The organism is Pseudomonas sp. NFX183, from assembly GCF_047943075.1.
Taxonomy (GTDB): domain Bacteria; phylum Pseudomonadota; class Gammaproteobacteria; order Pseudomonadales; family Pseudomonadaceae; genus Aquipseudomonas.
Genome location: NZ_CP181333.1, coordinates 2812501 through 3731314, shown reverse-complemented (window position 1 = coordinate 3731314; position 918814 = coordinate 2812501). Strand labels below are relative to the sequence as shown.

Below are 918814 nucleotides of genomic sequence, written 5' to 3'. Positions count from 1 at the left end.
GCCCTTAATGCGGAAGATGCTCCGCAGCCACCCAAGGTGCTCACCACGCCTCTGGAAATCGCCAGCACATTACGGATGCTGCAAGAAAGCCATGATCCACTGATCATCACTTTCCATGAACGCAGCCAGCGCTTTCAAAGCTACCTGGTGGACGTTGACCGGGACAGCAAGACGCTGATCCTGGACGAAATGATTCCGCGTGACGGTGAACGCTACCTCGAGAATGGCGAACCCTTTCGTATCGAAGGTTTCCACGATGGCGTACGCGTCGCCTGGGAAAGCAACGGCACACTGACCATCAGTGAAAAAGACGGCCACCGCATCTACACCGGCAGCATGCCCGACGAGGTGGTTTACCACCAACGCCGCAATGCCTTTCGCGCGGCGTTGAAGCTGGCGCAACTGGTCAGCATCGAACTGGGCGGCGAGAAGCTCAAGGCGCCGATCAGCGGCAAGCTTCTGGACATCTCCGCCACCGGCTGCAAATTGCGCTTTGAAGGCGACATTTCCGAGCGCCTGCAGCTGGGCCAGGTCTATGACCGCTTTATTGCCGCCCTGCCCTTTGGCAGCATGACCACCTCTGTCGAGCTGCGTTACCTGCACTTCGAAGACAAGATCAACACCACCTTCGCCGGCGTGCGCTTTCACAACATGAGCGGGCTGGTGCAGCGCCAGGTTGAGCGGTTTGTGTATCAGTTGCAGCGCGAGGCGCGACGCTTTGACAAAGACGATGATTTTTAAGCGTTAAGCATTGCGGCAAAAAAAACGGGCGGATCCTGATGGGATCTGCCCGTTTTTGCATTCAGGGGCGCGCCCTGCTCAAGTCGTGAGGATGCTCCTCCGGCCCCAGAGGTTCCGGCGGCCCTTCGAAAGCTGGCTCGTCTACTGGTGGCTGTGGATCAGTTTCGGGCTCAGGATCCGGCACGGTAGTCTGCATCTGCTCCTGCACCACCGCCTCGTCCACCCGAGGGTCCAGGCATGCCACCAGCGGCGAGCTGGACATGCTGTCAGGCATTGCCACGTGGTGCAGCGGCGCATCGTCCACTTGGTGCAGGTTGGTCACCGCCTTCGGCCGGATACGCCACACCAGAATCAACGCACACAGGCTGAAAAACGCATACAGCATATGGCTGCCGAACAGCTTCATGACCACGCCCGCCAGGAGCGGCCCGACACTGGCGCCGATGCCGTAGGTGACCAGCAACATCGCGGTCAGCGACACCCGCCGATCACCCTCGACGTGGTCATTGGAAAACGCCACCGCCAACGGATACAGGCAGAACTGCACCAGGGAACACAAGAACCCGGCCACGAACAGCACTTCCAGAGGCACCTTGGTGAGCAGCGCCAACGGCAACGCTGCCACCGCCAGGCATAAGGCAAAACACCGAATCAGCAGGGCGCGGTCATAGCGGTCTGAGAGCCAGCCCAAAGGCCACTGCACCACCAGCCCGGCGAAAATGCAGCTACCCATGAACAGACCCACTTGCTCGGTGGTCAGGCCTTGCTGCGAAGCATAGAGCGGTGCCAGACCATAGAACGAACCTACGATCAGCCCTGCGCCCAGCACAGTACTAAGCGACTGAGGCACGCGCTTTATAAAGAAGCGCGGCTCCATCGGCGCAGGATGCAAAGGCGCCGGGTGAATGCGCCGGGTCATGGCGACCGGCACCAGGCACAGGGCGAAGCACAGCGCGACCAACATCAGCAGCTCGAGGCCGAGCTCCGGATGCATCACCAGGATCAGTTGACCCAGCACCAGCCCGAGGTAGGAGGCAATCATATAACCGCTGAATACCACGCCACGCTGCTTGGCGTCCGCCTGCTCATTGAGCCAGCTCTCGATGACCATGTACTGGCACATCATCCCCAGGCCCACGATCATCCGCAGTACGATCCAGGCGGGCAGCCAGTTGATCAGGCCATGGCCCAAAACGGCAGCCCCGACAATCCCGGCACACGTGGCATAGGCACGAATATGCCCGACACGGGCGATCAGGCGGTGCCCGATCTTGCCGCCCAACACCAGGCCAAAGTAGTTAGCCGCCATCAGCGCACCCACCCACAGACTGTCGACGTGGTCGGCTGCCAAGCGTAAGGCAAGGTAGGTGCTGAGCAGGCCGGACCCGATCAACATCATCAAGGAGGCGAAATAAAGGGCTCGAAAAGATTTCCAGATCTGGCGCATCGGCGTTCCGAGCGGCTCCTTGCAGTGAGAGTCAGGGCTATCGGCATGATAGTCCGGGGTTGCCGGGTCCGGACAGGCGATATCGGCTGTATCCGGGGAATATTTTGCATATGGCTCAGACGCTGCCTGGCCATATGCAAGGTACACAGTTTGCGATAAATACACCGCGCACCTGCTGTGAACCCTCAACGGCTGCAAGGTTCGACCGGTGTTCACCAAGCGCGCACAAAAAAGCCCCGCCAGAGCGCTCTGGACGGGGCTTTTTCACAGGTGCTGAATCTGGTGTCCCAGGGCCGGTTCGAACGGCCAACCTTCCCCTTAGGAGGGTCATATCAAGCACAGCCACCATTGAGGTAGCCCAGCATTTATTGGCCTTAGCGTCCGGTTGTGTCCGTAAAAACGACCCCGTATAGTTCTTTTTGCACCCACCATGCACCCATGGGAACAAATTGAAAGAGAAGCTAACAGCCAAACTGCTGGGATCACTGCAGGTCACTGGCAACGAATACGAAGTTCACGATACCACCGTCGGCGGTCTATTCGTGCGTGTTACTGCCGCAGGTGCAAAGTCTTACGTCGTCTCTTGGGCCCGTGGCCGGAAGAAGACTTTAGGCCGTGTCGGCATTCTCACGCTTGATCAAGCGCGCACTGAGGCCACTCAGTACCTCGCAGAAGCCCGAGCACATGGAGAGCCTCTGGCGGTCACTCAAGGCCGAAGGGGCGCCACCCTACCCTCCTTGCGCGACTTCATTGATGACACCTATATGCCGTGGTTCAAGGCTCATCACAAAGGCCACGAGAAGACGCAGCACACCCTCAGTAATAACTTCGACCCAATCATGTCCCAGCGTCTCGACGCGATCACCGGCCGCGATCTGGAGCTGATCCGCACCGCCTGGATGCAGGACGGCAACAAGGCCTCGACGGTGAATCGAAAAATGGGCTCGATCAGCGGTGTTTTCAGTCGTGCCGTTGAGTGGGAGTACATCGATACACACCCGCTGACCAAGCTGAAACAGCTCAAAGTCGATTCAAAGGGGGTGATTCGCTACCTGGCTGCTGACGAGACCAAGCGTCTACGCGACGCCCTGGACGCTCGACAAGATGAAATGAGGGCCGAGCGTGAGAGTGCAAACACGTGGCGGACGGACCGCCACAGAGAGCCGATGCCAAGCCTTCTGCAACTGCCCTTCACCGATCACCTGAAGCCAATGGTATTGGTATCGTTGAATACCGGCATGAGGCGCGGAGAGCTGTTCGACCTGAAATGGTCAGCGGTGAACTTCGACACGAAGACAATCACAGTCGCCGGGGCCACCACCAAGACAAGCGATACGCGCCACATCCCCATGAACAAGGAGACTATTGGTGTGCTGGAAGCCTGGAAGAAGCAGGTGAGCAAGTCGCCGTATGTCTTCCCAGGTCAGGGTGGCGGTCGCTTTGAGGACGTCAAAAGCGCCTGGCTCAAGTTGCTTGAGCGGGCGCAGATCGACGGATTCCGCTGGCACGATATGCGTCACGACTTTGCGTCACGCCTGGTAATGGCCGGCGTACCGCTCAACACGGTGCGGGATCTGCTGGGGCACGCCGATATCAAGATGACTTTGCGCTACGCACATCTGGCGCCCGGAACAAAGGCCGCTGCTGTGGAGCTGATTTAGAACGGCGGCTCAAAGGGGACAATGGTCCGGCTTTCTTTATTTTCCTCTACGTGCTCAAGAAGGTAATTCCATAAATTCCGAATATTTCCGCGATCAAGATAGCCCACACCTTCGATCTGCCAGTGAGTGCCAATCTTTGCGGCCCCCTTATCAAGGAAGACCGGAGACGCCTTGATCGTCTCCCAAATGCGCTGCTCCTCAAATGTGAGGAGATTAGGCAAGTGATAGCAGAGATTGATAAAGCGCTCGCTTTCGTCAGTTGACCACACCTCACTTACGGCACTGGCTACCGACCAATGCTCCGTATTTCCTCCATCATGGAATGGCACGTCAAGATCAAAAACCAATGCTTCAACTGCAGCCTCTACGACCCCAGTAATTGACTGCCGCTTTACCCGAGAAATGACATCGATCGTGAATTTGACCTTTGGGTCTAACCGGAGGGTCAGTGTTTCTGTCTTCCGCGATCCTTGGTTAGGTCTGTTCTTGGCCATCTCAAAATCTCCGAGCCATAAATCGAGCGACAATCCTAATCCGTACGTCCGAGCGAGTCCATACGTTCATACAAATCATATAGCATCAGTTGACGTACAGTATTCTCTAGGAATAGGATTGCTCCACGGCCACTTAATTCTAATGGCCGATGGAGAACCAAAATGCTTGCAGCAGAACAACCAGCAGCCTTGTCCGTCAGCGTCGAAGACGCAGCTCGGATCGTCGGATACTCGCGATCGGGTGTGTATGAGTTGATAGCAAAGGGAGAGATCAAAACCTTCAAGCTTGGTAGGCGTCGTTTGATTCTGATGACTGAACTTAAAGTCTGGATCGAACGAGCAGCGAAGGAAGGTGCCCGGTGATTAGCGCGATGCCCCTGGAAAGAGGACCGGAAGGGATTGAATCAAGAGAACTGAGTGATGAGAGAGAGCGTTAAGGCGGTGTTCGAGCACCGCCCTAACGAAAACACACTGGATAGCACCAACGTGAAGGCCAAACTATGACACGTCATTCTTCAACAGAGCAAGACAGCAAGATGATGGAGGCCCTGCGAAACGGGCCGGTATCGACCATCGAAGCCGCAAAAGAATTGGATATTGTCCAGCCGCCAAACACCATTCGTCGACTTAGGAAAAAAGGTCAAGAAATCCGCACCTACTGGACGCATCAGTCCACTGAGCCAGGACGACCGCCACACCGCGTGGCCAAGTACATCCTGATGCGCGAAGCGTCGTAATCCGGAGACTGCAAGGGACGCCGCGAAATTGCGGCGTCCCTTGCGCCTGCCTGCGAGCTGCTGGCGGGCTTCAGCCCGTTGTTTATCCAGCCGAGTTACGCTGAGGTCGATTCAGTGGAATGCCTAGCCACAAAACTACTTAGCCGTGGAGACACGGTGAGCATTGAGCGTGGGCAGCTCGTCATTCAACCGGCGAGCGGCAAGCCCGTGCCGCCTGAGTGGATCAACACCAACCGGGCCAGGCTTTGCCGTGAAGCGCTTATTTCGTTAGGCCTGGATGCTTTCGAGTACACGGATTATTCAACTGGCCACTATGGCAAAACCCGGAGCGCCGGTATCACGTTGCGGTTCGTCTCGCTAGTAAATGGGGAGTCTGTATACGCCGTTTTCAATGCAGACCTGACCCGTCAGCGGAACACAGCCGCAGCTAAGGCTGGCACGCTGCTGCCCAGGGGACAATTCCGTATAGGTAAGCGCAGCCACTTCTACAAATTCTGGATGGGCACGGGCTTGCCATTCCCTCGGCGCCTTTCAGCTATGCACGATTACATGGGGAAACTGCGTGGCGTCATGCTGACCGGATTGCTGACTGACGACCGTATTAACGCCGGCAGTTTGGCGCCTATCAGCCTGACTGCCGAGCAATTCAGAAAGGCAATTTTGCCGGACAAATTCCGGACAATATCCGGACAACTGCCGGACAACTTCCGGACAAGAGCCCCGGACAAGGAAAACGCTCCAGCCCATGCAGTGCGCGGGTTACAGCCGATTTCAACTACGTGCGTTTCAAACCACGAAAACAAGTTAATAAGAAAGGACGAATACAAGACAGCTTCCATAACTGATTTACCTATTCCTAAGCCTCCTCAGGATCAGAGTGTTGACGAGTGGTTGGAGGCATACAGTTCGACCTGATCTGCTTTGCCGAGAAGGCACCAACGGCCAGCAAATGAAAAAAGGGCACCACCCTGTTTCGGGGTAGTGCCCTTGATGCTGCGAAGGTTTGGTAGTTTGCCAGCCCTACTCCAGCACCACCGCGCGGTATTGCTGATCGCCGCCCAGGTTATCCGAGCCGAAAATGGCCCGATTGACAGCTCTCCGGCTCTCCAGCATCAGGTCGTGTTCATCATGCGTGCCGATGCCCGCACCCACCCACTCTGGCACCTCCTTGCGGCGTCGCATCTCGTTCAAGTGCGTCCACCACCGGGTAGCGTGTGCACGCTCGGCAGAAATCGCCACGGCCGCCTCTTGGTTCGCATCATCCAACTCGTTTTCCATGCACTCGCACCACTGATAAATTTTCGTGGACCAGTCATTCGACTCGAGGGTGCCGAGTTGCGCGAAAGCGTTGCCGGTACTGTCTTCGGGGAAGTGCTGGAGCATCAGCGTGAAGATCGCATGCATGTTGTCGAGCGCTGCCTGCGCTTCGTACAGGTCACTAATGGCGGTCTCGGCGATTGTCTTGTAGGAGCGGCTCATTGATCACCCCCGGCGCCCAGTGCAGCACACCCGACCAGCGCGGCGGCGATTTGCTCGCGGTTGCAGTCGGCGGTGTTGGCTCCGTCAGCGGCTAGGTTCCACGCAACGTCTACCAGATTGCGGACGTGCTGACTGGTTCCCTTATCTGCTAGAGCGGCATAGAGAACCGCCTCAACCTTGCGCAGGGCGATCTGGGCGCTTTCGAGATCCTCAAGCGCATCATGGGCGACTTCTTGGATGGTGCGGGCCTGGGCGCTCATACGGCACCCCCTACGCATACACCGCGGAATGGGGCGGAGCCTGGAAGAACCTTGAAACTGATGTCGCCCAGGATCTTCAACGGGGCCAGCTCGGTGAGCTTGATATTGGCCGGAAGCGCCATGGTGGCGATGATCTGGCCGCGCGCATCCAGAATTTGGATGGTATTCTGTTTAAATTGCATGACGTAAACCTTCAAGTGGCGTCGTGTGATAGCCAGGCCGCTGTTAGCGCAGCGGCTTGGCACCTCTTCAAGATCGGCGAAATCCTTTGCCAATCGACCGGCGAATATTCCGCTGGTTACTACTTTCCCTTCTCACTGATCCAGCCCGCCGCCCAGCTCAATGGGTCTCTTGACGCCATCGGCTTAAGTGGCTTGCCATCCCGCGCTGCCTGCTTGCCTTCCTCCTCTGTTTCTTCGTGAACCCATACTGTTGTGCGCTTGAAGCCTGCCGCTTTCTGGCGCTCTGCAAACTCTCTCTGCCTGTCCGCGCCTGTTCGCTTCGCTTTGTCCTGCTCAATCACGTCTAAAGCCTCTGTTAGTGCTGACAATTTGATACTGTCATCTTGTTAGTGCTGACGCAATAGAGGCATGCAAAATAATTGCAGATAGCTAATGCAAAGCACGCTGCTGCCGAGACAAGGAGGTATCTAAAACGAGGTTTTCAAATGATTTTGTTGATTAATATGGTTGCTAAGAAAATTCTGGCTGCTGTGATCGCCCTAGCATCGCTTATCTCGGGGACTTGCTGGATGGCTTCGGCAAGTGCTCAAGTGGACTCTATTGGCGCCAGCGCTAAGGCAGCAGAGATGCTAATCAAGTATTCAGCTTTACTAAATCAGTCGGCTGCCGTTGCAGCTATGGTTGCTGGCGTTTGCATCGCGTTAGCGCTCTGTTTAGCTGACTAACCCTTACAGAAGCTGGCCGGCCGGGCGATCGCTGCTTAAGACCGCACCCTTCGAGACTTGAGATACGGGAGTTACAGCCACATCTGCCTGATCACCTGGCGCGGATCGGCGCCAGCGGATATTGCTGAGATAGCGTCCTTGGTCAACTGGTCCAGAGCCTGCTGTTCGAACGCCTCGGCCATGGATGCAGCCTTGCGCACGATCAGCAGCGCCAGTTCGGGCGGGAACGTGGTCTTGGATGGGTCGGGCAGATAATCGCAATCGATGACTGACATACGGGCTCCGGAGATGCTCTGACTTCTCAGGGTATCTCGACGCCGTGGCAGGTGAAAACCCTGCATACACGCGAAAAGGCAGTGAATTATCTCACTGTGTGACGATTTGGTCTCACCGAGACGGTTTGGTCTCACTGAGAACGTCGAAAATTTCGCGAATAGCCTTGAAAGCATTTTGCCATCCCCATACCGTGGCTCAAGTCAGGGATACCCTGTCAAAAATTTATGAGACAGACCAAACGGTTTGATTCAGATGATGAGGTCTGTCTCATATCATGCTAAGCAGCGAACCAGTGTCGGTTTGGGCTTCAACGATAACGTCTGGAGGGCACATGAAGGGACTCTTTCCACAATATAACGATGTCAGCACGGTAGACTATGACGACGTTTGGAAAAACGCGCTGTTTGTATTCGACACAAACGTACTTTTAAATTTATACAGGTATCAGACGAATACCCGTGAAGAGTTAATCACTGTATTGGGCGAACTATCAGATAGAATCTGGATACCGCACCATGTAGCACTAGAGTTCCAAAGAAATCGACTCCATGTTGTAGCGGATCAAAGCAGGCGCTTCTTTGAAATACAGGACGTTATAGAAAAAGCAAAATCAAGCCTCTCGAACGACATCGACAAACTTCAACTACACAAACGTCACGCACTGATAAACCCTGACTCTTTGATATCAGGATTTAAAGAATTAGCAGACAAATTCCTGAAAGAACTAAAAACACTACAAGAGTCGCAACAACAACTAACCGCAACCGATCCTTTAAAACAACAAATCGAAGATTTATTCGACGGAAAAGTTGGTCCATCTTTTCCAACTCAAAAAGACATAGATGATCTATTCAAAATTGCAGACATCAGATACAAATGCAAAATACCACCTGGTTATGAGGACTCCAAAAAGGACAAACACAGCATCGACGAGTTCGCCCACCGAGGAATAATTTACAAGCGCAAATACGGTGACTACCTCGTATGGCGTCAAATTCTTAACCACATCAAAAATGCAAAAATAGAAAAAATTATTTTTGTAACAGATGATGGAAAGGAAGATTGGTGGAGAAAAATCGATTTACAAGGTTCCAAAACAATCGGACCCCGTCCCGAGTTGACAGAGGAGGCTTCTGAGGCTGGTGCGGAAACTTTCCTAATGTACAAGCCAGAAGGCTTCCTCAAATTCTCACAAACTTTCCTCAAAGCCAAGATATCCGAACAAACATTAAATGAAGTAAGAGACATTTCGTCCGCCAACAAAAATAAATTTAGCACACTCAACCCAGCGCATCCGTACTCCGCTCTGTACACCGCAATAGCGAACTGGATACTTAATATTTATCCAATACTGGAAGAATCATCCGAAGGTTATATTGACTTCATAGCCCAAAACGGCAATGAACACCATGCTTACGATGTTAGACACATAGACACTTTGGACGTTGATGTAATATCAAGGGTTATCCGACAAGGGATAAAAATTAGCCACATCTCAAAATTTACCACAATAACAATTTTCCTTGTTTTGAGTAACAATATCGACACCGTTGAAGCAATTAAGTCGCTGCAGAACATTGAAATATCCAAGGCACCTGAGAATGTTCACGTGGCCATTGCACACTTTGATGAAAGCGGCTTCCCAAAATTAAAAGTTTCTCACATATCTCAATTAAAAGAGCTTTGTAACTTTTACTTTGTTGAGTAAGACGGTTAAGCCTGACAGCAGGCTGGAGCAGGTGTTGCCGCGACAGCAACACCCTCACTCAAATGTGATCCTTGCTCACCTTCAAACCATCCTGACCCGAGTGGGATTCCCTCACTCTGCCTGGGCGGCGAACTGCCGAGGATTTCTCTGTGGTTCGTAAATCCCACCGATCAGGGTATTCCACCAGTGGTGGATCATACTTCCGCGCCACGTTTTCAAATCCCGCAAAACGTGGCGCGGAAACCCGACATACCGAAACGGTAGGTCAGCCCTCCCCGCTCCATCCTCAATCTGAGATCGGACTGAGCCGGAAACCCGGCTGCGTATCACTTTGCCTACCCCAGACTTACTGCAACAGAAATTCCCTCCTCAATCCGCTGCAAACCAACTATTTCAGTCCCGTTTAATCCGGTTATGTGTATCACCTAGAGTGCACCTAAAAAGCACTGGATAAATGATCAGATCATGCCTAATGTGAGTTTTTGAGCCACTCAAAACCCATTCGAGGCAGCACCTATGAACACAGCTAAGCCAGCCCGAGGACGCCAGCACAAACCAACTCGATCCGAAGTTGCCGCCGCCTGGGGCCGCCTTCGCGAAGCCGCAGCAGACGGAAGCGTTCAAGCATCCGCCCTGCTGATAGCGCTCGCCGAAAACAAACCGGTCATCGCTATGGAATCGCCCGCCGCATGACTGATCGCGATAAAGCCGGCAAATGGAAGCCCGGACAGTCGGGTAATCCTGGCGGTCGATCCGGCCAGACGCAGGAGCTGCGCGCCCGACTCGCGGAAGGTGCAGACGCCGTGACAAAGAAGGTTCTGACAGCGGCCAAGAAGGGCGATATGCAGGCTTGCCGCCTGATCCTTGAACGCCTGGTACCGCCAATCAAGCCAACTGCCGAGACAGTGTGCTTCGACCTTGACGATACCGACCTACCCAGCGCAGCCAAATCAATCCTTCGCGCAGTTGCCGCCGGCGAGCTACCGCCAGATCAGGGCAAAGCATTGATTGAAGGGCTAGGCGCTGTTGCCCGTGTAATCGAAGTTGCCGAGCTACAGAAGGCCGTCGAAGAACTCCGCGAACAGATGGAGGGAATGCGGCAATGAGCATTAAGTGGATGCGGGCCGAGCTCAAGCGAATTGCAGAAAAGATCGGCGCAGACGACGAAGAGACAGTTCTCGTTATGTTGACGGTGGTGGACTGCAGGGTTGACGCGGTTGAGGACGAGATGGACTACCCGAAGACCGTGGGCCATTCGTTCAACTATCCCGTCCTGGGCGTACAGACGGTGATGCACTTCCCACTCTGCACCATGAACAGCTATGACGCGGCCAATCTAGCAGAGGCGTTCATTCTCCACGTCCGCGCAATTGAAAGCCTCCGCCGTCCCGCTCCAGTAGGTGTGATGGATATGCGGCCATTCCCAAGCGCTAACGCTTGGATCTTCCCGCCATTGGCTGATGGGCAACACATCAAAAATCACGTCGCAGAACAATACCGACTGATCATCGAGGCCCGCCATGAACATCCGTAGCCAGGTGGCCAAGTTGCGCCAGCAATCCGGTCTCACCCAGTTCAATCGCGACGTGCGAGAGATCAGCGCCCTTATGGACGAGTTGCACGCCGCAGCAACCGGCGGCGGCCCCCAAGAGAGCGTGTCCCTATTCGAGATCCTGAGCGAAGCCTCAGACCAACAAACGGCCGAACCACGGCCAGACAATCAAAAGGTAACCCAATGAAAATCGGCAAACGATCCGTTCTCAAAGTTGGCTTGGCCAATCTCCACTACTCCGAATACGAGCACTCCCAGGTAGAGGCCAGAACCTTCAATATTCAGCGCCCCGATGGCACCAAAGGAACCTGGCAGGCCGGTGGCTTGCTGAAGTCCGTTCGCCATTTGCAGGGATTGTCGCTGGAGGCGTTCAAGGACCTCGGTGAAGAAATTCTCTCAATTCGCGAGAACAAGGACCTCAACGCCGCTGCCATTGAGCGCAAGGGCAAAGAGCAGATTGATGGAATCATCCCCGCTCTGATGCCGGCGATGGAGAAGGCGGCAAAAGATATGCTCACACTGGCCCAAACAGTGGCCAGCGGGTTTGCAGCGGTCACGCCTCGCGCTAGCTCGGACGTTGTTGGTTTCCTGGCTGATCAGGAGCTTCGAGCCATCGTGCGAGGCCTCAAGCCGGAGGAGCGTCAGCGGCTAGTGGCTGAAGCGCGCGCTGGTAGTCACCCCGACGTTGTAAAGGCCGTGCTCAGAGCCAACCCAATGCTCTCCGGGCTATCGCCAGAGGCGGCTGACAGCCTTTCGCGCGCAGGTATTGCCGCGTCCCGCGCCGAAGACATTGAAGGGCTCAAGCAGATGCTAGCGATCTACGATGACGTGCTGGCCACCGCCTCCAATGCCGGTGTCGCACTGAGCGGCATGGTTGCCAATTCGAATGGGTACACCGGCCGGTTTGAGAAGTGGCGATCGGGCTGTGAGGGCTCCGAAGCACTTCGCGAATGGCTGGCGAAAATGCCCACTCGCACCTCTGCAAAAGCGACCCCTGATCAATCCGAAGCGGCCTAACTGACCATCCGTGCGCTACGCAAGTATTGGTAGCGCCGATCAGCCGGCTGATTCTTTGAGTAAAAAGACATGACGTTTCAAGAGCGCTTTACCGAGGCGTGCAAAACGCAGAAATTCAAACCCTACGAACTGATCCAGGGGCCGGACGCCGGCTACACGGTGTGGGAGGTCCAGCACGTCAGTGGTGGCCAACAGGTGACAGTCGACGGCCCCTTCTTCACCGAGGAAGAGGCCAGGGTTTCGGCCGATCTGCTGAGAGGGACATTCCGCGGCGCCCGGGCCAGCGATTCGATCTACAACCGGGTGTGGAACTACGACCCGCGCCAGGAGCAATTGACCATCGATCAGGCGCGTATGTCGCGCGCTGTGCTCGCCATTCGCCTTGGGCTTCCAGCCCCTTCCACCAATCCATAGGAGGCCATATGGCCGCTACAGCAATTGAATATGCCCCACTCACCACCATCAAGCTGTGCGGGCAGCTACGGCAATTCGGTAAGTCCTATCAATTCTCCGTCCGCACGCCGGCCGAGGCCATCAAAGCACTGTCAGTGCAGATCCCAGGGTTTGAACGGTTTCTGTCGAATGCGAAGTCTCGCGGCCTCGTGTTCGCGGTATTTCGAGGCAAGAAAAATATCGGTGAGGGTGAGCTTGGGTTTCAAGGCAAGGGCGACATCATCATCGCCCCCGTGATAGTGGGCAGCAAACGCTCTGGAGTTCTTCAAACCGTAATCGGCGCCGTGCTGATCGCAGCGTCATTCTTCACGTTCTGGGCGCCTCCCGTATCGGCCGGTCTATTTGCATCTGGCGTGGGTATGGTCGCCGGCGGCGTGATCCAGATGCTCAGTCCCCAAGCCGGTGGTCTCAAGACCAGCGCAGCGCCGGAGAACACGCCATCGTATGCATTTGGCGCAGCCCGAAACACCACTGCTTCGGGCAACCCAGTACCGCTTTGCTGCGGTAACCGGCGCTGGGGTGGAGCGATCATCAGTGCTGCGATTTACGCCGAAGATCAAGTTTAAAAAAACCAAGAAAATAAACTAGATCCTAAACAGGTTCATTCATCACGAGACTTGGAAAAACCAAAAATCTTCTCTTGCTGATTTACAAAGTAATCATGAGTAAATGAGATAATATCTACATAATCCTCATAAATTATATGCAGTTGATTGCTGTAGTGCTCCGAGCGTGGAAAAACTCGCCAATGGACTGGCTCCCCCGGAAAAACTTCAATCTCACCGTCGCTACGCAAAACTATTATACGGTCGTCCATTTCCAAGACAGTCCCAAATGGTGCAGTTCCCGTTGAAACGACATCACCATCAAATGGGAGGCTCTGCCCGCCTAAATATTCAAACTTAGAATTAGATTTTTTTTCTGCTTTATAGGAGGAGTTGTAATTGCTGACAGATATCGCTCCGCCAGATATTTTATACATCTTCTCTCTGCTGCCCCATACGAAATCAGGCTCAGCAACACCGCTCAATCCGAAGATTTCTCGCTGATCAATAATTCGATCAAACACACGAATTTTCTTCTTAGTTCCCGGGTCTTTCTCCTCTCTAAAGCTGGCCATAAACGCGTCTTCAGAGGTCCACCCCATTACGCTTTGAAATGCCCAGTCGCAAGCACTACAGGCTTGGGTGGCGAGCTGTCTAGCATTTCCAAGCGAATCAAAACTGCTTCGTGGAACGCTGAAATCAAATAGCCCGTCCGTGCCTGCAGCCGTGGCCAGCGCGCTAAACCGCTCGGATGCTTTAACCTGAAATATACTTGCGTCATGATGTTTATTTAACCGGCTCTCTCTTGAACGAGTAGAGGCAGTTCGTGGAAATGAATAGAGACCTTCATTGCCACCTGCAAAAAATTGGTTATAGTAAACTTCTGTATCTGTAGGGAGAAAGTTAAACGGGCTAGTCTGTGTCGACCAATACTCGCGAGACCGCATGTTTTCCGCATGCAAATTAGCCTCAGAAAGTCTTGAAAGCTGCAACTTTATAGGATGTTCAACATGGGGGTCGCGCAAAATTCTACGAACCTTAGTGTTATAGAACAAATCACTATCCGAAAAGGCCACTCTAATCGCAGTCTGAATTTCTAGATGTTGATCTGCTATATCATCTATAAATGCCTCCCAGGCAACCTTATGGAGCTCTCCCCCATCACCCAAAAGGATAAGTTCACCAGAGTAGATTTGAGAATCCCAGTAACTTCCGGGTATGCTAAGTTTCACAGAGCGCATTTTTTGCCCCTATGTATCTTGGCCATCTGCGCTTTCGAGATAAACCCGAACCCCTTCCAGCTAGTCAAAATTACTTCCGTAGGCCTATCCCATGGAGCTATCCAGTGCGCGACTGGGTAGCCATGCCAATTTTGATGAGAATCACCCACAAATTTTGCAACATGGAGAGGGCAACCAATGGGCGGTGGAGCTATTCCAATAGGCTGCACAGAGCCACCACCAACATTTAGACCCCAATAGCAGTCATTTCCGAACCAGTCTGCTGAAGCGGCAAGCTCAAAACATACTTGCTCCTCAGGAAGTGAGATCGTCCATTGGGACTTAATTCCTGCAAAAGCTCTGCTTCGATGCTGCGGATTTGGCGTGTAGATCAAAGGCCCTCTCCCTGAGCGCGTACCTAGTTCCTAATAGTATCGAAGACTCCTATGCGCCTTTCTCGATGTCAAGCTCTCTAGGGTATGCCTATCCAGATACAGGCTTATTTTACCTTTTCCGTGCTTTTCGCTTGATAAGTAACACCCATAGTGCAACAGTATTAGTAGAACGCCCTAACTGATACAGGCACCCATCATGTTCATCCGCGCATACCTCCGAGCCTCCACCGAAGAACAAGACGCCGGCCGTGCCCGGGCGTCGCTCGAGCAGTTCGCCAGCGACCATAACAAGGTCATTGCAAGCGTGTACCTGGAGAACGCCAGCGGCGCCACAGCCGACCGGCCTGAGCTGCTGCGCCTGCTCAAGGATGCCCGCAAGGGTGACGTATTGCTGGTGGAGTCGATAGACCGCCTCTCCCGCTTGCCGGTGGAGGATTGGCAAAAGCTGAAGGCTGCGATCGACTCCAAGGGGCTGCGCATCGTCGCGCTCGACCTACCGACCAGCCACCAGGGAATGCAGGACACCAAGGGCGACGAGTTCACCGGGAGAATGCTGGGGGCGATCAACTCTATGCTTGTGGAGATGATGGCCGCGATCGCGCGCAAGGATTACGAACAGCGCCGCGAGCGTCAGGCGCAGGGTATCGAGAAAGCGAAAGCCGCTGGCAAGTATCAAGGTCGCCCAGTCGATGAAGAACTGCACAAGCGGGTAAAGGAGCTGCTCGGCGCAGGCCTTGGCATACGAGCCACAGCGAGGCACGCGAACTGCTCAACCACAACGGTCCTGCGAATTAGAGGATAGCCACTCATTGCAGTCGATGCTCCGATTCAGCCAAGAAGACTAGGCACGCTCCCGTCATATGGAGCATATATGCCACCAGATGATCCGGGACCGTAGTAGCTTCAGCGCCCTGCCCGTGACCAGCTAAATTATTCCTTCCCGTCGGAACTGCTGACTCAAGAAGGCTTTTTAGCGAGGTAAACTGGGTTTGCCAGAAAGCAGGAATAAGATTCTTCTCGAGGCACACCTTGATTAGACCGCTCGCAGTCTCTTTACCAGTTAGGGGCCAGCCTCTTTTCGAGCAAATCGCCTTCATCATGCTCTCAAAAGACTTGAGACATTCATTCAAAGATTCTTTTGAATTCCCGTGACGGTAATGCTCATGTGCTCTCAAGAATTCGTCTTGCGGACCGGCAAAGCCCGGAGAATTGAGCAGCTGCAGAGCGGGCTTAACGACCTCAGCGTGAAGGTACTGTGAATCTACGCGGATAATTTCTCCGGCCTCGAACTGATAGCCAACGGAGTGTTCACGGAAACGCCCATTTAGCTCGTCAATAGCAGCCGTGACACTTGCATGTGCATCTTGACGATATCTGAATGTAAATTCACGACCGACCCTATGGAGAATTTGAAACCCCATCTCCACCACATCGAGCGCTCTATCGACGTCTCTCACCTCTAAGAAGAAGTCTACAAGCTCCTCGTGGTAATTGCGGCCGCGTGTAGATCGGGAATCGCACAATCTGAAAAGACCATACTCCCGCGATAATGTCTCGCAGATGAAGCGCCATGGTTCACCTTCAGTGCGCTCTCCACTTCTGCCCAGACTGTCTAGCATGATATGCACGATTTGAACACGGAGCGGTTCAGGGATGGCGTCATACGAATAAACGTCGGAGAACTCGCCTCGCAAACGTTTCTGACGCTTTGAGAAAATATCGACCAACGCCATCAGTTGACTCCCTTCAAGGCTGATGCTGTCCGGGGGCGAATTCAGCCCCCAAATGCACCCGCAGTGCACCCACGGAAAAAAACACACATATTGGAAAATGCTGAAACCGCTGAATATATTGGTGTCCCAGGGCCGGTTCGAACGGCCAACCTTCCCCTTAGGAGGGGGATGCTCTATCCAATTGAGCTACTGGGACAAAATGACAGCCACCGGACAAGAGGCGCGGCGACGGACGGCGTGCATGTTAACGGCCGAGGTAGGTTTTGTCATGTCGTCCGTTGGCTTTTTGAGCGTAGGCCTGTCCTTGTTCTGCAGGGCGCGGTTTGAACCCGTAAAACCGGGGGATCCATCACCGTCGTGCAAAATGCACTCCCCCAAAATGCCAGCATTGCAAATTGCAACCTTACGGGCCGTTAAAGTAGACTTAAACCACTGATTTTATTGAAATAATAGTTTGGCACGAGACCTGCAATACTTCTCCTACAAAACCTAACCGGCCACGGCGTTAAGCGGAGAACATGACCATGAACAGTGCCCTTCTGTTAGCCCTCAACACCGTAGCCCTTGCTGCACTGGTGACCTTCCATTTTCAATCGACTGGCAGCAATGATCCCGCACAGATCAGCCAGGCGGTGCCGCACCATTTGCAACAACGCCCGCAATTGGCGGTGATGACGCCCAACGCACAATCGCCGGTACGCCTGACCCAGGGCAGTCAGGCCGCGCCAGCATCTGAACACTGGGTTTTCTGAGGGATCGCGAATGACTAAATCTGCCTGGCTGTTTTTGTGCCTGACCGTTGCAACCGGCATCGCAGGCCTTGGCGCCGATGCCCAAGATGCGCAAACCACCGCTTTTGTTGCTGCCGGTGTATGTGCAAGCCTTCTGCTGCTGACGCTCATCGTGGGCCGCAGAATTAAATTCGACCCCGTCTTACGCTGATTCCTCCCTCCTGCTTGCCCCCCTACCTTATGTCGCCTCGTGCTAGTAAATCGGCAAATTGCCACTAGTCTTAAACACGAGGGCAAAAGGCCATATTGCTATAGGATGTGCGGCCTCAAACCCTGCCGTGGCCTGGACTTGCGAGAAGTTCCTTTGCGGAATCACTCGTTGAAAAGTTTTCAAACCAGTCCGCAAAAATGCAAATGAGTGCTGGCATAAAGCCTTTAGGCAGTTCAATATTTGTCACAGAATTGACGCCAAGGAACTGTCAAATCTGAGGCATGATGCGGCCTCTTTGTAATTCGGGTTGAACTTTGGTCGTGAGCCTTGTCTTAACACTCATCTTGCGGCCAATTCCAAAAACCGCTCCCCTGAACTAACCGGTTAAATATATGCGCCCATTGAAACAGGCAATTTATTCCAGCCGTACGGCTGACAAGTTCGTCGTACGTCTGCCAGACGGAATGCGGGAACGCATTGCCGAGGTGGCTCGCAATCATCACCGCAGCATGAACTCCGAAATCATCGCGCGCCTGGAACAGAGCCTTATTCAGGAAGGTGCGCTGGGCGAAGAGTTGAGCATGCGCCTGGACAGCCCTGAGCTGTCACTGCACGAACGCGAACTGCTGCAGCGTTTTCGTCAGCTCTCCCACCGCCAGCAAAATGCTCTCGTCTCGCTTATTGCGCACGACGTTGAGGCGGCCGCAGAAGCCAATTGATCTGCAGTTGAAAGCCGAAGCCAGCCATGTGCTGGCTTTTTTTTGCCTGCGATTTGATAAATGAGTGCCGGGAATAGACGGCAAAGCGGGAGCAGATGTGCTCCCGCTGAGGGGGATCAGAGCAGAAAGATCGTCGCCAGACCCAGGAAGATGAAGAAGCCGCCGCTGTCGGTCATGGCAGTGATCATCACACTGGCACCCATCGCCGGATCACGCCCAAGGCGCGCCAGGGTCATGGGGATCAACACCCCCATCAACGCCGCCAGTAGCAGGTTGAGGGTCATGGCGGCGGTCATCACGACGCCAAGCGACCAACTGCCATACAGCAAGTAAGCCACCACGCCGATCACGCCACCCCACACCAGGCCATTGATCAGGCCCACGGCCAGCTCTTTGCGCAGCAGGCGTGAGGAATTGGCCGTACTCACCTGATCCAGCGCCATCGCACGCACGATCATGGTGATCGTCTGGTTACCGGAGTTGCCGCCGATACCCGCCACAATCGGCATCAGCGCCGCCAAGGCCACCAGCTTCTCGATCGAACCTTCAAACAGCCCGATCACGCGCGAGGCGATAAAGGCTGTGATCAGGTTGATCGCCAGCCAGGCCCAACGGTTATGCAGAGAGCGCCAGACCGACGCAAAAATGTCTTCCTCTTCACGCAAACCGGCCATGTTGAGGACTTCGGTTTCACTCTCTTCACGAATCAGGTCGACCATTTCGTCGATGGTCAAACGGCCAATCAGCTTGCCGTTCTTGTCGACCACCGGCGCCGAGATCAAGTCGTAACGCTCAAACGCCTGCGCCGCCTCGTAGGCGTCCTCATCCGGGTGAAAGCTCACGGTGTCGCTGGCCATCAAATCCGCAACTTTCTTGTCCGGATCATTCACCAGCAGACGCTTGATTGGCAGCACGCCCTTGAGAATGCCTTCGTAGTCGACCACAAACAATTTGTCGGTGTGACCGGGCAACTCTTTCAGGCGACGCAGATAACGCAGTACCACTTCCAGGCTGACGTCTTCGCGGATGGTGACCATCTCGAAGTCCATCAATGCGCCGACCTGATCCTCGTCGTAGGACAGCGCGGAGCGCACTCGCTCACGCTGCTGGCTGTCGAGCGCTTCCATCAGCTCATGGACAACATCACGGGGCAGCTCGGGGGCCAGGTCGGCCAGTTCGTCGGCGTCCATCTCCCTGGCTGCTGCCAGGAGCTCATGATCGTCCATGTCGGCGATCAGGGTTTCACGGACCGAGTCGGATACCTCGAGGAGAATATCGCCGTCGCGGTCGGCCTTCACCAACTGCCACAGGGTCAGTCGATCATCCAGCGGCAAGGCTTCGAGGATATAGGCAACGTCGGCGGAGTGCAGGTCATCGAGCTTGCGTTGCAGCTCGACGAGGTTCTGCCGGTGCACCAGGTTTTCGACGCGGTCGTGATGCGGACCTTCCTGGCGGTGCGTGAGGTCTTCGACCACGCGCTGGCGCTGCAGCAGCTCGATGACTTGAGCCAGGCGATCCTGCAGGCTGTCTTGCGTTTTCTTTACTTCTACTTCGGTCATAGGCGAACTCCACTCCCAGCAGCGGGGCACGCCGGAAGGATCAATCAGTCAATTCATGATTGGTAAAACGGGGTACTAAGTAACTACTGGGTAAGTCCATGGAGGTATTCCACAAGCCCCGGCGGGGCTGACGGGCGCAATGATACACCTTGCGTCGGTTTTAAACGTTAAAAAACTGGAAAGAACAAGCGCTTGCGAGCCAAAGCTGAGCTTTGGCTGTATCTATGAACTGCGACGACGCAGCGGATAAGGAAAACACATGGCGCGGGAGAAAAAGATAAAATCCCACACAAACCCCAGACGGCAAAAAGCCCGCACTAGGCGGGCTTTTTGTTTGTATGGTGCACTCGACAGGATTCGAACCTGTGACCGCTCGGTTCGTAGCCGAGTACTCTATCCAGCTGAGCTACGAGTGCAGATTGTGTTTTTAGACCAGATCACAACTGGTTGAAGCCGAGTCACCTGCATTGCTGCAACTGACTCTTAAATGGTGCACTCGACAGGATTCGAACCTGTGACCGCTCGGTTCGTAGCCGAGTACTCTATCCAGCTGAGCTACGAGTGCATTTGTTGCCGCGCATTATAGGCCGTTCAATCTCTATGTAAAGCTATTTTTTCGAGTAATTTCAACAACTTACCGAAAAAACCAGATTGCAACGTACTAAGCAAATAATGGCGGAGAACGGGGGATTCGAACCCCCGACACCCTTTTGAGGTGTACTCCCTTAGCAGGGGAGCGCCTTCGGCCACTCGGCCAGCTCTCCGCAACACGGGGCGTATATTAACCACGTTCATCCCCGTTTGCAAACATAAAAAACGATAAAAATTAAAGGCTTGGTTCTTCGTCCTTCTCTTTCTTGATCCGCAGGTAAATTTCCTCGCGGTGGACCGCTACCTCTTTCGGAGCGTTAACCCCGATACGTACTTGATTGCCTTTGACGCCGAGCACGGTCACGGTGATTTCGCCATCACCGATAATCAGGCTTTCTGCGCACCGACGAGTCAGAATCAGCATACCTTTCTCCTCACGCATTTCAGTTCAGGAACAACAGTCTGCAAAAAAAAGGCGTTCGACCTACGACATGAAAGCCGTAGCCCTAACGGCCTAAGTATTGTCGAGCACACGCAAAAGACCATGCGCCCCACAAAAAAATGAAAGGCGCGGTAAACCGCGCCTTCCTGGCATCGCATCACTCGCCCTGTCGGGCCGGAGCGTCCAGCTCAAAAGCGGTATGCAGCGCGCGTACAGCCAGTTCCAGGTACTTCTCTTCGATCACCACCGAGACTTTGATTTCCGAGGTGGAGATCATCTGGATGTTGATGCTTTCCTTGGCCAGCGCCTCAAACATGCGGCTGGCAACGCCGGCATGGGAACGCATGCCCACGCCCACGATCGAAACCTTGGCAATCTTGGTATCGCCGACCACTTCACGGGCGCCAATCTCGCTCGCGGTGTTCTGCAGGATTCGCTCCGCCGCATCGTACTCGTTACGGTGCACAGTGAAGGTGAAATCGGTGGTGTTATCGTGCGAAACGTTCTGCACGATCATGTCGACTTCAATGTTCGCGCCACTGATAGGACCGAGGATCTTGAAGGCCACGCCCGGAGTATCCGGCACGCCACGGATCGTCAGCTTGGCTTCATCGCGGTTGAAAGCGATGCCGGAAATGATCGGCTGTTCCATGGATTCCTCTTCATCAATAGTAATGAGGGTGCCCGGACCCTCTTTGAAGCTGTGCAATACGCGCAGCGGAACGTTGTACTTGCCGGCGAACTCCACCGCGCGGATCTGCAGCACCTTGGAACCGAGACTGGCCATTTCCAGCATCTCTTCAAAGGTGATCTTGTCCAGGCGCTGGGCCACGGACACCACACGCGGATCGGTGGTGTAGACGCCGTCCACATCGGTATAGATCTGGCACTCGTCAGCCTTAAGGGCCGCTGCCAGCGCTACGCCGGTGGTGTCTGAACCGCCACGCCCCAGGGTTGTAATGTTGCCCTGCTCGTCCACACCCTGGAAACCGGCTACAACTACCACGCGCCCGGCTTTGAGATCTGTGCGGATTTTCTGATCATCAATCTGCAGGATGCGCGCCTTGGTATGTGCGCTGTCGGTCAGGATGCGCACCTGGCTGCCAGTGTAGGACACCGCCGGCACACCACGCTTGTTCAGCGCCATGGCCAACAGGGCAATAGTGACCTGTTCACCGGTGGACACGATCACATCCAGCTCACGCGGCAGCGGCTGTTGATCACCGCTGATCGCCTTGGCCAGATCGATCAGGCGATTGGTCTCGCCGCTCATGGCCGACAGCACCACTACCAGGTCGTCGCCGGCGTCGCGGAATTTCTTAACCTTGTCGGCGACCTGCTCGATTCTTTCGACAGAACCGACCGAGGTGCCTCCGAATTTCTGTACGATCAAAGCCATTTCTAAGCCGCCTCAGCCCGTAAAGGGGCGCCCAATAAACAAATTTTCCAGCAGCTGAGCAAGCCCATGACTAGACCATGGGCTCATTAACAGTGCCTTAAATACCGGCCTCGACAAACGGCACGGTCAGGGCCAGGGCCGCGTCCAGGGCACCGGCGTCTACACCACCGCCTTGCGCCATGTCCGGACGACCACCGCCCTTCCCGCCCACTGCCGCGGCGGCTTGCTTCATCAAATCACCAGCCTTGAGTTGGCCAGTCAGGTCTTTGGTTACACCGGCAACCAGAACAACCTTATCCTCATGGACACTGCCGAGCAGGATCACTGCGCGGCCGAGCTTGTTCTTCAACTGATCGACCAAGGCCAACAGCGCCTTGCCGTCCTGACCATCCAGGCGCACGGACAGGACCTTCACGCCCTTGACGTCCAGGGCAGAGGCCGACAGATCGTCGCCCGCTGCGCTGGCCGCCTTGGCCTGCAACTGCTCCAGCTGTTTTTCCAGCTGGCGGTTGCGCTCCAGTACACCAGAGAGCTTGTCGATCAGGTTGTCGCGGCTGCCCTTGACCAGGCTGGCCGCCTCCTTGAGTTGTTCTTCGGCTGCATTGAGGTAGGCCAGGGCCGCAGCACCGGTGACCGCTTCAATACGGCGTACACCCGAAGCCACACCGCCCTCGCTGATGATTTTCAGCAGACCGATGTCGCCGGTACGGTTGGCGTGGATACCGCCACACAGCTCCACCGAGAAGCTGCCGCCCATGCTCAGTACGCGTACTTCGTCGCCATACTTCTCGCCAAACAGCGCCATGGCGCCTTTGTTCCTGGCGGTTTCGATGTCGGTTTCTTCGGTTTCCACCGGGGTATTCTTGCGAATTTCGGCGTTGACGATGTCTTCCAGCGCCTTGATCTGCTCAGGCTTGATCGCTTCAAAGTGACTGAAGTCGAAACGCAGGCGCTGGCTATCAACCAACGAACCCTTCTGCTGCACATGCTCACCCAGCACCTGGCGCAAGGCGGCGTGCAGCAAGTGAGTGGCGGAGTGGTTCAAAGCAGTTGCATGCCGCACGTCGGCATCCACTTGAGTGTCTACCGGCGCGCCGACGGTCAAGTTGCCCAACACCAACACACCGTGGTGCAGGAATGCGCCGCCGGTCTTGGTGGTATCGCGCACCTCAAAACGACCGGACGTCGAGCTCAGGTAGCCGCAATCGCCCACCTGGCCACCGGACTCGGCGTAGAACGGCGTCTGGTCCAGGACCACAACAGCCTCTTCGCCTTCATTGAGCACGTCGACCGATTTGCCGTCTTTATAAATGGCAACGATCTTCGCCGCGCCAACGGTCGCCTTGTAGCCGATGAACTCGGTAGGCACGTCAACCTTGACCAGCGTGTTGTAGTCCAGACCAAAGGAGCTGGCAGAGCGAGCGCGCACGCGCTGGGCTTCCATCTCACGCTCAAAACCCGCTTCATCGACGGTCAGCTCGCGCTCGCGGGCGATGTCGGCAGTCAGGTCCATAGGGAAACCGTAGGTGTCGTACAGCTTGAACACCACGTCGCCCGGCACCACGGTGCCTTTGAGCTCGGCCAGGTCCTGCTCCAGAATCTTCAAGCCGTGTTCCAGGGTCTTGGAGAACTGCTCTTCTTCAGCCTTGAGCACGCGCTCGATGTTGGCCTGTTGCTGCTTGAGTTCCGGGAAGGCATCGCCCATCTCGGCCACCAGCGCAGCAACGATTTTGTAGAAGAAACTGCCGCTGGCGCCCAGCTTGTTACCGTGACGGCAGGCGCGACGGATGATCCGGCGCAGCACATAGCCGCGGCCTTCGTTCGATGGCAATACGCCGTCGGCGATCAGGAAGCTGCAGGAACGGATGTGGTCAGACACCACCTTGAGCGACGACTGGCCTTCGTTGGCGCAGCCAATGGCGGCGGCCGAAGCGCTCAGCAGGTTGGTGAACAGGTCGATCTCGTAGTTGGAGTGAACGTGCTGCATCACCGCACTGATCCGCTCCAGGCCCATGCCGGTGTCGACCGACGGGGCTGGCAGCGGATGCAACACGCCATCGGCGGTGCGGTTGAACTGCATGAACACGTTGTTCCAGATCTCGATGTAACGGTCGCCATCTTCTTCCGGCGAGCCCGGTGGGCCGCCCCAGATGTCGGCGCCGTGATCGTAGAAAATCTCGGTGCACGGGCCGCATGGGCCGGTATCGCCCATGGTCCAGAAGTTATCGGAGGCGTAAGGCGCGCCCTTGTTGTCGCCGATGCGAATCATGCGCTCGACCGGCACGCCGACTTCTTTGGTCCAGATGTCATACGCTTCGTCGTCCGTGGCGTAGACGGTGACCCAGAGTTTTTCCTTGGGCAGCTTCAACACGCCGGTCAGGAAGGTCCAGGCGAAGGTAATCGCATCTTTCTTGAAATAGTCGCCGAAGCTGAAGTTACCCAGCATCTCGAAAAAAGTGTGGTGACGAGCGGTGTAACCGACGTTTTCCAGGTCGCTGTTCTTGCCGCCGGCGCGCACGCACTTCTGGCTGCTGGTCGCGCGGGTATAGGCGCGCTTTTCCTGGCCCAGGAAGCAGTCCTTGAACTGGTTCATCCCCGCGTTAGTGAACAGCAGGGTGGGGTCATTGCCTGGGATCAAGGAGCTGGAGGCTACACGGGTGTGGCCTTGCTCTTCGAAGAAGCGAAGGAAGGCTTCACGGATTTCTGCGCTTTTCATTAGGTTCTTCCACGGAGTCTGCGGCCAAAGGCCAGTGCGCAACATCATCAGACGGAGCGACGGCAAAGGGCCGCATTATATCGGCCCTTTGCCGGTGGTACAGCGTGTTTATGTGATAGAAACAGTCAATTAGACGGTCTGCACCGTCATTTGCGTGAAAACTCGGCAAATGTCTGCACGACTTGCTCGATCTGTGCCCGGCTGACATCCAGGTGAGTGACCATACGCAGACGCGGCGCGGCGCTCAACTTGATGCCGCGCTCGGCAGCAAAGGCTTTCAACGCGTCGGCGCGGTCACCGATCTGCACGTAGACCATGTTGGTCTGCACCGGCTCCACCGCATAACCGGCCTTGCGCAGTTCATCGCCCAGCCACTGGGCATTGGCGTGGTCATCGGCCAGGCGCTGTACCTGGTGATCCAGGGCATACAGCCCGGCCGCCGCCAGAGAGCCGGCCTGGCGCATACCGCCGCCGACCATTTTGCGCAGACGACGCGCCTTGGCGATCAACGCGTGCGAGCCGCACAACACCGAGCCAATCGGTGCCCCCAGGCCCTTGGACAGGCACACCGACACCGAATCGAAGTGCTGAGCAATTTCCCGCGCGTCTACCCCAAGCTTGACCGCGGCGTTGTAGATCCGCGCGCCATCCAGGTGCAGCGACAGCCCATGTTCACGGGTAAACGCCCGCGCTTTCGCCAGGTAGTCCAGCGTCAGTACCTTGCCTTGCATGGTGTTTTCCAGCGCCAGCAGGCGGGTGCGGGCAAAGTGGAAGTCATCCGGTTTGATCGCCGCCAGCACGTGGTCCAGGTCCAGTGAGCCGTCCGCCTGCACCTCCAGCGGCTGCGGCTGGATCGAACCGAGTACCGCCGCGCCACCGCCTTCGTATTTGTAGGTGTGGGCCTGCTGGCCGACGATGTATTCCTCGCCACGCTCACAGTGAGCCATCAACGCCAGCAGGTTGCTCATGGTGCCGGTGGGCACGAACAGCGCCGCTTCGAACCCCAGACGCTTGGCCAGCTCGGCCTCCAGCAGATTGACGCTGGGGTCTTCGCCGTAGACGTCATCACCGCTGACGGCGCTGGCCATCGCGTCGAGCATGCCGGGGCTGGGTTGGGTCACGGTGTCGCTACGCAGGTCGATCACAGACATGAAGCAGGCCTCTAACGGGGTGATGTGATGTGCTCTTGTGGGTGATTACTGCGGGCAAAGCCACGGAATATCAAGCCCCAATTGGCTTCAATCGAATACCAACCAAACAAACCGATATAGGTTATCGATACAGCGCTCGTGCAGTTTTTGAAAAACCATGTTAAAAACTCTCCGCCGCCAGGGTTCTGGCGGCAACGTTCTCAGGGCGGGGTGTAATTCCCCACCGGCGGTAATTGCACGCAATGTGCATAGCCCGCGAGCGCTTGGCGTCTCGAACTGCTCACGCAGGACGGCGACAAGGTCAGCAGACCCGGTGTGATCCCGGGGCCGACGGTCATAGTCCGGATGAAGAGAGAACGGGATTGGCACCTAAGGGCCGCGCGCTGGGTTCATGCTTGCATGAGGCAGTGGTTCGTACCCTTAAATCCCATTCGATTCATAACGCCCTGTTTTTTTCTTAAACAGGAGTCAGAACATGCAACCCACCGCAATCGACAGCAAAATCAAGAACCATCACGGCGAGCGCGTCGCGTTTATCCAGGCCTGCTGGCACAAGGATATTGTCGACCAATCGCGTAAAGGCTTCCTCGCCGAAATGATCGCCCAGGGCTACCAGGAATCGGACATCGATTTCTTCGAAGTCGGCGGCGCCTTTGAACTGCCCCTGCACGCCAAGCTGCTGGCCAAGACCGGCCGCTACGCCGGCATCGTCGCGGCCGCACTGGTGGTGGACGGCGGCATCTACCGTCACGAATTCGTCGCCCAGTCGGTAGTCAGTGGCCTGATGCAAGTGCAGCTGGAAACCGAAGTGCCGGTGTTCTCGGTGTCCCTGACTCCGCACCACTTCCACGCGGGCAGCGAACACCACACCTTCTTCTACGAGCACTTCGTCCACAAGGGCCAGGAAGCCGCGCGCACCTGCGCCGACACCTTGCACAAAGTGCGTGCCATCCGTCGCAGCGAGCAGAAACTGGCGGTATAAGTCGCCCCTGAAAACGCCCCGCCCACCCTCGTGAGCGGGGCGTTTTTCGTTCAAGCATCTACCACCGCGCCATGACGTATCTGCGGTCTAGTGAGCCACACGCCGGGCCACCGCCGGCCTTCTCACTTGACCCGGAGCCATCACGCCATGCACCGTCCTCTGTTTGTACCCGACACCCCCAGCGCCATTCACACCGTGCACGGGGGAAGCCTTTCGCCCACCGACGCAGAAAAAACCGCCAACCTGGGCGGTGCCCCGTCGCGCGCGGAGGTCTATCGGGACACGGCCGTTCGGGTCGAACGATTCAGGCTGCAGGCCCGCCAGGATAAGGCGCCGCGCAGGGATACCCTGAGGTTTGCATTCACCGCCGATCAAAGCGAACTCTGGCTCGGCGCAGCGGGCGATCACCTGCACCTGTACGTAGGCACGGTGCTCTATCAGATAACGCCGTCTTCGCCGAGGCAAATCATCGAGCTGGTCACCGGCCATGGCGCCGACTGCATCCATGTCGATGACAGCCTCCAGAACCCCGTCAGCATTGACGCAGGCGCTGGCGACGACTACCTGCGCGTCGGCGGCCGTCACTCAACAATCCTGTCCGGCGAGGGCGATGACACGCTACGGATCAGCGCCGAGGACTGCACCGTCGACAGCGGCCCCGGCAACGACAGCACGCAGGTCATCGGCGCCGGCACCGCGCGTATCTATGCGGGTGACGGCGCCGACAGCATTCACGGCGGCGCCGGGCTCAACTTTATCGATGGCGGGCCGGGCGACGACGTGATTGTTGGAGGCCGCGGCCATCACCTGCTCAGCGGCGGCGACGGCAATGACACGATCAAGGCTGGCAGCGGCACTAACGTCATCTATCCGGGTAAAGGCCATGACCATGTCAGCAAGCTCAAGGCGACAGACCGGGTATACAGCCTGCCCGGCGACACCCTGGTCACCATGACCAACGACGAACGCTACGCGTGGTTGCTTGAAAAACTCGCCAGCCTGCCAACCGCGTCGCTCGAACAGGTCATGGCGGTGCTGTTCCCCACCGACCTCGACACGGTCCACCAGACGCCCGTGGCGTCCGGCGAGGTCGGTAAAACGGGTTTGTCGATTGGGGGAAACAGGCAGTTTGCTGCGCGCGTCGAATCCGATCTCAGCGTGCTGCGCGTTTCGCCCAACGGGCAAAAACTGCTCCACGCACTGGATATTGCGGCGCAACACAGTGGGCAACCCGTCAGCATTGAACCGGGTGATGAAAACAACGCCAGGTTCACGCCCTCCACCGACAGCGACACGCTGATGATCCGCGACGGCCAGCCCGGCACGCCGGCCTACGGCGGGCGGATCGAGTACAACCCCTTTTTCAGCCCACCGGGCTCGCTGCCGATCATCGGGCTCTATCACGAGCTGTGTCACGCCTATAACGCCGTCACCGGTACCGTGGCGCCCGGCACCACCGATGAAACTGACGGAGGCAAAACCGTTGCGATCAAAAACGTGGAGCGACAAGCCGTGGGCCTGCCCATCGATCTGGCGCCTTTTGACTTCGATCTGAACCCCGACACCCCGCCCACGCGGACCAACCCCGAGGCTTTTACGGAAAATGCACTGCGCAAGGAGTTCGGATTGCCGACACGCGATGCGTACCTAGCGAAGCCTCAAGGGGGCTAAACCAGCGCTGCGTCCGTGGTGGGCACAATCAGAATCCCGGCGCGCAAACCATTCTTCACTTTCGGGTTCGGGAAGATGATGCGTGCGCCCTCCTCCTCGATCACCCAGCGGGTCTTGGCCACGTCTTCGGCCAGCAGATAGCCCTTGGCCAACGGCGAGAAGTTTTCCACGTCCGCCGGCAAATGCAGCAGGAAGGCATCACTGTGCTTGATCACTTCACGCGATACCGCAAACAGTTGCAGGCCGTCCAGGCTGTCGGTGGCCGGCTCGCTGCCTTCGATGATCTGCGTCAGGCGCCTCTCCAGGCGGGAAACATCCACGCCCTGGTTCTGGCCGAACGGCCGCGCCTTGCCCAACTCCAGAGTAAACGCCTCGGCGTTCAGTTGCTCATAGGTGAACGCGGTGAAGGTGATCGACGTCTTGTTCTGCAGCAGCACCGCTTGCATGCCGGCCGCACACAGGCGCGCCAGCTCGTGACGTGAATGCTGGCGATCTTCCTTCCACGGGTACAGCGCGAACTGCTCGATCTTCGAACCGCGAATGGCCGTGTGCAGGTCGTAATGCAGGCGCGAGCGCTCAGGCAGGCTGAAGAACGTGCGGGCCAGCTGCTCAAGCTCAGCGGCGCGCATGGCCTCAGGGCCAATGTTTTGTTCGTGACGGCCATTGAACAGCCGGTTGACGTCCAGCTCGAGGTAACGCTCGCCGCGGCGCATGGCCTCGGGGTTACCGAACAGGAACAGAATACGGGTGCGGGGTTTGATTTCCCCACGGGCAATGCCATGCAACAGGCGGTCGAGCAGTTCGATCGGCGCGGTTTCGTTGCCATGGATGCCAGACGACAGCAGCAGGTCGCTGCCGTTGTCCAGCGCTTGCGGCGGGCGCACTTCGAGCGCGCCCTCGCTGACCCAGCGCATCTGCACGCCGTCGACAGTCAGTTGAATTTTTTGCGCCGGTTCGCGACCGGCGAGGGTCAGTTCAAGCAATTTGCCGAGGGCGAGCATAAGCAGCTTCCTTAGTGGTTGCAGCCAGGGCCGTGAACGTGATCGTCGTCATCACCCTCAACGTCGGCCGGTTCCATTTCCAGTTGCAGGCTCATCAGGTTGGTGGCCAATGGGCGCATCAGCAGGTTGGCGTACTCAGCGTCGCCTTCTTCCACGTCCACACCAATCAGCAGTTGGCCACGGCCGTCGTGCTGGATCCAGATTTCCTTGCCCTGCCAGACCACGGCGACGCGGGTGCAGGAGGTTTCCAGCTGGGTGCCGTCGGTGTCTTCAAGAATCAGTTTCAGGGTGTCGGTGGTCATAAAGAGTTCTCAGCCATAGGGTGTAAAAAAAGTGGCGCTAGTTGATCTGGAAAGGATAAACCGAGCCCAGTTTAAGGATTTGCGTCAGTTCATCCAGTGCCGTCCGGCACTCAAGCAGCAATTGCGGATCAGCCAGGTCGGTTTCACGCAGGCTGTCGCGGTAGTGCTTGTCGACCCACTGGGTCAGGGTGTCGTACAACGGCGCCGTCATGATAACCCCTGGGTTCACCGCCGCCAGCTCAGTTTCATTCAACGCCACACGCAAGCGCAGGCACGCCGGGCCACCGCCGTTCTGCATGCTTTGCTTGAGATCAAACACCTTCACTTCACGGATCAGCCCGCCGGAGGCCGTCAGGCCTTGCAGGTATTGCCAGACGCGTTCGTTGGCGCGGCATTCTTCCGGCACGATCAGCAGCATCGAACCGTCGGCGCGGGTCAGCAACTGGCTGTTAAACAAGTAGGACCGTACGGCGTCCTCGACGCTGACCAGGGCGCGCGGCACGCACACTGACTGGAAGTTGCCGCCCAGTTTGCCCAACTTGCCTTGCAGCTCGGCGAGCATCTGCTCGGTATTGAGGAACGCGTCCTCGTGATAGAACAGCACCTCGCCGTTGCCCACCGCGATCACGTCGTTGTGGAACACGCCGGCATCGATCACAGACGGGTTCTGCTGAGCGTAGACCACGCCGTCATCCTTCAGGCCGTGCAGGCGCGCGACGGCCTGGGAGGCTTCGAGGGTCTGGCGCGCCGGGTATTTCTGCGGCGCGGGGTAACGGGTGTCGAACGCGCTGCGGCCAAACACGAAGAACTCGACGCCGGCCTCGCCATAGTCACGGCAGAAACGCGTGTGGTTGGCCGCGCCTTCGTCGCCGAACTGCGCCACCGCCGGCAACGCGGCGTGATGGGCAAAGTGTTTTTGGTCAGCGAACATCGCGCCCAGCACGCGGCTGGTGGTCGGGTGTTCGATGCTGCGATGGTATTTGCAGTTGAGGTTGGCGGCCGTGAAATGCACGCGGCCGTCCGCCGTGTCGGCGCTCGGGCTGACAGTGGCGGCGTTGGCCACCCACATGCTGGAGGCCGAACAACTGGCAACCAGCAGCGGCATGGCGTGCTTGGCCGCCTGCTGAATCACCTGAGCGTCGGTGCCGCTGAAACCAAGGTTGCGCAACGCGGCCACGTCAGGACGTTCCTGCGGCGCCAGCACGCCTTGCACAAAGCCCATGTCCATCAGGGCTTTCATTTTCTGCAGCCCCTGCAACGCCGCTTCCTTCGGGTTCGAAGACTGCTGGCTGTTGCTCTGGGACGCGACGTTGCCGTAGGACAAACCGCCGTAGTTATGGGTCGGCCCCACGAGACCGTCAAAATTGACTTCACAGGATTTCATCGGCGAGGCTCCACGAACATCTGTTTTTATAGGCATCAATAGCAGTCTTCACACCACCGCTACTCTCTATCTGTAAACCCGATCAACTGTGGGAGCTGGCTTGCCTGCGATGGCAGCGGCGCGGTTTGACTAAAGGACCGAGTTGCCCGCATCGCAGGCAAACCAGCTCCCCCACAAGCCCGCTCCCACCTTTAGATCAGCGTTATACCTGGCGTCAGCGTGGCTGGAACCGTCAGGCTCGGCGTTTCCAGCGACGCCACCGGGTACGCGCAATAATCCGCCGCGTAATAGGCGCTGGCGCGATGGTTGCCCGACGCCCCTACCCCACCGAACGGCGCGGTGCTGGCAGCGCCGGTCAACTGCTTGTTCCAGTTGACGATGCCGGCGCGGCTTTCCAGCCAGAACTGTTGGTAGCGTGACTCGGAGTCCGACAACAAGCCCGCGGCCAAACCGTACTGGGTGTTGTTGGCCTCAGTGATCGCCGCGGCAAAATCAGCGTAGCGGATCACCTGCAGCAGCGGGCCGAACAGCTCTTCATCGTCGCGCTCGTTCACGCCGGTCACGTCGATAATGCCAGGCGTCAGCAACGCGGCCTGGTCCTGCGGCTGAGTCATTTCCAACAGCGCCACGGCGCCATTGGCCAGCATCAACGCCTGGGCGTCCATCAAGGCTTTGGCCGCGCCGAGGGAAATCACCGAGCCCATGAACGGCGCTGGCTGCTGATCAAACGCACCCACTTCAATCGTCGCGCTGACCGCCACCAGGCGCGCCAGCAACGCATCGCCCCAGGCGCCTTCGGGCACCAGCAAGCGACGCGCACAGGTGCAACGCTGACCGGCCGAGATAAACGCCGACTGGATAATGGTGTACACCGCCGCATCCACGTCGGCCACTTCGTCGACCACCAGCGGGTTGTTGCCGCCCATTTCCAGCGCGAGGATCTTGTCCGGGCGCCCGGAAAACTGCTCGTGCAGGTGATTGCCGGTGCGGCTGGAACCGGTGAAGAACAACCCGTCGATACCGGGGTTGGCCGCCAACGCGATACCGGTTTCCCGCGCGCCTTGCAGCAGGTTCAACACGCCCGCCGGCAAGCCGGCGTCGATCCAGCATTGCACGGTCAGCTCGGCGACTTTCGGGGTCAGCTCGCTCGGCTTGAACAGCACGGTATTGCCCGCCAGCAACGCCGGGACGATGTGCCCGTTCGGCAAGTGGCCAGGGAAGTTGTAAGGGCCGAACACCGCCACCACGCCGTGCGGCTTGTGGCGCAACACGGCCGTGGCGTCGCCCAATGGGCCGCTCTTCTCGCCGGTACGTTCACGGTAACTTTGCACCGAGATGGCAATCTTGTTGGCCATGCTGGTGACTTCGGTGGCCGATTCCCACAGCGGTTTGCCGGTTTCTTCGCCGATGCAACGGGCGATTTCGTCGGCGCGGCTTTTCAGCGTGGCGGCAAAGGTTTCCAGCACGCTGATGCGTTCTTCCAGCGGGCGCCGGGCCCAGCCTGGAAACGCCTGGCGCGCGGCCTGCACGGCGGATTCAACCTGTTCGACGCTGGCGCCATTGCCGGCCCACAGCACCTGCTGCGTCACCGGGTTGCGCGACTCGAACAGTTCACCCTGGCCCGCCAACCAGCTACCTGCGATATACAGCGAATTCATTATTTCGACTCCCGAGCAGCAGACAACGCAACAGCGCGCACTTGATCACCCACCACCAGCTGCAGGCGTTTGGCGGTCTGTGGATCGACCACCAGCGTGCCTGCCGCCAGACGGGCCGGAGCGGCCGTGATGCGGCACTCCTCGCGCTTGCGGTTATGAATCAGGAACGGCGTGGCGTCGTCCCCTGGGGTGCCGATGGCCAACACCAGTGACTGGCTGTCGCGCACCGCACGGATTTTGCTGGTTTCACACTCCACCGCCGGGCCGGCGTCGAAGATATCGACATAGCCCTGGTAGCTGAAGCCTTCGCTCTTGAGCATGCTCAGCGCCGGTTCGGTGTCCGGGTGAACCTTGCCGATGACATTGCGCGCGTCTTCGGAGAGGAAGCAGCTGTACAGCGGAAACTTGGGCATCAGCTCGGCGATAAACGCCTTGTTGCCCACGCCGGTCAGGTAATCGGCCTGGCTGAATTCCATCTTGAAAAAGTGCCGGCCCAGGCTTTCCCAGAACGGCGAGCGCCCAGCGTCGTTGGACACGCCGCGCATCTCGGCAATGATCTTGTTGCCAAACAGCTGCGGGAATTCAGCGATAAACAGCATGCGCGCCTTGGCCAGCATGCGGCCGTTGAGGCCGTTGCGGTAATCAGCGTGCAGGAACAACGAGCACAATTCGGAATTGCCGGTGAGGTCGTTGGCCAAAAACAGCGTCGGAATCTCACGGTAGATGTTCAGCTCCTGGGAGGCGCTGACGGTCAGGCCGACCCGGAAGTTGTACCACGGCTCACGCAGGCCGACGGCGCCGGCAATGGCGGAAATACCCACCACGCGGCCTTCGTCGTTTTCCAGCACAAACAGGTAGTCGGCATCACCACGCCCGGCTTCACCGCGAAAGGTTTTTTCCGCCCAGCCAACCCGATGGGTCAGGCGCTCTTCGTTGGCCGGCAAGGTGGTAAGGCCGGTGCCGGTGCTGCGCGCCAGATCAATCAGGGCCGGTAAATCGCTGCTGCGTACGGGACGAACGATCATGCTATCTCCTCAGACGGGCCGCCTGCTCCAGGCCACCCGCAAAACTCTGCTTTAAACAGCGACCAGGCGCACGCTGGCACCTTCGCCGACACCCAGGGCTTCGGCCGCGGCCAGGTCCAGGGTCACCGGTTTGCCGGGCGCGTAGTCCAGCTCCAGCATCACCGCGCGGTAATCCTGCAACTGCGCGTTGCTCACCAGGTACTGGCGGCCGGCCCCCTTGACCATTTCGCCGATCTTCACCGGCACCACGCGGCTCTGGGCAATCGAGCGAATGCCCGAGACCCGTGCGTGCAACGTCGGGCCGCCGTCGAAGATGTCGATGTAATGATCGGTCTCGAAGCCTTCCCGCATCAGGATGTCGAAGGTGATCTGCGCACGCGGGTGCACCTGACCCATGGCTTCCTGAGCTTCGTCGGGCAGCAGCGGCACGTAGATCGGGTAATGCGGCATCAGCTCGGCGAGGAAGGTGCGGCTTTTGAGCCCGCACAGGCGCTCGGCGGCGGCGTAGTTGAGGTCGAAGAAGTTGCGGCCAATGGCGTCCCAGAACGGCGAATCGCCGTTCTCGTCGCTGTAGCCGACAATCTCGGTCACCACCGAGTCGGCAAAGCGCTCGGGATGGCTGGCGACGAACAACAGGCGGCCACGGGAATTGAGTTCCGACCACGGCGAACCGACCAACGCAGGCTTCACGTAGAAACTGGTGAGCAGGCTGTTGCCGGTCAGGTCGTGGCACTGGGAAAGCACGTGGATCTTGTTGTGGATCTTCAGCTCGCGGGACGCGTGCACGAAGGTTTCGTTACGGAAGCTGTAGAACGGCTCCGAGTAACCGGCCGACGCGACGATGGCCGAACAGCCGGCCAGCTCGCCGGTCTCGGTGTCTTCAAGCACGAAAAAATAGCTTTCTTCGCCATTGAAACTGACCTCGGCCGCGAAGGACGCTTCGCTGGCGGCGATCTTGTCGCTCAGGCGTTCCACATCATCCGGCAAGGAGGTGACACCAATCGGGCTGTCCGCAGCCAGACGCTGTACCTCGCCCAGATCAGCCATTTGCGCGGGGCGCATCACCAGCATGGTGTCACTCCTTAACTCGAAAAACTCATAGAGGAAAAAATGCCGGACACGGGATCTGAGTTCACCCAGATCCAATGTGGGAGGGGGCTTGCCCCCGATAGCAGTCTGTCAGTTGATAAATCCAGTGACTGATCCACCGCTATCGGGGGCAAGCCCCCTCCCACATTTTTGAACCAGTCCAGCCAGCAAAATGTGTCGCTATCAGGCTTGCGTCAGCGTCTTCACGGCGCGTTCAAAACGGTCCAGACCTTCCTGGATGTCCGCATCTTCCACCACCAGGCTCGGGGCAAAACGCACCACGTCGGGGCCGGCTTGCAGGATCATCAGGTTTTCTTTTTCGGCCGCGTTGAACACGTCCTTGGCCTTGCCCTTGAACGCGTCGCTGAGCACGCAACCAATCAGCAGGCCCATGCCGCGCACTTCGGTGAAGATGCCGTATTTCTCGCCGATCTGTTGCAGGCGCGCCTTGAACAGCTCGTGTTTGGCATTCACGCCAGCCAGCACTTGCGGGGTGTTGATCACGTCGATGACCGCTTCCGCCACCGCGCACGCCAGCGGGTTGCCGCCGTACGTGGTGCCGTGGGTGCCGACCACCAGGTGCTTGGCCAGGTCTTCACGGGTGAGCATGGCTGCAATCGGGAAACCGCCGCCCAGGCTCTTGGCGCTGGTGAGGATGTCCGGCGTCACGCCGTAATGCTGGTAGGCGAACAGGTGGCCGCTGCGGCCCATGCCGGTTTGCACTTCGTCGAACACCAGCAGCGCGTTGTTCGCATCGCACAGCTCGCGGGCGCCTTGCAGGTACGCCAGCTCAGCCGGCAATACGCCGCCTTCGCCCTGGACCGGTTCGAGCACCACGGCGCAGGTCTTGTCCGACACGGCGGCTTTCAGCGCTTCCAGGTCGTTGTAAGGCACGTGGGTGATGCCGGTGATTTTAGGCCCGAAGCCGTCGGAGTACTTCGACTGGCCACCGACGTTGACGGTGAACAGGGTACGGCCGTGGAAGCTGTTCAGCGCGGCGATGATCTCGTACTTCTCGGTACCGAAACGGTCGAACGCCACACGGCGGGCCAGCTTGAACGCGGCCTCGTTGGCTTCGGCGCCGGAGTTGCAGAAGAACACGCGCTCGGCAAAGGTGGCGTCGATCAGCTTATGCGCCAGGCGCAGGGCCGGCTCATTGGTGAAGACGTTGGAAACGTGCCACAGCTTGTTGGCTTGTTCGGTCAGTGCACCGACCAGTGCCGGGTGGGCGTGGCCCAATACGTTAACCGCGATGCCGCCGGCAAAGTCGATCAGCTCGCGACCGGCCTGGTCCCAGACGCGCGAACCCGCGCCACGCACAGGGATAAATGCGGCAGGTGCGTAGTTGGGAACCATGACCTGGTCGAAATCGGCACGTTGCACCGGGGCTTGCTCAACGGACATCGGAGTCTCCTGAAGAGGAACGCCTGCCTGGAACTGGCGGGCGATGCAGGGATTGTAAGGACAGTTTTCAGTGCGGCCTTGCCGCCAAGCGACAACTTCTTATAGCGCCAACCCGCGTTTTCAGCGGGTTTACGCCAATGCGACAAATAGCATCGCAATGGCGCAGTTTAAACCGTGGGCTCGCCCAACGGCACCGATTTACGGCTCGCGCTTAATTATCTAACACGGATCGGCGACGGCGAACTGTTCTGCTGAGGGCATCATTTTATCCTCAGGAAGCTTTGCAATGAGCCAGCAACCCAGCGTGCCCGCCTTCGACCGGCTGATTCCGGCGCGCGACGTTCATCATGAAACGCTCAAAAACGCGATCCCCGACTGGCTGGGCAACGCGTCGGCCGCGCGTCGCAACGCCCTTAAAACCAGCGCCCCGGCGTGGTACGCCCAGCCCTCAGCCGAGCAGGACGCGGTGCTCAAAGGCCTGATCCGTGAGGCCTGGATCAGCCAGAACCGGCTCGACAAGGCCATGGACGCACTCAAGTCACCCGCCGACTTCGCCGCGCCCGTGCTGCAACAGGCGCTCAAGCAGCGTTTCGGTGTGGAGTGCGATGTGCGCAGCACCTACCTGCGCCTATCTGTACCGGCGACCATCCCCTGGTTCCCGGTGCGCTCCGGCGCAGCGCGGATCAGGACCGTGTCGCTGCTGGACGCCGCCCTGCATAACTTTGAAGCTGGCGAAACCACTGTCGACGCCTACGAGCCACCGTCCGGTTTTATCACCCGACCCACCGCCACCGGGCATTTCGAAACCCTGCCCGACATAGACACCCGTATCAGCGTGCCGGCCTTTACACGCCTGTGTCGCGAACTGGACCTTGGCGGCCAATACAGCGCCTACTTCGAGCACTTCCTGGACCTCAACAACCCCGTCGCCGCTGCCTACCTGCAACACCGCTTCGACGCCAGCCAGATTGCCAACCTGAGACTCGCCCTGCACGTGGCGCGCCTGCAGGGCGACCTGTCGCAAGCCAGCTCGCAGCGCCTGCAACAATTGTTGAGCAACCCGGCGGACTGCAACGCACTGCGCTGTCACGCCCTGAGCATCCTGTCCAGCCCGCTGACAGGCATTGTGCTGTTTACCTCCGCGAACCTTGAGCGGGCCAATCACGTGGTGCCCGTCATTGCCTATATTCCGCACGACCCGCAACACCCGCTCAAGGAGTACCCCTCCAGCGTGCAGTTCATGCAGGCCCTGACCGCCGACCTGCGCCAGCCTGCGTACCAGCAATTCTTCAGCCGTTTCGTGAACCACGACGAGCGCGGGCATTTTTTCGCCGACCTCGGCCAGCGCCTGTCACGCGTCACCTGGCATGCGCACACCCGCGGCGACCCGCGCCCTGCCTGGCGGGAAACGCCGATGGACAAGCCTGAGCTGCAGTTTGCCGTCACACCGATCAGCGGCTCGGTGCTCGAACACCTTTACCAGACCACAGTGAGCAAGCTGTTCAATGACGCACGCGCTCAAGCCGTGTCCACCGCCAGCGCCGACCAGAAAACCCGCTGGGAGCGCTGGAGCCTGTTCGAAAAAATCGGCTCGGCCCTGCTGCAGATTGCCGCGCTGGTCGCCGCGCCGTTTGTACCGCCGGTGGGTTTACTGATGCTGGGTTACACCGCGTATCAGCTGCTGGATGACACGTTCGAGGGCATCGTCGACTGGGCCGAAGGCCTCAAGACCCAGGCGTTCGGGCACCTGATGTCTGTGCTGGAGCAGATGGTCCAACTGGGCATGTTCGCCCTCGGCCCGCCGCTTGCCGAAGGGTTGTTGCGCCAGCACTTGCCCGCGGAACTCTGGCAGTTTTTCGACCGCCTCAAACCCGTCACCTTGCCCGATGGCCAGCACCGGCTATGGCAACCGGACCTTGCGCCTTACGCCCATGCGGTGACGCTGCCCGAAGGCTCGCGCGCCAACCCGCTCGGCCTGCACGCGCATGGCGAGCAAGACATCCTGCCCCTGTCCGGCGCGCATTACGCGCTGGGGCTCGACCCCAGCACCCAGACGCATTACTTCAAGCATCCCACCCGCACCAATGCCTACCGCCCAACGGCATACAGCAATGGCCAAGGCGCCTGGGTGAGTGAGCTGGACCGGCCGCTGAGTTGGGACAGCGCCCAGTTGATGCGCCGTCTGGGCCATCAGGCGCAAAGCTTCAGCGACCTGCAACTGGCACAGATTCGCCACGTCAGCGGTGTCGAAGACGCGGCGCTGCGCAAACTCTACATGACCCGCGAACCCCTGCCACCGCTGCTGGCCGACACCTTTGAGCGCTTCAAAATCGACCAGGACCTGCAAACCTTCATCGACCAAATGAACAGTGATGACCCCCGTGTCCAGGCGTTGGCCGATGCCCAGACCCAACTGCTGCTCTTGACCAACTACGGGCTGTGGCCCACCACCAGAACCCTGCGCCTGATCGACAGCCGGGGACGCACGCACTGGGAAATCCCGGGCGCGCCAGACGCCAGCGTCACCCAGATTCATGAGCACCAACTGAACAATGGCGACCTGCTCCAGACCCTTATCGAAGCGCTGGACGAACCGCAGAGAAGGACGTTGCTTGGGGAAGCGTTCGGCGATCCCACAATCTCGCTACAAGCACGTACGCGTGTTCTCAGGAAAAAACTTGCCCACCTGGCACGGGAAAAACGCTGGGCGCTGTTCGAGTCGGCGTATCGCGCCCTGCAGCGTACCGACGATGCGCAGCTGAGCGCGCTTGTCGACGCGTCGCCGGGCTTGCCGGTGAGCGCCGCTGAAGCCCTGCGCGCCATCGCCCGCCCTGAGGAGCTGCGCGCCCTCGATCAAGGCCGGGTACCACGGCGCCTGATCGAGTTGGCGCACGAGGCCCAGCGAGAAATACGCGCCTGCCGTGCCTACGAAGGGCTGTCCCTGGACAGCATCGACAACCAGGACACTGACCGCCTGGCCCTGCACTCCCTGCCCGATGTGCCGAACTGGCCGGCGGGGCTGCGCATTAGCGTCAGAAACGACACCGCTGATGGCCCGTTGCGCGATGTGATCGGTGATGAACGCGCCAGCGTTCAGCGCACGCTGGTTTACACCGCCAACGGCGACTATGTGCCCACCGACAGCAGCGGCCCGCTGTTTGGCGAAACCGACTTCTACACCGCCCTGCTCCAGGCGCTGCCCGACCAGGCGCGCGCCGCGCTGGGCATTCATATCGGCCAGGGCCCGGCCCTGCGCCAGGCGCTTGCTCGTCATGCCCTGCACCACTGGCACCTGCGCGAGTTGCTCGCGGACGCCCCCGTCGGCAAACCCGCCTACGACCCAAACACCATGCGCCTGCGCGGTGGTATGCCGGGCTATCGGCCGACGACCATGCCCGGCGCGCAGCACGCGCTGACCGCGCATGAACACGCCCGACAACTGTTCCCGGCGTTGCCACGCACACATATCGACAACATTGTGCGCAGCCTGGAACAAGCGCCCGGCGGGGTCACGACGGCGCTGAGCACGCTGCGCAACGAATACCAGCAACTTGAGCGCGACTTGCAGGCCTGGATCACTGCCACGCCGCGCCTGAGCGCTGACGCCGAGGTGCGCATCAGTCGTCAGGAACTCGCCTATGCCAGGCGCAACCGCACGGCCTGGGCCGATGAACTGCGCCGGGCCTGGCGCCTGGAAACCCCGCTCGATGCGTACTACGAGCCGCCCGCCCCCAATGGCTATCAACTGCACTTGAACTGGCCGATTGCCGGCAATCCTCCCGTGCTGCCCGGGCGTTTCGGTCATATCTCCAGCCTGTCGCTGGAGGGCGAGCAAGGGCCACTGGAGATCGACACGTTCCTGTCGATGTTTCCGTTCCTGCGCCGCCTGACCGTGCGCAACTTCAACCTCGACAGACTGCCCGATGGCGTCCCCGCGATACCCAGCCTCAATGAACTGGTCCTCAGCGATTGCAACATCACCTTGACTGCCCAGACCCGCACCGCGCTTGAAAACATGACCCGGCTCAAAACCCTCGACCTCTTCAACAACCCGCTGGGGCTCATACCCAGTGTCGAGAACATGCCTGGCCTGCACTTTCTCGATCTGAGCAACACAGGTATCACGCAATTGCCTGCCGGGATTTTGCAGCGCCCCCAGCTGGAGACCGCGCTGTTTCGGGACAACCGCATTGCTGAATTGCCCGACGCACTTTTCGAGCTTCCCGTGACAACCAGTCATTCGTTCGACTTTTCCGGCAACCCGCTGTCTGGCCAGACCCTTGAGCAGGTCAAAACCTACTTCCAGCGCACCGGCAGTTATTGGGAGGCCAATGCGGCCCCGGTGGACATTGCCAGCGCGAAGATGCTTTACCCAACCTTGAGCAGTGACGAAATCAACCGCCTGATTTTCGGCCTGCCGGGCAACCTGGAAATGGGCAAGATCGAACTGGCGCGGCGGGACCTTGACTACAAGCAGCTGAACCACGAGCTGGACGCCTGGGTGAACAGCCCCGGTCTCGGCGAAACCGCCCCCTACCAGCGCGAGGCGTTCAAACAGGCGCTGCTCGCCGGATGGCGTCGGCAACTGAAGCAGGACGACCACAGCAACGACATTTATCCCACCTACGCGCTGGACATCTCTGCCCCCATAAGCGGCAAATTGCCGACACTCAGCAGCCGGTTCACCCACGTGTCGACCCTCAGGCTCCGTGGCGATGCTCAGCCGTTGGACGTGGGAAACTGGCTGGCGAGTTTTTCGGACGTGCAGCACCTGATCATTGAAGACTATGCGCTGGAGGATATTCCCGAGCCGGTTTTCCAACTGCCACAGCTCACGACCCTCAGCCTCGAACGCTGCAACCTGCGACTGTCAGCGAAAACCGTCCAGGCCCTGGAGGCAAAGAGCAACCTGGAACGGCTGAACCTGAGCGATAACCCTCTGGGGCAACTCCCGGACTTTACTTCGATGACCTCACTGGACAGCCTGGGACTGCGCAACACCGGCCTCACAGAGATTCCGCCGAGCCTGCTCACGCCCCGCGAACGCAACCTCGTAGACCTGAGCCACAACCTGATCACGCAGATCCCCGAACCGCTGCTGCAAAGGCCGGCCCCAGTTACCAGCGCGTTTGATTTATCTGCCAACCCGCTGTCACGAGCGACCCTGGAACGGCTCAAGCGCTATTGCCAAACCCGCGGCGAGCACCTCCAGGTCGATGCGCCCGGCGCCTATAAAGCGCGCATCGCAGCCTTGTATCCGACGTTCACCACTGCGGAGGTGAATGTGTTTATCTTCAGCCTGCCCGGCGACCTGGATGCGATTGACGGCGCCATCCGTCGTCTGGAAAGCGAATACGAGCGCCTCAGTGCAGACCTCAACCTCTGGGCACTGACCGTACCCGAACGGCATCCCATCCTTGATGTGGCACTGGACGAACAGACAGCAGCCGAGGAGCAAATCCAGCGCCTTGCCATCAAGACAACGCTGGAGGAAGGCTGGCGCCGCGAGAGCGAAATCGACGATTTCAATGGCGGGTATGGCGTGACCCATAAGCTGACGTGCCATACGTCGATCTTTGGCGAGCTGCCCACCTTGAGCGCACGGTTCGAACATGTTTCGCATCTGGAGCTCATCGGCGAAGGCACCACCACCAACGTTGAAGGCCTGGTGCGTGCATTCCCTAACCTGAGCACGCTGGCGCTGGATCAATACGCCCTGAGCGATATCCCCGACCTGATCTTCAACCTGCCAAGGCTGACCAGCCTGACATTGACGCAAAGTCGCCTTCGCCTCAGCCCGCGGGCCCGCGCCAAGTTGCGCGACTTGCGTAACCTCGAGTACCTGGACTTGAGTGACAACCCGCTGGGCGGGGCGCCTGAGCTGGACAATATGCCCAGGCTGGAATGCCTCTACCTGCAAAACTGCGGGCTCAGCGAGGTACCGTTCGGGCTGTTTGACCGCCCTTATTTGCGCACCGTGGACCTGAGCGACAACCTGATCACCCAGGTCCCGGACGACATTCTAAGCATGCGCCAGCCGTGGGATGACGAGTCCGACCTCAGCGGCAACCCGCTGTCGGAGGGCAGCCTGGACCACCTTCGGCAGTATTTTCGCCAGACGGGCAATGATCTGCAGGTGGATGCAGCCGGCCTGAACGCCCAGGGCGCGCCCCTGACGCCACCGTCTACACCCGAACCGATGGAGGAATAACAGCGGTCAGCCGCGCTCGGACGGCACCGACGACAACTCGAACGGGCTGCTGCTGCGGCGTTGGTTGCGGTCTTCACGCGGGGTAGCGCCGAAGAAGTTGCGGTAGGCGCTGGAGAAGTGCGGGCCCGAGGAGAAGCCGCACGACAGGCCGATCTGGATGATCGACTTGCTGGTTTGCATGAGCATCTGGCGCGCCTTGTTCAGGCGCAATTCCAGGTAGTACTGGCTGGGAACGCGATTAAGGTATTGCTTGAAGATGCGTTCAAGCTGTCGTCGCGACACGCATACGTGCTGGGCGATTTCGTCGGTGGTCAGCGGCTCTTCGATGTTGGCTTCCATCAGCAACACGGCCTGGGTCAACTTCGGATGGCTGGAGCCCAGGCGGTTCTGCAAAGGAATGCGCTGGCGCTCGCCGCCTTCGCGAATGCGTTCGACCACCAGTTCTTCGGAGACGGCGCCGGCCAGTTCGGCGCCATGGTCACGGGCCAGCACGGCCAGCAACAGGTCGAGTACCGACATGCCGCCGCAGGCGGTCAGGCGATCACGGTCCCAATCGAACAGATGGCTGGTGGCGATGACCTTGGGGAAGCGCTCGGCAAAATCGTCCTGCCAGCGCCAGTGCACGGCGGCGCGGTAGCCGTCGAGCAGCCCCAGTTGCGCCAGCGGATACACACCCGCCGACAAACCACCGATCACGCAACCCGCCCGCACAAGCTGCTTGAGCGCAGCGCTCAGTTGCGAGGCGATGACGGTCGGCGGCTCGTCCGCCAGCAGGAACAGTTTCTGGAAACCCTCGAGCTTGCCGGCCCACGGCTCGCCCGGCAATTGCCAGGCGCCTTCGGTGGCAGGCTCGGCGAGCAGGAACGACAACTCGTAGACCACGTCCGGATGCACCCGCTGAGCAACGCGCAAGGCCTCCTCAGCCAGCGCAAGCGTCAGGGCTTTTGTGCTGGGCCAAATCAGGAAACCAATTTTGTGGGCGGTCATGGAGTGCTATCCGAAACGAAGAACGGTAATGAAGACAAGGGCCAATGCTAGCCCGGAAACCAACACAAATCTCAAAACATGTGGAGATCTAATGTGGGAGCGGGCTTGCCTGCGATGGCGGCGTGTCTGTGCCAGAGAGGCAAACTGACCCACCGCCATCGCAGGCAAGCCAGCTCCCACAGGGGATCGAGGCCAGCCTTAAAGCTGTGAAGCATGCACTAACTCGGTGCACAAAGCAGTCTTGATTATTTCAGGCTGCCGGACAGGAACTGCTGCAACCGCTCAGACTGTGGGTTCACCAGCACTTCACGCGGGTTGCCACGCTCTTCAACGATGCCTTTGTGCAAGAACACCAGCTGGTTCGACACTTCACGGGCAAAGCCCATTTCGTGGGTCACTACCACCATGGTGCGGCCTTCCTGGGCCAGGTCCTGCATCACCTTGAGTACTTCGCCGACCAGTTCCGGGTCGAGGGCCGAGGTCGGTTCGTCGAACAGCATCACCTCAGGCTCCATCGCCAGGGCGCGGGCAATTGCCACACGCTGCTGTTCGCCGCCGGACATGTGGCCTGGGAACGCATCCTTACGATGGCCCACACCGACTTTGGCCAGGTAATACTCGGCTTTTTCACGCGCGTCTTTTTTCGACATGCCCAGCACGTGCACCGGGGCTTCCATCACGTTTTCAAGCGCGGTCATGTGCGACCACAGGTTGAAATGCTGAAACACCATCGACAGGCGCGAACGCATGCGCTGCAGTTGTTTCGGGTCGGCAGCCTTCATGGCGCCGTCTTTGTTGGCCACCAGTTTCAGCTCTTCGTTGTTGAGCAGAATCTTGCCGGCGTGAGGTTGCTCGAGCAGGTTGATGCAGCGCAAAAAGGTACTTTTGCCTGAACCACTGGAACCGATGATGCTGATCACATCACCGGCCGCGGCGGCCAGGGACACACCTTTGAGCACTTCATGACTGCCATAGCGTTTATGCAGGTCTTGGACTTCAAGTTTGTACATGCGGTCGGTTCTCACAAAAACAGGTGGTCAGTCGTTGAGCAAGCGCCCGTGACGCAGCGCTTCGCGCCCCGCCACCTTGGCCAGCCAGAAACCCGCTTGGGCATAACGCAGCCGTTCAACGGCAAACAACACCCCGGACGTGCCCGCACACACAATGCTGACGCGGTCGGTCAAGGGATCAATCACTTCAAAAATCGGCTCGCCGGTCTCCACCCAGTCACCGGCTTGACGCAGGTAACTGATTACGCCGGCATGGGGCGCGAACAACAGCTCGGTCCCCTCGAATGGCAGGCCTTCGCACGGCTCATGCTGCGGCGCGGGCCATTCGCCCTTGATCAGGCCTTGTTCGGCCAGGAACGCGAGGATGCCTTCAGCGTGGAAGATCGCCTCGTCGCGGCCGGTGTCGGCCTGGCCGCCCAGCTCCAGGGTCGTCGCCAGGCACGCCAGCGGAATCTGCGCCTCGGGGAACGCCCGGGACAGGCGCAACCACGGCAGCGAACAGGCTTCATCGAACGAGCTGCCGCCGGAGTCTTCCGCCAGCAGGCCGACTTTCACATTCAAGTGCGCCGACAGCGAACGCCATTGCGGCCAGTGTTGCGGCAGCGCGTACATATGCAGCGCGGCTTCGGCATCGCAATGCAGGTCGAGGACGATATCGGCGGTGCAGGCGTGGCTGAGCAAAACGCGCTGCATGCCTTGCAACTGGCTGCTCGGCTCGGGCAACGCGGTGAGCGCATCGCTCATCGCCTGGCGGATCATGCGCACATTGGCGTGCGGGTCATCGCCCAGCTTGCCCTGGAGCAACGCGGCGACCGGCTCGCTCAACTCGACGAAATCACGGTTGAAGTTCTTGCCGCTGCCGACTTCGAAACGCCCCTGGTGGCTGCCTTGCAACAGCTGGCCCAGGCCCATCGGGTTGGCCACGGGCACCAGCTCGATCACGCCATTGAGCGCACCTTGCTGTTCCAGTTCGGTGAGGCGTTTTTTCAGTTCCCAGGCGGCGCGCATGCCGGGCAATTCGTCGGCGTGCAGGCTGGCCTGGAGGTAGGCCTTGCGCTCGCCGCTGCCGAAACGAAACACGCTCAGCTGGCGCTCGCAGCCCAGGTGGCCCCAGGGCAACAGGTGATCGATACGTTCCATATCAGTGCTTCCGTGGCGCCAGGTAGCTGAGCCAGCGGCGCTCGGCCAGCTTGAACAGGCGTACCAGGATAAAGGTCAGGCACAGGTAGAACACGCCGGCCGTGATATAGGCTTCGAACGGCAAGTAGAACTGGGCGTTCACTGTGCGCGCGGCGCCGGTGATGTCGATCAGGGTGACGATGGACGCCAGGCTCGTGGTCTGCAGCATCATGATCACTTCGTTGCTGTACTGCGGCAGCGCACGGCGCAGGGCCGATGGCAGCAGGATGCGGCGGTACAGCTTGTAACGCGACATGCCCATGGCCTTGGCCGCTTCGATCTCACCGTTCGGCGTGGCCTTGAGGCTACCGGCGATGATCTCGGCGGTGTAGGCGCTGGTGTTGATCGCAAAGGCCAGGCACGCGCAGAACGTGGCGCTGGACAGCAGCGGCCACAGGAAGCTTTCGCGCACGGCTTCAAATTGGGCCAGACCGTAGTAGATCAAAAACAGCTGCACCAGCATCGGCGTGCCGCGAATCACGTAGGTGTAGAGCCAGGCCGCACCATTGACGATCGGCTGCTTGGACACGCGCATCAAGCCCAGGGGCAAGGCGACGAGCAAGCCGAAGAACAGCGAGATGGCGAGCAATTTCAGGGTGGTCACCAAGCCGCCGAGGTACAGCGGCATGGCGTCCCAGATGACGTTGTAGTCGAAGATCATAGATCAGCCGCCCTTACGCCTACCGAGTAGCGCTTCTCAAGATAGCGCAGGGCCAGCAACGACACGCTGGTGATCACCAGGTACATCGCCGCCACTGCGAGGAAGAAGGTAAAAGGCTCGCGGGTGGCGTCTGCCGCCTGCTTGGCCTTGAACATCATGTCTTGCAGGCCCACCACCGAAATCAGCGCGGTGGCCTTGGTCAGTACCAGCCAGTTGTTGGTGAAACCAGGGATCGCCAGCCGAATCATCTGCGGCACCATCACCCGGAAAAACACCTGGAAAGAGCTCATGCCATACGCAAGGCCGGCCTCGGCCTGGCCCTTGGGAATGGCCATGAAGGCGCCACGGAAGGTTTCCGACAGGTAGGCGCCAAAGATGAAACCCAGGGTGCCGATACCGGCGGCCAAGGGGTTCAAGTCGATATAGTCGTCATAGCCGAGCATCGGCGCGACGCGGTTCAGCAAGACCTGACCGCCGTAGAAAATCAGCAGGATCAGCACCAGGTCGGGGATCCCGCGGATCACCGTGGAGTACAAGTCACCCAGCCAGGCCAACCAGCGCACCGGCGACAGGCGTAACGCGACCCCGATCAGACCCAGAACAATGGCCAAGGCCATGGACGACAAGGCGAGCTGAAGCGTCAACCATGCGCCATCGAGGATGACGGCCCCGTAGCCTTTCAACATGATTCAGGTCCTCGAAAAGGGGGATGAAAAAATGGCGCAAACCGCAGGAATTCTGTTGCTTGCGCCATTCTGGACAGACAGCTAGGACGAGTTACTTAGGGTCAGCGCCGTAAATATCGAAGTCGAAATATTTGTCCTGGATTTTCTTGTATTCGCCGTTGGCACGGATCGCTGCGATGGCCGCGTTGATCTTGTCCAGCTCGGCCTTGTCGCCTTTACGTACAGCGATGCCGATGCCGTCGCCGAAGTACTTGGCGTCGGTGAACTGTGGGCCCACGAACGCGTAGCCTTTACCGGCCGGGGTTTTCAGGAAGCCGTCTTGCAGCAGGGTGGCGTCAGCCACGGTGCCGTCGAGGCGACCGGCTTCCACGTCCAGGTAGATTTCGTTCTGCGAGCTGTAAGGCACAACCGTGGCGCCTTTAGGGGCCAGGACTTCCTTGGCGAAACGATCGTGGATCGAACCGCGTTGCACGCCGATTTTCTTGCCTTTCAATTCATCCAGGCTGTCGCTGACCGTGGTGCCTTCCTTCATCACCAGCTGCGCTGGGCTCAGGTAGTAACGGTTGGTGAAGTCCACGGACTTTTTGCGGTCTTCGGTGATGGACATGGACGACAGGATCGCGTCGATCTTGCGCACTTTGAGCGCAGGGATCAGGCCGTCGAATTCTTGCTCGACCCAGACGCACTTGACCTTCATCTCGGCGCACAGGGCATTGCCGATGTCGTAGTCGAAACCGACGATGCTGCCATCCGGCGCCTTCGAGGCAAACGGAGGGTAAGCCGCTTCGATACCAATCTTCAGGGGCTTTTCATCAGCGAAGGCCTGCATCGACAGCACGGACAGCGCCAGGGCGCCCAACAGCACAAGTTTCTTCATCTTGGGACTCCATCGGTAGGGCAAAAAGCAGAATGAGCCGTGGCCCACGATGCGACTTAAGTGAAACCGAATAGCGGTGCTGCGTCCTACCCCGGTTCAGCATGGGAGACGACGAGCGAGTGATCGGCATTCTAACGACAGGCCGGAAGCCGATATTTCCTCAATGCGACAACAATTTACAGAAGCACTGAGAAAGCGGTTCCAGCACATTGACAGCCTCTGAATTTTATGCAGAGACAAAAGATATTAAACCTGTTGATGCTGCAAATTGCGGGCCTATTATTCGCAAACCCTTCTAGCACGGCAAGTCTGGCGTTTAATCTTATTTCAGAGGGTGTCTAAAACGGGGCTTTTCGGGGCACAGGCGTAGCACTTTGCCTCAGGTTTGGGCGTGGGGTTACACATTTGCAGGCTTCGGTAACATTCAGAAACGTCCTACGGGGTAAGTCGATATTTATTGGCTTGGTGGTTATGTCGGTCTGTCAGACCTACACCGCCTTGTCCATGAAATACATTCCAAATGTGGGAGCTGGCTTGCTCGCGAATGCGGTGGGTTAGCTGCACATCTGCTAACTGGTCCATCGCATTCGCGAGCAAGCCCGCTCCCACAGGGGATTTGCATTGGCTTCGATATCCTGCAAAAAAGCCCCACCCAGCTCACGCCGAATGGGGCTTCGTCCCACCAACCCGCCTTACGCGACGTTCATGGTCTTGTGCGTTTCAATCAAATGCGCCACCACACCCGGATCAGCCAAGGTCGAGATATCCCCCAACCCGTCATATTCAGCCGTGGCAATCTTGCGCAGAATCCGCCGCATGATTTTCCCCGAGCGCGTCTTCGGCAAGCCCGGTGCCCACTGGATCACATCCGGCGACGCAATCGGCCCGATCTCTTTGCGCACCCAGTTTTTCAGTTCCAGGCGCAGCGCTTCGTTCGGCTCTTCACCATTTTTGAGCGTGACATACACATAGATGCCCTGCCCCTTGATGTCATGCGGCACGCCCACCACCGCCGCTTCGGCGACTTTCGGGTGTGCAACCATCGCGCTTTCGATCTCGGCCGTGCCCATGCGGTGGCCGGACACGTTCAACACGTCATCCACACGGCCGGTGATCCACCAGTAGCCATCCTCATCGCGACGCGCGCCGTCGCCGGTGAAGTACATGCCACGGAAGGTCTTGAAGTAGGTGTCGACGAAGCGGTCATGGTCGCCGTACAGCGTACGCGCCTGGCCTGGCCACGAATCGAGGATCACCAGGTTGCCTTCGGCAGCGCCCTCGATGATGTTGCCCAGGTTGTCCACCAACGCCGGCACCACACCAAAGAATGGCCGCGCGGCCGAACCCGGCTTGAGGGCATGGGCACCCGGCAGCGGGCTCATCAGGGTGGCGCCGGTTTCGGTCTGCCACCAGGTGTCGACGATCGGGCAACGGGATTGGCCGACGTTCTTGTAGTACCAATCCCACGCTTCCGGGTTAATCGGCTCACCGACTGAACCGAGCAGACGCAAGCTGCTGCCGTCCACACCTTCGCAGGCGGCGGTGCCGGAAGCCATCATCGCGCGGATCGCAGTAGGCGCGGTGTAGAGGATATTGACCTTGTGCTTGTCGACGATCTTGCCGACACGGGTGATGTCCGGGTAGTTCGGCACGCCTTCGAACAGCAATGTGGTCGCGCCATTGGCCAACGGGCCGTACACGATATAAGTGTGGCCGGTGACCCAGCCGACGTCGGCGGTGCACCAGTAGATTTCGCCCGGGCGGTAGTCAAACACGCGCTCGTGGGTCAGGGCCGCATACAGCAGGTAGCCGCCGGTGGTGTGCTGCACGCCTTTGGGTTTGCCGGTGGAGCCGGAGGTGTAGAGGATGAACAGCGCTTCTTCGGCGCCCATCTCTTTGGGCGCACACACAGTGCCCGCCACTTTCATCAGGTCTTCGTACCAGATGTCGCGATGCTGGTTCCACTTGATGTTGCCATTGGTGCGCTTGCACACGATGACTTTCTGGATGCTGCTGGTTTCCGGGTTGGTCAGTGCGTCGTCGACGTTGGCCTTCAGCGGAATTTTCTTACCGGCGCGGATGCCTTCGTCGGCGGTGATCACCACCTTCGACTTGCAGTCGATGATGCGACCGGCCAGGGCTTCCGGCGAAAAGCCGCCAAACACCACGGAGTGAATCGCACCGATGCGGGTACAGGCCAACATGGCGACCACGGCTTCGGGGATCATCGGCATATAGATAGTCACCACGTCGCCGCGGTGCACATCCTGGCCGCGCAGGGCGTTGGCAAACTTGCAGACTTCTTCATGCAGCTCGCGGTAGGTGATGGTGCGGCTTTCGGAAGGGTCATCGCCTTCCCAGATGATCGCCGCTTGGTCGCCACGCTCGGCGAGGTGACGGTCCAGGCAGTTGTAGGAAACGTTCAGGGTGCCATCGGCGAACCATTTGATGTCGACATGGTGGTCGTCGAAAGAGGTCTGCTTGACCGCGGTGAAAGGCTTGACCCAGTCAAGGCGCTTGGCTTGCTCGCGCCAGAAGCCATCGGGGTTGACCACCGACTGCTGGTACATGGCCTTGTAGGTCGCCTCGTCGGTCAGCGTGTTGGCTGCTACTTCGGGGCGAACGGGGTACAGGGAAGCCGCACTCATCTTTCTTACCTCGGTGACAATAGTTGTTTTTGTATGCCCTGTTGTAGCCGGGGCGCCCCCATAGAACCATTCGACGATGGTAGTAACAAGCCCCTACAAATTGCCCCGCCATGCCCGTTTACGTCTCTGGCCCGCGCCCTGCGTGGCTTTCCGGCTGGATGAAAAAACCTTTATCAGGGGATTGTTACAAAAACCGCCAATAGTGTTTATCAAAAGCACGGGTATATGAATATAACTCGCGGGCCTAAAATCAACTCCGCCAACAAGGCAACGTGATTAACAACGTAACAGCCCCCACGAAGGCAACGTTAATCCGAACTTCCCAACTCTTAAGTTACACACGCGGCCTCATAAGGGCCCCGTGCCCCCTTTCGCCCTGAAGAAGGTAAGTAAAGAAATGAAAGCTCTCGTAGTTATGGCCCTCAGCAGCTTGTGCGCCAACGCCGCCCTGGCCGATGAGGCCCCGACCGAGCTGGCCGGCCAGAACGCCCCGATCGTTGAGGATTACACCTACAGCACTCACCTGGATGTTGCCAAAGTATTGTCCATGAGCACTGTTCCGGAAGTATGCCAAGTGGTACCGGTACAAATGGAATATGAAGACTCACACGGTCAACGTCATATTCTTAATTACCAAGTTATGGGCAACGGTTGCTCTAACGGGTAACAGGTTATTGAGTCAGGTTTAAACCGGATCTTGGTCGCCGCAAGTAATCGTTCTTGCGGCCAAGAACCTATTTCGAACCCACTATGAAACAAATGTGGGAACTGGCTTGCCTGCGATGGCAATTTCAGCCTTACCCACCTCCCAAAGCCCGCCACCTACCCGCCTCTGCTGCCCCCACAAAACCTATCCCACCGCCCGTCAAAAAATTCCTGTCCCGGCAAAGCCTTGCAAACACGCGCCTTGGCCGAAAACCAAGCTATTTTGGCGCTCAATCGTGACCATCCGCCGCAACACAAAGCCGAATTTTTCCCTATAATGCGCGGGTAAATCGGGCCTGCAATATCCCTTTACACTGGGATGAAGAGCCAGACCTTGAGCCTGCGCTGGAGCATGCACCTGTCGCTCCGCCCCTCAAGCCTCACGCAGAACACCCGTTACCCAATTCCGTTTAATGCCTGCGCGAGCTGTTGCAACAAACGATTCCTTAAGATCCACCGCGGCCTCTGGGCCGTGTGAACACCCAACCATCCGGTTTCACACGGGCACCTTTGAGCCCTCACGCAGGAGACGACACGTCATGCTGAGCTGGGACGAATTCGACAAAGAAGAAGAAGGCGAAGTAGCCGCTAAAGGCGCCAACGCCGGCCACGCCACCGAAGCCAACATGGACCGCCTCGACGGTGCCGGCGCTGCCGCCGCCATCGAAGCCCGCGCCGTCACCGCCAGTGACTCCGCCGCCATCGTGCGCGCCAAGGCTGCCCTGGACAAACTCGACGTCGCCGAAGGCCTCGCTGAGCTTGAAGGCTCCGCCGCCCGCGTCGCCGTTGACGAAAAACGCATGATCAACTGCCGCGCCGACCTCAACCAACTCGTGCCCTTCAAGTACGACTGGGCCTGGCAAAAGTACCTCGACGGCTGCGCCAACCACTGGATGCCGCAAGAGGTCAACATGACCGCCGACATCGCCCTGTGGAAAAACCCCGAAGGCCTGACCGACGACGAACGCCGCATCGTCATGCGCAACCTCGGTTTCTTCTCCACCGCCGACTCCCTGGTTGCCAACAACCTGGTCCTGGCCGTGTACCGCCTGATCACCAACCCGGAGTGCCGCCAGTACATCCTGCGCCAGGCCTTCGAAGAAGCGATCCACACCCACGCGTATCAGTACTGCATCGAATCGCTGGCCATGGATGAAGGCGAGATCTTCAACATGTACCACGAGATTCCATCGGTCGCTAAAAAGGCAGCCTGGGGCCTGAAATACACCCGTTCGATCTCCGATCCGAAGTTCGAAACCGGCACCGTCGAGACCGACAAAGAACTGCTGCGCAACCTCGTCGCTTACTACTGCGTGCTGGAAGGCATCTTCTTCTACTGCGGCTTCACCCAGATTCTGTCGATGGGCCGTCGCAATAAAATGACCGGCGTGGCCGAGCAGTTCCAGTACATCCTGCGCGATGAGTCGATGCACCTGAACTTCGGTATCGATGTGATCAACCAGATCAAAATCGAAAACCCACACTTGTGGGATGCCGAGATGAAGGAAGAGGCGACCCAGATGATTTTGCAGGGGACGCAGCTGGAGATTGAATATGCGCGCGATACCATGCCGCGTGGGGTTTTGGGCATGAATGCGGCGATGATGGAGGATTATCTGAAGTTCATCGCTAACCGTCGTTTGTCGCAGATTGGGTTGAAGGAAGAGTATCCAGGGACGACTAACCCGTTCCCGTGGATGAGCGAGATTATGGACTTGAAGAAAGAGAAGAATTTCTTTGAGACTCGGGTTATTGAGTATCAGACGGGTGGGGCGTTGAGCTGGGATTAAGTTTGAGAGCTAAATACCCGCTGAGTTAAAAACAAGAAAGCCCTGAACGTGTTCAGGGCTTTTTATTATATTTAGAAGAAAGTGGCCTCACCCCTAAGTGTGTGCAACATCTCACGTATGAAATGCCGCTCCTAACACAATCCACATATCTTCCTATTAGGCGCCAATGCTTCTTGCAGTAGGTAGTGTAAGCGCAAACTGTAAACAATTAAACGCAGAGGAGCTATTGACCACTTCCAGCATAGAAAATAACAGACTAATAAACCTGCTTCAACTCTTTTTTTTCCAAAGCATTCAACAAATCAATTTCCTTCCAATTCACAAACCAGAATTCATTTGACTTTTTATTTGAAAAATACTCATCAGCCTTAGCATTTGTCAGCATCCCCCCTCCGGTAGCTTTGTAAAAATCTCTCAGCCACTTCTTCCTTATATTGATATCAATATAAGGGCAGGTTATAGAATCTAAAAACAGCGAAGCTTTCTCAGCCACTACCTGTAGATCTGACAAATCTATAAGCCTACTGCTAATTTCCTTAACTACACTTTGCCGCACCGAGTCATACAACTCATATGACTTAATATAAAACAAACACGCCACCAAATAGAAATAGGAGCGATCCCGGCCAAATATCTGATCAACTAAAGTAGCAGGAAGCAAATACTCCTCTCCCAAGTCACTTATAGCCAAAATCACATTTAACTCTTCAAGTAGTATGAAATTCTGAACCTCTGAACCTACCCCACCTATCTCACTAGAAAGCAACTCAAGAGCCAGCTCAAAGGTCCTTTGCTTCACTGTATGCTCGTAAGGGCCGAGCATGCTTTCAGAAAATCTCGACATCAATATAGTAGAAGCACATATCTTATAGGAGGAACTTACTGATGGAGAAACAGAGTAGAAAAAATACATAACCTCCAGAAAAACAAGGAGTACATCACGATACTGATTTTGTGATTCAGAATCTCGCATCGGTAATTTAACATTTATAAGCCGCTTAACCCTCTCAAAAAAAGCAGAAATCAGATATGACGAGACCTCATCATAATCCACAGAATTAGAGGAGCATGTAGACTTTATTGCATCAATAAAACTTCTAACTAAGTTATCTCGCCTATATATTTCTTTAGGGCGAAGTACAGCATCAGCTTCTTCCGAGATCAAAAACTTCTCACAAAACTCATTAACCTTAACATTAACATCCCTTATAACCCTTGACTTTGCCGTAAAAAACGGCCGTGAGAAAGACACAGATTTGGAACTATTAACATGCAAATTATAGGAGGCAAGACAATCCGCATAAACCTTATAAACCCTCTTTGCAGTGTCATCATTCGGAGAAAAAATAAATACATCATCAACATAACGTTTTATAGAATAATCAACACCATAAATCAGAGGCTTAGAAGCATCAGCCAGACGTTCCTGGGCGCTACAGTCAATATCCTGGAAAATTATCTCTGCAAAAATCCTACTAATTTCAGGTCCAATTAAAATACCATTAGTTTCATTATAGTTTGCCGCTTGCATAAGGGAATCGAAAGACTGACCAAAAGTTGATGAAACGCCAAGCTTTGACTTAACATACTGCTTTTCCTTAACAGCCCAACTTATCGAATGAGTATAAATACTGTCAAAACACTTGGATACATCCATAGTCAAGAGAAATGCAAATCTCTTCTCAAGGTTCAAAAAAAATCTAGAATTAAAAAATTTATATAATCTGTCGAAACCAGCATAGGAGTAAAACGATGAGCTATGCTTGATAGCCTCCTCTGAGACAACTTGACTAACGCCACCTCTTTTATATTTGCTAACATTCTCCCATGAGTTTTTATAATAAAAAACACCTGCAACTTTTTTTGGACAGCGAATAGAAAACGCACTTGAAGAGCAGTAATGAATAATTAACTTCTCATTACGCTCATAGAATTTCATCATCTGCAACTGCGATATTGGGTGCACCACAGACAAGCGGCGAAAGTCAATAGAATTCTTCCTTATTTTATAGTGATAAGGAATAGTAAAATACTTTTTCCTACCCTGCCCCTCAACTAACTTTTCATATAGATACTTAGAAACGTCTGTATCACCACCTTTTGAAGCGCAGCGAAAATACAGACCATCATTCGCAAAAATTAACGGAGTTTCAAAAGGAATGGTTTCCGTAACCAACACTCTATAATAATCACTCTTTTTGACCTTTTGCGTTTTCTTATTAAGCATAAGCCCAACACCTTTGTATTAGCTTAAGATTCTCTCGGGAAAAATGCATGAAAGTTTTATCTTCAAAACCACGTACAAAGCTGAATTTAAGCAAACTTCGACGCTGCGCAACGCTGGTATTGCAAAAAAAACCTTCAAAAACCTTACCCTTACTCGAAAGTATCGCCTTCCTTACATAAGCATCCAACTCTACTAAAGACTTCGAAACAGAGCTATCGACCCTATGGTAATTATAAAATATACCCGCCAACCGTTTTCTATCACGATCAACATCAAGAACGCTAAAATTAGACGTTAGGAACCTTAACCTTAAAACAAGAAGAGAGAAATCCTTCGTCCTCACATAATCTAGCAACGCCTTAGACATTCGCGTTTTTATTTTTTTAACCTTAGAATCAGCTATGTCTAAGTAAACATCTCTAAAATGCTGACCTCTCTTTAGTTCGGAGTTGCTCGAAGGCTCAAAAACCGAAAACTTATATCCTAAATATTCAAACTCAAGCAGACACATAGCAGCGCCAGCTTTATATGGAGACACGTCAGAACTAACGGCTTTAACAAACTGTTTTCTATGATTTAAAACCAAACCTTTGGGAAGATGTTCACTGACAGACCTTAAAAACTCTTGCTCAGACTCAATACCACTTGTAATTAAAATTATATCATCCACATATCTAGAATAAAAAAACACCTCACTTTCAATCTCTATCCACTTATCAAAGTCCCTCATCAGAACCTCGGTAATTGTGGCGCTTAACGCAAGCCCTCTCGGAACACCAGTCCCTCCAGTCATTGCATGACCACTAACCAGCCCTCCAATGATTTTCTTTGTTGCAGGACTTACATCGTTTCTGAGAACCACCTTATTTAAGATATCATCTTCTGAAAAAGACTCATAAAAACTTTTTACATCTAGTCGATAAACTCGATACGAGACACCCTCCGACAATAGATTTTTAACATTAGCAACTATTGAATCTCTAACATTATTCTTAAGCCCAGAGACAACTCGAACATTTCTATTCACCTTTCTTAAAATCAACTCATCATGAAACCTTGCAACGCGATATACCTTTTTCCCTCTAATAACTGTATAGGCGAGAGGAGAACATTTTGAAAAACCTCCGGCCACACTCACTACCGAGTTCAAAAGTAGTCCATTTTTGTATATTGGATCTCGGAGTCTTTTATGTTTATTGAAGTCACTTTTCCTTAACTCTTTACTAAAAGTCACATAGTTAAAAGAGTGGTCGTACATTTCTCCTCCTTGAGCGTTAGCCCGGAATCGCAGCGCAGTAGCCTAATGCCTTCATCAATTACTAATGTAACTGAGTTAAATAAGCAAGCTTGACCTTCATTGTGATCCTACTTACTCTACTGTTGAGCCTAAGAAACTCGACAACCAGAGCGGTCCTCCGCACCCGACAGCCATGCGGCTTTTTTTCGCCAGCGGTTTCTCTACGTCTGTGAAAAAATCCCCGTTATGTCGGGAGTGGGCGAATACAAGACCCGAAAGGGGAATATGTCCGGCCCGTCTCTGGTGGGTTTCTTAGCTCCCGACACCCATAACGCCTGCCCTAAGAAAGCAACCAGAGGTAACGGAAATGCCTGGATACTTTGCATCCCCTGCGAAGGTCATTCGCAGCACCCGCACCATTTCTCAAACACGCTTCGCCTCGGAGGTGTGTCATGCATGAACCTACCGTCTTTACCCGCCAAAACCTGCAACTGCATGCCCTGCTGCTGGAGAACCAGCCATGGTTCTGCGCTCGCGACCTTGGTCGCCTGATGGGGCTTTATCTGGCTGAGCGAATGGTGAGCAAGCTCGATGAGGATCAGCGGCAAACCCTGGAAATCTGCTATCACGGTCAGCCTGAAAACACGCTGATGATCAGTGAGTCCGGTGTGTATGCATTGCTGGTGTACCACTACTCACCAGGACATCGCTTGCTGCGTGAATGGTTGACCCATCAAGTCGTGCCAACCTTACGTGACAAGCATCAACCACGATCTTCAGACCGCCCGATGCTGAGCTTGCTGGATTGGCCGGAGATGTCGTTGAGCCTTCTGCATTGGCAGGACGAAGGGTGGATTCGGTTACGTGATATGCCATACCTGTTGCTCAACAGGACTCGCCGACGGGTGCCGCCGAGCAAGACATGGTTTCAAAAGTTGGCAGAGTTATTTCAGCCATCAAGCCATTCGACACGCTGAAACCTCAACGCTAGCCCGTCCGGGCTGATACTCGGACGGGCTACCAACACACATTTCCCAATCCAAGCTGTGACAATACCGGATGCCTTCCGGCGTTCATTCCTATGCCCGACCGGGTAAACTCCCTTGATCATTGCCAGCAAAAGCACAACATCATTACCTCTGGCTGATCTGAATTGCATAACCGTTATCAGCCTGAACCCATGCAGTGGGCGCCAGTCACACAGTTATGAGAACCCGCTCCAAACGATCAAGGACCACCCGTGAACCCAGACATGCTCGAAGCCGGCCCTGCAGACGCCAAAGTACTCTCCGTCTTTGACTTCGACGGCACCCTGACCCATCACGACAGTTTCGTGCCCTTCCTCAAGTTTGCCTTTGGCACCGGTGAGTTCTACGGCCGGATGGTCAAGCTGGCGGTGCCGGGGCTGCGCTTTTTGCTGCGGCAGATCAGTCGGGATGAGTTGAAGGCGCAGTTGATTCGCACCTTTATGACTGGGGTTGAGAAGGCGTGGGTTCAGCAGCAGGCTGAGGCGTATTGCCAGCGTACGTGGAGCAAGCTGATGCGCCCGACTGGGTTGCAGTCGGTGGCGGATGAGGTGAAGTCCGGGGCGGAGGTGACGTTGTGTTCGGCGTCGCCGGCATTGGTGCTGCAGCCGTTTGCGAATCGGCTAGGGATCAAGTTGATTGGCACTGAGCTTGAGGTGGTCGACGGGGTGTTGACGGGCAAGCTCACGGGGAATAATTGCCGCTGTGAGAATAAGGTGCTGCGGCTTGAGGCGGTGTATGGGGATTTGGGCGATTATCGGCTCAGGGCCTGGGGCGATACCCGCGGGGATCGGGAGTTGTTGGCGGCGGCGCAGGATGCGCATTTTCGGCATTTTCATTCGAAGAAGAAGCCGGGCAAGTTGCAGCGGTGATGCGGGTGGATGGGGTCGGCGGGTGGACCGAGGTGATCCCATCGCTGCCTCGCTGGGGCTCGAGAGCTCCCACATTTTGATCGGTGCAGGCCAGACAACGCACTAGCATGGGGTGCTGGGGGTCGATACAAATAGCGGGTTCGGCAGCCGACCGAGTCGATCCCATCGCTGCCTCGCTGGGGCTCGAGAGCTCCCACATTTGGGCTTTGTTGGCCTGTTGATCGGTGCTCGGCAAGGGTTATGTTGCGGCTTTGAGGTCTACGTCCAGGGCTGTGGCGAAGGCTTTTACCATTGGGCTGCGCGGGGCGTTGTGGCGCAGGATCAGGTTGAAGGCGGTGCTCAGGTGGACGTGCTCCGGGCACAGTGCGCGCAGGCGCCCTTCCCTGACCAGTGGCGCGGCGTAGTGTTCGGGCAGGAAGCCTAGGAAGCGGCCGGTGAGAATCAGGATGGCGACGGCTTCAACCTGTGAGGCCGAGGCGGACTGGCTGTCGTAGGTGACGAAGTTGGCTTTGTCGCGATGGATTGCATACCGGTGGTTGACCACTTCGTATTGGCGCAGCACTTCTGGCGTGATGTCGCTCGCGTTGAACAGTGGGTGTCCTACGGCGCAGTAGGCGTGGGCTTTTTCTTCGTACAACGGGAAGTAGTCGAATTCTTCGCGGCGTTGGTAAACCGGCACGATGCCGACGATCAGCCGCCCTTCCACCACGCCGCGCTCAACTTCGTCGAGTTGCGAGGCATGTAGGCGCAATCTAATTTTTGGCGATTCGCTGTGTAATTTCCCTAACGCGGTAATGAGCGGCGAATTAACGTCGGAGACGGTGTTATCAATAACGCCCACACTTAGGTCGCCGATCAGTTCATTTTGCGCCGAACTAAGCTTGTCTCTGAAACTGTCCACCGAGGTAAATAACTCGATGGAAGCCTGATACACCAACTTGCCTTCTTCGGTCAGGCCAAAGCCTTCCCGGCCCCTTGTACACAGGCGCATGCCGATGCGAATTTCAAGGTCGGAGATCTGCTTGCTGATGGCCGCCAGGCCCACGTTCAGCTCGTTTTGCGCGGCGCTGAAGCCGCCGGCTTCGACCACGGCCATGAACACGCGCAGTAATTTGAAGTCCAGCCCGCTCAGTTGCAGGGGCGGTCGTGTGCCGGGTTTTGGCGGCATGTTTCCAGAAGTGGAAAGTGGGGTTTCCATAATACGCGTTGACCTCAAGTGCCATATTCAACAGGCTTCAACCCAATCCTTGAACATAGCCAGGCGGCGATAATGGCCGTAAACATCTGCCCTTGGCAACCTTGAATATAGCGGGTTGAACAGCACACAGAGGCTGATTTAATACCCGTAAAAACCTGACACTACGATCAGGTCTTTTTAGTTTTTTACTGCCTCCGACTCTTCTAAAAACAAGCGTGAGGAATACCGATGTCCCAGCCCACCGACCGCCTTTGGGGTGCTCGTTTCAAGACCGGCCCGTCTGCTGCATTGGCCGCGTTGTCGCGTTGCCCTGAGCGCTATTTTCGCCTGACGCCCTACGACCTGGCCGGCTCCCGTGCCCATGCCCGGGAGTTGCAACGCGCCGGTTTGCTGGATGACTCCGAGACCCTGCGCACCCTTGAAGCCCTGGACCGCATTGGTGAGGACTTCGCCGCCGGGCGCCTGCATACAACCCTGGATGACGAGGACGTGCACACCTTCATCGAACGCGTATTGACCGAGCGCCTGGGCGCCTTGGGCGGCAAGTTGCGCGCCGGGCGTTCGCGTAACGATCAGACCGCCAATGATCTGCGCCTTTTCCTACGCGACCATGCGCGCACCATCACCACCGAGGTGTTGGGTTTGCAGCAGGCGTTGGTGGAGCAGGCTGAGCAGCATGTCGAAAGCATCTGCCCGGGCTTCACGCACTTGCAGCAGGCGCAACCGATTGTGTTTGCCCATCACTTGTTGGCGCACGCGCAGTCGATGTTGCGCGATGTGCAGCGCCTGGTGGATTGGGATGCGCGCACCGCGTTGTCACCGTTGGGTGCTGCGGCCATGGCAGGCTCGGCGATTGCGCGCCAGCCAGAGCATTCGGCCAAGGAAATGGGCTACACCGGGCCGTGCGAAAACTCTATCGACGCTGTCGCCAGCCGCGACCACGTGGCGGAGTTCCTGTTTGTGGCGGGCATGCTCGGGGTGAATATTTCGCGGCTGTCGGAGGAGTTTTGCCTGTGGTCGTCGCGCCAGTTTCGCTGGGTGGTGCTGGACGATGCCTACGCCACCGGCAGCTCGATCATGCCGCAGAAAAAGAACCCGGACATTGCCGAGCTGGCGCGGGGCAAGGCTGGGCGCTTGATTGGCAACCTGACCGGGCTGATGTCGACGCTCAAGTCGTTGCCGCTGTCGTACAACCGCGACTTGAGTGAAGACAAGCACAGCGTGTTGGACAGTGTGGACACCTTGCTGTTGGTGTTGCCAGCGATGGCCGGGATGGTTGCGACCATGAAGGTGCAAGTGGAAGAGCTGCGCCGGCAAGCGCCGATGGGCTTCACCTTGGCGACTGAGGTGGCGGATTGGTTGGCCACGCGCGGCGTGCCGTTCAAGGAGGCGCATGAGATTACCGGCGCCTTGGTGCAAGCCTGTGAGAAACACGAGATTGAGTTGTGGGAAGCCTCACCGGCGATGTTGGCAGAGGTGGATGCCCGGCTGCTGCCGGAGGTGCGGGACTGCTTGACCCTGGAAGCGGCGATTGCGGCGCGCAGTGGTTGGGGTGGGACGGCGCCGGAGCGGGTTCGGGAACAGATTGGGCGGTTGAAGACTGCCTTGGCTGAGCAGCAGAGATGGGCTGAGAGTTATCAGGGGTTTCGGATTTAAACCTGGTCCTTTGTGGTGAATTTGCTGGCGCTATCGCAGGCAAGCCAGCTCCCACATTTGGACTGTGTTTTAACAGTTGGATCGAGTACAGCAGTGGAGTAACACCATGAACCAAACCCCGGCGGAGCGCTTGGAAGCTGAGCGCAAGTTGTCCGAGAACCAGTTCGATATCACGCAGTACGAGCATGTGCCGCGTCGTTATTACGGGCGGATGTTTTTTGCCACGTTGATCGTGATCGCCCTGGCCGCGTTGTTGCGCGCCTTTGCCAATGGCCAGATCGAATGGTCCTACATCGGGCAGTTCCTGACGTCTGAGGCCATTCTGTGGGGCCTGGTCAACACCATCGTCATGTCGATTCTGGCAATGGCGCTGGGCGTGGTCATCGGCGTGATCACGGCGATCATGCGCATGTCGGCCAACCCGATCCTGCGCTACGTGGCCATCACTTACACCTGGCTGTTCCGCGGTACGCCGCTGATTCTGCAGCTGTTGCTGTGGTTCAACCTGGCGCTGATTTTCCCGGTGATCGCCATACCCGGCCTGTTCAGCATCGACACCGTCGACCTGATGACGCCATTCGTGGCCGCGCTGCTCGGCCTCAGCATCAACCAGGGCGCCTACACCGCCGAAGTGGTGCGCGCCGGCTTGCTGTCGGTCGACACTGGCCAGTACGAAGCCGCCAAGTCCATCGGCATGCCAAGCCTTCAGGCGCTGCGTAGGGTGATTCTGCCGCAGGCGATGCGAGTGATCATTCCGCCGGTAGGCAACGAGTTCATCAGCATGGTGAAAATGACCAGCCTGGCCAGCGTGATCCAGTATTCGGAGCTGCTGCACAACGCGCAAAACATCTACTACGCCAACGCCCGCGTCATGGAGCTGCTGATTGTGGCCGGCATCTGGTACCTGGCGGTGGTGACTGTTCTTTCATTTGGTCAAAGCCGCCTCGAGCGTCGTTTTGCCCGCGGCGCCGGCAAGCGTTCGTAAGTCTGGGTTGAGGAGATTTGCCCCATGAGAAGCATCGTCAAGGCCGTCAACCTGAACAAGTATTACGACGAGTATCACGCGCTGCGCGACATCAATATCGAGGTCGAGCAAGGCGAAGTCATGTGCATCATCGGCCCGTCCGGCTCGGGTAAAAGCACGTTGCTGCGCTGCGTCAACCAGCTGGAAAAGATCGACAAGGGCGGCCTGTGGGTCGACGGCGAACTGGTCGGTTACCGCGTCGTCGGCAACAAGCTGCACGAGATGAATGAATCGCAGATTGCCCGCCAGCGCCTGGCGACCGGCATGGTGTTTCAGCGCTTCAATTTGTTCCCGCACATGACCGTGTTGCAAAACATCATCGAAGGCCCGGTGCAGGTGCTCAAGCGCTCGCCCAAGGAAGCCATCGAAGACGCGCTGGAGTTGCTGGCCCGCGTCGGCCTGGCGGACAAGCGCAATGCCTACCCGGTGGAATTGTCCGGCGGCCAGCAACAGCGTGTGGCCATTGCCCGCGCGCTGGCGATGCGCCCCAAGTTGATGTTGTTTGACGAACCCACGTCAGCCCTCGACCCGGAGCTGGTAGGCGAAGTGCTATCGGTGATGCGCGATTTGGCTACCACCGGCATGACCATGATCGTGGTCACCCATGAATTGGGCTTCGCCCGCGAAGTGTCCAACCGCATGGTGTTTATGGATGCCGGCCAGATTGTGGAAGCCGGCAGCCCGGAAGAAATTCTAATAAGCCCACAAAACCCGCGTACCCAAAGCTTTATTTCTGCCGTTCGCACTTAATTAAAAAACTAACGAGAACGCCCCCATGAAAAAATTGTTTATCCCAACGTTGCTCGCAGGCCTGATGGCCTCCTCGTGTGTATTCGCGGCATTGCCGGCGGCAATCAAGGACAAGGGTGAGATCAGCGCGGCCATCGTGCCGAACTACCCGCCGATGGATTTCAAGGACACCGCCACCAATAAACTCACCGGCCTGGATTTCGACCTCGGCAATGCCCTGGCCGAGCGCCTGGGCGTGAAGATCAAGTGGCAGGAAACCGGCTTCGAGCAGATGCTCAGTGGCCTGACCACCAAGCGCGTCGACATCGTGTTGTCGGGCATGTCCGACACCGCCGAGCGCCAGAAGGCCGTGACCTTCATCGACTACTTCACCAGCGGCCCGCAGTTTTACACCCTGGCCAAGCGTGAAGACCTCAAGGAATTGACTGACCTGTGCGGTAAAAAAGTCGGCACCAGCCGCCGGACTACCTGGCCGTCGGAAATTGCCGCGTGGAGCAAGGAAAACTGCGAAGCGGCGGGTAAGCCGGCGATCGTGGTGATCGGCACCGAAGGCTCGGCGGATGCGCGCGCGCAGTTGCAGCAGAACCGTTTGGATGCGGCGATGCAGGGCAGCGAGACGATTCCTTATTTGATGTCGTTGGACAAGGGCAAGTACAAGCCAGTGGGCCTGGCGATTTCCAAGCAGTTCACGGGGCTGGGGATTGAGAAAAGCAACACCGAATTGGTCACGGCGATCAGTGAGGCGTTGCAGGGCATGATTGATGATGGCACGTACGGCAAGATCCTGAAGAAGTGGGATCTGGAACAGGGTGCGGTGGAGAAAATCAGCATCAATGCCGGGCAGTAAACACTGCAAAAACCTGTGGGAGCGGGCTTGCCTGCGATAGCGGTGGGTCAGCTTGCATCTGCATGCCTGACTCACCGCCATCGCGGGCAAGCCCGCTCCCACATTTGAATTGTGTTGTATTGGAAAATTAATAAGGACATCCGCCCCACCGTGGCCACCTACTCCCTGGTAATCCGCCGCCTGATGATCTGCTCGGTGACCATCGTCGTCAGCCGCGCCATGACCAGTCCGCTGCTGGCCCTTTGGCTGAGCACGCGCCTGGGCCTCAACCAGCAGGACATCGGCTTGCTGATGGGCATCGCCGTGTTCATCGCCACGTTGCTCGGCCTCTATGGCGGCTACGTCATTGACCGCCTGGAAAAGCGCAAGCTGCTGATCCTGGCCATGCTTTCCAGCGCCATCGGATTTTTGTTGCTGACCTTTGCCAGCAACCTCTACCTCACCACCCTGACCCTGGTGATTACTGAAGCCGCGTCGGCACTGTTCCTGATCGGCTCCAAGGCCATCATCAGCGAAAATCTGCCGGTGGGCGACCGCGCCAAAGTGTTTTCCCTGCGCTACACCCTGACCAATGTCGGCTATGCCACCGGTCCGATGGTGGGTGTGGTGATCGCCGGGCAGATCCCCTGGGCGCCGTTCCTGATCGCCAGCGCCATCGCCCTGGGCAGTGTGTTCCTGATGATCGGCATTGCGCCGACCCAACGCGACAACAGCAACAAACCCCTGAGTTTTCTCACGACCCTGCGCACGCTACGCAGCGACCGCACGCTGATCCTGTTCACCAGCGGCAGCCTGTTGAGCACCATTGTCCACGGGCGCTATACGCTTTATCTGTCACAGTTTCTGCTGGTGGCCTACAAGCCCGCCGAGGCGCTGAAGATTCTGTCGGCGGTGCTGGCCTGCAACGCCATCACCGTGATTTTGATGCAGTACCAGATCGGCCGCTTTCTCAAACGTGAACAGCTGCGCTACTGGATCGTGCTGGGAACGTTGTTGTTCATTGTCGGGCTGATCGGTTTCAGTCTGGCGGACAGCCTGGTGACCTGGTGCCTGGCGATGTTCGTGTTCACCTTGGGCGAGATGATCATTTACCCCTCGGAATTTCTGTTCATCGACACCATCGCCCCGGATGCGCTGCGCGGCAGTTATTACGGTGCGCAAAACCTGGCGGCATTTGGCGGGGCGATGAGCCCGGTCATTTGCGGTTACCTGCTGATCAATGCGGCGCCGGTCAGCATGTTCTATGCCCTCGGCGCATTGACCGCGGTAGGCGGCACCTTGTGTTTCCTGAGTGGGCGGCGTGTAGCCGGTACACCGCCTATCTAATGTAGGAGCTGGCTTGCCTGCGATAACGGTGGGACAGCTTGCCTATCCGTAACCTGACACACCGCTTTCGCAGGCAAGCCAGCTCGCACATTTTTTGATCTGCGTAGCGGCTTCTATTTGCGTAATATCCAGCCACTCATCTCACGGACCCGAGCCCCATGAAATTCGACACGGCCTACAGCCTGAGTCTCGATGACAAACTGTCGATCTACGACGTACGAGACCTGAATTTCGACGAAACCAGCCCTTTCGACTCCGACAAGGACAGCTTCCTGTGCCCCAACGATGAATGCCGCGCGGCGTTCGATGCGGGCAATGCGCTCAGCACCTTCAACGCAAAAAACGTTAACTATCAGCGCACGCCGCACTTCAAGAACAAGGCCAGTACCCAGCACATCGACGGCTGCCGCTACGCCAGCACGCACAAGACTGCGACCGGCGAAACCGATGACGAGCGCGAGGATAATTTCCCATCGGAATGGGTCCTGACACGGCGCCAGTACGAGCGCAAGCCGGCCGTGACGGGCACCGAAGCCGGCATCCCACACGACCCCACGAAGGTTGCGTCGACTCGTAGCGGTTCGTCCCACAGCGCCAGCGACTCTACCCCGGACAAAACCAGCGTGTTCGCCCACCCGGTGGAATGCTATGTGTCGAATATCGACGACAAAGACAAGCTCAAGAGCATGCCGCTGAAGATCGGCGATCACACGGCAACCTACTGGACGTTTTTCAAGAAGATCGAGTACCTGCAAGACAACAACGGCCTGATCTACTGGGGCAAAATCAAGCAGATCAAGGACTACACCGCCAGCTTTCGCATCGATTTCGAAAAGAAGGTGTGGCTCGACAAGAAGCCCTACTCGGTCAACGTCTACCTGAGCAAAAAACTCATCGAAAACTACCGCAAGCGCACGGCGTTCCTGGAACAGATCAAGGCGGCGGCAGACAGTAAAAAGGCGCTGTATTGCTTCTTTTATGGGGTCACGCCGCAATTGAAACAGGTGCCGAGCAAGAAGAACCCCGAGCAGACATTCGGGGTTTTCAGCGCGAATATCGAGAACCTGGATCACTTGATCATTCGAGAAGCGCCGGGCGTGGAATAAAGCGCGGCTGAAACGCCATTAAAAAAATCCAGTTGATGAGCGGTCAAAATAACTGTACAAAAACACAGTATAGTTTGCCTTCCCCCGTCGAACCTGGAGAAACCCCATGTCCTCTCTGGCAATGAGCTCTTTCGTAGAACAGCAGATCGTCCTGCACCAATTCACCGCCAAGCACAGTGTGCAGGCCCGCGCGATGCTTGGTTGGAGCCGAGAAGAACTGGCCCGACAAACCGGGCTGGCGGTCGAAACGGTGCAACGCTTTGAAAGCCAGGGCGATGTAGATGATGAAACCCGCCTGGTATTGGCCTTTCGGCTGGAGGCTGAGGGGCTGGTGTTTTTCCCGGGATTTGCGCCGGGTTGGGGCATGAGTGCGCGCAAGTTCGACAAGGCCCCGGCCGAGCCCGCGGCAAAAGGCATCATTTCGCGCTTGATGGGCTCAACAGCGGCATCAATTGATTCACCAGCGCCTCAACCGAATGGTGCGTAGCGTCCAGCCGGATCACCGGGCAGGTCAGTGGCTTCAGCCAGCTTTCATGCCGACGCAGGCTTCGTAGGCTGTGGTTACCATCATCGTAACGAGCAGCCCAGGCGAGAAACGCGACGCTGTTTTCATGGCGGCTGCCGCCCTCCAGAATCCGGTCACCATAGCGCTGCTCTTCGCGCAGCCGCAGGCGGTGCAGGCGAACCTGCGGGTCTACACGCAGGAACACCACATGGGTGAACTGCGGGATCATGGCATCGCCCCATCCGCACACTGAGCCGGACAGCACCCAGCCTTCGAGGCCGGCACTTTGTTCCTGTAACAGACGCGTGCGTTCATCCCGTAACCGAGCGACGGTGAACGGTTCCGGAGTTTGCTGCCAGAAGAAGTCGTCGGAGTCGAAATAAACCACATTCAAGCGTTCGGCCAAGGCTTTGCCCAAGGTCGTAGTGCCTGCGCCTGCAGCGCCGAGGATGTGAATTTTATAGCGCATGACTTGCCCCCTTAACTTGAGTGTAAGCCGTTGGGGCATCAGGCCTGCAATTGCAGCGCGCGGCGCATCATTTGTGGCGGCTGGCCGAAGGCACGCAGGAAGGCGCGACGCATGCGCTCCGGGTCACCGAAACCGGTGTCGCGGGCAATGATGTCGATGGGGTGGTCGCCGGATTCAAGCATCAGGCGCGCCGCTTCAATGCGCAGGCGTTCGATCGCCTTGGCCGGGGTGTGGCCGGTTTCGCTGCGAAACAGACGGCTGAACTGGCGCGGACTTAGGTGCGCGACGTCGGCCAGCCGTTCAACAGAAAGCTCTTCCTGCAAATGCTGGCGGGCGTAGACCAGGGCGGTTTGCACGCGGTCGGACTTGGGGTCGATGTCCAGCAGCGCGGAAAATTGCGACTGGCCACCCGCACGGCGATGGTAGATCACCAACTTGCGCGCAACCTCACGGGCCACCTCTACACCCAGGTCGTTTTCGACAAGGGCCAGGGCCAGGTCGAGGCAGGCGGTCATGCCGGCAGAAGTCCAGAGTGGGCCGTCTACAGTGAAGATGCGGTCTTCTTCAAGCCTCACATTGGGATACGCCTGACGAAAGGCACGGGCGTGGTACCAGTGAGTGGTTGCCTTGCGGCCTTCCAGCAGCCCGGCCGCCGCCAGGTGGAAAGAGCCGGTGCAGGCAGAGGTCACACGACGCGACGTCACCACTGCGTGCTGCAAGTAGCTGAGCAGGCCAGGCGTGGCGTCGAGCACTTCGTTATCGCCCACTACCAACACCGTGTCGTACGGACCAAAGGGCACCGTATCAATGGCAAAACCCATGGAGCTTTTGACCGGCCCGCCCTCCTCGGATACCAGGTCTACCCGATAGAACGGCTGTTCCACTTCCAGATTGGCGAATTCAAACACCGTACTGGTGCTCAGGCTGAGCATCTGAAAACCCGGAAACAGCAAAATACCGACAGACACCATGGCCAAACCTCATGTCTCTAAAGGAGGGATATACGACATTGCAGCCACGACATTACACCCATAATCTTGGTTGCAACAAGGCCCCCTTTCCTCGGCCCTCCTGGAGTAACTGCAATGACTCAATCCAGAGGTTATGCGCTGATCACCGGCGCTTCTTCGGGCATTGGCGCCACCTACGCCGATCGCCTGGCTCGCCAGGGTTACGATCTGATCTTGGTGGCGCGTAACCAGCACCGACTGGAGCGGCTGGCGACTCAGCTCAACGCCGATACCCAACGGGATATCCAAGTGGTGGTGGCCGACCTGAACCTGCCGGCCGATCTGGCCCGTATCGAACAGATCCTGCACGACGACAGCCGCATCAGCCTGTTGGTGAACAACGCCGGCATCGGTGCCACCGCGCCCTTGCTCGACAGCGATGCGGACAAGATGGAGGCAATGATCCTGCTCAATGTGCTGGCCCTGACTCGCCTGGCCAAAGCCGCAGCAACCAACTTTGTCGCCCAGGGTCGCGGCACCCTGATCAACATCGGCTCGATCGTGGCGGTCGCACCCAAGTTGCTGAATGGTGTTTACGGGGGCACCAAAGCGTTTGTGCAAGCGTTTTCCGAATCACTCGAGCATGAGCTGAGCGACAAGGGTGTACGGGTTCAAGTGGTGCTGCCCGGTGCCACCGCCACCGAGTTTTGGGACGTTGCCGGCCTGCCGGTGAGCAACCTGCCCGAGACAATGGTCATGACCACGCAAAACCTGGTGGACGCCGCATTGGCAGGGCTCGCACAAGGTGAGAAGGTCACCATCCCGTCACTGCCTGACAGCCTGGATTGGGACGCTTACGAAACCGCGCGCCTGGCCTTGGGGCCAAACCTGTCACACCGCAGTCCGGCCCCACGTTACGGCGTGTAATCAGCGAATAGACTGAAGCCCAGGTCCGTGGCCGCCTGGGCCGCCGGCGCTGATCTGTCGATAGGCACGCAGCAACGCGTGCAAAGCATCGCGAGACCCTCGAGCGCCATAAAACCAAAGCTTCGTGCCCTCTGCCAACGGCTCGCAAACGGCGGGATACCCGCTTAAGCACGCACTATGAAACGCCGCACATTGATCGTCAGACACCAAGGCATCAAGACGATGCCTGGTCACCAGATCGTCGATTTCACGCGTTTGCAAAGAGAATTGAAGGCTGTGGTCTGCACGTCGTGCATCTACCGGTACCAATTGCGCACCGGCCTGTTGCAGGATATCGAACGCTCGGCGCAAGGCTGCGCTGTGTTCAATGGCTTCGTAATGGGCCCCGTGCACATACCGGTCAGCGAACCCGATGCGCCACCCTGCGAGCACCTTGGCAGCGGTAAAGATGCTGTTATTGCGTACCAGAGGCACTTCAACCATCACAGGCCCTGTGGGCTCGATACCACTCAAGGCGACGAGTAACAGCGCAGGGTCTCGCTCGGGTTTTAGCAGCGGGGCCACGGCGTTGTAACCGGGAATGAGTGCGAAGCGCTTTGGAGGGTCAGCGCCGAAGACTATACCGCCCAGGCTGGCTTTATCGGTGTGGGCCTGGGCCGGCGCAGCGTTCGCGCCGCCCGCTTCACCCGCTTCCGGCAAGGAGGGCCCAAGCCGACAAGGCAGGCCCAACCGCCAATGCTCCCTACAGTTTTTTTCCATCAGAACCTGCACCCCGACAATGACCGTGCGGGATCATCGCACTCTCATCGAAGGGTTGTCGCAGGGCTGAAATACCCTGAAAACTCATTTTCCCACGGCCCCAAACTTCAGCCCGTAGCGTGCTCTTTCGCACCTTGCGTTTCCACGTCCAACCACCACGCATGCCCACGCTCAGGCTGGTTCAGATTGAACGCTTGCCCCATCGCCGGCGTGGTAATCGAAACGTTGCGCTCCCAGGCCAGGGCCATGATGCGGTCGAACGGCTCGTGCCAGGCATGGAACGCCAGGTCGAACGTGCCGTTGTGAATCGGCAGCAACCAACGGCCTTTAAGGTCGATATGCGCCTGCAAGGTTTGCTCCGGCTGCATGTGCACATGGGGCCAGTCGACGTTGTAAGCACCTGTTTCCATCAGCGTGAGATCAAACGGGCCGTATTGTTCGCCGATGCGTTTGAAACCGTCGAAATAACCGGTGTCGCCACTGAAAAACACCCGCCGCGCACCGTCGATCATCACCCAGGAACACCACAGGGTCTGGTTGCCGTCAAACAGACCACGCCCGGAAAAGTGCTGGGCCGGCGTGGCGATAAAGCGAATGCCATCGACCTCGGTGCCTTGCCACCAATCCAGTTGCCTGACTTTGCTGGCGTCCACACCCCATTTCACCAGGGTGTCGCCCACACCCAGCGGGGCGAGAAAGTAGCGGGTTTTGTCGGCCAGCTGGACCACGGCCTTATGGTCCAGGTGGTCATAGTGATTGTGCGAAAGAATCACCGCTTCCAGCGGCGGCAAGTCTTCAAGGCTAATGGGCGGCTGATGGAAGCGCTTGGGCCCAGCCCAACTGAACGGTGAGGCACGCTCGGCAAACACCGGGTCGGTGAGCCAGAACTTACCGCGCATTTTCAGCAACACGGTGGAATGCCCCAAACGGAACACGCTGTGATCGGGAGCGGCCAACAGCTGCTCGCGTGTCAGCGGTTGCACCGGAATCTTGCCCACGGGGCGCGTGCTGCGCGGCTTGTTGAAAAGCATGTTCCAGAAAATCCGCAACGTCTTGCCAAAGCCGCCGTGCTGCACTGGGGCATCGTTGGTGAAATGCCCTTGCTCCTGCTCGGCAGGCTTGAGTGCTTCAGGCGAAGGGTCGAGACGGCTTGAAATCGTGGCCATTACAGAGTGACTCCTGGGGTCCGCTCATAAATTACACTGCACAGTGTAGTTTCTAGATTGCAACAAAACCCGGAGCAAGTAAACTACCAAGTGTAATTTCATCCAAGAGCCGAACGCATTCCATGACTGCTCCCCAACGCCTCACCGACCGCAAGCGCGAAGCCATCGTGGCAGCGGCCATCACCGAGTTTCGGGCTAACGGGTTCGAGGTCACCAGCATGGACAAAATCGCCGCCACCGCCGGTGTCTCCAAGCGCACGGTGTACAACCACTTTCCCAGCAAGGAAGAATTGTTTGCAGAAATCCTGCACCAGTTGTGGGCCAGCAGCGTCGCCCAGCTGGACGCCAGCTACGCCAGTGACCGCCCCCTGCGCGAGCAATTGCGCGGTTTGCTGCAGGCGAAGATGCAGATGATGTCGGACGCCAACTTCCTCGACCTGGCCCGCGTCGCGATCGCTGCCACCATTCATTCGCCCGAACGCGCGCAAGATATGGTCAACCGCTTGAGCAAGCGCGAGGAAGGCTTCACCCAGTGGGTACGCGCGGCCCAGGAAGATGGCCGCCTGGCCTGCACCGACCCGGCCTTTGCGGCCCATCAGATCCAGAGCCTGCTCAAGGCGTTCGCCTTCTGGCCGCAAATTACCCTGGGCCAACCTACTCTGGACGCCGCCAGCCAGGCCAGCGTTATCGAATCGGCCATCGACCTGTTCCTGGCCGGCTACGAAGTCAGCCCTGCCCGTTCGCAATAAAGCCTGTTGCATGAGCGACATTCCAAGTCGTTTTTAGCGCATTCACCCGGTGTGCTACGCAAATGGCTTGGAAGGACACTGATTATTCCCACGCGAATAACTGACAATATTCACACCTATTATCCGATCAACGGTTCCCGCCGCTGACGCACGCTGTCGCATCTGCAAAAAAGAGCTGACCCGGAACACTATGGAAAACAGACGAGGCAAAGGGCTGTCATTTGCCAGGCGTATCTACAAGCCAAGGATCATCGGCCTGGGTATCGGCTGTATCAGCGTCATCGGCGCCCTTTACCCGTTGGCGATGCCGGGCTGGGTATGGGCCTTGCTGATATTCAACGGTTATGCCTGGGCCCATGTGGCGTACCAGCTCTCCACGCGCTCGCAATTTCCCTACCAGGCCGAACAACGCAACTTGCTCTATGACTCGCTGCTTGGCGGTTTCTGGGCGGCGGCCACGCAATTCACACCGCTGACGACCGTGACCATCCTGTCGATGATGACCATGAACAACGTCGCGGCCGGGGGCAAGCGCCTGTTTCTGCGCGGGCTGGTGGCACAGGCGGGCGGTATCGGCGTGGCGTGGGCGCTGTTGGGGATCAAGTTCAATCCCAACGTCAGCCTTGCCCAGGTGTATACCTGCCTGCCGATGCTGACGCTTTATCCGATGGCGATCGGCATGGTCTGCTATCAGTTGGCAATCAAACTCTCGGAACACAAACGCGCCCTCAGCGCCCTCAGCCGTGTCGACAGCCTCACCGGCCTGCTCAATCATGGCTCATGGAAAGACCTGCTCAATCTCAAGTTCCACAAATGCCAGCAGCAACAGAGCCACGCCACCATCGCCTTGATCGATATCGACCATTTCAAACAGATCAACGACACCTACGGCCATATCGTCGGTGATCAGGTGTTGCGCCAGTTGAGTCAGGAGTTGCGTCAACACCTGAGGGAAAATGACTTGGCCGGCCGTTACGGCGGCGATGAGTTCTGTGTGATTCTTCCGCAAATACCACTGGAAGAAGCTGCGCTGGTCATGGAACACATGCGAGAAACTTTTAGTAACTATCGCAATTCGCAGATCCCGGAGTTGCGCGTGAGCCTGAGCATTGGTCTGGCAGACTTCCAACCCGTCTTCAGCGATGCGGCAATGTGGCTCAACGCCGCGGATCGCGCGCTCTATGTCGCCAAGGACTCCGGTCGCAACCGGGTGAATGTCAGCCACTACGTCGTCGCCCACTCCGCTTAAGTCGTCCTACGACACCTCGTCTGAATTCTCTTCAGACACACTGCCGCAGAAGCATAATGCCACTATTGGTCGCCTACTCAATGACGTTCCCGCCCTGAAGGCGAACTTCTTGGCCGGCCGATCACTCTGAACCCGTTGTTCAACCCCCCTCTGTCGGCACAAGGAAGCTGACAATGAGCAAGTCAACCGTAAGGCCTGGTGCCCTACGGGGGCAGGCGCAAATTCATGGATACCTCTGACGCGTGCTTCCCCGAGCTCTCGAACATGCTATTCAACGCCCACAAAAAAACCATCAACACCCTGCAACACACCAACGCCCAACAAGCCAGCTTGCTGGGTGCCATCGAGCGCTCCATGGCGGTGATCGAATTCGATCTGCAAGGCACCGTCCTGCGGGCCAATGAGAATTTCCTCAAGACCATGAGCTACCGCGCCGAACAGATCGCGGGCCAGCCCCACCGGATGTTCTGCACCCCCGCGTTCACGCGCAGTGCCGAGTACAACCAGTTGTGGACGCAACTGCGTAATGGCCAATTTCAGTCGGGCACCTTTGAGCGCGTCGGCGGCGACGGCCAATCGGTATGGCTGGAAGCCAGCTACAACCCGGTGCGCGATCACACGGGCCAGGTCATCAAAGTGGTGAAATACGCCATGGACGTCACCCCGCGCCTGCAGGCCGAAAGCGAAGCCAACGCCAAGTTGGGTGCCATCGACCGGGCCATGGCGGTGATCGAATTCAACCTCGACGGCACCATCATTACCGCCAATGCAAATTTCCTGCAGCGCATGGGCTACAGCCTGGCGCAGATCCAGGGCAAGCATCACCGCCTGTTCTGCAAGCCGGACCTGGCCAACAGCTCGACGTACAGTGAGTTCTGGAAGCGCTTGAACCAGGGCGAACTGTTCAACGGCCAGTTTGAACGCATCGACAAAAACGGCCAGACGGTGTGGCTGGAGGCCAACTACAACCCGGTGTACGACGCCAGCGGGCGCCTGTGCAAAGTGGTGAAATTCGCCTCCGACATCACCGCCAGAGTGCAACAGCATGCCGCCGACGCTGCCAGCGCTGCCCAGGCTTATCACATCTCGCTGAGCACTCGGGATATCGCCGAAAAGGGCGCTGATGTGATCCAGCAAACCGCCAGCGGCATGCGCGAAATTGCTGCCGACATCGATGGCTCCTCGCAACTGATCGCCAAGCTGGGCGAGCGTTCGCAGCAGATCACGGCCATCGTCAACACCATCCGCGGCATCGCCGACCAGACCAACCTGCTGGCCCTCAACGCCGCCATCGAAGCGGCGCGCGCTGGCGAACAAGGCCGTGGTTTTGCCGTGGTGGCCGATGAAGTGCGGCAACTGGCGGCACGCACCAGCGGCTCGACGGCGGAAATTTCCAGCATGATCGCGATGATCCAGGAGGAAACCCGCCAAGCCATCGACAGCATGGAAGGGACACGCGACCGCGCCGCTCAAGGTGTGGAGTTGGCCAACCAGGCCGGCACGGTGATCCTGCAGATTCGCGAAGGCACGGGCGAGGCCGTGCAGGCGGTGAGTGCGTTTGCCAATGAGCGGGGCAACAACTGACCTGATCTTCATGTGTCTGGCCGGGGGCTGGGTCTATAGTGCTGACTAGTCTTTACGCCAAGGATTCGAGCCCGCCATGACCCCAGACAAGCCAGAAGCTGCCCCCGTCGATCACCTGCGCTTCCACCGAGGCCACGCCCACCTGGCGCCGACCTTCGGCAACGACACCTTTGCGCTCAAGGCCGAAGCGTTCGCGCGCTTCTTTGGTACGCCCACCTTTCTCGGCGCGCAAACCGCGATCGTGATCTTGTGGGTGGTGCTGAACATGACCGGCATCACCCACTTTGACGTGTACCCGTTCATCCTGCTCAACCTGGCCTTCAGCCTGCAATCGGCCTATGCCGCGCCGCTGATCCTGCTGGCCCAGACACGCCAGGCTGCCCGCGACAAAGCCCAGTCCGACGCCGATGCCCAGCACCGCGAAGCGCTGGCCATTGCCAACACCGAGCGCCAGGCCCAAGCCGAACAAACCACCAAGCAGTTGCTGGAACTGCTGGAGCAGAACACCCGCCTGACGGAAATGACCAAGCAACTGACCGAGCGTATCGAGACCCTGACCTGCGAGATGCATGAGCAGTTCATGCGCAAACCCTGAGGGCGAAGCCGTTGCCTTAGTTATGGCGAGCGCACTTGTTATGGCGAGCGCGGCTTGTTGTGGCGAGCGGGCTTGCCCCGCGTTGGGCTGCGCAGCAGCCCCAAAACCTGACACTGCGGTTTACCTGAAGAATCGCGTTGGCCTATCTGGGGCCGCTTCGCAGCCCAACGCGGGGCAAGCCCGCTCGCCACAGAAGCCCGCTTACCACAACAAGCCCCACTTGCCACAACAAGCCCGCCAGTCACAAAAGGCGCCGTTCATGGCAACCGCACATGCCGCCCCAGCTCATCAAACAACGTGACCACCGAACGCAACGCCCGGCAATCCGGACGTGTCAGCAGCCACAATGCGGTGTTCCGCCCGGCCAACGCCGGCCCCAGTGGTTGCAAACCATCGCCCAAGAGAAAATCCGGCAGCGCCGCCACGCCCAGGCCCGCGCGTACCAACTCGGTGACCGACAACATGCCGTTGCAGCGATAGCTGGGACGCACGCCCGGCAAATGCTCGCGGCGCCAGGCGACGGTGGGGTGATCAGGCAAGAAGTCGTCCGGGGCGATCCACGGCAGCTCAGCCAACTCGCGGCCTGCGTGCTGGCGCGCAAAATCGGCACTGGCACACACTTGATAGGCGACCGTGCCCAGGCATCGACCGACAAGGTGCTCCGGCGGCGTCTTGGTCAGGCGCAGGGCAATGTCCGCATCGCGGCGGCTGAGGTTGGCGAAATCATTCGATGTGCTCAACTCCAGGGTCAACGCCGGGTATTCGGGCATGAACCGCGCCAGCGCCGGCAGCAGCAAACCTTGCAGCACTGAGTCGGTGCAGGTCAGGCGCACGGTGCCGCTGATCACTTCGCCGCCCTGCTCCACGCCAATGCGCGCCGCCTCCAACGCTTGTTCTGCGTGCTCGGCCTGCTGCGCCAGGTTGCTGGCCAGGCTGGTGGGCAGGTAACCGGCGCGGCTTTTTTCAAACAGGGTCTGGCCCAAGGCGGCCTCCAGCCGACGCACCGCACGGAACACCGTGGACACATCCACCCGTAACAGCGCCGCCGCCCGCGCCAGGGTGCCGCCGCGTACCAGGGCGAGGATCAGCGAGAGGTCGGGATAGTCGATTTGATAGTGCGTGGCTGCATTGAGCATGTGGGCGAACGCCAATTTTGATTGCGTGAGCGCCAATCTATAGTGGGCACCAGGACACAACAAGCCATGGGACGTACACGATGAAAGCCAGCACCTTGCACCTTGCCCTGATCGGCGACTACAACCCCGACGTCACCGCGCACCAGGCCATCCCCGTGGCGCTGCAACAGGCGGCCGACGCCTTGAACCTGAACGTTCACGTGCAATGGCTCGACACGGACTCGATCACGCCCACCACTCAATTGCATATGTTCGACGGCTTCTGGTGTGTGCCCGCCAGCCCCTACCGCGACACCGACGGCGCACTGCGGGCGATCCGGTTTGCCCGCGAACACAAGCGCCCTTTCCTCGGCACCTGCGGCGGTTTTCAACATGCGGTGCTCGAATATGCCCGCAACGTGCTGGGTTGGGCGGATGCCGAACATGGCGAGCTGGCCCCGCACGCCAAGCGTGCGGTGATCACACCGCTCAGTTGCGCGCTGGTAGAAGCCACGGACACCGTGCGCCTGGCGCCCTACACCCGCATCGCCGAGGCCTACGGCACGCTGGATATCCACGAGGGTTATCGCTGTCGCTACGGCATCAACCCCGAGTTCGCCAACGCACTCTTGGAAAGCGACCTGATTCCCAGCGGCCACGACTCGGCCGGCGATCTGCGCGCCATCGAATTGCTCGACCATCCGTTTTTTGTCGCCACGCTGTTCCAACCGGAACGTGCCGCGCTCAAGGACGTCACGCCACCCTTGGCGATCGCTCTGCTCAAGGCCTGCCTGGAGTGGTCACGATGATCGCCAACACACCCGCCACGCCCTACTACGCAGTGATTTTCAGCTCATTGCGCACCGAGGGCGATCAAGGCTACGGCCAGGCCGCCGCCCGCATGCTGGAACTGGCGCGTGAACAACCGGGGTTTCTGGGGGTGGAGTCGGCGCGCGAGGACGGCTTGGGGATCACCGTGTCCTACTGGGAAAGCGAGGCGGCGATCCTGGCCTGGAAGCAGCAGGCCGAGCATCGTGAAGTGCGCGAGCAGGGGCGCGCCACTTGGTACTCGGCGTTTCAAACACGCGTGTGCAAGGTGGAGCGGGCCTACACCTTCCAGAAGTGAAATGCGTTCCCCCGTGAGAGCGGGCTTGCCTGCGATGGCACCCGCTCGGTTTTACTCAGAGACCGCGTCGTCTGCATCGCAGGCAAGCCAGCTCCCACCTCTGATCTTCATTGCCGGCAAAACAACAGGTGCTTAGCTCACCAAACTGCGCAACGCACTGATCTGCGGGATTTCTACCCGGCGCATGTACACGCGCAACGGCTCGGTGATGTTGATACGGTCGTCGATGTTCTGGTCCAGCAGCAACTGCAGGCGTTCGCGCGACAGGGTCATGGCGTGGTCGGCGGCCGGCAGCCAGACAAATTCAGCAGTGGGAATGATGCCGTCATCGGCCACGTCCATGCCGAAGGAATCTTCGCTGAAACGCACGATGTACTGGCCGGTTTTGCGGTTCAGGCCGACAAAACCGTGGAGTTGGTCGGCGGCCTGGCAGATGAGTTCTGAAGTGATGCGCATGGTAAACCTCACTGAAAAGTCCCACTGGGACTGGAAAGATGGTTTACACGCGTGGCAGAAATTACCGCCCTCTGACGGGGCAGCTGCGGCCAAGAATACTGCAATACAGCACAAAAAAACCCAGAAAAATGGCGCCTGAGCACCTTAATGTCGGTTTGGTGATAGCGCCTTTCGCAATCAATTGTTAAAAAGGACGCCTTCTCAAAGTTACCTCCACGAAAGGACTTCGCATATGCCTGTCACGTTTACCAAGAGCGCCTTGCTGCTCGCTCTGATGCTCGGCCTTGGCCAGGCACAGGCTGCCGACCCGATCAGCCCGGCTGAATTGGCAACAAACGTAGGCATTCCGTACCCGGCCGTCATTGCGCACCGTGGCGCTTCCTACGACGCTCCCGAATCCACCGCGGCGTCCTACAAGCTCGCGCGCGACCTGGGCGCCGACTACCTGGAAATGGACCTGCAGCGCAGTAAAGATGGCGTGCTGTTCGCCCTGCACGACAACAACCTGCAGCGCACCACCGACGTGGCCACCAAGTTCCCCGAGCGCAAAGACGCCCCGGCCAACGAGTTCACCTGGGCCGAGCTGCGCACCCTGGACGCTGGCAGCTGGTTCAACGCCGCCTACCCGGATCGCGCGCGCCCTGCGTTCGTCGGCCTGAAAATCCAGAGCCTGGACGAAATCATCAAGATCGCCGAAGGCAACCCGCAGCACAAACCCGGCCTGTACATCGAAACCAAAGAGCCCAAGCAATTTCCGGGCATCGAAGCCGACCTGAAAAACAAGCTGCTGGACAAGGGCTGGTTGAGCTCCGCCGGCTCCAAGCTGGGCAAGAGCAACACGGGCGTCGGCCAGGGCAAGGGCCGCGTCGTGCTGCAAACGTTTGAAAAAGACAGCTTGAAAGAGCTGCAGAAAGAAATGCCCAACACCCCGAAAATCCTGCTGTTGTGGGTCGGCCCTGGCAGCATCGAGCCAAAATCCGCGCAAACATTTGCCGAATCCGGCGAGACCACCAAAGCGGCCTACTACGCCAAGCAAGAGCCCAAAGACGCTGCCGAATTTGAAAAATGGGTCGACGAAGCCAAAAGCCTCGGCGCCATCGGCACCGGCCCATCGGCCGAGCTGACCAACCATGGCGACCAGAGCTACACCGACCTGGTGAAGCCGCAAATGAACAAGCTGACCCACGACAAAGGCTTGCTGGTGCACGTCTATACCGTCGATGAGCCCGTGGACTTCGAGAAAGTGATGGCCGCTGGCGTCGATGGCATCTTCACCAACCGCGCCGCCGAACTGCTGAAGTTCTACAAGCGCTGGCCGTCGTCGAGTGTGCAGGACCTGCTCAAGGACAACGGGTACTAAGCGTCAGGCCGCAATAGGTGTCGGTTGGCCATTAAGGATGAATTAAGTTGCGCTGGTTAATCTGGCGCCACTTAAACAGCTCACCCAGAAGGACACACCATGAAAACCCTGACCGCCCTGTTTGCCGCTACTGCCCTGACCCTGACTGCCGGCCTGGCCCAGGCGGATGTTCGCCCGGATCACATTGAAGGCCTGCTCAAATCCGGCGCAGTCATGCCGTTCGAGAAACTCAACGCCGCCGCCGTGGCCATTCACCCCGGCGCCAGCATCACCGACACCGAGCTGGACCACAAAAACGGTGTGCTGGTGTACGAAGTTGACGTGACCGACACCGCCGGCAAGCGCTTTGAAGTCAAGCTCGACGCCAAGACCGGCGCGGTGCTGGAAAACAAGCAAGACACTTGAGTCAACCGCCAAAAAAACCGCGCCACTTTTTAAGTGGCGCGGTTTTTTTATGCGCGCTGAAAAGCCAGAGGCAGGAAAAGTACCCGCCTGCTTAATGAAATTACACCTACAGCGCGCAAGGTCGCTAGAATCCCACTCATTAAGCTGGGCACAACGCCCACCCTCCTCCATATCGAGACCGCTGCATGGGGCAGAAAGCCGCCGACATCGCCACTATTGGCCGTATCAGTGCCGTACCTGCGATGCTCAAAGTCATCAGCGACATGACCGGCCTGCGTTTTGCCGCCGTGGCGCGCGTGACCGAGGACACCTGGACCGCCTGCGCTGTACTCGATCAATTGGAGTTCGGCCTCGGTGTGGGTGGCGAGCTGGACCTGTCCACGACGATCTGTCACGAAATCCGGGGTTCCCACGCCTCCGTGGTGATCGACAAGGCCAGCGAAGACCCGCGCTACCACGACCACCACACCCCGCGCATGTACCAGTTTGAAAGCTACATCTCGGTGCCGGTGTTCCGCACTGACGGGCGCTTTTTCGGCACTATTTGCGCGTTGGACCCCAACCCGGCGCAGCTGCGCAGCAGCACGATCCAATCGACCATGGAGTCGTTCGCCCGGGTGCTGTCCTTGCAGATCGAAGCCGAGGAGGCCTTGCAGAATACCCAGGCGCAATTGCAGGAAGAACGCGGCACCGCCGAGCTGCGCGAGCAATTCATCGCCGTGCTCGGCCATGACCTGCGCAACCCGCTGTTCGCCATCAACTTCGGTGCCGAGCGGCTGCTGCGCAAACACCCCAACGCGGCGACCGACCCGCTCGTACGGCACATCCTCGCCAGCGGCCGGCGCGCCTCGCAACTGGTCGAAGATGTACTGGATTTCGCTCGCGGGCGCATGGGCAGCGGCATACCGCTGCACCTCAATGATTGCCTGGATCTGCAGGACGCTTTTCGCCATGTGGTCTTCGAAGTGCAAAGCGTAAACCCGCAACGCTTGATCAAGGCCGATATCGGCGACCTGCGTGGCGTCTACGGCGACCGCGATCGGCTGGCGCAATTGCTCTCCAACCTGGTGGCCAACGCCATCCATCATGGTAGCCACGACGGCCCGGTGGAGGTCACGGCGCGGGTTGAACAGGGCCACTTCACGCTGACCGTGAAAAACCCCGGCCAGATCGACGAACTGGCTTTGCCTCGGCTCTTCCAGCCCTACTCGCGGCCGGTCAAGGACACCCCGCAAGCCGGCCTGGGCCTGGGTTTGTATATCGTCAAGCAGATTGCCGATGCCCACGGCGGGCAGCTTGAGGTGTCGTCCTGCGCAGAAAATGGCACGCGTTTCACCTTCACACTGAAAACCCGCTGAACTGGTTTTCAAACCGTCACAAAATCGTCATCCAGCCTTGCAATGATTCGCCCACGCGAACCTGTGAAACGTCCTACAGGCGCTTTCTCTGCGAGCCTCCATGAACCACAGCATCGACCACGGCCATCAGGATCCCGATCTGTTTGGCCTGCTTTACGGGTTTCGTTTTCGACCCGGCGAAAAGGGCGAGCAGATTGACTCGGCCACGGCGCTCGCAGCCTTGCAGGCGCCGCACAACCCGGAAGAATTTCTCTGGCTGCACCTGAACCTGGCGCACGCCGCGTGCGAGCGCTGGATGCAGACGCATCTGGCGCTGCCGGAAGAGTTTTTCGAAGCCTTGCACGAAGGTTCGCGCTCTACGCGCATCGAACACGTTGACTCGGCCTTGCTGGCGGTGGTCAACGACGTGGTGTTCAACTTCAGCAGCATGGTCTCCTCGGATATTTCCACGCTGTGGGTGTGCGCCCGCAGCCACTTGCTGGTGAGTGCGCGCCTGCAACCGTTGCACTCGGTGGATAAATTGCGCTCGTCGGTCAAAGCCGGTGAACGCTTTCGCTCGCCGCTGGAGTTGCTGGTGCATTTGTTGCGCGACCAGGGCGAGGTGCTGACCCAGATCGTGCGCAAGACCAGCCTCAGCGTCGACCAGATCGAAGACCAGTTGCTGTCCTCACGCCTGTCTACCAACCGCGCCGAACTGGGTGCTGCGCGCCGGGTGCTGGTGCGCCTGCAACGCCTGCTGGCGCTGGAGCCGGGCTCGTTGCTGCGCCTGCTCAATCGCCCGCCGCAGTGGCTGCAAAAGGAGGACGTGAAGGAATTGCGCAAATCCACCGAGGAGTTTGCGCTGATCATCAACGACCTGATGGCCCTGGGCGAGCGGATCAAATTGTTGCAGGAAGAGATCGCCGCCAACCTCAATGAACAAAGTAACCGCACGCTGTTCACCCTTACGGTGGTGACCGTGCTGGCGTTGCCGATCAACATCATTGCAGGCTTTTTCGGCATGAACGTGGGGGGCGTGCCGCTTTCTACCGACCCGGAAGGCTTCTGGATTCTGGTGGCGTTGGTGGCCACGTTCACCTTGATTGCCGGCCGCTGGGCATTCCGCAAACGCAAAGATTACTGACCTGCAATACAGTCAAAATGTGGGAGCTGGCTTGCCTGCGATAGCATCACCCGGGTGTCTCTGAAGGACCGAGGTGCCTGCATCGCCGGCAAGCCAGCTCCCACATTGATTGCACTCTGACATTACTTTTGTGGCGGTTTGTAGACCAGTGGCACGCCCAATTCCCTAAACACTGACTTACCGCAGCATCTCTGTAACATTCTGCAATGATCATCAACGCCATCCTCCCCACACTGGATGCTCCGGCATGGCCACCCCTTCCCTGACTGCCTCCACCACTGCCTCACACGCAGACCCCAAACCCCGGCTGGACAAGAAACCCGGCCTGGTGACGGTGATCATCTTCTTCGCCGTGCTCGCCATGGGTCTGCTGTTTACCGCCTACAGCCTGATGCACGACATGCACGAACTGGGCACGGTGGTGACCACCTGGACGCCGTTCCTGCTGCTCGGCGTGGCGCTGTTGATCGCCCTGGGCTTCGAGTTCGTCAACGGTTTCCACGACACCGCCAACGCGGTGGCGACGGTGATCTACACCAACTCGCTGCCGCCGCACTTTGCGGTGGTGTGGTCGGGCTTTTTCAACTTCCTCGGCGTGCTGCTGTCCAGCGGCGCCGTGGCGTTCGGCATCATTGCCCTGCTGCCGGTCGAGCTGATTTTGCAGGTGGGCTCCTCGGCCGGTTTCGCGATGATCTTCGCCTTGCTGATCGCCGCGATCCTGTGGAACCTCGGCACCTGGTGGCTGGGCCTGCCGGCGTCGTCTTCGCACACCCTGATTGGCTCGATCATCGGCGTCGGCGTGGCGAACGCCTTGATGCACGGGCGTGACGGCACCAGCGGCGTCGATTGGAGCCAGGCGATCAAGATTGGTTATGCGCTGCTGCTGTCACCGCTGATCGGCTTCGCGTTTGCCGCCTTGCTGTTGCTGGCCCTGCGCGCCTTTGTGAAAAACCGCTCGTTGTACAAGGCGCCCAAGGGCGACACCCCGCCGCCGTGGTGGATTCGCGGCATGCTGATCGCCACCTGCACCGGCGTGTCCTTCGCCCACGGTTCAAATGACGGCCAGAAAGGCATGGGCCTGATCATGCTGATCCTGGTCGGCACCCTGCCAATGGCCTACGCGCTGAACCGCACCATGCCGGCCGAGCAGTCGTTGCAGTTTGCGGCAGTGGCCGAGGTGACCCAGGTCGCCTTGATGAAAAGCGCACCGCAAGCACTGCCGGGCGACCCACGGCCGATCCTGTCGACCTACGTGCGCACCAAGGAAGCCACCGCGGAACTGATACCCGCCCTCGCCGCCCTGGCAGGCCAGATTGGTGACGAAGTCAAAGGCTACGGCTCTCTGGCCAAAGTCCCCGCCGAAGCGGTAGGCAACGTGCGTAACGACATGTACTTGACCAGCGAAACCATTCGCCTGATGGACAAGGACAAGGTCGGCAGCTTCGACGCCGACACCCAAGGCAAATTGAAGCTGTTCAAGGAACAGGTCGACAGTTCCACGCGCTTTATTCCGCTGTGGGTGAAGATCGCCGTGGCCATCGCGCTCGGCCTGGGCACCATGGTTGGCTGGAAGCGCATCGTGGTGACGGTGGGCGAGAAGATCGGCAAAACCCACCTGACCTATGCCCAAGGCGCCTCGGCCGAGACCGTGGCGATGCTGACGATTGGCGCAGCGGATATGTTCGGGTTACCGGTATCGACCACCCATGTGCTGTCGTCCGGTGTGGCCGGGACCATGGTGGCCAACGGCGGAGGGTTGCAGATGAAGACCATCCGCAATTTGCTGATGGCCTGGGTGCTGACCTTGCCGGCAGCGATTCTGTTGTCGGGCAGTTTGTACTGGCTGTTCACCAAACTGTTCTGACACAACGCAATTGGAAAGGTGGGAGCTGGCTTGCCTGCTCCCACAGGGGTTTTAGGGTGTGTCAGGAAGTAAAGAGGCCAGCCATGGCCTTCAACCGCTTCTTGTACACCCGCCGCGCCTCCAACGCCTCCTCCAGCGTCACCGCCACAAACCCCGCCCGCTGGTTCGGCTGCATCTGCCCGATCAAATCCAGATCCGCACTGATCACCGTGCCAATCATCGCGTAGCCACCGCCCGACACCGCATCCCTGTGCAGCACAATCGGCTCCAAGCCGGCTGGCACCTGGATCGAGCCAATGGGGTAGCAACTGTCGACGATATTCGACGGATCAGAGCCCGCGCCAAATGGCTGCTCACGCGGCTGAAAACTCAGCGCGCTGCCGCCCTTGAAGCGATAGCCGATGCGATCCGCCTCGGAGCCCACCGTCCACGGCTCGGCAAAAAAGCTGCTCTTCGCGCCGTCAGTCAGCCGGTCGTAATACAGCCCCGGCACCACACGCAAGGTCACATCGCCGCCGACTGAGCGACGCAGTGCCATCGGCAAACTGTTGCCCGCACGCCCCTGCCCACTGGCATCGCCGATCGGCAGTTCATCGCCCGCCTGCAAGCGCCGTCCCTGAAACCCACCGAGCGCGCCGAGGGTGTATGTCGAGCGACTGCCGAGCACCAATGGCACATCAATGCCGCCCGCCACCGCCAGGTAGGTGCGCGCGCCCGCCTTGGGAAATTCAAAGCGCAACACTTGCCCGGCGCGCACCTGGAACGCGGTGTCCTGGTGCACCACGTCACCGTCCAGGCGCGGCGCCATCAGCGCACCGCTGAGCGCCACCAATGCGTCCTGTTGGAACTGCAACTCCGGGCCAATCAACGTGCATTCCAGGCCCGCCGCACCCACCGGGTTGCCCACCAGGTGGTTGGCCGCGCTCAAGGCGTATTGGTCCAGTGCACCCGAGGGCGGAATGCCCAAGTGGTAATAGCCTTCACGACCAAGGTCCTGCACAGAGGTGGCGAGGCCGGGTTTGATGACTTTGATCATTCCAGCGCCTCCTGCAGGGTTTTCGGATAGCCAACGGGGTCGGCAAGAAAGGCGTCGAGGGAAAATTCCACCGGGCGGATGCGCAGGTCGAAACGCCCCGCGTCCACCTCGGCGACCGCCAGGTCGTAGGCGTCGCGGTCCAGCGGTTTGAACTGCACGATGTCACCGGGGCGGAAGAACACCATGTGTTCCTTGAGGTACGCCAACTGCTGCGCCGGGTCGTAGATCGGCGCCGGGGTCACGCCAAACATCTGGTAACCACCGGCGCCGCGTACCGAGTAGATACAGCCAAAGCAGCCGCCATGCCCGAGGGTCAATTTGGGCGTGTCGGTGCGCGGGCGCAGGTACTTGGGCACCTGCAATTGCCGTTCGCGCTCAACCATCTGGAACATGAACGGCAGGCCTGCGACAAAGCCCACCATCGACACAAACCACGGCGCGCCGCTGTGGGCGGCGATAAACGCGTCCACGTCGGCCAGGCCGTTGATGCGCGCGGCGTATTCCAGGTCCGTGCCCGTGGGGTCTTGGTGACGGTCGCGAAAACGCATCAGCGTTTCGTGGGTCCACGGGTCGTTGTAGAGCACCGGGATTTCAATGATGCGCGTGTGCAACGTGCGCTCGGCCACGGCCTGGGCTTCGGCGCTTTGCACGGCGTCGAGCAGCACGTGTGGCGCGATGCGGTCGGGGTCGAAGCGAATCTGAAATGACGCGTTGGCCAGGCACACATCCAGCACGCCTTCCAGCGCCAGACGCTCCACGGCGCGGGTCACGGCCATGCCTTTGAAAAAGGCCTGCAGGGACATGCTGTCGCTGACCTCGGCAAACAGGTGTTCATCACCGCCGAAGCTGTAGCGGATGGGGGACGTTTCAGCCATGTCTGTTCCTCTTGGAATCATTGTAGAAAGGCAGGCAAAAAATAATGTGGGGGGCGCACGCTTTTTGTTGTGGTGAGCGCATGTCGTTGTGGCAAGTGGTCTTACTGTGGTCAGTGGGCTTACTGTTGCCAGTGGGCCTACTCTGTTCAGTGGGCCTACTGTTGCCAGCGGGCTTACTGTGGCGAGCGGGCTTGCCCCGCGTTGGGCGGCGAAGCCGCCCCAATAAACGCCGCGTAGTATCAGGTAGCACACGGTCGCCTGATTTAAGGGCTGCTGCGCAGCCCAACGCGGGGCAAGCCCGCTCGCCACAGGCCACAGCAAGCCCGGTTGTCTCAGCAAGCCCGCTCGCCCTCAGAGAGTCCTCTCACCCCAACACGTCCATTCGCCGCAGTGACTACGATGCCCGCCCGGTCCAACGCTTCGCGAGTGGCCTCGACCAATTCCAGCGCGCCGGGCGTGTCGCTGTGCAGGCAGATGGAATCGAATTCGATAGGCAGGTCTTCGCCCTCTACCGTTCGCACCAACCCCGTCTGACAAGCACGCAAGACCCGCGCCGCGACCGTTGCAGGGTCAAGCGCGCGCACATTGCGGGTAAACACGATGGAGCCGCTCAGGTCGTATTCACGGTCGGCATAAAACTCGCGCACCACAGGCTGCCCGAGTTCCTTGGCAACGCGCCAGATCACCGAGTTGGGCATGCAGTACAGCAACAGTGTCGGCTCAATGAGTTGCAGGTTTTGCACCAGCAAGCGCGCGGCCTCTTCGTCGCGGGCCAGGTGCATGTAGAGCGCGCCGTGGGGCTTGATGTGTTGCAGGGGCACGCCTTGGGCGCGGGCGATTTCGCGCAGGGCGCCGAGCTGGTAGAGCATGTCGTCCACCAGTTCCTGCGCCGGTGCGTTGATGTGCCGACGGCCGAAACCCACCAGGTCGCGAAAGCCTGGATGCGCGCCGATGGCCACGCCCAGTTGCTTGGCGCGCGCGACGGTGCGGCGCATGGTACCGGGGTCGCCGGCGTGGAAGCCGGTGGCGATGTTGGCTGAGCTGATGTAAGCCATCAGTTCAGCATCCACGCCATCGCCGATGGTCCAGGGGCCGAAGCCTTCGCCCATGTCTGAATTGAAATCCACTGCCTGCATCGGTGTCGCTCCGCCAAAGGTGATGCCAGGAAAGTAGGCTGGCGCTTGACCCCTTGGGAAGATCTATTATCAGATGGCCCATCTTCTGAAAATCAGATAAAGCCATGTCCCTGACTTTGCGCCAAGTTCGCTACTTCGTCGCCACTGCCGAGATCGGCCAGATTTCCCAGGCGGCCATCCACTTGAACATCTCCCAGTCGGCGGTGACCACGGCGATCAAGGAACTGGAAGCCATGCTCGGCGTGCAGCTGTTTGTGCGTTCGGCCCAAGGCATGAACCTGACCGATGCCGGGCGGCACTTTCTCAACCGAGCCTACGTGATTGTGCGCAGCGTGGACGACGCGCTGAACAGCCCGCTGCCGGATTACCGCGCCAGCGGCGTGCTGCGCGTGGCGGCCAGTTACACGGTGCTCGGCTACTTCCTGCCGCATCACTTGCAGCGCATGGAACACTGGCACCCGGACGTGACCATCGAGGTGTTCGAGCAGGAGCGCCAGGCCATCGAACACGGCCTGCTCGACGGTCAATTCGACATGGCCGTGGTGCTCACCGCCAACCTCACTCACCCGGATATCGTCTCGGAGATCCTGTTCAATTCCGAACGCCGCCTGTGGCTGCCCAGCCACCACCCGTTGTGCGAACGCGGCGCCGTGAGCCTGGCCGATGTGGCGCAGCAACCCTACATCCTGCTCACCGTCGACGAGGCCGAACACAGCGCCATGCGCTACTGGGAACAGGCCGGGCAAACGCCCAAGGTGCGGCTGCGCACCAGTTCAGTGGAAGCGGTGCGCAGCATGGTTGCCAATGGCAGCGGCGTGGCGATTCTGTCGGACCTGGTGCACCGGCCCTGGTCCCTGGAAGGCAAGCGCATCGAAACGCTGACCGTGACCGACCCGGTGACGCCCATGAGCGTCGGCCTGGCCTGGCACCGCGAGCGCGCGTTCACGCCGGCGATGCAGGCGTTTCGGGATTACTTCCACGACGCCTTCCTGGCGCCACAGCAGTTGTCGGCGCGGCGTTAAATCCGGGCTTGCAACGTGGCAGCCAGCCAATCCATGAACACCCGCACGCGCTGTGGCAAATGCCGTTGCCCGGCATAGAGCAGCGACACGTCCAACGCCGGTGCGGGGTAGTCAGGCAACACGGCCACCAGTTCACCGCGCTCGAGTAAATCGCGAATCCCCAGGACCGGCACCTGAGTGATGCCAAAACCGCCCAGGCACGCCGACTTGTACGCATCGGTGCTGTTGACCGTGACACGCCCGGCCATCGGCACGCGGTGCACTTTGTTGCCCTGCTGGTATTCGAACCCCGGCGAACGCGAACCCAATGGCCGCACGTAATGCACCAATTGGTGATGCGCCAGGTCGGCCAGGGTCTCGGGCTTGCCATGGCGCTGAACATACTCGGCGCTGACGCAGTTGATCATCGGCATGCTGTACAGCAGGCGCGCGACCACCGACTGATCGGGCTGCGCGCCAACGCGCAACACGCAGTCGAAACCTTCGGCGAGCAGGTCTACCTGGCGGTCGGTGGTGCTGATTTCCAGCTCAATCAACGGGTGGGCGTGCATGAATTCGGGCAGGCGCGGCAGGATCAGGTCCCGCGCCATGACGTTGGGCATGTCCACGCGGATGCGCCCGCTCAGTTGCGCTTCATCCTGACGAAACAGGCCTTCAAGTTCTTCCATGTGCGACAGCAAATCCTTGCTGCGCTCATACAGCACGCGCCCGTCCTGAGTGGCCTGGACCTTGCGCGTGGTGCGCTGCAACAGGCGCGCACCGAGCAATTCTTCGAGTGCCTGCACGTGCTCGGACACCGTGGAGCGCGGCAGGCCCAGGCTCTCGCCGGCCTGGGTGAAACTCGACAGTTCGGTGACCCGCACGAAGGTGCGCAACAGCTCAAGCTTGTTCATGGGATTGTTCGCCTTATCCGGCCAGTGATTCCGATAACGCCCTGTTTATCACGTTACGAGCGGACAAATACACTCAGTCCCACTGATCACACAAGAGGACTGCACCATGACCCGTAAAATCGCACTCATCACTGGCGCCAGCCGCGGCCTGGGCAAAAGCGCAGCGCTGCACCTGGCGGCACAGGGCGTCGACATCATCGGCACCTACCACAGCGCCGCAGCCGACGCCCAAGCGGTGGTGGAACAGATTCAGGCGCTGGGTGGCCGTGCGGCCATGTTGCAACTGGATGTCAGCCAAAGCGGCACTTTCAATGACTTCGTCGGCGAGATCAGCACAGTACTCAAGGATGTTTTCGCACAGGATCACTTCAATTTTCTGATCAACAACGCCGGCATCGGCGCTCACGCCAGCTTCGCCGAAACCACCGAAGAACAGTTTGACCGCCTGGTGGCGATCCACCTCAAGGCGCCATTTTTCCTCACGCAAAAATTGCTCCCGCTGATCAGCGATGGCGGGCGCATCATCAATATCTCCAGCGGCCTGGCGCGGTTCAGCCTGCCAGGGTATTCGGCGTATGCCTCGATGAAGGGCGCGGTTGAAGTGCTGTCGCGCTACCAGGCCAAAGAGTTGGGCCCGCGCGGCATTACCGTCAACACCCTGGCACCGGGCGCCATCGCCACCGACTTCGGCGGCGGCGCGGTGCGCGACAACAAGGACCTCAACGCAATGGTCGCCAACAACACCGCGCTGGGCCGTGCCGGTTTGCCAGACGACATCGGCGGCGCGATCTCGACCTTGCTGGCCGATGGCAACCACTGGATCACCGGGCAACGCATCGAAGCTTCGGGCGGCATGTTTCTGTAGGCATTGTGCGCTAGCATCAATGCCTTCAAGTCACAGACAGGCAATCACCGATGAGTTTCGATCCAGGTTTGGCCGGCGGCATGGGCGTATTGGCAGCCGTGGTCGACAGCGGCAGTTTTGCCCGCGCCGCCGACAGCCTGGACATGACGCCTTCGGGGGTCAGCCGGGCAATTTCGCGGCTGGAAAAGCGCCTGGGGATTCGCCTGTTCGACCGCACCACGCGCTCGGTGCAACTGACCGACGAAGGCCGACGTTTTTATCAGCAAATCGCGCCGTTGCTGGCCGGTCTCGAAGAGGCCGCCAGCTCCGCCGCCGACAGTGCATTGACCGTACGCGGGCGCTTGCGGGTGAATATCGACCCGTACTTTTCGCGCCTGGTATTGGGCCCGGTGCTGGGCGACTTCATGCGCCGCTACCCGCAATTGCAGTTGGACTTGCACACCCGCGACCAACTCGGCGATCTGGTCGCCGACGGTTTTGACGTGGCGATTCGCTTCGGCATCCCGCAATCCTCCTCGCTGATCGCGCGCAAATTGATGCAAGTGCGCGTGCTCACCGTGGCCTCCCCCGCTTACCTTGAGCAATACGGCCGACCGGCCACGCCACAAGACTTGGAAACCGGGCATATGTGCCTGGACTTTCGCGACTCGCAGACCGGCCGCCCGTTTGCCTGGGAGTTCCACCGCAAGGGCGAGCAGGTGATCGTGCGCACCGACGGGCGCTTGGTGGTCAACGACGCCAGCACCTTGTACAGCGTGTGTGAACACGGGCACGCGGTGGCGCAAATGCTCGACCTGGGCCTGACGCCGGCGCTCAATGCCGGCAGCCTGGTGGAGTTGTTTCCCGACTGGCCGGACGAGCGTTTTCCGTTGTACGCCTACTACCCGTCGCGGCATTTGCCCGCCGCCAAGGTGCGGGCGTTTCTGGAGTTTGTCGCCTCGCTCAAGCTTGGCTGACCAGCCGGCGCTGTACGAACCTTTCCCGCAGCACGTCATAGCCCCAGTGATACACATAGGTGTACGGCAGGAAGAACAGCAGCACGCCGATGTCGAGAATAAACGCCTGCATCAGGCTGATGTTCAGCCACGCTGCGATCAACGGCACACACATCAGAATCAGGCCGCCCTCGAACATCAACGCGTGCAGCACACGCGTCCAGCCATTGTTGGCGAGTTTCCAGCGTGCCTTCAGGCGGTCGAACAGGCCGTTGAAGATCACGTTCCAGGTCAGCGCCATCAGGCTGATCGCCAGGGTGACCATGCCCATCTCCAGGGCGGGCTTGTCCATGATCCACGCCAGCAACGGGGTGCAGATCAACAACGCCAAACCTTCAAAACCAATGGCTTGGCAAACACGTTCAGTAATCGACTTGGTAGGGTTCATGGCCCGGCTCCGTGAGTGAGGACGGTTGCCATGATTACCCTTTGAATCGATACTTCATAACTAATAACCATCGATCAAGGCGATAGTCATGGCCTCTCATGAAGTGCTGCAGGCGTTTGTCCAAGCGGCCACCCAAGGCTCTTTTTCTGCCGCGGCGCGCAAGTTGGGCAAGAGCCAGTCCACGGTCAGCGCGGCGGTCGCGAGTCTGGAGATTGACCTGGATGTGACGCTGTTTGATCGCAGCAGCCGCAAGCCAACGCTCACCCCGGCCGGCCACGTATTGTTGCAACGCGCCGAGCAGGTGCTGGAGGCCAGCAGCCGCCTGGCGCTGGCGGCGAGCCAGTTGTCACAGGGCCTGGAGCCTAAGTTGACCATCGCCATGTCCGATACTTACCAGTCCGACCGCTTTGAAATCGCCCTCAAAGCGTTTGAACAGCGCTACCCGGACCTTGAGCTGGAATGCCTGATCGCCGAGTGCGAAGATTTGGTCGCTCTGGTGCAGAGCGGCCGAGCGCAGATTGCGTTTATCGAGCAACAGGACACCTACCCGCCCGACCTGACGGGCGCTCCCGTGGAAGAGCGCACCGAAATTGCGCTGTTCGTCGCGCCTTCACACCCGTTGGCCCACTTGAAAAACATCTGCGTGAACACCTTGCAGCAGCATCGCGAGCTGCGCCTGGCCAGCATCATCAACCCGAATGAAATCCGTGCCACTGGGCGCGTGTGGTCGGCACCCAGTTACCTGATGTTGATGGAAATGGCGCAGCTGGGGTTCGGCTGGGCGCCGATACCGCGCTGGCTGGTGGAGCGTTTTGGCGGCGACCACCTGGTGGAGCTCAAGGCCCGTGGTTGGCCACGCTCGGTAGCGGTGGATGCGCTGTGGTCAAGGCACCACCCGCCGGGGCCGGCGGGAAGCTGGTTGCTCGGCAAGATGTTGGAGTGATTGCCCCCAGACAACGCGTTTGCATGTGGGAGCTGGCTTGCCAGCTCCCACAGGGTTGATCCTTATTGTCTGGGGGATTTGAGTTCAGCCAGGCGCCGCTCTAAAAAGCGCTTTTCTGGGGTTTGCTGAGTCAGTGACAGGGCTTTTTCGTACGAAGCACGGGCTTCTTCACTACGCCCCAACTGCCGACAAAACTCCCCACGCGCCGAATGTGCCCAGTGGTAATCCAGCAACTCGCTTCGCGCAAAAATTGCCTCCACTGCCTGCAGGCCCTCCAACGGCCCATCGCGCATGGCCAGCGCCACCGCGCGGTTCAACTCGATCACCGGCGACGGCACCGCCCTGAGCAACACGTCGTAGAGCCCGACAATCTGCGGCCAGTCCGTCTCCCCCGCGCTCGACGCTTCGGCGTGCACCGCCGCAATGGCGGCTTGCAGGCAATACGGGCCAAAACGCCGTGTGCTCAACGCCTGCTCCACCAGCGCGCAGCCTTCAGCAATCAAGGACGCGTCCCACAACCCACGGTCCTGTTCATCCAGCAACACCAACTCGCCGTCGGCCGAGGTGCGCGCCGCTCGGCGTGATTCGTGCAACAGCATCAGCGCCAGCAGGCCGATGACTTCCGGCTCTGGCAGCAGTTCCACCAGCAGGCGCCCCAGCCGAATGGCTTCGCGGGTCAGGTCCTCCCGAGTAAGGTTCGCGCCCATCGACGCCGAATAGCCCTCGTTGAACACCAAGTAAACCACGCGTAACACGCTGTCCAGGCGCTCGGGCAATTCGTCGCGGGACGGCACCTGATAGGGAATCCTTGCTTCGCGAATCTTGGCCTTGGCGCGCACGATGCGCTGGGCAATGGTGGTGGGCGTGGAGAGAAAGGCGCGGGCGATTTCTTCGGTGGTGAGGGCGCAGATCTCACGCAAGGTCAGCGCCGCCTGGGCGTCAGGCGCCAGCGCCGGGTGGCAGCAGGTGAACATCAGGCGCAGGCGGTCGTCTTCCACGTCGTCCTCACTCCACGCGGCCGCTTCCAGCGCGTCGGCCTGCTCCTGCAACAAGGGGGTAAAACGGGCCTGGCGGCGCAGGCGGTCGATGGCTTTGAAACGGCCGGTCGAGACCAGCCAGGCGCGTGGATTGCTCGGCACACCGTCGTGCTGCCAGCGCTCGACCGCGACGAAGAACGCCTCGTGCAGGGCTTCTTCGGCGAGGTCGAAATCACCGAGCAAACGGATCAGCGTGGCGAGCACGCGGCGTGACTCGCTGCGGTAGATCGCCTCCAGTTCAGGCGTCAATCGGGCATGCCCTGGGTCACCAGCGTCACCAGGCGGTCCAGGCTCTGGCCCCAGCCGTCATGAAACCCCATGGCTTCGTGCGCCTGTTTATCGGCTTCGCTCCAGTGCATGGCGCGAGCGGTGTAGAGGGTTTTGCCGTCGACCTCTTCGAAGGTCACTTCGGCGGTCATGAACGGCTTGCCCGACGGCACCCAGCCTGGCGAGTAAGCGTCGGTAAACACCAGCCGGCTCGGCGCCTGGATCTCCAGGAACACACCCTGGGTCGGGTACTCGGCGCCATCCGGCGCACGCATCAGGGTACGAAACAGGCCACCGACCCACAGGTTCATTTCGCACTCGGGCGTGGTCATGCCGTGGGGTCCCCACCATTGTTGCAACAAGGCAGGTTCGGTCCAGGCGCGAAACACACGGTTGCGCGGGGCGTCGATCAAGCGGCTGATGGACAGTTCAAATTCGGCAATTGGCGTTGTCATGGGATAAACCTCTTGTGGTTGTTGTTTTCAGAGATTCAATTCACGCACGGGGCGTACTTCCACACTGCCGACCCTGGCCGCCGGTATGCCACCGGCCACCTGGATCGCTTCGTTCAAGTCCTTGGCCTCGATCAGGTAAAACCCGGCGAGCTGCTCCTTGGTCTCGGCGAACGGCCCGTCGGTGATCGACAACTTGCCATTGCGCATGCGCACGGTGGTGGCGGTGCTCACCGACTCCAGTGGCTCGGCGGCGAGCATGCGCCCGCTGGCCTGGATGGCCTCGGCATAGGCAAAACACTCGGGGTCCGCAGGACTGTCCGGCGAGGTGTGCAACGCCTGCTCGTCGCTGTAGATCAGGCAGAGGTATTTCATGGGCGTCTCCGTTTTCGGACTACTGACTATAGTTCGTGGCGGTCAGGGTTTCAGGTCGAACAATGCGCTGCCGCTGTTCATGTCGAAGGGCGCTGACCAATGCTCATGCACCACGCGCCATTGACCCTCGATGCGCTGGTAACCGGCGGTCACCCGCATCCAGCAGGCCTTCACCACGCCATCCGGCCCGGCACCGCCGCAATGGGCCAGCCAATGGGCAAACGCACTCTCGGGTGCCTCGACGATATGCAGCTCATGGAACTCAAAAATACCGGGACCGGAGCAGTGTTTCATGCAGTCCTCCCAATGCGTGCGGTAGGCCGCCTTGCCCTTGAATTGCAACGCGGTGACGGCGTCGAACGAGACGATATCGTCGGCGTAAAAGCTGACAATTTTTTCGATATCACGGGCCAGCACAGCCTGCTGCCATTCATCGATCAGACGGGTGATTGCAGTGCTCATGGCGATACTCCTGAGGGTGGAAAATCACGTGGGACACCCTTAGTCGAACGCGCTGTGGGTAAATCGACAGCGCGCTGAAAAATAATTTCGCCACGCGCAAACCCGCTAGAATCCACGCCTCTTTGTAGGATTTGGGATGCGCCCTGGATGGAAACCCGCCTCGTGCCCTATGAGACGCTGAGCCTTGTGCAAAAACAGCAACTCGACACCCTGCAAGTGCATCCCGAGCAACTGGCGTATTCAGGCGATATCTACTGCGCGCTGAACAGCCTGCTGGTCAATCCCAGTCCCAACGCCATCAAGGGCTTCGCCCTGCTTGCCGATGACGTGCCCGTCGCGTTCCTGCTGCTTAAACGCCCGCCCTGCCTGCCTCATTGGGCCGATGAACACAGCGCCACGCTGCATGCGTTGCAGGTTGATCGGCATCAGCAGGGCCGTGGGTTTGGCAAAGCCTGTTTGCAGGCGCTGCCGGCGGCGGCCCTGCGCGCGTGGCCGCAGATCAAAGCGTTGGAGTTGTCGGTGGACGCGCAGAATGTGGCGGCAATGAGCCTGTATCTGGCGGCGGGTTGGGTCGACAGCGGCGAGGCGTATAAGGGCCGGATTGGCCATGAGCGCCGGCTGGCGTTAGTGTTTTGAAACGATAAGGAGGTGGTGAACATGCTGACAACCCTGGAACAACTCGAAACCCTCTACGGCCTCCCCCACGAGCGGGCGGTGCGCAAGGAGATCCCGTTTCTCAACGAGGATTACCAGGCCATGGTGCGGGCGTCGCCACTGGTGGTGGTCAGTTCATCCGGGCCGGAAGGCATCGATGGCTCGCCGCGCGGCGATGTGCCGGGGTTTGTGCGGATTGTGGATGAGCGCACCCTGGCGATCCCGGATCGGCCGGGCAATAACCGCCTCGATACCCTGCGCAACCTGGTGCAGGACCCACGCATCGCATTACTGTTCATCATCCCCGGAATTGGCGAGACCTTACGCGTGAATGGCCTGGCGCAGATTTGCATCGAGCCCGAGCTGCTGGAGAGTTTTGCGGTGAACGGCAAGCCTGCGCGCTCGGTGATTCTGGTGCAGGTGCAAGCCGCGTATTTCCATTGCTCGAAAGCGTTTGTGCGCTCGGACTGCTGGAACCCCGAGAAGCACCTGGACCGTTCGGAATTGCCGTCGGCCGGGGCGTTTCACAAGCGGCTCAATGACGGGCAGTTTGACGCCGAGGCGTATGACCGGGAAATGCCGGAGCGGGTCAAGGCCACGCTGTATTGAAGGACCTGTGGGGCCGGAGCGCCGGCCCCTGTGAGTCATCAGGCTTTCTTTTCGATCGGCATCCAGATCTCAACGGAACCGGTGCCTTTGCGTGCATCAAAATCCGCGCTGTAGCGCTCGAAATCCGCCCCGGCCACCTTGTAGCCCGAGTGTGGCAACCACTCGAACATGATGCGCTCGTAGGTTTGCTCAAGCGCTTGCACCGGGCCGTGGTGCGCAAATACCGCGTAATGGCGAGCAGGCAATTCAACTGACTGGAAATTGCTGGGCACATCGCTTTTGGCCGGCACTTCAACGCCGGCCAGATAGTCGAACTCGCCTTGCTTGGCGTTGTAGCACACGCCATACATCTGGCGGTCAACGCGCTTGCTGATGTCTTTGATGTTGCCGTCGAGCACTTCCCACAACTTGGGAATATCCCCCACGGTGGCTTTGTCGTAATGGCCCTTGAGCCCGGCAATCACCAGGGCTTTGCCCTCTTCCAGGCGTGGCTGCAAGGGTAGTTTTGTCTGCTGATCCATCTGAACAGTCTCCTTCTTGTGAGGGCACAAACCCGCATCGAGTATAGGGGCATATTGACGCCTCACCCCAATCAGAAATTTTTCCTGCGCCATCTGGACAACTGGCCATCATCGACCGTATTGTCTGCCCCGCAGGCCACCGCCACCGCAGTGGCCGACGTCGCTCGGACGGTTCCGGGCGCTTACGTACTCTTGAGGCAACAATGGCAGACCAAGGTTCGCCGCGCCGCTTTGCGCGCATAGATCGACTCCCCCCTTACGTTTTCAATATCACGGCCGAGCTGAAGATGGCTGCGCGTCGGCGCGGCGAAGACATCATCGACTTGAGCATGGGTAACCCTGACGGCGCCACGCCTCCACACATTGTGGAAAAAATGGTCACCGTCGCCCAGCGTGAAGACACCCACGGCTACTCCACCTCCAAAGGCATTCCGCGTCTGCGCCGGGCGATCTCGCGCTGGTACAAGGACCGCTATGAAGTGGACATCAACCCGGAAACGGAAGCCATCGTCACCATCGGCTCCAAAGAAGGCCTGGCGCACTTGATGCTCGCCACCCTCGACCAGGGCGACACCGTGCTGGTGCCCAACCCCAGCTACCCGATTCACATCTACGGTGCCGTGATTGCCGGCGCCCAGGTGCGCTCGGTGCCGCTGATTCCGGGGGTGGATTTTTTCGCTGAACTGGAACGCGCCATTCGTGGTTCGATTCCCAAGCCGAAGATGATGATCCTCGGCTTCCCGTCCAACCCCACCGCGCAGTGCGTGGAGCTGGACTTCTTCGAACGGGTGATCGCCCTGGCCAAGCAGTACGACGTACTGGTGGTGCACGACCTGGCCTACGCCGACATCGTCTACGACGGTTGGAAAGCCCCGTCGATCATGCAGGTGCCGGGCGCCAAGGACATTGCGGTGGAGTTTTTCACCCTGTCCAAGAGCTACAACATGGCCGGCTGGCGCATTGGTTTCATGGTCGGCAACCCGGAACTGGTCAACGCGCTCGCGCGCATCAAGAGCTACCACGACTACGGCACCTTCACCCCGCTGCAGGTGGCGGCGATTGCGGCGCTCGAAGGCGATCAGCAGTGCGTCAAAGACATCGCCGAGCAGTACCGCCAGCGCCGTAATGTGCTGGTCAAGGGCTTGCATGAACTGGGCTGGATGGTGGAGAACCCGAAGGCGTCGATGTACGTCTGGGCCAAGATTCCCGACGCGTATGCCGCCATGGGCTCGCTGGAATTTGCCAAGAAATTGCTGCTGGAAGCCAAGGTGTGTGTGTCGCCGGGCATCGGCTTTGGTGAGTATGGAGACGATCATGTGCGCTTTGCGCTGATCGAAAACCAGGACCGCATTCGCCAGGCAGTGCGCGGGATTCGCGGGATGTTCCGCGCGGATGGGTTGGTACCCAAAACCGGGGCATAACTCGGTCAACAATGTGGGAGGGGGCTTGCCCCCGATAGCAGAGTGTCAGTCACTGCATCGGGTGACTGGTCCACTGCCATCGGGGGCAAGCCCCCTCCCACATTTGTTTTGTGGTGAACCTGTTACACCACCATCGACAGCAACATGATAAAGATCAGCGCCACCACCGACAGGATGGTCTCCATCGCTGTCCAGGTCTTGAACGTCTCGACCACGGTCATGTTGAAGTACTGCTTCACCAGCCAGAAACCCGCATCGTTGACGTGAGACAACACCAGTGAGCCTGCGCCCGTCGCCAACACCAGCAACTCACGGTTCACGCCTGGGATCATGCCCACCACCGGCACCACAATGCCTGCGCCGGTAATGGTTGCCACGGTCGCGGAACCAGTCGCCACGCGAATCACTGCCGCCACCAGCCACGCCAGCAAAATCGGGTTGATCTGCGCGTTCACCGCCATGTGGCCGATCACGTCACCCACGCCGCTGGTCACCAGCATCTGCTTGAAACCGCCGCCGGCGCCGATGATCAAAATGATCGCCGCGGTCGGCGCCAGGCTGGCGTCGAGCAGCTTGAGGATTTGCTTGGAATGAATGCCCTGGCGATGGCCAAAGGTGTACAGCGACAGCAGCAACGCCAGCAGCAACGCGGTGATCGGGTGACCGATCATGTCCATCCAGTTACGAATGGCGTGGCCGTCCGGCAGCGCGACGTCAGCGAAGGTTTTGAGCAGCATCAGGAACACCGGCAGCAGCACGGTGATCAGGGTGATGCTGAAGCTCGGCAGGTCTTTGGACTCCGGCTCGCGGGCCAGTTGATCGACCAGTTCCTGGGACGGGTTGCCCGGAATGTACTTGGCGATAAACGTACCGAAAATCGGCCCGGCAATAATGGCGGTCGGCAGTGCGACGATCAGGCCGTACAGGATGGTCTTGCCGATGTCGGCGCCAAACACGCCGATGGCCAGCAGCGGGCCCGGGTGCGGTGGCACCAGGCCGTGCACCGCCGAAAGGCCGGCGAGCAGCGGGATGCCGATTTTGATCAGCGACACGCCGGTGCGGCGCGCAACGATAAACACCAGCGGGATCAGCAGTACAAAACCGATCTCGAAGAACAGCGGGATGCCCACCAGAAACGCGGCGAACATCATCGCCCACTGGACTTTTTCTTTGCCGAAGGCGCGGATCAAGGTCTGTGCGATCTGATCGGCGCCGCCGGATTCGGCCATCATTTTGCCAAGCATCGTGCCCAGCGCGAGGATGATGCCGACAAAGCCGAGCACGCCGCCAAAGCCGTCCTGGAATGCCTTGATGATCTTGTCCACGGGCATGCCCGAGGTCAGGCCGAGGAAGCCGGCCGCGATGATCAGTGCAATGAACGGGTGCACCTTGAACTTGGTGATCAAAAAGATCAGCCCGATGATAGTGACCACTGCATCTAGCAGCAGGTAAGACTCGTGGGACATGCCAAACATGGGGGGTCTCTCCTGTTTGTTGTTGTTATTAAAGCGGGTGTTGAATTTCCTGCCGGGGATAGCGCTATCTTTTCCGGCAAAAAATTAATGGGTTGGTTCAAAGCCGTGTTGCAGCCACCAGGCATTGGTTTGCTCGGCCAGGTCCTCGACGCTGTCTTCGCTGGCGTTGAGCGCCAGGGTCAGCGGCTCGCCCACGGGCGATTCAAGGGTGGCGAACTGGCTGTCGATCAGGCTGGCCGGCATGAAATGGCCGGGGCGATGGGACACGCGGTCGGCGGCCACGGCACGGGTCAGCTCCAGGAACACAAAGCCCAGGCCCGGCGCGGCTTCGCGCAGGTGGTCGCGGTATTTTTTCTTCAGCGCCGAACAGGTCAGCACCGGATGCTCGCCGGCTTTAAGCGAGCGGCGCAGTTCATCGCACAGGATGTCGAGCCAGCCGGCGCGGTCGTCGTCGTTGAGGGGATGGCCGGCGCTCATCTTTTCGATGTTCGCGGCGGGGTGAAAGCTGTCGCCTTCGATGGCGGTGGCGCCGTTCAGGCGACACAGGGCTTCGCTGACGCTGGACTTGCCACAGCCAGAAACACCCATGATGACCAGGGCGGTAACAGGTTGACTCATGAAACACCTCAGGACGCAGATAGCGCTACCTTCGCACGCTGTAAGGCTAGTGCAAAAACAGGCTTTTCCCGCGCCGACTTGTCATTTTTATGGAGTGACGCGTGCATCCTCTCCGAAACCGTTGAACCGGATCAGGCAACCCTGAGTTCAAGCATTTGCAGCCTTTTGGAGACAGCGCTACCTTAGTGCCTCGATTTTTGTTTGGCAACCGCCTGATGACCTCCAAGAACGATAAAAATACCCGCACCACCGGTCGCCCGACCCTCAATGAAGTAGCCCGCCTGGCCGGCGTCAGCCCGATCACCGCCTCGCGCGCCCTGCGTGGCATCAGCACCGTAGCCACCGAGCTGGTGGAAAAAGTGCAATGGGCCGCCGCCGAACTCAACTACGTGGTCAACCCCGCCGCCCGCGCCCTGGCCTCGGCGCAAAGCCACTCGGTGGTGGTCATCGTGCCGTCGCTGTCCAACCTGCTGTTTATCGAAACCCTGGAAGCCATCCACCAAGTGCTGCGGCCCAAGGGCTTTGAAGTGCTGATCGGCAACTCCCACTATTCACGCGACGAAGAAGAAAACCTGTTGCGCAACTACATGGCCTACCAGCCACGCGGGTTGCTGCTGACCGGCTTTGACCGCACCGAAAGCGCGCGCCGGATGGTCGAGGCCAGCAATGTGCCGTGTGTGTACATGATGGACCTGGACCCGAATGCCGGCGTGAACTGTGTGGGGTTTTCGCAACTGAGTGCGGGTGAAACGGCGGCGGCGCACTTGATCTCGCGTGGGCGCAAGCGCCTGGCGTACATCGGCGCGCAGTTGGACCAGCGTACGTTGCTGCGCGGTGAAGGTTTCCGCCGCGCGCTGCAACACGCCGGTATGTATGACCCGGCGCTGGAATTGCTGACGCCGCGCCCCTCCTCCGTGGGTTTGGGTGGCGAGCTGTTTCTGCAGTTGCTGGCGGCGCATCCGGACGTGGATGCGATTTTCTTCGGCAACGACGACCTGGCCCAGGGCGCACTGCTCGAAGCCCTGCGCCACGGCATCAACGTGCCGGAGCGCGTGGCCGTGTTGGGTTTCAACGACTTGCCCGCCTCTTCTTTTATGGTGCCGCGCTTGAGCAGCATCAGCACACCGCGTGAAGCGATTGGCCGGCGCTCGGCGGAGCACCTGTTGACGATCATGGCAGGCAACAAGATCGCCAAGCCGGTGGTGGACATGGGCTTTGAGTTGCAAGTGCGCGAGAGCACCTGATTTTTGAAGGCCAAACACAACCACAGTGTGGGAGCTGGCTTGCCCGCGATAGCGGAGTGTCAGGCAATGATGTGTTGACTGACTCACCGCCATCGCAGGCAAGCCAGCTCCCACCTTTTTTACCGTGCCCGCTTGAGATGTAAGACGCCTGTAGGACGCGGCTGACATTGCGGTCAGCGCCTTGCCCGGCTGCCTACGCTTACGTCAGAATCCGCCGGCTTGTGCGCTTGGGTGGTGGTCTTTAGGGTTTGACGGTCGCTGAATTTCTCGGTGACCGGGTTTAGTAGCCCGAACCTCCCAACACAATATGCACAAGCCCATTATGGCGGCTGTGCGTAGGGCGCCTTCGGGCGCGCCGGGTTTGTGTGGGATTACCGGTCTACTAACCTGCGTACAGTTGCCACCCAACTTGTTTAGTAGCGATGCGGGTGTTGGCACAAACCAGGTACTTCAACCATGCAAAGCGTCAATCCCCCGAATACGCTCTTCACCATCATCCCCGATACCCCAATCGAATCCTTGCTGATCAACAGCTACGAAACCGTGTGTTCCGTCAGCGCCTTGTTGCTCGACCTCTCCGATGACCTCACCGGCAAGCACCGCGACGTAGCCCTCGCCATTCATCAATTGAGCGAGCTATCAGTGCTCATGGTAGGCAAAGCCATGGACCAGCAAACACCGCGCACCTGACGCCCTGCTCGGTTAAACATGTGGGAGCTGGCTTGCCTGCGATGGCGGCGGGTCAGCTACACATGGGCTGACTGACCCAGCGCCTTCGCGGGCAAGCCCGCTCCCACCTTTACCGTGCCCACTTGAGGGCGGGTTAGTCTGTTTGAGCCAGCATTTTTACCAATGCCGACGCTCCTCTGTGCAACGGCTGATTTTTCAACCACACCGCATTCACCACCATCGCCAGCCCGTTCTCGATGTTCTTGAAGTTCAAGCGCCGCAAGCGCCCCGCCGCCAGCAACGGCGCCACCACCGACTGCGGGAAGTTGCCCCAGCCCAGCCCGGCTTCCACCATCTCCAGCGCCATGCCCAGGGTGTCGGTCCGCCAATAGGATTGCCCCACCAGTGGCCGACGATCGCCGAGAGGCAAGTCCCGACCGGCCACCAGAATCTGTCGCACCCGCACCAAATCTTCCAAAAATGGTTCGCCGCCCGCCTGGGGGTGTCGCGGGCTGATACAGGCCATCAGTTGCTCGCTGCCGACAAACTGAAACCGCTCCAGCACATTCACGCTCAACCCCGCATAGGCCAGGCACAGCTGCACCCGGCCGCTGTGCAGCAGCTGCAAAACGTCATCTTGCGGGGCGGTCAGCACTTCGATGTCGAGCAACGGAAATTGCTCACTGAGTTCGCCAATGGCGGCCAGCAGGCGCCGCGTATTGATGTCGGCGCCCACGCCAATCGACAGCTTGCTCTCCAGCCCCTGGGACAGCTGCAACGCATGCACCTGCAACTGTTTGAGTTGCTCGGCCATCAGCCGTGCATGGGGAATCAACGCCAGCGCCAAGTCGGTGGGCACCGGCTCGCGGTGGCTGCGATCGAACAACGGGTAACCCAGCTCGGCTTCAAGGTTGGCAATGCCCATGCTCACCGCTGAAGGCACCTTGCCCAACGCCCGCGCTGCCGCCGAAAACGAGCCGCGCTCCACCACCGCCAAGAACAACTGGACACTGTCGCTGGTAAAACTCATCGCGCCACCTATCAATAAAACTGAAATTTTCTGACTTTTAGTATCAGCCAAGCTGACGCTATGGTCTGCGCCCTCTGAGGTTCCTGTCACGTAGAAAAGAGGAAGTGGTATGCAAGGCGTGAAACGCAAACTGGTGTATGTGTCGCTCTACGAGCTGATCGGCATGACCTTCTCGGCGCTCGGGCTGGCGCTGCTGTCGGGCACTCACCCCTCCAGCACAGGGCCGTTGGCGGTCGTCATCACGACCATCGCGGTCACCTGGAACTTCATTTACACCTCAGTGTTCGAGCGCTGGGAAAGCCGCCAGGCCGACCGCACGCGCACCGTCAAACGCCGCATTGCCCACGCGGTCGGATTTCAACTGACGCTGATCGTCTTCCTGATTCCGCTGATCGCCTGGTGGATGAAGGTCAGCCTGGTGCAGGCGTTTATGCTGGACCTGGCGTTGATCCTGTTCATTCCCTGCTACACGTTTGCCTTCAACTGGCTGTTCGACCGCACCTTCGGTTTGCCCGCGTCGGCGCTGCCGGCCACAACCGCGTAGCGTCGAAGGTTTCCCCCTGATAGATTCCCATGGGTCATCTCCATCGTCAGGGAAGTACCATGGGACACTCACTGAAAATCCTGGGCCGCACGTCCTCCATCAACGTGCGCAAAGTGCTCTGGACCTGCCAGGAACTGGGCATCGACTACGTGCGTGAAGACTGGGGCATCGGTTTCAAACCCACCCAGTCGGCCGAGTTCCTCGCCCTGAACCCCAACGCCCAAGTGCCGGTGCTGATCGACGACCACGGCGTGCTGTGGGAATCCAACACCATCTGCCGCTACCTGATAGGCCTTTACCAACGCCACGACCTGTTGCCCGCCGAGCCGGCGCCACGCGCTCGGGTCGAGCAGTGGATGGACTGGCAAGCCACCGAACTCAACCGCGCCTGGGGCAATGCGTTCACCGCTCTGGTGCGCAACAACCCGGACGGTCTCGACCCGGCGCAGATTGCCGCCGCCGTGCAGGTGTGGAATGACAAAATGGGCCTGCTGGAGCAACAGCTGGCCAAGACCGGCGCCTACGTGGCTGGCGACGAATTCACCCTCGCCGACATCCTCATCGGCCTCTCGGTGCATCGCTGGCAGAACGCCCCGATGGAGCGCCCGCCCTACCCCGCAGTGGCCGCCTACTACCAGCGCCTCAGCCAACGCCCGGGCTTTCAGACCTTCGCCCTCGCCGGTCATAACTGAAACAAGGACACCCCCGTGAAAGGACTCAACGTATTGCTCACCGGCGCCTGCGGCAGAATCGGCAAGGTATTTTTCGAAGCCTCGAAAGACCGCTACCGCTTCACCCTTACTGACCGCGCCGCCCCGGACTTCGACCTGGGCGAGCACCGTTACATCAACGCCGACCTCAGCGACAAAGCCAGCCTGGCCGGCCTGCTCAATGGCATCGACGTGATCGTGCACCTGTCCGGCATCCCCGACGCCAGCGCCGCGTTCGAGGAGCTGCTGCCCAACAACATCCTCGCCACCACCTACCTGTTCGAAGCCGCCGTGGCCGCGGGCGTAACACGCCTGGTGTACGCCAGCAGCGCGCAAGCCATCGAGGGCTACCCGGTTGACCGGCAGATCACGCCCGGCATGCAGGTCATGCCCGCCAACCTCTACGGCGTGAGCAAATGCTACGGCGAGGCGCTGTGCAGCTACTACGCGGCAAAAACCGCGCTGTCGACCATTGCCCTGCGCATCGGCGCCTTCGAATCGCGCCAAACCCCCGACCTGAACAACGCCCGCGACCTCAGCGCCTGGCTCAGCCCGCGTGACGCCGTGCAATTGCTGCAACGCTCGGTTGAAGTCCAAGGGGTCAAACACCTGATCGCCCACGGCATTTCCAATAACCGCTTCAAGCGCCTGGACCTGAGCGAAACCACACGGGTGCTGGGCTATCAGCCGGTGGACGATGCATTCCAGACCTTCGAGATGCCCATCACCTACTGACCCCCTGCGCCATAAAACCTTCAAACCTGAAGGCTTGGCGCAATAAATCGGCAATTGCGTGCCGTGGCGCACGCAATTTCACAAGCACCGGTTTACGTTAGCCCGCTAAGATTCCAGGTCACTGCCCCTGGAATCCGCCCATGTCGACACTCACCGCCTCAGCCACGGACGGCATTGACCCGATCCGTGCCGCCCACATCAGCGCGCGCATTGACCGCTTGCCCGCCGTCGCCACGCTCTGGCGCCTGGTGGCGTTGCTGTCGATCGGCGGTTTTTTCGAGCTGTATGACTTGTTCCAGACCGCCTATATCAGCCCCGGCCTGATCAGCGACGGGATTTTCCACACGGGCAGCGAGGGCGTATTCGGGTTCTCCGACCAGGCCGCTTTCGCCTCGGCAACCTTCCTCGGCCTGTTCCTCGGCGCCAGCCTGCTCAGTCCCATTGCCGACCGCTTCGGGCGTCGGGCGATCTTCACCTTCGCGTTGATCTGGTACACCGTCGCCACGGTGTTGATGGGCATCCAGACCTCCGCCCTGGGCATTATCTGCATGCGCTTTCTGGTGGGCATTGGCCTGGGCATCGAACTGGTGACCATCGACGCCTACCTTTCGGAACTGGTGCCCAAGCGCATGCGCAGCTCGGCCTTTGCCTTTGCGTTTTTCATCCAGTTTTTGTCAGTGCCGGCGGTGGCGTTGATGTCATGGTGGCTGGTGCCCCAGGCGCCGTTCGGGGTGTCCGGCTGGCGCTGGGTGGTGCTCAGCAGTGCAGTGTTTGCGCTGTTTATCTGGCAACTGCGCAAGCGTCTGCCGGAGTCACCGCGCTGGCTGGCGCAGAAAGGCCGCTTTGACCAAGCCGGGCAGATCATGGACAGCCTGGAAGCACGCTGCCAGAAAGACCACGGCAAAGCGCTGGATGAACCCGAACCCGAAGCCGTCAGCGTGCAGGGCAACGGCCGCTTTGCCGATATCTGGCAACCGCCTTACCGCCGCCGCGCGTTGATGCTGATTGTGTTTCACGTGTTCCAGGCCATCGGCTTTTTCGGCTTCGGCAATTGGTTGCCGGCGTTGCTCTCGGGCCAGGGCGTGAGCGTGACCCACAGCTTGCTGTACGCCTTTATCATCACCCTCGCCTACCCGCTGGGCCCGTTGCTGTTTGTGAAGGTGGCCAACCGCTTCGAAAACAAATGGCAGATCGTCGGCTCGGCCATGGGCGCGATGATCTTCGGCAGCCTGTTCGCCCTGCAAACCACGGCGGTGGGGCTGGTGATCTGCGGGGTGATGATCACCTTTTGCAACGCCTGGCTGAGCTTCAGTTATCACTCGTACCAAAGCGAACTGTTCCCCACCAATATCCGCGCGCGGGCGGTGGGCTTCTGCTATTCGTTCAGCCGTTTGTCCACGGTGTTCAGCAGCCTGCTGATCGGTTTTATCCTCGAACACCTGGGCACGCCGGGCGTGCTGGCGTTTATCGCCAGCAGCATGTTGATCGTGATGATCACCATCAGCTGGTTCGGGCCGCGCACGCGTAACCTGGCGCTGGAAAATATTGCGCACTGACGGCAAGCCTTGGCCGCCGACGGGACAAAGATTGCCGCGGCGGCCGTGTCATCCCCAGTAAAACTGGGCACATCGCCCTCGGCATGCTATTTGCTCCACCTGAAACACCGAACACATCCTCAGGTGACCGATCATGCTGGTTAACAACAACGCCCAAGCGGTGTCTACCGTCCAACAGCTCAAGCGACCCGACATGGACCCCGCCAATGCCGCCGCCAGCACGCTGTACAGCGGCGCCCTGCAAGCGGCGCAGCAAAGCGTGACCGTACCGGCCGCGCAGAAGGACCTGGACAAGGCCAACGACCGTATCGACGAAGCCTTTGCCAAGACCCGTGTGCAGTTGCAAGCCACCACGGCGGCAACGACCGCCACGACGGCATCCACCACGACGGCAACAAGCACCGATGTGCCTGCCGCCGGCTCGACCACCAGCAGCGCGCGCGCCGACTTCACCGACTACATGAACAAATCCCCGGCCGAACGCATTCGCGAACAGCTGCTCAAGGAGCAGGGTTTAACCGAAGAGCAGGTGCAAGCCATGCCGCAGGAAAAACAGGACGCGATTGCCAAGCAAGTGGCTGATCGTGTGAAGCAGCAGCAAGAACAGCAAGTAGCGGCGAAAGCCACGGACCCGGCGCAGTCGGTGAAAGAAACCCTGGCTGCGATTTAACCGACACGGCCAATCAAACTGTGGGAGCTGGCTTGCCTGCGATAGCCTCACCTGGGTGTACTTGATACACCGGGGTGTCTGCATCGCAGGCAAGCCAGCGCCCACAGGGATCGTGCTTACTGCAGTTGCAGGGTCGAGTTGAACTGACTGATCGCATCCACCACATGCCGTGACCCTTCCTGAATTTCCAGGATCACCTGCCCCGCTTCATTCGCCAGCTCCACCCCAAGCCCGGTGCGGCTCAGGCTCGACTGCATGCTCGAAACCGCGCTCAGCGACAGGTCGTGGTTCTTGCGCACCACCTCCACAATCTCCACCGTCGCCTGGCTGGTACGCGCCGCAAGGCTGCGCACTTCATCAGCCACCACCGCAAACCCGCGCCCATGCTCGCCGGCCCGCGCAGCTTCAATGGCCGCGTTGAGCGCGAGCATATTGGTCTGCTCGGCGATGCTGCGAATGGTCTGCACGATGGAGCCGATGATGTCCGACTGCTTGCTCACCGCATCGATGCTCTGGGCCGCCTGGTTCAGGTCGTGGGAAATCTCTTCGATGATCTGCACGGTTTGCTGCACCACCTCCGAGCCCTTGCGTGCGCAGGCATCGTTTTGTACTGAGGTGGCATGGGCCGAGTCGGCGGCGGTACGCAGGGTGGTGACCTGATCGGTGATGTCACTGGCGAACTTCACCACTTTGTACAGGCGCCCATTGGTATCGAAGATCGGGTTGTAGGAGGCCTCCAGAAACAGAGTTTTGCCGTACTTGTTTTTGCGTTCAAAGCGGTGGGAATGGTATTCGCCGCGGTTGAGCGAGGCCCAAAAGGCCTTGTACGCCGGGGCTTCCACTTCGCCGCGATGGCAAAACATGCTGTGGTGCTGGCCAATGATTTCTTCGCGGGAATACTGCACGGTGCGCAAAAAGTTGTCGTTGGCGTTGATGATCTGGCCTTGTGGGGTGAACTCGATCACGGCCATGGACCGGCTGATCGCGTCGATCAGGCTCTGGTTCTCGTGTTCATGGTGAACCCGCGCAGAAATGTCCGACGCCACTTTGATCACGCTCAGCACCTGATTGCTGCTGTCCAGCACCGGCATGTAGCTGGCCTCGAGCCACACTTGCTCACCGCGCTTGTTCAAGCGCATGAACGTGCCGCTGAGCGCTTCACCCCGCGCCAGGTCGCGCCACAACTTGGCGTAGGTCTCGGTGTGGGTGTACGCCTCTTCGCAAAAGATGCGGTGATGTTTGCCGCGAACCTCCTCCACGCTGTAGCCCATGGTTTTGCAGAAGTTGAGATTGGCGTCGAGGATCACGCCGTTGCGGTCGAACTCGATCATCGCCATGGAGCGGCTGATGGCAGCCAGCTTGGCGTTGGCTTCGGTGAGGGCACAGGAAAAACGTTCGATTTCTTGCAGGTCGGATTTGTGATGGCGGTTGAACATGGTCAGATCACCCTAGATTCCCGGCGCCTGAGACGGCGCATTCCATTCTTCAGTTGGCTATCGCTGGCACACCGTCATGGGGAAAAAACCATCCGAATCGCTTTACATGCCAAGCGTCATCAACGGTTGTGGGTGAGCATAGACAGGGCATGGCGCTATGCAAGGCCACTAGTCAGCCAGCATTTTTAACAATGCACCGACCGCCGCCGAGGGTGGAAGGGTCGGTGAACCGACCAAGGCAAACTCACGGTACAACGGCACCGTCAGCGGCATCACGCGCAGGCCATTGTGCTGCGCCGGCAAGGCCATTTCCGGCACCAGCGTGACACCGACGCCCTCGCGCACCAGGCTGTAGGCGCTGCTCCATTCACGTACTTCCACGCGGATATCGCGCAGGCGCAAACAGGCGTCGGCCGCCAGGCTGCGGGCATTCGCGGTACAGCCGCCGGTGGCCAGTACGAAGGGTTGTTCGAGCAAGGCTTCGAGCGCCACGCTGGCATCCTCCGCGCGCTGCGCCAGTGCATGATGGGATGGCAGCACTGCCATCCACAGGTCGCGACCCAATACCGTGGCGTTGCGCTCGGGCTTGGGGTTGAGCACCACGCCCAAATCGATCAGGCCCGCGTCGAGCAAGGTGTGCACTTCGCTGTCGGTCACTTCCAGGGTGGTGACCTCGATACCCGGGTTCAACTGGCGGAAACGCTGCAGCAACGGCGTCAGAAAAGTCGCCAGCACCTTCGGAAAACTGGCGATGCGAATGTTCCCCCGCAGCAGCGGGCGCGCTTCATCCACCGTGGTGCGAATGGCCTGCAGCGCGCCCATCATCACCCGCGCCTGCGCGATCACATTGAGCCCAAGCGCTGTGGGCAACGTCTTGCGCGGTTCACGGGTAAACAGTTGCGCGCCCAGCGTCGCCTCCATGGACGCCATGGCCTGGCTGGCGGCGGACTGCGTCATGCCCACCTGTTCGGCAGCCGCCGTGATGCTGCCGTGGTCGGCGACGGCCACCAGCAGGCGCCAGTGCATCAGGTTCATCATGGCAGTAGCTGTCCTTATGGATGGGGTCTGCAGGTTTAATTTTACGCACGGTGCCACGCCCGCGAGACTGGCGCAAACCCAATGGAGTCGCCTTTGATGAAACTGTATTTTTCCCCCAACGCCTGTTCGCTCGCCCCGCATATCGTGCTGCGCGAATTGGCGCTGCCGTTCGAGCTGGTGCAGGTGAACAACCAGGCTAAAACCTTCGGCGACGGCGAAGATTTCCTGCAGATCAACCCCAAGGGCTACGTGGCGGCGCTGCAACTGGACAACGGCGATGTGCTGACCGAAGCCAGTGCCATCCTGCAATACCTGGCCGACCTCAAACCCGCCGCCCTGCTCGCCCCGGCCAATGGCAGTTGGCAACGCGTACGGTTGCAGGAATGGCTGAACTTTATCGCCAGCGAGATTCATGGCGGGTTGGCGATTTTCTTCAACCCGGCCATTCAAGGCGAAGTGCGGGCGATGTTTGTGGCCACGCTGTTCAAGCGCTTTGCGATTCTGGTGCAGACACTGGAGCGTCAGGATTACCTGCTGGGCGAGCAGTATTCGGTGGCGGATGCGTATTTGTTTGTGGTGCTGCGTTGGGCGGGTGTCCACGCTATTGATTTGCAACAGTGGCCGGCGTTGGCGGCGTTTCAACACAGAGTGGGTGAGCGCCAGGCTGTGATCGAGGCCTTGGCTGCCGAAAATCCATGACCTGAAATGCAATCAACCCTGTGGGAGCGGGCTTGCTCGCGAATGCGGTGGGTCAGTCAGCACATGCATCAGCTGATACACCGCCTTCGCGAGCAAGCCCGCTCCCACAGTTGATCTGCTTCGTTTCAAAGAAAGGGTTTCAAGCTGCCATTGGTGATGAACACACTCAACGCCAGCACATCCACCGAGCCCGACCGGTCCTGATGCAGATGCGCCACTTGGCTTCGCACTGCGTCATGGACCCGCCGCGTGCCCTGCCCCAATCGCGATACACCACGCAGGTCTACCGGCGGGTCTTGTCGACCACCGCCAGCGCCTGCCCGGCGTAGTCTTCCACCCGATCGGCCACCGGCGTGTCCACCGCGGCACCGAGCCCGGTGAAGTGGCCGTTGATGCCGCCGCCAGAAATCAGGTGAGTGCGCGGCTCGATCACCGCCTCGCCACGACCCTGAATCGCCAGGCTGGCCTGGATGGCGGTGAGGATTTCCTCGTTGGACAGGTTGAGCGCGTCGATGTCCAGGCCGTTGAGAAAGTCGATGTAGATCGGTTGCATGGTCTGCTCACTGATGGGAGGTTTTAGAGCTTGTTGTGCCGAGCGGGCTTCCTGTGGCGAGCGGGCTTGCCCCGCGTTGGGCTGCGAAGCGGCCCCATTCCAGACCTGCGCGCGTCCCCTGATACACCGCGGTGAATGGTTTTGGGGCTGCTGCGCAGCCCAACGCGGGGCAAGCCCGCTCGCCACGACAAGCCCGCTCGCCACAACAAGCCCGCTCGCCACGGGAAGCCCGGTCGCTCTGGCCGCAGGATTCAGGGGCCCTTGAACACGATCTGCTGCACATCGACCTTCTTCGGGATCAGGCCGTTGGCAAAAAACAGGTCGGCAGTGCGTTGCTGGTTGGCGATGTCGACGGCTTCCAGCGGACGAATCGGCGCGGGTGAGCGGTGTTCGAAGTAGCTTTTAACCACCGCCGGTGGCAGGCCCAGGGTCTTGGCCATCAGCGCGATGCTTTGCTCGGGTTGGTCCAGGGACAGGCGCTGGGCCTTGGCCAGGGTGTTGATAATCGTGCCGACCGCTTGCGGGTGCTGCTTGGCAAACGGGCTGCTGACCACAAAGAAACTGCCCGCCGGGTTGAGGCCTTGGCCATCGCCCAGCACGCGGGCGGAACCGTCGACCACGGCCGCGGAGTAGTACGGGTCCCACACTACCCAGGCGTCGACCTTGCCTTGTTCAAACGCGGCACGGCCATCGGACGGCGACAGGTACACCACGTCGACATCCTTCCACTGCAAACCGGCGCGCAGCAGGCTCTTGAGGAACAGGTTGTGTGCGCTGGAACCCTTGAGCAGCGCCACGCGCTTGCCCTTGAGTTCGGCCACGCTCTGAATTGTGCTGGCTTTGGGCACCAACACCGCTTCGGTCTTGCCCTCGTTCGGCTCGACCGCGAAGTACTGCAAATCAATGCCGGCGGCCTGGGCGAAGATCGGCGGGATGTCGCCGATGTTGCCGATGTCCAGGCTGCCGCCGTTCAGTGCTTCGATCAGCGGCGGGCCGCCAAGGAATTCGATCCATTGCACCTGGGTGCCGGGCAGCGCGTCTTCAAACAACTTGTGCTCGCGGGCCAGCACCATGCTCACCGAGCTTTTCTGGTAGCCGATGCGCAACGTGGAAGGTTCGGCGGCGAGCACATGGCTGGCCACCAGCGAAAGAACCACAACAGCGAGGGCTTTGAGCATCAGAGGGCTCCCTTGACCTTGGCCGCGACATCCGCCGGCACCCATTGCTGCCAGACGTTCGGCTGCTCTTTGAGGAACGCCAGAGCGACCTGGCGTGGCTGTTCACGTTTCTCGCTCATCTGCGCAAGGATGCCGTTGAGCAGGTCGATCGGCAGGTCGACTTTTTCAAAGAACGTGACCAGTTGCGGGTACTGCGCCTTGAACGGCGCCGACACGCCAATCGCCAGGTGCGCCGGCATGGAACGGGTGCCGATGGGGTGCGGGTTGTTGGCGTCGGCCAGGGTTTTCCAGGCCTCGGCGTTGAACGGCGGCTCTTCCAATTTGATCAGCTTGAAGCGGCCGAGCAGCGGGGTGGGCGACCAGTAGTAGAACAGCACCGGTTTGCCGCGGCGGATCGACGACGCCACTTCGGCATCCAGCGCCGCGCCGGAGCCGGTGCGGAAGTTGACGAAGGTGTCGGTCAGGCCATACGCCTTGAGCTTCTGGCTATTGACGATTTCCGAGGTCCAGCCGGTGGGGCTGTTGAGAAAGCGGCCTTTGCTTGGGTCTTCGGGGTCGCGGAACACGTTCTTGTAACGCGACAGGTCGGCCACCGACTTGAGGTCCGGCGCCAGCGGTTTGATGCCGCGCTCGGCGTCGCCCTTGATCACGTATTCCGGCACCCACCAGCCTTCGGTGGCGCCTTTGACCGTGTCGCCAAGGCCGAACACTTTGCCTTCGCCTTCGGCCTTGACCCACGCCGGACTGCGCCCGGCCCACTCTTCGCCGATCACTTGAATGTCGTCCTTGGCCAGCGCGGCCTCCAGGCTCACGGTGCTGCCGGGCAAGGTGTCGGTGGGCAGGCCGTAGCCTTTCTCGACGATCAGGCGCAGCACTTCGGTGATCAGGCTGCCGCTTTCCCAGGTGATGTCGCCGAAGTGGATCGGTTTGACAGCGTCGGCGGCGTGGGCCGGCTGGGCCAGGACGGTCAGTGCCAGCAGCGAACCACCGAGCAGGTTTTTTAGTGTTTTCATGAGTAGCCTCTTGGAGATTCGATTCACAACACATTCAAAGTGGGCAGGGTCACTGAGTGAAGCCTTCAGGCCGCATTGACGGTTACCCACAACCCGGTGCGGCGGGTGATGTGGATCGGCAAGGTGCGCGCCAGGGTGTCGAGGATTTGCTGCGGATTGTCCAGCCGATAAAGGCCGCTGACGCGCAAGCCGGCGACTGACGGGTCCAGGCGCAACACGCCACGGTGATAGGGCCGCAACGCGTCGATGACTTCCGCCAACGGGCGGTCGCGCACTTGCAGCAAGCCGTCGATCCACGCCGTGGCGCCGGCCGAACTGACCCGCACCGGGCCGAAGCCGGCGCGGCCGAAATGCACTTCATGGCCGGCGGCGAGTAGCAGGCAACGGTTGAGCGCGCGGGCCATGTAGTCGCTGACCGAGCGTTGGGAAATCCCCAGTTCGGCGGCAATCTCGGGATACGTCAGGCCATTGAGCTGCGACAGCAGGAAGGTCGCCTTGACCTTGGCCGGCAAGCCGTCGAGCAACTGGTCGATGGCCTGCAAGGCTTCGAGCATGTGCGCCAGGTCTTCGGGAGACGGTGCGGTGCAGGCTTCGTCGTTGTCCAGGGCATCGAGATACGCGCGCTCCAGATCGCGCCGGCGCCACAGCTGGTACATCAGGCGCTGGGCGATGGTGGTGAGCAAGGCGCGGGGCTGGCGTATCGGCACCACGCCTGGCGAACTCAGCAGTTGGACGAAGGTGTCGGCGGCGATGTCTTCGGCGTGAGCACGCGAATCGAGATGGCGGTGCAAACGGCTGCACAGCCAGTCGTAATGACTGCGGAACAATCCGCCCACGTAATCGCTGTGAGAAGTGTCGGCGCCGGACATAGTGGCTCCATCTGAGTAGGTTGCGCGTTATGTCCGGTGTTCCGGTGGAGCGATCCTAGCAAGGCTGCTTATTCTTTAATAATATTTAAAAGGTATTTTTATATAACCTTATTGAAGCTTCGAATAACCCGCGTTGACCGCCTGTTGCTGGTAATCCAACAGCACGCGGTAGTCGTCTTCGCGGGCGGGCAGCACTTGCTGGATACCCAGCGTGTCGACCACCTGCGGTAAGTCCTGCAACGCCAGGTTCATCGCCTCGCGGATCTGCGCCACGTGTTCATCGCTCAGCTTGAGCGGCCCGATGTAAGGCAAGGTCGGGCTCGGCGCGCTGCGGGTGACGATGCGCAGCCCCGCCACTTCCTGCGGGGCGAAACGCGCCAGGTAGTCGTAGGTGACGCTGTCGATGGCGGCGAGGTCAGCAAGGTTTTCGCGCAGCCAGCGCAGACTTTCACGGTGGGCGCCGCTGATGCCGACGCAGGCAAAGAAACGGCCGCCGCGCTGCAACGGCGCGAGACGTTCGCGCAGCAGGTTCATGCCGCTGTTGGAGTCATGGCCGTTGATCACGCCACGGCTGTGGTAGAAGTCCGCCAGCGCGGTGCGCGGGTTGTCGTCGCGGGTCAGCAGCAGGCTGCAGTGTTCGCCCTGGCTGCTGTGAGCCAACTCGTAGCGTGGGCGACCGATCACGCGCACCTGGCCGCGCAGTTGGGTCATCAGCGGATAGCCGCAGGTTTGCGTGACGAGCAGTTCGGGCGCCAGCCACAGGCCGTGCAGGTCGAGGTGGTCGGCGTTGCGGCGGCTCAGGTTCAGACGCTCGACTATCCGCGCCAGCCACTGCTGGTTGGCGCGCTGCACCGCTTCGGGGGCGACGTACATCAGCAATTCGGCGTAGTGATCACTCATGGGCGTCTCTCAGGCAAAAGGGTGCCGGGGGCTGTCGATGGCCTTGAGGCCGTGGCGGCTGATCAACTGGCCATAGCCCTGCACCACAAACCCGCCGCTGCGCGCCACCCATTGTTCGCGGCGGGCGCGATAGACGGTGGGCAACAAGTACCAGGGCAGTTTCGGCAAGTCATGGTGCACCAGGTGCAGGTTGTTGTTGAGGAACAGCCAGGTCCAGGGCCAGGCCGCTTCGTTGAGGACGGTGCGCTGTTCCGGCTGCCGGTGTGGACGGTGCTCATAGTAGGAACGGATCGACGCCACGGACAAGGCCGGCACGCTGACCAGCAGCAGGTAATGCCACACCGGCAGTGCGCTGCAGTGGGCGATGAAGCTCAGCATCAATAAAGTCACCACGCCGTGGGCCAGCCACATCGGCCACACGTGGGGCAAGCGTTGAAGCTCATGACGCGCCAGTCGGCCAATCGCCAACGGCGCCGCGAGCAGGAACCGGCCGAGCACGGTTTTGGTCAGCCAATGCACGCGGCGTTTGAGCAACGAGCTGTTGTCCCATTGCAATTGGTTGAGGTAGCGGCTTTCCGGGTCGATGCCCGGCAGCGTCAGGTCTTCATCGTTGTGGTGCAACAAATGGCTTTCGCGGTACAGCGTGTAGGGATACCACACGGCAAATGGCGCATAGCCGAGCAGTTTGTTTACAAGAAGCGAGCGGGTGGGATGGCCGTGGAGCAATTCGTGTTGCACCGACAGCCACAGCGTCACCAACGGGATCAGCAGCAGGGTGCTCAGCCACAGGCCCAGCCATTGACTGGCGAGCATCACGGCGAACCAGCCTGTGTACACGCCGATCAGCAACAGCCAGGTCGGCCATTCGGTTCGGGCGGTAAAACGGTGCACCAGGGCTTCGATTTCCCGGCGCTGGGTCAGATCAAGGTAGTTGGCCATCGGCAGCTCAGAGCAGGTGTTTCCTGCTCTGTGCATTGAGGCTCGAAAATCTTGCAGACCGTTTGGTTCTAAGCTTGTAACTCAGTGACCGAACAGGCCTGTGTCGGACTTCTTGGCTTTTTTGTCGGCGCGTTTTTCATCGGCGGTTTTTGCCGGTTTCTTCTTCGCGGCTTTCTTTGAATCCATACCTTTGGCCATGATGCATGCTCAACTGAAGGGGATGTAACAGTGGGTATACCACCTATTGCCGGGCAGAAGGCGCTTATAATCCCCGGCCCTTGATAATGCTCGCTTGAAGACCATGCCCGAACTGCACCTCGAACCGCTGGCAGCGCCGCTATGGCCGCTGCTCAACAAGTTTTACCGTAGCCATGATTCGTCGATGAAGGCCATCAAAGGTGGGCGTTTATGGGTGGCGCGTGACGGCGAAATCGTGGCCGGGTTGTGCCTGAGCCCGGTGGTGGGTGGGCAGTGGCTGACCGGGGTGTTTGTGGACCCCGCGTATCGCGGCAACGGGTTGGCGGCGCGGCTGATTCTGCAGGCTGTGGCCGAGGTGGAAGGCACAGTCTGGCTGCTGTGCCATCCGGATCTGGAAGGTGTGTACCAGCGCATGGGCTTCACTCAGGACACGGTGCTGCCACAATCGCTCAGCGAGCGGCTGGTGCGCTACAAACGCAATAAACCCATGATCGCCATGGGGCTTATAACCAAGGGTGAGGTGCACCTCGGATAATGTGTGATCGCCCGGTAGAGGGCCCATGCTAGCCTCGACGGCACAGTGGCCCCTTACAGGATGATCATGAAAACGACGCTTGCAGCTTTGTCCCTCACCGCCCTCCTCGCCCCAATGTTCAGCCAGGCAGCCGACGCACCGATTACCGCCAGGCAGTACGCCAGCGTGCTTGCCGGCAGCTGGCGCGACCCGGCCAACAGCGCGCGCGATGTTTACCGTCATCCGCAGCAAACGTTGGAATTCTTCGGCCTGGGCGCCAAGCAGACGGTGATCGAAATCACCCCGGGCGGCGGCTGGTACAGCGAGGTGCTTGCGCCGTTGCTCAAGGACCATGGGCATTACGTAGCCGCCGTGCAGGCTGCGAGCAGCAGTGCTTACGCCGCGACGTCCGAACAGAACCTGAAAAACAAATTCGCCGCCGACCCTGCGCGTTATGCCAAGGCCGAGGTTGTCGAGTTCGATCCCAAGGCGCCGGTGTTCGGCAAGCCTGCGTCGGCCGATGCCGTACTGACCTTTCGCAATGTGCATAACTGGGTTGACGCGGGCACCGCGCCGGCCACCTTCAGCGCGTTCTACACGGTGCTCAAGCCCGGTGGGGTGCTGGGCGTGGAAGATCATCGGGCCAAGGACGGGGCGGATCTGGAAGCGATCAAGGACAGTGGTTACCTGACCACCGCGCAGGTGGTGAAGCTGGCAACGGACGCCGGGTTCAAGCTGGCGGGGCAAAGCGAGGTGAATGCCAACCCGAAGGACACCAAGGATTACGCCGGTGGGGTATGGACCTTGCCACCGGCATTGAAGTTGGGTGAGCAGGACAAGGCCAAATATGTGGCGATTGGCGAGTCGGATCGGATGACGTTGCGGTTTGTGAAACCGGCGAAATAACCAGCTCCCACAGTTTTATCTCAGTGCCTGAGTACTACTCGTCAGCCTTCGGATCCATGTCCGGAAACATCACTTCGATAAACCCGAACTTGCTGAAGTCGGTAATCCGCGAGGGATACAGCCGGCCGATCAGGTGATCGCATTCATGCTGCACCACGCGCGCGTGGAAACCCTCGGCGATGCGTGTGATCGGCTCGCCCTTAGGGTCGAAACCCTCGTAGCGAATCTGCTGATAACGGTCTACCGCGCCACGCAGGCCGGGCACGGACAAGCAACCTTCATAGCCCTCTTCCACCACCGGGCTGAGCGGTGTGATCAACGGGTTGATCAGGATGGTCTGCGGCACCGGTGGCGCATCCGGGTAACGCTCGCTGGCCTCGAAACCAAAGATCACCAGTTGCAGATCGACGCCGATCTGCGGTGCGGCCAGGCCAACGCCGCCGACGTGTTCCATGGTCTGGAACATGTCGTCAATCAACTGCCAAAGCTCGGGGCTGTCGAACATTTCCGGCGGAACCGGCGGTGCAATACGCAGCAGGCGCTCATCGCCCATTTTCAGGATTTCACGGATCATCGATCAGGCTCAATGGGTGTGGGCTTGGAGTGGTCCCGGCCTAGGCCAGAGACGTGCTGTTTTTCATCCGTGTCAGAAACGTGTTCAGCGGGTTCATCGAACTCTTTTTCTCCCGGGTCCTTGCCTTCAGCCGACATGTGTTCGATCACGGCATTCATCTCCGCGCCCAGCAGCAGCACCGCGGCGGAAATATAGAAGTACAGGAGCAGGACGATGATCGCACCGATACTGCCATACATGGCGTTGTAGTCGGCGAAGGTTTTAACGTAGTAGCCAAAGCCCAGGGAAGCAACGATCCACACCACCACGGCGAGCACCGAGCCTGGCGTGATGAAGCGGAATTTCTGCTCCACATCGGGCATCACGTAATACATGAGGGCCACGGCGAACATCAGCAAAATCACGATCAGCGGCCAGCGCAGGATGGTCCACAAGGTCACCACGAATTCCTGCATGCCGATCTGCCCGGCGAGCCATTCCATCACCTGCGGGCCAAGCACCATCAACGCGGCGGCGGCGAGCAGCATGCCGGCGATGCCGACGGTGTAGAACACCGAGAGCGGGAAGCGCTTCCAGATCGGACGGCCTTCGACCACATCGTAGGCGGCGTTCATCGCGCTCATCATCAGCCGTACACCGGCGGAGGCAGTCCACAGGGCGATCACGATACCCACGGAGAGCAAGCCACCCTTGGACTGCTGCAACTGGTCGATCACCGGGTTGACCTGCTCCAGCGCCTGGGGCGGCAGCACCAGTTCCGATTGCATGCGCAGCCAGGTGAAGAAGTCCGGCAGGTGCAGGAAACCGATCAGGGCGATAAGGAACAGCAGGAAGGGAAACAACGAGAACAGCATCTGGTAGGCCAGTGCCGAGGCATAGGTGGGCATTTCGTCATCGACGAATTCCTTGACGGTGCGCACCAGCACCTTATGCAGGGGTAAACCTTGTAATACCGGAAAAATCATAGCGTCTCCTTTCGCCGCAAAAGGGTGAGGTCGTGGGCGACTCAGGGGCCGTTTTCTACATCAAAAGTAGCCTACTTGGCGACTTTGAAACAATTACCAGATTTTAGTTGCAGCATCTGACATAAAAACGGCCATCCGTGGATGGCCGTCGGGCTGCACGCATACAGCCAGCGATTCAGACTTACTTGGTGGCTTTTTTTACCGCATCTTTGGTGTCGCCCACCGCTTTCTGCACTTCGCCTTTCTTTTCTTGAACCACGCCTTCGGCGCGCAGCTTGTCGTTGCCAGTCACTTTGCCAACACCTTGCTTGACGTTGCCGACGGCTTCGTTAGCCAAACCTTTTGCCTTATCCGATGTGCTGCTCATGGTATTTCTCCTGGAACAATCGAGGTTTTTGGTCATTACGTAGAGATTGACCCGAGGCTGTTCTGCAGAGTTTCAATTATTTTTCGACCGGCATTTCATCGCCGCCTGCAGGTTTGGCTTTATGTTTTGCAGCCAACCCACGAGAATGCCCCGCACATTCAGGCTATAACGCTGAATAACAGATCCCGTAGGAAGGTTATGAAACTCAATAAAGCACAGGCTATCGCCCGCAGAAACCAGGAACTGGGCGGTGCCGTACTCGGCCTCAACAACTGCCACTTCACCGACCTGGACCGCAAACGCAACATCTGGTGGTTCGACCTGCCGGTGGGCCGTATTGCCGTGGGCCAGTACGAGTGGATTCACCTGTTGATGCACAACGCCGAGTCCGACCAGTTGCTGCACCTGAAGGTGCCGACAGCATTTTTGCGTGAAAAACTTGAAGGCCTGGTGGTGCGCAATGCAGGCAAGCGCAGCCCGGAGATCACTCTGGAGCTGAGCGCGGACAAGGACTCGTTCCTCACCGATGTGCGCCCGGCGGGTGCGGGTGTGAGCTTCGCGCAGTTTGCGGTGTAAGCACTCGGTGAAACAGTGTGGGAGCTGGCTTGCCTGCGATAGCGGTAGGTCAGTCACATTACATTGACAGTTACGCCGCTATCGCAGGCAAGCCAGCTCCCACAGGGATAGTGTTTCGCCAGCAACAGGCCATAAAAAAACCCCGCAATTGCGGGGTTTTTATTGGGTTACTTTTTCAGGCCGAGCTTCTTCAGCTCTTCATCACGCAACTCACGTCGCAGGATCTTGCCCACGTTGGTGGTCGGCAACGCATCACGGAACTCAACGGCCTTGGGCACCTTGTAGCCGGTGACATTGGCGCGCATGTGCTCCATCACCTGGTCTTTGGTCAGGGTGGCGCCGGGCTTGACCACGATGAAGATCTTGATGTGCTCACCGGATTTTTCATCCGGCACGCCGATGGCCGCGCACTGCAGCACGCCCGGCAAGGTTGCCAGCACGTCTTCCAGCTCGTTGGGATAGACGTTGAAGCCAGAGACCAGAATCATGTCTTTCTTGCGGTCGACGATGCGCATGTAGCCGTCAGGCTGGATGATCGCGATGTCACCGGTCTTCAACCAGCCTTCGCTGTCGAGAATTTCGGCGGTGGCGTCTTCGCGCTGCCAGTAGCCCTTCATCACTTGCGGGCCTTTGACGCACAGTTCGCCGATTTCACCGAGGGCCAGCTCGACGCCGTCATCGGTGATAACTTTGCACACGGTCGATGGCACCGGAATGCCGATGGTGCCGATCTGGATGTTCTGGATCGGATTGACCGTGGCCACCGGGCTGGTTTCGGTCATGCCGTAGCCTTCGCAAATGTTGCAACCGGTCACGTCTTTCCAACGCTCGGCCGCAGCCAGTTGCAGGGCCATGCCGCCGGACAGGGTGACTTTCAGCGCAGAGAAGTCCAGCTTTCGAAAGCCTTCGTTGTTGCACAGCGCCACGAACAACGTGTTGAGGCCGACAAAGCCGCTGAACTTCCACTTCGACAGTTCCTTGACCATCGCCGGCAAGTCGCGCGGGTTGCTGATCAGGATGTTGTGGTTGCCGATCAGCATCATCGCCATGCAATGAAAGGTGAAGGCATAGATGTGGTACAGCGGCAGCGGCGTGATCAGGATTTCGCAACCTTCGTTGAGGTTGGAGCCCATCAGCGCCTTGCACTGCAGCATGTTGGCGACCAGGTTGCGGTGGGTGAGCATCGCGCCCTTGGCCACGCCGGTGGTGCCGCCGGTGTATTGCAGCACGGCAACATCGCTGCTGGCCGGGCTGGCATCATTGACCGCCTGGCCGTGCCCCTTGGCCAGCACGTCGTTGAACTTGATCGCCTTGGGCAAGTGATAGGCCGGGACCATTTTCTTCACGTACTTGATGACGCTGTTGATCAGCAGGCGCTTGAACGGCGACAACAGGTCGGCGACTTCGGTGACAATCACGTGTTTGACGGCGGTCTTGGGCACGACTTTTTCAGCCAGGTGCGCCATGTTCGCCAGGCAGACCAGGGCCTTGGCCCCGGAATCATTGAATTGGTGTTCCATTTCCCGCGCGGTATACAGCGGGTTGGTGTTGACCACGATCAGGCCGGCACGGATGGCGCCGAACACCGCAACCGGGTATTGCAGGACATTGGGCAGTTGCACGGCGATGCGATCGCCAGGCTTCAAGTCGGTATGTTGTTGCAGGTAAGCGGCGAAAGCACCGGACAATTCGTACAGTTCACCGTAGGTGATTGTTTTGCCCAGGTTGCTGAAAGCCGGCTTGTCGGCGAAGCGCTGGCAGGACTGTTTCAGTACCGCCTGAATATTTGGATACTCGTCTGGATTGATGTCTGCAGCAATCCCGGCGGGGTACTTATCCTTCCAAAAGTCTTCGTTCATGGAAGCCCACTCCTCAGCGACGCGAATTCATCATCGCATTTGATGCGATTATTATTGGTGTGTGTTTTTTTAAAGGTGAGTCTGGCGCTTTCAAGCAGGCCGAGAAGTCACAAAGCGCGCCGAGAGTAGCAGCTTTGCCAAGGGCCGCCTAGAGCCAAAAGGGGCCCCTACGGTCATAAACATGACTGTCCTACAATATTTGGTCACACTTTAAGCAGCGATAAAATATCCCAGCAAAAGGCTCTGGAATAGGGTTTTCAGGGCAATAAAAAACAATATGGGAGGGGGCTTGCCGCCGATGGCGGTGTTTCAGCCAACACATCTGCTGACTGATACACCGCCATCGAGGGCAAGCCCCCTCCCACATTTTGAGTGGATTTCAATCAGGGTCAGGCGATGTCGCGAAGCTCCCTGCGCAAAATCTTGCCCACCGGCGTCATCGGCAGCGAGTCGCGCAACACAATATGCTTGGGCACTTTGTACCCGGTGAAATTGGTCTTGCAGTACGCCTTCAGCTCTTCAAGGCTCACGCCTTGGGTACGCGCCACGACAAACAGCTTCACCGCCTCCCCGGTGCGGTCATCCGGCACGCCGATGACCGCGCAGTTGGCCACCGCCGGGTGGGCCATCACTACGTCTTCGATCTCGTTGGGATAAACGTTGAAGCCCGAAACGATGATCAGGTCTTTCTTGCGATCAACGATGCTGACGAAGCCATCGTTGTCGATCACCGCAATGTCACCCGTCTTGAACCAACCGTCGGCGTCCAGCGCCTCGGCGGTAGCGGCCGGCTGCTGCCAGTATCCCTTCATCACCTGCGGGCCCTTGATGCACAGCTCGCCGCGCTCACCCAATGGCAGCTCGTGCCCGTCATCGTCGATCACCTTCATCGCTGTACCCGGCACTGGAATCCCCACCGTGCCCAGGCGCGATTGGCTGCCGTACGGGTTGGTGCTGGCCACGGGTGAGGTTTCTGTCAGGCCGTAGCCTTCGCCGATGGAACACCCGGTCACCGCCTTCCAGCGCTCGGCCGTGGCCTTGATCAGGGCGGTGCCGCCGGAGTTGGTGATCTTGAGGTGGGAGAAATCCAGGGTCTTGAAGTCGGGGTGGTCCAGCAGTGCCACAAACAGGGTGTTGAGCCCCAGCAGGCAGGAGAACCGCCACTTTTTCAGCTCTTTGATGAACCCGCCGATGTCGCGCGGGTTGGTGATCAGCACGTTGTGGTTGCCGGTCACCATCATGCACATGCAGTTCGCCGTGAAGGCATAGATGTGGTACAGCGGCAGCGGCGCGATCATCACCTCCTGCCCTTCCTTTACCAGCGGCTGGCCATCGTCGGTGACCTGGCACATGCACGCCCGGACCTGCTGCATATTCGCCACCAGGTTGCCGTGAGTGAGCATCGCGCCCTTGGCCAGGCCAGTGGTGCCGCCGGTGTATTGCAGCACGGCGATGTGATCCAGCGTGACCGGATGCCGGATCAACCCCTGCCCCGCGCCCATGCGCAACGCGCGTTTGAACGACACCGCCCGTGGCAGGTGGTAGGCCGGGACCATTTTCTTGACTTTGTCGACCACGGTGTTGATCAACCAGCCCTTGGCGGCCGGCATGAAGTCGCCCATTTTGGCTTCGATCAGGTAGTCGATCTCGGTGTCGGCGCACACCTCCTGCACCCTCGCACCGAACAGGTTGAGGTACACCAGCGCACGCACGCCGGCATCCTTGAACTGGTGACGCATCTCGCGCGGGGTGTACAACGGGTTGGTGTTGACCACGATCAGCCCGGCGCGCAGTGCGCCGAACACGGCAATCGGGTAATGCAGCACGTTGGGCAGCTGCACCGCGATACGCTCGCCCGGCTTGAGGTCGGTGTGTTGCTGCAGGTAACCGGCGAACGCAGCACTCTGGCGCTCAAGCTCGGCGTAGGTCAGGGTGATGCCCATGTTGCTGAACGCCGGACGGTCGGCAAAGGCCTTGCAGGAACGTTCGAAGACTTCGATCACCGACTTGTACGTGGTGAGGTCGATGTCGTTGGGAACGCCCGCGGCGCGTTTGTCATTCCAGAAATCAGGTTGCATTATTCTTGTCCTCTTACCTGAGTGTGTCCGACCGCTGCAGCGATAAAAAACGTGCTGCTATAAAAAGCGGGGCTTTGGGGACGTTAGCAGCTATGGCCAAACAGGCAAATACAGGAAAGAGCGTCATTAATTGCGTGAATCTTCCTACAAGGGCCTGCACTGATCAGACGCAAGCCCGAGGATGAGCTATACACTGCAACGACCCTGAGCAAAGGAAGCGCCATGAACCACAGCACCTTCTGGCTGACCGCGAATGACCGCAGCCGCCTGTACGTCAATCAATGGCTGCCGGAAGGCGAAACCCGGGCAATCATCATGCTGTCCCACGGCATGGCCGAACACAGTGGTCGATATTCACGCCTGGCCCAAGCCCTGTGCGGTGCCGGTTTCGGCCTGTATGCGCTGGACCAGCGCGGTCATGGCCGCACCGCCGATGAAGGCACGCTGGGGCTGTACGCCGAAAAGGACGGCTGGAACAAAGTGGTGGGCGACCTGGCCAGCCTCAACCAGCACATCGGCCAGCAGCAACCGGGGCTGCCCATTATTCTGCTGGGCCACAGCATGGGCAGCTACATCGCCCAGGCCTACCTGCTGCACCACAGCGCCAGCCTGAATGGCGCGATTCTCAGCGGTTCGAATTTCCAGCCGATTGCGCTGTACCGCGCGGCGGCGGTGATTGCTCGTATCGAACGGGCACGCCAGGGTTTGCGCGGGCGCAGTGCGCTGATCGAGTTCCTGTCGTTCGGCTCGTTCAATAAAGCCTTCAAGCCCAACCGAACGGCGTTTGATTGGCTCAGTCGCGACCCGGTCGAGGTCGACCGGTACATCACCGACCCGCTTTGCGGCTTTCGTTGCACCAACCAGTTGTGGATCGACCTGCTGGGCGGCTTGCAGCAAATCAGCAAAGCGTCCAATCTCGCGCAGATCGATCCGGGCCTGCCGATCCTGGTGATGGGCGGCGAATGTGATCCGGTGAGTGAAGGCAAGCGTCTCAAAAGCCTGGCCCATGCGTTGCGTGAGGCCGGCTGTCAGCACCTGCAATTGAATATCTACCCGCAGGCGCGTCATGAAGTGTTCAACGAAACCAACCGTGATGAAGTCACAGCGGATGTACTGGCGTGGTTGCAACAGGCTCTGACCTTGCGCAGGCCGACCCGCTGCGAATAATTTTTCGTTTAAAATCAAACGCTTAAAATCATACTGTTTAATTACCGATTAGCCACAGGATGCACCCCGAGATGACTCAGGTTACCAACACCCCGTACGAAGCCCTCGAAGTCGGTCAGACCGCCAGCTACAGCAAGACCGTCGAAGAGCGTGATATCCAGTTGTTTGCCGCGATGTCCGGCGACCACAACCCGGTGCACCTGGATGCCGAGTACGCCAAGGCGACCATGTTCAAGGAGCGTATCGCCCACGGCATGTTCAGCGGCGCCCTGATCAGCGCGGCCGTTGCCTGCGAGCTGCCTGGGCCGGGCACTATCTATATCGGCCAGCAGATGAGCTTCCAGAAGCCGGTGAAAATCGGCGACACCTTGACCGTGCGTCTGGAAATCCTCGAGAAGCTGCCCAAGTTTCGAGTGCGCATCGCCACTCGCGTGTTCAACCAGCGTGATGAGCTGGTAGTGGACGGTGAGGCGGAAATCCTCGCACCCCGCAAGCAGCAGGTGGTGACATTGACCGAACTGCCGCCGATCAGCATCGGCTGATGCCTGGGTATAAAAATCGCCCATAAAAAAGCCCCGCATCAGCGGGGCTTTTTCTAATCAGGCGCGACTCAAGACTGAGCGCGAGCCTGGTTACGCAGGGCTTTCACCTGGTCGTGGTTACGTTGGGCGCCGTGGAACTGACGCTCAACCAGGTCACGAATACCCAGCAGGTTGTGCTTGTTGATCTTCTCGATCGCTTCTTTGTAAGCCTTCAGTGCGTGGTCTTCACCGCGCTCGGCTTCATTCAGCACGGCTTCTTCATCTTTGCCGGTGACCATCGACTTCACGTCGACCCAACCACGGTGCAGTGCGCCGGCAACCGAACCGGAATTTTCCGGATCGCCACCCAGGGCTTTCACAGCGGTTTGCAGCTCAGCGGCAGCGCTGGCGCAATCGGCGGCACGTTTCTGGAAGAGCGCTTTGAGCTCTGGGTGCTTGATGTCTTCAGCACAAGTTGCGAAGCCTTTCTGGCCGTCTTTGCTGGTCTCGATCAGGTCGTTAAGTACAGAGATCGATTCTTTGTTGATATCAGTCATTTTTCAATTCCTTGTGCGGGTTAAGAAACGTGTATTAATGATTGCAGCGCCCGTGCCAAGTTTTAAAAAACAACTTTTTCCTTATTTTTCAACAAGATAAAAATTATTGAACCATCTGTATGCGAGTTATTTGCATGATCTGTCATTTGGCCTTCATGCAGAATGCCTGTATTTTCCAAGGTCTCGACTTGAACGCTTGAAGCCCATGAACCCCGAAAAACTTGAATTGCTGATCACCCGCGAAATGCCCTTCGGCAAATACAAGGGACGGATCATCGCCGACTTGCCCGGCCCCTACCTGAACTGGTTTGCCCGTGAGGGTTTCCCTCACGGCGAGCTGGGCGGCTTGCTGGCGTTGATGCAGGAAATCGACCACAACGGCCTGTCCGAACTATTGGAACCGCTGCGCGTAAAGCACGGCAAACCTGCCCCCCGCCACTGAGAGCCTCGCCATGCCAAGGAATGCAGATAACGAACGTCACTGGCAGGCCATTGCCCAGCGCTATGAGCTGGAACCTGGCCCGATCAATCTGGAAAACGGCTACTTCGGGCGTATGAGCCACGCGGTACGGGCGCAGTACCTGGAGCACGTCGCGTTTATCAACCGCAGCAACTCACTGTATGTGCGCCAGCGCTTTGAGCAGGGTGAAAACGACGAGGTGCGCCGTCAACTGGCCGGACTGATCGACGCCGACCCGGAGTCGATTGCGTTCACCCGCAATGCCACAGAAGCTTTGCAGTCACTGATCCGCAACTACAACAACCTGCAACCGGGCGACCAAGTGCTGATCAGCGACCTGGAGTACGACACGGTCAAAGGCGCGATGTGCTGGCTGGCGGGCTATCGCGGTGTGGAGGTGATCGAGTTATCCCACGCTCACCCGGCCAGTTTCGACAGCTTGGTGCAGACTTATCGCACTGCGTTTGTGCAGTACCCGCGCCTCAAGTTGATGGCCCTGACCCACGTGACCCACCGCACCGGCCTGGTAATGCCCGTCGAGGCGATTGCCAAAGCCGCACGTGAGCACGGCGTGGATGTGATCCTCGATGGCGCCCACGCCCTGGGCCAGATCGAATTCAACCTCGCCCAACTGGGCATCCAGTTCGCTGGCTTCAATTTGCACAAATGGATCGGCGCGCCGCTGACCCTGGGCTTTCTGTACATCGCCCCGGAGCGCCTGGCCGATATCGACCCGGACATGGGCGAGTGTCATTACCCGGCCACCGATGTTCGCGCGCGTACGCCCTACAGCACACCGAATTTCCCGGCGCTGATGACCTTGCCGCTGGTGCTGCAAGAGCACCGTGCACTGGGTGGCTCGGCGGCCAAGGGCGCACGGGTCAATTACCTGCGGGATCTGTGGGTGAACCAGGTGCGTCAGTTGCCGGGCATCGATGTACTGACGCCGGATGACCCACGGCTGTATTGCGGGATCACGGGGTTCAAGTTCACCGGACGTGATCAGCAGGTGATGGCGGATCGGTTGCTCAAGGACTACGACCTGTTTACCACCACCCGTGTCGGCGCGGCCTTTGGCAGCTGCATTCGGGTGACGCCGGGGTTGGTGACTTCGGCGGCGGACATCGATGCCTTGGTCAAAGCAATAACCGAGCTAAGCGCGGACTGAAATGTGGGAGCGGGCTTGCTCGCGAATAGGCTGGGTCAGTCGACGAATAGGCCAACTGAACCAGCGCATTCGCGAGCAAGCCCGCTCCCACATTGCTCAGCGTTAGTTTTGAGGTTTTCTACAGGCAAAAAAAAGCGGCACACCGACCAAGTGCGCCGCAAAAATGCCGTTAAGCACAGCAACAACGATTCGGTAAATCAGCTCAATCCAGCAGTGCCAGCGCCTGTGCGGTGACTTCCTGGATGCGGGCCCAGTCGCCGTTCTTGATCCACTCCGGATCAAGCATCCAGCTACCGCCCACGCACATCACGTTTTTCAACGCCATGTAGTTTTTGATATTGGCCGGGCCAACGCCGCCGGTTGGGCAGAATTTCACTTCGCCGAACGGACCACCCAGCGCCTTGATCGCAGCAACGCCGCCGCTCACTTCTGCCGGGAACAGCTTGAAGCGGCGATAACCCAGGCCATAGCCTTCCATGATGCCGGAGGCATTGCTGATGCCTGGCAGCAACGGGATCGGGCTGTGCACCGAGGCTTCCAGCAGGTCACGGGTAATGCCTGGCGTGACGATAAACTGCGAGCCGGCCACTTCGGCGGCTTCGAGCATGTGACGGTCGAGCACGGTGCCGGCACCGGTGCACAATTCAGGGCGTTGCTCGCGCAGCACTTGAATCGCCTTGAGGCCGAACTCGGAACGCAAGGTCACTTCCAATGCGGTCAAACCGCCCGCTGCCAGGGCATCGGCCAGCGGCAGAATGTCCTGTTCGCGGGCGATGGTGATCACCGGCAGGATCCGCGCCTTGGCGCAGAGGCTGTCGATCAAGGCAACTTTATCCGCCATGGACACGGTCGGTTGAGGGCTTTTCATAGCGGCTGATCCTTGGCTCATGGGCACCAGTAAATCTCTAAAGTAGGTTGCAAAAACGCGCGTATCGGCATGGCAGCAACGTCATCACTGGCCAGCGCGGCGCTCAAGGTGGTCAATTTTGCGCTGCCGGAAATCGACAGCACGGTGTAGTGGGCCGTGGCCAGCAACGCGCGACTCATGGTCAGGCGCTGGTGCGGCACGGTCGGCGCAAGCATCGGCCAGCAACGGCGGGTACCGTCGGCCTTGAGTGCTTCAGCCAGGTTCGGGCTGTTGGGAAACAGCGACGCGGTGTGGCCGTCATCGCCCATGCCGAGTACCAGCACGTCGATGGCGGGCAACTCTGCCAACTGGCGATCGGCCAGTTCGGCGGCATCTTCAAGCGTGGCCGCAACGTGATACAGGCTGAGGAACTTGGCCTTGGCCGCTGGACCTTGCAGCAAGTATTTCTTCAGCAGGCCGGCATTGCTGTCGGCGTGCTCCACCGGCACCCAACGTTCGTCGGCCAGCGTGATGGTGACCTTGGACCAGTCCAGCCCCTGTTTGGCCAGGTTCTGGAAAAACGCCACAGGGCTGCGGCCGCCGGACACCACCAGGGTCGCCTCGCCACGGGCACTGATGGCCGCGCGCAGTTGCTCGGCCACGTCATTGGCCAAGCCATCGGCCAGCAAAACGGGCGTACGGTACTCATGAGCAGTTACGCCCTGAGGCAGTTTCAATTCAGATATCGCCATACCATGACCTCCCATCCCGCGTGATCAGTGCAATTGAGCTCATCGGCCCCCAGGAACCCGCCGCGTACGGCTTGGGCGCATCACCGGATTTTTTCCACCCGGCGATCAACTGGTCACACCACTTCCACGCGGCTTCGATTTCATCTTTGCGAACAAACAGGTTTTGATTGCCGCGCATTACTTCCAGCAACAACCGCTCGTAGGCATCCGGAATACGGGTGCTGCGATAGGTGTCGGAAAAATTCAGTTGCAGCGGGCCACTGCGCAGCTGCATGCCCTTGTCCAGGCCCTGCTCCTTGGTCATCACACGCAAGGAAATACCTTCGTCCGGCTGCAGGCGGATGATCAGTTTGTTGCTGATCTGCAGGCGCTGCTCGGGGGCGAAGATGTAGTGGGACGGTTCCTTGAAGTGGATGACGATCTGCGACAGCTTTTGCGGCATGCGCTTGCCGGTACGCAGGTAGAACGGCACCCCGGCCCAACGCCAGTTACGGATATCGGCACGCAGGGCGACAAACGTTTCGGTGTCGCTCTGGGTGTTGGAATTCTCTTCTTCCAGGTAACCCGGCACCGGCTTGCCGGCACTGTAGCCGGCGATGTACTGGCCGCGCACCACTTGGGTGGTCAGGCCTTCCGGGCTGATCGGCGCCAGCGCCTTGAGCACCTTGACCTTCTCGTCACGGATGCTGTCGGCGGACAGGTCGGCCGGCGGGTCCATGGCGATCAGGCAAAGCAGTTGCAGCAGGTGGTTCTGGATCATGTCGCGCAGCTGGCCGGCCTTGTCGAAGTAACCCCAGCGGCCTTCGATACCGACCTGCTCGGCCACGGTGATTTCCACGTGGGAAATGTAGTGCTGGTTCCACTGGGTTTCGAACAGGCTGTTGGCAAAACGCAACGCGATCAGGTTCTGGACCGTCTCTTTGCCCAGGTAGTGGTCGATACGGTAGGTGCGGTTTTCCGGGAAAAACTGCGCCACGGCGTCGTTGACCTTGCGCGAGGACTCCAGGTCCGAACCGATGGGTTTTTCCAGCACGACGCGGGTGTTTTCCGCCAGGCCGACTTTGGCCAGGTTTTCGCAGATCGCCCCGTAAACAGCCGCCGGGGTGGCGAAATAGGCGATCAGGCGTTGGTCGCTACCGACCTTCTCGGCCAGGCCGACGTAATCGTCGGCTTTCATGAAATCGACATGCACATAGGCCAGGCGCGCGAGGAAGCGTGTCGCCACGGCTTCATCAAGTTCCTTGCCGACGTACTTACGCAGTTCTTTCTCGATGTGGGCCATGTGTTGCTGTTCGGAGCCGGCCTCACGGGCCAGGGCCAGGATGCGCGTGTCGTCGTGCAGGAGGCCCGCGCCATCGAGTTGATAGAGAGCAGGAAATAACTTGCGCAGCGCCAGATCACCCAACGCGCCAAACAGGGCAAAGGTGCAGGGTTCTACGGTTATCGAAGGCATGATGTTTGTTCTTTTATCAAGTTAAGCTACAAATACCTTTTTTCAAGGCATCACTCAAGGAAAAATGTAGTAATAACCACAACATTTTCCCGAAATACGCATTCCGAGTGGTGGTGTTCAGCTACCCTCAGTAGGATAGGCCACCGCAAATAACCACTCGTCGATTGGTTACCGCCCTTAATTTGCATCGTCGCCCGAAGGAAAGACTGAATGGACCGCGTGCGAAATCTTCTGGAACAGATCCGGAACCGCCTCGAAGAATTGAACAAGGCCGAGAAAAAAGTCGCCGAGGTTATCCTGCTCAACCCGCAGCAGGCGACCCGCTTCTCTATCGCCGCCCTCGCCCAAGCCGCCTCGGTCAGTGAACCGACGGTCAACCGTTTCTGCCGTTCGTTCGGCGTCAGCGGTTACCCTGAACTTAAATTGCAGCTGGCGCAAAGTTTGGCCAGTGGCGCAGCGTATGTCAGCCGCGCCGTCGAAGCCGATGATAACCCTGAGGCCTACACGCAGAAGATCTTTGGCAGCGCCATCGCATCTCTGGACAGCGCCTGCCAGGCCCTGGACCCTGCCCTGATCAGCAAGGCCGTGGACCTGTTGATCCAGGCGCGGCAGATCCACTTCTTCGGCCTTGGCGCTTCAGCCCCGGTGGCCATGGATGCGCTGCACAAGTTTTTCCGCTTCAACCTGGCCGTGACTGCCCATGCCGACGTGCTGATGCAGCGCATGATCGCGTCTGTGGCGCATACGGGCGAGCTGTTCGTGATTATTTCCTACACCGGGCGTACCCGTGAGTTGGTGGAAGTGGCGCGCATCGCCCGGGAAAACGGTGCATCAGTGCTGGGCGTGACCGCCGAGAACTCGCCACTGGCCAAGGCCAGTACGGTAAGCCTGAACATTCCGCTGCCCGAAGACACGGACATCTACATGCCGATGACCTCGCGGATCATCCAGCTCACCGTGCTGGATGTGCTGGCGACCGGCATGACCTTGCGCCGTGGGGTGGATTTCCAGCCGCATTTGCGCAAGATCAAAGAGAGCCTGAATGACAGCCGGTATCCGGTGGGGGATGAGTTCAACTAAGCCAGCCTGTGTGCTGGCTTCACTGGCCTCATCGGGGGCAAGCCCCCTCCCACAGTTTGATTTGTGAATACCTTCAAATGTGGGAGGGGGCTTGCCCCCGATGAGGCCATCAGCCGCACCACTAAGCCCCTGCTCTGGCCTGCAAACTCAAATGCGCCCTCTCCCCCGGCGCCAAGCTCGCCCCGGCCATCGCCGACTCCACGCACACAAACCCTGACGCCTCGTTAAAGCTCACGCCCAACAACGGCCGGCTGCCCGGGTGCCACACCACGGTGTCGGCGCTGTCGCCGGTGTCGATGCACAATTCGCGTTGCCAGGCGTGGTCCTTGAGGTGCAATTCGCCCTCGTGCTGGAACACCCGTTGGCACCCGCCATCCACGCGCAGCTCGCCTTCCTGCTGGCAAGCCTGGCGATTGAGCTGGTCGTAACCTTGCGCGCCATCAAGCCCAGACAGCGCTATCTCATCCACGTGACCAATACGCCAATAGGCGTGCAAAGCATGGCTCAATTGGCACGGCAACTCGTCCTGATGCTCGGTGCACAGGCGCAGCTCCAGGGTTTCACCCAGGTGTGCGTGCAGGTCGACCTGCCAGTCGCACAGCTGCAATTGCCAGTGCAGGCGCACACCGTCGTCGTCGGTGCTGCTGTCGAGCAGCTTCCAGTCGATCAGCCGCGCCCACCCATGGGAAGGCCACGCGTTTTCGCTCGGATGACGCCCATACCACGGCCAGCACACCGGCACGCCGCCTCGGATGGCGCCGACTTGCGGCCACTTGGCCGCGCACCACAGCCAGGGTTTCTGGCCACGCGGTTGAAAGTGCAGCAATTGCGCGCCCTGACGGCTGAACACTGCCTGGCACAACGGATGGTCGATGACCAACACGTCGCGCATCTGAAAGCGTTCCCAGGCGAACACCGGACGCTCGCGCAGGGATTTGAAAAAGCGTTGCAGCGGATGCTCATGCATGTGCCACGGTCCTGAAGTTCTTCACAGTGCAATCCAAAAAAAAGCGGATAGCCATGGCTATCCGCAAAATGCGCACAGAGAGAAGGAGCTTATCGCAACAGCGTTAGAACGTAGACTGAATTTTCAGGCCCGCTACTACCGCGTTGTCGACTTGTTTCACACCACCTGGGTTGGCGATGTATTGCAGGTTAGGACGCACGGTCAGCCAGTTGGTGACGTGGATGCCGTAGTTGAGTTCGACGTTGTACTCGGTGTTACGCAGCGGTGCGTAACCGGACTGGTCGTAGTCGGTGAAGCCACCGGCCGCGTTGAGCAGCTCAGCGTTTTTCTTCACGTCACTGTTGGCATGGATGCGGGAAACACCGATACCGACGTCATCTTTGGTACGTGCGTCGAATGGCCCTTTATACACAAGCATCAGCGACTGGTAGTTGTCGACCAGGTTGGTGTCTTTGTCGTGGAAGGTCACGTTGGCCGCAATGTTCAGGCCGCGCGAAGCATCGCCATTGTGCGTGGTGAGTTGCTGTTGCAGAACGCCCCAGTAGCCGCTTTTGCTGCTGCGCACGCGGAAGGCCGCACCGGTGGTGCCCGCATCGTTACCGTTGACGTCTTCACGTACGTCGGTAGCGTCAGCGGTGCTCTTGTAGTAACCCACACGGTATTCGCCCGGCAGGCCATTGACCTTCGGCGACCAGACCAATTCCACCGGCAATACGGTGCCCTTGGTGCCGCTGCCGCTGAGTTTGAAGCCGTTGCCGTGCTCCAGCTGCGATGGGTTCTGGTTGTACGCACCGATTTGCGCATACAGCTCAGGCGTGATGTTGTACTTCACGCGGATCGCTGCCTGGCTGACTGGCCAGTTGTACCAGGTGTTGACGTAGTTACCCACTTGCGAGCCGCAGAACGACAGGTTCTGGAAGTCGCACGGGAAGGTGTTGAAGTCTTCGCCTTCACCGAAGTAACCGAGCTTCACGTCCAACTTGTTGTCGAACATCTGGTGCTGAATCCAGAACTGGGTCAGACGCACCATGTGGCCTCGGCCATCAACTTCTTGAGACGAACTCAAGGTGCCGGCACGCGGGTCACCAATGCGGTCATTGGAGATGTTTGCGCCGTTCCGGTTGGTCAGTTGGATCTTGGCCTGGGTGTTATCCCAGCCCCACAGCTTTTGCAGATCCAGTGCTACGCCCAGACCGAACTGGTCAGCGTAACGGGCAGTTTTGTCGTTGTTGTAGCCACCGCTCAGGTTGCCACCGACTTCCCCAACGTAATCAGCCTTGATATCGATACCTTGCTCGATCAGCTTGGTACGCTCGCCGCCCCAATCGCCGGTCATCCACTTGGAATCGGCACTGAAAGCATCGTCCGCCATCGCATTGGCGGACAATACCAGGGCTGCTGCCGCTGACAGTTGGCAGATCAGCCGGGTGTTGTTGTGTTGCTTTTTCATCCCTACATCCTCGTCTTTATTGTTATTAAACTGTTTTTATCTAACGCGGGTTACTTTTTTTAACCAAAACAACAAGTTATCCATTCAGGCGCAACACTCAGCGTCCCTTGAATTGGGCCACATTATCCGCACGGTCCTGTGCTGGCAATGAAGCGGCAGTGCCCAGGCGCTCGCCGGTGTTGGCGTCAAACAGCAGCACCTTGGCTGGATCGAATTGCAGGGTCAGGGTCTCGCCCACCTGTGGCGCCACGTCGGGCGCCAGGCGGCAGCAGACCTTGGTGTCGTTCAGTTGCACGAACACCAGGGTGTCCGGACCAGTCGGCTCGGTGACCTGAACTTCGGCACGAATGCTCGATGCGCTGTCGCCCTCGCCTGCCGCCAGCATGATCTGCTCCGGGCGCAGGCCCAGGATCACGTCGCGGTCTTCGAGGCCGGCGTCCGACACGTTAAGCGCCAGCTCGCAGCGCGCCTGGCCGCTGTCGAGCAGCGCCACCAGACGTCCGTCCTTGCGTTGCAGGCGCAGCGGCACGAAGTTCATCGGCGGCGAACCAATGAAGCTCGCCACAAATTGGTTGGCCGGGTTGTTGTAGATCTCTTTTGGCGTGCCGAACTGCTGGATGATGCCGTCCTTCATCACCGCCACTTTGTCGCCCAGGGTCATCGCTTCGATCTGATCGTGGGTGACGTAGACGGTGGTGGTTTTCAGACGCTGGTGCATCAGCTTCATTTCGGTGCGCATCTCGACGCGCAGCTTGGCATCGAGGTTGGACAGCGGTTCGTCGAACAGATAGATCTTTGGCCGACGTGCCAGGGCACGGCCCATGGCCACACGCTGTTGCTGGCCACCGGACAGTTGTCCCGGTTTACGGTTGAGCAAGTGTTCGATCTGCAGCAGCTTGGCCACGCGCGCCACTTCGGTGTCGATATCGGCCTGGCTCATTTTGCGAATCTTCAGGCCGAACTCGATGTTCTCGCGCACGCTCATGGTCGGGTACAGCGCGTAGGACTGGAACACCATGGCGATGTCGCGATCCTTGGGGCTCATGCCGCTGACGTCTTTATCACCGATCATGATCGCGCCGCCGGTGATGGTTTCAAGCCCGGCGATGCAGTTCATCAGCGTTGATTTGCCGCAACCCGAAGGGCCGACCAGGATCAGGAACTCGCCTTCCTTGATCGACAGTTCGATGTTCTTCAAGGTGTCGGGCAGGCCGGCGCCATAGGTCTTGTTTACATTGCGAAGTTCAAGCGTAGCCATGATTACCCCTTGACCGCGCCGGCCGTGAGGCCGCGCACGAAATACTTGCCTGCGATCACATAGACCAGCAGGGTCGGCAGCCCGGCGATCATCGCCGCCGCCATATCCACGTTATATTCCTTGGCCCCGGTGCTGGTGTTGACCAGGTTGTTCAGCGCCACCGTGATGGGCTGCGAGTCGCCGCTGGAGAACACCACACCGAACAGGAAGTCGTTCCAGATCTGGGTGAACTGCCAGATCAGGCAGACCATGATGATCGGCGTCGACATCGGCAGAATGATCTGACGGAAGATGGTGAAAAAACCCGCACCGTCCAGTCGTGCCGCCTTGATCAGCGCATCCGGAATGCTCACGTAGTAGTTACGAAAGAACAGTGTAGTAAACGCCAACCCGTAGACCACGTGCACAAACACCAAGCCCGTGGTGGTACTGGCCAGGCCCATCTTGCCGAGGGTGAATGAGGCTGGCAGCAGCACGGTCTGGAACGGCAGGAAGCAGCCGAACAACAGCAGGCCGAAGAACAACTGCGAGCCTTTGAAGCGCCAGAACGACAGCACATAGCCGTTCAGCGCGCCGATGGCGGTGGAGATCAATACGGCCGGAACGGTGATCTTGATCGAGTTCCAGAAGTAGCCATCTACAGTGGCCCAGGCCTTGACCCAGCCGATGCCGGTGACCACGGTCGGCCAGCTCAGCAGGTTGCCGGTGCTGATGTCTTCCGGGGTTTTGAAGCTGGTCAGCAGCATCACCACCAGCGGCACCAGGTACAGCAGCACCGCGAGGATCAGCACCGCGTAGATCGCGACGCGACTCAGGCTGATGGTCGGTTTGGAAGCGAGACTAGTCATTACGCTTGGTCCTCAGCTCGGAGTACAGGTAAGGCACGATGATCGCGAGGATCGCACCGAGCATCAGGATTGCACTGGCCGAGCCCATGCCCATCTGGCCACGACTGAAGGTGAACGAGTACATGAACATCGCAGGCAGGTCGGAGGAGTAGCCCGGGCCGCCGGCGGTCATTGCCGCCACCAGGTCGAAGCTCTTGATGGCGATGTGCGCCAGGATCATTACCGCACTGAAGAACACCGGACGCAGGCTGGGCAGCACCACGCTCCAGTAGATGCGCGGCAGGCTCGCACCGTCGATCTGCGCGGCACGGATGATCGACTGATCAACGCCACGCAGGCCGGCGAGGAACATCGCCATGATGAAGCCCGAGGCTTGCCACACGGCGGCAATCACCAGGCAGTACACGACGCGGTCGGGGTCGATCAGCCAGTCGAGACGGAAGCCTTCCCAGCCCCAGTCACGCAGAAGTTTGTCCAGGCCCATGCCCGGGTTGAGCAGCCATTTCCAGGCGGTACCGGTGACGATCATCGAGAGCGCCATCGGGTACAGGTAAATGGTGCGGATAAAACCTTCGCGGCGGATTTTCTGGTCGAGGAAAATCGCCAGGGTCACGCCAATCACCAGGGTGATACCGATAAACATCCCGCCAAAAACAGCCAGGTTCTTGCTCGCTACCCACCAGCGGTCGTTGTCGAACAACCGCGCGTATTGCGCAAGGCCGGCCCATTTGTAACTTGGCAGGAAGGTGGATGTGGTGAACGACAGCACGAACGTCCACAGGATGTAGCCATAAAAGCCCACCAGCACGATGAACATGCTGGGCGCCAGCACCAGTTTAGGGAGCCAGCGCTGCAGTGCATCGAACGGCGAGGCCTTGCTGAACACAGCAACAGAACTCATGGGAAAATCCAGTACAGGGAAAAAGGACTACAGGAACAAACCTTGTGAGGGGTCAGGGGGTTTCCCCTCACAAGGATCAGCCGTGCTAACCGTTACTTCGCAGACTTGATCGCAGCGCCGAGTTTCTTGGCGGTGTCGGCCGGGTCGGCTTTCGGGTCGTTGATGTAGTTGGTCACGACATCAAAGAACGCACCTTGCACGGCCAGGGTGGTGGCCATGTTGTGCGCCATGCTTGGCTGCAGGCCGCCCGTCTTGGCGTCAGCCAGGAAGTCTTTGGCAGCGGTCTGGGCGCAGGAGTCGAAACCGAGCTTGTCCATTTCGTTGAGCATGTCGGTGCGCACAGGGATCGAGCCCTTGTTGATGCTGAAGACTTTCTGGAAGTTTTCACCCAGCACGACTTTGGCGATGTCCTGCTGACCGGCAGCAGTGCCTTTGTCTTTCTGCTTGAACACCGCCAGGGAGTCGATGTTGTAGGTGAAGGCTTTGTCGGTGCCCGGGAAGGCTACGCACTCGTAATCCTTACCGGCGACTTTCTTGGCGGCGGTCCACTCGGACTTGGCCCAGTCACCCATGATCTGCATGCCGGCCTTGCCGTTGATGACTTTGCCTGCTTCCAGGTTCCAGTCCTGGCCTTTGCCGTCGACGTCCATGTAGGTCGCGACTTTCTTCAGCTCAGTCAGAGCCTTGACCATTTCAGGACCGGTCAGCGCGCCGTTGTCCAGGTCAACCAGGGCTTTCTTGTAGCCGTCGGCACCCATCACCGACAGTACGACCGCTTCGAATACGGTGCTGTCCTGCCAAGGCTGGCCACCGTGGGCGAGCGGAATGAAGCCCGCGGCTTTGAGCTTGTCGCCGGCTGCGTAGAATTCTTCGAGGGTGGTCGGGTTCTTGGTGATACCGGCTTTCTTGAAGACTTCCGGGTTGATCCACAGCCAGTTGACGCGGTGGATGTTGACCGGTACGGCAACGTAGTTACCTTCGTACTTCACGGTATCGGAGACTTTCTTGTCGAGCAGGGAGTCCCACTTTTCTTCTTTGGCGACGTCTTTGAGCACGTCGGTGTCGAGCAAGCCAGTGGACGCCCATTCCTGGATGTCGGGGCCTTTGATCTGGGCAACGCCAGGCGGGTTGCCGGCAACTGCGCGGCTTTTCAGCACGGTCATGGCCGTGGCACCACCGCCGCCTGCGACAGCACCGTCTTTCCAGGTGAAGCCGTCTTTCTCAACTTGGGCCTTCAGGACATCTACAGCCGCTTTTTCACCGCCCGAGGTCCACCAATGCACAACTTCAACCGTCCCTTTCGAGTCGGCGGCAAATGCACTGAGGGGAAACAACGAGGCAATGGAAATAGCTACGGCGAGGCGATTAATCGCGTTCATCTGAGTACCTTTTCTTGTTGTTATGCATGCAAGTCTAGAGCTTGCGCTGCACGGAGTTTAAACAGGGATTTTCAAGGCGCAGGTAACAAAGGGACGTACAAATGTCACCATTTGGTGACATAACAACCCTGTGCCAAAGCGCTGGTCATGCTGGGTGACAAGGGTAGCGCAGGCAGCACCACCGCTTGCCAGGCGTGATAAAGGTCTGGCTTGCCGCCCCAGATCTTGCTGCTGGGCTGGTTGTGCGGGCTCAGCTCGTGGTGCCAGCTGCCATGGACACGGTCGATAAAGTGGTTTTCGCAAAACTCCCAAAACCGCCGATACCAGGTTTCGTAATGCAGCTCTGCGGTGCGTTTGAGCAACGCTTGGGCAGCGGCGCTGGCTTCGGCATGGGTCCAGTGCAGGCGCTCGCGCACCACCGGGCGGTGGTTCCAATCGAGCGTGTAGACAATGCCCGGCGCACCGTCCACGGCCCAGGCGTATTCGCAGGCACTGGCGAACAAGCCCTTGGCATCGGTGACCAGCCAGTCCGGGGTCGTCAGCCCGGCTTGCAGGCGGGCGGCCTCCAGGTGCAGCAGCAGCCGTGCCCACTCAAAACCGTGGCCGGGGGTGATGCCATAAGGGCGAAAGCCGTCGGCGGGATTGTCTTCGTTGTAGCCCAGCAGCGGTTGCCACTGGGCGTCGAAATGCTCGATGACCATGAACTGGTTGCCGGCGGCGCTGGTGTGAATAACGCGCTCGACAATGCGCAGTGCGCGGTCCAGCCAGCGCGTGTCTGCGGTGACATCGGCCAGCGCCAGAAACGCTTCGGTAGCGTGCATGTTGCTGTTGGCGCCGCGGTAAGCCTCCACACCGGTCCAGTCCTGGGCAAAGGACTCGAGCATGGCGCCCTCCTCCTCGCTCCAGAAAAACTGGTCGATGATGTGCACGGCGTCGTTCAACAGATTCTGAGCACCGGGCGCGCCCACTGCCACCGCCGAACTCGCGGCAAGGGCAACGAAAGCATGCAGGTAAGCGGCCTTGCCACGGTTGCCATCGACGGCGTGGGCCGCGGCGAACCAACCGCCGTGCTCGCTATCACGCAATGGGCCACTCAGGGCCGCGACGCCGTGCGCCACCAGGTCGGCATAACCGGGCAGGCCCATGGCGTGGGCCATGGCGAAGCTGTGGGTCATGCGGGCGGTGTTCATGGTTTCGGCGTGGGCATCGGCCGGCAATTGGCCTTGATCATCGAGGTTGCCAAAACCGTCAGGCAGGCGCGAGGCCTTGGCGAATGCCAGCAGGCGCTGGCCTTCGGTGGCGAGCCAGCTGTGATGGGCAGGTGCGTTCAGCCAACTACTGGCAGGCAGTGGTTGCATGGTCATGGGTAGCCCTTATTATTTTTTATGGGATGACCGGAGTCTAAACAAGGGTGCGATGAGGGCAAGTAACGAAGGGGACTGGAAATGTCACCAGCCGGTGACAATTCAGACGCGAGCCCTGCGCCCAACTCTGGCCCCCATCTGATTGTGGGAGCTGGTTTGCCTGCGACAGCGGTGGGTCAGTTACAAAGCATGAGCTGGCAGACCGCTATCGCAGGCAAGCCAGCTCCCACAGTTTGAAACCGGCTCACACCGACTATCACTGCCCCCCTAGAGGCCTGACTTTCGCCGGCTCGTTGAGCTGTTGCTGCAGGTTCTGCACCTGGCTCTGCAACGTAGTGATGTTGCGCGTGGTCTGGATACGGAACACGTCGAACTCTTTATTGGTCGGCGCATCGCTGTTGGCGGGCTGGTTGTCCTGGGCGCTTTTGAGTACCACCAGGTCCTGCTCCAGGCGCGCAATCGCCGCGCTCGGGTTGCCCTGTTTTTTCAGGGCGGCCACGTCGGCAGACAGGTCTTTGATTTCGCTTTGCGCCGCCTTGAGCGTTGCCACCGCGTCGGTCAACGCCTGCACCTGGCCCTGTAACTTGGCATTCGCATTGGCCAGGTCGGTCGTGCTGGCGGTCATCTGTGCCAGGCGCTGGTCCAGCTCGCTCGCCTGGCCGGCGACGCCGACCTGCTGCTTGCCTTGCTCCTGCAACTGCGCTTCCAGCTGCTTGATTTGCAACTTGAGCGCTTCGCTGCCGTTGTTCACGTTGGCTTCGCTGGCGACCACCTTGCCGGAAATGTCCTGCAAACGCCCCGCCGCTTCTTCGCTGATGCGCGCAAAGCTTTCTTGCGTGGCAACCAATTGCTGGCCCATCAGGGAGATCTGCTGAAAGCTCCACCAGGCAAGGCCCGCAAAGGCGATCAGCAGCGCGCCCACCAGTGCCCACAACGGGCCGGTCGTGGCGCTCTTGACCTTGACCACCGGCGTATTGCGCGAGCGCACGGAGGTAGCAGGTGTCGGCTCGAAATCATCATCATCCCCGATGTCTGCCCGCAGGCTGGGAACGTTGTCGAAATCGTCTTTAGCATCGTTACGCATGAATCAACCCTGAATCGGTGAGATGGCTACCTGAAAAGCCGAGCGACGGCAGTATAAACCGCGTTCGCGCCGCACTGATCGACCCGGAACCGCACATTCGGTTCCCGATGTATTGCCGCTTGTGAACTTACTTGAGCCCCGGATCCTGAGCTTTCCACCAACTGCAGAATTCGTCGAGGGCGGTCCACAGGCTGACCTTGGGCTCGTAGTCGAGATAATGCCTCGCGCGGCTGATGTCGAGGGTGAAATCTTTGTTCATCACCTGCATGCCCAGGCGCGACAACGCTGGCTCCGGACGCCCCGGCCACATCGCGCAGAATGCCTCGTTCAACGCCGCCACGCTGTAGGACAAGCCGTAAGACCGATAACGCGTGACCTGGGGCATGTCCATCTGGCGCATCACGTAGTTGACCACGTCCCACACCGGCACAGGCGCGCCGTTGCTGATGTTGTAAGCCTTGCCCAGCGCCGAGCCGGTCGCCAGCAAACTGCTGAGCAACGCTTCGTTGAGGTTGTGCACGCTGGTGAAATCGACCTTGTTCAGGCCATCGCCGACGATGGCCAGGCGGTTCTTGCGCTGCATTTTCAACAGGCGCGGAAAAATGCTCATGTCACCGGCGCCCGTGACAAAGCGCGGGCGCAAGGCCAGCACTTCCAGGCCGAATTCCTGGGCACCGAACACCTTCTGCTCCGCCAGGTACTTGGTAGCGGCATACGGGTGCTTGAAGCGCTTTGGCACTTGCTCTTCGGTCAGCCCCAGGTGATCACGCCCGTCAAAGTAGATCGACGGCGACGACAGGTGCACCAGCCGGCCGACGCGCTGCTTGAGACAGGCTTCGACGACGTTTTCAGTGACCAGCACATTGCCTTGATGGAAGTCCTGATACTTGCCCCACAGCCCGACGGCGCCGGCGCAATGCACCACGGCTTCGACGTCTCGGCACAGATCGCGCACAAGGTCGGCATCATTCAAATCACCCTGGATAAACTCGGCACCGCGCCGTACCAGGTGTTCCACACCTTCGGCGCGCCGCCCGTTGACCCGTACGTCCAGGCCTTGCTCCAGAGCGAACCGCGCGAAGCGCCCGCCGATGAAGCCGCTTGCGCCGGTGACCAGAATCTTCATGTAGCCTCCTACGGATGCAGCTGCCAGCGTCAAGCTTCAAGCCACAAGTTAAAAACGATCCGCAAGCTTTTCTCTTGCAGCTTGCAGCTTGACGCTTGTTACTGCTGATAGGGCACCAACCATTGGCCACATGCCTGGGCCAAATGGTCGGTCAACAAGCCCAACAGTTGCCCGCCACTGCGCCAATGATGCCAGTACAACGGCACGTCGATGGGCTTATCTGGCAACAACTCGACCAATACGCCGGTTTGCAGTTGGTCGCGCACCTGTAATTCGGGCACCAGCCCCCAGCCCAGGCCGGCTTCGGTCAAACGGATAAAGCCTTCGGACGACGGGCATAAATGGTGCTCGAAACCGCCATCTACTCCCAGGGACGCCAGGTAACGGTGTTGCAGGAAATCATCCGGGCCGAACACCAGCGCCGGTGTTCGTGCCAGTTGATCGGCACGCACACCGTCAGGGAAATGCCGGGCAATAAACGCAGGGCTGGCCAACGCGCGATAGCGCATGGCGCCGAGCAACAGGCTGCGCGCCCCAGCCACGGGGCGCTCGCTGGCGCAAATACAGGCCGCCACCTCACCGGCGCGCATACGCTTGAGACCAACGGTCTGGTCTTCCACCACCAGGTCCAGCAGCAAATGCTGCTCGGCGCAAAAGTCGCTGACGGCCTCAGCCCACCAGGTGGCAAGGCTGTCGGCATTCAGCGCGATGCGCAAACGCTCGGGCATGCCCTCCTCGTCCAGCGCCGGCACCTGGCTTTGCAGGTCGCGCTCCAGCAAGCGCACTTGTTGCACGTGGTTGAGCAGGCGCCGGCCTATGTCGGTGGGCGTCGGCGGCGAGGCCCGCACCAACACCGGCTGACCGATGCGCGCCTCAAGCAACTTGATGCGTTGAGAAATCGCCGACTGCGAAAGCCCCAGCACCTGGGCGCCGCGTTCAAAGCCGGCCTGTTCCACCACCGCGGCCAATGCGGACAGCAATTTATAGTCGAACATCAGTTTCTCTAATGAGCGATCAGCAATATTGGTTTTTCTTATACAGCGTAGCCCGTGAGAATGACCAGCATTGCTTCTCTCTCTATCAAGGAATTCTCACATGGCCGGTGAAACCGCCCTGGCAACGTTGCTGCGCAGCATGAGCCCGCACCTCAATGACGGCGATTATGTGTTCTGCACCCTGCCCGATCAGCGCGTGCCGCAGGGGTGCGACGTGATCGGCAGCTTTCGCGAACAGGAAGGGCTGACGCTGATTCTAGAGCGCCAACAGGCAGAGCACGCCGGGCTGGCGTTTGACTATGTCGCTGCGTGGATCACCTTGAACGTGCACTCCGCCCTGGAAGCCGTGGGTTTAACCGCGGCCTTTGCCAGCGCGCTGGGCCAAGCCGGCATCAGCTGCAACGTGATCGCCGGTTACTACCACGACCACCTGTTTGTCGGCCGCAGCGATGCTGAGCGGGCCATGGATGTATTGCGCCAATTGGCAGCAAACGCGGAGTAACCCTTATGTGGCAAAGCTATGTGAACGGGCTGCTGGTGGCCCTCGGCCTGATCATGGCGATCGGCACCCAGAATGCGTTTGTGCTGGCGCAAAGCCTGCGCCGTGAACACCACCTGCCGGTGGCCGCGCTGTGCATCGTGTGCGATGCAATACTTGTAGCTGCCGGGGTATTCGGCCTGGCCACGGTGCTGGCGCAGAACCCGCTGCTGCTGGCAATCGCCCGCTGGGGTGGCGCGGCATTCCTGCTGTGGTACGGCACCCTGGCGCTGCGCCGCGCGTGTTCCAGGCAAAGTCTGGAACAGGGCGAAAACCTCAAGGTGCGCTCGCTGCGCGCGGTGTTGCTCAGTGCCCTGGCGGTGACCCTGCTCAACCCGCATGTGTACCTGGACACCGTGCTGTTGATTGGCTCATTGGGCGCTCAACAAACTGAACCCGGCGCCTACGTAGCCGGTGCCGCCAGCGCGTCATTCCTGTGGTTTGCCACACTGGCATTGGGCGCTGCGTGGCTGGCACCCTGGCTCGCGCGCCCCGCTACGTGGCGGCTGTTGGACTTTCTGGTGGCGGCGATGATGTTCAGCGTGGCGTATCAATTGATCAGTGCTTGATGAATATTCCAAAACGCTCTGGAACCTCTATCCCACACAGTTGTTGCGTGGTTTTGCCGCACCCCCGGTGCTATGATCCGGACCCTGCGCCGCAAAGAGTACAAACTCCCCGGCGCTTGTTTGGCCGCCCGTGATCGGCCTTGCGCTCACCGCAACTGACCTGATTAGGAGAATCATCATGGCTTTCGAATTGCCGCCGCTGCCCTACGCACACGATGCCCTGCAGCCGCACATTTCCAAGGAAACCTTGGAATACCACCACGACAAGCACCACAACACCTATGTCGTGAACCTGAACAACCTGGTGCCAGGCACCGAGTTCGAAGGCAAGACCCTGGAAGAAATCGTCAAGTCTTCTTCGGGCGGCATCTTCAACAACGCCGCTCAGGTCTGGAACCACACTTTCTACTGGAACTGCCTGGCGCCAAACGCCGGCGGCCAACCTACCGGCGCACTGGCTGAGGCTATCAACGCCGCTTTCGGTTCGTTCGACAAGTTCAAAGAAGAGTTCACCAAGACGTCCGTCGGCACCTTCGGTTCCGGTTGGGGCTGGCTGGTGAAAAAGGCTGACGGTTCCCTGGCCCTGGCCAGCACCATCGGCGCCGGCAACCCGCTGACCAGCGGCGACACCCCGCTGCTGACCTGCGACGTCTGGGAACACGCTTACTACATCGACTACCGCAACGTGCGTCCAAAGTATGTGGAAGCGTTCTGGAACCTGGTCAACTGGAAGTTCGTGGCTGAGCAGTTCGAAGGCAAGACCTTCACTGCCTAAGCAACGCTTGCGGTAAAGAGAGCCCGGCCATCGTGCCGGGCTTTTTTATGGGCAGTGAATTGTGCTCTGGTGGCTGGAACTCGGTGCGCGGATCTTGCCACGTAGACAGTGTGAGGAATTCGCCTCTCGTACCTGTCGGAGAAATTACTATGACCATCGGCGCAATAACATCCATGCTCCCTATGGTTGCCGGTTTGGCCCAAGAGGGCCTCAAAGCTGTGACCGAGCTCGCCAAAGCGGCCGGTCAAATGGCTCAGTCGCAATCTGGCAACAAGCAAGGTGAAGGTGATCAAAACAAGATTGCGCATGAAGACATGCACAACAAGGAACGTGTGAATTTTTCGAACAACGAATCCACCAACAGCACCGTCAACATCAACGTCGCGTAAAAAAGCGTCAGTTCCCAGCGCATCCACTGCGCCCACGGGAATTGCTCAAGGCAGGCGGATCCATGTCCGCCTCGCCCCGGCGCCCCTCTCAAGTTCCTCGTCAAACCTGCCGATGCCCTAATGTTCCTTTGACTGCCATCACGAGATTGCCAATACTCATGGCATATTGAGGCCACCCGCATGGAACAAGGAATGCCCCTTTGAAGCTGGAACTCAAAAACAGCTTGTCGGTGAAGTTGCTACGGGTGGTGCTGCTGTCGGCATTGATCGTGGGCGTGGCGCTGAGCGTGGCGCAGATCGTTTTCGATGCCTACAAGACGCGCCAGGCCGTGGCCGGCGATGCCCAGCGCATCCTCGACATGTTTCGCGACCCCTCGACACAGGCCGTCTACAGCCTGGACCGCGAGATGGGTATGCAGGTAATCGAAGGCCTGTTTCAGGACGATGCCGTGCGCATGGCCTCCATCGGCCATCCCAACGAAACCATGCTCGCGGAGAAAAGCCGCGCATTACAGCAATCGCCCACCCGCTGGCTGACCGACCTGATTCTTGGCCAGGAGCGCACCTTCACCACCTCATTGGTCGGCAAAGGCCCCTACAGCGAGTATTACGGTGACCTGAGCATCACCCTGGACACGGCCACCTATGGCAAAGGTTTTCTGGTCAGCTCGGTGATCATCTTTATTTCCGGCGTACTGCGCGCGCTGGCCATGGGGCTGGTGTTATACCTGGTTTATCACTGGCTGCTGACCAAGCCGTTATCACGGATTATCGAGCACCTGACGTCGATCAACCCGGACCGGCCCAGCGAACACAAGATCCCCCAAATCAAGGGCCACGAACGCAACGAGCTGGGCCTGTGGATCAACACCGCCAACGAGTTGCTCGAATCCATCGAACGCAATACTCACCTGCGGCACGAGGCAGAATCGAGCCTGCTGCGCATGGCCCAGTACGACTTCCTCACCGGCCTGCCCAATCGCCAGAAACTGCAGGAGCAACTGGACAAGATCCTGATCGACGCCGGCCGCCGACAGCGCCGCGTTGCGGTGTTGTGCGTAGGCCTGGATGACTTCAAAAGCGTCAACGAACAGTTCACTTATCAGGCCGGTGACAAACTGCTGCTGGCCCTGGCCGATCGCTTGCGCGCCCACAGTGGCCGCCTCGGCGCCCTGGCCCGGCTGGGCGGCGATCAGTTCGCGCTGGTCCAGGCGGATATCGACCAACCTTACGAAGCCGCCGAACTGGCACAAAGCATCCTGGATGACCTGGAAGCCGAATTTGCCCTCGAGCATGAGCAGATTCGCCTGCGCGCGACCATCGGTATCACGTTGTTCCCGGAAGACGGCGACAGCACCGAGAAGCTGCTGCAAAAAGCCGAACAGACCATGACCCTGGCCAAGAGCCGCTCGCGCAACCGCTACCAGTTCTATATCGCCAGCGTCGACAGTGAAATGCGCCGGCGCCGCGAGCTGGAAAAAGACCTGCGCGACGCCCTCAGCCGCGACCAGTTTCACCTGGTCTACCAACCGCAGATCAGCTACCGCGACCACCGCGTGGTGGGCGTGGAAGCCTTGATCCGCTGGCAGCATCCGGAACACGGCCTGGTGCCGCCCGATTTGTTCATCCCGTTGGCCGAACAGAACGGCACCATTATTCCGATTGGCGAATGGGTACTCGACCAGGCCTGCCGGCAATTGCGCGAATGGCATGACCTGGGCTTCACCACCCTGCGCATGGCGGTCAACCTGTCCACCGTGCAGTTGCACCACACCGAGCTGCCGCGGGTGGTCAACAACCTCATGCAGATTTACCGCCTGCCGCCACGCAGCCTTGAACTGGAAGTGACCGAGACCGGCCTGATGGAAGACATCAGCACCGCCGCCCAGCACTTGCTGAGCCTGCGCCGTTCCGGGGCGCTGATTGCAATTGATGACTTCGGCACCGGCTATTCGTCCCTCAGCTACCTGAAAAGCCTGCCGCTGGACAAGATCAAGATCGACAAGAGCTTCGTCCAGGACCTGCTCGATGACGACGACGACGCAACCATCGTGCGCGCCATTATCCAACTGGGCAAAAGCCTGGGCATGCAGGTGATCGCCGAAGGCGTGGAAACCGCCGAGCAGGAGGCCTACATCATTTCCGAGGGCTGCCACGAGGGCCAGGGCTACCACTACAGCAAACCGCTGCCGGCCCGGGAGTTGGCGGCGTATCTGAAACAGTCCGAGCGCGACAACGCGGCGATTCTCTGAACGCTGAAAACAATACTAAATATTTCCCTCGTATAAACCTTTACACAAAATGCAAATCTTTCGCATTATGTCGCAGTTTTTGCGCTCCCCGCGCGCCCCATCAACAACCGAAGCAGGATGTTCGCCATGATTCGTATGCCCCTGGCCACCGCCAGTCTGCTGGCCATTGCCATTTCTCTCGCCGGTTGCGGCGAAGGTAAAGACAAGGCCGCCGCGCCCCAAGCGCCGACCCCGGCTGCCAGCACCACCGCTCCAGCGGCTGCCACCCCGGCAGGCCAGGTCGACGAAGCGGCCGCCAAGGCCGTGGTCGCGCACTACGCTGACATGGTGTTCGCGGTGTACAGCGATGCCGAATCCACCGCAAAAACCCTGCAAACCGCAATCGACACCTTCCTCGCCAACCCGAACGACGACACCCTCAAAGCGGCCCGTACCGCCTGGATCGCCGCGCGCGTACCGTACCTGCAGAGTGAAGTGTTCCGCTTCGGCAACACCATCATCGACGACTGGGAAGGCCAAGTTAACGCCTGGCCGCTGGACGAAGGCCTGATCGATTACGTCGACAAATCCTACGAGCACGCCCTGGGTAACCCAGGCGCCAACGCCAACATCATCGCCAACACCGAGATCCAGGTGGGCGAAGACAAGGTCGACGTGAAAGAAATCACCCCGGAAAAACTCGCCAGCCTCAATGAGCTGGGCGGTTCCGAGGCCAACGTCGCCACCGGCTACCACGCCATCGAATTCCTGCTGTGGGGCCAGGACCTCAACGGCACCGGCCCAGGCGCGGGCAACCGCCCTGCGTCGGATTACATGACCGGTGACGGTGCCACCGGCGGCAACAACGAGCGTCGTCGCACCTACCTGCGCGCGGTGACTCAGCTGCTGGTCAGCGACCTGGAAGAAATGGTCGGCAACTGGAAACCCAACGTCGAAGACAACTACCGCGCCACCCTGGAGGCCGAACCGGCCACCGACGGCCTGCGCAAAATGTTGTTCGGCATGGGCAGCCTGTCCCTCGGCGAGCTGGCCGGTGAGCGCATGAAGGTGTCCCTGGAAGCCAACTCGCCGGAAGACGAGCAAGACTGCTTCAGCGACAACACCCACAACTCGCATTTCTACGACGCCAAGGGCATTCGTAACGTTTACCTGGGCGAGTACACCCGCACTGACGGCACCAAGATGACGGGGCCGAGCTTGTCGTCCCTGGTGGCCAAAGCTGATCCGGCCGCCGACACCGCGCTCAAGGCTGACCTGGCGTCGACCGAAGCGAAGATCCAGGTCATGGTTGACCACGCCAACAAGGGCGAGCACTACGACCAACTGATCGCCGCGGGTAACGACGCGGGCAACCAGATCGTGCGTGACGCCATCGCCGCGCTGGTCAAGCAGACCGGTTCGATCGAGGCCGCGGCGGGCAAGCTGGGTATCAGCGACTTGAACCCGGATAACGCTGATCACGAGTTCTGATCCGCGCCGCGTTGAATGAGGCGACCTTCGGGTCGCCTTTTTTATGTCCGTCTAATGGAGCCCGATGACCACCACAAACCCCACATTTGATCGACGTCGCTCCCAAGCCCCGGTTTACAAGCCCTGCACCGCGGGTAGAATGGCGCCACTCTCCCAACACCCGAGCTTTCTTCATGGCGTTGCCGACCTTACGCATCATCGGTTTCATCATCGGCATCTTCCTGATCACCCTCGCGATCGCCATGGTCATCCCGATGGCCACCCTGGTGATTTTCGAACGCACCAGCGACCTGCCCTCGTTCCTGTGGGCCAGCCTGATCACCTTTCTCGCTGGCCTGGCGCTGGTCATTCCTGGCCGCCCCGAACACGTACACCTGCGCCCCCGAGACATGTACCTGCTGACCGTCAGCAGTTGGCTGGTGGTCTGCGTGTTCGCCGCGCTGCCGTTTTTACTGACCCAGCACATCAGCTACACCGACTCCTTCTTCGAAAGCATGTCGGGCATTACCGCCACCGGCTCCACCGTCTTGAGCGGGCTGGACAGCATGTCACCGGGCATCCTGATGTGGCGCTCGCTGCTGCACTGGCTCGGCGGCATCGGCTTTATCGGCATGGCGGTGGCGATCCTGCCACTGCTGCGCATTGGTGGCATGCGCCTGTTCCAGACCGAGTCCTCGGATCGCTCTGAAAAAGTCATGCCTCGCTCGCACATGGTGGCGCGCCTGATTGTGGCCGCGTACGTGGGCATCACCATCCTCGGCAGCCTGGCGTTCTGGTGGGCCGGGATGGGGCTGTTTGATGCGATCAACCACGCGATGTCGGCGATTTCCACCGGCGGGTTTTCCACCTCTGATGAATCCCTGGCCCACTGGAAACAACCGGCGGTGCACTGGGTCGCCGTGGTGGTGATGATCCTCGGCAGCTTGCCGTTCACCCTGTATGTCGCCACCTTGCGCGGCAACCGTCGGGCGCTGATCAAGGATCAACAGGTGCAAGGCTTGCTCGGGCTGCTGCTGGTGACCTGGCTGGTACTGGGCACCTGGTACTGGTGGACCACCGACCTGCCGTGGTTCGATGCGCTGCGTCATGTGGCGGTGAACGTCACGTCGGTGGTGACGACGACCGGTTTTGCACTCGGGGACTACAGCATCTGGGGCAACTTCTCACTGATGCTGTTCTTCTACCTGGGCTTTGTTGGCGGCTGCTCGGGCTCCACGGCGGGCGGGATCAAGATCTTCCGTTTCCAGGTCGCCTATATCCTGCTCAAGGCCAACCTGAACCAGCTGATTCACCCGCGCGCGGTGATCAAGCAGAAGTACAACGGCCACCGCCTCGACGAAGAGATCGTGCGTTCGATTCTGACCTTTTCGTTCTTCTTCGCCATCACCATCTGCGCCATTGCCCTGGCATTGTCGCTGCTGGGGCTGGACTGGATGACCGCATTGACCGGCGCGGCCAGCACCGTTTCCGGCGTGGGCCCGGGCCTGGGCGAAACCATCGGCCCGGCCGGTAACTTCGCCAGCCTGCCGGATGCGGCCAAGTGGATCCTGTCGTTCGGCATGCTGCTGGGCCGACTGGAGATCATTACAGTCTTTGTTCTGTGCATTCCGGCGTTTTGGCGGCACTGACCGTCGACGCTTCGAGCAACCGCGCCCGGTATTCGCCGGGCGTGGCATCGAACCAACGGCGGAACGCGCGGAAAAAATTGCTCGGGTCGGCAAACCCCAACAGGTAGGCAATCTCCAGCAGGGTCATGCTGGGCTGCGCCAGGTACTGCTCGGCGAGTTCGCGGCGGGTGTCGTCGAGCAATGTCTGGAAACTGGTGCCCTCCTCCTGCAAGCGCCGCTGCAAGGTGCGCTGGGACAGGTGCAAGGTCTGGGCGACCACTTCGCGTTTGGGTTCGCCCTGGGGCAGCAGACGGCACAGCACTTGCCGCGCCTTGTGGGTCACGCGGCTCTCGGAAAAGCGCGCGAGGTATTCACCGGCAAACCGATCATGCAGCAACGCCATGGCTTCGTTCGCCGTGGGCAACGGCGCGTCCATGTCGGCTTGCTCAAAAATCAGCGCGTCATAAGGTGCATTGAATTCCAGGGGCGCATGGAAGGCTTGTTTGTAAGGCGTCAGGTCCGCCGGTTGATCGCCTTGCAGCACCACTTTGCGCGGTTGCAAAGTGCGGCCGGTCAGCCAGCCGCACAATGCCAACGCACTGGCCAGCGAGGCTTCGGCGCTCTGGCGGGTCGGTGGCAAGTGGTCGCCGTGCACTGTCAGAATCAGCGCGTAGCCTTCAGGTAAGAGTCGGAAGCTCAAGTCGGCGCTTTCGGCGATGATGCGCTGATAACGCACCAGGCGCATAAAGCCCTCGGCCAACGTGTTGCTGGACATCAGCGCATAACCGGCCACATGAAACGACGCCGGGCGAACAACCTTGCCCATGTTCAGGCCGATCGCCGGGTTGCCCGACAGCTCAACTGCCCGTTGCCAAAGCCGCGTCATCGAGTCCTGAGGAAAACGCGCGTCAGGGTCACTGAGGGCGGCGTAGTCCAGGCCCAATTGCTTGAACAGCACACGGCAGTCCAGGCCGTCCATTTCCAACGCCTTGACTATTCCCATCGCCCAGCTTGCAGAAGTTGTTCGTTCGCTCATGGCGTCTTCTTAAAAAAGCAGGCTTAACGGCAGCCAGGAAGCCAAGGATACTAAAGTGGCATCTATTGTCACTGGCTGTTACCACTGATCACTCTAGACTCAAATAAGCTCCCCGCCGAACATCTGTTAGGCGGTACAACCACCCAAGGGCCGGCCAACGTGGAAAACGTCAAACAATTCAATAGCTTCGCCGAGTTCTATCCTTACTACCTGAGTGAACACGGCAATAGCACATGCCGGCGTTTGCACTTCATCGGCACCACGTTGGTGATTGGCATCCTGGCGTACGCCATCGGCAAAGGTTCGGTGGGGCTGCTGCTGGCTTTGCCCATCGCCGGTTACAGCTTCGCCTGGATCGGCCACTTCTTCTTCGAAAAGAACCGCCCGGCGACGTTTCAACATCCGCTCTACAGCCTCTTGGGCGACTTTGTGATGTACCGCGACATGATCTTGGGCAAGGTCCCTTTTTAAACAGGACGCTTTTTTGAACAGGGCGCCTTTTAAGGGGGCGTCCTTGAAGGTGTGACCTCTTGTCACTTGCCTAAACAATGAAAATTCGTACATAGGTCGACATAAAATTCTTTTTGTCATTTTCAGTGCTGTATCCTGCCAAGGCTTTTTGAGAGCGCGCAATCACACTGCGATTGATTAAACAGACCTTGCGAGGAGCGACGACGATGCACGAGATACCTAATCTCCCCTTCCCAAGCCTGCACCCAACAGAGCAGCCAACACCGCAGCAGGCCAGCGACAACCGGCCTGAGACCAAAGAAGCACAACCAGTCGACAGCAAAAGCCAGGACTGACGCCGTACCAGACCGTGTGGAAAGCGCACCTTTGAGCGCTTTCCACACTGCCTGAATCACCCCGAGATGCCCGCCATGACTGATACCCTCCCCGACACCCCCGACGCCGCTGTACTCGACGCAGCCCTGCAAATGATCGACGTGTGGAACCGCCTCAGCCCTGAAAAACAGGCGCTCCTGCTCAAGCGCTTCGGCACCCAGGAAAACGCCCTGGCCGCCCTGGTGACCACGCAAATGCTGACGCCAGCCAAACCCTGATCTGTCGGTAATCTGAAGTTTTTACGTTTTGCCGCCCCGCGAGGCGTAAGCGCCGGTATCATTAGCAGCCTATCTTTACCTGCTGCGACAGTGGACCTCTCCCATGCCAGATACCCAGCGCCCCATGGCGGTCACGCTGCAAGTCGTTTCCATCGTGCTGTTCACCTTTATCGGTTACCTCAATATCGGCATTCCCCTGGCCGTGTTGCCGGGCTATGTCCACAGTGAACTGGGCTACGGCGCGGTGATTGCCGGCCTGGTGATCAGCGTGCAGTACCTGGCCACGCTGCTGAGCCGCCCGTATGCCGGCAAAATCATCGACAACCTGGGCAGCAAGCGCGCGGTGTTGATCGGCCTGGCGGGCTGCGGCCTGAGTGGCGTGTTCATGTTGCTGGCCGCGTGGTTTTCCAGCCTGCCGGCCGTCAGCCTGATCAGCCTGCTCATCGGCCGACTGGTGCTCGGCAGCGCCGAAAGCCTGGTGGGTTCGGGCGCCATCGGCTGGGGCATTGGCCGGGTCGGCGCGGCCAACACCGCCAAGGTCATTTCATGGAACGGCATCGCCAGTTACGGCGCACTGGCCATCGGCGCACCACTTGGGGTGGTGCTGGTCAGCCATTTCGGATTGTGGAGCATGGGCGTCAGCATCATTCTGCTGGCGGTGCTCGGCGTGTTTCTGGCCTGGAACAAAGTCGCGGCGCCGATTGTGGCCGGTGTGCGCCTACCGTTCATGAATGTGCTGGGCCGCGTGCTGCCCCATGGCTGCGCGTTGGCCCTGGGCTCGATCGGCTTTGGCACCATCGCCACCTTTATTACCCTGTATTACACCACCCAGCACTGGGACAACGCCGTGTGGGCATTGAGCCTGTTCGGCGCCAGCTTCATCGGCGCGCGCCTGCTGTTCGGCAATTTGATCAACCGCATCGGCGGCTTTCGCGTGGCGATTGCCTGCCTGTCCGTGGAAATCCTCGGGTTGCTGTTGCTGTGGCTGGCGCCTGACGCCCACCTCGCCCTGGCCGGTGCGGCGTTGAGCGGGTTCGGCTTTTCCCTGGTGTTTCCGGCGCTGGGGGTGGAGGCGGTCAACCTGGTGCCGGCCTCCAGCCGGGGCTCGGCGGTGGGGGCTTATTCGCTGTTTATCGACTTGTCGTTGGGCATCACCGGCCCGCTGGCAGGTGCGGTGGCGGCGGGGTTCGGCTTTGCCTCAATCTTCCTGTTCGCTGCGCTCGCCGCCGCCGGTGGCTTGCTACTGAGCCTGTACCTGTACCGGCAAGCGCCCAAGGCCCGCGAGGCGCGCGACGCTTAAAAGTCGACCTTACCGCGCCCGGCCTTGATGCTGCCGCGCTTGGTCTTGGATTCCAGGCGGCGCTTTTTCGAGCCCAGGGTGGGCTTGGTCGGGCGGCGCTTCTTCTCGACCTTGGTGGCGCTGAGGATCAACTCCACCAGGCGTTCCAGCGCATCCGCGCGATTCTGTTCCTGGGTCCGGTATTGCTGGGCCTTGAGCACCAGCACGCCTTCACTGGTGATACGGCTGTCGCGCAGCGCCAGCAGCCGTTCCTTGTAAAAGTCCGGCAACGACGACGCCCGAATATCAAACCGCAGGTGCACCGCGCTCGATACCTTGTTGACGTTCTGCCCACCGGCGCCCTGGGCGCGAATGGCGGTCAGCTCGATCTCGGCATCGGGCAGGTGCACGTTGTTGGAAATTACCAGCATCACTCAAGAACCTTAGGCAACGGACAAGCCCAACTCGGATAACAACATCGACGCCTGGGCTTTGGAAATCACGGCGCCTTTGAACAGTTTGGCATCATTGAGGCGAAAGCCGCTCAAATCCGCGCCCCGCAAGTCAGCGCCAGCAAAATTGGCACCGTTGATGCGGGCGTGGGCGAGGCTGCAGTCGATCAGTTCGGCCTTGCGAAAGTCTGCATCCGACAAGTCGCTGTCGGAAAAATCCAGATTATTGAGCACGGTTCGGGCAAACGACAGGCCGGACAAGAACGCACTGTTGAGCAAGGTCTCGCTGAAGCTCAGCCCCAGGGACGCGCAATGGGTGAAGTTGGCGCCCGTCAGTTTGCACTGTGTGAAATGGGCTTGGGACAACTTGCTGCGCTGCCAACGGGTGTTGTTCAGGTCGCAGCTGATGAATTGCGCCTCGAGCAGGTTGGCCGCCTCGAATACGGCGTGCCCGGCCCGGCAACTTTTCCATTGCGTGCCTTCCAGGCGCGCACCGAGAAAGGAGGTTTGCGCCAGTGTGCAGCGCTCGAACACCCAATGCTCCAGCACCCTCCGCGACAGGTCTGCCCCGCTCAAATCGACGCCGATCAAGCGCAACGGCCCGCGGTGCTGGTCGATCAGGTCTTGCACCTCATCGCGCTGCAAGCTGCCGCCGTCGATATCGATGTGCTGCATGAAGCCTCCGGGCAAGAGTCGATGAAAAAGAAGGCGCGAGTCTACCCTGTCGGCGCCGACAAAAAACCCGGCAAGGCGCCGGGTTTTCTGTTGAGGCAAGACGGCTTACTTCAACGCCGCACTCGCCGTGGTCAACGCCGCTTCAGCGCTGCGCTTGTTCTTGATCCAGTAGCACAGCCCCATGAACGCCACCCATACCGGAATCGCGTACACCGAGACCTGAATGCCCGGAATCATCAGCATGATCACCAGGATAAACGCCACGAACGCCAGGCAAATGTAGTTGCCGTACGGGTACCACAGCGCTTTGAACAGCGGCACCTGGCCGGTGCGGTCCATGTGCTGGCGGAATTTCACGTGCGAGAAGCTGATCATCGCCCAGTTGATCACCAGCGTGGCCACGACCAGCGACATCAGCAGCTCCAGCGCGTGTTGCGGGATCAGGTAATTCATCAGCACCGCCACCAGGGTGACCGCCGCCGACGCGAGGATCGAACGCACCGGTACGCCACGCTTGTCGATCTTCGCCAGGGCTTTGGGCGCATCGCCCTGCTCAGCCATGCCCAGCAGCATGCGGCTGTTGCAGTAGGTGCCGCTGTTGTACACCGACAGCGCTGCGGTCAGCACCACGAAGTTGAGGATGTGCGCGGCAGTGTTGCTGCCCAGCATCGAAAACACCTGCACGAACGGGCTGCCGCTGTAGGCATCGCCGGACGCGTTGAGGGTTGCCAGCAAGCTGTCCCACGGCGTCAGCGACAACAGCACCACCAGCGCGCCGATGTAGAAAATCAGAATGCGGTAGATCACCTGATTGATCGCTTTGGGGATCACGGTGCGCGGCTGGTCGGCTTCAGCCGCGGTAAAACCGAGCATTTCCAGGCCGCCGAACGAGAACATGATGATCGCCATGGCCATCACCAAACCGCTGACGCCATGCGGGAAGAAACCGCCGTGGTCCCACAGGTTGCTCACCGAGGCTTGCGGCCCGCCACTGCCGCTGACCAGCAGGTAGCTGCCCAGGGCGATCATGCCGACGATGGCCACCACTTTGATGATGGCAAACCAGAACTCGGCCTCACCAAAGACTTTGACGTTGGCCAGGTTGATCATATTGATCAGCACGAAGAACGCTGCCGCCGAGACCCAGGTCGGGATCTCCGGCCACCAGTAGTGCACGTATTTGCCGACCGCCGTCAGCTCCGACATGCCCACCAGAATGTACAGAATCCAGCAGTTCCAGCCCGACAGGAAGCCGGCAAAACCGCCCCAGTATTTATGGGCAAAGTGGCTGAAGGAACCGGCGACCGGCTCTTCGACGATCATTTCGCCGAGCTGGCGCATGATCATGAAGGCGATGAAGCCGCAGATGGCATAGCCCAGGATCATCGACGGCCCGGCTGATTTAAGCACCCCGGCCGAGCCCAGGAACAGGCCGGTGCCGATGGCGCCACCGAGGGCGATCAACTGGATATGCCGATTTTTCAGGCCGCGTTTCAGCTCGCCTGAAGAGGAATGGGGTCCACTCATGAAAAGGGTCTCACGCAAGGTTTGATGATGTTGAATGCACGTTGCTGCCTTGAATCTCGACTCAAGCAGCGCCGCTCAAACCCCAGCGCAGGCACCAGGAGTACAGCGTCTTTCTAACGGTCATGCGTCACCTGTTTGTTTTTATCTGTGACGAAATCGAACCCGTCCGGCTCGTGGCCAGGCGGAGTGATCAGGGTGGATAAACCCTGAGGTCTTGGCCTTTTGCGTAGGTACGCAAGGGAGTCACAGTAAAACGCGGCGCATTGTACACCGCTCGACAGCTTCGGGCCGCCACTGGGGAGCGCCTGTGACAATCTGTCAGGCATTCCTTACAGCGCCGGGTCGCTCAATGACGGCGCGCCTTTAGCGTAAATTAATCGTTACAGCCCGGAAAATAAGCGTTACAGGCGCGCTTGATCCGTCAGAAAACGGAAAAATGTCAGTATGAAAAATCCTACAAATTAGCTTCGCCAGTCCGTTGTTTTTGCTAAATAAAAAACCACCGCGAAAAAACAGAAGAAAAAATCCAAATGAGACCGTGTCAATAAATATTTTGCATTCTGAAACACACTCTCCTAGGTTCTTTCACTTGCCAGCGAAGCCCGTTGGCAAGCCGTTCTCAAACAACGTCCTCTAGGAGATACACCATGCAAGCACTGGAAAAAGACCTGGAAACCGAACTGCAACTCGACGATTGGTTTGAAGCGCCGACCCATGAGGCCGCCGTTGAAATGATGCAAGCTGATGCCGTTGTGCCTTTTGGCACCGCGATGTGGCCTTTCTAACACCCGGCAGGCAACCGGCAGGTGTTGTGCACGGCACCTGCCCCCTTACCCCAGGCACAGAAGGACATACGTCATGGACAAGGCCCGCGCCGTCGAACATTTTCTCTACTACCTTGCGCATCACCCGGCCCTCAACGGCTTGAGCCGCCCAACCGTGCTGCTGGGCCACACCGAGCGCTATGACGCCATTGCCCAGGCGATCACCCACGGCAGCGCCGCCCGCTTCAATTTCCAGTTGCAGCGCCTGGACCTGGCCGCCAGCGACACCCTGGCCCAGGCCATCGAAACCTCTGACCTGTACCTGTTTCTCTACGATTCCTCGACCCTGCCCAACCCACGCGCCGAAGGCCCGGACTTTATCCGCGCCCTGCAGGGGGTGATGGCCGAGCACTGGAAGAAATCCCTGCTGTTCAAGGATTACGGCGACTATTTCTACGACACCTTCAGCGTCGAGCCGCAACGCATCGCCGACCTCAATGCCACGCTGATCCGGCGCATGTCCCAGGCCAACGTGCTGAGCTTTACCGACAAACACGGCTCGCGCCTGGAAGCGCCGATGAGCAGCATCAAGAAGTGGACCAATATCAATGGCGTCGGCAACCATGACCTGGCGCCGGGCGAGATCGCCACGCACAGCGAAGCCATCAACGGCCAGGTGCGGTTTGTCGGCACCTTCCTAAGCACCATCCCGTTTGCGCGCAAATACGGCGTACTGCAATCACCGCTGGAGCTGTGGATCGAGAACTCGACAATTTGCAGCGTGGCCAGTGATGTGCCGGGCCTGGCGGACGATTTCAACAAGTACTTGAATGCCAACCCGTCCAACCGTCGCGTGGAAGAGCTGGGGATTGGCACCAATGAAGGGGTCAAGGATTTGTACGCGCGCAATGCCGGGTTCGAGGAGCGCCATTGCGGCTTGCACCTGGGCTTGGGCGGTGGGCAGAAAGGCAGTCATCACCTGGATTTGATCTTTGCCAGCGGCGTGTTGGCGCTGGATGACAAGCCGGTGTTTGATGGAAGGTTTGCGTTCTGAGCACAAAATTCAGAAACACTGGAGATCCAAATGTGGGAGCGGGCTTGCTCGCGAATGCGCAGTGTCAGTCACCAGATGTACTAACTGATCCACCGCTTTCGCGAGCAAGCCCGCTCCCACATTTTTGACCGTATTTCATGTCCCAAAAAAAACGCCAACCCGAGGGTTGGCGTTTTTTTGTGCAGCACTTACATCACTGCGGCTTCTTGCGACCAAAACCAGGACGCTGGCCGGAACCGGCCGGGGCGCCACGGCGCTTGCCCGACGGCTCGTCCGCGACCAGTTTCGGCCCAGGACGCTTGTTCGCTGCCGGCTTGGCTGGACGCTTGGTGCTGGCGCTGTCGGCTGGGCGGTCGGCTGCCGGAGCACCACGGCCTTCACCACGATTGCCGCGGCCGCCGCTTGGTGCTTCGCCGCCACGCGCAGGACGCGGGGTGCGAGGGGCACGCTCGCCTTCCTGGCGGGACGGAGCGGTTGGGCGACGCTCGCCTTCGATGTGCGGCTCACGCGAGATGCGACCGCCGGTGGCCGGTGCATTCAGCGCCGGGCGCAGGGTGCGGGCAACACGTTCGGTACGGGCCACAGGACGCGACGATTTACGCTGCATACGCTCAAGCTTGTCTTTGCTCTTGGCGTTCATCTGCGGCATGGCAACCGGCGTCAGGCCGACCTCAGCACTGAGGATATCGACTTCGTACTGGCTCATTTCGCGCCAGCGGCCCATCGGCAGGTCGGAGTTCAAGAACACCGGGCCGAAACGCACGCGTTTCAGGCGGCTGACCACCAGGCCCTGGGATTCCCACAGGCGACGCACTTCACGGTTACGGCCTTCCATCACCACGCAGTGGTACCAATGGTTAAAACCTTCGCCGCCTGGCGCCTGCTTGATGTCGGTGAACTTGGCCGGGCCGTCCTCAAGGACGACACCCGCTTTCAAGCGCTCGATCATCTCGTCATCGACTTCACCGCGTACACGCACGGCGTATTCACGGTCCATCTCGTAGGACGGGTGCATCAGGCGGTTGGCCAGCTCGCCGTCGGTGGTGAACATCAGCAAACCGGTGGTGTTGATGTCCAGACGGCCGATGTTGATCCAGCGGCCTTCTTTCGGCTTGGGCATCTTGTCGAACACGGTCGGACGGCCTTCCGGGTCGTCACGGGTGCAGATCTCGCCGTCGGGCTTGTTGTACATGATGACGCGGCGCACCGATTCGGCGGCCTCTTCACGCTTGATGACCTTGCCATCAATGGTGATCGCATCGTGCAGGTCGACGCGCTGGCCAAGGGTGGCTTCAACGCCGTTGACCTTGATGCGCTTCTGGGTGATCCAGGCTTCGACGTCGCGGCGCGAGCCCACGCCGATACGCGCCAGCACCTTTTGCAGTTTTTCGCCTGCTGGGCCGATTTCCTGGCTGTCGTTCTGGTCTTGGTCGTTCATCTTAAGCACCTCCCGGTGGGTCGATTCAGGCGTGGCCTGAAGAGTGTTGAAAGCGGGGCTTTGGGCGAATACGTCGCCAAAGGGTCGCGAATCATACGCGCATGGCGCGCATTGCGCATCACAGACTAGTCGATTAAGCCGCAGTCATTTGCTTTTCCGCCGACCGGTGGCGCCCAGGGCCAACAGGCGCAGCTCGGCTTCGGCCAGCACTGTGCGTTTGTCGACCTTGTCGAGTTTCTTCCAGGCGCGGATTTCGCGCTTGCTGCGGCCACAGCCGACGCAGATATCGTCGCTGAATTTGCAGATGCTGATGCACGGGTCTTTGCTGGAGCTCATGTTTTCTCCCAGGCAACCCAGACAATGCAGATCCAATGTGGGGAGGGAGCTTGCCCCCGATGCAGTGTGTCAGCCTACATTTTTGTCACTGGGGCGTTGCTATCGGGGGCAAGCCCCCTCCCACATCGAATTGCGTCAGTCTTCGAGTTGGCGGCGTTCGTTTTCGATGGCTTCGGCCAGGGCCCGGGCTTCGTCTTCCTCGTCGCTCAACGGCGGTTGTTCGAGGGCAGCGACGGCAGCCAGGAGTTTCTCGCGGGCTTCAGCCACGCCAAGGATGTCTTCCTCGGGCTCCGGTTCTGGCTCGGCTTCCGGTTCCGGTTCCGGCTCAACTTCTTCGACCTCGGGCACGGTTTCACCGTTCACCTGGGTTTGCGGTTCACTCGCACCGTCACGCAGCAAGTCGTCGAAGTCGGTCTTGATTCCCTGCTCCATGTCGTCCAATTCGAGCAACAAGGTATGGAAACTGGTCTCGTCCTTCGGCTCCTCCGGCTCGGCCGTGGCGTCGGCGAGTTCCTGCAGGCTGGCGGGAACCGGTGCGTCGTCGAAATCCAATACCGGCTCGGCCTCCATCTCGCGCAATTCGGCGAGCGGCGGCAGGTCATCCAGGTTTTTCAGGTTGAAATGGTCGAGGAACACCTTGGTGGTGGCAAACATCGCCGGTTTGCCGGGCACGTCGCGGTAGCCGACGATGCGGATCCACTCGCGCTCCAGCAGCGTCTTGACGATGTGGCTGTTGACCGCCACACCGCGCACGTCCTCGATTTCGCCCCGGGTGATCGGCTGGCGATAGGCGATCAGCGCCATGGTCTCAAGCATCGCCCGCGAATAACGCTGCGGGCGCTCTTCCCACAGACGGCCGACCCACGGGGAAAACTTCTCACGGATCTGCAGGCGATAACCCGACGCCACTTCGCGCAGCTCAAAGGCGCGGCCATCGCAGGACTTGCGCAGGATCTCCAATGCCTTCTTGAACACCGGTGGCTCAGGGCGCTCGGCCTCTTCAAAGAGTTCGAACAGGCGCTCAAGGGATTGCGGTTTACCCGAGGCCAGGAGAAAGGCTTCCAGCAGTGGCGCCAGTTCGCGGGGTTCAGTCAAATTCATCGATTCAGCTCGTTATTCGGCTCGCGCCCGCACGTGGATAGCCGCAAAAGGCTCATTCTGGACCAGCTCGACCAAGGACTCCTTGACCAGCTCAAGGATTGCCATAAAGGTCACCACCACCCCCAGGCGCCCTTCTTCTTTGGTGAACAACTCGACAAAGGGTACAAACCCGCCGCCCTTGAGGCGTTCGAGCACATCGCTCATGCGCTCGCGGGTCGACAGTGCCTCGCGACTGACCTGGTGGCTTTCAAACATGTCGCCCCGGCGCAGCACTTCGGCCATGGACATCAGCAATTCTTCCAGGCTCACATCCGGCAACAGCTTGCGCGCCCGGGCTTCCGGGGCGTCGAGCTTGGGCACCACCACATCGCGGCCCACACGGCTCAGGTTGTCGATGCCTTCGGCGGCGGCCTTGAAACGTTCGTACTCTTGCAGGCGGCGGATCAGCTCGGCGCGCGGGTCATCCTCTTCGGCTTCGATGGTCTCCGAGCGCGGCAACAGCATGCGCGATTTGATCTCGGCGAGCATCGCGGCCATCACCAGGTACTCGGCGGCCAGCTCCAGGCGCACGGTCTGCATCAGCTCGACATACCCCATGTACTGGCGGGTGATTTCCGCCACCGGGATGTCGAGGATATTGATGTTCTGCTTGCGGATCAGGTACAGCAGCAAGTCCAGCGGGCCTTCGAAGGCTTCAAGGAACACTTCCAGGGCGTCCGGCGGGATGTACAGGTCCAGCGGCATTTCCAGGACCGCCTGGCCATAGACCATGGCAAAGGGCAGTTCCTGCTGGGCGCCGGCCTGGCTATCGACGGTTTCGACGACCGACATTCAGGCCTCGACCATGAACGGCGTCGGATCGCCGCAACCCACACGCACCACTTCCGGCTCGCCGTCGGCCAGGTTGATCACGGTGGAGGCCTTGTTGCCGCCGTAGCCGCCGTCGATGATCAAGTCGACGTGTTTTTCCAGCAGGCGGCGCATTTCGTAAGGGTCGTACAGCGGCTCTTCTTCACCGGGCAGGATCAACGACACGCTCATCAGCGGCTCGCCCAGCTCAGCCAGCAACGCCAGGGCAATCGGGTGCTCCGGCACACGCAGGCCAATGGTGCGCTTTTTCGGGTGCAGCAACAGGCGCGGCACTTCGCGGGTGGCGTTGAGGATAAAGGTGTAGGGCCCAGGCGTATGGGCCTTAAGAAGGCGGAAGGTGCCCGTGTCGACCTTCGCAAACAGCCCAAGCTGGGACAGGTCGCTGCAAATCAGTGCGAAGTTGTGGTTCTTGTCCAGGTCACGCAGGCGTCTGACCCGTTCAACCGCGTTCTTGTCGCCGATCTGGCAACCAATGGCGTAGGACGAGTCGGTTGGGTAGATCACCACGCCGCCGGCGCGGATGATCTCCACGGCCTGTTTAATCAGGCGCGCTTGAGGGTTTTCCGGATGAATCTGGAAGAATTGACTCACGTGTTCTACCTGTTCAGACGGTGGCAATAATGGGGTCATGCTTGAATCGCCCCCACAACAGCGGCAGATCTTCCGGTACTTGGCGATACTCGCCAATCTCGGACCAGCCGCCTGGGCCATGAAAGTCACTGCCGGCGCTGACCAGCAGACCAAATTCGCGAGCAAGTATCGCCAGGCTGCCCACCTGATCGGCGGGTTGGTGCCCGTTAACCACTTCGATAGCGTGGCCGCCCGCTCCAATATAGTCGGCAATCAGCTTGCGGCGCTTGCTGCGGGTGAAATCGTAATGCCACGGATGCGCCAGGCTGACCCAAGCCCCAGCGGCCCGCAGCGTGCCGACGGTGTCTTCCAGGGTCGGCCAGTGTTGTTTGACGTCACCCAACTTGCCGGCGCCCAGCCATTTGCGAAACGCCTCGGCGCGATCCTTTACAAAACCTTCACGCACCATCCAGTCGGCAAAGTGCGGACGGGCCGGTGCGTTGCCGCTGTCGCCCAGCTCCTGCTGGATGGCGCGGGCGCCTTCCAGAGCATTGGGCATGCCTTTAAGGCTGAGCTTGCGGCTTATTTCTTCGGACCGCAGCCAGCGGCCATCGTGCAATTGGGCAATGGCCTCGACCAACGGCGCGGCGTTCTGATCAAAACCGTAACCGAGCACATGAATGGTGGCGCCGCCCCAGGTGCAGGACAATTCCACGCCATTGACCAGCTGCATGCCCAGCGCATGCGCGGTCGTACGGGCTTCGTCGAGGCCTTCGAGGGTGTCGTGGTCGGTCAAAGACAGGACTCGCACGCCTTTTTCAAACGCACGCGCAACCAGTACCGCGGGCGCCAGGGCGCCGTCGGAGGCCGTGCTGTGGCAGTGCAAATCAACATTCACGGGGGTGTGTAACCTCAAGTCAGCTGGCGCTATCGCAACCAAGGATGTTTGTTATTATGCCGCCACATCCAGCTTCTGGCTCTTACTGTGAAACAATTCATCGACTTCATCCCGCTGTTGCTGTTTTTCATCGTTACCAAACTCGACCCCAGGGTCATTGATATCGCCGGTCACGAGCTGACATTCGGGGGCATCTACAGCGCCACCGCCGTGCTGATCATCAGCTCGATCGTGGTCTACGGCGCCATCTTCATTTCCCAGCGCAAGCTGGAAAAAAGCCAATGGCTGACCCTCATCGCCTGCCTGGTATTCGGTGGCCTGACCCTGGCCTTTCACAGCGAAACCTTCCTTAAATGGAAAGCCCCCGTGGTGAACTGGCTGTTCGCCCTGGTCTTTATCGGCAGCCACTTCATCGGTGATCGCCTGCTGATCAAGCGCATCATGGGCCATGCACTGACCCTGCCGGACCCGGTGTGGACACGCTTGAACGTGGCCTGGATCGTGTTTTTCCTGTTCTGCGGCGCCGCCAACCTGTTCGTGGCATTTACCTTCCAGGCCTACTGGGTCGACTTCAAGGTCTTCGGCAGCCTGGGCATGACCGTATTGTTCCTGATCGGCCAGGGTATCTACCTGTCGCGCCACCTGCATGACACCGCCCCTACCACGCCGAAAACCGAGGACTGACATGCTCTACGCCATCATTGCTACCGACGTTGCCAACTCGCTGGAAAAACGCCTGTCCGTGCGCCCGGCCCACGTCGAACGCCTGAAAAAGCTGCAAGCCGAAGGCCGCATCGTGCTGGCCGGCCCACACCCGGCAGTGGACAGCAACGACCCGGGCGACGCCGGTTTCACCGGCAGCCTGATCGTCGCCGAGTTCGCCTCGTTGGCCGACGCCCAAGCCTGGGCCAAGGCCGACCCGTATGTAGCAGCAGGCGTCTACGCCGATGTGGTGATCAAGCCGTTCAAGCAAGTCCTGCCTTGAACCCGCTTTGTTTAATAAAGCCGGGCCGAACCTAATCGGTTCGGCGCGCTCCTAATGGCTCATTATTCTCGGTAACCTGCCGACAACGTTCTGAATATTCGTGTGGAATCAGGAGTTCCGATGCGCTTACCTCAGTTGTGTCTGTTGGCAGTGTTAACGATCGGGGCTACGGCCCACGCTGAAGAAACCTCGAGCACCGGCAGTTCCACGCCCCTGTCCGTGAGTGCCGCCAGCCAGATCACCGAGTTGCAGCAACGTTTGAAAGAAAGCGAACGGCTGCGTGAAGAACTGAGCAAGCAACTGCAAAGCGCAGACACTGCCCGCGAAAGTGCCCAACTGAATCGCTTGCGCCAAGAGAACCAACGCCTGGCCCAGCAACTCAAAGAATCACAAGGCGGCGCCTTGACCCGCTGGCTGACCGAGCAACAACAGTGGTTTGTCACCGGTGGGGCCGTCGCACTGATCGCCCTGCTGTGCGGGATTTTCGCCAGCGGTGGGCACCGTCGCCGTCGACAATGGCTAAATTGAGTGAGTCATGAGCGAGCTGTTACTGATAGATGATGACCAGGAGCTCTGTGAGCTGCTGACCAGTTGGCTGAGCCAGGAAGGTTTCCAGGTGCGTGCCTGCCACGACGGCTTGAGCGCGCGTAAAGCCTTGGCCGACAGCGCCCCTGCGGCGGTGGTGCTCGATGTGATGCTGCCCGACGGCAGCGGCCTGGAGCTGCTCAAGCAATTGCGCAACGACCATCCGGAATTGCCGGTGCTGATGCTTTCGGCACGGGGCGAGCCGCTGGATCGCATCCTCGGCCTGGAGCTGGGCGCCGACGATTACCTGGCCAAGCCCTGCGACCCGCGCGAACTGACTGCCCGCTTGCGCGCCGTATTGCGCCGTAGTCATCCGGCGGCGGTATCTACTCAGCTGGAACTGGGCGACCTGTGCTTCAGCCCGGTGCGTGGGGTGGTGACCATCGATGAGCAGGAGTTTGCTCTCACCGTGTCTGAGAGTCGCCTGCTTGAAGCCTTGCTGCGCCAGCCGGGTGAGCCGCTGGATAAACAGGAACTGGCGCAGATCGCGCTGGGGCGTAAGTTGACCCTCTACGATCGCAGCCTGGATATGCACGTGAGCAACTTGCGTAAAAAGATCGGCCCACACCCGGATGGCCGACCGCGGATCATGGCGTTGCGTAGTCGCGGGTATTATTACAGCCTTTGAGTGGTATGGGGGTTGGGCTTTTGGGGTGGGTGTATATCCGTTATTTGGGTGATGGCCGCTTTGGGTTCCGCCCTTACGGCGGGTCACTTTTGAAAAGAGCCCAAAAGTAACCAAAAGGCTCTTGCCCCACCACTCGGCACCTCGCTCACGCTTCGATGTACCCTCACGCAGGCTTTGGAGCGTGGGCCGCCGCGATGGGCCATCCATGGCCCAACACGGCTAAACCGGCGTCCTGCCGGTTTACCCACGCTCCAAAACCTGCGTGAGGCCAGCGTGGTTTAACGGGGCGCCTAAGATCAAAATCAAAAGCAGATCAAGATCAAAAGCAAAGCACGGCGGCCTAGTAGCCGACCTGAGTGGTTAGATCAAAAGCAGAAGCCGAGGCGGCCTGACAGCCGACCTGATCCTTGAAGCTGAACTCAATCAAATGTGGGAGCGGGCTTGCTCGCGAAGGCGGTGTGCCAGTGACACATGAGCTAACTGACACACCGCATTCGCGGGCAAGCCCGCTCCCACATTTGGATATCTGTGCATCAGACAGATGTGGTGTTGCTGTGCTTTTGATCCGCTTTTGCTTCTACCACTCAGGTCGGCTTTCAGGCCGCCGTGCTCTTGATCTTGCTTTTGATCTGACAGGCCCCGTCAACCACGCTGGCCGAACGCAGGCTTGAATCCGTGGGTAACCCGGCAGGACGCCGGGTTAGCCGCGTTGGGCCATGGATGGCCCGTCGCGGCGGCCCACGGATTCAAGCCGGAGTGAGGGAATGCCGAGCCCAGGCGAGGCACCGAGTGGTGGGGCAAAGACCTTTTGGTTACTTTTGGGGCGTTTGCCAAAAGTGACCCGCTGTAAGAGCGGAACCGCCAGCCGCCGTTACCGCAGCAACGGATATGTACCCAACCCCCACCCCACCCCAACCCCGCCCCAAGTTTTGTCAGCCCCCACCAAACCCCTCTTTACCCAAGCTTTACCCACACCTGACCGCCGCTGACCTTGATCTGAGTAACCTACTCACATCCGGACTCACCGGAATAGAGACAGGAGAATCACCATGCGCAAGACCCTTATCGCTTTGATGTTCGCCGCTGCCCTGCCAACCGTTGCCATGGCCGCCGCGCCAGAAGGCCCAGGCCCGATGGGCGGCCCTGAAGGCCACATGATGGGTGGCCCGGGCCCCGGTGGTGAACACGGTCCGCGTGGCAAAGGCGGCCCGTTCAGCCAACTCGACCTGAGCCGCGAACAGCGCGAGCAAATCGGCAAGCTGATGGGCGAACAATGGCACGGCCGCAAAGAGATCGTGCGCAAGTACCTGGACAAACTGCCAGCCGCTGACCAGCAAGCCATGAAAAACGAAATGGCGGCCGCCAAGCAGAAAACCCAGGCCGACATCCGCGCCGTGCTCAAGCCCGATCAACAGAAGAAATTCGACGAGATCGTCAAGAAACAAGCCGAGCGCCGCGCCGAGTGGAAGGAATTCCAGGCCTGGAAAGCCCAGCAGCCGAAAAAAGCGCAATAATGCTCTAGCTTTACCACCCCAGCCCAGTGGCTCGCGCCGCTGGGCTTTTCCTGCTTGAGGGTTTCCTGTGCGTTCATTGTTCTGGCGCATCCTGGCCAGTTTCTGGCTGGCCATCGCCTTGGTTGCCGGGCTGTCGATCCTGCTTGGGCACATGCTCAACCAGGACGCCTGGATTCTCAGCCGCCACCCCGGCCTCAACAACCTGCCGCAGGAGTGGACGCAACTCTACGAAGCCCAGGGCGAGGACGCCGCTCAGGATTTGCTGCAACAACGCAAACGCCAGTACCACATCGACGTGCAAGTGCTCAATGAGAGCGGCGAGCCGGTGGTGCGCGGTACGTTCCCCCGGCGCGCCGCCGCCTTCGAGGCCCGGCAAAATGACAACCAGGACGGCCACCTGCCGTGGCGCCGCCTGACCGCCGAGTACACCAGTGAAAAAACCGGCGACACCTACCTGCTGATCTACCGCATTCCGCACCCGGAACTGGACGAATGGCACCGAAACAGCCTGACGTGGCCGTTGAGCGCGCTGGCGATTGCGCTGGTGGTGCTGACCCTGTTCAGCCTGCTGGTGACGCTGTCCATCACCCGCCCGCTCAGCCGCCTGCGCGGCGCGGTGCATGACCTCGGCCAGGCCACCTATCAGCAAAACAGCCTGGCGAAATTGGCCAACCGCCGCGATGAGTTCGGCGTGCTGGCCACTGATTTCAACCGCATGGGCGCGCGTTTACAAAGCTTGATCGGCAGCCAGCGCCAGTTACTGCGCGACGTGTCCCACGAGTTGCGCTCGCCGCTCGCCCGGCTGCGCATTGCCTTGGCCTTGGCCGAACGCGCCAGCCCCGAAGAACGCGAACGACTCTGGCCACGCCTGACCCGCGAGTGTGATCGTCTGGAAGCCCTGATCAGCGAAATCCTGGTCTTGGCCCGCGTCGATGCCGACAACGCGAGCGCCGAAGAAGTCGACCTCAACCCGCTGCTCAAGAGCCTGCAAAAGGACGCCCAGCTCGGCGCGCCCGACCAGGTGGTGCAACTGAACGCCGAGCCCGATCTGACGCTCAAGGGCTGGCCGACCATGATCGAGCGCGCCGTGGATAACCTGCTGCGCAACGCCCAGCGCTTCAACCCACAGGGACAACCGATCGAGTTGCACGCCCGGCGCCACGGCGAGCGCATTCTGATCAGCGTGCGTGACCACGGCCCCGGCGTCGAAGCCGAACACCTCAGCCAATTGGGCGAACCGTTTTACCGCGCGCCCGGCCAGGCTGCCCAAGGCCACGGCCTGGGTCTGGCGATTGCCCGGCGCGCGGCGGAACGCCATGGCGGCAGCCTGATCCTGGCCAATCACCCCGACGGAGGTTTCATCGCCAGCATCGACCTGCCGCTGGAACCGGGAGTTGTCACACCGGTGTGAGGATCTTCTATAGTGGCCCTTCTCTAATGGAGGGCCTTTGATGACTGACCTGCTGACTCCCATCCAAGCCGCACTCGATCTGCCGCAAACCCCGCTGACCTTCACGGAGGCTGGCGCCCTGCCCTCGACCTTCGCCGTCACCGAACTGGCCAGCGCCAGCCTTGGCGCAGCCGGTCAGGCCGTGGCTCACCTTATCCACCAACAGACCGGGCGTTTGCCCAGTGTCAGTGTGGACCGTCGCCTCGCCTCCTTCTGGTTTTCGTCCTCGATTCGCCCCGTGGGCTGGGAAACGCCGCCGCTGTGGGACCCGGTCGCCGGCGACTATGCCTGCGCCGATGGCTGGATTCGCCTGCACACCAACGCCCCGCATCATCGCACCGCCGCCGAGCAGGTCTTGGGCAAGGTCAATGACCGCGCCGAAATGGCCGCAAAAGTTGCGACGTGGAACGCTGCCGAGCTGGAACAGGCGATCGTCGATGTCGGCGGCTGTGCAGCGCAGATGCGTACGTGGCAGGCCTGGCAAACCCATCCTCAAGGGTTGGCGGTGAATGCCGAGAAGTTGGTGCAGCGCCAGACCTTCGACACCCCCACCGACAAACCCTGGCTCGGCTCGGTGGCGCGCCCACTGACGGGCATCAAGGTACTGGACCTGACACGTGTATTGGCCGGCCCCGTGGCCAGTCGCTTCTTCGCCGGGCTCGGCGCCGACGTGCTGCGCATCGACTCGCCGAGCTGGAACGAACCCGGCGTGGTGCCGGAAATGACCCTGGGTAAACGCTGCGCACGCCTCGACTTGAAGAGCCCCGAAGGCCGACAGGTGTTTGAAGACCTGCTCAAGGACGCCGACATTCTGTTTCACGGTTACCGCGCCGATGCCCTTGAACAACTGGGTTACACCGCCGCAGAACTGCAGACCCTCGCCCCCGGCCTGATCGACGTAAGCCTCAATGCCTACGGCTGGAGCGGCCCGTGGCGCAATCGCCGCGGCTTCGACAGCCTGGTGCAGATGAGCAGCGGGATTGCCGACGCGGGCATGGCCTGGAAGCAGTCGGATAAGCCGGTGCCACTGCCATTGCAGGCGCTGGATCATGCCACCGGGTATTTGATGGCAGCCAGCGCGATCCAGGCGCTAAGCGAACGCTTGAAATCCGGGCGTGGCGGCTCGGCGCGGTTGTCATTGGCGCGCACCGCGAAGTTGCTGGTGGAAGCCGGACAGGTGCCGGAGCAGCCGGCGTTACGGGCTGAAGAGCCGAGTGACCAGGGGTTGGTGGTGGAACAGACGGCATGGGGTCAGGCCCATCGGTTGCTGGCACCGGTCACCCTCAGCGGCACGCCGTTGCAGTGGGATTTGCCGGCGGGGGAATTGGGCTCGCATCGGGCTCAGTGGTGACCTGAAGACCGCCTTCGCGGGCAAGCCCGCTCCCACACTTTACCGAGTACATCCTTTGGAATGCGGTCAAAATGTGGGAGCGGGCTTGCCCGCGAAGGGGCCCTAATAGACGCCATCAATCCGCCCGTTGCAGCGACGCCCACAAATGCTGCGCCGCATACGCCCTCCACGGCCGCCACGCCTCAGCCCGCACCCATAACTGGCGCGCCGAAACCGGCCCGCCTTCCAATGCCGCCAACGCGTTGATCAACCCAATATCCCCCGACGCAAACGCATCCGGCTCACGCAACTGACGCATGGCGATGTACTGCGCGGTCCAGTCACCAATCCCCGACAAGGCCACCAGCCGGGCCACGCCGTCGTTGAGACTGGCTTTGGGCTCAAACAACTGCGGGTCATCCAGCAACGCCTGAGCCACACCGGACAACGTGCGGCCCCGCGCCTTGGGCATGCCCAACGTCGCCAGATCCGCCTGCGCCAACACCTCCGGCGTCGGGAACAGGTGGGTGATACCCGCGTGTGGGGTTGCCAGTGGCTGGCCATACTGCGCCACCAGTTTGCCCGCCAGGCGAATGGCTGCCACCACCGTGATCTGCTGGCCCAATACCGCGCGAATCGCCAGTTCCAGACCGTCCCACGCGCCCGGCACGCGAAGGCCCGGACGCGCCGCCACCAGCTGCGCCATCAACGGGTCGGCGGCCAATTGCGCATTGATCAACCCGGGCTGGGCGTCCAGGTCGAACATGGCTCTCAAGCGCCGCGCAATCTCAGCAAGCGCCGCCGCGTCAGAAACCTCCACGCCGACTTCCAACCAATCGCCCGCGCCCGGCGCAACGCTGATCCAGCCGTGGCACCCGTCAACACTGATGCTGCGCCGATACACACCCGCCTCGACACTTTCCAGCCCAGTGATCGCACGCAGGGACAAAAAGCCCAGCATCGCCGCCCAGTCATAGGGCGGCTGATACGCCAGTCTCACAACGACAATACCCCGCCATACAAGCCATACGCCGCCAACCCTGCGCCGGCGACAACGCAGCTGAAAATGCCTTTTTCCACAGAGGTGAACAACCGCTGGCCCTGCTCGCGCTTGGCCAGGGCGAACAGAATCACACCGGGCGCATACAGCAGCGCCGACAACAGCAGGTATTTCAAGCCGCCGGCATAAAGCAGCCACACGGCATACGCCAGGGCAATCAGGCCCACCAGCAAATCTTTCATGCGCTGGCGGCGGGCGCCTTCGTAGGTTTCGCCACGTGCACTCAACAGCACCGCATAGGCCGCCGACCACAGGTACGGCACCAGAATCATCGACGAGGCCAGGTAGATCAGTGTGGTGTAGGTGCTGTGGGAAAACAGCGTGATCACCAGAAAGATCTGGATCATCACATTGGTCAGCCACAGTGCGTTAACCGGCACCTGGTTGGCGTTTTCCTTTTTCAGGAAGGCCGGCATGGTCTTGTCATGGGCAGTGGCATAAAGAATTTCCGCGCACAGCAACGCCCAGGACAGCAAGGCGCCAAGCAAGGACACGGCCAGGCCAATGCTGATCGCCATCGCGCCCCAAGGGCCGACGATATGTTCCAGCACGCCCGCCAGGGACGGGTTTTGCAACTGCGCCAATTCCGGCTGGCTCATGATTCCCAAGGACAACACATTCACCAGCACCAGCAGTGCCAAGACCCCAAGAAAGCCGATCACCGTGGCCCGGCCGACGTCCGAGCGTTTCTCGGCCCGCGCCGAATACACGCTGGCGCCTTCGATGCCGATGAACACAAACACGGTGACCAGCATCATGTTGCGCACTTGATCAACTACGCTGCCGACTTGCGGGTTGCCCAGGCCCCAGATGTCACGGGTGAAGATATCCGCCTTGAACGCCACACCGGCGATCACGATAAACATCAGCAGCGGCACGATCTTCGCCACGGTGGTGATCTGGTTGATGAAGGCCGCCTCCTTAATCCCGCGCATCACCAGAACATGCACGGCCCACAACAACAGCGAGGCGCAGGCGATGGCGACCGGCGTATTGCCCTGGCCGAACACCGGGAAAAAGTAGCCGAGGGTGCTGAACAGCAACACGAAGTAACCGACATTGCCCATCCACGCGCTGATCCAGTAACCCCAGGCCGACGAGAACCCCATGTAGTCGCCAAAACCGGCCTTGGCGTAGGCATACACCCCGGAATCCAGTTCGGGCTTGCGGTTGGCCAGGGTCTGGAACACGAAGGCCAACGTCAGCATGCCCACGGCGGTGATCGCCCAGCCAATCAATATGGCGCCCACTTCAGCGCGCGCCGCCATGTTCTGCGGCAAGGAGAAAATCCCCCCGCCAATCATTGAGCCCACCACCAGCGCGATCAGCGCACTGAGTTTGAGTTTTTGGGCCGGTTGCGACATGAACACTCCTGAATAACTAACAATTGAGCTGACGACCGTGCACTCAACTAATTAATTCAGCGAGTGTAGCGTTTATTAAAGACAGCGATAAAACCGTCAAGCTCATAACGTAATGGCATGACAGTTTATATAGTTTAGGTTTATTTAGAATTTAAATAGGCAGGCACTTTGCCAGCCCTCGGTTATTTGGCAGCCCGTCCCGAAAAAGTTTGCACATTCAGCAAAAGGGGCTAGCTTCAAAAGTCCGCCTGAACGCACTAAATAATTAACCACAACGCAGAGCCGCTCTGGGACGCGACTTTGCGAGGAACACTATCGCCCGGGAATCTTAACCCTAAGTCATTAATTCACAATGGAATGTGCCAATGAAGTGATCTGAGTCAGCTGTTTGATTAGCGCACGGAATTATTCTGTGGTCTCTCTTCTCCTGCATTGGAGTCATGCAATGTCTGAATCTCCCGGAAAACTTCGACTAGGCGCGCTGGTTGCGCTGGTCGTGGGCTCAATGATTGGCGGCGGGATCTTCTCACTGCCGCAAAACATGGCCGCCAGCGCCGATGTAGGTGCGGTGTTGATCGGTTGGGTAATTACCGCCATCGGCATGCTGACCCTCGCCTTCGTGTTCCAGACCCTGGCCAACCGCAAGCCCGACCTCGACGGCGGCGTGTACGCCTACGCCAAGGCCGGTTTCGGCGATTACATGGGTTTCTCGTCGGCCTGGGGTTACTGGATCAGCGCGTGGCTGGGCAACGTCGGTTACTTCGTGTTGCTGTTCAGCACCCTCGGGTACTTCTTTCCGATCTTTGGCGAAGGCAACACCCCGGCCGCGGTGATTGGCGCGTCGGTGTTGCTGTGGGCCGTGCACTTTCTGGTGCTGCGCGGGATCAAGGAAGCGGCGTTTATCAACCTGGTGACCACCGTCGCCAAGGTCGTGCCGCTGGTGCTGTTTGTGCTGATCGCGCTGTTCGCGTTCAAGCTGGACATCTTCACCGCTGACATCTGGGGCGTGAAAAACCCGGACCTGGGCAGTGTGATGAACCAGGTGCGCAACATGATGCTGGTCACCGTGTGGGTGTTCATCGGCATCGAAGGCGCGAGCATCTTCTCGTCGCGGGCGGAAAAACGCTCCGACGTCGGCAAGGCCACGGTGATCGGTTTTATCACCGTGCTGCTGTTCCTGATGCTGGTGAACGTGCTGTCTTTGGGGATCATGACCCAGCCGGAGCTGGCCAAGCTGCAGAACCCGTCGATGGCCGCCGTGCTTGAGCATGTGGTCGGCCACTGGGGCGCGGTGCTGATCAGCGTCGGCTTGATCATTTCGCTGCTAGGCGCCCTGCTGTCGTGGGTGCTGCTGTGTGCGGAGATCATGTTCGCCGCCGCCAAAGACCACACCATGCCGGCGTTTCTGCGCCGCGAGAACGCCAACCATGTGCCGGCCAATGCCCTGTGGCTGACCAACGCGATGGTGCAGATTTTCCTGGTGATCACGCTGTTCTCGGCCAGCACTTACCTCTCGCTGATCTACCTCGCCACCTCGATGATCCTGGTGCCTTACCTGTGGTCAGCGGCCTACGCGCTGCTGCTGGCGGTGCGCGGCGAGACCTACGAAAACGCCCTGCGCGAACGCAAGAAAGACCTGTTCATCGGTGCCATCGCGCTGATCTACGCGGTCTGGCTGCTCTACGCCGGCGGCGTCAAATACCTGCTGCTTTCCGCCCTGCTCTATGCCCCTGGCGTGATCCTGTTCGCCAAGGCCAAGCATGAACTGGGCAAACCGATTTTCACCAACGTCGAGAAGCTGATTTTCGCCGCAGTCGTCGTGGGCGCCCTGGTGGCTGCCTACGGCCTCTACGACGGCTTCCTGACTCTGTAAGTGTTTTCTACTGGAGGATCTGTAATGACCACGGAAAAAGTGAAGTACGGCGTACATTCCGAAGCCGGCAAACTGCGTAAAGTCATGGTGTGCTCCCCAGGTTTGGCCCACCAGCGGCTGACCCCCAACAACTGCGATGAACTGCTGTTCGATGACGTGCTGTGGGTGGCCCAGGCCAAGCGCGACCACTTCGACTTCGTCACCAAGATGCGCGAGCGGGATATCGATGTGCTGGAAATGCACAACCTGCTGACCGACATCGTTGCCATCCCCGAAGCGCTGGACTGGATTCTGGAACGCAAGATCACCCCAAACACAGTGGGCCTTGGCCTGGTCGATGAAGTCAGTTCCTGGCTGCGCAGCCTTGAGCCGCGCAAAATCAGCGAGTACCTGATCGGTGGCGTGTCGGCCGATGACCTGCCGAGCAGCTTCGGTGGCAAGACCATCGAGATGTTCCGCGATTTCCTTGGCCACGCAAGCTTCATTCTGCCGCCGCTGCCCAACACCCAGTTCACCCGCGACACCACCTGCTGGATCTACGGCGGCGTGACGCTGAACCCGATGTACTGGCCAGCGCGACGCCAGGAAACCCTGCTGACCTCGGCCATCTACAAATTCCATCCCGAGTTCACCAACGCCGACTTTCAGATCTGGTACGGCGACCCCGACCAGGAGCATGGAGCCGCCACGCTGGAAGGTGGCGACGTCATGCCGATTGGCAATGGCGTGGTGTTGATCGGCATGGGTGAACGCTCGTCCCACCAGGCCATCGGCCAACTGGCGCGCAACCTGTTCAAAAACAAAGCCGTGGAACGCGTGATCGTTGCCGGCCTGCCCAAATCCCGAGCGGCGATGCACCTGGACACGGTGTTCAGCTTCTGCGACCGCGACCTGGTCACCGTCTTCCCGGAAGTGGTCAACCAGATCATCCCTTTCACCCTGCGCCCGGATGAAAGCAAGCCACACGGCATCGATATCCAGCGGGAGAAAACCAACTTCCTCGAAACCGTCGCCGCAGCCCTCAACCTCAAGGCGCTGCGTGTGGTCGAGACCGGCGGCAACAGCTTCGCCGCCGAGCGCGAGCAGTGGGACGACGGCAACAACGTGGTGGCCGTGGAGCCCGGCGTGGTGATCGGCTACGACCGCAACACCTACACCAACACCCTGCTGCGCAAGGCCGGTGTTGAGGTCATCACCATCAGCGCCGGTGAACTCGGTCGCGGCCGTGGCGGCGGCCACTGCATGACCTGCCCGATCATCCGCGACCCAATCGACTACTAACTTTCAAACCTTGGCCGCCGCTCATGAGGCGCCGGCCAAGGGGATAACCTAAACAGAAGGAGATCCACCATGGCTTTTAATATGCGCAATCGCAGCCTGCTCTCGCTGATGCACCACACCACCCGCGAGCTGCACTACCTGCTGGACCTGTCCCGCGACCTCAAGCGCGCCAAATACACCGGCACCGAGCGCCCACACCTGCAGGGCAAAAATATCGCGCTGATCTTCGAAAAAACCTCGACCCGCACCCGTTGCGCGTTCGAAGTGGCGGCTCACGACCAAGGCGCCCACGTCACCTACATCGACCCGGTGTCGTCGCAGATCGGCCACAAAGAAAGCATGAAAGACACCGCCCGCGTCCTGGGCCGCATGTTCGACGCCATCGAGTACCGTGGCTTTGAACAGGAAATCGTCGAAGAGCTGGCCAAGTTCGCCGGTGTGCCGGTGTTCAACGGCCTGACCGCCGAATTCCACCCGACCCAAATGATCGCCGACACCCTGACCATGCGCGAACACAGCGACAAGCCGCTGCATGACATCAGCTACGCCTACCTCGGGGATGCGCGTTACAACATGGGCAATTCGTTGCTGATGATCGGCGCCAAGCTGGGCATGGACGTGCGCATCGGCGCGCCGAAAGCCCTGTGGCCACACGAGGATTTCATCAAGCAGTGCCAGGCGTTTGCCGAAGAAAGCGGCGCGCGTATCACCATCACTGAGGACCCGAAAGAGGCGGTCAAAGGCGTGGACTTCATCCACACCGATATCTGGGTGTCGATGGGCGAGCCGGTGGAAGCGTGGGACGAGCGTATCGAGCAACTGCTGCCGTACCAGGTCAACGCCAAAATGATGAAGGCCTCGGGCAACCCGCGCGTGAAGTTCATGCATTGCCTGCCGGCGTTCCATAACAGCGAAACCAAGGTGGGCAAGGACATCGCCGCGCGCTACCCGAACCTGGCCAATGGCGTGGAAGTGACCGAAGAGGTGTTCGAGTCGCCGGCCAACATCGCCTTTGAGCAAGCGGAAAACCGCATGCACACCATTAAGGCGATTCTGGTGTCGGCGCTGGCGGATATCTAAATCTTGAGTGGGGACTCGATCAATGTGGGAGCTGGCTTGCCTGCGATGCGGACACCTCGGTTTCTCAGGAACATCAGGGTGATGCCATCGCGGGCAAGCCCGGCTCCCACATGAATTGCGCTTCGCTCAAAGACCCTGCTGAATTCTAGAAGGATTGCATTATGCGCATCGTCGTAGCCCTGGGCGGCAACGCCCTGCTCCGCCGTGGTGAACCCATGACCGCGGACAACCAACGCGCCAACATCCGAATCGCCACCGAACAGATCGCCAAGATCCACCCCGGCAACGAATTGGTGATCGCCCACGGCAATGGCCCGCAAGTCGGCCTGCTGTCGTTGCAGGCGGCGGCCTACACCAGCGTGTCGCCCTACCCACTGGACGTGCTGGGCGCCGAAACAGAAGGCATGATCGGCTACATCATCGAACAGGAATTGGGCAACCTGCTGGACTTCGAAGTGCCGTTCGCCACCTTGCTGACCCAGGTGGAAGTGGACGCCAACGACCCGGCTTTCCAGAACCCGACCAAACCCATCGGCCCGGTGTACGCCAAAGCCGAAGCCGAGAAACTCGCCGCCGAAAAAGGCTGGGCCATCGCCCCGGACGGCGATAAATACCGCCGCGTGGTCGCCAGCCCGCGCCCCAAACGCATCTTTGAAATCCGCCCGATCAAGTGGCTGCTGGAAAAAAGCGCCATCGTGATCTGCGCCGGTGGCGGCGGCATCCCGACGATGTACGGCGAGGACGGCAAGCTGCGCGGCATTGAGGCGGTGATCGACAAAGACCTGTGTTCATCCCTGCTGGCCGCGCAACTGGACGCCGATTTGCTGGTGATCGCCACCGACGTCAACGCCGCCTTTATCGACTTCGGCAAGCCGACCCAGAAAGCCATTGGCCAGGCTCACCCCGACGACATGGAAAAACTCGGTTTCGCCGCCGGCTCCATGGGCCCCAAGGTACAAGCCGCCTGCGAGTTCGCCCGCCAGACTGGAAAAACCGCCGTCATCGGTTCACTCTCGGACATCGAAGCCATCGTCCAGGGCAGTGCCGGTACGCGCATCAGCACGGCAAAACCTGGCATCACCTATCTGTGAAGTAAAGGAGATACGCCTATGGCCACCTTTGAACCCGGTCACTTGCACGTCGAACGTCACGCGCTCAACAAGGATGACTACAGCTACAACCTGTGCATCGACTACGAGGTCAGCCAGGACCCAAAGGAAGGCAAGGGAATGCTCTTCAAGCTGCACGGTTCGGTGCAGGGCAAGGACCTCAAGGAGGAATTCTTTTTGCCCAAGGACCAGGCCTTTGATTTCGCCCGGCATGCGATGAACATCGCGCAGAAATATGGCATGCCGAAGATTGCGACGCTTAACGGCCAAATGCACAAGCAGTACGACTTGATGTTTGAGGATGTGCGGCATCAGTTGGATGTGAAGGCGGGCGATCCGATCAAGCCCGAGCACCTGGAATAACCCCGCTCCCACAGCCAAAACAGATCAAGTGTGGGAGCTGGCTTGCCTGCGATAGCGGTGGATCAGTCGCTGCACGTATCGACTGACAGGTCGCCATCGCAGGCAAGCCAGCTCCCACATTTTGATCTGCATCCGCTCCAAGGCATACTTGCCGCCTCACGCTCCCCAGAATCGTTAACCGCCCCATGCGTATCCACGTCAGCTTCATCGACCGCGTCGGCATTACCCAGGAAGTCCTGGCCCTGCTCGGTGGGCGCAATCTCAACCTGGATGCGGTGGAGATGGTGCCGCCCAACGTCTACATCGACGCGCCGACGCTGAGCGCCGAGGTGCTCGAAGAACTGCGCGACGCGCTGTTCAGCGTGCACGGCGTACAGGCGGTCACGGTGGTGGACATCCTCCCCGGCCAACGCCGCCACCTGCAACTCGACGCCCTGCTGGCCGCCATGACCGACCCGGTGCTGGCGCTGGACAGTGCCGGCAAGATCCTGCTGGCCAACCCGGCGCTGATCGCCCTGTACGGCCGCGAGCCGGCGGGGGAAAGCATCAGCGAGCTGTTCAACGATGCGGCGCTGCTGGAGACCTTGCTGGAACACGGCTTTCGCCTGCCGCTGCGCGAAATCAGCGTCAACGGCCAGACCTTTTTGCTGGACGCCACGCCGATCACCGACGCCGGCGCCCTGCTGACGCTGTACCAGCCCAACCGCATCGGCGAACAACTGTCGGCGCTGCACCATGACCATGCCGAAGGTTTTGATGCGTTGTTGGGCGAATCACCGGTGATCCGCACCCTCAAGGCGCGTGCGCAGCGCGTCGCCGCACTCGATGCGCCGCTGTTGATCCAAGGCGAAACCGGCACCGGCAAAGAGCTGGTCGCGCGGGCCTGCCACGCCATCAGCGCGCGTCACAGTGCGCCGTTTTTGGCCTTGAACTGCGCGGCGCTGCCGGAAAACCTCGCCGAGAGTGAACTGTTCGGCTACGCCCCCGGCGCCTTTACCGGCGCGCAGCGCGGCGGTAAGCCGGGGCTGATGGAACTGGCCAACCAAGGCACGGTTTTTCTGGATGAAATCGGCGAGATGTCACCGTATTTGCAGGCCAAGCTGCTGCGTTTTCTCAACGACGGCAGCTTCCGGCGCGTTGGCGGCGACCGCGAAGTAAAGGTCAATGTGCGCATCCTCAGCGCCACCCACCGCGACCTGGAAAAGATGGTCAGCGAAGGCACCTTTCGTGAAGACCTGTTCTACCGCCTCAATGTGCTCAACGTCGAAGTGCCGCCGTTGCGCGAGCGCGGTCAGGACATCTTGCTGCTCGCCCGCTACTTCATGCAGCAGGCCTGCGCGCAGATCCAGCGCCCGGTGTGCCGCCTGGCGCCTGGCACCTATCCGGCGCTGTTGGGCAACCGCTGGCCGGGCAACGTGCGGCAGCTGCAAAACGTGATCTTCCGCGCTGCCGCGATTTGCGAGAGCAGTTTGGTGGACATCGGCGACCTGGACATCGCCGGCACTTCGGTAGCGCGCCAGAGCGACGGTGAAGTCGACAGCCTGGAACAGGCAGTGGAAGACTTCGAGCGCAGCCTGCTGGAAAAGCTCTACGCCAGTTACCCCTCGACCCGCCAACTGGCCAGCCGCCTGCAGACTTCGCACACCGCGATTGCCCATCGCCTGCGCAAGTACGGCATCCCAAACAAACCCTGACTGAATAAACGCGGTTCAAATGTGGGAGCTGGCTTGCCTGCGATAGCATCGCCTCGGTTCAACTGACAGACCGAGTTGCCTGCATCGCAGGCAAGCCAGCTCCCACAGGGATTGCACTCCAAATCTGGTCTGGATGCGACACTCGCTGTACTGAAAGCGCTACAGCGTAACGATATCGCTACAACCCTGTTTTTTGCGCGCCATGCAAGGCTTTGATCCACATAGGCTTTTTTTCAACGGTCCAGCTGTAGCGAAATCGCTACAGGCAAATCTTTCCACTTCCTCGCTGATTTTATTAACCCGTTGATTTATAACAAATTAATAACATTGGCCGCGATATTGCTAAGTAACTCCTCATTATTCCAATCCCGTCCACCAGACGAATCTGGCCCTGAGGAGTTTCCATGAGCGAGTTGCGTTTCACTGAAGATCACGAATGGCTGCGCGCCGAAGCCGATGGCAGCGTCACCGTGGGCATCACCGCTTTCGCGCAAAACGCGCTGGGTGATGTGGTTTTCGTGCAACTGCCGGAGTTGCAGGCCTACGCCAAGGGCGCAGAAGCCTCCACCGTTGAGTCGGTCAAGGCAGCGAGCGGCGTGTACATGCCGCTGGACGGCGAAGTCCTCGACGTAAACGACAAACTCAGCGACAGCCCGGAACTGGTCAACGAAGACCCGATGGGCGAAGGCTGGTTCTTCCGCTTCAAACCCGCCGATGCCGATGCAGTGGCTAAGCTGTTGGATCAGGATGCGTACGACCGCCTGATCAAAGCCAACGCCCAAGCCTGAGGAGCGCGCCATGACGATCAATCTCAGCACCGCCAACGAATTCATCGCCCGTCATATCGGCCCACGCCAGGAAGACGAGCAGCAAATGCTCGCGAAGCTGGGCTTTGACTCGCTCGAAGCCCTGAGCGCCAGCGTGATCCCGGAAAGCATCAAGGGCACCAGCGTGCTCGGCCTGGAAGACGGCCTGAGCGAAGCCCAGGCCCTGGCCAAGATCAAGGCCATCGCCAGCCAGAACCAACTGTTCAAGACCTACATCGGCCAGGGCTACTACAACTGCCACACGCCGTCACCGATTCTGCGCAACCTGCTGGAAAACCCGGCCTGGTACACCGCCTACACGCCGTATCAGCCCGAGATTTCCCAAGGCCGTCTCGAAGCGCTGCTGAACTTCCAGACCCTGATCAGCGACCTCACCGGCCTGCCGATCGCCAACGCGTCGTTGCTCGACGAAGCCACCGCCGCCGCCGAAGCCATGACCTTCTGCAAGCGCCTGAGCAAGAACAAAAGCAGCCACGCCTTCTTCGCCTCGATCCACAGCCACCCGCAAACCCTCGACGTGCTGCGCACCCGTGCCGAGCCGCTGGGTATCGACGTGGTGGTGGGCGACGAGCGTGAACTGACCGACGTCAGCGCATTCTTCGGCGCCCTGCTGCAATACCCGGCCAGCAATGGTGACGTGTTTGATTACCGCGAACTGACCGAGCGTTTCCACGCCGCCAATGCCTTGGTCGCGGTCGCCGCCGACCTGCTGGCCCTGACCTTGCTGACCCCGCCGGGCGAGTTCGGCGCCGACGTGGCCATCGGCAGTGCACAACGCTTCGGCGTGCCGCTGGGCTTTGGTGGCCCGCACGCGGCGTATTTCTCCACCAAGGACGCGTTCAAGCGCGACATGCCGGGCCGTCTGGTCGGTGTGTCCGTCGACCGTTTCGGCAAGCCGGCCCTGCGCCTGGCCATGCAGACCCGCGAGCAACACATCCGCCGCGAGAAGGCCACCAGCAACATCTGCACCGCCCAAGTGCTGCTGGCCAACATCGCCAGCATGTACGCCGTGTACCACGGCCCCAAAGGCCTGACCCAGATCGCCAACCGCATTCATCACCTGACCGCGATTCTCGCCAAAGGCCTGAGCGCGCTGGGCCTGAAGGTTGAGCAAACACACTTCTTCGACACCCTGACCCTGAACACCGGCGCCAACACCGCGGCCCTGCACGACAAGGCGCGCGCCCAGCGCATCAACCTGCGTGTGGTGGATGCTGAGCGTCTGGGCCTGTCGGTCGACGAAACCACCACCCAGGCGGATATCGAAGCCTTGTGGTCGATTTTCGCGGACGGCAAAGCCCTGCCGGAATTCGACGCCAACGTCCAAGGCACCCTGCCGGCCGCCCTGCTGCGCCAATCGCCGATCCTCAGCCACCCGGTGTTCAACCGCTACCACTCCGAAACCGAGCTGATGCGCTACCTGCGCAAGCTGGCCGACAAGGACCTGGCGCTGGACCGCACCATGATCCCGCTGGGCTCGTGCACCATGAAGCTCAACGCCGCCAGCGAAATGATCCCGGTGACTTGGGCCGAGTTCGGTGCCCTGCATCCATTCGCTCCGGCCGAGCAAAGCGCTGGCTACCTGCAACTGACGTCCGAGCTGGAAGCCATGCTCTGCGCGGCCACCGGTTACGATGCCATCTCGCTGCAGCCGAACGCCGGTTCCCAAGGTGAATACGCTGGCCTCTTGGCCATTCGTGCCTATCACCAGAGCCGTGGCGAAGAGCGCCGCGACATCTGCCTGATCCCGTCGTCGGCCCACGGTACCAACCCCGCGACCGCCAACATGGCCGGTATGCGCGTGGTCGTGACCGCCTGCGATGCACGCGGCAACGTCGACATTGAAGACCTGCGCGCCAAGGCCATCGAGCACCGCGAGCACCTCGCGGCGCTGATGATCACCTACCCGTCCACCCACGGCGTGTTCGAAGAAGGCATCCGCGAAATCTGCGGCATCATTCACGACAACGGCGGCCAGGTGTACATCGACGGCGCCAACATGAACGCTATGGTGGGCCTGTGCGCACCGGGCAAGTTCGGCGGCGACGTGTCCCACCTGAACCTGCACAAAACCTTCTGCATCCCGCACGGCGGTGGCGGCCCGGGCGTTGGCCCGATTGGCGTCAAATCGCACCTGACCCCGTTCCTGCCTGGCCACGCGGCCATGGAACGCAAGGAAGGCGCGGTGTGCGCGGCGCCGTTCGGCAGCGCGAGCATCCTGCCGATCACCTGGATGTACATCAGCATGATGGGCGGCGCGGGCCTCAAGCGTGCTTCGCAGCTGGCGATCCTGAATGCCAACTACATTTCCCGTCGTCTCGAAGAGCACTACCCGGTGCTCTACACCGGCAGCAATGGCCTGGTGGCGCACGAGTGCATCCTGGACCTGCGCCCATTGAAAGACAGCAGCGGCATCAGCGTGGACGACGTGGCCAAGCGCCTGATCGATTTTGGTTTCCATGCGCCGACCATGTCGTTCCCGGTGGCCGGCACCTTGATGATCGAGCCGACCGAAAGTGAATCCAAGGAAGAACTGGACCGCTTCTGTGACGCGATGATTGCCATCCGCGAAGAAATCCGCGCGGTGGAAAACGGCACGCTGGACAAGGACGACAACCCGCTGAAAAACGCGCCGCACACGGCCGCTGAAATCGTCGGCGAATGGACCCACCCGTACAGCCGTGAACAAGCGGTGTACCCGGTTGCGTCGTTGATCGAAGGCAAGTACTGGCCGCCGGTTGGCCGGGTCGACAACGTGTTTGGCGACCGCAACCTGGTGTGTGCGTGCCCGTCGATTGAGAGCTACGCGTAACCCTGACTAACGGAACGGGGTCAAGTGTGGGAGCTGGCTTGCCTGCGATGGCATCACCTGGGTCTACCTGATAGACCCAGGTGTCTGCATCGCAGGCAAGCCAGCTCCCACATGGATCTCTTCCACAGTCAGGCCGAGTACATCCAGAAAATAATAAGAAACCGGAGAACAACCATGTCCCTTAGCGTGTTCGACCTGTTCAAGATTGGCATCGGCCCCTCCAGTTCCCACACCGTTGGCCCGATGCGCGCCGCCGCCCGCTTTGTCGAAGGCCTCAAGCGCGACAACCTGTTGAGCGCCACCACCGGCATCAAGGTGGAACTCTATGGCTCCCTCGGCGCCACCGGCAAAGGCCATGGCAGCGACAAGGCCGTGTTGCTGGGCCTGGAAGGCGAACACCCGGACACCGTGAACACTGAAACCGTGGCTGCACGCTTGGCGCAAATGCGCAGCGACGGCCGCTTGAACCTGCTCGGCGAACACAGCATTGCGTTCAACGAGAAAGAACACCTGGCGATGATTCGCAAACCGCTGGCCTACCATCCCAACGGCATGATTTTCCGTGCCTTCGACGCCGCCGGCATCCAGATCCGCAGCCGCGAGTACTACTCGGTCGGTGGCGGGTTTGTGGTGGACGAAGACGCGGCCGGCGCCGACCGGATTGTCGAAGACACCACGCCGCTGACCTTCCCTTTCAAGCACGCCAAGGACTTGCTTGGGCATTGCGCCACCTATGGGCTGTCGATCAGCCAGGTGATGCTGACCAATGAAAGTGCCTGGCGCCCTGAAGCGGAAACCCGCGCTGGCTTGCTGAACATCTGGCAGGTCATGCAGGACTGCGTGGATGCGGGTTGTCGCAATGAAGGCATCTTGCCCGGCGGCTTGAAGGTCAAGCGCCGCGCGGCCGCGTTGCATCGCCAGCTGTGCAAGAACCCCGAGTCGGCGCTGCGCGACCCGTTGTCGGTGCTCGACTGGGTCAACCTGTACGCGCTGGCGGTCAACGAAGAAAACGCCAACGGCGGCCGCGTGGTCACGGCGCCCACCAACGGCGCGGCCGGGATTGTGCCGGCGGTTTTGCATTACTACATGCGCTTTATCCCCGGCGCCAATGAAGACGGCGTGGTGCGCTTTTTGCTCACCGCCGCCGCCATCGGGATTTTGTACAAGGAAAACGCCTCGATCTCGGGCGCCGAAGTCGGCTGCCAGGGCGAGGTCGGCGTGGCCTGTTCGATGGCAGCCGGCGCACTGTGTGAAGTGCTGGGCGGCAGCGTGTCCCAAGTGGAGAACGCCGCCGAGATCGGCATGGAACACAACCTCGGCCTGACTTGCGACCCGATTGGCGGGTTGGTGCAGGTGCCGTGCATCGAGCGCAATGCGATGGGCTCGGTCAAGGCGATCAATGCGGTGCGCATGGCCTTGCGCGGTGACGGGCAGCATTTCGTCTCGCTGGATAAAGTCATCCGCACCATGCGCCAGACCGGCGCCGACATGAAAAGCAAATACAAGGAAACCGCCCGTGGCGGTTTGGCGGTCAACATTATCGAGTGCTGACGCCTAACGGCGCGTCCGCACGTTTTTCAGGAGCTGAATATGCCCACCCAAACCCTGTTGAAAACCCCACTGCATGCGCTGCACCTTGAGCTGGGCGCGCGCATGGTGCCCTTCGCCGGCTACGACATGCCGGTGCAATACCCATTGGGCGTGATGAAGGAACACCTGCACACCCGTGAACAGGCCGGGTTGTTTGACGTGTCGCACATGGGCCAGATCCGCCTGACCGGCGCGAACGCTGCCAAGGCCCTGGAAACCCTGGTACCGGTCGACATCATCGACCTGCCGGTGGGCATGCAGCGCTACGCGATGTTCACCAACGATCAAGGCGGCATTCTCGACGACCTGATGGTGGCCAACCTGGGTAACGACGAACTGTTCCTGGTGGTCAACGCCGCCTGCAAGGAACAGGACCTGGCGCACCTGCGCACACACATTGGCGAGCAGTGCACGATCGAGCCGCTGTTTGAAGAACGCGCCCTGCTGGCCCTGCAAGGCCCGGCGGCGGTGAAGGTGCTGGCGCGCCTGGCGCCGGAAGTGACCAAGATGACGTTCATGCAGTTCGCCACCCTGCGCCTGCTGGGTGTGGACTGCTATGTCAGCCGCTCCGGCTACACCGGCGAAGACGGGTTTGAAATCTCCGTGCCCGCCGCCAACGCCGAGAGCCTGGCGCGCAGCCTGCTGGCCGAGGCCGAAGTGCAGGCCATCGGCCTGGGCGCCCGTGACTCGCTGCGCCTGGAAGCCGGCCTGTGCCTCTACGGCCACGACATGAACACCGACACCACGCCGATTGAGGCCAGCCTGTTGTGGGCTATCTCCAAGGCTCGCCGTGCCGATGGCGCGCGTGCCGGTGGCTTCCCCGGCGCCGAACGGATTTTCACCCAGCAACAAGCCGGTGTGAGCCGCAAGCGTGTCGGCCTGCTGCCACAGGAACGTACCCCGGTGCGTGAAGGTGCAGAGATCGTCGATGCGCAGGGCACCGTGATCGGCAGCGTGTGCAGCGGCGGCTTTGGCCCGACGTTGGGCGGCCCGCTTGCCATGGGTTACCTGGACAGCGCATTCATCGCTCTGGACACCGAAGTGTCTGCGTTGGTACGTGGGAAAAAGGTGCCATTACGTGTAAGTAAAATGCCATTTGTGCCACAACGTTACTTCCGTGGCTGATTGACTGTTCCTATAAGTAACGCGGTTGCGTTAACGTGCACTAAACTGTAACGCAACCGCCATAAAACAGTGCACTGACGATAGTCAATGTAATAGCCAACAACCTATAACAAGTGATCAACTCTATCGAATAAGTGGGATCCACATTAATCATCAAACAGTCATGAAGCCGAGCAAACGCTGGGCTTTTGGCGGGGCTTGTTTTTTCTCTATTAGTTGGCGTAGAGTCTGCCCACTGTGTTTGCATGGGTCGCTTTGAACCTGGACCTGGGCAGTAGCCAAAGTTTGCTACAACCCGTTCGACGTCTCTTACTTTCCTGCAACTCAGCCCAGTACTCTTTCATGTGAAAGGGGCTGTCATTAATTTTTTGCGTCAAGGAAATAAGAAAATGGCTGATCGTCAGAGCGGTACCGTCAAGTGGTTTAACGACGAGAAAGGGTTTGGTTTTATCACTCCAGAAAGCGGTCCGGATCTGTTCGTGCACTTCCGCGCTATTCAGGGCAACGGCTTCAAGAGCCTCAAAGAAGGCCAGAAAGTGACGTTCATCGCCGTGCAAGGCCAGAAAGGCATGCAGGCTGACGAAGTACAAGCAGAAGGCTGATCCTTGCTGCGACAAAAAGCCCCTGATGGTGACATCAGGGGCTTTTTTATATGCGTTTGCTCGTAAAATGGCTTTTTTCTCTAGAGAGACTGCCATGTCCAAACCCCTGCTGAGCCCCCAAGGCGAGTTTCCCGCCGTTGGCCTGGGCCGTCGCCTGGCAGCGATGTTTTATGACTTTCTCCTGTGCACTGCCTTGCTGATCGTCACAGCGTTCATCTACAAGCTGGTGTGGATGGCCTTTATCGGCGAGGCGAAGATGCGCGCGCTCACCGAGTCTGGCGCACTGGACGGTGACCCGTTGCTGTCGACGATTCTGTTCTTTGTGTTATTTGGTTTTTTCGCCAAGTTCTGGACCTATTCCGGCCAGACCCTGGGCATGCAGGTGTGGGGCGTGCGCGTGCAGAACGCCGACGGCTCGCGGATCAGCCTATGGCAGGCGCTGTTGCGGTTTGTGGTGTCGATTGCGTCGTGGTTGTGCGTAGGGCTGGGGTTTATCTGGTCGCTGTTTGATAAGCAAAAACGCAGCTGGCATGACATCTATTCGGATACGCAGCTGGTGCGTGTCCCGAAGCAGAAGAAGTAATTCCAAACGACACAAAACAACTGTGGGAGCTGGCTTGCCTGCGATGCAGGCACCTCGTTCTATCAGGTAGACCAGGGTGATGCTATCGCAGGCAAGCCAGCTCCCACATTTTTAACCGTGTTTACAATTAAATTAAGCGTTGCCGGCAAGCTTGAGGCGCGCCGCCTGGGTGAAGTCGAGCATGCGCTTGAGCGGCCGCACCGCCTGCGGAATCACCGACGGCTCGACGAAGATCTCGTTGCTGCCCTCACGCAGGCACTGCAGCGTGCGCTCCAGTGTATTCATCGCCATCCACGGGCAATGCGCGCAACTGCGGCAGGCCGCGCCGTTGCCGGCAGTCGGTGCCTCGATGAAGACCTTGTCCGGGCACAGCTGCTGCATCTTGTAGAAAATGCCGCGGTCGGTGGCGACGATAAACGTCTTGTTCGGCAGGCGCTGGGCCGCTGCGATCAATTGGCTGGTGGAACCCACGGCGTCCGCCAGTTCGATCACCGACGTCGGCGACTCCGGATGCACCAGAATCGCAGCATCCGGGTACAACGCCTTCATGTCCTCGAGCTGCTTGGACTTGAACTCCTCATGGACGATGCACGCGCCATCCCACAGCAACATGTCTGCGCCGGTCTGGCGCTGAATGTAGGTGCCCAGGTGCTTGTCCGGCCCCCAGATAATCGTCTCGCCGTTGTCCATCAGGCTTTCGACGATTTCCAGTGCGCAGCTTGAGGTAACGACCCAATCGGCCCGCGCCTTGACCGCCGCCGACGTGTTGGCATACACCACCACCGTGCGCTCGGGATGCTGATCGCAGAACGCCGAAAATTCCTCCACCGGGCAGCCAAGGTCCAGGGAGCAGGTGGCTTCCAGGGTGGGCATGAGGATGCGTTTTTCGGGTGTAAGGATTTTGGCGGTCTCGCCCATGAAACGCACACCGGCGACCAGTACGGTCTTGGCCGGGTGGGCAGCGCCGAAGCGCGCCATTTCCAGGGAGTCGGAGACACAGCCGCCGGTTTCTTCGGCCAGGGCCTGAATCACCGGGTCGCAATAGAAGTGGGCGACCAGCACCGCGTCCTGAGCCTTGAGCTCGGCGGCGATGGCGGCACGCAGGCTCGCCTCTTCTTCGGCGCTCAGCGCCTTGGGCTGCTTGGCGTCGAGGTGGGCTTGGACCAGTAGGCGTTCGGAAATTTGCGTCATGTTCGCAAGACCTGCAGGCGCAGTAAGCGCGAAAGTCGAGTGTACCACCGGCTCTGGAGCCCTTCGGGCGCCGCCGGACGAAGTGATTGTGTTCATCAAGCACGGGTGAAGCTGCGCAAGGCTACAGAATATCGAATGGATTCAAAAGCCTAATCTGGCCTGCACAGGCACGCTCATCGGGCAAAAAAACGGGAAGGCGCATCACTGGGCCTTCCCGCTTTGATCACGCCGAACGTCAGCGCATCAGTACATCCGGATCGTTCTGCAACAGGATCGAGTCATGCATGTTGGCCAAGGCATCCTTCAAGGTTGACTGCTCCAGGGCATCCTTGGACTTTTTGCTCTGCTGGGCGGCGTGCTCAAGCAGCGCCAGGTAGTCGCGCCTGGTTGAGGCTTCCTTCGGCACCACGCTGTCTTGCACCCGGTTGCCCATCACGTACTTCTGCGTGTGGGTGTTCTGGGAAGCCGATTGGGTAACGGACGCATTTGTCAGTCGGCCATCTTTATAGGCGAAGTTTGCGGTGCTGCTGGCCTTGTCCTGCACTTGCACATACAGGTAATTCTGCGATTCGCGAGAGCCGTCAAAAACCGGCGGTTTGCCACCGTCGAGGCCTTTATGGAAGCTGGCCGACAGCAGCGATTGCTGGTTCTGGGTGACGCTGCGGTCGCCCGCGCTGCGGCCATTGACCTGGGTCTTCTGCGACACGCTGTAGGAAAAGCCCCCAACTTCCGACCGACGCATCGAATTGGGCGCGCCCGCCGCCTGCTTGATCGAGGCCTTGAAGTCAGCCAGGCCCGTCAGCAAGCCTTTGTCGGTCGGGTTATTCGTCAGCGGGTTTGCAGTGCCAGCCCCGGGCGGATAGTTGCTGTTCATGGCGCTGAACGCGTCCTTGAACATGGCCATCAGGTCCACGTTGGCACTGCCGCGCCGCTCGACGCGGTCGAACTGCGCTAGGTAGGTTTGCAGCGCCTTGGCCTGCTGCTTGGCATTGCCGAGGATCGCCGCGTTTCTCAGGTCCACCGTGAGGTCAATCTGACCCGCCGGGCCACTCATGCGCGTGGTACGACTCTCGCTGTCGGCATGAAAGGCCAGGGTAATGTCCTCACCGTTCGAGTCCTTCACTTTGGCATTGAGGTCCACCGACGACAGCAGCTTGGCGTCGAACTGAGTCAGCCTGCTCAAGTCGAGTTTCGGCGGCACGGCGGTCAGCCCGTCGACCGAGGCCTGGAATGCGCTGCCCAACTGGCCGACGGCCTTGAGTTCATCGGCGGTCAACTCCCCGCCTTCTACGGTGGCCTGCACGCCCAGACCATCTTTCTGGTTGGACAGGCTGAACGTGACGGTCTTGGCGCTGGCAGTCTTGATGCTGAGGCTGACCTGGTTGTCGGCCTTGCTGTGCAGCAGCGTCTGGTCCGCCTTGATTGCATCGGTGTCGCCTGCGCGGTCAGCGGTGGTGTTGAGCAGCGACTGGGAAATAGCGGCACCGCCACCTTTGGTGAATTGGTCCACTAACGCAGCGCCCAGGCCACTGTAGCGGCTGGCCGTAGTGACCGAGTGGAAGTTGGCGTTGATGACCCAGGTGATCGAATCATCGCTGTTGTTTTCCCAGGTCCGCACGCTTTCCTGGCCGGGCAACAAACCGTTTCGAGAGTAAGTATCGACGACATCGGCTGCCGGATTGCCAAGGCTGACCACTGAAGAAGGCCGCGTTGGTGAGACATCGAGGGTGTTCGCCGAGGTGGCCGGCGGCGTGCTGGTCGCAGCCCGAACAATGAGGGGATTGGTCGCTATAACAGGCGTTAGCGTGGTCATGACAGTCCGTGTCTTAAAAGCTGAGTAGCGTTCAATCTAACCAAGACGCGCCGGGATTAATAGCACTGAGACCTAAATGGAAGGCAAAGAGCCATGCCAAAAAACTGGCTCTTTGCGGTATGGCGCACGTCAGAAGCGGTAAGTCACCGAACCCCCGAAACCATTGGCGCTGTTTTCATATTTGGCGTCGTAGGTCAGCGCCAACTGAGGGTTGTTGTCGCGAATCTTGATCGGCTCTTCCTTCAGGTAGGAATAGGCCACGTCAAAGGTCAGGTTATCCACCGGCGTCCAGCCGGCACCCAGGCTGAACACGGTACGGTCGCCCGTAGGAATCCGTACGGAACGGTCGGTGTTGTTGGTCGGCGTCTGGTCCACCGAGAAGCCGGTGCGCAGCACCAGTTGTTTGTTGAGCTGATACGACAGGCCGATCGCATGGGACCACGTGTCGTGCCAGTGCTCCTGCTCGGTGATGGAACCCAGGCCTGCCAGCTCAGCCGTCAGTTCGGACACGCCGGAATTGTTCACCGTGATCTTCTTCAGCTGGCTCCAGCGGGTGTAGGTGCTGCCCACGTAAAGGGTCAAGGCATCGGTCAGCTGGTGAGTAACGGAAAGGTCCACGGAAGACGGCGTGGTGACATTCAGCTTGGCGTCGTACTTCTGTGCCCCGCCGTCCAACAGGTCGGAGAGCACGCCCGAGGCGTCGGTATGACCACTCAAGTGATACACCACTTGCGAATGGTAGGTGAGGCCGACGCGGGTACTGTCCAGCGCCTGCACCAGGATACCGGCGTTAAAGCCCATCGCGGTGTCGTCGCCCTTGATCTTGGCCGTTTCCGTACCCAGCCCGAACGCCGGTACCTTGGAGTCAAGCTCGCCGCTGATTTTGTTGAAGGTCGGGCCGAAACCTACCGACACCTTGTCGTTGAACGCGTAGCTGACGGTCGGCTGCACGGTGAGGACTTCAATCTTGCTCTTATTCCCAAAACCATTGCCCTGGAAGCTGTGCTCATAGTCGGTCACCAGGCCAAACGGTGCGTAGATGCCCAGGCCAAACGCCCAGTGTTCATCGATCGGCGTAACCAGGTAACCCATCGGCACGGCAATGCCGGGGACCATGTCGCCCTTGTTGGTGCCAGGGTTATCGACGCCGCCCTGGCTGGAGCTGGCGTCCTTGATATTGGTTTTGGCATCCAGGTAGGTCGCCCCGATGCTGACTTCATTGTGCTTGAGGCGCGACATGCCGGCCGGGTTGCCGAACACCGTGCTGGCGTCGTCGGCCGAGGAAGAACGCCCGGCGTAGCCTGTGCCCATTGAACTGATGCTTTGTTCATTGAGGGCGAAGCCACCGGCGAGCAGCTGTGTAGAGGCAAGCGAAACGCAAAGCGCCAAAGCGCTTTTAAGAGTTTTGTTATTCATTATTAGGACTCGAATTATTGGTCAGCGCCGGGAAAACTACCAACGTTCGAGCCGAGCGTTTATGAAGAGTTTTTCATGCACACGATTGTCGGACATTTCTAGAGTTTTCAAAGACTTTGCCCGTTTTTCGGCGTCTTTTTATGACCTTTTAACCTGATCGTGACCGCCTGGTTTTACCTGCCCGTAATGTCAGGGCAGCCCGCCCTTGTAAGCTCAACCCAATCCAACGTGGGCGCTGGTTGCCTGCGATTGCATCGACCGTGTCTGGCCAACGTGTCGCGAGTATCCACCGCCTAAACGTCAACACCAATGCTTTGCCAGCGCAAAGTCAGCACCGTACGGGAGGAAGTCGCTGGTGAGATAGGTATCGTAATGACATGATACGGCCCATTTACTCCCACTCGGCCAAACTCAAATGAATACCACTGTCGGGATCGGCTCAGAGCCAAGCGAGCTGGCCGCCACCGGCTTGGGCAGAAGCGAAGCGTTCACCGAGCGCGTTCTGGCCAGCATCAACGATTGCATCAAGGTTCTGGACCTCGACGCCCGCCTCACCTTCATGAGCGAAGGCGGCATGAAAATCATGGAAGTCAGTGACTTCAACGCGATTCGCGGCTGCCCCTGGCCCGACTTCTGGCAGGACAAGGGAAACGCGGATGCCAAGGCTGCCGTACAGGCCGCCAAAAACGGTGAAAGCGCAAGTTTCATCGGCCCCGCCGAGACGCTGGCCGGCAACCTGAAATGGTGGCATGTGCAGGTCAGCCCGATCCTCGACCGTGACGGCCGGCCGGAACAAATCCTCTGTGTCTCGCGTGATATCACTGCCCTGCGTGAAGCCGAAGAGTCCCTGCGCACACTCAACGAATCCCTTGAGCAAAGGGTGATGGAGCGCACCCGCGATCGCGATCGCATCTGGCGCCTGTCGCCGGACCTGATGCTGGTCGCCCAGCTCGACGGCGTTATCTCCGCGGTGAACCCGGCCTGGACACGCATGCTCGGCCACACCGAACACGACTTGGTGGGCAGTCAGCTGCTGGACTTGGTGCACCCGGAAGACCTCGCGGTCTCCTCCTCGGCGGTCAGCCGCCTGGGGGACGGCAAGAATTTTCCGAATTTCAAGAACCGCTACCGCCACCAGGACGGCAGCTACCGCATGATCGCCTGGACCGCCGTACCCGACAGCGACTACATCCACGCGGTGGGCCGGGATATCCAGGCCGAAGAAGAAGCCAAGGAAGCCCTGCGTCTGTCGGAAGACGCCCTGCGTCAGTCGCAGAAGCTTGAAGCAATCGGCCAACTCACCGGTGGCGTCGCACACGATTTCAATAACCTGCTGACGGTGATCAAGTCTTGCGCTGACTTGCTCAAGACGCCTTCTTTGAGCGAAGTGCGGCGCATCAAGTACGTGGAAGCCATCGCCAGCACCGTGGACCGCGCCGCGCGCCTGACCGCCCAACTGCTGACCTTCGCGCGCCGCCAGGCGCTGCGTCCGGAGGTTTTCAACGTCGGCGACAGCGTATTGCGCGTGGGCGAAATGATGGACAGCCTGACCGGCTCACGCGTCAAGGTCACCATCGAGGTGCCGCAGGAACCCTGCTTTATCAACGCCGATGAAAGCCAATTCGACACTGCCCTGGTGAATATGGTGGTCAATGCCCGGGATGCCATGGCCGGCAACGGCCAATTGGCGATCAGGGTGGCAACCGCTACGTGGCTGCCTTCAGTGCGTGCCCACCCGGTGCGAGTCGCCGAGTACGTGACGATTGAGTTGAGCGACACCGGATCGGGCATTGCTCCGGAGAAGCTCGACGCGATCTTCGAACCCTTCTACACCACCAAGGCCATTGGCCAGGGCACCGGGCTGGGCTTGTCGCAGGTGTATGGCTTTGCCAAGCAGTCGGGCGGTGAAATCCTGGTGCGAAGCGAGTGCGGCAAAGGCAGCCAGTTTATGTTGTACCTGCCCAAGGTCGAAGCCGGTTTGATGCCCGTCATCCAGGACAGTCACGACGTACCCATCGCCTCTGACCTGTGCGTGCTGATGGTTGAGGACAATCCCGACGTCGGCCTCTACACCTCGCAGACCCTGGAACAGATGGGTTTCAAAGTGCTTTGGGTCGCGGACGCCAACAGCGCGCTCGAGGCCCTTGCGCCGAACCCGGAAAGCTTCCAGGTGGTGTTCTCCGACATTTCCATGCCGGGCATGAGCGGACTGGAATTGCTCGATGCGCTCGAAGCCCTCTACCCGTGGCTGCCGGTGGTGCTCACCACGGGTTACAACGACGAATTCGCACGTATCGCCAAGGAAGAGGCCCAGCGCTTTGTGCTGTTGCAAAAGCCCTACTCCACCGAAGCATTGGCCGTGCTCTTGCAAAAAGTCGTCAAGAGTCGCCTGAACCTCACCGCACAAAGCTAAGCCTGAGACGGGGCCGCACCGGCCCCGTCTCTAAACACTTCGATTAAGCAGTTCCTCTGCAACAATCAAAAACCATCCCGCACCCCGGCACTGCAACCAAAACCCGCAAAACCAACCCTTAACCCGTGCCCACACCCCGACATTGAAGCTGGACGAGGGCAAGTCCGCGTTCACCGACGCAAACATTTCTAAATGTTTCTTCATAAAGCCAAACCGTCATTAAACAGACATATCTCAGGAATTAAATCGTCACGTCTTAGACAGGTGGACCTATCCCACTTAACCCTTCCCTTGAGGTGTTGTCGTGATGTTGCCGACTAAAAAAAGTCTGTCTGTTCTGTTCGCCGCCCTGTGCCTGAGCGGCGTGGCCCACGCCACTGACGTTACCGGTGCCGGTTCCAGCTTCGTCTACCCGGTGCTGTCGAAGTGGTCGCAGGACTACAGCAAGAACTCCAACAACCGCATCAACTACCAGTCGATCGGCTCCGGCGGCGGTATTGCCCAAATCAAGGCCGCCACCGTGGACTTCGGCGCCTCCGACGCCCCGCTGTCCGCCGACGAGCTCAAGGCCGGCGGCCTGGGCCAGTTTCCCAGCGTGATCGGCGGCATCGTGCCGGTGATGAACGTGGAAGGTATTGCGCCGGGCCAGTTGAAGCTCGACGGCGACGTACTGGCGAAGATCTTCCTTGGTGACATCAAGGCCTGGAACGACCCGGCCATCGCCGCGCTCAACCCGGGCTTGAACCTGCCGGTGGCAAACATCACCGTGGTGCACCGCTCCGACGGCTCGGGCACCTCGTACAACTTCACCAACTACCTGGCCAAAGTCAGTGACAGCTGGAAAACCAAGATCGGTTTCGGCACCACTGTGCCGTGGCCGGTCGGTGTGGGCGGCAAAGGCAACGAAGGCGTTTCGGCCTACGTGAAGCAGATCAAGAACTCTATTGGCTTTGTGGAATACGCCTACGCCCTGCAGAACAAGATGACCTACACCCAGTTGAAGAATGCGTCGGGCAAATTCGTCAAACCTGACGCCAAAGCGTTCCAGGCAGCCGCGGACACCGCCGACTGGGCCAACGCCAAGGACTTCAACCTGATCATGACCAACGCCCCAGGCGAAGGCGCGTGGCCGATCACGGCGACCACCTGGATCATCATGTACAAGCAGCCCAAGAATGCCGAGCAAAGCCAGGCGGCGTTCAGCTTCTTCAAATGGTCGCTGGAAAAAGGCCAGCAACAGGCAGCAGCGCTGGACTATGTAGCCCTGCCCGACTCCCTGGTGTCGCGCATCGAAGGTTACTGGAAGTCTGACTTCGCCAACTGATTCGCCCTACAACCGCCTTGCTCATTGATTGAGGAAGGCGGTGAGCACATCTGATATGAACGACACCGTCCACCCGCTGGTTATGAGTACTCACGCAGGCGACACCGCGGGCGACCGTCGTGCCACCCGCGATCAACGCCACGATTTGTGGTTCAAACGCTCGATGTTCGGCGCCGCCATGCTGGTGTTGGTGCTGCTGGGTGCCATTGCCGCCTCGACCCTGTGGGGCGGCGGCCTGGCGTTCAAGACCTTTGGTTGGAGCTTTATCACCAGCACCGAATGGGATGCGGTGAACAACCACTTTGGTGCCGTGGTGCCGATTTACGGCACCTTGGTCACCTCGTTTCTGGCCTTGCTGATTGCGGTGCCGGTGAGCTTTGGCATTGCGATTTTTCTTACCGAAGTCGCACCGCCGTGGCTGAAGATGCCGGTCGCGTCGGCGATTGAACTGCTCGCCGGTATCCCCTCGATCATCTACGGCATGTGGGGCCTGTTCGTGTTCGGGCCGTTCATGGCCGAACACCTCTCGCCCTTGATCAATGACTACCTGGGCGCCCTGCCCTTTGTTGGCTCGCTGTTCCAGGGCCCGCCGTTGGGAATTGGCATGCTCACTGCCGGCATCGTGCTGGCGGTGATGATCATGCCGTTTATCACCTCGGTGATGCATGAGGTGTTTCGCAGTGTGCCCACGCCGTTGAAAGAATCGGCCTACGCGCTTGGCAGCACTACCTGGGAGGTGGTGTGGGACATCGTCTTGCCCTACACCCGCTCGGCCGTCGTAGGCGGGATCTTTCTCGGCTTGGGCCGCGCCCTTGGCGAGACCATGGCCGTGACCTTTGTATTGGGTAACGCGCAACAGTTTTCCGCGTCCCTGCTGATGCCCAGCAGCTCGATCGCTTCCGTCATCGCCAACGAATTCAGCGAGGCCTACACCGACCTGCATCGCTCCGCGCTGATCGCCTTGGGCTTCTTGCTGTTTATCGTGACATTCGTGGTGCTGGCACTGGCACGCCTGATGCTGATGCGCTTGTCGCGTAAGGAAGGGTTATGAACACTCACGAACGCCTGTACCGCCAGCGCGCGCTTAAAAACGCTGTGGCCATGTTCTTCAGTTGCGGCGCCACCGCCTTTGGCTTGCTGTGGCTGGCGTGGATTCTGCTGACCACCCTGATCAATGGGTTCCAGGCTCTGAACCTGCGCCTGTTTACCCAAATGACCCCGCCACCCGGCACCGAAGGCGGGCTGGCCAATGCGTTTTACGGCAGCGCGCTGATGTCCGGCATCGCGCTGTTGATCGGCACGCCCATCGGGCTGATGGCGGGAACCTGGCTGGCGGAGTTCGCCCGCCACTCGCGCCTGGGCACCACGGTGCGGTTTATCAACGACATCCTGCTGTCGGCGCCATCGATTGTGCTGGGCCTGTTTATCTACACCGGCGTCATCCTGCCGCTGAACCTGCTGACTAACCATCAGGTCGGGTTTTCCGCCATCGCCGGTGCCCTGGCCCTGGCTCTGCTGGTGATCCCGGTAGTGGTGCGCACCACCGATGAAATGCTCCAGCTGCAACCTTCGACCATGCGCGAGGCAGCCTTGGCATTGGGTGTACCGCAATGGAAGTTGACGCTGCAGATTGTGTTGAGAGCGGCCAAGGCCGGCGTCGTCACCGGCATCCTGCTCGCTCTGGCACGGATCACTGGGGAAACCGCGCCTTTGCTGTTCACCGCCTTCGGCAATCAGTTCTGGAGCAGCAACCTGCTCAAGCCGATTGCCAGCGTACCCGTGGTTATTTTCCAGTACGCCATGAGCCCGTTCGATGACTGGCACGCGCTCGCCTGGGCGGGCGCACTGGTGCTGACGCTGTTCGTGCTGGTGCTGAGCCTGACATCCCGCCTGATTCTTTTACGCAATAGGTCTCACTGATGGACGCTACCGGCATTACTCACGAAAAAACCAAAATCCAGGTGCGCGGGTTGGAGTTTTTCTACAACAACCAGCGCTCGCTGAACGCCATCGACATTGATATCCCGGAAAAACGCATCACCGCCATCATCGGCCCCTCGGGCTGTGGCAAATCCACCTTGCTGCGCGTGTTCAACCGCATCTACTCGATGTACCCCAAGCAGGAAGCCCGTGGCGAAGTGCTGCTCAATGGCGAGAACATCCTCGCTCCCGGCTACTCGATGAACCGCCTGCGCAGCCACGTGGGGATGGTGTTCCAAAAGCCGGTGCCGTTTCCGATGTCGATCTACGACAACATCGCCTATGCCGTGCGCCACCACGAAAAACTTTCCCGCCGCGAAATGAACGATCGCGTCGAACAAGCCCTGCGCGGCGGCGCCCTATGGGATGAGGTCAAAGACAAACTCAACCAGAGCGCACAGAGCCTCTCCGGTGGTCAGCAACAGCGACTGTGCATCGCTCGCACCATCGCGCTGCGCCCGCAAGTGTTGCTGCTGGACGAGCCGACCTCAGCGCTCGACCCCATTTCCACCGGGCGCATCGAGCAATTGATTACGGAGTTGAAGACGCAGTACACGGTGATCATCGTGACCCACAACATGCAGCAGGCCGCACGGGTGTCGGACAACACCGCGTTCATGTTCATGGGGGAATTGATTGAGTACGGCAAGACCGACCAGATCTTTACCACGCCGAAGATGAAGCAGACTGAGGACTACATTACCGGGCGGTTTGGGTAACCGCTCGGCGTGGCAAAGCATTGGGGCTTGGTGGCGGGCTCAGTCCGAGCGGGCTGAGTTTACGTATTGTTCGATGCACAGGTCGCGATAAGTCTGTACGCCAAGGACGCGCAGGAGCCTGGCGTCGCAAGGCCCAAATCACAGGCAAAAAAAAACCCGGAAATCCTCACTTGCGTGGGCCTTCCGGATTTTCTAAACCGCCAAAAATGGTGGGTCGTGTGGGATTCGAACCTACGACCAATTGGTTAAAAGCCAACTGCTCTACCAACTGAGCTAACGACCCGCTGTGTGGTGGCGCGTATAATACTGATTTCTAAGGATTATTCAACACCTTATTTTAAATAAATCAGAAATAACGCGTGGGGTCAGTAATTCCGGCCGCTTGGAAGCCTTCTGCGCGCAGTCGGCAGGCGTCGCATTTCCCACATGCACGGCCGTCATCGTCTGCCTGATAGCAGGAAACAGTCAGCGTGTAATCGACGCCAAGTCCTACACCAGTCTTCACAATGTCCGCCTTGGTCATGTTCTGCAGCGGCGCCTGAATACGGAAGCCCTGCCCTTCTACGCCGGCCTTGGTGGCCAGGTTGGCCATGCGCTCGAACGACTCGACGTACGCTGGCCGGCAGTCCGGATAGCCGTTGTAGTCCAGCGCGTTGACGCCGATGAAGATGTCGCGAGCATTCAATACTTCAGCCCACCCAAGGGCCAGGGACAGAAATACGGTGTTGCGCGCTGGCACGTAGGTCAGCGGAATGCCTTCACTGGGCGCCTCGGGCACGTCAATGCTGCTGTCGGTGAGCGCGGACCCGCCGATGCCATTGAGGTTGAGGCCGATCACCTTGTGCTCAACCACGCCCATGTCACGGGCCACGCGCGCGGCGGCGTTCAGCTCGGCGCGGTGGCGCTGGCCGTAGTCGAAGCTCAGGGTGTAGCAGCTGAAGCCTTGGGCGCGAACCATGGCCACCAGGGTGGCGGAGTCCAGACCGCCGGAAAGCAGGATAACTGCACGCTTGTGATCAGCCATATCAGCGCCCCGGCTCGTCATTCCACAGGTATTTGTGCAGCTGCAACTGCAGGCGCACCGGCAGGTTGTCCGCCACCACCCAGTCAGCCAGGTCGCGAGCGTTCAGGTCGTGATGGCTGGGAGAGAACAGCACCTCGCCTGCACGACGGTCCAGCCCGTACTGGATCAGCTTGGAAGCCGCCCAGTCATAATCGTCGCGGGAACAGATCACGAACTTGACCTGATCGTTGGCGGTCAGCAGGTCCATGTTGGCGTACAGGTTGCGGTGCGCTTCTTTGGAGCCAGGGGTCTTGAGGTCGACCACACGGCTGACGCGCGGATCCACGGCCGAGATGTCCAGGGCGCCGCTGGTTTCGAGTGAAACCTCGTAACCGGCGTCACACAGCCGCTTGAGCAGTGGGATGGCATTGGGCTGGGCCAGGGGTTCGCCGCCCGTCACACAGACGTAGCGCGGCTTGAAGCCGGCAACCTGCTCGAGGATGTCGTCCAGGGTGCGCACGGTGCCGCCGCTGAAGGCGTAGGCGCTGTCACAATATTGGCAACGCAAGGGGCAGCCGGTCAGCCGTACAAATACAGTAGGCAGGCCAGCAGTGCGCGTTTCACCCTGTAACGAGTAAAAAACTTCGGTAATACGTAATGTGTCTTGCATAGTCGCCACGGGCGTAACAGCTAAACAGGCTGTCCGCCTCCGTCAGGCACTTCAAGGAATTGCGCAAACGCGTAAACCCCAGGAAGCGTGTTTCATAAAAGGGCGTGGATTCTAACGAAAAAACCCGCGCCAGGCGCGGGTTTCTTCTAAACGGGAAGCATCGCTTACAAACGCTGCAGGTCCCGCTGGGCCAACTGGGCAGCGGAGGTACCCGGATACTGGGCAACCACCTGCTGCAGAATGCCTTTGACCTTGTCGGTGTGACCCAGGCGGCGTTCTACGTCAGCGAGTTTGTACAGCGAATCAGGCACCTTGGCGTGCTTTGGGTAAAGCTGGCTGACCTTGGCAAAAGCCTGGCCTGCACCTTGCAAATCACCCTTGGCCAAGTTGACCTCGCCCAACCAGTACTGGGCATTGCCCGCGTATTGGCTGTTCGGGTATTTGCGCAGGAATGCGGTAAAGGCCTGGCTGGCCTTATCGAAATCCTTGGCTTTGATCAGGTCGAAGGCTGCATCGTAATACAGCTTTTCCTTCGCCGGATCACCCGGTTCACTGCTGGCAGCAGGGGCTTGGCTTGCCGCCGCGGCCCCTGCTGCTGCACCACCGGCGGCGCTTGGTGCGCCACCGGCAGAAGAATTATCAGGAGTGGCGGCAGGTGTAACGCCGGCTCCAATGCGTCGGTCAAGATCCTGGTAACGCTCCAGGCCTTCTTGCTTGAGCTGGTTCACTTGATTCTGCAGAACTTCAATCGTGCCTTGTTGCTGCGACAATTGATCCTGCATGCGTTGCAGCTGGTTGAACAGTTCGCCCTGTGCCGAGGGAGCGGACGTAGCCGCTCCCCCAGCATAGGCGCCGTTCGTGCCATAACCCGCTGGCGGATAACTGCTCCCGCTATTGTTATAGCCAGAGTTGCTATCTTCCACAGGAACCGCAGCCCACACCGCAAGCGGTGCGAGGCTGAGAGCCAATACAGTTAGAGCACGACGGCACGTTCGCATGACGAATTACTTACGCAGTTCGACGCGACGGTTTTGAGCCCAGGACTGCTCGTCGTGGCCAGTAGCAACTGGACGCTCTTTACCGTAGGAAACCAGTTCCAGTTGGCCTGGAGCAACACCTTGCAGTACCAGGTAGCGCTGAACGGCTTTCGCACGACGCTCGCCCAGTGCCATGTTGTACTCACGAGTACCACGTTCGTCAGTGTTACCTTCCAGAACAACGCGAGCGCCGTTAGCTTTCAGGTCCTTCGCGTGAACGTCCAGAGCGCGCATGGCTTCTGGCTTCAGGTCCGAACTGTCGTATTCGAAGTAGAAAGTGGTGATAGCGCGCAGAGCAGCTTCTTCGCTCAGGGAGCCGTCAACTGCACCAGTGTTAGCGCCGTAACCAGCGTTTGGATCAACAGCTGCGCCTTCACCGGCATTGTCGCCGCCTTTAGACGAGCAACCAACGGCTACGGACAGAGCCAGAGCCAGAGCAGCAAACTTACCAAACTTCAGCATTTCCATCGTGAAACTCCTAATGAACCCCAGTGTGTTAAGTACTTCTTTTTGTAGCGCCGCGTCAGTTCAGGTAAGGGGACCAGGACGGTTCTCTGACTTCGCCTTGAGCGGTAGGAAGCGGGAGCCTTACGCGTCCATTAATGGACACGAGCATCAAGACTCCCCGGCCCTGCTGGCGGGTGGCGTAGATTACCATGGTGCCGTTGGGCGCAACAGTAGCTGACTCATCAAGGTTGGTATCTGTGAGGATTTTTACGGTTCCGCGCTGCAAATCCTGGGCCGCAACCCGGAAATTAGTGAAACCATCCTGACGGTGAATCATCACCAACGTCTTTTCATCAGCCGAAAGCTTAGGGTTGGCATTGTAGTTACCAATAAAGGTCACGCGTTCTGCGCCACCGCCACCTACGCTTGTTTTGTAGATTTGAGGCTTGCCGCCACGGTCGGAGGTGAAGTAGATGGTCGAACCATCCTTACCCCAGAACGGTTCGGTGTTGATGCCCGGGCCGCTGGTAACACGGCTGATCTGGCGCGAAGCCATGTTCATCACGTAGATATCAGGGTTGCCGTCTTTGGACAGTACGAACGCCAGGCGCGAACCATCCGGCGACCAGGCTGGCGCACCGTTGAGGCCTTCGAAGTTGGTGATCTGCTCGCGACGACCGGTATCGATGTGCTGAACGAAGATGCGTGGACGACGCTGCTCGAACGATACGTAGGCAATACGCTTGCCGTCCGGCGCAAAGCGCGGCGACAGGATTGGCTCACGCGATTGCAGCAAGGTCACAGCGCGTGCACCGTCGTAGTCCGAACGCTGCAACGTGTAACGAGTGTTGTCTACAGAGAAACGCTCAGCCGTTACATACAGCAGACGCGTCGAGAAAGCACCTTTGATACCGGTGAGCTTTTCAAACGACTGGTCGGAGATGTAGTGCGCCATGTCCCGCAGTTGTTCGGCGGTGCCCGAAACGCTGCCGGTCAAGACCTGCTGCTCGGTGGCCACGTTGAACAACGTGTACTGGATCTGCAGGCGACCGCCGGCCGGCGTGATGTTGCCGACCATCAGGTACTGGGCGCCCACTGCCTTCCAGTCACGGAACACAACTTCGCTGGCCTGGTTAGGCTGGCTGATCATGTTGCCTTTCGGAATCGGCGCGTAGTAACCGGAGTTGCGCAGGTCGTCACTGACGATCTGGGCCATGTCGTCCGGCAGCACGCTGCCGCCCTGCCAGCCGAACGGTACTACGGCAATCGGGGTGGCCCGATCGCTACCGCTGGTAACCAGAATGTTCTTTTCATCCGCCGCCGCTATCCCTGCCATACAGCAAATAACGACAAGCATTCCTCGAAGAAGGTTTCTCACAAGGCTAGATCCTCAGGTGTGAATGTCATCTTGAATGAACGATAGGGAGCGAAGTCGCTTGGTTTCATTCCCTGCATCTCGGTCAACCGGCCAATGTTCTTGACCGCGGCAACCGCCGAACTGTCGAACGAACCGTCACCACTGGACTTGGCCACGCTGACCGAAGTCACCGTACCGTCCGGCAACATGCCGATCTGCAGCACTACTGTCATGCCTTTGCGTGCTGAAGGTGGACGTGTCCAGCCTTCCGCTGCTCGTGCCCGAATCAGGTCGTCGAAACTGCCCGCGACTTCATCACCACGTTCATCGGCCAAGGCTTGCTGACGCTGCGGCGTGTCGGAAAGCAAATCTGCCAAGGCCTGGGCCTTTTTCTCTTCGGCGGATTTACGTGCTGCTTCCTGGGCCTTTTTCTTGCTGGCGTCGGCGGCAGCTTTCTTCTTCGCGTCGTCGGCGACTTTCTTCTTCGCCTCGTCTGCTTCAGCTTTTTTCTTGGCGTCTTCGGCGGCTTTCTTCTTCGCGTCTTCGACTATCTTTTTCTTGGCTTCTTCAGCGGCCTTTTTCTTGGCCTCTTCTTCAGCAGCTTTTTTGGCTTCTTCTTCAGACTTCTTCTTAGCTATATCAGCCAATTGTTTCTCTTCGGCTTTTTTAGCTTCGGCAGCTTTGTCGGCTTTCTTGGCTTCATCAGCCTTTTTCGCCTCGTCAGCTTTCTTGGCTTCGTCAGCCTTTTTCGATTCCTCGGCCTTTTGAGCCGCCTCTTCTTTCTTTTGTTCCGCAGCAGCCTTCACCGCTTCCTGCTCGACCTTCTTCTGTTCCATCTGTTCGACTTCAGTCTGGCGCGCAGCCGACTTCTGGGCCTCACCCGCAATCTTCTGATTGGTCTGGGTGGTGGCCTGACTTTTCGATTTCAGCTGATACAGGGTCGCCTGCACGATCGGCTTGGCTGGCGGCAGGTCAGGGGTCATGGCAAAGCTGACGAACAGCATGCCAAACACCAGGACGTGCAGGGCAATTGCCCAGACGCTAGGCCAGAAGTAGCTTTCCGAGGCGGACGGCTCTCGCTGTTGCTGCATCAGGGCGCCTCGGTAATCAAGCCAACGTTACCCACGCCGGCCTTCTGCAGCCCACCCATGGCGCCCATGACGGAACCATAGTCGACCACTTTATCGCCGCGAATGAACACCTGGGTGTGCTTGCCGCCTTCGTTGCCGGCCCGGATGATCTTGGTCACGGCATCGGTCATCTGCGGCAAGGTCATGGCCTTGTCCTGCTGTTTCTGGGTATCGACTTCGCTGCCAAGGTTCCAGTAATAGGTCTTGTCAGCCTTGATCGAAATGGTCAGGACCTGAGTGTTGTTGTCTTGCGGCAAGGCTTCGCTGGAAACCTTGGGCAGATCAACCTTCACGCCCTGATTGAGCATCGGCGCGGTCACCATGAAGATGACCAGCAGCACCAACATCACGTCGATGTAAGGCACTACGTTCATCTCGGCGACCGGCTTGCGCTTTTTGCGAGCTCGAGCGATTAAAGCCATTGGGAATTACCTGCTTATTCTTCGCTGGTGTGCACTTTACGGTGCAGGATCGCCTGGAATTCATCGGCGAAGGTGTAGTAACGGCTGATCAAGGTCTCGCCGCGCGCGGCAAAACGGTTGTAGGCAATTACTGCGGGGATAGCAGCGAACAAGCCAATCGCGGTGGCGATCAGGGCTTCGGCGATACCCGGGGCCACGGTGGCCAGGGTCGCTTGCTGGGCCTGAGCCAGGCCACGGAAGGAGTTCATGATGCCCCACACTGTACCGAACAGGCCGATGTACGGGCTCACGGAACCGACGGTGGCGAGAAACGGCAGGCTCTGCTCCAGCTTCTCTTCTTCACGGGAAATCGCGACGCGCATGGCACGGGCCACGCCTTCCATGACCGCTTCCGGGTCAACGCCCGGTTGCTGGCGCAGGCGAGAGAATTCCTTGAAGCCGGCGCGGAAGATCTGCTCGACGCCCGAATCCGGGTCCGGATTGCTGCCGGCCTGACGGTACAGCTTGGACAGGTCGATACCCGACCAGAAGCGCTCTTCGAAGCTCTCCAGGGCACGTCGACCGGCACGCAGCAAATTGCTGCGCTGAAAAATCATGACCCAAGAGGTAACCGATGCGGCTACCAGGACCAGCATCACCAGTTGAACCACGACACTGGCATTGCTGACCAGGCTCCACATGGAGGAATGGTCGACGACGGTAGGTTCCACGCTAAATCTCCTGCTTTGATTGTTTACCCGCGCCGCTTACGCCGGCAAAGGCCGCACGTAGAGCTTCGGGAATGGCCCGGGGTTTCAAACTATTGGTGCGCACACAGGCCACCAGGAACTGCCCCTCACAGAGCAGCGTTGCATCCGTTGCCCGCCTGACCTGCTGTTTAAAGCGCAGGCTGACACGGTTCAATTCGATTACTTCAGCGCTGACCAGTAACTCGTCGTCCAATCGCGCCGGTGCGTGGTAACGCGCCTCGCTGGAATGCACGACAAATAACAGGTCCTCCCCTGCCAGCTGGGATTGGGCAAAGCCCAGCTCCCGTAGCCGCTCGGTTCGAGCCCGCTCCATGAACTTGAGGTAGTTGACGTAATAAACGATGCCGCCGGCATCGGTGTCCTCGTAATAAACGCGACAGCGATGTGCGAACGACTGATCCCCGTTTTGCGCGCGCATACTCTAGTGCTTACTCCTCAGGTTGCCAATCCGGCTGGGCAACTGTTTTTTCATTCTCTGAAACATTTGCAGCAACTGAATGACGCTACCAGCCACTAGGACAGCACAAACCTCAGATAAATCGACTGACGTGAGCTTTTTAATCGTCCACTGCATCCAGGAATTCGTCTACTACAGGCATCTCGCCCAATCGTGACGGAATGTTTAACCCGAAGTGCAGATAAGCATGACGCGTCACCACCCGCCCCCTTGGCGTGCGCATGATGTAACCCTGCTGGATCAGGTACGGTTCCAGCACATCCTCAATGGTATGACGCTCCTCGCTGATCGCCGCCGCCAGGCTGTCCACACCCACCGGGCCGCCGTCGAACTTCTCGATCATGGTCAAGAGTAGACGTCGATCCTGGTGATCGAAGCCATGTTCGTCCACATCCAGCAGGTTCAACGCCAAATCGGCCACGGCCTTGGTGATATGCCCCTTGGCGCGCACTTCAGCAAAATCGCGCACACGTCGCAGCAAACGGTTGGCGATCCGCGGCGTGCCTCGCGCTCGACGGGCGATTTCAAACGCGCCTTCCGGGTCGAGCGGCAAGCCCAGGATGCTCGCCGAACGGCTGACAATCGTCGCCAGGTCTGCGGTGCTATAGAACTCTAGACGTTGAACAATCCCGAAACGGTCTCGCAGCGGGTTGGTCAGCATGCCCGCGCGGGTGGTCGCGCCCACCAGGGTGAACGGCGGCAGGTCGAGTTTGATCGAGCGGGCCGCCGGGCCCTCGCCGATCATGATGTCGAGCTGAAAATCTTCCATGGCCGGGTACAGCACTTCTTCGACGATGGGCGACAACCGGTGAATCTCGTCGATAAACAGCACATCGTGCGGCTCAAGGTTGGTCAGCAAGGCCGCCAGATCACCCGGACGCTCCAGCACCGGGCCGGAGGTGGACTTGATCGACACGCCCATTTCCTGGGCGATGATGTTCGCCAGCGTGGTTTTACCCAGCCCCGGCGGGCCGAAGATCAAGGTGTGGTCCAGGGACTCGCTGCGCCCGCGCGCGGCCTGGATAAACAACTCCATTTGCTCGCGTACGGTGGGTTGGCCGATGTATTCAGCCAGGCTCAGCGGGCGGATGGCCCGGTCCTGGACTTCTTCACGGTCGCGCGGGCCAGTGGCCGCGATCAGACGATCAGCTTCAATCACTTAAATCATTCCCTTCAGGGCTCGGCGGATCATGTCTTCGCTGCTCAGGTTCTTGTCCTTGATGGCCGATACGGCTTTGCTCGCTTCCTGCGGCTTGTAGCCCAGGGAGATCAACGCACTGACCGCATCGCTCTCGGCGCTGGCGACCTGGCTTGCCGGCATGTCCGGCTGGTTCGGCACCAGGGCAAACATGCTCGGTACCACTTCCCAGGCCTTGAAGCGGTCCTTGAGTTCCACCAGCAGACGCTCAGCGGTTTTCTTGCCGACACCCGGCACTTTGGTCAACGCCGAAGTGTCCTGGGCCGAGACCGCGCGCACCAGCTCATCGACTTCCAGGCTCGACATCAACGCCAGCGCGAGCTTTGGCCCCACGCCATTCAAGCGGATCAGCTCGCGGAAAAAGTCGCGGTCGCGCTTGCCAATGAAACCGTAGAGCAGTTGCGCGTCTTCCCGTACCACCAGATGAGTGTGCAGGGTCAGCGGCTCGCCGACCGACGGTAGGCGATACAGGGTGGTCATGGGCACTTCCAGCTCATACCCCAACCCATTGACATCCAGAATCAGGTGCGGCGGCTGTTTCTCAGCCAGGGTGCCGCGCAAGCGTCCAATCACGGTTCAGATCCTTAAAGCTTGGGGTCAGATTGAGGCCTGACCGGAAATAACGATTGCGCTGATGCTATCAGAGACGCAGCCGGCCGCCACGACTGCGTGCCGTGCCCAGGCCGTGCGGCAGCAAGCTTGAGCGCGTGTGCGCATGGCAAATGGCAATGGCCAGGGCGTCGGAGGCGTCGATTTGTGGTTTTGAAGTGAGCTTGAGCATGTGCATGACCATCATCTGCACCTGCTCCTTATTGGCCGCACCGGTGCCGACCACGGCCTGTTTGACCTGGGTGGCGGTGTACTCGGCGATTTCCATGCCCTCCTCCGCACCGGCAACAATCGCGGCGCCACGGGCCTGGCCAAGCTTGAGCGCGGAGTCGGCATTTTTGGCCATGAAGACTTTTTCGATGCCCATGGTCACCGGCCCGTAGGTCTGGATCACTTCACGCACGCCGCGGTAGACAATCTGCAGGCGCTCGGCCAACTCGCCCGCACCGGTGCGAATGCAGCCCGAGGCGACGTAGACGCAGCCGCGCGGGGTCTGTTGCACCACGCCAAAACCGGTGATGCGCGAACCGGGATCGATACCTAGGATTAAAGTCATAACGCCTGCAGTTTTGTGGATACAGATAGACCCAATGTGGGAGCGGGCTTGCTCGCGAAAGCGGCCATTCAGTTAATGCATCAAGTGACTGACACACCGCATTCGCGAGCAAGCCCGCTCCCACAGGGGATCCTCATTGTTCTCAGGTGAGCTGCTCGGCTACAGATTCCGGGATGTCGGCGTTCGAGTACACGTTCTGCACGTCATCCAGGTCTTCCAGCATATCCAGCATCTTCAGCACTTTCTGCGCGCCGTCCAGGTCCAGTTCGGCGCTGGTGGTCGGCAGCATCACGATTTCCGCGTCGGTGCCTTTGAAACCTGCCGCTTCCAGGGCGTTGCGCACCGCATAGAAGCCGGCGAAGGAAGTGAACACATCGATGGAGCCGTCTTCGTTGGTCACCACGTCGTCGGCGTCAGCCTCCATCGCAGCTTCCATCAGCGCGTCTTCATCCGTACCCGGCGCAAAGGTGATCTGCCCTTTGCGCTCGAACAGGTAGGCCACCGAACCGTCGGTGCCCAGGTTGCCGCCGCATTTGCTGAACGCATGGCGCACGGCTGCCGCAGTACGGTTGCGGTTGTCGGTCATGCACTCGACCATCACCGCCACGCCGCCCGGGCCGTAGCCTTCGTAGCTCAGCTCGACCATGTCGTCGGTGTCGGCGGCGCCGGCACCACGGGCCACGGCGCGATCGATGATGTCGCGGCTCATGTTCGCGCCCAAAGCCTTGTCCAGCGCCAGGCGCAGACGCGGGTTGGAGCCCGGGTCACCACCGCCTTGGCGGGCAGCAACGGTCAGCTCGCGAATCCACTTGGTGAAAATCTTGCCTTTCTTGGCATCCTGACGCTCTTTGCGGTGCTTGATGTTCGCCCACTTGGAATGGCCAGCCATAACACAACTCCGAAATTCTCTAGAAACCTTATCAATCCCGCCCCAGGCAGGATTTTCCTCTTAAAAGCACAACCCTTGTAACGCAAAGGCGCATCCGAAGATGCGCCTTTTTAGACTGCGTAAACCTCAGTGCGCTTTCACGCAGCAGCCTTACTCAGCCTTTGGCGTCTCGCGCAGACGGATGTGCAACTCGCGCAGCGCCTTGGCATCCACCACGCCCGGAGCCTGGGTCATTACGTCCGCAGCACTCTGGGTTTTCGGGAAGGCGATCACTTCACGGATCGACTGGGCGCCGGTCATCAGCATTACCAGACGGTCCAGACCGAATGCCAGGCCGCCGTGCGGCGGAGCGCCGTACTTCAGGGCATCGAGCAGGAAGCCGAATTTCTCTTCCTGTTCCGCTTCGTTGATGCCCAACAGGCGGAACACCGCTTGCTGCATCTCTTTGCGGTGGATACGGATCGAACCGCCACCCAGTTCGGTGCCGTTCAAGACCATGTCGTAGGCACGCGACAGCGCGCCTGCCGGGTTGGCTTCCAACTCTTCAGGCGAGCACTTCGGTGCAGTGAACGGGTGGTGCAAGGCGCTGAAGCTGCCGTCGTCGTTCTCTTCGAACATCGGGAAGTCGACGACCCACATCGGTGCCCACTTGCAGGTCAGCAGGTCCAGGTCGTGGCCCAGCTTGATCCGCAGCGCGCCCAGGGCTTCGCTGACGATCTTGGCTTTGTCGGCGCCGAAGAACACGATGTCGCCGTCAACCGCACCGACGCGATCGAGGATCGCGTTCAGGTTGTCCAGCGGAATGTTCTTCACGATCGGCGATTGCAGGCCGTCAACGCCATTGGCGCGCTCATTGACCTTGATGTACGCCAGGCCCTTGGCACCGTAGATGCCGACGAACTTGGTGTAGTCGTCGATCTGCTTGCGCGGCATGCTCGCGCCGCCAGGCACGCGCAGGGCGGCGATGCGGCATTTAGGGTCGTTGGCCGGGCCGCTGAACACCTTGAAGTCGACTTCCTTGAGCTGGTCGGCCACGTCCACCAGTTCCAGCGGGATACGCAGGTCTGGCTTGTCGGAACCGTAGCGGCGCATGGCTTCTTCGAAGGTCATATGCGGGAACTCGCCGAATTCCAGGTCCAGCACTTCCTTGAACAGGTTGCGGATCATTTGTTCGGTCAGGCCCATGATCTCTTTTTCATCGAGGAAGCTGGTCTCGATGTCGATCTGGGTGAATTCCGGCTGGCGGTCGGCGCGCAGGTCTTCGTCGCGGAAGCACTTGGCGATCTGGTAGTAACGGTCGAAGCCGGCCACCATCAGCAGCTGCTTGAACAGTTGCGGCGATTGCGGCAAGGCGAAGAAGGAACCGGCGTGGGTACGGCTCGGCACCAGGTAGTCACGCGCGCCTTCCGGGGTGGCCCGGGTGAGGATCGGCGTTTCGACGTCGAGAAAGCCGTTTTCGTCGAGGAAGCGGCGGATGCTGGTGGTCATGCGCGAACGCAGGCGCAGCTTCTCGGCCATTTCCGGACGACGCAGGTCCAGGAAGCGGTAGCGCAGGCGAGTTTCTTCGCCGACGTCGGAGTATTCGTTGAGCGGGAACGGCGGGGTTTCCGACTCGTTCAGCACTTCCAGCTCGTAACCCAGCACTTCAATCGCGCCGGACGCCATGTTCGCGTTCACGGCACCGGCCGGACGCAGGCGAACCTTGCCGGTAATTTTCACAACGTATTCGCTGCGCACGCGGTCGGCGGCGGCGAAGCTTTCAGCGCGGTCCGGATCGAACACCACCTGGGCCAGACCATCACGATCACGGATATCGAGGAAGATCACCCCGCCGTGGTCACGGCGACGGTGAACCCATCCGCACAGGGTGATTTCCTGACCATCCAGGGTCTCGTTCAGTTGGCCGCAATAGTGGCTGCGCATCATGATAGTGGTTTCACTTCTCGTAATTCGAATTTCGGTGGAGGCTCGCCTCGTCACCGTACAGTTAAGCAGGGGACGGATAATGCAGGAGCCTGCGCGTAGAGTTCAACTCAGTCTGCTTTGTCGCCGCCCGCCAGATTCTTCTTGGCGCCGGTCTTGAAGTCGGTCTCGTACCAGCCACCGCCGCTCAGGCGAAAGCCCGGCATGGACAACATCTTCTTCAGCTCAGGTGCCTGGCAGGCAGGGCAATCGACCAGCGGCGCTGCGCTGATTTTCTGAATGGCTTCCAACTGATGACCACAGGAAGCACATTGATAATCGTACATGGGCATGGAGATGTCTCGGCGATCAGATCATTACTGCGCTGCACCCGCCCTGTGGGTAAAGACCCGGCACGCGCAGCAAAGCGCGGGATTATATCTGGTAAATCGAAGCAGCGCAGCCGGCTTTCTGCCCCAGGCCTTGCCCGCCCGGGCAGCGGGCCGGCCCGGTGCCACCTGACTAGTCAGGGTGGTGCGACGCCGTACTGCCTTTTAATACGTGAACCACGCACACCACCCTGACCAAGCCACTGAAGTTCTTCACTCCTCCGTAACGCAAATGCACTTCCCGATCGACATAAGACAGCAATGCGCTGACTGAGCAGGCATTGAGCCTGGCTATCTCCGTGAGGATATTCCAATAGATCTGCTCGAGCCGCAGGCACGTGGAAAACCCGTTGAGTCTGACCGACCGGGACAATGGCTTGGCCAGTCCCATATCGAACCCTTTAGCAAAAGGATCGACTTTTATCTTATGAAAACCACAGGTTTCCATCACTCCACTACCCACTCCGCGTGACATACACCTGACACTCCATTGCCAAACAGCAGCCCATGGGTTTCTCCCATCGGACAGTGGCCCTATAAAACAGCAGGACGTGCGGGGCAGCCAGAAGACGCGGAGTCGATAGTCGTAGGACAACGCCAGGAAGCGCAGAGAAACAAGCGAGCGGCGCCAGGACGGCACCACTCGGTTTGCTTTTGGGGCTGGAGCGTTACTGGTTTTCGAGCAGGGAACGCAGCATCCACGCCGTTTTTTCGTGAACCTGCATACGCTGGGTCAGCAGATCGGCGGTCGGCTCATCGCTGACCTTATCGAGCAACGGGAAGATACCGCGCGCGGTGCGGGTCACAGCTTCCTGGCCCGCCACCAATTGCTTGATCATCTCTTCTGCGCTGGGCACACCCTCTTCTTCCTTGATCGAAGACAGACGGGCGTAGATCGAATAGGCACCCGGCGCCGGAAAGCCCAGGGCACGGATACGCTCGGCAATGGAGTCCACCGCCAGCGCGAGTTCGTTGTACTGCTCTTCAAACATCAAGTGCAGCGTACGAAACATGGGGCCGGTGACGTTCCAATGGAAGTTGTGGGTCTTCAAATACAGTACATAGGTATCGGACAGCAGCCGTGAAAGCCCATCGACGATGGATTTACGATCTTCTTCACTGATACCAATATCGATTGCCATGTTTTTCCCCTTCAATTGACGAGCATTCATTGATCAGGTGCAGGACCACTCTAGCAAGAGTGCAGGCCGTGTGCAGCCCGACACACGCAACTGGCGTGCGGCAAATCGCCCCTCTGCATGACAGGCTTGCTCACCCAGCAGTCCTGGTTCAATCGGCGGCGCGCAGGCCTCAGCCTCAAGTAGGAAAACGCCCAAAATGCCGCCGAAAAAGTCCGCACCTGTCTAGGACAAGTGTTTGAAGCAGAAATGCCATCGCGCCTGCAACACCCCGAAATGCTTGATTTGAGTAGGCACAGCCTTTGCTGTTAAATAGACGGCGTGTGGTTGCCGTTAATTTGCGCGGCACACCACATAGGCTGATACCCGTGCACGTGCCCAACGCCTCCCATTGTTCAGAAGCGAACCGTGCCCGTCAGCTCTTCCTTGTGATCCTTCTTAACGTGAGTTAATCAAAATGTTGAAAATCGTCCACCTGCTAACGGGCGTTGCAGCGTTGCTGCTGTCCTTTATACCGAGCTTGCAACAGGGAAGCCCTCCCTACCTGGAACAACACGACGCTCTGTACCTGGCCTTGTTCGGCCTTCTTAACCTGACGCTGGCACCGGTGATCCCGTACTGGAACAAAGGCACACGTCATCAACTGCAAAACCTGGTCAGCGCGCTGCTGGTACTGACCGTTGTCGTTCAAACCCTCACCCTCCTGGCACCTATGCCTGAAGTCGGCGGCCACCCGGCTATCCTGCTCAGCCTGGTGATTGCTGTGGTCGCTATCGTTCTTCACCTGGCCATCAGCTTCTACCGTTCGTCCCCAGCGGCCGCGACGCAAAACTACGACATGACCAACCGGGATACCGGTACCGTGAAGTGGTTCAACACCTCCAAAGGCTTCGGCTTTATTTCCCGCGATTCGGGCGACGATATCTTCGTCCACTTCCGGGCCATCCGTGGCGAAGGCCACCGCGTTCTGGTCGAAGGCCAGCGCGTGGAGTTCTCCGTCATGAACCGTGACAAAGGCCTGCAAGCCGAAGACGTGATCGCGGCATTGCCGCGTCGCTGATACTTTTCTCGGCGTAAAAAAACCGCGATCCAGCCCTGCTGGATCGCGGTTTTTTTATGGCGCGCATTAATAATGTGGCGGCGGCGCTTCTTCTTCGGATGACTCGAACTGGCCACCCATTTCTTCCTGACGCTTGAGCAGCGCCGTCATCTGCAGCTGCAGGCGCTCTACCGCCCGCTGCTGGGTGACCAGAATGTCATTGAGGGTCTCGATGGTGTCGTCCTGAAAGGCCAGGCGGCTTTCCAGGTCGGTGACGCGTTCTTGCAGATCCATAATTCAGTCCTGGCTAAAGATGAAGCCGGCAGGCAATAAAGCGCGCAGGCGGGCGCGTATCGCCGTTACTTGCTCTTCGGTGTACGGCCGGGCCGGATGCTTGCCCCAGACCGGTGCAGGCCAGGCGACATCATCACGCTTGCGCACGATCACGTGCACGTGCAACTGGCTGACCACGTTACCCAGCGCACCAATGTTCATCTTGTCGGCTGCCCACCCTTCGTTCAACAACGCCGCCAGGGCGGTTGTTTCCTGCCACAAGGTTTGCTGATCGGCGACATCCAGCTGAAACACTTCACTGATACCGTCAATGCGCGGCACCAGGATGAACCACGGGTAATTCGAGTCATTGGACAGCAGCAGGCGGCAGAGCGGGAAGTCCCCAATAGCCAGTGTGTCTTGTTGCAGGCGTTGGTCTAAGGCGAACACGCGGGCACTCCGTTTGGCAGGTCAATTTCAGGTGCCCAGCATACCTTTGAATGCGCAACGCTTCACGGCGAATGCGCAAAGCCTCGATGCATGCGGATAAAAAACGTGCCCCCTTTAGAGGCAAGCGAATATTTGAGCTACGCTGAATCGGGCCTCGACGGAATGCACCAAAATGACCCACCCGTGCCTCAAAGGGATCCGCCGATTACCCACTCATGAGGGTCAACCGGTAACGTTTTTACCTGGTACAGGATTTATGCAGCCCTTCAGAGGTGTAACGCCTGGGCGTCAAGCCCAAACCAAACGGCGTAAAAAGCCCGTGCTTATGCGGTTTTTACACTCCCGTAACGTTTTTCACGAAAAAATGACATTTGGTTACCGCTTTGTGCACGCTTGTTGCATTCACCCCACTATCGTCGGCAACAGCACCCGTTTGGAAGCAGGTGTTTCGCGATAAAAACACAAGCGATTGAGTGCGTATCACGGAAGATTTCAAACTTCGAAAGCGGTCTGAAAACAGCACTTAAGTTGTCAGCCTGGTTACAGTCGGGCTGTGAATTTGCGACATGGAAATAGCAATTTACGACAGCCTCGTAAAGAAGCTGAAAGGATAGATGGGTAAGTATCGTCAATAGGGTCCGCGTGATATAACTTTGCGCCGACACAAAAAAGAAAGAGCCGCCCAGATAAAAATACAGGTGGGACGGCAGTACTCTTCCTAAAACCAAAGGAGCAAATCACGATGCGCGTGATGAAGTGGAGCATGATCGCCCTGGCTGTTTCAGCAGGCACCTCGCAGTTCGCAATGGCGTCCGCCCAGGACGATTCCAAGGGCTTTGTTGAAGACAGTACTTTCAGCATCAACACTCGTTTGCTGAACTTCAGCCGCGACTTCCGTAACAACGACACCGGCAAAAGCCGTGTAGACGAAACTGGCCTGGGCTTCAACGGCCTGTTCCAGTCGGGCTACACCCAAGGCACCATCGGCGTCGGTGTTGATGTGATCGGCCTGCTGGGCGTGAAACTCGACAGCGGCAAGGGTCGTTCGGGCACTGGCCTGTTCCCTACCGGTGCAGACGGCCGCTCGCAAGACGACTACTCCAAAGGCGGCGGCGCTGTTAAGTTCCGCATCTCCGACACCGTGCTCAAAGTCGGCGACCAGTACACCACCGCGCCAGTCTTCGCCTCCGATGACAGCCGCTTGCTGCCAGAGCTGCCGCAAGGTATCTCGATCACCAGCAACGAGATCAAGGGCCTGAAACTCGAAGGTGGTCACTTCACCTCCAGCGTGGCACAAGCACAGACTTACCGTGACAGCCTGGGCCTGACCAAAACCGACTTCATCGGTGGTGTCTACGCCCTGACTCCAGAAGTCAGCGCCAGCCTTTACTACGCGAAGACTGAAGACTACTGGAAGAAAACCTACGCCAACCTGAACTGGACTCACGCGCTGAGCAACGAACAGTCCCTGGCCGTTGACTTCAACATCTACAGCACCAAGAGCGACGGCGCCGGCCTGCAACGCGCAGAAAAAGACGGCACCACCAAACTGGACAACCGTGCCTACAGCTTGCAAGGCGCGTACACCATCCAGGCTCACACGTTCACCCTGGCCTACCAAAAAGTCAGCGGTGACGGTGACTACGGCTACGGCGTAGACGGCGGCGGCACGATTTTCCTGGCCAACTCCATCGCCCGTTCCGACTTCAACGCTGAAGACGAGAAATCGTTCCAGGCTCGTTATGACCTGAACATGGCCACCTTCGGCGTGCCAGGCCTGAGCTTCATGACTCGCTACGTTAAAGGTACCGGCGCTAACACCGCAGAGACCTCCAACGGCAAAGAGTGGGAACGTGACATCGAAGCCAAGTACGTGATTCAGAGCGGTCCAGCAAAAGACCTGAGCCTGCGCGTGCGTCAAGCGACCTATCGTTCGTCTGATGGCGTGTACTACGGTTCGGCGTCTATCGACGAACTGCGTCTGATCGCGCAATACCCGCTGAACATCTTGTAATTGCCAGTTTGATTACAACGATGGCTTAAGGCCTCGGCCTTAAATAAAAAGCCGCTCCCCTGTTTGCAAGGGAGCGGCTTTTTTATTGCAGTTTTATTTCTCTGAAAAATAACTAGCAAGCTAACTAACGAGATTAACTGCGCGCATCGAACCTGACCATTCGGCCAAGTTCGATACGTTGCGCTTAGTTATTTCGCAGCCGATTCCTGCATCACGCGAATAACGCGCTGTGGAAACGGAATATCAATGCCCGCGCCTTTCAAGCGATCACGCGCCAGTTCATTAAGCATGAACACCACGTCCCAGTAATCGGACGTCTTGGTCCAGCAACGCAAAGACACGGTGATCGAACTGTCGCCCAACGTCGACACTACCGCCACCGCTGCAGGGTCTGTCAGCACGCGCGGGTCTTTCGCCAATTCCAGCAGCACTTCACGGGCTTTCTGCAAGTCGGCTTCATAGTCGACACCCACGTCAAACACTACCTTGCGGGTCGGCTGACGGTTGGTGTTGGTGATGATGCCGTTGGACAGGATGCCGTTAGGCACAATCACGGTTTTGTTGTCGCCGGTACGCAGTACGGTGTGGAAGATCTGAATACTGTCGACGGTCCCGGATGTGCCCTGAGCCTCGATCCAGTCACCGATGCGGAATGGGCGAAACAGCAGAATCAGCACGCCGCCGGCGAAGTTGGCCAGGCTGCCTTGCAACGCCAGGCCGATGGCCAGGGTAGCCGCACCGATGGCGGCGACGAACGAGGTGGTTGCCACGCCGATCATCGAGGCCACGCTGACAATCAGCATGACTTTTAATGCGATGTTGGCAAGGCTGGTGATGAAGTGCTGCAGCGCCAGGTCCGCATTGCGGATGGCCAGCAAGCGCCCCACGCGGTGGGTAAATACGTTAATCAGCCACCAGCCGATGGCCAGGGTTATCACTGCCAGCAACACCCGGCTGCCGTATTCCATAATCATCGGGATCCAGGACTGCGAGGTCTTGATCAGGTGATCCACTTCAGCGTTCAAATCCATCTATCTTCTCCTGTTGCGCGGATGTGCGGCTTGATTGACTGCCATAAAACGCAAATGAGCCCCGTGGGGCTCAAGTGTAGGCACAGACTCTGGGGCGTGGGACGTCAAAAACACCCACAGGTTCCGCGAAGTGCCATCAGTCGCGGAAGTTATTGAACTGCAGCGGCATGTCGAAGGTCTTGGCGCGCAGAGCAGCGATTGCCTCTTGCAGATCGTCACGCTTCTTGCCGGTCACGCGAACCTGTTCACCCTGGATGGCGGCCTGGACTTTCAGCTTGGCATCCTTGATGTGCGCGACGATCTTCTTCGCCAGCTCTTTGTCGATGCCTTCCTTGAGTACGGCTTCCTGCTTCATCAGCTTGCCGGAGGCGTAGGCGTCCTTGACTTCAAGGCACTGCACGTCGATCTTGCGCTTGACCAGGGCCAGCTTGAGAATCTCGATCATCGCTTCCAGCTGGAAATCGGCTTCAGCGGTCAGGTTGACGGTCAGTTCCTTTTCCTTGAACTCGAAGCTGCCCTTGCCTTTCAAGTCATAGCGACGGTCCAGTTCCTTGACGGCGTTCTCGACGGCGTTGGTGACTTCGTGTTTGTCCAGTTCGGATACCACGTCGAACGAAGGCATGTCATTTCTCCAATATAAGGGGCGGGCTCAGTAGAGATGGAGCGCGCCCAAGCTAAAATGCCGAGGCATTATAGCGGTTCTTTCGCCCTGTTCACTGTGAGCGACCCTACGGAGCACAAACTCATGTCGACTACCTTGCACATTCTCGGCGCCGGCAGCCTGGGCACACTGTGGGCCACACGCCTGTCGCGCGCGGGCGTGCCCGTGCGGCTGATCCTGCGGGATGAGGCGCGCCTTTCCAGCTACCGGCAGGCAAGAGGCCTGACGCTGGTAGAGCATGGCGTAGCACACACCTACCCAGTGATCGGCGAAACGCCCCACAGCCAAGAACCCATTCATCGTCTGCTGGTGGCGTGCAAAGCCTACGACGCCGAAACCGCCATCGCACAGCTGCAACACCGGCTGGTACCGGACGCCGAACTGATCCTGTTGCAAAACGGCCTGGGCAGCCAGGACGCCGTGGCCGCGCAGCTGCCGCAAGCCCGTTGCATCTTTGCCTCCAGCACTGAAGGCGCGTTCCGCGACGGCGATTGGCGCGTGGTCTTTGCCGGCCATGGCTACACCTGGCTGGGGGACGCGGGCCACCCGACGCCACCGCTGTGGCTGGACGACCTGCACGCCGCCGGCATTCCCCACGAATGGAGCACCGATATTCTCACCCGCCTGTGGCGCAAGCTGGCGCTCAATTGCGCGATCAACCCGTTGACCGTGCTCTACCAGTGCCGCAATGGCGGCCTGCAAGACCACCAATGCGAAGTGGCGACCTTGTGCGCCGAATTGACCGAGTTGCTCGAGTGCTGCGGTCAACCGGCCGCCGCCGAGGCGTTGCACAGCGAAGTAGAACGCGTCGTCCACGCGACGGCGGCCAACTACTCCTCCATGTATCAGGACGTGGCAAACGCCCGGCGCACCGAAATCAGCTACCTGCTGGGCTACGCTTGCCAGGCGGCGGCCCGCCATCAGTTGGTGCTGCCGCATCTGCAACAGCTGCAAGCGCGGCTGATCGACCACTTACGCGCACGCGGATTGGCCACCGACTGAGGCACGCGCTACCCTGCCTACCTGTCTATCACCTGGGAAAACCCTGATGCCACTGCGCCAGCGTCTTGAAAATCTACCGGTAGGGCAGAAACTGCTGGCCGCCCTGCTGGTGTTGTTGACCACCGTGTTGTTGGTGGCCAACCTGACGTTTATCAGCGCCGCCTACTGGATCTCCCAGGAAAGCATGGCCCCGCAGGCGTTGCAGGCCATCGGTCGCCTGGTGTCCAACCCCGCCCTCGCCGCCGAAGCCCTCGAATCCCCGGCCAAGGCCGACGCCCTGCTCAGCGAGTTGACCAGTTACTCGCCATTACGCGCCGCCGCGTTATATGACGGCGAAGGCACCCGCCTGGCCCAAATGCAACATGGCAACCGCCTGCACCTGCCGGACAACTACCGGCATATCGAGGCCTGGCGCGTCACCGAATTTCGCAGCAACCAGGTCATCACCCTGCCCCGCGCCGGCCAGCCTCCGGGACATTTACTGTTGGTCGCCAGCAGCGAGCTACCCGTGGCGTTCTATACCGGCACGCTGACAGCCAGCCTGGGCATCCTGATTTTCAGTGTGCTGCTCTGGCTGGTCATCGCCCGGCAGATCAAACGCTTGATCACCCGCCCGATTCACGAACTCGAAGAGCTCTCGCGGCAGGTGACCCGCGAAGAAAACTACGCCCTGCGTGCCGGGCGCGGCAACCATGATGAAATCGGCAGCCTGGCCGAAGCGTTCAACACCATGCTGTCGCGCATCGAAGCCCGCGAGCATCAGCTCAAGCGAGCGCGGGACGACTCCCAGGCCGCCTACGCCCAAGCCCAGGGCCTGGCCGAAGAGACGCGCCACACCAACCGCAAGCTGGAACTCGAAGTGCAGGTTCGCAGCAAGATCGAGAAAAAACTCACGGGTTTCCAGAATTACCTGAACAGCATTATCGACTCGATGCCTTCTGCGCTGATCGCCCTGGACGAACAACTTTACGTCACCCAGTGGAATCAGGAAGCCACTGCGCTTTCCGGCACGCGCCTGGACGAAGCGCTGAACCAGCCGATCTTCCTCGCGTTCCAGCCGCTCAAGCCCTACCTGCCGCAAATCAAGGCCACGGTTGAGCAACACACGGTTGAACGCATTGAGCGCGTCACCTGGATAAAGGATGACGAGGCCAAGCATTACGCCCTGACCTTTTACCCCTTGATGGGCGGCGCCGGGCGCGGCGTGGTGATCCGTATCGACGACATCACCCAGCGCTTGTCCCTGGAAGAAATGATGGTGCAGTCGGAGAAAATGCTCTCCGTCGGCGGCCTGGCCGCGGGCATGGCCCACGAAATCAACAACCCGCTCGGGGCGATCCTGCACAACGTGCAGAACATCCGCCGCCGCCTGTCCCCCGACCTGCCGAAAAACCTGGAACACGCGGAACAGGCGGGCATCGAACTGGAGGTGGTCAACCGCTACCTGCAGGGCCGCGAAGTCCCGCAATTGCTCGATGGCATCCAGCAAGCCGGCGCACGCGCGGCGAAGATCGTCACGCATATGCTCAGTTTCAGCCGCCGCAGCAATCGGCAAATGGCGCCTTGCGATTTGCCAGCACTGATCGACCAGGCGGTGGAAATTGCCGGCAATGACTTCGACCTGACGATCGGCTTCGACTTCAAGGGCCAGGCAATTATCCGCCAATTCGACCCGCAGCTCGGCCCGGTGCCCGGCACCGCCAACGAACTGGAACAGGTACTGCTCAACCTGTTGAAAAACGCCGCCCAGGCCATTCACCTGCGTGAAGACGACCGCGAGCCCGGGCGCATTATTTTACGTACCCGCCTCAACCCGCCCTGGGCGGAGATCCAAGTGGAAGACAATGGCATCGGCATGAGCGAAAACGTGCGCAAACGCACGTTCGAGCCGTTCTTCACCACCAAGGAAATCGGCCAAGGCACCGGGCTGGGGCTGTCGGTGTCGTATTTCATCGTCACCAATAACCACAAAGGCCAGATGGAAGTGCACTCCACCCTCGGCCAAGGCACCTGCTTCACCCTGCGCCTGCCGCTGGCCGGCAGCCAAATGCCACCCTTTGACCTGACTCAACTGGAGCAATAACCATGGGCTTTCGCCTGTCGAAGATCTACACCCGTACCGGCGACACAGGCGAGACTGGCCTGGGCGACGGCCGTCGCGTGCCCAAGGACCACCCGCGCGTGGAAGCCATCGGCGAGGTGGACACGCTCAACAGCCAGTTGGGTTTACTGCTGGCCAGCCTTGAAGAGCAGAGCGGCAAGCATCCGCAACTGAACGACGTGATTGAGGTGCTTACCCCTTGCCAGCATCGGTTGTTCGACTTGGGCGGTGAGCTGGCGATGCCGGTGTACAAGGCATTGAATGCGGCCGAAGTTGATCGGCTGGAAGCGGCGATTGATCGCTGGAACGAGGAAGTCGGGCCGCTGGAGAACTTCATCTTGCCCGGTGGTTCCGCGCTGATCGCCCAAGCCCACGTGTGCCGCAGCCTGGCGCGCAGTGCGGAGCGGCGGTGTCAGCAGTTGAATGCGATTGAACCGTTGGAAGGCGTGGGGTTGGCGTACATCAATCGGTTGTCGGACTTGTTGTTTGTGGCGGCACGGGTGATTGCCAAGCGCCAGGGTGTGGCTGAGGTATTGTGGCAGGCGGCGGCTAAGCCACACTGAGGTTTTGGGGTGACTGATCTGGCCCTTCGCGAGCAAGCCCGCTCCCACAGTTGACTGCATTCCAACGTTGGAACCCGGTCGACTGTGGGAGCGGGCTTGCTCGCGAAGAGGCCCGTCAGAACAACATCAAACCTGCGGCCAAAACGCCCGAATCCCGGCAACACCCTGAGCCCCAGCGGCCCACGCCTGCTCCCGCTCTGCCGGCCCTACGCCGCCGAGCAAAAACACGGGTTTGCTGAACCCACGGATCAACTCGGCCGCCTGCTCCCACCCCAATGGCTGAGCATCCGGGTGCGTCTGGGTCGGCTGCACTGGTGACAGCGTGACAAAATCCACGTCCATCATTTCCGCCAGCGCCAGTTCTTCAGCGTTGTGGCAGGAGGCCGCCAACCAGCGATCCTTCGGCAGTGGGCGTCCCTTGCTCGCGTATTTACGCAACTGCGCCGACGTCATGTGCCAGCCGGCCGCCGGGAAATCCCCCAGCCACTCAAACGGGCCCTTGAGCATCAATTGCGCCTTGCCGGCACACAGGCCAACGGCGTCCACTGCCAGGTCACGGTATTTAGGGTCGTAACCATTGGGCGCACGCAGCTGAACCAGCTTGATGCCCCCGGCAATCGCCTTCTGAATACCACGCAGCAAGGTCGGGGTTTCCAGCTCGCCCGGGGTAATCAGGTACTCAGCCGGCAGCCGCGCCGCCGCCACGATCGGCGCATTCGCCGCCGGGAACGCATAGTTGATCAAGTCTCGCGGAGCCACCCATTCCAACGGCTGCCCTTCGGCACCGTGAGGCTCGCCGGTAAAGGCCGAGACTTCCCAAACATCCAGCAACACCTGCTTGTCCGGGTAGTCATGCTGCACCTTGATCAGCGGGCGTGCCGTGGTGACCTGGATGCCCAGTTCTTCCTGCAATTCGCGGGACAAGGCGGCAGCAACCGATTCATCGGCCTCCACCTTGCCACCGGGAAATTCCCAGAGGCCGCCTTGATGCTGGGTATCGGCGCGGCGCGCCAGCAGGATCCTGCCATCGACACCGCGGATCACCGCTGCTGCTACATGCACTCGTTTCACCGCGCTTATCCTCTTGGCTGTCAGGTGCGGTATTCCGCATTGATCTTCACGTACTCGTGGGACAGGTCAGTGGTCCAGATCGTTTCGCTGCACTCACCGCGACCCAGTTCGATGCGGATGGTGATTTCTTCCTGCTGCATCACTGCCGAGCCCTGGGCTTCGGTATAGGTTTCGGCGCGGGCGCCACGGCTGGCAATGCACACCTCGCCAAGGAACACGTCGATCTTGCTCACGTCCAGGTCAGGCACGCCGGCACGGCCAACGGCGGCGAGGATGCGGCCCCAGTTCGGGTCAGAGGCAAACAAGGCAGTCTTGATCAGCGGCGAGTGGGCCACGGTGTAGCCAACGTCCAGGCATTCCTGGTGGTTGGCGCCGCCGTTGACTTCCACGGTCACAAACTTGGTCGCGCCTTCGCCGTCACGCACGATGGCCTGGGCCACGTCCATGCACACCTCGAACACCGCCTGCTTCAACGCGGCGAACAGCGGGCCTTCGGTAGAGGTGATTTCCGGCAGGTTGGCCTGGCCGGTCGCAATCAACATGCAGCAGTCGTTGGTCGAGGTATCGCCATCGATGGTGATGCGGTTGAACGATTTGTTGGCGCCGTCCAGCATCAAGCGTTGCAGCACGTCGCGGGAGACTTTGGCGTCGGTGGCGATGTAGCCGAGCATGGTGGCCATGTTCGGGCGGATCATGCCCGCGCCTTTGCTGATGCCGGTCACGGTGATGGTCACGCCGTCGTGCACGAACTGACGGCTCGCGCCTTTTGGCAGTGTGTCGGTGGTCATGATGCCCGTGGCAGCGGCAGCCCAGTTATCCACAGACAAGTCATCCAGCGCGGCTTGCAGGGCGCCTTCGATTTTTTCCACCGGCAGTGGCTCACCGATTACACCGGTGGAGTAAGGCAGCACTTGGCTGGCGTCCACGCCAGTCAACTGGGCCAGCTTTGCGCAAGTGCGGGCAGCGGCCACCAGGCCAGGCTCGCCGGTGCCGGCGTTGGCGTTACCGGTGTTGGTCAGCAGGTAGCGAATCGAACCGGCCACGCGTTGTTTGGCCAGGATTACCGGCGCGGCGCAGAACGCATTGAGGGTGAATACACCGGCGACAGTCGAACCTTCGGCACAGCGCATCACCACCACATCCTTGCGCCCGGGGCGCTTGATGCCGGCCGAAGCGATACCGAGTTCAAAACCGGCAACCGGGTGCAATGTGGGCAAAGGACCAAGACCAACAGCCATGAATGCGCTCCTTAAAAATAGGTGATGTCTGTGCCGTCGCTATCGACGGTGGGAATTAATGGCAAAACGCCGCGACGGCTGATGCCGGTCGCGGCGCGGGGTGTTGCAGCGTCAGGCAAAAATCTTAGTTGATTTCGCCGTGGCAGTGTTTGAACTTCTTGCCCGAACCACACCAGCACAGTTCGTTGCGGCCCAGCTTCTGATCATTGCGAACCGGAGTTTGCGCCAAGGCCACATCGACCTCTTCGCCCAACACCTCAGGCGCTTCCAGGCCCGGTGCTTCGTCGTGCTGGAACTGCATGCGCGCAGCCAATGCTTCGGCTTCCTGGCGCAGGCGAGCTTCTTCCTCGATCGGGTCTTCGCGACGCACCTGAACGTGGGACAGCACGCGAATCGAATCGCGCTTGATCGAATCCAGCAGCTCGGAGAACAGCGTGAACGACTCGCGCTTGTACTCTTGCTTCGGGTTCTTCTGGGCGTAACCACGCAAGTGGATACCGTGACGCAAGTGGTCCATGGTCGACAGGTGGTCTTTCCACAGGTCGTCCAGCACACGCAGTACGATTTGTTTCTCGAAGGTGCGCAGCGCTTCGGCACTCGCCTGCTCTTCTTTCTCGTTGTACGCGGCCAGCAGCTCGGTCATCAGCTTCTCGCGCAGGGTTTCTTCGTACAGGTGATCGTCTTCGTCCAGCCACTGCTGAACCGGCAAGTCGACACCGAAATCGCTCTTCAACGCCGCTTCCAGACCAGCAACATCCCACTGCTCAGGCAGCGACTGTGGCGGGATATGCGCGCTGACGGTGGCGTTGAGCACGTCCTGACGGAAATCGGCAATGGTCTCGCCAATGTTGTCGGCGGCCAGCAACGTGTTACGCATGTGATAAATCACTTTACGCTGTTCGTTGTTGACGTCATCGAACTCGAGCAGTTGCTTACGAATGTCGAAGTTACGGCCTTCTACCTTGCGCTGAGCCTTCTCGATGGCGTTGGTCACCATGCGGTGCTCGATCGCTTCACCGGACTGCATGCCCAGGGCCTTCATGAAGTTCTTCACCCGATCGGAGGCGAAGATGCGCATCAGGCTGTCTTCCAGCGACAGGTAGAAACGGCTGGAACCGGCGTCACCCTGACGACCGGCACGACCACGCAGCTGGTTGTCGATACGGCGCGATTCGTGACGCTCGGAGGCGATCACCTGCAGGCCGCCGGATTCCAGCACGGCCTGGTGGCGTTTCTGCCAGTCAGCCTTGATCTGAGCGATCTGCTCAGGGCTCGGGTTTTCGAGCGCCGCGACTTCCACTTCCCAGTTACCGCCCAACAGGATGTCGGTACCACGACCGGCCATGTTGGTGGCAATGGTCAGTGCGCCTGGGCGACCGGCCTGGGCGATGATCTCGGCTTCTTTTTCGTGGAACTTGGCGTTGAGGACTTTGTGCTCGATGCCTTCCTTGTTGAGCAGGTTGGACACGTGCTCGGAAGTTTCGATGGTGGCAGTACCCACCAGGATCGGACGACCCTGGGCCATGCCGTCCTTGATGTCGTTGATGATTGCCGCGTATTTCTCTTCGGCCGTCAGGAACACCAGGTCGTTGTAGTCTTTACGCGCCAGCGGCTTGTTCGGTGGAATCACCATCACGGCCAGGTTGTAGATCTGGTGGAACTCGAACGCTTCGGTGTCGGCCGTACCGGTCATGCCGGACAGTTTGTTGTACAGACGGAAGTAGTTCTGGAAGGTCGTGGAGGCCAACGTCTGGCTTTCAGCCTGGATGTTGAGCCCTTCCTTGGCTTCGATGGCCTGGTGCAGGCCTTCGGACAGACGACGACCCGGCATGGTACGACCGGTGTGTTCGTCAACCAGTACGACCTGGCCGTCCTGGACGATGTATTCGACGTTGCGATGGAACAGCTTGTGGGCGCGCAGGCCGGCATACACGTGGGTCAACAGGCCCAGGTTGTGGGCCGAGTACAGGCTTTCGCCTTCGGCCAGCTCGCCGATCTGGGTCAGCATCTCTTCGACGAACTGGTGACCGGCTTCGTTGAGTTCGACCTGACGGGTCTTCTCGTCGATGGAGAAGTGACCTTCTTTGGTCACCACGCCTTCCACTTCCTCGATGTGCTGCTCCAGACGCGGGATCAACTTGTTGATCTCGGTGTACAGGCGCGAGCTGTCTTCGGCCTGGCCGGAGATGATCAGCGGGGTACGGGCTTCGTCGATGAGGATGGAGTCGACTTCGTCGATCACGGCAAAATTGAGTTCGCGCTGGAATTTTTCTTCCATGCTGAACGCCATGTTGTCGCGCAGGTAGTCGAAACCGAATTCGTTGTTGGTGCCGTAGGTGATGTCGGCCGCGTACGCGGCGCGCTTCTCTTCCGGCGGCTGGAACGGCGTTACCACGCCAACGGTCAGGCCGAGGAATTCATACAGCGGGCGCATCCAGTTGGCGTCCCGGCGAGCCAGGTAGTCGTTCACCGTCACAACGTGCACGCCCTTGCCGGACAGTGCGTTGAGGTAAACACCCAGGGTTGCCACCAGGGTCTTGCCTTCACCGGTGCGCATTTCGGCAATCATGCCTTCATGCAAGGTCATGCCGCCGATCAACTGCACGTCGAAGTGGCGCATGCCCATGACACGCTTACCGGCTTCACGGGCGACCGCAAAGGCTTCGGGAAGCAGCTTGTCGAGGGTTTCACCTTTGGCTATGCGGGCCTTGAACTCTTGGGTCTTGGCGCGCAATTGCTCGTCCGAAAGGGCAACCATCTGCTCTTCGAAGGCATTGACCAGCTGCACCGTCTTGAGCATGCGTTTAACTTCGCGCTCATTCTTGCTTCCAAAAAGTTTCTTTAACAAAGGCGCAAACATATCGGCAGGTTCTTCCACACATAGGGATGGAGGGCGCACCGTGAGTGGCCCGAGCAGCCCTCACGGCCGCATGCGAACGCGCATTCTACCCGGAATCGTGGGTGAGGAAAGTGGCGTTATTCCCCGATGCTGGCATGGCGCTGTGAGAGGGCCTGTTTAAAATAAGGGCTTTTGCTGGAACTTCAACCCATCAGGCGCAGAAGTTACCTATTGATTTTACGAGCAAAGCGCTGCGTGACGCATTGGCTGGGGGGCACACAGGCGCTTTCTGCTAAGATGGCGGCTCTGTTACTTAAGGTGTCTAAACATGGCATTTCGCCCTCTTACAGCCCGCGCGCCCAGCGTGTTGCTCCGCGAAGCCAAGCCGTTGAAAGCCATCTTCGGCCATGCGCAACGCTTGGGCCATTTGCAACGCCTGGTCGAAAGCCAGCTACAACCTGCCGCACGTGAACATTGCCATGTGGCGTCCTGGCGCGAAGGAAATTTGCTGTTAATTGTCACCGACGGTCATTGGGCGACCCGTTTGCGCTATCAGCAAAAACGCCTGCAGCGACAATTGATGGCCTTTGATGAATTTGCCAGTTTGACCCGTATCCAGTTCAAGGTGCAGCCGCCGACCGTGCAGCAAGGCGCGGTGGGGCACACCATCAACCTGTCGGTGAATGCGGCCGAAACCATTCAGGCAACGGCCGACGGGATCAGCGATCCGGGCTTGCGCGCGGCACTGGAACGATTGGCCGCGCACGCCAAGCCCAAATCTGAATAGCTACTTACGCTTGCTGCCGCCCAGCAACGAGCCCAACAAACCCCGCACCAACTGCCGACCCATCTGATTGGCGGCCTGTTGCATGGCTGATTTGAGTGCCTTGCCGGCCGTAGTGCCCAGAAATGCCCCGGCCTTGTCGGTAAAGCTCGGTTCTTCGGCAGCAGGCGTGGCTGCCTCAGTCGGCCCGAGCTCCTTGCGCGCCATCAACACTTCATAGGCCGACTCTCGATCAATCGGCTTGTCATAGCGACCCAGCAACGGCGAGCTGGCAATCAGCGCGGCGCGTTCGGCTTCGCTGAGCGGCCCGATACGCGATTGCGGCGGCGCTACCAGCACGCGTTGGACTACTTCCGGCGTGCCCTTTTCCTGCAAGGTGCCCACCAGTGCCTCACCAGTGCCCAGCTCTGTGAGCACCGACAAGGTGTCGAATGCAGGGTTGGCCCGAAAGCCATCCGCTACCGCGCGCAGGGATTTCTGCTCTTTCGTGGTGAACGCCCGCAAGCCGTGCTGAATACGCAGACCAAGTTGCGCCAGGACCGTGTCAGGCAAATCAGCGGGGGATTGCGTGACAAAGTACACGCCGACACCCTTGGAGCGGATCAGGCGCACCACTTGCTCCAGTCGGTCCTGCAGAGCCTTGGGCGTGTCGGCAAACAACAAGTGCGCCTCATCGAAAAACAGCGCGAGCAACGGTTTGTCGGCATCCCCGCGCTCCGGCAACTGCTCGAACAGTTCGGCCAGCAGCCACAGCAGAAAAGTCGCGTACACCTTGGGCGCTTCGTGCACCAGCCGGCTGGCGTCGAGCAGATGGATTCGCCCGCGGCCGTCGCTGGCCGGCTGCAAAATATCTTCAAGCTGCAGGGCCGGCTCACCAAACAAGGCTTCTGCGCCCTGTTGTTCAAGCACCGCCAAGCGCCGCAACAGCGCCTGGCTGGAGCCGGTGGTCATCAGCGCGGCATCGTCACCCAGCAGCTGCGGGTGATAGCGCAGATGGTTGAGCAATGCCTTGAGGTCTTTGAGGTCGAGCAGCAGCAAGCCTTCGCGGTCCGCCACTTTGAAGGTGGCATAGAGTGCCGACTGCTGGCTGTCGGTGAGTTCCAACAGGCTGCCGAGCAGTAGAGGTCCCATTTCGCTGATGGTCGTGCGAAGCGGATGACCCGACTGCCCGTGGATATCCCACAGCGTTACCGGATAAGCCTTCGCCGTGTAGTTAAGGAAGGGCATGCCCGCGATGCGCTCAGCCACTTTACCTTGAGGGTTCGCGGCAGCCCCCAGACCACACAGATCGCCTTTGATATCAGCGGCGAACACGGCCACACCCGCATCACTGAACGCTTCCGCCAGGCGCTGCAAGGTGACGGTCTTGCCGGTGCCCGTGGCGCCGGCAATCAAGCCGTGACGGTTGGCCAGGCGCATGGCCTGGGCGATGGGCTGGCCGTCCGGGCCGGCGCCAATAAGGAGTTGCGAGGAGTCAGGCATTTCGTCACCTTTGGTTAATCTTTAGTGCCGCCAGGTCGATACAGATAATTGTAAGACCCACAAAGTCTAAAAACAGGTCGGATGGCTCCTACAGGGACTCACAGAGCTATCACCAGAAGTACCACACCTTTTTTGACGCTGCCATTTTGCGCATCCCATGAGGACGCGCTTCGGATACCAAGACCTTAGCGGACCCTTCAAGCCATGAATAAAAACCTGCGCTTCAGCCACAAAATCCTGCTTGCAGCCGCCCTTATCGTCATCGCCGCCTTCGCATTGTTTACCCTCTACAACGACTACCTGCAACGCAACGCGATTCGCGACGACCTCAATAATTACCTGCATGAAATGGGCGACGTCACCGCCAGCAATATTCAAACCTGGCTCACCGGGCGCATAGCGCTGGTGGAAAACGCAGCACAGAACATTGCCATCAACCCTGAACCCGCCGTCGTCGCCGGCCTGCTGGAACAGAAAGCCCTGACGTCCTCGTTCATGGCCACCTACGTGGGCGACAGCAAAGGCGCCTTCACCATCCGCCCCGACACCAAGATGCCCGATGGCTTCGACCCAAGGGTACGCCCCTGGTACAAGGGCGCCCAGTCCAGCAATGGTTCAACCCTGACTGAACCCTATATTGATGCCGCCACCGGTAAACTGATCATTTCGGTCGCCACCCCCAGCACCACCACAACGGGTCAGAGCATCGGCGTGGTAGGCGGCGACCTGAGCCTGCAAACGCTGGTGGATAACATTGGCGCGCTGAACTTCGGCGGCATGGGTTATGCGTTCCTGGTCAGTGCCGATGGCAAAGTGCTCGTGCACCCGGACAAAAACCTGGTGATGAAGACCCTGGCCGACGTGTACCCCAATCACACGCCGAAGATCAGTGCTGACTTCAGTGAAGTTCAAGCCAACGGTAAAGACAACATCGTGACCTTTACACCGATCAAGGGCCTGCCCTCGGTGAACTGGTACCTGGGCATTTCGGTGGATAAAGACAAGTCGTTCGCCATGCTCAGCGAGTTCCGCAATTCGGCGATCATCGCCACGATCATCGCGGTGGTGATCATCATTGCGCTGCTGGGCATGCTCATCCGCGTGCTGTTGCAACCCCTGCACGTAATGACCCGCGCGATGCAGGACATCGCCGATGGCGAGGGCGACTTGACCCGCCGCCTGACCATCCAGAACAACGATGAGTTCGGCACGCTGGGCATTGCCTTCAACCGCTTCGTGGAGCGGATTCATACCTCGATCCGCGAAGTGTCCTCAGCCACCGAACAGGTCAACGAAGTGGCTTTGCGCGTGGTCAGTGCCTCCAATTCCTCGATGGTCAACTCCGACGAGCAGGCCAACCGCACCAACAGCGTCGCCGCCGCCATCAACGAACTGGGCGCCGCCGCCCAGGAAATCGCGCGCAACGCCGCACAAGCCTCCAGCCAGGCCAGCGATGCGCGGCACTTGGCCGAAGACGGCCAACAGGTGGTGGATCGCAATATCAAGGCAATGACCCAACTGTCAGCGATGATCAGTGCTTCGAGCAGCAATATAGAAGCGCTGAACAGCAAGACTGTGAACATCGGGCAAATTCTGGAGGTGATCACCAGCATCTCCCAGCAAACCAACCTGCTGGCACTGAACGCCGCCATCGAAGCGGCGCGTGCCGGGGAAGCCGGGCGCGGGTTTGCGGTCGTGGCCGATGAGGTGCGCAACCTGGCCCATCGCACTCAGGAGTCGGCGCAGCAAGTGCAGAAGATGATTGAGGAACTGCAAGTCGGCGCGCGCGACTCGGTCAGCACCATGAGTGAAAGCCAGCGCCACAGCCAGGACAGCGTGGAAATCGCCAACCTGGCCGGCGAGCGCTTGAACAGCGTGACCCAGCGCATTGGCGAGATCGACGGCATGAACCAGTCAGTGGCCACCGCCACCGAGGAGCAAACCTCGGTGGTGGAGTCGATCAACATGGACATTACCGAGATCAATACCCTCAACCAGGAAGGCGTGGAAAACCTGCAATCCACCCTGCGCGCCTGCACCGACCTGGAACAACAGGCCGCTCGCTTGAAACAGTTGGTGGGCAGTTTCCGAATCTGAGCCCAGTGCCCGCCGTTTTTTTAGAGCGGCGGGCCGTTATTTTCCTGAGGCTCGGATTTGGCCTGTTCGCGCTCCCACAACTCAGCGGCACCCGGAAACTCGGTGCCGTCCTCAGCATCCAGGTCATCCGGGTCATATCGACTTAAACACCCCTCCCCCAGCGTCGCCGGGGCTTGGGAGGTGGCTTTGTCGAGTGGATCGCTCATTGATCAATCCCCAATAGCAGCAAAAAAAAAGGCCTGGGACGATTTAACGCCCAGGCCTGTGCTTCTTCAAGACCTGTATCAGAACACTACGGTCTTGTTGCCGTGCACGAGCACGCGATCTTCCAAGTGATAACGCAGGCCACGGGCCAGCACCATCTTCTCGACGTCACGGCCGAAACGCACCATGTCTTCAATGCTGTCGCTGTGGCTGACGCGCACCACGTCCTGCTCGATGATCGGGCCGGCGTCCAGTTCTTCGGTGACGTAATGGCACGTTGCGCCAATCAGCTTCACGCCACGCAGGGAGGCTTGGTGGTACGGCTTGGCACCCACAAACGACGGCAGGAAGCTGTGGTGAATGTTGATCACCTTGCCGGCGTATTCACGGCACAGTTCCGGCGGCAGAATCTGCATGTAGCGCGCCAACACCACCACATCCGCTTCGTGCTGCTTAACCAGGCGGGAGACTTCGGCAAAGGCCGGCTCCTTGTCCTGCGGGTTGACCGGCACGTGGTAGTACGGGATGCCATGCCATTCGACCATGCTGCGCAGGTCGTCATGGTTGGAGATTACGCAAGCGATCTCGCAGTCCAGCTCATCACTGTGCCAGCGGTGCAGCAGGTCGGCCAGGCAATGGGACTCGCGGCTGGCCATCAGCACGACACGTTTTTTCTGTTCGGTGTCAGTGATGTGCCAGGTCATCGAAAACTCTTCGGCGATCGGCGCAAACGCCTCACGAAAAGCTTCAAGACCAAAGGGCAGCGTGTCGGCACGAATTTCGTGACGCATGAAAAACCAACCGCTGAGATCGTCCGAGTGATGGCTCGCCTCGGTGATCCAGCCGTTGTGGGAGGCCAGAAAGTTACTGACTTTGGCAACGATGCCAACCCGGTCCGGGCAAGCAATCACCAGCCGAAAAGTGCGCATTAGGGGGAAACTCCAGAACTTCGCAAAGGCGGCCATTCTAGCGATTGCGCAGAAAAACTGCAGTATTCCTTACGGCTTATTCTGCCCCCACCCTCAGGCTACAGCCCTTAATAGCGTAAGGTTTTACCAACGCTATATGCGTGTACAACGTGATGCACGGGCAATTGTCGGAAAATAAACGAGATTATCTTTACGTCTACCACCTACTAATTAACTCGATTGCGTAGCAGCGCTACAAACATTCAAAGTAATTCACATAAATGCATCCTTAAATGTTTACTTGGGGTTAGTGCCTGACTATTATTAGGCCACTCTCCTGCCAATCCGCGCTCTACATAAGGTAGTCCACATGTCTCTGATCAACGAATACCGTGCCACCGAAGAAGCTATCAAAGAGCTGCAAGCCCGTTTGAAGAACCTGTCCCAAGACGACAAGCTGCAAACCGAGCTGGAATTCGAAGGCAAACTGCGCACCCTGATGGGTGAATACTCCAAATCCCTGCGTGACATCATCGCGCTGCTGGATCCAGAGTCGAAAGTTAAAGCACCCCGCGGCGCTGTGAAAACTACCGGCACCAAGCGCGCTCGCAAGGTCAAGCAGTACAAGAACCCACACAACGGTGAAGTGATTGAAACCAAAGGTGGCAACCACAAGACGCTGAAAGAGTGGAAAGCCAAGTGGGGCGGCGACGTGGTTGAAGGCTGGGCTACCCTGCTGGGCTAAGCCTGGTCGGGCTCTCGCCTGATAAGCGACACAATAAAAAACGCCAGCTTGCTGGCGTTTTTTATTGTCCGAATATTCTCCAATGCCTGACTACAGGTTCAGCCGGGCGGCTAAAGAGTCGGCATACTCCTGCCATTGATCCAGCACCTGACACTGAAACGATGTAGCACTAACAGCCAACTCCTCGCGCGCCTGTTTAAATGCCAACAGGGTAGTCGGCGCGCCCCACTCCGAACTCGACAACCGTTGCTGACAGAAAAGTTTCCAGCGCTGTTGCTCCTCGTTGTTCAAGGTGTCAGGAAAGTTACGCGCGCGGTAGCGGAATAATAATTCCGGCAAACGATGATCATCAAATGGCCACTGCTGATGGGCCAGATGTAAAGGCTCGGCTGCCCGGACTTGTTCGCATAAACGACGATCGCGATCACCAATAAAACCGTCATAGAGCTGCTGCTCGGGATCCGCACTCGGCGCAAAATCTTCCTCGGCATAAATAGCCGCCAACTTATCGCGCCAAACTTCGTGTGCGTCAGTTAGTCGCAGTGCACGTGCCTGGTACGTGTCCATATCCAATTGAAGTCGCTCGCGGTCCTGCGCCCGCAGCACGTTCAATGGGGCAACGACCGGGCAGCGGTTGATATGCACTAACTTGAGCGGCACTGGCAGTTCGCCTTCCGCCAGGTCGCCACGGCGCGTGTAGAGACGCTGGCGCAAGGTATCGGCGTCCAGATCCAGCAACCCCTGCGGGTCCAGCCCAAGGTCACAGACGATCAATGCATTGCGATTGCGCGGGTGCCAGGCCAGCGGCAGCACCACGCCCAAGTAGTGACGCTCGGCGGAAAAGCGCCCGGATATATGGACCATCGGTTGCAGCAGGCGTACCTGATCCATCACCCGCTGCTTGCTGCGCAGTTGAAACAGCCACTCATACAACTTGGGCTGTTTCTCGCGGACCAGACGCGCCAGGGCGATCGTGGCTCGCACGTCCGACAAGGCGTCGTGGGCCTGGCCATGATCGATTCCGTTGGCGGCGGTCAAACGCTCAAGCTTGAGGGTGACGCGCCCATCCTGCTCTGGCCAGACGATCCCTTCCGGGCGAAGTGCGTAGGCCGTGCGCACCACATCGATCAAATCCCAGCGACTGTTGCCGCCCTGCCATTCACGGGCGTAAGGGTCGAAAAAATTGCGATACAAACTGTAGCGCGTCATTTCATCGTCAAAACGCAACGTGTTGTAACCGGCACCGCAAGTGCCCGGTGCGGCAAGTTCGGCATGCACTCGGGTCATGAAGTCGGCTTCGGCCAGGCCTTTGTCCGCCAGAATGTCAGGGGTGATGCCGGTGATCGCGCAGGCGGCCGGATGAGGCAGGATATCGTCGCTGAGCTGGCAATAAAGGTTGACCGGCGGGCCGATCTCGTTGAGTTCGAGGTCGGTACGAATACCGGCAACCTGAAGCGGGCGATCGCTGCGCGGATTGATGCCGGTGGTTTCATAGTCGTACCAGAAAATGGAGGTCACGGGTTATTCCTGTGCTGAAGACCGGCAAAGTCTAGGCGCTGTTGGCCGTCCGGGGCCAGTGATACCTTAGCTGTACAAATATCCAGCAAAACCTTGAATGGTTGCTTCCACCGGCGACACTGCTAGCATCCGTGTCTCTTAGCCGCTTCGCACTGCCAGGGATCGCAATGCCGAAAAACCCTTTGGATACCCGCTACCAGATCGAGACCCCTGAAGGCATAGATCTGCCCTTGCGCCCGGCAGGCCTGCCGCCACGGGTACTGGCCTTTGCTTTCGACCTGGGCTTGCGTGGCTTGGTCATGGGCATCCTGCTCGTGCCACTGGCCCTGTTGGGCAATATTGGTATTGGCCTGGGTTCATTGCTGCTGTTTCTGGTCAGCTGGTGGTACATGGTCTTGTTCGAAGTGCTCAATCAAGGCTGCTCTCCAGGCAAGCAGGTCATGGGCCTGCGGGTCGTACAGGACGATGGCACGCCTGTCGGCTGGTCCGCCTCGCTGATCCGCAACCTGCTGCGCTTTGTCGACATGCTGCCCTTCGGCTACTTCCTCGGCGCCATCAGTTGCCTGCAACACCCTCATTTCAAACGGCTCGGCGACCTCGCCGCCGGCACCCTGGTGATCTACCGCGAACAATCACTGGCCCGCCCCCGGATACCCCAAGCGGCTGCGTTGCGCCTGCCCTTCGCCCTTGACCTGAGCGAGCAGCGCGCCATTCTCGGCTTCGCCGAACGCCAGGGCGAACTCTCTACCGAACGGGTGCATGAACTGGCGTCCATCCTCGCGGCCCCTCTGCAAGTGTCCCCTGCACGCGCCGTAGAGCAACTCAATGGTGTGGCCCGTGGCTTGCTGGGGCCGACATGAAGCAGAGCCTGTTCGAAAGCCGTCACCAGCCCCAGTGGCAAGCCTTTGCGGCGCAACTGACACAGTTGGAGCAAGGCAAGGCCAAGGCCAGCGACGTGGCGGACTTCCCCCATCACTATCGACGCCTGTGCCAGCACCTCGCGCTGGCACAGGAGCGTGGCTACAGCAGTTATCTGGTAGATCCGCTGCAGCAATTGGCCCTGCGCGGCCACCAGCAGCTCTATCGCCATCGCAGTCAATTGAGAGCAAAGGTTCTGAGCTTCGTCCTGGCCGACTTCCCGCGCCTGGTACGAGAGCAATGGCGCTTCGTGTTAATCGCCAGCCTGTTGTTTTTCGGCAGCCTGCTGGGAATAGCCCTGCTGGTTTACCTGTTTCCCGACCTGATCTACAGCATCGTCAGCGCCCAGCAGGTCGCCGAGATGCAAAGCATGTACGACCCCGCTGCCAGCCGCCTTGGGCGCGCCGCCGAGCGAGCCTCCAGCGAAAACTGGATGATGTTCGGCTACTACGTGATGCACAACATCGGCATCGCCTTCCAGACCTTTGCAGCCGGGTTACTGTTTGGCCTGGGCAGCGTGTTTTTTCTGATTTTCAACGGCTTGATCATCGGCGCAATCTGCGGCCATCTCACCGAAATTGGCTATGGCCAGACCTTCTGGTCGTTTGTCATCGGCCACGGTGCATTCGAGCTGACCGCCATCGCCTTGGCCGGCGCTGCGGGTTTGCAACTGGGGTGGTCGCTGATCGCTCCGGGACCGCTCGCTCGCAGCGAATCCCTGCGGTTGGCGGCGCGCAAAAGCGTGCAGATGCTCTGCGGTGTGATGGTGTTCCTGCTGATCGCTGCGTTGATAGAGGCGTATTGGTCTTCCACCACCGCTATCACACCTTGGATCAAATACCTGGTGGGCGCCGCGCTTTGGCTGCTGGTGGCCGCTTACCTGATTCTTGCAGGGCGGGTTCACCATGCGCCTGAGTGACGCCAGCGTGGTAATTCGCCCCCGCACTGCCTGGGAGGCCATGGACCTTGGCGTGTTGATGGCCAGGGAGCATCGCTGGCTGTTGATGAGCAGTTGGGCGCTGGTGAGCTTGCCGGTATTTGCGTTGCTCACCGTGGTGTTATGGGAGTCTCCCTTTGCCGCTGTTTTTCTGTTCTGGTGGCTCAAGCCGGCGTTCGATCGGCTGCCGTTGTACATCCTGTCCAAGGCACTGTTTGGTGAAACACCCAGCGCCAAACAAGCCGTGCGTCATTGGCCGCGACTGCTGAAAAGCCAGCTGCTGGTCAGCCTGACCTGGCGGCGTCTGAGCCTGAGCCGCAGTTTCGTGCTGCCAGTGAGCCAACTCGAAGGCCTGGGTGGCCAGGCGCGTCAACACCGCCTTGGCGTGCTGTTACAACGCAACGCAGGGGCCGCGCGCTGGCTGACAATCATTGGCATGCACCTGGAAATCGGCCTGTGGTTTGGCTGCATGGCGCTGTTCTACCTCTTCATTCCTGAACAACTTGAACGGGATTGGGACTGGCAACGGCTAGCGCTCGCCACCAGTTCGCAAGGGCTGTGGCTGGAGCATCTGGGCAACGCGTTCTATGCGCTGATATTGGTGTTCTGGGAGCCTATCTACGTCGCCTGCGGTTTCAGCCTGTACCTCAACCGCCGTACCGTACTGGAGGCCTGGGACCTGGAACTGGTATTCCGGCGTTTACGCCAGCGCCTGGGCAGCGTGGCGACGCTACTGCTGTTGGCGGTCGGACTGATGCTGCAGGCCAGCCCACAGGTCATGGCGGATGAGTCCAGTAGCCCAAAGCAACTGAGCACCCCGGCCGCGAGTCAATCCATCAAGACTCTGCTGGCCCTCCCCCCGTTCAAAAACCCGGAAACCGTCACCCGCTATCGCTTCGGCGAAGACCAGCCTGCGGCCAAAGGCACCGCGCACGGTGATGGCAAATTACCCGGATGGTTACAGGCACTGCTCGATCATCTCAACAGCAACACCTTCAAACACCTAGGCCAAGGATTGGAAATACTCCTGTGGAGCCTGTTGATTGGAGGCCTCGCGTTGCTCGGTTGGCACTACCGCGACGGGTTGCAGGCTTTTGTCAGTCGGCGCGCAATCAGTCAACCCAGGGTTACCAAGCCCGTTCCAACGCAGTTATTCGGCCTGGAACTGGGCATAGACACTTTGCCCGACGACATCGCCAGCACTGCCGAACACTTATGGCCCACACAACCACGGCAAGCCCTCAGCCTTCTGTACCGAGGCCTGCTCAGCCACCTGTTGCATGACTACAACATGCCACTGAAAACCGCCGACACCGAAGGCCAGGTCCTGGAGCGTGTTCACCAATTACAACAACCACAGCTGCTGGTGTTCAGTGATGAGCTGACACGCCACTGGCAGAAATTGGCCTACGGCCACCGGCTGCCCCCGCTCGCCGCCCAGCAAAAGCTCTGCAGCGACTGGCGCGCGTTATTCAAGTCGGACGCCGCGCAATGAACCGCCTGTTACTGTGGGCAGGTGTACTGCTGGCGTGCCTGCTGGGGGCCGGTGCATTTTATGCCTGGCACAAAGCGATCCCTTATGACGAAGTGGTTGATCGCGGCCCATCGCCCCAAGCGCGGGAGAATCCCTATTTGGCGGCAGAGTACTTTCTGCGCCAGCAAGGCCTGAGCGTCGAGCATGCCAATAGCCTTGAACGCCTCGCTCACCTCCCGCCAAAAGGCCACAGCCTTCTGCTGTTGGGTGATCGCGCCAACATGACCCCACGCCAGGTGGATCAACTGCTGGAGTGGGCGAAGTCCGGTGGCCATTTGCTGGTGGTCGCCGAAGCGCTGTGGGATGAAGAGACAGGTAAAAGCGGCGACCTGCTGCTTGATCGGTTGAACATCCACCAGACATTGAGCGAAACCTTCGATGAACCAGCCTCGGCGCGCAAAAAGAAAACGCCGGGCCTGACCAAACTCTACGTCGACAATGAAACCGCCCCGGCATACTTCAGTTTCGATACCGACTTCAACCTCACCGATCCCAAACACTTGGCACAGTTTTCGGCCAACAGCGCCAAATCCAGCCATCTCATGCAACGCAATCTCGGGCATGGCACCGTAACCGTGATAACCGACAGCGAGCTGTGGAAAACCCCGGGCATCAGCCAACACGATAACGCCTGGCTGTTGTGGTACCTCAACCAAGGTACTGACGTGACCTTGTTGTTCAACAGCGACGTAGACAGCCTGTTGACCCTGTTGATGCGCTATTTCCCCCAAGCCTTGGTGGCACTTCTGGCGCTGATTGCCCTGGCACTCTGGCAGACCGGCATGCGCCAGGGCCCGATCCAGGCGCCTGCGCCCAGGGCACGTCGGCAATTGCAGGAGCATTTGAAGGCCAGCGCCGATTTCCTGCTGCGTCGCACCGGCCAGAGCACGCTCTTGCACGCCCTGCAGCGCGACATTCAGCGCGCTGCCCGCCGACGTCACCCTGGCTTTGAACACCTCGACACCGCTCAACAGTGGCAGGTACTCGAACGCCTGACGCGCCAACCCTCCCACATCATCAGCCAGGCCCTAGGCCCACTCCCGGCAAAACGGCTCACCAGCGCCGATTTCAGCCGTCAGGTGGCATGCCTGCAAACCCTCAGGAATGCCCTATGAGCGAACTCCCTGCAGCCACTGCCCCTACCGCCGAAAGCCTTCAACACGCCAGCCAGCAGGCACAGGCCCTGCGCGTTGAACTGCGCAAGGCGGTGATTGGCCAGGATCAGGTGATCGACGACGTACTGACCGCGCTGATCGCTGGCGGTCATGTCCTGCTCGAAGGCGTACCCGGCCTGGGCAAAACGTTGCTGGTGCGCGCCCTGGCACGTTGCTTTGGTGGTGATTTCGCGCGTATCCAGTTCACACCGGACCTGATGCCCAGCGATGTCACCGGCCACGCCGTGTATGACCTGCACACCGAGCAGTTCAAGCTGCGCAAGGGGCCGCTGTTCACTCACTTGCTGCTGGCCGATGAAATCAACCGCGCTCCGGCCAAGACTCAAGCCGCCTTGCTTGAAGCCATGCAGGAGCGCCAAGTCACTCTCGAAGGCGAGGCGCTGCCTATCGGTCAGCCCTTCATGGTGCTGGCGACCCAGAACCCTATCGAACAGGAAGGTACTTACCCCCTGCCCGAAGCCGAACTCGACCGTTTCATGCTCAAGGTGCGCATGGACTACCCCGATGCTCGGCAAGAACTGGAGATGGTGCGCGAAGTGACTCGCTCGTCCCGGGCAGACATGCTCGATGTGCACCCGCTACGTACAGTGCTGCAGGCCCAGGACGTGTTGCACCTGCAGCAGGTTGCGAGCGAACTGGCGCTGGATGAGCAAGTCCTCGACTACGCCGTGCGCCTGGCGCGAGCCACCCGCACGTGGCCTGGGCTGGCCATCGGCGCCGGCCCTCGGGCCTCCATCGCCCTGGTTCGCGGGGCCCGGGCACGCGCTTTGTTGCGTGGCGGTGAATTCGTCACCCCTGACGATATCAAGGGGTGCGCGCTGGCTGTACTGCGTCACCGGGTGCGCATTGCGCCGGAACTGGACATCGACGGGCTCGAGGTAGACCAAGTGCTCCAGCAACTGCTGGACCAGATCGCGGCGCCCCGGCAGTGACTCGTCCATGAAGCCGACCCGCCTGTTGCTGAGCTGGCTGAGCGTGTTGCTGGGTCTGAACATCCTGCTCGGCGCCGCAACGGCGCTGCAGCTTAACGTGCCCGACACGCTGCACTCGATAGCCTGGGGCTTGTTACTGGCGCTGTTGCTGCTGGCGCTGCTGGATGCCTTGCGCCTGCGGCGTCGCCCCGGTGTGCAAGTACAACGGCAAATGCCGGGCAGCCTGGCACTCGGACGCTGGGGGGAAGTGCGCCTGACCCTGACGCACGATCACTCGCAACCAATCACAGTGAAGGTGTTCGATCATGTTCCTGACGGCTTGAGCATGGAAAACCTGCCCCAAAGCATTGAACTGCGCCCCGGTGAACACAGCGAACTGGGCTACCGCCTGCGGCCTTTGCGCCGTGGACACTTCAGTTTCAGCCGCTGTGAAATTCATCTGCCCAGCCCCATTGGGCTATGGTCGGCACGGCAATTTGTCGAGGTCAGCGATACGACTCGCGTCTACCCGGATTTCGCCCACTTATACGGCGCACAGTTGCTCGGTGTGGATAACTGGCTCAGCCAACTCGGCGTGCGCCAACGCCAGCGAAGGGGCCTGGGGCTGGAGTTTCACCAACTGCGCGAATTTCGCGAGGGCGACAGCCTGCGCCAGATCGATTGGAAGGCCACCGCACGACAACGCACACCCATCGCCCGTGAATACCAGGATGAGCGCGACCAGCAGATTCTGTTCATGCTCGATTGCGGTCGACGCATGCGCAGTCAGGACGGCGATTTGTCACATTTCGACCATGCACTCAACGCCTGCCTGTTGCTCAGTTATGTCGCGCTGCGTCAGGGCGATGCCGTGGGGCTGAGCACCTTTGCCAGTGACACGCCGCGTTACCTGGCGCCGGTCAAGGGCAGCGGCCAGCTGAACCTGCTGCTCAATGCGGTGTACGACCTGGATACCACCCGCCGCACGGCCGACTATCAAGCTGCGGCCAGCCAACTGCTGGCCCGGCAAAAACGCCGGGCGCTGGTAATCGTGGTCACCAATCTGCGCGATGAGGACGATGAAGCACTGCTGACAGCGGTCAAGCGCATCAGCCGACAGCATCGGGTACTGGTGGCGAGCCTTCGGGAGGAAGTACTCGATGATTTGCGCCAAGCCCCCGTGCAAACCCTGCCCGAAGCATTGGCTTATTGCGGGACGGTCGACTACCTCAATGCACGCAACGAACTCCACGACCGGTTGAGCGCCCATGGGTTATCCGTACTGGACACGCCGCCATCAGCGTTGGGGGCCGCGCTCGTCACGCGTTATCTGGGTTGGAAAAAAGCCGGAGTGTTCTAAACGCATGCTGACACAAACACCTTGCCAAGGCCGGGCTAACGATCCCAACCCGGGCCAACACGTTCAATGCCTAAGCGGATGCCTGTAACGGATCGAAGCTGAAGTAATTCAACAAGGCGCTGATCAGCTGGCTGTACTCTTCGCCCGCCTCAATCACGCTGAACCCCGAGTCGTAATGCTGCGGGTTGATGTCTTCATGGCTCCACAAACAGGTCGCGGTCAGGTCAATCGCCTGGCACTCGCCGGTGGGGCCAGGAATTTTCAGGCGCAACTCGAAATCCACGTCGACCATCATGGGCAACTGGCTGATCAACATCAGCCCACTTTCGGACACGTTGCCCAGAAAACCGATAGGTTTATCGGTAACACGGTTGAATACCTGCAGGAAGCAAGGTAGCTGGTGCCGCTCGATCCGTCGGTGGGTAAACATGTGAGATCGCCATCCAATGGCCATGCCCTGGCCGGTCCAGTGATTCGGAACGAGCCAATGGCTCGCTCTCCCTGGATCTCGGTGTGCCAACAGACGTCGCTATGGTCACTAAACAACTGCCGAATCCGGGCCTCGCATTCGTTCGAATGAAAACTTGTACAAACGAACACCCAAAGGATAGCTCAAGACTGGCGACGGGCCAGCTATGGCATGACAAATATCATTACAACGACGCCGGCCGTGTCTGTGCCGCACTGGCGCCGGGGTAATGCCCCAACTGCTGCAGGGTGTCGAGCCGGGCTCGCGCACGGTAGGCGTACTCACTTGTCGGGTACTGGCTGATGATGAATTGATAGGTTTGGACAGCATCCACGAACAATTTCTGCCGCTCCAGGCATTGGCCGCGCAACATCGAGACCTCCGGTTGCACATAGCGACGGGTGCGGCTCTCGCGGTCCACCTGGGACAATTCCAGCGTGACGCGCTCGCAATCACCCACCCCATAGGCACGGTAAGCGTTGTTCAAATGGTGGTCCATCGACCAGCGGGTACAGCCGACAACACTGACGGCCAGGGCAGCAACGAGCAAAATTCGCATGGGGGTTCTCCTGTCTTGAGCAGTGTATCGACCCCTCGTCGAAAATCTTAAAGGATGTTCGTCTATTCAACCGCTGCAAAAACAAGCCAATCGTCGATAAGTAGTGCAAACGAACAATGACTACAACGAAAGAGCATAGTAGCCTTCTCCAGCGCTTGAACTCAGGAGTCTGTGCATGTCCGTCCGTCGTACCAAAATCGTCGCCACCCTTGGCCCGGCCAGTAACTCGCCGGAAGTCCTCGAACAGCTGATTCTGGCTGGTTTGGACGTTGCCCGTCTGAACTTCTCCCACGGCACCCCGGACGAGCACAAGGCTCGCGCCAAGCTGGTGCGTGACCTGGCCGCCAAGCACGGCCGCTTCGTGGCGCTGCTGGGTGACCTGCAAGGCCCGAAAATCCGTATCGCCAAATTCGCCAACAAGCGTATCGAGCTGAAGATCGGTGACAAGTTCACCTTCTCCACAAGCCATCCGCTGACCGAAGGCAACCAGCAAGTCGTGGGTATCGACTACCCGGATCTGGTCAAGGACTGCGGCGTCGGCGACGAGCTGCTGCTGGACGATGGCCGCGTGGTCATGCGCGTCGACACCGCCACCCCGACCGAACTGCACTGCACCGTGATCATCGGTGGCCCGCTGTCCGACCACAAAGGCATCAACCGTCGCGGCGGTGGCCTGACGGCGCCGGCGTTGACTGAAAAAGACAAGGCCGACATCAAGCTCGCCGCCGAAATGGAAGTGGACTACCTCGCCGTGTCCTTCCCGCGCGACGCGGCCGACATGGAATACGCCCGTAAACTGCGCGACGAAGCCGGCGGTACTGCCTGGCTGGTAGCGAAGATCGAACGCGCCGAAGCCGTTGCCGATGACGAAACCCTCGACGGCCTGATCAAGGCTTCCGACGCTGTAATGGTTGCGCGTGGCGACCTGGGCGTGGAAATCGGTGACGCCGAGCTGATCGGCATCCAGAAAAAGATCATCCTGCACGCCCGCCGCCACAACAAAGCGGTGATCGTGGCGACCCAGATGATGGAGTCGATGATCCAGAACCCGATGCCAACCCGCGCCGAAGTGTCCGACGTAGCCAACGCCGTGCTCGACTACACCGACGCCGTGATGCTCTCGGCTGAAAGTGCTGCCGGCCCGTACCCGTTGGAAGCCGTACAGGCCATGGCGCGGATCTGCGTCGGTGCCGAAAAGCACCCGACCAGCAAGACCTCCAGCCACCGCATCGGCAAAGTGTTCGAAAGCTGCGACCAGAGCATCGCCCTGGCAGCCATGTACACTGCCAACCACTTCCCGGGCGTTAAAGCGATCATCGCCTTGACCGAAAGTGGCTACACGCCGTTGATCATGTCGCGCATCCGTTCCTCGGTGCCGATCTACGCGTTCTCCCCGCACCGCGAAACCCAGGCCCGTGCGGCCATGTTCCGTGGCGTGTACACCGTACCGTTCGACCCGGCCTCGTTGCCGCCGCATGAAGTCAGCCAGGCTGCCATCGACGAGCTGATCAAGCGCGGCGTTGTGGAGAAAGGCGACTGGGTCATCCTGACCAAGGGCGACAGCTACCACACCATCGGTGGCACCAACGGCATGAAGATCCTGCACGTTGGCGACCCAATGGTCTGAGTGACAGGCTGAAAAACAAAAGCCCCGCCATGAGAATGGCGGGGCTTTTTGCATGTCAGGCTGGCGGTTGTGTTGGCGTCACTGGCCTCTTCGCGAGCAAGCCCGCTCCCACATTTGACCGCGTACACGCTGAAGAAACACGCTCGAATGTGGGAGCGAGCTTGCTCGCGAAGACGTCAGAACAATCGACAAAAATCTAGCGCCTGGTGACAAAAGCCGACAACGCCGCAATCGCCTCCGGCGATTTCAACCGCTGCGTAAACAACGCCCCCTCCTCTTCAATCACTTGGCGCAACTGCTCGCGATCCACACTTTTCATCAAGTGTTTGCTGACTTGCACCGCACCCGGCGCCAGCGTCTCAAAACGTTCAGCCACTTCCCGCGCCTTGGCCAGCGCCGCTTCACCGCTGCTCAACGCCTGCGTGGCAATGCCCCACGCGGCCGCCTGCTCACCAGTGAATCCCTCGCCCAGCAGCAACAGCTCAGCCGCCTTGGCATGCCCGAGCAATCGCGGCAGGATCAGGCTTGAGCCAAACTCCGGACACAGCCCAAGGTTGACGAATGGCATGCGCAAGCGCGCATCGCGGCTGATATAGACCAGGTCGCAATGCAGCAGCAGGGTAGTGCCGATGCCCATCGCCGCGCCGGCCACAGCGGCGATCACTGGCTTGCGGCAATTGAGCAGGCTTTTCATAAAGTGAAACGGCGGGCTGTCGAGGTCGCTGGGCGGCTGTTCGAGGAAATCGCCGATGTCATTACCGGCGGTAAAACACTCACGGCTGCCCTGAATCAGCACGGCACGGATGTCTGGGTCCGCATCGGCCTGCTCCAACGCGTGGGCCAATTGCGTGTACATGGCGCGGGTCAGGGCGTTTTTCTTGTCCGGGCGGTTGAGCCGCAAGGTCAGCAGCCCGCGTTCGCGTTGCAGCAGGATGGCGTCGGTCATGGTGGATCTCGCGGCTGTAGAAATCAGCGCTCAACCACGGGGCACAAACACATCGGCCAGCAGTTGATTGCGCGGCAGACCGGCCAGGAACAAGCGCTTGGAAAACGCCTCGACGCTGACAGGGTGCCCGCAGAGTAAGGCCAGAGTTTGCCGCGAAACAAGCCGCAGTTGCGCCAATGCCTGGGTCAACTCAGCCGCAGTCCACAGCTCCACGGTGACGTTTGGATGCTGCAAAGCCAACTGCGCCAGGGGCTCGGCCAGGTAATGCGCGTCGGCATCATGAGCCAGGTGAATCACACGGATAGCGCCCTGATGATCCTGGCGCAACGCCTCGCGCAGCACGCCCCATAACGGCCCAAGCCCGGTGCCGGCGGCCAACAGCCATAGCGGCCGCGAATGCCAGTCGGGATCGTATTGCAGCGCCCCGCCCCTCAACTCGCCCAGGCGCAGGTCGTCTCCCACTTGCAACTGGCGGGCAATATTTATGAATTCACCGGGCTGACGGCAATCGAGGTGAAACTCCAGGAACGGATCTTCCTGGGGCAAGCTCGCCAGGGAATAGGGCCGCGCCACCTGTCCCGCCCACACCACCAGATGCTGCCCGGCGCGATAACGCAGGCCACGTTCCGGTTGCAAGCGCAGGCGCAGCACACTCGCATTCAACCAGTCGACGCCCACCACCTTGGCGGGCAAACCGTCACGCAGCGGGTCGAACGTTTCGACTTGCACGTCCCCGACAACCTGGCATTGGCACGCCAAGCGCCACCCCTGCTGACGTTGCGCCGGGCTCAAGGCGTCGGGTTGTTTGTCCTCGACCGCACCCTGGCAGCGCACCAGGCACGCATGGCAACTGCCCGCCCGGCAACTGTAAGGCACGGCCACACCCGCCAGATTCAGGGCATCCAGCAAGTTGCTGCCGGTGGCTACCGACCAGTGGCGTTCGCCGACGTGCAGTTCAGGCATATAAGGTCTCAATCAGAAGAGGCGCGCACAGGGAATCATGCCTGCGACAGTTTGACCATAGTCGGGTGTATCGGCCACCGCGCCGGGTTATACTGCCGCGCCTTTTTAGCGTCGCGCCTGCACCTACGGCGTGCCTTGGAAAGGTGGACTCAGCCGACCGATGTACCCCACTGAGCCACCTTTATTGAATGTTCCCTTATAGAGGAGCGCGACTCATGACCGTGATCAAGCAAGACGACCTGATTCAGAGCGTTGCCGACGCCCTGCAATTCATTTCCTACTACCACCCCGTTGACTTCATCCAGGCGATGCACGAAGCCTACCTGCGCGAAGAATCGCCGGCAGCCCGTGACTCCATTGCGCAGATCCTGATCAACTCGCGCATGTGCGCCACCGGCCATCGCCCGATCTGCCAGGACACCGGTATCGTCACCGTGTTCGTGCGCGTGGGCATGGACGTACGTTGGGATGGCGCCACCATGGGCCTGGACGACATGATCAACGAGGGCGTGCGTCGCGCCTACAACCTGCCGGAAAACGTCCTGCGTGCATCGATCCTCGCCGACCCGGCAGGTGCGCGTAAAAACACCAAGGACAACACCCCGGCCGTGATCCACTACTCCATCGTCCCGGGTAACACCGTGGAAGTGGACGTGGCAGCCAAGGGCGGCGGTTCCGAGAACAAGTCGAAAATGGCCATGCTCAACCCGTCCGACTCGATCGTCGACTGGGTGCTCAAGACCGTTCCGACCATGGGCGCCGGCTGGTGCCCACCGGGCATGTTGGGCATCGGCATCGGCGGCACCGCCGAGAAAGCCGCAGTGATGGCCAAGGAAGTGTTGATGGAATCCATCGACATCCACGAGCTGAAAAAGCGCGGCCCGCAGAACCGTATCGAAGAGATGCGTCTGGAGCTGTTCGAGAAGGTCAACCAACTGGGCATCGGCGCCCAGGGCCTGGGTGGCCTGACCACCGTGCTCGACGTGAAAATCATGGACTACCCGACCCACGCCGCCTCGCTGCCGGTGTGCATGATCCCCAACTGCGCCGCTACCCGTCACGCACACTTCGTGCTCGACGGTTCGGGCCCGGCGTCGCTGGAAGCGCCATCGCTGGACGCCTACCCGGAAATCGTCTGGGAAGCCGGCCCATCGGCCCGCCGCGTCAACCTCGACACGCTGACCCCGGAAGAAGTGCAAAGCTGGAAGCCGGGCGAAACCGTATTGCTCAACGGCAAGATGCTCACCGGTCGCGACGCGGCGCACAAGCGCATGGTCGAGATGCTGAACAAGGGCGAAACCCTGCCGGTAGACCTCAAGGGTCGCTTCATCTACTACGTCGGCCCGGTTGATCCGGTGCGCGAAGAAGTGGTTGGCCCGGCTGGCCCGACCACCGCCACGCGGATGGACAAGTTCACCCGTCAGATCCTCGAGCAGACCGGCCTGCTGGGCATGATCGGCAAATCCGAGCGCGGCCCGACCGCCATCGAAGCGATCAAGGACCACAAAGCCGTGTACCTCATGGCTGTCGGCGGTGCGGCGTACCTAGTGGCGCAAGCCATCAAGAAGTCGCGCGTAGTCGCGTTCGCCGAACTGGGCATGGAAGCGATCTACGAGTTCGACGTCAAGGACATGCCGGTCACCGTTGCGGTGGACAGCAAGGGCGAATCCGTACACATCACAGGTCCTGCCATCTGGCAGAAAAAGATCAGTGAAAGCCTGGCGATAGAAGTGCAGTAAGCACTCCCCGCAAGGACAAAGGCGACTGCGGCCCATGGCCCAGTCGCCTTTTTTATGGCCTGCTCATTCCTTCGGGCCTGTGGAGTCTGGTGCGGCTGGAGGGCATGTTGTGGCTAGAGGGATTGGTTGTGGCGAGCGGGCTTGCCCCGCGTTGGGTGGCGAAGCCGCCCCAATAAGGCCACCGCAGTGTGCCAGGCATATCGCGGGGGCAGTTTTTAGGGCGGCTTCGCCCCCCCTACGCGGGGCAAGCCCGCTCGCCACAACAAGCCCGCTCGCCACAAACTGAACGGCGTGCATGCTATGGTGCTCACCCCTTACCGTGCCTGTTCATCACCGTATGATCGCAATCCCACGCCCCCTGCGCCTGACCTTCTATTCCCTGTTGATCATCGCCGGAGCGGTGCTGGCCGCTGCCTTGGCCACTCGCCATGCCGAACGCCAAGCCTTGGTGGATGACGCCGCCCGCGCCAATCAACAGCTCACGCTCTATGGCAATTCCCTGCACACCCTGATCGAACGCTACCGCGCCCTGCCCGCCGTACTGGCGCTGGATTCGGAAATGATCAGCGCCTTGAAAGGCCCGCTCGACGCCACCACCCAAGACCTGCTCAACCGCAAACTGGAGCGCATCAACGGCGCAGCACAGTCCTCAACCCTGGAACTGATGGACCGCAACGGCCTGGCCGTGGCCGCCAGTAACTGGAACTTGCCGAGCAGTTATGTCGGCCACAACTACGCGTTTCGCCCCTATTTCAGCCAGACCTTGAGCCAAGGCACCGGGCGTTTTTATGCGGTTGGGGTAACCACCGGCATTCCGGGTTACTTCCTCTCCAGCGCGGTGGTCGATGAACACGAGCAGTTTCTCGGCGCCATGGTCGTGAAGCTCGAATTCCCCGAACTTGAACGTGAGTGGGCCCAGGGCAATGACCTGCTGCTGGTCAGCGACGCGCGCGGCATCGTGTTTATCGCCAACCAGCCGGGCTGGCGTTATCGCAACCTGCGGCCTCTGTCGGCCAGTGACCTTGCCGAACTCAAGGCCACGCGCCAATACGATAAAAAGCAATTACAGCCGCTGCAAACCCAGACGCTGCAGCGCTTCGACGAAAACAGCCACCTGATGCGCGTCAATGGCCCTGACGGCAATGCCAATTACATCTGGGAATCCCTGCCACTGAAGGCCGAAGGCTGGACCCTGCACCTGCTGCGCAAACCGCAGTTCGCCTTTGAGGATCAGCGCAACGCCGGCCTGGCCGCTGCAGGCTCGTGGCTGGCGCTGGTGTTTCTGGTGCTGTTCCTGACCCAGCGCTGGCGCCTGGCCCGCCTGCGCCAGCGCAGCCGCGAAGAGTTGGAACAGCTTGTGGAGGAGCGCACCCAGGCGCTGCGCACGGCCCAGGATGGCTTGGTGCAATCGGCCAAACTGGCGGCACTGGGCCAGATGTCCGCCGCACTCGCCCATGAAATCAACCAGCCGCTGACCGCCCAACGCATGCAGTTGGCGACCCTGCGTCTGCTGCTGGACCACGGCCGCGTGGACGATGCCTACCAAGCGCTCACACCGCTGGACGACATGCTCACGCGCATGGCCGCACTCACCGGCCACCTCAAGACCTTCGCGCGCAAAAGCCCCAGCGGCTTGCGCGAAAAGCTCGACCTGGCCACCGTCGTCGACCAATCCCTGCACTTGCTCGACGCGCGCCTGCGCGAGGAAGCCATCGGCGTGGTGCTGGACCTGGCCCGCCCCGCCTGGGTCCGCGGTGATGCCATCCGCCTGGAACAGGTGTTGATCAACCTGCTGCGCAACGCCTTGGATGCGATGGCCGACAAGCCACGCAAACGCCTGGAGATCCGCCTGCACGCCGACCAGCAGTTGTGGCGACTGACCGTCAGCGACAGCGGCGGCGGCATTGCAGAAGAACACTTGAGCAGCGTGTTCGACCCGTTCTTTACCACCAAACCCGTCGGAGACGGCCTCGGCCTCGGGCTGGCGGTGTCCTACGCTATCGTGCATGAACTGGGCGGGCGCCTGCTCGCCGGCAACCGTGGCGACGGCGCAATATTCACCTTGACCTTACCGATTGCGCTGGAGACGCCCGACCTATGTTGAACGCCGTGATTGTGGTCGATGACGAAGCCAGCATTCGCACGGCCGTCGAACAATGGTTGAGCCTGTCAGGGTTTGACGTGCAGTTGTTCAGCCGCGCCGAGGAATGCCTGGCGCACCTGCCCAGGGACTTTGCCGGGGTGATCTTGAGCGATGTGCGCATGCCCGGGCTCAGCGGCCTGGAACTGCTGGCCGAAGTGCAACGCCGGGATGCCGACTTGCCGGTGATCCTGCTCACCGGCCACGGCGATGTGCCGATGGCGGTGGAAGCGATGCGCGATGGGGCCTATGACTTTCTGGAAAAGCCCTTCAGCCCCGACGCCTTGCTCAACAGCCTGCGCCGCGCCCTGGACAAACGCGGGCTGATCCTGGAAAACCGTCGTCTGCATCAACAGGCCGACCATCGCGCGCAGCTCGAATCGAGCCTGCTGGGCGTGTCCCGAGGCTTGCAGAACCTGCGACGTCAGGTGCTCGACCTGGCGAACCTGCCGGTCAATGTGTTGATCCGTGGCGAGACTGGCAGCGGTAAAGAGCTGGTCGCGCGCTGCCTGCACGATTTTGGCCCGCGCGCAAAAAAGCCGTTTGTAGCGCTCAACTGCGCCGCCATCCCCGAGCAGCTGTTTGAGGCCGAATTGTTCGGCCACGAAAGTGGCGCGTTCACCGGAGCCCAAGGCAAGCGTATCGGCAAGCTGGAATATGCCCATGGCGGCACGCTGTTCCTGGATGAAATCGAAAGCATGCCGCTGGCCCAGCAGGTGAAATTGCTGCGCGTATTGCAGGAACAAAAGCTTGAGCGACTGGGCTCCAACCAAAGCATTCACGTGGACTTGCGCATCATTGCCGCCACCAAGCCGGACCTGCTGGAAGAGGCGCGCGCCGGGCGCTTTCGCGAAGATTTGGCCTACCGACTGAACGTCGCACAGCTGCGCCTGCCACCTCTGCGCGAGCGCCGCGAAGACATTCCGCTACTGTTCGACCACTTTGCCCACAGCGCCGCCGAGCGCCTGGGCCGCAGCGCCGAGCCCTTGAGCGGCGCGCAACTGGGGCGCCTGCTCAGCCATGATTGGCCGGGTAATGTGCGTGAACTGGCCAACGTCGCCGAGCGCCAAGTGCTGGGCCTGGGTGAACCGGAGCCGGAAGGTATCGAGGCCGGGCAATCCCTGGCGGCGCAGCAGGAAGCCTTCGAAGCGCATTGCCTGAAAGCGGCGCTGGTGCGCCACAAGGGTGATATCAAGGCGGTGTTGGCGGAGCTGCAGCTGCCCCGTCGCACCTTCAATGAAAAGATGCAGCGGCATGGGTTGGTGCGGGAGATGTTTCTCTAGGCCAATCGTTGTGTTGACTGGCAGGCCGCTATCGGGGGCAAGCCCCCTCCCACACTTGAGCGTGTTCACAAATCAAAATGTGGGAGGGGGCTTGTCCCCGATAAGGACAGCAGCCATAAGCGGATTTCCGCTCATCACCTGAAAATCATCAGCAAATTTCCGCTCAATAAAATCTTGTAACCCTTCTATTCCGGGCCTTCACCCACCTGGCACAGCTCCTGCTATAGCCCCAGCCAGGCAGTGCTCAAGCACGCTCCATAAAAACAACTAGATGAAGGATCCTTCAATGGATAACTCCAACTCCCTGCCTCTGGGGTCGGCGGCTGCGCCGGCAAAAGAACGCAGTACTTCCAGCCGGATCAAATCGATTTTCAGCGGTTCGGTCGGCAACATGGTCGAGTGGTACGACTGGTACGTCTACGCCGCCTTCTCGCTGTACTTCGCCAAGGCCTTCTTTCCGAAAGGCGACACTACCGCCCAACTGCTGAACACCGCCGCGATCTTCGCCGTGGGCTTCCTGATGCGCCCGATCGGTGGCTGGCTGATGGGGCTGTACGCCGACCGTGCCGGTCGCAAAGCGGCCTTGATGGCTTCGGTGCTGTTGATGTGCTTCGGCTCACTGATCATCGCCCTGAGCCCGGGTTATGAAACCATCGGCGTCGGCGCACCGATCCTGCTGGTGTTCGCACGCCTGCTGCAAGGTCTGTCGGTGGGTGGCGAGTACGGTACCTCGGCCACTTACTTGAGTGAAATGGCGACCAAGGAACGTCGCGGCTTCTTCTCCAGCTTCCAATACGTGACGCTGATCTCCGGCCAACTCATCGCGCTGGCAGTACTGATCGTGCTGCAACAGGTGCTCACCACCGAACAACTGTACGACTGGGGCTGGCGCATCCCGTTCGCCATCGGCGCCCTGTGCGCAGTGGTCGCGCTGTACCTGCGTCGTGGCATGGAAGAAACCGAGTCGTTTACCAAAAAGGAAAAGGCCAAGGAAAGCGCCATGCGCACCTTGATGCGCCACCCCAAGGAACTGATGACCGTGGTCGGCCTGACCATGGGCGGCACCCTGGCGTTCTACACCTACACCACCTACATGCAGAAATACCTGGTGAACACGGTGGGCATGAGCATTTCCGACTCCACCACCATTTCGGCGGCCACGCTGTTTCTGTTCATGTGCCTGCAACCTATTGTCGGCGGGCTGTCGGACAAGGTTGGCCGCCGGCCGATCCTGATCGCCTTCGGTATCCTCGGCACCTTGTTTACCGTGCCGATCCTCACCACCCTGCACACCATCCAGACCTGGTGGGGCGCGTTTTTCCTGATCATGGCGGCACTGATCATCGTCAGCGGCTACACCTCGATCAACGCGGTGGTGAAGGCCGAGCTGTTCCCTACGGAAATCCGTGCCTTGGGCGTGGGCCTGCCATATGCGCTGACCGTGTCGATCTTCGGCGGTACCGCTGAATACATCGCGCTGTGGTTCAAGAGCATTGGCATGGAAACCGGCTACTACTGGTATGTGACGGCCTGTATTGCGGTGTCGCTGGTGGTCTACGTGACCATGAAAGACACCCGCAAGCATTCACGGATTACCACGGACTAAACAGTGTGAGAGCGGGCTTGCTCGCGAAAGCGCAGTGTCAGTCGATGTTGCTCTGACTGATCCACCGCATTCGCGGGCAAGCCCGCTCCCACATTTTGGTCTTCAGCGTTTCATAAAACAGCGTCAGGTCAGCTCTACAGGCTGCCGACGCCCATACCGGCGCTGCGCAAACGACGCCCCGGCAATCATCACCACCAACACGCCCGCCAGCACCGCCGATGAACCGATGGTGCCGAAATCCAGCCCGCCCTTTTCATGGGGCTTGGTGAGGAAATCGCCCAGGGTCGCACCGAACGGCCGAGTCAGCACAAACGCCACCCAGAACAACAGCACCGAAGAAATCTGGGTGAAATATTTAAGTGCTACCACCACCGCAATGGCCGAGCCGATCAGCAAGGCGCCACCGGCAAAACCCAACCCGGAGTCGTCCGCCAGGAAGTCACCCAACGCAGTGCCCAAGGTGTTGGAGAACAGAATCGCCATCCAGTAAAACAGTTCGCCTCGAAAGGTCTGGACCTTGTTCACGTTCAGCGAATCACCGCTGAGGTGCCACAACGCGAAGATGATCATCAGGATCACGATCAGGATCATCGAGCCGGTGGCGTACCCGAAGCCCAAGGTGCGGTCCATGAAATCCGACATCGTGGTGCCGGCGGTACTCGTGGACAAAATCACGATCCAGTACAGCACCGGGTTGTAGGTTTTCGACCAGAGCTGCGTCATCAGGGTGACGAGAAACACGCTGATCAAGATCATCGAACTGATGGCGTAGCCGACGTTCAGGGTCATCGACAACAAATCCCCGGCGGTTTCGCCCAGGGTGGTTGCGCAGATTTTCATGACCCAGAACGCCAGGGTGATCTGAGGAAGTTTGTTCATTGTGCGCAAGGCTCCGAAGCTCAGTCGTGCATTGGGCCGACGTATAGGGGGTGTCGACCTGGCGCGCAGACTGAACGGGACGCTGTGAAAAATAGGTGGGCAATCAATGAAAATTCCATCCGGCCAATGGAAATTCACCGTCATGGATTGCACTATGGCTACCTCACAGCCCCCCCGCAGCAGGAACCCCGGCCCATGTCTGACGATATCCATTTCTACGAACCCGCCAATGGCCACGGCCTGCCCCATGACCCGTTCAATGCCATCGTCGGGCCACGGCCGATTGGCTGGATTTCTTCCCACGACCGCGAAGGCCGCCTGAACCTGGCGCCCTACAGCTTTTTCAATGCGTTCAATTACATTCCCCCAATCATTGGGTTTTCCAGCGTCGGGCGCAAAGACAGCCTGAACAACATCGAACAGACCGGCGAGTTTGTGTGGAACCTGGCCACTCGCCCGTTGGCCGAACAGATGAACCAGAGTTGCGCGGCGGTATCGCCAGAGGTCAACGAGTTCGAGCTGTCCGGCCTGACGCCGGTCGCCTCGAAAATCGTCGGCGTGCCGCGCGTGGGCGAAAGCCCGGTGTCGTTCGAATGCAAGGTGACGCAGATTATTCAGCTGCAGCGCGCCGACAAAGAGTTGGTGCCGAGCTGGCTGGTGCTTGGCGAGGTGGTCGCGGTGCACATTGCCAAGTGGCTGCTCAAGGATGGGATCTATGACACGGCCGCCGCGGAGCCGATCTTGCGCGGCGGTGGCCCGGCGGATTACTTCCAGCTGGGGCCGCAGGCACTGTTCAAGATGTATCGCCCAGGCGCCACTCAGCGCTGAGTGAAAGGCAAAAAAATGTGGGAGCGGGCTTGCTCGCGAAGGCGGTGAATCAGTCGATATTTTCGGTGACTGACACTGCGCCTTCGCGAGCAAACCCGCTCCCACATTTGGATCGGTGGTGTTGATTAGTCAGCGGCAGGTGACCAGGTCAATTGCCCTTCTTCGTCCACGTCGACCAACCGCTGCAATTGCGCGGCAGCCGCATCGTCGGCGTCGTCAGCGGTCTTGAACGTGTGGCCTTCAAGGATCTTGTGAAACCTGGGGGCGCCCATGCCATCCAGTGCCTTGACGGCGATGGCGGCGCTGTAGCCACCCTCTTCTTCACGCACCAAGGCGGAAACGGCTTCGTGGTGGGCAAACTCTTTACGTGCCATGTTGCAGGTCCTGGCCAATGGGAAAGTCGGCCATTCTAACCTTCTCAACCGGCCAGTTGCAGGTACTCGCCGTAGGCATGCGCCGCGGATGCATCAGTAAAGGTCTGGAAGTCCATGCTGCGCACCACCATGTCGTTCAACAGCTCGGTGAAGACCATCAAGGCGGGTGAGTTGAAGTAGGCGCTCATCGCCTGCTCGCTACTCCAGAAGCCGCAGATCAGCCACACATCGGGATCCACTTGGGAATGCTGCAACGAGAATTGCAGGCAACCCTGAGCCTGACGGCCCGGTTCGATCAAACTGCTCAAGCGTGCACCGAGTTCGGTGCTGCACCCGGTACGGGCACGGATAAAGGCCATATGGCTCGCGGGAATGGGGGTGGACATGTTCGACTCTCCCGTTGAGAAGTGATGCTCGGCAAGCACTGTGAGGGCGTGCTGCCACAGGATCAAAGATAACGGCGCGGGTGCAGGCGCGGTTAGTCAATTCCTGCCGGCTTATTGCACAATCCTGCCAGAGGCGTAGATAAGACGTTTGGCCCCGGGGGTTTATTCCATGGCCATGTTCAGTGTTTCAGGCAGATGACAGGCACTGCACTTGCCTGATTCGCGACTTATCGCAGGATCAGGCAAGGATTGTGCAGGATCGACGTAACACTTTCTCAAAAGCCGCCGCTAAGCTGATCCCATCAAAAAGCTTGTAGAGGACACGTCATGTCGTCGTCGGAACATAAGTCCACTCCCCTCGATGCCGAGACGGAAAAACAGCGCGCCGAACTCGCCAGCATCGTGCACCGGCATACCTGGGAAGATGGCTCCTACGGCACGGCGATCACCTCGTTGTTCCTCAACCGCCACAACACGCCGCGCGACTTCATGCCGGTGCTGGTGGAACCTGCGCTGTGCATCCTCGCCAGCGGCAGCAAGGAAGTACGCCTGGCTGACGAAATCTTCGCCTACGACCCGCTCAACTATCTAGTGTTCTCCGTGGCGATGCCGGTGGCCGGGCGGATCATCGATGCCACGCCCGAAGATCCCAACCTGTCGGTGCGCATCAATATCGACCCGGCGCAACTGACGGCGCTGATCGCCGAGGCCGGCCCGATGGGCGTGCCCTCGCGCCCGACCTCACGCGGCATGTACGTCGACCGCATCGACACTCAATTGCTTGACGCCGTGCTGCGCCTGGCGCGCCTGCTGGATACGCCCAAAGACATCGCGATGCTGGCGCCGTTGATCAACCGCGAGATTCTTTACCGCTTGCTGCGTGGGCCGCAGGGTTACCGGCTGTATGAAATCGCCGTGGCCAACAGTCAGAGCCATCGTGTGAGCCAGGCCATCAAGTGGCTGAACGGCAACTATGAACAGCCGCTGCGTATTGACGACCTGGCCCGCGAAGTAAACCTCAGCGTCTCGACGTTGCACCACCGCTTCAAGGCGATTACCGCGATGAGCCCGCTGCAATACCAGAAGCAGTTGCGCCTGCAGGAAGCGCGGCGTTTGATGATTGCCGAAGGGCTGGAAGCCTCGGCGGCGGGGTATCGGGTGGGGTATGAAAGCCCGTCGCAGTTCAGCCGCGAGTACAGCCGGCTGTTTGGGGCGCCACCGCTGCGGGACCTGGCGAGAATGCGCCAAAGTATCTGACCCACCACAAGTATCATTGTGGGAGCTGGCTTGCCTGCGATGGCGGTGGGTCAGGCAGCGAATGTTCGACTGATGCACCGCCATCGCAGGCAAGCCAGCTCCCACATTTGAACCTTGGTGTTCTTTAGTCCAAGGTCCGGGGCAACTGCAAAGTGACGCGCAAACCACCCTCGCGCAAATTCTGCAAACTCACCTCACCGCCATGGCTGTGGGCGATGTTGCGCGCAATACCCAACCCCAAACCATAACCCTGCTGCTGCCCGGCCAACCGAAAGTGCGGTTCAAACACTTGCTCCAGCCGCTGCTCCGGCACGCCAGGGCCTTCGTCGTCGACGTGCAGGATAAATTCCGCGCCATCGTCTTCGATGTGCAAATGCGCGTTCTGCCCGTACTTCAACGCGTTGTCAATCAGGTTACCGATGCAGCGCTTGAGCGCCAGCGGCTTGCCTGCATACGGCGCCAGGGCGCGGCCATCCTGGGTGATGCGGCCATTGCCGTTAGGCGCCAGGTACGGCTCCACCAGGCAATCAAGGACGTGATTGAGGTCGACCGGCTCGATGTTTTCGTGGATGTCAGTGTCTTTCACGCATTGCAGCGCGCCCTTCACCAGCAACTCCAATTCATCCAGGTCGCGACCGAACTTGGCTTGCAGGTTCTCGTCTTCGAGCAGCTCCACGCGCAGGCGCAAGCGGGTGATCGGCGTGCGCAAATCGTGGGAAATCGCGCTGAACAATTGGCTGCGCTCGGTCAGGTACCGGCTGATGCGTTCGCGCATGGCGTTGAACGCACGGCCCACTTCCACCACTTCGCTGCCGCCGCCTTCGGCCACCGGCTCGACATCCGCGCCCAGGGACATATCACGCGCCGCCCGCGCCAGACGCTTGAGCGGTCGGCTTTGCCAGTGCACCAGCAGGCCGATAAACAACAATAGAAAACCGCTGGTCAGCACGATAAACCACACCTGCTGCGACGGCAGGCCCTGTTCTTCAAGGCTGGTGTAGGGCTCGGGCAACAACGAGGCGATGTACAGCCATTCGCCCGGCGCCAGCTGGATCTGCGTGACCAGCACCGGCGGATTCACCGGCTCCAGGGTCAACGCGTAATGCGCCCAGGACCGCGGCAGTTCATCGAGCTTCAGGCCAGCGTTGAAAATGCGCAGGTCTTCGGCACTGACGAACTCCACCGAGATATGCACGTCGCCGCCCAGGGTCTGGCGCAAGACTTCGTCTACCGCTTGCAGAACCGCCTGTTTGCGCGGGGTCTGCGGCAATATCTGCATATCCAGAGGTCGGTCGTTGAGGGTCACCACAAAACGTGTGCCGCCCATGCTGCGCAACTGGTCCAGCACCAGCGGGCGGTAGGCCACCGGCAACGAGCGGAAATAACTCACGCTGGCCGTCATCGAATGCGCCAGGCTGCGGGCGCTCGTGACCAGGCCTTCGAGCTGGGTGGCGCGCAATTGCGAGACCCAGATCACGCTGGACAGCGCCTGGGCGAACAGCACCGCGAGCAAGGTCAGCAGCAACATCCGCCCCAGCAGCGAGCGCGGCACCGGGAAACGGCGGCGGCGTTCGCTTAAATGCTCAGTGGGCATTGCCGGCAACCACGCTGGCTGCCAGTTGATAACCACTGCCGCGCACGGTGCGGATCAGCCGTGGGGGTTTTTCGGTATCGCGCAGGCGTTGGCGCAAGCGGCTCACGGCCATGTCGACGATACGGTCCAGCGGCATCAGGTCGCGGCCACGGGTGGCGTTGCCGATGGTGTCGCGGTCGAGAATTTGTTGCGGGTGATCGAGAAACAGTTTGAGCAGAGCAAAGTCGGCGCCGGAAAGAATCACCTCTTCGCCGTCCACGTGAAACAGGCGATGGCTGATCATGTCCAATCGCCATTCACCAAACACCCACACATCGCCGCCGCTGCTGCGTTCCTGGCCGAACTGGGCGCGGCGCAGCAAGGCCTTGATTCGCGCTTGCAGCTCGCGCGGGCTGAACGGCTTGCCGATGTAGTCGTCGGCGCCCAGCTCCAGACCGATCACGCGGTCGGTTTCATCGGAACTGGCAGTGAGCATGATGATCGGCACCTGCGCCTGGCGCGGGTGCTGGCGAATCCAGCGACAAAGGCTGAAACCGTCTTCGTCGGGCAGCATCACATCGAGGATGACCAGATCGCACGGCGCCTCATTCATCGCCTGGCGAAACCCTGCACCATCCGGCACGCCACGCACCTGGAAGCCGGCGCGACTGAGGTAGGTTTGCAGCAATTCGCGGATTTCCTGGTCGTCGTCGACGAGGAGAATCGATTTACTGATTGCGCTCACGGGGTCCTCCTTGTTGTTATGGCCAAGCTTGAGTCATCTGTTGCCCTTGAGGCCCTATCGCGGGCAAGCCCGCTCCCACATTTAAACTCATTCCAACTGGATGAATGCGGTTGAATGTGAGAGCGAGCTTGCTCGCGAAGAGGCCATCACTGCCTACGCAAAAGCCTGCTCAAGTGCCACACCCGCCCCGGTCAACCCGGAATACGGCGCGGTCACCAACCACACCGGAATGCCTTTGAAATAATCGCTCATGCAGCCTTTGTCGCTGAAGCTCTTGGCAAAGCCGCTGTTGATAAAGAAGTCGGCAAAGCGTGGGATGACCCCGCCCACGATATACACGCCAGCGCGTCCACCGGTGGTCAGCACGTTGTTGCCGGCCACGCGGCCCAGCCAGATGCTGAACTGGTTCAACACTTCGATCGCCACCGGGTCCCCGGCCAGGCCGGCTGCCGTAATGGCTTCGGGCGTGTCCAGCACTGGCGTGTGCCCGTCGACCGCGCAAATCGCGCGGTACACCCGTGGCAGGCCGCCGCCGCTCAAGGCGGTTTCGGCACTGACGTGCCCGATTTCGGTGTAGATGTGCTGCCACAGCTGGGTTTCACGCGGGCTGCTCAGCGGCAGGTCGACGTGGCCGCCCTCCCCCGGCAGCGCCGCATATCGGCCTTCGCCCAGGTCCAGCAAGGTGCCGACGCCAAGGCCGGTGCCCGGCCCGATCACCACCGCCGGGCGCAGCGGTTCCGGCGTGCCTTCGCAGACCACGCGAAATTCGTCGGGCTTGAGGCGAGTCATGCCCAGGGCCATGGCCGTGAAATCATTGACCAACAGCAACTCATCCACCTGCAAGGTTTTACAGAATGCAGTTTTGCTCAGGCGCCAGTGATTGTTGGTGAATTTAAATTCATCGCCACTTACTGGCCCGGCGACCGACAGGCATACCGCGCCGATGTCCCCGATTTCCAGGCCTTCTTCCTTGAGGTAGACCTTGATGGCCTCCTCAGGGCTGTGGTGATCCGCGGTGGCATGCACGCGGATCGAGTGCAGTTCCTGATCCCGCCACAACGCAAAACGGGCGTTGGTACCACCGATGTCACCGACCAGCGCAAGCTTCACTTAAGCGTCTCCAAGGCAGAGGTAAAGGCGCTGGCGCCCTGCTCTGCGGAGCTTGCGGCCAAGCGCATAAATGCAAACAGCTCACGCCCCGCCCCCACGTTGTTGCCCAACAGGCCCGTGGCAGGCGTGCGCGCTGCGAACTCTTCGGCGTCCACCTTAAGCTCCAAGGTGCCATTCACGCCATCCACGCGAATGATATCGCCATCTTTGACCCGCGCCAGCGGCCCGCCGCTTTGAGCTTCGGGGTTGACGTGAATCGCGGCAGGGATCTTACCCGACGCGCCGGACATACGCCCGTCTGTCACCAATGCCACTTTGAAGCCACGGTCCTGCAACACACCCAGGAACGGCGTCATCTTGTGCAATTCCGGCATGCCGTTGGAGCGCGGGCCCTGGAAACGCATCACCGCGACAAAGTCTTTTTCCAACTCACCGGCCTTGAAGGCGTCGGCCAGATCCTGTTGATCCTGGAACACCACGGCCGGTGCTTCGACGATCTGGTGCTCCGGGGCAACGGCGGAGACTTTCATCACACCACGGCCGAGGTTGCCTTCCATCACGCGCAAGCCGCCTTCGGGCGAGAACGCACGGGCCACGGGGCGCAGGATGGTTTCGTCGAGGCTCTCGATCGGGCCATCGCGCCAGATCAACTCGCCGTCGACCAGGAAGGGCTCCTGGGTGTAACGGCTCAGGCCCTTGCCGGCCACGGTATTGACGTCTTCGTGGAGCAAACCGGCTTCGAGCAGTTCGCGGATCAGGAACGACATGCCGCCCGCCGCCTGGAAGTGGTTGATGTCGGCCTTGCCGTTTGGATACACGTGGGACAGGGTCGGCACCACCTCGGAAAGGTCGGCCATGTCCTGCCAGGTGAGGATGATCCCCGCCGACATGGCGATGGCCGGCATGTGCAGGGTGTGGTTGGTGGAACCGCCGGTGGCGTTGAGCGCGACGATGGAGTTGACGATGGATTTTTCGTCGACGATCTCGCCGATTGGCGTGAAGTTGCCATTGGCTTTGGTCAGGCGCGTGACCTGGTGCGCGGCTTCGCGGGTCAGCGCGTCACGCAGCGGCGTGTACGGGTTGACGAAAGAGGCGCCCGGCAAGTGCAGGCCCATCACTTCCATCAGCAGCTGGTTGGTGTTGGCGGTGCCGTAGAAGGTGCAGGTGCCGGGGCTGTGGTAGGACTTCATCTCCGATTCCAGCAGCTCTTCGCGGGTGGCCTTGCCTTCGGCGTAGCGCTGGCGCACGTCGGCCTTCTGCTTGTTGGAGATGCCCGAGGGCATCGGGCCGCCCGGCACAAAGATCATCGGCAGGTGGCCGTAGCGCAGCGCGCCCATCATCAGGCCGGGGACGATCTTGTCGCAGATGCCCAGCATCAGCGCGGCGTCGAACATGTTGTGGGACAGCGCTACCGCCGTCGACATGGCAATGACTTCACGGCTGAGCAGGCTCAGCTCCATGCCGGGTTCGCCCTGGGTTACGCCATCGCACATGGCAGGCGTGCCGCCGGCGAACTGGCCGACCGAGCCGACTTCGCGCAGGGCCTTTTTGATCTGTTCAGGGAAATGTTCGTACGGCTGGTGCGCCGAGAGCATGTCGTTATATGAGGAAACAATTGCCACGTTGGCGGCGTTCATCATGCGCAGACTATTTTTATCTTCAGTGCCGCAGCCCGCCACGCCGTGGGCGAAGTTGGCGCATTGCAGCTTACCGCGCATCGGGCCGTCGCTGGCGGCGCCGCGAATGAGCGCAAGGTAAGCCTCGCGGGTTGCACGACTGCGGGCGATAAGCCGTTCGGTGACCTCAATTACACGGGGATGCATGTGTAGAACTCCAGGCTAACGGATGTGGCGACCCTCGTTCCTATGCTGATCAAACGCCCGCAGCTCATGGGATGGCAGGGTGTCGCTTGTATCATCGGACCAGTTGATTCAGGTCACTCGTTGTAGATTGAACAAAATATTGCCACTAAAAAGGCTTGTTTTCTATTTTTATGCGAATAATCTTGTAATTCTTACAACAAATCGACGACAGGCACTTTCCAATGACTCTTCGTATCGCAATCAATGGTTTTGGCCGTATCGGCCGTAATGTCCTGCGCGCACTGTATACCCAAGGCTACCGCCAGGATTTGCAGATCGTCGCCATCAATGATTTGGGCGACAGTTCGATCAATGCCCACCTGCTCAAATACGACACCGTACACGGTACTTTCGAAGCAGAGGTTGCCCACGATCAGGAAAGCCTGACCGTCAATGGTGACCGGATTGCCGTCAGTGCCATTCGCAACCCCGCTGACCTGCCATGGGCGGCGCACAAGATCGACGTGGTGTTCGAATGCACCGGTCTGTTCACCGACCGTGACAAGGCGGCCGCTCATATTACCGCCGGCGCGCGCAAGGTAATCATCTCGGCCCCGGCCAAAGGCGCAGACGCCACGGTGGTGTACGGGGTGAACCATGACATCTTGCGCCAATCGCACCAGATCATTTCCAACGCTTCCTGCACCACCAACTGCCTGGCGCCTGTGGCTCAGGTGCTGCACCGCGAGCTGGGCATTGAAAACGGTTTGATGACCACCATTCACGCCTACACCAACGACCAGAACCTGACCGACGTCTACCACACCGACCCGTACCGCGCGCGTTCGGCCACCCAGAACATGATCCCAAGCAAGACCGGCGCCGCTGAAGCGGTAGGCCTGGTGCTGCCGGAACTGGCGGGCAAGCTGACCGGCATGGCGGTGCGGGTACCGGTGATCAACGTGTCGCTGGTCGACCTCACCGTGGAGCTGAAGAAAGAAGCCACCGCCGAGCAAGTCAACGCGCTGCTCAAAGAAGCCAGCCAGCACTCGAAAATCCTCGGCTACAACACCCTGCCGCTGGTTTCCAGTGACTTCAACCATAACCCGCTGTCGTCGATTTTCGATGCCAATCACACCAAGGTCAGCGGCAAATTGCTCAAAGTGCTGGCCTGGTACGACAACGAGTGGGGCTTCTCCAACCGGATGCTGGATAACTGCCTGGCGCTTTGCAACGCGGAGTAAGCAGGCAACGAAGCGCTCTGTGGGAGCGGGCTTGTGTGGGAGCGGGCTTGCTCGCGAAGGCGATGGTTCAGTAGGCATCTTCGTTGACTGACACCCCGTATTCGCGAGCAAGCCCGCTCCCACATGAGTTTTGCGCGCTACCCAGCCCCTTGTAGGCTCACAGCAATAGCCACTTGCCATTTCCGTTGATGATAAGCATTATCATTAACTGCAAATCGATCTGGTAGCACTGTGAGCCAATCTCGCTTCAACCAAGTCTTTATCACCCAACGGGTGATTCTGCTTCGCACCTTGCAGCGGATGGTGAATAACCACAGCACCGCCGAGGACCTGCTGCAGGAAACCTACCTGCGCGTCACCCGGGCCCTCAGTGAGCGGCCGATCGACCACCTCGAACCCTTCGTCTACCAGACTGCCCGCAACCTGGCGCTGGACCACCTGCGTTCGCGGCGCATTCAAGCCCGCACGCTGCAGGAAGATGTCCCGCTGGACGTGCTGCAAAGTGTCGCCGCGCCCATCAGCACGCCCGAAGACGCCACCCAGGCCGAGCAATTGCTCGAACACCTGAGCATCAGCCTCGGCCAGCTGAGCGCACGCCAACAGCAGATATTCATCCTCAGCCGCCTGCATGGTTGCAGCTACCAAGAGATTGCCGACCAGTTGCAAGTGTCCTTGAGCACCGTGCAAAAGGAACTGAAATTGATCATGGCCATCTGTGTAGGAGTGGCTGAACGGCTGGATCAGCCTTAAGCTTCAGCCGACAGATATGGCGATCCAGTCTGTAGGAAAGATGAATAGAACGTGGCGAAGACCCGAGGAACACCGTGACAGACCCGAATAAACTGCGCCCCCATGAGCTGGCTCATGAGGTGTTGCAAGACACTGCCATGGACCAGGCCCTCGACTGGCTGATCGTCTTGCAGTGCCCGCAACCCGGGCAGCAAGCGCAGTTCGATGCCTGGCTGGCCAGTGACCCGGCACACGTACACGCATTCAACAAAGCCCAAACCGCCTGGGGCGGAGCGCCAGTGCACAGCGCCGCCGTGGCCCTGGCAGCGCCGCGCAAACCGAGCGTCTGGCGCCGGATAAAACCGCATTGGAAACCCTTGGCCACCGCCGCCGTGCTGTTGATCGGCCTGTTCAGCTTCAGCAACCTGCCCGTGCGCCTGCAAGCCGACCACCTCACCGTCGTCGGTGAACGCCAGCGCGTGCAATTGGACGACGGCTCCAAAGTACTGCTGAACACCAACTCGGCGTTTTCCAGCAGCATCAAAGACCACCAGCGCATCGCGCGCTTGTACCAAGGCGAGGCGTTTTTTGAAGTTGCGCCCAACCGCGGCCTGCCCCTGGAGATTGACGCCGGGCCAGTACGCGCCAGCGTAAGCGACACCGACTTCGCCGTGCGCTACCTCAACGGCGAGGCCCAAGTGCAGGTGCAGCGCGGTGACGTCGACCTGAGCAATACCTTCGACGATGCCCGCGTGCGCCTGCGCGCCGGTGAGAGCATCCGCATCGGCCCCAAAGGCTTTGGCCAACCCGCCAAGCTGGATGTGAGCAAGGACCTGGCCTGGGTTCAAGGTCGGCTGGTGTTCGAAAACTGCCCGATGAGCGACGTGCTGGCCGAGCTGCGCCGCTATTACCCGGGCTGGATCATCAACACCAACGACAAGCTCGCCAGCACAGCCGTCACCGGCAACTACCGCCTCGACCAGCCTTTGGACGTGGTGCGCTCGCTGGCGCACATCACCTCGGCCACGCTCTCGGAATACCCGGCGCTGGTCATTCTGAACTAAATGAGAATTATTTTTACTCGATGTTAACCGGCGGTACGTCTCGTTATAGCCAATGCAACTGATTCCTATTTGATTCGGTTCGCAACTATAAGATTCGTACTCCGGAGCGCTCTCGATGTCCTCTCGTTTCAACCGCCGGTCTTCTTCGCCCGTCCTGTCATTGCTGACCGCTGCCATGCTGCTGGCCAGCGCGCCAGTCATGGCCGCCACTGCCGCCGAGCCGGTTGCCCGCAGCCACGGCAACTACAATTTCAGCATCGAGCAGCAGCCGTTGGTCTCGGCGCTGAACGCGTTTACCGCCGTGACCGGCTGGCAAGTCGGCCTGCCAGCAGAGCTGGGCCAAGGTGTCTCGTCCCCTGGCGCACGCGGCCCGCTGTCACCCGAAAAAGCCCTGGACCGGTTGTTGGTGGGGACCAACCTGAGCTATCGCAAACTGGGCACTAACAATATCGTGCTGGAAAAACGCGCAGCCGGCAGCGTGCTCAACCTGCAACAGGTGACCATCAGCGCCACGCGTAACGAACAGGACGTCAACAGCGTGCCCAGCACGGTCACTGTGCATGATCGCCAGGAACTGGACCGCCAGAACGTCAACACCATCCGTGAACTGGTGCGCTACGAGCCCAACGTGTCAGTCGGCGGCGCAGGCACCCGCGCCAGCAACGCGGGCTACAACATTCGCGGCATCGACGGCGACCGCATCCTCACCCAAGTCGACGGCGTCGAAGTGCCGGACAACTTCTTCAACGGCCCCTACGCCAAGACGCGCCGCAACTACGTCGACCCGGAAATCGTCAAGCGCGTGGAAATCCTGCGTGGCCCGGCCTCGGCCTTGTACGGCAGCAGCGCCATCGGCGGCGCGGTGAGCTACTTCACCCTCGACCCGGACGACATCATCAAGCCCGGCCAGGACGTCGGCGCCCGCCTGAAAACCGGCTACAGCTCCGCCGACAACAGCTGGCTGACCTCCGGCACCGTTGCCGGCCGCGTGCAGGACTTCGACGGTTTGCTGCACTTGAGCCAGCGCAATGGCCATGAAATGGAATCCTACGACGGCAACAACGCCACCGGCCTGGCCCGCACCGGTGCCAACCCGGAAGACGCGCGCACCACCAATATCCTGGCCAAATTGGGCTGGAATTATGGCGATGACAACCGACTGGGCCTGACCTACGAGAAGTTCAAGGATGACCGCGACGTTAACCTGAAAAACGCCGTGGGCGGCCCGTTCATCGGCGGTCGCGGGATGAATTTGTACCGCGCCCGCTCGGGCAACGACACCATCACTCGCGAGCGCTTCGGCCTGGAAAACACCTTTGCCATCGAGTCGCCGATTGCCGATCGCATCAAGACCAGCCTGAACTACCAGATTGCCAAGACCGACCAGACCACCGCCGAAATCTACCAGGCGGGCCGTCGCGTATTACGCACCCGTGACACGCTTTACGAAGAAAAACAGTGGGTCTTCGACGCCCAACTGGACAAGGCTTTCAACCTCGGTGAAACCGATCACCAAGTGACCTATGGCACCACACTCAAACAGCAGAAGGTCACCGGCTCGCGCGAAGGCTCGGCCTCCTGCCTCGCCGTCGGCTCGGGTTGCACAGCCATCGGCGCACCCAGCCCACAAGCCAGCGACAGCGTGAAAAAATCCAGCGACTTCCCGGACCCGACCATCAACACCTACTCGCTGTTCGCCCAGGACCAGATCACCTGGAACAAATGGACCTTCCTGCCGGCAGTGCGCTATGACTACACCCAGCTCAAACCCAAGCTGACCCAGGAATTCCTCAACACCGTAAACCCGACCGGCGCCTACCCGGTCAGCGACAAAGAAAAAACCTGGCACCGTGTAACGCCCAAATTCGGCCTGACCTATGCGCTGACCGAGCAATACACCTGGTTCGGTCAATACGCCGAGGGTTTCCGCACGCCATCGGCCAAGGCGCTCTATGGTCGCTTTGAAAACCTTAACCTGGGCTATACCGTCGAGCCGAACCCGAACCTCAAGCCGGAAACCAGCAAGGGCATCGAAACCGGGATTCGCGGCAATTTCGACGAGGGCTCTTTCGACATCGCGGTGTTCTACAACAAGTACCGCAACTTTATCGACGAAGACGCCTCGGTCGCCGGCGGTGACGTACAAACCTTCGAAGCCAACAACATCAAGCACGCCACCATCAAAGGGGTTGAAGCCAAGGGCCGCCTGAACCTCGACGCGTTCGGCGCACCGCAAGGCCTCTACACCCAAGGCTCGGTCGGTTACACCTACGGCCGCAACGACGACAACAGCGAGCCGCTCAACAGTGTCAACCCGCTTAAAGGCGTGTTCGGCCTGGGCTACGAGCAAGAACAATATGGCGCGCTGGTCAGCTGGACGCTGGTCAAAAAACAGAACCGCGTCGACAGCACCACCTTCCACGCACCGGATGGCAGCACCAGTGCGCCGTTCAAAACGCCAGGCTTCGGCATCGTCGACCTGACCGGTTACTACAAAGTCACCGACGATGTGACCATCAACGGCGGCCTCTACAACCTCACCGACAAAAAGTACTGGAACTGGGATGACGTGCGCAGCTACGACGGCGTCGGCGAAGCCGGCGTGACAGCGCCCGCCAACCTCGACCGCCTGACCCAGCCCGGCCGCAACTTCGCGATCAACCTGATCTGGGACATCTGATAGCCCTTCACCCCAAATGCCGCCTCCTCACCTCGCCGGAATTTCACCGGCGAGGTGAGGATTTTTTACTGTGCCGCGTCTTCTTGTTCGTCTAGTTGATAACAGCTCTCTTTAGGGCACCCAGGCGCTACTCTTCTCAAGGACTTTTTCGATGACCGCTTCCCCTACCGCAGAACGCCCAAGCCTGCGCTCCCAGCGCCTGAACCAGATCACCAACGCGCCCCACACCAAGCTCGATGCGCTGGTCAAAGCCCACGCCCCGTTCGAAACCCAAGCCAACTTCGCCCGCTTCGTGGTCGCGCAGTACCTGTTCCAATCGGAACTGGTGGCGCTGTACAACGACCCTGAGCTGATCAAGATAGTCCCCGACCTGGCTGAACGCTGCCGCGCCGAAGCCGCCAAGCTGGACCTCGGCGACCTGGACACTGAAGTGCCTGCACCGGTCGCCGGCGCTGTCAAGAACCCGAGCAAGGCCGAAGCCCTGGGCTGGCTGTTCGTCTCCGAAGGCTCCAAGCTGGGCGCCGCGTTCCTGATCAAACGCGCCGTGGGCCTGGGCCTGAGCGAAACCTTCGGCGCCCGTCACCTCGGCGAGCCGGCCGGTGGCCGTGCTGAAGGCTGGAAAAGCTTTACGCGTACCCTCGACGGCCTTGAGTTCAGCGCCGAAGAAGAAGCCGCAGTAGAAAAAGGTGCAATCGACGCGTTTGTGCGCTTCACCGTGCTGCTGGAACAGGCGTACGCTAGCGCCCCTGAATTGGCGTAAATGTTCCGATAAACACTGGCTCAATGTGGGAGCTGGCTTGCCTGCGATGGCGGACTGCCTGTCTACACATCGGTGCCTGGCCCACCGCTATCGCAGGCAAGCCAGCTCCCACATTTGAGCGCATTCCAATTCAAATAATTTGTAACCTCCTCAGCAGATAAGCTTCAGCATGACCGGCAAAACCCAATCCACCTCAAAAATCGCGCAGATCCTCTTCGGCCTGCTGGCCTACGTCAGCCTGGGCATTGGGTTGGTGGCGATTGTCATACCGGGTTTGCCCACCACTGAATTCATCCTGCTTGCCGCCTGGGCCGCGACCAAAAGTTCGCCGCGCCTGAGTGCCTGGCTGGAAAACCACCGGCTGTTCGGGCCGATCCTGTTCAATTGGCGCAACGGCAAGATCATCGCGCGCCGTGCCAAGGTCAGCGCCACCGTCAGCATGCTGCTGTGCGCCGGTTTGATGCTGGTGATGCTCGATCACGGCTGGCCGATCTACCTGGCAATCGCCGGCATGAGCCTGGGCAACCTGTGGATATGGTCACGCCCGGAACGGCTTGCAGCCCCCGTATAGCGCGGCGTGTAGTCTTTTTCCTACCGCTCATCGCCTTTCCCTCATGAAACATCTCGTTACGCCGATGTTCCGGACATAGCGCCGAATGGACTTGGCTCGCCCTGCTTGCAGGTCAATAAGTCCAATCGCGAGTGAACCTATGTTCGACACCCTCTCTATCCGCTTGAAAATCGTGCTGCTGTCCGGCCTCTGCCTGTTGGGGGTGATTGCACTGGTCGTCGGCATCAACCTCTACGAAGCCGATCAGAACAACCGGCTGGTCAGCGATTCAAGCTCGCGAATGCTCACCAACAGTGTGCAGAACCTGTTGAAAGCCAAGGCCGGTGAACAGGCGGTACAGCTGCAGAAGACCTTTGGCGAAAGCCTGGTGGTGGTCACCGCACTGGCCGACCAGATCAAGGGCCTGCGCACCACCGCCGCCAAGCGCGGGCTGGAAGCGGGTGCCCTGCGTGAAGAGCTCAACCAGAGCCTCAAGACCGCCTTTGAGCGCAACACCAAGGTGCTGGGAATCTGGCTGTCGTTCGAACCCAATGGCCTGGATGGCAAGGACAGCGAGTTTGTCAACGACAAGGCCCGCGTCTCGAATGAAAAAGGCCGCTTTTCGAGCTACTGGAGCCGCGCCGCCGGTGAAGGCCTGAACACGGTGATGGTCGAGGAAGACCTGACCAAAACCACCCTCAATCTCAGCGGTACGCCCTACAACATTTGGTACACCTGCCCACGGGACACGCGCACTGTTTGCCTGCTTGACCCGTACTCCGACGACGTGGCCGGCAAGCAGGTGCTGATGACCACCCTCTCGCTGCCGTTGGTCGTCGACGGCAAGGTCATCGGCGTGGTCGGCGTGGACCTGGCCCTCAACACCCTGCAGGCGGTGACCGACGCAGCACAAAAAGAACTCTTCGACGGCGCCGCGCACCTGGAGATTCTCTCCAGCACCGGCTTGATCGCGGCCTACAGCGGCGAGCCGGCGCGGGTCGGCAAAAACCTGATCGACACCCTGGGCGCCGAGGGCAAAGAGATTGTGCAATTGCTGGCCAACGACACGCGCACGATCCGCGAGCAAGACGACACGATCCGCGCCGTGTACCCGGTCAAGCCGATTGCCGAAGCCAAGTCCTGGGGCATCGTGATCAAACTGCCCAAGAACGTGATGCTGGCTGACACCTTGAAACTGCAAGGCGTCCTCGACAACGCCCAGGAAGCCGGCACGCTCAAGGCCTTGCTGGTCGGCGCCGCCGCCGCATTGCTGGGCCTGGTGCTGATCTGGCTGACCGCCACCGGCGTGACCCGCCCGATCAACACCGTGGCCGCAATGCTCAAGAACATCGCCAGCGGCGAAGGCGATCTTACCCAGCGCCTGACTTACGCCAAAAAAGACGAACTGGGCGAACTGGCAAACTGGTTCAACCGCTTTCTCGACAAGCTGCAACCGACCATCGCGCAGATCAAACAAAGCATCACCGAAGCACGCGGCACGGCTGATCAGTCATCAGCCATCGCGCGCCAGACCAGCGAAGGCATGCAGGTGCAGTTCCGCGAAATCGACCAGGTTGCCACGGCGTCCAATGAAATGAGCGCCACCGCCCACGACGTGGCCAACAGCGCGTCCAACGCAGCCAGCGCGGCACGCGGCGCGGACCAGTCAGCACGCGAGGGCATGTCGATCATTGAGCAGAGCACCCGCGACATCACCACCCTCGCCGAAGAAGTCAGCAAGGCAGTGAGCGAGGTTGAGGCCTTGGCGGTGAACAGCGAGCAGATCGGTTCGGTGCTGGAAGTGATCCGCAGCATTGCCGAGCAGACCAACCTGCTGGCCCTCAACGCCGCCATCGAAGCGGCGCGCGCCGGGGAAAGCGGGCGTGGGTTTGCGGTGGTGGCCGACGAAGTGCGCAACCTGGCCAAACGCACACAGGATTCGGTGGAAGAAATTCGCCTGGTGATCGAGCGCATCCAAAGCGGCACCCGTGGCGTGGTGGCAACCATGCATTCCAGTCAGCACCAGGCCCAGAGCAATGCCGGGCAGATCCATCAGGCCGTGCAGGCGTTAGGCAAGATCAGCGACGCGGTCACAGTTATCAGCGACATGAACCTGCAAATCGCCAGCGCCGCCGAGCAGCAGAGCGCCGTGGCCGAAGAGGTCAATCGCAATGTCTCGGCAATTCGCACCGTGACCGAAACCCTGACTGGCCAGGCCACCGAGTCGGCGGCCATCAGCAGTCAACTGAATGCCTTGGCCAGCCAGCAGATGAAGTTGATGGATCAGTTCAAGGTGTAACACCACTGCTGAAACCGATAGAGGTCTCTGTGGGAGCCGGGCTTGCCCGCGATGGCGGTGGGTCAGTCCATACCTTTATGGCTGACACACCGCTATCGCAGGCAAGCCAGCTCCCACAAAGAGCAGAACTGCAGAGGTTTAAAGGCCAGTCCAGGCCTGAACAAACGCCGCCACATCTTCCTTCGGCGCAACACGCGGCGGGTTCTGCGGCGTGCCCAGATAAAGGAAGCCAATCACCTCCTCATCCGCCGTCAGCCCCAGGCCTTTGGCGACGTGAGCCGAGTAAGACAATTCCCCGGTGCGCCACACGGCACCAATGCCCTGTGCATAAGCCGCCAGCAGAATACCGTGGGCCGCACACGCAGCCGCCAGCAGTTGCTCGGATTTTGGCACCTTGAAGTGTTCTTGCAGGCGGGCAATCACCACCACCACCAACGGCGCGCGCAGTGGGCCGTTCTGGGCTTTGTCGATGGCGGCTTGCGGCGCGTCGGCGTCTTGCAGGCGCGCCGCTTCGGCCAGCAGCGTGCCCATCTGCTCGCGGGCCGCGCCTTCGACGGTGAGAAAACGCCATGGGCGCAACTGGCCGTGGTCCGGCGCACGCATGGCGGCGGCGAACAGCACATCGCGCTGCTCCTGGGTCGGTGCCGGTTCCAGCAAACGCGGCACGGAAACACGGTTGAGCAAAGCGTCGAGAGCCTGCATTGGCCACCTCCAGAGAAAAATGTGCGGCCATTCTAGCGGGAATGAATCGGATTCGACCAAACGATAATTGCTCTTATTCATTGAGCCCCGCCCTGTTAGACTTTGCGGCCTAATTTTGGCCATTGCTTCAGGAAACTTGATGTTCGGTTCGCTTTTTCGCCTGTCCGCAGCGTTGATGGCCTTGAGCCTGACCGCCTGCGATGACCCCCCACGTTTCACCAAGGCCGAACCTGGTGAAGCGCGAGCCGGCGGCGCGACGACGGTGAACAAGCGCGACCAGAACGCCTTTTCCCTGCCCTCGGCCAACCTGGCGCCGACCCGTCGCCTGGACTTCAGCGTCGGCAACAGCTTCTTTCGCAGCCCGTGGGTGATCGCGCCGTCCACCACCACCGCGCGCGACGGCCTGGGCCCGCTGTTCAATACCAACGCCTGCCAGAACTGCCACATCAAGGACGGCCGGGGTCACCCACCGTTGCCCGACGCGCCCAATGCGGTGTCGATGCTGGTGCGCCTGTCGATTCCCGTGCCTATGACAGAGCCGGCGCCCTACGCCAAAATCATCGAGCAGCTCGGCGTAGTGCCCGAGCCGGTCTACGGCGGGCAATTGCAGGACATGGCCGTGCCGGGCGTGGCGCCGGAAGGCAAGGTGCGCGTGGATTACACAGCGGTCAACGTAACGTTCAAGGACGGTACCGTGGTCGAGCTGCGCAAGCCCGACCTGCACATCACCCAGCTCGGCTACGGCCCGATGCGTCCGGATACACTTTTCTCGGCGCGCGTCGCCCCGCCCATGATCGGCCTGGGCTTGCTCGAAGCCATCAGCGACGCCGATGTGCTGCGCAACACCGACCCGAAAACGGCCGACAAAGAAGCCCTCGTCGGCCGCGCCAATTGGGTCTGGGATGACGCCCAGCAGAAAACCGTGCTCGGGCGCTTTGGCTGGAAAGCCGGGCAGCCCAACCTCAATCAACAAAATGTTCACGCGTTTTCTGGTGATATGGGCCTCACCACGTCCCTGAGACCCTTTGATGACTGCACCGACGCCCAGGTCGCCTGCAAACAGGCCCCCAACGGCAATGGCCCCGATGGCGAGCCGGAAGTCAGCGATAACATCCTGCGCCTGGTGCTGTTCTACACCCGCAACCTCGCCGTGCCGGTGCGCCGTGGCGTCAACACGCCGCAGGTACTGGCCGGCAAAAACCTGTTCTACCAAGCCGGTTGCCAGGGCTGCCACAAACCCACGTTCACCACGGCCGCAGCCGCCGCCGAACCCGAACTGGCCAACCAAGTGATTCGCCCTTACAGCGACCTGCTGTTGCACGACATGGGCGCAGGCCTGGCCGACAACCGCAGCGAATTCAAGGCCGGTGGCCGCGACTGGCGCACGCCGCCGTTGTGGGGCATTGGCCTGACACAGACCGTCAGTGGCCACACCCAGTTTTTACATGATGGCCGCGCCCGCAATCTGCTCGAAGCCGTGCTGTGGCATGGCGGTGAAGCACACGCGGCGCAGCAGCATGTGCTGTCCTTTAATGCCGAGCAGCGTGCCGCGTTGCTGGCGTTCCTGAATTCTTTATAAGCTTTGCCGCACTTACAGAAGGGAGCTCGACATGTTTCGTCCCAAGTTGTTGTTCACCAGCCTGGCCGCCCTCGCCCTCGGCGCCTGCTCGCCGCAGGACCCGCAAGCGGTGACCTCGGCGGCCATCGCCAAGCAAGTGATCCTGCCGACCTACAGTCGTTGGGTTGAAGCCGACCGCCAACTGGCCGTCAGCGCCCTCGCCTACTGCCAGGGCAAAGAAAGCCTGGAGACCGCCCGCGCCGACTTCCTCCACGCGCAAAAAGCCTGGGCCGAGCTGCAACCGCTGCTGATCGGCCCGCTGGCCGAGGGCAACCGTTCGTGGCAAGTGCAGTTCTGGCCGGACAAGAAAAACCTGGTCGGCCGCCAAGTCGAACAACTGGTCACCGCCCAGCCGCAGATCGACGGCGCGGCCCTGGCCAAGTCCAGCGTGGTGGTACAAGGCCTGTCGGCCTACGAATACATCCTCTACGACGCCAAGACCGACGTCGCCGACGAAGCCCAGAAAGCCCGTTACTGCCCACTGCTGGTCGCCATCGGCGAGCGCCAGAAAGCCTTGGCTGAAGAGATCCTGGCGAGCTGGAACAGCACCGACGGCATGCTCGCGCAGATGACCAAGTTCCCCAACCAGCGCTACGCCGATTCCCACGAAGCCATCGCTGACCTGCTGCGCGTGCAAGTCACTGCGCTGGACACGCTGAAGAAAAAACTCGGCACGCCGATGGGTCGCCAGACCAAGGGCATCCCGCAACCGTTCCAGGCCGATGCGTGGCGCAGCCAGTCGTCCCTGCAAAGCCTGGAAGCCAGCCTGGCTGCGGCCCAGACCGTATGGGCCGGCGTCGACAACAAAGGCCTGCGTGGCTTGTTGCCGTCGGAGCAGAAGCCGTTGGCCGACAAGATCGACGCCGCCTACGCCGCGTCTTTGAAGCTGTTCGCCAGCAATCAGCGCACGCTCAATGAAATGTTGGCCGACGACGCCGGCCGCCAGCAGCTCAACGACATTTACGACAGCCTCAACGTGGTCCACCGCCTGCACGAAGGTGAGCTGGCCAAAGCGCTGGGCATCCAACTGGGCTTTAACGCCAACGACGGTGACTGATGATGCTCAGGCGACAGGCTTTGGCGGTGGGCAGCCTGCTGCTCAGCGCGCTCACGTTGGGCGGTTGGACGCTGTTCAAGCAGAAGGGCTCGAACAGCCCGCTGCTGCTGTCCGCACGGGATGATGCGGACGGCAAGCACTACGCCGTGGGTTATCACCTGGACGGCAAGCAGGTGTTTGCCACCCAGGTTGGCCAGCGTTGCCACGACATCATCAACCACCCGACGCTGCCAATTGCACTGTTTGTGGCCCGTCGCCCGGGCACTGAGAGTTACTTGATCAACCTGCGTGATGGCGCGTTGCTGCAGACCATCACGTCGAATGCCAATCGCCATTTCTATGGGCATGCGGTGATCCACAAGAGCGGCGACTGGTTGTATGCCACCGAGAACGACACGTCCGACCCGGGCCGTGGGTTGCTGGGTGTGTATAAGTTCGAAGGCGAACGGCTGGTGCACAGCGGCGAGATGTCCACCCACGGTATCGGGCCGCACCAGGTCTCGTGGATGCCCGACGGAGAAACCCTGGTGGTGGCCAACGGCGGGATTCGCACCGAGGCTGAAAGCCGGGTTGAGATGAACCTCAATGCAATGGAGCCAAGCCTGGTATTGATGCATCGCGATGGCCGGTTGATCAGCAAGGAAACCCTGGCCCAGCAGATGAACAGCGTGCGTCATATGGGGATTGCCGGCGACGGCACAATTCTCACGGGGCAGCAGTTCATGGGGCCGTCTCAGGAACGGTCCGAGTTGCTGGCGATCAAGCGACCGGGGCAGCCGTTTGTGGCGTTCCCGGTGGCGGATGAGCAACTGCAGGCGATGGGGCATTACACCGCCAGCGTCGCAGTGCACAGTGAGTTACGCCTGGTCGCGCTGACGGCGCCACGGGGCAATCGCTTTTTTATCTGGGACATGGACAGCGGCGAACTGCGCCTGGATGGGCCTTTGCCCGACTGCGCCGGCGTGGGTGCGGTAGCGGACGGGTTTGTGGTGACTTCAGGCCAGGGACGCTGCCGTTTCTACGACTGCCGCCAAAAGCAGTTGGTGGCTAAGCCGTTGGAGCTGCCGTCCGGGTTTTGGGATAACCATCTGCACGTGATTTGAAATCGGCACCCGTCCGTGACTGCGGCCACGGACAGATGCTGGGCCCCAAATCAACAGGCAAAAAAAGGACCTCGCATCGCAAGGCCCTTTCTCGGGGGTTTGAATCTGTTCAACGCTTTATTCAGCTCTGCGGCCTCATGCCCTGAGACATCCCGAACATGAACAACAACAACTCATGATCAGGCTTGACCGCCACATTCGCCTTGGCGATGCGCGGTAACGGACATTGCCCGCCCCCTTGCACCGCACTGAGCACTTGTGTCCGAGGCAGCTCCCAGGCAGCCAGTGCCAGGGCTGAAATGCCCAACGCGCCGACCAGGAACAAACCTCGTGCTATTTCTAGCTTCATCTGGTTAAACCCTTGATAGCGCTGCCAAACGCCGTCTCGTAAAAGTAGCTGAGTTTTTTCCAGTCGGTATCGTTCCACGACGAATGGCGCCGCAGTTGCAGCATGTCATGGGACGCCGCCCGATAAGCGGTCAAACGCTGCCGGCATTTTTCAAAATCCAGCAACGCCACTTCTACTTTGGCCGAGTCGCCTTCGCCGGTTACGCGTACGAACACGTGCTTGATGTACAGGCAGCCATGCTGCCAGCGGCCTTTGTGCATACGTGCCAGGGTGCCCGCCAATTCCTTGAGCAAGCGCTCATGCACCGCCTCACCGTATTGCTCACGACCACCGGCGGCGTACCAGTTTTCGATTTCGTCGAAACCGTCGAGCGACGCAGTCACCAACAACGCTTTCCATTGATGTTCAGGGTCGCGACGTGCCTCGCAGAACACCAGCTCCGGCACGCGTACATTCAATGAACGCAAACCCCTGAGGGCATCACGCTCACGCAGTACGGTCGGGTGCCCGAACGGGTGAAGCCAGCTGCGATAGATGTGACCGGTCTGGCGTTTGCTGTAAAGCAAGCGGCCGTTGGGGCTCATCACGCGTTGCACACCACTTTCACCGCCACGTCGGCGATTGGGTTCTTCAACCCACTCGCCCTGCAGGCGCCAGAAAAAATCGAATCGTTCTTCGGGAGCTACATGACTGCCTACTACGCACTCAACTGCCATCCTGTTACCTCTTACGCAATACATATACTCGCCACATGGCGTAGAGCGGTATGAAGTCCAGGGATTCCTGAACACGGAAACCGGCCTGCTCAAACTCTGCCTCGACAGTAGCAGCCGGTAACACAAACCGGTTTTGGTAACCTTCTTGCTCACCTTTGTTGCGACGTTTCACTTCGGCGCGTTTGCGTTTCCAGGCCTTGAAATTGCCATCCACCCACAACGAAACAATCACGCTGTCACGGGTAACCCGCTGAAATTCTCGCAGTATTGTCATCCTGTGCGCCGGATCACCAATGTGGTGCAGCAAGCGCATGCAGAAAATACTGTCGACCGAGTTATCCGGTAAATCGATATCAAAGGCAGACGTCTGCAAGGGTCGTACCCGTTTCACCACGTCCGCTGGCTGAGCAACGGTCGCGACCTTGAGCATCGACGCTGAATTATCGGCCCCGATAATCACACGGTTGGGTTTCTCAGCCAACAGCGGCCAGAAGCGCCCGGCGCCGCACGGCAGGTCCAGCACCAGGCCAGGTTCGCCGGCCATGGCCAGCGCACCCCGCGCCAATTGCTCGTCGCGCTTGTGGGACAACCGGCGAGCCAGATTGTCCTGATGCTTGAGCAAATAATTTTGCGCGTGCTGATCGTCGTACTTTTCAGAAAAATCGAGCTTGATCGGGGTAGACATCAACGGATCTCCAGTAGCTGATGCCTACAACCTTATGCAGCGAACTGTGATCAACAGGTCAACCCGTTGTGAAAAACTTGTCCTGTCCAATCTCATACATTTCAAGACTTTACAGACACAAGCAATAGCATGGGGCCATCTTCGCCGATTTACGGGGATGTCTGGCAGGATAACGGCAGGGGCAAGTGTCAGGGCTTGACCTGACTCAACTGCACGTGAAAACGACAGCCGTTGGGTTCCATCGTGCTGAGGCTGACCGTCCAACCCTGGTTCTCACAGATACGCTGCACCAGCGACAAACCCAGGCCAAGCCCTTCGCCGCGCTTTTCGCTGCCGCGCACGAACGGCTCGAACATCGCCTCACGCTTGTCTTCGGGAATCCCTACACCGGTGTCCTCCACCACAAAACCGCTGGGTTCGAGGGTCAGGCGGATGAAGCCCTGTTCGGTGTAATGCAGGGCATTGCGCAGCAGGTTGCCCATAACGGCGTGGAGAAAAGTGGTGTTGTAGCGCGCGTCCGAAGGGTTGCCTGGCTGGTAGATCAACGCCAGGCCTTTGCGCTCGATCGGCTCGCGCCAGATGCCGAGCAAATCGTCCGCCACCTGCGGCAGCGTGACCTGCGGCGACATGGCCGCTTCATCGTGTTCGGCACGCGCCAGCATCAGGAAGGTCTGCACCAGCTCGCGCATTTCTTCGCAGGCGCGCGCGATGCGCTCAACCTGATTGCGGCCGCGCTGATCGATCGCCGGGTTTTCCAGCAACAGTTCGCAGGAGCTGGCCAGCACCATCAAAGGCGTGCGCAATTCATGGCTGACGTCACTGGTGAACAATTGCTCGCGTGATAACGCCTGACGCAGACGCCCCAGCGTGGCATCGAAGGCCACGGCCAGTTCGCCGACTTCATCCGCCGCATAATCGGGTGCCAGCGGTGGCGCCAGGCCCAGCAACTGGTCGCGATGACGCACCTGACGAGCGAGCCGCACCACCGGCGCCATCACTTTGCGCGCCAACACCCAACCAAGGAACACCGCCAGCGCCAGGCTGAGCACGAAGCCCACCAGCACCACGGCAAATAAAACCCGCTCGCGCTCCTCGAAGTCGCTCTGGTCCTGCAGCAGGACATACCGACGGCCATCCACCACTTCGACCATGGCGTGGTACGACAGCGCCTCGCGGAACACCTCATGAAAGCCGGGTTCCAGGTGCCGCAAATCCTTGGGCAGCTCGAAATCCCCGCGCCCACCACTGAAATAGAACAGCTGATCGGGCTCCGGCCGGTGGCTCCAGTCCTCGACGCTGTCCATCAACAACAGCCGTTGCAGGTCGCCGCCCAAGCCCGCCGAAATCAGTTTTTCTTCTACCAGGTGCACGGTCGCAACAATGCCCATGGCGAACGCCCCTGCCACCAACGCACTCATCAAGGCAAAGGCGATGATGATCCGCTGGGCAAGGCTTTGCTTAAACTCCATCACGACCCTCGGCCAGGCGATAACCCACACCGTGCACGGTTTGCAGCAGCGGCTTGGCGAAGGGTTTATCGATCACTTGGCGCAATTGGTGGACGTGGCTGCGCAGGCTGTCGCTGTCCGGGCAGTCATCGCCCCACAAGGCTTCCTCGAGAATTTCGCGACGCAGCACATGCGGGCTTTTTTGCATCAACACCGCGAGCAACTTCAGGCCCACGGGGTTGAGTTTGAGCAGGCGCCCCTCGCGGGTGACTTCCAGGGTATCGAGGTCGTAGTTCAAGTCGCCGACTTGCAGGGCGCGGCGGCCGCCACCCTGGGCACGGCGCAGCACGGCTTCAATGCGGGCGGCCAACTCCGACAGGGCGAACGGCTTGAGCAAGTAATCATCGGCGCCGGACTTGAAGCCCTGCAGCCGGTCATCCAACTGGTCGCGGGCGGTGAGCATGATCACCGGCGTGTCGCGGCGCGCGTCTTCACGCAGGCGTTTACACAAGGTATAGCCATCGATGCCAGGCAGCATGATGTCGAGCACGATCAAGTCGTAATGCTCGGTAGCGGCCAGGTGCAGGCCCGACAAACCGTCCTGCGCACAGTCCACGGTGTAGCCCTTTAGCCCCAGGTAATCGGCCAGGTTGGCCAGAATATCGCGGTTGTCTTCAACCAATAAAATTCGCATGGGCAGTGTCTCCGTACGCGGTAACGGCCGTGTTGGCTCGCGCAGCTTAAGGCCAAGTGTGGCTCAGGGATAGACCTCAGAGCCGTGTCGATAAAGGTTTTCAACCAATAAGATAAACCAACAAGTTTTTCACTATAGCTTCACAAACTGACTACAGTGTCAGGCCGAAGATCACCGCCCATCGATATAAGGAACATAGACATGGGGTTTCTCAAAACAGCGCCTATGCGCTTTCTGCTGCTCGTCACCGGCACCTGGCTGGTTATTTTCCTGATCACCCGCGGTGTGCTGCTCGTCACGCACCTGGACGAAGTCGGTGGCAACCTGCTGCCGGTGTTTGGCGTCGGCTTGCTCTACGACCTGGGCTTTCTCACCTACGCCGCCCTGCCGCTGGGCCTGTACTTGCTGCTGTGCCCGCCCGCGCTGTGGCATCGCCGCGGCCATCGCTGGTTCCTGCAGGCCGTGCTGACAGTCAGCCTGTTCGCGATGCTGTTCACCTCGGTTGCGGAGTGGCTGTTCTGGGATGAGTTTGGCGTGCGTTTCAACTTTATCGCCGTCGATTACCTGGTGTACTCCAATGAGGTATTGAACAACCTGTTGGAGTCCTACCCGATCGGCAAGCTGCTCAGTTTGCTGGCGATGTTGGCGATTGTGTTGAGCCTGGCCCTGCGCAAACCCTTCAACGCGGCGATGCGCGCGCCTCTGCCGCCCATGCGTGGGCGGCTGCTGAATGCCTTGGGCTTATTGATCGCCGCCGGGCTCAGCCTGCAATTGATCAGCCAGGACAGCCCACGCGCCCAGGGCGGTAACGCTTACAACAATGAATTGGCCAGCAATGGCCCGTATCAGTTTTTCGCCGCATTCCGAAACAACGAGCTCGATTACACACAGTTCTACAAAAGCCTGCCTGACGACGTCGTCGCCAGGCAATTGCGCGCCGAACTCAGTGAGCCCAATGCGCGCTTCGTCGGCACTGACCCGCTGGACATACGCAGGGCAATCACCAACCCCGGCACATTGCGCAAACCCAACATCGTGCTGGTGACCATCGAAAGCTTCAGCGCCAAGTACATGGGCAGCAACGGCGATGGGCGCAACCTCACGCCCAATCTGGACGCCTTGCGCAAACAAAGCCTGTACTTCAGTAACTTTTATGCCACCGGCACCCGTACAGACCGTGGCCTGGAGGCGATCACGCTGGCGATTCCCCCTACGCCAGGCCGCTCGATTGTCAAACGTATCGGGCGTGAAAGCGGTTTCGCCAGCCTCGGCCAACACCTCAGTGCCATCGGCTACGACAGCGTATTTGTCTACGGCGGGCGTGGTTACTTCGACAACATGAACGCGTTTTTCAGTGGCAACGGTTACCGGGTAGTGGACCAGAGCAGCGTGGCCGAATCAGAAATCTCGTTCAAAAACGCGTGGGGCATGGCCGACGAAGACCTCTACCGGCAAACCCTGAAGCTGGCCGACGCCGATTACGCCAAACAGCAACCCTTCTTGCTGCAACTGATGACCACCTCCAATCATCGCCCCTACACCTATCCGGAAGGGCGCATTGATATCAAGTCCGGCAATGGCCGTGACGGCGCGGTGAAATACACCGACCACGCCATCGGCGAGTTCCTCAATGCGGCACGCCAGAAACCCTGGTTCGATAACACGATCTTCGTGTTTGTCGCCGACCACACCGCCGGCAGCGCAGGCAAAGAGGACCTGCCTGTCGCCAACTACCAGATCCCGCTGTTCATCTATGCACCCAAGCTGATTGAAGCGCGTGAAACCGCACAACTGGCCAGCCAGATCGACCTGGCGCCCACCTTGCTGGGCCTGATCAACCTGAGCTACGAGTCAACCTTCTTCGGCCGCAACCTGTTGCAGGACAATCCGCTGCCGCCGCGCGTCGTCATCGGCAACTACCAACACCTTGGGCTGTTTGACGGCAATGACCTGGCGATCCTCAGCCCGCGTCAGGGCCTGCGTCGCCATGACCAGGCGCTGGGTGAGAGCCAGGAGTTGCGTGTGGGCAGTGACGACCCGTTGATCCAGCGCGCAATCACCTACTACCAAGGCGCGAGCTACGGCTTCAAGCAACAATTGCTGAGCTGGAAGGCACCCAAGGAAGTCATCCCGCAGGTGAGCACGCGCTGACCGGCGTGCCGGCGGCAAATACCGCGCATAAAAAAACCCCGCCTGCATCACTGCAGGCGGGGTTTTTCAGGTGCCGGGTAAGGCTGGCTTACATCATGCCGCCCATGCCACCCATGCCGCCCATGTCTGGCATACCGCCGCCAGCCGAGCCTTCTTTCTTCGGTGCATCAGCGATCGCAGCTTCGGTGGTCAGGATCAGACCGCCGATGGAGGCCGCTGCCTGCAATGCCGAACGGGTCACCTTGGTAGGGTCCAGGATGCCCATTTCGATCATGTCGCCGTAGACGCCAGTGGCAGCGTTGTAACCGTAGTTACCTTTGCCGTTCTTGACTTCGTTGACCACAACGCTCGGCTCGTCGCCGGAGTTGGCAGCGATCTGACGCAGTGGCGCTTCAACGGCGCGACGCAGTACAGCGATGCCCACGTTCTGGTCAGCGTTGTCGCCTTTAAGGTCAACCAAAGCTTCCAGAGCACGGATCAGCGCAACGCCACCGCCAGGTACCACGCCTTCTTCAACGGCTGCACGGGTTGCGTGCAGGGCGTCTTCAACCCGGGCTTTCTTCTCTTTCATTTCAACTTCGGAACCAGCGCCAACCTTGATCACTGCAACGCCGCCGGACAGCTTGGCCAGACGCTCTTGCAGTTTTTCACGGTCGTAGTCCGAGGAAGTTTCGGCAACCTGGGCACGGATCTGAGTGATGCGAGCCTGGATGTCCTGGTCTACGCCAGCACCGTCAACGATGATGGTGTTTTCCTTGGAGATGGTCACGCGCTTGGCGCTACCCAGGTTTTCCAGAGTGGCGCTTTCCAGGCTCAGGCCGATCTCTTCGGAGATAACGGTACCGCCAGTCAGAACAGCGATGTCCTGCAGCATGGCCTTGCGACGGTCGCCGAAGCCTGGAGCCTTGACGGCTGCGACTTTAACGATGCCACGCATGTTGTTCACGACCAGCGTCGCCAAGGCTTCGCCTTCAACGTCTTCGGAAACGATCAGCAGTGGGCGGCCGGCTTTGGCAACGGCTTCCAGCACTGGCAGCATTTCGCGGATGTTGGAGATCTTTTTGTCGACCAGCAGGATCAGCGGGCTGTCCAGCTCGGCAACCATGGTTTCTGGCTTGTTGACGAAGTACGGGGACAGGTAGCCACGGTCGAACTGCATGCCTTCTACAACCGACAGTTCGTTTTCCAGGCCAGTGCCTTCTTCAACGGTGATCACGCCTTCTTTACCGACTTTTTCCATGGCTTCGGCAATGATGTCGCCGATGGAGCTGTCGGAGTTGGCGGAGATGGTGCCGACCTGAGCGATAGCCTTGGTGTCAGCGCATGGCTTGGACAGGTTTTTCAGCTCAGCAACAACAGCGATGGTCGCCTTGTCGATGCCGCGCTTGAGGTCCATCGGGTTCATGCCGGCAGCGACGGCTTTGTAGCCTTCGTTGACGATAGCTTGAGCCAGAACGGTAGCGGTGGTGGTGCCGTCGCCTGCGTCATCGTTGGCACGAGAGGCAACGTCTTTGACCAGCTGCGCGCCCATGTTCTCGAAACGGTCTTCCAGTTCGATTTCTTTTGCTACCGAAACGCCGTCCTTGGTGATGGTCGGAGCGCCGAAGCTCTTCTCGATGATCACGTTACGGCCTTTAGGGCCCAGGGTCGCTTTTACTGCGTCAGCCAGGACGTTGACACCGGTGAGCATTTTTTTGCGGGCGGAATCGCCGAATTTAACTTCTTTAGCAGCCATGATCGATATTCCTTAAATTCTTTGGAGTAACGGAAAAATGAGCGGGAAAATCAGCCTTCCAGTACAGCGAGAATTTCGTTCTCAGCCATTACCAGCAGGTCTTCGCCGTCAACTTTCACAGTGTTGCTGCCGGAGTAAGGGCCGAAAACAACCTTGTCACCGACTTTAACGGCCAGCGCACGCACTTCACCGTTTTCCAGAGTCTTGCCTGGGCCTGCAGCGACGATCACACCGTGGTTGGCCTTTTCAGCAGCCGAACCTGGCAGAACGATACCGCCAGCGGTTTTCTTTTCTTCTTCGCTGCGACGGATAACGACGCGGTCGTGCAGAGGACGAAGCTTGCTCATTGTCGATCTCTCCTAATTGTGTTTTTCATCGGCCGGTATCGGTACCGGCGGGTTGTATTCCGGCTGTGCCGGTCACGCCTCGCCAAGCAAGACGCGGAAGTCTGTCTGGTGTCGCCACCAGAAACCTTGCGGTGACCGTTACATAAGGGCGCATAAGCTTATTACAAGGGGCCGCGGCGGAAATTTTTTATGTTTGCCGAAGCATAAAAGCAACACGGCACCCGAAGGTGCCGTGCCAATAAAGCGGTTATTTGCTGTCGCGGTGTTCGAATTCGCCTTCGATCACATCGCCCTCGCGTCCCAACGGCGGGCGCGGAGCCGGGCCACCACGGGGTTGCAGGTCATCGGCGAACGCACGCTGGCGAATCGCCGCTTCTTCGGCGCGCTGGCGCATCTTGCGAGCCAGCAGCTTGCGAGTGACCGGCAGCAACATCACCAGGCCGACCACGTCGCTGATGAAACCCGGCAGGATCAACAGGCCACCGGCCAGGGCCATCATCAGGCCTTCCAGCATCGTTTGAGCGGGCAGTTCGCCGCGGTTCAGGCTTTCACGCGCACGCAACGCTGTGGCCAAGCCGGCGACGCGCAGCACCAGAACGCCGAGCATCGAGCCGAGAATGATCAATAACAGTGCCGGGAAAAACCCGATTGCACTGCTGACTTGAACGAATACGAACAGCTCCAGCACCGGGAACAGCAGAAAGAGCAATAAAAAAGGGCGCATCAAATGGTTCCTCAACGCAAGAATGCCTTGCCAGTCCACCTTAGATGACGTCGCCATTTCGTGAATTCAAGCGTTGGCAGGCTCTTTTTTCGGCCAGACCTCAGCGTGAGCCAATGAAACCAGGGCTTCGCGTACTTGTGTCGGAGTGTTGCAAGGCGTCGCGAACGGCAACCAATGCAGCGACTGGCCAATGCGCAGGTGCATGCCTTCGCTGTCGATGCCGGCCAGTTGCGCGGGTTCAAAGGTCGGCAAGCCGGTCAGCGCGACGTAATGGGCAATGGCCTTGGTGTGGTCGGCGTTCATGTGCTCGACCATGCTGCGCTCAGCCTTGCCTGCAAACGGGTTGGCCAGTGTCAGGTGGTCAACCCAGTGGATCGCACCAAACCCGCCTATATAGCGGTGACGCACCGGCTTAAGTACCCAGAAGTCGAAATCGTGAGCCTGGTGGTAGTTGGCCGAATCGGGGAAGTAACGGTAATAACGCTCGGCAGCCGCTTCAATGGCAGCAGCGTCTTCCAGTTTCTCGGCTTCAGCCAGGTAGGTCAGGCGCCCCACTGCCTGCACGTCATCGGCCTCGCGCTCACCCACCAGCAGCGAGCACTTGGGGTCTTTCTGCAGGTTATGGGTGTGCTGGGCGATACGGCTGATCAGGATCAGCGGGCGGCCCTGCTCGTCGAGGCAATACGGCACGACCGAGCCGAAGGGAAACCCGGGCATGGCTTTGGACAATGTGGAGAGAGCCCCACGGTATTCCTTGAGCAACAGCTCTCGGGCGTTCTTGGCAACGTGCGCGCTCAACGTATGACTCCTCGGGTTTTCCGCCGCCCACAGCATATGGGAATGGATCTCAACACAAGGTAATCAATATCCGCGCAGGTTGCCAGAGTGCACTTACCAGGCCACACCGAACCCTGCGGTGTACCGGGTCTTGCTCAGGCTGCTTTGCGATTCGCCACTGATGATGTCGCGTTCAGCCTTGAGGTTGAGGGACGCCCATTCGGTGACCTTGTAACGCAGGCCCATTTGCGCATCGAGGGAGTAATCGGACGGCCCGGCGAGCGGCTTGCCCACCTCGCCGTTGGTGAAGAACTCCACGGTCTTGCCCACCAGGTAGCGGTTGTAGTTCCACTTCATGGCCAGCGAGTAGAAATTGGATTTGCCGCCGTCGGCATATTCGTAATCGGTGCGGTTAACCAGCGAACCGAGGGAGAACGCGCCCAGTTCATCGTCCCAGAACTGGTAGCCAGGGCCGGTACCGACCGTACGCTGGCGGGACAAGTCTTCAACCTTGTCGCGCTTGTAGGTCAGGCGGCCTTGCCAGAACCAATGCTCGGTGATGAAACGGTCCAGGTCATATTCCAGCGCCCAGTTGTCGGTGGTGGTGACGTCGTCCTGGAACTCGCGGTTGTATTCGCCCTGCGCGGTATGGCGCCACTGGCCGTGACGGGCCGTGGTCTTGAAGTCCACGTCGTAGTCGTTGGTGTCTTTGTCGGCACGCTTGTAGTCCAGCGCCAGGTCGACGTTGCCCTTCCACACCAGGTCTTCGATGACCGGCTTGGGCTTGAGGATTTGCTGGATGCTGGCCAGTTCCACGGTTTTGGGCGCCTCGCCATTGGCCAGCACCACCTTGCCGTCATCCGCAGCTCTCAGGGATTTGGCCTTCTCACCGCTGTACGCGTCCTGCTTGACCAGTAGCTCCTGGTCACTTTCCAGGGTTTTCACCTGCTTCCAATCCACCGGGATGGCCCCTGCGTAACTGGTCTGAATCAGCAACTTGCCACCGTCGAAGACTTTGATCTTGCCGGTCAGGCGGTCACCGTTCTTTAACCACACGGTATCAGCGAGCAGGGGCGTGGAGGCGCTGAAAACAGCGAGGCACAGCAGGGTTCTGGACAACATAAGCGTATTCGGGGCTCAGGGTTGGCGAAAAGGGGGCGCTATCGTGTTAGATAGCTACGACTGACTCAAGTATTTATATTGAGTTCAATTCTCAACAGCATGATTACAGACGCTTCTTACAAAGACCCTGACGATGCCCACAGTGAATCAACCCGCCGATATTGCGCAAAGCCCGGCAGAAATGCGCCGTACGGCGTTGTACCTGACCTTGGCGCAAGTGCCCAAAGGCTGCGTGGTGAGTTACGGCGAACTGGCGCACCTGGCCGGGCTGGGCCGGGCGGCCCGCTGGGTCGGGCGCACGCTGAGCCAGTTGCCCGAGGACACCCGGTTGCCCTGGCACCGGGTGCTGGGTGCCGGTGGTCGGATAAGTCTGCCAGTGGGCAGTGCCTCAGGTGACGAACAACGTGCGCGTTTACGCAGCGAAGGTGTCAGTATCCTGAACAATCGCGTTGATATTCAGCGTCATGGCTGGCGCCCGGTAGAGCACAGCGGTTAGAGTGCGCGCTTTGTTTCCGCAAATCTGAGGCAGACTCCAGCCCATGCCCCGTAAAACCTGGCGCGCCGCGCTCGCCGCCTATGCCAGCCCCTCGACGTTAGTGCTGTTGTTGCTCGGTTTCGCCGCCGGCTTGCCTTACATGTTGGTGTTTTCGACGCTTTCAGTGTGGTTGCGCGAGGCCGGTGTGGCCCGCGAGACCATCGGTTATGCGAGCCTGATCGGCTTGGCCTATGCCTTCAAATGGGTCTGGTCACCGCTGCTCGACCAATGGCGTTTGCCGCTGCTCGGCAAACTCGGACGACGTCGCTCCTGGCTGGTGCTGGCCCAGACGCTGGTGATCCTCGGGTTGATCGGCATGGGCTTTTGCGACCCGCAAAAGCACTTGTCGTGGCTGATTGCGATTGCTGTGATCGTCGCCTTCGCCTCGGCCACTCAAGACATCGCGGTAGACGCCTATCGCCTGGAAATCGCCGACGACAGCCGCCAGGCTGCCCTCGCCGCCAGTTATATGTCCGGTTATCGCATCGCCGCCCTGCTGGCCACCGCCGGTGCACTGTTCTTTGCCGAAGGCTTCGGCTCGACCGGTTTCAACTATAAGCACTCGGCGTGGACCGGCACCTACGTGCTGTTCGGCCTGCTGATGATTCCGGCGCTGCTGACCACTCTGTTCATGCGCGAACCCAATGTGCCACTGCGCACGCAGTTGCAGGCCGGCCGCTACAGCTTCGTGCATCAGCTGGTCTCGGTGTTTGTACTGATCGTGTTGCTGGTGTCCGTCCCGGCGATGTTCACCCAGCTCTACAACACCGATTTTGCCAGCGTCCTGTTCCACGGCGTCAGCCTGTGGGAGCTGTTGATGGAAGACCGCGCCTTCCTGCGCGCCATCCTCTATATCATCCTGACCACGCTGTGCCTGTCGACCATGGGCCGACGCGGCCTGGCGCCGGTGCTGACGCCGGTCAACGACTTTATCCTGCGCTACCGCTGGCAAGCCTTGCTGCTGCTGGGGCTGATCGCCACCTATCGCATGTCGGACACGGTGATGGGTGTGATGGCCAACGTGTTCTACATCGACCAGGGCTTCACCAAGGACCAGATTGCCGGAGTGAGCAAGATTTTCGGCCTGATCATGACCCTGCTCGGCGCCGGCATGGGCGGCTTGCTGATCGTACGCTTCGGGATCCTGCCGATCCTGTTTATCGGCGGCGTGGCCTCGGCCGGCACCAACCTGTTGTTCGTGATGCTTGCAGACATGGGCCCCGACCTGCAGATGCTGATCTTCACCATCTCGCTGGACAACTTCAGTTCCGGCCTTGCCACGTCGGCGTTTGTCGCCTACCTGTCGAGCCTGACCAACCTCAAGTTCTCCGCCACCCAATATGCGCTGCTCAGCTCGATCATGCTGTTGCTGCCGCGCCTGATTGGCGGTTATTCAGGGGTGATGGTGGAGAAGTTCGGCTACCACAACTTCTTCCTGATCACCTGCCTGCTGGGTGTACCGACGCTGTTCCTGATTGCCCTGCACTGGTTTCAGGAAAATCGACGGATTCGGTTGAGCCCGCCCACCGAAGAATGACTCACCTCGGTCAATGTGGGAGCTGGCTTGCCTGCGATAGCATCAGCGCGACGTAACTGATACACCGCATCGCAGGCAAGCCAGCTCGCACACAAGCCCGCTCGCCACAGAAACACCCCGCGACCTCATGCCTGTACTCCGGCAGCAACCGCCCGTACAATCCCAAGTCATTTCAAGTCCAAGCAACCGACAACGGCCTACCATGCGTACCAGTCAATATTTGCTCGCCACACAGAAAGAAACGCCTTCCGACGCGGTTGTGATCAGCCATCAGCTGATGCTGCGCGCCGGCATGATCCGCAAACTGGCCTCCGGCCTGTACACCTGGCTGCCCATGGGCTTGAAGGTGATGCGCAAGGTCGAAGCCATCGTTCGCGAAGAAATGAACGCCGCCGGCTCTCTGGAAGTGTTGATGCCGAGCACGCAACCGGCTGAGTTGTGGCAGGAATCCGGGCGCTGGGAAGAGTACGGCCCTGAGTTGCTGCGCTTCAAGGACCGTCATGGCCGCGATTTCTGCGCCGGCCCGACCCATGAAGAAGTGATCACCGACCTGATGCGCAACGAGCTGAGCAGCTACAAGCAGCTGCCGCTGAACCTGTATCAGATCCAGACCAAATTCCGTGATGAAATCCGCCCACGCTTCGGTTTGATGCGCGGCCGTGAATTCATCATGAAGGACGCTTACTCCTTCCACGCCGACCAGGCCTCCTTGCAGGTCACCTACGACCGCATGCACCAGGCCTACTGCAACGTGTTCACGCGCCTGGGCCTGAAATTCCGCCCGGTTGAAGCGGACAACGGCTCCATCGGCGGCGCCGGCTCCCACGAGTTCCACGTACTGGCCGAGTCCGGCGAAGACGATATCGTCTTCAGCAACGGTTCCGACTACGCGGCGAACATCGAGAAAGCCGAAGCCGTGCCACGGGAAACGTCCCGCCCGGCGCCAAGCGAAGAGTTGCGCCTGGTGGACACCCCAGAGACCAAGACCATCGCGGCGCTGGTGGAAAAATTCAATCTGCCGATTGAAAAGACCATCAAGACCCTGATCGTGCGCGCCGAAGAAGAAGGCAAGCTGATCGCCCTGGTCATCCGTGGCGACCACGAGCTCAACGAAATCAAGGCTGCCCAGCAACCTGGCGTGGCCAGCCCGCTGGTCATGGCCACCGATGCCGAACTGCGCGACGCGATTGGCGCCGGTGCCGGTTCGCTCGGCCCGCTGAACCTGCCGCTGCCGATCATCATCGACCGTTCGGTCGAACTGATGAGCGACTTCGGCATTGGCGCCAACATCGACGACAAGCACTACTTCGGCGTGAACTGGGAGCGTGACCTGCCAGTTCCAACCGTGGCCGACCTGCGTAACGTAGTCGCCGGCGACCCAAGCCCGGATGGCAAGGGCACCCTGGAAATCAAACGCGGCATCGAAGTCGGGCACATCTTCCAGCTGGGCAACAAGTACAGCAAGGCGATGAAGTGCGAAGTGCTGGGCGAGAACGGCAAGCCGATCACCCTCGACATGGGCTGCTACGGCATTGGCGTTTCCCGCGTGGTGGCAGCTGCCATCGAACAGAACAACGACGAGAAAGGCATCATCTGGAGTGACGCCCTGGCCCCATTCCAGGTGGCCCTGGTACCGCTGCGCTACGAAACCGAGCAAGTACGCGAAGCCACCGACAAACTGTATGCCGAACTGACGGCCGCCGGTTTTGAAGTGCTGCTCGATGACCGCGACAAGAAAACCAGCCCGGGCATCAAGTTTGCTGACATGGAACTGATTGGCATCCCGCACCGGATCGTGGTCAGTGACCGCGGCCTGGCCGATGGCAATCTGGAATACAAGAGCCGGACCGAAGCCGAAGCCCAACCGTTGCCGGTGGCTGACGTGCTGTCTTTCCTTCAGGCGCGTATTCGTCGCTGAAAACCAGATCAAGAGAAGTCATGTTCAAGCGAAACACCAGAGCCCTGGGGGGCGCCGCCTTGTGCGGCGCCCTGCTGGTCAGCGGCTGCGCCAACCAGATGTCGCAACGCAGTGAGCACGAGGAACGGGTCGAGCGCAAATTGCTCGACCACAGCCTGCAGATCGATGTAGGTGAACCCAAAGTGCTGGAACTGCCGCAACGCCGGGTTCGCATTCACGAGCAGAAGACCTTTGAGGTCACCGAATTCGAAGTCACCCGCCGTTACGATCGCTACACCCCCTACCAACCCTGGCGCAAACTCTACGAGATGCCCTTGGGCGCGGTCGCCCTGGTGGCCGGCGCGGGGGCCAACGTGGCGAACATCTTCGCCCTCGGCAACCTGCCGACCAGCATGACGCGTGACTGGCTGAGCTACGGCGTGGACGGCATCAACCCGTTCATGAACGTGCAATCCCACGGCCGTGCGCAACAGAACCTGGCAGGGATCGATGAAGTCCAGCGTGACAAGCGCACGGAGTATTCGAGCCTGCCCTGGAGCGAGCGCCCGGTACAGGTCACCGCCGGCAAGCAGACCCATGAGCTGACCACCGACCGCGATGGCGTGCTGCGCCTGAACCTGTTGGACAGCCCGTTTGCCGAGCAGGACCTGAACCGCGTCACAACCTTGAAGATCAGCGTGGAAGATGGCCAGGACGACGTGCACTCGGACTCCTCCCTGGCGATCAGCAACACCCTGCGCGGCAAGTTGCTGGAAGCCCATGGCCTGATCTACGACGACCTGGAAGACGATGAAGTCAACCAGTGGGTGCACCGGGTCAAGCGCCTGTCGGAGTTGGGCCTTGAGGAAGAAGCCAGTGAGCTGGAACAGAGCCTGATCGAACTGACCCGCAATGATCCCGAGTTGCAGCAGGAGTTTGTGCAGGCACTGACCAAGGATGCGGGGCGGTTGGTGGCGGACCCTGGGGCACGCTAGGACCTCAGGGCAGGTAAAGATCTAAATGTGAGAGCGGGCTTGCTCGCGAAAGCGGTGTATCAGTGATGAATGTATCGACTGACACGGCGCCTTCGCGAGCAAGCCCGCTCCCACATTTGGCTCCCGGTTTTTACCAGGGAAACTGCAGCTGTTCGTTACCGCTGCTCAGATCCAGCAACCGCACCCCAATCCCCAATAACCGCACCGGTTTGCCGCCGCGATTGAACGCCTGGGTCAACAGCTGTTGATAACTCTCCAGATCCCGCCCTGCCCCAGCTTGCTCCAGGGTGGTTTGGGTGAAGTCATGAAACTTCACTTTGACGAACGGCTTGCCCGCGCGATAGCTGCTGTCGATGCGCGCCATGCGTCCGGCCAGGGTTTCCATCAGCTCGGGCAGTTTCTCCAGGCAACTTGAGAGATCCGGCAAGTCCACGTCGTAGGTATTTTCCACACTGATGGATTGCCGACGGCTGTCGTTCTGCACCACGCGGTCATCAATCCCACGAGCCAGGCTCCAGAGCCGCTCGCCGAAACTGCCAAATTCACGCACCAGCGCCAACTTGTTCCACTCACGCAATTGCAGGCAGTCTGCAATCCCCAGGCGCGCCAGCTTATCGGCGGTCACCTTGCCAACGCCGTGCAACTTGTTCACCGGCAACTGGGAGACGAAGTCTTCAACCTGATCCGGGGTGATCACAAACAGGCCGTTGGGTTTTTTCCAGTCGCTGGCGATCTTGGCCAGAAACTTGTTCGGCGCAACGCCGGCGGACACTGTGATGTGCAGTTGGTTGGAGACCCGGCGACGAATGTCTTGAGCGATGCGCGTGGCACTGCCGCCAAAGTGCGGGCTGTCAGAGACGTCCAGGTAGGCTTCGTCCAGCGACAGTGGCTCGATCAGGTCGGTGTAATCGCGAAAGATCGTCTGGATTTCTTTCGACGCTTCCTTATAGGCGTCCATGCGCGGCTTGACGATGGTCAGGTTCGGGCACAGCTTCAAGGCGTGGCGCGATGACATGGCCGAACGCACCCCGTAAGCCCGCGCCTCATAGTTACAGGTGGCGATCACCCCCCTTCTGTCCGCCGAGCCGCCGACCGCGAGGGGCTTTTGTGCCAGGCTCGGATCGTCGCGCATCTCGATGGCGGCGTAGAAGCAATCACAGTCGACGTGGATGATTTTGCGCTGCGTCATATAAACAGAGGGTGTAATCCAACGGGCGGCCAGTATCGCATTCACCCCTGTATATAGCACCAGTAGTTTGAATCTTCCGCTTGAGCGGTAGGAAATTTCACTGATGAATTTATTTTCTCAATCGAAATTCTCCTCCCAATAGAGCTGAAACCCTCAGCCACACTGGCCTCGCGCCCTTCCAAGGCTTGCCTTGGAGAGCTAACCGATTGAACCACAAGCGCTTTTCTTCGATTCACAGGTTGACACACTCGCGTTCCTCTGTAGAATGCCGACACACAGACGCGGGATGGAGCAGTCTGGTAGCTCGTCGGGCTCATAACCCGAAGGTCGTCGGTTCAAATCCGGCTCCCGCAACCAAACATCAAAAAAGGCTACTCGAAAGAGTGGCCTTTTTTGTGCGTGCTTGTTTTGCATGTGTACGCAAATTGTAAGAGAGAAAAATCTTTGTCCGTCGCGCACTTACCGCACGTGGTCGGGGTGAAAGACGCTAATTCACACTAATTTGACCCATCGACCCATTAACGGTTGACACCTCGGCGTTGGGCTGTAGAATGCCGCCCACAGACGCGGGATGGAGCAGTCTGGTAGCTCGTCGGGCTCATAACCCGAAGGTCGTCGGTTCAAATCCGGCTCCCGCAACCAAACATCAAAAAAGGCTACTCGAAAGAGTGGCCTTTTTTGTATCTGACGAAAAAGTTCTTCTGAAACAATGGCATGGCATCTTTCATGAAACCGTACACGGTTTGTAGAGTCCATCTCATTGCAAGCTATGCTGAATGCTCAAGCATTACCCTCTACGACCAATGGCCGCAGTCGCCGCACCCGGCGATACGCGTTAATATTTGTAATTATTTTGTCCATAGGGATTGGTAACTTGGCTGGATACCTCCATCCTGTCGCGCACAATCCACGAGGTGATTGATGCGCGCCAACTCGTCTGAACCACAAGACACCGTCACAGCGACACAACCGATCACACCCACCCGCTTGCGTTGGCTGGATCTGTTGAGCAAATACCGTCAGCCGATCGGGCTGGCCGTTACCCTGTTGCTGTTCGCAATCGCCCTGATCGCCTGCCGACACTTACTGCTGGAACTGGACCTGTATGCGCTCCACGACTCGATCCTGGAAGTACCCAGACCCGCCCTGCTGGGTGCGTTCGCGGCGGCCATCGCCGGTTTCATCATTCTGCTGGGTTATGAATTCTCCGGCGCACGCTATGCCGGGGTAAAACTGCCGGCCAAGACCCTGGCGCTGGGTGGCTTCACCGCCTTTGCCATCGGCAACGCCATTGGCTTGTCGATGCTCTCCGGCGGGTCTGTGCGCTACCGTTTATATGCACGCCACGGTATCGGGGCTTCGGAAGTGGCGCACATGACCGTGTTCGCCAGCCTGGCCCTTGGTACGGCGCTGCCGCCGCTGGCAGCACTGGCCACACTGAGTAACCTGCCGGCGGCATCGACCTACCTGCACCTGTCGCAAGGCGTGCTCGGTGGTATTGCCGGTGCAGTGCTGCTGCTGTCCGCCGCGCTGTGCATCGGCATTTATCGCCGTCGCCTGCCAGAGCAACCTTATCCAGACAACCTGCTGGTCAAGGCGGGGCGTCGTACCCTGCGCCTGCCGGGCCGGCGCCTGACGTTCCTGCAACTGATCATCACCGCGCTGGACGTAGCCGCTGCCGCCACCGTCCTTTATATGCTGCTGCCGGAAGCGCCGCCGTTCGGCCCCTTCCTGCTGGTGTACCTGCTGGCCCTGGCCGCCGGTGTACTCAGCCATGTGCCAGGCGGTGTTGGCGTGTTCGAAGCGATTCTGCTCGCGGCATTTGCCGACAAGCTTGGCGCCGCGCCATTGGCTGCCGCCCTGCTGCTATACCGCATGATTTATGTGGTGCTGCCGCTGCTGATCGCCTGCGTGTTCCTGCTGGTCAACGAGGCCCAGCGCCTGTTCCAGACGCAGCAAAGCCTGCGGGTTGCCTCTGGCCTGGCCGCGCCGGTGTTGGCCGTACTGGTTTTTTTGTCCGGCGTGGTCCTGCTGTTTTCCGGCGCAACGCCGGAAATCGACTCACGCCTGGAAAACATCGGCTTCCTGATTCCCCACCGCCTGATTGACGCCTCGCACTTCGGTGCCAGCTTGATCGGCGTGCTGTGCCTGTTGCTCGCCCAGGGCTTGCGTCGGCGTTTGTCGGCCGCCTGGATGTTGACCATGGTGTTGCTGCTCACCGGCGCCCTGCTCTCACTGCTTAAAGGCTTCGATTGGGAAGAAGCCAGCCTGATGATCATGACCGCCGTGCTGCTGGCGATCTTCCGGCGCTCGTTCTACCGCGCCAGCCGCCTGACCGAGCTGCCGTTCTCGCCGCTGTACCTGGTGGCCAGCGTCTGTGTGTTGGGCGCTTCGATCTGGCTGCTGCTGTTTGCCTATCAAGACGTGCCGTACAGCCACCAGCTGTGGTGGCAGTTCACCCTGGACGCCAACGCCCCACGCGGCCTGCGCTCGCTGCTGGGTGCAGCGGTGCTGTTGGTGATCGTCTCGCTGACCTGGCTGCTGCGCACCGCACGCCCGGTGATTCATCTGCCAACCCCGGACGAACTGGAACGCGCCACCAAGATCCTGATGGCCTCCTCACAGCCCGACGGAGGCCTGGCGCTGACCGGCGACAAGGCGCTGCTGTTCCACCCCAACGATGAAGCCTTCCTGATGTACGCCCGCCGCGGGCGCAGCCTGGTGGCCTTGTATGACCCGATCGGCCCGACCCAGCCGCGCGCCGAGATGATCTGGCAGTTCCGTGACCTGTGCGACATCCATCACGCGCGCCCGGTGTTTTATCAGGTACGCGCCGAGAACCTGCCCTACTACATGGACATCGGCCTGACCGCGATCAAGCTGGGCGAAGAAGCCCGCGTCGACCTGAAACGCTTTGACTTGGAAGCCAAGGGCAAAGAGATGAAGGACCTGCGCTACACCTGGAACCGTGGCACCCGGGACGGCCTGTCCCTGGAGATCTTCGAACCGGGCCAGGCGCCGATGGAAGAACTCAAAGTCATCTCCGATGCCTGGCTGACCGGCAAGAACGTGCGGGAAAAGGGCTTTTCCCTGGGCCGTTTCAGCGACGACTACCTCAAGCACTTTCGTATTGCGATTATTCGCTTCGAAGGGCGCCCGGTGGCCTTCGCCAACCTGCTCGAGACTTACAACCATGACCTGGCCAGTCTCGACCTGATGCGTGCGCACCCGGACGCGCCGAAGCTGACCATGGAATTCATGATGGTTGGCCTGATTCAACATTATAAGAACCACGACTACGCCCGCTTCAGCCTGGGCATGGTGCCGTTGTCGGGCCTGCAACCACGCCGTGGCGCACCGCTGACCCAACGCCTGGGCTCGATGGTGTTCCGACGTGGCGAGCAACTGTATAACTTCCAAGGTTTGCGCCGCTTTAAAGACAAGTTCCAGCCTGACTGGGAACCCCGTTATATGGCCGTGCCCGCAGGACTTGATCCGCTGGTGGCACTGGCCGATACCGCCGCCCTGATTGCGGGCGGCTTGACTGGATTGGTGAAACGCTGATGATTCGACGCTCCTGGCGGTATGTATTGGCCTTTGTAGTGCTGCTCGCGCTGGTCGCGGCGGGTGGCTTCTGGTACTGGAACCGCCCTGCCCCGCAACCGACCCTGGAACAACTGCCCCAGGCCGACGGTTCGGTGATGACCCGCGTGACGCCTAACGGCTCGGCAAAAGCCCGTGTGGCCGTGGCCGTGATGGCCGATGAAACCCTGACCGATAGCCAACTGATTGCCCTGAGCCAGGGCGGCTCCGCGCAAATCGTTCAAGTGATCCTGCCAAAGGATGACTGCAAGCTGCAGGAACAAGCGCTGCAAAGCGCCCTGGCCCAGCTCAAAGGCCCGGCGACGCTGGTCAGCGGCATCGGCCCTGGCGCAGCACTCGCCTGGCGCTGGCTGGCCACACAGAACGACGACAAGGCCAATGCCATCTCCGTCGGCTTTGCCCTGGTGCAGGAAGGCTGTAAGGACCCGCTGCCCAAGACCTCTGCCCATGGCAATTGGCTGGTGGCGTGGAACGACAACCCTGACGATGAAAGTGCCAGTTTCGTACGCGACACCCCGCGCGCGACGACCAGCATCAGCGACTACGACATCCACTACCCGCAAGTGCTGAACAACGAACTGCGCAAGCAACTGGTGGGTTCGGACAACGGCGGCCTGGCGATTCCCGTGGTGGAAGTACCGGCCGGCCAAGCCAAGGACACCGTTACCCTGTTCCTCTCCGGTGATGGCGGCTGGCGTGACCTGGACCGTGACGTCGCCGGTGAAATGGCCAAGATCGGTTACCCGGTTGTGGGCATAGACACCCTGCGCTACTACTGGCAGCACAAAACGCCCGAGCAAAGCGCCAAGGACCTCACCGAATTGATGCAGCACTACCGGCAGAAATGGGGCACCAAGCGCTTCGTGCTGACCGGTTATTCATTCGGCGCCGATGTACTCCCGGCGATCTACAACCGCATGCCGGAAAACGAACAGCAACGCGTCGACGCAATCATCCTGCTGGCGTTCGCACGTACCGGCAGCTTTGAGATCGAAGTGGAAGGTTGGTTGGGCAACGCCGGCAAAGAAGCCGCGACCGGCCCGGAAATGGCCAAGCTGCCGGCTGACAAAGTGGTGTGCATCTACGGCGCCGAAGAAGTCGACGAGAGTGGCTGCACCGACAAGACCGCTGTTGGCGAAGCCGTGAAGCTGCCAGGCGGGCATCACTTTGACGAGAACTACCCAGCGCTGGCACAGCGCCTGGTGGATATCATCGTGAAGCATCAGGCCAAAGACAAAGCCGAGTAACTCCAGGTATTACATGGCTTAAAATGTGGGAGGGGGCTTGCCCCCTCCCACATTTTTTTTTGCAGTGTTGTTTAGATTCAGCGCGGTTCGATATGCGCAATCATCAACTGCACGGTTTCATTCCCACGAAACTCGTTCACATCCAGCTTGTAGGCCAACTCGACCCAACGCACTGTCGGATTAGGCCAGACCTCACGGTCCACACCAAACGCAATGCCATCGAGCTTCACCGACCCGCATTCGCTCTTGAGCACCACTTTGAGGTGCCGCTCACCGACCACGCGCTGCTCGACCAACTGAAACACACCGTGAAACAACGGCTCGGGAAAGTGCTGCCCCCACGGCCCGGCATGCCGCAATGCGCGCGCCAGTTCCAGGTGAAACTCTTCCACCGCCAGGGTGCCGTCCGACAGCAGCCGGCCCGTCAGGTCTTCTTCCCGCAGTTGCCGACGGACTTCAGCGTCAAAGGCTTCGGCAAACAGTGGGAAATTCGCCTCGGGCAAGGTCAGACCGGCCGCCATCGCGTGGCCGCCGTATTTAGTGATCAGGTTGGGATGCTGGCTGGCGACGACCGCCAGCGCATCACGGATGTGAAAACCCTGCACAGAGCGCCCTGAGCCCTTGAGCAGGCCGTCACCGGCATCGGCGAAGGCGATGGTCGGGCGGAAATACCGCTCCTTCATTCGCGACGCCAGAATACCGATCACGCCTTGGTGCCATTCCGGGTCGAACAGGCACAAACCGTAAGGCATCGATTCCACGGGCAAGTCCTTGAGCTGGGCGAGCGCTTCGCGCTGCATGCCCTGTTCGATGGATTTGCGGTCCTGGTTCATACCGTCCAGCTGCGCCGCCATTTCCCGCGCGGCGGCGAAGTCGGTGGTGAGCAGGCATTCGATGCCCAGGCTCATATCGTCCAGGCGCCCGGCGGCGTTCAAGCGCGGCCCGAGGATAAAACCAAGGTCGGTGGAGGTGATGCGCGCGTGGTCGCGCTTGGCGACTTCAAGAATCGCCTTGATGCCCGGCCGCGCACGACCGGCGCGAATACGCTCCAGGCCCTGATGCACCAGGATGCGGTTGTTGGCGTCCAGCGGCACCACGTCGGCGACACTGCCCAGGGCCACCAGGTCGAGCAACTCGCCGATGTTCGGCTGAGGCGTGTTGGCGTACCAACCCAGGCTGCGCAGTCGCGCGCGCAGGGCCATCAGCACATAAAAGATCACGCCTACGCCGGCCAGCGCCTTGCTGGGAAATTCACAACCGGGCTGGTTCGGATTGACGATGGCATCTGCCGCCGGCAGCTCATCACCCGGCAAGTGGTGGTCGGTGACCAACACCTTCAACCCCGCCGCCTTGGCCGCCGCGACGCCTTCGACGCTGGAAATGCCGTTGTCCACGGTGATCAGCAACTGCGGCTCGCGCTGCAGCGCCACCGCAACGATTTCCGGAGTCAGGCCATAGCCGTACTCGAAGCGGTTGGGCACCAGGTAGTCGACATGGGCCGCACCGAGCAAACGCAGGCCCAGGGTGCCCACCGTGCTGGCAGTGGCACCATCGGCGTCGAAGTCACCGACGATGAGGATGCGCTGGCGCTGCTCCAAGGCCGTCACCAGCAGGTCCACCGCCGCGTCGATGCCCTTGAGCTGCTGGTAGGGAATCAACCGCGCCAGGCTCTTGTCCAGCTCAGCTTCGGACTGCACCCCGCGTGCGGCGTAAAGACGGGTCAACAGCGGTGGCAATTCACCGAGAAACGGCAGGACAGCGGGCAACGGGCGAGGATCGATACGCATGGGGCGACGGAAGCTTCTCTTCTAGTACAACGGTTAAACAACAATGCTGAAAGCAACATGGATCAACTGTAGGAACCGGCTTCTGTGGGAGCGGGCTTGCTCGCGAATGCATCACCTCGGTATAGCTGAAAGACCGAGGTGTCTGCATCGCAGGCAAGCCAGCTCCCACAATTTCAACCGCGCTCGCCAACCAGCCATTGCAGTTGCACTTCGTGCTGGCCGCGATCGTCGGTCACAAAAATCGTGCCTTCACTGATCATCACGTCCCACTTGATCACGCGCGGCATGTCCTTGGCCAAGGTCTCGAGGACTTCCTGCGGCACGGCAGCGATGTGCACGTTCTTCAGGTTGTTGGCCACCGGCACCACTTTGCCTTCCCACACGCGCAAGCTGCCATAGGCCAGCAAACTGGTGCGCTCGGTACGGCGTGAACACCAGGTCAGGCGGTCGGCGTCAGGCTGGCCGACTTCGATCCAGTGCAGAACCCGATCATCCAGGCTTTTTCCCCACAGGGCTGGTTCGTCTACATCTGACAGGCCACGACCGAACGCCAGTTGCTCGTTGTACCAGAGGGCGTAGGCCAGCAGGCGCACGGTCATGCGCTCTTCGGTTTCCGATGGATGGCGGGCGATGGTCTGTTTGACGCTCTCATACACCGAGCGATCAAGGTCGGTGAGGTTGAGTTCGAATTTGTAGGTCGTGGACGGCTGGGCCATGAACGGGCTTCTAGAGACAGGGAAAGGCGGCCAGTCTAACCGATGGCGAGGTCAATCAACGAATACGGCGTTGCATCATCCTTATCCCTGGGCCGCTCGCCTATGTTAAAAGGCATCACACCACCGCCCCACGCTTGCTAAGGATCCTCATGTCGTTTAATGCCAAACCGCTTGCCGGCCTGAAAGTCATCGAACTGGGCACTCTGATCGCCGGACCCTTTGCGTCACGTATCTGTGCCGAATTCGGGGCCGAGGTGATCAAGGTCGAGTCCCCTGATGGCGGCGACCCACTGCGTAAATGGCGCAAGCTGTATGAGGGCACGTCGCTGTGGTGGTTTGTGCAGGCGCGTAACAAGAAGTCGCTGACGCTGAACCTCAAGCACCCGGATGGCCTGGCGATTCTCAAACAGTTGCTGGCAGACGCCGACATCCTGATCGAAAACTTTCGCCCCGGGGTACTGGAAAAACTCGGTTTGAGCTGGGAAACCCTGCATGCCCTGAACCCGAAGCTGGTGATGGTACGGCTTTCAGGTTTTGGCCAGACCGGGCCAATGAAGGACCAGCCAGGGTTCGGCGCGGTGGGCGAATCCATGGGCGGTTTGCGCTATATCACCGGTTTCGAAGATCGCCCGCCGGTACGCACCGGGATTTCCATCGGCGATTCGATAGCCGCCTTGTGGGCGGTGATTGGTGCGCTGATGGCGCTGCGTCATCGCGAAGTCAACGGCGGGCTTGGCCAAGTGGTGGACGTGGCGCTGTATGAAGCTATCTTCGCGATGATGGAGAGCATGATCCCGGAGTTTGATGTGTTCGGGTTTATCCGCGAACGCACCGGCAACATCATGCCCGGCATCACGCCGTCTTCGATCCATACCAGCGCCGATGGCAAGCATGTGCAGATTGGGGCCAATGGCGATGCGATCTTCAAGCGCTTCATGTCGGCGATTGGGCGTGAGGACCTGGCCAACGATCCGACCCTGGCGAGCAATGATGGACGCGACAGCCGCCGTGACGAGCTGTATGGCGTGATCGACCGCTGGGTCAATTCGCTGCCCCTGGACCAAGTGGTCGAGCAACTCAACCAGGCCGAGGTGCCCGCCAGCCGCATCTACAGCGCCGAAGACATGCTTGGCGACCCGCAGTTTCTGGCGCGGGAAATGTTCCTCAAGGCGCAGTTGCCGGGCGGCAAGGACTTCAAAATGCCGGGGATCGTGCCCAAACTGTCGGACACGCCCGGCAGTTGTGAATGGGTCGGGCCGCAGTTGGGCGAGCACAACAGCGAGGTGCTTAACCAATTGGGCTACGACACGGCGGCCATCACCCGCTTGCGCGAGGGCGGCGCGATCTGATGGCTGGCCCGTGTAGACGCTGGTCCATTCCCCTGTGCTTTGTCGGCGCGATGTTCGGCGTATGGCCGCTCGCCGCGCGCGCCGAGGACACGATAATCTGGTTGCTGCGCGACCTGCCGCCGCTGATCATCTTCGAGGGCCCACAGAAAGGCCAAGGGGCATTGGATCAATTGCTGCCAGTGCTCAGCGAGCGCCTGCCGCAATACCGGCACACCGTGATGCACGTCAATCGCGCCCGCGGCATCCAGATGCTGCGCGCTGACTCCCTGACCTGCGATCCGTTACTGCTGTGGACGCCGGAACGCGCGAAGTACATTGTGTTTTCCGCCCAGGCGTTTGCGGTGGCGAGCAACGGCGTAGCCATTCGACGAAGCCAGCAGGCGGCAATGGCGCCCTTTATCGTCAATGAACAATTTGACCTGCAAGCCTTCCTCGACGCCCACAAAGCACGCATCGGCGCCACGGCCGAACGCAGTTACGGCCCCGTCATCGATGAACAGCTAAAAGGCGCCGATCCGCACATTCTGGCCCTGCATTACGGCAATGACGCCCTTGGCAGCCTGCTGCAAATGCAACGTCTTGGGCGGCTGGAGGCGGTGCTGGGCTACTGGCCGGAAATCCGCTATCACGCCACGCAACAGGGCATCGCCGCACGAGACCTGGTGTTTTATCCCATCAAGGGCTCAGCGCCTTATCAGCGTACGCATATCGGTTGCTCGGACACGCCTCAAGGCCGCCAGGCCATGGCACGTATCGACCAGGTATTACGCGACATCCCACAGGCGCAGCTACAGCAGTCCTACACGTCGTGGTTGGACCCGCTCACGCGTGAACAGTACTTGCGTGACAACCCTGATTTTTTCCAGGACTCACCGACCCCCTGAGGCATCACAGGGCAAATCGCAGGCAAAAAGAAACCCCGAAGAGTGGGGAGACACTTCGGGGTTAAACGTGGCCTACAAAGACCAGTACAACAAGCCACAAACACCGGAGCACAATGTTTGCTCTTGCTGTTACAAAATCTGACCGGCCATGCTGTAGGAAGTTTCCCTAGTTAAACAATTCTTCATGCAAGGGCGCCATTGCGAGTCTGGGCAGCGCTGCGCAAGGCCGCGATGACGGACGGCTCCAGACGCCCTTCGGCGATTTTCAGGTCGCGCAGCAGGCAATCCACCACATCCACCAGAACGCGTTTATCGGTCAATTGCGCGCGGTCGACTTCACGCTCCACAACGATGGCGCCGGCCGGGTTCTTCACGGTCACCAGGCACTCGTCTTGCACACCAGCGGTGGTCAATGTCACCTGATAAGGGCTCAGTGCTTCTTCGAGCAATAGGCTGATACTTTCCATCTCGATCACCACTCAATAGTTCGGGAACAATCGTTTCAACGGGAGCTGCATCTATCCTAAGTGACTGGTTATGACGTAGGAAAGTTCGCTTTATCGTCTTTATGGGGCCGTCAGGGAGTGACGTGAACCAGCATGCGCTTGCAACATGACAGGCAAAAAACGGCCGCAAATAACTGCTTACGCAATGGTTGACCGTTTTGAGGTTCCCGAAACAAAAAACGCCGCTGCCCCAACGAAGGGAAAGCGGCGTTCGTGTCTACGCGGCTCGCCTTACAACGGCTTGCCACGGTTCCCGTGCTGGCTGACAAACGCCTGCACCGTCTTCAAGTCATTGGCCAGCACCGTGCAACGCTCTTCGCGTTCGAACAGGTCAGCCAAGTGCTCCGGCAATTCCAGCGCCTTGCCTACGCCCGCCTTCTCCACCGCTTCCGGGAACTTGACCGGGTGAGCCGTACCCAGAATGACCATCGGAATATCCAGACTGCGACGGCATTCGCGCGCAGCCTTCACACCGATAGCGGTGTGCGGGTCCAGCAGCTCGCCGGTCTGGGCGTAGACCTCAGCGATGGTTTCGCAGGTCTGTGCATCGTCCACCGCCAGGGAGTCGAACAGCTTGCGCGTTTCGGTCCAGCGCTCTTGGTCAACGCTGAAACCGCCACCGCTCTTGAAGCTGCTCATCAGCTCGGCCAGGGCGGCGCCATTGCGACCGTGCATGTCGAAGAGCAGGCGTTCGAAGTTCGACGACACCATGATGTCCATCGACGGCGACAGCGTGGCGTGCAGGGTTTCCTTGACGTACTGGTTGCCGCTCATGAAGCGGTGCAGGATGTCGTTGCGGTTGGTGGCGACGATCAGTTGGTTGATCGGCAGGCCCATGTTGCGCGCCAGGTAACCGGCGAAAATGTCGCCGAAGTTGCCGGTCGGCACCGAGAACGACACCGAACGCGCCGGGCCGCCCAACTGCAGGGCTGCGTGGAAGTAGTAGACGATCTGGGCCATGATCCGCGCCCAGTTGATCGAGTTCACGGCGACCAGGCGCGTGCCCTTGAGGAAGCTCTGGTCGGCGAAGCTGTTCTTGACCATTTCCTGGCAGTCATCGAAGTTGCCTTCGATGGCGATGTTGTGGATGTTCTCACCAAAAATGGTGGTCATCTGGCGACGCTGCACTTCCGACACGCGCTTGTGCGGGTGCAGGATGAAGATGTCGACGTTTTCACAGTGCTTGCAACCTTCAATGGCCGCCGAACCGGTATCACCGGAGGTCGCGCCAATGATCACCACGCGCTCGCCGCGTTTTTCCAACACGTAATCGAGCAGGCGACCGAGCAGCTGCAGGGCGAAGTCCTTGAACGCCAGGGTCGGGCCGTGGAACAGCTCAAGTACCCATTCGTTGCCATTGAGCTGACGCAATGGCGCGATGGCGCTGTGGGAAAACACGCCGTAGGTTTCTTCGAGGATCTTCTTGAAGTCCGCATCCGGAATGCTGCCGGTGACAAACGGGCGCATTACACGGAAGGCCAGCTCGTGGTACGGCAGGCCGGCCCACGAAGCGATTTCTTCCTGGGTGAAGCGTGGCAGGTTTTCCGGCACATACAGGCCGCCGTCCGTGGCAAGGCCTGCCAGCAAAACGTCTTCGAAATTCAGGGCCGGTGCCTGGCCGCGGGTGCTGATGTAACGCATAGGGGCAAACCTTCGGTTTGGGCTTCAAGCTTCAAGTGACAAGCTGCAAGTAACAGCGGATCTGCTTTTACTTGCAGCGTGCAGCTTGGCGCTTGCAGCTGAATTAATTTAGATGTTCGACGCGAATACGAACGACCGGCCCAACCACGCCTTGAAGAGCTTCGAGCGCCCGGATGGCATCGTTCATGTGCTGCTCGAGCACGCGGTGGGTCAGCAGGATCATCGGCACCTGGCCGTTTTGTTCCTCGACTTCCTTCTGCATGATCGACTCGATGTTGATGCCGCGCTCCGACAGGATGCTCGCCACCTGGGCCAACACGCCCGGATGATCCTGGGCCTGGATACGCAGGTAGTAGGCGCTTTCGCAGGCTTCGATCGGCAGGATCGGGTGAGCCGACAGCGAATCCGGCTGGAACGCCAGGTGCGGCACGCGGTTCTCCGGGTCGCTGGTCATGGCGCGAACCACGTCAACCAGGTCGGCGATCACCGACGAAGCGGTCGGCTCCATGCCTGCGCCGGCGCCGTAGAACAGGGTCGAACCTGCCGCGTCACCGTTAACCATCACCGCGTTCATCACGCCGTTGACGTTGGCGATCAGGCGATCGGCCGGGATCAGGGTCGGGTGTACACGCAGCTCGATACCGGCCGGGGTGCTGCGCGCTACGCCCAAGTGCTTGATGCGGTAGCCCAAGGCTTCGGCGTAATTCACGTCGGCGGTGGTCAGCTTGGTGATGCCTTCGGTGTAGGCCTTGTCGAACTGCAGCGGGACGCCAAACGCGATGGACGCCAGGATGGTCAGTTTGTGCGCGGCGTCGATGCCTTCAACGTCGAAAGTCGGGTCGGCTTCGGCGTAACCCAGGGCTTGGGCTTCGGCCAGCACGTCTTCGAAGGTACGGCCCTTCTCGCGCATTTCGGTGAGGATGAAGTTACCGGTGCCGTTGATGATCCCGGCCACCCAATTGATGCGGTTGGCGGACAGGCCTTCACGGATCGCCTTGATCACCGGGATGCCACCGGCCACGGCGGCTTCGAACGCCACGATCACGCCCTTTTCGCGCGCCTTGGCGAAGATCTCGTTGCCATGCACGGCAATCAGCGCCTTGTTGGCGGTGACCACGTGTTTACCGTTCTCAATGGCCAGCAGCACCAGATCACGGGCTACGGTGTAGCCGCCAACCAGCTCGATGACGATATCGATTTCAGGGTTGGTCGCCACGGCGAAGACATCGTTGGTAATCGCAATACCGGTCGTTTGGAACTGAGGCTTTGGCGTACGCGTGGCAATTTGTGCCACTTCAATCCCACGCCCTGCACGGCGGGAAATTTCTTCAGCATTACGCTGAAGTACGTTGAAGGTGCCGCCACCGACGGTCCCTAACCCACAGATGCCTACTTTGACCGGTTTCACTGAAGAACTCCCCATGAAACGGCCGACTCAAGGTCGGCCGTGAAAAACAGCCGCACAACTGCGGCTCTCAATTAATGCCCCGCCGACTGTTCGGCGGAGCATGATCGCCAAAGGCTCGACGATTACTGCTTACTCGCACCCAGTGCCAGTTTGGCAACTTGTGGCGCCGGCTGGTAGCCCGGAATGACTTGGCCGTCAGCCAAAACGATGGCCGGTGTACCGTTCACGCCAATCGACTGCCCCAAGGCAAACTGCTTGGAAACCGGGTTGGCGCATTTGGCCGCCTTGATTTCCTTGCCATCGACCATTTTGTCCATCGCGGCTTTCTTGTCGGCCGAGCACCATACCGCCTGCAACTGCTCGTCACCCGGCGAGCCCAGGCCCTGGCGCGGGAACGCTACGTAGCGCACTTCCACACCGAGCTTGTTCAGCGCAGGCACTTCGGCGTGCAGCTTGTGGCAGTACGGGCAGGTGGTGTCGGTGAACACGGTGATGTGGGTCTTGGTCTCGCCGATGGCCGGGTACACCACGGTTTCAGCCACTGGAATGCCGTTGATCAGCTTGGACACGCCCAGGCGCTCGGCTTTCTCGGTCAGGTTGACCGGCTTGCCATCTTTCAACTGGAACAGGTAGCCCTGAACGATGTACTGGCCATCGGCACTGGCGTACAGCACGCGGCTGCCCTTGAGCTTGACTTCATACAGGCCGGCCATCGGGCTGGCGCTGATGCTTTCGATCGGCGTGTCGAGCTGCAGGTTGGCCAGGCTCTTGCGAATCGTTTGCTCGGCGGCGTCGTCGGCGACAACAAAAGTGGAAACCAACGCAATCGCTGCGGCGGCAATAATCTGGGTCAAGCGCATGGGAACTCCTGAAGGCAGATGCAGGGACGGGTGTGGAACACCGATCTGAAAATACGGGGTCATACACACAAGGCAAACAAAAGTCTGACCGTCCCCTTTGCTAACCGGCAAAGCCTACCACAGTTGGGCCGGAGGGCAGACTGCGGCGGGTAAATTGGGCCGTTTCGGATGCAATTTCATCCGCGCGGGTGGTGCTTGGCGTGCATATCCTGCAAGCGTGCCCGCGCAACATGCGTGTAGATCTGGGTTGTGGATAAGTCACTGTGCCCCAGCAGCATTTGCACCACACGCAGGTCCGCACCGTGGTTGAGCAAGTGGGTGGCGAACGCATGGCGCAACGTGTGCGGCGAAAGCGCCTTGCCGATCCCGGCCACCCTGGCCTGGTGCTTGATACGGTGCCAGAAGGTCTGGCGGGTCATCTGCTCGCCGCGCAGGCTGGGAAACAGCACATCGCTGGGCCGCCCACCGAGCAACTCGATGCGGGCATCACGCATGTAGCGCTCGACCCACACGATTGCTTCCTCGCCCATCGGCACAAGGCGTTCCTTGCTGCCCTTGCCCATCACCCGCAGCACGCCCTGGCGCAAGTTGACTTGCTCAAGGGTCAGGCTGATCAGCTCGGTCACGCGCAGGCCGCAGGCGTAGAGCACTTCGAGCATGGCGCGGTCGCGCTGGCCGATGGCTTCGCTGAGGTCGGGCGCGGCGAGCAAGGCATCCACGTCGGCTTCCGACAGGGATTTGGGCAATGGCCGGCCCAGTTGCGGCATGTCGATTTGCAGCGTCGGGTCGGCGGCGATGAGCTTTTCCCGCAGCAGGTAGCGATAAAAGCCACGTACGCCGGAGAGAAAACGCGCGGTGGAACGCGGCTTGTAGTTCTGCTCCAGGCGCCAGGCCAGGTGATCGAGGATCAGCTCGCGACCGGCATTGATCAGTTCGAGGTTTTTTTCCTGCAGCCAGCCATTGAACAGGGCGAGGTCACTGCGATAGGCCTGGCGGGTGTTGTCCGACAGGCCTTTTTCCAGCCACAAGGCGTCGAGAAAGCGGTCGATCAGAGGATGGTCAATGGCGGGCATAGGGGCTCAGGCTGATTACTGGAGTGTCTGGTAGATCCTATCGCAGGCAAGCCAGCTCCCACATGGGTTTTGTGTTTTTCCTGATAGCATCATCAACATCGATCGAATGTGGGAGCTGGCTTGCCTGCGATGGCCGCGACTCGGTTCAGGATCAGTCAACAAACCCTGGCAGCACCGGCACCGGGCGCTTGTCGGCATCGATTGCGACAAAACTGAACACGCCTTGGATCGCCTTTTCGCGACCGTCGGCACTCATGCTCTCGACGAACACTTCGACTTCGACCTTGAGGCTGGTGTTGCCCACCTTGATGACGCGGCCGATCAGCTCGACGATAGAACCGGCCGGAATCGCGTGATTGAAATCAATGCGGTCGGTGGAGACCGTCACCAGCGGCAAGCGGCAAAAACGCGTGGCGGTAATGAACGACACTTCGTCCATCCAGGCCAAGGCAGTGCCGCCGAACAGGGTGTTGTGGTGGTTGGTAGTCGGCGGAAATACGGCCTTGGTCACGTGGGTCACGGACAGGTCGGTGCGACGCTGGATTTCTTCGAGGCGGGTGGTCATGGGCAAGTACCGGCAAGGGACAAATTTCAGGCACAAAAAAGCAGCCCGTAGGCTGCTTTTTTCTGCATCGGGAAGCTGGACTTAAGCCAGTTTTTCCTTGATGCGAGCTGCTTTACCGGACAGGTCACGCAGGTAGTACAGCTTGGCTTTACGTACGTCACCGCGACGCTTAACGGCCATGCTGTCGATTTGCGGGCTGTAGGTCTGGAAAGTACGCTCTACGCCAACACCGTTGGAGATTTTACGAACAGTGAAAGCACTGTTCACACCACGATTACGCTTGGCGATTACCACGCCTTCGAACGCTTGCAGACGCGAACGGTCGCCTTCCTTCACTTTCACCTGAACGACAATAGTGTCGCCTGGGGCAAAGGTAGGGATCTCTTTGGTCATCTGCTCTGCTTCGAGTGCAAGGATGATTTTGTTAGTCATGCTGTGCTCCTAAGGTAAGTCAATGGACCTACCATCGATACGTTGTTAACTATCGTCCCGCGCGAGGATGTATTCCTCGAGCAGCTTCTTCTCTTCTCCAGAAAGCGAGCGGCTTTCCAGAAGATCGGCGCGTCGTTCATAGGTCCGACCAAGGGACTGCTGTAAACGCCAACGCCGGATGTGTGCGTGATTGCCACTTAGCAATACGTCGGGAACACGCTGATCCGCATACACCTCCGGTCGGGTGTAGTGCGGGCAATCCAGCAAACCATCCGTGAAGGAATCTTCCTCCGCGGAGTCCGCATGCCCTAAAGCTCCAGGCAGCAGTCGTGTAACCGCATCTATCAGGACCATCGCCGGCAGCTCGCCGCCAGACAGAACATAGTCCCCAATCGACCACTCTTCATCGACATGAGCTTCAATAAACCGCTCGTCAATGCCTTCATAGCGACCGGCAATCAGGATCAGTGCTTCCTCATTCGCCAGTTCGCGTACCGCAGCCTGTTTCAGCTGACGGCCTTGAGGGGACAGGTAAATTACCTTCGCCTTCTCCCCGGCGGCGGCCTTGGCCTCAACCAACGCGTCTTCCAGGGGCTTGATCTTCATCACCATGCCCGGACCACCGCCAAATGGGCGATCATCCACAGTGTGATGTCGATCTGTCGTGTAGTCTCGCGGGTTCCAACAGGTGAGCTGCAACAGCCCCTGTTTCACCGCCCGACTGGTGATGCCGTACTCGCTGATGGCGGAGAACATCTCGGGAAACAAACTGATCACTTCAATGCGCAAATTAGCCACGCTTAGAAGTCCGCGTCCCATTCCACCTTCATCTCGCCCGCTGCCAGGTCGACGGCCAACACGCATTGCTCGGTATACGGCAACAGGCGTTCGCGATCATCCAGGCTGCCAGCGCAAGGCTTGACCACCATTACATCATTGGCGCCGGTTTCCAGAAGATGATCGATTTTCCCGAGCAATTGCCCGAGTTGATCAATAACCTTCAGACCTTCCAGCTGGTACCAGTAGTACTCGCCGTCGGTCAATTCAGGGAACAGGTTGCGCGGCACGCAGATCTCATAACCGGCCAGAAGACGCGCTTCTTCACGATCATCAAGACCCTTGAGCTTTGCGACCAGGAACTTATCGCTCCCGCGTCCACTGACCAGCTCGACCTGTTTCACACTACCTTCGCGCTTGAGCGTCCAGGTTTTGTACTGCAACAGGTTTTCAGTCGGATCAGTAAAGGAATACACCTTCACTTCGCCGCGAACGCCATGAACAGAGTAAATCTTGCCGATAACGATCAAATCATCAGCAACAGCTGGCGTCGCGTTCATATTGCTCAGGCTGCGGCCTTAGCCGAGTCCTTCAACAGTTTTGCAACGCGCTCGGATGGCTGTGCACCCACGCTCAGCCAGTAGGCTACGCGCTCTTGGTTCACGGACAGACGAACTTCTTGACCACGAGCAACAGGGTTGAAGAAACCAACCTGTTCCTTGTGCGAACCGTCGCGCGGGTTGCGGCTGTCGGTTACGGTCAAGTGGTAAAACGGGCGCTTTTTGGAGCCGCCAAGGGCAAGACGGATTGTTAGCATGTGAACATCGTTCCTGTAGTCGGTGCTGCAAATCTAAATGCACAGCGGGCATAGGTGCCCGAAAGGCCGCATATTCTAAGGAATATCCGGACTTTTGCAAATGTCTTTTTCTGGCGCCTAGTCAGCGTGCCACTCAGATCTGCTATAGAGCCGTCGGTTAAAACGGCGAGTCAGCTCCCGCTAACCGCGGGTTTGCTGGAGATCCCACATCCTTGTGGGTCGGAGCAGAAGTGAACTTCCACTCGAATTCTTTACATTTTTGGCATGCCGCCGCCGGGCAACATACCGCCCATGCCGCGCATCATCTTGGCCATTCCGCCTTTTGCGGAGAACTTCTTCATCATCTTCTGCATCTGCTTGTGCTGCTTGATCAAGCGACCGATGTCCTGCACCTGGGTGCCGGAGCCCATGGCGATCCGACGCTTGCGCGAACCGCTGATCAGCTCAGGGTCGCGGCGCTCGGCCGGGGTCATGGAGTTGATGATGGCTTCCATCTGCTTGAACTGCTTCTCTGCCGCGCCCTGGGCATTGCCCATTTGCGCCAGGTTCACACCGCCGATGTTCGGCAGTTTGTCCATCAGGCCGCCGAGGCCGCCCATGTTCTTCATCTGTTGCAGCTGGTCACGGAAGTCTTCGAGGTCGAAGCCCTTGCCCTTCTTCAGCTTCTTGGCCAGCTTATCGGCCTTGTCCTTGTCGAGCGTGGCTTCGGCCTGCTCGATCAGGCTGAGCACGTCGCCCATGCCGAGAATACGCGAGGCGATACGCTCAGGGTGGAACGGCTCGAGCGCGTCGCTCTTCTCGCCCATACCGATGAACTTGATCGGCTTGCCGGTGATTGCACGTACCGACAGCGCAGCACCGCCACGGGCATCACCGTCGACCTTGGTCAGGATCACGCCGGTCAACGGCAGCGCATCACCAAAGGCCTTGGCGGTGTTGGCCGCATCCTGGCCGGTCATGGCGTCGACCACGAACAGCGTCTCGACCGGATTGATCGCGGCATGCAGCGCCTTGATCTCGCCCATCATCTCTTCATCGATGTGCAGGCGACCGGCGGTATCAACGATGACCACGTCGATGAATTTGAGCTTGGCTTCTTTAATAGCCGCGTTGGCAATGTCGACCGGCTTCTGGCTCAGGTCGGACGGGAAGAAGGTCACGCCCACTTCGCCCGCGAGCATTTCCAGCTGCTTGATGGCCGCCGGACGGTACACGTCGGCCGACACCACCATCACCGACTTCTTCTTGCGCTCTTTAAGAAAGCGCGCCAGCTTGCCGGCAGTGGTGGTCTTACCCGCACCTTGCAGACCGGCCATCAGCACGACGGCCGGTGGCACGGCGCTGAGGTTCAAGTCTTCGTTGGCCGCGCCCATCAGGCTTTCGAGTTCGGCCTGCACGATCTTCACAAAGGCCTGGCCTGGGGTCAGGCTGCGGGACACTTCGGTGCCGACCGCGCGCTCTTTGACCGAGTTGACGAAGTCCTTCACCACCGGCAAGGCCACGTCGGCTTCCAGCAACGCCATGCGTACTTCACGCAGGGTGTCTTTAATATTGTCCTCGGTCAGCTTGGCCTTGCCGGTTACGTGGCGCAGCGTCTGCGAGAGACGGTCAGTCAAGTTTTCAAACATGCGCGATCCTTTCAGGCCCTATTCATCGAAATGCTTTGTAGACCGAGGTAATGGCGGCCCAGGCTGTGGTAAATCGCTGTTAAAAACAGCGCTCGGCGAGCCTGCGGCGTGGGCAGGTCGCGGATTATAGCGAAGACTGCGCCTGTGCACACCCGCTGTCTGGCCCGTGAGTCTTTCGTGCGGCGTTGGTGTGTGCCAAACTCAGCGCCTTTCGGGCTTGTCTATCAGGATTTATGGTCCCCTTGTCACCCAGTTTGCTACCCAGCCTCGCCGCCGCCATTTTGTACGCCGCTGCGACTCTCTATCAGGGCACTCGTCTGGCCCAAGGCACAAAAGCGGATAAACGTCTGCTGGTAGGCTTGGGCGTCGTCGCCCTGCTCGCCCACGCCGCGAGCCTGTTCACTCACTTGATGACGCCGGTCGGCCTGGGCCTGGACTTTTTCAGTGCCGCCAGTCTGATCGCTGCTGCCGTCATCGCCCTGACGCTGCTGGCCTGTTACCGCATTCCCGTGGAAAACCTGCTGGTGCTGCTATTCCCGTTGGGAATGCTGACGGTGCTGCTGGCGCAATTCACCCCCACCGGCACCGTGCAAGTGATCGACGAGGAGCCGGGCATTCTCGCCCACATCCTGCTGTCGATCCTGGCTTACGGCATGTTCACGATTGCGGTGTTCCAGGCGTTGCTCCTGCTGCTGCAGGACCACCAGCTTAAAAACAAGCACCCGTCCGGGCTGATCAAGAACTTCCCGCCGCTGCAGACCATGGAAAGCCTGCTGTTCGGCTTCCTGTGGGCCGGCTGGACGCTGTTGTCGCTGTCGCTGATTTCCGGCTGGCTGTTCGTCGAAAACCTGTTCGCCCAACACCTGGTGCACAAAACCCTGCTGGCGTGCCTGGCCTGGGTGGTGTTCAGCGTGCTGCTGTGGGGGCGTAACCGCCTCGGCTGGCGTGGGCACAAGGCGATCCGCTGGACCCTGGCCGGTTTCTGCCTGCTGATGCTGGCCTATTTCGGCAGCAAGCTGGTTCGCGAATACATCCTGCATATCTGACGGGCAGCGATCATGGACAACTTGCCCCTTGGGCCGATGCTCGCGGTAATCGCCTTGCTGGTGTTATGGGCGGCGCTGTTTACCGCCATCGAAGCCGCACAACAGCACTTGCTGGCCCTGCGCCCCGGTACACGCCAGGGTGACAAGGCCGCCGCCCGCCTGAACTTCCCGCGTAACAGCCTGATTCTGTGCAACAGCCTGTGTCGTGCGGCCGTGGTGATTCTCTGCACGTTGCTGGCAATCTATGCCTGGGCGCAGAACGGCCCGTGGCTCGGCTGGCTGATCTCCTGCGCGATCCTGCTGGTGCTCGCCGACTACCTGCCGCGTGCCCTGGCGGTTCGCCACCCGCAAGCCGTACTGGGCTTTGGCAATACGCTGCTGGGTGTGCCGCTGAAAATCCTCTACCCCCTGGCCTGGCTGCTCAATGGCATCAGCCTGTTATTGCTGCGCCCGTTCGCACGCAAATCCGGCGTGGTGAAAAAGAGCGACGAGCCACTGCCCGATCACGACGATGAACCCGAGCCCGAGACCGATGAAAATCGTACGCCCGGCATGCCCGGCATTCACGCGCTGGACAACATCACGGTCAACGACATCCTGGTGCCGCGCAGCGAAGTGGACGGTATCAACCTGGATGACTCGGTCGAGGATATCATTGAGCAGCTGCGCACCTCGCAACGCACGCGCCTGCCGGTGTTCCACAGTGACATCAACCAGGTCGAAGCCGTGCTCAATACCCGGCAGATCCAACACCTGCTGCCCGACGCCAGCCTGACCAAAGAAGCCTTGCTCGCTGCCTGCCACGAGCCCTATTTCGTCCCCGAAAGCACGCCCCTGCAACTGCAACTGCTGAATTTCCACAAGCAGCAGCGGCGCCTGGGCATGGTGGTGGACGAATACGGCGAAGTGCTGGGCATCGTCACTCTGGAAGATATCCTCGAAGAAATCGTCGGCGAATTCGAAAGTGATCAGGCAGCGGACAACCCGCATATCGAAGCGCAGCCCGATGGCCGCTACATCATCGACGGCGCGGCTTCGATCCGCGAGCTGAACAAGAGCCTGGGCTGGCACCTGCCCAGTGACGGCCCCAAGACCTTGAACGGCCTGGTGACCGAAGCGCTGGAGACCATTCCGGATTGCGCGGTGTGCCTGAAGATCGGCCGCTATCGCCTGGAAATCCTCGAGACCGAGGACAACCGCGTCAGCAAGGTGCTGATCTGGCACACCAGCCGCGTGCCCGTCGCCGCCTAGCTTTTCGGCACTGCGCATTCCAATGTGGGAGCGGGCTTGCTCGCGAAAGCGGTGGATCAGTCAGCCCATCTTTAACTGACCCACCGCTTTCGCGAGCAAGCCCGCTCCCACAGTTGATTTGCAGCGTTTGATAGATCGTGACTGAGCCTCTTGTTGGATCCGCAAACCCCTTCCTATAATCGGGACGGCTTACCAGAGCCCCGCCCGACCGCGTGCTACCCGCACTCAGCGCGTCCAGGCACTGCGTTACCGTGTCTGACCGGTGTTTGCTCCCATCCCGAGCCGCCCCGCTTACACCCCTGATCCATGGGTGTTTGACCAATAATAATCCGCGTCCAAACGCGCAATGACCGTCAGGGATACCTCAATGAGCACCACCTATACCGAGGCTGCAACCGCCGCCCCGCTCAACTCGACCGCACGGGTCGCCACCGCGAGCATCGTCGGCACCGCCATCGAGTTCTACGATTTCTACATCTACGCCACGGCCGCTGCGCTGGTGATCGGCCCGGTGTTCTTCCCGCAGACCTCCGGCACCGCGCAGATGCTGGCGTCGTTCCTGACCTTTGGCATCGCCTTTATCGCCCGCCCGCTGGGTTCGGCGCTGTTCGGCCACTTCGGTGACCGTATCGGGCGCAAATCAACCCTGGTGGCGTCGTTGCTGCTGATGGGCGTGTGCACCACGTTGATCGGTTTGCTGCCCGGCTATGACAGCATCGGCGCCTGGGCACCGATCCTCTTGTGTGTGCTGCGCTTCGGCCAGGGCCTGGGGCTTGGCGGCGAATGGGGCGGCGCAGCCTTGCTGGCCACCGAGAACGCCCCCAAGGGCAAGCGCGCCTGGTTTGGCATGTTCCCGCAACTGGGCCCGTCGATTGGCTTTCTGGCGGCCAACGGCCTGTTCCTGATCCTGGCCATGAGCCTGAACGACGAACAGTTCCGCAGTTGGGGCTGGCGCATCCCGTTCATTCTCAGCGCGGCGCTGGTGATGGTTGGCCTGTATGCACGCCTCAAACTGCATGAAACCCCGGTATTCGCCAACGCCGTCGCCAAGCAAGCGCCGGTGAAAGTGCCGCTGGTGGAGCTGTTCAGCCAGCATTGGCTGCCGGTCCTGCTGGGCGCGGCGTCGATGGTGGTGTGCTATGCGCTGTTCTACATCACCACCGCGTTCTCGCTGAGTTACGGCGTTGCAACGCTGGGCTACAGCCGCGAGACGTTCCTGGGCCTGCTGTGCTTTGCGGTGTTGTTCATGGGCCTGGCGACGCCGCTGGCGGCGTTGGCCAGCGACCGTTACGGGCGCAAGCCGGTACTGATCGTCGGCGCCATTCTTGCGATTCTGTCGGGCTTCACCATGGAGCCGCTGCTCACCCACGGCTCGACCTGGGCCGTCGCACTGTTCCTGGCACTGGAATTGTTTCTGATGGGCGTGACCTTCGCCCCAATGGGCGCGATGCTGCCGGAACTGTTCCCCACGCGCGTGCGTTATACCGGCGCTTCGGCGGCGTATAACCTGGGCGGGATTGTCGGGGCATCGGCCGCACCATTTTTCGCGACCAAGCTGGTGGCGATGGGCGGGCTGAGTTATGTCGGCGGGTATGTGTCGGCGGCAGCGTTGCTCAGCTTGATTGCTGTGCTGTGCCTGAAAGAGACGCGCAATAACGACTTGAACAAGGTCGCCTGATAGACCGCTATCGCAGGCAAGCCCGCTCCCACATGTTGAATTGTGAATGCCTTCAAATGTGGGAGCTGGCTTGCCTGCGATGGGCGCGACGCGGTTTTACAGCTCTACAACAACTGCCTTCGAAGCCCGAGTCGCCTTCGCCCGCGCCGCCTCGATCGACTCATCCCGCGCCAACGCCACACCCATCCGGCGCTGACCATTGACTTCCGGTTTACCAAACAGACGCAACGCCGTGTCCGGCTCGCTCAAGGCCGCGCCAAGGTTGGCGAACGCGGTCTGGGTCGACTGCCCCTCCACCAGAATCACCGCCGAGGCCGAAGGCCCGAACTGGCGGATCAACGGAATCGGCAGGCCCAGGATCGCGCGCGCGTGCAGCGCGAACTGCGACAGGTCCTGAGAAATCAAGGTCACCAAGCCGGTGTCATGCGGGCGCGGCGACACTTCGCTGAACCACACTTGATCGCCCTTGATGAACAATTCCACGCCAAACAGGCCACGGCCACCCAGCGCCTCGGTCACGGCTTTGGCAACCCGCTCGGATTCCGCCAGGGCAATCGGGCTCATGGCTTGCGGCTGCCAGGATTCCTGGTAGTCGCCCTTCTCCTGACGGTGGCCGACCGGCGCGCAAAAGGTGGTGCCGCCGATGTGGCGCACAGTCAGCAGGGTGATTTCGTAATCGAAGTCGATAAAGCCCTCGATGATCACTCGGCCTTTACCGGCACGCCCGCCCTCTTGAGCGTAATCCCAGGCTTTCTGCACGTCATCGGCGCTGCGCAGCAGGCTCTGGCCCTTGCCCGAAGAGCTCATCACCGGCTTGACCACACACGGGAAGCCCAGGTCCTGGACGGCCTTGCTGTAGTCCTCGAACGTGTCGGCAAAGTGGTACGGCGACGTCGGCAGGTCCAGCTCTTCGGCGGCCAGGCGACGGATGCCTTCGCGGTTCATGGTCAGCGAGGTGGCACGCGCGGTCGGAATCACGGTGAAGCCTTCGGCTTCAAGCTCTACCAGCGTGGCGGTGGCGATGGCTTCGATTTCCGGCACGATGAAGTGCGGTTTTTCCGCCTCGATCACCGCACGCAGGGCGGCGCCGTCGAGCATGTTGATCACGTGGCTACGGTGCGCAACCTGCATGGCAGGCGCGTTGGCGTAACGATCCACGGCAATCACTTCAACGCCCAGGCGTTGCAGTTCGATTACCACTTCCTTGCCCAGCTCACCGCAGCCACACAGCAAAACGCGGGTCGCGGTTGGCGACAATGGAGTTCCGATTCGGGTCATCTCAGGTCCTCAGGGGAGCGGATCATGGGGAGAAAGGCCGGCATTTTACATGAACTGCAAGAATTGGCCTCAGTTGGCGACGGCGCGTTTGCGCAGGCGCCAGGCCATGATCAGCCACACCACCGTGACCCCGGCGAATTTCGACACCAACGCCGTACCCGCCACCGCCGGCGTCAGCGCGCCGATCAGGCCGAAGAAGATAAAGGTATCGAGGGGAATACTCAGCGCCGAACTTATCCACAGGCGATCGTGCAGTGGGCGCTTGGTGATGCTGAACACCAGCCAGTCAATGCATTCGGACACCGCAAATGCCGTGGCGCTGGCCAGGGCGATGGACGGGTCGGAGGTGATATACGACAGCACCAACGCCGCCAGCATGGCGAGTATCGCGCCATGGCCGAAGCGGGTCTGCACCATGTCGCGCAGGATAAACACCAGGCCACCCCAGGCGGACCAGATGACGTCCAGGTGCGGAGCGGTGGAGAAGGCGAAGTTGATCAGCACGACGCTGCTGATGTAGGCGATCAGGAAGAGCATGGGGAAGGACCTGTGGGTAATGCCGCACAGGGTAATGCACAGCAATCATTGTGGCGAGCGGGCTTGCCCCGCGTTGGGCTGCGCAGCGGCCCCACTAAGAACGCCGCGTCTTGTCAGGCAAACCGCGGCGCCAGTTTCAGGGCTGCTTCGCAGCCCAACGCGGGGCAAGCCCGCTCGCCACCCAAAGCCCGCTTGCCACAACAAGCCCGCTCGCCACAACAAGGCAGCTCCCACATTTTTGAATGTATTCACATATCCACTGTGGGAGCTGGCTTGCCTGCGATAGCGGTGGTTCAGGCGCCGGATTTCCCCGGAATCATCCACACCAACCCACTCGCCTTCGCCCGCTCATGGCACAACCCCAATACCACCCGGCGTTCGGCATTGTCCATGCGGCTCCAGCGCGTAATCTCATCCACGTTGCGCTGGCAACCTGTGCAAATATCATCGTCATCCAGCGCGCAAATACTCACGCAGGGCGAGGCAACAGGGCGTTCAGTCGGGTTCATTCTTCTTGCTCAACCAAGTCCCGCGCATAGCGCTGCGCGTTATGCACATAGTGCGCGGCGCTGGCTTCGAGCATGCGCTTTTGCGCCTCGGTCAACTCGCGCACCACTTTGCCCGGCGAGCCCATTACCAGCGAGCCATCGGGAATTTCCTTGCCTTCACCGATCAACGAATTGGCGCCGATGATGCAATGCTTGCCGATTTTGGCGCCGTTGAGGATCACCGCGTTGATGCCAATCAGGCTGTAATCGCCGACGGTGCAGCCGTGCAGCATGGCGTTATGGCCGATGGTCACGCCGGTGCCCAGGGTCAGCGGGTAGCCCATGTCGGTGTGCATCACGCTGCCGTCCTGCACGTTGCTGTTCTTGCCGATCAGGATCAGTTCGTTGTCGCCACGCAACACCGCGTTGAACCACACATTGGCGCCCTCCTCCAGCTTGACCTTGCCGACCAGCGTGGCATTGGGCGCCACCCAGCTTTGCGGATGAGTCTCGACGCGGGCGTCGCCCAGGCGGTATTTCATGGTGTGTCCTCACGGCGGTGCCATTCAAGCGATGGCTCAGGTATTGATGAAACTCTTGGGTGGCTGGTGCAGGCTGATCTGCGCGTCGTCATAGAGCAGGTTGATCAGCTCGACAATCATGATTGCCGTCAGCCCCCAGATTTTGTATTCGCCAAACCGATAGCTGGGCACATACCAACTGCGGCCCTGGTAATCGATACGGTGGGTATGTTCGCGTGGGTCCTGGCGGAAGAACTCCAGAGGCACGCTGAACACGGCGGCGATCTCGGCATCATTGGCCAGGTATTCGACGTAATCGGGGATAACCCCGACATAAGGCGTTACGCGGATACCGTGCAGGGAAATCAGCGGGCTCAACGGGCCGATGACTTCCACCAGGCCGGGCGGCAGGCCGATTTCTTCTTCGGCTTCGCGCAGCGCGGTAAAAATCAGGTCCGGGTCTTCGGGGTCACGCCGCCCGCCCGGAAACGCCACTTCGCCGCCGTGGGTCGACAGGCCACTGGCGCGCAGGGTCAGGATCAGCTCAGGTTCGTCACTGCGGGTAATCGGCACCAACACGGCGGCCTCGGGGAAACGCCCGTCAGTTTCCAGTGTGTGAGGGGTGTGATTGCTTACCCGGCGAAGTAGCTCGTCCAGCATGAGTCATCTCGGTCTGTTGGCTACCTTGCATCATGCACCAAAGCGGGCGGGTGCCCAACCCCAAAACCCGGCACATGTCGCGAAACGACAACTTGCAGGGCCCTGCCCGCCAAGCCAAGATAGGCCCACTCTTCAGGAACCCCAGCATGAACTTCTGCAGCCAGTGCGGTAAACCGGTTACCCAGCGCATTCCCGAAGGCGACACACGCCTGCGCTATGTGTGTGATCACTGCTCGACCATTCACTACCAGAACCCCAATATCGTCGCCGGCACCGTGCCAGTGTGGGGCGATCAAGTGCTGCTGTGCCGCCGCGCCATCGAGCCGCGCCTGGGTTACTGGACCTTGCCCGCAGGCTTTATGGAAAACGCCGAGACCGTAGAGCAGGCCGCCATGCGCGAAACCCTGGAAGAAGCCTGCGCCCGCGTGCGCAACCTGAGCATCTACACCCTGATCGACGTGCCGCACATCAGCCAGGTGCATATCTTCTACCGCGCCGAACTGGTCGACCTGGACTTTGCCGCAGGCCCCGAAAGCCTTGAGGTGAAGCTGTTCGATGAAGCCGATATCCCTTGGTCAGAGCTGGCTTTCCGCACGGTCGGGCGTACCTTAGAATGCTTCTTCGCTGACCGCCGGCAACAACAGTTCCCGGTACGCAGCGAGTCGGTGCCGCCGATGACGCGGCCGGCCAAATAACACCTTCAGGCAGCACCGTCTAACAAGGGAAACCGTTTCAATGCGTTGGTTGCTCGCTTTCATCTGCCTGTCGTTCGCTACCCTGTCCTCGGCCTCCACGGTGGAAATCCTCGGCGGCAAACCTGTCGAGAAAATCCTGGTGCTCAAGTCCGCGCATCAGTTGCAACTGATCAACGACGGCAAACCGCTCAAGACCTACCGCATCTCGCTGGGCAAAAACCCCAAGGGCACCAAGCAGTTCGAGGGCGACCGCCGCACGCCGGAAGGTTTTTACTGGATCGACTGGCGCAAGACCAGCGACCGCTACAACCTGGCCATGCACATTTCCTACCCCAATATCAGCGACTCTGCCCGCGCGCGCCGCGAAGGCGTGAGACCGGGCAGCATGATCATGATCCACGGCACGCCCGACACCGAGGAATACCCGGAGCAATGGTTCCACACCCTCGACTGGACCGATGGCTGTATCGGCATGCGCAACGTCGACATGCGCGAAGTCTGGAACCTGGTCAAAGACGGCACCATGATCGAGATTCGGCCGTAATTTCGTACCGTTCGTAAAATAATCTGAAAATAATTCCTGCCCCTGGCAGCGCCTGCCGGTGAATACCAGTTCACCGCGCCGGGCTGCACAGTTCTGCGCGCGATAAAGACCTCTCTAATACCACTTGATACCACGCACCCTTAAAGCGCCCTGAAACCGGGTCCTGCACCGTTTTGGCTGCATTGACATGGTATTTAAGTGGTATTAATTTCCGGCCACTACCGGGCGACAACACTCTAATAACCGCATCGGAAACTTCACAGATGAATCCCATCCAGACGCTGCGCCCCGACGAAAAACAATCCACGCCGCTGTACCTGCAACTGGCCCGTAACCTTGAAGCGGCGATCCATGCCGGCCAGTGGAAATCCGAGCAGGCCTTGCCGTCGGAACGCGCCCTCAGCGAGCAACTGAGCATTTCGCGGGTGACCGCACGTAAAGCGCTGGAAGTGTTGTTCGCCCAAGGCCTGATTCGCCGCAGCCAAGGCTCAGGCACCTTTATCACGCCGCGCCTGGAACAACCGCTGTCACGCCTGTCGGGCTTCAGCGAAATGCTGCGGCTCAAAGGTTTTGTACCGACTTCGCAGTGGCTGGAACGCGACATCACCCCGCCCACCCACGAAGAGCTGATCCGCCTGGGCCTGTCGCCTACCGACAAAGTGGCGCGCCTCAAACGCCTGCGTAAAGCCGACGACACGGTGATGGCAATTGAAATGACCGCCATGCCCGCCTCGGTGCTGCCGCATCCGCAGGCCATCGGCAATTCGCTGTACGAGTACCTGGAAAGCATCGGCAAGCCCGTTGTGCGCGCCTTGCAGCATATCCAGGCGATCAACGCCTCGGATGAGTTCGCCAAGCTGGTGGGCATCGCCCCCGGCACCGCCATGCTGCTGATGACGCGGGTCGGTTACACCGCTGACAACACGCCGATTGAAATCACCGACACCTACTGCCGCAACGACTACTACGACTTCGTCGCAGAGCTGCGCCGCCATGACTACTCCGCTGAACTGCGCATTTAGAGAACTGCCCATGTCCGAAGACAACATCCTCACGCCCAGCGGCTGGATTCGCGGCCGCCTGGTGCACGAACACGGCAAAGTGGTCGCCGTCCAAGGCACGCCCTGCGACCCGGCTGACAACGACCTGCCCTACCTGCTGCCGGGTTTCATCGACCTGCATGTGCATGGCGGTGGCGGCAAAGACATCATGGAAGGCGTCGACGCCTTCGAGACCATCACCCGCACCCACGTGCGTTTTGGCACGACGTCGCTGCTGGCCACCACCATGACGGCGCCGGTGAACGAGATCTCCCGTGTGCTCGGCGAGCTCGGCACCTTTTGCGAGCAGCGCCCGAGCGGCAGCGCCCGCGTACTCGGTGTGCACCTGGAAGGCCCCTACATCAATCCGGGCAAACTCGGCGCCCAACCCAACTTCGCCCACACCGCGCTGATGGCCGAAGTGGAAGCCTACCTGCGCCTGGCGCCGATCCGGGTGATCACCATCGCCCCGGAAATTGCCGGGCATGACGGCCTGATCCGCGCCCTCAGCCAACGCGGCGTGCGCATGCAGATCGGCCACACATTGGGCAGTTATGAAGAAGGCGTCGCCGCCCTCGCCGCCGGCGCCACCAGCTTCACGCATTTGTACAACGCCATGAGCCCGCTGCATCACCGCGAGCCGGGCATCGTCGGCGCCGCTCTGGCCCACGCCCAATACGCGGAACTGATCCCCGACCTGCTGCACGTGCATCCCGGCGCCATACGCGTGGCCCTGCGTTCGATCCCGTGCCTGTACTGCGTCACCGATTCCACCGCCGCCGCTGGCATGCCCGACGGCGAATACAAGCTGGGCAGCCACACCGTGACCAAATGCCTGGGCGGCGTGCGCCTGGCGGATGGAACGCTGGCCGGCAGCACGCTGACCATGGACCAGGCGCTGCGCAACCTGGTGAAAATCGGCCTGCCGATCAGCGAAGCCTCACAACGCCTGTCGCAATTTCCTGCGGATTACCTGGGCCTGGAAGAACGCGGCCGCCTGCAACTCGGCAGCTTCGCCGACTGCGTGCGCCTGGACCGTTCCCTGCACCTCACCGACGTAATGGTCGAAGGAGAAACCATTGACTTCAAAAATGCTTGAAGAGGCCCTGGCCTCCTGTGACGCCGTGGCCGCGCAACTGCAACGCCTGGACCCGCTGCTGGAAGAAGTCGCCGGTCGCCTGCGCCGCCAGCCGCCGCAAGTGGCGATGACCATTGCCCGTGGCAGTTCGGACCACGCCGCCAGCTACTTTGCCTACCTGGCCATGCAGCACGTGGGCATTCCGGTGGCGTCGTTGCCGATGTCAGTGGTGACCCTGTTGCAGGCGCCATTGAAAGTCAGCGGTCAGGTGGCATTCGGTTTCTCGCAGTCGGGGCAAAGCCCGGACCTGGTCAACAGCCTGCGCCTGCTGCGCAAACGCGGTGCGTTGAGTATTTCGCTGGTCAACGCCGAAGACTCACCACTGGAAGCCGCCTGCGAATTCCACCTGCCGCTGTGCGCCGGGCCGGAACTCAGCGTGGCCGCGACCAAAAGCTTCATCGCCACCCTCAGCGCCAGCGCGCAGTTGATTGGCCACTGGAGCCAGGAAGACGACTTGCTGCAGGCCTGCCGCACGCTGCCCGATGAACTGCGTGCAGCGGCCAAACAGGATTGGAGCGCCGCTATCGAGGCCCTGCGTGGCTGCCAGCAATTGATGGTGATCGGCCGTGGCGCCGGTTTTGCCATCGCCCAGGAAGCCGCGCTCAAGCTCAAGGAAACCTCGGCGATCCAGGCCGAAGCCTTCAGCAGCGCCGAAGTCCGCCACGGACCGATGGCCTTGATCGACGAAAACTACCCGCTGCTGATATTCGCCCCACGTGGCGCCGAACAGGCCGGGCTGCTGAGCCTGGCCGCCGACATGCGCCAGCGCGGCGCGCGCGTGCTGCTGGCCGCGCCAGACGATATCGCCGAGCGCGACCTGACCCTGAGCCGCGCCGAACACCCAAGCCTGGACCCGATCCTGGCGATTCAAAGCTTCTACGTAATGGCCGCCGGCCTGGCGCAAGCCCGGGGCATGGACCCCGACCAGCCGCGTCACCTGAGCAAAGTTACCCGCACTCACTGAGTCGATTGTCGTGTTTTCCTGATGAGTACCGTGCCCATGTCCAACAACAATAATGAATTGACCCTCAGCGCCCCACTCAGTGGCCCGGTGCTCGCCCTGGGCGAGGTGCCCGACGAAGTGTTCGCCAGCGGTGCCATGGGTGACGGTATCGCCATCGACCCGCTGAACGATTGCCTGCATGCACCCTGTGACGGGGTGATCATCCATGTCGCGCGCACCGGGCATGCCCTGACGATTCGTGCCGAGAACGGCGCCGAGGTGCTGATGCATGTGGGCATCGACACCGTGGAACTCAATGGCGAAGGGTTTGCGCTGCTGGTCAAGGAAGGCGCACGGGTGAGCAAGGGCCAGGCGCTGGTGCAGTTTGATCTGGACCGCATTGCGCGCCAGTGCAAAAGCCTGGTCAGTCTGATTATTCTGACCAATGGCGAGCGTTTTGAGCTGCGGCCGGTAGCAGGAAAAATCACCAAGGTCGGTGAGCCGTTGCTGCACATCGTCACGCGCTCAGCGACCACCCAGCCGGCGGTTGTGGATAACTCGGTCACCGAAGTCCGCGCCTGCGTGCGCATCACACACCGTGGCGGTTTGCATGCTCGCCCCGCCGCATTGATCCGCAAAACCGCCCAGGGTTTCAGCAGCCAGGCGCAGTTGCACTTCGCGGGCAAATCCGCGCCGTGCGACAGCCTGATTGGCTTGATGGGGCTGGGAATTGGTGAAGGCGACGAAGTGCGCGTCACTTGCCGCGGCAAGGATTGCGAGGCGGCGTTGCAGGCGTTGGTGGCGGCGCTGTCCGCGGCGGTCAGCGAAGAACATCACGCGCCCGTGGCGGTCGCCCCACGCAAGGCGAACACCGAAGCCGGTGTGTTGCAAGGCGTGTGCGCGGCACCCGGCCTGGTCTGCGGGCCGCTGTTCCGTCTCAGCGCTATCGAACTGCCGGCCGACACCGGCAATCACTCGGCCGATGAACAACTGCAGCGTTTGGACACGGCCCTTGAGCAAGTGCGCGGCGAGATCCGCACAACCCTGGACCATGCCCGCCAACGCAAAAACGTCGAAGAAGAAGAGATCTTCGCCGCCCACCTCGCCCTGCTGGAAGACCCGGCCCTGTTGGACGCGGCCACCGCTGCCATCGAACACGGCAGCGCCGCCACCCACGCCTGGCGCGATGCAATCCAGGCGCAATGCGCGGTGTTGCTGGCGTTGGGCAAACCGCTGTTCGCCGAGCGCTCCAACGATCTGCGCGACCTGCAGCAACGCGTGCTGCGCGCACTGCTGGGCGAAACCTGGCATTTCGAATTGCCTGCCGGGGCGATTGTCAGCGCCCATGAGCTGACGCCCTCCGACCTGCTGCAACTGAGCGCGCAACAGGCCGCCGGCATCTGCATGGCCGAAGGCGGCGCCACGTCCCACGTGGCCATTTTGGCTCGCGGCAAAGGCCTGCCCTGCGTGGTGGCGCTGGGCGCAGAAGTGCTTGATGTGCCCCAAGGCCAACGCGTGGTGCTCGACGCGGTCAACGGGCGCCTGGAACTTGCGCCCAGCGAAGCGCGTCACGCCGAAGTGCACCAGATTCGCGACGCGCAAAAACTGCGCCGTGCGCAACAACAGGCCCAAGCGCAGCAACCGGCGCACACCCGCGACGGCATCAGCATTGAAGTGGCCGCCAACGTCGCCTCCAGCGCCGAGGCCCACGTGGCGTTTGAAAACGGCGCCGATGGCGTCGGCCTGCTGCGCACCGAATTCCTCTTCGTCGATCGGCGCACCGCGCCGGATGAACAAGAGCAGCGCCAGGCCTACCAGGCCGTGCTGGATGCCATGGGCGACAAGTCGGTGATCATTCGCACCATCGACGTGGGCGGCGACAAGCAGCTCGACTACCTGCCGCTGCCCGTGGAGGCCAACCCGGTGTTGGGCCTGCGCGGTATCCGCATGGCCCAGGTGCGGCCCGAACTGCTCGACCAGCAACTGCGCGCGCTGCTGCAAGTCAGCCCCCTGGCACGGTGCCGCATTCTGCTGCCGATGGTCAGCGAAGTGGATGAACTGCTGCAGATCCGCCAGCGCCTGGATGAGTTATGTGCCGAGCTGGGGCTGACGCAGCGCCCGGAGCTGGGCGTGATGATCGAAGTGCCCGCCGCCGCGCTGATGGCCGAACAGCTGGCCAAACATGCCGACTTCCTCTCCATCGGCACCAATGACCTGTCCCAATACACCCTGGCCATGGACCGCGACCACGCCGGCCTCGCCGCGCGGGTCGATGCCTTGCACCCGGCGCTGCTACGGCTGATCGCGCAAACCTGCGCGGGCGCGGCCAAGCATGGGCGTTGGGTCGGCGTTTGCGGCGCCCTCGCGTCCGATCCGTTGGCCACGCCAGTACTGGTCGGCCTGGGCGTCAGCGAGCTGTCGGTGAGCCCGCCACAGATCGGAGAAATCAAGGACCGCGTCCGTCACCTGGACGCGGCTCAATGCCGGCAACTGAGCCTTGGCCTGCTCGACCTGAGCAGCGCCAAAGCGGTTCGCCAAGCCTGCCAACACCACTGGCCGCTGAGCTGACAACAACAAGAACAAGGAGACACGCCATGTACCAACATTTTATCGAAGGCTTACAACGCCTGGGCCGCGCGCTGATGCTGCCGATCGCGATCCTGCCGATCGCCGGCCTCTTGCTGCGCCTGGGCGACACCGACCTGCTCAACATCGCCGTGATGCACGACGCCGGGCAGGCGATCTTCGCCAACCTTGCGCTGATCTTCGCCATCGGTATTGCCGTGGGGTTTGCCCGCGACAATAACGGCACGGCGGGCCTGGCCGGGGCGATTGGTTATCTGGTAATGGTCTCCACGCTCAAGGTGATGGACACCACCATCAACATGGGCATGCTCGCCGGTATCGCCAGCGGCTTGATGGCGGGCGGGTTGTATAACCGCTTCAAGGACATCAAGTTGCCGGAGTACCTGGCGTTCTTTGGCGGGCGACGCTTTGTACCGATTGTCACCGGGTTTTCGGCGGTGGCCCTGGGCGTGATCTTTGGTTTGATCTGGCCGCCGATCCAGCACGGTATCAACAGCTTCGGTGTGCTGCTGATGGAAAGCGGCAGCTTTGGCGCCTTCGTGTTCGGCGTGTTCAACCGCCTGCTGATCGTCACCGGCCTGCACCATATCCTCAACAACATGGCGTGGTTCGTGTTCGGCACCTTCACCGACCCGACCACCGGCGCCGTCGTCACCGGCGACCTGACCCGCTACTTCGCCGGCGACCCCAAAGGTGGCCAGTTCATGACCGGCATGTTCCCGGTGATGCTGTTCGGCCTGCCCGCCGCCTGCCTGGCGATGTACCGCAACGCCCTGCCGGAACGCCGCAAGGTGATGGGCGGGATCTTCCTGTCGATGGCGCTGACCTCGTTTTTGACCGGCGTGACGGAGCCGATTGAGTTCGCGTTCATGTTCCTTGCGCCGTTCCTGTACTTGATCCACGCCGTGCTGACCGGCCTGTCGATGGCTGTCACTGACCTGTTGAATATCCACCTCGGTTTTACCTTCTCCGGTGGCTTTATCGACATGGTGCTGGGCTGGGGCAAGTCCACCAACGGCTGGCGAGTGATCCCGGTGGGGTTGGCGTACGCGGTGATCTACTACAGCGTGTTCAACTACTGCATCCGCCGCTTCAACCTGAAAACGCCTGGGCGTGAAGACATCCAGGTGGTGCAGGCCGAGGCGATGAGTGATAACCAACGGGCCGGCGCCTACATCCGTGCGCTGGGCGGTGCGGCCAATTTGCTGAGTGTCGGCGCGTGCACTACTCGCCTGCGTCTGGACATGGTGGATCGCAACAAAGCAGTGGACGCGGACTTGAAAGCACTCGGCGCCATGGCCGTGGTTCGCCCAGGCAATGGCGGGAGCTTGCAGGTGGTGGTCGGGCCCATGGCCGACAGCATTGCTGACGAGATTCGCTTGGCCATGCCGTCGTTTGTTGCCAGTGCGCCGGTGGCGGCTGCACCTGTGGATAAGCCGGTTGCGGTGAATGTGCAGGAGGCCGAGAAATGGCTGAAGGCCTTGGGTGGCCGTGAAAATGTACGCCAGCTCGACGCTGTGGCGATGACCCGGTTGCGGGTGGAGCTGGGGGATGATTCGGTGTTGTCCGAGGCTGATCTGACTGCGCTCGGTTGCCAGGGCGTGAGCCAGCTGGACAGCGGTGTTTGGCACTTGTTGATTGGTGACAAGGCCTCGGGGTTGAGTGAGGCGCTGGAGCGGTTGGTCAGTGGCCGTGAGGTCGGCGCCAGGGTCTAGCGCTGTAGCGGCTGTTCTGGCCTCATCGCGGGCAAGCCCGGCTCCCACATTTGACTGTATTCACAGCTCAAAAATGTGGGAGCGGGCTTGCCCGCGATTGGGCCCGACAGGCGTCCGATTACTTCGGTTCAGGCACCTCAGCTAAATCCAACACCCGATCCACCATCAACTGGATACCCTCCAGCATCCGATGAATTCCCAGCACCGCATCACGCTGCGGGCCGTCGATGTCAAACGCCAGATTGCCCGCCAACGCCTGCACGGATGCCAGGTCTTGGGAGGCATTGGCGAGGAGGGTTTCGCTGTTCAGGTTGGGGAGTATGGTGAAGATTTGGTCGGTGGGCTGAGAATCAGATGGAGGATTTGGACTGTCTTTGATCATGGTGTATTTCCTAGTGAGAGTTTAGGAACTACCAACATCACTTGCAGTTGATGGGTGGCAGCTGTGCGCGGGCCTGCAAGACCGAGTCCCACCAGCACCTCGGTAGACCCGAAGGTCTCCCGCACACAGCCGCCATAAATGACGACCATGAAAAAACGCCGCAATTATAAAGGCGCTTAGGAGTAACTGGTGAGGTTTCGGCGGGCTTGCAGTCCCGGTCGCCACATTGGCAGCGACCCGAGAAGATTAGTGAGGCCAGTTCCGAGGGACAACCTGAAAGGCATGTGGGAAAGGTCTGAGGTGCCTGTCCCGACGCCTTCGCGAGCAAGCCCGCTCCCACAGTTTGATCGGTGCCCGACGTGGCAATGCGGTCAAATGTGGGAGCGGGCTTGCTCGCGAAGAGGCCATCACAGCCAACAAAAAACCCGCTGACCAAACTGGCCCAGCGGGTTTCTTGTTTCTGCCATCTGCGAATCAAAAATCCGCCAACTGCCACACCTCATACGCCGGTGTCTCATACGGATGGCTCAGCTTGAGCGCGGCCACAACGGCCACGATCAACGCATCCGCCACCACCAGCTCAACCTTCCATTCTTCGACCACTTCAACCTGGCCCACCTGCCCAATAAACGGCTGGCTGCCGTCCAATGCGCGGAATTGGCCCTGGCCCAGCACTTGCCAGGCGCAGCTGTCGTAGTCGCCGATGCGCCCGCCGCCGGCTGCGAAGACGGCGGTTTTTACCGTCTCCACGTGGCTTGCGGGCACAAAGAAGCTGAGCTTGTACACCGCCTTAGTTCACCCACACGCGGGCGTTGCGGAACATGCGCATCCAGGCGCCGTCTTCGTTCCACTCTTCCGGGCGCCACGAGTTCTGCACGGCGCGGAACACACGCTCCGGGTGCGGCATCATGATGGTCACGCGGCCGTCGCGGCTGGTAAGGCCGGTGATCCCGCGCGGCGAGCCGTTCGGGTTGGCCGGGTAGCTTTCGGTGACCTTGCCGTGGTTGTCGACAAAACGCATCGCCACGCAACCGGACAGGTCGGCTTCGAGCAGGGCTTCTTCGCTTTCGAACTCGGCATGGCCTTCACCGTGGGCGATGGCGATTGGCATGCGCGAACCGGCCATGCCTTGCAGGAAGATCGAGTTGGATTCCTGCACCTGCACCATGGCGACACGGGCTTCGAACTGCTCGGAACGGTTACGCACAAAGTGCGGCCAGAACTCGCTGCCCGGGATCAGTTCGCTGAGGTTGGACATCATCTGGCAACCGTTGCACACACCCAGGGTGAAACTGTCGTTGCGCTCGAAGAAGCCCTGGAACGCATCACGCGCACGGCTGTTGAACAGCGCCGACTTGGCCCAGCCTTCACCGGCACCCAGCACGTCACCGTAGGAGAAACCGCCGCAGGCGACGAGGCCTTTGAACGCGTTGAGGTCAACGCGACCGGCGAGGATGTCGCTCATGTGCACGTCGATCGCATTAAAGCCGGCGCGGTCGAACGCGGCCGCCATTTCCACCTGGCCGTTGACGCCCTGCTCACGCAGTACCGCAACTTGTGGGCGGATGCCTTTTTTGATGTAAGGCGCGGCGATGTCCTGGTTGACGTCGAAGCTGAGCTTGGTGCTCAGGCCCGGGTTTTCTTCTTCCAGGATCACGTCGAATTCCTGCTCGGCGCAGTCGGCGTTATCACGCAGGCGTTGGATCTGGTAGCTGGTCTCGGCCCACTGGCGTTGCAGCAGACGACGCTGGCCGGCAAACACGGTGTCGCCATTGAAGGAGATATTGACTTCACCGTTGTTGATCGGCTGACCGATCACTGCCACGCAGTCGTCCAGGCCGGCGGCGCTGAATTGTGCGAGCACGTCCGGGGTGGCGTCCTGGCGAACCTGGATCACGGCGCCCAACTCTTCGTTGAACAGGATGCCGTTGATTTCGCAGGCGGCCTCGGCAACGCTGTCGAGCACGATGTTCAGGCCGCAGTGACCGGCGAAGGCCATTTCTACAACGCTGGTCAGCAAGCCGCCGTCGGAACGGTCGTGGTAAGCCAGCAGGTGGCCGTCGGCGTTCAGGCCCTGGATCACGGCGAAGAAGGCTTTCAGGTCTTCGGCGTCATCCACGTCCGGCGCGTGCTTGCCGAGCTTGCCGTGGGTTTGCGCGAGGATCGAGGCGCCCATGCGGTTCTGGCCACGGCCCAGGTCGATCAGGATCAGATCGGTGGTGCCCTTGTCCATGCGCAGTTGCGGGGTCAGGGTCTGACGGATGTCGGTGACCGGTGCAAAACCGGTAACGATCAGCGACAGCGGCGAAGTGACGCTCTTGTCGGTGCCGTCTTCGTTCCAACGGGTGGCCATGGACATCGAGTCCTTGCCCACCGGAATGGTGATGCCCAGCTCCGGGCACAGCTCCATGCCGACAGCCTTGACGGTGTCGTACAGGCGCGCGTCTTCACCGGGGTGACCGGCAGCGGACATCCAGTTGGCCGACAGTTTGATGTCGGACAGCTTGCCGATGCGGGAGGCGGCGATGTTGGTGAGGGTTTCACCAATGGCCATGCGGCCCGACGCCGGGGCGTCCAGCAGGGCCAGCGGCGTACGCTCGCCCATGGCCATGGCTTCACCAGTGTACACGTCGAAGCTGGTGGCGGTGACGGCAACGTCGGCCACCGGCACTTGCCATGGGCCGACCATTTGGTCACGGGCCACAAGACCGGTGATGGTGCGGTCGCCGATGGTGATCAGGAAGCTTTTGCTCGCCACGGCCGGGTGGTGCAGCACGCGTTCGATGCTGTCGGTCAGGTCGAGACTGCTTGGGTCGAAGTCATCGCCCAACTCGGTTTCACGCACGGCCGAACGGTGCATGCGCGGGGCTTTGCCCAGCAGCACTTCGAGTGGCATGTCGACCGGGCTGTTGCCGAAATGGCTGTCGGTGACCGTCAGTTGCGGCTCGGCAGTGGCTTCGCCAACCACGGCAAACGGGCAACGCTCGCGTTCGCAGATGGCCTGGAAGCGCGCGAAGTCTTCAGGGCCGACGGCCAATACGTAGCGTTCCTGGGATTCGTTACTCCAGATTTCGTGCGGGGCCATGCCCGGCTCGTCGTTTGGAATGTTGCGCAGTTCGAAACGACCGCCGCGCTCACCATCGTTGACCAGTTCCGGGAAGGCGTTGGACAAACCGCCGGCGCCGACGTCGTGGATGAAGCTGATCGGGTTCTTGTCACCCAACTGCCAGCAACGGTCGATGACTTCCTGGCAGCGGCGTTCCATCTCTGGGTTTTCGCGCTGTACGGAAGCAAAATCCAGGTCTGCCGAGCTGGTGCCGGTGGCCATGGAGGAAGCAGCGCCGCCGCCCAGGCCGATCAACATGGCCGGGCCGCCGAGGACGATCAGCTTGGAGCCGACCAGAATCTCGCCTTTCTTGACGTGTTCTTCACGGATGTTGCCCATGCCGCCAGCCAACATGATTGGCTTGTGGTAGCCGCGCACTTCATCGCCACGCGGGGTGGTGATGGACTGCTCGAACGTACGGAAGTAACCGGTCAGCGCCGGACGCCCGAATTCGTTGTTGAACGCGGCGCCGCCCAGTGGGCCTTCGATCATGATGTCCAGCGCGGTCACGATGCGCTCAGGCTTGCCGTACGGCACTTCCCACGGCTGTTCGAAGCCTGGGATCTGCAGGTTGGACACGGTGAAACCGGTCAGGCCCGCCTTTGGCTTGGCGCCACGGCCGGTGGCGCCTTCGTCACGGATCTCACCGCCGGAACCGGTGGCTGCGCCCGGGAACGGGGCAATTGCGGTCGGGTGGTTGTGGGTCTCAACCTTCATCAGGATGTGCACCGGCTCCTGCACCGCGCCGTACTGACGGGTTTCAGGGTCCGGGAAGAAACGACCGGCAACCGAGCCGACGATCACCGAGGCGTTGTCCTTATAAGCCGACAGAACGCCTTCGCTGTGCATCACGTAGGTGTTCTTGATCATGCCGAACAGGCTTTTTTCCTGGCTTTCGCCGTCGATGTCCCAACTGGCGTTGAAGATCTTGTGACGGCAATGCTCGGAGTTGGCCTGCGCAAACATCATCAGCTCGATGTCGTGCGGGTTGCGCTTCAAGCCGTTGAAGGCATTGACCAGGTAGTCGATCTCGTCTTCGGCCAGGGCCAGGCCCAATTCGATGTTGGCCTTCTCGAGGGCGGCGCGGCCACCGCCAAGCACGTCAATCGCAGTCAGCGGCTTGGGTTCGGCGTGGCTGAACAGGCCGCCAGCGTGTTCCAGCTGGCTGACGATGATCTGGGTCATGCGGTCGTGCAGGCTGCTGGCGATCAGCTCGGCTTCGGCGTCGCTGAACTGGCCGGCAACATAGAAAGCGATACCGCGCTCCAGGCGCTGGATTTTTTCCAGGCCACAGTTGCGGGCGATATCACTGGCCTTGCTCGACCAGGGCGAGATGGTGCCGAACCGCGGCAGAACCAGGAACAAGCGGCCGTCAGGCTCTTGAACGGGAACGCTTGGGCCGTACTTCAGAAGGCGCGCCAGCACTTGCTGTTCGTCGGCGGTCAACACGCCGGTAACGTCGGCGAAGTGAGCAAATTCAGCATACAAGCCTGTAACCGCTGGAACCTTCTGGCTCAGTTGCTCAAGGAGTTTGCTGTGGCGAAAGGCAGAAAGGGCAGGAGCGCCGCGCAGGATCAACATCTTCGGGACAGCCTCGGGAAGGGGGTGTGCTTTGAGGCCGTGCATTCTAGCGTAAACCATCGCCAACGGCACCCGAAACGGCACGGCTGGCCGCTGCCGAACGTCAGTTGGCACGGTTTGCACAGTATCGGGGCATTTTCCGGGGCTGGGCGCGCAGTTATTTTAACCGTCACAAACCCTCGCCAACCCGCGTTTCTGCGGGCTGCAGCCCGGTTCTGCGGGCGCTAGCAGACAAGTGCGCTGCTGTCGAGATATGGCGCTGAGGGTCGTTTGCGTATACTGCGCAGATGTTCTTCCCTACTGCTTTGCGCCCGCGATGCGCCAAATGGCTGATCGCAACCGGACTCTTCCTGATGCTCAGCGCCTGTGTTGATAAACCCAGCACGCTCGAGCGAATCAAGGAGGATGGCGTATTGCGGGTGATCACCCGAAACAGCCCGGCCACTTATTTCCAGGACCGCAACGGTGAAACCGGTTTCGAATACGAACTGGTCAAGCGGTTTGCCGACGACCTGGGCGTGAAGCTGGAAATCGAGACCGCCGACAACCTTGATGACCTGTTCGGCCAGTTGGGCAAACCCAACGGCCCGGTTCTGGCCGCCGCCGGTCTGGTCAGCAGCGAACAGCGCGAGCAGCAGGTGCGCTTCTCGCACCCTTACCTGGAAGTGACGCCGCAGATCATCTACCGCAACGGCCAGTCGCGCCCCACCACCGCAGCCGACCTGGTGGGCAAGAAGATCATGGTGCTCAAGGGCAGCACCCACGCCGAGCAATTGGCCGAGCTGAAAAAGCAGAACCCTGCGATTGAATATGAAGAATCCGACGCCGTTGAGGTGGTCGACCTGCTGCGCATGGTGGACGAGGGGCAAATCGACCTGACCCTGGTGGACTCCAACGAAGTCGCGATGAACCAGGTGTACTTCCCCAACGTGCGCGTGGCCTTCGACCTCGGCAATGCCAGCCACCAAAGCTGGGCCGTGGCGGCAGGCGATGACAACAGTCTGCTCAACGAGATCAACAGCTACCTGGACAAGGTGGAAAAGAACGGCACCCTGCAGCGTCTTAAAGACCGCTATTACGGGCACGTCGATGTGCTCGGTTACGTCGGCGCCTACACCTTTGCCCAGCACTTGCAGCAACGCCTGCCCAAATACGAGAAGCATTTTCGGACTTACGCCAAGGAAGAAAAAGTCGACTGGCGCCTACTGGCGGCCATCGGCTATCAGGAATCACTGTGGCAACCGGCCGTCACCTCCAAGACCGGCGTGCGTGGCCTGATGATGCTGACCCAGAACACCGCCCAGGCGATGGGCGTGTCCAACCGCCTGGACGCCAAGCAAAGCATCATGGGCGGCGCCAAATACCTGGCCAAGATCAAGGATGAGCTGGACGACAGCATCGCCGAGCCGGATCGCACCTGGTTCGCCCTCGCCGCCTACAACGTCGGCACCGGCCATCTGGAAGACGCGCGTACGCTGGCGAAGAAGGACGGCCTGAACCCCAACAAGTGGCTGGACGTGAAGAAGATGCTGCCGCGCCTGGCGCAGAAGCAGTGGTACAGCAAAACCCGCTATGGCTATGCGCGCGGCGGTGAGCCGGTGCATTTTGTGGCGAACATCCGGCGTTACTACGACATCCTCACCTGGGTGACCCAGCCGCAGCTGGAAGGCAACCAGGTGGTCGACGGCAACTTGCACGTGCCGGGCGTGGACAAGACCAAGCCGCCCGAAGATAACCCGCAGCTGTAAGCCACTTTCCCAAACACCACAAAACCCTGTGGGAGCCGGGCTTGCCCGCGATGGCGGCCGGCCAGTCAACCTATTCGTTACCTGACACACCGCGATCGCGGGCAAGCCCGCTTCCACATTAGAGAGTGGTCGCCTTAAAGACCGGTGAGCAAATGCACGACGCCGCCGCCCAACACCATCACCCCCGGCACACCCGCCGCCCTTAACGCCGGCTCATCCAACCGCGCCGCATCCTGCAGTTGCACACGCACCCGCGTCAGCGCCACGCGTTGCTGCGACTTGAGGTTATCCGCGCCACCCAATGCACTCAGCACGCTGGCCGACAACAGACCCGGCGTCGGCGCCGCGACCGTCTCGGCAATCAAATCCGGGGTCAGGGCTTTCCAGAACGCCCGCTGCAATTTCTCGAACATGCTCAGTGCTCCACGACAGGTGAGGTTTCAACGGTAGCCGCGTGGTACTGGCGCAGGGCCTCGCGCACATGCGCGGCTTCTTCCAGGCCCAGCACCTGGCGGGCAATGATCTGGCAATCGGCCAGGTCCAGCTCGCGCACGGTGGCCTTGATGGTTGGGATCAGCGGCACGCTGACCGACAACTCATCCACGCCAAGCCCGATCAACATGGGTACAGCCAACGCTTCGGAGGCCAATGCGCCACACACGCCCACCCACTTGCCATGGGCATGCGCGGCCTTGACGGTGGTGGCGATCAGGCGCAACACCGCGGGGTGAAAGCTGTCAGCCTGGCTGGCCAGCCGTGGGTGATCACGGTCCATGGCCAAGGTGTATTGAGTGAGGTCATTGGTGCCGATGGAGAAAAAGTCCACATGCGGGGCAAAGACATCGGCCATCAGCGCCGCAGACGGCACCTCGATCATGATGCCCAGCTTCGGCAACGCTTCAAGCCCCAGCGCCAGCGCTTCCTCTTCAAGAATCTTGCGCGCCAGGTGCAGCTCCGACAGCAGGCTGACCATCGGCAACATGATGTGCAGCCGCGTCAACCCGGCGCTGGCAAGGATCGCGCGAAACTGTTCGCGCAGGAGCTCCGGGCGCTCCAGGCACAGGCGGATACCGCGCAAGCCCAAAAACGGGTTGGTCTCGCTTTCCATCGGCACATAGGCCAACGGCTTGTCGCCGCCCACGTCCAGAGTGCGCACCACCAAATTGCGCTCAGTGCCCAAGGCGCGGGCGATGGCGCTGTAGGTGCCCGCTTGCTCCTCGGGGCTGGGTGCGCGGTTGCGGTCCAGGTAGAGGAATTCCGAACGCAGCAGGCCGACGCCTTCACCGCCCAGGGCCAGGGATTGCTCCACTTCCTGCAATGAAGCGACGTTGGCCGTGACCTCAACGTGATGGCCGTCGCGGGTCGTGGCCGGCAAGGCCGCCTGCGCCACCTCACGCTGACGGCGTTGCACTTGCTGATCACGGGCCGCCTGCAGTTTTTCGATTTCAGCCAGGTCTGGCTCCAGGTGCAGCTCGCCTTTGTCGGCGTCGAGCAGGACTTGTTTGCCATTGGCCAGTGCCAACACGTGCCCCGGCACACCGCAAATCGCCGGCAGGCCGAGCGCACGGGCGAGGATCGCCACATGACTGGTCGCGCCGCCGCCGACAGTGACAAACCCCAGCACCTTGCGGGTATCCAGGCTGGCGGTTTGCGACGGCGTCAGTTGCTCGGCAATCAGGATGGCCTGCTCGGGCAAGTCCCATGCGCGGTCCTGAATACCGAGAATCAGCTTCAGCACGCGCTGGCCGACATCGGCCAAATCCGCCGCGCGCTCGGCGAGCAGCGCATTGCCCAAGCCCTGGAACAGCTTGGCGGTGGCAACGGTGGCGCTGTTCCAGGCAAAGGCGGCGCTTTTGCCTTCGGCCAGCAGGCCGTGGGCTTGCTCCAGCAAGGTCGGGTCTTCGAGCAACTCCTGATGGGCCCTGAAAATCTCGGCCTGGGCGCTGCCGGCCGCCTTGGTTTGCAGGGTTTGCAACGCCTCGGTTGCCGCCAGCAGGCCACGCGTCAACGCGTCGCGCTCGGCGGTTTCGCCGATGCCATTTTCAGTGATGTTCAGCTCCGGTTCGGCCACCTGCACAACTTGGCCAAACGCCGAACCCGGTGACGCACACACGCCGCGCAGCAACGCGGCCGACGACACGGGCGCGACCGCCTCAACCACCTGCGTCGGTGCCGCGACCGTTTCGCCACAGCCCTCGGCCAACAGCGCGACCAATGCCTTGATCGCCGCGTCGGCATCGTTACCCGCCGCACTGACCTGCAAGGTGTCGCCCTGCGCGGTTTGCAGCGCCATGATCGCCACCAGGGATTTTGCGTTGGCGCTTTGGGTTTGCTTGTGTAAGTAAATGCTCGCGTCAAAACCCTTGGCCGCCTGGGCAAACACCGCCGCAGGTCGGGCGTGCAGGCCATTGGCGTTGGGCAAGCTCAGCGGCTTGGAGAACAGCGCATCACCCTCCTCCTCCACGACGGCTGCAGTGGCCTCGCCGGGTGATACTCGCAGCAGCGGCTGGCCCACATCCACCCAATTGCCGTCCGGCGCCAACAGCGTGAACGGCTCGCCGCTGACCACCAGCATCAAGGTCAACAAACTGCGCGCAGTGAGCGCCACGTAATCGGCATCGAATTCAATCAGCGGTTGCCCAGCTTCCACTCGCTGGCCTTCCTGCACCAGCCGCGTGAAACCCTGGCCTGCCAGGTTCACCGTGTCCAGCCCGATATGCATCAGCACCTGAACGCCGTTGTCGTCGGTAACGCTGACCGCATGGCCACTGTCCTGGAGACTGCTGATCACCCCGGCCAGCGGTGCGCAAAGGGTCTGCGAGGTGGGATCGATGCACAGGCCGTCGCCGATCATGCGACTGGCGAACACCGGGTCGGGCACCTGATCCAGCGCCAGCAGCACACCCGACAGCGGCGCCAGCAGTTCCAGGGGTTGAGTTGTGGTCATGACTTCACCTGCTGTTTTGTTCTGTAAAAATCCGTGTGGGAGCGGGCTTGCTCGCGAATGCGGTGGTTCATTCAATAGATGTGTTGCCTGATATACCGCTTTCGCGGGCAAGCCCGCTCCCACATTTGGTCCGCGTTATTTCCACCAGTATTCGACCTGCACACCCACATTCGAGCCATGCCGCGCTGTGCCGTAGGCGCCGGTGTCGGACAACGCCGAGCCCGCCGCCAATTCATTCGCCGCGCGCTTGGCCGCTTCGTTCCAGGTTGCATAGGTGTAGTACAAACGCACTTCCGGCCGCGCCCAGAAATCCGGGCCGTTGGGCGACCAGGTCGGGGCGAAGGTGAATTTGCTCAGCTTGCGCGTGCCACCGGTGGCGTCGACCTGATCATGCCCAAGTTCGGTGACCAGTTTGAACTGCTCGCTGATGGCATACGCCGGGCGCACGCCGATGGACATCCAGGTTTGGTCCTGGCTGCCAGGGCGAATATCTTTTTGATACACCGCCTCGACCTGCCCGCCAAAACGCGGGGTCACCTGCCAGTCGAAAAACTCCACGGCGCGGTAGCTTTTACTGCTGTTATCCAAAGCCGTGTTGCCGGTGTAGCCCAGGCCCGTGCCGGGGCCTTCGCCGTACTGCAAGGCAAACTTGTTTTTGCCGCCCAGGAAAGGTTTTTGCACGTGCTGCGCCGTGATCGCCCAACCGCTGTTGGCGTCACGACCACCGGCTTTTTCGATGTAGCTCAAGCCGAACTCCAGTTCACCGCCGGGGTTGGTCTTGAACCCCGCCACGTTGAAGTCGTGACGGGTGGCGTATTCCTTCTGGTACAGGTTGTCCTTGCGGGAAATGGCGTAGCTGTATTTGAGGTCGCCGATCAGCACGTCCTCGACGCCGCCGCCGGTGGCGCTCTGGTTCCAGTAGTAGAAGTCGGAGATATGGATGTCGTTACGTTTGTAGTAACGCCGGCCCGCCCACACCGAGCCGCCATTGAGGCTGGGCAAATTGGACCACTGCGCATACATCTGCGGCATGCGCGCCGAGCCGTTGTCTTCGCCCTGGAACTTCAGGGCACGGTCGTATTTGTTGTACAGCGACGCCATGGCATCGACGCTGAGCACCGAGCCGTCGTCGAGGGTTAGCAGGTCCTGGCGCAATTCCAGTTCGGCGTATTGCTCGCATTCGTTACCCAAACGGTACTTCGTTTGCGCCCCCGGCAACTGGAAGCACTGCTGCTTGCCACTGCCCGTTGAAGTGCCCGCGCCGCTGCGCAAGTAACCGGCAAATTCCAGGGCCTGCGCGGCAAAAGGTGCGGTAAGGCATGACGCAATGAGGCCCAGCTTTATTGTTGTTTTCATGAAGCACTCCTTTATTTTTATTTTTTTCTTACTTTTTGTCTTACGCGCGGCGTGCAGAGGCCGGCTCGCTGGCAATGGCGCGCTCAGGGCACTATCGCCGGCAAGTGGGCTCCTACGGGTGGCTCGCGGTGTTTCAGTCGGTCAGGTGCAGCACGAATGATTCATAGGGGCGCAACACCACCGTGGCCGTACGCAACGGGCAATCGGGGTAGTTGCTGATCAGCAGGCGTTGCTCGCTTGAGGCGTTAATCACGCCTTGCGGCAGCTGGATTTCGCAGGGTTTGCCATAGAAGTTGTTCACCACCAGCAAGCGCTCGCCATGGCCTTCGCGCAGGTAGGCCCAGACCTGGAGGTGGTCTTGCAGCAGTTGGCGATAAACCCCCGCCTGAATCAGCGGCTCATGCCGACGCAACGCAATCAGCGCACGGTAGTGATGCAGCACCGAATCCGGGTCATCCCGTTGGCTTTCGACGTTGATCTGCGCCGCGTTGGCTGGAATACCGATCCAGGGTTCACCGCTGCTGAAACCGGCGTTGGCTTGAGTGCTCCACTGCATCGGCGTGCGGCCGTTGTCGCGCGACTTCTGCATGATCGCCGCCATGCTTGCGCCCTCGGACTCACCGGCATCGCGCTTGAGCCGGAAGATGTTCAGGGTCTCGACATCGCGGTACTGCTCGATCTTGTTGAAGCCAGGATTGGTCATGCCCAACTCTTCGCCCTGGTACACATACGGCGTGCCCTGAAGGAAGTGCAGCGCCGTGGCGAGCATCTTGGCCGAGACCACGCGGTGCTCGCCGTCGTCACCAAAACGCGAGACCACCCGCGGCTGGTCGTGGTTACACCAGAACAGCGCATTCCAGCCACCACCGGCCTGCATGCCCAGTTGCCAGTCAGAGAAAATCTGCTTGAGCTGCAGGAAATCGAAGTCGGCCTTCACCCACTTTTGCAGGTTCGGGTAATCGACCTTCAAGTGATGAAAGTTGAAGGTCATCGACAGCTCTTTCGACTCAGGATTGGAGTAGCGAATGCAGTGTTCCAGGCTGGTGGATGACATCTCGCCGACGTTGATCAGGTCATGCCCTTCGAAGACTTCGCGGTGCATTTCCTGCAGGTAGTGGTGCACATTCGGGCCGTCGGTGTAGAAGCGCCGGCCATCAGTGTTGTCTTCTGGGAAATCGGCGGGCTTGGAGATCAGGTTGATCACGTCCAGGCGGAAACCGCCCACGCCTTTGTCGCGCCAGAAGCGCATCAACTTGAACACTTCGGCGCGCACCTTGGGGTTGTCCCAATTCAGGTCGGCCTGGGTGTGATCGAACAGGTGCAGGAAGTACTGGCCGGTTTGCGCTTCGTATTCCCAGGCGGAGCCGCCGAACTTGGATTCCCAGTTGTTTGGCTGGTCGCGCCAGATATAGAAGTCGCGGTACGGGTTGTCGAGGCTGCTGCGCGCCTGCTGGAACCACTCGTGTTCGATGGAGGTGTGGTTGACCACAATGTCGAGCATCAGCGTGATGCCGCGCTTGGCCGCTTCGCTGATCAGCAGGTCGCAATCGGCCATGGTCCCGTAGCTTGGGTCGATGGCGTAGTAGTCGCTGATGTCATAGCCGTTGTCGCGCTGCGGCGAGCGCAGGAATGGGGTGATCCACAGGCAATCCACGCCCAGCCATTGCAGGTAATCGAGCTTGTCCACGATGCCCAGCAGGTCACCGGTGGCGTTACCCGCGTGGCTGTGGAAGCTTTTTGGGTAGATCTGGTAGATCACCGAGTGCTGCCAGTTTTGCATGGTGGATTCCTTCAATAGAGTTGTGTGCTGGCCTTGCCGGCCTCATCGCGGGCAAGCCCGGCTCCCACACTTGAATGTGTTCACCCACCAATGTGGGAATTGGCTTGTCGAACCGTCGATCAGGCGACCCGGTAGCCAGGCCGCACGATCTTCATGCTCAACGCACAGGTCAGTACAAATGGCACGACAATCGCGATGACCATCCCGATGACAAAAACCGGGATGTACTGCGGCAGGATTGAGATAAACGCCGGCAAACCACCGACACCAATGGCCGAGGCCTGCACCTTGTTCAGCGACAGGAAAATGCTGCCCAGTGCCGAGCCGAGCAAGGCGGCGTAGAACGGAAACTTGAAGCGCAGGTTCACGCCAAACATCGCCGGCTCAGTGATACCGAAGTAAGCGGAAATCGCCGAGGTCGAGGCCATGCTCTTGTCCCGCGCATTGCGTGTCGTATAGAACACGGCGAGCGCGGCGCTGCCCTGGGCCAGGTTGGACATGACGATCATCGGCCAGATAAAAGTGCCGCCCTGGGTGGAGATCAGTTGCAGGTCCACGGCGAGGAACATGTGGTGCATGCCGGTGATCACCAGCGGCGCGTACAGCAGGCCGAAAATCGCCCCGCCGACCATCGGCGCCAGGTCAAACAGGGTGACCACGCCTTCGGTGATCAGGATGCCGAGGTGACGGGTCACCGGGCCGATGATCGCCAGGGCCAGTACGCCGGTGACGACAATCGTGGTGATCGGCACCACCAGCAACTGGATGGCATTGGGCACTCGCGCACGCAGCCATTTCTCGATGACGCTCATCACATAGGCGGCCATGAGGATCGGCAGGATCTGCCCCTGATAACCGACTTTTTCGATCTTGAACCAACCGAAAATATCGAAGTACGGCAGGCTCTGGCCGTCGAGGCCGGCGACTGCCTTGCCGTAGTTCCAGGCATTGAGCAGGTCCGGGTGCACCAGCATCAGGCCGAGCACGATGCCGAGGATTTCACTGCCGCCAAACCGCTTGGCCGCCGACCAGCCCACCAGCGCCGGCAGGAACACGAACGAGGTGTTGGCCATCAGGTTGATCAGGCTCCACAGGCCATCCAGGTTCGGATACGCCGCAAGCAGCGTCTTGCCCTCGATGAACATGCCTTTGGCGCCCATCAGGTTGTTAACGCCCATCAGCAGGCCGGCGATGATCAACGCGGGCAGGATCGGCATGAACACATCAGAAAATACGCGCACCAGGCGCTGCATGGCGTTGGTCTTGTCGGCACCCTTCTTCTTCACGTCGGCAATGGTGGCGGCGGCAAGGCCGGTCTGCTCGCGCAGCGCGGCGTAGACCTTTTCCACTTCGCCGGGGCCGATCACCACCTGGAACAGGCCGCCAGTGAAGAACGACCCCTTGACCAGATCGACCTGGTTCAACGCGCCGCTGTTGACCAGACTCGGGTCCTTGAGCGCCAGGCGCAGGCGGGTCACGCAGTGGGCAGCCTGCTCAAGGTTGTCGCTGCCCCCGAGGTGCTCGAGAATCTCGCGGGCAATAGTCGAATAGTCGTGGCTCATGCTTGGTTTCCACTTTGATTTTTTTATTTGGGGGCAGTCATTGGCAGCACGCCGAGGGCAAAAGTACTCGTACAGACGAGTTAAAGCAACAACTCGTCTGTACGAGTTACAAATAGTTTAATTTTCTGAACGTGGAGTCAGACTTTTCCTCTATTCCACAGGTGGCCAATGGACAAAGCCCACCTCTGCCACTAAGGTTCCTGCCTTGAACGCGCAGTTCACCCTCATCAAGTCGGGCATAGAGCCATCCCCATGAGCAAATACAACCAGATCTATACGGATCTGCTTGCCAACATCACCACCGAACGCCTGCAACGCGGCACGCGCCTTCCCTCCGAAACCGAACTGATGGACGCCTACCAGGCCAGCCGTGGCACCGTGCGTCGCGCAATCGAGCAGCTGCAGGAGCGCGGTTTCGCGCAAAAAATTCACGGCAAGGGCACGTTCGTGCTGTCGCCCAACCCGATCGAGTTTCAACTGGGCGGCATCGTCAGCTTCCACGAAACCCACGCTGACCTGGGCGATGACGTACGCACCGAAGTCGTCGAGTTCAGCCAGATCCCGTTGGAAGGTTCACTGCTGCAACACATCGAAGCCGAACCCGGCACCCTGATCACGCGCATCAAACGGGTACGGCGCATCGGCGGCAAACGGGTGATCCTCGACATCAACCACTTCGTCGCCGAACTGATCCCCGGCCTGGACCGCGACATCGCCGAACAGTCGATCTACGCGTTTATCGAGCAGACGCTGCAGCTGCAGATCAGCTACGCGCAACGCACCATCGAAGCCCTGCCGCGCAGCAAGGACGATCAGACCCATCTGGACCTCGAAGGTCAGAGCCATGTGATCGTGGTGAGCAACCAGACGTTTTTGCAGGATGGCCGCCAGTTCGAGTACACCGAGTCGCGGCATACGCTGGATAAGTTTTACTTTTCTGACATTGCGCGGCGCTGAGGCCTCACGCAAAAGCGGTGTGGGAGCGCGGTGGCCCGCGATGGCAGGGCATCTGCCGCGCAGGTTCGGTCTGACACGCCTTCATGGCGGGCCATCCGGTTCAGCAGGTGCCGGGGTTGTGGATGAGTTCGTGTGGACGTCGACGCCGAGCACACCTCCCTGACCCGTGTGGCTCAACATCCGCAGGCCATGTGGAAGGCGTCACATTTCCTGATCTTTGTATCAAACCGCTTACCCACCATGAAACTTATGGCGCATGCCACTATCTGAGCTATCCAAAGCCACCTGGGAAATTTCTTTTTCTAAGTGTGGAAACGTCGACCTTATTTTATTTCGATTCAGTGCCACCGCCGTTCCAGGCTGTGCACTTATTGCGCCTCTGATTCTGATCACAAGGATGTGAAATGCCCGCGGACTCACGCTGCCCACTGCACAAGCCAGCCCCCTCCCGATATGTCATGAGGCTGGCGCGCTTGTCGTCGATGAATGCAAGACACCTCGCGCTGACGGCGCTGGCAGTGTGGACACTCTTTACGACCGCCACCGCTCAGGCTGCCGGGCCTGAAGAGGAATTACTGCGTCAGCAGGAGCGTGAACGCGCGCTGCGTGATCAATTGGAATCGCGGCCCGATGTACGTCTCCAGGCACCGACGCTCGACGAAGGCGGCTCTCGTCTTCCGGCGAAAGAAGCGCCCTGCTTCGCCATTAAAGACATTCGCCTGATTGGCGACGCATCCGAGAAGTTTCAATGGGCGCTGAAGGCCGCCAACCCCGAGGACGACCCCGCCGTGGGGCGCTGTCTGGGTGGCGCGGGTATCAACATGACGATGAAGCGCATGCAGAATGCGATCATCCAGGCGGGCTTTGTCACCACCCGCGTGCTTGCCGAAGCTCAGGACCTCAACAGCGGGATTCTGGTGCTGACAATCGTGCCGGGGCGCATCCGCGAAATCCGTTTTGCCGAAGGCACCAGCCGTCGCGCCACCCTGTGGAATGCGATGCCTGCCAACCCCGGCGACCTGCTTAACCTGCGCGATATCGAACAGGCGCTGGAAAACTTCAAGCGCGTGCCCACTGCCGACGCCGACATTCAAATCACCCCCACCCTGGCGGCTGATGCCAAGCCCGGCGAAAGCGATGTGGTGATCAAATGGAGACAGCAGTTTCCGGCCCGCGTGAGCCTTTCCTTCGACAACTCGGGCAGCAAATCCACAGGCAAGTATCAGGGCAATGTGTCGCTGTCGCTGGACAACCTGCTGTCGCTCAACGACTTGTTCTACGCCAGCTTCAACCACGACCTGGGCGGCGGCGAGTCCGGTCGACACGGCTCCAAAGGCAATACGCTCCACTACTCGCTGCCGATGGGTTACTGGCAACTGGCGTTCACCACCAGCGAGTACAACTACGAGCAGTCGGTCGCCGGCGCCACCCAGACGTACCAGTATCGAGGCGAAAGCCGTACCAACGATCTGCGCCTGTCTCGGCTGCTTTACCGCGATGCCGTGCGCAAAACCACGGCGTGGGGTGGCCTGTGGACACGATCTTCTGAAAACTTCATCGACGACACCGAGATCGGCAACCAGGATCGGCGCATGGCGGGCTGGCAGCTCGGCCTGGATCACCGGGAATTTATCGGCACCTCTATTCTGGACCTCGGCGTCGCCTACCGTCGCGGCACCGGCGCACATGACTCGCTGCGGGCCCCCGAAGAAGCCTCTGGTGCCGGCACATCACGCTCGCAGATCATCACCGCCGACGCCCAACTGCAAGTGCCATTCGCCATAAGCGACCAGCGCCTGCGCTATATCGGCAGTTGGCGGTCGCAATGGAACAGGACACCGTTGGTGCCGCAGGACCGCTTCTCGATTGGCGGACGTTACAGCGTGCGCGGGTTTGACGGAGAAAACATTCTGTCTGCTGATCGCGGTTGGACACTGCGCAACGAAGTCGGCCTGGCGCTGGGGCAAACCGGCCAGGAGCTTTACACCGGTGTCGACTACGGCGAAGTCAGCGGCCAGGCCAGTAAGTACCTGATTGGTAAACGACTGGCGGGGGCTGTAGTGGGTGTGCGTGGTGGTTACAAAGGCCTGTCTTATGACTGGTCGGTAGGCACGCCGCTCAAGAAGCCAGATGGCTTCAAGACCGCCAACGTGACCAGCGACTTTACCGTCATCTGGTCGTTCTGAGGGGTAATGCCATGCGTTTTGAAACCCTGGACATCACGGCACCCGGCCTGATCGACGAGCCTTGGAACGAGGCGGCGGTGCTGGGCTCGGTCACTTGGTTGTGGATGCATTCCAGCGCTCACCGGGATGCGCCACTGCACAGCTTACCGACACTTCTGCTGCCGGCGCTCAAGCATCGCCAATTCGTGCTGGGCAGCGAGCACGGCAAGCCGGTGTGCTACCTCTCCTGGCTTAACGTCGATGAGGCAGCGGAACAGCGCTATTTGCAGCAATCACCGCTGACATTGAGCGACGCGGACTGGAATTGCGGCGAGCGCCTCTGGCTCAACGACTGGGTCGCGCCGTTTGGCCATACGGCCACCTTCACCCGAATCCTCCAGCGCCATCTGTTCGCCAACCGATGTGGTCGCGCGCTGTATCACCGGGGCGACGAGCGGGGCCTGCAAATCAAGACATTCCAGGGCATCGGTGTGATCCCTGAGCAGGCCAGGGCCTGGTTTGCCGCTCATCCGGTCGCCACGGCACCGTAACTTCAACTTTTGTATCGCGGGCCGGCTCCGCAAATGGAATTGCTATGAACAAGCACCTGTACCGAATTGTTTTCAACAAGGCACGCGGGCTGTTGATGGTGGTGGCGGAGAACGTCACCAGCCAGGTCAAGGCGCCGGGCACTCGCGTCAGCCTCACCACCGCCGACGCGGGCTGCACGGCAACGCTCGGGCCGATGCGTTTTGCATTGATGATCGCGCTCGGGCTGGTGTCCTGGAGCGCTGTACCGGCGTGGGCGGCGGGCACGATTGTGGCCGATCCGGCTGCCGCAGCCGGCCAGCGTCCGACGGTGATTCAAAGCGCCAACGGCACGCCGCAGGTGAATATTCAGGCGCCCAGCGCGGCCGGGGTTTCGCGTAACACCTACAATCAGTTCGATGTCGACCCGCGCGGCGTCATCCTCAACAACAGCGGCGCCAACACCCAAACGCAACTGGGTGGCTGGATAGAAGGCAACGCAGCGATGGCCAAAGGCAGCGCGCGGGTCATCCTCAATGAGGTCAACGCCAGCAACCCCAGCCAGTTACGCGGCTATGTCGAAGTCGCCGGGCAACGCGCCCAGGTGGTCATCGCCAACCCGGCCGGCATTACCTGCGACGGTTGCGGCTTCATCAACGCCAACCGTGCGACCCTGAGCACCGGCCAGGTGCAGCTGGAGAACGGCAGCATCAGCGGCTACACCGTGAACGGCGGCACCCTGAACATTCAGGGCAAGGGTCTTGATAGCCGCGACGCCGATTACACCGACCTGATTGCCCGTACCGTGCAGGTCAATGCGGGTATCTGGGCCAATGACCTTAAGGTCACTGCCGGACGCAATCAGGTCAACGCCGACAACACCCAGGCCACGCCTCAGGCCGGCGCCGACGGCGACAAGCCAGCCGTCGCCATCGACGTGGCGCAACTGGGCGGAATGTACGCCGGGAAGATCGTGCTGGTGGGGACCGAATCGGGTGTCGGCATGCGCAATGCCGGGCAAATTGGCGCCATGGCGGGTGAAGTGGTCGTCAGCGCAGACGGCAAACTGCACAACATGGGCACAATCAGCGGCACCACGGCCACCCGTATCACGGCCACAAGCGTTGACAATAGCGGCTCGCTTTACGCCAAGGGCGATTTGAACCTCACCAGCTCCGGAGATATCGACAACAGCGGCACCATTGCCAGCCAGAATCAAACAACCCTCAGCGCCAAGTCGATTCGTAGCACCCAGGGCTCAAGCCTGGCGGCGGGCGCGGGCGTGGACGGCAAACTGGGCAGCAGCGGCAACCTTGCGGTGCGCGCCACCCACGTAAAGGCGCAGGGTCAAAACCTGGCGGCAGGCGATGTCAGCATCCAGGCCGATGATCTGGACCTCAGCGGCAGCCAGACTCAAGGCCGCAATGTCACCCTGACCGCCAACGACGGCGATAGCAATCTCAGTGGCAGCCGCGTGGATGCCAGCCAGACCCTCGCGGCCAGCGCGACGAAGACCCTGCGCACAGACAGCGCCAGCGTCAACGCCGACAACCTGCAACTGAACGCCAGTGATCTGTCCAACGTCGGCGGCGAGCTGGTGCAGACCGGCGTCGCCGACACCTCGATAAACGCCACCGCGAGCCTCGACAACCGTAGCGGACGAATTGCCTCAAACGCGACCAATACCCGGATCAGCGCCGCTCGCATCGACAACGGCAGCGGCAGCATCGAACACGCAGGCAAGGGTTCGCTGGGCATTCAGGCCAACCAACTCGCCAGTACCAAAGGCAGCATTGCCAGCAATGGCAGCGTGTCGATCAAGGCTGACGACGTGGTGCTGGATGAAGGTCTGGCCCAGGGCCAACAGCTCACGCTCCAGGCCCGCACCCTGTCCAATCACTACGGGCGCATTCTGCAAACGGGGCTGGAGCCTTTACAGATCAATGTCAGCGAGCAATTCAACAATCAGAACGGCCAGGTCAGCAGCCCAGGCGCTGTGGCGATCACCGTTGGCACGCTGAATAATCAGAACGGCAAAGTGGTTGCAACCGACGGCGGCCTGCTGACGGTGACCGCCAGTGATTTGATCGACAACAGCGGCGGAACGCTGGCTGCCAGCGGCGGCGCTGAACTGAGCGGGGCGCGCCTGGAAAATGCTCAGGGCACCCTCAGCGCCGGCAGCACGCTGCAAGCCCGCTTCGGTCAACTGAACAATATCGGCGGCACGCTCGCCTCGACCCAGCGCATGGCGATCATCGCCGGACAATTCAACAACACCCATGGCGTGCTGGGTTCGGTACAGTCCGGGCTGTCGGTGAACGTGACCGATGGCGCACTGAACAACGACGCAGGGCGTCTCGAAGCCCAGGGCGACATCGCCGTGGCGGCGCAAGGTGTGAACAACCACAGCGGTGTGATCAGTGGCCTGGCACTGGACCTCAACAGCAACGGCAATCTGTTTGACAACAGCGATGGCACGCTCGACGCACGCGCCACGCTCGACTTGCGCAGCGGCGAATTGCGTAACGCGGCGGGCTTGATTCAGTCTGCAGGCAAACTGTTTATCGACACCGGAAATCAGGCCCTCAATAACCTCGACTCCGGCACCACCAAAGGCATCAGCGGTCAGGATGCCGTGGAAATCCGCAGCGCCAGCGTCAATAACAGCACTGGCTTTTTGAGTACCAAGGGCAATCTGTTGCTCACCGCCAGCGACGTGGTCAACACCAACGGCGGCCAAATCATTGGCGAGAAAACCGTACACGTCGACGGCGCACGCCTGGATAACCGTGGCGGCCAGTTGCAAAGCCTCAGCGACGTCGAGCTGGCACTGGGTCAGGCCCTCATCAATCAGGGTGGGCTGGTCCGCAGTGCAGGCGCGTTGAACCTGAGCACCGATGTGCTCGACAACAGCGCCACCCAGGGCACCAACCTAGGCCTTGAAGGCCGCAGCATGAACCTGGCGGTCAACACCTTCAACAACCAGACCGGTGCCGTGCGCACTGATGAAGGCCTGCTGCTGGGCGTGAGCCAGACGCTAAATAACCAGAGCGGGCTGATCTCTTCGACCGGTGACCTGACCATCCGCGACCGCGATACCGCGCAGCGTCGCCAATCGGTGAATAACCTCGACGGCACGCTGATTGCGGGCAAGCTGCTGTCGCTCAACGCCGCGTATTACAGCGGCACGGGCCGGGCGCTGAGCCTGGGTGACATCAACTTCAGGTTGCAGAGCGGCCTTGATTTGAGCGGGCAGATTCAGGCCAACAACAACGTTGATCTGAGCACCGCCGGGGCGCTCAACAACACCGGGCGTTTGCTGGCGGGCAAGTCCCTGCTAGTCAGCGCGCAGACGCTCGACAACAGCGCCAACGCCGAAATCAGCGCGGGCGAGGTTCGTCTGAACGTCGCTGACACCCTGACCAACCGCGGGCTGATCGACGGCCAGCAAGTCCGCGTGCAGGCAGCGACGCTGAATAACCTCGGCACCGCGCGCCTGTATGGCGACCAACTGGCGATAGCCACCTCGACGTTGAACAACCTCGATGAAAATGGCACCGCAGCAACGATAGCAGCCCGTGAATCACTGAATATCGGCACCGCAACCCTGAATAACCGCGAGCAATCGCTGGTCTTCAGTGCTGGCGACCTCGCCATTGGCGGGACCTTGAGCGCGCTCGATACCGCTGAGGGTCGCGCTCAATTACTGACCAATGCCAGCGCGACCCTCGAAGCGCTTGGCGATCTGTCTTTGAACGTACAAAGCGTGCGCAACACCAACGAACATTTCAGCACGCGCGATGTTGAGGTCAGTCGAACACCCGAGCAGGAGTTTCAACTCACCGGCTCGACCAACCGCTACCAAGCCAACGAGATCTCCCTGCGTCACGATGAGGTGAATTACCTGGTCACCCCCGAGGGCCAGCGCGACAACTGGAACCGCTACGACTACACCCGCGTCGTCAACGAAACCCAGATCGCCACCTCGGCACCGGCGCAGATCCTGTCTGGCGGGACAATGCAGATCAGCGCCGGCGACGTGCTCAACGACAAGAGCCGCATCATCGCCGGCGGACTATTGCAGGCAGACGTCACCAGCCTGACCAACACCGAAGTGTCGGGCCAGCGCACCACCGTCGACAGCGGCAGCGTCACCAACTTCTACCGCATCCAACGCAAGGGCCGCGACCGGCAAGGCGCGAATACCGCAGCCTATACCCCTGCCCCGCTGATTCAGGATATCTCCCTGCAACCTACCGTCTTCGCGCAGAACACAGCGGTCAGCGGCACGGGCACCCAGATCAGCGCACGCGGTACTCAGGCCGTCGGCCAGCAGATCGCTTCCACCGGTACGGTCAGCGCTCCGGCCGCCCGTACCTTTCAAGTAGCTCCGATCGTTCAGGTCGCAGCGCAGACCACCCAGAACGCACAAGGCGTGGCCGAGCAGATTCGCACCGGCGGTCCGTCCCTTGAATTGCCGAACAACAGCCTGTTCACCACCAACCCGCAGACCACCAGCAATTACTTGATCGAAACCGACCCGCGTTTCGCCAGTTATCGCACTTGGCTGTCTTCGGATTACATGCTGGAGCGCCTGCAAGTCGACCCTGCGCTCACCCAGCAGCGTCTCGGCGATGGCTTCTATGAGCAAAAACTGATTCGCGAACAGGTTGCACAACTCACCGGTCGGCGCTTCCTCGATGGCTATGCCAATGACGAAGCGCAGTACCGGGCGCTGATCGACAATGCCGTCACCCTTGCCAATCAATGGCAACTGGTGCCAGGCATCGAGCTGTCCCCTGAGCAGATGGCGCAACTGACCAGCGATATCGTCTGGCTGGTACAGAAAAAAGTCACCCTCGCCAGCGGCGAAACCCGCAACGTGCTGGTGCCGCAGGTCTATGTGCGCGTGCAGGAAAGCGACCTTAACGGCTCTGGCTCGCTGATTGCCGGGCAACGCCTGAACCTGAACATTGCCGGTGATCTGGTCAACAGCGGCAGCCTGGCCGGGCGCAGCGTGATGGCGATTACCGCGCAGAACATCGAAAACCTCGGCGGCCGCATCCAGGCTGACAAGGTCTCGCTGACGGCACGGGAAAACCTCGACAACCTCGGCGGCCTGATCGGCGCGACAGACAGCCTCGCCATCAACGCCGGGCAAAACGTCAACGTCGTGTCCAGCAGTCGCGACAGCAGCAGTGCCCAAGGCACCCGCACCAACCTGTCACGGGTGGCCGGGCTGTTCGTCAGCGGCGCTGGCGGCACCCTGGACGTCAACGCGGGTAAAGACCTCAACCTGACCGGCGCTCAGGTGGTCAACGCAGGTACCGGCGGCAGTACCTCGCTGCAAGCAGGCAACAACATCAACCTGACCACCGTTGGCGAAGCCCATCAGCAATCGGTTAACTGGAACGGCAGCAACTGGCGCAAAGACGCCAGCCAGACCGAAGTCGGCTCAACCATCCAAGGCCAAGGCGATGTGCGCCTCAGCGCCGGGCAGGACCTCAATGCCCGAGGCGCGAGCGTCACCAGTCAGCAAGGTGCAATCATCGCCGACGCCGGGCGCGACGTGAACCTGACCGCTGCGCAAAACACCCAGTTCGCCGATGAAGCGCACAAATTCAAAGGCAGCAACGGCCTGTTCTCCAGCAAGACCACTACCACACGCGACACCGTCAACCAGACCCAGGCGCAGGGCTCGACGCTGAGTGCCGAGAAAACCTATGTGCAGGCCGGTCGCGACATAAACGTCAGCGGCAGCAACGTGGTGTCCACCAACCAGACCGTGCTGGCGGCTGACAACAACATCAATATCGAAGCCACGACGGAAAGCAGCAGCGAACGTCACGACAAGTCAGTCAAGAAAAGCGGCCTGTTCAGCGGCGGCGGTATCGCGGTCACCCTCGGCACCCAGCAGCAAACGGTCAAGGACCTCACCACTAGCCAGACCGCAGCGGCGAGTACCGTGGGGTCAACCAAGGGCGATGTGCTGATGGAAGCGGGCAAAGGCTACCGCCAGGTGGGCAGCCAGGTGAGCGCGCCCGAAGGCAGCGTCGATATCACCGGGCAAACCATCGATGTCGTTGAAGCCCGCAACACCAGCAAGCGCGAACGTGAAACCCTGTTCAAACAGACCGGGTTCACTCTGACGGTGACTAACCCTGTCATCAGTGCAATCCAGACCACCCAGCAGATGAAACAGGCATCGGAGAAAACCGATGACGGGCGCATGAAGGCGCTGGCAGCGGCCACGGTCCTGCTGGGCGGTAACAACGCCGCCACGGCGGTGGCAATGGACCCTGGCGCGGCAGGCGGTATCAACATCAGCCTGTCGCTGGGCACCAAGAAGAACGAAAGCAAAACCACCCAGACAAGCGACAGCGCCGCCGGTTCGACCATCACCGCAGGTCAAGATGTGCGCCTGCGCGCGACCGGCGCAGGTGCAGACAGCAACATCACGGTCCAAGGCAGCCAGATCAAGGCCGGGCGTGACGCCAGCCTGATGGCCGACGGCGACATCAACCTGCTCGCCGCCAACAACACCAGCCAGCAAAACACCGACAGCAAAGGCAGCAGCGCCAGCATCGGTATCGGCCTCTCGCTGGGCGGTAGCAGAAACGGCTTTACCCTGGACCTGGGTGCCACCGGAAACCGGGGCCAGGCCGACGGCGACGAGCTGACCTATACCAATACCAAAGTGGAGGCTGGCAACCAGTTGCTGCTGTCATCCGGCGGCGACACGCAGCTTAAGGGGGCGGTGGCCAGTGGCAAAAAAGTCATCGCCGACGTCGGCGGCGATCTTAATATCGAAAGCCTGCAAGACACCAACACGTATAAAGTCGATGAAAAGAGCCTGGGCATCGGCATCAGTCTTTGTATTCCACCGTTCTGCTACGGCATGAGCTCGATAAGCGGTGCCAGCGCAAACTTTGGCGCAACCAACATCGACTCCAACTATGCCAGCGTCACCGAGCAGTCAGGCATCAAGGCCGGTGATGACGGTTTCGACATCAACGTGCGGGGCAACACCGATTTGGTCGGCGGCGTGATCGCCAGCAGTGACAAGGCCGTGCAGGACGGCAAAAACAGCCTGGTCACATCCAGCCTCACCAGCCGCGACATCAAGAACAAGGCGGATTACGACGCCAATACCGTGAGCCTGGGCGGCGGCTACAACGAAGTCGGCAAGGACCAGAAGGGCAACGCGCAGACTGGCGGCAAGGTTAACCCGGGCACCGACCTAGCCAAAAACGAGAACAACATCGGCGCCAATATGCCGATCGCCATCAGCGCCAGCGACAAGGCAAGCAGCGTGACACGCAGCGGCATCAGTGGCGGTGCCGTCGTCATCACCAACGACGCCGAACAACAGAAGCGCACCGGGCAGAGCGCCGAGCAAACCGTCGCCAGTCTCAACCGTGATGTGTCCAGTGATCGCGATGGCAGCAACTCGCTCAAACCGATCTTCGACGAAGATGAAATCCGCGCCGGTTTTGAGATCGTCAGCGCGTTCTCCAACGAAGCCAGTACCTTCCTTGCGAACAAAGCCAGGGAAGCGGACCTCAAACGCCAACAGGCAAAAGAGCTGCAGTCAAAAGCAGACAATCGTGACACGCCAATGAGTGACGCTGCGCGCCTGCAACTGCAGCTCCAGGCGCGGGAGTACTCGGCGCAGGCCAACGCGATCTCCGAAAACTGGGGCGCAGGCGGTACCTATCGCCAGATCACTACCGCCCTGATCGGTGCTGCAGGAGGCAATATCAGCGCGGGCAACGCTGCCTTTGTGCAAGGCCTGGTGGTCAATTATGTGCAGCAACGGGGTGCCGGCTACATCGGCGACCTGGTAGCCAAAGGCGAGCTCACCGAAGGCTCGCCACTGCACGCGGCCCTGCACGGCATCGTCGCTTGCGCCGGTGCCGCCGCCAGCAGCCAAAGTTGCGGCAGCGGCGCGGCAGGCGCGGCGGCATCAAGCCTGCTCACCGGCCTGTTCTCACAAAGCAGCCCCGACGAAAGCGAAGAACAACGCGAAGCCAAGCGCAACCTGATCGTCAGCCTGGTGACCGGCCTGGCAGCGACCAGCGCCTCCATCGACCCGACCACCGCCAATACCGCGGCGGGTGCGGCGGTGGATAACAACTGGCTGGCGACACAGCAGATCGTGCAGTTCAAGAAGGAATACGACGAAGCAAAAGGCCTGATTGCCGCTGGCAAAGTCGTTGCCAAATGGTCGTACATCAGCGGCAGGCAGGATGTTCTGACCCAGTTCGGCATCGGCAAGGGGTTGGCCCAGTCAGGCTGGAATGACGTCACGGGCCTCGCCGAATTTGTTGCGCACCCCATCGAAGGGCTTACCGGACTTGGCCAACTGATTAATAACCCGGAGGCCAGAAAGCAGTTTGGCGACAGCGTCGTCAACGAACTCAACGTTAAGATAGAAACGATCAAGACCGCACTGGAAGTCGGCGGTGACGAAAACGCCGAAGCATTGGGCAAGGCCATCGGCGAAATCGCCTGGCAGGTCGGCAGCATTGCAACGGGGGTGGGCGGGGCTGCGAAAGGTGGCGTGGCGCTGGCCAAGGCAGGGATCAAGGTTGGAGCGCAGCAGCTTGAAAAGATGGCTGAGGTGGCGAGCCTCGCCAAATTCGACAAGCTTGTAGCACGCGGCGGGCAGTTCAACCCTAACGGCACCCCGCTGATGGACTTTCGCGCCATGACCAACGCGCAGAAGAGCATCGTCGGGGACATCATGGGTGGAGAGCAAATCAAGACGTTGGTGCCCGGTGCTGAAAAAATTGGCCGGGCTCCCGATATTGGCCAGACAGGCATTGACGATTTGTACAAGGTAGATAAGCCTGGTGTCGACTACCTGATTGTTGAGTACAAATTTGGCTCGTCCAAGCTGAAGCCCACCCGAGATGGGCTGCAGATGAGTGATGATTGGTTACAAGGTAGCTCTACTAACTACAATCGGATTCTGGAGTCTGTCAACGGTAATGAAAAAGCTGCTGATAGCATCAACAAAGCACTACAGGCAGGCCGTGTCGAAAAATGGCTAGTCCATACAGACCCGTTTGGAAATGTCACTGTCGGCGTCCTGGAAAAAAATGGAAAATTTGTAGCTGATCCAGTTGCCACATCAAAACTATTAGGAAGGGCCGCTAAATGATTCGCGCACCATTAGGGGAAATAAGCTACTGGTCTGAGTGGATTGAGTACAACGACGATTACATAAAAAAAGAATCTGTAGCCGCTGATGACAACTCAGGTGATCAGAATTACGCGCCCCAATTCCAATTTACACTTGCTCAGAAACACTGGCACCAAATTCTGCGCAAATACTCAGCCGGATGCCCAATTACTAACTTGGCGTATTACTTCCCCGGTCTGTTAGATGCTTGGGAAGAAGCTGAGCGGCTCGGAGCAGCAGTGTGGACTGCAGAGCAGCAATTCACCCGGCACCACTGGCGCGTCAACTACGACCACTACATCATTTGCTTCTGGCTGGTCGGCTTGGCACTCGCACTCGACATTCCAGACGAGCAATGGCATCGCTTGCTGGCCTTGATCGGCAATGATGGCGAAGACGTACTTCTTGATCGGATCATTGCCAGCCGCAGCCCAGACCGCAAGATAGGAGCTGTGCTTCTCTACCCCAAACCCTATGGTCGTTTGTTGAAGGCAGTGGATGCGCCTTCAGATTCTCAGGCACCGTTGCTCAAAGCCTTTGTCGAGCACTGGTACCAGGAAGTGCGTACCGGCGCCAAATCCGGATCAGGCCCGCAAGCGGTCAGCTATCGGCATCCTTATTGGTATACCTATGGCGACCAGAACTTTGAAGGCGGGGCATATTTTGGTCGTTGGTGTGTAGAAGCGGTGGCTGCCGTGAAGGCGTTTGGAATGGATGACTCGCCATGTCTAGGTCAAGAGCATTATCCGGGAGACCTTTTGAGACCTGATGGCCCTAGCACTCACCCGGCAAGAGAGACAACAGAACCACATCCACCGTTGGCTTCAGAAAAGAAAGCCGGCTTTTGGGCCCGAATTTTCACCCGATCCAGTGATAGATAAGCGCCAGTGTGATCAAGCAAGACACGGCTATCGCAAGGCAAGCACCCGCCGAGAAGTGCCAACGCCGATGCCGGCGATGGGAGGAATAAGATGCTTTGCACATGGTTTGATTCACCGACAGCTGAATGCCTTCAAAGCTTTCAGGTGCGTTTTCAATAGCGGACACCCTGGCGCGTGACAGGTCCAGGCAGCTTTCCATCTTCTTTGACACTTGCTGGGTGGTGCCGCCGAGGGCGCTGAGCAACTGATCGACCTCCTCAGTGGGGTGCTGCCATCCATGGACTGGTTGACAGCTTCGGGCCGGGTGTTGAGCACAGAGATCACGCCCACCAAGCTCACGGGAATGGCCGCGACGAGCACAAAAGCCAGGACCACCCACATAATGCGACTCTTTAATGAGCAAGAATAAGCCCTTATCGCGGGCATGAAAAAACCGGCAAAAGCCGGTTTTTTTCATGCCTCGCTATGGGCTCATTCCCACTCTATTATAATCGATGCAAGAAAACTCATTAAAAACATGATCTTAAAAACTAAAGTAGCGCTCAGTACCACGACCAATACCATACCCAACCGAGGGCGAGCTACGATATACTGCAGCGATCTGTGAGCACCATTTCGATTCACTCAAATCGCTGCTCCCAACGATTATGCTCCTCAGACTCGCGCGCTCTGTTGTGCCGAATTGATTGGTCCATTAGAGCGAGCTTGGCTTTCGCGCAGTCTCGGACCTCCAAAGCGGAATGGTGCAGCAACTCAGAAAAGGCGTGCGCCCTGACCTCAAGAATATCAGCCAAGGAACCCGACCACCCGGATGGCCTAGCTCGGGCGTAAATGATATCTACAATTTGAGTCTTATCCTCTGCGGCATCCAATATCGTTTTGATGTGAGAACTCAACTCAACACGACGAGGGTTCTCAATCAAGCCATCCTCCGGCTCTACTGCTAAATAAATACTAACCACACTACCTAGCTGTTTTAATTTATTTTGATCTGCGTTACACCAATCAATCAATTTTCCTATCGGAACCTTATTAAGCGAGGAAGTTTTCACACCGTAACCTCGGTCGCGAAAGATCATGTAGGCTAATACATCGTCACCTTCATCACCTCTAAAGACGCCAGAAAGAAAAAGCTCAGGAAAATTCTTGATTAGTACTGATGTAATATCAGTAATCTCAAAGCTGTATAGTCGATAGTTAGTAACACCATCACAAATGAGCGATACCATTTTAGAGATTTCGGCCAATGGCGCCGAGATAGAGAGACAATACTTAGCAATTCGCTTTAGACCATGAGATGAAATTTGACCGATTTCGTCTCTGTGCATAGCGAGGATTCTTAGAAAGACCTGCCGACCGAAAGCAAGCAAACTATCTGAAGGTGTATAGCTACTGTCGTGATCTATAAAAAAACGCATCTCAAGTATCTGAACTACTGATATGAGGCCGCCATCCAACTCAATTAAAATACTTAAAAGCTCAACCAACATTTCATCTGATATTTTCTCGTGCATTCTCCCCAGACTAATATGCGTAAACCGCCAAGAGTCTACTATTCCAGACTTCGCTAGCTCTACCAACTTAATCACACCCCACGCTTCAAGAGGCGATGCACATAAAAGGTATACGGCGTGAGGAGCCAACTTACGCTCATGTAAAATCACCTCAATCATAGCACGAAACATACTTACATTTTGCTCGTGTATTTCATGGAGGAAGCCTACAAGGAGTATCGGCTGAACTTCCTCAAGCTCCGATTCTTCGACCTGCCTGATAAGTTTTTCGAACATTGCGTTTTTATCAACACTACCCCTCGCCAGTCCTTTTCCAAAGTGCCATAACGAATCAATATGGGTCCTCCACAATCTATCGCCCAGACGATCTATATAGCTTTGCTCCGCACTAGCGATCTCGCCAAGCATCATTAACTTTTCATGCATTGCTGCCGAAGCCGTTGAAAAATTTTGCGCATCAACTATCACATGAGTCCATGTATTAGTTAGGGCATAGGCTTCAATTTCAGAAAAAGGGTCTGCTGGAGCAGAAATTTTTTCTAGCGTACGCAACCTCTCAAGTAATTCTGAGTTGTGTCTGTCGCTGTCAAAATGAATTACATTTTTTATAGCAACCCACATTTCCGGCCACGCTCCAGCCCTAGCATAGGTATTGACTATACGCTCCAATAGCTCAAAACAGCCAGCGGAGGTCCATAGTCCGCGAAAATTTGAAGATAGTAATATCTTGACGTAATCATTTAATGAAGCGTGTTCCAAAACTAGATAACGCTCGAGCAACTGAATAATTTGCTCGTACCAATCCGTTTGTTCAGCGTGATTTCCAGGAACCCAACCAGGCCCCCGTTTTCTTGCACCGAAATCGAAAGTACCCCATGAACTCCAATGCCCGGTTTCTAAAGCTGAGTCTAGTAACCTGAAGGCAATTTGATGGAACCTGTGTTCTGATGACTGCAATAAACCTTCTATAACGGATCTACGCCTACTAGGTGATGCTTGAGTGCCAGATAAATACAGAGAAAACAACTGTTTAATCTGTGCAACTATACTATTATTGTTTTCTCTTTCACTCTCATCTTCGGCAAACTTTAAGAGCACGGCAACAGCTCTATCGAAGTACTCATCCTCATAAGCCAAATGGCAAAGCAATCGAACAAATACTATAAAATTTGGATTTGACCTGGTTGCAAAGCCCGGTTGCATAGACGCACTTTCAAGACACGACAGCACGGTAGCGGGAAACACAGGAGCTATATAATTCAAGCAGTCAATCAGGTCTGAATTGCATATAGATATATCCCCAAGTGGCGCGCCAGGGACAATCCAGCTCTCAGCAAGATCTTGCGCAGACTTACAATCATGTAAATAACCAATACGATGTGCGCAGGACTTTAAAAGGCGTATATTTGCAGACTTGAATAATTCAGAGTTCACTTCCGAGATTGCTATATTTTCAAGCGCACTTTTGGCCAATCGATTAGCTAGCGCGTGAGGCAATATAGCACGCCAATCACCCCTCTTCTGAGCAAGTTGTCGACGCAGAAGCTCTGCTGCGTGGCGATAAAGTGTGCGGCGCTCAATGCCGGATATCGAACTAATAACGCTAAGTTCATCATTGAGACCTCCATGTGAAATATCAAACGAATAAAATAAAGACAGCGCTTCTGCGCTTTCGAATAGAATCTCGCTTTTCCCTTTTCGCTGACTAAACAGCCTTTGAAAAAGCTCTTCGTCCGAAAAGTTAGTTAGCGTTTCATCGAATTTTACCCTACTAGCAAGTGCAATGGCCACTCGAGCATTGCCACCCGAGAACTCAGCTATTTTATCAGCGTTCCCGCGTTCCAAATCAGGAAAGCGCAGCTGTATTACTTTCGAAACCGTAGACTCGCTCGAAGGTTCTATCTTTACAACCTCTGTTTCTTCTGGCTTGTCGTCAGAGATATCGTACTCAATAGTAAGTATTCGAAGCTTTGTTCCACTCGAGGAAACTGCCTTTTGAAGTTGTCTGTGAACATCAGCAGGACAGTTATCGAGGACAATATAAGATGCAATGTCATTTGCAATGAAATACCCAACAAGTTCTAGAGCAGAGGGCAGCAAGTCATCACCGAGGTCAGCATAAATCGCACTAGATTTAGGTAAAGGTTCACCGCCAAGATTTTCCTCGAATAATGCCTGCGCGAAGCGCGTCTTGCCCACACCCGACAAGCCAATAATACGGACGGCGCTTCCCGGGGTGCGTAGCTTTTCCCGCGTACGAAGTAAACCGCTGAGTAGAGGCTGAGGCTCATCCGCAGCGGTATCAGCCAAAAACACACACGGATGCTCATCCGTCAAAAATTCATCGGCTATATCAACGGGCGTAGCTGCCCATCGGCCGAATGGGCGCCATCCCGAAAGAGGTTTACCCAGTTTATATCTTACCCAAAGCGCGACTCCCGGGTACTGGCGCAGCCAAGTTGCTATCCGATCACGCCCATAGAAGTCCAGCATTAGCTGATCTTTAGATGGTAAGGACGCTACTGCCTCTACCATTCCACTTAAACGTTCTGACAACATTTTATCAGAGCAATTATCTTTACCGCTTACGATGATATAAGCCCCTCTCTGGTGGGCAATAGCAGCAATAACGGGCTTTAATGAACCTTTATCAAGCATTTCCTTAGTGCAAGAAGCCTTACCCATAGCATGTTTTTTAACTTGAAATCCAGTAACGCTACGAGGTACAAAATTTGGATACTTTAATGGCCTAGTTTCGTTAACACTAACATCTAGTCCACCATCAGCGGCTTCCTGAGCACCGCCCCAAGTGACACACGAAGTTGCAAGACCAGCTTGTACCAGCTCGGCCTCGCATAGACGTCCGACAAGCTCTCGGAGGTCATCATCACCAAGTTCTGATATATCTTTGGCTTCAATTTCGAAAAATCTCATGTATTCCACTTCCTAAATATCACACAGCATCTGTGCGAACGCAGAGTCAAAATAATTAGCAAGCCAGGAAGTGATGAGTTCCGATAATTTGAAAACCATCCGGGCGTAGCTAAAGCGCCACAACGACCACGACCACAACGACCACAACGACCACAAGCATAGTGGCCTTTCGGCTTGGCCGGGAGAAATTGAGCGCGACGATTGACGAAAAACTAGAGTGCTATCGACTATGCATTGGGACCGAATGCCGACAGCCCACCCTGTCATGCCGTTTAGAGATGGGCGCACGCTAAGCAGAGCGCGGTCCGAACATAGGACTAGGACGTAGTCGACCACTCGTTTGCGTCAGCTCCTGAGCGACCTTCGGCCCCAGCACAGCAGGCAGCATCCGCAAAGTATTTTCAAATGTGTAGAAACACTATAAAAGGTACCTTAAGTTTCACGTTCCTAGGGCAACCGAGGTCATTATACCCATGTTGATAACTACAGATGAAATAACTAAATTTAGCCTAGAAGCCGACACATACATCCTTAGCAATGACCACAGAAAACTAGAAGAACTTGTCACAAAAATCACAGAACAAGAATATGAGTTTGAGCACCAATATCATGAAGCACAGTACATATACACGGCAGCAAACTGTTATTCAGTACTTTACGGTGCCAGAACAGTCACTTGGCATTCTGATGATCTGATGAAGGCTGTAATACTTTATAGGAGAGCTCTACACTGCCTTCCAAAAACAAACTGGATGGACAAGCCTGACATTATTCAATCGAGCAACCAACTGAGATCGATGATACTTACGAATCTGGCTAACAGCCTTTCATCACAAGGAAGGGCTTTTTGCTGTTTACCATTTTATGATGAAGCCATTGCTTTAAATCAAAAGCCTGAAGCAATTATTTCTAAAGCACGAAATCAGTTATTTCTCGGAGAATCACTGTTCGACAACGGCCATAGAGAATACCATTACTTCGTAGCAAACAACCTCATCAAGACCGCACAAAAGAATATTAATGCGTTATACCCCGAGCACAAAACAGATATTGAGAAAGGCGGGGATTTATATGAGTTCAGCCAGTGGTTCGAGCAAAATTTTGATCAATCCAGCTTTGATTATTTTTCTGTAAAAAACAGCACATTTAAAAACAGAAAAGAAAATCAGTACTTACAATGGTGCGCACAGCACAAGCTATTTATAAACGACCTTAACGATGTTTGCGACTTCGAAATATGTTATCAAGACGTCATCTCTTTACCTTCTATTAGCAGAACTATAAATACAACCCTGGCACTGCATGAAGAGTTAGCATATCATGGAAACTTCGATGAAATAAAAAACGATTACTGCTATGCGCGGTATATTTACTTTTCCGCAACAAACATTCCTGCTGACACACCACACATGTTCAACTCCACTTATCATCAAGTGGATGACATGTCTCACTCTATCAGCAACCTAAAGACCAGTCATTACAAATCTTCATTTAGAACGCTATACTCTTTATTCGACAAAATAGCGTACATAGCCAGTCGCTTTTTTGACTTAAACGATATAAAAGATGATAGATCAATAAGCATCGACAATTTATTTAGAGACATCAAATCAAAAAACCGAAGAACAAAATGGGAACCCAACGAAAAATTAAAAAATAGTGACAACCATTTTATCCATGCACTTTTTTACATACTCAAAGATATTCGAGACGTAACAGGTACTTCCTCTGTATCTAAATGGATCGATCCAGATGCTAGCGCTTTTTCAGAAATCAGGAACGCCATGGAGCATCGGTCTCTGAAGATAGTTGATGACTTTGGATACGAGTTAACTTACTCATACTCCAGCTATCACGATGATGAACTAGAAAAAGTAAAAAGTCAGGTTTCCGAAATAAATAAGAAAATCGAGTCAGTTTCGGATCCTGCTGAAGCTCTCGCTTTAGAAGACAGGTTGACTAAATTGAAAAACACTATCTATGAAAAGGAAAAATTATCTACTCACTCATTGCTGATACCTATTACCCAATTTGAATCTCGACTTATGACCCTGATCAAACTAGCTAGGAACTCAATCATGTATCTATCTCTTGCCATTCACTTCGAAGAGAGAAAACGTCCAAACGACCAAATTTGTATTCCGATGGAATTACCTTTAAAAGATTAACCTCCACAATTTATCTTTGCCGCAACGAGAGTAGCTTTAGCAACATAATCAAAGCACCTTAATCTAAACCATGCCCAATAGAACTAGCAAAAGTTAACAGCCATAGCATTAAATATTCTTTCATAGTACAGGCTAAGCATCTTCAATATTATCATGCATGCCAAACGCATTAACGAGCTGCTGCAATAAAATAATTAGCTCTTCTGGATTGCCGTCAACCAATACTTCGCGCAGTAATTCTTCCGCATATCTGGGGTCTGCCCGAAACTGCTCTGACATAGCGTCGCTGTGTGCTCGATCTCTCATTCAATCCCGACCTTGCTTACGAAAGAAAATTGATGCGGACCATTTCGTAGATAAACAAACTAAGCCCCATTAAGACACGACAACACTTGCGACGGGGCCATATGCATTTGACAATCCATCTAGAATCTACCTATGCACCTTAACAATTAATCCCATTTTTTCTGCTACGGCTCTTTGCAATTTGCGAAACTCTACCATCGTACTCTCGACGTTGGCGGCATTTACCCCTTCTACATGCTTCTCTGCAAGCCAGAGTTTCAATAGGCCGGCAACCCGCCCAAGGTCGCCATTTACCTTGGCCAAATCGGCTACTGCCTTAAGGTCAACGACAGATCGGATGGGCGTGTTCAAACCAAGGGCGCGAAGATAGCCCGACCGAGACATTCCAGCTTATTTCGCCTTCTCGCTTATCACCGTCTTTTCCTCCTCAGTAACCCAAACCTCAATGGGCTTGCCGCGTCGGCGAGCCGTTGTTTTTTCTTTGGTGCCGCCTGTCATGGGCGCTCCTGTTGCTGCTGTGTTTTTGCTCTTAGACGCGGTAGCGGCTGTGCGCCTCGCAGAGCAAGATACGTTGAGCCGAAGGCGAATAAGTGGCAAGTGGTGGATGGGGACGGGCTTGCCCGTACCCGTACAACACACATCTTGCCGTCTGATCTTCTGCAATTCTAGGCAACTTGCCCGCCTTAGGTTCGCCTTGCTGCCATTTCCGGCTATTTCTGACCTATAATTGCTCTGAATTTCTCTGAGTTGCGTTAAATTTCGCTATGAAGATAAAAAATTTCCTTTAATTTTCTAAAATTTCCTTTAGTTGCCTATATCAGGGGCCGAGCAGTAGTTCGATCACATAATCAGGAGACGCCAAATGACAGACGGGCCGAAAAAGGTGTATCGCGGCGCAGGTCGAGTTGCCTTTCTGGCCAGGCTTGATGACTTTCGTAAGCTGATAGACGCAGGGCATCCGCTACGTGCGATCTATGACGATTACGCCGAACAGCTTGGCATTGGCTACCCGCAATTCACCAAATACGTCGGCAGGTATGTAAGAAAGGAAAAAGACGATGGGCACCAAAGGAAAGGCTCTGGGCAATTCACATCGCAAAGCCTCTCACCAGCCCCGACAGGAGTCGTAAGAGGACAGCCGGAGCACAGCGCCGCACTGCCTTCCAAACCTGGCTCAAAACGTGCGGGATTCGACCACAACCCAAATAGTGGAAACACTCGGGACGACCTGATCTGACGCTCCACGAAACAGCGAGGCCGTGTAGCCCCTTTAATCTGGGAGCGAAAATGAGGTAGAACTTTTCAGTCTGTATAAATTTACCTCATTGAAAACGGTGAACCCATGGCTCGAAAAACTCTCGCAGAACGCCGTTCTGACGCCCTTTCAGAGCTGGAAACAGCTAAAGCAAGATTGGCGAAATTGGATAATGAGGCGGCCGAAAGAATTGGGAGAATTGCAATCAAATCAGGATTGGTTAATCTTGAGATTACAGACGATCAGATTCGGGAAGAATTCGACAATATTGTAGAAAGGATCAGAAAGGGGGATTGATCATGAAAACCGCTCACCGCATCAGCGCATTGGCCAACCAACTCAACGAACTGCAAGCCTACCTCGGTCAAGCCAGCGGGCGACCTGGTAAAGCCGTTAGAGAAGCCCAACGCATTGCGGCAGAGTTGGCAGCCTCGCTCGAAAACTGGCACCTAGAAACACTACACATCCCTGAAACGGAGCGTGGTCACTATCGGACCCAGAACCCCTATTACTCAGCCCACTAATGCGCTATGCCATTTCATCAAAAGCCCACTTCGGTGGGCTTTTTTTTGGCCGTAAAAACACATCCCGCTGGAAAGACAGACAGGTCCATGCCTAAAGAAAATGTCAGCAAAATCAGGTTGCTACGTGTCAATCTCACCCAGCCAGCGCCTGCAAGTCATTGATTTCTATGCGGATAGATACTTATCCGCATGTTCCAAACCACACCATATCAGCCAATAATCATACCTCGAACCATGACAAAACGAGGTGTTCGGCATGAATACGGAATTGCTGAAATCGCCGATTTTATCGGCTCGAAAATCGAGAATACGTACTGCCCTTGTTTTAGCTATGAAAAGCACAAGCCTTAGTGTGGGTCTCTACCTGGCACCACCCCCCGCATATGCCATCTACTGCTCAAACTGCTCGACGTTCTATCAACAGATGTTTGAGTACGCCGAGGCAGTCAACACGGCGCTGAACACTGCAGAGCAGCTTCAGACGCAGATTCAGCAGTATCAGAATATGGTCACCCAAGGCACGGGCTTGCCAAGCACCATGTTTGGCAGCATCGCGGCCGATCTTAAAAACGTGGCCAACCTTTACACCCGTTCGCAGTCCCTAGGCCGCCAGATCCAGAATATGGACTCTCAGTTCAACACCGCTTTCCCCGGCTTTCAGTCCTACCTAAATCAAGCCGCGAACTCAGCAGAAGTACCAGCTCATGAGCGCTATCAGAAGTGGTCGGAACAAGGCAGCAACAACGTAAAGACGGCACTCGAGGCGGCAAACCTCAATACCAGCACGTTCGAGTCTGAAGACATCCAGCTTGATCGCATGGTGGCCCGTTCGCAGTCAGCCGTAGGTCGCATGCAAGCTATACAGGCGGGCAACGAAATCGCCTCCCAGAACGTGCAGCAACTGCAAAAACTGCGCGATCTGATGGCCACCCAAATCAACATGCAGGGCAACTACATGGCCCAGCAAGGCGACCGGAAGGCCGCTAGCGAAGCGGCTGAACAGCAGTTCGAAGCGCGGAAAAACACACGCGGCGGCGTGAAGGAGTACTGAGAATGACTATTTCGAAATGGCTCACCGCGTTGATGTGCGCCGGGTCTGCACTAGCTGGTTCCATGGTCACCGTGGTGGTTCAAAGCAACAGCGAATGTACTGCCGAGGCTGAGCAACAACGTCAACAGCGTGGCGCTGATGCTTCATTTGAGGCGCGCCCGAACACTCGCGGCGGCGTGAAGGGGTACTAGCTATGGATCGTCGTCTATTGTTGTTCCTCGCCTTGGCTGGTGCGTTCGTGGGCGGAGATGCTGTGGCCGCGACCGACCTTTCCCATGCCGATACATCAATTCAGGGCCTACTCGACCTCGTTTTGCAACAGTCGCACCAGTGGTCAGGGAAGCTGTATGACTATGCCATCAGACTGTTCTGGCTGCTGGCCTCGATCCAGTTCATCTGGACGTTCATGCCTCTGGTCATGAAACAAGCCGATTTCGGCGAAATTGTCGGCGAGCTGCTGCGCTTCGTGCTGGTGATCGGTTTCTTCCTTGCAGTCATGAAGTACTCGGTGGAATGGTCGACGGCCATTGTCGATAGCTTCCGTGATGCGGCGGCATCGGCGAGCGGCCTCGGGCGCGCGTTAGAACCCGGCGATATGCTGGCAGTTGCGCTGGATTTTGGCCGCACCATGGTGGAAGGCATTTCAGTGTTTTCTCCAGCCAAGGGACTTCTGATCGCTGTGTGCGCAATCCTTGTGTTGGCATGTTTCGCCTTCATCGCTGCATTCATGTTTGTCACGCTGGTAGAGTCTTACGTCATCATCAATGCTTCCGTGTTGTTCTTCGGCTTTGGCGGTTCGCAATGGACGCGGGATTTTGCAATTGCGCCGATGCGCTTCACCGTTGCGATTGGCGCCAAGCTATTTGTACTGACCCTGATTGTCAGCCTGATCGTCCAGTCGGCAAAGCAGTGGTTGGCCGCCTACACCAATGACGAAGCGTCATTGATGACGATGGTCGGTTTGGCCTTAGTGTGCTGTTACCTCACGAAGACAATTCCTGACCTGATCGGTGGCATGATTAGCGGGACGTCAATGGGCGGTGGCTCGGCCATTGGTGGGATGGCTGTGGCCGGTGCTGCCGGGGCGGCGGCTGCAGCGGCCACCATCGCCACAGCCGGGGCGGCGGCGCCTGCTGCTGCCCTCGGTGCTGCCGGTACTGGTAGCGCAGCCGGGGCTGGGGCGGCGGGTGTCGGTGGACTCGGCGGCAGCGGTCTGGCGGGGGCGATTAACTCCAGCTTTGCCGGTGCCAGCTCCGCAGGTGGTGCCGCGTCGTCTATGGGTGCAGCGGCGTCCTCCGGCGTGGGTGCTAGCACCGGCGGCGCAGCAGCCAAGAGTGCCAGTTCCGCAGGCGCGAAGGTCGGCGGCAGCTCTGCCAATCCTCCCGGGCAGGCGTCGGCCCCGCCGTCCTCTCCAAGCAGCGGCGTACAGCAGGTCGCCAAGCAGGCCGGAAAGGCCGCACAGGGGAACGACGACAAAGACCAGCAGAGGACACCAGAAGGGGGAGTTGTAATCTCCGGCAGCGCGCTTTCCCAAGTGGCCGACGGTGGCGCAAAGATGCTCGGCGTGATGGCCTCGATGGCAGTGCCAGGTATGGAGAATGCGCACGCCTTGTCTCTTGGTGCAGGATCTCCGCCACCAGTTTCCGACTATACCAACTCGACCACTCCAGCCAATGGAGCAGAATCGGCCACGGAAGCTTCACAAGCTGGGCCTAACGTCATCCGTCCGGCCTCGGACACTAACTCTGCTACCGGCCGCCTCGCCTCGCTCAAGGTGCCGGGAATGACCTCGAACGATCAACCGGAGAAATAACCATGATGGGCTTTTTGATGTTCGCTGGATTCGTAGTATTCGCCTTTACGTTCGCCATCGGCATGTGGGCACTCGGCCGGTGGCTACGAAGCAAAGGTTACGGGCCGCAGCTAGATAAGCTGGATCGGCAGTACACGGCGTTGCAGCTTCGAGTAAGCCCGCTGGCCTTGTCGGCTTCCTATCGCATGTTTGCCGGGGCGCATACCCTGAATCGTTTACCTCTGCTGGGTAGCAAGAGTGGCGCCTATCTGAACCAGCAGGTATTGGCGGCCATTCAAGCTGCGAAAGAAGCGGCGAAGCATGAGAAACTGTGACCGATAGCCAGTCCCACGCAACCCCGCCTTAGCGCGGGGCTGGCTTGCCAGACAGCAAGCCTCCTATCGTATACCCAGCTTGGGGCCCAAACACCCCTCCGCCCTGTACCGGGGCTGCCCGAGCCGCGGACAACGCTCAGCGTTGACACACCGTCCTTGCGGCTACTCGTGATATTTCATCACGGGGGCTACTCCCGGTTACGCCGGTCAAAAGCACCGGGGCTTCGCCATTAGTAATACGCACGGACTTGTCTCAGCCCATCGATCTCCGGCAAGTCGCCCCAACGATGCCCTTCGTGGAGAGCGGCAATCGGCCAGACGCGGACTAACTGAACACCTAACTAAATTCAACCAAAAGCGCGATCCAGGGCTGCTGACTCGATGGAAGGTGGAAAGCGTCAGCCACTGATGGTTCTGTCACTATTGATAGGTGTTGCGCAGAATACAAAATAGTTTACGAAAGGCGGGATTTTATGATTTTATGGAGGAAGGCGTAAGTAGCCTCCCTGCTGCGATGGGAAATACGAAAAATCTAAGTGAACTTACCCACTTATTTAGCCACTGCAAGCAGCATGCTAATCGAGGCACGTCTCCGATTTGGCTAAAGGAGTGAGCAATGTTTCATCAACGCGCAGCGCAATGTATCGATGACCTTAAGGGGCTTGCCCGGATATCCGTCATTGGAGAATACAGTTATTGCCAACGGCTGACCCATCTCAGCAAAGAGTTTGGCTTCAACAACTTCCATCACTTCCGCAAGGTCGTTGAGCATCTATCTGAAGACTTGATTGGCAATATATCTACGACGCTAATGCGCCGATATTGTGAGGTTGCTCAACCAAAGCCAGGCATTGCCTATTTCGAATTCCTATCCGTAAACAACGACACTCGCTTAAGGTTTTATAGTCAATGGGCTGGATGGGACGAATTCGGACAAGAGGTCAGAGTTCCTAGATCATTGAATGGTGAATCGGCCCCGCGCCTTCGCAAATCGCTAAATAAAACAGTGTATATAGTTGAAAATTATCGTCAGCTTATTGCATGGCGTCATCGCTGGCATGGACTGTGTTATATATCCGAAGAGCTCTGCAAAAACCATATGAAGGAAGCATTCGAGAGGAATAAGGCCATTGTAGAAGGTAAGCGCAACGAGGAATTCCCCTTGCTAGATGATTTCAGCGATAACTATGCAACTTGGTATCCCGTTATAGAGTAACTTCAGTTTGGAAAGGGCTCTCAGGAGCTCTTTCCATTCAATTGCCCCATTTTTCGTAGTCGTATTCGACTCGTTGGTTTTTGGCCGAATTCTGCCGGTGACCGGGCACCCAGTGCGCTGGTCAAACTTGATACAAACAACTGGTTAAGTCGGATGCAAATGACTGGTCAGTGGCAATGCGAAGGCGTGGTCAACTTGAGTGTTATTTCCCGGCATCGGCACCCACTGGCCATCACGTAAGCTTCTGAGCGCTTCTGCGGGCACGCTCGACGGACAATCGCTCTTCCTTTTGGTGCCAAACGGCCGTAGGCCGACTGGCAAGGCCTGACCGCGCCTAGGCGCGGGCTGCGCCGCGCAGGACTGAATATCCTGAAGATCCTGCTAACCCCGGGCGGGTGTGGCACGTTTCGGGCGGGTGTGACGCGCTACCGGGCGGGTGTGACACGCCATCGGGCGGGTATGGCACGCTTCAGCTGCTGCAAGCACTGCTTTTCTTGATGCGATCACCATCAAGTACAAGCCCAATTCCCCTTAGATCTTCAGCTTCCTCCTTGAGCCTTCGCCGCGCATTGCGCATGTCCTGACTTGAGGCTTGTCCGGCTACCGCCACGATAACGGTGTCTAGATACCAACCGCCTGTAGGCACTACTTTGTGGCTCAAAACGTGCCGAGCTACCGCTTGGCTTATGCCGTGCTGGAGGCGCGCAATGGGAGCTGGGTCGTAGTAGAGACTCAGATCATGCTCAAGGAGCATTACAAGCGCAATTCCGAGCCGCACCCGCCATAGGTTCCGGGCTCCTCCTGTCAGAGGATCGGGACGTGTCATGGGTGAAGGGATGACGTGGTCAATCAATCCGCCGATGATTGGAAAATCAAATTGCGGCGTTTCAATTATGATCGTTGCGGCTCGCAGTTCGGCGAGCAGCTTTTCGATCTGTGTGAAGCTGTAGCGGCTATCGGAAAGTGTCTTTCTCACACGCGCGGGATCTACCAGAAGTTCTACGCCACCATCTGAGACAGACCGTCGACGTTCTGCGCAGTACAGAACAGCTTCCAGTATGTCCGCGTGCCTCTGCCCTAGTCTGCCTGTCACGCGGCAGCGCCCAAATGATGTTTCTGCCCAATTACCCTCCCGCAGTCGCGGGCGCTGGCTAGGCTGATAAAGCATCACTCTGGCCTGTGCGATAGAACTGGTGGGGACCACGGCGTTACCACCGCTCATCGTCACTTCCGTTTACGACTTGCAGCGGGCTACCTTTCTTCACTTCCGCCAACTCAACCGGCACAAGAACGCCGCCTTCCTGGCGCTGGTACCATTGGTCGAGCGGGGTGGCGTCGTAGTTCTGCTTGCTAACACCGAAACGAACAAAAAACTTGCGCCTATCGTTGCCAATGGCCTGTCGCTCATAGGTGCGATCACTCAGTCGCTTTGCCTCGTCCTCTGTCATCTTGGCCACGAAGCCGCACCAACGGGCGTTATCGATTAGAGCTGATGCGCCCCGCGCTGCCTGCTGCTGATCGACTTGACCCTCGCGAGCGCTGCCTTTACTGACATGATGAAGGTAAAGCACCGATGCTCCGGTGCTGGCCGCAACGTGCTCAAGCGTGGCGACAAGCCGAGACATGTCGCCGTTGCTGTTCTCGTCACGATCGTGAATCCGGCTAAGTGTATCCAGTACGATCAACCGGGCACCGATGCAAAACTCGGTGATACGGGCAAGATGCCGATCATCCATAACGTTTAGTCGTTTGCCCATGATCGACTCAAGGACGAGGTTCTTCGCTATGGCCTCGCGTGCCTGCTGATTTAAGTGCTGGCCTATGGCATGAATGCGGCGCACCAACGCGACTTCGGGATCTTCTCCGGCGAAATAGACCACTCGACCAGCGCATGAGGGGGCAAGCCCTACAAGATCACCGCCGGCAACGCTGCATGCGATAGCCATCGCCGCTTCCAACGCCCAGAAGCTCTTCCCTGTAGCTCCGGGAGCTACCAATGCTCCCACTGTGCCAGCGAGGAAGCCAGGCCATATGAAGTCCAGTGTGGGCGGTTCGTTCTCGAATGCTGCCCGTAAGTCAATCGCCACAACTCAAGCTCCCATTCCGGGACGCGTGGCCGGGCCGGATTGCCTGCACGTATCAATCCATGTCTCGACCTCTTCCAAATCCCAGACGACCTTCCGGCTGCTAACGGCAATGCGACGAGGGAATTTCCCCTGCTTTTCGAAGTTATAAATCGTCCGCTCACACAAGGGAATCATTGCCAGCAATTGCTTTTTGCTGATGAGCACTTTGCTCGACTTCCTCGATTCTTTTTCCACACCGAACTCCTCGTTTTGTCGCATTTGAGGTTCGATTATTGCCCCATATTTCCAGAGCATTCCACAGATATTTATGGATTTATTCCCTTTAAAATCAGAAACTTACTGTCCTACAAACGTATAGTTTCGGGACAGAAAAACAACACGATGTCGTTGTTCTTTCAGGATTTTTTTTCGTCAAAGACGTCAGGAAAAATGTGTCCCACAAACGGGTAGTTTCCGGACAGAAAAAAAACCACGAATGTGGTTTTTTGATAGAGAAAACTAGATCAGCTCCCGATTACCCCATCACGCAAAACGCAATCAACTCTCTGAACGTGTTCTCTTACGCGTCCATTCGTCAATCATATCCGCCCAATCTTGCAACATCGCCCGACGCTGATCACGGTATTCAGCCTTGTTGTAAACGGCCCGTACGCCCTTCTGCTCGTGCGCAAGGCACTTCTCAATCCAGTCTGAGTTGTAACCCGCCTCATGCAGCAGCGTGCTTGCTGTGCGCCTCAAATCATGCGGGCCGAACTTGCTCAGCGGCTGCCCTTCTTTCTGCGCGAGCCGATAAGTCAGCGTCAGCACCTGATTGATCGTCGCGGTGCTCATTGGCAAGTCAGAATCGTACCGAGAGGGAAAGACGTAATCTGAACCACCAGCAAACGTCTTCAACGCAATGAAGAAATCCAAAGCCTGCTGAGATAAGAACACCAAATGGGGGTTGCGGCGCTTCATCCGCTCTTTCGGAATGGTCCATAGGGCTTCGCTGAAATTGATTTCGTTCCAGGTAGCGTTGGTCAATTCACTTTTACGAACCATGGTCAGCAACAACAGCTTAGCGGCGACTCTCACGGATGAGGCGGTGCCGATGCGGTCCAGGTATTGATACATCAACGCGATTTCGTCAGGTCCTAAAGCGCGGTCACGTGGCTCGAATTTAGCGATGCTTGCAGGACGTACCAGATCCGCCGGGTTCTCGACCTTCTGGCCACGCTCTATCGCCCATCGGAACACCTGCATCACAATCTCGCGGGAGTGCACAGCCGTGGCTGGAGCTCCACGCTCCACAATTGCATCAGTTAGCGTTCGCAGATCCTCATGATTGATTTCCACCAGTTTCTGATTACCGAAGTGCGGCTTTAGCTCGCGCTCGTAAACCGACCGGCGCATGTCACGCGTCGAGTCAGCCATCTGATACCCACGCAGCCATTTCTCAGCCCACGCATCAAATGTCTCTGCCCCTTTGGTGCGTGCCTTGGCACGGGCTTTCTCTTTGGCAGGTGACTTACCCGCCGAAACCATCTTTTTAGCCTCGCCCAGGCGCTCTCTGGCTTCCGCAAGTGTGATGCCACCCACGCCATAACGACCGAACGTGATGGTCTCCTGACGGCCATTGATTGAGTAGTTGTAACGAAATGAGATGGAACCGGCAGCAGTGACGGCCACGTACAGCCCGTCGCGGTCGTTCACCTTGTAGAGTTTTTCTTGCGGTTTGAGGTTACGCAGCTTGGTATCGGTCAGCATGGCGGTTACGGATCCCATGGAAAAAATACCATGCTCAGAAAAGCACTCATGCACCAGTATAAAACCCAATGAAACCGGGCTGATGATGAGATTTGATACCATGCCCTTCCCTACTAGGGCGACATGGTATCGAGCACCGAACATGGCATTTGGCTCAGTCAATGCCCTGTACCATGCCATACAAACACGGTGCTTGGCGATGCACAAAGCTGCCAGAATTTGCCAGACCCAAAAAGCTAAAAGCCCGAAATTACGCGGGCTCCAGGGCATTTCTTGCTAGTTGGTGCCGGACAATGCCGGACGTCCAATCATTCCCACTCAATCGTCGCCGGCGGCTTGCTCGACACGTCATACGTCACGCGCGAAATACCTTCGATCTCATTGATGATACGACCGCTGACAGTCTCCAGCAGCTCGTAAGGCAGGTGCGCCCAACGGGCGGTCATGAAGTCGATGGTTTCCACCGCACGCAGGGCAACAACCCATGCGTAACGACGGCCATCGCCTACCACGCCTACCGACTTAACTGGCTGGAACACCACGAACGCCTGGCTGACCTTGTGGTACCAGTCGGCCTTGCGCAGTTCTTCGATGAAGATGTGGTCGGCGCGACGCAGCAGGTCGGCGTATTCCTTCTTCACTTCACCAAGAATCCGCACGCCCAGGCCCGGGCCTGGGAATGGGTGGCGGTAGACCATGTCGTACGGCAGGCCGAGTTCCAGGCCCAGACGGCGGACTTCGTCTTTGAACAGCTCGCGCAGCGGTTCTACCAGCTTGAGGTTCATTTCCTCAGGCAGGCCACCCACGTTGTGGTGGGACTTGATCACGTGGGCCTTGCCGCTCTTGGCGCCGGCCGACTCGATCACGTCCGGGTAGATGGTGCCCTGGGCGAGGTACTTGATGTTGTCCAGTTTGTTGGACTGGGCATCGAATACGTCGATGAAGGTGCGGCCGATGATCTTGCGCTTCTTCTCTGGATCGGACTCGCCGGCCAGGTTGTTCAGGAACTGGTCTTCCGCGTTGGCGCGGATCACCTTGACGCCCATGTTCTCGGCGAACATGGCCATCACTTGCTCGCCTTCGTGCAGCCGCAGCAGGCCGTTGTCGACGAACACGCAGGTCAACTGGTCGCCGATGGCTTTGTGCAACAGGGCAGCAACTACCGAGGAGTCAACGCCGCCGGACAGGCCGAGCAGCACGTTGTCGGTGCCGACCTGGGCGCGCACCTGGGCGATGGCGTCTTCAGCGATCTTCGACGGGGTCCAAAGGGCTTCACACTCGCAGATGTCGAGGATGAAGCGCGACAGGATGCGACCGCCTTGCTTGGTGTGGGTCACTTCCGGGTGGAACTGCACGCCGTAGTAGCCGCGCTCGTCGTTGAACATGCCGGCGATCGGGCAGCTCGGGGTGCTGGCCAGGATGTGGAAGTCTTCCGGCATCTTGGTGACCTTGTCACCATGGCTCATCCACACGTCGAGGCCGAACAGGCCGTCGGCGTCGATGTGGTCTTCGATGCCGTCCAGCAGGCGGCTCTTGCCGACCACATCAACACGGGCGTAACCGAATTCACGCAGCTCGGAACCTTCAACCTTGCCGCCCAGTTGCTCGGCCATGGTCTGCATGCCGTAGCAGATACCGAAGACGGGCACGCCCAGGTCGAATACGGCTTGCGGGCAGCGCGGGCTGTTGGCTTCGTGCACGGACTCGGGGCCACCGGCGAGGATGACGCCTTTAGGGGCGAATTCGCGAATCGCTTCGTCATCCATGTCGAACGGGTGCAGTTCGCAGTACACGCCGATTTCGCGCACGCGGCGGGCGATCAGCTGGGTGTACTGGGAACCGAAGTCGAGGATCAGAATGCGGTGGGCGTGAATGTCGAGGGCCATGAGGATCAGTCTCGTCTATGTAATTCAGAAACAACTCGGGGCTGAATAAAACAGCCCCGGTTACTTAACATTTTGCTGGAAGCCTCAACCTACGCGGTAGTTTGGCGCTTCCTTGGTGATCTGCACGTCGTGGACATGGGATTCAGCCATGCCGGCGCCGGTGATCCGTACAAATTCAGGCTTGGTGCGCATTTCTTCGATGTCGGCGCTGCCGGTGTAGCCCATCGAGGAACGCAGGCCGCCCATCAGTTGATGGATGATCGCGCTCAGGGTGCCTTTGTACGGCACACGGCCTTCGATGCCTTCCGGTACGAGCTTCTCGGCGCCTGCCGAGGAGTCCTGGAAGTAACGATCAGAAGAGCCTTGCGCCTGGGACATGGCGCCCAGCGAACCCATGCCGCGGTAAGCCTTGTACGAACGACCCTGGAACAGTTCGATCTCGCCCGGCGCTTCTTCAGTACCGGCAAACATCGAGCCCATCATCACGCAGGAAGCACCGGCGACGATGGCCTTGGACAGGTCACCGGAGAAACGGATGCCGCCGTCGGCGATCAACGGCACGCCGGTGCCTTCAAGGGCAGCGGCGACGTTGGCGATGGCGCTGATTTGTGGCACGCCCACACCGGCGACGATACGCGTGGTGCAGATCGAGCCCGGGCCGATACCGACCTTGACGGCGTCGGCGCCCGCTTCGGCTAGGGCCTTGGCGGCAGCGCCGGTGGCAATGTTGCCGCCGATGACTTGCACGTCAGGGAAATTCTGTTTGACCCAGCGCACGCGGTCGATCACGCCTTTGGAGTGACCGTGGGCGGTGTCGACCACCACCACGTCAACGCCGGCAGCGACCAGGGCCGAAACGCGATCACCGGTGTCTTTACCGGTGCCGACCGCAGCGCCAACGCGCAGACGACCTTGGTCATCCTTGCTGGCCAGCGGGTAAGCCTTGGCTTTTTCGATGTCGTTGACGGTCATCATGCCTTTGAGGGCGAATTTGTCGTCGACGATCAGCACGCGCTCGATGCGGTGCTTGTGCAGCAGCTCGCGCACATCGTTCTTGTCGGCGCCTTCCTTGACAGTGACGAGGCGCTCTTTAGGCGTCATCACTTCGCGGACGGTGACTTCAAGACGGTTCTCGAAACGCACGTCGCGGGAAGTGACGATGCCGACCAGGTCGCCATCGTGCAGCACCGGGACGCCGGAGATGTTGTGCAGGCGGGTCAGGTCGAACAGGTCACGCACGGTGGCGTCGGCTTCGATGGTGATTGGATCTTTCACCACACCGGCTTCGTAACGCTTGACCTTGCGCACTTCGGCAGCTTGCTGCTCGATGGTCATGTTCTTGTGGATGATGCCGATGCCGCCTTCCTGAGCCATGGCGATTGCCAAACGGGCTTCGGTGACGGTGTCCATGGCAGCAGAAACCAGGGGAATATTCAGCTCGATGCCACGGGTTAGGCGGGTCTTGAGACTGACTTCGTTAGGAAGTACCTCGGAATAACCGGGCACTAGGAGAATGTCGTCGAATGTCAGAGCTTCTTGGCTGATACGCAGCATCGCGGGGGCTCCCGAGCGGGAAAATGGAAGCGCGCCATTATATACATGCACCCTGTCAGGCTCAATGTAAAACTCTGACAAACTTGGTAATACTGATAGAAGGGTTAAAGCTCGACTTTGACCCAACTCATCTTCTGGTCCAACCAATCGGCAAATTCGTCGATAAAGCTCTGCTTGAAACCCGCCTCTGCCCAATTGTTGAAAATGAACCCCAGGTTGGAAAACCCGCATTCCTGCAGGAACAGAAACCCGTTGATGTCATCTTCATGCCCACACAGCGGGCAAGTGAAGTTGTCGGTGTGGCCGGGCATCCAGTCTTCCAGGCTTTCGAAGAGAGCCTCGCCGACTTCCTTGAGGCATTCAGGGCAGCCGGCTTCTTCGAGAAAGCCCTTGGCCGGCGTGTAGATGCAGCGTTTGTAGATAATCTCGAGGCCATTGATCGGCTCGTTGAACGGCAGCGCCTCCGGGTGCAGCACCACGGCACGGGCGCCGTCGGCCAGGGCGTAGCCCATGCGATTGCCGGTGCGCCCGCAGGTGGTCAGCTCTTCCTTGATGATGTTCTTGCGCACCAGCCAGCGCACGATTGCCCGCGCGCGGGGCTCGTGGACGGGCAAGGTGGAAATTTTCGGGACAAGGATGCTTTGGGAGTTCATGAGAGTCCTGCGGTGTGGCTTCTGGCCCCATCGCGGGCAAGCCCGCGATTAAGACCCCAGAGCCCGGCAGCTTAATCCCTGATACCCACAGGTCAAGTACTCAAGTAACGGGCAATCAACGCAAGGCCGCTCGCCAGCACCAGCCACGTCACCAACCGCACAAAGGCTTCACGCGACATACGCATTGTCAGCCTGCGCCCCACCCACAGCCCCAAGGCCATCGCCGGCAACAGGCACAGCGCCAACAGCAACAGCGGCCAGTCCGCGTACACCCCGGCAATCAGGAACAGGCTCAGGCGCACCACGGTGCTGCAACTGATTAACGCACTTTGCGTGGCCCGCGCCGCGTCCTTGGGCAAACGACTGTTCAGGTAGATCGCATATAAAAAGCCGCCACTGCCAAACAACGCACCAAACAACCCGCCGACCGTGCCCATGGGAATCGACCAGCCCGCCGCCAGCTGCGTCGGCCGCGCCTTTACCGACAGGCTGTAAATCGCATAGGCGCTGATAAACAGCCCCATCAACAGCAGCAACAGGTCCGAGTGCAGATTGAGCAAAAACACCACCCCAAGCGTGCAACCAATGGCCATGCACGGCAGCAATCGCAACAGCTCCGGCTTGTTCACCTCCCGCCGCGATTGCAGCAGGTTGCCAAAGGCCGCGACAAAATCCAGCAACACCAGCAGCGGGATAAGTTTCGACAACGGCATAAACACGATCAGGATCGGCCCCGCGACCAGCGCCGTACCAAAGCCTGCGATACCAAACGCGACGTAGGCCACGACAATGCCGAGGCCGATCACCAGCCAATCAACGCCGCTGAATGACCACTGACTCATCAGCTCAACCGGGCTCATGGGCACTTCCTTGAAAGAGATGACGGTCACTTTAGCCATCGTCGAATGTTGCGACTAATATCTTCAAAGCCCTCCACTTATCTCGAAAAGGCATGACGCGTGATTTCCACTCGCCAACTGCGCTACTTCGTCGAAATCGCCGACAGCGGCAGCTTCAGCGCCGCCGCCGAACGCCTGTTTGTGGCGCAGTCGGCCTTGAGCCGACAAATCAAGGAGCTGGAAACCCAGCTGCAAACGCCACTGTTCGAACGCACCGCGCGCCAACCTCGGCTGACGGCGGCCGGCGAAGCCTTTTACCCACGGGCGCGCAACCTGCTGAGCGAGTTGCTCAAGGCCGGCGAAATGGCCACGCAGGTGGGCAATGGCCAGTTGGGCACGTTGCGCCTGAGCCACTCGAGCACCGTGCCGATGAGCGGGCACTTGTTGAAAGCCATCAGCACCTGGCTGGAGCGCTGCCCTGGTGTGTCGATGGACATCGTCAAACTGTCCTCGGAAGCGCAACTTGAGGAAATCGCCGAGGGTCGACTTGAAGTCGGGCTGTTGCGCTTGCCGGTGTTGCGCCAACGCGAAGGTGTCCGGGTGATGCCCTTGTACAGCGAACAGCTGGTGCTGGCTGTGCCGCCTGACCACGCGCTGGCCCGCAGCAATGCACCTGTCGAACTGGAACAGCTCAAGGACGAAGTGTTTATCTCGATCCCCCATCCTCAGCGCGGCGGCCTGAGTTATCTGTCAGCCGAACTCTGCATGCGCGCCGGATTTTTCCCCAAGGCTGCACGGGTGATGTCACGCAAAACCACGCAGCTGCAACTGATCCAGGCCGGCTTCGGAATTGCCTTGTTACCAAAATCCATGCAGGACATCGCACCCGCCAACCTGCACTTTTTGCCCCTGGCTGATCCGGACTGCCTCAGCACCGTGGCCCTGGCCTGCGCGCAGACGCCGAGCGCGCTGGTCGAGCAATTCTGCCAAACCTTGCGCGAATGCCTATAAACTGCCGCCCATGATTAAAGATCCTTTTGCCCGTCTGGGCCTGGACCGCGAAGTCCTGACTGTCAGCCAGCTCAACGGCCGCGCGCGGGTGTTGCTGGAAGACGTGTTCACCAATATCTGGGTCGAAGGCGAGATCTCCAACCTCGCCCGCCCGGCGTCCGGCCATGTGTATTTCACCCTCAAGGACAGCGGCGCCCAAGTGCGTTGCGCGTTGTTTCGCAACAACGCCGCACGGGTGCGCCAGGCCTTGAAGGATGGCTTGGCGGTCAAAGTGCGCGGCAAGGTCTCGCTGTTCGAGGGCCGTGGCGACTATCAATTGATCCTCGACACGGTAGAGCCCGCCGGTGATGGCGCGCTGCGCCTGGCCTTTGATGCGTTGAAGGAAAAGCTCAGCGCCGAAGGCCTGTTCAGTGCCGAACGCAAGGTGCCGCTGCCGGCGCACCCTCGGCGCATTGGCATCATCAGTTCGCCCACAGGCGCGGTGATCCGCGACATCATCAGCGTGTTCGGCCGCCGCGCGCCAAACGTTGAATTGACGCTGATCCCCACGGCCGTGCAAGGTCGCGAGGCCGTGTCGCAGATTGTGCGCGCCCTCAAGCTGGCCGACGCGCGCGGCTTTGACGCGTTGATCCTCGCTCGCGGCGGCGGCTCTCTGGAAGATCTGTGGTGCTTCAACGAGGAAGCCGTGGCCCGCGCGGTGGACGCGTGTGTGACGCCGATTGTCAGCGCCGTCGGCCATGAAACCGATGTGTCGATCTGCGACTTCGTGGCCGACGTGCGCGCGCCCACGCCCTCCGCCGCCGCCGAATTGCTCGCCCCCGATGCCAGCCATTTGGTGCGCCAGGTCGAAAACCTGCACCGCCGCCTGGTGATGCTGATGCGCAATCGCCTGAGTCACGAGCGCCTGCGCCTGGAAGGCATGGCCCGTCGCCTGCGTCACCCCGGCGAACGTCTGCGCCAACAGGCCCAGCGCCTGGATGACCTGGACATGCGCATGCGCCGCGCCTTCGAACGCAGCCTCAATACCCGCCGCGAACGCCTGATCCGCCTGGAAACCCGCCTCGCCGGTCAGCACCCCGGCCGTCAGCTGGCCCTGCTGCGCCAGCGCCTGGACAGCCTCGCCGAACGCCTGCCGCGCGCCATGCGCGAAGGCCTCAAGGCGCGTCGCTTGCAACTGCAAAGCCAGGTGCAGACGCTGCAAGTGGTCAGCCCACTGGCGACCCTGGGCCGTGGCTACAGCATTTTGCTGGACGAGCGTGGCCAGGCGATCCGCAACGCCGCGCAAACCCACACCGGCCAACGCCTGACCGCGCGCCTCGGTGAAGGCCAATTGCAGGTGCGGGTGGAAGATAACCACCTGACGCCCGTCACCCTTTCGTTATTGGATTGATTGATGCCCCGTCTATTTAGCCTGCTGATGCTGTTGTGCCTCACCTTCAATGCCCACGCCGACAGCTACATCACTCGGCTGCTGAACAAGCCGGTGCCAGGTGGCGTCGCAGTGGTCGATCTGGGTACGTCGGCAACCGCGCCGAAAGCCACCTACCAGAACAGGCCGGTGTTGGTGGTCAAGGAACAGAACACCTGGCTGGCGATTGTCGGGATTCCTCTGACGGTTAAACCTGGCACCCAACGCCTCACCAGCGGTGGGCAAACCCTACCGTTCGTGGTGGGCTTCAAGAAATACCCCGAGCAGCACATCACCCTGAAAAACAAAAGCCAGGTCAATCCGGACCCGGCACAGCTCAAGCGCATCGAGGGCGAACTGGCGGTCCAGCTCAAGGCTTACCGCAGTTTCAGTCCGAACACGCCCAGCAACCTGCTACTGGATAAACCCGTGAACGGGCCGCTGTCGAGCAAGTTTGGCGTACGCCGGTTCTTTAACGGCGAGGAGCGCAACCCGCATTCGGGCCTCGACTTCGCCGTCGGTGCCGGCACGCCGATCAAGACCCCGGCGGCCGGTAAAGTCATCCTCACCGGCAACTACTTCTTCAACGGCAACACCGTCTTTGTCGACCATGGCCAGGGCTTTATCAGCATGTTCTGCCATATGTCGAAGATTGATGTGAAGGTGGGCGACCAACTGGCGCGCGGTGCGGTGGTGGGCAAGGTCGGCTCGACGGGCCGCGCGACCGGGCCGCACATGCATTGGAACATCAGCCTCAACGATGCACGGGTCGACCCGGCGATCTTCATCGGCGCGTTCCAGCCCTGAATGAAGCGATTGCGCGCCCGATCAAGGGCGCGCAATTAAAACGAGCCTGCAGCTAATTCCAAACCATAAGATCTCGTTTCCCACGCCAATAGCAGAACTTATCTCAATTTTTCTCGACTGCTTGCCATCTTTCACCCCGGCGGTTAGGGTTGAGCTTATGAAAACCTCTCACACCCTCATTCAGCTCCGCCAGCACCGCAGCCTGTGCCTCGTCAGCGCACGACTGCCAGGCTGAATCGATCTGCCTCGTCTTCTTGCTTTATCCCTAAAAACAGTTCTACGGCAGGCCGCCTTTTCTCGGCCCCTACAACAAAGGATTTCCCGATGAGCATGCTCAAAGACCCGTCTTCGAAGTACCGTGCGTTCCCGACCATCGATATCCCGGACCGCACCTGGCCGTCGAAAACCATCACCGAAGCGCCGATCTGGTGCAGTTCCGACTTGCGTGATGGCAACCAGTCGCTGATCGAACCGATGGACGCCGCGAAAAAACTGCGTTTCTGGAAGACCCTGGTTGCGGTGGGCGTGAAGGAAATCGAAGCCTCGTTCCCGGCTGCCTCGCAAACCGACTTTGACTTCGTGCGCACCCTGATCGAAGACAACCATATCCCCGAGGACACCACCATCCAGGTGCTGACCCAGGGCCGTGAAGACTTGATCGCACGCACCTTCGAATCCCTGCGCGGCGCCAAAAAGGCCATCGTGCACTTGTACAACGCCACTTCGCCGTCCTTCCGCCGCATCGTGTTCAACCAGGACAAGGACGGCATCAAGGCCATCGCGGTCAACGCCGCCAAGCTGTTCGTCAAATACGCCGCCCAGCAGCCGGAAACCCAGTGGACCTTCGAATACTCCCCGGAAACCTTCAGCGCCACTGAACTGGAGTTCGCCAAGGAAGTGTGTGACGCGGTGATCGAGGTGTGGAACCCGACGCCCGAGCACAAGATGATCCTCAACCTGCCCGCCACCGTTGAGTGCGCAACGCCGAACATCTATGCCGACCAGATCGAGTGGTTCGGTCGTCATATCAACCGCCGCGACAGCGTGATCATCAGCCTGCACACCCACAACGACCGTGGCACCGGCGTAGCCGCCACCGAGCTGGGCCTGATGGCCGGCGCCGACCGTGTCGAAGGCTGCCTGTTCGGCAACGGCGAGCGCACCGGTAACGTCGACCTCGTCACCGTGGCCCTGAACATGTACACCCAGGGTCTCGACCCACAACTGGACTTCTCCGACATCGACGGCGTGCGCAAAGTGGTCGAGGAATGCAACCAGATCCAGGTGCACCCACGCCACCCGTACGTCGGCGACCTGGTGCACACCGCGTTCTCCGGCTCCCACCAGGACGCGATCCGCAAGGGCTTCACCCAGCAGAAAGCCGACGCGCTGTGGGAAGTGCCGTACTTGCCGATCGACCCGGCCGACATTGGCCGCAGCTACGAAGCGGTGATTCGTGTGAACAGCCAGTCGGGCAAAGGCGGCATCGCCTACCTGCTGGAGCAGGAATACGACATCAGCTTGCCGCGCCGCATGCAGATCGAATTCAGCCAGGTGGTCCAGGCTGAAACCGACCGCGTGGGTCTTGAGATGACCGCGCCACAGATCTACGCCTTGCTGCAGCGTGAATACCTGCAAGCCAACACGCCGTACGCGCTGGTCAGCCATCGTCTGCAGGAAGAAAACGGCAACAGCTTTGTCGAAGTGGAAGTCTCGGGCAAAGGCCAGGGCGAAACCAACCTGCACTGGAAAGGCAAAGGCAACGGCGCCCTGGAAGCGCTGGTGGCTGGCTTGCCGATTGGTGTGGAGATCATGGACTACAACGAACATGCCATCGGTGCAGGCACCAACGCCAAGGCAGCGGCCTACATTGAGCTGCGTGTGAATGGCGAGCGTCCGGTGCATGGCGTGGGCATTGATGAAAACATCACCACAGCCAGCTTCAAGGCGCTGTTCAGTGCGCTGAACCGCTCGTTGAGCCAGCAGGAAGCGAAAGCGGCGTAAGCCGCGTCGTAGGAATGCAAAAGGCCCCTGGGTGAGCACTCAGGGGCCTTTTTACTTTAGATCTGTGGTGATGCTGATGACCTCTTCGCGGGCAAGCCCGCTCCTACAGGGGGAATGCACTCTAAATGTGGGAGCGGGCTTGCTCGCGAAAGCGGTCTTTCAGACAAACTCAAACCTATCTGCGTCAAGGTTCGCCGGAAATTTTTCGCGATACGCCGCCAGCTCCGCCGCCTCCAGGCACACCTGAAACACGCCATCCGCCTCCCCTGCACTCAGCAAGGTCTCGCCCTGAAAATCCAGCACCTGACTGTCTCCGGTGTAGGCAAAGCCCTTCCCATCCGTGCCCACCCGATTCACCGCCGCCACGTAGCACAGGTTTTCGATCGCGCGCGCTGGCAGCAAACGGTTCCAGTGCAGGCGCCGTGCACCCGGCCAATTGGCGGTGTACAGCAGCAAGTCTGTGTCCTGAGCATCACGGCTCCACACCGGGAAGCGCAAGTCATAGCAAATCAACGGCCGAATACGCCAACCCTTCAATTCGAACTGCACCTGGCGCTCGCCTGGCGTGTAGTGGTCGTGCTCGCCCGCCATCCGGAACAAGTGGCGCTTGTCGTAGTGCAACACCTCGCCGTCCGGCCGCGCCCACAGCAGGCGGTTGCGATGGCTGCCATCGGCGGCCTGGATAATCACACTGCCAGTGATCACGGCGCTGTACTTCGCCGCCTGGGCCTGGAGCCAATGATGGGTCGGGCCGTTTTCCCGTTCAGCCAGGGTTTCCGACTCCATTGAAAACCCGGTGGTAAACATCTCCGGCAGCACAATCAGATCGGCCCCTTTGGCCTGCTCCAGCAACAGCTCGAAATGTTCCAGGTTGGCCTGACGGTCATGCCACACCAGGCTGGTCTGCACCAGGGCGATGTTCAGGTTGGGTAATGCACTCAGATCACGCATAGTTTTTCGGCTGCTTGTTGCAGCGTCTCCTCGCGTTTGGCAAAGCACAGGCGCACCAGGCGCTGGCCTTGGGGTGGGTTCTGATAGAACACCGAGACCGGGATTGTGGCCACGCCGTGCTCGCGGGTCATCCATAGCGACATGGCGACGTCATCCAGGTCCGGGCGAATCTGTGAGTAATCCACCAATTGGAAGTAAGTACCGGCCACCCGGGAGAAGCTGAAGCGCGATGGCGCCAGCAAGTCGCAGAACAGGTCGCGCTTGGCCTGGTAGAAAGCTGGCAACTCTTCGACATGTTCCGGGTGTTCGGCCATGAAGTCCGCCAAAGCGTACTGCAAAGGGGTCACGCCGCAGAAGTTGACATATTGATGCACCTTGCGCAGTTCAGCGGTCAGCGCCGGTGGCGCGACCACGTAGCCGGTTTTCCAGCCGGTGACGTGGTAAGTCTTGCCGAAGGAGCTGACCACGAACGCACGCTGATACAGTTCTTCATGGGCCAACACGCTGACATGGGGCACGCCGTCGAACACCAAGTGTTCGTAGACTTCATCGCTGACCAGATAGATATCGCGGTCGCGGACCAATTCGGCCAACTGGTCGAGTTCGGCGCGGCTGATCAGTGCGCCGGTCGGGTTGTGCGGGGTGTTGAGGATGATCATGCGTGTGCGCGGCGACAGCGCGGCCTTGATCTTTTCAAAGTCCAGGGAGAAGCCCTGCAGGCTCAGCTGTACATGCACGCAGCGACCGCCGGCCAGCTCGACCGAGGGCTCGTAGCTGTCGTAGCAGGGGTCGAACACGATGACTTCATCGCCGTTGCGGATCACCGCCTGAATCGCACAGAAAATCGCGGCAGTGGCGCCGGGAGTAATGGTCACTTCACTGTCGGGGTTAACCGTAGCGCCATAACTGCGGGCGATCTTGGCCGCCACTTGCTGGCGCAGGGCCGGCAGGCCGGTCATAGGTGAATACTGGTTATGCCCGCTGGCAACGTGCTGGCCCACCGCATCGAGCAACGCCTTGGGGCCATTGAAATCGGGAAAGCCCTGGGACAGGTTGAGCGCGCCGGTCTCGGCAGCGAGTTGCGACATGGTGGTGAAAATGGTCGTACCGACATTCGGCAGCTTGCTGGTGATCATGGGAGCCCCCTTCGGGTGAGCTGCAAGTTTTAAGCTGCAAGCTGCAAGCAGGTCAAGCCAGCAATCCACCAGGCACAAAAAAGGGCTCAAAAAGAGCCCTCTTGCAGCGTGTAGCGGACAACGTGAGGCGGCGCTTATTTCTTGTCGCGGCGCTTCTTGTCGGCCTTCTTGTGGTGAGTCATCAAACGACGCTTCTTGTTCACCTGACGGTCAGTCAGTGTGTTCTTGTTGCCTTCGTATGGGTTCTCGCCACCTTTGAACTCGATACGGATCGGCGTACCGACCAGTTTCAAGACACGGCGGTAGGTGTTTTCCAGGTAACGCACATAGGACTTAGGGACCTTCTCGATCTGGTTACCGTGGATCACGATAATCGGCGGGTTGGCACCACCCAAGTGGGCGTAACGCAGTTTGATCCGGCGGTTGTTGACCATCGGCGGCGCGTGCTCGCCAACCGCGTCTTCCAGGATCTGGGTCAGGCGGTTGGTCGGCCAGCGGGTGACCGCGGACTTGAACGAGTTCTGTACGGACGCGTAGAGGTTACCCACGCCAGTGCCGTGCAGTGCCGAGATGAAGTGGATATCGGCGAACTCAACAAAGAACAGGCGACGCTGCAGCTCGATCTTGACGAAATCGCGCTCGCTCGGCGTCATGCCGTCCCACTTGTTGATCGCGATCACCAGGGCGCGACCGGCTTCCAGGGCAAAGCCCAGCAAGTTGAGGTCGTGGTCCACCACGCCTTCGCGGGCGTCCATCACGAAGATCACCACGTTGGCGTCTTTGATCGCCTGCAGGGTCTTGACCACCGAGAACTTTTCAACTTCCTCGTGGATCTTGCCGCGCTTGCGCACACCGGCGGTGTCGATCAGCGTGTACTTCTCGTCGTTACGCTCGAACGGGATGTAGATACTGTCGCGGGTGGTGCCGGGCTGGTCATAAACGATTACCCGGTCTTCACCGAGCATGCGGTTAACCAGGGTCGACTTGCCAACGTTCGGGCGGCCGATGATGGCGATCTTGATACCGTCTTTTTCGCTCGGGCCAGGAATGCGCTTGGCTTCCTCACCTTCGGCGACGATCTCTTCCTCGCCCTCTTCTTCCTCGGCGTCATCCTTAGGGAAGTCGCGCAGGGCGATTTCCAGCATTTGGGTGATACCGCGACCGTGAGCGCCGGCGACCGGGATCGCGTCGCCCAGGCCCATCGGGCTGAACTCGGCGCGGGCCGCCTCAGGATCGATGTTATCGATCTTGTTGGCGATCAAATAGGAACGCTTGTTGCGCTTGCGCAGGTGCTCGCCAATCATCTGGTCGGCAGCGGTGTAGCCCGCGCGGGCGTCCACCAGGAACAACACGACATCGGCTTCTTCGATAGCGAGCAGCGACTGCTCGGCCATCTTTTCGTCCATGCCATGCTCGTCACCGGAGATACCACCGGTGTCGACAATAATGTAGGAGCGCCCTTGCCACTTTGCCTCACCGTATTGGCGATCACGGGTCAGACCGGACAAGTCGCCGACGATGGCGTCGCGAGTCCTGGTCAGGCGGTTGAACAAGGTGGACTTGCCGACGTTAGGTCGGCCCACCAGGGCGATTACGGGAACCATGCGGCTCTCCACTTCGTTATTTCAGAAAATACAAAAGCCGCTGCAAGGCAGCGGCTGGTGCTCGGGGCAGCATATTCAAATGCCGCATGCCCCGCCGAAGCGGGGCCGCCTGGGTTTTACCCCAAGCATAGTTCTTACTTGATGGTCAGGGCTTCCAGCTTGCCGCTGTTGCCATACACGTAAAGCATGTTACCCACGACCAGCGGACGGGCACGCAGGCCGTCGCTGTCGATACGCTCGCGGCCGACAAAACGACCGTCCACCTGGCTCAGCAGATGCAGGTAACCTTCGAAGTCACCTACCGCTACGTAGCTGGAGAATACTTCCGGGGCCGACAGTTGACGGCGGGCCAGAGAGTCGTTGCTCCACAGTGCAGTGGTGGAGCGCTCGTCGACACTTTCAACGGTGCCGGACGCCAGGCTTACGTAGACGCTGCCAAACCCTTGGGCGACACCGGCATAGCTGGAGGCATCACGCTGCCAGTTGATGCGGCCACTTTGCAGGTCCAGCGCAGCGACACGGCCCTGGTAGGTGGCCACATAGATGGTTTCACCCGACAGCAGCAAGCCGCCGTCGATGTCCACCACGCGATCCAGTTCGGAACGACCTTGAGGGATTGCCACGCGGGTTTCCCAGGCCGGCACGCCGTTCTGGGTATCCAGGGCGACCACTTTACCGGTCGACAGGCCTGCAACGGCCAGGTTGTTGGTCACAATCGGACCACTGGTACCGCGCAGGGTCAACACCGCAGGGGTGCTGTCGTACAGCCAACGCTGGTTGCCGGTGGCGGCGTCCAGGCCGATCACACGGTCATCCTGGGTCTGCACCACCACGACATCGCCGTTGGTAGCAGGCGCTGCGAGCACTTCACTGGTCACGCGAGCGCGCCATTTCTCTTCGCCCGTCGCCGAGTCCAGAGCAACCACGTCGCCTTTGAGCGTACCGACCAGCACCATGCCGTAGCCGACACCCACGCCACCGGAAACCGGCAGCTCGAGGTCTTTCTTCCACTTCACGTCGCCATTCATGCGATCCATGGCCATGATCACGCCAGTGGAGTCAGTGGCCACAATGTTTTCGCCGTCGATTGCCGGCTGCAGCAGGTTGTACAGGTCGCCCTGGCCATCACCGACGGAGCGGCTCCACTGCTTTTGCAGGACCACTTCTTCCTTGAAGCTGGTCAGCTCGGCCGGAGGCAGTTCTTTTTTACTGTTGCTGCTGCAACCCGCGGCCAGAACGGCCAGAGCCAGCAATGCTGCATGTTTCCAACGGATCACGTCACGCATCCCCTTTGGCCAAGTCGTCCAGCTTGATTTGTAAGCCACCGACTGCCGCTTCATCAGACAGCGCCGCCTTGGCTTTTTGGTACGCAGCATGGGCTTCGTCGGTACGACCCAATTGGACCAACAGGTCGCCCTTGAGCTCTTCACGAGTGGCCACAAATGCTTTGTCAGCATCGCCGTCGAGCAGTTTGAGTGCTTCGTCAGCCTTGTTCTGTGCCGCCAATACCTGTGCCAGGCGCTGACGTGCGATTTCACCCAGGGTCGGGTTGGTCGGCTTGTCGGCGATGGCCTTCAGCTCGGTTGCGGCGTCATCCAGCTTGCCGGTGTCGACCGCGACTTTCGCGACGAACAGGCTGCCGTATTGGGCGTAGGTGCTACCGCCGAATTCGCTTTTGAGCTTGCCGGCCAGGTCTGCTACCTGGGCAGGATCAGGCTTGCCGTCCGGCGTGAGCGTGGTTTCCAGCAATTGCTGATAGAGGACCGAGGCGCCTTGGGACTGGTTGGCCTGATACTTGTGCCAGGCTTGCCAGCCGAACACCACCACTAAAGCCAGCAGACCGCCGGTAACCAGGGGCTTGCCGTTACGCTGCCACCAGTCCTTGAACTCGGCCATCTGCTCATCATCAGTACTCGACACCCCAATACTCCTTAATCGCTAAATTCGGCTGTTCGACAGCTTCAACCCTGCACGACGCAGGTGGCCAAGTGCGCGGCAAGCGCATCAAAGGCAATGTTCTGTTGCTCGCCCTGGCCACGCAGGGGTTTGAAACCTATCACTTGCTGGGCCAGTTCGTCATCGCCGAGGATCAGTGCATACAGCGCACCGCTCTTGTCGGCCTTCTTGAACTGGCTCTTGAAGCTGCCGGCGCCGGCATTGACCTGCAGGCGCAGGTTCGGCAGTTGGTCGCGTACTTTCTCGCTCAGGGCCAGGGCTGCCAGTTCGGCGGCCTCGCCAAAGGCGCACAGGTACACGTCCACCTGACGGGAAATTTCTTCCGGAACCTGCTCCAGGGTTTCGAGCAGCAGGATCAGCCGCTCGATGCCCATGGCAAAGCCCACGCCCGTGGTCGGCTTGCCGCCCATTTGCTCAACCAAGCCGTCGTAGCGACCACCGGCACACACGGTGCCCTGGGCGCCGAGTTTGTCGGTGACCCACTCGAAGACGGTCTTGCTGTAGTAATCGAGGCCGCGCACCAGTTTCGGGTTGATCACGTAGGGAATACCGGCCGCATCCAGACGAGCCTTGAGGCCCTCGAAATGCGTGCGCGATTCGTCGTCCAGATAGTCGGCCATTTTCGGCGCATCGACCAGTACGGCCTGGGTGTCGGCGTTCTTGGTATCCAGTACACGCAACGGGTTGGTTTTCAGACGGCGCTGGCTGTCTTCATCCAACTTGTCCAGGTGAGCGGATAGGTACTCGACCAGGGCTTCGCGATAGCGGCCCCGGGATTCGCTGGTGCCCAGGCTGTTGAGTTCAAGTTTGACCGCGTCGCGGATACCCAGTTGGCCCCACAGGCGCCAGGTCAACACGATCAGCTCGGCGTCGATGTCCGGGCCATCCAGGTTGAAGACTTCGCAGCCGATCTGGTGGAACTGGCGGTAACGACCTTTCTGCGGGCGCTCGTGGCGGAACATCGGGCCGATGTACCACAGCTTCTGGGTCTGGCCGCCACCCGTGATGCCATGCTCGAGCACGGCGCGCACGCACGCAGCGGTGCCTTCCGGACGCAGGGTCAAGGAGTCGCCGTTGCGGTCTTCAAAGGTGTACATCTCTTTTTCGACGATGTCGGTCACTTCACCGATGGAGCGCTTGAACAGCTCGGTGAATTCGACGATCGGCATGCGGATCTGCTTGTAACCGTAGTTATCCAGCAGGCGCGCGACCGTGCTCTCGAAGTAGCGCCACAACGGCGTCTGCTCCGGCAGGATGTCGTTCATGCCACGAATGGCTTGCAGAGACTTGCTCACATCTAATCCTTAAATTCGTTCTTAGCCGCGCGCGATCAGCGCTGCGTCAGCCGCGACCTTCTCGGCCGCTTTCTCGCGGATCAGTCTTTCGAGCTCATCCACCAGATTGTCATTCGTCAACTTCTGCGACGGCTTGCCGTCGATGTAAATCAGGTTCGGTGTACCGCCAGTCAGGCCGATGTGCGCCTCTTTGGCTTCACCCGGGCCGTTAACCACACAGCCAATCACCGCAACATCCAGCGGCACCAGCAAGTCTTCGAGGCGCCCTTCCAGTTCGTTCATGGTTTTCACCACGTCGAAGTTCTGCCGCGAGCAGCTCGGGCAGGCAATGAAGTTGATGCCACGGGAACGCAAATGCAGGGATTTGAGAATGTCGTAACCGACCTTCACTTCCTCTACCGGGTCCGCCGCCAGGGAGATGCGGATAGTATCGCCAATCCCTTCGGCGAGCAGCATACCGAGACCCACCGCAGATTTCACTGTGCCTGAGCGCAAACCGCCCGCTTCAGTGATACCCAGGTGCAGCGGCTGCACGATTTCCTTGGCCAGCAGGCGGTAAGCTTCTACCGCCATGAACACGTCGGAAGCCTTTACGCTGACCTTGAAGTCCTGGAAATTCAGGCGTTCAAGGTGTTCAACGTGGCGCAGCGCCGATTCAACCAGCGCGGCCGGGGTCGGTTCGCCGTATTTCTTTTGCAGGTCTTTTTCCAGGGAGCCGGCGTTGACGCCGATGCGGATCGGAATCCCGCGATCACGGGCAGCATCCACCACTGCGCGCACACGGTCTTCGCGACCAATGTTGCCTGGGTTGATGCGCAGGCAATCGACGCCCAACTCGGCAACACGCAAGGCGATTTTGTAATCGAAGTGAATGTCGGCAACCAGCGGCACCTTGACCAGCTGCTTGATGCGGCCGAAGGCTTCGGCAGCATCCATGTCCGGCACGGAAACCCGCACGATGTCCACGCCGGCCGCTTCCAGACGGTTGATCTGGGCGACGGTGGCGGCGACATCATTGGTGTCGCTGTTGGTCATGCTCTGTACCGCGATGGGGGCGTCGCCACCCACCGGCACTGAGCCGACCCAGATCTTGCGCGATACGCGACGTTTGATTGGAGATTCGCCGTGCATGACTATTGTCCCAACTTGAGGCGAGCGGTCTCGCCACTGGTGAACGGCGCTACGTCCACAGGCTGGCCGTTATAGGCCACTTGCGCGCCACGGGCAAAGCCCAGACGCAGCGTCAAAGGAGGCTTGCCGCCTTGGTCAAGCGTATCTCCCTTACGCTTCAAACCGCTGAACAGCACTTTGCCGTTGCCATCGGTGACTTGCGTCCAGCAGTCAGCGACGAAGGTAATCTGGATATGCCCGTCGCCAGCGACCAACGCAGGCGCGGCAGGCGGCGCAACGGTCGGCGCGGCCGGCGCAGTTGCCGCGGCGGTCGCTGGAGCCTGTGCGGCAGCGGCTGGGGTATGGGCCTGGGCAGTTGGCGCGGCCGGGGCCGCCGGTACGGCTGGAGTCGGCACGGCAGCAGTCGCCGCTGCAGTACCCGCTTCCGGCGCGGGCTGCTCGGCGGTGGCCGGTGCTTCTGGCGCGGCTTGCCCTTCGGCAACGGCCTGGTCTTCCGGCTCGTCCAGCGGGTGAATCTGGGTGGTGCCGTCGGCGCTTTCGACTTCGACGTGCTCCATGGCGTTGCTGGTCAGGTCCTTGCTGCGCTGGGAGGTCTGGTCTTGCCACCAGACGAAACCGCCGCCGATCACGGCAATCAGCAGCAACAGGCTGACAATTCGCAAAATCGTGTGGGAAACCCGCACCGGCTCTTCGATGCGACCCAGGCCATGCACATTGCTGCCCTGAGAGTCGGTGCCGGTAAATTGGTCGAATTCCTGGACCAGCACGGTCTGGTCAATGCCCAGCAACTTGGCATAAGCGCGGATATAGCCGCGGGCGAAGGTATGCCCAGGCAGCTTGTCGAACGCGCCGGCTTCCAGGTTGCCCAGGGAAGTCGTGGTCAAATTGAGCTTGAGGGCCACTTCTGCCAGCGACCAACCATTGCTTTCGCGGGCCTGACGCAAGGTCTCGCCTGGGTTTACGCGATTAGCTGCTACAACTTCCGGGTGCGCCGCTTTCATCATTGCTCCGACAGGTATTGCTGATATTCCGGCGTACCGGGATAGAGTCGTTCGAGTTGCTGGCCAAAACGTGCGGCGGTGTCGCGTTCATCATGAACCGTCGCCAGCCGCAAACCGAGCAATAGACTACGTGCATTTTGCCCGCTGAGCAGGCTAAAACGCTCGTAATAGTCACGTGCCGGCACATAATGCCTGTCTTCGTAAGACAACTCAGCCATTTCGAGCAACGCGCGTGGCTGACGACTGTTCAAATGCAGGGCTTTTTCCAGCTGCTGGCGCGCGCTGTCGCGCTGGCCGAGGCGCATCGAGGTGACCCCAAGGTTCTCGAACACCCGCGACCGCTCCGGGTAGAGGGCGTCAGCAGCGGCTTGTTGGAAATAACGGGAAGCCTGGTCATAACGTTTCTGCTCGAACAGGAAGCTGCCGTAATTGTTCAGCAGCCGAGGGTCGGCAGGACGCGAGGCCAAGGCCTTGTGGAAATATTGATCGGCCAACTCAGGCTCGGCCTGGGCCTGGAACACCAAAGCCAGCGCGGCATTCGCGTCGGCATCGTCGCTGTCCAGCTCGAGGGCCTTTTTCAACGGCACCTTGGCCTGCTCGCTCATGCCTTGTCGCAAATAACCCAAACCCAGTTGCACATAGGCAACTCGCGCCTCGTCACGGCCTTTACCCGTCTGCAACGGGCTGTCATGGCCCGATGAAACACAACCGGCCGCGAGGCCGGTAACTAGCAAAAGCAGCGCAAGGCGCAAGGGCATAGAGATCCTCTCTCAGATTCGATTCACAGCAATTTGCGGCAAATCTTCGGCGGCGTTAAGTTCGCGCACGGCGATATAACGTTCGCTACGGCGGGTGCGGTCCATCACCTGCCCTACCAATTGGCCACAGGCGGCGTCGATGTCTTCACCACGAGTGGTGCGTACGGTGACGTTGTAGCCGGCCTGGTGCAGTTGATCCTGGAAACGGCGGATAGCATTGTTGCTCGGCCGCTCGTAGCCAGAATGTGGAAACGGGTTAAACGGAATCAGGTTGATCTTGCACGGGGTGTTCTTGAGCAACTCGATCATCTCGACGGCGTGCTCAACCTTGTCGTTGATGTCCTTGAGCATGGTGTACTCAATGGTCAGCACACGCTTCTCGCCCAAGGTTGCCATGTAACGTTGGCAAGATTCGAGCAGCATCTTAAGCGGATACTTCTTGTTGATCGGCACCAATTGGTTACGCAATGCGTCATTGGGTGCGTGCAGCGACAACGCCAGAGAGACGTCGATGTGCTTGGCCAGCTCATCGATCATCGGCACCACGCCCGAGGTCGACAGGGTCACACGGCGCTTGGAAATGCCGTAGCCCAAGTCGTCCATCATCAAATGCATGGCCGCAATAACGTTGTCGAAGTTCAGCAGCGGCTCACCCATGCCCATCATCACCACGTTGGTGATGGCACGGTCGACGGTTGCCGGGACGCTGCCAAAGGATTTGTTGGCAATCCACACCTGGCCGATGACTTCGGCGGCGGTGAGGTTGCTATTGAAGCCTTGCTTGCCGGTGGAGCAGAAACTGCAGTCCAGGGCACAGCCTGCCTGGGACGAAACGCACAACGTGCCGCGCTTGCCCTGGGGAATGTAGACGGTCTCGACGCAGCTGCCGGACGCCACGCGCACCACCCACTTACGGGTGCCGTCGCTGGAGATGTCCTCGCTGACCACTTCGGGACCACGGACCTCAGCAATGGCCTTGAGCTTGTCGCGCAGGGCCTTGCTGACGTTCGTCATGGCGTCGAAATCGTCGACGCCAAAGTGGTGAATCCACTTCATTACCTGACCGGCACGGAAACGCTTCTCCCCGATTGAGTCGAAGAATTTCTCCATTTCCGGCTGAGTCAGACCCAGCAGGTTGGTTTTAACAGTCGATGTAGTCATGGATTCACCCTCACTCTTTAAGCCGATGCTTAGCGAGCGGTTACTTCAGTAGCAGCGAAAAAGTACGAGATTTCGCGAGCAGCAGCGGCTTCGGAGTCCGAACCGTGAACAGCGTTGGCGTCGATGGACTCAGCGAAGTCAGCACGGATGGTGCCGGCAGCAGCTTCTTTAGGGTTGGTAGCGCCCATCAGCTCACGGTTCAGAGCGATAGCGTTTTCGCCTTCCAGAACCTGAACAACAACAGGACCGGAGATCATGAAGGCAACCAGGTCGCCGAAGAAACCACGAGCGCTGTGCTCAGCGTAGAAGCCTTCAGCTTCAGCTTTGGACAGTTGCTTGAGTTTCGAAGCTACAACCTTCAGGCCGGCTTTTTCGAAACGAGTGGTGATCTCGCCGATGACGTTTTTTGCAACAGCGTCAGGCTTGATGATGGAGAAAGTACGTTGAACAGCCATGGTGTAACTCCAGAAACGGTAATTTACGAAAAATTAAACCCGCGAATTATACGCGGGTTATTGGGTATTGCCTAACTGCGTAATAAGGCGGCTCAGTCTGCTTCTTCGATCCACAGGCCTTGAATCGCCTCCAGAACCTTTTCGCCACCCCGGTCGGGGATGTCGTCAAAGTCCGGCAGCTCCATCACCAGATTGCGCAGCTTGACGAAGTTGACCGTCAGAGGATTGACCTCAGGGTGGGCTTCAGCAAGTTGTATAGCGATTTCTTGTACATCAACCCATTTCAGGCTCATGACATTTCCTTGAATCAATGCGGTGCTTCGGCCGCATGGTTGAGGGAATATTTCGGAATTTCGACGGTGATGTCTTCAGTCCCAACCTTTGCCTGACAGCTTAGGCGAGAAGTCGCTTCAAGGCCCCACGCGCGGTCCAGAAAGTCTTCTTCCAGCTCATCCGCTTCTTCAAGCGAGTTGAAACCCTCGCGAATCACGCAGTGGCAGGTGGTGCAGGCGCAAACACCGCCGCAGGCACTCTCGATCTCGATGTGGTTGTCATGGGCAACTTCGAGGATGGACTTGCCGGTCTCAGCCTCCACGACCATACCGTCCGGGCAATGCTCGGCGTGTGGCAGAAAAATGACCTGCGGCATTAATTATTCCTCGATTTCATTCAGGTTGCGCCCGGCCAGTGCGGCTTTCACCGTCTGATCCATGCGGCGGGCGGCAAAGGCATCAGTCACCTGCGACAGGCGCTTGGTCTGCTGCTCGATGGCGTAACCATCGTTGCCTTTCATCAGTTCGGCCAGCTCCTGCATCTGCAGGTCGATGACCATGCGCTCTTCGGCGTCCAACAGGCGCTCGCCATCGGCATCGAGAGCGCCTTGCACGGCCTCAAGCAGGCGTTGCGCATCGACTTGCTGCTCACGCAGTACACGGGCGACTTTGTCGTCACCGGCGTACTGGAACGAGTCCTTGAGCATTTTGGCGATTTCGCCGTCGGTCAGGCCGTAGGACGGCTTGACCTGGATGCTGGCTTCTACGCCTGAGCCCAGCTCACGCGCAGCCACGCTGAGCAGACCATCGGCGTCAACCTGGAAGGTCACGCGGATTTTCGCTGCACCGGCCACCATCGCCGGAATGCCGCGCAATTCAAAGCGCGCCAGGGAACGGCAGTCGCTGATCAGCTCGCGCTCACCTTGCAGCACATGAATCATCATGGCCGTCTGGCCATCTTTATAGGTGGTGAAGTCTTGGGCGCGGGCAACGGGGATGGTGGTGTTGCGTGGAATCACCTTCTCCATCAGGCCGCCCATGGTTTCCAGCCCCAGGGACAACGGGATCACGTCGAGCAGCAGCAATTCGCCACCGTCGCGCTTGTTGCCGGCCAGGGTATCGGCCTGGATTGCAGCACCGATGGCGACGACTTGATCCGGATCGATTTCAGTCAGCGGCTGGCGACCAAATGCTTCAGCAACGGCTTCGCGCACACGCGGCACACGGGTCGAACCGCCGACCATGACCACGGCAGCCACGTCTTCCAGTTCAACGCCGGAATCCCGCACAGCACGGCGACAGGCTTTAAGGCTGCGAGCGACCATTGGCTCGATCAGCGCGTCGAAGGCTTCGCGCGTCAACTGAGCCGACCAGGAACCGTAGGAAACATCGACAGAACTGGCGTCAGTCAGCGCTTCTTTGGCCGCACAGGCGGTTTGCAGCAAATGCCGCTGCTCGCCCGGGTCCAGGTCGGCGGACAAACCGGCGCTGGTGATGATCCAGCCGGCAATGGCGTGATCGAAGTCATCGCCGCCCAGGGCGGTATCGCCACCAGTGGCCAGCACTTCGAACACACCGCCGGTCAGGCGCAGGATCGAAATATCAAAGGTGCCGCCGCCCAGGTCGTAAATCGCAACCAGGCCTTCGGCGTGCTGATCCAGGCCATAGGCCACAGCGGCCGCCGTCGGCTCATTGAGCAGGCGAAGCACGTTCAGACCGGCGAGCTTCGCCGCGTCCTTGGTGGCTTGGCGCTGAGCATCGTCAAAATACGCAGGCACGGTAATCACCGCGCCGACCAGTTCGCCGCCCAAGGTGGTTTCCGCGCGCTGGCGCAGCACCTTGAGGATATCGGCCGACACTTCCACCGGGCTTTTGGGGCCCTGGACGGTGTCGATGAATGGCATATGCGATTCGCCGCCGACAAAGCGATACGGCAGCTGGTCACCCAATTGCTTGACGTCGGACAGACCACGACCCATCAAGCGCTTCACCGACAGCACAGTGTTCAAAGGATCGGAGGACGCCGCCAGCTTGGCCGACTCACCAACTTCAATATGGTCAGCGTGATAGCGCACGGCCGACGGCAGGATAACCTGGCCATCGGCGTCGGGCAGCGGCTCGGACAGGCCGCTGCGCAAGGCGGCGACCAGGGAATTGGTGGTGCCCAGGTCAATCCCGACCGCCAGGCGACGCTGGTGCGGTTGAGGGCTTTGGCCGGGTTCGGCGATCTGCAGTAGGGCCATGGTAATCAGGTCTTATCTGTCTATCAGGCGTGCACGGGCAGCACTGGGTTAATCGTCGAGGCGCTCTTCTAGCTGGCGCACTTCGTAGGTGAGCTTGTCGAGGAACTGCATGCGCCGCATCAGGCGTTCGGCCTGTTCACGTTGCGCTGCATCATCCCAACAGGCTGCGAAGCTTTCGTTGAGCTCATCCTGGGCCATTTTCAGACGGCGCTTGAAGACTGCGACACCGGCCACATCGGCTTCGTCCTGCAAATCTTCGAGTTCTTCGCGCCACTGCATCTGCTGCATCAGGAAGTCCGGGTCGTGCACCGTGACTTCAATCGGCAACTCGCCACCGTTCATCGCGAGCAGGTAACGCGCGCGTTTCGGGGGGCTTTTAAGCGTCTGATAGGCTTCATTGAGGCTGGCCGACTTCTCCAGCGCCAGGCGTTGCTCACGCTCGGAAGCGTCAGCGAAGCGGTCCGGATGCACGCCACGCGCCAGTTCTCGGTAGCGCGTGGCAAGCTGCTCGAGGTCCAGCCGAAAGCTCGGCTGCAGCTCGAATAAAGCGAAATGACAAGGAGTACCCACAGATAGCCTCAGATGTTGAAGCTTTCGCCGCAGCCACATTCACCGCGTACGTTTGGGTTGTTGAACTTGAAGCCTTCGTTCAACCCTTCCTTGACGAAATCGAGCTCGGTGCCGTCCAGGTAGGTAAGGCTTTTAGGGTCGATGATCACTTTCTCGCCGTGACTTTCGAACACCTGATCCTCTTCGACCACCTCGTCGACAAACTCCAGCACGTAGGCAAGGCCGGAACAGCCCGTGGTGCGAACACCCAGACGAATCCCCTCACCTTTACCGCGCCCATTCAGGGAGCGGCGAATGTGCTGCGCAGCCGCTTCTGTCATGCTGATAGCCATCGTTGACTCCTTACTCGTCGCCAAATGCTTAGATCAAGCCTTTCTTCTGCTTGTAGTCGCGAACGGCCGCCTTGATGGCGTCTTCTGCGAGTACGGAGCAGTGAATTTTCACTGGCGGCAGGGCCAGTTCTTCGGCCAGCTGGGTGTTGCTGATGGTGACAGCCTCATCCAGGGTCTTGCCTTTCATCCACTCGGTGGCGAGGGAGCTTGAGGCAATGGCGGAACCGCAGCCGTAGGTCTTGAACTTGGCGTCTTCGATAACGCCAGCGTCGTTGACCTTGATCTGCAGGCGCATAACGTCGCCGCACGCCGGAGCGCCGACCATGCCAGTGCCGACATCAGGGTCTTCCGCGTTCATCTTGCCGACGTTGCGCGGGTTTTCGTAGTGGTCGATGACCTTTTCGCTGTAAGCCATGGTACTGAATCCTCACTCATCAGGGCCGCTCTGGAACCCTGTAAAAACGCCTGCGTTTTCCGCCACGTTCCTACAGAGCTTGGGTGGCGGCTTCTATATTTAGTGTGCCGCCCACTCGATCTTGGAAATGTCGACACCGTCTTTGTACATGTCCCACAGCGGCGACAGAACGCGCAGCTTGTTGACGGCTTCGCAGACTTTCTGCGCGGCGTAGTCGACTTGCTCTTCGGTGGTGAAACGGCCGAACGTAAAGCGGATCGAGCTGTGTGCCAGTTCGTCGTTGCGGCCCAGGGCGCGCAGCACGTACGAAGGCTCAAGCGAGGCCGAGGTGCAGGCCGAACCGGACGAAACCGCCAGGTCCTTGAGCGCCATGATCAGCGACTCGCCTTCGACGTAGTTGAAGCTCAAATTCAGGTTGTGCGGTACACGGGCGGTCATGCTGCCGTTGATGTACAGCTCTTCAAGGTTCTCGACCTGCTTGTAGAAGCGATCACTGAGCGCCTTGATGCGCACGTTTTCGGCAGCCATGTCTTCTTTGGCTACACGAAAGGCTTCACCCATGCCGACGATCTGATGGGTCGCCAGGGTGCCGGAACGCATGCCGCGCTCGTGACCGCCGCCGTGCATGGTGGCTTCGATACGCACGCGAGGCTTGCGGCTCACGTACAGCGCGCCGATACCTTTAGGACCGTAAGTCTTGTGGGCGGAGAACGACATCAGGTCGACTTTCAGTTTCGACAGGTCGATGTCGACCTTGCCGGTGGACTGAGCCGCGTCGACATGCAGCAGGATGCCCTTGGAACGGGTCAGCTCGCCGATGGCCGCGATGTCGTTGATGGTGCCGATTTCGTTGTTCACGTGGATCACGGAAACCAGGATGGTGTCTTCACGCAGCGCGGCTTCGATCATGGCCGGGGTGACGATGCCGTCGGTGGTTGGCTCGAGGTAGGTGACCTCAAAACCTTCACGCTCCAGTTGGCGCATGGTGTCGAGGACAGCCTTGTGCTCAATCTTGGTGGTGATCAGGTGTTTGCCTTTGGTCGCGTAGAAATGCGCCGCGCCCTTGATTGCCAGGTTGTCGGACTCGGTAGCACCAGAGGTCCAGACAATTTCGCGTGGGTCGGCGCCCACCAGGTCAGCCACCTGGCGACGAGCGTTCTCGACCGCTTCCTCGGCTTTCCAGCCGAACACGTGGGAACGGGAGGCCGGGTTGCCGAAGTTTCCGTCAACCAGCAGGCATTCGCTCATCTTTTGCGCGACCCGCGGATCAACCGGGGTGGTCGCTGAGTAATCAAGGTAAATCGGCAATTTCATGGACTTTCTCCTAAATCAGGCTGGCTGGCGTGCCGTTAGCTCTGCGGCTGTCACTCGACGGCGGACGCTTCGATCTTGTCCAGACGCGGCGCCTTGGTGTTACAACGGCGCTGGTCCTGACGCTGGGCTACTTCTTGCACCTCACGGCGAGTCACAAGATCAGCCAAGCTGATACCACTCAAAAACTCATGGATCTGCAGGCTCAAGTCACACCACAAGTGGTGCGTCAGGCAGGTGTCGCCGGCGTGGCAATCACCCAAACCCTGGCATTTGGTGGCATCGACGGATTCGTTGACCGCGTCGATCACCTGGGCTACCTGAATGCCCTGCATGTCGCGGGACAGTTGGTAGCCGCCACCCGGCCCACGTACGCTGGAAACCAAGTTGCTACGGCGCAATTTGGCAAACAGCTGTTCGAGGTAGGACAGGGAAATGCCTTGGCGCTCGGAGATATCGGCCAGGGACACCGGCCCAGTTTGCGCGTGCAAGGCCAGGTCAAGCATGGCGGTTACCGCGTATCGGCCTTTTGTAGTCAGTCTCATGGACAAGTACCAAGGTGTTTCAGAATGGGAGCAAGTATGCGATTCCCGAGTATTTAAGTCAACTATAAGACCTAGTACTTTAGTCAGGATTACCCGTAAAAAGGGCGCGCGAATCATAGCAGGATGGGGCGGGATCGAACAGCGGGAACGGGGCCAAAGCCTCACGCCAAGACCAATGGAGATCAGATGTGGGAGCTGGCTTGCCTGCGAAAGCGGTGGATCAGTACGAAAGGGTGGCTGGCAGACCGCTATCGCAGGCAAGCCAGCTCCCACAGGAGATTTTTACCGACCTTAAGACTCAGCCAGCCTTGGTGGCGGCCTCGCTCTTGATCTCGGCAAAGTCTTCTTCGCGCAGCTCAGGCAGATCTTTCGCACAATAGTTGCTGCCCAACTCCTTCAACGCGCCGCACATGCCGTCCAGCTTGCCGTCGACTGCCTGCAAGTGGTCTAGCAATTGCCCGATAGCACGCGCCACGGGGTCAGGCATGTCTTCGCTGACGCCGTAGGCATCAAAGCCGATTTTCTCAGCCATGGCCTTGCGCTTGGCTTCCTGCTCATCGCCGACTTCCGGTTTGACGATGATCCGCCCCGGAATGCCCACGACGGTGGCGCCAGGCGGTACGGCCTTGGTCACCACGGCGTTGGAGCCTACTTTGGCACCGGCACCCACCGTAAAGGGGCCGAGCACCTTGGCGCCCGCCCCTACCACCACGCCATCACCCAGAGTCGGGTGGCGCTTGCCTTTATTCCAGGTGGTACCGCCCAGGGTCACGCCTTGATACAAGGTCACGTCATCACCGATTTCGGCGGTCTCGCCAATCACAATGCCCATGCCATGGTCGATAAAGAAGCGACGCCCCACCTTGGCGCCCGGGTGAATCTCGATCCCGGTCAACCAGCGGCCGAAGTTCGACACCACGCGCGCCAGCCATTTCCAGCCCATGCCCCACAACGCGCCGGACAGGCGGTGAATCCAGATCGCGTGCATGCCCGGGTAGCAGGTCAGCACTTCAAAGGCGTTGCGCGCCGCCGGGTCACGGTGGAAAACACTCTGGATATCTTCTCGCAAACGCTCGAACATTTTTAATCCTTCCGCTTAAGCAGCTCGCCACGGGCCGCTTTCTGGGTTTCCGTGAGGATGCCACGCAATATATTCATCTCTGCTCGGCTGACCGAGCTGCGTCCGTACAAGCGACGCAGGCGTGCCATCAAGTGCCGTGGTTTTTCCGGATCGAGAAATTCGATGGCCACCAGGGTTTGCTCCAGGTGCTCATAGAATCGCTCCAGCTCGTCCATCGTGGCCAGTTCGCCACTCTTGGTCGATGCAACTTCATCCTTTTCTATCTTGCTCGGCTGACCTTCAGCAGCCAGCCAGGCCATGCGCACTTCATAACTCAATACCTGCACCGCCGCCCCGAGGTTCAGCGAACTGAATTCAGGGTCTGATGGAATGTGCACGTGGTAATGACATCGCTGCAGCTCGTCATTGGTGAGGCCGGAGTCTTCACGGCCGAATACCAAAGCGATTTCTGCGCCGCCGGCAGCTTCCTCCACTACCTTGGTGCCGCACTCGCGCGGATCCAGCAGTGGCCAGGGGATGCGACGGTCGCGGGCGCTGGTGCCGAGCACCAGGTTGCAGCCGACCAAAGCGTCTTCCAAGGTAGCGACAACCTGGGCTTTTTCCAGGATGTCGTTGGCGCCGGATGCACGGGCATCGGCCTCGTGGTGCGGGAACACGCGCGGCTCGACCAGCACCAGGCGCGTCAGCCCCATGTTTTTCATGGCTCGCGCCACCCCGCCGATGTTGCCGGGATGACTGGTATTGACCAAAACGACACGAATGTTTTGCAGCAAGGGAGGCGCTCTCGGACACGGGAAAGGGGAGCAAATCTTACAGAACAGCCTAAGGTTATGCCATGAAAGCTAACGTCGTCCTTCACCTGAAGAAAGTTTCTGCTAGAATGCCCGGCTTTCTTTAACAACCTTAGGTGACACATCCATGCAGCCCATGCTGAATATCGCGCTGCGCGCCGCCCGCAGCGCCAGTGAATTGATCTTCCGCTCCATCGAGCGCCTGGATACCATCAAGGTCGACGAAAAAGACGCCAAGGATTATGTGTCCGAGGTGGATCGCGCCGCCGAACAGAAAATCATCGACGCGCTGCGCAAGGCCTACCCTACCCACGGCATCCTCGGCGAAGAAACCGGTTTGCACAAAGGCAGCGGCGAAGGCGAAGACTACCTGTGGATCATCGACCCACTGGATGGCACCACCAACTTCCTGCGCGGCATTCCTCACTTTGCGGTGAGCATTGCCTGCAAATACCGCGGCCGCCTGGAACACGCAGTGGTTCTGGACCCGGTTCGCCAGGAAGAATTCACCGCCAGCCGTGGCCGTGGCGCCCAGTTGAATGGTCGTCGCCTGCGTGTCAGCGGTCGCACCAGCCTGGACGGCGCCCTGCTGGGCACGGGCTTCCCGTTCCGTGACGACCAGATGGACAACCTGGAAAACTACCTGGGCATGTTCCGCGCCCTGGTTGGCCAGACCGCCGGTATCCGTCGCGCTGGCGCAGCCAGCCTGGACCTGGCTTATGTGGCTGCCGGCCGTTTTGACGCGTTCTGGGAGTCGGGCCTGTCCGAGTGGGACATGGCCGCAGGCGCCCTGCTGATTCAAGAGGCTGGCGGTTTGGTGAGCGACTTCACCGGCGGTCACGACTTCCTTGAGAAAGGCCACGTTGTTGCTGGCAACACCAAATGCTTCAAGGCAGTACTGACGGCGATCCAGCCGCACCTGCCGGCTTCGCTGAAGCGCTAAGCGAGCGAGCACAAAAAAGCACCCCGAGGGGTGCTTTTTTTATGCCTGGCATTTGGGTGATACGGCAATTCCAGCGTCAACCCATACCCAATGTGGGAGCGGGCTTGCTCGCGAAAGCGGTAGCCAGTCAATAAATCTGTTGATTGACACTCCGCGTTCGCGAGCAAGCCCGCTCCCACATTTTGACCCGCGCCCGGCCTGGAATTACTGCTGGTTTTGACCCAAGACCAAACGACCTTCTTTATCCACTGGAATCTGACCACCCGGATCACGGTCCATCCGCACCGAACCTTCCTTGCCATCCAGGGTGTACCGCACGTCATAGCCGACAACCTTGTCGCTGATGTCGTTGACGGTGTTACACCGGGTTTGCGTGGTGGTGTAGGTATCGCGGTTCTGCATGCCTTCCTGAACCTTGTTACCGGCGTAACCACCACCCACCGCACCGGCTACAGTCGCCAGCTTCTTGCCATTACCGCCACCGACCTGGTTGCCCAACAGGCCACCGGCCAGCGCACCCACCACAGTGCCGACGATTTGATGCTGATCCTGCACCGGCTTCTGCCGGGTTACGGCGACGTCCTTGCAGACCTCGCGCGGGGTTTTAATCTGGGTTTTCACCGGCTGCACCGCCAGCACTTGCGCATACTCAGGGCCGCTTTTTACCAGGCTGTAGGTGGCAACAGCACCCCCGGCAGTCACACCGACAGCACCCAATACCGCACCAACCAGCAACGACTTGTTCACGTGAACCTCCTGACCATCACAAGCGGACCGAAACGTCCGCGCTATACCCAGCCTTGGAGCAAAAAAAAAGGCGCGAGTTCAATACTCGCGCCTTCTTTGTAACAGCGTGTCAACAAGCGCCCATCAAGGGCGGTCGTCGACCTCCTTGCCGGTAGCGGCAGGAGGGATCAAGTCTTCGCTGTTGAGGTTCAGCCAGATCAGCACCACGTTGGCGATGTAGATCGACGAGTAGGTGCCCGCCAGAACGCCGATGAACAGCGCCAGGGAGAAGCCCCACAGGTTGTCGCCACCGAAGATCATCAGCGCAGCAATCGCCAGCAACGTGGAGATCGATGTCGCCATGGTCCGCAGCAGGGTCTGGGTGGTCGAGACGTTGATGTTCTCGATCAGCGACGCCTTGCGCAGTACACGGAAGTTTTCACGCACCCGGTCGAATACCACGATGGTGTCGTTGAGCGAGTAACCAATGATCGCCAGCACCGCCGCCAACACTGTCAGGTCGAAAGTGATCTGGAAGTACGCGAGGATGCCCACGGTCACAATCACGTCGTGGATCAGCGACACAATCGCGCCGACGCCGAACTTCCACTGAAAGCGGAACGCCAGGTAGATCATGATGCCGACCAGCGCCATCAGCATGCCGAGGCCGCCCTGGTCGCGCAGCTCTTCACCCACCTGCGGGCCTACGAACTCAACGCGCTTGACCGACGCCGGGTTGTCGCCGCCGACCTTCTGCAAGGCTTCGGCTACCTGGTGACCCAGTTGCGGGTCTTCACCTGGCATACGCACCAGCAGATCGGTAGTTGCACCAAAGCTCTGCACGATGGCTTCGTGATAGCCGGCCTTGACCAGCTCGTTGCGCACCAGGGTAACGTCGGCCGGCTTCTCGTAGGTCAGCTCGATGAGCGTACCGCCGGTGAAGTCCAGACCGTAGTTCAGGCCCTTATGGAACCAGCTGAACAGCGCCAGAACGGTAAGGAGCACAGTGACGCCGAACGCAATGTTGCGAACGCCCATGAAGTTGATTGTACGTAACATGGCAGCCCCTTAAATCCACAACTTCTTGAAGTCACGCCCGCCAAAGATCAGGTTGACCATTGCGCGGGTCACCATGATGGCCGTGAACATCGAGGTAAAGATACCGAGGGACATGGTGACCGCAAAACCTTTGACCGGGCCGGTGCCCATGGCAAAGAGAATCCCGCCGACCAGCAAAGTGGTCAAGTTGGAGTCAAGAATCGCGGTAAATGCCCGGCCGAAGCCTTCGTTGATTGCACGCTGTACGGTCATGCCCGCCGCGATCTCTTCACGAATCCGCGAGAAGATCAGTACGTTGGCATCTACCGCCATACCCATGGTGAGCACGATACCGGCGATACCTGGCAGGGTCAGTGTAGCGCCCAGCAGCGACATCAGCGCCAGCAGCATGACCATGTTGCCCGCAAGGGCCACGGTGGCAATGATGCCGAAGAAGCGGTAGATGGCAATGATGAACAGCGACACGAACAGCATGCCCCACAAGGCCGCGTCGATACCCTTGGTGATGTTATCGGCACCCAGGCTCGGGCCAATGGTGCGCTCTTCAGCGAAGTACATCGGCGCCGCCAGGCCACCGGCACGCAGCAGCAGTGCCAGCTCGGACGATTCGCCCTGGCCGTTCAGGCCTGTGATGCGGAATTGAGCACCCAGTGGCGACTGGATGGTCGCCAGGCTGATGATCTTCTTCTCTTCCTTGAAGGTCTGCACCGGCACGTCTTTCTCGACGCCGTTGACCACTTGCTTGGTGTAGGTGGTGATCGGGCGCTGCTCGATGAAGATCACCGCCATGCTGCGACCAACGTTGCTGCGCGTGGCGCGGCTCATCAGTTCGCCGCCGTGACCATCCAGACGAATGTTCACTTCAGGCGTACCGTGCTCGCCAAAACCAGCCTTGGCATCGGTGACCTGGTCGCCAGTGATGATCAAGCCACGCTCGATCAACGCTGGAGGACGATTACCTTCACGGAACTCGAATTCTTCGGCAGTCGCGCGAGAAGCACCCGGCTCAGCAGCCAGACGGAACTCCAGGTTGGCGGTCTTACCCAGGATACGCTTGGCTTCAGCAGTGTCCTGCACGCCCGGCAACTCGACCACGATGCGGTTGGCGCCTTGACGCTGAACAATCGGCTCAGCCACACCCAGCTCGTTGACGCGGTTACGTACCGTGGTCAAGTTCTGCTTGATGGAGTATTCGCGGATTTCCGCCAGCTTGGCTGGGGTCATCGCCAGACGCAGTACAGGTTGACCATTGAGGTCGGCCGGCACGATGTCGAAATCGTTGAAGTTCTTGCGGATCAGCGCACGGGCCTGTTCGCGGGACGCTTCGTCAGAGAAGCCCAGCTGGATGGCACCGTTGAGCTGCGGCAGGCTGCGATAACGCAACTTCTCTTTGCGCAGCAGGCTCTTCACATCGCCTTCGTAGACTTTCAGGCGTGCGTCGAGGGCTTTGTCCATGTCGACTTCCAACAGGAAGTGCACACCACCGGACAAGTCCAGACCCAGCTTCATCGGGTGCGCGCCAATGCTGCGCAGCCATTTTGGCGTGGTCTGTGCCAGGTTCAGCGCGACAACGTAGTCGTCACCCATGACCTTGCGCACAACGTCTTTGGCCGGTAATTGGTCTTCTGCCTTGGTCAGGCGCAACAAGCCGCCCTTCGCATCAGCCGCCAATGTTGCCGCTTTAACCTGAATGCCCGCATCGGTGAGCGCTTTGCTCGCGCGTTCCAGGTCAGCCTGATTGACTTGCAGCGAAGTGCTGGCGCCCGTGATCTGGATCGCAGGGTCATCAGGATAAAGATTGGGAGCGGAATAAATAAAACCGATCGCCAGCACCGCCAGGATCAGTACGTATTTCCACAGAGGGTATTTGTTCAGCATCACGCCGCCCGCTTATAACGCGGGGCGCCTTGCGCGCCCCGTCGATTGGTAAAGGTTGTTACTCAGATCGCTTTGAGCGTGCCTTTTGGCAACGTGGCGGCGATGGCGCCCTTCTGGAACTTCATTTCTACGGTGTCGGAGACTTCCAGAACCACGAAAGCATCGGAAACCTTGGTGATCTTGCCGGCGATGCCGCCAGTGGTCACAACTTCGTCACCTTTTTGCAGGCTGCCCAGCAGGTTTTTCTGCTCTTTGGCGCGCTTGGCCTGTGGACGCCAGATCATCAGGTAGAAGATGACCAGGAAGCCGACCAGGAAAATCCACTCAAAACCACCGCCCATAGGGCCGGCAGCGGCAGGCGCAGCGGCGTCAGCCATGGCATTAGAGATAAAAAAGCTCATTTAGCACTCCAGTTGCAAATAGTGAATCTTAGGGTCGGAAAACTCAGTCCAAGGGCGGCACAGGGAGCCCGCGCTTGGCATAGAAGGCATCGACGAAGGCGGCCAATGTACCCTGTTGAATAGCCTCGCGCAAACCAGCCATCAGGACTTGGTAGTGACGCAAATTGTGGATGGTATTCAACATGCTACCCAGCATTTCCCCGCACTTGTCCAGATGGTGCAGATAAGCGCGCGAGAAGTTCTGGCAGGTGTAGCAGTCACAGGTGGGATCCAGCGGCGAATCATCATGGCGATGGAACGCGTTACGGATCTTCAGCACGCCTGTATCGATGAACAGATGCCCATTGCGGGCATTACGGGTTGGCATCACGCAATCGAACATGTCCACACCGCGGCGCACACCCTCTACGAGATCCTCCGGTTTGCCAACGCCCATAAGGTAACGAGGTTTGTCAGCCGGCATCAGGCCCGGCAGGTAATCCAGCACCTTGATCATCTCGTGCTTGGGCTCGCCCACCGACAAACCGCCGATGGCCAGGCCGTCAAAGCCGATCTTGTCCAGGCCTTCCAGCGAACGCTTGCGCAGGCTTTCGTGCATGCCGCCCTGAACGATACCGAACAGCGCCGCGGTGTTGTCGCCATGGGCATTCTTCGAACGCTGAGCCCAACGCAACGACAGCTCCATAGAGATACGCGCCACGTCTTCGTCCGCCGGGTACGGCGTGCACTCGTCAAAGATCATCACGATGTCGGAGCCCAGGTCGCGTTGCACCTGCATCGACTCCTCCGGGCCCATGAACACCTTGGACCCGTCGACCGGCGAGGCGAAGGTCACGCCCTCCTCCTTGATCTTGCGCATGGCGCCCAGGCTGAACACCTGGAAACCACCGGAATCGGTGAGGATCGGGCCCTGCCACTTCATGAAGTCATGCAGGTCGCCATGCTTCTTGATCACTTCCGTGCCCGGGCGCAGCCACAGGTGGAAGGTGTTGCCGAGGATGATCTCGGCGCCGGTGGCGACGATGTCACGCGGCAGCATGCCTTTTACGGTGCCGTAGGTGCCCACGGGCATGAAGGCCGGGGTTTCGACGGTGCCGCGCGGAAACGTGAGGCGACCACGACGAGCCTTGCCATCCGTGGCCAACAATTCAAACGACATACGACTCATAGTTGTTCCTCAGGGCCCGCTTCTTTAGGAGCAGTCGGCGCAGGGTTTCGGGTGATAAACATCGCATCACCGTAGCTGAAAAAACGGTACTCGTTGGCGATGGCCGCTTGATAAGCGGCCATGGTTTCCGGGTAACCGGCAAATGCCGACACCAGCATCAACAGCGTGGATTCCGGCAAATGGAAGTTGGTGACCAGGCAATCGACCACATGAAACGGCCGGCCCGGGAAAATAAAGATATCGGTGTCGCCGCTGAACGGCTTGAGCACGCCATCACGCGCCGCACTCTCCAGCGACCGCACGCTGGTGGTGCCCACCGCCACAACACGACCGCCGCGCGCCTTGCACGCCGCCACCGCATCCACCACTTCCTGGCTGACTTCGAGCCATTCGCTGTGCATATGGTGGTCTTCGATGTTATCCACACGCACCGGCTGAAACGTGCCGGCCCCCACGTGCAGGGTCACATAGGCACTTTCGACGCCCTTGGCAGCAATCGCATCCAGCAGCGGCTGGTCGAAATGCAGCCCAGCCGTCGGCGCGGCAACCGCACCCAAGCGCCGCGAGTACACCGTCTGATAGCGCTCGCGGTCCGCATCTTCATCGGGGCGGTCTATATAAGGAGGCAACGGCATATGGCCGACGCGTTCCAGCAGCGGCAACACCTCTTCGGCAAACTTGAGCTCAAACAGCGCGTCATGGCGCGCGACCATTTCGGCCTCGCCACCGCCATCGATGAGGATGCTCGAACCCGGTTTCGGCGACTTGCTGGAGCGCACATGGGCCAGCACACGATGGCTGTCCAGCACCCGTTCGACCAGAATTTCCAGCTTGCCGCCGGACGCTTTCTGGCCAAACAGCCGTGCCGGAATCACCCGGGTATTGTTGAACACCATCAGATCGCCTGGGCGCAAATGCTCAAGCAAATCAGTGAATTGACGGTGTGCGAGGGCACCGCTCACCCCGTCCAGGGTCAGCAGTCGACTGGCGCGACGCTCGGCCAAAGGGTGGCGAGCGATCAGCGAATCAGGGAGCTCAAAAGTAAAGTCAGCAACGCGCATGATGGGGTTCGTCTAGCAGGGCCGGGAAGTCTAGCGGAAATAGTGAAAATAGACCATGAAACGTGATTGACCAACGGTAATCTCATCTCTATACTTCGCCGCCATTGAGCCCTGATGGCGGAATTGGTAGACGCGGCGGATTCAAAATCCGTTTTCGAAAGGAGTGGGAGTTCGAGTCTCCCTCGGGGCACCACATAGCAGTATCTGAGAGTCTCTACCAGCCTCTCAGACCCAGATAAACCGGCCACTTGGCCGGTTTTTTTGTGCCTGTCTGTCTACCCCTGTCTCCCCTTATCCGTTGTATCCCTGTATCCCTGCTTGTATCCTGAGAAAAATACCGAACTTTGGGATACAAGGATGAAGCGCGCAGATATCAAGCGCCGCCCTCTTGCAGACACGACGCTTGCAGGGCTGGAGCCGGAGTCAAAGGAATACCGGGAGCTAGACGGAAACGGCCTTTACTTCAGGGTCAAACCTGATGGTGGTAAATCCTGGCAGCTACGCTACAAACGTCCAGCAGGCAATTGGGCTTGGATGGGGCTCGGGGGTTACCCAGAGGTCAGTGGTGCGCTGGCAAGAGACAAAGCTGCCGATCTACGCAAGGTAGTAAGCAGCGGCGCCGATCCCCTTGAGCAGAAACGATCCGCTAAAGCTGCGATCGATGCGGCCAAGGCCCGAACGTTTCGAGCTGCTGCTGAAGCTTGGCTAAAGGCCAAAGAAGAAAAAGGCCTCGCCCCATCTACCCTTCATAAAATCCGCACCTACCTGGATAAGGACATACTCCCCGCATTGGGAGATAAGCCCCTCGACGAAATCACTCGTACGGACTGTGCAGATCTCCAGGCATCCCTCGAAGCTAGAGACGCTCACAACGTGGCAGAAAAGTGCCGCACCTGGATCAACCAAATCTTCGGCCGAGCGATTGGTTTAGGACTCACCGAAAACGATCCGGGCAGCCGCCTTCGCGACATTGCCGCCCAGGCGCCCAAGACTCAGCAGCATCCACACTTGCTGGAGCCTGAACTCGCTGAGTTCCTCCAAGCACTCAAAAACACTCCGAGCAGACTGACGGCACGTACCGCCGCATGGCTTTGTATCTGGACGGCATCCCGCCCAGGCATGGTCCGCTTGGCTGAATGGAAAGAGTTCGACCTTGAGAAGGCCATTTGGACGACGCCTGCTGCCAAGATGAAGATGCGCCGGGATTTTGTATGCCCCCTTCCCCACCAAGCCGTTACAGCACTGAGGGAACTGCACTGTTTAACGGGACGGAGTCGCTGGCTTTTCCCCGGCGTCGGAGCAAAGAACCCAACCATCAGCGAAAACACAATCAACAAAGTCTTCGCTACCATCGGCTACAAAGGGCGTCTAGTAGGACACGGTACTCGACACACCGCGAGCACGTTACTTCGAGAACATGGCTGGCCGAAGGAACATGTTGAAGCGCAATTGGCTCACAAAGAGGAAGGCATCTCGGGGGTATACAACAAGGCCCAATACTTTGAGCAACGCGTAAAAATGATGCAATGGTACGCCGATCACCTTGATTCCCTAGAGGCCGGAAATGTAGTGCAAGGTCAATTTGGGAAGGCCGTGTGAAGCAGTTAACCCTATACCCCCTAACAAATGGTGTTACGGGTGTTACCCGTGTTACGCAAACATATAAACCATTGTTTTTATTGAACATATTTAGCGTTACACGCAATGCGCAATCTCTGAACACCACGTGTTACACCGAGCAGTCGTGTTACAGAAAGGCCACACCCGCAATCCTGCTGGCATCCGCGCTTCCCTTCGAAAACCGCTGCGTTAGCCCACTGGCCTCGGGGCGTCGGGGAGAACTCAATGGACATTGAGTACAGCATAGAACTAGAAATCGCCGGCGTGGATGTCGGCTGCCTACTTTGGGATCTCGACGATGTTGAAATCGCTGTTCGCACGTTGTCGTTGTATCACCAATTCTCCGAACGCTTTAGCGATGCGTTTCACTGCATCGACAACGCGATGTCCTACTGGCTAGAGGACGGCCGCTACGCTGACTGTGCAGAATCAACTACAACGAAGATGTTTCATCTTCGAAGCGTGATTGATCAGCACGTTTGTTTTTCCGAAGCGACCTCACTACCTAGAGTCATTCGAGGCGTCTTAGGGGTCAATCACCCAGCCAGCGACACCCAGCTTGTAGCAACCTATGCGCTCATTCAGGCAGTCGAGGCAGTAACGGCACTTGGCAACTGGCTTTTCAACCTAGAGCTGCGTCTCTATGACCTTGACTATGATCTGGTTGAGCAGATCAGGCTAACTGACGCCACCCAGTATGCTTCTCTCCTCAAAAGGGAAAGGGAGCGTAGCAGCGAACTTGAAATAGAGGCCCGGGAGGAGTTCGCCATTCGGTATGGCGAGACCTCAAAAGCCTTGATGTTAGCTTCGCTGTACCAAGAAGCTGACCACATGGACAACCTCAGAAACGACTTGATCGCATCTCGGTTTCTTCGAACTGCACTCGATCAGGCATTTGCAGCTAAAGCGTCGGAAAGAGCCAAAGCAGCCGGGAAAGCCAACGGCAAGCCGGGGACAGTGAAGCAAGAGAGAACCAAAAAGCTTTTTGAAGAGATAAGCAAATCGGCAATAAAGCAAATCGCTATTGACCCCAAAATATCAGCGGCCGACCTCGTCAAAATGCTCGTTAAACAGGGCAAGGGCTCTATACCAACCGTAAGGAAATACCTAAAGAAAGGCGGTTTTCTACCCACATAATTTTTATGCAGTGGGAGAAAAGCAAACCGTGTTTGCTTTTTTTTTGCCTCTTAGTCTGTGCCTGTCTTTCACTTTACAGGCACGACTATGAATCGCCCCGGGTTTTCTAGACACTCTCAAGGCTCGCTGCGTAACGCTTTTCAAACTCTACCGGTGACAGCTGATTGTTGAAACTGTGGCGTCGTTTTGGGTTGTAAAACATCTCGATGTAATCGAACACATCATCTCGAGCATCCTGGCGTGTAGTGTAGATTTTACGCTTGATCCGTTCCCGCTTCAGCAACTGGAAAAAGCTCTCCGCCACAGCGTTGTCGTGGCAATTACCTCGACGACTCATGCTGGCTACCAGGTTGTTAGCTTTCAAGAAGCTTCGCCAGTCTGAGCTGCTGTACTGACTGCCTTGATCCGAGTGGATCATCACCTCTTGCTTCGGCTTACGTCTCCAAACCGCCATCAGCAGTGCATCAATGGCTACGTCGCTGGTCATCTGCGACTTCATTGACCAACCAATGATCTGGCGTGAAAACAGATCGAGCACCACGGCCAAATACAGCCAGCCTTCATATGTTCGGATGTAGGTAATGTCTGTGACCCAAACTTTGTTGGGTTCTCTGACATCGAATTGGCGCTTCAGTAAGTTCGGTGAGGCAACGGCTGGCTTACCGCCGTATTTTCCAGGCCTCCGTCGATACCCAGTCTGAGAACGTAAACCTTCAAGGCGCATCAACCTAGCCACCCGGTGACGGCCACAGCTCTCACCAACCTCTCGCAGGTCATCATGGATCTTTCGATAGCCATAAACGCCACCGCTTTCCAGCCAGGAGTGTTTGATCAATCCAAGCAGTCGCTGATCGTCCTTGGCTCGCGCAGATTTTGGTTCTGATAGCCACGCGTAGTAGCCGCTGGGATGAACCTTGAGCGTCAGGCAAAGCCGTCGAATCGCGTAATGACCCGCTTGCTGCTTAATAAAGGCGTACTTCAGCCGCACTCCTTGGCAAAGTACGCGGCGGCCTTTTTTAAGATGTCTCGCTCCTCCGTCACCCGTTTCAGCTCGGCACGTAGACGACGAACCTCAGCGCTCTGATCATCCTCCTCAACGCGCTGTTCCTGAGGCTTGGTGTAGCGCTTAACCCAGGCATAGAGGCTGTGCACAGACACACCCAATCGTGCAGCCACCTCCGAGACAGGAAGCTGCTTTTCGGTCACTTGCTTGACCGCCTGGATTTTGAATTCTTCGGGATAACGCTGGTTGCTCATGGCACCTCCTAATGGGCCTCATTTTAAGGCTTGGAGGTGTCTACGAAACTAGGGGCGATTCAAGGCGTACCTAGGAGATACGCTCCAAGGCGCAGTACTTACAGAACCGAAGGCGATGCAGCGCTTAGCCATCAAAGATAAAGAGTTATCCGCTGAGAAGGTCCCTTTGAGCACTATATTGGCAAACCCTGAGGTGGTAAGTGACAGGATCCGCAGCTACCTCAAGGGACTGCTTTATCACAACCTCCCAAAAATCGAGGCTATTTTTAAGATCGCCCTAGAGGTAGATATCTTTCCAGACGAAGAGCTCAAGATCAGACTTCTTGAATTAGTACAGATCAGGCACGACGTTGTTCATAGGAACGGAAAGGACAAGAATGGGGCGGAGCACTCATTTCCAGCAGAATGGGTTACGCAGGCAATGGAGGACGTCAGAAAATTTGTCGAAACCGTTGAAGCATCTGTCGTACGTGCTCGCCTTGCATTACTCTTCCCGCCCAAGGATAAGACGCAGCCGGACTAAATGTGTATCCCGGCTTGTATCCCTAATCTTACAATCACCCTGCAAGGCTTGATTTATATGGAATGCACGAGTCTCCCTCGGGCACCATCTTAAAGAAAGACCTTGAAATTCAAGGTCTTTTTTTTCGCCTGTGAAAAAGTGAGCAGGCACAGGCGAACGCAGACGTTAAGGAGCCGGGACCATGGAATTGACGCTGGAAGCTGTTGCCCTTTTTGCTCTCAAGTTGGTGCATGAGACCGAAGGTGCGAGCCCGATTCTGCGCGATGACCTGGTCATGGATGGGTATGAGCGCGAGGTGTTCGGGTTGTTGGTGCGTCAGGGGGATTTGGCCGCGATTCAGCTCAAGCTTGATGAATGCCTGACATTAGCACTCGACTCCCTGGGCGGGCCAAACACGGTGATGGGGCGTGAGCTGCAACGGCTTGCGGTGGACGTGCGCCAAGCGCCGACACTCGAAGCACTCGACGCCCCGCTCAACGCACTCAAGGACTACCTGAAAGCCATCCTGTGACGCGACTTACCGCCGCCCTTCAACCGCCATTCGCACCGCCAACCCCATCAACACCGAGCCCATCACCCAGCGCTGCGCCACCTGCCAACCCGGGCGGGTGACGAAGAACACCGCGATGGAGCCCGCCATAACGGCAATCACCGAGTTGACGCTCACGCTGATGGCAATCTGCGTAAAGCCCAAAATCAGCGATTGCGTCAGCACACTGCCATGCCCGTTCGGGTCGATAAACTGCGGCAGCAACGACAAGTACATGACTGCCACTTTGGGGTTCAGCAGGTTGGTCACAAAGCCCATCATGAACAGTTTGCGCGGGCTGTCCTGGGGCAAATCCCGAACCTGAAACGGCGAACGACCACCCGGCTTGACCGCCTGCCAGGCCAGGTACACCAGGTACAACGCCCCGCCGAGCCGCAGCGCGTCGTAGGCAAACGGCACCGCCATCACCAGCGCGGTAATCCCCAATGCCGCGCACAACATGTAAACCACAAACCCCAGCGCAACACCGCCCAGCGAAATCAACCCGGCCGTACGGCCTTGGCAAATCGAGCGGGAAATGAGGTAAATCATGTTCGGCCCGGGCGTGAGTACCATGCCGAGTGAGATCAGGCCGTAGGCTAGCCAGCTGGACAGTTCGGGCATGGTGTCGCTCCTTAAGAGTTGTGCTGGGCACCATGGTAGGGCGATGAAAAGCAGGCCGTTAGATACAGATCCGCGAGCAAAACGTCATACACATAAACAAAAAAAGAGACCTTGGCGTCCCAAGGTCTCTTTACTGCCAACACTGATTCAACGGATGTACACCCTCCACTGTGGGAGCTGGCTTGCCTGCGAAGACGCCAGCCGCCACACCCTCAACTCACCCGCCTACACACCAACAGCGTCGCCCTCTTCCATCACCCCATTCGGCAACATCCCATTAGCCAAATCATCCACCACCGCCTTCGCCATCCCCCCCAAATAATGCGCCGCCCAGGCGTAGCGATCCGCGCTGTTGTCCATGGCGGCATCCAACGCGAGCATTTTGGAACAGTGCAGCAGCGCGGAGGCATGCTCCAGGTCAACGCGGATGAGTACGCCGGAGTTGACGCGAAATAGGCGGTGGAGGTCGGGCTGTTGGCCCCCTTTTTAATTATCGTCGCTAACAGAATGACTTTTCCCACGCACACCATCGAACAACACCGACATCAACCTCTGATCCCCCCTCGTACGCTCACTCCCTCGCACAAGGAAGTGAGCCCGTCATGTCAGAACGCGCGTACCCCATCACCGAAGAAGAACAACTCAAACGGCGCATCCTGATTCCGCAGCCGAAACGGGAGCCCTATTCGCCGCCGATAGACTTATTCAACTCGGCACCTGCCCCGGCGGCTACGCCCGTAAAGCTTCCGGGCTGCGTGTTCACCAAACCCTGCCAACTGCCCGACGGCATCATTCGCTACAACGACCCCACCGGTTACGTACCGCTGGAGCTGATCAAGGATTACGGCCACTTCAGCCTGTTGGGTGGGCGCGAGGTGGACAGCCGAGGCGCGGTTGCTTTGCGCAAGATCAGCGGCAGCGCCCTGCCCGTTGGTTTAGGGCAGTTGGCGTTGCGTTCGGCGGTGGTGGAATCCGCAGCCACCGCAGCTGGCACTGTCGCCGGTGGATTATTGGCCGGTTTGGTGGCGCTGGCTTGGCCGTCGGAGCTGGGTGATAGCGCGCTCTACAGCGAGGAGCAATTGCGTTCGCTGCCACAGGCGCGGTCGCAGATGCGTTTGCATGTGGAGCAGCGTGAGGACGGCACGCTCAAGGGGTATGGGTTTTACACGGGCAACCATGCCGATTGGCAGATGATTGATGTGGTGCAATTCCAAAGCCGTGGCGACCAATTTGTAGCGGATTTGGGTGAGGGCGTGGAGCTGATCTGGACGCCTGCGGTTGATCCGGGCGACACGCTGGGTATTCCGGCCTTGGAGGCAGCGCCGCAAGCGCCGGTGATTTGGATTTACCCACCGACCGAGAAGGCCGCGCAGATTCTGGTGAACCCGATTTATCCGCCGCAGTATCGGGATTTTATTCTGGGGTTCCCGGTGGAGTCGGGGGTTCGGCCGCTGTATGTGGTGGTTAGCGTTCGGGCTGGGGATCACTCCTACCACACCAAGCCTAAACTCTTGGCTGCGTTTCCAAAAGCAAAATGGGCACGCTCTAAAACGCCCATGAAAGGAGGAGGTAAACGTCCTAGATGGAAAGATCCGGACGGGACAATCTATGAGTGGGACTTTCAACATGGCGCTGTCGAAAAGTACACCAAACATGGAGTTCATCTCGGCGAGTTCGACCATATAACCGGAAAACAACGAAAGCCAGCCGATCCTAGTAGGAGGGTAGAGCCATGAACCACGTAATTATGGGCGTTTTGCCTAACGAGGATTTTGCATCCTTTGAGAAAGAGCTATCTCTATCCACTCAAGAGCTAATGGAGATTATGGGATGGAGCCAGCCTGAGGATTGCGTATTTGATTACCCATTGACGGAAGAACAAACACTCAAAATCGAAAAAGCGTGTGCCTTAAAACTGCCCAACCACCTTGACCTGTTCCTTTCCTCACACGAGTAACCAACCTAAGAGAATTTAGCCTTATGCGCAGACTTTCACTAACAAACAAAAAACTCCGCAACATCCCCAGGCGCCTCAAAGCCCTGAGCCGCTGGGCCGACAGCTTCGAAGGCTGTTTCTACGAAGAATTACCGCCTCAACCTGACTACGTAACCGAAAGAATCCCCGTCATCGAAAATCTTGTTGAGGGCAAACAAACCACACCGGAAATTCAGGCGCACTGTGCTCAACAGTTGATCAATGTCTCAGGCCATCTGCTTAAAGCGCGACCAGACGACGCCCCTGAATGCTGGGTTGTCGCCTGCGTCATGCTTCCGGACATGTTCTCAAGCCGAGTCTGTGTCTACACCGATAAAGCTCGCTACTTGGGCCACACTCAACCTTTCGACTATGAGTACTTTCGCCAAGCTCGAATCACTGGCCGAAGCCTGGCCAAAGAATGGAGCCTGACCATCCCACCGGGGCTTCACGAAGTCGGCTTTCACTTCATTCACGAGAATGAAGACGGAGATATCTTCGAGTCAGAGCACTGGTACTTCGGCGAGGTCAGCACGACAGACGAAGACCCAGGTGGTGAGCGCTGGAAGTACCAGACCTTCAGGTCCTTCCAGGCGCAGCACCCGCATTTGTTCGGCCCGACCTCTTAGCTCGACTTGGCCCTGGTCCCTGCCCCTCAACACAATATCCCAGTGTTTTCATGCGCTGTTCCGCGTCGCCTTCGCGGCGTACCAAACGGATTTTTTTGCTGCTAGAGGCGCACAGGACGTGGGAGCGCAGCGATGCAAGTGCTTCGGTCGGTCAGGCGTACCGAGGCGATCCCTTCGTAGCCTCGCTGGGGCTCGACAACTCCCACATTTGAGCCGGGCTGCTTCAGGTTTCCTTGAATACCAGCCGCGCGCGCAGGCCGCCCTGCTCCAGATTGAGCAGCGTAAGCCTGCATCCGATCTTCCCGACAATCATCTCCACAATCGCCAACCCCAGCCCAGCGCCATTGGCGTTATGCCGACTGTAAAACCGCTCAAACAAGCGCTCCATTTCCGCTTCATCAATCCCCGGACCTTGGTCTTCCACGCTCAAGCAGTCAGCGCCGATCACCACTTTCACTTCGCTGCCCGCGGGGGAAAAGTTAAGCGCGTTAGTCACCAGGTTTTGCAGAGCAATCGCCAACGCCACCGGCTCGGTTTGTACCCAACATTGCTCCTCCCCTTCCAGCACCAGCTCCACACCCTTTTCCATCGCCAGCGGCGTCAGCTCAGCCAGTTCTTCGCGCACCAGTTCCGTCAGTTGCACAGGCTTGCACACGGGGTTGTTCAGTTGCGGCTCGATGCGCGCCATGGTCAGCAACTGGCTCCCAATCCGCGTGGCGCGGTCCACGCCATTCACCAGAAAATCCAATGCTTCGCGCCGCTGTTCTTCGGTCGCAGCGCTTTGAGCGTTCTGCGCGTGGATGCGCAAAATCGCCAGCGGCGTGCGCAGTTCATGCGCTGCATCCGCGATAAACCGTCGTTCGCGCTCGAGCAGGTCATCCATCTGCACCAACAACCGATTAAGCGCCGTTTGCATCGGTTCCAGATCAGTCGGCAGCGGCTTGAGGTGCAGCGGCTGCAAGGTGTCGGTACTGCGCCCGCGAATTGACATCACCATGGCGCGCAACGGTTTCAGGCCCCAGCCGATGGTCAGCCAGATCAACACGGTCAGTAGCGGCACGCCGATCAGGGTGGGCCAGAGGGTGTGGCGCACGATGCGTTCGATCAGGTCCTGGCGAATGTCGTCGCGCTCGCCCACCCAGATCAGCAAGCCCTGCTGCGGGTCGGCGAGGAGGAAGGCGCACCAGTCGTTGCCGTTATCCATGATGTCGTGGGCGCCGAGGGTAGTCGGCGGCGCAGCCAGCACGGGCGCCTCGGCGGAGCGCACGAGGAGTTGACCGTCGGTGCGCCATACCTGGAAGGTCAGGCGGGTTTCATACGGGTGGGCGACGCCGTCCTCGCCGACGCGGCTCATGGCCTGGTCGAACGCCTGATACAACCTGTCCCAATCCGCTTCGCCGGGGTCGCGTTGGCGCAGTACGCCTTGCAGCAGGCGTGCGCTTTGGGCGAGTTGAGCGTCATAGACTTCTTCGATTTCATGGTGGCTGTCGCGCAGCACCAGCCAGCTGATCAGCGCGTCGCCGAGCAAAATAAACACCAGCACCGGAATAAGAATGCGCGCGCGAACGGAGGTCATGGCTTGAGCGCTAGTACATAGCCGACGCCGCGCACGGTGCGGATCAGCTCGGTGGATAACTTTTTGCGCAGGTTATGGATCAGCACTTCCAGGGTGTTGCTCTCCACCCGGTCTTGCCAACCGTACAGCGCCCGGGACAGGCGCTCGCGGGTCACGACTTTGCCGGGGCGCACCATCAGTTGGTGCAGCAGCTGGTATTCCATTGGGGTGACGATGATGTCTTGATCCTGATAGCGCACTTGCTGGGTAGCCGGGTCGAGGCTGACGCCAGCGTGCTCCAACATCGGCTGCGCGCGGCCCTGGCTGCGGCGCAACAGGGCGCGCACGCGGGCTTTGAGTTCTTCGACGTCGAAGGGCTTGATCAGGTAGTCGTCGGCGCCAGCGTCCAGGCCGGCGATACGTTCAGCGGTGCCGTCGCGGGCGGTGAGGATCAGCACCGGCAGGTCGTATTGCCCGGCACGCAGTTGCTGCAACAGGTCGAGGCCATCGAGGCGCGGCAGGCCGAGGTCGAGCAGGAGCAAATCGAAGCTTTCGGTGCGCAGTGCGTGCAAGGCGCTGAGGCCATCCTGCAGCCAATCCAGGGTGTAGCCTTCTGCGCCCAATGCCACGCGAATGCCCTGGCCGAGGGCACGATCATCTTCGACTAGGAGTAGGCGCATTGCGGAATCTCTGTAGGAAACGGCGGAATGATGCCGGTTCTGCAGCGGCCCCTTCGGGGAAAGATGTTACGGCGCGTTGCCAACTAAGGTTGCGCTAAGGTTGGTTTTGCACTGTGAAATCTCCCACATCTGCTGAGAGCTTTTCCATGCGCATAATTCTCCTGCTGTCCCTGATTATCGCCAGCCCCATGGCCCTCGCCGGCCCGCAGTGCACCACCGCCGAACGCTCGCAGTGGCAAGACGAAAAAGCCTTCCAGGACACGCTCAAGGCGCAAGGGTACGAGATCAGCAAGTTCAAGGTCACCGACGGTAACTGCTACGAGATCTACGGCTTCGACAAAGACAAACGCAAGGTCGAGATCTACCACGACCCGGTCACCGGCAAAGCCGTGAAGACTGAGATCAAGGGCTGATGCCAAGCGAATCCCTGCGCCTGTGGGACCCTCTGGTAAGGCTGTTTCATCTGTCTATCGCCGGGGTCTTCGTCGCCAACTACTTCTTTAACGAAGCGGGCGACGACTGGCATGTGTGGCTGGGCTACTACGCCATGGCCTGGTTGCTGGTGCGACTGGTGTGGGGGTTCGTAGGACCGCGCAGTGCACGTTGGTCAGATTTCTGGCCATCGCCTGCGCGACTCAGTGCCCATGTGCGTCGGGTGTTGGACGGGCGAGGGCTGCACCGCCTCGGTCATTCGCCCATCGGCGCGCTGGTGATGCTGTTGATGTTGTCGGCGCTGCTGACCCTCGGTATCAGCGGTTTCCTGATGCAGGAAGTCGACGCGTTATGGGGCGCCGACTGGCCGCTGCAAGTCCACGAAACCGCCGCCAATGTGCTGCTGGGTCTGGTCTGCGTGCATGTGCTGGCCGCCGTGTATGAAAGTCTCCAGGTGAAGGACAACCTGCCGTTATCCATGCTCACCGGTCGCAGGAAGCGCCTGCCGGATGAGCGTGCGCAGTAATCCTTTTCCCCAACAGGTTCTCTATGCGCTCCGCCTTACTGATCTGCAGCCTGCTCGCGGTGTTTTTCGCCGCCTGGCAAAGCCATCCGCCGCACGTGCTGGCGCCGTTTGCCCAGGCGAGCCCGAATACCTCCAAGGTCGCGACGGCGCCGCAATACACCAGCCGCTTTGTGTCCTCGCAACTCACCGACTTTGTGCACGCCTCCTCCGTCACCGCCCTGCCCGGCGGCGACTTGATGGCCGTGTGGTTTGCCGGCAGCCGCGAAGGCGCCGCCGATGTGCAGGTGCGCACCGCAAAGTTTGATGCGCGCAGCGGCGAATGGGGCGCCGAGCAGGTGCTGGCCACGCGCGAAAGTACCCGCGACGGCACGCAGCGCTACATTCGCAAACTGGGCAATCCGGTGATTGCGCTGGGGCCGGATAAACGCCTGTGGATGTTTTATGTGTCGGTGTCGGTCGGCGGCTGGGCCACCAGCGCGATCAACGTGATGGTCTCCACTGACCTCGGCGCAAACTGGTCGGCGCCGCGGCAATTGGTGACCTCACCGTTCTTTAATATCAGCACGCTGGTGCGCGCCGCGCCGGTGTTTCACGCCGACGGTTCGATTGGCTTGCCGGTGTATCACGAGTTCATGGGCAAGTTTGCCGAGTACCTGTACTTGAGCCCCGACGGCGCGGTGATCGACAAATTCCGCATCAGCCGTGGCAAGCACTCCCTGCAGCCGACCATCGTGGCGCAGGACGGCCAGCGCGCCGTGGCGATGTTGCGCTACGCCGGCGAAACCCATCACCGCGTGCTCGCCAGCCGCACCATTGATGCCGGGCAAACCTGGAGTGAGCCGTACCCGCTGGAGCCGGCCAACCCCAATTCATCCCTGGCGGCAGTGGCTACTGAGGATGACGGTTTGCTGGTGGCCCTCAACGACCTGCAAGACGGTCGCTTCAAGCTCAGCCTCTACTGGACCAACGCCCAGTTCAGCCAATGGCGTACGGTGGTGGAACTGGACCAGTCGCCCGACCCGCTCGGCCAGCCGTTCTCCCACGAGGCCTATAAAGAAATCATCGGCGAGGGCTTTCGCGCCTCCAGCGGCGCCAAGCGTCTGCCACTGGAACAACGCTTTCTGAGCAACCTGGATTACCGCGTGTGCAAACCGCGCGGCTGCGATTTCGAGTACGAGTACCCGTATTTCAGCCGCAGCCCGGACGGCATGTACCACGTGGTGTACTCGTGGAATAACACCTTTATCAAACATGTCAGCTTCAACGAAGCCTGGCTGGCGGAGCATTTGTGATGGTTTCTGTGTGGCAGGCCCATTTGAGTTTTGTGCTGCTGGGGTTTGTGCTCTTAAGCCTGTTTCGCTTTACCGCGCCGTGGCGGCCGTGGTTGCTGCCGATGCTGGTGGCGCTGAGTTTTATCCCGGTGAATGAACTGCCGTTGGCGGCGTACGTGCGCAGCTTTACCGATGACCTGGCGATCAGCACCTTGGTGTTGCTGGCGTGGGTGACGCTGTGCCGATTGGGCGTGGTGCAGCCGGTTAATCGCCCACATCAAGTGCAACTGCTGGTGCTGTTTGGCACGCTGAGCCTGCTGCTGTATCCGGCCACGATGGGCCTGACGTATTACGACCCTTACCGCTGGGGCTTCAACCCGCGGCCGATGATTGTGCTGGTGGGCGCGGCGGCCTTACTGCTGCTCTGGCTGCGCAACACGTTGACGGTGTGGATGCTGGCAGTGGGCACCCTGGCCTTCGCGCTGCGGCTCAAGGCGTCGGAGAACTATTGGGATTACCTGATCGATCCGCTCCTGGCGGGCTACTGCGTAGTCGCCGGGTTAATGCAACTCAACCTGTGGGAGCGGACTTGCTCACGAATGCGGCGTGTCAGGTAACAACGCTGGCACTGATAAACCGCCTTCGCGGGCAAGCCCGCTCCCACATTGGATCAGCGTCGTTTTGGAGGTTGGAAAGGGACACTGATGGCGATCCGCTCCCGTCGGGCCACTGCGTAGTCACTGGTTAACGCGATCCAAACTGTGGGAGCTGGCTTGCCTGCGAAAGCGGCGTGTCAGGCAACACCGCTGGCACTGAACCACCGCTTTCGCGGGCAAGCCCGCTCCCACATTGGAGTGGCATCGTTTGGGAAATTGGGAAGGGTCACTGATGGCGATCCGCTCCCGGCGGGCTACTGCATAGTCACTGGTTAGCGCAATCCAAACTGTGGGAGCTGGCTTGCCTGCGAAAGCGGCGTGTCAGGTAACAACGCTGGCACTGATAAACCGCTTTCGCGGGCAAGCCCGCTCCCACATTGGATCAGCGTCGTTTTGGAGGTTGGGAAGGGTCAGTGATGGCGATCCGCTCCCGACGGGCTACTGCGTAGTCACGGGTTAACGCGATCCAAACTGTGGGAGCTGGCTTGCCTGCGAAGGCGGCTTATCAGGCGACAACGCTGGCACTGATAGACCGCTTTCGCGAGCAAGCCCGCTCCCACATTGGATTGGCGTCGTTTTGGAGGTTGGGCAGGAGGATCAAATGGGGTCGATCGGCTCCCGACGGGCTACTGCGTAGTCACTGGTTAACGCAATCCAAACTGTGGGAGCTGGCTTGCCTGCGAAGGCGGCGTGTCAGGTAACAACGCTGGCACTGATAAACCGCCTTCGCGGGCAAGCCCGCTCCCACATTGGAGTGGCGTCGTTTTGGAGATTGGGAGGGGTCACCGATGGCGATCCGCTCCCGGGGCTACTGCGTAGTCGCCGGGTTAATGCAACTCAAACTGTGGGAGCGGGCTTGCCCGCGAAGGCGGCGTGTCAGGCGACAACGCTGGTAATGAACCACCGCTTTCGCGGGCAAGCCTGCTCCCTCATTTGCTGTGTGGTGTTTGTGAGATTGAGTAGAGGTCAATAATGGGTGTGTTGCAATCACGCCGCCTGCGCTACGGCGTGGGCGCGATCGGGTTGGTGTTTGCGTTGCTGGCGGCTTTGCGGCTGGTGTTTTTGATCAGCTTTTCCGGTCTGGATTTAAACACCCCGGGGCTGGCAGAAACCCTGGGCATCGGCCTGCGTTTCGACCTGCGCCTGGCCGTGTTGATCATGTTGCCACTGGCCGTGCTGGCCTGGCTCCCACGCTGGAACCTCACCACCCTGCCCGCCCTACGCTGGCTGGCGCGCGGCTATCTGGTCGTGGCCCTGGCCGTGGTCGGCCTGGTGTACATCATCGACTTTGGCCACTACGCCTACCTCGGCGTGCGCATCAACGCGACCGTGTTGCGCTACCTGCAAGACGCACAGATTTCGCAACAGATGGTGTGGGAAACCTACCCGGTGCTGTGGATAACCACCTGCTGGCTGGCCGCCGTGGCGCTGTGGGTATGGGCGTTGGTGTGCCTGGAGCGATTGACCCTGGATCGCGAACCCACAGTCATCGGCAAATGGGCCGTAGCTTCTATGGCTTTCGTCGGGGTTGTCGCCGTGCTGCTGGCGCTGCTCGGCCGCGTGGCCAACCTCAACCTGGAAAACCCGGTGCCGCTGCGCTGGAGCGATGCGTTTTTTTCCGGCAACAGCCAGGTTGCCGCTGTGGGCCTGAACCCGGTGCTGTTTTTATACGACACGCTCAAGGTCGGCCAAGCGCAATTCGATGAAGCCACAGTGCGCAAGCATTACCCGCAAATAGCCGAGTATCTGGGCATTGACCAGCCCGATCCCCAACAACTGAATTTCACCCGCGAACAAGGCGTGCAACCTTATCGCCTGCAAGGCGAGCGCCCGCCCAATGTGATTTTCGTGATGCTTGAATCCCTCGGCACCAGCGCCGTCGGTGCCTACGGCAACCCGCTGAACCCCACGCCGAACCTGGACAAGTTGGCTACGCAAAGCTGGTTCTTCAAACATTTCTACGTGCCCGTCACCGGCACCGCCAAAACCGTGTGGGCGAGCATCACTGGCGTGCCCGATGTGACGCGCCAGGAGACCGCCACGCGCAACCCGCTGATCACGCGGCAGCACACGCTGATCAACGCGTTCGAGAGCTACCAGAAGTTCTACATGATCAACGGCAACGCTGGCTGGGCGAATATCAATGCGTTGATCCGCCAGAGCATCGACGGCGTGCAGCTGTTTGATGAAAGCTATTGGCGCTCACCGCGGGTGGACGTGTGGGGCATCTCTGACCTGGACCTGTTCAAGGAGGGCGACCAACTGCTGCGCGCCGTGCCCAAGGAGAGGCCGTTCTTCGCTTACGTGCAAACCTCCGGCAACCATCGCCCGTTCACCATTCCCAAGCAGAACGACGGCTTCCAGGTCCGTGACGTGACCCTGGAGCAGGCCCAGGCCGCTGGCTCGCGCAGCGTCGAGCAGTACAACGCAGTGCGTTTGCTGGACTTCAACATCGGCCGCCTGATGGACATCGCCAAGGCCGGCGGCTGGTACGACAACAGCATTTTTGTGTTCTTCGGCGACCACAACACCCGCATCAGCCAGATCCCGCACATGCCGCCGGCCTTCGAGCAACTGGGTCTGGAAAGCAACAACGTGCCGTTGCTGATCCACGCGCCGGGCCTGCAACCGCGGGTGATTGAAGAGGCGGTGGGCCTTGCGGATTTGTTGCCTACAGTGGCCGGCATGGCAGGCGTCCCCTTTCGCACTGGCGCGATGGGCCGCGACATCCAGCAGCCGGCACCGGAAGGCGAACGTGTGGTGCCACTGGTGTTGCACGAGGGCACGTTCCCGATTATCGGCGGCGTGACCCAGGACTTTCTGTTGCAGATGCAACACGACGGCAGTTCACCAACCCTGCATGACCTGGCGTCGCCAACACCTCGCGAAGACGTGGCCGAGCAGCACCCTGAAGAGTTTCAGCGCCTGCAGGGCCTGACGCGCGGGCTGCATGAAAGTGCGCGGTTGATGCTGTTCAGGAACGTGCGCGAGTGATCATTTGGGCTGGAAGGTTTCGAGGTAGGCCAGGATGTTTTCAATCTTTTCCGGGTCGCTGATGCCCCAGAAAATCATGCGCGTGCCGCTGACGACTTTTTTTGGCGCCTCGATATAGGCGGCGAGTTTGTCGCGGGTCCAGACCACGCCGGAGTTTTTCATCGCGTCGGAGTACTGGTAGTCCGTGGTGGTGCCGGCAGGGCGGCCGATGATGCCGTTAAGCTGCGGGCCGAAGCCGCCGCGCGCGCCTTCGCCGATGCTGTGGCAGCCGCCGCAGGTCTTGCTGAAAAGCTTGCCGCCCGCCTCGGCATCGCCTGCCGCTAAAGCCGGGGTGGTGGTGAGAATCAGGGCGAGGGTCAATAAAGCGTGCTTCATGAAGGCTCCACATCAGGAAACGGTGAGGCGATTATGCCTGCAAGCGCACTGTGCCGCTGCGGGCAACGCCCTGCTACCCGCTCTAAACCGACCATCCATCGCCCGGAATATATCCAATCGAACCTATTCACGCCCGCCCCACTCCACCTTACTGAACCCTGATGGTGGAGTAAGGATCATGGCTCAGCCATCGATTTTAGTGCTGGAAGACGACGAGATCATTCGCTCGTTAATGGTGGATGTACTGGAGGATTTCGGGGCGCACGTCACGTCATTTCCTTCGGCGGATGAAGGGATGATTTACCTGGAGCGCGGCGACGACCCCGTGGATCTGATTGTCAGTGATATCCAGATGCCCGGTTTGCTCAATGGTTATGACTTGAGCAAGGTGGTAGCGCATCGCTGGCCGTCTGTGCCCGTGGTGCTGACCTCCGGCAATATCAAGCTGGCGGCGCAGTTGGGCGGTTCCGTGCGTTTTTTACCCAAGCCGTGGAGCGCCGAACACCTGGTTGAGTGCGTACAAACGGCGCTGAGCCAACAGGGTATGTCCCTGCACTGATATCGTCGCGATATCACAAAAGCGAACTTGAGGTGCTTTTCCGTGGTCATTAATCACGCAAGGAGTGACTTTTCTGATCCGCCGGTCAGCCTTTTCGCCTAGTGCGCACAGGTGATGGCAATGAGTTGTGTAGAATCGTCGCCCATTTACAGCGTCATTCATGGCCGGAAGGCCCACAGTTCGAGCTCATTGAATGCATTCACAGGCCCCTGACGTCAGTGCGCCCTCATTGCTGGAAGCGTTACGTTCAGGCACCGCCCTGCTGCATGTAGCGCTGGAAAAACGCCTGCCGTTTTTCTCCGAGCGTCTGGATGCCGAGTGGTACCAGCGCTTGCTTCAGGCGTACTACGGTTTTTATGAGCCAATGGAATCGGCGCTGTATGACTGTGGCTTGATCCCCGATGGATTCGATACGTCATTGCGTGTGAAAACGCCCACACTCCTGCACGATCTTTACGCCCTTGGCCTGACTGACGACGCCATCAGTGCCCTGCCGCGTTGCACCAGCCTGCCACTGTTCGATACCGCCGCCGCCTGCCTCGGTGCCCTCTATGTACTGGAAGGCGCGACCCTGGGTGGCCAATTGCTGCGCCGGGAAATGGCCCAGCGCCTGGGCATCGATGCCGAACACGGCGGCGCGTTTCTCAATGTGTACGGCGCCGAGACCGGTCGACGCTGGAAAGACTTTCTCGATTACCTGAGCCGCCAACCCCTCGATGCGCACGCCAAACAGCGCGCAGTGCAGGCAGCTTGTTCGACATTCAGCGGCTTCGAGCATTGGCTCGTCAGCCAGGAGGTACTGCTATGAAACCTGAAGATTTTGAAGAGCTGCTTGCCAACTGTGCCGACGAACCCATCCGCACCCCCGGCGCGATACAGCCCCATGGTGTGATGCTGACGTTGTCGGAGCCGGACCTGCACATCATTCAGGTCAGCGCCAACGTCGGCAGCCTGTTCGGTCACACGCCCGAGTCGCTGCTGGGTCAGCCGCTGCACAGGTTGATCGGCGCCGAACATGCTCAAGCCGTGCAGGTCATGGCTGAACACAACACGTTTTTCGACGCGCCAGCGCTGCATGTCACCTTCAATGGCGCGCAATTCGAAGGCCTGCTGCACCGCCATCAAGCGGTGCTGGTGCTGGAATTCGAACCACGCCTGGAAGATTTCAAACCGCGAGCCCTCAATGGTCGCACCAGCGATCTGGGCAAGATGCTGCAACGCCTGCAGGCAGCGAAAACCCTGCAAGCGCTGTACGAAATCAGCGTGAATGAAATCCAGGCCATGACCGGCTACGACCGAGTGCTGATCTACCGCTTCGAAGAGGAAGGCCATGGCCAGGTGATCGCCGAAGCCTCGGCGCCGTCCATGGAGCTGTTCAACGGGCTGTTCTTTCCGGCGTCCGACATCCCCGAGCAAGCCCGCGAGCTGTACCGCACCAACTGGCTGCGCATCATCCCGAATGCCGCTTATGAACCCGTGCCGTTGCTGCCCAAGCTGCGCCCGGACACCGGCCAACCGCTGGACCTGAGCTTTGCGACCCTGCGCAGCGTGTCGCCGATTCACTGCCAGTACATGCAGAACATGGGCGTGCTGTCGTCCATGAGCATCTCCTTGATGGCAGGCGACAAGCTCTGGGGCCTGATCAGTTGCGGTAACCGCGAGCCACTGCTGGTGCCCAATGACCTGCGCCTGGCCTGCCAAACCATCGGCCAGGTGCTGTCGTTGCAGATCAGCGCCATGGAAGCCCTGGACCTGAGCCGCCAACGCGACGAAAAGGTCGAGGCCCTGGCCCTGCTTGATCGCGCGATGAAAGCATCCGAACAAAACGTGTTCGACGGCCTGGCCCAGCAGCCGCAAGTCCTGATGGACCTGACGCTGTCGGGCGGCGTGGCAATCATCGAGGACAAACAGTTGCACCGTTACGGCAACTGCCCGCAGCCCGAGCAGATTCGCGCGCTGCACGCATGGCTGCAAGCCAGCGGCGAACCGGTGTTTTCCAGCCACAACCTGACCTCGGTGTATCCGCCGGCCGCCGAGTTCCAGCACGTGGCCAGTGGCGTGTTGGCCATGAGCCTGCCAAAGCCTGTGGATAACGGCGTGCTGTGGTTTCGCCCGGAAGTGAAAGAGAACATCAACTGGAGCGGCAACCCGGACAAGCCGTTGAATCTGGAAGAGTCAGACGCCGGCTTGCGCCTTCGCCCACGGACCTCGTTTGAAATCTGGAAAGTGGAAATGGCCGGCATCTCCACCAAATGGAGCCATGGCGACCGTTTTGCTGCCAACGACCTGCGCCGTTCAGCCCTGGAAAATGACCTTGCCCGCCAAGTGTTGCGCGAACAGCAAGCCGTACGCGCGCGTGATGACCTGGTGGCGGTGGTGTCCCACGACCTGCGTAACCCGATGACCGTTATCTCGATGCTCTGCGGCATGATGCAAAAGGCGTTCAGTTCCGAAGGCCCGCACACCTCGCGACGTATTTCTTCGGCGATCGACACCATGCAACAGGCCGCAGGGCGCATGAACGTGCTGCTGGAAGACTTGCTCGACACCTCGAAAATCGAGGCGGGCCGTTATGTGGTCAAGCCGGTGGTGCTGGACGTCAGCCAGATGTTTGAAGAAGCCTATGCCCTGCTCGCGCCGCTGGCGATGGAGAAAGGCATTGAACTGTCGTTCAACGCAGAACCGGGGTTGCAGATCAACGGGGACCCTGAGCGTCTGTTCCAGGTGTTGTCGAACCTCATCGGCAACGCCATCAAGTTTACCCCGCGCCAGGGGAACATCGGCGTGAGCGCCATGAGCAATGACGAAGAGATCGTATTTTCGGTGCGCGATTCCGGTGAAGGCATTGCGCCTGAACAGTTACCGCATGTGTTTGATCGCTACTGGACCCAGACCGAAAACAACCCGACCGGCAGCGGGTTGGGGCTGTACATCACTCAGGGCATCGTCCAGGCCCATGGCGGGCAAATCGACGCGCACAGCGAGGTTGGCCGGGGCAGCGAATTTCGTTTTACGGTACCCAAGGGAGTCGAGGGGTCACACCCCTGACAGCGGAAAGTGGACTTGATGTGGCGAGCGGGCTTGCTCTCCACATCAGGCCGGCTGGTTAAACCCGCAACATACCACCCTGGCCGCGACGAGTTGGTGGCCGGTAGCCTTGTCATGTTTTGACTCAACGCGTGTATAGCCGCGCCAGCCAAGGCTTTGTAAGTTCTGTGCGCGTTCACAACGCGACAACACTTCCCTGGCCTTACCGAGCACACCCAATGGATTTTTTTCTCAGCGCTAACTTGAACTACATCAACACCATCCAGATGATCAACGCCGCGCCTGCGCCACAACCGCCGAAGCCAAGCCTCGATCAGGCGTCGGCCATAGGCCTGAGCGGCGCAAATACCCCAGACAAGAACAACCGCTCCGGCAACCTGGAAAGCCTGGGCAAGGGCAATCTGCTCTAGCCTGTGAAAGGCGGGGCAAGCCATCCCGCCCCGCCATCCCTTAACAAAACACTGACATCCGCTGGGTTAACCTGCCGGCCTTTCCTGCACAGAGTCCTCATTCCTATGCTTGAAGCAGGCACACTGCCCGCCGTTCTTGCCGGGCCGCTGTTACGGCGGCTGGAGCCTCGCCGCCTGGTGTTGTGGCTGGTGGCAAGCCGTGAACTGTCGCCGACCTTGAGGCTGCACGTTGCCGAACACAGCCGCGATATCCGCCTGGATCAGGGCCAGTGCCAAGTCGTGCCGGTGGGGCGCCACGCCTTCATCCACCTGATCGACGTGGCGCTGGACGACGCCCTGCCGTTGGACGTGGTCATCGGCTATGACCTGCTGATCGACAACCTGGGCATCGCCGAATGGGCGCCGCACCTGCTGTATGCCGACGCCCGGCAGCCGAACTTCGTGCTGCATAGCCGTATCCACCAGTTGGTGCACGGCTCCTGCCGCAAACCGCACCACCGAGCCGACGACGGCTTGCTGTGCGTCGACCGCCTGCTGGCCGACGCACACACGCCGACCGAGCGCCCGGCCTTGCTGATGATGAGCGGTGACCAGATCTACGCCGACGATGTCGCCGGCCCGATGCTGCGCGCGATTCACGCGCTGATCGCGCGACTGGGCCTGTTTGACGAATACTTGGAAGGTGCGGTGGTGACTGACAGCGCCAGCCTCTACGGGCATCGCGCCAGCTATTACCATCGCGCCGAACTGCTCCCGGCGCTGGACAGCAACGAGACCCTGCGCGAGCGGTTTTTTGGTGGCGTAAAGAAGCCGATTTTCACCAGCAGCACGGCCGACAATCACCTGGTGAGCTTTGCCGAGGTGATCGCGATGTACCTGCTGTCCTGGTCGCCCACGCCCTGGCAGTTGATCACACCACACCCCCCGCAACTGAGCGTCGAGGAACACCAGCGTTATGTCCGCGAGCAGGTGCCTATTGATCAGTTCCGACAAGGGTTGCCGGGCGCCGCACGGGTCTTGGCTCATCTGTCGACGCTGATGATCTTCGACGATCACGACATCACCGACGACTGGAACCTCAGTGCCCAATGGGAAGAAACCGCCTACGGCCACCCGTTCTCCAGGCGCATTATCGGCAATGCCCTGCTCGCCTACTTGCTGTGCCAGGGTTGGGGCAACCAGCCGGATGTGTTCGCTGAGCTGCTGAGCCAAACCCAGGCACTGGCCACCCAGGTTAAAGGCAACCACTTGGACGCCGGCCTGCAAGATGACCTGCTGGCGGCGCTGCTGAAATTCCAGCACTGGCATTACGTACTGCCCACTACACCGGCCCTGGTGGTGCTCGACACCCGTACCCGCCGCTGGCGCAGCGAGTTCACCCTCAAGCAGCCCTCTGGCCTGCTGGACTGGGAAGCCTTGAGTGAGCTGCAACAGGAACTGCTGGACCACCCCTGCGCCATCATCGTCTCGCCCGCGCCCGTCTTTGGCGTCAAGCTGATCGAAACCGTGCAGAAGGTGTTCAGTTGGTGTGGCTACCCGCTGCTGGTAGACGCCGAAAACTGGATGGCCCATCGCGGCGCCGCCCAGGTAATCCTCAACATCTTCCGCCACTCGCGCACGCCGGGTAACTACGTGATCCTCTCGGGCGACGTGCATTACTCGTTCGTCTACCAAGTGATGATCCGCTACCGCAACGGCGGGCCGAGCATCTGGCAAATCACCAGCAGCGGCATCAAGAACGAGTTCCCCCCACGCCTGCTGGAATGGTTCGACCGCCTGAACCGCTGGCTCTATTCACCGCGCTCACCGCTCAACTGGTTCACGCGCCGCCGTACCATGCAGGTGGTACCCCATATTCCGGAACATGCCGAAGCGGGCGAACGGCTGTGGAATTCGGCAGGCATCGGCCAGGTGTTTTTCAACGACCACGGCCAACCGGAGGCGATTTACCAGCACAACGCCGATGGAAAGCCTCGGACGAGGATGCTGGCGCCGGAGTAAGTTTTCTTACACATGCAAAACCACGCTCGCACTCACTCTGCGGAAAATTCATAACTACCTGTTTTTGCTGTAATTTTCTGCAAAGCTTCGACATCCATCGCTCACAAAAAAAGTGCCAGGCTCTGACCGTTCTTCGCGAAAAGCTTCATCAATCGCCGATTGCCGTATGAACCTATTTTGGTGCACTCTTGTGAACGACTTACCTCTCATGTTGAGCGTCGCGTTTTTCCGAACGCAGGCTGGCAACGAGCCCGTGCGTGAATGGCTGCTGGAACTGCCAAGGGAGTCACGCAGACTCATAGGCATTGACATCAAAGCAGTCCAGATAGGATGGCCGCTGGGAATGCCGCTGGTTCGAAAGCTGGAGCACAGCCTTTGGGAAATACGAAGTGACCTCAATGAGAACATTGCACGGGTCATTTTTACGTTAGTTAACCGCGAAATTGTGTTGCTGCACGGCTTTATCAAAAAGAGCCAGAAAACGACGTCAGTGGACCTGAACACCGCGAGGCGTCGTAAAAGCAAGCTTTGAGGGACCACCATGAATAAACATATCGGCTCCAACTTCGATGATTTTCTAAGTGACGATGGGCTCATAGAAGAAGTGTCCGCTGCCGCATTGAAGCGTGTTATCGCCTGGCAGTTGGCGCAAGCAATGAAGGCGCAGAAAGTCAGCAAGAAAGCGCTGGCAGAACGTATGCACACCAGCCGCACTGCTGTGGATCGGGCGCTGGATCAAAACGATGCAGGCATGACTCTGGCAACCCTGGCAAGTGCCGCAAGAGCGTTGGGCCAGCGGGTAGAAGTGCGGCTTTTACCGAACGCCAATACATGACCGGTGATGACGTGAAAACCGGTCCACGTAAATCCAGCATAGGTGGCTCATAGCCATACATCTAAAGCAGCACACCCGCCCTATTCAAACCGCGCAAGTCCCGATGTACAGTAGCGCCAGCCACGGAGTATCGGCGTCAACGAAGACTGGCCTTACAAACCAGCACACGCAGGGAAGCGCAAAGATGGGCGATAACTCCGGCAATAAACCGCTGCGCAATGACTTTTCCGAACTCAACGCCGACATGTTGCACGCCGTCATGGAACTGGTCAGCGACGGCATCTGGGACTGGAACGCCAATACCGGCTTCGTCTACCGCAACCCCGGTTGGTACGAGATGCTGGGTTACCCCCGCCACTCCCTGGAAAACACTGTGTTCACCTGGGAGAACGTGATCCACGCCGAGGATTACCCGCGCGTGATGGCCGTGTTTGATGACTACATCAACCAGCGCGCCCCCCATTACCAGGCCGAGTACCGCTGCCGAAAAGAAGACGGCAGCTACCTGTGGATCGAAGACCGGGGCTACGTCATTGCACGTAACCCTGACGGCTCGGTAGCCCGCATGGTCGGCGCACACCGCGATATTCACACCCGCAAGAACTCCATCGAACAGCTGCAAAAGCGTAACCAATCGCTGGAGGCTCTGGTGGCCGAACGCACCCGTGAATTGTCTCGGGTCAATCAGCAACTGCAATTGCAGCTCGATGAGAACCGCTCCCTGGCCGAACAGGACGCCCTGACGCGTATCGCCAACCGTTATCGCCTGGAAAAAGTGCTGCTGGAGGAGTGCGAGCGTGCCGAGCGCTTCCGCGTGCCACTGGCATTAGTGGCCATGGATATCGATGACTTCAAGCCGATCAATGACCAACACGGCCACGGCGTCGGCGATAGGACCCTGATTCGGGTAGTGGAAAACCTGGAAGCCTGTGTGCGCCCCGGTGATTTGCTGGCGCGCTGGGGCGGTGACGAGTTTATGGTGGTGCTGCCCAAAAGCACCCTCGATTCGGCCAAGCAACTGGCCGAAAGCGTGCGGCAGAAAATCACCGAAATCCCCCCCGTGGGTGATTTCAAAGTGACCCTGAGCCTGGGTGTGGTCGAACGTCGTATGGGCGAGGCCCCCGCCGCCTTGATGGCACGCGCCGATCAGGCGCTGTATCGGTCCAAGGGGGCTGGAAAGGACGTGGTGTCAGAATAAATACGGCGCCCCCACTGGCTTGGCGTGATCAGCGCACCGGCGGCGCGTACTGGATGCCGCCGTTGCTCCACAAGGCATTGAGCCCACGCTTGATCTTCAACACGCTGCCCTGGCCGATATTGCGCTCGAACACTTCGTCATAGTTGCCCACTTGCTTGACGATCTGCACCTCCCAGTCCTTGCGCAGTTTCAAGTCTTTGCCGTAATCGCCGTCGGCACCCAGCAGCCGCGCAACGTCGGGGTTCTTGCTGGATTTGGCCTGAGCTTCGACGTTCTGCGAGGTGATGCCCATTTCCTCGGCATTGAGCATGGCGAACAGCGTCCATTTGACGATGCTGAACCACTCGTCATCACCCTTGCGCACCAGCGGCCCCAGTGGCTCCTTGGAGATCACTTCCGGCAGCACCACAAACTCATCCGGGTGAGCCATCTTGATGCGCTGCGCATACAGGCCCGACTGGTCGGTGGTCAGCACATCGCAGCGCCCGGCTTCGAGGCCCTTGGCGCTTTCGTCGGCGGTATCGAAGGTGATTGGCGTGTACTTCATGCCGTTGGTGCGAAAGTAATCCGAGACATTGAGCTCGGTGGTGGTACCGGCCTGGATGCAGATAGTCGCGCCGTCGAGTTGCTTGGCGCCGGTCACCCCCAGCTTGTTGTTGACCAGAAAACCGATGCCGTCGTAATAGGTGACGCCGGTGAACACCAGGCCCATGCCCGAGTCACGCGAACTGGTCCAGGTGGTGTTGCGCGAGATCAAGTCGATTTCGCCGGACTGCAGCGCGGTAAAACGCTCTTTGGCCGTCAACTGGCTGAACTTCACTTTTGAGGCGTCGCCGAACACCGCCGCGGCGACGGCGTGACACACGTCTACATCGATGCCGGTCATTTTGCCGGTGGCGTCCGGCAAGCCGAAGCCCGGCAAACCGTCACTGACGCCGCACTGGATAAAGCCTTTTTTCTGGATTGCGTCGAGGGTCACGCCGGCGTTGGCACTGCCCGCCAGGCCCACGACCGCAGCAGCGGTGAGGGCGGCCAAGGTGGTCTTGAGGTTGTTCATGCGAGGCACTCCCTGTCGATCTTTATTATTCGGCGCCGCACAGCCCGCGCCGGTTTATAGTGTGGCCGCGCAGTATCGACGGCTTTACGCCCCTGTCACAAACGACCTTTAGGCAAAGGCTCCTTCCGATTTGGAATGAACTGCATGATCTCTAAACGCTTGACCCCTTCGATGACCGCCCTGCAGTGCTTCGAAGCCGCCGCCCGCCACCTGAGTTTCACCCGCGCCGCCCAAGAGCTGCACCTGACCCAAAGTGCCGTGAGCAAGCAGGTCGCGCAGCTCGAAGAGATGCTCTGCCACAACCTGTTCGAGCGCGTGCGCCAGCGTCTGTACCTGTCGCCAGCCGGCTCGCTGTACCTCGCCGAGGTCCACAAGATTTTGACTCAGGTGGACATTTCCAGCCGGTACATCCTCACCTACGGCGGCGAGACCGAAGTGCTGCGCATCGCCACCCAGCCGACCTTCGGCGACCGCTGGCTGGTGCCCAAGCTCAAGGATTTTGCGGCCAGACATCCGCACATCCACCTGGATGTGCGCAACGAGCTGGAGCCCTTCGATGTGTTGCAGGCCAAGGCCGATATTGCGTTTTTCTTCGGCCAGGGCTCCTGGCCGGGGGCGACGTGCATCGAGCTGTTTCGCGAGGCCGTGGTGCCGGTCTGTGCGCCGGGGTTTGTCGCCGAGGGCAGCGATGCCTCCTCGCGCCACACCTTGCTGCAATGCACGTCACGCCCGCAAGCCTGGCATGAGTGGTTTCTGGAACAGGGCCTGCATTCGCAGAACAGCTACCACGGGCCGCGTTTCGACACGTTCTACATGTGCATTCGCGCGGCGCAGTCGGGCTACGGTGTGGCGTTGGTGCCGCAGTACCTGGTGGCCGAGGAGTTGGCCAATGGCAGCCTGATGATGCCTTGGGATTACACGATGCCCAGCGCCGGCGCGCACTTTATCGCGCACGCCGAACACGCCGGCGAGATCCCTAAAGTAAAAGCATTCTTGAACTGGATGGTCGACTACTTAAAAGCACATCCCGACTTTTAATAATGACCCGGCGACTTTATTTCGTTTGCGGCAAGGCCGGGCGCGCGGCTTAGATAAAAAGACGCCCGCCATTGCCGAGTCCGAGATTCATGAGCCGCGAAACCATCAGCCAGTCGATTTCCATCGTTCACCCCATCAGCCTCAGCCACGGCAAAAACGCCGAGGTCTGGGACACCACGGGCAAGCGCTACATCGATTTTGTCGGCGGCATCGGCGTGCTCAACCTCGGGCATTGCCACCCCGGCGTGGTCGAGGCGATTCGGGAGCAGGCCACCAAACTGACCCACTACGCGTTCAACGCCGCACCTCACGCGCCCTACATCGAACTGATGGACCGTCTTACCGCGTTTATCCCGGTGGATTACCCGGTAAGCGGCATGCTCACCAACAGCGGTGCGGAAGCGGCGGAAAACGCGTTGAAGATTGTGCGCGGCGCCACCGGCCGCACGGCGGTGATCGCGTTTGACGGTGCCTTTCACGGCCGCACCCTGGCCACGCTCAACCTCAATGGCAAGGTGGCGCCCTACAAGCAAAAGGTCGGTGTATTGCCTGGGCCTGTGTACCACCTGCCCTACCCCAGCGTTGATAACGGCGTGAGTTGTGCCGAAGCACTCAGGGCCATGGACCGCCTGTTCAGCGTGGAAATCGACGTTGAGGACGTGGCCTGTTTCATCATCGAGCCGGTACAGGGCGAAGGCGGTTTCCTGGCCCTGGACGTCGAATTCGCCCAGGCCTTGCGACGTTTCTGTGATGAGAAAAACATCCTGCTGATCGCCGACGAAATCCAGTCCGGCTTCGGCCGCACCGGCCAGCGCTTCGCCTTCTCGCGTCTGGGCATCGAACCGGACTTGATCCTGCTCGGCAAAAGCATCGCCGGCGGCGTGCCATTGGGCGCAGTGGTCGGGCGCAAAGCCTTGCTCGACACCTTGCCCAAAGGCGGCCTGGGCGGCACCTACTCCGGCAACCCGATTGCGTGCGCGGCCGCATTGGCCACGTTGGACGCGATGACGGATGAACACCTGAAAACCTGGGGTTCACACCACGCCGAAGCCATCGTCAGCCGTTATGAACAATGGCGTGCGCAAGGTGTGCCCTATCTGGGCCGCCTGACCGGCGTCGGTGCCATGCGCGGCATCGAGCTGGCCAATGCCGACGGCACGCCCGCGTCCAGGCAACTGACCCAACTGCTGAGCCTGGCGCGGGACGCGGGGCTGCTGCTGATGCCCAGCGGCAAGTCGCGACACATCATCCGCCTGCTGGCACCGCTGACCACCGAGCCCTCGGTGCTGGAGGAAGGCCTGGATATTCTCGAGGCCTGTCTCAAGCAGCTGACTTAGTAGCGCGCGTCGGCGGGCTTGCCGCCGTTGGGCCAGTCTTTGACCTTGTCCGGGAAATCCGGGCGCGGTTGGCCGGAGAAATACGCCGCGACGTTGTTCTTCGCGGTGAAGTACTACTTCGGCTATCAGCAGGCGGCGCATCCGCTGTTTTTGAACACGCCAGCGATGCCGGTGGCGGTGGGCGGTGTGTCGGGATTTACCGTTGGTCTGTTCTGTGGACGCGCCCTGCGGCTGCAGCGGGCGCTGACGGTGTTGAGCCGCGACAAGGGCATTGTGCTGCCTTGACCTGATCACCCTCCCCGCTGAAAATGCGCGACGCTTTTTTGTCCCGTTTACTGAAGTAGTGAAATTTCAATGTCCGATTCTTACACCGAACACTCCACCGAAGAATCCGTAACAGCCCTGCAGTCCAAAGCTGAATACGAAAACGCCATCAATCTTTCACAGCATGTGCCTGCGGCCAAGATCATCAGCGAGATGGTGCTGGACGCATTCCACACTTCCAAGGAAAGCGACCAGATCCGTGAATTGCGCGTGGCCATCCGCCAGGCCCACGACGCCTTCGACGACGACAAGGCCTACGACCTGATGGGCCAGCTCAAGCAACTCAAGGACGCCGAGGCCGCCGACAACATCGCCCTGGAAGACCTCAGCAGCAAGTTCTCGATCAGCCGCATTCTGTCCAGCTTCAAGGACGATCCCGAGTTCCAGGAACTGGTCTATGGCCTGGCCCTGAAGGTGCTGAACCAGTCTCACCAGGCCATCAGCAACCCCAGCGCCGGCAAGAGCAAGGCAGCACGCGCGAAGAAGGAAGCCGAAGTGTTTGTGATCAGCAAGGATGGCATCAGCGTCACCCTGCCACTGCGTACACCTCGCTCCAAGTTGAACGTTGACCGTGAGGCGCTGGAGTTCCTGGGCTTTACGTTCGTGGGTGAAGGCAACGAGGCGGAACTGGAAACTGAAACCTTTGTGGACAACAGCGGCGTAGAGCAGCCGGTCACGCGCAAAAGCATCGTGACCGCGCTGCAACAACAAAGCGCCTTTGACGGTTACGCCATCACTGCGCAATAAGTGCGCGCAAGGTCACCAGGGCCTGCTCAACCTGGGCCTGGGTGACATGCCGGCCCACCGAGGCGCGCACAAAATGCGTCGCGCCGAGGTCCTTCAACAGCAGCGGTGTATGAGCGGCAGTGCCCGCCCACAGGTTGAGCCCCAGCTCGCGGGCCTGGCTGACGAACGCCTTGGCCGACAGGTTGTGCGGCACGAACGAGACAATCCCGGTCTGCTGGAACTGATCACACAGCAGCGTCAACTGCGGCAGGCGCCGGAGCTCCTGTGCCAGCAGCGCGTAGGGCTCGGTGCTCACCTTTGCTGCGACCTGCGTGTATTCACTCAACGCGGTGTGCAACCCCACCAACGCTGAAAAGCTCTTTTCTGCAATTTCCAGCACCCGAGCCCCGGACACCTCGATCCGATTAACCTGCCCATCCGTGCTGGCCGCGTGCAAGTCAGCGAAATTCAACGACAACTGGCTGAGCAGGCGTGGCGACACGTAGGCGATCCCACTGCCACGTGGCCCACAGAGAAACTTGCGGCCCGCGCCGGTGAGCAAATCACAATGGATATCCCGCACGTCCAGCGGCAATTGCCCCAGCGACTGGCACGCATCCACCACATACAGCGTGTTCGTCTCTTTAAGCAGCGCGCCCAGGGCTTCCACCGGGTTGATCACGCCGCAGCACGACGGCAAGTGCGACACGCTGACCAGGAACACATCGTCGTCCAGATGACGTCGCACCCATTCCAGGTCCAGCGGGCTGGTGGCGGTGGTTGGGATCACTTCAACGCGAATATCGCGCGACAGCTTGAGGTAGTTGAAAAAGATCAGGTTCGCGGCGTACTCCGAGGTCGACACCCACACGCGCTTGCCACGGGGAAATTTCAGTTTGCCGAGGATGCTGGTCCAGGCTTCGGTGGCACTGCTGAAAAAACCGATGTCCGCAGGCTGTGCATTCAAGAGCCCGGCTGCCGCCCGATACAGGTCGACGTTGAGCAACTCGTCGTAGGCCAGTTCGGTCTCATAACTGCCCATCTGGGCTTCGATGGCCGTGAAGCGCTGGATCGCGTTCAGGGTGGCCGATGACATCAGGCCGGCACCGGCAGTGTTCAAATGCACGATATTCATTTCACGCTTCCTTGTTCCACAAAAGTGTCGAGCTTTTCATCACGCCCACCGCCACCGCGAACAGCAGCAATACGGTGCCGGCCAGCAGCCACGGCGAAGGCAAGGACGGCTGGGACACCAACATGAACGCCAGCGACGGGGTGATCATGACCCCGATATTGACGCCCGCCGAGTAGTAACCGAGGTTGCGGTCCACGGTATGGCGACTGGAAATACTGCTGACGTAGTGGGTGATGCCGGGAAACACGATCATTTCGCCCAGGCTCCAGAGCACAGTGGCCACCAGCAGCAACGCGCCGATGTGACTGAACCCCATCAGGAAAAACCCCACGCCGGCCACCAGGAAACCGGCCACCAACGAGCGGCTGCTCGACAGGTGCGACATGCGTTGGTTGATCGGCACCTCGAACAGAATCACCAACAATGCATTGATAAAGAAAATGATGCCGACGTAGTAAGCCGGCAACTCGGTGTAATTGATGATGTAGGCCGACAGGAACGTCGGCGGCAACGCGTAGGCGATGTGCACCGGCAATGCCGCCAACAGGATCACCAGCAGTCGCGACCGCTCATGCGGCGCGCTCTCCGGCAACCCATTGCCCTTGCCGGCGAGCGTGGTCACCGGCGCCACCGGAACCGCGCGTCCAAACCGCAGGCAAGCGACGAACGAGACCAACGACAACGCAGCGTTGAGGTAGAACACCGCGTCGGCGTTGCTGAGGAAAATCAGACTGCCCAACAGTGGCCCGATGGCCATGCCGATGTTGATGGCCAGTCGGTTGCAGGAGAACGCCACTTTGCGCGTCTCACTGCTGCTGTGGGTGACGGTTTCGGAGAACGTCGCCGGCGTGAACGCCTCATAACAGGCGCCCCACAGAAACGACAACACAAACAGCGCGGCCGTGTTGTCCACTGAAGGAATGATCAGCAACAGCACGGCATTGAGCAGCAACGAACCGAGGATCACCCGGTTGGCGGAAAACCGCTTGATCACCGCGCCGATGATCAAGTCCACAAACAGCGCACCCGCGCCGTACACCCCGACCAGCAAGCCAGCCGTGCCCGCCGACACGGCGTGCTGATGAATCAGGTACGCCGCATAGAAAGGGAACGCCATGGTGCCCATGCGGAACACCAGGGTAATCAGGAACAGCGACTGCAACCGACCGTTGAGCCCGCGTAACGCGCGATAGGTGCCCATCATCAGCGGATCACGTAAACGTTGTCTTTGTACTGGCGGATCTGCTCATAGTCCTTGTCGATATCGCGCTGGTTTTCCGATACCAGGAACACGCGCAGCGGGCTGCTGAGCAGGTCCACGGTCTTTTTCATCAACTTGCCGGCCTTGTATTTGACACTCAGTTTATGCACCGAGGGCAATGCCTCGATCAGGTGGATGGCGGCGTCATTGAAGCCGGTGACCTCACCTTGCAAGGTGGTATCGGTATTGATCACACAGGCTTCCTTGAGCTTGTGGTAGCGCTTGCCGGCATAACCGGCTTTGAACGCCTCACCGTCGCAGTACGCCAGGTAGGTGAGCTGCGCCTGGTTGCCGCCCAGGCTGATGTCATGGAACCTGGGTTCCATGTTGCCATTCAAGCGTGCGCCTACTTCCACCAGCGCAGGGCCGGCCTCGGTGAGGATCACTTCCGAATGGGCCGGGCCGTTGTTGATTCCCAGCGCCTTGAGCACTTGCACGATGTAGTCCACCAGCACGTTGGCCTCGGCGCTGTCCGGAGCAATCAGCACGTCGCGGTCGTAGATGTTCTTGCCACCGCTGATCTCGCGTTTCACATAGCGCCAGATACCGCAGACATAGGTCTGCCCGTCACGGCTGACCGTGTCGACGATGTACTCCGGGCCCTTGAGGTAGGACTGACAAAGAATTTCGGTATTGGCCAGGCCGAAGATATCCAGGTTGGACACCACTTCCTCGCAGGCGCGTTTCACGTCGTCGACGGTGTGGCAGATCGACACGCCGTCGGTTGAAGCCGAGCTCAGCGGTTTGATCACGCAAGGGAACACTTGGCCGTCCTGCACCCAGGCCAGCAGCTCGGCAGGGTCGGCGGACTTGATTTGCCGCGCGGTCAGCAGGCCGGCGGCGGCCACTTTGTTGATCATCTCGAACTTGTCGCGACGTGCCCGGGAACCGGCACTGCCGTTGGAGGACGGCAGTTGCAGCTGTTCGCTCAAGTAGTCTGCGAACGGTACGCCGGGTTCCTGGCCGGCGATCACGGCAATCACGTTGAACTCACGCAGGCGACGCACAACGTCTTCGGGGTTGCCGTTGAAAATCAGGTTGTGCTCGAACTCCGAAAGGTTCGGCCCCAGCATGCTCGGCATCAGTTCCGGCGTGCTCTGCACATGGATCAGGCCGATGCCCGCCTCATGGAAGAACTGCGGCAGGAAGTTACCGCTCGAATAGACATCGACCAACGCGACGTACTGCTTCATGAGAATGTCCTTTTCAGTAGTGATTGGCGGTTTCGGAAGGCCGTGGCGAAGCCACGTCATCCAGCGCCAGAAAAATATTCTGTGGGAACTCGGCCACGCGGTGCAGCAGGTGCAGGTACCAGTTGGTGCCGTAGACCGCTGAAACACGCGTCTTGACCTGACCTTGGTCCTTGACCGCCTTGATCAGCTCGGGGCGCACGCCGTGCAGCATCTCCAGCTCGCCTCGGCTGGCAATCCCACTGGCGAGAATCTCCTTCACCAGCAACGGGTCTTGGGTGGCGAACGCGTAGTTCGTGCTGGCGCCGTTGATGCGGTCCAACAGCCCCAGGTAACGCTCGTTCAGTTGCGCACCGCGCGGCAAGGCAATAGCAGCAGGCTCAGCATAGACGCCCTTGACCAGGCGCACTTTGCAGCCCGTTGCGAGGACTTCCCCCAGGTCATCGGGCGTACGGTTCAACTGCGCCTGCAGGGTGATACCCAAGTTGGGAAAACGCGCACTCAGGTGCATGAAGATATCCAGGATCGAGTCGGTCCACTGGGACCGCTCCATGCTGAGGATCACACCGACCTCCTTGTCGGCTGCATGGGCAAGGATCTTCGAGCAGTTCTCGATCGCCAGTTCACGGGAAATGATCGTGCCGACGTTGGACAGGTCAAAACCCAGCTGTGGTGGCTCGGCCAGCGTGGGGTGCAGCGCCATCAGGTCGATCAGCTTCAGGTATTCGTCGGTGGCCGTGGTCACCTCGGCCAGGGTGGTGGCCTCTTCACCAACGTATTCGACGCCGGTGCGATAGCCTTTGCCTTGCAGGGCGGCGAGCTTGTCGAGCATCTCCAGGCGGTCTTCGGAAATGATGTAACGCAGGGCGGCCGGGCGCAGGAAGTCGCGCAGCGTGTCACTGGCCAGGAACAGGTCGCGGTACGTCTTGTTCGCCGCCAGTTTCTTCAGGGCCAGGGTCGCCAGCAGGCTGTTGTCGATGTCATTCATGGCGTTAAACCCCGTAGGCCTGGTTCAGCATCCGACGTGCGAAGCTCGAATCGTCGGTGTGGTTGGCAATCTTGTGAGCACGAAACTTGGCCGCGTAACTGAGCATGGTTTCCTTGTGGCGGCCATGGCGGTCACGGGTAAAGATCCCCGCCCACAGGTTGTCCCAACGCGCGTATTCCGGGTGCGACATCAGCAGCTCATGAGCCTTGCGCATGTTCCAGTGAGGAATGGCCGGGTGCAGGTGGTGCACGAGGTGGTAGTTGTCGTCATGGCGGCCGAAGAAGAAGTTCTCCAGGGCGTTACCCTTGCGATTGCGGGTGAGCAGCAGCTTCTCGGTCTCAGCAGCCGGCAATGGGTAATGCTCGGCCAACTCGATGATCCAGCCCACGGCCACGGCGGTGGTGAACAGCGGCACCAGCCAGAACAGCAACAGTTGCGCGACAACACCGAACCAGGCGGCGACGGCGAAGATCACCGCCCAGTAAGCCCACAGCATGATGCGTTCGTTGCGGATGGTTTTATCCGCACCCTGAGCTTTGACGCGGTCTTTGATGATGTACCGGATGTACTGCACGGTCCGGTAGCCGGACAGCGCCAGCAAAACGTTCTTGAGGAAGAACTCACGTTCACTTTGCTTGACGTCGTACAGGCCGCACTGCAGGTGGAAGGCGTAGTCAGGGTCTTTTTCCGGATCGCCCAGGTGCACGTGGTGATTCTTGATGTGCGACGTGCTGTAGGACTGATGCAGGTGGAAGATCAGGTAGCCGGAGAGAAACGTGCCGGAGATCCAATTGATCACGCGGTTCTTGGCCAGCATCTTGTGCGCTGACTCGTGCAGCACATTCGCCAGGGCGCGTTGCGTGGTGCCGATCAGAAACAGCGAAACCGGGTAGAACCAGTAGCTGATGCCCAAGGACAGGTAAATGGCAAAGGCAATGATTGCGTAATCCTTACCCAACGCGATGGCCCAGTGATAGTTATCTTTTTTGCACAGGTGCTTGAGCATTCCGAAGGTTTCACGGGAAATGCCCGCGGCGTATTCGCCAGCAGGTTCTTTGTTTTTATCGACCAGCATAATCACTCCATAATTAAGCGGCACGCTGCAACACCCGTCTCATTGCTGGGCAAGGGAATTTTTTCAGGTGGTGCGGCTATTGTTTTTTTTGCCTGAGCTAGACTCATCGGCTGCAAAAAAAACTAAAGCACCGCTCGATGGCGAACAAGCTGCCCTTTTAGACAGGTAGGCTGCGACGAGGCGCACGCGTAGACTCGCCGCTGAAAAATCACCGGCGAGCGTAGCGTTTATGAGGAGGGAAGCCTGTAGATCAGGCCTTCTCGCGGATGTACCCCAGGTTCAGGGCCTTGCGAATCGCCGACTTGCCGTTGGTGACGTCCAGCTTGCTGAAGATATTCTTCATATGAAACTTGACGGTACGCGGGCTCATTGAGGTCAGGACGGCTATTTCGTTGTAGGTCTTGCCCAGGCTGGTCCAGGACAACACTTCGGTTTCTCGTGGGGTCAGTACCGTTTCCTGTATCGGCGCAGGTGTGACCGTGGCGCAGCTTTCGAGGGCCTCGTCGTAGACCGAGACCAGCAGCATCTGCAGCTCACTTTTGTTGGCCAACACCGTGTCGCGAAACTGTTGGTCTTCACCGAAGCTGCACAGGTTGAGGATCGAGTAAAAACCGCGGTTGCCATGCACGATAAAGCTCGCGCCCTCGCCCACCGGTGCACAGGGCCCAGGCACCGGCACCGCTTCTGCGGCAGGCGCGAGGATGTTTTCATCGCTCCAGAAAAAAGGTTTGACCCGCTCCTTGGACAAGGACAGCAGTTGGCCACGCTGGTAAAAATCGTCCGCCGAGTCGGAGCGGTCCAGCGCGTCGGGGTAATTGGTGATGATCTCTGCTTCATCCAGTGTCGGCCCACACTGATACACCTCGAAGTGCCCCAGGCCGCGCCGGGTCAGTTCGGCATCGAGCAATTGGCGCACATCGGCGGGCTGTATGGACATGGTGTTGCTGGATTGGCCATCGCTTCGCATGAATATCGTCCCTGATGAGTGACAACGTATGAGGCTAATGCTCTGACGGGAACGCTTCAATCCCGAAGCCTCTGGTCAGAGTCGACCCATACTGTAGGAAATATCTCTACACAAAGACAAGAATGAAACATGCCGTACAGGCCTTGTCCAGTGCTTCCTGGGCCGAGCCGACCATCAGCACGCAATGGCCATTTGCGCTGCCGGGCGCCCAGGCTCAGGCCACCTGCGCGGCAAATACTTCGCGAAACCGCTGCATCTCCTGCTGACTGCCCACCGTCACCCGTACCCATTGCGGCCAGTCTTTCCAGACCCGCCCGATCAACACATTGTGTGCTGCGAGCTTTTCGATGACCTGCTGGGCCGGTTGCTTCACGTCGATCATGAAGCAGTTGCTGTGCGACGCGGTGCAGGCAAACCCCCGCCCCTTCAGCCACGCCACAGTCTCATCCCGCAACTGCGCGTTGAGCGCCTTGCGGTGGGGCAGCAGCTTGACGTCTTCCAGGCTCGCCCGGGCGCCGAGCAAGGTGGAGGCGGCTGGCACGTTGTCGCCGCCAAACACCGCCAGCCGTGCCAGCAGCGCGGGGTGGCCAATCGCCAAGCCCAGGCGCGCGCCGGCCATGCCGTAGATTTTCGAGAAGGTGCGCAGCACCAGCAAATCGTCGTGGTCCTTGACCCAGCTCACGCAGCTCGGGGCATCAGAGAAGTCGATGTACGCCTCGTCCACCACCAGCACGCTGCCTTTGGGCTTGTTCGCCAGCGCCTGGCGGATCGCCTCGGTTGGCGTCAGGGTGCCGGTAGGGTTGTTGGGATTGCACAGGTACAGCATGCCCGCCTGCGGATCGGCAGCAAGCATGGCCGGCACGTCGTGCGCATGCTCGGCATTGAGGCTCACTTCGCGCACCGGCGCCTTCCACGACTCGGCGGCCTGGCGCGGTACTTCGTAGGACGGTGTGGCCATCACCAGCCCGCGTGTTTGGCTGGTAAACGCCAGCACGGCATAGCGCAACGCTGCCATAGAGCCGGCAAACACGGCGACCTGTTCTTCGGCGATGCCCTGCTGCTGGGCAAACAGCCCAGCCAAGGCGTACATGTGGCCATAGGGATACCGCCCGGAGATGGCCACCCCACGCTGCATCGCCTCACGGGCAGCGCCTGAGGGGCCGTAGGGGCTTTCGTTGTAATTGAGCCGCACCTTGTCAGCGGGTGCCGACGGCGGGCTGGCCAGCGCCCAATCCAGGCGCCCCAGCACCGGCAAGGCCGCGCCAAAGGCGAGAAGTGACCGACGACTTACGCTGACCATGGAACTACTCCTTGTAGTCGTGTGTTGGATTCGCACAGCACGTACAGAGGAGTATGACGAGGCAGGTGTGGGCTGATTTAGTTCAGCTGCAACTTCTGCTTGAGGCTTTGCATCACATCGGCCTTGTTCTGCAGGTAGTCATTCAGGCCGCGAGCCCGCAAGTTGCACGCATCACAGTTACCGCAACCGCTGCCGAGGATGCCGTTGTAGCAAGTCAGGGTCTGGTGCTGAACCAGGTCCAACTGATTATGGTAATCCGCCAGGGCCCAGGTTTCGGCCTTGTTCAGCCACATCAGCGGGGTGTCCAGGCGCAGCGTGTACTCCATGCCCAGTTCAAGCGCCTTGTTCAGCGCTTTGACGAACTCATCGCGGCAATCGGGATAGCCTGAGAAATCGGTTTCGCACACCCCGGTAATGACGGTCTGCGCCTTTACCTGATAGGCGTAGATCGACGCCAGGGTCAGAAACAGAATATTGCGACCCGGCACAAAGGTGCTGGGCAGGCTGTCGCCTGAACTGTTCACGGTCGGCACCGGGATGTTGTCGCGGGTCAGGCTGCTGATGGCCAACTCGTTGAGCAGGGACACGTCCATGACTTTATGAACGGTAGCGCCCAACTGCTTGGCGAGCTTCTGGGCGACCTCGATTTCTACCACATGGCGCTGGCCATAGTCGAAGGTAATGCAGTGAACTTCGTCATACAGCGGCAGTGCCTGGATCAGACAGGTCGTCGAGTCCTGCCCACCACTGAATACGATAACGGCTTTTTTACTCATCGGTTTGCTTCCTGCATTTGTAGAATTCGGGAATAGTTTAAAGGCCACTCCATAAAAAACCCCGCGCTTCTTGCGAAGGCGGGGTTTTTTACTGCTCGATGACTCAGTGTGCGTAGGTCAGCAACAGCTCTTTCGGTACCTGGAAATCCAGGGACATCATCACGCTGAGCGCGGTGATGGTGAAGATCGAGAATACGAACAGCTTGCGCGCCCAGACGGTATCATCCACCGCCTTGTAGCCGGTCCAGGCCATGTACAACCAGTACATGCCCATGGCGGCAGCGACGGCGAGGTAGCTCATGCCGGCATAGCCACTGAAGGTCAACATCAAGGTCGCCACGAGGAAGGCCAGGATGTAGAGCAGGATGTGTTTCTTGGCCACCTGGATGCCACGCTTGACCGGCAGAACCGGAATCGACGCAGCCAGGTAGTCATTGAAGCGGAAAATCGCGATGGCATAAGAGTGCGGCATCTGCCACAGGCTGAACATCACCAGCAGCACCAGCGCGGCCATGTCGAAGCTATTGGTCACAGCCACATAACCAATCACCGGCGGCATCGCCCCCGACAGACTGCCCACCAGCGTGCCGTGAACCGACTTGCGCTTGAGGTACAGGCTGTAAAGGCCGACGTAGATGACAAAGCCGATCACGGCAAACAGCGCCGCCAACGGGTTGGCCACCTTGTACAACAACACGACGCCGGCAACACCCAGAACGGTCGCGAACAGCAGTGCCAGTTTCAGGGAGATAAGGCCCTGGACCAGCACGCGGTTCTTGGTGCGTTCCATCTTGATATCGATGTCGCGGTCAATGCAGTTGTTGAATACACAACCGGAAGCTACCACCAGGGAGGTGCCGATCATTGCAGCCAGGAAGATGGCCAGATCGACATGTCCCTTGGAGGCCAGGAAGAAACCGCCTGCCACAGAAAGCACGTTACCGAAAATGATCCCCGGTTTGGTGATTTGGATAAAGTGCTTAAGCGACATCGGGTCTTACCTCACTTCGCCATCATGAACGTGTGGATGCTGAACATGATCCATATCGACAGACCAACCAGCAGCAGGATCACAAGGCCTGCGAACACAAACGCAATCACGTTATCGCGCTGCTCTTTGGAACGATCCAGGTGCAGGAAGTACACCAGGTGAACCAGAACCTGAATCACCGCGAAGGCCAGAACGATCATCAACGTGATGGACTTCGGCAGGGTCGGGTACATCACCAGACCAAACGGGATGAGCGTCAGGATTACCGACAGGATGAAGCCGATGGCGTACGACTTAACGCTGCCGTGGCTCGCATCATGGCTGTCATGGTCATGGGAGTGTGCATTAGCCATTACAGGGTCCCCATCAGGTAAACAACGGTGAAGACGCAGATCCAGACCACGTCCAGGAAGTGCCAGAACAGGCTCAGGCAGCTCAGGCGAGTCTTGTTGGTGTTGGTCAGGCCGTGTTTATTGACCTGATACATCATCACCGCCATCCACAGCAGGCCGGCAGATACGTGCAGACCGTGGGTGCCTACCAGCGTGAAGAACGCGGACAGGAAGCCGGAACGGTGCGGGCCGTAGCCTTCGGAGATCAGCAGGTGGAACTCGTTGATCTCCATGCCGATGAAGCCCAGGCCGAACAGGAAGGTCAGTGCCAACCAGCTCAGTACGCCCTTCTTGCTGCCCTTGTAGAAGGCCAGCATGGCGAAGCCGTAGGTGATCGAACTGAACAACAGCAAGGCGGTTTCGCCGAGCACGTAAGGCAATTCGAAGATGTCGTGGCCCGATGGGCCACCCGCTACGTTGTTTACCAGTACCGCGTACACCGCGAAGATCGACGCAAACAAGATGCAGTCGGTCATCAGGTAGAGCCAGAAACCGAATACGGTCATTGGCCCCGAGTCGTGGTGATGGTCATCGTGCCCATGGTCATCGACATGGGCGTGTCCAGCATTGGTCACTAAGTTCGACATGGTTTAAGCCTGTTCCAACGAGGTTTCTACACGGTTGGCCGGGATTTTCTTCTCGGCTACCAGGCGAGCGTGTTGCTCGGCTTCGATGCGCTCGATCGTTTCGACCGGCACCATGTAGCCTTGATCATCACGGGCAGCGTGAATGATGAAGTAGCCGATGGTGCCTACCAGGCCCACGATTGCCAGCCACCAGATGTGCCAGATCATCGCGAAACCGAACACGGTCAACAGCGCGCCCATCACCACGCCAGTGGCGGTGTTGTTCGGCATGTGGATCGGCTCGTAATGCTTGGGTTGCTGGTACGCAGTACCGTCTTCCTTCGCTTCGGTGAACGCATCGATCGTGTTCGCAGTAGGAATCACAGCGAAGTTGTAGAACGGCGGTGGCGACGAGGTCGACCATTCCAGGGTGTGGCCATTCCATGGGTCGCCGGATTCGCAAGCGTTCTGCTTACGGTCACGGATACTCACGTACAGCTGGATCAGCTGGCAGGCGATACCGGCAGCGATCATCAACGCACCGAACATGGCGACGTACAGGTACGGCACCCACTCAGGGTTGGTGGTGGCGTTCAGACGACGGGTCATGCCCATGAAGCCCAGTGCATAGAGCGGCATGAACGCGACGAAGAAGCCCGAGATCCAGAACCAGAATGCAGCCTTGCCCCAGCCTTCGTGCAGCTTGAAGCCGAACGCTTTCGGGAAGTAGAAGCTGAAACCAGCGATGTAACCGAATACAGCACCACCGATGATCACGTTGTGGAAGTGAGCGATCACGAACAGGCTGTTGTGCAGTACGAAGTCAGCACCCGGGATGGCCAGCAGTACGCCGGTCATACCGCCGATGGCGAAGGTCACCATGAAGCCCAGGGTCCACAGAACCTGGCTGGTGATACGCAGACGGCCGTGGTAGATGGTGAATAGCCAGTTGAATAGCTTCACCCCCGTCGGGATGGAAATCAGCATCGTCGCCAGGCCGAAGAAGGCGTTGACGCTGGCCCCCGAGCCCATGGTGAAGAAGTGGTGCAGCCACACCATGAAGCCCAGTACAGAGATCGCGCCCGATGCGTAAACCATCGAGTGGTGACCGAACAGGCGCTTGCCGGTAAAGGTCGAGATCACTTCAGAGAAGATACCGAACGCTGGCAGGATCAGGATGTACACCTCAGGGTGACCCCATGCCCAGAACAGGTTCACGTACATCATCGGATTGCCACCAAGTTCATTGGTGAAAATGTGGAAATCCAGGTAACGGTCAAGCGACAGCAGCGCCATGGTAGCGGCCAGGATCGGGAACGAAGCCACGATCAGGACGTTGGCCCAGGTGCAGGTCCAGGTGAAGATCGGCATGTCCATCAGTTTCATGCCAGGGGCGCGCATTTTCAGGACGGTGGCCAGGAAGTTGACCCCCGTCAGTGTCGTCCCGAGTCCTGATAACTGTAGCGCCCAGATGTAGTAGTCCACACCCACGCCCGGACTGTACTGAATGCCCGACAGCGGCGGATACGCAACCCAACCGGTCTTGGCGAATTCGCCGACGCCCAGGGACAGGTTGATCAGTACCACGCCGGAAACCAGCAGCCAGAAGCTCAAGGAGTTCAGGAACGGATAGGCAACGTCACGCGCACCGATCTGCAGCGGCAAGGCAAGGTTCATCAAGCCGGTGAAGAATGGCATCGCCATGAAGATGATCATGATCACACCGTGAGCGGTGAAGATCTGGTCATAGTGTTCAGGCGGCAGGTAGCCAGGCGAACCCTCGGTGGCCATGGCCAACTGGGTACGCATCATGATGGCGTCGGCAAAACCACGCAGCAGCATGACCATGGCAACGATGACGTACATGACACCGATTTTTTTGTGGTCGACAGAGGTCAACCACTCGGTCCACAGGTAGGTCCACTTCTTGAAATACGTGATTGCAGCAAACAGTGCCAGACCACCCAGCGCGATCATGGCGATGGTCACCATCACGATCGGCTCGTGGAACGGGACCGCATCCCAACTTAATTTACCAAACATCGTTTACTCCTCTGCCCCAGCAGTTGAATGCGAGCCCGTGTCAGAACCTTCAACCGCGGCCACTTCTTTCTTCTCGTGCTTGACCGGCTTGCCTGGTTTCATACCTTCGTACTTGTCGACGATTTTCTGAAACAGGTCCGGCGTGTACGCGGAGTACAGAGTGGCTGGGTTGTTCTGGCTTGGTTTGGCAAGAGCATCGTATTCAGCTTGATCAAGCTGTTTAGGTGCGGCCTTGACTTTGGCTACCCAGGCGTCGAAATCTTCCTGGCTCGTCGAGATCGCTTTGAATTTCATGCCGGTGAAGCCAGCGCCGCTATAGTTGGCGGAGATGCCTTCCATTTCAGCTTTCTGGTTGGCGATCAGGTGCAGCTTGGTCTGCATGCCTGCCATCGCGTAGATCTGGCCGCCCAGAGCAGGGATGAAGAACGAGTTCATCACAGCGTCGGAGGTGATCTTGAAGTTCAGCGGAGTGTGCTCCGGGAACTGGATTTCGTTAACAGTGGCGATACCCAGGTCCGGGTAGATGAACAGCCACTTCCAGTCCAGCGCGACAACTTCGATGTTGATCGGCTTGACGTCGGATTCCAGCGGACGGTACGGGTCCAGTGCGTGGGTGGACTTGTAGGTCACATAACCCAGGGCAATGATGATGAGGATCGGCACCAGCCACACTGCGATTTCGATCTTGGTGGAGTGCGACCACTTAGGCGCGTAGGTAGCGCTGGTGTTCGACGCGCGGTATTTCCAGGCGAAGGCGAAGGTCATGATGATCACGGGGACCACGACCAGCAGCATCAGCAGGGTGGCGGTGATGATCAGGTTTCGTTCATCCAGACCGACCTGTCCTTTTGGGTCGAGCAAGGTCCACTTGCAGCCTCCCAGCATTAACAACATGCCAAGCAGCGGCAAAAAGCCTAGTAATCGGGGGTACCTGTTTTTACTCATCTCACGACCTCTAAAGCAGCTTGCGCAATGCAGTTGGGTTTTGATCGCCAACACTTCACCCTGCCAAGGGTTGGCATTTCTCTTCGATTGAATAAGAGCCTGCCCGGCGCGCCATACATGGACGTTTCACGGACCTGCGGTGAGTTCTTATTCGATTTCGTGGCTAAAGGCCTTGTTACAGACCAATTCCATTTGGTGCGGATAGTTGAAAGGCTGCCGGAACCTGGGGTCGCACAGAGCCATCCATCTGCCCCTCGACCGCTCCAATGCTCAAATATTGAACAGCACCGGACATTCAGTGCGGGCGATTGTAGTTAGCTAGCGATGTATAAACCATGTCTTATAAAGAAATAATTTTTATCGATTCCAGCAACAATCCTTCACCAATCTTGCAAAAGTTCGGGATCTTATCGTGTTCGATTCTCAACAAAAACCACAAAAATTGCCGTGTTATTGCGTGAGGGCGCCCTTCCCTTACACCTTGTAAGGGCATGCAAAACGTATCCAAGTCCCCATAAAACAAGGCATTCGGACATCACCGAATGATGCGAACGGTGCGACGTTCGCGGCACCGCTCAATCGACGAACTGACAGCACATCTTGGCCGTTTTATGCAAATTTATGGGCCGGTGCGGCGCGTCAGAAACCTCCTGCGACAGCGTCCGTGTGACAACATGTCGCACGCTGTGCGCACCTCAAGTTGCCCTTCGTCACGTCCCTTTCACAAAACCCTACATACAAAAACGCCCCGTCCTTCGATTAAGCAAGAACAGGGCGTTTCAGTGGGCCGGGTCAGGCCGTGCGTTGGCGATTGCGATAGATGCCCAGCGGAACCAGGATCACCGTCAGCACAAACGCTACCAGCGCCCACTGTGCCAAGGACAGGCCAAGGATCGGCGGGTATGGCGTGCTGCAAAAGCCATCAACCTGGAAGCCCAGGGGAAAGACTTTGGCCAGCGGCAAGTCATCGACAATCGGCTGCAGGACATCGATGCCACAGCTGACCGCAGGGAAAAACTGCGTGTACACATGATGGCCGGCCGCAGCCACGCCGCCCAAGGCGCTGAGTACCACCAGCCCTTCAAAGAAAGTGACCGCGCCTTTGCGGCGCATGGCGGCACCGAGGAACGCGAACACCGCGATCAACAGCAAGGCGTAGCGCTGCAGGATGCACAGCGGGCATGGCGCCTCGCCCAGTACCACCTGCATGTACAACGCACCGCCAATCAGCGCCAGGCAGATGATGCCCAGCAACACCAGAAAGCGCCGCTCCCTGCCTAAACGCAATTCGTCACTCATCCCCGTTTCCCTTTGCCTGATTATGGTTGTGCCTGATGGCCGCAAGTTTACACACAGGGGATGGTTAAAACAGAGAGGGGTTAACGGCGGATTAATCGGGAGGAATGCAAAACCAATTGTGGGAGCGGGCTTGCTCGCGAAGGCGGTGGATCAGCCACTTTATAAGTCGACTGACACTGCGCCTTCGCGAGCAAGCCCGCTCCCACAGGTTGAACAGTGCTGTGCCTGGAAACCTTATTCCAGGGCCGCTGCCGGGCCGAAGAATTCGTAGCGTGCCTGTTTGTCCGGCACACCGAGGGCTTTGAGGTGGCGCTTGATCGCTGCCATGAAGCCTTTAGGGCCGAGGAAGTAGGCGTCGAGGTCACGCTGCTCGGGCAACCACGCCGCCAGTTGCGCCTGGCTCAGCATCCCGACTTTGTCGGCCGCCGGGCTCACGCCATCGTCTTCTGCGTAGCAATAGAAGCGCTTGAGTTGCGGGTGCCTGGCCGCCAGGGCGTCGACCCAGTCACGGAATGCATGCACGCCGCCGTTACGCGCGCAGTGGATAAAGTGCACCGGGCGCTCGGTGGCCAGGGCTGCCTCAAGCATCGGCAGCGTCGGTGTGATGCCCACCCCGCCGCTGATCAGCACCAGTGGTTTGTCGCTGGCGACCAGGGTGAACTCGCCCGATGGCGGGAACAGGTCGAGCGTCGCGCCGACATGCATCTGGTCATGCAGGTAGTTGGAGACCCGCCCACCGGCCTCGCGCTTGACGCTGATGCGGTACAGCCCCGCGTCGCTCAGGGCCGACAAGGAATAATTGCGGCGCACTTCTTCGCCATCGATCATCAGCTTCATGCCGATGTACTGGCCCGGCGCGGCCGCCAGGATCGGGCCGTTATCCACCGGTGCAAAATAGAACGAAATGATCTCGTTGCTCTCCTCCACGCGCTTGACCAACTGGAACGGCCGCGCACCGCGCCAGCCGCCCGGGGCCTGGGCCTTTTCGTCGTAGATGGCGGCTTCGGCGCCAATCAGGATATCGGCCAGTTGGCCATAGGCGGCGCCCCAGGCGCTCAGCACCTCGGGCGTGGCAATCTCGCTGCCCAGCACCTCGGAAATGGCCCGCAGCAGGCACGTCCCCACAATCGGGTAGTGCTCCGGCAGGATCTGCAGGGCCACGTGCTTGTTGATGATCTTCGCGACCAGATCGCCCAACTGGTCCAACTGGTCGATATGCCGCGCATACATCAGCACGCCATTGGCCAAGGCGCGGGGCTGGTCGCCGTTGGCCTGATTGGCCTGGTTGAACAGCGGACGGACGTCCGGGTACTCGCTGAGCATCATGCGGTAGAAGTGCGTGATCAGCGCTTCGCCGCCGCTTTCCAGCAGGGGCACAGTGGATTTGACGACGGCACGGTCTTGGGCACTTAGCATGGCAGACTCCTGGGTCTTTTTACTGATTACCCTTAGGTACTCAGTATTCGTGCCAACTTATAAACCGTTATTTTTCAATGAGTTAAATATAGTGTAGTCAATATGACTTCCTACGCTTTATAGTCATAAGGACTACAAGGAGTCATTATGACTGCACAATCGCTGCTCACTACCCTGCTGCCTCTGGTTGCCGACTTGTCGCGCGACCTGCCCGAAGGCGAGCGCTACCGACGCCTGTTGCAGGCCATGCGCGCGCTGCTGCCGTGCGATGCCGCCGCGCTGTTGCGCCTGGACGGTGAATGGCTGGTGCCGTTGGCGGTGGACGGTTTGAGCGCCGACACCCTCGGCCGACGCTTCAAGGTCAGCGAGCACCCACGCTTTGCGGTGCTGCTGAGCAGCCCCGGCCCTACCCGCTTTGACGCCGACAGCGAACTGCCAGACCCCTACGATGGTTTGGTCGATGGCCTGCACGGCCACCTGCAAGTGCACGACTGCATGGGCTGCCCACTGTTTATCGACGACAAACCCTGGGGCCTGCTGACCCTTGATGCGCTGGATACCGAGCGCTTCGAACGTGTCGAACTCGACGCTCTGCAAGCCTTCGCCAGCCTGGCAGCGGCCACCGTCAACGTCGCCGAACGCATCGAGCGCTTGGCCTTGCGCGCCGACGATGAGCACCAGCGCGCCGAGATCTACCGCCAGGCCAGCGGCCAGCAGCACAAGGAAATGATTGGCCAGAGCAAGGCCCACAAGCACCTGGTCGAGGAAATCAAGCTGGTGGGCGGCAGCGACCTGACCGTGTTGATTACCGGCGAAACCGGCGTCGGCAAGGAACTGGTCGCCCAGGCTCTCCACGCCGCGTCGCCGCGTGCAGACAAACCCCTGATCAGCCTCAACTGCGCCGCACTCCCGGAAACCCTGGTGGAAAGCGAGCTGTTCGGCCATGTGCGCGGCGCCTTTACGGGTGCGCTGAACGAGCGCCGCGGCAAATTCGAATTGGCCAATGGCGGCACGCTGTTTCTGGATGAAGTGGGCGAGTTGTCGCTGACCGTGCAGGCCAAGCTGTTGCGCGTGCTGCAAAGCGGCCAACTGCAGCGCCTGGGCTCGGACAAGGAGCATCAAGTGGACGTGCGCCTGATCGCCGCCACCAACCGCGACCTGGCCGAAGAGGTGCGCAACGGCCGCTACCGTGCCGACTTTTATCACCGCCTGAGCGTGTACCCGCTGCAAGTACCGGCGCTGCGTGAACGCGGCCGTGACGTGTTATTGCTGGCGGGCTTTTTCCTTGAGCAGAACCGTTCACGCATGGGCCTGGGCAGCCTGCGCCTGACCAGCGACGCGCAGGCGGCGCTGCTGGCGTACAACTGGCCGGGCAATGTGCGGGAGCTGGAACATTTGATCGGACGCAGCGCGCTAAAAGCCCTGGGAAACTGTCGCGAACGTCCGAAGATCCTGAGCCTGAGTGCCCAAGACCTGGACCTGCCCGACGTCGGCGCGCCGCCGGCAATCGAAGCACCGGCCGATGTGGCCCCGGTTGTCACCGGCGACCTGCGCCAGGCCACCGAGCACTACCAGCGCCAAGTCATCAGCGCCTGCCTGGAGCGCCACCAGCACAACTGGGCCAGTACCGCCCGCGAACTGGGCCTCGACCGCGCCAACCTCGGCCGCATGGCCAAACGTCTGGGTCTGAAATAGAACGATCACCCCAGCCCGAACGCAGGAACAACTCGCTCCAAGGTGGGAGCTGGCTTGCCTGCGATAGCGGTGTACCTGCCGGCTCATCCACTTACCGCCATCGCCGGCAAGCCAGCGCCCACATCAGATTTGCTTTGCCTTGAGCATCGGGTTCACAGGCTGGCTCGGTTTAACCTTACGAAACACCAACACATTCCCCAGCATCACCAGCACCAGCCCCATCAACGCCGGCGCCGTCCACTGATACCCCTCGGCAAACGCCGACACATTCAGCGCCACCACCGGAAACAGCACTGTGCAATACGCCGCGCGCTCCGGGCCCATTCGGCCCACCAACGTGAGGTAGGCGGTAAAACCAATCACCGACCCCGGAATCACCAGGTACCACAGCGCCCCGACATAACGCGCACTCCAATCCATGTCGAACGGTATCCCGCGCACCGCGCAATAGGTCGCCAGCATCACCGAACCGTAGGCCATGCCCCAGGCATTGGTGGTCAACGGCTTGAGCCCGGCCTTCTGCTGCAGGCTCGACAGCAGGTTGCCGGCCGAAAAACACATCGTCCCCAACAGCGCCAAGCCCAAGCCCAACAACGTCTGCGGGCTGGCGGTGTGCCCGACCAGCTCCGGCCAGAACAGGAAACCCAGGCCGATCAATCCAAGCGCGCCGCCCATCAACACGTTGCGCGCCACTCGCTGACCGAAAAACACCCGCGCATTGAGGGCATTCCACAGCGTGGCCGTGGAAAACACCACCGCCACCAAGCCGCTGGGAATCCATTGGCTGGCCGTCAGAAAGCACATGAAGTTGACGCAAAACAGGCACACGCCCTGAGCGAGGCAAATCAAGTGCCCGCGCCGGTTCATCACCTGCAACTTGCGGCTGAGCAGCAACAGCGCAAACAGCACCAGCGCGGCCAGGCCAAAGCGATAGACGATCGACACGGGAATCGCCACGACGCCCAATTGCCACTTGAGGGCGATCCAGGTAGTGCCCCAGATCAGCACGGTAAGTAAATACAGGAAAAGGTTCATAGCGGGCTCCGTCGATTGAGCCACAGTGTTGCCCGCAGACCGACTCGCGCTCTTGCACATTCTTGCGCTTTTGTCGGGCGGCAGGATCACAGCGCCCGCGCTGCGGAGTAGGATGCAAGGCGTCGGAGAGAACAACCATGCCAGAGCTGGAATCCCTGCAAGTCTTTCAAGCCCTTAACCGCTCGCCCAACGCACGCCTCGAAGCCTGCGCCGAGCTCGGTGACGGCTTGTCTGCGGCGTTGTGGAGCAACCATCACGACGCTCAGGACTACCAGGCGCCCACCCACCACACCTTGTCCTGCTACATCGGCGGCGGCACCGGCACCTTTCGCCGTGATCAGCCCGGCACCAAAGGTGGCCCCGACAAACTCTGTATCCTGCCGGCCGAGCATCAGTCAGCCTGGGTGATCAATGGTGAAATTCGCCTGGCCCATGTGTACTTCAGCCCGGAGCAATTTGCCCTCGGCTGCGTCACCCTGCTGGACCGCGAACCGCGCGAATTGCAATTGCGCGAAAGCACCTTTCTGGAAGACGCCAGCCAGGCCCGGCGCTTTCACCAGTTGATCGCCCTCAACTGGCACGAGCCCGCCGAGCGTCTGCTGACCAGCAGCCTGGCCCATGAAATGCTCAGCCACACCTTGCTCAGCCAGGTTGGCGCGCGCGACGGTCTGCGTTTGAAAGGCGGATTGGCCGCGCATCAGCGCCGGCTGTTGGTGGATTACATCGATCATCACCTCGAAGACCCGATCAGCCTGGGGCAATTGGCCGGGATGTGCGCGCTGTCCGAATACCATTTCGCGCGGATGTTCCGCCAAAGCTTCGGCCTGCCGCCCCATCAATACCTGCTGGCGCGACGCTTGGCCCGCGCGCAAAGCCTGCTGCGCGCCGGAACACTGCCTTTGGGCGACATCGCCTGGATGTGCGGCTTCTCCAGCGCCAGCCACTTCACCCATCGCTTTCGCCAAGCCATGGACGCCACACCCAGCGAATACCGCCAAGCCTTCCACGCCTAAACACAACCCCACCAGCCGCCCCCCGTGGCGAGCGGGCTTGCCCCGCGTTGGGCTGCGCAGCAGCCCTAAAAACAACCGCCACGCTCCACCAGGAAAATCTCAATATCCTTACAGCGCCGCTGCGCAGCCCAACGCGGGACAAGCCCGCTCGCCACAAAAACATGAGACGCCACACCCAGCGAATACCGCCAAGCCCTCCACGCCTAAACACAAACCCACCAGCCGCCCTGCCCCCGTGGCGAGCGGGCTTGCCCCGCGTTGGGCTGCGCAGCAGCCCTAAAAACAGCCGCCGCGTTCTACCAGGAAAATCACAATGTTCTTACAGGGCTGCTGCGCAGCCCTAAAACAGCCACCGCCCTCCACCAGGAAAATCTCAATGCCTTTACAGGGCCGCTGCGCAGCCCAACGCGGGGCAAGCCCGCTCGCCACGAAAGCGTGAGACGTCATTCCAACGCTATGTAGACCCCGCTGCCTACGCCATCAACCCCAATGTCTTGGCTTTCGCCACCGCCTGGGTGCGCCGCTCCACGCCGAGCTTGCTGTGGATGCGCCGCGCGTGGGTCTTGACGGTGTGCAACGAGATAAACAGCCGGTCGGCGATTTCCAGGTTGGAGTTGCCCAGGGCGATCAACTCCAGCACTTGCAGCTCGCGCTGGCTCAGGGGGTTTTCCGCCACGCCGCTGGGCGCCGCCTGCGCCTCCAGGCCCAGTTCACTCAATAGCCCTGGCGAGCGCAACCGCAGCTCGCGAATCGCCTGCTGCACCTGGCAACGCCCGGCCAGCGCCAGCCCTGCCTCCAGGGCCCGACGAGCCAACAGCGGATCACCGAGCTGCCAGGCCACCTCGCCCAGCACCAGTTGCAACTCGGTTTCCAGGCACAGCATGCCGCGCTGCCGAGTGGTGTCGAGCAAATCATTGAGCCGTGCAATCGGCTGCTCGGCACAGCCCAGCTTCACTTCGGCCAGCACCAGCAAATACTCCAGGCGCGGGATCAGTTCCAGCGTGGCCGGCGGCGCCTGTTTGGCACCGGGCCCGCGAAAGTGGCGCAGCACCCGGCGCACCGCTTCCAGCGTCAATTCGGCGCGGCCCTGCTGCAACCAGAAATGCCCGCTGACCAACAGCAGCACCGCGCGATACACCGTGTCCGGTACCTGGCGTTGCTGCATCAAGCGCTCGGCCTCACGCAGCTGGATGAACGCCTGGGCGTAATCGCCTCGGTTCGCTGCCAGCAGCGCCAGGCCGAGAAATCCGTACAGCACGCGCTTGTCCTGGCTGTGCAGGCACATTTCCAACCCGGCCTCAAAGCACTCGGAGGCCAGCGCATCCTGCCCTTGACGCAACGCAAGATGCCCGCGCCGCAAGGCAATCCGCCCCACCAGCGGGCCGGCCTTGAGCCGCTGCCCCATCAGCATCGCCTGCACCTGCTCCAACAGGCTTTGTGCCCGATAGGGCGCGCCGCGTTGTTCCAGCAGTTGCGCGTGATCCAGCTCCAGCAACGCCTCCAGCACCAACGAACCCTGTGCACGCGCCAGGCACAGGGCTTCGCGGTTCAAGGCCTGGCCCACGTCCAGTTCACCGCGCAGCAGGGCTTGCTGGGTCAGGCCCGAAAGGCACATCAGGCGCGAGGTCCAGGCGCTGTCGGGCAAGGCTTGCAGCGCTTCGAGAAAATGCTCGCGGGAGCGCTGGGCATCGCCGCTCAAGTGCAACAGCCAGCCCCATTGCGCCTGCCAGCGGGCCAACAGATAACGCTGTTGCGCCGCCGTCGGTTGCGGGGCGAACCGCGCCAATTGATCGATACACAAGGCTGCCTGGTCGAAGCGTCCGGCAAACAGCAACGCCGCCGTGACCAGCCCCACCAGTTGCGCCGAGCCGAGCATCAATTCATCGCCATGCTGCTCATGCAGACGCAACAGCAGCACGGCGTTGTGCTGACGGAACAAGTCTTCAAAACTGAAGTGCTGCAACAGGCTTACCGCCACCTCGTAGGCTTCGGCCAGCAGCGCCTGTTCAAAGGCGGCCTGCCAGTCCTGCTGCGCGGTGAACCATTGGCAGGCGCGACGGTGCCAGGAGCGCTTGGCCGGCCAGGGCTCATCGCGGATCAGTTGCGCCAGTGGCGCAAAAATTTGCAGCCAATCGGTGGTGTCCTCCCACGGCTGGATAAATGCGCCCAGCGCTTGCAGGTCGCGCAGGTAGTGATCGCCGTCACCAAAGCCGAACAAGTGCTCACACAGGCCCGGGTTGAAGCGCGGCATATGCGCCAACACGCGCCAGGCCTCCGCCAGCTCGGCGGGCAAGGTGCCGAAGAGTTCGTGTTGCAGGTAGTCGAGCAAGGTTTTGTCCGGGTGCCCGTCACCGAGCAAGGCGATGCGCACGCCGGCGCACCAGCCGCCGCTGAACTGCATCACGCTGTCGACGGTGTGCGTGGGCCCGAGCAGTTGCTGGATTTCCGCCGGGTTGAACATCAACTCACTGCATTCCAGCAACTCATCGTCGAGCAGCAGACGCGGCCAGTTGCACAGCGGGCGCCGCCGGGCGCCCAGCCACCAGGTCAGCGCCGGGCTGGCGGCGCTCAGCAAACGGTCGAGCAAGGCGTCCAGTTCGGGGGCCGGCAGGCGGCAGAAATCGTCGAGAAATATCCACGCCGGGCTGTGCCAGCGGCTGAGGTCGAGCAACAAGGTGGCTTCGTCGACAAACGACAAACCGAGGTGTAGCGCCAACCGCGCGCAAAAATCATCGGGGCTGAGCACGGCGCCATTGAGCGCCAGCCAATACACCTGACACTCCGCCGGCGCCTGCAACGCACACTCGGCGAGCAACGCGCTCTTGCCACTGCCACCGGGCGCGCAGAGCAGCTTCACCCTGACCTGCGCCGCCAGCAAAGGCCCGGCCAGGCGCGGGCGCAACAGATGATGAGCGGACAGCCGTGGCATGAATCCAGGACGGTCCAGGCAGCGTGTCAGGGCGGTCATTGCTGCATCCTGCTTTTTATTGTTATGCAACCTGGCGCCTACCCTAGTCCTGTGGTCGGCGGTTGTTGAAGAAGTATTCAGCGGGGTGATTGGTAGCCATGCACAAAACCCGGGATTCCACCCCACCATAAAGTGGAACCCAGTCAATGTGGGAGCTGGCTTGCCGGCTCCCACAGGGTGATCGCATTGCAATTGAAGATCAGCGCACGCCCTCAGACCTCAACGCTGCCGGGGTGTAATCCGCCGCCTTGGCCGCAAAGCCGAACACGAAGCTGCTCTTCTCCTCGTTTTTCATCCCCAGCGCGATGTAGCGCCCGGCGATGATGTCGTACAGCGTTTCCACGGTGTAGGCCGGCACCTGATGGTCGTAGTAGAACTGCGCGTGGCCCTCGGCTACCCGCCACAGTTGGCCACGGCCGTCGTAGTGATCAACCAGCGCGACCTGCCAGCTGTCTTCGTCGATGTACATGTGGCGTTTGGCGTAGATGTGCCGCTCGCTCGGCTTGACGGTGCCGATCACTTCCCACACGCGGTGCAGCTCATAACGGGTCAGGTCCTGGTTGATGTGCCCCGCCTTGATGATGTCGTCGTACTTGAGGGTCGGCGAATCGAGCTTGTAGCTGTTGTAGGGGATGTAGACCTCTTTTTTGCCGACCAGCTTCCAGTCGTAGCGATCCGGCGCGCCGGAGAACATGTCGAAGTTATCGGTGGTGCGCAGGCCGTCGGAGGCGGTGCCCGGGCCGTCATAGGAGACTTGCGGCGCGCGGCGAACCCGGCGCTGGCCGGCGTTGTAGATCCAGGCCAGGCGCGGCTCTTTCACCTGATCAAGCGTCTCGTGCACCAGCAACACGTTGCCCGCCAGACGTGCCGGGGCGGTGACCGATTGCTTGAAGAAGCTCAGCACGTTGGCCGCCTTGGCCTGATCGATGTCCGGGATGGCTTGCGGCACCGCCACTTCTTCCTCGAAACGGATCGGCGTGTAGCTGCCGTTCGTTTGCGGGGTGGCCTGGGTGATGATGCGCTTGAGGTTGCCGCCGTGGTAACGGGTGATGTGGTTCCACAACACTTCCACGCCATTCTTCGGAATCGGGAAAGCGTAGTAGCGGTTGCCGGTGAAATTCTCCAGGCCATTGCCGTCGTTGATCGCGTGCACGTTCAATGCGCTGCGCTTGATCGACTCGTAGATCTCCGGTGGCAGGTTGACCGTGCGGTGGGTCGGGTACACCGGGATCTTGTAGGTTTCGGGGTAGCGCTTGAACATCGCCACCTGGCCGTCGGAGAGCTTGTCTTTGTACTTGTCGACCGTGGCGGCGGTGATCACGAACAGCGGTTTTTCATTGGCAAACGGGTCGGCCAGAAAACCCTTGCTGTCCACCGCGCCGGCATTTTTGGGGATGCCGCCGGTCCAGGCCGGAATCGAGCCGTCGGCGTTGCCGGCTTTTTCCGCGCCGACCGGCGTCAGGGTGGTGCCAAGCTTGGCGGCTTCTTCGGGCGACACCGCCGCCATGACGTGGGCGGCCAGCACACTCAGGGCCATCACTGCAAATATCTTACGCATAGGTTCTTGTCCTTCCTTAAACCAGATCAGAAGTTCACGCCGAAGCTGAGGGCGATAAAGTCGCGGTCGGTGAGGGTGTTGTAGTCGCCGCCGAAAAAGTCGGTGTAGCTCAGGCTCGCGGTGTAGGTGTTGCGGTAATCCGCGTCCACACCGACGCTGATCGCTTTGGCGCCTTCGTTGAATATCCCGTTCGGCCCATAGCCGCTGACGTCATGGGACCAGGACAGGTTGGGCTTGAGGTTCACCCCGGCAAACACGTTGTTGTAATCCAGGATTGCGCGGGCGCGATAACCCCAGGAATTGGCGGTGACGAAGCCGTCGGTATCGCCGCCGAAACCATAGGCGCCATACACCGAGTCGCGGCCGTAGCGCAGTTTGGTTTTGGCCTCCAGACCGCCGACGTGCACATAGGCCGCCTCGCCCACCAACGTCAGTCGTTCGGCGCCCAGCACCTGATCGAAGAACTGAGTCATGGTGCTTTGGATCTGGGTGATTTCCTTGCGGCGGTAGCCTGAGTTATCCGAGCCGAACGAGCTGCGGATGGGCGAGGCGGTCTGGCCGGCAATCGGGTTGACCAGCGCCAGCGTCAGGTCGGTGGTGTTGAGCTGCACCGGCGCATTCGGGCGGTAGCTGATCTCGCCGGTCCACGCCGTGCCGGTGGGCAAGGTGGTGGAGAAACTGGCGCCGTACAGGCGAATGTCTTCCGGGTAGTCGAGGTAGTACTGACCACGACCGAGCATGGTGCTCTGGGCCAGGCCCGAGCCGCTGCCGGGCGCAATGGCGTTGGCGGTGGCCGCGATACGCCCGATGGTGGCCAGGTTGGTGTTGGCGGTAATGGTGCCAACGGTGGGCGTGCGGCTGTGGTAATTCATGAAGTACAGGCCGTACTCGGTGTCATCGCCGAGCCAGCGCAAGGCCGCACCGAACTGCCCGCCATCACGGGCTTCGCGGTCTTTGGCACGCTGCACCACCACGCCTTCGCGGGTGACTTGAAAGCCCTGGCCGAACGCGGCGGCCACCGGCTGCAGCGGCGCAATCGCCGGGCTGCCGACGGTGTAGTTGTTGTTGCAGCCGTGAGCGACCACGTCGTTGCCGAAGAAGGTGCCGCAGTTGTCCACCACGGTGTTTTCCCAGTTCAACTGGTAGAAACCTTCCACCGACAGCTGATTGGTGAGGCTCTGGGACGCGAACAGCATGTTCACCGGGATCAGGCCTTCCTTGATTTCGGCACCGGGGCGACGAAAGGCTGACACGTCGATCGGGTTGATGCTGTTGATCGAGTTACCGATGAACGTACTTTCGCCCCAGCTGACGACTTGCTTGCCGACGCGCACGTTGCCGGGCAGGTCGCCAATCGAATAGTTGTGATAGACGAAGGCATCCAGCAGCTCATAGCCGGACGACCGCGCGCCTTCGTCGCGATGGTTATTGCTGATCTGCTTGAACTCGCGGTCTTCGTCCTGCAGTTCGAAGTCGTACCAGTACTTGCCGCGCACAAACACGCCGCTGTCGCCGTACTTGAGCTCCAGGTCGTGAATGCCTTTGAAGATCTTGGAGAAGGTTTCACCCTTCTTGAAGTTGAGCCGCCCGTCATCACCGGTGGAGGCCTGCCCCGTGCCGCCATTGGGAATGCCCACCAGCTTTTTGTCGGCATCGCGCATGCCCCAACTGGCGCCGACCGACAGCGAAGAATCGAATTGCCCTTCGATCTCGCCAATGTTGAACGAAACAGCCTGTGCCTGGGCGCAGCAGCCCAGCGCAACCGCCGCGGCGAGCGCCTGTGGCATGAAGATGGCGCGCATTGTTGTTTTTGTCATGCGTCTTCCCCGGTGAGTGACAGAAGGCCCCACCCTACTGCCGCCCGCGAGGAGCGATAAGCGCACCAAAGGGGTATTCGCAGTGTCGCTCGAAAGGATTAGCAGCCGCTCTGGCCGGGGTTTTGACCGGGCCATGACTGGGGTAGATAGCGCGCTATCAGGGGAATGGATGGCATGCGCTGCGACTGTTGCCAATTTGGTAACAGTCCTTGTCTCGAACCGCTATTACTCAATTTGTTACAACCGACTATTCTGACCTCGCTCTCAGGGCAAACGGCCCGCTCCCAACCTGGGGAGAACAGCTGAATTTCGACGGATTGGCTAATTTATTCAATCTGTTATCCGTGTTCACTGACGTTGATTTGTCGCTCCTTGATCCAACGTCTTACTTCGGCCGCTGCCTTTGCAGCGGCCTTTTTTATGCCTGAATGAAAACGGGGCGCCATCAGCGCCCCGCAGTATTGGATAGTGTTCCGGCAACGATCAGAGGCTGAACTTCTGCAAGTTGGCCATCATCTCCTTCAATGCCTCGATGTTGTCCTTGGGGTGCGCGGCGCCTTCGAAGTCGCAGATCTGCGCCCAATGCGCGGCCACATCATCGGGTGAGAACCCGGCTTCGGGGTCAAACCCCACACCCAGGCTGCGCTCCCAGCGGGTCTTGCCGATCCAGCCGCCGCCCACTTCAAACAGGCCCGAGGTTTCCTGGCACGCCTCGCTGCCCAGGTACACCACCAACGGGCTGACCAGCTCCGGCTTGAGGCGGTCGAACACTTGCGGCGGGATCAGGCCTTCGGTCATGCGCGTGCCGCCGGTGGGGGCGATGGCGTTGACCAGGATATTGTTCTTGCGCCCTTCCAGCGCCAGGGTGCGGGTCAAACCGTACAAGCCCAGCTTGGCCATGCCGTAGTTGGATTGGCCGAAGTTGCCATAGATGCCCGAAGTGGACGCGGTGAAGATCACCCGACCATAGCCTTGCTCACGCAAGTGCGGCCAGGCGGCGCGGGTCACTTTGTAGGCACCCTCGACATGCACCCGATACACCAGGTCCCAGTCGCCGTCGTCCATTTTGTGGAACGTCTTGTCGCGCAGGATGCCGGCGTTGTTCACCACCACATCGATGCGGCCGAATGCATCGAGCGCGTGCTGCACGATTTTGTCACCGTCGGTGACGGAATCATGGTTGGCTTCGGCAATGCCGCCTGCTTCGCGGATCTCGGCGACCACACGATCGGCCGCCGAGGCGTTGGCGCCCTCGCCTTGAGTGGAACCGCCGAGGTCGTTGACCAGCACCTTGGCCCCGTGTCGGGCGAACAGCAGCGCATGCGCCCGGCCCAACCCGCCGCCGGCACCGGTGACGATCACGACCTTATCCTGGAACTGCACTGACTCACTCATACCGAACTCCGCTGGCGACAATGGGAATGAAGTGAGTGTCAGGCACGCAGCCTCTGGTCACAATAAAGTCGGCCGAGGCTGAATGGTGTTCGATAAGGCAGCGGGATGATTGTGCGGCCCAGGCTTTCGCAGGGCATCGCCTTCTCAGTGGCGAGCGGACCTGTTGTGGTAAGCAGGCTTTCTATGGCGAGCGAGATTCCTGTGGCGAGCGGGCTTGCCCCGCGTTGGGTGGCGAAGCCGCCCCGATAAGGTTACTGCAGAGTGTCTGGCGTATCGCGGTGGCAGGTTTTAGGGCCGCTTCGCGCCCCAACGCGGGGCAAGCCCGCTCGCCACAACAGCCCGCTCGCCACGACAAGCTCACTGGCCACAACAGGTGGCTCAGGAATAGGCCACTCGTGGCGCGGGCTGGCCGAGGCGCTCGCGAAACGCCAGGTAATGCTTGAGCACCAGCACCGGCGCTTCTATCTGCGGGTAGTGGCCGATATTGGCCAGCAACACCGTGTCGGCGTGCGGCACCAACTGGTGATAACGCTCCACCATATGCACACCGGAGATCGGGTCGACTTCGCCGTCGATGACGCGCAACGGCACCTCGCCGCGCTGCAACGCGTCCACCCAGCGCTCCCGCAAGCGGCGGCGCTGGGGAATGTAGGCAATCAGTTTGTGCAGGATGCGCGTGCCGTCATTGCACTTGATCAGGCTCCAGAAATCATCCAGCGCGCTTTCACTGGGCCGCGTATTCGGGCCGAAAATCTGGCTGAAGCTGTTCGACAAGGCATTGCGCCCGAAGGCTCGGCCGATCATCCAGCCAAGCGGGCTGAGCAGCAGTTTTTGCACCAGCGCCGGGCGATGGGTTTCCGGGAACAGCCCGCCGTTGAGGAATACGCAACTGGCCATCTGAAAACGGCCTTCGTAATGACGGGCGAGTAATTCCTGGGCGACGCTGTCGCCGTAGTCATGGGCCAACACATGCACCGGTTGCTCTACGCGCAGGTGGTCGAGCAGCGCCTGCTGCAGGTCGGCCTGTTCCAACAGGCAATAGTCGTGATCCACCGGCTTGTCCGAATCGCCGAACCCCAGCATGTCGCAGGCAATCACCAGGTTGCGCTGGGCCAGTGGCTGCCACAGGTAGTGCCAGTCCCAACTGGCCGTGGGGAAGCCGTGAATCAACAGCAGGGGTTCGCCCTGCCCGGCCACCCAGTAACGGATCGTGCGACCACGGAAGACGAATTCCTGGGCGCGTTTGCGCCAGGCTCTGAGCGGGATTTCGGCGAGTGGCATCAGCTTTTATACCCGGGATCTTGCAGGTCCAATTTACGCAGCAGCGCCGGCCAGGCCAGCGCGCCGCCCATGCCCTGGGCGCTCTTGGTGACCGCTGCCACCATGGCCTTGGCCCCGGCAAGAATCTGCGGTTCGATGGCAATCAACTCAGCCGCGCCGTTTTGCGCCAGCACTTGGATATCGCAGGCGCGCTGGAAGGTAAACATCATCAGGAACGTGTCGGCGATGGTACCGCCGCAGGTCAGCAAGCCGTGGTTGTGCAGCATCAGGAAATTGCTTTGGCCCAGGTCCGCCTGCAAGCGCGCCTTTTCCTCATGGTTCAGCGCCACGCCTTCGTAGGCGTGATAGGCCAGGCTTGAGAGCACGAACAACGATTGCTGGCTGATCGGCAACACGCCCTGCTTCTGCGCCGACACAGCAACACCGGCGGGCGTGTGGGTGTGTATCACGCATGCCACGTCGTGGCGCACTTCATGGATGGCGCTGTGGATGGTATAGCCCGCGGGGTTGATCTCGTAGGGGCTGTCCATCAGCTTGTTGCCGGCCTGGTCGACCTTGACCAGGCTCGACGCCGTGATCTCGTGAAACATCAGCCCGTAAGGGTTGATCAGGAAATCATCGGTGCCCGGCACCTTGGCCGAAATATGCGTGAAGATCAGGTCATCCCAGCCATGCAGCGCGACCAGGCGATAACAGGCGGCCAGGTCGATACGGGCTTGCCATTCGGCAGCGCTGACCTGGTCTTTGACATTCTGTGGCGATAGAACGGGGGCTAGGCTCACGGCAACGACCTCCTTGGCGCATTTTCTTATTGTTTTTTTGGGTGGAGGGCCAGTCTAGTCAGACGCCATCGCGCAAGTAGTCGCCTTCGCAGCCAGCTTGATGACCGAACGAGTCAGTAACAAGAATAGTTGAAGTCAGTGGGCGCCGCGTCAGAGAAGCGCCGCCAATAAAGGCACGGCGAACAGGTTGAGCAAGCCCGTCAACACCATCACCAGGCCCGCGACCGAGCCTTCTTCACCGCCCACTTCCCGCGCCCGGCTGACGCCCGCGCCATGGGCGCCCACACCAAACAACGCGCCACGCGCCAGGGGTGTGCGCAACGGTAACCACTTGAGCAGCACGCCGCCGAGCATGGCGCCGAACACGCCGGTGAACATCACAAACACAGCGGTGAGTTCCGGTACACCGCCCAGGTCAGAGGAAACCGGCATGGCAAACGGCGTGGTGATCGAGCGCGGCAACAGCGACATCGTCACCGAGCTGTTCAATGCCAGCGCCTTGGCCAGCCCGAACGAGGTGCCGATGGAGGCCGCGCTGCCGGCGACCATGCCCAGCAGCAACGCCGACCAATGACGCGCCAGCAAGCGGCGTTGTTGCCAGATCGGCACCGCAAACGCCACGGTGACCGGGCCCAGCACCAGCATCAGCCAATGGGTGTCGGCGGCATATTCGGCGTAGGCAGTGTGCATCGGCGCGGCCACCGCCAGCAGCAGCGCCGGCACGAGAATCAAGGGCGACAGCACGTAGCGCCCGGTGCGGCGATAGATCCAGCGGCTGAAAATATAGGCGCCCAGGGTCAGGGCGAGCCAGAACACCGGCATCAGCTCAAGCTTCACGGCGCATGCTCCAGCGGCAGACCATCTCTACGGTAAACGCCGTCACCAGCATCACCGACAGCGTGCTGAAACCGATCACCAGCAGGATGCGCCAGCCGTCGTTGCGCACCAGGCCGCCGTAATCAAGCAGGCTCATCAGCGCGGGGATAAAAAACAGCAGCATCTCTGCCATCAACACCCCGGCGCCCAGTTGCAGGGCGGCCGGCTTGACCAGACCGGTGGCAAATGTCGCCAGCAACAGGCCCAAGCCCACCACGCCACCCGGAATCGGCCACGCCAACCACACGGCAAGCTGGGTGCCCAGAAAATAGATAGCCAGCAGCACCACCAGCTCAATCAGCAGGCGGGCGATATGTTTGAAGCTGAAACGGTTCATAAGCGTTGATCCTCGCAGGCGCTCAGTTTAAAGACGCCCCTCCCATCCCCACAGCGAATTGTTAGACTGCCAACTATTCCAAACTGGAATCAGGCCCATGGAATTCAAACAGCTGCGCAGTTTTGTCGAAGTGATCCACCGGGGCGGCTTTACCCAGGCCGGTAAAACCTTGCACATCAGCCAATCGGCCGTCAGCAAGCAGGTGGCCCAGTTGGAGCAGAGCCTCGGTACGCCGCTGCTGGAACGCACGGGCTCGCACATTCGCCTGACGGCCGCCGGCGAGGTAGTGTTGCAGCGCGCCGAGGCCATGTTGCGCCTGCAAACAGAGCTGCTCAGCGAGCTGGATGACATGCAGCAACTGGCCCGTGGCGAGCTGCGCCTGGGCTTGCCGTTGTTGGCGGGCGACACTCTGTTTGCCGGGCTGTTTGCCGAGTACCGCAGGCGTTACCCCAAGGTCACCATCCAATTGCTCGAAGGCGGCAGCCGCACGATCGAGCAGGCGATTCTCAGTGGTGAGCTGGACGTGGGTGGCACGCTGATGCCCAGTGATCCGGCCTTTGCCTGGCAACCCTTTTGCGACGAGCCGCTGGATGCCTTGCTGCCGATGGATCATCCATTGGCTGACAACGCCCAAGTGCGCCTGGAGGAACTGGCGGACACGCCCTTCCTGATGTACCAACGCAGTTTTGTGCTCAATGACCGACTGATGCAGGCCTGTCAGCAATTGGGCTTTACGCCGAAGGAGATCGGCCGCAGCGGCCAGGCGGATTTTCTCGTCGCTCTGGTCGCGGCCGGCCAAGGTGTGGTGCTGTTGCCCAGCGTGGTCGCCCGTGGGTTGGTGCGACCGGGCGTGGTGCGCCTGACACTCAAGGCGCCCGACTTTTTACGCTGGGACATTGCCTTTATCTGGCGTGAGGGCGCTTATTTGTCCAAAGCCGCCCAGGCCTGGCTGGCGCTGCTGCGCGAATTCCCGGTCAACCGCGCAGTGCAGTGACCAGCTCGGCCAGCCACGGTTCGGCATCGGCTTCCGGAGTGACGCTTTCGCTGGCGTCCAGGCGCAGCATCGGCAGCACTTCACGCACGCCCAACTCGCTGAACAGCTCGCGCATTTGCTCACCGCCGCCGCAGAAGGTGTCGCCGTAGCTGGCGTCGCCCAACCCGATGACGGCACCGGGCAGCCCGCGCCAGGCGGCGGGGAGTTGGTCACGAATGCTCGAATACAGGGGTTGCAGGTTGTCAGGCAACTCGCCCATGCCGGTGGTGGACGTCACCGCCAGAAAGGCTTCGGGAGCAAAGGCCTGCACATCGGCCAAGGTGGCGCGCGGGTTGTGCCAGGCTTCAAAGCCGGCCGCGTTGAGGATGCCGGCGGCGTGGCGGGCGACTTCTTCAGCGGTGCCGTAGACCGAGCCGGAAAGGATGGCGACTTTCATCAATCTGATCCTGTAGTTGAGCCAAAGCGTGGGATGTTAGCAGCTGGCGCAAATATTTCGGCGCATGCCGCGCAACATTCAGGGCATGCCATACACTGCAATCTCTAAAAACAAGCCATGGACCGCTCTATGATTAACGCCAAACTGATGCAACTGGTCATCAACGCCTCCAACGACGGCATCGTCGTCGCCGAACGCGAAGGCAAAGACAAGCCGCTGATCTACGTTAACCCGGCCTTCGAGCGCATGACCGGCTATGCACTGGACGACATCCTGTATCAGGATTGCCGCTTCCTGCAGGCGGGCGACCGCGACCAGCCCGCCTTGATGGCGATTCGTGAAGCCCTCGACAACGGCGGTTCGTGCCGGGAGATCCTGCGCAATTACCGCAAGGACGGCACTGCGTTCTGGAACGAACTATCGCTGTCGACGGTTTACAACGAAGCCGACAAGCAGACCTATTTTGTGGGCGTGCAAAAAGACGTCAGCGCGCAGGTCAAAGCACAACTACGCGCGGCCCAGCTGGAAGCACAGGTGGCCGAGCTCAAAGGCGAGTTGGCGGCGCTCAAAGCGACGAGCGGAATTAACAAAGTGTAAAAAATACGGTCTTTAGAGCGATAATGGCTTTTTAATGTCTCATCGTTGAGCTACATCAATGCACCGCGACGCGCTACTGACGCAGGACGAACTGGATTTTATCCAGGACATGCAACACAACCCGCAGCTCAACCTGCGGGATGCGTGGTCGAGCCTGACGGTCAACGGCGGTGCACAGATTCGGGATTTGCTCACGCGCTTGGCCGCTCACGACCATGTCACTATCCAGGCGCAGTTCGATAACCAGCAACTCACGTTCCCGCTGCACTTGGTCGAAGACGAGTTTCACGCAGTGCATCTGCGCCTGGGTGTGCCGAGCATTTTTGAAGACGGCCCGATGATCCGGCCGTGGCGCCTGGCCCTCGAAACCCCGGTGGCACTGGAAAACGTCAAGGGCAACCCTGCCGCGTTATGGGTTCACGAGGTGTCATTCAAAGGCGTGCTGGTTGAGATTCGTGGCCGGGTCAAACCGCCGAAAACCTTTTCCCTGTGGTTCAGCCCTTCCGGCTACGAACGCATTGCCTTGCGCGGCACGCTGGAGCGGGAAACGGCACGCGGCTTATTCGCCTACCGCTTGAGCCAAAGTGATGCCGATGAGATCGAGCGGCTGCGCCAGTTCATCCTGCACCAGCACCGCCTGGTTCATCCGCACGTACACGCCTGAGCTCAGGTATCCAGCTGCCCACTCAGAAACTGCTGCAAGCGGCGCTGCATCACCAGCCCATCGCTGCCCAGGCAACCGACCGAGGAACCTGCCAGGTCTTTTTCGGCGAAGTCAGATGCGGCGCCCGCCAGAAACAGTGGGCAATCGAGCGTCATCGCCAAGCGACTCAGGCGCTCGGCCAGCTCATGGTTGTGTGAATGGTTAGAGAAGATGACGAGCGCCTGGGGCCGGATTTTTTCACAGACCAATGTCAGTTCGTCCAGGGGCTGGCCCACTTCCAGCACCTTCATGGGCAGATCCTGCCGACCGACCAATAGCGCCGCCACCAGCAATTCCAACTTACGGCATTCGCCGGGCAACGCCGCCAGCAAGACCCGGGACCCGGGCGAGCCGCTGCCCAGTTGCAAGCGCAGCCAGGCTTGCTCACGCAGGAAAGCATCAAAAAATAACCACTCGCTGGCTTGGCCGAAACGGCCTTGATGCCGCAGCAAGTCGTACCAAAGGGGCATGAGGATGTCTTGAAACGCCACACTCAGCGCACAGGTCGCTGACAACTGACCGTACACGTGTTCAAGGGCGCGATCATCGAAGGCACTGATGGCCTGTCTCAACCGCGCTTGCCATTGCGTGTCCTCGACCGAGTCTCGCTCGGCGCGAACCACATCGGCTTGCTGATCATCGCGTGCGAGGATTTTGCCGACCTTGCTTACCGCAACACCGCGCTCAATCCAATCGAGGATCCTGTTGACGGTCTCAATATCGGTCCTGGAGTAGAGGCGATGCCCACTTTCGGTGCGCGCGGGCTGAATCAGACCATACCGTCGCTCCCAGGCTCGCAAGGTGACCGGATTGACACCTGTCAATCTCGAGACTTCACGAATCGGAAAAAGCTCGCTGGAATCGGCAAGGCTGCCATGGGCGATTTCGTGAACAGGAGCAGTAATTTCAGGCATCGGGGATCAAAAACATCCGTGTAGATTTGGATCCCATTTAACGCCTTTCTACTTGTCCTTTTCAAGGCCCGCCCCCTTCTGACCAATGTCACTGGCGTAATTTTGCAAAACAGGAATAATCCTTGCCTGTTTTTCAGGTGATGGCCTACCCGGCCGCCACCTTCGTGCGCCGCCTACCCGGCTCAGCGCACCTGATTATTTGGAGATACACGATGTCTACCTCCCCTGTCACCCTGATGGTTGCGCGCCGCGTGGCCAAAGGGCGCTATGAAGAGTTGATGGCCTGGCTGCGCGAAGGCGAGCAATTGGCCACTGACTTCCCCGGTTACCTGGGATCCGGTGTACTGGCACCGCCGCCCAATGACGACGAATTTCAAATCATCTTCCGCTTTGCCGACGAAAAAACCCTGCATGCCTGGGAGTTTTCCGCCTCGCGCAGTGCCTGGTTGAGCCGTGGCAGCGAGCTGTTCGCCGACCCGTCCGAGCATCGCGTCAGTGGCATCGATGGCTGGTTCGGCGCCGTGGGCGCACGGCCGCCGCGCTGGAAACAGGCTGTGGCGATCTGGCTGGCGTTTTTCCCGGTGTCGCTGCTGTTCAACTTCGTCCTTGGGCCGCTGCTCAACGAATTGGACCTGGCCCCACGCATACTGGTCAGCACCCTGGCCCTCACGCCCTTGATGGTTTTCTGGTTCATTCCGCTGTCGACGCACCTGCTGGCGAACTGGCTGCACCCCACACCGCCGCCGCGCAAGGTCGCCGAAGCTGCCGCTTGAGTACAGGGGCGGCCGGTCGCTGGTATAGTTTCAACCTGCCAGCGACTTGAGCCTCCCATGACTGCAACGAACGCCCCGATCCTGATCACCGGTGCCGGCCAGCGTGTCGGCCTGCATTGCGCCGAGCGCCTGCTGGACGAGGGCCAGCCGGTTATTTTCAGCTACCGCAGCGAGCGTCCAGGCGTGGAGGCCTTGCGCGAGCGTGGCGCGGTCGGCGTGTTTGCCGACTTCTCCAGTGAAGCCGGGATTCTGGCCTTCATCGCCCAACTGCAAACCCACACCAACAGCCTGCGCGCGATCATCCATAACGCTTCGGCGTGGGTCGCGGAAACGCCCGGCGATGAAAGCCGCGCATTTACCGACATGTTCAGTGTGCACATGCTTGCGCCGTACCTGATCAACCTGCATTGTTCACCCTTGCTGCAACGCTCTTCACCTGCCGACATTGTGCATATCAGCGACGACGTGGTGCGCAAAGGCAGCCGCCAGCATATTGCCTATTGCGCCACCAAGGCCGGGCTCGACAGCCTCACCTTGTCGTTTGCTGCGCAGTTCGCGCCGTTGATCAAGGTCAATGGCATTGCGCCGGCGATGGTGATGTTCAACGAGGGCGACGACGCGGCCTACCGCGCCAAGGTCCTGGCCAAATCGGCACTGGGCATCGAGCCCGGGCCCGAGGTGATCTACCAGAGCGTGCGTTACCTGCTGGACAACCCTTATGTCACCGGTACCACCCTGACCGTCAACGGCGGGCGGCATATCAAGTAAGCCGTTTGTGAGGATGTTGTATGACCTTGTCCCTGCCCCAACACTACCGCGAAATTCTCAAAGGCCTGGGCGAAGACCCGCAACGCGAAGGCTTGCTCGACACCCCCAAGCGCGCTGCCAAGGCCATGCAGTACTTGTGTCACGGCTACGAGCAGAACCTGGACGAAATCGTCAACGGTGCGCTGTTCGCGTCCGACAATGACGAGATGGTGATCCTTAAGGACATCGAGCTGTATTCGCTGTGCGAGCACCATTTGCTGCCCTTTATCGGCAAGGCCCATGTGGCCTATATTCCGACCGGCAAGGTGCTCGGGCTGTCGAAGCTGGCGCGCATTGTCGACATGTACGCCCGACGCCTGCAGATCCAGGAAAACCTCACGCGGCAAATCGCCGACGCGATTCAGCAGGTCACCCAAGCCGCCGGCGTGGCGGTGGTGATCGAAGCCAAGCACATGTGCATGATGATGCGCGGCGTGGAAAAACAGAATTCAACCATGAACACCTCGGTGATGCTCGGCGCGTTCCGCGAGTCGAACACCACGCGCATGGAGTTCCTGCAACTGATTGGACGGAGCAAGTAGCAATGCCACAACTTCAACCAGGCATGGCGCGCATCCGGGTCAAGGACCTGTGCCTGCGCACCTTTATCGGCATCAACGAGGACGAAATCCTCAACAAGCAGGACGTGCTGATCAACCTGACCATCCTGTATGCCGCCCAGGAAGCCGTGCGCGACAACGACATCGACCACGCGCTGAACTACCGCACCATCACCAAGGCCATCATCGCCCACGTCGAAGGCAACCGCTTCGCCCTGCTCGAGCGCCTGACCCAGGAGCTGCTGGACCTGGTGATGAGCAACGAGTCGGTGCTGTACGCCGAAGTCGAAGTGGACAAGCCTCACGCGCTGCGCTTTGCCGAGTCGGTGTCGATAACGCTGGCTGCAAGCCGTTAGCGGCAAGCGATAAGCTAAAGGCCGACCACACTCCAACTTGCAGCTTGAAGCTTGCCCGCTTGAAGCTGTCTCAAAGAGACCACCATGAACGATCAACAACGCCTCGAACTCGAAGCCGCCGCCTTCCGCCGGCTGGTGGCACACCTGGACAGCCGCAAGGATGTACAGAACATCGACCTGATGAACCTCTCGGGCTTCTGCCGTAACTGCTTGTCCAAGTGGTACAAGGCCGAGGCCGACGAGCGCCACATCGAGCTGAGCCTCGATGACGCCCGTGAAGTGGTGTACGGCATGCCGTACGCCGAGTGGAAAGCCCAATACCAGAAAGAAGCCAATGCCGAGCAACAGGCGGCATTTGCCCAAGGAAAACCCCATGACTGATTTGAACACCCTGCGCGCCAGCCTCAACAGCGGAGAACACGTTTTTGCCGACACCTTGGCTTTTGTCGCTGCCGGTTACGACTACCAGCCGCAAGCCTTCACCAATGGCAACGTGGAAAACGCTGCCGGGCAGAACGAAGGGTCTTGCAAGACGCTGGGTTTGGCGCTGTTGGAAGGCTTGAGCGATCAGGAAGCGCTGCTGGCGTTTGGTGAGCATTACCGTTCGGTGGTGGCTACGCCGGAAGGCAGTGACCACGGCAATATTCGCGCGTTGATTGCACACGGTTTGGCCGGTGTGACATTTGCCGCGCAGCCACTGAGCCGTAAATCCTGAGTCGAACATAGATCAAAAATGTGGGAGCGGGCTTGCTCGCGAAGACGGTAGATCAGTCAATACATTTACGGCCTGACACACCGCTTTCGCGAGCAAGCCCGCTCCCACATTTGAACGGCGGTGATCATCAAATCCCGCGCATAAAAAAACCGGCCTCGCAGCCGGTTTTTTCATTTCAACGGGTTTAGAACGAAGCGTCCTTCAAACCGTCGAGGTAACGCTCGGCGTCCAGGGCCGCCATGCAGCCGGCGCCAGCCGAGGTGATGGCCTGGCGATAGACGTGGTCAGCCACGTCACCGGCAGCAAAAATGCCTTCGATGTTGGTCGCGGTGGCATTGCCTTCACGGCCGCCTTGCACCACCAAGTAACCGTCTTTGGCCTCGAGCACGCCTTCGAACAGCGAGGTGTTCGGGGTGTGGCCGATCGCGATGAACACGCCGTCGACTTTCAGCTCGTCGAAGCTGCCATCGTTGTTTTTCAGGCGAGCGCCGGTCACGCCCATGTTGTCGCCCAAGACTTCGTCCAGGGTGGCGTTGAGCTTGAGGATGATCTTGCCTTCAGCGACACGGGCGTGCAGCTTGTCGATCAGGATCTTCTCGGCGCGGAAGGTCTCGCGGCGGTGAACCAGGGTCACGGTGCTGGCGATGTTGGCCAGGTACAGCGCCTCTTCGACGGCGGTGTTGCCACCACCGACCACGGCAACAGGCTTGTTGCGGTAGAAGAAACCGTCGCAGGTCGCGCAGGCGGATACGCCTTTGCCCATGAACGCTTCTTCCGACGGCAGGCCCAGGTAACGGGCGCTGGCGCCAGTGGCGATGATCAGCGCGTCACAGGTGTACACGCCGCTGTCGCCGGTCAGGCTGTAAGGCTTTTTCGAGAAGTCGACCTGGTTGATGTGGTCGAAAACGATCTCGGTTTCAAAGCGCTCGGCGTGTTCTTTCATCCGCTCCATCAGCACCGGGCCGGTCAGGCCATGGACGTCGCCTGGCCAGTTGTCGACTTCAGTGGTGGTGGTCAACTGACCGCCCGCCTGCATGCCGGTGATCAGCAGCGGCTTGAGGTTGGCCCGGGCAGCGTAAACGGCAGCGCTGTAACCGGCAGGGCCGGAACCGAGAATAATCACTCGCGAATGACGGGTATCAGACATGACTCACTCCTATCGACCGTCCGGACTACAGAACGGCTGGAATAAAAAAGGACCGCGAAGCACTTGGGGAAGGCTTGAACTCGCCGGTCCTGAAAAATAATGGGTGCAGCGTATCGAGGGGGGCAAGATTAAGGAAATACGGAATAACAATCCAGCTCATAGGTGGTCTCTATCCCTGCCACCCGATTAATCGACGCCATTGTGCTTAGATGTTACCGCTGATGTCGCTGCTTTCGCCCAGGATGCAAAGGCGGTAAGGTCGGCGCGTTCGTCATCCTGCTCGGAGTTCTCCATGCCCGCCCCTGCTCTTTCCGGCCCGCAATACCTGCGCGAAGGCCTCAAACTGGTATTGAGCCCAGGCCTGCGCCTGTTTGTAGTGCTGCCGCTGGCGATCAACCTGGTGCTGTTCGTCGGTTTGATCTACTTCGCCGGCCATCAGTTCAGCCTGTGGGTCGACACCTTGATGCCGACGCTGCCGGGCTGGTTGAGTTTCCTCAGTTACATCCTGTGGCCGCTGTTTGTGGTGCTGGTGGTGCTGATGGTGTTTTTCACCTTCACCATGCTGGCGAATATCATCGCGGCGCCCTTCAACGGCTTTCTCGCAGAGAAAGTTGAAGTGGTGGTGCGCGGCACCGACGACTTCCCGCCGTTCAGCTGGGGCGAACTGGTGGCGATGGTGCCCCGCACGCTGGCGCGGGAAATGCGCAAGCTGGGCTACTTCCTGCCACGCGCCATCGGCCTGTTTATCCTGTCGTTCATTCCGGTGGTCAACCTGATCGCCGCGCCGTTGTGGCTGCTGTTCGGCGTGTGGATGATGGCGATCCAGTACATCGACTACCCGGCAGACAACCACAAGCTGGGCTGGAACGAGATGCTCGCCTGGCTGCGCAAGAAGCGCTGGCAGAGCATGAGCTTCGGCGGCATTGTCTACCTGGTGCTGCTGGTGCCTGTGGTCAACCTGCTGATGATGCCAGCGGCGGTGGCCGGGGCCACGCTGTTCTGGGTGCGCGAGCAAGGCGCCGAGGCGATGGCAATGCAGAAAGTGACCCGGTCATAAATCCATCATGCCAATGACACAATGACGACATGGCCCACGGTGACACTGTGGGTCATGACGACAGCTTCGCTTCACATCACCCTGATCACCGAAACCTTCCCGCCAGAGATCAACGGGGTGGCCAATACCCTTGGCCGCCTGTGTGAAGGTTTGCGCGCGCGCGGCCATCAGGTGGAGTTGGTGCGCCCACGCCAGGGCAGCGATCAAAGCCGCCCCAGCGATGACGCGCTGCTGCTGTGCCGCGGCTGGCCGCTGCCGGGCTACCCCGGCCTGCAATGGGGCCAGTCGTCGATGCATAAGTTGCTGCGCCGCTGGACCCGTCAGCGCCCCGACGTGCTCTACATCGCCACCGAAGGCCCATTGGGCTTGTCGGCGTTGCGCGCAGCACGGCGCCTGGGCATCAGCGTGGTCAGTGGCTTTCACACCAACTTCCAGCAGTACTCGAACCAATACGGTTTGAGCCTGCTCAGCCGCATGGTCACGCACTATTTGCGCTGGTTCCATAACCGCTCGACGCTGACGCTGGTCCCCAGCACCAGTCAGCGCCTGGAGCTGGAGCGGCGGAATTTCGAGCGTCTGGGAATGTTGGCGCGCGGGGTCGACAGCCAGTTGTTCCACCCGGCGAAACGCGACCACGCGTTGCGGGAAAGTTGGGCATTGAACGCTGAACAGATCGCCGTGCTGCACGTAGGTCGACTGGCGCAGGAGAAAAACCTGGGGCTGCTCAAGCGCTGCTTTGAAACCTTGCAAGACACGTATCCGTTGCGCCAGATGAAACTGATCATCGTCGGCGATGGCCCACAACGCACGATGCTGGAAAAGGAACTGCCGGAGGCGATTTTCTGCGGCACCCTGCGCGGTGAAGAACTGGCCCGGCATTACGCTTCCGGCGATGTGTTCCTGTTCCCCAGCCTGACTGAAACCTTCGGCAACGTGGTGCTGGAGGCGATGGCCTCGGGATTGGGGGTGGTGGCCTACGACCAGGCGGCCGCAACCCAGCATATTCGCCATGGCTACAACGGCGTGCTGGCGATGCCCGGGGATGAGGCTGCGTTTTGCGATGCCGCCAATTGGTTGCTGGAAGATGCAGAGAGCCTGCGCCGCATGCGCCTGAATGCTCGCCAACATGCGAGCCGCCAGGGCTGGCCGGCGATTATCGAACAGTTCGAACGCCAGTTACGCGGAGTGTGCAAGGACGGACACCCGGTGCCCGCCCTTTCGCCTCTTACACCAGGGTCGTCAACGCCTCACGACTGAACGGCAGGATGTCGCCCTCGCGCCCCTCGCGCACCTTCACCGCCCAATCCGGGTCCACCAGCAAGGCACGGCCCACAGCGACCAGGTCGAACTCATCGTTGTTGAGGCGCTCCAGCAGCTTTTCCAGGCTGGCCGGCTGCGCGACCTTGTCGGTGTTGACCATAAACTGCAGGAACTCGCCGTCCAGGCCGACGCTGCCGACGGTGATGGTCGGCTTGCCGGTGAGCTGGCGGGTCCAGCCGGCCAGGTTGAGGTCGGAGCCTTCGAATTCCGGCTCCCAGAAACGACGGGTTGAGCAGTGGAAAATATCCACACCCGCGTCGGACAACGGCTTGAGGAACTCACCCAGCGCCTCGGGTGTTTGCACCAGGCGCGCAGTGTAGTCCTGCTGCTTCCACTGCGAGAAACGCAGGATGATCGGGAAGTCCGGGCCTACGGCGGCGCGGGTGGCCTGGATCAATTCGATGGCAAACCGCGAACGGTTGGCCAGACTGCCACCGTATTCGTCGGTGCGCTGGTTGGTGCCTTCCCAGAAGAACTGATCAACCAGGTAACCGTGGGCGCCGTGGATCTCTACGCCGTCCATGCCGATGCGCTGGGCATCCTTGGCAGCTTGGGCGAAGGCATTGATCACGTCCTGGATGTCCTGGGTGGTCATGCCGTGGACGACCACATTGCCGTCCTTGAGTTTTTCCATCGGGCCGTAGGCCGGTACGCTGGCGTCAGGCTCGGTGCCGATACGGCGCACGCTGCCCACGTGCCACAGTTGCGGCACGATCTTGCCGCCTTCGGCGTGTACGGCGTCGACCACTTCTTTCCAGCCGGCCAGCGCGGCCTCACCGTAAAAATGCGGAACGTTCGGGTAACCGTTGGAGGCCTGATGACCGACCACGGTGCCTTCGGTGATGATCAGGCCCACGCCGGCAGCAGCGCGGCGGCGGTAGTATTCGATGACCTTGGCATTGGGCACGCCACCCGGCGAAAACGAACGGGTCATGGGCGCCATGACCACGCGGGTCGACAGTTGCAGTGCACCGAGCTGGAAAGGTTTGAACAAGGCTTGAACAGGCATGGGAGCACTCCGCGGAAGAGGTATTTATGATGCGGATAATATGGGCAGTGCGCAGCGCGTGAAAGCACTATTGATTTGGGTGATTAAGGGGTAAAAGTCAGGAAGTGAAGCACCACGAACCTGTGGCGAGCGGGCTTGACTCGGGTTGGGCGGCGCAGTGGCCCTGTTTGAAGCCAGCGCGGTTATCGGCTTAATGCGGTGTGGGTTTTGGGGCTGCTTCGCAGCCCAACGCGGGGCAAGCCCGCTCGCCACGACAAGCCGGCTCGTCATTACAAGAGCGCTCGCTACAAGGAGCGCGCTTGCCGATAAAGCCTCTGGCAGCGTTCAGCTCAGGGCTTTTTCGATGGCCTGCACGATCGTCGGATCATCTGGCGCGGTACGCGGCGAGAATCGAGCCAGCACTCGGCCGTCCTTGCCGAGCAGGAATTTCTCGAAGTTCCAGGTGATATCCCCAGGAAACTCGGCGCCCTCGCCCGCCAGTAAGCGGTACAACTGGTGGCGATCGTGGCCATTGACGTCGAGCTTGCTGCCCAATGGGAAGGTCACGCCGTAGTTCACGTTGCAGAACGCCTGGATTTCTTCCTCGGTGCCCGGTTCCTGGCCTGCAAACTGGTTGCACGGCAGGCCCAATACGGTAAATCCCTGGCCCTTGTACTGCTGATAGAGGTTTTCCAACGCCGCGTATTGCGGGGTCAAGCCACATTTGGAGGCCACATTCACCACCAGCACAACTTGCCCCTTGAAGGGCGCCAGCGGTAGCTCTTGACCGTCCAAAGCTTTGAGTTTCAGGTCGTGGAAAGCACTCATGACGAACTCCAGATATCCCATGTTCTTCGCGTTGCGGCCGTTCGAGATTACAGACTGCAAGCCTGCAATCATAGACGCCGATTACAAAACTCGCCCGCCGGTTACTGAGCGGTCGGCCACGGCAAAATCGGAATCGCCGTGACTGCGTTTTGCGGGCTGCCTTCGATCAAACGGTCGCTGTAGACCAGGTAAACCAGGGTATTGCGCTTCTTGTCGAGGAAGCGCACCACCTGCATGGTCTTGAACACCAGCGAGGTGCGTTCCTTGAACACTTCGTCGCCATCCTTGAGCTCACCGTTGAAATGAATCGGGCCAACCTGGCGGCAGGCTATCGAGGCTTCGGCGCGGTCCTCGGCCAGGCCCAGGCCGCCTTTGACGCCGCCCGTCTTGGCGCGCGACAGGTAGCAGGTCACGCCATCAACCTTGGGATCATCAAACGCCTCGACCACGATCCGGTCGTTAGGCCCGACAAACTTGAACACCGTCGACACCTGGCCAATTTCTTCAGCCGAGGCCAGCAGCGGCAGAGCCAGCAACAGGCCGAGTACTCCGTTCATGACGCGCATCGTGTATTCCCTTTATTTAGACCAGGATCAGGTTATCGCGGTGAACCAGTTCGGGTTCGGCCATGTAACCTAATAGTCCGACAATCGCGTCAGACGATTGTCCAATGATTTTCTGTGCTTCAAGGGCGCTGTAGTTGGCCAGGCCACGGGCGATCTCACGACCGTCGGGCGCAACGCACACCACCATCTCGCCACGGCGGAAGCTGCCCTGCACCAATTTGACGCCCACTGGCAGCAGGCTCTTGTTGCCTTGGGACAGCGCCGACACGGCACCATCGTCCAGCACCAGCGTGCCACGGGTTTGCAGGTGCCCGGCCAGCCACTGCTTGCGCGCCGCCAGCATGCCGCGTTCCGGCGACAGCAACGTGCCAATGCGCTCACCGGCCTTGAGACGGTCCAGCACACGCTCCAGGCGCCCGCCGACGATGATGGTATGCGCACCGGAACGCGCGGCCAGGCGTGCAGCACGCAGCTTGGTCTGCATGCCGCCACGGCCCAGGGCGCCGCCGACACTGCCGGCCACGGCATCCAGCGCCGGGTCATCGGCGCGGGCTTCGTAGATCAGTTGGGCATCGGGGTTGTTGCGCGGGTCGGCGTCGAACATGCCGTCGCGGTCGGTGAGGATCACCAGCAGGTCGGCCTCCACCAGGTTGGCCACCAGCGCGGCCAAGGTGTCGTTGTCGCCGAAGCGAATTTCGTCGGTGACCACCGTGTCATTCTCGTTGATCACCGGGATCACTTTGAGCTCGACCAGCGCGCGCAGGGTGCTGCGGGCGTTGAGGTAGCGCTTGCGGTCGGACAGGTCGTCGTGGGTCAGCAGGATCTGCGCCGTGTGGCGGCCATGCTCGGCAAAGCTGGACTCCCAGGCTTGCACCAGGCCCATCTGGCCAATGGCAGCGGCGGCTTGCAGCTCGTGCATCGCGCTGGGTCGCGCGGTCCAGCCGAGGCGGCTCATGCCGGCGGCCACAGCCCCGGACGACACCAGCACCAACTCGACACCGGCCTCATGCAAGGCCACCATCTGCTCGACCCAGACGCTCATGGCTGCGCGATCCAGACCTTTGCCATCCGCCGTCAGCAGCGCACTTCCGATCTTTACGACCCAGCGCTGCGCACCTGTCACTTTGCTCCGCATCATCTTCAACCTTAGATTGAGGGCTGCGCGACCCAGCGCGGCCCATAACGTTATTCGTGACTACTTTAGTGACTGCTCGTATACCCAGATACCAAAACGCCGCTCGAGTGAGCGGCGCTTAAGTTTACTGCAACGAATCAGTCGCGCACGTAAATGATTTCCGGACCGTCTTCATCATCTACGTCTTCTTCGTCCCAATCATCGTCGCCGATGTCATGGACCGACTTCACGCCGCTGCGACGCAGGGCACGCTGGTCATCCAAAGCCTGCAGCTGGGCACGGGCTTCGTCTTCGATCTGTTGATCGAGCTCAGCGAGTTCGGCCTTGAATACCGGGTCGGCCGCCAGGCGGTCGGCGCGGTCTTCCAGGTAGCGCATGATGTCGCGGGTCAGGCGTTCGGTGCCTTCTTTGGCGATGGCCGAGATCACGTAAACCGGACCTTCCCACTCCAGGCGATCGACGATTTCCTTGACGCGCTCTTCGTGCTCTTCTTCCAGGATCTGGTCGCACTTGTTGAGTACCAACCAACGATCGCGCTCGGCCAGGGCCGGGCTGAACTTGGTCAGTTCGCTGACGATCACTTCGGCGGCGTCCGGTGCGCTGGTGTCATCCAGCGGCGCCATGTCGACGAGGTGCAGCAGCAAACGGGTACGCGACAAGTGCTTGAGGAAGCGAATCCCCAGGCCGGCGCCATCGGAAGCACCTTCGATCAAGCCTGGAATGTCGGCGATCACGAAGCTTTTCCAGCGGTCCACGCTGACCACGCCCAGGTTTGGAACCAGAGTGGTGAACGGGTAGTCGGCGACTTTCGGCTTGGCGGCCGAGACCGAGCGGATGAAGGTACTTTTGCCGGCATTCGGCAGGCCCAACAGGCCGACGTCTGCCAGTACTTTCATTTCCAGCTTGAGGTCACGCTGCTCGCCCGGCTTGCCCGGCGTGGTCTGGCGTGGTGCACGGTTGGTACTGGACTTGAATCGGGTGTTACCCAGACCGTGCCAGCCGCCCTGCACAACCATCAGTTTCTGGCCGGCCTTGGTCAGGTCGCCAATCACTTCCTGGGTGGCCGAGTCAATGATCGTGGTGCCGACCGGTACGCGCAGTACCAGATCTTCGCCTTTTTTACCGGTGCAGTCGGTGCTGCCGCCGTTGGAGCCACGCTCGGCATCGAAGTGCCGGGTGTAACGGTAGTCGACCAGGGTGTTGAGGTTTTCGTCGGCCATCATGTAGATAGAACCGCCGTCACCGCCGTCACCACCGTTGGGGCCACCGTTTTCGATGAATTTTTCGCGACGGAAACTCATGCAACCGTTACCGCCGTCGCCTGCTTTTACTCGGATGGAAACTTCATCAACGAACTTCATAACAAAACGCCTCTCGTCGCATGGACGAGCTTAAGAAACCAAGACATAAGACTCTTGCAAAAATGAGCGCAGCGACCTCAAACAATGACCGCGTATCCAGCGCCTGAGCTCATTACAAACAGCTTTGCAAGAGACTCACTCCACAAACGAAAAAGCCCCGTCGCGAGACAGGGCTTTTCCAGCGATCGCGCAATTAAGCGGCGACAACGCTCACGTAACGGCGGTTGAAAGCGCCTTTTACTTCAAACTTGATCACGCCTTCGATTTTAGCGAAGAGGGTGTGATCTTTACCCATGCCAACACCGTAACCGGCGTGGAATTGGGTGCCGCGCTGACGCACGATGATGTTGCCCGGAATGATTTTCTGGCCGCCATACATCTTCACGCCAAGGCGTTTGGCTTCTGAGTCGCGACCGTTACGGGTACTACCACCAGCTTTTTTGTGTGCCATGAGTCAATTCTCCTAGTGAGGAATTAGGCTGAAATTAAGCCTGAATACCGGTGATTTTGATCTCGGTGTACCACTGGCGGTGGCCCATACGCTTCATGTGGTGCTTACGACGACGGAACTTGATGATGCGGACTTTATCGTGACGACCTTGGGAGATCACTTCAGCCACAACGGTAGCGCCAGCAACAACTGGAGCGCCGATGTTCACGTCATCGCCATTGGCGACCAACAGAACGCGATCAAAGGTAACGGATTCGCCAGTGGCGACTTCCAGTTTTTCGATCTTCAGGTATTCACCTGGGGCGACCTTGTATTGCTTGCCACCAGTAACAATTACTGCGTACGACATGGTATTTCTCCGATAATCCTGCTCACCCAGCGCTTTATAAGAAGAGGTATTGGCTGGCATGGCTGCATGGGATGGACGTCCCGAATGCAATTGCGTAAGGCAGGTGCTGCCCAGGAAGTTCAGGGTGCGCGATTGTACGCAAGGCAACGGAGCGTTGCAAGAGGCCGTCTATCGCGCCTTGACACCCGGGGGTGAGGGTCCTAGCATGCCGCGCAACCCTTCTGGAGCGACTGTCGCTGATGCAACCCCAAGCTTTCTACCGCGCGGTCGCGGACGATTTTAGCGCCGTCGACGGCATCATCAAGCAGCAGCTGACTTCTAAAGTGCCGCTGGTCTCCAAAATTGGCGACTATATTACGTCGGCGGGCGGCAAACGCCTGCGTCCTTTATTAGTGTTGCTGTGTGGCAAGGCCCTGGGCCGCGAAGGCGATGACCTGCGCCTGCTGGCCGCCACCATCGAATTCCTGCACACCGCCACCCTGCTGCATGACGACGTGGTCGACATGTCCGGCATGCGCCGTGGCCGTGAGACCGCCAATGCCATGTGGGGCAACGCCCCCAGTGTGTTGGTCGGCGATTTTCTGTACTCGCGCTCGTTCGAAATGATGGTCGAACTGGGCTCGATGCCGGTGATGAAGATTCTTTCACAAGCCACGCGCATCATCGCCGAAGGCGAAGTGTTGCAGCTGTCGAAGATCCGCGACGCCAGCACCACCGAAGAAACCTACATGGAAGTGATCCGCGGCAAAACCGCGATGCTCTTCGAAGCCTCTACTCACAGTGCTGCCGCCTTGTGCGGCGCCACTGCCGAACAGGCCGAAGCCCTGCGCACCTTTGGTGATCACCTGGGCGTGGCGTTCCAGTTGGTGGACGACCTGCTCGACTACAAGGGCGACGCCGAAACCCTAGGCAAGAACGTCGGTGACGACCTGGCCGAGGGCAAGCCGACCTTGCCGCTGATCTACACCATGCGCGAAGGCACGCCGGAACAGGCTGCCCTGGTGCGCAAGGCGATCCAGAAAGGTGGGATCGAAGACCTGGAGGCCATCCGCGCAGCCGTGGAAGCCTCGGGCTCTCTGGAGTACACCGCGCAACTGGCGCGTGACTACGTCGCCCGCGCCATCAAGTGCCTTGAAGCCCTGCCTGCCAGCGAATACCGGGACGCCCTGGTCGAGCTAAGTGAGTTCGCGGTCGCCCGTACGCACTGAAGACGATTGATGCAGTGGGCTTGTGTGGGAGCGGGCTTGCTCGCGAATGCGGTGGATCTGTGAGAAATATCCAGCTGATCCGCCGCCTTCGCGAGCAAGCCCGCTCCCACATCTAGATCCCATTGCCAACCCACTATCCCGCTCGCGCTTCAAATCCCTATATAATGTGCGACTTTAGCCATTCCTGACTTTCAAGGAGCTTTAGTGAGCACGTTGCCACCCTGCCCAAAATGCAATTCTGAATACACCTACGAAGATGGCGCCCAGCTGATCTGCCCGGAATGCGCCCATGAGTGGTCCGCCAATGGCGAGGCCGAAGCAGCCGGTGATGAAACCGTGAAGAAAGACTCTGTAGGCAACGTCCTGCAAGACGGCGACACCATTACCGTGATCAAAGACCTCAAGGTCAAGGGCACTTCCCTGGTGGTCAAGGTGGGCACCAAGGTCAAGAACATCCGCCTGTGCGACGGTGATCACGATATCGATTGCAAGATCGACGGCATCGGCCCGATGAAACTCAAGTCCGAGTTTGTGCGCAAAGTCTGAATCTGCTGCCTCCATCCCGCGCCCGCCGCGGGATGGCGTTTCGCCCTCTGCGTTGATCACGCGCAATATCCACACAGAAAAACCAGGAAACCGCCAATAGGCACTTGCTATTCTACGAATAAGAATTATTCTCATTGAAACCCATCAAGGAGAACGACTCATGACTTATTTGATAGATGCCTGGCTGGACCGCCCACACCCATACCTGCGAATCCTGCATCGGGAAACCGGTGAAGTCTGTGCAGTGCTGGAAGAAGAAGCGCTGAATGAGCTGCAGGACCAGGGCGATCTGGACGTGAATGGCCTGAGTTCCAGTGAACCTGGGGTGCTGAAGGAAGTGGTGCGTAATCTGTTTCTGTTCTGCTATGCCCGAGCGTTGCGCCCGACGACTGAGGTCAATGGCAAGTTCCATCCATGAGCGAGCCAACACACAGGCCCTATGTGGGAGCTGGCTTGCCTGCGATAGCCTCAACTCGGTAAGGCGTCAGACCGAGTCGTCTGCATCGCGGGCAAGCCTGGCTCCCACATAAAGCCGATGCCAGTGCTATCAGGTCTTACAGAACGTCGAGCAGCTCGACGTCGAACACCAGAACGCTGTGCGGCGGGATGCTGCCAACGCCTTGAGCGCCGTAAGCCAGTTCGCTCGGCACGTACAGACGCCATTTGCTGCCGGCATTCATCAGTTGCAGGGCTTCGGTCCAGCCGGCGATCACGCCGCCAACCGGGAATTCTGCAGGCTGGCCGCGCTCGTAGGAGCTGTCGAACACAGTGCCGTCGATCAGGGTGCCGTGGTAGTGAGTACGCACTTGGTCTTCACGGGTCGGCTTGGCGCCTGTACCGGCAGTCAGTACTTCAAACTGCAGGCCGGAAGCCAGAGTAGTGATGCCATCACGCTTGGCGTTTTCAGCCAGGAACGCCAGGCCAGCGCCAGCCGCGGCTTCAGCCTTGGCAGCCGCTTCGGCTTGCATGATTTCACGGATAACTTTGAAGCTGGCCGCCATTTGCTCTTGGTCAACGCGGCTTGGCTTGCCAGCGAACGCGTCGGTCAGGCCAGCCAGGATGGCGTCGATGCTCACGCCCGGTGGCGGGTTGTCGCGCAGTTGGTCGCCCAACTGACGGCCGATACCGTAGCTGACGCGGGTTTCGTCGGTGGACAGATTAACTTCGGACATGAAGAGGCTCCGCTGTAGGGCCATTACGAAAAACGCTGTTTTGCGTGGCGGCCCTGAACTAAAAGGGCCAGCAGACTAGCACACAAGACCCGCCGATGATGAGCCCCCCGTCCCCGGCCTCTGAGGGCCGGCAGGGAATCGATTGCTCTACGGCGATGGCGACCCTTTGTCGCACCCGGATTAAAAACATTTCAGAATCCCCCGCCTGCGCCGATACAGCCCTACACACTTTGGCTGGCTCAAACAACAACACCGTCCAGCAGACATACATCATTCTTGCGGAGCATTCGATGAATAGCTGGTTCGGCAACATCAGCGTCAACCTCAAACTCGGCCTGGGCTTCGGCCTGGTGCTGGTCCTCACGTCGATCCTGGCACTGACCGGCTGGACCAGCCTGGGCGGCCTGATCGACCGCAGCAACTGGATGAGCGACATCACCCAGCTCAATGCCTCGCTGACCAAGCTGCGCATCGTGCGCCTGCAATACATGCTGGCCAACGGCGACGAAGCCGTGGCACAGAACGTACAGACCAGTCTCGACGCCTTCGCCGCCCAGCAACAGAAACTGCTGGACAGCTTCAAGAGCCCGGAAAACCTCAAGCTGCTCAACGAGCAGAAAGCCGTCATCACCGCGTACCAGCAGTCCCTGAACAAAATGCGCGAGGCCTACCGTAACGGTAACGCCGCACGCCAGGTCATGGGCGACAAGGCCGACATCGCCAACACCCAGATTGACGCGCTGGAAACCAGTGTGCAGCAGATGCCCGACAGTCCGGAGCGCTTCACCCAGTACCAGGCCGTCACGCGCGCCAAGGAAGAGTTCCAGTTGAGCCGCTATGAAGTGCGCGGCTACACCTACAATCCCAGCGCAGAGACCGAAGCCCGCGCCGCCGCACAGATTGAAAAAGCCATCAGTGGTTTGAAAAATCTCAGCGCCGCACTCGGCGCCAGCCAACAAAGCGCGTTGACCTCGCTGGAAACCGCGCTCGGCGCCTATCGCAGCGCCGTGCAAAGTTACAAGGCGGCCAACGCCAACATCGTCAGTGCCCGTGCGGAAATGACCACCCAAGGCGCCGATATCGTCACCATCAGCGACAAGCTGTACGACATTCAACTGAATCGCCGTGACGCCGAAAGTACCCAGGCCCGCAGCCTGCAACTGATCAGCACCTTGCTGGCCCTGCTGGTCGGCATCATTGCGGCACTGGTGATTACCCGTCAGATCACTCGCCCGATCCAGGACACCCTGGCCGTGGTGGAGCGCATCGCTTCCGGCGACCTGAGCCACAACATCCAGGTGACCCGTCGTGACGAGTTGGGCGTATTGCAACAAGGCATCCAGCGCATGGGCACCACCCTGCGTGAATTGATCAGCGGTATTCGCGATGGCGTAACCCAGATCGCCAGCGCCGCCGAAGAACTGTCGGCCGTAACCGAGCAGACCAGTGCCGGCGTCAACAGCCAGAAGATCGAGACCGATCAAGTCGCCACGGCGATGCACGAAATGACGGCCACCGTGCAGGAAGTCGCACGCAACGCCGAGCAAGCCTCGCTGGCCGCTGCCGACGCCGACGGCCAAGCCCGCGCGGGCGACAAAGTGGTGGCCGAGGCCATCGCCCAGATCGAACGCCTCGCTGCTGAAGTGGCGCGCTCCACCGACGCCATGACGCACCTGCAGCAAGAGAGCAACAAGATCGGCAGCGTAATGGACGTGATCAAGGCCGTGGCCGAGCAAACCAACCTGCTGGCACTCAACGCCGCGATTGAAGCAGCGCGTGCCGGTGAAGCCGGTCGCGGCTTTGCCGTGGTCGCCGACGAAGTGCGTGGCCTGGCCCAGCGCACACAAAAATCCACCGAAGAAATCGAAGGCCTGGTCGCCGGCCTGCAGAACGGCACTCAGCAAGTGGCCACCGTGATGAACAACAGCCGCAGCCTCACCGACAGCAGCGTTGAGCTGACGCGCAAGGCGGGTGTGTCGCTGGAAAATATCACCCGTACGGTGTCGAACATCCAGTCGATGAACCAGCAGATTGCAGCCGCGGCCGAGCAGCAAAGTGCCGTGGCCGAAGAGATCAGCCGCAGCATTGTGAACGTGCGTGATGTATCCGAGCAGACCGCAACGGCGAGCGACGAGACGGCCAAGTCGAGCGTAGAACTGGCGCGTCTGGGCAGCCAATTGCAGCAGATGGTCAGCCACTTCCGGGTTTAAAAAACCAAAAAACCGCCTCGGCCGAAACCGAGGCGGCTCCACTTCTCAGACCTTACAGGTCATCGAAGCTGTCCCGCAGGAATGTCCACACGTGATAAACACGCAGGGCACTCACTACGAGGTTCCACGTACGTCGTGCAAACTTAGACATACTCGGCCCTCCAAGCGTTGGGCCTTACCTCCAGCGCACTTACCGGAACACGTGAGCCTTGGGATGCACATCACTGCTTCCTTTGAGGCGGCCGGGCTTTGGTTCCTCCCGCATCAATCCGGCACGGATTACTAGCCCGTGGCGTTCGGTCCATTATTCCGCGCGCATACCCAACCACCTACAAAACGACGTACTTGGAACGGCGCTGATACTAACCAACCTCCCGGTAAAAGGTGTGACGGGCATCGATAAAACCTATAGAAAGGTCCGCGAATTCATTGCCAAACTTTACCGCGCATTTTGGGTGAAAAATGAAAAGTCCCGATCGTCGCCAAGTCTTGCCTGGCGTAATAACCAGCAGTAGTATCCGCGTTGCACATCACTGCTTCCAATGAGACAGCAACCCCAGCCACTCACTGGGTTTGCAATAAAAAACCGCCCTACTAAGGCGGTTTTTTATTGCCTGCGATTGCCCTGTCAGCCCTCGCCTTCCTCGACAAACACCAGCCGATTACCAAACGGATCGCCGATGCTCATCTCCCGCGAGCCCCACGGCGTTTCTTCAACGCCAGGCTTGGCATACCGATAATCCTTGGCCAGCAATTGCTGCTGATACGCGTCCACGCCTTGCGCCTGAATCCGCACCGCTGACCCCGGCGACGCATCGCCATGATGCTCGGACAAATGCAGCACGCACTCACCCAACGACACCTGCAGATACAACGGGAAATTCGCTTCGAAGCGATGCTGCCAGTCGACCTTGAACCCGAGGAAGTCGACGTAGAATTCCAACGCTTTGGCTTCGTCGAATATTCGCAGAATGGGGGTGACTTTTCCTAAGTGCATGACGACAGCTCCGTGTATGAAAGCGCCCACTATAGAGTCGAAAACCCACCACGCAAATCCCCATTGCGCGCCAAAAACCGCCCTGGCCGCTGACCATTGGCCTGCCCATCGCTGTAGCTCAACACGCCGTTGATCCACACGCCATCAATGCCTTCAGCCGCGCGTTGTGGCGCCTTGAAGTCCGCCACGTCACGCACCCGCAATGGGTCGAACAACACCAGGTCAGCCCAATACCCTTGACGAATTTCCCCACGCTCGGCCAAACCAAAGCGCGCCGCCGACAGCCCGGTCATCTTGTGCACCGCCGTGTGCAGCGGGAACAACCCCACATCGCGGCTGAAATGCCCCAACACCCGTGGAAACGCGCCCCACAAGCGTGGATGCGGGAACGGGTCTTCCGGCAAGCCATCAGAGCCCACCATCGACAGCGGATGCGCGAGGATGCGTCGTACATCCTCCTCATCCATTCCGTAGTACACCGCCCCCGCCGGTTGCAGGCGACGTGCTGCGTCCAGCAGCGAAACGTCCCACTCGCAGGCAATATCCTGCAAGTCGCGCCCGCCGACTTCCGGGTGCGGCGTCGACCAGGTGATGGTGATGCGAAACGCATCGGTGACCTGCTTGAGGTCCAGGGTCGAAGAGCTGGCCGCATAGGGATAACAATCACAGCCCACCGGGTGGGTTTTTGCAGCCAGTTCCAGCGACGCCAACAGCTGCGGACTGCGCCCCCAGTTGCCCGCACCGGCGCACTTGAGGTGGGAAATAATCACTGGTGCCTTGGCGTGTCGGCCGATCAAAAACGCTTCGTCCATCGCTTCCAGCACGGGCTCGAATTCGCTGCGCAAATGCGTGGTGTACACCGCACCAAACGCCGTCAGTTCTTCACTGAGTTGCAGCACTTCATCGGTCTGGGCATTAAACGCGCTGGCGTAGGCCAGGCCTGTGGATAAACCCAGCGCGCCAGCCTCAAGACTTGCTCGCAACTGCACACGCATGGCACCGATTTCATCCGGCGTGGCGGTACGGTGCAGGTCATCCATATGGTTGCTGCGCAGCGCCGTATGGCCGATCAACGCCGCGACATTGACCGTCGGATGAGCGCTTTCCACAGCAGCGCGGTAATCGGCAAACCGCGGGTAAGCGAACGCCTCACGCATGCCCAGCAGGTTCATCGGGTCCGGCGGATCACTACGTAAACTCACCGGCGAGGCGCTGATGCCGCAGTTGCCGACAATCACCGTGGTCACGCCCTGGCTGAGTTTGGGCAGCATCTGCGGATGGCGGATCACCACCGTGTCGTCGTGGGTGTGCACGTCAATAAACCCCGGCGCCAGAACACGCCCCTGCGCCTCGATCTCATGCTCGGCCTGCGCAGTCGCCAGGTCGCCGATTGTCTCGATACGCCCGTCACGCAGCCCTACATCGGCGACATAACCTGGTGTGTTGCTGCCATCAATGATCAGCGCCTGGCGAATCAGCGTGTCGTACTTCATATCAATCTCCAAGCGGCAGGCTATCGGGGCCGCCGCGATAATCGTCCAGGGCCAGCTTGATCCGGCGCAGGCGTTCCTGGTTCTCGTCCGGCATGACCAGCGCCAGCTCGGTGGCGAGCAGGTCGATGGCCAACAGCATTCCGTAGCGCGCCGCGGTGGGCTTGTAGATAAAACTGGTTTCGGCCGGCTGCAGCGGCAACAAGACGTCCGCCAGCTGCGCCAGCGGTGAATCGGCCAAGGTGATGGCGACGATGGGCGCATCGTAATTGCGCGCCAGCCCCACCACGTCCAACAACTCGGGCGTGAGGCCGGAGAGCGAGCACACGATCAGCGCCTGCTCAGGGCCCAAGGTCGCGGCGGTGACGCGCATCATCACCGGGTCGTGGCAAGCGGCAATCGGGTAACCCAGGCGCACCAGTCGCACTTGCAACTCTTCACTGCACAGGCTCGACGGGCCGCCCATGCCGAATGCGTGAATCATCCGCGCCTTGCCCAACAGGCTGACGGCATCGACAAAACTCGCCTGGTTGAACCCCGACAGATGCTGACGCAAGGTCAATTCGATATCGCCGAGAATCTGCCGATGAAACGCCGACTGCTCCGGCAACCCCGCCGGGTCCAGGAAGCGACTGCCCACCCCGCTGGCCTGGGCCAGTTGCAAGCGTAAATCGCGCAAGTCGCGGCAGCCGACGCTGCGGGCAAACCGCGACAAGGTCGCTGTGCTGACTTCGGCGCGTTGGGACAACTCCTCCAGGCTGGCCGACGCGGCGAAGCCCACGTCATCGAGCATCAGCTTGGCGATACGTCCTTCGCCGGCGCTGAAAGAGTCCTGGCGGGCGCGGATCTGGTAGAGGATGTCCATCGGGGCTCCGGATTACAAATGAGGCTCATAAAACAAGCGACAGACCGTAAGTCAGACCGAACGCGACCACCGAGATCAACGTCTCCAGCACGGTCCAGGTCTTGAAGGTCTGGATCACCGTCATATTGAAGTATTCCTTGATCAGCCAGAAGCCGCCGTCGTTGACGTGGGAAAAGATCACCGAACCCGCGCCAGTCGCCAGCACCAGCAACTCAGGGTGTGGATAACCCAGGCCCATGGCGACGGGCGCGACCACACCGGAGGCCGTGGTCATGGCCACGGTGGCTGAGCCGGTGGCGATGCGCATCAGCGCAGCAAACAACCAGCCCATCACCAGCGGCGACAGATGGAAGGCGTGGGCCAGGCCGAGAATTTCATTGGTGACGCCCGCGTCCACCAAAATGCGATTCAAGCCACCACCGGCGCCCACCAGCAAGGTGATGCTGGCGGTCGGTGCCAGGCATTCATTGGTGAACTTGAGGATCGCCTCGCGGTTGAAACCCTGGGCCAGGCCCAAGGTCCAGAAGCTCACTAACGTCGCGACCAACAGCGCGATCACCGAGTTGCCGATAAACAGCAGGAACTGGTTAAAGCCAGTACCGGGTGTAGAAATCACATTGGCCCAGCCGCCGATCATCATCAGCACCACCGGCAACAGGATGGTGCCCATGGTCAACGTAAAGCTCGGCAGACGGGTGCGCGGCTCGCGCTCGATAAACTGGCGTTCCAGCGGGTTCTGCGCCGGCAGGTGAATACGCGGCACGATGAACTTGGCGTACAACGGGCCAGCAATAATTGCCGTGGGGATACCGATCAGAATCGCATACAGCACGGTCTGCCCAACCGAGGCGTTATACGCCAGCACCGCCATCATCGCCGCCGGGTGCGGCGGCACCAGCGCATGCACCACCGACAAACCGGCGACCATCGGCAAGCCGACCATCAGAATCGACACGCCCACACGTCGCGCCACGGTAAAGGCAATCGGCACCAGCAACACAAAACCGACCTCGAAAAACAGCGGCAGCCCTACCAGGAAGGCAATACACACCATCGCCCAGTGCGCATTGCGCTCGCCGAAGCGGTTGATCAGCGTGCGCGCCACCTGCTCGGCGCCGCCGGACTCGGCCATCATCTTGCCGAGCATGGTGCCCAGCGCCACCACCAGGGCAATGTGCCCCAGGGTTTTACCCACGCCCGCCTCGTACGAGCCCATGATGGTGTCCGCCGGCATGCCGGCCATCAGCGCCAGGCCAATGGACACCAAGGTGATGACGATAAACGGGTTGAGTCGGTAACGTGCGATCAGCACGATCAATGCAATGATGGCGATGGCAGCGTATGCCAACAGCCCCAAGCCCAGTGGTGCGGCCATGCGGTACTCCTTGGAAAGGGTCACGTCGAATTGGTTGTGAAACTCATAAATCATTCCTCGATTAAATTTTCAATTTCTATGAAAGTAATTTTCGCCCACGGATAAGTGCTGTCGCTTGGGGACATGCCCAGCGCCAGCCAATGAAAATCCGAGGGGTGTTCTTACATGAAGTTTTTGCCGCGCCGAAACTCAACCGTAAGGGCCGAGTCTGAGAGGGCAGTCCTACCGTCGTTCAGGAATCCCGACAATGAATCGCAAGACTCTGCTTGTTCCTTTCGCCGCCAGCGCGCTGTTGCTGGCGTTCTGCAGCAGCGCCTCGGCCGCCGAGAATGCGGCGCTGAAAAAATGCATGGACAGCGCCAACACCACCGTCTACATGGTCAATTGCAACGTCAAGGAAACCAAGGTTCAGGACGATCGCCTGAACAAAGCCTATAAAACCGCCCTGGCCGCCCAGGAAGGCGACCGCAAGCAGAAGCTGCAGGACGTGCAGCGCCTGTGGCTCAAATACCGTGACGCCAATTGCGACTTCGCAGGCAGTGCCACGGGCGGCACCATCGACCAGGTCAACGGCTCCGGCTGCGTGCTGGACATGACCCAGACCCGCGCACAGGAACTCGAAGACCTGGTCGGGCCGTGATCAGTTACTCATGATGAACGCGCGCACGCTTTAACAGCTTCTTGCAGCGCTCGGACAAATGCAGCACCCGCAGATGTTTGCCGGCCTTGCTGTAGCGCTCTCGCAAGGTCATCAGCGCGGCAATCGCCGAGTAGTCAACAAAGCTCAGGTGACGGCAATCCAGCGTTACCTGAGCCGGGTCGTTGGCCGGGTCGAACTGGTTCAGAAACGGCGTGGTCGAGGCAAAGAACAACGTGCCATGCAGCCGGTACAGCTTGCTGCCGTCGGCTTCAAGGTGTTCATCGGCATACAGCTCGCGCGCCTGTTGCCAGGCGAAGTTCAGCGCCGCAATCACAATGCCGCACAGCACGGCCGTGGCCAGGTCGGTAAACACGGTAATCACCGTCACCGCCAGAATCACCAGCACATCATTGACCGGCACTTTGTTGATCACCCGCAACGACGCCCAGGCGAAGGTCTGCTGCGACACCACAAACATCACGCCCACCAGCGCCGCCAGCGGAATCCGCTCGATCGGCGGCGACAGAAACAAAATGAACAACAGGATCATCACCCCGGCAAACACCCCGGAGAAACGCCCGCGCCCGCCAGAGCTCAAGTTGATCACGGTTTGCCCGATCATCGCGCAACCGCCCATGCCGCCGAACAGGCCCGAGACCATATTCGCCGCGCCCAGGGCCACGCTTTCGCGGTCAGGGTAGCCCCGGGTTTCGGTGATTTCGTCGGTGAGGTTCAAGGTCAGCAGGGTTTCCAGCAAGCCGACCATCGCCATCAGGAACGCATAGGGCGCGATGATGCCGAGGGTTTCCAGGGTCCAGGGAATTTGCGGCAGCGCGAAGGTCGGCAGGCCACCAGCGATGTGCGCCATGTCGCCCAGTGTGCGGGTTGGCAGGCCAAGCAGGTACACCGCCAAACCGACGCCGAGGATCGCCACCAACGCGGGCGGCACGGCGCGCGTCAGGCGCGGCAGCAAATAGACAATCGCCATGGTCACCGCCACCAGGCCGATCATTACGTATAACGGCGTGCCGCTGAGCCAGCTTTCGCCGCTTTTGAAATGTTCCAGTTGCGCCAAGGCGATGATGATCGCCAGGCCGTTGACGAAACCGAGCATCACCGGGTGCGGCACCATGCGCACCAGCTTGCCCAGGCGCAACACGCCGAACGCGACCATGATCAGCCCGCCCAGCAACACCGTGGCCAACAAGTACTCCACGCCGTGTTGCACCACCAGCGCGACGATCACCACCGCCATCGAACCGGCGGCCCCCGAGACCATGCCGGGCCGGCCACCGAATAACGCGGTGAGGGTGCAAATGATAAAGGCGCCGTAGAGCCCCATCAGCGGGTTGAGGTGGGCGACCAAGGCAAAGGCGATGCATTCGGGCAGCAGCGCAAAGGACGTGGTGAGGCCGGCCAGGGCATCGGCGCGCAGACGAGTGAGGTTCATGAGGTACCAGGGCGTTGCGGGGAATAAGGCGGGGAATGGTACGGAATTGAGCGAGGTGGGGCCAGCACTGGGTAAACCAGATAAACCGAGTCGCCCCTTTCGCGAGCAAGCCCGCTCCCACACTTGACCGCGTTCCAACAGTGGAATGCAGTCAAATGTGGGAGCGGGCTTGCTCGCGAAGGCAGCACCGCGGTGCTAAGCGAACATCACACCATTTCGTTGCGAATCCACTCCACCACCGACGTACGCTTCGGCGCCCAGCCCAGCAGTTCACGGGCATGCTTGCCCCGCACGCGGCTGTTGGAGCCCAGGCCATAGTTGGCCATTTCATAGCCCCACTCGGCTTCAGCATCCGCCAACGGCCAATCCTGCGGCTTGCCCAGCTTCAACGCTTCGGCAATAGCAGTGGTCATGTCGACAAACGCCGCTTCACCGCTTTCCACAAAGTAGAAGGTGCCCGGCACATTCTTCTCAAGCGCCAGCAGGTACAGCGCTACCACGTCTTCGATGTGCACGTTGGACCAGATGTTCTGCCCAGTGCCCACATGGCGCACCATGCCACTTTTGCGCGCCTGCTTGAGCAGCCGCGGCAATTGCACGCTGTCACGCTTCACGCCCAGGCTGTGACCATAAATCAGGGTGTTGCAGATCACCGCCGAATTCACGCCGTCTTTGGCCGCCGCCAGAATCAGGTTATCGATGGCCACGCGCGCAGCCTTGTCGACGGTCGGCTCCGGCAGCGTGTCCTCAAAGTAGATGACATCGCTGGCCTTACCGCCCGACGCATCGCCAACGATGCTCGAACCGCTGGTGTGCAGGAAGGGCTTGTTCGAGCCCTTCAAGGCGGCCAGCAAGGTTTCGACGGCAGCGCGATGGTCGCTGCTGGCGGCGTTGATAACTGCATCGGCCTTCGAAGCCTGCTCGGTCAACACGGCCGAGTCATCCAGGGTGCCGATCACGGGCGTGATGCCCAGGGCGGTCATTTCAGCGGCTTGCTCGGCGCTGCGCACCAGGCCGGTAACGGTGTGGCCAGCCTTGACCAGACCGGTGGCGATGGAGCCGCCGATAAAACCCGCTGCGCCGGTAACGAATACATTCATGGAGTGTGCTCCTGACTGGGTAAGTGATGGGTCCAGTATCGAGGACTCATCCCTGTCGAATAAGACTGTATTGCCCAATTCAATCTTGCGCACAGGTCACGAATCAGCAGGCATACCGCGCCAGCTTGGTCTGAATGAAGTCCAGGAAGCACTGGATGCGCAACGCCAATTGCGAGTTGCGATAGAACACTGCGTGGATCGGCTGACGATAACCACTGTTAAACGCCTCCAGCACCGGCACCAGCCGCCCGGCATTGATGTCTTCGACCGTCATGAAGTTCGACAGGCAGCAAATGCCCTGCCCTTCCAGCGCCAACTGGCGCAGGGTTTCGCCACTGGAGGCAGCGATGCTCGGCTGGATCAGCCAACGGTCACCTTCCACATGGCGCAACGGCCAATGGTTGAGGGTTTCGGTCTGGGTGAAGCCCAGCAACGTATGGTCCGCCAACTCGGCCACCGTGGTCGGCGTGCCGTGTTGCTTGAGGTAGTCGGGGCTGGCGAGGATATGCAGCGGCGTGCAGCCAAGGGAACGGGCATGCAACGTGGAGTCGGCCAGGGCGCCGATACGGATGGCAATGTCGGTGCTCTGTTCCAGCAGGTCGATGATCAAGTCATCGCTGTTCAGCTCCAGCTGGATGTCCGGGTAGAGGCTGCGAAACTCGGCGATGTACGGCACGATCCCGTGCAGCATGAAGGGCACGGCGGCGTTGATGCGCAGCCGCCCGGCCGGGTTTTTCTGGCGCGACGACAGGCGCTCTTCCAGATCATCCATCTGCGCCAGAATCACCTTGGCCTGCTCGAAGAAGTACTTGCCCTCTTCGGTCAGGTCCATGCGCCGCGTGGTGCGGTTGATCAGCGTGGTGTCGAGCTTGGCTTCCAGGCGCGACAAGGTGCGGCTGACCGCCGACGGCGTCTGCCCGACCTGCTCCGCCGCGGCGGAAATCGAACCGCACTCAATCACGCTGACGAAGATCTGTAACTCATCGGATCGGGCTTTCACAGGCTGTCCTTCTTGATCGGTGGGTAGCAGCTTACACCGACAGGTTAAACACCTGCGCCAGATGCTGCTCATAGCGCGCCACGTCAGCCTCGATGGCCGGGCGTTTCATCACGTCCACGCACAGGAAGGTCGGCAGGCCGGTCATGCCGAGGAACTCGTTGGCCTTGTGGAACGGGAAGTACACCGCGTCCACGCCCTTGGCCTCGAAGAAGTCCGTCGGATCGTCGAAGGCTTGCTGCGGCGCGTTCCAGGTCAGCGACAACATGTACTGCTTGCCCTGGATCAAGCCGCCGCTGCCGTACTTTTGCGACGCGTCGGAACGGGTCCGACCATCGCTGGCATACAGGCTGCCGTGGCCTTCGGTGAAGACTTCATCGATGTACTTTTTGACGATCCATGGCGCGCCCATCCACCAGCCGGGCATCTGGTAGATGATCACGTCGGCCCAGAGAAATTTGGCGACCTCTTCGGCCACGTCGTAGCCTTCGTCGATGTGGGTGACTTTGACGTCGATACCGCCGCGGTCCAGCACCGCCACGGCGGCTTCATGCAGGGTGGCGTTATAGCGGCCGTCGGAATGGGCGAATTTCTTGCCGCCGTTGAGCAGGAGTACTTTTTTCATGGGAAGGAATCCAAAGGGCTAAAAATATCTGCCGGCAGGCTATCGACATTCAACCGTTGGAATAAGCAGCAGTGCGGCAAAATACATTTGACCCAAACGCACGAATAACGCCGCACTCTTGATTTAACCACTGATCAGCAAATGACCGCCCAACAGCGCCATGCCGATAAAAAATACCCGTTTGAACAGCACCGCACTGATGCGCTGACGCAGTGCCTGGCCCAGCCACATGCCCAACAACGCAGGCACCAGGGCCAGTAGGGAGGCATTGATTTCGCCGCCGCCGAGGGTGCCACGCCACGCCAGACCGGCCGCCAGCGCCAAGGTGGAAACGGTGAACGACAGCCCCAGCGCCTGCACCAACTGATCACGGTTCAAGCCCAAGGCTTGCAGATACGGCACGGCGGGAATCACGAACACGCCGGTGGCCGAGGTGATGATGCCGGTGACCAGCCCGCACACCGGCCCCAGCCAGCGCTCGGTGTGAGGCTGCACCGTGAACGTGGGCAGAAACAACCCACTCAACGCATACACCAGCAGCGCGCCGCCCAACGCGCGAACGACCCAATGGCCGCCGTCCATGCCCAGCCATAGCGTGCCGAGCCCGGTGCCGAGGAAAACCAGCACCAGCATCGGCCACAGGCGTTTGAGCAACGCGCTCAAGTGGCCGCCGAATGCCAGTTGCCAGAGGTTGGTCACCGTTGAGGGAATGATCAGCAATGCCGCAGCCTGCGCCGGCAGCATAGCCAGGCCGAGCATACCCATGGCCACGGTGGGCAGGCCCAGGCCAATCACGCCTTTGACGGTGCCGGCCAGCAGGAAGGTGCCGACAACCAATAGGGTCAGGGCCGCGCCGAGGTTTTGGTAGTACGCCAGGAAGGTAGTCATGAGGAGATTGTGCGACGTTAAGGCGGTTATGAAAATTCGCCATATACTGAGGCAGCCTCTTGTTTTTCGTGAGGCTCAGATCGCTATCGCAGGCAAGCCAGCTCCCACATTTGAACTGTGTTCACAAATCTAAATGTGGGAGCTGGCTTGCCTGCGATGAGGCCCGTCCAGTCACCCGAGAACCCCGGCCATGCACTTTGACCTGATCGACCTGCGCCTCTACCTGCACATCCTCGACACCGGCAACATCACCGCCGGCGCGGCGCGCAGCCATTTATCCCTGGCCGCCGCCAGTGCGCGCATCCGTGCGATGGAAGCGTCATTGGGCATCGAATTTCTTGAGCGCGGCCGCCGGGGCGTCACACCCACACCCGCGGGCAAAGCCCTGGCCCGCCACGCGCGCTTGCTGCTGCAACAAGCCGAACACCTGCAACAAGACCTCGCCGAATACGCCAACGGCGTCAAAGGCCAGGTGCGCCTGCTGTGCAACACCACCGCCCTGAGTGAATACCTGCCGGAATTGCTTGCCGATTTTCTGCGCGAACACCCCAACCTCGATATCGACCTGCAAGAACTACCGAGCCTGCGCATCACCCAGGCCTTGCGTCAGGGCACCGCGGACCTGGGCATTATTTCCGACGCAGTGGACACCCACGGCTTGCAAACCCTGCCCTTTCGCGACGACCCGCTCGTACTGATCATGCCCCTCGACCATCCGCTGACGACCGCGAGTTTCATCGACAGCCTGCAATACGACTACGTCGGCCTGGCCGCCAACAGCGCATTGGCGGTGTATTTGGAGGAACAGGCGCTGCACGCGGGCTTTCGCCTGCAAACCCGCATCCGCGCCGATGGTTTTGATGGGTTGATTCGCATGGTCGCGGGCGGCGCCGGTCTGGGCATCGTGCCCCAAGCGGCACTGGAGCGCTGGCCGCTGCAACGCCGCCTCAAAGCCCAACCGCTGCAAGAAGAGTGGGCCCGCCGCACGCTGCTGTTATGCGCGCGCTCCTTCGAACAATTGCCCGGTTACGCCAAGGCTTTGTTCGACGCCCTCACCCTGCCCTTGCGGAAAAACCCGTAATACACCGCCGACAGAATCATCAGGAACGGCACGCCAAACACCAGCGTCATCTTGAACGCCTCGGTGAAGTACGTGGTGATCATCACCGCGCCCATCAACACCAGGCCCAGCAGCGTGCTGTAGGGGAACAGGCGCAGTTGGAACGACAGCTTCGCCCCGCCATGGCGCTTGCGATAGCGGCGGAAAAACAGGTGCGTGAGGAAGATCATGAACCAGGTGAAGATCGCACCGAACATTGAGATCGCCATCATCAGCGTAAACGAGCTTTCCGGGTACACCACGTTCAGCAAGGTCGCCAAGGCGATGCCCGAGCTGGACAGCAGCAACGCATTCAGCGGAATCCCGCTCTTGCTCAACGCGCCCATCGACTTGGGCGCAAAGCCTGCGCGCGAGAGGCTGAACATCATGCGCGTGGTGATGTAGAGCTGGCTGTTCATCGCCGACAGCGCGGCGATCAGAATCACAAAATTCATCACCCCGGTGGCGCCGGGAATACCGATGGTCTGCATCACCGTGACGAACGGGCTCTGGGTCTGACCGGCCTGGTTCCACGGCACGATGGCCAGCATCAGCGCCAGGGTCAGCAGGTAAAACACCACCAGCCGCACGATGGTCGCGCGAAAGGCTTTCTTCACTGCCTGTTCCGGGTCGGCGGCTTCACCGGCGGCCACCGCGATCATCTCCACGCTCAAGTAACTGAAGATCGACACGATCACCGCGATCCACATGCCGCTCAAGCCATGCGGGAAAAAGCCCTCGTGGGCGGTATAGTTCTGCACGCCGTACGCCGGGTTGCCGGAGCCGAACACCACGTACACCGCAAGGATGATGAAGCCGAAGATGGCGCTGATCTTGATCGTCGAAAACCAGTATTCGAAATTGCCGAAGGTCTTCACGCTGATCGCATTGAGCAGGATCAGCACGCTGGAAAACGACACGATCCACACCCATTCCGGCACGTTGGCAAACCAGTACTTCATGTACATCGCCACCGCCGTGACCTCGGCGCCCACCGCCAGCACAATCGCGGCCCAGTAGGCGTAACGCACCAGAAACCCGGCCAGCGGGCTGATGTAGAACTCGGCGTACGCGCCGAATGAGCCCGAGGTGGAATGCGCCACCGTCATCTCCGCCAGGCAGCCCATCAACAGCAAGGTGATCAGCGCGCCGATGGCGTAGCTCACCAGCACGCTGGGCCCGGCATAGCCGATGGCATAGGCGCTGCCCATGAACAGCCCGGTGCCGATGGCGCCACCGATGGCGATCATGCTCATCTGGCCGCAAGTGAGCTGGCGCCGCAGGCCCAGTTCGCGGTGGGTGATCTCTGCAAAACCGTTGTCGGGTGTGGTCACGTGGTGTGCCCCTTTATTATTGTGATTTGTTACTGCCGGTGCCGAACCCTGTGGGAGCTGGCTTGCCTGCGATAGCGGTGGTGAATTCACTGACGCTATCGCAGGCAAGCCAGCTCCCACATTAGTGTTGTGGTGCTCTTATGTGACGCTGTTGCGCACTTTGAATTGCGCCTGGTCCCAAGTGGCGTTATCGAGAATTTCGCCAAGGATCTCTACCGCGTCAAACACCTCGGTAAAGCTTGTGTACAACGGCGTAAAACCAAACCGCATGATGCGCGGCTCGCGGTAATCACCAATCACGCCCCGAGCGATCAGCGCCTGGATCACCGCGTAACCTTCGGGGTGCTCGAAGCTCACATGGCTGCCGCGCCTGGCGTGCTCGCGCGGGGTAATCAGCACCAGGCCGTGGGCGGCGCAGCGGGCTTCGACCAGCGCGATAAACAGGTCAGTCAACGCCAGGGATTTGGTCCGCAGGCTGGCCATGTCGGTCTGGGCAAAAATCTCCAGGCCGCATTCGACCATGGCCAGCGAGGTGATCGGCTGTGTGCCGCACAGGTAGCGCGCAATGCCCGCGCTCGGCGCGTATTGAGCTTCCATCGCAAACTGCCGGGTATGCCCGAACCAACCCGACAGGGGCTGGCGCACCACGTCCACCAGCAGCGGATTGACCCACACAAACGCCTGGGAACCCGGGCCGCCATTGAGGTATTTGTAAGTACAGCCAATTGCATAATCGGCCCGCGCCGTGTGCAGGTCGATGGGCACCGCGCCCGCCGAATGCGCCAGGTCCCAGATGCTCAGTGCGCCACATTCGTGGCTTAAGGCGGTGAGCGCCTGCATGTCGTACATGTAGCCGGTTTTGTAGTTGACGTGGGTGAGCATCACCACCGCCACGTCCTGGTCGATAGCCTGCGGCAGTTCATCGGGGCTGTTCACCAGTCGCAATGAATAACCCTGCTGCAGCAACTCGGCCAGGCCTTCGGCGATGTACAGGTCGGTGGGGAAGTTGCTCGCCTCGCTGACGATCACCTTACGGCCCGGCTGGCGTTGGCGCTGCACGCTCAACGCGGCGCTGAGTACCTTGAACAGGTTGATGGAGGTGGTATCGGTGATCACCACTTCGCCGTCGCGCGCGCCGATCAAGGGCGCCAGGCGATTGCCCAGGCGCTGGGACAGATCTGCCCAGCCGGCGCTGTTCCAGCTGCGAATCAAGCCATTGCCCCACTCTTGGTCGATCACCTGCTGCGCCCGCGCCAACGCCGCCACCGGGCGCGCACCGAGGGAGTTGCCGTCGAGGTAGATCACGCCCTCAGGCAAGGCGAACTGACGACGCAGTGGCGCCAGCGGGTCCTGAGCGTCGAGGGCTTGGCAGTGGCTTCGGGTGGTCATGGGCTGTCCTGATTTTTATAAGTGAAGATGGAGCAAATAATGAACGAAGCTTTAGAGAATTTTCGTGCAAAGTGGTGGGTAACAGGCTAATTAAGCTGTAGGAAATTCGAATTTAACCCCAAAACACGCGGATTTATTCTAAGCATGATTCTCGACGCCACCGACCTGCGCCTCCTGCATTTTCTGCAACAGGATGGCCGCATCAGCAACCAGGAACTGGCCGAAAAAGTCGCCCTGTCGCCCTCCGCCTGCCTGCGCCGTTTGCGCCTGCTCGAGAGCGAGGGAATCATCAGCGGCTACCGCGCGGTGCTGAATGCCGAGCAGCTGGGAATCGAGCTGGAAGCCATCGTGCACCTGTCCTTGCGCCAGGACGTGGAGGATTGGCACGAGACGTTTATCAAAAAGGTGCAAGGCTGGCCGGAAGTGGCCAGCGCGTACGTGATTACCGGCGCGAGCAACTATGTGTTGCGGGTGCAGGCGCGGAATTTGAAGCACTTTTCGGACTTTATCGTGAACCACCTGAACCGCACGGCGGGGGTGATGGATATTCGCTCGGAGATTGTGTTGCAGAAGATCAAGGATCGGGATGAGGTGTTGGACTTAGTCCTGCGCAAATAGCAACAACACCTCAATTCAAATGTGGGAGCTGGCTTGCCTGCGATGCAGACACCTCGGTGCATCAGATACACCGAGTTGATGCCATCGCAGGCAAGCCAGCTCCCACATTTTTGTCCGTATTTAGTCTTCTAGGGCGCGCACGCGTTGCATGCGTTTCTGCTCTACCGGCGCATCAGCCCGTTGCAGCTCAAAGTCAAAATCAATCTGCGCAAAGCGCCCTTCCACGCCAAACTCCCGCGCGAGTTGCTGATCGTCACTGAAGCGAATCTCCGCAATCAACTCATCCCGTGTCGCATAGGCAAAGTCATCGTGCAGGTACGGGTCGTCCGACAGGTTGATCTGGGTGGTCAAATGCCGATGCCCCGGCGCCGAGATAAAGAAGTGAATATGCGCCGGCCGTTGCCCATGGCGACCCAGTTGGTCGAGCAGCTGTTGAGTCGGCCCGGTCGGCGGGCAGCCGTAGCCGGATGGCACGATGCTGCGAAAGCGGTAGTTGCCCTGAGCATCGGTCTCGATGCGCCGGCGCAGGTTGAACTCCGACTGCGTCGGGTCAAACCACGAATAGGTGCCACCGGTATTGGCCTGCCACACATCCACAATTGCACCCGCCAATGGCTTGCCATCGGTGTCGCGCACTTGCCCGCGCATAAACAGCGGCACCGCGTCGTCCTTGCCATCGTCCAGCCGCGCTTCGTATTGGCTCAGCGGCGCCCCGGCCACATACAGCGGGCCTTCGATGGTGCGCGGCGTGCCGCCGGATTTGCCGGCTTCTTCGTCGGCGGCGTCCATCAGCAGATCCAGGTAATGCTCCAGGCCCAAGCCGGCAGCGAGTAAGCCGGCCTCCTGATGTTTACCCAGCTCGTTGAGGTAATTGACCGCCTTCCAGAATTCTTGCGGGGTCACTTCCAGGTCTTCGATGATGTTCACCGTGTCGCGCAGGATCCGGTAGATCAGCGCTTTGGCGCGCGGGTTGCCAGCGTCATTGTGATTGCCGCTGGCTTCTTCGAGAAACGCTTGGGCGTGGGCAGTCTGGGAAAGTCGGATGGACATGGTGCAATCCTCATCTTGTCATTATTGGGTGCAAAACAGGCTCAGCGGTCGTCCTCATGGATCGACGAAGGGTGGCGGCACAAGGCATTCACTTCGATGGCCATGTAAGGGAAAAGCGGCAGCTGCATCAGCAGGTCGTGCAGGTCTTGCACGCTGTCCACGTCGAACACGCTGTAGTTGGCGTAATGCCCGGCGATGCGCCACAGATGGCGCCATTTGCCCTCCTGCTGCAGGCGCTGTGCCAGGGCTTTTTCTTCGGCTTTCAGGCCAGCCGCGCGCTCAGGGTTCATGTTCAGGGGCAGGTTCACGGTCATTTTTACGTGGAACAACATGGCAGGCGCCTCTTAGTGGTTGTCACGGCGGAAGAACGCCAGACGCTCTTCATCGATAGCCAGGCCAAGGCCCGGTGCAGTGGAAACATGCAGCGCAAAATCGCGGTACACCGGCGGCTCGGTGAGGATGTCTTCGGTGAGCAGCAACGGGCCGAACAGTTCGGTGTCCCACGCCAGCTTGCTCAAGGTCAGGAAGGCATGCGCCGAGGCCAGGGTGCCGATGCCGCCTTCGAGCATGGTGCCGCCGTACAGGCCGATACCGGCCGCTTCGGCGATGGCGGCGGTGCGCAACACGGCGCGCGGGCCGCCGTTCTTGGCGATCTTCAGCGCGAACACCGAGGCTGCGCCTTCGCGGGCCAGGTTGAAGGCATCCTCCACGCACTCGATGGACTCGTCGGCCATGATCGGCGCCGGGCTCGATAGATTCAGCCGAGCCATGCCGCTGCGGTTGTTGCGCGAAATCGGTTGTTCGATCAGGTCGATGCCGTTGTCGCCGAGCACCTTGCACGCACGCAGGGCCACGGCTTCGTCCCACGCCTGGTTAACGTCAACGCGCACACTGGCGCGCTCGCCCAGGGCTTTTTTGATCGCGATCACGTGGGCCAGGTCGCGGCCAACCTCACCGGCGCCGATCTTCAATTTGAAGATGCGGTGACGGCGCAGGTCGAGCATCTTTTCCGCTTCGGCAATGTCCTGCGCAGTGTTGCCGCTGGCCAGGGTCCAGGCCACCGGCAAGGCATCCCGCACCCGCCCACCGAGCAGTTCGCTGACGGGCAAGTCAAGCCGTTTGCCCAGCGCATCGAGCAACGCGCTTTCGATGCCGGACTTGGCAAAGGTGTTGCCACGAATGCTGCGCTCCAGGCGCAACATGGCCGCGTTGATATTGCTCGCGTCCTGGCCAATCAACAGCGGCGCGAAGTGGCGGTCGATGTTGACCTTGATGCTGTCAGGGCTTTCGTTGCCGTAGCTCAGACCGCCGATGGTGGTGGCCTCACCGATGCCCTCGATGCCGTCGGCGCAGCGCAGGCGGATGATCACCAACGTCTGGTTTTGCATCGTGTGCATTGCCAGCTTGTGCGGGCGGATGGTGGGGAGGTCGACGATGACCGTTTCAATCGACTCGATGGCGCAAATCGGCATGGCTATACCCGTGGGGTTCTTTATAGGTTTGAGCCGATTCTGTGCCGTATTTTTTGTGGCTTCCAATATAGAATGGGTCTCGCACAATACCCTCAAGGTATGAAAGGAGCCGCCATGGAACTGCGTCATCTGCGCTATTTCCAGGTGCTGGGTGAAACGCTGAACTTCACCCGCGCCGCCGAACGCCTGCACATCGCCCAGCCGCCGTTGAGTCGGCAGATCCAGCAATTGGAAGACGAACTGGGGGTGATTCTGCTTGAACGTGGCCGACCGCTGCGGCTGACCGCAGCCGGGCGGTTTTTCTATGAACACGCCAATGTGCTGCTCGAGCAACTGGGCAAGGTCTGCGACACCACGCGCCGCATTGGCCAAGGCGAAAAGACCTGGCTGGGCATCGGCTTTGCGCCGTCGACCTTGTACGGCGTGCTGCCGGAGTTGATTCGACGGCTGCGCAACGATGCGGTGCTGGAGCTGGAATTGGGCTTGTCGGAGATGACCACTTTGCAGCAGGTCGAAGCGCTGAAAGCCGGCCGCATTGACGTGGGCTTCGGGCGCATTCGCATCGACGACCCGGCCATCGTCCAGCGTGTGCTGGTGGAGGATCGACTGGTCGCCGTACTGCCCGCCGGCCACCCGCTGCTGGGTGCGCCCGCGACCCTCGCCCAATTGGCCGCCGAACCGTTTGTGCTCTACCCCGGCAACCCGCGCCCCAGCTATGCCGACCATGTGATCGCACTGTTCGACGCCCACGGCCTGAGCCTCAAGGTGGCGCAGTGGACCAACGAATTGCAAACCGCCATCGGCCTGGTCGGCGCCGGCATGGGCGTGACGCTGGTGCCGGCGTCGGTGCAAGTGCTGCACCGCGCGGATATCGGCTACACGCCGATTGTGGAAAGCACCGCGACCTCGCCGATCATTCTCAGCCAACGGGTGAATGATCAGTCGCCGGGGCTCAGTCATTGTTTGCAGTTGGTGGAAGAGTTGATCTGAGATCTCCCGCACACCACAAATCCCCTGTGGGAGCGGGCTTGCCTGCGATGGCGGTGGAACATTCACCACCGCTATCGCAGGCAAGCCCGCTCCCACAGTTTGATCTTCATCAGGTTTAGAGACTGCGCAGGCGCTTGCGCTGCAAGGTCTGGCTGGGAGATTCATCAAACAGCTTGCGGTACTCCGCCGAAAACCGCCCCAAGTGAGTAAAGCCCCAACCCAGGGCCATTTCGGAAATGGTCCGAGTAGACCCCTGCTCAAGGATTTCCTGACGCACCGCGCCCAACCGGTACTTCTTCAGGTACGCCATGGGCGACAGCGCAAAGTACTTGCGAAACGCATCGAACAGCTTGAACCGCGAGACGCCCGCAGCCGCTTCCAGGTCTTCCAGATGCACCGCCTCGCGGGCGTTGTCGTGGATGTACTGCCGCGCACGAATCAGGTAGTGCGGCAGCTTCACGCCCAGCACGTCGCGCAGCTCTTCTGAATAGTTATTCGGCTGGGCAAGGATCAAGCCTTTGATCAACGAGCTTTCCAAGTCACGCGTAAACGCCGCCTGCTCATACAACTCGCTGCTGCGCTCAAGCTCGGCAATGAAATACCGCGCCATGCGCCACCACGACGCGGAAGCCCCCTCCACCGCGTCCATCACCGACTCAAAGCGCAGCGGTGCCTCAATCGGCCGTTGCAGCAAGCCTTCCAGGGATTCACTCATCGCCGCGCGGGTGATCACCACCTGCAATTTGCGGCAATCACCGGAGATCGCCAGCACCTGATGCTCGTTGGGCGACAGGATCACGCCCTGGTCGCGATTGGAACTCAGCCGCTCGCCGTTCTTGCTCAATTCCTGCTCGCCCACCAACGGCAGGCTCAGGCTGTAGCTGCTGAAGTGCTCGGCGTCTTCGATGCCGATGGTCACGTCCGTGCCGTACTCGATCACGCCCAAGGTGGTAGCGCGGGACTTGAACACATTGGCGCTGTGGTGAAAGCGCAGGCGCTCCGGCGTCGACGTCGCCAGGCGGTGCGGCCCACAAATGCCGGACATCCAGCTGCGGGCGCCTTCCAGGTCGAAGCGTTGAATATGGATTTCGCGTGTATGGCTACTCATCAGGGTGCACCCACGGCGGTTAGGCGGTTGCGCGCTCTGGCGGCGCGTCGTTGACAATCGACAGCAAGTTCTACGCCACGCGCCCCGTAATGCAACGGGGTGGATAGCAACGGTCGACTATGTGGATAAACCGCAGGTTTTTGCGACGTTCCCTTGGTATGACAGTAGCGCATCGCGTCACCTCGCTGCACCGAACTGGGTATTTGCTGCCCAACGATGCGCGCCCAACTATGCGGCCCATCTCTGCCCATTAAGCGGATAGCCCGCACCCTGCCGCGCTGCCTCTAATGAACCACCGATTAGCCCCTATCAAAAAAGGTGCCTCCCATGAGTGGTGCAAGAAGCGTCGAGCAGTGGAAAACGTTTATCGAAAGCTGCCTGGATTTTCGCCCGGCGGACGCCGTGTTCCGCATCGCCCGGGACATGTTCACCGAGCCGCAACTGTTCGACCTGGAGATGGAACTGATCTTCGAAAAAAACTGGATCTACGCCTGCCACGAAAGCGAACTGGCCAATAACCACGACTTCGTGACGATGCGCGCCGGGCGCCAGCCGATGATCATCACCCGCGATGGCGAAGGCCAACTGAATGCGCTGATCAACGCCTGCCAGCACCGCGGCACCACGCTGACGCGCGTCGGCAAAGGCAACCAATCCACCTTTACTTGCCCGTTCCACGCCTGGTGCTACAAGAGCGATGGCCGGCTGGTGAAGGTCAAGGCGCCGGGGGAATACCCGGAAGGCTTCGACAAGGCCACGCGTGGCCTGAAGAAAGCCCGCATCGAAAGCTACAAGGGCTTTGTGTTTATCAGCCTGGACGTGAATGGCCGCGACAGCCTGGAGGACTTTCTCGGCGACGCCAAAGTGTTCTTCGACATGATGGTCGCGCAGTCTGCCACCGGTGAGCTGGAAGTGCTGCCGGGCAAATCCGCCTACACCTACGACGGCAACTGGAAACTGCAGAACGAAAACGGCCTGGACGGTTATCACGTCAGCACCGTGCACTACAACTACGTGGCCACGGTGCAGCATCGCCAGCAGGTGAACACCGAAAACGGCAGCGGCTCCGCCAGCACGCTGGACTACAGCAAACTCGGCGCGGGCGATGCCAACACCGACGACGGTTGGTTCGCCTTCAACAATGGCCACAGCCTGTTGTTCAGCGACATGCCCAACCCAAGTGTGCGTTCCGGCTACGCCACCATCATGCCGCGCCTGGTGCAAGAGCACGGCCAGCAGAAGGCCGAGTGGATGATGCACCGCCTGCGCAACCTGAACATCTACCCGAGCCTGTTCTTCCTCGACCAGATCAGCTCGCAGCTGCGCATCATCCGCCCGGTGGCGTGGAACAAGACCGAAATCATCAGCCAGTGCCTGGGCGTGAAGAACGAGTCGGATGCCGACCGCGAAAACCGGATCCGCCAGTTCGAGGATTTCTTCAACGTGTCCGGCATGGGCACACCCGATGACCTGGTGGAATTTCGCGAAGCCCAGCGTGGTTTCCAGGGCCGCCTGGAACGCTGGAGTGATATCTCGCGCGGCAGTCACCGCTGGGAAACCGGGCCCACGCCGAACAGCGAAGCCATCGGCATCCAACCGGCGATGACCGGCACCGAGTTCACCCACGAAGGCCTGTACGTCAACCAGCACCGCAACTGGCAGCACTTGCTGCTTAACGGCCTGGACCAACACGCGCTGAAGCTGCGGGAGGTGAAGTGATGAATGCGCAATTGCAGTATCAGATCGAGCAGTTTTTCTACCGTAAATCCGAGCTGTGCGACGCCCAGGACTGGGACGCCTATGTGCAGCTGTTCGACCCGCAGAGTGAGTTCCACCTGCCGCAATGGGACTCGGAACACGTCTACACCCGCGACCCCAAGCGCGAGATGTCGTTGATCTATTACGCCACCCGTTCGGGCCTGGAAGACCGCGTGTTCCGTCTGCGCACCGGCAAGGCGGCGTCGGCCACGCCAATGCCGCGCACCTTGCACCTGATCAATAACGTGCGGATCGCCGAGCAACCCGGCGGGCTGCTGGAAGTGAAGTTGAACTGGCACACGCTGTTCTATCGGCTGGCCATGTCGGAGCAGTTCTATGGCAGCGCCACCTACAGCCTCAAAGCCCATGGCGACAGCTGGCTGATCACCCGCAAGCACGCCCTGCTGCTCAACGACACCATCAATTCGGTGCTGGATTTTTATCACCTTTGACCATGCCTGGTGTGGCGAGCGGGCCCATTGTGCCCAGCGGACTTGTTGTGGCGAGCGGGCTTGCCCCGCGTTGGGCTGCGAAGCGGCCCCCATTAAAGTCACCGCATTTCTTCAGTCAAACCGCAGTGGCTGGACCAGGGGCCGCTTCGCGCCCCAACGCGGGGCAAGCCCGCTCGCCACAGCAGGCCTGCTCGCCACAAAAGCTCACTCGTCAGCCATCAAATCAGATACGCGGAGTTATGCGGATGAATCACAAAGTAGCCTTCAGCTTTGCCGACGGCAAAACCCTGTTTTTCCCGGTGGGCGCCAACGAAATCCTGTTGGACGCGGCCCTGCGCAACGGCATCAAGATCCCGCTGGACTGCCGCGAAGGCGTGTGCGGCACCTGCCAGGGCCGTTGCGAGTCGGGCGACTACAGCCAGGATTATGTCGACGAGGAAGCGCTCTCCAGCCTCGACCTGCAGCAACGTAAAATGCTCAGCTGCCAGACGCGGGTCAAATCCGATGCAACGTTTTACTTCGATTTCGATTCGAGCCTGTGCAATGCGCCGGGGCCGGTGCAGGTGCGCGGCACGGTGAGCGCGGTGCAGCTGGTCTCGGCCAGCACGGCCATTTTGCACGTGCAGGTGGAGGCGCCACTGGACTTCCTGCCGGGCCAATACGCCCGCCTGTCGGTGCCCGGCACCGACAGCTGGCGCTCTTACTCCTTCGCCAACCGGCCGGGCAATCAGTTGCAGTTTCTGGTGCGCCTGCTGCCCGATGGCGTCATGAGCAACTACCTGCGCGAGCGCTGCCAGGTCGGTGATGAAGTGCTGATGGAAGCACCGTTGGGCGCGTTTTACCAGCGGCATGTCACCCAGCCGCTGGTGCTGGTGGCCGGCGGCACCGGGTTGTCGGCGTTGCTGGGCATGCTCGATGAACTGGCGGCCAACGGCTGCGAGCAGCCCGTGCACCTGTACTACGGCGTACGTGGCGCCGAGGATTTGTGCGAAGCAACACGCATTGAAGCCTACGCGTCGAAAATCCCGGGGTTTCGCTACACCCAAGTGCTGAGTGACCCGTCGCCCGAATGGCCCGGCAAGCGTGGTTACCTCACCGAGCATTTCGACCTGGCCGAATTGCGGGACCAATCGGCGGATATGTACGTGTGCGGCCCCCCTCCGATGGTCGAATCCATCCAACAATGGCTGCTGGATCAGGCACTTGTTGGCGTTCAGCTGTATTACGAAAAGTTTACGCAGAGTAATATCTGACCCCTCAGTACTTTGAGGGGCGGGTGCGGCGTGCAATCAACCCTGAGAAAAACAAGTAGAAGGGAATGTTAATGGCGGATGACATGGTTAACCCGGTAGGCCTCAAGCGTGGCCTGAAGAACCGGCATATTCAGCTGATTGCCTTGGGAGGGGCGATTGGCACGGGGTTGTTCCTCGGCTCGGCCGGGGTGCTCAAGTCGGCGGGCCCGTCGATGATCCTGGGGTACGCGATCGCCGGCTTCATCGCCTTCCTGATCATGCGCCAGCTCGGCGAGATGATCGTCGAAGAACCGGTGGCCGGCTCCTTCAGCCACTTCGCACACAAATACTGGGGCGGCTACGCAGGCTTCCTGGCCGGCTGGAACTACTGGGTGCTCTACGTGCTGGTGGGCATGGCCGAACTGACCGCCGTGGGCAAGTACATCCAGTTCTGGTGGCCGGAGATTCCGACCTGGGTCAGCGCGCTGGTGTTCTTCGTCGCGGTCAACCTGATCAACACACTGAACGTGAAGTTCTTCGGTGAAGCCGAGTTCTGGTTCGCGATCATCAAGGTGGTGGCAATTGTCGGCATGATCGTGCTCGGCTGCTACCTGCTGTTCAGCGGCACCGGCGGCCCGCAAGCCGCGGTGAGCAACCTGTGGAGTCACGGCGGGTTCTTCCCCAATGGCGGCATGGGGCTGTTGATGTCGATGGCCTTTATCATGTTCTCGTTTGGTGGCCTGGAGCTGGTGGGCATTACCGCCGCCGAGGCCAGCGAGCCGCGCAAAGTGATCCCCAAAGCCATCAACCAAGTGGTTTACCGGATCCTGATTTTCTACGTCGGCGCCCTGACCGTCTTGCTGTCGCTGTACCCGTGGGACCAACTGCTGCAAACCCTCGGCGCGTCGGGCGATGCCTACAGCGGCAGCCCGTTTGTGCAGATCTTCTCGCTGATTGGTAACGACACCGCCGCGCACATCCTCAACTTCGTGGTGCTGACCGCGGCGCTGTCGGTGTACAACAGCGGCGTGTACTGCAACAGCCGCATGCTGTTCGGCCTGGCCGAGCAAGGCGACGCGCCCAAAGCGCTGATGAAGCTCAACAAACAAGGCGTGCCGCTGCGCGCCCTGGCGATTTCGGCACTGGTGACGATGCTGTGCGTGGTGGTCAACTACGTCGCGCCCAAGAGCGCCCTGGAGTTGCTGTTTGCGCTGGTGGTTGCCTCGCTGATGATCAACTGGGCGCTGATCAGCATCACTCACATCAAGTTCCGCAAGGCCATGGGCGAGCAAGGCGTGACGCCGTCGTTCAAGACCTTCTGGTTCCCGTTCAGCAACTACCTGTGCCTGGCGTTCATGGTGATGATTGTCAGCGTGATGCTGGCGATCGATGGCATTCGTGAGTCGGTGTATGCGATGCCGGTTTGGGTGGGGATTATCTACATTGCCTACCGGATGCGGATCAAAAAAGGTAGCGCCTTAGCGAATGCACAGTGATCCCTGTGGAAGCCGGGCTTGCCCGCGACGGCGGTGGGTCAGACACCGGATGCAGTGCCTGACCCACTGCCATCGGGGGCAAGCCCCCTCCCACATTCGCTTGCATTGGTCATGAAAAAGCCCCGGGATTCCGGGGCTTTTTTTATAGCGTGGAACGCACTCGCCACAACTCGGGGAACAGCACCGTGTCGAGCATCTTGCGCAAATACCCCACGCCCTCGGTGCCGCCCGTACCAGGTTGAAAGCCGATGATCCGCTCCACCGTGGTCACATGCCTGAAGCGCCACTGGCGGAACGAATCCTCCAGGTCGATAAATTTTTCGGCCAACTGATACAAATCCCAATACCGGCTCGGGTCGCGATACACCTCACGCCAGGCCGCTTCCACCGACTCATCGTGAACCGTGGCCGCCGTCGGGTCGCGCTCGGCGCGTTTGGGGTCAATCGCCAAACCGGCTTTCGCCATCAGGTTGACCGCCTCGTCATACAGCGACGGCGTGGCAATCGCCACTTTCAACTCGTTCAACAACTGCGGCCGGTGCGCGTGAGGCCGCAACAGCGCCGCGCTTTTATTGCCGAGGATAAATTCGATCTCGCGGTACTGGAACGACTGGAACCCCGACGACTGCCCCAGGAACGGGCGAATCGCCTTGTATTCCGACGGCGTCATGGTCGCCAACACCGCCCAGGCGTGCACCAGTTGATCGAAGATCCGCGACACCCGCGCCAGCATCTTGAACGCCGGCGGCAACTCGCCCAGGCGCACGTGTTCGCGGGCAGCCTTGAGTTCGTGAAGCATCAGTTTCATCCACAGCTCGGACGTCTGGTGCTGGATGATAAAGAGCATTTCGTTGTGGTCGGGCGACAGCGGGTGCTGGGCGCTGAGGACCTTGCCCAGGTCCAGGTAGTCGCCGTAGCTCATCGACTCGGAAAAATTCAGCTCGGCGTTGTGCCATTCTTCCGGGGGCTGGTAATCAGGTGAAAAGGGGCATTGGCTCATCGCGTGGGCTCCTTGAGCGGGCGGAGGATGGCGCGCACCGGGCTCGCGTCCAGGTTGGCAAAGCGCAGCGGCAGCGCGATCAATTCATAGTCGCCCTCCGGCACGTCATCGAGCACGATGCCTTCGAGAATCGCCATGCCATGGCGGGCCACGGCGTTGTGCGAATCCATGGTCTTGGACTGTTGCGGGTCCAGGGACGGCGTATCGATACCGATCAGGCGCACGCCCAGGCTGGCGAGCAGCTCGATGGTTTGCGGCGCGATGGCGGTGAAGTTCGAATCCCATTCGGTCAGCGGCGCTTGTGGATAAGTACGCAGCAGCACGCGCTCGGGCAAGTTATCCACACGGCCTTCCAACTGATGCGGCTGCACCAGCGCGCCGCTGCCCAGGCAATGCAACACCCGGCACGGGCCCATGTACACGTCCAGCGACACGTCGCCGATCGGCGCGCCGCCAGCGCTGTAATGCAGCGGCGCATCCACATGCGCGCCGGTGTGCGGCGAAAAGGTCACGCGGCCCACATTCACCGGGCACTCGGGGCCGAACTGCCACACGCGCTCTTCCTGAAACGGCGTATCGCCCGGCCAGGTCGGGGTCGCCGTGCTCAAGGGCGGGCTGATATCCCACCACGTTTTTATTGGGTTCATTTGAAGGCTCTCACTCGTTCTGGGGTGAATGATACGAGGGCCAGCCGTGCATTTTCTTGCTAATTCCAGCGCCAGGCGGGAATTCTTTCGCAGTTACTGCGAGGAAATGCCGGATTGGCGCCCGAATATTTTGTCTGACCAAAGTAGCTCAAACACTGGAGATCCAATGTGGGAGCGGGCTTGCTCGCGAAGGCGGTGTGCCAGTCAATACAGGTGCGGGCTGACCCACCGCTTTCGCGAGCAAGCCCGCTCCCACAGGGACTGCATGAGTCAGAGCAATCGCATTCGCCTGCGCTTCTGGGCATCCCGATGTCGAGTTCAGACCACTGGCACAACGCCCGAGGCCTTAGGGTGCATCTTTCCCTTCCCTGCCTCGGAGCCATCATGTCCAAGCCCATCACCGTACTGCGCGACACCCACCCACTGCCGGTCCTGGATGCCTGCAAATGGGAAAAACTCGAAGGCGACCCGCACACCGTCAACCTCAACGCCTACACCAGCGAAGACGGCAGCAAAATCATGGGCACCTGGATCTGCACACCGGGCAAGTGGTACGTGGAATACGTGAAGTGGGAATACTGCCATTTCCAGGAAGGCTACTGCGTGATCACCCCAGAAGGCCTGGAGCCGATTCACTTGCGGGCTGGGGATATCTTTGTGGTGGAGCCGGGGATGAAGGGCACGTGGGAAGTGGTTGAGACGGTGCGTAAGTATTTTGTGTTTGCCTGAGCGATCTAACCCGGACTACTTCTTCCTTGTGGCGAGCGGGCTTGCCCCGCGTTGGGCTGCGTAGCGGCCCCTGGTCCACGCACTGCGGTTTGACTGGGAAAATGCGTTGACTTTATTGGGGCTGCTGCGCAGCACAACGCGGGGCAAGCCCGCTCGCCACAACAAACCCGCCAGCCACAACTAGCCCGTTGGCCATAACAAGCCCGCCAGCCACAACAAGCCCGTTGGCCATAAAAAGCCCGCTTGCTAAGGCAAGCGGGCTTGGCATTCTACTGGGGCTTGCGATAGCTGTTGATGATCGCCGAGAAGTCCTTGCCGCCTTCCCCGCGCTGGCTCATCGATTGATACAACTGCTGGGCCACGGCGCCCAGAATCACCGGTTGTTTGGCTTGGCGCGCAGCTTCGGTGGCCAGGCCCAGGTCCTTGAGCATCAGGTCGGCACCAAAGCCGCCGGTGTAACCCCGCGACGACGGCGCGGTTTCAATCACGCCCGGCCAGGGGTTGTAGGTGTCGGAACTCCAGCAGCGCCCGGTGGAGCTGTTGATAATCCCGGCCAGCACTTGGGTGTCGATGCCCAGCGCGTCGCCCAGGGCCATGGCTTCGCTGACGCCGACCATGCTGATCCCGAGCAACAGGTTGTTGCAGATCTTGGCGATCTGGCCGGTGCCCACATCGCCGCAATGCACGATGTTGCGGCCCATCTGCGCCAGCACCGGTTGCAGGGTGGCGAACAGCTCCGGGGTGGCGCCGACCATGAAGGTCAGCGTGCCCGCGCTGGCGCCGCCGGTGCCGCCGGAGACAGGCGCGTCGGCCATCACCACGCCTTGCTTGGCCGCCGCTGCAGCGACATCGCGCGCAGTTTGCGGGTCGATGGTGCTGCAATCCACCGCCGGTACGCCTTTGCCGATGCCGGCCAAAACCCCGTCTTCATTCAGCCACACGCTGCGCACATGGGCCGCCGCCGGCAGCATGGTAATCACCAGCTCAGCGCCTTGGGCTGCGTCACGCGGCGAGTCGCTGATGCTGCCGCCCAGCTCGGCGAGTTCCTTGAGCACGGTCTGGTTCAGGTCGAACAGGTTCAGCGCGTGGCCGGCCTTGATCAGGTTGCGGGCCATGGGCGCGCCCATGTTGCCCAAGCCGATAAATGCAATCTTCATGGTCGTCTCCCGAATCAGCGCAGGTTGATGGTGGTGTTGACGCCATCATTGACCGTGTCGTCGTCGAACCAGCGGCTCGTGACGGTTTTGGTCTGGGTGTAAAACTGCACCACTTGCTTGCCGTACGGGCCGAGGTCGCCGAGCTTGGAGCCACGCGAACCGGTGAAGCTGAAGAACGGCACTGGCACCGGAATCGGAATGTTGATGCCGACCTGGCCTACATCGATTTCGCTCTGGAACTTACGCGCCGCCGCCCCACTTTGGGTGAACAGGCCGGTGCCGTTACCGAACGGGTTGGCGTTGACCAGCGCGATGGCTTCATCCAGCGTGGCAACTTCGAGCACCACCAGCACCGGGCCGAAAATTTCCTGGGTGTAGATCTGCATGTCCGTGGTCACGCCCGAGAACAGGGTCGGGCCCACAAAGTTGCCGTGCTCGAAGCCCGGCACCTTGATGTCGCGACCGTCCAGCTCAAGCTTGGCGCCTTCTTTCACGCCGCTTTCGATCAGTTCCAGGATGCGCGCCTTGGCGCGCTTGGAAATCACCGGGCCAACATCCGTACCGGCTTCGCTGCCGGCATTAACCTTGAGCTTTTGCGCCAGCGCTTTAAGGTCCGGCAGCCATTGCTTGGCCGCGCCCACCAGCACCACCACCGAGGTGGCCATGCAACGCTGGCCCGCTGCGCCAAAACCGGCACCGACCAAGGCATTCAGGGTGTGTTCGCGGTTGGCGTCCGGCAGCACCACGGCGTGGTTCTTGGCGCCCATCATCGACTGCACGCGCTTGCCGTGTTTACCGGCCAGGTCGTACACATGAGTGCCGACGGCGGTCGAGCCGACAAAGGACACGGCCTTGATGTCTTTATGGGTGCACAGCGCATCCACCACATCCTTGCCGCCGTGTACCACGTTGAGCACGCCAGCGGGCACACCGGCTTCCAGCGCCAGCTCCACCAGCAACATGGTCGACAGCGGGTCTTGCTCGGACGGCTTGAGTACAAAGGTGTTACCGCAGGCAATCGCCATCGGGAACATCCACAGCGGAATCATCGCCGGGAAGTTGAACGGGGTAATACCGGCGCACACACCGATAGGTTGGCGCAGGGTGTAGGTGTCAACGCCACCGGCGACGTTTTCGGCGAATTCGCCCATCTGCAACGTGCCGATGGAGCACGCGTGCTCGACCACTTCCAGGCCGCGGAAAATATCGCCTTCGGCATCGGCAATGGTCTTACCTTGCTCGGCACTGAGGACTACAGCGATGCGCTTGGAATGTTCACGGATCAAGGCCTGCAGCTTGAGCATGATGCGCATGCGCGCGCCGATCGGCGTCAGCTTCCAGGTCTGGAAGGCTTGATGGGCAGCGTCGATGGCCGCGTTGACTTCATCGGCGGTGGCGAAAGGGACTTTGGCCAGCACTTGCTGGGTGGCCGGGTTAACGATGTCTTGCCAATGGGTGGTCTTGGACTCGACCCATTCACCGTTGATCAGCAACTTGACCTGTTGCACGGAAATGTCGGCAGAAGCGTTCATGTGGTCTCCAATCTTGTAGTTATGCAGAGACAAGGCGCGTGAATCGCCTTGGGAATGAGGCGTTCGGACTGTTTTTGGAGTATAGATGTGCAAATCTCTAATAAGAACGCACATAAAAGCCGGTCCAATATGCAAAAAAACATCACGTCCTTGGGCTCCCTGAACTGGGATGACCTGAAGTTTTTCCTCGAAGTGGCCCGCACCCGCAAGGCCAGCGTCGCCGCCAAACGCCTGGCGGTGGACTACACCACTGTGTCGCGGCGCATCAGCTCGTTGGAAGTGTCGCTCGGCACGCTGCTGTTCGAAAAATCCCGGACCAACGGCTTCGTGCTCACCGCCGAAGGCCAGCGTTTGCTGGGTTACGCGGAGTCCATCGAAAGCACGCTGCACATGGCTTGCGAGCAGGTGTCCGGCTCCGGCGTGGCGCTGTCCGGCCACGTGCGCATGGGCTGCACCGAGGGTTTCGGCAGTTTTTTCGTTACGCCGCAGCTCAGCCATTTTGTCGACACCTACCCCGCCATCTCGGTCGACATCCTGCCCCTGCCCCACTTCATCAGCCTGTCCAAGCGCGAAGCCGACATCGTCATCGCCCTGGAACGCCCGGAGCACGGGCCGTATGTGTGCTGCAAGCTGTGCGACTACAAACTGCAGCTGTACGCGACCCAGGATTACCTCGACCAACACCCGCCCATCCAGCGGCCGGCGGATTTGGCTGAGCACCCGTTTATCAGTTATGTGGATGACTTGGCGTTCAGCTCGGAGCTGCTGTACCTGGCGAATGTGGTGCCGGGCGCCAGCGCGAGTTTGCGCAGCACCAGCGTGATCGCGCAGTACGTGGCCGCGCAGCAGGGGCGGTCGATGGCGATATTGCCGTGCTTTCTGGCCGCGCAGGACCCGCGGCTGTTGCCGGTGTTGGGGGAGCAGATTTCGATCACGCGGCAGTTCTGGATGTATTGCCGGGAGGATTTGCGCAAGTTGAAGCGGATTACGTTGTTGTGGGATTACATCCGAGAGGTGACGGAGCAGAACACCGGGTTGTTGATGGGGGAAACGCGGGAGATAAGGTTCGCGGATTAAAGGGCCATCAATGACGATTCGCTTTAATTTGCAGGACGTTTCCTAGAGACTCTCTAGCCCATTGCGCCTTACCGTTTGGGTCACTAGCCTCCCTGGGTCGCTGCACATCAGCGATCGGGTTTAGCGATCCGGGTTTCAGGCGTGACATTGCCCCGATAGCATTAGCTGGCGCTCGCCAGCTTTTAGCGTTTTATGGCGGCTGTGTGCGGGAGACTTCCGAGTCTACCCGGGATGCGCTCTGGCCCGGATCGCTAACCTGCACACAGCTGCCACCCTATTCATGTTAGCGATGTGATGTGGCGGCTCTACTTCAGCAGAGAGCAATCGTCATGAGCAAAATCGTCCCCGACCCACCGCTTTCCTCCATCACCACCCTCGGCGTCGTCACCTTCGGCGATTACGGCGAAAACCAAAAACCCCTGTTCCGCGTCAACGCCGGCATGCCGATTGAGCAAGCCCTGGAACACGCATCCACCTTGCTTTTTTACTCCAAGAAACTCGCGATGGAAGCCGCCATGGACGTGCGCGGCGAGCAATACGCATGGGCCGCGCATTACCTGTGTGAGATGGGCAAGGCCGTGGTGGATGACCTGACGCAGGCGATGACGCCGGGCAGTTAAGCGAACACTGTGGCATAAAGGTGGAGCGGGCTTGCTCGCGAATGCGGTGGGCCAGCCAACACATCATTGCCTGAACGACCGCCATCGCGGGCAAGCCCACTCCCACATTTTGGACTGTGGCGGATGGGAAATTTTGAGTCAGGCACAAGTCAGTGTGGGAGCTGGCTTGCCTGCGATGGCGGTGGGTCAGCCAGATTATCTGCGGCTGATACACCGCATTCGCGGGCAAGCCCGCTCCCACAGTTGGGACTGTGGCGGGTGGAAGTTTTTGTGTCAGGTACAAATCAGTGTGGGAGCTGGCTTGCCTGCGATAGCGGTGGGTCAGTCAGATTATTTGCTGCTGATACACCGCATTCGCGGGCAAGCCCACTCCCACATTTTTGAAATGTGGCGGGTGGGAAATTTTGCGTCAGGCACAAATCAGTGTGGGAGCTGGCTTGCCTGCGATGGCGGTGGGTCAGCCAGATTATCTGCGGCTGATACACCGGCATCGCGGGCAAGCCCGCTCCCACAGTTGGGACTGTGGCGAGTGGGAAATTTTGCGTCAGGCACAAATCAGTGTGGGAGCTGGCTTGCCTGCGATGGCGGTGGGTCAGTCAGCTTAATTGCTGCTGATACACCGCATTCGCTAGCAAGCCCGCTCCCACAGTTTGATGGCATTTCAGATTAAGAGGGGTGAACCCACTCAGTCCGCGATCACCACAATCGACACGCGCCGGTTTTCGGTGCGCCCCGCTACCGTGGTGTTCGGCGCCACCGGCTCGCTGCTGCCCAAACCGCGCAGCTGGATGTTTTCTTCCTTCATGCCCACACCGGTCAGCACGTTGCCCACGCTTTTGGCGCGGCGCAGGGACAGTTGCTGGTTGTAGGTTTCTTTGCCAGAGGCGTCGGTGTGGCCGTCGACCCGTACGCGGTCGATGCCGGCGCCGACCAGGGCTTTGCCGATGCGTTCGACGATGTCGGTGCTGGCTTTGTTGAGGCTTTCAATGTCGCTGCCAAACAGCACTTTGCCCGAGAGGCCAAACGCCCATCCTTCGTCAGTCAGTTCAAAACCCTGCTGTTTGAGGACTGCGATTTGCGCCGGTGTCAGGCCTTTGGGTGGGGCCGTCTGGCAGCCGCCAAGGGCAAGGAATGCCACCAGTAACGTGATAAACATGAAACGCGCGGTCGAGAACAAGGGATCAACTCCTGTCGGTAACGTTTGCGGCGGTGGGCTCCGAATCCGCCGTTTGCTGGCCGCCCTGGGACAAGCGTTTGGCCTGGTACATCGCCGCATCGGCGGCATTGAGCAAGGTGCCGGGAGTGGCGCCATGATCGGGGTAGATGGCAATGCCGATACTGAGGGAGGTCAACACCTCGGTGTTGCCGGGCACCGGGATCGGCGTGTCCATGCTGGCAATGATCTTGTCGGCGATACGCTGAGCATCCTCCGCTTTATGCAATGGCGCCAGCAGCACCGCGAACTCATCACCGCCCAGGCGCGCCACCAGGTCATCTTCACGCAACTGCGCGCGCACCCGCTCGGCGACGGCCACCAGCACCGCATCGCCGGCGGCGTGGCCGAAGTTGTCATTGATGTCTTTGAAACGGTCGCTGTCGAGAAACAACACGGCGACCCGTTCATTGACCTTGGCGGCGCTGCGCAGCGCGCGGATCAGCCGGCCTTCGAAATACGCGCGGTTGGGCAAGCCGGTCAGGCTGTCGTGGCTGGCCTGGTGAGCGAGGGTTTCGTTTTCACTTTGCAGGTGGCTTTGCCAGGCTTCCATCTCGCCGAGCAGGGCGTTGAAGTCGCTGCCCAGGCTGTCGAGTTCGGCGATCTGCGCCGGTGGCACGCGTCGGTCAAAGTCTCGCTCGCTGCGGGCGGCGTGGGCCACCGCGGCCAGGCTTTGCAACGGTTTGGTGATGCCTTGCAGCAGGCGCCGCGCCAAGTACAACGCCACCCAGGCGCTGAGGGCGGTGCAAATCACGATGCCGGCCAGGCCGCTGAGCAGAAAGCGCAGCAGGCTACCGCCGTGACCGACCACGTGAATGCTGCCCACGGTTTGCCCCTGGTGCAGGATCGGCTGGCTGATGGGCTGTTCGAGCAAGGCATGCGCCAGCGCCAGTTCGACCTCGGACAGCATGCCGGTTTCCGGCCGCTCCCATTGCGCCAGCAGCTTGCCGCTGGCATCGAAGACTTCGGCCTGGGCCACTTCTTCGGTGGAGGCAATCAGGCTGAGTGCTTCAGTGGCGGCGGCGCTGTCGTTGAACACCACCGCCGCTTCCACGGTGTAATTGATCGAGCGCGCGATCAGGTGCAGGTTGTGCTCGGCATACACGCGCAGCGCCAGCACGCCGAGCAGGGTCAAGGACACACTGGCCAGGGTCACCGCCACCAACGCCAGGATCAAATGCCCACGGCCGATGACGGAACGCAAGGTCGGCCGCGCTTTCGGGGTTCTCATGACGCAGGCGCTCGACGGCGGGACAACTGCAACACGCTGGGGTGAATGCGCACGCCGCTGCGGGCGACGGAGTCCAGGTTGACCTCAAATGACACTTGCTCATCGCCCACGCGCAGGCAGAACAGGCTGCCCACGGTGCATTGGTCGCCGCCTTCGCTGATGCTCAGCACCGGGTGGCCGATCAGTGAGGTAAACAACCGCGAGCGTTCATCGGCGCTGAGTTTGCCGATGTACACGGCGTCGCAGGCACTGACGATATCAGGATGATCGGCGAGCAAACGCTGCACCACCACCGGACGGCCGGTCGCCTGGGTGGTGCCTTTGACCAGATCGTCGGTGTATTGGGTGGGGCCGACGATGCACAAGCGCAGTTGCGCAGGCTCCACCGGCCAGCGTGCATAGCTGAGGATGCCGAGCACCACTTGCGTCACCGCCTGGGCGCGCTGGTCTGCCGGGCCGGGGGCCTGGGCAAATGCTCGCGGGGCGAGCACGCACAGAAGTGCCACCAGTAACATGCGTCTCCAGCTCAAACTGCGTTCTGTGGGCGAGACAGCCACGTTCATGCAGCGATTCTCTTCAGTTTTTCAGGGTGATGCCGCAACGATAGCACAGCGGCGGAAGGCCCCGCGAAGCCGGGCCTTCGCGAAGTCCGCTATTTTTTCAGAAAATTCAGACGACTGAATCAGAAATATTTCATGACCAATCAGTCATTTTCCAGCCGGTACGTCCAATTCCAACATCAACCCACTCAAGCGCTTGACCTTACGCCGCACGGCTTCTTCAAACACGCCGCCACGCGGTTCGATCAGGCTGAACCAGCGCTTGGCGCGGGTGATACCGGTGTAGATCAGTTCTTTGGTCAGCACCGGGTTCAGCGCATCCGGCAGGATCAGCGCGGTGTGGGTAAATTCCGAGCCCTGGGACTTGTGCACGGTCATGGCGTACACAGTTTCCACATCGTTCAGACGGCTGGGCAGTACAAAACGCACACCGCCTTGGCCATCGTTACGTGGGAAAGCCACGCGCAGCACGTGGGGGCCGCCATCGCTTTCGGGCAGTTTGAGCGCGATGCCGATGTCGCCGTTCATCAGGCCCAGGCCGTAATCGTTTCGGGTCATCAGCACCGGGCGGCCTTCGTACCATTGCTCGTCCCCCTCGATCAGCCGCACTTTGCGCAAGGCCGCGGTGATGCGCAGGTTCAGCCCTTCTACGCCCCACGGGCCTTTGCGCACAGCGCAGAGCAACTGGAAGGCGTCGAAGGCTTGCAACAGTTGCTGCGCCCAGTGCGTCCAGGCGAGGTCTTCGCGCGGGGTGTCGAGGGCCGGGCGCGCGCTTTGCAGCAAGTTGAGGTAATAACGATAGCCCTGGGCGTCGCCGCCCTGCCCGTCCAATATCAGCCGCTCGAGGGCGTGGTCATGCTCGCCCTTGAGGCTGAGGCAGAACAGGTCATCGTGGCTGCGCGCGGCGAGCAGTTGGCGCGCCTCTTCGGCGTTTTGCTGGTTGACCCAACGCGCCAATTGGCCGATGCCGCTGCCTTCACCAAAACGTCGCGAATAGCGCAGCATCACCACTTGTTGAGCCAGCGGATGGCTGCCGTCGAGGTCTTCGTGAAGACCGCTGGCGCTGAGGTCTTCGCCACTGACCGCCTGCAGCCATTGGCGCGTGTCGGGGCTGTACCAGCCGGCTTCAGCGTCGCGGCATAAATCGCCCAGTACGGCGCCGGCCTCGACCGAGGCAAGTTGGTCCTTGTCGCCCAGCAATACCAAGCGCGCGTGGGGCGGCAAGGCGTCCAGCAAGTTGGCCATCATTTCCAGGTCGATCATTGAGGCTTCGTCCACCACCAGCACGTCCAGCGGCAATGGGTTGCCCAGGTGATGGCGGAAGTGCCGCGTGCCCGGGCGACTGCCCAGCAAACGGTGAACGGTGGTGACCTCTGTCGGAATTTTTTCCCGCACGCTGTCGGGCACGGTCAACGACTGCACTTGCTGGCTGATGGATTCGGTGAGGCGTGCGGCAGCTTTGCCGGTGGGCGCAGCCAGGCGGATGCGCAACGGGCTGCCGGCTTCCACGGCCGGCGCCTGCAACAGCGCGAGCAGGCGCACCACGGTGGTGGTCTTGCCGGTGCCGGGGCCGCCGGTGACGATACTGAAGGCACCGCGCGTGGCCAAGGCGCAGGCGAGCTTTTGCCAGTCGATCACGCCGTCGGGCGGCGGTTGGTTGAAGAGGCTGTTGAGGCGTTGCGGCAAATCGGCGGCGACGCTTTCCTGGGTGGCCAGGCGCAGGCGCAAGGCTGTGTCGATGCGCCTTTCGTAGGTCCAGTAGCGGCGCAGGTAAAGGCGTTTGCCGGACAAGACCAACGGGCGGCTCTGCGCGGCTTCGCTGCCATCAACTGCCAGGGCGACCAATTGGCTGGCCGCCAGCGCGTGGCACCATTGGGCACCGTCGAGGCCGTCGAGCAACTGCGACGGCAGCAGCATTGCGCCGGTTTGCAGGTCGCCTTCGGGCGGCAGCGACAGGGCGAAATCCGGCGCCTTGAGGGTTTCGAACAGGTCGAGGCACACATGACCATGGCCCAACTGGTGGCTGGTTAACGCCGCGGCCAGCAACACCAGAGGGTCGGCCTGCGGATCAAGTTCGTGCAGGAAGCCGACAAACGCCTTGTCCAACGCGCGCAGCCAGCCCCGGTCAACCCAGCGTTCGAGCAGTTGCAGCAGGTCGGCGGCGCGGTTGAGCGGCATCAGCGCCTCAAGCGGTAACGGCGACAGGCTCATAGCAGCACTCCTTGTTCCCAGGCGGGCTCAACCTTGGGCGGTATGGGTTTGCCCTGGAACAACGCGTCCAAGCCTTCGATCAGTTCACGGGGCGGCCGGGTGAAATACGCGCCTTTGCTCACCGACTCAGTGCCGCGCAGGAACACGTACAGCGCACCGCCGACGTGGCGGTCGTAGTCATACTCGGGCAGGCGCGCTTTCAGCTGGCGGTGCAGGGCCAGCAGGTAAAGCACGTATTGCAGGTCGTACCGATGCTCGAGGATGGACTGTTCCATGGCCTCTAAGGTGTAGGCCGAATCGTCAGGGCCGAGCCAATTGGATTTGTAGTCGGCCACGTAGTAGCGGCCGTCGTGTTCGAAGGTCAGGTCGATAAAGCCTTTGAACATGCCGTTGAGCAGCACCGGTTCGGCGGCGACGCGGGACACGCCGTTGTGGGTGTACTGGCACACCAGTTTGTCGAGGGCCAGCACGTCGACTTTGTGGCTGGCGAACCAGAATTCCATTTCGATCTGGTACTGCTGCAGGCTGCTCAGGGTGACCTGATCGTTATCCACTGGCAGCGGCGTTTGCAGCAGGTGGCCGAGCCAAGCGCTGAGGGTGACGATCCAGCCTTCCCAATTGCGCCGGTTACAGCGCGCGCCCACAGCTTTTTCGATGGCCTCGGGGGTGACGTTGAAACCCTCCTCGCCCGCCCATTCCAACAAGCCATGAAGGAAGGTGCCAGGGTTTGGTCCGCGTGGGAAACGGTGTATGTCGCCACCAGACGCCGCCACTTCACGCGGTGCGTCGGGGTTGAGACGCTCGTCGTCAAACAGCTTCTGGGCTTGTGGGCTTTCCGGAGCTTCGAGGGGCGCGGCGCTCATGCTGTCGCCGATGCGCAATGCGCTGTAAGAGGCGATCCACCAGTTTTCGGCGGCCTTGCGCTTGGGCAGCAACGGCGCGAGCAACGTGGCTGCGTTGCGCGGCGGGTGGAACAGCGTGTCTTGCGCGTCCGGGACATGGGCGTAGTGGATCGCGGCGCAGCCTTGCTGCAAATCCAGCAGCCAGCGCGCCAGGCCGCCGGACTCGCCCAGCGACGCACCGGCGCCGAGCAGATAGCCCAGCGCTGACAGGTGCAGGACCGAGCTGCTGTTATTGCCGCGCTTGAGGTCGGCAATGCCCAGCCAGCACGCATGTTTGGCCCGTGTGAGCGCAACGTAGAACAAACGCAGGTCTTCGGCGAGGCGCTCATCATCGGCCTGAGCAATCAACTCGGCGGTGGGCCGCAGGCTGACGTGCGATTTGCCCTGTTCGTCGTGGTAATGCAGCGGCAGGCGGCTGCCATCCACGGGCTTGGCCGAGCAGATGAACGGCAGGAAGACCAGGTCGTATTCCAGGCCTTTGGATTTATGGATGGTCACTACCTTGACCAATTGCTCATCACTTTCCAGGCGCAGAATCTGCTCTTCACCGGCCTGCCCCGACAGCGCGAGATGTTCAGCCAGATGACGAATCAGCGCTTGCTCGCCGTCCAGCTCCGACGCGGCCTGTTGCAACAATTCGCTGAGGTGCAGCAGGTTGGTCAGCACACGTTCGCCGTCGCTGCGCGCGATGAGGGTTTGCGGCAGTTTGAAGTCATGCAGCAGGCGCCGCAGCATCGGCAGCACGCCTTGGGTGCGCCAGATCGCGCGGTAGCCACGGAACTGCATCACGCGGGTTTCCCACGCCAGTTCGTCCTGATTCAGACGCTCCAGTTCCGCCAATGACAGGTTCAAGGTGACGCAGGCCAGCGCGGCACGCAGCGGGCGCTCGACGTCGGGCTCTGCGCAGGCCTTGAGCCAGGCGAGCAGGTCGTGGGCTTCCTGGGCGGCGAAGACCGAGTCTTTGTCAGACAGGTACACGCTGCGCACGCCCCGAGCGGCCAATTCGGCGCGCACGGCTTGGGCCTCCTTGCCGTCACGTACCAGGATGGCGATGTCTGACGGAAGTACGCCGTTGAAGCTGGAGTCCGCCTGTAGGAAACCGGCGGTACCTTGCTGCCCGCCATTGAGCAACGCGACGATTTGCGTGGCGCAGGCAGCCGCCAGTTGCTGGCGATACACCGCGTTGGAAATCGGCTGATCGGTGGGCAGGTGCCAAAGGTTCATTGCCGGCAACGTGTGGCCATCGACTTGCAGTTGCTCCTTGCGGCCCTGGGACAGCACCGAGTGGAACGGCACCGGGTTGTCGCCGTTCGGCTCGCGGAACAGGAAAGCCCCCCGGCCGCTTTCGGCGCGCTGGAACACGTGGTTCACCGCCTCGACCATTGCGTGGCTGGAGCGGAAGTTGGTGCCCAAGGTGTGGTGGCGGCCGGTGGTGGACTGACGGGCGCGCAGGTAGGTGTAGATGTCGGCGCCACGAAAGGCATAGATCGCCTGCTTGGGGTCGCCGATCAGGAACAGGCCGCTGTCGAGGTGGTTTTCTTCGATGCGGTAGATGCTGTCGAAGATGCTGTATTGCACCGGGTCGGTGTCCTGGAATTCGTCGATCAACGCCACCGGGAATTGCTCGCGGATCACACTGGCAAGACGCTCGCCCCCGTCGGCCTGCAGGGCGGCGTTGAGGCGGATCAGCATGTCGTCGAAGCCCATTTCGGCGCGACGGCGTTTTTCTTCTTCGAAGCGTTTACCCACCCAGCCGGCGGCGTGTTGCAACACGGCGGCGTCGGGAGTGGGCAAGGCGTCGAGGCTGGCTTTGAGGCTGGCCATGGCGTCGATGCCAGGGTGGCTCGGCGGCTCGCCCTTCCAGGCTTCGGCCATACCGTCGGGCGTCAGGCGCGTGAAGCCGGTGCCGATGTCCAGTTGTTCGAGGGTTTCGTCAGCCGCCCAGGCACTGATTTTTTCAAACCAGGGCTCGAAGTAACGCGCCTGCATCTTGCGGCCGTCGACGGCTTTCGCGGCCACGGCTTGCAGGCAGATATCACGCAGTTCGGCCGCCCATTGCTGCCACGGCGCCTTGAGGCTTACCAAGGCTTCGCGGCGCTCTTGCAGGCAAGCGTTGATCAGCTCGGCGGGCTCACGGCTTTCGCCAGTGGGCCGTTCGCTGCCGAACAGCGCACGCACGCGGGGCATCAGGGCGGCGGGGCCGCTCCAGTTTTTGCGTACCCAGTTAAGTGCGTCGTCGTGCATCGGGTAGCAAAACAGCCGCCAGTAGTCACGCAGCACTTCGCCGAGCAGGTCGCTGTGGTCGGTTTCCAGGGTTTGGGTGAACAGGCTGCCGCTGTCGAACGCGTGCTCGCGCAGCATGCGCTGGCACCAACTGTGGATGGTCGAGACGGCGGCCTCATCCATCCATTGCGCGGCGATGTCCAGGCGATTGGCGCAGGCGGGCCATTGTTCGGGAAGGTATTGGTCGCGCAGGTCGGCGATCAATGCATCCGGCTGCTCGATTTCGGCGCGGAAGAACCGTGCGGCTTCAGCCAGGCGAATGCGGATGCGTTCGCGCAGCTCTTTGGTGGCGGCATCGGTGAAGGTCACCACCAGAATTTGCGGCGGCAGTAACTCGCGGCCAAAGCCGGCTTCGTCACCGCCGTGGCCAAGCACCAGGCGCAGGTACAGCGCGGAAATGGTGAAGGTCTTGCCGGTGCCGGCACTGGCTTCGATCAGCTGGCTGCCTTTTAGCGGGAAGGCCAGGGCTAAAGGTTGACCCATCATGCGCTGGCCTCCTCACTGCTGAGTGATCGCCAGGGTGCGTTGAGCAATGGGCGATACAGGGTTTCGGCCCAGCCTTCGAACGCTTCGCTGGCGATGAGCGTGGCGAAGTCGGGGAATTGGCGGGTGAGTGCAGGGGTTTCGCGGCGCTCACCGTCGGTGGTCAGGCCGTCGCCTTCATAGGCTTTGCTCGCGGCGGCCAGGGCTTTGGCGGGATCGGTTTGGCCGAGCCAGGCGAAGGCGGTTTTGACGGCTACCGGGAGCGGTTTGCGCATGCCGGTGTGCCAGGCCAGCAGCAGGTTGCCAAGGATTTCCCGGGCATTGGATTGATCCAGCGGGGCGAGTAACAAGGTGTCATCACTTGCCACCAAACCGGTGCTGAGTGGCAGGCCGCAGGCGCACGCCACCACGTGATTGACCCATGGGCGAATCAGACGATGCCATTTACGCGTTTTGATCGAACCGATGCTGTTGGGGATGGTGGTCACGCTGAGCAAGCCGCCATCACTGCGTCGGTGCAGGCCGCTGATCCAGCCTTCCAACTGGATGCCTTGATGCTCAAAACTGATCGGCTCGGCGGTGATTTGTGGTGTGGGCCACAGTGCCAATAAGTGTTGGTAGCGTTGCAGCAAATCGGGCAACGGCTCGATCAGTTCGTTACGCAGGCACTCGCCGAAACCCACCATGGGCAGCAGGCCGCTGCCTTGTAGGCGCAGGGCCTGGGCGTTGAGTGCTTGATCCACGTGATCGGGCTGGGTCAGTGCGGCGTTCAGCAGGCTGTCGCTGAGGCTGTAGCGTTGCAGCGCGTCGAGCACGAAGGGTTCTTCATCGGCGAGCGGTACTTCGGCGGCCTCGAAGAACACTTTCAGACGTTGGCTGAAGAAATGTTTGACCGGGTTGCGCAGGAAATCCTGCAACTGGCCGAGGCTCAGGGGTTCTTCTTGTTGGTGCTCTGCCAGTTCGTGTTCTTTAACTGGAACGTCGGCGGCCTCGTGAAGCAACTGCCACTCGCGGGCGTAGCTGAAGAGCGCGTCGCCTTCATGGAAATAGCGCGCACTGAAGGGTTGGAGCGGGTGCTCCTGGGTCATTGCTTCCAGCAGTTCTTGCTGGTGTGCGTTATGCCAGCCGCTGGCGATATGGTCACGCAGTTGGCCGATCAGTACCGAGGCTGGCCGGTCGCTGTTGTCGCGGATGCTGCGGCCGACCCAACTGATGTAGAGCTGGTCGCGGGCGGACAGCAGGGCTTCGAGCAGCAGGTAGCGATCGTCCTCGCGGCGTGAACGGTCGCCGGGGCGGTAGTCGCTGCCCATCAGGTCGAAGTCCAACGGCGGTTGCGCGCGCGGGTAGTCGCCGTCGTTCATGCCGAGCAGGCAGACGAGTTTGAACGGGATGGCGCGCATGGGCATCAGGGTGCAAAAATTGACAGCTCCGGCAAGAAAGCGCTGGGACAGGCGGCCCTGGTCCAGGCCGGCCAACCAGGCCTCGCGGACTACGGTGAGGGGTAACTCGTCCTCCAGGCCGACGGACTCACAGGTTTCCAGCCAGTCTTCTCTCAGTTGTTCGAGTTGGCCTAAGAGGTAGTCGTCGTGTTCGCTGCTGGGCAGGAAGAAGAGCTGCATCAGGCGTTGCAGGCGTTCACCCCACTCGCGGGGCGCTGCCGGCTGGGACAAAGCCTGATGGGCGTCGTTTAGCGCATCGAGCAAGGAGACCAACGGGCCGATCAGGGCCGCATCGAGGCCGCCGATTTCATCGTAAGGTTCGATGCCGTCGCAGGCGACACCGGTGCCGACGGCGTAACCCAACAGCATGCGGCGCAGGCCGAATCGCCAGCTGTTTTGTTCCAGCTCATGCGGCAGGCCGAGCCCGGCGCGTTGCTCGGCGTTAAGGCCCCAACGGATGCCGGCCCCTTCGATCCAGCGGTGCAGCGTCGGCAGGTCGCGCTCCTTGATGGCAAAACGTTCACGCAAGGCAGGAACGTCGAGCAGGTCGAGGATTTCGCTGACGGGGAAGCGGCTGTCCGGGAGTTTGAGCAAGTGTTCGACGGCGATCAGCAGAGGGTCGCGGCCACGTTGGCCTTGGTCGGTAAGAGTGAACGGAATGAAGCGTGGGTCGCTTCGCTCAAGTTGGCCAAACACGGCGCGAATGTGCGGCGCGTAGCTGTCAACGTCAGGGACCATGACGATAATGTCGCGCGGGCGCAGCGTCGGGTCGGCACTGAAACGTTGGAGCAATTGATCGTGGAGAATTTCCACTTCGCGTTGAGCGCTGTGGGCGATGTGGAAGCGGATGGAGCTGTCGTTATCTAGATCGACGGCCGGCCATCGCTCGCGCGTTTCGTTGAGTGGGCGCAGTTCAAGGATGTCGTCCTGCAGTTGGTTGAGCAGCGTGGTGGGTTCGCTGTCGCTGAACAGGTCGATGCGACCATCACGGAAGGCGGCGCGGTAGCTGTTGGGGTCGTCGTAACTGTCCAGCAGGCTGATGTAGTCACGGCCCTGTTTGCCCCAAGCGGCCAGCAGCGGGTGGGCGTGCTGGTGCAGGGTTTGTGGATCGATGGTGACCGGCATGCCGGCTTTGCGCGCTTGGCGTTTGTATTCATTACGCAGCAGGTCCTTGTCGGCAACGATGTCGGACCAGTGATGACGGCAAGGGTTGTGCACGCAGAGCAGGACTTGGCTGAACCTCGCTAAGCCGGCGAGCGCCTCAAGGGCTTGCGCAGGCAGTGAGGAAATGCCGAAAACGATCACTCGGGATGGTAAGCCTGCGGGCGCCTGTTCAAGGGTATTGATGCGTTCAATAAAGCGCTGGTGCACACCGGCGCGGCTTTCGGCCATGCCTTCTTCACCGACATCGACCAGCAATGCACGCCACAATTCGGCCTGCCAGCAGTTTGCGGGATTAAGGGGCTTGGATTCGCCTCGCCCGTTGCGCAATTGGTGGCGGCCAGCAGCCCAGTCTTCCAGCCAGTCGGCACGGTAGACCTGGTATTGGTCGAACAGGTCGGCCAGGCGTTCGGCCAGTTGATAGCGTTTGCGCAGGTCGGTGTCGTGGGTAAGGAAGCGCTGCAGCGGCTCGAAGTGCGGTTGATCGATGAGTTCAGGGAGCAGGCGCATCAGGCGCCACGTCAGAGGCGCTTTATCGAGCAGGGACTTGGGCGGGATTTCGTCACGGCCCAGGACCATGCGATAGAGCTGCCACATGAAGCTGCCGGGCAGTTGCACGTCGATTGCCGCAGCGATGCCGCAGCCACCCATGTCGTCGTCTTCCGGGTCTTCGGCCAGGGCTAACTTGAGCCATTGGGCGATGCCGTTGCTTTGTACCAGGGCGATTTCGTTTTCCAAGGGCGCGAGCGGATAGCGGCGCATCCAGCTGACTACCAGGCTGCGCAACTCATCCAGGCGGTTGCCGTGAACCACCATGAATCCAGCGCTGAGGGACGTCGCATCCGGCATAACGGCTTCCTTGGGAAAAGCAAAATCGAGGCAGCGACTTTAGCATTGAAGGCGGCCGCAGGCTGCAAGTGAGGCAGGCCGACTGAACGGGGGTGGCTGGAATGTTTTCGACCGCCCAAAACAAAGCCCCTGTTTGCGTTAGCAAACAGGGGCTTTGGAATTTAATCTTGACGATGACCTACTCTCACATGGGGAAACCCCACACTACCATCGGCGATGCATCGTTTCACTACTGAGTTCGGGATGGGATCAGGTGGTTCCAATGCTCTATGGTCGTCAAGAAATTCGGGTACTGAGTCGTGACCATGTGGCCTCGCTTCAGCAAATTGGGTATGTGACAGCTTTCGGTGTTTTGTGAGGTTCGAACTTTCGGTTCATTTCGTCTTCACACACCGCAATCTGGTGCTCTTTCGCTTTTCAGCTCGAAGCAAGCAAATTGCTTGGGTGTTATATGGTCAAGCCTCACGGGCAATTAGTATTGGTTAGCTCAACGCCTCACAGCGCTTACACACCCAACCTATCAACGTCGTAGTCTTCGACGGCCCTTCAGGGAACTCAAGGTTCCAGTGAGATCTCATCTTGAGGCTAGTTTCCCGCTTAGATGCTTTCAGCGGTTATCTATTCCGAACATAGCTACCCGGCAATGCCACTGGCGTGACAACCGGAACACCAGAGGTTCGTCCACTCCGGTCCTCTCGTACTAGGAGCAGCCCCTCTCAAATCTCAAACGTCCACGGCAGATAGGGACCGAACTGTCTCACGACGTTCTAAACCCAGCTCGCGTACCACTTTAAATGGCGAACAGCCATACCCTTGGGACCGGCTTCAGCCCCAGGATGTGATGAGCCGACATCGAGGTGCCAAACACCGCCGTCGATATGAACTCTTGGGCGGTATCAGCCTGTTATCCCCGGAGTACCTTTTATCCGTTGAGCGATGGCCCTTCCATACAGAACCACCGGATCACTAAGACCTACTTTCGTACCTGCTCGACGTGTCTGTCTCGCAGTCAAGCGCGCTTTTGCCTTTATACTCTACGACCGATTTCCGACCGGTCTGAGCGCACCTTCGTACTCCTCCGTTACTCTTTAGGAGGAGACCGCCCCAGTCAAACTACCCACCATACACTGTCCTCGATCCGGATAACGGACCTGAGTTAGAACCTCAAAGTTGCCAGGGTGGTATTTCAAGGTTGGCTCCACGCAGACTGGCGTCCACGCTTCAAAGCCTCCCACCTATCCTACACAAGCAAATTCAAAGTCCAGTGCAAAGCTATAGTAAAGGTTCACGGGGTCTTTCCGTCTAGCCGCGGATACACTGCATCTTCACAGCGATTTCAATTTCACTGAGTCTCGGGTGGAGACAGCGCCGCCATCGTTACGCCATTCGTGCAGGTCGGAACTTACCCGACAAGGAATTTCGCTACCTTAGGACCGTTATAGTTACGGCCGCCGTTTACCGGGGCTTCGATCAAGAGCTTCGCGTTAGCTAACCCCATCAATTAACCTTCCGGCACCGGGCAGGCGTCACACCCTATACGTCCACTTTCGTGTTTGCAGAGTGCTGTGTTTTTAATAAACAGTCGCAGCGGCCTGGTATCTTCGACCGGCATGAGCTTACGGAGCAAGTCCTTCACCCTCACCGGCGCACCTTCTCCCGAAGTTACGGTGCCATTTTGCCTAGTTCCTTCACCCGAGTTCTCTCAAGCGCCTTGGTATTCTCTACCCAACCACCTGTGTCGGTTTGGGGTACGGTTCCTGGTTACCTGAAGCTTAGAAGCTTTTCTTGGAAGCATGGCATCAACCACTTCGTTAACTAAAAGTTAACTCGTCATCAGCTCTCGGCCTTAAGATCCCGGATTTACCTAAGATCTCAGCCTACCACCTTAAACTTGGACAACCAACGCCAAGCTGGCCTAGCCTTCTCCGTCCCTCCATCGCAATAACCAGAAGTACAGGAATATTAACCTGTTTTCCATCGACTACGCTTTTCAGCCTCGCCTTAGGGACCGACTAACCCTGCGTCGATTAACGTTGCGCAGGAAACCTTGGTCTTTCGGCGTGGGTGTTTTTCACACCCATTGTCGTTACTCATGTCAGCATTCGCACTTCTGATACCTCCAGCAAGCTTCTCAACTCACCTTCACAGGCTTACAGAACGCTCCTCTACCGCATCACTTACGTGATACCCGTAGCTTCGGTGTATGGTTTGAGCCCCGTTACATCTTCCGCGCAGGCCGACTCGACTAGTGAGCTATTACGCTTTCTTTAAAGGGTGGCTGCTTCTAAGCCAACCTCCTAGCTGTCTAAGCCTTCCCACATCGTTTCCCACTTAACCATAACTTTGGGACCTTAGCTGACGGTCTGGGTTGTTTCCCTTTTCACGACGGACGTTAGCACCCGCCGTGTGTCTCCCATGCTCGGCACTTGTAGGTATTCGGAGTTTGCATCGGTTTGGTAAGTCGGGATGACCCCCTAGCCGAAACAGTGCTCTACCCCCTACAGTGATACATGAGGCGCTACCTAAATAGCTTTCGAGGAGAACCAGCTATCTCCGAGCTTGATTAGCCTTTCACTCCGATCCACAGGTCATCCGCTAACTTTTCAACGGTAGTCGGTTCGGTCCTCCAGTTAGTGTTACCCAACCTTCAACCTGCCCATGGATAGATCGCCCGGTTTCGGGTCTATTCCCAGCGACTAGACGCCCTATTAAGACTCGCTTTCGCTACGCCTCCCCTATTCGGTTAAGCTCGCCACTGAAAATAAGTCGCTGACCCATTATACAAAAGGTACGCAGTCACAGAACAAAGTCTGCTCCCACTGCTTGTACGCATACGGTTTCAGGATCTATTTCACTCCCCTCTCCGGGGTTCTTTTCGCCTTTCCCTCACGGTACTAGTTCACTATCGGTCAGTCAGTAGTATTTAGCCTTGGAGGATGGTCCCCCCATATTCAGACAAAGTTTCTCGTGCTCCGTCCTACTCGATTTCATGACTAAGAGATTTTCGCGTACAGGGCTATCACCCACTATGGCCGCACTTTCCAGAGCGTTCCGCTAATCTCAAAGCCACTTAAGGGCTAGTCCCCGTTCGCTCGCCACTACTAAGGGAATCTCGGTTGATTTCTTTTCCTCAGGGTACTTAGATGTTTCAGTTCCCCTGGTTCGCCCCTTACACCTATGTATTCAGTGTAAGGTAACCATCTTATGATGGCTGGGTTCCCCCATTCAGACATCTCCGGATCAAAGTCTGTTTGCCGACTCCCCGAAGCTTTTCGCAGGCTACCACGTCTTTCATCGCCTCTGACTGCCAAGGCATCCACCGTATGCGCTTCTTCACTTGACCATATAACCCCAAGCAATCTGGTTATACTGTGAAGACAACATTCGCCGAAAATTCGATAATACTCAATTACGAGTAACTCACAAATTTTACCTTAGCCTGATCCGTTACCAGTGAAAGTAACGTTCAGTCTATCTTTCTATCACATACCCAAATTTTTAAAGAACGATCTAATCAAAGACTAGAAATCAACATTCACCATCACTTGGATGGAATGCTCATTTCTAAGCTTTCAAAACTTTCAGAAGCAGTAGTGGTGGAGCCAAACGGGATCGAACCGTTGACCTCCTGCGTGCAAGGCAGGCGCTCTCCCAGCTGAGCTATGGCCCCGTATTTCTACAGGCGTTTCCCACACAAAATTGGTGGGTCTGGGCAGATTCGAACTGCCGACCTCACCCTTATCAGGGGTGCGCTCTAACCAACTGAGCTACAGACCCAATTTCGGGCTGCTTCTTTATCGTCTTCTTCAATGAATCAAGCAATTCGTGTGGGAACTTATGGAGCAGCTGATGTCGTCGATTAAGGAGGTGATCCAGCCGCAGGTTCCCCTACGGCTACCTTGTTACGACTTCACCCCAGTCATGAATCACACCGTGGTAACCGTCCTCCCGAAGGTTAGACTAGCTACTTCTGGTGCAACCCACTCCCATGGTGTGACGGGCGGTGTGTACAAGGCCCGGGAACGTATTCACCGCGACATTCTGATTCGCGATTACTAGCGATTCCGACTTCACGCAGTCGAGTTGCAGACTGCGATCCGGACTACGATCGGTTTTATGGGATTAGCTCCACCTCGCGGCTTGGCAACCCTCTGTACCGACCATTGTAGCACGTGTGTAGCCCAGGCCGTAAGGGCCATGATGACTTGACGTCATCCCCACCTTCCTCCGGTTTGTCACCGGCAGTCTCCTTAGAGTGCCCACCATTACGTGCTGGTAACTAAGGACAAGGGTTGCGCTCGTTACGGGACTTAACCCAACATCTCACGACACGAGCTGACGACAGCCATGCAGCACCTGTCTCAATGTTCCCGAAGGCACCAATCTATCTCTAGAAAGTTCATTGGATGTCAAGGCCTGGTAAGGTTCTTCGCGTTGCTTCGAATTAAACCACATGCTCCACCGCTTGTGCGGGCCCCCGTCAATTCATTTGAGTTTTAACCTTGCGGCCGTACTCCCCAGGCGGTCAACTTAATGCGTTAGCTGCGCCACTAAAAGCTCAAGGCTTCCAACGGCTAGTTGACATCGTTTACGGCGTGGACTACCAGGGTATCTAATCCTGTTTGCTCCCCACGCTTTCGCACCTCAGTGTCAGTATTAGTCCAGGTGGTCGCCTTCGCCACTGGTGTTCCTTCCTATATCTACGCATTTCACCGCTACACAGGAAATTCCACCACCCTCTACCATACTCTAGTCAGTCAGTTTTGAATGCAGTTCCCAGGTTGAGCCCGGGGATTTCACATCCAACTTAACAAACCACCTACGCGCGCTTTACGCCCAGTAATTCCGATTAACGCTTGCACCCTCTGTATTACCGCGGCTGCTGGCACAGAGTTAGCCGGTGCTTATTCTGTCGGTAACGTCAAAACACTAACGTATTAGGTTAATGCCCTTCCTCCCAACTTAAAGTGCTTTACAATCCGAAGACCTTCTTCACACACGCGGCATGGCTGGATCAGGCTTTCGCCCATTGTCCAATATTCCCCACTGCTGCCTCCCGTAGGAGTCTGGACCGTGTCTCAGTTCCAGTGTGACTGATCATCCTCTCAGACCAGTTACGGATCGTCGCCTTGGTGAGCCATTACCTCACCAACTAGCTAATCCGACCTAGGCTCATCTGATAGCGCAAGGCCCGAAGGTCCCCTGCTTTCTCCCGTAGGATGTATGCGGTATTAGCGTCCGTTTCCGAACGTTATCCCCCACTACCAGGCAGATTCCTAGGCATTACTCACCCGTCCGCCGCTCTCAAGAGAAGCAAGCTTCTCTCTACCGCTCGACTTGCATGTGTTAGGCCTGCCGCCAGCGTTCAATCTGAGCCATGATCAAACTCTTCAGTTCAAACATCTTTGGGTTTTTAAGAAACCCTAAACTTGGCTCAGCAATCGTTGGTTACATCTTTGATTTCTCGCGGAGTAACTTGTGATGCTGATAATCTTGTTGACTATCAGTCTGACTCCACAAGCACCCACACGAATTGCTTGATTCAGTTGTTAAAGAGCGGTTGGTTAAGATCTTTCGTCTCAACCGAGGCGCGCATTCTACAGTAGCCTCATTTGCTGTCAAGTGATTATTTTCAGAAGTTTTCGAAGATTTCTTCAACAACTTCAACCACTTGCGCTTCCGATCTCTCGTTAGCGGGAGGCGAATTCTACAGCGTTACACGCTGCTGTCAACACCTCTTTTTCTCCGCTTTCGACCGAGAAGATCGAAACGTTAATAGAGCCAAACAACACTGCCCTACCAACTCCTTCTGGGCTTCGATGAACTGAAGCAACTCGCTGTCGAATCTCGCTTAACTCTTTGTTTACCAAGGAGTTTTTCGTTTCGACTGCGCCGGAAGTGGGGCGAATTATAGACTTCCAGAATCTGCCGTCAAGCACTAATTACGCTTTTGGTGCAGAAACTGGTTTTTTCGCGATAAGGCGGGGAATCCGACGCATGATAGGCGGAATACGCAGGGCCAAAAGCAGCGCACCTATAGATGCATATACTGCCCACTCCTTCAGATCGGCCCGCACAATCCACAACATATGCAGCAAACCAAGCCCAAGGATCACATACACCAAGCGATGCAGCTTCTTCCAACGACTGCCAAGTCGACGCTGGCTATAGCGATTGGAGGTCACTGCCAACACCAATAAGCAGAGGAAGCCCAGCGCGCCCACAATAATGTAGGGCCGCTTACGCAGCTCCACCCCGAATTGCGACCAATCAAGCCCCAGGATAAAGACGCAGTAAGCCGCCAGGTGCAAAACCACATACGCAAAACACCAGAGACCCAGCTGCCGGCGGACAGCAATCCACCCCGCCCACCCGCTGAGCTTCTGCAATGGCGTCATGCCCAGCGTGATCAGCAACAGAATCAAGGTCCCAAGCCCCAACCGATCCATCAGCACTTTGCCTGGATCAGGCCCGAGCACAGAACTCCATGCCTCGTACAACCAGAAAAATGGCCATATCGCCGCGGCTATAAAGACGCCTATGCGCCAGATCGGATAACGCATCAGTAATTCTTCCGCAGATCGAGGTCCGTATAAAGAGAAGCGACCTCATCCGAGTAGCCATTGAACATCTGCGTCTCGCGCACGTTCGGGCTGAACAAGCCGCTGGGCAGGCGACGTTCTCGCGCCTGAGTCCAACGAGGATGGTCGACCGTAGGATTCACGTTCGCGTAGAACCCATACTCATCGGCCGCGATGCTCTGCCAGGTCGTCTTGGGTTGTTCGCTTACAAGACTGATCCGCACAATCGACTTCACACTCTTGAAGCCATACTTCCACGGCACCACCAGACGCAGTGGCGCGCCGTTCTGGTTAGGCAGTTCACGCCCGTACATGCCAACGGCAAGGATGGCCAATGGGTTCATGGCCTCGTCCAGGCGCAACCCTTCTACATATGGCCAGTCGATCAAGCCGAAGCTTGAGCGCTGCCCCGGCATGCTTTTGGGGTCCTGGAGCGTTTCAAAACGGATGTACTTGGCTTTGGAGGTCGGCTCCACCTGCTTGAGCAAGGCGAAAAGGGGGAAACCCATCCACGGAATCACCATCGACCACGCCTCGACGCAGCGCAAACGGTAGATGCGCTCTTCCAACTGATAAGGCTTCATAAAGTCTTCCAAGGCATAACGCCCCGGCTTGCCGACCTCTCCATCAATCACCAGACTCCAGGGCTCGGTCTTGAGTGAACCCGCGTTCTTCGCCGGGTCCCCCTTGTCAGTACCGAGTTCATAGAAGTTGTTGTAGTGGGTTGCGTCCTTGAACGGCGTGATGGCTTCGTCCTTTACCGTAACAGCCTGCCACTGGGTGCCTGGCAGCTTCTGGGCAAACCAACTCGGGGCATTGCCCGGCTCGACGTCGGCATAACGCGCTGCATCGTCAGCACTGGCCCAGCGCGGCAAAGTACTGGCAGCGACGCCAGCAAGCGCACCACCGAGCAAGCTGCGGCGAGATAAATAGTAGGATTCAGGCGTGACATCCGATTCGTGACAATCGGACGCTTTGGGGATCTTGATTAACATGGCAACTCCGCAGCATTGGAGGACTGATGCACCAATAGACTGCGGAGTATGGCGGACATTACATTAAGACAATGTTTTGTCGCGGCGCAGATGCAGCAAGTACTGAATCGGCCCCGAAGCGGCGTAGACCAGGAACGCCAGCAGCAGGATACGCGGCGGGTCGCTGAACACTACAGCGAACACCAGCACCACCACCAGGATCGCCACGAAAGGCACGCGCCCCTTGAGGTCGAACTCCTTGAAACTGTTGTACTTGATGTTGCTGACCATCAGCATGCCAGCCGCAGCCACCATCAAGGCCACCAGGAACGACATTTTCGAGCCCTGGATTCCATAGTCACTGAATGCCCAGACAATACCCGCCACCACGCCCGCCGCCGCCGGGCTGGCAAGGCCGATGAAGTAACGCTTGTCAGCGGTACCCACCTGGGTATTGAAGCGCGCCAGACGCAAAGCGGCGCCGGCGACATAGATGAAGGCGACCATCCAGCCGACCTTGCCCATATCCCCCAGCGCCCAGGCAAACGCCAGCAGCGCCGGTGCGACCCCGAAAGCGACCATGTCCGACAGCGAGTCGTACTCGGCGCCAAAGGCACTTTGCGTGTTGGTCATGCGCGCCACACGGCCATCAAGGCCATCAAGCACCATGGCCACGAAGATTGCGATGGCGGCAAAACCGAAATACTTGCTGGCACTCACCGCATCACCCGCCGCCAGCGCACTTTGGGCGCTCATGGAGTTGATGATGGAATAGAAGCCGGCAAACAGGTTCGCGGTGGTGAACAGGTTAGGCAGAAGATAGATGCCACGATGCCGGACCTTGCGACCTTCCGCGTCATGCCCTTCTTCGACATGCTCATCGATCGGCAGCAGGCTTTCGGCGTCAGAGGCCTGGTGTGGCTCTTCGGGACGTTCGCTCATGGATTTTACCTTGCAACGGTGTGAAAAAATTCGACAGAAACTTGCGGCGAGTGTTCGCCCGCAAACGATGCAGCTTTATACCAGAACCAGCCCCTCAAACGAAAAAACGCGGCCTAAGCCGCGTTTTCTGTTGATGCGTACGACTTAGTTTTTGGCTTTGTCGACGATCTTGTTGGCACCGATCCACGGCATCATGGAGCGCAGTTGCTCGCCGATGACTTCGATACCGTGAGCGGCATTGTTACGACGCTTGGCGGTCATCGAAGGGTAGCCGGTTGCGCCTTCGCTGATGAACATTTTGGCGTATTCGCCGTCCTGAATACGTTTCAGAGCGTTGCGCATGGCCTGACGGGACTCGGCGTTGATCACTTCCGGGCCAGTCACGTACTCGCCGTATTCGGCGTTGTTGGAGATCGAGTAGTTCATGTTGGCGATACCGCCTTCGTACATGAGGTCAACGATCAGCTTCAGTTCGTGCAGGCATTCGAAGTAGGCCATCTCTGGCGCGTAGCCAGCTTCAACCAATGTTTCGAAACCAGCTTTGACCAGCTCAACGGTACCGCCGCACAGAACGGCTTGCTCGCCGAACAGGTCGGTTTCAGTCTCGTCCTTGAAGGTGGTTTCGATGATGCCGGTACGACCGCCACCCACGCCAGCTGCGTAGGACAGTGCAACGTTTTTGGCGTTGCCCGAGGCGTCCTGGTAGATCGCGATCAGGTCAGGGATACCGCCGCCTTTGACGAACTCGGAACGCACGGTGTGGCCCGGGGCTTTCGGCGCGATCATGATCACGTCAAGGTCAGCACGTGGAACAACCTGGTTGTAGTGAATCGCGAAACCGTGGGAGAAGGCCAGGGTGGCGCCCTTCTTGATGTTCGGCTCGATTTCATTCTTGTACAGCGAGGACTGGAACTCGTCCGGGGTCAGAATCATGACCAGGTCAGCAGCAGCAACGGCGGAAGCAACGTCGGTCACTTTCAGGCCATGGGCTTCAGCCTTGGCAACAGTGGCCGAACCTTTGCGCAGGCCGACAGTGACGTCAACGCCGGAATCTTTCAGGTTGCACGCTTGGGCGTGGCCCTGGGAACCGTAGCCGATGATGGCGACTTTCTTGCCCTGGATGATCGACAGGTCACAATCTTTATCGTAATAAACTTTCATGAGGTTCCTCTATATATCCAGGCCGTAAGGCCATTCGCTAATTTGGGTTAGATGCTGAGTACTTTGTCGCCACGGGCAATCCCGGTGACACCACTGCGTACGGTTTCCAGAATCGAGGCCGTCCCGATCGACTGGATGAAACTGTCCAGCTTGTCGCTTGTACCGGTCAGTTGAACGGTATAAACGCTGGCGCTCACATCGACGATCTGCCCGCGATAAATGTCAGTAGTCCGTTTAATCTCGGCACGCTGGGCACCCGTAGCCTTGACCTTAACCAACATCAGCTCACGCTCAATGTGGGCACTTTCCGAAAGATCGACCAGCTTGACCACTTCGATCAACTTGTTGAGGTTCTTGGTGATCTGTTCGATCACCTCATCGTGGCCCACGGTGGTCAACGTCAGACGCGACAGGGTCGGGTCTTCGGTCGGCGCCACGGTCAGGCTTTCGATGTTGTAGTTGCGTTGCGAAAACAGGCCGACAACACGAGACAGAGCGCCGGGTTCGTTCTCCAGAAGCAGGGAGATAATGTGCCGCATGATTAAGTACGCTCCGTCTTGTTCAGCCACATGTCGCGCATAGAGCCGTCTTTGATCTGCATCGGGTAGACGTGCTCGCTGGTATCCACTTGAATATCGAGGAACACCAGGCGGTCCTTCATGGCGAACGCCTCTTCCATCTTCGGCTTCAGATCTTTCAAATCGGTGATGCGAATGCCGACGTGGCCGTAGGCTTCAACCAATTTTACGAAATCTGGCAGCGATTCCATGTAGGAATGGGAGTGACGGCTGCCGTAGCTCATGTCCTGCCACTGACGAACCATGCCCAGTACGCCGTTGTTCAGGCAGACGATCTTCACCGGAAGGCCGTACTGCAAGCACGTCGACAACTCCTGAATGTTCATCTGGATGCTGCCCTCACCGGTGACGCACGCGACGTCGGTGTCGGGGAAGCTCAGCTTCACACCCATGGCCGCAGGGAAACCAAAGCCCATCGTGCCCAGGCCACCGGAGTTGATCCAGCGGTTAGGCTTGTCGAACTTGTAGTACTGCGCGGCGAACATTTGGTGCTGGCCCACATCGGAAGTTACAAAGGCATCGCCCTTGGTCACTTCGCACAGGGTTTCGATCACGGTTTGTGGCTTGATAACGCTGCCGTCGCCTTTGTCGTAAGGGAACAGGCCGCGGTCACCGCGCCATTCGTCGATCTGCTTCCACCAGCTGGCAACGGATTCCTTGTTCGGCGTTTCGCCGATGTCCTTGAGCGCGGCAACCATCTCGGTCAACACACTTTCTACCGGACCCACGATCGGCACATCGGCCTTGATGGTCTTGGAGATGGACGCCGGGTCGATGTCGATATGGATGATCTTGGCATTCGGGCAGAACTTGCTCGCGCCGTTGATCACACGGTCATCAAAACGCGCGCCCACTGCCAGGATCACGTCGGCGTGGTGCATGGCCAGGTTGGCGGTGTAGCTGCCGTGCATGCCGAGCATGCCGACGAACTGACGGTCCGTGCCCGGGAATGCGCCGAGGCCCATCAACGTGTTGGTAACTGGCAAATTGAGCAGTTTGGCCAGCTCGGTCAGCGGCGCAGAACCGCCGCCCAGGATCACGCCACCGCCCGAGTACAGCACCGGGCGCTTGGCCGCCAGAAGCATTTCTGCCGCCTTGCGGATTTGCCCCGAGTGCCCACGAACAGCCGGGCTGTAGGAACGCAGCTTGGCTTTCTTCGGGAAGATGTATTCGAACTTTTCAGCCGGGTTGGTCATGTCTTTCGGGATATCGACCACAACAGGGCCCGGGCGACCGGACTGTGCGAGGTAGAACGCCTTTTTCATGACTTCCGGGATTTCCGAGGCATGCTTGATCATGAAGCTGTGTTTCACGATCGGCCGGGAGATACCGATCATGTCGGTTTCCTGGAATGCATCGGTACCCACCATGGTGCTTGCGACCTGGCCGGAAATGATCACCATCGGAATAGAGTCCATATACGCAGTCGCGATGCCGGTAATGGCATTCGTTGCGCCTGGGCCGGACGTCACCAGTACCACACCGGCTTTACCGGTGGCACGGGCGTAACCGTCAGCCATATGGGTCGCGGCCTGTTCGTGGCGAACCAGGATGTGGGTAACAGCCGGTTCCTTGAACAGTGCGTCGTAAACATGCAGCAGAGCACCACCCGGGTACCCGTAGATATAGTCGACGCCTTCGTCACGCAAAAAGCGGACGAGCATCTCACCGCCAGATAAAAGCTCCACGTTGTTCACCTCTAAAACGCCAGAATACCGTCCGTTAAAAACCGACGGGTCTTAATAGGTTTACTTCTCAACAGAGCATGAGCGACGGTGGTCGCCGACTACGTCAGCACTGACTGAGCAAGTATTGGGATCGTCCCAAGTGTTGCGGGCTTTTCCCACCCAGCGCGAGGTAACGCGTTGCGGGTGTTACAGGTCGGCGCGGATATGCGCCTCATGATCTGCTGAGCGGGTCTGCTTCTGGCAGTCCCGATACAGCGGACTTTGGATTCTTCTGTTTCAGCCCCTTCAAGTCAAGCAATAATTGCGCTTTTTTCCAACTAAGCGCATGAGAACGTAGATTAAAGGGGTTTGAGGAGGGATAAAACTCGCCTGAATGTCGTCAAGCGGTAGAAATGTGCGCAAGACTGCCGGAAAACCCGGCAGTCAGGCAATTAACGAGCGTCGACGATCAATTGGTCGAACTTTTTCAGCGCGTTACGCAAACCGAGGCTCTCAAGCGGGCGATCGGCGTAAACCATCTCCGCCATCTCCAGAATCCCCGACGCATTAGGCAACGGCAGATCCTGCTCGAGGATCTGCTTCATTCGCACCAGGAAGACCCATTGCAGCCACTGGTGAAAATCCAGGGTATCAACCGAAAAAGGCTCGACACTGCTGAGCGCCTCTGCGCTGGGGGACACCGCGTCCCACCAGCCCTGCACGCGCAATTCGCGCTCGATCAGCAATAACTGTTCGGCAATCGCAGGAAAACGTGCATCCATCAGAGGCTGACCTTGGCTTTCTGGCGAGCCTGCGCAGCTCCGGCGGCATCGCCTTGGGCAGCACGCGCGTCACCAATCAGGGCCCACAGGTTGGCTTGCAGATCGGGACGACCATTGGCCAGGCTCAGGCCGCGACGGGCGAACTGTTCGGCTTGCGGCGCATCACCTTGAGCCATACGCACCTGGGCCAGGCGATACAACACTTGCGGCTCGCGAGGTGCCACGCGCTGGGCACGCTCAAGGCTGGACGAAGCGCCGTTCAAATCACCACCGGCCTGCTGTTGCTGGGCGGTGGTCAACAGCGACAGCACTGGTCCGTCCAGTTGCTCATCAGCCGACAGGCCGCCAGCGTTCGACGACGACGGGATACCGCTCGGCGTCGACGGCATGTTGTAGGTGCCCTGGTTAACCGGCGCCGTCTGGATCGGCGTGGAATCAACCGGCCCCGACGTGCTTGGGCCTGGGGTCCACGGCTCGGCGCTGATCGGCGCCGACGTTGCAGCACCACCGCCCGGCACCATCACTACCACACCCGAATCCTGCGGCATGGCCTGCGGTGCGGCTTGGGCAGGACGCTTGACCACGGTCTGACGGAAGCCGCCGTTGGCCGAAATGCGATCGTTATTGGAAACGGTGGTACTCGAATCCACCACGGGAATCGAACCGCGCTGCACGCTGGAGCAACCGCTGAGCACTGCCAGAGCTGTAATAGCTGGAATCAACCACTTGTTCACGTGAAACCCTCTTTGCTTAGTTCATCCAGCCCTTGACCCAATCCATCACCGATTCCGCGTCAGCAGGGGCACTGCCACCGCATGCGGCGCCGGGTGGTGGCTCGCTGCCGCGAATATACGGCATCTGCACCGCGCCCGGACAGTTGGCATCGGAGCCCTGCCCCGTGTGCGGATCAATCCAGGCCTGCACGATGTTGTCCGGTTGCGGCATGTTCAGCGGCAGCGGGTCGGCCTTGCGCATGAAGCTGGTCCAGACCTGCAGCGCACCGGTGGCACCGGTGAACGGCGTCTTGCCATTGTCGTCACGTCCCAGCCAAACCACGGCCAGCACGTCCTGGCCGAAGCCTGCGAACCAGCTGTCACGCGAATCGTTACTGGTACCGGTCTTGCCCGCCAGCGTCAGGTTCGACGGCAGCACGCTGTAAACCGAGCGCCCGGTGCCTTCGCGCATTACGCGCTGCATGGCGTTCTGGATCAGGTAAATGGAGCCTGCATCAAAGCGCTGCTGAATCTGGAAAGGATAGCGCTTGAGCGGTTCGCCCTCGGCAGTCAGCACGCTGCGGATACCGCGCATCGGGGTATTGAAGCCGCCGTTGGCGAGGGTCTGGTACATCGTGGCCACTTCCATCGGGGTCATGGCGCCAGCGCCCAACAGCATCGATGGGAACGACGGAAATTCACGATTGATGCCCAGGCGACCCAGGGTTTTCAACACATTCGGCACCCCGACTTCCAGCCCGAGGCGTGAGGTGGAGATGTTGTAGGAATGCGCCAGGCCCTGATACAGGAACACCGTGCCGTGAGAGCGGCGATCGAAGTTCTGCGGCGTCCACACTTGGCCATCGGCACCTTTGACCGACAACGGGTCATCTGAGAGCCAACTGGTCAGGGTGTATTTGCTCGGTTTTTCCAGGGCCGTCAGGTAGACCGCAGGCTTGACCAGCGAGCCGATCGGCCGCACGGCATCCAGCGCGCGGTTGAAACCGGCAAAGCTGGCCTGGCGACTGCCGATCATCGCCTGGACTTCACCGGTTTCCGGGTTGGTCACCACCATGGCCGCCTCGACTTCATCGGAGCCCTTGCGGCCGGTCAAGCGTTTGAAGGTGTCGTTGACCGACGCTTCGGCTTTCATCTGCAAAATCGGGTCGAAGCTCGTGAAGATCCGCAAGCCTTCTTCAGTCAAGTCTTCGTCGCGGTAATCTTCGCGCAACTGACGTTTGACCAGGTCGATAAAGCCTGGGAAGGAGCTGTCGGCCAGCTTGCCGCGAGTGGTTACACCCAGTGGCATTTTCTTTGCGGCCGCGACTTGTTCAGCGGTAGCCACGCCCTGCTGCTCGAGTACGTCCAGCACCAGGTTACGACGTTCAAGCGCACGCTCCGGGTTGCGACGCGGGTTGTAATAGGACGGTCCCTTGACCATGCCCACCAGCAACGCGACCTGATGCAGCTTCAACTCGGACAACGGCTGACCGAAGAAGAACTGGCTGGCCAAGCCAAAGCCGTGAACGGCGCGCTGGCCATCCTGGCCGACGAATACTTCGTTGAGGTAAGCCTCGAGGATTTCCTGCTTGCTGTAATGCAGCTCCAGCAGCATCGCCATCATGGCTTCGGTGAGCTTGCGGGTCAGGCTGCGCTCGTTGGTCAGGTAGAAGTTCTTGACCAATTGTTGCGTCAGCGTACTGCCACCCTGCGTCATCTTGCCGCCAGAGGTGTTGACCCAGATGGCGCGGGCAATCGACTTGGGCGAGACGCCCCAGTGGCTGTAGAAGTCGCGGTCTTCGACGGCAACCAGTGTTTCAAGCAGATACGGCGGCACCTGATCGAGCTTGATCAGGATGCGATCTTCCAGGTTCTTGGGGTAAATGCCGCCGATCAGCAGCGGCTCCAGGCGCACCACAGGCAACTTCGAACCATTGAGCGACGACAGCTCGGCGACGTAATCGCCAGAGAAGCGCACGCGCACCGGTTGGGCTTTTTCCAGGCCTTCATAGAACTGGAAGCCGCGGGTATTCAAGTCGACGGTATTGCCGCTGACGGCCGCGGCGCCAGGGCCATTGCTCACGGCTTCGCGGCGGTAACCCAAGGCGTCGAGCTCGGTGAGAAAGTCATCCTTGCTCAGCTTCTGGCCGGTGAACAGTTCCAGCGGGCGTGCGTACACCTTGGCCGGAATGGTCCAGCGCTTGCCGGAGAACTTCTCCTGGACCACAGCATCGAGGTACACCGCGAAGCCGGCGAGCACCACAAGGCCTACCAGGCTGAGCTTGAGCGCCCAGCCCAGCCACGGACGCAGGCCGCGGGAAGGAGGTTTTTTACGGGAACGGGGAGATCGGGTTCGAGTCATGGCGGCGGATTATACGCACTTTATTGATGATCAACATGAGCCGGACAGCGGTTTGCACGACCGGCTGTAACAGCCATAATGCCCGCCATGATTTCCCCCAGACTTTGAAGGATCGCCCGTGAGCCAGTCCCTGATCGCTGCCCTGCAAAACCCGGCTTTGTATCCCCATCCGGTTGAAGCGTTTCAAGTTATCGAGACCCATATTTCCTGGGTCATTCTGACTGGCCCCTTCGCTTATAAACTGAAGAAGCCGATGAACTTCGGCTTTCTGGATTTCACCCAACTGGACGACCGGGGGCACTTCTGCAACGAAGAACTACGCCTCAACCAGCGCCTGACCGAAGATTTGTATCTTGAAGTGTTGCCGATTACCGGCACCGCCGAGGCTCCGCAACTGGGCGGCGATGGCCCGGTAATCGAGTACGCGCTGAAAATGCGCCAGTTCCCGCAAAGCCAACTGCTGAGCACCTTGCAAGCCAACGGCGAACTGACCAGCGCGCACATCGATGAAATGGCCAAGCAGATTGCGCATTTCCACCTCACCGCTCCAAAGGTTCCACAGGCGCACCCGGCCGGCACCCCGGACGAGGTGATGGCGCCGGTGCGCCAGAACTTCGATCAGATTCGCCCTTTCCTCAGCGACAAGGCCGACCTGGCCCAGCTGGAAGCGCTGCAGGCTTGGGCCGAAAGCAGCTTCGAGCGCCTCAAGCCTTTGCTGGCTCAGCGCAAGCTCGAGGGCTTCACGCGTGAATGTCACGGCGATATCCACTTGGGCAATGCGACGATGATCGACGGCCAAGTCGTCATCTTCGACTGCATCGAGTTCAACGAGCCGTTCCGCTTCACCGATGTGTACGCCGACACCGGCTTTCTGGCGATGGACCTGGAAGACCGTGGCCTCAAATCCCTGGCACGTCGCTTTATCAGCCAATACCTGGAACTGACCGGCGATTACCAAGGCCTGGAAGTGCTGAACTTCTATAAAGCTTACCGGGCGCTGGTACGCGCCAAGGTTGCACTGTTCAGCATGCCGAGCGAGGCAAGCCCGGTGCAGCGCGCCACTACCCTGCGCCAGTACCGCAACTACGCCAACCTGGCCGAAAGCTACAGCACTATTCCTTCGCGCTTCCTGGCAATTACCCACGGCGTATCGGCAGTCGGCAAGAGCCACGTTGCCATGCGCCTGGTGGAAGCCTTGGGCGCCGTGCGCCTGCGCTCGGATGTGGAACGCAAACGCCTGTTTGGCGAACAGCACGTGGAAAACACACCACAGGCCGGCATCTATGCCGCCGACGCCAGCGCAGCAACCTATGCTCGCCTGAATGAAATCGCCGATATCGTCTTGCGCGCCGGCTACCCGGTCGTACTGGATGCCACCTTCCTCAAACGTGAACAGCGCGACGCCGCCGCGAAGATTGCCGAGGCCACCGGCGCGCCATTCCTGATCCTGGATTGCAACGCACCGCAAGCCGTTATCGCCAGCTGGTTGGCACAACGTCAGGCGGATAAGAACGACCCTTCCGACGCGACGCTGACCATCATTGAAGAGCAGCAGGCCAACCGAGACCCGCTGACGGCTGAAGAATTGCTGCTCAGCAAGCGTGTAGAGACCAATGAAAGCGGAACTCTGGATGCTCTGGTGGCGCATATTCGCCAGCGTCTGCCAGGCCTGTAAGAAATATTTCTTGGTCGTGTCACCGATCTACGGTGCACGACCGAGCAATAGTGGCACTATAATGGCGTCATAATTCCAACAGGAGTCGCCGTCATGAGTCAGCCCAAGCTTCTTGATACTCCGCTCTACGCGCTCCTGCACAAGGACGACATTCGAGGCTTCAACCAGGAACGGCCTAAAGACGGCAGCATCGACATGCGTGGCGGTGACTTTCGTGGGCTGGACTTGCGCGACCTGAACGCCACAGGTGTAGATTTCACCGATGCGTATTTCCGTTCTGCCGATCTGCGTGGCCTGGATCTACGCGACTGCTCATTGGAAGGCGCCAGCCTGGCGCATGCACAAATTTCCGGCACCTACTTTCCACCTGAACTGACCGCCGACGAAATCCTCATGTCGGTTAATTTCGGTACTCGCCTGCGCTATCGCACCAAGTGACGCCATATGCCCGCCCCCGGCTACGCATCAAGTGTGCCGGGTGGTTCGCCGTGCCTCTGCTTAAAACCTCCTGAGCATTCTTATAAGCGTTTCAGCCGTTCCTGACCAAAGAACTACGCTTTTCCTACTGAGCGCTACACTCCTTTTCAGGCTTGCCTGGTCACGATACCCACCGAACCATTCGGCCGTCGCAAGGAGGCTTGATGAACGATGAGCTGCAACACCTGAAAAACCTTGGCAAGACGTCGGCGCAGTGGCTGCATGCGGTGGGCATCCACAGCGCGTCTGACTTGCGCCGCCTGGGAGCGGTCGATGCCTACCGTGCAGTGCGAACTCGCGGTTTCCGGGCGTCGAAGGTATTGCTGTACGCCATTGAAGGCGCATTGATGGATGTGCACTGGAACGACATTCCCGCGGAGCGAAAGGAAGCGCTGAACCGCCAGCTGGATGCGATTTCGGCACGTCAGAAGAATTAGCTCAGCGATAAAACTCAACGTTTACAGGCATTACGAACGCCTGTTTGAGAAAATCCGCAGGTCGAGCAAAAACAAATGTTGACTCTCAAATGAGAATCGTTATGATTATCACAACTGGTCGCGAGATCAGCCGATGACTGAAAGACCATTGGTTCGGACTCTCAGATTATCTCCTCATCAGGCTAATCACGGTTATTTGACCCGGCTCTTGCCGGGTCTTTTTTTGCCTGTAAAACGCCTATAAAACCGTGAGGCTCAGCGCGCGATAATCAACGGATGCCCACGCTCCGGGTGCGGCTGCACCAACACATCCAGCCCAAACACAGCCTTGAGCGGCTCAGGTCGCAAGACGTGTGCGGGCGTATCCAACGCATGCGGACGCCCGCCTTCCAGCAGCAGAATGCGATCACAGTAACGCGCAGCCAGATTCAGGTCATGGAGGATCACCAGTACGGCCGCGCCTCGATCGGCAAAACTGCGAATAGCCTGCAAGGTCGTGTGCTGATGCAAAGGGTCAAGCATCGACGTCGGCTCATCCAGCAGCAACGTCTGCCCCGCCTCGCCCGGCCATAGTTGCGCCAATACCCGCGCCAGGTGCACACGTTGGCGCTCCCCGCCAGACAACGCCAAGTAGCTACGGCCGCTCAAATGGCTGATGTCCGCCGCCTGCAACGCCGCACGGATGATCTCGTCGTCACGCACGCGCCCGGTCTGATGCGGCAAACGCCCCATGCCGACAACTTCTTCAACGCGAAACGCAAAATCCAGGGTCGAGGTTTGCGGCAACACCGCCAAGCGCTGGGCGCGCTGCGGGCCGGTCCAGCTTTTGAGCGCCTGCTCATCCAGCCACACCGCGCCCTGATCAGGGTGCAGCTCACCGCACAGCGCGCTGAGCAAGGTGCTTTTGCCAGCACCATTGGGGCCCAGCACGCCAAGTACCTGGCCCGGTAACAGGTCCAGGCTGACATCGGCCAACACAGTCTTGCGACCACGCCGGATCTGCAGCGCTTCCACTCGCAGCATCAGGCGCGTCCTCGCAACAACAGAAAAAGAAAAAACGGCGCACCGATAAACGCCGTAACAATGCCGATCGGCAACTCCGCGGGCGCCAAGGCCAGGCGCGCCACCAAATCTGCAAACAGCAACAAACTCGCGCCGGCCAGCACCGAGGCTGGCAACAGCACACGATGGTCGGGCCCGGCCAGCAACCGCACCAAGTGCGGGACCACCAGCCCGACAAACCCGATCATCCCCGCCGCCGCTACTGCCGCCCCCACGCCCAAAGCGGTGCAGAACACCAGCTCACGCTTGAGCCCTTCCACATCAATCCCTAGGTGGCTGGCCTCGGACTCACCCAGCAACAAGGCATTCAGCGCCTTGGCGCGGCGCGGCAACCAAAGCGCGACACCCGCGCTCACCAGCAGCAACGGCCACAACCGCGAGTAGCTCGCGCCATTGAGGCTGCCCAGGTTCCAGAACGTCAGGGTGCGCAGAGTGGCGTCGTCAGCCAAATAGGTAAACAGCCCGACCGCCGAGCTGGCGAGAGCCGTGAGCGCGATGCCGGCAAGCAGCATCGTCGCAACATTGGTCTGGCCGTTACGGCGCCCCAGGCGATAGACCAGCGCAGTCACTCCCAAACCACCGAGAAACGCACACAGCGACAGCAAGTAAGGCCCGAACGCATCCGGCAGCCCGCCAAAAAACGAACCCCCGACAATCGCAATCGCCGCCCCCAGCGCCGCGCCACTCGACACCCCGACCAGCCCGGGATCCGCCAGCGGATTACGGAACAACCCCTGCATCGCCACGCCCGACAACGCCAGCACGCCGCCGACCGCCAGGCCAAGCAATGTGCGCGGCAGGCGAATCTGCCCCAGGATCAATTCGGCCTGCTCCAGGCCATCGGTTGCAATCGGCACGCCCATCAAGCGCAACGCGGCCCTGAGTGTGTCCAGCAACGGCAGGCTGACCGGCCCCAAGGCTAATGAGAGCCAGGTCGCCAATACACACAACAGCGCCAGCCCGACAAACAGTGTTTTCGGCTTAACCAGAGGGGTCATGGAGCAGGTTTAGCCTGGGACGGATAGAACCCGGCAGACAGTTGCACCAGGCTTTGCGGCACACGCGGGCCCAGGCCGCCCACCAGCAGGGTGGGGTCCAGCTCAAACACCCGGCCATTTTTGGCCGCCGGCGTTGAGGCCAAAATCGGGTTTTCCTTGAACAGCGCCGCGCGCGCTGCATCGCCGGTCAAGGCACGGTCAGCAAATACCAGCACATCAGGGCTCAGTCCCGCTAACGACTCCACCGAAAAAGGTTTGTAACCGGTATGGGTGGCCAAGTTGCGCCCGCCCGCCTGCTGCAACAGCCAATCGGCGGCGGTGTCTTTACCTGCGATCAGCGGCTTGCCGCCCGCATGACCGAGCACCAACAGCACACCCGGGGCTTTTTGCGTGGCCTGGGCCTGAGTGACCCAGCGCTTCTGCTGCTCGAGTGCTTGTTCATATCCGGTAAATAATTCGTTGGCTTTAGCCTCACTGCCCAGCAACTTGCCAAGGTGCTGCAAGTTGCCTTTCAGGGTTGGCAGGTCCGGCTCGGCCGAAAACATTTCCACCTGCACGCCGGCGCCGCGAATTTGCGCAAGTACCGGCGGCGGCCCCATTTCCTCGGTGCCGACCAGTACTTGCGGGCGAAGGCTGAGAATGCCTTCCGCTGACAACTGGCGCTGGTAACCTATGCTCGGCAAGGCCTTCAGCGATTCCGGGTGCTGGCTGGTAGTATCCACGCCCACCAGTTTCGATTCGCCGCCCAAGGCCGCCACCCATTCCGACAGCGCTCCACCGGCACTCACCCAGCGTTGCGGCAGTTCAGAGGCTTGCGCCCCGTGGTGGACCAGCAGTGAGGCAACAAACGCAATAGCGCTGGTACTCAGACGCATAACAGGGTTTCCTTCCAGGGGCGGGGCGAAGCCGGCATTTGATAATTGTTTGCATTTGAACGTCAAGGCACTTAAGGATTGAAATGAAGTTTCTCTGCACCTCCGACACCCTTGCAGCCAACAGCAGCCTCGGCTTCGAGATCGACGGTTGCAAACTGTTGGCCGTGCGCCGGGACGGCGTTGCCTACTTCTATATCAACCGTTGCCCCCATCGCGGCATCGCGCTGGAATGGCAACCCGATCAGTTCCTCGACACCAGCGCCAGCCTGATCCAGTGCGCCACTCACGGCGCGCTGTTCCTGATCGAAAGCGGCGAATGCATCGCCGGCCCCTGCGCGGGCCAGAGCCTCACCGCCCTGCCCGGCCGCGAAGACGCGCAGGGCCTGTGGGTGCAACTCTAGTCGCTGATCAGTACATCCAAGCAACGTTCCACAACAATTTCCTCAGGCGTGACTCGCACACCGTAGGCCAATACCTCCACACCGGCGGCCCTGGCCTCACGCAATGCCGCAGCGTAACCAGCGTCGATTTCAACCGCTGGGCGCACCGCCTCGATTCCCGACAGATTGACGCAATACAACTGCACCGCCCGCACCCTGTCACGCGCCAAGTGCGCCAACTCGCGCAGGTGCTTGGCGCCGCGCTGTGTTACCGCATCGGGGAAGGCTGCCACCGCCGTGCCATCAAAGCCCAGGGTGACGCTTTTGACTTCGACAAACGCCGCGCCCTGCGGGTAATCGAGGCGAAAATCGATGCGACTTTTTTCCTGGCCATAAGGCACTTCGCGCTTCAAGGCGGTAAACCCATTGAGCTCAGTGATCACCCCCGCGCGCAGCGCCTCCTCGACCAGTTGGTTGGCGCGCGCCGTGTTGACGCACGCCAGCCGCCCCTGCGGCGTTTCGGCAATTTCCCAGGTGCCGGGCAACTTGCGCTTGGGGTCCGTGGAGCGACTGAACCAGACCTGGCCGCCCTCCACCATGCAATTGAGCATCGAGCCGGTGTTCGGGCAGTGAATCGTCAGCAACTCGCCGGTAACGGTTTCGATATCGGTGAGAAAACGCTTGTAGCGGCGGATCAGCCGCGCTTCTTCGAGAGGAGGATGAAAACGCATCAGCCTTGCCAGCTCCGCAAACCACGGGCGATACGCTCTACCGCCTGTTGTAGCCGATCGATATTTTGCGTGTAGGCAAAACGCACATGGTGGCCGGCTTGATAGCGGCCAAAATCCAGCCCGGGCGTAAACGCCACGTGTTCGGTTTCGAGGAAATGCCGACAGAACGCGAAGGCATCACCGCCGAACGCGCTGATATCGGCATACAAATAGAACGCTCCTTCCGGCTCTACGGCGATCCCGAATCCAAGTTCGCGCAAGGCGGGCAGCAGGAAGTCCCGACGGCGACCGAATTCGGCGCGGCGCTGCTCCAGAATGCTCAACGTTTGCGGGGTAAAACACGCCAGTGCCGCGTACTGGGCCATGCTCGGCGCGCTGATGTAGAGGTTTTGCGCGAGCTTTTCCAATTCACCCACCGCCGCGGGCGGCGCCACCAGCCAACCCAGGCGCCAGCCGGTCATGCCGAAATACTTCGAAAAACTATTCAGGACGAACGCGTCGTCGTCCACTTCCAGCACGCTGGCGGCATCGGTGCCGTATGTGAGGCCGTGATAGATCTCGTCCACCACCAAGTGGCCGTCGCGCGCCTTGATTGCGCTGGACAACCCTGCCAACTCGTCCCGTGTAAGGATCGTGCCGGTGGGGTTGGCCGGGGAAGCGACCAACGCGCCCACGCTGTCCTGGTCCCAATGTTTGGCCACCAACTCGGCGGTCAATTGGTAGCGCACGTCCGGGCCAACCGGCACCAGCTGCGCCGCGCCTTCCACCAAGCGCAGAAAATGTCGATTGCACGGATAGCCCGGGTCGGCGAGCAACCAATGTTTGCCCGGATCGACCAGCAGGCTGCTCGCCAGCAGCAACGCACCGGAACCACCGGGAGTGATCAGAATGCGCTCAGGATCGATGTTCAGCCCGTAGCGCTGCTGGTAGAAACCGCTGATGGCCTCGCGCAACTCCGGCAACCCGCGCGCTGCCGTGTAGCGGGTCTTGCCGTTGGCCAGCGCCGCCTGGCCGGCCTGGATGATGGGCTCGGCCGTGGTGAAATCCGGCTCGCCGATTTCCAGGTGGATCACATCATGGCCGGCTGCCTGCAGCTCATTGGCTCGCGCCAGCAGCGCCATGACATGAAAAGGTTCGATGGCGCGACTGCGCGCACTGTAGGGCTGAGCCATTAGCCTTCCTTAACGGTGAGGACAAAATCAGGATTCTACCGAACCCTCGCGGTAAAACATGCTCTATTGCCTGCTCGGCCGTCCATGACGAACCGAGCAAGCGCTTGCAAAACGACTAAAATCAACATTCGAGACACGCTATACCCAGCCATGGCGGGCTGTTGCAGTTTGCACCCCCGCCAAGTTGGGCCTCGACAACCGGGAGTGGCGCACCCCGAATCTATCTGGTAAGTTCGCCCGCTTGCAGCCGCAGGGCCGGCAGGTGTCGGTGACGTTGCAATCCTGCGCAATGGATTAGAAGAGTGAGAGGCGGTCTATTCATGTCCACCCAAGCAAAGCAACAGCAGCAGAGCCTCAGTGGCTTCACACCTTACGTCGAAACGAAAGGTGAGGAGTACATGGGCAAGCCCATGCGCCAGCACTTCACCAAGATCCTGCAAAAGTGGAAGCAGGACTTGATGCAAGAGGTCGACCGCACCGTTGACCACATGAAGGACGAAGCCGCCAACTTCCCGGACCCGGCAGACCGTGCCAGCCAGGAAGAGGAATTCGCCCTCGAACTGCGCGCCCGTGATCGTGAACGCAAGCTGATCAAGAAAATCGACAAAACGCTGCAACTGATCGAAGACGAGGAATATGGCTGGTGCGAATCCTGCGGCGTCGAGATTGGTATTCGCCGCCTGGAAGCCCGCCCAACCGCGGACCTGTGCGTAGACTGCAAAACCTTGGCTGAAATCAAGGAAAAACAGGTCGGCAAGTAATCCTGCCGGGCTGAACGAATGGGGCGTGCAAACGCCCCATTTTTGTTTCTGGCGTTTACCGATTTTCCAGTAGTATCCGGCCCATGACAGCCTCTACCTATATCGGGCGTTTCGCCCCCACGCCCAGCGGCCATTTGCATTTCGGCTCGCTGGTTGCCGCCCTCGCCTCCTACCTCGATGCCCGCGCCAATCACGGCCGCTGGCTGATGCGCATGGAAGACCTCGACCCACCGCGTGAAGAACCCGGCGCCCAGACGGCGATCCTGCACGCCTTGGAAAGCTACGGCTTCGAGTGGGATGGCGAACTGGTCCGACAAAGCGAGCGGCATGATGCCTACGCCAAAGTCCTCGACGGCCTGTTCAACCACGGCCTGGCCTACGCCTGCACATGCTCGCGCAAACAGCTGGAGCCCTACCACGGGATTTACCCGGGTTTATGCCGCAATGCCGGGCACGATCAGCACGACGCGGCCATTCGCCTGCGCGTACCCGAGCTGGAATACCACTTTACCGACCGCGTACAGGGTGAATTCCGACAGCACCTGGGCCGCGACGCAGGCGATTTCGTCATCCGTCGCCGCGACGGCTTGTATGCCTATCAATTGGCCGTCGTGCTCGACGACGCTTGGCAAGGTGTAACCGACATCGTGCGCGGCGCCGACCTGCTCGATTCCACGCCACGCCAGCTCTACCTGCAAGAACTGCTGGGCCTGCGCCAGCCGCGCTACCTGCACGTGCCGCTGATCGTGCAGCCGGACGGTAACAAGTTGGGCAAAACCTACCGTTCTCCGCCGTTGACACCGGACCAGGCCACGCCTTTGCTGTTAAGGGCATTGCGCGCCCTCGGCCAGCCCGCCGGCGCTGAACTGCTGCACGCCAGCCCACGGGAACTGCTCGATTGGGGCATTGGGCACTGGGATGCAACACTGATCCCGCGCACACTCACGCTGGCCGAAGCGCAATTGCGCTGAAGGCGCTTGCAGCTTGCCAGCCATCCGTTACCATCGCCGCAGTTTTTTAATCAGAGGCCAACATGTATATCTATCGATTGGTCCTGCTGCTGGTCGTCGGGATCTACCTGTTTTCCCCCGCCATCATGGATTGGTGGATCGACGCCACGGGCGCCTGGTATCGCCCTTATCTGCTGTGGCTGATCCTGATCGTCGTGACCTTCATCCTGCAGAGCCAAAAAGATGCCGATGAGCTTTAGCCTCACCCAGATGCTGCTGATCAGCGCCGCCTACCTGGCCGCGCTGTTCGCCGTGGCCTGGATCAGTGAGCGCGGAATGATTCCGCGGGCGATCATTCGCCATCCGTTGACCTACACCTTGTCCCTGGGCGTTTACGCCAGCGCCTGGGCGTTTTATGGCACCGTGGGCCTGGCCTATCAGTACGGCTACGGCTTTCTGTCCAGTTACCTTGGGGTGTCCGGCGCGTTCCTGCTGGCGCCAGTGTTGCTGTACCCGATCCTGAAAATCACCCGTACCTACCAGCTGTCATCCCTGGCGGACCTGTTTGCCTTCCGCTTTCGCAGCACCTGGGCCGGCGCGCTGACCACGATTTTCATGCTGCTCGGCGTGTTGCCATTGCTGGCCCTGCAGATCCAGGCCGTGGCAGATTCCATCAGCATCCTGACCCGTGAGCCCGTGCAACATCGCGTCGCGCTGGCTTTTTGCGCGCTGATCACCCTGTTCACGATTTTCTTCGGTTCGCGCCATATCGCCACCCGTGAAAAACACGAGGGCCTGGTGTTTGCGATTGCCTTTGAGTCGGTGATCAAGCTGATCGCCATCGGCGGCGTCGGCCTGTATGCGCTGTATGGCGTGTTCGACGGCCCGCAACAGCTGGAACTGTGGCTGCTGCAAAACCAGACCGCCCTCGCCGCCCTGCACACGCCGTTGCAGGAAGGCCCATGGCGCACGCTGTTGCTGGTGTTCTTCGCTTCGGCGATTGTGATGCCGCACATGTACCACATGACCTTCACCGAGAACCTCAATCCGCGCTCATTAGTGAGTGCAAGCTGGGGCTTGCCGCTGTTCCTGCTGCTGATGAGCCTGGCGGTGCCGCTGATCCTGTGGGCCGGCCTCAAGCTGGGCGCAACCACCAACCCGGAATACTTCACCCTCGGCGTCGGTATTGCCGCCAACAGCAAATCCCTGGCGTTGCTGGCGTACGTCGGCGGTTTGTCGGCGGCCAGTGGCTTGATCATTGTCACCACGCTGGCGCTGTCGGGCATGGCGCTCAACCACTTGGTGTTGCCGCTGTATCAGCCGCCGGCCGAAGGCAACATCTATCGCTGGCTGAAGTGGACGCGCCGCGCGCTGATCGTCGCGATCATCATGGCCGGTTATGGCTTCTACCTGTTGCTGGGCGCCGGGCAAGACCTTGCCAACCTCGGCATTGTCGCGTTCGTTGCCACCTTGCAGTTCCTGCCGGGCGTGTTGTCGGTGCTGTACTGGCCGACCGCTAATCGCCGCGGGTTTATCGCCGGCCTGCTGGCGGGGATTCTGGTGTGGATCGTTACCATGCTGCTGCCGCTGGTCGGCAACCTGCAGGGTTTCTACATTCCGTTACTGAACATGATTTACGTGCTGGACGACACCAGTTGGCACATGGCCGCCATCGCTTCACTGGCTGCCAACGTGTTGATGTTCACCTTGATCTCACTGTTCACCAACGCCAGCCCCGAAGAAACCAGCGCCGCCGAAGCCTGCGCGGTGGACAACGTGCGCCGCCCGCAACGCCGCGAGCTGCATGCCGCCTCACCCCAGGAGTTCGCCACGCAACTGGCCAAGCCGCTGGGTGCGAAAGCCGCGCAAAAGGAAGTCGAACAGGCACTGCGCGACCTCTACCTGCCGTTCGACGAGCGCCGCCCGTATGCGCTGCGACGCTTGCGTGACCGTATCGAGGCCAACTTGTCCGGGCTGATGGGGCCAAGCGTGTCCCAGGACATGGTCGAAACGTTCTTGCCCTACAAGGCTGGCGGCGAAAACTACGTCACCGAAGACATCCATTTCATCGAGAGCCGGCTGGAGGATTACCACTCGCGCCTCACCGGCCTTGCCGCCGAACTCGATGCGCTGCGCCGCTACCACCGCCAGACCCTGCAGGAACTGCCGATGGGCGTGTGCTCCCTGGCCAAGGATCAAGAGATCCTGATGTGGAACAAGGCCATGGAAGAATTGACCGGCATCGCCGCCCAGCGGGTAGTGGGTTCGCGCCTGAACACCCTGGGCGATCCGTGGAAAGAACTGCTGCAAGGCTTTATCAACCTGCCCGACGAGCATTTGCACAAGCAGCACTTGGCACTCGACGGCCAGACGCGGTGGCTCAACCTGCACAAAGCGGCGATCGACGAACCGCTGGCACCCGGCAACAGCGGCCTGGTGCTGCTGGTGGAAGACTTGACCGACACGCAAATGCTCGAAGACAAGCTGGTGCACTCCGAGCGCCTGGCCAGCATTGGTCGTTTGGCGGCAGGCGTGGCCCACGAGATTGGCAACCCGATTACCGGTATCGCCTGCCTGGCGCAGAACCTGCGGGAAGAGCGCGAAGAGGACGGCGAAATCACCGAAATCAGCGGGCAAATCCTTGAGCAGACCAAGCGCGTTTCCCGCATCGTGCAGTCGTTGATGAGCTTCGCCCATGCCGGCGCTCATCAGAATCAGGACGAGGCCGTGTGCCTGGCCGAAGTCGCGCAGGATGCCATTGGGCTGCTGGCCTTGAACCGGCGCAATTTCGAAGTACAGTTCTTCAATCTGTGCGACCCGGACCACTGGGTCGACGGCGATTCCCAACGCTTGGCGCAGGTGTTGATCAACTTGCTGTCCAACGCCCGTGACGCGTCCCCGCCGCACAGCGCGGTACGCGTCAAGAGCGAGGCTTTCGAGCACACGGTCGATCTGATCGTGGAGGATGAAGGCAGCGGTATTCCACAGAACATCATGGACCGATTGTTCGAACCTTTCTTCACCACCAAGGACCCGGGTGAAGGTACCGGTCTGGGCCTTGCACTGGTCTATTCCATCGTTGAAGAGCATTATGGACAAATCACCATCGACAGCCCGGCTGACACCGAAAGCCAACGCGGCACCCGTATTCGGGTGACCTTGCCGCGTCATGTCGAAGCGACGTCCGCTGTGAACTGAGACCGTCGAGAGAATTGAATCAATGCCGCACATTTTGATCGTCGAAGACGAAACAATTATCCGCTCTGCCTTGCGTCGCCTGCTTGAACGTAATCAGTATCAGGTCAGCGAAGCCGGCTCGGTGCAGGAAGCCCAAGAGCGATTCAGCATTCCCACGTTCGACCTGATTGTCAGCGACCTGCGTTTGCCGGGCGCGCCAGGCACCGAGCTGATCAAGCTTGGCCAGGGCACGCCGGTGCTGATCATGACCAGTTACGCCAGCCTGCGTTCGGCGGTGGACTCGATGAAGATGGGCGCGGTGGATTACATCGCCAAGCCTTTCGACCACGACGAAATGCTGCAGGCCGTGGCCCGCATTCTGCGCGACCGTCAGTCGGCCAGCAGCGCGCCCGCCGAACAGCGCCCCGCCGGCAAGACCGCGAGCGGTGCGGACAAGCCGGGCGTCAATAACAGTAATGGCGAAATCGGCATTATCGGCTCCTGCCCACCGATGCAGGACCTGTACAGCAAGATTCGCAAAGTCGCGCCCACCGACTCCAATGTATTGATTCAGGGCGAGTCGGGCACCGGTAAAGAACTGGTCGCACGCGCGCTGCACAACCTGTCCAAGCGCGCCAAGGCGCCGATGATTTCGGTGAACTGTGCGGCGATCCCTGAATCGCTGATTGAGTCCGAACTGTTCGGCCACGAAAAAGGCGCGTTTACCGGCGCCAGCGCCGGGCGTGCGGGCCTGGTCGAAGCGGCGGACGGCGGCACCTTGTTCCTCGACGAAATCGGCGAACTGCCGCTGGAAGCCCAGGCGCGCTTGCTGCGCGTGTTGCAGGAAGGCGAAATTCGCCGCGTAGGTTCGGTGCAATCGCAAAAGGTCGATGTTCGCCTGATCGCAGCGACCCACCGCGACCTCAAGAGCCTGGCCAAGATCGGCCAGTTCCGTGAAGACTTGTATTACCGCCTGCACGTGATCGCCCTCAAGCTGCCGGCCCTGCGTGAGCGTGGCGCCGACGTCAACGAAATCGCCAGCGCCTTCCTGCTGCGCCAGAGCGCGCGGATCAACCGTACCGACCTCAAGTTTGCCCCGGACGCCGAGCAGGCGATTCGTCACTATTCGTGGCCGGGTAACGTGCGAGAGCTGGAGAACGCGGTCGAGCGCGCGGTGATTCTGTCGGAGAGCCCGGAGATTTCTGCCGAGCTGCTGGGCATCGACATCGAGTTGAGTGACCTGGAAGACGACGACTTCATCGGCCTGGCCCCACAACAGGGCGGCGGTAGCAATACCAGCCACGAGCCGACGGAAGATTTGTCACTGGAAGATTACTTCCAGCATTTCGTTCTTGAGCACCAGGACCACATGACCGAGACCGAGCTGGCGCGCAAGCTGGGCGTGAGCCGCAAGTGCCTGTGGGAACGGCGCCAGCGCCTGGGCATTCCGCGACGCAAGACCGGCGTGGCCAGCGAGAGTTGAGGGCGCGCCCCCACAGGTAACACCCTCAGATGTGAAAAAACTGTTACCGCTGAATTTTCACGTAACAAAAGCCGGGGCTTACGGTAACGAAGCCCCGGCTTTTTTTCGCCCCCGAAAACGCTGAAAGCGCCTCAACCCCCCGGTTTTGCTGGGCGGCACAAAAGTTGGCACGCACCCTGCTATATGCTTAGTACAAAAACAATAACAAGCTCAGTACCGACAATAAAAATAAGACGTATCGACTCACGCACAATAAAAACAACACGGCGGAGGCGCAGCTAACTGATTCTTTTGGAGAGGCGTTGCATTTGGGGCTTGCCCCGCAACCAGGCCGAGAACAACAAAAACTGCCCTAAGGCAGAGCCTGAACTGGTTGGATCGTAGATCAGCAACACAGCGACCAAAGCAATCCGTTTGCTCTTGACTCCGGATTGGGAGCGTCATGAAGGTGAAGCTTCATGGCGAGGGCGATCAACAAAAACAAGAAGCCCGAAATCAATAATAAAAATAGAGCACGCAACTACTTCTGGGGGAGCTTCGGCTCCCCTTGTAGTTTCCGGCATTTGACCGGTTCCCCTGTCTTTTAAGCTTATGGCGCAAGGCCTGCAGCTTGTTCCTACACCATCCCTCGACTAAATGCTAGAATCCCCGCCCATCATGCGGTCATTCTTCGTTATGGCCGAACATTCCTTCAAACAGTGCATCCCATGCTGAAGAAGTTGTTCCAGTCATTCCGTTCTCCCTTGCGTCGTACGCAACACATTCGCAGCACGCCTGAAGTGCTTAACAGCAATCAGCATTCATTGCAGCGTGCTCAATTCAGCCGCTATGCGGTGAACATCGTCGAACGTTTGCAGAACGCCGGCTACCAGGCTTATCTGGTGGGCGGCTGTGTACGTGACATGATGCTCAATATCACGCCCAAGGATTTCGACGTCGCCACCAGCGCCACGCCCGAGCAAGTGCGTGCCGAATTTCGCAACGCGCGAATCATCGGTCGCCGGTTCAAGTTGGTGCATATCCACTTCGGCCGCGAAATCATCGAGGTCGCCACGTTCCGCGCCGGCCATCCGCAAAACGATGAAGAGGAAGACACCAACCAGTCTTCCCGCAACGAGAGCGGCCGCATCCTGCGCGACAACGTCTATGGCACCCTGGAAGAAGACGCGCAACGCCGCGACTTCACCATCAACGCTTTGTATTACGACCCGGTCAGCGAGCGCATCCTCGATTACGCCAATGGCGTACACGACATTCGCAACAATCTGATCCGTTTGATCGGCGACCCGACGCAGCGCTACCAGGAAGACCCTGTGCGCATGCTGCGAGCCGTGCGTTTTGCCGCCAAGCTGAATTTCGGTATCGAGAAACACACGGCCGCGCCGATTCGCGACCTGGCGCCCATGCTGCGGGAAATTCCTTCGGCACGCCTGTTCGAAGAAGTGCTCAAGCTGTTCCTCTCGGGGTACGCCGCCGACACGTTCGAAATGCTCGTCGACCTGCAGTTGTTCGACCCACTGTTCCCGGCCAGCGCCGAGGCTCTGGAATACAACCCGACGTACACCCACACGCTGATCAGCGAAGCCTTGATCAATACCGACCTGCGAATCAAACAGAACAAACCGGTGACCCCGGCGTTCCTGTTTGCCGCCCTGTTGTGGCCGGCCCTGCCCAAACGCGTACTGCGCCTGCAGGACCGTGGCATGCCGCCGATTCCTGCCATGCAGGAAGCGGCGCACGAGCTGATCGCCGAGCAATGCCAACGCATCGCCATTCCGAAACGTTTCACCCTGCCGATCCGCGAGATCTGGGACATGCAGGAGCGCCTGCCACGGCGCAGCGGCAAACGCGCCGACCTGCTGCTGGACAACCCGCGCTTCCGCGCTGGCTACGACTTCCTGTTGCTGCGCGAAAGCGCCGGCGAGCAAACCGACGGCCTGGGCGAATGGTGGACCGACTACCAGGACGCCAACGACAGCCAGCGCCGCGACATGATTCGTGACCTTGGCAGCAAAGGCGATGGCGCCAGCGATGGGCCGAAGAAGCGTCGTCGCAGCTCCAGCAAGCGCAAACGCACGTCTGCCGATGCCTCGGGCGCTGCAGGCGAATAAACGTGGAACGTATCTACATCGGTATGGGCAGCAACCTCGCTGCCCCGGACCAGCAATTGCGCAGCGCCATTGCGGCGTTGGCGTTATTGCCAGGCACCGCCCTCGTCGGTGTGTCCGACTTCTATCAGAGTGACTCCCTGCTCCCCGGTCAGCCGCGCTATACCAATGCGGTCGCGGCCTTGGACAGCAGCCTTGCGCCACTAGCGCTGCTCGATGCACTGCAAGCCATCGAAAACGGCCAGGGCCGCGAACGTCTCGAGCGTTGGGGCCCGCGTACGCTGGATCTGGATATCCTGCTGTTTGGCGATCGCCTGATCGACGAGCCGCGCCTCAAAGTGCCTCACTACCAGCTGCACCTGCGCGCGTTCGTGCTGTACCCGCTGGCCGAACTGGCTCCCGCCGAGCTGCAACTGCCCGACGGCCGAACGCTCGCAGAGCTGTTGAAGGCCTGCCCGTTTGTCGGCCTGGAACGCCTCTCTACCGTCTGATGCAGCCCCTGTGGGAGCGAGCTTGCTCGCGAATGCGGTGAACCAGTACCCACCGCATTCGCGAGCAAGCCCGCTCCCACATTGATCTCGCAGGCCATCAAAAGCGGTCTTCTACGTGCTGAATCGCGTCAGTAACAGCGGTAACACCGCCATCGTAACAATGCGGTAACACATCCAATTGACTTCCCGAGTCCTCATCACGACTATAGGCGTCCCGCTGCCGCCAACACGGCGCTGAAGGGCGCAATCCAGGCCTTATAAGCACTGCTCTCAAGACAGTGCGCCTGTATAAACGAAGACTCACGCGCGTTACTCGCTGTTTCCAAGCGCCTGAACGAGGACCCTTTTCATGCCAGACATTACCCTGACCACCTTGCAGAGCCTCAAGCTCAAAGGTGAAAAAATCACCATGCTGACGTGCTACGACGCCACCTTCGCCCACGCCAGTTGCCAGGCCGGTGTTGAAGTGCTGTTGATAGGCGACTCGCTGGGCATGGTTCTTCAAGGGAATGACAGCACCCTGCCCGTCACCACCGATGAACTCGCCTACCACACCGCCAGCGTCAAGCGCGGTAACGATGGCGCTTTCATCATCGCCGACCTGCCGTTCATGGGCTACGCCACGCTGGAACAGACCTTTCAGAACGCCGGCAAACTGATGCAGGCCGGCGCGCACATGATCAAGGTCGAAGGCGCCGTATGGCTGGCCGAGTCGATCCGCCTGCTGGCCGAGCGCGGTGTGCCGGTGTGCGTGCACATGGGCCTGACGCCACAGTCAGTGAACATCCTCGGCGGTTACAAGGTACAAGGCCGCAATGAAGCCCAGGCGCGTCAGATGCGCGCGGATGCCATCGCCCTGGAACAAGCCGGTGCCGCGATGATCCTGCTCGAATGCGTGCCGAGCGAATTGGCGGCAGAGATCACCCAGGCAGTCAAAGTGCCGGTAATCGGCATCGGCGCGGGCTCTGCCACAGACGGCCAGGTTCTGGTCTTGCATGACATGCTCGGCCTGTCGCTGACCGGGCGGGCACCCAAGTTCGTGAAAAACTTCATGGCAGGTAAAGACAGCATCCAGGCCGCGTTGAGCGCTTACGTCGACGAAGTCAAAGCCGTTACTTTCCCAGGCGCCGAACACGGATTCTCTGCATGAACACCGTTAAAACCGTACGAGAACTGCGCGCTGCAGTCGCCCACGCGCGCAGCGCCGGCAAGCGCATTGGCTTTGTGCCCACCATGGGCAACCTGCACAGCGGCCACGCCACCCTCGTGACCAAGGCCGCCCAGCAATCGGATTTCGTGGTGGCGAGTATCTTCGTCAACCCGTTGCAGTTCGGTGCCGGCGAAGACCTGGACAAATACCCGCGCACCCTGGCTGCCGATCAGGAAAAACTGCTGCAAGCCGGTTGCAACCTGCTGTTCGCGCCCACCGTCGAAGAAATGTACCCCGGCGGCATGACCGGCCAGACCCGCGTCAGCGTCCCGCAACTGTCCGAAGGCCTCTGCGGCGCCAGCCGCCCCGGGCACTTCGAAGGTGTCGCGACGGTGGTCAGCAAGCTGTTCAACATGGTCCAGCCGGATATGGCCGTGTTTGGCCAGAAGGACTATCAGCAACTGGCAGTGATTCGCGCCATGGTGCATGACCTGAACATGCCCATCCAGATCATCGGCGAGCCCACCGTGCGTGCCGCTGACGGTCTCGCGCTGTCCTCGCGCAACGGCTACCTCAGCGAAGAGCAACGCGCCATCGCGCCGGTGCTGTACCGCAGCCTCAGCCAGATTGCCGCCGCCATCAAAGGCGGCGACCACGATTTCGCCAAGCTGCGTGCCGAGCAGATCCAGCAGATCGAAGCGGCCGGATTGCGCATGGATTACCTGGAAGTGCGCCAAGGTGTGCACCTGCGTCCCGCCACGCCAGAGGATCGCGATGTAGTGATCCTGGTGGCCGCGTACTTGGGCGCCACACGCCTGATCGACAACCTGCACCTGACCCTGGCCTGACCCCGCTTTTTCTCCCTCAAAAAAGCGCGCTTGTTGCCCTCCCCGCTGTGCCGGTATAAAAAAGTACCGGCTACAGCGCAGACAAAGCCAAGACATATCGACACGCTAGGTTTAATGTAAACGCCCTGTGCCATTGTTGGCGCTGACCGGAACCCAACGCCTGATGAAAGACTGGACGTTCCGGATTTAGAAGTGTCCTAAAGGCAAGTCCCCGTAATAAAAAGGAAACCCGCAGCGATGGCGTATTACCGCACTCCTCATGACGTTACCGCTCTGCCCGCTTGGCAAGCGCTCGATAAACATCGCCAAGCCATGCAGGATTTCAGCATGCGCGACGCATTCAATGCCGATCCCCAGCGCTTTTCCCAATTCACCTTGAGCAGCTGCGGGCTTTTCCTCGATTACTCGAAAAACCTCATCACTGCCCAAACGCGCGCCTTGCTTGTCGACCTGGCCAATGAAGTCGGCCTTAAAGACGCGATCAACGCGCTCTACGCTGGCGAGCCGGTCAACTCCTCCGAAGGCCGTCCGGCCCTGCACACCGCACTGCGTCGCCCGGTTGGCGACAAGTTGTCGGTCAACGGCGTGAACATCATGCCGGACGTGCACAAGGTGCTGAACCAGATCACCGACCTGGTCGGCCGCATCCATGATGGCCTGTGGCGCGGTTACACCGAGAAGCCGATCACCGACGTGGTGAACATCGGCATCGGCGGCTCGTTCCTGGGCCCGGAGCTGGTCTCCGAAGCGCTGTTGTCCTACGCCCACAAAGGTGTGCGCTGCCACTACCTGGCGAACATTGACGGCAGCGAGTTCCACGAGCTGACCCAGAAGCTGCGCGCCGAGACCACGCTGTTTATCGTCTCGTCAAAATCCTTCAACACCCTGGAAACCCTGAAAAACGCCCAGGCCGCCCGCGCCTGGTACCTGGCCCAGGGTGGCTCGGAAGCCGAGCTGTATCGCCACTTCATCGCCGTCTCAAGCAACAACGCCGCGGCCGTGGCCTTCGGTATCCGCGAAGAAAACATCTTCCCGATGTGGGACTGGGTGGGCGGGCGTTACTCGCTGTGGTCGGCCATCGGCTTGCCGATTGCCCTGGCGATCGGCATGTCCAACTTCAAGGAACTGCTGTCCGGTGCCTACACCATGGACCAGCATTTCCAGAACGCCCCATTCGAAGCCAACATGCCCGTGCTGCTGGGTCTGCTGGGCGTGTGGTACGGCAATTTCTGGGGTGCGCAGAGCCACGCGATCCTGCCGTACGACCACTACCTGCGCAACATCACCAAACACTTGCAACAGTTGGACATGGAATCCAACGGCAAGAGTGTGCGCCAGGACGGTACGCCAGTGTCCACCGATACCGGCCCGGTCATCTGGGGCGGCGTAGGGTGCAACGGCCAGCACGCCTACCACCAGTTGCTGCACCAGGGGACCCAATTGATTCCGGCCGACTTCATTGTGCCGATTGTCAGCTTCAACCCGGTGTCCGACCACCATCAGTGGCTGTACGCCAACTGCCTGTCGCAAAGCCAGGCACTGATGCTCGGCAAGACCCGCAGCGAAGCCGAAGCCGAGTTGCGTGAGAAAGGCGTTGCCGAAGCCGAAGTGCAGAAGCTGGCCCCGCACAAGGTGATCCCGGGCAACCGTCCGAGCAACACCATTGTGGTTGAACGCATCAGCCCGCGCCGCCTGGGCGCACTGGTGGCTATGTATGAACACAAAGTGTTTGTACAAAGCGTGGTCTGGGGTATCAACGCCTTCGACCAATGGGGCGTGGAGTTGGGCAAAGAGCTGGGCAAAGGCGTGTATAACCGTCTGACCGGCGCCGAAGAAACCTCGGCCGAGGATGCTTCGACCCAAGGCCTGATCAACTACTTCCGCGGTCGTCACCGCGGCTGAAGCCGGTAAACCAAGGCCAACGTCCGTTTGGACGTTGGCCTTGAACCCTCCCTCCACTGCGTGCATCTTTATGACTTGTCGCCAAAACAAGAATAAGGACCGCTCATGTTCGATATCAGCACATTCCCCAACGCCGATGCCGTCCGCCAGGCCGCGCAGCTCAGTCAAGCCGACTACCAGCGCCTCTATCGCCAATCCATCGAGCAACCCGACACTTTTTGGGCAGAACAGGCCAACAGCTTTCTCGACTGGATCAAACCCTGGCACACCGTCCAGCATTCAGACATTCACACCGGCGCCGCCCAATGGTTTGCCGGCGGCCAACTGAACGTCAGCTACAACTGCATCGACCGTCACTTGGCGCAACGCGCCGACCAGCCTGCCTTCATCTGGGAAGGCGATGATCCGACACGGTCTGCAAAAATCACCTACCGCCAGCTCCATCAAAACGTCAGCCGCCTGGCCAATGTGTTGAAAAGCCGTGGCGTGAAAAAAGGCGACCGCGTGTGCATCTACATGCCGATGATCCCGGAAGCCGCTTACGCAATGCTGGCCTGCACACGCATTGGCGCGGTGCACTCGGTGGTTTTTGGCGGGTTCTCACCGGACGCCCTGCGTGACCGTATTCTCGACGCCGACTGCCGCACCGTGATCACCGCCGATGAAGGCGTGCGCGGCGGTAAACCGGTGGCGCTGAAAAAGAACGTCGACAAGGCCCTGGCCAGCTGCCCGAACGTCAGCACAGTGCTGGTGGTGGAGCGTACCGGCGCTGACCTTGCCTGGCACGAAGGCCGCGACCTCAAGTACCAGCAAGCGCTGGATGCCGCCAGCGACGACTGCCCGCCCGAGCCCATGGACGCCGAAGACCCGCTGTTCATCCTCTACACCTCCGGCAGCACCGGCAAACCCAAAGGCGTGCTGCACACAACCGGCGGCTACCTGCTGCAAGCGGCGATGACCTTCAAGTACGTGCTCGACTACCGCGACGGCGAAGTGTTCTGGTGCACCGCCGACGTGGGTTGGGTGACCGGCCACAGCTACATCGTGTACGGCCCGCTGGCCAATGGCGCCACTTCGCTGATGTTCGAAGGCGTGCCGAGCTACCCGGACAGCTCGCGCTTCTGGCAAGTGATCGACAAACATCAGGTGAACATCTTCTACACCGCGCCCACCGCCCTGCGCGCCCTGATGCGTGAGGGTCATGGGCCACTGGAGAATACCTCCCGCGCCAGCCTGCGCCTGCTGGGCAGTGTCGGCGAACCGATCAACCCCGAAGCCTGGGACTGGTACTTCAACGCCGTCGGTGAACAACGCTGCCCGATTGTCGATACGTGGTGGCAGACCGAAACCGGCGGCATCATGCTCAGCCCCCTGGTCAGCGCCCAGCGGATCAAACCCGGCTGCGCAACCCAGCCGATGTTTGGCGTGCAGCCGGTGCTGTTGGATGAGCAAGGCAAGCCAATCAAAGGCGCCGGCAGTGGCGTGCTGGCGATCAAGGCCAGTTGGCCTGGGCAGATTCGCAGCGTCTACGGCGACCCGCAGCGCATGATCGACACCTATTTCAAACCCTACCCTGGCTACTACTTCACGGGCGACGGCGCACGCCGCGATGAAGACGGCGACTACTGGATCACCGGGCGCATCGACGATGTGATCAACGTGTCCGGCCACCGCATCGGCACTGCCGAGGTGGAAAGCGCGCTGGTGCTGCATGACCAAGTGGCCGAAGCCGCCGTGGTGGGCTATCCCCACGACGTCAAAGGCCAGGGAATTTATGCCTTTGTCACGCCCATGAATGGCGTTGAACCCAGCGATGCGTTGAAGAAAAACCTGCTTGAGCTGGTCAGCAAGGAAATCGGCAGCTTTGCCAAGCCGGAACTGATCCAATGGGCGCCGGCCTTGCCGAAAACCCGCTCCGGCAAGATCATGCGGCGGATTCTGCGCAAAATCGCCTGCAACGAACTGGACAGCCTGGGTGACACCTCGACCCTGGCCGACCCCAGCGTTGTGGATGGCCTGATCGACAAACGCCTGAACCGCTAGGAACCCTCGAGTCGCCATGGAATTTATCCGCAGCCGTATTGAAACCCAGCTGATGAGCCTCACCGGCCTGTCGCTGGGCCAGCTGGACCTGGAAAACCCCAAGGGCGATCCAGGCCTGTTCGGGCCGGACTCGATCAGTTGGCAAGTCCATGGCGATTTCAGCAGCATGTTGATTGGTGGCATCAGCGCCTTGATGCTGCAAGCCTTGCACCCGTTGGCCCTCGCGGGTGTGTGGGACCACTCGAATTTTCGCCAGGACATGCTCGGGCGTTTGCGGCGCACCTCGCAGTTCATTTCCGGAACCACGTTCGGCTCGCGCAAAGACGCCGAATGGCTGATCGAAAAAGTGCGCACCATTCACCTGCAAGTGACGGGGCACGCCCCGGACGGGCGACCTTACGCGGCCAGCGATCCGGCGTTGCTGACGTGGGTGCATGTGGCGGAGGTCAGCAACTTCCTCGCGGCCCACCTGCGTTACTGCAACCCGCGCCTTTCGGGTCGGGATCAGGACCGCTACTACAGTGAAATTGCGTTGGTGGCCGAACGCTTGGGCGCGCGGCATGTTCCGCGTTCACGGCAGGAAATTTCGGATTACCTGGCGCGCATTCGTCCGCAACTGCTGTGCGACGAGCGCAGCCGCGAAGTATTGCGTCTGCTGCTCAATGCACCGTCACCCAGCACGCTGGCCAAACCTTTTGGTGCGCTGATGATGCAGGCCGGGATCGACTTGCTGCCCGACTGGGCGAGCAGCCTGCTCGAGCAACACCAAAGCCCGCTGCAACGGCAAATGATCCGCGCCGGGGTCAAGCGCAGTGCGCCGTTGCTGCGCTGGGCGATGCGCAATGGCTCGGTGCAGCGTGCCCATCGGCGGATGGGGTTGATGTAGGCCGGCGCCTATAGCTGTTAAACTCCGCGCCCCATTTACAGCAAGGCGCGCTCCATGACTCCCTTGAATCAGGCGCTGCGCGCCGCCCTCGATTACCGCCAAGACCTGATCCACGAGTTGCATGCCCAAGGCACTGACTGCTACCGCTTGTTTCATGGCAGCCAGGAAGGCGCCGGCGGCCTGACTATCGACCGTTACGGCCCACAGTTGCTGGTGCAGAGTTTCCACCAATCCCTGGAAACAGCCGACCTTTTGGAACTGCACCAGCTGATCAACCAGTTCATGGGCCTGGAATTGCTGCTGGTCTACAACGACCGCTCCCGTGGCAACTCGCGGGTCGACCGTGAAGACACGGTGTACCGCGCCGAGCCCGCCGCGCTGGTAGACCTGGTGGGCCACGAATGGGGCCTCAATTATCGTGTGCGTGGGCGCCATGCCGGGCAAGACCCGCTGCTGTTCCTGGACCTGCGCAACACCCGCGGCTGGGTCAAGGCGCACAGCGCCGGCAAGAGCGTGCTCAACCTGTTCGCCTACACCTGCGGCGTCGGCCTGAGCGCGGCGGCCGGTGGCGCGCGTGAGGTGTGCAACCTGGACTTCGCCGAGGGCAACCTGGCGGTCGGTCGCGAAAACGGCCTGCTCAACCCACAATTGCCAACCATGCAATTCGTGCAGTCCGACTACTTCCCGGCGATTCGCCAACTGGCGGGCTTGCCGATCACTCAACGTCGCGGGCAGAAACTGCCGAGCTATCCACGCTTGGAGCAGCGCCAATATGACCTGGTATTGCTCGACCCACCGGCATGGGCCAAGAGCGCCTTTGGCACCGTTGACCTGTTGCGTGACTACCAAAGCCTGCTCAAGCCTGCGCTGCTCGCGACGGCCGACAATGGCGTGCTGATCTGCTGCAACAATTTGGCGAAAGTCAGCATGGATGACTGGCGCGAACAGGTGCTGCGTTGCGCTGAGAAAGCCGGTCGCCCGGTACGCGACTGGCAAATCATGACACCGGGTGCCGACTTCCCTTCCCAGGACCAGCAGCCACCGTTGAAAACCCTCATCCTGCAGTTGTAGTACTTTTCCCAAGCGGCCCGGTGCTTCGGAACCGAAATCCCGTGCCATACTCCAAGGCACTCCTGTTCGACATAGATGGCGTCACTCATGCCCAAAGGATTGATCCGCGCCGCTGGCGCCTTGTTGACCGCCCTGGCTCTGTACAGCTTGCTGGGTTTTCTGATTTTGCCGGGCATTGCCCTTCGTATTGCCAATCAACAGCTGGCCCATTACGCCACGGTGCCGGCACGCATCGAGCGTATCGAACTCAATCCGTTCAGCCTGGAAGTGACAGCCTGGGGCTTGAAAATCGGCGAACCGGGCAAAGAGCAAGTGGGTTTCGAGCGTCTCTACGCCAACCTGCAGATCGACAGCCTCTGGACTCGCGCCCTGCACCTGGCCGATGTGCAACTCGACCAACCCAAGACCGAGCTGCTGTTCGACAAATCCGGCCAACTGAACCTGGCGCAGTTGTTCAAGCTGCCGCCGAGCGAGCCGACCCCGGCCGATCCCGACGCCAAGCCATTCCCGCTGCGCATCGACAGCATCAAGCTGGCGGGCGGCTATGTGCATTTTCGAGACCTGCGTCCCAGCGAACCGATCGAATTTCTCTACGACAAACTCGACTTTGAACTCAAAAACCTCAGCACCTTGCCGGAAGACAACGCCGACATGACGCTGGTGGCCGCCGGCCCTGAGGGTGGGCAAATCGACTGGAAAGGCAATTTCAGCCTGGTGCCGATCACCTCCAAGGGCACGCTGAAAGTCACCGACGGCAAGATGAAGGCCTGGTGGCCGTATGTTCGTGATGCCGTGCCGCTCGTGCTGGAAGACGGTGTGCTGAATTTCAGCACCGACTACACATTCAGCCTGGCCAAAGAAACCGAACTGAACCTGACCAACACCGCCGCCAGCATTGCGCCGTTTGCTATCAAGGCGCCCGATGGCCGCCCATTGGTGCGCCTGGAACGCTTGGACGTCAGTGACACCACGGTGGACCTGGCCAAGCAGCACGTGGTGGTCGGCAAGATTCGCAGCAACAAGCTGGAAACCTGGGCCGCCCGCGAAGCCGATGGGCAACTGGATTGGCAAAAACTGTTCGCCAGCCAACCGAGCAAGCCGGCCAAGGCGCCCGAGCCCGCCAATGCGCCGGCAACGGCCGACTCGCCAAAGGCTGAACCGGCCGCGCCTGGCAAGCCCTGGCAAGTAATGCTCAAGGATGTGCAGCTGCGTAACTATCAGGTGCACCTGGCCGACCGTCAGGCCAAACCTGCGGTAGCGCTGGAACTGGGCCCCTTGAACGTCGATGTGCAGAACTTCGACAGCCTCAACCAAAGCCCGTTTACCTTTAAGGTCGACTCCGGCCTGGGTAAACAAGGCAAGATCCAGGCAACCGGCGAGGTCAATCTCAACCCGGTCAGCGCCAAACTCAAAGTGAATACCCAGGACATCGACCTGCGGGTTGCTCAGTCCTATATCAGCCCGTTCATTCGGCTGGAACTGCGCAGCGGCATGTTGGGCAGCAACCTGGATGTGAACCTCAAGAGCACCGAGCCTTTGGCGCTTCAGGTCACCGGCCGCGCTCAGGTCGACCAATTGCACACCCTGGACACGCTCAAGACCCGCGACTTCCTCAAATGGCAGCGCCTGGTGCTCGAAGGTGTCAATTATCAACACGGCGACAGCCTGTCGATCGACAAGGTCAACCTGCTGCAACCGTACGCGCGCTTCATGATCAATGATGACCGCACCACCAACATCGATGACCTGTTGATCCCGCAGCCGGCCGACAGTGGCGCCAAATCGGCAGCCAAGCCGGCAGCCAGCAAAGACAAGCCGCTGGGCATCCATATAGGGCAGATCGCGATCAATGACGGCTCGGCCAACTTTGCCGACTTCAGCCTTACGCCCAACTTTGCCACGGCCATTCAACAGCTCAACGGGCAGATCGGCACCATTGACAGCCGCCAAGCCAAACCGGCCAGCGTCGACATCAAGGGCAAGGTGGATCGCTATGCGCCAGTGACCATCAAAGGCAGCGTGAACCCGTTTGATCCGATGGCGGCGCTGGATATCGCCACCAGCTTCAAACGCGTCGAGTTGACCACGTTGACGCCGTATTCCGGCAAGTTCGCCGGTTTCCGCATCCGCAAGGGCCGGCTCAACCTGGACCTGCATTATGTGATCACCAAAGGCCAGTTGAAGGCTGAAAACAAGGTGGTGGTTGAGCAACTGCAACTGGGTGAGAAAGTCGACAGCGCCGACGCCGTGGATTTGCCGATTCGCCTGGCCATCGCCCTGCTCAAGGACTCCGACGGCAAGATCTCCATCGAACTGCCGGTTACCGGCGACCTGAACAACCCGCAATTCAGCGTGATGCCGATTGTCTGGCAAACCCTGCGTAACCTGGTGGTGCGCGCGGCGACGGCGCCGTTCAAGTTCATCGGTGGGCTGGTCACGGGTGGCGGCTCGGAAGACTTGGGCAATGTGTCGTTCGCCCCAGGCTCCAGCGAATTGAACAAAGACGCTCAAGGCGCGCTGAATACCCTGGCCAAAGCACTCAAAGAGCGCCCTACCCTGCGCCTTGAAATCGAAGGCACGGCGGCTGCCAGCAGTGACGGTCCCTTGCTCGCTGCCGAGCGACTGGAACGTGAATATCAATACAACTACTACAAGATACTGCAGCGCCGTGGCGATAAGGTTCCGGCCCAGGCTTCGCTGCTGGTCGTCCCCGAGAAGGAAAAAGCGCCGTTGCTGGAAGGCATCTACCGCACCCGTCTGAAACAACAACCGCCGGCCGAGTGGAAAGACCTGAGCAGCGATGAACGCACCGCGAAGCTGCGTGACGGGCTGATCAAGTTCTGGGGCGCCAGTGATGTACTGCTGCGTCAACTGGGGCAAGACCGAGCCAGTGCCATCAAGGATTACCTGGTGGACAAGGGCCAACTGGAAGATGACCGGGTGTACTTCATCGATGCCAACCTGGGGCAGGCGGAGAAGGATGGCCGGGTGGTAACCCCAATGCATCTGGATGCTGAGTAACACCTGAGACACCCATCCAAATGTGGGAGCTGGCTTGCCGGCGATGCAGACACCTCGGTCATTCAGTTGAATCGAAGTGATGCTATCGCAGGCAAGCCAGCTCCCACATTTGTTTGTGCTCGGCCTGGGGTTTTGTTTGCGCCCAGAATAGAACAGGCCCCGACACAAGTGCCGGGGCCTGTAATGACCACATCCGTGTGGTCGGTCGCATGAACTCCAGAGGTGCCTTGGGTGGATATCTAACTCACCCTAAGCCGCCGCTATTCAGTTCAGACGAACAGTTAAGCGTTACTCTGCTTTCAGGCCATCGGCCGATACAGCTTTAACGCCTTTGATTTTCTTGGCGATATTCACCGCGGTGGTTTTCTGTGCTTCAGTCACAGCGACCGAAGAGGACAGAGAAACTACGCCTTTGTTGGTTTCGACTTTGATGTCGGTGCCAGGAATGCCTTTCTCGGTTACCAGGTCAGCTTTCACTTTGGTGGTGATCCAGGTATCGGAAGTGGCGCCCTTGGCGTCAGCTGCTGCGCCTTTGGTTTTGTCGACGTTGTCGGCTTTAGTTGCGCCGCCTGCCAGCAGGCCGTCAGCAGAAACAGCGGTCACACCTTTGATGCGCTTGGTGATTGCTACTGCAGTGGCTTTCTGCGAATCAGAGATCGCTACGGTCGACGACAGGGAAACCACACCTTTGTTGGTTTCAACCTTGATGTCCGAACCAGGAATGCCTTTCTCGGTCAGCAGGTCAGCTTTGACTTTGGTGGTGATCCAAGTATCCGAAGTGGATTCTTTGGCTTTGGTCACTTCGCCAGCAGCCATGGTCATTGGAGCTTGGGAAGTCTGAGCAAAGGCCACGTTAGCACCCATGGCCAGGGTCAGAGCGGTAGCAGTAGCGAGAGCGAACTTCTTCATACGAGTAACTCCTGTTTTATTGAAAGTCTGCAGTGGGTAAACCTTGATGCTGCAGCGTTACCAGGATTATTGCAGGCAGTGTGCCAAGTTAGATTTTCGAATTAAATCCTTATAAAACAATAACTTATAAAAATGACCAATTTTCGGAATCGTGCAACTTGCATGAAGAAGGCCGTCCTTGCATGCAAGTTGCGGCTTTTGGGATTTACTAAGCTTCTGATTTATCGGCATTTTCCTAAGCGCATAAAAAAAGGACTCCGAAGAGTCCTTTTTTTCAGCGTGAGGCCGGGGTAATTAAACGCCCGAAGCCTTGGCTGCTGCTACGTCCTTGATGGACAGCTTGATACGGCCGCGGTTGTCCACGTCCAATACCAGCACTTCCACTTCCTGACCTTCTTTCAGAATGTCGGTCACTTTCTCAACACGAGCGTCGCTCAGCATGGAGATGTGCACCAGACCGTCTTTGCCCGGCAGGATGTTGACGAATGCGCCGAAGTCGACGATGCGCTCAACTTTACCGACGTAGATCTTGCCGATCTCGGCTTCTGCGGTGATACCCAGAACGCGCTGACGTGCAGCTTCTGCAGCTTCTTTGGTTTCGCCGAAGATCTTGATCGAGCCGTCGTCTTCGATGTCGATCGAAGCCTTGGTCTCTTCACAGATCGCACGAATGGTCGCGCCGCCTTTACCGATAACATCACGGATTTTGTCGGTGTCGATTTTCATCGCGATCATGGTCGGAGCATTTTCCGACAGCTCGGTACGCGACTGACCAATGATCTGGTTCATCTGGCCGAGGATGTTCAGGCGCGCTTCCAGGGCTTGGCCCAGAGCGATCTCCATGATCTCTTCGGTGATGCCCTTGATCTTGATGTCCATCTGCAGCGCGGTAACACCTTTAGCGGTACCGGCTACTTTGAAGTCCATGTCGCCCAAGTGGTCTTCATCGCCCAGGATGTCGGTCAGGATGGCGAACTTCTCGCCTTCTTTAACCAGGCCCATGGCGATACCGGCAACCGGTGCCTTCATCGGCACACCAGCGTCCATCAGCGCCAGGGAAGCACCGCAGACCGAAGCCATGGAGCTGGAACCGTTGGACTCGGTGATTTCCGACACAACACGGATGGTGTACGGGAACACGTCGGCGGCAGGCAGCATGGCTGCAATCGAACGACGGGCCAGACGGCCGTGACCGATTTCGCGACGACCAGCGCCACCCATGCGACCACACTCACCTACCGAGAACGGAGGGAAGTTGTAGTGCAGCATGAACGGGTCTTTTTTCTCGCCTTCCAGGGTGTCCAGCAGCTGTGCGTCACGGGCAGTACCCAGTGTTGCAACAACCAGAGCCTGGGTTTCACCACGGGTGAACAGAGCCGAACCGTGAGTCTTCGGCAGAACGCCGACTTCGATGTTCAGCGGACGTACGGTGCGCGTGTCGCGACCATCGATACGTGGCTTGCCGTTAACGATGTTTTCGCGAACGGTGCGGTATTCGATTTCACCGAAGGCAGCTTTGACGTCGCTGGAAGAAGGCTGGCCTTCTTCGCCGGACAGCTTGGCCACAACCTGCTCCTTCAGCTCGCCCAGACGAGCGTAGCGGTCGGCTTTGACGGTGATGGTGTAGGCGTCGGAGATGGCAGCGCCGAACTCGGAGCGGATCGCACCCAGCAGCTCAGTCGCTTCAGCCTGTGGAGCCCAGGTCCAAGTCGGCTTGGCAGCTTCGGCAGCCAGTTCTTTAACAGCGTTGATCACAACCTGGAACTCGTCGTGAGCAAACAGTACCGCGCCCAGCATCTGGTCTTCGGTCAGCTCTTTGGCTTCCGATTCAACCATCAATACGGCTTCCGACGTACCGGCAACGACCATGTCCAGGCTCGACGCTTTCTGTTGTTCGTAAGTCGGGTTCAGCAGGTAGCCGGTGCTTTCGTGGAAAGCAACGCGAGCTGCGCCGATCGGGCCATCGAAAGGAATACCGGAGATGGCCAGGGCAGCCGAAGTACCGATCATCGCAGCGATGTCCGGATCGGTCTTCTTGCTGGTGGAAACGACGGTGCAGACAACCTGCACTTCGTTCATGAAGCCTTCTGGGAACAGCGGACGGATCGGACGGTCGATCAGTCGGGAAGTCAGGGTTTCTTTTTCGGAAGGACGGCCTTCGCGCTTGAAGAAACCGCCAGGGATCTTACCGGCAGCGTAAGTCTTTTCCTGGTAGTGAACGGAAAGAGGGAAGAAGCCTTTGCTTGGGTCAGCGGTCTTGGCGCCAACAACGGTCACCAATACGGTGACGTCGTCGTCAACGGTGACCAGCACTGCGCCGGAGGCTTGACGGGCGATACGGCCTGTCTCGAGGGTAACGGTCGACTGACCGAACTGGAATTTTTTGATAACCGGGTTCACGGTGTCCTACCTTCTTTGTGGCTCTTGGGGAACTTGTCTTCTTGCGAAATTCTTGGGCAATGCCGGGAATCGGCCCGACGCTCGTCCAGGGTAAAACGTGTATCCAGATAAAACTTGAGGCTGGGAGCCTGCCATGGGCCAGCGGGAATCCCACTGACACACGGCAGACAACCAACCTCTAGCGCAATCGCTGATTAGCGACGCAGACCCAGGCGACCGATCAGAGCCTGATAACGACCCAGATCCTTGCCTTTCAGGTAGTCCAGCAGCTTACGGCGCTGGTTTACCATGCGGATCAGACCACGACGGGAGTGGTGATCTTTACCGTTGGCCTTGAAGTGACCTTGCAGCTTGTTGATGTTGTGGGTCAGCAGTGCAACTTGCACTTCTGGCGAACCAGTGTCACCAACAGCTTGCTGATAGTCAGCTACGATTTGTGCTTTTTCTTGAACGTCGAGAGCCATGAGGCAATCCTTTTTCAGGAAACCACCCAAAGGGTGATCTCAACAGGCCAGGGACAAATCCCTGTATCTAAAAATGAGTGTTGACCGTGCCTGTTAACAGCCACACTCGTTCGGTCATTCTGACCGAATCAGTCGACGCGGCGCGATGCGCCCGTCTTCGCTCACTTCACCGATACCGATGAAGCGACCGTTATGATCCTGTACCCGCACCATACCGAACTTCGGAGCGTCCGGGGCACGTACCGGCTGGCCGTTGAGCCAGTAGAACGCGCTGTGCTCCGAGAAGTGCAGCAATGGCCAATCCAGCAAACCGCTGTCCGATGGCATCAGGAAGCGATCAACTGCTTCATTGCCGCCTTCGGCGTGTACTGCTTCCAACTCTTCCAGCGTGACCGTCTGGGCCAGGCTGAAAGGACCGGCCTGGGTGCGTCGCAGTTCTGCAACGTACGCGCCGCAACCGAGCTTTTCACCAATATCTTCCACCAGGGTACGGATATAGGTGCCTTTGCTGCAGTCCACGGCCAAGCGGGCAGTGTCGCCTTCATGGGCGAGCAATTCCAAGCGCGCAATAGTAACAGAACGCGGTTCGCGCTCCACTACTTCGCCCGCACGTGCCAGCTTGTACAGAGGCTGGCCATCACGCTTGAGGGCCGAGTACATCGGCGGTATCTGACTGATTTGCCCACGAAAACCGGGTAAAGCAGCTTCAATATCAGCACGACCAACGGTCACGTCGCGAACCTGCAGAACATCACCTTCGGCATCGGCCGTGGTGGTGGTCTTGCCCAGTTGCATCAGGGTTTCGTAACCCTTGTCGGAATCGAGCAGGTATTGCGAGAACTTGGTCGCCTCACCAAAGCACAACGGCAGCACGCCGGTGGCCAGGGGGTCGAGACTGCCGGTATGCCCGGCCTTCTCGGCATTGAGCAGCCAGCGAACCTTCTGCAAGGCAGCATTGGAGGTAAAGCCAATGGGCTTGTCGAGCAGAATAATGCCGCTGACGTTGCGACGGATACGTTTGACCTGAGCCACCGCTTACTCCTTGGCGTCTTCAGGTGTGGACGGGTGCTGGCTGTCTTCAGCCACGGCGCGCTCGATCAGCGCCGACAGGTGCGCACCACGCACGACGCTTTCGTCGTAGTGGAAGTGCAACTGAGGCACGCTGCGCAGCTTCATTTCGCGGGCCAACTGCATGCGCAGGAAACCTGCAGCCGAGTTGAGCACCTTGATGCTTTGCGCGATTTCTTCGCTGCTGTCCTGGCCCATCACAGTGATGAAGATCTTCGCGTGACCTACGTCGCGGCTCACTTCAACGGCGGTGATGGTGACCAGGCCAACGCGTGGGTCTTTGACTTCGCGACGGATCAGTTGGGCCAGCTCGCGCTGCATCTGATCGCCGATACGCTGGGTACGGCTGTATTCTTTTGCCATGTCTTGTTACCTGTTACTGCCACACGGTGAAACCCGTGGGGTCTGAAAGCGGCAAACGCCCGGCCTGACAAAAGCCAGACCGGGCGTTGCGTTTAGAGTCCGTACGCTGCGCGGGGCATGTGCATGCCCACGCGTCGCGTGGCTCCGGAAGTGCGCGAGTTAGAGGCTGCGAGCAACCTGAACCTTCTCGTAGACTTCGATCTTGTCGCCAGCTTTGACGTCGTTGTAGCTCTTGACGCCGATACCGCATTCCATGCCGGCACGCACTTCGGAAGCGTCATCCTTGAAGCGGCGCAGGGATTCCAGCTCGCCTTCGAAGATAACGATGTCTTCACGCAGTACACGGATTGGACGGTTACGGTGCACAACACCTTCGATAACCATGCAACCGGCGATCGCGCCGAATTTCGGCGAGCGGAACACGTCACGCACCTCGGCAACACCCAGGATATTCTCCCGAACGTCGCTGCCAAGCATACCGGTAAGGGCTTTCTTGACGTCTTCGATGATGTCGTAGATGACGTTGTAGTAACGCATGTCCAGGCCTTCCTGCTCGACGATCTTGCGAGCGCCAGCATCGGCACGCACGTTGAAGCCGAACAGTACAGCGTTGGAAGCCAGTGCCAGGTTGGCGTCGGACTCGGTGATACCACCGACACCGCCACCGACAACGCGCACTTGCACTTCGTCGTTACCCAAGCCGTTCAAGGCGCCGTTCAACGCTTCGAGGGAACCACGGACGTCAGATTTGAGGACGATGTTAAGCGTCTTCTTCTCTGCCTGGCCCATGTTTTCGAAGATGTTTTCCAGCTTGCCAGCGTGAGCACGGGCCAGTTTGACTTCGCGGAACTTGCCTTGACGGAACAGAGCCACTTCACGGGCTTTCTTCTCGTCGGCTACTACGCTCATCTCGTCGCCAGCGTCCGGGGTACCGTCCAGGCCGAGAATCTCGACAGGGATGGAAGGACCGGCTTCCTTGATTGGCTTGCCGTTCTCGTCGAGCATGGCACGTACACGGCCGTAGTTCGAACCAACCAGTACCATGTCGCCTTGGCGCAGCGTACCGTCTTGAACCAGAACGGTTGCAACCGGGCCACGACCTTTGTCGAGACGCGATTCAACCACAACACCGCGACCCGGAGCCGATGGCGTTGCTTTCAGTTCGAGTACTTCAGCTTGCAGCAAGACCGCTTCGAGCAGTTCGTCTACACCGGTACCGACTTTTGCCGAGACCGAAACGAACGGCGTATCACCGCCCCACTCTTCAGACGTCACGCCGTGAACCGACAGTTCGCTACGGATGCGATCGAGATCGGCGCCCGGCTTGTCGATTTTGTTCACGGCAACAACCAATGGAACACCAGCGGCCTTGGCGTGCTGGACAGCTTCAATGGTCTGCGGCATCACGCCGTCGTCCGCTGCAACCACCAGAATCACGATGTCAGTCGCCTTGGCACCACGGGCACGCATTGCGGTAAACGCGGCGTGACCAGGGGTGTCGAGGAAAGTGACCATGCCGCGTTCGGTTTCAACGTGGTATGCACCGATGTGCTGGGTGATACCGCCGGCTTCGCCGGCAGCTACCTTGGCACGACGGATGTAGTCGAGCAGCGAGGTCTTACCGTGGTCAACGTGGCCCATTACGGTCACAACTGGCGCACGGGAGAACGACTCACCTTCAAACTTCAGGGACTCGGCCAGGGAATCTTCCAGGGCGGTGTCACTGACCAGGGTCACTTTGTGGCCCAGCTCTTCAGCAACCAGTTGGGCAGTTTCCTGGTCCAGTACCTGGTTGATGGTCGCTGGAGTACCCAGTTTGAACATGAACTTGATGATTTCAGCAGCCTTGACCGACATCTGATTGGCGAGGTCGCCAACTGTGATGGTCTCGCCGATCTGCACATCACGCACGACAGGGCCGGTTGGGCTCTGGAAACCGTGGGCGTTGCGCTTTTTCAGCTTGGCCTTGCCGCGACCACCACGACGGAAGCCATCGCTTTCTTCGTCGGTAGTACGTGGGGCAACGCGTGGAGCAGGCGCTTTCTCTTTGACCGAGGCACGATGTGGGGCGTTTTTACGCTCGCCATCGCCACCACCACCGCGACGATTGTTATCGTCGGCACGTGGTTTGTCCGGACGACGAGGCTCGTCGCGCTTGCGAGCGTCTGCTGCAGGAGCAGGTGCAGCGGCAACCGGCGCAGCCTCACGCACAGCTTCAACAGGCGCTGCAGGAGCGGCGACCGCGTCAGTACCAGCAGGTTGCGCAGCAGCAGGCTGGCGGCGCGCTTCTTCTTCGGCGCGACGCTTGGCTTCTTCTTCAGCCTTCTGACGAGCAGCATTTTCTACTGCGCGACGTTCATCCAGTTCGCGTTTGCGCTCGGCTTCGATTTCTTCCGGGCTGCGCTGTACGAAGACTTTCTTCTTGCGTACTTCAACGCTGATGCTCTTGCTACCAGCAACACGCAGGGTGCTGGTGGTTTTGCGCTGCAATGTAATCTTGCGCGGTTCTTCCACTTTCGCCTTGTGGCTGCTCTTCAAGTGAGTCAGCAAAGACTGCTTCTCACTGTCGCTCACACCTTCATCGGCGGCGGTGTGCGGCAGACCTGCCTCACGCATCTGCTGCAACAGGCGCTCTACCGGTGTTTTGACCTCATCGGCCAGTTGTTTCACCGTGACTTGCGTCATGCACTTCTCTCCTCAGGCCGCGCCTAGTTACTCGAACCAATGGGCTCGGGCGGCCATGATCAACTTGCCGGCACGATCATCGTCAATGCCGTCGATGTCGAGCAGATCGTCAATAGACTGCTCGGCCAGGTCTTCGCGGGTAATTACGCCGCGCACCGCCAGTTCCATCGCCAAATCCTTGTCCATACCCTCAAGCGAGAGCAGGTCTTCGGCCGGATGGGCGTCTGCCAGCTTTTCCTCAGTAGCGATGGCTTTAGTCAACAAACGATCCTTGGCCCGAGCGCGAAGCTCGTTGACGGTGTCTTCGTCAAAGCCGTCGATGTTGAGCATTTCTTCCAACGGTACGTAGGCAATCTCTTCCAGGCTGGTGAAGCCTTCATCTACCAGCACCTGCGCCAGGTCTTCGTCGACTTCCAGCTCGTCGATGAAGTTGCGCAGGATGTCACCGGTTTCAGCTTGCTGCTTAGCCTGGATGTCCGATTCGGTCATCACGTTCAGGGTCCAGCCGGTCAGTTGGCTGGCCAGACGCACGTTCTGACCACCACGACCAATGGCCTGAGCCAGATTATCTGCGCCAACGGCGATGTCCATTGCATGGGCATCTTCGTCAACGATAATTGCCGCCACTTCAGCCGGCGACATGGCGTTAATTACGAACTGCGCCGGGTTATCGTCCCACAGCACGATGTCCACACGCTCGCCGCCCAACTCGCCCGACACTGCCTGGACGCGCGAACCGCGCATACCAATGCAAGCGCCCTGCGGGTCGATGCGTTTGTCCTTGGAACGGACCGCGATCTTGGCGCGCGAACCCGGGTCGCGGGACGCAGCCATGACTTCGATCAGGCCTTCGGCAATTTCCGGCACTTCGATACGGAACAGCTCGATCAGCATTTCCGGCGCGGTACGCGACAGGATCAACTGAGGGCCGCGGTTCTCGGTGCGGATTTCCTTGAGCAGCGCACGCAGACGCACGCCGACACGGAAGGTTTCGCGAGAGATGATGTCTTCGCGGGCCAGCAACGCTTCAGCGTTGTTGCCCAGGTCAACGATCACGTTGTCACGGGTAACTTTTTTCACGGTACCGGAGATGATTTCACCCAGGCGCTCGCGATAAGCATCAACGACTTGAGCGCGCTCAGCTTCGCGAACCTTCTGCACGATGACCTGCTTGGCGGTCTGTGCAGCAATACGGCCGAATTCGATCGACTCGATTTTTTCTTCGACGACATCACCGACCTTGGCGCCAGGGTGCGTTTCGGCAACCTTGCTTGGCCAGGTTTCGATGGCCGGATCATCAAGATCGGCTTCTTCGACGACCGTCCAGCGACGGAAAGTCTCATAGGCACCGGTGTGGCGGTTGATTTCCACACGCAGATCAACTTCGTCTTCAAAACGCTTTTTGGTAGCAGTGGCCAGGGCCAGCTCCAGCGCTTCAAAAATCACGTTTGCCGGTACGCCCTTTTCATTGGATACCGACTCAACAACCAGCAGTACTTCTTTGCTCATCGTACGCCTCGCCTTTCGCAAGCCATTGGATCCGCGGGATCCGCGTCTCAGTCAAAACTGGGAATAATGTTGGCCTTGTCGATCATATCGATCGGCAACAGGAATTCATGGTCTTCTACCTGCACCACGACATCCTGTTCTTCTACACCGCGCAGAAGGCCCTGAAAGTTGCGTCGCCCTTCAAAGGGAGAGCGCAGCTTGATCTTCACTTGTTCACCGGCAAATTTTGCAAACTGATCAATAGTGAACAGTGGGCGTTCCATGCCTGGCGAGGAAACTTCGAGGGTGTATTCAACGGAAATCGGATCTTCAACATCCAGGACACCGCTGATCTGACGGCTGACAATGGCACAATCGTCCACCAGCACGCCGCCCTCTTTATCGATATAAACGCGCAACATTGAGTGGCGACCTTGAGCCGAAAACTCAATACCCCAGCATTCATAGCCTAGGGCCACGACCACCGGGGCCAACAAGGCCTGCAACTCTTCTAGCTTGCTCGACACCTGAACCCCCTCGTGCATGTATGTGCATGCTGTGCAAAATAAAAAAATGGGCGAAACGCCCATCCTTGAAACGCCGTCGAACAGCGGCGTTGAAAGTGTCCAGCTAACAAAAAGCCCCTTAAAAGGGGCTCCGCTAAAACTGGTTGCGGGGGCCGGATTTGAACCGACGACCTTCGGGTTATGAGCCCGACGAGCTACCAGACTGCTCCACCCCGCGACAAAGCTGGGGCGGAAGTATACGACCGATCCCTTACAGGGTCAATGTAACCTTCCACCTACAAGAAAGCCCGCAACAGCGGGCTCTCCTGATAATTGGTACCGAGAAGGGGACTCGAACCCCTACACCCTATGGGCACAACCACCTCAAGGTTGCGTGTCTACCAATTCCACCACCTCGGCAATACAGCGTTTACAACCCTTCTTACTTCTGCTCTTGAGCTGGAGGTACGTCAGTCGCTGGAGTAGCCGACTTTTGCTCTTGAAGCACCGGGACATCATCAGAAGCCGGTTTTGCTTTTGGTACTTCCAACACTGCTGGGTTTGGGAGACCTACTTGAGTCAGCACATGAGCTTTCTCTTTAGCAAAGTAACCTAACCCCAAGCTGGTTATGAAGAAACCGGCGGCAAGTATAGCAGTAAACTTACTAAGAAAGGTAGAGGAACCTTGGCTTCCGAACACAGTATTTGAAGCACCTGCACCGAAAGACGCACCAGCATCCGCACCTTTACCCTGTTGCAACAAAACCAGGGCAACTACGCCCAGGGCTGCCAACAGATGAAAAACGACTACGACTGTTTCCAGCATTTTTTCAGTTTCCCGCGGCGCGACAGATCGCACCGAACTCATCTGCATTCAGGGAAGCTCCACCAATGAGCCCCCCATCGATATCCGGCATGCCGAACAGTTCGACCGCATTGGCCGCCTTCACGCTGCCGCCGTATAGAAGCCGCACACCTTGCGCGACTTCAGAATTCTCTGCCGCCAACTGAGCGCGGATGGCTGCGTGCACATCCTGCGCCTGTTGCGGCGTAGCAGTCAGTCCGGTGCCAATGGCCCAGACCGGCTCGTAAGCAATGACTGCCTTTGCAAATGCACCAACACCCAGCTCCTCGATGATGCTGCCCAGCTGACGCGAGACAACTTCAAGAGTCTTGCCCGATTCACGTTGCTCCAGAGTCTCCCCTATGCACAACACTGGAATCAAGCCACAAGCCTGTGCCGCTGCGAACTTGCGGTTGAGTGTCCCATCACGCTCGCCCATCATCTGACGGCGCTCGGAGTGCCCGACAAGCACATAGGAACAACCCGCATCTACCAGCTGACTCGGCGAAATCTCGCCGGTCAACGCACCTTGCATGGGCTCCACCGCAGAATTCTGCGCGCCGACCTGAATCGACTTACCCTTCAAGCCATCAACAACCTGGTTGATATGCAAGCAAGGCGGGAAAACCGCAACATCAACACCGCTAGGCAAGGCCAAGTGACGAAGGCCATTGATCAGCTCAGCGACACTGGCGCGGGTACCGTGCATCTTCCAGTTACCAGCTACCATAGTGCGACGCATGCTGTACCTCGTCGGTCAAAGTGGGCGCAGATGTTACCCAACCACATCATCACTGGCAAGCCGAATTCAGGCGCAAATTTCAGTTACCAGTTTTGCCAGGTCTTCGGCATGGCCGCGAACCTGTGTTTCGTCTTCGCCTTCGACCATGACGCGCACCAGAGGCTCTGTGCCGGACTTGCGCAACAGCACCCGTCCACGCCCCGCCATTGCCAGGGTTACGCGCTCGCACGCGTCTTTGACAGCAGGGTGCTCGATCGGGTTTTCGCCACCGGCAAAACGCACATTGAGCAGAACTTGCGGGCACTTACGCAGCGCCTGTCGCGCCTGAGCCAAGCTCTCTTCACGGCGACGCAACGACAACAACACTTGCAGAGCAGCAATAATGGCATCGCCCGTGGTGGTGTGCTGGAAGCAGACAACATGCCCGGAGTTTTCACCCCCCACCTGCCAGTTACGCTCCAGCAGCTCGGCGATCACATACCGGTCACCGACGTTGGCGCGTACAAACGGAATACCCAGTTCCGCCAGAGCGAGCTCAAGCCCAAGATTGCTCATCAATGTGCCGACGACACCACCTTGCAGCTTGTTACGCTCATGCAGGTCGCGAGCAATGATAAACAGCAGGTCATCGCCATCAACCACGGTACCGGTGTGATCCACCATCAACACACGGTCGCCATCGCCATCAAAGGCGATGCCCAGGTCGGCATGCTCAGCCAGAACGGCCGCCTGCAACTGCCCCATGTGGGTGGAACCGCAATTTTCATTGATGTTCAAGCCGTTCGGTTGCGCCGAAAGCACCGTCACGTCCGCACCCAGCTCTTTGAATACACTCGGAGCCACCTTATAGGTCGCACCATGGGCGCAGTCGACAACGATCTTCAGCCCGGCAAAATTGGTACTGCTCGGAACGCTGCTTTTGCAAAATTCGATATAACGGCCTGATGCGTCGTTGATACGCGACACCTTGCCCAGCTTGCTGGACTCAACCACCGTCATCTGTGCATCCAGCAGCTCTTCAATCATCAACTCGATCTCGTCCGGCAACTTGGTGCCCTGGCCCGAGAAGAACTTGATGCCGTTGTCATCGTGGGGATTGTGCGACGCACTGATCACGATACCGGCTTCAGCGTGAAAGGTACGCGTCAGGTAAGCGATCGCAGGCGTCGGCATTGGCCCCAACAGCATCACATCAGCACCGGCGGCGGACAAACCTGCCTCCAGCGCCGATTCGAACATATAACCCGAAATACGGGTGTCCTTGCCCACCAGAATGCGGCAAGCGCCCATGCTGCGGAACGCCATGCCTGCCGCCCAGCCCAGCTTGAGCATGAAATCAGGAGTAATCGGGAATTCGCCGACCCGACCGCGAATACCGTCGGTGCCAAAATATTTTTTAGTCATAAGTGCTCCGTCATTCTTATTCGGCTGATTCTACAGCGGCAATCATACGCACCACATCGACTGTCTCGGCGACATCATGCACGCGCAAAATTCGCGCACCTTTGGTCATGGCAAGCGCAGCAAGCGCCAGTCCGCCGTACAGCCGCTCGCCCACCGGGCGATTCAAGGCCAGCCCTATCATGCTCTTGCGCGAAACACCGACCAACAAGGGCCGACCAAGGGCATGCAGGGCTTCCATATGCTTAAAGAGACTCAAATTGTGCTGGAGTGTCTTGGCAAACCCAAAACCGGGATCAAGGATGATCTTTTCGGCAGCGATTCCCGCTGTGGCGCACTGAGCGATTCGTTCGGCGAGAAACCCACTCACCTCACCTACCAGGTCGTCGTAGTGCGGGCTGTCTTGCATGTTGCCGGGCTCTCCCAGCATATGCATCAGGCACACCGGCAGGCCGGTTGCCGCCGCTGCATCCAGGGCACCGTCTCGCTGCAGGGAGCGCACATCGTTGATCAGGCCCGCACCCAGGCGCGCCGTTTCACGCATTACCGCCGGCGTAGATGTATCAACCGAGATGATCACATCAAGCTCGCGGGCGATACGCTCAACTATCGGCGCGACGCGCTCCAGCTCCTCCAGGGGAGAAACAACACGTGCTCCCGGACGAGTCGATTCGCCACCAACATCAATCAACGTTGCCCCCGCCAGCACCATAGCCTCGGCGTGACGCAACGCGGCGTCCTGCTGACTGAAACGGCCGCCGTCGGAAAAGGAATCAGGGGTTACATTAAGAATGCCCATGACGTGTGTATGGGCCAAATCAAGAACCCGGTTACCGCAAGGCAACCGGGTGGAGGACGACGCAGGAGTCATTTCAAACCTTAGTGGTCAGCCGCAGGGCCACCGATCGGGGTTTCAGGGCGTTCGTTCTGAACCACTGGCGGGGTGCCAGAGGTGCCTGAACCGCCTTCCCAGTCGCGAGGCTCACGAGGCGTACGACCGGCCATGATGTCGTCGATCTGGTCGGCATCAATGGTCTCGTACTTCATCAGCGCATCAGCCATGGCATCCAGCTTGTCGCGGTTGTCAGTCAGGATCTGCTTGGCAGTGCCGTAGCACTGGTCAATGATGCTGCGCACCTCGGAGTCGATCAGCTTGGCCGTCTCACCGGAGAAGCTGGCGCTTTGACCGCCGCCGCCACGCCCCAGGAACACTTCGCCATCTTCCTCGGCATACATCAATGGACCGAGTTTTTCCGACAAGCCCCACTTGGTCACCATGTTTCGTGCAATCTGGCTGGCACGCATGATGTCGTTGGAGGCACCGGTGGTCACACCGTCAAAGCCCAAGGTCATTTCTTCAGCAATTCGGCCACCGTAAAGCGAGCAGATCTGGCTGATCAGCGCTCGCTTGGAAAGGCTGTAACGATCCTCTTCCGGCAGGAACATAGTGACACCCAGCGCGCGACCACGAGGGATGATCGATACTTTATAGACCGGGTCATGCTCAGGCACAACACGACCCACAATGGCGTGACCGGCTTCGTGATAAGCGGTGTTCTGCTTCTCTTTTTCGGACATGACCATGGATTTGCGCTCGGCGCCCATCATGATCTTGTCTTTTGCCAGCTCGAACTCTTTCATTTCAACGATGCGTTTACCGGTACGGGCCGCGAACAACGAAGCCTCGTTCACCAGGTTGGCAAGGTCTGCACCCGAGAAACCTGGCGTACCACGAGCAATCACGGCAGGCGCCACATCGTCGCCCATCGGTACTTTGCGCATGTGCACTTTCAGAATCTGTTCGCGACCGCGGATATCCGGCAAGCCAACCACGACCTGACGGTCAAAACGACCTGGACGCAGCAGCGCAGGGTCCAATACGTCAGGACGGTTAGTTGCAGCAATGACGATGATGCCGTCATTCATTTCGAAGCCGTCCATCTCCACCAGCAACTGGTTGAGGGTCTGCTCACGCTCATCGTGACCGCCACCCATGCCAGCACCACGATGGCGACCAACAGCGTCGATTTCATCGATGAAGATGATGCACGGTGCGTGCTTCTTGGCCTGTTCGAACATATCGCGAACACGGCTGGCACCCACACCAACAAACATTTCGACGAAGTCAGAACCGGAAATGGTGAAGAACGGCACTTTGGCTTCGCCGGCAATCGCCTTGGCCAGCAAGGTTTTACCGGTACCCGGAGGACCAACCATCAGTACGCCGCGCGGAATACGGCCGCCCAGGCGTTGGAACTTGCCCGGATCGCGCAGAAACTCGACCAGCTCACCGACCTCTTCCTTGGCTTCGTCGCAACCTGCAACGTCAGCCAGGGTGGTCTTGACCTGATCCTCGGAGAGCAGGCGCGCCTTGCTCTTGCCGAAGCTCATCGGCCCGCCCTTGCCTCCCGCACCGCCTTGCATCTGGCGCATGAAGAACATGAACACGGCGATAATCACCAGGATCGGGAAGCTGGCGACCAGGAGTTGAGTCCAGATGCTCTGCTGCTCAGGCTGCTTGCCTTCAACGACTACGTGGTTATCCACCAGATCGCCGATCAGACCGTTGTCCTGGATAGCCGGACGAATGGTCTTGAAGCTGTCGCCATCGTTGCGTTTGCCGGTGATCACGTAGCCATCAACCGCTACGCGCTCGACCTTGCCATCCTTAACTTGCTGGATGAAGTCGGAATAGTTGAGGGTCTGCGGCTCGTTAGGGCTGGAGAAGTTGTTCATCACCGTCACCAGGACTGCCGCGATGATCAACCACAGGATCAGATTCTTTGCCATATCGTTCAATTAACTACCCTCTGAAGCAAGCTCCGCTACTGGCGCGCGCTTCGCATGATATTCACCGGCCTAACTTACTACATTACCTACAACTCTGGCAGGCGCCGTCTGTAACCCTTTGTGAAACTTTGACTACATAATATTCGTAAAGCTTCGTGACGAAAGCGATATAAAAAAACCTATCGCCTTCCTCGAATTCCTTAAAAACGCTCTTCACTCGCCGCACCTTCAACACCGCGGAAGCCGCGGCACAGCAGGTATTGCTCCCGAGACCTGTCCCGAGAAGAGTCTGGCTTGCGCGTTTGCACCTTGTCGAACAACTTGCGGATGTTCTTGTGGTACTCGTCAAAACCTTCGCCCTGGAAGACTTTCACCAGAAAATCACCACCCGGACGCAACACCCGACCCGCCAAATCCAGCGCCAGTTCACACAGGAACATTGCGCGCGGCATATCGACGGCCGGTAATCCACTCATATTGGGGGCCATGTCGGAAATCACAAGGTCTACCTGCGAATTTCCCACTGCCTCGAGGATCTCTGCGAGCACGGCGTCCTGGGTGAAGTCACCGTGAACAAAGGTCACATCCGGGATGCTGTCCATTTCCAGGATGTCGGAAGCGATCAAGCGGCCCTGCCCACCAATCAGACGACTGGTCACTTGGGACCAGCCACCAGGGGCCGCGCCAAGATCAATAACGCTCATGCCGGGGCGAATCAATTTGTCCTTGTCCTGGATCTCAAGGAGCTTGTAGCTGGCCCGCGAACGGTACCCGTCCTTTTGCGCCTTTTTGACGTAAGGATCGTTGAAATGCTCTTGCAGCCACTTAAGGCTAGTTTTGGAACGGGCCACGGGCCACCTCGAAAAATAAAACGGGTCGTGATTAACTGGGCGGTCCCGGACTCGCTCGGGTAAACTGGCCGCCGCTTTTTACAAGATCAGACGCAGGGGTCAGATTATGCCGCTCACTCAAGAGCAGAAGAAACAGTACAAATCCATTGGCCACCATCTGAAACCAGTTCTGATTGTGGCAGACAACGGTTTGACTGAAGGTGTGTTAGCCGAACTTGAACGCGCATTGGGCGATCACGAACTGATCAAGATCAAGGTCAACATCCTTGACCGCGAAGCGCGTTTGGCCGCCGTTGCAGAACTGTGCAAGGTCGGCAAAGCGGATCTGGTTCAGGTCATCGGCAAGATGGCGCTGCTGTATCGCAAGAACTTCAGCGTCAACAAGCAACTGTCGAACGTACACCGCTTCAAGTAACAAAAGGGTCACGGGCGTGCTTCGCGCGCCCCGCCACTCCATCCTGGCGCCGGTTGTAAAACCAGCACCAAGCCGGAGAACCCTAACACAAGATAGCTGAATAGCTGCCAGCGCAACGCTTCCGGCAGCCACGTATGCACCACGCAAAACATTGCGCATGCGTACAGCGCCATCAACAGCAGTTGGCCGCGAATATCCCGCCACAAACTCCCCAAGCCCTCGGCCTTGATCAGCACCAGCACCTGGAGCGTCACGCACGCCGCCGCGAAACCTACCAGCAGCGCGCTGAGCAATCCGTCGATTTCATCGATCAGCAACGGCGCCAGGCCAATCAGGCCCAGCGTCGGCAATAAACCAATGTGTAACAACCACACGCCGCCCACCCAAAGCATCTGGGCAAGCTGCCAAAGCATGGCGCCCGCACGAAGCGGGCGCCGTCTTTCAGATGTGACGAACTTCAACAATCTCGTACTCGATCACGCCACCGGGCGTTTTCACCGCCACCACATCACCCTCTTCCTTGGCAATCAAGGCGCGAGCAAGAGGCGAACCAACCGAGATCTTGCCGAGTTTGAAGTCAGCTTCGTCCTCGCCGACGATGTGGTAAACAACGCGCTCATCCGTCTCGACGTTGGCGATTTCCACGGTGGTACCGAAAATCACTTTGCCGGTATGCGGGATGGTCGTGACGTCGATGATCACCGCGTTCTGCATACGGCCTTCAATGTCACGGATCCGCGCTTCGACCATACCTTGCTGCTCGCGAGCAGCATGGTATTCAGCGTTTTCCTTCAAGTCACCCAGCTCGCGGGCCGTACCGATGTCCTGGCTCAGCTTCGGACGGACGACCTTGGTCAGATGGGCGTGTTCCTCTTCCAGGGCCTTGGCGCCCTGGACGGTCATTGGGTATTTGGTCATGCCTTCAATCCTGCGTGTAGATCCTGCAAGCGACGCACGGTCTTTTCCGGACCGAACTTGAGCGCTTCGCAGATGGCTTCGCCAGCAGCAATGGTAGTGGTGCAGTAGATCTTGTGCTGCAAGGCATTACGACGAATGGAGTAGGAGTCCGCGATCGACTGGCGACCTTCAGTGGTGTTGATGATCAGAGTGACTTCGTCATTCTTGATCATGTCGACCACGTGCGGACGGCCTTCCGTCACCTTGTTCACGCGACGCACTTTCAGGCCGGCAGCTTCGATCAGCTTGGCGGTCCCGGCGGTGGCCACGACTTCAAAGCCCAAGTTGATCAGATCACGGGCCACGCCTGCAACCAGCGGCTTGTCATCATCACGCACACTGATGAACGCGGTACCGCCGGTCGGCAGCACTTCGCTTGCACCCATCTGGGCTTTGGCGAACGCTTCACCGAAGGTGTCGCCCACGCCCATCACCTCACCGGTGGACTTCATCTCTGGGCCCAGGATCGGGTCCACACCAGGGAATTTGGCGAAGGGGAACACCGCCTCTTTCACGCTGTAGAAGTTAGGAATGATTTCCTTGGTGAAGCCGATTTCCTTCAAGGTCTTACCGGCCATCACACGGGCAGCAATCATCGCCAGAGAAACGCCGATGCACTTGGAAACAAATGGCACGGTACGCGACGCACGCGGGTTGACTTCGATGACGTAGATGTCTTCGCCTTGCAGCGCCAACTGAACGTTCATCAGGCCGACAACGCCCAGCTCCAGGGCCATTTTCTTGACCTGCTCGCGCATCTCGTCCTGGATGTGCGCCGGCAGCGAGTATGGCGGCAGCGAGCATGCGGAGTCACCGGAGTGAACGCCCGCCTGCTCGATGTGCTGCATGATCGCGCCGATCACTACGTCGGTGCCGTCGCAGACAGCATCCACATCCATCTCGATGGCGCAGTTGAGGAAGTGGTCCAGCAGCACCGGGCTGTCGTTGGACACTTTCACCGCATCACGCAGGTAACGCTTGAGTTCTTCTTCTTCGTAGACGATTTCCATCGCACGGCCGCCCAACACGTAGGACGGACGCACCACCAGCGGGTAACCGATCTTGCTGGCTGCGCGGATGGCTTCGTCTTCGCTGCGCACGGTGGCGTTAGGCGGCTGACGCAGACTCAAGCGCTCAACCATCTGCTGGAAGCGCTCACGGTCTTCGGCACGGTCGATGGCGTCAGGGCTGGTGCCGATAATAGGCACGCCGGCTGCTTCCAGGGCGCGAGCCAGTTTCAGCGGAGTTTGGCCACCGTACTGGACGATCACGCCTTTTGGCTTCTCGACGCGGCAGATTTCCAGCACGTCTTCCAGGGTGACCGGCTCGAAGTACAGACGGTCGGAAGTGTCGTAGTCAGTGGAAACGGTTTCCGGGTTGCAGTTGACCATGATGGTCTCGTACCCGTCTTCGCGCAGGGCGAGAGCGGCGTGTACGCAGCAGTAGTCGAACTCGATGCCCTGGCCGATACGGTTTGGACCGCCGCCCAGGATAATGATCTTGTCGCGGCCCGACGGTGCGGCTTCGCACTCCTCCTCATAGGTGGAGTACAGGTACGCAGTGTCGGTGGCGAACTCGGCCGCGCAGGTGTCAACGCGCTTGTAGACCGGGAAGATATCCAACTTGTGGCGATGCGTGCGCAGGTTCTTCTCGGTCACACCCAGCAGCTTGGCCAGACGCTGGTCGGAGAAACCTTTGCGCTTGAGGCGGAACATCAGGTCGCGGTCGATGGAGGACAGACCAAGGGTCTTGACCTTCTCTTCTTCCTTGATCAGATCTTCGATCTGCACCAGGAACCACGGGTCGATCATGTTCATGCCGAAGATTTGTTCGACAGTCATGCCAGCGCGGAAAGCATCGGCCACGTACCAGATACGCTCGGCGCCCGGCACGGTCAGCTCGCGCTTGAGCACGCTCATGCTTTCCGGGTTGCTCAGGTCGAGCTTCTCGTCCAGACCGCAAACACCCACTTCCAGGCCACGCAGGGCTTTCTGCAGGGACTCCTGGAAAGTCCGGCCGATGGCCATGACTTCACCGACGGATTTCATCTGGGTGGTCAGGCGAGCGTCAGCCTTGGCGAACTTCTCGAAGGCAAAACGTGGCAGCTTGGTCACGACGTAGTCGATGGACGGCTCGAAGGATGCCGGCGTAGCGCCGCCAGTGATTTCGTTTTGCAACTCGTCCAGGGTGTAACCGATCGCCAGCTTGGCAGCGATACGCGCAATCGGGAAGCCGGTGGCTTTCGATGCCAGCGCCGAAGAACGCGATACACGCGGGTTCATCTCGATCACGACCATGCGGCCGGTGTCCGGGCAGATACCGAACTGAACGTTGGAACCGCCGGTTTCAACGCCGATCTCACGCAGTACCGCCAACGAGGCGTTACGCATGATCTGGTATTCCTTGTCCGTCAGGGTCTGTGCCGGAGCAACGGTGATCGAGTCACCGGTGTGCACGCCCATTGGGTCGAAGTTTTCGATCGAGCAGACGATGATGCAGTTGTCCTTTTTGTCGCGGACAACCTCCATCTCGTACTCTTTCCAGCCGATCAGGGATTCATCGATCAGCAGTTCCTTGGTCGGCGACAGGTCCAGACCACGGGCGCAGATTTCTTCGAACTCTTCACGGTTGTAGGCGATACCGCCACCGGTGCCACCCATGGTGAAGGACGGACGGATGATGCACGGGAAGCCCAGCTTCTCGAGGACCGCATTGGCCTCTTCCATGCTATGGGCGATACCGGAACGCGGGCAATCAAGGCCGATGGACTTCATGGCCTTGTCGAAACGCGAGCGGTCTTCAGCCTTGTCGATGGTGTCGGCGTTGGCGCCGATCATCTCTACGCCGAATTTTTCCAGGACGCCTTCGCGCTCCAGGTCCAGGGCGCAGTTCAGTGCGGTCTGGCCGCCCATGGTTGGCAGCAGCGCGTCCGGACGCTCTTTCTCGATGATCTTGGCAACGGTCTGCCACTTGATCGGCTCGATGTAGGTGGCGTCGGCCATGTCCGGGTCGGTCATGATGGTGGCCGGGTTCGAGTTCACCAGGATGACGCGGTAACCCTCTTCGCGCAGGGCTTTACAGGCCTGGGCGCCGGAGTAGTCGAATTCGCAGGCCTGGCCGATCACGATCGGGCCAGCGCCGAGAATCAGGATGCTTTTTATGTCTGTACGTTTTGGCATGGGTTTGTCACTCAAATCCGCAGGTCAGTCGGCAAGCCGTCTTGAACACTCTTTGAAGAGCCTGCGGGGGCCACCGACATTCGGGGCCGCCCGCAGGCCGCTCAGTCAGCGTCGCTTGGCCATCTCATTGATGAAACGGTCGAACAGCGGCGCTACGTCGTTCGGGCCCGGGCTGGCTTCAGGGTGGCCCTGGAAGCTGAACGCGCTCTTGTCGGTGCGCTCGATGCCTTGCAGGGAACCGTCGAACAGCGACTTGTGAATAGCGCGAACGTTAGCCGGCAAAGTCGCTTCATCCACCGCAAAACCATGGTTCTGGCTGGTGATCATCACGACGCCAGTGTCCAGGTCTTGCACAGGGTGGTTGGCGCCGTGGTGGCCGTGACCCATTTTCAGGGTCTTGGCGCCGGAGGCCAGGGCCAGCAGCTGGTGACCGAGGCAGATACCGAATACCGGAATCTCGGTTTCCAGCACTTCCTTGATCGCCTTGATGGCGTAATCGCAAGGCTCGGGGTCACCCGGGCCGTTGGACAGGAACACACCGTCCGGCTGCAGGGCCAGCACGTCGCTGGCCGGGGTTTGCGCCGGCACCACGGTCACGCGGCAACCGCGCTCAACCAGCATGCGCAGGATGTTGTACTTAATCCCGTAGTCGTAGGCGACCACGTGGTATTGCAGGTCGGCAGCGGCGATGGTCTCGTGGCTGTCGGTCTTCAAGTCCCAGACAGTGGAGCGCCACTCGTACTGCTCTTTGGTGCTGACAACTTTCGCCAGGTCCATGCCTTTCAGGCCAGGGAAGCCTTGCGCTGCGGCAATCGCCGCTTCTTCGGAAATATTGTCACCCGCCATGATGCAGCCGTTCTGCGAGCCTTTTTCACGCAGGATGCGTGTCAGGCGGCGCGTGTCGATACCGGCGATTGCCACAACATTGTTGGCTTTCAGGTAATCGGACAGCGACATCGTGTTACGCCAGTTGCTCGCAACCAGCGGCAGGTCACGAATGACCAGACCAGCCGACCAGACACGATCAGACTCGACGTCTTCCGGTGTAGTACCGGTGTTGCCGATGTGCGGATAGGTCAGGGTAACGATCTGTTGGGCGTAGGAAGGATCGGTAAGGATTTCCTGATAGCCGGTCATGGCAGTGTTAAACACTACCTCTCCAACGGTTTGACCGTCGGCTCCAATGGCTTCGCCGCGAAAAATGCTGCCATCAGCAAGGGCGAGTATGGCTGGCTTAGTCAAGAAGACCTCCCGTAAATAAAGCCTGAAAGGGCGATCGCAGGTTGTAAAAAAGCGGAGTGACGTATGGACACGTCACCCCGCTTCTTCACTGAATTATTCTGCGCGCTTTTAGTGGACACACTAAAGCTGTAGCTTACAGAAAAAGGCTTTTTTGGTCCACCGCTAATGAGCCTTAAAGGCAGGGGAATGCGACAGGAAGTCGCCTAGCGGGTAAAAACGGGGCCTCAGGATAATCCTGAGGCCCCGTTTTAGCTACTGATTAGTGCAGATCCAGCACATCACGCATGTCGTACAGCCCCGCTTCACGACCTTCCAACCAGAGGGCGGCACGTACCGCACCCTTGGCGAATGTCATGCGGCTTGAGGCTTTGTGCGTGATCTCCAGGCGCTCGCCTTCGGAGGCGAACAGCACGGTGTGATCACCCACCACATCGCCACCGCGCACAGTGGCAAAACCGATGGTGTCACGCGCACGCGCCCCGGTATGGCCTTCACGGCCATACACCGCGACTTTCGACAGATCACGCCCCAGCGCATCGGCGATGGCTTCGCCCATGCGCAATGCGGTACCCGACGGCGCGTCGATCTTGTGGCGATGATGGGTTTCGATGATCTCGATATCCGCCTCATCACCCAGCACGCGAGCGGCCAGGTCCAGCAACTTGAGCGACAGGTTCACGCCCACACTGAAATTGGCAGCGAAGACGATTGGAATATCCTTGCCCGCCTCCACCAGCAACTGCTTCTGCTCAGCACTCAAGCCCGTAGTACCGATCACCATGGCTTTGCCCGCCTTGCGGCAGAACGCCAGGTTTTTCAGCATCACCTCCGGCAGGGTGAAATCGATCAGCACGTCGAACTCGTCAGCCACCTGCTCCAGGTTGCCAGACAACGAAACGCCGATGCGCCCCAGCGAGGCCAGCTCACCTGCATCCGCACCGATCAACGTGCTGCCCGGGCGAACAATCGCCGCCGTCAGCCCCGAGGCCGGCGAACGCTGCTGCACCGCTTCGACCAGCGTCTTGCCCATGCGCCCGGCAGCGCCCATTACGGCTATACGTCGCATACTCACTTCCTTACAGGTCGCCGAAGAAGCGCTTCACGCCATCGAAAAAGCCGGTGGTTTTCGGCGAATGGGAGTCATCACCTTCCAACGAACTGCGGAACTCTTCCAGCAGTTCGCGCTGACGACGCCCGAGGTTGACCGGTGTTTCCACCGCCACGCGACACATCAGGTCGCCAGCACCGCCACCGCGTACCGGCGCAACGCCTTTGCCACGAATACGGAACTGTTTGCCGGTCTGCGTACCTTCAGGAATCTTGAGTTTGACCCGACCGTCCAGCGTCGGAATCTCCAACTCGCCACCCAGGGCCGCATCGACAAAGCTGATCGGCACTTCACAGAACAGGTGTTTGCCATCGCGCTGGAAGATCGAGTGCTCGCGCACATTGATCACCACATACAGGTCGCCCGTAGGCCCACCTTGAGTCCCCGCCTCACCTTCGCCCGACAGACGAATGCGATCACCGGTATCGACACCCGCCGGCACCTTCACCGAGAGGGTCTTGTACTCTTCTACGCGGCCTTCGCCGTGGCAGGAGTCGCACGGATCAGAAATGATCTTGCCCTGACCATGGCAACGCGGGCAGGTCTGCTGCACCGAGAAGAAGCCCTGCTGCATACGCACCTGGCCAATACCGCCGCAGGTTGGGCACGTGATCGGCGAGGAGCCTTTCTTGGCGCCCGAGCCATCGCACGGTTTGCAATTGACCAGCGTCGGCACACGGATATTGACGCTGGTGCCGCGCACGGCTTCTTCCAGGTTCAGCTCCAGGGTGTAGCGCAAATCGCTGCCACGCTGAGCGCCGCCACGCTGGCCGCCTCGACCACCGCCGAAGAAGTCGCTGAATACGTCGCCGAAAATATCGGAGAAATTCTGACCACCAAAGCCAGCACCGCCGCCGCCCATGCTTGGGTCAACACCCGCATGACCATACTGGTCGTAGGCCGCACGCTTGTTGGGATCAGACAGGCACTCGTAGGCCTCATTGGCCTCTTTGAACAGTTCTTCGGATTCTTTGCTATCCGGATTACGGTCCGGGTGGTGCTTCATCGCCAGGCGACGGTATGCCTTTTTCAGGTCCGCCTCGCTGGAGCCACGCTCCACACCCAACACTTCGTAATAGTCACGCTTTGCCATAAGTCTTTGCACTCTTAAGGACGTTCGGCCAGACCCTCCTGAGCCTTGCCAAACTCGTTGAGCCCCAATACAGGCCCGGACCCAACTCACGTCAATTCAACGATCCTGGTCATAACTGCTTTTAGCCAGGGAGCCGGCCAAAAACGCGGTGACTGTCGCCAGGAAGCAGGAGCATTCCCAGTCACACCGCCAACATCCGAACCTTGTCGCATGTTGTAAAAATTCGCATACCCCAGACACGCCAACGCGGGAGCAAGCTCCCGCGCGGCGACATCCTACCAGTCACCGCTTGATAGCGGTCAACCGGGCGACCAACTTACTTCTGGTCTTTAACTTCTTCGAACTCGGCATCGACAACATCGTCGTGCTTGGCTTCAGGCTCTGCGTGCTGCGCAGCGCCTTCTGCCGGCTGGCCTTGTTCGGCGTACATTTTCTGAGCAACCGGTGCGGAAACTTTCGACAGCTCCTCAACCTTGGCTTCGATGGCAGCCTTGTCGTCGCCTTTGATGGCGGCTTCCAGGGCAACCACAGCTGCTTCGATTGCGGTTTTCTCTTCAGCAGTCACTTTGTCGCCTGCTTCGGAGATCATTTTGCGCGTCGAGTGAACCAGGGCATCGCCTTGGTTACGGGCGCCGGCCAGCTCAGCAAACTTGGCATCTGCATCAGCGTTGGCTTCAGCATCACGAATCATCTGTTGAATCTCTTCATCAGACAGACCGGAGTTGGCCTTGATGGTGATCTTCTGCTCTTTGCCTGTGGCCTTGTCTTTAGCGCCTACGTGCAGAATGCCGTTGGCGTCGATGTCGAAGGTCACTTCAATTTGCGGCACGCCACGTGGTGCTGGTGGAATCTCAGCCAGGTCGAACTTGCCCAGAGACTTGTTCTGCGCCGCTTGCTTACGCTCACCTTGCAGCACGTGAATGGTCACAGCGCCCTGGTTGTCGTCGGCAGTCGAGAACACTTGCGATTTCTTGGTAGGAATCGTGGTGTTTTTCTCGATCAGCGCGGTCATCACGCCGCCCATGGTTTCGATACCCAGAGTCAGCGGGCTGACGTCCAGCAGCAGCACGTCTTTCACGTCACCGGCCAGTACCGCACCTTGGATAGCAGCACCCATGGCAACGGCTTCGTCCGGGTTCACGTCCTTACGGGCTTCTTTGCCGAAGAACTCGGTGACCAGCTTCTGAACCAGTGGCATACGGGTCTGACCGCCAACCAGGATCACGTCGTTGATCGAGCCAACGTCGATACCGGAGTCTTTCAGCGCGATGCGGCAAGGCTCGATGGTGCGTTGAACCAGGTCTTCAACCAGTGCTTCCAGCTTGGAACGCGAGATCTTCACGTTCAAGTGCTTAGGACCGGTGGCGTCTGCAGTGATGTACGGCAGGTTCACGTCGGTCGACTGAGCGGAAGACAGCTCGATCTTGGCTTTCTCAGCGGCTTCTTTCAGGCGCTGCATGGCCAGCGGGTCACCCTTGAGGTTCATGCCGCTTTCTTTCTTGAATTCGTCAACGAGGTAGTCGATCAGACGAATGTCAAAGTCTTCGCCGCCCAGGAAGGTGTCGCCGTTGGTGGCCAACACTTCAAACTGGTGCTCGCCGTCAACTTCAGCGATCTCGATCACGGAGACGTCGAAAGTACCGCCACCCAGGTCGTAAACGATCACAGTGTGGTCGCCCTTGGCCTTGTCCATACCGTAAGCCAGAGCCGCTGCGGTAGGTTCGTTGATGATACGTTTTACGTCCAGGCCCGCGATGCGGCCGGCGTCTTTGGTCGCCTGGCGCTGGCTGTCGTTGAAGTAGGCCGGAACGGTGATCACCGCTTCAGTCACTGCTTCACCGAGGTAGTCTTCGGCGGTCTTCTTCATCTTTTTCAAGATTTCAGCCGAGATTTGCGGCGGCGACATTTTCTGGCCGTTTACTTCAACCCAGGCGTCACCGTTGTCAGCCTTGGCGATTTTGTAAGGGACCATCTTGATGTCTTTCTGTACGACTTCTTCGTCGAACTTACGACCGATCAGACGCTTCACCGCGTACAGGGTGTTGTGCGGGTTGGTCACAGCCTGACGCTTGGCCGACTGACCTACGAGGATTTCACCGTCGTTTGCGTATGCAATGATCGACGGCGTGGTACGCGCGCCTTCGGCGTTTTCGATAACTTTAGCAACGCCGTTTTCCAGCACGGAGACGCAGGAGTTGGTAGTCCCCAGGTCGATACCGATAATTTTGCCCATGATTTACTCTCCCGAAACTTTAATTTGGTTGCCGCAGCAGTGGTGGCTAACTGCGGTAGCACTTAAACGCTTGACTTATAGATGGGGCCGTTACGACTGATTTCAAGCCTGCTCATCAATAGAAGGTGCAACAGGTGCAGGAGCCTTGCTCACCACAACCATCGCCGGGCGCAACAAGCGACCGTTAAGCTGATAACCCTTCTGGAACACTTTCAATACGCTGTTGGGCTCCAGGTCATGGCTTTCCTGCATGGCCATGGCTTGGTGATGCTCCGCATTGAACGGCTCGCCGCCTTGCGGATCGATAGCTTCCAGCTGATAACGCTTGAGGGTGTCCTGGAACATTTTCAGCGTCAGCTCAATCCCTTCGCGCATCGGGCGGATGTTTTCATCGTCCGGGTTGGACAGCTCAAGGCCACGCTCCAGGCTATCGATAATCGGCAGCAGGTCATTGGCGAATTTTTCCAACGCGAATTTGTGAGCCTTCTCGACATCCTGCTCGGCACGGCGGCGGACGTTCTGCAGATCGGCGGCAACACGCAAAGACTGATCCTGCGCAGCAGCCAATTGCTCTTCGAGCACTTGCACACGAGTCGCCAGCTCATCACCGGCAGCCGAATTGGCGTCTGGAGTTTGCGTATCCTGCGTCTGTTCGTCAGCCATAGATTTCTCCTTTCAAAATCATGCGCGAACTCAACTCGCGCTTCTGTTCCGGTATATGGGGCCACAATTTCCAGGTTCAAGAGCGCAGGCGTTACCAAAAGTCTTTCGCCTGCTCTGCATCAATTCCTGCGCACTCATTCCTCATTGAGCTAAGAAACTCCTGCAATCAAGCAAATCGAGCTAAGCATCAGGATTGTCAGCCTCAAACAAAACACTGTATAAATAACCAGACCTAACGCCTCGGAGCGGCCGCTATGCTCGTGCACCTGTCTGTACATAACTACGCCATCGTTGAACATCTGGACCTCGAACTGGATCGCGGGATGAGCGTAATCACAGGCGAAACCGGTGCCGGCAAGTCGATCATGCTCGACGCCCTGGGCCTGACGCTTGGCGACCGTGCCGACAGCGGCGTGGTGCGACCCGGTGCGGACAAGGCCGATATCCTGGCGACCTTCGACCTGGCAGACATTCCAGAAGCCGAAACCTGGCTGGCCGAGCGCGATCTTAATAATGAAGGCCCGTGCATCCTGCGCCGGGTCATCACCGCGGAAGGCCGCTCGCGCGGCTACATCAATGGCACGCCCTGCCCTCTTGGCGACTTGAAAGCCCTGGGCGAGCTGCTGATCGATATCCACAGCCAGCACGAACACCAATCCCTGCTGAAAACCGATACCCATCGCCGCCTGCTCGATGAATATGCCGGCGCCACCGACCTGGCCCGGCAGGTACAACTTGCCGCCCAGCGCTGGCGTCAGACTCGTCAGGAGCTGGAGCGTCTTTCCAACTCCGGCGACGAGCAGCGCGCTCGCCATCAGCTGCTTAGCTATCAGCTTGAAGAGCTCGAAAGCCTGGGCCTCGGCGAAACCGAGCTGGAGCAACTTGAGCAGGAGCACAAGAACCTCACCAATGCCGAAACCCTGCTGGGTATCTGTCGCCAAGTGGTGGAGCAGTGCAGCGAAAGTGATTCGGGCAATGTCCTGAACGCATTGACCGCCAGCCTCAATCGACTGTCCAGCGTGAACAACGCGTCCGGCTCGCTGAGTGAAGCCACAACACTGTTGACCAGCGCACAGATCCAGGTCGAAGAGGCCGTGGGCGAACTGAATCGCTTCCTTGATCACTTCGACGCGGACCCAGCGCGCCTGCAGGAAATCGAAGAACGTCTGGACACTATTTACACCCTGGCCCGCAAACATCGAATTCAGCCAACCGAAGTAGCGACGATGCAGCAGAAGTTGCTGGATGAAATCGAAACCTTGAACGCGAATGACGAATCCATTGAGCGCCTCGGTGACGAGCTCGCCTCCTTTGCTCGCCACTACCAGGAGAAAGCTCGCGAATTAAGCGAGCTGCGCCAGCAGGCGGCCACAGGCCTGGCCGCAGCGGTAGAGCAGGAAATTCAGCGCCTCGGCATGCCGGGCGGGCGCTTCACCATCGAACTGCATGCCAACACCAGCAATGAGCTGCAACCCCACGGCCTGGAACAGGTGGAGCTGCTGGTGAGCGCCAACCCCGGTCAGCCGCTCAAGGCGTTGGCGAAAGTGGCGTCTGGCGGCGAGCTGTCGCGAATCAGCCTGGCGATCCAGGTCATTACCGCGCAAACCTCACGGGTACCCACGTTGGTATTCGATGAAGTAGACGTGGGTATCGGCGGGCCGACTGCGGAAATTGTTGGCCAATTGCTGCGCCGCCTGGGCGAACGTGGGCAGGTCTTGACCGTGACCCACTTGCCGCAAGTGGCCGCTCAAGGGCATCAGCACCTGTTTGTACATAAAGTACGCGGCAGCGATGCAACCCACACGGCCGTCTCCAAACTGAACAAGTCGGAACGCGTGGAAGAAGTGGCGCGGATGCTGGGCGGGATCGACCTGACCAAAGAGTCTTTGGCCCACGCGAAGAAAATGGTCGTGGCAGCCAAGGCCTAAAACCCGGTTATTTCTTCTATTTAGAAAGCACGAAGGCGACCCTAGGGTCGCCTTCAATCGTTTTGCAGAGCAAATCTGCGTCGATTTTTACTTTTTCTTACGGATGTACAGCACCAGATTATGGTCCACCAAATCGAAACCATGCTCTTCGGCGATAGCCTTCTGGAGCTTCTCGATTTCCGGACTGGTGAACTCGATAACCTCGTTGGTATCCAGGTCAACCATGTGGTCGTGATGACCACCGTCAGCCAATTCGAACACCGCATGACCGCCGTCGAAATTATGACGAACCACCAGCCCTGCGGCTTCAAACTGGGTCAGCACACGGTAAACCGTGGCCAGGCCAACGTCCTCGTTAGACTCCATCAGCGCCTTGTAAACATCCTCGGCACTCATGTGGCGCTGCTCAGCAGAATCGAGCATTTGTAGAATCTTGACTCGTGGCAGAGTCACTTTAAGACCGGCTTTGCGTAGTTCGCTATTTTCAACCATGGTTAGCTTTCTCGCGGATGCTGCTTCGCAGCTTCTCTTAATACGGGTATGATCGGCGTTTACGTTGTCCCAGCCAAGATAGTGGAAGTCGCCCACCGATGCAAAACACCAAGCTCTTGCTAACCAGTTTCACCCTTGTGGGACTGCTCGCACTCGCCGGTTGTTCATTCCCCGGGGTTTACAAAATCGACATCCAGCAGGGCAATGTCGTCACGCAGGACATGATAGACCAGTTACGCCCGGGAATGACCCGACGGCAAGTACGGTTTATTATGGGCAACCCCCTGCTGACCGACACTTTTCATGCCGATCGCTGGGATTATCTCTACAGCATCCAGCCTGGTGGCGGTGAACGCCAGCAGGAACGCGTCAGTGTCATCTTCAATGGCAATGACCAGCTTGTCAGCCTGTCCGGTGACTTCATGCCTGGCGTAAGCCGTGATGAAGCCTTGCTGGGCAAGGACAACGGCACCAATGTGACTGCGCCCGCGCAGGAAGCAGAGAAGCCGAAGTCTGAAGTGCCGGCCAAGCCAGGCTCCTTGCTGGATCAGATCCAGAAGGACGTGGACGGCGTGCAAACCGTTCCAGTCCCGACGCCTCAGCCTCTGGACACCAGCCCGCAGTAAGTTTGCGGCGCTCGATAAAAAGCCCGGCATGCCGGGCTTTTTGTTGCCTGCCTTTTGGCAGGCTTATGAGTTGTTCTGCCTGGCAATCGCCGCCTTGGCTGCGCGCAGCCTGCGTACTTCCTTGGGGTCTGCCAGCAAGGGCCGGTAAATCTCGATACGGTCACCCGGCTGCACAGCGCGCATATCCGCATCCGTAACTACCTTGCCGAATATGCCCAAAGGGCAATCAGCCAATGCCACTGTTGGAAAGTGCACTGCGATACCCGACGCCAGCACCGCAGCCCTCAGGCTTGTGCCCGCCGGCACAGTGACCGCCAACAAGACCTGACGGTCTTCGGCGGCATACACCACCTCAATCTCAACCATGCAGTTGCTTGGCCCGCTGGCAGAACGCGTCCACCAGCGTATTGGCCGCCTGGTTGAACAAAGGCCCCAACGTTGCCCGCACAATCGGCCCCGCATAATCAAAGGACAGGTCCAGGCTGATCTTGCAGGCCTTGTCAGTCAGCGCCTTGAACACCCATACCCCATGAAGCTGGGTGAACGGTCCCTCTTGCAAATTCATTTCGATGGATTGCCCAGGGACCAACACATTGCGCGTGACAAAATGCTGGCTAAGGCCGCCCTTCGCCACACCGACACTGGCAACCATGTGCTCATCACTGCTCTCCAGCACCTCGGCGGTGTTGCACCATGGCAGGAATTCCGGGTAACGCGCCACGTCGTTGACCAGGTCATAGAGCGCCTGCGCCGGATAAGGCAATAAAGCCGAACGTTGAATATGCGTCGTCATGTGAGCGTTACTTCCACTGCTGAGGCAAACATCGCGAAAGAACAGCCCAATCCGCGAGAGAAAAAAACCAAAGAACTGCCGGTATTGTCCGGGATTCGTCCAACACGCTCAAGCACGCAGGTTGACCGTAGCCGACACACTCGCAACTCCCTATAATGCCGCCCCTATGGCTAAACAAAAGAAACACCCCACAGGGACCATCGCGCAAAATAAAAAGGCGCGACACGATTACTTCATCGAACATCGGTTCGAGGCTGGTCTGGTCCTGGCCGGCTGGGAAGTAAAAAGTCTGCGCGCCAGCAAGCTGCAACTGGTCGACAGCTACGTATTGCTCAAGGATGGCGAGGCATGGCTGCTCGGCAGTCATATCACCCCGCTGACCACCGCGAGCACCCACGTGATTGCTGACCCGGTGCGCACGCGCAAGCTGTTGCTCAATGCCCGCGAACTCGAAAAGCTCGCCGCCGCTGTACAGCAGAAGGGCTATGCCTGCATCTGCCTGTCGTGGTACTGGAGCAAGCATCTGGTCAAGTGCGAGATCGCATTGGGCAAGGGTAAAAAGGAATACGACAAGCGCGATACCGAGCGCGAGCGTGATTCCAATCGTGAGCTGCATCGCGCCGTACGTAACAAGGGTAAGGAAGAATAATCCTTGTGACGATGTAGCCCTGGGTGACTCACCCGGGCTACAGACCTTTACGTCGCTCCGCCCGCGCCACGCGCTGGACCTCCTGACGCACCTCCTCCAACACCTCCTGCACATACAGCAGATGGCGTGTTGAAACTTCACGCGCCTGTTCGGCCCGTCCCTCGATAATCGCCAGGTACAAATCCCGGTGCTGACTGATCAGCATGTCGCGGGTTTCCGTACGCTGCTGGTACATGCCACCGATGTTGGTCACCACGTTGCGCTTGAGCAGATCAAACAAGCCGCGGATGGTGTGCAGCAACACCGCATTATGGCTGGCCTCGGCGATAGCCAAGTGAAACCTCGCATCCGCCGCGCCCTCCTCCACCCGACTCACTTCATCAACGCGCGTGTAGCAGTCCTGTAATGCCTCAAACGCTGCAGTCAGCCGCTCACGATCGACCTCGGTGGCGCGCTGTGCGGCGTAATAAGCACACGATGCTTCAAGCGTCTGGCGAAACTCGAGCAAATCCCGCTGGGCCTCGGGGTTATTTTCCAGCAGGTGCAGCAGCGGGTCGCTGAACGTCGACCCCAGGGAATCCGCCACATAGTTGCCGCCACCCTGGCGGCTGACCAGCAACCCCTTGGCCGCCAGCTTCTGGATCGCCTCGCGCAACGATGGGCGCGACACGCCAAATTGCTCAGCCAACGCGCGCTCGGCCGGCAAGCGCTCGCCCGACTTCAACGTGCCCTCGAGGATCATGCCCTCAAGCTGCTCGACGATATCGTCAGACAAACGGCGCTGACGCACCTGATCAAACCCCATAACTCACTCTCCACAATCCCGACCACTCGCCGGGCCCTCTATTCTGGCCTATCGCCGCGCTTGCGGCACCTATCAGAACGCCCTCGATTTACCCGAGCAGAACCTCTGCGCCGCCCAGCTACGACCAAAGTTTCGCGAGCGGCAAATTGACACACCCCATCCCAGGCTTTTACTCTAGCCAACAGCAACTGTAAATTGGTATTACCAATTACCCACGCTAACCTAACAACAACAATCAGGGGCCACCCCATATGCAAACCTGGCAACAGCTCTACAGCCCGCTCGGCAGCCTCGGCCTGTCCGCATTGGCCGCCGTCATTCCAATCGTATTTTTCTTCCTCGCCCTGGCCGTGTTTCGCCTCAAAGGCCACGTCGCCGGGAGCATCACCTTGGGGCTGTCGGTCCTGGTGGCTATCTTTGCCTTCCAGATGCCCGTGGACATGGCACTGGCCGCCGCTGGTTATGGCTTTGCCTACGGCCTGTGGCCTATCGCGTGGATCATCGTCGCAGCCGTGTTCCTCTACAAACTGACGGTCAAGAGCGGCCAGTTCGAGATCATCCGCAGCTCAGTGCTGTCGATTACCGACGACCAGCGCCTGCAAGTGCTGCTGATCGGCTTTTGCTTCGGCGCCTTTCTCGAAGGCGCGGCCGGTTTCGGCGCACCAGTGGCGATCACCGCCGCACTGCTGGTCGGCCTGGGCTTCAACCCGCTGTACGCCGCCGGCCTGTGCCTGATCGCTAACACGGCGCCGGTGGCCTTCGGCGCGCTAGGTATTCCGATCATCGTCGCAGGCCAGGTCACCGGTATTGACGCATTCAAGATCGGCGCCATGACCGGCCGCCAACTGCCCCTGCTGTCGCTGTTCGTGCCGTTCTGGCTGGTGTTCATGATGGACGGCCTGCGTGGCGTTCGTGAAACCTGGCCGGCCGCCTTGGTCGCAGGCCTGAGCTTTGCCGTCACCCAATATTTCACTTCCAACTTCATCGGCCCGGAGCTGCCGGACATCACTTCCGCGCTGGCCGCCCTGATAGCCCTGACCTTGTTCCTGAAAGTCTGGCAGCCCACGCGCACTGCGGGCGCGCAGATTGCCGGCGCGACGTCCAGCGCCGCAGTTACCGCCAGTGCCGGCGGCTTCGGCCAACCACGCCAAACGGTCGCTTCGCCCTACAGCCTGGGGCAGATTTTCAAAGCCTGGTCGCCGTTCCTGATCCTGACCATCCTGGTCACCCTTTGGACCCTCAAACCTTTCAAGGCAATGTTCGCGGCGGGCGGTTCGATGTACAGCTGGGTCTTCAACTTCGCGATCCCGCACCTGGACCAGTTGGTGATCAAGGCCGCCCCGATCGTCACCACCCCAACGGCGATTCCAGCCGTGTTCAAACTGGACCCCATTTCAGCCACCGGCACGGCGATTTTCTTCTCCGCACTCGTGTCGATGCTGGTGCTCAAGATCAACGTAAAAACTGGTCTTACCACTTTAAAAGAGACCTTCTATGAGCTGCGCTGGCCGATCCTCTCGATTGGCATGGTGCTGGCGTTTGCCTTCGTTACCAACTACTCCGGCATGTCCTCGACCATGGCACTGGTGCTGGCCGGAACCGGTGCCGCATTCCCGTTTTTCTCGCCGTTCCTTGGCTGGCTGGGCGTTTTTCTGACAGGTTCTGACACATCGTCCAATGCCCTGTTCAGCTCGCTGCAAGCCACCACTGCTCACCAGATCGGCGTCAACGACGTGCTATTGGTTGCCGCCAATACCAGCGGCGGCGTGACCGGCAAGATGATCTCGCCGCAGTCGATCGCCGTCGCCTGCGCCGCCACCGGCCTGGTGGGCAAGGAATCCGATCTGTTCCGCTTTACCCTCAAGCACAGCCTGTTTTTTGCCACCATCGTCGGGCTGATCACGCTGGCGCAGGCCTATTGGTTCACCGGTATGCTGGTGCACTGAAACCTGCACGTAATAGGGTAAGAATCGACGCCGGACACGCATGCCGGCGTCAGCTATTTCTGGAGGACCGATGAGCCTGCCTGCTGCTTTTCTGAGCGACGCCGCACAACTGATCCCGAAAGATCGTCGCTTCGACGATCCACTTTCCACCCTGGCCTTCGGCACCGACGCCAGCTTTTACCGACTAATCCCACAGCTGGTGATTCGCGTGGAGTCGGAAGACGAAGTAGTTGCACTGCTGCAATTGGCTCAGCGTGATCGCGTACCCGTCACCTTCCGCGCGGCGGGCACCAGCTTGTCAGGGCAAGCCATCAGCGACTCGGTGCTGATCGTGCTGGGTGACAATTGGAACGGTCGCGAGATTCGTGGGCAAGGCACACAGATCCGCCTGCAACCCGGCGTGATTGGCGCGCAGGCCAATGCGTGGCTTGCGCCGTTCGGACGCAAGATTGGTCCGGACCCCGCGTCGATCAATGCCTGCAAAATTGGCGGCATCGTCGCCAACAATGCCAGCGGCATGTGCTGCGGTACCGCGCAGAACACCTATTACACCCTGGCTGGCATCCGGCTGGTACTGGCCGACGGCAGCCGCCTGGATACCGAAGATGCGGCGAGCGTCGCGGCTTTTCGCAACCAACATGGCGCGCTGCTGGAACGCCTGGCGACGATGGGACGTGAGACGCGGGCAAACGCTGAATTGGCGGCAAAAATCCGCCACAAATACCGTCTGAAAAATACCACCGGCCTGTCACTCAATGCCTTGGTGGATTTCGACGAGCCACTGGATATCCTCAGCCACTTGCTGGTGGGTTCCGAAGGCACCCTGGGTTTTATCAGCGCGGTGACTTACGACACGGTGATCGATCACCCGCACAAAGCTTCGGCGCTGATCGTGTTCCCGGATGTCGAAGCCTGCTGCAACGCGGTGACGGTGCTGAAAACCCAGCCGGTCTCGGCCGTCGAGTTGCTGGACCGGCGCAGCATGCGTTCGGTACAGGACAAACCGGGCATGCCCGCTTTCGTACAGCAGTTATCGGAAAACGCCTGCGCGCTGCTGATCGAATCCCGCGCCGCGTCGCCGTCGTTGCTGCACGAGCAGCTGTCGCTGATCATGGCGTCCCTGGCACCTTTCCCTGTGGAAAAACAGGTCGACTTCACCGAGGACCCAGTCGAAAACGCACGGCTGTGGGCCATCCGCAAAGACACCTTCCCCGCCGTGGGTGCTGTACGTAAAACCGGCACCACCGTAATCATCGAAGACGTGACCTTCCCGGTCGAGCAACTGGCCATCGGCGTGAATCGCTTGATCGAGTTGTTCGACAAACATCGCTACGACGAAGCCATCCTTTTCGGACATGCCCTGGAAGGTAATCTGCACTTTGTGTTCACCCAAGGCTTCAACAGCACCGAAGAAATCGCACGCTATCAAGCGTTCATGGACGACGTCGCGCAACTGGTGGCAGTGGAGTTTGGTGGCTCGCTGAAAGCCGAACATGGCACTGGCCGTAATATGGCGCCGTTCGTTGAACTGGAATGGGGCAGCGATGCGTATCAGTTGATGTGGCAGCTCAAACGCCTGCTCGACCCCAATGGCATTCTCAACCCCGACGTGGTGCTCAGCGAAGACCCGCACATTCACCTTAAACACCTCAAGCCATTGCCTGCGGCCGACGAGATTGTGGATAAGTGCATCGAGTGCGGATTCTGCGAGCCGGTATGCCCCTCGAAAGGCCTGACCTTGAGCCCGCGCCAGCGCATTGTGATCTGGCGCGATATCCAGGCGAAGAAACGCGCGGGTGCAGACACCACCGAGTTGGAAGCGGCTTACCACTACCAAGGCATCGACACCTGCGCCGCCACCGGGTTATGCGCTCAACGCTGCCCTGTAGGCATCAATACCGGCGACCTGGTGAAAAAGCTGCGCGCCCGTGACGCTGACAGTCAGAAAACCGCCGAATGGCTTGCCAGCCATTTCGCCACGGCACTGCAAGGTGCGCGCTTTACCCTGCATGTCGCCAACGGCGCGCGCATGCTCTTGGGCGCGCCTCGCCTGGCCAAACTGTCCGCCACGGTGACCAAGCTGTCCAAGGGGCAAATCCCGCAGTGGAGCAGCGCCATGCCTCAGCCGGAAAAAGCCATTCGCTTCAGCCCGGCCGTGACGGATGAGCGACCGCGCGTGGTCTACCTGGCAGCCTGCGTCTCACGCGCCATGGGCCCGGCGGCGGGTGATAAAGAGCAGATGTCGCTGTACGAAAAGACCCGAGGGCTGCTTGAAAAAGCCGGTTACCAGGTAGTCTTTCCCGACAATCAGGACAGCCTGTGCTGTGGCCAGCCGTTCGCCTCCAAAGGTTATGCTGAACAAGCCGAGCACAAACGCCAGGAGCTGATCGGCGCCCTGCTCCACGCCAGCCGCGGCGGCCTCGACCCGATCTATTGCGACACCAGCCCCTGCACCCTGCGCCTGGTACAAGACCTGGGCGAAACACGCCTGGACCTCTACGACCCGGTGCGTTTTATCCGCACCCACCTGATGGACCGTCTCGACTTCACGCCGCAGGAGGCGCCCATCGCCGTGCACGTCACCTGCAGCACTCAGCACCTGGGCGAGAGCCAGGCGTTGATTGATCTTGCGCGACGCTGCTCAAAAAACGTGGTGATCCCGGAAGGCATCCATTGCTGCGGTTTCGCCGGCGACAAAGGCTTTACCACGCCCGAGCTCAACGCCCACTCACTGCGATCGCTCAAGGACGCCGTGCAACATTGCAGCGAAGGCATTTCCACCAGCCGCACCTGCGAGATCGGCCTGAGCCAGCATGGAGGCATTGATTATCACGGGTTGGTGTACCTGGTGGACCGGGTAACGCAAGCTCGAGCGCATTAAATGGCCACTAAACCGAACGCCTGTGCGTCTGCGTAGTCATTTGAATAGGCCTCGGCGTACGAGGCTTAACAGTGATGTCGCTGGCCGCCTCTGAACGCCAGCAGCGTCGAGCCCTTTTTCGCAAGGAGATTCCCTATGAAGCGTTCCGCTCTTGCTGGCTTGTTCATTACCGCTGCGATGATGGCCTCCCCTGTTTTTGCTGCCGGTGAGCCTGATCTGTGCAAAATCAATCTGGACAAAATCAATAACGGCCAAGCCCTGCTCGCAACCGATACCAGTGGCAAAAAAGGCGAAATCGATACCGCTGTCTCCCAAGCCAAAGCCGCGCACGCGGCCGGTGATGACAAGAAGTGCATCGAGATCACCTCCAAAGCCCTGCAAGACCTGCAGAACAGCGACAAAGGTGGCAATCAGTAACCACGCCAGCCGCAGAGGTCAACCTTCGGGTTGGCCTTCTGTGACGGTTTGGCGTACACTGCACAGGCTTGTCACTCACTATGAAACAACGAGTTACAAGCACGGGGCCGTTTAGGATTCGACGCCGGTCGCGAAACTTTAGGTGCATGCCGAGTTGGTAACAGAACTCGTAAATCCACTGTTGCAACTTCTTATAGTTGCCAATGACGAAAACTACGGCCAGGAATTCGCTATCGCTGCGTAAGCAGCCTTAGACCTGAGCTTCTGGTACCTTCGGGTCCAGCAATCACCAGGGGATGTCTGTAAACCCAAAGTGATTGTCATATAGAACAGAATCGCCGTGCAGTACGTTGTGGACGAAGCGGCTAAAACTTACACAACTCGCCCAAAGCACCCTGCCCTTCGGGTCGCTGAGGGTTAACTTAATAGATACGGCTACGCATGTAGTACCGACAGCGGAGTACTGGCGGACGGGGGTTCAAATCCCCCCGGCTCCACCAAATAAGCTATATAAATCAGGCACTTAGCGTTTATCGCGAGTGCCTTTTTTGTGCCTGAATGGGTGGTTTTGGCTCGGTTATGCCAGCTTAATGACAGCGTCACGTGAAGCGACTGGGGCAAAATATGAGTTCGGAGATTGACCGGGTAAAGGATCGCGCTAGAAGCCGGGCCTTGGTGGATGAGCTCTACCAAGACGCAAGCCGTGTATACGTCGTGCATTACTCATGCGAATCATTTTATGAAGGATCCACCGGCGCTTCGAAACGAGTGACGTCCATCGCCGTGAGAAACCTAAAGTCTGCACAGACAAAATCTTGGTCGCTTCATAAATCAGCGGAGCTGAAGGGTTCACTTGCGACGATGTCGGATGAGCTGGATAGCCATGAAAAATCAATGCTTGATGGCTATTTTACTTTTCTAGAGCAGCATAGAGACTGCCGGTTCATTCACTGGAATATGCGAGATGAGCATTTTGGCTTTTTCGCCCTTGAACATCGACACCGCGTCATGGGCGGGCAGCCTTTTGAGCTTCAGGATGACAAAAAAGTAGATCTGGCTAGGGTACTAGTTAGCCTCTATGGCAAGTCCTATGCTCCACACGAGGACAGCAAGGGCCGCAGAGGCCGAATAATGAGCCTGACAGAGCTGAACAATGTATCGGACGTCGACGCGCTGACAGGCGAACAGGAAGCTGACGCATTCGTCAGCGGTGATTATCTTAAGATGCACAGATCAACGCTCAGAAAGCTGGACATGTTTGCAAATTTCTTCGAGCGTACACATGAAAAACGCCTTAAAACAAATGCTACATGGGCAGACAAATTTGGTGTCCGTCCGATTGCAATGCTGGAAATCGTAAAAGGCCACCCGCTATTTTCCGCGTTTACCGTCATTGCAATCGCGTTGGGGGCAGTCGCGAAATACACTGAATTTTTCAAACAATTCCTAAACGTTGGTTCTTGAATGCCTGGCGCTGCTAATGCAGCAGTATGGGCTGAGGAGTGGCTAAAGCCACGGTTTACGTGGGCTGCAGCCGCTCACCGTCTAAAACTTCACCTTCAATTATCGCCATTTAAACCTAATGGATGCGAGGTAGGTCGAGGTAGTTTTAGACGATTGAATGGAGGCAAAATTTAGCCGCCAGCGGGCACTGGCGGCTCCCCAATCCCTGGCTCGTCCACATTGTCATCAGGCGGTAAGTTAGCTTCAGCCTGCACTGGCTGCTTCCACCACTTGGGTACGACCGCCACTGGTTCTTTCGTTACATTGCTGATGATCCGTACAGCATCGTAGGAACGAATCCCGTCAACGTGCTCGCTCAAGCTCGCCGCTGTAGTAGCCCACATAGGGTCAAGCACAAAATCAATTCCGTTCGTCCTGGCAAGCTTGGCGGCAGGAACAAAATCGGAGTCTCCAGCTACCAATACGATCACGTCAGCAAGCTTGTTCAACGCCAGCGTGGTTATGTCCATTCCAAGTTTGATGTCCACTGCCTTCTGGTCAATTGCATAGTGGAAGTCGTCATTCGTCAGGTCCGTCCACTCCTTTTCACCAGACAGCAAATCATCCAGAGAGTGGTCGGTTAGGCGCCACCGCCCGCTTTTGGAAAGCTCCCCAAGCCTAAGAGCCGTTTTCCTGCTCCTCTTGAGAAGGTCATGAAGCTCGCCGCGAACCTTGTATGGCGGGTGCTCCTTGAAATTCTTGTGACCGGGAGTTTTATGTCCTTCCGGTATAACCGGTAGGCGCACTTGTTTATCATTCGGCGGGCAATCGTAGTAATAAACGCGGTACAGCTCACGCTTGAGGGTTTTCTTCTCCTCAATGTGAGACTTCACCAGAATGTGCACAATCGTGCTTAGATGTTCTGCAGTAAGCACAAAGTCGGGCCTGAAGTACCTTCGAACGAAAAATCGGATGCGCTCAAAGAAAAAACCACCATCGACCAGCACTGCAGTTCGCTTCATTGCTATTCCTTTAGGCAAAAAAAAGCCCAGGACCGCTGGGCAGGTTCTAAAGATTACCTGCGCGCTGTACTGAGCTGTTGAGCCAAAGATAGCCACAGTTGACATTCATGTCAACTATTGTGTCAGCTTGAATGTCATTGCGCTGCCTCGGCCTGCGCTCGTTGGCTTGCCTGCTAGAGCCGGGGTCAACGCAAGAGATGTAAGGCTACCAGTTCATGACCGCCAGTTCGCCAGTCACCGCGGCCGAGGCCTTCCTTGGATTTGCAGTGCTGTAACGAATGTCCATCGTCTTCATGCGAAACCCCTCAAACACCCGCCGGATATCGGCATGATCGTTGATGCTTACCATCACCTTGCCCTGGCAGACGCGCATGAATTCAGCCATTCGCTCGTACTGGTCAAAGCCGAAGTCGGCGCCGTAGCCTTCGGTTTTCCAGTACGGAGGGTCCATATAGTGGAAGGTGTGGGGTCGATCGTACTTTTCAGCGCACTTCAACCACGGCAGGTTCTCCACGTAGGTTCCCGATAGTCGCTGCCAGGCCAGTGATAGGTTTTCCTCAATCCGCAGAAGGTTGATGGCCCGGCCGGTTGTCGCGGTTCCGAATGTCTGTCCCGTGGCCTTTGCACCGAACGCGTGGTGTTGGAGGTAGAAGAACCTGGCCGCTTTCTGGATATCCGTCAGCGTCTCGGCCGCTGTCATCTTTTGCCACTCGAAGATCTGCCGGGAGCTGAGTGCCCACTTGAACTGACGAACGAATTCCTCAAGGTGGTGCTGGACTACCCGGTACAAGTTAACCAGGTCGCCGTTGAGATCATTCAAAACCTCGACTTTTGCGGGCTGCTCTCGCTTGAAGTACAGCGCAGCGCCGCCGGCAAACACTTCGACGTAGCACTCGTGGTCTGGGAACAGCGCCAGCAGGCGTTTCGAAAGGCGGCGCTTGCCGCCCATCCATGGAATGATTGGGTTTGTCATTTGCAATCCTTTGCAATGGGTTTGGTGGTGGTAGTGCTTATTTGCAGCTGACCGTCCATAGCTGATCAAGCCGCGTTGTATAACTCTGGCTCATCATCTCACGGCGCATTCCCCAGTCAGGGTTCGTTGGCACACTGGCCGCGCGCAACGTTCCCCTTCCCCACCGTTCATTTATCTGATCCAACATCACTCTAGTGGCGTCGGCAGCCGCAGCCGATCGATTCTGACGAAAAAAAATCGGCCATGGCCTCAATGAAGATGACGTGCTTGAAATCGTCGTATGGTAGCTAATCATTCAACCGGGAAATCACATCATTCAACTCAACCGACAACACGTGCAGATCCTGACTAGCAGTCTGGGTGCGCTGGACGTTGTCCTGGTTGGTGGTGGCAATGGCTGTGATTTCCGTCAGGTTGCGGGAGATGTCTTCAGCCACTGACGTCTGCTCTTCAGCAGCCGTAGCAATCTGGCGGTTCATGTCGCGAATGGCTTCCACGGCACTGGTAATCCGTTCCAGCGAGGAACCTGCCAGTGAAACCTGATCGACGCTTTCCTGACTGCGTGCCTGTCCGCTTTCAATCGCCTGGGCAGCATCGACCGCGCCGGTTTGCACAGAGCTGATTATCTGGTTTATTTCCGCCGTCGAGGCCGCCGTGCGCTGGGCCAGCGTGCGCACTTCATCGGCTACGACCGCAAAACCGCGCCCGGCATCGCCGGCACGGGCCGCTTCGATGGCGGCGTTCAGCGCCAGCAGGTTGGTCTGCTCAGCGATGCCGCGAATCACTTCCAGCACCTTGCCAATCCGACCACTGTCGGTTTCCAAGCGGCGAATGACATTGGCGGTATTGCTGATCTCCGTGCGCACCTGGGTGATCGCGGCAATGGTCGCGCCCATGACTTTGCTGCCCTCTTGCGAACTGCGGTCCGCTTCGTCAGCGGCCTGTGCAGCCTGAGCCGCATGACGGGCGACTTCCTGGGCAGTGGCGGACATTTCAGTCATCGCCGTCGCCACCTGATCGGTGCGCTCGAACTGCTCATGAGTCCCCTGGGCCATCAGCGCGGCAATGGCTTTCAGCTCGCTGCCGGCGCTGTCCAGGTCGGTGGTGCTGCGCTTGAGGCGGGAGAAAGTGTCGGCGAGGAAATCCCGCAGTGTGTTGGCGGCAACAGCCAGACGCCCCAGCTCATCCTGACGGGTGATGCTGACGCGGTCGCTGAACTTGCCCTGACTCAATTGTGCGACGTATTCGATCAGCATGCGGATCGGGCCGACGATGTTGCGGTTGACTATCCACAGGGTGAGTACGCCGACTAGCAACGCCGAGGCGAGCATGACCAGCGTGCCGACCAGGATGGTCCGGTCGGCGATACTGCTGAGGATTTTCGACTGTTCGTCACTCTGCTTGCGCAGGCCGGCCACCAAGCCGGTCATCTGCTCGCTGGCGGCACGGTCAACGCCTTTTACGGCCATGTCACCGGCGACCGGGTCTCCGCCTGAGGCGATGTAAGCATCACGGCCTTTGCGATAAGCCAAACCCAGCGTGCGGTGCTCGGTGCGGAGCGCGTCGACTCGCGTCTTGGTCTCGGGGCTCAGACCGTCCATTGAACTTAGGCTGCCGAGAGTGTCCTGCACCTGACGTTCCTGATCTTCGAACTGCGCCCAGAATTTGTCGCGATCGGCTGGCTGCTTGCCGCGCAACAGCACGTTCTTCCACTCCTGCACCTGAACCTTGAATTGCAGGTTAGCCTGATTGACCAGTTGCGAGGCGTGCAGCGGTCCTTCAAGCAGACCGCGATAGGCGTGTACATTGCTGGACAGGAACTGGAAACACGCTAGGGCAATCAGCACGACCAGCACGAGGCTGCCGCTGAGCAGCGCGAGAATCTGCAATCTCAGGGATTTGGACATACTAGGATCTCAAAAGGAAGGACAAACTGCTCCGAGGATCACCCGGAGTTATGTGCGGCTTGCCACATCCCTGTGCCATCGTATCGGAGCGGGCCGAAACGAGGAGCTACCTATTCTGATTCGGCATTCGTCAGTAATTCTGAAGGGCGGCATAATTCTTCTGACAGGTGGTTGAGGATAAATAAGAAAATGTTCAAAAAGCCTGAGGGCGCTAGCGGTCAATTTCTCTGTGGGGGATTTCGACAGACGGAGAGTGCCTATGCGCGGAAGGATTTCCCAATACAGCGGCATTCACGACTTCGTCGCAGCGCTGAGCATGCCCAATGCCTTGGCGAACTCCGTCGGTGAATTGCCGCTCGAGCGCTACAACATCGCCCCGACAACCCAAGTCGCCCTGCTCCACCTGCAGGGTGATCTGCTGCACGCGGACATGGTGCGCTGGGGATGGCGGCCACACTGGGCCAAGGACCGCGCCGCGCCTATCAATGCCCGCGTCGAGAAGGTGGCCCACGGTCCGTTCTTCCGCGCAATCTGGCCGCACCGGGCAATCACGCCCATCGATAACTGGTTTGAGTGGGTGGACGAAGGCGGGACGAAGAAGCAGCCCTACCTGATACGCCGGCGGGATGGCGCGCCCGTGCTGTGTGCAGCCATTGGCCAACTGCCCGACAGTGACGAAGGCCCGGGCGAGCATGATGGCTTCGTGATCATCACAGCCGACAGCGCCGGCGGCATGGTGGACATACACGATCGGCGCCCCGTAGTGCTGACGCCCGACCTGGCCCGCGAATGGCTAGATCCGAACACGCCCAAGGAGCGCGCCGAGGAGATGGTGCTACACCAGGGCGAGCCGGCCGAGATATTCGAATGGTTCAGAGTTGATAAAGGCGTAGGCAATGTAAGAAATAAAGGCAGTTCACTGATCACCCCCATTTAACCTATCTGTTCAATATAAACGGGCTCGAAATAGATCAAATCATCTCTTTTCACTACTGCAATAAATTTCTTTTCGAGAAACTTACTTTGTCGACCTAGCCACCTGCAAATTTCAGCTCGCTCTTCGTTAACTAGTAGCTTCTTGCCAAAATACTTATCGGATAGCATGTCTTGGACCATTCCAGCCGCGAGATCTGCCAAGCTCAAAAGATCAGTAAAATGACTACCATCTTTAAATGTTTTAGCAAATCCTAAGAGCGGGTAATCCTTATCGGTAAACTCTCTCAAAAAGCTATATAGGTGACGCTGAGTATCGCCAAAGTTGGCTGCGCGCCCCTCCTCATTTATTTGGTCAGTGTCACTCTGCCACAAAACCTTTTGATCGCTGGTAGTTGTTAAATCCAGAAGCAGGACGAGTATTCCAAAAATCCGATACATTCTTTCGAGCTTAAATTCGTGCCATTTACCTGCACCTATTTGATCACTTAGCTGCTGAAGGTTTTCCTTGGCTGGCTTCTTATCGGGACCGAACATGCTGACTATGGACTTCTCGATACATACCGTCAGAATCATGCCATGGATGCATCCATCAGCGACTTCCAAGTATTCTTTTAATGATCTCTTGGTGGGCCCGTGCCCAAGGCTTTTATAAGATATCTCTTTCGAGCCGAGCTTATACCTTTCCCTCAACTCGGCCATATGATGCTGGAAAACTCCGATTTTATCGGCTGACACAATCAAAAAGGAATATGTATTGAAGCTCGCCCCACTATGATCCCCGCCATAGTCCGAGAACACGAAAACAGAATTGTCTTCTTCAAAATTCGGCAAAGTACTCATTGACTCAAACACAGTTGCCAGCTGCTTAAGATATGTCGCCCAATCATCTCGCTTTTTACTAAGCTTAAAAGGCCCCGTCTTGAATGGATCAGCGGTGTATTCCTTTCTATGGTGGCCCATATCAAACAGCTCTCATGACTTAGAGGTCCGCTAACTTATATCACAATTTATGGCGGTCTCACCTGGTGGGCTTTCCATGTTCTCCAAGTCTCGCTCAGCCGCTTCTTTCTGCAATTGCGCCTGGTGTTGAATCTGGCGCCAGCGCGAGATCTGACGGTCGACAGCCTGGTCGTAGTCCAAGGCTGACATTTTATGTTGCGGGAAGTCCTGCACGGCATCCCAAGCGGCCTGATCGAGGCGAAGCACGTCGCGGTGCATGGTGTAGCGAAGCTGGTCGTGCAGAATGGACTGAATTAACCCTGGGTACACATCAGGTGCAGTATCCGCCGGCAGGCCGATCAGCTTCATTGAGGCGTCGAATGCTGCCGCCTTTGCAGTGAGCGGTGTCTGGACGTCTTGAAGCGTTCGGCAATTTTGGACCGACTGATCCACCATGGCGCGCAGCGATATGCAGTCGATCTGAGCGCCCTTGAGTCGCTCACTATTGTCACTCAGCAGCTTGGTCAGGGTCTCGTAGACGTGTACCACTGCCTTGCTGGGGGATTTCGCCTTAGTGGACCCACACGCTGGGCACGCGCCGCCCTGTCGCTGGCCGGCAGGGCCGAACCACCCGCAATTGCATGAGCAAAGCGCCTCGCCATTCAACGGCAGCGGATTCAGTGCGAGGATCGGCTCTCGCTCCCCGGGTTTCAAACGGTCCGGATCGGTGAAAAGTGACGAGTCTGGAGATTGTCCAGGCATCTGGGGTACCTATTGGGTGGGGCCTCACGGCCGGATTAAGTGGGGTGTGCGGCCTCTATAAAAGCAGGCCGCTTCAATCAACTGGCGAGCTGTTCCCGTTCCTGGGTCAGCTTGGCCAACTCCTGCTGTTTGCGCTCTGCACTCATTCCGCCGAGGCGCACCGCTGCCATTTTGGCATTGATGGACTTCACGGTTGGCTTCGAAGTCGCGGCTGCAAGCGGCTTTTCGGTGTCGCCAGCCTTGAGCCAAGCCTTGAACTCCGGCATTTTCATCTCGGTGACGTCGCCCACGCTCCAGTCCTTGTCGAAGTTTGCCTTGTAGGCTTTGATGGCCGCCGCCTGGCTGGTGTAGCCCAGCATGACCTTGTGCTCATCAAATTTACCTGAGCCCTGGTCTTTCTGGTCTACGACGTACACGCGCTGGCTGAAAGGCTCAGGACCGACGTACACGTCGACCTGGTCGCCATCAGCACCGGTGGTGCGCTTGATGTAGCCGTAATGGTCGGACATGGGATGCGACCACTCCTTGCCGTTCGCATCGACGCCTTTTCGCTCAGAACCGCGTGGGTTCTCGATGGCGATGTTCAGCCCCTGCAGCCTGATATGCCCCTTGCGATAGTTGCCCGCTTCCTTCTGGGCAGCACTCGGTTCAGGCAGATCGTTATCCGGAGAGGTAGCGGCACTTCGGGCAGCGAGGTCCAGCGCCTGGGCAGGGGGCAAGGCGGCTTGATCGTCACCAGCCTCCGGCAGAACGTCACCGGGCTTGGCGCCATCCTTGTCGCCATATTGTTCCGCCTGGTCCTCGTGCAGCTTTTCAGCGTACGCATTAGCGCTCTCGGGATTCTTGAACATACCGAGGTGCTTGCCGGTGCGCTGATAAGTCTGGATCGCCTCGTCGTCCGACATGATCCTGCCGTCATCGCTGACTGTGGGAATGAGCACTTCCTTGCCATCGATGCCGATCGACATTGATCGAACGGTACTGATCGAGCCGTCAGCATTCCTGACCGTGGGCCTGGCGTTCAGATCGATGTTTCCGGGAGCGAGCAGACCTTGCTGCTTTGATCGACCCGACTCTGCTGGTTCGGGGATGCCGTTTTCCAGACTCTGCTGGTTCTTGGACGATATTTCCGTCGACTCCGAGGATGGGATCTGAGCCTGATCCGGCACTTTGGGCAAATTTGGCTGACCTGCAGTAGCCGGAGGCCGGTCGACGGGTGCTGTAGCCTCAGAATTATCGTCATCCCCTCCACCAGCTTGCATCGCCTGGAGGTAAGGTGAAAAGCGTACGGCCAGAGCCTGTGCAGCAGCAGAAGAGGCGCCAGTGCTTGGATTTTCCGCAAGCCGAATCAAGGCATTCCGAACAGGCGCGCTCTCGTACAGACGTGCGAAACCACCGATCGCGCCGGCAATGGGTATTGCCTTCAGCCCGGCCGCAGTTGCGGCAGCGAAACCGCCGATACTGTAGTTTTGCTGCCCAGTGTTTGTCATCACGCCTGCCTGTCCTGCGCGCCGTGTCGAATCCAAAACCCGGCGCAACCCTTCAAGCTGTTGGCGATCAGCATCTCTAAAGAAAATATTAGCCTGGGCCGGCATCTTGTTCATGTTGTTGATAAAACGATCCGGAGATAGACCATCGGCGCCATGTGAATCTCTGAGAAGCTTTTGAATGATCGTCGCACGCGCAGCCTGCCTGCCTTCAGTATCGAGGCTCTGGAATAGGTTTCGCACCTCACTTGGCTTCCGACTGAAAAGCAAGCTCTCGGCCAGCTCAGGCGTGACATCTCCACGATCAAGCACTGACTTCATGCGTGACTTGCTTACTTTTCCGGCCTCTTCGCCGTAGATAGCATTCGCCTGACGAAGCTTGAGAACGTCTTGAACTGGCAGGTTCGCCTGCGCAACATCGCTCATGTCGTCATAAAGCGCCGACTGAAGGCGGGTAAGTAGTGCTTTCGCCCGAGTAGGCAACTGGCTCCTCGCGGCACCATCGAAAGACTTAACGATGTCTCGCAACGCTGTGCGGTTCTCCCGGAGTGAGGAGTAGGTTTGCGGCGCCGCGTTGAGCGTCTGCATGAACTGCTGGATTTCGTTCGCCGCCTCCGGGCTTCCTACAATTCCCGGCCGGTTTAGCTCGGCAAGAGCGTCATCCGCGGCTTGGGTCGTTCTGGCATATGGCACAACTCCTACCTGATCCAGCTGGGCCTCGTACTTGCCAATCCTGTTACCAGCAGCTTGACGCCGGCGGCCCACCCTTGCCTGAAGGCTTTCCATAATCTGATCAGCCTGGGGCGGCGGGTACTGATTATTGAGATCCTCAACCGCGGCTATCCGTGCTTCTCGCTGCGCTTGCCGCGCACCAGCCGTACCAGCGAACGGAATTCGCTCACCGGCTACCTGCGCGCTGCGTGACATGAACGTTTCAGGCGGAAATACATCAGAAGTCATCAATGGGATGTTGGTTTGCTCGGCTGCTCGAACAAGTTGAGCGTTTTCGCCCTGGGCAGGATTTCGCATTGCCCTGACTGCACGCCTACCAGCGTCCACAACACCGCCCGCGGCACTCGCTACAAACGGGGTTGCCGCGCCGAGCGCGCCAGCAATAGCAATATCGCCGCCGTCAAAATTACCGCCGGCATTTTCTTGCAGGCCCTCAAGCCCCGCCTGTGTAGCAGCGGAGCCCGCACCTAAAACCAATGCCTGACGACCCATGCCACCACCGGCCATTGCAGCCCCCCGCCCTGCTGGCGTGAATGCTGCACCAATACCTACAGCCTGCGCCACGTCGAGGCCAGTCAAGCCTGGCTTGTTAATCACTGCCTGTACACCGGTCTTGTTGTTTGCAGCGATCAGGTTGCCTTTCTCGTCTTGAGAAATTCCGATATAGGGGGAACTGGACCGCAACATTTTGGCAATTTCGCCAGTATCAGTGGTAGTCGGCAGCGCCGCGAACAACGCAGCTTGCTGGCCAGCCGGGATATCAAGACCTTTGAAAAGCCCAGAATTTTGCAATTCTGGAAGCTCTTTAGTTGCGCGGGTTTGCCGATCCTCACCTGTGAACAAATTCTTCACCGACTGGAAAAAACCGCCTTCTTGAGGGGCTTCTTTTTCCGCGATCGGCGCAGATTCCCATGCGGATCTGGCAGGGCGGTTTTCTGGTTTTGCAACAGCGGCCGCTTCATGGAGCGGAGCATCTTCCCAAGCGGCCATTATGGTTTCACCCTTTGTTTTCCATTCGGATCGATGAACACCGTGCCGGACGGCAGGCGATTGTAATCATCGTCGTTTGCGATACGAGGCGACGCAGGCTGTTCTTGCCGAGGCGCAGCTTGAGCTTTTGGCATTTGCAAACCGCGCTGTTGGTCCACCTGCGGAATGACCGTGCCAATGTCCAAAGGCTCCGCACGGGCGTTATGCCGGCGCTGCTGGATCATGTTGGTTTTCAGATCCATTGCCTTTTCGTTCAGGGCACGGATTTCAGTCAGGCGTTGCTGCACGAGCGCGGGGTCGTTGATGTTGGTGATGAGCTCATTCCAGGCTCTCTGGGCGTCACCGTCCGTCTGCACGCCAGCGTTGAGCCGCAAACTGGCATTGCGCAGCTGCTCAAGCGTGGAGTTCAACGAACCGTAGTTCCGCGACTCCTCAGTGCTCATGCCCATAGCATTTCGCGCGGATGCGAGCGTGTTGCTGACCGGCCCGAGCTTGAGCTTCCCAGAAGATATCTGTTCGCCAACCTTCGAAAGCTGATCGTTCATGGTTGACGCAGCGGCGATGGCTTCCAGATCCTTGTCCTCGGCTTTTTGAACCGGGGCAGCAAGGGGCTTGCTCATCTGATCCTTCGGAGCCAATCCCATCTGCTGGCCATAGCGCAGCGCGGCCTGCCTGTTTTCAGGGGTATTGAATACGCCACTCAGGAGCTTGTAGCCGGACACACGGTCAACCAATTTCTCGATGGGAACCTCGAGCACTTCGTCGTCGGCATCATTTGTAGTACCGCGATTCTTCGTCATCGGGGCGGTGTATTTCTTCCCATCATCACCGGTGACTTCCAGCTCGAACACCACTGTGCCCTCGGTCTGACCGGGCATTACCTGAACAATGCGCTTTTTGCCGCCGCCGCCCTTCTGGATATCGGGACCAAACACCCGGTTCACAGCATCCAAGGCTTCCGGGGCGTTAGAGTTGAGTTCTCCGGTGAATACTTTGCCGGCGGTGGCCACGTCGCCCTGCATAGCGGGAGAGAGGACGTGGCGGGGGTCCATCCATGGGTTGCGCTTGAAGACTTCGAGGTCGGTGTCATCCAGGTCACCGCCGGCGGCGATTTTGGCATAAGCCGATTTCGCTGTGAGCGCATCCTGCTGTTGCATCTCCGCCTTGTCCTGCCGACCGATCTGGCGTGTCAGTTGCTGTTGCTGAAGGTCGAGGCGCTGATCCTCGCGCTGCATCCTCGCCGCCGCCTGCCGTTGACCAGCCACCTGAAGGCCGTAGGTTGCCTGGAACTGGCGGTCCTGGCGCGCAGCGTTATCGGCATCGCGCTGGTGGAGGTACTGACGCTGGGCCTGGGTGTCAGTGTAGTTTCGCTGATCAGTTTCCCGTCGATATGCCAAATCGTCTTTGCGCAGGCCCATTTCCTGTTGCTGGATCTCGCGGCCATATTGGCGATCCTCTGCCTGTTGGGCGAGTTGAGCCTGCTGGAGTGCTCGCTGGTCCTTCTGCGCGAGGAGATTGCTTACCAGGCCAAAGCCCTGAGTGAAGCCATCCATTCCGCCACGGGTGTCTAATCCGCCTGCCATTTGTTGTCTCCCGACAATAAGAAACAGCTCGACCTAATGTCTGCCGTTGCTAATTTGCTTTGTGTTAAGTTTTTTATGTAGTCCAGTTATTAATTTTGACTAGCTTGAAGCAAGCGCTTTACCAGCCCAGGCGAATACCCCACTTTCCTTTCTTAACGCCCTCTTCCATAAATGGGAAAATCGAGTGCTGATCAAAAAATTGACTGTATTTAGTGGGTCCAAGTTCGTCTACAAGCGCTTCCATTGCTTTGTTGTATTCCCGCGCCCGCCGCTCACACTCTTTAGAGGCCAAATGAAAGTTATAAATGTAACTCCCCAAGAACCAAAGAATTACCAATCCGGTGAATAACTCGACGTACATAGCAGGCTTCCTTCACGAACAGAGAGCGATCACATCGCGACTGTTTAACTATACCCGTCACATAAAAGACCCTGCAATGAAGCCAATCCCCGCGCCAATGGCCGTACCAACTGGTCCAAAGGCTGAGCCGGCCATAGCGCCGGTGGTGGCCATGCCCACCTGACTCGATTGGGTGTTGGCCTTGTTCTGCTGGTTCATCTGGTCTTCAGCCAGTTTCGCCTGTTGCTGCTGCTGGGATAGCTGGGAGAGGCCTTGCATGGCCTCCCCCTGCATTTCCTGTTTCAATCCGATCAATCCATAACCCATGATTTAACTCCCCGGTTTCAGTCCACTGAGGCCCATCCCGCCGGCCATGATTTGCTCTTGCAGGTCACGCGCCGAAACACGTGCGTTGTTGCTCGCGTCGACCGTTGCTGAAGCTCGACCCAGCTGCATTTTCCTGTCCTGGGCTGCCTGCTGGGCAGGCGTCAGCATCAACCCCATGCCCTGCTGCTGCATCTGCAGGCCCTGGGTCGCGCTGTCGAAGGTTTTGTTGACTGACTCCGAGGCGGTCGCGGCTTGCTCGCCGGCGAAAGAGTCGCTGGTGGCGATGTTGGCCAGCTTGTCGACGTAGGGTTGAAAGCGAGCCTTCCAGTCATCCCATTGGGAACGGCTCAACTGCCCAAGCACCGTGGAGGCACCTTGTTTTCCGGCGAACGCGGCGCTCGGATCTACGTAGTAGGGCATTTTTATTCACCTCCGAAGTTTGCTTTGTACTTAAACCCCTGCAGGCTGTCCGTGGACATCCCGTAGCCGCTGTTGAAGCTAGATAGGCCAGAGTTCGTGTCACCTGCCGAGGCCGCAGCCGCTTTCTTCGCCTCGGCCATGTTGTTGAGCCCGTAGGCGGCTCCGCCGGCCACCGCGCCCATGGCCGCGCCAGCGAGTTGCAGGTTCGCCGATTTACGGTTGAAGCTGGTGAACGCGGCAGCTTGAGCATCTTGAGCTGCCTGGTTAGCTACGGTGTTGAGACCCGCCTGGGCCTGAGACGATTGCCCCTGACCGATGGCCGCTACGCTGCTGAGCCCGGCTATTTTCTGACCCTTCTGCTCAAACTGTGCACGAGCCATTGTGTCGCCGCCGGCGGCCCCGACACTGGCGGCCAAGTCTCCCTGGGCACCGATGGAGCGGCCACTGTTTGGGTTCAGACCGTACTGCTGAGCCATGCCCTGGTCGACCTGCTTCAGGCCCGACGCCAGTGCTTGTTGCGTCCCCGCGTTCGCCTTGCCGCGGACGTAGGCCATGCTGCCGGCCGAATCCATGTCATCCACGCGTTTCATGTACGCGTTTTCGACGGGCGCCAGCCGCTCCTGGGCGTAGTTCCACTTCTCCGCCGCCACCTGGGCAGCGAACTTCTGCTCGGGCGTTTCCTGGATTGAGTTGTCTGCCTTCTTTCCGCCGCCGCTCATCGTGCAACTCCTTTGATCAGTTCCTGGTTGTAGGCAGAAAAGGTCTCGTCATGGAAAAATCGACGAATGCCGGCGGAGACCTCTGCCATCCAGGCACTCCCGCCGATGAGGTACGCGCACTGCACCACCAGACCGGTGAGCTGGTCGCGCAGGACAAAGGCCAAGCTGCGGCCGTGATGGTCGCCGTCTCGCTCCAGGGTGACGCTATCGCGCCAGTCTTGGAGAGCGCCGGCCATGAGCGGACGCACGAAGTGCTCGAAGTGCCGATAGAACGGGTTGATGGGTAATTCGATCAGCGCCAACCAGAAAGCCTGGTAAACGTCGTTGGTGGTGAGCGGCTTATCACCGTCCACGATGTCATCCAAGGTCTGCGAAATAGCGAAAAGCGTCTCGCAGAACGCGATTGCATCGGAATTACCCTGGAGCACCCTGGCAAGCATTTGCTCTTGTGTTTCACTCATTGATAAGCCCTCACGCGAAAATTCGTGTCAGGTCTACCTGACGAAGTTTGATCGTTGCGTCCTGCCCGGTACCGCTCTTGCAGATGATGGACAGCCGGACCTTTAAGCTGGTGGGCACCTCGGCCAGGGTCAGTGTCTGCGTGACGAGGGTCCCGGCGATGGTCCCAATCGGCATTGCGTTGACGAGTTCCTGGTTCTGCCCGATCTGGGCAATGGTGGTGCCGCTCGCACTCACCGCGACGATTTGCAGGGCGACCTGCAGCACGCTGGTATTCACACTGATGAACTCCCAGCCGGCCACAGCGCGCAGTCGCTGCCCTACCGCAACCCTCGATACGTCCACCGACTGTTCAAAAGTCAGTGTCGGCGTGGTGCCGCTGGGCATCCCGGTGATACGCATAACCTGCTTGAACCCAATATCTGCCGCCTCTTTCGAAGCCGCCACGGCCAGGCCGTTGAGATCCGAGCCCAGCAGGGTGCATGACGAAGCCAGCTGGCCGGTAGCGTTGCTGCCATCCCCCAGCAGCCCGTTCGTGCCGGTAAGAAGCGAATTCGGGATCAGGCTTCCGCCGGGCACCAGCGCTGCGTCGAACGCAACATTCGCTGTAGGGAGGATTGCGGGAAAGGTAAAGAGCCGTTTCAGCACCTCGGCGACCTTGCGACCGATGATGCGCGCGCCGGCGGGCGTTGGGTGGAGACCGTCACCAGTCAGGCCGCCCAGGGGCCAGAAATTCGAACCGGATGCCGGGTCGACCATCTCGTCCCAAGGATTCACCACCAGGACGCCCAAGCTTGGAGCGACGTTCAGATACCAGTTATGGATAGCGAAGTGGTTCGCGGTCTGCTGCGCCGGCAAACCCACGTTCGCACCGATGATCGGAGTCTCTGCGACGGCAATGACAACCTTGCCCCGCTTGATCAGGGCGGCGTACATATACTCAACGTTCCGGATTGTCTGCTCCAGGGACATTCCTTTGATGCGGTCATTGCCCGTGCCGAAATGCACCATCACGTCGAACGATGCGCTGTTGGCCAAGACGTCAGCCTCGAGTCGGGCGAGCATCTGGGAGGTGGTGTTGCCGTCGATGCCTTTGTTCAGGTTGAGGGGGAAGGCCGCTAGGCCGCCGGATTCCGACACTGCCCAGTCAGAAAACCCGACGTTGCCCTTTGTGCATTGGAAAACACGACTGTCCCCCAGCACCAGCACGTCGGTGAGCAGGGGCTTATAGATCTTGGACAACGCCTTTTGCACAGCACCATCAGCCAGCACACCCTGCTGGGCCGTCGCCGCCTGGATATCGCCCGGGGTGACGGTGAGCTTTCCGTTTTCATCCGGGGTGACGTCATTGAGTCGCTTCACCGTTCCGGCCCCGCCGCCGCCAGTGCCCGCAATAACTGCAAGCTTGGCCGGGCACGCGGACATGGTGACAGTGCCGTACCGGTCGGTGAGTGGATACTTTCCGTCTTTGTTCGGCCCGCCGGTAGCAGTCCCGGAAGCCCAGTCGGCGAACTCGGCCAGGCTGACCTGCCTGTCCTTCAGGAACTCCTCTACTTTCTCAAGGAGATCGCGCACATTTTGGGCGGTGGCAAAGCGAAGCAATACGTAGGGTGCGCCATTTATCGCCGCCACCGGGGCCGCATCGAGCGTCAGCCGGGTGTCGGTCTCCACCGTAACCAGCTCAAAGCATTGACCGCTTGGAACCACCAGCACGTCGCCCCTGGCCGCGTTCGACAGCCAGGCGGTGCCCGCGCCGGTTGCAATTACAGCGCCCGAGGCGATGCTGACCGTGCCAGCGCGGTAGATATGAGTCGTAGCCATGATTTTTCCTGAAGAATTTACGCGGGGCCGGGGCCGGTGGGTAGAACGACACCTTCAGCCACTGGCTTGCGGGTTTCGATGAACAGAAATGGCATGTGAATCAGCGTGCCAGACCGGCCTGTGAGGATGATTCGCTGAACGGCCTCCCCTATCAGGCCTGGAATAATCATCCTGCTGCCGGCCACCTCGCCGTTGTACCGCATGAAATAGCCAGTCCCGATGGAACTGATCAGCATCCATTCATTGCGAGCCCCGAACGTATCCGAGCCGTTCCAAGCCTCGAGGTATTGGTCGCTGAGCACCTGGTCGCGGTGACTGTAGTTCCAGACGCCATTGGATCGCTTGTAGCTGACGGCATTGTTTCCGGAGTCGAACACCACCGTCGACGACCCGGGCGCCCACACACGCACGCCGTGGGTTTCGCCGCTGATATACCCGCCGGAGAACACCACCAGGAACTCGCACATATAAGCCCGCAGGAGCGGATAAAGCTGCGCGGTGTTCTGGGGGTTGCCTGGGAGGTTCGTGATGGTGAACACCACCACCATTCCGGTCCATGCGCCTGGCGCACCTTTGGCGGCAACGTAGCCGATGACGGTGTTCACCTGAGAGGCGACGTTGCGAGGCCTGGCGAACACCAGCGGCGGCGTCGGGCTGGTTGATACACCGTAGAACGTGTATTCCAGGAAGATCGCCACCGGCGGAATGCCGTCTCTGTCCTTGTAAAGGCGGATATCGGTCCAGCCGGCGTTATCGACGTGCCCTGCGCTCTCACCGACCGCGATGAATATCGGATTGTTCTCGTCGACGGCGAGGTTACCCCAGTCGTTTTTGATCCTGAATCCGATGCTCATGAAGAAATCCCAAGGATCAGAAAACAGGAAACGGGCGCTGGGGACCAGGTCAGCGTATTGCCGTCCGCACTGATCACCACAAGGGGCACAGGGGAGAACCCCACGTTTTCCGCAGGCATCAGGCTGATGTCCAGTTTGAAGCCTGCATACTGGGTCAGGTCTAGGCTGCCACCGGCATTACTCTGGGTTCGGATCGATTCCATTTTTCGAATCGTTCGAACCGTGCTATCGAACGTGACCTGCTGATTCGCATCACGGCAGCGAATGATCGACGTCATACCATCATCTCCCCGATTTCAATACGCAGGCCGCCGGCGGCGTCGTACCAGTGTTGATACTGGTCCGTCATGACCATGCGCGTCCCGCCCACGAGGCCATTCATGAAAATCCCGGCCTGCGGGTCGATTACAAACCTTGGCAGCCCGCCGGCACCTATTTGCGAGCTGACCAACTGCCCGTACACCTGGCCGAACCCGATTGTGATGTTCGCGACGTCGATGGCCTCGGCGCGCAGTTGGCCGCCGATGGTTGTGATTGGCGTAAACCCATCATTGGCCGTCAGTTTTCCGATACTTATTGGCCCAATCTGCGCCTGCTGGATGGATGCATCTCTGACCAGCAGAGTGTTGATATAGACCCGTTCGCCATCGACAGTGAAAGGGTTCACATAATTAGGGCCTTGCACACCAGGTGTGGCGATCCAGAAGCGGTTGGCCAAGATAGAGAAGTCAGCCACTGCGCCATTGTTGTAAGCACCAAACCCGCTGATAAGCCCATTCACATCGAGCCGCAACGTGTACTGAGCCGACAACCCCTCGAGCGCCGAGGAATGAGTGCTGAGAGTCTGCTCAATGGCTGCTGACTGGTCATTCAAGTTGCTTTGCAGAGTCGTGATTGCGCGGGTAGTCGCTTCAAATTCGGTGACGATGGCTTGCTGATCGCTCACGTATATCGCGTCGGTGTTATCCATCCGCGCGACCAGACTCATCATGTTGCGAACCTGGGTTTCCAAAGCACTTGCAAAGGTCTCGCTGTAACCGGTCAGCACCGCCTCAGCGGTCTCAAGGCGCGACGACATGCCGTTCAGTGCCTGGGTGGCGGCATCCTGCAAAGTAATACGCGCCGATCGCTCGCCGACGATATCGGCCTGGGCCTTACCGACGCTGACCTGCATCAGGTCGATTTGATGGGCGATTGCCTGCTGATCGGAGGTAATGACTTCCTGCAGCTGCGTGATAGCCGCCTTCACGTCTTCGCCGGTCTGCACCCGAATATCAGTGATTTGCCGGCGGATCTGGACGTTGTCGTCATCGCGCAGGAATCGCTCAGCGGACGTCAGAAGCCTCGCCGACTGCGCGGCCGCATCCAGCATTGCTATCGTCTGATTCAGCCCTTCCAGGTCGATGGCTTTCGCCAGCGCTTTTGCAAGCTCGCTCTGACTGGTCTGGCTGGTGATCAGCTTGAGCAGATAGTCGATATCGAGTTGCGCCTCGATGGCGGTGCCGGCCGGGCTGTTGGGCGGCCCCTCAATGCCCGAGGTGGAAACCCAGGTGATCCAGTAGAAATACACTTTCCCTTTCTTGGGGTCGTTGGGGTCAACTGCATCGCCTCGAATTGGGTCGCTGTACATCATGCCCGTGGCGCGACTGATCTGCGTCGCCTGACCGAAGTTATCGGTTTCACTGCGGTAAATGTTGGTCAGCGAGTGGTTTCGATAGAGCTTGTAGGGGTTATCCCAGGTCAAGGTGTTCATGCCGAACACGCCAGCACCCTGGAACCCCACAGGGGCAGGCGGTATTGCCCGGTCTGGCACGCCAGGGCTTGGAACCAATCCGCCGTTACCACCTGGCTTCCAGCCTGGCCGGAGCGTGAACGCACCGCTTTCCAGCAAATCCCGGTAGGTCAGCTTCTTGTCGAGGCCATTCCCGCGATTCCCCTCGCCCGTCTCAATGATCTCAGTCAGAGCACTGAAAAACGGGCGCAACTCCGCCGAAACCTTGCTGCTGGGTGCAGGAAGGCTTGAGCGTTTTGTCGTCATTAGGTCAACTCAGAGGGTGTGTTCGCAATTTGGATAGAGAAAACTTCGGTCGAGCCGGACGCTTCCACCTGCCATTCGCGCGCATCCGCGAAACCCGGCGGCAGCCTGAACATCTGGTTACTGCCAATTTCGGCGTCGAGCGCAGTGGTGCCATCGGCGATCACGCGGAACCGGACCGGAAACGCCGCCGCCACCACCTTTCCGCAGCTGAAATTGGCTGAGCCTGGTGGAAACTCGAATACCTTCGAGCGCCATCGGTAGGTCATCGGCGGCCCGCCTCGCCACTTGGCAATCGTGTTGCCCTGGATCAGATACAGCGTGGAGGCCGCAATGTCGTAGTAGGAGTTGGCCGCCTGGGCGTCAATGAACTCGATCCCCTCGCCTGGGGCCAGTGCAAAGCACCCGCCGTCGTAAAACGCGAGATACCGACCTTCGTATCGACACGCATGAATCGATGCAGGATTCAGCGCTTGCCACTGCTCCGGCGTCAGCACCCCGTCGGTGATCAGTTGAGGCTCACCGCCAGACACCGCCACCAGCCCCTCGGTCGACGCATAGACGACGTACTCGCCCATATCGACCACCGACCCCCTGGACACGCACAGACGGTCTGCATCCGGGTCAGCAGCGCTCATCGCCGCAGGCGTTGTGCCGGTGACCAGTCGCGGACGTCCGGTGGTGGCAACCACCAGCCCGGCAGTGGTGACGCCAATCCCGACTATTTTGTCAGGAAAGGAAATTTGGTAATCAACCGGCCAGGCGTGCGGGTGATACGGCTCGCAAAAGCACAGCGTGTTGTCGAAGAACCCGGCAAATATGCCGTTTGGCATCTCGACCAGGCCGACCATCGCCGGATCTGGCATATCCCAGGTGAGCGACGGGCAGGCAATACCCAGCTCATCGCTATTCACGTCGTCCACCCAACTGCCTTGGGCCACAGGGAAGTCAGCCAAATACAGGAATTCACCGCCACTTTCCGACCGGTAGAGCCGTTTGGTGACGATGTTGTACGGCCCGTTGGGCGACGGCGGCAGTTGAACGTTGACTTTCCCAGGCAACTGGTCGCCCGCGCCGTCCCAGCGGTTGATGATGTTCGACGCAGGGCTAGGCGGCCCTTCTTCGCCATAGGCTGAGACATAGGTCACCACATACGTCGCGCCCACGGTGGTGGTGGGCGGTGCTTCACCGCCGGCTGGCTCTGTCACCAATGGCGCGCTGACCGGAGCAGGGATGCCCAGCCGATAAAACCCGGATGGGTATGGCCCAGCACCCTGAGTGGCGACACCGATGGGGGCCATCTTGGGAAACGAGTCGCCGGTCCAGTACACCCGCGACCAAGCATCCTTCGCGAGCGGGCTTTTTGCTGCATTGACCTGCTGGCCATCGCCCCAGGCAAACCAGAACCCGGCGCCGTCGTTACCGAATGGGTACCGGTAGATGGATGACGGATTGATCACGCCGCCAATCCCAAGCACGGGCAGCGGCGCATTTTCAGCCCGCAGCGACCCCTTGCGCAGATTGACGTTGCGGGCCGCCTGGGCGTTGGTCGGCTGCAAAAGACGCGGGGTCAGCGCTGGCAACTCGCCCTTGAAAGACGTGATCGCAATCGATGTCATGGAAACCTCGGTGTATTCATCCTTATGCTGCCGGACTGGTGGCCGGCGAGCGCCTCAGATCGGGCATTCGTGCAGAGGGCATAGAACGCTGCCTGATCCATCAGGGCGCGCTGCATATCGGACCAGGGTTTCTCGGGCATCTTGCGCAGCCAGTACTGGGCGCCGAGCATCAACGCCTCGCAGTAACGGTCCAGCAGCCAGTCCGGGGGCACCGCCAAAGTGGAGCCAAACGTGGGCCGCACGACCACATCAGCGGTCAGCCCCGAAGGGTCACCGGTGACAATGACCGTGTCCGGCGAAGGCTGGAACACCTGGCAATAGGCAGGCCGGCCATCCTGATACAGCGCCTGGATGCGGATAGGCTCCAGGCCAGGCCCGGCGGTGATTTGCTGCTCACCATCGGACAGCTGGATTCTGACTTTCCAAGCCGGCACCTCTGTGCACAGCTCGCGCAGCGCCCAGGCCACACCGTCACGGATAGAGGCGATTACCACCCCCGGCACGTTTGGCAGGATCTGGTCGACCAGCTGGCTCACGTTCATTGCTGCGGTACCTGTTGCTGGGATGTGGCGGCGACTGGCAGAGGGCCAAGCATGCGATCCGTCTGCACCTTCATGCCCAGGGCAGCCTGGAACATCTGGAAGTGCATCGTTGCGCGGTTGAGGTTGGCCGCGTGTTCGGCGTCTTTCGCGTAGGCCCTGGAGAGGATGTAATCCACCAGCACCGGCGCAAACGAGTCATCCAGGCGGATCTTTTCAGCGGCGGCGTCGGTGGCCATCGCCTGGGCGTGCGGGTCTGGCACCGACGAGTAGATGATCTCCAGCTTGCTGGTGGCCATCGCCGGCGGGTAGACATAAAACTGGCGCGGCGCAGCCTCGTCGAAGATGTACTGCTCGATCTCCTCGACCTGCTGCTCGGCGTGCCACCGGCGCCTGGTTGAGTCGATAGCGCCTCGGGTCGTGAGAATCACACTCAGCCCACCGCCCGCGGGGGTAATGTTGCGCACCACCTCCAGCAGGCGCAGGCCGCCCTCGGGGATGGATTGCCTGGTGCCCGGGGCGCAAGTAATTTCGGCCGTGACAGAACTGGCATTGGGCTTGATGTTGCAAATTGCCGCATACCCTTCGTTCAGCCAATCCAGCAGCTCGGTGTTAGCCCACCGCGTGCCGTTGGATGTGACTTCCTGCAGGATCTTTTTGGCGCGGGTCAGGATGTTGCCTACAGTCGTCACGGCCACGGTTTACACCTCTTGCATGTAGGAAAGTTTCGCCAGCTCGGTAGTCCATACGAACTCGCAGCCGGTCCTGGTGTTGCGCAGCAGACGATTGCCGGTGACCGGCACCGAACGCTCCTCCTCGTCGACGTCGTCGAGATCGGGCGCTTGGGCCTCGGCCAATGCGGAGGCTGTTGGCGGTTCGCCTGCTACCAACTTCATGTTGATGCCTGGGATGGTGGCATCGCGCACCAGCGCCTCGGGCAGATACACCTGGCCGTCCTCGCCGTTCACGGCGAAAGGCCCAATGTGGCGCCCAGGGCCAGGGTCGGCAGCGACCTGCACAGTTTCAACAGCAGCACTGTGGGAAGCGGAGTCACCGCCGGCGGGTTGGTCGCCATCCGTCGCTTGATCGGCACCATCACCCAATGCAGGGTGTGCAGCGGCGCCAGTACCGGCGTCAGGATCGCCGGTAGTCTTTGGATCAGCGAGGCCGGCAGTGCCGGCATTGCCTGGCACCAGATCGGGGTTCGGCGCGTTTTCGTCGTCGGCTTCGTCAGCCAGGGCCTTCTCGAGCCCTGCGAGCAATTCGGAGCGTAGTGTGTCTTCGCTCTTGCGCTGGTCTGCCTTCAAGCCCAGATCTTTCAGCATTTCGAGCAAACCGTCTTTGTCGGCTGTTTTTGCCTTTTCAATCAATTCGCGAATCATGGTTTTCTCCGAGAAAAGCAAAAAGCGGCCAGGAGGCCGCTTATGGTGTGGAGATGAGGGTGATCAGCGGCTGCAGTACAGGTTGCCGATCGCTTTCGGGTCGATGACGCCGGAACCGAACACGTTCAAACCACGAACGAGTTTGCCGAAGTCGTTCGGGTTCGGCAGGGTTTCCATCTTGGTCATCTGGCTGGCAAAGGTGAGGCCTTTCTTGTGACCGAACATCACGTTACTGGCCCTCTTGGTGGCTGCGACGTCATCCACTGCGGTGGTGTTGTTGCTGATGTACACAGTGAACCGGTCGAGCATGCCGACCTTGCCGTTGCGGAAAACCGAAGTGGCATCGCCCATGATGCTGGCGTCACGCAAGTCAGACTTTTTCAGCATGCCGTTCATCCAGGCCGGCAGAACCACCCAGCGACCTTGCTCGGGAACGTTCTGTTCGTCGAGGACGGTCCCGCAGTCCACCAACACATCCAGGATGTTGTCCTTGGTGATCTGCACAGGCGCGCCAGCTTTGCCCAGGTTGATGCCGCCAGACTTGGCGCCGGCATTGTCGCCGCGGTTGGCCGCATCGGCGTCAGCGTAGTGACGGTTGAGCAGCTGAGTGTCGATAGCGACCTTCATCTGCTCACCGCCGTCGGTGCTGAACTCGTCCATGAGTTTGATATCGGCCTGGTAAGCATCGACGTCGTTCACCTCGAACGCGAAGTACTTGCCCTGGTCAATCTGCAGCGTGACTTTGTCGCTGACCGGCTTTTCGTAGACCACGCCGCCGCCGATTTTGTAGTCCTTAATGACGATCGATGGCACGGTGCGGATGTTGATGGTGTCGCCCTGGTTCTTGATTTCGCCTTCGTAGTCGGTGTTGGCGATTTCACCGAAAACAGTTGCGGCGTACAGCTTCTGCACCAGCTTGCCCGACCAGAGCGCCGGGATGAAACCCGATGCGCTGGTGGAGCTGTAGTCTGGATGCCCTGCGGCGCGTACTGGACCTGCCATGGTGTAGCTCCTATTTCCTGACGCCTCGCGGCGTTACAGAGCGCGTGCTATCGCGAAATGCGACCGTTTGCTACCGCGTCTGAGATGTCCTGTTCAATCGCAGTCGCCTCGGCTTTCGTGTACCGCTTGCCCAGCGCCACATCCTTGTAGAACTCGTTGATTTCAGCATTGCTCCACCACTTACCCTCCGCCGGCGGCGTAGGATCGGTGCGAGTGGAGCGTGGCTGAACGTTTTCCGGTGGGATGGTGCGATCTGGGCTCGGTGATGCCGGTGCGGGCTGCGCGTCTTTGAAGGCCTGGAACAGCGCAGCGGCGCGGTATGCGTCGTTGGCAGTCTGGGCCTCGATCAAAAGCTGCTGCCGCTCTTTGCCGGTGAACGTGTCCATGTGGCTGAGCCATTCATGGAACGCGGGCAATCCGTTGATCTCAACTGCGTCAGGAACGCGCTGAATCAGTTGCCGGAAGAACTCTTCCTGCGCTTGCTCGGCTTTTTCCTGTTCACTTTTCTGGGTTTTATGCTTCAGCCCCTCGAGTTCGGTTTTGATCGATTCCAGTTCCGCGGGATTGGCGCCAGAAGCCTGGCCACCAGCCACTCGCTGGATAAGTGCTATGAGGTCCGGCCCGTAGCTCTCAATTTCCTCGGGGGTCAGATCCGACACTGCGCGTTGCACCGCATTGCCTGCGGGCTGCTGCGCTTTCGCCAGTTCTGCGGTCAGTCGGGACACTTCCTGTTGCAACGCGGGTACTTCAGCGTTGTATTTCCCTTGCATGACCTTGAAGCGTTGCTCCCAGTAATCAGCACCGTCGTTCCGGGCGGCGGGTGCCGGGTCCGTTTTGGCGGGTGCTTGTTGGTCTGAGATCACCGGCGCATTTGGATCTGCTGCCGGAGCCGCATCTGGTGCGGGGTTCTCGGCAGGCTTATTCAGCGCTTCCTGAATAGCCGTTGCTTCATCGATTTGCGCCTGTACGTTGCGGGGTAGCGTGCTCATTGATCGTGTTCTCCTTGGGTAGAGCCGGCAGGTCCGGGCTTCTGGGTGTGCTACTGGTTCCGGGCATTTGGCCAAATGACCGGAGAGTGGCCACAAAAAAGCCGCCTCAAGTTGGGCGGCTTTTTTTGTAGCTACTGGATAGGCCGCGAGGTGCTTGCCTGGATTCGCTCAAGCATCTCGCGGGATTCTTCAAACGACTTGATCAGCTCCCTGGCCAGGCTCGCCCTGCCCTGGGCCCTGAATAAAGCCTCCAGGTTGTTCACCCCCTCCAGGCTCTGCTGCGCCTCCGTCAAATGGCTGTTCAGCATCTCCTTGAGGTGCTTCCAGTCCGGGCTGTTGGTCAGGTTGACCAGGGCTTGCCATTGGTGGTTGCTGGGTTTCATTGGCTCCGCCACCTGCATGTTGAAGTTGGGCAACCACGGCACCGTTGCTCATGCCGAGGCGCTGGGCCTCAGCACGGGTTTTCTCGGCTTTCGCGGTCAGTTCAGCCGTTTGGGCAGCGGTTTTCTCTGTTTCCGCTTCGACCTGCTGTCCCATCGCGGCGGCTTGCTGTTGCTGCTGCTGGGCCTGCTGGGCCTGCTGTTGCTCCTCCCGGGTCTTCATCTCAGCTTTCGTCGGGATCAGGCCTGGCATATCCAGGCTTTCAGCAACCTTGCGTAAGATCGCTGCCCTGCCTTCAAGGCCAAGGATCTGCATGTCGGTCGGGTTGTTGGTGAAACTCAGGAACTGAGTGCGAGCGTTCAGCGTCTGCTCACGCTGGAGCATCGCGTTAGCGCCGCGGGCCACGACTTTGCAGTCGCCCTTGATGGCGTTGTCATCGGAATAGCGCATGTTGAACAACCAGAGCGCCTCAATGACACGACGCACCACCCCACGGTCGATGTGACGGATCGCGTCCTTGATCCCCTTGTTGGCCGACTCCATCAGCATCGACAGGCCGCTGGCCGTGTTGCCTGCGCCACCGACCTTTTCGGCACCGTAGATGTATCGCGGGATATTCGTCGCGTCGTCCGCGCGCTTCTCCCAAGAGTCATAGACCGCCTGAAGCTCACCAGCCATGCTGACGGGCTGGTAAAAGCGAATTACAGGTGAGGTCGCGCCTCCCTGTAGCCCTGGTGTCTGGCCGCTTTTCACCCGCCAGCGCTTCAGCGGATACATCTCGTTGGGGTTCTCACCTGGCTGCAAGCGGTCTTCATCAACTTCCACCTGCGGGCCACTGGCAAACGCCATGTTATTGGCCTGCGCGCGGGCTGTTGAGCCGCAGAAGTCTTGCACGTCACTCATCAACTCAGGAATTGACATACCCCAGAACGAGCCGGGCACGATCTGGAACGACGCTTTGTGATATGGCCGGCCGCCCAAAGGGTTGCGGTTGAACACGCAGCGAATGACGTGATTGCCGATCAGGATCGCGTCAACCTGGTACTCATCAAGCACGTCCGGCACCTGGGATGGATCAATGCCCCATTGCAGTAGCATCAGGCCCTGGGCGCCGCCCCAATAGTGCAGCCCCTCGATGGTTTCCCCGTTATTGATCATCCAGTCGCCGGCCTTGTCCTCAAGCCGCGCGCGCTGCGAATCAGTTGCGAGCCACTCACGCAGGCCGCCTTGGCCATGCTCGGCAAGCACGGCGCGAACCGCGTTGTCGCTATAGCCGGGAACACCGGTGAGCGCGTTGAGACGTGACCGTGTATAGCGTTCGCGCTCAATGATGAATGCACCGTCATCGGTGTTCGTCGAATCTGGCGACGGATAGATGTCGAAGGGCGAAACCCGGTGAAACAGGGGTTGAATCTCCTCCGTTTCGATCATCTGCCAGTTTTGGCCCCAGGCAATCTGCGGCACACGTTGAAGCAATGGCCCTTTTACAAATGCCGCCGGGTAGATGGTGAAGTCGTCGATGAACTCCTCGAGCGCGGTTTCCCAGCCGCCCTCGGCCAACTGGTCGGCGATAAGCGTTTCATGCGCCTCGCTCGCCTCCTTGGCCTTCTCCTGGATGAGCTCACGCAGCTTCGCTTCCAGCTCGGCTGGGTCAGGCATCATCTGTGGCGCATCTTGCCCCTGCTCCCCCTGCTGGGCCTGCTGGGCCTGCATCATCTGCTGGGCGAGCTTCTGCTGAAATGCAGCAAGAAACTCGGGCGGGATATCCGCCACCGGCGTTGGATCTAGTCCCCATGGGTGACCGTTGACCGGAATCAGAATGTCACGAATCCAGGAAGCGCCCGCGCGGCACTTGGTGGTGGTCAGCTTGGGATAAATCTCGCTGCCACCAGCTTCCCGGATCGCTTGGAGTTTCGCCTCCTCATGCTTTCCTTTCTGGCGCCGCGCGCAGTCCAGCAGCCGATCATCGATTTCACGCTTGGCGTTTTTGGCAGACTCGAAGCACCGCCGGATGTGCGCCGCCAAAGACGACTGCACCTGTAGAGCGCGCCGGCTTTGCAGCGCCTGCTCCTCAGCGGCGACGTCATCAGCATGCAGGTCTGCGGCGCTCCTGAATTGCAGCAAACCTAATTCAGCCATGGATCATTGCCTCATGAACGTTGTTGATTTCAGCCTGACGGCCAGAGCGGCGCAGTTTCGCGCCGTGCTCCAGTTTCCGCAGGTTCGCCAGCAGATCCTGCATGTAGTTCACGGGGTCGGCCGCAAACTCGGCCAACTTGACGTTGAGTGTCACGCCCAGGTCGTGAGCCATCTCGAACTGCACCCGAACTGCAGGGTGCGCGCCATCTGGCTCCTTGATCTCTACCGCATCGACTTGGACCAAGCCAATGTCTCGACGTAGCTGAAAGCTCTGGACGGTGAGCGGGGCAACCAGGCGGGCTATGACGTCGGCGACCTGCTTCCATTCAATAAACATAGTGGTCATGTGTGCGCGCTCCAGTTGCGTCGGGCTCGATCCGTGTTTGATGTTGTTGGCGCTGCGGGGATTGCCCCTGCCGTTGCCTCGAAGACTCCGCAGCGTGCCAGGGTTTCAAATGCCTTGGCCCCGTGGCTCGCCCAGTCGTGACGTGGCTGATCCTTGTACACGCCCAACCTCAGATCCCACTCTTTCCGGTAGTTGTCGATGCAGTCGATCAGCCTCGACACGCCTGCGGTCCTTGGCTTGCCTGTATCGGCATCGCCAGTCGACGCGCGGGTGTCTTGCTCGTCCTCGGCGAACCAGCACAGCGGCAGGAAGTTACGCACCGCCTGCACACCCTCGCTATTTCGGGAGACGCGCGGGACGATCTGAAACGTGATCCCGTATTGCTTTGCCACGTCGATACGGGACTTCCCTGTACCGATCTCGCGCACAACGATGTCGTGCGGGGCGTAGTGGGCACCGTAGGAATAACCCAGCTTTTTGAGCAGATCGCCGTAGTACTCCATGCCCTCACCGGAATGCTCGATGTAATCGATGATGTGCACCTGGCGGCCCACCACCTGGAACAGCACGATGGACATAGCGTCCCCCATGCCCAAGTCCCAGGCAGTGAAAACCGGCAACGTAGGGTTTCGGGTCACCGCCTTGGTGATCCGGCCCTGTTGCCGCAGGAATCGCATCTGCGTGAGGTAGTAAGCACCCTTGATGCCTTGGTCGAAAGCTTCGTCAGGCGTGGCTGGGTATTCGCGCTTCATGTCGTCGTGGAGCGCTTCGGCCTTTTTGGCGTACCAGGCTTGCTGGGCGCGGTCGAGGCGGATTCCGTGTTTGGCTGCCAGCTCGGCGAAGTACTCCTGCAACCACTGCGGCACCACCACCTGGTCGAATGCCTCCAGGCGATACGTGGGGTCTTTGAACCAGGGGAAGAAGTGGAACTGCCAATCCATCACCGTCGGCGTGCGGCCGGCGTCTTTAATGGCCCTGGCCAACTCGCAATAGGTGAAGAAGTAGCCTTCACGACCCTCGGCGGTGCTTTCAATGGTGACCCGATTGCCTAGGCCCACGGCCTCAAACGCACCGGTGACGATTTCCTGGGCCTTGTCCGGGCTCAGCTTGCAGATCTTGCCGAACTCCGACACATGCAGGCGCTGGAGCGTGCCACCCCGGAACGAGGTCGACACCTGAATGCTGGAGCCGTTGTCGAAGATGTAACCTTGGTCCTTGTCACTGCGCGGTACCGGCAGGCGCATTCCGATCAGCTTGAAAATTGCAGACCACGCCGGGTCGCCTGACAGCTTTTCGTAGGCAAACCTGATTTTGTTACGGTAGATCTCTTTCGCGTCCGGCAACGTGTGGCAGATGCAGCCGGCACTGTAGTTCCTGATGAACAGGCAATCGTCGAGCGCGTCGATCATCTCGAAGGTGGTAAAGCCCAACTGCCGGGCCTTGAGGATGATGTCGCGGTTATGCTCGTCGAGGAATCGCTCGCGCTGCTGCTGATTCGGCTTGAAGCGCCGAACCTTGCCGTTTTTGTCCTTGATTTTGTACAGGGCGTTGAGCCTGTACCACTTGTTGCCCAGGGCTTTCAGCAGAAGGGCTTTGCCTTTCAGCTGCTTGGCGAGGTGCAGCCCAATGAGCTCATCGCCCTCGCGCACCAGGCGCTGACGGTCCGTTTCATTCGCCATCACCAGCAGCCTCAGCCAGCAGATCCTCGAGGGATTTGCCTGTGCTTTCCCGTTCTTTGTCGGTGTCCAGGCCGTGGGCCTGGCGTTCGAGCTTGATCAGCCGCTCCAAGGATTGCGTGGCATGGCCGATGCTCTTGCCGACGTAGTCCAGCGGGATATCGATCTCGACGGGCTCACCCTTCTGGGTCATGACAGTGATCTTGCCGGCGGCGACCTGCTCATGAATGCGCTCGACATACTGCTGAGTGATGTCGCGGGTTCTGGCAATCACCACCTGGTGGCCGCGTACCAGTTGGGCACCGGCCTCGGCGGCCTGCTCGACAATCTCGGCGTCGTTGGTTGCCTCTGCGACAGCAGCAGCGGCGGCGCGCCCGGTCTTCTCCCTGACGCGCTGACGGATCATCTCGGACAGGTCTTTCTGCCACTCGTGCTTATCAGCACGGTTCCGGATCGAGCTCTCCGACACATTGTGCCGACGCCCCAATTCTCGGTTGGTAAAGCAACCCGTCCGGTAATCCCTTTCGACGGCTGCCCAATCACATTTAGCAGCCATGGGAGCGCTTCCTTTGCGTGTGGTTCAGGTTATTGCGTGTGCGATTTAGGCTCAGTCCAGGGTTCGGTGACGAATGAAACAAACACTCGAAACACCGCTACCTCAGCGCCACCGGCATCGAGAATGGAGAGACCTTGGGGTGTAGTAACGTGGCTCGCGCCAACCACAGCAACCGAGTTGCCGGCTCCGTCGTTCACCAGGTAGCGTTTGCTTTTACCCTCAGCCAGCGCAAGCCACAGCTTTTGGGCGGCATGGGCAATGGCGCCAGTGTTGCTGCTCATTGATCTTTTCCTTTTAGGCAGATGTTGGTGATGTAGTCCTGGGCAGCGCGCAGCGCTATCAGTCCTTCGTCACCGTCGTTGGCGATGGCGACAATTCTTTCTCCAGCCGCTGGGTCAAGTTCGGCTCGCGCTTTTTCATGACCCAGGCCGGAGGTGGCGGTGGTGGCTCCCACTGCGGGACACGTGGCTTCGACTGACAACCGGCGAGCGCCAGTACCAACAGCAGTGCGAAGACGCTGATTATCGGCTTGGGCATTCTCCAACTCCTTTGTGTGGTCGGTGTCGATCTGGGCCAGCAGTCGCTGAGTATTCCGGCGAGAGTCGGCCGCTTTGTTCAGGATCGTGACCAGGGATTTGGCGGTGGCCAAGTCCTCAGACTGAGACTGGATGCGCTGATAGCCGCCGTAGATGATGATCAGGCAGCCGATCAGGGCTGCGATCAGATAGCGGATCATGACAACGCTCGGCGGAGACCTTCCGCTAACACAGCTTCTGGATAGGCGAATCCTGCGCATTCATGGGCAATAATGCTGGACACCATGACACTCAGCGTTGCCGGTTTCCGGACGTCGATCACGTCAGTAGCATTCACGCCCAACCGGCGGGCCACGGCCGCAATGTAGGCCTCGGTGTTGTTCTCATTGCCTGGAGCCCACCTGGTGATGGTTTCGCGCACGGTGTCGATGCCTGGGCCGCCCACGCCGGGCATACCGTCCTTGCCGCGATAGTTGATCAGCAGCTTGCCCAGGGCGCGGATGCCGTTCTCTGGGGTGTCAAAGCGTGCAAACCGTGGGGATGGCACGCCGACTTCCAGACCAAGCTGCCCTTGCCAGGCATTGCGCGGGTTGTAGTCGATGTTGCCGGGGTTGTTGTTGCGCACGCCGCGAGGCGTAGTGATCGTGGTCATGGGATAGCCCTCGGCTCCACTGGAGCAATGGTGACGGTGCGGACCATGCCGCCCGTGTAGATGTCCCGCTTCATCGCGGCACGCACCGCCTCCTCCGCGCTTGCCCCCATATCCATCGCAGCCAAGGCGTATGGCGCGCCGCTGCCCATGGCGTCCGGGTTCGCTGAATCAAGATCCTGTTTCCATATTCCGGTCGTGTCGTCGTGACCGATCATCAACAGCTTGCCGCCGTCGACGACATAGCCTGAACACTCGACCGGCACCTTCGAGGGAGTGCCGAAGTAGGCGGCGATCAACGCCTTCTCGTCACATACGGCGCCTGCCAGGAAGAAGCTGACACCATCCACAACCAGGCACTTCGGTGCGTTGTCGGAGACGATGCGATCGTTACGGACCTGGCGGCCGTCATAGGCGATTACGCCGTCTTTGTAGGCAATGGTCGTCATAGTCAGTAACGCTCCGGGGTTGTAATGCTGGCTCGGTGCCGGTATTCATGAGGATCATTCAAAGCAAGGAGCACGCAGCGTGTCGAAATACAGAATCGAAGAATCGCGCCCCGACTGGTACAAGGGCTTAGGACCTCTCTACCAAATCCACGATGAAACCGGCCCCATTCGTCATCTACGGTGGGATTACGAGCCCACCGCTATAGCGGTTCTCGATGACTTGGAAAATGGTCGTGCGCTGTTGGCGGACATCAACTACAAGCTGAATGGCGCATCGCACAAGAGCGAGGCTCCTGCTCACTTTGCCGAGAACGAAGATGTCATCTACTTCTTCGAGGAAGACAAACTTCCAACGTCGGACAGAGGCCTCACCACTACAGAAGAAAAGCGTGCGGCTCTCTTGAAGAACGGTTATTCGGAGATCGTCATCCACTGGGAATCAGTACCGCCATTTGAATAAATATCCGCGCCACGATTTGGCGCATACGAAAACGTGGCGCGGATTTCAGCTCGACTGCCTGATCTTGCTGACGATGGATTGGGCAGACTCCCGCACCTCTGTCTCGCGACCGTCAAAGGTGCGGACAATTGCGTGGATGCCCCGGTATTGCGAGCTGGTTGAGGTCTCTTGCACATGAGCGATGGCGCCGGGGGCAAAGTAGTGGCTGTACCCGTTGTGGTCAGTCAGCTCGATCATGGTCGCTCCTCAGTCTGTGCCCGCGTCAGCGCCTCACCGGCCTTGTCGGCTGCTTTGCTGGCCGTGTCAGCTGCCTGAACGGCGGTGTGGGATGCCTCTTGCACCTTCACTGCTGCGTCCTGGGTCTTCTCTGCCAGGTTGGTCAGCCGCAGATCACGCTTGCCCAGGGCTGCGTCGTAGGCGGCGCGTACCTCGGTGAGTTGCTTGGTGTGTTCGGCAGTGGTTGACCACACGCCGGCTTGCCAGCCCAGGGTCGCGCCTCCGGCTACCAGCACGAGGGCAATCAGCCAACCTTCAACCCGACGCCACCAGTGACGGGCGATGAACTCCATTGCGCATCTGTCCATTAGTTGTCGTCTCCCAGCTTCGTGCGCAGGCGGTGGATCTCTTCGCTCTGCAGCGTGACGCGCTCGGTAAGTTGGCCGACTTGGCTGGTGAGCGCCTCGATTTTGCCTTCCATGCGCCCTACTGCTGCGGCGAGCTCGTTGCGCTCTTTCGCGAACTGGTCGGCTCTGGCCTCGGCGGCATTGGCCCGGGCGCGCTCAGTGTCGAGCAGCTCATTCAGCCGGCGCACGGTGCCGATATCGGCGTTATCCATTGCCCGGTCGGTCGCGTCTTTGGAGAGGAACTTCCTCAGCCAGAGCAAGCCACCAAGCACTACGGTGCCCGTACCACTCAGCCACGCGAGCGTCCCTGGGCCGAGGTCGTTTGGGTCCATCCGTCTCTCCAAATAAAAACACAACATAAGTGCTGCACTACAACAAAAGTGTTGTAGAATGAACTCACCCCAACAACGAGGCGAGGTGATGAAGTTCAGCGAGTTCAGACGATGGTTGAAGGCCCAAGGGGTGACCTTCGAAGCTGGCAAGGGAAGCCACTTCAAAGTAACCGCCCCAAACGGCAACAGGACCACCTTCGCGGATCACGGAAGCAAGGAAATGCCCGAACCGACCCGCAAGGCGATCATTAAACAACTGGGGCTCTGATGAGCCCCTTCACCACATCTGCACGCTGAGCGATCACCTCCAAAGGAGTGACCATGTACAACTACGCAATCCGCTTTGAGCAGGACGACAGCGCTCCCGGCCTGGCCGTGTTCTGCCGTGACCTGCCAGAGCTGAACAGCTACGGCGACGACAAAGAACACGCGATCCGTGAAGCGCAGGACGCGATTGAGAGTGCGCTATCCATCTACGTCGACGAGCGCCGAGCGATTCCAGCGGCATCAGCACCCCAGGCGGGCGAACACGTCATCCACCTACCAGCGGTGACCGTGGCAAAGATCGCCCTGTGGAACTCGATGATGGATCGGGATATGCGCAAGGCCGACTTATGCCGGTTGCTGGGCGTTCACCAGGCCCAGGGGGATCGCCTGGTCGACTTCCTGCACACATCGAAGATGGAACAGGTGGAAAACGCCCTGGCCGCGCTCGGTAAACGCCTGTCGGTGTCTGTCGAGGCAGCCTGAATAGGTGCCAGGGCGAACCCTGGCGGTTTGTGCTTGTGTGTCGTCATCTCGACGATACGGCACGTCGCTGCAACGCCTCACGGCGTGGCGGTGCAATCACCCCTGTTCGGGATTCAGTGGCTGAGCAACTGCCGCCGCGGTGGTGACGGTCACTGAGCCTTGGTACATCGTTTTCAGTTCTGCGACGTAAACTGGCTGTTTGGGCGCCTGCTGAACCATCTGTTCAGCACGGGCGTTCGCCTCATCCTCGGTTGCGAACTGCGTCTGCAGCGGCGAGTTGGGGAAAGGCTGAGGGATCACTACAAAAGGCATGGGCTCACCTATCTGGTTAGCGGTCGGCAATCATCCGGCCATTGATGTGGCATGTATCAGCGTGCAGCACGAATGGCGGCTCAGCGGCCATCACGATCATGACGTGGCCGCCGGCGCGGATCTCTACTCGATCAGCGGACACCACCAGCGTGCTGGCTGACGGGCTTGCGGCCGTGCGCTCTGCCATCTCAGCAGCCGTCTCTGGCCTTTTGTAGGTCAGCCTGGTGCGAATGTCGGTGCAATCGAGGTCGTAAGACTCGTCCGTGGTCGAGAATTCCGCACCGTCGCGGTACTCGGCGGGAATAGCCATAACCTGGTCACCAATGAACCGGTAACGCTCGATCGCATTGGTTGGCAGTTCGCTCTCGGCCCAGTCCCCCACTTCCACTGTGATCAGGCGCGGGACGTTCAACTGGCCCGTGCCTACCGAATTCAGCTCCATGGCGCCGGTCGCCTCATCCAGCCGCAGGCCAGACAGGCCCGGCACATAGTCATGGCTCTGCATTGCGGATCTCCAGGTCGTAATAGGCGCGGGCAACCGGACGCGATCCATGCTGCTGATCCGGCCTTTGCTCATCCTTGAGCATTCACCCACATAAAACTCTTTGATTGGCGGAAGGCGGAGGAGTCGAACCCCTACCGTTTCCAGCAGCACCGGGTTCAAACCGGTTTGCCTACCACTTGGCGCCGCCTTCCAGAAACGCGAAACCCCGCACGATGGCGGGGCTCTTGAATGGGTGCAGGTGGCTGGTGCAACTCTCCAGCTCTGGTGGGGCAGATCGCCGGGTCACGTACCCTGCCCTCTCATCGCGTAGCCGCCCATTGTCCGCACGGGATTAGACGACGCCTCTACCGACTTAGCCCAGCTGCCTGGGCGATAACCTGCATAAACAATCGGGCATCAGCTGCGCAATATGCGCAATTCCAATCCCCTGCAAACTACACACAACCCGCGCAGCGTCTGCTTTTGCGCAAACTGCGCAGGTGCGCACCAACTGCGCAAAGCTGCGCACCCTGGCTCAATGTGGGTTGATACAGATGGCGACCCTGTCAGATCACTGTCGTGGCGCTTCCCTCCAGTCCCCACGCTGACTGTTTCCCCTGCGCCGTCACTGCTGCCGGCCGGGCTTTGCTCATCTGCATCGGTCATTCAACTGGTTCGGCACGTCTGCCTATCTGCGCCAAGCTTGGAGGAATCGAACCCCGGCATCGGTCAGCTGCGAACTTAAAGCCCCTTGGCCAAGTGTGTGTGCGCCTTCCGCTGTACAGCCCTTCCACGCAGGCCAATTGAATGACCGATGAAGACTCCGCATATGCGGTCACTGTTTCAGTTACTGCGCAGCCGCGAATGCCGTGATGAATGTTTGGAGCGGATACAGGGAATCGAACCCTGATCGAAAGCTTGGAAGGCTGTCTAGCGACCTGCGCTACCCGCAAATGCGTGTCTTCCCACGCTGCCCGCCAATACCACCCTGCATCAACTGGAGGTCATAGGTGCATTGGCTGCCGGTGTTCATTCGTAACGCGTGACTTCCGGCCATACCGCGTCCAGGCCCTGCCCGAAGGCCCACCCTGGCTGTGGCTCTCGCAACAAAATCGCAAAAAAAAGGCCTGCCGAAGGCAAGCCCAATTGAATCTGGCATATCTATTTCATCAACTGCTCAATCAGATCATGACCTGCCCAGGTCAGTTGCACTGTCGTCGGGTCGATATCCGTGGCTGCTTTCTTGCTCAGGTAGCCAGCCTCAACCAAGAGACCCAAGTGGTAAATCATCTCGGCGGTCCATACCCCATGGCGGCCTGGCAGCGCTCCCCGAAGGTGCGCGAGATCCATGCCTTCCGTATCAGCGTTCTCTTGAACAACCTGAAGCATTCTTAGGGCCAACTCTTTGTCGCGTTTCATGCGGGAAGCTCCAGTGATTGTCGAATCACTGCTATACCGCAGTCTCGCTGGGTAAACAACGAGCACAAAAAAACCCGGCTCAATGGCCGGGTTTTCTGTTCGGGGTGCCTACCTATGCACGCACCGAACCGCAGGTTACGAATCTAAACGGTCACTCGGTCACTGTCAAGCTGCGCTTTGCAACAGCAGGCCATTCTCCTCCAGCAATGACTCGACGACGATGTGCGCTGCGTTCACCTGATCATCAAGCCAGCGCATGGTCGTGGCCCTCCATCGACGTAGCGTACGATCTGGAGTTCCATCCGCGTCCCAAGTGTGGATCTCGTAGAAGTTGGCCGGCAGCCCCCGGCGGCGCTCCGGCACCATCCAGGCCATAACGCACTTGGTCTTGAACAGGTGGTGCGCCGGGCTTACCACTCGGGGGATCAGGTAGCGGGCGGCCTCCTGGACCTCCCCTTCGTTCACCGAGTACTTGCCGGCCAGCGCGTGCCACTGTGCGTCTGCCAAGGTGCGCTTGAGCATTGCCCGTGTCATCGCATCCTGGGTGGTGCGCTCCTCCGGCGATAACCCGTCATCAATCCGACTGGTCAGCAGCTCATCATCGGCGGAGGCCTTGAATCGGTTCTGCCATGCCGGCTTGGAAGTGCCGTCGTGGATCTCGATCGACATCACTCGGCTGATGCAGTGTCCTGCGTCCTTGTAAATGCTCATGCTGCCCTCCGAATGCGGCGAGGTGGTGGGTTGTCATCCAGGCCGAGCAGGTTGCGCAACAGCGCGTCGGCGGTCTTGCTCTTGGCGTTACCCTCGGCTACCCAGCGTTTGCAGTAGTCTCCGAACTCGATGTTGACCCTGGTGGCATGCCAGCTGGCGACCATATCCAGAAGGCAGGCCAATGCCGCAGCACCGCCAACCTTCTCCTGGGCAAGGCCTTCCCCGGCAATCTTCAAGAACTTGCGCTCATGATCCAGCAGACTTTTGCGCGGCAATGCCGCCGTTACGTTACTCATTTGCGGCACTCCCGAGGCTTTTATAAACCTCCATAATCACAATTTGCTGATGCGGGGCGCAGGCCTCGCAAGCCGTGGGCTGTAGCTGAATTCGCGGAAATTGGAATCTAACGCCTGTCTGCTCGGCATTAGCGCTTCCTGCGATGCGGTCTAACACTACGGTGGCGATCATCATTTCTTCCTCCCCCTGTACTGCTCAGAGAAGGGGCGATTGATCTCCACCTCTTCCTGGGTGGGCTCACGGCCCGCAAAGTCGACGAACCGGGCGAATCTGCCCTGCTGTTGAACTACGCATGAACCAACGGGCGCGTGCCTGCACTTGGGCATGATCAGTTCGGTCGCGCCGTTCTGGCCCTGCTCCTCGTCCATATCGCGGTGAACCAGGATGATGCAGTGGGCGTCAGCCTCGATCTGTCCGGAGTCGCGCAGATCGGAGGCGATCGGCTTCTTGCCAGGTCGTTTTGTTGAGTCGCGGTTAAGTTGGGCCAGCAGAATCACCGGCACGTCCAACTCCTTGGCGATGTTCACAATGCCGGTCGATATCTTTCCGAGTTCGGACGTGCGGTTGAACGCCTTGCCGTCGGAGCCAATCAGGCCGATGTAATCGATGACCACCACGTCGAGGCCGTGCTTTCGCTGAATCTGTCGGCAGATGCTGCGGATGCGCGCCACGGTGAGCCCAGACTTATCACTGACATACAGCGGCTTGCCGTTGATCTTGTTGACGGCTGAGGTCAGGCGCGGCCAGTCGTCGTCCTCAAGCTTCCCACTGTCCAGTACCCGCAGGTCGACGGCACCCAATGACGCCAAGGCCCTGTTTGCCAGTTCTTCCTCGGGCATTTCAAGCGAGAACACCATGCCGACGCCAAGCCCCCCACATGCGATGTGCTGGGCAATTTGCAAACCGAGCGTGGTTTTACCGCTGCCCGGCAGGCCGGCGACGATGGTTACCGTCTTCTTGCGCAGGCCTCGGATCATCTCGTCCAGCTTTGTAAGTCCGGTGGACAGCCCAGTCGCAAGGTTTCCGTTGTATTTCGAGTCAATGATGTCGATATTTCTGGTTACCACTTCATCCATGCGCTTGTAATCGGGCTCGCCGGTGTCGAGGTCGCGCAGGTCGGCCATGGCTTGCTGGGCGCTGGCGATGATTTCAGCCACCGGCCTGTTCTCGTTGGCCGAATCACGCACCGCGTCGGCAGCTTCGACCAAGCGCCGAAGCACTGCCCTCTCTGACACCGTTCGTGCGTATGCCTTCCAGTTGGCGGTGCTGGGCGTGTTCCTCGCAAGCTCGCCAGCGTAGGCAATGGTGGTTCCGCCACTCGGAAGGACAGGCTTGAAGTCGTGAAGCGTGACGGGATCAACGGGTGCCCCGGTCGCGTGTAGGTCCAGCATGACCTGGAACAGCGCAGCGTTCTCCGGATCGTGGAAGTCGGCGGTGGTAACACTGGCGGTGATCGAGTCAAACAATTCACCATCCAACATCAGCGCGCCGAGCAGCGCGTGCTCAGCCTCATCACTATAAAGTTCGCGGTATTCGTTCATGCGCGCCCCCGTGCCGAGGCCCAGGTGAAGCCGGCTAGCAACGCGCCGTTCTCCCGTAGGCGGTCCAGCGCTCGGGCGCCGATGTACTGCTCAAGGCTCGGCGTGGCTTTCCCCTCGACGTCCTGCTTCGATGTGGCCGGCAGGTTGGAAATTAGTACCGAAGGCCGGACCAGTTGATAGCGCCGATCGATTACCTCATGCAGGACCGCCAACTCGTACGCGGTGCCCGCCTGGGCGCCGACCTCATCAAGCACCAGCAGGTCAAAACTCGCCAGTTCATCGATGACATCGCCTTCGCTGTAACCCGAATCGCGAGACATCGAGCGCTTGAACACCCGAATAATCTCGGCAGCGGTGGTAATCACTGCGATCGCATTCAAGCCGATGACCTGGCGCACGATGCTGCAAGCCAAGTGGGTCTTGCCGGTACCGACATTCCCGGTCAGCAGCAGGTTGCGGCCGGCCTGGTAGTGCTGGCCGAAGTCGTTAGCGTATCCCTGGCACTTTTCGAGCGCTTCGGACATGGCCGGGGTAGTGGCGCGATAGGTGGCGAAAGTGCAGTCGGCAAACCGTGGCGTGATGCCAGAGCCAACCAGCGCGCCGTTGAGTCGTTCGGCGGCAGCGTGAGCCAAGGCCTGGGTATGCTCGATACTGCCCACCGCTGCCACGCGCAGTCCGTGGAACTGGCATTGCTTGCATGGACGGGCGAGCATCGATCCGTCGAACTGCTCAATCTCGGAGCGATCAACCGCACCGTGGACCGGGCACTCGCCGGCGAAGGTGCGTTGCTCAGGCTGGCGGCGGAAATTAGAACGCTGGGCCATTATCGCCTCCTTGGTACATATCGGCGGTGTGCTGGGGCAAGTTGTTGAATGCCGACGGTTTACCGTTCTTGGCGCCAGCACCAGGCAGCACCGATTCTGGGTAGATATCCGACCAGCTGCTGGTGGTGGACTTATCCAGCACCGCGTCGGGTTCTGGGTGGTTGGCCAGCTTCTTGGCGATCAGCTCGCAGGCTCGCAGGGTCAGTGGTGCGCGCTTGGCCTTCCGCATTTCACAGAAGTCAGCCCATGCTTGATCGGATGCATTGGCAGGCTTGGCAGTCATGGGATCGAACTTCTGAGCCTTGGCCTTACCACCCTTCTCTTGCGCCTTAGCGCCTGCTTTTTGGTTAAGGATGGTTAATGGGTGGTTAATGGGTGGATTGGGTGCACCCGGTGCACCCCGTTCTGTCGTGGCGTGCACCCCGCTCTGTTCTGGCGTGCACCCCGTTGCGTCGTCAGGTGCACCCCGTTCAGAGCGGGGTGCATCCTGTGCACCCCGTGAAAGGTCGATGTCGTAGCAGACCGGAACGCGATCACGCTGCGTGATATAGGCAGCGGCGACTGCCTGATTTCCACGCTTAATCAGCCCAATCGACTCCAGTTCACGCAGTCGATATTGGACGGTGCGCGGCGCCAGGCCAGTATCAAGCGCGAGGCTCGAAACGGCAGGAAATGCAGCACGGCCGGACTGGTCGGCATAGTTGGCCAGGCACAGGAGCACATGCCGCGTATGCGAATCGGTGACGACCTGCTGCGTCAGCGCCCAGGACATGGCTTGAACGCTCATATATCCAGCTCCCGCGTTATCCGGGAAATGAACGCGTCATAGCTCTCGGTCATGACGACTCCGCGATCTTCAAGGGCGCCACGGGAAGCCTTCGCCATGGGGTAGACCTCCCATCTGTCGCGCTCAGGCAGGTGGCGGCAGTTGGAATAGTTTGGCCAGGGACCAGCGACCACTTCGGCCGTGGCGCTGACATGCAGGGTGGTGCCGCTGGTGAGAATGCTCATATACGGCGCTCCCGGACCAACTGGAGAACTTCCTCGGTGGTGAAGCCAGCCAAGAACAGCACAGCCACAATTGAACGAAATCTTCTTTCCTCGGATCTGGTCATTGCAGCGTCTCCCCAGGCTTGCGGCATATCGCGGCGCCCATGGCTTCCACCGAGCCGCCAGACAGGCGCAATACCAGCAGGCGCAGGGCGGTGGTGGAGTCAATGGAGAACGTGCGAGCCTCGTCGAGCGCCAGGCCAGTCGGAGAATGCTCATTGAGCAGGCGCCGAGCGCGGTCGCTGTAATTGAACGCCGCGCAAGCCAGCTGCTGATCAGTCAGGCCGTCGAACGCTTCGTCATGCAGGCACTCGGCCGGGTACACAACGACGGGTATTTTGTTTTCGGGACGCGGTTCTCCCCCCAGCAGATGGCGAGTCATTGCCTCATAGTGGTCTTTGGCAACTTGATCTGCATCGTGCCCCGTCCTCCGCCGGAACAGCACCTTCAAGGCATAGAACGCGCGAATCAGATCAATGTGCGTGTCATCCTCCTTTTCGATGGAGTATTCAGGCTCGTCGATCACCTCAAGCGCGTCCTTGACCACTTCAAAGCACTTGAGCAACAGCGCGGCGTCGTTGTTTTTTTCAAAGAGCGCCTCATCAATATGCTCCATGGGCAACTGAGCCGGAAAATCGATAACGTTGGTCATTGGGCACGCTCCAGACGCTCAACCAAGTTGCGCAACTTGCGCTTGAGTCGTGTAGTGAGGGCGCGCTGATCAAACCAGCGGCCGTACGCCCCCTGGGTAAACTCCACCACCCCGCGATAAGCCGGGTCTTCGAAGTCGAAGCGGGTGCGTTCGCCGTTGCCTGGGCGACCGTGGGCGCGGAAATAGGTCGCATACATCGAACTCAGCTCGCGCTTGAGTGAGTTGCGCAGGATCTCGGCTTGCTGGAAGTCAATGGCCGCCTCGGCGATCAGAGTCATGAGTTGTTCGTGGGTAGGTTTCTTGTTCATGCTTGTTCTCCGTCGGCGCCAAACAGGTCAGCCAGGTCAATTTGGTAAACCTCCATCCAGGCACCGGCGGGCCAGCAGCGAACGAAGCCATAAGTGGGGTGGAATACTTTGGGGGCGGTGATGCCGCGCTCCTTACACCAGCGGCGCAGAGGCACGTAACCGGAAACGCCGAACTTGCGGCCGACAGCCTTCTCTACGGCTAGAATCGCCGCCTGCCGAGTGCCAACCCCAAGGTCATCCTTGAGCTTCTGCACTTGCCTGACGGCAGCCGAGGCGGTAGCCATTGCCGTTGCCTCGCGGCGCGAACCGATCTCGGCCTTGGTTTCGATGGCCTTGTCGCGCTCCTCGATCGCCAACTGCTCGGAGCGTTTCGATGCCAGCAGGTGTTCCAGGGCGCTGATGTAGTCGCCGGGCAAGGCGGGCACTATTGGCTGCTGATCAAGGCGGTTGAGCTTGGCGGTGACCCGACGGCGAACAGCCTTCGACTCGCGCATCAGTACCCACATGCACTGGTCGCGGGTCATGCGAAGCTCTACAGACTCCGTTTTGTTCAAATTTTGAACTACGAAAGTTTCGTAGTGATCGCCGGCGAGTTCGTCCCGGCAGCGTGCGGTGAAGTCGTTGCGGCGAACATCTCCCTCGCCAAATTCAGTACGGGCTTCGTTGACCAGGTCGAGTAGCTCGATGCTGGTCATGGTGACGGCATCGCCGCCTTGGAATTTGGCGATGGTCATTCATCACCCCCACTTTCCCGCGCCACGTTCTCGGATTGCGCGTTTTGTGGCGCGGATTCGCCAAGCTCCTTGAATTGGTCGATAGCGCTATAAACTCCGCAAAAACCGGTGTCGTTGAAGTACTTCGCCACCTCAAACAAGACGCCAATTCCTTTTCCGCCGTCGTGCAGGTGGTCTAGGTGGATAGCCTTGATCAATGCGTGCTGCCATTCGAGCACATCTTTGGCCGCGCACAGCTGGAACTCGGCCTCTTGAGCCGCCTGTTGCATGGTTGGTATTTGCTCGTTCATTTGGCCGCTCCCTGGTGGGGGAGGTTCTGCAGCTTGTATGCAGCCGCAGCGCCGGCTTCGGCCATAGACATCGAAAGCAGCGCAAGCGAGTTGATGAGCCAGCCAGCACTCATTGCGACTTCTTCGCTCAATTCGTTGCGGTTCGCTGCGTTCGCGATGAGTTCGCCGATAGCCGCAACACCGTGCAGCGTGCTGATCTGGAAGTTGTCGTTGGCGTTTTCCACGGCTTGAAGCCGCTCAACCTGATCAGGCGTGAGTTTCGCGCCCCTTGCTGAGCAAGCTGGAAACTCGCGCTCAACGTCGACCAATAACTGATTCCACATTGGAGGCTTCATTGGCCACCCCCTGAACTCTCAATTTCCGAGGGGAGACCGCGCTGAACAGACCATAGGAGTGCGCTGACGCTATCGGCCACAAATTTCAAAGTGGCCATACCGTCGCAATAAACCATCTCGCCATAGTTCAGGCTCTCGTGCATGTGCTGGCAGATCTGGCCGAGGCCAGAAGCGAGGGTGCGCGCATGCTGAATTGCGTCACGGGAGCAGATACCGGGAACGACTTGGAGCATGTACTCCCCCTTGTTATCAATAGGGGTTTCGCAAAAACCGACTTCAGTTGTCAGGGTCTCTTGCGCAGTTTGTTGGGCAGTGCTATTTTTCGGGTGCATGAACTCGTCCTCCAACAGACGAAGAAGTACTGAAACGCTTGTCCAACCAAGCGCTGGTAAAGAAGCCCGCCTCCAACAGCGGGCTTTTTTGTGCGTGTCTTTCAGGTCCAACCCATCGTTACACGACACAAAAATATGCGACCCCCTCCCCTGAGAGGTTCGCTGCCTACCCTGGTCGGGCGGCGGGAATAGATGCCTGGGCGCGCATATCGCGTCCTCCTAAAGTGGAACTCATATCTAAGTAGTGCTGGGCGACTGCCCCGCAACAGATAAGTGATTCATTGGAAATATGAAATCTGCCCAATACGCCATTTACTTTGGCGTATATGGCGCCCGCGCATGCGCGGAAGTGGAGTTTTCGCATGCGAAAACCTGCCATCTTCGGAAACGACTCCGAAGGGAGGTCGGAGGGAGCAGCCGTCACTGAACAACACCAGGCTGGGTACTGGATGAATTCACAGCAGCGATAGCAGTCTGCCCAACAGCACTGACTTGACCCACAATGTCTTCAAGGTCGAGGCGAGCCTTTTCCCGGCTCCCACCGGATGGGAACCCTTTGAACTCCAGGGCAGAAAAAACACCTGGAGCGCGCTCAGAAACCAAAATTAAACGACCGGACTTGAGAGCCTTGCTGATCGTGGTCTGACTGGAACCTAGGATTCTTGCTGCTTCGTCCTGACCGCGATCAGACACAAAGTCACTGAGGAGGAGGGGCGTCATGGGCTCACCTGAAATTGGCACATGCCGAGAAAGATAACCTGCGGTGTTTTTATTGTAAACACCGCAGGTTTTTTGTTTTTCAACACCGAAGGTTATAGGCTTGCGGGATGAAGAAAAGACTGCTCACAGACACCGAACTCGCGGAGTGCAACGCACTCAAGCGGATCTATAACGCGAAGAAAAAAGAGCTTGGCCTGAGCCAGGAGAAGGTCGCAGAGGCGTTTGGCATGTCCCAAACGGCGATCAGCATGTACTTAAATGGCTTGAACGCCTTGAATGTAATGAGCGCTGCCCGCTTCTCCAGCCTGCTGAAAGAGCCGGTTTCTTCTTTCAGCCCGAGAATCGCCGGCACCATTGAGCGTTTGGCGAAAATCAACGTAACGACCGATGCAACGCCGGAGAATACTGAAGAGGGAGTATCACTAAGCCCTATCAAGGTTTGGGACGATGCCACCCCTCTCAGTGACGATGAGGTTTACGTCCCATTTCTCAGGGAGGTCGAGCTTGACGCCGGGTCTGGTCGATACTCCATTGAGGATAATGACTCCTCACTTCTGAGATTCGCCAAACGTGATTTGCGAAATAACAACGTGCAGTTTTCCAACGCACGCTGTGTAACTGTGCGCGGAAACAGCATGTTTCCGGTGCTTCGCGACGGAGCAACAGTCGGTGTTAACACAGGCAAAACATCCCTCGGAGACGTGGTCGATGGCGATCTTTACGCAATTAACCACAACGGGCAGCTGCGCGTGAAGCAGCTCTACAGGCTACCCACCGGCTTGCGATTCCGCAGTTTCAACCGCGACGAGTATCCCGACGAGGACTACACCTATCAGGACATTCAGGACCAGCAAATATCGCTCATAGGACACGTATTCTGGTGGGGTATGTTCGCCAGGTAGCTGTCTTCGCAAAAACCCAAGCCGCCCTGAGCGGCTTTTTTTTCGCCCAAAAAAACACCGCAGGTGCGTGCGAAGAGCAACACCGCAAGAATAAATAAAACCGCTGGTGTTGACACAAAATAAAACCGCAAGTAATGTTAATCCCATCGAGACCCCGTATGGAGCAACCATCATGATCACCATCACCGCCGGCAAATGGGAAGGAACACTGGGCCAAGGCCTTGCCCCCCGAGAGCTGGAAGCCACTCTCTACGCGGCAGCAGACTTGACCGCTAAAGAGATCGCACGGCTGATGGGCATCACTCCAGGGACCGTCTCAAAGCGTTTGGACGACGCGAAGTTCAAGCTGGGTGTGCGCAGCATTCGTGGACTAGTGATGGAGGCCTACCGGCTTGGCCTGATTCGATCCTGCCCTCCAGACCCGAAACAGACTGGCTCTGAACACGAAGGCGTCTTCCTGGCCTGATTGCTCGCCTCGTCAGGCGGAAAAAACAAACAGCAGTTTTGCGAAAGCCAAAAGCGCGGCCGGGATTCGCTCGGCCGAAGGAAAGTGAAATGGAAACCTACGAAGAGAGCTGGCCGACCGTCGTCACCTGCGCAGAGGCCCTGGCAGAAATGAAAAAGCACGGATCAAGCGTCGATGAGTTCGACGAAGACCTCGGTGTTCACGAGCAATACAAGTCGGCAGATGTCCTCGCCTGGCTCGGCTACTAACCCCCTCCACCATCATCAAAATCAACAGCAGGAGTTGGACATGGACCGTAAGGAATTCAACCTCTGGAGGCTGCTCCGGATCGTAATTAACTGCTCAATCGTGGCGGTTGTTGCCAGTGCCGTGCTGACGGAGACCGCTCCCGACATAGTCAGCCCTTCATGCGGCGAGAATGCGATGTTTGCGTTTTTGCTTATCGCTCTCTCGGCAGGCATGTACGGCATTTTCGCCATGCTTGGCCTTGCGGATAAGCATGACGGCGGAAAACCGGCGGGCGCGTTCGAAGCTGCGACTGAATCGCTACACATCGACCAACGCGTAAAGATGGCAGCGAATGCGCGACGCTACGAGTTCTTGCGAGACGTCGCATTCAATCTGACGCTGCCGATCAAGGTTCGTGACTTCTACGGCAATCTGCTTGTTAAGGACGACCTGGACAGCGAGCTTGACCGAGTCATGAGAGCGCTCGCCGTCGGCGCGGATGTGCCGCAATGAAGCGCCGCCAGATCTCCCCGGCCGCCCTGCCCGCTATCGGCCAACCGTTCGCCGGCGGCTTCTACGCTGGCCGCATCTTTTTCGACGGCGCTGAATTCGCGCTGATTGATGCCGGGCGCGAATTTGAGACAACCGCACAATGGTGGGACCAGGAAGGGCCTAAGCCACGAATCCGTGGTACCCAAAGCCGGTACGACGGCATGGCCAACACAAAGGCCATGGCCGAGGAAGGTAGCGCAATTGCCCGAAAGGTGCTGGGCTTGAACGTGCGCGGCTCTTGGGGCTGGCATATTCCATCCATCGAAGAGCTGAACCTGCTCCGATCGAACCTGCTCCAGCTCGAAGACTGGGGCCGTCAGAGTGGTTTCGGTAACGACGAGAATGCGCCCAACGCATTCGCGTGTACCCATACCTACTGGTCCAGTACTCAGAAGGAAGGATCGGCCACGGCTTGGTGCATGCACATGCTCCCGTGGAGTTATCCCGACAGCAACTGGGTTAGCCAGTGCAAGGGGATTCGGCCTGTAAAGGTGCTGCAGATCAAGGCTGATGCATTTGTGCACCACCCGGCGAGTGATGCGCGGACCATCGAGAAGATCGCCGCCCAGGTCGACCTGCAAGGCTTGACCGCCAGCCCTGCGGTGGCCGAGGTGCTGGGCCAGTTCATCAACGAGGACACCGGCCGCTTCTATGGGCGAACCGATGACCTGCTCGCCCAGCTGGCAGTGATCGCCAGGGAGTCTCGCCCATGAAAACCATCATCACCATGATCCTGATGCTGGTCGTTGGCCAGGCGTCGGCCGGCGAGCAAATCATCAGTGTGCAGCACGACTCTACCCGGGCCGTTACGTACTTCATCACGGCCCAGGGCGGAATCAGCTGCCTGCCGGATAGCCAACTTCGCACCCGCGCCAGCACCACCCCATCAAGTGAAGCGGGCCGGGCCTCTCAGGCCAGTTCAACGGCTGAAAAAGAGCAATTGGGCACCACCCCGCTCCCGCAGAAAAAGGGGTTCCAATTATGAGTCGCCGCAACGGGCCGGTGGGCCAGCGCCTGATCGAGCTGTTCAATGCCCTGCAGCGCCGGGAAACCACGTTCGGCCAGATCTACGCAATGTCGGCATCGTGCGGTATCGACGCGCGCCGGGTGCTGGCTGACCACTTTCAGCGAGGTTGGGGCAGTGAGTAAGAATAACGACGCGACACCACCCACGAGCGGCGAAGACTTGTCGCGACACGAAGATCGGTGAAGTCATGCGCTATGTGACCGTCAGGAAATTTGCCAGCGAGTCTGGCTACACAGAGGACGCGATCCGCTCAAAGATCCGTGACGGGATCTGGCGGCTCGGAGAGATATGGATCAAGGCGCCGGATGGCCGGACGCTACTCGATGTAGAGGGATATGAATCATGGGTAGAGGCGGGAGGGGAGTTCGGGCAGTCTCCGATTCGAGTATCGAAATCACGTTCATGTATCGGGGCGTCAGGTGCCGCGAGCGGATCACGCTCAAGCCCACCGCCACTAACCTGAAGAAGGCCGAGCAGCACAAAGCGGCGATCGAGCATGCGATATCGATCGGCACATTCGATTACTCGGTAACGTTTCCGGGATCCGCCCGCGCCGCAAAGTTTGCGCCCGAGGCTTCACGCGAAACCATGAACGGTTTTTTGACCAGGTGGCTCGAAGCAAAGAAAAAGCACCTGGCCAGCAGCACCTACGATGGATACCGCAAGCTGGTTACCCTGCGCCTAATCCCGGCCCTAGGCGATACGATGCTGGTCGACCTAAAGCGGAAGGCGGTGCGCGACTGGCTGGACACCTTGGAGGTGAGTAACAAGACGCTCAGCAATGTTCAGAGCTGCCTTCGCTCCGCGCTGAACGATGCAGCCGAGGAGGAGTTGATCGAATTGAACCCGCTGGCTGGCTGGACCTACTCGCGCAAGGCCGCGCCGCCGAAAGAGGATGATGTCGATCCATTCAGCCCAGAGGAGCAGCAGGCAGTGCTGGGCGCCCTCACCGGTCAGGCACGCAACATGATGCAGTTCGCATTGTGGACAGGTCTGCGCACCAGCGAACTGGTAGCGCTGGACTGGGGCGATATCGATTGGCTGCGCGATGAGGTCATGGTGAGCCGAGCGATGACCCAGGCAAGCAAGGGGAGGGCGGAAACCACGAAGACAGCTGCAGGGCGCCGAAGTGTGAAGTTGCTCCGGCCCGCACTGGATGCATTGAAAGCGCAGAAGGCACACACCTTCCTGGCTGGTGCTGAAGTCTTCCAAAACCCCCGCACGTTTGAGCGCTGGGCCGGCGATGGGCCGATCCGGAAAACCATGTGGGTTCCAGCAATGAAGAAGGCTGGTGTCCGGTACCGCCGGCCGTACCAGACCAGGCACACTTACGCATCAATGATGCTATCCGCCGGCGAGCATCCGATGTGGGTGGCGAAGCAAATGGGGCATTCCGATTGGACTATGATCGCAAGAGTGTACGGACGATGGATGCCTTCGGCCGACTCAAGCGCGGGAACACGCGCGGAATCCCTATGGGTACTCACTGATATGGACCAAAGTCCTGATTCTCGAAAAGCGTCTATAAAGTGAGGTTGAGTTTCGCGGCCTTCAACTCGAGAGCGCGATTGATTTTTTGGAATAGTTTGAAAAAACCTTCACTTGAATCGTAGGTACGATCGTCATCATAAAGCTCTAAGATGTATTTCATAAAAGTTTTTTTAGAGCTATCTCTAATTTTGAACTCCACCAAGCCTCCATCTGAATCAACGATGGGGGCGCCACCTTCAAACCAAGCTGGTTCATGCTCAAACGCACCAATAATCCACTCAGGCGGAAAGAGCCCCTCGATTGGGTGGCCTCCCGAGATCAATACATAGTCAACATTGGAATTAAACTTATATTCCTTATTTGCGCAGTAATGTCCCATTTCCCTTACGGCATCCACGCCCGCTTTGTCGCCATCAAAAAGCGAGACGATACAAACCTCTTTAGCCAACAATCCAAAATTTGACTTCAGGAAGCCTTTCAAATCAGAGACACCTGTAAAGTCTTTAATTAGCAAATTAGTGCGCGACAGGTATGGATACTCCTCTTGCATTTCAGGCTGCATAGCTCTCCACACGTGGTCAATATAGCCCCGATCAGTCTCGCCCTCGACGAACAAATTGTATTTGGAAAGTGCAAAGTAATCTGCAAACTTCACCCCTAAAGATTTTCTAATCGATTCAGTAGCATCCCTATGCGAAGCATACTGAATTATCGAAGTGGTTTTATTAGCTTGCGATCTTCGAACGCCCTGAACCAATTTAATATTGGTCGGGACAAAATTTATAGCATGCGTAGTTTTAATTAGAGTGGATATCTCGCCAAGGTCATCCAAGATTCTTGATGCTCTTTCCGCAAGGCGCGGATGCATGTACGTTTCGGGCTCTTCAATTAGCCATACAACATTTACGTCTCTTTGTTGCTGAGTAATCCATTTGAATGAGGATAGTAAAACAGCAGCCTGAACGCCCATTCCTTTAGAATAGATAGAGCTGCTCTCCGGGTCTTTTACGGCCAAGTCAAAACCGGTAATGAGATCAGTTATAGCACCATTAGGTATCTTGAACGCTACTTGAATCTGACCAAGCCCATTATCCTTAAGTACTGTATTCATGCTTGTCGCGATCTCCGCGACGCTTAACTGTATCTCTGGTATATGACGCCTAAGGGCCGTAGCGACTTCCATTCTGATAAATGGAGAAACAAACTCATTGTATAGTTCATCAATAGATTTCTTAGAAGGGATATAATAACACTTGAAAGAGTCTAAAACTGCTTGAATGAATGCTTTCTGAGCCATTGAGCATTGAGGAGATTTGCCCGCAGGCCGTTTTAGCCCTGGGTAAACTTGGTAAACTGGATTATTCCCATTGAAATAGACATTAATGGAAAATTCCTCGCTAGGGTCAAAATGACCTAGCAGAACTCGCAACTTGTCCAGTTTTTCAAAAATATCTTTATCCTTCCCAGAAGAGTCTCCTCTAAAATGACAAGTCAAACTTGTCTTTACAGATTTATCGCCGGAAGAAAAATCGGTTGAATGTTCATACTTATGCAAGTTTTCATAGCCAGTGAAAAACATATAGAGCGCCATTAACGCATTTGTCTTTCCCGCGTTATTTGGACCTACCAGGGTGAGCCCACCTGTAAGGTTCAAGGTCTGCTCGCCTCTTATAGTACGAAAATTTTTAACCTTTAGACTTAGGATTTTCACTCGACTTCCCTGCCAGATTATTAATTCTATCAATAGTGGCATAAGGCAACCGTCTAGTGGAAGCGGTCGAGGGGAAGTCGAGCAATGCGATTGATCTCCTACGTCGCATTGGGAATGACAGCAAAACGACAGCCTTGGCGCTGAAAGCCCCGTAATGCGGGGGCTGGATGCGGGTTCAAATCCCCCCGGCTCCACCACTTCATCATCTAAAGACGTCTACGGACGTCTTTTTTTGTGCCTGAAATCCAGGAAATACGGGGGTTCAAGGCTGCTGGAGGCTTTCCAGTTTTTTTGAGTTCCAGGCGGTTTGGTATTCCCAATGGTATTCCCGGCTACCTAGGGCTAATCCTGGGAATACCAAAAGGTGTCATGGAGTACTTCTCATGTGCGCTCAAACCACCCGCCTCTCCGACCGCTAGCTCAAGGCGGTCAAACCGAAAGACAAGGATTACGTCCTCAGGGATGGGCGACGGGCTCCAACTGCGAGTCAGGGTCAATCGCTCGATGCAGTGGAATTTCAACTACCGGCATCCCGTCACCAAGAATCGAATCAACATGGCATTCGGCGCTTATCCCGAGGTTTCTCTTGCGCTAGCCAGGAGGAAAACCGTTGAGGCCAGACAGTTGCTTGCACAGGGCATCGACCCAAAAGCTCAGCGCAATGAGCTGCAGGAAGCCAAACGAGCGGAAACGGAACACACCTTCGAGAACGTGGCCACTGCCTGGTTCGAGCTGAAGAAGGATTCCGTCACGCCAGCGTATGCCGAAGATATTTGGCGCTCCCTCAAACTGCATATTTTTCCAAGCATGAAATCGACCCCGTTATCGGAAGTGAACGCCCCGATGGTCATCAAGCTGCTTCGTCCGATTGAAGCTAAAAGCAGCCTCGAGACGGTTAAGCGAGTGAGCCAGCGCCTTAACGAGATCATGACCTACGGGGTTAACTCCGGAATGATCTTTGCCAACCCCCTCAGCGGCATTCGAGCGGTGTTCAAGAAACCCAAGAAAGAGAATATGGCCGCCTTACCACCTGACGAGCTTCCGGAGCTCATGATGGAAATCGCGAACGCCAGCATCAAGCGGACGACCCGCTGCCTGATCGAATGGCAACTTCATACCATGACACGCCCTGCCGAGGCGGCCACCACTCGATGGGCAGACATCGACTTCGACAAACGCATCTGGACCATCCCTGCGGAGCGAATGAAGAAGCGTCGACCACACACAATCCCGCTGACCGAACATACACTCTCGTTATTAGAGACGCGTAAGCACCATAGCGGCCACAGGGAATATGTGTTCCCGTCAGATAGAAACCCGCGCACCCACACAAATAGCCAAACAGCCAACATGGCGTTGAAACGAATGGGTTTTCAGGACCGCTTGGTCAGCCATGGAATGCGCTCCATGGCCAGCACAATCCTGAACGAACATGGATGGGATCTGGAGCTGATCGAAGTCGCGCTAGCGCATGTCGATAAAGACGAAGTTCGAAGCGCCTACAACCGGGCGGATTAGATCGAACGCCGGCGTCCGATGATGGCATGGTGGAGTGAACATATACAGAAGGCGGTCATTGGCAGCCTGTCGGCATCTGCCATCAATCAAACCAGGGGGCGCAATGTCGCCCCGATACGCTGAGGGATCATTGGATGACGATAGAGTTGGCGACTGTCGCCAAACCCTCGGCTTGCCTGCGCTCCGCATTCCCGCTTGCAGGAGCTCACTGGCGGCATGACGACCGCCGCTCCAATTCACGTCTCGAATACTAAAGCGCTTCCGATCCTTGACCAGCAGTCACGCAGCGGCCCGTCCGCCGTCTCCATGACCTGGCATACCGGTACATGTTCAGTCAGGCACCGGATCTAGGTGAGATAGTAGCCGACTAAAGCGGAGGTCCATTGGATATGATCGACCTCCACGACCCTGCTCTCTTCCACCACCGCAAGGACGCTCGCGACGCGCAGCAGGCTATCGGCGGCCATTGATCAGCTGGGCAGAGCTCGAGGTATGGACTGCACCTGACTGACGGACAGTCATTCTCCTGCCACCACATAAACATCGCACGCGACTAAGCATCTGGCGGCACTGGCCTAGCACTCATCTTGGCATGTAGGAGGGTATCCCCTTTGTAACCAGCTTCTATCTGTCGACGAGTACCAGTTTCCTTCTCTCGATTGGAACCGATAAAACGATGCTGGTGCGAGTTTCGCCATAGTTATTAATCTTCGCGATAACGCTCTCAATGTCCGCCATTGACTTGGCATAGATTCTAATAAGGTAAGAGTCATTACCCGTAACGTGTAGGCATTCAACGACCTCTGGGATGTCGTTGAGCGTCGCGATCAACTTGGATTTTGATGGTTTGAAGGTCGTCATGCCGACAACAGCCGATATGCCAAACCCAAGCTTTGCGGGATCAACCTGAGCACAATAGCCAGATATGACTCCCCCATCCTCAAGCTTTCGCAGACGGTCAGTTGTAGCAGGGATGGAAAGGCCCGCGTGCTTTGACAATTCGGTAATGGAAATGCGCCCCGAATCTTGCACCACGCTCAAGATCTTGATGTCTATACGATCCATGAAGGTTTTCCTTGAAAAAAGGTGAAAATTTTAATGAAACTCATACATTTTCCATTAAAAAATAATGCATCAAAAAAGTAGCAAGTGCTAGCCTATTTTCAGCCCATAAAAACTCTGCAAAAAAAAAAAAAAAAAAAAAAACGAAACTGCTTCACTTTTTAAACGCTGCCCAACTAAAGCTTTTCTCAAAGAGTGGGTAATCGTATGCGAGACGAACAGATAAAGTCAGAAAAAAAAACCGACTTCTATTTCCGGAGTTACCTAAAAGCACAAACGCTGGGGTTCCTTGACTTTAAGATTGATCAGGTCTTGATGTATTTACTGGGCGTCACGGTATTTTCACTGGGTGCAAAGTTTTTTATCGTCAGCCAGCTCGGCACCGATCCACTGGATGTTCTTATAATCTCAATCGATAAGCAGCTCGGACTCGGGATGGGAGTATGTTCAGGAATAGTATCCTTACTCTTTTTGACGTGGTGGACGCTTTGGAACAAAAAGCTCCCACCAATCAGTCCATTTATTACAACTACCCTGACAGGATTATTAATTGACCTGTGGACATTCCTTGGAATGGGAGACTACCTGACGGCTCGACTGAATGGCTATGCAATGTTGGCGATTGGCTTGATCTTGTGCGCCTATTCTTCTGCATTGATCATCATGAGTGGAATCGGAATCAGGATCATGGACCTGGTAGTTCTGACTATGGTTTCAAAGTGGTCCTGGTCATTTACCAAAGCCAAAATGATTATTGAGATCGGTATCTTTTCGATCGGCTGGCTGTTGGGTGGCCCATTCGGAGTAGGAACGATCGCATTTCTACTGGTTATTGGTCCTCTTATCCAGCCGTTCATGAACATGAACGCCAAACGGCTTTCACTTAAGAACTATGGCTTAGCCAATACGTCTGCTGCTTATTAATGATCATTAGGGCGCGCAGCTATTAGCTGCGAAATCGTTCGCCCCGAGTATTTAGCCCGTGATGTGCATAATGTAACTTCGTGATGAGGAGTGAAACATGGAAAGTACTAATGGAAAAAACTGGATGCTGGAAAGTACCCCGGCCATGTTGGAAGAATTGCTCCCAAATGGGGCCGTGAAATGCCATTTATCACCCAGAAACTGTGTCATACAGGAAGGGAAGTTGGGGTTTTGCAAGGTCCGTGGAAACAGAGGTGGGCGGCTAGTCACTCTGAACTATGGGAAAGGCGTCCATAGCACCGAAGAAACTATAGAAACTGAAGCCGTTTTCCACTTCGCGCCAGGGGAGCGAATTCTATCTCTGGGCAATATTGGTTGCATGCTGAATTGTGGGTACTGCCACAACTGGAAAACCTCACAAGCGAAATACGTGACCGACAAGGATGTGTACTACTACACACCCGAACAAGTCGTGGAAACTGCTTTGAAACACGGCATCCGTGTTATTTCTTGGACTTATAACGATCCTGTCGTCTGGCATGAGTTCATACTGGACACTGCAAAGCTTGCAAAAGAAGCGGGGTTGATAAATTTATACAAGTCAGCTTTTTTTATCAGCGAGGAAGCCATTGATGAACTTCTGCCGGTCATCGACATATTTTCAATTTCACTAAAGTCTATCTCTCCCGAATACTATCGAAAAGTAACTACAGGGTGGGTAGAACCGGTACTGGCCGGAATCAAAAAAGTCTACGATGCGGGTAAATATGTGGAGGTGAGCACCTTGATGGTGACCGATATCAGTGACGATGAGGATACGGCACGAAAAATCAGCCAGTGGGTGCTGGATGAGCTGGGGCCGGAGGTGCCGTTGCACTTTGTCAGGTTTCATCCGGACTACAAAATGAGCAATAGCATCAGAACCCCCATAGACCGACTCCTTAAGGCACGGGACGTTGCTCGTGGCATGGGGGTTGAACACGTTTATCTTGGGAACGTCAATGATGTCGATGGCACGGATACCCGCTGCAATCAATGCAACGCTCTACTTGTTACTCGCTACGGCTTGAATGCCGAAATCATTGGATTGGACAGCAAAGGCTGCTGTACTCAGTGCGGGAAGGACGCGCATTTCAAGCTTTTGGGTACTAGTGCACACAACCGTACTGTTGAATTGCGCGAGCAAGCATTGACTGCTTACGAGAAAAGAAAATTCGAATGGCATGGTGATATTGTTTCTCTGCACGCACAAGTGCTAAATACCGAAAATTTCGAGCAGACGGTTTATTTGCGACGCAATTATCTCGCTGGGCGAGATAGCGAGTGGAAAGCGCTGACACTGCGTCCACACGAAAGTTATCGGTTCATTATCGCAAAGGCTAGGATTGATGAGACAGGTCCGGAGGTATGGCTTCCTGAAGGGGTTAACTCAAACCTGCACGAAGTCTTTGACCGGGCCCACTTTCCCACTGAATCAATTGAGGAGATTGGAATTTCCCAAAATGACATAACTCCGACTATCGGTTATTTGGGCAAGCAGAATATGTACGAGCAAGTTATCAAGCTGGTAAGCAAATCATGAATATTTCTACTGAAATGCTACATATCAGAGTCGACGATCGAGAAGCTCATCCTTCGGTAACGCCGATCTATCAATGCAGCGCTTTCAGTGCTGACTCGGCGTTCTTCTATTCCAGGAAGTCCAATCCCAACGTCACTGAGTTGGAGCAGGTGGTTGCGGCGCTAGAGAACAGTGAGTATGCACTAGCGTACGCCACAGGAATGACTGCTATTTATATGGTGCTCGAACTACTCAAGCCGGGTGGGTCGCTGGTCATAAACAAATATATCTACGGATGCTCGTATAAGTTATTTCAGAGATACGCCAAACGTATCGGTGCACAACTGACCATTTTGGACCTGACTACTGAAGATGGGTTGAAGAAGCTGCCCCCGGCAGTGGATATGGTCATCTTCGAAACACCGACCAACCCCTTTCTTAAAGACATCGACATCCATGATGTCAGCGAAGCCGTAAAGAAGATAAATCCGCAAGCGTTGGTGGTAGTTGATAACACCTGGGCAACCCCGCTGTTTCAAAAGCCGTTAATGCTTGGCGCTGACATTTCATTGTACAGTGCTACAAAGTACTTCTCTGGTCATAGTGACGTCATGGGCGGCCTGGTACTTGTCAATGATCATGAGCTTTACAATCGACTGCTTGAGGGTCGTTTCTATTCAGGCTCGATACTGACACCTCATAGCGCATGGTTACTTCGCAGAAGTATGCAGACATTTAGCTTGCGCATGGAAAAGCATAGTTCGACGACCGCCGTCATGCTGAGCTATTTACAATCGCTTCCATTTATTGAACACGTTTACTTTCCAAATATCGATGGCAAACAACTGGTCGGTTATGGCGGCATCGTATTTGTCGATATTCGATCTGATCTGGTTGACCATTACAAAGTGTTTACCAGCGCGCTGAAATGGTTTGGCACGGGAACGGGAATGGCGTGTGTCACCTCTATGGTGGCCCAACCGTTTAGTGGAAGTCATGCCTCTATGTCTGACCAGGAAAAGGCTGAGATGGGAATCGGTAAGGGCCTGGTTCGATTGTGCTTTGGGCTGGAGGACCTTGAGGACCTTAAAGAGGATTTACTTCAAGCATTTCAAACAATGGAAAGCAGGGTCGGCATTGAAAGCGTGCTTGATCCGGCGTAAGTGATATCAATCACTCGCGGCGGGCCTTCATTGGCTCGCCGCTTTTTTATGGGAAACGATCATGTCCATCGCGCTCGAACGCTCCGCCTTCGATGACCCCGTTCTGAATGTCATCAATCTTCTGAACTCTCTCTCCAGTGCGCATCCAGATGCTATTTCCCTGGCGTCTGGTCGACCGGATGATGAGCTATGCGATCCTGCTCTTATCTATAAGGGGTTGGCCAGTTACGCGCGGTATGTAACCCAGGCAGAGCAGTCGCTCTCGATACGACTTTGCCAGTACGGAAAAACCAGTGGAATTATCAATGAAATACTGGCTGAGCATATGCGTGTCGATGAGGAAATAGTCGTCTCCAACGTTGAAAATATTGTGGTTTGTATGGGCTTTCAGGAAGCAGCGACATTGGCTTTGTTATCAATTTTTGATGACGGTGGCGTACTGCTGGTGCCTGACCCCGTTTTTTCAGGGATAACGGGTATTGCGAAGCTTTTGAGAGTAAAGACTGTACCTGTTCCGATTGCGGATTTTCTGGATTCTCACGCCTTGTCCGATGCCGTGAATGTCATTGAGTCTTCCGGAGAGAAGGTCAAGGCGTTATATGCTATTTCAGATTTCAGTAACCCAACGGCGGACAGCCTCTCGTTTGAAGGGAGAAAGGCTCTGGTCGCGCTGGCAAGAGCAAAGGACTTCTTGATCTTAGAGGACAACGCTTACCGATACTTTCGGTACGAGGGGGCTCGGATACCCTTGATGAAATCGATTGATAGCAGTCGAGTCGTCCTGATGGGGTCCTTTGCGAAATCAATCTTCCCGGGCTTGCGTATGGGGTACCTGATGGGGCCGGAGGACGTTGAGGTAACCGCCCTAAGCACTAAAATATGCAAAGCCAAAAGCGTGATAACGGTCAATACTTCAGCGCTGTGCCAAGCCGTTGTCGGTGGGCTCCTGATAGAAAACGATTATTCTTTGAAGGCCTTAAATGAGCCAAAGACAATGTCCTATTTGAAAAAAAGAAACTGGATGATCAAGTGTCTTGAGGAGCACTTCCCGCTGAATGCCAACGGCCAGCGGGCCATCATCTGGAATGACCCCGAGGGCGGCTTTTTCATCAATGTACAGTTGCCGATAAGGTTTGGTTATTCTGAGATGCAGGAGTGCGCGACTCAATTCAAGGTTATTGTTTTTCCCACCTCTTTTTTCTCATTGGTGGGGACGGGCATTAATCAGGTCCGATTATCTTTTAGCAGTGCAACCGTATCAGACATCTATCTCGCGATAGGACGTTTGAAAGCCTATATAGAGTTAAAAATGCAGCCCCTAGCTCTTTAATAGAGGCCGCTGCACGCTCCATGTGGTCCTTATGTAGCAGCGGCAAGCATGACGCCGGTGACCACTTGATACGCACCAAGGACGGTGATGGTCGATCCGGAAAAGTAGTTGATCAATTTGAGTTTTGACTTGGATATTCTGGTTTTGAATGCGGACGAAAAACCGCTTAATCCAAGCCACCAAACCGCGGAACCTAGAAATATACCGGTCACCATTGGCCACACTGAATGCTGGCCTTGGTCGCCGACCATGCCATCGCTCATTGACGCGAATATGGCTATGAACGACAAGATGGTCATCGGGTTCGATAAGGTCAAAAGCAATGTTGTCGAATAGGCTTTCATCATGCCGGCCCGTTCGCCCGACAAGGCGGTTGCAGGCTCCTTTGACTTTATCGTCTGGTAGCCGATGTACGCCAGAAAAAGCCCGCCGAAAATGCACAGCCAGGGTTTGAACATAATCAGTGTTGTGATAATCGCGGTGATCCCTAACGCGCCTATAAAGCCATACATTGCGTCGGCGGTTGCTGCCCCTAACCCTGTTGCAAAACCTGACCTCCAGCCTCGCATAAGGCTCCGCTGTATACATAAAAGGCCTATTGGCCCGACTGGGGCTGCTATGCACAGTCCAATAATCATCGATTTCAAAAAGATCAACATAAATCCCCCTCCGTAATTGAGTTTATAGATTAGATGCTGAACTCGCACAAATGAATTAAATATTCAACTATTTTTGACTAGTTGATGTATATTTTTAAGGCATAAATAAAAAACAACCTTATTTATTAAGGAAAACAAAAAATCCTTCACGTAGCGAAATCATTCACTCATCGGGTCAATTGACGCCCCTCTGCTTCAGCAATAGACCTGCTGAACTCCACTCAACGAGAGCGTCAAAAAAGAAGTTCCGAGTCGATCCGTCTATTCTTGGAGCGCCCCCAGCAGAATGAACACTGCTTGATCTCACCCCTTCTTTGTGGCGAGAATTTTCGCCTAGTGAAGCATCCAATTTTAGTAAACCACCATACCTACAGCTCAACGGCATTTACGCCGAAGGCGAATCAGTGCTGCGGTTAACTCGTAGTAGTAAAGGGTCGCTGGTGCTGAGCAACGCAGATTGCTCAAAAAACCATCTCACGTGCTTTTCCCTCCAGGACCAGGGGGTCTCACAACTCCAGCGTTCACGAATCGCCTCGTGCATCCTTTCTGCTTGCCTGATGTGCCGCTGGCGCGTTGCGTAAGCACCTTTGAGCACCGGACTCAGAAACAACGCTATGTCGAACTCGGCCGTCATTTCCAGCCTCCGATGTAGGCACTCACCACATCGATGCGGTTGTGTCCCAACTCGTGGCTGATCTGCTTACGGGCTTGCTGATCGAGTGCTCGATCCTCTTGATGAACACGACCACCATCAACGAGTGCAGGAAAGCCGACTAGTTGCTCATAGCGCTCACAGGCATAAGCCGCCCGCAGTTCATGAAAACCTTTCAATCCATGCTCATGCAGGATGTCCCGTGCCGGTCGCACAACTGCCTGCATAAAGTCTTTGGCGCTTCCGTCGGGCGCCAACAAATTCCGACTGCCATTGTGTGAGGTCGCGCTGGCCCAATCGAGGGCATCGCGAACTTGATCAGTTATCAGCCCAGCGCTTTGCTCGGACTCGGGATTTTGACGTACTGATCGCCAATAGCCAGACCGCCAACATGGCGTTGAAACGCGTGGGTTTTCAGGACCGCTTGGTCAGCCACGGCATGCGCTCCATGGCCAGCACCATCCTGAACGAGCATGGGTAGGATCCGGAACTGATCGAGGTCGCGCTGGCACATGTCGATAAAGACGAGGTTCGAAGCGCCAACTGGCGTATTTAACCTCCGAGAATTTCATTTGGATCATATAAAGGCTCGTGTAGGGGAGCGGGAGCGGGAGCGGCTGTTAGCCTCATGAAACTTTTTTCATATCCCTCTAGAAAATACCTCGCCGCTCTACCAACGCTTTTCTGGCTATTTTTTCTTTTAGCTTTTTTTCATCTCGAAAAAACAGAAGCTTAAGAAAATATCGGCGCTCAAAATTAGACCTTCATCCAACAATATTTGATAGCTCCCTATCATTTTTTCGATGCCATTTATTCCAAAAAGGACTTTTGTCGAGAAAACGAGGGCATGCTTTATTGCTGACAGATGTAACAAGTTGTTTCAGCTTTTGCCGTTTTTCGGTACCGACAAGGGGGGCTTTCTGTCGGCGAACAGGTGAGTTCCGTTCGTTGCGACGCAGTGGGTTAAGCCTGGGACATTGATGATTTTGCTTGTGCCTGTTTGGCGCAATGCAAATAAGGGATTTGTAATTATCGAGGCTTGAACCCATGAATCATGTGATCAACTCCATACTGGAAAATGCATCAACTCGCCCGTCAATCGGCCATACCAACCCCGCGTTACTGTATGACGTTTTATGGCGAGCATTGGAGCACGCACTCAAGGCAAACACGGATGATGCTTCGCAAACCCCGCACACTCGCGCCTGCCTGAGGATCTACGCCGAAATCGATACGCTGTCGTGTCTGGACAAGGCAGCTTGCTCAACCTGTGGCCTAGCCTCAAGGCAGAGGTCTACCGCAAGGAAAAGAACCTGAGAATCTATCGGTTGTTTCTTATCTACGCCAAGAGCAATCCCGAGTTCATCCAGTCTTCATCGCTGAATGATTTCTACAGCGGGTTCCTCGCGGCCGTGAGTACCGATGCAGGTCTGGTCGATCCCATCAGCGCCCGCCATTTCACCTGGTGATCAGCCCCAATACCCAGGGCAACCTGGGTATTGGCAGGCGCTACCCTCCAAGAGGATCAACTGTATGGCATTTACTACCCTGATACTCGATGCCCCCGGCCCACCGTTACTGTTTGAGGAAGTTGATCGCTTTCTTGAGCTGGGTCTGGCCGTCACCCTCAACCTGCACTATTTCGCGGACAAAGAGCGCATCCGGCAGCACTACACCACGCGCATTCAGTATGCCGAGATCAACTGCCACGACGAGCCGGCCTTTATTGCCGCCGTGAGTCGGGCCGGGGGTTACAGCGTGTTCAAGACGCGCTTGAACATCCCCCTGGGCGCCAGCCTGATCCGCGCCGCCAGCTCGCCCGCGTTGGCCACGCCACTGCGCGCTATTGCCCAGGCCGGCACCGGGGTTAATCATATTGATCGGCTTGAGTGCGAGCAGCGCAGCGTGGCGATACTCAACACGCCAGGTTCCAACGCGGCCGCGGTTGCCGAGTACGTCGTGGCCCAGACGCTGTTTCTGTCTCGCGACCTGGATTACTACAACGCCCAAACCCACAACGGCCATTGGGCAAAAGGCACCTTGGCACCTAGCCCCGAATACGCCGAACTCACGCTTGGGCTGGTGGGCACCGGCAGCATTGCCCGGCAGGTGGCACGCAAGGCGGCGGCGCTGGGCATCAAGGTGATCGCCACCGGGTCGGAGCGTTTCACCGAACCGATGGCACGCAGCCTTGAGCTTGAGCGACGAGCAAACCTTGCGCAGTTACTGGCCGAGGCGCACATCGTTTCGATCCACGTCCCGCTCACCACGCTGACCCGAGGCTTGTTCGGCACTGCCGAGTTCCGGCAGATGCGCCCAGGTTCAATCCTGATCAATACCGCACGCGGCGGGATCGTCGACGAACACCAGCTGGCAGCCTTCATGCGTCAGTTTCCCAAGCATATCAAGGCGGTCGCCATCGATACCTTTGCCCTGGAAAAGGACCGGTTCGACTCGCCACTGACCGGCATTCCCTGCGCGCAATTAACGCCGCATATCGCCGGCAATACCACCACGGCAATCAGGACGGCATCGCGCCAGATCGTCGACAAGATCCATGCATTCAGTAACGCCGCCAGCGTGCGTTAACCTATCGGACACAAGGAAGGCCACACCATGCAAACCTCTATTTTTACCCGTCTCAACGCCCTGAGTTGCACCGACCTCAGCAATGCGAGGTGGTGGTGATCGACAACCAGGCGCGGCTCGATACCACCATTGAGCGACTTGCTGACCTCTACCACCGCCCGTAAGCAGTTGGCCGGGACGGTGATTGACGGTATCTGCAGCGATGTCGACCGTGCGCTGGAGCTTAATTACCCGATTTTTTCCTGGGGTAACTGGACGCGCACCGGAAAGGATCGGGTGCGTGTTAAGGCGATCCAGGCGCCCGTGACGCTGGGCGGCGTGCGGGTACAACCGGATGATTGGTTGCGCGGCGATGGCGATGGCCAGGTGGTGATTCCGGCCAATTCGAAGCATCAACAGAACCCGCCCAGTGCGGGTTTTGTTGTTTCTGGAGGATGGAAAGCCCAGCCAGCGGGCCTTCGGATTTTTCCTTCAATATGTCGCGCTGTCGGTGAACTGGCCGCGCTTTCCCCTCCCCGCTAACCTCCCCCAGTCGCTGCAAAATCAGCGACCGGGTTTAGCAGCTCGGTTAATATCAAGGCCTGCAACGCCACCACCTGCCCAGCATCTGCTGGACTGCATTATGGCGGCTGTGCGTGGGGCACTTTCGGGTGCGCTGGGTTCCTTGATTCCTGGTCTGCTAACCCGCGTACAGTCGCCACCCTTTTCGTTTAGCAGCGATGCCTGGCGACTCCATCAATCAAGGAGTTTGCGCCATGAAAAAAATCACCCCCAATCCTCCAACAACGCTCTTCACAATTACTGAAGGCGTCGATCCCGAAACCCTGCTGATCCAAGCCAGCGAAACCCTCGCCTCCCTGAACGCCATGACCACAGACCTGGCCTTCAAGCTTGAAGGCTCGCATCGCCACACGCTGCTGGCCGCTCAGCAATTGACCGTTTTAGGCGAGCTACTCATCGACCGTGTGTTGAATACCCTCCCCTTCCCCAGCCACACGCCTCAGCCCTAAGCGACGTCAAAAGGGCGAGCCGCCTCACAACGCCTCGCCCTCTGGAAACCCCTCACACTTCCCATTACCCTGACGGCCTTTATCAGACAACCGGAAGTCCGATACCCGTGCTCAAGCCTCTCGCTGTCCTCGCACTCGCCTGCGCGCCGTTGCTCGTCTCTGCTGCCGACCTGGCAGGTGTCTGGAAAGGCACGCTGGGCAAGTCCTCCATTACGGCCTGTTTCAACGGGACTCACGGGGCCAATGGCAGTTATTACTACCAGCGCATTCTCACCCCCATCCAGCTGACCCAAGCCAACGCCAGCGAGCCGTGGGCCGAAGAGGGCAATACCGGTTTCTGGCAACTGGACGAACCGCAAGGCGACACGCTGACGGGAACCTGGAGTAAAACACTGGGCGGTAAAAGCCTGGCATTGGCGCTCAAGCGGGCGGATTCGGACAGCTGCGCCAGCGACACCTATAACAACCCGCTCGAGGCGGTGCCGCCGGCGGTGATGATCGAGAAGAAGACGTTCGCCGAGCACGCCTACCAAGTGAAAACCCAGGGTGGGCAGGTCACCTTGAAGCTCGAAGGCGACGGGCCGGCGATCGAGAAGATCAACCGCGACCTGGCGCGCCTGGCAGTCAACCCCGACGGCCAGGCAGACTTCTACCGCGAGCGGCGCAACGCCCTGGATCAGAGCGGCAGCACCTCAACCAGTGAAATCACCGTAGAGCCCTTCTACTGGTCGTCACAGTGGATCACCGTGCGGTTTTACCGCTGGACAGCCGGTTACGGTCGCGGCGGCATCAGTTGGGGCTTGCACAGCTGGAACCTGCAAACCGGCGACAGCGTAGACCCGTGGACCTGGCTGGGTGGGCGCGAAGAATGGGACAGCCCGTACTCCGGCCAAATCAAGCTGCCCAGCGCATTCAGCCGCTGGCTGACCACGCAAACCACCACTGACGAGGGCTGCCCGGCCATCAGCCGCTATTCCTCCTTTGACCTGAGCTTCAACACCCAAGGCCTGCAACTCTCGACACCGGCCACGGGAGACGGCTGCGACAACGACTTGTCCTTCACCTGGGAGCAGTTGGAACCGGTACTCACAGCGCAAGGCAAGGCAGCCGTGCCAAGTTTGAAACTGCCCTGAGTTGCACGCCAGCCAGCCTTACAAAAAACTGACACTCATTCATGAAATGTTCAGAAGTGCTGGCAGATACTAGCCGATCGCCACGGCCGTTCCCCCGAACGGTCCCTTGCTCCGGTAGCCAGAAACCATGACGCGTCCCGCTCCTCTGCTGCTCCTTCTCGCTGGTGTGTTGTTCTTCTTTGCCTTGGGTGGCCATGAGCTGCAAGGCTCCACCGAAGCCCGCGTCGCCGGGATCGCCATGGCCATGCACCTGGACAATGACTGGGTCATCCCGCGGCTGTTCCGCGAACCTTTCCTGGAAAAACCGCCGCTGAGCCTATGGCTGGACGCCGGCGCCATTCGCCTGTTCGGCGGCACGACGTGGGCCGTGCGCCTGGCGTCGGCATTTGCCGGCCTGTTCAGCGTGATGCTGTTTTACGCGATGCTGCGCAAGTTTGGGCGGCCCAAGCCAATGGCATTCTGCGCAGCGCTGATTCTGGCAACCATGGCCAGTTACTGGGGCAACGTGCGGGGCGTGGGTGAAGACTCGCTGCTCAGCCTCGGCGTGACCACCGCGCTGCTGGCGTTCTACCAAGCGGTGCGGCCGGACCGCGAAGGTTCAAGTACGTGGGCCTGGGCATTGTTCACCGTCGGCATGGTCATCGCGACCCTGAGCAAAGGCGTACTGGGCCTGGCGATGCCGGGCATTGTGATCTTTGTGTACCTGGCCAGCACCAGCATGATGGATAAGCGTGTGCGCATTGGCGACTGGCTCAAGCCAGCGCTGTTCACGCTGCTGGCCCTGGTGCCGTTGCTCATCTGGTTGGGCTTCCTGTTCCAGCGCGGCGGCATGCAGGCTGTGGCCGAAGTGCTGTGGACCAACAGCGTCGGGCGTTTCAGCGGTTCGTTTGTCGAGGCCGGGCACTACGAGCCCTTCTATTACTACATCGCCAAACTGCCTGAGGCCTTCCTGCCGTGGAACATCCTGGTGTACCTGGGCCTGTGGCACTTTCGCAAAAGCCTGGTGCGTAACCGCTACCGGCTGTTTTTCAGCGTGTGGCTGGTGGCGCAGTTCACCCTGCTGACCCTGGCTTCGAGCAAGCGCGTGGTTTACCTGATGGCCCTGACACCTGCCGCCGCCGTACTCGCAGCAGAATACGCCGGGGTGTTATTGGAGTGGCTCAAAGCGAACAGGCCGGCGCTGTACCGCTATCACCGTGGCGTGATCGGCGGGGTTTTCACGTTGGCGATCGCCTGCTACCTGACGGCAGCGTTCTGGTTTGCGCCCAAAGCCGACGTGCGCCAGTCGTTTGTGCCCGTTATCAGTCAGGTTCAGGCCTACCAGGCCCAAGGCAAGGATGTGGTGCTGTTCCAGCCCAACGAACGCATCGCCGGGGCCAGCGTGTTCTATCTGCAGGCCTACTTGCCGATCCTGCAAACCGAAGCTGAGTTGCGCAGCTATCTCACGGCCAAGCCCGGCAACATCGCGTTGCTGGACCGCACGGAGCAGTTGGCAGAGAAGGTCACGGTGATCAAGGAAATCTCGATCAACCGTCAGCCTTACTACTTCGTCGAGCAGTAAGGCTGGCGCGGGGCATCAGTGCTTGGTCAGCTTGTCCAGGTAACCCATGGCGAACGCCGAGATCACAAAGGTCATGTGGATGATCACGTACCACATCAAATGCTGCGGATCGACGTTCTTGGCGTCCATGAAGATGCGCAGCAGGTGAATGGACGAGATCGCCACGATAGACGCCGCTACTTTCATCTTCAGCGATGAAGAGTCCATGGTGCCCAGCCAGTTGAGCTTTTCCTTGCTCTCATCGATATCCAGCTGCGAGACGAAGTTCTCGTAGCCGGAAATCATCACCATCACCAGCAAGCCGCCGACCAGGGCCATGTCGATCAACGACAGCAGCACCAGGATCAGGTCGGACTCGGCCATCGAGAACACGCTCGGCAGCAGGTGAATCACTTCCTGGAAGAACTTCAGCGCCAGCGCCAGCAACCCCAGGGACAAGCCGAAATAAATCGGCGCCAGCAGCCATCGCGAAGCGTACATGGCATTTTCGATAAAGCGTTCCATTGAATCTCACACAGCCTGGCTAAAAATGGCCGCGAGTATACCAGCCGCTACCAAACACCTGTAACCGCGAGAAAACTGACCTGAGCGGCATCTGTAAGAGAATTTTTCTGCTAGTGTCGAGCCCATCAAATCGGCTCGATGCTGACGAACAGGAAGACTCGAATAATGGATGTGCGATCCCCTTTGGCCAGTTTCGGCCTGTGTGCGGTGTTGCTGATGGCTGGCGGCTGCTCGCCCAAAGAAGAGCAGAAGCAGGTCACCCTCGAAGAGAAAACCGCGAAGTTCGAACAATCGCTGGACAGCATTCAAGACCCCAAGCTAAGAGACGCCATCGCCGACCTTGGTGGCTCGCTGCTGTTGCTGGAACGGGCGCGGGTCAAGCTCGCCAACAAGCCCATCGAAGCCGAATACGGCGAAGACACCCTGGCCCTGCTCAAGCACTACACCACGCCCCAGGCCTTGGTGGACACCTACATCAATGGCCTGTTCGTGCTGCGCAAAGCCTCGCATTCCGACTACCTGACCGATTTGCAGCCGGTGTTCCCCTTTAACTTCAACACCCCGGACCAATTCCCTTTCCCCCACGGCCTTGAATGGCAGTCGGTGACGTTGAGCAACAACAGGGTCATTCCCTTTCAGCCCGAATGGTCGGAAACCGACCCGGGTATCCAGCTCAGCCCGAGCAGTTCCAACCTGACCAACCCCGACGACCTGACGGTGACTTACCCGTTCATCGAGGGCGTAGAGACCGAGAACAAGAGCCAGCCGCAGCCCGTCAGCCTCAAGGGCGCGGTCGAGGTGGTGGCGCCGGGCAAAGTGCTGACCTTCGATTTGTCGAAAAAAGACGTCGGCCACAAACGCACCGAGGGCAACATCACCCTCAACCTGCTGCTGCTTGAGAAAAACTACGCCGAGATCGAGCTGACCAACAGCGAGCCCCTGGCGCCGGAAGTCGGCGACGAATCGCCAAACCCATTGCTGGTGCAGGCGCGCGACAGCACCGGGCAATTTCTCACTCGCTCAGGCTCGATCAATGAAAACGCCGCGCAAGTGGCGTTTTACGAGAAACAATTGGCCGAGATGCAAAAACAGAAAGCCTGGTCGGATGCCTTTGAAAAACAGCTGACGGACGAGCAAAAAGCCTTCGAGCACAAACAAAGCAGCCACTACGCCAAGGTCTATTTCAATGGCCTGATCGACAACCTGCAGGTCGACGTCCTGGATTTTTCCAAGGCCACCGTCACCCGCAAGGACCTCGACCTGCCGGTGCTGCGTTTTGACAAGAACAGCCTGCAAAAGACCGTGCAAGCCTTGCCGATGCCGGTCACCGTGTATGACGACAGCGCTCCCAGCTGGCTCAAAGACGCGTCAATGACGGAGGACCAACTGAAAAACAGCGTGACGATCAGCCAATCAACCGAAGACGCCAGCGCTGCGAAGATCGTCTTTGACCACCCGTTCACCTTCAATGACGACCTGGTCGGTGCCGATCGCAACAACAGCGACGCGCCCATCACCTTCTTTGCGGCGGACGACAAAGGTGAACGCGGCGAGCCCATCGAACTGCCGGCCGAGGCCTTCGAGCTGAACGCCGCCACCGGCACGCTCACCTACGATCTCAACCTGTTCCCGGAAACCCCGGCGTTTGCGGTGGGCTCGATTCCGCTGTTTCTTGCCACCATCGAGAAAGCCACGATTGACGTTGCCAAGCTGCCCAAGGGCCTGTCGCTCAAGGACAACGCATTGATCGTCGATCAAAAGGAATTTCCCGCCGACAGCTGGCGCTTCTACGCCAAGGATGCGAGCGGCAACTACCTGAAGGAAATTCTCGGCGTCAGCCACCGTGCCGAGGAATACGGCACAGCGTTGTTTGACGTGCACTATTTCTACGGCCAGCCGACCAGCCTGGAAAGCTACCAGCGCACCGACCTCGACACCGTGCAATACGGCTTTGAGGTCAAACTGGACAAGCCCGACAGCAAATAAACGCTCAGTGGCGAGTATCGCTGAGCGTCTGGGCTCGCCCGCCATTGAGCTGTCGCAGATGTGCCTGCAGGTGCAGGCACCAGATCTGCGGGTCGTCCGCCAGCTCGTAGCCGTGCAGCGTCAAGCTTTCGACGATCGACCTCAGAATGGTTTCTGCCACGAAGGGCCCATGGAACGGGCCTTGAGACTTGATGGTGGAAGGCTGCTCGCCGGTCATTCCGGCCGCAAACAACAGCGTCCACATCCCGTTATCCCCGGCGAGAGGGCGAATGGAGCATTCGATACGGGTGACCAGGCCCAGGCATTGGCGGGTAAGGCAAAGGTTGCGCGGCATGGCGGCGACCCTCGGTAGATCGGTGTTCAACCTCGCGCAGGGCAAGGCTGTCTCTGTCCAGCGACTCCTGTGGATATCCCTTGAAGTGAGAATAGAAGAAAACCAGTACAAACCAAGCGTGTAGGGACCAACGGGCGTTGGCCCTACACGCGAGTCAAAATTGTGGCGAACGCGCTCGTCGTGGCAGCGGGCATGTTGTGGCGAGCGGGCTTGCCCCGCGTCGGGCTGCGAAGCAGCCCCAATAAGCCCACTGCAATCTGTCAGGCAGATTGGACTGGCGGGATTGGGGCGGCTTCGCCACCCAACGCGGGGCACCATCAGGTGGGCTTGGCCTCCGCCAACGCCTGCTGTGCCAGCTCCTTTTCCGCTTCCTTCAAGTCGTCTTCGCTGATCATCTCGGCAATCGCGCGCAAACGCTCTACCACGCGCGCATTCACGGTGCCTTCAGGGAATTGGCCCTCCTCGTCCGGCTCACCGGCGGGCTCACCGACCAACAAGCTCAGCGCCTCGTCCGCCTGACGCACGGCATAGATATGGAACTGCCCGGCGCGCACGGCCTGCAGCACCTTCTCGTCAAGCATCAGCGTGGCGACGTTGGCCTGCGGGATGATCGCGCCCTGCTCACCGGTCAGCCCGCGTGCTTCGCAGAGGCGGAAGAAGCCTTCGATTTTCTCGTTGACCCCGCCCACCGCCTGCACTTCACCAAACTGGTTGATCGAGCCGGTGATGGCAAAGCACTGCTTGAGCGGCGTCTTCGACAGCGCCGAAATCAAGGTGCACGCCTCGCCCAACGAAGCACTGTCGCCATCCACATAACCGTAGGACTGCTCCAGCGCGATACTCGCCGAGATCGCCAGCGGGAATTCCTGGGCATAACGGCTGCCCAGGTAACCGGTGAGAATCATCACGCCCTTGGAGTGAATCGGCTGGCCGAGGTTAACTTCGCGCTCGATGTCGACGATGCCGCTGCCGCCCGGGTACACCGTGGCGGAAATCCGCGCCGGCACGCCGAACGCCGAATCGCCGACCTCCAGCACCGTCAGCCCGTTGCACTTGCCGACTGCCGCACCGGCGGTGTCGATCAGGATCACCCCGGCAAGCATGTCGTCGAGAATCCGTGCCGACACACGGCCAGTACGCGTGGCCTTGGCCTTGAGCGCGCGTTCGATATGCCCGGCGTCGGTCATCTCGTCGCCCGCCAGGTGGCGAATGAAATCCGCCTCACTGACCAGCTGGAACAAGTCGCCAATGCGCGCCGACAAACGCCCCTGATGTTCGGCCAGGCGGGCGCTGTAAGTCGCCAGCCGCGCCACCGCGTCCGACGTCAACGGCGCCATGCCTTCTTCCGATGTGCGGGTTTTAAGCAACTGGGCAAACTGCTCCAGGCTTTCGTCGACCATCGGGATGTCTTCGTCGAAATCCACCAGGACGCGGAACATCTCCTGGAAGTCCGGATCGGCGTCCTGCAGCGCGTAGTACAGCTGGCGCGAACCGATGATGATGACCTTGACCTGCAACGGAATCATCTGCGGGTTGAGGGTCACCGTGGCCAGACGGCCCAGCTCGCCCAGCGGCGATTCCATCTTCAGCTTGCGCGACTGCAGGGAGCGCTTGAGCGCGTCCCATACAAACGGCTCGCCGAGCATTTTTTCGGCTTCCAGAATCAGGAAACCGCCATTGGCACGGTGCAACGCACCGGGGCGCAACTGGCGATACGTGGTGTAGAGCGCGCCCTGGTCGGTGGAGTATTCGATCCGGCCAAACAGGTTGTCGTAAGTCGGGTGCGGCTCAAACACCACCGGCGCGCCGCCGTTGACCGGGTGGCCCACCACCAGGCTGGGGCAGTATTGCTCTTCGAGCAGCTTGCGGGCCTGGGCGTCGGTTTTGGCATCATCCACCAGTTGCTCGACCACGGTTTTGAGCAGGTACACCTGCATGGCTTGCAAGTAGCCGCACACCGCTGCGTTTTCTGCGTACTTTTCCGACAGCGGCGCCAGCAAAGGCTGCAGGGCCAGGGTGATGGTTTCTTCGTTGAATTGGCGCAGTTGGTTGTTGGACTCACGTTTCCACTGCGGCAGGCTGGCCAACTCTTCGTTAAGGCGCTCTTCCAGCTCGGAAATATCAGTGTGGAAGCGCTCACGATCAGCTTCCGGCAGCTGCGAAAACTCGGCCTCGTCCAGCGCCTTGCCATCAAGCATCGGCGTGAACGCGATGTTGGTGCTGTCGCGGTACAGCGCCACGTCCTTTTCCAGGGCCAGACGCTCGATCACGTCCAGGGCCTTGTCGTAGCGCTGGTTGAAGGCGCGGTCGATGGCGCTTTTGCGCTGTTGATAGGTCGGGTGTTCGAACACCGCCGGGAAGGTGGCGACCAGGTTGTCGACCAGAGCGTTGATATCGGCGATGAACGCCGCTGCGCCGCCTCCCGGCAATTCCAGGGCGCGTGGCTCACGCGGCTCATCGAAATTATTGACGTAGACCCAGTCCGACGGGGTCTGCAGGCGTTTGCCTTCGGCTTTCAGGTAGCGTTTGACGAACGAAAAGCGGCCGGTACCAGGCTCGCCCATGACAAACACGTTGTAACCGGGGCGTGGCATCGCCACACCGAACTGCAACGCTTCAACTGCGCGTTCCTGGCCAAGCACACCGCGAAAGGGCTCCAAATCATTGGTGGTCGAGAAGCTGAACTGTTCAGCGGAGAAAGGGCGAGTCAGCGCTTCAGGCGCTAGACGCAAGCTGGCAGCAACAGGATCAGGCATCGGGCTTCCTTACATCAGGCGGGGCAGATGACGGCATTCTGGCTCTCGGTTGCGCGCTCTGGCAAGGCGCGCCTGTGGGAAAGCGTAGACACGGGAGGCGTCCTACAAAAAAATCGCGACAACCGTGCGCAATCACTTCGATTGTTTTATAAAAAATAACGGAACCCCAGGAACGTGCCTAAACTCCAAACTGCGCGGGTTGGACTAATAACTGGCCCCTAGGGCGCTGCAACGCGCCTGAACCCTTGTCCATTGGTTTGCACACAAAGAGAACAAAGCTATGAAACGGATCCTTCTTGGTACTCTCTTCACCGTCGTCTCCCTCAATGCAATGGCAGAAGCACCAGGTGGCCCGAACTGCGGTTGGGGCAACATGTTGTTTGAAGGCCAGCGCGGTACTCCAGCTCACTTCCTCGCTTCCACCACCAACGGCACCTCGGGTAACGCCACTTTCGGCATGACCTCGGGCACCAACGGTTGCAGCACCAACAGCGCCCTGACCTACGGCGGCAAGTCCTGGATTGCCATGAATGGCATGATGAACGAGCTGTCCGAAGACATGGCCAAAGGCAACGGCGAAGCGCTGACCACCTACGCGGTGGTACTGGGCGTTGCACCGGAAGATCGCGATCACTTCGCGGCCGTGACCCACGAGCACTTCCAGCAGATCTTCAGCAAAGCTGACGTGACCGCCGATGACGTGCACAACAACACCTTGGCTGTACTGAAAAGCGATGCCCGCCTGGCAAAATACGCTACCCAGGCTTAAGCTCGACCCGCCCGCGCCTTTCGAGGCGCGGGTTTTATTTTGGACCCGCCTCCCCTTTGGGTCTCACTATTTCCGACTTAAGTTGCCCCTATGCTCAAACGCTTTGCCTGGTTGGCACTCTTCGCCTGCGCCCCGCTGTATGCGGCCCCGCATATTGATGATCAACGTTTGCAGCAATTGGCCAACGATCCGTTCTGGCTGTCTCTGGGCCATTACGAAGCCGGCAAGCTCAAGGGCTGGCGCAGCTATGTCAGCGACAAAAAATTCTTCCTCGCCCCTGATGGCGCCCACCACCCGGACGAGGAACTCAAGGCGACCGTAGAGGCGCTGTACGCCCCGGCCAGCCTCGGCGAAAAACACGCCCAATGTGTTTACCCCGCACGTACGCGCTGGCTCAAGGAACAGTTGCAGCTGACCGACTTGCCCACCCTGGAGTGCAAAGAATTCACCCAGTGGTTCAAGGACGTCGCGCCCCACAGCGCGGTGATGATCTTCCCGGCGGCCTACCTCAACAGCCCGTCGTCGATGTTCGGCCACACGTTGCTGCGCATCGACCAGGCTGACGTGCAAAGAGACAAGACCGCGCTGCTCAGCTACGCGATCAACTTCGGTGCCTACATCGAAGGCTCCGACAACAGCATTCTCTACGCCTGGAAAGGCCTGATGGGCGGCTATCCGGGCCTGTTTGCGTTGGTGCCCTACCAGGAAAAACTCTCGGAGTACCGTAGCCTCGAGAACCGCGACCTGTGGGAATACCGCCTGAACCTCACCCAAGTCGAGACCGAACGCATGGTCCGGCACGTGTGGGAGCTCAAGCAGATCCAGTTCGACTACTTCTTCTTCGACGAAAACTGCTCGTATCGCCTGTTGGAGCTGCTGCAAGTGGCGCGCCCAAGCCTGCGCCTGACCGAGCAATTCCCGCTGACGGCGATCCCCACCGACACCGTCAAGGCGGTGAAAGAGGCTGGCCTGGTGGAGAAGATCGACTATCGCCCGTCCCGTGAACGCGAACTGCTCGAACGTGCCAAGCCGCTGGACAGTGATGAGCAGCAATGGGTACTGAACATCAGCGACGACCAGAAGCAACTGCAGGAGCCCGCCTTCAAGGCGCTGCCCCGCGACCGCCAGGCGCTGATCATCGACGCTGCCTATCGCCTGGGTCGCTACCGCGCCAATGGTCTTGAGCGCGACACCGAACGCTCGCAACGCAGCTTCGAACTGCTGCGCGCGATCAACCAGAACCCGGCGCCAGACCTGAACGTCGAGCGCCCCGGCCTGCCGGAAGACGGCCATGAGTCGCGCACCTGGCAGGCCGGCATCGGCACCCGTGGCAGTAAGACCTTCGGCGAATACGGCCTACGCATGGCCTACCACGACCTCAACGACAATGCCGAAGGCTTCCCGCTGGGCGCGCAGATTGAAATCCTGCAGATGAAACTGCGCCAGTACGAAGGCAACCACTGGCAACTGCAGCAACTGGACCTGGCCACCATCCGCTCCCTGACCCCGCGCAACGCCCTGTTGCAGCCGTGGTCATGGCAAGTGACTGGCGGCCTGGAGCGCGTGCCAGGCAAACACGACGACGAGACCCTCGTGGCCCACGTCAACGGCGGCGCCGGCGGCACCTGGCAACTCACCGACGACATGCTCGGCTTCGCCCTCGGCACCGTGCGCGTGGAACACAACAACGACTTCAGCGAAGCCATCTCCCCGGCTGCCGGGTTCAACACCGGCGTGCTGTGGAAAAACCCGCTGGGGAATATGAGCCTGGAAGCCAAAGGGGATTTCTTCACCAATGGCGAAGTGCGGCGCAGTGTCAGCCTGAACCAGCAGTGGGAATTGTCGCGCAACCTGGGCCTGCGCCTGAGCGCCCAGCGCGAGTACAGCCACCTGTCCACGCCAGTGAATGAAGTGCTGCTCGAAGTGAAGTGGTATCACTACTGACCTGTGAGATTGGGCGAAGACCTAATGTGGGAGCGGGTTTGCCCGCGAAAGCGGAGTATCAGTAACAACAATACTGACTGCCCGACCGCCTTCGCAGGCAAGCCAGCTCCCACACTGGTTTTGTGCCAGACCTGAATCCCTTGCCCGCCGCAGTTCAAATGTGGGAGCGGGCTTGCCCGCGATAGCGGTGTATCAGTAACAACCAGACTGACCGCCCCACCGCCATCGCAGGCAAGCCAGCTCCCACACTGGTTTTGTGCCAGACCTGAATCCCTTGCCCGCCGCAGCTCAAATGTGGGAGCGGGCTTGCTCGCGAACGCGGTGTATCAGTAACAACCAGCCTGACTGACCCACCGCCTTCGCAGGCAAGCCAGCTCCCACACTGGTTTTGTGCCAGACCTGAACCCCTTCCCCTTGCCCGCCGCAGCTCAAATGTGGGAGCGGGCTTGCCCGCGATGGCGCTCGGTCAGGCGATGATGTATTGAATGAACCACCGCATTCGCGAGCAAGCCCGCTCCCACATTTGGCTCGCGTACATTCAGGCACATCGCATTGCCCACCCATCAGGAGTTTCATCAACATGGCCGTTAACTGCAACACCCTCGAAGAAGTCCGCGCAAACATCGACCGCCTCGACCAACACATCGTCACGCTGCTGGCCGAGCGCGGCCATTACGTCTCCCAGGCAGCGCGCTTCAAAAAGGACGCCGATGGCGTCAAGGCGCCGCAGCGGGTTGAACAGGTAATCGCCAAGGTGCGGGGTTTATCCGAGGCGGTGGGTGCCAACCCCGAGGTCACTGAGCAGGTATATCGCGCGATGATCGCGGCGTTTATCCAGCAAGAGTTGGCCGAGCATGCCGCGCTGACAACCAACCAAGCGACATAACCCCCTCTGTGGCGAGCGGGCTTGCCCCGCGTTGGGCTGCGCAGCAGCCCCAAGTCTATCGTCGGGGAGTATCAAATACTCCGCGTTCCTGTTTATTAGGGCGGCTGCGCAGCCCAACGCAGGACAAGCCTGCTCGCCACATAGGCCGGTTCAGCACCTGTGGCGGTGTCAGGCTTTAGGTGGCGGGTGTTATCGCTTGGGTCAGGTCGTCCACGACGACTTTGCCCATCTCGCACAGCTAATGCGCGGTCCAGGCATATTGTTCGCCGCGTCGTAATGGCCCTTTAACCCAACACCTTTCTCACCTCTCTTTCACACCGGCCCGACAAATCCCTGACTAGACTCACCCTATCAGCCGTGAAACGGTCAGGGAGTACGCCATGTGGCGGTCTGCGGTAATGCTGTGCGCGGTAGTGTGGTTGTCAGGTTGCCAATCAACCCACCAGGATTTGCTGGCCAAAGGTTATCCACCGGCTTTTGCCGATGGCTTTGATGACGGTTGCAGCAGCGGTCGCCAGGCCGCCGGTGTGATCAGCGGGGAGTTTCGCAAGAACGTGCCGCGGTATCTGAAAGACCGCCAGTACGCCGAAGGCTGGGAAGACGGCTTTCGCCAGTGCAAGGCCATGCGCGAGAACGAAGAGTTGCGCGACTACAAGGACAACCACTGGGATGACCGCGAACGGGACTGGCAGCAGGAAAAAGACCGCGACGCCGCCAAGGCTTATCGCGCGCAGTAGGTCGCTTTCAGACATCCATCGAAACTAAAGCGCGGCGAACATGGCCCAAACTCCATTGAAGGAGATTGTCATGAGCCGAGCTTTTGTTAACGAAGACAACGCTGCCGCCCAGGCCGACCAACCGGTAGAGCGCCAGGTCAGTGAGCAACCCAACCACCTCACCGCGCAAGGGTTGGCGCAATTGCAGGCCAAGGTCGCGCAGTTGCAGCACGAATACAGCCTCGAGTCTGCCAAGGACGACAAACAGCGCCAGGCGGATCTTGAGCGGGACCTGCGCTACTTCAATCAGCGGGTGCAAAGCGCCCAAGTGGTGGCACCGGCGACGTCCACCCACAGGGTGCAGATCGGCAGCTGGGTCACCTTTGCCAACGAACAGGACGAACACCAGCGCATTCAGTTGGTGGGTGAAGACCAGGCCGACGCCGCCGCCAATCTGATCAACTGGGGTTCGCCTCTGGGCCGCGCATTATTGGGCGCCGAGGTGGGCGACGAGGTGCTGTGGAAGCGCCCCGTCGGTGATCAAGTGATCGAAGTGCTGCGCGTCGAGCCCGAGGTTTAGACGATGCCTTGGGCCAGCATCGCGTCAGCGACTTTTACGAAGCCTGCGATATTTGCACCTTTCACGTAGTTGACCCGGCCGTTTTCTTCGCCGTAGTGCACACAGGCGTGGTGGATCGACTGCATGATGTTGTGCAACTTGCTGTCGACCTCGCCTGCGGTCCACAGCAGGCGCATGGCGTTCTGCGACATTTCCAGGCCGCTGACGGCCACTCCGCCGGCATTGGAGGCTTTGCCCGGGGCGAACAGAATGCCGGCTTCGATAAAGATATCCACAGCCGCAAGCGTGGTCGGCATGTTGGCACCTTCTGCGACGCACAGGCAGCCGTTGCGCAATAGGGTGCGCGCCGCGTCGGCGTCGAGTTCGTTTTGGGTCGCGCATGGCAGGGCAATGTCGCAGGCCAGTTCCCAGGGCGTTTTACCGGCGCGAAATTCCAGGCCGTAACGGGAAGCCAGTTCGCTGATGCGCCCGCGCTGCACGTTTTTCAGCTCCAGCAGGGCCGACCATTGCGCCTCGGTCAACCCGCTTTCGGCGTACAGGGTGCCTTCGGAGTCAGACAAGGAAATCACCTTGCCGCCCAGGTCCATAACCTTGCGCGCCGCGTACTGCGCGACGTTGCCAGAGCCGGAGATCGCCACGCGCTTGCCTTCAACCCGCTGACCGTCGCGTTTGAGCATTGCTTCGGCGAAATACACGCAGCCAAAGCCGGTAGCCTCGGGGCGGATCAGGCTGCCGCCGTACGTCATGCCTTTGCCGGTCAGCACCGAGGTGAACTGGTTGCTGAGGCGTTTGTACTGGCCAAACAGGAAGCCGATTTCGCGCGCGCCCACGCCGATATCGCCGGCCGGCACATCCACGTCGGCGCCGATGTGGCGGTACAGCTCGCTCATGAACGCCTGGCAGAAACGCATCACTTCGGCGTCGCTCTTGCCCTTGGGGTCGAAGTCCGAGCCGCCTTTGCCGCCGCCCATGGGCAGCGAGGTCAGGGAGTTTTTGAACGTCTGCTCGAAGGCGAGGAATTTCAGTACGCCCAGGTTCACCGACGGGTGAAAGCGCAAGCCGCCTTTGTAGGGGCCGATGGCGCTGTTCATCTGGATACGAAAGCCGCGATTGACCTGGACCTTGCCGTGATCATCCACCCAGGACACCCGGAAGGTGATCGCACGTTCCGGCTCGCAGATGCGCTCCAGAATGCCCGAGGTCAGGTAGTGGGGGTTGGCTTCAAGAAACGGCCACAAGCTGCGCAGGACTTCTTCCACGGCTTGGTGGAATTCTGGCTGGTCGGGGTCGCGTTTTTTAAGGCGGGCAAGGAAGGATTCAACGGATTCGATCATGAAAAAGTCTCGGCAAATTGATTATTTTTAAAGGAGATTGAGCCGGACCTTAGCAATTCATGTTGCACCTGAAAAGCGCAAAATGTCGCCTTTGTGAATTTAAATGGTGCATTGGATATAAATAACTGGGCTTTTTTGCACCAGAAAAGGGATTTCAAATCAGAGCATGCACCAGCAGTTAAACCGCTTTCGCAGGCAAGCCAGTTCCCACATTTGATCGGGTTTCCAATTTGAAATGCGGTCAAAGGTGGGAGCTGGCTTGCCTGCGATAAATCCACCTCGTGCACCTGAATCACACGCAAAAAAAAACGGAGCCCGAAGGCTCCGTTTTTTCCAACCAGCCCAAATCAGGCCAGTTTTTTGTGGCGCACGCGGTGCGGCTGGGCAGCAGCTTCGCCCAAGCGCTTTTTACGGTCCGCTTCGTACTCGGTGTAGTTACCTTCGAAGAACACCGCTTGGGAGTCGTCTTCGTACGCCAGGATGTGGGTCGCGACGCGGTCAAGGAACCACCGATCGTGAGAGATCACAATGGCGGCGCCCGGGAAGTCCAGCAGGGCTTCTTCCAGCGAACGCAGGGTTTCAACGTCGAGGTCGTTTGACGGTTCGTCGAGCAGCAACACGTTGCCGCCTTCTTTCAAGGTCAGGGCCAGGTGCAAGCGGCCGCGCTCACCACCGGACAGGTCCTTGACGAACTTCTGCTGGTCGCCGCCCTTGAAGTTGAAACGGCCGACGTAGGTGCGCGACGGGATTTCATAGTTGCCGATGCGGATCTGGTCGGAACCGTCGGAGATTTGCTGGAACACAGTCTTGCTGCCATCCAGGTCTTCGCGGCTCTGGTCGACACAGGCCAGCTGCACGGTTTCGCCGACTTCGATGGTGCCCGAATCCGGGGTTTCCTTGCCCATCAGCATGCGGAACAGGGTGGATTTACCCGCACCGTTACCGCCGATAACGCCGACGATCGCGCCTTTTGGCATGGAGAACGACAGGTTGTCGATCAGCACGCGGTCGCCATAGCCTTTGGTGACGTTCTTGAACTCGATGACCTTGTCACCCAGGCGCGGGCCGGCCGGGATGTAGATCTCGTTGGTTTCGCTGCGCTTCTGGAATTCCTGCGACTGCATTTCTTCAAAGCGTTGCAGACGAGCCTTGGATTTGGACTGGCGGGCCTTGGCGCCTTTGCGCACCCACTCCAGTTCTTCCTTCATGGCTTTTTCGTGGGCCGATTGCTGCTTGGATTCGGCGGCCAGACGGTCGGACTTGGCTTCCAGCCAACCGGAGTAGTTGCCCTCGTAAGGGATACCGGCGCCACGGTCGAGTTCCAGAATCCAGCCGGCGACGTTGTCCAGGAAGTACCGGTCGTGCGTGATCGCAACCACGGTGCCCGGGAAATCGTGAAGGAAGTGTTCCAGCCAGGCGACGGAATCGGCGTCCAAGTGGTTGGTCGGTTCGTCGAGCAACAGCATGTCGGGGGCCGACAGCAGCAGGCGGCACAGGGCCACGCGACGCTTTTCACCACCGGAGAGGAATTCGACCTTGGCGTCCCACGCCGGCAGGCGCAGCGCATCGGCGGCGACTTCCAGCTGGCGCTCCAGGTTGTGACCGTCGCCGGCCTGCAGGATGGCTTCGAGCTTGGCCTGTTCGGCGGCCAGTTTGTCGAAGTCGGCATCCGGTTCGGCGTAGGCGGCGTAGACCTCATCCAGACGCGCCTGGGCGTCCTTGATCACGCTCACGGCCTCTTCGACCACTTCGCGCACGGTCTTGGTCGGGTCCAGGATCGGCTCTTGCGGCAGGTAGCCGATGTTCAGCTCGGGCATCGGGCGGGCTTCGCCTTCGAACTCGGTGTCGACGCCGGCCATGATTTTCAGCAGCGTGGACTTACCCGAACCGTTAAGGCCGAGCACGCCGATCTTGGCGCCAGGGAAGAAGGACAGCGAAATGTTTTTCAGGATTTCCCGCTTCGGCGGAACAACTTTTCCCAGCCGATGCATGGTGAAGACGTATTGAGCCATGGTGAACCTAGCGTCAGTGACTGATGAATTGAGCGGGCGAAGCCCGTGCAGGCCATGCGCCGCGCGGGCCGTTGACGGTGGTCAATGCCTTCGTGCGCAAAAAGCCTGAATGTCTGGGGCTGGAACGCCCCCGCGTAACCGGCAAAGCTACCTGAATGCGCTTGGTCAGTCCAGCCAGGCAGGGCTGGCACTTTGCCACAAGTCAAGGCATGCTAGCCGCCCTCCGGGCGTCCGGCTTATAGTGCACGTCGCGCGCCAGTCCAGCCAAACCGCAGGATCACAGCTTGTCCAAAGTCACGCCGCCCACTCCCCTGCGCGCCGCTCATATAGCGCCGGGAGCGCCCCTGCACGGCACCCTCAAAGGCGCATTGGCGACGCTTGTCCTGCTGCTGCTCGCGTTATTGTTCTGGCAACTGCTGGACCAACTGCAGCAAAACCAGAAAAACCAACAGCAATACACCATCGACTACAGCGCCGACCTGGCTGAACAGATCAGCTTGAACATGGCCCTGAGCGCCAAAATTGCCCTGAATTTGCTGCCGATGGTCGAGCCGCCGCGCAACGACGAACAGCAACAGGCGCTGGTGCGCACCTTGCAACGTTCGCTGCCGGAACTGCGCAGTGTCGCCCTGCTCGCCCCCAGCGGCGCGATGATCAGCGACAGCGCCAAAGACAGCCAGGACAGCGCCTGGCTTGAAGAGCTGGTACAGCGCAGTCACTCGCAACCTTATTACCTGAGCAACAACCCCGACGGCACGATCATCTATCTATTGCTGCACCAGCCCAGCGGCGGCTCGCGGATGTATTGGGCGCTGCGCCTGGCGCCCAACTACCTGACCAACCTGACTCGCCAGGACGGCGAGGGCCAGCGCCCGATGTGGGCCATCGAGAACCGCCTCAACCACCGCGTGGTCAGCCGTGACAGCGGCATGCCGGCGCAATGGGCCTCTGCGCTGACCCCGGACGAATTGAACAAAAGCGTACTGGTCACGCCCCTGAGCAAAAGTGACTGGCAGTTGCGCGGGCTGTTCGACCGCAGCGCCGTGCTGGAGCAACTGCTGCCGGCCTTCATCGGCAAATGCCTGCTGGGCCTGGCCTTTTCGCTGATCCCGGTGATCGTGCTGCTGAACATGCGTCGTCGCCAGCGCCAGGTGCATGAGGGCCGGCGCCGCTATCAGGATATTTTCGAAGGCACCGGCGTGGCGCTTTGTGTGCTCGATCTGTCGGGGTTGAAGGCCTTTTTCGACAAAACCAACATGCGCACCCGCGAGCAATTACAGGCCTGGCTGCACACCCACGTCGAAGAACGCCAGCAACTGCTCAAAGAGTTACGCGTCACCGAGGTCAACCAGGTGGCTGTGCGCCTGTTGAACGTCAGTTCTTGCGAGCAAGCCTGGGAGCGTCTGATCGATGACTGCCCGCGCAACGCCACGGCCATCGGTTATCAGGTTCTGGAAGCCGTACTGACCCAGCAAAAACAGCTGGAGCTGGAAATTCAGCTCAACGACCTCGCCGGCAACGACCAGTACCTGTGGCTGGTGATGCGCCTTCCCGAGCAGCAAGACGACTTCAAGGCGGTCATCCTCAGTATCAGTGACATCACCAGCCGCAAGCTGATCGAACTGTCGCTGGTGGAGCGTGAGCGTTTCTGGTCAGACGTGGTGCGCACCGTGCCGGATCACCTGTATGTGCAGGACGTGATCAGCCAGCGGATGATTTTCAGCAACCACCATTTGGGCCACACCCTCGGCTATAACAGAGCCGAACTGGCGCAAATGGGCGAGTACTTCTGGGAAATCCTGCTGCACCCCGACGATGCCCAGTATTACCACGACCTGCGCCAGCAACAACGTGAAGTCGGCTACACCACTCAGCTGCATTGCCAACTGCGCTTTCGGCACCGCAACAACCAATGGCGCCGCTTCGATATCCGCGAGCAAGCCCTGGCCCGCGACAAGACGGCGGTGGTCACGCGGATTATCGGCGTGGCCAAAGACATTACCGATCAGATTGAAGCCAGCGAGTCCCTGCGCGACAGCGAGCAGCGCTACCGCATGCTGGCTGAAAGCATCAGCGACGTGATTTGCTCCACCGACAGCCAGTTGGCCCTCAACTACATCAGCCCGTCGGTCAATGCCGTGCTGGGTTATGACGTGGATTGGGTGTTCAAGAATGGCTGGCAGTCGATCATCGCCAACCCGCAACAACTGTCCGGCATTTACAGCCTGATGGAGCAGGTCAGCCGCTCGCTGGGCGACACTGCGGCGCTGAATAAGCTGCGTGATGACGTGCAAACCCAGCTGTTCCTGTTCGACTGCCTGCGCGCCGATGGCCGCAAGGTGCCGATCGAGCTGCGACTGGTGCTGGTGTGGGACGAACACGGCGCGTTTGAAGGCATCCTCGGCGTGGGCCGCGATATCAGCCAGCAACGCCGCGCCGAAAAAGACCTGCGCATGGCGGCCACGGTATTCGAACACTCCACTTCAGCGATCCTGATCACCGACCCGGCCGGTTATATCGTGCAGGCCAACGAGGCCTTCAGCCGGGTCAGCGGCTATGCCGTCGCGGATGTGCTCGACCAGTTGCCGAACATGCTCACCGTTGACGAACAACAGGAAGCCCACCTGCGTTATGTGCTCAAGCAACTGCACCAGCACAGCACCTGGGAAGGCGAAGTGTGGCTCAAGCGCCGCAACGGCGAGCATTACCCGGCGTGGGTGGGCATTACCGCCGTGTTCGATGATGAAGGCGACCTGGCCAGCTACGTGTGTTTCTTCAGTGACATCAGTGAGCGCAAGGCCAGCGAGCAGCGCATCCACCGCCTGGCGTATTACGACGCCCTGACCCACCTGCCCAACCGCACGCTGTTCCAGGACCGCCTGCACACGGCCCTGCAGGCAGCGGAACGGCAGAAGTCGTGGGTGGTATTGATGTTCCTCGACCTCGACCGTTTCAAGCCGATCAACGACTCCCTGGGCCACGCCGCCGGCGACCGCATGCTCAAGGAAATGGCCACGCGCCTGCTGGGCTGCGTGGCCGAGGACGACACCGTGGCGCGCATGGGCGGCGACGAGTTCACCTTGCTCTTGCAACCACGGGTGAGCCGCGACATGGCGCTGAACCGCGCGATTCACGTGGCCGAGCAGATCCTGGCCAGCCTGGTGAGACCGTTTGTGCTCGAAGGCCGCGAGTTCTTTGTGACCGCCAGTATCGGTATCGCCTTGAGCCCGCAGGACGGCAACGAACTGAGCCAGTTGATGAAGAACGCCGACACCGCGATGTACCACGCCAAGGAACGCGGCAAAAACAACTTCCAGTTCTACCAGGCGGACATGAACGCCAGCGCCCTGGAGCGTCTGGAGCTGGAAAGCGACCTGCGCCACGCGCTGGATCAGAACGAATTCGTGCTGTATTACCAGCCGCAGTTCAGTGGCGATGGCAAACGCTTGACCGGCGCCGAAGCCCTGCTGCGCTGGCGTCACCCACGTCGCGGGCTGGTGCCGCCAGGTGATTTCATTCCGGTGCTGGAAGAATTGGGACTGGTGGTGGACGTGGGCGACTGGGTGCTCAGCGAGGCCTGTCGCCAGCTCAAGACCTGGCACCAGAACAAGGTGCGGGTGCCAAAAGTCTCGGTGAACATCTCGGCGCGGCAGTTCTCCGATGGCCAACTGGGCGAGCGCATCGCCTCCATTCTCAGGGACACCGGCCTGCCGCCGGCGTGCCTGGAGCTGGAGCTGACCGAAAGTATCCTGATGCGCGAAGTCAACGAAGCGATGCAGATCCTCGCCAGCCTGAAAAACCTCGGGCTGAGCATCGCGGTGGACGACTTTGGCACGGGTTATTCGTCGCTCAACTACCTCAAGCAATTCCCCATCGACGTGTTGAAGATCGACCGCACCTTTGTCGATGGCCTGCCCTCCGGCGAGCAAGACGCGCAAATCGCCCGCGCCATTATCGCCATGGCCCACAGCCTGAACCTGGCGGTGATCGCCGAGGGTGTGGAAACCCATGAGCAGCTGGACTTCCTGCGCGAGCATGGCTGCGATGAAGTGCAGGGGTATCTGTTTGGGCGGCCGATGCCGGCGAATCGGTTTGAGGCGCAGTTCAGTAACGATGCGCTGTTCATGTTCGACTGAGATCTTGCGGTGCGGCTGATGGCCTCATCGCGGGCAAGCCCGCTCCCACACTCGAGCGCATTTCAGAGAGGGAACTCGTTCAAGTGTGGGAGGGGGCTTGCCCCCGATAGGGCCAGCACAGTCACCGCTTATCCCCAGATGAGCCCCACTTGTCCGCGACATGATGTCCTTTCATATGCCATCTAAAACCCATTGGGTTAGAATGCCCTCCTTTTCTGCCCCCGATCCTTGAGGACCGCCATGTTCAGCCGTGATTTGACTATTGCCAAGTACGACGCCGATCTCTTTGCCGCCATGGAGCAAGAAGCCGTGCGCCAGGAAGAGCACATTGAGCTGATCGCTTCGGAAAACTACACCAGCCCTGCGGTCATGGAGGCTCAAGGTTCGGTTCTGACCAACAAGTACGCCGAAGGCTACCCTGGCAAGCGCTACTACGGTGGTTGCGAGTACGTCGACGTGGTTGAGCAGTTGGCCATCGACCGCGCCAAGGAACTGTTCGGCGCCGATTACGCCAATGTCCAGCCACACGCCGGTTCCCAAGCCAACAGCGCCGTGTACCTGGCCCTGCTGCAAGGCGGTGACACCATCCTGGGCATGAGCCTGGCCCACGGCGGTCACCTGACCCACGGCGCCAGCGTTTCCTCCTCCGGCAAGCTGTACAACGCCGTTCAATACGGTATCGATGCCAACGGCCTGATCGACTACGACGAAGTCGAGCGTCTGGCAGTCGAGCACAAGCCAAAAATGATCGTGGCCGGTTTCTCTGCCTACTCGCAGATCCTGGACTTCCCACGCTTTCGCGCTATCGCCGACAAGGTTGGCGCTTACCTGTTCGTTGACATGGCCCATGTAGCCGGTCTGGTCGCCGCAGGCGTTTACCCGAACCCGGTGCCTTACGCTGACGTGGTCACCACCACGACCCACAAGACCCTGCGCGGTCCACGTGGCGGCCTGATCCTGGCGCGCGCCAACGCCGAGATCGAGAAGAAGCTGAACTCCGCCGTATTCCCAGGCGCTCAAGGTGGCCCGCTGGAGCACGTCATCGCCGCCAAAGCGATCTGCTTCAAAGAAGCCCTGCAGCCTGAGTTCAAGACTTACCAGCAGCAAGTCGTGAAAAACGCCAAGGCCATGGCCGGTGTGTTCATCGAACGCGGCTACGACGTGGTCTCCGGCGGTACTGAAAACCACCTGTTCCTGCTGTCGCTGATCAAGCAGGACATCTCCGGTAAAGACGCTGACGCCGCCCTGGGCAAAGCCTTCATCACCGTGAACAAAAACTCCGTGCCGAACGACCCACGTTCGCCATTCGTCACCTCCGGCCTGCGCTTCGGTACTCCGGCGGTGACCACGCGTGGTTTCAAGGAAGCAGAGTGCAAGGAACTGGCCGGCTGGATCTGCGACATCCTGGCTGACCTGAACAACGAAGCTGTGATCGACGCGGTGCGTGAGAAGGTCAAGGCCATCTGCAAAAAGCTGCCGGTGTACGGCGCTTGATTGCAATAGCTTGAACAAAAAGCCCGGCCTTAGCGCCGGGCTTTTTTATGGCCAAATTTCAACTTGAAATGCAATCACCTGTGGGAGCTGGCTTGCCTGCGATAGCGGCCTGTCAGCGGGCACATCATTGCCTGATCCACCGCAATCGCAGGCAAGCCAGCGCCCACAGTGGACCGTGTTTCAAGTCAGGATTGGTAGACCTTGGCAAAGCCGTCGCGGATTTTGTCTTCCGGTAACTCATCGGCAATAAACACAATCACACTCTCGCGCGCCTCGCCCTCGGCCCATTCGGTATCCCAATCGAACCCGTAGAGTTTGAGCACGCCCTGAAACACCATGCGCCGGTCTTCGCCGGCAATGTTCAGCACACCCTTGTAGCGCAGCAGTTGCTTGCCGTGGTCTTCCAGCAGTTCGTTCATGAACGCGCTGAGGCGGTCGATATCCAGCGGCTGGTCGGTGCGCAGCACCAGGCTGGAGATGCGGTCGATGGACGGTGCGGCGCTGACAGGGCGCAGGCTCATGCCGGCGTTGAGGTTAAAGCCGCGTACATCCAGCAATTCAGCCAGGTCGATGGCGCCGTGGTCGACCAAGCGTATCGGCGCGCGGCGGTTGATGCGGGTCAGGCGCTGGCTGAGGGCGTCGAAGGTGGCCTCGTCCACCAGGTCGCGCTTGCTCACCAGCAAGCGGTCGGCAAAACCGATCTGAGCCTGGGCGATGGTCTGGGTCAGGTGGTGCTCGGCGTGCGCCGCATCCACCAGGGTGATGATGCCGTCGAGGATGTAGCGCTCGCGCAACTCTTCATCGATAAAAAAGGTCTGGGCAACGGGCGCAGGATCCGCCAGGCCGGTGCACTCGATCACCAGCCGGTCGAAGGCGATCTCGCCGCTGTCCAGGCGTTCAAGCAGCAGGTACAGGGCTTTGGTCAGGTCGGTGTGGATGGTGCAGCACACGCAGCCGTTGGACAGGGTCATGACTTGCACCGGTTCGGCGCCCAACAGTTGGGTATCGATACCGGCGTCACTGAATTCGTTTTCGATCACGGCGATTTTCAGGCCGTGCTCGGCCTTGAGCAGGTGACGCAGCAAGGTGGTTTTGCCGGCGCCGAGAAAGCCGCTGAGGATGGTGACGGGAATGGGAGAGGACAAAAAAATTCTCCTTTTCAGATGAAATGACTGAAGGAACACAAAACAAATGTGGGAGCGGGCTTGCCTGCGATGCAGACCACTCGGTTTTTCAATCAGACCGAGGTGATGCTATCGCAGGCAAGCCAGCTCCCACATAAAGCCCTGCGTTCACAGGGCAATTGCGCTAACCCAAAAGGCAGGTCAGCAGCACTTGGGCCCACCCTTGCCACCGTAACGGGCTTCCTGGCGCTCCCGGAAGAACGCCTTGTAGTCCATCACCGGTTTGTCCGGGTGTTTGGTTTGCATATGCTCGACGTAGGTGTCGTAGTCGGGCATGCCGACCATCAGGCGCGCGGCCTGACCGAGGTATTTACCGAGGCGACTGATGTCATTGAACATGGTTGCAATCCTCGATTACGCGTCCGGAACCGCCTGGAACGGGGCTTCTTTATCCGTACGTTCTTTGTTGCCCCAGGCGGCGACGCCGACCTTGAGCGCATAGAACAGGATGCTGAACACCACGAACAGGAACAGCGCCGTGAGCGTTGCGTTGGTGTAGGCGTTCCAGATCACGTGTTGCATCTGGTCGATGTTTTTGGCCGGCGCGAGGATCTGGCCGCCTGCCAGGGCATCGCTGTACTTCTTGGCCAGCGACAGGAAGCCAATCGCAGGGTTCGCGTCGAACAGCTTGATGAAGCCCGCCGTGGTGGTGCAGATCAGCAGCCAGACCGCCGGCAGCATGGTCACCCAGATGTAGCGCTGGCGTTTCATTTTGATCAGCACGACCGTGGCGAGCATCAGCGCAATCCCGGCCAGCATCTGGTTGGAGATACCGAACAGCGGCCACAAGGTGTTGATGCCGCCCAGTGGGTCGATCACGCCTTGGTACAGCAAGTAACCCCACATTGCCACGCAACCTGCGGTTGCAATCAGGTTGGCGGTCCAGGATTCGGTACGTTTGAGCGACGGCACGAAGGAGCCGAGCAAGTCCTGAAGCATGAAGCGACCGGCACGGGTACCGGCGTCAACCGCCGTCAGGATGAACAGCGCTTCGAACAGGATCGCAAAGTGGTACCAGAACGCCATGGTGTTTTCACCCGGCAACACACTGTGCAGGATCTGCGCGATACCCACCGCGAGGGTCGGCGCACCGCCGGCACGTGCCAGGATGGTGGTTTCGCCAATGTCATGGGCCACTGCTTGCAGCGCTTCCGGCGTAATCGCAAAACCCCAGCTGCTGACGGTTTGTGCCACGGCCATCACATCACCGCCAACCACGGCGGCCGGGCTGTTCATGGCGAAGTACACGCCAGGCTCGATCACCGACGCGGCAACCATTGCCATGATGGCCACGAACGATTCCATCAGCATCGCGCCGTAACCGATGTAACGGGCGTTGACTTCGTTATCCAGCAACTTGGGCGTGGTGCCCGAGGAAATCAGCGCGTGGAACCCCGAAACCGCGCCACAGGCGATGGTGATGAACAGGAACGGGAACAGGCCGCCCTTCCACACCGGACCGGTGCCGTCGATGAACTGGGTCAGCGCCGGCATTTTCAGCTCTGGCATGGTGACCAGAATGCCGATCGCCAGGGCGATGATGGTGCCGATTTTGAGGAAGGTGGAGAGGTAGTCACGCGGCGCCAGGATCAGCCACACCGGCAGTACTGCGGCAACGAAGCCGTAGCCGATCAGCATCCAGGTGATTTGGATCCCGGTGAAGGAGAACGCCTTGGCCCATACAGGGTCAGCGGCAATCTGCCCGCCCAGCCAGATCGAACCGAGCAGCAACAGCACGCCGATCACTGAGATTTCACCAATGCGGCCCGGGCGGATGTAGCGCATGTACACGCCCATGAACATCGCAATCGGGATGGTCGCCATTACGGTGAAGATGCCCCATGGGCTCTCGGCCAGGGCCTTGACCACGATCAGCGCCAGCACCGCGAGGATGATGATCATGATCAGGAAGCAGCCAAACAGCGCGATGGTCCCCGGGATGCGGCCCATCTCTTCGCGAACCATGTCGCCAAGGGAACGGCCATTGCGACGGGTGGACAGGAACAGGACCATGAAGTCTTGCACTGCACCGGCCAGCACCACGCCGGCAATCAGCCACAGGGTGCCGGGCAGGTAGCCCATTTGCGCCGCCAGTACCGGGCCGACCAGCGGGCCTGCACCGGCAATCGCCGCAAAGTGGTGACCGAAAAGAATGTGTTTGTTGGTCGGCACATAGTCCAGACCGTCATTGTTAAGCACTGCGGGGGTGGCCCGCCGTGGATCGAGTTGCATCACGTTGTTAGCGATGAACAGGCTGTAGTAACGGTACGCAACCAGGTAGATGGCCACAGCAGCGACCACAATCCACAAGGCGTTGATCGCCTCGCCGCGGCGCAAGGCCACTACGCCCAGGGCGCACGCTCCTACGATTGCCAGCACCAGCCAGGGTAGGTGGCGTAGCAGGCTATTATTATTTTTCATTTTTATATTCCAGCCAGGGTGGACAGAAAGGACAGCGAATCCGAGTTTAGCGCTGTTGGCTTTAAAGACCACCCCCCTACATTGGTCTAGAGCCTTGCACGGGCAAAAAAAGCACAAATAAAAGCTCGATGATGACGCCGGGCTACAATCCTTCTATCCACAGAGGATTTGAGCATGAACGAACAGTCGTCCGATCGACGCCATTTTCGGCGTATCGCCTTCGATGCACGAACCACCATCGCGCAGAACGGCTGGAATTGGCCGGTGCAATTGGTGGACGTGTCGCTCAAAGGTTTGCTGGTGCAACGCCCGGATGACTGGCAGGGCAATCGCACGGAGTCGTTCGACGTGGACATCCGCCTTGACCCGCAGGCGCATATAAAGATGCAGGTGAAGCTGGCCCATGACGATCACGGGCAATTGGGTTTTGTGTGCGAACACATTGACCTGGACTCGATCAGCCATTTACGCCGGCTGATCGAACTGAACCTCGGCGATCAGGAAGAACTGGAGCGTGAGCTGGGCGCATTGTTAGAGATTTGAAAACCCATCTGTGAGCCTTTCAAGGTTCGATCCACAGTTCAGCTGATTAAACAGGCATTACCCAACGTTGACTTAGAAGTGCATTTCCATGATGACAGAGGTTTGGCAATGGCCAATACACTGGCATCCATCGAAGCAGGCGCTACCTTTGTGTCGTGCACCGTGAATGGCATCGGCGAACGCTGCGGTATCACTGAGACATGTCTACTGATTACAAATCTTCATTTCAATTCAATATTGTGCAGCGGCAAAAGCCAAAAGGTATTAAAGCTCGCTTTCAACGTAGTCGTGATTGCCTTGGCGTTGAAAATGATCTTTTGGTAGTGACTCTCTCACGCAAAAGCGACAGTCAGGGAAACGCGGCACTCGGGGGGAAGTCGCTTTCCGTGTCCCAATAACCCGCCTTCTGACGCGACACAGCCTGCCATTGCCCATCGATAAAACGATAGGTCGTGTAGCGGGTTGCGAAATCATCGTCGCCATCACCGTCCATAAAGGACGAGACCTGCAGTAACTCATCCGTACCACCGGCGGCTGGCGTGGCGATCTGCCAGGCGGCTTTGCCGGTCTGGGCCAGGGTCAGCGGCTCGACCTTAGCGTCGGCGCCCTTGTAATTCAGCGGCGTGAGTTGCTGCCGGCTCGGCAGCAGCAGGTGCGTCGCGGGGCCGCTGTAGCTGCCCATCGGCGCGGTTTGATCGATGGTCAAAAAATACACAGGTTCCGGCAGCCCTTTGATGGGGGCCTTCTCCACCTGGGCCAAGGGGTAGCCGAGTTCTTCGCTTGCCAGCACTTCTCCGGACGCCGACAGCAAGCGCAGTCGGGCGTTGAGCAGCGGGTGTTCAACCAGATCACCGGGCTCGTCAAACGACTCCTCATCCAGGCCATTGCCCCAGCTGTCTTTGTGCAACTGGGCGCTGATGCGCTGGTCTTCCAGTACCTGCAACACGCTGGCGTCTTGCGTTGCCAACGTCTGGGCCGATCGGTAACCGACCGGCAGCTTGGCCGGCTCGGCCAAAGCGCCCATCGGCAACCCTACCAAGGCCATGAACAGGGCAGCGGCTGCCCAGCGGTTCGAGTTGTGCATTGCACTCATCCCTGACTGATCCATGAATTATTCGAACAGTGCATCCAGCGCCTGCTCCAGGCGGGTTACACCGATCACCTTCAACCCTGCCGGCATTTCCTTGGGCGCGTTGCCCTTGGGCACAATCGCGCGCTTGAAGCCGTGCTTGGCCGCCTCCTTCAAACGCTCCTGGCCGCTCGGCACCGGGCGTACTTCACCCGACAGGCCGACCTCACCAAACACCAGCAGGTCGTGGGGCAACGGTTTATTGCGCAGGCTGGACATCACCGCTGCCATCAACGCCAGGTCGGAGGCAGTTTCCAGCACTTTCACCCCACCGACCACGTTGAGAAACACGTCCTGGTCGTGGGTGGGAATGCCGCCGTGACGGTGCAGCACCGCCAGCAGCATCGCCAGACGATTCTGGTCCAGGCCGAGGGTCACGCGGCGCGGGTTGGCCAAATGGCTGTCATCCACCAGCGCCTGCACTTCCACCAGCATCGGGCGGGTGCCTTCCCACGTTGCCATCACCACGCTGCCTGGGACTTCTTCTTGTGCGCGTGTGAGAAAAATTGCCGAGGGGTTGGAGACTTCTTTAAGCCCACGGTCGGTCATGGCAAACACGCCCAGTTCGTTCACCGCGCCGAAGCGGTTCTTCACCGCCCGCAGCAACCGCAAACGGCCATCGGATTCACCCTCGAAATACAGCACGGTGTCGACCATGTGTTCGAGTACCCGCGGACCGGCCAGCGCGCCTTCTTTGGTCACATGACCGACCAGGAAGATCGCCGTGCCGCTCTGCTTGGCATAACGCACCAGCAGCGCCGCGCTCTCGCGCACCTGGGAGACGCCGCCCGGCGCCGATTGCAGCTGTTCGGTAAAAATCGTCTGGATCGAGTCGATCACCATGACCTTGGGCTTTTCGATGCGCGCCGTGGCGATGATGCTTTCGATGCAGGTTTCGGTCATCACCCGCAGTTGGTCCTGGGGCAAGCCCAGGCGGCGGGCGCGCATCGCCACTTGCTGCTGGGATTCTTCGCCGGTGACGTACAGCGCCGGCATGCGGCTGGCGATGCTGCACAGGGTTTGCAGCAGGATGGTCGATTTGCCGATGCCCGGGTCGCCGCCGATCAGCACCACCGAGCCGTCCACCAGGCCGCCGCCAAGCACGCGGTCGAGCTCACCGGACGCGGTGGAGAAACGCGGAATTTCTTCGACGCTGACTTCGGCCAGGGTCTTGATCTGCGCCTGTTGCCCGGTCCAGCCGGCACGGCCGGTGGGCGCTGCGGCGCCGCCGCTTTCGATCATGGTTTCCGTCAGGGTGTTCCACGCGCCGCACTCGGTGCATTGGCCGGCCCACTTGGGAAAGGTCGCGCCGCACTCCGTGCAGCCGTACATGCGCTTGGCCTTTGCCATTTGAGAACCTCCAACCGAAAAACCGGGATGATAGCTCAGCGCGGCGCCGGGGTCCGAATTTCACCACTGGCCAATCGTGAAGCGCTGTTGCCGATCGGGTCTTCAGCGTTGAGGTCGGCGCCTTTGGCCTTGAGTTCATCGAGCAGTTCGACGCGCTTGAACAACCCGGCGTACATGGCCGCGGTCTGCCCGGCGCCGTTGCGTTGGTCGGGGTTGCAGTCGGTGGCCAGCAGGCGCTGGGCGATTTTCAGCTCGCCTTTGAAGATGGCGCCCATCAGGGCGGTGTTGCCGCGTTTGTCTTGCACGCAGGCGTCGGCGCCGGCGCTGAGCAGGCGCTCCACGAAGGGGCCCTGGCCGTGATAGGCGGCGAGGATCAGCGCGGTGTAGCCCTTGTCGTCCTGGGTGTTGAGGCTGTAGCCGGACTCGATGAAGGTGTTGAGCATGTCGATATCGCCACGGCGGGCGGCGTCGAAATAGTAGTCCTGCAACTGCGCCTTGAGCGCGAGCGGGTCAGGCGACTCGGCATGGGCGACAAAGGCCAGCATCGCCATCAGTAAACCAATCGAAATACGCATGGGGGTGTTCTCCTGCCAGGGGTCGACGCCCGTACAAGGGCGCCGACCGGAACCAACGTCAGTCAGTGAGTTTTTCTGCCAGCGCTTTCACGCGAGCCAAATCACCCTTGGCGACCTTGGTCACGCCGGTGCCGTACTCCGGGTCGGCCTTATAGAGGAACGACAGGATGATGTGCTTGCTCTCGTCATCGGTGGTGGCCAGCGAGCCGCCAAAGTTGTCGATCAAGTCCTGACGCTCTTTCTTGTTGTACGAGCGGTACAAGTCACCGGCCTGCTTGAAGTTCTGCTCACGCTGGATCTTCGCCTGCTGGGTGCTGCCCGACAGCGCCGACTGGCTGTAGCGCGCGGTTTGCGGCTCTTCGCGCGGCAGTAGGCGGCTTGGCTGGTAGTTCACGCCGGTAGTGGTTTTGCCTGCATTCATCGCGCCGTCCTGGTTACCGTTGTTAACGGTTACCCGTGGGGCGTTGATCGGCAGTTGCAGGGCGTTCGGGCCCAGGCGGTACATCTGCGTGTCGGCGTAGGAGAACACCCGGCCTTGCAGCAGGCGGTCTTCAGAAGGCTCGATACCTGGCACCAGGTTGGCCGGCGCCATGGCCACTTGTTCGGTTTCCTGGAAGACATTCGCCGGGTTACGGTTCAGCACCATCTGCCCGACTTTTCGTTCCGGTACGTTCGGCCAGATTTTAGTGGCGTCCAGCGGGTCGAAGTCGAACTTGGCCAAGTCCTCAGGCTTGAGCACTTGCACATACAGGTCCCACTTGGGGAAGTCACCCTTGTTGATGTGGGTAACCAAGTCATGGGTCATGTGGCTGTAGTCACGCCCTTGCACTTCGGTGACTTGCTTGGGATCGAGGTTGTTGATGCCTTGCAGGCTCTTCCAGTGGAACTTGACGTAGTGCACTTCGCCCTTGGCATTAATCAACTTGTAGGCATGTACGCCGTTGCCGTCCATTTCCCGATAACTGGCCGGGGTGCCGGAGTCGGAGTACAACTCGGTGAGTGTACGAGTGGACTCTGGAACATGGGAGAAGAAGTCGAAACGGCGGGAATCGTCATCCAGGTTAGTGCGTGGGTCGGGTTTGAACGCATGAACCATGTCCGGGAACTTGATAGCGTCGCGGATAAAGAACGTCGGGAAGTTATTGCCGACCAGGTCCCAGTTACCTTCGGCGGTATAGAACTTGGTGGCAAAGCCGCGTGGATCGCGCAGGGTTTCCGGGGAGTGGTTGCCGTGCACCACGGCCGAGAAGCGCACGAACACTGGCGTGGCCTCGCCTGCCGCGAACACTTTGGCCTTGGTCAGGTCGCTGAGGTCGTCAGTGACGGTGAAGGTGCCGTGGGCGCCGGTGCCACGGGCATGCACCACGCGCTCGGGAATGCGCTCCCGGTCAAAGCGTTGCAGTTTTTGAATCAGTTGCACGTCTTGCAACAGCACCGGGCCATTGGCGCCGGCCGTTTGCGAGTTCTGGTTGTCGCCCACCGCCGCGCCGTTATCGCGGGTCAGGTTGGCAGCGTGTACGGAGAGTGAAAGCAGGCTGGCGCTCGCCAGTATCAGCGCGTGTCGCGCGATAACCGGGCGGCGCTTGATTGGATTCTTCATCGAGGTTTCCTCTGGTTTTTCTAGTGCACATTCAGTTGTGCTTGCCAGAGGCTAGTGACCCGCGACGCAGAAGATAAATAGAAAAACCCCACCGGGACGATTAAGAAAATACGATTGTAAGCCACTGAAATAGCGAGTATTTCGCGCGCGATTGGTGGCACTTTGCAAACTATTTGCGTTTTAATGTGTCGATAAAAACTGACAGTGTTAACGGTTGTGTCGCGCAAGCCCTCTACGACTGACTTACACTGACCTCCACCCTTCTCATCTGTAACAAGGAATAACCTATGGGCGTGATCAGTGAGTTCAAGGCCTTCGCGGTCAAAGGCAATGTGGTCGATATGGCCGTCGGTATCATCATCGGCGCCGCCTTCGGCAAAATTGTTTCCTCGTTTGTAGGCGACGTCGTGATGCCGCCTCTCGGTCTGTTGATCGGTGGTGTGGACTTCGGCGATTTGGCAATCACACTCAAGGCCGCTCAGGGCAACGTCCCCGCGGTGGTGTTGGCCTACGGCAAGTTTATCCAGAGCGTGGTCGACTTCCTGATTGTCGCGTTTGCAATCTTCATGGGCGTAAAGGCGATCAACCGCCTCAAGCGTGAAGAGGCTGTGGCCCCGAGCCTGCCGCCGACGCCGACCAAGGAAGAGGTGCTGCTGGGCGAGATCCGCGATCTGCTCAAGGCACAGAACGACAAGCCGCTTTAACCGGCACGGGTTTGGCAAAAAAGGCGCCTGTTGCAGGCGCCTTTTTTATGCGCCGTATTACCAGTAATTCTCCACTGCCACCTGGCCCGGGCGCCGGCTCAGGCTCAGTTGCATGTCGCGTTGCTTGAGCAATTGGCGCGTGTCGTCGACCATCTGCGGGTTGCCGCAAATCAGCACGCGGGAGTGTTCGGGGGTCAACTCGACGCCGGCCGCGCGCTCCAGTTCGCCATTCTCGATCAAGGTGGTGATGCGACCGTTCAAGGCGCCAGGGTATTGCTCGCGGGTGACGGTGGGGATGTAGACCAGCTTGTGCGCATACTCGGCCAGGTACTCACGCTCGCCCAGCGCGTGGATCAGTTCCTGATACGCAAGCTCCTTGGCCTCGCGGGCGCTGTACACCAGGACAATGCGCTCGAATTTCTCCCAGACCTCGAAGTCCTGCAGGATCGACAGGAACGGCGCCACGCCTGTGCCAGTGCCCAGCAGCCACAAATCTCGCCCGTCCACAAATCGGTTCAGCGTCAGAAAGCCTGTGGCCTGGCGCTCGACCATCAAGGTGTCGCCCACTCGCAGGCGGCTCAATTGACTGGTGAACTCGCCACCCGGAACGACAATGGAGAAGAAGTCGAGGTGCTCGTCGAACGGTGAGGACACGATTGAATAAGCGCGCCACACGGTGCTGCCATCCGCCGTGTTCACCCCCAGGCGCACGAACTGGCCGGCGGTAAACCGAAAACCCGGGTCGCGAGTGGTACGCAAGGTAAACAGGCTGGGGGTCAGCGATTGCACGTCGAGCAAGGTCTGGCGGGTAAATTTCTCAGCACTGGCCGTCATGGGGGGCTCCGTTGAACAGGTGCCCTAGTGTCCCTCAAAGCGTCGCTGGGAAACACCGGTGGTTTGTACTGGCATTTTCATTGCTCGGGCATTCGCAAATGTAACGCCAGTGAAACGCTGATGTTTTCGAGGCAATTGCACCTTCGTCGGGAATGTCGTGCTCACACTAACTATTTAGCTATCGCCCCTCATCCAATAGGCCATTAGATGATGGCGTTCATAAAAACAGCCCTGAATCGGCCGTTTCCGCAACCTATTAAAATCAATAAGTTTTCTTCATCCAGCAACTAACCTTCACAAAAGCCCAGTTGTTGTACAAGTTCAAGAAGTTTAAATAGCCGATCTTACTGACATCTTTTTCATCTCAATATGTAGTCTTTATCCTACACTCCTGTTCGTGGCGCATTGGGAGCCAGGACGTACCCAACTCACACCTACCCCATGGAGATTCACCCTATGGTTAACTGGCGCAACACGAGACTCCCAAAACTGGAAGGCGAGAATAAGATCACCACTGTTTACGAGATGATCGTCAATCAAACTTTCCAGCTCGGTTTTGAATATTGCTCATTTACGATGAGTTCCCAACAACCTGCTAACCAAACAAAACCTATTCGATTAAACAACTATCCAAATGAATGGAATACACTTTATAACCAAGCGCATTTTTTTGATGTGGATCCCGTAGTCGCCCACTGCAAACGCAGCGTAATGCCGCTGGTCTGGGATGAAAAAACGTTCAGCACCGCGCCGCATCTATGGACGCTGGCCCAATCGTTTGGCGTGCATCTGGGATGGACTCAAGCCGTGCATGACTTCCAGGGTGTGTTCAGCATGCTGACCCTGGCCCGAAGTACCGGCAACGTCAGCCCTGAAGAGCTGTACGAGAAAGCAGGCCAGGTACTGTGGTTGTGTCACGCCATGCACGCCGTTGTAGCGCAAACATATGCCGACACACCGAGTATCACGCCGCCTTGCAAACTGACCCCACGGGAAATAGAAATTCTCAGATGGTCAGCCATCGGCAAGACCGCCTCGGAAATCGCCACGATTCTGTGCCTGTCGGAGCGTACGGTGGGCTTTCATATCAGCAGTTGCCTGAAAAAACTGGGCGTTACCAACAAGATCGCAGCTGTACTGCGCGCCTCAAAAGCGGGGTGGTTTTAGCCAAGCTGGAAACACCGCATGTAATCCCCCTGAAAAAAACGTAACATTTACGGCCAATTCTGAGTGTTGAAGCTGCGCCTTTAATGCCGCCTCGCCGTACACTCAGACGGTTACGCCGGGTACCACGCCCGTCGAACGCCCATCGATGACCAGAGCCTCCCCCGCCATGCCCCTGCTTGACAGCCCCTTCGCCCAGCTCGATCTGATTCGCCAGCCAGAGCAACACAATGACCCGCTGCAGGCCTTTGATGCCGCCGATGAGTACTTGCTCAACTACCTGGCCGAACAGTCGCTGAGTTCGGCAACCCGCGTGCTGGTGCTCAATGACAGCTTCGGTGCCCTGGCGGCCAGCCTCGAAGGCCAGGTGCAGGTGACCTCCAGTGGCGATTCGTTTCTGGCAGCCCTTGGCCTTGAGAAAAACCTGGTGCGCAACGCCAAGGCGTTTGACGCCGTAGCGTTTGTGCCAGCCTCGCAAGTAGCCACCGGGCCTTTCGACCGCGTGCTGATCCGCGTGCCGAAAACCCTGGCCTTGCTCGAAGAACAGTTGATTCGCCTGCAAGGCCAGCTGGCGCCAGGCGCCGAAGTGATCGCAGGGGCGATGATCAAACACCTGCCACGGGCCGCCGGTGAACTGCTGGAGCGCTACATCGGGCCGATGCACGCCTCGCTTGCGGTCAAAAAAGCCCGGCTGCTGATCGCCACCGCAGAGGCTCGCCCAACCGCCGTGTCGCCCTACCCTACCCGCTACACCCTGGACGCACCGGCCATCGAATTGCTCAACCACGCCAACGTATTCTGCCGCGAAGGCCTGGACATCGGCACCCGCGCCTTCCTCCCACACCTGCCAAAAAGCCTCGGCAGCGCCCGCGTGGCCGACCTGGGCTGCGGCAACGGTGTATTGGCGATCGCCAGCGCCCTGCAAAACCCCGACGCGCACTACACGCTGGTGGATGAGTCCTACATGGCCGTGCAATCGGCGGCCGAGAACTGGCAGGCCGCCCTGGGCGCTCGCGAGGTCACCCTGCGCGCCGACGACGGCCTGGCCGGCCAGGCGCCGCAGTCGCTGGACGTGGTGCTGTGCAACCCGCCCTTCCACCAGCAGCAGGTGGTCGGTGACTTCCTTGCCTGGCGCATGTTCCAGCAGGCGCGTGACGCCCTGGTCGTTGGTGGCGCGCTATATATCGTCGGCAACCGCCATCTGGGCTATCACAGCAAGCTGGCGAAGCTGTTCCGTGGCGTCGAGCAAGTCGCGGCCACGCCGAAGTTTGTGATTCTCAAAGCGCGCAAATAAAAAAACCCCGCCGCTCTTGCGAGTGGCAGGGCTGAAAAGCCGGGCCGCGAGGCCCGGATTGGGATGTCAGTGGGTGGTCAGGCCGGCCGCGCTCATGAACATGCGCATCAGGCTGGCCACGACAAACAGGGCCAGCACGCTGCCGGTCCAGATCATCGCCAGCCACCCCAGGCGCCGCCACAACGGCTGTTTCTCGGCCTGTTCGATCTCGTGCAACGAAGGTTTGCCGGACATGAAACGACCCTCCTAGTGATAGCCGTCTTCGTGGGTGACCTTGCCGCGGAACACGTAGTAGCTCCAGAAGGTGTAGCCCAGGATGAACGGGATGATGAACAACGTGCCCACCAGCATGAAGCCCTGGCTTTGCGGCGGTGCAGCGGCGTCCCAGATGGAGACCGACGGCGGAATGATGTTCGGCCACAGGCTGATACCCAAGCCGCTGTAGCCGAGGAAGATCAGCACCAGCGTCAGCAGGAACGGCGTGTAGTGCGCATTTCGCGCCACCGCGCGGATCAAGCCGTACATAGTCACCAGTACCAGAATCGGCACCGGCAGGAACCAGAACAGGTTCGGCAGGGTGAACCAGCGCGAGGCGATTTCCGGGTGCGCCAGAGGCGTCCACAGGCTGACAACGCCGATTACCGCCAACACCACGAACGCCAATGGCCGCGCCAGGTTGTGCATCTGCTCCTGCAACTTGCCCTCGGTCTTCATGATCAGCCAGGTGCAGCCGAGCAAGGCATACGCGATGACCAGCGCAACGCCGCAGAACATCGTGAACGGCGTGAGCCAATCCAGCGAGCCCCCAGCAAACTGGCGGTCGACCACCGGAATGCCATCAATGAACGCCCCCAATGCCACGCCCTGGAAGAAGGTCGCCGCAATGGAACCGCCGATAAACGCCTTGTCCCACAAGTGGCGCTTGTCGTCCTTGGCCTTGAAACGGAATTCGAAGGCCACGCCACGGAAGATCAGCCCGATCAGCATCAGGATCAGTGGCAGGTACAACGCCGACAACACCACCGAGTAGGCCAGCGGGAACGCGCCGAACAACGCCGCGCCGCCCAATACCAGCCAGGTTTCGTTGCCGTCCCACACCGGGGCGACCGTGTTCATCATCACGTCACGGTCGACTTTGCCTGGGATGAACGGAAAGAGAATGCCGATACCCAGGTCGAAGCCGTCCATGACCACGTACATCATGATGCCGAAGATGATGATCACGGCCCAGATCAGCGGAAGATCAATACCCATCTCAATTCCCCTTGTGCTGAATGTGGGCGTGGTCGTCATCGCTGCCATCATCGGCGGCGGACAACGGACGGGCCGGCGTGCGTTTCTGACCAGGGCCACCATGGGTTGGCTCGCTGCCTTCGTGGGTCTGCGGCCCTTTGCGCACCAGGCGCATCATGTAGCCCAGCCCTGCGCCGAACAGCGCGAAGTACACCACCACGAACAGCACCAGGGTGATCGTCATCTGCGCCAGGCTATGCCCGGAGGACGCATCCGCCGTGCGCATCAGGCCGTAGACCACCCACGGCTGGCGGCCGATTTCGGTGGTGAACCAGCCGGCGAGAATCGCGATCAGGCCGGACGGGCCCATCCACAGCGCCAGGTACAGGAACGGCCTGGAGGTGTACATCTTGTCGCCCCGGCGCAGCCAGAGGCTGAACAGGCCGGTGAATATCATCAGGAAGCCCAGGCCAACCATGACCCGGAACGACCAGAACACAATGGTCGAGTTGGGACGGTCTTCAGGCGGGAACTCCTTGAGCGCCGGCACCTGTTTATCCAGGGAGTGCGTCAGGATCAGGCTGCCCAGGTAAGGAATTTCGACCGCGTATTTGGTTTTTTCGGCCTTCATGTCGGGCAGGCCGAACAGGATCAGCGGCGTCGGCTCGTTGCCGATATTTTCCCAGTGGCCTTCAATCGCGGCGATTTTCGCCGGCTGGTGCTTGAGGGTGTTCAGGCCGTGGAAGTCACCGATCACCGCCTGGATAGGCGCCACGATCAGCGCCATCCACATTGCCATCGAGAGCATGGTGCGGATCGCCGGGTTGTCCTTGCCGCGCAGCAGGTGCCAGGCCGCCGACGAACCGACGAAGAACGCCGTGGCCACAAAGGCCGCCGTGGCCATGTGCATCAGCCGGTACGGGAAGGACGGGTTGAAGATCACCGCCAGCCAGTCGGTAGGAATCACGCGTCCGTCGACGATTTCAAAGCCTTGCGGGGTCTGCATCCAGCTGTTGGACGCAAGAATCCAGAAGGTCGAAATCAACGTACCGACGGCCACCATCACCGTGGCAAAAAAGTGCAGCTTGCGCCCCACCTTGTTCCAGCCGAACAGCATCACGCCGAGGAAACCCGCCTCCAGGAAGAAGGCCGTGAGCACCTCGTACGTCAGCAACGGCCCGGTTACCGCGCCGGCGAAGTCCGAGAAGCGGCTCCAGTTGGTGCCGAACTGGTAGGCCATGACCAGGCCCGAGACCACGCCCATGCCGAAGTTGACGGCAAAGATCTTCGACCAGAAATGGTAGAGGTCACGGTAGGTGTCGTTATGGGTCTTGAGCCACAAACCTTCCAGCACCGCGAGGTAACTGGCCAGGCCGATGGTGATCGCCGGGAACAGGATGTGGAACGAGATAGTGAATGCGAATTGAATTCGGGCGAGATCTAGCGCCTCCAAACCGAACATAAGTCTTCCTCTGTCAGGTAATACCGGCTGCTGGCTGGAAGCCTGCACCCACTGCCCCCACGGATATGGAGTGTGGCGAATTTCAATTCGTTTCTTTTTTTAACCAACCACGTAGGGAATCGGGCCTTTCGGCCTCCAGAACAATCCCGGGGCCGGTTTTGATCTGGATCAAGCATTGCTCAAAGAGTAGTCCCATTTTCGCTGTAGGACGGCGTGGTCTTTTGCCGCGTGACAGCTTGCCTCATGCCGGTGCACAGCAAACCCTTGCAACTATTTGTTACAGCATGATGCTAATCTCGCCGTTCCCTCTGCTCCCGACCTGAATTCCGATGCCTACGAGTGAACCTGCGTTGCTGTTGCGTCACCATCGCCCTTTCATCGCGTTCTGGCTGGCTCGGATCTTCACCGCCAGCGGCTTCCAGATGCTCACCGTGGCCATCGGCTGGAACCTCTACCAACTGACCGGCAACGTGCTGGACCTGGGCTTGGTCGGCCTGGTGGAATTCATCCCACGCGTATTGTTCATGCTGCACACCGGGCATGTGGCCGATCGCTATGAGCGGCGCAAGGTTGCCGCCATCTGCCAGACTGTGCAGGCGCTGATCGCCTTGTCCCTGGCCATCGGCGGCCTGACCGGCAACGTGACGCGCGAGATGATCTTTATCCTCGCCTTCCTGCTGGGCGCTGCGCGTTCGTTTGAAATGCCGACCACCCAGGCGCTGCTGCCGAGCATCGTGCCCAGCGCGCTGTTCCCGCGGGCCGTGGCCTCGTCGCAATCGGCGCAGCAACTGGCAACCATCGTCGCGCCAGCCTTGGGCGGTTTGCTCTACGCATTCGGCAGCGTGTGGGTGTACGGCCCGACAGTGGCGCTGTACCTGATCGCCTGCGTGCTGACCCTCAACCTGCCCGCGCGCCAGACCCCGCTGAACAAAGCCAAGGCCACCATGGACTCGCTGCTGGCCGGGATTCGCTTTATCCGCAGCCGCCCGGACATCCTCGGCGCCATTTCTCTGGACCTGTTCGCCGTGCTGCTGGGCGGTGCCACCGCGTTGCTGCCGGTGTTTGCCAAGGACATCCTGCTGACCGGCGCCTGGGGCCTGGGCCTGCTGCGCTCGGCACCGGCGGTGGGTGCGTTGTTGATGTCGTTGTGGCTGGCGCGGTTCTCGGTGGACCGGCATGTCGGGCGCGTGATGTTTACTGCCGTCGGCGTGTTTGGCGTGGCGACCATCGCGTTCGGCCTGTCGACATCGTTCTGGTTTTCCCTGGCGGTGCTGGTGGTGCTGGGCGCGGCGGACATGATCAGCATGGTGATCCGTGCGTCGTTCGTGCAACTGGAAACGCCGGATGAAATGCGCGGCCGCGTCAGTGCGGTCAACGGCCTGTTTATCGGCGCGTCCAATCAGCTGGGCGAGTTCGAATCGGGGATCACCGCCCACTGGTTCGGCACCGTGCCCGCCGTGGTCATGGGCGGGATCGGCACGCTGCTGGTGACCGGGGTGTGGATAAAACTGTTCCCAACCCTGGCCAATCGCGACCGGATGCATGTTCCGGTGGAAGAGCCGAAGGCTGAAGCGGCGAAGGTCTGAGCACCGCCGCCTGACTGGGTGCAGGACTACAAAAAAATGTGGGAGCGGGCTTGCTCGCGAATGCGGTGCGTCAGTCGATACATTCACTGACTGACGCTCCGATTCCGCGAGCAAGCCCGCTCCCACCGTGGTTTTGAGGTGTGTGCTAGAGCACCTTATCCAGGGTGATAGGGAAGTCGCGTACCCGTTTGCCGGTGGCGTGATAAATCGCATTCGCCACCGCCGCCGCCACTCCGACAATGCCGATTTCGCCCACGCCTTTGGAGCCCAGGGCATTGACGACGTCGTCGTGTTCTTCGACAAAGATCACGTCAATCTCGCCAATGTCGGCATTCACCGGGATGTGGTATTCGGCCAGGCTATGGTTCATGTAGCGCCCCAGGTGATGGTCGATCTGCGTCTCTTCATGCAGCGCCATGCCAATGCCCCACACCACGCCGCCGAGGATCTGGCTGCGGGCCATCTTCGGGTTGACCACGCGACCGGCGGCAATCGCGCTGACGACGCGGCTGACCTTGATGGTGCCCAGGTCTTCATCGACCCGCACTTCCACAAATACCGCCGAGTGAGTGGCCGTGGCGTAGCCCTCGCGTTTTTTGTCGGGCTCGCTGTCAACCTGCACTTGCAGCGCGTCCTCACCGCTGTCTTTAACCAGTTGGGCCAACGACACACTCACATCGCCTGTGTGCAATTGGCCGTCTTCAAAGCGCACGGACTCGGCGTCCTTGAACACCGGATACGTCTGGCGGGCAACCTTCAGCAGTTTGGCGTTCAGCGCTTCGCATGCCTGTTGCACGGCAGTGCCGACAGACGACACGGTAAACGAGCCGCCCTGCAGAGGCGCGGTGGGCAAGGACGAATCCCCCAGCAAAAACTGGATATCGCCCATCGCCACACCACTGGCCTGCGCGGCAATCTGGGTCATCACCGTGTAAGTGCCGGTGCCGATATCGGTGGTGGCGCTGCTTACTGTCAATTTGCCTTCGGCGTCGATGCTCGCCTTGGCGCTGGCCTTCATCTGCATGGCCTCCCACACGCCACCAGCCATGCCCCAGCCGATCAACTGGTTGCCGTCACGCATGCTGCGCGGCTCCGGGTTGCGCTGGCCCCAACCGAAACGTTCGGCACCTTCGCTGTAGCACTCGCGCAGGGCTTTGCTCGACCAGGGTTTGTCTTCGTTCTGGTTGCGCTCGGCGTAGTTGATCAAGCGCAATTGCACCGGGTCCATGCCCAAGGCGCAGGCCAGTTCGTCCATGGCGCACTCCAGGCCGATCACGCCCAGCGCAGCGCCTGGCGCGCGCATGTCCAGCGGCGTGTACACATCCAGCGGCACCAGGTTGTAGGTCAGTTGCACGTTGTCGCAGTGGTAGAGCATGCCGCTCCATTCCACCACGTGCTCGCTGAAGTCTTCAAAGCGTGAGGTCTGGCCAATCGCGGTGTGCCCCAACGCCAGCAGCCGACCGTTGGCGGCCGCGCCCATCTGCAACCGCTGCAAGGTGCGCGGTCGGTAGCCGAAGGTGAACATCTGTTGACGCGTCAGGGTGACGCGCACCGAACGCTTGAGCGCCAGGGACGCCATCACCGCCAGGGGCAACTGGTATTGCGGGCGCAGGCCGGAACCGAAAGCGCCGCCGACGAACGCGGCAAAGATCCTCACCTGGCTCTTATCCAGGCCGAAGATTTTTTGCACATAGGCCTGGCAGTTCTGCGGGCCCTGGGTTTTGTCGTGGATATGCAGGGTGCCGTCCGGCTGATACAGCACCGTACTGGCGTGGGGCTCCATCGGGTTGTGGTGTTCGATGGGCGTGCTGTAGTGCACGTCGAGGCTGACGGCAGCCGCGCTCCACTCGGCCTGGAAGTTGCCGCGGGGCGCGGGCGGCGTTTGCGGCGAGGGGTGCGCCTGCTCCTGCATGGCCAGCAAGTCGGTTTCAAAGGCTTCGCTTGCGTACTCGATCTCGACCAGAGAACCGGCATGTCGCGCCAGCTCCAGGTTGTCGGCAATCACCAGCGCCAAGGGCTGGCCGCTATAAAGGACGCGGTCGTTGTAGAGCGGGCGAAACGGCGAGCCATCCGCCGCATCGTCGTCGGCGAACGCGTCATCGTAGCTGGCAAGCTTGGGGCGATTGTGGTGATCCAGCACCATGACCACGCCCGGCAGCGCCAGGGCCTTTGAGGCATCGATCTTGATAACCCGGCCCTTGGCGATGGTGCTGGAGACCACACTGCCGTGCAGCAAGTCATTGCCTGGAAACTCGCCGGCATAGCGCGCCTGGCCGGTGACCTTGAGCAGACCGTCGACGCGGTCCAGAGGTTTGCCGATAGCGGTCATGGGCGTTCTCCTGCGATTGCGGCGTCGCTCAGGGCGCGAATAATTGCACGGCGCGCCAGCTTGATCTTGAAGCCGTTGTGTTCCAGCGGTACGGCGTCTTGCAGCAAGGCGTCGGCGGCGTTGCTGAAGGTTTCGCGGCTGACCGTCTGGCCGATCAGCGAGGCTTCCACCGCGCGGTCACGCCAAGGCTTGTGCGCCACGCCGCCAAGCGCAACGCGGGCGTCGATGATTTGGTCGCCGTCCAGTTCGAGGGCGGCGGCCACAGAGACCAGGGCAAACGCGTAAGAGGCGCGGTCGCGGATTTTCAGGTAATGACTGTGACTGGCCAGCTGGTTGGCGGGCAGCTCGATGGCGGTGATCAACTCATCGTCGGCCAGCAGGTTGTCGCGCTGCGGCGTATCGCCGGGCAGTCGATGGAAGTCAGCAAATTCGATGACGCGCGCACCTGCACGGCCTTCGACATGCACCCGCGCCTCCAGCGCCGCCAAGGCGACGCACATGTCAGACGGGTGCGTGGCCACGCAGTGTTCGCTGGCGCCGAGGATCGCGTGGATACGGTTCAAGCCGGTGCGCGCCGGGCAGCCGCTGCCGGGTTCGCGCTTGTTGCAGGGCACGCTGGCGTCATAGAAGTAGTAGCAGCGGGTGCGCTGCAACAGGTTGCCGCCGGTGCTGGCCATGTTGCGCAACTGCGGCGAGGCTCCGGCCAGGATGGCCTGGGACAGCAGTGGGTAACGCGCCTCGATCACAGGGTGCCAGGCCAGGTCGGCGTTGCTCACCAACGCGCCAATCATCACGCCGCCACTGGCGGTTTCTTCAACGCCCTGCAGCGGCAGGCCGGTGATATCGATCAAGTGCTCGGGGCGGCTGATGTTTTCTTTCATCAGGTCCAGCAGGTTGGTGCCACCGGCGATAAAGCGTGAAGCCGCGCTGCTCATGTGCACGGCCTCGTGCACATCGGCTGGCTTGCTGTACTGGAAGGGGTTCATTGCTCACCTCCCTGGGCACGGCAGGCCGGCAAAGCGTCTTCGATGGCATCGCGGATGTTGCTGTAGGCGCCGCATCGGCACAGGTTGCCGCTCATCAGCTCCTGGATCTGCGCGGTGTCGTGGGCGCGGCCTTCATTGGCCAGGCCCACGGCGGAGCAGATCTGCCCTGGGGTGCAATAGCCGCACTGAAAGGCGTCATGCTTGATAAACGCCTGCTGCATCGGGTGCAGCACGTCGCCATCGGCCAGGCCTTCGATGGTGGTCAACTCGGCGCCATCGCACATCACCGCCAGGGTCAGGCAGGCGTTTACGCGTTTACCGTCGCGCAACACTGTGCAGGCACCGCATTGGCCGTGGTCGCAGCCTTTTTTACTGCCGACCAGGTCCAACTGTTCGCGCAGCAGGTCCAGCAAGGTGGTCCACGGCAACACGTCAAGTTGGCGGTCCTGGCCGTTCAGGGTCAGACGAATCGGGTGGCTGACGAACGGTCTGGCCGCCGCGCCATTGGGGGTTGCGCTCATAAACACCTCACGGGTTGGGGTATATCCGCGGCGTTCAGGAAAGTCGCCGTCTCAGGGGTACGACTTCCCGGGGTATTGAGCGTTCAAGAGGATTGATCAGCGGATGTTGAACATCGTCGTCAGCGGGGTTTGCGAGCCGTTGATTGAGGAATTGCTGTACTCGAACCAGCCCGGGGCCTGGACGTTCAGGTCAAACACATAGATGTAGCCCATCACAGTGCCCACGCCATGACAGGCCTGGCTGATGTTGCCGACCTGGCATATCGGCGAGCGTTGCCCGTTCAACTCTGCGCCATCGAAACGGCCCATCGGGCTTTTGCCCAGGCCGACTTCCATCACCGACACCTTGGTGGGCCCGCGATGGGTGCACATCTGCGTGCTGGTCGCGCGCTCCGGGATGGTTTCAGCGCAACCGGCAGACTCCACTTTAAACACGCGCACCTCGCTCAATGCCGGTGCAGTCGCGCCCCAAGCCGGTGCCGCCAGCCCCAGGCCGATTATGGCGAACAGAGCTAGACTGCTGGCGTTGGCTTTTTTCATGCTGTTGACGACTCTGGATTAAACGTCGGCGCAGTATGCCTCAAGGCCATCCACCCACAAAACCAAGCCTATGCGCCATTGGCCTTCGGCTGCTGGTATGATGCGCCGCTTTTTCCGATCCTCTCTGAAACCACAGGCGCTTGGCGCAGTTTGTGCTTTGACTTAGAGGTCAACAAATAACGACGCAAAATAGCGTCACAGGGAGCCGGCATGCTGGAAAAGCTGTTTCAACTCAAAGCACACAACACCAACGTGCGTACCGAGATTCTTGCGGGGATCACGACCTTTCTGGCCATGGCCTACATTCTGTTCGTGAACCCGAGCATCCTTGGCGAGACCGGCATGGACAAGGGCGCGGTGTTTGTCGCGACCTGCCTGGCCGCCGCCATCGGTTCGACCGTGATGGGCCTGATCGCCAACTACCCGATCGCACTGGCGCCGGGCATGGGCCTCAACGCCTTCTTTACCTACACCGTGGTGCTGCACATGGGCCACACCTGGCAAGTGGCGCTGGGCGCGGTGTTCATTTCGGCGGTGCTGTTCTTCCTGCTGTCGATCTTCCGCATCCGTGAGTGGATCATCAACAGCATCCCCTTGCCCCTGCGCTCGGCGATTGCCGCCGGTATCGGCCTGTTCCTGGCGCTGATCGCCCTGCACAACGCCGGTATCGTGGTCGGCAACCCGAACACCCTGGTGGGCCTGGGCGACCTGAAACAACCGGCGCCTATCCTGGCCACCTTTGGTTTTATCCTCATCGTTGCGCTGGAAGCCCTGGCCGTACGCGGTGCAGTGCTGATCGGCATTCTGGCCGTGACCATTGTCTCGATCCTGTTGAATGTCACCCCGTTCGGCGGCGTGATCTCGATGCCACCGTCCCTGGCCCCGACCTTCCTGCAGCTGGATATCAAAGGCGCGCTGGATATCGGCCTGGTCAGCGTGATCTTCGCGTTCCTGTTCGTTGACCTGTTCGACAACTCCGGCACCCTGATCGGCGTCGCCAAGCGCGCCGGCCTGATGGGCAAGGACGGCCACATGCCAAAAATGGGCCGTGCGCTGATCGCCGACAGCACCGCGGCCATGGCCGGTTCGCTGCTGGGTACGTCGACCACCACCAGCTACATCGAGTCCGCTGCAGGCGTGAGCGCCGGTGGCCGTACCGGTTTGACCGCCATAGTGGTCGCGATTCTGTTCCTGCTGGCGCTGTTCTTCTCGCCACTGGCGGCCAGCGTTCCGGCCTTCGCCACCGCGCCTGCGTTGTTGTTCGTGGCCGTGCTGATGACCTCGGGCCTGGCCGAAATCGACTGGGATGACATTACGGTTGCAGCGCCGGTGGTGATCACCGCCCTGGCGATGCCCTTCACTTACTCCATCGCCAACGGCATCGCCTTCGGTTTCATCGCCTGGACCGCCATCAAGCTGCTTTCGGGCCGCTACCGTGAGCTGAACCCGGCACTGGTGATCCTGTCGATTCTGTTTGTGATCAAGCTGGGCTGGTTCAACGCATGACTTTTGACGCCGCAAGCTACACCGCTCAACTGCAAGACAAGGTCACGCGCTTGCGTGACCTGCTGGCACCGTTCGACGCACCCGAGCCGCAGGTCTTCGATTCGCCGCTGCAGAACTTCCGCCTGCGTGCGGAGTTCCGCCTGTGGCGCGAAGGCGGCGAGCGCCACTACGCGATGTTTTCCCAGGACGACAAGCGCACGCCGATTCTGATCGAAGCATTCCCGATTGCCAGCCAGCGCATCAACCAGTTGATGCCGCAACTCAAAGCCGCCTGGCAAGCCAGCGCGGCCTTGAGCCACAAGCTGTTCCAAGTGGAGTTCCTCACCACCCTGGCCGGCGACGCGATGATCACCCTGTGCTACCACCGCCCGCTGGACGAGCACTGGCACGCGGCCGCCAACCAACTCGCTGCCGACTTGAATGTCAGCATCATCGGCCGCTCCAAGGGCAAACGTGATGTGATCGGCCACGACTACGTGGTGGAAAAACTCGCCGTCGGCGGGCGCACGTTCAGCTATCGCCAACCCGAGGGCGCATTCACCCAGCCCAACGGCACGGTGAACCAGAAGATGCTCAACTGGGCGTATGAAGCCTTGGGCGATCGTCCGGATGATTTGCTGGAGCTGTACTGCGGCAACGGCAACTTCACCCTGCCGCTGGCAACCCGTGTGCGTAAAGTGCTGGCGACCGAAATCAGCAAGACCTCAGTGAATGCGGCGTTGAGCAACCTCGATGAAAACGCGGTGGATAACGTCACCCTGGTGCGCCTGTCGGCTGAAGAACTCACCGAGGCGCTCAACGAAGTGCGCCCGTTCCGCCGCCTGCATGGCATCGACCTGAAAAGCTACGAATTCGGCAGCGTGTTCGTCGACCCGCCACGCGCCGGCATGGACCCGGACACCTGCGAGCTGACGCGGCGCTTTGACAACATCCTCTACATCTCCTGCAACCCGGAGACATTGGCGGCGAACATTGCGCAACTGCATGACACGCACCGGATCACCCAGTGTGCGATGTTTGACCAGTTCCCATGGACGCACCATATGGAATCCGGCGTATTGCTGACCCGCCGGTAACCCGTCTCACACGCGTGCGACCGCCCTCTTGCCATTGGCAAGGGCGGTCGCCGACCACCGAAAACTCCCGCGCGCTGATTTACGGTTCGATAATCGAACAGATCCGCCGCCGTCAATTGACCAAATTAACCATCCAGTACATTTTATCTCCACAACCAATAATAACTGTGGAGATACCCCAAAATGCCGCCCATCGTGCTGGTGCTAAACGGCCCCAATCTCAACTTGCTCGGCACCCGCGAGCCCGCCACCTACGGCCATGAAACCCTGGCCGACATCGCCGCCCTGTGCGGGCGCAGCGCGGAAAAACTCGGGCTGAAAATCGAATTCCGCCAGACCAACCACGAAGGCGAACTGCTCGACTGGATCCACGGCGCCCGCGCCCGTTGCGCCGGCATCGTGATCAACCCGGCAGCCTGGACACACACCTCGGTAGCAATTCGCGACGCATTGGTGGCCAGCGAAGTGCCGGTGATCGAGGTGCATTTATCCAACGTGCACGCGCGTGAGGCGTTTCGGCATCACTCGTTTGTGTCGCCCATTGCCAAGGCGGTGCTCGCCGGGTTCGGCAGCCATGGTTACCACCTGGCCCTGGAACATTTCAGCCACACGTTGAAAGGGTGAGGCCGATGAAACCGCGCATCCTCGCCGGCCTGATCGGCTCAGGTATCCAAGCCTCCCGCACGCCTGCCCTGCATGAGCAGGAAGGTGATGCCCAGGGTTTGCGCTACCTGTATCGCCTGATCGACCTGGAACCGCTGCAACTGAATATTGATGCCCTGCCCGACCTGCTGCACGCCGCCGAGAGGATGCAGTTCACCGGTTTGAACATTACCTACCCGTGCAAACAGGCGATTCTGCCGTTGCTCGACGAATTGTCCGACGAAGCCAGGGGCATTGGCGCGGTCAACACCGTGGTGTTCAAGAACGGCAAACGCATCGGCCACAACACCGACTGCCTGGGCTTCGCCGAAGGGTTCCGACGCAATTTGAATGACGTCGCGCGCCAGCATGTCGTGCAGATGGGTGCCGGCGGTGCGGGCGCGGCGGTGGCCCACGCGCTGCTGGCCGAAGGCGTGCACCACCTGAGCATTTTCGACGTGGACGTGACCCGCGCTCGGGACCTGGTGGATAACCTCGCCCAGCGTTTCGGCGCCGGGCGGGCGCAGGTCGGCAACCACCTGGAAAGCGCCATGGCCGAGGCCGATGGGCTGGTCAACACCACGCCGATGGGCATGGCCAAGCTGCCCGGCACGCCGGTGCCTGCCCATCTGTTGCGGGCGGCATTATGGGTCGCAGAAATCGTGTATTTCCCGCTGGAAACCGAGCTGCTGCGCGATGCCCGCGCCTTGGGCTGCCGCACGCTGGACGGCGGCAACATGGCGGTGTTTCAGGCGGTAAAAGCGTTTGAGCTGTTCAGTGGTGAGAGGCCGGATGCGCAGAGGATGTTGGCGCACTTCCAGAGCATGAATACCTGACTGCCGAAACCGACCCCATGTGAGAGCGGGCTTGCTCGCGAAAGCGCTGTGTCAGTCGCCGGATGTATTGACTGACACTCCGCATTCGCGAGCAAGCCCGCTCCCACAAGGGTATTCGATGGATTTAGGCTTGCAGGTAACGCATCACCGCTTCACAAATCATCTCCCGATGCCGCTGTTTAACCGCCTCGTCCGACAACCCGATCTGAAAGATCTCACTGAACGTATGGCGGTTGGACACTCGGTAAAAGCTGAACGAGTTGATCAGCAGGTGCACGTCCAACGGGTCCAGCCCTTGGCGGAACACGCCCATCTCAACGCCGCGCTGCAAGGTGGCGCCAAGCGCTTCGAGAATATTACTGTTCATCGCCTTGATCGAATCAGAGCGCTTCACGTATTCGGCGTTGTTGATGTTTTCGATGCAGACGATGCGCACGAAATCCACGTTCTGGTCATGGTGATCAAAGGTGAATTCCACCAGCCGACGAATCGCTTCGCGCGGCTCCAGGGCGGTGAGGTTCATGCGGGTTTCAGTATTGCGAATGTCGCCGTAGAGCTTCTCCAGCACCTCGACGTATAACTGCTCCTTGCTGCCGAAGTAGTAATAAATCATGCGTTTGGAGGTGTGGATGCGCTCGGCGATGGCATCCACGCGAGCGCCGGACAGGCCCTGCTGGACAAACTCGACGATCGCTTCCTGCAGGATGTTTTCGCGGGTCTTTTCCGGATTGTTCTTACGACTCTTGCGCGGTGCGTCTGACACGGCGGAGAGGTCGGGGGTCAGGGTCATGGTGCGCTCACGGCCATTTTTGTTGTGCAGGCCGCGATTATGGGCCGAGGCGCTTCCCGAAGGAAGCACCTGGCCGCGCCGTCACAACCGTGCTTGTCGCGGCGCCCCGCTACGCGATTTGGCCATCGCCGCCAGGCGCACTGCCACGTTGGCTGCGCCATACCCGGCATAGCCGTTTTTGCGCTGGATGATCTCGAAGAAAAACCGCCCTTCGAACGGCTCGGTGTAAACATGAAACAACTCACCGCCCTGAGCGTCACGGTCGTACAGCACGTTGTAGTACGCCAGCTCGCTGAGGAACTCGTCGTCGAAATCAAAGCGTGCCGCCAGGTCGTCGTAGTAGTTGAGCGGGATGTCCAGCAACGGCACGCCCGCCTCTTTAGCCCGACTCACCTCGGCGAAAATATCCGCACAGTCGAAGGCGATGTGGTGCACACCCGAGCCGCGGTAGCTCGACAGCGCGTGGGAAATCGCCGTGTTGCGGTTCTCGGAAATGTTCAACGGCAGGCGAATCGAGCTGCAACGGCTGCGCAGCGCGCGGCTTTTCACCAGGCCGTACGGGTCAGGCAGCACCACTTCATCATCGGCTTCGAAATCCAGCAGGCTCTTGTAGAACAACACCCAACTGTCGAGGCTGTCGGCGGGCAAGGCCATGGCCATATGGTCAATGCGCAGCAGGCCGCCGCTTGAGGTGGTAGTCGGTTGCAGATTGAAGTCGGTGCCGTACAGCCCGCCTGCGTTCTGATCCACCAGGTAAATCAGGCTGCCGTCCGGCGCACGCACGGCGGCCAGTTCCAGTTCATTTGGCCCTACAAGCCCCCGATATGGCTGGCCCTTGTAAGCCACCGCCCGCTGCAACGCCTTGGCGCTGTCCTTGACCCGAATCGCAGTGGCGCACAGCGACGGCCCGTGGGCTTCAAAAAAGTTGTGGGCGAAAGAATAGGGTTCGCAATTGAGGATCAAGTTGATATCGCCCTGGCGCAACAGGCTCACGCTCTTGGAGCGGTGTTGCCCGGCCTTGACGAAACCCAGGCGTTCCAGCCATTGGGTGAGCTTGGCAGCGAGGTTTTCATCCACGGCAAACTCAAGAAATTCGATGCCGTCGTACTCGCTGGCGGCCGGCGTATCAAACAGCAGGTCGACCGGTTGAGCAGGCGCTTGCTGCTTGAGGCGCTCGCGGGTTTTTTCTTCCAGGTACAACAGCGAGCGCAGGCCATCCGCCGCGTTCGCCCGCGTCGGGGCTGCGCGAAAACCATCGTTGAAAATTTCCAGAGACAACGGGCCGCTGTAGCCACTCTGGATAATCGGCGCGAGAAACCCCGCCAGATCGAACTCGCCCTGCCCCGGGAAGCAGCGGAAATGCCGGCTCCACTCCAGCACGTCCATGGCCAGGATCGGCGCGTCGGCCATTTGCACAAAGAAGATTTTGTCGCCCGGGATCTGGGCGATTGCACTCGGGTCACCCTTGAGCGACAGGGTGTGAAAGCTGTCGAGCAACACGCCAAGGCTCGGGTGGTCGATCTGACGCACCAGGTTCCACACCTGCTGCCAGGTATTCACGTGCTTGCCCCAGGCCAGCGCTTCATAGCCGATGCGCAGGCCACGGCGGCCGGCGTGCTCGGCGAGCAGGCTGAGGTCGTCGAGCAGAATCTGCTCATCGCCGACGCAATCGGCCGAAGCGTTGCTGCACACCAGCACCAGGTCGGTGCCCAGTTCCTGCATCAAGTCGAACTTGCGCTCGGCGCGCTCCAGGTTGCGCGCCAGGCGGTCGCGGCGGCAGCCTTCAAAGTCGCGAAACGGCTGGAACAAGGTGATGGCGATACCCAGGTCGGCGCACATCTGCCTGACTTCCCGTGGGCTGCCGTCGTAATACAGCAGATCGTTTTCGAAGATTTCCACACCATCAAACCCGGCAGCGGCGATGGCTTCGAGTTTTTCCGGCAGGGTTCCACTCAAGGAAACAGTGGCAATGGAGCGTTGCATGGGGCGACTCCCGACAAATGAGGCTCGTCTTATTTACGGCAAATTATTGGCCGCTAAACTGTGCACAGCAATTGAAATGTACGAACCGGTTAGTTTTTTGGGCGATTATCGAACAAAATGGTAATCCGCGAATTGACGAGTTTTTAGCCACTGCGCACCATCGAACACGTATCAAGACCCAGAACACACCATAAAAATTTCAAAAAAACGGGTACGACCTCATGCCTTCGCAAACTCCCGCCGTGGCCGTGCGCCACAGCAATCCGCACAGCGGCATCGGCGACAAAATCCGCGGCGCCATGGCCGTGGGCAAAACCCGCTGGGGCATGCTGGCCCTGGTGTTCTTCGCCACCACCCTGAACTACATCGACCGCGCCGCGCTGGGCGTGATGCAACCGATCCTGGCCAAGGAGATGAGCTGGACGGCGATGGACTACGCCAACATCAACTTCTGGTTTCAGGTCGGCTACGCCATCGGCTTTGTGCTGCAAGGCCGGCTGATTGACCGAATTGGCGTGAAGCGCGTGTTTTTCTGCGCCGTGTTGCTGTGGAGCATCGCCACGGGCGCCCATGGCCTGGCGACGTCGGCCGTCGGCTTTATGGTCTGCCGCTTCGTTCTCGGGCTGACCGAGGCCGCCAACTACCCGGCCTGCGTCAAGACAACGCGGTTGTGGTTCCCGGCCGGTGAGCGCGCGGTGGCCACCGGTATTTTCAACGCCGGCACCAATGTGGGCGCGATGATGACGCCGATGCTGCTGCCATTGATCCTTCATGTGTGGGGCTGGCAGGCAGCGTTCCTGTGCATGTCGGCACTGGGCGGGATCTGGCTGGTGTGCTGGGGCCTGAAGTACTACAACCCGGAAGACCATCCGACGGTCAAAAAATCCGAATTGGACTACGTGCTACAGGAAGTCGAACCGGAGCAACCCAGCGTGCCTTTCAGCCGCATCCTGCGCATGCGCGGCACCTGGGCCTTCGCCCTCGCCTACGCACTGACCGCGCCGGTGTTCTGGTTCTACCTGTACTGGCTGCCACCGTTTCTGAACCAGCAATACAACCTGGGCATCAACGTGACCCAAATGGGCATCCCGCTGATCATCATTTACCTGACAGCCGACTTCGGCAGCGTGGGTGGGGGGATTCTGTCGTCATTCCTGATCGGCCGTGGGATGAATCCGATCAAGGCGCGGCTGTTGTCGATGCTGCTGTTTGCCTGCTGCATCGTCGGCGTGATCATGGCCGCCGGCTCCAGCCAGTTGTGGGTCGCCGTGTTCGCCATCTCCCTGGCCATCGGCGCGCACCAGGCCTGGACCGCCAACATCTGGAGCCTGGTGATGGACTACACGCCCAAGCACATGATGAGCACGGTGTTCGGTTTCGGCGGCATGTGCGCAGCCATCGGCGGCATGTTCATGACGCAGATCGTCGGCCACATCCTCACGGTCACGAACAACAACTACACCGTGCTGTTCACCCTGATCCCGGCGATGTACTTCATCGCGCTGACCTGGATGTACTTCATGGCGCCGCGCAAGATTCCGACCGTCGAGGCTTGATTCAGCGCCGCCGCTGCTGCCAGGCAGCGGCCAACCCACTCATGCAGATCACCCCGATGCCGACCACCGTGGTCATGTCGGGGGTATGGTTGAACACCAGCCAACCCAACAACCCCGCAAACACGATCTGGCAATAGCCGAACGGCGCCAGCAAGGCCGGCGCCGCAAAGCGGAAGGCCTGGGTCAACATCAAGTGCGCGGTCATGCCGCACGTGCCCAGCGCCAGCATCAGCACGCCATGCCACACCGTGGGCAACTGCCAGAAGAACGGCACCATCGCACTCATCACCAGGGTATTGCACAGGCCGGCGAAAAAGTTACTGGTGGTCGGCGTGTCGTATTGGCTGAGGATGCGCGTGAGCAGTTGGTAGAAGCAGAAGAACAACGCCGAACACAGCGGCAGCAGCACCGCAGGGGTGAACAGCTCACCGCCGGGGTGGATGATGATCAGCACGCCGACAAACCCGCAGATCACCGCCAGCCATTGGCCACGTGTCACGTGTTCACCTAGCAAGGGCACTGACAATGCTGTCACCAGGATCGGCGCCAGGAAGTTCACCGCCGTGGCTTCCGCCAAAGGGATGTAATGCAGCGCCGCGGTAAAAAACAGGCTGGTGCCCAGCAGGCACAACGCACGCACCACCTGCATGCCCGGGCGTTTGCTGCGCAATACGCGCAAACCCGACTGAGGCAGGAAAATGCCGGCCATCAGCAAGGTGTGCACCAGGTACCGCGCCCACACCACCATCACGATCGGGTAGAACCCGGCCAGGTATTTGGACAAGGCGTCGTGACTGGAAAACAGAAACGTTGCCACCACAATCAGCAAAATGCCTTTGAAGGGATGGTTGACGCCGGAAAGGGGTGTACTGACAGTCATTGAATTCTCTTGCATGGCGGGCTGAATGCTGAGCACTGAACACGCAAGCGCTCAACCCGGTAATCTAGCAGGCGGGCCTGCGTGCGCCCCAAGAGCATAACCAAACAGCGTGCGAACAGCGCACTAAATCACCGGATTCGAGTCCAACGCTGCACCTTTGCCCGCGCGTTGCACTTTTTAACCAAGGCCTTGCCGCTATGAAAAAGACACTCTTTGCTCTTTCTGCTCTCGTCCTGCTCACTGCTTGTAACCAAGAGTCCAAAGAAGCGCCCAAGCCCGCCCCGGCCTCGGTGCAGGCCACCCTGGTAACGGCCACGCCGCCCACCGACAAATGGGTCGGCAAGTGGATCGGCGTCGAAGGCCTGAACCTGACCATCGCCAAGGACGACAGCATCGGCCGCGGCCACTACGTTCTGACCATGAAGTACGGCCTTGACGCCGACGACGAAGGCACCTTCAAAGGTGAAGCCAACGAAGACGGTATCGCCTTTACCCGCCCGGACGGCCCGCAACAATTGAGCGCCGGTGACGGTGAAGCCACTGGCCTGAAATGGCTGGCGGATAAAAAGGACTGCCTGATCGTCGATACCGGCGAAGGCTATTGCCGCGACTGACCCAATCAAGCTGACACAACTTTCATCTGGCGCCCCTGCCTGCACGGCCTGACAGCAGCAATACTAGGCAACTCTTGTTGCTTGTCGGACAGCCGGGCTGGCGCCATTCATACGCACCAACAACACTGCTCTTACAAAAGTGTTCGACAGGTTTAACGAGAGGATTGCCCCATGCTATGGAAAAAAGGCCGACGCAGCGACAACGTGGTAGATGCCCGCGATGACAGTGGCGGCGGCGGTGGCGGCATGCGGTTTGGCGGCGGCAAGGGGCTGAGCCTGACGGCAATTGTGCTGATCGTCGGTATTGGCTGGCTGACCGGCCAGGACCCGCTGCAGATCCTCGGCCAGTTGACCGGCCAGGCGGAGCAAGCGCCGTCAGTGAGCACGCAGTCGCGCCAGGCACCGCCGGCCAATGACCAGCAGGCCGATTTCGTCCGCGCGATTCTGGGTGACACTGAAGACACCTGGGGCCAGGTGTTCAAGGAAAACGGGTTGGTCTACAAGAACCCGAAACTGATTCTGTTCCGTGGTCGGGTCAATTCCGCCTGCGGTGGCGCCACCTCGGCCAGCGGCCCGTTTTATTGCCCGGCTGACCAGCAGGTGTATTTGGACCTGGATTTCTTCCGGGAAATGTCGCAGCGCTTCCAGGCCGCCGGCGATTTCGCCCAGGCCTACGTGATCGCCCACGAAGTCGGGCACCACGTGCAAACGCTGCTGGGCATCTCGGCCAAGATTCAAGCCGCGCGCCAGCAGGGCCGCCAGATGCAAGGCGACGGCGGCCTGCTGGTGCGCCAGGAGCTGCAAGCCGACTGCTTTGCCGGCGTGTGGGCCAACCGTGCGCAAAAACGCCTGAACTGGCTGGAGCCCGGCGATATCGAAGAAGCACTGAATGCGGCCAACGCCATCGGCGATGACCGTTTGCAACAGCAGGGTCAGGGCCGCGTGGTGCCGGACTCGTTTACCCACGGCACCTCTGCGCAGCGCGTTCGCTGGTTCAAAACCGGCTTCGCAGCGGGCCAGATCACTCAATGCGACACTTTTACAGCGAAGAGTCTTTAGATGAATAAACGATTGGGATTGCTGTTCGGCGTGATGATTGCCTGTTCCTCCTCCACCTGGGCCGCCGAGAAAGAACACGGCGTCAAGGTGGTCAGCCCCGATCGTTTCCACCTGGACGCCGGTGACCTGAGCCTGGGCTTGAGCCAGGACTGGAACCAGCCGCTGCCCAACGTGACCCGCGCGCTGATCATCGTGCATGGCCGCCTGCGCAACGCACAGACCTACCTGCAAAGCGGCGAAGATGCCGCCGAACACGCCGGGGTTGCGGCCAAAACCCTGGTGATCGCGCCGCAATTTCTCAACGAGTCCGACATAAAGCGCAACCACTTGGGCAGCCAGGTGCTGCGCTGGAACGGCAATGACTGGATGGCCGGCGACGCCTCGACGGGCCCTGGTCAGCTCAGTTCCTACGGCGCGCTGGACCAGATCATCAAGCACCTGGGCAACCGCAAGCTGTTCCCGGCGTTGAAGGAAATCGTGGTGGCCGGCCATTCCGGCGGCGGCCAAGTGGTGCAGCGTTTCGCCCTCACCGGCCACGACCACCCGCTGCTGCAAACCGAAGGCATCAGCCTGCGTTATGTGGTGGCCAACCCGTCGTCCTACGCCTATTTCAGCCCGCAACGCCCGGTGAAATTCGACACGGCCAGTTGCCCTGGCTTCAACGACTGGAAGTACGGCATGCAAAACCTGCCGGACTACGCCAAGGGCCAGAGTGCACAGCAGCTTGAGCAGGCTTACGTGTCACGCGACATCACCTACTTGCTCGGCCAGCAGGACACCGACCCGAACCACCCGGCGCTGGATAAAAGCTGCGAGGCCGAAACCCAGGGTGCGTATCGCCTGATTCGTGGGCACAACTATTTTGACTACCTCAAGCAGCGTCATCCGCAGCTGACTCAGAGGTTGGTGGAAGTGCCAGGGGTGGGGCACGATGGGGATAAGATGTTTACTTCGCCTGAGGGCGAGAAGGTGTTGTTCTCTAAGTAAAAACAGCTGACGAAACCGGATAAAAATGTGGGAGCGGGCTTGCTCGCGAAGGCGGATTTTCAGTCGACTCATCAGTGACTGATCCACCGCTTTCGCGGGCAAGCCCGCTCCCACATTGGCTCTTCAGTGCCTGGTTTAGATCATCCGCCGCAGCACCGCACAATCTTCAGCATGCCAATCCGCCAGTTCCGGCCACGGGTTCTCCGGCAGGTTCACCAGCACCGTGCGCGTCCCTGCCGCCCGCCCGCAATCCAGGTCAAAGCGGTAATCCCCGACCATCACCATTTCGCCCGGCGAAACCTCCCAAGCTTCTGCCAGTTTCAGCAACCCACCCGGGTCCGGCTTGGGCGGCGCATCTTCACGCCCCAGCACATCGTCGACGGCAAAGCAGTCCGCCAAGCCAATCGCCTGCAGCGTGATGTGCGCCAGCTCGCGCGCATTGCGCGTCAGGATGCCCAGGCGATACCCGCGCCCGGCCAGCTCGCGTACCAGCTCCACCGCGCCCACGGCGGCAACCGAACCGAGTGCCAATTCGCGCTCATGCTCCAATAACCACGCGTGCTTGGCCGCCGCTACGTCCGCCGGCAAGGCCGCCAGGTGCGTGAGGATGTCGTCTTCGGGCGGAATCTCCAGGGCCACGCGGATCGCCGCAAAATCATGCACGGCCACCGTGAGGGTGCCGTCCATGTCAAACACCCAATGCTTAACGTCCGACAGGCTCATGCCCAGTCCTTGCGATGGCGAATCAAGCCTTCCTGGGTCACCGAGGCCACCAGTTGCCCGGCGCGGTTGTACACGCTGCCGCGCGAGAAACCGCGCGAGTTGCCGGCCCACGGGCTGTCCATTGCGTACAGCAACCAGTCATCGGCGCGCAGGTCGGCATGAAACCACAGCGCGTGGTCGAGGCTGGCGACCTGCATATCTTTTTGCCACACGGTCTTGCCATGGGGCAGCAACGAGGTGGTCAGCAAGCCGAAATCCGAGGCGTAGGCCAGCAGGTATTTATGCAGCGCGGGCGCGTCGGCGAGCGCGCCGTCGGCTCGGAACCACACGTACTTGACCGGGTCGGACGGCTGCGGGTTGTACGGGTCTTTTTCAGTCACCGGGCGCACTTCGATCGGCTTGGGGCACAGCAACTTGTCGCGCATGTGCTCGGGGATCAGGTGCGCACGCTGCTTGGTCAGTTCCAGCTCCGAAGGCAAGTTCTCCGGGCCGACCACCACAGGCATGGTGGTCTGGTGCTCGAAGCCCTTTTCGTCATATTGGAACGAAGTGGTGCAGGTGAAAATCGGGTTGCCCTTCTGGATAGCCGTGACGCGGCGCGTGCTGAAACTGCCGCCATCGCGCACACGGTCAACCGAATACACCACCGGCAATGACGCATCGCCGGGGCGCAGGAAATAACCATGCAGGGAATGTACATGTCGCGCTTCTTCTACGGTCTGGCTGGCAGCCGACAGCGACTGGCCCAGCACCTGACCACCGAACAGTTGGCGAAAACCCAGGTCCTGGCTGCGGCCGCGAAAGAGGTTTTCCTCGATCGGCTCCAGCGTCAGCAAGTCCACCAGATCTTCCAATACTTGGCTCATAGAGCAACTCCTACAACAATCGAGAGGGCATTCCGGGCTGCTTATCCGTGCAGCGTGTCCAACCATTGGGCGCGGGTGATGCGATACAAAACATGATGGCGCAGCGGGTCATCGGCTGCGACCTTGGGGTGTTCAAAATCTGCCTGGGGATCGTAATGCATACCGATGGCCTGCATGACTTTTTGTGATGGCAGATTGGTTTCGGTGGTGAAGGCGAGAATTTCATCCAACTGCAGTCGGTCGAAACCACACCGCAGCGCGGTCCACGCGGCCTCACTGGCGTAGCCCAAACCCCAATGTTCGCGGGCCAGGCGCCAGCCGATTTCCACCGCCGGGGTAAAGTCCGCTTCAAAGCTGACATTCAGCAGCCCGGTCAGGCCGATAAATTCGCCGGTGTCCTTGCGCTGCAAGGCCCACAGGCCAAAGCCGTATTCAGCGAAATGCCCGCGAATCCGGCCAATCAACGCCGCGCTTTCCAAGTGGCTCAACTTGGCCGGGAAATAACGCATCACCTGCGGGTCGGCGCACATGCGCGCAAATTCCGTTAAGTCGCTGTCGCGCCATTGGCGCAGCAGCAAGCGCGCGCTTTCCAATTCCAGTATCGGCTCCATGGGTCCCCCTCCCTTGCCATGTGCGTGAGTGTACAGCGCTGGTAAGATCCTTCGCAGGTTCCCGTCAGAAAATCCCATGCCCTTGCCATTGATCTACCACGATGACTACAGCCCTGAGTTCCCGGCAGACCATCGGTTTCCCATGGACAAGTTTCGCCTGTTGCGCGATCACCTGGTGGACAGCGGGCTGACCGAGGACAGCCAATTGCTGCGCCCCGAACTGTGCCCACCCGAGATTCTGGCCCTGGCCCATGACGCTGGGTATATCGAACGCTACATGGGCGGCGAGTTGTCCCGCGAAGACCAACGGCGCCTCGGCCTGCCGTGGAACGAAGCCCTGACGCGGCGCACCGTGCGCGCGGTCGGCGGTTCGATCCTCGCGGCCGAACAAGCGCTGCAACACGGCCTGGCCTGCCACCTGGCGGGCGGCACCCACCACGCCCATTACGATTACCCGGCCGGCTTTTGCATCTTCAATGACCTGGCGGTGATCAGCCATTACCTGCTGGCCAGCGGCCGGGTCAACCGCGTGCTGATCTTCGACTGCGACGTGCACCAGGGCGACGGCACTGCACGCATCCTCCACGACACGCCGGATGCCATCACCGTGTCGCTGCATTGCGAAAAGAACTTCCCCGCACGCAAGGCCCAGAGCGACTGGGACATCCCGCTGCCCATGGGCATGGGCGACGCCGATTACCTCAAGGTGGTGGACGATGCGCTCAACTACTTGCTGCCGCTCTATCAGCCTGACCTGGTGTTGTACGACGCCGGTGTGGACGTACACAAGGACGACGCCCTCGGTTACCTCAAGCTGACAGACGCAGGCGTTGCCGCCCGTGATGAAAGCGTGATGCGCCACTGCCTGGGCCGCGACATTCCGGTGATGGGCGTGATCGGTGGCGGCTACAGCAAAGACCGCCCGGCCCTGGCCCGCCGCCATGGCATCCTGCACCACAGCGCTCAGCGGGTGTGGACGTCATCAGGCTGTCATTGAAGTGTGAGCGTTACCCACAATGCCTGTGGAACGGCCTGTGGATAACTTGAGCGTAAGCGCCTGAAAGCGAACAGCCGTATGGCCTGTAGGAAAGTGTACGTTTTTTGATCAGGCAGCCACGCTGCCGTCGGGTAGAATGCTCGGCCTATTCAGCGACCGTAGCCTTGCCCATGCCTCAGCTCCCTTCTCGACACGTCACTCTTATCGGCGGCGGCCCAGCCGGGCTGATGGCCGCTGAAGTCTTGAGCCAGGCGGGCGTGCGGGTAGACCTGTATGACGGCATGCCATCGGTGGGCCGCAAGTTTCTGCTCGCGGGCGTGGGCGGCATGAATATAACCCACTCCGAGGCCTACCCGGCGTTCCTGTCGCGCTACGCCGAACGCGCGCCAGACATGGCGCCGCTGCTGCGAGCGTTTGGTGCCGAGGCGTTGTGCGAGTGGATTCATGGGCTGGGCATACAAACCTTTGTCGGCACTTCCGGCCGCGTGTTTCCTACCGACATGAAAGCCGCCCCGCTGCTGCGCGCCTGGCTCAAACGCCTGCGCGATCAAGGCGTGGTTATCCACACCCGTCATCGCTGGCTGGGCTGGACGGCCGACGGCGGCTTACTTATCCACAGCCCGGACGGCGAAAAAACTGTCCACAGCGATGCGGTGTTGCTGGCCCTGGGCGGCGGCAGCTGGTCGCGCCTGGGCTCCGATGGCGCATGGCTCACGTTGCTGGAAGACAAAGGCGTGCCTTACGCGCCGCTGCAACCGAGCAATTGCGGCTTTGAGGTGTCGGCCTGGAGCGAATTGATGGTGAGCAAATTCGCCGGCGCGCCGTTGAAAAACGTCGCCATCGGCGTGGCGGATGACAAGCCTCGGTTGGGCGAATGCGTGGTCACCGCCATGGGCATCGAGGGCAGCTTGATCTACGCGCTCTCGGCGCCGATTCGTGAAGCGATCAATCGCGATGGCTCAGCCACGGTGCATATCGACCTGCTGCCGAGCAAGCCGCTGGACAAGGTGCAGGCTGCACTGGCCAAGCCGCGTGGTTCGCGCTCGATGAGCAAGCATTTGCACAGTCAGTTGGGCCTGGACGGGGTCAAGGCGGCGCTGTTGCGTGAGTTGGCACCTGCGGAACACTTTCATGATCCGGCGCAGCTGGCAGTGGATATCAAGGCATTGCCGCTGACGCTGGTGAAAACCCGGCCGATGGATGAAGCCATCAGCACTGCAGGTGGTGTGCCGTTTGAGGCGCTGGATGAGCGGTTGATGCTCAAGCACTTGCCGGGCGTGTTTTGCGCCGGGGAGATGCTCGATTGGGAAGCGCCGACGGGCGGGTATTTGCTGACGGGGTGTTTTGCCAGCGGCAGAGCGGCTGGGCGGGGAATGTTGGAATGGCTTAAGCGCTGAGGTCTGTGGCGACTTCAGAGCCGCCATCGCAGGCAAGCCAGCTCCCACATTTTGAGCTGTGAATACATTCAAAAGGTGGGAGCTGGCTTGCCTGCGATGAGGCCATCAGCAGCGCCGAAAAATCACTTCTTCTTGCGCGGCCCGGTGTTGAACACCGGCACTTTGCGCACCGGCTTGATCGACGGTTCAGCCGGCGCTACGTCCCCGCTGTCCACCCACTTACCCAAATTACGCTTACCGCCGCCACCGCCCGACGCCTTGGGTTTCTTCGGCTTTTTCGGTTTCTTCACCACTTGCCCACTGGCGTCGGTGTCCGGCACGCGGTGCTCGGGTTCGAAATCCGGCTCCATTTTGCGGGTCAGGGTCTGACGCGTGAGCATCTCGATGGCCGACAGCATGTTCACCTCATCGGCACACACCAGCGAAATCGCCTCACCGGTATTGCCCGCACGGCCGGTACGACCGATACGGTGAATGTAGTCTTCGGCCACGATTGGCAGGTCAAAGTTGACCACCAGCGGCAAGTCTTCGATGTCCAGGCCGCGGGCTGCCACGTCGGTGGCCACCAGAATCTGCACGTCGCTGGATTTGAAGCGATCCAGCGCACGCTGGCGGGTTGCTTGCGGTTTGTCGCCGTGGATGCCGTCGGCATTGATGCCCAGGCCCTGCAACTTGTCCACCAGCGCATCCACGCCGTTACGGGTCTTGGCAAACACCAGCACCTGCTTCCAACGACCTTTGCGCATCAGGTGCACAAACAGCTCCGGCTTGCGCTTCTTGTCCACCGGCACCACCCACTGCTTCACGGTGTTGGCGGCGACGTTGCGCGGGCTCACTTCAATGCTCAGCGGGTCGTTGAGCATCTGCCCGGCGAGCGAGCGGATCTCATCGGAGAAGGTCGCGGAGAACAGCAGGGTCTGGCGCTTTTTCGGCAGCATGCGGTAGATGTTCGCCAGCTCTTCGGAGAAGCCCAGGTCGAGCATGCGGTCGGCTTCATCCAGCACCAGAGTTTGCAGCTGGTTGAGCTTCAGCGCGTTCTGGCGGAACAAGTCGATCAGGCGGCCAGGCGTGGCGACCAGAATGTCGACACCCTTGCGCAGCTTCATCATCTGCGGGTTGATGCTCACGCCGCCGTACACCGCGTAGGTGGTCAGCGGCAGGTGTTGGGCGTATTCGGCGACGCTTGCGTGAACCTGCTCGGCCAGTTCACGGGTCGGGCACAGAATCAGCGCGCGCGCCGAGTTGGCGGCGACTTTCGGCCCTTCCATGGTCAGCAGTTGCAGCAGCGGCAAGGCGAAACCTGCGGTCTTGCCGGTGCCGGTCTGGGCCGCGGCCATCAGGTCGCGACCGGCCAGCACCGCCGGAATGGCTTGCGCCTGCACCGGCGTCGGGGTCTGGTAGCCAAGCGTCTCAAGGGCGCGCAGCAAGGGTTCGATCAGGCCAAGGGTGGCGAAAGTCATGTGTTTACCGTAGGAAAAATTCAGCGCAAGGGCGTAATGCGCGGCAGTTTACCTTATTTCCGGCTTGGGCTTTCGCCACTGGGGCAGGCTGATCAGCAACACCGCGCTGATGATCACCAGCATCGCCAAGGCTTCCTCCATGCCGATGGTCTCGCCGACGAAGACAATACCCAACAACACCGCGACGGCCGGGTTCACGTAGGCATAACTGGTCGCCGCCGCCGGGCGCACGTGTTTGAGCAGGTACATATAGGCATTGAAGGCGATGATCGAGCCGAACACGGCCAAGTAAGCCAAGGCCAGCCAGCCTTCAATCGGCGGCACGGCATGCAGGCGCTCACCGGTCAGCGCACTGCCCACCAGCAGCAGGGCACCGGCGATGATCATCTCGGCCGCACTGGCCATGGCGCCGGCAGGCAACGGCAAGTGCCGGCTCCACACCGAGCCGAAGGCCCAGGAGGCAGCGGCGAACAGCAGCAACATGGCGCCGGTGGGGCTCGATTGCAGGTTGGAGCCCATGTTGAGCATGGCGATGCCGATAATCCCCAGCACCACTCCGGCCCACTCCAGACGCGTATTGCGTGCGCCCCAGAAATACCCACACAGCAACGTGAACAACGGCACCGTCGCCACCGCCAACGCGGCCACGCCGGAAGCAACGCCGGTGTGCTCGGCAACCGTCACCGCACCATTACCAAAGGTCAGCAGCAAAACGCCGATCTTGGCCGCCGCCTTCCACTGCACCCACGTCGGCGCAGGCGCCCCGCGCCAGCGCAAATAGCCATACATCACCAACCCCGCTACCAGGAATCGAATCCCGCCCAGCATCAACGGCGGCCAGTACTCCACGCCGATTCGAATCACCAGGTAGGTAGAACCCCAGATCACATACAGCGCAAAAAAAGCGGCAATCAACGGTAAGGGAAAGCGACGTGGGCCAGGCATTGGGTAGCTCTGCGGCAGAATATTGGAGGCTTATTCTAAAAAGGCAGCACGCCGAACATAAGTTACAAAACCTGTTTAAAGCGCCCATACACTTTTCAAAACATGGTTATGAAGGCTATAACCCGTGCATTCGAAAGCCACGCATCACCGGAGCCTTATCATGGATAAATACGACCGCATGCTCCTCAGCGCCCTGCTCGAAGACGGCCGCGCTTCCTATGCGCAGTTGGCCCGCACCGTAAACCTCTCCGCCCCTGCTGTGGCTGAACGCGTGGCCAAGCTGGAAGCCAGCGGGGTGATCACCGGGTATCAGGCCAAGGTCGACCTGTCGAAAATCGGTTTGCCGATCCAATGCACGATAGAGCTGCGCCTGACCAACAATGGCAGCCAAAAGGTCTACGACGCCTTGGCTGAAATACCCGAACTGACCGAATGCCACCGCGTGACAGGCGACCCGTGCGTGATCATGCAGGCCGCAGTGGGCTCGATGCCGGAGCTGGAGAACCTAATCAACCGAGTGGCGAAGTTCGGGTTCAGCAAAACCTCGATCATTTTGTCGAGCGCGATAGCGCGGCGGGTACCGTTGGGGCAGTTGGAAGGCAATGGGAAAAATGGTGGCTGATGCGCCACCATCGCAGCGATGCGGTGACCCGACAAGCCAGCGCCCACAGTAGGGCGCGGTCAACTGTGGGAGCTGGCTTGCCTGCGATAGCGTCAGTGGCATCACTGCTGAATTGAGCGCTGAACAATCAAGTCGACGATCTGCTTGATGGTCGTGATGTGATCCCAGTCTTTCTGAGTCGCCTGCAGGTTGAATTGCCACTTGATCTGCATAACGAAGCAGGTCAAATCGTCATCAATGATCATGAAGTCATGGATGAAATCCGTTTGTTCCGTCACTTGGCTTCGATCGATAAAACCAATGATATCGACCAATAGTTGAATCACTTTTTCGCTTATCTCAGCCCTCATAAGACCAAATTCTCAATCACCAATAACAAGCAGGATCTTAATTGCTTGGTAGAAGTCGCCGCTTAATAGAAGGGAAATAAGAAGGGTCTGACATAACGAAAAGATACAACCTACTTACCGTTCCGAGAAATCTTAAGAGCCCCCTCCCGGGCCCGATATTTTAGTGGCCAGCAAGACCGATCTCTTTCATTTGCGGGACGTTTCCTAGAGAATTCCACGGCCTTGTTTCCGTCGGATCAGGTCGCTAGTCTCGCTCAGTCATCGAATGTTCGGTGGCCGGACGTGCAAGTCCGATCAGTGGAAAATGCACAAAGCCTTACCATCCAGCGCCCAATTTTATTAGGCGTTGGCACGTTATGGCAGCTGTGCGCGGGAGGCCATTAGGCCTGCTGGGTTTTCCGCCCCGGTCTTGCACACCCGCGTACTGCTGCCACCCTAATTCGCGTGCAAGCGAACGGGTGCAGCTTCTTACCTAGCGGAGAAGTTACACCATGGTCAAAGTTACCCCCGACCCACCTCGCTCCAAACCAGACTTCCTCAGCGAAGACGCCCTGCTCAACCGCCGAGCCATCGACTACTACCTCAACGCCTGCGCCCCGGATGCGCCCAACTTTGTGCTGAATGACAACCTGAGCTTCGAAGACGCCCTCGCCCATGCGGCGGATTTGCTGCATTGCGCGGTGGAGACGGCGCTGGTGTCGGGCGAGACGCTCAGTGTGCAGCAGCGGGCGGTGATGCATTTGGTGGGGATGGCAAAGGAGGTGGTGGGTCGGGCGTTGGAATGCGTGCAGCCTCGATAGCCTGACAAGCGAGCTTTAGGGGCAAATGGGCTTATTGTGGCGAGCGGGCTTCTGTGGCGAGCGGGCTTGCCCCGCGTTGGGCTGCGAAGCGGCCCTAATGAAGTCGCCGCGTTCTGTCAGTTGGAACTGGGTGTCAGGGTTTGGGGCTGCTGCGCAGCCCAACGCGGGGCAAGCCCGCTCGCCACAGAAGCCCGCTCCTCACAACAAGCCCGCTACTCACAATAGGCCCGCTCTCCACAATTAGTCCTCCGCCCACATGAGATCTGCGCAGGGTTCAGAACCCGCGATGCTTCTTCAGATGCTCATTGATCTTCGCCGCCGGCACTTTCTGCAAGGTGCACAGCAGGTCGTGGGACAGTTCGCGCAACCCATGCGTACCGCGCAATTGCTCGGCCAGGTGCGCCGTCAAGTTAGCTGCCATTTCGGCATCCGCCATTGCCCGGTGAGCCTTGCCGGTGTGGGGCAGTTGGGCGTAGCTGTTGAGGGTGCCGAGCTTGTGGTTCGGCGCCGCCGGCATGAGGCGGCGGGCCAGCAGCAGCGAGCAGGCGAATTTTTGCAGGCGGGTGCGACGGATCAGGCCCAGTTCGAAGTCCCAGAACTTCTGGTCGAACGCGGCGTTGTGCGCCAGCAGTGGCGTGGTGCCGACGAATTCATTCACTTCGTTCATCACCCGCTCAGCCGGTGGCGCGCTGCGCAGCATGGCGTTGCTGATGCCGGTGAGCTGTTCGATGAACCCCGGCACGCGCACGCCGGCATTCATCAGGCTCTGGTAGCGGTCCACGATCTGGCCGCGTTCAAGGATGACCACCGCGATTTCCGTGGCCCGGCAGTGGCTGCTCGGGGTGATGCCGGTGGTTTCAAAGTCGATGACCGCTATACGTTCCAAACCTGTTCCAACTCCGTCTGACAATTGACTTATTTAAGCAGCAGCGCGCCTTCGATCGGCACGTAGCGGCTGGCGGCGCGGATCAGCGAGTTGGCCGTCAGCCCCGGGACGCCATAGGCCACGGCTTCGACGCCATGCTTTTGGATGATGCGTTCGAGCAGCATGTCGAAATCGCCGTCGCCGGAGGCCAGCACCACTTCGTCGACGTGGTCGGCGGCGTCCATGATGTCGAGGGTGATACCCACGTCCCAGTCGCCCTTGGCCGAGCCGTCGCTGCGTTGGATGTAGGGTTTGAGTTTTACCGTAAAGCCCAGGTTGCGCAGGATCTGCTGGAATTGCTGCTGCTTGCTGTCGCCACGGTCGATGGCGTACGCATAGGCTTCGACGATCTGCCCGCGCGCGCTGATGTCAGCCCACAGGGCGGCGTAATTGAAGTGGCAACCGTAGGCCTGGCGCACGGTGTAGTAGAGGTTTTGTACATCGGCGAACACCGCAATTTTCTTCACCGCACTTCCCCATGGATGCCACTTGGACCTCGGACGTGAGAGCCCGCAAAGGCGCCAGTATGCCAGCCATGGGAAAGTTTCAGCGAAAAATCAGCCCGGGGCGACGAAGCGCCCCGGTTGAAGGCGGGTCAGACGAAGGAATCGTCGTCGCCAAACGAGGAAGAATCGTCGCTGTAGTCGCTGTCGGCGAAGCTGTCCGAGGCGTTGTCGCTGCCCCAGCTGTCATTGCCGGCAAACTTCTGGTCGTCGTTGCCCCAATTGCCGTTATCACTGGCGGGCGCCGGTTCTTCGCGGATGATTTCTTCCACGACTTGCGGCTGTTGCGAGTTGTGGTTGAACAAGCTGCTGATGCCTTCGGCCAGCATCACACCACCGGCCACACCGGCAGCGGTTTTCAACGCCCCGCCAAGGAAGCCGCTGCCAATCGGTGCTGCAGGCGCTTGTTGTGGCTGTTGATAGTTTTGCTGCGGCGCGCCGTAGTTTTGCTGGGGCGCAGGCTGGCCAAACGAAGGCCGCCCAGGCTCACGCCAGCCGCCACCGGAAGCCGCCGGCGCACTTTGCGTGGGTTGCGGGTCACGGGAGCCGCCGCCAAAGATGCTCGACAGAAAACCGCCACTGCTCGGCGCCGGCTGTGCTGCCTGAGCCTTGGCCTGCTGCAACTCATCCTGCAATTGCTGGATCTGCTGCGCCTGCTGCTTGTTCTGCGCGTCGAGGCTCTTGATCGCGTGTTCTTGCACCAGGATCGACTGGGTCATGTAATACCCGGCGGCCGGTTGGCGAGTCATGTGCTCCTTGATCCGCGCTTCGGCCAGGGCGTCGCGGGGGGCTGAGTCCGTTTCGGCTTGCTGCAGCCGTGAAAACAGTCCATCGATCAGGGTTTGCTCTTCGCTGTTCATGGCGACCTCGTTAGATTGCCGGTAAAAATCATGGGCCCGCCTGTGATCAGGCGAGCTACGCACTAGTTATGGGGCTGTTACCAGACGTTTCAATGGTCTTTACGCAAGGTTTACGTTTGCTTACCTCTCGTCATGATCGGTTAAAGTGTGGGCCTTGCTTTTCGGTCTGTGATGAACCTGATGAATCCGTTAGACGTATTGCGCGACTCCTTCCGTTTTACTCAGCGCAACCTGGGCGCCATCGTGCAGCTGTGCCTGCCCTTGGTGATTCTCGAAGCCCTGCTGCAACAGGTAATCGAGCACACGCTGGCGCCGGATGCTTCGCGCGCCTACAGCATTGTGGTGGGGTTGGTGATGTACCCGCTGTACGTCGGCGCCTTGATTTTGTTTCTGGATGCCCGCACCCGTGGCGACTCGCCGCGCACTAAAGACTTGTGGGCGACGGCCTTGACCCTGTGGCCACGTTTCGCCGTGCTGACCGCGATAAGTACATTGTTGGTCTGGCTGGGCCTGTCACTGTTTTACCTACCCGGCCTGTGGCTGATGGTCGTGCTCGGTTTTGCCGAGTACCTGCTGGTGCTGCGCGGCCTGTCGGCGCTGGGGGCTATGCAAGAAAGTTTGCGCCTGACTCGCGGGCACTTTTGGCGAATCCTGGTATGCCTGCTGTGTGTGATGATGCCGCTGTTGCTGCTCAAGGAAGCCACTGATGCCGTCTACCCCAGCCCGAGCCCAATGCTCGCCACCGTGCTCGACAGCGCCCAAAGCTTTTTGCAACTGTTTACCAGCGTGGTGCTGTTCCGTTTATTCATGCTGATCGGTGGCGATGCCGACGCGCGGTGATATGCTCCTGCCACTCCTGAAACGCCATAAGCCGAGCCGATGACCCGTTTATTGCGCATCACCCTGTTGAGCCTGCTGATCGTCGCAGGCCTGCTCGCCGCCCTGATCTACAGCCTGACCTGGCGCCCTGCCGACAAACAAACCCTGCCCGTCAGCTGCGTCGCGCCGCGGGCGCCAACGCTGCTGCCCGGGCAGGCGTTGAAGGTCATGACCTGGAATGTGCAATACCTGGCGGGCAAGAACTATGTGTTCTGGTACGACACCGCCGACGGCAACGGCCCGGATGATCGCCCTACCGTGGAAGACATGGCCTCCAGCCTCGACGAAGTGGCGCGGGTGATCCGCGACGAACAACCCGACATCCTGCTGCTGCAGGAACTCGACGAAAACGCCAAGCCCTCCCATTACCAGGACCAGATCGCACTGTTGCAGGAACGCCTGGTCGATCTCTACCCGTGCAGCGCCCAGGCCTTCGATTGGAAAGCCGACTTTGTGCCCAGCCTGCATATCTTCGGCAGCGTCGGCCGCAAGCTGGTGACGCTCAGCCGCTACCAGATCGAACACGCCGAACGCCTGCAACTGCCGGTGTCCCCAGCCAACATCATCAGCCGCCAGTTCCAACCCAAACCCGCCTTATTGCTGACCTACTTGCCGTTGAGCGATGGTGGCCAATTGGCCGTGCTCAACACCCGGCTGGACGGCGATATGCCTGGGCGGTCGGCGGTGCAGGAGCAGGCCAAAGCCACCGTGAAACTGCTGGATAAATTCGAAGGGCGTGGCACGCCATGGCTGATCGGTGGGGACTTCAACTTGCTGCCACTGGGGCAATTTCTGCGCCTAGAAGCCGATAAGCGCGGCCAGTATTCGCCGGACAGCGAGCTGCATTTGCTGTGGGATAAGTACCCGATGATCCCCAGTAACAGCGAATCCAGTGGGATTGACCGGGCGAAGTGGCTTACGCACTTCCCCAATGACCCAAGTGTGGATGGGCCGGATCGGACGTTGGATTATTTGTTCTACAGCCCAAGGATCAAGCGGATAGAGGCCAAAGTACGGCAAGAAGACACACTGCGTATCTCCAACCACCTACCAGTGATCGCCCGGTTCCTGCTCCCGGCCGCGCAATAACCCACACCACAAAGCTCAATGTGTGTGGGCTTTTGTGGGAGCTGGCTTGCCTGCGATAGCATCGCCTCGGTGAAACAGGTACACCGAGTCGTCTGCATCGCAGGCAAGCCAGCTCCCACACCATCCCACTCCCAAATTTGCTCTCCACAAGCTTTACTTGCGCGGTTTGATCCGGGCGGTGGGTTCGGCCACTAACGGGTCATCTGGCCAGTAATGCTTGGGATACCGCCCCTTCAAATCTTTTTTCACCTCGGCATACGTGCTGCGCCAGAAGTTCGCCAGATCCTGGGTCACCTGCACCGGCCGGCGCGCCGGGGACAGCAGGTGCAGCTTGACCGCCTGGCGCCCACCGGCAATACGCGGCGTGTCCGCCAGCCCGAACAATTCCTGCAAGCGCACCGCCAGAATCGGCGGCTGTTCGCTGTAGTCCAAACGCACCGAGGAGCCCGAGGGCACCTTCACGTGCTGCGGCGCCAGCTCGTCCAGGCGCTGGGGCAGCGGCCAGGGCAACAGGTTGTGCAGGAAACTGGAGATATCCAGGTTGGCGAAGTGGCTCAGGCGCGAGACTTTGCCCAAGTACGGCATCAGCCAATGCTCCAGGCTGGCGAGCAAAGCCTTGTCGCTGATATCCGGCCACTCACTGGTTTTGCCGGCGTCCAGCTGACGCAGCAGCATGACGCGGGCCTGCCATTGGCGCAGTTCAGGCGTCCACGGTAACAATTCCAGGCCTTTGCGGCGCACGAGGTTGACCAACGCCTGGCTGCGCGCGGACTCGTCCAGACCGCTCAGCGGTTCGCGACTGAGCACCAGTTCGCCGACTTTACGCTGGCGCTCAGCGCGCAGCACGCCTTCGCGCTCGTCCCAATCGAGCTGGTCGACGTTGCGCACTTGCTCGGCAAGCACTGTGTCGAACAGCGCCGGATCGAAGTCGGCCGCGAGGTAGATGCGCTCTTCGCGCTGGCCCTGACGGCTGCCGAGGTCGGCGATCACCAGCCACGCTTGTCTCATCAGGCTGTCGGCCTCGGCGAACAGCGCGGCACGGCCATTGGCCAGGCGGTATTCGGCGCCGCCGGGGCGACGTTGCTGGGCGACGCGGTCCGGGTAGGCCAGCGCCAGCAGGGCGCCGAGCCAACGCGGGTGATCGGGATCGGGCACGGCCTGAGTCGCCTGGCCTCTTAAATAGCTGCGGTATTGCCGGGCAAGTTGCTTGGCGCGCTGCACGCCGCCTTGAGTACCTCGCGCACGCTCCTCGCCGGACATCAGCGCCAGCCGGCTGTGCAAATCGGCACCGGCGCCGCGCAAGATGTCACGCTCGCCCAATAGCGCGGCGACATCACACGCCGTGGCCGCCAGCCCCAGGTCCTGCCCGCGCAGCAACAGGTGGGCGATACGCGGATGTGCGGGCAACTCGGCCATCTTCTGGCCATGGGCGGTGAGTTTGTCGTCGTTCAACGCGCCCAGACGCACCAGCAAATCCTGAGCCTGGGCGTACGCAGCAGTCGGCGGCACATCCAGCCACACCAGTTGCGTGGGCGTGACGCCCCAACGCGCCAGTTGCAAGGCCAGCCCGGCAAGGTCGGCGGCGAGGATTTCCGCACTGCCATACGCCGCCAGGCCTTCATGCTGGTCTTCGGACCACAGCCGATAACACACGCCCGGCTCCAGGCGCCCTGCCCGGCCGGCCCGCTGGGTGGCGCTGGCGCGGGAGATGCGTTGGGTGTCGAGGCGGGTCATGCCGCTGCCGGGGTCGAAACGCGGGACCCGCGCCAGCCCGGCGTCGATCACCACGCGCACACCGTTGATGGTCAGGCTGGTCTCGGCGATGTTGGTGGCCAGCACCACTTTGCGTTTGCCGGCGGGCGCCGGGTCAATGGCGGCGCGTTGGGCGTTGAGGTCAAGCTCGCCATGCAGCGGGCACAGCAGCACATCCGGGCGATCACCCAAAGCGTCGGCCAGTTGTTGATTAACCCGGCGAATCTCGGCCTGCCCCGGCAGAAAGACGAGAATGCTGCCGGTCTCGTCATGCACGGCTTCAAGGACGGTCTGCACCACACGCGGCTCGATGAATTCACCGGCCTGGTACGGGCGGCCCCAGCGCATCTGCACCGGGAACATGCGCCCTTCGCTGCGCAGGATCGGCGCGTCATCCAGCAGGCCGGACAGGCGTTCGCCTTCGAGGGTGGCGGACATCAGCAGGATTTTCAGCGGTTGTTCGTCGCGAAACAGATCGCGGCCATTCAGGCTCAGGGCCAGCGCGAGGTCGGCGTCGAGGCTGCGCTCGTGGAATTCGTCAAAGATCAGCAGGCCCACGCCTTCCAGCGCCGGGTCGTCCTGCAAGCGGCGGGTGAGGATGCCTTCGGTGACCACTTCGATGCGTGTATTGGGGCCGACTTTGCTGTCGAGGCGAATGCGATAGCCGACGGTTTCGCCGACCTTTTCGCCCAGCTCGCTGGCCAGGCGTTCGGCGGCGGCGCGCGCGGCCAGGCGCCGGGGTTCGAGCATCAGGATGGTCTGCCCGGCCAGCCATGGCTCGTTCAACAAGGCCAAGGGCACGCGGGTGGTTTTACCGGCGCCGGGCGGCGCTTCCAGCACGGCTTCATGGCGAATCGCCAAGGCGTCACGCAGGGCGGGTAAAACATCATCGATCGGCAACGAATTCATACTGGCTCCAAAGCAGAGCGGCGAGTATAACGGCGAACTGCCGGATGCCGGTGCTGGTCTCAAAGACACCGCACAATCCCACGGGTAACGCGGTTAAGTGTGGGAGCGGGCTTGCTCGCGAAAGCGGTGGGTCAGTCAACAGATTTATCAACTGGCAGACTGCATTCGCGAGCAAGCCCGCTCCCACACTTGATCAGCGTTGCCTTGTAGACTTGCTTATAGTCATCTTTCAACCGTGTTCAGGAGACTTTTCATGCGTATCGCTTCCCGTGTCATCGGCGGTGTCCTCGCCGTCACCCTGCTGAGCCAACTGACCGCCTGCGGCTCGATTTTCTACCCGGACCGCCGTGGCCAGATCGACGGCAAGATCGACCCGGCGATTGCCGTGCTTGACGCCGTGGGCCTGCTGTTCTATGTGATCCCCGGCCTGATCGCATTCGGCGTGGACTTCGCCACCGGCGCGATTTACTTCGAGCCCGGCAAAACGGCTCAAGTCGCCCCCGAGAAACTGCACGAAGCCATCGGCGCCGACGGCAAGGTCGATAACGCCAAGCTGCAAACCATCATCCAGAAGGAAACCGGCCGCACCCTGCCGCTGGATGACCCGCGCATGATCCAGTTCAAGGGCAGCGTGCAACAACTCGCCTCCCTGGGCCTGCAGCCCGCCGCTTAAGGACTCGACCCGCTTATGACCAGCAGTCCCGAACACGCAAGGCTCTTGCGCCTGGCCACCCGCGCGTCGGTGGGCGTGGCCTGTGCGCTGATTATTACCAAGGCCATCGCCTGGTGGTTCAGTGGCTCGGTGAGCATGCTCGCCGGGTTGACCGACTCGCTGCTTGATGGCGTGACCTCGTTGCTGAACCTGCTGGCAGTGCATTACGCGCTGCGCCCGGCCGATGATGACCACCGTTATGGGCATGGCAAGGCGGAGTCGCTGTCGGGCATGGCACAGGCGTTGTTTATCGCCGGCAGTGCGGTGTTGATCGCGTTCCAGGCGTACCAGCGTTTGCACCATCCGGAACCGGTCGGCGCGCCTTGGCTGAGCATCGGGGTCATCGTGTTTTCGCTGGTGATGACGGTGGCGCTGCTGATGCTGCAACACCGGGTGATCCGCGAAACCGGCTCCAACGCCGTGCGCGCGGACTCGCTGCACTACCGTTCGGACTTGATGCTCAATGGCAGCATTCTGGTGGCATTGGTGTTGGCGGGGTTTGGCTTCAATCAGGTCGATGCGTGGTTCGGCCTGGGCATCGCCGCGTACATTTTGTGGAGCGCCATCCAGATCGCCCGCGAAAGCTTTGCGGTGTTGATGGACGAGGAACTGCCAGCCGATGTGAGCCAGCATATGCTGGAACTGGCGCGCGGTGTGCCAGGCGTGTTGGGTGCGCATGATTTGCGCACGCGGATTTCCGGCAGCCACTGGTTTGTGCAACTGCATCTGGAGTTGCCGGGGGAATTATCGTTGTCGGTTGCCCACGGCATCAGCGACCAGGCCGCCGATGCCATTCACAACGCCTACCCGCGCGCCGAAGTGCTGGTGCACGCCGACCCGCGGGAAGTAGTCACGGGCAATAAGGCCTAGTACTGCACCTGGTACCCGCGGCTGGTGAGGCAGTTGCCCTGGGCTTGGCGGTAGGTTTGCACCACCGCAGGGTCCGGGGCGTAAGTGACGGTCCGTGGGTCGAAACCGCTTTGTTGCACTGCCCAGCGATAACAGTCGTAGCCGTCCTGCTGCACTTGCGCCGGTGACTGACCGTTGGCCGGGTAGGCCACCACGTCATAGCCATTGCCCTGCGGCGCGGGTTGCGGTGCCGGCACTTCTGTCGGCGGCTGCACCACCACGTACTGCTGGGTGGCGCTTTCGTAGGTGTAGTACGAACCCGCTGCGAGGAAGAACAGCGCACTCCCCACCCACACTTCGCGCGCATAGTCCGGCAGGTATTGCACGCGGATGCCGTACGGCGGCGTCACTACGACATAACGCAAGCCTTGCGGGCGATACCAGTAGCCGCCGGAGAAGAAATAATCCTGGCCACGGTAAGGCACGCGGTAGTTGCGGTCGGGGAACCGATCCACCGTATAGCCGGGACGATATTGCGGGCCAGGGCCCCAACCAGTGCCGTGCCCACTGGGGCGACCCGGCCAGCGGTTGTCGTTGGGGTGACCATTATTGAACCCGCCACCTGGACGCCCGGGGCCATTGCCGGCCTGCCAATGCTGGTTGCCATCGTTACGGCGCGGGATGTCCTGATAGTGACCCTGGCGCGGCTCCTGGGTTTGCCGAACCGTGTCCGGGCGCCCCTGAATCGGCAGGTTATTCGCGGGCTGTGGCGCTGGCCGAGGCTGTTCGGCACCTTGCGGGCGACCTTGCCATTGCCCACCGCCGTGCTGCTGTTGTTCGGCGCGATCAAAATGCTGGTTTTGCGGCCGAGGCTGATTGTTCTCGACACGCGGGTTCTGCGGGCGCGGCTGGTTGATTTCCGGGCGCGGTTGATTGTTCTGCGGGCGTGGTTGGTTATTTTGCGGTCGCGGCTGTTCGTTGCCTTGCCGTCCGCCTTCGGGACCTCTTTCATGCTGACCGCCCCCTTCAGAGCGCGGGTCGTCGGCCATTACTTGCGAGCCAACGGTCATCATCAGCAAACCTACACCTGCCATACGCCAGATGCGCTTCATGCTATTCCTCACTGCGGATAAGGGCCTAGAACGTCCGGCCTCATAGATGAGACTGGAAAAGCCTCGCCCGGTTCTGAGACAGGTTATCAGTCACGAGAAGTATTTTTTTGGGTAAAAACGCGCGCAAAGAAAAAGGGGTGACCCGTCGGCCACCCCTTGAGAATTTCGTCCGTGCTCAACGCTTTTGACGTTGGCTCACCTCACGCCGTCTTGTGGACAGTGTGCAGCCTGGAGGCCGACTCAACCCTGCTCGGGCGGCGGCCGCAGCGGGCCTGATTGGGCGGGCTGCAGTGGACTGTTGTCCAGGCGGTGATTCTGTTGGTAATCATAGGCCCGCCGCGCCGACAGATGATTGCGAAGATTGCGTCAATAAACAGTGCTTGCGCAATTTTTAACCCTTCATAGATAATTCGCCGCAATAGTTACGACAAAGGCCAACCCAATGAGCAAGCTTGACCGATACGACCTGAGTATTTTGGCGGAATTGCAGCGCGACGCGAGGATCTCCAACCAGGAGTTGGCCGAGCGTATCGGCTTGTCGCCTTCGCCCTGCTCGCGCCGAGTCAAGCAGCTTGAAGACGATGGCTACATCGCGCGCCAGGTGGCCTTGCTCGATCGCAAGATGCTCGGCCTGAGCCTCACGGCCTATGTGCTGATCGGCATGGACCGCCACACACCCGAGCGTTTCGAGAATTTCGAAGCGGCGATTCGCACCCTGCCGCAAGTGCTGGAATGCAGTTTGGTCACTGGCATGGATGCGGACTATCAGTTGAAAGTGGTGGTGCCGGACATGGATCACTACCAGAAACTGCTGCTGGGCCACCTGACCCGCATTGAAGGCGTGACCAGCGTGCGCTCGAGCTTTGTACTCAATCAGGTACTCAACAGCACCGAATTGCCGCTGACCCACCTGCGTACTTAAGGTCGCAGAAGATCAAATGTGGGAGCTGGCTTGCCTGCGATACAGGCCACTCGGTGTATCAGCCAGCCCCAGTTGATGCTATCGCGGGCAAGCCAGCTCCCACATTGACCGCGTCAAGACTCAGGTCAATGTTGCGCCTGATGCCCTGCTTTATACTTCCCGCCTGCCCTGCCGGAAAATTCCCACATGAACAACATCGACCCCGCCGTGTTTGAAGAATGGATGATGACTGGCCTGGTCACCATTCTGATCATTTTCATGGGCTTTATCGTTTGGGACTTGGCGAAGAAATCCAAAGCCGGGCGCTTTGGCTCGTTCATTCTGTTCTTCGTACTGGGCCTGGGCGTGGCCGCGTTCATCATCAAGAGCGTGGTGATCGGCCTGATCGAATCCGGCGCCTTATAAACGCGCCGGCACTTCCTTCCATTGGCCTTGGTCCAGGCCATCAATCGACCAATCCCCGATACGCACGCGCACCAGGCGCAAGGTCGGTAAGCCCACCGCAGCGGTCATGCGCCGTACCTGGCGGTTACGCCCTTCACGAATCACCAGCTCAAGCCAATGCGTGGGCACGCTCTTGCGAAAACGCACCGGCGGATTGCGTGGCCATAATTCAGGTTCGTCCAACTGCCGGGCTTGCGCGGGCAAGGTCATGCCGTCATTAAGCTCCACGCCGTCACGCAGGCGCTGCAATTGCTCTTCGGTCGGTTCGCCTTCGACTTGCACCCAGTAGGTTTTAGCCAGCTTGTGCTTGGGGTCGGCAATCCGCGCCTGCAGTTGGCCATCGTTGGTCAGCAGCAGCAGGCCTTCACTGTCACGGTCCAGGCGGCCAGCCGGGTAGATACCGGGGATGTCGATAAAATCCTTGAGGGTCGCGCGCCCGCCTTCGTCGCTGAACTGGGTCAGCACGTCGAAGGGTTTATTGAACAGGATCAGTTTCGGCTCGGCCGGTGGCGCCTTGGCGACACGCCGGGGAGCGGGATACGCAGGTTTCACGCCAGGGCGGCGCGAGTCGGGACGGGTGGGACGGGACATGGCAAAAGGAACATCTAACGGTCAGGACCGACAATGCTAGTGGCCTGACCGCTAAATGACCATCCCAACCGCTTAGCGGAACGGCGGCTCGTCGAAGCTGCGCAGTTTGCGCGAGTGCAGCGAGTTGAGTTCGGTGCGCAACAGGTCCACCGCCTCGATGCCGATCTTCAAGTGTTGGCTGACCGCACGCTCATAGAACGCGTTGGCCGAACCTGGCAGCTTGATCTCGCTGTGCAGGGGTTTGTCCGAGACGCACAGCAACGTGCCATATGGCACCCGCAGACGATAACCCTGGGCGGCGATGGTGCCGCTTTCCATGTCCACGGCCACGGCGCGGGACAGGTTGATCAGCGGCCGTTCCTGGGCCCAACGCAGCTCCCAGTTGCGGTCGTCGTAGGTCAACACGGTGCCGGTGCGCAGGCGCTTTTTCAGCTCCTCGCCTTTTTCGCCGGTAACGTTGGCCGCCGCTTGCTGCAGGGCCATCTGCACTTCGGCCAGGGCCGGGATCGGAATATTCGGCGGCACTACGCGGTCCAGAATCCCGTCGCGGCGCATGTAGGCGTGGGCCAGTACGTAATCGCCAATGGTCTGGGATTGGCGCAGGCCGCCGCAGTGACCAATCATCAGCCAGCAATGCGGGCGCAGCACGGCCAGGTGGTCGGTGATGTTCTTGGCGTTGGACGGGCCGACGCCGATGTTCACCAGGGTCACGCCGTGGCCATCAGTGGCCTGCAGGTGATAGGCCGGCATCTGGTAACGGTGCCAGACCACGCCCGCCGCAATCGCCGAGGCTTCGCCGTGGTCCATGCTCTTGTCGATGATCACGTTGCCCGGCAGCACCATGCGGATAAACCGCGGGTCACTGCGCAATTGCTCCAGCCCATGCAGGATGAACTGGTCAACATAGCGATGGTAGTTGGTCAGCAGGATCCACGGCTGCACATGGCGCCAGTCGCTGCCGGTGTAGTGCACCAGACGGCGCAGGGAGAAGTCCACGCGGGCGGCATCGAACAGCGCCAGCGGCAGCGGGTCGGTGTTTTCCCAGTCGTAAAGGCCATCGGCGATACCGTCGGTGGCCGCGGACAGGTCGGTGCTGGGGAACACGCGCGCCAGGGTCGCGGCGGTCACGCCGGAGCCGGCCAGTTCGTCGCCCTGCTCCACCACATACGGGTACGGAATATTCTGTTGGCTCACGCCGACTTCTACCGTCACGGTGAAGTCGTGCATCAGCGGCACCAGTTGCTCCAGCAGGTACTTACGGAATGCGCCCGGATGGGTGACGGTGACGCTGTAGGTCCCCGGCAACTGAACCTTGGCGTACGCCCGAGTGGTCTGTGGGACTTCGCCATGGCAATGGTAGGTCAAGCGCAGTTCTGGATAGCGAAACAGTGCGCGTTGCGCGGCGTCGGGCTCGACGCGGTCCTTGAGGTATTGCTTGAGGGCTTGATTGAGCGCGCCGGTAGCACGCTCGTGAAGAGCCGCCAGCCGATCCACGGCTTCTTCGGCGGTTTGAACGACAACAAAAGCTTCGGTCACGGTAAGCATCCTGTGTTCTGACTTGCAGGCCTTTATCTTGCCTGTATCCCGGCCTCACTGAAACAGTAGTGATTGGAATGCGGTTAATAATGTGGGAGCGGGCTTGCTCGCGAATGCGGTGTATCAGTCACCTGCTCAGTCACTGAAGAACCGTATTCGCGAGCAAGCCCGCTCCCACATTTTGACCGAGTGTAGTCAGAGGGTTGGGGTTGAACGCGCGACGATCGCTTCTACATCCACGCCTCGCGGCAAGGTGCCATACACCCGACCGGACGACTCACCCAAGCGGCTGGCGATAAAGCCATCACTGACCGCCGCATTCCCGGCCTCCAGCAACAACTTGGCCTGCAACGCCACGGCAATATCCTCGGTCAGTTGGCGGGCGCGGTACTGGATGTCCTGAGTGTCCATGAACGCCGACTTCAGCTGCTCGATATGCCGCGCCAGCTGCGTGTGGCCATGCCCGTCCCCGAGTTCGACAAACAGCGCCTCCAGCACGCCCGGCTCTTTCGACAGCGCCCGCAACACGTCCAGGCACTGCACATTGCCGGAACCTTCCCACGTTGAATTCACCGGCGCCTCACGGTACAAGCGCGGCAAGATGCTGTCCTCGACATACCCGGCACCGCCCATGCACTCGGCCGCCTCGTTGATCATTGCTGGCGCGCGCTTGCAGATCCAATACTTGCCCACTGCCGTTACCAGCCGGGCAAATTTGGCTTCCTGCTCGTTATCCAGATGGTCCAGGGCCCGGCCCATGCGCATGCTCAATGCCAGCGACGCCTCGCTTTCCAGGGCCAGGTCAGCCAATACGTTTTGCATCAGCGGCTGCTCACTCAACACACGGCCACCTACCAAGCGGTGCGCGCAATGATGACTGGCCTGGGTCAACGCCTGACGCATCAGCGCGCTGGAGCCAACCATGCAGTCGAAGCGGGTCATGGCGACCATTTCGATAATGGTCGGCACGCCACGGCCCTCTTCGCCGATCATCCAGGCCAGGGCGCCCCGAAACTCCACTTCGCTGGAGGCGTTGGAGCAGTTGCCGAGTTTGTTTTTCAGGCGCTGGATGTAGAACTCGTTGCGGGTGTCATCCGGGCGGTGCCGGGGGAGTAGGAAACAGGTCAAGCCTTTGTCGGTCTGCGCCAGCGTGAGGAACGCATCACACATCGGCGCCGAGCAGAACCACTTGTGTCCCACCAGTTCATAGGCTTGCCCTAGGCCGCCCGCTCCCACTGGATACGCGCGGGTGGTGTTGGCGCGCACGTCGGTGCCACCTTGCTTCTCGGTCATGGCCATGCCGATGGTGGCCCCGGCCTTGTGGGCGATGCCGACATTGCGCGGGTCGTATTCGGTGCTGAGGATTTTCGGCAGCCAGGTCTGCGCCAGATCCGGTTGCAGGCGCAGGGCCGGTACGCAGGCGAAGGTCATGGTCAGCGGGCAGCCGGTGCCCGCTTCGGCTTGGCTGTGCAGGTAAGTCATGGCGGCGCGCGCCACATGGGCGCCGGGTTGTGGGTGCGCCCACGGCAGCGACGGCAAGCCATGTTCGACGGCGGTGCGCATCAGCTCGTGGTACGCCGGATGAAACGCCACGCAGTCGATGCGATGGCCATAACGGTCATGGCTGTTGAACACCGGCTTGTTCTCGTTTGCCAGGAACCCGGCCGCCATCAACGGCCCGCCCGCCAGTGCGCCATACGCATCGATACGCGCATGGGCCCAGCCGGCGCCAAAGCGGCGCGACCACTCTTGCAGGGGCACGTCGATGCGGTACAGGTTGGTGCCGTCCAAAGACGGTGGCTGATTGGTGACGTCGTGGGTTTCGGCGAACTGATGCAGGTTCATGACGGGCCTCCTGAAAAAAGGCCACGTGCAGTTGAGGCCTGAATTTCAGTTAAGCACCGTCACCGGGCTTAAAAAAGTGGCATACGCGCCTAATGTCCGGCGCTTTCGCCCTCTAACGGGCACAGCAGCCGACGCTCCAGCACCGCCTGCAGCGCTTCAAAACGCACGGGCTTGGCCAGCCGGTCAGTGATGCCGATGCCATGGCAGCGCTCACGGTCCGTCCCATTTAGTGAGGTACTCAGGGCGATCACCGGCAGTTCGCCACACCCCGGCAGTGCACGAATCTGACAGCACAATGAGAACCCGCCTTCAGGCACATCCAGCAGCACCGCATCAAACGTTTCACTCTGCAACATCGCCAGCGCAGACGAACCGTTGTCCACGGTTTTCACCCGATAGCCCAGTTTGAGCAGCATGCCACGCACCGCCAGTTGGCCGACGCTGTTGTCGTCCACCAGCAGCACAGCGCACTCGTGGGGCGCGCGCTGCGTCAAGGTTTCCTGGGGCGTCGCTTTGGGCTCGGGCGGCACCGGGCTTACCGTCACCTCAAGTTGGAAACGGCTGCCCTTGCGCGGCTCGGAATGATGGGTCAGGCGCCCACCGAGCAGTTCGATCAGCTGTCGGCAGATCGCCAGGCCGATGCCCAGGCCGCCGTATTCGCGGGTGGTCGAGCCGTCGAGCTGGAAGAAGCGCTGATACAGCGTGGCCTCGTCGAGGAAAGCGAAACCGATACCACTGTCGGTGACGATAAAGCTCAGGCGCAAGCTGCCATCGTTTTGTGGAACACCCACCACGCGCAGGCGCACCGCGCCTTCGTGGGTGAACTTGAACGCGTTGTCGAGCAGACAATCCAGGCACTGGATCAGTTTGTCGGCATCGCCGATCACGCGGTCCGGCAACTCGTCCGCCACGTCGATGGAAAATTCCAGGCCCTTGTTCTGCGCACCGGTGCTGAACTGCTGACGCAAGGTGTCGAGCGCACCGCGCAGGCTGAACATTTGGGGCTGGGCGGTCAGGCGCCCGGCTTGCAGTTCGGTCAGGGTGAGGATGCCGTTGACCATGCGCATCATGTCCCGCGCCGAGCCGGCGGCGGTTTGCTGGTACTGCGCCAGGTCATCGTCCAGCGGCACGGTTTGCATCAGCTCAAGGGAGCCGATCACGCCATTCATCGGTGTGCGCAGTTCGTGGGTCAGGGTGGCGAGGAATTCGTCTTTCAGACGATTGCTGCGCGCGAGTTGCTGGTTGAGCACTTCGAGTTTCTGGCTGGCGTCGAACAGGATTTGCGCCTGCTGCTCACGCATGCCATTGATGCGGTCCGCCAGGGCCAGTGAGAGCAGCGCCACTTCAATCGCAGAACCGAGCTGGCTGGCGTACATGGTGAGGAACATATTCGGCAGGTAGCCCAACACCATCATCGTGTTGACCACCCCGCCGAGCAGGAATGCCGACCAGGCGATGATGAAATACCGCGCCATACGCTGGCCGCAGTACCACGCCTTGATCGCGGCAACAAAGATGGTCACGGTAAACACCAGCGCCAGACCGGTGGCCAGGCGCAGGGCCACCGCATAGCTGGTCAGCAGCGCCAGCACCATCACCACCGCGCCGCAGGTCGCCAGCGCCAGCAAGATCCGGTCGAGCCAGCGGCTGTGCTGCGCGGTGTGCAGGAAGCTGCGCGCGAACAGGCTGCCGAACAGCGCCGCCGACCCGATCAGGAACGGCACCGCCGCATTCGACCACCACGGGTTGTTCGGCCAGAAGTACTCCACGGCCACGCCATTGACCGACAGTTGGTACAGGCCGAACGAGGCGATATACAGGATGTAATAGAGGTAGCTGGTGTCGCGCACGCTGAGGTAGATAAACAGGTTGTAGACCAGCATCCCCAGCAGTACGCCATAGATGGCGCCCAGCACATACAAGCGCAGCGGCTGTTCTTCCAGGTAGGCGGTGCCGGCCCAGAGCGTCAACGGCGCCTGGATCGAGCCTTCGCTTTGCAGGCGCAGGTACACGGTTTGCTGCTGGTCGGGCACAAAGTTGAGCTTGAACAGGTAATTGCTCTGGCGCACTTCACGGCTGGAAAAAGGCAGTGCACTGCCGGTGCGGGTGGTCAGTCGGTAGCCGCCGGTGCCGTCATTCTGGTACAGGTCCAGGCGGTTCAGCGGCGGGTACGCCAGCTCCAGGAACCAGGTACGCGGCGCGCGAGGGTCAGTGGCGGTGTAATGCAGATCGACCTTGAGCCAGAACACCGAGCGTGAATAACCGGCATTGAGGGTGGCTTGGTCGTGGGTCTTGAACTGGGCGGCGTAGGCGGGGGAACTGACTTGGGCGATGGTGAGGGCGTCGGTAGGGTCTTCGAGTACTTGCATGACCCGGCCCAGCGGCAGGCTTCGAGTGCTCTGATTGAACTCGACGGCGCCGGCGAGCATCGGCAGCCCGCACAATAATAAGATCAGCAAATAGCGCATAGAGCCCCAGCGTGGCCTGTCCGGTTATGTCAAAAGCCCCCATTCCTTTTGAGAAGACGTATGCCGGCGATACAGTAAGTTGTTTGGATCCACTCTAGCATAGCCGCTGGAGGCCATTAGACACCATTGAAATAATTTTTTGAAAGGCTCTAGCACGCGGCTTTCAACGCATTTATGACCCAACACTCGATAATGGCTATCAGCCATAAATGCGCCTGGACAGCGGCGAAATTCAACCCTCGCCAGACAGCCACGCAAAAAGCGTTTGGTGGTAAGCTCGCGCACCATGAATATCTACAGCTCTCGCCCCGTTGTCCTCTGTCTCTCCGGCCATGACCCAAGTGGTGGCGCCGGCCTGCAGGCAGATATCGAAGCCCTGCTCGCCCAAGGCTGTCATGCGGCTCCCGCCGTCACCGCCCTGACCGTGCAGAACACCGTCAATGTCAGCGATTTCCGTGTGCTCGACCGCGAGTGGGTCCTGGCCCAGGCGAATGCCGTGCTCGGCGACTCCGAAGTGGCGGCGGTCAAGCTTGGCATGCTCGGCTCCACCGCGATGGTCGACACCGTGGTCGAACTGCTGCAGGCGCACCCGCACCTGCCGGTGGTGTGCGACCCGGTGCTGCGGGCCGGCGGCGGTGGCAGCCTGGGCAAGGACGAAGTCGGCTACGCGATGCGCGAGCGGCTGCTGCCGCTGTCGCTGATCGCCACGCCCAACTTGCCTGAAGCGCGCATCCTCGCCGAATTGCCTCAAGGCACCGCGGACGAATGCGCCGAGAAGCTACTGCCGTTTATCAAGCACTTGCTGATCACCGGCGGCCACGGCGACGAGCATGAAGTGCACAATCGCCTGTACAGCCGCGACGGCACGCGCCAGACCTTTACCTGCCAGCGCCTGCCCGGCAGCTATCATGGTTCGGGCTGCACGCTGGCCAGCGCACTGGCCGGGCGGATTGCTCAAGGCGAAGGGTTGGTCAGTGCCGTGCAGTCGGCGCTCAACTACACTTGGCGCACCTTGCGTGACGCCGAACAACTCGGCCAGGGCCAGTTCGTGCCGCGCCGTTTGCCGCTGGATTTCTGCTCTTAAAGCACAAGAGGCCTGCCCGATGAAACTACGTGGCCTGTATGCCATTACCGACAGCCAACTGTTGGCCGGCAAATTTCTCGCCTACGTCGAAGCGGCATTGGACGGCGGCGTAACCCTGCTGCAGTACCGCGACAAAAGCAGCGATGAAGCCCGCCGCCTGCGAGAGGCGGAGAAACTGCGCGAGCTGTGCTCGCGCTACAAGACCCAGCTCATTATCAATGACGACGCCGAACTGGCCGCGCGCCTGGGCGTGGGCGTACACCTGGGCCAGACCGACGGCCCACTGACTCCGGCCCGAGCGTTGCTCGGTTCCAAAGCGATCATCGGCGCCACCTGCCACAGCCAGATCGAACTGGCCGAACAGGCCGCCAAGGAAGGCGCCAGCTACGTCGCCTTCGGCCGCTTCTTCAATTCCAACACCAAGCCCGGCGCACCTGCCGCCACCGTTGACATGCTGGCCCAGGCCCGCGCGCGCCTGCAGCTGCCGATCTGCGTGATCGGCGGCGTCACCCTGGAAAACGCCGAACCGCTGGTGGCCCACGGTGCCGACCTGCTCGCCGTGGTGCACGGCCTGTTCGGTGCCGACAGCACCCAGGAAGTCACGCGCCGCGCGCGCGCATTCAACGATCTTCTTAAAATTTCAGTTTAGAGAGCCCGACCATGTCCCGTTCCGAAACCCTGTTTGCCAATGCTCAGAAACACATTCCCGGCGGTGTGAACTCCCCCGTGCGTGCGTTCAAGAGCGTGGGCGGTACGCCGTTGTTCTTCAAGCATGCCGAAGGCGCCTACGTCACCGACGAAGATGACAAGCGCTACGTTGACTACGTGGGTTCCTGGGGGCCGATGATCCTCGGCCACAGCCACCCGGACGTGCTCGATGCGGTGCGCCAACAGCTGCAACACGGCCTGTCCTACGGCGCCCCGACCGCCATGGAAACCGAGATGGCGGACTTGGTGTGCTCGATCGTGCCGTCGATGGAAATGGTGCGCATGGTCAGCTCAGGCACCGAGGCCACCATGAGTGCCATTCGCCTGGCCCGTGGTTTTACCGGCCGCGACAGCATCATCAAGTTCGAAGGCTGCTACCACGGCCACTCCGACAGCCTGCTGGTAAAAGCCGGTTCCGGCGCGCTGACCCAGGGCGTGCCAAGCTCGGCCGGTGTACCGGCGGCCTTCGCCAAGCACACCCTGACCTTGCCATTCAACGACATCGCCGCCGTCGAGCAGATGCTCAGTGAAGTGGGCCAAGAGGTGGCGTGCATCATCGTCGAGCCGGTCGCCGGCAACATGAACTGCGTGCCGCCGGCGCCTGGCTTCCTTGAAGGCCTGCGCGAGCAGTGCGACAAGCACGGCGTAGTGCTGATTTTCGACGAAGTCATGACCGGTTTCCGTGTCGCCCTCGGCGGCGCCCAGGCTTACTACGGCGTCACGCCGGACCTGAGCACCTTCGGCAAAATCATCGGCGGCGGCATGCCGGTGGGTTGCTTCGGCGGCAAGCGCGAAATCATGCAGCACATCGCGCCACTGGGCCCGGTGTACCAGGCGGGCACCTTGTCAGGTAACCCATTGGCGATGGCGGCAGGCCTGACCACCTTGCGCCTGATCAGCCGCCCGGGCTTTCACGCCGAGCTGACCGACTACACCACGCGCCTGCTCGATGGCCTGCAACAGCGCGCCGATGCTGCCGGCATCCCTTTCGTCACCACGCAAGCCGGTGGCATGTTCGGCCTGTACTTCAGCGGTGCCGACGATATCGTCACCTTCGATGACGTGATGGGCAGCGATGCCGACCTGTTCAAGCGCTTCTTCCACTTGATGCTGGAAGGCGGCGTTTACCTGGCACCGAGCGCGTTCGAAGCGGGCTTCACCTCGATCGCCCATGGCGACGCAGAGTTGAAATTGACCCTGGATGCTGCCGAGCGCGCCTTCGCGGCCCTGAAATAAGGGGCCTATCAAGCTGACGTTGCCTTGGGTGACGTCAGAATTTGCTAATTTGCTACTTTGCTTACAGCGCTTTCCTGCATTTTTCGAGAAATCACCTGCAATCCGGCAGATAACTTGCCCACGCAGCAGAAAAACGAGTAAAGACTTTGTAAGCAGAGGCCTGCTTATTTCATAATGCGCGCTTATTGGACCCGCGAGGGTCCGCGCGCCCCGTCAGAGGTAAGTCGATTCCCATGAAACGCACCGGCCGCACCCTGGTTCTGGGCTGCCTGTTGCTCCTTCAGCCGCTGCTGGCACATGCACAAGCAGGCGGCAACTCGTTGTTAATCCCAGCGATGGGTCGTTGCACCCTCAATACCCAGCCAGACAGCCAGGCCGAAGCCCTGAGCGCGTGCCAGAAACAGGCCGACGGCGGGGATGCGCAGGCGCAATACGAGTTGGGCGAGTACTACCACGACGACAAAAACCCCGCCCGCGACCTCAACAAGGCCTTGAGCTACTTCGAGAAAGCGTCGTTGCAGGGCCATGCCCAGTCGCAATTCGAACTGGGAAAAATGTTTTTCCATGGCGAAGGCGTGCCGGCCAATAACGTCCAGGCCTATATCGTGCTGAAAATGGCCGCGGTCAACGGCGCTGAAGACGCGCTGGACACCGCCGACGAAGTCGCCGAGCACATGCAGCGTGATGAGTTGGAAGTGGCGACCCAGGTGCTGGGCCAGATCTTCCGCAATTACTTGCAGGAATTGCAGAGTGCCGATGGGCGTTCGCCCTTCTCACCCCTTCCCTGATTTCAGCTAAACCCTTCTACCGCTATCGCAGACAAGCCAGCTCCCACACTTGAACGCGCTCCAAGATTGGAATGCAGTCGAATGTGGGAGCTGGCTTGCCTGCGATGGGCACACCTCGGTCTAACGCGCTACTTCTCAGGCATCGGCATCGGAAACGGCATGACATTGCTGGTGCCACGCGCTTCGCTGATCTTTGGCGTGCCCAGGCGCTCGACTTCGTCGATGCGCACAATCGAATGCATCGGTACAAAGCTGCGTACCACGCCTTCAAACTGCGCTTTCAGCTTTTCCTCGCCCGGATCGACGACCAACTGGGTGCGCTCGCCAAAGACGAACTCTTCCACTTCCAGGAAGCCCCACAGATCACTTTGATAGATCTGCTTGGCGTACATTTCGAACACCTGGCCCTGGTTAAGGAAAATCACCTTATAGATTGGAGCTTCACGTTTGGTCATGGTGGGCGAATAACACATCGGGGATATAAAAGAGGGCGCGAACTATAGCATGGCACCCGATGCACAACGCTAGGAACCAATGGACATGCCCCCTATAATGCGCGGTTCTTTACCACCAGTTGACGATTCCCATGGCCAAGAAGCTTTACATCGAAACCCACGGTTGCCAGATGAACGAGTACGACAGCTCGCGCATGGTCGATCTGCTGGGCGAACATCAGGCCCTGGAAGTCACCGCCCGCGCCGAAGATGCTGACGTTATCCTGCTCAATACCTGCTCGATTCGTGAGCGCGCCCAGGACCGTGTGTATTCCCAGCTGGGCCGCTGGCGTGAGTTGAAACTGGCCAACCCGGACATGGTGATTGCCGTTGGCGGCTGCGTGGCCAGCCAGGAAGGCGCCGCGATCCGCGACCGCGCGCCCTATGTTGACGTGGTCTTCGGCCCGCAGACCCTGCACCGCCTGCCGGAAATGATCGACGCCGCGCGTATCACCAAGCTGCCGCAGGTGGACGTGTCGTTCCCGGAAATCGAAAAATTCGACCACTTGCCCGAGCCGCGCATCGACGGCCCGAGCGCCTATGTGTCGGTGATGGAAGGCTGCAGCAAGTACTGCACCTTCTGCGTGGTGCCCTACACCCGTGGTGAAGAAGTCAGCCGGCCGTTTGATGACGTGCTGGCAGAAATTATCCACCTGGCCGAAAACGGTGTGCGCGAAGTCACCCTGCTGGGCCAAAACGTCAACGGCTATCGCGGTCAGACCCACGATGGTCGCCTGGCCGACCTGGCAGAGTTGATCCGCGTGGTGGCCGCCGTCGATGGCATCGAGCGCATTCGCTACACCACCTCGCACCCGCTGGAGTTCTCCGACAGTCTGATCCAGGCCCATGCCGAAGTGCCGGAGTTGGTCAAACACCTGCACTTGCCGGTGCAATCGGGCTCGGACCGCATCCTGTCGGCGATGAAGCGCAACCACACGGCCCTGGAATACAAATCCAAGCTGCGCAAACTGCGCGCGGCGGTGCCGGGTATCTGCATCAGCTCGGACTTTATCGTCGGCTTCCCCGGGGAGACCGAGAAAGATTTCGAGCAGACCATGAAGCTGATCGAAGACGTCGGTTTCGACTTCTCCTACTCGTTCGTCTACAGCCAGCGACCGGGCACCCCGGCTGCCGACCTGGCGGATGAAACCCCGGAAGCGCTGAAAAAAGAGCGCTTGAACGCGCTGCAGCACCGTCTGAACCAGCAAGGTTTCGAAATCAGCCGACAAATGGTCGGCTCGATCCAGCGCATCCTGGTCACCGACTATTCGAAAAAAGACCCGGGCGAGCTGCAAGGGCGTACCGAGAACAACCGCATCGTCAACTTCCGCTGCGACAACCCGACCCTGATCGGCCAGTTTGCGGATGTGCACATTGATGCGGCGCAACCGCACTCGTTGCGCGGGTCGTTGGTTAACTGATCGCTCTGACCTGATGTAGATCAAAATGTGGGCGCTGGCTTGCCTGCGATAGCGGTGAGTCAGCCGATACAACTGGCGCTGATACACCGCTATCGCAGGCAAGCCAGCTCCCACAGTGGATCTTCAGGGTTCTTGAGATCCAAACCAGCCCATTTAAGTGCTTTCGCACGTAGGCCACTGGCGTTATCCTCTCTTTCACCTCAACAGCCAAAGGGCGGCTAAAAGCGACCTTGAACGCACCCATAGAACCCCATCGTTTTCTCCTCGAGCCTTTTGAGGCTCGCCGTTTCGCCAACCTGTGCGGACAGTTCGACGAGCACTTGCGCCTGATCGAACAACGCCTGAGCATCGAAATCCGCAACCGCGGCAATCAGTTCGAGCTTATTGGTGAACCCCAGCACACCACGTCTGCAGAAAACCTGCTCCGCCGCCTCTACCGCGAAACCAAGGGTAGTGAGCTGTCGCCGGAGACCGTGCACCTGTACCTGCAGGAATCTGCCGTGGAAGATTTGGCCAACAACCCGGTGGCCGAAGCCAGCGTGGCCCTGCGCACCAAAAAAGGCATGATTCGCCCGCGCGGCTTGAATCAGCAGCGCTACGTCAAAGAAATCCTCGGTAACGACATCAATTTCGGCATCGGCCCCGCCGGTACCGGCAAGACCTACCTGGCCGTGGCCTGTGCGGTGGACGCCCTGGAGCGCGAGCAAGTACGCCGCATTCTGTTGGTGCGCCCGGCGGTCGAGGCCGGCGAAAAGCTTGGCTTCCTGCCCGGCGACCTGGCCCAGAAGATCGACCCGTACCTGCGCCCGCTCTATGACGCGCTGTACGAGATGCTCGGCTTTGAATACGTGGCCAAACTGATCGAGCGCCAGGTGATCGAGATCGCCCCGCTGGCCTACATGCGTGGCCGTACGCTGAACAACAGCTTCATCATCCTCGACGAAAGCCAGAACACCACCGTCGAACAGATGAAGATGTTCCTGACCCGTATCGGTTTCGGCTCAACCGCTGTGATCACCGGTGACGTGACCCAGGTCGACCTGCCCAAGGGCACCAAGTCGGGCCTGGCCCAAGTCATCGAAGTGCTCAAGGACGTGCCGGGCATCAGCTTTACGCATTTCATGCCCAAAGACGTGGTGCGTCACCCGCTGGTGCAGCGCATCGTCGAAGCCTACGAGCGCTTCGACCACAAGGACGACGCACCCGCCAAGGACGTTCGCCGCGATGCTTGAGCTTGACCTGCAGCTGGCCACCGACGCGCCTGCCCCCAGCGAAGAACAGTTCCGTCAATGGTGCACGCTGGCCCTGCGCCAGCGCACCGCCGACTCGGAGCTGACCATCCGCCTGGTGGACGAGCCCGAAGGCCGCGAACTGAATCACACGTGGCGCCAAAAGGATTACGCGACCAACGTGCTGTCCTTCCCAGCCGACGTGCCGGATGAGTTACTGGATATCCCGCTGCTGGGCGACCTGGTGATCTGTGTCGAGGTGGTGGAACGCGAAGCAAAGGATCAAGGCAAGGAACTTGAGGCCCATTGGGCCCATCTAGTGATCCACGGCTGCTTGCATCTCTTGGGTTACGACCATATAGACGATGACGAAGCGCTGGAGATGGAAACACTGGAACAAACGTTGCTTGCTGAATTGGGTCACCGTGACCCTTATGCAGACGACGAAATCGAAACTACACCTCACTGAAACAACAAAGGATTTAGAGTAATCGCTATGAGCGAAGACCGATCGAGCAACGGGCAGAAGTCATGGCTGGGTAAATTGACCCAGGCTTTTGCCCACGAGCCGAAAAACCGCCAGGAGCTGCTTGAGCTGCTGCGCGAGGCCCATCAGAACAAGTTGCTGGACAGCGAAGCGCTGGCCATCGTCGAAGGCGCCATCCAGGTGGCTGACCTGCAAGTCCGGGACATCATGGTCCCGCGTTCGCAGATGATCAGCATCAAGGCGACCCAGACCCCTCGGGAATTCCTCCCGGCCGTGATCGACTCGGCGCACTCGCGCTACCCGGTGATCGGTGAAAGCCATGACGACGTCATGGGTGTCCTGCTGGCCAAGGACCTGCTGCCGTTGATCCTCAAGGAGAACGGCGACAACTTCAACATCAAGGACCTGCTGCGTCCGGCCACCTTCGTGCCTGAGTCCAAACGCCTGAATGTGCTGTTGCGTGAATTTCGCGCCAACCACAATCACATGGCCATCGTGATCGACGAATACGGCGGCGTGGCGGGTCTGGTGACCATCGAAGACGTGCTGGAACAGATCGTCGGCGACATCGAAGACGAGCACGACGTCGAAGAAGACAGCTACATCAAGCCGCTGCCCAGCGGTGATTTCCTGGTCAAGGCGCTCACGCCGATCGAGAACTTCAACGAGTTCTTCGACAGCGAATTCTCCGACGACGAGTTCGACACCGTCGGCGGCCTGGTGATGAGCGCGTTCGGGCATCTGCCCAAGCGTAACGAGACCACCGAGATCGGCGCCTATCGCTTCCGCATCCTGAATGCCGACAGCCGCCGCATCCATTTAATTCGCCTGACACCTATTGCCCGCTAAGGATTGATATGCGCCGTCTGACCCGCCCCGGCTGGCCCGGTAACTTGCTGGCCGTGGTGGCCGGCGCCATCACCACCCTGGCGCTGGCGCCGTTCGATCTGTGGCCATTTGCACTGGTGGCGGTCGGGTTGTTCTATATCGGCCTGCGCGAGCTGACGCCACGTCAGGCCCTGGGCCGTGGCTGGTGTTTCGGCTTCGGCCTGTTTGGCGCCGGCACCAGCTGGATCTACTACAGCATTCACCACTTCGGCGGCGCTTCGGTGCTGCTGGCTGGCTTTTTGATGCTGCTGTTTACCGCCGCCATCGCCTGGTTTTTCGCCCTGCCCGCCTGGCTGTGGGCACGCTGGCTGCGCCGTAATGAAGCACCGTTGGCCGACGCGCTGACGTTTGCGGCGTTGTGGGTCGGCCAGGAGGCCTTTCGCGGCTGGTTCCTCACCGGTTTCCCCTGGCTCTACTCTGGCTACAGTCAACTCGACGGCCCACTTACCGGCCTCGCGCCGCTGGGCGGGATGTGGCTGATTTCCTTCGCGCTGGCGCTGACCGCTGCGGTGCTGTGCAACCTGCCACGCCTGCTGGCGAGCAAGCGCAACGGGTTCATCGGCGCAGGCCTGGTTCTGCTGGTTGCGCCCTGGGCCATCGGCCTGGCGCTCAAGCACCACGCCTGGACCACGCCCTCGGGCGCGCCCCTGACGGTGGCAGCGATCCAGGGCAACGTCGAACAAAGCATGAAGTGGGACCCGGAACAGCTCAATGCGCAGTTGGCGCTGTACCGCGACATGAGCTTCAGCTCCAAGCGTGTCGACCTGCTGGTGTGGCCGGAAACCGCCGTGCCGGTGCTCAAGGATTCCGTCGAAGGCTATCTGGGCATGATGGGCAAGTTTGCTGCAGACCGGCACACGGCGCTGATCACCGGCGTGCCGATCCGCCAGGAAGTGCACCACCAGAAGCGTTTCTTCAATGGCATCACCGTGGTCGGTGAAGGTGAAGGCACCTATTTGAAGCAGAAACTGGTGCCGTTTGGCGAATACGTGCCACTGCAAGACATGCTGCGCGGGCTGATTGCGTTTTTCGACCTGCCGATGTCGGACTTCGCTCGCGGCCCGTCTGACCAGGCGATGCTGCAGGCCAAGGGCTATCAGATTGCGCCCTTCATTTGCTATGAAGTGGTGTACCCGGAATTTGCCGCCGGCCTGTCGGCCCAGAGCGATCTGTTGCTGACCATCAGTAATGACACCTGGTTTGGCCGCTCCATCGGCCCGCTGCAACACCTGCAAATGGCGCAGATGCGCGCATTGGAAGCTGGTCGCTGGATGATTCGGGCGACCAACAACGGCGTTACCGGCCTGATCAACCCGTTTGGGCAGATCACCGCGCAGATCCCGCAGTTCGAGCGCGGGATCCTGTACGGCGAAGTGGTGCCGATGCACAACCTCACGCCGTACCTGCAATGGCGCTCATGGCCGTTGATCATCGTGTGCCTGGGGCTGTTTGGCTGGGCGTTGCTGGCGGGGCGGATGTCCAAGACGGTCTGACAGACAAACCCAAAATCAATGTGGGAGCGGGCTTGCTCGCGAATAGGGTGCATCAGCTAACGAACATGCTGACTGACGCACCGCTTTCGCGAGCAAGCCCGCTCCCACATAGGCCCACCGCACCGTTGATTTACGGTGTTATCGATAAAACACCCGATACCCCACCTGCCCCACCGCCTCATTGATCAACTGCCCGCTGCGCCACACCGACACAAACTCGGGCATCCAGCCGCCGAGCGGCCGGGCATTGTCCACGCCCAAAAACCCCACCGGCGCCGGCACCACAGTGAAGCCGGCCTTCTCAAAACTCCACACCGCGCGCGGCATGTGCCAGGCCTGGGTCACCACCACCACGCGCTTGATGCCTTGGGGCAGCAGTATCTCGGCACTCATCTGCGCGTTTTCCCAGGTAGTACGGCTGCGTTCTTCCTTCCAGCGCACCGTCACGCCGAAGTCATCCTGCATCGACACGGCCATCAACTGCGCCTCACTGGGCGGCGTGCCGTAGTGCAAGCCGCCGCTGGTCAATACCGGCAACCCGGAGGCCTTGGCCAGTCGCGCGGCATACCGCTGGCGCTCAAGGCCGATGCCGGTGGGCTGATCACTGCCCCAGGCCGGATCACCGCGTTCGCGCCCGGAGCCCAGCACCACAATGGCATCGGCGCGCTGCGCCAGCGTTGCCCACGCGTCACCCGCCAACGGTGGCTCGGTTTCCAGCGCATGCGCGCCCCATTGCACCATCACCGGCAGGCTGATCAGCCACATCCCGCCCAACCCCACCACAAAGCAAAACCCGGCCAGGCGCGGACGGCTTTTACGAAACCACCAGGCAAACACCAGCAGCAGCAAAAAAATGCCGGGCGGCAAGAGCAATTGTTTAATGAAATAACGAAAAGGCATCGGGCATCTCCAAAGATGCCCGAAGCCTAGATGCAACGGGATTTAGCGACAATCTTTACCCACACATTTCGAGAAGGTCACTGGATAACGCGATGTTTCACCGAACGGCCCGAAGCTTTTCGGGGCCGCGACCGGCCGCCACATCCTTCAACCAGATTACCTTGGCCGAACGTGATGGCGCCTGGGCAGGCGGGGAAGCCTGCCCTTGAGAGGCACGTTGGTGATTCAATTCCAGGTAAACCTTGATCAATTCAAGCTCAGCCTGGCTCAAGCCTCGCAACTCCAATTCCAGAGGCCGTTCATCACGCAATCGGCCTGCGGTTCTGGCGGCATCCAATGCCCGACCCAAACGGTCGATCAGTCCTTGGTACAACTGCGGTTTCGTTAAAGTTCGCTGCGATTCAACCATCCCCTCACCTCATTGAAGATAAGACTCACTCCCCAATAAACAGCGTAGTCCCCGTGGCTGCGCCTGCCCGGCGCCGCGACAGACGGCCCTGCCTGCGCAATCAGGGTTTCCCTCGATAGAGTGGGGTCATGTATGCTACGGCGCTTCCTGTAACTCCACTTCCCGCAGGGTTTGGGCACGGACGCGCCGCTTTTTGGTGTCGATCAACCTGAACGTTGCACCGAAGAGGATTAGGCCACCCCTATTCAGTTCAAAAGTAGCCATGCACGAACAATATCAGCCCCGTGAAATAGAAAATGCCGCCCAAACCTTCTGGGACGAGCAAAAGTCCTTTGAAGTCAGTGAACAGCCAGGCAAGGAGACTTACTACTGCCTATCGATGTTCCCTTACCCCAGCGGCAAGCTACACATGGGGCACGTGCGTAACTACACCATTGGCGACGTGATTTCGCGCTACCAGCGCATGCTCGGCAAGAACGTTCTGCAACCCATGGGTTGGGACGCCTTCGGCATGCCGGCGGAAAACGCCGCGATGAAAAACAACGTGGCGCCCGCCAAGTGGACCTACGAAAACATCGCCTACATGAAGACCCAGCTGCGCAGCCTGGGCCTGGCGGTGGACTGGTCGCGCGAGGTGACCACCTGCAAGCCAGATTACTACCGTTGGGAACAATGGCTGTTCACCCGCCTGTTCGAAAAAGGTGTGATCTACAAGAAAAGCGGCACCGTGAACTGGGACCCGGTCGACCAGACCGTACTGGCCAACGAGCAGGTCATCGACGGTCGCGGCTGGCGCTCCGGCGCGCTGATCGAAAAGCGCGAAATCCCGATGTACTACTTCAAGATCACCGCCTACGCGGATGAACTCTTGTCGAGCCTCGACGACCTGCCGGGCTGGCCTGAACAGGTCAAGACCATGCAGCGCAACTGGATCGGCAAGTCCAAGGGCATGGAAGTGCAGTTCCCGTACAACGTCGATTCCATTGGCGTTGCCGGCGCACTGAAAGTCTTCACCACCCGCCCAGACACCCTGATGGGCGCGACCTACGTCGCCGTGGCCGCTGAACACCCGCTGGCCACCCAGGCTGCACAGAACAACCCAGAGCTGCAGGCTTTCATCGCCGAATGCAAAGGCGGCAGCGTGGCCGAAGCCGACGTCGCCACCCAGGAGAAAAAAGGCCTGCCAACCGGCCTGTTCGTCGAGCACCCGCTGACCGGTGAAAAACTGCCGGTGTGGGTCGCCAACTACGTGCTGATGCACTACGGCGATGGCGCAGTAATGGCCGTGCCGGCTCACGACGAGCGCGATTTCGAATTCGCCACCCAGTACGACCTGCCGATCAAATCGGTCGTGCGTACCAGCTCGGGTGATACCAACCCGGCCCCGTGGCAAGACGCCTACGGCGAGCACGGCGAACTGATCAACTCCGGCGAGTTCGACGGCCTGGATTTCCAGGGTGCCTTCGACGCCATTGAAGTGGCACTGATCAAGAAAAACCTCGGTGCCTCGCGCACCCAGTTCCGCTTGCGCGACTGGGGCATCAGCCGCCAGCGCTACTGGGGCTGCCCGATTCCGATCATCCACTGCCAAACCTGCGGTGACGTGCCGGTGCCGGAAGACCAGTTGCCGGTGGTACTGCCCGAAGACGTAGTGCCCGATGGCGCCGGTTCGCCGTTGGCGCGCATGCCCGAGTTCTACGAGTGCGCCTGCCCGAAATGCGGTGCACCGGCCAAGCGTGAAACCGACACCATGGACACCTTCGTCGAGTCCTCGTGGTACTACGCTCGCTACGCCTCGCCGCACTATGAAGGCGGCCTGGTGGAAAAATCCGCGGCCGACCACTGGTTGCCGGTGGATCAGTACATCGGCGGCATCGAACACGCCATTCTTCACCTGCTGTACGCGCGTTTCTTCCACAAGCTGATGCGCGACGAAGGCCTGGTCAGCTCCGACGAGCCGTTCAAGAACCTGCTGACCCAGGGCATGGTGATCGCCGAGACTTACTATCGCCGCGAAGCCAATGGCGCCTACACCTGGTTCAACCCGGCGGACGTAGAGCTTGAGCGTGACAGCAAAGCCAAGGTGATCAGCGCCAAGCTGAAATCCGACGGCCTGCCGGTGGAAATCGGCGGCACCGAGAAGATGGCCAAGTCCAAGAACAACGGCGTCGACCCACAGTCGATGATCGATCAGTTCGGCGCCGACACCTGCCGCCTGTTCATGATGTTCGCCTCGCCGCCCGACATGAGCGCCGAATGGTCCGACTCCGGCGTCGAAGGCTCGCACCGTTTCCTCAAGCGCGTCTGGCGCCTGGCACATGCCCATGTCAGCCAGGGCCTGCCGGGCAAGCTGGACGTGGCGTCGTTGAGCGATGAACAGAAAGCCATTCGCCGCAGCACTCACCTGGCCATTCGCCAGGCCAGCCAGGACGTGGGCCAGAACCACAAATTCAACACCGCCATCGCTCAGGTGATGACGCTGATGAACGTGCTGGAAAAAGCACCGCAGGCGACCGAACAAGACCGCGCGCTGGTCCAGGAAGGCCTGGAAACGGTCGTTCTGTTGCTGGCTCCGATCACGCCGCACATCAGCCATGATCTGTGGAGCCGCTTGGGCCATAGTGGCGCAGTGATCGACGCCGGCTGGCCGGTACAGGATGACAGCGCACTGGTGCAGGACACGCTGCAGTTGGTGATCCAGGTCAACGGCAAACTGCGTGGCCAGATTGATATGCCAGCCAGCGCCAGCCGTGAAGACGTCGAGGCGGCTGCACGGGTCAACGAGAACGTGCTGCGCTTTACCGAAGGCCTGACGATCCGCAAAGTGATCGTAGTGCCTGGCAAACTGGTCAACATCGTCGCCAGCTAATCGGATCGGGCGCAGGGCTTGGGCCCTGCGCCGAACCAAACCTTTAAGGCCTCGATAAGGCCCACATGGTTTCAAGGGGAGCAACAAAATGATCAAACGCAATTTGCTGGTGATGGGCCTCGCTGTGCTGCTGAGCGCTTGCGGCTTCCAGCTGCGCGGCACCGGCACCAATGAACTGAGCATCAAGGAACTGGACGTCAGCGCCCGCAACGCCTACGGCGACACCGTGGTTCAGCTGCGCCAGACCCTGGAAAACAGCGGTGTGCACGTCTACACCGGTGCAACCTACAAACTGGTCCTGGTGGACGAGCAGGAATCCCAGCGTAGCCTGAGCTACGCCAGCGCCGGCCGCGCGTCGGACGTTGAGCTCAATACGGCCGTCAACTATGAAGTACAAGGCCGTGACCACCTGTCATTGATGGCCGACAAGCTCGAAGTCCAGAAAGTTGTGAGCCACGACGGCAACAACCTGGTGGGTTCGGACTCGGAGATCATTCAGGTTCGCAAGGAAATGCGTCGTGAGCTGATCCAGCGCCTGATGGTACGTCTGCAACAGCTGACGCCGGAAAAACTGGCCGCTCTGCAGCAAACCGCCGACAACAAGGCCAAGGCTGACGCCGACGCCCTGAAAGCCGCAAAAGAGTACGAAGACAACACGCCGAAACAATCGCCTGTTGAAGTCCCTGTCGAGTAAGCCAGACGGGGCGCCCCTGGCGCCCCGTTTGCCCCGCCTATGAAGCTCGCCCCCGCCCAACTCGCCAAACACCTGCAAGGTGGCCTCGCGCCTGTCTATATCGTCAGCGGTGATGACCCGCTGTTGTGCCAGGAAGCCGCAGACGCTATTCGCAGCGCCGCGCGCCAGCAGGGTTTCGATGAACGCCAGGTCTTCAGCGCCGACGCCAGTTTCGACTGGGGCACGCTGCTGCAAGCCGGTGCGAGCATGTCGCTGTTCGCCGAAAAACGCCTGCTGGAATTGCGCCTGCCCTCGGGCAAACCCGGGGACAAGGGCGCGGCGGCGTTGATGGAATACTGCTCGCGTCCCGCTGAAGACACGGTGCTGCTGGTCAGCTTGCCCAAGCTCGACGGCAGTGCGCAGAAAACCAAATGGGGCAAGGCGCTGGTAGAGGGACCACAGACCCAGTTCATCCAGATCTGGCCAGTGGACAGCAACCAGTTGCCGCAGTGGATTCGTCAGCGCCTGTCCCAGTCGGGGCTGTCAGCGACGCAAGACGCTGTTGAGCTGATCGCCGCCCGGGTCGAAGGCAACTTGCTTGCTGCCGCCCAGGAGATCGAAAAGCTCAAGTTGATGGCCGAAGACGGGCAAATCACCGTCGAAACCGTGCAAGGCGCAGTGGCCGACAGCGCTCGCTTTGACGTGTTCGGGCTGGTGGACGCGATTCTTAACGGTGAACCCGCCCACGCCCTGCGCATGCTCGAAGGGCTGCGCGGCGAAGGCGTGGAACCCCCGGTGATTCTATGGGCGCTGGCCCGTGAGTTGCGGGTGCTGGCCAATATTTCGCTGCAATACAGCCAGGGCACTCCGCTGGACAAATGCTTCAGCCAGGCGCGGCCACCGGTCTGGGACAAACGCAAACCCCTGATGAGCAAAGCCCTGCAACGGCACTCGGCGCAACGCTGGGCGCAATTGCTGCTGGAAGCGCAACGAATAGACGCGCAGATCAAGGGCCAGGCGGCCGGTTCGCCGTGGATGAGCCTGAGCCGTTTGTCGCTGTTGATGGCCGGCCAGCGCCTGACCTTGCCCGCCGAATAACCTTCTCTCAAAAACATCACAGATCCCATGTGGGAGCGGGCTTGCCCGCGAATGCGGTGGTTCAGCTGACACTTGTAGTGACTGACACGCCGCCTTCGCGGGCAAGCCCGCTCCCACATTTTGATCGTGTACCTTTCCTACACCGCGCCGGGCTTTACAGCGGCGTCACTTCGGCAGATGATTTGCACCGCTTCATCCCACCGACAGAGAGTATCGACATGAGCAAAAAGCCATCCAAGCATGGCCCCAACAAGGCCAAATCCATCATCGCCCAGCCACTGTTCCGCAGCCGTCAAGAACGCGCCGGCAAGGGCAAAGGCAGCTACCGCCGCGAAGCCTTCCAGTCTAATAGCTGGGAGGCTTCTTACTTTCTGGCTGCCTGAAGGCAAGCGCCCCTCCGGCATGATAAGGTCTGTACCTGATTTGTAATCCCTGGACCTGTGCATGCCCTCTAGTCTTTCCCGTCGTTGGCACCTTCGCCAATTGATCGCTGCCTCCAGCCTCATTCTGCTTGTCGCCTGCGCGGAAAAACCCACCGCCGCAGACGCGCAACCCCTGCCAAAACTGCAGACTGTGCCGGCCGTCGCGCCCGCCGTCGTTGCGCCGTTGGCCGTGGACAACCTCGATATCCAACCGACCCAGACCTTTGCCGAATGGCAGGCGGCCTTTCGCGTTGACGCGCTGAAAGCCGGGATCACGCCCGCGGTGTTCGACAACGCCTTTGCCGGCGTCACCCCCGACATGGCGGTGATTCGCGCTGACCGCAGCCAACCGGAATTTTCCCGCCCGGTTTGGGAATACCTCGACGGCGCCCTCTCGCCGGTGCGCGTACGCAATGGCCAAGCGTTGCTGATCAAGTACGCCGACATCCTGCAAAGCATCGAACAGCGCTATGGCGTCGACCGCCAGGCGCTGGTTTCGGTGTGGGGCATGGAAAGCAATTTTGGCCAGTTCCAGGGCAATAATTCGGTGATCCGCTCCCTGGCAACCCTGGCCTACGAAGGCCGTCGCCCGGCATTCGCCCAGGCGCAACTGCTGGCGGCGCTGCAGATCATCCAGCATGGCGACATCCAGGCCGACCAGATGAAAGGCTCCTGGGCCGGCGCGATGGGCCAGACGCAATTTATCCCGACCACCTACAACACCCACGCGGTCGACTTCGACGGTGACGGTCGCCGTGACATCTGGAACAGCCCAGCCGACGCCCTCGCCTCCACGGCGCACTACCTGCAAAGCTCTGGCTGGCAAAAAGGCCAGCCGTGGGGCTTTGAGGTGCAACAGCTGCCGGCCAACTTTGATTACGCCCTGGCAGACGGCGGCGTGCGCAAGACCGTTGCCGAGTGGCTGAAACTCGGTATCCAGTTGCCACCTGGCGCGAGCATGCCGCCCAACGTCGACCAACTGTCCGCCGCCCTGTTGCTGCCGGCAGGCTACCGTGGCCCGGCGTTTCTGGTGCTGGACAACTTCCGCGCCATCCTCAAGTACAACAACTCGTCGTCCTACGCGCTGGCGGTTGGCCTGCTGTCGGAACGGTTTGGCGGCGGTGGTGTGATTCGTGGCGATTGGCCCAAAGATGAGCTGCCACTGAGCCGCTCCCAGCGCATCGATTTGCAGACAGTGCTGAGCGCCAAAGGGTATGACGCGGGCAATGCAGACGGCATCATCGGCGCCAACACGCGCAAGGCGATCCGCGCAGCGCAGCAGTCGTTGGGCTGGCCGGCGGATGGGTATCCGACGGTGAAGTTGCTGGAATCGTTGCAGAGCCGATAGACCTGCAATGGTGGCGAGCGGGCTTGCCCGCGTTGGGCCGCGAAGCGGCCCTGATCACGCAGAATACGGTGTATCAGCTGCGCCTGAGTGGCTGGTTTTGGGGCTGCTGCGCAGCCCGACGCGGGGCAAGCCCGCTCGCCACAAAAAAGGCCCGTGCGGTGGTTTTATCACCACGTCAGGGCTTGAACACTACATCCTGCTCCAACACCACCCGCTGCGCCCCCGCATCCAGCCGTACCAATGCGCCCATCGGCAGCGTCAGGTTCGGGTCGCAGTGCCCACTGCGCCAGCCGGACAACACCGGAATGCACAAAGGTGCAAAGGTCTGCTTCAGCAGTCGCTCCAGCGCTGCTTTATCCACACCCGCCACATCGCCCACCAGCACACCGGCAATCTGCTCCAGCTTGCCCGCCAGGCGCAGGTGAGTCAGCAGGCGGTCGATACGGTAGATCGGCTCGTTGACGTCTTCGATCAGCAAAATGATGCCTTCAGCGTCAATCTCATAAGCCGTGCCCATCACCGCCGCGATCATCGACAGGTTGCCACCCAGCAAGCGTCCACGGGCAATACCCGGCTCAAGGGTGGTCAATGGGTAGGCCACCGGGTGCGCCACTACACTGCCGGCGCCAAGCTGGCCGCGCAGCATGCTGAACAGCGATGACTCCGTGGGCTGTTGCTTGTCGCCCAGCAAATCGGCGTTGAGCATCGGCCCGTGGAAAGTCACGAAGCCCGCGTAGCGGCTGATCGCCAGGTGCAACGCGGTGATGTCGCTGTAACCCACGAACGGCTTGGGGTTGGCGCGCAGCAGGTCGTAATCCAGGCGATCCAGCAAGCGTGGCGTGCCGTAGCCGCCGCGCAGGCAGAAGATGGCATCGATGTCGGGGTCGGCGAAAGCAGCATGAAGGTCACGCAGGCGCACGTCATCGCTGCCTGCGAGGTAACCGTCGCGTTCGTATACACCCGGGAAAATCCGCAGCTCATGGCCACGGGCGCGCATCCATTGCCCGGCTTTTTCAACGTCGAGGGCAGCAGGGCCGGCCGGGGCGATCAGGCCGATGATGCCTTCAGGGCGAAGTGCAGGTACCGCGGCCGCAAGTTGAGTTGTCATCCATGGGTCTCCCTGTATGACGCGAAACGAAATGTGGGAGCCGGCCCCTGTGGGAGCGGGCTTGCCTGCGACGCAAACACCTCGGTTTTCAGTCAAACCGAGGCGATGCTATCGCGGGCAAGCCCACTCCTACATAAGCCCGCTCCCACATTGGATCTGCGGTGTTGCGCACATCGTTATTACGAAACCAGGCTGGCCTTGACCAGCTTGGCCTGCTCGTCAGCGTGGTACGAGGAACGCACCAGCGGGCCGGACGCCACGTTCTTGAAGCCCATTTTGTAACCTTCCTCGGCGAACCAGGCGAAGGTGTCCGGGTGCACGAAGCGCTGCACCGGCAAATGGCTGCGCGACGGCTGCAGGTACTGGCCGAGGGTCAGCATGTCGATGTCGTGTTCGCGCATGCGCTTCATGACTTCGATCACTTCTTCGTCGGTCTCGCCCAGGCCCAGCATCAGGCCGGATTTGGTCGGGATGTGCGGCATCATCTGCTTGAATTTCTGCAGCAGGGTCAGCGACCACTGGTAGTCCGAGCCTGGACGCGCGGCCTTGTACAGGCGTGGCACGGTTTCCAGGTTGTGGTTGAACACATCCGGTGGCTCGGCCGCGGTGATTTCCAGCGCGACGTCCATACGGCCACGGTAGTCCGGCACCAGGGTTTCGAGCATCACGTTCGGCGACAACTTGCGGATCTCGCGAATGCAGTCGGCAAAGTGCTGGGCACCGCCGTCACGCAGGTCGTCGCGGTCTACCGAGGTGATTACCACGTATTTGAGTTTCAGGTCGGCGATGGCGATGGCCAGGCTTTCCGGCTCGTTGACGTCCAGAGGCTTCGGCCGGCCGTGGCCAACGTCGCAGAACGGGCAACGACGGGTACAGATGTCACCCATGATCATGAAGGTGGCGGTGCCGCCGGAGAAGCATTCGCCCAGGTTCGGGCAGGACGCCTCTTCGCACACGCTGTGCAGCTTGTGTTTGCGCAGCAGGGCCTTGATACGGTCGACTTCCGGCGAAACCGGGATGCGCACGCGGATCCAGTCAGGTTTTTTCGGCAGTTCGGTGGTCGGGATGATCTTGACCGGGATGCGTGCAACCTTCTCGGCGCCGCGCAGCTTGACGCCGGCTTCCACCTTGGCACGCGGGGCCGGACGCTCGGTGATGTCCAGCGTCGGGATCATGGTTTGCACTGCATCAGTAGTCATAATCAGTCGATTCCGCCCGTAAGGGTCGTCTGCTCAGCATAGTCGAGGTGTTTGACGAGCTGCGCACGCAGCCGGGCACTTACCTCGGCAAATTTAATCGGTGTGGCGTGATCGCTCAGTTGCGTCATCGCCAACCCTGCATAACCGCACGGGTTGATGCGCCGGAATGGCGCCAGGTCCATGTCCACGTTCAGGGCCAGGCCATGAAAGGAACAACCGTGACGAATCCGTAAACCGAGGGAGGCGATTTTCGCGCCGTCCACATACACACCGGGTGCATCGGGCTTGGCCGCGGCGCTCACGCCGTAACTGGCCAACAGCTCGATCAGGCAAGCTTCCATGCGGCTCACCAGGTCACGTACGCCAAAACCCAACTTGCGCACGTCCAGCAAGAGATAAGCAACAAGCTGACCCGGCCCATGGTAAGTCACTTGACCACCTCGGTCGACCTGCACCACCGGAATATCCCCCGGCAGCAGCAGATGCTCGGCCTTGCCAGCCTGGCCCTGGGTGAATACCGGCGGGTGTTCCACCAGCCAGATTTCATCCGGGGCCGAGCTGCCGCGCTCGTTGGTGAAGCGCTGCATGGCATGCCAGACCGGCTCGTAGGCCATCTGGCCGAGCTCGCGAAAGCCCAGGACCTGAGACATCACAGCACCATGTGCACGAAGCCGGTGGCCCGCAGTTCGCTGTTGATGTCGTAGAGCTGGTCTTGACCGGTCGCAACGATGTGCAACTGGATCGTGGTGTACTTGCCGTTGGAGCTCAAACGCTCGTCCACACGGTTGTCGTTGATCGTCGCGTGTTTACGCACGATCTCCAGAATCTTGTCTTTGTTGCCCACACCCGTATCGCTGATCACCTTGACGGGATAGTCCACGTTAGGGAATTCGATCTTTGGCGCCTTTACTTCTACTTCTTTATCGGTCATGGCGTAACGGCCTCGTAAGCGTAAGCCGTGGCGACGGGCAAAGCCCCGCGTCAGGTCGACGCGGGGCTTTGCAGGTGCACACTTATCAGTTGAACAAGCTGTAGAAGAATAGACGGATGCTATCCCACACGCGGCGGAAGATACCACCTTCGTCGACGGCGTCCAGCGCGATCAGGTCGGCGCTGTGCACCACCTTGTCGTCCAGCTTCACTTCGACTTTACCGATAACGTCACCCTTGGCGATTGGCGCAACCAATTGCGGGTTCATGGTCATGCTGGCAGCGAGCTTTTTCAGCTGGCCTTTAGGCATGGTCAACGTCAGGTCATCAGCCAGGCCGGCTTTGACTTGGTGGGTAGCGCCTTTCCATACCGGGGCTTGAGCCAGCTCAGCACCCTTCTGGTAGAAGGTCTGGGTTTCGAAGAAGCGGAAACCGTAGGTCAGCAGCTTTTGCGTCTCGGCCGCACGGGCCTGCTCGCTGTTAGTACCGAAGACCACGGCGATCAGGCGCTGGCCGTCACGTACAGCAGACGACACCATGCAGTAGCCGGCTTCGTCGGTGTGGCCGGTTTTCAGGCCATCGACAGTCTTGTCGCGCCACAGCAGCAGGTTGCGGTTAGGCTGCTTGATGTTGTTCCAGAAGAACTCCTTCTGGGAGTAGATCGCGTAGTGCACCGGGTCGACGCGGATGATCGCGCGTGCCAGCAGCGCCATGTCGTGAGCCGACGAGTAGTGCTCCGGGTTCGGCAGACCGGTCGGGTTCATGAAGTGGCTGTTGGTCATGCCCAGGTCGCCGGCCGTCTTGTTCATCATGTCGGCAAAGGCGTCTTCGCTGCCGGCGATGTGCTCGGACAAGGCCACGCTGGCGTCGTTACCGGACTGGATGATGATGCCGTGCAGCAGGTCGCTGACAGTCACCTGCGAACCCACCTTGATGAACATCCGCGAACCGCCGGTACGCCAGGCGTTTTCGCTGACGGTAACCGGGTCGTTTTCGCCGATCTGGCCGCGACGGATTTCCAGGGTCGCGATGTACGCCGTCATCAGCTTGGTCAGGCTCGCGGGTGGCAGGCGCTGGTCACCGTTGTTCTCGACCAGCACGTTGCCGCTGGCGGCATCCATGAGGACCCAGGCCTTGGCGGCCAGTTGCGGGGAAGCCGGCACCATTTCAACCGCCCAGGCGGCCGGGGTGATGATCAGCGAAAGAAGCAGGCACGTGCGTTTGGCTAAGGTGGTGATGTTCATCCGTCTCTCGAAATTGCTTATGGAAACTTGCCCTCGCGGGCAAAACTATTCAGACAGCCCGCTGCCAGACTGTCACGTGTTCGGTTGCCCGCTCACCCCTTGCCCCTGGGTTTTTATTGTTCAACGAGCCAACAACCAGGGCCCAGACCCGCGCACGCGCCTGAGCCATCAATCTTTCTTATTCGGCGGTGACCACGCTGGGTTGCCCCAGGTTAGCCAGGCGCACGCTGTTCTGTACTTGCGCCACTTCACTTGGCGAACCAATTGGCCCCATGCGCACACGGTGCAGGGTCTGCTGGTTACGCACGATGGAGCTGATGAAAACCGGCGCATTGACCATGCTGCTCAGCTTGGACCTTAACAGTTCTGCCGCATCCGGGTTGGCGAAAGCGCCGACCTGCAGGTACTGACCGCCCACCGTGGAAGCGCCCGGTGCTGCGTGCGGCACGACCACCGTGTCCGGTGCGTGCTGCGCTGGTGGCGGTGTCCACTGTTCGATCTTGCCGGTTGACGCGGTCACTTGCGGCTGTGGCGTTTGCGGCTCGTTGAGCATCAACGGCGCTGGTTTGCCACGCTGGGCCCAGTACTGCGCCGGGTCGATGCCTTCGACTTTGACGCGCGCGGTGCCGATTTCGGCGTAACCGAGTTTCTTCGCGGCGGCGTAGGACAAGTCGATGATCCGGTCCGAATAGAACGGCCCACGGTCGTTGACCCGCAGGATCACCGTGCGGTTGTTGTCCAGGTTGGTCACGCGTACGTAGCTGGGCAGCGGCAGGGTCTTGTGGGCCGCGCTCATGCCGTACAGGTCATACACTTCGCCGTTGGCGGTGTTCTGGCCATGGAACTTGGTGCCGTACCAGGACGCCGTGCCCGATTGGACGTAGGTCTTGGAATCCTGCAGCGGGAAGTAATTCTTGCCCAACACGGTATACGGGTTGGCCTTGTAAGGCCCGGTGTGCAGGGTCGGCGTGGCATCCGGGATTTTCGACACGTCGACATCCCACCACGGCGCGCCGTCTTTGTGCGCGCGGTTGATGTCCAGGCCCGGCTGGGCGCGGACGATACCGCCACCGCTCTTCTGGGCCGGCGCGCGGCTTTTGGTGGTGGTGGAAGAGCAACTGACAACCAGCAAGGACAACGCGGCAAACGCCACCAGCTTGAGCGGTTTATTGAACGGCGATGCCCGCATTACTTGTTGCCCCGTGCTTGGACCAGCATGTCTGACAGCTGATGCACGGCCATGGCGTACATCACACTGCGGTTATAACGCGTGATTGCGTAAAAATTCTTCAGGCCCATCCAGTATTCCGGGCCGTTTTCGCCTTCCAGGCGGAACGCCGTCACCGGCATATCATCGCGTGGCGCATTCTGACTCGACCAGCCCAGGGCTCGCAACTCCCCGACGGTCTTGACCGGCTCGATTCCCTGGGTCAAACCTTCGTCGGCGCGCTCCCCGGTAACATCGGCCCGGATCACCACCGGCTCGCCGGACACCCAGCCATGGCGCTTGAAGTAGCTGGCCACGCTGCCAATGGCGTCATCCGGATTGCTCCAGATATTGATGTGGCCGTCGCCGTCGAAATCCACCGCGTAAGCACGGAAGCTGCTCGGCATGAACTGCGGCAGGCCCATCGCACCGGCGTAGGAGCCCTTGAGGGTCAGCGGATCGACTTGTTCTTCGCGGGCCAGCAGCAGGAATTCGCGCAGCTCCTTGCGAAAGAACTCGGCGCGCGGCGGGTAATCGAAGCCCAGGGTCGATAAGGCGTCGATCACCCGGTAATTGCCGGTATTGCGCCCGTAAAAGGTTTCAATGCCGATGATCGCGACGATAACCTGGGCCGGCACGCCGTATTCCTGCTCGGCGCGGGCCAGCACGGCTTCATGCTGGCGCCAGAAGTCCACACCCCGCGCCACACGGGCGTCGGTGAGGAACATCGGGCGGTATTCTTTCCACTGTTTCACGCGCTCGGCGGGACGCGAGATCGCATCGAGGATCGCCTGCTTGCGCTGGGCTTCGCGGAACACGCCCATCAGCTGTTCACCGGCGAAACCGTAGTCGCGGGTCATTTCACCGACAAATTCGGCGACCTGGGGTGAGCCATCGTAGTCACCGGCCTGCGCCTCTTGCGTCGCGCCCAGCAGCCCAATCAGGCTCATCCAGGACGCATGCCGAGTCGCCCAGCCGCGCATTACTTGCATTGACATCTTCACCTTATTCAAACCTGTGCGATCCACTTGCGATGCGTGTGAATCGACATCAAAACCCCAAACGCTGACAGCAATGTCACCAGCGAAGTTCCGCCGTAGCTAATGAACGGCAACGGCACCCCAACCACCGGCAGCAGGCCACTGACCATACCGATGTTGACGAAAACGTAAACAAAAAAAGTCATGGTCAGGCTGCCGGCGAGCAGTTTGCCGAACAGCGTCTGCGCCTGTGCAGTGATCACCAAACCGCGACCAATCAACAGCAAATAAATCAGCAATAGCGCGCAAATGCCTACCAGGCCGAACTCTTCGCCCATCACGGCAATGATGAAGTCGGTGTGGCTTTCGGGCAAAAAGTCCAGGTGCGACTGCGTGCCCAGTAACCAGCCCTTACCAAATACTCCGCCGGAACCGATGGCGGCCTTGGACTGGATGATGTTCCAGCCAGTGCCCAGAGGGTCACTCTCCGGGTCGAGGAACGTCAGGATCCGCTGCTTCTGGTAGTCGTGCATAAAGAAGAACCACATGGCCACGGCCACGGGGATGGCGGCCGCCAGCACGCTGAGGATCCAGCGCCAGCGCAAGCCGCCCATAAACAGCACGAACGCGCCACCCGCGAGGATCAGCAGCGAAGTGCCGAGGTCGGGCTGGCGCACGATCAGGATGAACGGCACGCCAATCAAGATCAGGCTGATGCCCACGTGCTTGAGCTGCGGCGGCAAGGTGCGCTTGGACAAATACCAGGCGATGGTTGCCGGCATCAAAATCTTCATGAATTCCGACGGCTGGAAGCGAATCACCCCTGGAATGTTGATCCAGCGCGTCGCGCCCATGGCGTTGTGGCCCATCACGTCCACCACCACCAGCAGCAATACGCCAGCGACATAACCAAGCGGCACCCAGCGCGCCATGAAACGCGGTTCGAGCTGGGCGATCACCACCATCGACAACAGGCCCAGGCCGAACGACGACGCCTGCTTGATCAGCAGGTCCCAGTTCTTGCCGCTGGCCGAATACAGCACGAACAGGCTGCCGGCCGCCAAGGTCAGTAGCAGGATCAGCAACGGGCCATCAATGTGCATGCGCTGCAATAACGTCGCGCGGCGACGCATCACATCCTCGCTGGAGAGGATGCGGTCAAAATTACTCTTCACGGGCCGTAACCTCGGTGCTTGAAGGGGGGCCGCCATATTCGGGCTTGAGCCGGCCGTCGTCGGCCAACAGCCAGGCGTCCATGATCTGGCGCACCACGGGCGCAGCCACGCCGGAGCCGGACTCGCCGTTTTCGACCATCACCGCCACGACGATTTTCGGGTCGTCTGCCGGGGCAAAACCGACGAACAAGGCGTGGTCGCGGTGGCGTTCCTGAACCTTGGAGCGGTCGTATTTCTCGCCCTGCTTGATCGCGACCACCTGCGCAGTACCACTCTTGCCGGCGATGCGGTATTGCGCGCCGGCCGCCGCTTTGCGCGCGGTGCCCCGGGCGCCGTGCATCACTTGCTGCATGCCGTGGTTGACCTTGGTCCAGTCGGACGGGTCACGCAGCACGATGTCGGGAATCGGGTTTTCATCCACAGGCTTCTCGCCTTCGATGGTCTTGGCCAGGTGCGGACGGTTCCAGATGCCTTTGTTGGCAACCAGCGCCGTGGCCTGCGCCAGCTGCAAAGGCGTTGCCTGCATGTAGCCCTGGCCGATACCAAGAATCAGGGTTTCGCCCGGGAACCAGGCCTGGCGACGGGTTGCGCGTTTCCACTCCCGCGACGGCATCAGGCCGGGGGATTCTTCGAACATGTCCAGGGAGACTTTCTGACCCAGGCCGAACTTGCCCATGTAGGCAGACAGCCGGTCGATGCCCAGCTTGTGGGCCAGGTCGTAAAAATAGGTGTCGTTGGAGCGCATGATCGCGGTGTCCAGGTCGACATAGCCGTCACCGGTGCGGTTCCAGTTACGGTATTTGTGATCGTAGTTGGGCAGCATGTAGTAGCCCGGGTCGAACACACGGCTTGACGCGGTGACCACGCCCGAATCCAGGCCGGCAATCGCCACCGCCGGTTTGATGGTCGAGCCCGGCGGATACAGCCCGCGCAGCACGCGGTTGAACAGCGGCCGGTCGATGGAATCACGCAGCTCGGCGTAGGCCTTGAAGCTGATCCCGGTGACGAACAGGTTGGGGTCGAAGCTTGGCTGACTGACCATCGCCAGCACTTCGCCGGTTCTCGGGTCCAGTGCCACCACCGCGCCACGCCGGCCACCCAGGGCCATTTCGGCCGCTTCCTGCAACTTGATGTCCAGGCTCAACACAATGTCTTTGCCCGGCACCGGGTCGGTGCGCTTGAGCACGCGCAGCACGCGGCCGCGGGCGTTGGTCTCGACTTCCTCGTAACCCACCTGGCCATGCAGCTGCGGCTCGTAGAAACGCTCGATGCCGGTTTTGCCAATATGGTGGGTGCCGCTGTAATTCACCGGATCGAGGCTTTTCAGCTCTTTCTCGTTGATGCGCCCCATGTAACCGACGGAGTGGGCAAAGTGCGGCCCTTGCGGGTAATGCCGCACCAACTGCGCCACCACTTCCACACCGGGCAGGCGGAACTGGTTCACGGCGATTCGCGCGATCTGCTCTTCGGTCAGCTCGAACAGGATCGGCACCGGCTCGAATGGCCGGCGCCCCTGCTTCATGCGTTTTTCGAAGATCACCCGGTCTTCCGGCGTCAGCTGCAGCACCTCGACGATCACGTCGAGGACTTGCTGCCAGTCGCCGGAACGCTCGCGGGTCATGCTCAGGCTGAAGCTGGGCCGGTTATCGGCCACCACCACGCCATTACGGTCGAAAATCAGCCCACGGGTCGGCGGAATCGGCTGCACATGCACCCGGTTATTTTCCGACAGCGTGGAGTGATAGTCGTACTGGATCACCTGCAGGAAATACAGGCGCGCAATCAGCACACCGATCAGCCCCACCACCAGAAAGGCGCCGAACACGACCCGCGCGCGTACCAGACGTGCGTCTTTCTCGTGGTCCTTGATGCGGATCGGCTGGGTCATCGGCAGGGGCGCAGATTATTTGTGGTAAGGGTGCCCGGACAGAACTGTCCAGGCGCGATACAGCTGTTCACCGATCAGAATCCTTACCAACGGGTGCGGCAGCGTCAGCGCTGACAGCGACCAACGCTGGTCCGCCCGCGCACAGACTTCCGGCGCCAGCCCTTCGGGGCCGCCGACCATGAAGTTGACCGTGCGCGAATCCAGGCGCCAGCGATCCAGCTCCACCGCCAATTGCTCGGTGCTCCAGGGTTTGCCGTGCACCTCGAGGGTGACGATGCGCTCGTTGGGGCCGACCTTGGCCAGCATGGCTTCGCCTTCCTGACGGATAAAGCGCGCCACGTCGGCATTCTTGCCCCGGGTGTTGAGCGGTATTTCCACCAGTTCCAGCGACAGCTCAGCGGGCAGACGCTTGGCATATTCGTGCCAACCTTCTTCCACCCACTTGGGCATGCGTGAACCGACAGCGATCAGACGCAGGCGCACAGCCGTTCCTTATTCCTGGTCTTTGTTGAGCTTGTCGAAGTGCGCGTGGCCCACTTCCGGGCTGTGGTGCTTGCCATCAGCGGCACGGCTCTGCTCGGCGCCTTTCCACAGACGCTCCAGGTCGTAGAACTGGCGGGCGTTGGACGTCATCATGTGAACAATCACGTCGTCCATGTCCAGCAGCACCCAGTCGCTGTCGCCCTTGCCTTCTTCACCCAGCGGCTTCACGCCCTGGGCTTTGACGGCTTCGCGAACCTTGTCGAGCATCGCGCCGATCTGGCGGTTGGAGGTACCGGTGGCGATGATCATGAAATCGGTGATGCTTTGCTTGTCGCGCACGTCCAGCACCTGGATGTCCTGGGCCTTAACGTCTTCCAGGGCCGCCACGGCGACTTTTACCAGCTCTTCGCCAGCCAGCTCAGGGCCGGTGTGCGCTTCAACTGGCAGCGGGGCGCTTTTGAAAGTGCCTTTGCGCTTAACTTTGCTTACGTCTTTGTTCGTCATATAAAACTCGTTTTGCTCGTATGTTCGGGCGCTTGCTGCACGACTGTGCGTGCGATCAAACGCGCCTTTTCAGTTCGACGCACGGTAAAGCCCGTGCGCATCGATGTAGGCCAGGACCGCGTCAGGCACCAGGAAACGTACCGACTTCCCGCTGGCCAGCAGTTGACGGATCTGGGTGGCGGACACCGCAAGCGGGGTCTGCCAGACGAATGCAATATTCCCGTTTGGCCCGGTCAGGGCCAAGGGGTCACTTACCGACCGCGCGGCCAGCAGGTTGCGCAAGGCATCCGGCGGTTCGCTGTCGGCATCCGGGCGTTGCAAAACCAGGATGTGGCAATGCTGGAGGAGTTCCTCCCAGCGATGCCAAGAGGGCAGGCCGCAAAATGCGTCCCAGCCCAAAAGCAGAAACAACTGGTCGTCTGCGGCCAACTCGGCACGCATCAGTTCCAGGGTATCGACAGTGTAGGACGGTTTATCGCGCTTGAGCTCGTGGTCGTCCACCACCAGCGGCGCAATGCCGTCTACCGCCAGGCGCACCATCTCCAGGCGTTGTTGCGGTGATACCTGCGGCGTATCGCGATGCGGCGGCCGCGCGTTGGGCATCACCCGCAGCTCATCCAGCGCGAGGGCGTCCGCCACTTCCAGGGCACTGCGCAAATGGCCGATGTGCACGGGGTCGAAGGTACCGCCGAGCAGCCCGATGCGTTTAGCCATCAAGTGCGCACGTGACCGTCGCCGAACACCACGTATTTCTCGCTGGTCAGGCCTTCAAGGCCAACCGGGCCGCGTGCGTGGAGCTTGTCGGTGGAGATGCCGATTTCCGCCCCCAGGCCATATTCGAAGCCGTCGGCAAAACGCGTCGAGGCGTTGACCATCACCGAAGCGGAATCCACTTCGTTGAGGAAACGCCGGGCATCGCTGAAATGCTCGGAAACAATGGCATCGGTGTGCTTGGAGCCGTATTTATTGATGTGCTCGATGGCCTGGTCCAGGTCGTCGACGATGCGGATCGACAGGATCGGCGCCGTGTACTCGGTGTACCAGTCCTGCTCTGTCGCCTCGATCACGTCCGCGCCCAACAGCGCACGGGTACGCTCACAACCGCGCAGTTCCACGCCCTTGTCACGGTAGATGGCAGCCAGCGGCGGCAGCACGCGATCGGCAATGCCGACGTGCACCAGCAGGGTTTCCATGGTGTTGCACGGGGCATAGCGGTGGGTCTTGGCGTTGTCGGCGATGCGGATCGCCTTGTCGATGTCGGCGGCGATGTCGATGTACACATGGCACACGCCGTCCAGGTGCTTGATCACTGGCACCTTGGCATCGCGGCTCACGCGCTCGATCAGGCTCTTGCCACCGCGCGGCACGATCACGTCGACAAATTCCGGCATGGTGATCAGCGCGCCAACGGCGGCGCGGTCGGTGGTTTCCACCACTTGCACCACTTCGGCCGGCAGCTCGGCCACGGCCAGGCCCTGCTGAATACAGGCGGCGATGGCGCGGTTGGAATTAATCGCCTCGGAACCGCCACGCAGGATCGTAGCGTTGCCCGACTTGAGGCACAGGCTCGCGGCGTCGATGGTCACGTTCGGGCGCGACTCATAGATGATGCCGATCACGCCCAGGGGCACGCGCATTTTGCCAACCTGGATACCGGACGGCAGGTAACGCATGTCGCGGATTTCACCGATGGGGTCAGGCAGCTTGGCCACCTGACGCAGGCCTTCGATCATGTCGTCGATACGCGCCGGGGTCAGCGCCAGGCGGTCGAGCAGGGCTGGCTCCAGGCCATTGGCGCGGCCATTGGCCAGGTCCAGTTCATTGGCGGCGGCCAGCTCGGAGCGCGAAGCATCCAGAGCATCGGCGGCGGCCAACAGGGCACGGTTCTTCTGCGCAGTGCTCGCACGGGCGATCAACCGCGAGGCCTGCCGGGCAGCGCGACCCAGGCGGGTCATGTAGTCAAGAACGGACTCAGTCATGGTCAGGGAGTCTTGGCAAAGAGGAAAGCGGCAGATTATAGCTGTGACGCCGCCCGACTGACAGCGGTGAGGGGCGGATGGTCGAAATGAACTGTAAAAACTTGGGGTTCAGCGGTAATTAAGGTGGGAGTTGTTATTATTCCGTCACATTTAGCCGCATTAACCCTGATCGCCATGTCCAGTTTTGCCCCTCTGCTCCCCGCCAGCGCCCTGCCCGACAGCTTCTTCGACCGTGACGCGCAAATCCTCGCGCGCGAATTACTCGGAAAAGTCATACGCCACCGCGTGGGCGATATCTGGCTTTCAGCGCGAATTATTGAAACCGAAGCCTATTACGTGGCCGAAAAAGGCAGTCACGCGTCGCTCGGCTACACAGAAAAGCGTAAGGCTTTGTTTCTGGATGGCGGGCACATCTACATGTACTACGCCCGTGGCGGTGATTCGCTGAACTTCAGCGCCCAGGGCCCAGGCAATGCCGTGCTGATCAAATCGGCGTATCCGTGGGTCGATGACATCTCCGGCCCGGCGAGCCTGGCGCAGATGCTGCTCAACAACCCCGACGCCAACGGCCACCCTCGCCCCACGCAGAAACTCTGTGCGGGCCAGACGCTGCTGTGCAAAGCCTTGGGATTGAAAGTGCCGATGTGGGATGCCAAGCGTTTTGACCAGGAACTGCTCTACGTTGAAGACGTCGGCCAGGCACCGTCGCAGATCATCCAGACCACGCGCCTGGGCATCCCCAGCGGGCGCGATGAACATTTGATGTACCGCTTCGTCGATGCCGGCTATGCACCGTATTGCACCCGGAACCCACTGCGCCGGGGCCAGGTCGAAGGCCGCGATTATTTTTTGATTTGAATTGATTGAACGTAGAAACCCGCAGCACAGCAATTCCAATGTGGGAGCTGGCTTGCCTGCGATAGCGGTGGCCCAGGCGACTCTATGGTCGTCTTGAGGCCGCCATCGCAGGCAAGCCCGCTCCCACAATTGATCTTCACTGTCTCAGGCTTCGCAATACAGATATGGAGTTGATTGTATGGGCCAATGGCTCGATAGCATTACCGGCTGGCTGACCCTGAACCCGCAATGGCTGGCCGTCGCGGTGTTTATCGTCGCGTGCGTGGAATGCCTGGCCATCGCCGGGCTGATCGTGCCGGGCACTGTGCTGCTGTTTGCCATTGCGGCGCTCGCCGGCAGTGGCGCGCTGTCCTTGAGTGAAACCCTGTTGCTGGGTTTCCTCGGCGGCTTGCTGGGCGACGGGGTTTCCTACTACCTGGGCCGACATTTCCATCAGAACATCCGACGCTTGCCAGGCCTGCGCCACCATCCTGAATGGATGAACGGCGCAGAAACCTACTTCCACAAGTACGGCATCGCCAGCCTGTTGGTAGGACGTTTCATCGGCCCGTTGCGCCCGATGCTGCCGATGGTGGCCGGGATGTGCGACATGCCCTTCCCGCGCTTTGCCGCCGTGAGCGTGTTGGCGGCGGCCGGCTGGTCAGTGGCCTATCTGCTGCCGGGCTGGGCCACCGGCGCGGCCTTTCGCCTGCCACTGCCGGCCGCTTTCTGGCCGCAGGCAGGTATCGTCGCGGCCTGCCTGGCGGTGTTGCTGGGCCTGAGCTTGAACAGCAGCCTGCGCGGCCATCGTCGCGCCACTTTGTGGATGGGTTGCGCCAGCCTGACGCTATTGGTCGCCCTGTTCATTGGCTACCCGCACCTCAATGACTTTGATCAAGGGTTGAGCGCACTGGTGCAGGAACACCGTAGCCTATGGCTGGACGAGGTGATGGTGCGGATCACCCAGCTGGGTGAGTTCAGGAAGATGTTTGTCGCCAGCGCCATCTTCACCGGTTTGTTGCTGCTGGCTCGGCAGTGGCGTCATGCGGTATTCGTCGGCGCGACGCTGGCCGGCGCGGCGGTGATCAACACCGGCACCAAGCTGTTTTTCGCCCGTGGCCGGCCGGAAATCCTCACCGACCCGCTGACCAGTTTCAGCATGCCCAGCGGCCACGCCTCCGGCGCATTTGCGTTTTTCCTGGCGCTGGCGGTACTGGCCGGTCGCGGCCAACCCACAAGATTGCGCCTGACCTGGATGCTGCTGGGCTGTATTCCGGCGGCCTTCATTGCGCTGTCGCGCGTCTATCTCGGCGCGCATTGGCCCACGGACATCCTGGCCGGCACGTTGCTGGCGATGACGGTGTGTGCGTTCAGCCTGACCGTCACCCAGTATCAAAGCCCGCTGCCGGCCATGCCGCGCAAGACCTGGTGGCTGCTGCTGCCGGTGCTGGTGGCGCTCATGAGTTTTATCGCCCTGACCGGCACCCCCCACGCCCTGCTGCGCTACGCCTACTGAGTGAAGAGCTCGCCCTGCAACTCGTCGAGCAACATCTGGATGGCATCCAGGCGTTGCTGCGGGTCGTCGAGTTGCAGCAGGTCGATCTTGTCGGCCTCGGTGAACGGCAGCAGATAGGCCAGCTGGTTACCCAAGGCTTGCTGGCCATCGGCGTGGGTGCCCATGTCCAGCGAGGCAACCATCGGATGCTCAGCCAGCGCCTGGAGCAATGCCAGCAGGTCGGCGTCCTCTTCTTCCAGCGGTTGATCCGGCAGCTCTTCGAGCCACTGCACCTCGGCGACCAGTAGCTGGTCCTTCTGCACGCCGGTATCACGCACGCGGAACCTGCGCCCGCCTTCGACGCGAATTCCCAGCAGGCCGTTGTCCTGTTGCTTGAAGTCGCGAATCAGCGCTTCACAGCCGATCAGCGCGTAGCCGTCCGGGGCCATGCCCACTTCCCTGCCGCTTAAGATGCACACCACGCCGAAGCTTTCGCCCTTTTTCATGCAGCGGCTGATCATGTCCAGGTAGCGCGCCTCGAACAGTTGCAAATCGAGGGTGCAGCCAGGGAACAGCACGGTATTGAGCGGGAACAGCGCCAGACTCATAGAGGTTTCCTTCAAACCCGGTTTAAACGATCACGGACACGGCCAGCGGCAGGAACACCGCCGTAGCCACGCCCATCAGACTCATGGCCAACGCCGCGAAGGCGCCGCACTCTTCGCTTTCCTGCAGCGCGACCGAGGTGCCGACCGCATGGGCGGTCATGCCCAGGGCCATGCCGCGCGCTTCGGGGCTGTGCACGCCCAGGCGCGACAGGTACGCCGGGCCGATCATCGCGCCGACCACTCCGGTGATCAACACAAACACCGCCGCCAGGGCCGCCACGCCACCGATCTGCTCGGCCACCAGCATGGCAATCGGCGAGGTCACCGACTTGGGCGCCATGGTCATCAGCATCCTATGCTCAGCGCCAAACCACCAGCCCAGCAGCACACACAGACCAGTGGCCAACACGCCCCCTACCACCAGCGTAGTAAAAATCGGCCAGAACAATTGGCGGATCCGCCGCAGGTTCAGAAACAGCGGCACCGCCAGGGCCACGGTCGCCGGGCCGAGCAGGATGCCCATGATCTCGGTGCTTTTGCGGTACTCGACGTAAGTCAGGCCACAACTGAGCAATACGCCGATCACCAGCAGCATGGACACCAGCACCGGCTGCAGGAAGATCCAGCGGGTTTTCTCGAAAGCCGCCAACACCAGTTGATAGGCGCCAAGGGTGATACCGATGCCGAACAGAGGGTGATGAATGACCGCCGTCCATGCGCCTTGCCAATCGAAGGTCATTGATCCTTCTCCTTGCGTTTGACCATCTGCTGCATCAGCACACCGACAAAGCCCATGGCGATCACCAACGACAACACCAGTGCGCCGACGATAGCCCAGAAGTCGGCGGCGATGTCCCTGGCGTACACCATCACGCCCACGGCCGGCGGCACCAGCAGCAATGGCAAATAACGCAACAGGCTGCTGGCGGCCAGGCTCAAGGGCTCGCCGACTTCACCGCGCCAGATCAGAAAGCCCAGCATCAGCAGCAAGCCGATGATCGGCCCAGGCAGCACCGGCACCAGCAAATGGTTGATCGCGGTGCCGATCAATTGAAACAGCACCAGCCATGTCAGGCCCCTTAACAGCATCGCTTATCTCCCCCTCAAAACCCGCCCGCATTATAAGCACGCCGGCTCTATGCTTCGGCATTCGCCAAAAGCATGGAGGGTTGACCGGGTGGGTTGCCCATGATGATCTACCCTGGATTTGGCCCACCTATAAAAACGATGAACCAAGGAGAGTCGCAATGCCCTATGTACCCGTAGCGCAGCTCAAAGATTATGTCGGCAAGGAACTGGGACATTCCGAATGGCTCACCATCGACCAGGCGCGTATCAACCTGTTTGCGGAGGCCACCGGCGATCATCAGTTCATCCACGTCGACCCGGTCAAGGCCGCGCAGACCCCGTTCGGCGGCACCATCGCCCACGGTTTCCTGTCGCTGTCGCTGATACCCAAGCTGATGGAAGACCTTCTGATCGTGCCTGAGGGCCTGAAGATGGCGGTCAACTATGGCCTGGACAGCGTACGCTTCATCCAGCCGGTCAAGGTCAACTCCAAGGTGCGCCTGAACGTGACGCTCAATGACGTCACCGAGAAAAAGCCTGGCCAATGGCTACTCAAAGCCACCGCCACCCTGGAAATCGAAGGGCAGGAAAAACCGGCTTACGTCGCCGAGTCGTTGTCGCTCTACTTCGTGTAAGCCCGCGCCTGTGGTGGGGATATAAACCTCACCACAGCGTATGTAAATTTATGTATGAAACTCGCAGCTGCGGCATACTCGGCGCTCAATTATCCGGATCCCGCTATGCGCCCACTCGCTCCCCTTGCCCTTGCCCTGTTGCTCACCGCTTGCGGAGACGGCGAATCGCTGTTGCCGCCCGATGCGCGCCTGCCCGACGGCGGCCGTTACCGGGGCGATGTGGTCAATGGTTTGCTTCAAGGTCAAGGCCGGGTCGACTACCCCAACGGCAGTTGGTACGCCGGCCAGTTCGACAAAGGCCAATGGCACGGCCAGGGTGAATGGCATGGCAGTAACGGCGAGGTCTATAAAGGTCAGTTCAAGCAAGGCCTGTTCGATGGCCAGGGCAGCCTGACCACGGCGGGCAGCAGTTACGTCGGTGGTTTCAAGAATGGCCGGCGCAACGGCGAGGGCACCCTCAAAGAGGGCCAAATGACCTATCGCGGCGAATTCAAGGACGATCAATATTCCGGCCTTGGCCGCCTCGAGCTGGCCGACGGCAGCCAATACCAGGGCCAGTTCGCCCACGGCAAACCGAATGGCGAAGGCCAGCGTAACGACGACAGTGGCAACCAGTTCAGCGGTCACTTTGTCGATGGCCAACTCGAAGGCAATGGCACGTTCAACAGCGCCGACGGCGACATCTATGTCGGCCAGTTCAAACAGAACCAGCTCAACGGCAAAGGCCGCTATGAAAACGCCGACGGCGACGTGTGGATCGGCCAGTTCAAGGAAGGCGCCCTCAGCGGCAAAGGCGAGCTGATCGGCGTGGACGGCAGCCACTATGTCGGCCAGTTCAGCGACTGGCGCTTCACCGGCGAAGGCCGCTTGAACCTCACCGACGGCAGCTTCTATATCGGGGGCTTCGACAGCGACAGCTATCAAGGCAAGGGCACCCTCGTGCTCACCGATGGCACCGTAGAGGCCGGCACCTGGGTCAACGGCATGCGCGTGCGCGACGCCGACGGCAAGCTGCTGCCCGACCCGCTGGAAATCGGCATACTGGCCCAAGGCCGCTTGCTCGATGCCGCCCTCGCCGCCGTGCCCGCCTCCACCCCCGCCGTCGAGCTGTACACCCTGGTGCTGGCCGGCGACGGCAAGCAAAGCGTGTTCCTGCGCGAAGCCGATTACGTGAGCAACATGCTCGCCACCCGTTTCGGCGCGCGCGGGCAGATTCGCCTGGTCAACCACCGTGACCATATTGCCGACCGCCCTCTGGCCACGCGCGAAAGCCTGCGCCGCGCCGTGCAAACCCTTGCCGAGCGCACAGGGCCGGAAGACCTGGTGTTTATCTACATGACCAGCCATGGCACCCACGAGCACGAACTGGTGCTCGACCAACCGCGCATGGAACTGGCCGACCTGCCGGCCGATGAACTGGCCGCCGTGCTCGCCCCCCTGAAAAACCGCGACAAGGTCATCGTGATTTCCGCCTGCTACTCCGGTGGGTTTATCCCGGCGCTCAAAGATGAGCGCACGCTGATCATGACCGCCTCGCGTGCCGATCGCGTGTCCTTTGGCTGCTCCGAGGAAGCGGACTTCACCTACTTTGGCGATGCCCTTTTCGCACAAGCTTTAAACCAGACAGATGACTTACAGCAGGCTTTCAAACTGGCACAAATGCACGTGGCCGAGCGCGAACAGGCGGATAACTTCGAAGCGTCCGAACCGCAGATCTGGGCACCCAAAGGCGTGATCGCCCACTGGCAGTTATTACGTAAACAGCAGGCACGAAAGGCGCTCGAAAGCGTCTCAATGAATAGCAAGGAAGCCAAAGGCAACTAAGCTGTAACGTGTTACAAGGGGGAAACACCATGTACCTGACACCACAACATATCTTGCTCGCCGGGGCCTCGGGCCTCACCGGCGAACACCTGCTCGACCGCCTGCTCAACGAACCTACCGTGACCCGCGTACTGGCGCCTAGCCGCAAGCCGCTGGCTGAACACCCGCACCTGGAAAACCCGGTGGGTGATCCAGTGGCGTTGCTGCCGCAACTGAGCGGCCAGGTCGATATCGCCTTCTGCTGCCTGGGCACCACAATCAAACAGGCTGGCTCCGAAGCGGCCTTTCGCGCCGTCGATCTGGACATGGTGGTGGCCTTCGCCAAGCGCGCTCGGGAAATGGGCGCGCGGCACCTGATCGTGATCAGTGCAATTGGCGCCGACCCGAAATCCTCGATCTTCTACAACCGCGTCAAAGGCGAAATGGAGCAGGCGTTGAAGGCTCAGGACTGGCCGCAACTGACCATCGCGCGCCCTTCGCTGCTGCTGGGAGAGCGCCTGGAACCACGCTTGGCTGAACAGCTCGCAGGGCCGTTGTCGCGGCTGATTCCAGGCAAGTACCACGGCATTGAAGTCTGCGAGCTGGCCCGGGCCATGTGGCGCCTGGCGCTGGAAGAGCAGGACGGGGTGCGAGTGGTCGAGTCGGATGAGCTACGCAAACTCGGCAAGTAATGTCATTGAGCTCTGGCACGCAACAAACGGTGGGAGCGGACTTGCTCGCGAAGGCGGTGGACCAGTCAACTTAGGCATCGACTGACACGCCGCCTTCGCGAGCAAGCCCGCTCCCACATTGGTTTTGTGTTGCCTGCGAGGTCAGAGCTACAGACCACCGGTTGCATTGAAGCCCACGCCCAATACCGTCAATGCCGACAACGGCAACAGCAGCGTGTCGAGCAACGCACTGGCCGGCAGGTCGATGTGCGGGTAGCTCGGCGCTTCAGCGCCAAACCGGTCCTTGGCGCAACAGCCGCCGTTAATCGCATACAAATCCAGCCGTGTGCCGGCGTACACCACCGGCGCGCCAGGCTGCGCGGCGTCGAGCGTGCGCGCCGTGGCGCAACCTGTCAGTTGCAGCGCCAGCATCACCAGCAGCGCCTTATTCATCGCTGCTCAAATGGTGCTCGCCCCAACGCGGCAGCATGTCCTGGGGAATATTCAGCAGGTTGAGAATCCGCGCGACCACAAAATCCACCAGGTCATCAATGGTCTGTGGCTGGTGATAGAAGCCGGGCGAAGCCGGCAAGATGGTCACGCCCATGTTCGACAACTTGAGCATGTGCTCCAGATGGATACTCGAATACGGCGCCTCGCGCGGCACCAGAATCAGCTGGCGGCGCTCCTTCAAGGTCACGTCCGCTGCGCGCTCGATCAAGTTGTTGCAGGCGCCCGTCGCAATCGCCGACAAGGTGCCGGTAGAGCACGGCACCACCACCATCGCCGCCGGCGCTCCGGAGCCTGAGGCCACGGGCGACATCCAATCCTCTTTGCCGTAAACCTTGATCTGCCCTGCCGCCGCCCCCGTGTATTCGGTGAGGAAGGCTTGCATCATTTGCACTTTGGGCGGCAGCGCGACATCAGTTTCGGTGGCCAACACCAACTGCGCGGCCTTGGAGATCAAAAAATGCACCTCGCGGTCTTCGCGCACCAGGCAATCGAGCAGGCGCAGGCCATAGGGCGCGCCGGAGGCACCAGTCATCGCCAGCGTGACGCGTTCCGGGCCGCTCATTTCAGCGCCTCGGCCAGCTTGCCATGCAGACCGCCGAAGCCACCGTTACTCATCACCACGATGTGGGTGCCCGGCGTGGCTTGATGCTTGACGTGTTCAATGATGCCCTCGATGGAATCGCAGACGGTGGAAGGCACGGTGCACAGCGCTGCAATGCCCGGCAAGTCCCAGCCGAGGTTGGCAGGCGCATACCAGACCACTTGGTCGGCGTCGTTGACGCTTTCCGGCAGGCCATCGCGGTGCGCGCCCAGCTTCATGGAGTTGGAGCGCGGCTCGACAATGGCAATGATCGGCGCATCGCCGACCTGCTTGCGCAGGCCATCCAGCGTGGTGGCAATGGCCGTCGGGTGGTGGGCAAAGTCGTCGTAGATGGTAATGCCGTTGACGTCGGCGACTTTCTCCATGCGGCGTTTCACGCTTTTGAAGGCACTCAACGCGGCGATGCCCATGGCGGGCACCACGCCCACGTGTCGCGCGGCCGCCAGGGTGACCAAGGCGTTGGCGACGTTGTGCTGGCCAGTCATGCCCCACTCGACGATGCCTTGGGCTTGCCCTTCAAACAGCACTTCAAATCTGGAACCGTCTTCGCTGAGCAGCTTGACCTGCCACTGCCCGCCCGCGCCGGTGGTTTGCACCGGGGTCCAGCAGCCCATGTCGATCACGCGCTGCAACGCCGGCTCGGTGGTCGGATGGATGACCAGGCCTTCGCTCGGAATGGTGCGCACCAAGTGGTGAAACTGGCGTTCGATGGCCGGCAGATCGGGGAAGATGTCGGCGTGATCGAACTCAAGGTTGTTCAGGATCGCCGTGCGCGGGCGGTAATGGACGAACTTGGAGCGTTTGTCGAAGAACGCGCTGTCGTATTCATCCGCCTCGATCACAAAGAACGGCGTGTCACCCAGGCGCGCCGACACCGCGAAGTTCTGCGGCACACCGCCAATCAAAAAGCCTGGGCTCATGCCGGCGTGTTCCAACACCCAGGCGAGCATGCTGCTGGTGGTGGTCTTGCCGTGAGTGCCGGCCACCGCGAGTACCCAGCGACCTTGCAGCACGTGGTCCGCCAGCCACTGCGGGCCGGAGACATAAGGCAAACCTTTATTGAGTACGTACTCGACCGCTGGGTTGCCACGCACCATGGCGTTGCCGATCACCACCAGGTCTGGCACCGGGTCGAATTGCGACGGATCGTAGCCTTGGGTCAACTCGATACCCTGGGCCTGCAGTTGCGTGCTCATGGGCGGGTAAACGTTGGCGTCGGAGCCGGTGACGTGGTGGCCCAGTTCTTTGGCCAGAACCGCCATCGAGCCCATGAAGGTGCCGCAAATACCGAGAATATGAATGTGCATGGTTGACCTCGTAAAACATCGAGGCAGGTTAGCGCAGGGAGGGGAAAATCGCACTCTTTAGCTGTCAGCGTGCAGCGCTGACGGGGGTCAATCCCGACGTGCGTTTACCAAAAAAGAAGTGCCGCCGCATACGCTGTGGTTGCCAGTACGCAACCCATCGAACACAACAGCACTTCTTTCATTGCTGGCTCCGTGGCTCGGAGCCTGGAACGTCGGCGCTCACCTAGGCGGCGCTGGCCCTATGCTTGACTTTCATTGCCCCCATCAATGCGGTAAGGGCCGCCATCCTGGACTCCAAGCCAAGCGCCCGGCTTTTGATGTCGTCTTTTGCGGCCCCGGTTGAGGCGGCCTGAAAGGAAATACTCAGCTTCTGCGCTTCGTTGGCAAATGCCGGCTCAATGTAATCAAGCATCTCCTCGAGATAATCCATTCGCTCTTCATTTGTTTTCGCTACCCATTCCAAGCCTGGCTGTACATGCGGCTCGGAACGAAGATCCGCCAAGGTATTCGCCAACAGGAATACGCTCTTCTGACTATGATCCACCAAACGCCCATCCTGAACACTTTGCTCGGTGGCGGCCGTCTGCGTCGAACTGATGAGGGGTTTTACAACCTCCAGGATGGCTCCGCTGACGACCACGCCAACCGTCGACAGCGGTACTGTGACCGCTGCCGTGATGCTGGCGACTTTTGCAATGTCCTTGCGCTGAAGTGGAAGCGCGCGGTCCGCTTTCGCACTGCTGGCTTTCACCAACTCTACTGCGTTTTCTTCCAGGCCCTGTGCAGAAAACGGTTCGACTTCCTGGCCCTCTACTCGACCGGGCGTCGGCTGCGCAAACAACTTATCTCGCAATCCAGCATCTTTCTGGGCTTGCCATTCTTTTTGATGCCTGGCGTGATAATCAGCCATTTCCGGTGTGTCAGGCGTATCAGGTGCCTCTCCCGGCGTGCGGGTACCGCTCGCATGGCCTGGCGCGCTGAAGCCATTCACGTGTGCGTCCACGAACTGCTGATCATAGGCCTGATTGCCAGCCCCGGGTTTACTGCCTGCCCCGCCTTCCAGTTTCGGCGCGTCATTCACTCGCGTAGAACCGGAAGGAACACCCGAGACATCCACCCTGTTAAAACCCGTGGAGAAAAGATCGCCGATCTTTGAGAATGCCAATGGCCGCGAGATTGAATTTGAAAACATCATAATGATTTACCTAATGGTTGATTAACATTAGAAAGTCATCCATTTCCTTCATTTAATACGTGGCAAAACAACTAATAACGCTCCGACCAGAGCCCATAAATATACAACCGATTAATTAGCACGCCACTTACCCACAGCCATAACTTCTCAAATACGAAGAGACCATCACTTAACACAATGTAACTACCTGCTAAATTATTTGGCCGCAGGGGCTATCGCACTCACTACGCCAAACTGCAGCAACTGAGGCCCAAACGGCGTATTAGTGAGAATATTGTAGGCGTACCACGCACCTTTCTTGAAAACTGCAACCACAGGCGCCAACGAATTATTGCTTTGCATGCGATGAAACCCCTTAACGATATCATCGTCTTTATAAACTTTTGTCACATCATAGCTGCGCCAGCGCCCTCTTAATCGGGACAACACCTCGTCGCCATGTTCAAGCACGTACTTGATATCTTTATACCCAGCGCTCGCCCCTCGATTAAGGTTTTTTGCAATATCGGCCGCATCGGTATAGCCCACCGAAGCGCCGACACCGGAAAAGATCGAACTCTTGATGACATTGCCGAGCGACTGACCGCCCTTGACTGCTTTTCGAGCCGTGTTAAGCGCCGGAAGCGCAAAGCCTAAAATATCGAAGCCGATATTAAAGATCGCGCCCGATACGTCACCCTTAATCGCGTCCTGAATACCGTCGTAGAAAGGGATAAGCCCAAGAAAAAAATCCTTCAACTGTTTGTCGTAGCGCTTTCCTTTTTCTATCGCTGTCATGCCGGCCGCTTTGGACTTTAGCGCCTCATAGTCACGGGTAAAAAAGCTGGCTGCGGTGATACCAAGGGCACCGCTTTTAGCGGAAAAATACGTCCCGTGTAATGTACCGGGGCGTTCAAGGGGATCAGGCCCGTGGTGGGTCGCGCCGTATTGCGTATAGACGTTGTACGTGCCCGGAACACGGCCTTGGGTGCTCCCGCCAAAATAAGCGCCATCGTTAGCATTGGTGTGTTCACCCGGAAACCCGCTTTCCTTGACGAACCGCCCCAATGCCGGGAAGTAACTGTAGTAGCTAGCCTGGCCCGCACTCCCCGCTACTTTCATGAGCAAACCATGCCGGCCCTTGAGTGCCTCTATCTCCTGTGCTGTCGGCGTGCGGGGCTTGATATCGGCGTGCAAGGAGAGTCCTGATACAGGCTCTACACTGTTCCAGGACAACCACGGTGCGGGCGCTGTATTGAGAAAGGGGCGAGACACCTCGATAAAACTGACCGCGGACTGTTCAATACGCGCTTGACCCTCCCTGGGTAAAAGCGAAAGCTGATACTTAAACTGAATGGCCCAGGCACTGTCGTGCGCCACTTTATAGTTCTCAAACGTTGTAGAAAATACCTGATTGATATCGGGAACAAGTTGAGTAAGGCGTGGCGTTATTGCCGCCCAAGGCAGCGCTTTGTTATTCAGCGAACGCCAGCGCTCTGGCTTGATCGGCCCGCTCATATAGACATCAAGCAGCGAAACAGGGTCATGTTTGACCCACGGTGCCTGCAATACTTTTTGGGTGGGGTCCAACTCAGGAAACACCCGTTTCAACTCAGCCGCCGCCAACTGCTCTCGCGTCGTCGCAGGCGCTGACAAGGTATCACGCGCCCATGCCAGCTCTTTTTGTTGTTTGTTCAACGCCTCTTGGGAACGCTTGACGTCTGTGTACGTATAGTTGTGGTCGGGTTTATGCGCGATAACACCGTTGGCCAGGCCCCAGGTAATAATCGCAATGCCTGACGCAGCGCTCAGCTGATCCTCGCTTTCCAGGGACGTAAGTGGCGCTTCACCAAACGCCATGACCTGGCTGAACGTCATGTTCCCCGAAGCGCCAGGCACTTGTTGCTCTATACGTGAAACTTCGATGGAAAAGTTCGCCCATGTATGAGAGCCGTAAACAAGGTTAGGCGGGATGTCTTTTACCAGGAACTCCGGGGCGGCTGCCGCTAATAACAGCTGCGCAGCAAGAGGCGCCGCTTCAACCCCGACCTTACGCTCAAGGTGAGTGATGAAACTTTTGACGATGGTTGCCGGTGAGTAACCTGCGTTGTCCCTTTGATACAGGTTGTAGCCCGCCAGGTTGAAGCAGGAATTGCCCATTCCAGGATCAAGCTCTTGCACCAGGGCGACACTTACACTCTCAATGACACTGGTGGGCGTCTCGATCACCTTGATCTTTTTTTGTATCTCCTGACCCAAGGCCCGCGCCTTGGGTGATCGAATCAGTTGGTCCAATGCCGACGCAGGGTTGCTCGCCATCGTCGCCCTGGTGGCCTGCGGAAGCTCACTGATCAACCCCCGTAATAAGCTGCCGGCACCCGCTTGAGGATTTGAACGGTGGTTTACTTGGGCCTTGTGCCATTGAACTACCGTTGCGCGGACCTTGCGCAGTGAGGTTGCGCTCAATAAACCAGCGATCGGCCTTGCCCCGCCAGCGTTCGCCCGCGGCGCCCGATGAGCAAGGTCAAAGGATAACGCCAGCGCCAAACCCTGGGCCTGCTGACTATTGACGGGCACTTTATGCCCATCCTGGCTGAGCATTTGCGCCACGCTCATCTGGCGGCGCTGCTCGCTGGCAAATCGGCTGGAACGCGGGTCGATCTGGAGCATGACCTGGTTCAGGTCGATGCTCCCGTTGGCGTCGTCTGCCTGAGACCTCAGCGCAGTCATGAGCGCATGACGGTTAGCGTCATCACCCAGCGCCGTCTGCTGCTGGGCCAACGCCTCTGCAGACCGCAGCGATGCATAAGCCGAGGGCGCGAATTCAAACAGCGCCTTATTCGCCAGCTTCTTGCGGTGCAAGGCCGCTTGCGCCGGCGTGAGGTCTATCGGCTGGTTGTAAAACCGGCCCACCGTGTACAACGGCACTTTGCCTTCCGGCCAGGGGTAACTGAACCCATGCCCGGGTTGAGGCGCGATCACCCTGGCAATCGACAACAGTGTTCGGGAAATATCGGACCATCCCGAATCGTCCCGCAGCGTAAAAGTCCGCACCTTGCCGTCGACGATACCGGCAAGCTCCCCGCGTGCCGGGTCCAGCTGCATGCCCGCCGTATCAAGCCCCTGCCCTTTTGCCCACGCGAGGAACCCAGGGGCTTTGAACGCGCTGTCCAGCTGGGCGCGCCAACGCCCAAGCGTTGACCCCGCGGGCACTTGAATATCAGGCGACATCCCTGACGTCTGGTAGGAACGCGTGGCCAATGCGCTTGCGAAGAACCTCGCCAACTGGGCATCCCCCGTGGCACGGCACTCGGTGCTGTCCGGCAACGCGGCACTGCGTGCCTGTCCAATGGCAGGGTTATCGGCAGGCGCCGGGGCGGACTTCACGACCGGCGCCGCTGCATGAGTTGCAAAGATTGGCTGTGGACTAAACTTCGAAACATTAGTCATTCAACACCTCGCAGGCAAAACAGTCTGGCTGACTGTTCACGCACTGAGTGGTGCAACCGCCTACAAACATCACAACAAACTGCCGAAAAGTCTGCGTTCGGATATGTCAATTACTGGTTGTTTCTCTCTCTACATTACGCAACACATAACCGGCGTTAATGGCCTGATTAAGCTCAAGAACTTCGTTCAATCCGGTGTTTGCGCAACTTTCTGTAAAGCGTATTTCGGCTCACCCCCAAATGCTCAGCGGTGTGGGTCATGTGCCAATGGTGTTGCTGCAACGCTTCAAGCAAGGCCACGCGCTCCGCATCGTTCAAGGCAAGACCGGGAACGGGTTCAGAGGCCACGGCGGGGCGGGCCCGGCGAATGATTGGCGGCAAGTCGTCAAACCTGATGCGCCCATCCTCGGACAACGCCGCCAAGGTGCGTAATACGTTGCGCAACTGCCGCACGTTGCCCGGCCAGGCAAAGTCCAGCAGCGCCTGGCGCGCTATCTGGTCGAGCAACACGACCTGCCCTGGTGCCTCATCGGCGAGCAAAAAGTCTAGCAATTGGGCTTTGTCGCTGCGCTCACGCAAAGGCGGTACGTCAATTTCAAGGCCATTGAGGCGGTAGTACAAATCTTCGCGAAAGCTGCCGCTGGCCACGCGCGCCAACAAATCACGGTGGGTTGCGCTGATGATCCGCACATTGATTGCTTGCGGCTCACCGCCGATGGGCACGACCAGACGGTCTTCCAACACCCTCAGCAGACGGGTTTGCAATGCGAGGGGCATGTCGCCGATCTCGTCGAGAAACAAGGTGCCGCCGTCGGCCTGCTGTAACTTGCCGCGCATGCCTTCCTTGAGCGCGCCGGTAAAACTGCCGCCGCGATACCCGAACAGCTCGCTTTCGATCAGGCTTTCAGGGATGGCGGCACAGTTGAGCGCGACAAAGGCTTTGTCAGCCCGCTGACTGGCCTGATGCACTGCCTTGGCGAAAACTTCCTTGCCCGAACCGGTTTCACCGTTGATCAGCAACGGTACGTCGCGCTCGAACACCCGCAGCGCCTTGCGAAACTCATTCTGCAGCACCGGGTCGCCCAGGCAGATGCCCGCCAGGCGCGGCGCCTCGGGCTTGGCCAGCGGTGCCGGTACGCTGCGCGCCTGGCCGCGTAATGCGGCGAATAAATGCCGGCCATCACGGGTACGCAGTGGCCAACTGGCCGTGGCGTTGGCGCTGGCACGGCCGAGCAGTTGATCAAGGGAACACTCGAAAAACGCTTCCACCGGTTGCCCCAGCAAACCGCCACGCGCCTGTGCCAGCAGGTTCAGCGCGCTTTGGTTGACGGCGCAGATCCGCCCTTCGCCATCGAACGCCAGCAACCCTTCACTGAATAGCCCCACGGATTCGGCCTGCAGGTGAAAACGCAGCAACCACTGGTTTTCAAAATGACGCAGGAAGTAACAACTCTCGATCATCTTCGCTGACAGGTTCACCAGCGCCATGGTGTGGAATTGGCTCTGACGCGACACGGCTTCACGCGCCGACGACACGTCCAGCACGGCCAACAGCTCACCCTGAGGGTCGAACACCGGGCTTGCCGAACAGGTCAGGCCGGTGTGGCGGCCGCGAAAATGTTCATCACGGTGAATGGTCAGGGACTGGCGCTCCACCAGGCAGGTGCCGATGCCGTTGGTGCCTTCGCACGCTTCACTCCAGTCGGCGCCCAGCCACAGCCCGGCGCGCTCGAAAATCTTGCGTTCCGAAGGTGCCGTCACACAGTTGAGAATCACCCCACGCGCATCGGTGAGCAATACCGCATGGCCGGCGCCGGAAAGCTGCTGATGCAGGCTGTTCATTTCGCTGCCGGCGATGTGCAGCACCTGCTGCAGGCGTTCGCGGCTTTCCAGCAGGCGGCCATGTTCGAGCACGGTGGGGGCGATGCTCAACGCGGGGTCGAGGTGATAATCCTCCAGGCAACGCAGCCAGGAGCGGGCGATGGACGGGTCGCTGCCGGGGCCTTGGGCAAGGTCCTGCCCACGGGTGACGGTGAGGACTTGCTGGGCATGGCGACTGAAATGATCGTTTTGCATGTTCTTATTATTCTCTCTGCGTGAGAACAGCCAGCATCCCCCAGCCATCCAGGCATTGCAATCCCGGGCAGACCCGCCGGTCACAGGCTGTACCGTTTGTGGCACAGACTGTCACCCCGCCTGTACCAGCCCTGTCACAGCAGCGCTTTGCAATAAACCTCAAGCCCTTGATTTACCTGGCCTGCAAAGCAGTGGCCCGACCTTTGCTCTACGCTTTATCAAGCGCAACACCGCTGAACTCCAATAAACATAAAAGTCAGGAGATACCCACCATGCGTTATGCACATCCCGGTACTGAAGGCGCGATCGTTTCGTTCAAGGCCAAGTACGGTAACTACATCGGCGGCGAATTCGTCGCGCCGGTGGATGGCAACTACTTCACCAACACCTCGCCGGTCAACGGCAAGCCTATCGCCGACTTCCCGCGCTCCACGGCCAAAGACATCGACAAAGCCCTCGACGCCGCCCACGCCGCCGCAGATGCCTGGGGCAAGACCTCGGCTCAGGACCGCTCGCTGGTGCTGCTGAAAATCGCCGACCGCATCGAACAGAACCTCGAACTGCTGGCCATCACCGAAACCTGGGACAACGGCAAAGCCGTGCGTGAAACCCTCAACGCCGACATCCCACTGGCGGCCGACCACTTCCGCTACTTCGCCGGCTGCATCCGCGCGCAGGAAGGCACCAGCGCCGAAATCAACGAACTGACCGCCTCGTATCACTTCCACGAGCCGCTGGGCGTGGTCGGCCAGATCATCCCGTGGAACTTCCCGCTGCTGATGGCCGCGTGGAAACTCGCCCCGGCCCTGGCCGCCGGTAACTGCGTGGTGCTCAAGCCCGCCGAGCAAACGCCGCTGGGCATCAACGTGCTGATGGAGCTGATCGGCGACCTGCTGCCGCCAGGCGTGCTGAACGTGGTGCACGGTTACGGCAAAGAAGCCGGCGAAGCCCTGGCCACCAGCAAGCGCATCGCCAAGATCGCCTTTACCGGCTCCACACCGGTGGGCTCGCACATCATGCACGCGGCGGCCGAGAACATTATTCCGTCCACCGTTGAGCTGGGCGGCAAGTCGCCGAACATCTTCTTCGCCGACATCATGAAAGCCGAACCGTCGTTCATCGAAAAGGCCGCCGAAGGCCTGGTGCTGGCGTTCTTCAACCAGGGCGAGGTGTGCACCTGCCCATCGCGCGCGCTGGTGGAAGAGTCGATCTACGACGACTTCATGAAAGTGGTGATGAAGAAGATCGAGCAGATCAAACGCGGCGACCCGCTGGACACCGACACCATGGTCGGCGCCCAGGCGTCCGAGCAGCAGTTCGACAAAATCCTGTCCTACCTGGAAATCGCCAAGGGCGAAGGCGCGCAGCTGCTCACCGGCGGCAAGGTCGAGCAGCTCAGCGGCGACATGGCCGGCGGGTATTACATCCAGCCGACCCTGCTCAAGGGCACCAATGAAATGCGCGTGTTCCAGGAAGAAATCTTCGGCCCGGTGGTGAGCATCACCACGTTCAAGGACGAAGCCGAAGCCCTGGCAATTGCCAACGACACCGAGTTCGGCCTGGGCGCCGGTGTGTGGACCCGCGACATCAACCGCGCCTACCGCATGGGCCGCGCGATCAAGGCCGGCCGCGTGTGGACCAACTGCTACCACCTGTACCCGGCGCACGCCGCGTTCGGCGGTTACAAGAAGTCCGGTGTGGGCCGTGAGACGCACAAGATGATGTTGGATCACTACCAGCAGACCAAGAACTTGCTGGTGAGCTACGACATTAATCCGTTGGGTTTCTTCTAACTTAAACCTGTAACAGGCGACCAGTTCTCAACTTGAAATGCAATCAAGTGTGGGAGCTGGCTTGCCTGCGATGGCGGTGTATCAACTAAGCGTGTGGTGGCTGACACACTGCTTTCGCAGGCAAGCCAGCGCCCACATTAGCTCTTCGCAAGTACTCGCAACTCGCATTCGGCACAAAGAGGCCGAGTTAAAAACAATAAGAATGGACGGTACTTTCCCATGCCTAGCGAACCTACTGGCTCTTCCGTCGACTTCGAAAAAGTCGGCACCGACTACTTCCAACAACGCGAACTGAAAAAAGGCGCCGCCGGCTGGGTGCTCTTGGTCGGCCTTGGCGTTGCCTATGTGATCTCCGGCGACTACGCCGGTTGGAACTTCGGCCTGGCCCAAGGTGGCTGGGGCGGCATGTTCCTCGCCACCTTGCTGATGGCCACCATGTACCTGTGCATGTGCTTCTCCCTGGCCGAACTGTCTTCCATGATCCCCACCGCCGGCGGCGGCTACGGCTTTGCCCGCAGCGCCTTCGGCCCCTGGGGCGGCTTCCTCACCGGCACTGCGATCCTGATCGAATACGCCATCGCCCCCGCCGCCATCGCGGTGTTTATCGGCGCTTATTGCGAGTCGCTGTTCGGCATTGGCGGCTGGATGATTTACCTGGCCTTCTACATCATCTTTATCGGCATCCACATCTTCGGCGTGGGCGAAGCCTTGAAGCTGATGTTTGTGATTACCGCCGTTGCGGCGATTGCCTTGGGCGTGTTCCTGGTGTCGATGGTGCCGCACTTCAACGTTGCGAACCTGCTGGACATCCCGGTGACCGAGGCCAAAGGCGCCAGCACGTTCTTGCCGTTCGGCTACGTCGGCGTATGGGCGGCGATTCCCTATGCAATCTGGTTTTTCCTCGCCGTCGAAGGCGTGCCGTTGGCTGCCGAAGAAACCAAGAACCCCAAGCGTGACCTGCCTCGTGGCTTGATAGGCGCCATTGTGGTGCTGACCAGTTTTGCCCTGTTGATTCTGGTCATCGCCCCCGGCGGCGCCGGCACTTACGCGTTGATCAAGTCGGGCAACCCATTGGTTGAGGCGCTGGCACTGTCCTACGGCGGTTCGACCTGGATGGGCAGCTTCGTCAACCTGGTCGGCCTGGCCGGGCTGATCGCGAGCTTTTTCTCGATCATCTACGCGTATTCCCGGCAGATCTTCGCCTTGTCCCGCGCCGGTTACTTGCCGCGCAAACTGTCGCAGACCAACAAAAGCAAGGCGCCGGTGCTGGCGCTGGTGATCCCGGGCATCATCGGTTTTGGCCTGTCGCTGACCGGCCAGGGTGATTTGCTGATTCTGGTGGCGGTGTTTGGCGCGACCATTTCCTACGTACTGATGATGGCCGCGCACATCACCCTGCGCATCCGCCGCCCCAAAATGGATCGCCCGTACCGCACGCCGGGCGGCATTTTCACCTCTGGTGTCGCGCTGGTACTGGCCTGCGTGGCCGTAGTGGCGGGCTTTCTGGTGGATCCGCGGGTGGTGATTGGCGCCGCGATCATCTATGGAGTATTAATTGCTTACTTTGCTTTCTACAGCCGGCATCACTTGGTAGCAGGCACGCCCGAAGAAGAATTCGCCGCGATCCAGGCCGCAGAGGCCGCCTTGCACTGAATGCCGTAAACCTCGACGCGGGCAACTGGCCCGCGTCGCCAAGGAGACACTGTATGGCAAGCTTTTCCCACGCGGTGGGTGCACAGACCTACCGCTTCGACAGCCTCAAGGACGTGATGGCCAAGGCCAGCCCGGCGCGTTCCGGGGACTTCCTGGCCGGCGTGGCCGCGCAGAACGACGGCGAACGCGTGGCCGCGCAGATGGCGCTGGCGAACATCCCGCTGAAACACTTCCTTGAAGAAGTGCTGATCCCCTACGAAAGCGACGAAGTCACCCGGCTGATCATCGACACCCACGATAAACAGGCGTTTAGCGTGGTCAGCCACCTAACCATCGGCGGCCTGCGCGACTGGCTGCTCAGTGACGCGGCCGACGAACAGGCCCTACGCGCATTGGCACCGGGGCTGACACCGGAAATGGCCGCCGCCGTCTCCAAGGTCATGCGCGTGCAGGACCTGGTGCTGGTTGCGCAGAAGATCCGCGTGGTCACCCAGTTTCGCGGCACCATGGGCCTGCGCGGGCGCCTGTCGACGCGCCTGCAGCCCAACCACCCGACGGATGAGCCGGCGGGCATCGCCGCGAGCATTCTCGACGGCCTGCTTTATGGCAACGGCGACGCCATGATCGGCATCAACCCGGCCACCGACAGCATCGCCTCGATCTGCGCCATGCTTGAGATGCTCGATGCGATCATCCAGCGCTACGAAATCCCCACCCAGGCGTGTGTGCTGACCCACGTGACCACGTCCATCGAGGCCATCAACCGAGGTGTACCGCTGGACCTGGTGTTTCAGTCGATTGCCGGCACCGAAGCGGCCAACGCCAGTTTCGGCATCAGCCTGAGCGTGCTGCAGGAAGGTTACGAAGCGGGCTTGAGCCTGAACCGCGGCACCTTGGGCCAGAACCTGATGTACTTCGAAACCGGCCAGGGCAGCGCCTTGTCGGCCAACGCGCACTTTGGCGTCGACCAGCAAACCTGCGAAACCCGCGCCTACGCCGTTGCGCGGCATTTCAAGCCGTTTTTGGTCAACACCGTTGTAGGTTTTATCGGCCCCGAGTACCTGTACAACGGCAAGCAGATCATCCGCGCCGGCCTTGAAGACCACTTCTGCGGCAAGCTGCTCGGCGTGCCGATGGGGTGCGACATCTGCTACACCAACCACGCCGAAGCCGACCAGGATGACATGGACACCCTGCTGACCCTGTTGGGCGTGGCCGGGATCAACTTCATCATGGGCATCCCCGGCTCCGACGACATCATGCTCAACTACCAGACCACCTCGTTTCACGACGCGTTGTACGCCCGGCAAACATTGGGTTTAAAACCAGCGCCGGAGTTTGAACAGTGGCTGGCCAAGATGGGCATCTTCACGCAAGCCGACGGCAAGGTGCACTTCGGCAACAGCCTGCCACCGGCATTTCGCCACGCCTTGAAGCAATTGGGATGAAGGAGCTGCCTGTGCAAGTAGAACTGCCTGATAACCCGTGGCTGGAACTGCGCCGCCTGACCCCGGCGCGCATCGCCCTGGGCCGCACCGGCACCAGCATTCCCACCAGCGCGCAGCTGGACTTCCAATTCGCCCACGCCCAGGCGCGCGATGCGGTGCACCTGCCTTTTGACCATCAAGGCCTGAGCAGCCAAATGGCCGAGCGCGGCCGTGACAGCCTGTTGCTGCACAGTGCCGCCGTTGACCGACATATGTATTTGCAACGCCCGGACCTGGGGCGACGCCTCAGTGATGAGTCTGCGCAGAGCTTGCGCGACTACGCCGCCGCGAACCCTGGCGGTGTGGACCTGGCCGTGGTGGTGGCCGATGGGCTGTCGGCGCTGGCCGTGCATAAACACACGCTGCCGTTTCTGACACGCATGGAAGAACAGACTCACGCCGAAGGGTGGTCCTTGTCGCCAGTCATCCTGGTGGAACAGGGCCGCGTGGCGGTGGCCGATGAAATTGGCCAATTGCTGGGCGCCAAGATGGTGGTGATTCTGATCGGCGAGCGGCCGGGGCTCAGCTCGCCGGACAGCCTCGGGCTGTATTTCACCTACAACCCCAAGGTCGGGCTCACCGATGCGTATCGCAACTGCATTTCCAACGTGCGCCTGGAAGGCCTGAGCTACGGCATGGCCGCGCATCGCCTGCTTTACTTGATGAAAGAGGCGTGTCGCCGGCAGCTGTCGGGGGTCAACCTCAAGGACGAGGCACAGGTACAGACCATCGAGTCGGATGATCCTGACCTGATGAAAGGCAATTTCCTGCTCAGCCCGCCGGAATGAACGATAGCCGCACGATTGCGCTTTTTCGCGCCATTAGGCAGCATCCGGTCACGGCCGCTTGTGTGGTCATCCCCCCTTTGGAAGTTGAGGCCTGGCATGCGGATTACTCAAGCGACCCTGGAACACTTGGACCTGTTGACCCCGTTGTTCGTCAAATACCGCGAGTTCTATGGCGCGCTGCCGTTTCCGGATTCATCGCGGGCGTTTCTGGAAAAACGCCTGCGCCGCAAGGAGTCGGTGATCTACCTGGCCCTGGCCGACGATGATGACAAGCGGTTGCTGGGCTTTTGTCAGCTTTACCCGAGCTTTTCGTCGCTGTCGCTTAAACGCGTGTGGATCCTCAACGATATCTATGTGGCCGAAGATGCGCGCCGGCAATTGGTGGCGGACAACCTGATGCGCACGGCCAAGAAAATGGCCAAGGAAACCCAGGCGGTGCGGCTGCGGGTGTCGACCAGCAGTGATAACGAGGTGGCGCAGAAGACTTATGAGTCGATCGGCTTTCGCGAAGATACGGAGTTCAAGAACTACGTGTTGCCGATCAGCGAAAACTGATAACGCCGAATGGCTTCGGCTTCCCCTTGTGGTGAACGGCCTTACAGTGGCGAGCGGGCTGAGTGTGGCGAGCGGGCTTGCCCCGCGTTGGGCTGTGCAGCAGCCCCAAAACCAAGCGCCGAGTTATGACTGAAGGAATGCAGAACTTCTCGGGGGCTGCTTCGCAGCCCAACGCGGGGCAAGCCCGCTCGCCACAGCAAGCCCGCTGGCCACACTCAGTCAGCTCACCACATAAGACCCGTTCCCATATTTGAATCAATGTAGATCGGACATACCCACGACACGCCCCGCTACAAAACCCACACGCTTTTCACCTCTCAATACGTATAATGCGGACCTTTCAGGGTTGTAAGAAATACGGCATACACTTGTAGCCTTACTTACCCGTAGACCCCGCACTGGCCTGCTGAGCCGGGCCATTCACACAGGTGCCATCCATGGATTTCAACCCGCTCGACCTTATCCTGCATCTCGACGTGTACCTCGACATGCTGGTGAGAAACTACGGAGTGTGGATCTACGCCATTCTGTTCCTGGTTATCTTTTGCGAAACAGGCTTGGTGGTCATGCCATTCCTGCCCGGTGATTCCTTGCTGTTCATCGCTGGCGCTATCGCGGCAGGCGGCGGCATGGACCCGATCCTGTTGGGCGGCTTGCTGATGCTGGCGGCCATCCTGGGTGACAGCACCAACTACGTGATCGGGCGAACAGTGGGCGAACGCTTGTTCAGCAACCCGAACTCGAAAATCTTCCGCCGCGACTACCTGCAAAAAACCCACGAGTTCTACGACAAGCACGGCGGCAAAACCGTGACCCTGGCGCGTTTCCTGCCGATCCTGCGCACCTTCGCACCCTTCGTCGCCGGCATCGCCAAAATGCCTTACCCGCGCTTCTTCGGGTTCAGCGTGTTCGGCACCGTGCTGTGGGTCGGCGGCCTGGTGACCCTGGGTTACTTCTTCGGCAATGTGCCGTTCATCAAGAAGAACCTGTCGCTGCTGGTGGTGTTTATCATCCTGCTGTCGCTGATCCCGATGATCATCGGTGTGTTCCGCAGCCGCTTTGGCCGCTCGTCCTCCGAAGCCAAACCGCAGTAACCGGCGATGTGGTCCCTCAGCGCCTGGCGTCGCCGGCGCCTGCTGGCCAAGCACCCGATTGCCGATGACACCTGGCAACGGGTGCGCCACCACCTGAGCTTTCTCGACGGCATCAGCGCCGAGCAAGACCAGTGGCTGCGCGAAGCCTGCGTAGTCTTCCTCGCCGAAAAACACCTCACCGCCCTGCCCGGCGTCGAGCTGCACCAGGAACAGCGCCAGCTGCTCGCCGCCCAGGCGCAATTGCCGTTGATGAACCTGGGCGACCTCGACTGGTACCAGGGCTTCCACGAAATCGTGCTGTACCCCGACGACTTCGTCAGCCCGCAACGCCATCGCGATGCCAGCGGCGTCGAACACGAGTGGGACGGCGAACACAGCGGTGAAGCCTGGCAGCAAGGCCCGGTGATTCTCGCCTGGCCCGGCGTGTTGGCCAGCGGCCAGTGGGAAGGCTACAACCTGGTGATCCACGAGCTGGCGCACAAACTCGACATGCTCAACGGCGACGCCAACGGCCTGCCGCCGCTGCATCACGACATGCGCGTGCAGGACTGGGCCAGCGTGATGCAAAGCGCCTTTGATGACCTCAATCGCCAACTCGACGCCAACCCGGACGCCGACACCGCGATCGACCCCTATGCCGCCGAAAACCCGGCGGAGTTCTTTGCCGTCACCAGCGAATATTTTTTCAGCGCCCCGGATTTACTGGTCAGCACTTATCCACAGGTGTACGCGCAACTGAGCCGCTTCTATCGCCAGGATCCCCTGGCCCGCCTGCACCAACTGCAAGCCAGCGACGCGCGCTATCAGACGGAACGCCACGCGCCGTACGACGTCTGACGCATGGCATCGGCGTCAGAATATGCCTATAATCGCCGCCACTTTTAGGCCAATCCGGCCATGTTCCATGGCCAACTAAGGGGGCATCGCCCAATGAGCTACAGCAAGATTCCGGCTGGCAAAGACCTGCCGAACGACATCTACGTCGCCATCGAAATTCCGGCCAACCACGCGCCGATCAAATACGAAATCGACAAAGACAGCGACTGCCTGTTCGTTGACCGTTTCATGGCCACCCCAATGTTCTACCCGGCCAACTACGGTTTCATCCCCAACACCCTGGCTGACGACGGTGACCCCCTCGACGTGCTGGTTGTGACCCCTTACCCGGTTACCCCAGGCTCGGTTATCCGCGCGCGCCCAGTCGGCATCCTGAACATGACCGACGACGGCGGCGGCGATGCCAAAGTTATCGCAGTGCCACACGACAAGCTGTCCCAGCTGTACGTGGACGTGAAGGAATACACTGACCTGCCGCCACTGCTGCTGGAACAGATCAAGCACTTCTTCGAGAACTACAAAGACCTCGAAAAAGGCAAATGGGTGAAGATCGACGGTTGGGGCAACGCAGACGCCGCCCGCGCCGAGATCATGAAGTCGGTGGCTGCCTACAAAGGCTGATACCCGCTCCTCATTGCCTAGGCAATCAAAAAAAGCCCCGACTATTCGGGGCTTTTTTTGTGGGAAAAATTAAACTCCAAGTGCAATGTTTAATGCGCAATGTTTAACAGCGTTAAGACACTGACATATCGACCTACAACTAAGTAAATCCCTACACGCGCAATTCAACGCATAGTTTATTTGATGTCTTTTTCCGGCCAGTAAACTCTGCGTTTATGAATACATCAGGTGATCGACTAAAAGCGTTATTACGGGAAGTTCATCTTTCCGCCTCCGACTTCGCCAAGAACCGCGGCGTCACGCCTCAACACGTGAACAACTGGTTCAAACGCGGCGTGCCCATGGGCCGACTCAACGAGATCGCAGAACTGCTCTGCGTCTCCAGCCGTTGGCTACGCACCGGCGAAGGCCTCAAACACCCACCGGCCAACTTCCTGCTGGAAGGCCCCGGCACCACCAAAGGACTGCCCACCCGCGAAGAAAGCGGCAAATACCTCACAGGCCCCGCCTGCCTCCCGGAAAAAATCGACGTGGAGATCGCCCTCCACCCCACCTTCACCTCAAGCGAACGCATCCGCGTCTCCCTGCATACTCTGGAAACCCTCAACGTAAACCCCGACCGCGCCATAGGCGCCTACATGGTCGACAACAGCATGATCGACATCATCCAGCAAGGCGCCACCCTCGCCATCGACCGCGGCCGCAGCCAAATCACCGACGGCGAAATCTACGCCGTCGAACACGACGGCATGCTGCGCATCAAATACCTCTACAACCGCCCCGGCGGCGGCCTGCGCATGCGCAGCCACAACGCCAGCGAACACCCGGACGAATACCTCACCCACGAGCAGCGCTTTGAACAGAACTTTCAGATCGTGGGCTGGGTGTTCTGGTGGTCCACCCTCAACAACCGCCGACCGGTGCCGCTGGACGAACACCTGCTGGGCTGGGAAGGCTCTAAATCGGACCCGGAGGTAGGCATTTGAGGTGAATGTGGGTATCATCCGCCGCACATTTGGCAGGGGGTGGCTTTGCGCTATCCATCCTGCCTGGCGATGCGGAGGAGTTCCCGCGGATGCCCTTACTATTCAGCCAGACGTGATGTGGGCTGAGCGATTTGAAGGCTGGTGAGGTTTGTCAAAAACAAGCTGAGGCAGTCCCCGAGAAGCCGGCCACAAGCCGGCTTTTTAATGCCTGTAAGAACCACAGACCAATAGTCCAACCGTTGTTGGACTATTGGATAAGCAAAAGCAGGCCGCTAATCGCCTCGCCCTCACCTCAGTCGCGTTATTTAGGCTGCATACACTCCACAGCCCGATCCGCCACCATCTTCGCCATCTCCACCAAATGCATCACCGCCCGATGCGGCGCGTCCAGCGGTTTACCCAGCGCCTGCGACGTAGCCACCGCACATTGCAGCAACTCCGCCACTCGCACCCAGGCATCCTCAAAGCTCAGCTCTTCATTAACAGTGAATGGCTTAGTCACAGCCGATAACAGCGAATCCGAAACAACGTTATCCATAGAAAACCTCTAGCGGTAAGTAATTACCACCGTCCTTTCGCGACTAAACGAGCAGAGGTGGCGGCTGTACGCAGGTTAGTCGACCGGCCGCTAGGCACCGGCGCACCCGAAGGTGCCCTGCGCACAGCCACCATAAAGTGCAGATGAGGAGACACCTGGCTTTGGGATGGCGCGTGCGCCTAGCGAAGTCCGGGCGACTAAACCCGATCACTGAATAGGCAGTGACGGTGCGCAGCCTAGTCGCGGGATTTTGCTGGCGCAATCCGCTCGGATTCTCTAGGAAACGTCCTGCAAATGAAAGGGACCGGTACTGCTGGCTCTTCAACCACTGTCACCTTTGAGTTGACAGTAAGACTCACCCCACCCGATTTATCCCCCACGCCCCACCCATTAATCTGTGCCCATGTTGAACGCAACGCCAACCAACCCAACCAAAAAAGGATTTCAACCATGAGCACTCCAACCCTCAGCCGCTTGAACAAAGACGACGCCGTAGTTCTGCTGGTCGACCACCAAACCGGTCTGATCTCGCTGGTGCAGGACTTCTCCCCCAACGAGTTCAAGAACAACGTGCTGGCCCTGGCCGACCTGGCCAAGTTCTTCAACTTGCCGACGATCCTCACCACCAGTTTCGAGCAAGGCCCTAACGGCCCGTTGGTGCCGGAGTTGAAGGAGATGTTCCCGGAGGCGCCGTATATCGCTCGCCCGGGTCAGATTAATGCGTGGGATAACGAGGATTTCGTTAAGGCGGTCAAGGCGACTGGGCGCAAGCAGATCATCATTGCGGGTGTGGTGACGGATGTGTGCGTGGCGTTCCCGACGTTGTCGGCGCTGGCAGAAGGGTTTGAGGTGTTTGTGGTGACGGATGCGTCGGGCACGTTTAATACCACGGTGCAGCAGGCGGCGTGGAGCCGGATGACGCAGGCCGGTGCGCAGTTGATGAATTGGTTTTCGGTGGCGTGTGAGTTGCAGGGCGACTGGCGCAATGACATGGAAGGGTTGGGGAATTTGTTGTCTCAGCGGATTCCTAACTATCGGAATTTGATGAATGGGTATGCGGCGGTGACGGCGCGTCAGGGCTGAGGTTGAGAGCCCCCTCAAAAAACTGTGGGAGCGGGCTTGCCCGCGATGGCGGTGAATCAGTCGATATATTCGGTGACTGATACACCGTCTTCGCGGGCAAGCCCGCTCTCACATTTGTTCTTTGCTGCTTTGAGTATTGGGGCAAGCCCGCGCGGTCAGTCGAGGATCAGGTGCGGGAGAAACCGGCTTGAGTCCTTGGTGATCAAACTGTTGTCTTCGCGCACGCCGATGCCGGCGGCTTGATCGCCGATCACCCAGGAGCCGATCAGCGTGTAGCTGTCACCAAAGCGCGGCAGCGGCGCAAACTCCTGGAGGATAAACGGCGCATCCGTGTAGGGGCCGTCTTCTTTTACGATCAGGCCGTCGGCGGTGTGCAGTTCAATGTTGGCGCCTTCGCGGGAGAAGAACGGCTTGCGCACCCAGCCCTTTGGCACGGCTTTGCCGGGGTCGGTATCCAGGTGGGACGCGAGCAGGTTGGGGTGGCCTTTGTTGAATTCCCACAGCAGCGGCAGGATGCCTTTGTTGGAGAGGATGGCTTTCCAGGCGGGCTCGAAGAACTGGGTATCGCACTGGGCAATCGCGGCGCCGAAGGGCTCGTGGAAGATGAATTCCCAGGCGTGCAGTTTGAACAGGTGCGGGATCCAGCGATCTTCGAGGTCGACGAAACGGCCTTCGCTGGTCAGGCCGATGTCTTCGATGTCGATGTGGCGTGATTCAATGCCGACCTTTTCCGCGACCAGGCGCAGGTAGTCGGTGGTGCCTTTGTCTTCGACTGAGTCTTTCATCGAGGCAAAGTAGAACGGCTGGTTGACCTGCAATTGGGCGAAGGCCTGATGCAGTTTGGTGTCGATGCTGTTGAACTGGTCAGCGTGCTTGGGCAGCAGGCCGCGTTCGATGCATTGTTCCAGCCAGCCCCATTGAAACGCCGCGGCTTCATAGAGGCTGGTCGGTGTGTCGTAGTTGAGTTCGAGCAGCTTGGCGGGCCCGCTGCCGTTGTAGGAAAAGTCCATGCGCCCGTACAGGTGCGGGTGGCCTTCGAGCCATGAGGTTCGGATCATGTCGAAGAACGGCGCGGGAATGCTCAGGCGCTCCAACAGCTCTTCGCTCTGCACCACGCGGGCCACGAGGTCCATGCACATGTCATGGATCTCGGTGGTCGGGTCTTCGAGGTCGCGCTCGATTTGCTTGAGCGTGAACTGGTAGTAGGCGCTTTCGTCCCAGTAGGGTTCGTCGTCGATGGTGTGGAACAGAAAGCCGAGGCTGTCGGCGGTCCGTTTCCAGTCATGACGCTCTGCGCAGTGGATCTTTTTCATGGCCCGGTTTCCTTAACTGCTCGACCCGCCGCCGCCCCAGCCGCTGCGGGCGCTGGCTTTGCTGCCAAAGCCGCCACGGGAGGTCGAGGACGCCACGGACACCGGCTTGCTGGAGGAGCGCAGCGTGTTGGTGTAATTGCTGCTGCCGTACCTGGCCTGGTTGGACCGGCCGAATGTCGCCCCATTCGAGACCCGCTGGTTGAGCGTTGAAGAACCGTAATCGCCGCGATCATCGCGGTAGCGGTACATCGGTTCGGAGCGGTAGCTGTTGCGATTGTTGCTGAGCATGTTGCCGATCAATAGGCCCGTCAGCAGACTGCTGGTGGAGAAGCCTGAGCCGCCACTGTTCGCTTGGGCACCGCCGACTTGCGCGTTGGCCGCATCGACCTGGGATTGCGTCACCTGGCCGGCAGCGGTCAGTTCGAAACCGCCCAGTTTGGGGATGAACTTGCCGTTGGAGTCCTGCTGACACCAGTTGGCGACAAAGTCGGCATCGCAATCGGCCTGGCTGTCGTACACCGGGGCAATGCGCCGATGCTCGGCCATGGCCGTCATGTAGGCGTCCGAGCACACGTCCACTGGAAGCTTTTCATCGGCGCATTGCTGAACCGACTGGAAGTTGTACTTCTTTTGCAAATCGTAGTTTTTTTCGGTCGGCCCGCAGCCGGATATCGCCATCGCGACCGACGCTGCCAGCGACAACTGGACATACTTGCTTCGTTTCATCGGGAGCTCCGTGCGCGATCAGTTCTGGGTAGGCGTCATGCACGCGGCATTCAACATGCCGACGCTGATGGACACGGCGGCCACGTAGATGCCGGCGGCGAGTTCGCCATTCTTGATGCGCTCGGACGTGCCTTTGAGCACCAGGCTGGTCAGCAGAAACGCCAACAGTTGGACGACGGCGGCAATCACCGCCCAGACGACGAAGTCGAGGAGGCTGATCGAGTAGGCAATCACGTTGCTGGCCGGAATGGCGAAACCGATGATAGCGCCGCCCAAGGCGACCGCAGCCGACACGTTACCCGCACGGATCAGTTCGAACTCCTTGTGCGGCGTGATGCGGGTGTAGATGAACTGGAACAGTGCGAACAGCACAGCCGCACCGAGGATGTAGGTGACAAAGCCAAACACAGCAGCTTTGTTCAGGGAGATAGAGAGAGCTTCCAGCATGGGGGTTTTCCTTTTTTAAAGCGTAGTCAGGTCGGTTGTGTACAGCGAAATGCCCAGCGACGTACTCAGGCTGACGGTGCCCTCTGCGTCTTCTTCGACGGAAAACAGCAGAAACTCGCGACGATCAGTCAGGCCGGTGTCGCGGGCGTACAGCATCGAGCGGTGCTCGACGCTGTAGGCGTCCTCGGGGTTTACAACCTGTTCGGTCATCGCCACCAGCTCTGTCTGGCCTGCCTCGCTGCCCCACACTCGGGTGTACTCCACGCCGTTGTGGGTGTAGGTCGGCAGCCCGATCAGGCTCTGTGGCCCCGCCAGTCGACGCAGTTCCGCTTCACTGCTGATGGTGACGACACTGAGGTAATTGAACAGGATCACCGACTCGACCTGCCCGGCGATCTCGCCGGTGGTGTGCACCTGCAGCCAGTAATCTTCGTCGTTCATGTAGTAGCGCGACAGCCAGGTCGACTGGCCGAGATCAACGGTGCCGTTGGCCCAGATTTCCTGGGAGCCGGGGATCACTACCGTGGTTTTTTCATCGAGCAACAATTTCAGGCTCACGTCGAACATCACGCCTTTGCCGGGTGCCAGGCCCAGTGGCCCGGTGACCGGCTGGGTGTTGCCGGCTGTCCATTGCGACGCTGTATTCGCTTTCGGGGCCTCAAGCCCCATCAATTGTTTAAACCATCCCATTGGAGATTTCCTTGAGGCGAGCGGAGGCGATGCAGAAGCGGGGAAAGAGGGAGGCGGCGCGCAGGCGCAACAAAAGAAACATCGACATTTGGCCCCTGACTCCCTGGGTATTTGATTGCGGATGACAAGATCGCCTCGGCGTGTGGAGGCTCAAGTGCGTTCACCCGGCATTAAACCTGCTGCGCGGCGAGGATAGAAGTACCTTGGCTGCAATAAACCCGGCGAACGCGCCAAAGAAGTGCCCCTCGAACGAGATCCCCTGACGAGGCAGGAAACCCACGAACAGGCCACCATACAGCACCGCTACAACACCGGCCGTTATCAGGTTGCTCCAGCTTCGGTGGAACCAGGCGCGAGACAAAAGGTAGGCCCAGAGCCCGAATACCCAGCCGCTGGCACCGATATGTACGCCGCTGAAACCGAACAGCCAGACCAGCGAACCGCCCAGCAAAATAATGATCGCACTGACGGCAATGAACCGATGGATTCCTTCGACAATGACCAAGGTGCCCAGGACCAAAAAGGCGATCAGGTTTGCGCTCAGATGAGCAAACGACGCGTGCAAAAACGGTGAGGTGAGGATGCCGAGCAGCCCCTGCACCGTTCTCGGGATCAGGCCGAATGCCATGAGGCTGTAACCGGTCGCCACATTGACCAGTTGCAGCGCGACCATCAACAGCGCCACGCCTGCGATTGTCTTGAAACCCTTCAGGGCATCCATCCTGACCTCGATGTAAAAAAAGAAGGGCAGCGCCTGCCCTTCTTGCTTCGGCGCGGCTTACTCGGCCGACTTTTGCTTCAGGCGTTCCAGAATCGCATTGGCGCTGCCTGTGTCCGGCGTAATACCGGCGTCGCGCAGCTTGCGCTCCAGGTCGGTGCCCGTGGATGCCTCAGCCAGTTCATCCTGAGCTTGCAGTTCAGCGGCACGTTGCTGCTGTTTGGCCTGCAAGCGATTCAGGGTACCGACGGCGGTTTCCAGCTTGCCGTTGGCGCCACCACTGGCGATGGACGCACTGACCTGGGCCTTCTGTACGCTTTCGCGCGCCTTGGCCATGTCCACTTGCTGGCGCAGGCTTTTGATCCGGCTTTCGGCTTTGGTGATGTCTTTGCGCATGCCGTCGGCGTAGCCGCCGAACTCGGTGGCCTGCTTTTGCTCGACGTCACGTTCGTTGGTCAGGGTCGAAATGGCTTCGGCCACTTCCATGGCCAGGTCTTCACGATTGGCCTGGATAGCGGCCATGGCCTTGGACTCCAGGTCCTTGATCTTGGCGTCGTACTCGCCAACGCGATCAGTCGCCAGTTTGTGCTTGGCCATGATGCTCACCAGCTCACGCTTGGCGTTGGCCAGCGCCGTGTCGGCGTCGCGAATTTCCTGGTCGAGGATGCGCAGGGCTTGTTGGTCGACGATCGATTCGCCGACTTCGCTGGCACCGCCACGCAGCGCGGTGAACAATTTGCTCCAGATGGACTGAGTCATTGGATACTCCCGAATACTTAATTGAAGAAACGTTCGAAGGCTTCGCTGGCGCGCTGCACGTTGTCGACCAGGGTTTTCACCTCGGTCACGATGTTGGTCAGGCTGGAGTCGGAGCTCAGCGCACCGAACATGTTGTAAACAACTTGGCCGTTAGGCATGGACTCGATGCCGATCGAGGAAAGCGGGAACATTTCGCGGCTGCGCAGCACCGCGTCATTGAATGCCGTTACGTCATTGATGGACTCGACGTCGACCAGCACGGTGTCCACGATGATCTGTTCGCCGACCACCGCGATGTAAATCGGCAAGCCCCCGAAGTCGTTCATTTCCAGCTTGATGCTGGACTCGGCGCCCTGAACGAGAGAAAGCGTAATGTCGTTGGAAACCACTTCATCCAAGGCCTGAAGCGCTGTGAAGAGGCGATCGATATTCCAGTTAGTACCTGCGCTCATGAAATTCTCCGACATGAATGAGCCAGCCAGAATCGGTTGGCGAAGCTGTTTCTCCATTTGCTTGAGCAGGCTTCGGTTTTCGGGAAGCACCCAAGTCTCGTGTTTCACATAACCGGCGGCCGTCAGGCCCGCGCGCATCTGCTTCATGTAAAAGCTCGATGGTTTTTTCGCGGGCGACTTCAAGCGCTCTCCCTTGCGGCTTGCTGAATCAGGATCGGGCCCTGCTGGCGGGCTCGATGGAGAGCTGCTTTTCATGGTGCTGACCTCGTTGTGAAAAACTCACGCGTGAGAAAATCTACAGGCAATGTTGGCGATGCTCAATAGCTCACGCGTGAGATTTTTCCTGGTTCGTTGTGCCTGTCAAAAAGTACCCTCCGCTTAAGAATTTCTCTGCCGGCATTGAAATCTGATGAACGGTTCTTCAGCGGGAGCGGCGCACCACCACCCAGCTTGCCGCGCTCTACGATAAGCCCGCGTTGAACGTCAGGCTCTCTTGCCAATACCCGCCCTACTCCATAAATGTTCCGAAATAACCTCGCCGTTGTGAATTGTTGTGAAGGCTTTGCGAATGGGCTAAAAGTCCGTGCTAAGTTCCGTCACGTCATCTTTCACAGCAGCAACGCCCAGCGGCCAACCAACTAAGACCGCCCTCTCGTTATTCAATAAACCGTCTCGGGTAAGTTACCTGGGAAGTTGTGCGGCCCTGCGCGTTTTAAAAGTGGCAGGCGTAATAATTAGATCAGGAGAAGTACCATGGTAGCGAAGGTAGAAACGACCCCAAAGGACGCAGCGGTCACTCAAAAAAGCTCCGTCGCTGCCTGGGAAAAATCCGTCGAAAAAGCGTCTGCACCCAAGTACGAGTTGGGTAAAGGCCAGAAACGCCCCGAAGGTGATACCCGCTCGGCCCAGCAGATTATTGATGACACGCCGCTGCTCGCCCAGCTCGGAAATCAAAGCGGGGTGAAGGACAACCTCAAAAAGCAGGTCGGCGATTTTGAGAAAGACGCGGACGCCGCCTATCGCGCCTCAAAAGTGCTGGAGCATGTCGAATACATCGACGAAGACGGCAAGCTGACCGATGGCAAGGATGTGGGCAACAACAGCATCGACGGCTTCACCAAAGATGGCGAGGCGCGGCATGGCACTGAGGCGGGCCGGCTTCAGGATTTCGGCAAGTATGGCTATTCCAGCCTGCGCGGCGAGGTGGTGAAGTCGGATTTGGGCGACCAGCAGAAACGCCCCGACGGTGACACGCGCTCGGCCAAGGAGATTATCGACGCCACACCGCTGCTGAAAAACCTCGGCAACCAGAGCGACGTGAAGGACAACCTCAAGAAGCAAGTGGGCGATTTCGAGAACGACGCCGACGCCGCGTACCGCGCCACCCAGGTGCTGGAACATGTGGTGAGCATCGATGAAAACGGCCATTTGCTCACTGGCGTCGACGCCAGGAATAAAGACAACGACAGCATCGACGGTTTCACCAAAGACAAGGAAGCCCGCCATGGCACCGAGGCCGGGCGCTTGCAGGATTTCGGCAAGTACGGCTATTCGAGCCTCAAAGGCGACCTGATGCACGTCAAAGACGCGACGCACACCGACAAGGCCGCGCCGCCCGATGAGCCCGAAGACGTGCAAGCCCTGCGCGACAAATACAACATCCCGACCTTCGGTGCCGAAGGCCTGATGGACATGGAGTTGCCCAACGACAAGACCGTGGGCGGCCAGACGGCCGAGAACTTTGTGCAGGGCATTCGCGATGACATCAAGAGCGGCAAGCTGGCCGAAGACTCGGACGAGGCCAAGATCGTCAAGCTGATGGACGCCCAGGCCGCGCTGGACAACGGCTACGACCTGTACGGCTACGCGGAGAGCATCAACCTGGGCAGCGGCACTTACCGTGAGACGGATAAGACGCCGACGCAGTTGAACGGCAAAGACGTCAAAGAGATGGTCGACGAGGACAAACTCGCCAAAGAAATTTCCACGTTGATGGGCAAGGAAGGGATTAAGGATCGCTACGACGCAGAACTACAGAAAAGTGTCGGTAGTTTGTCGCAAGATCGGTTGAATGAAGTGCGCGAACAAGTATTCCCGGCCCTCTTCAAAGACGGCACCCGTGATGCCAACTTGAACTTCGAGGAATATGTGATCGCGATGAATGACTCGGGTGATCCGAAGAAATCGGAAATGGCCGAGTTGGATGTAGACCGCTATTTCGAGTCGCTGCGCATTCTCGAACCGGACAGCTACACCGCGCGCAAACAGACGTTCGACCAGAACATGATGACGCACCAGCTCAACACCTACATGGAAAACCCCGACAAGGTCTCGCCGGAAAATACCGAAAGTGGGCTGAAGGCCTCGTTCACGATGATCAAGGGCGGTATCAACGCCGCCCTGGGTGGCCTGGACAAGGGCGACAAAGCCTACGACATGTACAAAAAGATGAAGGATGAGATCGACATCCTCGACGGCCATATCAAAGGGCTGACACCGGCAGAGAACAAACAGATCGCAGCGGCCATTCGTCTCGCGGCTGCCAGCGGCGACCCGAAAGCCATCGACAAGGTGGTCGACACTCAATTGAAGGGCCTGGGCGCCAATCGCGAAGCGGCCGCTGGCTCCCTGAAGACAGTGCTGCACACCGCCAGCTCCACCGGCGGGCTCAGTGCCATGGCGGGCACCATGAACCTGGTCAGCGGCGCGCTGCAGCTCGCCAATGGCGGCGGCAACATGACCGACGACCAGAAGATCGCCGCCGCGAAAGACCTGGTCGCCGGCTTGAGCTTCACCAACGACTTCCTCAAGTTCGGTTCGAACATTGTGGAAACCCTGGGTGGCACCAAACCCTATGAACCTGACGTGGACAAAGACGGTAAAGGCCCGGCAAAAATCAAGGCCACTGAATGGCTCGGGCTGATCGATGAGAACCTCCCGGACATCTGGGGTAAGAAAACCACTGAAAAATCTGACGCGCTGGCCGCATCCATCAGCACCCGCGTCAAGGAAGCTTCCGACACTCTCAAGAAACTCGACGTAGGCAATCTGTCGGCCGATGAGGTTAAGGAGTACGACAGCGCCGCCAAAACCCTGGGCGAACACATGGGCGTCAAGGACCTCCCCGGCAAAGGTACGCCGGCGTCCAAATCCGAAATTGCGATCGCCTCCGGGCGCTCGTTCCTGCGGTTTATGGGCGGCTCCGGCCTGGACTTGACCGGCGGCGTGATGGACATCGTTTCCGGCGCGCGCAAACTGAAAAACGCCAAGACCGCACTGGAAAAAACTGACGCTGCCTTCACGCTGGGTGGAGGTGCGTCCGGTACGGGTATGGCGATCGCCAATACCATCGCGATGTTCGCCCCCAAAGGTGCTCACCTGGCAGGCAAACTGGCCGGTGATGTTGCCGCGACGGTCATACGCGGGCTCGCCATCGGCGCGCGAGTGGCGGGTCCGGTTTTCGCCGTGGCGGGTGTGATCTTCGGGGTCGCAGGCACCCTGATTGCCGAGGCGGTCGAGCATGCCAAAATGCAAAAACTCACCGACTCCCAAGGCAAGTTCTTCAAAGACCTCGCCGACGCCGGCGTGACCAAGGACGACTGGGGCGACAAGCTCGAATACGCGCGCTATGCCACCTACATGTACGGCGGCCGCGACACGCCGGACGACAAGTCGATGTTCGAGTATCAGTCGGACGAGTGGAAACACTTCCAGGAAACCGAAGACAAAAAAGGCAGCTCGCTGGCGCGACTGGCGCCCTACCTGCACAAAGACAGCGACCCGGACAGCAAAAACCTGTGGGAGAAATTCCTCGCAGGCGGCACCAGCTCCAGCGGGCCGCATGGCAGTGAACGGCACACCGACGACTGGCGGCCTTGGGGCAGCACGGACATGGAAACGGGGAGCAAGCACACGGCTTGATGTTGCGTAGGCATTTATCAGCCAAGCCCATGCTGTTCAGTCAAGCGTAAATCCCTGTGGGAACGGGCTTGCCCGCGAAAGCGCTGGTTCAGTCAACATCATTGTTTGCTGGGCCGACGTCTTCGCGGGCAAGCCCGCTCCCACAGTTGATCTTCGCGGCTTTGAGTATTGCGTTCGCTTAACTGAGCGCCTTGAGGCGCGGCACGGTCCGGCGCTTGACTCTCCCCTATACGGCACACCCTACCCTGAAAGCTCCCTTTTCAGGACATCACCCTATGCCCCAGCGCATCCTGGTCATCCTCGGCCACCCTTGCGGCACGAGCTTCTGCTCAGCCTTGGCCGATGCCTACATCCACAGTGCAAAAATCGCCGGCCACCCAGTACGCGTCCTACCCTTGGGCGACCTCACTTTCGACCCCGTGCTTCACCACGGCTACACACAGATCCAACCATTGGAACCTGACTTGCTCAGCGCCCAGTCCGACATCCTCTGGGCCACCCATCTGGCATTCGTTTTCCCGATCTGGTGGGGCGGTATTCCGGCGTTATTGAAAGGGTTCATCGACCGTATTTTCCTACCCGGCTTTGCCTTTAAATACCGCGAAGGCAAGTCGTTTCCTGACAAGCTGCTGCTCGGCCGAACCGCGCACGTGTTGGTGACCCTGGACACGCCGCCGTGGTATTACCGCTGGTTCTACCGCATGCCCGGCATTCATCAGGTGCGCAGCACCACACTGGCGTTTTGCGGCATCAAGCCGACCAAAACGTTGATGTTCGGGCCGCTGTTGGCCTCTACGCCAGCGCAGCGGGCAAAGTGGCTGACTCAGGCTGGCGGACTAATGGGAAAAGGGAGTTTTCATGTACATCGGCAAAGCCGCGCAACTGTCGGGCACGACCATCAAGGCGATTCGTCACTATGAGGCGATAGGCCTGTTGCCTGCGCCGCAGCGGGAGGGGCGTTATCGGGTCTATTCGGCGCAAAGTGTCGAGCTGCTGGCGTTGATCAAGTGCGCCCAGCAGTTGGGGTTCAAGCTCAAGGAGTTGCAGGGAATTCTGCACGGGCACGAGGGCGATGCCTTGCCTTGGGAGCGTGCAGACCAGGCTATCGCCAGCAAGAAGCGCGAACTGGCCGGGCAGATTGCCAGGTTGCAGCAGATGCAGGCGGAGTTGATGGCGTTTGAAGCGCAGCTCAAGGACGCGCAGGGGCAGTGCCCGTCAATAAGCATTTTCGCTAGTTGAGGTAGCCGTCAGCCTTGAGTTGACACCGACCTTTTCGTTCTCTGCGCAGTCCCTTTCTGATTTTTCCAGCCGTTCATCCAGGCGCTTTTTCCTGCGGCATGCTCCGACGCCTTGCCCTTTTGCCGAGACGTCACGGATGACCCACGCCGCCCACATTGCCTTTATCGAACACGAGCTCAATGGCTTCCATCAGAGCCTGGATGAGTATCGCCAGCAGGTGGGCGCCTGGTATGCGCGGGCGCTGGATTCGGTCAGCCATGCAGCGGACATGCCGTCGTTGCTGGGGATGGACAGGGTATTGCGGGTGGGGGATTCGCAACGTTCCTTCAGCATTTCCGATGCGGATTTTTCCACCGTTGCGCGCTGCTCGGCGGGTGGCGAGCTGAAGATCGAGAGCAAGTTCGAATCGGTGTACGACGTGCCGATCGGCAAAATCCCGGTTGAGGTTATCCGCCTGGAGGACGGCAGTTCCACGCAGATCATGCTGGATGAACATGGCAAAGGCTCCCACACCTGCGTGGCCGGCGGGCGCTATCAGGTGCGGGTACAGGGCGGTGGCTCCACGCAGCAGGTAGACGCGTTGTTTGCCTCCTACGCCGGGCTGACCGCAGACCTGGAGCAATGGCTGCGCGGGCAATGGAACGGCTTCAAACCGTCATGGCAACAATCGACAGCCAGCGCGATTGGCGGCGGCGTTCTGGCGGGCAGTTGGGCGGCGATCCGGGATGTGTGGGACAGCATCAAGCTGGTGCAGGCGATTCTTGCAGACCCCATGAAGTTCGGCGAGCAACTGGGTGCCGAGGCCGCCAAGTTGGCGCAGTTGGCCACCGATGCGCCGCAGGTCATGGAAAAGGCCATGTTGCTGGCCAGTGATGAGGCGGCGCTGTACCTGATGGTGCGCACGACGATGCTGTGGTTGGACGCGTTGCCACCGGGCGAGATGGCCGAGGCGGCAGCGGGGTTTGCGGTGTCGCTGCTGATCGACCTGGTGATTGGCGCGGTGCTGATGATCGCGCTGCCGGCGGCGGGTGTGGCGTATCTGAGCTTGCGGTTGGTCAAGTATGGCGCACAGATACTGGATGCGGCGGTGGGCTTTGTGCGCAGCCTGCTTGGGATTCTGACCAAGTTCATGCAGGCGGTGGATCGCTACAAAGCAGTGGCGGTTCGCGGGGTTGTCGGTGGGCTGAAGCAAGGCACGATGCAGATGCGCTGGCGCGCGCGGCAGAACGCGGTGCTGAAGCAGAAAGAGCATGTGGATGATGTGCCGGCCTCTGCGAAGAACCCTCGTGGAGACGCGGCGGCGCCTGCCGACAAAACCGCCACCAATGGCTGCCCGGTGTCGATGGTCACCGGCGAAGAATTGCTGACCCTTACCGATGGCGCGCTGGACGGGATTTTGCCGTTTGAGTGGACGCGGTTGTACCGCACCAGTGCGGTGGAAGTGGATTGCGGGTTGGGGTTTGGCTGGAGTCATGCGCTGGCGCAGCGGTTGGTGGTTGCGGGTGATTCGGTGGTTTGGACGGATCATGAGAATCGCAGTACGGAGTTTCCGTTGCCTACCGCTGTTCGTCCGGCGATTACCAATAGCTTGGCGGAAGCGGCGATCTATTTGGGTGCTCTGCCCGATGAGTTGCTGCTGGCTCAGGCATCGCGGTTTTACCACTTTCGCGACGGTCAGCTGACAGCAATCAGTGATGCGTATGACAACCGGCTGCTGATTTCTCGTGATCGCGTGGGGCGCATTGAGCGGCTGGATAACGGCGCGGGTCGGTCGCTTTTTTTGCGCTACGAACTCGGGCGCATTGTGGCCGTGGACTATCAGGTTCATCGCGCCAAAGGCCGTGAGCCGTATGTGTGGGTGACGGAGCAGAACGTCGTTTCCTACGCCTATGACGACGCTGGGCGACTGGTTTCGGCAACCAATGCTGTAGGTGAAAGCGAGGTTTATCGGTACGACGATCAGCACGTCATTCTTGAGCGGCAGCTGGCCGGTGGGGCGAGCTTCTTTTGGGCGTGGGAACGGTCTGGCAAGGCCGCGCGATGTGTTCGGCATTGGGCCAGTTTTTCGCAGATGGACACGCGGTATGCCTGGGATGACAACGGTAAAGTCACGGTTCACAACGCTGATGGCAGTCAGGAAGTGTATGTCCACGATCAGCGCGCGCGGCTGGTGCAACGGATTGATCCGGACGGCGCTGAGCATTTCAAATCCTACGACGACAAGGGTCGGCTGACGGTTGAGCAGGATCCGCTGGGGGCGGTGACGGCGTATCAGTACGACGAAGCCGGACGCTTGGTGGCGTTGTTTCCGGGGGACGATGAGCCGACTTCCTACGAGCATGACAACGGGTTCGTAAGGGTTGTACGGCGGGGTGAGGCGGTTTGGAAATACGAGCGTAATGACCAAGGCGATGTTACGCGTCAGACAGATCCTGACGGCCACATTACGGACTACACCTACGACAAACATGGGCAACTGATTGGGGTTTGGTATCCGGATAACGGGTGTCATCGGCTGGTTTGGAATGAGCGTGGGCAGCTTGTTGAGGAACAGCTGCCGAATGGTGGGGTTAAGCGTTATCGCTATGACGATCTAGGGCGGCAAGTTGCGCGCGAGGATGAGCATGGCGCGCTGACGCAGTATCAATGGGACGCCGCAGGGCGCTTGTTGAAACTCACCAAACCCGATGGAGCGACGCGAGAATTCAGCTACAACCCCTACGGAAAAATCACCTCCGAACGTGACGAATTGGGGCATGTCACCCGCTACGAATATGCCGACGGTTTGCACCTGGTCAGCCGCCGCCTCAATGCCGATGGCACGCAGGTTAAATACCGCTACGACAACGCCCGGCTGCTGCTGACCGAGATAGAAAACGAGGTTGGCGAGACCTACCGGCTTGATTACCACCCCAACGGGCTGATCCAGCAAGAAGTCGGCTTTGACGGTCAGCGCACGGCCTACGTCTACGACCTCAACGGCAACCTGCTGGAGAAAACCGAGCACGGCGACGATGGCAGTCAGTTAGTCACCCGCTATGAGCGAGATCCTTCCGGCCGCCTTGTACGAAAAACCCTCCCAGACGGTGGAGTGGTCGATTACGCCTACGACCGCCAAGGCAACCTCCTCAGCGTCGACGACGGCCACTGGGCGTTAGCCTACGAATACGACAGCCAAAACCGCCTCATCGCCGACCACCAAGGCTGGGGCACCTTACGCTACGGCTACGACGCCTGCGGCCAGCTGAAAAACCTGCGCCTGCCGGACAACAACCGCGTCACCTTCAACCACGACAAAAGCGGCCACCTCGCCACCGTCGAACTGAACGGCAAAACCTTAACGTCCCACCTGTTCAAAACCGGTCGCGAACGCCAGCGCCAACAAGGCCAACTGCTCAGCCACTACAACTACGACGAGCAACACCGCCTCCACGCCCACGCGGTAACTCAAGAAAACCATGATCTTTACCGTCGCCACTACGACTACGACAAATCCGGCAACCTGACCCGCCTGCTCGATACGCGCAAAGGTGAACACCACTACCACTACGACCCCCTCGCCCGCCTGACTCGAGCGGATCACTCGCAAGACGTGCAAGAGCGCTTTGGCCACGACCCGGCGGGCAACCTGCTGATGCAGGACCGCCCCGGTCCGGACATCGTGGCGGGGAATCGGTTGGTGATTCAGGGCGATCATCATTACGACTATGACGCGTTCGGCAATCTGATCCGCCAAAGACGCGGTAAGGGTCATCAACTCGTTACCGAGTACCGCTACGACTGCCAGCATCGGTTGATTGGTATCACTCAACCCAACGGCCAAACCGCGAGCTACTGCTACGACCCGTTTGGTCGGCGCATCAGCAAAACCGTCGACGACCTAACGACGGAGTTTTTCTGGCAAGGCGACAAGCTGGTTGCGGAGCATCACGCGGACAGGCATCGCAGTTATATCTACGAGCCGGACAGTTTCCGTCCGCTGGTCCTGCTGGAGGGCTTTGGTCCAAAAAATACCCAGCCGTTCCACTACCAACTCGACCACCTCGGCACCCCGCAGGAACTCACAGCCCCCGACGGGGAAATCGTCTGGGCCGCGCACTACCGCGCCTACGGCCAGATCAGTCGCCTAGACATCGAAAAAATCGACAACCCACTGCGCTTCCAAGGCCAATACTTCGACCCGGAAAGCGGGCTGCACTACAACCGCCATCGCTACTACAATCCAGATATTGGTCGTTACCTGACGCCCGACCCGGTGAAGCTGGCGGGTGGGATCAACGCGTACCAGTACGTGCCCAACCCTACGGGGTGGGTGGACCCTCAGGGCTTGCATAGCTGCCCGGGTGAGAACGGTTGCAAGCCCCAAACAGGTGCGGACGATACAGCCCAAATTACCCGGGTAGATGAAGGGCTCCCTTCCGCTCCTCTTATCCATGGAGTTGATGCAGAAACGTTGAGTCGGACACATAGCATTGAAGGGAAGCGTTCAACCAAAAAGGTTGAGGAGATTTCTGGCAATATGCGAAGCAATGGATACGATATTAACCAACCCATTGAAGTGCTTGAGCATAACGAACGGCGCTACATTATAGACGGCCACCATCGAGCTGCAGCCGCCAGACGAACACATACGATGGTCACCATAAAACTGATTGAAAATATAGAAAGCCACGAAAGCGTGTTTAAGAACACCAAGGAAGTGGTGGATGCGTCAAATACAGCTGGGCTGGATAGGTTAAATAGGCCAAGACGATGAAAGCTCATACACTTGAAAATTTGATCGCAGAGTATTTAGAGCACGTAAAGAAGGCAACTGATTTGCTTGAGTGCTCATTCGGCACTAAAAATATTCTCCGACTGTGGCGAACCAACAAAATCCCGCGGTGCGGGAAGGTTAATGGTGATGTAACCTACGAACTGCACGGAATTGGTTGCTGTGTTTACCTATCCGAAATATGTATCGACTTTGATTATGGCCCTGACGGAAGAGTCGACGGCTTCGACGCATGGCGGCTGTACATGTACGCATGTGAGTTACCATGCAAATACAAAAAATACACCGACAAAGAATCCTTGGAACGCGAATTCAACGAGTACCTAAAAAAGGGAAAAGCCAAGAAAATCGAAGGTTCCACATCTAATTTATACTTTATACAGCCTTGAAAGGTGTTGAAAGACTACCTCTAAATAGACCATTCGATCTTTACCTGTGGCGAGCGAGCTTGCTCGCGCTGCGCAGAAGCCCCAATAAGGGCGACGCGCTTTGAAAACCAAAACCGCGCCGCCAGTTTCGAGGCTGCTGCGCGGCCGAACCCAGGGCAAGCCTGCTAATCACAACAAACCTACTCACCAGATACCAAGGTTCACCCTCAAAAATGAGTGAACCCGGCGCCCCAATCAACTCGTCACCGAATATTGCTACGACTGTCAGCACCGGCTAATTAGCATCACCCAACCCAACAGGCAAACAGCCAGCTACCGCTATGACCCATTTGGTCGGCGCATCAGCAAAACTGTCGACAACATATAGATAACCCTTTGCCGGTCCCGAGTACCAACGGCCCACGCTCACCTCATATTGGCTACCAGACTGCCGGAAAGCGCGGTAACGGAGGTGCCAAAAGAGGCCATATCTTGCTGAATATAACCCCCGTCAACCGCTCCAGGATTGGTATTGCACAATGAGTTACCTAGAAGCAGAGATCGACGAAAGCTTAGAAAACTTAGGTATTCAGAGTAGAAAACTTGCCCCCAAAGACCTAGATATATTAATCGCATCTCTTGGCAACGTGTTTTTCTGCGAGAGTGCCAACCATCTTGATCCAACTCAGTTACGGGTTAACCGCACGGAGTACACCCCTGATTTCTGGCAAGAGGTATCAAAGCACATTCAAAGTAATCAGTTGATTTTCGTTGTGTTCGACACGTCCTATAGAGCATGGGAAATCGCCTCTCCCCAACAACTTGAGCGTATTTTATCTGATACCACTGGATACCCATTCTGGGTGACGGACATGAGCTTTGGATTTTTGATCTACATGGACGACCATGATTGCGTTAGTTGGGCTTATCCCTGAAAAACAACTTTCCCTCACGCGGCCATCAACAACCCCGACACCGAACAAAACGGCAAATGAAAATACGTATCCAACCGCACCAACCTCTACTCGCCCAGTTTTTTAAACACCTCACCAGCACCGAATCGCTTATCGTCCAGGCAAACATCACCACTGCTATCGCACGGACCTCCATCGCAGGATTCATATGAGAACCGGCGAGAAATAAAACAAACCGTATCCCCCTCTTTATGCCAAAAAGACTTCTGAAGGACAACAAATGATTACTCTACTGAAAAAGTCATCAGACTCTATAACAAACCACTATAAAAAAGGAAAAGTGATAGCACTCAATAAGCATGCAAATGATGATGTGATATTTCTCATTGAGGGAACAGCTATAAACTGTTTTGTCAGCTACTGCCCCTACACTATCGAAGTTGGAGAAACCTATGACATAGAACTCACCCTAAACCTTTCCGACGACTACGAGATTGAACGGGTTGAACCGAGGAAAATACTGGTTGAAAAGGCGAATTATGGTTATTGCTACTTCCTCTACGGAGAGCTACTCAATGAGACTTTTCTTACTTTCACTTCGCTGAGCGATGAAGACATCCACTACGAACACCCCGAATGTAACGAGCACTTTATTAAATTAAAAGTTCAAAGAATTGACGCTAGCTTTCGCTGAGCCTGACAGTGAGATCAGCCCCCATCGCCTTTTTGTATTCACAAAAAGGCGTCCAGCGCAAAGCTCTAGATTTTGAAGCATATCCACGCCGAGGCTTGGAGCAAGCGGCTAATGACTCTCTCGAATAGTTTGAAAACAGCACGATGAGCCGAATAGAATGCACAATCGGCTCACTGAATGAGCCGAATAGCCCATTTATTCGGCTCACGCACCTAGGTACGCCTTCATGGATTCTCCTTCCTGGATCTGGCAACACACTGACTGGCCCCACTTCCATTGGCAGCCCGGACGCCTGGCTGTCTTGCTGCGCGAGTGCACACAAGCCCAAGGCAAGCTGCTAGGCATGCTCGGCTCCGTTAGTCAGGCGGTCAGTGCGCAGAATGAGCTGGATGCTTTGCTGCAAAACATCCTGACGTCTTCGGCAATCGAAGGCGAGCAGCTGAATGTCGGCTCCGTGCGATCCTCTTTGGCGCGCCGCTTGGGCCTGGAGGCACTGCAAGATGGCCAGGTGAGCCGCCGCAGTGAAGGCCTCGCCGAATTGATGATGGACGCCACCAAACAATTCGCACAGCCGTTCACCCTTGCGCGCTTATTGAACTGGCATCACTGGTTGTTCCCGACCCCGGAAGCGGGCTTTGCCGCGCGCGCGCTCAATGTCGGCGCTCTGAGGGGAGATGAGCCCATGCAGGTGGTCTCGGGGCGACTGGATCGACCGAAGGTCCATTTCGAGGCGCCACCGCGCCGGGGACTGGAGCAAGCGCTGGATGACTTCCTCGAATGGTTCGAAACCAGCCGCAACCAGCCAGAGCTGGACCCGTTGGTTCGCGCAGGCATCGCGCACTTCTGGTTTGTCACGCTGCATCCGTTCGATGACGGCAATGGTCGCCTGACCCGGGCAATCACTGACTTGGCATTGGCACAAGGCGAGCATCAGGCCATCCGTTTTTATGCCATGTCAGCCAGCATTCTTGAGGATCGCGCCGGTTACTACAACGCATTGGAATCCAGCCAGAAGGCCACACTGGATATCACCGCTTGGCTGGAATGGTTTCTGAAAACCTTGCTGCTCAGCCTGGAGCGGGCGATGGCGCGAATTGACCGAGTTCTGGCCAAGACCCGGTTTTGGCAGCAGCACCGCGACCTCTCGTTATCTGCCGAACAGATCAAGGTACTCAACCGCCTGCTCGACGGCGGTGAAAAAGGCTTCGAACACGGCATCAACGCCGCGCAGTACCAGGCAGTGGCGAAGGTGTCCAAGGCCACCGCAACCCGGCATCTTACTGATCTGTTGGAAAAAAACTGCCTGGTCCGTTTGCCTGGCGGAGGCCGTAGTACGCGCTATCAAATCAATGGCTGAAGCGACTGAAGCCACCCGCTCATTTGCCCACAATCCCCATGTCTGCTAGTGTCGCGCCGGTTTACCGTCTACCGGAATAGCCGCCATGGCCCGCAAAAAAGTTGCACTCGATTTCGAACAATCCCTCGCTGACCTGCAAACACTGGTCGAGCGTCTGGAGAACGGCGAGTTGTCGCTGGAAGACTCGTTGACGGCGTTCGAGCAAGGCATCGGCCTGACGCGCGACTGCCAGAGCGCGTTGGCGCAGGCGGAGCAGAAGGTCCAGGTTCTGCTGGAACGTGACGGGGAGTTGGCCGAAGAACCTTTCGATGCGGAACAGCCGGAATGATCGACGCGTATCAGGCCAGTAGCCAAGCCCGGGTCAACGCGGCGCTCGAGCCCTTGTTTGTTGCGCCAAGCCCGGAAATGAAGCGTCTCTACGATGCCATGCGCTACAGCGTGATGAATGGCGGCAAGCGTGTGCGCCCGTTGCTGGCGTATGCGGCGTGTGAAGCGCTGGGCGCGCCGGCCGAGCAGGCCAATGGCGCGGCGTGTGCGGTGGAGCTGATTCACGCCTATTCCCTGGTGCATGACGATTTGCCGGCGATGGACGACGACGATTTACGTCGCGGCCAGCCGACTACCCACAAAGCCTTTGATGAAGCCTATGCCATTTTGGCCGGCGATGGCCTGCAGAGCCTGGCGTTCAGCGCCCTGCTCGACCCGCGCTTAAATAGCGTGAACGCAGAAAACAGCCTGCGCATGGTGACCGCACTCGCCCTGGCCGCAGGCCCGGCCGGTATGGTCGGCGGGCAAGCGATCGACATGGGTTCGGTCAGCCTCAAGCTGGATCAACAGGCCCTGGAACATATGCATCGCCACAAGACCGGCGCGCTGATCGAAGCCGCCGTGCACCTGGGTGCGTTGGCCAGTGGCCGCGCTGAAGCTGCGCAATTGGCCGCCCTGCAGACCTATTCCCGGGCCGTCGGCCTGGCGTTTCAGGTGCAGGACGACATTCTCGACGTCGAAAGTGACACCGCGACCCTGGGCAAACGCCAAGGCGCGGATGCCGCACGCGACAAACCGACCTATCCGGCTTTGCTTGGCCTTGAAGCGGCCAAGGCGTATGCCCTGGAACTGCGCGACCAAGCCCTGGATGCCCTGCGACCTTTCGACGCGGCGGCCGAGCCTCTGCGCGACCTGGCGCGGTATATCGTCGAACGCCGCCACTGAGAATGGCGGCCATTGCAGCCGCATATCGGCCAAGTTCGGCGCTCTGCGTGGGCAGTTTGCACCGCTTGAGGTAAACTGCCGCCTCTTCTATACCTATAACGATTCGCCTGATGCCCACGACGTTTCAAGAGATTCCCCGCAAACGCCCGTCCACGCCACTGCTCGACCGTGCTGCCACGCCGGACGGCCTGCGTCGACTGGGTGAAGCCGAGCTGGAAACCCTGGCCGATGAGTTGCGCCTGGAATTGCTCTACACGGTCGGTCAGACCGGTGGGCATTTTGGTGCCGGCCTGGGCGTCATCGAGCTGACCATCGCCCTGCATTACGTGTTCGACACCCCGGACGACCGGCTGGTGTGGGACGTGGGCCACCAGGCGTATCCGCATAAAATCCTTACCGGCCGTCGCGAGCGCATGGGCACCCTGCGCCAGAAGGACGGCCTGGCCGCCTTCCCGCGTCGCGCCGAGAGCGAGTACGACACCTTTGGCGTCGGCCACTCCAGCACCTCCATCAGCGCAGCGCTGGGCATGGCCATTGCCGCCCGCCTGCAAGGCAGCGATCGCAAGGCAATCGCGGTGATCGGTGATGGCGCGTTGACCGCCGGCATGGCCTTCGAAGCGCTTAACCATGCGCCGGAAGTGAACGCCAACATGTTGGTGATCCTCAACGACAACGACATGTCGATTTCGCGCAATGTCGGTGGCCTGTCGAATTACCTGGCAAAAATTCTTTCCAGCCGCACCTATGCCAGCATGCGCGAAGGCAGCAAAAAGGTGCTCTCGCGTCTGCCCGGCGCGTGGGAAATTGCCCGCCGCACCGAAGAATACGCCAAGGGCATGCTGGTGCCCGGCACCCTGTTCGAAGAACTGGGCTGGAACTATATCGGCCCCATCGATGGCCATGACCTGCCAACCCTGATCGCCACGCTGCGCAACATGCGTGACCTCAAGGGCCCGCAGTTCCTGCACATCGTCACCAAGAAAGGCAAAGGCTTCGCCCCGGCCGAAGTTGACCCGATCGGCTACCACGCGATCACCAAACTCGAACCGCTCAACGCCCCCGCCGCCGCGCCGAAAAAGGCCAGCGGGCCCAAGTACTCCGGTGTGTTTGGCGAGTGGCTGTGCGACATGGCCGCGGCCGACTCGCGCCTGGTGGGCATCACTCCGGCGATGAAGGAAGGCTCCGACCTGGTGGCGTTCAGCGAGCGTTTCCCGCTGCGCTATTTCGACGTGGCGATTGCCGAGCAGCACGCCGTGACGTTCGCCGCCGGCATGGCCTGTGAAGGCGCCAAGCCGGTGGTCGCGATCTACTCCACCTTCCTGCAGCGCGGTTACGACCAACTGGTTCACGACGTGGCGGTGCAAAACCTCGACGTGCTGTTTGCCATCGACCGCGCCGGCCTGGTCGGCGAAGACGGCCCGACCCACGCCGGCAGTTTCGATTTGTCCTACTTGCGCTGCATCCCCGGCATGCTGGTGATGACGCCGAGTGATGAGAACGAACTGCGCAAGATGCTCAGCACTGGCCACCTGTACAACGGCCCGGCCGCCGTGCGTTACCCGCGTGGTAACGGCCCGAATGCAATGATCGAGAAAGACCTGGAGCCGATCGAGATCGGTAAAGGGATTGTGCGGCGCCAGGGCAGCAAGACGGCGTTGCTGGTGTTTGGCGTGCAATTGGCCGAAGCGCTGAAAGTCGCCGAGAAGATCGACGCCACCGTGGTCGACATGCGTTTCGTCAAACCGTTGGACGAAGCCCTGGTACGCGACATCGCCGCTAGCCATGAGTTGCTGGTGACCGTCGAAGAAAACGCCATCATGGGCGGCGCGGGTGCGGCAGTCAGCGAGTTCCTGGCGCGGGAGAACATCCTCAAGTCGGTGCTGCACCTGGGCTTGCCGGATGTGTACGTCGAACACGCCAAGCCGGCGCAGATGCTGGCAGAGTGTGGGCTGGACGAGGCGGGTATCGAAGCGTCGGTGCGCGCGCGCATGGCACTGCTAGGCCTGTAGAAACCGGCTCAAAAAATGTGGGAGCTGGCTTGCCTGCGATAGCATCACCTCGGTTTTACTGACAAACCGAGGTGCCTGCATCGCAGGGGAGCCAGCTCCCACATTGGTTTTGTATTGCTGATAAATGCTATGGACAGCCCATGAACCGCCTTCGCCTTGCCCTACCCTTGCTGCTGCTGCCTGCCCCTGACCTGCTAGCCGACAGCTTCGAGCGCGACGACGCACTGAAACTCCCCGACGTGGTGATCAGCGCCAACCGCCAGGTGCAGGCGCGCAACGACAGCAGCGCCGCCAACACCGTGTTCACCCGTGATGACATCGACCGCCTGCAACCCACCAGCGTGACCGACCTGCTCAGCCGCGTGCCCGGCGTACAAGTGGCACCCACCGGCGGCCGTGGCAGTTTGCCGGGCATCTATATTCGTGGCACCAAATCCGCGCAAAGCCTGGTGCTGGTCGATGGCCAACGCATCGCCAACACCACCTCCGGCGACAGCGGGCTGCAATACCTGAACGTCGATCAGATTGAACGCGTGGAAGTGCTGCGCGGCTCGCGCTCGGTGATCTACGGCAGCGACGCGATTGGCGGCGTGATCCAGATATTCACTCGGCGTAATGCCGAGCAAGGCCTGCAGCCACGCTTGAAACTGGGGTTTGGCAGCCACCAGACCTGGGAGCGCAGCGTCGGTCTTTCCGGCGGTGATGAACACACGCGTTTCAACCTGGGCGCGAGCCTGGATGACACGGCGGGTATCAACTCAACGCGTGAGTCGTTTCCCAGCGACGGCGACCATGATGCCTATCGCAACCAATCCATCAGCCTCAACCTCAGCCATGCTTTCAGCGACGAACTGGAGGTTGGTTTCAATCTGTTGGATAACCGTGGCAAGTCAGAGTACGACAACAGCTTCGGCCGCTACGACGCGGCTTCCGGGCAAACTGTCGGGCAGAAACCCTACACCGATTACACCGTGAGCAGCGCCAGCGGTTATGTCGACGCCAAGCTCAATGCGCACTGGCAGTCGCGCCTGGAACTGGGCCACAGCGAGAACCTCGATACCAAGCGCGATACGCTCAGCGATGATTTCAGCGTGTTCAATACCTATCGCGACTCGGTCAACTGGCAAAACGACCTGACGCTGAATGACCAGAACAGCTTGATCGTCGGCGGCGACTGGTACGAAGACCGTTTCCACGGTTCAACCACCTTCACCGAAAACAGCCGCTGGAACCGGGCCGCCTTTGTGCAGCATCGCTTCCACGGCGAGTGGTTCTCCACCGAACTGGGCCTGCGCCGCGACCAGAACCAGCAGTTCGGCGGCCAGAACAGCTGGAGCGGCACCCTCACTGTGCCGATCAACCCCGACAATGACGTGCTGCTGAGCTACAGCGAAGGCTTTCGCGCGCCGACCTTCAACGACCTTTATTACCCTGACACGAAGTACAGCAACCCCAACTTGCAGCCCGAAACGTCAAAGAGCTACGAGCTGCAATGGCGCAGCCAACTGAGTGACAGCACGCGCCTGGAAGCCTCGCTGTATCGCACCCAGTTAAGCAACGCGATCATCCTCGACAGCACCAGCAAGCCGCAAAACGTGGCGTCGGCGCGTGTCGATGGGTTTGAAGCGGCGCTCAAGCAGGAGCTGTTTGGTTGGCAGAGTAACCTGGGCGCCGCCTTCATCAACCCGCGCGACCGTGACACGGGCCACACCCTGGCCCGTCGTGCACGCCGCACGTTGAACCTGGATCTGGATCGACAATTTGACAAGTTGGGACTGGGGGCCAGTTGGCAGGTCATCAGCAGCAGCTACGACGACGAAAAAAACCGCAACCGCCTGGGTGGATACGCACTGCTGGGGTTGCGCAGCAGTTGGGCGGTGAGCCGTGAAATACGTATTTCACTAAAGGTCGACAACCTGCTGGACCGCCAATACGCCCGCGCCCGCTACAGCTATAACGCTTCGGACTTTTCCAATAATCAGGACTACCGCGAAGCGGGACAGACCTGGATGCTCGGGCTGACCTGGACCCCGAAGCTGTAACCAACGCCCCGGCGCCTCGACCTATCGATTGACCTTTCAGGCAATGGCTCGCTGTCGGAACGAGCATTGCAGTGGCAGGGTCATGCGCGCCGCTCCCCTTGGCGCCTCAACGACGCTCGCGCATGGGCTCATTCGTACTCAGATACCCGGCCTTGATGGCCTCGGCGCAGTCTATAAACCCATAGGCGTTAACACGGTCGGCCTCGGTAAAGCCGACGTAGAAGTCCTTTTTTTTGCCTTGGCTTTCCAGTTCATAGTCAAAACACTGTGAGCTGCCACTACGAATCGGGGTGATGCGCTTGGGCTGCTGGATAGCGAGAATGTCCTGCTTGGAGGTTCTTTCGCCTCGCCCAGCCTTCTCTACCAGCGGATCAGCCCAGAAATTCATCAACGTTGAGACACCTTCCAGCGTCGCGCAGCCGGTCAGCAAAAGGGCAGCAGAAACACCGATGATCAAACGACGCATGGCCACCTCCTGTAGTGGAATAATCGCCATGCGGCACGCATCGCGGGCCATAGAGTAATCCGCTGCTGGCCGAGCCACTCAACGGAAGAATCTTATTAATCGGTAGGACAACACGCCTCTCGCACGCTAGCGTTGCGGGGCAATCAACGCGCAGAGCTCGGCCACCGCCTCGACCATCTGGCCGCTGGGCCGCTCCAGGCCTTTATCCGGCACCAATAACAAACGCCCCTGCGCCACGGCGGTCACCTGCGGCCAGGCCTTCCAGGCGTCCAACTGCGGCTGATCCCCCGCCAGAATCACTTCGGGATTGCGCTGCAACACCGACTCGATGCTGACCTGCGGCGCAGGCAGCTTCAGGTCATCGAACACATTGCGCGCGCCGCACACACTCAGCGCGTCGCTGATGATCTGCCCGCCGCCTACGGTGTACAGCGGCTGGTTCCATACCTGGTAAAACACCCGCAGCGGCTCGGCACGCTGATAGCGTTGGCGCAGTTCGGCCAGGCGCAGACGCAACTGCGCGGCTAATTGCCGACCGGCGTCGGCGCGGCCCAATTGCTCGGCGATGGCTTGAACCTGGGTGGTCAGTTGTTCGAGGCTATGGGGTTCGGCGACATACACGGGGACATTCAGACGCTGCAATTGCTCGCGCTGCGCAGGGCCGACGCTGCCGGGCCACAACAGGATCAGGTCCGGTTTGAGGCTGAGCAGGCGTTCCATGTTCAGTTGTCCGTAATGCCCAACCGACGGCACTTCGGCCAGCACCGCCGGGCGTTCGCCGCCGTCAAGCACGCCCACCAGCAAATCGGCAGCGCCCAGTTCAACCACGATTTCAGAGAGCGAAGGCGCCAGGCTGACGACGCGCTGGACCGCCAGCGCCTGGGCACTGAATGCCAGCAGCAGCACCGCCAGCCAGTAGCGCATCATCCCAATTGACGCGGGATGCGGTAGAGGTAAAACAGCACCAGGGTCGACAGCGCCAGCAAAAACAGCGGCACCGCTTCCAGGCCGACAAACACCGCCAACGCGCCGATCCAGGCCGGTAGGGCCGCCACCAGCAACGCCGTGCGACGACGGGCCGCGAGGGTGATCCAGGCAGCCGGTTCTTCGGCAGTATCGAGGGCTTTGGCGGTGGCGATCAGCGCGTGTTTATAGCCGTTAAAATAACGCAGGCTCAAAAACATCGAGGCCACGCCGGCAATAAAGAACGGCATGGCCAATACGGGAAGCAGGGACTGGGCCTGGCCAAATACCAGGTTGATCACGAATAGCGGCAGCAATGCCAGGGCCAGGTACTGCCACCAGTTGAAGGACAGTCGCCGTTTCACCTGGCCACGGGTCACGCGCGGTCGACCTCGCCCTGGTGCTCGTTGCCCATCATGTGGTCGAGCTTGCTGGCTTTGGTCGCCAGGTAGAGCTTGTTGTGCGGGTTTTGCCCGGTGTGCAGCGGCACGCGCTCGGCCACGGTGATGCCCATCTCGGTCAAGGCTTTGACCTTGCGTGGGTTGTTGGTCATCAGGCGTAGGGATTTCACGCCCAGGTGCTCGAGCATCGGCAGGCAGATCGCATAGTCACGCTGGTCAGCGGCAAAGCCCAGACGTTCGTTGGCTTCGACGGTATCGGCGCCGCCGTCCTGCAGCTCGTAGGCGCGGATCTTGTTCATCAGGCCGATGCCACGGCCTTCCTGGCGCAGGTACAGCAGCACGCCACGGCCTTCGCGGGCGATGGCGCGCATGGCGGCTTCCAGTTGCGAACCGCAGTCACAGCGTTGGCTGAACAATGCGTCGCCGGTCAGGCACTCGGAGTGCACGCGGCCAAGCACCGGCGCGCCGTCGGCGATGTCACCCAGGCTGAGCACGACGTGCTCGCGGCCAGTGGCCTCTTCGAGAAAGCCGTTCATGGTGAACGTGGCAAAAGGGGTAGGCAGCTTGGAAGCGGCGACGAAAACGACGGGCACCGTGTGCTCCTGATTTCAGATTTCACAGAGGGCGCCATTGTAACAGCAGGTTCCTACAGACGCTTAAGCTGAATTATCGCTGATAAAGATCAATCGGTTCGATTGGCCTTCGTCCCGGTTCTATGCAGGTCAGAACGGGTAAGGCTGCTTCCAGTGTCCGAAAATCGGCTTCAGTTCGCCGCTTTTGACCAAAGCCGCCATGCGCTGGTCATACACCGCCATCAAGGCCCGGCCGCGCTCAGTGTCGGCAAAGCCTATGTAAAGCGGCAGCTCGGCGATAGGCGTGAGCCTGAACTGCGAAGGATCGTCCGCCTGGCCAAGCACGTACCTGGCTTCGGTGAGCGAGTCGATGTAGAAGTCGGCGCGGCCGTGCTGCAGCATCGGCAGGATGCCGTCTCGGCGTTCGATCTGGTTGAAGTGACGCAGGTTGGGCAAGTACTCCTCGTACTTGTAGCCGCGTACCCAGGCCAGGCGGTAATTGCCCAGCGTGGCAAGGCTTGGCGTCGGCGTCGTTGCCAGCCCGAGGGCGTAGATGTGGTCCGAGTCGAAATTCCAGTGCGGGTACAACACGCCGCTGGCTTCATCGCGATAGGCACCGACCCAGCCATCCACCTCGCCGCGCTGGGCCAGGCCGACCGAGCGGGTATAGGGCTCGCTGCGGGTTTGCAGGGTGATGCCGGCGGGCTCGAAGATTTGGCGCAATAAGTCCCAGGCCAGGCCGCTGCCATCTTTGTTGGTGTAGTCGTTCCATTCCTCACTGGCCAGCGTGATCTTGCCAGGGACCGGGCCCTCATCTGCTTGGACCAGCGAGGCGAGTGCACACAGCACCACCAGCAGCCAACGGCGTACATCCATAACGACACAACCCCACACACCGTAATATCCGTATAGAGGGTAGCGCAGGTCGCTGGCTTACGGTGTTTCGTGAAAATGCTGATAGCCACGCACGGCCGGTGTGATGTCTTGCCCAGTGGCATCGAGCAAGGTGACGCCCTGCCCCGCCTCGACCCGACCGATCACGTGGATCGGCCAACCAGCAGCCTGCAACGGCGCCAGCTCGGCCGGCGGCAACGTGAACGCCAATACGTAGTCGTCGCCCCCGCTCAGGGCCGCCACGCGCGCCTGGTCATCACCGAGAAACGCCAGCAAGGCCGCGGACAACGGCAATTGCTGACGCTCAATCACCAGGCTGACAGCCGACGCCTTGGCGATATGCCCGCAATCGGCCAACAACCCGTCGGAGATATCCATGGCCGATGTGGCCTTTGCCCGCAGCGCCAGGCCCAACGCCAGTTGCGGTTGTGGCGAAAAGTAGTGCGCCAGCAGCGGCTCGGCGACAGCGGCGTCTGCCGTGCGTTGGCCCAGCACCAGCGGCAACGCACCGGCAGCATTGCCCAGCTCACCGCCTACACACAGCAAGTCACCCGGTTGCGCACCGCTGCGCGTCAACGCCTGCCCAGCCGGCACACGGCCAAACACGGTCAGGGTCAGGCTCAGCGGCCCGCGCGTGGTATCGCCGCCCACCAGGCCCACTCCGCAGCTTTGCGCCATGGCGTTCAAACCCTGGGCATAGCGTTGCAGCCAATCGGCATCGACCGTCGGCGTTGTCAGGGCAAGGGTAAAGGCAAGCGGATGGGCGCCCATGGCAGCCAAGTCGCTCACTGCCACGGCCAGCGAGCGCTGGCCGAGCAGGAACGGGTCACACGGGTCGGCAAAATGCACGCCGGCCACTAACGTATCGGTGGAGATTGCCAGCTGCTCCCCGGCGGGGAGCGCCAGCAAGGCACAGTCGTCGCCGATCCCGAGGGCAATGCCTTCGCCGCCCTGCGCACAGGGCGCGGCGGCGAAGTAGTTGCGGATCAGCTCGAACTCACCCATTGGGAAGGTCAGCGCGACTTAGCGCTTGTGTTCCTTCACTTCGGCTTCACGCAGGCGCGGGGCCAGCTTGTCGAGCACGCCGTTGACGAACTTGTGGCCGTCGGTCGAACCGTAGACTTTGGCCAGCTCGATCCCTTCGTTGATCACCACGCGGTACGGCACGTCAACGCGCTTGAGCAGTTCCCAGGTGGACAGCCGCATAACGCACAGTTCAACCGGGTCCAGCTCTTCGATCGTCAGGTCCAGGCAAGGCGCCAGCGCCGTGTCGATCTCGGTCAGGTTGGCATGCACACCGTGCAGGATGTCGTGGAAGTAGCTCTGGTCGGCAAACGTGAAGTCGTTGTCGACGCGGAACTGCGCTTCGATTTCGTTCAGCGAAGCGCCCGCCATCAGACGCTGGTACAGCGCCTGAGTCGCGAGTTGACGCGCTTTACGGCGCTTCTCGCTTTTGGACGGCTTGCCGGCATCCGCAGGGCGCGGGTCTTGGGGGTTGAACTGATCGCTCTCGTCGGAAATCACTTGGCCTCCAACTGCGACAGCAGGCTGACCATTTCCAGCGCGGACAGAGCAGCTTCAGCGCCTTTGTTACCGGCCTTGGTGCCGGAACGCTCGATGGCTTGCTCGATGGAATCCACGGTCAGCACGCCGAAAGCGACGGGCACGCCGAACTCCATGGACACCTGGGCCAGGCCCTTGGTGCATTCGCCGGCCACGTATTCGAAATGCGGGGTGCCGCCACGAATGACCGCGCCCAGGGCGATGATCGCCGCGTATTCACCCTGCTGAGCAACTTTTTGCGCAACCAGTGGAATTTCGAAGGCGCCAGGGGCACGGATGAGAGTGATATCGCTCTCGCTCACACCGTGGCGAACCAGGGCGTCAACGGCACCGCTTACCAGGCTTTCAACCACGAAGCTGTTGAAGCGGCCAACCACCAGGGCATAGCGGCCTTTGGGGGCGATGAAGGTACCTTCGATGGTCTTCAGGGTCATTCGACAAATCTCTTAAAGAGCCGGGACGCGAAAAGTGCGTCCCTCAGTGATGATTTAACCGCGAACAAGGGGCAAAAATCGCCGGCCTTTATTCGGAGGGCACGTATTCTACAACTTCCAGGTCGAAACCGGATATCGCATTAAATTTCATTGGCGCGCTCATCAGGCGCATTTTGCGTACGCCCAGGTCACGAAGGATCTGCGAACCGGCACCGACGATGCTGTAGGTGGTCGGTTTTTTCACCGGCACGTGGTCGGCGGTTTCGCGGATATGCGCCAGCAATACATCGCCGTCCAACGGGTGACCGAGCAACAGCACCACACCGCTGCCTGCCTCGGAGACCGCAGCCATGGCGGCGCGCAGGCTCCAGCGGCCGGGCTGCTTGACCATCAGCAGGTCGCGCAGCGGGTCCATGTTGTGCACACGCACCAGGGTCGGTTCTTCGGCGCAAATGTTCCCCAGCGTCAGGGCCATGTGCACGTCACCTTCCACTGAATCACGGTAGGTCACCAAATTGAATTGGCCCAGTTCGCTGTCCAGTGGCTGCTCGGCAATCCGCTGAACGGTACGTTCATGGATCATGCGGTAGTGAATCAGGTCGGCAATCGTGCCGATCTTGAGGTTGTGTTCAGCCGCAAACGCTTCAAGTTCAGTGCGACGAGCCATGGTGCCGTCGTCGTTCATCACTTCGCAGATGACGCCGCTCGGCTCGAAACCGGCCATGCGCGCCAGGTCGCAGGCGGCTTCGGTGTGGCCGGCACGCGCGAGGGTGCCGCCCGGCTGGGCCATCAGCGGGAAGATGTGGCCGGGGCTGACGATGTCTTCGGCCTTGGCGTCTTTGGCGGCGGCGGCTTGCACGGTGCGCGCGCGGTCGGCCGCAGAAATACCGGTGGTCACGCCGGTGGTCGCTTCAATCGATACGGTGAACTTGGTGCCGAAACCCGACCCGTTGCGCGGCGCCATCAAGGGCAGCTTGAGCAACTCGCAGCGTTCGCGGCTCATGGGCATGCAGATCAGCCCACGCGCGTGCTTGGCCATGAAGTTGATGTGCTCAGCCTTGCAGGCCTCGGCGGCCATGATGATGTCGCCTTCGTTTTCACGGTCTTCGTCATCCATCAGGATGACCATCTTGCCTTGGCGGATGTCTTCAACCAGTTCTTCGATACTATTGAGCGCCACGCGGCACCCCCTTGGTCAGGATTTAAGGTAGCCGTTAGCGGCTAAAAAACTTTCAGTGATGTTCCCGGCGGTAGGCTCTGCGGCCTTATCGCCCAACAGCAGGCGCTCCAGGTAACGGGCAAGCAAGTCGACTTCCAGATTCACCCGGCGACCTGGCTGGTACGAGGCCATGATGGTTTCGCTCAGGGTGTGGGGAATGATGGTCAGTTCAAATTCGGCGCCATTCACGGCGTTCACGGTCAGGCTGGTGCCGTCGACGGTGATCGAGCCTTTGTGGGCGATGTACTTGGCCAGCTCTTTGGGTGCGCGGATGCGAAATTCCACGGCCCGCGCGTTTTCGCTGCGGGACACCACTTCGCCGACGCCATCGACATGGCCGCTGACCAGGTGGCCGCCCAGGCGCGTGGTCGGGGTCAGGGCTTTTTCCAGGTTGACCGGGCTGCCGGCCTTGAGGTCGTTCATCGCGGTGCAGTCCAGGGTTTCCCGGCTGACGTCGGCGGCAAAGCCGTTGCCAGGCAGCTCGATGACGGTCAGGCACACGCCGCTGACGGCGATGCTGTCGCCCAGCTTGACGTCGCCCAGGTCCAGCTTGCCGGTTTCAACCAGCAGGCGGATGTCGCCGCCTTTGGGAGTCATTGCACGGATGCTGCCGATGGATTCGATAATGCCGGTGAACATTTCGTTCTCCTGAAAACGAGGGGCTGTCGCTCAAGCGCGGGCCGGGAATTATACGCTCGCTGCTGGCATAGGGATGGCAGTGACTCGCCAGTCGTCGCCTACAGCGCGCATGTCAGTGATCTTGAGTGGGGGGGCATCGGCCAGTTTCTCAAGCGGCCAGTCCAGCAGAGGCCGGGCGGCGGAGCCGAGGAACTTGCCGGCGACGAATATCACGTACTCGTCCACCAGCCCTTGCTGGGCAAACGCACCGGCCAGGCTCGGGCCGGCTTCCACCAGCACGTCGTTGACGCCACGGGCGGCCAGGGCCACCAGGGCCGAGCGCAGGTCGACCTGACCGTCAACGCCCGGCACCACCAGGCATTCGGGGCCACGGGGGAACTGGTTTTCCGCGGTCACGCAGGTGATGACCAACGCCGGGCCGGCCTTGAAGAACGGCGCATTGAGCGGCACCCGCAGGCGCCCGTCGATCAACACGCGCAAGGGCGGGCGCGACATCGCAAGTGCGGTGGTTTCATCGTCCAGGCCCAACTCGGCGGCGCGCACCGTCAGACGCGCGCCATCGGCCAGCACCGTGTCGGCGCCGGTCAGCACCACACTGGCCTCGGCACGCAGGCGCTGTACGGCGGCGCGGGCAGCCGGGCCGGTGATCCATTGGCTTTCGCCGCTGGCCATTGCGGTGCGGCCGTCCAGGCTCATCGCCAGCTTGACCCGCACAAACGGCAGACCGTGCTCCATGCGCTTGAGGAAGCCCGGGTTCAGCGCGCGCGCTTCGCTTTCCAGCACGCCGCTGCGGGTTTCGATACCGGCTTGCGCCAAGCGCTGCATGCCACGCCCGGCCACTTCCGGGTTCGGGTCCTGCATCCCGGCCACCACGCGCGCTACACCGGCAGTCACCAGTGCATCGGCACACGGCGGCGTGCGTCCGTGGTGGCTGCACGGCTCCAGGGTTACATACACCGTGGCGCCACGCGCCTTGGCACCGGCAGCGCGCAGGGCATTCGGTTCGGCATGCGGTTCGCCGGTGCGCTCGTGCCAGCCTTCGCCGACAACCTGCCCGTCACGCACAATCACGCAGCCCACACGCGGGTTGGGGTGGGTGGTGTACACGCCCTTGCGCGCCAATTCGAGGGCGCGGGCCATGTAATGGGCATCGAGGACAGCTTGTTCGGCAGACGGAGGGTTCATTTTTTGGCAGGCTCACGGGCCAGGCGGTCGATTTCTTCGCGGAACTCGTTGAGGTCCTGGAAGCGTCGATACACCGAGGCGAAACGGATATAGGCGACTTCGTCGAGCTTTTGCAGCTCGCCCATCACCAGCTCTCCAACCACCAGGCTCTTGACCTCGCGCTCGCCGGTCGCACGCAGCTTGTGCTTGATATGCACCAGCGCCGCCTCCAGCCGCTCGACACTCACCGGGCGTTTTTCCAGGGCGCGCTGCATACCGGCGCGCAGTTTGTCTTCGTCGAAAGGCTGGCGGCTGCCGTCGGACTTGATCAGACGTGGCAATACCAGTTCGGCGGTTTCGAAGGTGGTGAAACGTTCACCGCAGCCAGAGGCCAGGCATTCGCGCCGGCGACGTACTTGATCGCCCTCGGCGACCAGACGCGAGTCAATGACCTTGGTGTCGTTGGCACCGCAGAAGGGACAGTGCATGGTGGCAGGCAACAAAAAAAGGGAGGGCCATGGTAGCGCATCCCTGTGGCAAGACAAGCCATAGCCTTTACGGTATATAGGCAGGCTTATATGTTTCTTTATTTTAAAGCCACGGATTTTGCCCTTTCTGGAGCCGTACATGCAGTTACGACCACTTGTTTTACTCGCCCTGTTCAGTTTTCTGGTCGCCTGCAGCAGCGAAGCCCCCAAGCCTTCGGCGCCTCAACCGACGCCCGCCCAAGAGAAAAAAGTGCCCGGCATTGAAGACCTCGGCCCGCTGCCGGCTTATCAGCGCGAAATCAACGGCACCCTCAACGGCGTGCCGGCCAACGCCGAAGTCGAACTGGCCCTGCTGGTGATTGACGAGCGCAACCGCCCGCAACAACTGCTCGCCAGCAGCGTGTTGACCGGCAATGGCAAGCCCCTGGCGTTCCGCCTGCGTTTTAACCCGGAAGCCTTCCCGGCCGGTGCGCGGGTTGAATTGCGCGGTCGCGCCAGCCAGTCCGGCCAGTTGATCCTGCACCTGCCCGCCGTGCGCATCACCCAGGCAATTACCCAGGCCACCGGCCCGCTGCAACTCGTCCCGGCGCCATGACGCCACCGCTGGACCTGCAACGCGCCCTGAGCGAACTGATCGGCGACGCGCAACTGGTGCCCTGCCCGCTGCCGGGCACCGAGCTGTCGTTGTGGCTGCTGGACGCGGACAATATGGACCGCGCCTTCAGCCCCGAAGAAACCCGGCGCATCCTGCATGAGCCGCCCTATTGGAGTTTCTGCTGGGCCAGCGGTCTGGCGCTGGCGCGTTACCTGGCGGCGCACCCCGAGTGGGTTGCCGGCAAGCGCGTGCTGGATTTTGGCGCAGGCTCTGGCGTGGCCGGGATTGCCGCCCTCAAGGCGGGCGCGCTGGAAGTGGTCGCGTGTGATTTGGACCCGCTGGCGTTGGCGTCCTGCAGGGCGAATGCCGAACTCAACGGCGTAGAACTGAGTTATTCAGCCGACTTTTTCGCCGAAGCCGATCGCTTCGACCTGATCCTGGTGGCCGACGTGCTTTACGACCGCGCCAACCTGCCGCTGCTTGATCAACTCCTGACGCGCGGCCGTGAAGCACTGGTAGCAGATTCGCGCGTGCGCGACTTCCAGCACCCGGCTTATCAACGCCTGGAAATCCTTGAGGCACTGACCCTGCCGGACCTGGCCGAGCCTTGGGAGTTTCGCAAGGTGAGCCTGTACCATTCGCGGCGCACTTGAGGCCATCGCGGGCACGCCCGCTACCACGCCTGGCCGCATTCCCTTGTGGGAGCGGGCTTGCCCGCGATAGCGATCTGGACTCCATCCCCTTATAGTTGCCCCATTCCCGCTTTATTCGAGACGCCCCATGAGTGAGCCCACGCCGTACATCTTCGACGTCACCACCGCCAACTTCGACCAGGCAGTGATCCAGAACTCCTTCGAGAAACCCGTGCTGGTGGATTTCTGGGCGGAGTGGTGCGCGCCGTGCAAGGCGTTGATGCCAATGTTGGCGAAAATTGCCGAGAGTTATCAGGGTGAGTTGCTGCTGGCCAAGGTCGATTGCGAGGCTGAGCAGGATATCGTCGCGCGTTTTGGCATTCAGAGCCTGCCCACTGTGGTGCTGTTCAAGGACGGCCAGCCGGTGGACGGGTTTGCCGGCGCGCAGCCGGAGTCGGCGGTGCGCGCAATACTGGAGCCGCACGTGCAGATGCCACCACCGGCGGCGGCTGATCCGCTGGAGCAGGCCCAGGCGCTGTTTGCCGAAGGCCGCATCAGCGATGCCGAAGCGGTGCTGGTAACGATGCTGGGTGAAGACAACACCAACGCCGGCGCGCTGATCCTGTACGCGCGCTGCCTGGCCGAGCGCGGTGAACTGGGCGAAGCCCAGGCCGTGCTCGACGCCGTGAAAAGCGATGACCACAAAGCCGCTCTCGCCGGCGCCAAGGCGCAAATCACCTTCCTGCGCCAGGCCGCCGAGCTGCCGGACGCCGCCGACTTGAAAAGCCGTCTGGCGCAAAACCCGCAGGATGATGAGGCGGCCTATCAGCTGGCGATTCAGCAGCTGGCACGCCAGCAATACGACGCGGCGCTGGAAGGCTTGCTCAAGCTGTTTATCCGCAACCGCAGCTACAGCGAAGGCTTGCCGCACAAGACCTTGCTGCAGGTGTTCGAACTGCTCGGCAATGACCACCCGCTGGTCACCGCGTACCGCCGCAAGTTATTTGCTGCGCTGTACTAATCGCCGATCCAGCTGTACAGCGGCGTATCCCCGCCGCTGGTCACTTTCACGCTGGCGTTATGGCGCAAGCGCACCAGCAGGCGCTTGCCTGATGCGGCGTCACCGGCCAAGCCTTCCAGCTGATCGAGCAGTTCCAGCCCGTTGAGTTGCCCGGCCTTGCGCAACAGGTCCTGGGCGTTCTGCCACAGATCATCATTGTGTTTGACCGGCGCGGCAGCGGGCGCGCTCGGCGTAGGCGCGGCCTGCAACTGGGCGCCCAAGCGCGCCCAATCGCCGTCGTCCAGCTCCAGGGTCAAGTCCACCGGCACGTCGCCGACCGTTCCACGAATTCGCAACATCGTCCCTACTCCTGCACTTTTTTCTGACGGGCATGCTCCCACGCGGCTTGCGCAACGCCAAGCGGGCGGTCAAACTCTGTCACTATTGTTATAAGATCACATAACAAAACTTTCATGTTCTGGAGCCTTCTCATGCGCCGTCTGCTGCTTGCTTTGCCGTTTGCCCTGCTGCCACTGGCAGTTGCCCATGCTCACGATGATCACGAACATGAGCACGGCAGCCTCGGCGCCCACGAGCATGGCGTCGGCCGTCTCAATGCGGTACTCGACGGTCAGACGCTTGAGCTGGAATTTGACAGCCCGGCCATGAACCTCGTGGGTTTTGAACACCAGGCCAGCACGCCCGCCGACAAAGCCAAGGTTGCCGCAGCCCGCAAGTCACTGGAAAACCCACTGGCCCTGCTCAATGTGCCCAAGGCCGCCGGTTGCGTGATCAGCACCCAGGAACTCAACAGCCCGCTGTTCGGCGACAAGCCTGAAGCCGATCATGATGATGACGACGATGACCACGCCACCGACGGCAAAGGCGCAGCCGCCCACGAACATCATCATGACCACAGTGAAATCCACGCCCACTACCAGTTCACCTGCGCCACGCCGACGGCCTTGAGCAACCTCGACCTGACCCAGGTGTTCAAGACCTTCCCCGCCACTCAGAAGATTCAGGTACAACTGATCGGCCCAAGCGGCCAGCAAGGTGTGGAAGCAACGGCCACCGCAGCCACCCTGAAGTTCTGATTTGAAACACGGTCAATGTGGGAGTTGGCTTGCCTGCGATAGCGGTATAACAGACACATCCATATTGAATGTGCCGCCGTCATCGCAGGCAAGCCAGCTCCCACATTGGATCGGCGCCACGCTCCACAACCAGGCGATATTGATTTCACATGACCCAAGCACTGATCGAACTGTCTGACCTGGGCTTCAACTGGCCCGGTCACCCACAGTTGCTGGACATCCCAGCGTTTAGCCTGCAAGCCGGCGAAACCCTGTTTCTCAAAGGCCCGAGCGGCAGCGGCAAAACCACGCTGCTCGGCCTGCTCGGCGGCGTGCAAAAACCCAGCCGGGGCAGCATCCGCCTGCTCGGCCAGGAGCTGACCGAACTCTCGGCCGGCGCCCGCGACCGCTTTCGCGTGGACCACACCGGCTACATCTTCCAGCAATTCAACCTGCTGCCGTTTCTGTCGGTGCGCGAGAACGTCGAGCTGCCTTGCCACTTTTCCAAGCTGCGCGCGCAACGCGCGGTTCAGCGCCACGGCAGCGTCGACCAGGCCGCCGCGACCTTGCTCGCGCATTTGGGCCTCAACGACAACAACCTGCTCGAGCGCCGCGCCGACTCACTGTCTATCGGCCAACAACAACGCGTCGCCGCCGCCCGCGCGCTGATCGGCCAACCGGAACTGGTGATCGCCGACGAACCCACCTCGGCGCTGGACTACGACGCCCGCGAAGCTTTCATTCAGTTGTTGTTCGCCGAATGCCGCGACGCTGGCGCCAGCTTGCTGTTTGTCAGCCATGACCAGAGCCTCGCGCCGCTGTTCGACCGCCACCTGTCGCTGGCCGAACTCAATCGCGCCGCCACGCCCGCAGAGGTTTGAGATGTATTTGTTTCGTCTAGCCATGGCCAGCCTGGCTAACCGCCGCTTTACCGCGATCCTCACCGCCTTTGCCATCGCGCTGTCAGTCTGCTTGCTGCTCGCGGTGGAACGCGTGCGCGTTGAGGCGCGCAACAGTTTTGCCAGCACCATCAGCGGCACCGACCTGATCGTCGGCGCGCGTTCGGGCTCGGTCAACTTGCTGCTGTACTCGGTGTTCCGTATCGGCAACGCCACCAACAACATCCGTTGGGACAGCTACGAGCACTTCGCCGCCAGCCCGCAGGTGAAATGGGCGATCCCGATTTCCCTCGGCGACTCGCACCGCGGCTATCGAGTGATGGGCACCAACCAATCCTACTTCGAGCACTACCAGTACGGCCGCAAACAGAACCTCGAACTGGCCAGCGGCCGCGCCTTTGCCACCGACCCGTTTGAAGTGGTGCTCGGCGCCGAAGTCGCCGAGGCGCTGCATTACAAGCTGGGCGACAAGCTGGTGCTGGCCCATGGTGTCGCGGTGGTCAGCCTGGTCAAACACGATGACAAACCGTTCACCGTGGTCGGCATTTTGAAACGCACCGGCACGCCGGTGGACCGTACGCTGCACATCAGCCTCGGTGGCATGGAAGCCATTCACATCGACTGGCACAACGGCGTGCCGGCCCAGGGCAAAGGTCGCATCAGCGCCGATCAGGCGCGCAACATGGACCTCACGCCACAGGCCATCACCGCGTTCATGCTCGGCCTGAACAACAAGATTTCCACCTTCGCCCTGCAACGCGAAATCAATGAATTTCGCGGCGAGCCGATGCTGGCGATATTGCCGGGCGTGGCCCTGCAAGAGTTGTGGAGCATGATGGGCACCGCCGAAAAAGCGCTGTTCGTGATCTCGCTGTTCGTGGTGCTGACCGGTTTGATCGGCATGCTCACGGCGATCCTCACCAGCCTCAACGAGCGCCGCCGTGAAATGGCCATTTTGCGCTCGGTGGGCGCGCGGCCGTGGCATATCGCAACGCTGCTGATCTTTGAAGCCTTCGCCCTGGCCTTGTCCGGCGTGGTCGCTGGCGTCGGCTTGTTGTACCTGTGCATCGCCGCCTCGCGCGGGTATTTGCAGGCCAATTACGGGCTGGACCTGCCGATGTCATGGCCGAGCGAATATGAATGGACCTTGCTCGCCGGCATTCTCGCCGCGGCGCTGTTGATGGGCAGCGTGCCCGCGTGGCGCGCCTATCGACAATCACTGGCCGATGGCCTGTCCATACGTTTATGAGGAAGGCTTCGATGCGTCGTGCCCTGTTTGCAATGCTGCTGTTGGTGGCAGTGCCCGTCTGGGCCGAAGACCAACCGAAGGATCTGTCATGGCAGGAGATGATCCCGCCGGACGCGCCGCCGGAAATCCCCAACATGAAACCGCTGCACGACCTGTCGAACATGGCCGACGCGCTGTCGGTCGAGTCGGCGCCGGCCGCCAAGCAGGACTTGCCCAACGCGCCGGTGGTGCAAAGCCTGGACGGTAAACACATCCGCTTGCCGGGTTACATCGTGCCGCTGGAAGTCAGCGAAGAAGGCCGCACCACCGAGTTTTTGCTGGTGCCGTATTTCGGCGCGTGCATCCACGTACCGCCGCCGCCCTCGAACCAGATCGTGCATGTGAAAAGCGAAGTCGGGGTGAAACTCGATGAGTTGTATCAGCCGTATTGGATCGAGGGCGCGATGCAGGTCAAGCCGTCATCCAGCGAGCTGGCCGACGCCGGTTATCAAATGGATGCCGACAAGATTTATGTCTACGAGCTGCAGGAATAGGGGCTGATCGTCCTTTCATTGAGCTGAGTCAAAGGATCGAACGGAACGATCTTTACCATTGGACGTACAACTTTTAACGTCCTTTTGGAGCTCCCATGAACAAGTCTCTGCTCGGCGCGTCCCTCTTCGCGCTCGCCCTCGCCGCCCCGGTCGCACACGCTCACGAAGCGGGCGAAATTCTGATTCGCGCCGGTGCAATTACCGTGAATCCGGAAGCTGAAAGTGGCCATGTGAAGGTCGATCAGGGCCCATTGGCGGGCACCAACCTGGGCGGCAAGGCGACCATGAGCAGCGACACCCAACTGGGGTTGAACTTCGCCTACATGCTGACCAACCACGTCGGTATCGAACTGCTGGCGGCCACGCCGTTCGAGCACGATGTGAAGATCAAGAACACCGCCCTCGGCGCCGCCAACGGCAAGCTCGGCACCCTCAAGCACCTGCCGCCAACCCTGAGCGTCGTGTACTACCCGATGGATAGCAAATCCGCCTTTCAGCCGTACGTGGGCGCCGGTATCAACTACACCTGGATCTACGACGAGCACGTCAGCAGCCGCGCCGAACAAGCCGGCTTCAGCAACTTCAAGGCCGAAAACTCCTGGGGCTGGGCCGCGCAGATCGGCGCCGACTACATGATCAACGACAAGTGGATGATCAACGCCCAGGCGCGCTACATCGACATCAGCACCAAGGCCACCGTGGACAACAATGCGCTGGGCCAGGGCACACGTGCCAAGGTCAATGTGGACGTTGACCCGATGGTTTACATGGTGGGTATCGGCTACAAGTTCTAAATCCGATTTAACTAACACTGCATAACCCATGTGGGAGCGGGCTTGTGTGGGAGTCGGGCTTGCCCGCGATGCAGACACCTCGGTGTATCAGTGATACCGAGGTGATGCGATCGCAGGCAAGCCAGCTCCCACACAAAACCCGCTCCCACATTTTGGTTTTGTGCGGTGTCAGCTGTGGCGGTAGAACCGGTCCAGCAACGCCGGCAGCCCCGCCCGCCACGCCCGAGGCTTGACGCCGAAGGTGTGCAGGATTTTCTTGCAGGCCAGCACCGCGTGTTGCGGTTCATCTGCCGCATCCGGGCGTGCCGCGTGAGCCTGGGCGGTAGGCGATTCGATCGCCAGCGGGTGGAAATTACGCGCTTCGGTAAGGATCGCCTGGCCCAGCGCCAACGGTGTGGTCGCCTCGTGCCCGGCGTAGTGATACGTGCCCCACAGCGGCGCCGCGCAATCAAGTTGCTTGAGCACCGAGATGATCACCCGCGCGGCATCGTCCACGGGCGTCGGGTTACCCCGGCGATCATCGGCCATCAGCAACTCATCCGGCTTCTCGGCCCGCGCCAAAAAGCGCCCGAGCGTGCCGTCGACGCTGTCATCCAGCAGCCAACCAAAACGCAGCAGCACATGTTGCGGGCAGGTGGCGCGCACGCTTTGCTCGATGCGCCACAGCGCCTGGCCGCGCAGGCCCAGTGGCACCGGCTCGTCTTTTTCGCTGTAGGCGGTGGCGCGGGAGCCATCGAACACGCGGTAGCTGGACGGTTGCAGCAAGGTAATGTTGTGGTGCTGGCACAGCTCGGCCAGGCGCTCGATGGCGAATTCCTGAGAGGCCAAACGGGTTTCGCTGACCGCTTCGGCCTGAAACCAGTCGAAATAGTAGGCGAGGTTGATCAACGCATCGGGACGGGTGTCGTCGAGCAATTGGGTAAGGCTCGCGGCATCCCAGCCGTCTTGGGGCGGTTTGGGTGCGAGGAAACCGATGTCTTCCTCTGCACCGAGGCGAATCAGCGCTTGCCCGAGGGCATTCCCGCCGCCCAGTAACATAAGGCGCATTCGCATAGAGTGTGCAGGCCCGGTCTGTTTGGAACGATGGTTATTGTCGGCCGGCGGATGAAGCCGGCCGTAGGTTTATTCCAGAATCGTTGCATTTTGCGGGTTTGTAGCGCAACCGTCACGGATAAAGTGCGGGGTTGCAACTTGGCACCGCCGGTTGCATATAAGGGGTATGAACCTTCCTGAAACCACGGACACGGTCTTGAACGGCTTTCACCCCGCTGTCAGCGCCTGGTTCCGCAACGCTTTCCCCTCGGTGACCAGCGCCCAGGCCCAGGCGTGGCCGCTGATTCGCCAGCGCCGCTCCACCCTGATCGCGGCGCCCACCGGTTCCGGCAAGACCTTGACGGCGTTCCTCGCCGTGCTGGATGACCTGGTGCACAAAGGTCTGGCGAATGGCGGGCAACTGCCGGACGAGACGCTGGTGGTGTATGTCTCGCCGCTCAAGGCATTGTCCAACGACATCCAGATCAACCTGCAAAACCCGCTCACCGGCATCACCGCGCAGCTGCAGGCGATGGGCTTGCCGCCCTTGGTGATCCGCACCGCCGTGCGCACCGGCGACACCCCGCAAAAAGACCGCGCACAGATGCGCAAGCGCCCGCCGCATATCCTGGTGACCACCCCGGAATCGCTCTACGTGCTGCTGGGTTCGGACTCCGGCCGGCACATGCTCGCCAGCACGCGCACGGTGATCGTCGATGAAATCCACGCCATTGCCGCCAGCAAACGCGGCAGCCATATGGCCCTGAGCCTGGAACGCCTGCAGGGCCTGTGCGCCGAACCGCTGACCCGCATTGGCCTGTCAGCCACGCAAAAGCCCATCGAGGCGGTGTCGCGCTTTTTGGTCGGCACCGACCGCCCCTGCGCAATTGTCGATATCGGCCACGCCCGCCCGCGTGACCTGGATATCGAAGTGCCGCCGGTGCCGCTCTCGGCGGTCATGGCCAACGACGTGTGGGAACTGGTCTACAACCGCCTCGCCGAGTTGGCGCGCGAACACCGCACCACGCTGATTTTCGTCAACACCCGGCGCCTGGCCGAACGCCTGGCGCGGCACTTGAGCGAGCGCCTGGGCAAAACCGCCGTGGCCGCGCACCACGGCAGCCTGGCCAAAGAGCTGCGCCTGGACGCCGAGCAACGGCTCAAGGCCGGCGAGTTGCAAGTGCTGATCGCCACTGCGTCTCTGGAGCTGGGGATTGATATCGGTGACGTCGACCTGGTGTGTCAGATCGGCTCGCCCGGCTCAATCAATGGTTTCCTGCAACGCGTCGGCCGTTCCGGGCACCAGGTCGGCGGCACGCCCAAGGGGCGCCTGTTCGCCACCACCCGCGACGACTTGATCGAGTGCGCCGCCCTGCTCGACTGCGTGCGCCGGGGTGAGCTGGACACCTTGCAGATCCCGGTCGCGCCGCTGGATGTACTGGCCCAGCAGATCATCGCCGAAGTCAGTGCGCAGGAATGGTCGGAACCCGCATTGCTCGATCTCATTCGCCGCGCCGCGCCCTACGCCGCGCTGGATCAGCGCCATTACCGGGCGCTGTTGCAGATGCTCGCCGAGGGCTATAACGGCCGCCAGGGCATCCGTAGCGCCTACCTGCACCGCGACGCCGTGACCCACACCCTGCGCGGCCGCCGTGGCGCCAAGCTGACCGCCGTGACCAGCGGCGGCACCATCCCCGACAACGCCGACTACAGCGTGCTGCTGGAGCCGCAGAGCCTGAACATCGGCAGCGTCAACGAAGACTTCGCGGTGGAAAGCATCGCTGGGGATATCTTCCAGCTCGGTAATACGTCCTACAGAATTTTGCGGGTCGAAGCCGGCAAGGTGCGAGTTGAGGACGCCCATGGCCAGCCGCCGACCATTCCGTTCTGGCTGGGCGAGGCGCCGGGGCGCAGCAACGAATTGTCGGCGGCGGTGGCGCGGTTTCAAGGCCAGCTCGACGCGCTGCTCAGCGCCACGCCCGGCGACTTGCAAGCGGCCCTCGACTGGCTCACCGGCACCCTTGGCCTGAACCACGCCAGCGCCGAGCAGATCCTCGATTACCTGGCCCGCGCACGCCTGGCCCTGAGCGCGCTGCCGTCCCAGGACACGTTGATCATGGAGCGGTTTTTCGACGAGTCCGGCGGCACCCAACTGATCATTCACACGCCGTTTGGCAGCCGTATCAATCGCGCCTGGGGCCTGGCGTTGCGCAAGCGTTTTTGCCGCACGTTCAATGTCGAATTGCAGGCGGCGGCCAGTGAAAATGCAATCGTGCTGTCGCTGTCGACCAGCCACAGTTTTGAGCTGGATGACGTGTGGCGGTATCTGAACAGCAACAGTGCCGAGCACGTCCTGATCCAGGCTGTGCTGGACGCGCCGCTGTTTGGCGTGCGCTGGCGCTGGAACGCCGGTGTGGCACTGGCGTTGCCGCGTTATACCGGCGGGCGCAAAGTGGCGCCGCAGATCCAGCGCATGAAAAGCGAAGACCTGATCGCCAACGTGTTTCCCGACCAGATCGCCTGCCTGGAAAACCTCGCCGGCGAGCGCGAAGTGCCCGAGCACCCCTTGGTGGAGCAGACCCTCGACGACTGCCTGCACGACGCCATGGACAGCAACGCCTGGCTGGCGCTGCTGCGGCGCATGGAAAGCGGCGAAGTGCGGCTGATCAGCCGTGACCTGCCGGCGCCCTCGCCCATGGCCGCGGAAATTCTCAGCGCGCGCCCCTACACCTTTCTCGACGATGCCCCCTTGGAGGAACGCCGTACCCAAGCCGTGCTCAACCGGCGCTGGAGCGACCCGCACAGCACCGACGACCTCGGCGCGCTGGATGCCGAGGCCATCGCCGGCGTGCGCGAGGAAGCCTGGCCGGCGCCCAATGGCCTGGACGAAATGCACGAAGCGCTGATGAGCCTGGCCTGCATTGCCACTCACGAGGTCATGCCGCAATGGGCCGAGTGGCTGCAGGCCTTGGCCAAGGGTGGGCGCGCCTATGCATTGAGCAATGGCCTGTGGGTGGCGGTGGAACGCTTGAGCTGTTTGCAGGCTATCTATCCCAACGACTTGCCGTTGCTGCCGGGCTTCGATGAACCCTGGACCACTGATGATGCGCTGGTCGAAGTGCTGCGCGCCCGCCTCGGCGGGTTCGGCCCGCTGAGCCTGATCGAGATCGCCGCGCCATTGGCCCTGCCGGTGGCAGACGTAACCCAGGCACTCGCTCGCCTGGAGCACGAAGGCTACGTGCTGCGCGGCCGTTTCAGCCCTGGCGCCAGCGAAGAACAGTGGTGCGAACGGCATTTGCTCGCGCGCATTCATCGCTACACGGTCAAGCGCCTGCGCCGGGAAATCGAGCCGGTGGCGCTGCAGGATTTCATGCGCTTTCTGTTCGATTGGCAGCACCTGTCCGAGGGCACACGCGGCCAGGGCAGCGCCATGTTGCCGCAGATTGTCGCGCAGTTTGAGGGCTACGCCGCCGCCACCTCGGCTTGGGACACTGACCTGCTGAGCGCGCGCCTGAAGGATTACTCATCCACCTGGCTCGACGACCTGTGCCGCAGCGGCAAGCTGGTGTGGACGCGGCTGAGCAACAAGGCTGGCGCGATGGCCCTGCGCAGCACACCGGTGGTGTTGCTGCCGCGCAGCCAAGTGCCGCTGTGGAGCGGGCTGACCGAGATGACCGACAGCACCACGCTGTCGCCCAAAGCGCAGAAAGTCCACGTGGCGCTGCGTGAACATGGCGCGCTGTTTTTCGACGAACTGGTGCACGAAGCCCATCTGCTGCGCAGCGAACTGGAGACGGCGCTGCAGGAACTGGTGGGCGCAGGGCTGGTGAATGCCGACAGCTTCGCCGGCCTGCGCGCGCTGACCACACCCGCCAGCAAACGCCAGGCGCGCAGCAGCCGGCGCGGACGCGGGGCGTTTATCGGCGGCATGGACGACGCCGGGCGCTGGGCTTTGCTGCGCCGTTCACCGAGCGCCGCCGGGCCACATTCGGCCGAGACGCTGGAGCATGTGGCGATGACCTTGCTGCGCCGCTATGGCGTGGTGTTCTGGCGGTTGCTGGAGCGTGAGGCGGATTGGTTGCCGAGCTGGCGCGAATTGCTGCGTACTTTCCATAGGCTCGAAGCGCGCGGGGAGATCCGCGGCGGGCGGTTCGTCAGTGGGCTGGCGGGCGAGCAGTTTGCGTTGCCGGAGGCAATTGCGTCATTGCGCGAAGTCCGCCGCCGGCCGCATGACGGCAGTTTGATTGCGGTGTGCGGGGCTGATCCGCTGAACCTGGTGGGCACGCTGCTGCCGGGCAGTAAAGTGCCGGCGGTGAGTGGCAATCGGGTGGTGTACCGCGACGGGCTGCCGGCGGCGGTGATGGTCGGCGGCAAGCAGCAGATATGGGTGGAGGTGGATCAGTTGGCGGTGCAGGAGAAGTTGATCAGGCATTAAGTCGCAGTGACTTCAAGGGCCTCATCGCAGGCAAGCCAGCTCCCACATTGAACGGGTTCACACGGTCAAAAGGTGGGAGCCGGGCTTGCCCGCGATGGGGCCAGCCCAGACACCTTCCCTCACTGGGTACGCGGCTGCTCGGTCAACACCACCGAAGCCGGCGCCTCCTCATCCGGCTCATCCACCTGCGCCGTGCGCTTGGGCAGCAAGACCTGCTGTGGATAAGTTTGCGCGAAGTGCACCTCATCACAGTTATCCACAAGCTTTTTCAAGCGCTGGTTGAACGCGCGGCTCACCGCGTATTGCCCGCCCGACACCGTGCGGAACTGCGCGGTCAGCACCACGCCGTTGAGGTCCATCTTGTCGACGCCAAACACCTCCAGCGGCCCTTGCAGGTTGTACTTGAGGAACACGTCATCGCGAATCGATTGCCCGGCCTCGCGGATCAGGTCCACGGCCTTGTCCACATCGGTGTCGTAGGTGAACTGCACTGAGAAGAACGCATAGGCAAATTGCCGCGACTGGTTGGTGACCGCCTTGATCTGCCCGAACGGCACCGAGTGCACGAAACCCTTGCCGTCACGCAGGCGCAACGTACGGATGGTCAGGCCTTCTACGGTACCGGCGTGGCCGGAGTCGAGCACGACCCAATCGCCGATGGACAGCGTGTCTTCGATGATGATGAACAGGCCAGTGATCACGTCCTGCACCAATTGCTGCGAGCCAAAACCGATGGCCAGACCGACCACACCGGCACCGGCCAGCAACGGCGCGACGTTGATGCCAAGGTTGGCCATGGTGGTGATCGCGCAGATCACCACCAGGATGATTTTCACCGCGTTACGCAGCAGCGGCAGGATGGTTTTGACCCGCGTACTCGGCTGACGGCTGGAGCGTTTATTGACCGGCGGTTTCAGCGCTTCCTGAATCGCGGTGTCGAGCACCACCCAGAACAGCCAGGTCATCAGCAGGATCAGGCCGATGCTGCTCAGGGAGTCGCTGATCGCGCGGCCCACCGAGTTGCGCTGGGCAAATTCGAACAGCGAGATGCCCCAGATACGCCCCAGAATTTCGATAAACGCGATGGCCATGGCGATGCGCAAGATCGCGTGCAACAGGCTCAGGAAGCGCTCCTTGTAGGCGCTGCTGCGCTGGATCGCCACCTGGCTGCGGGACTTGAACAGGTGTTGCAACACCGTGCTGAGAAACACCGTGCCGATCAGCAAGATCGTGGTGAACAGCGCACAGCGCAGCGCCTTCTGGTTATCGTCGCCGGCACCGATCAGGTTGATCGCCGAGACCAGCACCATCAACAGAATCGGCCAGTACCACAGCCCGGAAAACACTCGCAGCGATTGCTGCAGCGCAGGGTGTTTGAGGCGCTGGGCCAGTGGCCGATTGCGGATCAAATGCGCCACCGGCCGGCGCAGGCGCACCACCAATACACCGAAAATCACCGCCGCGAACAGGCCGGTGAAAACCGCGATGCTGCTGGTGATATTGCCACCCAACTGTCGGGCGATCTGCGGGCTGGTCAGCGCGTCGCTGAGGGCGGCCAGGAAGCCGATAAGGAACAGCGGCTTGGGGCAGTAGTTGCGAATGATCTGCACGGCCGGGCGCTTGTGGCCGAGATTGAACATGACGATCACGCACAGCAACATCGACGTGGAAAAGATGCCGCTGCTGGTGGCGTAGGCAAAACACAGCGCCAGCGCGCGACCCACCGACGAGGCCAGGAAGTGGCTGACGTAGAGGGTCAGTGGCAGACAGATGAGCGCGGGGATCGTGTAGGGCACCACATACCCCAAGACTGCCAGCAAGCGTTCGCGTCGCTCGACAAAATGCCGCCGACTCAAGCGCTGCACAACTAAGTGCCCCAGCAGGGTCAACACCGCAAAGGCGCCAACCCAGACGCCGGACAGCAGCAGGAAGTCGCCGGCCACGCTCCACGGCGAGCGTTCAGCCGTCTGGTCGACCAAGCGGCCCACCTCATCCGCCGCGCGATCGGCGCGCAAGCGCCAGGCGTCGATGAGGTTCTGGTTGAGGTCAAGCTTGTCCTGTACATCGTCAATGCTGGAACTGATGGCGCCCAACAGGCCGCCCTCGACCAGCAACTCCGGTTTGGCCGGTTCAGCCGCTGCGGCAGGCGCTGCGGCGGCCGCAGGCGTTGCAGCTTGCAGCGCGCCATTGCCACACAGCAGCAGCGCACCAAGCAGTAATGCAGTCTTTAAATTCAGCAAAACACCGGGCTCCATCAGCAGGGTCTGTAAGGAACTGACGGGTTTGAGCCTTGATCGTTCCCCGCCATCGGGCATCTTTGCCTCCCGGTCAACTATCAAATGCCGATCCGTGTCTTTTTCCGCACAAGCCAAATCCCGACACTGCGCTCCTGAATCACACCCATCGGAGTTGCAGCCATGCCCATTGCCTTACTCGCGCTGACCCTCAGCGCTTTTGCCATCGGGACGACCGAGTTCGTCATCGTTGGCCTGTTACCCACCCTCGGCGCCGACCTGGGCGTCGGCCTGCCGTCCGCCGGCTTGCTGGTCAGCCTGTACGCCTTGGGCGTTGCCATTGGCGCGCCGGTGCTCACCGCCCTCACCGGCAAGGTGCCGCGCAAAGGGCTGCTGCTGTCGCTGATGGTGCTGTTCACCCTCGGCAACCTGTTGGCCTGGCAGGCGCCGAGTTATGAGTCGCTGGTGCTGGCGCGAATCGTCACCGGCCTGGCCCACGGGGTGTTTTTCTCGATTGGCTCGACCATCGCCACCAGCCTGGTGCCCAAGGAGAAAGCCGCCAGCGCGATTGCGATCATGTTTACCGGCTTGACCGTTGCACTGGTCACCGGCGTGCCGCTGGGCACGTTTATCGGCCAGCACTTCGGCTGGCGGGAAACGTTCCTCGCTGTTTCGGCCCTGGGGGTGATCGCGTTTGTCGGCAGCCTGATCTATGTGCCGAACAGCATCGCCCACCGCAAACCCGCCTCGTTGCTGCAACAACTGCAAGTGCTCAAGCAGCCACGCTTGCTGCTTGTGTACGCCATGACCGCCATCGGCTACGGCGGCTCGTTCATCGCGTTTACCTTTCTGGCGCCGATCCTTCAGGACATTTCCGGCTTCAGCGCCGGCACCGTCAGCCTGGTGCTGCTGGTGTACGGCATCTCGGTGGCGGCGGGGAATATCTGGGGCGGCAAGCTGGCCGATAAACGCGGCCCGATCAGCGCGTTGAAAATCATCTTCGCCCTGCTCGCGGCGGTGCTGTTCATCCTCAGCCTGACCGCCAGCAACCCCTGGCTGGCGCTGGCCACCGTGCTGGTGTGGGGCGCGGTCGCCTTCGGCAATGTGCCGGGCCTGCAGGTGTACGTGGTGCGCCAGGCTGAACGTCACACCCCGCAGGCGGTGGATGTGGCGTCGGGCTTGAACATTGCGGCGTTCAACCTCGGAATCGCCGGCGGCGCCTGGGCCGGGGGCTTGATCGTGGCGCACATGGGCTTGATCCACACCGCGTGGATCGGCGGCTCAGTGGTGTTGGTGGCCCTGGCACTGACGGCGTGGAGTGGCCGACTGGACCGGTTGGGGCCGGTGTATGCCGACAGTTCGACGCGCACGGTAGTCGGACACTGATTCAGCACGCCACACATCCAATATGGGCGCTGGCTTGCCGCGATTGCGGTACGCCAGCGTCGCATTCATCGCCTGACCTACCACTATCGCAGGCAGCCCGCGCCCACATTCTTTACCTCGTACCGTCTGTAGGAACGGCGAAACTTTCCGACAAAAACCGCAGTCATCCCAAAACGGAGGTCACTTGACCCTACATCCACGGGAGCAATTATGGCGGCGATTCACATCGGCATTTCCGGCTGGCGCTACACGCCCTGGCGGGGGGATTTCTACCCCGAGGGCCTGACCCAGAAACGCGAATTGCAATTTGCGTCACGCGCCGTCAACAGCATCGAAATCAACGGCTCGTTTTACGCCCTGCAAACACCCAAGCGTTATGCCGAGTGGTACGCCGACACGCCTGATAATTTCATGTTCAGCGTGAAAGCACCGCGCTATATCACCCACATTCTGCGCTTGCGCGATGTGCACAAGCCGATGGCCAATTTCTTTGCTTCCGGGGTGCTGGAACTGAAAGAAAAGCTCGGGCCGATCCTCTGGCAATTCCCGCCCAGCTTCACATTCGACCCGCCGCTGTTTGAAGCCTTTCTTCAGCAACTCCCCGCCGACACCCAACAGGCCGCCGCCCTCGCCCGCGAGCACGAGCCGCGCCTGAACGGCAAGGCGAGCATGCAAGCCCATGGCAAAAAGGCGCTGCGCCATGCGGTGGAAATTCGCCACCAGAGTTTTGCAGTACCGGAGTTTGTGCAGATGCTGGACAAGCACGGCGTGGCACTGGTGGTCGCCGACACCGCCGGCAAGTGGCCGTATATCGAAGACGTCACCGCCAACTTCCTGTACCTGCGCCTGCACGGTGACAAAAAACTCTACGCCAGCGGCTACACCGCCGAGGCGCTCAAGCGTTGGGGTGACCGCATCGATTGCTGGCGCCAGGGCAAACAACCGGCGGATGCGCATTGGGTCGCCCCGAAACACACGCCACGCGCGCGCAAGCAACGCGATATTTTTTGTTATTTCGACAATGACATCAAAGTGCGCGCGCCCTTCGATGCGCGCCAACTGTTGCAGCGCTTCGAGCTGGATAAACACTTGGCCACCGAGCCCGGCAAGTTGCCGGAACCCGGGGTGCTGCCATGACCCATCCGGAATTGATCCCCGCCACGCCCACCACCGCCATCACGCGCTTCACAGTGCTGACGGTGAACATCCACAAGGGTTTCACCGCGCTGAATCGACGCTTCATCCTGCCCGAGCTGCGTGAAGCGGTGCGCAGCGTGGGCGCCGACATGGTGTTCTTGCAGGAAATCCACGGCACTCACGAACGCCATCCCCAGCGCTACCAGGACTGGCCAAAGATGCCGCAATACGAGTTCCTGGCCGACAGCATCTGGCCGCAGTTCGCTTACGGGCGCAACGCGGTCTACCCGCATGGCGACCACGGCAACGCGTTGCTGTCCAAATTCCAGATCGTGCGCTACGACAACCTCGACATCTCGCAAAGCGGCCATGAAAGCCGTGGGCTGCTGCATTGCGTATTGCGCCTGCCCGGCACCGGCCAAGAGGTGCATGCGATCTGCATGCACTTGGGCCTGCGCGAGGTGCATCGTCAGCAGCAATTGCGTTTGCTGCAAGAGCGCATCAGCCACATCCCGGCCGACGCGCCGCTGGTGGTGGCCGGTGATTTCAACGACTGGCGCCAAAAGGCCGACCTGAGCCAGAGCGGCCTCAGAGAAGTGTTTGTTGAAGCCACGGGTAAGCCCGCGCGCACCTTTCCGGCGCGCCTGCCGCTGTTACCGCTGGACCGCATCTATGTGCGCAACCTGAAAATTCACAACCCCAAGGTACTGACGACCCGGCCGTGGTCGCATCTGTCAGACCATGTGCCATTGTCGGTGGAGATCGAGTTATGACCGTCGCGGTAGAGCACATTGCCACCGACCAGCCGCCCGACGACGCCAAGGCGCGTGATCTCGATTACGGCTGGCAGAGTGGCAACCGTCTTGAGTTGCTGGAGAACGGCGAGGCTTACTTCCCCAGGGTGTTCGACGCGATGCGCGAGGCCCAGCGGGAGATCCTGCTGGAGACCTTTATTCTGTTCGAAGACAAGGTCGGCCATGAGCTCAAAGGCATCCTGATTGAGGCGGCGCAGCGCGGCGTCAAGGTGGTGGCCAGCCTCGACGGGTTTGGCTGCGGCGAGCTGAGCCCGGCGTTTCTCGGTGAGCTGGCCGAGGCTGGCGTGCTGGTGCAGATGTTTGACCCGGCGTCGAAAACGCTGGGGATTCGCACCAACTGGTTCCGTCGCCTGCACCGCAAGATCGTGGTGGTGGACGCCAGCGTGGCGTTTATCGGCGGGATCAATTTTTCTGCCGACCATCTGGGCGATTTCGGCCCCGAAGCCAAGCAGGATTATGCCGTGCGCGTGACCGGCCCTGCGGTCGCCGACCTGCATCATTTCGCCCTGGCCCAAAGCGGCCGTCAGGTGCGCACGCGGCGCGGCTGGCGACGGCGCCAGCAACGGCCGACACCGTGGACAACGGCCAATGAGGACGGCCTGGTACGTTTGATTTACCGCGACAACGTGCAGCACCGCGACGATATCGAAGAGGCCTATATCCACGCCTTGAGCAAGGCGCAAAAACGCGTGGTGATTGCCAACGCCTACTTCTTCCCCGGCTACCGCCTGCTGCGCGAGATTCGCAATGCCGCGCGCCGTGGCGTGCACGTGCAACTGATCATGCAGGGCCAGCCCGACGTGCTGTTGGCCAAGCTGGCAGCGCGCATGCTTTATGACTATTTGCTCAAGGACGGCGTGGTGATCCATGAGTATTGCCAGCGCCCGCTACACGGCAAAGTCGCGTTGGTGGACGACGAGTGGAGCACCGTAGGCTCAAGCAACCTGGACCCATTGAGCCTGTCCCTGAACCTGGAAGCCAACGTGTTGATTCGCGACCGCGCGTTCAACCAGCAGCTGTACGAACGCCTGGAACTGCTCGCCCGCGAGCACTGCAAGACCATGCCGGAAAACCGCAAGCCACGCCTGTGGTTATGGCGGTTGACCGTGGGTTTTTTGGTGTTTCATGTGATGCGCCACTTCCCCGTGCTGACGGGCTGGCTGCCCGCGCATAAACCGCGTTTGAAACCCTTCGAGAGCCAGGCCCATGACCTCTGAAGCCGGTGGTTCACGACTCAAACGCTGGAAGAAGCCGCTGACCGTCGTCTTCTTCCTGGTGTTGATCGCGCTGTTCACCCTGCTCGCGCGGCGCATCGACTGGAGCGAAGTGCTGCAGACACTCGGCGACTTCAAGCTGCGCACGTTGTTGATCGCCGGCGCGCTGACCCTGTGCAGTTTTCTCGTCTACGCCAGTTTCGACCTCATCGGCCGCACCTACATCCGCCAACCGCTGGTTTGGAAGCAAATCCTGCCGGTGGGAATCATCAGCTACGCGTTCAACCTCAACCTGAGCGCGTGGGTCGGCGGGATAGCCATGCGTTACCGGCTGTATTCGCGGCTCGGGGTAAGCACCGGCAATATCGCCAAGATTCTTGGGCTGAGCCTGGCCACCAATTGGTTCGGCTATATGGCGCTGGCCGGTATGGTGTTCAGCAGCGGTTTGGTGACGATGCCGCCCGGGTGGAAAGTCAGCACCCTGGCCTTGCAAGGCATAGGTGTGTTGTTGGTGTTGGTCAGCTTCGGCTACCTGGCAGCCTGCCGGTTTTCGACAAAGCGCGCGTGGTCGATCAAAGGCATCGAGATCAACCTGCCGTCGCTGCGCATGGCCTGTTTACAGCTGGCAATGGGCGCGCTGAACTGGTCACTGATGGCGGCGGTGATCTTCACCTTGTTGCCGGCCAAGCTGGACTATCCACTGGTGTTGGGCGTGTTGCTGATCAGCGCGATTGCCGGCGTGGTTACACATATCCCGGCGGGGCTTGGGGTGCTGGAGGCGGTGTTTATCGGCTTGCTGCAGCATGAGGCGTCGCGCGGCAGCTTGCTTGCCGGGTTGATCGCCTACCGCGCGATCTACTTTATTTTGCCGCTGCTGATTGCGTTGGTGATGTACCTCGCGGTGGAGGCTAAGGCCAAGGCGTTGCGGGTTAAAAAGACACCGGCCTGATGCAGTGTTGGCAGGACCGGCGCCATCGCGGGCAAGCCCGCTCCCACATTTGGAATGCATTCCACTGTGGGAGCCGGGCTTGCCCGTGATGGCGCTTGAGAGGGCAACGCTTTATCGGGCCTGGATGATGCTCAACCGCTCACCCACTACCATCTCGGTAATCCAGTCCACCAGGATTGAGGTGTAGGCCTGCTGAGACACCGGATCACTCAACGAGTGATCGGCGCCGTCGATGATGCGGTGGGTCAACGAGTGTGTCTGCTGGCATGCCGCGCGGTAGCTCATGATGGTGGCATGCGGCACGTGATCGTCGGTCTGCGACTCGACGATCAGCACATCGCCAGTGAATTGCGCGCAGGCATGCAGGGCGCGATTGGTTTCGGCGTGTACCAGCGTGCTGCGGTAATCCATCAGGTCGGCCTTATCCAGGTCGCGCTTGGGCTTGAGCCATTCCTGGTCGCGGTACAGCGCTGGCACGCGCAGCGCCAACCAGCGCACCGGGCGCAGTGAGGTGAGGATTGCCGCCAGGTAACCTCCGTAACTGGTGCCCACCACCGCCACGGCCGAGGTGTCGATGGCCGGGTGCGACAGCAAGCGGTCGTAGGCCGCCAGCAGGTCGCGCAGGTTGTCTTCGCGGGTGACGCGCGACAATGGAATACCGGTGCCGGCGTGGCCGCGCAAATCAAAGGTCAGGCATACGCAGCCCAGGCCGGCAATGCCTTTGGCGCGCTCGAGGTCGCGCTCCTGGCTACCGCCCCAGCCGTGCACAAACAACACGCCTGGCACTTTGGATTTGGGACTCAGGAATGTCCCGCTCATTTGTTCGTCGTCAATGTCGATCGCAATGCTTTCACTTCTAGCCGTCATAAGATTTAACCGTCACGTACTTGAGAAGAAAGTCGCTGTTGTCTGCAGGGCCGCGGTACACCTCGATGGCATCCGCCGGCAGCGGTTGGTCCACGTAGGTTTCCACCGATGAAACGTGGATGGCGCGCAGGCTCGGGTTATTGATGAAGCTTTGCAGCGCCGCGACTTCCGCGCTGCTGGCGCCGCCCATGCGCCAGGATTGTTCGAGCACGCCGCTGCGGCGTTGGCCGTCACTGTCCAGGCCTTGGGCAATGTCGTAGTTGCGGCGCGAGTCATAGAAACCAGGGTAGGCCTCATCGGCTGCCGTGTCGAAAACCTGGGCTTGTTCGATGGCCTCGCGCACTTCGTCGGGCAGGTCGAGCTTCAACAGGTCTGCGTAGGCGCCAGGCACGACGAGTAAGTCGGAGCCGCCGTAGACCGCTTCGCCCTGCCCGTCTTCAGTGAGGTACTGCTCGCCGCAATAGCTGATGACGTGACCGCCGATAAAACTCTGGCCCACGCTGTGGGTGATCACCTCGTGCAAGTCCTGCTCAAGCACCACGCCTTCGGTAAAGAGCGTTGCCACGTCGGGCCGCGCAAGCAGCGCTTCGAACTCGTCGAGACTGTGGATAACTTCCTGCCCCCGACCGGCGCAGGCATGCACAGGCTTCAGGCGGATCGGCCCGCTGTAAAGCAAGCGCGTGGCGGCGGGCAATGCATCTTCAAGGGCAAAGACGCTAAGGCCATCAAGGACGACCGGGCGCACCCGCTCGGCAAACGCCGGCGACCAGCCTTCCGGCGCCTTCGCTTCGGGGCTCAGCAGGCCATGGGTGATGGCTTTGGTGCAGATGAAATCGTAGTCGACGTAACCGCCCCACACATCCTCTGGGCCTCTTACCTTCAGCGCCCGCGCCTGGGCGGCGCCCACCAGGGTTTGCGTTGGCAGCACGTACACGTCACGCCCGGCATGTTGCTGCGGGTCGTAACTGCCGCCGAATTTCAGCCCCAGAATCTGTGCCAGCCACCGCGCCAGCGCGCGGTTGGTTTCAACCTCGTGCTGCGGCGCGCCCGCTCGCGTGGAATGAGCAACCACCAGCTTCTTGCGTTGAGTCGGGGTCATGCGTCCCCCTTGGCTATCCCGCCATGTGTGTACACCAATGGTTGCAGGGATCAGGCCAAGGCGGTTTCCGGAAAGAGCGTCTTTAAATCAATCAGTTGCTTAAAAAGCGATGGCAGTTGGCCTGTCTTATTCTGCACGACAGGCGGTTGAACAGGCGGCGTTCTGCACGATTCCCTCAGCCGCTGCGGCTGGCGCCAGCTAAGATACCGGGCCCATTCCTCTGCAACGAGACATCACCCATGGCCAAGCAAGCGCTCATCCTCATCGACATTCAGAACGACTACTTCCCTGCGGGCAAGTGGCCGCTCGACGGCGTGGACGCGGCGGCAGACAACGCAGCGCAGGTGCTGCAGGCCTTTCGCCAGGCGGGCGACGCGGTGATTCACGTGCGCCATGAGTTCACCTCTGAGGACGCGCCCTTTTTCACACCGGGCTCCGAGGGCGCGCACCTGCATGCCAAGGCCGTGAACGAGGCGAATGAGCCGGTGGTGCTCAAGCACTTTGTGAATGCGTTTCGCGGGACGGATCTGCGAGCGTTGCTGGAGCAACGGGCTATCACCGAAGTGGTTGTGGCGGGCAACATGAGCCATATGTGCATCGACGCTGTGGTGCGGGCTGCGGCGGACCTGGGCTACAAGATCACGCTGCTGCATGACGCGTGTGCGACACGGGACCTGGAATTTAACGGGCAAGTGATTCCGGCAGCCCAAGTGCATGGGGCCTATATGGCTTCACTGGCTTTTGCCTACGCAGACGTGGTGTCGACGGATGAGTACTTGAAGGCACAAGCGGCGACGGCATGACCGCCACTTGTGTACCGAGCCTTAACGAGTCGCGATGATGAAAAGGCGAGGGAACGGCAGCAACACAGTGCCATCACCCAGTGCTGGATACGCCTGGGTAATCCGCGCCTGATATTCATGCAGAAAGGCGACTTTTTCGCGATCGGTCAACGGTGCTAGAAAGGGCCGTAATGCCGACCCCTTGAACCATTCCACCACAGCGGCGTGATCCGCCAGTGGGTGCAGGTAGGTGGTGCGCCACACATCGACAGTGCTGCAGTGCTTGCTCAACAGCTCGTAGTAATAGCTCGCCGCGTGCCGTTCATTGTGTTTGACCGAACCGATCTTCGCCGCCCATGGGCCCTGGGCAGCAACTTCGCGCGCCAAGCGGTGGGCAGGCTCGTCCAGGTTGTCGGGGGTCTGCACGGCCAGCGTGCCGCCGGGCGTCAGCTGGTTGACCAAGTGCGGATACAGCGTGGCGTGGCCCGGCAGCCATTGCAGCGAAGCGTTGGCCAGAATCACGTCACATGGCTGTGCCGGTGCCCAGGTGCCGATGTCGGCCAATTCGAAGTTCAGCGCCGGCAGGCGTTTGCGTGCATCGATCAGCATGTCGCCGGAACTGTCCATGCCGGTGACGTGCGCCTGAGGGAAACGCTCGGCCAGCACCTCGGTGGAGTTACCGGGGCCACAACCGAGGTCGACCGCGGTTTTTACCGGGCTATCTGGAATGGCCGCGACCAGGTCACGAACCGGGCGGGTGCGCTGCTGCTCAAACATCGTGTATTGCTTGGCTGACCAGGTCATCACGGCTTTCCTTCTTTTCGAGAGTGGCCACAGCCTAAATCTTGTGAGCCATGAGAACAAATGCCAGGATTGGCGACCTCCCATACCTTGAAAGTATCCCTATGCTGGAACTTCGCCAACTCAGAGCCTTCGTGGCGATTGCCGAGGAAGGCTATATCACTCGCGCGGCGCAACGCTTAGGCATGCAACAACCCCCGCTGACCCGAATGCTGCAAAGCCTTGAGGCCGAGTTAGGCGTGACATTGATGGAGCGCTTGCCGCGCGGGGTGCGCCCCACGACTGCCGGCCTGGCGTTGCTGGATGAAGCACGAGAAGTCTTGGCGCGTGCCGATGGGGTCGCCGATATCGTGCGGCGCGCCGCCCGCGGTGAGCGTGGTCGGTTGGCTATCGGTTTTACCAGTTCGGCGGCATTGCACCCGTTCGTGCCCAGCGTTTTGCGCGTGTTTCGCGAAACGTTTGTCGGCGTCTCGGTGGCCCTGGAAGAAGCGGGAACCGGCGAGCTGCTGGACGCGCTGGCCCTTGAAAGACTCGACGCAGCGTTTATCCGCTCGCCACTCAGCGGCAGTCAAACGCTGCAGGACCAGCCCATTCTGGTGGAGCCGATGCTGCTGGCGCTGCCTACCGACCACCCGCTGGCAAACGACGCCGCAACTCCCCTGCCCCTGGCGACACTGGCCACTGAAGCCTTCGTGCTCTATCGGCGTCGCGTCGGACTGGGTTTGTATGACGCGATTCTGGTGGCCTGCCGTGAAGCGGGTTTCAGCCCGCAGGTGGTCCAGGAAGCGCCGCGCATGACCGCGACATTGAGCCTGGTGGCGGCGGGCCTTGGCGTCTCCATCGTGCCAGCGTCCATGCAGCGGCTACGGGGGGATGGCATTGTTTATCGCGAACTGACGGACTGCCAAAGCCTCGTGGCGCCATTGCATTTGGCGACGCGGGTCGGTGACGGCTCGGCGGTATTGCAACGCTTCAAGCAGATGGTGATCAGCGCCGCCGCGACGGACGCCTGAACGTCGGCGGCAGAACCTTTGCCGTCAAGCGGCTTGGGATCAGTTGTTGAGGGCAAAGAAAAAGCCCCGAGAGCATGGCTCGCGGGGCTTTCAGCGAAGACGTTACCGATTAGAACGGGATATCGTCATCAAAGCTGTCGAAATCCGGAGCAGGCTGTGGGGCGGCCTGTTGTGGAGGCGGCGCCTGACGCGACTGCTGCGGTGCCGACTGCTGCGGACGCGGAGCCTGCTGGCGTGGGGCCGGAGCGGACTGCTGGTAGTTGTTGCCCCCGCCTTGTTGGTCGCCCTGCTGTGGACGGCCGCCGAGCAGTTGCATGGTGCCTTGCATGTCGACCACGATTTCAGTGGTGTAACGCTTGATGCCGTCTTTTTCCCACTCGCGGGTTTGCAGTTTGCCTTCGATGTAAACCTGCGAACCTTTGCGCAGGTACTCGCCGGCGATCTCTGCAACCTTGCCGAACATCGACACGCGGTGCCATTCGGTTTTCTCGACCTTCTGGCCGGTCTGCTTGTCAGTCCACTGTTCGCTGGTCGCCAGACTCAGGTTGGTCACGGCGTTACCGTTAGGCAAGTAGCGAACTTCGGGATCCTGGCCGCATGTACCGACCAATATGACTTTGTTAACCCCACGGGCCATAACGTTCTCCTAAGCTGGGCGCGCTGTCGGCACTGGGTTGACCAGTTGCTCGAGCGTCGCGCGATCCAATAATTCGGTGTCCAATTTGATGTAAATGGCCGCCTCTTCAGCGACCACCACTGCATCTGTTACCCCGACGACGGCCTTCAGGCGCTCTACCAGGCCAGCTTCACGAATTGCTTCGGGCGACAGCGGCAGGCGCAGGCTTGTGACGTACGGAGGTTCGCGCATGGTAACAGCAAAGACCAGCCAAAGTGCAGCCAGCCCGGCGCATCCGAGGAACACAACCGACAAACCGCCATGCTGGAACATCCAGCCGCCCATGATGCCGCCAAGCGCAGAGCCGAGGAACTGGCTGGTGGAATAAACCCCCATCGCCGTGCCCTTGCCACCGGCCGGTGAAACTTTACTGATCAGCGAAGGCAGCGAAGCCTCCAGCAGATTGAACGCGGTGAAGAACACCACCGTGCCGATTACCAGCGCCCGCAGGCTGTCGCCGAACTCCCAGAAGAATAGCTCAGTGAGCATCAATGTCGCGACGGCGCCCAGGAGAACTCGTTTCATTTTGCGTTTCTTCTCGCCGTAGATGATGAACGGGATCATGGCGAAGAACGAAATCAGCAAGGCTGTCAGGTAGACCCACCAGTGCTGCTCCTTGGGCAGGCCGGCTTTTTCGACGAGGGCCAGGGGCAACGCGACGAAGCTGCACATCAGCATCGCGTGCAACACGAAGATACCTAAATCCAGACGGAGCAGGTCCGGGTGCTTGAGCGTCGGCAACAATGCCTTGCGTGCGACGCCGGACTCACGGTGCTGCAAGGTGCCGGTGGACCGCGGCACCATCAAGGCCACGATCACGATCCCGAACAACGCCATGCCGCCCGTGGCCAGGAACAGTCCGTGCAAACCAAAGGCGCGCGTCAGCAATGGACCCACCACCATGGCCACCGCGAACGACAGGCCGATGGTCATGCCGATCATGGCCATGGCCTTGGTGCGATGTTGTTCGCGGGTCAAGTCCGAGAGCAGCGCCATGACGGCCGCAGAAATTGCGCCGGCGCCCTGCAGCACGCGCCCGGCGATCACGCCCCAGATCGAATCCGACTGCGCGGCAAGCACGCTGCCGAGCGCGAACACGATGAGCCCCAGGTAAATCACTGGGCGCCGGCCGATGCGGTCGGAAATGATCCCGAACGGAATCTGAAAAAGCGCCTGGGTCAGGCCATAGGCGCCAATCGCCAGGCCGATCAGGGCGGGGGTCGCGCCTGCGAGATCCATTCCATAGGTCGCCAGCACCGGCAACACCATAAACATGCCAAGCATACGGAAGGCGAACACCAGGGCCAGACCGCTTGCTGCTCGGGTCTCGCCGCTACTCATGCGTTCGCTGTGGGGATCGTGCATGGAAAAACCTCGTGTGAACCGGCGGCGATTCTACCAGTCCCATCGATTGAGAGGGTATATGCGGCGCTTTGCCGCGCAGCTTTCATGTAAGGCTGCAACCGGCACTTTGACAGTGTATATTCATCCAGTCTTTAGCCGTATACTCCTGCATTATTTACGCCCGCCGTGCGAGGCCATCTTGGACAAGATCCTGATTCGTGGGGCTAGAACCCACAACCTGAAGAACATCGACCTGACCCTGCCCCGGGACAAACTGATCGTCATCACCGGCCTGTCCGGCTCCGGCAAATCGTCCCTGGCGTTCGACACGCTGTATGCCGAAGGTCAGCGTCGCTACGTGGAATCACTGTCGGCCTATGCCCGGCAATTCCTGTCGATGATGGAAAAGCCTGACGTCGACACCATTGAAGGCCTGTCGCCGGCAATTTCCATCGAGCAGAAGTCAACCTCCCATAACCCGCGCTCTACCGTGGGCACCATCACCGAAATCTACGACTACCTGCGTCTGCTGTATGCGCGTGTGGGTATTCCGCGCTGCCCGGACCACGATATTCCCCTGGAAGCCCAGACCGTCAGCCAGATGGTCGACCTGGTGCTGGCCCAGCCGGAAGGCGCCAAGCTGATGTTGCTGGCGCCGGTGATTCGCGAGCGTAAAGGCGAACACCTTTCGGTCTTCGAAGAGCTGCGTGCGCAAGGTTTTGTGCGCGCGCGCATCAACGGCAAGCTGTATGAGCTGGATGAAGCGCCGAAGCTCGACAAGCAGAAAAAGCATTCCATTGATGTGGTGGTCGACCGCTTCAAGGTGCGCGCCGACTTGCAGCAGCGTTTGGCCGAATCGTTCGAAACCGCGCTGAAGCTGGCGGATGGCATTGCGCTGGTTGCACCGATGTACGACGAGCCGGGTGAAGAGGTTATCTTCTCCGCGCGCTTTGCCTGCCCGATCTGCGGCCACGCCATCAGCGAGCTGGAACCCAAGCTGTTTTCCTTCAACAACCCGGCCGGTGCTTGCCCGACCTGCGATGGCCTGGGCGTTAAACAGTTCTTCGACATCAAGCGCCTGGTCAACGGTGAGCTGACTTTGGCGGAGGGTGCGATTCGCGGCTGGGACAGGCGTAACGTCTATTACTTCCAGATGCTGGGGTCATTGGCCTCGCACTATAAGTTCAGCCTGGAAGTGCCGTTCAACCAGCTGCCGGCCGAGCAGCAGAAGGTCATCCTGCACGGCAGCGGCTCGCAGAATGTCGACTTCAAGTACCTGAACGACCGTGGCGATATCGTCAAACGCTCGCACCCATTCGAAGGCATCGTGCCGAACCTGGAACGTCGTTACCGCGAGACTGAGTCGGCGAGCGTGCGTGAAGAGCTGGCCAAATTCCTCAGCACTCAGCCTTGCCCGGATTGCCGCGGCACGCGTCTGCGTCGCGAGGCGCGGCATGTGTGGGTGGGCGAGAAGACACTGCCGGCCGTGACCAACCTGCCGATTGGCGATGCCTGTGAATATTTTGGTGTACTCAAGCTGACCGGGCGTCGTGGAGAAATTGCGGACAAGATCCTCAAGGAAATCCGTGAGCGTCTGCAGTTCCTGGTTAACGTTGGCCTGGACTACCTTTCGCTGGATCGCAGTGCGGACACGCTGTCTGGCGGTGAAGCTCAGCGGATTCGCTTGGCCAGCCAGATTGGTGCTGGCCTCGTGGGCGTGTTGTACATCCTCGATGAACCGTCGATTGGCCTGCACCAACGGGACAACGACCGCCTGCTGGGAACGCTGAAGCACCTGCGGGATATCGGCAACACCGTGATCGTGGTCGAGCACGATGAAGACGCGATTCGCCTGGCGGACTACGTGGTCGACATCGGCCCGGGCGCGGGTGTGCACGGTGGCCATATTGTTGCCGAGGGCACGCCTGCCGAGGTAATGGCTCACCCGGACTCTTTGACCGGCAAGTACCTGTCTGGCCGCGTGAAGATTGAAGTGCCGGCCAAACGTACGCCACGCAATAAGAAAATGGCGCTGCACCTGAAGGGCGCACGCGGTAACAACTTGCGCAACGTCGACCTGGAAATTCCGCTGGGTCTTTTGACCTGCGTGACCGGTGTTTCCGGCTCGGGCAAGTCGACACTGATCAACAACACGCTGTTCCCGCTGAGTGCCACCGCCTTGAACGGCGCAACCACTCTGGAAGCGGCCGCGCACGACAGCATCAAGGGCCTGGAACATCTGGACAAAGTCGTCGACATCGACCAAAGCCCGATCGGCCGTACACCACGCTCCAACCCGGCGACCTATACCGGCTTGTTCACCCCAATCCGCGAGCTGTTTGCTGGCGTACCCGAATCCCGCTCGCGGGGTTATGGGCCGGGCCGGTTCTCGTTCAACGTCAAGGGCGGGCGCTGCGAAGCGTGCCAGGGCGATGGCCTGATCAAGGTAGAGATGCACTTTCTGCCGGACATCTACGTGCCGTGCGACGTGTGCAAGAGCAAGCGTTATAACCGCGAAACCCTGGAGATCAAGTACAAGGGCAAAAGCATCCACGAAACCCTGGAGATGACCATCGAGGAAGCGCGGGTGTTCTTCGACGCGGTTCCTGCGTTGGCGCGCAAGCTGCAAACGTTGATGGATGTGGGCCTGTCGTACATCAAGCTGGGTCAATCGGCGACAACCTTGTCCGGCGGCGAGGCGCAGCGGGTGAAGTTGTCTCGTGAGCTGTCCAAGCGGGACACTGGCAAGACTTTGTATATCCTCGATGAGCCGACCACGGGTCTGCACTTCGCCGATATCCAGCAATTGCTGGACGTACTGCACCGCTTGCGTGACCACGGCAACACAGTTGTGGTTATTGAGCACAACCTGGATGTGATCAAGACTGCCGACTGGCTGGTGGACCTGGGGCCGGAAGGCGGCTCCAAGGGCGGCCAGATCATTGCGGTGGGCACACCGGAGCAGGTTTCCGAGATGCCGCAGTCGCATACCGGTTACTACTTGAAGCCGTTGCTGGCACGCGATAAAGCCTGATTTTTCGGGCGCATGAAAAAGCCCCTGTCACTTTGCGGTGACAGGGGCTTTTTTGTAGCCGGGAATCAGAACTGCGATTGCAGGTAATTCTCCAGGCCAACCAGCTTGATCAGCCCCAACTGCTTTTCCAGCCAATAGGTGTGATCTTCTTCGGTGTCGTTGAGCTGCACGCGGAGAATTTCGCGGGTCACGTAGTCGTTGTGCTGCTCACAGAGCTCGATGCCCTTGCAGAGTGCGGCACGCACCTTGTACTCAAGGCGAAGATCAGCTGCGAGCATGTCAGGCACCGTGGTGCCCACATCCAGGTCGTCGGGACGCATACGCGGCGTGCCTTCGAGCATCAGGATACGGCGCATCAGCGCGTCAGCGTGCTGTGCCTCTTCTTCCATTTCGTGGTTGATACGCTCGTAGAGCTCGGTAAAGCCCCAGTCTTCGTACATGCGCGAATGGATGAAATATTGGTCACGAGCTGCCAGTTCGCCCGTCAGCAACGTGTTGAGGTAATCGATTACGTCGGGGTGACCTTGCATCGCCCTACATCTCCCTGCTTGAAAGTCTGTAGTTTGAACCATGATGACCCGAAGGTCACGGGACCAACGGCAGAAAAGTGAAGATTTCCGGAGAAAAGTGGCTGAAATAACGCAAAAACCGCCCAAATGAGGGCGGTTCTGCTTATCGTTTAGACTTAACTAAGCGTTACACCCAATGCCTTTGCGATTGCGTCTCCATAAGCCGGGTCAGCTTTGAAGAAGTGCTGCAGTTGGCGCTGAACCACATCGCTGGTGACGCCGGCCATTGCACCGGCAATGTTGCTGACCAGCAGGGCTTTTTGACTCTCGTCCATCAAGCGAAACAGTGCGCCGGCATGGCTGTAGTAGTCGGTGTCCTCACGGTGATCGTAGCGATCAGCGGCACCGCTCAAGGCCAGCGCGGGTTCTGCATACTGTGGCGCTTGCTTGGGCGCATCAGCGTAGCTGTTTGGCTCATAGTTAGGCGCTGCGCCACCGTTACTGCCGAAGGCCATCGAACCATCACGCTGGTAGCTGTTTACCGGGTTGCGTGGGGCGTTCACCGGCAATTGCTGGTGATTGGTACCCACGCGGTAGCGGTGAGCATCGGCGTAAGCGAATACGCGGCCTTGCAGCATGCGGTCTGGCGACAGGCCGACACCCGGCACCATGTTGCTTGGGCCAAACGCGGCCTGCTCTACTTCAGCAAAGTAGTTCTGCGGGTTACGGTTGAGCTCCAGCTCGCCGACTTCGATCAGGGGAAACTCTTTCTGCGACCAGGTCTTAGTCACATCGAAGGGGTTCTCGTAGTGAGCGTTAGCTTGGGCTTCAGTCATGATCTGAATGCAGACACGCCATTTCGGGAAGTCCCCCCGCTCAATCGCACCAAACAAATCACGCTGTGCGTAATCAGGATCTGTACCGGCCAGGCGCGCGGCTTCAGCGGGTGCCAGGTTCTTGATCCCTTGCATGGTCTTGTAGTGCCACTTAACCCAGTGACGCTCACCACGAGCGTTGATCAGGCTATAAGTGTGACTGCCAAAGCCGTGCATGTGACGGTAGCCGTCAGGAATGCCGCGATCCGAAAAGAGGATGGTGACTTGATGCAACGCTTCCGGAGAGTGCGACCAGAAATCCCACATCATCTGCGCACTTTTCAGGTTGCTTTGCGGCAAGCGCTTTTGGGTGTGGATAAAGTCCGGGAATTTAAGCGGGTCACGAATGAAGAACACGGGCGTGTTGTTGCCCACGATGTCCCAGTTACCTTCCTCGGTGTAGAACTTCAGGGCGAAACCGCGAGGATCGCGCTCAGTGTCGGCCGAACCGCGCTCGCCGCCGACAGTGGAAAATCGCAGAAACGTCGGTGTTTGTTTTCCGACAGACTCGAACAGTTTCGCGCTGGTGTACTGAGTGATGTCTTGAGTAACGGTCAAAGTACCGTAAGCACCCGAGCCTTTGGCGTGCACGCGGCGCTCAGGAATGTTTTCACGGTTGAAGTGTGCGAGCTTCTCGATCAGGTGGAAATCGTCGAGCAGCAAAGGACCGCGCGGGCCGGCGGTACGGGAATTCTGGTTATCGGCAACGGGCGCACCGCTGGCGGTAGTAAGGACTTTACTCATGCTCAATCTTCCTCAGGTCAGACTCGGAACTGCCGGCTAATCGGCTTGGAGGAAGTATCGACCATCAAGATGACACCATCAAATGCATTAAATCATGGCCTTTGATAGAGAATAACTAATGAGCCACCCGCGCAAACGGCGATGGGTTGATAGAAGCGCGGGCAACGACGCAGGAAATACAGGTAGTTTTTTAGACGCGCACAAAAAACCGGGCACTAGGCCCGGTTCTTTGTTGCAGACTATCGTCTTACTCGGCGGATACAGCTTCGCCGGCAGTAGCACGATCAACCAACTCGACGTACGCCATAGGCGCGTTGTCGCCAGCGCGGAAACCGCACTTGAGGATGCGCAGGTAGCCACCCTCACGGGTAGCGTAACGCTTGCCCAGGTCGTTGAAGAGCTTACCAACGATAGCTTTCGAACGAGTACGGTCGAAAGCCAGACGGCGGTTAGCCAGGCTGTCTGTCTTGGCCAAAGTGATCAGCGGCTCAGCAACGCGACGCAGTTCTTTAGCTTTCGGCAGTGTAGTTTTGATCAGCTCGTGCTCGAACAGCGACACCGCCATGTTTTGGAACATGGCCTTGCGGTGCGAGCTGGTACGGCTCAGGTGACGACCACTTTTACGATGACGCATGGTTCATTCCTTACCAAACTCACGTTCGGTGATTACGACGATCAGGCAGTCGCCTTGTCGTCCTTCTTAAGACTTGCAGGCGGCCAGTTGTCGAGGCGCATGCCGAGGGACAGACCGCGGGAGGCCAGAACGTCCTTGATTTCAGTCAAGGATTTCTTGCCCAGGTTCGGAGTCTTCAACAGTTCTACTTCGGTACGCTGAATCAGGTCACCGATGTAGTAAATGTTTTCCGCCTTAAGGCAGTTAGCCGAACGTACAGTCAGTTCCAGATCGTCAACCGGGCGAAGCAGGATCGGATCGATCTCGTCTTCCTGCTCGATTACCACTGGTTCGCTGTCACCTTTGAGATCGACGAACGCAGCCAACTGCTGTTGCAGAATGGTTGCAGCGCGGCGGATAGCCTCTTCAGGATCCAGAGTACCGTTGGTTTCCAGATCAATAACCAGCTTGTCCAGGTTAGTACGCTGCTCGACACGGGCGTTTTCCACCACGTATGCGATACGGCGAACCGGGCTGAACGAAGAGTCAAGCTGCAAGCGACCAATGCTGCGGCTTTCGTCTTCATCGCTCTGACGCGAGTCGGCCGGTTCATAACCACGACCACGAGCTACAGTGAGCTTCATGTTCAGGGCGCCGTTAGACGCCAGGTTAGCGATTACGTGATCGGGGTTAACGATCTCGACATCATGATCCAGCTGAATATCGGCAGCGGTAACCACCCCCGAACCCTTCTTCGACAAGGTCAGCGTAACTTCGTCACGGCCGTGCAGCTTGATAGCCAGACCTTTAAGGTTCAACAGGATTTCAATTACGTCTTCCTGTACACCTTCGATGGCGCTGTACTCGTGGAGCACACCGTCAATCTCGGCCTCGACTACTGCACAGCCGGGCATTGAGGACAACAGGATGCGGCGCAGCGCGTTGCCCAGGGTGTGGCCAAAACCACGCTCGAGAGGCTCGAGAGTGATCTTGGCGCGGGTTGGACTGACAACCTGCACATCAATGTGGCGGGGTGTCAGGAACTCATTTACCGAAATCTGCATGGATGCACCTATTTTCTAGCCCTTACTTGGAGTAGAGCTCGACAATCAGGCTTTCGTTGATGTCGGCGGACAGATCACTGCGAGCAGGAACGTTCTTGAAAACGCCCGACTTCTTCTCAGTGTCTACTTCTACCCATTCTACGCGGCCACGTTGGGCACACAGATCGAGAGCTTGGACAATGCGAAGTTGGTTTTTTGCTTTCTCGCGAATCGCGACCACGTCACCAGCACGAACCTGGTAAGACGGGACGTTAACGGTTTGGCCGTTTACGCTGACGGATTTGTGCGATACCAGCTGACGGGATTCGGCACGAGTCGAACCAAAGCCCATACGGTATACAACGTTGTCCAGACGGCATTCGAGCAGTTGCAGCAGGTTTTCACCAGTTGCACCTTTCTTGCCAGCAGCTTCTTTGTAGTAGCCGCTGAACTGACGCTCGAGAACGCCATAAATACGACGGACCTTCTGCTTTTCACGCAGTTGGGTGCCGTAATCGGACTGGCGACCGCGGCGTTGGCCGTGGATACCAGGTGCTGCTTCAATGTTGCACTTCGATTCGATCGCGCGCACGCCGCTCTTCAGGAAGAGATCGGTGCCTTCGCGACGAGCGAGTTTGCATTTTGGACCAATGTAACGAGCCATTCTTTACAATCTCCTGGATTACACGCGGCGCTTCTTCGGCGGACGGCACCCGTTGTGCGGGATTGGCGTCACGTCGGTGATGCTGGCGATCTTATAGCCACAGCCGTTCAAAGCACGGACAGCAGACTCACGACCTGGACCTGGACCTTTGACGTTAACGTCGAGGTTTTTCAGGCCGTATTCCAGCGCAGCTTGACCAGCACGTTCAGCAGCTACTTGAGCAGCAAACGGGGTGGACTTGCGGGAACCGCGGAAACCCGAACCACCAGAGGTAGCCCAAGACAGCGCGTTACCTTGACGGTCGGTGATGGTCACGATGGTGTTGTTAAAAGATGCATGGATGTGGGCGATGCCATCAACCACTGTCTTTTTAACTTTTTTACGAGGACGAGCAGCAGGTTTTGCCATGATAATTTTCCTGTCGATTCGCTGGGGCGATTACTTGCGGATCGGCTTACGCGGACCTTTACGGGTACGCGCGTTAGTCTTGGTACGCTGACCGCGTACTGGAAGACCACGACGATGACGCAGACCGCGATAGCAACCGAGGTCCATCAAACGCTTGATTTTCATGTTGATTTCGCGACGCAGGTCACCTTCAGTGGTGAACTTCGCCACTTCGCCACGCAGCAATTCAATCTGCTCGTCGCTCAGATCCTTGATCTTAGCGGCTGGGTTTACCCCAGCAACTGCGCAAATTTTCTGCGCAGTAGTGCGACCAACACCATAGATGTAGGTCAGCGAGATAACAGTGTGCTTGTTATCTGGAATGTTAACGCCTGCAATACGGGCCATTCAGTGGGACTCCAATTGACAGCTACCTACGCCCCGGAAGCCAAGAAATAGGGCGCGAGATAATATCGCTGTAATAACAAATAATCAACCCGGCAGCGCACTAGCTGCCGGGCTTCAAGCGGATCACACTCAGCCTTGGCGCTGTTTGTGACGCGGTTCCGCGCTGCAAATTACTCGAACAACACCTTCGCGGCGAATAATCTTGCAGTTACGGCACAGCTTTTTCACCGATGCACGAACTTTCATCACCAACTCCTCGAACCTTATGGGTACTCAGCGCAACATGCCGCTGCCGTAACCCTTCAGGTTGGCTTTCTTCATCAGGGATTCGTACTGGTGCGAAACGAGGTGCGATTGTACTTGGGACATGAAGTCCATCACAACCACGACCACGATCAGCAACGAGGTCCCGCCAAGGTAGAACGGAACGTTTGCTGCAACCACCAGGAACTGGGGCAACAAGCACACGGCCGTCATATATAGAGCACCGAACAGGGTCAAACGAGTCAGAACGCCATCAATGTAGCGCGCAGACTGCTCACCCGGACGAATACCCGGAATAAAGGCACCGGACTTCTTCAGGTTTTCCGCTACGTCTTTCGGATTGAACATCAACGCCGTATAGAAGAAGCAGAAGAAAATAATCCCTGCACTAAACAGCAGAATATTCAACGGCTGACCAGGAGCGATCGACTGAGAGAGGTCCTGCAGCCAGCCCATGTTTTCAGACTGACCAAACCAGGTACCCAACGAAGCCGGAAACAGCAAAATGCTGCTCGCGAAAATTGCCGGAATAACACCGGCCATATTCACTTTCAGCGGCAAGTGGCTGGTCTGCGCAGCGAAGACCTTACGGCCCTGCTGACGCTTGGCGTAGTGAACAGCAATACGACGCTGGCCACGCTCAATGAACACCACAAAACCGATAATCGCTACTGCCAGCAAACCGATAGCAACCAGGGCGAAGATATTGATATCACCCTGACGTGCAGACTCGAAAGACTGCCCAATTGCTCTCGGAAGACCGGCGACGATACCTGCGAAAATCAACATCGAGATACCGTTACCAACACCACGCTCAGTAATCTGCTCACCCAGCCACATCATGAACATCGCACCAGCCACAAAAGTGGATACCGCGACGAAATAGAAGCCAAAGTCACCAGTGAACGCAACGCCCTGCCCTGCCAGGCCAACGGACATGCCGATAGCTTGAACCAGGGCGAGGACGACAGTGCCGTAGCGGGTGTACTGGCTAATCTTGCGACGGCCAGCTTCACCTTCCTTCTTCAACTGCTCCAACTGCGGGCTGACGGCGGTCATCAGTTGCATGATGATCGATGCCGAAATGTACGGCATGATCCCCAGTGCAAAGATGCTCATCCGTTCCAGCGCGCCGCCGGAAAACATGTTGAACAAGCTAAGAATGGTCCCCTCATTCTGTCGAAACAGGTCTGCGAGTCGGTCCGGGTTGATACCTGGAACCGGGATGTGTGCGCCTATTCGGTAGACGATAATCGCCAGGAACAGAAAACGCAGACGAGCCCAAAGTTCAGACATACCGCCTTTGCCGAGCGCTGAGAGAGCACCTTGCTTAGCCATTTATTCCTCGAACTTGCCGCCAGCTGCTTCGATAGCCGAACGCGCACCTTTGGTGGCGCCGATTCCCTTGCCGATAGTGACAGCGCGAGTCACTTCACCGGACAGCATGATTTTCACACGCTGTACGTTGACGTTGATCACGTTGGCATCTTTCAGGGTCTGCACAGTAACGATGTCGCCTTCCACTTTAGCCAGCTCGGACAGACGCACTTCTGCGCGGTCCATAGCCTTCAGGGAAACGAAACCGAACTTAGGCAGGCGACGATGCAGCGGCTGTTGGCCGCCTTCAAAGCCTGGAGCGATGGTGCCACCGGAGCGGGAGGTTTGACCTTTGTGGCCACGGCCACCAGTCTTACCCAAACCGCTACCGATACCACGGCCCGGACGATGCTTTTCGCGACGGGAACCCGGCGCTGGACTCAGATCATTGAGTTTCATCGATTAACCCTCTACACGCAGCATGTAGTAAGCCTTGTTGATCATCCCGCGATTCTCGGGAGTATCCTGGACTTCTACAGTGTGACCGATGCGACGCAGACCCAAACCCTTAACGCACAGTTTGTGGTTAGGAATGCGGCCGGTCATGCTTTTGATCAGCGTTACTTTAACGGTAGCCATGATCAGAAGATCTCCTTGACAGTCAAACCACGCTTGGCAGCGATGGACTCAGGAGATTGCATAGCTTTCAAACCTTTGAAAGTGGCGTGAACCACGTTTACCGGGTTAGTCGAGCCGTAGCACTTGGCCAGAACGTTCTGAACGCCAGCAACTTCGAGGACAGCACGCATAGCGCCGCCAGCGATGATACCTGTACCTTCAGAAGCAGGCTGCATGTACACCTTCGAAGCGCCATGAGCGGACTTCATTGCGTACTGCAGAGTGGTGCCGTTCAGATCAACTTGGATCATGTTGCGACGAGCAGCTTCCATTGCCTTCTGGATCGCGGCAGGCACTTCACGTGACTTGCCACGGCCGAAGCCAACGCGCCCTTTACCATCACCAACCACGGTCAACGCGGTGAAAGTGAAGATACGGCCGCCTTTAACGGTTTTGGCTACGCGGTTAACTTGAACCAGCTTCTCAATGTAGCCTTCGTCGCGCTTTTGGTCGTTATTTGACATAACTTAGAACTCCAGCCCAGCTTCACGAGCAGCATCAGCCAGCGCTTTCACGCGACCGTGGTACTTGAAGCCAGAGCGGTCGAAAGCCACTTGCGAGACGCCAGCGGCCTTAGCACGCGTAGCGACCAGCTGGCCAACCTTTGTGGCCGCGTCGATGTTGCCAGTGGCACCATCACGCAGTTCTTTATCCAAAGTCGAGGCGCTTGCCAGGACTTTGTTGCCGTCGGCCGAGATGACCTGGGCGTAGATGTGCTGCGACGAGCGGAACACGCAGAGACGCACGACTTCGAGTTCGTGCATTTTCAGGCGTGCTTTGCGAGCGCGACGCAGTCGAGTAACTTTTTTGTCGGTCATTTGCTATGCCCTACTTCTTCTTGGCTTCTTTACGACGGACGACTTCGTCCGCGTAGCGCACACCTTTGCCTTTGTACGGCTCTGGTGGACGGAAGTCGCGGATCTCAGCGGCCACCTGACCTACCAGCTGCTTATCAATACCCTTGATCAGGATATCGGTCTGGCTAGGGGTCTCAGCGGTGATGCCTTCCGGCAGTTCGTAATCCACTGGGTGCGAGAAGCCAAGGGCCAGGTTCAAAACCGTGCCTTTTGCTTGCGCTTTGTAACCAACACCGACCAGCTGGAGCTTACGCTCGAAGCCTTGGCTTACGCCTTGGACCATGTTGTTTACCAACGCACGCGTGGTACCGGCCATTGCGCGAGTTTGTTGATCGCCATTGCGAGCAGCGAAACGCAGCTCACCAGCTTCTTCAACGATCTCAACGGACGAATGGATGTTCAGTTCAAGAGTGCCCTTGGCACCCTTCACCGAAAGCTGTTGGCCTGCGAATTTTACTTCGACACCGGCTGGCAGCTTAACGGGGTTCTTAGCGACGCGAGACATGCTTATCCCCCCTTAGAACACAGTGCAAAGAACTTCGCCGCCGACACCGGCAGCGCGCGCAGCACGATCCGTCATCACACCTTTGTTGGTGGAGACGATAGACACGCCCAGACCGCCACGAACTTTCGGCAGATCTTCAGCGGACTTGTACTGACGCAGGCCTGGACGGCTAACGCGCTTCACTTCCTCGATGACCGAACGGCCTTCGAAGTACTTCAGCTCGATGGACAGCAGTGGTTTTGTTTCGCTGCTGATCTGATAACCCGCAATGTAGCCTTCGTCTTTCAGGACTTTGGCAACAGCTACCTTCAACTTGGAAGATGGCATGCTTACGACGGACTTTTCAGCCATCTGGGCATTACGGATACGAGTTAGCATGTCCGCTAACGGGTCCTGCATACTCATGGGCTAGACGCTCCTAATACAAAAAAATTAGCCTTGCGGCTACATATGTCGCCGAGAATCTCCGAGCATAGAAAACACGGGCTCAGGCGAGCCGGGTATTCTAGACACACTCCGGAAATGAAACAAGCCCCAAAAGGGGCTTGTTCCAGATTCAAGGTCACCGGTGGTCAGTATCTTGCGACGCAGACCACCCGGACTTCGAAAGTACTTACCAGCTGGCTTTAACCAGACCTGGCACGTCACCACGCATTGCCGCTTCACGCAGTTTGTTACGGCCGAGGCCGAACTTGCGGTAAACGCCGTGTGGACGACCGGTCAGGCGGCAGCGGTTACGCATGCGCGAAGCGCTTGCGTCACGTGGCTGCTTCTGCAGAGCAACTGTAGCTTCCCAACGCGCTTCTGGACTTGCGTTCAGATCAACGATGATTGCTTTCAGTGCTGCACGCTTCTTGGCGTACTTGGCAACCGTGAGCTGACGCTTCAGCTCGCGGTTTTTCATGCTCATCTTGGCCATGGTCCTACTCCAATCAGTTGCGGAACGGGAATTTGAAAGCACGCAACAGGGCGCGACCTTCATCATCGTTCTTGGCAGTGGTGGTCAGGGTGATGTCCAGACCGCGGAGAGCATCGATCTTGTCGTAGTCGATTTCCGGGAAGATGATCTGCTCTTTCACGCCCATGCTGTAGTTACCACGACCATCGAAGGACTTGGCATTCAGGCCGCGGAAGTCGCGAACCCGAGGCAGGGAGATCGACAGCAGACGATCCAGGAATTCGTACATACGCTCACGGCGCAGAGTCACTTTGACGCCGATCGGCCAACCTTCACGGACTTTAAAGCCAGCGATGGATTTCCGAGCGTAAGTCACAACGACTTTTTGACCGGTGATCTTTTCCAGGTCAGCAACAGCGTGCTCGATGACTTTTTTGTCGCCGATCGCTTCGCCCAGACCCATGTTCAGGGTGATTTTGGTAACGCGCGGAACTTCCATCACGTTCCCGAGCTTAAGTTCTTCCTTAAGCTTGGGGGCGATTTCCTTCCGGTAAATCTCTTGTAGTCGTGCCATGGTCTTATCTACCTAGCAGTGTTCAAGCATCAACCGCTTTTTGGGTCGACTTGAAGACACGAATTTTCTTACCGTCTTCTACTTTGAAACCAACACGATCAGCCTTGTTGGTTTCGCCGTTGAAGATGGCGACGTTAGAAGCGTGCAGTGGCGCTTCTTTCTCGACGATACCGCCTTGTACGCCCGACATCGGGTTAGGCTTGGTATGACGCTTGACCAGGTTCAGACCACCAACGACCAGACGGTCATCAGCAAGAACCTTCAGCACCTTACCGCGCTTACCTTTGTCTTTGCCGGCGATCACGATGATCTCGTCGTCACGACGAATCTTTTGCATGTCGGATCTCCTTACAGCACTTCTGGGGCGAGCGAGACGATCTTCATGAACTTCTCAGTACGAAGTTCACGGGTCACTGGCCCAAAGATACGGGTGCCGATCGGCTCTTGCTTGTTGTTCAGAAGAACAGCAGCGTTGCCATCAAAGCGGATAATGGAGCCATCTGCACGGCGTACGCCGTGACGAGTGCGGACTACAACAGCAGTCATCACTTGGCCTTTTTTCACTTTACCGCGAGGAATTGCTTCCTTGACGGTAACTTTGATGATGTCACCGATACCAGCGTAACGACGATGGGAGCCACCCAGCACCTTGATGCACATAACACGGCGAGCGCCGCTGTTATCGGCCACATCGAGCATGGATTGAGTCTGAATCATATAATTTCTCCGACCCCTAGTCCTTAGACTTCCACAGCGCGTTCGAGAACATCAACCAGTGCCCAAGACTTGGTCTTGGCCAGCGGACGAGTTTCACGAATAGTGACTTTGTCGCCGATGTGGCACTGGTTGGTTTCGTCGTGCGCGTGCAGCTTAGTCGAACGCTTAACATATTTACCGTAGATCGGGTGCTTAACGCGACGCTCGATCAAAACGGTGATGGTTTTGTCCATCTTGTCGCTGACAACACGGCCAGTCAGCGTACGGACAGTCTTTTCGGCTTCAGCCATGATCACTTACCTGCCTGCTGGTTGAGCACAGTCTTCACGCGAGCGATGTCACGCTTAACTTGCGAGAGCAGATGAGACTGCCCCAACTGGCCAGTTGCTTTCTGCATACGCAGATTGAACTGGTCGCGCAGCAAGCCGAGCAGTTGCTCGTTCAGCTGCTGTGCGGATTTTTCACGAAGTTCATTCGCTTTCATCACATCACCGTCCGTTTAACAAAGGCGGTGGCGAGCGGCAGCTTTGCAGCAGCCAGGGCAAAAGCCTCACGCGCCAGCTCTTCAGTTACACCCTCGATTTCATACAGGACTTTACCTGGCTGAATCTGGGCTACCCAGTATTCCACGTTACCCTTACCTTTACCCATCCGAACCTCGAGAGGCTTTTTGGAGATCGGCTTGTCCGGGAATACACGGATCCAGATCTTGCCGCCACGTTTTACGTGACGGGTCAGAGCACGACGCGCTGACTCGATCTGACGAGCGGTGAGACGACCACGAGCTACAGACTTCAGCGCGAACTCGCCGAAGCTGACTTTGCTACCGCGCTGTGCCAGACCACGGTTGTGGCCTGTCATCTGCTTGCGGAACTTCGTACGCTTAGGTTGCAACATTTGGCGTACCCCTTACTTAGCAGCTTTTTTACGAGGCGCTGGTGCTTGTGGTTTCAGTTCTTCTTGGCGACCACCAATTACTTCGCCTTTGAAGATCCAAACCTTTACACCGATCACACCGTAAGTGGTGTGAGCTTCGTAGTTGGCATAGTCGATGTCGGCACGCAGGGTGTGCAGTGGCACACGACCTTCGCGATACCATTCAGTACGTGCGATTTCAGCACCGCCGAGACGACCGCTCACTTGGATTTTGATGCCTTTGGCACCAATGCGCATGGCGTTCTGCACGGCGCGCTTCATAGCGCGACGGAACATTACGCGACGCTCCAGCTGCTGAGCTACGCTCTGCGCAACCAGCATACCGTCGAGCTCCGGCTTGCGGATCTCTTCGATATTGATGTGCACAGGCACACCCATTTGCTTGGTCAGGTCCTGACGCAGTTTCTCAACATCTTCACCTTTCTTCCCGATAACGATACCTGGACGAGCGGTGTGGATGGTGATACGTGCAGTTTGTGCCGGACGATGGATATCGATACGGCTTACGGACGCGCTTTTTAGTTTGTCTTGGAGATACTCACGCACCTTCAGATCAGCGAACAAATAGTCCGCATAAGTCCGACCGTCTGCGTACCAGACGGAGGTGTGCTCCTTGACGATTCCCAGGCGAATGCCAATGGGATGTACTTTCTGACCCATCTCTTCGACTCCGTTACTTGTCAGCAACCTTGACAGTGATATGGCAAGACCGCTTGACGATGCGATCAGCACGGCCTTTGGCACGTGGCATGATGCGCTTCAGCGAACGCCCTTCGTTGACGAAAACGGTGCTGACCTTCAGGTCATCAACGTCTGCGCCTTCGTTATGCTCGGCGTTGGCTACGGCCGACTCCAGCACTTTCTTCATGATCTCGGCGGCTTTCTTACTGCTGAAAGCCAACAGGTTGAGCGCTTCGCCCACCTTCTTCCCGCGGATCTGGTCGGCGACCAAGCGGGCTTTCTGGGCGGAGATTCGAGCGCCCGACAACTTAGCGGCTACTTCCATTTCCTTACCCCTTAACGCTTGGCTTTCTTGTCTGCCACGTGCCCACGATAAGTGCGGGTACCGGCAAACTCGCCTAGTTTGTGGCCGACCATGTCTTCGTTAACGAGAACTGGGACGTGTTGACGACCGTTGTGTACTGCGATGGTCAAACCGACCATTTGTGGCAGGATCATCGAACGACGCGACCAGGTCTTAACTGGTTTGCGATCGTTCTTTTCCGCCGCCACTTCGATCTTCTTCAGTAGGTGAAGATCAATAAAAGGACCTTTTTTCAGAGAACGTGGCACTGTCGTATCCCTCTATTTACTTGCGACGACGGACGATCATTTTGTCGGTACGCTTATTACCACGAGTCTTCGCGCCCTTAGTCGGGAAGCCCCATGGCGATACCGGATGACGACCACCAGAGGTACGACCTTCACCACCACCGTGTGGGTGGTCAACCGGGTTCATGGCAACACCACGAACGGTTGGGCGAACGCCACGCCAGCGTTTGGCACCAGCTTTACCCAGCGAACGCAGGCTGTGCTCGGAGTTCGAGACTTCACCCAGGGTCGCGCGGCATTCAGCCAGCACTTTACGCATCTCACCAGAACGCAGACGCAGGGTCACGTAGACACCTTCACGAGCGATCAGCTGAGCCGAAGCACCAGCGGAACGAGCGATTTGCGCGCCTTTACCTGGCTTCAATTCGATGCCGTGTACGGTGCTACCAACTGGAATGTTGCGCAGTTGCAGAGCGTTGCCCGGCTTGATCGGTGCCAAAGCACCTGCGATCAGCTGGTCGCCAGCGCTCACGCCTTTAGGGGCGATGATGTAGCGACGCTCGCCATCTGCGTACAGCAGCAGAGCGATGTGAGCAGTACGGTTTGGATCGTATTCGATACGCTCGACAGTGGCAGCGATGCCATCTTTGTCGTTGCGACGGAAGTCGACCAGACGATAATGCTGCTTATGGCCACCACCGATGTGACGAGTGGTAATACGACCATTGTTGTTACGACCACCAGTCTTCGATTTCTTCTCGAGCAGCGGTGCGTGAGGAGCGCCTTTATGCAGCTCCTGGTTGACCACCTTGACCACAAAACGGCGGCCAGGGGAAGTCGGTTTGCATTTAACGATTGCCATGATGCACCCCTTCCTTACTCAGCACTGCTGCTGAAATCGAGATCTTGGCCTGGCTGAAGGGAGATAACTGCCTTCTTCCAGTCATTACGCTTGCCCAGACCGCGAGCAGTGCGCTTGCTCTTACCCAGAACATTCAGGGTAGTAACACGCTCAACTTTCACGCTGAACAGGCTTTCGACGGCCTTCTTGATTTCCAGCTTGGTTGCGTCAGTTGCAACCTTGAAAACGAACTGGCCTTTCTTGTCAGCCAGAACCGTAGCCTTTTCGGAAACGTGCGGGCCAAGCAGAACTTTAAATACGCGTTCCTGGTTCATCCCAGCAGCTCCTCGAATTTCTTCACGGCCGACACGGTGATCAACACCTTGTCGTATGCGATCAGACTAACTGGATCGGAACCTTGCACGTCACGTACATCAACGTGTGGCAGGTTACGAGCAGCCAGGTACAGGTTCTGATCAACAGCTTCAGACACGATCAAAACGTCGGTCAGGCTCATGTTGTTCAGTTTGCCCAGCAGATCTTTGGTTTTTGGACTTTCAACAGCGAAGTCCTGAACCACGACCAGACGATCAGTACGCACGAGTTCAGCAAGGATGGAGCGCAGTGCTGCGCGGTACATCTTCTTGTTGAGCTTCTGAGTGTGATCCTGAGGACGAGCTGCGAAAGTGGTACCGCCGCCACGCCAGATTGGGCTACGGATAGTACCGGCACGAGCACGGCCAGTACCTTTCTGACGCCAAGGGCGCTTACCGCCACCACGTACGTCGGAACGGGTCTTTTGCTGCTTGCTACCTTGACGGCCGCCGGCCATGTAGGCCACGACTGCTTGGTGAACCAGCGTCTCGTTGAATTCGCCGCCAAATGTCAGTTCGGAAACTTCGATCGCTTGAGCGTCATTTACATTTAATTGCATGTCAGCTTCCCCTTAACCGCGAGCCTTGGCCGCTGGACGTACAACCAGGTTGCCGCCAGTAGCGCCAGGAACAGCACCCTTGACCAACAACAGATTGCGTTCAGCGTCGACGCGCACTACTTCGAGGGACTGCACGGTCACGCGCTCAGCGCCCATATGACCGGACATTTTTTTGCCCTTGAATACACGACCAGGAGTCTGGCACTGGCCAATAGAGCCCGGGACGCGGTGGGAAACGGAGTTACCGTGAGTGTTGTCTTGACCACGGAAATTCCAACGCTTGATCGTACCCTGGAAGCCTTTACCTTTGGACTGACCGGTTACATCAACCAGTTGACCAGCGGCGAAGATTTCAGCGTTGATCAGATCGCCAGCCTGGTAGTCGCCGTCTTCGAGACGGAACTCCATAACAGTGCGACCAGCTGCAACGTTTGCTTTAGCGAAGTGACCTGCTTGAGCAGCAGTCACGCGCGAAGCACGACGCTCGCCGACAGTGACTTGCACTGCACGATAGCCATCGGTTTCTTCAGTTTTGAACTGGGTGACGCGATTCGGTTCGATCTCAATGACCGTGACCGGAATGGAGACACCTTCTTCGGTGAAAATACGGGTCATACCGCATTTACGACCGACTACACCAATAGTCATGTTGTAAACCTCATGAGTGTACGGGGCTTTCACCCGCTATGGCCGCCCATTTCAGAGCGTTACACGACTAAGACCCAAGTCTTAGCCGAGGCTGATCTGTACTTCCACACCGGCCGCCAGATCGAGCTTCATAAGTGCATCAACGGTTTTATCCGTTGGCTGGACGATGTCCAGTACGCGCTTATGAGTACGGATCTCGTACTGGTCACGCGCGTCTTTGTTGACGTGCGGGGAGACCAGAACGGTGAACCGCTCTTTACGGGTAGGCAGTGGAATTGGACCACGCACTTGAGCACCAGTACGTTTCGCGGTTTCCACGATTTCCTGGGTGGATTGGTCGATCAGGCGATGGTCAAAAGCCTTCAACCTGATACGGATTTGCTGATTTTGCATTGGATTTCAGACTCCGGCTGCTATTCCCAGCGAGCGCAATACGCCCGTTAAAAGGAGGCGCAATTCTATAGACGGCCCTGATAGGTGTCAACCCAATAAAAAAGGCCCCCGCTGAGCGGGGGCCTCTTCAAAACATCAAGGCTATCTCGGAAGAGATAATTACTCGATGATTTTAGCTACAACGCCAGCACCAACGGTACGGCCGCCTTCACGGATAGCGAAGCGCAGACCGTCTTCCATTGCGATGGTTTTGATCAGGGTAACAACCATTTTGATGTTGTCGCCTGGCATAACCATTTCAACGCCTTCCGGCAGTTCGCAGTTACCAGTCACGTCAGTAGTACGGAAGTAGAACTGTGGACGGTAGCCTTTGAAGAACGGAGTGTGACGACCGCCTTCTTCTTTGCTCAGCACGTACACTTCAGCTTCGAACTTGGTGTGCGGCTTAACCGAACCTGGCTTAACCAGAACCTGGCCACGCTCAACGTCGTCACGCTTGGTACCACGCAGCAGAACGCCGCAGTTCTCGCCAGCACGACCTTCGTCGAGCAGCTTACGGAACATTTCAACACCGGTGCAGGTGGTGACGGTAGTGTCACGCAGACCAACGATTTCCAGTGGATCTTGAACCTTAACGATACCGCGCTCGATACGACCAGTTACAACAGTACCGCGACCGGAGATCGAGAATACGTCTTCGATTGGCATCAGGAACGGCTTGTCGATAACACGAACTGGATCTGGGATGTAGCTGTCCAGAGTTTCAACCAGTTTACGAACGGACGTGGTGCCCATTTCGTTATCGTCTTTGCCTTCCAGAGCCATACGAGCAGAACCGATGATGATCGGAGTGTCGTCGCCTGGGAAGTCGTAAGTGCTCAGCAGATCGCGCACTTCCATCTCAACCAGTTCCAGCAACTCAGCGTCGTCTACCAGGTCAGCCTTGTTCAGGTAAACCACGATGTACGGAACGCCTACCTGACGGGACAGCAGGATGTGCTCACGGGTTTGTGGCATCGGACCATCAGCGGCCGAGCAAACCAGGATAGCGCCGTCCATCTGAGCAGCACCGGTGATCATGTTCTTCACATAGTCAGCGTGACCTGGGCAGTCAACGTGAGCGTAGTGACGGATCAGCGAGTTGTATTCAACGTGCGCGGTGTTGATGGTGATACCACGAGCTTTCTCTTCTGGTGCGCTGTCGATTTTATCGAAATCAACGATTGCGGAACCGAATACTTCGGAGCAAACGCGAGTCAGAGCAGCAGTCAGAGTGGTTTTACCGTGGTCAACGTGACCGATGGTGCCAACGTTGACGTGCGGTAGGGAACGATCAAATTTTTCTTTAGCCACGACAATTAACTCCTTGCCTAAAGGACTGAATCAGCCTTGTTTTTTGGATACAGTTTCAGCGATGTGCGCCGGAGCTGTGTTGTATTTTTTGAATTCCATAGAGTAGCTTGCGCGACCCTGAGACATGGAGCGAACGTCGGTCGCATAACCGAACATCTCACCCAACGGAACCTCGGCGCGAATCACTTTGCCGGAAACCGTGTCTTCCATACCCAAGATCATGCCGCGACGACGGTTAAGGTCGCCCATGACATCACCCATATAGTCTTCAGGTGTAACAACTTCTACCGCCATGATTGGCTCAAGCAACTCACCACCGCCCTTCTGGGCCAGTTGCTTGGTTGCCATGGAAGCAGCCACCTTAAACGCCATCTCGTTGGAGTCGACGTCGTGGTAAGAACCGTCAAAAACGGTTGCTTTCAGGCCGATCAGCGGATAGCCGGCAACAACACCGTTCTTCATCTGCTCTTCGATACCCTTCTGGATAGCCGGGATGTATTCCTTAGGAACAACACCACCAACTACTTCGTTCACGAATTGCAGACCTTCCTGACCTTCGTCAGCAGGAGCAAAACGGATCCAGCAGTGACCGAACTGACCACGACCGCCGGACTGACGAACGAACTTGCCTTCGATTTCACAGTTCTTCGTGATGCGCTCACGATAGGAAACCTGAGGCTTACCGATGTTGGCTTCGACGTTGAACTCACGGCGCATCCGGTCAACCAAGATGTCCAGGTGCAGCTCGCCCATGCCGGAGATGATCGTTTGACCAGTCTCTTCATCAGTCTTGACGCGGAAAGATGGATCTTCCTGAGCAAGCTTGCCCAGAGCGATACCCATTTTTTCCTGGTCATCCTTGGTCTTAGGCTCTACGGCAACCGAAATAACCGGCTCCGGGAAGTCCATGCGAACCAGGATGATTGGCTTAGCAGCGTCGCACAAAGTCTCACCCGTGGTGACGTCCTTCATGCCGATCAGGGCCGCGATGTCACCAGCGCGTACTTCCTTGATCTCTTCACGGGCGTTTGCGTGCATTTGCACCATACGACCCACGCGCTCCTTCTTACCTTTAACCGAGTTGATCACGCCGTCGCCGGATGCCAACACGCCCGAGTAAACGCGGACGAAGGTCAAGGTACCCACGAATGGGTCGGTAGCGATCTTGAACGCCAGGGCCGAGAACGGCTCGCTGTCGTCTGCATGACGCTCCATCTCTTCTTCCTCGTTATCAGGGTTGGTACCCTTGATAGCAGGAATGTCGGTTGGAGCAGGCAGGTAGTCGATCACAGCATCGAGAACCAGGGGAACGCCCTTGTTCTTGAACGAAGAACCGCAAACAGCCAAGACGATCTCACCAGCGATAGTACGCTGACGCAGAGCGGCCTTGATTTCCGCGTTGGTGAGTTCTTCACCTTCGAGGTACTTGTTCATCAGCTCTTCGCTGGCTTCGGCAGCAGCCTCAACCATGTTGTTGCGCCACTCGTCAGCCAGCTCCTGCAGTTCTGCAGGGATAGGCTTACGAACAGGAACCATACCTTTGTCGGAATCATTCCAGTAAACAGCTTCCATGTTGATCAGGTCGATCTGACCCTGGAAGTTGTCTTCGGAACCGATAGCCAATTGGATTGGCACCGGAGTATGACCCAGACGCTGCTTGATCTGACCGATCACGCGCAGGAAGTTAGCACCAGCACGGTCCATCTTGTTTACGTAAACAAGACGAGGAACGCCGTATTTGTTGGCTTGACGCCATACGGTTTCCGACTGAGGCTCAACACCCGAGGTACCGCAGAACACAACGACAGCGCCGTCGAGTACACGCAGGGAACGTTCAACTTCAATGGTGAAGTCTACGTGGCCTGGGGTATCGATTACGTTGAAGCGGTGCTCGTCTTTGTACTGCTTCTCGGAACCTTTCCAGAAGGCGGTAATAGCAGCAGAAGTAATGGTAATACCACGCTCCTGCTCCTGAACCATCCAGTCTGTGGTCGCGGCGCCGTCATGCACCTCGCCCATTTTGTGACTTTTGCCGGTGTAAAACAGTACGCGCTCGGTGGTGGTGGTTTTACCAGCATCCACGTGAGCAACGATACCGATGTTACGGTAGCGGCTAATCGGAGTAGTACGAGCCATAAAGCCCTCGCAAAATTAGTGAAGCTAAGATTAGAAGCGGTAGTGCGAGAAAGCTTTGTTAGCTTCAGCCATACGGTGCACGTCTTCACGCTTCTTAACAGCAGCACCTTTACCTTCAGCAGCGTCCAACAGTTCGCCAGCCAAACGCAGAGCCATAGACTTCTCGCCGCGCTTACGGGCGAAGTCTACCAACCAGCGCATTGCCAGAGCGTTACGACGGGACGGACGAACTTCGACCGGAACCTGGTAAGTAGCACCGCCTACACGGCGCGACTTCACTTCGACCAGCGGAGCGATGGCGTCGAGAGCTTTCTCGAAGATTTCCAGGGGGTCGCTGTTCTTGCGTTCTTTAACCTTTTCCAGCGCGCCATAAACGATACGCTCGGCAACGGCTTTCTTGCCGCTTTCCATCACGTGGTTCATGAACTTGGCCAGAATTTGGCTTCCGTATTTTGGATCGTCAAGCACTTCGCGCTTGGCTGCTACGCGTCTTCTTGGCATGGATAAGCCCTCAAACGGTCTTCAGGTTCGCTCGGAATCAGTGCCCTTTCGGGACGCCTCCGACCTTACTCTTATCGACTCAGAAAATAAGATGATTCAGTTTTACAAAAAGCCGCTACTACTTAGGCTTCTTGGTACCGTACTTCGAACGACCCTGGTTACGACCTTTAACGCCGGAAGTATCCAAGGAGCCGCGTACGGTGTGGTAACGAACACCTGGCAAGTCTTTTACACGACCGCCGCGGATCAGTACCACGCTGTGCTCTTGCAGGTTGTGGCCTTCACCGCCGATGTACGAGGAAACCTCGAAACCGTTGGTCAGGCGCACACGGCATACTTTACGCAGTGCCGAGTTAGGTTTTTTCGGCGTAGTGGTATACACGCGAGTGCATACGCCACGACGTTGCGGGCAGTTCTGCAGCGCAGGTACGTCGGATTTCTCGACGATACGCTTACGCGGCTGACGTACCAGCTGGTTGATAGTTGCCATCTACTAGCTCCACTGTTGTCTTGCGACGCTATTGTCTTGCAAGAAAAGCAAAATGGCAGGAACGAATTCCCGCCAAATTTAGGGGTACAAGAGTCTAAAGAGGATCTTGTCCCCAGTCAAGGCAAGGCCCCGACCTCCCCTCTCATCGAAGCGGGGCAAAATTGCCTCGATCCGACGAATGGGGCTGCCAGGGCCCAGACTTATTTACCGCAGAACTCAGTTACCGCTTGAGTTCAGCGCTTCGGTCAGTGCAGCTTCCACTTCACTGGCGCTTACGCGCAGCGGTTTGTCAGCATCACGGCGGCGCTTGCGCTCGCTGTGGTAAGCCAAACCGGTACCTGCCGGGATCAAACGACCCACGACCACGTTTTCTTTCAGGCCGCGCAGGTAATCGCGCTTGCCGGTTACCGCTGCTTCGGTCAGTACGCGAGTGGTCTCCTGGAAGGAGGCCGCCGAGATGAACGATTCAGTGGACAACGACGCCTTGGTGATACCCAGCAACACACGAGTGAACTTGGAGACAAATTTGTCTTCCGCGCCCAGACGTTCGTTTTCTACCAGTACGTGAGTCAGTTCCATCTGGTCGCCCTTGATGAAACTGGAATCGCCGGATTCAGCGATTTCAACTTTACGCAGCATCTGACGCAGGATGGTCTCGATGTGCTTATCGTTGATCTTCACGCCTTGCAGACGGTAAACGTCCTGGATCTCGTTAACGATGTACTTGGCCAGCGCACTCACACCCAGCAGACGCAGGATGTCGTGTGGATCGCTTGGGCCGTCGGAGATAACTTCGCCGCGGTTTACCTGTTCGCCTTCGAAGACGTTCAGGTGACGCCACTTCGGAATCAGCTCTTCATACGGATCGCTACCGTCGTTCGGGGTAATGACCAGACGGCGCTTGCCCTTGGTCTCTTTACCGAACGCGATGGTGCCGCTGACTTCAGCCAGAATCGACGCTTCTTTCGGACGACGAGCTTCGAACAAGTCGGCAACACGCGGCAGACCACCGGTGATGTCACGGGTTTTCGAAGTTTCTTGCGGGATACGCGCGATAACATCACCGATCGCGATCTTCGCACCATCCGCTACACCGACCAGGGCGTTGGCTGGCAGGAAGTACTGAGCGATTACGTCAGTGCCTGGCAGCAACAAGTCCTTGCCGTTGTCATCAACCATCTTCACAGCAGGACGGATATCTTTGCCTGCAGCTGGACGGTCTTTGGCGTCGAGTACTTCAATGTTGGTCATACCGGTCAATTCGTCAGTCTGACGCTTGATCGTGATGCCTTCTTCCATGCCCACGTAGGTCACGGTACCTTTCATTTCGGTAACGATTGGGTGAGTGTGCGGATCCCACTTGGCCACGATTGCGCCAGCGTCGACCTTGTCACCTTCTTTAACCGAGATCACAGCACCGTACGGCAGCTTGTAACGCTCACGCTCACGACCGTAGTCATCAGCGATTGCCAGCTCACCGGAACGGGACACAGCAACCAGGTGGCCATCCACTCGCTCAACGTGTTTCAGGTTGTGCAGACGGACGGTACCGCCATTCTTCACCTGAACGCTGTCGGCTGCGGAGGTCCGGCTTGCCGCACCACCAATGTGGAACGTACGCATGGTCAGCTGGGTACCCGGCTCACCGATGGACTGGGCAGCGATAACGCCGACCGCTTCACCGATGTTCACCTGGTGACCACGAGCCAAGTCACGGCCGTAGCACTTGGCACAAATGCCGTAGCGGGTTTCGCAGCTGATCGGCGAGCGAACAATCACTTCGTCGATGCTGTTGAGTTCGATGAACTCGACCCACTTCTCGTCTACCAGGGTGCCGGCAGGAACGATAATTTCCTCGGTACCTGGCTTGAATACGTCACGGGCGATTACTCGACCCAGTACGCGCTCACCCAACGGCTCTACAACGTCGCCGCCTTCGATGTGCGGAGTCATCAGCAGACCGTGTTCGGTGCCGCAGTCAACTTCAGTCACAACCAAGTCTTGTGCAACGTCTACCAGACGACGTGTCAGGTAACCGGAGTTAGCGGTTTTCAACGCGGTATCCGCAAGACCCTTACGAGCACCGTGAGTGGAGATGAAGTACTGAAGTACGCTCAAACCTTCACGGAAGTTCGCAGTAATCGGCGTTTCGATGATGGAACCGTCCGGCTTGGCCATCAGGCCACGCATACCGGCGAGCTGACGGATCTGCGCAGCAGAACCCCGTGCGCCCGAGTCGGCCATCATGTACATCGAGTTGAACGACTCTTGATCGACTTCTACGCCATGACGGTCGATAACCTTCTCTTTCGAGAGGTTAGCCATCATCGCCTTCGACACTTCGTCGTTGGCCTTGGACCAAAGGTCGATCACTTTGTTGTACTTCTCGCCCTGGGTTACCAGGCCGGAGGCGTACTGGCTCTCGATTTCTTTCACTTCATCAGTAGCAGCACCGATGATCTGAGCTTTTTCATCCGGGATAACGAAGTCGTTAACACCGATGGAAACGCCGGAAATAGTCGAGTAAGCAAAACCGGTGTACATCAACTGGTCAGCGAAGATCACGGTCTCTTTCAAACCAACCACGCGGTAGCACTGGTTGATCAGCTTGGAGATCGCCTTTTTCTTCATCGGCAGGTTGACGACGTCATACGACAGACCTTTTGGCACAACTTGATACAACAGCGCACGGCCGACAGTGGTGTCGACGATACGGGTGTTGGTCACGCTGCCGCCGTCACGGTCGTTGACGGTTTCGTTGATCCGCACTTTGACCTTGGCATGCAGTGCGGCTTCGCCGGCACGGAACACACGGTCAACTTCTTGCAGGTCAGCGAACACACGACCTTCGCCTTTAGCGTTGATCGCTTCACGGGTCATGTAGTACAGACCCAATACAACGTCCTGCGACGGAACGATGATTGGCTCACCGTTGGCTGGCGACAGAATGTTGTTGGTCGACATCATCAACGCACGCGCTTCCAACTGAGCTTCCAGTGTCAGCGGTACGTGCACGGCCATTTGGTCGCCGTCGAAGTCGGCGTTGTACGCAGCACAGACCAGAGGGTGAAGCTGGATAGCCTTACCTTCGATCAGTACCGGTTCAAACGCCTGGATACCCAGACGGTGAAGGGTCGGTGCACGGTTGAGGAGAACCGGGTGTTCGCGAATCACTTCAGCGAGAACGTCCCAAACCTCTGGCAATTCGCGCTCGACCATTTTCTTGGCCGCTTTGATGGTGGTCGCGAGACCGCGCATTTCCAGCTTGCCGAAGATGAATGGCTTGAACAGCTCAAGTGCCATCTTCTTAGGCAGACCGCACTGGTGCAGACGCAGGGTCGGGCCTACGGTAATTACCGAACGACCGGAGTAGTCAACACGCTTACCGAGCAAGTTCTGACGGAAACGACCTTGCTTACCCTTGATCATGTCAGCCAGGGATTTCAGAGGACGCTTGTTCGAACCGGTGATAGCGCGGCCACGACGACCGTTGTCGAGCAAGGCATCGACAGCTTCTTGCAACATACGCTTTTCGTTGCGCACGATGATGTCCGGAGCGGACAGATCGAGCAGACGCTTCAAGCGGTTGTTACGGTTGATCACACGGCGGTACAGGTCGTTGAGGTCGGAAGTCGCGAAGCGACCGCCATCCAACGGTACCAGCGGACGCAGGTCTGGCGGCAGAACCGGCAGAACGGTCAGCACCATCCACTCTGGCAAGTTGCCGGAACCCTGGAAGGCTTCCATCAACTTCAGACGCTTGGACAGTTTCTTGATTTTGGTTTCGGAGTTGGTTTGCGGAATTTCTTCACGCAGACGGCCAATCTCGTGCTCCAGATCGATAGCGTGCAGCAGTTCACGGACAGCTTCGGCACCCATGCGGGCATCGAAATCGTCGCCGAACTCTTCCAGCGCTTCGAAGTACTGCTCGTCGTTCAGCAGCTGACCTTTTTCAAGGGTGGTCATGCCTGGATCGATAACGACATAGCTCTCGAAGTAGAGAACGCGCTCGATATCACGCAGGGTCATGTCCATCAGCAAGCCGATACGGGACGGCAGCGATTTCAGGAACCAGATGTGGGCAACCGGCGAAGCCAGTTCGATGTGCGCCATGCGCTCACGACGAACTTTAGCCAGCGCGACTTCAACGCCGCACTTCTCGCAGATCACACCACGGTGCTTCAAGCGCTTGTACTTACCGCACAGGCACTCGTAATCCTTTACCGGGCCAAAGATCTTGGCGCAGAACAGGCCGTCACGCTCAGGTTTGAACGTACGGTAGTTGATGGTTTCCGGCTTTTTAACTTCACCGAACGACCACGAACGGATCATCTCAGGCGATGCCAATCCAATACGGATGGCGTCGAACTCTTCGACTTGACCCTGGTTTTTCAGCAAATTCAGTAGGTCTTTCAAGGCCTTTCCTCCTGGCGGAGCAGAGAGCGGGCTAAACAGCCCCGCTCTCGATTCGCGTCACGTGTTATTCGGTTTCCAGATCGATATCGATGCCGAGGGAACGAATTTCTTTGATCAACACGTTGAAGGACTCGGGCATGCCCGGCTCCATACGGTGATCGCCGTCCACGATGTTTTTGTACATCTTGGTCCGACCGTTCACATCGTCCGACTTCACTGTGAGCATTTCTTGCAGAGTGTAAGCAGCACCGTATGCTTCCAGTGCCCAGACCTCCATCTCCCCGAAACGCTGACCACCGAACTGAGCCTTACCACCCAGCGGCTGCTGGGTAACCAGGCTGTACGAACCGGTAGAACGAGCGTGCATCTTGTCGTCTACCAAGTGGTTCAGCTTCAGCATGTACATGTAGCCAACAGTAACCGGGCGCTCAAACTTGTTGCCGGTACGGCCGTCGAACAGCTGCATCTGGCCGCTTTCTGGCAGGTCTGCCAGTTTCAGCATGGCCTTGATTTCGCTTTCCTTGGCACCGTCGAACACCGGGGTAGCCATTGGAACGCCGCCGCGCAGGTTCTTCGCCAGATCCAGGATTTCCTGGTCGGAGAAGGTGTCCAGCTCTTCGTTGCGACCGCCGATCTCGTTGTAGATCTCGTGCAGGAACTTACGCAGGTCTGCGACCTTGCGCTGCTCTTCGATCATACGGTTGATCTTCTCGCCCAGACCTTTGGCCGCGAGGCCCAGGTGGGTTTCAAGGATCTGACCAACGTTCATACGCGAAGGTACGCCCAACGGGTTGAGGACGACGTCGACCGGGGTGCCATTGGCATCGTGCGGCATGTCTTCAACCGGCATGATCACGGAGACCACACCTTTGTTACCGTGACGACCGGCCATCTTGTCGCCCGGCTGGATGCGGCGACGGATTGCCAGGTAAACCTTGACGATTTTCAGCACGCCTGGAGCCAGGTCATCGCCCTGCTGCAGTTTGCGCTTCTTGTCTTCGAACTTGTCGTCCAGCAGACGGCGACGATCAACGATGTAGGCCTGGGCCTTCTCGAGCTGCTCGTTCAGAGCATCTTCAGCCATGCGCAGTTTGAACCACTGGCCGTGCTCAAGACCGTCGAGGATTTCATCGGTGATGTCCTGACCTTTCTTCAGACCCGCGCCGCCTTCGGCCTTGTGGCCTACCAGAGCGGAACGCAGACGTTCGAAGGTCGCGCCTTCAACGATACGGAACTCTTCGTTCAGGTCCTTGCGGATCTCGTCGAGTTGAGTCTTCTCGATGGACAGTGCACGAGCATCACGCTCAACGCCGTCACGGGTGAAGACCTGTACGTCGATGACAGTACCCTTGGTACCGGTAGGTACGCGCAGGGAAGTGTCTTTAACGTCGCTGGCTTTTTCACCGAAGATGGCACGCAACAGCTTCTCTTCCGGCGTCAGTTGGGTCTCGCCTTTCGGAGTGACCTTACCGACCAAGATGTCGCCTGCGCCAACTTCGGCACCTACGTAAACGATACCGGCTTCGTCCAGCTTGTTCAGTGCAGCTTCACCCACGTTCGGGATATCTGCAGTGATTTCTTCAGGCCCAAGCTTGGTGTCACGTGCCACACAGGTCAGTTCCTGGATGTGGATCGTGGTAAAGCGGTCTTCTTGAACAACACGCTCGGACAGGCAGATGGAGTCTTCGAAGTTGAAGCCGTTCCATGCCATGAACGCGATGCGCATGTTCTGACCCAGTGCCAGCTCACCCATGTCGGTGGACGGGCCGTCGGCCATGATGTCGCTACGCTGAACGCGATCACCCTTGCTCACCAGCGGACGCTGGTTAATGCAGGTGTTCTGGTTCGAGCGGGTGTATTTGGTCAGGTTGTAGATGTCGACACCGGCTTCGCCAGTTTCAACTTCGTCATCGGCAACACGAACCACGATACGGCTGGCATCAACGGAGTCGATCACGCCGCCACGACGAGCCACAACGCAAACGCCGGAGTCACGCGCTACGTTACGCTCCATGCCGGTACCTACCAGCGGCTTGTCAGCACGCAGAGTCGGTACAGCTTGACGCTGCATGTTGGAACCCATCAACGCACGGTTGGCGTCATCGTGTTCCAGGAACGGGATCAGCGACGCTGCAACAGAAACTACCTGCTTGGGCGAAACGTCCATCAAGGTGACGTCTTCCGGCGCCTTAACGGTGAACTCGTTCAAGTGACGAACAGCTACCAGCTCGTCGATCAGGACTTTCTTGTCGTTCATCGTGGCCGAAGCCTGAGCGATCACGTGATCAGCTTCTTCGATGGCGGACAGGAACACGATCTCGTCGGTGACCAGAGCGTCTTTCACCACGCGGTACGGGCTCTCGAGGAAGCCGTACTGGTTAGTGCGCGCATAAGCGGCCAGGGAGTTGATCAGACCGATGTTCGGACCTTCCGGCGTTTCGATCGGGCAAACACGACCGTAGTGCGTCGGGTGAACGTCACGAACTTCAAAGCCTGCACGCTCACGGGTCAGACCGCCCGGGCCCAGTGCGGAAACACGGCGCTTGTGGGTGATCTCGGAGAGCGGGTTGTTCTGGTCCATGAACTGCGAGAGCTGGCTAGAACCGAAAAACTCTTTCACCGCCGCAGCCACTGGCTTGGCGTTGATCAGGTCTTGCGGCATCAGGCCTTCGCTTTCAGCCATCGACAGACGCTCTTTGACCGCACGTTCTACACGTACCAAGCCAACGCGGAACTGGTTCTCGGCCATTTCGCCTACGCAGCGAACACGACGGTTACCCAGGTGGTCGATGTCATCGACGATGCCTTTACCGTTACGGATGTCGACCAGAGTCTTCAGTACCGCGACGATGTCTTCCTTGCACAACACGCCCGAACCTTCGATCTCGGTACGACCGATACGACGGTTGAACTTCATCCGGCCGACCGCAGACAGGTCATAGCGCTCAGGGCTGAAGAACAGGTTGTTGAACAGGGTCTCGGCAGCGTCTTTGGTTGGTGGCTCACCAGGACGCATCATGCGATAGATCTCGACCAGCGCTTCCAATTGGTTGCTGGTGGAGTCGATCTTCAATGTGTCGGAGATGAACGGACCGCAGTCGATGTCGTTGGTGTACAGAGTCTCGATGCGAACAACCTGAGCCTTGGCGATTTTCGCCAGGATCTCAGTGTTCAGCTCGGTGTTGCACTCAGCCAGGATTTCGCCTGTCGCCGGGTGAACGATGACCTTGGCGGTGGTGCGACCCAGGACGTAGTCCAAAGGCACGTCCAGCGACTTGATACCGGCTTTTTCGATCTGGTTGATGTGGCGCGCAGTAATACGGCGGCCGGCTTCAACGATGACCTTGCCGTTTTCATCCTGGATATCCAGGACAGCAATTTCACCACGCAGACGCGAAGCAATCAGTTCCAGGCTGAGGGTTTCATCCTTCAGGCTGAACACGTTGGTGGTGTAGAAGGCATCCAGCACCTGCTCGGTGGTATAGCCGAGCGCGCGCAGCAGTACCGAGGCCGGCAGCTTGCGACGACGGTCGATACGCACGAACACGCAGTCTTTCGGGTCGAACTCGAAGTCCAACCACGAACCGCGGTACGGAATGATCCGCGCGGAGTACAGGAGCTTACCGGAGCTGTGCGTCTTGCCGCGGTCGTGGTCGAAGAACACGCCCGGGGAACGGTGCAGCTGGGAAACGATAACGCGCTCGGTACCGTTGATAACGAAGGTACCGTTTTCAGTCATCAATGGGATTTCGCCCATGTAGACTTCTTGCTCTTTGATGTCCTTGATCGCTTTGTTCGACGATTCTTTGTCGAAAATGATCAGACGGACTTTTACCCGCAAAGGTACGGCGTACGTAACACCGCGCAACACGCATTCTTTGACATCAAATGCCGGTTCGCCCAGGCGATAACCGACGTACTCCAGCGCAGCATTGCCGGAGTAGCTGATGATCGGGAAAACGGATTTGAAGGCCGCATGCAGGCCCACGTCGCGGAACTGATCTTTAGTCGCTCCCGCTTGCAAGAATTCACGATACGAATCCAGCTGGATAGCCAGAAGGTACGGGACATCCATGACGTCCGGCAACTTGCTAAAGTCCTTGCGGATACGTTTTTTCTCAGTATATGAGTAAGCCATCAGCGTTCCCCAGCTTGGTCACCTGCTTGTTTGGCCCCTCCCGACGGGAGCAGCCAGAAAATCTCGCAAACCCCATGGTTTGCACCACCGCATCGGGTGGCTACAGCGCGTTAGTGGCGGCGACCGAGTCGACAGCCAAGAACGGAAAAAGGCCGGTGGCAAGAGCCACCAGCCATCAGCCTTCAGCTTAACGCTTGGGCTGGAGACGCAAGGTCGATGCTTACTTCAGCTCGACTTTAGCGCCTGCTTCTTCCAGCACTGCTTTGGCTTTGTCAGCGGCGTCTTTGGACACTGCTTCCAGAACCTGGGCAGGAGCGCCGTCAACTACAGCCTTGGCTTCTTTCAGGCCCAGACCGGTCAGTTCACGAACTGCCTTGATCACGTTTACTTTCTTCTCGCCAGCTTCCAGCAGCATGACGTTGAATTCGGTTTGCTCTTCAGCAGCAACAGCAGCAACAGCTGGGCCAGCGGAAGCAGCGGCAGCGGAAACGCCGAATTTTTCTTCGAAAGCTTTGATCAGCTCAACAACCTGCAGAACCGACATTTCAGCTACGGCGTTGAGGATATCTTCTTGGGAGATAGACATTACTGTATTTCCTGAATTGGGGGACGGCCTACGCGGCCATCGAAATAAACAAAAATACGCGAAAGGAGGTGCTCAGCCTTAGGCTGCGGCAGCTTCTTTTTGCTCGCGAACTGCAGCCAGAGTACGAGCCAGCTTGCTGGTAGCGCCTTGAATCACGCTCATCAGCTGCGAAATAGCTTCGTTACGGGTCGGCAGTGTTGCCAGTACGTCGATTTGGTTAGCTGCGAGGAACTTGCCCTCGAACGCAGCTGCCTTGATCTCGAACTTATCCTGACTCTTGGCGAATTCTTTGAACAAACGGGCAGCAGCGCCTGGATGTTCTTTGGAGAACGCGATCAGAGTCGGGCCGGTGAACACGTCGTTGAGAACACTGTATTCAGTGTCAGCAACAGCGCGCTTGAGCAGGGTGTTACGTACAACACGTACGTATACGCCAGCTTCACGAGCCTCTTTACGGAGTCCGGTCATAGCGCCTACTGTCACACCACGGGCATCAGCCACGACAGCGGACAGAGCAGCTTTGGCAGCCTCGTTGACTTCAGCGACGATGGCCTTCTTGTCTTCGAGATTAATTGCCACGGGTTTAACTCCTGCTTGTTACCGTTTCATCTGGCCGAAGCCGGATGTCGTTTTGGTGTCTGATTCGGTAAGGAACCGGGAGCACCATCTGCGTAGGCTTGTGGTTTAAGACTTACGCCGCCTACGGTCTTGGATAGCCCCCGCCAGGCAGGGACCCCAATTTTTTCAATCAGCGCGATCTCTCGCGCCAACTTGTGTCTTATACGTCCAGCGAGCCTTGGTCGATGACCAGACCTGGGCCCATAGTGGTGCTCAGGGTAACGCGCTTGACGTAGATACCTTTCGAGGAAGCTGGCTTGATACGCTTCAGATCAGCGATCAGGGCTTCAACGTTTTCCTTCAGCTTGACGGCATCGAAGCCGACTTTGCCAACGGAGGTGTGAATGATGCCGTTTTTGTCGGTGCGATAACGAACCTGACCAGCCTTGGCGTTTTTAACCGCGGTAGCTACGTCTGGCGTTACGGTGCCGACTTTAGGGTTAGGCATCAGACCACGTGGACCGAGGATCTGACCCAACTGACCTACAACGCGCATTGCATCCGGGGAGGCAATAACTACGTCGTAGTTCAGGTCGCCGCCTTTCATTTCGGCAGCCAGGTCGTCCATGCCAACGCGATCAGCGCCGGCGGCCAGAGCAGCTTCAGCTGCCGGGCCTTGGGTGAAGACAGCAACACGTACAGTCTTGCCAGTACCGTGTGGCAGCACAGTAGCGCTACGAACGACCTGGTCGGATTTACGTGGGTCAACACCCAGGTTTACAGCAACGTCAACGGACTCGCTGAACTTGACAGTCGACAGCTCGGTCAGCAGGGCAGCAGCGTCTACAAAGTTGTAGGCCTTGCCTGCTTCGATTTTGCCGGCGATAGCCTTTTGGCGCTTGGTCAGCTTAGCCATTACACACCCTCCACGTTAAGGCCCATGCTACGAGCAGAACCGGCGATGGTACGCACGGCTGCATCCATATCAGCTGCAGTCAGATCCGCGTTTTTGGTTTTCGCGATTTCTTCCAGCTGAGCACGAGTTACGGTGCCAACCTTAACGGTGTTAGGACGAGCGGAACCGCTAGTCAGACCTGCAGCCTTCTTCAGCAAAACCGAAGCCGGGGTCGACTTGGTTTCGAAAGTGAAGCTACGGTCGCTGTATACAGTGATGATCACTGGAGTCGGCAGACCTGGCTCAAGACCCTGAGTACGGGCGTTGAAGGCCTTGCAGAATTCCATGATGTTCACGCCGTGCTGACCCAGAGCTGGGCCGACAGGTGGACTTGGGTTGGCCTGAGCGGCCTTCACTTGCAGCTTGATGTAAGCGGTAATCTTCTTGGCCATGAGGCACTCCAATTACGGGTTCAAACGCCTCGAAAGGCTCCCCGGTTACTTGCGCGTTTATCCCAGTGACGACAAAACCCCACAGCCTAGGGCTGCGGGGTTGGGATGCTTGCTCAGCTAGACCTTTTCGACCTGGCTGAACTCCAGCTCTACCGGAGTAGAACGACCGAAAATGAGCACTGCCACTTGGATCCGGCTCTTTTCGTAGTTAACTTCTTCGACGGTGCCGTTGAAATCAGCAAACGGACCATCTGTGACACGAACAACCTCACCCGGCTCGAACAACGTCTTCGGTTTAGGCTTGTCGCTGCCGTCAGCAACACGACGCAGAATCGCTTCCGCCTCTTTGTCAGTGATCGGAGCAGGCTTATCAGCAGTACCGCCGATGAAACCCATGACACGAGGAGTGTCCTTGACCAAGTGCCAAGTACCTTCATTCATGTCCATCTGAACCAGCACGTAGCCAGGGAAGAACTTGCGTTCGCTTTTACGCTTTTGGCCATTCCGCATTTCAACCACTTCTTCAGTGGGAACCAGAATTTCGCCGAAGCCATCTTCCATGCCTGCCAGCTTTACGCGCTCTAGCAAAGAGCGCATGACATGCTTCTCGTAACCCGAGTAAGCATGCACAACGTACCAACGCTTAGCCACGGGACACCCTTAGCCAACAATCAAGGAAACAAGCCAGCCGAGCAGGGAATCAAGCCCCCACAACAGCAACGCCATAACCAGAACAACAGCCACAACAATCAACGTGGTCTGCGTGGTTTCTTGGCGAGTCGGCCAAACGACTTTACGGATTTCTGTGCGAGCTTCCTTTACCAGGACTGCGAAAGACTTGCCTTTGGCAGTCTGCAGGCCTACAAAGGCAGCTACAGCAGCAAGGGCAAGCAAAGCAAGTACGCGGTACAGGATCGGCGAAGCAGAATAGTACTGATTGCCAACAACGCCTACGACCACCAACGCGACTACAGCAAGCCACTTGACCAGATCGAAACGAGAGCTTTGAGCTTCAGCCTTAGGAGTCATCTATGAAGATCCTGTGAAAAGAAAGCCAGACACACCACGTGAATCTGGCAGGTCAGGAGGGAATCGAACCCCCAACCTACGGTTTTGGAGACCGTCGCTCTGCCAATTGAGCTACTGACCTAAAACAAAATCAGGCCGACCATTATGCAGGCCTGAAAAAGACTTTACAACAACCAACCCCAAGAGACTTGAAACCACCCAACATCAAAGCCAGGCAAAACACCATCAAGCCGAGGTAGCTGTTAAAACAAAGGCAGATATTTTCATATCTGCCTTGTTGTATGGAGCTCTTGAGCGGATTTGAACCGCTGACCTCACCCTTACCAAGGGTGTGCTCTACCAACTGAGCTACAAGAGCAAAACACCGTGCACAACCTGCAAACTTGGAGCGGGTAGCGGGAATCGAACCCGCATCATCAGCTTGGAAGGCTGAGGTTCTACCACTAAACTATACCCGCGGAGCTTGCAGCTCACGCTAAAAATGGTGGAGGGGGAAGGATTCGAACCTTCGAAGTCGTAGACGTCAGATTTACAGTCTGATCCCTTTGGCCGCTCGGGAACCCCTCCTAAGCGAGCCGGCATTCTACATCACGCCGGCCTTCTGTCAAGCATTTTCTCATTAAAAATATGAGGTTAGCTGCGTTGACCTTCGCTTCACACTGTAGACCGTAAAGGTCTTCACTGCGAAGCGGGCGCCATTCTATGCAAACTATTCGACAGTTGCAACGCCTTCGCACAACATTATTTTATGTTTTAACTCATTGAATTCCTTAGCAAGGTTTTCAAAGGACAGATCATCGGCCAGTCGCCTGCTTTCAGGGGACACACGAAGCCAATAGCCGGTAGTGCCCGGCACATTGAGCAGTTGCACCTTGACCTTTATATCCAGGCTCATCAGACGCTGCTCAAGCAACTGCGCTTGTCGCTGATCAGCAAAGCCACCTATGTATAAGCATGTATTTTGTGGCTCAGGGGCGCTTGCCCGATCACGGCGGACAACCGAATCAGAAGACTCACTCAATAGCCGGATGTCTTGCTGAGAGCCGCGATAGAGGCTCAGAGGCGTAACGTCCTTGGCGCGCAACGGCGCCTCTTGTTGATGCCAGATGTAATAGAAGGCATTGAGAACGAGCAAGAGCAAAAACAGCCAACGCATAAAAAACCTCAGGACAAAGGGCACGCCATCGCCAGCCCCACAAAAACGAGATCCGGTACAAAACGAGCCTGCGGTACGGCATCCGAGACCAGGTCAGCATCCCCACCCGTCAGGAAGACTGTGAAATCATCCCCCCAATAACGCCGAGCCAACTCAAGCTGGGTCAATACAAACCCTCGAAGCATGAGGGCGCAGCCACGCTCAACGGCCTCAACAGTGGTTCGACCTGGGGAAAGACGCTCCATGGCCTGCTCGGCCGCGGCATCGTCGTAGCGGATCTTGCGGGTGTGTGTTCGCAACTGACTGCGCATCAGAGGCATTCCAGGGCATATAAAGCCTCCTAGATGCTCACCATCAGCAGCGATAAAGTCCGCAGTCGCTGCGGTACCGAAGTCGAGCACCAAGCAAGCACCCGGCGCCAACTTGAAACCGCCAAGCATTGCCAACCAGCGATCAAGACCGAGGCGCTCGTATTCTTCATAACCGTTGCGCACTCCCGCCATTTCTCTTGCTGAGGCAGCGCAAGACACTGTGACACCAAAAGCCTCCTGCAATGCTTCAACCAACTTTCCAGTTTCCTCTGAAGCACGAACGCTCACCAGACGGCATCGTGTCAGCAGCAGACCCGGAATGGCGGTCAGACTTTCTATTAATGCGAGATCTGAACCGACAACACCCTCTGCGCAGGCGCCAGCGCTCTGCGCCTCGAGTACCCGCCACTTAATAAAGCTATTTCCACAGTCGAGCTCAAGAATCATCGCGCAGCCTCAGGCTTAACTCACCACCGCTATATATTTTCTCGACACCATCGACGTTCAGACGCAGCGCGCCCTGGTGATCAATTCCCAGCACAACCCCATCAATCTGATTGACGCCCGCAATGAGAGTCACAGCCCGACCCTGCCACAAATGATTTCGCTCCCACTCCTCCTGCAGCGCAGTAAAGCCAAAGGCCTTGTGGCGCTCCAGGTGACTTTGCAGCTGTAGACTTAGCCGTGCAACCAGGTAATTACGATCGACGGGCGAGCCTGTTTCCAATTGCACCGAGGTCCACTGCTGATCTACCTCAGCAGCCTGCTGCATGTTCACGTTAATGCCTATGCCGAGAACCACGTGGCAGATGTCTGCAGGGTCACCTACTAACTCAAGCAAGATGCCGGCAATTTTCTTGCGCCCTACGAGGACGTCGTTTGGCCACTTCAGTGCCGCGCCCTGTACACCTGAATCACGCAGCGCCTGCATGACCGCCAATCCCACTACAAGGCTAAGACCCTCCAGCTGCCGCAGCCCACCTTCGATGCGCAATACAAGGCTGTAGTAGACATTCTGAGCGAATGGACTAACCCACGTGCGGCCTCGCCTCCCCCTGCCGGCCGTCTGCTGCTCGGCAAGCACAAGAAATGGCGCAGCAACGCCGGCGTCGACAAGACGCAACGCTTCAGCATTAGTGGAATCGATAGAGTCAGAGATGTGAACGGGCCATGCCAAAGAAGCGGCATTCACCGCAATTTCTTCTTTGCTCAGGAACACCAGTGGCGAAGCCAGTTGATACCCTTTGCCGCGAATTTTATGAATGGGCAAATTCAGCTCTGCCTCAAGGTGCTGGAGCTGCTTCCAAACAGCACTGCGGCTGACACCCAGGGCGGCACCCAGCGCTTCTCCGGAATGGAATCGGCCATCTTTCAGAAGTTCTAACAACGTCAGCATGCAAGTATCGCCTCACAATGAGGCACGCATGATAGCCATGCGTAAGGCCATTGCATAGAAAGGCCGGGATTTAGCGCCCATAGCCCGGAGGTAGCGGGAAGACTGGAGGCTGCGCCTACCAGGAAAGCACACATTATCGTTGACGCGCATCGCGAGCCTTTACACTTGCGCTTTTCGACCGCCCAAAACAAAGCCCCTGTTTGCGTTAGCAAACAGGGGCTTTGGAATTTAATCTTGACGATGACCTACTCTCACATGGGGAAACCCCACACTACCATCGGCGATGCATCGTTTCACTGCTGAGTTCGGGATGGGATCAGGTGGTTCCAATGCTCTATGGTCGTCAAGAAATTCGGGTACTGAGTCGTGACCATGTGGTCTCGCTTCAGCAAATTGGGTATGTGACAGCTTTCGGTGTTTTGTGAGATTCGAACTTTCGGTTCATTTCGTCTTCACACACCGCAATCTGGTGCTCTTTCGCTTTTCAGCTCGAAGCAAGCAAATTGCTTGGGTGTTATATGGTCAAGCCTCACGGGCAATTAGTATTGGTTAGCTCAACGCCTCACAGCGCTTACACACCCAACCTATCAACGTCGTAGTCTTCGACGGCCCTTCAGGGAACTCAAGGTTCCAGTGAGATCTCATCTTGAGGCTAGTTTCCCGCTTAGATGCTTTCAGCGGTTATCTATTCCGAACATAGCTACCCGGCAATGCCACTGGCGTGACAACCGGAACACCAGAGGTTCGTCCACTCCGGTCCTCTCGTACTAGGAGCAGCCCCTCTCAAATCTCAAACGTCCACGGCAGATAGGGACCGAACTGTCTCACGACGTTCTAAACCCAGCTCGCGTACCACTTTAAATGGCGAACAGCCATACCCTTGGGACCGGCTTCAGCCCCAGGATGTGATGAGCCGACATCGAGGTGCCAAACACCGCCGTCGATATGAACTCTTGGGCGGTATCAGCCTGTTATCCCCGGAGTACCTTTTATCCGTTGAGCGATGGCCCTTCCATACAGAACCACCGGATCACTAAGACCTACTTTCGTACCTGCTCGACGTGTCTGTCTCGCAGTCAAGCGCGCTTTTGCCTTTATACTCTACGACCGATTTCCGACCGGTCTGAGCGCACCTTCGTACTCCTCCGTTACTCTTTAGGAGGAGACCGCCCCAGTCAAACTACCCACCATACACTGTCCTCGATCCGGATAACGGACCTGAGTTAGAACCTCAAAGTTGCCAGGGTGGTATTTCAAGGTTGGCTCCACGCAGACTGGCGTCCACGCTTCAAAGCCTCCCACCTATCCTACACAAGCAAATTCAAAGTCCAGTGCAAAGCTATAGTAAAGGTTCACGGGGTCTTTCCGTCTAGCCGCGGATACACTGCATCTTCACAGCGATTTCAATTTCACTGAGTCTCGGGTGGAGACAGCGCCGCCATCGTTACGCCATTCGTGCAGGTCGGAACTTACCCGACAAGGAATTTCGCTACCTTAGGACCGTTATAGTTACGGCCGCCGTTTACCGGGGCTTCGATCAAGAGCTTCGCGTTAGCTAACCCCATCAATTAACCTTCCGGCACCGGGCAGGCGTCACACCCTATACGTCCACTTTCGTGTTTGCAGAGTGCTGTGTTTTTAATAAACAGTCGCAGCGGCCTGGTATCTTCGACCGGCATGAGCTTACGGAGCAAGTCCTTCACCCTCACCGGCGCACCTTCTCCCGAAGTTACGGTGCCATTTTGCCTAGTTCCTTCACCCGAGTTCTCTCAAGCGCCTTGGTATTCTCTACCCAACCACCTGTGTCGGTTTGGGGTACGGTTCCTGGTTACCTGAAGCTTAGAAGCTTTTCTTGGAAGCATGGCATCAACCACTTCGTTAACTAAAAGTTAACTCGTCATCAGCTCTCGGCCTTAAGATCCCGGATTTACCTAAGATCTCAGCCTACCACCTTAAACTTGGACAACCAACGCCAAGCTGGCCTAGCCTTCTCCGTCCCTCCATCGCAATAACCAGAAGTACAGGAATATTAACCTGTTTTCCATCGACTACGCTTTTCAGCCTCGCCTTAGGGACCGACTAACCCTGCGTCGATTAACGTTGCGCAGGAAACCTTGGTCTTTCGGCGTGGGTGTTTTTCACACCCATTGTCGTTACTCATGTCAGCATTCGCACTTCTGATACCTCCAGCAAGCTTCTCAACTCACCTTCACAGGCTTACAGAACGCTCCTCTACCGCATCACTTACGTGATACCCGTAGCTTCGGTGTATGGTTTGAGCCCCGTTACATCTTCCGCGCAGGCCGACTCGACTAGTGAGCTATTACGCTT

General features: G+C 59.5%; 863 protein-coding genes, 18 tRNA genes, 5 rRNA genes, 1 other RNA gene, 15 pseudogenes and 1 riboswitch (2 of these 903 running past the window's edge). Of the genes and pseudogenes, 373 read left to right on the top strand and 529 right to left on the bottom strand.

The window, feature by feature from the left end; all coding sequences use genetic code 11:
* Positions 1-741, top strand: the 3' portion of a protein-coding gene (locus ACM530_RS17415) for a flagellar brake protein (RefSeq protein WP_416362762.1). The gene continues 9 nt to the left of window position 1, outside the view; only the last 741 of its 750 coding nucleotides appear in the window; its start codon lies off the left edge, out of view; its stop codon occupies positions 739-741.
* A 61-nt stretch (positions 742-802) separates the two neighbouring features.
* Here the strand turns inward: ACM530_RS17415 and ACM530_RS17410 are convergent, their stop codons facing one another.
* Positions 803-2188, bottom strand: a complete 1386-nt coding sequence (locus tag ACM530_RS17410) for an MFS transporter (RefSeq protein WP_416362761.1) — start codon at positions 2186-2188, stop codon at positions 803-805.
* 449 nt (positions 2189-2637) lie between these two features.
* Between ACM530_RS17410 and ACM530_RS17405 the strand changes: the two genes are divergently transcribed.
* Entirely contained in the window at positions 2638-3849 is a 1212-nt protein-coding gene (locus tag ACM530_RS17405; RefSeq protein ID WP_416362760.1) for a tyrosine-type recombinase/integrase, read from the top strand.
* Here ACM530_RS17405 and ACM530_RS17400 read toward each other — a convergent pair.
* Entirely contained in the window at positions 3846-4376 is a 531-nt protein-coding gene (locus ACM530_RS17400) for a hypothetical protein (protein ID WP_308907905.1), read from the bottom strand. The genes ACM530_RS17405 and ACM530_RS17400 overlap by 4 nt on opposite strands.
* 129 nt (positions 4377-4505) lie before the next feature.
* On the opposite strand from ACM530_RS17400, the gene ACM530_RS17395 reads away from it, so the two are divergent.
* The 3 genes from ACM530_RS17395 to ACM530_RS17385 all read left to right on the top strand — a co-directional run bounded on the left by ACM530_RS17395 (position 4506) and on the right by ACM530_RS17385 (position 5995).
* The gene (locus ACM530_RS17395; RefSeq protein WP_161776283.1) at positions 4506-4706 is read left to right on the top strand and encodes a helix-turn-helix domain-containing protein; all 201 of its coding nucleotides are present in this window, start codon (positions 4506-4508) and stop codon (positions 4704-4706) included.
* 137 nt (positions 4707-4843) lie between these two features.
* Positions 4844-5080: a helix-turn-helix domain-containing protein gene (locus ACM530_RS17390; protein ID WP_416362759.1), complete on the top strand. Its 237-nt coding sequence runs from the start codon at positions 4844-4846 to the stop codon at positions 5078-5080.
* 156 nt (positions 5081-5236) lie between these two features.
* Positions 5237-5995 carry a hypothetical protein gene (locus ACM530_RS17385; protein WP_416362758.1) on the top strand — a complete coding sequence of 253 codons (759 nt, stop codon included), beginning with the start codon at positions 5237-5239 and terminating at the stop codon, positions 5993-5995.
* 105 nt (positions 5996-6100) lie between these two features.
* On the opposite strand, the gene ACM530_RS17380 is transcribed toward ACM530_RS17385, so the two are convergent.
* From ACM530_RS17380 to ACM530_RS17370, 3 genes are read right to left on the bottom strand one after another with little or no spacing between them, the layout of a single operon-like run.
* Complete coding sequence (locus tag ACM530_RS17380; protein WP_416362757.1) at positions 6101-6559, bottom strand: hypothetical protein; 459 nt, start codon at positions 6557-6559, stop codon at positions 6101-6103.
* Positions 6556-6819 carry a hypothetical protein gene (locus ACM530_RS17375; protein WP_416362756.1) on the bottom strand — a complete coding sequence of 88 codons (264 nt, stop codon included), beginning with the start codon at positions 6817-6819 and terminating at the stop codon, positions 6556-6558. The genes ACM530_RS17380 and ACM530_RS17375 overlap by 4 nt, the downstream gene beginning before the upstream one ends.
* Entirely contained in the window at positions 6816-7001 is a 186-nt protein-coding gene (locus ACM530_RS17370) for a hypothetical protein (protein ID WP_416362755.1), read from the bottom strand. Before ACM530_RS17370 ends, ACM530_RS17375 begins: the two co-directional genes overlap by 4 nt.
* A gap of 485 nt (positions 7002-7486) precedes the next feature.
* On the opposite strand from ACM530_RS17370, the gene ACM530_RS17365 reads away from it, so the two are divergent.
* Positions 7487-7726: a hypothetical protein gene (locus tag ACM530_RS17365; protein WP_416362754.1), complete on the top strand. Its 240-nt coding sequence runs from the start codon at positions 7487-7489 to the stop codon at positions 7724-7726.
* A 71-nt stretch (positions 7727-7797) separates the two neighbouring features.
* Here the strand turns inward: ACM530_RS17365 and ACM530_RS17360 are convergent, their stop codons facing one another.
* Positions 7798-8001: a hypothetical protein gene (locus tag ACM530_RS17360; protein WP_416362753.1), complete on the bottom strand. Its 204-nt coding sequence runs from the start codon at positions 7999-8001 to the stop codon at positions 7798-7800.
* A gap of 275 nt (positions 8002-8276) precedes the next feature.
* On the opposite strand from ACM530_RS17360, the gene ACM530_RS17355 reads away from it, so the two are divergent.
* From ACM530_RS17355 to ACM530_RS17325, 7 genes are all read left to right on the top strand, one after another.
* Positions 8277-9710, top strand: coding sequence for a PIN-like domain-containing protein (locus ACM530_RS17355; RefSeq protein ID WP_416362752.1), 1434 nt, complete (start codon positions 8277-8279; stop codon positions 9708-9710).
* 689 nt (positions 9711-10399) lie between these two features.
* A complete protein-coding gene (locus tag ACM530_RS17350) occupies positions 10400-10816 on the top strand; it encodes a DUF5681 domain-containing protein (RefSeq protein WP_017529439.1) in 417 nt (138 codons plus the stop codon).
* Positions 10813-11244, top strand: coding sequence for a hypothetical protein (locus ACM530_RS17345; protein WP_416362751.1), 432 nt, complete (start codon positions 10813-10815; stop codon positions 11242-11244). The genes ACM530_RS17350 and ACM530_RS17345 overlap by 4 nt, the downstream gene beginning before the upstream one ends.
* A complete protein-coding gene (locus ACM530_RS17340; RefSeq protein ID WP_092359525.1) occupies positions 11231-11449 on the top strand; it encodes a hypothetical protein in 219 nt (72 codons plus the stop codon). Before ACM530_RS17345 ends, ACM530_RS17340 begins: the two co-directional genes overlap by 14 nt.
* Complete coding sequence (locus ACM530_RS17335) at positions 11446-12279, top strand: hypothetical protein (RefSeq protein WP_416362750.1); 834 nt, start codon at positions 11446-11448, stop codon at positions 12277-12279. Before ACM530_RS17340 ends, ACM530_RS17335 begins: the two co-directional genes overlap by 4 nt.
* 69 nt (positions 12280-12348) lie before the next feature.
* Positions 12349-12693 (top strand): hypothetical protein, encoded by a 345-nt coding sequence (locus ACM530_RS17330; RefSeq protein ID WP_416362749.1) that lies wholly within the window; start codon positions 12349-12351, stop codon positions 12691-12693.
* A gap of 8 nt (positions 12694-12701) precedes the next feature.
* Positions 12702-13298, top strand: coding sequence for a tail assembly protein (locus ACM530_RS17325; RefSeq protein WP_416362748.1), 597 nt, complete (start codon positions 12702-12704; stop codon positions 13296-13298).
* A gap of 35 nt (positions 13299-13333) precedes the next feature.
* On the opposite strand, the gene ACM530_RS17320 is transcribed toward ACM530_RS17325, so the two are convergent.
* Positions 13334-14518 carry a hypothetical protein gene (locus ACM530_RS17320; RefSeq protein WP_416362747.1) on the bottom strand — a complete coding sequence of 395 codons (1185 nt, stop codon included), beginning with the start codon at positions 14516-14518 and terminating at the stop codon, positions 13334-13336.
* A 570-nt stretch (positions 14519-15088) separates the two neighbouring features.
* Here ACM530_RS17320 and ACM530_RS17315 point away from each other — a divergent pair.
* Positions 15089-15694, top strand: a complete 606-nt coding sequence (locus ACM530_RS17315; protein WP_416362746.1) for a recombinase family protein — start codon at positions 15089-15091, stop codon at positions 15692-15694.
* 4 nt (positions 15695-15698) lie between these two features.
* Here ACM530_RS17315 and ACM530_RS17310 read toward each other — a convergent pair whose 3' ends face one another.
* Together ACM530_RS17310 and ACM530_RS17305 are read right to left on the bottom strand one after the other, a co-directional pair.
* Positions 15699-16625 (bottom strand): STM4504/CBY_0614 family protein, encoded by a 927-nt coding sequence (locus ACM530_RS17310; protein ID WP_416362745.1) that lies wholly within the window; start codon positions 16623-16625, stop codon positions 15699-15701.
* Between the two features lie 119 nt (positions 16626-16744).
* Positions 16745-16821 (bottom strand) — tRNA-Arg (locus tag ACM530_RS17305).
* Between the two features lie 328 nt (positions 16822-17149).
* On the opposite strand from ACM530_RS17305, the gene ACM530_RS17300 reads away from it, so the two are divergent.
* The 3 genes from ACM530_RS17300 to ACM530_RS17290 all read left to right on the top strand — a co-directional run bounded on the left by ACM530_RS17300 (position 17150) and on the right by ACM530_RS17290 (position 18286).
* A complete protein-coding gene (locus tag ACM530_RS17300) occupies positions 17150-17377 on the top strand; it encodes a hypothetical protein (protein WP_145159360.1) in 228 nt (75 codons plus the stop codon).
* A 10-nt stretch (positions 17378-17387) separates the two neighbouring features.
* Positions 17388-17567: a PA3371 family protein gene (locus ACM530_RS17295; RefSeq protein ID WP_106576125.1), complete on the top strand. Its 180-nt coding sequence runs from the start codon at positions 17388-17390 to the stop codon at positions 17565-17567.
* 392 nt (positions 17568-17959) lie between these two features.
* Positions 17960-18286 carry an Arc family DNA-binding protein gene (locus ACM530_RS17290; protein WP_003193592.1) on the top strand — a complete coding sequence of 109 codons (327 nt, stop codon included), beginning with the start codon at positions 17960-17962 and terminating at the stop codon, positions 18284-18286.
* Positions 18287-18402: 116 nt separating this feature from the next.
* Here the strand turns inward: ACM530_RS17290 and mgtE are convergent, their stop codons facing one another.
* From mgtE to ltaE, 8 genes are all read right to left on the bottom strand, one after another.
* Positions 18403-19845, bottom strand: a complete 1443-nt coding sequence (gene mgtE / locus ACM530_RS17285) for a magnesium transporter (RefSeq protein ID WP_145159361.1) — start codon at positions 19843-19845, stop codon at positions 18403-18405.
* 339 nt (positions 19846-20184) lie between these two features.
* A tRNA-Arg gene (locus ACM530_RS17280) sits at positions 20185-20261 on the bottom strand.
* A gap of 72 nt (positions 20262-20333) precedes the next feature.
* A tRNA-Arg gene (locus ACM530_RS17275) sits at positions 20334-20410 on the bottom strand.
* A 108-nt stretch (positions 20411-20518) separates the two neighbouring features.
* Positions 20519-20609, bottom strand: a tRNA-Ser gene (locus ACM530_RS17270).
* 62 nt (positions 20610-20671) lie between these two features.
* The gene (gene csrA, locus ACM530_RS17265; protein ID WP_003175645.1) at positions 20672-20860 is read right to left on the bottom strand and encodes a carbon storage regulator CsrA; all 189 of its coding nucleotides are present in this window, start codon (positions 20858-20860) and stop codon (positions 20672-20674) included.
* A 175-nt stretch (positions 20861-21035) separates the two neighbouring features.
* On the bottom strand, positions 21036-22277 hold the full coding sequence (locus tag ACM530_RS17260; protein WP_056861669.1) for an aspartate kinase: 1242 nt from the start codon (positions 22275-22277) through the stop codon (positions 21036-21038).
* 97 nt (positions 22278-22374) lie between these two features.
* A complete protein-coding gene (alaS, locus tag ACM530_RS17255; RefSeq protein ID WP_242196180.1) occupies positions 22375-24993 on the bottom strand; it encodes an alanine--tRNA ligase in 2619 nt (872 codons plus the stop codon).
* 146 nt (positions 24994-25139) lie between these two features.
* Entirely contained in the window at positions 25140-26144 is a 1005-nt protein-coding gene (gene ltaE, locus ACM530_RS17250) for a low-specificity L-threonine aldolase (protein ID WP_416362744.1), read from the bottom strand.
* Between the two features lie 192 nt (positions 26145-26336).
* A riboswitch (FMN riboswitch) is annotated at positions 26337-26506 on the top strand.
* Positions 26507-26619: 113 nt separating this feature from the next.
* Here ltaE and ACM530_RS17245 point away from each other — a divergent pair.
* Together ACM530_RS17245 and ACM530_RS17240 are read left to right on the top strand one after the other, a co-directional pair.
* Positions 26620-27126 carry a 6,7-dimethyl-8-ribityllumazine synthase gene (locus tag ACM530_RS17245; RefSeq protein ID WP_145159367.1) on the top strand — a complete coding sequence of 169 codons (507 nt, stop codon included), beginning with the start codon at positions 26620-26622 and terminating at the stop codon, positions 27124-27126.
* 147 nt (positions 27127-27273) lie between these two features.
* Positions 27274-28797 carry a M91 family zinc metallopeptidase gene (locus ACM530_RS17240; RefSeq protein WP_416362743.1) on the top strand — a complete coding sequence of 508 codons (1524 nt, stop codon included), beginning with the start codon at positions 27274-27276 and terminating at the stop codon, positions 28795-28797.
* On the opposite strand, the gene astE is transcribed toward ACM530_RS17240, so the two are convergent.
* From astE to ACM530_RS17205, 7 genes are all read right to left on the bottom strand, one after another.
* Complete coding sequence (astE, locus tag ACM530_RS17235; RefSeq protein ID WP_416362742.1) at positions 28794-29798, bottom strand: succinylglutamate desuccinylase; 1005 nt, start codon at positions 29796-29798, stop codon at positions 28794-28796. The two genes, ACM530_RS17240 and astE, sit on opposite strands and share 4 nt — an antisense overlap.
* 11 nt (positions 29799-29809) lie before the next feature.
* Entirely contained in the window at positions 29810-30100 is a 291-nt protein-coding gene (locus ACM530_RS17230) for a hypothetical protein (RefSeq protein WP_003214319.1), read from the bottom strand.
* Between the two features lie 37 nt (positions 30101-30137).
* Positions 30138-31484, bottom strand: a complete 1347-nt coding sequence (astB, locus tag ACM530_RS17225) for an N-succinylarginine dihydrolase (protein WP_369301483.1) — start codon at positions 31482-31484, stop codon at positions 30138-30140.
* A 191-nt stretch (positions 31485-31675) separates the two neighbouring features.
* The gene (gene astD, locus ACM530_RS17220) at positions 31676-33145 is read right to left on the bottom strand and encodes a succinylglutamate-semialdehyde dehydrogenase (RefSeq protein ID WP_416365100.1); all 1470 of its coding nucleotides are present in this window, start codon (positions 33143-33145) and stop codon (positions 31676-31678) included.
* Positions 33142-34167, bottom strand: coding sequence for an arginine N-succinyltransferase (gene astA / locus ACM530_RS17215; RefSeq protein ID WP_003193612.1), 1026 nt, complete (start codon positions 34165-34167; stop codon positions 33142-33144). The genes astD and astA overlap by 4 nt, the downstream gene beginning before the upstream one ends.
* A 51-nt stretch (positions 34168-34218) precedes the next feature.
* Positions 34219-35238 carry an arginine/ornithine succinyltransferase subunit alpha gene (gene aruF / locus ACM530_RS17210; RefSeq protein ID WP_106576116.1) on the bottom strand — a complete coding sequence of 340 codons (1020 nt, stop codon included), beginning with the start codon at positions 35236-35238 and terminating at the stop codon, positions 34219-34221.
* Positions 35239-35439: 201 nt separating this feature from the next.
* Positions 35440-36660, bottom strand: a complete 1221-nt coding sequence (locus ACM530_RS17205; protein ID WP_145159375.1) for an aspartate aminotransferase family protein — start codon at positions 36658-36660, stop codon at positions 35440-35442.
* 286 nt (positions 36661-36946) lie between these two features.
* Here ACM530_RS17205 and ACM530_RS17200 point away from each other — a divergent pair, with 286 nt between their 5' ends.
* Positions 36947-42871 (top strand): dermonecrotic toxin domain-containing protein, encoded by a 5925-nt coding sequence (locus tag ACM530_RS17200; RefSeq protein WP_416362741.1) that lies wholly within the window; start codon positions 36947-36949, stop codon positions 42869-42871.
* 6 nt (positions 42872-42877) lie between these two features.
* Here ACM530_RS17200 and argR read toward each other — a convergent pair whose 3' ends face one another.
* The 7 genes from argR to acs (ACM530_RS17165) all read right to left on the bottom strand — a co-directional run bounded on the left by argR (position 42878) and on the right by acs (ACM530_RS17165) (position 50919).
* Positions 42878-43858: a transcriptional regulator ArgR gene (gene argR, locus ACM530_RS17195; protein WP_106576113.1), complete on the bottom strand. Its 981-nt coding sequence runs from the start codon at positions 43856-43858 to the stop codon at positions 42878-42880.
* Between the two features lie 245 nt (positions 43859-44103).
* Complete coding sequence (locus tag ACM530_RS17190; protein WP_416362740.1) at positions 44104-44868, bottom strand: ABC transporter ATP-binding protein; 765 nt, start codon at positions 44866-44868, stop codon at positions 44104-44106.
* A 27-nt stretch (positions 44869-44895) separates the two neighbouring features.
* Entirely contained in the window at positions 44896-46008 is a 1113-nt protein-coding gene (locus ACM530_RS17185) for a succinylglutamate desuccinylase/aspartoacylase family protein (protein WP_416362739.1), read from the bottom strand.
* Position 46009: 1 nt separating this feature from the next.
* Positions 46010-46708 (bottom strand): ABC transporter permease, encoded by a 699-nt coding sequence (locus tag ACM530_RS17180; RefSeq protein WP_416362738.1) that lies wholly within the window; start codon positions 46706-46708, stop codon positions 46010-46012.
* A complete protein-coding gene (locus ACM530_RS17175; protein ID WP_416362737.1) occupies positions 46705-47394 on the bottom strand; it encodes an ABC transporter permease in 690 nt (229 codons plus the stop codon). Before ACM530_RS17175 ends, ACM530_RS17180 begins: the two co-directional genes overlap by 4 nt.
* A gap of 91 nt (positions 47395-47485) precedes the next feature.
* Positions 47486-48271, bottom strand: coding sequence for an ABC transporter substrate-binding protein (locus ACM530_RS17170; RefSeq protein ID WP_106576110.1), 786 nt, complete (start codon positions 48269-48271; stop codon positions 47486-47488).
* A 692-nt stretch (positions 48272-48963) separates the two neighbouring features.
* Positions 48964-50919: an acetate--CoA ligase gene (gene acs, locus ACM530_RS17165; protein ID WP_056861684.1), complete on the bottom strand. Its 1956-nt coding sequence runs from the start codon at positions 50917-50919 to the stop codon at positions 48964-48966.
* A 397-nt stretch (positions 50920-51316) separates the two neighbouring features.
* Here acs (ACM530_RS17165) and ACM530_RS17160 point away from each other — a divergent pair, with 397 nt between their 5' ends.
* On the top strand, positions 51317-51586 hold the full coding sequence (locus tag ACM530_RS17160) for a DUF2790 domain-containing protein (protein ID WP_416362736.1): 270 nt from the start codon (positions 51317-51319) through the stop codon (positions 51584-51586).
* A gap of 577 nt (positions 51587-52163) precedes the next feature.
* Entirely contained in the window at positions 52164-53414 is a 1251-nt protein-coding gene (locus ACM530_RS17155; protein WP_032879817.1) for a ribonucleotide-diphosphate reductase subunit beta, read from the top strand.
* A gap of 256 nt (positions 53415-53670) precedes the next feature.
* Here the strand turns inward: ACM530_RS17155 and drt3b are convergent, their stop codons facing one another.
* Both drt3b and drt3a read right to left on the bottom strand, forming a co-directional pair.
* A complete protein-coding gene (gene drt3b / locus ACM530_RS17150; protein ID WP_416362735.1) occupies positions 53671-55641 on the bottom strand; it encodes an antiviral reverse transcriptase Drt3b in 1971 nt (656 codons plus the stop codon).
* Positions 55634-56899 (bottom strand): antiviral reverse transcriptase Drt3a, encoded by a 1266-nt coding sequence (gene drt3a / locus ACM530_RS17145; protein ID WP_416362734.1) that lies wholly within the window; start codon positions 56897-56899, stop codon positions 55634-55636. The genes drt3b and drt3a overlap by 8 nt, the downstream gene beginning before the upstream one ends.
* Positions 56900-57330: 431 nt before the next feature.
* On the opposite strand from drt3a, the gene ACM530_RS17140 reads away from it, so the two are divergent.
* A complete protein-coding gene (locus ACM530_RS17140) occupies positions 57331-57855 on the top strand; it encodes a Bro-N domain-containing protein (RefSeq protein WP_416362733.1) in 525 nt (174 codons plus the stop codon).
* Positions 57856-58130: 275 nt separating this feature from the next.
* Positions 58131-58775 carry an HAD-IB family hydrolase gene (locus tag ACM530_RS17135; protein WP_242196213.1) on the top strand — a complete coding sequence of 215 codons (645 nt, stop codon included), beginning with the start codon at positions 58131-58133 and terminating at the stop codon, positions 58773-58775.
* A gap of 238 nt (positions 58776-59013) precedes the next feature.
* On the opposite strand, the gene ACM530_RS17130 is transcribed toward ACM530_RS17135, so the two are convergent.
* The gene (locus ACM530_RS17130) at positions 59014-59973 is read right to left on the bottom strand and encodes a LysR family transcriptional regulator (RefSeq protein WP_416362732.1); all 960 of its coding nucleotides are present in this window, start codon (positions 59971-59973) and stop codon (positions 59014-59016) included.
* Positions 59974-60201: 228 nt separating this feature from the next.
* Here ACM530_RS17130 and argH point away from each other — a divergent pair, with 228 nt between their 5' ends.
* From argH to ACM530_RS17095, 7 genes are all read left to right on the top strand, one after another.
* Complete coding sequence (gene argH / locus ACM530_RS17125; RefSeq protein ID WP_416362731.1) at positions 60202-61629, top strand: argininosuccinate lyase; 1428 nt, start codon at positions 60202-60204, stop codon at positions 61627-61629.
* 106 nt (positions 61630-61735) lie between these two features.
* Positions 61736-62614, top strand: coding sequence for an amino acid ABC transporter permease (locus ACM530_RS17120; RefSeq protein WP_017134649.1), 879 nt, complete (start codon positions 61736-61738; stop codon positions 62612-62614).
* Between the two features lie 24 nt (positions 62615-62638).
* Positions 62639-63403 carry an amino acid ABC transporter ATP-binding protein gene (locus ACM530_RS17115; protein ID WP_119741579.1) on the top strand — a complete coding sequence of 255 codons (765 nt, stop codon included), beginning with the start codon at positions 62639-62641 and terminating at the stop codon, positions 63401-63403.
* Positions 63404-63428: 25 nt separating this feature from the next.
* Positions 63429-64250: an ABC transporter substrate-binding protein gene (locus ACM530_RS17110; protein WP_159959220.1), complete on the top strand. Its 822-nt coding sequence runs from the start codon at positions 63429-63431 to the stop codon at positions 64248-64250.
* A 150-nt stretch (positions 64251-64400) separates the two neighbouring features.
* The gene (locus tag ACM530_RS17105; protein WP_119741577.1) at positions 64401-65576 is read left to right on the top strand and encodes an MFS transporter; all 1176 of its coding nucleotides are present in this window, start codon (positions 64401-64403) and stop codon (positions 65574-65576) included.
* Between the two features lie 158 nt (positions 65577-65734).
* Positions 65735-66682: a hypothetical protein gene (locus ACM530_RS17100; protein WP_416362730.1), complete on the top strand. Its 948-nt coding sequence runs from the start codon at positions 65735-65737 to the stop codon at positions 66680-66682.
* Positions 66683-66788: 106 nt separating this feature from the next.
* On the top strand, positions 66789-67169 hold the full coding sequence (locus ACM530_RS17095; protein WP_416362729.1) for a helix-turn-helix domain-containing protein: 381 nt from the start codon (positions 66789-66791) through the stop codon (positions 67167-67169).
* Here ACM530_RS17095 and ACM530_RS17090 read toward each other — a convergent pair.
* Both ACM530_RS17090 and ACM530_RS17085 read right to left on the bottom strand, forming a co-directional pair.
* A complete protein-coding gene (locus ACM530_RS17090; protein WP_145159403.1) occupies positions 67099-67656 on the bottom strand; it encodes an AAA family ATPase in 558 nt (185 codons plus the stop codon). The genes ACM530_RS17095 and ACM530_RS17090 overlap by 71 nt on opposite strands.
* Before the next feature lie 38 nt (positions 67657-67694).
* Positions 67695-68627, bottom strand: coding sequence for a GlxA family transcriptional regulator (locus ACM530_RS17085; RefSeq protein ID WP_416362728.1), 933 nt, complete (start codon positions 68625-68627; stop codon positions 67695-67697).
* Positions 68628-68741: 114 nt separating this feature from the next.
* On the opposite strand from ACM530_RS17085, the gene ACM530_RS17080 reads away from it, so the two are divergent.
* Positions 68742-69533, top strand: coding sequence for an SDR family NAD(P)-dependent oxidoreductase (locus ACM530_RS17080; RefSeq protein ID WP_416362727.1), 792 nt, complete (start codon positions 68742-68744; stop codon positions 69531-69533).
* Here the strand turns inward: ACM530_RS17080 and ACM530_RS17075 are convergent, their stop codons facing one another.
* Positions 69534-70292 (bottom strand): hypothetical protein, encoded by a 759-nt coding sequence (locus ACM530_RS17075; protein ID WP_416362726.1) that lies wholly within the window; start codon positions 70290-70292, stop codon positions 69534-69536.
* A 107-nt stretch (positions 70293-70399) separates the two neighbouring features.
* Positions 70400-71458, bottom strand: coding sequence for an MBL fold metallo-hydrolase (locus tag ACM530_RS17070; protein WP_370003753.1), 1059 nt, complete (start codon positions 71456-71458; stop codon positions 70400-70402).
* 122 nt (positions 71459-71580) lie between these two features.
* On the opposite strand from ACM530_RS17070, the gene ACM530_RS17065 reads away from it, so the two are divergent.
* From ACM530_RS17065 to ACM530_RS17050, 4 genes are all read left to right on the top strand, one after another.
* Positions 71581-72207, top strand: a complete 627-nt coding sequence (locus tag ACM530_RS17065; RefSeq protein ID WP_145159411.1) for a TetR/AcrR family transcriptional regulator — start codon at positions 71581-71583, stop codon at positions 72205-72207.
* A 190-nt stretch (positions 72208-72397) separates the two neighbouring features.
* A complete protein-coding gene (locus ACM530_RS17060) occupies positions 72398-73456 on the top strand; it encodes a diguanylate cyclase (protein ID WP_416362725.1) in 1059 nt (352 codons plus the stop codon).
* Between the two features lie 264 nt (positions 73457-73720).
* On the top strand, positions 73721-75040 hold the full coding sequence (locus tag ACM530_RS17055; RefSeq protein ID WP_416365099.1) for a methyl-accepting chemotaxis protein: 1320 nt from the start codon (positions 73721-73723) through the stop codon (positions 75038-75040).
* A gap of 76 nt (positions 75041-75116) precedes the next feature.
* Positions 75117-75635 (top strand): DUF1003 domain-containing protein, encoded by a 519-nt coding sequence (locus ACM530_RS17050; protein WP_119741558.1) that lies wholly within the window; start codon positions 75117-75119, stop codon positions 75633-75635.
* 257 nt (positions 75636-75892) lie between these two features.
* On the opposite strand, the gene ACM530_RS17045 is transcribed toward ACM530_RS17050, so the two are convergent.
* Complete coding sequence (locus ACM530_RS17045) at positions 75893-76771, bottom strand: LysR family transcriptional regulator (RefSeq protein WP_370003760.1); 879 nt, start codon at positions 76769-76771, stop codon at positions 75893-75895.
* A gap of 80 nt (positions 76772-76851) precedes the next feature.
* Between ACM530_RS17045 and ACM530_RS17040 the strand changes: the two genes are divergently transcribed.
* Both ACM530_RS17040 and ACM530_RS17035 read left to right on the top strand, forming a co-directional pair.
* Complete coding sequence (locus ACM530_RS17040) at positions 76852-77559, top strand: CTP synthase (RefSeq protein WP_370003763.1); 708 nt, start codon at positions 76852-76854, stop codon at positions 77557-77559.
* A complete protein-coding gene (locus ACM530_RS17035) occupies positions 77556-77876 on the top strand; it encodes an antibiotic biosynthesis monooxygenase family protein (RefSeq protein WP_404484467.1) in 321 nt (106 codons plus the stop codon). Before ACM530_RS17040 ends, ACM530_RS17035 begins: the two co-directional genes overlap by 4 nt.
* A gap of 132 nt (positions 77877-78008) precedes the next feature.
* Here the strand turns inward: ACM530_RS17035 and ACM530_RS17030 are convergent, their stop codons facing one another.
* Positions 78009-78332, bottom strand: a complete 324-nt coding sequence (locus ACM530_RS17030) for a DUF2025 family protein (protein WP_094953038.1) — start codon at positions 78330-78332, stop codon at positions 78009-78011.
* A 232-nt stretch (positions 78333-78564) separates the two neighbouring features.
* On the opposite strand from ACM530_RS17030, the gene ACM530_RS17025 reads away from it, so the two are divergent.
* From ACM530_RS17025 to ACM530_RS17005, 5 genes are all read left to right on the top strand, one after another.
* Complete coding sequence (locus tag ACM530_RS17025) at positions 78565-79692, top strand: glycerophosphodiester phosphodiesterase (RefSeq protein ID WP_416362724.1); 1128 nt, start codon at positions 78565-78567, stop codon at positions 79690-79692.
* Positions 79693-79791: 99 nt separating this feature from the next.
* Positions 79792-80097, top strand: a complete 306-nt coding sequence (locus ACM530_RS17020; protein ID WP_416362723.1) for a PepSY domain-containing protein — start codon at positions 79792-79794, stop codon at positions 80095-80097.
* A 185-nt stretch (positions 80098-80282) separates the two neighbouring features.
* Positions 80283-81455, top strand: a complete 1173-nt coding sequence (locus ACM530_RS17015; protein WP_242196243.1) for a GAF domain-containing sensor histidine kinase — start codon at positions 80283-80285, stop codon at positions 81453-81455.
* 100 nt (positions 81456-81555) lie between these two features.
* A complete protein-coding gene (locus tag ACM530_RS17010) occupies positions 81556-82578 on the top strand; it encodes a transporter (RefSeq protein WP_145159429.1) in 1023 nt (340 codons plus the stop codon).
* A gap of 247 nt (positions 82579-82825) precedes the next feature.
* A complete protein-coding gene (locus tag ACM530_RS17005; protein WP_242196245.1) occupies positions 82826-84442 on the top strand; it encodes an inorganic phosphate transporter in 1617 nt (538 codons plus the stop codon).
* Positions 84443-84503: 61 nt separating this feature from the next.
* Here the strand turns inward: ACM530_RS17005 and ACM530_RS17000 are convergent, their stop codons facing one another.
* From ACM530_RS17000 to ACM530_RS16990, 3 genes are all read right to left on the bottom strand, one after another.
* Positions 84504-85478, bottom strand: a complete 975-nt coding sequence (locus tag ACM530_RS17000) for a biotin-dependent carboxyltransferase family protein (protein WP_416362722.1) — start codon at positions 85476-85478, stop codon at positions 84504-84506.
* The gene (locus ACM530_RS16995) at positions 85475-86353 is read right to left on the bottom strand and encodes a 5-oxoprolinase subunit B family protein (protein ID WP_370003777.1); all 879 of its coding nucleotides are present in this window, start codon (positions 86351-86353) and stop codon (positions 85475-85477) included. Before ACM530_RS16995 ends, ACM530_RS17000 begins: the two co-directional genes overlap by 4 nt.
* Before the next feature lie 332 nt (positions 86354-86685).
* Positions 86686-87489 carry a 5-oxoprolinase subunit PxpA gene (locus ACM530_RS16990; RefSeq protein ID WP_416362721.1) on the bottom strand — a complete coding sequence of 268 codons (804 nt, stop codon included), beginning with the start codon at positions 87487-87489 and terminating at the stop codon, positions 86686-86688.
* Positions 87490-87593: 104 nt separating this feature from the next.
* Between ACM530_RS16990 and ACM530_RS16985 the strand changes: the two genes are divergently transcribed.
* The gene (locus ACM530_RS16985; RefSeq protein ID WP_145159439.1) at positions 87594-88511 is read left to right on the top strand and encodes a LysR family transcriptional regulator; all 918 of its coding nucleotides are present in this window, start codon (positions 87594-87596) and stop codon (positions 88509-88511) included.
* Here ACM530_RS16985 and ACM530_RS16980 read toward each other — a convergent pair.
* Positions 88508-89404 carry a LysR family transcriptional regulator gene (locus ACM530_RS16980; RefSeq protein WP_145159441.1) on the bottom strand — a complete coding sequence of 299 codons (897 nt, stop codon included), beginning with the start codon at positions 89402-89404 and terminating at the stop codon, positions 88508-88510. The genes ACM530_RS16985 and ACM530_RS16980 overlap by 4 nt on opposite strands.
* A gap of 106 nt (positions 89405-89510) precedes the next feature.
* On the opposite strand from ACM530_RS16980, the gene ACM530_RS16975 reads away from it, so the two are divergent.
* Both ACM530_RS16975 and ACM530_RS16970 read left to right on the top strand, forming a co-directional pair.
* Complete coding sequence (locus tag ACM530_RS16975) at positions 89511-90269, top strand: SDR family NAD(P)-dependent oxidoreductase (RefSeq protein ID WP_416362720.1); 759 nt, start codon at positions 89511-89513, stop codon at positions 90267-90269.
* Positions 90270-90319: 50 nt separating this feature from the next.
* Positions 90320-91225 (top strand): LysR family transcriptional regulator, encoded by a 906-nt coding sequence (locus ACM530_RS16970; protein ID WP_145159444.1) that lies wholly within the window; start codon positions 90320-90322, stop codon positions 91223-91225.
* Here ACM530_RS16970 and ACM530_RS16965 read toward each other — a convergent pair.
* Positions 91212-91652: a multidrug/biocide efflux PACE transporter gene (locus ACM530_RS16965; protein WP_416362719.1), complete on the bottom strand. Its 441-nt coding sequence runs from the start codon at positions 91650-91652 to the stop codon at positions 91212-91214. The two genes, ACM530_RS16970 and ACM530_RS16965, sit on opposite strands and share 14 nt — an antisense overlap.
* 88 nt (positions 91653-91740) lie before the next feature.
* Between ACM530_RS16965 and ACM530_RS16960 the strand changes: the two genes are divergently transcribed.
* On the top strand, positions 91741-92595 hold the full coding sequence (locus ACM530_RS16960) for a LysR family transcriptional regulator (protein ID WP_145159448.1): 855 nt from the start codon (positions 91741-91743) through the stop codon (positions 92593-92595).
* Positions 92596-92657: 62 nt separating this feature from the next.
* Here the strand turns inward: ACM530_RS16960 and ACM530_RS16955 are convergent, their stop codons facing one another.
* Genes ACM530_RS16955 through ACM530_RS16940 form a run of 4 tightly spaced genes read right to left on the bottom strand, consistent with a single transcriptional unit; the run spans position 92658 to position 95188 of the window.
* Positions 92658-93881, bottom strand: a complete 1224-nt coding sequence (locus ACM530_RS16955) for an RNA polymerase sigma factor (protein WP_416362718.1) — start codon at positions 93879-93881, stop codon at positions 92658-92660.
* Positions 93878-94354 (bottom strand): SRPBCC family protein, encoded by a 477-nt coding sequence (locus ACM530_RS16950; RefSeq protein WP_416362717.1) that lies wholly within the window; start codon positions 94352-94354, stop codon positions 93878-93880. The genes ACM530_RS16955 and ACM530_RS16950 overlap by 4 nt, the downstream gene beginning before the upstream one ends.
* Positions 94355-94381: 27 nt before the next feature.
* Entirely contained in the window at positions 94382-94726 is a 345-nt protein-coding gene (locus ACM530_RS16945; protein ID WP_416362716.1) for a YciI family protein, read from the bottom strand.
* A 42-nt stretch (positions 94727-94768) separates the two neighbouring features.
* Positions 94769-95188: a YybH family protein gene (locus ACM530_RS16940; protein WP_416362715.1), complete on the bottom strand. Its 420-nt coding sequence runs from the start codon at positions 95186-95188 to the stop codon at positions 94769-94771.
* Between the two features lie 147 nt (positions 95189-95335).
* On the opposite strand from ACM530_RS16940, the gene ACM530_RS16935 reads away from it, so the two are divergent.
* On the top strand, positions 95336-95824 hold the full coding sequence (locus tag ACM530_RS16935; RefSeq protein ID WP_416362714.1) for a GNAT family N-acetyltransferase: 489 nt from the start codon (positions 95336-95338) through the stop codon (positions 95822-95824).
* 21 nt (positions 95825-95845) lie between these two features.
* Positions 95846-96451, top strand: coding sequence for a pyridoxamine 5'-phosphate oxidase family protein (locus tag ACM530_RS16930; protein WP_145159460.1), 606 nt, complete (start codon positions 95846-95848; stop codon positions 96449-96451).
* A gap of 38 nt (positions 96452-96489) precedes the next feature.
* On the opposite strand, the gene ACM530_RS16925 is transcribed toward ACM530_RS16930, so the two are convergent.
* On the bottom strand, positions 96490-96972 hold the full coding sequence (locus ACM530_RS16925; protein ID WP_416362713.1) for a GyrI-like domain-containing protein: 483 nt from the start codon (positions 96970-96972) through the stop codon (positions 96490-96492).
* A gap of 203 nt (positions 96973-97175) precedes the next feature.
* Between ACM530_RS16925 and alaC the strand changes: the two genes are divergently transcribed.
* Positions 97176-98393, top strand: coding sequence for an alanine transaminase (alaC, locus tag ACM530_RS16920; protein ID WP_145159464.1), 1218 nt, complete (start codon positions 97176-97178; stop codon positions 98391-98393).
* Between the two features lie 122 nt (positions 98394-98515).
* Here alaC and ACM530_RS16915 read toward each other — a convergent pair whose 3' ends face one another.
* Positions 98516-99868 carry a GntP family permease gene (locus ACM530_RS16915; RefSeq protein ID WP_106578477.1) on the bottom strand — a complete coding sequence of 451 codons (1353 nt, stop codon included), beginning with the start codon at positions 99866-99868 and terminating at the stop codon, positions 98516-98518.
* Between the two features lie 84 nt (positions 99869-99952).
* Positions 99953-100486: a gluconokinase gene (locus ACM530_RS16910; protein ID WP_017139216.1), complete on the bottom strand. Its 534-nt coding sequence runs from the start codon at positions 100484-100486 to the stop codon at positions 99953-99955.
* Positions 100487-100698: 212 nt separating this feature from the next.
* Between ACM530_RS16910 and ACM530_RS16905 the strand changes: the two genes are divergently transcribed.
* Together ACM530_RS16905 and ACM530_RS16900 are read left to right on the top strand one after the other, a co-directional pair.
* Positions 100699-101730, top strand: coding sequence for a LacI family DNA-binding transcriptional regulator (locus ACM530_RS16905; RefSeq protein ID WP_242196409.1), 1032 nt, complete (start codon positions 100699-100701; stop codon positions 101728-101730).
* 456 nt (positions 101731-102186) lie between these two features.
* The gene (locus ACM530_RS16900; protein WP_145159469.1) at positions 102187-102420 is read left to right on the top strand and encodes a DUF6124 family protein; all 234 of its coding nucleotides are present in this window, start codon (positions 102187-102189) and stop codon (positions 102418-102420) included.
* Between the two features lie 133 nt (positions 102421-102553).
* Here ACM530_RS16900 and ACM530_RS16895 read toward each other — a convergent pair whose 3' ends face one another.
* A complete protein-coding gene (locus tag ACM530_RS16895) occupies positions 102554-103429 on the bottom strand; it encodes a LysR family transcriptional regulator (RefSeq protein WP_145159471.1) in 876 nt (291 codons plus the stop codon).
* 109 nt (positions 103430-103538) lie between these two features.
* Here ACM530_RS16895 and ACM530_RS16890 point away from each other — a divergent pair, with 109 nt between their 5' ends.
* The 5 genes from ACM530_RS16890 (at position 103539) to ACM530_RS16870 (ending at position 107644) form a co-directional block, all read left to right on the top strand.
* On the top strand, positions 103539-103973 hold the full coding sequence (locus ACM530_RS16890; protein ID WP_416362712.1) for a PACE efflux transporter: 435 nt from the start codon (positions 103539-103541) through the stop codon (positions 103971-103973).
* A 59-nt stretch (positions 103974-104032) separates the two neighbouring features.
* Positions 104033-104665 carry a glutathione S-transferase family protein gene (locus ACM530_RS16885; RefSeq protein WP_242196292.1) on the top strand — a complete coding sequence of 211 codons (633 nt, stop codon included), beginning with the start codon at positions 104033-104035 and terminating at the stop codon, positions 104663-104665.
* Positions 104666-104680: 15 nt separating this feature from the next.
* A complete protein-coding gene (locus ACM530_RS16880) occupies positions 104681-105418 on the top strand; it encodes an NAD-dependent epimerase/dehydratase family protein (protein WP_416362711.1) in 738 nt (245 codons plus the stop codon).
* 140 nt (positions 105419-105558) lie between these two features.
* A complete protein-coding gene (locus ACM530_RS16875; RefSeq protein ID WP_119741516.1) occupies positions 105559-106974 on the top strand; it encodes an MFS transporter in 1416 nt (471 codons plus the stop codon).
* A 133-nt stretch (positions 106975-107107) separates the two neighbouring features.
* Positions 107108-107644 (top strand): hypothetical protein, encoded by a 537-nt coding sequence (locus tag ACM530_RS16870; protein WP_416362710.1) that lies wholly within the window; start codon positions 107108-107110, stop codon positions 107642-107644.
* A gap of 116 nt (positions 107645-107760) precedes the next feature.
* Here ACM530_RS16870 and ACM530_RS16865 read toward each other — a convergent pair.
* From ACM530_RS16865 to ACM530_RS16855, 3 genes and pseudogenes are all read right to left on the bottom strand, one after another.
* Positions 107761-108174 (bottom strand): annotated as a pseudogene (locus tag ACM530_RS16865) (methyl-accepting chemotaxis protein); the annotation flags it as partial.
* 177 nt (positions 108175-108351) lie between these two features.
* Positions 108352-108975: pseudogene (locus ACM530_RS16860) on the bottom strand (PAS domain-containing protein); the annotation flags it as partial.
* A 273-nt stretch (positions 108976-109248) separates the two neighbouring features.
* Entirely contained in the window at positions 109249-110118 is an 870-nt protein-coding gene (locus ACM530_RS16855) for a LysR family transcriptional regulator (protein WP_416362709.1), read from the bottom strand.
* Between the two features lie 96 nt (positions 110119-110214).
* On the opposite strand from ACM530_RS16855, the gene gstA reads away from it, so the two are divergent.
* Entirely contained in the window at positions 110215-110817 is a 603-nt protein-coding gene (gene gstA / locus ACM530_RS16850; protein WP_416362708.1) for a glutathione transferase GstA, read from the top strand.
* Positions 110818-111100: 283 nt separating this feature from the next.
* Here the strand turns inward: gstA and ACM530_RS16845 are convergent, their stop codons facing one another.
* The 6 genes from ACM530_RS16845 to ACM530_RS16820 form a co-directional block, all read right to left on the bottom strand.
* The gene (locus tag ACM530_RS16845) at positions 111101-111370 is read right to left on the bottom strand and encodes a hypothetical protein (RefSeq protein ID WP_416362707.1); all 270 of its coding nucleotides are present in this window, start codon (positions 111368-111370) and stop codon (positions 111101-111103) included.
* 251 nt (positions 111371-111621) lie between these two features.
* Positions 111622-112548, bottom strand: coding sequence for an aliphatic sulfonate ABC transporter substrate-binding protein (locus tag ACM530_RS16840; RefSeq protein WP_242196309.1), 927 nt, complete (start codon positions 112546-112548; stop codon positions 111622-111624).
* Positions 112548-113561: an ABC transporter substrate-binding protein gene (locus tag ACM530_RS16835; protein WP_416362706.1), complete on the bottom strand. Its 1014-nt coding sequence runs from the start codon at positions 113559-113561 to the stop codon at positions 112548-112550. Before ACM530_RS16835 ends, ACM530_RS16840 begins: the two co-directional genes overlap by 1 nt.
* Before the next feature lie 65 nt (positions 113562-113626).
* Positions 113627-114430 (bottom strand): sigma-70 family RNA polymerase sigma factor, encoded by an 804-nt coding sequence (locus ACM530_RS16830; RefSeq protein WP_416362705.1) that lies wholly within the window; start codon positions 114428-114430, stop codon positions 113627-113629.
* A gap of 108 nt (positions 114431-114538) precedes the next feature.
* Entirely contained in the window at positions 114539-115330 is a 792-nt protein-coding gene (locus ACM530_RS16825) for a phosphate/phosphite/phosphonate ABC transporter substrate-binding protein (RefSeq protein WP_416362704.1), read from the bottom strand.
* Positions 115331-115339: 9 nt separating this feature from the next.
* Positions 115340-116269: a fatty acid desaturase gene (locus ACM530_RS16820; protein WP_416362703.1), complete on the bottom strand. Its 930-nt coding sequence runs from the start codon at positions 116267-116269 to the stop codon at positions 115340-115342.
* A gap of 301 nt (positions 116270-116570) precedes the next feature.
* Here ACM530_RS16820 and ACM530_RS16815 point away from each other — a divergent pair, with 301 nt between their 5' ends.
* Both ACM530_RS16815 and ACM530_RS16810 read left to right on the top strand, forming a co-directional pair.
* Entirely contained in the window at positions 116571-117002 is a 432-nt protein-coding gene (locus tag ACM530_RS16815) for a GNAT family N-acetyltransferase (RefSeq protein WP_145159499.1), read from the top strand.
* A 66-nt stretch (positions 117003-117068) separates the two neighbouring features.
* Entirely contained in the window at positions 117069-117887 is an 819-nt protein-coding gene (locus ACM530_RS16810; protein ID WP_416362702.1) for a class I SAM-dependent methyltransferase, read from the top strand.
* Positions 117888-117921: 34 nt separating this feature from the next.
* Here ACM530_RS16810 and def read toward each other — a convergent pair whose 3' ends face one another.
* The 3 genes from def to ACM530_RS16795 all read right to left on the bottom strand — a co-directional run bounded on the left by def (position 117922) and on the right by ACM530_RS16795 (position 119793).
* Complete coding sequence (gene def, locus ACM530_RS16805; RefSeq protein WP_145159503.1) at positions 117922-118461, bottom strand: peptide deformylase; 540 nt, start codon at positions 118459-118461, stop codon at positions 117922-117924.
* Positions 118458-119426: a YihY/virulence factor BrkB family protein gene (locus tag ACM530_RS16800; protein ID WP_242196327.1), complete on the bottom strand. Its 969-nt coding sequence runs from the start codon at positions 119424-119426 to the stop codon at positions 118458-118460. The genes def and ACM530_RS16800 overlap by 4 nt, the downstream gene beginning before the upstream one ends.
* A 181-nt stretch (positions 119427-119607) precedes the next feature.
* Complete coding sequence (locus ACM530_RS16795; protein WP_076015848.1) at positions 119608-119793, bottom strand: CsbD family protein; 186 nt, start codon at positions 119791-119793, stop codon at positions 119608-119610.
* Positions 119794-119991: 198 nt separating this feature from the next.
* Here ACM530_RS16795 and ACM530_RS16790 point away from each other — a divergent pair, with 198 nt between their 5' ends.
* Positions 119992-120369, top strand: coding sequence for a hypothetical protein (locus ACM530_RS16790; RefSeq protein WP_106578452.1), 378 nt, complete (start codon positions 119992-119994; stop codon positions 120367-120369).
* A 167-nt stretch (positions 120370-120536) separates the two neighbouring features.
* Here ACM530_RS16790 and fadD1 read toward each other — a convergent pair whose 3' ends face one another.
* Positions 120537-122228, bottom strand: coding sequence for a long-chain-fatty-acid--CoA ligase FadD1 (gene fadD1 / locus ACM530_RS16785; RefSeq protein ID WP_145159507.1), 1692 nt, complete (start codon positions 122226-122228; stop codon positions 120537-120539).
* 389 nt (positions 122229-122617) lie between these two features.
* Positions 122618-124306: a long-chain-fatty-acid--CoA ligase FadD2 gene (gene fadD2 / locus ACM530_RS16780; RefSeq protein ID WP_416362701.1), complete on the bottom strand. Its 1689-nt coding sequence runs from the start codon at positions 124304-124306 to the stop codon at positions 122618-122620.
* 222 nt (positions 124307-124528) lie between these two features.
* Between fadD2 and ACM530_RS16775 the strand changes: the two genes are divergently transcribed.
* Both ACM530_RS16775 and ACM530_RS16770 read left to right on the top strand, forming a co-directional pair.
* Complete coding sequence (locus ACM530_RS16775) at positions 124529-125473, top strand: lysophospholipase (RefSeq protein ID WP_416362700.1); 945 nt, start codon at positions 124529-124531, stop codon at positions 125471-125473.
* Positions 125474-125544: 71 nt separating this feature from the next.
* Positions 125545-126015, top strand: a complete 471-nt coding sequence (locus tag ACM530_RS16770) for a MaoC family dehydratase (protein ID WP_003175719.1) — start codon at positions 125545-125547, stop codon at positions 126013-126015.
* 68 nt (positions 126016-126083) lie between these two features.
* On the opposite strand, the gene ACM530_RS16765 is transcribed toward ACM530_RS16770, so the two are convergent.
* A complete protein-coding gene (locus tag ACM530_RS16765; RefSeq protein ID WP_145159513.1) occupies positions 126084-126551 on the bottom strand; it encodes a ferritin-like domain-containing protein in 468 nt (155 codons plus the stop codon).
* A gap of 205 nt (positions 126552-126756) precedes the next feature.
* Here ACM530_RS16765 and ACM530_RS16760 point away from each other — a divergent pair, with 205 nt between their 5' ends.
* The gene (locus tag ACM530_RS16760; RefSeq protein WP_017139191.1) at positions 126757-126993 is read left to right on the top strand and encodes a DUF3820 family protein; all 237 of its coding nucleotides are present in this window, start codon (positions 126757-126759) and stop codon (positions 126991-126993) included.
* Between the two features lie 10 nt (positions 126994-127003).
* The gene (locus tag ACM530_RS16755) at positions 127004-128179 is read left to right on the top strand and encodes an aminotransferase class V-fold PLP-dependent enzyme (protein ID WP_416362699.1); all 1176 of its coding nucleotides are present in this window, start codon (positions 127004-127006) and stop codon (positions 128177-128179) included.
* Between the two features lie 202 nt (positions 128180-128381).
* On the opposite strand, the gene ACM530_RS16750 is transcribed toward ACM530_RS16755, so the two are convergent.
* Genes ACM530_RS16750 through zwf form a run of 3 tightly spaced genes read right to left on the bottom strand, consistent with a single transcriptional unit; the run spans position 128382 to position 131231 of the window.
* Positions 128382-129047, bottom strand: a complete 666-nt coding sequence (locus ACM530_RS16750; RefSeq protein ID WP_106578446.1) for a bifunctional 4-hydroxy-2-oxoglutarate aldolase/2-dehydro-3-deoxy-phosphogluconate aldolase — start codon at positions 129045-129047, stop codon at positions 128382-128384.
* Positions 129048-129064: 17 nt separating this feature from the next.
* Positions 129065-129778 (bottom strand): 6-phosphogluconolactonase, encoded by a 714-nt coding sequence (pgl, locus tag ACM530_RS16745; RefSeq protein ID WP_145159519.1) that lies wholly within the window; start codon positions 129776-129778, stop codon positions 129065-129067.
* Entirely contained in the window at positions 129765-131231 is a 1467-nt protein-coding gene (zwf, locus tag ACM530_RS16740) for a glucose-6-phosphate dehydrogenase (protein WP_106578444.1), read from the bottom strand. The genes pgl and zwf overlap by 14 nt, the downstream gene beginning before the upstream one ends.
* Positions 131232-131450: 219 nt before the next feature.
* Here zwf and ACM530_RS16735 point away from each other — a divergent pair, with 219 nt between their 5' ends.
* Positions 131451-132311 (top strand): MurR/RpiR family transcriptional regulator, encoded by an 861-nt coding sequence (locus ACM530_RS16735; RefSeq protein ID WP_170039859.1) that lies wholly within the window; start codon positions 131451-131453, stop codon positions 132309-132311.
* A gap of 121 nt (positions 132312-132432) precedes the next feature.
* Here the strand turns inward: ACM530_RS16735 and ACM530_RS16730 are convergent, their stop codons facing one another.
* The 10 genes from ACM530_RS16730 to ACM530_RS16685 all read right to left on the bottom strand — a co-directional run bounded on the left by ACM530_RS16730 (position 132433) and on the right by ACM530_RS16685 (position 143683).
* Positions 132433-133278 carry a D-hexose-6-phosphate mutarotase gene (locus tag ACM530_RS16730; RefSeq protein WP_124418336.1) on the bottom strand — a complete coding sequence of 282 codons (846 nt, stop codon included), beginning with the start codon at positions 133276-133278 and terminating at the stop codon, positions 132433-132435.
* A 103-nt stretch (positions 133279-133381) separates the two neighbouring features.
* Positions 133382-134728: a carbohydrate porin gene (locus ACM530_RS16725; protein ID WP_145159521.1), complete on the bottom strand. Its 1347-nt coding sequence runs from the start codon at positions 134726-134728 to the stop codon at positions 133382-133384.
* 97 nt (positions 134729-134825) lie between these two features.
* Positions 134826-135986 carry an ABC transporter ATP-binding protein gene (locus ACM530_RS16720; protein WP_145159523.1) on the bottom strand — a complete coding sequence of 387 codons (1161 nt, stop codon included), beginning with the start codon at positions 135984-135986 and terminating at the stop codon, positions 134826-134828.
* 2 nt (positions 135987-135988) lie between these two features.
* A complete protein-coding gene (locus ACM530_RS16715; RefSeq protein ID WP_106578440.1) occupies positions 135989-136834 on the bottom strand; it encodes a carbohydrate ABC transporter permease in 846 nt (281 codons plus the stop codon).
* On the bottom strand, positions 136827-137735 hold the full coding sequence (locus ACM530_RS16710; RefSeq protein ID WP_053257700.1) for a carbohydrate ABC transporter permease: 909 nt from the start codon (positions 137733-137735) through the stop codon (positions 136827-136829). The genes ACM530_RS16715 and ACM530_RS16710 overlap by 8 nt, the downstream gene beginning before the upstream one ends.
* Before the next feature lie 92 nt (positions 137736-137827).
* Positions 137828-139114, bottom strand: coding sequence for an ABC transporter substrate-binding protein (locus ACM530_RS16705; RefSeq protein WP_106578439.1), 1287 nt, complete (start codon positions 139112-139114; stop codon positions 137828-137830).
* Between the two features lie 104 nt (positions 139115-139218).
* Positions 139219-140478 (bottom strand): AGE family epimerase/isomerase, encoded by a 1260-nt coding sequence (locus tag ACM530_RS16700; protein WP_416362698.1) that lies wholly within the window; start codon positions 140476-140478, stop codon positions 139219-139221.
* Between the two features lie 256 nt (positions 140479-140734).
* The gene (locus ACM530_RS16695; RefSeq protein ID WP_262210409.1) at positions 140735-141562 is read right to left on the bottom strand and encodes an ATPase; all 828 of its coding nucleotides are present in this window, start codon (positions 141560-141562) and stop codon (positions 140735-140737) included.
* A gap of 127 nt (positions 141563-141689) precedes the next feature.
* Entirely contained in the window at positions 141690-142688 is a 999-nt protein-coding gene (locus ACM530_RS16690) for an NAD-dependent epimerase/dehydratase family protein (protein ID WP_145159528.1), read from the bottom strand.
* A 98-nt stretch (positions 142689-142786) separates the two neighbouring features.
* Complete coding sequence (locus tag ACM530_RS16685; RefSeq protein WP_145159530.1) at positions 142787-143683, bottom strand: LysR family transcriptional regulator ArgP; 897 nt, start codon at positions 143681-143683, stop codon at positions 142787-142789.
* Between the two features lie 100 nt (positions 143684-143783).
* Between ACM530_RS16685 and ACM530_RS16680 the strand changes: the two genes are divergently transcribed.
* The 7 genes from ACM530_RS16680 (at position 143784) to ACM530_RS16650 (ending at position 151304) form a co-directional block, all read left to right on the top strand.
* Positions 143784-144185, top strand: a complete 402-nt coding sequence (locus ACM530_RS16680; RefSeq protein ID WP_145159532.1) for an ACT domain-containing protein — start codon at positions 143784-143786, stop codon at positions 144183-144185.
* Between the two features lie 5 nt (positions 144186-144190).
* Positions 144191-144790, top strand: coding sequence for a LysE/ArgO family amino acid transporter (locus ACM530_RS16675; RefSeq protein WP_145159534.1), 600 nt, complete (start codon positions 144191-144193; stop codon positions 144788-144790).
* A 178-nt stretch (positions 144791-144968) separates the two neighbouring features.
* Positions 144969-145565, top strand: a complete 597-nt coding sequence (locus tag ACM530_RS16670) for a superoxide dismutase (RefSeq protein WP_003212997.1) — start codon at positions 144969-144971, stop codon at positions 145563-145565.
* 149 nt (positions 145566-145714) lie between these two features.
* Complete coding sequence (locus ACM530_RS16665; RefSeq protein WP_145159536.1) at positions 145715-145954, top strand: hypothetical protein; 240 nt, start codon at positions 145715-145717, stop codon at positions 145952-145954.
* A 200-nt stretch (positions 145955-146154) separates the two neighbouring features.
* Positions 146155-148206 carry a putative bifunctional diguanylate cyclase/phosphodiesterase gene (locus ACM530_RS16660; RefSeq protein WP_145159537.1) on the top strand — a complete coding sequence of 684 codons (2052 nt, stop codon included), beginning with the start codon at positions 146155-146157 and terminating at the stop codon, positions 148204-148206.
* A gap of 126 nt (positions 148207-148332) precedes the next feature.
* Complete coding sequence (locus ACM530_RS16655; RefSeq protein ID WP_145159538.1) at positions 148333-149676, top strand: imelysin family protein; 1344 nt, start codon at positions 148333-148335, stop codon at positions 149674-149676.
* A 173-nt stretch (positions 149677-149849) separates the two neighbouring features.
* Entirely contained in the window at positions 149850-151304 is a 1455-nt protein-coding gene (locus tag ACM530_RS16650; RefSeq protein WP_106578429.1) for a TrkH family potassium uptake protein, read from the top strand.
* Here ACM530_RS16650 and ACM530_RS16645 read toward each other — a convergent pair.
* On the bottom strand, positions 151261-152319 hold the full coding sequence (locus ACM530_RS16645) for an AraC family transcriptional regulator (protein ID WP_242196354.1): 1059 nt from the start codon (positions 152317-152319) through the stop codon (positions 151261-151263). The genes ACM530_RS16650 and ACM530_RS16645 overlap by 44 nt on opposite strands.
* A gap of 159 nt (positions 152320-152478) precedes the next feature.
* Between ACM530_RS16645 and ACM530_RS16640 the strand changes: the two genes are divergently transcribed.
* The 3 genes from ACM530_RS16640 (at position 152479) to ACM530_RS16630 (ending at position 154683) form a co-directional block, all read left to right on the top strand.
* A complete protein-coding gene (locus ACM530_RS16640; RefSeq protein WP_124418341.1) occupies positions 152479-152790 on the top strand; it encodes a DUF962 domain-containing protein in 312 nt (103 codons plus the stop codon).
* A 410-nt stretch (positions 152791-153200) separates the two neighbouring features.
* Positions 153201-153383: a hypothetical protein gene (locus ACM530_RS16635; RefSeq protein ID WP_262210401.1), complete on the top strand. Its 183-nt coding sequence runs from the start codon at positions 153201-153203 to the stop codon at positions 153381-153383.
* Positions 153384-153486: 103 nt separating this feature from the next.
* Positions 153487-154683: an MFS transporter gene (locus tag ACM530_RS16630; RefSeq protein WP_145159540.1), complete on the top strand. Its 1197-nt coding sequence runs from the start codon at positions 153487-153489 to the stop codon at positions 154681-154683.
* On the opposite strand, the gene arfB is transcribed toward ACM530_RS16630, so the two are convergent.
* The 3 genes from arfB to ACM530_RS16615 all read right to left on the bottom strand — a co-directional run bounded on the left by arfB (position 154680) and on the right by ACM530_RS16615 (position 157316).
* Positions 154680-155093, bottom strand: a complete 414-nt coding sequence (gene arfB, locus ACM530_RS16625) for an alternative ribosome rescue aminoacyl-tRNA hydrolase ArfB (protein WP_370003878.1) — start codon at positions 155091-155093, stop codon at positions 154680-154682. The two genes, ACM530_RS16630 and arfB, sit on opposite strands and share 4 nt — an antisense overlap.
* A gap of 12 nt (positions 155094-155105) precedes the next feature.
* Positions 155106-155789 carry a pentapeptide repeat-containing protein gene (locus tag ACM530_RS16620; RefSeq protein ID WP_416362697.1) on the bottom strand — a complete coding sequence of 228 codons (684 nt, stop codon included), beginning with the start codon at positions 155787-155789 and terminating at the stop codon, positions 155106-155108.
* A 105-nt stretch (positions 155790-155894) separates the two neighbouring features.
* Entirely contained in the window at positions 155895-157316 is a 1422-nt protein-coding gene (locus ACM530_RS16615) for an amino acid permease (protein ID WP_370003882.1), read from the bottom strand.
* A 647-nt stretch (positions 157317-157963) separates the two neighbouring features.
* On the opposite strand from ACM530_RS16615, the gene ACM530_RS16610 reads away from it, so the two are divergent.
* Positions 157964-158101: a hypothetical protein gene (locus ACM530_RS16610; protein WP_003237751.1), complete on the top strand. Its 138-nt coding sequence runs from the start codon at positions 157964-157966 to the stop codon at positions 158099-158101.
* Positions 158102-158174: 73 nt separating this feature from the next.
* Entirely contained in the window at positions 158175-159134 is a 960-nt protein-coding gene (locus tag ACM530_RS16605) for a leucyl aminopeptidase (RefSeq protein ID WP_145159546.1), read from the top strand.
* Between the two features lie 193 nt (positions 159135-159327).
* On the opposite strand, the gene rluB is transcribed toward ACM530_RS16605, so the two are convergent.
* From rluB to ACM530_RS16575, 6 genes are all read right to left on the bottom strand, one after another.
* On the bottom strand, positions 159328-160572 hold the full coding sequence (gene rluB / locus ACM530_RS16600) for a 23S rRNA pseudouridine(2605) synthase RluB (protein WP_262210398.1): 1245 nt from the start codon (positions 160570-160572) through the stop codon (positions 159328-159330).
* A 144-nt stretch (positions 160573-160716) separates the two neighbouring features.
* Complete coding sequence (locus ACM530_RS16595) at positions 160717-160908, bottom strand: DUF1289 domain-containing protein (protein WP_145159550.1); 192 nt, start codon at positions 160906-160908, stop codon at positions 160717-160719.
* Between the two features lie 135 nt (positions 160909-161043).
* A complete protein-coding gene (gene scpB / locus ACM530_RS16590) occupies positions 161044-162009 on the bottom strand; it encodes an SMC-Scp complex subunit ScpB (RefSeq protein WP_145159553.1) in 966 nt (321 codons plus the stop codon).
* Between the two features lie 12 nt (positions 162010-162021).
* Positions 162022-162720, bottom strand: coding sequence for a segregation and condensation protein A (locus ACM530_RS16585; RefSeq protein ID WP_242196412.1), 699 nt, complete (start codon positions 162718-162720; stop codon positions 162022-162024).
* A 120-nt stretch (positions 162721-162840) separates the two neighbouring features.
* On the bottom strand, positions 162841-163470 hold the full coding sequence (locus ACM530_RS16580) for an L-threonylcarbamoyladenylate synthase (protein ID WP_106578417.1): 630 nt from the start codon (positions 163468-163470) through the stop codon (positions 162841-162843).
* A 13-nt stretch (positions 163471-163483) separates the two neighbouring features.
* The gene (locus ACM530_RS16575) at positions 163484-164347 is read right to left on the bottom strand and encodes a PHP domain-containing protein (RefSeq protein ID WP_416362696.1); all 864 of its coding nucleotides are present in this window, start codon (positions 164345-164347) and stop codon (positions 163484-163486) included.
* Between the two features lie 87 nt (positions 164348-164434).
* On the opposite strand from ACM530_RS16575, the gene ACM530_RS16570 reads away from it, so the two are divergent.
* The 7 genes from ACM530_RS16570 (at position 164435) to ACM530_RS16540 (ending at position 170860) form a co-directional block, all read left to right on the top strand.
* Complete coding sequence (locus ACM530_RS16570; RefSeq protein WP_106578415.1) at positions 164435-165031, top strand: septation protein A; 597 nt, start codon at positions 164435-164437, stop codon at positions 165029-165031.
* A gap of 1 nt (position 165032) precedes the next feature.
* Entirely contained in the window at positions 165033-165332 is a 300-nt protein-coding gene (locus tag ACM530_RS16565; RefSeq protein ID WP_262210396.1) for a YciI family protein, read from the top strand.
* A gap of 120 nt (positions 165333-165452) precedes the next feature.
* Positions 165453-165860, top strand: a complete 408-nt coding sequence (locus ACM530_RS16560; protein ID WP_416362695.1) for a translation initiation factor 2 — start codon at positions 165453-165455, stop codon at positions 165858-165860.
* A 7-nt stretch (positions 165861-165867) separates the two neighbouring features.
* Complete coding sequence (locus tag ACM530_RS16555; RefSeq protein ID WP_145159562.1) at positions 165868-166545, top strand: response regulator transcription factor; 678 nt, start codon at positions 165868-165870, stop codon at positions 166543-166545.
* A 1049-nt stretch (positions 166546-167594) separates the two neighbouring features.
* Positions 167595-168059 (top strand): LTXXQ domain protein, encoded by a 465-nt coding sequence (locus ACM530_RS16550; protein ID WP_145165314.1) that lies wholly within the window; start codon positions 167595-167597, stop codon positions 168057-168059.
* Positions 168060-168126: 67 nt separating this feature from the next.
* On the top strand, positions 168127-169470 hold the full coding sequence (locus ACM530_RS16545; protein ID WP_145165316.1) for a sensor histidine kinase: 1344 nt from the start codon (positions 168127-168129) through the stop codon (positions 169468-169470).
* A 40-nt stretch (positions 169471-169510) separates the two neighbouring features.
* The gene (locus tag ACM530_RS16540; protein WP_416362694.1) at positions 169511-170860 is read left to right on the top strand and encodes a CoA transferase; all 1350 of its coding nucleotides are present in this window, start codon (positions 169511-169513) and stop codon (positions 170858-170860) included.
* 115 nt (positions 170861-170975) lie between these two features.
* On the opposite strand, the gene ACM530_RS16535 is transcribed toward ACM530_RS16540, so the two are convergent.
* Together ACM530_RS16535 and arcD (ACM530_RS16530) are read right to left on the bottom strand one after the other, a co-directional pair.
* Positions 170976-171839 (bottom strand): DNA-3-methyladenine glycosylase family protein, encoded by an 864-nt coding sequence (locus tag ACM530_RS16535; RefSeq protein WP_416362693.1) that lies wholly within the window; start codon positions 171837-171839, stop codon positions 170976-170978.
* On the bottom strand, positions 171836-173263 hold the full coding sequence (arcD, locus tag ACM530_RS16530) for an arginine-ornithine antiporter (protein ID WP_369302081.1): 1428 nt from the start codon (positions 173261-173263) through the stop codon (positions 171836-171838). The genes ACM530_RS16535 and arcD (ACM530_RS16530) overlap by 4 nt, the downstream gene beginning before the upstream one ends.
* 445 nt (positions 173264-173708) lie before the next feature.
* Between arcD (ACM530_RS16530) and arcD (ACM530_RS16525) the strand changes: the two genes are divergently transcribed.
* The 12 genes from arcD (ACM530_RS16525) to ACM530_RS16470 all read left to right on the top strand — a co-directional run bounded on the left by arcD (ACM530_RS16525) (position 173709) and on the right by ACM530_RS16470 (position 188202).
* Entirely contained in the window at positions 173709-175136 is a 1428-nt protein-coding gene (gene arcD / locus ACM530_RS16525) for an arginine-ornithine antiporter (RefSeq protein WP_242199993.1), read from the top strand.
* Between the two features lie 24 nt (positions 175137-175160).
* The gene (arcA, locus tag ACM530_RS16520) at positions 175161-176417 is read left to right on the top strand and encodes an arginine deiminase (RefSeq protein ID WP_145165326.1); all 1257 of its coding nucleotides are present in this window, start codon (positions 175161-175163) and stop codon (positions 176415-176417) included.
* A gap of 69 nt (positions 176418-176486) precedes the next feature.
* A complete protein-coding gene (locus ACM530_RS16515) occupies positions 176487-177497 on the top strand; it encodes an ornithine carbamoyltransferase (protein ID WP_027605559.1) in 1011 nt (336 codons plus the stop codon).
* A 161-nt stretch (positions 177498-177658) separates the two neighbouring features.
* A complete protein-coding gene (gene arcC / locus ACM530_RS16510; protein ID WP_416362692.1) occupies positions 177659-178588 on the top strand; it encodes a carbamate kinase in 930 nt (309 codons plus the stop codon).
* Positions 178589-178606: 18 nt separating this feature from the next.
* On the top strand, positions 178607-178969 hold the full coding sequence (locus ACM530_RS16505; protein ID WP_145165330.1) for a DUF5064 family protein: 363 nt from the start codon (positions 178607-178609) through the stop codon (positions 178967-178969).
* Between the two features lie 185 nt (positions 178970-179154).
* Complete coding sequence (locus tag ACM530_RS16500) at positions 179155-180663, top strand: sigma-54-dependent transcriptional regulator (RefSeq protein WP_106578402.1); 1509 nt, start codon at positions 179155-179157, stop codon at positions 180661-180663.
* Between the two features lie 404 nt (positions 180664-181067).
* Positions 181068-181451, top strand: coding sequence for a glycine cleavage system protein GcvH (gene gcvH, locus ACM530_RS16495; RefSeq protein ID WP_145165334.1), 384 nt, complete (start codon positions 181068-181070; stop codon positions 181449-181451).
* Positions 181452-181461: 10 nt separating this feature from the next.
* Complete coding sequence (gcvP, locus tag ACM530_RS16490) at positions 181462-184302, top strand: aminomethyl-transferring glycine dehydrogenase (protein ID WP_416362691.1); 2841 nt, start codon at positions 181462-181464, stop codon at positions 184300-184302.
* A gap of 174 nt (positions 184303-184476) precedes the next feature.
* Positions 184477-185853 carry an L-serine ammonia-lyase gene (locus ACM530_RS16485; RefSeq protein ID WP_106578399.1) on the top strand — a complete coding sequence of 459 codons (1377 nt, stop codon included), beginning with the start codon at positions 184477-184479 and terminating at the stop codon, positions 185851-185853.
* A 39-nt stretch (positions 185854-185892) separates the two neighbouring features.
* On the top strand, positions 185893-187017 hold the full coding sequence (gene gcvT, locus ACM530_RS16480) for a glycine cleavage system aminomethyltransferase GcvT (RefSeq protein ID WP_416362690.1): 1125 nt from the start codon (positions 185893-185895) through the stop codon (positions 187015-187017).
* Positions 187018-187406: 389 nt separating this feature from the next.
* Positions 187407-187619: a cold-shock protein gene (locus tag ACM530_RS16475; RefSeq protein ID WP_003220045.1), complete on the top strand. Its 213-nt coding sequence runs from the start codon at positions 187407-187409 to the stop codon at positions 187617-187619.
* A gap of 94 nt (positions 187620-187713) precedes the next feature.
* Positions 187714-188202 (top strand): RDD family protein, encoded by a 489-nt coding sequence (locus ACM530_RS16470; RefSeq protein WP_145165341.1) that lies wholly within the window; start codon positions 187714-187716, stop codon positions 188200-188202.
* Between the two features lie 132 nt (positions 188203-188334).
* On the opposite strand, the gene nadA is transcribed toward ACM530_RS16470, so the two are convergent.
* The 3 genes from nadA to ACM530_RS16455 all read right to left on the bottom strand — a co-directional run bounded on the left by nadA (position 188335) and on the right by ACM530_RS16455 (position 192622).
* Positions 188335-189393: a quinolinate synthase NadA gene (nadA, locus tag ACM530_RS16465; protein WP_145165343.1), complete on the bottom strand. Its 1059-nt coding sequence runs from the start codon at positions 189391-189393 to the stop codon at positions 188335-188337.
* Between the two features lie 235 nt (positions 189394-189628).
* Positions 189629-191206, bottom strand: coding sequence for a lactate dehydrogenase (locus tag ACM530_RS16460; RefSeq protein WP_416362689.1), 1578 nt, complete (start codon positions 191204-191206; stop codon positions 189629-189631).
* 129 nt (positions 191207-191335) lie between these two features.
* The gene (locus ACM530_RS16455; protein ID WP_262209760.1) at positions 191336-192622 is read right to left on the bottom strand and encodes an OmpP1/FadL family transporter; all 1287 of its coding nucleotides are present in this window, start codon (positions 192620-192622) and stop codon (positions 191336-191338) included.
* Between the two features lie 415 nt (positions 192623-193037).
* Between ACM530_RS16455 and ACM530_RS16450 the strand changes: the two genes are divergently transcribed.
* From ACM530_RS16450 to pstB, 5 genes are all read left to right on the top strand, one after another.
* Positions 193038-195035 (top strand): PAS domain-containing protein, encoded by a 1998-nt coding sequence (locus tag ACM530_RS16450; RefSeq protein ID WP_262209762.1) that lies wholly within the window; start codon positions 193038-193040, stop codon positions 195033-195035.
* A gap of 307 nt (positions 195036-195342) precedes the next feature.
* Positions 195343-196359 carry a phosphate ABC transporter substrate-binding protein PstS gene (pstS, locus tag ACM530_RS16445; protein ID WP_242199977.1) on the top strand — a complete coding sequence of 339 codons (1017 nt, stop codon included), beginning with the start codon at positions 195343-195345 and terminating at the stop codon, positions 196357-196359.
* Between the two features lie 55 nt (positions 196360-196414).
* Positions 196415-197410: a phosphate ABC transporter permease subunit PstC gene (gene pstC, locus ACM530_RS16440; protein WP_145165462.1), complete on the top strand. Its 996-nt coding sequence runs from the start codon at positions 196415-196417 to the stop codon at positions 197408-197410.
* Positions 197407-198279: a phosphate ABC transporter permease PstA gene (gene pstA / locus ACM530_RS16435; protein WP_416362688.1), complete on the top strand. Its 873-nt coding sequence runs from the start codon at positions 197407-197409 to the stop codon at positions 198277-198279. Before pstC ends, pstA begins: the two co-directional genes overlap by 4 nt.
* Complete coding sequence (gene pstB / locus ACM530_RS16430) at positions 198279-199058, top strand: phosphate ABC transporter ATP-binding protein PstB (RefSeq protein ID WP_416362687.1); 780 nt, start codon at positions 198279-198281, stop codon at positions 199056-199058. Before pstA ends, pstB begins: the two co-directional genes overlap by 1 nt.
* Before the next feature lie 207 nt (positions 199059-199265).
* On the opposite strand, the gene ACM530_RS16425 is transcribed toward pstB, so the two are convergent.
* The 18 genes from ACM530_RS16425 to ACM530_RS16340 form a co-directional block, all read right to left on the bottom strand.
* A tRNA-Lys gene (locus ACM530_RS16425) sits at positions 199266-199341 on the bottom strand.
* Positions 199342-199404: 63 nt separating this feature from the next.
* Positions 199405-200082 (bottom strand): 7-cyano-7-deazaguanine synthase QueC, encoded by a 678-nt coding sequence (gene queC / locus ACM530_RS16420; RefSeq protein ID WP_416362686.1) that lies wholly within the window; start codon positions 200080-200082, stop codon positions 199405-199407.
* Between the two features lies 1 nt (position 200083).
* Positions 200084-200731: a 7-carboxy-7-deazaguanine synthase QueE gene (queE, locus tag ACM530_RS16415; protein ID WP_416362685.1), complete on the bottom strand. Its 648-nt coding sequence runs from the start codon at positions 200729-200731 to the stop codon at positions 200084-200086.
* A 164-nt stretch (positions 200732-200895) separates the two neighbouring features.
* The gene (gene ybgF / locus ACM530_RS16410) at positions 200896-201729 is read right to left on the bottom strand and encodes a tol-pal system protein YbgF (protein ID WP_119736970.1); all 834 of its coding nucleotides are present in this window, start codon (positions 201727-201729) and stop codon (positions 200896-200898) included.
* Positions 201730-201735: 6 nt separating this feature from the next.
* Entirely contained in the window at positions 201736-202236 is a 501-nt protein-coding gene (pal, locus tag ACM530_RS16405; protein ID WP_003209827.1) for a peptidoglycan-associated lipoprotein Pal, read from the bottom strand.
* Between the two features lie 55 nt (positions 202237-202291).
* Positions 202292-203572 carry a Tol-Pal system beta propeller repeat protein TolB gene (gene tolB / locus ACM530_RS16400; RefSeq protein ID WP_152745290.1) on the bottom strand — a complete coding sequence of 427 codons (1281 nt, stop codon included), beginning with the start codon at positions 203570-203572 and terminating at the stop codon, positions 202292-202294.
* A 17-nt stretch (positions 203573-203589) separates the two neighbouring features.
* A complete protein-coding gene (tolA, locus tag ACM530_RS16395) occupies positions 203590-204663 on the bottom strand; it encodes a cell envelope integrity protein TolA (protein ID WP_056858573.1) in 1074 nt (357 codons plus the stop codon).
* Entirely contained in the window at positions 204663-205115 is a 453-nt protein-coding gene (gene tolR / locus ACM530_RS16390) for a protein TolR (protein ID WP_161635741.1), read from the bottom strand. The genes tolA and tolR overlap by 1 nt, the downstream gene beginning before the upstream one ends.
* Before the next feature lie 23 nt (positions 205116-205138).
* Positions 205139-205834 (bottom strand): protein TolQ, encoded by a 696-nt coding sequence (gene tolQ, locus ACM530_RS16385; protein ID WP_003209819.1) that lies wholly within the window; start codon positions 205832-205834, stop codon positions 205139-205141.
* Position 205835: 1 nt separating this feature from the next.
* A complete protein-coding gene (gene ybgC / locus ACM530_RS16380; RefSeq protein WP_071484353.1) occupies positions 205836-206291 on the bottom strand; it encodes a tol-pal system-associated acyl-CoA thioesterase in 456 nt (151 codons plus the stop codon).
* A 139-nt stretch (positions 206292-206430) separates the two neighbouring features.
* Positions 206431-207489 carry a Holliday junction branch migration DNA helicase RuvB gene (gene ruvB, locus ACM530_RS16375; protein ID WP_003193867.1) on the bottom strand — a complete coding sequence of 353 codons (1059 nt, stop codon included), beginning with the start codon at positions 207487-207489 and terminating at the stop codon, positions 206431-206433.
* A complete protein-coding gene (ruvA, locus tag ACM530_RS16370; protein WP_034100169.1) occupies positions 207490-208101 on the bottom strand; it encodes a Holliday junction branch migration protein RuvA in 612 nt (203 codons plus the stop codon).
* Positions 208102-208168: 67 nt separating this feature from the next.
* Entirely contained in the window at positions 208169-208693 is a 525-nt protein-coding gene (gene ruvC, locus ACM530_RS16365) for a crossover junction endodeoxyribonuclease RuvC (RefSeq protein WP_016975450.1), read from the bottom strand.
* Positions 208694-208835: 142 nt separating this feature from the next.
* On the bottom strand, positions 208836-209582 hold the full coding sequence (locus ACM530_RS16360; RefSeq protein ID WP_017139810.1) for a YebC/PmpR family DNA-binding transcriptional regulator: 747 nt from the start codon (positions 209580-209582) through the stop codon (positions 208836-208838).
* A gap of 150 nt (positions 209583-209732) precedes the next feature.
* Positions 209733-211508, bottom strand: a complete 1776-nt coding sequence (gene aspS / locus ACM530_RS16355; RefSeq protein ID WP_056858570.1) for an aspartate--tRNA ligase — start codon at positions 211506-211508, stop codon at positions 209733-209735.
* Between the two features lie 107 nt (positions 211509-211615).
* Positions 211616-211837, bottom strand: coding sequence for an FmdB family zinc ribbon protein (locus ACM530_RS16350; protein WP_017139808.1), 222 nt, complete (start codon positions 211835-211837; stop codon positions 211616-211618).
* Positions 211838-212006: 169 nt separating this feature from the next.
* The gene (locus ACM530_RS16345; protein ID WP_145165355.1) at positions 212007-212348 is read right to left on the bottom strand and encodes a ribbon-helix-helix domain-containing protein; all 342 of its coding nucleotides are present in this window, start codon (positions 212346-212348) and stop codon (positions 212007-212009) included.
* Positions 212349-212541: 193 nt separating this feature from the next.
* On the bottom strand, positions 212542-213015 hold the full coding sequence (locus ACM530_RS16340; RefSeq protein WP_003193874.1) for a Dps family protein: 474 nt from the start codon (positions 213013-213015) through the stop codon (positions 212542-212544).
* 454 nt (positions 213016-213469) lie between these two features.
* Here ACM530_RS16340 and ACM530_RS16335 point away from each other — a divergent pair, with 454 nt between their 5' ends.
* Positions 213470-214072, top strand: a complete 603-nt coding sequence (locus ACM530_RS16335; RefSeq protein WP_106578384.1) for a cold-shock protein — start codon at positions 213470-213472, stop codon at positions 214070-214072.
* A 66-nt stretch (positions 214073-214138) separates the two neighbouring features.
* Here the strand turns inward: ACM530_RS16335 and ACM530_RS16330 are convergent, their stop codons facing one another.
* Together ACM530_RS16330 and ACM530_RS16325 are read right to left on the bottom strand one after the other, a co-directional pair.
* The gene (locus ACM530_RS16330; protein ID WP_005790924.1) at positions 214139-214345 is read right to left on the bottom strand and encodes a SlyX family protein; all 207 of its coding nucleotides are present in this window, start codon (positions 214343-214345) and stop codon (positions 214139-214141) included.
* 3 nt (positions 214346-214348) lie between these two features.
* The gene (locus tag ACM530_RS16325; RefSeq protein WP_416362684.1) at positions 214349-214774 is read right to left on the bottom strand and encodes an HIT domain-containing protein; all 426 of its coding nucleotides are present in this window, start codon (positions 214772-214774) and stop codon (positions 214349-214351) included.
* A 742-nt stretch (positions 214775-215516) separates the two neighbouring features.
* Here ACM530_RS16325 and ACM530_RS16320 point away from each other — a divergent pair.
* On the top strand, positions 215517-216788 hold the full coding sequence (locus tag ACM530_RS16320) for an OprD family porin (RefSeq protein WP_145165359.1): 1272 nt from the start codon (positions 215517-215519) through the stop codon (positions 216786-216788).
* 188 nt (positions 216789-216976) lie between these two features.
* On the opposite strand, the gene ACM530_RS16315 is transcribed toward ACM530_RS16320, so the two are convergent.
* Positions 216977-217819 carry a mechanosensitive ion channel family protein gene (locus ACM530_RS16315; RefSeq protein ID WP_416362683.1) on the bottom strand — a complete coding sequence of 281 codons (843 nt, stop codon included), beginning with the start codon at positions 217817-217819 and terminating at the stop codon, positions 216977-216979.
* 136 nt (positions 217820-217955) lie between these two features.
* Complete coding sequence (locus ACM530_RS16310) at positions 217956-218441, bottom strand: YajQ family cyclic di-GMP-binding protein (protein ID WP_003193880.1); 486 nt, start codon at positions 218439-218441, stop codon at positions 217956-217958.
* Positions 218442-218564: 123 nt separating this feature from the next.
* Between ACM530_RS16310 and ACM530_RS16305 the strand changes: the two genes are divergently transcribed.
* From ACM530_RS16305 to ACM530_RS16295, 3 genes are read left to right on the top strand one after another with little or no spacing between them, the layout of a single operon-like run.
* The gene (locus tag ACM530_RS16305; protein ID WP_416362682.1) at positions 218565-219482 is read left to right on the top strand and encodes a putative 2-dehydropantoate 2-reductase; all 918 of its coding nucleotides are present in this window, start codon (positions 218565-218567) and stop codon (positions 219480-219482) included.
* 46 nt (positions 219483-219528) lie between these two features.
* The gene (locus ACM530_RS16300) at positions 219529-221565 is read left to right on the top strand and encodes a sensor histidine kinase (RefSeq protein ID WP_145165365.1); all 2037 of its coding nucleotides are present in this window, start codon (positions 219529-219531) and stop codon (positions 221563-221565) included.
* A 2-nt stretch (positions 221566-221567) separates the two neighbouring features.
* The gene (locus ACM530_RS16295) at positions 221568-222146 is read left to right on the top strand and encodes a cob(I)yrinic acid a,c-diamide adenosyltransferase (protein ID WP_262209776.1); all 579 of its coding nucleotides are present in this window, start codon (positions 221568-221570) and stop codon (positions 222144-222146) included.
* A 126-nt stretch (positions 222147-222272) separates the two neighbouring features.
* On the opposite strand, the gene ACM530_RS16290 is transcribed toward ACM530_RS16295, so the two are convergent.
* From ACM530_RS16290 to secA, 3 genes are all read right to left on the bottom strand, one after another.
* Positions 222273-223217, bottom strand: a complete 945-nt coding sequence (locus tag ACM530_RS16290; protein WP_145165369.1) for a Nudix family hydrolase — start codon at positions 223215-223217, stop codon at positions 222273-222275.
* A 20-nt stretch (positions 223218-223237) separates the two neighbouring features.
* Positions 223238-224455 carry a bifunctional glutamate N-acetyltransferase/amino-acid acetyltransferase ArgJ gene (gene argJ, locus ACM530_RS16285; RefSeq protein WP_262209779.1) on the bottom strand — a complete coding sequence of 406 codons (1218 nt, stop codon included), beginning with the start codon at positions 224453-224455 and terminating at the stop codon, positions 223238-223240.
* A gap of 124 nt (positions 224456-224579) precedes the next feature.
* Positions 224580-227315 carry a preprotein translocase subunit SecA gene (secA, locus tag ACM530_RS16280; RefSeq protein WP_106578375.1) on the bottom strand — a complete coding sequence of 912 codons (2736 nt, stop codon included), beginning with the start codon at positions 227313-227315 and terminating at the stop codon, positions 224580-224582.
* A 307-nt stretch (positions 227316-227622) separates the two neighbouring features.
* On the opposite strand from secA, the gene ACM530_RS16275 reads away from it, so the two are divergent.
* Entirely contained in the window at positions 227623-228081 is a 459-nt protein-coding gene (locus ACM530_RS16275) for a DUF721 domain-containing protein (protein WP_106578374.1), read from the top strand.
* Here the strand turns inward: ACM530_RS16275 and ACM530_RS16270 are convergent, their stop codons facing one another.
* Positions 228082-229560 (bottom strand): helicase HerA-like domain-containing protein, encoded by a 1479-nt coding sequence (locus tag ACM530_RS16270; protein WP_416362681.1) that lies wholly within the window; start codon positions 229558-229560, stop codon positions 228082-228084.
* A 204-nt stretch (positions 229561-229764) separates the two neighbouring features.
* Here ACM530_RS16270 and ACM530_RS16265 point away from each other — a divergent pair.
* Together ACM530_RS16265 and ACM530_RS16260 are read left to right on the top strand one after the other, a co-directional pair.
* Positions 229765-230799, top strand: a pseudogene (locus tag ACM530_RS16265) (cache domain-containing protein); the annotation flags it as partial.
* 93 nt (positions 230800-230892) lie between these two features.
* Complete coding sequence (locus tag ACM530_RS16260; RefSeq protein ID WP_370004806.1) at positions 230893-231657, top strand: methyl-accepting chemotaxis protein; 765 nt, start codon at positions 230893-230895, stop codon at positions 231655-231657.
* A 20-nt stretch (positions 231658-231677) separates the two neighbouring features.
* Here ACM530_RS16260 and ACM530_RS16255 read toward each other — a convergent pair whose 3' ends face one another.
* A complete protein-coding gene (locus tag ACM530_RS16255; RefSeq protein WP_416362680.1) occupies positions 231678-231863 on the bottom strand; it encodes a hypothetical protein in 186 nt (61 codons plus the stop codon).
* Positions 231864-231941: 78 nt separating this feature from the next.
* Positions 231942-232790, bottom strand: a complete 849-nt coding sequence (purU, locus tag ACM530_RS16250; RefSeq protein ID WP_005790961.1) for a formyltetrahydrofolate deformylase — start codon at positions 232788-232790, stop codon at positions 231942-231944.
* 349 nt (positions 232791-233139) lie between these two features.
* On the opposite strand from purU, the gene mvaT reads away from it, so the two are divergent.
* The gene (mvaT, locus tag ACM530_RS16245) at positions 233140-233514 is read left to right on the top strand and encodes a histone-like nucleoid-structuring protein MvaT (RefSeq protein WP_005790963.1); all 375 of its coding nucleotides are present in this window, start codon (positions 233140-233142) and stop codon (positions 233512-233514) included.
* Positions 233515-233604: 90 nt separating this feature from the next.
* Here mvaT and sbcB read toward each other — a convergent pair whose 3' ends face one another.
* Complete coding sequence (gene sbcB / locus ACM530_RS16240) at positions 233605-235032, bottom strand: exodeoxyribonuclease I (protein WP_416362679.1); 1428 nt, start codon at positions 235030-235032, stop codon at positions 233605-233607.
* Between the two features lie 167 nt (positions 235033-235199).
* Between sbcB and ACM530_RS16235 the strand changes: the two genes are divergently transcribed.
* Genes ACM530_RS16235 through ACM530_RS16210 form a run of 6 tightly spaced genes read left to right on the top strand, consistent with a single transcriptional unit; the run spans position 235200 to position 241867 of the window.
* Positions 235200-235892, top strand: a complete 693-nt coding sequence (locus ACM530_RS16235) for an RDD family protein (protein WP_242199964.1) — start codon at positions 235200-235202, stop codon at positions 235890-235892.
* Complete coding sequence (locus tag ACM530_RS16230; protein ID WP_416362678.1) at positions 235889-236869, top strand: stage II sporulation protein M; 981 nt, start codon at positions 235889-235891, stop codon at positions 236867-236869. The genes ACM530_RS16235 and ACM530_RS16230 overlap by 4 nt, the downstream gene beginning before the upstream one ends.
* Positions 236856-238382: a DUF4129 domain-containing protein gene (locus ACM530_RS16225; protein ID WP_416362677.1), complete on the top strand. Its 1527-nt coding sequence runs from the start codon at positions 236856-236858 to the stop codon at positions 238380-238382. The genes ACM530_RS16230 and ACM530_RS16225 overlap by 14 nt, the downstream gene beginning before the upstream one ends.
* Positions 238379-239536 carry a DUF4350 domain-containing protein gene (locus ACM530_RS16220; RefSeq protein ID WP_416362676.1) on the top strand — a complete coding sequence of 386 codons (1158 nt, stop codon included), beginning with the start codon at positions 238379-238381 and terminating at the stop codon, positions 239534-239536. The genes ACM530_RS16225 and ACM530_RS16220 overlap by 4 nt, the downstream gene beginning before the upstream one ends.
* On the top strand, positions 239533-240528 hold the full coding sequence (locus tag ACM530_RS16215; RefSeq protein ID WP_242199955.1) for an AAA family ATPase: 996 nt from the start codon (positions 239533-239535) through the stop codon (positions 240526-240528). The genes ACM530_RS16220 and ACM530_RS16215 overlap by 4 nt, the downstream gene beginning before the upstream one ends.
* Positions 240529-240535: 7 nt before the next feature.
* Positions 240536-241867, top strand: coding sequence for a DUF58 domain-containing protein (locus ACM530_RS16210; RefSeq protein WP_416362675.1), 1332 nt, complete (start codon positions 240536-240538; stop codon positions 241865-241867).
* Between the two features lie 70 nt (positions 241868-241937).
* Here ACM530_RS16210 and ACM530_RS16205 read toward each other — a convergent pair whose 3' ends face one another.
* Both ACM530_RS16205 and ACM530_RS16200 read right to left on the bottom strand, forming a co-directional pair.
* On the bottom strand, positions 241938-242297 hold the full coding sequence (locus tag ACM530_RS16205) for a PilZ domain-containing protein (protein WP_416362674.1): 360 nt from the start codon (positions 242295-242297) through the stop codon (positions 241938-241940).
* 223 nt (positions 242298-242520) lie between these two features.
* A complete protein-coding gene (locus ACM530_RS16200) occupies positions 242521-242895 on the bottom strand; it encodes a tetratricopeptide repeat protein (RefSeq protein ID WP_106578362.1) in 375 nt (124 codons plus the stop codon).
* A 175-nt stretch (positions 242896-243070) separates the two neighbouring features.
* Between ACM530_RS16200 and pyk the strand changes: the two genes are divergently transcribed.
* Positions 243071-244522, top strand: a complete 1452-nt coding sequence (pyk, locus tag ACM530_RS16195) for a pyruvate kinase (RefSeq protein ID WP_106578361.1) — start codon at positions 243071-243073, stop codon at positions 244520-244522.
* Positions 244523-244718: 196 nt separating this feature from the next.
* On the opposite strand, the gene ACM530_RS16190 is transcribed toward pyk, so the two are convergent.
* Complete coding sequence (locus ACM530_RS16190) at positions 244719-245468, bottom strand: enoyl-CoA hydratase (RefSeq protein ID WP_416362673.1); 750 nt, start codon at positions 245466-245468, stop codon at positions 244719-244721.
* 30 nt (positions 245469-245498) lie between these two features.
* A complete protein-coding gene (locus ACM530_RS16185) occupies positions 245499-246431 on the bottom strand; it encodes an iron-sulfur-binding ferredoxin reductase (RefSeq protein WP_262209804.1) in 933 nt (310 codons plus the stop codon).
* A 215-nt stretch (positions 246432-246646) separates the two neighbouring features.
* Here ACM530_RS16185 and ACM530_RS16180 point away from each other — a divergent pair, with 215 nt between their 5' ends.
* From ACM530_RS16180 to ACM530_RS16165, 4 genes are all read left to right on the top strand, one after another.
* Complete coding sequence (locus ACM530_RS16180) at positions 246647-248170, top strand: fumarate hydratase (protein WP_416362672.1); 1524 nt, start codon at positions 246647-246649, stop codon at positions 248168-248170.
* Positions 248171-248507: 337 nt separating this feature from the next.
* Positions 248508-250274 (top strand): ATP-binding protein, encoded by a 1767-nt coding sequence (locus ACM530_RS16175; protein ID WP_416362671.1) that lies wholly within the window; start codon positions 248508-248510, stop codon positions 250272-250274.
* Positions 250268-251593 carry a sigma-54-dependent transcriptional regulator gene (locus tag ACM530_RS16170; RefSeq protein WP_106578357.1) on the top strand — a complete coding sequence of 442 codons (1326 nt, stop codon included), beginning with the start codon at positions 250268-250270 and terminating at the stop codon, positions 251591-251593. Before ACM530_RS16175 ends, ACM530_RS16170 begins: the two co-directional genes overlap by 7 nt.
* A gap of 286 nt (positions 251594-251879) precedes the next feature.
* Entirely contained in the window at positions 251880-253199 is a 1320-nt protein-coding gene (locus ACM530_RS16165) for an MFS transporter (RefSeq protein ID WP_145165403.1), read from the top strand.
* 123 nt (positions 253200-253322) lie between these two features.
* Here ACM530_RS16165 and ACM530_RS16160 read toward each other — a convergent pair whose 3' ends face one another.
* The gene (locus ACM530_RS16160; RefSeq protein ID WP_416362670.1) at positions 253323-254078 is read right to left on the bottom strand and encodes a hypothetical protein; all 756 of its coding nucleotides are present in this window, start codon (positions 254076-254078) and stop codon (positions 253323-253325) included.
* Positions 254079-254273: 195 nt separating this feature from the next.
* Here ACM530_RS16160 and ACM530_RS16155 point away from each other — a divergent pair, with 195 nt between their 5' ends.
* Complete coding sequence (locus ACM530_RS16155) at positions 254274-254906, top strand: flavin reductase family protein (protein WP_242199949.1); 633 nt, start codon at positions 254274-254276, stop codon at positions 254904-254906.
* Between the two features lie 125 nt (positions 254907-255031).
* Here the strand turns inward: ACM530_RS16155 and ACM530_RS16150 are convergent, their stop codons facing one another.
* Together ACM530_RS16150 and ACM530_RS16145 are read right to left on the bottom strand one after the other, a co-directional pair.
* The gene (locus tag ACM530_RS16150; protein WP_106578353.1) at positions 255032-255280 is read right to left on the bottom strand and encodes a hypothetical protein; all 249 of its coding nucleotides are present in this window, start codon (positions 255278-255280) and stop codon (positions 255032-255034) included.
* Positions 255281-255324: 44 nt separating this feature from the next.
* Positions 255325-255666, bottom strand: a complete 342-nt coding sequence (locus ACM530_RS16145; RefSeq protein WP_242199945.1) for an antibiotic biosynthesis monooxygenase family protein — start codon at positions 255664-255666, stop codon at positions 255325-255327.
* 327 nt (positions 255667-255993) lie between these two features.
* Here ACM530_RS16145 and ACM530_RS16140 point away from each other — a divergent pair, with 327 nt between their 5' ends.
* Positions 255994-256923, top strand: coding sequence for an AraC family transcriptional regulator (locus ACM530_RS16140; protein ID WP_416362669.1), 930 nt, complete (start codon positions 255994-255996; stop codon positions 256921-256923).
* A 124-nt stretch (positions 256924-257047) separates the two neighbouring features.
* Here the strand turns inward: ACM530_RS16140 and ACM530_RS16135 are convergent, their stop codons facing one another.
* From ACM530_RS16135 to edd, 4 genes are all read right to left on the bottom strand, one after another.
* Positions 257048-258475, bottom strand: a complete 1428-nt coding sequence (locus ACM530_RS16135; protein ID WP_370004808.1) for an ATP-binding protein — start codon at positions 258473-258475, stop codon at positions 257048-257050.
* Between the two features lie 31 nt (positions 258476-258506).
* On the bottom strand, positions 258507-259241 hold the full coding sequence (locus tag ACM530_RS16130; RefSeq protein ID WP_416362668.1) for a response regulator: 735 nt from the start codon (positions 259239-259241) through the stop codon (positions 258507-258509).
* Positions 259242-259394: 153 nt separating this feature from the next.
* Positions 259395-260351 carry a glucokinase gene (locus tag ACM530_RS16125; RefSeq protein WP_416362667.1) on the bottom strand — a complete coding sequence of 319 codons (957 nt, stop codon included), beginning with the start codon at positions 260349-260351 and terminating at the stop codon, positions 259395-259397.
* Positions 260348-262174 (bottom strand): phosphogluconate dehydratase, encoded by a 1827-nt coding sequence (edd, locus tag ACM530_RS16120; RefSeq protein WP_145165418.1) that lies wholly within the window; start codon positions 262172-262174, stop codon positions 260348-260350. Before edd ends, ACM530_RS16125 begins: the two co-directional genes overlap by 4 nt.
* Positions 262175-262395: 221 nt before the next feature.
* Here edd and gap point away from each other — a divergent pair, with 221 nt between their 5' ends.
* The 7 genes from gap to ACM530_RS16085 all read left to right on the top strand — a co-directional run bounded on the left by gap (position 262396) and on the right by ACM530_RS16085 (position 271479).
* Positions 262396-263397: a type I glyceraldehyde-3-phosphate dehydrogenase gene (gene gap / locus ACM530_RS16115; protein WP_083356951.1), complete on the top strand. Its 1002-nt coding sequence runs from the start codon at positions 262396-262398 to the stop codon at positions 263395-263397.
* A gap of 231 nt (positions 263398-263628) precedes the next feature.
* On the top strand, positions 263629-264147 hold the full coding sequence (locus ACM530_RS16110) for an RNA polymerase sigma factor (protein WP_242199938.1): 519 nt from the start codon (positions 263629-263631) through the stop codon (positions 264145-264147).
* A 74-nt stretch (positions 264148-264221) separates the two neighbouring features.
* The gene (locus ACM530_RS16105; protein WP_145165422.1) at positions 264222-265190 is read left to right on the top strand and encodes a FecR family protein; all 969 of its coding nucleotides are present in this window, start codon (positions 264222-264224) and stop codon (positions 265188-265190) included.
* A gap of 115 nt (positions 265191-265305) precedes the next feature.
* Complete coding sequence (locus tag ACM530_RS16100) at positions 265306-267870, top strand: TonB-dependent receptor (RefSeq protein ID WP_416362666.1); 2565 nt, start codon at positions 265306-265308, stop codon at positions 267868-267870.
* 151 nt (positions 267871-268021) lie between these two features.
* Positions 268022-268630, top strand: coding sequence for a biliverdin-producing heme oxygenase (locus ACM530_RS16095; RefSeq protein WP_145165426.1), 609 nt, complete (start codon positions 268022-268024; stop codon positions 268628-268630).
* 169 nt (positions 268631-268799) lie between these two features.
* Positions 268800-269201, top strand: a complete 402-nt coding sequence (locus ACM530_RS16090; RefSeq protein WP_145165428.1) for a YbaN family protein — start codon at positions 268800-268802, stop codon at positions 269199-269201.
* Positions 269202-269340: 139 nt separating this feature from the next.
* Positions 269341-271479, top strand: a complete 2139-nt coding sequence (locus ACM530_RS16085; RefSeq protein WP_416362665.1) for a methyl-accepting chemotaxis protein — start codon at positions 269341-269343, stop codon at positions 271477-271479.
* A gap of 138 nt (positions 271480-271617) precedes the next feature.
* Here the strand turns inward: ACM530_RS16085 and ACM530_RS16080 are convergent, their stop codons facing one another.
* Positions 271618-272181, bottom strand: a complete 564-nt coding sequence (locus ACM530_RS16080) for an NAD(P)H nitroreductase (protein WP_242199932.1) — start codon at positions 272179-272181, stop codon at positions 271618-271620.
* Positions 272182-272320: 139 nt separating this feature from the next.
* Here ACM530_RS16080 and ACM530_RS16075 point away from each other — a divergent pair, with 139 nt between their 5' ends.
* Genes ACM530_RS16075 through ACM530_RS16065 form a run of 3 tightly spaced genes read left to right on the top strand, consistent with a single transcriptional unit; the run spans position 272321 to position 275959 of the window.
* Positions 272321-273760 (top strand): di-heme oxidoredictase family protein, encoded by a 1440-nt coding sequence (locus ACM530_RS16075; RefSeq protein ID WP_416362664.1) that lies wholly within the window; start codon positions 272321-272323, stop codon positions 273758-273760.
* Between the two features lie 31 nt (positions 273761-273791).
* Positions 273792-274856 carry an imelysin family protein gene (locus ACM530_RS16070; protein WP_145165436.1) on the top strand — a complete coding sequence of 355 codons (1065 nt, stop codon included), beginning with the start codon at positions 273792-273794 and terminating at the stop codon, positions 274854-274856.
* Positions 274857-274858: 2 nt separating this feature from the next.
* Entirely contained in the window at positions 274859-275959 is a 1101-nt protein-coding gene (locus ACM530_RS16065) for a DUF1513 domain-containing protein (RefSeq protein WP_416365098.1), read from the top strand.
* 121 nt (positions 275960-276080) lie between these two features.
* Here the strand turns inward: ACM530_RS16065 and ACM530_RS16060 are convergent, their stop codons facing one another.
* The 5 genes from ACM530_RS16060 to colR form a co-directional block, all read right to left on the bottom strand.
* Positions 276081-276308: a hypothetical protein gene (locus ACM530_RS16060; protein ID WP_145165438.1), complete on the bottom strand. Its 228-nt coding sequence runs from the start codon at positions 276306-276308 to the stop codon at positions 276081-276083.
* Complete coding sequence (locus ACM530_RS16055) at positions 276305-277024, bottom strand: lipopolysaccharide kinase InaA family protein (RefSeq protein WP_416362663.1); 720 nt, start codon at positions 277022-277024, stop codon at positions 276305-276307. Before ACM530_RS16055 ends, ACM530_RS16060 begins: the two co-directional genes overlap by 4 nt.
* A 4-nt stretch (positions 277025-277028) precedes the next feature.
* Positions 277029-277709 carry a class I SAM-dependent methyltransferase gene (locus ACM530_RS16050; protein WP_416362662.1) on the bottom strand — a complete coding sequence of 227 codons (681 nt, stop codon included), beginning with the start codon at positions 277707-277709 and terminating at the stop codon, positions 277029-277031.
* A gap of 188 nt (positions 277710-277897) precedes the next feature.
* Positions 277898-279178 carry a sensor histidine kinase gene (locus tag ACM530_RS16045; RefSeq protein WP_416362661.1) on the bottom strand — a complete coding sequence of 427 codons (1281 nt, stop codon included), beginning with the start codon at positions 279176-279178 and terminating at the stop codon, positions 277898-277900.
* Positions 279168-279851, bottom strand: a complete 684-nt coding sequence (gene colR / locus ACM530_RS16040) for a two-component system response regulator ColR (protein WP_003208587.1) — start codon at positions 279849-279851, stop codon at positions 279168-279170. Before colR ends, ACM530_RS16045 begins: the two co-directional genes overlap by 11 nt.
* 201 nt (positions 279852-280052) lie before the next feature.
* On the opposite strand from colR, the gene ACM530_RS16035 reads away from it, so the two are divergent.
* Positions 280053-282002: an LTA synthase family protein gene (locus ACM530_RS16035; protein WP_369302110.1), complete on the top strand. Its 1950-nt coding sequence runs from the start codon at positions 280053-280055 to the stop codon at positions 282000-282002.
* 88 nt (positions 282003-282090) lie between these two features.
* On the opposite strand, the gene groL is transcribed toward ACM530_RS16035, so the two are convergent.
* From groL to ACM530_RS16010, 5 genes are all read right to left on the bottom strand, one after another.
* Positions 282091-283737 (bottom strand): chaperonin GroEL, encoded by a 1647-nt coding sequence (gene groL, locus ACM530_RS16030; RefSeq protein ID WP_106578329.1) that lies wholly within the window; start codon positions 283735-283737, stop codon positions 282091-282093.
* A 50-nt stretch (positions 283738-283787) separates the two neighbouring features.
* Complete coding sequence (locus ACM530_RS16025) at positions 283788-284084, bottom strand: co-chaperone GroES (RefSeq protein ID WP_017846112.1); 297 nt, start codon at positions 284082-284084, stop codon at positions 283788-283790.
* Positions 284085-284331: 247 nt separating this feature from the next.
* A complete protein-coding gene (locus ACM530_RS16020) occupies positions 284332-284808 on the bottom strand; it encodes an FxsA family protein (RefSeq protein ID WP_416362660.1) in 477 nt (158 codons plus the stop codon).
* Positions 284809-284874: 66 nt separating this feature from the next.
* Positions 284875-285606 (bottom strand): HugZ family protein, encoded by a 732-nt coding sequence (locus tag ACM530_RS16015; protein WP_416362659.1) that lies wholly within the window; start codon positions 285604-285606, stop codon positions 284875-284877.
* Positions 285607-285699: 93 nt separating this feature from the next.
* Positions 285700-286707: a DUF481 domain-containing protein gene (locus ACM530_RS16010; RefSeq protein WP_416362658.1), complete on the bottom strand. Its 1008-nt coding sequence runs from the start codon at positions 286705-286707 to the stop codon at positions 285700-285702.
* Between the two features lie 133 nt (positions 286708-286840).
* On the opposite strand from ACM530_RS16010, the gene ACM530_RS16005 reads away from it, so the two are divergent.
* From ACM530_RS16005 to ACM530_RS15990, 4 genes are all read left to right on the top strand, one after another.
* Positions 286841-287203 (top strand): MGMT family protein, encoded by a 363-nt coding sequence (locus ACM530_RS16005; protein ID WP_416362657.1) that lies wholly within the window; start codon positions 286841-286843, stop codon positions 287201-287203.
* A gap of 43 nt (positions 287204-287246) precedes the next feature.
* Positions 287247-288779, top strand: coding sequence for an AmpG family muropeptide MFS transporter (locus ACM530_RS16000; RefSeq protein ID WP_242199923.1), 1533 nt, complete (start codon positions 287247-287249; stop codon positions 288777-288779).
* Between the two features lie 202 nt (positions 288780-288981).
* On the top strand, positions 288982-290697 hold the full coding sequence (locus tag ACM530_RS15995) for a proline--tRNA ligase (RefSeq protein WP_106578324.1): 1716 nt from the start codon (positions 288982-288984) through the stop codon (positions 290695-290697).
* Positions 290698-290717: 20 nt separating this feature from the next.
* Positions 290718-291671: a hypothetical protein gene (locus tag ACM530_RS15990; protein ID WP_404484714.1), complete on the top strand. Its 954-nt coding sequence runs from the start codon at positions 290718-290720 to the stop codon at positions 291669-291671.
* Between the two features lie 130 nt (positions 291672-291801).
* On the opposite strand, the gene dinB is transcribed toward ACM530_RS15990, so the two are convergent.
* The gene (gene dinB, locus ACM530_RS15985; protein ID WP_416362656.1) at positions 291802-292860 is read right to left on the bottom strand and encodes a DNA polymerase IV; all 1059 of its coding nucleotides are present in this window, start codon (positions 292858-292860) and stop codon (positions 291802-291804) included.
* A gap of 280 nt (positions 292861-293140) precedes the next feature.
* Between dinB and ACM530_RS15980 the strand changes: the two genes are divergently transcribed.
* From ACM530_RS15980 to ACM530_RS15965, 4 genes are all read left to right on the top strand, one after another.
* Positions 293141-293217 (top strand) — tRNA-Met (locus tag ACM530_RS15980).
* Positions 293218-293425: 208 nt separating this feature from the next.
* Positions 293426-293502 (top strand) — tRNA-Met (locus ACM530_RS15975).
* Between the two features lie 279 nt (positions 293503-293781).
* Complete coding sequence (gene mprF, locus ACM530_RS15970) at positions 293782-296424, top strand: bifunctional lysylphosphatidylglycerol flippase/synthetase MprF (RefSeq protein WP_145164127.1); 2643 nt, start codon at positions 293782-293784, stop codon at positions 296422-296424.
* Entirely contained in the window at positions 296424-297710 is a 1287-nt protein-coding gene (locus ACM530_RS15965; protein ID WP_416362655.1) for a virulence factor family protein, read from the top strand. The genes mprF and ACM530_RS15965 overlap by 1 nt, the downstream gene beginning before the upstream one ends.
* Before the next feature lie 77 nt (positions 297711-297787).
* Here the strand turns inward: ACM530_RS15965 and recJ are convergent, their stop codons facing one another.
* Entirely contained in the window at positions 297788-299497 is a 1710-nt protein-coding gene (recJ, locus tag ACM530_RS15960) for a single-stranded-DNA-specific exonuclease RecJ (RefSeq protein WP_145164129.1), read from the bottom strand.
* A 173-nt stretch (positions 299498-299670) separates the two neighbouring features.
* Positions 299671-300213, bottom strand: a complete 543-nt coding sequence (locus ACM530_RS15955) for a YaeQ family protein (RefSeq protein ID WP_416362654.1) — start codon at positions 300211-300213, stop codon at positions 299671-299673.
* Positions 300214-300362: 149 nt separating this feature from the next.
* On the opposite strand from ACM530_RS15955, the gene ACM530_RS15950 reads away from it, so the two are divergent.
* Positions 300363-301562, top strand: a complete 1200-nt coding sequence (locus ACM530_RS15950) for a CaiB/BaiF CoA transferase family protein (RefSeq protein WP_145164131.1) — start codon at positions 300363-300365, stop codon at positions 301560-301562.
* Positions 301562-302446, top strand: coding sequence for a TIGR02285 family protein (locus ACM530_RS15945; RefSeq protein ID WP_416362653.1), 885 nt, complete (start codon positions 301562-301564; stop codon positions 302444-302446). Before ACM530_RS15950 ends, ACM530_RS15945 begins: the two co-directional genes overlap by 1 nt.
* 182 nt (positions 302447-302628) lie before the next feature.
* Here ACM530_RS15945 and ACM530_RS15940 read toward each other — a convergent pair whose 3' ends face one another.
* The 11 genes from ACM530_RS15940 to ffh form a co-directional block, all read right to left on the bottom strand.
* The gene (locus ACM530_RS15940) at positions 302629-302913 is read right to left on the bottom strand and encodes a DUF3509 domain-containing protein (protein ID WP_106578316.1); all 285 of its coding nucleotides are present in this window, start codon (positions 302911-302913) and stop codon (positions 302629-302631) included.
* Positions 302914-303183: 270 nt separating this feature from the next.
* Entirely contained in the window at positions 303184-304593 is a 1410-nt protein-coding gene (gene thrC, locus ACM530_RS15935) for a threonine synthase (protein ID WP_119736873.1), read from the bottom strand.
* Between the two features lie 103 nt (positions 304594-304696).
* Positions 304697-306001 carry a homoserine dehydrogenase gene (locus tag ACM530_RS15930; protein ID WP_106578313.1) on the bottom strand — a complete coding sequence of 435 codons (1305 nt, stop codon included), beginning with the start codon at positions 305999-306001 and terminating at the stop codon, positions 304697-304699.
* Between the two features lie 122 nt (positions 306002-306123).
* Positions 306124-306861 carry a thioredoxin fold domain-containing protein gene (locus tag ACM530_RS15925; RefSeq protein ID WP_145164137.1) on the bottom strand — a complete coding sequence of 246 codons (738 nt, stop codon included), beginning with the start codon at positions 306859-306861 and terminating at the stop codon, positions 306124-306126.
* A 176-nt stretch (positions 306862-307037) separates the two neighbouring features.
* The gene (gene xerD, locus ACM530_RS15920; RefSeq protein WP_145164139.1) at positions 307038-307934 is read right to left on the bottom strand and encodes a site-specific tyrosine recombinase XerD; all 897 of its coding nucleotides are present in this window, start codon (positions 307932-307934) and stop codon (positions 307038-307040) included.
* Between the two features lie 151 nt (positions 307935-308085).
* On the bottom strand, positions 308086-308499 hold the full coding sequence (locus ACM530_RS15915) for an acyl-CoA thioesterase (RefSeq protein ID WP_003193963.1): 414 nt from the start codon (positions 308497-308499) through the stop codon (positions 308086-308088).
* An 81-nt stretch (positions 308500-308580) separates the two neighbouring features.
* On the bottom strand, positions 308581-308931 hold the full coding sequence (gene rplS, locus ACM530_RS15910) for a 50S ribosomal protein L19 (RefSeq protein WP_003175895.1): 351 nt from the start codon (positions 308929-308931) through the stop codon (positions 308581-308583).
* A 45-nt stretch (positions 308932-308976) separates the two neighbouring features.
* Positions 308977-309750, bottom strand: a complete 774-nt coding sequence (trmD, locus tag ACM530_RS15905) for a tRNA (guanosine(37)-N1)-methyltransferase TrmD (protein ID WP_177343966.1) — start codon at positions 309748-309750, stop codon at positions 308977-308979.
* Positions 309732-310268 (bottom strand): ribosome maturation factor RimM, encoded by a 537-nt coding sequence (gene rimM / locus ACM530_RS15900; RefSeq protein ID WP_003175898.1) that lies wholly within the window; start codon positions 310266-310268, stop codon positions 309732-309734. The genes trmD and rimM overlap by 19 nt, the downstream gene beginning before the upstream one ends.
* Before the next feature lie 5 nt (positions 310269-310273).
* Complete coding sequence (gene rpsP / locus ACM530_RS15895; protein ID WP_003175899.1) at positions 310274-310525, bottom strand: 30S ribosomal protein S16; 252 nt, start codon at positions 310523-310525, stop codon at positions 310274-310276.
* Between the two features lie 251 nt (positions 310526-310776).
* Positions 310777-312153, bottom strand: coding sequence for a signal recognition particle protein (gene ffh / locus ACM530_RS15890; RefSeq protein ID WP_010207982.1), 1377 nt, complete (start codon positions 312151-312153; stop codon positions 310777-310779).
* 233 nt (positions 312154-312386) lie between these two features.
* Between ffh and ACM530_RS15885 the strand changes: the two genes are divergently transcribed.
* The 3 genes from ACM530_RS15885 (at position 312387) to ACM530_RS15875 (ending at position 316128) form a co-directional block, all read left to right on the top strand.
* On the top strand, positions 312387-313199 hold the full coding sequence (locus tag ACM530_RS15885; protein ID WP_106578310.1) for a cytochrome C assembly family protein: 813 nt from the start codon (positions 312387-312389) through the stop codon (positions 313197-313199).
* 12 nt (positions 313200-313211) lie between these two features.
* On the top strand, positions 313212-314450 hold the full coding sequence (locus tag ACM530_RS15880; RefSeq protein ID WP_416362652.1) for a transporter associated domain-containing protein: 1239 nt from the start codon (positions 313212-313214) through the stop codon (positions 314448-314450).
* 367 nt (positions 314451-314817) lie between these two features.
* On the top strand, positions 314818-316128 hold the full coding sequence (locus tag ACM530_RS15875) for an MFS transporter (protein WP_145164143.1): 1311 nt from the start codon (positions 314818-314820) through the stop codon (positions 316126-316128).
* Positions 316129-316224: 96 nt separating this feature from the next.
* Here the strand turns inward: ACM530_RS15875 and purT are convergent, their stop codons facing one another.
* From purT to ACM530_RS15850, 5 genes are all read right to left on the bottom strand, one after another.
* Entirely contained in the window at positions 316225-317406 is a 1182-nt protein-coding gene (purT, locus tag ACM530_RS15870; protein WP_017139720.1) for a formate-dependent phosphoribosylglycinamide formyltransferase, read from the bottom strand.
* A 69-nt stretch (positions 317407-317475) separates the two neighbouring features.
* A complete protein-coding gene (locus tag ACM530_RS15865; RefSeq protein WP_106578306.1) occupies positions 317476-317943 on the bottom strand; it encodes a VUT family protein in 468 nt (155 codons plus the stop codon).
* Positions 317944-318236: 293 nt separating this feature from the next.
* Positions 318237-318452 (bottom strand): DUF1289 domain-containing protein, encoded by a 216-nt coding sequence (locus tag ACM530_RS15860; RefSeq protein ID WP_416362651.1) that lies wholly within the window; start codon positions 318450-318452, stop codon positions 318237-318239.
* Positions 318449-318973 carry a gamma carbonic anhydrase family protein gene (locus ACM530_RS15855; RefSeq protein ID WP_106578304.1) on the bottom strand — a complete coding sequence of 175 codons (525 nt, stop codon included), beginning with the start codon at positions 318971-318973 and terminating at the stop codon, positions 318449-318451. The genes ACM530_RS15860 and ACM530_RS15855 overlap by 4 nt, the downstream gene beginning before the upstream one ends.
* 36 nt (positions 318974-319009) lie before the next feature.
* Entirely contained in the window at positions 319010-319612 is a 603-nt protein-coding gene (locus ACM530_RS15850; protein WP_060754282.1) for a CoA pyrophosphatase, read from the bottom strand.
* Between the two features lie 146 nt (positions 319613-319758).
* Between ACM530_RS15850 and ACM530_RS15845 the strand changes: the two genes are divergently transcribed.
* From ACM530_RS15845 to nagE, 7 genes are all read left to right on the top strand, one after another.
* Positions 319759-320307, top strand: a complete 549-nt coding sequence (locus ACM530_RS15845; protein ID WP_404484737.1) for an NUDIX hydrolase — start codon at positions 319759-319761, stop codon at positions 320305-320307.
* A gap of 40 nt (positions 320308-320347) precedes the next feature.
* On the top strand, positions 320348-320851 hold the full coding sequence (locus ACM530_RS15840) for a L,D-transpeptidase family protein (RefSeq protein ID WP_242199909.1): 504 nt from the start codon (positions 320348-320350) through the stop codon (positions 320849-320851).
* A 263-nt stretch (positions 320852-321114) separates the two neighbouring features.
* Positions 321115-321873, top strand: a complete 759-nt coding sequence (locus ACM530_RS15835) for a GntR family transcriptional regulator (protein WP_416362650.1) — start codon at positions 321115-321117, stop codon at positions 321871-321873.
* Positions 321874-321883: 10 nt separating this feature from the next.
* A complete protein-coding gene (gene nagA / locus ACM530_RS15830; RefSeq protein WP_416362649.1) occupies positions 321884-322990 on the top strand; it encodes an N-acetylglucosamine-6-phosphate deacetylase in 1107 nt (368 codons plus the stop codon).
* The gene (locus ACM530_RS15825; protein ID WP_262209858.1) at positions 322971-323993 is read left to right on the top strand and encodes an SIS domain-containing protein; all 1023 of its coding nucleotides are present in this window, start codon (positions 322971-322973) and stop codon (positions 323991-323993) included. The genes nagA and ACM530_RS15825 overlap by 20 nt, the downstream gene beginning before the upstream one ends.
* Positions 323994-324029: 36 nt before the next feature.
* Complete coding sequence (ptsP, locus tag ACM530_RS15820) at positions 324030-326540, top strand: phosphoenolpyruvate--protein phosphotransferase (protein ID WP_416362648.1); 2511 nt, start codon at positions 324030-324032, stop codon at positions 326538-326540.
* Positions 326541-326566: 26 nt separating this feature from the next.
* Positions 326567-328273 carry an N-acetylglucosamine-specific PTS transporter subunit IIBC gene (gene nagE, locus ACM530_RS15815; protein WP_145164158.1) on the top strand — a complete coding sequence of 569 codons (1707 nt, stop codon included), beginning with the start codon at positions 326567-326569 and terminating at the stop codon, positions 328271-328273.
* Positions 328274-328391: 118 nt separating this feature from the next.
* Here the strand turns inward: nagE and ACM530_RS15810 are convergent, their stop codons facing one another.
* The 3 genes from ACM530_RS15810 to purL form a co-directional block, all read right to left on the bottom strand.
* On the bottom strand, positions 328392-328655 hold the full coding sequence (locus ACM530_RS15810) for a DUF6124 family protein (protein ID WP_262209864.1): 264 nt from the start codon (positions 328653-328655) through the stop codon (positions 328392-328394).
* 474 nt (positions 328656-329129) lie between these two features.
* Entirely contained in the window at positions 329130-329441 is a 312-nt protein-coding gene (locus tag ACM530_RS15805; protein WP_416362647.1) for an NGG1p interacting factor NIF3, read from the bottom strand.
* A gap of 4 nt (positions 329442-329445) precedes the next feature.
* The gene (gene purL / locus ACM530_RS15800) at positions 329446-333342 is read right to left on the bottom strand and encodes a phosphoribosylformylglycinamidine synthase (RefSeq protein ID WP_242199999.1); all 3897 of its coding nucleotides are present in this window, start codon (positions 333340-333342) and stop codon (positions 329446-329448) included.
* Between the two features lie 287 nt (positions 333343-333629).
* On the opposite strand from purL, the gene mltF reads away from it, so the two are divergent.
* Positions 333630-335090: a membrane-bound lytic murein transglycosylase MltF gene (gene mltF, locus ACM530_RS15795; RefSeq protein WP_145164162.1), complete on the top strand. Its 1461-nt coding sequence runs from the start codon at positions 333630-333632 to the stop codon at positions 335088-335090.
* 134 nt (positions 335091-335224) lie between these two features.
* On the opposite strand, the gene ACM530_RS15790 is transcribed toward mltF, so the two are convergent.
* The 5 genes from ACM530_RS15790 to treP form a co-directional block, all read right to left on the bottom strand.
* Entirely contained in the window at positions 335225-335503 is a 279-nt protein-coding gene (locus ACM530_RS15790; protein ID WP_242199899.1) for a PTS transporter subunit EIIB, read from the bottom strand.
* Between the two features lie 2 nt (positions 335504-335505).
* Positions 335506-338037, bottom strand: coding sequence for a phosphoenolpyruvate--protein phosphotransferase (gene ptsP / locus ACM530_RS15785; RefSeq protein ID WP_242199897.1), 2532 nt, complete (start codon positions 338035-338037; stop codon positions 335506-335508).
* A gap of 135 nt (positions 338038-338172) precedes the next feature.
* Complete coding sequence (locus ACM530_RS15780) at positions 338173-339393, bottom strand: maltoporin (RefSeq protein WP_145164168.1); 1221 nt, start codon at positions 339391-339393, stop codon at positions 338173-338175.
* A 133-nt stretch (positions 339394-339526) separates the two neighbouring features.
* Positions 339527-341173: an alpha,alpha-phosphotrehalase gene (gene treC, locus ACM530_RS15775; RefSeq protein WP_416362646.1), complete on the bottom strand. Its 1647-nt coding sequence runs from the start codon at positions 341171-341173 to the stop codon at positions 339527-339529.
* A 119-nt stretch (positions 341174-341292) separates the two neighbouring features.
* Positions 341293-342735 carry a PTS system trehalose-specific EIIBC component gene (treP, locus tag ACM530_RS15770; protein WP_145164172.1) on the bottom strand — a complete coding sequence of 481 codons (1443 nt, stop codon included), beginning with the start codon at positions 342733-342735 and terminating at the stop codon, positions 341293-341295.
* A gap of 252 nt (positions 342736-342987) precedes the next feature.
* Here treP and treR point away from each other — a divergent pair, with 252 nt between their 5' ends.
* From treR to ACM530_RS15745, 5 genes are all read left to right on the top strand, one after another.
* Positions 342988-343692: a trehalose operon repressor gene (gene treR, locus ACM530_RS15765; RefSeq protein ID WP_145164174.1), complete on the top strand. Its 705-nt coding sequence runs from the start codon at positions 342988-342990 to the stop codon at positions 343690-343692.
* Between the two features lie 482 nt (positions 343693-344174).
* A complete protein-coding gene (locus ACM530_RS15760) occupies positions 344175-345878 on the top strand; it encodes a ShlB/FhaC/HecB family hemolysin secretion/activation protein (protein WP_416362645.1) in 1704 nt (567 codons plus the stop codon).
* A gap of 11 nt (positions 345879-345889) precedes the next feature.
* Complete coding sequence (locus ACM530_RS15755; RefSeq protein WP_017139694.1) at positions 345890-346408, top strand: toxin-activating lysine-acyltransferase; 519 nt, start codon at positions 345890-345892, stop codon at positions 346406-346408.
* A 44-nt stretch (positions 346409-346452) separates the two neighbouring features.
* Positions 346453-355551 carry a hemagglutinin repeat-containing protein gene (locus ACM530_RS15750; RefSeq protein ID WP_416362644.1) on the top strand — a complete coding sequence of 3033 codons (9099 nt, stop codon included), beginning with the start codon at positions 346453-346455 and terminating at the stop codon, positions 355549-355551.
* Positions 355548-356453: a PoNe immunity protein domain-containing protein gene (locus ACM530_RS15745; protein ID WP_416362643.1), complete on the top strand. Its 906-nt coding sequence runs from the start codon at positions 355548-355550 to the stop codon at positions 356451-356453. The genes ACM530_RS15750 and ACM530_RS15745 overlap by 4 nt, the downstream gene beginning before the upstream one ends.
* On the opposite strand, the gene ACM530_RS15740 is transcribed toward ACM530_RS15745, so the two are convergent.
* A complete protein-coding gene (locus tag ACM530_RS15740; RefSeq protein ID WP_416365139.1) occupies positions 356431-356910 on the bottom strand; it encodes a hypothetical protein in 480 nt (159 codons plus the stop codon). The genes ACM530_RS15745 and ACM530_RS15740 overlap by 23 nt on opposite strands.
* A gap of 163 nt (positions 356911-357073) precedes the next feature.
* On the bottom strand, positions 357074-360901 hold the full coding sequence (locus ACM530_RS15735) for a hypothetical protein (protein ID WP_416362642.1): 3828 nt from the start codon (positions 360899-360901) through the stop codon (positions 357074-357076).
* A 473-nt stretch (positions 360902-361374) separates the two neighbouring features.
* Here ACM530_RS15735 and ACM530_RS15730 point away from each other — a divergent pair, with 473 nt between their 5' ends.
* Positions 361375-363069, top strand: coding sequence for an LA2681 family HEPN domain-containing protein (locus tag ACM530_RS15730; protein WP_416362641.1), 1695 nt, complete (start codon positions 361375-361377; stop codon positions 363067-363069).
* A 132-nt stretch (positions 363070-363201) separates the two neighbouring features.
* On the opposite strand, the gene ACM530_RS15725 is transcribed toward ACM530_RS15730, so the two are convergent.
* Positions 363202-363375, bottom strand: a complete 174-nt coding sequence (locus ACM530_RS15725) for a hypothetical protein (RefSeq protein ID WP_416362640.1) — start codon at positions 363373-363375, stop codon at positions 363202-363204.
* A gap of 126 nt (positions 363376-363501) precedes the next feature.
* Positions 363502-363873: pseudogene (locus ACM530_RS15720) on the bottom strand (plasmid mobilization protein).
* 364 nt (positions 363874-364237) lie between these two features.
* Here ACM530_RS15720 and ACM530_RS15715 point away from each other — a divergent pair.
* From ACM530_RS15715 to ACM530_RS15680, 8 genes are all read left to right on the top strand, one after another.
* Positions 364238-364612, top strand: coding sequence for a TraK family protein (locus ACM530_RS15715; protein WP_057414245.1), 375 nt, complete (start codon positions 364238-364240; stop codon positions 364610-364612).
* 105 nt (positions 364613-364717) lie between these two features.
* Positions 364718-364927, top strand: a complete 210-nt coding sequence (locus ACM530_RS15710; protein ID WP_003380647.1) for a TraC family protein — start codon at positions 364718-364720, stop codon at positions 364925-364927.
* A gap of 2 nt (positions 364928-364929) precedes the next feature.
* Entirely contained in the window at positions 364930-365154 is a 225-nt protein-coding gene (locus tag ACM530_RS15705; protein WP_046719828.1) for a hypothetical protein, read from the top strand.
* Between the two features lie 256 nt (positions 365155-365410).
* Entirely contained in the window at positions 365411-366205 is a 795-nt protein-coding gene (gene trbJ / locus ACM530_RS15700; protein WP_416362639.1) for a P-type conjugative transfer protein TrbJ, read from the top strand.
* 2 nt (positions 366206-366207) lie between these two features.
* Complete coding sequence (locus ACM530_RS15695; RefSeq protein ID WP_046719829.1) at positions 366208-366396, top strand: hypothetical protein; 189 nt, start codon at positions 366208-366210, stop codon at positions 366394-366396.
* 2 nt (positions 366397-366398) lie between these two features.
* Entirely contained in the window at positions 366399-368018 is a 1620-nt protein-coding gene (gene trbL, locus ACM530_RS15690) for a P-type conjugative transfer protein TrbL (protein WP_416362638.1), read from the top strand.
* A 2-nt stretch (positions 368019-368020) separates the two neighbouring features.
* Entirely contained in the window at positions 368021-368332 is a 312-nt protein-coding gene (locus ACM530_RS15685) for a hypothetical protein (RefSeq protein ID WP_286799752.1), read from the top strand.
* A 616-nt stretch (positions 368333-368948) separates the two neighbouring features.
* Positions 368949-369548, top strand: a complete 600-nt coding sequence (locus ACM530_RS15680) for a hypothetical protein (RefSeq protein ID WP_416362637.1) — start codon at positions 368949-368951, stop codon at positions 369546-369548.
* A gap of 469 nt (positions 369549-370017) precedes the next feature.
* On the opposite strand, the gene ACM530_RS15675 is transcribed toward ACM530_RS15680, so the two are convergent.
* From ACM530_RS15675 to ACM530_RS15640, 8 genes are all read right to left on the bottom strand, one after another.
* Positions 370018-370524, bottom strand: a complete 507-nt coding sequence (locus ACM530_RS15675; RefSeq protein WP_238545194.1) for a hypothetical protein — start codon at positions 370522-370524, stop codon at positions 370018-370020.
* Between the two features lie 232 nt (positions 370525-370756).
* Complete coding sequence (locus ACM530_RS15670; RefSeq protein WP_024777067.1) at positions 370757-371635, bottom strand: helicase RepA family protein; 879 nt, start codon at positions 371633-371635, stop codon at positions 370757-370759.
* 3 nt (positions 371636-371638) lie between these two features.
* Entirely contained in the window at positions 371639-371869 is a 231-nt protein-coding gene (locus tag ACM530_RS15665) for a helix-turn-helix transcriptional regulator (RefSeq protein ID WP_024777066.1), read from the bottom strand.
* Positions 371870-372172: 303 nt separating this feature from the next.
* On the bottom strand, positions 372173-373381 hold the full coding sequence (locus tag ACM530_RS15660; RefSeq protein WP_024777065.1) for a tyrosine-type recombinase/integrase: 1209 nt from the start codon (positions 373379-373381) through the stop codon (positions 372173-372175).
* Between the two features lie 308 nt (positions 373382-373689).
* Positions 373690-375267 carry a glutamine-hydrolyzing GMP synthase gene (guaA, locus tag ACM530_RS15655; protein ID WP_145164180.1) on the bottom strand — a complete coding sequence of 526 codons (1578 nt, stop codon included), beginning with the start codon at positions 375265-375267 and terminating at the stop codon, positions 373690-373692.
* Between the two features lie 84 nt (positions 375268-375351).
* Positions 375352-376821: an IMP dehydrogenase gene (guaB, locus tag ACM530_RS15650; RefSeq protein WP_016977684.1), complete on the bottom strand. Its 1470-nt coding sequence runs from the start codon at positions 376819-376821 to the stop codon at positions 375352-375354.
* Positions 376822-376925: 104 nt separating this feature from the next.
* Positions 376926-377474 (bottom strand): hypothetical protein, encoded by a 549-nt coding sequence (locus ACM530_RS15645; RefSeq protein WP_025859262.1) that lies wholly within the window; start codon positions 377472-377474, stop codon positions 376926-376928.
* Positions 377475-377566: 92 nt separating this feature from the next.
* The gene (locus ACM530_RS15640) at positions 377567-378334 is read right to left on the bottom strand and encodes a sulfite exporter TauE/SafE family protein (RefSeq protein ID WP_416365097.1); all 768 of its coding nucleotides are present in this window, start codon (positions 378332-378334) and stop codon (positions 377567-377569) included.
* 99 nt (positions 378335-378433) lie between these two features.
* Here ACM530_RS15640 and ACM530_RS15635 point away from each other — a divergent pair, with 99 nt between their 5' ends.
* The 4 genes from ACM530_RS15635 (at position 378434) to leuA (ending at position 383543) form a co-directional block, all read left to right on the top strand.
* On the top strand, positions 378434-379324 hold the full coding sequence (locus ACM530_RS15635) for a LysR family transcriptional regulator (protein WP_416362636.1): 891 nt from the start codon (positions 378434-378436) through the stop codon (positions 379322-379324).
* Positions 379325-379334: 10 nt separating this feature from the next.
* A complete protein-coding gene (gene xseA, locus ACM530_RS15630; protein ID WP_106578280.1) occupies positions 379335-380714 on the top strand; it encodes an exodeoxyribonuclease VII large subunit in 1380 nt (459 codons plus the stop codon).
* A gap of 3 nt (positions 380715-380717) precedes the next feature.
* Positions 380718-381539: a peptidoglycan DD-metalloendopeptidase family protein gene (locus ACM530_RS15625; protein ID WP_145164186.1), complete on the top strand. Its 822-nt coding sequence runs from the start codon at positions 380718-380720 to the stop codon at positions 381537-381539.
* Positions 381540-381863: 324 nt separating this feature from the next.
* Positions 381864-383543: a 2-isopropylmalate synthase gene (gene leuA, locus ACM530_RS15620; RefSeq protein ID WP_083356880.1), complete on the top strand. Its 1680-nt coding sequence runs from the start codon at positions 381864-381866 to the stop codon at positions 383541-383543.
* 159 nt (positions 383544-383702) lie between these two features.
* Here the strand turns inward: leuA and ACM530_RS15615 are convergent, their stop codons facing one another.
* From ACM530_RS15615 to trmJ, 21 genes are all read right to left on the bottom strand, one after another.
* Positions 383703-384494 (bottom strand): amidohydrolase, encoded by a 792-nt coding sequence (locus ACM530_RS15615; protein ID WP_416362635.1) that lies wholly within the window; start codon positions 384492-384494, stop codon positions 383703-383705.
* Positions 384482-385630, bottom strand: coding sequence for a pyridoxal phosphate-dependent aminotransferase (locus tag ACM530_RS15610; RefSeq protein ID WP_416362634.1), 1149 nt, complete (start codon positions 385628-385630; stop codon positions 384482-384484). The genes ACM530_RS15615 and ACM530_RS15610 overlap by 13 nt, the downstream gene beginning before the upstream one ends.
* Before the next feature lie 134 nt (positions 385631-385764).
* Positions 385765-387234, bottom strand: a complete 1470-nt coding sequence (gene der / locus ACM530_RS15605; protein ID WP_122489126.1) for a ribosome biogenesis GTPase Der — start codon at positions 387232-387234, stop codon at positions 385765-385767.
* Between the two features lie 134 nt (positions 387235-387368).
* Positions 387369-388520, bottom strand: a complete 1152-nt coding sequence (bamB, locus tag ACM530_RS15600) for an outer membrane protein assembly factor BamB (protein ID WP_145164194.1) — start codon at positions 388518-388520, stop codon at positions 387369-387371.
* Positions 388513-389130, bottom strand: a complete 618-nt coding sequence (locus tag ACM530_RS15595; protein ID WP_177410102.1) for a tetratricopeptide repeat protein — start codon at positions 389128-389130, stop codon at positions 388513-388515. The genes bamB and ACM530_RS15595 overlap by 8 nt, the downstream gene beginning before the upstream one ends.
* A 65-nt stretch (positions 389131-389195) precedes the next feature.
* The gene (hisS, locus tag ACM530_RS15590) at positions 389196-390485 is read right to left on the bottom strand and encodes a histidine--tRNA ligase (protein ID WP_106578273.1); all 1290 of its coding nucleotides are present in this window, start codon (positions 390483-390485) and stop codon (positions 389196-389198) included.
* Positions 390486-390506: 21 nt separating this feature from the next.
* Complete coding sequence (gene ispG / locus ACM530_RS15585; RefSeq protein ID WP_025859271.1) at positions 390507-391616, bottom strand: flavodoxin-dependent (E)-4-hydroxy-3-methylbut-2-enyl-diphosphate synthase; 1110 nt, start codon at positions 391614-391616, stop codon at positions 390507-390509.
* Between the two features lie 2 nt (positions 391617-391618).
* Positions 391619-392617, bottom strand: a complete 999-nt coding sequence (locus ACM530_RS15580; protein ID WP_416362633.1) for a RodZ domain-containing protein — start codon at positions 392615-392617, stop codon at positions 391619-391621.
* Entirely contained in the window at positions 392617-393375 is a 759-nt protein-coding gene (gene pilW, locus ACM530_RS15575; protein ID WP_416362632.1) for a type IV pilus biogenesis/stability protein PilW, read from the bottom strand. Before pilW ends, ACM530_RS15580 begins: the two co-directional genes overlap by 1 nt.
* Positions 393376-393387: 12 nt before the next feature.
* On the bottom strand, positions 393388-394536 hold the full coding sequence (gene rlmN / locus ACM530_RS15570; RefSeq protein ID WP_005791178.1) for a 23S rRNA (adenine(2503)-C(2))-methyltransferase RlmN: 1149 nt from the start codon (positions 394534-394536) through the stop codon (positions 393388-393390).
* Between the two features lie 29 nt (positions 394537-394565).
* Positions 394566-394991 (bottom strand): nucleoside-diphosphate kinase, encoded by a 426-nt coding sequence (gene ndk, locus ACM530_RS15565; protein WP_003175956.1) that lies wholly within the window; start codon positions 394989-394991, stop codon positions 394566-394568.
* A gap of 92 nt (positions 394992-395083) precedes the next feature.
* Positions 395084-395284: a Fe-S cluster assembly protein IscX gene (gene iscX / locus ACM530_RS15560; RefSeq protein ID WP_003238461.1), complete on the bottom strand. Its 201-nt coding sequence runs from the start codon at positions 395282-395284 to the stop codon at positions 395084-395086.
* A gap of 14 nt (positions 395285-395298) precedes the next feature.
* A complete protein-coding gene (fdx, locus tag ACM530_RS15555) occupies positions 395299-395640 on the bottom strand; it encodes an ISC system 2Fe-2S type ferredoxin (protein WP_015885743.1) in 342 nt (113 codons plus the stop codon).
* Positions 395641-395643: 3 nt separating this feature from the next.
* A complete protein-coding gene (gene hscA / locus ACM530_RS15550; protein WP_416362631.1) occupies positions 395644-397506 on the bottom strand; it encodes a Fe-S protein assembly chaperone HscA in 1863 nt (620 codons plus the stop codon).
* A gap of 48 nt (positions 397507-397554) precedes the next feature.
* Positions 397555-398076 carry a co-chaperone HscB gene (hscB, locus tag ACM530_RS15545; protein WP_242199880.1) on the bottom strand — a complete coding sequence of 174 codons (522 nt, stop codon included), beginning with the start codon at positions 398074-398076 and terminating at the stop codon, positions 397555-397557.
* Positions 398077-398084: 8 nt separating this feature from the next.
* Complete coding sequence (iscA, locus tag ACM530_RS15540) at positions 398085-398408, bottom strand: iron-sulfur cluster assembly protein IscA (protein WP_003209680.1); 324 nt, start codon at positions 398406-398408, stop codon at positions 398085-398087.
* Positions 398409-398436: 28 nt separating this feature from the next.
* Positions 398437-398823, bottom strand: coding sequence for a Fe-S cluster assembly scaffold IscU (iscU, locus tag ACM530_RS15535; RefSeq protein ID WP_003175965.1), 387 nt, complete (start codon positions 398821-398823; stop codon positions 398437-398439).
* A gap of 99 nt (positions 398824-398922) precedes the next feature.
* Entirely contained in the window at positions 398923-400137 is a 1215-nt protein-coding gene (locus ACM530_RS15530) for an IscS subfamily cysteine desulfurase (protein ID WP_017530022.1), read from the bottom strand.
* A 50-nt stretch (positions 400138-400187) separates the two neighbouring features.
* Positions 400188-400679 carry a Fe-S cluster assembly transcriptional regulator IscR gene (gene iscR, locus ACM530_RS15525; protein ID WP_003194020.1) on the bottom strand — a complete coding sequence of 164 codons (492 nt, stop codon included), beginning with the start codon at positions 400677-400679 and terminating at the stop codon, positions 400188-400190.
* Positions 400680-400977: 298 nt separating this feature from the next.
* Positions 400978-401760, bottom strand: coding sequence for a serine O-acetyltransferase (gene cysE, locus ACM530_RS15520; RefSeq protein ID WP_242199879.1), 783 nt, complete (start codon positions 401758-401760; stop codon positions 400978-400980).
* Between the two features lie 2 nt (positions 401761-401762).
* Entirely contained in the window at positions 401763-402533 is a 771-nt protein-coding gene (trmJ, locus tag ACM530_RS15515; RefSeq protein ID WP_416362630.1) for a tRNA (cytosine(32)/uridine(32)-2'-O)-methyltransferase TrmJ, read from the bottom strand.
* Positions 402534-402678: 145 nt separating this feature from the next.
* Between trmJ and suhB the strand changes: the two genes are divergently transcribed.
* Entirely contained in the window at positions 402679-403494 is an 816-nt protein-coding gene (gene suhB, locus ACM530_RS15510; protein WP_003175971.1) for an inositol-phosphate phosphatase, read from the top strand.
* A 204-nt stretch (positions 403495-403698) separates the two neighbouring features.
* On the opposite strand, the gene ACM530_RS15505 is transcribed toward suhB, so the two are convergent.
* The 6 genes from ACM530_RS15505 to queA all read right to left on the bottom strand — a co-directional run bounded on the left by ACM530_RS15505 (position 403699) and on the right by queA (position 409787).
* A complete protein-coding gene (locus ACM530_RS15505; RefSeq protein WP_015885750.1) occupies positions 403699-404241 on the bottom strand; it encodes a glycine zipper 2TM domain-containing protein in 543 nt (180 codons plus the stop codon).
* Between the two features lie 123 nt (positions 404242-404364).
* Positions 404365-405279 (bottom strand): protein translocase subunit SecF, encoded by a 915-nt coding sequence (gene secF / locus ACM530_RS15500; protein WP_106578267.1) that lies wholly within the window; start codon positions 405277-405279, stop codon positions 404365-404367.
* A 9-nt stretch (positions 405280-405288) separates the two neighbouring features.
* Positions 405289-407157, bottom strand: coding sequence for a protein translocase subunit SecD (gene secD / locus ACM530_RS15495; RefSeq protein WP_106578266.1), 1869 nt, complete (start codon positions 407155-407157; stop codon positions 405289-405291).
* Between the two features lie 62 nt (positions 407158-407219).
* On the bottom strand, positions 407220-407558 hold the full coding sequence (gene yajC / locus ACM530_RS15490) for a preprotein translocase subunit YajC (protein WP_003175975.1): 339 nt from the start codon (positions 407556-407558) through the stop codon (positions 407220-407222).
* Positions 407559-407601: 43 nt separating this feature from the next.
* Complete coding sequence (gene tgt / locus ACM530_RS15485; protein WP_003175976.1) at positions 407602-408717, bottom strand: tRNA guanosine(34) transglycosylase Tgt; 1116 nt, start codon at positions 408715-408717, stop codon at positions 407602-407604.
* Positions 408718-408722: 5 nt separating this feature from the next.
* A complete protein-coding gene (gene queA, locus ACM530_RS15480; RefSeq protein WP_416362629.1) occupies positions 408723-409787 on the bottom strand; it encodes a tRNA preQ1(34) S-adenosylmethionine ribosyltransferase-isomerase QueA in 1065 nt (354 codons plus the stop codon).
* Positions 409788-409895: 108 nt separating this feature from the next.
* Between queA and ACM530_RS15475 the strand changes: the two genes are divergently transcribed.
* From ACM530_RS15475 to ACM530_RS15465, 3 genes are all read left to right on the top strand, one after another.
* Positions 409896-409980: transfer RNA gene (locus ACM530_RS15475), tRNA-Leu, on the top strand.
* 164 nt (positions 409981-410144) lie between these two features.
* The gene (locus ACM530_RS15470; RefSeq protein ID WP_313598803.1) at positions 410145-411386 is read left to right on the top strand and encodes a tyrosine-type recombinase/integrase; all 1242 of its coding nucleotides are present in this window, start codon (positions 410145-410147) and stop codon (positions 411384-411386) included.
* A 246-nt stretch (positions 411387-411632) separates the two neighbouring features.
* On the top strand, positions 411633-412544 hold the full coding sequence (locus ACM530_RS15465; RefSeq protein ID WP_313598805.1) for a hypothetical protein: 912 nt from the start codon (positions 411633-411635) through the stop codon (positions 412542-412544).
* A gap of 106 nt (positions 412545-412650) precedes the next feature.
* Here ACM530_RS15465 and ACM530_RS15460 read toward each other — a convergent pair.
* Positions 412651-413801 (bottom strand): IS3 family transposase gene (locus ACM530_RS15460; RefSeq protein WP_104502081.1). Its coding sequence is split into 2 segments (ribosomal slippage): positions 412651-413567 and positions 413567-413801, totalling 1152 coding nucleotides; the frame shifts between segments, so codons are not numbered across the junction.
* A gap of 115 nt (positions 413802-413916) precedes the next feature.
* On the opposite strand from ACM530_RS15460, the gene ACM530_RS15455 reads away from it, so the two are divergent.
* Together ACM530_RS15455 and ACM530_RS15450 are read left to right on the top strand one after the other, a co-directional pair.
* Positions 413917-414324: a hypothetical protein gene (locus ACM530_RS15455; RefSeq protein ID WP_416362628.1), complete on the top strand. Its 408-nt coding sequence runs from the start codon at positions 413917-413919 to the stop codon at positions 414322-414324.
* Positions 414325-414505: 181 nt separating this feature from the next.
* Positions 414506-414835 (top strand): hypothetical protein, encoded by a 330-nt coding sequence (locus tag ACM530_RS15450; RefSeq protein ID WP_145164206.1) that lies wholly within the window; start codon positions 414506-414508, stop codon positions 414833-414835.
* 6 nt (positions 414836-414841) lie between these two features.
* On the opposite strand, the gene ACM530_RS15445 is transcribed toward ACM530_RS15450, so the two are convergent.
* The gene (locus ACM530_RS15445; RefSeq protein WP_145164208.1) at positions 414842-415477 is read right to left on the bottom strand and encodes a LysE family translocator; all 636 of its coding nucleotides are present in this window, start codon (positions 415475-415477) and stop codon (positions 414842-414844) included.
* 225 nt (positions 415478-415702) lie between these two features.
* Positions 415703-415957: pseudogene (locus tag ACM530_RS15440) on the bottom strand (DUF3077 domain-containing protein); the annotation flags it as partial.
* Between the two features lie 122 nt (positions 415958-416079).
* Between ACM530_RS15440 and ACM530_RS15435 the strand changes: the two are divergent.
* From ACM530_RS15435 to ACM530_RS15425, 3 genes are read left to right on the top strand one after another with little or no spacing between them, the layout of a single operon-like run.
* Positions 416080-417213 carry a colicin E3/pyocin S6 family cytotoxin gene (locus tag ACM530_RS15435; RefSeq protein WP_416362627.1) on the top strand — a complete coding sequence of 378 codons (1134 nt, stop codon included), beginning with the start codon at positions 416080-416082 and terminating at the stop codon, positions 417211-417213.
* A complete protein-coding gene (locus ACM530_RS15430; protein WP_145164211.1) occupies positions 417210-417434 on the top strand; it encodes a pyocin S6 family toxin immunity protein in 225 nt (74 codons plus the stop codon). Before ACM530_RS15435 ends, ACM530_RS15430 begins: the two co-directional genes overlap by 4 nt.
* Positions 417435-417457: 23 nt before the next feature.
* Positions 417458-418081 (top strand): DUF3916 domain-containing protein, encoded by a 624-nt coding sequence (locus ACM530_RS15425; protein ID WP_369302144.1) that lies wholly within the window; start codon positions 417458-417460, stop codon positions 418079-418081.
* Between the two features lie 223 nt (positions 418082-418304).
* On the opposite strand, the gene ACM530_RS15420 is transcribed toward ACM530_RS15425, so the two are convergent.
* On the bottom strand, positions 418305-419657 hold the full coding sequence (locus ACM530_RS15420) for an ATP-binding protein (protein ID WP_416362626.1): 1353 nt from the start codon (positions 419655-419657) through the stop codon (positions 418305-418307).
* The gene (locus ACM530_RS15415; RefSeq protein ID WP_416362625.1) at positions 419654-420316 is read right to left on the bottom strand and encodes a response regulator; all 663 of its coding nucleotides are present in this window, start codon (positions 420314-420316) and stop codon (positions 419654-419656) included. Before ACM530_RS15415 ends, ACM530_RS15420 begins: the two co-directional genes overlap by 4 nt.
* 146 nt (positions 420317-420462) lie before the next feature.
* Here ACM530_RS15415 and ACM530_RS15410 point away from each other — a divergent pair, with 146 nt between their 5' ends.
* The 5 genes from ACM530_RS15410 (at position 420463) to ACM530_RS15390 (ending at position 426195) form a co-directional block, all read left to right on the top strand.
* On the top strand, positions 420463-420729 hold the full coding sequence (locus tag ACM530_RS15410; RefSeq protein ID WP_416362624.1) for a PepSY domain-containing protein: 267 nt from the start codon (positions 420463-420465) through the stop codon (positions 420727-420729).
* Positions 420729-421274, top strand: a complete 546-nt coding sequence (locus ACM530_RS15405; RefSeq protein WP_242199869.1) for a cytochrome b/b6 domain-containing protein — start codon at positions 420729-420731, stop codon at positions 421272-421274. The genes ACM530_RS15410 and ACM530_RS15405 overlap by 1 nt, the downstream gene beginning before the upstream one ends.
* 23 nt (positions 421275-421297) lie before the next feature.
* A complete protein-coding gene (locus ACM530_RS15400; protein WP_416362623.1) occupies positions 421298-422566 on the top strand; it encodes a sialidase family protein in 1269 nt (422 codons plus the stop codon).
* Positions 422566-423162 carry a hypothetical protein gene (locus tag ACM530_RS15395; RefSeq protein ID WP_416362622.1) on the top strand — a complete coding sequence of 199 codons (597 nt, stop codon included), beginning with the start codon at positions 422566-422568 and terminating at the stop codon, positions 423160-423162. The genes ACM530_RS15400 and ACM530_RS15395 overlap by 1 nt, the downstream gene beginning before the upstream one ends.
* A 1011-nt stretch (positions 423163-424173) precedes the next feature.
* On the top strand, positions 424174-426195 hold the full coding sequence (locus ACM530_RS15390) for an LTA synthase family protein (RefSeq protein ID WP_416362621.1): 2022 nt from the start codon (positions 424174-424176) through the stop codon (positions 426193-426195).
* Here the strand turns inward: ACM530_RS15390 and ACM530_RS15385 are convergent, their stop codons facing one another.
* On the bottom strand, positions 426196-426570 hold the full coding sequence (locus tag ACM530_RS15385; RefSeq protein ID WP_369302149.1) for a c-type cytochrome: 375 nt from the start codon (positions 426568-426570) through the stop codon (positions 426196-426198).
* A 178-nt stretch (positions 426571-426748) separates the two neighbouring features.
* Between ACM530_RS15385 and ACM530_RS15380 the strand changes: the two genes are divergently transcribed.
* The 8 genes from ACM530_RS15380 (at position 426749) to ACM530_RS15345 (ending at position 434621) form a co-directional block, all read left to right on the top strand.
* Positions 426749-427129, top strand: coding sequence for a response regulator (locus tag ACM530_RS15380; RefSeq protein ID WP_242201046.1), 381 nt, complete (start codon positions 426749-426751; stop codon positions 427127-427129).
* 193 nt (positions 427130-427322) lie between these two features.
* Entirely contained in the window at positions 427323-427937 is a 615-nt protein-coding gene (locus tag ACM530_RS15375) for a biliverdin-producing heme oxygenase (RefSeq protein WP_416362620.1), read from the top strand.
* A complete protein-coding gene (locus ACM530_RS15370) occupies positions 427934-430177 on the top strand; it encodes an ATP-binding protein (RefSeq protein WP_416362619.1) in 2244 nt (747 codons plus the stop codon). The genes ACM530_RS15375 and ACM530_RS15370 overlap by 4 nt, the downstream gene beginning before the upstream one ends.
* Positions 430178-430395: 218 nt before the next feature.
* The gene (locus ACM530_RS15365; protein ID WP_242201055.1) at positions 430396-430587 is read left to right on the top strand and encodes a hypothetical protein; all 192 of its coding nucleotides are present in this window, start codon (positions 430396-430398) and stop codon (positions 430585-430587) included.
* A gap of 105 nt (positions 430588-430692) precedes the next feature.
* Positions 430693-432588 carry an alkaline phosphatase family protein gene (locus ACM530_RS15360; protein WP_416362618.1) on the top strand — a complete coding sequence of 632 codons (1896 nt, stop codon included), beginning with the start codon at positions 430693-430695 and terminating at the stop codon, positions 432586-432588.
* A gap of 190 nt (positions 432589-432778) precedes the next feature.
* Positions 432779-433120, top strand: a complete 342-nt coding sequence (locus tag ACM530_RS15355) for a type II toxin-antitoxin system RelE/ParE family toxin (RefSeq protein WP_416362617.1) — start codon at positions 432779-432781, stop codon at positions 433118-433120.
* Positions 433121-433129: 9 nt separating this feature from the next.
* Positions 433130-433423, top strand: a complete 294-nt coding sequence (locus ACM530_RS15350) for an XRE family transcriptional regulator (protein ID WP_145164243.1) — start codon at positions 433130-433132, stop codon at positions 433421-433423.
* 184 nt (positions 433424-433607) lie between these two features.
* Positions 433608-434621 (top strand): diguanylate cyclase domain-containing protein, encoded by a 1014-nt coding sequence (locus ACM530_RS15345; protein ID WP_416362616.1) that lies wholly within the window; start codon positions 433608-433610, stop codon positions 434619-434621.
* A 28-nt stretch (positions 434622-434649) separates the two neighbouring features.
* Here the strand turns inward: ACM530_RS15345 and ACM530_RS15340 are convergent, their stop codons facing one another.
* Entirely contained in the window at positions 434650-435678 is a 1029-nt protein-coding gene (locus tag ACM530_RS15340) for an amino acid ABC transporter substrate-binding protein (RefSeq protein WP_416362615.1), read from the bottom strand.
* Positions 435679-435822: 144 nt separating this feature from the next.
* Here ACM530_RS15340 and ACM530_RS15335 point away from each other — a divergent pair, with 144 nt between their 5' ends.
* A complete protein-coding gene (locus ACM530_RS15335; protein WP_416362614.1) occupies positions 435823-436716 on the top strand; it encodes a LysR family transcriptional regulator in 894 nt (297 codons plus the stop codon).
* A gap of 89 nt (positions 436717-436805) precedes the next feature.
* On the top strand, positions 436806-438053 hold the full coding sequence (locus tag ACM530_RS15330) for an aspartate aminotransferase family protein (RefSeq protein ID WP_416362613.1): 1248 nt from the start codon (positions 436806-436808) through the stop codon (positions 438051-438053).
* Here ACM530_RS15330 and ACM530_RS15325 read toward each other — a convergent pair.
* Positions 438050-438148 (bottom strand): annotated as a pseudogene (locus tag ACM530_RS15325) (hypothetical protein); the annotation flags it as partial. The gene ACM530_RS15330 and the pseudogene ACM530_RS15325 overlap by 4 nt on opposite strands.
* A gap of 259 nt (positions 438149-438407) precedes the next feature.
* Between ACM530_RS15325 and ACM530_RS15320 the strand changes: the two are divergent.
* Positions 438408-439124 carry a hypothetical protein gene (locus tag ACM530_RS15320; protein ID WP_145164252.1) on the top strand — a complete coding sequence of 239 codons (717 nt, stop codon included), beginning with the start codon at positions 438408-438410 and terminating at the stop codon, positions 439122-439124.
* On the opposite strand, the gene ACM530_RS15315 is transcribed toward ACM530_RS15320, so the two are convergent.
* The 13 genes from ACM530_RS15315 to cyoA all read right to left on the bottom strand — a co-directional run bounded on the left by ACM530_RS15315 (position 439111) and on the right by cyoA (position 452732).
* Complete coding sequence (locus ACM530_RS15315; RefSeq protein WP_416362611.1) at positions 439111-440238, bottom strand: aminotransferase class V-fold PLP-dependent enzyme; 1128 nt, start codon at positions 440236-440238, stop codon at positions 439111-439113. The two genes, ACM530_RS15320 and ACM530_RS15315, sit on opposite strands and share 14 nt — an antisense overlap.
* 1 nt (position 440239) lies before the next feature.
* Positions 440240-441442, bottom strand: a complete 1203-nt coding sequence (locus tag ACM530_RS15310; RefSeq protein ID WP_106578240.1) for an MFS transporter — start codon at positions 441440-441442, stop codon at positions 440240-440242.
* The gene (locus tag ACM530_RS15305) at positions 441442-442692 is read right to left on the bottom strand and encodes an ATP-grasp domain-containing protein (protein WP_416362610.1); all 1251 of its coding nucleotides are present in this window, start codon (positions 442690-442692) and stop codon (positions 441442-441444) included. Before ACM530_RS15305 ends, ACM530_RS15310 begins: the two co-directional genes overlap by 1 nt.
* A 13-nt stretch (positions 442693-442705) precedes the next feature.
* Positions 442706-443677 carry a proline dehydrogenase family protein gene (locus ACM530_RS15300; RefSeq protein WP_262209945.1) on the bottom strand — a complete coding sequence of 324 codons (972 nt, stop codon included), beginning with the start codon at positions 443675-443677 and terminating at the stop codon, positions 442706-442708.
* A gap of 4 nt (positions 443678-443681) precedes the next feature.
* Positions 443682-444752: a fatty acid desaturase gene (locus ACM530_RS15295; RefSeq protein WP_404484860.1), complete on the bottom strand. Its 1071-nt coding sequence runs from the start codon at positions 444750-444752 to the stop codon at positions 443682-443684.
* A gap of 250 nt (positions 444753-445002) precedes the next feature.
* Complete coding sequence (locus tag ACM530_RS15290; protein ID WP_369302159.1) at positions 445003-445719, bottom strand: helix-turn-helix transcriptional regulator; 717 nt, start codon at positions 445717-445719, stop codon at positions 445003-445005.
* 214 nt (positions 445720-445933) lie between these two features.
* Positions 445934-447019 carry a pyridoxal phosphate-dependent aminotransferase gene (locus tag ACM530_RS15285; protein WP_416362609.1) on the bottom strand — a complete coding sequence of 362 codons (1086 nt, stop codon included), beginning with the start codon at positions 447017-447019 and terminating at the stop codon, positions 445934-445936.
* Between the two features lie 77 nt (positions 447020-447096).
* Entirely contained in the window at positions 447097-447795 is a 699-nt protein-coding gene (gene queC, locus ACM530_RS15280) for a 7-cyano-7-deazaguanine synthase QueC (protein WP_416362608.1), read from the bottom strand.
* 103 nt (positions 447796-447898) lie between these two features.
* Positions 447899-448786 carry a heme o synthase gene (gene cyoE, locus ACM530_RS15275; RefSeq protein ID WP_106578233.1) on the bottom strand — a complete coding sequence of 296 codons (888 nt, stop codon included), beginning with the start codon at positions 448784-448786 and terminating at the stop codon, positions 447899-447901.
* Between the two features lie 11 nt (positions 448787-448797).
* Complete coding sequence (cyoD, locus tag ACM530_RS15270) at positions 448798-449139, bottom strand: cytochrome o ubiquinol oxidase subunit IV (protein ID WP_010206434.1); 342 nt, start codon at positions 449137-449139, stop codon at positions 448798-448800.
* Entirely contained in the window at positions 449139-449765 is a 627-nt protein-coding gene (locus ACM530_RS15265) for a cytochrome o ubiquinol oxidase subunit III (RefSeq protein ID WP_056858318.1), read from the bottom strand. The genes cyoD and ACM530_RS15265 overlap by 1 nt, the downstream gene beginning before the upstream one ends.
* A gap of 3 nt (positions 449766-449768) precedes the next feature.
* A complete protein-coding gene (gene cyoB / locus ACM530_RS15260) occupies positions 449769-451787 on the bottom strand; it encodes a cytochrome o ubiquinol oxidase subunit I (protein ID WP_053257915.1) in 2019 nt (672 codons plus the stop codon).
* Between the two features lie 3 nt (positions 451788-451790).
* Positions 451791-452732 (bottom strand): ubiquinol oxidase subunit II, encoded by a 942-nt coding sequence (cyoA, locus tag ACM530_RS15255; RefSeq protein WP_119736759.1) that lies wholly within the window; start codon positions 452730-452732, stop codon positions 451791-451793.
* Positions 452733-452759: 27 nt separating this feature from the next.
* Here cyoA and ACM530_RS15250 point away from each other — a divergent pair, with 27 nt between their 5' ends.
* Positions 452760-453050, top strand: coding sequence for a hypothetical protein (locus tag ACM530_RS15250; RefSeq protein ID WP_347341024.1), 291 nt, complete (start codon positions 452760-452762; stop codon positions 453048-453050).
* A gap of 474 nt (positions 453051-453524) precedes the next feature.
* On the opposite strand, the gene ACM530_RS15245 is transcribed toward ACM530_RS15250, so the two are convergent.
* Together ACM530_RS15245 and hmpA are read right to left on the bottom strand one after the other, a co-directional pair.
* A complete protein-coding gene (locus tag ACM530_RS15245; RefSeq protein ID WP_145164273.1) occupies positions 453525-454031 on the bottom strand; it encodes a disulfide bond formation protein B in 507 nt (168 codons plus the stop codon).
* Between the two features lie 234 nt (positions 454032-454265).
* Positions 454266-455447, bottom strand: coding sequence for an NO-inducible flavohemoprotein (gene hmpA, locus ACM530_RS15240; protein ID WP_416362606.1), 1182 nt, complete (start codon positions 455445-455447; stop codon positions 454266-454268).
* A 147-nt stretch (positions 455448-455594) separates the two neighbouring features.
* Between hmpA and norR the strand changes: the two genes are divergently transcribed.
* Positions 455595-457142 (top strand): nitric oxide reductase transcriptional regulator NorR, encoded by a 1548-nt coding sequence (norR, locus tag ACM530_RS15235; RefSeq protein WP_416362605.1) that lies wholly within the window; start codon positions 455595-455597, stop codon positions 457140-457142.
* Between the two features lie 123 nt (positions 457143-457265).
* On the opposite strand, the gene ACM530_RS15230 is transcribed toward norR, so the two are convergent.
* Complete coding sequence (locus ACM530_RS15230) at positions 457266-458177, bottom strand: DMT family transporter (protein WP_242201089.1); 912 nt, start codon at positions 458175-458177, stop codon at positions 457266-457268.
* A gap of 137 nt (positions 458178-458314) precedes the next feature.
* On the opposite strand from ACM530_RS15230, the gene ACM530_RS15225 reads away from it, so the two are divergent.
* The gene (locus ACM530_RS15225; RefSeq protein WP_416362604.1) at positions 458315-459190 is read left to right on the top strand and encodes a helix-turn-helix domain-containing protein; all 876 of its coding nucleotides are present in this window, start codon (positions 458315-458317) and stop codon (positions 459188-459190) included.
* A gap of 472 nt (positions 459191-459662) precedes the next feature.
* Here the strand turns inward: ACM530_RS15225 and ACM530_RS15220 are convergent, their stop codons facing one another.
* The 8 genes from ACM530_RS15220 to ACM530_RS15185 form a co-directional block, all read right to left on the bottom strand.
* Positions 459663-462158 (bottom strand): LuxR C-terminal-related transcriptional regulator, encoded by a 2496-nt coding sequence (locus ACM530_RS15220; protein ID WP_416365069.1) that lies wholly within the window; start codon positions 462156-462158, stop codon positions 459663-459665.
* A 199-nt stretch (positions 462159-462357) separates the two neighbouring features.
* Entirely contained in the window at positions 462358-463716 is a 1359-nt protein-coding gene (locus ACM530_RS15215; protein WP_262209957.1) for a DUF1329 domain-containing protein, read from the bottom strand.
* A 26-nt stretch (positions 463717-463742) separates the two neighbouring features.
* Positions 463743-465533, bottom strand: coding sequence for a DUF1302 domain-containing protein (locus ACM530_RS15210; protein WP_416365068.1), 1791 nt, complete (start codon positions 465531-465533; stop codon positions 463743-463745).
* A gap of 483 nt (positions 465534-466016) precedes the next feature.
* Positions 466017-466928 carry an SDR family oxidoreductase gene (locus tag ACM530_RS15205; protein ID WP_145164293.1) on the bottom strand — a complete coding sequence of 304 codons (912 nt, stop codon included), beginning with the start codon at positions 466926-466928 and terminating at the stop codon, positions 466017-466019.
* 378 nt (positions 466929-467306) lie between these two features.
* Positions 467307-468209, bottom strand: a complete 903-nt coding sequence (locus tag ACM530_RS15200; RefSeq protein ID WP_145164295.1) for an alpha/beta fold hydrolase — start codon at positions 468207-468209, stop codon at positions 467307-467309.
* Positions 468209-468991 carry a class II aldolase/adducin family protein gene (locus ACM530_RS15195; protein ID WP_416365067.1) on the bottom strand — a complete coding sequence of 261 codons (783 nt, stop codon included), beginning with the start codon at positions 468989-468991 and terminating at the stop codon, positions 468209-468211. Before ACM530_RS15195 ends, ACM530_RS15200 begins: the two co-directional genes overlap by 1 nt.
* A gap of 150 nt (positions 468992-469141) precedes the next feature.
* The gene (locus ACM530_RS15190; protein WP_145164299.1) at positions 469142-469828 is read right to left on the bottom strand and encodes an LrgB family protein; all 687 of its coding nucleotides are present in this window, start codon (positions 469826-469828) and stop codon (positions 469142-469144) included.
* The gene (locus ACM530_RS15185; protein ID WP_119736732.1) at positions 469818-470204 is read right to left on the bottom strand and encodes a CidA/LrgA family protein; all 387 of its coding nucleotides are present in this window, start codon (positions 470202-470204) and stop codon (positions 469818-469820) included. Before ACM530_RS15185 ends, ACM530_RS15190 begins: the two co-directional genes overlap by 11 nt.
* Positions 470205-470301: 97 nt before the next feature.
* Between ACM530_RS15185 and ACM530_RS15180 the strand changes: the two genes are divergently transcribed.
* Positions 470302-471198: a LysR family transcriptional regulator gene (locus tag ACM530_RS15180; protein ID WP_145164301.1), complete on the top strand. Its 897-nt coding sequence runs from the start codon at positions 470302-470304 to the stop codon at positions 471196-471198.
* Here the strand turns inward: ACM530_RS15180 and ACM530_RS15175 are convergent.
* The gene (locus ACM530_RS15175) at positions 471179-471634 is read right to left on the bottom strand and encodes a flavodoxin (RefSeq protein ID WP_416365066.1); all 456 of its coding nucleotides are present in this window, start codon (positions 471632-471634) and stop codon (positions 471179-471181) included. The two genes, ACM530_RS15180 and ACM530_RS15175, sit on opposite strands and share 20 nt — an antisense overlap.
* Positions 471635-471763: 129 nt before the next feature.
* Between ACM530_RS15175 and ACM530_RS15170 the strand changes: the two genes are divergently transcribed.
* Positions 471764-472231: a PAS domain-containing protein gene (locus tag ACM530_RS15170; protein ID WP_416365065.1), complete on the top strand. Its 468-nt coding sequence runs from the start codon at positions 471764-471766 to the stop codon at positions 472229-472231.
* A 58-nt stretch (positions 472232-472289) separates the two neighbouring features.
* Positions 472290-472895 carry a hypothetical protein gene (locus tag ACM530_RS15165; protein WP_145164307.1) on the top strand — a complete coding sequence of 202 codons (606 nt, stop codon included), beginning with the start codon at positions 472290-472292 and terminating at the stop codon, positions 472893-472895.
* A gap of 2 nt (positions 472896-472897) precedes the next feature.
* Here ACM530_RS15165 and ACM530_RS15160 read toward each other — a convergent pair whose 3' ends face one another.
* Positions 472898-473848: a MerR family transcriptional regulator gene (locus ACM530_RS15160; protein WP_242201109.1), complete on the bottom strand. Its 951-nt coding sequence runs from the start codon at positions 473846-473848 to the stop codon at positions 472898-472900.
* 212 nt (positions 473849-474060) lie between these two features.
* Between ACM530_RS15160 and ACM530_RS15155 the strand changes: the two genes are divergently transcribed.
* From ACM530_RS15155 to ACM530_RS15130, 6 genes are all read left to right on the top strand, one after another.
* Positions 474061-474621, top strand: a complete 561-nt coding sequence (locus ACM530_RS15155) for an antibiotic biosynthesis monooxygenase (protein ID WP_242201111.1) — start codon at positions 474061-474063, stop codon at positions 474619-474621.
* Between the two features lie 57 nt (positions 474622-474678).
* Positions 474679-475389, top strand: a complete 711-nt coding sequence (gene folM, locus ACM530_RS15150; RefSeq protein WP_404484907.1) for a dihydromonapterin reductase — start codon at positions 474679-474681, stop codon at positions 475387-475389.
* Positions 475390-475409: 20 nt separating this feature from the next.
* Positions 475410-475970: a GTP cyclohydrolase I FolE gene (folE, locus tag ACM530_RS15145; RefSeq protein ID WP_145164314.1), complete on the top strand. Its 561-nt coding sequence runs from the start codon at positions 475410-475412 to the stop codon at positions 475968-475970.
* A gap of 2 nt (positions 475971-475972) precedes the next feature.
* On the top strand, positions 475973-476344 hold the full coding sequence (gene folX, locus ACM530_RS15140) for a dihydroneopterin triphosphate 2'-epimerase (RefSeq protein WP_003194073.1): 372 nt from the start codon (positions 475973-475975) through the stop codon (positions 476342-476344).
* An 84-nt stretch (positions 476345-476428) separates the two neighbouring features.
* Positions 476429-476725, top strand: a complete 297-nt coding sequence (locus ACM530_RS15135) for a DUF1244 domain-containing protein (RefSeq protein ID WP_145164316.1) — start codon at positions 476429-476431, stop codon at positions 476723-476725.
* On the top strand, positions 476718-477059 hold the full coding sequence (locus ACM530_RS15130; protein ID WP_416365064.1) for a HopJ type III effector protein: 342 nt from the start codon (positions 476718-476720) through the stop codon (positions 477057-477059). Before ACM530_RS15135 ends, ACM530_RS15130 begins: the two co-directional genes overlap by 8 nt.
* Before the next feature lie 184 nt (positions 477060-477243).
* Here the strand turns inward: ACM530_RS15130 and trxB are convergent, their stop codons facing one another.
* Complete coding sequence (trxB, locus tag ACM530_RS15125) at positions 477244-478206, bottom strand: thioredoxin-disulfide reductase (RefSeq protein ID WP_010206474.1); 963 nt, start codon at positions 478204-478206, stop codon at positions 477244-477246.
* 292 nt (positions 478207-478498) lie between these two features.
* Between trxB and cysZ the strand changes: the two genes are divergently transcribed.
* Positions 478499-479263 carry a sulfate transporter CysZ gene (cysZ, locus tag ACM530_RS15120; RefSeq protein ID WP_262209963.1) on the top strand — a complete coding sequence of 255 codons (765 nt, stop codon included), beginning with the start codon at positions 478499-478501 and terminating at the stop codon, positions 479261-479263.
* Between the two features lie 54 nt (positions 479264-479317).
* Entirely contained in the window at positions 479318-480520 is a 1203-nt protein-coding gene (locus tag ACM530_RS15115; protein ID WP_119736716.1) for a glycosyltransferase family 4 protein, read from the top strand.
* On the opposite strand, the gene ACM530_RS15110 is transcribed toward ACM530_RS15115, so the two are convergent.
* The 7 genes from ACM530_RS15110 to rplU form a co-directional block, all read right to left on the bottom strand.
* On the bottom strand, positions 480489-481592 hold the full coding sequence (locus ACM530_RS15110; RefSeq protein WP_145164322.1) for an NADH:flavin oxidoreductase: 1104 nt from the start codon (positions 481590-481592) through the stop codon (positions 480489-480491). The two genes, ACM530_RS15115 and ACM530_RS15110, sit on opposite strands and share 32 nt — an antisense overlap.
* 324 nt (positions 481593-481916) lie before the next feature.
* Complete coding sequence (locus ACM530_RS15105) at positions 481917-482399, bottom strand: glutathione peroxidase (RefSeq protein ID WP_106578205.1); 483 nt, start codon at positions 482397-482399, stop codon at positions 481917-481919.
* Between the two features lie 101 nt (positions 482400-482500).
* Positions 482501-482965 carry a CreA family protein gene (locus ACM530_RS15100; protein WP_145164324.1) on the bottom strand — a complete coding sequence of 155 codons (465 nt, stop codon included), beginning with the start codon at positions 482963-482965 and terminating at the stop codon, positions 482501-482503.
* Positions 482966-482981: 16 nt separating this feature from the next.
* Positions 482982-484100 (bottom strand): glutamate 5-kinase, encoded by a 1119-nt coding sequence (proB, locus tag ACM530_RS15095; protein ID WP_026013771.1) that lies wholly within the window; start codon positions 484098-484100, stop codon positions 482982-482984.
* A 137-nt stretch (positions 484101-484237) separates the two neighbouring features.
* Entirely contained in the window at positions 484238-485461 is a 1224-nt protein-coding gene (cgtA, locus tag ACM530_RS15090) for an Obg family GTPase CgtA (protein ID WP_016976186.1), read from the bottom strand.
* A gap of 193 nt (positions 485462-485654) precedes the next feature.
* Positions 485655-485912 (bottom strand): 50S ribosomal protein L27, encoded by a 258-nt coding sequence (gene rpmA / locus ACM530_RS15085; protein WP_003176049.1) that lies wholly within the window; start codon positions 485910-485912, stop codon positions 485655-485657.
* 34 nt (positions 485913-485946) lie between these two features.
* On the bottom strand, positions 485947-486261 hold the full coding sequence (gene rplU / locus ACM530_RS15080) for a 50S ribosomal protein L21 (protein WP_007950961.1): 315 nt from the start codon (positions 486259-486261) through the stop codon (positions 485947-485949).
* Between the two features lie 239 nt (positions 486262-486500).
* On the opposite strand from rplU, the gene ACM530_RS15075 reads away from it, so the two are divergent.
* The 3 genes from ACM530_RS15075 (at position 486501) to ACM530_RS15065 (ending at position 488433) form a co-directional block, all read left to right on the top strand.
* Positions 486501-487469: a polyprenyl synthetase family protein gene (locus ACM530_RS15075; RefSeq protein WP_145164326.1), complete on the top strand. Its 969-nt coding sequence runs from the start codon at positions 486501-486503 to the stop codon at positions 487467-487469.
* A 204-nt stretch (positions 487470-487673) separates the two neighbouring features.
* A complete protein-coding gene (locus ACM530_RS15070; RefSeq protein ID WP_017254008.1) occupies positions 487674-488015 on the top strand; it encodes a zinc ribbon domain-containing protein YjdM in 342 nt (113 codons plus the stop codon).
* A gap of 160 nt (positions 488016-488175) precedes the next feature.
* Positions 488176-488433 carry a hypothetical protein gene (locus ACM530_RS15065; RefSeq protein WP_145164332.1) on the top strand — a complete coding sequence of 86 codons (258 nt, stop codon included), beginning with the start codon at positions 488176-488178 and terminating at the stop codon, positions 488431-488433.
* Between the two features lie 136 nt (positions 488434-488569).
* Here the strand turns inward: ACM530_RS15065 and ACM530_RS15060 are convergent, their stop codons facing one another.
* Positions 488570-489187 carry an FKBP-type peptidyl-prolyl cis-trans isomerase gene (locus ACM530_RS15060; protein WP_106578202.1) on the bottom strand — a complete coding sequence of 206 codons (618 nt, stop codon included), beginning with the start codon at positions 489185-489187 and terminating at the stop codon, positions 488570-488572.
* Between the two features lie 95 nt (positions 489188-489282).
* Between ACM530_RS15060 and ACM530_RS15055 the strand changes: the two are divergent.
* Both ACM530_RS15055 and ACM530_RS15050 read left to right on the top strand, forming a co-directional pair.
* Positions 489283-490494, top strand: a pseudogene (locus ACM530_RS15055) (methyl-accepting chemotaxis protein); the annotation flags it as partial.
* 39 nt (positions 490495-490533) lie between these two features.
* The gene (locus ACM530_RS15050; protein WP_371317720.1) at positions 490534-491397 is read left to right on the top strand and encodes a methyl-accepting chemotaxis protein; all 864 of its coding nucleotides are present in this window, start codon (positions 490534-490536) and stop codon (positions 491395-491397) included.
* Between the two features lie 628 nt (positions 491398-492025).
* Here the strand turns inward: ACM530_RS15050 and ACM530_RS15045 are convergent.
* The 4 genes from ACM530_RS15045 to ACM530_RS15030 are packed head-to-tail and all read right to left on the bottom strand — an operon-like array spanning position 492026 to position 496124.
* A complete protein-coding gene (locus tag ACM530_RS15045; RefSeq protein WP_106578200.1) occupies positions 492026-492394 on the bottom strand; it encodes a glyoxalase superfamily protein in 369 nt (122 codons plus the stop codon).
* 29 nt (positions 492395-492423) lie between these two features.
* Entirely contained in the window at positions 492424-493887 is a 1464-nt protein-coding gene (locus ACM530_RS15040; RefSeq protein ID WP_416365063.1) for an N-acyl-D-amino-acid deacylase family protein, read from the bottom strand.
* A gap of 1 nt (position 493888) precedes the next feature.
* Positions 493889-494749 (bottom strand): MurR/RpiR family transcriptional regulator, encoded by an 861-nt coding sequence (locus tag ACM530_RS15035; RefSeq protein WP_416365062.1) that lies wholly within the window; start codon positions 494747-494749, stop codon positions 493889-493891.
* Positions 494750-494774: 25 nt separating this feature from the next.
* Positions 494775-496124 (bottom strand): gluconate:H+ symporter, encoded by a 1350-nt coding sequence (locus ACM530_RS15030; RefSeq protein WP_242201127.1) that lies wholly within the window; start codon positions 496122-496124, stop codon positions 494775-494777.
* Positions 496125-496371: 247 nt separating this feature from the next.
* Here ACM530_RS15030 and ACM530_RS15025 point away from each other — a divergent pair, with 247 nt between their 5' ends.
* Positions 496372-496764: a lysozyme inhibitor LprI family protein gene (locus ACM530_RS15025; protein WP_416365061.1), complete on the top strand. Its 393-nt coding sequence runs from the start codon at positions 496372-496374 to the stop codon at positions 496762-496764.
* A gap of 4 nt (positions 496765-496768) precedes the next feature.
* Here ACM530_RS15025 and ACM530_RS15020 read toward each other — a convergent pair whose 3' ends face one another.
* From ACM530_RS15020 to ACM530_RS15000, 5 genes are all read right to left on the bottom strand, one after another.
* Entirely contained in the window at positions 496769-498214 is a 1446-nt protein-coding gene (locus tag ACM530_RS15020) for a SulP family inorganic anion transporter (protein WP_416365060.1), read from the bottom strand.
* A gap of 206 nt (positions 498215-498420) precedes the next feature.
* Positions 498421-499314, bottom strand: a complete 894-nt coding sequence (locus ACM530_RS15015) for an NAD-dependent epimerase/dehydratase family protein (RefSeq protein ID WP_416365059.1) — start codon at positions 499312-499314, stop codon at positions 498421-498423.
* Between the two features lie 103 nt (positions 499315-499417).
* Entirely contained in the window at positions 499418-500314 is an 897-nt protein-coding gene (locus tag ACM530_RS15010) for a LysR family transcriptional regulator (protein WP_242201134.1), read from the bottom strand.
* A gap of 31 nt (positions 500315-500345) precedes the next feature.
* A complete protein-coding gene (locus ACM530_RS15005; RefSeq protein ID WP_242201136.1) occupies positions 500346-500936 on the bottom strand; it encodes an NAD(P)H-dependent oxidoreductase in 591 nt (196 codons plus the stop codon).
* Positions 500937-501059: 123 nt separating this feature from the next.
* On the bottom strand, positions 501060-501824 hold the full coding sequence (locus tag ACM530_RS15000; RefSeq protein ID WP_416365058.1) for a sulfite exporter TauE/SafE family protein: 765 nt from the start codon (positions 501822-501824) through the stop codon (positions 501060-501062).
* A gap of 190 nt (positions 501825-502014) precedes the next feature.
* On the opposite strand from ACM530_RS15000, the gene ACM530_RS14995 reads away from it, so the two are divergent.
* A complete protein-coding gene (locus ACM530_RS14995) occupies positions 502015-502905 on the top strand; it encodes a LysR family transcriptional regulator (RefSeq protein ID WP_416365057.1) in 891 nt (296 codons plus the stop codon).
* On the opposite strand, the gene ACM530_RS14990 is transcribed toward ACM530_RS14995, so the two are convergent.
* A complete protein-coding gene (locus ACM530_RS14990; protein ID WP_416365056.1) occupies positions 502851-504257 on the bottom strand; it encodes an amino acid permease in 1407 nt (468 codons plus the stop codon). The genes ACM530_RS14995 and ACM530_RS14990 overlap by 55 nt on opposite strands.
* A gap of 138 nt (positions 504258-504395) precedes the next feature.
* A complete protein-coding gene (gene kynU / locus ACM530_RS14985) occupies positions 504396-505646 on the bottom strand; it encodes a kynureninase (protein ID WP_416365055.1) in 1251 nt (416 codons plus the stop codon).
* 144 nt (positions 505647-505790) lie between these two features.
* Between kynU and ACM530_RS14980 the strand changes: the two genes are divergently transcribed.
* A complete protein-coding gene (locus tag ACM530_RS14980) occupies positions 505791-506264 on the top strand; it encodes an Lrp/AsnC family transcriptional regulator (protein WP_003194103.1) in 474 nt (157 codons plus the stop codon).
* 120 nt (positions 506265-506384) lie between these two features.
* Here the strand turns inward: ACM530_RS14980 and catA are convergent, their stop codons facing one another.
* Genes catA through ACM530_RS14965 form a run of 3 tightly spaced genes read right to left on the bottom strand, consistent with a single transcriptional unit; the run spans position 506385 to position 508786 of the window.
* Complete coding sequence (gene catA, locus ACM530_RS14975) at positions 506385-507314, bottom strand: catechol 1,2-dioxygenase (RefSeq protein ID WP_145164362.1); 930 nt, start codon at positions 507312-507314, stop codon at positions 506385-506387.
* 41 nt (positions 507315-507355) lie between these two features.
* Entirely contained in the window at positions 507356-507646 is a 291-nt protein-coding gene (catC, locus tag ACM530_RS14970; protein WP_416365054.1) for a muconolactone Delta-isomerase, read from the bottom strand.
* 12 nt (positions 507647-507658) lie between these two features.
* The gene (locus ACM530_RS14965; protein WP_416365053.1) at positions 507659-508786 is read right to left on the bottom strand and encodes a muconate cycloisomerase family protein; all 1128 of its coding nucleotides are present in this window, start codon (positions 508784-508786) and stop codon (positions 507659-507661) included.
* Positions 508787-508900: 114 nt separating this feature from the next.
* Here ACM530_RS14965 and ACM530_RS14960 point away from each other — a divergent pair, with 114 nt between their 5' ends.
* Positions 508901-509776, top strand: a complete 876-nt coding sequence (locus ACM530_RS14960) for a LysR family transcriptional regulator (RefSeq protein WP_242201149.1) — start codon at positions 508901-508903, stop codon at positions 509774-509776.
* Between the two features lie 115 nt (positions 509777-509891).
* Here ACM530_RS14960 and ACM530_RS14955 read toward each other — a convergent pair whose 3' ends face one another.
* Entirely contained in the window at positions 509892-510884 is a 993-nt protein-coding gene (locus ACM530_RS14955; protein WP_145164368.1) for an AraC family transcriptional regulator, read from the bottom strand.
* A 327-nt stretch (positions 510885-511211) separates the two neighbouring features.
* Between ACM530_RS14955 and antA the strand changes: the two genes are divergently transcribed.
* The 4 genes from antA (at position 511212) to ACM530_RS14935 (ending at position 515822) form a co-directional block, all read left to right on the top strand.
* The gene (gene antA / locus ACM530_RS14950) at positions 511212-512603 is read left to right on the top strand and encodes an anthranilate 1,2-dioxygenase large subunit (protein WP_145164370.1); all 1392 of its coding nucleotides are present in this window, start codon (positions 511212-511214) and stop codon (positions 512601-512603) included.
* Complete coding sequence (gene antB, locus ACM530_RS14945; RefSeq protein WP_145164372.1) at positions 512603-513094, top strand: anthranilate 1,2-dioxygenase small subunit; 492 nt, start codon at positions 512603-512605, stop codon at positions 513092-513094. Before antA ends, antB begins: the two co-directional genes overlap by 1 nt.
* 245 nt (positions 513095-513339) lie before the next feature.
* The gene (antC, locus tag ACM530_RS14940) at positions 513340-514347 is read left to right on the top strand and encodes an anthranilate 1,2-dioxygenase electron transfer component AntC (protein ID WP_416365052.1); all 1008 of its coding nucleotides are present in this window, start codon (positions 513340-513342) and stop codon (positions 514345-514347) included.
* A gap of 71 nt (positions 514348-514418) precedes the next feature.
* Positions 514419-515822 (top strand): amino acid permease, encoded by a 1404-nt coding sequence (locus ACM530_RS14935; protein ID WP_145164377.1) that lies wholly within the window; start codon positions 514419-514421, stop codon positions 515820-515822.
* Between the two features lie 142 nt (positions 515823-515964).
* On the opposite strand, the gene kynA is transcribed toward ACM530_RS14935, so the two are convergent.
* Both kynA and kynB read right to left on the bottom strand, forming a co-directional pair.
* The gene (gene kynA / locus ACM530_RS14930) at positions 515965-516822 is read right to left on the bottom strand and encodes a tryptophan 2,3-dioxygenase (RefSeq protein ID WP_242201155.1); all 858 of its coding nucleotides are present in this window, start codon (positions 516820-516822) and stop codon (positions 515965-515967) included.
* Positions 516819-517469 carry an arylformamidase gene (gene kynB, locus ACM530_RS14925; RefSeq protein ID WP_404484972.1) on the bottom strand — a complete coding sequence of 217 codons (651 nt, stop codon included), beginning with the start codon at positions 517467-517469 and terminating at the stop codon, positions 516819-516821. The genes kynA and kynB overlap by 4 nt, the downstream gene beginning before the upstream one ends.
* 384 nt (positions 517470-517853) lie before the next feature.
* Here kynB and ACM530_RS14920 point away from each other — a divergent pair, with 384 nt between their 5' ends.
* Complete coding sequence (locus ACM530_RS14920) at positions 517854-518198, top strand: cupin domain-containing protein (RefSeq protein WP_010566207.1); 345 nt, start codon at positions 517854-517856, stop codon at positions 518196-518198.
* Between the two features lie 269 nt (positions 518199-518467).
* Here ACM530_RS14920 and mmsB read toward each other — a convergent pair whose 3' ends face one another.
* Both mmsB and ACM530_RS14910 read right to left on the bottom strand, forming a co-directional pair.
* On the bottom strand, positions 518468-519355 hold the full coding sequence (gene mmsB / locus ACM530_RS14915) for a 3-hydroxyisobutyrate dehydrogenase (protein WP_404484976.1): 888 nt from the start codon (positions 519353-519355) through the stop codon (positions 518468-518470).
* A gap of 14 nt (positions 519356-519369) precedes the next feature.
* Positions 519370-520887, bottom strand: a complete 1518-nt coding sequence (locus ACM530_RS14910) for a CoA-acylating methylmalonate-semialdehyde dehydrogenase (RefSeq protein WP_236458949.1) — start codon at positions 520885-520887, stop codon at positions 519370-519372.
* A gap of 129 nt (positions 520888-521016) precedes the next feature.
* Between ACM530_RS14910 and ACM530_RS14905 the strand changes: the two genes are divergently transcribed.
* Complete coding sequence (locus tag ACM530_RS14905) at positions 521017-521964, top strand: LysR family transcriptional regulator (RefSeq protein ID WP_145164387.1); 948 nt, start codon at positions 521017-521019, stop codon at positions 521962-521964.
* Positions 521965-522293: 329 nt separating this feature from the next.
* Positions 522294-522584 carry a DUF3077 domain-containing protein gene (locus ACM530_RS14900; protein WP_145164389.1) on the top strand — a complete coding sequence of 97 codons (291 nt, stop codon included), beginning with the start codon at positions 522294-522296 and terminating at the stop codon, positions 522582-522584.
* A gap of 685 nt (positions 522585-523269) precedes the next feature.
* On the opposite strand, the gene ACM530_RS14895 is transcribed toward ACM530_RS14900, so the two are convergent.
* The 20 genes from ACM530_RS14895 to mrcB all read right to left on the bottom strand — a co-directional run bounded on the left by ACM530_RS14895 (position 523270) and on the right by mrcB (position 550676).
* The gene (locus ACM530_RS14895; protein WP_416365051.1) at positions 523270-523761 is read right to left on the bottom strand and encodes an OmpA family protein; all 492 of its coding nucleotides are present in this window, start codon (positions 523759-523761) and stop codon (positions 523270-523272) included.
* 4 nt (positions 523762-523765) lie between these two features.
* Positions 523766-525028, bottom strand: coding sequence for a diguanylate cyclase domain-containing protein (locus tag ACM530_RS14890; RefSeq protein WP_369302193.1), 1263 nt, complete (start codon positions 525026-525028; stop codon positions 523766-523768).
* Positions 525025-525591, bottom strand: coding sequence for a YfiR family protein (locus ACM530_RS14885; protein ID WP_106578168.1), 567 nt, complete (start codon positions 525589-525591; stop codon positions 525025-525027). Before ACM530_RS14885 ends, ACM530_RS14890 begins: the two co-directional genes overlap by 4 nt.
* Positions 525592-525735: 144 nt before the next feature.
* Complete coding sequence (recD, locus tag ACM530_RS14880) at positions 525736-527799, bottom strand: exodeoxyribonuclease V subunit alpha (RefSeq protein ID WP_416365050.1); 2064 nt, start codon at positions 527797-527799, stop codon at positions 525736-525738.
* On the bottom strand, positions 527796-531470 hold the full coding sequence (gene recB / locus ACM530_RS14875; protein WP_416365049.1) for an exodeoxyribonuclease V subunit beta: 3675 nt from the start codon (positions 531468-531470) through the stop codon (positions 527796-527798). The genes recD and recB overlap by 4 nt, the downstream gene beginning before the upstream one ends.
* Positions 531467-534916: an exodeoxyribonuclease V subunit gamma gene (gene recC / locus ACM530_RS14870; RefSeq protein ID WP_416365048.1), complete on the bottom strand. Its 3450-nt coding sequence runs from the start codon at positions 534914-534916 to the stop codon at positions 531467-531469. Before recC ends, recB begins: the two co-directional genes overlap by 4 nt.
* A 165-nt stretch (positions 534917-535081) precedes the next feature.
* Positions 535082-535197, bottom strand: a 5S ribosomal RNA gene (gene rrf / locus ACM530_RS14865).
* A gap of 170 nt (positions 535198-535367) precedes the next feature.
* Positions 535368-538259 (bottom strand): 23S ribosomal RNA (locus ACM530_RS14860).
* A 251-nt stretch (positions 538260-538510) separates the two neighbouring features.
* Positions 538511-538586, bottom strand: a tRNA-Ala gene (locus ACM530_RS14855).
* A 30-nt stretch (positions 538587-538616) separates the two neighbouring features.
* A tRNA-Ile gene (locus ACM530_RS14850) sits at positions 538617-538693 on the bottom strand.
* A gap of 83 nt (positions 538694-538776) precedes the next feature.
* Positions 538777-540313 (bottom strand): 16S ribosomal RNA (locus tag ACM530_RS14845).
* Together the 16S, 23S and 5S rRNA genes with 2 tRNA genes alongside form the textbook arrangement of a ribosomal RNA operon.
* Before the next feature lie 545 nt (positions 540314-540858).
* Complete coding sequence (gene msrQ / locus ACM530_RS14840) at positions 540859-541479, bottom strand: protein-methionine-sulfoxide reductase heme-binding subunit MsrQ (protein ID WP_416365047.1); 621 nt, start codon at positions 541477-541479, stop codon at positions 540859-540861.
* Positions 541479-542492, bottom strand: coding sequence for a protein-methionine-sulfoxide reductase catalytic subunit MsrP (msrP, locus tag ACM530_RS14835; protein ID WP_416365046.1), 1014 nt, complete (start codon positions 542490-542492; stop codon positions 541479-541481). The genes msrQ and msrP overlap by 1 nt, the downstream gene beginning before the upstream one ends.
* A 63-nt stretch (positions 542493-542555) precedes the next feature.
* The gene (pssA, locus tag ACM530_RS14830; protein ID WP_145162066.1) at positions 542556-543413 is read right to left on the bottom strand and encodes a CDP-diacylglycerol--serine O-phosphatidyltransferase; all 858 of its coding nucleotides are present in this window, start codon (positions 543411-543413) and stop codon (positions 542556-542558) included.
* 144 nt (positions 543414-543557) lie between these two features.
* The gene (gene ilvC, locus ACM530_RS14825; protein ID WP_003194132.1) at positions 543558-544574 is read right to left on the bottom strand and encodes a ketol-acid reductoisomerase; all 1017 of its coding nucleotides are present in this window, start codon (positions 544572-544574) and stop codon (positions 543558-543560) included.
* Positions 544575-544621: 47 nt separating this feature from the next.
* Entirely contained in the window at positions 544622-545113 is a 492-nt protein-coding gene (ilvN, locus tag ACM530_RS14820; RefSeq protein WP_003176102.1) for an acetolactate synthase small subunit, read from the bottom strand.
* 2 nt (positions 545114-545115) lie between these two features.
* Positions 545116-546840 (bottom strand): acetolactate synthase 3 large subunit, encoded by a 1725-nt coding sequence (locus ACM530_RS14815; protein WP_106579404.1) that lies wholly within the window; start codon positions 546838-546840, stop codon positions 545116-545118.
* Positions 546841-547271: 431 nt separating this feature from the next.
* Complete coding sequence (locus ACM530_RS14810; protein ID WP_416365045.1) at positions 547272-547601, bottom strand: YqcC family protein; 330 nt, start codon at positions 547599-547601, stop codon at positions 547272-547274.
* On the bottom strand, positions 547601-548335 hold the full coding sequence (locus ACM530_RS14805; RefSeq protein ID WP_416365044.1) for a tetratricopeptide repeat protein: 735 nt from the start codon (positions 548333-548335) through the stop codon (positions 547601-547603). The genes ACM530_RS14810 and ACM530_RS14805 overlap by 1 nt, the downstream gene beginning before the upstream one ends.
* 16 nt (positions 548336-548351) lie before the next feature.
* Positions 548352-550676: a penicillin-binding protein 1B gene (mrcB, locus tag ACM530_RS14800; protein WP_106579230.1), complete on the bottom strand. Its 2325-nt coding sequence runs from the start codon at positions 550674-550676 to the stop codon at positions 548352-548354.
* Between the two features lie 118 nt (positions 550677-550794).
* Between mrcB and ACM530_RS14795 the strand changes: the two genes are divergently transcribed.
* The 3 genes from ACM530_RS14795 (at position 550795) to ACM530_RS14785 (ending at position 553265) form a co-directional block, all read left to right on the top strand.
* Positions 550795-552351 carry an AAA family ATPase gene (locus tag ACM530_RS14795; RefSeq protein ID WP_145162078.1) on the top strand — a complete coding sequence of 519 codons (1557 nt, stop codon included), beginning with the start codon at positions 550795-550797 and terminating at the stop codon, positions 552349-552351.
* Between the two features lie 93 nt (positions 552352-552444).
* Positions 552445-552789 (top strand): pentapeptide repeat-containing protein, encoded by a 345-nt coding sequence (locus tag ACM530_RS14790; protein ID WP_106579232.1) that lies wholly within the window; start codon positions 552445-552447, stop codon positions 552787-552789.
* A 203-nt stretch (positions 552790-552992) separates the two neighbouring features.
* Positions 552993-553265: a TfoX/Sxy family protein gene (locus ACM530_RS14785; RefSeq protein WP_010562703.1), complete on the top strand. Its 273-nt coding sequence runs from the start codon at positions 552993-552995 to the stop codon at positions 553263-553265.
* 255 nt (positions 553266-553520) lie between these two features.
* Here ACM530_RS14785 and ACM530_RS14780 read toward each other — a convergent pair whose 3' ends face one another.
* Genes ACM530_RS14780 through ACM530_RS14770 form a run of 3 tightly spaced genes read right to left on the bottom strand, consistent with a single transcriptional unit; the run spans position 553521 to position 556200 of the window.
* Positions 553521-554288, bottom strand: a complete 768-nt coding sequence (locus ACM530_RS14780; protein WP_262208913.1) for a heme ABC transporter ATP-binding protein — start codon at positions 554286-554288, stop codon at positions 553521-553523.
* Positions 554288-555325, bottom strand: a complete 1038-nt coding sequence (locus ACM530_RS14775) for a FecCD family ABC transporter permease (RefSeq protein WP_416365043.1) — start codon at positions 555323-555325, stop codon at positions 554288-554290. The genes ACM530_RS14780 and ACM530_RS14775 overlap by 1 nt, the downstream gene beginning before the upstream one ends.
* Positions 555322-556200, bottom strand: coding sequence for a heme/hemin ABC transporter substrate-binding protein (locus ACM530_RS14770; RefSeq protein ID WP_416365042.1), 879 nt, complete (start codon positions 556198-556200; stop codon positions 555322-555324). The genes ACM530_RS14775 and ACM530_RS14770 overlap by 4 nt, the downstream gene beginning before the upstream one ends.
* Before the next feature lie 83 nt (positions 556201-556283).
* Here ACM530_RS14770 and ACM530_RS14765 point away from each other — a divergent pair, with 83 nt between their 5' ends.
* A complete protein-coding gene (locus tag ACM530_RS14765; protein ID WP_145162090.1) occupies positions 556284-556601 on the top strand; it encodes a Rieske (2Fe-2S) protein in 318 nt (105 codons plus the stop codon).
* Here ACM530_RS14765 and sfsA read toward each other — a convergent pair.
* Together sfsA and ACM530_RS14755 are read right to left on the bottom strand one after the other, a co-directional pair.
* Positions 556598-557311 (bottom strand): DNA/RNA nuclease SfsA, encoded by a 714-nt coding sequence (sfsA, locus tag ACM530_RS14760; protein WP_416365041.1) that lies wholly within the window; start codon positions 557309-557311, stop codon positions 556598-556600. The genes ACM530_RS14765 and sfsA overlap by 4 nt on opposite strands.
* Positions 557311-558483 (bottom strand): pyridoxal phosphate-dependent aminotransferase, encoded by a 1173-nt coding sequence (locus ACM530_RS14755; protein WP_106579238.1) that lies wholly within the window; start codon positions 558481-558483, stop codon positions 557311-557313. Before ACM530_RS14755 ends, sfsA begins: the two co-directional genes overlap by 1 nt.
* 320 nt (positions 558484-558803) lie before the next feature.
* Between ACM530_RS14755 and dksA the strand changes: the two genes are divergently transcribed.
* From dksA to ACM530_RS14685, 14 genes are all read left to right on the top strand, one after another.
* Entirely contained in the window at positions 558804-559244 is a 441-nt protein-coding gene (gene dksA / locus ACM530_RS14750; protein ID WP_034100675.1) for an RNA polymerase-binding protein DksA, read from the top strand.
* A gap of 83 nt (positions 559245-559327) precedes the next feature.
* Positions 559328-560215, top strand: coding sequence for a tRNA glutamyl-Q(34) synthetase GluQRS (gene gluQRS / locus ACM530_RS14745; protein WP_416365040.1), 888 nt, complete (start codon positions 559328-559330; stop codon positions 560213-560215).
* A gap of 62 nt (positions 560216-560277) precedes the next feature.
* Positions 560278-560454 (top strand): hypothetical protein, encoded by a 177-nt coding sequence (locus ACM530_RS14740; protein WP_003176118.1) that lies wholly within the window; start codon positions 560278-560280, stop codon positions 560452-560454.
* Positions 560438-563392, top strand: coding sequence for a sensor histidine kinase (locus tag ACM530_RS14735; RefSeq protein ID WP_162530298.1), 2955 nt, complete (start codon positions 560438-560440; stop codon positions 563390-563392). The genes ACM530_RS14740 and ACM530_RS14735 overlap by 17 nt, the downstream gene beginning before the upstream one ends.
* Before the next feature lie 22 nt (positions 563393-563414).
* Positions 563415-564854: a sigma-54-dependent transcriptional regulator gene (locus tag ACM530_RS14730; RefSeq protein ID WP_145162098.1), complete on the top strand. Its 1440-nt coding sequence runs from the start codon at positions 563415-563417 to the stop codon at positions 564852-564854.
* Positions 564855-565561: 707 nt separating this feature from the next.
* Positions 565562-566965, top strand: coding sequence for a polynucleotide adenylyltransferase PcnB (locus ACM530_RS14725; RefSeq protein WP_145162099.1), 1404 nt, complete (start codon positions 565562-565564; stop codon positions 566963-566965).
* A 2-nt stretch (positions 566966-566967) separates the two neighbouring features.
* Positions 566968-567453, top strand: coding sequence for a 2-amino-4-hydroxy-6-hydroxymethyldihydropteridine diphosphokinase (gene folK / locus ACM530_RS14720; protein ID WP_416365039.1), 486 nt, complete (start codon positions 566968-566970; stop codon positions 567451-567453).
* A gap of 349 nt (positions 567454-567802) precedes the next feature.
* A complete protein-coding gene (gene panB / locus ACM530_RS14715; RefSeq protein WP_145162101.1) occupies positions 567803-568603 on the top strand; it encodes a 3-methyl-2-oxobutanoate hydroxymethyltransferase in 801 nt (266 codons plus the stop codon).
* Positions 568600-569451 (top strand): pantoate--beta-alanine ligase, encoded by an 852-nt coding sequence (panC, locus tag ACM530_RS14710; RefSeq protein ID WP_242200423.1) that lies wholly within the window; start codon positions 568600-568602, stop codon positions 569449-569451. Before panB ends, panC begins: the two co-directional genes overlap by 4 nt.
* A 237-nt stretch (positions 569452-569688) precedes the next feature.
* The gene (gene pgi, locus ACM530_RS14705; RefSeq protein ID WP_242200421.1) at positions 569689-571353 is read left to right on the top strand and encodes a glucose-6-phosphate isomerase; all 1665 of its coding nucleotides are present in this window, start codon (positions 569689-569691) and stop codon (positions 571351-571353) included.
* A 105-nt stretch (positions 571354-571458) separates the two neighbouring features.
* On the top strand, positions 571459-573396 hold the full coding sequence (gene acs, locus ACM530_RS14700; RefSeq protein WP_416365038.1) for an acetate--CoA ligase: 1938 nt from the start codon (positions 571459-571461) through the stop codon (positions 573394-573396).
* Positions 573397-573412: 16 nt separating this feature from the next.
* Positions 573413-574282, top strand: a complete 870-nt coding sequence (locus ACM530_RS14695) for an oxygenase MpaB family protein (protein WP_145162109.1) — start codon at positions 573413-573415, stop codon at positions 574280-574282.
* 54 nt (positions 574283-574336) lie between these two features.
* Entirely contained in the window at positions 574337-575353 is a 1017-nt protein-coding gene (locus tag ACM530_RS14690; RefSeq protein ID WP_416365037.1) for a class I SAM-dependent rRNA methyltransferase, read from the top strand.
* 87 nt (positions 575354-575440) lie between these two features.
* Entirely contained in the window at positions 575441-578374 is a 2934-nt protein-coding gene (locus ACM530_RS14685) for a DUF748 domain-containing protein (protein WP_416365036.1), read from the top strand.
* Positions 578375-578662: 288 nt separating this feature from the next.
* Here the strand turns inward: ACM530_RS14685 and ACM530_RS14680 are convergent, their stop codons facing one another.
* The 16 genes from ACM530_RS14680 to rlmE form a co-directional block, all read right to left on the bottom strand.
* Positions 578663-579283: a BON domain-containing protein gene (locus ACM530_RS14680; RefSeq protein WP_119741050.1), complete on the bottom strand. Its 621-nt coding sequence runs from the start codon at positions 579281-579283 to the stop codon at positions 578663-578665.
* 294 nt (positions 579284-579577) lie between these two features.
* The gene (gene pnp, locus ACM530_RS14675) at positions 579578-581683 is read right to left on the bottom strand and encodes a polyribonucleotide nucleotidyltransferase (RefSeq protein WP_119741048.1); all 2106 of its coding nucleotides are present in this window, start codon (positions 581681-581683) and stop codon (positions 579578-579580) included.
* A 194-nt stretch (positions 581684-581877) separates the two neighbouring features.
* Positions 581878-582147: a 30S ribosomal protein S15 gene (gene rpsO, locus ACM530_RS14670; protein WP_003176135.1), complete on the bottom strand. Its 270-nt coding sequence runs from the start codon at positions 582145-582147 to the stop codon at positions 581878-581880.
* A gap of 114 nt (positions 582148-582261) precedes the next feature.
* Entirely contained in the window at positions 582262-583179 is a 918-nt protein-coding gene (gene truB / locus ACM530_RS14665; protein ID WP_106579253.1) for a tRNA pseudouridine(55) synthase TruB, read from the bottom strand.
* A gap of 3 nt (positions 583180-583182) precedes the next feature.
* Complete coding sequence (rbfA, locus tag ACM530_RS14660) at positions 583183-583578, bottom strand: 30S ribosome-binding factor RbfA (protein WP_016973761.1); 396 nt, start codon at positions 583576-583578, stop codon at positions 583183-583185.
* A 159-nt stretch (positions 583579-583737) separates the two neighbouring features.
* Positions 583738-586263: a translation initiation factor IF-2 gene (gene infB / locus ACM530_RS14655; RefSeq protein ID WP_145162144.1), complete on the bottom strand. Its 2526-nt coding sequence runs from the start codon at positions 586261-586263 to the stop codon at positions 583738-583740.
* A gap of 27 nt (positions 586264-586290) precedes the next feature.
* Positions 586291-587772, bottom strand: coding sequence for a transcription termination factor NusA (nusA, locus tag ACM530_RS14650; RefSeq protein ID WP_008057419.1), 1482 nt, complete (start codon positions 587770-587772; stop codon positions 586291-586293).
* Between the two features lie 47 nt (positions 587773-587819).
* The gene (gene rimP / locus ACM530_RS14645; protein ID WP_003235029.1) at positions 587820-588278 is read right to left on the bottom strand and encodes a ribosome maturation factor RimP; all 459 of its coding nucleotides are present in this window, start codon (positions 588276-588278) and stop codon (positions 587820-587822) included.
* A 140-nt stretch (positions 588279-588418) separates the two neighbouring features.
* Positions 588419-588495 (bottom strand) — tRNA-Met (locus ACM530_RS14640).
* Positions 588496-588591: 96 nt separating this feature from the next.
* A tRNA-Leu gene (locus ACM530_RS14635) sits at positions 588592-588677 on the bottom strand.
* Between the two features lie 22 nt (positions 588678-588699).
* Positions 588700-589083, bottom strand: a complete 384-nt coding sequence (gene secG, locus ACM530_RS14630; RefSeq protein WP_010206600.1) for a preprotein translocase subunit SecG — start codon at positions 589081-589083, stop codon at positions 588700-588702.
* A gap of 4 nt (positions 589084-589087) precedes the next feature.
* On the bottom strand, positions 589088-589843 hold the full coding sequence (gene tpiA / locus ACM530_RS14625) for a triose-phosphate isomerase (RefSeq protein WP_003194193.1): 756 nt from the start codon (positions 589841-589843) through the stop codon (positions 589088-589090).
* 66 nt (positions 589844-589909) lie between these two features.
* The gene (gene glmM / locus ACM530_RS14620; protein WP_416365035.1) at positions 589910-591247 is read right to left on the bottom strand and encodes a phosphoglucosamine mutase; all 1338 of its coding nucleotides are present in this window, start codon (positions 591245-591247) and stop codon (positions 589910-589912) included.
* Positions 591248-591263: 16 nt separating this feature from the next.
* Positions 591264-592115: a dihydropteroate synthase gene (folP, locus tag ACM530_RS14615; RefSeq protein ID WP_369302496.1), complete on the bottom strand. Its 852-nt coding sequence runs from the start codon at positions 592113-592115 to the stop codon at positions 591264-591266.
* A gap of 8 nt (positions 592116-592123) precedes the next feature.
* Positions 592124-594034: an ATP-dependent zinc metalloprotease FtsH gene (gene ftsH / locus ACM530_RS14610; RefSeq protein WP_106579257.1), complete on the bottom strand. Its 1911-nt coding sequence runs from the start codon at positions 594032-594034 to the stop codon at positions 592124-592126.
* 200 nt (positions 594035-594234) lie between these two features.
* A complete protein-coding gene (gene rlmE, locus ACM530_RS14605) occupies positions 594235-594885 on the bottom strand; it encodes a 23S rRNA (uridine(2552)-2'-O)-methyltransferase RlmE (RefSeq protein ID WP_034117848.1) in 651 nt (216 codons plus the stop codon).
* A gap of 106 nt (positions 594886-594991) precedes the next feature.
* Here rlmE and ACM530_RS14600 point away from each other — a divergent pair, with 106 nt between their 5' ends.
* Positions 594992-595300 (top strand): YhbY family RNA-binding protein, encoded by a 309-nt coding sequence (locus tag ACM530_RS14600; protein ID WP_106579258.1) that lies wholly within the window; start codon positions 594992-594994, stop codon positions 595298-595300.
* Between the two features lie 8 nt (positions 595301-595308).
* On the opposite strand, the gene ACM530_RS14595 is transcribed toward ACM530_RS14600, so the two are convergent.
* The 8 genes from ACM530_RS14595 to grpE all read right to left on the bottom strand — a co-directional run bounded on the left by ACM530_RS14595 (position 595309) and on the right by grpE (position 605775).
* Entirely contained in the window at positions 595309-595713 is a 405-nt protein-coding gene (locus tag ACM530_RS14595) for an MFS transporter (protein ID WP_106579259.1), read from the bottom strand.
* 28 nt (positions 595714-595741) lie between these two features.
* Complete coding sequence (gene greA, locus ACM530_RS14590; RefSeq protein WP_083356716.1) at positions 595742-596218, bottom strand: transcription elongation factor GreA; 477 nt, start codon at positions 596216-596218, stop codon at positions 595742-595744.
* A complete protein-coding gene (gene carB, locus ACM530_RS14585) occupies positions 596215-599436 on the bottom strand; it encodes a carbamoyl-phosphate synthase large subunit (RefSeq protein ID WP_145162157.1) in 3222 nt (1073 codons plus the stop codon). The genes greA and carB overlap by 4 nt, the downstream gene beginning before the upstream one ends.
* Positions 599437-599541: 105 nt before the next feature.
* Entirely contained in the window at positions 599542-600678 is a 1137-nt protein-coding gene (carA, locus tag ACM530_RS14580; RefSeq protein WP_124418491.1) for a glutamine-hydrolyzing carbamoyl-phosphate synthase small subunit, read from the bottom strand.
* 259 nt (positions 600679-600937) lie between these two features.
* Positions 600938-601744, bottom strand: coding sequence for a 4-hydroxy-tetrahydrodipicolinate reductase (gene dapB / locus ACM530_RS14575; RefSeq protein ID WP_145162164.1), 807 nt, complete (start codon positions 601742-601744; stop codon positions 600938-600940).
* A 10-nt stretch (positions 601745-601754) separates the two neighbouring features.
* On the bottom strand, positions 601755-602879 hold the full coding sequence (gene dnaJ / locus ACM530_RS14570) for a molecular chaperone DnaJ (RefSeq protein WP_119741042.1): 1125 nt from the start codon (positions 602877-602879) through the stop codon (positions 601755-601757).
* Positions 602880-603195: 316 nt separating this feature from the next.
* Positions 603196-605112: a molecular chaperone DnaK gene (dnaK, locus tag ACM530_RS14565; protein ID WP_106579264.1), complete on the bottom strand. Its 1917-nt coding sequence runs from the start codon at positions 605110-605112 to the stop codon at positions 603196-603198.
* Between the two features lie 102 nt (positions 605113-605214).
* Entirely contained in the window at positions 605215-605775 is a 561-nt protein-coding gene (gene grpE / locus ACM530_RS14560) for a nucleotide exchange factor GrpE (protein WP_017139264.1), read from the bottom strand.
* Positions 605776-606029: 254 nt separating this feature from the next.
* Here grpE and recN point away from each other — a divergent pair, with 254 nt between their 5' ends.
* Positions 606030-607703 (top strand): DNA repair protein RecN, encoded by a 1674-nt coding sequence (gene recN, locus ACM530_RS14555; protein WP_242200396.1) that lies wholly within the window; start codon positions 606030-606032, stop codon positions 607701-607703.
* Positions 607704-607790: 87 nt separating this feature from the next.
* On the opposite strand, the gene fur is transcribed toward recN, so the two are convergent.
* Positions 607791-608195 (bottom strand): ferric iron uptake transcriptional regulator, encoded by a 405-nt coding sequence (gene fur, locus ACM530_RS14550; protein WP_024077449.1) that lies wholly within the window; start codon positions 608193-608195, stop codon positions 607791-607793.
* A gap of 98 nt (positions 608196-608293) precedes the next feature.
* On the opposite strand from fur, the gene ACM530_RS14545 reads away from it, so the two are divergent.
* Positions 608294-608821, top strand: coding sequence for an outer membrane protein assembly factor BamE (locus tag ACM530_RS14545; protein ID WP_017139267.1), 528 nt, complete (start codon positions 608294-608296; stop codon positions 608819-608821).
* 63 nt (positions 608822-608884) lie between these two features.
* On the opposite strand, the gene ACM530_RS14540 is transcribed toward ACM530_RS14545, so the two are convergent.
* Both ACM530_RS14540 and ACM530_RS14535 read right to left on the bottom strand, forming a co-directional pair.
* Complete coding sequence (locus ACM530_RS14540) at positions 608885-609187, bottom strand: RnfH family protein (protein ID WP_416365034.1); 303 nt, start codon at positions 609185-609187, stop codon at positions 608885-608887.
* Positions 609180-609614: a type II toxin-antitoxin system RatA family toxin gene (locus ACM530_RS14535; protein ID WP_124418492.1), complete on the bottom strand. Its 435-nt coding sequence runs from the start codon at positions 609612-609614 to the stop codon at positions 609180-609182. Before ACM530_RS14535 ends, ACM530_RS14540 begins: the two co-directional genes overlap by 8 nt.
* A gap of 166 nt (positions 609615-609780) precedes the next feature.
* Between ACM530_RS14535 and smpB the strand changes: the two genes are divergently transcribed.
* Positions 609781-610263 carry an SsrA-binding protein SmpB gene (gene smpB / locus ACM530_RS14530; protein WP_003176160.1) on the top strand — a complete coding sequence of 161 codons (483 nt, stop codon included), beginning with the start codon at positions 609781-609783 and terminating at the stop codon, positions 610261-610263.
* Positions 610264-610300: 37 nt separating this feature from the next.
* Here the strand turns inward: smpB and ACM530_RS14525 are convergent, their stop codons facing one another.
* Entirely contained in the window at positions 610301-611068 is a 768-nt protein-coding gene (locus ACM530_RS14525) for an FCD domain-containing protein (protein ID WP_106579269.1), read from the bottom strand.
* A 251-nt stretch (positions 611069-611319) separates the two neighbouring features.
* Between ACM530_RS14525 and ACM530_RS14520 the strand changes: the two genes are divergently transcribed.
* The 5 genes from ACM530_RS14520 to ACM530_RS14500 all read left to right on the top strand — a co-directional run bounded on the left by ACM530_RS14520 (position 611320) and on the right by ACM530_RS14500 (position 617776).
* Entirely contained in the window at positions 611320-613014 is a 1695-nt protein-coding gene (locus ACM530_RS14520) for a lactate permease LctP family transporter (protein WP_416365033.1), read from the top strand.
* 70 nt (positions 613015-613084) lie between these two features.
* Positions 613085-615895 (top strand): FAD-binding and (Fe-S)-binding domain-containing protein, encoded by a 2811-nt coding sequence (locus ACM530_RS14515; RefSeq protein ID WP_416365032.1) that lies wholly within the window; start codon positions 613085-613087, stop codon positions 615893-615895.
* A 135-nt stretch (positions 615896-616030) separates the two neighbouring features.
* Positions 616031-616312, top strand: a complete 282-nt coding sequence (locus ACM530_RS14510) for a hypothetical protein (RefSeq protein WP_106579272.1) — start codon at positions 616031-616033, stop codon at positions 616310-616312.
* A gap of 103 nt (positions 616313-616415) precedes the next feature.
* Positions 616416-616812: a transfer-messenger RNA gene (gene ssrA, locus ACM530_RS14505) on the top strand.
* Between the two features lie 124 nt (positions 616813-616936).
* Entirely contained in the window at positions 616937-617776 is an 840-nt protein-coding gene (locus ACM530_RS14500; protein WP_214247777.1) for a hypothetical protein, read from the top strand.
* Positions 617777-617946: 170 nt separating this feature from the next.
* Here ACM530_RS14500 and ACM530_RS14495 read toward each other — a convergent pair whose 3' ends face one another.
* The 4 genes and pseudogenes from ACM530_RS14495 to ACM530_RS14480 all read right to left on the bottom strand — a co-directional run bounded on the left by ACM530_RS14495 (position 617947) and on the right by ACM530_RS14480 (position 621657).
* The gene (locus ACM530_RS14495) at positions 617947-618777 is read right to left on the bottom strand and encodes an NYN domain-containing protein (protein WP_416365031.1); all 831 of its coding nucleotides are present in this window, start codon (positions 618775-618777) and stop codon (positions 617947-617949) included.
* 205 nt (positions 618778-618982) lie between these two features.
* A complete protein-coding gene (locus ACM530_RS14490) occupies positions 618983-619750 on the bottom strand; it encodes a DNA adenine methylase (RefSeq protein ID WP_416365030.1) in 768 nt (255 codons plus the stop codon).
* A gap of 37 nt (positions 619751-619787) precedes the next feature.
* Positions 619788-619955: pseudogene (locus tag ACM530_RS14485) on the bottom strand (DUF4113 domain-containing protein); the annotation flags it as partial.
* Positions 619956-620037: 82 nt separating this feature from the next.
* Positions 620038-621657 carry a methyl-accepting chemotaxis protein gene (locus tag ACM530_RS14480; RefSeq protein WP_416365029.1) on the bottom strand — a complete coding sequence of 540 codons (1620 nt, stop codon included), beginning with the start codon at positions 621655-621657 and terminating at the stop codon, positions 620038-620040.
* Between the two features lie 259 nt (positions 621658-621916).
* On the opposite strand from ACM530_RS14480, the gene ACM530_RS14475 reads away from it, so the two are divergent.
* The gene (locus tag ACM530_RS14475; RefSeq protein ID WP_416365028.1) at positions 621917-622594 is read left to right on the top strand and encodes an SOS response-associated peptidase; all 678 of its coding nucleotides are present in this window, start codon (positions 621917-621919) and stop codon (positions 622592-622594) included.
* Here ACM530_RS14475 and ACM530_RS14470 read toward each other — a convergent pair.
* From ACM530_RS14470 to ACM530_RS14455, 4 genes are all read right to left on the bottom strand, one after another.
* On the bottom strand, positions 622591-623553 hold the full coding sequence (locus tag ACM530_RS14470) for a hypothetical protein (RefSeq protein WP_416365027.1): 963 nt from the start codon (positions 623551-623553) through the stop codon (positions 622591-622593). The two genes, ACM530_RS14475 and ACM530_RS14470, sit on opposite strands and share 4 nt — an antisense overlap.
* A gap of 30 nt (positions 623554-623583) precedes the next feature.
* Positions 623584-624294 (bottom strand): hypothetical protein, encoded by a 711-nt coding sequence (locus ACM530_RS14465; protein ID WP_416365026.1) that lies wholly within the window; start codon positions 624292-624294, stop codon positions 623584-623586.
* A 77-nt stretch (positions 624295-624371) separates the two neighbouring features.
* Positions 624372-627503, bottom strand: a complete 3132-nt coding sequence (locus tag ACM530_RS14460; RefSeq protein ID WP_416365025.1) for a hypothetical protein — start codon at positions 627501-627503, stop codon at positions 624372-624374.
* Positions 627503-628738 (bottom strand): hypothetical protein, encoded by a 1236-nt coding sequence (locus ACM530_RS14455; RefSeq protein WP_416365024.1) that lies wholly within the window; start codon positions 628736-628738, stop codon positions 627503-627505. Before ACM530_RS14455 ends, ACM530_RS14460 begins: the two co-directional genes overlap by 1 nt.
* On the opposite strand from ACM530_RS14455, the gene ACM530_RS14450 reads away from it, so the two are divergent.
* A complete protein-coding gene (locus ACM530_RS14450) occupies positions 628697-629074 on the top strand; it encodes a hypothetical protein (protein ID WP_416365023.1) in 378 nt (125 codons plus the stop codon). The two genes, ACM530_RS14455 and ACM530_RS14450, sit on opposite strands and share 42 nt — an antisense overlap.
* A gap of 130 nt (positions 629075-629204) precedes the next feature.
* Here the strand turns inward: ACM530_RS14450 and ACM530_RS14445 are convergent, their stop codons facing one another.
* The 23 genes from ACM530_RS14445 to ACM530_RS14335 all read right to left on the bottom strand — a co-directional run bounded on the left by ACM530_RS14445 (position 629205) and on the right by ACM530_RS14335 (position 648324).
* Positions 629205-629447: a hypothetical protein gene (locus ACM530_RS14445; protein WP_416365022.1), complete on the bottom strand. Its 243-nt coding sequence runs from the start codon at positions 629445-629447 to the stop codon at positions 629205-629207.
* Positions 629448-629504: 57 nt separating this feature from the next.
* Positions 629505-629753 (bottom strand): bacteriocin, encoded by a 249-nt coding sequence (locus ACM530_RS14440; RefSeq protein ID WP_099236432.1) that lies wholly within the window; start codon positions 629751-629753, stop codon positions 629505-629507.
* 3 nt (positions 629754-629756) lie between these two features.
* Positions 629757-630173, bottom strand: coding sequence for a hypothetical protein (locus ACM530_RS14435; protein WP_416365021.1), 417 nt, complete (start codon positions 630171-630173; stop codon positions 629757-629759).
* Between the two features lie 2 nt (positions 630174-630175).
* Positions 630176-630892, bottom strand: a complete 717-nt coding sequence (locus ACM530_RS14430; protein ID WP_416365020.1) for a hypothetical protein — start codon at positions 630890-630892, stop codon at positions 630176-630178.
* The gene (locus ACM530_RS14425) at positions 630889-631353 is read right to left on the bottom strand and encodes a hypothetical protein (protein ID WP_200583879.1); all 465 of its coding nucleotides are present in this window, start codon (positions 631351-631353) and stop codon (positions 630889-630891) included. The genes ACM530_RS14430 and ACM530_RS14425 overlap by 4 nt, the downstream gene beginning before the upstream one ends.
* Before the next feature lie 10 nt (positions 631354-631363).
* The gene (locus ACM530_RS14420) at positions 631364-633172 is read right to left on the bottom strand and encodes an SGNH/GDSL hydrolase family protein (protein ID WP_416365019.1); all 1809 of its coding nucleotides are present in this window, start codon (positions 633170-633172) and stop codon (positions 631364-631366) included.
* Positions 633173-633189: 17 nt separating this feature from the next.
* Positions 633190-634026: a hypothetical protein gene (locus ACM530_RS14415; RefSeq protein WP_099236437.1), complete on the bottom strand. Its 837-nt coding sequence runs from the start codon at positions 634024-634026 to the stop codon at positions 633190-633192.
* Complete coding sequence (locus ACM530_RS14410) at positions 634023-634304, bottom strand: hypothetical protein (protein ID WP_099236438.1); 282 nt, start codon at positions 634302-634304, stop codon at positions 634023-634025. The genes ACM530_RS14415 and ACM530_RS14410 overlap by 4 nt, the downstream gene beginning before the upstream one ends.
* Positions 634301-636064, bottom strand: coding sequence for a hypothetical protein (locus ACM530_RS14405; RefSeq protein ID WP_416365018.1), 1764 nt, complete (start codon positions 636062-636064; stop codon positions 634301-634303). The genes ACM530_RS14410 and ACM530_RS14405 overlap by 4 nt, the downstream gene beginning before the upstream one ends.
* The gene (locus tag ACM530_RS14400; protein WP_416365017.1) at positions 636064-637680 is read right to left on the bottom strand and encodes a hypothetical protein; all 1617 of its coding nucleotides are present in this window, start codon (positions 637678-637680) and stop codon (positions 636064-636066) included. Before ACM530_RS14400 ends, ACM530_RS14405 begins: the two co-directional genes overlap by 1 nt.
* Positions 637677-638222 (bottom strand): hypothetical protein, encoded by a 546-nt coding sequence (locus tag ACM530_RS14395; protein ID WP_416365016.1) that lies wholly within the window; start codon positions 638220-638222, stop codon positions 637677-637679. Before ACM530_RS14395 ends, ACM530_RS14400 begins: the two co-directional genes overlap by 4 nt.
* Positions 638219-638917 carry a DUF6682 family protein gene (locus ACM530_RS14390; RefSeq protein WP_200583897.1) on the bottom strand — a complete coding sequence of 233 codons (699 nt, stop codon included), beginning with the start codon at positions 638915-638917 and terminating at the stop codon, positions 638219-638221. The genes ACM530_RS14395 and ACM530_RS14390 overlap by 4 nt, the downstream gene beginning before the upstream one ends.
* A 3-nt stretch (positions 638918-638920) precedes the next feature.
* Complete coding sequence (locus tag ACM530_RS14385; RefSeq protein WP_416365015.1) at positions 638921-639601, bottom strand: hypothetical protein; 681 nt, start codon at positions 639599-639601, stop codon at positions 638921-638923.
* A 63-nt stretch (positions 639602-639664) separates the two neighbouring features.
* Positions 639665-640603 carry a hypothetical protein gene (locus ACM530_RS14380; protein ID WP_106118252.1) on the bottom strand — a complete coding sequence of 313 codons (939 nt, stop codon included), beginning with the start codon at positions 640601-640603 and terminating at the stop codon, positions 639665-639667.
* Between the two features lie 47 nt (positions 640604-640650).
* Positions 640651-641592: a hypothetical protein gene (locus tag ACM530_RS14375; RefSeq protein WP_416365014.1), complete on the bottom strand. Its 942-nt coding sequence runs from the start codon at positions 641590-641592 to the stop codon at positions 640651-640653.
* 189 nt (positions 641593-641781) lie between these two features.
* A complete protein-coding gene (locus ACM530_RS14370; RefSeq protein WP_416365013.1) occupies positions 641782-644112 on the bottom strand; it encodes a hypothetical protein in 2331 nt (776 codons plus the stop codon).
* Positions 644105-644458 (bottom strand): hypothetical protein, encoded by a 354-nt coding sequence (locus ACM530_RS14365; protein ID WP_099236446.1) that lies wholly within the window; start codon positions 644456-644458, stop codon positions 644105-644107. The genes ACM530_RS14370 and ACM530_RS14365 overlap by 8 nt, the downstream gene beginning before the upstream one ends.
* A complete protein-coding gene (locus tag ACM530_RS14360; RefSeq protein ID WP_416365012.1) occupies positions 644455-646137 on the bottom strand; it encodes a terminase in 1683 nt (560 codons plus the stop codon). Before ACM530_RS14360 ends, ACM530_RS14365 begins: the two co-directional genes overlap by 4 nt.
* Entirely contained in the window at positions 646127-646690 is a 564-nt protein-coding gene (locus ACM530_RS14355; protein ID WP_259038431.1) for a hypothetical protein, read from the bottom strand. Before ACM530_RS14355 ends, ACM530_RS14360 begins: the two co-directional genes overlap by 11 nt.
* Positions 646691-646719: 29 nt before the next feature.
* Positions 646720-646971, bottom strand: coding sequence for a hypothetical protein (locus ACM530_RS14350; RefSeq protein WP_416365011.1), 252 nt, complete (start codon positions 646969-646971; stop codon positions 646720-646722).
* Positions 646968-647426 (bottom strand): lysis protein, encoded by a 459-nt coding sequence (locus tag ACM530_RS14345; RefSeq protein ID WP_416365010.1) that lies wholly within the window; start codon positions 647424-647426, stop codon positions 646968-646970. Before ACM530_RS14345 ends, ACM530_RS14350 begins: the two co-directional genes overlap by 4 nt.
* The gene (locus tag ACM530_RS14340) at positions 647423-647869 is read right to left on the bottom strand and encodes a structural protein P5 (protein ID WP_416365096.1); all 447 of its coding nucleotides are present in this window, start codon (positions 647867-647869) and stop codon (positions 647423-647425) included. The genes ACM530_RS14345 and ACM530_RS14340 overlap by 4 nt, the downstream gene beginning before the upstream one ends.
* Positions 647870-647874: 5 nt before the next feature.
* Positions 647875-648324: a proteasome subunit beta gene (locus ACM530_RS14335; RefSeq protein ID WP_416365009.1), complete on the bottom strand. Its 450-nt coding sequence runs from the start codon at positions 648322-648324 to the stop codon at positions 647875-647877.
* Positions 648325-648403: 79 nt separating this feature from the next.
* Between ACM530_RS14335 and ACM530_RS14330 the strand changes: the two genes are divergently transcribed.
* Complete coding sequence (locus ACM530_RS14330; RefSeq protein WP_416365008.1) at positions 648404-648784, top strand: hypothetical protein; 381 nt, start codon at positions 648404-648406, stop codon at positions 648782-648784.
* A gap of 45 nt (positions 648785-648829) precedes the next feature.
* On the opposite strand, the gene ACM530_RS14325 is transcribed toward ACM530_RS14330, so the two are convergent.
* From ACM530_RS14325 to ACM530_RS14315, 3 genes are read right to left on the bottom strand one after another with little or no spacing between them, the layout of a single operon-like run.
* Complete coding sequence (locus ACM530_RS14325; RefSeq protein ID WP_416365007.1) at positions 648830-649021, bottom strand: hypothetical protein; 192 nt, start codon at positions 649019-649021, stop codon at positions 648830-648832.
* Positions 649018-649368 (bottom strand): hypothetical protein, encoded by a 351-nt coding sequence (locus ACM530_RS14320; RefSeq protein WP_054919601.1) that lies wholly within the window; start codon positions 649366-649368, stop codon positions 649018-649020. The genes ACM530_RS14325 and ACM530_RS14320 overlap by 4 nt, the downstream gene beginning before the upstream one ends.
* On the bottom strand, positions 649368-649739 hold the full coding sequence (locus ACM530_RS14315; RefSeq protein WP_054919604.1) for a hypothetical protein: 372 nt from the start codon (positions 649737-649739) through the stop codon (positions 649368-649370). The genes ACM530_RS14320 and ACM530_RS14315 overlap by 1 nt, the downstream gene beginning before the upstream one ends.
* Positions 649740-649827: 88 nt before the next feature.
* On the opposite strand from ACM530_RS14315, the gene ACM530_RS14310 reads away from it, so the two are divergent.
* Both ACM530_RS14310 and ACM530_RS14305 read left to right on the top strand, forming a co-directional pair.
* Positions 649828-650007, top strand: a complete 180-nt coding sequence (locus ACM530_RS14310) for a type II toxin-antitoxin system HicA family toxin (protein WP_038413159.1) — start codon at positions 649828-649830, stop codon at positions 650005-650007.
* Between the two features lie 53 nt (positions 650008-650060).
* Entirely contained in the window at positions 650061-650489 is a 429-nt protein-coding gene (locus tag ACM530_RS14305; RefSeq protein ID WP_078826854.1) for a type II toxin-antitoxin system HicB family antitoxin, read from the top strand.
* Between the two features lie 96 nt (positions 650490-650585).
* On the opposite strand, the gene ACM530_RS14300 is transcribed toward ACM530_RS14305, so the two are convergent.
* From ACM530_RS14300 to ACM530_RS14215, 18 genes are all read right to left on the bottom strand, one after another.
* The gene (locus ACM530_RS14300; protein ID WP_078826855.1) at positions 650586-650801 is read right to left on the bottom strand and encodes a hypothetical protein; all 216 of its coding nucleotides are present in this window, start codon (positions 650799-650801) and stop codon (positions 650586-650588) included.
* Positions 650802-650817: 16 nt separating this feature from the next.
* Complete coding sequence (locus ACM530_RS14295; protein ID WP_416365006.1) at positions 650818-651306, bottom strand: hypothetical protein; 489 nt, start codon at positions 651304-651306, stop codon at positions 650818-650820.
* Between the two features lie 105 nt (positions 651307-651411).
* Positions 651412-651497: transfer RNA gene (locus ACM530_RS14290), tRNA-Ser, on the bottom strand.
* A gap of 669 nt (positions 651498-652166) precedes the next feature.
* Positions 652167-652236 (bottom strand) — tRNA-OTHER (locus tag ACM530_RS14285).
* 210 nt (positions 652237-652446) lie between these two features.
* Positions 652447-652704, bottom strand: a complete 258-nt coding sequence (locus tag ACM530_RS14280; RefSeq protein WP_106118263.1) for a DUF2513 domain-containing protein — start codon at positions 652702-652704, stop codon at positions 652447-652449.
* A 165-nt stretch (positions 652705-652869) separates the two neighbouring features.
* The gene (locus ACM530_RS14275) at positions 652870-653415 is read right to left on the bottom strand and encodes a hypothetical protein (RefSeq protein ID WP_106118264.1); all 546 of its coding nucleotides are present in this window, start codon (positions 653413-653415) and stop codon (positions 652870-652872) included.
* Positions 653412-653711, bottom strand: a complete 300-nt coding sequence (locus tag ACM530_RS14270; RefSeq protein ID WP_106118265.1) for a hypothetical protein — start codon at positions 653709-653711, stop codon at positions 653412-653414. Before ACM530_RS14270 ends, ACM530_RS14275 begins: the two co-directional genes overlap by 4 nt.
* A gap of 171 nt (positions 653712-653882) precedes the next feature.
* Positions 653883-655253 (bottom strand): replicative DNA helicase, encoded by a 1371-nt coding sequence (locus ACM530_RS14265; RefSeq protein WP_416365005.1) that lies wholly within the window; start codon positions 655251-655253, stop codon positions 653883-653885.
* Positions 655250-656077, bottom strand: coding sequence for an ATP-binding protein (locus ACM530_RS14260; RefSeq protein WP_416365004.1), 828 nt, complete (start codon positions 656075-656077; stop codon positions 655250-655252). The genes ACM530_RS14265 and ACM530_RS14260 overlap by 4 nt, the downstream gene beginning before the upstream one ends.
* Positions 656061-656864 carry a helix-turn-helix domain-containing protein gene (locus ACM530_RS14255; RefSeq protein WP_416365003.1) on the bottom strand — a complete coding sequence of 268 codons (804 nt, stop codon included), beginning with the start codon at positions 656862-656864 and terminating at the stop codon, positions 656061-656063. Before ACM530_RS14255 ends, ACM530_RS14260 begins: the two co-directional genes overlap by 17 nt.
* Entirely contained in the window at positions 656861-657088 is a 228-nt protein-coding gene (locus ACM530_RS14250; protein ID WP_416365002.1) for a hypothetical protein, read from the bottom strand. Before ACM530_RS14250 ends, ACM530_RS14255 begins: the two co-directional genes overlap by 4 nt.
* A gap of 100 nt (positions 657089-657188) precedes the next feature.
* On the bottom strand, positions 657189-657779 hold the full coding sequence (locus tag ACM530_RS14245; protein ID WP_416365001.1) for a hypothetical protein: 591 nt from the start codon (positions 657777-657779) through the stop codon (positions 657189-657191).
* Entirely contained in the window at positions 657776-658087 is a 312-nt protein-coding gene (locus ACM530_RS14240) for a hypothetical protein (protein ID WP_416365000.1), read from the bottom strand. The genes ACM530_RS14245 and ACM530_RS14240 overlap by 4 nt, the downstream gene beginning before the upstream one ends.
* Entirely contained in the window at positions 658084-658821 is a 738-nt protein-coding gene (locus ACM530_RS14235; RefSeq protein ID WP_416364999.1) for a hypothetical protein, read from the bottom strand. The genes ACM530_RS14240 and ACM530_RS14235 overlap by 4 nt, the downstream gene beginning before the upstream one ends.
* Complete coding sequence (locus tag ACM530_RS14230; protein ID WP_416364998.1) at positions 658818-659111, bottom strand: hypothetical protein; 294 nt, start codon at positions 659109-659111, stop codon at positions 658818-658820. The genes ACM530_RS14235 and ACM530_RS14230 overlap by 4 nt, the downstream gene beginning before the upstream one ends.
* On the bottom strand, positions 659108-659434 hold the full coding sequence (locus ACM530_RS14225) for a hypothetical protein (protein ID WP_177069209.1): 327 nt from the start codon (positions 659432-659434) through the stop codon (positions 659108-659110). The genes ACM530_RS14230 and ACM530_RS14225 overlap by 4 nt, the downstream gene beginning before the upstream one ends.
* Positions 659435-659442: 8 nt before the next feature.
* Positions 659443-659778: a hypothetical protein gene (locus ACM530_RS14220; RefSeq protein ID WP_416364997.1), complete on the bottom strand. Its 336-nt coding sequence runs from the start codon at positions 659776-659778 to the stop codon at positions 659443-659445.
* 420 nt (positions 659779-660198) lie between these two features.
* On the bottom strand, positions 660199-660498 hold the full coding sequence (locus ACM530_RS14215) for a Cro/CI family transcriptional regulator (protein WP_416364996.1): 300 nt from the start codon (positions 660496-660498) through the stop codon (positions 660199-660201).
* A gap of 107 nt (positions 660499-660605) precedes the next feature.
* On the opposite strand from ACM530_RS14215, the gene ACM530_RS14210 reads away from it, so the two are divergent.
* The 8 genes and pseudogenes from ACM530_RS14210 (at position 660606) to ACM530_RS14175 (ending at position 665206) form a co-directional block, all read left to right on the top strand.
* Positions 660606-661400 (top strand): S24 family peptidase, encoded by a 795-nt coding sequence (locus ACM530_RS14210; RefSeq protein WP_416364995.1) that lies wholly within the window; start codon positions 660606-660608, stop codon positions 661398-661400.
* 172 nt (positions 661401-661572) lie between these two features.
* Positions 661573-661803: pseudogene (locus ACM530_RS14205) on the top strand (response regulator transcription factor); the annotation flags it as partial.
* Positions 661804-661955: 152 nt separating this feature from the next.
* A complete protein-coding gene (locus ACM530_RS14200) occupies positions 661956-662114 on the top strand; it encodes a hypothetical protein (RefSeq protein ID WP_416364994.1) in 159 nt (52 codons plus the stop codon).
* A gap of 40 nt (positions 662115-662154) precedes the next feature.
* Complete coding sequence (locus ACM530_RS14195; protein ID WP_416364993.1) at positions 662155-662607, top strand: hypothetical protein; 453 nt, start codon at positions 662155-662157, stop codon at positions 662605-662607.
* On the top strand, positions 662604-663359 hold the full coding sequence (locus ACM530_RS14190; protein WP_416364992.1) for a hypothetical protein: 756 nt from the start codon (positions 662604-662606) through the stop codon (positions 663357-663359). The genes ACM530_RS14195 and ACM530_RS14190 overlap by 4 nt, the downstream gene beginning before the upstream one ends.
* Positions 663356-663631, top strand: a complete 276-nt coding sequence (locus ACM530_RS14185; protein ID WP_416364991.1) for a hypothetical protein — start codon at positions 663356-663358, stop codon at positions 663629-663631. Before ACM530_RS14190 ends, ACM530_RS14185 begins: the two co-directional genes overlap by 4 nt.
* A complete protein-coding gene (locus ACM530_RS14180; RefSeq protein ID WP_416364990.1) occupies positions 663628-663795 on the top strand; it encodes a hypothetical protein in 168 nt (55 codons plus the stop codon). The genes ACM530_RS14185 and ACM530_RS14180 overlap by 4 nt, the downstream gene beginning before the upstream one ends.
* A 220-nt stretch (positions 663796-664015) precedes the next feature.
* The gene (locus tag ACM530_RS14175; RefSeq protein WP_416364989.1) at positions 664016-665206 is read left to right on the top strand and encodes an Arm DNA-binding domain-containing protein; all 1191 of its coding nucleotides are present in this window, start codon (positions 664016-664018) and stop codon (positions 665204-665206) included.
* Here the strand turns inward: ACM530_RS14175 and ACM530_RS14170 are convergent.
* Complete coding sequence (locus ACM530_RS14170) at positions 665196-666875, bottom strand: ATP-dependent nuclease (RefSeq protein ID WP_416364988.1); 1680 nt, start codon at positions 666873-666875, stop codon at positions 665196-665198. The genes ACM530_RS14175 and ACM530_RS14170 overlap by 11 nt on opposite strands.
* Before the next feature lie 383 nt (positions 666876-667258).
* On the opposite strand from ACM530_RS14170, the pseudogene ACM530_RS14165 reads away from it, so the two are divergent.
* Positions 667259-668516 (top strand): annotated as a pseudogene (locus ACM530_RS14165) (integrase domain-containing protein).
* 501 nt (positions 668517-669017) lie between these two features.
* Here ACM530_RS14165 and ACM530_RS14160 read toward each other — a convergent pair.
* Positions 669018-669458, bottom strand: coding sequence for an Lrp/AsnC family transcriptional regulator (locus ACM530_RS14160; protein WP_369302489.1), 441 nt, complete (start codon positions 669456-669458; stop codon positions 669018-669020).
* Between the two features lie 204 nt (positions 669459-669662).
* Between ACM530_RS14160 and ACM530_RS14155 the strand changes: the two genes are divergently transcribed.
* The 4 genes from ACM530_RS14155 (at position 669663) to ACM530_RS14140 (ending at position 674433) form a co-directional block, all read left to right on the top strand.
* The gene (locus ACM530_RS14155; protein ID WP_369302488.1) at positions 669663-670379 is read left to right on the top strand and encodes a YczE/YyaS/YitT family protein; all 717 of its coding nucleotides are present in this window, start codon (positions 669663-669665) and stop codon (positions 670377-670379) included.
* A gap of 97 nt (positions 670380-670476) precedes the next feature.
* Positions 670477-671961, top strand: coding sequence for an AmmeMemoRadiSam system radical SAM enzyme (gene amrS / locus ACM530_RS14150; protein ID WP_416364987.1), 1485 nt, complete (start codon positions 670477-670479; stop codon positions 671959-671961).
* The gene (locus ACM530_RS14145; protein WP_369302486.1) at positions 671958-673103 is read left to right on the top strand and encodes a PLP-dependent transferase; all 1146 of its coding nucleotides are present in this window, start codon (positions 671958-671960) and stop codon (positions 673101-673103) included. Before amrS ends, ACM530_RS14145 begins: the two co-directional genes overlap by 4 nt.
* 61 nt (positions 673104-673164) lie before the next feature.
* The gene (locus tag ACM530_RS14140; RefSeq protein ID WP_416364986.1) at positions 673165-674433 is read left to right on the top strand and encodes a PLP-dependent aminotransferase family protein; all 1269 of its coding nucleotides are present in this window, start codon (positions 673165-673167) and stop codon (positions 674431-674433) included.
* Between the two features lie 29 nt (positions 674434-674462).
* Here ACM530_RS14140 and ACM530_RS14135 read toward each other — a convergent pair whose 3' ends face one another.
* The 3 genes and pseudogenes from ACM530_RS14135 to ACM530_RS14125 all read right to left on the bottom strand — a co-directional run.
* Positions 674463-675092 (bottom strand): LysE/ArgO family amino acid transporter, encoded by a 630-nt coding sequence (locus ACM530_RS14135; protein ID WP_369302484.1) that lies wholly within the window; start codon positions 675090-675092, stop codon positions 674463-674465.
* Between the two features lie 375 nt (positions 675093-675467).
* Positions 675468-675726, bottom strand: a pseudogene (locus tag ACM530_RS14130) (hypothetical protein).
* Positions 675723-676070: pseudogene (locus ACM530_RS14125) on the bottom strand (integrase); the annotation flags it as partial. The pseudogenes ACM530_RS14125 and ACM530_RS14130, both read right to left, overlap by 4 nt.
* Between ACM530_RS14125 and ACM530_RS14120 the strand changes: the two are divergent.
* The 7 genes and pseudogenes from ACM530_RS14120 to ACM530_RS14090 all read left to right on the top strand — a co-directional run.
* A pseudogene (locus tag ACM530_RS14120) lies at positions 676046-676285 on the top strand (tyrosine-type recombinase/integrase); the annotation flags it as partial. The pseudogenes ACM530_RS14125 and ACM530_RS14120 sit on opposite strands and share 25 nt — an antisense overlap.
* Before the next feature lie 700 nt (positions 676286-676985).
* Complete coding sequence (locus tag ACM530_RS14115) at positions 676986-677213, top strand: hypothetical protein (protein WP_256676456.1); 228 nt, start codon at positions 676986-676988, stop codon at positions 677211-677213.
* Between the two features lie 64 nt (positions 677214-677277).
* Positions 677278-678333, top strand: coding sequence for an NAD(P)-dependent oxidoreductase (locus ACM530_RS14110; RefSeq protein WP_145162184.1), 1056 nt, complete (start codon positions 677278-677280; stop codon positions 678331-678333).
* Between the two features lie 129 nt (positions 678334-678462).
* A complete protein-coding gene (locus ACM530_RS14105) occupies positions 678463-678855 on the top strand; it encodes a hypothetical protein (RefSeq protein ID WP_256676457.1) in 393 nt (130 codons plus the stop codon).
* Positions 678856-679088: 233 nt separating this feature from the next.
* A complete protein-coding gene (locus ACM530_RS14100; protein ID WP_145162187.1) occupies positions 679089-679343 on the top strand; it encodes a DUF6124 family protein in 255 nt (84 codons plus the stop codon).
* A 107-nt stretch (positions 679344-679450) separates the two neighbouring features.
* Positions 679451-680476: a hypothetical protein gene (locus tag ACM530_RS14095; protein WP_145162190.1), complete on the top strand. Its 1026-nt coding sequence runs from the start codon at positions 679451-679453 to the stop codon at positions 680474-680476.
* A 127-nt stretch (positions 680477-680603) separates the two neighbouring features.
* Positions 680604-682037, top strand: coding sequence for an ArnT family glycosyltransferase (locus ACM530_RS14090; RefSeq protein ID WP_416364985.1), 1434 nt, complete (start codon positions 680604-680606; stop codon positions 682035-682037).
* 15 nt (positions 682038-682052) lie between these two features.
* Here ACM530_RS14090 and ACM530_RS14085 read toward each other — a convergent pair whose 3' ends face one another.
* Entirely contained in the window at positions 682053-682541 is a 489-nt protein-coding gene (locus tag ACM530_RS14085; RefSeq protein ID WP_106579278.1) for a TIGR00645 family protein, read from the bottom strand.
* A gap of 165 nt (positions 682542-682706) precedes the next feature.
* Between ACM530_RS14085 and ACM530_RS14080 the strand changes: the two genes are divergently transcribed.
* Positions 682707-684527 (top strand): hypothetical protein, encoded by a 1821-nt coding sequence (locus ACM530_RS14080; RefSeq protein WP_416364984.1) that lies wholly within the window; start codon positions 682707-682709, stop codon positions 684525-684527.
* Between the two features lie 4 nt (positions 684528-684531).
* On the opposite strand, the gene ACM530_RS14075 is transcribed toward ACM530_RS14080, so the two are convergent.
* Positions 684532-684861, bottom strand: coding sequence for a hypothetical protein (locus ACM530_RS14075; RefSeq protein WP_416364983.1), 330 nt, complete (start codon positions 684859-684861; stop codon positions 684532-684534).
* A gap of 317 nt (positions 684862-685178) precedes the next feature.
* Positions 685179-687617, bottom strand: coding sequence for a Lon protease family protein (locus tag ACM530_RS14070; protein ID WP_145162203.1), 2439 nt, complete (start codon positions 687615-687617; stop codon positions 685179-685181).
* A gap of 280 nt (positions 687618-687897) precedes the next feature.
* Here ACM530_RS14070 and ACM530_RS14065 point away from each other — a divergent pair, with 280 nt between their 5' ends.
* The 3 genes from ACM530_RS14065 to ACM530_RS14055 all read left to right on the top strand — a co-directional run bounded on the left by ACM530_RS14065 (position 687898) and on the right by ACM530_RS14055 (position 691216).
* On the top strand, positions 687898-688386 hold the full coding sequence (locus ACM530_RS14065; protein ID WP_083356699.1) for a DUF3015 domain-containing protein: 489 nt from the start codon (positions 687898-687900) through the stop codon (positions 688384-688386).
* Between the two features lie 90 nt (positions 688387-688476).
* Entirely contained in the window at positions 688477-690330 is a 1854-nt protein-coding gene (locus tag ACM530_RS14060) for a DUF4105 domain-containing protein (RefSeq protein ID WP_416364982.1), read from the top strand.
* A gap of 580 nt (positions 690331-690910) precedes the next feature.
* Entirely contained in the window at positions 690911-691216 is a 306-nt protein-coding gene (locus ACM530_RS14055; protein WP_416364981.1) for a chorismate mutase, read from the top strand.
* A gap of 175 nt (positions 691217-691391) precedes the next feature.
* Here ACM530_RS14055 and ACM530_RS14050 read toward each other — a convergent pair.
* Positions 691392-691487, bottom strand: a pseudogene (locus ACM530_RS14050) (DUF3077 domain-containing protein); the annotation flags it as partial.
* A gap of 109 nt (positions 691488-691596) precedes the next feature.
* On the opposite strand from ACM530_RS14050, the gene ACM530_RS14045 reads away from it, so the two are divergent.
* Together ACM530_RS14045 and ACM530_RS14040 are read left to right on the top strand one after the other, a co-directional pair.
* Positions 691597-691953: a hypothetical protein gene (locus ACM530_RS14045; RefSeq protein WP_242200372.1), complete on the top strand. Its 357-nt coding sequence runs from the start codon at positions 691597-691599 to the stop codon at positions 691951-691953.
* A 70-nt stretch (positions 691954-692023) separates the two neighbouring features.
* Positions 692024-692512: a GreA/GreB family elongation factor gene (locus tag ACM530_RS14040; RefSeq protein WP_145162211.1), complete on the top strand. Its 489-nt coding sequence runs from the start codon at positions 692024-692026 to the stop codon at positions 692510-692512.
* Here ACM530_RS14040 and gdhA read toward each other — a convergent pair.
* The 3 genes from gdhA to ettA all read right to left on the bottom strand — a co-directional run bounded on the left by gdhA (position 692509) and on the right by ettA (position 695858).
* Positions 692509-693846 carry an NADP-specific glutamate dehydrogenase gene (gene gdhA, locus ACM530_RS14035; RefSeq protein WP_145162213.1) on the bottom strand — a complete coding sequence of 446 codons (1338 nt, stop codon included), beginning with the start codon at positions 693844-693846 and terminating at the stop codon, positions 692509-692511. The genes ACM530_RS14040 and gdhA overlap by 4 nt on opposite strands.
* Positions 693843-694124, bottom strand: a complete 282-nt coding sequence (locus tag ACM530_RS14030; protein WP_416364980.1) for a hypothetical protein — start codon at positions 694122-694124, stop codon at positions 693843-693845. The genes gdhA and ACM530_RS14030 overlap by 4 nt, the downstream gene beginning before the upstream one ends.
* 69 nt (positions 694125-694193) lie before the next feature.
* Positions 694194-695858, bottom strand: a complete 1665-nt coding sequence (ettA, locus tag ACM530_RS14025; protein WP_053137900.1) for an energy-dependent translational throttle protein EttA — start codon at positions 695856-695858, stop codon at positions 694194-694196.
* 284 nt (positions 695859-696142) lie between these two features.
* Between ettA and ACM530_RS14020 the strand changes: the two genes are divergently transcribed.
* Together ACM530_RS14020 and glyA are read left to right on the top strand one after the other, a co-directional pair.
* Positions 696143-699994 (top strand): EAL and GGDEF domain-containing protein, encoded by a 3852-nt coding sequence (locus ACM530_RS14020; RefSeq protein WP_416364979.1) that lies wholly within the window; start codon positions 696143-696145, stop codon positions 699992-699994.
* A 240-nt stretch (positions 699995-700234) separates the two neighbouring features.
* Positions 700235-701488 (top strand): serine hydroxymethyltransferase, encoded by a 1254-nt coding sequence (glyA, locus tag ACM530_RS14015; protein WP_145162219.1) that lies wholly within the window; start codon positions 700235-700237, stop codon positions 701486-701488.
* Positions 701489-701673: 185 nt separating this feature from the next.
* Here the strand turns inward: glyA and yjiA are convergent, their stop codons facing one another.
* The 3 genes from yjiA to ACM530_RS14000 form a co-directional block, all read right to left on the bottom strand.
* A complete protein-coding gene (gene yjiA / locus ACM530_RS14010) occupies positions 701674-702633 on the bottom strand; it encodes a GTPase (protein ID WP_416364978.1) in 960 nt (319 codons plus the stop codon).
* A 180-nt stretch (positions 702634-702813) separates the two neighbouring features.
* Entirely contained in the window at positions 702814-703011 is a 198-nt protein-coding gene (locus ACM530_RS14005; RefSeq protein WP_003194308.1) for a YbdD/YjiX family protein, read from the bottom strand.
* A gap of 15 nt (positions 703012-703026) precedes the next feature.
* Entirely contained in the window at positions 703027-705093 is a 2067-nt protein-coding gene (locus ACM530_RS14000) for a carbon starvation CstA family protein (protein WP_106579291.1), read from the bottom strand.
* Positions 705094-705267: 174 nt separating this feature from the next.
* On the opposite strand from ACM530_RS14000, the gene ACM530_RS13995 reads away from it, so the two are divergent.
* Together ACM530_RS13995 and ACM530_RS13990 are read left to right on the top strand one after the other, a co-directional pair.
* A complete protein-coding gene (locus tag ACM530_RS13995; RefSeq protein ID WP_242200367.1) occupies positions 705268-705636 on the top strand; it encodes a PilZ domain-containing protein in 369 nt (122 codons plus the stop codon).
* A 6-nt stretch (positions 705637-705642) separates the two neighbouring features.
* Entirely contained in the window at positions 705643-705960 is a 318-nt protein-coding gene (locus ACM530_RS13990) for a hypothetical protein (protein WP_416365095.1), read from the top strand.
* Between the two features lie 25 nt (positions 705961-705985).
* On the opposite strand, the gene ACM530_RS13985 is transcribed toward ACM530_RS13990, so the two are convergent.
* Genes ACM530_RS13985 through katB form a run of 4 tightly spaced genes read right to left on the bottom strand, consistent with a single transcriptional unit; the run spans position 705986 to position 710290 of the window.
* Entirely contained in the window at positions 705986-706720 is a 735-nt protein-coding gene (locus ACM530_RS13985) for a hypothetical protein (RefSeq protein WP_242200365.1), read from the bottom strand.
* A gap of 27 nt (positions 706721-706747) precedes the next feature.
* Positions 706748-708115, bottom strand: a complete 1368-nt coding sequence (radA, locus tag ACM530_RS13980) for a DNA repair protein RadA (RefSeq protein ID WP_017139308.1) — start codon at positions 708113-708115, stop codon at positions 706748-706750.
* Between the two features lie 35 nt (positions 708116-708150).
* Positions 708151-708690: an ankyrin repeat domain-containing protein gene (locus ACM530_RS13975; protein ID WP_145162225.1), complete on the bottom strand. Its 540-nt coding sequence runs from the start codon at positions 708688-708690 to the stop codon at positions 708151-708153.
* 58 nt (positions 708691-708748) lie between these two features.
* Positions 708749-710290: a catalase KatB gene (gene katB, locus ACM530_RS13970; RefSeq protein ID WP_242200363.1), complete on the bottom strand. Its 1542-nt coding sequence runs from the start codon at positions 710288-710290 to the stop codon at positions 708749-708751.
* 287 nt (positions 710291-710577) lie between these two features.
* Here katB and mscL point away from each other — a divergent pair, with 287 nt between their 5' ends.
* Positions 710578-710994 (top strand): large-conductance mechanosensitive channel protein MscL, encoded by a 417-nt coding sequence (gene mscL / locus ACM530_RS13965; RefSeq protein WP_106579295.1) that lies wholly within the window; start codon positions 710578-710580, stop codon positions 710992-710994.
* 57 nt (positions 710995-711051) lie between these two features.
* On the opposite strand, the gene ACM530_RS13960 is transcribed toward mscL, so the two are convergent.
* Positions 711052-711828, bottom strand: coding sequence for a ferredoxin--NADP reductase (locus tag ACM530_RS13960; RefSeq protein ID WP_404485099.1), 777 nt, complete (start codon positions 711826-711828; stop codon positions 711052-711054).
* A 456-nt stretch (positions 711829-712284) separates the two neighbouring features.
* On the opposite strand from ACM530_RS13960, the gene ACM530_RS13955 reads away from it, so the two are divergent.
* Together ACM530_RS13955 and ACM530_RS13950 are read left to right on the top strand one after the other, a co-directional pair.
* Positions 712285-712995 (top strand): helix-turn-helix transcriptional regulator, encoded by a 711-nt coding sequence (locus tag ACM530_RS13955; protein WP_416364977.1) that lies wholly within the window; start codon positions 712285-712287, stop codon positions 712993-712995.
* Between the two features lie 166 nt (positions 712996-713161).
* Entirely contained in the window at positions 713162-714286 is a 1125-nt protein-coding gene (locus ACM530_RS13950) for a methyltransferase (RefSeq protein ID WP_145162233.1), read from the top strand.
* A gap of 66 nt (positions 714287-714352) precedes the next feature.
* On the opposite strand, the gene ACM530_RS13945 is transcribed toward ACM530_RS13950, so the two are convergent.
* Genes ACM530_RS13945 through ACM530_RS13935 form a run of 3 tightly spaced genes read right to left on the bottom strand, consistent with a single transcriptional unit; the run spans position 714353 to position 716981 of the window.
* The gene (locus ACM530_RS13945; protein ID WP_071489954.1) at positions 714353-714520 is read right to left on the bottom strand and encodes a DUF2474 domain-containing protein; all 168 of its coding nucleotides are present in this window, start codon (positions 714518-714520) and stop codon (positions 714353-714355) included.
* 12 nt (positions 714521-714532) lie between these two features.
* The gene (gene cydB / locus ACM530_RS13940) at positions 714533-715540 is read right to left on the bottom strand and encodes a cytochrome d ubiquinol oxidase subunit II (RefSeq protein ID WP_124418507.1); all 1008 of its coding nucleotides are present in this window, start codon (positions 715538-715540) and stop codon (positions 714533-714535) included.
* 1 nt (position 715541) lies between these two features.
* Complete coding sequence (locus ACM530_RS13935; RefSeq protein ID WP_106579300.1) at positions 715542-716981, bottom strand: cytochrome ubiquinol oxidase subunit I; 1440 nt, start codon at positions 716979-716981, stop codon at positions 715542-715544.
* 329 nt (positions 716982-717310) lie between these two features.
* Between ACM530_RS13935 and ACM530_RS13930 the strand changes: the two genes are divergently transcribed.
* Positions 717311-718567, top strand: a complete 1257-nt coding sequence (locus ACM530_RS13930; RefSeq protein ID WP_145162236.1) for an MFS transporter — start codon at positions 717311-717313, stop codon at positions 718565-718567.
* A 145-nt stretch (positions 718568-718712) separates the two neighbouring features.
* On the opposite strand, the gene ACM530_RS13925 is transcribed toward ACM530_RS13930, so the two are convergent.
* From ACM530_RS13925 to ACM530_RS13910, 4 genes are all read right to left on the bottom strand, one after another.
* Entirely contained in the window at positions 718713-720896 is a 2184-nt protein-coding gene (locus ACM530_RS13925) for a xanthine dehydrogenase family protein molybdopterin-binding subunit (RefSeq protein WP_262206735.1), read from the bottom strand.
* Positions 720893-721882, bottom strand: a complete 990-nt coding sequence (locus ACM530_RS13920) for an FAD binding domain-containing protein (protein ID WP_416364976.1) — start codon at positions 721880-721882, stop codon at positions 720893-720895. The genes ACM530_RS13925 and ACM530_RS13920 overlap by 4 nt, the downstream gene beginning before the upstream one ends.
* Positions 721879-722403: a (2Fe-2S)-binding protein gene (locus ACM530_RS13915; protein WP_145162245.1), complete on the bottom strand. Its 525-nt coding sequence runs from the start codon at positions 722401-722403 to the stop codon at positions 721879-721881. The genes ACM530_RS13920 and ACM530_RS13915 overlap by 4 nt, the downstream gene beginning before the upstream one ends.
* Before the next feature lie 96 nt (positions 722404-722499).
* Positions 722500-722943 carry a YolA family protein gene (locus ACM530_RS13910; RefSeq protein WP_262206737.1) on the bottom strand — a complete coding sequence of 148 codons (444 nt, stop codon included), beginning with the start codon at positions 722941-722943 and terminating at the stop codon, positions 722500-722502.
* Between the two features lie 210 nt (positions 722944-723153).
* On the opposite strand from ACM530_RS13910, the gene ACM530_RS13905 reads away from it, so the two are divergent.
* From ACM530_RS13905 to ACM530_RS13890, 4 genes are all read left to right on the top strand, one after another.
* The gene (locus ACM530_RS13905) at positions 723154-724449 is read left to right on the top strand and encodes an NCS2 family permease (RefSeq protein ID WP_145162251.1); all 1296 of its coding nucleotides are present in this window, start codon (positions 723154-723156) and stop codon (positions 724447-724449) included.
* Positions 724446-725525 carry a tRNA (uridine(54)-C5)-methyltransferase TrmA gene (trmA, locus tag ACM530_RS13900; RefSeq protein ID WP_145162254.1) on the top strand — a complete coding sequence of 360 codons (1080 nt, stop codon included), beginning with the start codon at positions 724446-724448 and terminating at the stop codon, positions 725523-725525. The genes ACM530_RS13905 and trmA overlap by 4 nt, the downstream gene beginning before the upstream one ends.
* Before the next feature lie 183 nt (positions 725526-725708).
* On the top strand, positions 725709-726149 hold the full coding sequence (aroQ, locus tag ACM530_RS13895) for a type II 3-dehydroquinate dehydratase (protein WP_145162258.1): 441 nt from the start codon (positions 725709-725711) through the stop codon (positions 726147-726149).
* Between the two features lie 5 nt (positions 726150-726154).
* Positions 726155-727003: a shikimate dehydrogenase gene (locus ACM530_RS13890; RefSeq protein ID WP_416364975.1), complete on the top strand. Its 849-nt coding sequence runs from the start codon at positions 726155-726157 to the stop codon at positions 727001-727003.
* 124 nt (positions 727004-727127) lie between these two features.
* Here ACM530_RS13890 and ACM530_RS13885 read toward each other — a convergent pair whose 3' ends face one another.
* Complete coding sequence (locus tag ACM530_RS13885) at positions 727128-727793, bottom strand: TetR/AcrR family transcriptional regulator (protein ID WP_145162264.1); 666 nt, start codon at positions 727791-727793, stop codon at positions 727128-727130.
* Positions 727794-727874: 81 nt separating this feature from the next.
* Positions 727875-729776, bottom strand: coding sequence for a 3-dehydroshikimate dehydratase QuiC (gene quiC, locus ACM530_RS13880; protein ID WP_262206739.1), 1902 nt, complete (start codon positions 729774-729776; stop codon positions 727875-727877).
* Between the two features lie 221 nt (positions 729777-729997).
* On the opposite strand from quiC, the gene ACM530_RS13875 reads away from it, so the two are divergent.
* On the top strand, positions 729998-731332 hold the full coding sequence (locus ACM530_RS13875) for an MFS transporter (protein ID WP_145162271.1): 1335 nt from the start codon (positions 729998-730000) through the stop codon (positions 731330-731332).
* Position 731333: 1 nt separating this feature from the next.
* On the opposite strand, the gene ACM530_RS13870 is transcribed toward ACM530_RS13875, so the two are convergent.
* Entirely contained in the window at positions 731334-732212 is an 879-nt protein-coding gene (locus ACM530_RS13870) for a DMT family transporter (RefSeq protein ID WP_145162274.1), read from the bottom strand.
* Between the two features lie 197 nt (positions 732213-732409).
* On the opposite strand from ACM530_RS13870, the gene ACM530_RS13865 reads away from it, so the two are divergent.
* The 3 genes from ACM530_RS13865 to ACM530_RS13855 all read left to right on the top strand — a co-directional run bounded on the left by ACM530_RS13865 (position 732410) and on the right by ACM530_RS13855 (position 734872).
* On the top strand, positions 732410-732826 hold the full coding sequence (locus tag ACM530_RS13865) for a lipoprotein (protein ID WP_416364974.1): 417 nt from the start codon (positions 732410-732412) through the stop codon (positions 732824-732826).
* Between the two features lie 171 nt (positions 732827-732997).
* Positions 732998-733885, top strand: coding sequence for a neutral zinc metallopeptidase (locus ACM530_RS13860; RefSeq protein ID WP_119740949.1), 888 nt, complete (start codon positions 732998-733000; stop codon positions 733883-733885).
* Positions 733886-734872: an alpha/beta hydrolase gene (locus ACM530_RS13855; protein WP_416364973.1), complete on the top strand. Its 987-nt coding sequence runs from the start codon at positions 733886-733888 to the stop codon at positions 734870-734872. It begins immediately after the preceding gene.
* 135 nt (positions 734873-735007) lie between these two features.
* Here the strand turns inward: ACM530_RS13855 and ACM530_RS13850 are convergent, their stop codons facing one another.
* Genes ACM530_RS13850 through ACM530_RS13840 form a run of 3 tightly spaced genes read right to left on the bottom strand, consistent with a single transcriptional unit; the run spans position 735008 to position 737072 of the window.
* Positions 735008-735595, bottom strand: coding sequence for an HAD family hydrolase (locus ACM530_RS13850; protein WP_416364972.1), 588 nt, complete (start codon positions 735593-735595; stop codon positions 735008-735010).
* Positions 735592-736461, bottom strand: a complete 870-nt coding sequence (tesB, locus tag ACM530_RS13845) for an acyl-CoA thioesterase II (protein WP_145162285.1) — start codon at positions 736459-736461, stop codon at positions 735592-735594. Before tesB ends, ACM530_RS13850 begins: the two co-directional genes overlap by 4 nt.
* Positions 736462-736502: 41 nt before the next feature.
* Positions 736503-737072, bottom strand: a complete 570-nt coding sequence (locus ACM530_RS13840) for a GNAT family N-acetyltransferase (RefSeq protein WP_242200343.1) — start codon at positions 737070-737072, stop codon at positions 736503-736505.
* 76 nt (positions 737073-737148) lie between these two features.
* Here ACM530_RS13840 and ACM530_RS13835 point away from each other — a divergent pair, with 76 nt between their 5' ends.
* Together ACM530_RS13835 and ACM530_RS13830 are read left to right on the top strand one after the other, a co-directional pair.
* Entirely contained in the window at positions 737149-738069 is a 921-nt protein-coding gene (locus ACM530_RS13835) for a histone deacetylase (RefSeq protein ID WP_416364971.1), read from the top strand.
* 170 nt (positions 738070-738239) lie between these two features.
* Positions 738240-739466 carry a TIGR03862 family flavoprotein gene (locus ACM530_RS13830; protein WP_416364970.1) on the top strand — a complete coding sequence of 409 codons (1227 nt, stop codon included), beginning with the start codon at positions 738240-738242 and terminating at the stop codon, positions 739464-739466.
* A gap of 122 nt (positions 739467-739588) precedes the next feature.
* Here ACM530_RS13830 and ACM530_RS13825 read toward each other — a convergent pair whose 3' ends face one another.
* Both ACM530_RS13825 and yedA read right to left on the bottom strand, forming a co-directional pair.
* Complete coding sequence (locus ACM530_RS13825) at positions 739589-740926, bottom strand: DEAD/DEAH box helicase (RefSeq protein ID WP_262206743.1); 1338 nt, start codon at positions 740924-740926, stop codon at positions 739589-739591.
* Positions 740927-740974: 48 nt separating this feature from the next.
* The gene (gene yedA / locus ACM530_RS13820) at positions 740975-741871 is read right to left on the bottom strand and encodes a drug/metabolite exporter YedA (RefSeq protein WP_242200337.1); all 897 of its coding nucleotides are present in this window, start codon (positions 741869-741871) and stop codon (positions 740975-740977) included.
* 160 nt (positions 741872-742031) lie between these two features.
* Between yedA and ACM530_RS13815 the strand changes: the two genes are divergently transcribed.
* Complete coding sequence (locus ACM530_RS13815; RefSeq protein ID WP_416364969.1) at positions 742032-742493, top strand: Lrp/AsnC family transcriptional regulator; 462 nt, start codon at positions 742032-742034, stop codon at positions 742491-742493.
* A gap of 101 nt (positions 742494-742594) precedes the next feature.
* On the opposite strand, the gene ACM530_RS13810 is transcribed toward ACM530_RS13815, so the two are convergent.
* Positions 742595-742843, bottom strand: coding sequence for an acyl carrier protein (locus ACM530_RS13810; RefSeq protein ID WP_416364968.1), 249 nt, complete (start codon positions 742841-742843; stop codon positions 742595-742597).
* A gap of 491 nt (positions 742844-743334) precedes the next feature.
* Here ACM530_RS13810 and ACM530_RS13805 point away from each other — a divergent pair, with 491 nt between their 5' ends.
* The gene (locus tag ACM530_RS13805) at positions 743335-743643 is read left to right on the top strand and encodes a DUF3077 domain-containing protein (protein WP_416364967.1); all 309 of its coding nucleotides are present in this window, start codon (positions 743335-743337) and stop codon (positions 743641-743643) included.
* A gap of 274 nt (positions 743644-743917) precedes the next feature.
* On the opposite strand, the gene ACM530_RS13800 is transcribed toward ACM530_RS13805, so the two are convergent.
* From ACM530_RS13800 to ACM530_RS13790, 3 genes are all read right to left on the bottom strand, one after another.
* Positions 743918-744529: a PolC-type DNA polymerase III gene (locus ACM530_RS13800; protein WP_221295693.1), complete on the bottom strand. Its 612-nt coding sequence runs from the start codon at positions 744527-744529 to the stop codon at positions 743918-743920.
* Positions 744530-744558: 29 nt separating this feature from the next.
* Positions 744559-745035: an NYN domain-containing protein gene (locus tag ACM530_RS13795; protein WP_119740929.1), complete on the bottom strand. Its 477-nt coding sequence runs from the start codon at positions 745033-745035 to the stop codon at positions 744559-744561.
* 128 nt (positions 745036-745163) lie between these two features.
* Complete coding sequence (locus tag ACM530_RS13790) at positions 745164-745931, bottom strand: DUF2076 domain-containing protein (RefSeq protein WP_416364966.1); 768 nt, start codon at positions 745929-745931, stop codon at positions 745164-745166.
* Between the two features lie 180 nt (positions 745932-746111).
* Between ACM530_RS13790 and ACM530_RS13785 the strand changes: the two genes are divergently transcribed.
* Positions 746112-746771, top strand: a complete 660-nt coding sequence (locus ACM530_RS13785) for a YciC family protein (protein ID WP_416364965.1) — start codon at positions 746112-746114, stop codon at positions 746769-746771.
* A 39-nt stretch (positions 746772-746810) separates the two neighbouring features.
* Positions 746811-747899 carry an endonuclease/exonuclease/phosphatase family protein gene (locus ACM530_RS13780; RefSeq protein ID WP_416364964.1) on the top strand — a complete coding sequence of 363 codons (1089 nt, stop codon included), beginning with the start codon at positions 746811-746813 and terminating at the stop codon, positions 747897-747899.
* 153 nt (positions 747900-748052) lie between these two features.
* On the opposite strand, the gene hrpB is transcribed toward ACM530_RS13780, so the two are convergent.
* The gene (hrpB, locus tag ACM530_RS13775) at positions 748053-750560 is read right to left on the bottom strand and encodes an ATP-dependent helicase HrpB (protein WP_416364963.1); all 2508 of its coding nucleotides are present in this window, start codon (positions 750558-750560) and stop codon (positions 748053-748055) included.
* A 253-nt stretch (positions 750561-750813) separates the two neighbouring features.
* Between hrpB and ACM530_RS13770 the strand changes: the two genes are divergently transcribed.
* Positions 750814-751233 carry a polyribonucleotide nucleotidyltransferase gene (locus tag ACM530_RS13770; RefSeq protein ID WP_106579351.1) on the top strand — a complete coding sequence of 140 codons (420 nt, stop codon included), beginning with the start codon at positions 750814-750816 and terminating at the stop codon, positions 751231-751233.
* A gap of 15 nt (positions 751234-751248) precedes the next feature.
* Positions 751249-752142 (top strand): cation diffusion facilitator family transporter, encoded by an 894-nt coding sequence (locus ACM530_RS13765; RefSeq protein WP_145162411.1) that lies wholly within the window; start codon positions 751249-751251, stop codon positions 752140-752142.
* On the opposite strand, the gene ACM530_RS13760 is transcribed toward ACM530_RS13765, so the two are convergent.
* Positions 752139-753233, bottom strand: a complete 1095-nt coding sequence (locus tag ACM530_RS13760; RefSeq protein ID WP_416364962.1) for a DUF6515 family protein — start codon at positions 753231-753233, stop codon at positions 752139-752141. The two genes, ACM530_RS13765 and ACM530_RS13760, sit on opposite strands and share 4 nt — an antisense overlap.
* A 442-nt stretch (positions 753234-753675) precedes the next feature.
* On the opposite strand from ACM530_RS13760, the gene ACM530_RS13755 reads away from it, so the two are divergent.
* Together ACM530_RS13755 and ACM530_RS13750 are read left to right on the top strand one after the other, a co-directional pair.
* Complete coding sequence (locus ACM530_RS13755) at positions 753676-754155, top strand: Lrp/AsnC family transcriptional regulator (RefSeq protein ID WP_003194418.1); 480 nt, start codon at positions 753676-753678, stop codon at positions 754153-754155.
* A 195-nt stretch (positions 754156-754350) separates the two neighbouring features.
* On the top strand, positions 754351-754560 hold the full coding sequence (locus tag ACM530_RS13750) for a DUF2788 domain-containing protein (RefSeq protein WP_007975837.1): 210 nt from the start codon (positions 754351-754353) through the stop codon (positions 754558-754560).
* Here the strand turns inward: ACM530_RS13750 and ACM530_RS13745 are convergent.
* The 4 genes from ACM530_RS13745 to ACM530_RS13730 all read right to left on the bottom strand — a co-directional run bounded on the left by ACM530_RS13745 (position 754555) and on the right by ACM530_RS13730 (position 761039).
* On the bottom strand, positions 754555-755190 hold the full coding sequence (locus tag ACM530_RS13745) for a pseudouridine synthase (protein WP_242201802.1): 636 nt from the start codon (positions 755188-755190) through the stop codon (positions 754555-754557). The two genes, ACM530_RS13750 and ACM530_RS13745, sit on opposite strands and share 6 nt — an antisense overlap.
* 72 nt (positions 755191-755262) lie before the next feature.
* Positions 755263-756735, bottom strand: coding sequence for an AMP nucleosidase (gene amn / locus ACM530_RS13740; protein WP_178119700.1), 1473 nt, complete (start codon positions 756733-756735; stop codon positions 755263-755265).
* A 186-nt stretch (positions 756736-756921) separates the two neighbouring features.
* Positions 756922-758571: an acyl-CoA dehydrogenase family protein gene (locus ACM530_RS13735; protein ID WP_416364961.1), complete on the bottom strand. Its 1650-nt coding sequence runs from the start codon at positions 758569-758571 to the stop codon at positions 756922-756924.
* An 89-nt stretch (positions 758572-758660) separates the two neighbouring features.
* Positions 758661-761039: a 7TM diverse intracellular signaling domain-containing protein gene (locus ACM530_RS13730; protein ID WP_416364960.1), complete on the bottom strand. Its 2379-nt coding sequence runs from the start codon at positions 761037-761039 to the stop codon at positions 758661-758663.
* 286 nt (positions 761040-761325) lie between these two features.
* On the opposite strand from ACM530_RS13730, the gene ACM530_RS13725 reads away from it, so the two are divergent.
* The 4 genes from ACM530_RS13725 to ACM530_RS13710 all read left to right on the top strand — a co-directional run bounded on the left by ACM530_RS13725 (position 761326) and on the right by ACM530_RS13710 (position 764855).
* Positions 761326-762123, top strand: a complete 798-nt coding sequence (locus tag ACM530_RS13725; protein WP_416364959.1) for a hydroxymethylpyrimidine/phosphomethylpyrimidine kinase — start codon at positions 761326-761328, stop codon at positions 762121-762123.
* Between the two features lie 19 nt (positions 762124-762142).
* Positions 762143-762772 carry a thiamine phosphate synthase gene (gene thiE, locus ACM530_RS13720; protein ID WP_145162429.1) on the top strand — a complete coding sequence of 210 codons (630 nt, stop codon included), beginning with the start codon at positions 762143-762145 and terminating at the stop codon, positions 762770-762772.
* 11 nt (positions 762773-762783) lie between these two features.
* Positions 762784-764067 (top strand): glutamate-1-semialdehyde 2,1-aminomutase, encoded by a 1284-nt coding sequence (hemL, locus tag ACM530_RS13715; RefSeq protein WP_063026923.1) that lies wholly within the window; start codon positions 762784-762786, stop codon positions 764065-764067.
* A 233-nt stretch (positions 764068-764300) separates the two neighbouring features.
* A complete protein-coding gene (locus ACM530_RS13710) occupies positions 764301-764855 on the top strand; it encodes a tetratricopeptide repeat protein (protein WP_145162432.1) in 555 nt (184 codons plus the stop codon).
* A gap of 128 nt (positions 764856-764983) precedes the next feature.
* Here ACM530_RS13710 and ACM530_RS13705 read toward each other — a convergent pair whose 3' ends face one another.
* The gene (locus tag ACM530_RS13705; RefSeq protein WP_003194436.1) at positions 764984-765310 is read right to left on the bottom strand and encodes a DUF1820 family protein; all 327 of its coding nucleotides are present in this window, start codon (positions 765308-765310) and stop codon (positions 764984-764986) included.
* A 131-nt stretch (positions 765311-765441) separates the two neighbouring features.
* Between ACM530_RS13705 and miaB the strand changes: the two genes are divergently transcribed.
* The 5 genes from miaB (at position 765442) to lnt (ending at position 770867) form a co-directional block, all read left to right on the top strand.
* A complete protein-coding gene (gene miaB / locus ACM530_RS13700) occupies positions 765442-766770 on the top strand; it encodes a tRNA (N6-isopentenyl adenosine(37)-C2)-methylthiotransferase MiaB (RefSeq protein WP_145162435.1) in 1329 nt (442 codons plus the stop codon).
* A 230-nt stretch (positions 766771-767000) separates the two neighbouring features.
* Positions 767001-768002, top strand: coding sequence for a PhoH family protein (locus ACM530_RS13695; protein ID WP_145162438.1), 1002 nt, complete (start codon positions 767001-767003; stop codon positions 768000-768002).
* Entirely contained in the window at positions 767995-768468 is a 474-nt protein-coding gene (ybeY, locus tag ACM530_RS13690; protein WP_416364958.1) for an rRNA maturation RNase YbeY, read from the top strand. The genes ACM530_RS13695 and ybeY overlap by 8 nt, the downstream gene beginning before the upstream one ends.
* Before the next feature lie 27 nt (positions 768469-768495).
* Positions 768496-769335 (top strand): HlyC/CorC family transporter, encoded by an 840-nt coding sequence (locus ACM530_RS13685; RefSeq protein WP_015373027.1) that lies wholly within the window; start codon positions 768496-768498, stop codon positions 769333-769335.
* Positions 769336-769343: 8 nt separating this feature from the next.
* Positions 769344-770867: an apolipoprotein N-acyltransferase gene (gene lnt, locus ACM530_RS13680; RefSeq protein ID WP_145162444.1), complete on the top strand. Its 1524-nt coding sequence runs from the start codon at positions 769344-769346 to the stop codon at positions 770865-770867.
* A gap of 138 nt (positions 770868-771005) precedes the next feature.
* On the opposite strand, the gene ACM530_RS13675 is transcribed toward lnt, so the two are convergent.
* Positions 771006-771767: a YdcF family protein gene (locus ACM530_RS13675; RefSeq protein WP_416364957.1), complete on the bottom strand. Its 762-nt coding sequence runs from the start codon at positions 771765-771767 to the stop codon at positions 771006-771008.
* Between the two features lie 97 nt (positions 771768-771864).
* Entirely contained in the window at positions 771865-772176 is a 312-nt protein-coding gene (locus ACM530_RS13670; protein WP_369302445.1) for a hypothetical protein, read from the bottom strand.
* 262 nt (positions 772177-772438) lie between these two features.
* On the opposite strand from ACM530_RS13670, the gene leuS reads away from it, so the two are divergent.
* From leuS to ACM530_RS13645, 5 genes are all read left to right on the top strand, one after another.
* A complete protein-coding gene (gene leuS / locus ACM530_RS13665; protein ID WP_145162457.1) occupies positions 772439-775045 on the top strand; it encodes a leucine--tRNA ligase in 2607 nt (868 codons plus the stop codon).
* 88 nt (positions 775046-775133) lie between these two features.
* Entirely contained in the window at positions 775134-775739 is a 606-nt protein-coding gene (lptE, locus tag ACM530_RS13660) for an LPS assembly lipoprotein LptE (protein ID WP_145162460.1), read from the top strand.
* A 39-nt stretch (positions 775740-775778) separates the two neighbouring features.
* Positions 775779-776816, top strand: coding sequence for a DNA polymerase III subunit delta (holA, locus tag ACM530_RS13655; RefSeq protein ID WP_145162463.1), 1038 nt, complete (start codon positions 775779-775781; stop codon positions 776814-776816).
* Positions 776817-777034: 218 nt separating this feature from the next.
* On the top strand, positions 777035-777199 hold the full coding sequence (gene arfA, locus ACM530_RS13650) for an alternative ribosome rescue factor ArfA (RefSeq protein ID WP_003176285.1): 165 nt from the start codon (positions 777035-777037) through the stop codon (positions 777197-777199).
* A gap of 61 nt (positions 777200-777260) precedes the next feature.
* On the top strand, positions 777261-778586 hold the full coding sequence (locus tag ACM530_RS13645; protein WP_145162466.1) for a lytic murein transglycosylase: 1326 nt from the start codon (positions 777261-777263) through the stop codon (positions 778584-778586).
* Between the two features lie 175 nt (positions 778587-778761).
* Here the strand turns inward: ACM530_RS13645 and ACM530_RS13640 are convergent, their stop codons facing one another.
* From ACM530_RS13640 to ACM530_RS13580, 13 genes are all read right to left on the bottom strand, one after another.
* Positions 778762-779694, bottom strand: a complete 933-nt coding sequence (locus tag ACM530_RS13640) for a S66 peptidase family protein (protein ID WP_416364956.1) — start codon at positions 779692-779694, stop codon at positions 778762-778764.
* A 179-nt stretch (positions 779695-779873) separates the two neighbouring features.
* A complete protein-coding gene (lipA, locus tag ACM530_RS13635) occupies positions 779874-780893 on the bottom strand; it encodes a lipoyl synthase (RefSeq protein ID WP_090401916.1) in 1020 nt (339 codons plus the stop codon).
* Positions 780894-780895: 2 nt separating this feature from the next.
* Complete coding sequence (lipB, locus tag ACM530_RS13630) at positions 780896-781543, bottom strand: lipoyl(octanoyl) transferase LipB (RefSeq protein WP_064454278.1); 648 nt, start codon at positions 781541-781543, stop codon at positions 780896-780898.
* Positions 781543-781824, bottom strand: coding sequence for a DUF493 domain-containing protein (locus tag ACM530_RS13625; RefSeq protein ID WP_017136054.1), 282 nt, complete (start codon positions 781822-781824; stop codon positions 781543-781545). Before ACM530_RS13625 ends, lipB begins: the two co-directional genes overlap by 1 nt.
* An 85-nt stretch (positions 781825-781909) precedes the next feature.
* Positions 781910-783067 (bottom strand): D-alanyl-D-alanine carboxypeptidase family protein, encoded by a 1158-nt coding sequence (locus ACM530_RS13620; RefSeq protein WP_106579372.1) that lies wholly within the window; start codon positions 783065-783067, stop codon positions 781910-781912.
* Positions 783068-783245: 178 nt separating this feature from the next.
* Entirely contained in the window at positions 783246-784256 is a 1011-nt protein-coding gene (locus tag ACM530_RS13615; RefSeq protein ID WP_145162474.1) for a septal ring lytic transglycosylase RlpA family protein, read from the bottom strand.
* Positions 784256-785266: a lytic murein transglycosylase B gene (gene mltB / locus ACM530_RS13610; RefSeq protein WP_416364955.1), complete on the bottom strand. Its 1011-nt coding sequence runs from the start codon at positions 785264-785266 to the stop codon at positions 784256-784258. The genes ACM530_RS13615 and mltB overlap by 1 nt, the downstream gene beginning before the upstream one ends.
* Positions 785267-785283: 17 nt before the next feature.
* Positions 785284-786387: a rod shape-determining protein RodA gene (gene rodA, locus ACM530_RS13605; protein ID WP_057703348.1), complete on the bottom strand. Its 1104-nt coding sequence runs from the start codon at positions 786385-786387 to the stop codon at positions 785284-785286.
* A gap of 31 nt (positions 786388-786418) precedes the next feature.
* A complete protein-coding gene (mrdA, locus tag ACM530_RS13600) occupies positions 786419-788317 on the bottom strand; it encodes a penicillin-binding protein 2 (protein ID WP_416364954.1) in 1899 nt (632 codons plus the stop codon).
* 15 nt (positions 788318-788332) lie between these two features.
* Positions 788333-788800: a 23S rRNA (pseudouridine(1915)-N(3))-methyltransferase RlmH gene (gene rlmH / locus ACM530_RS13595; RefSeq protein ID WP_003176297.1), complete on the bottom strand. Its 468-nt coding sequence runs from the start codon at positions 788798-788800 to the stop codon at positions 788333-788335.
* Between the two features lie 9 nt (positions 788801-788809).
* The gene (rsfS, locus tag ACM530_RS13590; protein WP_003215432.1) at positions 788810-789304 is read right to left on the bottom strand and encodes a ribosome silencing factor; all 495 of its coding nucleotides are present in this window, start codon (positions 789302-789304) and stop codon (positions 788810-788812) included.
* 69 nt (positions 789305-789373) lie between these two features.
* The gene (nadD, locus tag ACM530_RS13585; protein ID WP_106579377.1) at positions 789374-790018 is read right to left on the bottom strand and encodes a nicotinate-nucleotide adenylyltransferase; all 645 of its coding nucleotides are present in this window, start codon (positions 790016-790018) and stop codon (positions 789374-789376) included.
* On the bottom strand, positions 790018-791283 hold the full coding sequence (locus ACM530_RS13580) for a glutamate-5-semialdehyde dehydrogenase (protein WP_369302441.1): 1266 nt from the start codon (positions 791281-791283) through the stop codon (positions 790018-790020). Before ACM530_RS13580 ends, nadD begins: the two co-directional genes overlap by 1 nt.
* Positions 791284-791457: 174 nt before the next feature.
* Here ACM530_RS13580 and ACM530_RS13575 point away from each other — a divergent pair, with 174 nt between their 5' ends.
* Together ACM530_RS13575 and ACM530_RS13570 are read left to right on the top strand one after the other, a co-directional pair.
* Entirely contained in the window at positions 791458-792141 is a 684-nt protein-coding gene (locus ACM530_RS13575) for a DNA-3-methyladenine glycosylase (RefSeq protein ID WP_416364953.1), read from the top strand.
* Positions 792142-792319: 178 nt separating this feature from the next.
* Positions 792320-793636: a bifunctional DedA family/phosphatase PAP2 family protein gene (locus ACM530_RS13570; RefSeq protein ID WP_416364952.1), complete on the top strand. Its 1317-nt coding sequence runs from the start codon at positions 792320-792322 to the stop codon at positions 793634-793636.
* Here ACM530_RS13570 and ACM530_RS13565 read toward each other — a convergent pair.
* Genes ACM530_RS13565 through ACM530_RS13555 form a run of 3 tightly spaced genes read right to left on the bottom strand, consistent with a single transcriptional unit; the run spans position 793630 to position 795312 of the window.
* Positions 793630-794223 carry an LON peptidase substrate-binding domain-containing protein gene (locus ACM530_RS13565; protein WP_145162492.1) on the bottom strand — a complete coding sequence of 198 codons (594 nt, stop codon included), beginning with the start codon at positions 794221-794223 and terminating at the stop codon, positions 793630-793632. The two genes, ACM530_RS13570 and ACM530_RS13565, sit on opposite strands and share 7 nt — an antisense overlap.
* A 22-nt stretch (positions 794224-794245) precedes the next feature.
* Positions 794246-794962, bottom strand: coding sequence for an LrgB family protein (locus ACM530_RS13560; protein ID WP_106579382.1), 717 nt, complete (start codon positions 794960-794962; stop codon positions 794246-794248).
* A complete protein-coding gene (locus ACM530_RS13555; RefSeq protein WP_145162495.1) occupies positions 794959-795312 on the bottom strand; it encodes a CidA/LrgA family protein in 354 nt (117 codons plus the stop codon). Before ACM530_RS13555 ends, ACM530_RS13560 begins: the two co-directional genes overlap by 4 nt.
* Before the next feature lie 158 nt (positions 795313-795470).
* On the opposite strand from ACM530_RS13555, the gene ACM530_RS13550 reads away from it, so the two are divergent.
* From ACM530_RS13550 to ACM530_RS13540, 3 genes are all read left to right on the top strand, one after another.
* Positions 795471-795926, top strand: a complete 456-nt coding sequence (locus ACM530_RS13550; protein WP_416364951.1) for a MaoC family dehydratase — start codon at positions 795471-795473, stop codon at positions 795924-795926.
* A 105-nt stretch (positions 795927-796031) separates the two neighbouring features.
* Complete coding sequence (locus ACM530_RS13545; protein WP_145162501.1) at positions 796032-797750, top strand: C13 family peptidase; 1719 nt, start codon at positions 796032-796034, stop codon at positions 797748-797750.
* A gap of 29 nt (positions 797751-797779) precedes the next feature.
* Positions 797780-798421 carry an oxidoreductase gene (locus ACM530_RS13540; RefSeq protein ID WP_106579386.1) on the top strand — a complete coding sequence of 214 codons (642 nt, stop codon included), beginning with the start codon at positions 797780-797782 and terminating at the stop codon, positions 798419-798421.
* 147 nt (positions 798422-798568) lie between these two features.
* Here the strand turns inward: ACM530_RS13540 and ACM530_RS13535 are convergent, their stop codons facing one another.
* The 6 genes from ACM530_RS13535 to ACM530_RS13510 all read right to left on the bottom strand — a co-directional run bounded on the left by ACM530_RS13535 (position 798569) and on the right by ACM530_RS13510 (position 807520).
* On the bottom strand, positions 798569-798853 hold the full coding sequence (locus ACM530_RS13535; RefSeq protein ID WP_145162504.1) for a YceK/YidQ family lipoprotein: 285 nt from the start codon (positions 798851-798853) through the stop codon (positions 798569-798571).
* Positions 798846-799475 carry a flavin prenyltransferase UbiX gene (gene ubiX, locus ACM530_RS13530; RefSeq protein ID WP_003219402.1) on the bottom strand — a complete coding sequence of 210 codons (630 nt, stop codon included), beginning with the start codon at positions 799473-799475 and terminating at the stop codon, positions 798846-798848. The genes ACM530_RS13535 and ubiX overlap by 8 nt, the downstream gene beginning before the upstream one ends.
* Positions 799472-800821 (bottom strand): UDP-N-acetylmuramate:L-alanyl-gamma-D-glutamyl-meso-diaminopimelate ligase, encoded by a 1350-nt coding sequence (gene mpl / locus ACM530_RS13525; protein ID WP_416364950.1) that lies wholly within the window; start codon positions 800819-800821, stop codon positions 799472-799474. The genes ubiX and mpl overlap by 4 nt, the downstream gene beginning before the upstream one ends.
* Before the next feature lie 223 nt (positions 800822-801044).
* Positions 801045-802016 (bottom strand): hypothetical protein, encoded by a 972-nt coding sequence (locus ACM530_RS13520; protein WP_416364949.1) that lies wholly within the window; start codon positions 802014-802016, stop codon positions 801045-801047.
* 195 nt (positions 802017-802211) lie between these two features.
* Complete coding sequence (locus ACM530_RS13515; RefSeq protein ID WP_416364948.1) at positions 802212-805226, bottom strand: hypothetical protein; 3015 nt, start codon at positions 805224-805226, stop codon at positions 802212-802214.
* A gap of 392 nt (positions 805227-805618) precedes the next feature.
* Positions 805619-807520, bottom strand: a complete 1902-nt coding sequence (locus tag ACM530_RS13510; RefSeq protein ID WP_416364947.1) for a sigma-54-dependent Fis family transcriptional regulator — start codon at positions 807518-807520, stop codon at positions 805619-805621.
* A 272-nt stretch (positions 807521-807792) separates the two neighbouring features.
* Here ACM530_RS13510 and ACM530_RS13505 point away from each other — a divergent pair, with 272 nt between their 5' ends.
* The 9 genes from ACM530_RS13505 to ACM530_RS13465 all read left to right on the top strand — a co-directional run bounded on the left by ACM530_RS13505 (position 807793) and on the right by ACM530_RS13465 (position 817334).
* Positions 807793-809313 carry an aldehyde dehydrogenase family protein gene (locus ACM530_RS13505; RefSeq protein ID WP_369302435.1) on the top strand — a complete coding sequence of 507 codons (1521 nt, stop codon included), beginning with the start codon at positions 807793-807795 and terminating at the stop codon, positions 809311-809313.
* A gap of 219 nt (positions 809314-809532) precedes the next feature.
* Entirely contained in the window at positions 809533-810966 is a 1434-nt protein-coding gene (gene eat, locus ACM530_RS13500) for an ethanolamine permease (RefSeq protein WP_145162522.1), read from the top strand.
* Positions 810967-811019: 53 nt separating this feature from the next.
* Complete coding sequence (locus ACM530_RS13495; RefSeq protein ID WP_416364946.1) at positions 811020-812414, top strand: ethanolamine ammonia-lyase subunit EutB; 1395 nt, start codon at positions 811020-811022, stop codon at positions 812412-812414.
* On the top strand, positions 812411-813241 hold the full coding sequence (gene eutC / locus ACM530_RS13490) for an ethanolamine ammonia-lyase subunit EutC (RefSeq protein WP_416364945.1): 831 nt from the start codon (positions 812411-812413) through the stop codon (positions 813239-813241). Before ACM530_RS13495 ends, eutC begins: the two co-directional genes overlap by 4 nt.
* 96 nt (positions 813242-813337) lie before the next feature.
* Positions 813338-813796 carry a GNAT family N-acetyltransferase gene (locus tag ACM530_RS13485; RefSeq protein ID WP_145162530.1) on the top strand — a complete coding sequence of 153 codons (459 nt, stop codon included), beginning with the start codon at positions 813338-813340 and terminating at the stop codon, positions 813794-813796.
* Between the two features lie 437 nt (positions 813797-814233).
* On the top strand, positions 814234-814890 hold the full coding sequence (locus ACM530_RS13480) for a DedA family protein (RefSeq protein WP_106579396.1): 657 nt from the start codon (positions 814234-814236) through the stop codon (positions 814888-814890).
* A 6-nt stretch (positions 814891-814896) separates the two neighbouring features.
* A complete protein-coding gene (locus ACM530_RS13475; protein WP_416364944.1) occupies positions 814897-815727 on the top strand; it encodes a zinc-dependent peptidase in 831 nt (276 codons plus the stop codon).
* Between the two features lie 93 nt (positions 815728-815820).
* The gene (gene ppa, locus ACM530_RS13470) at positions 815821-816348 is read left to right on the top strand and encodes an inorganic diphosphatase (protein WP_003176323.1); all 528 of its coding nucleotides are present in this window, start codon (positions 815821-815823) and stop codon (positions 816346-816348) included.
* Positions 816349-816563: 215 nt separating this feature from the next.
* Complete coding sequence (locus ACM530_RS13465; protein ID WP_242201764.1) at positions 816564-817334, top strand: LexA family transcriptional regulator; 771 nt, start codon at positions 816564-816566, stop codon at positions 817332-817334.
* Between the two features lie 301 nt (positions 817335-817635).
* Here the strand turns inward: ACM530_RS13465 and ACM530_RS13460 are convergent, their stop codons facing one another.
* Positions 817636-817872, bottom strand: a complete 237-nt coding sequence (locus tag ACM530_RS13460) for a DUF6124 family protein (protein WP_416364943.1) — start codon at positions 817870-817872, stop codon at positions 817636-817638.
* 450 nt (positions 817873-818322) lie between these two features.
* Between ACM530_RS13460 and ycaC the strand changes: the two genes are divergently transcribed.
* A complete protein-coding gene (gene ycaC / locus ACM530_RS13455; protein WP_064454308.1) occupies positions 818323-818955 on the top strand; it encodes an isochorismate family cysteine hydrolase YcaC in 633 nt (210 codons plus the stop codon).
* A 155-nt stretch (positions 818956-819110) separates the two neighbouring features.
* On the opposite strand, the gene ACM530_RS13450 is transcribed toward ycaC, so the two are convergent.
* The 7 genes from ACM530_RS13450 to ACM530_RS13420 form a co-directional block, all read right to left on the bottom strand.
* A complete protein-coding gene (locus tag ACM530_RS13450; protein WP_416364942.1) occupies positions 819111-820268 on the bottom strand; it encodes a glutathionylspermidine synthase family protein in 1158 nt (385 codons plus the stop codon).
* A 12-nt stretch (positions 820269-820280) separates the two neighbouring features.
* Entirely contained in the window at positions 820281-820994 is a 714-nt protein-coding gene (locus ACM530_RS13445) for a DUF1190 domain-containing protein (RefSeq protein ID WP_416364941.1), read from the bottom strand.
* Positions 820995-821012: 18 nt separating this feature from the next.
* On the bottom strand, positions 821013-821441 hold the full coding sequence (locus ACM530_RS13440) for a DUF350 domain-containing protein (protein WP_106580265.1): 429 nt from the start codon (positions 821439-821441) through the stop codon (positions 821013-821015).
* Between the two features lie 15 nt (positions 821442-821456).
* Positions 821457-822131: a DUF2491 family protein gene (locus ACM530_RS13435; protein WP_416364940.1), complete on the bottom strand. Its 675-nt coding sequence runs from the start codon at positions 822129-822131 to the stop codon at positions 821457-821459.
* Positions 822132-822291: 160 nt separating this feature from the next.
* Positions 822292-822852 (bottom strand): rhomboid family intramembrane serine protease, encoded by a 561-nt coding sequence (locus ACM530_RS13430; protein WP_416364939.1) that lies wholly within the window; start codon positions 822850-822852, stop codon positions 822292-822294.
* Positions 822853-822909: 57 nt separating this feature from the next.
* The gene (locus tag ACM530_RS13425; protein WP_145162567.1) at positions 822910-823608 is read right to left on the bottom strand and encodes a PspA/IM30 family protein; all 699 of its coding nucleotides are present in this window, start codon (positions 823606-823608) and stop codon (positions 822910-822912) included.
* A 17-nt stretch (positions 823609-823625) separates the two neighbouring features.
* Positions 823626-824207: a YjfI family protein gene (locus ACM530_RS13420; RefSeq protein ID WP_145162716.1), complete on the bottom strand. Its 582-nt coding sequence runs from the start codon at positions 824205-824207 to the stop codon at positions 823626-823628.
* A 606-nt stretch (positions 824208-824813) separates the two neighbouring features.
* Between ACM530_RS13420 and ACM530_RS13415 the strand changes: the two genes are divergently transcribed.
* The 14 genes and pseudogenes from ACM530_RS13415 to ACM530_RS13350 all read left to right on the top strand — a co-directional run bounded on the left by ACM530_RS13415 (position 824814) and on the right by ACM530_RS13350 (position 842590).
* Complete coding sequence (locus ACM530_RS13415) at positions 824814-827981, top strand: hypothetical protein (RefSeq protein ID WP_416364938.1); 3168 nt, start codon at positions 824814-824816, stop codon at positions 827979-827981.
* Positions 827982-828256: 275 nt separating this feature from the next.
* On the top strand, positions 828257-828901 hold the full coding sequence (locus tag ACM530_RS13410; protein ID WP_404485272.1) for an NAD(P)H-dependent oxidoreductase: 645 nt from the start codon (positions 828257-828259) through the stop codon (positions 828899-828901).
* Positions 828840-829220, top strand: coding sequence for a MerR family transcriptional regulator (locus tag ACM530_RS13405; RefSeq protein WP_416364937.1), 381 nt, complete (start codon positions 828840-828842; stop codon positions 829218-829220). Before ACM530_RS13410 ends, ACM530_RS13405 begins: the two co-directional genes overlap by 62 nt.
* Before the next feature lie 136 nt (positions 829221-829356).
* The gene (locus tag ACM530_RS13400; protein WP_416364936.1) at positions 829357-833976 is read left to right on the top strand and encodes an RHS repeat-associated core domain-containing protein; all 4620 of its coding nucleotides are present in this window, start codon (positions 829357-829359) and stop codon (positions 833974-833976) included.
* Positions 833973-834383, top strand: a complete 411-nt coding sequence (locus tag ACM530_RS13395) for a DUF6896 domain-containing protein (RefSeq protein ID WP_416364935.1) — start codon at positions 833973-833975, stop codon at positions 834381-834383. The genes ACM530_RS13400 and ACM530_RS13395 overlap by 4 nt, the downstream gene beginning before the upstream one ends.
* 235 nt (positions 834384-834618) lie before the next feature.
* Positions 834619-834744: pseudogene (locus ACM530_RS13390) on the top strand (RHS repeat domain-containing protein); the annotation flags it as partial.
* 14 nt (positions 834745-834758) lie between these two features.
* A complete protein-coding gene (locus ACM530_RS13385; RefSeq protein ID WP_416364934.1) occupies positions 834759-834905 on the top strand; it encodes a polymorphic toxin type 47 domain-containing protein in 147 nt (48 codons plus the stop codon).
* Entirely contained in the window at positions 834902-835297 is a 396-nt protein-coding gene (locus ACM530_RS13380; RefSeq protein ID WP_416364933.1) for a hypothetical protein, read from the top strand. The genes ACM530_RS13385 and ACM530_RS13380 overlap by 4 nt, the downstream gene beginning before the upstream one ends.
* Before the next feature lie 259 nt (positions 835298-835556).
* Positions 835557-835970: a hypothetical protein gene (locus ACM530_RS13375; protein WP_416364932.1), complete on the top strand. Its 414-nt coding sequence runs from the start codon at positions 835557-835559 to the stop codon at positions 835968-835970.
* Between the two features lie 226 nt (positions 835971-836196).
* A complete protein-coding gene (locus ACM530_RS13370; RefSeq protein WP_416364931.1) occupies positions 836197-837327 on the top strand; it encodes a Fic family protein in 1131 nt (376 codons plus the stop codon).
* 85 nt (positions 837328-837412) lie between these two features.
* Positions 837413-837655: an exodeoxyribonuclease VII small subunit gene (locus ACM530_RS13365; RefSeq protein ID WP_003176346.1), complete on the top strand. Its 243-nt coding sequence runs from the start codon at positions 837413-837415 to the stop codon at positions 837653-837655.
* A complete protein-coding gene (ispA, locus tag ACM530_RS13360) occupies positions 837652-838539 on the top strand; it encodes a (2E,6E)-farnesyl diphosphate synthase (protein WP_262208835.1) in 888 nt (295 codons plus the stop codon). Before ACM530_RS13365 ends, ispA begins: the two co-directional genes overlap by 4 nt.
* A 110-nt stretch (positions 838540-838649) precedes the next feature.
* The gene (dxs, locus tag ACM530_RS13355; RefSeq protein WP_416364930.1) at positions 838650-840548 is read left to right on the top strand and encodes a 1-deoxy-D-xylulose-5-phosphate synthase; all 1899 of its coding nucleotides are present in this window, start codon (positions 838650-838652) and stop codon (positions 840546-840548) included.
* A 140-nt stretch (positions 840549-840688) separates the two neighbouring features.
* The gene (locus ACM530_RS13350) at positions 840689-842590 is read left to right on the top strand and encodes a TonB-dependent receptor domain-containing protein (protein WP_416364929.1); all 1902 of its coding nucleotides are present in this window, start codon (positions 840689-840691) and stop codon (positions 842588-842590) included.
* Between the two features lie 106 nt (positions 842591-842696).
* On the opposite strand, the gene ACM530_RS13345 is transcribed toward ACM530_RS13350, so the two are convergent.
* The 12 genes from ACM530_RS13345 to nrdR form a co-directional block, all read right to left on the bottom strand.
* Entirely contained in the window at positions 842697-843056 is a 360-nt protein-coding gene (locus tag ACM530_RS13345; protein WP_416364928.1) for a hypothetical protein, read from the bottom strand.
* Positions 843057-843182: 126 nt separating this feature from the next.
* Positions 843183-843983 (bottom strand): cobalamin-binding protein, encoded by an 801-nt coding sequence (locus ACM530_RS13340; protein ID WP_416364927.1) that lies wholly within the window; start codon positions 843981-843983, stop codon positions 843183-843185.
* Positions 843980-844399 (bottom strand): MFS transporter, encoded by a 420-nt coding sequence (locus ACM530_RS13335; protein WP_145162608.1) that lies wholly within the window; start codon positions 844397-844399, stop codon positions 843980-843982. Before ACM530_RS13335 ends, ACM530_RS13340 begins: the two co-directional genes overlap by 4 nt.
* Positions 844396-845013, bottom strand: coding sequence for a GTP cyclohydrolase II (gene ribA / locus ACM530_RS13330; RefSeq protein ID WP_017135999.1), 618 nt, complete (start codon positions 845011-845013; stop codon positions 844396-844398). Before ribA ends, ACM530_RS13335 begins: the two co-directional genes overlap by 4 nt.
* Positions 845014-845142: 129 nt before the next feature.
* Positions 845143-845868 carry a substrate-binding periplasmic protein gene (locus ACM530_RS13325; protein ID WP_416364926.1) on the bottom strand — a complete coding sequence of 242 codons (726 nt, stop codon included), beginning with the start codon at positions 845866-845868 and terminating at the stop codon, positions 845143-845145.
* 57 nt (positions 845869-845925) lie between these two features.
* Positions 845926-846891 (bottom strand): thiamine-phosphate kinase, encoded by a 966-nt coding sequence (gene thiL / locus ACM530_RS13320; protein WP_416364925.1) that lies wholly within the window; start codon positions 846889-846891, stop codon positions 845926-845928.
* Positions 846892-846909: 18 nt separating this feature from the next.
* On the bottom strand, positions 846910-847410 hold the full coding sequence (nusB, locus tag ACM530_RS13315; protein ID WP_017135996.1) for a transcription antitermination factor NusB: 501 nt from the start codon (positions 847408-847410) through the stop codon (positions 846910-846912).
* Complete coding sequence (gene ribE / locus ACM530_RS13310) at positions 847407-847883, bottom strand: 6,7-dimethyl-8-ribityllumazine synthase (protein ID WP_003194576.1); 477 nt, start codon at positions 847881-847883, stop codon at positions 847407-847409. Before ribE ends, nusB begins: the two co-directional genes overlap by 4 nt.
* A gap of 88 nt (positions 847884-847971) precedes the next feature.
* Positions 847972-849063, bottom strand: coding sequence for a bifunctional 3,4-dihydroxy-2-butanone-4-phosphate synthase/GTP cyclohydrolase II (gene ribBA, locus ACM530_RS13305; protein WP_242201374.1), 1092 nt, complete (start codon positions 849061-849063; stop codon positions 847972-847974).
* Positions 849064-849078: 15 nt separating this feature from the next.
* A complete protein-coding gene (locus ACM530_RS13300; protein ID WP_145162620.1) occupies positions 849079-849741 on the bottom strand; it encodes a riboflavin synthase in 663 nt (220 codons plus the stop codon).
* A 48-nt stretch (positions 849742-849789) separates the two neighbouring features.
* Positions 849790-850926 (bottom strand): bifunctional diaminohydroxyphosphoribosylaminopyrimidine deaminase/5-amino-6-(5-phosphoribosylamino)uracil reductase RibD, encoded by a 1137-nt coding sequence (ribD, locus tag ACM530_RS13295; RefSeq protein ID WP_416364924.1) that lies wholly within the window; start codon positions 850924-850926, stop codon positions 849790-849792.
* Positions 850923-851393, bottom strand: a complete 471-nt coding sequence (gene nrdR, locus ACM530_RS13290) for a transcriptional regulator NrdR (RefSeq protein ID WP_164487963.1) — start codon at positions 851391-851393, stop codon at positions 850923-850925. Before nrdR ends, ribD begins: the two co-directional genes overlap by 4 nt.
* A gap of 139 nt (positions 851394-851532) precedes the next feature.
* Between nrdR and ACM530_RS13285 the strand changes: the two genes are divergently transcribed.
* The 3 genes from ACM530_RS13285 (at position 851533) to trxA (ending at position 853641) form a co-directional block, all read left to right on the top strand.
* On the top strand, positions 851533-851988 hold the full coding sequence (locus ACM530_RS13285) for a YbaY family lipoprotein (protein WP_145162626.1): 456 nt from the start codon (positions 851533-851535) through the stop codon (positions 851986-851988).
* Complete coding sequence (locus tag ACM530_RS13280) at positions 851985-852641, top strand: class I SAM-dependent methyltransferase (protein WP_416364923.1); 657 nt, start codon at positions 851985-851987, stop codon at positions 852639-852641. The genes ACM530_RS13285 and ACM530_RS13280 overlap by 4 nt, the downstream gene beginning before the upstream one ends.
* 127 nt (positions 852642-852768) lie before the next feature.
* Entirely contained in the window at positions 852769-853641 is an 873-nt protein-coding gene (gene trxA / locus ACM530_RS13275; RefSeq protein ID WP_416364922.1) for a thioredoxin, read from the top strand.
* Here the strand turns inward: trxA and ACM530_RS13270 are convergent.
* Positions 853638-853979 carry a hypothetical protein gene (locus ACM530_RS13270; protein ID WP_404485299.1) on the bottom strand — a complete coding sequence of 114 codons (342 nt, stop codon included), beginning with the start codon at positions 853977-853979 and terminating at the stop codon, positions 853638-853640. The two genes, trxA and ACM530_RS13270, sit on opposite strands and share 4 nt — an antisense overlap.
* Before the next feature lie 132 nt (positions 853980-854111).
* On the opposite strand from ACM530_RS13270, the gene ACM530_RS13265 reads away from it, so the two are divergent.
* The 5 genes from ACM530_RS13265 to ACM530_RS13245 all read left to right on the top strand — a co-directional run bounded on the left by ACM530_RS13265 (position 854112) and on the right by ACM530_RS13245 (position 858171).
* Positions 854112-854717, top strand: a complete 606-nt coding sequence (locus ACM530_RS13265) for a DUF2796 domain-containing protein (RefSeq protein WP_416364921.1) — start codon at positions 854112-854114, stop codon at positions 854715-854717.
* A gap of 149 nt (positions 854718-854866) precedes the next feature.
* Entirely contained in the window at positions 854867-855577 is a 711-nt protein-coding gene (locus ACM530_RS13260; RefSeq protein ID WP_145162641.1) for an ABC transporter ATP-binding protein, read from the top strand.
* 1 nt (position 855578) lies between these two features.
* Positions 855579-856844, top strand: coding sequence for an ABC transporter permease (locus ACM530_RS13255; RefSeq protein WP_262208822.1), 1266 nt, complete (start codon positions 855579-855581; stop codon positions 856842-856844).
* Between the two features lie 11 nt (positions 856845-856855).
* Positions 856856-857377 carry a DUF3299 domain-containing protein gene (locus ACM530_RS13250; protein WP_106580232.1) on the top strand — a complete coding sequence of 174 codons (522 nt, stop codon included), beginning with the start codon at positions 856856-856858 and terminating at the stop codon, positions 857375-857377.
* 95 nt (positions 857378-857472) lie between these two features.
* Complete coding sequence (locus ACM530_RS13245; protein WP_145162650.1) at positions 857473-858171, top strand: OmpW/AlkL family protein; 699 nt, start codon at positions 857473-857475, stop codon at positions 858169-858171.
* A 168-nt stretch (positions 858172-858339) separates the two neighbouring features.
* On the opposite strand, the gene ACM530_RS13240 is transcribed toward ACM530_RS13245, so the two are convergent.
* Positions 858340-859224: a sugar nucleotide-binding protein gene (locus tag ACM530_RS13240; protein ID WP_416364920.1), complete on the bottom strand. Its 885-nt coding sequence runs from the start codon at positions 859222-859224 to the stop codon at positions 858340-858342.
* A 166-nt stretch (positions 859225-859390) separates the two neighbouring features.
* On the opposite strand from ACM530_RS13240, the gene ACM530_RS13235 reads away from it, so the two are divergent.
* Positions 859391-863638, top strand: coding sequence for a DEAD/DEAH box helicase (locus ACM530_RS13235; RefSeq protein ID WP_416364919.1), 4248 nt, complete (start codon positions 859391-859393; stop codon positions 863636-863638).
* Between the two features lie 119 nt (positions 863639-863757).
* On the opposite strand, the gene ACM530_RS13230 is transcribed toward ACM530_RS13235, so the two are convergent.
* Complete coding sequence (locus ACM530_RS13230) at positions 863758-865878, bottom strand: mechanosensitive ion channel family protein (protein ID WP_416364918.1); 2121 nt, start codon at positions 865876-865878, stop codon at positions 863758-863760.
* 177 nt (positions 865879-866055) lie between these two features.
* On the opposite strand from ACM530_RS13230, the gene ACM530_RS13225 reads away from it, so the two are divergent.
* The 5 genes from ACM530_RS13225 to ACM530_RS13205 all read left to right on the top strand — a co-directional run bounded on the left by ACM530_RS13225 (position 866056) and on the right by ACM530_RS13205 (position 871373).
* Positions 866056-867258 carry an MFS transporter gene (locus ACM530_RS13225; RefSeq protein ID WP_416364917.1) on the top strand — a complete coding sequence of 401 codons (1203 nt, stop codon included), beginning with the start codon at positions 866056-866058 and terminating at the stop codon, positions 867256-867258.
* Between the two features lie 210 nt (positions 867259-867468).
* Positions 867469-868395, top strand: a complete 927-nt coding sequence (locus ACM530_RS13220) for a DUF72 domain-containing protein (RefSeq protein ID WP_416364916.1) — start codon at positions 867469-867471, stop codon at positions 868393-868395.
* Positions 868392-869168, top strand: a complete 777-nt coding sequence (locus ACM530_RS13215) for an endonuclease/exonuclease/phosphatase family protein (protein ID WP_416364915.1) — start codon at positions 868392-868394, stop codon at positions 869166-869168. The genes ACM530_RS13220 and ACM530_RS13215 overlap by 4 nt, the downstream gene beginning before the upstream one ends.
* Positions 869165-870427: a cardiolipin synthase ClsB gene (gene clsB, locus ACM530_RS13210; protein WP_416364914.1), complete on the top strand. Its 1263-nt coding sequence runs from the start codon at positions 869165-869167 to the stop codon at positions 870425-870427. Before ACM530_RS13215 ends, clsB begins: the two co-directional genes overlap by 4 nt.
* Positions 870417-871373, top strand: coding sequence for a lysylphosphatidylglycerol synthase domain-containing protein (locus ACM530_RS13205; RefSeq protein ID WP_145162675.1), 957 nt, complete (start codon positions 870417-870419; stop codon positions 871371-871373). The genes clsB and ACM530_RS13205 overlap by 11 nt, the downstream gene beginning before the upstream one ends.
* A gap of 111 nt (positions 871374-871484) precedes the next feature.
* Here the strand turns inward: ACM530_RS13205 and ACM530_RS13200 are convergent, their stop codons facing one another.
* Together ACM530_RS13200 and ACM530_RS13195 are read right to left on the bottom strand one after the other, a co-directional pair.
* A complete protein-coding gene (locus tag ACM530_RS13200; protein ID WP_145162677.1) occupies positions 871485-872240 on the bottom strand; it encodes an alpha/beta hydrolase family protein in 756 nt (251 codons plus the stop codon).
* The gene (locus ACM530_RS13195) at positions 872230-873339 is read right to left on the bottom strand and encodes a DUF3182 family protein (protein WP_416364913.1); all 1110 of its coding nucleotides are present in this window, start codon (positions 873337-873339) and stop codon (positions 872230-872232) included. Before ACM530_RS13195 ends, ACM530_RS13200 begins: the two co-directional genes overlap by 11 nt.
* Before the next feature lie 239 nt (positions 873340-873578).
* Here ACM530_RS13195 and ACM530_RS13190 point away from each other — a divergent pair, with 239 nt between their 5' ends.
* On the top strand, positions 873579-874142 hold the full coding sequence (locus tag ACM530_RS13190; RefSeq protein WP_416364912.1) for a cysteine hydrolase family protein: 564 nt from the start codon (positions 873579-873581) through the stop codon (positions 874140-874142).
* A gap of 21 nt (positions 874143-874163) precedes the next feature.
* Here the strand turns inward: ACM530_RS13190 and tam are convergent, their stop codons facing one another.
* Positions 874164-874925: a trans-aconitate 2-methyltransferase gene (gene tam / locus ACM530_RS13185; protein ID WP_416364911.1), complete on the bottom strand. Its 762-nt coding sequence runs from the start codon at positions 874923-874925 to the stop codon at positions 874164-874166.
* Between the two features lie 101 nt (positions 874926-875026).
* On the opposite strand from tam, the gene ACM530_RS13180 reads away from it, so the two are divergent.
* Positions 875027-875935 (top strand): LysR family transcriptional regulator, encoded by a 909-nt coding sequence (locus ACM530_RS13180; protein WP_416364910.1) that lies wholly within the window; start codon positions 875027-875029, stop codon positions 875933-875935.
* A 109-nt stretch (positions 875936-876044) separates the two neighbouring features.
* Here the strand turns inward: ACM530_RS13180 and ACM530_RS13175 are convergent, their stop codons facing one another.
* Together ACM530_RS13175 and ACM530_RS13170 are read right to left on the bottom strand one after the other, a co-directional pair.
* Positions 876045-876572, bottom strand: a complete 528-nt coding sequence (locus ACM530_RS13175; protein ID WP_010467282.1) for a single-stranded DNA-binding protein — start codon at positions 876570-876572, stop codon at positions 876045-876047.
* 9 nt (positions 876573-876581) lie between these two features.
* Positions 876582-877976: an MFS transporter gene (locus ACM530_RS13170; RefSeq protein ID WP_416364909.1), complete on the bottom strand. Its 1395-nt coding sequence runs from the start codon at positions 877974-877976 to the stop codon at positions 876582-876584.
* A gap of 178 nt (positions 877977-878154) precedes the next feature.
* Here ACM530_RS13170 and uvrA point away from each other — a divergent pair, with 178 nt between their 5' ends.
* A complete protein-coding gene (uvrA, locus tag ACM530_RS13165) occupies positions 878155-880989 on the top strand; it encodes an excinuclease ABC subunit UvrA (RefSeq protein ID WP_416364908.1) in 2835 nt (944 codons plus the stop codon).
* A gap of 65 nt (positions 880990-881054) precedes the next feature.
* Here the strand turns inward: uvrA and bfr are convergent, their stop codons facing one another.
* The 51 genes from bfr to ACM530_RS12910 all read right to left on the bottom strand — a co-directional run.
* The gene (gene bfr / locus ACM530_RS13160) at positions 881055-881519 is read right to left on the bottom strand and encodes a bacterioferritin (protein ID WP_015886133.1); all 465 of its coding nucleotides are present in this window, start codon (positions 881517-881519) and stop codon (positions 881055-881057) included.
* Between the two features lie 155 nt (positions 881520-881674).
* Positions 881675-883123, bottom strand: a complete 1449-nt coding sequence (locus ACM530_RS13155; RefSeq protein WP_416364907.1) for a catalase — start codon at positions 883121-883123, stop codon at positions 881675-881677.
* A 241-nt stretch (positions 883124-883364) separates the two neighbouring features.
* Positions 883365-883751, bottom strand: coding sequence for a 50S ribosomal protein L17 (gene rplQ / locus ACM530_RS13150; RefSeq protein ID WP_003176402.1), 387 nt, complete (start codon positions 883749-883751; stop codon positions 883365-883367).
* Positions 883752-883792: 41 nt separating this feature from the next.
* On the bottom strand, positions 883793-884794 hold the full coding sequence (locus ACM530_RS13145; RefSeq protein WP_003176403.1) for a DNA-directed RNA polymerase subunit alpha: 1002 nt from the start codon (positions 884792-884794) through the stop codon (positions 883793-883795).
* 22 nt (positions 884795-884816) lie between these two features.
* Complete coding sequence (rpsD, locus tag ACM530_RS13140) at positions 884817-885437, bottom strand: 30S ribosomal protein S4 (RefSeq protein ID WP_003210056.1); 621 nt, start codon at positions 885435-885437, stop codon at positions 884817-884819.
* An 18-nt stretch (positions 885438-885455) separates the two neighbouring features.
* A complete protein-coding gene (gene rpsK / locus ACM530_RS13135) occupies positions 885456-885845 on the bottom strand; it encodes a 30S ribosomal protein S11 (protein WP_002555466.1) in 390 nt (129 codons plus the stop codon).
* 30 nt (positions 885846-885875) lie between these two features.
* Positions 885876-886232, bottom strand: coding sequence for a 30S ribosomal protein S13 (gene rpsM / locus ACM530_RS13130; protein ID WP_024077676.1), 357 nt, complete (start codon positions 886230-886232; stop codon positions 885876-885878).
* A gap of 129 nt (positions 886233-886361) precedes the next feature.
* On the bottom strand, positions 886362-886478 hold the full coding sequence (rpmJ, locus tag ACM530_RS13125) for a 50S ribosomal protein L36 (RefSeq protein ID WP_002555468.1): 117 nt from the start codon (positions 886476-886478) through the stop codon (positions 886362-886364).
* Positions 886479-886505: 27 nt separating this feature from the next.
* Positions 886506-887834: a preprotein translocase subunit SecY gene (secY, locus tag ACM530_RS13120; RefSeq protein WP_016969470.1), complete on the bottom strand. Its 1329-nt coding sequence runs from the start codon at positions 887832-887834 to the stop codon at positions 886506-886508.
* Positions 887835-888272: a 50S ribosomal protein L15 gene (gene rplO / locus ACM530_RS13115; protein WP_003176407.1), complete on the bottom strand. Its 438-nt coding sequence runs from the start codon at positions 888270-888272 to the stop codon at positions 887835-887837.
* Between the two features lie 3 nt (positions 888273-888275).
* On the bottom strand, positions 888276-888452 hold the full coding sequence (gene rpmD, locus ACM530_RS13110; protein ID WP_003176408.1) for a 50S ribosomal protein L30: 177 nt from the start codon (positions 888450-888452) through the stop codon (positions 888276-888278).
* 2 nt (positions 888453-888454) lie between these two features.
* The gene (gene rpsE / locus ACM530_RS13105; RefSeq protein WP_003176409.1) at positions 888455-888955 is read right to left on the bottom strand and encodes a 30S ribosomal protein S5; all 501 of its coding nucleotides are present in this window, start codon (positions 888953-888955) and stop codon (positions 888455-888457) included.
* Between the two features lie 3 nt (positions 888956-888958).
* Complete coding sequence (gene rplR, locus ACM530_RS13100; protein ID WP_003186037.1) at positions 888959-889309, bottom strand: 50S ribosomal protein L18; 351 nt, start codon at positions 889307-889309, stop codon at positions 888959-888961.
* 10 nt (positions 889310-889319) lie between these two features.
* On the bottom strand, positions 889320-889853 hold the full coding sequence (gene rplF, locus ACM530_RS13095; RefSeq protein ID WP_003176412.1) for a 50S ribosomal protein L6: 534 nt from the start codon (positions 889851-889853) through the stop codon (positions 889320-889322).
* A 12-nt stretch (positions 889854-889865) separates the two neighbouring features.
* Entirely contained in the window at positions 889866-890258 is a 393-nt protein-coding gene (gene rpsH / locus ACM530_RS13090) for a 30S ribosomal protein S8 (RefSeq protein WP_010566853.1), read from the bottom strand.
* A gap of 208 nt (positions 890259-890466) precedes the next feature.
* Complete coding sequence (gene rpsN, locus ACM530_RS13085) at positions 890467-890772, bottom strand: 30S ribosomal protein S14 (RefSeq protein ID WP_003176414.1); 306 nt, start codon at positions 890770-890772, stop codon at positions 890467-890469.
* 13 nt (positions 890773-890785) lie between these two features.
* Positions 890786-891325: a 50S ribosomal protein L5 gene (gene rplE, locus ACM530_RS13080; RefSeq protein ID WP_003194642.1), complete on the bottom strand. Its 540-nt coding sequence runs from the start codon at positions 891323-891325 to the stop codon at positions 890786-890788.
* Positions 891326-891347: 22 nt separating this feature from the next.
* Positions 891348-891662, bottom strand: a complete 315-nt coding sequence (gene rplX, locus ACM530_RS13075; protein WP_007896770.1) for a 50S ribosomal protein L24 — start codon at positions 891660-891662, stop codon at positions 891348-891350.
* Between the two features lie 11 nt (positions 891663-891673).
* The gene (gene rplN, locus ACM530_RS13070; RefSeq protein ID WP_002555479.1) at positions 891674-892042 is read right to left on the bottom strand and encodes a 50S ribosomal protein L14; all 369 of its coding nucleotides are present in this window, start codon (positions 892040-892042) and stop codon (positions 891674-891676) included.
* Between the two features lie 23 nt (positions 892043-892065).
* A complete protein-coding gene (gene rpsQ / locus ACM530_RS13065) occupies positions 892066-892332 on the bottom strand; it encodes a 30S ribosomal protein S17 (protein WP_003176419.1) in 267 nt (88 codons plus the stop codon).
* 2 nt (positions 892333-892334) lie between these two features.
* The gene (gene rpmC, locus ACM530_RS13060) at positions 892335-892526 is read right to left on the bottom strand and encodes a 50S ribosomal protein L29 (RefSeq protein ID WP_002555481.1); all 192 of its coding nucleotides are present in this window, start codon (positions 892524-892526) and stop codon (positions 892335-892337) included.
* Positions 892526-892939: a 50S ribosomal protein L16 gene (gene rplP, locus ACM530_RS13055; protein WP_003232424.1), complete on the bottom strand. Its 414-nt coding sequence runs from the start codon at positions 892937-892939 to the stop codon at positions 892526-892528. The genes rpmC and rplP overlap by 1 nt, the downstream gene beginning before the upstream one ends.
* Before the next feature lie 12 nt (positions 892940-892951).
* A complete protein-coding gene (gene rpsC / locus ACM530_RS13050) occupies positions 892952-893638 on the bottom strand; it encodes a 30S ribosomal protein S3 (protein ID WP_003176422.1) in 687 nt (228 codons plus the stop codon).
* A 13-nt stretch (positions 893639-893651) separates the two neighbouring features.
* Positions 893652-893984: a 50S ribosomal protein L22 gene (rplV, locus tag ACM530_RS13045; protein ID WP_003103908.1), complete on the bottom strand. Its 333-nt coding sequence runs from the start codon at positions 893982-893984 to the stop codon at positions 893652-893654.
* Positions 893985-893995: 11 nt separating this feature from the next.
* Complete coding sequence (gene rpsS / locus ACM530_RS13040; protein ID WP_002555486.1) at positions 893996-894271, bottom strand: 30S ribosomal protein S19; 276 nt, start codon at positions 894269-894271, stop codon at positions 893996-893998.
* A 16-nt stretch (positions 894272-894287) separates the two neighbouring features.
* Complete coding sequence (gene rplB, locus ACM530_RS13035) at positions 894288-895112, bottom strand: 50S ribosomal protein L2 (protein WP_003210080.1); 825 nt, start codon at positions 895110-895112, stop codon at positions 894288-894290.
* 14 nt (positions 895113-895126) lie between these two features.
* The gene (gene rplW / locus ACM530_RS13030) at positions 895127-895426 is read right to left on the bottom strand and encodes a 50S ribosomal protein L23 (protein WP_002555488.1); all 300 of its coding nucleotides are present in this window, start codon (positions 895424-895426) and stop codon (positions 895127-895129) included.
* Complete coding sequence (gene rplD, locus ACM530_RS13025; RefSeq protein WP_017135963.1) at positions 895423-896025, bottom strand: 50S ribosomal protein L4; 603 nt, start codon at positions 896023-896025, stop codon at positions 895423-895425. The genes rplW and rplD overlap by 4 nt, the downstream gene beginning before the upstream one ends.
* A gap of 12 nt (positions 896026-896037) precedes the next feature.
* A complete protein-coding gene (gene rplC / locus ACM530_RS13020) occupies positions 896038-896673 on the bottom strand; it encodes a 50S ribosomal protein L3 (RefSeq protein ID WP_003194649.1) in 636 nt (211 codons plus the stop codon).
* An 81-nt stretch (positions 896674-896754) separates the two neighbouring features.
* Positions 896755-897066, bottom strand: a complete 312-nt coding sequence (gene rpsJ, locus ACM530_RS13015; RefSeq protein ID WP_003186070.1) for a 30S ribosomal protein S10 — start codon at positions 897064-897066, stop codon at positions 896755-896757.
* Positions 897067-897225: 159 nt separating this feature from the next.
* Positions 897226-898419 (bottom strand): elongation factor Tu, encoded by a 1194-nt coding sequence (gene tuf / locus ACM530_RS13010; RefSeq protein ID WP_003176426.1) that lies wholly within the window; start codon positions 898417-898419, stop codon positions 897226-897228.
* Positions 898420-898449: 30 nt separating this feature from the next.
* A complete protein-coding gene (gene fusA, locus ACM530_RS13005) occupies positions 898450-900555 on the bottom strand; it encodes an elongation factor G (RefSeq protein ID WP_106580215.1) in 2106 nt (701 codons plus the stop codon).
* A 30-nt stretch (positions 900556-900585) separates the two neighbouring features.
* Positions 900586-901056 (bottom strand): 30S ribosomal protein S7, encoded by a 471-nt coding sequence (gene rpsG / locus ACM530_RS13000; protein ID WP_002555493.1) that lies wholly within the window; start codon positions 901054-901056, stop codon positions 900586-900588.
* Between the two features lie 118 nt (positions 901057-901174).
* Positions 901175-901546, bottom strand: a complete 372-nt coding sequence (gene rpsL, locus ACM530_RS12995) for a 30S ribosomal protein S12 (RefSeq protein ID WP_002555494.1) — start codon at positions 901544-901546, stop codon at positions 901175-901177.
* A gap of 216 nt (positions 901547-901762) precedes the next feature.
* Complete coding sequence (gene rpoC / locus ACM530_RS12990) at positions 901763-905962, bottom strand: DNA-directed RNA polymerase subunit beta' (RefSeq protein ID WP_015886137.1); 4200 nt, start codon at positions 905960-905962, stop codon at positions 901763-901765.
* Positions 905963-906026: 64 nt separating this feature from the next.
* Positions 906027-910100, bottom strand: coding sequence for a DNA-directed RNA polymerase subunit beta (gene rpoB, locus ACM530_RS12985; RefSeq protein ID WP_053258275.1), 4074 nt, complete (start codon positions 910098-910100; stop codon positions 906027-906029).
* 220 nt (positions 910101-910320) lie between these two features.
* Entirely contained in the window at positions 910321-910686 is a 366-nt protein-coding gene (gene rplL / locus ACM530_RS12980) for a 50S ribosomal protein L7/L12 (protein ID WP_010566858.1), read from the bottom strand.
* 78 nt (positions 910687-910764) lie between these two features.
* The gene (gene rplJ, locus ACM530_RS12975; RefSeq protein ID WP_010174464.1) at positions 910765-911265 is read right to left on the bottom strand and encodes a 50S ribosomal protein L10; all 501 of its coding nucleotides are present in this window, start codon (positions 911263-911265) and stop codon (positions 910765-910767) included.
* A gap of 199 nt (positions 911266-911464) precedes the next feature.
* Positions 911465-912160: a 50S ribosomal protein L1 gene (gene rplA / locus ACM530_RS12970; protein ID WP_003232403.1), complete on the bottom strand. Its 696-nt coding sequence runs from the start codon at positions 912158-912160 to the stop codon at positions 911465-911467.
* Entirely contained in the window at positions 912160-912591 is a 432-nt protein-coding gene (gene rplK / locus ACM530_RS12965) for a 50S ribosomal protein L11 (RefSeq protein WP_003176435.1), read from the bottom strand. The genes rplA and rplK overlap by 1 nt, the downstream gene beginning before the upstream one ends.
* A gap of 117 nt (positions 912592-912708) precedes the next feature.
* Entirely contained in the window at positions 912709-913242 is a 534-nt protein-coding gene (gene nusG, locus ACM530_RS12960; RefSeq protein WP_003176436.1) for a transcription termination/antitermination protein NusG, read from the bottom strand.
* A gap of 9 nt (positions 913243-913251) precedes the next feature.
* The gene (gene secE, locus ACM530_RS12955) at positions 913252-913620 is read right to left on the bottom strand and encodes a preprotein translocase subunit SecE (protein WP_003194658.1); all 369 of its coding nucleotides are present in this window, start codon (positions 913618-913620) and stop codon (positions 913252-913254) included.
* A gap of 45 nt (positions 913621-913665) precedes the next feature.
* Positions 913666-913741: transfer RNA gene (locus tag ACM530_RS12950), tRNA-Trp, on the bottom strand.
* A 161-nt stretch (positions 913742-913902) separates the two neighbouring features.
* Positions 913903-913978, bottom strand: a tRNA-Thr gene (locus ACM530_RS12945).
* 26 nt (positions 913979-914004) lie between these two features.
* Positions 914005-914078, bottom strand: a tRNA-Gly gene (locus ACM530_RS12940).
* Between the two features lie 24 nt (positions 914079-914102).
* Positions 914103-914187: transfer RNA gene (locus tag ACM530_RS12935), tRNA-Tyr, on the bottom strand.
* Positions 914188-914329: 142 nt separating this feature from the next.
* Complete coding sequence (locus ACM530_RS12930; RefSeq protein WP_416364906.1) at positions 914330-914776, bottom strand: hypothetical protein; 447 nt, start codon at positions 914774-914776, stop codon at positions 914330-914332.
* A gap of 8 nt (positions 914777-914784) precedes the next feature.
* The gene (locus ACM530_RS12925) at positions 914785-915534 is read right to left on the bottom strand and encodes a pantothenate kinase (protein ID WP_404485376.1); all 750 of its coding nucleotides are present in this window, start codon (positions 915532-915534) and stop codon (positions 914785-914787) included.
* Positions 915524-916483 carry a bifunctional biotin--[acetyl-CoA-carboxylase] ligase/biotin operon repressor BirA gene (gene birA / locus ACM530_RS12920; protein WP_416364905.1) on the bottom strand — a complete coding sequence of 320 codons (960 nt, stop codon included), beginning with the start codon at positions 916481-916483 and terminating at the stop codon, positions 915524-915526. Before birA ends, ACM530_RS12925 begins: the two co-directional genes overlap by 11 nt.
* 232 nt (positions 916484-916715) lie before the next feature.
* Positions 916716-916831: ribosomal RNA gene (gene rrf / locus ACM530_RS12915) — 5S ribosomal RNA — on the bottom strand.
* Between the two features lie 170 nt (positions 916832-917001).
* Positions 917002-918814: ribosomal RNA gene (locus ACM530_RS12910) — 23S ribosomal RNA — on the bottom strand (it continues 1079 nt past the right edge of the window).

What these genes read in the sequence shown, in the direction of transcription:
- ACM530_RS17025 (WP_416362724.1), top strand. Translation starts at nt 78,565, where the DNA reads ATGCCTGTCACGTTTACCAAGAGCGCCTTGCTGCTCGCTCTGATGCTC.
- ribE (WP_003194576.1), bottom strand. Translation starts at nt 847,883, where the DNA reads ATGACCCTGAAGACCATCGAAGGTACCTTCATCGCCCCCAAAGGCCGC.
- ACM530_RS15810 (WP_262209864.1), bottom strand. Translation starts at nt 328,655, where the DNA reads ATGATCAAAGACAGTCCAAATCCTCCATCTGATTCTCAGCCCACCGAC.
- ACM530_RS14520 (WP_416365033.1), top strand. Translation starts at nt 611,320, where the DNA reads ATGCAAACCTGGCAACAGCTCTACAGCCCGCTCGGCAGCCTCGGCCTG.
- gap (WP_083356951.1), top strand. Translation starts at nt 262,396, where the DNA reads ATGACTCTTCGTATCGCAATCAATGGTTTTGGCCGTATCGGCCGTAAT.
- ACM530_RS16100 (WP_416362666.1), top strand. Translation starts at nt 265,306, where the DNA reads ATGTCCTCTCGTTTCAACCGCCGGTCTTCTTCGCCCGTCCTGTCATTG.
- ACM530_RS15110 (WP_145164322.1), bottom strand. Translation starts at nt 481,592, where the DNA reads ATGCCTGTTCAAGCCTTGTTCAAACCTTTCCAGCTCGGTGCACTGCAA.
- ACM530_RS17000 (WP_416362722.1), bottom strand. Translation starts at nt 85,478, where the DNA reads ATGATCAAAGTCATCAAACCCGGCCTCGCCACCTCTGTGCAGGACCTT.
- ACM530_RS16185 (WP_262209804.1), bottom strand. Translation starts at nt 246,431, where the DNA reads ATGCCTGAACTGCACGTCGGCGAACGCCACTGGTCGGTAGCCACCGGC.
- ybeY (WP_416364958.1), top strand. Translation starts at nt 767,995, where the DNA reads ATGCTTGAGCTTGACCTGCAGCTGGCCACCGACGCGCCTGCCCCCAGC.
- ACM530_RS16450 (WP_262209762.1), top strand. Translation starts at nt 193,038, where the DNA reads ATGAATACCACTGTCGGGATCGGCTCAGAGCCAAGCGAGCTGGCCGCC.
- ACM530_RS16075 (WP_416362664.1), top strand. Translation starts at nt 272,321, where the DNA reads ATGTTCGGTTCGCTTTTTCGCCTGTCCGCAGCGTTGATGGCCTTGAGC.
- rplX (WP_007896770.1), bottom strand. Translation starts at nt 891,662, where the DNA reads ATGCAAAAGATTCGTCGTGACGACGAGATCATCGTGATCGCCGGCAAA.
- ACM530_RS14110 (WP_145162184.1), top strand. Translation starts at nt 677,278, where the DNA reads ATGGCATTTACTACCCTGATACTCGATGCCCCCGGCCCACCGTTACTG.
- ACM530_RS14500 (WP_214247777.1), top strand. Translation starts at nt 616,937, where the DNA reads ATGAGTTCGGAGATTGACCGGGTAAAGGATCGCGCTAGAAGCCGGGCC.
- rpsE (WP_003176409.1), bottom strand. Translation starts at nt 888,955, where the DNA reads ATGTCAAATAACGACCAAAAGCGCGACGAAGGCTACATTGAGAAGCTG.
- ACM530_RS13495 (WP_416364946.1), top strand. Translation starts at nt 811,020, where the DNA reads ATGGCAAGCTTTTCCCACGCGGTGGGTGCACAGACCTACCGCTTCGAC.
- astE (WP_416362742.1), bottom strand. Translation starts at nt 29,798, where the DNA reads ATGCTCGCCCTCGGCAAATTGCTTGAACTGACCCTCGCCGGTCGCGAA.
- bfr (WP_015886133.1), bottom strand. Translation starts at nt 881,519, where the DNA reads ATGCAAGGTCACCCCGACGTAATCGATTACCTCAACACGTTGCTGACG.
- ACM530_RS16350 (WP_017139808.1), bottom strand. Translation starts at nt 211,837, where the DNA reads ATGCCCATGTACGATTATCAATGTGCTTCCTGTGGTCATCAGTTGGAA.
- ACM530_RS13815 (WP_416364969.1), top strand. Translation starts at nt 742,032, where the DNA reads ATGGATAAATACGACCGCATGCTCCTCAGCGCCCTGCTCGAAGACGGC.
- ACM530_RS16170 (WP_106578357.1), top strand. Translation starts at nt 250,268, where the DNA reads ATGTTGAACGCCGTGATTGTGGTCGATGACGAAGCCAGCATTCGCACG.
- ACM530_RS13805 (WP_416364967.1), top strand. Translation starts at nt 743,335, where the DNA reads ATGGTCAAAGTTACCCCCGACCCACCTCGCTCCAAACCAGACTTCCTC.
- ACM530_RS14245 (WP_416365001.1), bottom strand. Translation starts at nt 657,779, where the DNA reads ATGACCAACGTTATCGATTTTCCGGCTCAGTTGCCCATGGAGCATATT.
- ACM530_RS14885 (WP_106578168.1), bottom strand. Translation starts at nt 525,591, where the DNA reads ATGAACGTGGCTGTCTCGCCCACAGAACGCAGTTTGAGCTGGAGACGC.
- gstA (WP_416362708.1), top strand. Translation starts at nt 110,215, where the DNA reads ATGAAACTGTATTTTTCCCCCAACGCCTGTTCGCTCGCCCCGCATATC.
- ACM530_RS15455 (WP_416362628.1), top strand. Translation starts at nt 413,917, where the DNA reads ATGCAGCGCTTAGCCATCAAAGATAAAGAGTTATCCGCTGAGAAGGTC.
- ACM530_RS17410 (WP_416362761.1), bottom strand. Translation starts at nt 2,188, where the DNA reads ATGCGCCAGATCTGGAAATCTTTTCGAGCCCTTTATTTCGCCTCCTTG.
- ACM530_RS13255 (WP_262208822.1), top strand. Translation starts at nt 855,579, where the DNA reads ATGTATTTGTTTCGTCTAGCCATGGCCAGCCTGGCTAACCGCCGCTTT.
- ACM530_RS17155 (WP_032879817.1), top strand. Translation starts at nt 52,164, where the DNA reads ATGCTGAGCTGGGACGAATTCGACAAAGAAGAAGAAGGCGAAGTAGCC.
- ACM530_RS17095 (WP_416362729.1), top strand. Translation starts at nt 66,789, where the DNA reads ATGTCCTCTCTGGCAATGAGCTCTTTCGTAGAACAGCAGATCGTCCTG.
- ACM530_RS17245 (WP_145159367.1), top strand. Translation starts at nt 26,620, where the DNA reads ATGCAACCCACCGCAATCGACAGCAAAATCAAGAACCATCACGGCGAG.
- arfA (WP_003176285.1), top strand. Translation starts at nt 777,035, where the DNA reads ATGAGCAAAAAGCCATCCAAGCATGGCCCCAACAAGGCCAAATCCATC.
- ACM530_RS13450 (WP_416364942.1), bottom strand. Translation starts at nt 820,268, where the DNA reads ATGAAAAAGATCCACTGCGCAGAGCGTCATGACTGGAAACGGACCGCC.
- catC (WP_416365054.1), bottom strand. Translation starts at nt 507,646, where the DNA reads ATGTTGTTCCACGTAAAAATGACCGTGAACCTGCCCCTGAACATGAAC.
- ACM530_RS15835 (WP_416362650.1), top strand. Translation starts at nt 321,115, where the DNA reads ATGAATCCCATCCAGACGCTGCGCCCCGACGAAAAACAATCCACGCCG.
- ACM530_RS14535 (WP_124418492.1), bottom strand. Translation starts at nt 609,614, where the DNA reads ATGACGACGCATATTCAACGTTCGGCTTTATTGCCTTATCCGGCGCAG.
- treC (WP_416362646.1), bottom strand. Translation starts at nt 341,173, where the DNA reads ATGCAAAACTGGCAGCACTCGGTGATCTACCAGATCTACCCAAAAAGC.
- ACM530_RS13535 (WP_145162504.1), bottom strand. Translation starts at nt 798,853, where the DNA reads ATGAATAAGGCGCTGCTGGTGATGCTGGCGCTGCAACTGACAGGTTGC.
- ACM530_RS14490 (WP_416365030.1), bottom strand. Translation starts at nt 619,750, where the DNA reads ATGACAAACCCAATCATTCCATGGATGGGCGGCAAGCGCCGCCTTTCG.
- ACM530_RS13730 (WP_416364960.1), bottom strand. Translation starts at nt 761,039, where the DNA reads ATGCGCTATTTGCTGATCTTATTATTGTGCGGGCTGCCGATGCTCGCC.
- trbJ (WP_416362639.1), top strand. Translation starts at nt 365,411, where the DNA reads ATGAATACGGAATTGCTGAAATCGCCGATTTTATCGGCTCGAAAATCG.
- ACM530_RS13515 (WP_416364948.1), bottom strand. Translation starts at nt 805,226, where the DNA reads ATGTCGCCTGATATTCAAGTGCCCGCGGGGTCAACGCTTGGGCGTTGG.
- ACM530_RS14770 (WP_416365042.1), bottom strand. Translation starts at nt 556,200, where the DNA reads ATGCGTCTGAGTACCAGCGCTATTGCGTTTGTTGCCTCACTGCTGGTC.
- ACM530_RS15165 (WP_145164307.1), top strand. Translation starts at nt 472,290, where the DNA reads ATGCACCGCGACGCGCTACTGACGCAGGACGAACTGGATTTTATCCAG.
- guaB (WP_016977684.1), bottom strand. Translation starts at nt 376,821, where the DNA reads ATGCTGCGTATCAGCCAAGAAGCTCTGACATTCGACGACATTCTCCTA.
- ACM530_RS13260 (WP_145162641.1), top strand. Translation starts at nt 854,867, where the DNA reads ATGACCCAAGCACTGATCGAACTGTCTGACCTGGGCTTCAACTGGCCC.
- ACM530_RS15230 (WP_242201089.1), bottom strand. Translation starts at nt 458,177, where the DNA reads ATGAACCTTTTCCTGTATTTACTTACCGTGCTGATCTGGGGCACTACC.
- ACM530_RS15295 (WP_404484860.1), bottom strand. Translation starts at nt 444,752, where the DNA reads ATGCTGGTCGATAAAAACAAAGAACCTGCTGGCGAATACGCCGCGGGC.
- recC (WP_416365048.1), bottom strand. Translation starts at nt 534,916, where the DNA reads ATGCCGGATGCGACGTCCCTCAGCGCTGGATTCATGGTGGTTCACGGC.
- ACM530_RS16555 (WP_145159562.1), top strand. Translation starts at nt 165,868, where the DNA reads ATGAGCGAGCTGTTACTGATAGATGATGACCAGGAGCTCTGTGAGCTG.
- ACM530_RS15215 (WP_262209957.1), bottom strand. Translation starts at nt 463,716, where the DNA reads ATGCGTAAGATATTTGCAGTGATGGCCCTGAGTGTGCTGGCCGCCCAC.
- rpsK (WP_002555466.1), bottom strand. Translation starts at nt 885,845, where the DNA reads ATGGCAAAACCTGCTGCTCGTCCTCGTAAAAAAGTTAAAAAGACAGTG.
- trbL (WP_416362638.1), top strand. Translation starts at nt 366,399, where the DNA reads ATGGATCGTCGTCTATTGTTGTTCCTCGCCTTGGCTGGTGCGTTCGTG.
- ACM530_RS14375 (WP_416365014.1), bottom strand. Translation starts at nt 641,592, where the DNA reads ATGAGCACGCTACCCCGCAACGTACAGGCGCAAATCGATGAAGCAACG.
- ACM530_RS16060 (WP_145165438.1), bottom strand. Translation starts at nt 276,308, where the DNA reads ATGAAGCTAGAAATAGCACGAGGTTTGTTCCTGGTCGGCGCGTTGGGC.
- ACM530_RS16090 (WP_145165428.1), top strand. Translation starts at nt 268,800, where the DNA reads ATGACCGGCAAAACCCAATCCACCTCAAAAATCGCGCAGATCCTCTTC.
- dksA (WP_034100675.1), top strand. Translation starts at nt 558,804, where the DNA reads ATGTCCACCCAAGCAAAGCAACAGCAGCAGAGCCTCAGTGGCTTCACA.
- ACM530_RS17040 (WP_370003763.1), top strand. Translation starts at nt 76,852, where the DNA reads ATGAAAGCCAGCACCTTGCACCTTGCCCTGATCGGCGACTACAACCCC.
- ACM530_RS13415 (WP_416364938.1), top strand. Translation starts at nt 824,814, where the DNA reads ATGGTAGCGAAGGTAGAAACGACCCCAAAGGACGCAGCGGTCACTCAA.
- ACM530_RS16255 (WP_416362680.1), bottom strand. Translation starts at nt 231,863, where the DNA reads ATGAGCGATCCACTCGACAAAGCCACCTCCCAAGCCCCGGCGACGCTG.
- pal (WP_003209827.1), bottom strand. Translation starts at nt 202,236, where the DNA reads ATGGAAATGCTGAAGTTTGGTAAGTTTGCTGCTCTGGCTCTGGCTCTG.
- secF (WP_106578267.1), bottom strand. Translation starts at nt 405,279, where the DNA reads ATGTTACGTACAATCAACTTCATGGGCGTTCGCAACATTGCGTTCGGC.
- tesB (WP_145162285.1), bottom strand. Translation starts at nt 736,461, where the DNA reads ATGAGCCAAGTATTGGAAGATCTGGTGGACTTGCTGACGCTGGAGCCG.
- ACM530_RS14335 (WP_416365009.1), bottom strand. Translation starts at nt 648,324, where the DNA reads ATGACGACCATTGCCTACAAAGACGGCGTAATCGCCTATGACGGCCGC.
- ACM530_RS15340 (WP_416362615.1), bottom strand. Translation starts at nt 435,678, where the DNA reads ATGAACAACCTCAAGACCACCTTGGCCGCCCTCACCGCTGCTGCGGTC.
- rpsJ (WP_003186070.1), bottom strand. Translation starts at nt 897,066, where the DNA reads ATGCAAAATCAGCAAATCCGTATCAGGTTGAAGGCTTTTGACCATCGC.
- ACM530_RS17100 (WP_416362730.1), top strand. Translation starts at nt 65,735, where the DNA reads ATGAAATTCGACACGGCCTACAGCCTGAGTCTCGATGACAAACTGTCG.
- ACM530_RS15115 (WP_119736716.1), top strand. Translation starts at nt 479,318, where the DNA reads ATGACGACAGCTTCGCTTCACATCACCCTGATCACCGAAACCTTCCCG.
- ACM530_RS15345 (WP_416362616.1), top strand. Translation starts at nt 433,608, where the DNA reads ATGGGCGATAACTCCGGCAATAAACCGCTGCGCAATGACTTTTCCGAA.
- ACM530_RS16035 (WP_369302110.1), top strand. Translation starts at nt 280,053, where the DNA reads ATGGGGTTTCTCAAAACAGCGCCTATGCGCTTTCTGCTGCTCGTCACC.
- ACM530_RS15180 (WP_145164301.1), top strand. Translation starts at nt 470,302, where the DNA reads ATGGAATTCAAACAGCTGCGCAGTTTTGTCGAAGTGATCCACCGGGGC.
- ACM530_RS14890 (WP_369302193.1), bottom strand. Translation starts at nt 525,028, where the DNA reads ATGAGAACCCCGAAAGCGCGGCCGACCTTGCGTTCCGTCATCGGCCGT.
- ACM530_RS16550 (WP_145165314.1), top strand. Translation starts at nt 167,595, where the DNA reads ATGCGCAAGACCCTTATCGCTTTGATGTTCGCCGCTGCCCTGCCAACC.
- ACM530_RS13755 (WP_003194418.1), top strand. Translation starts at nt 753,676, where the DNA reads ATGAGCAAGCTTGACCGATACGACCTGAGTATTTTGGCGGAATTGCAG.
- rsfS (WP_003215432.1), bottom strand. Translation starts at nt 789,304, where the DNA reads ATGACGAACAAAGACGTAAGCAAAGTTAAGCGCAAAGGCACTTTCAAA.
- ACM530_RS16470 (WP_145165341.1), top strand. Translation starts at nt 187,714, where the DNA reads ATGTCCAAACCCCTGCTGAGCCCCCAAGGCGAGTTTCCCGCCGTTGGC.
- ACM530_RS15625 (WP_145164186.1), top strand. Translation starts at nt 380,718, where the DNA reads ATGCCCCGTCTATTTAGCCTGCTGATGCTGTTGTGCCTCACCTTCAAT.
- ACM530_RS14790 (WP_106579232.1), top strand. Translation starts at nt 552,445, where the DNA reads ATGAGTCAGCCCAAGCTTCTTGATACTCCGCTCTACGCGCTCCTGCAC.
- ACM530_RS15175 (WP_416365066.1), bottom strand. Translation starts at nt 471,634, where the DNA reads ATGAAAGTCGCCATCCTTTCCGGCTCGGTCTACGGCACCGCTGAAGAA.
- ACM530_RS13340 (WP_416364927.1), bottom strand. Translation starts at nt 843,983, where the DNA reads ATGATGCGCTACTGGCTGGCGGTGCTGCTGCTGGCATTCAGTGCCCAG.
- ACM530_RS17335 (WP_416362750.1), top strand. Translation starts at nt 11,446, where the DNA reads ATGAAAATCGGCAAACGATCCGTTCTCAAAGTTGGCTTGGCCAATCTC.
- ACM530_RS16810 (WP_416362702.1), top strand. Translation starts at nt 117,069, where the DNA reads ATGAAAACGACGCTTGCAGCTTTGTCCCTCACCGCCCTCCTCGCCCCA.
- ACM530_RS14100 (WP_145162187.1), top strand. Translation starts at nt 679,089, where the DNA reads ATGAAAAAAATCACCCCCAATCCTCCAACAACGCTCTTCACAATTACT.
- ACM530_RS17185 (WP_416362739.1), bottom strand. Translation starts at nt 46,008, where the DNA reads ATGGAACGTATCGATCACCTGTTGCCCTGGGGCCACCTGGGCTGCGAG.
- ACM530_RS16270 (WP_416362681.1), bottom strand. Translation starts at nt 229,560, where the DNA reads ATGCCTGACTCCTCGCAACTCCTTATTGGCGCCGGCCCGGACGGCCAG.
- ACM530_RS13555 (WP_145162495.1), bottom strand. Translation starts at nt 795,312, where the DNA reads ATGCTGTTAAGGGGCCTGACATGGCTGGTGCTGTTTCAATTGATCGGC.
- ACM530_RS16220 (WP_416362676.1), top strand. Translation starts at nt 238,379, where the DNA reads ATGAACCGCCTGTTACTGTGGGCAGGTGTACTGCTGGCGTGCCTGCTG.
- ACM530_RS16970 (WP_145159444.1), top strand. Translation starts at nt 90,320, where the DNA reads ATGAGTTTCGATCCAGGTTTGGCCGGCGGCATGGGCGTATTGGCAGCC.
- ettA (WP_053137900.1), bottom strand. Translation starts at nt 695,858, where the DNA reads ATGGCTCAATACGTCTTCACCATGCATCGGCTGGGAAAAGTTGTTCCG.
- leuS (WP_145162457.1), top strand. Translation starts at nt 772,439, where the DNA reads ATGCACGAACAATATCAGCCCCGTGAAATAGAAAATGCCGCCCAAACC.
- glyA (WP_145162219.1), top strand. Translation starts at nt 700,235, where the DNA reads ATGTTCAGCCGTGATTTGACTATTGCCAAGTACGACGCCGATCTCTTT.
- ACM530_RS16840 (WP_242196309.1), bottom strand. Translation starts at nt 112,548, where the DNA reads ATGCTCAAAGCCCTCGCTGTTGTGGTTCTTTCGCTGGTGGCCAGCCAT.
- ACM530_RS14690 (WP_416365037.1), top strand. Translation starts at nt 574,337, where the DNA reads ATGACTCCCTTGAATCAGGCGCTGCGCGCCGCCCTCGATTACCGCCAA.
- iscA (WP_003209680.1), bottom strand. Translation starts at nt 398,408, where the DNA reads ATGGCTATCAGCATGACAGAAGCGGCTGCGCAGCACATTCGCCGCTCC.
- ACM530_RS13200 (WP_145162677.1), bottom strand. Translation starts at nt 872,240, where the DNA reads ATGACGGCTAGAAGTGAAAGCATTGCGATCGACATTGACGACGAACAA.
- rplO (WP_003176407.1), bottom strand. Translation starts at nt 888,272, where the DNA reads ATGAAACTCAATGATCTGAGTCCAGCGCCGGGTTCCCGTCGCGAAAAG.
- ACM530_RS15220 (WP_416365069.1), bottom strand. Translation starts at nt 462,158, where the DNA reads ATGACCGCCCTGACACGCTGCCTGGACCGTCCTGGATTCATGCCACGG.
- amn (WP_178119700.1), bottom strand. Translation starts at nt 756,735, where the DNA reads ATGCTTACCGTGACCGAAGCTTTTGTTGTCGTTCAAACCGCCGAAGAA.
- rplF (WP_003176412.1), bottom strand. Translation starts at nt 889,853, where the DNA reads ATGTCTCGCGTCGCTAAGAACCCCGTTAAGCTGCCAGCCGGTGTCGAA.
- ACM530_RS16320 (WP_145165359.1), top strand. Translation starts at nt 215,517, where the DNA reads ATGCGCGTGATGAAGTGGAGCATGATCGCCCTGGCTGTTTCAGCAGGC.
- ACM530_RS15445 (WP_145164208.1), bottom strand. Translation starts at nt 415,477, where the DNA reads ATGCCCGAACTGTCCAGCTGGCTAGCCTACGGCCTGATCTCACTCGGC.
- ACM530_RS13220 (WP_416364916.1), top strand. Translation starts at nt 867,469, where the DNA reads ATGGCGGCGATTCACATCGGCATTTCCGGCTGGCGCTACACGCCCTGG.
- greA (WP_083356716.1), bottom strand. Translation starts at nt 596,218, where the DNA reads ATGACCAAATACCCAATGACCGTCCAGGGCGCCAAGGCCCTGGAAGAG.
- ACM530_RS17360 (WP_416362753.1), bottom strand. Translation starts at nt 8,001, where the DNA reads ATGTCAGTCATCGATTGCGATTATCTGCCCGACCCATCCAAGACCACG.
- ACM530_RS14345 (WP_416365010.1), bottom strand. Translation starts at nt 647,426, where the DNA reads ATGATCCGCTATCTGATCGCAGCCCTGATCGGCTGCCTGATCATCATC.
- ACM530_RS17120 (WP_017134649.1), top strand. Translation starts at nt 61,736, where the DNA reads ATGAACCAAACCCCGGCGGAGCGCTTGGAAGCTGAGCGCAAGTTGTCC.
- ACM530_RS14225 (WP_177069209.1), bottom strand. Translation starts at nt 659,434, where the DNA reads ATGTGGAATCAGTTATTGGTCGACGTTGAGCGCGAGTTTCCAGCTTGC.
- queC (WP_416362608.1), bottom strand. Translation starts at nt 447,795, where the DNA reads ATGAGTAAAAAAGCCGTTATCGTATTCAGTGGTGGGCAGGACTCGACG.
- ACM530_RS16305 (WP_416362682.1), top strand. Translation starts at nt 218,565, where the DNA reads ATGTCGACTACCTTGCACATTCTCGGCGCCGGCAGCCTGGGCACACTG.
- ACM530_RS17130 (WP_416362732.1), bottom strand. Translation starts at nt 59,973, where the DNA reads ATGGAAACCCCACTTTCCACTTCTGGAAACATGCCGCCAAAACCCGGC.
- ACM530_RS17180 (WP_416362738.1), bottom strand. Translation starts at nt 46,708, where the DNA reads ATGATCTTCGACTACAACGTCATCTGGGACGCCATGCCGCTGTACCTC.
- cyoD (WP_010206434.1), bottom strand. Translation starts at nt 449,139, where the DNA reads ATGGCTAATGCACACTCCCATGACCATGACAGCCATGATGCGAGCCAC.
- ACM530_RS15395 (WP_416362622.1), top strand. Translation starts at nt 422,566, where the DNA reads ATGGTTTCTGTGTGGCAGGCCCATTTGAGTTTTGTGCTGCTGGGGTTT.
- ACM530_RS16605 (WP_145159546.1), top strand. Translation starts at nt 158,175, where the DNA reads ATGGACAAGGCCCGCGCCGTCGAACATTTTCTCTACTACCTTGCGCAT.
- ACM530_RS14215 (WP_416364996.1), bottom strand. Translation starts at nt 660,498, where the DNA reads ATGACGCCCCTCCTCCTCAGTGACTTTGTGTCTGATCGCGGTCAGGAC.
- ACM530_RS15360 (WP_416362618.1), top strand. Translation starts at nt 430,693, where the DNA reads ATGCTTGAAGCAGGCACACTGCCCGCCGTTCTTGCCGGGCCGCTGTTA.
- ACM530_RS13735 (WP_416364961.1), bottom strand. Translation starts at nt 758,571, where the DNA reads ATGAACCTGCATCAGTTCGCCGAAACCCACGACGTCACCAATCAGCCA.
- ACM530_RS14195 (WP_416364993.1), top strand. Translation starts at nt 662,155, where the DNA reads ATGGACCGTAAGGAATTCAACCTCTGGAGGCTGCTCCGGATCGTAATT.
- ACM530_RS13675 (WP_416364957.1), bottom strand. Translation starts at nt 771,767, where the DNA reads ATGCCTTTTCGTTATTTCATTAAACAATTGCTCTTGCCGCCCGGCATT.
- ilvC (WP_003194132.1), bottom strand. Translation starts at nt 544,574, where the DNA reads ATGAAAGTTTATTACGATAAAGATTGTGACCTGTCGATCATCCAGGGC.
- ACM530_RS14090 (WP_416364985.1), top strand. Translation starts at nt 680,604, where the DNA reads ATGACGCGTCCCGCTCCTCTGCTGCTCCTTCTCGCTGGTGTGTTGTTC.
- gdhA (WP_145162213.1), bottom strand. Translation starts at nt 693,846, where the DNA reads ATGATCGAATCCGTTGAATCCTTCCTTGCCCGCCTTAAAAAACGCGAC.
- ACM530_RS16665 (WP_145159536.1), top strand. Translation starts at nt 145,715, where the DNA reads ATGACCATCGGCGCAATAACATCCATGCTCCCTATGGTTGCCGGTTTG.
- ACM530_RS15415 (WP_416362625.1), bottom strand. Translation starts at nt 420,316, where the DNA reads ATGCGCCTACTCCTAGTCGAAGATGATCGTGCCCTCGGCCAGGGCATT.
- aroQ (WP_145162258.1), top strand. Translation starts at nt 725,709, where the DNA reads ATGCCGCCCATCGTGCTGGTGCTAAACGGCCCCAATCTCAACTTGCTC.
- ACM530_RS15310 (WP_106578240.1), bottom strand. Translation starts at nt 441,442, where the DNA reads ATGATGGGCACCTATCGCGCGTTACGCGGGCTCAACGGTCGGTTGCAG.
- ACM530_RS13205 (WP_145162675.1), top strand. Translation starts at nt 870,417, where the DNA reads ATGACCTCTGAAGCCGGTGGTTCACGACTCAAACGCTGGAAGAAGCCG.
- ACM530_RS15170 (WP_416365065.1), top strand. Translation starts at nt 471,764, where the DNA reads ATGATTAACGCCAAACTGATGCAACTGGTCATCAACGCCTCCAACGAC.
- ACM530_RS13505 (WP_369302435.1), top strand. Translation starts at nt 807,793, where the DNA reads ATGCGTTATGCACATCCCGGTACTGAAGGCGCGATCGTTTCGTTCAAG.
- ACM530_RS15155 (WP_242201111.1), top strand. Translation starts at nt 474,061, where the DNA reads ATGTCTACCTCCCCTGTCACCCTGATGGTTGCGCGCCGCGTGGCCAAA.
- ACM530_RS14995 (WP_416365057.1), top strand. Translation starts at nt 502,015, where the DNA reads ATGCACTTTGACCTGATCGACCTGCGCCTCTACCTGCACATCCTCGAC.
- grpE (WP_017139264.1), bottom strand. Translation starts at nt 605,775, where the DNA reads ATGGCTGACGAACAGACGCAGGATACGCAAACTCCAGACGCCAATTCG.
- kynA (WP_242201155.1), bottom strand. Translation starts at nt 516,822, where the DNA reads ATGAGCCAATGCCCCTTTTCACCTGATTACCAGCCCCCGGAAGAATGG.
- queE (WP_416362685.1), bottom strand. Translation starts at nt 200,731, where the DNA reads ATGCAAGACACATTACGTATTACCGAAGTTTTTTACTCGTTACAGGGT.
- ACM530_RS15780 (WP_145164168.1), bottom strand. Translation starts at nt 339,393, where the DNA reads ATGAAAACAACAATAAAGCTGGGCCTCATTGCGTCATGCCTTACCGCA.
- ACM530_RS16710 (WP_053257700.1), bottom strand. Translation starts at nt 137,735, where the DNA reads ATGAGTTCTGTTGCTGTGTTCAGCAAGGCCTCGCCGTTCGATGCACTG.
- trxA (WP_416364922.1), top strand. Translation starts at nt 852,769, where the DNA reads ATGAGTGAGCCCACGCCGTACATCTTCGACGTCACCACCGCCAACTTC.
- pgl (WP_145159519.1), bottom strand. Translation starts at nt 129,778, where the DNA reads ATGGCGATATCTGAATTGAAACTGCCTCAGGGCGTAACTGCTCATGAG.
- ACM530_RS17035 (WP_404484467.1), top strand. Translation starts at nt 77,556, where the DNA reads ATGATCGCCAACACACCCGCCACGCCCTACTACGCAGTGATTTTCAGC.
- rplS (WP_003175895.1), bottom strand. Translation starts at nt 308,931, where the DNA reads ATGACTAACAAAATCATCCTTGCACTCGAAGCAGAGCAGATGACCAAA.
- ACM530_RS13395 (WP_416364935.1), top strand. Translation starts at nt 833,973, where the DNA reads ATGAAAGCTCATACACTTGAAAATTTGATCGCAGAGTATTTAGAGCAC.
- ACM530_RS14725 (WP_145162099.1), top strand. Translation starts at nt 565,562, where the DNA reads ATGCTGAAGAAGTTGTTCCAGTCATTCCGTTCTCCCTTGCGTCGTACG.
- rpmD (WP_003176408.1), bottom strand. Translation starts at nt 888,452, where the DNA reads ATGGCTACCGTTAAAGTAACGCTGATCAAAAGCATGACCGGCCGCATT.
- ACM530_RS17020 (WP_416362723.1), top strand. Translation starts at nt 79,792, where the DNA reads ATGAAAACCCTGACCGCCCTGTTTGCCGCTACTGCCCTGACCCTGACT.
- queC (WP_416362686.1), bottom strand. Translation starts at nt 200,082, where the DNA reads ATGGCTGATCACAAGCGTGCAGTTATCCTGCTTTCCGGCGGTCTGGAC.
- ACM530_RS14420 (WP_416365019.1), bottom strand. Translation starts at nt 633,172, where the DNA reads ATGGCTACGACTCATATCTACCGCGCTGGCACGGTCAGCATCGCCTCG.
- ACM530_RS14080 (WP_416364984.1), top strand. Translation starts at nt 682,707, where the DNA reads ATGGATGTGCGATCCCCTTTGGCCAGTTTCGGCCTGTGTGCGGTGTTG.
- dnaJ (WP_119741042.1), bottom strand. Translation starts at nt 602,879, where the DNA reads ATGGCAAAGCGTGACTATTACGAAGTGTTGGGTGTGGAGCGTGGCTCC.
- fusA (WP_106580215.1), bottom strand. Translation starts at nt 900,555, where the DNA reads ATGGCTCGTACTACTCCGATTAGCCGCTACCGTAACATCGGTATCGTT.
- ACM530_RS13420 (WP_145162716.1), bottom strand. Translation starts at nt 824,207, where the DNA reads ATGAAGCAGATGCGCGCGGGCCTGACGGCCGCCGGTTATGTGAAACAC.
- ACM530_RS13345 (WP_416364928.1), bottom strand. Translation starts at nt 843,056, where the DNA reads ATGCGTCGTTTGATCATCGGTGTTTCTGCTGCCCTTTTGCTGACCGGC.
- ACM530_RS17375 (WP_416362756.1), bottom strand. Translation starts at nt 6,819, where the DNA reads ATGAGCGCCCAGGCCCGCACCATCCAAGAAGTCGCCCATGATGCGCTT.
- mmsB (WP_404484976.1), bottom strand. Translation starts at nt 519,355, where the DNA reads ATGAAGATTGCATTTATCGGCTTGGGCAACATGGGCGCGCCCATGGCC.
- ACM530_RS15105 (WP_106578205.1), bottom strand. Translation starts at nt 482,399, where the DNA reads ATGAGTGCTTTCCACGACCTGAAACTCAAAGCTTTGGACGGTCAAGAG.
- ACM530_RS16870 (WP_416362710.1), top strand. Translation starts at nt 107,108, where the DNA reads ATGCTGGTTAACAACAACGCCCAAGCGGTGTCTACCGTCCAACAGCTC.
- ACM530_RS16610 (WP_003237751.1), top strand. Translation starts at nt 157,964, where the DNA reads ATGCAAGCACTGGAAAAAGACCTGGAAACCGAACTGCAACTCGACGAT.
- ACM530_RS14315 (WP_054919604.1), bottom strand. Translation starts at nt 649,739, where the DNA reads ATGGACCCAAACGACCTCGGCCCAGGGACGCTCGCGTGGCTGAGTGGT.
- ACM530_RS14000 (WP_106579291.1), bottom strand. Translation starts at nt 705,093, where the DNA reads ATGAAAAATAATAATAGCCTGCTACGCCACCTACCCTGGCTGGTGCTG.
- ACM530_RS14135 (WP_369302484.1), bottom strand. Translation starts at nt 675,092, where the DNA reads ATGTTGATCTTTTTGAAATCGATGATTATTGGACTGTGCATAGCAGCC.
- kynB (WP_404484972.1), bottom strand. Translation starts at nt 517,469, where the DNA reads ATGAACCCAATAAAAACGTGGTGGGATATCAGCCCGCCCTTGAGCACG.
- ACM530_RS16005 (WP_416362657.1), top strand. Translation starts at nt 286,841, where the DNA reads ATGCCCACAGTGAATCAACCCGCCGATATTGCGCAAAGCCCGGCAGAA.
- lptE (WP_145162460.1), top strand. Translation starts at nt 775,134, where the DNA reads ATGATCAAACGCAATTTGCTGGTGATGGGCCTCGCTGTGCTGCTGAGC.
- msrP (WP_416365046.1), bottom strand. Translation starts at nt 542,492, where the DNA reads ATGTTAATCAAGATCCCCAAAGCGTCCGATTGTCACGAATCGGATGTC.
- ACM530_RS16095 (WP_145165426.1), top strand. Translation starts at nt 268,022, where the DNA reads ATGACCGCTTCCCCTACCGCAGAACGCCCAAGCCTGCGCTCCCAGCGC.
- ACM530_RS13620 (WP_106579372.1), bottom strand. Translation starts at nt 783,067, where the DNA reads ATGAACATCACCACCTTAGCCAAACGCACGTGCCTGCTTCTTTCGCTG.
- ACM530_RS17200 (WP_416362741.1), top strand. Translation starts at nt 36,947, where the DNA reads ATGAGCCAGCAACCCAGCGTGCCCGCCTTCGACCGGCTGATTCCGGCG.
- ACM530_RS13910 (WP_262206737.1), bottom strand. Translation starts at nt 722,943, where the DNA reads ATGAAAAAAGCCAACGCCAGCAGTCTAGCTCTGTTCGCCATAATCGGC.
- xseA (WP_106578280.1), top strand. Translation starts at nt 379,335, where the DNA reads ATGATTAAAGATCCTTTTGCCCGTCTGGGCCTGGACCGCGAAGTCCTG.
- trmD (WP_177343966.1), bottom strand. Translation starts at nt 309,750, where the DNA reads ATGGGACGCGGACTTCTAAGCGTGGCTAATTTGCGCATTGAAGTGATC.
- ACM530_RS13250 (WP_106580232.1), top strand. Translation starts at nt 856,856, where the DNA reads ATGCGTCGTGCCCTGTTTGCAATGCTGCTGTTGGTGGCAGTGCCCGTC.
- recJ (WP_145164129.1), bottom strand. Translation starts at nt 299,497, where the DNA reads ATGCGTATCGATCCTCGCCCGTTGCCCGCTGTCCTGCCGTTTCTCGGT.
- mrdA (WP_416364954.1), bottom strand. Translation starts at nt 788,317, where the DNA reads ATGACCCAGCCGATCCGCATCAAGGACCACGAGAAAGACGCACGTCTG.
- ACM530_RS15885 (WP_106578310.1), top strand. Translation starts at nt 312,387, where the DNA reads ATGGTCCCCTTGTCACCCAGTTTGCTACCCAGCCTCGCCGCCGCCATT.
- astB (WP_369301483.1), bottom strand. Translation starts at nt 31,484, where the DNA reads ATGAAATCCTGTGAAGTCAATTTTGACGGTCTCGTGGGGCCGACCCAT.
- ACM530_RS15020 (WP_416365060.1), bottom strand. Translation starts at nt 498,214, where the DNA reads ATGAACCTCACTCGTCTGCGCGCCGATGCCCTGGCCGGCCTCACCACG.
- ACM530_RS13550 (WP_416364951.1), top strand. Translation starts at nt 795,471, where the DNA reads ATGCCCTATGTACCCGTAGCGCAGCTCAAAGATTATGTCGGCAAGGAA.
- ACM530_RS14955 (WP_145164368.1), bottom strand. Translation starts at nt 510,884, where the DNA reads ATGAGTAGCCATACACGCGAAATCCATATTCAACGCTTCGACCTGGAA.
- ACM530_RS14385 (WP_416365015.1), bottom strand. Translation starts at nt 639,601, where the DNA reads ATGATTCGCGAATTGATTGAAAAGGCAAAAACAGCCGACAAAGACGGT.
- arfB (WP_370003878.1), bottom strand. Translation starts at nt 155,093, where the DNA reads ATGCTGGTAATTTCCAACAACGTGCACCTGCCCGATGCCGAGATCGAG.
- nrdR (WP_164487963.1), bottom strand. Translation starts at nt 851,393, where the DNA reads ATGCACTGTCCCTTCTGCGGTGCCAACGACACCAAGGTCATTGACTCG.
- ACM530_RS17355 (WP_416362752.1), top strand. Translation starts at nt 8,277, where the DNA reads ATGCTAAGCAGCGAACCAGTGTCGGTTTGGGCTTCAACGATAACGTCT.
- ACM530_RS16925 (WP_416362713.1), bottom strand. Translation starts at nt 96,972, where the DNA reads ATGGATCAGCAGACAAAACTACCCTTGCAGCCACGCCTGGAAGAGGGC.
- ACM530_RS17030 (WP_094953038.1), bottom strand. Translation starts at nt 78,332, where the DNA reads ATGCGCATCACTTCAGAACTCATCTGCCAGGCCGCCGACCAACTCCAC.
- ACM530_RS14230 (WP_416364998.1), bottom strand. Translation starts at nt 659,111, where the DNA reads ATGAACGAGCAAATACCAACCATGCAACAGGCGGCTCAAGAGGCCGAG.
- ACM530_RS16200 (WP_106578362.1), bottom strand. Translation starts at nt 242,895, where the DNA reads ATGCGAATTTTGCTCGTTGCTGCCCTGGCCGTCAGTGTTGTCGGCTGT.
- ACM530_RS15050 (WP_371317720.1), top strand. Translation starts at nt 490,534, where the DNA reads ATGGGCACCACCCTGCGTGAATTGATCAGCGGTATTCGCGATGGCGTA.
- ACM530_RS13475 (WP_416364944.1), top strand. Translation starts at nt 814,897, where the DNA reads ATGTGGTCCCTCAGCGCCTGGCGTCGCCGGCGCCTGCTGGCCAAGCAC.
- ACM530_RS17085 (WP_416362728.1), bottom strand. Translation starts at nt 68,627, where the DNA reads ATGGTGTCTGTCGGTATTTTGCTGTTTCCGGGTTTTCAGATGCTCAGC.
- ACM530_RS13995 (WP_242200367.1), top strand. Translation starts at nt 705,268, where the DNA reads ATGAACGAACAGTCGTCCGATCGACGCCATTTTCGGCGTATCGCCTTC.
- ACM530_RS15955 (WP_416362654.1), bottom strand. Translation starts at nt 300,213, where the DNA reads ATGGCCCAGCCGTCCACGACCTACAAATTCGAACTCAACCTCACCGAC.
- secA (WP_106578375.1), bottom strand. Translation starts at nt 227,315, where the DNA reads ATGTTTGCGCCTTTGTTAAAGAAACTTTTTGGAAGCAAGAATGAGCGC.
- ACM530_RS16670 (WP_003212997.1), top strand. Translation starts at nt 144,969, where the DNA reads ATGGCTTTCGAATTGCCGCCGCTGCCCTACGCACACGATGCCCTGCAG.
- ftsH (WP_106579257.1), bottom strand. Translation starts at nt 594,034, where the DNA reads ATGGCAAAGAATCTGATCCTGTGGTTGATCATCGCGGCAGTCCTGGTG.
- ACM530_RS17395 (WP_161776283.1), top strand. Translation starts at nt 4,506, where the DNA reads ATGCTTGCAGCAGAACAACCAGCAGCCTTGTCCGTCAGCGTCGAAGAC.
- mltF (WP_145164162.1), top strand. Translation starts at nt 333,630, where the DNA reads ATGTTCTTCCCTACTGCTTTGCGCCCGCGATGCGCCAAATGGCTGATC.
- ACM530_RS15660 (WP_024777065.1), bottom strand. Translation starts at nt 373,381, where the DNA reads ATGCTGACCGATACCAAGCTGCGTAACCTCAAACCGCAAGAAAAACTC.
- ACM530_RS13485 (WP_145162530.1), top strand. Translation starts at nt 813,338, where the DNA reads ATGCGGATTACTCAAGCGACCCTGGAACACTTGGACCTGTTGACCCCG.
- ACM530_RS13645 (WP_145162466.1), top strand. Translation starts at nt 777,261, where the DNA reads ATGCCCTCTAGTCTTTCCCGTCGTTGGCACCTTCGCCAATTGATCGCT.
- ACM530_RS13540 (WP_106579386.1), top strand. Translation starts at nt 797,780, where the DNA reads ATGTACCTGACACCACAACATATCTTGCTCGCCGGGGCCTCGGGCCTC.
- ACM530_RS13570 (WP_416364952.1), top strand. Translation starts at nt 792,320, where the DNA reads ATGGGCCAATGGCTCGATAGCATTACCGGCTGGCTGACCCTGAACCCG.
- nagE (WP_145164158.1), top strand. Translation starts at nt 326,567, where the DNA reads ATGTACCAACATTTTATCGAAGGCTTACAACGCCTGGGCCGCGCGCTG.
- nadD (WP_106579377.1), bottom strand. Translation starts at nt 790,018, where the DNA reads ATGGCTAAACGCATCGGGCTGCTCGGCGGTACCTTCGACCCCGTGCAC.
- ACM530_RS17055 (WP_416365099.1), top strand. Translation starts at nt 73,721, where the DNA reads ATGCTATTCAACGCCCACAAAAAAACCATCAACACCCTGCAACACACC.
- ACM530_RS16295 (WP_262209776.1), top strand. Translation starts at nt 221,568, where the DNA reads ATGGGCTTTCGCCTGTCGAAGATCTACACCCGTACCGGCGACACAGGC.
- ACM530_RS16080 (WP_242199932.1), bottom strand. Translation starts at nt 272,181, where the DNA reads ATGCAGGCTCTCGACGCTTTGCTCAACCGTGTTTCCGTGCCGCGTTTG.
- ACM530_RS14005 (WP_003194308.1), bottom strand. Translation starts at nt 703,011, where the DNA reads ATGTTCAATGACATCAGTCGCCTCGGTAAATACCTCGGTCAGGCCGCG.
- ACM530_RS13905 (WP_145162251.1), top strand. Translation starts at nt 723,154, where the DNA reads ATGCTGGAAAAGCTGTTTCAACTCAAAGCACACAACACCAACGTGCGT.
- ACM530_RS16885 (WP_242196292.1), top strand. Translation starts at nt 104,033, where the DNA reads ATGGGACACTCACTGAAAATCCTGGGCCGCACGTCCTCCATCAACGTG.
- ruvC (WP_016975450.1), bottom strand. Translation starts at nt 208,693, where the DNA reads ATGACTTTAATCCTAGGTATCGATCCCGGTTCGCGCATCACCGGTTTT.
- ACM530_RS14470 (WP_416365027.1), bottom strand. Translation starts at nt 623,553, where the DNA reads ATGGGCCACCATAGAAAGGAATACACCGCTGATCCATTCAAGACGGGG.
- ACM530_RS16685 (WP_145159530.1), bottom strand. Translation starts at nt 143,683, where the DNA reads ATGTTCGACTATAAATTGCTGTCCGCATTGGCCGCGGTGGTGGAACAG.
- ACM530_RS13640 (WP_416364956.1), bottom strand. Translation starts at nt 779,694, where the DNA reads ATGACAACTCAACTTGCGGCCGCGGTACCTGCACTTCGCCCTGAAGGC.
- ACM530_RS13935 (WP_106579300.1), bottom strand. Translation starts at nt 716,981, where the DNA reads ATGTTCGGTTTGGAGGCGCTAGATCTCGCCCGAATTCAATTCGCATTC.
- ACM530_RS13790 (WP_416364966.1), bottom strand. Translation starts at nt 745,931, where the DNA reads ATGAACAGCGAAGAGCAAACCCTGATCGATGGACTGTTTTCACGGCTG.
- antB (WP_145164372.1), top strand. Translation starts at nt 512,603, where the DNA reads ATGAATGCGCAATTGCAGTATCAGATCGAGCAGTTTTTCTACCGTAAA.
- acs (WP_416365038.1), top strand. Translation starts at nt 571,459, where the DNA reads ATGTTCGATATCAGCACATTCCCCAACGCCGATGCCGTCCGCCAGGCC.
- ACM530_RS16330 (WP_005790924.1), bottom strand. Translation starts at nt 214,345, where the DNA reads ATGGATCTGCAAGAACGCGTCACCGACCTGGAAAGCCGCCTGGCCTTT.
- ACM530_RS16630 (WP_145159540.1), top strand. Translation starts at nt 153,487, where the DNA reads ATGCCAGATACCCAGCGCCCCATGGCGGTCACGCTGCAAGTCGTTTCC.
- ACM530_RS14045 (WP_242200372.1), top strand. Translation starts at nt 691,597, where the DNA reads ATGTGGCGGTCTGCGGTAATGCTGTGCGCGGTAGTGTGGTTGTCAGGT.
- ACM530_RS17300 (WP_145159360.1), top strand. Translation starts at nt 17,150, where the DNA reads ATGAACAGTGCCCTTCTGTTAGCCCTCAACACCGTAGCCCTTGCTGCA.
- ispG (WP_025859271.1), bottom strand. Translation starts at nt 391,616, where the DNA reads ATGCACGGCGAATCTCCAATCAAACGTCGCGTATCGCGCAAGATCTGG.
- ACM530_RS15735 (WP_416362642.1), bottom strand. Translation starts at nt 360,901, where the DNA reads ATGAGATTTTTCGAAATTGAAGCCAAAGATATATCAGAACTTGGTGAT.
- ACM530_RS13875 (WP_145162271.1), top strand. Translation starts at nt 729,998, where the DNA reads ATGCCTTCGCAAACTCCCGCCGTGGCCGTGCGCCACAGCAATCCGCAC.
- acs (WP_056861684.1), bottom strand. Translation starts at nt 50,919, where the DNA reads ATGAGTGCGGCTTCCCTGTACCCCGTTCGCCCCGAAGTAGCAGCCAAC.
- yedA (WP_242200337.1), bottom strand. Translation starts at nt 741,871, where the DNA reads ATGCCTGGCCCACGTCGCTTTCCCTTACCGTTGATTGCCGCTTTTTTT.
- rpsM (WP_024077676.1), bottom strand. Translation starts at nt 886,232, where the DNA reads ATGGCCCGTATTGCAGGCGTTAACATTCCAGATAACAAGCACACTGTT.
- ACM530_RS15290 (WP_369302159.1), bottom strand. Translation starts at nt 445,719, where the DNA reads ATGCGAAGCGATGGCCAATCCAGCAACACCATGTCCATACAGCCCGCC.
- ACM530_RS16475 (WP_003220045.1), top strand. Translation starts at nt 187,407, where the DNA reads ATGGCTGATCGTCAGAGCGGTACCGTCAAGTGGTTTAACGACGAGAAA.
- alaS (WP_242196180.1), bottom strand. Translation starts at nt 24,993, where the DNA reads ATGAAAAGCGCAGAAATCCGTGAAGCCTTCCTTCGCTTCTTCGAAGAG.
- ACM530_RS15450 (WP_145164206.1), top strand. Translation starts at nt 414,506, where the DNA reads ATGGAATTGACGCTGGAAGCTGTTGCCCTTTTTGCTCTCAAGTTGGTG.
- folP (WP_369302496.1), bottom strand. Translation starts at nt 592,115, where the DNA reads ATGACTCCTGCGTCGTCCTCCACCCGGTTGCCTTGCGGTAACCGGGTT.
- ACM530_RS15925 (WP_145164137.1), bottom strand. Translation starts at nt 306,861, where the DNA reads ATGCGCTTGACCCAGATTATTGCCGCCGCAGCGATTGCGTTGGTTTCC.
- mrcB (WP_106579230.1), bottom strand. Translation starts at nt 550,676, where the DNA reads ATGACTCGAACCCGATCTCCCCGTTCCCGTAAAAAACCTCCTTCCCGC.
- ACM530_RS16275 (WP_106578374.1), top strand. Translation starts at nt 227,623, where the DNA reads ATGGCATTTCGCCCTCTTACAGCCCGCGCGCCCAGCGTGTTGCTCCGC.
- ACM530_RS14190 (WP_416364992.1), top strand. Translation starts at nt 662,604, where the DNA reads ATGAAGCGCCGCCAGATCTCCCCGGCCGCCCTGCCCGCTATCGGCCAA.
- recN (WP_242200396.1), top strand. Translation starts at nt 606,030, where the DNA reads ATGCTCGTGCACCTGTCTGTACATAACTACGCCATCGTTGAACATCTG.
- ACM530_RS16210 (WP_416362675.1), top strand. Translation starts at nt 240,536, where the DNA reads ATGAAGCCGACCCGCCTGTTGCTGAGCTGGCTGAGCGTGTTGCTGGGT.
- arcC (WP_416362692.1), top strand. Translation starts at nt 177,659, where the DNA reads ATGCGCATCGTCGTAGCCCTGGGCGGCAACGCCCTGCTCCGCCGTGGT.
- folM (WP_404484907.1), top strand. Translation starts at nt 474,679, where the DNA reads ATGACTGCAACGAACGCCCCGATCCTGATCACCGGTGCCGGCCAGCGT.
- drt3a (WP_416362734.1), bottom strand. Translation starts at nt 56,899, where the DNA reads ATGTACGACCACTCTTTTAACTATGTGACTTTTAGTAAAGAGTTAAGG.
- rpsL (WP_002555494.1), bottom strand. Translation starts at nt 901,546, where the DNA reads ATGGCAACTATCAACCAGCTGGTACGTCAGCCGCGTAAGCGTATCGTC.
- rpsD (WP_003210056.1), bottom strand. Translation starts at nt 885,437, where the DNA reads ATGGCTCGTTACATTGGTCCAAAATGCAAACTCGCTCGTCGCGAAGGC.
- ACM530_RS13300 (WP_145162620.1), bottom strand. Translation starts at nt 849,741, where the DNA reads ATGTTCACCGGCATTATCGAATCCATCGGCAGCATCCGTGCAATGACT.
- edd (WP_145165418.1), bottom strand. Translation starts at nt 262,174, where the DNA reads ATGCATCCCCGTGTAATTGAGGTCACCGAACGGCTTATCGCCCGCAGT.
- ACM530_RS15015 (WP_416365059.1), bottom strand. Translation starts at nt 499,314, where the DNA reads ATGAATGTATTCGTTACCGGCGCAGCGGGTTTTATCGGCGGCTCCATC.
- hemL (WP_063026923.1), top strand. Translation starts at nt 762,784, where the DNA reads ATGTCCCGTTCCGAAACCCTGTTTGCCAATGCTCAGAAACACATTCCC.
- ACM530_RS13145 (WP_003176403.1), bottom strand. Translation starts at nt 884,794, where the DNA reads ATGCAGATTTCGGTAAATGAGTTCCTGACACCCCGCCACATTGATGTG.
- ACM530_RS15640 (WP_416365097.1), bottom strand. Translation starts at nt 378,334, where the DNA reads ATGAGCCCGGTTGAGCTGATGAGTCAGTGGTCATTCAGCGGCGTTGAT.
- ptsP (WP_416362648.1), top strand. Translation starts at nt 324,030, where the DNA reads ATGTCCAACAACAATAATGAATTGACCCTCAGCGCCCCACTCAGTGGC.
- ACM530_RS14085 (WP_106579278.1), bottom strand. Translation starts at nt 682,541, where the DNA reads ATGGAACGCTTTATCGAAAATGCCATGTACGCTTCGCGATGGCTGCTG.
- dapB (WP_145162164.1), bottom strand. Translation starts at nt 601,744, where the DNA reads ATGCGACGTATAGCCGTAATGGGCGCTGCCGGGCGCATGGGCAAGACG.
- pyk (WP_106578361.1), top strand. Translation starts at nt 243,071, where the DNA reads ATGTCCGTCCGTCGTACCAAAATCGTCGCCACCCTTGGCCCGGCCAGT.
- purT (WP_017139720.1), bottom strand. Translation starts at nt 317,406, where the DNA reads ATGACCCGAATCGGAACTCCATTGTCGCCAACCGCGACCCGCGTTTTG.
- ACM530_RS14360 (WP_416365012.1), bottom strand. Translation starts at nt 646,137, where the DNA reads ATGGCGAATGAAACGGACCGTCAGCGCCTGGTGCGCGAGGGCGATGAG.
- gluQRS (WP_416365040.1), top strand. Translation starts at nt 559,328, where the DNA reads ATGACAGCCTCTACCTATATCGGGCGTTTCGCCCCCACGCCCAGCGGC.
- groL (WP_106578329.1), bottom strand. Translation starts at nt 283,737, where the DNA reads ATGGCTGCTAAAGAAGTTAAATTCGGCGATTCCGCCCGCAAAAAAATG.
- ACM530_RS14780 (WP_262208913.1), bottom strand. Translation starts at nt 554,288, where the DNA reads ATGCTGCGAGTGGAAGCGCTGCAGATCCGGCGTGGTCGCAAGACTGTG.
- ACM530_RS14475 (WP_416365028.1), top strand. Translation starts at nt 621,917, where the DNA reads ATGCGCGGAAGGATTTCCCAATACAGCGGCATTCACGACTTCGTCGCA.
- ACM530_RS14415 (WP_099236437.1), bottom strand. Translation starts at nt 634,026, where the DNA reads ATGAGCATCGGATTCAGGATCAAAAACGACTGGGGTAACCTCGCCGTC.
- ACM530_RS17380 (WP_416362757.1), bottom strand. Translation starts at nt 6,559, where the DNA reads ATGAGCCGCTCCTACAAGACAATCGCCGAGACCGCCATTAGTGACCTG.
- cysE (WP_242199879.1), bottom strand. Translation starts at nt 401,760, where the DNA reads ATGTTCGAGCGTTTGCGAGAAGATATCCAGAGTGTTTTCCACCGTGAC.
- ACM530_RS14730 (WP_145162098.1), top strand. Translation starts at nt 563,415, where the DNA reads ATGCCGCACATTTTGATCGTCGAAGACGAAACAATTATCCGCTCTGCC.
- ACM530_RS13915 (WP_145162245.1), bottom strand. Translation starts at nt 722,403, where the DNA reads ATGAGCGCAACCCCCAATGGCGCGGCGGCCAGACCGTTCGTCAGCCAC.
- ACM530_RS15035 (WP_416365062.1), bottom strand. Translation starts at nt 494,749, where the DNA reads ATGGACATCCTCTACCAGATCCGCGCCCGCCAGGACTCTTTCAGCGCC.
- rplC (WP_003194649.1), bottom strand. Translation starts at nt 896,673, where the DNA reads ATGACTATTGGTGTAGTCGGTCGTAAATGCGGTATGACCCGTATTTTC.
- ACM530_RS12925 (WP_404485376.1), bottom strand. Translation starts at nt 915,534, where the DNA reads ATGATTCTTGAGCTCGACTGTGGAAATAGCTTTATTAAGTGGCGGGTA.
- ACM530_RS15385 (WP_369302149.1), bottom strand. Translation starts at nt 426,570, where the DNA reads ATGAAGCACGCTTTATTGACCCTCGCCCTGATTCTCACCACCACCCCG.
- ACM530_RS13170 (WP_416364909.1), bottom strand. Translation starts at nt 877,976, where the DNA reads ATGCACGATCCCCACAGCGAACGCATGAGTAGCGGCGAGACCCGAGCA.
- aspS (WP_056858570.1), bottom strand. Translation starts at nt 211,508, where the DNA reads ATGATGCGCAGCCACTATTGCGGCCAACTGAACGAGACCCTGGATGGT.
- zwf (WP_106578444.1), bottom strand. Translation starts at nt 131,231, where the DNA reads ATGCCTTCGATAACCGTAGAACCCTGCACCTTTGCCCTGTTTGGCGCG.
- ACM530_RS16205 (WP_416362674.1), bottom strand. Translation starts at nt 242,297, where the DNA reads ATGTTTACCCACCGACGGATCGAGCGGCACCAGCTACCTTGCTTCCTG.
- ACM530_RS13780 (WP_416364964.1), top strand. Translation starts at nt 746,811, where the DNA reads ATGACCCGTTTATTGCGCATCACCCTGTTGAGCCTGCTGATCGTCGCA.
- arcD (WP_242199993.1), top strand. Translation starts at nt 173,709, where the DNA reads ATGTCTGAATCTCCCGGAAAACTTCGACTAGGCGCGCTGGTTGCGCTG.
- ACM530_RS15065 (WP_145164332.1), top strand. Translation starts at nt 488,176, where the DNA reads ATGACTTATTTGATAGATGCCTGGCTGGACCGCCCACACCCATACCTG.
- ACM530_RS14255 (WP_416365003.1), bottom strand. Translation starts at nt 656,864, where the DNA reads ATGAGCGTTCAAGCCATGTCCTGGGCGCTGACGCAGCAGGTCGTCACC.
- ACM530_RS13480 (WP_106579396.1), top strand. Translation starts at nt 814,234, where the DNA reads ATGGATTTCAACCCGCTCGACCTTATCCTGCATCTCGACGTGTACCTC.
- ACM530_RS16910 (WP_017139216.1), bottom strand. Translation starts at nt 100,486, where the DNA reads ATGAGTCAACCTGTTACCGCCCTGGTCATCATGGGTGTTTCTGGCTGT.
- ACM530_RS15430 (WP_145164211.1), top strand. Translation starts at nt 417,210, where the DNA reads ATGAACCACGTAATTATGGGCGTTTTGCCTAACGAGGATTTTGCATCC.
- mpl (WP_416364950.1), bottom strand. Translation starts at nt 800,821, where the DNA reads ATGCACATTCATATTCTCGGTATTTGCGGCACCTTCATGGGCTCGATG.
- ACM530_RS16940 (WP_416362715.1), bottom strand. Translation starts at nt 95,188, where the DNA reads ATGAGCACTGCAATCACCCGTCTGATCGATGAATGGCAGCAGGCTGTG.
- guaA (WP_145164180.1), bottom strand. Translation starts at nt 375,267, where the DNA reads ATGGCCCTCGACATTCACGCCCACCGCATTCTGATCCTCGACTTCGGT.
- ACM530_RS16070 (WP_145165436.1), top strand. Translation starts at nt 273,792, where the DNA reads ATGTTTCGTCCCAAGTTGTTGTTCACCAGCCTGGCCGCCCTCGCCCTC.
- ACM530_RS15320 (WP_145164252.1), top strand. Translation starts at nt 438,408, where the DNA reads ATGTCCGATTCTTACACCGAACACTCCACCGAAGAATCCGTAACAGCC.
- pstC (WP_145165462.1), top strand. Translation starts at nt 196,415, where the DNA reads ATGAACGACACCGTCCACCCGCTGGTTATGAGTACTCACGCAGGCGAC.
- lnt (WP_145162444.1), top strand. Translation starts at nt 769,344, where the DNA reads ATGCGCCGTCTGACCCGCCCCGGCTGGCCCGGTAACTTGCTGGCCGTG.
- ACM530_RS17260 (WP_056861669.1), bottom strand. Translation starts at nt 22,277, where the DNA reads ATGGCTTTGATCGTACAGAAATTCGGAGGCACCTCGGTCGGTTCTGTC.
- hscA (WP_416362631.1), bottom strand. Translation starts at nt 397,506, where the DNA reads ATGGCCCTACTGCAGATCGCCGAACCCGGCCAAAGCCCTCAACCGCAC.
- ACM530_RS13865 (WP_416364974.1), top strand. Translation starts at nt 732,410, where the DNA reads ATGAAAAAGACACTCTTTGCTCTTTCTGCTCTCGTCCTGCTCACTGCT.
- ACM530_RS13580 (WP_369302441.1), bottom strand. Translation starts at nt 791,283, where the DNA reads ATGACTGAGTCCGTTCTTGACTACATGACCCGCCTGGGTCGCGCTGCC.
- recB (WP_416365049.1), bottom strand. Translation starts at nt 531,470, where the DNA reads ATGATGGGTCAACCTTTAGCCCTGGCCTTCCCGCTAAAAGGCAGCCAG.
- treR (WP_145164174.1), top strand. Translation starts at nt 342,988, where the DNA reads ATGAGCAAATACAACCAGATCTATACGGATCTGCTTGCCAACATCACC.
- ACM530_RS13835 (WP_416364971.1), top strand. Translation starts at nt 737,149, where the DNA reads ATGCCCTTGCCATTGATCTACCACGATGACTACAGCCCTGAGTTCCCG.
- catA (WP_145164362.1), bottom strand. Translation starts at nt 507,314, where the DNA reads ATGTCCATCCGACTTTCCCAGACTGCCCACGCCCAAGCGTTTCTCGAA.
- tgt (WP_003175976.1), bottom strand. Translation starts at nt 408,717, where the DNA reads ATGTCGTTTGAATTGTTGGCCACGGATGGCAAGGCTCGTCGTGGTCGC.
- nadA (WP_145165343.1), bottom strand. Translation starts at nt 189,393, where the DNA reads ATGACGCAAATTTCCGAACGCCTACTGGTCCAAGCCCACCTCGACGCC.
- fdx (WP_015885743.1), bottom strand. Translation starts at nt 395,640, where the DNA reads ATGCCGCAGGTCATTTTTCTGCCACACGCCGAGCATTGCCCGGACGGT.
- ACM530_RS13435 (WP_416364940.1), bottom strand. Translation starts at nt 822,131, where the DNA reads ATGGGATGGTTTAAACAATTGATGGGGCTTGAGGCCCCGAAAGCGAAT.
- ACM530_RS14495 (WP_416365031.1), bottom strand. Translation starts at nt 618,777, where the DNA reads ATGAAGCGAACTGCAGTGCTGGTCGATGGTGGTTTTTTCTTTGAGCGC.
- cyoE (WP_106578233.1), bottom strand. Translation starts at nt 448,786, where the DNA reads ATGTCGCTTAAGCACTTTATCCAAATCACCAAACCGGGGATCATTTTC.
- ACM530_RS15760 (WP_416362645.1), top strand. Translation starts at nt 344,175, where the DNA reads ATGAATGCAAGACACCTCGCGCTGACGGCGCTGGCAGTGTGGACACTC.
- ACM530_RS17340 (WP_092359525.1), top strand. Translation starts at nt 11,231, where the DNA reads ATGAACATCCGTAGCCAGGTGGCCAAGTTGCGCCAGCAATCCGGTCTC.
- ACM530_RS13270 (WP_404485299.1), bottom strand. Translation starts at nt 853,979, where the DNA reads ATGTTGCGAATTCGTGGAACGGTCGGCGACGTGCCGGTGGACTTGACC.
- nagA (WP_416362649.1), top strand. Translation starts at nt 321,884, where the DNA reads ATGTCCGAAGACAACATCCTCACGCCCAGCGGCTGGATTCGCGGCCGC.
- ACM530_RS16335 (WP_106578384.1), top strand. Translation starts at nt 213,470, where the DNA reads ATGTTGAAAATCGTCCACCTGCTAACGGGCGTTGCAGCGTTGCTGCTG.
- def (WP_145159503.1), bottom strand. Translation starts at nt 118,461, where the DNA reads ATGATCCGTGAAATCCTGAAAATGGGCGATGAGCGCCTGCTGCGTATT.
- rbfA (WP_016973761.1), bottom strand. Translation starts at nt 583,578, where the DNA reads ATGGCAAAAGAATACAGCCGTACCCAGCGTATCGGCGATCAGATGCAG.
- ACM530_RS14305 (WP_078826854.1), top strand. Translation starts at nt 650,061, where the DNA reads ATGTACAACTACGCAATCCGCTTTGAGCAGGACGACAGCGCTCCCGGC.
- ACM530_RS17315 (WP_416362746.1), top strand. Translation starts at nt 15,089, where the DNA reads ATGTTCATCCGCGCATACCTCCGAGCCTCCACCGAAGAACAAGACGCC.
- ACM530_RS17325 (WP_416362748.1), top strand. Translation starts at nt 12,702, where the DNA reads ATGGCCGCTACAGCAATTGAATATGCCCCACTCACCACCATCAAGCTG.
- tolB (WP_152745290.1), bottom strand. Translation starts at nt 203,572, where the DNA reads ATGCTTGTCGTTATTTGCTGTATGGCAGGGATAGCGGCGGCGGATGAA.
- ACM530_RS17080 (WP_416362727.1), top strand. Translation starts at nt 68,742, where the DNA reads ATGACTCAATCCAGAGGTTATGCGCTGATCACCGGCGCTTCTTCGGGC.
- ACM530_RS16635 (WP_262210401.1), top strand. Translation starts at nt 153,201, where the DNA reads ATGACTGATACCCTCCCCGACACCCCCGACGCCGCTGTACTCGACGCA.
- pstS (WP_242199977.1), top strand. Translation starts at nt 195,343, where the DNA reads ATGTTGCCGACTAAAAAAAGTCTGTCTGTTCTGTTCGCCGCCCTGTGC.
- ACM530_RS16855 (WP_416362709.1), bottom strand. Translation starts at nt 110,118, where the DNA reads ATGATGAACCTGATGCACTGGCGCCTGCTGGTGGCCGTCGCCGACCAC.
- ACM530_RS13870 (WP_145162274.1), bottom strand. Translation starts at nt 732,212, where the DNA reads ATGACTGTCAGTACACCCCTTTCCGGCGTCAACCATCCCTTCAAAGGC.
- ACM530_RS14185 (WP_416364991.1), top strand. Translation starts at nt 663,356, where the DNA reads ATGAAAACCATCATCACCATGATCCTGATGCTGGTCGTTGGCCAGGCG.
- ACM530_RS14320 (WP_054919601.1), bottom strand. Translation starts at nt 649,368, where the DNA reads ATGGACAGATGCGCAATGGAGTTCATCGCCCGTCACTGGTGGCGTCGG.
- ACM530_RS13465 (WP_242201764.1), top strand. Translation starts at nt 816,564, where the DNA reads ATGAATACATCAGGTGATCGACTAAAAGCGTTATTACGGGAAGTTCAT.
- ACM530_RS13400 (WP_416364936.1), top strand. Translation starts at nt 829,357, where the DNA reads ATGACCCACGCCGCCCACATTGCCTTTATCGAACACGAGCTCAATGGC.
- ACM530_RS17010 (WP_145159429.1), top strand. Translation starts at nt 81,556, where the DNA reads ATGAACCACAGCATCGACCACGGCCATCAGGATCCCGATCTGTTTGGC.
- ppa (WP_003176323.1), top strand. Translation starts at nt 815,821, where the DNA reads ATGAGCTACAGCAAGATTCCGGCTGGCAAAGACCTGCCGAACGACATC.
- ACM530_RS17110 (WP_159959220.1), top strand. Translation starts at nt 63,429, where the DNA reads ATGAAAAAATTGTTTATCCCAACGTTGCTCGCAGGCCTGATGGCCTCC.
- rplE (WP_003194642.1), bottom strand. Translation starts at nt 891,325, where the DNA reads ATGGCACGACTACAAGAGATTTACCGGAAGGAAATCGCCCCCAAGCTT.
- ACM530_RS14280 (WP_106118263.1), bottom strand. Translation starts at nt 652,704, where the DNA reads ATGAAACGCGACAAAGAGTTGGCCCTAAGAATGCTTCAGGTTGTTCAA.
- ACM530_RS17045 (WP_370003760.1), bottom strand. Translation starts at nt 76,771, where the DNA reads ATGCTCAATGCAGCCACGCACTATCAAATCGACTATCCCGACCTCTCG.
- ACM530_RS16515 (WP_027605559.1), top strand. Translation starts at nt 176,487, where the DNA reads ATGGCTTTTAATATGCGCAATCGCAGCCTGCTCTCGCTGATGCACCAC.
- ACM530_RS14155 (WP_369302488.1), top strand. Translation starts at nt 669,663, where the DNA reads ATGCGAGACGAACAGATAAAGTCAGAAAAAAAAACCGACTTCTATTTC.
- ACM530_RS17070 (WP_370003753.1), bottom strand. Translation starts at nt 71,458, where the DNA reads ATGGCCACGATTTCAAGCCGTCTCGACCCTTCGCCTGAAGCACTCAAG.
- ACM530_RS15860 (WP_416362651.1), bottom strand. Translation starts at nt 318,452, where the DNA reads ATGAACCCGACTGAACGCCCTGTTGCCTCGCCCTGCGTGAGTATTTGC.
- ACM530_RS15210 (WP_416365068.1), bottom strand. Translation starts at nt 465,533, where the DNA reads ATGACAAAAACAACAATGCGCGCCATCTTCATGCCACAGGCGCTCGCC.
- ACM530_RS16160 (WP_416362670.1), bottom strand. Translation starts at nt 254,078, where the DNA reads ATGAACAAACTTCCTCAGATCACCCTGGCGTTCTGGGTCATGAAAATC.
- ACM530_RS15365 (WP_242201055.1), top strand. Translation starts at nt 430,396, where the DNA reads ATGGATTTTTTTCTCAGCGCTAACTTGAACTACATCAACACCATCCAG.
- ACM530_RS15420 (WP_416362626.1), bottom strand. Translation starts at nt 419,657, where the DNA reads ATGACCTCCGTTCGCGCGCGCATTCTTATTCCGGTGCTGGTGTTTATT.
- ACM530_RS17365 (WP_416362754.1), top strand. Translation starts at nt 7,487, where the DNA reads ATGATTTTGTTGATTAATATGGTTGCTAAGAAAATTCTGGCTGCTGTG.
- secY (WP_016969470.1), bottom strand. Translation starts at nt 887,834, where the DNA reads ATGGCTAAGCAAGGTGCTCTCTCAGCGCTCGGCAAAGGCGGTATGTCT.
- ACM530_RS16730 (WP_124418336.1), bottom strand. Translation starts at nt 133,278, where the DNA reads ATGCATGAGCATCCGCTGCAACGCTTTTTCAAATCCCTGCGCGAGCGT.
- ACM530_RS14055 (WP_416364981.1), top strand. Translation starts at nt 690,911, where the DNA reads ATGGCCGTTAACTGCAACACCCTCGAAGAAGTCCGCGCAAACATCGAC.
- ptsP (WP_242199897.1), bottom strand. Translation starts at nt 338,037, where the DNA reads ATGACCACAACTCAACCCCTGGAACTGCTGGCGCCGCTGTCGGGTGTG.
- ACM530_RS13460 (WP_416364943.1), bottom strand. Translation starts at nt 817,872, where the DNA reads ATGGATAACGTTGTTTCGGATTCGCTGTTATCGGCTGTGACTAAGCCA.
- ACM530_RS13235 (WP_416364919.1), top strand. Translation starts at nt 859,391, where the DNA reads ATGAACCTTCCTGAAACCACGGACACGGTCTTGAACGGCTTTCACCCC.
- ACM530_RS14435 (WP_416365021.1), bottom strand. Translation starts at nt 630,173, where the DNA reads ATGCCCTACTACGTAGATCCGAGCGCCGCGTTCGCCGGAAAACAAGGT.
- queA (WP_416362629.1), bottom strand. Translation starts at nt 409,787, where the DNA reads ATGCGCGTTGCTGACTTTACTTTTGAGCTCCCTGATTCGCTGATCGCT.
- ACM530_RS16085 (WP_416362665.1), top strand. Translation starts at nt 269,341, where the DNA reads ATGTTCGACACCCTCTCTATCCGCTTGAAAATCGTGCTGCTGTCCGGC.
- treP (WP_145164172.1), bottom strand. Translation starts at nt 342,735, where the DNA reads ATGAGCCACGACTATTCGACTATTGCCCGCGAGATTCTCGAGCACCTC.
- ACM530_RS13195 (WP_416364913.1), bottom strand. Translation starts at nt 873,339, where the DNA reads ATGACCCCGACTCAACGCAAGAAGCTGGTGGTTGCTCATTCCACGCGA.
- ACM530_RS16875 (WP_119741516.1), top strand. Translation starts at nt 105,559, where the DNA reads ATGTCGACACTCACCGCCTCAGCCACGGACGGCATTGACCCGATCCGT.
- ndk (WP_003175956.1), bottom strand. Translation starts at nt 394,991, where the DNA reads ATGGCTGTTCAACGTACTTTCTCCATCATCAAGCCTGACGCTGTTGCA.
- ACM530_RS14515 (WP_416365032.1), top strand. Translation starts at nt 613,085, where the DNA reads ATGAGCCTGCCTGCTGCTTTTCTGAGCGACGCCGCACAACTGATCCCG.
- ACM530_RS13850 (WP_416364972.1), bottom strand. Translation starts at nt 735,595, where the DNA reads ATGAGCCTGTCGGACGTTAAGCATTGGGTGTTTGACATGGACGGCACC.
- ACM530_RS15130 (WP_416365064.1), top strand. Translation starts at nt 476,718, where the DNA reads ATGACTGATTTGAACACCCTGCGCGCCAGCCTCAACAGCGGAGAACAC.
- ACM530_RS15100 (WP_145164324.1), bottom strand. Translation starts at nt 482,965, where the DNA reads ATGCGCGTCATGAACGGAGTACTCGGCCTGTTGCTGGCTCTGCCGCTG.
- ACM530_RS15680 (WP_416362637.1), top strand. Translation starts at nt 368,949, where the DNA reads ATGTTTCATCAACGCGCAGCGCAATGTATCGATGACCTTAAGGGGCTT.
- iscX (WP_003238461.1), bottom strand. Translation starts at nt 395,284, where the DNA reads ATGAGCCTGAAATGGGTTGATGTACAAGAAATCGCTATACAACTTGCT.
- ACM530_RS15225 (WP_416362604.1), top strand. Translation starts at nt 458,315, where the DNA reads ATGCCAGAGCTGGAATCCCTGCAAGTCTTTCAAGCCCTTAACCGCTCG.
- ACM530_RS15880 (WP_416362652.1), top strand. Translation starts at nt 313,212, where the DNA reads ATGGACAACTTGCCCCTTGGGCCGATGCTCGCGGTAATCGCCTTGCTG.
- ACM530_RS13615 (WP_145162474.1), bottom strand. Translation starts at nt 784,256, where the DNA reads ATGCGGGCATCGCCGTTCAATAAACCGCTCAAGCTGGTGGCGTTTGCC.
- ACM530_RS15530 (WP_017530022.1), bottom strand. Translation starts at nt 400,137, where the DNA reads ATGAAATTGCCGATTTACCTTGATTACTCAGCGACCACCCCGGTTGAT.
- ACM530_RS16345 (WP_145165355.1), bottom strand. Translation starts at nt 212,348, where the DNA reads ATGTCACGCGGAGTGGGTAGTGGAGTGATGGAAACCTGTGGTTTTCAT.
- ACM530_RS14180 (WP_416364990.1), top strand. Translation starts at nt 663,628, where the DNA reads ATGAGTCGCCGCAACGGGCCGGTGGGCCAGCGCCTGATCGAGCTGTTC.
- ACM530_RS14965 (WP_416365053.1), bottom strand. Translation starts at nt 508,786, where the DNA reads ATGCCGATTTGCGCCATCGAGTCGATTGAAACGGTCATCGTCGACCTC.
- dnaK (WP_106579264.1), bottom strand. Translation starts at nt 605,112, where the DNA reads ATGGGCAAAATTATCGGTATCGACCTGGGGACTACCAACTCCTGCGTC.
- ACM530_RS14350 (WP_416365011.1), bottom strand. Translation starts at nt 646,971, where the DNA reads ATGAGCAGCAACACTGGCGCCATTGCCCATGCCGCCCAAAAGCTGTGG.
- ACM530_RS13725 (WP_416364959.1), top strand. Translation starts at nt 761,326, where the DNA reads ATGAATATCTACAGCTCTCGCCCCGTTGTCCTCTGTCTCTCCGGCCAT.
- ACM530_RS15285 (WP_416362609.1), bottom strand. Translation starts at nt 447,019, where the DNA reads ATGGTCAGCGTAAGTCGTCGGTCACTTCTCGCCTTTGGCGCGGCCTTG.
- ACM530_RS15755 (WP_017139694.1), top strand. Translation starts at nt 345,890, where the DNA reads ATGCGTTTTGAAACCCTGGACATCACGGCACCCGGCCTGATCGACGAG.
- ACM530_RS16790 (WP_106578452.1), top strand. Translation starts at nt 119,992, where the DNA reads ATGAAACTCAATAAAGCACAGGCTATCGCCCGCAGAAACCAGGAACTG.
- rplL (WP_010566858.1), bottom strand. Translation starts at nt 910,686, where the DNA reads ATGTCTATCTCCCAAGAAGATATCCTCAACGCCGTAGCTGAAATGTCG.
- ACM530_RS13945 (WP_071489954.1), bottom strand. Translation starts at nt 714,520, where the DNA reads ATGTCCGGCAAACCTTCGTTGCACGAGATCGAACAGGCCGAGAAACAG.
- ACM530_RS16360 (WP_017139810.1), bottom strand. Translation starts at nt 209,582, where the DNA reads ATGGCTGGCCATTCCAAGTGGGCGAACATCAAGCACCGCAAAGAGCGT.
- ACM530_RS16720 (WP_145159523.1), bottom strand. Translation starts at nt 135,986, where the DNA reads ATGGCTACGCTTGAACTTCGCAATGTAAACAAGACCTATGGCGCCGGC.
- ACM530_RS14765 (WP_145162090.1), top strand. Translation starts at nt 556,284, where the DNA reads ATGAAGTTTCTCTGCACCTCCGACACCCTTGCAGCCAACAGCAGCCTC.
- ACM530_RS17115 (WP_119741579.1), top strand. Translation starts at nt 62,639, where the DNA reads ATGAGAAGCATCGTCAAGGCCGTCAACCTGAACAAGTATTACGACGAG.
- ACM530_RS13405 (WP_416364937.1), top strand. Translation starts at nt 828,840, where the DNA reads ATGTACATCGGCAAAGCCGCGCAACTGTCGGGCACGACCATCAAGGCG.
- ACM530_RS13825 (WP_262206743.1), bottom strand. Translation starts at nt 740,926, where the DNA reads ATGACTTTCGCCACCCTTGGCCTGATCGAACCCTTGCTGCGCGCCCTT.
- ACM530_RS16560 (WP_416362695.1), top strand. Translation starts at nt 165,453, where the DNA reads ATGCGCTTACCTCAGTTGTGTCTGTTGGCAGTGTTAACGATCGGGGCT.
- ACM530_RS16825 (WP_416362704.1), bottom strand. Translation starts at nt 115,330, where the DNA reads ATGAGTGATCACTACGCCGAATTGCTGATGTACGTCGCCCCCGAAGCG.
- rpsH (WP_010566853.1), bottom strand. Translation starts at nt 890,258, where the DNA reads ATGAGTATGCAGGACCCGTTAGCGGACATGCTAACTCGTATCCGTAAT.
- ACM530_RS16485 (WP_106578399.1), top strand. Translation starts at nt 184,477, where the DNA reads ATGTCCCTTAGCGTGTTCGACCTGTTCAAGATTGGCATCGGCCCCTCC.
- ACM530_RS13425 (WP_145162567.1), bottom strand. Translation starts at nt 823,608, where the DNA reads ATGACTCAGTCCATCTGGAGCAAATTGTTCACCGCGCTGCGTGGCGGT.
- ACM530_RS14935 (WP_145164377.1), top strand. Translation starts at nt 514,419, where the DNA reads ATGGCGGATGACATGGTTAACCCGGTAGGCCTCAAGCGTGGCCTGAAG.
- ACM530_RS15995 (WP_106578324.1), top strand. Translation starts at nt 288,982, where the DNA reads ATGCGTACCAGTCAATATTTGCTCGCCACACAGAAAGAAACGCCTTCC.
- ACM530_RS13955 (WP_416364977.1), top strand. Translation starts at nt 712,285, where the DNA reads ATGGTTAACTGGCGCAACACGAGACTCCCAAAACTGGAAGGCGAGAAT.
- ACM530_RS16835 (WP_416362706.1), bottom strand. Translation starts at nt 113,561, where the DNA reads ATGAAAACACTAAAAAACCTGCTCGGTGGTTCGCTGCTGGCACTGACC.
- ribD (WP_416364924.1), bottom strand. Translation starts at nt 850,926, where the DNA reads ATGAACCCTCCGTCTGCCGAACAAGCTGTCCTCGATGCCCATTACATG.
- ACM530_RS16960 (WP_145159448.1), top strand. Translation starts at nt 91,741, where the DNA reads ATGGCCTCTCATGAAGTGCTGCAGGCGTTTGTCCAAGCGGCCACCCAA.
- ACM530_RS15045 (WP_106578200.1), bottom strand. Translation starts at nt 492,394, where the DNA reads ATGCACTTAGGAAAAGTCACCCCCATTCTGCGAATATTCGACGAAGCC.
- ACM530_RS14920 (WP_010566207.1), top strand. Translation starts at nt 517,854, where the DNA reads ATGTCCAAGCCCATCACCGTACTGCGCGACACCCACCCACTGCCGGTC.
- ACM530_RS14600 (WP_106579258.1), top strand. Translation starts at nt 594,992, where the DNA reads ATGCCGCTCACTCAAGAGCAGAAGAAACAGTACAAATCCATTGGCCAC.
- ACM530_RS17205 (WP_145159375.1), bottom strand. Translation starts at nt 36,660, where the DNA reads ATGTCCGTTGAGCAAGCCCCGGTGCAACGTGCCGATTTCGACCAGGTC.
- ACM530_RS14480 (WP_416365029.1), bottom strand. Translation starts at nt 621,657, where the DNA reads ATGTCCAAATCCCTGAGATTGCAGATTCTCGCGCTGCTCAGCGGCAGC.
- ACM530_RS15990 (WP_404484714.1), top strand. Translation starts at nt 290,718, where the DNA reads ATGTTCAAGCGAAACACCAGAGCCCTGGGGGGCGCCGCCTTGTGCGGC.
- ACM530_RS13890 (WP_416364975.1), top strand. Translation starts at nt 726,155, where the DNA reads ATGAAACCGCGCATCCTCGCCGGCCTGATCGGCTCAGGTATCCAAGCC.
- ACM530_RS13975 (WP_145162225.1), bottom strand. Translation starts at nt 708,690, where the DNA reads ATGCGTATTTCGATTGGTTTACTGATGGCGATGCTGGCCTTTGTCGCC.
- ACM530_RS17330 (WP_416362749.1), top strand. Translation starts at nt 12,349, where the DNA reads ATGACGTTTCAAGAGCGCTTTACCGAGGCGTGCAAAACGCAGAAATTC.
- ACM530_RS15250 (WP_347341024.1), top strand. Translation starts at nt 452,760, where the DNA reads ATGCAGTTGGGTTTTGATCGCCAACACTTCACCCTGCCAAGGGTTGGC.
- ACM530_RS16190 (WP_416362673.1), bottom strand. Translation starts at nt 245,468, where the DNA reads ATGACCGACGCCATCCTGCTGCAACGCGAACGCGGGCTGCTGACCTTG.
- cyoB (WP_053257915.1), bottom strand. Translation starts at nt 451,787, where the DNA reads ATGTTTGGTAAATTAAGTTGGGATGCGGTCCCGTTCCACGAGCCGATC.
- secE (WP_003194658.1), bottom strand. Translation starts at nt 913,620, where the DNA reads ATGACTCCTAAGGCTGAAGCTCAAAGCTCTCGTTTCGATCTGGTCAAG.
- cysZ (WP_262209963.1), top strand. Translation starts at nt 478,499, where the DNA reads ATGCCCGCCCCTGCTCTTTCCGGCCCGCAATACCTGCGCGAAGGCCTC.
- ACM530_RS16455 (WP_262209760.1), bottom strand. Translation starts at nt 192,622, where the DNA reads ATGAATAACAAAACTCTTAAAAGCGCTTTGGCGCTTTGCGTTTCGCTT.
- ACM530_RS16645 (WP_242196354.1), bottom strand. Translation starts at nt 152,319, where the DNA reads ATGAGCGAACGAACAACTTCTGCAAGCTGGGCGATGGGAATAGTCAAG.
- ACM530_RS17290 (WP_003193592.1), top strand. Translation starts at nt 17,960, where the DNA reads ATGCGCCCATTGAAACAGGCAATTTATTCCAGCCGTACGGCTGACAAG.
- ACM530_RS16180 (WP_416362672.1), top strand. Translation starts at nt 246,647, where the DNA reads ATGACCGTGATCAAGCAAGACGACCTGATTCAGAGCGTTGCCGACGCC.
- ACM530_RS15030 (WP_242201127.1), bottom strand. Translation starts at nt 496,124, where the DNA reads ATGGCCGCACCACTGGGCTTGGGGCTGTTGGCATACGCTGCCATCGCC.
- mgtE (WP_145159361.1), bottom strand. Translation starts at nt 19,845, where the DNA reads ATGACCGAAGTAGAAGTAAAGAAAACGCAAGACAGCCTGCAGGATCGC.
- ACM530_RS16690 (WP_145159528.1), bottom strand. Translation starts at nt 142,688, where the DNA reads ATGAAGATTCTGGTCACCGGCGCAAGCGGCTTCATCGGCGGGCGCTTC.
- rplB (WP_003210080.1), bottom strand. Translation starts at nt 895,112, where the DNA reads ATGGCAATCGTTAAATGCAAACCGACTTCCCCTGGCCGCCGTTTTGTG.
- purU (WP_005790961.1), bottom strand. Translation starts at nt 232,790, where the DNA reads ATGCGCACTTTTCGGCTGGTGATTGCTTGCCCGGACCGGGTTGGCATC.
- gcvH (WP_145165334.1), top strand. Translation starts at nt 181,068, where the DNA reads ATGAGCGAGTTGCGTTTCACTGAAGATCACGAATGGCTGCGCGCCGAA.
- ACM530_RS15945 (WP_416362653.1), top strand. Translation starts at nt 301,562, where the DNA reads ATGGCTGGCCCGTGTAGACGCTGGTCCATTCCCCTGTGCTTTGTCGGC.
- ACM530_RS16725 (WP_145159521.1), bottom strand. Translation starts at nt 134,728, where the DNA reads ATGAAAAAGCAACACAACAACACCCGGCTGATCTGCCAACTGTCAGCG.
- pstB (WP_416362687.1), top strand. Translation starts at nt 198,279, where the DNA reads ATGGACGCTACCGGCATTACTCACGAAAAAACCAAAATCCAGGTGCGC.
- ACM530_RS16755 (WP_416362699.1), top strand. Translation starts at nt 127,004, where the DNA reads ATGCCAAGGAATGCAGATAACGAACGTCACTGGCAGGCCATTGCCCAG.
- folE (WP_145164314.1), top strand. Translation starts at nt 475,410, where the DNA reads ATGACCTTGTCCCTGCCCCAACACTACCGCGAAATTCTCAAAGGCCTG.
- fadD2 (WP_416362701.1), bottom strand. Translation starts at nt 124,306, where the DNA reads ATGCAACCTGATTTCTGGAATGACAAACGCGCCGCGGGCGTTCCCAAC.
- ACM530_RS13930 (WP_145162236.1), top strand. Translation starts at nt 717,311, where the DNA reads ATGCCTACGAGTGAACCTGCGTTGCTGTTGCGTCACCATCGCCCTTTC.
- ACM530_RS16700 (WP_416362698.1), bottom strand. Translation starts at nt 140,478, where the DNA reads ATGACCATGCAACCACTGCCTGCCAGTAGTTGGCTGAACGCACCTGCC.
- ACM530_RS14810 (WP_416365045.1), bottom strand. Translation starts at nt 547,601, where the DNA reads ATGGATGCACGTTTTCCTGCGATTGCCGAACAGTTATTGCTGATCGAG.
- ACM530_RS15200 (WP_145164295.1), bottom strand. Translation starts at nt 468,209, where the DNA reads ATGCCACTCGCCGAAATCCCGCTCAGAGCCTGGCGCAAACGCGCCCAG.
- ACM530_RS16340 (WP_003193874.1), bottom strand. Translation starts at nt 213,015, where the DNA reads ATGGCAATCGATATTGGTATCAGTGAAGAAGATCGTAAATCCATCGTC.
- ACM530_RS17065 (WP_145159411.1), top strand. Translation starts at nt 71,581, where the DNA reads ATGACTGCTCCCCAACGCCTCACCGACCGCAAGCGCGAAGCCATCGTG.
- ACM530_RS14325 (WP_416365007.1), bottom strand. Translation starts at nt 649,021, where the DNA reads ATGATCGAGCTGACTGACCACAACGGGTACAGCCACTACTTTGCCCCC.
- antA (WP_145164370.1), top strand. Translation starts at nt 511,212, where the DNA reads ATGAGTGGTGCAAGAAGCGTCGAGCAGTGGAAAACGTTTATCGAAAGC.
- eutC (WP_416364945.1), top strand. Translation starts at nt 812,411, where the DNA reads ATGAAGGAGCTGCCTGTGCAAGTAGAACTGCCTGATAACCCGTGGCTG.
- ACM530_RS13380 (WP_416364933.1), top strand. Translation starts at nt 834,902, where the DNA reads ATGAGTTACCTAGAAGCAGAGATCGACGAAAGCTTAGAAAACTTAGGT.
- ACM530_RS14910 (WP_236458949.1), bottom strand. Translation starts at nt 520,887, where the DNA reads ATGAACGCTTCTGCCGACATTTCCGTGCAACAGGTCAAGTTGCTGATC.
- ACM530_RS14755 (WP_106579238.1), bottom strand. Translation starts at nt 558,483, where the DNA reads ATGGCTCAGCCCTACAGTGCGCGCAGTCGCGCCATCGAACCTTTTCAT.
- ACM530_RS16260 (WP_370004806.1), top strand. Translation starts at nt 230,893, where the DNA reads ATGGTCAACTCCGACGAGCAGGCCAACCGCACCAACAGCGTCGCCGCC.
- radA (WP_017139308.1), bottom strand. Translation starts at nt 708,115, where the DNA reads ATGGCAAAGGCCAAGCGCATGTACGGCTGCACGGAGTGCGGCGCGACC.
- ACM530_RS16815 (WP_145159499.1), top strand. Translation starts at nt 116,571, where the DNA reads ATGCCCGAACTGCACCTCGAACCGCTGGCAGCGCCGCTATGGCCGCTG.
- ACM530_RS15075 (WP_145164326.1), top strand. Translation starts at nt 486,501, where the DNA reads ATGCAACCCCAAGCTTTCTACCGCGCGGTCGCGGACGATTTTAGCGCC.
- ACM530_RS13560 (WP_106579382.1), bottom strand. Translation starts at nt 794,962, where the DNA reads ATGACCTTCGATTGGCAAGGCGCATGGACGGCGGTCATTCATCACCCT.
- ACM530_RS14275 (WP_106118264.1), bottom strand. Translation starts at nt 653,415, where the DNA reads ATGAGCATTTACAAGGACGCAGGACACTGCATCAGCCGAGTGATGTCG.
- ACM530_RS16795 (WP_076015848.1), bottom strand. Translation starts at nt 119,793, where the DNA reads ATGAGCAGCACATCGGATAAGGCAAAAGGTTTGGCTAACGAAGCCGTC.
- ACM530_RS15790 (WP_242199899.1), bottom strand. Translation starts at nt 335,503, where the DNA reads ATGTTCGAGAAATTGCAGCGGGCGTTCTGGAAAGCCCTGACCCCGGAT.
- ACM530_RS16715 (WP_106578440.1), bottom strand. Translation starts at nt 136,834, where the DNA reads ATGACTAGTCTCGCTTCCAAACCGACCATCAGCCTGAGTCGCGTCGCG.
- ACM530_RS15375 (WP_416362620.1), top strand. Translation starts at nt 427,323, where the DNA reads ATGCATTCACAGGCCCCTGACGTCAGTGCGCCCTCATTGCTGGAAGCG.
- ACM530_RS14685 (WP_416365036.1), top strand. Translation starts at nt 575,441, where the DNA reads ATGCCCAAAGGATTGATCCGCGCCGCTGGCGCCTTGTTGACCGCCCTG.
- ACM530_RS17005 (WP_242196245.1), top strand. Translation starts at nt 82,826, where the DNA reads ATGGCCACCCCTTCCCTGACTGCCTCCACCACTGCCTCACACGCAGAC.
- mvaT (WP_005790963.1), top strand. Translation starts at nt 233,140, where the DNA reads ATGTCTCTGATCAACGAATACCGTGCCACCGAAGAAGCTATCAAAGAG.
- ACM530_RS16020 (WP_416362660.1), bottom strand. Translation starts at nt 284,808, where the DNA reads ATGCGCCCTTTTTTATTGCTCTTTCTGCTGTTCCCGGTGCTGGAGCTG.
- ACM530_RS16965 (WP_416362719.1), bottom strand. Translation starts at nt 91,652, where the DNA reads ATGAACCCTACCAAGTCGATTACTGAACGTGTTTGCCAAGCCATTGGT.
- ACM530_RS13765 (WP_145162411.1), top strand. Translation starts at nt 751,249, where the DNA reads ATGACCAGCAGTCCCGAACACGCAAGGCTCTTGCGCCTGGCCACCCGC.
- rplW (WP_002555488.1), bottom strand. Translation starts at nt 895,426, where the DNA reads ATGAACCAGGAACGCGTATTTAAAGTTCTGCTTGGCCCGCACGTTTCC.
- pilW (WP_416362632.1), bottom strand. Translation starts at nt 393,375, where the DNA reads ATGCCCTTGCGCCTTGCGCTGCTTTTGCTAGTTACCGGCCTCGCGGCC.
- ACM530_RS14380 (WP_106118252.1), bottom strand. Translation starts at nt 640,603, where the DNA reads ATGGCAGGTCCAGTACGCGCCGCAGGGCATCCAGACTACAGCTCCACC.
- thiL (WP_416364925.1), bottom strand. Translation starts at nt 846,891, where the DNA reads ATGGGTGAGTTCGAGCTGATCCGCAACTACTTCGCCGCCGCGCCCTGT.
- ACM530_RS16215 (WP_242199955.1), top strand. Translation starts at nt 239,533, where the DNA reads ATGAGCGAACTCCCTGCAGCCACTGCCCCTACCGCCGAAAGCCTTCAA.
- ACM530_RS17175 (WP_416362737.1), bottom strand. Translation starts at nt 47,394, where the DNA reads ATGTTGAAAGGCTACGGGGCCGTCATCCTCGATGGCGCATGGTTGACG.
- ACM530_RS16010 (WP_416362658.1), bottom strand. Translation starts at nt 286,707, where the DNA reads ATGTTGTCCAGAACCCTGCTGTGCCTCGCTGTTTTCAGCGCCTCCACG.
- aruF (WP_106576116.1), bottom strand. Translation starts at nt 35,238, where the DNA reads ATGCTGGTGATGCGCCCCGCGCAAATGGCTGATCTGGGCGAGGTACAG.
- ACM530_RS14735 (WP_162530298.1), top strand. Translation starts at nt 560,438, where the DNA reads ATGCCGATGAGCTTTAGCCTCACCCAGATGCTGCTGATCAGCGCCGCC.
- ACM530_RS17135 (WP_242196213.1), top strand. Translation starts at nt 58,131, where the DNA reads ATGCTCGAAGCCGGCCCTGCAGACGCCAAAGTACTCTCCGTCTTTGAC.
- ACM530_RS15400 (WP_416362623.1), top strand. Translation starts at nt 421,298, where the DNA reads ATGCGCTCCGCCTTACTGATCTGCAGCCTGCTCGCGGTGTTTTTCGCC.
- ACM530_RS13920 (WP_416364976.1), bottom strand. Translation starts at nt 721,882, where the DNA reads ATGAACCCCTTCCAGTACAGCAAGCCAGCCGATGTGCACGAGGCCGTG.
- ACM530_RS16770 (WP_003175719.1), top strand. Translation starts at nt 125,545, where the DNA reads ATGACTCAGGTTACCAACACCCCGTACGAAGCCCTCGAAGTCGGTCAG.
- ybgF (WP_119736970.1), bottom strand. Translation starts at nt 201,729, where the DNA reads ATGCGAACGTGCCGTCGTGCTCTAACTGTATTGGCTCTCAGCCTCGCA.
- ACM530_RS14595 (WP_106579259.1), bottom strand. Translation starts at nt 595,713, where the DNA reads ATGCTTTGGCAGCTTGCCCAGATGCTTTGGGTGGGCGGCGTGTGGTTG.
- ACM530_RS15940 (WP_106578316.1), bottom strand. Translation starts at nt 302,913, where the DNA reads ATGGAAAGTATCAGCCTATTGCTCGAAGAAGCACTGAGCCCTTATCAG.
- rplQ (WP_003176402.1), bottom strand. Translation starts at nt 883,751, where the DNA reads ATGCGTCATCGTAAAAGTGGTCGTCACCTGAGCCGTACCAGCTCGCAC.
- mltB (WP_416364955.1), bottom strand. Translation starts at nt 785,266, where the DNA reads ATGCAAGTAATGCGCGGCTGGGCGACTCGGCATGCGTCCTGGATGAGC.
- fadD1 (WP_145159507.1), bottom strand. Translation starts at nt 122,228, where the DNA reads ATGAACGAAGACTTTTGGAAGGATAAGTACCCCGCCGGGATTGCTGCA.
- ACM530_RS15370 (WP_416362619.1), top strand. Translation starts at nt 427,934, where the DNA reads ATGAAACCTGAAGATTTTGAAGAGCTGCTTGCCAACTGTGCCGACGAA.
- ACM530_RS13705 (WP_003194436.1), bottom strand. Translation starts at nt 765,310, where the DNA reads ATGACCAAACGTGAAGCTCCAATCTATAAGGTGATTTTCCTTAACCAG.
- ACM530_RS16975 (WP_416362720.1), top strand. Translation starts at nt 89,511, where the DNA reads ATGACCCGTAAAATCGCACTCATCACTGGCGCCAGCCGCGGCCTGGGC.
- ACM530_RS13855 (WP_416364973.1), top strand. Translation starts at nt 733,886, where the DNA reads ATGAATAAACGATTGGGATTGCTGTTCGGCGTGATGATTGCCTGTTCC.
- katB (WP_242200363.1), bottom strand. Translation starts at nt 710,290, where the DNA reads ATGAAGAATCCAATCAAGCGCCGCCCGGTTATCGCGCGACACGCGCTG.
- ACM530_RS14365 (WP_099236446.1), bottom strand. Translation starts at nt 644,458, where the DNA reads ATGACCACTATGTTTATTGAATGGAAGCAGGTCGCCGACGTCATAGCC.
- der (WP_122489126.1), bottom strand. Translation starts at nt 387,234, where the DNA reads ATGGTTCCCGTAATCGCCCTGGTGGGCCGACCTAACGTCGGCAAGTCC.
- ACM530_RS16650 (WP_106578429.1), top strand. Translation starts at nt 149,850, where the DNA reads ATGGCGTTGCCGACCTTACGCATCATCGGTTTCATCATCGGCATCTTC.
- ACM530_RS16950 (WP_416362717.1), bottom strand. Translation starts at nt 94,354, where the DNA reads ATGACAACGCCAATTGCCGAATTTGAACTGTCCATCAGCCGCTTGATC.
- ACM530_RS16620 (WP_416362697.1), bottom strand. Translation starts at nt 155,789, where the DNA reads ATGCAGCACATCGATATCGACGGCGGCAGCTTGCAGCGCGATGAGGTG.
- arcD (WP_369302081.1), bottom strand. Translation starts at nt 173,263, where the DNA reads ATGTCGCAACCGGCCCAAAAACTCAAACTCAGTGCGCTGATCGCGCTG.
- norR (WP_416362605.1), top strand. Translation starts at nt 455,595, where the DNA reads ATGACTGCACAATCGCTGCTCACTACCCTGCTGCCTCTGGTTGCCGAC.
- thiE (WP_145162429.1), top strand. Translation starts at nt 762,143, where the DNA reads ATGAAACTACGTGGCCTGTATGCCATTACCGACAGCCAACTGTTGGCC.
- colR (WP_003208587.1), bottom strand. Translation starts at nt 279,851, where the DNA reads ATGCGAATTTTATTGGTTGAAGACAACCGCGATATTCTGGCCAACCTG.
- ACM530_RS16175 (WP_416362671.1), top strand. Translation starts at nt 248,508, where the DNA reads ATGATCGCAATCCCACGCCCCCTGCGCCTGACCTTCTATTCCCTGTTG.
- ACM530_RS13670 (WP_369302445.1), bottom strand. Translation starts at nt 772,176, where the DNA reads ATGGTTGAATCGCAGCGAACTTTAACGAAACCGCAGTTGTACCAAGGA.
- lipB (WP_064454278.1), bottom strand. Translation starts at nt 781,543, where the DNA reads ATGTCTCAGGTCCTGGGCTTTCGCGAGCTCGGCCAGATGGCCTACGAG.
- ACM530_RS13950 (WP_145162233.1), top strand. Translation starts at nt 713,162, where the DNA reads ATGCCCCTGCTTGACAGCCCCTTCGCCCAGCTCGATCTGATTCGCCAG.
- panC (WP_242200423.1), top strand. Translation starts at nt 568,600, where the DNA reads ATGAACACCGTTAAAACCGTACGAGAACTGCGCGCTGCAGTCGCCCAC.
- ybgC (WP_071484353.1), bottom strand. Translation starts at nt 206,291, where the DNA reads ATGCGCGCGCAAAACGGGGATCAGTCGTTCGCACATCGCTGTCGCGTT.
- lipA (WP_090401916.1), bottom strand. Translation starts at nt 780,893, where the DNA reads ATGACTACTGATGCAGTGCAAACCATGATCCCGACGCTGGACATCACC.
- rpmA (WP_003176049.1), bottom strand. Translation starts at nt 485,912, where the DNA reads ATGGCACACAAAAAAGCTGGTGGTAGTACCCGTAACGGTCGCGACTCA.
- msrQ (WP_416365047.1), bottom strand. Translation starts at nt 541,479, where the DNA reads ATGCGTTATCCGATCTGGCGCATAGGCGTCTTTATAGCCGCGGCGATA.
- ACM530_RS13240 (WP_416364920.1), bottom strand. Translation starts at nt 859,224, where the DNA reads ATGCGAATGCGCCTTATGTTACTGGGCGGCGGGAATGCCCTCGGGCAA.
- cgtA (WP_016976186.1), bottom strand. Translation starts at nt 485,461, where the DNA reads ATGAAGTTCGTTGATGAAGTTTCCATCCGAGTAAAAGCAGGCGACGGC.
- ACM530_RS14400 (WP_416365017.1), bottom strand. Translation starts at nt 637,680, where the DNA reads ATGACATCGATTGCGATCACGTCTTTCAAGGGCGAGTTGCCAGCGCTG.
- arcA (WP_145165326.1), top strand. Translation starts at nt 175,161, where the DNA reads ATGACCACGGAAAAAGTGAAGTACGGCGTACATTCCGAAGCCGGCAAA.
- ACM530_RS16930 (WP_145159460.1), top strand. Translation starts at nt 95,846, where the DNA reads ATGCTGACAACCCTGGAACAACTCGAAACCCTCTACGGCCTCCCCCAC.
- dxs (WP_416364930.1), top strand. Translation starts at nt 838,650, where the DNA reads ATGCCCACGACGTTTCAAGAGATTCCCCGCAAACGCCCGTCCACGCCA.
- ACM530_RS15645 (WP_025859262.1), bottom strand. Translation starts at nt 377,474, where the DNA reads ATGAACTCCCAAAGCATCCTTGTCCCGAAAATTTCCACCTTGCCCGTC.
- ACM530_RS13510 (WP_416364947.1), bottom strand. Translation starts at nt 807,520, where the DNA reads ATGCAAAACGATCATTTCAGTCGCCATGCCCAGCAAGTCCTCACCGTC.
- ACM530_RS15410 (WP_416362624.1), top strand. Translation starts at nt 420,463, where the DNA reads ATGCGCATAATTCTCCTGCTGTCCCTGATTATCGCCAGCCCCATGGCC.
- rpsG (WP_002555493.1), bottom strand. Translation starts at nt 901,056, where the DNA reads ATGCCAAGAAGACGCGTAGCAGCCAAGCGCGAAGTGCTTGACGATCCA.
- ACM530_RS15300 (WP_262209945.1), bottom strand. Translation starts at nt 443,677, where the DNA reads ATGAATGACATCGACAACAGCCTGCTGGCGACCCTGGCCCTGAAGAAA.
- ACM530_RS15845 (WP_404484737.1), top strand. Translation starts at nt 319,759, where the DNA reads ATGAACTTCTGCAGCCAGTGCGGTAAACCGGTTACCCAGCGCATTCCC.
- ACM530_RS14210 (WP_416364995.1), top strand. Translation starts at nt 660,606, where the DNA reads ATGAAGAAAAGACTGCTCACAGACACCGAACTCGCGGAGTGCAACGCA.
- rplA (WP_003232403.1), bottom strand. Translation starts at nt 912,160, where the DNA reads ATGGCTAAGCTGACCAAGCGCCAAAAGGCTATCGCCGGCAAAATCGAA.
- ACM530_RS14775 (WP_416365043.1), bottom strand. Translation starts at nt 555,325, where the DNA reads ATGACCCCTCTGGTTAAGCCGAAAACACTGTTTGTCGGGCTGGCGCTG.
- rpsP (WP_003175899.1), bottom strand. Translation starts at nt 310,525, where the DNA reads ATGCTAACAATCCGTCTTGCCCTTGGCGGCTCCAAAAAGCGCCCGTTT.
- ACM530_RS16000 (WP_242199923.1), top strand. Translation starts at nt 287,247, where the DNA reads ATGCCCCGTAAAACCTGGCGCGCCGCGCTCGCCGCCTATGCCAGCCCC.
- ACM530_RS16655 (WP_145159538.1), top strand. Translation starts at nt 148,333, where the DNA reads ATGATTCGTATGCCCCTGGCCACCGCCAGTCTGCTGGCCATTGCCATT.
- ACM530_RS15205 (WP_145164293.1), bottom strand. Translation starts at nt 466,928, where the DNA reads ATGAGTGAGTCAGTGCAGTTCCAGGATAAGGTCGTGATCGTCACCGGT.
- ACM530_RS14680 (WP_119741050.1), bottom strand. Translation starts at nt 579,283, where the DNA reads ATGAAGAAGTTCGCTCTCGCTACTGCTACCGCTCTGACCCTGGCCATG.
- ACM530_RS16505 (WP_145165330.1), top strand. Translation starts at nt 178,607, where the DNA reads ATGGCCACCTTTGAACCCGGTCACTTGCACGTCGAACGTCACGCGCTC.
- ACM530_RS17050 (WP_119741558.1), top strand. Translation starts at nt 75,117, where the DNA reads ATGACCCCAGACAAGCCAGAAGCTGCCCCCGTCGATCACCTGCGCTTC.
- ACM530_RS16935 (WP_416362714.1), top strand. Translation starts at nt 95,336, where the DNA reads ATGGAAACCCGCCTCGTGCCCTATGAGACGCTGAGCCTTGTGCAAAAA.
- ACM530_RS13925 (WP_262206735.1), bottom strand. Translation starts at nt 720,896, where the DNA reads ATGACCGCTATCGGCAAACCTCTGGACCGCGTCGACGGTCTGCTCAAG.
- ACM530_RS16310 (WP_003193880.1), bottom strand. Translation starts at nt 218,441, where the DNA reads ATGCCTTCGTTCGACGTGGTATCCGAACTGGACAAACACGAAGTCACC.
- ACM530_RS13770 (WP_106579351.1), top strand. Translation starts at nt 750,814, where the DNA reads ATGCGTATCGCTTCCCGTGTCATCGGCGGTGTCCTCGCCGTCACCCTG.
- cydB (WP_124418507.1), bottom strand. Translation starts at nt 715,540, where the DNA reads ATGGGTATTGATCTTCCGCTGATCTGGGCCGTGATCATCATCTTCGGC.
- ACM530_RS15745 (WP_416362643.1), top strand. Translation starts at nt 355,548, where the DNA reads ATGATTCGCGCACCATTAGGGGAAATAAGCTACTGGTCTGAGTGGATT.
- ACM530_RS14160 (WP_369302489.1), bottom strand. Translation starts at nt 669,458, where the DNA reads ATGGATCGTATAGACATCAAGATCTTGAGCGTGGTGCAAGATTCGGGG.
- ilvN (WP_003176102.1), bottom strand. Translation starts at nt 545,113, where the DNA reads ATGCGGCACATTATCTCCCTGCTTCTGGAGAACGAACCCGGCGCTCTG.
- tam (WP_416364911.1), bottom strand. Translation starts at nt 874,925, where the DNA reads ATGACCTGGTCAGCCAAGCAATACACGATGTTTGAGCAGCAGCGCACC.
- ACM530_RS14070 (WP_145162203.1), bottom strand. Translation starts at nt 687,617, where the DNA reads ATGCCTGATCCTGTTGCTGCCAGCTTGCGTCTAGCGCCTGAAGCGCTG.
- rplV (WP_003103908.1), bottom strand. Translation starts at nt 893,984, where the DNA reads ATGGAAGTAGCCGCTAAGTTGTCGGGCGCTCGAATCTCCGCCCAGAAA.
- ACM530_RS14240 (WP_416365000.1), bottom strand. Translation starts at nt 658,087, where the DNA reads ATGAACAAGAAACCTACCCACGAACAACTCATGACTCTGATCGCCGAG.
- ACM530_RS16760 (WP_017139191.1), top strand. Translation starts at nt 126,757, where the DNA reads ATGAACCCCGAAAAACTTGAATTGCTGATCACCCGCGAAATGCCCTTC.
- ACM530_RS13745 (WP_242201802.1), bottom strand. Translation starts at nt 755,190, where the DNA reads ATGTCCCGTCCCACCCGTCCCGACTCGCGCCGCCCTGGCGTGAAACCT.
- ACM530_RS13860 (WP_119740949.1), top strand. Translation starts at nt 732,998, where the DNA reads ATGCTATGGAAAAAAGGCCGACGCAGCGACAACGTGGTAGATGCCCGC.
- ACM530_RS17350 (WP_017529439.1), top strand. Translation starts at nt 10,400, where the DNA reads ATGACTGATCGCGATAAAGCCGGCAAATGGAAGCCCGGACAGTCGGGT.
- ACM530_RS16990 (WP_416362721.1), bottom strand. Translation starts at nt 87,489, where the DNA reads ATGCAGGCAGTGGATTTCAATTCAGACATGGGCGAAGGCTTCGGCCCC.
- argH (WP_416362731.1), top strand. Translation starts at nt 60,202, where the DNA reads ATGTCCCAGCCCACCGACCGCCTTTGGGGTGCTCGTTTCAAGACCGGC.
- ACM530_RS14465 (WP_416365026.1), bottom strand. Translation starts at nt 624,294, where the DNA reads ATGCCTGGACAATCTCCAGACTCGTCACTTTTCACCGATCCGGACCGT.
- ACM530_RS14960 (WP_242201149.1), top strand. Translation starts at nt 508,901, where the DNA reads ATGGAACTGCGTCATCTGCGCTATTTCCAGGTGCTGGGTGAAACGCTG.
- ACM530_RS15740 (WP_416365139.1), bottom strand. Translation starts at nt 356,910, where the DNA reads ATGAAAAAAACCGGCTTTTGCCGGTTTTTTCATGCCCGCGATAAGGGC.
- ACM530_RS15950 (WP_145164131.1), top strand. Translation starts at nt 300,363, where the DNA reads ATGTCGTTTAATGCCAAACCGCTTGCCGGCCTGAAAGTCATCGAACTG.
- ACM530_RS16150 (WP_106578353.1), bottom strand. Translation starts at nt 255,280, where the DNA reads ATGGCACGTAAAGAGTTTGCCCACCACGAAGCCGTTTCCGCCTTGGTG.
- ACM530_RS16065 (WP_416365098.1), top strand. Translation starts at nt 274,859, where the DNA reads ATGCTCAGGCGACAGGCTTTGGCGGTGGGCAGCCTGCTGCTCAGCGCG.
- eat (WP_145162522.1), top strand. Translation starts at nt 809,533, where the DNA reads ATGCCTAGCGAACCTACTGGCTCTTCCGTCGACTTCGAAAAAGTCGGC.
- rpmJ (WP_002555468.1), bottom strand. Translation starts at nt 886,478, where the DNA reads ATGAAAGTTCGTGCATCGGTGAAAAAGCTGTGCCGTAACTGCAAGATT.
- ACM530_RS16165 (WP_145165403.1), top strand. Translation starts at nt 251,880, where the DNA reads ATGGATAACTCCAACTCCCTGCCTCTGGGGTCGGCGGCTGCGCCGGCA.
- ACM530_RS15710 (WP_003380647.1), top strand. Translation starts at nt 364,718, where the DNA reads ATGGCTCGAAAAACTCTCGCAGAACGCCGTTCTGACGCCCTTTCAGAG.
- ACM530_RS13785 (WP_416364965.1), top strand. Translation starts at nt 746,112, where the DNA reads ATGAATCCGTTAGACGTATTGCGCGACTCCTTCCGTTTTACTCAGCGC.
- antC (WP_416365052.1), top strand. Translation starts at nt 513,340, where the DNA reads ATGAATCACAAAGTAGCCTTCAGCTTTGCCGACGGCAAAACCCTGTTT.
- ACM530_RS15040 (WP_416365063.1), bottom strand. Translation starts at nt 493,887, where the DNA reads ATGAAGTACGACACGCTGATTCGCCAGGCGCTGATCATTGATGGCAGC.
- ACM530_RS16980 (WP_145159441.1), bottom strand. Translation starts at nt 89,404, where the DNA reads ATGAACAAGCTTGAGCTGTTGCGCACCTTCGTGCGGGTCACCGAACTG.
- holA (WP_145162463.1), top strand. Translation starts at nt 775,779, where the DNA reads ATGAAGCTCGCCCCCGCCCAACTCGCCAAACACCTGCAAGGTGGCCTC.
- ACM530_RS13350 (WP_416364929.1), top strand. Translation starts at nt 840,689, where the DNA reads ATGAACCGCCTTCGCCTTGCCCTACCCTTGCTGCTGCTGCCTGCCCCT.
- ACM530_RS13175 (WP_010467282.1), bottom strand. Translation starts at nt 876,572, where the DNA reads ATGGCCCGTGGGGTTAACAAAGTCATATTGGTCGGTACATGCGGCCAG.
- rluB (WP_262210398.1), bottom strand. Translation starts at nt 160,572, where the DNA reads ATGAACGACCAAGACCAGAACGACAGCCAGGAAATCGGCCCAGCAGGC.
- ACM530_RS14510 (WP_106579272.1), top strand. Translation starts at nt 616,031, where the DNA reads ATGAAGCGTTCCGCTCTTGCTGGCTTGTTCATTACCGCTGCGATGATG.
- argJ (WP_262209779.1), bottom strand. Translation starts at nt 224,455, where the DNA reads ATGGCTGTTGGTCTTGGTCCTTTGCCCACATTGCACCCGGTTGCCGGT.
- yajC (WP_003175975.1), bottom strand. Translation starts at nt 407,558, where the DNA reads ATGAGCTTTTTTATCTCTAATGCCATGGCTGACGCCGCTGCGCCTGCC.
- ACM530_RS16830 (WP_416362705.1), bottom strand. Translation starts at nt 114,430, where the DNA reads ATGTCCGGCGCCGACACTTCTCACAGCGATTACGTGGGCGGATTGTTC.
- gcvT (WP_416362690.1), top strand. Translation starts at nt 185,893, where the DNA reads ATGCCCACCCAAACCCTGTTGAAAACCCCACTGCATGCGCTGCACCTT.
- infB (WP_145162144.1), bottom strand. Translation starts at nt 586,263, where the DNA reads ATGACGCAAGTCACGGTGAAACAACTGGCCGATGAGGTCAAAACACCG.
- ACM530_RS16675 (WP_145159534.1), top strand. Translation starts at nt 144,191, where the DNA reads ATGTGGCAAAGCTATGTGAACGGGCTGCTGGTGGCCCTCGGCCTGATC.
- pgi (WP_242200421.1), top strand. Translation starts at nt 569,689, where the DNA reads ATGGCGTATTACCGCACTCCTCATGACGTTACCGCTCTGCCCGCTTGG.
- ACM530_RS15685 (WP_286799752.1), top strand. Translation starts at nt 368,021, where the DNA reads ATGATGGGCTTTTTGATGTTCGCTGGATTCGTAGTATTCGCCTTTACG.
- ACM530_RS14175 (WP_416364989.1), top strand. Translation starts at nt 664,016, where the DNA reads ATGGGTAGAGGCGGGAGGGGAGTTCGGGCAGTCTCCGATTCGAGTATC.
- ACM530_RS15750 (WP_416362644.1), top strand. Translation starts at nt 346,453, where the DNA reads ATGAACAAGCACCTGTACCGAATTGTTTTCAACAAGGCACGCGGGCTG.
- ACM530_RS15350 (WP_145164243.1), top strand. Translation starts at nt 433,130, where the DNA reads ATGAATAAACATATCGGCTCCAACTTCGATGATTTTCTAAGTGACGAT.
- kynU (WP_416365055.1), bottom strand. Translation starts at nt 505,646, where the DNA reads ATGACCACCCGAAGCCACTGCCAAGCCCTCGACGCTCAGGACCCGCTG.
- ACM530_RS13215 (WP_416364915.1), top strand. Translation starts at nt 868,392, where the DNA reads ATGACCCATCCGGAATTGATCCCCGCCACGCCCACCACCGCCATCACG.
- clsB (WP_416364914.1), top strand. Translation starts at nt 869,165, where the DNA reads ATGACCGTCGCGGTAGAGCACATTGCCACCGACCAGCCGCCCGACGAC.
- ACM530_RS16985 (WP_145159439.1), top strand. Translation starts at nt 87,594, where the DNA reads ATGTCCCTGACTTTGCGCCAAGTTCGCTACTTCGTCGCCACTGCCGAG.
- ACM530_RS13440 (WP_106580265.1), bottom strand. Translation starts at nt 821,441, where the DNA reads ATGCTGGAAGCTCTCTCTATCTCCCTGAACAAAGCTGCTGTGTTTGGC.
- ACM530_RS13575 (WP_416364953.1), top strand. Translation starts at nt 791,458, where the DNA reads ATGTCCAGTTTTGCCCCTCTGCTCCCCGCCAGCGCCCTGCCCGACAGC.
- ACM530_RS16050 (WP_416362662.1), bottom strand. Translation starts at nt 277,709, where the DNA reads ATGTCTACCCCGATCAAGCTCGATTTTTCTGAAAAGTACGACGATCAG.
- ACM530_RS14740 (WP_003176118.1), top strand. Translation starts at nt 560,278, where the DNA reads ATGTATATCTATCGATTGGTCCTGCTGCTGGTCGTCGGGATCTACCTG.
- rpsN (WP_003176414.1), bottom strand. Translation starts at nt 890,772, where the DNA reads ATGGCCAAGATGAGCATGAAAAACCGCGAGCTGAAGCGTCAGCTCACG.
- ACM530_RS16300 (WP_145165365.1), top strand. Translation starts at nt 219,529, where the DNA reads ATGCCACTGCGCCAGCGTCTTGAAAATCTACCGGTAGGGCAGAAACTG.
- ACM530_RS15380 (WP_242201046.1), top strand. Translation starts at nt 426,749, where the DNA reads ATGGCTCAGCCATCGATTTTAGTGCTGGAAGACGACGAGATCATTCGC.
- ACM530_RS17320 (WP_416362747.1), bottom strand. Translation starts at nt 14,518, where the DNA reads ATGCGCTCTGTGAAACTTAGCATACCCGGAAGTTACTGGGATTCTCAA.
- ACM530_RS14900 (WP_145164389.1), top strand. Translation starts at nt 522,294, where the DNA reads ATGAGCAAAATCGTCCCCGACCCACCGCTTTCCTCCATCACCACCCTC.
- cyoA (WP_119736759.1), bottom strand. Translation starts at nt 452,732, where the DNA reads ATGAGTAAAAACAGGTACCCCCGATTACTAGGCTTTTTGCCGCTGCTT.
- tolA (WP_056858573.1), bottom strand. Translation starts at nt 204,663, where the DNA reads ATGCAGCAACAGCGAGAGCCGTCCGCCTCGGAAAGCTACTTCTGGCCT.
- ACM530_RS14445 (WP_416365022.1), bottom strand. Translation starts at nt 629,447, where the DNA reads ATGTACGTCGAGTTATTCACCGGATTGGTAATTCTTTGGTTCTTGGGG.
- ACM530_RS17345 (WP_416362751.1), top strand. Translation starts at nt 10,813, where the DNA reads ATGAGCATTAAGTGGATGCGGGCCGAGCTCAAGCGAATTGCAGAAAAG.
- ACM530_RS17140 (WP_416362733.1), top strand. Translation starts at nt 57,331, where the DNA reads ATGCATGAACCTACCGTCTTTACCCGCCAAAACCTGCAACTGCATGCC.
- hrpB (WP_416364963.1), bottom strand. Translation starts at nt 750,560, where the DNA reads ATGAATTCGTTGCCGATCGATGATGTTTTACCCGCCCTGCGTGACGCC.
- ACM530_RS13245 (WP_145162650.1), top strand. Translation starts at nt 857,473, where the DNA reads ATGAACAAGTCTCTGCTCGGCGCGTCCCTCTTCGCGCTCGCCCTCGCC.
- ACM530_RS15135 (WP_145164316.1), top strand. Translation starts at nt 476,429, where the DNA reads ATGAACGATCAACAACGCCTCGAACTCGAAGCCGCCGCCTTCCGCCGG.
- tpiA (WP_003194193.1), bottom strand. Translation starts at nt 589,843, where the DNA reads ATGCGTCGCACTATGGTAGCTGGTAACTGGAAGATGCACGGTACCCGC.
- sfsA (WP_416365041.1), bottom strand. Translation starts at nt 557,311, where the DNA reads ATGCGTTTTCATCCTCCTCTCGAAGAAGCGCGGCTGATCCGCCGCTAC.
- ACM530_RS14075 (WP_416364983.1), bottom strand. Translation starts at nt 684,861, where the DNA reads ATGCCGCGCAACCTTTGCCTTACCCGCCAATGCCTGGGCCTGGTCACC.
- ACM530_RS14355 (WP_259038431.1), bottom strand. Translation starts at nt 646,690, where the DNA reads ATGGCTGCTAAATGTGATTGGGCAGCCGTCGAAAGGGATTACCGGACG.
- ACM530_RS16705 (WP_106578439.1), bottom strand. Translation starts at nt 139,114, where the DNA reads ATGAACGCGATTAATCGCCTCGCCGTAGCTATTTCCATTGCCTCGTTG.
- ACM530_RS16595 (WP_145159550.1), bottom strand. Translation starts at nt 160,908, where the DNA reads ATGAGCTCCAGCAAAGACCCGTGCATCAGCATCTGCAAATTCAGCGAC.
- ACM530_RS13840 (WP_242200343.1), bottom strand. Translation starts at nt 737,072, where the DNA reads ATGGAGCCGATACTGGAATTGGAAAGCGCGCGCTTGCTGCTGCGCCAA.
- proB (WP_026013771.1), bottom strand. Translation starts at nt 484,100, where the DNA reads ATGCGGAGCAAAGTGACAGGTGCGCAGCGCTGGGTCGTAAAGATCGGA.
- ACM530_RS15965 (WP_416362655.1), top strand. Translation starts at nt 296,424, where the DNA reads ATGATTCGACGCTCCTGGCGGTATGTATTGGCCTTTGTAGTGCTGCTC.
- mscL (WP_106579295.1), top strand. Translation starts at nt 710,578, where the DNA reads ATGGGCGTGATCAGTGAGTTCAAGGCCTTCGCGGTCAAAGGCAATGTG.
- ACM530_RS14260 (WP_416365004.1), bottom strand. Translation starts at nt 656,077, where the DNA reads ATGGCCCAGCGTTCTAATTTCCGCCGCCAGCCTGAGCAACGCACCTTC.
- ACM530_RS17310 (WP_416362745.1), bottom strand. Translation starts at nt 16,625, where the DNA reads ATGGCGTTGGTCGATATTTTCTCAAAGCGTCAGAAACGTTTGCGAGGC.
- rpsQ (WP_003176419.1), bottom strand. Translation starts at nt 892,332, where the DNA reads ATGGCTGAAGCCGAAAAGACTGTCCGTACGCTGACTGGCCGTGTTGTC.
- ACM530_RS14545 (WP_017139267.1), top strand. Translation starts at nt 608,294, where the DNA reads ATGCAAAACACCAAGCTCTTGCTAACCAGTTTCACCCTTGTGGGACTG.
- ACM530_RS17075 (WP_416362726.1), bottom strand. Translation starts at nt 70,292, where the DNA reads ATGGAAAAAAACTGTAGGGAGCATTGGCGGTTGGGCCTGCCTTGTCGG.
- smpB (WP_003176160.1), top strand. Translation starts at nt 609,781, where the DNA reads ATGGCTAAACAAAAGAAACACCCCACAGGGACCATCGCGCAAAATAAA.
- ACM530_RS14060 (WP_416364982.1), top strand. Translation starts at nt 688,477, where the DNA reads ATGCTCAAACGCTTTGCCTGGTTGGCACTCTTCGCCTGCGCCCCGCTG.
- ACM530_RS13760 (WP_416364962.1), bottom strand. Translation starts at nt 753,233, where the DNA reads ATGAAGCGCATCTGGCGTATGGCAGGTGTAGGTTTGCTGATGATGACC.
- hmpA (WP_416362606.1), bottom strand. Translation starts at nt 455,447, where the DNA reads ATGCTAAGTGCCCAAGACCGTGCCGTCGTCAAATCCACTGTGCCCCTG.
- ACM530_RS15265 (WP_056858318.1), bottom strand. Translation starts at nt 449,765, where the DNA reads ATGTCGAACTTAGTGACCAATGCTGGACACGCCCATGTCGATGACCAT.
- ACM530_RS15305 (WP_416362610.1), bottom strand. Translation starts at nt 442,692, where the DNA reads ATGAAGCAGTACGTCGCGTTGGTCGATGTCTATTCGAGCGGTAACTTC.
- ACM530_RS15915 (WP_003193963.1), bottom strand. Translation starts at nt 308,499, where the DNA reads ATGACCACCCGCCTCGAAGAAATCCAGCGTCGCACCGACCTGTCCGTG.
- ACM530_RS13830 (WP_416364970.1), top strand. Translation starts at nt 738,240, where the DNA reads ATGCCTCAGCTCCCTTCTCGACACGTCACTCTTATCGGCGGCGGCCCA.
- ACM530_RS14370 (WP_416365013.1), bottom strand. Translation starts at nt 644,112, where the DNA reads ATGGCTGAATTAGGTTTGCTGCAATTCAGGAGCGCCGCAGACCTGCAT.
- ACM530_RS16235 (WP_242199964.1), top strand. Translation starts at nt 235,200, where the DNA reads ATGCCGAAAAACCCTTTGGATACCCGCTACCAGATCGAGACCCCTGAA.
- ACM530_RS15715 (WP_057414245.1), top strand. Translation starts at nt 364,238, where the DNA reads ATGACAGACGGGCCGAAAAAGGTGTATCGCGGCGCAGGTCGAGTTGCC.
- ACM530_RS14785 (WP_010562703.1), top strand. Translation starts at nt 552,993, where the DNA reads ATGAACGATGAGCTGCAACACCTGAAAAACCTTGGCAAGACGTCGGCG.
- ACM530_RS13810 (WP_416364968.1), bottom strand. Translation starts at nt 742,843, where the DNA reads ATGAGGGCTGAGATAAGCGAAAAAGTGATTCAACTATTGGTCGATATC.
- ACM530_RS13370 (WP_416364931.1), top strand. Translation starts at nt 836,197, where the DNA reads ATGGATTCTCCTTCCTGGATCTGGCAACACACTGACTGGCCCCACTTC.
- leuA (WP_083356880.1), top strand. Translation starts at nt 381,864, where the DNA reads ATGAGCATGCTCAAAGACCCGTCTTCGAAGTACCGTGCGTTCCCGACC.
- ACM530_RS14040 (WP_145162211.1), top strand. Translation starts at nt 692,024, where the DNA reads ATGAGCCGAGCTTTTGTTAACGAAGACAACGCTGCCGCCCAGGCCGAC.
- ACM530_RS17295 (WP_106576125.1), top strand. Translation starts at nt 17,388, where the DNA reads ATGACTAAATCTGCCTGGCTGTTTTTGTGCCTGACCGTTGCAACCGGC.
- ACM530_RS17015 (WP_242196243.1), top strand. Translation starts at nt 80,283, where the DNA reads ATGGGGCAGAAAGCCGCCGACATCGCCACTATTGGCCGTATCAGTGCC.
- panB (WP_145162101.1), top strand. Translation starts at nt 567,803, where the DNA reads ATGCCAGACATTACCCTGACCACCTTGCAGAGCCTCAAGCTCAAAGGT.
- ACM530_RS13190 (WP_416364912.1), top strand. Translation starts at nt 873,579, where the DNA reads ATGGCCAAGCAAGCGCTCATCCTCATCGACATTCAGAACGACTACTTC.
- iscR (WP_003194020.1), bottom strand. Translation starts at nt 400,679, where the DNA reads ATGAGACTGACTACAAAAGGCCGATACGCGGTAACCGCCATGCTTGAC.
- ACM530_RS14410 (WP_099236438.1), bottom strand. Translation starts at nt 634,304, where the DNA reads ATGACGTCGATCATTCGCTGCCGTGATGCGAATCAGCAGGTCACGTTC.
- ACM530_RS14200 (WP_416364994.1), top strand. Translation starts at nt 661,956, where the DNA reads ATGGAAACCTACGAAGAGAGCTGGCCGACCGTCGTCACCTGCGCAGAG.
- bamB (WP_145164194.1), bottom strand. Translation starts at nt 388,520, where the DNA reads ATGCGTGACGTGATCCGTTGGAAACATGCAGCATTGCTGGCTCTGGCC.
- xerD (WP_145164139.1), bottom strand. Translation starts at nt 307,934, where the DNA reads ATGCCCGCCATTGACCATCCTCTGATCGACCGCTTTCTCGACGCCTTG.
- alaC (WP_145159464.1), top strand. Translation starts at nt 97,176, where the DNA reads ATGGCAGACCAAGGTTCGCCGCGCCGCTTTGCGCGCATAGATCGACTC.
- ubiX (WP_003219402.1), bottom strand. Translation starts at nt 799,475, where the DNA reads ATGAGCGGCCCGGAACGCGTCACGCTGGCGATGACTGGTGCCTCCGGC.
- birA (WP_416364905.1), bottom strand. Translation starts at nt 916,483, where the DNA reads ATGCTGACGTTGTTAGAACTTCTGAAAGATGGCCGATTCCATTCCGGA.
- ACM530_RS15840 (WP_242199909.1), top strand. Translation starts at nt 320,348, where the DNA reads ATGCGTTGGTTGCTCGCTTTCATCTGCCTGTCGTTCGCTACCCTGTCC.
- ACM530_RS16890 (WP_416362712.1), top strand. Translation starts at nt 103,539, where the DNA reads ATGCAAGGCGTGAAACGCAAACTGGTGTATGTGTCGCTCTACGAGCTG.
- rlmN (WP_005791178.1), bottom strand. Translation starts at nt 394,536, where the DNA reads ATGACTACATCGACTGTTAAAACCAACCTGCTGGGTCTGACTCAGCCG.
- pstA (WP_416362688.1), top strand. Translation starts at nt 197,407, where the DNA reads ATGAACACTCACGAACGCCTGTACCGCCAGCGCGCGCTTAAAAACGCT.
- ACM530_RS15580 (WP_416362633.1), bottom strand. Translation starts at nt 392,617, where the DNA reads ATGAAAGCGGCGCACCCGGAAGTTGTAGCAGCTAATCGCGTAAACCCA.
- ACM530_RS13265 (WP_416364921.1), top strand. Translation starts at nt 854,112, where the DNA reads ATGCGCCGTCTGCTGCTTGCTTTGCCGTTTGCCCTGCTGCCACTGGCA.
- rpmC (WP_002555481.1), bottom strand. Translation starts at nt 892,526, where the DNA reads ATGAAAGCGAATGAACTTCGTGAAAAATCCGCACAGCAGCTGAACGAG.
- ACM530_RS16800 (WP_242196327.1), bottom strand. Translation starts at nt 119,426, where the DNA reads ATGATTTTTCCGGTATTACAAGGTTTACCCCTGCATAAGGTGCTGGTG.
- ACM530_RS15610 (WP_416362634.1), bottom strand. Translation starts at nt 385,630, where the DNA reads ATGATCACCAGCAAGCTGCCGAATGTCGGTACGACCATTTTCACCACC.
- drt3b (WP_416362735.1), bottom strand. Translation starts at nt 55,641, where the DNA reads ATGCTTAATAAGAAAACGCAAAAGGTCAAAAAGAGTGATTATTATAGA.
- ACM530_RS14300 (WP_078826855.1), bottom strand. Translation starts at nt 650,801, where the DNA reads ATGCCTTTTGTAGTGATCCCTCAGCCTTTCCCCAACTCGCCGCTGCAG.
- rpoB (WP_053258275.1), bottom strand. Translation starts at nt 910,100, where the DNA reads ATGGCTTACTCATATACTGAGAAAAAACGTATCCGCAAGGACTTTAGC.
- trxB (WP_010206474.1), bottom strand. Translation starts at nt 478,206, where the DNA reads ATGTCTGATACCCGTCATTCGCGAGTGATTATTCTCGGTTCCGGCCCT.
- nusA (WP_008057419.1), bottom strand. Translation starts at nt 587,772, where the DNA reads ATGAGCAAAGAAGTACTGCTGGTTGTTGAGTCGGTATCCAATGAAAAG.
- ACM530_RS14440 (WP_099236432.1), bottom strand. Translation starts at nt 629,753, where the DNA reads ATGGGTTATGGATTGATCGGATTGAAACAGGAAATGCAGGGGGAGGCC.
- ACM530_RS14270 (WP_106118265.1), bottom strand. Translation starts at nt 653,711, where the DNA reads ATGAGTAACGTAACGGCGGCATTGCCGCGCAAAAGTCTGCTGGATCAT.
- ACM530_RS14425 (WP_200583879.1), bottom strand. Translation starts at nt 631,353, where the DNA reads ATGAGTGAAACACAAGAGCAAATGCTTGCCAGGGTGCTCCAGGGTAAT.
- ACM530_RS16145 (WP_242199945.1), bottom strand. Translation starts at nt 255,666, where the DNA reads ATGTCCACCCCCATTCCCGCGAGCCATATGGCCTTTATCCGTGCCCGT.
- mprF (WP_145164127.1), top strand. Translation starts at nt 293,782, where the DNA reads ATGCGCGCCAACTCGTCTGAACCACAAGACACCGTCACAGCGACACAA.
- ACM530_RS16025 (WP_017846112.1), bottom strand. Translation starts at nt 284,084, where the DNA reads ATGAGCAAGCTTCGTCCTCTGCACGACCGCGTCGTTATCCGTCGCAGC.
- ACM530_RS15000 (WP_416365058.1), bottom strand. Translation starts at nt 501,824, where the DNA reads ATGACTACCTTCCTGGCGTACTACCAAAACCTCGGCGCGGCCCTGACC.
- ACM530_RS14905 (WP_145164387.1), top strand. Translation starts at nt 521,017, where the DNA reads ATGCAAAAAAACATCACGTCCTTGGGCTCCCTGAACTGGGATGACCTG.
- ACM530_RS16775 (WP_416362700.1), top strand. Translation starts at nt 124,529, where the DNA reads ATGAACCACAGCACCTTCTGGCTGACCGCGAATGACCGCAGCCGCCTG.
- astA (WP_003193612.1), bottom strand. Translation starts at nt 34,167, where the DNA reads ATGATCGTTCGTCCCGTACGCAGCAGCGATTTACCGGCCCTGATTGAT.
- ACM530_RS15185 (WP_119736732.1), bottom strand. Translation starts at nt 470,204, where the DNA reads ATGAACCGTTTCAGCTTCAAACATATCGCCCGCCTGCTGATTGAGCTG.
- ACM530_RS16460 (WP_416362689.1), bottom strand. Translation starts at nt 191,206, where the DNA reads ATGACCACGCTAACGCCTGTTATAGCGACCAATCCCCTCATTGTTCGG.
- carB (WP_145162157.1), bottom strand. Translation starts at nt 599,436, where the DNA reads ATGCCAAAACGTACAGACATAAAAAGCATCCTGATTCTCGGCGCTGGC.
- ACM530_RS16045 (WP_416362661.1), bottom strand. Translation starts at nt 279,178, where the DNA reads ATGGAGTTTAAGCAAAGCCTTGCCCAGCGGATCATCATCGCCTTTGCC.
- ACM530_RS15060 (WP_106578202.1), bottom strand. Translation starts at nt 489,187, where the DNA reads ATGTCCGAAGTTAATCTGTCCACCGACGAAACCCGCGTCAGCTACGGT.
- rplN (WP_002555479.1), bottom strand. Translation starts at nt 892,042, where the DNA reads ATGATTCAGACTCAATCCATGCTCGATGTGGCCGATAACAGCGGCGCT.
- ACM530_RS17190 (WP_416362740.1), bottom strand. Translation starts at nt 44,868, where the DNA reads ATGTACAAACTTGAAGTCCAAGACCTGCATAAACGCTATGGCAGTCAT.
- ACM530_RS13430 (WP_416364939.1), bottom strand. Translation starts at nt 822,852, where the DNA reads ATGGATGCCCTGAAGGGTTTCAAGACAATCGCAGGCGTGGCGCTGTTG.
- ACM530_RS15875 (WP_145164143.1), top strand. Translation starts at nt 314,818, where the DNA reads ATGAGCACCACCTATACCGAGGCTGCAACCGCCGCCCCGCTCAACTCG.
- ACM530_RS16315 (WP_416362683.1), bottom strand. Translation starts at nt 217,819, where the DNA reads ATGGATTTGAACGCTGAAGTGGATCACCTGATCAAGACCTCGCAGTCC.
- ACM530_RS15435 (WP_416362627.1), top strand. Translation starts at nt 416,080, where the DNA reads ATGTCAGAACGCGCGTACCCCATCACCGAAGAAGAACAACTCAAACGG.
- ACM530_RS14145 (WP_369302486.1), top strand. Translation starts at nt 671,958, where the DNA reads ATGAATATTTCTACTGAAATGCTACATATCAGAGTCGACGATCGAGAA.
- ACM530_RS16565 (WP_262210396.1), top strand. Translation starts at nt 165,033, where the DNA reads ATGCTCTACGCCATCATTGCTACCGACGTTGCCAACTCGCTGGAAAAA.
- ACM530_RS15160 (WP_242201109.1), bottom strand. Translation starts at nt 473,848, where the DNA reads ATGCCTGAAATTACTGCTCCTGTTCACGAAATCGCCCATGGCAGCCTT.
- ACM530_RS15315 (WP_416362611.1), bottom strand. Translation starts at nt 440,238, where the DNA reads ATGAATATCGTGCATTTGAACACTGCCGGTGCCGGCCTGATGTCATCG.
- ACM530_RS13565 (WP_145162492.1), bottom strand. Translation starts at nt 794,223, where the DNA reads ATGAGTCTGGCGCTGTTCCCGCTCAATACCGTGCTGTTCCCTGGCTGC.
- secG (WP_010206600.1), bottom strand. Translation starts at nt 589,083, where the DNA reads ATGCTGGAAACAGTCGTAGTCGTTTTTCATCTGTTGGCAGCCCTGGGC.
- ACM530_RS16845 (WP_416362707.1), bottom strand. Translation starts at nt 111,370, where the DNA reads ATGCAACCGATCTACATCGACTTTCTCAACGGCCTGGACATCGACGCG.
- ACM530_RS14265 (WP_416365005.1), bottom strand. Translation starts at nt 655,253, where the DNA reads ATGAACGAATACCGCGAACTTTATAGTGATGAGGCTGAGCACGCGCTG.
- thrC (WP_119736873.1), bottom strand. Translation starts at nt 304,593, where the DNA reads ATGCGTTACATCAGCACCCGCGGCCAGGCACCGGCCCTGAATTTCGAA.
- csrA (WP_003175645.1), bottom strand. Translation starts at nt 20,860, where the DNA reads ATGCTGATTCTGACTCGTCGGTGCGCAGAAAGCCTGATTATCGGTGAT.
- ACM530_RS13410 (WP_404485272.1), top strand. Translation starts at nt 828,257, where the DNA reads ATGCCCCAGCGCATCCTGGTCATCCTCGGCCACCCTTGCGGCACGAGC.
- ACM530_RS14220 (WP_416364997.1), bottom strand. Translation starts at nt 659,778, where the DNA reads ATGCACCCGAAAAATAGCACTGCCCAACAAACTGCGCAAGAGACCCTG.
- ACM530_RS13960 (WP_404485099.1), bottom strand. Translation starts at nt 711,828, where the DNA reads ATGACGGCCAGTGCTGAGAAATTTACCCGCCAGACCTTGCTCGACGTG.
- ACM530_RS14395 (WP_416365016.1), bottom strand. Translation starts at nt 638,222, where the DNA reads ATGAACGTGAGCCAGCTGGTCGACCAGATCCTGCCAAACGTGCCGGGG.
- ACM530_RS15865 (WP_106578306.1), bottom strand. Translation starts at nt 317,943, where the DNA reads ATGCTCTTCCTGATCGCCTACATCAGCAGCGTCGTGCTGATCAACTTC.
- ACM530_RS16820 (WP_416362703.1), bottom strand. Translation starts at nt 116,269, where the DNA reads ATGGCCAACTACCTTGATCTGACCCAGCGCCGGGAAATCGAAGCCCTG.
- ACM530_RS16540 (WP_416362694.1), top strand. Translation starts at nt 169,511, where the DNA reads ATGACTGACCTGCTGACTCCCATCCAAGCCGCACTCGATCTGCCGCAA.
- rplD (WP_017135963.1), bottom strand. Translation starts at nt 896,025, where the DNA reads ATGCAATTAAATGTAAATGACGCTCAAGCGATCGAAGTTTCCGAACTG.
- ACM530_RS13545 (WP_145162501.1), top strand. Translation starts at nt 796,032, where the DNA reads ATGCGCCCACTCGCTCCCCTTGCCCTTGCCCTGTTGCTCACCGCTTGC.
- ffh (WP_010207982.1), bottom strand. Translation starts at nt 312,153, where the DNA reads ATGTTTGAAAACTTGACTGACCGTCTCTCGCAGACGCTGCGCCACGTA.
- ACM530_RS15245 (WP_145164273.1), bottom strand. Translation starts at nt 454,031, where the DNA reads ATGAGTGACGAATTGCGTTTAGGCAGGGAGCGGCGCTTTCTGGTGTTG.
- rplP (WP_003232424.1), bottom strand. Translation starts at nt 892,939, where the DNA reads ATGTTGCAACCTAAGCGTACGAAGTTCCGCAAGCAGATGACAGGCCAC.
- ACM530_RS15705 (WP_046719828.1), top strand. Translation starts at nt 364,930, where the DNA reads ATGAAAACCGCTCACCGCATCAGCGCATTGGCCAACCAACTCAACGAA.
- ltaE (WP_416362744.1), bottom strand. Translation starts at nt 26,144, where the DNA reads ATGTCTGTGATCGACCTGCGTAGCGACACCGTGACCCAACCCAGCCCC.
- ACM530_RS13885 (WP_145162264.1), bottom strand. Translation starts at nt 727,793, where the DNA reads ATGACCCTGACCCCCGACCTCTCCGCCGTGTCAGACGCACCGCGCAAG.
- rpsO (WP_003176135.1), bottom strand. Translation starts at nt 582,147, where the DNA reads ATGGCTCTCGACGTTCAAGAAAAAGCACAAATCGTAGCTGACTATCAG.
- gcvP (WP_416362691.1), top strand. Translation starts at nt 181,462, where the DNA reads ATGACGATCAATCTCAGCACCGCCAACGAATTCATCGCCCGTCATATC.
- ACM530_RS16500 (WP_106578402.1), top strand. Translation starts at nt 179,155, where the DNA reads ATGCGTATCCACGTCAGCTTCATCGACCGCGTCGGCATTACCCAGGAA.
- scpB (WP_145159553.1), bottom strand. Translation starts at nt 162,009, where the DNA reads ATGAATTTGACTGAACCCCGCGAACTGGCGCCACTGCTGGAAGCCTTT.
- ACM530_RS14235 (WP_416364999.1), bottom strand. Translation starts at nt 658,821, where the DNA reads ATGACCATCGCCAAATTCCAAGGCGGCGATGCCGTCACCATGACCAGC.
- ACM530_RS14065 (WP_083356699.1), top strand. Translation starts at nt 687,898, where the DNA reads ATGAAACGGATCCTTCTTGGTACTCTCTTCACCGTCGTCTCCCTCAAT.
- ACM530_RS14460 (WP_416365025.1), bottom strand. Translation starts at nt 627,503, where the DNA reads ATGGCCGCTTGGGAAGATGCTCCGCTCCATGAAGCGGCCGCTGTTGCA.
- ACM530_RS17240 (WP_416362743.1), top strand. Translation starts at nt 27,274, where the DNA reads ATGCACCGTCCTCTGTTTGTACCCGACACCCCCAGCGCCATTCACACC.
- ACM530_RS15725 (WP_416362640.1), bottom strand. Translation starts at nt 363,375, where the DNA reads ATGAGAGATCGAGCACACAGCGACGCTATGTCAGAGCAGTTTCGGGCA.
- rpsC (WP_003176422.1), bottom strand. Translation starts at nt 893,638, where the DNA reads ATGGGTCAGAAAGTACATCCCATTGGCATTCGCCTGGGAATCGTCAAG.
- ACM530_RS13325 (WP_416364926.1), bottom strand. Translation starts at nt 845,868, where the DNA reads ATGGATGTACGCCGTTGGCTGCTGGTGGTGCTGTGTGCACTCGCCTCG.
- recD (WP_416365050.1), bottom strand. Translation starts at nt 527,799, where the DNA reads ATGAGCCTGTCGCCGTTACCGCTTGAGGCGCTGATGCCGCTCAACCGC.
- trmA (WP_145162254.1), top strand. Translation starts at nt 724,446, where the DNA reads ATGACTTTTGACGCCGCAAGCTACACCGCTCAACTGCAAGACAAGGTC.
- quiC (WP_262206739.1), bottom strand. Translation starts at nt 729,776, where the DNA reads ATGCAACGCTCCATTGCCACTGTTTCCTTGAGTGGAACCCTGCCGGAA.
- ACM530_RS16995 (WP_370003777.1), bottom strand. Translation starts at nt 86,353, where the DNA reads ATGGCTGAAACGTCCCCCATCCGCTACAGCTTCGGCGGTGATGAACAC.
- ACM530_RS13710 (WP_145162432.1), top strand. Translation starts at nt 764,301, where the DNA reads ATGAAACGCACCGGCCGCACCCTGGTTCTGGGCTGCCTGTTGCTCCTT.
- ACM530_RS16695 (WP_262210409.1), bottom strand. Translation starts at nt 141,562, where the DNA reads ATGCGTAACGATGCTAAAGACGATTTCGACAACGTTCCCAGCCTGCGG.
- ACM530_RS14295 (WP_416365006.1), bottom strand. Translation starts at nt 651,306, where the DNA reads ATGCAGAGCCATGACTATGTGCCGGGCCTGTCTGGCCTGCGGCTGGAT.
- ACM530_RS16915 (WP_106578477.1), bottom strand. Translation starts at nt 99,868, where the DNA reads ATGTTTGGCATGTCCCACGAGTCTTACCTGCTGCTAGATGCAGTGGTC.
- iscU (WP_003175965.1), bottom strand. Translation starts at nt 398,823, where the DNA reads ATGGCTTACAGCGAAAAGGTCATCGACCACTACGAAAACCCGCGCAAC.
- ACM530_RS16230 (WP_416362678.1), top strand. Translation starts at nt 235,889, where the DNA reads ATGAAGCAGAGCCTGTTCGAAAGCCGTCACCAGCCCCAGTGGCAAGCC.
- ACM530_RS14430 (WP_416365020.1), bottom strand. Translation starts at nt 630,892, where the DNA reads ATGAGCGGCGGCGGAAAGAAGGCAGACAACTCAATCCAGGAAACGCCC.
- ACM530_RS17230 (WP_003214319.1), bottom strand. Translation starts at nt 30,100, where the DNA reads ATGACCACCGACACCCTGAAACTGATTCTTGAAGACACCGACGGCACC.
- ACM530_RS13280 (WP_416364923.1), top strand. Translation starts at nt 851,985, where the DNA reads ATGACGCCACCGCTGGACCTGCAACGCGCCCTGAGCGAACTGATCGGC.
- ACM530_RS14310 (WP_038413159.1), top strand. Translation starts at nt 649,828, where the DNA reads ATGAAGTTCAGCGAGTTCAGACGATGGTTGAAGGCCCAAGGGGTGACC.
- ACM530_RS16765 (WP_145159513.1), bottom strand. Translation starts at nt 126,551, where the DNA reads ATGACTGATATCAACAAAGAATCGATCTCTGTACTTAACGACCTGATC.
- ACM530_RS14540 (WP_416365034.1), bottom strand. Translation starts at nt 609,187, where the DNA reads ATGGTTGAGATTGAGGTGGTGTATGCCGCCGAAGACCGTCAGGTCTTG.
- ACM530_RS13445 (WP_416364941.1), bottom strand. Translation starts at nt 820,994, where the DNA reads ATGAAACGAAGCAAGTATGTCCAGTTGTCGCTGGCAGCGTCGGTCGCG.
- ACM530_RS15595 (WP_177410102.1), bottom strand. Translation starts at nt 389,130, where the DNA reads ATGGCCGAGTTCAAGGACTGGTGGCAGCGTAACGGCAAGCCCCTGGTT.
- ACM530_RS17390 (WP_416362759.1), top strand. Translation starts at nt 4,844, where the DNA reads ATGACACGTCATTCTTCAACAGAGCAAGACAGCAAGATGATGGAGGCC.
- ACM530_RS16140 (WP_416362669.1), top strand. Translation starts at nt 255,994, where the DNA reads ATGTCGTCGTCGGAACATAAGTCCACTCCCCTCGATGCCGAGACGGAA.
- ACM530_RS17160 (WP_416362736.1), top strand. Translation starts at nt 51,317, where the DNA reads ATGAAAGCTCTCGTAGTTATGGCCCTCAGCAGCTTGTGCGCCAACGCC.
- ycaC (WP_064454308.1), top strand. Translation starts at nt 818,323, where the DNA reads ATGAGCACTCCAACCCTCAGCCGCTTGAACAAAGACGACGCCGTAGTT.
- ACM530_RS15465 (WP_313598805.1), top strand. Translation starts at nt 411,633, where the DNA reads ATGGACATTGAGTACAGCATAGAACTAGAAATCGCCGGCGTGGATGTC.
- ACM530_RS13365 (WP_003176346.1), top strand. Translation starts at nt 837,413, where the DNA reads ATGGCCCGCAAAAAAGTTGCACTCGATTTCGAACAATCCCTCGCTGAC.
- ACM530_RS17060 (WP_416362725.1), top strand. Translation starts at nt 72,398, where the DNA reads ATGGAAAACAGACGAGGCAAAGGGCTGTCATTTGCCAGGCGTATCTAC.
- ACM530_RS15335 (WP_416362614.1), top strand. Translation starts at nt 435,823, where the DNA reads ATGATCTCTAAACGCTTGACCCCTTCGATGACCGCCCTGCAGTGCTTC.
- ispA (WP_262208835.1), top strand. Translation starts at nt 837,652, where the DNA reads ATGATCGACGCGTATCAGGCCAGTAGCCAAGCCCGGGTCAACGCGGCG.
- ACM530_RS16895 (WP_145159471.1), bottom strand. Translation starts at nt 103,429, where the DNA reads ATGAGTTTTACCAGCGACAGTGTCCAGTTGTTCTTGGCGGTGGTGGAG.
- ACM530_RS13225 (WP_416364917.1), top strand. Translation starts at nt 866,056, where the DNA reads ATGCCCATTGCCTTACTCGCGCTGACCCTCAGCGCTTTTGCCATCGGG.
- argR (WP_106576113.1), bottom strand. Translation starts at nt 43,858, where the DNA reads ATGACCGCCCACAAAATTGGTTTCCTGATTTGGCCCAGCACAAAAGCC.
- ACM530_RS12930 (WP_416364906.1), bottom strand. Translation starts at nt 914,776, where the DNA reads ATGCGTTGGCTGTTTTTGCTCTTGCTCGTTCTCAATGCCTTCTATTAC.
- ACM530_RS15025 (WP_416365061.1), top strand. Translation starts at nt 496,372, where the DNA reads ATGAATCGCAAGACTCTGCTTGTTCCTTTCGCCGCCAGCGCGCTGTTG.
- rodA (WP_057703348.1), bottom strand. Translation starts at nt 786,387, where the DNA reads ATGCGTCGCCGCGCGACGTTATTGCAGCGCATGCACATTGATGGCCCG.
- ACM530_RS13285 (WP_145162626.1), top strand. Translation starts at nt 851,533, where the DNA reads ATGCAGTTACGACCACTTGTTTTACTCGCCCTGTTCAGTTTTCTGGTC.
- ACM530_RS16225 (WP_416362677.1), top strand. Translation starts at nt 236,856, where the DNA reads ATGCGCCTGAGTGACGCCAGCGTGGTAATTCGCCCCCGCACTGCCTGG.
- ACM530_RS17170 (WP_106576110.1), bottom strand. Translation starts at nt 48,271, where the DNA reads ATGAAGAAACTTGTGCTGTTGGGCGCCCTGGCGCTGTCCGTGCTGTCG.
- ACM530_RS15850 (WP_060754282.1), bottom strand. Translation starts at nt 319,612, where the DNA reads ATGCTGGACGAGCTACTTCGCCGGGTAAGCAATCACACCCCTCACACA.
- rplK (WP_003176435.1), bottom strand. Translation starts at nt 912,591, where the DNA reads ATGGCCAAGAAGATTACCGCTTACATCAAGCTGCAAGTGAAGGCCGCT.
- ACM530_RS16750 (WP_106578446.1), bottom strand. Translation starts at nt 129,047, where the DNA reads ATGAAAAGCCCTCAACCGACCGTGTCCATGGCGGATAAAGTTGCCTTG.
- rimM (WP_003175898.1), bottom strand. Translation starts at nt 310,268, where the DNA reads ATGAACGCGACGCCAGCTGTTGCTGATGATTTGATCGTTATCGGCAAG.
- ACM530_RS15425 (WP_369302144.1), top strand. Translation starts at nt 417,458, where the DNA reads ATGCGCAGACTTTCACTAACAAACAAAAAACTCCGCAACATCCCCAGG.
- ACM530_RS16615 (WP_370003882.1), bottom strand. Translation starts at nt 157,316, where the DNA reads ATGAGTGGACCCCATTCCTCTTCAGGCGAGCTGAAACGCGGCCTGAAA.
- ACM530_RS15730 (WP_416362641.1), top strand. Translation starts at nt 361,375, where the DNA reads ATGTTGATAACTACAGATGAAATAACTAAATTTAGCCTAGAAGCCGAC.
- ACM530_RS17370 (WP_416362755.1), bottom strand. Translation starts at nt 7,001, where the DNA reads ATGCAATTTAAACAGAATACCATCCAAATTCTGGATGCGCGCGGCCAG.
- ACM530_RS15695 (WP_046719829.1), top strand. Translation starts at nt 366,208, where the DNA reads ATGACTATTTCGAAATGGCTCACCGCGTTGATGTGCGCCGGGTCTGCA.
- ACM530_RS15005 (WP_242201136.1), bottom strand. Translation starts at nt 500,936, where the DNA reads ATGAAAAAAGTACTCCTGCTCAACGGCGGCAAGAAATTCGCCCATTCC.
- fur (WP_024077449.1), bottom strand. Translation starts at nt 608,195, where the DNA reads ATGGTTGAAAATAGCGAACTACGCAAAGCCGGTCTTAAAGTGACTCTG.
- ACM530_RS14140 (WP_416364986.1), top strand. Translation starts at nt 673,165, where the DNA reads ATGTCCATCGCGCTCGAACGCTCCGCCTTCGATGACCCCGTTCTGAAT.
- ACM530_RS15330 (WP_416362613.1), top strand. Translation starts at nt 436,806, where the DNA reads ATGAGCCGCGAAACCATCAGCCAGTCGATTTCCATCGTTCACCCCATC.
- glmM (WP_416365035.1), bottom strand. Translation starts at nt 591,247, where the DNA reads ATGACTAAAAAATATTTTGGCACCGACGGTATTCGCGGTCGGGTCGGC.
- ACM530_RS16055 (WP_416362663.1), bottom strand. Translation starts at nt 277,024, where the DNA reads ATGGCAGTTGAGTGCGTAGTAGGCAGTCATGTAGCTCCCGAAGAACGA.
- ACM530_RS16680 (WP_145159532.1), top strand. Translation starts at nt 143,784, where the DNA reads ATGGCCGGTGAAACCGCCCTGGCAACGTTGCTGCGCAGCATGAGCCCG.
- ACM530_RS14525 (WP_106579269.1), bottom strand. Translation starts at nt 611,068, where the DNA reads ATGGGGTTTGATCAGGTGCGTCAGCGCCGTTTGTCTGACGATATCGTC.
- ACM530_RS13625 (WP_017136054.1), bottom strand. Translation starts at nt 781,824, where the DNA reads ATGACCGATAAAGAAGTAGAAGTAAAGGCGCCAAAGATCGAATTCCCT.
- dinB (WP_416362656.1), bottom strand. Translation starts at nt 292,860, where the DNA reads ATGACGCAGCGCAAAATCATCCACGTCGACTGTGATTGCTTCTACGCC.
- suhB (WP_003175971.1), top strand. Translation starts at nt 402,679, where the DNA reads ATGCAGCCCATGCTGAATATCGCGCTGCGCGCCGCCCGCAGCGCCAGT.
- folX (WP_003194073.1), top strand. Translation starts at nt 475,973, where the DNA reads ATGCCACAACTTCAACCAGGCATGGCGCGCATCCGGGTCAAGGACCTG.
- pssA (WP_145162066.1), bottom strand. Translation starts at nt 543,413, where the DNA reads ATGAGCGAACGTCCCGAAGAGCCACACCAGGCCTCTGACGCCGAAAGC.
- ACM530_RS13985 (WP_242200365.1), bottom strand. Translation starts at nt 706,720, where the DNA reads ATGCACAACTCGAACCGCTGGGCAGCCGCTGCCCTGTTCATGGCCTTG.
- ACM530_RS15405 (WP_242199869.1), top strand. Translation starts at nt 420,729, where the DNA reads ATGCCAAGCGAATCCCTGCGCCTGTGGGACCCTCTGGTAAGGCTGTTT.
- ACM530_RS13375 (WP_416364932.1), top strand. Translation starts at nt 835,557, where the DNA reads ATGATTACTCTACTGAAAAAGTCATCAGACTCTATAACAAACCACTAT.
- ACM530_RS13180 (WP_416364910.1), top strand. Translation starts at nt 875,027, where the DNA reads ATGCTGGAACTTCGCCAACTCAGAGCCTTCGTGGCGATTGCCGAGGAA.
- ACM530_RS14980 (WP_003194103.1), top strand. Translation starts at nt 505,791, where the DNA reads ATGATTCTCGACGCCACCGACCTGCGCCTCCTGCATTTTCTGCAACAG.
- miaB (WP_145162435.1), top strand. Translation starts at nt 765,442, where the DNA reads ATGGCCAAGAAGCTTTACATCGAAACCCACGGTTGCCAGATGAACGAG.
- rplR (WP_003186037.1), bottom strand. Translation starts at nt 889,309, where the DNA reads ATGACCGACAAAAAAGTTACTCGACTGCGTCGCGCTCGCAAAGCACGC.
- secD (WP_106578266.1), bottom strand. Translation starts at nt 407,157, where the DNA reads ATGCTGAACAAATACCCTCTGTGGAAATACGTACTGATCCTGGCGGTG.
- ACM530_RS14695 (WP_145162109.1), top strand. Translation starts at nt 573,413, where the DNA reads ATGGAATTTATCCGCAGCCGTATTGAAACCCAGCTGATGAGCCTCACC.
- ACM530_RS14455 (WP_416365024.1), bottom strand. Translation starts at nt 628,738, where the DNA reads ATGCAGCGCGAGGATCAGCGCCTCGACCTTCAGCAACAGCAACTGACA.
- ACM530_RS13685 (WP_015373027.1), top strand. Translation starts at nt 768,496, where the DNA reads ATGAGCGAAGACCGATCGAGCAACGGGCAGAAGTCATGGCTGGGTAAA.
- purL (WP_242199999.1), bottom strand. Translation starts at nt 333,342, where the DNA reads ATGTTGATCCTGCGCGGCGCTCCTGCCCTTTCTGCCTTTCGCCACAGC.
- ACM530_RS16945 (WP_416362716.1), bottom strand. Translation starts at nt 94,726, where the DNA reads ATGAAATACCTCTGCCTGATCTACAGCGACGAGCAGGCGTTGCACACC.
- ACM530_RS14405 (WP_416365018.1), bottom strand. Translation starts at nt 636,064, where the DNA reads ATGACGACAAAACGCTCAAGCCTTCCTGCACCCAGCAGCAAGGTTTCG.
- rplU (WP_007950961.1), bottom strand. Translation starts at nt 486,261, where the DNA reads ATGTCGTACGCAGTAATTGTTACTGGTGGCAAGCAATACAAGGTCGCC.
- ACM530_RS15390 (WP_416362621.1), top strand. Translation starts at nt 424,174, where the DNA reads ATGGGTGTGTTGCAATCACGCCGCCTGCGCTACGGCGTGGGCGCGATC.
- ACM530_RS14250 (WP_416365002.1), bottom strand. Translation starts at nt 657,088, where the DNA reads ATGAGCATTCTCACCAGCGGCACCACCCTGCATGTCAGCGCCACGGCC.
- ACM530_RS15855 (WP_106578304.1), bottom strand. Translation starts at nt 318,973, where the DNA reads ATGAAATACCGCCTGGGCGACGCCCGCGTCGAGACTCATCCGCAAAGC.
- ACM530_RS13520 (WP_416364949.1), bottom strand. Translation starts at nt 802,016, where the DNA reads ATGATGTTTTCAAATTCAATCTCGCGGCCATTGGCATTCTCAAAGATC.
- ACM530_RS16900 (WP_145159469.1), top strand. Translation starts at nt 102,187, where the DNA reads ATGCAAAGCGTCAATCCCCCGAATACGCTCTTCACCATCATCCCCGAT.
- ACM530_RS15470 (WP_313598803.1), top strand. Translation starts at nt 410,145, where the DNA reads ATGAAGCGCGCAGATATCAAGCGCCGCCCTCTTGCAGACACGACGCTT.
- amrS (WP_416364987.1), top strand. Translation starts at nt 670,477, where the DNA reads ATGGAAAGTACTAATGGAAAAAACTGGATGCTGGAAAGTACCCCGGCC.
- ACM530_RS17090 (WP_145159403.1), bottom strand. Translation starts at nt 67,656, where the DNA reads ATGCGCTATAAAATTCACATCCTCGGCGCTGCAGGCGCAGGCACTACG.
- ACM530_RS15615 (WP_416362635.1), bottom strand. Translation starts at nt 384,494, where the DNA reads ATGCGTGATCTGAGTGCATTACCCAACCTGAACATCGCCCTGGTGCAG.
- ACM530_RS16155 (WP_242199949.1), top strand. Translation starts at nt 254,274, where the DNA reads ATGTCTGACGATATCCATTTCTACGAACCCGCCAATGGCCACGGCCTG.